The organism is Paenibacillus sp. FSL M7-1414 (genome assembly GCF_038003195.1).
In the GTDB taxonomy this organism is placed as follows: domain Bacteria; phylum Bacillota; class Bacilli; order Paenibacillales; family Paenibacillaceae; genus Paenibacillus; species Paenibacillus amylolyticus.
Genome location: NZ_JBBOOS010000001.1, coordinates 3,921,661 through 4,844,406 on the forward strand (window position 1 = coordinate 3,921,661; position 922,746 = coordinate 4,844,406).

Annotated in this window: 819 protein-coding genes, 4 tRNA genes, 1 other RNA gene, 5 pseudogenes, 4 riboswitches and 3 other annotated features (2 of these 836 cut by a window edge); of the genes and pseudogenes, 149 read left to right on the forward strand and 680 right to left on the reverse strand. The window is 45.4% G+C overall.

Features of this window, described 5'->3' with window-relative positions; genetic code table 11:
- From MHH92_RS16980 to MHH92_RS16990, 3 genes are all read right to left on the reverse strand, one after another.
- On the reverse strand, positions 1-381 hold the 5' end (the start) of the coding sequence (locus MHH92_RS16980; protein ID WP_036673796.1) for an amino acid permease. Its footprint begins 1,056 nt before the window's first position; only the first 381 of its 1,437 coding nucleotides appear in the window; its start codon is at positions 379-381; the stop codon falls past the left edge of the window.
- Between the two features lie 511 nt (positions 382-892).
- Positions 893-2,263: an amidohydrolase family protein gene (locus MHH92_RS16985; protein WP_445744672.1), complete on the reverse strand. Its 1,371-nt coding sequence runs from the start codon at positions 2,261-2,263 to the stop codon at positions 893-895.
- A 120-nt stretch (positions 2,264-2,383) separates the two neighbouring features.
- Positions 2,384-2,935, reverse strand: a complete 552-nt coding sequence (locus MHH92_RS16990; protein WP_340905107.1) for a CGNR zinc finger domain-containing protein — start codon at positions 2,933-2,935, stop codon at positions 2,384-2,386.
- Between the two features lie 143 nt (positions 2,936-3,078).
- Between MHH92_RS16990 and MHH92_RS16995 the strand changes: the two genes are divergently transcribed.
- From MHH92_RS16995 to MHH92_RS17020, 6 genes are all read left to right on the forward strand, one after another.
- The gene (locus tag MHH92_RS16995; RefSeq protein WP_340905109.1) at positions 3,079-3,579 is read left to right on the forward strand and encodes a DinB family protein; all 501 of its coding nucleotides are present in this window, start codon (positions 3,079-3,081) and stop codon (positions 3,577-3,579) included.
- Positions 3,580-3,663: 84 nt separating this feature from the next.
- A riboswitch (FMN riboswitch) is annotated at positions 3,664-3,817 on the forward strand.
- Positions 3,818-3,961: 144 nt separating this feature from the next.
- The gene (locus MHH92_RS17000) at positions 3,962-4,942 is read left to right on the forward strand and encodes a DMT family transporter (RefSeq protein WP_340905111.1); all 981 of its coding nucleotides are present in this window, start codon (positions 3,962-3,964) and stop codon (positions 4,940-4,942) included.
- 321 nt (positions 4,943-5,263) lie between these two features.
- Positions 5,264-6,760 carry an amidase gene (locus tag MHH92_RS17005; protein ID WP_340905113.1) on the forward strand — a complete coding sequence of 499 codons (1,497 nt, stop codon included), beginning with the start codon at positions 5,264-5,266 and terminating at the stop codon, positions 6,758-6,760.
- Between the two features lie 135 nt (positions 6,761-6,895).
- Positions 6,896-7,504 (forward strand): DUF1989 domain-containing protein, encoded by a 609-nt coding sequence (locus tag MHH92_RS17010; RefSeq protein WP_076317642.1) that lies wholly within the window; start codon positions 6,896-6,898, stop codon positions 7,502-7,504.
- Between the two features lie 139 nt (positions 7,505-7,643).
- The gene (locus MHH92_RS17015) at positions 7,644-8,270 is read left to right on the forward strand and encodes a LysE family translocator (protein ID WP_017688112.1); all 627 of its coding nucleotides are present in this window, start codon (positions 7,644-7,646) and stop codon (positions 8,268-8,270) included.
- An 82-nt stretch (positions 8,271-8,352) separates the two neighbouring features.
- A complete protein-coding gene (locus tag MHH92_RS17020) occupies positions 8,353-9,114 on the forward strand; it encodes a YqcI/YcgG family protein (RefSeq protein WP_340905123.1) in 762 nt (253 codons plus the stop codon).
- A gap of 56 nt (positions 9,115-9,170) precedes the next feature.
- On the opposite strand, the gene MHH92_RS17025 is transcribed toward MHH92_RS17020, so the two are convergent.
- The 4 genes from MHH92_RS17025 to MHH92_RS17040 all read right to left on the reverse strand — a co-directional run bounded on the left by MHH92_RS17025 (position 9,171) and on the right by MHH92_RS17040 (position 13,504).
- On the reverse strand, positions 9,171-10,517 hold the full coding sequence (locus MHH92_RS17025; RefSeq protein WP_340905125.1) for an amino acid permease: 1,347 nt from the start codon (positions 10,515-10,517) through the stop codon (positions 9,171-9,173).
- 660 nt (positions 10,518-11,177) lie between these two features.
- A complete protein-coding gene (locus tag MHH92_RS17030; RefSeq protein ID WP_340905127.1) occupies positions 11,178-12,032 on the reverse strand; it encodes an aldo/keto reductase in 855 nt (284 codons plus the stop codon).
- A 134-nt stretch (positions 12,033-12,166) separates the two neighbouring features.
- On the reverse strand, positions 12,167-12,940 hold the full coding sequence (locus MHH92_RS17035) for an SDR family NAD(P)-dependent oxidoreductase (protein WP_127550538.1): 774 nt from the start codon (positions 12,938-12,940) through the stop codon (positions 12,167-12,169).
- A gap of 75 nt (positions 12,941-13,015) precedes the next feature.
- On the reverse strand, positions 13,016-13,504 hold the full coding sequence (locus MHH92_RS17040) for a GNAT family N-acetyltransferase (protein WP_076250273.1): 489 nt from the start codon (positions 13,502-13,504) through the stop codon (positions 13,016-13,018).
- A gap of 178 nt (positions 13,505-13,682) precedes the next feature.
- Here MHH92_RS17040 and xerS point away from each other — a divergent pair, with 178 nt between their 5' ends.
- Positions 13,683-14,789 carry a tyrosine recombinase XerS gene (xerS, locus tag MHH92_RS17045; RefSeq protein WP_340905130.1) on the forward strand — a complete coding sequence of 369 codons (1,107 nt, stop codon included), beginning with the start codon at positions 13,683-13,685 and terminating at the stop codon, positions 14,787-14,789.
- 247 nt (positions 14,790-15,036) lie between these two features.
- On the opposite strand, the gene mobB is transcribed toward xerS, so the two are convergent.
- Positions 15,037-15,561, reverse strand: coding sequence for a molybdopterin-guanine dinucleotide biosynthesis protein B (mobB, locus tag MHH92_RS17050; RefSeq protein ID WP_340905132.1), 525 nt, complete (start codon positions 15,559-15,561; stop codon positions 15,037-15,039).
- A 15-nt stretch (positions 15,562-15,576) separates the two neighbouring features.
- Positions 15,577-16,866 carry a molybdopterin molybdotransferase MoeA gene (locus tag MHH92_RS17055; protein WP_340907697.1) on the reverse strand — a complete coding sequence of 430 codons (1,290 nt, stop codon included), beginning with the start codon at positions 16,864-16,866 and terminating at the stop codon, positions 15,577-15,579.
- A gap of 194 nt (positions 16,867-17,060) precedes the next feature.
- On the opposite strand from MHH92_RS17055, the gene MHH92_RS17060 reads away from it, so the two are divergent.
- Positions 17,061-17,357 (forward strand): restriction endonuclease, encoded by a 297-nt coding sequence (locus MHH92_RS17060; RefSeq protein ID WP_076328545.1) that lies wholly within the window; start codon positions 17,061-17,063, stop codon positions 17,355-17,357.
- A 114-nt stretch (positions 17,358-17,471) separates the two neighbouring features.
- Here MHH92_RS17060 and MHH92_RS17065 read toward each other — a convergent pair whose 3' ends face one another.
- The 5 genes from MHH92_RS17065 to lpdD form a co-directional block, all read right to left on the reverse strand.
- Complete coding sequence (locus MHH92_RS17065) at positions 17,472-18,212, reverse strand: DUF4247 domain-containing protein (protein ID WP_017688102.1); 741 nt, start codon at positions 18,210-18,212, stop codon at positions 17,472-17,474.
- A gap of 12 nt (positions 18,213-18,224) precedes the next feature.
- Positions 18,225-18,731 (reverse strand): DUF4178 domain-containing protein, encoded by a 507-nt coding sequence (locus MHH92_RS17070; RefSeq protein WP_076210134.1) that lies wholly within the window; start codon positions 18,729-18,731, stop codon positions 18,225-18,227.
- 23 nt (positions 18,732-18,754) lie between these two features.
- The gene (locus MHH92_RS17075) at positions 18,755-19,156 is read right to left on the reverse strand and encodes a DUF350 domain-containing protein (RefSeq protein WP_036613690.1); all 402 of its coding nucleotides are present in this window, start codon (positions 19,154-19,156) and stop codon (positions 18,755-18,757) included.
- 95 nt (positions 19,157-19,251) lie between these two features.
- The gene (locus MHH92_RS17080) at positions 19,252-19,923 is read right to left on the reverse strand and encodes a PspA/IM30 family protein (protein ID WP_100527408.1); all 672 of its coding nucleotides are present in this window, start codon (positions 19,921-19,923) and stop codon (positions 19,252-19,254) included.
- 112 nt (positions 19,924-20,035) lie between these two features.
- Complete coding sequence (gene lpdD, locus MHH92_RS17085; protein ID WP_051447323.1) at positions 20,036-20,377, reverse strand: prenylated flavin chaperone LpdD; 342 nt, start codon at positions 20,375-20,377, stop codon at positions 20,036-20,038.
- Between the two features lie 153 nt (positions 20,378-20,530).
- On the opposite strand from lpdD, the gene MHH92_RS17090 reads away from it, so the two are divergent.
- Positions 20,531-21,322 carry a polysaccharide deacetylase family protein gene (locus MHH92_RS17090; protein WP_340905142.1) on the forward strand — a complete coding sequence of 264 codons (792 nt, stop codon included), beginning with the start codon at positions 20,531-20,533 and terminating at the stop codon, positions 21,320-21,322.
- Between the two features lie 107 nt (positions 21,323-21,429).
- On the opposite strand, the gene MHH92_RS17095 is transcribed toward MHH92_RS17090, so the two are convergent.
- From MHH92_RS17095 to MHH92_RS17105, 3 genes are all read right to left on the reverse strand, one after another.
- Complete coding sequence (locus tag MHH92_RS17095) at positions 21,430-22,104, reverse strand: 3D domain-containing protein (RefSeq protein ID WP_036613684.1); 675 nt, start codon at positions 22,102-22,104, stop codon at positions 21,430-21,432.
- A 2-nt stretch (positions 22,105-22,106) separates the two neighbouring features.
- Positions 22,107-22,301: riboswitch (cyclic di-AMP (ydaO/yuaA leader) on the reverse strand.
- 218 nt (positions 22,302-22,519) lie between these two features.
- Positions 22,520-23,242, reverse strand: a complete 723-nt coding sequence (locus MHH92_RS17100) for an amino acid ABC transporter ATP-binding protein (RefSeq protein WP_036613682.1) — start codon at positions 23,240-23,242, stop codon at positions 22,520-22,522.
- Complete coding sequence (locus MHH92_RS17105; RefSeq protein ID WP_081746001.1) at positions 23,229-24,692, reverse strand: ABC transporter substrate-binding protein/permease; 1,464 nt, start codon at positions 24,690-24,692, stop codon at positions 23,229-23,231. The genes MHH92_RS17100 and MHH92_RS17105 overlap by 14 nt, the downstream gene beginning before the upstream one ends.
- A gap of 183 nt (positions 24,693-24,875) precedes the next feature.
- Between MHH92_RS17105 and MHH92_RS17110 the strand changes: the two genes are divergently transcribed.
- Both MHH92_RS17110 and MHH92_RS17115 read left to right on the forward strand, forming a co-directional pair.
- Positions 24,876-26,051, forward strand: a complete 1,176-nt coding sequence (locus MHH92_RS17110) for a M20 family metallopeptidase (RefSeq protein ID WP_340905147.1) — start codon at positions 24,876-24,878, stop codon at positions 26,049-26,051.
- Positions 26,052-26,287: 236 nt separating this feature from the next.
- Complete coding sequence (locus MHH92_RS17115) at positions 26,288-28,054, forward strand: alpha-glycosidase (protein WP_340905148.1); 1,767 nt, start codon at positions 26,288-26,290, stop codon at positions 28,052-28,054.
- Between the two features lie 142 nt (positions 28,055-28,196).
- Here MHH92_RS17115 and glgA read toward each other — a convergent pair whose 3' ends face one another.
- Positions 28,197-29,639, reverse strand: coding sequence for a glycogen synthase GlgA (gene glgA, locus MHH92_RS17120; protein WP_340905149.1), 1,443 nt, complete (start codon positions 29,637-29,639; stop codon positions 28,197-28,199).
- A complete protein-coding gene (glgB, locus tag MHH92_RS17125; RefSeq protein WP_340905151.1) occupies positions 29,636-31,642 on the reverse strand; it encodes a 1,4-alpha-glucan branching protein GlgB in 2,007 nt (668 codons plus the stop codon). The genes glgA and glgB overlap by 4 nt, the downstream gene beginning before the upstream one ends.
- 193 nt (positions 31,643-31,835) lie before the next feature.
- Between glgB and MHH92_RS17130 the strand changes: the two genes are divergently transcribed.
- Positions 31,836-33,062: a glucose-1-phosphate adenylyltransferase gene (locus MHH92_RS17130; RefSeq protein ID WP_340905152.1), complete on the forward strand. Its 1,227-nt coding sequence runs from the start codon at positions 31,836-31,838 to the stop codon at positions 33,060-33,062.
- A 123-nt stretch (positions 33,063-33,185) separates the two neighbouring features.
- Here MHH92_RS17130 and MHH92_RS17135 read toward each other — a convergent pair whose 3' ends face one another.
- The 5 genes from MHH92_RS17135 to MHH92_RS17155 all read right to left on the reverse strand — a co-directional run bounded on the left by MHH92_RS17135 (position 33,186) and on the right by MHH92_RS17155 (position 38,723).
- A complete protein-coding gene (locus tag MHH92_RS17135) occupies positions 33,186-34,694 on the reverse strand; it encodes a sensor histidine kinase (protein ID WP_036673821.1) in 1,509 nt (502 codons plus the stop codon).
- Positions 34,691-35,389 (reverse strand): response regulator transcription factor, encoded by a 699-nt coding sequence (locus tag MHH92_RS17140; protein ID WP_017688086.1) that lies wholly within the window; start codon positions 35,387-35,389, stop codon positions 34,691-34,693. The genes MHH92_RS17135 and MHH92_RS17140 overlap by 4 nt, the downstream gene beginning before the upstream one ends.
- Positions 35,382-36,701: a hypothetical protein gene (locus tag MHH92_RS17145; RefSeq protein ID WP_340905161.1), complete on the reverse strand. Its 1,320-nt coding sequence runs from the start codon at positions 36,699-36,701 to the stop codon at positions 35,382-35,384. Before MHH92_RS17145 ends, MHH92_RS17140 begins: the two co-directional genes overlap by 8 nt.
- Positions 36,702-36,723: 22 nt before the next feature.
- On the reverse strand, positions 36,724-37,449 hold the full coding sequence (locus MHH92_RS17150) for a phosphonate ABC transporter ATP-binding protein (protein WP_036613671.1): 726 nt from the start codon (positions 37,447-37,449) through the stop codon (positions 36,724-36,726).
- A gap of 83 nt (positions 37,450-37,532) precedes the next feature.
- Positions 37,533-38,723: an MFS transporter gene (locus MHH92_RS17155; RefSeq protein WP_340905164.1), complete on the reverse strand. Its 1,191-nt coding sequence runs from the start codon at positions 38,721-38,723 to the stop codon at positions 37,533-37,535.
- A 380-nt stretch (positions 38,724-39,103) separates the two neighbouring features.
- Here MHH92_RS17155 and MHH92_RS17160 point away from each other — a divergent pair, with 380 nt between their 5' ends.
- Both MHH92_RS17160 and MHH92_RS17165 read left to right on the forward strand, forming a co-directional pair.
- Positions 39,104-40,024 (forward strand): ArsR/SmtB family transcription factor, encoded by a 921-nt coding sequence (locus MHH92_RS17160; protein WP_253509095.1) that lies wholly within the window; start codon positions 39,104-39,106, stop codon positions 40,022-40,024.
- A gap of 49 nt (positions 40,025-40,073) precedes the next feature.
- Positions 40,074-40,838: an HAD family hydrolase gene (locus MHH92_RS17165; protein ID WP_036613669.1), complete on the forward strand. Its 765-nt coding sequence runs from the start codon at positions 40,074-40,076 to the stop codon at positions 40,836-40,838.
- A 35-nt stretch (positions 40,839-40,873) separates the two neighbouring features.
- Here the strand turns inward: MHH92_RS17165 and MHH92_RS17170 are convergent, their stop codons facing one another.
- The 9 genes from MHH92_RS17170 to pdhA form a co-directional block, all read right to left on the reverse strand.
- Complete coding sequence (locus MHH92_RS17170; protein ID WP_253509097.1) at positions 40,874-43,213, reverse strand: type IA DNA topoisomerase; 2,340 nt, start codon at positions 43,211-43,213, stop codon at positions 40,874-40,876.
- A 125-nt stretch (positions 43,214-43,338) separates the two neighbouring features.
- Positions 43,339-43,830 carry a ferric iron uptake transcriptional regulator gene (gene fur, locus MHH92_RS17175; protein ID WP_340905168.1) on the reverse strand — a complete coding sequence of 164 codons (492 nt, stop codon included), beginning with the start codon at positions 43,828-43,830 and terminating at the stop codon, positions 43,339-43,341.
- Between the two features lie 231 nt (positions 43,831-44,061).
- Positions 44,062-45,549: a glutamate synthase subunit beta gene (locus MHH92_RS17180; RefSeq protein WP_036673826.1), complete on the reverse strand. Its 1,488-nt coding sequence runs from the start codon at positions 45,547-45,549 to the stop codon at positions 44,062-44,064.
- Positions 45,550-46,165: 616 nt separating this feature from the next.
- The gene (locus MHH92_RS17185; RefSeq protein ID WP_076250241.1) at positions 46,166-46,654 is read right to left on the reverse strand and encodes a dihydrofolate reductase; all 489 of its coding nucleotides are present in this window, start codon (positions 46,652-46,654) and stop codon (positions 46,166-46,168) included.
- Between the two features lie 50 nt (positions 46,655-46,704).
- The gene (thyA, locus tag MHH92_RS17190) at positions 46,705-47,499 is read right to left on the reverse strand and encodes a thymidylate synthase (protein WP_036613661.1); all 795 of its coding nucleotides are present in this window, start codon (positions 47,497-47,499) and stop codon (positions 46,705-46,707) included.
- A gap of 276 nt (positions 47,500-47,775) precedes the next feature.
- Entirely contained in the window at positions 47,776-49,191 is a 1,416-nt protein-coding gene (gene lpdA / locus MHH92_RS17195; RefSeq protein ID WP_036613658.1) for a dihydrolipoyl dehydrogenase, read from the reverse strand.
- 3 nt (positions 49,192-49,194) lie between these two features.
- On the reverse strand, positions 49,195-50,514 hold the full coding sequence (locus MHH92_RS17200; RefSeq protein WP_047843378.1) for a dihydrolipoamide acetyltransferase family protein: 1,320 nt from the start codon (positions 50,512-50,514) through the stop codon (positions 49,195-49,197).
- A 176-nt stretch (positions 50,515-50,690) separates the two neighbouring features.
- On the reverse strand, positions 50,691-51,668 hold the full coding sequence (locus MHH92_RS17205; protein ID WP_036613653.1) for an alpha-ketoacid dehydrogenase subunit beta: 978 nt from the start codon (positions 51,666-51,668) through the stop codon (positions 50,691-50,693).
- Between the two features lie 101 nt (positions 51,669-51,769).
- Positions 51,770-52,837 (reverse strand): pyruvate dehydrogenase (acetyl-transferring) E1 component subunit alpha, encoded by a 1,068-nt coding sequence (gene pdhA, locus MHH92_RS17210; protein ID WP_017688072.1) that lies wholly within the window; start codon positions 52,835-52,837, stop codon positions 51,770-51,772.
- 256 nt (positions 52,838-53,093) lie between these two features.
- Here pdhA and MHH92_RS17215 point away from each other — a divergent pair, with 256 nt between their 5' ends.
- Positions 53,094-53,828, forward strand: coding sequence for an alpha/beta hydrolase (locus MHH92_RS17215; protein ID WP_091029375.1), 735 nt, complete (start codon positions 53,094-53,096; stop codon positions 53,826-53,828).
- Between the two features lie 165 nt (positions 53,829-53,993).
- Here the strand turns inward: MHH92_RS17215 and MHH92_RS17220 are convergent, their stop codons facing one another.
- Both MHH92_RS17220 and MHH92_RS17225 read right to left on the reverse strand, forming a co-directional pair.
- Positions 53,994-54,464 carry a low molecular weight protein-tyrosine-phosphatase gene (locus tag MHH92_RS17220; protein WP_091029372.1) on the reverse strand — a complete coding sequence of 157 codons (471 nt, stop codon included), beginning with the start codon at positions 54,462-54,464 and terminating at the stop codon, positions 53,994-53,996.
- 1 nt (position 54,465) lies between these two features.
- Entirely contained in the window at positions 54,466-55,167 is a 702-nt protein-coding gene (locus MHH92_RS17225) for a trimeric intracellular cation channel family protein (RefSeq protein WP_091029371.1), read from the reverse strand.
- Positions 55,168-55,349: 182 nt separating this feature from the next.
- On the opposite strand from MHH92_RS17225, the gene MHH92_RS17230 reads away from it, so the two are divergent.
- Together MHH92_RS17230 and MHH92_RS17235 are read left to right on the forward strand one after the other, a co-directional pair.
- Positions 55,350-55,991: a thiamine diphosphokinase gene (locus MHH92_RS17230; protein ID WP_091029368.1), complete on the forward strand. Its 642-nt coding sequence runs from the start codon at positions 55,350-55,352 to the stop codon at positions 55,989-55,991.
- A gap of 296 nt (positions 55,992-56,287) precedes the next feature.
- Positions 56,288-56,788 carry a C40 family peptidase gene (locus MHH92_RS17235; RefSeq protein WP_253509110.1) on the forward strand — a complete coding sequence of 167 codons (501 nt, stop codon included), beginning with the start codon at positions 56,288-56,290 and terminating at the stop codon, positions 56,786-56,788.
- Between the two features lie 110 nt (positions 56,789-56,898).
- Here MHH92_RS17235 and MHH92_RS17240 read toward each other — a convergent pair whose 3' ends face one another.
- The 27 genes from MHH92_RS17240 to metH all read right to left on the reverse strand — a co-directional run bounded on the left by MHH92_RS17240 (position 56,899) and on the right by metH (position 84,218).
- On the reverse strand, positions 56,899-57,603 hold the full coding sequence (locus MHH92_RS17240) for a response regulator transcription factor (protein WP_340905181.1): 705 nt from the start codon (positions 57,601-57,603) through the stop codon (positions 56,899-56,901).
- Positions 57,604-57,722: 119 nt separating this feature from the next.
- Positions 57,723-58,772: a ThiF family adenylyltransferase gene (locus tag MHH92_RS17245; RefSeq protein ID WP_340905183.1), complete on the reverse strand. Its 1,050-nt coding sequence runs from the start codon at positions 58,770-58,772 to the stop codon at positions 57,723-57,725.
- Positions 58,769-59,536 (reverse strand): thiazole synthase, encoded by a 768-nt coding sequence (locus MHH92_RS17250; protein WP_340907698.1) that lies wholly within the window; start codon positions 59,534-59,536, stop codon positions 58,769-58,771. Before MHH92_RS17250 ends, MHH92_RS17245 begins: the two co-directional genes overlap by 4 nt.
- Positions 59,537-59,538: 2 nt before the next feature.
- Positions 59,539-59,742, reverse strand: a complete 204-nt coding sequence (thiS, locus tag MHH92_RS17255) for a sulfur carrier protein ThiS (RefSeq protein WP_036613636.1) — start codon at positions 59,740-59,742, stop codon at positions 59,539-59,541.
- Positions 59,739-60,905 (reverse strand): glycine oxidase ThiO, encoded by a 1,167-nt coding sequence (gene thiO, locus MHH92_RS17260; RefSeq protein WP_340905187.1) that lies wholly within the window; start codon positions 60,903-60,905, stop codon positions 59,739-59,741. Before thiO ends, thiS begins: the two co-directional genes overlap by 4 nt.
- 17 nt (positions 60,906-60,922) lie before the next feature.
- Positions 60,923-61,585: a thiamine phosphate synthase gene (locus MHH92_RS17265; RefSeq protein WP_340905189.1), complete on the reverse strand. Its 663-nt coding sequence runs from the start codon at positions 61,583-61,585 to the stop codon at positions 60,923-60,925.
- Positions 61,586-61,811: 226 nt separating this feature from the next.
- A riboswitch (TPP riboswitch) is annotated at positions 61,812-61,921 on the reverse strand.
- 75 nt (positions 61,922-61,996) lie between these two features.
- Positions 61,997-63,547, reverse strand: a complete 1,551-nt coding sequence (locus MHH92_RS17270; protein WP_340905192.1) for an ABC-F family ATP-binding cassette domain-containing protein — start codon at positions 63,545-63,547, stop codon at positions 61,997-61,999.
- A 138-nt stretch (positions 63,548-63,685) separates the two neighbouring features.
- Complete coding sequence (locus MHH92_RS17275; protein ID WP_340905194.1) at positions 63,686-64,669, reverse strand: hypothetical protein; 984 nt, start codon at positions 64,667-64,669, stop codon at positions 63,686-63,688.
- On the reverse strand, positions 64,656-65,207 hold the full coding sequence (locus MHH92_RS17280; RefSeq protein ID WP_340905196.1) for a hypothetical protein: 552 nt from the start codon (positions 65,205-65,207) through the stop codon (positions 64,656-64,658). Before MHH92_RS17280 ends, MHH92_RS17275 begins: the two co-directional genes overlap by 14 nt.
- Positions 65,204-65,602, reverse strand: coding sequence for a hypothetical protein (locus MHH92_RS17285; protein WP_340905198.1), 399 nt, complete (start codon positions 65,600-65,602; stop codon positions 65,204-65,206). Before MHH92_RS17285 ends, MHH92_RS17280 begins: the two co-directional genes overlap by 4 nt.
- Positions 65,603-65,618: 16 nt before the next feature.
- The gene (locus tag MHH92_RS17290) at positions 65,619-66,104 is read right to left on the reverse strand and encodes a hypothetical protein (RefSeq protein ID WP_036673846.1); all 486 of its coding nucleotides are present in this window, start codon (positions 66,102-66,104) and stop codon (positions 65,619-65,621) included.
- A gap of 62 nt (positions 66,105-66,166) precedes the next feature.
- Positions 66,167-68,233: a hypothetical protein gene (locus tag MHH92_RS17295; RefSeq protein WP_340905200.1), complete on the reverse strand. Its 2,067-nt coding sequence runs from the start codon at positions 68,231-68,233 to the stop codon at positions 66,167-66,169.
- Positions 68,223-70,049 carry an ATPase, T2SS/T4P/T4SS family gene (locus MHH92_RS17300; protein ID WP_340905202.1) on the reverse strand — a complete coding sequence of 609 codons (1,827 nt, stop codon included), beginning with the start codon at positions 70,047-70,049 and terminating at the stop codon, positions 68,223-68,225. The genes MHH92_RS17295 and MHH92_RS17300 overlap by 11 nt, the downstream gene beginning before the upstream one ends.
- A gap of 7 nt (positions 70,050-70,056) precedes the next feature.
- Entirely contained in the window at positions 70,057-70,887 is an 831-nt protein-coding gene (locus MHH92_RS17305) for a hypothetical protein (protein WP_340905204.1), read from the reverse strand.
- On the reverse strand, positions 70,884-71,597 hold the full coding sequence (locus MHH92_RS17310; protein ID WP_340905206.1) for a hypothetical protein: 714 nt from the start codon (positions 71,595-71,597) through the stop codon (positions 70,884-70,886). Before MHH92_RS17310 ends, MHH92_RS17305 begins: the two co-directional genes overlap by 4 nt.
- A gap of 75 nt (positions 71,598-71,672) precedes the next feature.
- A complete protein-coding gene (locus MHH92_RS17315) occupies positions 71,673-72,692 on the reverse strand; it encodes an SAF domain-containing protein (protein ID WP_340905208.1) in 1,020 nt (339 codons plus the stop codon).
- A 24-nt stretch (positions 72,693-72,716) separates the two neighbouring features.
- A complete protein-coding gene (locus MHH92_RS17320; protein ID WP_340905209.1) occupies positions 72,717-74,195 on the reverse strand; it encodes a serine/threonine protein kinase in 1,479 nt (492 codons plus the stop codon).
- 227 nt (positions 74,196-74,422) lie between these two features.
- Positions 74,423-75,472, reverse strand: coding sequence for an SAM-dependent methyltransferase (locus MHH92_RS17325; protein ID WP_340905211.1), 1,050 nt, complete (start codon positions 75,470-75,472; stop codon positions 74,423-74,425).
- Between the two features lie 6 nt (positions 75,473-75,478).
- Positions 75,479-76,252, reverse strand: coding sequence for an ABC transporter ATP-binding protein (locus MHH92_RS17330; protein ID WP_340907699.1), 774 nt, complete (start codon positions 76,250-76,252; stop codon positions 75,479-75,481).
- A 2-nt stretch (positions 76,253-76,254) separates the two neighbouring features.
- On the reverse strand, positions 76,255-76,572 hold the full coding sequence (locus MHH92_RS17335) for a thioredoxin family protein (protein WP_076210096.1): 318 nt from the start codon (positions 76,570-76,572) through the stop codon (positions 76,255-76,257).
- On the reverse strand, positions 76,572-76,910 hold the full coding sequence (locus MHH92_RS17340; RefSeq protein WP_017688046.1) for a cyclic-phosphate processing receiver domain-containing protein: 339 nt from the start codon (positions 76,908-76,910) through the stop codon (positions 76,572-76,574). Before MHH92_RS17340 ends, MHH92_RS17335 begins: the two co-directional genes overlap by 1 nt.
- Positions 76,911-76,929: 19 nt before the next feature.
- The gene (locus MHH92_RS17345) at positions 76,930-77,778 is read right to left on the reverse strand and encodes a deoxyribonuclease IV (protein WP_100527376.1); all 849 of its coding nucleotides are present in this window, start codon (positions 77,776-77,778) and stop codon (positions 76,930-76,932) included.
- Entirely contained in the window at positions 77,768-78,589 is an 822-nt protein-coding gene (locus tag MHH92_RS17350) for an Fpg/Nei family DNA glycosylase (protein ID WP_091029323.1), read from the reverse strand. Before MHH92_RS17350 ends, MHH92_RS17345 begins: the two co-directional genes overlap by 11 nt.
- 6 nt (positions 78,590-78,595) lie before the next feature.
- Positions 78,596-79,405, reverse strand: a complete 810-nt coding sequence (locus MHH92_RS17355) for a TIGR01457 family HAD-type hydrolase (protein ID WP_340905217.1) — start codon at positions 79,403-79,405, stop codon at positions 78,596-78,598.
- 81 nt (positions 79,406-79,486) lie between these two features.
- The gene (locus MHH92_RS17360; protein ID WP_157116158.1) at positions 79,487-79,633 is read right to left on the reverse strand and encodes a hypothetical protein; all 147 of its coding nucleotides are present in this window, start codon (positions 79,631-79,633) and stop codon (positions 79,487-79,489) included.
- 128 nt (positions 79,634-79,761) lie between these two features.
- Positions 79,762-80,700 (reverse strand): ribonuclease Z, encoded by a 939-nt coding sequence (gene rnz, locus MHH92_RS17365; RefSeq protein WP_017688042.1) that lies wholly within the window; start codon positions 80,698-80,700, stop codon positions 79,762-79,764.
- Between the two features lie 77 nt (positions 80,701-80,777).
- Complete coding sequence (gene metH / locus MHH92_RS17370; RefSeq protein ID WP_047843397.1) at positions 80,778-84,218, reverse strand: methionine synthase; 3,441 nt, start codon at positions 84,216-84,218, stop codon at positions 80,778-80,780.
- A gap of 179 nt (positions 84,219-84,397) precedes the next feature.
- Here metH and MHH92_RS17375 point away from each other — a divergent pair, with 179 nt between their 5' ends.
- Positions 84,398-84,943: a cupin domain-containing protein gene (locus MHH92_RS17375; protein ID WP_047843398.1), complete on the forward strand. Its 546-nt coding sequence runs from the start codon at positions 84,398-84,400 to the stop codon at positions 84,941-84,943.
- A 96-nt stretch (positions 84,944-85,039) separates the two neighbouring features.
- Here MHH92_RS17375 and MHH92_RS17380 read toward each other — a convergent pair whose 3' ends face one another.
- The 8 genes from MHH92_RS17380 to MHH92_RS17415 form a co-directional block, all read right to left on the reverse strand.
- On the reverse strand, positions 85,040-85,714 hold the full coding sequence (locus tag MHH92_RS17380; protein WP_100527371.1) for a GntR family transcriptional regulator: 675 nt from the start codon (positions 85,712-85,714) through the stop codon (positions 85,040-85,042).
- A gap of 102 nt (positions 85,715-85,816) precedes the next feature.
- A complete protein-coding gene (locus MHH92_RS17385; protein ID WP_340905226.1) occupies positions 85,817-87,451 on the reverse strand; it encodes an ABC transporter substrate-binding protein in 1,635 nt (544 codons plus the stop codon).
- Between the two features lie 101 nt (positions 87,452-87,552).
- A complete protein-coding gene (locus MHH92_RS17390) occupies positions 87,553-88,425 on the reverse strand; it encodes a carbohydrate ABC transporter permease (RefSeq protein ID WP_036613592.1) in 873 nt (290 codons plus the stop codon).
- A 12-nt stretch (positions 88,426-88,437) separates the two neighbouring features.
- The gene (locus tag MHH92_RS17395) at positions 88,438-89,367 is read right to left on the reverse strand and encodes an ABC transporter permease (protein WP_339177159.1); all 930 of its coding nucleotides are present in this window, start codon (positions 89,365-89,367) and stop codon (positions 88,438-88,440) included.
- A gap of 588 nt (positions 89,368-89,955) precedes the next feature.
- Positions 89,956-90,747, reverse strand: a complete 792-nt coding sequence (locus MHH92_RS17400; protein ID WP_047843400.1) for an HAD family hydrolase — start codon at positions 90,745-90,747, stop codon at positions 89,956-89,958.
- A 28-nt stretch (positions 90,748-90,775) separates the two neighbouring features.
- Positions 90,776-91,285, reverse strand: a complete 510-nt coding sequence (locus tag MHH92_RS17405; protein ID WP_017688037.1) for a hypothetical protein — start codon at positions 91,283-91,285, stop codon at positions 90,776-90,778.
- 125 nt (positions 91,286-91,410) lie between these two features.
- Complete coding sequence (locus MHH92_RS17410; protein WP_017688036.1) at positions 91,411-91,620, reverse strand: DUF896 domain-containing protein; 210 nt, start codon at positions 91,618-91,620, stop codon at positions 91,411-91,413.
- A gap of 95 nt (positions 91,621-91,715) precedes the next feature.
- Positions 91,716-92,093: a LysM peptidoglycan-binding domain-containing protein gene (locus MHH92_RS17415; protein ID WP_036673870.1), complete on the reverse strand. Its 378-nt coding sequence runs from the start codon at positions 92,091-92,093 to the stop codon at positions 91,716-91,718.
- A 297-nt stretch (positions 92,094-92,390) separates the two neighbouring features.
- Between MHH92_RS17415 and lexA the strand changes: the two genes are divergently transcribed.
- Positions 92,391-93,017, forward strand: a complete 627-nt coding sequence (gene lexA, locus MHH92_RS17420) for a transcriptional repressor LexA (protein ID WP_017688034.1) — start codon at positions 92,391-92,393, stop codon at positions 93,015-93,017.
- Positions 93,018-93,121: 104 nt separating this feature from the next.
- Here the strand turns inward: lexA and MHH92_RS17425 are convergent, their stop codons facing one another.
- The 7 genes and pseudogenes from MHH92_RS17425 to MHH92_RS17445 all read right to left on the reverse strand — a co-directional run bounded on the left by MHH92_RS17425 (position 93,122) and on the right by MHH92_RS17445 (position 97,798).
- Positions 93,122-94,423, reverse strand: coding sequence for an aldehyde dehydrogenase (locus MHH92_RS17425; RefSeq protein WP_340905235.1), 1,302 nt, complete (start codon positions 94,421-94,423; stop codon positions 93,122-93,124).
- Between the two features lie 682 nt (positions 94,424-95,105).
- Positions 95,106-95,252 (reverse strand): annotated as a pseudogene (locus MHH92_RS30610) (IS200/IS605 family transposase); the annotation flags it as partial.
- Complete coding sequence (locus tag MHH92_RS30615; RefSeq protein ID WP_445744710.1) at positions 95,227-95,355, reverse strand: transposase; 129 nt, start codon at positions 95,353-95,355, stop codon at positions 95,227-95,229. The gene MHH92_RS30615 and the pseudogene MHH92_RS30610, both read right to left, overlap by 26 nt.
- Before the next feature lie 420 nt (positions 95,356-95,775).
- Positions 95,776-96,084 carry an IS3 family transposase gene (locus MHH92_RS30620; RefSeq protein WP_436263332.1) on the reverse strand — a complete coding sequence of 103 codons (309 nt, stop codon included), beginning with the start codon at positions 96,082-96,084 and terminating at the stop codon, positions 95,776-95,778.
- A 226-nt stretch (positions 96,085-96,310) separates the two neighbouring features.
- Positions 96,311-96,535, reverse strand: a complete 225-nt coding sequence (locus MHH92_RS30625; RefSeq protein WP_436263333.1) for a transposase — start codon at positions 96,533-96,535, stop codon at positions 96,311-96,313.
- Between the two features lie 108 nt (positions 96,536-96,643).
- Entirely contained in the window at positions 96,644-97,018 is a 375-nt protein-coding gene (locus MHH92_RS17440; RefSeq protein WP_253509148.1) for a DUF5412 family protein, read from the reverse strand.
- A gap of 72 nt (positions 97,019-97,090) precedes the next feature.
- Positions 97,091-97,798, reverse strand: a complete 708-nt coding sequence (locus MHH92_RS17445) for a polymorphic toxin type 44 domain-containing protein (RefSeq protein ID WP_253509149.1) — start codon at positions 97,796-97,798, stop codon at positions 97,091-97,093.
- Positions 97,799-98,759: 961 nt separating this feature from the next.
- Here MHH92_RS17445 and MHH92_RS17450 point away from each other — a divergent pair.
- Positions 98,760-99,065, forward strand: coding sequence for a DDE-type integrase/transposase/recombinase (locus MHH92_RS17450; RefSeq protein WP_253509151.1), 306 nt, complete (start codon positions 98,760-98,762; stop codon positions 99,063-99,065).
- 2,632 nt (positions 99,066-101,697) lie between these two features.
- Here MHH92_RS17450 and MHH92_RS17455 read toward each other — a convergent pair.
- The 10 genes from MHH92_RS17455 to MHH92_RS17500 form a co-directional block, all read right to left on the reverse strand.
- Entirely contained in the window at positions 101,698-101,898 is a 201-nt protein-coding gene (locus MHH92_RS17455) for a hypothetical protein (protein ID WP_253509153.1), read from the reverse strand.
- 705 nt (positions 101,899-102,603) lie between these two features.
- The gene (locus tag MHH92_RS17460) at positions 102,604-103,338 is read right to left on the reverse strand and encodes a metallophosphoesterase family protein (protein WP_253509158.1); all 735 of its coding nucleotides are present in this window, start codon (positions 103,336-103,338) and stop codon (positions 102,604-102,606) included.
- On the reverse strand, positions 103,335-104,543 hold the full coding sequence (locus MHH92_RS17465) for a macrolide family glycosyltransferase (protein WP_253509160.1): 1,209 nt from the start codon (positions 104,541-104,543) through the stop codon (positions 103,335-103,337). Before MHH92_RS17465 ends, MHH92_RS17460 begins: the two co-directional genes overlap by 4 nt.
- Positions 104,544-104,557: 14 nt before the next feature.
- Positions 104,558-105,721 carry a 1-deoxy-D-xylulose-5-phosphate reductoisomerase gene (locus MHH92_RS17470; RefSeq protein ID WP_253509162.1) on the reverse strand — a complete coding sequence of 388 codons (1,164 nt, stop codon included), beginning with the start codon at positions 105,719-105,721 and terminating at the stop codon, positions 104,558-104,560.
- Positions 105,722-105,736: 15 nt separating this feature from the next.
- Positions 105,737-107,566, reverse strand: a complete 1,830-nt coding sequence (locus MHH92_RS17475; RefSeq protein ID WP_340905242.1) for an aminotransferase class I/II-fold pyridoxal phosphate-dependent enzyme — start codon at positions 107,564-107,566, stop codon at positions 105,737-105,739.
- On the reverse strand, positions 107,559-108,332 hold the full coding sequence (locus MHH92_RS17480) for an AAC(3) family N-acetyltransferase (protein ID WP_253509166.1): 774 nt from the start codon (positions 108,330-108,332) through the stop codon (positions 107,559-107,561). Before MHH92_RS17480 ends, MHH92_RS17475 begins: the two co-directional genes overlap by 8 nt.
- A 34-nt stretch (positions 108,333-108,366) precedes the next feature.
- Entirely contained in the window at positions 108,367-109,620 is a 1,254-nt protein-coding gene (locus MHH92_RS17485; protein WP_253509168.1) for an FAD/NAD(P)-binding protein, read from the reverse strand.
- 46 nt (positions 109,621-109,666) lie between these two features.
- On the reverse strand, positions 109,667-110,887 hold the full coding sequence (locus MHH92_RS17490) for an MFS transporter (protein WP_253509170.1): 1,221 nt from the start codon (positions 110,885-110,887) through the stop codon (positions 109,667-109,669).
- A gap of 50 nt (positions 110,888-110,937) precedes the next feature.
- A complete protein-coding gene (locus MHH92_RS17495; protein WP_253509172.1) occupies positions 110,938-112,218 on the reverse strand; it encodes a glycosyltransferase in 1,281 nt (426 codons plus the stop codon).
- Between the two features lie 671 nt (positions 112,219-112,889).
- Complete coding sequence (locus MHH92_RS17500; protein ID WP_253509176.1) at positions 112,890-113,174, reverse strand: hypothetical protein; 285 nt, start codon at positions 113,172-113,174, stop codon at positions 112,890-112,892.
- 185 nt (positions 113,175-113,359) lie between these two features.
- Here MHH92_RS17500 and MHH92_RS17505 point away from each other — a divergent pair.
- Positions 113,360-113,779: pseudogene (locus MHH92_RS17505) on the forward strand (DUF1697 domain-containing protein); the annotation flags it as partial.
- A gap of 189 nt (positions 113,780-113,968) precedes the next feature.
- Here the strand turns inward: MHH92_RS17505 and MHH92_RS17510 are convergent.
- From MHH92_RS17510 to MHH92_RS17520, 3 genes and pseudogenes are all read right to left on the reverse strand, one after another.
- Positions 113,969-114,118: a hypothetical protein gene (locus MHH92_RS17510; RefSeq protein ID WP_340905247.1), complete on the reverse strand. Its 150-nt coding sequence runs from the start codon at positions 114,116-114,118 to the stop codon at positions 113,969-113,971.
- A gap of 1,688 nt (positions 114,119-115,806) precedes the next feature.
- Positions 115,807-116,061: pseudogene (locus MHH92_RS17515) on the reverse strand (peptidase G2 autoproteolytic cleavage domain-containing protein); the annotation flags it as partial.
- Positions 116,062-116,841: 780 nt separating this feature from the next.
- A complete protein-coding gene (locus MHH92_RS17520) occupies positions 116,842-117,861 on the reverse strand; it encodes a phosphotransferase enzyme family protein (RefSeq protein WP_047843405.1) in 1,020 nt (339 codons plus the stop codon).
- A 1,343-nt stretch (positions 117,862-119,204) separates the two neighbouring features.
- On the opposite strand from MHH92_RS17520, the gene MHH92_RS17525 reads away from it, so the two are divergent.
- Positions 119,205-120,389, forward strand: a complete 1,185-nt coding sequence (locus MHH92_RS17525; protein ID WP_340905249.1) for a tyrosine-type recombinase/integrase — start codon at positions 119,205-119,207, stop codon at positions 120,387-120,389.
- A gap of 69 nt (positions 120,390-120,458) precedes the next feature.
- Here the strand turns inward: MHH92_RS17525 and glnA are convergent, their stop codons facing one another.
- The 19 genes from glnA to MHH92_RS17620 all read right to left on the reverse strand — a co-directional run bounded on the left by glnA (position 120,459) and on the right by MHH92_RS17620 (position 145,317).
- Positions 120,459-121,787, reverse strand: a complete 1,329-nt coding sequence (gene glnA, locus MHH92_RS17530) for a type I glutamate--ammonia ligase (protein WP_036613569.1) — start codon at positions 121,785-121,787, stop codon at positions 120,459-120,461.
- A gap of 129 nt (positions 121,788-121,916) precedes the next feature.
- Entirely contained in the window at positions 121,917-122,330 is a 414-nt protein-coding gene (locus tag MHH92_RS17535; protein WP_017687924.1) for a MerR family transcriptional regulator, read from the reverse strand.
- A gap of 82 nt (positions 122,331-122,412) precedes the next feature.
- Positions 122,413-123,666: a methionine gamma-lyase family protein gene (locus MHH92_RS17540; RefSeq protein ID WP_340905253.1), complete on the reverse strand. Its 1,254-nt coding sequence runs from the start codon at positions 123,664-123,666 to the stop codon at positions 122,413-122,415.
- Between the two features lie 83 nt (positions 123,667-123,749).
- Positions 123,750-125,036 (reverse strand): GTPase HflX, encoded by a 1,287-nt coding sequence (gene hflX / locus MHH92_RS17545; RefSeq protein WP_340905254.1) that lies wholly within the window; start codon positions 125,034-125,036, stop codon positions 123,750-123,752.
- A 124-nt stretch (positions 125,037-125,160) separates the two neighbouring features.
- Positions 125,161-126,132 carry an AAA family ATPase gene (locus MHH92_RS17550; RefSeq protein ID WP_076250164.1) on the reverse strand — a complete coding sequence of 324 codons (972 nt, stop codon included), beginning with the start codon at positions 126,130-126,132 and terminating at the stop codon, positions 125,161-125,163.
- A 113-nt stretch (positions 126,133-126,245) separates the two neighbouring features.
- Positions 126,246-126,809: a DUF402 domain-containing protein gene (locus tag MHH92_RS17555; RefSeq protein ID WP_307411337.1), complete on the reverse strand. Its 564-nt coding sequence runs from the start codon at positions 126,807-126,809 to the stop codon at positions 126,246-126,248.
- A 290-nt stretch (positions 126,810-127,099) separates the two neighbouring features.
- Positions 127,100-129,778: a PBP1A family penicillin-binding protein gene (locus tag MHH92_RS17560; RefSeq protein ID WP_340905258.1), complete on the reverse strand. Its 2,679-nt coding sequence runs from the start codon at positions 129,776-129,778 to the stop codon at positions 127,100-127,102.
- Between the two features lie 170 nt (positions 129,779-129,948).
- The gene (hfq, locus tag MHH92_RS17565; RefSeq protein WP_017687918.1) at positions 129,949-130,191 is read right to left on the reverse strand and encodes an RNA chaperone Hfq; all 243 of its coding nucleotides are present in this window, start codon (positions 130,189-130,191) and stop codon (positions 129,949-129,951) included.
- A gap of 373 nt (positions 130,192-130,564) precedes the next feature.
- Positions 130,565-131,521, reverse strand: a complete 957-nt coding sequence (gene miaA / locus MHH92_RS17570) for a tRNA (adenosine(37)-N6)-dimethylallyltransferase MiaA (RefSeq protein WP_036613558.1) — start codon at positions 131,519-131,521, stop codon at positions 130,565-130,567.
- On the reverse strand, positions 131,502-132,287 hold the full coding sequence (locus MHH92_RS17575) for a class I SAM-dependent methyltransferase (protein ID WP_340905269.1): 786 nt from the start codon (positions 132,285-132,287) through the stop codon (positions 131,502-131,504). Before MHH92_RS17575 ends, miaA begins: the two co-directional genes overlap by 20 nt.
- Before the next feature lie 17 nt (positions 132,288-132,304).
- Entirely contained in the window at positions 132,305-134,539 is a 2,235-nt protein-coding gene (gene mutL / locus MHH92_RS17580; RefSeq protein WP_340905270.1) for a DNA mismatch repair endonuclease MutL, read from the reverse strand.
- A gap of 21 nt (positions 134,540-134,560) precedes the next feature.
- Positions 134,561-137,362 (reverse strand): DNA mismatch repair protein MutS, encoded by a 2,802-nt coding sequence (gene mutS, locus MHH92_RS17585; RefSeq protein ID WP_340905273.1) that lies wholly within the window; start codon positions 137,360-137,362, stop codon positions 134,561-134,563.
- 207 nt (positions 137,363-137,569) lie between these two features.
- Complete coding sequence (locus tag MHH92_RS17590) at positions 137,570-138,820, reverse strand: putative amidoligase domain-containing protein (RefSeq protein ID WP_340905274.1); 1,251 nt, start codon at positions 138,818-138,820, stop codon at positions 137,570-137,572.
- A gap of 201 nt (positions 138,821-139,021) precedes the next feature.
- Positions 139,022-139,582: an outer spore coat protein CotE gene (locus MHH92_RS17595; RefSeq protein ID WP_017687912.1), complete on the reverse strand. Its 561-nt coding sequence runs from the start codon at positions 139,580-139,582 to the stop codon at positions 139,022-139,024.
- 75 nt (positions 139,583-139,657) lie between these two features.
- Entirely contained in the window at positions 139,658-140,635 is a 978-nt protein-coding gene (locus MHH92_RS17600) for an aromatic acid exporter family protein (protein ID WP_036613548.1), read from the reverse strand.
- Positions 140,636-140,983: 348 nt separating this feature from the next.
- Positions 140,984-141,775, reverse strand: a complete 792-nt coding sequence (locus MHH92_RS17605; protein ID WP_370739078.1) for an ABC transporter permease — start codon at positions 141,773-141,775, stop codon at positions 140,984-140,986.
- Positions 141,776-141,813: 38 nt separating this feature from the next.
- Positions 141,814-142,608, reverse strand: a complete 795-nt coding sequence (locus tag MHH92_RS17610; protein ID WP_047843426.1) for an ABC transporter ATP-binding protein — start codon at positions 142,606-142,608, stop codon at positions 141,814-141,816.
- A 29-nt stretch (positions 142,609-142,637) separates the two neighbouring features.
- Entirely contained in the window at positions 142,638-143,642 is a 1,005-nt protein-coding gene (locus MHH92_RS17615) for an ABC transporter substrate-binding protein (protein WP_339186874.1), read from the reverse strand.
- Between the two features lie 160 nt (positions 143,643-143,802).
- A complete protein-coding gene (locus MHH92_RS17620) occupies positions 143,803-145,317 on the reverse strand; it encodes a carboxypeptidase M32 (protein ID WP_340905277.1) in 1,515 nt (504 codons plus the stop codon).
- A gap of 349 nt (positions 145,318-145,666) precedes the next feature.
- Between MHH92_RS17620 and MHH92_RS17625 the strand changes: the two genes are divergently transcribed.
- The 4 genes from MHH92_RS17625 to MHH92_RS17640 all read left to right on the forward strand — a co-directional run bounded on the left by MHH92_RS17625 (position 145,667) and on the right by MHH92_RS17640 (position 147,862).
- A complete protein-coding gene (locus tag MHH92_RS17625) occupies positions 145,667-146,242 on the forward strand; it encodes a beta-class carbonic anhydrase (protein ID WP_340905279.1) in 576 nt (191 codons plus the stop codon).
- Positions 146,243-146,415: 173 nt separating this feature from the next.
- Positions 146,416-146,982, forward strand: coding sequence for a PadR family transcriptional regulator (locus tag MHH92_RS17630; protein WP_036613540.1), 567 nt, complete (start codon positions 146,416-146,418; stop codon positions 146,980-146,982).
- Positions 146,983-147,080: 98 nt separating this feature from the next.
- Entirely contained in the window at positions 147,081-147,578 is a 498-nt protein-coding gene (locus MHH92_RS17635; protein WP_036613538.1) for a hypothetical protein, read from the forward strand.
- A 5-nt stretch (positions 147,579-147,583) separates the two neighbouring features.
- Positions 147,584-147,862 (forward strand): YxcD family protein, encoded by a 279-nt coding sequence (locus MHH92_RS17640; RefSeq protein WP_017687903.1) that lies wholly within the window; start codon positions 147,584-147,586, stop codon positions 147,860-147,862.
- Between the two features lie 156 nt (positions 147,863-148,018).
- On the opposite strand, the gene tyrS is transcribed toward MHH92_RS17640, so the two are convergent.
- From tyrS to MHH92_RS17680, 8 genes are all read right to left on the reverse strand, one after another.
- Entirely contained in the window at positions 148,019-149,281 is a 1,263-nt protein-coding gene (tyrS, locus tag MHH92_RS17645) for a tyrosine--tRNA ligase (protein WP_340907700.1), read from the reverse strand.
- Between the two features lie 119 nt (positions 149,282-149,400).
- Positions 149,401-149,628 (reverse strand) — a binding site (T-box leader).
- A 98-nt stretch (positions 149,629-149,726) separates the two neighbouring features.
- Positions 149,727-150,176, reverse strand: coding sequence for a DMP19 family protein (locus tag MHH92_RS17650; protein WP_340905283.1), 450 nt, complete (start codon positions 150,174-150,176; stop codon positions 149,727-149,729).
- Positions 150,177-150,196: 20 nt separating this feature from the next.
- Entirely contained in the window at positions 150,197-150,640 is a 444-nt protein-coding gene (locus MHH92_RS17655; protein ID WP_340905286.1) for an Imm63 family immunity protein, read from the reverse strand.
- Between the two features lie 90 nt (positions 150,641-150,730).
- Positions 150,731-152,200 (reverse strand): protein adenylyltransferase SelO, encoded by a 1,470-nt coding sequence (locus MHH92_RS17660; RefSeq protein ID WP_340905288.1) that lies wholly within the window; start codon positions 152,198-152,200, stop codon positions 150,731-150,733.
- A gap of 315 nt (positions 152,201-152,515) precedes the next feature.
- A complete protein-coding gene (locus MHH92_RS17665) occupies positions 152,516-153,832 on the reverse strand; it encodes a nucleobase:cation symporter-2 family protein (RefSeq protein WP_340905289.1) in 1,317 nt (438 codons plus the stop codon).
- A 323-nt stretch (positions 153,833-154,155) separates the two neighbouring features.
- Positions 154,156-154,935 (reverse strand): NRDE family protein, encoded by a 780-nt coding sequence (locus MHH92_RS17670; RefSeq protein WP_340905291.1) that lies wholly within the window; start codon positions 154,933-154,935, stop codon positions 154,156-154,158.
- Between the two features lie 46 nt (positions 154,936-154,981).
- Positions 154,982-155,281, reverse strand: a complete 300-nt coding sequence (locus MHH92_RS17675; RefSeq protein ID WP_076250139.1) for a Dabb family protein — start codon at positions 155,279-155,281, stop codon at positions 154,982-154,984.
- Between the two features lie 54 nt (positions 155,282-155,335).
- Entirely contained in the window at positions 155,336-155,917 is a 582-nt protein-coding gene (locus tag MHH92_RS17680) for a TetR/AcrR family transcriptional regulator (protein ID WP_340905292.1), read from the reverse strand.
- Positions 155,918-156,140: 223 nt separating this feature from the next.
- Between MHH92_RS17680 and MHH92_RS17685 the strand changes: the two genes are divergently transcribed.
- From MHH92_RS17685 to MHH92_RS17695, 3 genes are all read left to right on the forward strand, one after another.
- A complete protein-coding gene (locus MHH92_RS17685) occupies positions 156,141-157,256 on the forward strand; it encodes an NADH:flavin oxidoreductase (protein ID WP_340905294.1) in 1,116 nt (371 codons plus the stop codon).
- 224 nt (positions 157,257-157,480) lie between these two features.
- Positions 157,481-158,332: an AraC family ligand binding domain-containing protein gene (locus tag MHH92_RS17690; protein WP_253501054.1), complete on the forward strand. Its 852-nt coding sequence runs from the start codon at positions 157,481-157,483 to the stop codon at positions 158,330-158,332.
- A complete protein-coding gene (locus MHH92_RS17695; RefSeq protein ID WP_253501057.1) occupies positions 158,329-159,267 on the forward strand; it encodes a DMT family transporter in 939 nt (312 codons plus the stop codon). The genes MHH92_RS17690 and MHH92_RS17695 overlap by 4 nt, the downstream gene beginning before the upstream one ends.
- A gap of 70 nt (positions 159,268-159,337) precedes the next feature.
- Here the strand turns inward: MHH92_RS17695 and MHH92_RS17700 are convergent, their stop codons facing one another.
- The gene (locus MHH92_RS17700) at positions 159,338-160,039 is read right to left on the reverse strand and encodes a pseudouridine synthase (protein ID WP_340905295.1); all 702 of its coding nucleotides are present in this window, start codon (positions 160,037-160,039) and stop codon (positions 159,338-159,340) included.
- Between the two features lie 204 nt (positions 160,040-160,243).
- On the opposite strand from MHH92_RS17700, the gene MHH92_RS17705 reads away from it, so the two are divergent.
- The 5 genes from MHH92_RS17705 (at position 160,244) to MHH92_RS17725 (ending at position 165,890) form a co-directional block, all read left to right on the forward strand.
- Complete coding sequence (locus tag MHH92_RS17705) at positions 160,244-160,876, forward strand: DUF1963 domain-containing protein (protein ID WP_253501062.1); 633 nt, start codon at positions 160,244-160,246, stop codon at positions 160,874-160,876.
- 343 nt (positions 160,877-161,219) lie between these two features.
- Positions 161,220-162,428, forward strand: a complete 1,209-nt coding sequence (locus tag MHH92_RS17710; protein WP_253501065.1) for an MFS transporter — start codon at positions 161,220-161,222, stop codon at positions 162,426-162,428.
- Between the two features lie 89 nt (positions 162,429-162,517).
- A complete protein-coding gene (locus tag MHH92_RS17715) occupies positions 162,518-163,756 on the forward strand; it encodes an aspartate aminotransferase family protein (protein WP_253501068.1) in 1,239 nt (412 codons plus the stop codon).
- A gap of 275 nt (positions 163,757-164,031) precedes the next feature.
- Positions 164,032-165,081 (forward strand): zinc-dependent alcohol dehydrogenase, encoded by a 1,050-nt coding sequence (locus MHH92_RS17720; protein WP_047843442.1) that lies wholly within the window; start codon positions 164,032-164,034, stop codon positions 165,079-165,081.
- Positions 165,082-165,152: 71 nt separating this feature from the next.
- Positions 165,153-165,890 (forward strand): HAD family hydrolase, encoded by a 738-nt coding sequence (locus MHH92_RS17725; protein WP_340905297.1) that lies wholly within the window; start codon positions 165,153-165,155, stop codon positions 165,888-165,890.
- A 147-nt stretch (positions 165,891-166,037) separates the two neighbouring features.
- Here MHH92_RS17725 and MHH92_RS17730 read toward each other — a convergent pair whose 3' ends face one another.
- The 8 genes from MHH92_RS17730 to MHH92_RS17765 all read right to left on the reverse strand — a co-directional run bounded on the left by MHH92_RS17730 (position 166,038) and on the right by MHH92_RS17765 (position 193,546).
- A complete protein-coding gene (locus tag MHH92_RS17730; protein ID WP_036613510.1) occupies positions 166,038-166,220 on the reverse strand; it encodes a YjfB family protein in 183 nt (60 codons plus the stop codon).
- Positions 166,221-166,781: 561 nt separating this feature from the next.
- A complete protein-coding gene (locus MHH92_RS17735; protein WP_340905301.1) occupies positions 166,782-176,603 on the reverse strand; it encodes an amino acid adenylation domain-containing protein in 9,822 nt (3,273 codons plus the stop codon).
- Positions 176,604-176,638: 35 nt separating this feature from the next.
- On the reverse strand, positions 176,639-188,569 hold the full coding sequence (locus tag MHH92_RS17740) for an amino acid adenylation domain-containing protein (RefSeq protein WP_340905303.1): 11,931 nt from the start codon (positions 188,567-188,569) through the stop codon (positions 176,639-176,641).
- A 272-nt stretch (positions 188,570-188,841) separates the two neighbouring features.
- A complete protein-coding gene (fabD, locus tag MHH92_RS17745) occupies positions 188,842-190,047 on the reverse strand; it encodes an ACP S-malonyltransferase (protein WP_340905305.1) in 1,206 nt (401 codons plus the stop codon).
- Positions 190,048-190,369: 322 nt separating this feature from the next.
- Positions 190,370-190,591, reverse strand: coding sequence for a hypothetical protein (locus MHH92_RS17750; RefSeq protein WP_036672792.1), 222 nt, complete (start codon positions 190,589-190,591; stop codon positions 190,370-190,372).
- Between the two features lie 18 nt (positions 190,592-190,609).
- On the reverse strand, positions 190,610-191,875 hold the full coding sequence (locus MHH92_RS17755) for a YncE family protein (RefSeq protein WP_340905307.1): 1,266 nt from the start codon (positions 191,873-191,875) through the stop codon (positions 190,610-190,612).
- Between the two features lie 172 nt (positions 191,876-192,047).
- The gene (locus tag MHH92_RS17760) at positions 192,048-192,908 is read right to left on the reverse strand and encodes a Cof-type HAD-IIB family hydrolase (protein ID WP_340905309.1); all 861 of its coding nucleotides are present in this window, start codon (positions 192,906-192,908) and stop codon (positions 192,048-192,050) included.
- A 116-nt stretch (positions 192,909-193,024) separates the two neighbouring features.
- Entirely contained in the window at positions 193,025-193,546 is a 522-nt protein-coding gene (locus MHH92_RS17765) for a GNAT family N-acetyltransferase (protein WP_083669705.1), read from the reverse strand.
- Between the two features lie 221 nt (positions 193,547-193,767).
- Here MHH92_RS17765 and MHH92_RS17770 point away from each other — a divergent pair, with 221 nt between their 5' ends.
- Positions 193,768-194,925, forward strand: coding sequence for a S8 family peptidase (locus MHH92_RS17770; protein WP_340905311.1), 1,158 nt, complete (start codon positions 193,768-193,770; stop codon positions 194,923-194,925).
- 122 nt (positions 194,926-195,047) lie between these two features.
- On the opposite strand, the gene MHH92_RS17775 is transcribed toward MHH92_RS17770, so the two are convergent.
- From MHH92_RS17775 to MHH92_RS17825, 11 genes are all read right to left on the reverse strand, one after another.
- Positions 195,048-195,446: a RidA family protein gene (locus MHH92_RS17775; RefSeq protein ID WP_036672797.1), complete on the reverse strand. Its 399-nt coding sequence runs from the start codon at positions 195,444-195,446 to the stop codon at positions 195,048-195,050.
- 314 nt (positions 195,447-195,760) lie between these two features.
- On the reverse strand, positions 195,761-197,203 hold the full coding sequence (locus MHH92_RS17780) for a 6-phospho-beta-glucosidase (protein ID WP_340905313.1): 1,443 nt from the start codon (positions 197,201-197,203) through the stop codon (positions 195,761-195,763).
- 34 nt (positions 197,204-197,237) lie between these two features.
- Positions 197,238-199,151 carry a beta-glucoside-specific PTS transporter subunit IIABC gene (locus MHH92_RS17785; protein WP_036672802.1) on the reverse strand — a complete coding sequence of 638 codons (1,914 nt, stop codon included), beginning with the start codon at positions 199,149-199,151 and terminating at the stop codon, positions 197,238-197,240.
- Positions 199,152-199,595: 444 nt separating this feature from the next.
- Positions 199,596-201,533 carry a beta-glucoside-specific PTS transporter subunit IIABC gene (locus MHH92_RS17790; protein WP_340905316.1) on the reverse strand — a complete coding sequence of 646 codons (1,938 nt, stop codon included), beginning with the start codon at positions 201,531-201,533 and terminating at the stop codon, positions 199,596-199,598.
- A 167-nt stretch (positions 201,534-201,700) separates the two neighbouring features.
- Complete coding sequence (gene licT, locus MHH92_RS17795) at positions 201,701-202,540, reverse strand: BglG family transcription antiterminator LicT (RefSeq protein WP_036613486.1); 840 nt, start codon at positions 202,538-202,540, stop codon at positions 201,701-201,703.
- Between the two features lie 224 nt (positions 202,541-202,764).
- Positions 202,765-203,070: a hypothetical protein gene (locus MHH92_RS17800; RefSeq protein ID WP_340017728.1), complete on the reverse strand. Its 306-nt coding sequence runs from the start codon at positions 203,068-203,070 to the stop codon at positions 202,765-202,767.
- 57 nt (positions 203,071-203,127) lie between these two features.
- Positions 203,128-203,688, reverse strand: a complete 561-nt coding sequence (locus MHH92_RS17805) for an AAA family ATPase (protein WP_340905318.1) — start codon at positions 203,686-203,688, stop codon at positions 203,128-203,130.
- A 165-nt stretch (positions 203,689-203,853) separates the two neighbouring features.
- Positions 203,854-204,942 (reverse strand): acyltransferase, encoded by a 1,089-nt coding sequence (locus MHH92_RS17810; RefSeq protein WP_340905319.1) that lies wholly within the window; start codon positions 204,940-204,942, stop codon positions 203,854-203,856.
- Between the two features lie 140 nt (positions 204,943-205,082).
- Positions 205,083-205,622 carry a GNAT family N-acetyltransferase gene (locus tag MHH92_RS17815; RefSeq protein ID WP_340905320.1) on the reverse strand — a complete coding sequence of 180 codons (540 nt, stop codon included), beginning with the start codon at positions 205,620-205,622 and terminating at the stop codon, positions 205,083-205,085.
- Positions 205,597-206,070 carry a putative immunity protein gene (locus tag MHH92_RS17820; RefSeq protein ID WP_340905322.1) on the reverse strand — a complete coding sequence of 158 codons (474 nt, stop codon included), beginning with the start codon at positions 206,068-206,070 and terminating at the stop codon, positions 205,597-205,599. Before MHH92_RS17820 ends, MHH92_RS17815 begins: the two co-directional genes overlap by 26 nt.
- Positions 206,071-206,185: 115 nt before the next feature.
- Positions 206,186-208,906: a family 78 glycoside hydrolase catalytic domain gene (locus MHH92_RS17825; protein ID WP_340905323.1), complete on the reverse strand. Its 2,721-nt coding sequence runs from the start codon at positions 208,904-208,906 to the stop codon at positions 206,186-206,188.
- Positions 208,907-209,040: 134 nt separating this feature from the next.
- Between MHH92_RS17825 and MHH92_RS17830 the strand changes: the two genes are divergently transcribed.
- Complete coding sequence (locus MHH92_RS17830; RefSeq protein WP_340905326.1) at positions 209,041-209,910, forward strand: AraC family transcriptional regulator; 870 nt, start codon at positions 209,041-209,043, stop codon at positions 209,908-209,910.
- A gap of 24 nt (positions 209,911-209,934) precedes the next feature.
- Here MHH92_RS17830 and MHH92_RS17835 read toward each other — a convergent pair whose 3' ends face one another.
- The 4 genes from MHH92_RS17835 to licT (MHH92_RS17850) all read right to left on the reverse strand — a co-directional run bounded on the left by MHH92_RS17835 (position 209,935) and on the right by licT (MHH92_RS17850) (position 215,089).
- Complete coding sequence (locus MHH92_RS17835) at positions 209,935-210,501, reverse strand: 5' nucleotidase, NT5C type (protein WP_036613472.1); 567 nt, start codon at positions 210,499-210,501, stop codon at positions 209,935-209,937.
- A 168-nt stretch (positions 210,502-210,669) separates the two neighbouring features.
- Positions 210,670-212,133: a glycoside hydrolase family 1 protein gene (locus MHH92_RS17840; RefSeq protein ID WP_340905330.1), complete on the reverse strand. Its 1,464-nt coding sequence runs from the start codon at positions 212,131-212,133 to the stop codon at positions 210,670-210,672.
- 49 nt (positions 212,134-212,182) lie between these two features.
- Positions 212,183-214,102, reverse strand: coding sequence for a beta-glucoside-specific PTS transporter subunit IIABC (locus MHH92_RS17845; protein WP_340905332.1), 1,920 nt, complete (start codon positions 214,100-214,102; stop codon positions 212,183-212,185).
- A gap of 132 nt (positions 214,103-214,234) precedes the next feature.
- The gene (licT, locus tag MHH92_RS17850) at positions 214,235-215,089 is read right to left on the reverse strand and encodes a BglG family transcription antiterminator LicT (protein ID WP_036613466.1); all 855 of its coding nucleotides are present in this window, start codon (positions 215,087-215,089) and stop codon (positions 214,235-214,237) included.
- Between the two features lie 274 nt (positions 215,090-215,363).
- Here licT (MHH92_RS17850) and MHH92_RS17855 point away from each other — a divergent pair, with 274 nt between their 5' ends.
- The gene (locus MHH92_RS17855; protein ID WP_340905335.1) at positions 215,364-216,386 is read left to right on the forward strand and encodes a hypothetical protein; all 1,023 of its coding nucleotides are present in this window, start codon (positions 215,364-215,366) and stop codon (positions 216,384-216,386) included.
- Positions 216,387-216,556: 170 nt separating this feature from the next.
- Here the strand turns inward: MHH92_RS17855 and MHH92_RS17860 are convergent, their stop codons facing one another.
- The 4 genes from MHH92_RS17860 to zwf all read right to left on the reverse strand — a co-directional run bounded on the left by MHH92_RS17860 (position 216,557) and on the right by zwf (position 221,611).
- Positions 216,557-217,660: a metallophosphoesterase gene (locus tag MHH92_RS17860; RefSeq protein WP_253501128.1), complete on the reverse strand. Its 1,104-nt coding sequence runs from the start codon at positions 217,658-217,660 to the stop codon at positions 216,557-216,559.
- Positions 217,661-217,906: 246 nt separating this feature from the next.
- Positions 217,907-219,325 (reverse strand): NADP-dependent phosphogluconate dehydrogenase, encoded by a 1,419-nt coding sequence (gene gndA, locus MHH92_RS17865; RefSeq protein ID WP_036613463.1) that lies wholly within the window; start codon positions 219,323-219,325, stop codon positions 217,907-217,909.
- Between the two features lie 60 nt (positions 219,326-219,385).
- A complete protein-coding gene (gene fsa / locus MHH92_RS17870) occupies positions 219,386-220,051 on the reverse strand; it encodes a fructose-6-phosphate aldolase (RefSeq protein WP_036613461.1) in 666 nt (221 codons plus the stop codon).
- A 36-nt stretch (positions 220,052-220,087) separates the two neighbouring features.
- Entirely contained in the window at positions 220,088-221,611 is a 1,524-nt protein-coding gene (zwf, locus tag MHH92_RS17875; RefSeq protein ID WP_036613459.1) for a glucose-6-phosphate dehydrogenase, read from the reverse strand.
- 112 nt (positions 221,612-221,723) lie between these two features.
- Between zwf and MHH92_RS17880 the strand changes: the two genes are divergently transcribed.
- The gene (locus MHH92_RS17880) at positions 221,724-222,608 is read left to right on the forward strand and encodes a LysR family transcriptional regulator (RefSeq protein WP_036672843.1); all 885 of its coding nucleotides are present in this window, start codon (positions 221,724-221,726) and stop codon (positions 222,606-222,608) included.
- Between the two features lie 97 nt (positions 222,609-222,705).
- Here MHH92_RS17880 and MHH92_RS17885 read toward each other — a convergent pair whose 3' ends face one another.
- From MHH92_RS17885 to MHH92_RS17915, 7 genes are all read right to left on the reverse strand, one after another.
- On the reverse strand, positions 222,706-224,721 hold the full coding sequence (locus MHH92_RS17885) for a chemotaxis protein CheA (RefSeq protein ID WP_340905339.1): 2,016 nt from the start codon (positions 224,719-224,721) through the stop codon (positions 222,706-222,708).
- 14 nt (positions 224,722-224,735) lie between these two features.
- On the reverse strand, positions 224,736-225,161 hold the full coding sequence (locus MHH92_RS17890; RefSeq protein ID WP_100527318.1) for a chemotaxis protein CheW: 426 nt from the start codon (positions 225,159-225,161) through the stop codon (positions 224,736-224,738).
- A gap of 24 nt (positions 225,162-225,185) precedes the next feature.
- Positions 225,186-226,775: a methyl-accepting chemotaxis protein gene (locus MHH92_RS17895; protein WP_340386602.1), complete on the reverse strand. Its 1,590-nt coding sequence runs from the start codon at positions 226,773-226,775 to the stop codon at positions 225,186-225,188.
- 548 nt (positions 226,776-227,323) lie between these two features.
- Positions 227,324-228,004 carry a hypothetical protein gene (locus tag MHH92_RS17900; protein ID WP_127549464.1) on the reverse strand — a complete coding sequence of 227 codons (681 nt, stop codon included), beginning with the start codon at positions 228,002-228,004 and terminating at the stop codon, positions 227,324-227,326.
- 220 nt (positions 228,005-228,224) lie between these two features.
- Positions 228,225-228,806 (reverse strand): cupin domain-containing protein, encoded by a 582-nt coding sequence (locus MHH92_RS17905; protein WP_340905345.1) that lies wholly within the window; start codon positions 228,804-228,806, stop codon positions 228,225-228,227.
- A gap of 138 nt (positions 228,807-228,944) precedes the next feature.
- Positions 228,945-229,901, reverse strand: a complete 957-nt coding sequence (locus tag MHH92_RS17910; RefSeq protein ID WP_047843469.1) for an aldo/keto reductase — start codon at positions 229,899-229,901, stop codon at positions 228,945-228,947.
- A 135-nt stretch (positions 229,902-230,036) separates the two neighbouring features.
- Positions 230,037-230,843 (reverse strand): helix-turn-helix transcriptional regulator, encoded by an 807-nt coding sequence (locus MHH92_RS17915; protein ID WP_340905350.1) that lies wholly within the window; start codon positions 230,841-230,843, stop codon positions 230,037-230,039.
- A gap of 152 nt (positions 230,844-230,995) precedes the next feature.
- Between MHH92_RS17915 and MHH92_RS17920 the strand changes: the two genes are divergently transcribed.
- Positions 230,996-232,534, forward strand: a complete 1,539-nt coding sequence (locus MHH92_RS17920) for a hypothetical protein (RefSeq protein ID WP_340905352.1) — start codon at positions 230,996-230,998, stop codon at positions 232,532-232,534.
- A 119-nt stretch (positions 232,535-232,653) separates the two neighbouring features.
- Here the strand turns inward: MHH92_RS17920 and MHH92_RS17925 are convergent, their stop codons facing one another.
- Entirely contained in the window at positions 232,654-234,216 is a 1,563-nt protein-coding gene (locus MHH92_RS17925; protein ID WP_340905353.1) for an FAD-dependent monooxygenase, read from the reverse strand.
- 126 nt (positions 234,217-234,342) lie between these two features.
- Here MHH92_RS17925 and MHH92_RS17930 point away from each other — a divergent pair, with 126 nt between their 5' ends.
- Positions 234,343-234,981, forward strand: a complete 639-nt coding sequence (locus MHH92_RS17930) for a TetR/AcrR family transcriptional regulator (protein WP_340905356.1) — start codon at positions 234,343-234,345, stop codon at positions 234,979-234,981.
- A gap of 184 nt (positions 234,982-235,165) precedes the next feature.
- On the opposite strand, the gene MHH92_RS17935 is transcribed toward MHH92_RS17930, so the two are convergent.
- The 6 genes and pseudogenes from MHH92_RS17935 to MHH92_RS17960 form a co-directional block, all read right to left on the reverse strand.
- Entirely contained in the window at positions 235,166-236,518 is a 1,353-nt protein-coding gene (locus MHH92_RS17935) for a glucoamylase family protein (RefSeq protein ID WP_340905357.1), read from the reverse strand.
- Between the two features lie 290 nt (positions 236,519-236,808).
- Positions 236,809-237,300 (reverse strand): hypothetical protein, encoded by a 492-nt coding sequence (locus MHH92_RS17940; RefSeq protein ID WP_340905358.1) that lies wholly within the window; start codon positions 237,298-237,300, stop codon positions 236,809-236,811.
- Between the two features lie 92 nt (positions 237,301-237,392).
- Positions 237,393-237,767: a hypothetical protein gene (locus MHH92_RS17945; RefSeq protein ID WP_340905360.1), complete on the reverse strand. Its 375-nt coding sequence runs from the start codon at positions 237,765-237,767 to the stop codon at positions 237,393-237,395.
- An 18-nt stretch (positions 237,768-237,785) separates the two neighbouring features.
- Positions 237,786-238,529: a hypothetical protein gene (locus MHH92_RS17950; RefSeq protein WP_340905362.1), complete on the reverse strand. Its 744-nt coding sequence runs from the start codon at positions 238,527-238,529 to the stop codon at positions 237,786-237,788.
- On the reverse strand, positions 238,529-239,836 hold the full coding sequence (locus tag MHH92_RS17955; RefSeq protein WP_340905364.1) for an SPFH domain-containing protein: 1,308 nt from the start codon (positions 239,834-239,836) through the stop codon (positions 238,529-238,531). Before MHH92_RS17955 ends, MHH92_RS17950 begins: the two co-directional genes overlap by 1 nt.
- Before the next feature lie 275 nt (positions 239,837-240,111).
- Positions 240,112-241,179 (reverse strand): annotated as a pseudogene (locus MHH92_RS17960) (ankyrin repeat domain-containing protein).
- A gap of 182 nt (positions 241,180-241,361) precedes the next feature.
- On the opposite strand from MHH92_RS17960, the gene MHH92_RS17965 reads away from it, so the two are divergent.
- Positions 241,362-244,853, forward strand: coding sequence for an SIR2 family NAD-dependent protein deacylase (locus tag MHH92_RS17965; protein WP_340905366.1), 3,492 nt, complete (start codon positions 241,362-241,364; stop codon positions 244,851-244,853).
- Positions 244,854-244,927: 74 nt separating this feature from the next.
- On the opposite strand, the gene MHH92_RS17970 is transcribed toward MHH92_RS17965, so the two are convergent.
- On the reverse strand, positions 244,928-245,197 hold the full coding sequence (locus tag MHH92_RS17970; protein WP_340905368.1) for a DUF6809 family protein: 270 nt from the start codon (positions 245,195-245,197) through the stop codon (positions 244,928-244,930).
- Between the two features lie 129 nt (positions 245,198-245,326).
- Here MHH92_RS17970 and MHH92_RS17975 point away from each other — a divergent pair, with 129 nt between their 5' ends.
- Both MHH92_RS17975 and MHH92_RS17980 read left to right on the forward strand, forming a co-directional pair.
- Positions 245,327-245,542: a helix-turn-helix domain-containing protein gene (locus tag MHH92_RS17975; protein WP_340905370.1), complete on the forward strand. Its 216-nt coding sequence runs from the start codon at positions 245,327-245,329 to the stop codon at positions 245,540-245,542.
- 53 nt (positions 245,543-245,595) lie between these two features.
- On the forward strand, positions 245,596-246,576 hold the full coding sequence (locus tag MHH92_RS17980) for a serine hydrolase domain-containing protein (protein ID WP_340905372.1): 981 nt from the start codon (positions 245,596-245,598) through the stop codon (positions 246,574-246,576).
- 83 nt (positions 246,577-246,659) lie between these two features.
- On the opposite strand, the gene MHH92_RS17985 is transcribed toward MHH92_RS17980, so the two are convergent.
- Positions 246,660-247,682, reverse strand: a complete 1,023-nt coding sequence (locus MHH92_RS17985) for a serine hydrolase domain-containing protein (RefSeq protein WP_340905374.1) — start codon at positions 247,680-247,682, stop codon at positions 246,660-246,662.
- Positions 247,683-247,825: 143 nt separating this feature from the next.
- Entirely contained in the window at positions 247,826-248,419 is a 594-nt protein-coding gene (locus tag MHH92_RS17990) for a TetR/AcrR family transcriptional regulator (RefSeq protein WP_340907701.1), read from the reverse strand.
- Positions 248,420-248,603: 184 nt separating this feature from the next.
- Between MHH92_RS17990 and MHH92_RS17995 the strand changes: the two genes are divergently transcribed.
- Positions 248,604-249,542 carry an alpha/beta fold hydrolase gene (locus MHH92_RS17995; RefSeq protein ID WP_340905376.1) on the forward strand — a complete coding sequence of 313 codons (939 nt, stop codon included), beginning with the start codon at positions 248,604-248,606 and terminating at the stop codon, positions 249,540-249,542.
- A gap of 140 nt (positions 249,543-249,682) precedes the next feature.
- Here MHH92_RS17995 and MHH92_RS18000 read toward each other — a convergent pair whose 3' ends face one another.
- On the reverse strand, positions 249,683-250,411 hold the full coding sequence (locus MHH92_RS18000; protein WP_340905378.1) for a DUF1361 domain-containing protein: 729 nt from the start codon (positions 250,409-250,411) through the stop codon (positions 249,683-249,685).
- A 29-nt stretch (positions 250,412-250,440) separates the two neighbouring features.
- Entirely contained in the window at positions 250,441-250,977 is a 537-nt protein-coding gene (locus MHH92_RS18005) for a hypothetical protein (RefSeq protein WP_076250069.1), read from the reverse strand.
- A 364-nt stretch (positions 250,978-251,341) separates the two neighbouring features.
- On the opposite strand from MHH92_RS18005, the gene MHH92_RS18010 reads away from it, so the two are divergent.
- Complete coding sequence (locus tag MHH92_RS18010) at positions 251,342-251,983, forward strand: spore coat protein (protein WP_445744711.1); 642 nt, start codon at positions 251,342-251,344, stop codon at positions 251,981-251,983.
- 238 nt (positions 251,984-252,221) lie between these two features.
- A complete protein-coding gene (locus MHH92_RS18015) occupies positions 252,222-253,175 on the forward strand; it encodes a hypothetical protein (RefSeq protein ID WP_340905382.1) in 954 nt (317 codons plus the stop codon).
- Between the two features lie 99 nt (positions 253,176-253,274).
- Here MHH92_RS18015 and MHH92_RS18020 read toward each other — a convergent pair whose 3' ends face one another.
- Together MHH92_RS18020 and MHH92_RS18025 are read right to left on the reverse strand one after the other, a co-directional pair.
- Complete coding sequence (locus MHH92_RS18020; RefSeq protein ID WP_253501187.1) at positions 253,275-254,210, reverse strand: sigma-70 family RNA polymerase sigma factor; 936 nt, start codon at positions 254,208-254,210, stop codon at positions 253,275-253,277.
- Positions 254,211-254,243: 33 nt separating this feature from the next.
- A complete protein-coding gene (locus tag MHH92_RS18025; protein ID WP_017687833.1) occupies positions 254,244-254,690 on the reverse strand; it encodes a carboxymuconolactone decarboxylase family protein in 447 nt (148 codons plus the stop codon).
- 409 nt (positions 254,691-255,099) lie between these two features.
- Between MHH92_RS18025 and MHH92_RS18030 the strand changes: the two genes are divergently transcribed.
- Complete coding sequence (locus MHH92_RS18030) at positions 255,100-256,146, forward strand: aromatic ring-hydroxylating oxygenase subunit alpha (RefSeq protein WP_253501190.1); 1,047 nt, start codon at positions 255,100-255,102, stop codon at positions 256,144-256,146.
- 693 nt (positions 256,147-256,839) lie between these two features.
- Here MHH92_RS18030 and MHH92_RS18035 read toward each other — a convergent pair.
- Positions 256,840-257,685 carry a cupin domain-containing protein gene (locus MHH92_RS18035; protein WP_340905383.1) on the reverse strand — a complete coding sequence of 282 codons (846 nt, stop codon included), beginning with the start codon at positions 257,683-257,685 and terminating at the stop codon, positions 256,840-256,842.
- Positions 257,686-257,836: 151 nt separating this feature from the next.
- On the reverse strand, positions 257,837-258,886 hold the full coding sequence (locus tag MHH92_RS18040; RefSeq protein ID WP_340905385.1) for a leucine-rich repeat domain-containing protein: 1,050 nt from the start codon (positions 258,884-258,886) through the stop codon (positions 257,837-257,839).
- Between the two features lie 108 nt (positions 258,887-258,994).
- Here MHH92_RS18040 and MHH92_RS18045 point away from each other — a divergent pair, with 108 nt between their 5' ends.
- On the forward strand, positions 258,995-259,318 hold the full coding sequence (locus tag MHH92_RS18045) for a hypothetical protein (protein ID WP_253501211.1): 324 nt from the start codon (positions 258,995-258,997) through the stop codon (positions 259,316-259,318).
- Between the two features lie 91 nt (positions 259,319-259,409).
- Here the strand turns inward: MHH92_RS18045 and MHH92_RS18050 are convergent, their stop codons facing one another.
- Genes MHH92_RS18050 through MHH92_RS18080 form a run of 7 tightly spaced genes read right to left on the reverse strand, consistent with a single transcriptional unit; the run spans position 259,410 to position 264,375 of the window.
- Positions 259,410-260,015: an SMI1/KNR4 family protein gene (locus MHH92_RS18050; RefSeq protein WP_340905388.1), complete on the reverse strand. Its 606-nt coding sequence runs from the start codon at positions 260,013-260,015 to the stop codon at positions 259,410-259,412.
- A 21-nt stretch (positions 260,016-260,036) separates the two neighbouring features.
- On the reverse strand, positions 260,037-260,459 hold the full coding sequence (locus MHH92_RS18055) for a hypothetical protein (RefSeq protein WP_253501215.1): 423 nt from the start codon (positions 260,457-260,459) through the stop codon (positions 260,037-260,039).
- A gap of 32 nt (positions 260,460-260,491) precedes the next feature.
- On the reverse strand, positions 260,492-261,793 hold the full coding sequence (locus MHH92_RS18060; RefSeq protein ID WP_253501217.1) for a hypothetical protein: 1,302 nt from the start codon (positions 261,791-261,793) through the stop codon (positions 260,492-260,494).
- A gap of 21 nt (positions 261,794-261,814) precedes the next feature.
- Complete coding sequence (locus MHH92_RS18065; protein WP_253501219.1) at positions 261,815-262,549, reverse strand: SMI1/KNR4 family protein; 735 nt, start codon at positions 262,547-262,549, stop codon at positions 261,815-261,817.
- 45 nt (positions 262,550-262,594) lie between these two features.
- Positions 262,595-263,155: a hypothetical protein gene (locus MHH92_RS18070; RefSeq protein ID WP_340905392.1), complete on the reverse strand. Its 561-nt coding sequence runs from the start codon at positions 263,153-263,155 to the stop codon at positions 262,595-262,597.
- A complete protein-coding gene (locus MHH92_RS18075) occupies positions 263,152-263,802 on the reverse strand; it encodes a hypothetical protein (RefSeq protein WP_036672890.1) in 651 nt (216 codons plus the stop codon). Before MHH92_RS18075 ends, MHH92_RS18070 begins: the two co-directional genes overlap by 4 nt.
- Before the next feature lie 39 nt (positions 263,803-263,841).
- Positions 263,842-264,375, reverse strand: coding sequence for a hypothetical protein (locus MHH92_RS18080; protein WP_340905397.1), 534 nt, complete (start codon positions 264,373-264,375; stop codon positions 263,842-263,844).
- A 355-nt stretch (positions 264,376-264,730) separates the two neighbouring features.
- Here MHH92_RS18080 and MHH92_RS18085 point away from each other — a divergent pair, with 355 nt between their 5' ends.
- From MHH92_RS18085 to MHH92_RS18095, 3 genes are all read left to right on the forward strand, one after another.
- On the forward strand, positions 264,731-265,726 hold the full coding sequence (locus tag MHH92_RS18085) for a multicopper oxidase domain-containing protein (protein ID WP_253501228.1): 996 nt from the start codon (positions 264,731-264,733) through the stop codon (positions 265,724-265,726).
- A 56-nt stretch (positions 265,727-265,782) separates the two neighbouring features.
- Complete coding sequence (locus tag MHH92_RS18090) at positions 265,783-266,469, forward strand: Crp/Fnr family transcriptional regulator (protein WP_253501231.1); 687 nt, start codon at positions 265,783-265,785, stop codon at positions 266,467-266,469.
- A gap of 190 nt (positions 266,470-266,659) precedes the next feature.
- Positions 266,660-267,085, forward strand: coding sequence for a YlbF family regulator (locus MHH92_RS18095; protein ID WP_253501234.1), 426 nt, complete (start codon positions 266,660-266,662; stop codon positions 267,083-267,085).
- 176 nt (positions 267,086-267,261) lie between these two features.
- On the opposite strand, the gene MHH92_RS18100 is transcribed toward MHH92_RS18095, so the two are convergent.
- Together MHH92_RS18100 and MHH92_RS18105 are read right to left on the reverse strand one after the other, a co-directional pair.
- Positions 267,262-267,984 carry a ZIP family metal transporter gene (locus MHH92_RS18100; protein ID WP_253501237.1) on the reverse strand — a complete coding sequence of 241 codons (723 nt, stop codon included), beginning with the start codon at positions 267,982-267,984 and terminating at the stop codon, positions 267,262-267,264.
- Between the two features lie 138 nt (positions 267,985-268,122).
- Positions 268,123-268,851: a YwiC-like family protein gene (locus MHH92_RS18105; RefSeq protein ID WP_315371779.1), complete on the reverse strand. Its 729-nt coding sequence runs from the start codon at positions 268,849-268,851 to the stop codon at positions 268,123-268,125.
- Between the two features lie 71 nt (positions 268,852-268,922).
- Between MHH92_RS18105 and MHH92_RS18110 the strand changes: the two genes are divergently transcribed.
- Positions 268,923-269,624: a Crp/Fnr family transcriptional regulator gene (locus tag MHH92_RS18110; RefSeq protein WP_253501240.1), complete on the forward strand. Its 702-nt coding sequence runs from the start codon at positions 268,923-268,925 to the stop codon at positions 269,622-269,624.
- A 125-nt stretch (positions 269,625-269,749) separates the two neighbouring features.
- On the opposite strand, the gene MHH92_RS18115 is transcribed toward MHH92_RS18110, so the two are convergent.
- Genes MHH92_RS18115 through moaA form a run of 6 tightly spaced genes read right to left on the reverse strand, consistent with a single transcriptional unit; the run spans position 269,750 to position 278,931 of the window.
- The gene (locus MHH92_RS18115) at positions 269,750-271,261 is read right to left on the reverse strand and encodes a nitrate/nitrite transporter (RefSeq protein ID WP_253501243.1); all 1,512 of its coding nucleotides are present in this window, start codon (positions 271,259-271,261) and stop codon (positions 269,750-269,752) included.
- A complete protein-coding gene (narI, locus tag MHH92_RS18120; protein WP_169481142.1) occupies positions 271,262-271,987 on the reverse strand; it encodes a respiratory nitrate reductase subunit gamma in 726 nt (241 codons plus the stop codon).
- Positions 271,984-272,676, reverse strand: coding sequence for a nitrate reductase molybdenum cofactor assembly chaperone (gene narJ / locus MHH92_RS18125; protein ID WP_282320966.1), 693 nt, complete (start codon positions 272,674-272,676; stop codon positions 271,984-271,986). The genes narI and narJ overlap by 4 nt, the downstream gene beginning before the upstream one ends.
- Complete coding sequence (gene narH, locus MHH92_RS18130; protein WP_253501249.1) at positions 272,661-274,130, reverse strand: nitrate reductase subunit beta; 1,470 nt, start codon at positions 274,128-274,130, stop codon at positions 272,661-272,663. The genes narJ and narH overlap by 16 nt, the downstream gene beginning before the upstream one ends.
- Positions 274,120-277,872 (reverse strand): nitrate reductase subunit alpha, encoded by a 3,753-nt coding sequence (locus MHH92_RS18135; protein WP_301291276.1) that lies wholly within the window; start codon positions 277,870-277,872, stop codon positions 274,120-274,122. The genes narH and MHH92_RS18135 overlap by 11 nt, the downstream gene beginning before the upstream one ends.
- Before the next feature lie 57 nt (positions 277,873-277,929).
- Positions 277,930-278,931, reverse strand: a complete 1,002-nt coding sequence (gene moaA / locus MHH92_RS18140) for a GTP 3',8-cyclase MoaA (protein ID WP_253501252.1) — start codon at positions 278,929-278,931, stop codon at positions 277,930-277,932.
- A gap of 320 nt (positions 278,932-279,251) precedes the next feature.
- Between moaA and MHH92_RS18145 the strand changes: the two genes are divergently transcribed.
- The 5 genes from MHH92_RS18145 to MHH92_RS18165 are packed head-to-tail and all read left to right on the forward strand — an operon-like array spanning position 279,252 to position 282,046.
- Complete coding sequence (locus tag MHH92_RS18145; RefSeq protein ID WP_036613358.1) at positions 279,252-279,485, forward strand: DUF2249 domain-containing protein; 234 nt, start codon at positions 279,252-279,254, stop codon at positions 279,483-279,485.
- A gap of 17 nt (positions 279,486-279,502) precedes the next feature.
- Positions 279,503-279,877, forward strand: coding sequence for a hypothetical protein (locus MHH92_RS18150; RefSeq protein ID WP_047843499.1), 375 nt, complete (start codon positions 279,503-279,505; stop codon positions 279,875-279,877).
- Complete coding sequence (locus MHH92_RS18155; RefSeq protein ID WP_340905413.1) at positions 279,864-280,469, forward strand: DUF2249 domain-containing protein; 606 nt, start codon at positions 279,864-279,866, stop codon at positions 280,467-280,469. The genes MHH92_RS18150 and MHH92_RS18155 overlap by 14 nt, the downstream gene beginning before the upstream one ends.
- Before the next feature lie 13 nt (positions 280,470-280,482).
- Positions 280,483-281,715, forward strand: a complete 1,233-nt coding sequence (locus MHH92_RS18160; protein ID WP_340905415.1) for a hypothetical protein — start codon at positions 280,483-280,485, stop codon at positions 281,713-281,715.
- A gap of 31 nt (positions 281,716-281,746) precedes the next feature.
- Complete coding sequence (locus tag MHH92_RS18165) at positions 281,747-282,046, forward strand: metal-sulfur cluster assembly factor (protein WP_036613395.1); 300 nt, start codon at positions 281,747-281,749, stop codon at positions 282,044-282,046.
- Positions 282,047-282,273: 227 nt separating this feature from the next.
- On the opposite strand, the gene MHH92_RS18170 is transcribed toward MHH92_RS18165, so the two are convergent.
- The 9 genes from MHH92_RS18170 to MHH92_RS18210 all read right to left on the reverse strand — a co-directional run bounded on the left by MHH92_RS18170 (position 282,274) and on the right by MHH92_RS18210 (position 295,151).
- On the reverse strand, positions 282,274-282,615 hold the full coding sequence (locus MHH92_RS18170) for a cupin domain-containing protein (protein WP_253501266.1): 342 nt from the start codon (positions 282,613-282,615) through the stop codon (positions 282,274-282,276).
- Between the two features lie 143 nt (positions 282,616-282,758).
- Positions 282,759-284,717 (reverse strand): ABC transporter permease, encoded by a 1,959-nt coding sequence (locus tag MHH92_RS18175; RefSeq protein ID WP_340905422.1) that lies wholly within the window; start codon positions 284,715-284,717, stop codon positions 282,759-282,761.
- A complete protein-coding gene (locus MHH92_RS18180) occupies positions 284,692-285,462 on the reverse strand; it encodes an ABC transporter ATP-binding protein (RefSeq protein ID WP_017687815.1) in 771 nt (256 codons plus the stop codon). The genes MHH92_RS18175 and MHH92_RS18180 overlap by 26 nt, the downstream gene beginning before the upstream one ends.
- A gap of 188 nt (positions 285,463-285,650) precedes the next feature.
- Positions 285,651-286,649 carry a sensor histidine kinase gene (locus MHH92_RS18185; RefSeq protein WP_340905426.1) on the reverse strand — a complete coding sequence of 333 codons (999 nt, stop codon included), beginning with the start codon at positions 286,647-286,649 and terminating at the stop codon, positions 285,651-285,653.
- Positions 286,646-287,359, reverse strand: a complete 714-nt coding sequence (locus MHH92_RS18190; RefSeq protein WP_340905428.1) for a response regulator transcription factor — start codon at positions 287,357-287,359, stop codon at positions 286,646-286,648. The genes MHH92_RS18185 and MHH92_RS18190 overlap by 4 nt, the downstream gene beginning before the upstream one ends.
- 83 nt (positions 287,360-287,442) lie before the next feature.
- Positions 287,443-288,417, reverse strand: a complete 975-nt coding sequence (locus MHH92_RS18195) for a sugar kinase (RefSeq protein WP_315371914.1) — start codon at positions 288,415-288,417, stop codon at positions 287,443-287,445.
- A gap of 71 nt (positions 288,418-288,488) precedes the next feature.
- Positions 288,489-289,532: an SPFH domain-containing protein gene (locus tag MHH92_RS18200; RefSeq protein ID WP_100527281.1), complete on the reverse strand. Its 1,044-nt coding sequence runs from the start codon at positions 289,530-289,532 to the stop codon at positions 288,489-288,491.
- Between the two features lie 268 nt (positions 289,533-289,800).
- Complete coding sequence (locus MHH92_RS18205; RefSeq protein ID WP_340905432.1) at positions 289,801-294,177, reverse strand: glycosyl hydrolase 53 family protein; 4,377 nt, start codon at positions 294,175-294,177, stop codon at positions 289,801-289,803.
- Positions 294,178-294,434: 257 nt separating this feature from the next.
- A complete protein-coding gene (locus MHH92_RS18210) occupies positions 294,435-295,151 on the reverse strand; it encodes a YceI family protein (protein ID WP_100527279.1) in 717 nt (238 codons plus the stop codon).
- A gap of 192 nt (positions 295,152-295,343) precedes the next feature.
- Between MHH92_RS18210 and MHH92_RS18215 the strand changes: the two genes are divergently transcribed.
- On the forward strand, positions 295,344-296,030 hold the full coding sequence (locus MHH92_RS18215; protein WP_036672909.1) for a response regulator transcription factor: 687 nt from the start codon (positions 295,344-295,346) through the stop codon (positions 296,028-296,030).
- The gene (locus tag MHH92_RS18220; RefSeq protein WP_339186791.1) at positions 296,015-297,481 is read left to right on the forward strand and encodes a HAMP domain-containing sensor histidine kinase; all 1,467 of its coding nucleotides are present in this window, start codon (positions 296,015-296,017) and stop codon (positions 297,479-297,481) included. Before MHH92_RS18215 ends, MHH92_RS18220 begins: the two co-directional genes overlap by 16 nt.
- A gap of 95 nt (positions 297,482-297,576) precedes the next feature.
- Here MHH92_RS18220 and MHH92_RS18225 read toward each other — a convergent pair whose 3' ends face one another.
- A complete protein-coding gene (locus MHH92_RS18225; protein WP_340905438.1) occupies positions 297,577-298,389 on the reverse strand; it encodes an AAA family ATPase in 813 nt (270 codons plus the stop codon).
- Positions 298,390-298,735: 346 nt separating this feature from the next.
- On the opposite strand from MHH92_RS18225, the gene MHH92_RS18230 reads away from it, so the two are divergent.
- Positions 298,736-298,888 (forward strand): DUF1540 domain-containing protein, encoded by a 153-nt coding sequence (locus tag MHH92_RS18230; RefSeq protein ID WP_076209985.1) that lies wholly within the window; start codon positions 298,736-298,738, stop codon positions 298,886-298,888.
- 201 nt (positions 298,889-299,089) lie between these two features.
- Entirely contained in the window at positions 299,090-300,547 is a 1,458-nt protein-coding gene (locus MHH92_RS18235; RefSeq protein WP_101313642.1) for a 4-hydroxyphenylacetate 3-hydroxylase family protein, read from the forward strand.
- Positions 300,548-300,568: 21 nt separating this feature from the next.
- On the opposite strand, the gene MHH92_RS18240 is transcribed toward MHH92_RS18235, so the two are convergent.
- The 3 genes from MHH92_RS18240 to MHH92_RS18250 are packed head-to-tail and all read right to left on the reverse strand — an operon-like array spanning position 300,569 to position 302,452.
- Positions 300,569-301,135 (reverse strand): nitroreductase family protein, encoded by a 567-nt coding sequence (locus MHH92_RS18240; protein ID WP_074095588.1) that lies wholly within the window; start codon positions 301,133-301,135, stop codon positions 300,569-300,571.
- A 52-nt stretch (positions 301,136-301,187) separates the two neighbouring features.
- Positions 301,188-301,994, reverse strand: coding sequence for a hypothetical protein (locus tag MHH92_RS18245; RefSeq protein WP_340905443.1), 807 nt, complete (start codon positions 301,992-301,994; stop codon positions 301,188-301,190).
- Positions 301,995-301,999: 5 nt separating this feature from the next.
- Positions 302,000-302,452, reverse strand: a complete 453-nt coding sequence (locus MHH92_RS18250) for a flavodoxin (protein WP_047843511.1) — start codon at positions 302,450-302,452, stop codon at positions 302,000-302,002.
- Positions 302,453-302,678: 226 nt separating this feature from the next.
- Here MHH92_RS18250 and MHH92_RS18255 point away from each other — a divergent pair, with 226 nt between their 5' ends.
- The 3 genes from MHH92_RS18255 to MHH92_RS18265 all read left to right on the forward strand — a co-directional run bounded on the left by MHH92_RS18255 (position 302,679) and on the right by MHH92_RS18265 (position 304,813).
- Positions 302,679-303,542 carry a class I SAM-dependent methyltransferase gene (locus MHH92_RS18255; protein ID WP_017687801.1) on the forward strand — a complete coding sequence of 288 codons (864 nt, stop codon included), beginning with the start codon at positions 302,679-302,681 and terminating at the stop codon, positions 303,540-303,542.
- A gap of 2 nt (positions 303,543-303,544) precedes the next feature.
- A complete protein-coding gene (locus tag MHH92_RS18260; protein ID WP_339186785.1) occupies positions 303,545-304,276 on the forward strand; it encodes an RluA family pseudouridine synthase in 732 nt (243 codons plus the stop codon).
- Positions 304,277-304,468: 192 nt separating this feature from the next.
- Positions 304,469-304,813 carry an MGMT family protein gene (locus MHH92_RS18265; protein WP_036613313.1) on the forward strand — a complete coding sequence of 115 codons (345 nt, stop codon included), beginning with the start codon at positions 304,469-304,471 and terminating at the stop codon, positions 304,811-304,813.
- 105 nt (positions 304,814-304,918) lie between these two features.
- Here the strand turns inward: MHH92_RS18265 and MHH92_RS18270 are convergent, their stop codons facing one another.
- The 23 genes and pseudogenes from MHH92_RS18270 to MHH92_RS18385 form a co-directional block, all read right to left on the reverse strand.
- The gene (locus tag MHH92_RS18270; RefSeq protein ID WP_340905449.1) at positions 304,919-306,430 is read right to left on the reverse strand and encodes a DHA2 family efflux MFS transporter permease subunit; all 1,512 of its coding nucleotides are present in this window, start codon (positions 306,428-306,430) and stop codon (positions 304,919-304,921) included.
- Positions 306,427-306,873, reverse strand: coding sequence for a MarR family winged helix-turn-helix transcriptional regulator (locus tag MHH92_RS18275; protein WP_036613308.1), 447 nt, complete (start codon positions 306,871-306,873; stop codon positions 306,427-306,429). The genes MHH92_RS18270 and MHH92_RS18275 overlap by 4 nt, the downstream gene beginning before the upstream one ends.
- A gap of 275 nt (positions 306,874-307,148) precedes the next feature.
- Positions 307,149-307,589, reverse strand: a complete 441-nt coding sequence (locus MHH92_RS18280) for a MarR family winged helix-turn-helix transcriptional regulator (RefSeq protein WP_036613306.1) — start codon at positions 307,587-307,589, stop codon at positions 307,149-307,151.
- 228 nt (positions 307,590-307,817) lie between these two features.
- On the reverse strand, positions 307,818-310,280 hold the full coding sequence (gene gyrA, locus MHH92_RS18285; RefSeq protein WP_253501294.1) for a DNA gyrase subunit A: 2,463 nt from the start codon (positions 310,278-310,280) through the stop codon (positions 307,818-307,820).
- 12 nt (positions 310,281-310,292) lie between these two features.
- Positions 310,293-312,272 carry a DNA topoisomerase IV subunit B gene (gene parE, locus MHH92_RS18290; protein ID WP_253501296.1) on the reverse strand — a complete coding sequence of 660 codons (1,980 nt, stop codon included), beginning with the start codon at positions 312,270-312,272 and terminating at the stop codon, positions 310,293-310,295.
- Between the two features lie 76 nt (positions 312,273-312,348).
- A complete protein-coding gene (locus tag MHH92_RS18295; protein WP_036613298.1) occupies positions 312,349-313,338 on the reverse strand; it encodes an ABC transporter permease in 990 nt (329 codons plus the stop codon).
- Entirely contained in the window at positions 313,331-314,296 is a 966-nt protein-coding gene (locus MHH92_RS18300) for an ABC transporter ATP-binding protein (protein WP_253501298.1), read from the reverse strand. Before MHH92_RS18300 ends, MHH92_RS18295 begins: the two co-directional genes overlap by 8 nt.
- Complete coding sequence (locus tag MHH92_RS18305; protein ID WP_340905454.1) at positions 314,297-315,169, reverse strand: GDSL-type esterase/lipase family protein; 873 nt, start codon at positions 315,167-315,169, stop codon at positions 314,297-314,299.
- 300 nt (positions 315,170-315,469) lie between these two features.
- Entirely contained in the window at positions 315,470-316,276 is an 807-nt protein-coding gene (locus MHH92_RS18310) for a CAP domain-containing protein (RefSeq protein WP_253501301.1), read from the reverse strand.
- A gap of 259 nt (positions 316,277-316,535) precedes the next feature.
- Entirely contained in the window at positions 316,536-316,994 is a 459-nt protein-coding gene (locus MHH92_RS18315; RefSeq protein WP_253501303.1) for a GNAT family N-acetyltransferase, read from the reverse strand.
- On the reverse strand, positions 316,984-318,171 hold the full coding sequence (gene purT, locus MHH92_RS18320) for a formate-dependent phosphoribosylglycinamide formyltransferase (RefSeq protein ID WP_047843517.1): 1,188 nt from the start codon (positions 318,169-318,171) through the stop codon (positions 316,984-316,986). Before purT ends, MHH92_RS18315 begins: the two co-directional genes overlap by 11 nt.
- A 252-nt stretch (positions 318,172-318,423) precedes the next feature.
- Positions 318,424-319,446, reverse strand: a complete 1,023-nt coding sequence (locus MHH92_RS18325; protein ID WP_253501305.1) for an NAD(P)/FAD-dependent oxidoreductase — start codon at positions 319,444-319,446, stop codon at positions 318,424-318,426.
- A 62-nt stretch (positions 319,447-319,508) separates the two neighbouring features.
- Complete coding sequence (locus tag MHH92_RS18330) at positions 319,509-320,498, reverse strand: ABC transporter substrate-binding protein (RefSeq protein ID WP_340905458.1); 990 nt, start codon at positions 320,496-320,498, stop codon at positions 319,509-319,511.
- A 131-nt stretch (positions 320,499-320,629) separates the two neighbouring features.
- Positions 320,630-322,270: an AraC family transcriptional regulator gene (locus MHH92_RS18335; protein ID WP_340905462.1), complete on the reverse strand. Its 1,641-nt coding sequence runs from the start codon at positions 322,268-322,270 to the stop codon at positions 320,630-320,632.
- Between the two features lie 210 nt (positions 322,271-322,480).
- Positions 322,481-324,331 (reverse strand): ABC transporter ATP-binding protein, encoded by a 1,851-nt coding sequence (locus MHH92_RS18340; RefSeq protein ID WP_340905464.1) that lies wholly within the window; start codon positions 324,329-324,331, stop codon positions 322,481-322,483.
- On the reverse strand, positions 324,328-326,100 hold the full coding sequence (locus MHH92_RS18345) for an ABC transporter ATP-binding protein (protein ID WP_340905466.1): 1,773 nt from the start codon (positions 326,098-326,100) through the stop codon (positions 324,328-324,330). The genes MHH92_RS18340 and MHH92_RS18345 overlap by 4 nt, the downstream gene beginning before the upstream one ends.
- Positions 326,101-326,424: 324 nt before the next feature.
- Positions 326,425-330,083, reverse strand: a pseudogene (locus tag MHH92_RS30630) (dynamin family protein).
- Positions 330,084-330,418: 335 nt separating this feature from the next.
- Positions 330,419-330,691 (reverse strand): hypothetical protein, encoded by a 273-nt coding sequence (locus MHH92_RS18360; protein WP_017687779.1) that lies wholly within the window; start codon positions 330,689-330,691, stop codon positions 330,419-330,421.
- A gap of 23 nt (positions 330,692-330,714) precedes the next feature.
- Complete coding sequence (gene nth / locus MHH92_RS18365; protein ID WP_036607558.1) at positions 330,715-331,410, reverse strand: endonuclease III; 696 nt, start codon at positions 331,408-331,410, stop codon at positions 330,715-330,717.
- A 163-nt stretch (positions 331,411-331,573) separates the two neighbouring features.
- Positions 331,574-334,312, reverse strand: a complete 2,739-nt coding sequence (locus tag MHH92_RS18370) for an S-layer homology domain-containing protein (protein WP_340905472.1) — start codon at positions 334,310-334,312, stop codon at positions 331,574-331,576.
- Between the two features lie 72 nt (positions 334,313-334,384).
- Entirely contained in the window at positions 334,385-335,065 is a 681-nt protein-coding gene (locus tag MHH92_RS18375; RefSeq protein WP_340905474.1) for a GerMN domain-containing protein, read from the reverse strand.
- Between the two features lie 35 nt (positions 335,066-335,100).
- On the reverse strand, positions 335,101-336,510 hold the full coding sequence (locus MHH92_RS18380; RefSeq protein WP_340905475.1) for an N-acetylmuramoyl-L-alanine amidase family protein: 1,410 nt from the start codon (positions 336,508-336,510) through the stop codon (positions 335,101-335,103).
- 258 nt (positions 336,511-336,768) lie between these two features.
- A complete protein-coding gene (locus MHH92_RS18385; protein WP_340905477.1) occupies positions 336,769-338,175 on the reverse strand; it encodes an N-acetylmuramoyl-L-alanine amidase family protein in 1,407 nt (468 codons plus the stop codon).
- Between the two features lie 275 nt (positions 338,176-338,450).
- Here MHH92_RS18385 and MHH92_RS18390 point away from each other — a divergent pair, with 275 nt between their 5' ends.
- The 3 genes from MHH92_RS18390 to MHH92_RS18400 are packed head-to-tail and all read left to right on the forward strand — an operon-like array spanning position 338,451 to position 341,731.
- Positions 338,451-339,125: a response regulator transcription factor gene (locus tag MHH92_RS18390; RefSeq protein WP_036607568.1), complete on the forward strand. Its 675-nt coding sequence runs from the start codon at positions 338,451-338,453 to the stop codon at positions 339,123-339,125.
- Complete coding sequence (locus tag MHH92_RS18395) at positions 339,110-340,207, forward strand: HAMP domain-containing sensor histidine kinase (RefSeq protein ID WP_340017794.1); 1,098 nt, start codon at positions 339,110-339,112, stop codon at positions 340,205-340,207. Before MHH92_RS18390 ends, MHH92_RS18395 begins: the two co-directional genes overlap by 16 nt.
- A gap of 51 nt (positions 340,208-340,258) precedes the next feature.
- Positions 340,259-341,731 (forward strand): serine hydrolase domain-containing protein, encoded by a 1,473-nt coding sequence (locus MHH92_RS18400; protein WP_340905480.1) that lies wholly within the window; start codon positions 340,259-340,261, stop codon positions 341,729-341,731.
- A gap of 197 nt (positions 341,732-341,928) precedes the next feature.
- On the opposite strand, the gene leuD is transcribed toward MHH92_RS18400, so the two are convergent.
- The 5 genes from leuD to MHH92_RS18425 form a co-directional block, all read right to left on the reverse strand.
- Positions 341,929-342,531, reverse strand: coding sequence for a 3-isopropylmalate dehydratase small subunit (gene leuD / locus MHH92_RS18405; protein ID WP_036607574.1), 603 nt, complete (start codon positions 342,529-342,531; stop codon positions 341,929-341,931).
- A gap of 31 nt (positions 342,532-342,562) precedes the next feature.
- Complete coding sequence (gene leuC, locus MHH92_RS18410) at positions 342,563-343,984, reverse strand: 3-isopropylmalate dehydratase large subunit (protein WP_036607575.1); 1,422 nt, start codon at positions 343,982-343,984, stop codon at positions 342,563-342,565.
- Between the two features lie 372 nt (positions 343,985-344,356).
- Complete coding sequence (locus MHH92_RS18415; protein ID WP_127549575.1) at positions 344,357-345,814, reverse strand: glycoside hydrolase family 1 protein; 1,458 nt, start codon at positions 345,812-345,814, stop codon at positions 344,357-344,359.
- A gap of 45 nt (positions 345,815-345,859) precedes the next feature.
- Positions 345,860-346,699 (reverse strand): BglG family transcription antiterminator LicT, encoded by an 840-nt coding sequence (gene licT / locus MHH92_RS18420; protein WP_074095604.1) that lies wholly within the window; start codon positions 346,697-346,699, stop codon positions 345,860-345,862.
- A 36-nt stretch (positions 346,700-346,735) separates the two neighbouring features.
- A complete protein-coding gene (locus tag MHH92_RS18425; protein ID WP_100527258.1) occupies positions 346,736-348,634 on the reverse strand; it encodes a beta-glucoside-specific PTS transporter subunit IIABC in 1,899 nt (632 codons plus the stop codon).
- A 361-nt stretch (positions 348,635-348,995) separates the two neighbouring features.
- Between MHH92_RS18425 and MHH92_RS18430 the strand changes: the two genes are divergently transcribed.
- On the forward strand, positions 348,996-349,916 hold the full coding sequence (locus MHH92_RS18430; protein ID WP_315371254.1) for a LysR family transcriptional regulator: 921 nt from the start codon (positions 348,996-348,998) through the stop codon (positions 349,914-349,916).
- 234 nt (positions 349,917-350,150) lie between these two features.
- Here the strand turns inward: MHH92_RS18430 and MHH92_RS18435 are convergent, their stop codons facing one another.
- The 4 genes from MHH92_RS18435 to MHH92_RS18450 all read right to left on the reverse strand — a co-directional run bounded on the left by MHH92_RS18435 (position 350,151) and on the right by MHH92_RS18450 (position 354,141).
- On the reverse strand, positions 350,151-350,336 hold the full coding sequence (locus tag MHH92_RS18435) for a hypothetical protein (protein ID WP_017687767.1): 186 nt from the start codon (positions 350,334-350,336) through the stop codon (positions 350,151-350,153).
- A gap of 91 nt (positions 350,337-350,427) precedes the next feature.
- A complete protein-coding gene (locus MHH92_RS18440; protein WP_315371255.1) occupies positions 350,428-351,249 on the reverse strand; it encodes a carbon-nitrogen family hydrolase in 822 nt (273 codons plus the stop codon).
- A 73-nt stretch (positions 351,250-351,322) separates the two neighbouring features.
- Positions 351,323-352,945, reverse strand: a complete 1,623-nt coding sequence (locus MHH92_RS18445; protein ID WP_340905489.1) for an AraC family transcriptional regulator — start codon at positions 352,943-352,945, stop codon at positions 351,323-351,325.
- A 200-nt stretch (positions 352,946-353,145) separates the two neighbouring features.
- The gene (locus MHH92_RS18450) at positions 353,146-354,141 is read right to left on the reverse strand and encodes an ABC transporter substrate-binding protein (protein ID WP_340905492.1); all 996 of its coding nucleotides are present in this window, start codon (positions 354,139-354,141) and stop codon (positions 353,146-353,148) included.
- A gap of 260 nt (positions 354,142-354,401) precedes the next feature.
- Between MHH92_RS18450 and MHH92_RS18455 the strand changes: the two genes are divergently transcribed.
- The 7 genes from MHH92_RS18455 (at position 354,402) to MHH92_RS18485 (ending at position 362,009) form a co-directional block, all read left to right on the forward strand.
- Complete coding sequence (locus MHH92_RS18455; protein ID WP_340905494.1) at positions 354,402-355,610, forward strand: pyridoxal phosphate-dependent aminotransferase; 1,209 nt, start codon at positions 354,402-354,404, stop codon at positions 355,608-355,610.
- Between the two features lie 361 nt (positions 355,611-355,971).
- A complete protein-coding gene (proB, locus tag MHH92_RS18460) occupies positions 355,972-357,075 on the forward strand; it encodes a glutamate 5-kinase (RefSeq protein WP_340905496.1) in 1,104 nt (367 codons plus the stop codon).
- A 238-nt stretch (positions 357,076-357,313) separates the two neighbouring features.
- On the forward strand, positions 357,314-358,561 hold the full coding sequence (locus MHH92_RS18465) for a glutamate-5-semialdehyde dehydrogenase (RefSeq protein ID WP_340905497.1): 1,248 nt from the start codon (positions 357,314-357,316) through the stop codon (positions 358,559-358,561).
- A 36-nt stretch (positions 358,562-358,597) separates the two neighbouring features.
- A complete protein-coding gene (gene proC / locus MHH92_RS18470; protein ID WP_340905500.1) occupies positions 358,598-359,458 on the forward strand; it encodes a pyrroline-5-carboxylate reductase in 861 nt (286 codons plus the stop codon).
- Positions 359,455-360,678, forward strand: a complete 1,224-nt coding sequence (locus MHH92_RS18475) for a 2,3-diketo-5-methylthiopentyl-1-phosphate enolase (RefSeq protein ID WP_340905501.1) — start codon at positions 359,455-359,457, stop codon at positions 360,676-360,678. The genes proC and MHH92_RS18475 overlap by 4 nt, the downstream gene beginning before the upstream one ends.
- On the forward strand, positions 360,675-361,352 hold the full coding sequence (locus MHH92_RS18480; RefSeq protein WP_340030723.1) for a 2-hydroxy-3-keto-5-methylthiopentenyl-1-phosphate phosphatase: 678 nt from the start codon (positions 360,675-360,677) through the stop codon (positions 361,350-361,352). The genes MHH92_RS18475 and MHH92_RS18480 overlap by 4 nt, the downstream gene beginning before the upstream one ends.
- A gap of 3 nt (positions 361,353-361,355) precedes the next feature.
- The gene (locus tag MHH92_RS18485) at positions 361,356-362,009 is read left to right on the forward strand and encodes a methylthioribulose 1-phosphate dehydratase (RefSeq protein WP_076317453.1); all 654 of its coding nucleotides are present in this window, start codon (positions 361,356-361,358) and stop codon (positions 362,007-362,009) included.
- A 152-nt stretch (positions 362,010-362,161) separates the two neighbouring features.
- Here MHH92_RS18485 and MHH92_RS18490 read toward each other — a convergent pair whose 3' ends face one another.
- From MHH92_RS18490 to MHH92_RS18610, 25 genes are all read right to left on the reverse strand, one after another.
- Positions 362,162-363,463 carry a multi-tm2 domain protein gene (locus MHH92_RS18490; protein WP_445744673.1) on the reverse strand — a complete coding sequence of 434 codons (1,302 nt, stop codon included), beginning with the start codon at positions 363,461-363,463 and terminating at the stop codon, positions 362,162-362,164.
- 24 nt (positions 363,464-363,487) lie between these two features.
- Positions 363,488-363,943 carry a hypothetical protein gene (locus tag MHH92_RS18495; RefSeq protein WP_340905508.1) on the reverse strand — a complete coding sequence of 152 codons (456 nt, stop codon included), beginning with the start codon at positions 363,941-363,943 and terminating at the stop codon, positions 363,488-363,490.
- Entirely contained in the window at positions 363,936-364,436 is a 501-nt protein-coding gene (locus tag MHH92_RS18500) for an RNA polymerase sigma factor (RefSeq protein ID WP_256721174.1), read from the reverse strand. Before MHH92_RS18500 ends, MHH92_RS18495 begins: the two co-directional genes overlap by 8 nt.
- 247 nt (positions 364,437-364,683) lie before the next feature.
- Positions 364,684-365,388, reverse strand: a complete 705-nt coding sequence (locus MHH92_RS18505) for a DnaD domain-containing protein (RefSeq protein ID WP_127549601.1) — start codon at positions 365,386-365,388, stop codon at positions 364,684-364,686.
- Positions 365,389-365,408: 20 nt separating this feature from the next.
- Positions 365,409-366,704 (reverse strand): asparagine--tRNA ligase, encoded by a 1,296-nt coding sequence (asnS, locus tag MHH92_RS18510; RefSeq protein WP_017687752.1) that lies wholly within the window; start codon positions 366,702-366,704, stop codon positions 365,409-365,411.
- A gap of 101 nt (positions 366,705-366,805) precedes the next feature.
- Entirely contained in the window at positions 366,806-368,011 is a 1,206-nt protein-coding gene (locus tag MHH92_RS18515) for an acetate/propionate family kinase (RefSeq protein WP_036671987.1), read from the reverse strand.
- Entirely contained in the window at positions 368,008-368,880 is an 873-nt protein-coding gene (locus tag MHH92_RS18520; RefSeq protein ID WP_017687750.1) for a 3-hydroxyacyl-CoA dehydrogenase family protein, read from the reverse strand. Before MHH92_RS18520 ends, MHH92_RS18515 begins: the two co-directional genes overlap by 4 nt.
- A gap of 133 nt (positions 368,881-369,013) precedes the next feature.
- Positions 369,014-370,516: an AAA family ATPase gene (locus tag MHH92_RS18525; protein WP_047843540.1), complete on the reverse strand. Its 1,503-nt coding sequence runs from the start codon at positions 370,514-370,516 to the stop codon at positions 369,014-369,016.
- Positions 370,509-371,036, reverse strand: a complete 528-nt coding sequence (locus MHH92_RS18530) for a hypothetical protein (protein WP_036671991.1) — start codon at positions 371,034-371,036, stop codon at positions 370,509-370,511. The genes MHH92_RS18525 and MHH92_RS18530 overlap by 8 nt, the downstream gene beginning before the upstream one ends.
- A gap of 300 nt (positions 371,037-371,336) precedes the next feature.
- Positions 371,337-371,867: a DUF5590 domain-containing protein gene (locus MHH92_RS18535; protein ID WP_340905513.1), complete on the reverse strand. Its 531-nt coding sequence runs from the start codon at positions 371,865-371,867 to the stop codon at positions 371,337-371,339.
- 37 nt (positions 371,868-371,904) lie between these two features.
- Positions 371,905-373,212, reverse strand: a complete 1,308-nt coding sequence (locus tag MHH92_RS18540; protein WP_047843542.1) for an amidohydrolase — start codon at positions 373,210-373,212, stop codon at positions 371,905-371,907.
- The gene (locus tag MHH92_RS18545) at positions 373,199-373,852 is read right to left on the reverse strand and encodes a redox-sensing transcriptional repressor Rex (protein WP_076250016.1); all 654 of its coding nucleotides are present in this window, start codon (positions 373,850-373,852) and stop codon (positions 373,199-373,201) included. Before MHH92_RS18545 ends, MHH92_RS18540 begins: the two co-directional genes overlap by 14 nt.
- Before the next feature lie 219 nt (positions 373,853-374,071).
- Positions 374,072-376,933, reverse strand: a complete 2,862-nt coding sequence (gene dinG / locus MHH92_RS18550; RefSeq protein WP_340905517.1) for an ATP-dependent DNA helicase DinG — start codon at positions 376,931-376,933, stop codon at positions 374,072-374,074.
- A gap of 142 nt (positions 376,934-377,075) precedes the next feature.
- A complete protein-coding gene (locus tag MHH92_RS18555; protein WP_036607621.1) occupies positions 377,076-377,723 on the reverse strand; it encodes a tetratricopeptide repeat protein in 648 nt (215 codons plus the stop codon).
- 93 nt (positions 377,724-377,816) lie between these two features.
- Entirely contained in the window at positions 377,817-378,200 is a 384-nt protein-coding gene (panD, locus tag MHH92_RS18560; RefSeq protein WP_017687742.1) for an aspartate 1-decarboxylase, read from the reverse strand.
- The gene (gene panC, locus MHH92_RS18565) at positions 378,193-379,089 is read right to left on the reverse strand and encodes a pantoate--beta-alanine ligase (protein ID WP_338706434.1); all 897 of its coding nucleotides are present in this window, start codon (positions 379,087-379,089) and stop codon (positions 378,193-378,195) included. The genes panD and panC overlap by 8 nt, the downstream gene beginning before the upstream one ends.
- A complete protein-coding gene (gene panB / locus MHH92_RS18570) occupies positions 379,086-379,964 on the reverse strand; it encodes a 3-methyl-2-oxobutanoate hydroxymethyltransferase (protein ID WP_338706435.1) in 879 nt (292 codons plus the stop codon). Before panB ends, panC begins: the two co-directional genes overlap by 4 nt.
- Positions 379,965-380,308: 344 nt before the next feature.
- Positions 380,309-381,286: a biotin--[acetyl-CoA-carboxylase] ligase gene (locus MHH92_RS18575; RefSeq protein WP_036672005.1), complete on the reverse strand. Its 978-nt coding sequence runs from the start codon at positions 381,284-381,286 to the stop codon at positions 380,309-380,311.
- Positions 381,273-382,571: a CCA tRNA nucleotidyltransferase gene (locus tag MHH92_RS18580; RefSeq protein WP_338706436.1), complete on the reverse strand. Its 1,299-nt coding sequence runs from the start codon at positions 382,569-382,571 to the stop codon at positions 381,273-381,275. The genes MHH92_RS18575 and MHH92_RS18580 overlap by 14 nt, the downstream gene beginning before the upstream one ends.
- Before the next feature lie 62 nt (positions 382,572-382,633).
- A complete protein-coding gene (bshA, locus tag MHH92_RS18585; RefSeq protein WP_036672009.1) occupies positions 382,634-383,794 on the reverse strand; it encodes an N-acetyl-alpha-D-glucosaminyl L-malate synthase BshA in 1,161 nt (386 codons plus the stop codon).
- A gap of 99 nt (positions 383,795-383,893) precedes the next feature.
- Entirely contained in the window at positions 383,894-384,592 is a 699-nt protein-coding gene (bshB1, locus tag MHH92_RS18590) for a bacillithiol biosynthesis deacetylase BshB1 (protein ID WP_338706437.1), read from the reverse strand.
- Positions 384,589-385,029 carry a methylglyoxal synthase gene (gene mgsA, locus MHH92_RS18595; RefSeq protein WP_017687735.1) on the reverse strand — a complete coding sequence of 147 codons (441 nt, stop codon included), beginning with the start codon at positions 385,027-385,029 and terminating at the stop codon, positions 384,589-384,591. Before mgsA ends, bshB1 begins: the two co-directional genes overlap by 4 nt.
- An 11-nt stretch (positions 385,030-385,040) precedes the next feature.
- A complete protein-coding gene (gene dapB, locus MHH92_RS18600) occupies positions 385,041-385,844 on the reverse strand; it encodes a 4-hydroxy-tetrahydrodipicolinate reductase (protein WP_036607633.1) in 804 nt (267 codons plus the stop codon).
- 80 nt (positions 385,845-385,924) lie between these two features.
- The gene (locus MHH92_RS18605) at positions 385,925-386,449 is read right to left on the reverse strand and encodes a tetratricopeptide repeat protein (protein WP_017687733.1); all 525 of its coding nucleotides are present in this window, start codon (positions 386,447-386,449) and stop codon (positions 385,925-385,927) included.
- 50 nt (positions 386,450-386,499) lie between these two features.
- On the reverse strand, positions 386,500-386,829 hold the full coding sequence (locus MHH92_RS18610; protein WP_017687732.1) for a nucleotide pyrophosphohydrolase: 330 nt from the start codon (positions 386,827-386,829) through the stop codon (positions 386,500-386,502).
- 171 nt (positions 386,830-387,000) lie between these two features.
- On the opposite strand from MHH92_RS18610, the gene MHH92_RS18615 reads away from it, so the two are divergent.
- A complete protein-coding gene (locus MHH92_RS18615) occupies positions 387,001-387,870 on the forward strand; it encodes a YitT family protein (protein ID WP_338706438.1) in 870 nt (289 codons plus the stop codon).
- A gap of 125 nt (positions 387,871-387,995) precedes the next feature.
- Here MHH92_RS18615 and MHH92_RS18620 read toward each other — a convergent pair whose 3' ends face one another.
- From MHH92_RS18620 to MHH92_RS18890, 55 genes are all read right to left on the reverse strand, one after another.
- Positions 387,996-388,865 carry a sporulation protein YpjB gene (locus MHH92_RS18620; protein ID WP_338706439.1) on the reverse strand — a complete coding sequence of 290 codons (870 nt, stop codon included), beginning with the start codon at positions 388,863-388,865 and terminating at the stop codon, positions 387,996-387,998.
- 66 nt (positions 388,866-388,931) lie between these two features.
- A complete protein-coding gene (locus MHH92_RS18625) occupies positions 388,932-389,558 on the reverse strand; it encodes a DUF1405 domain-containing protein (protein ID WP_338708974.1) in 627 nt (208 codons plus the stop codon).
- Between the two features lie 111 nt (positions 389,559-389,669).
- On the reverse strand, positions 389,670-390,554 hold the full coding sequence (locus MHH92_RS18630; RefSeq protein ID WP_036607643.1) for a menaquinol-cytochrome c reductase cytochrome b/c subunit: 885 nt from the start codon (positions 390,552-390,554) through the stop codon (positions 389,670-389,672).
- Positions 390,555-390,575: 21 nt separating this feature from the next.
- Positions 390,576-391,247 (reverse strand): menaquinol-cytochrome c reductase cytochrome b subunit, encoded by a 672-nt coding sequence (gene qcrB, locus MHH92_RS18635; RefSeq protein ID WP_017687726.1) that lies wholly within the window; start codon positions 391,245-391,247, stop codon positions 390,576-390,578.
- 15 nt (positions 391,248-391,262) lie between these two features.
- Positions 391,263-391,802, reverse strand: coding sequence for a QcrA and Rieske domain-containing protein (locus tag MHH92_RS18640; RefSeq protein ID WP_036607648.1), 540 nt, complete (start codon positions 391,800-391,802; stop codon positions 391,263-391,265).
- 192 nt (positions 391,803-391,994) lie between these two features.
- The gene (locus MHH92_RS18645; protein WP_282320922.1) at positions 391,995-392,417 is read right to left on the reverse strand and encodes a DUF2487 family protein; all 423 of its coding nucleotides are present in this window, start codon (positions 392,415-392,417) and stop codon (positions 391,995-391,997) included.
- A 153-nt stretch (positions 392,418-392,570) separates the two neighbouring features.
- Positions 392,571-392,750: an IDEAL domain-containing protein gene (locus MHH92_RS18650; RefSeq protein ID WP_017687723.1), complete on the reverse strand. Its 180-nt coding sequence runs from the start codon at positions 392,748-392,750 to the stop codon at positions 392,571-392,573.
- 23 nt (positions 392,751-392,773) lie between these two features.
- Positions 392,774-393,280: a gamma carbonic anhydrase family protein gene (locus tag MHH92_RS18655; RefSeq protein ID WP_036607653.1), complete on the reverse strand. Its 507-nt coding sequence runs from the start codon at positions 393,278-393,280 to the stop codon at positions 392,774-392,776.
- A gap of 44 nt (positions 393,281-393,324) precedes the next feature.
- The gene (locus MHH92_RS18660) at positions 393,325-394,443 is read right to left on the reverse strand and encodes a hypothetical protein (RefSeq protein WP_036607656.1); all 1,119 of its coding nucleotides are present in this window, start codon (positions 394,441-394,443) and stop codon (positions 393,325-393,327) included.
- Between the two features lie 234 nt (positions 394,444-394,677).
- Complete coding sequence (locus tag MHH92_RS18665; RefSeq protein WP_076328398.1) at positions 394,678-395,277, reverse strand: histidine phosphatase family protein; 600 nt, start codon at positions 395,275-395,277, stop codon at positions 394,678-394,680.
- A 43-nt stretch (positions 395,278-395,320) separates the two neighbouring features.
- On the reverse strand, positions 395,321-395,956 hold the full coding sequence (locus MHH92_RS18670; protein ID WP_036607660.1) for an anti-sigma factor family protein: 636 nt from the start codon (positions 395,954-395,956) through the stop codon (positions 395,321-395,323).
- On the reverse strand, positions 395,953-396,546 hold the full coding sequence (locus MHH92_RS18675) for an RNA polymerase sigma factor (RefSeq protein WP_036607662.1): 594 nt from the start codon (positions 396,544-396,546) through the stop codon (positions 395,953-395,955). The genes MHH92_RS18670 and MHH92_RS18675 overlap by 4 nt, the downstream gene beginning before the upstream one ends.
- A gap of 727 nt (positions 396,547-397,273) precedes the next feature.
- Positions 397,274-398,368, reverse strand: coding sequence for a prephenate dehydrogenase (locus tag MHH92_RS18680; protein WP_076250006.1), 1,095 nt, complete (start codon positions 398,366-398,368; stop codon positions 397,274-397,276).
- Positions 398,369-398,394: 26 nt separating this feature from the next.
- Positions 398,395-399,495, reverse strand: a complete 1,101-nt coding sequence (gene hisC / locus MHH92_RS18685) for a histidinol-phosphate transaminase (protein WP_237174708.1) — start codon at positions 399,493-399,495, stop codon at positions 398,395-398,397.
- A gap of 85 nt (positions 399,496-399,580) precedes the next feature.
- Complete coding sequence (gene trpA, locus MHH92_RS18690; RefSeq protein WP_076250004.1) at positions 399,581-400,387, reverse strand: tryptophan synthase subunit alpha; 807 nt, start codon at positions 400,385-400,387, stop codon at positions 399,581-399,583.
- A complete protein-coding gene (trpB, locus tag MHH92_RS18695) occupies positions 400,384-401,583 on the reverse strand; it encodes a tryptophan synthase subunit beta (RefSeq protein WP_047843556.1) in 1,200 nt (399 codons plus the stop codon). Before trpB ends, trpA begins: the two co-directional genes overlap by 4 nt.
- The gene (locus MHH92_RS18700; RefSeq protein WP_076250596.1) at positions 401,580-402,281 is read right to left on the reverse strand and encodes a phosphoribosylanthranilate isomerase; all 702 of its coding nucleotides are present in this window, start codon (positions 402,279-402,281) and stop codon (positions 401,580-401,582) included. Before MHH92_RS18700 ends, trpB begins: the two co-directional genes overlap by 4 nt.
- Positions 402,282-402,316: 35 nt before the next feature.
- A complete protein-coding gene (trpC, locus tag MHH92_RS18705; RefSeq protein WP_076250003.1) occupies positions 402,317-403,105 on the reverse strand; it encodes an indole-3-glycerol phosphate synthase TrpC in 789 nt (262 codons plus the stop codon).
- A complete protein-coding gene (gene trpD, locus MHH92_RS18710) occupies positions 403,095-404,135 on the reverse strand; it encodes an anthranilate phosphoribosyltransferase (protein WP_091034830.1) in 1,041 nt (346 codons plus the stop codon). Before trpD ends, trpC begins: the two co-directional genes overlap by 11 nt.
- Positions 404,136-404,203: 68 nt before the next feature.
- Complete coding sequence (trpE, locus tag MHH92_RS18715) at positions 404,204-405,772, reverse strand: anthranilate synthase component I (RefSeq protein WP_036607674.1); 1,569 nt, start codon at positions 405,770-405,772, stop codon at positions 404,204-404,206.
- Between the two features lie 503 nt (positions 405,773-406,275).
- Positions 406,276-406,653, reverse strand: a complete 378-nt coding sequence (gene aroH, locus MHH92_RS18720) for a chorismate mutase (protein ID WP_047843558.1) — start codon at positions 406,651-406,653, stop codon at positions 406,276-406,278.
- Between the two features lie 5 nt (positions 406,654-406,658).
- Positions 406,659-407,753, reverse strand: a complete 1,095-nt coding sequence (gene aroB, locus MHH92_RS18725) for a 3-dehydroquinate synthase (protein ID WP_074095641.1) — start codon at positions 407,751-407,753, stop codon at positions 406,659-406,661.
- A gap of 1 nt (position 407,754) precedes the next feature.
- Positions 407,755-408,924, reverse strand: coding sequence for a chorismate synthase (aroC, locus tag MHH92_RS18730; RefSeq protein WP_017687707.1), 1,170 nt, complete (start codon positions 408,922-408,924; stop codon positions 407,755-407,757).
- 178 nt (positions 408,925-409,102) lie between these two features.
- A complete protein-coding gene (locus MHH92_RS18735) occupies positions 409,103-409,897 on the reverse strand; it encodes a CheR family methyltransferase (RefSeq protein ID WP_047843560.1) in 795 nt (264 codons plus the stop codon).
- A gap of 25 nt (positions 409,898-409,922) precedes the next feature.
- Complete coding sequence (gene ndk / locus MHH92_RS18740) at positions 409,923-410,366, reverse strand: nucleoside-diphosphate kinase (RefSeq protein WP_017687704.1); 444 nt, start codon at positions 410,364-410,366, stop codon at positions 409,923-409,925.
- Between the two features lie 154 nt (positions 410,367-410,520).
- Positions 410,521-411,495: a polyprenyl synthetase family protein gene (locus MHH92_RS18745; protein WP_017687703.1), complete on the reverse strand. Its 975-nt coding sequence runs from the start codon at positions 411,493-411,495 to the stop codon at positions 410,521-410,523.
- 343 nt (positions 411,496-411,838) lie between these two features.
- Positions 411,839-412,459 (reverse strand): UbiX family flavin prenyltransferase, encoded by a 621-nt coding sequence (locus tag MHH92_RS18750; RefSeq protein ID WP_017687702.1) that lies wholly within the window; start codon positions 412,457-412,459, stop codon positions 411,839-411,841.
- Complete coding sequence (locus MHH92_RS18755) at positions 412,460-413,326, reverse strand: UbiA-like polyprenyltransferase (protein WP_076250002.1); 867 nt, start codon at positions 413,324-413,326, stop codon at positions 412,460-412,462.
- Positions 413,319-414,047 carry a demethylmenaquinone methyltransferase gene (locus MHH92_RS18760; RefSeq protein WP_036607690.1) on the reverse strand — a complete coding sequence of 243 codons (729 nt, stop codon included), beginning with the start codon at positions 414,045-414,047 and terminating at the stop codon, positions 413,319-413,321. Before MHH92_RS18760 ends, MHH92_RS18755 begins: the two co-directional genes overlap by 8 nt.
- Positions 414,048-414,063: 16 nt before the next feature.
- Positions 414,064-414,927: a heptaprenyl diphosphate synthase component 1 gene (locus MHH92_RS18765; RefSeq protein ID WP_340905565.1), complete on the reverse strand. Its 864-nt coding sequence runs from the start codon at positions 414,925-414,927 to the stop codon at positions 414,064-414,066.
- Positions 414,928-415,028: 101 nt separating this feature from the next.
- Positions 415,029-415,580, reverse strand: coding sequence for a hypothetical protein (locus tag MHH92_RS18770; protein ID WP_017687698.1), 552 nt, complete (start codon positions 415,578-415,580; stop codon positions 415,029-415,031).
- A gap of 121 nt (positions 415,581-415,701) precedes the next feature.
- Positions 415,702-415,923: a trp RNA-binding attenuation protein MtrB gene (mtrB, locus tag MHH92_RS18775; RefSeq protein ID WP_017687697.1), complete on the reverse strand. Its 222-nt coding sequence runs from the start codon at positions 415,921-415,923 to the stop codon at positions 415,702-415,704.
- A gap of 169 nt (positions 415,924-416,092) precedes the next feature.
- Positions 416,093-416,365: an HU family DNA-binding protein gene (locus tag MHH92_RS18780; protein ID WP_024630670.1), complete on the reverse strand. Its 273-nt coding sequence runs from the start codon at positions 416,363-416,365 to the stop codon at positions 416,093-416,095.
- 217 nt (positions 416,366-416,582) lie between these two features.
- Positions 416,583-417,569, reverse strand: coding sequence for an ABC transporter permease (locus MHH92_RS18785; protein WP_017687695.1), 987 nt, complete (start codon positions 417,567-417,569; stop codon positions 416,583-416,585).
- Positions 417,566-419,083 (reverse strand): sugar ABC transporter ATP-binding protein, encoded by a 1,518-nt coding sequence (locus MHH92_RS18790; protein ID WP_340905573.1) that lies wholly within the window; start codon positions 419,081-419,083, stop codon positions 417,566-417,568. Before MHH92_RS18790 ends, MHH92_RS18785 begins: the two co-directional genes overlap by 4 nt.
- Before the next feature lie 112 nt (positions 419,084-419,195).
- Entirely contained in the window at positions 419,196-420,293 is a 1,098-nt protein-coding gene (locus MHH92_RS18795; RefSeq protein ID WP_340905575.1) for a sugar ABC transporter substrate-binding protein, read from the reverse strand.
- A gap of 217 nt (positions 420,294-420,510) precedes the next feature.
- A complete protein-coding gene (gene spoIVA / locus MHH92_RS18800; RefSeq protein WP_036607700.1) occupies positions 420,511-421,989 on the reverse strand; it encodes a stage IV sporulation protein A in 1,479 nt (492 codons plus the stop codon).
- 454 nt (positions 421,990-422,443) lie between these two features.
- Positions 422,444-423,223 carry a hypothetical protein gene (locus tag MHH92_RS18805; protein ID WP_340905578.1) on the reverse strand — a complete coding sequence of 260 codons (780 nt, stop codon included), beginning with the start codon at positions 423,221-423,223 and terminating at the stop codon, positions 422,444-422,446.
- Between the two features lie 46 nt (positions 423,224-423,269).
- A complete protein-coding gene (locus MHH92_RS18810; RefSeq protein ID WP_074095650.1) occupies positions 423,270-423,620 on the reverse strand; it encodes a 2Fe-2S iron-sulfur cluster-binding protein in 351 nt (116 codons plus the stop codon).
- A 17-nt stretch (positions 423,621-423,637) separates the two neighbouring features.
- Positions 423,638-424,255, reverse strand: coding sequence for a hypothetical protein (locus MHH92_RS18815; RefSeq protein ID WP_340905581.1), 618 nt, complete (start codon positions 424,253-424,255; stop codon positions 423,638-423,640).
- A gap of 83 nt (positions 424,256-424,338) precedes the next feature.
- Positions 424,339-424,518 (reverse strand): DUF2768 family protein, encoded by a 180-nt coding sequence (locus MHH92_RS18820; protein ID WP_017687688.1) that lies wholly within the window; start codon positions 424,516-424,518, stop codon positions 424,339-424,341.
- 173 nt (positions 424,519-424,691) lie between these two features.
- Complete coding sequence (locus MHH92_RS18825) at positions 424,692-424,967, reverse strand: stage VI sporulation protein F (protein WP_017687687.1); 276 nt, start codon at positions 424,965-424,967, stop codon at positions 424,692-424,694.
- A 103-nt stretch (positions 424,968-425,070) separates the two neighbouring features.
- Positions 425,071-426,111 (reverse strand): NAD(P)H-dependent glycerol-3-phosphate dehydrogenase, encoded by a 1,041-nt coding sequence (locus MHH92_RS18830; RefSeq protein WP_036607707.1) that lies wholly within the window; start codon positions 426,109-426,111, stop codon positions 425,071-425,073.
- Entirely contained in the window at positions 426,104-426,727 is a 624-nt protein-coding gene (gene plsY, locus MHH92_RS18835) for a glycerol-3-phosphate 1-O-acyltransferase PlsY (protein ID WP_253501402.1), read from the reverse strand. The genes MHH92_RS18830 and plsY overlap by 8 nt, the downstream gene beginning before the upstream one ends.
- Before the next feature lie 11 nt (positions 426,728-426,738).
- Positions 426,739-428,061, reverse strand: a complete 1,323-nt coding sequence (gene der, locus MHH92_RS18840; protein WP_047843568.1) for a ribosome biogenesis GTPase Der — start codon at positions 428,059-428,061, stop codon at positions 426,739-426,741.
- Between the two features lie 185 nt (positions 428,062-428,246).
- Positions 428,247-429,461 (reverse strand): 30S ribosomal protein S1, encoded by a 1,215-nt coding sequence (rpsA, locus tag MHH92_RS18845; RefSeq protein WP_036607712.1) that lies wholly within the window; start codon positions 429,459-429,461, stop codon positions 428,247-428,249.
- A gap of 142 nt (positions 429,462-429,603) precedes the next feature.
- Positions 429,604-430,191 (reverse strand): lysophospholipid acyltransferase family protein, encoded by a 588-nt coding sequence (locus tag MHH92_RS18850; protein ID WP_340905589.1) that lies wholly within the window; start codon positions 430,189-430,191, stop codon positions 429,604-429,606.
- The gene (gene cmk, locus MHH92_RS18855) at positions 430,188-430,892 is read right to left on the reverse strand and encodes a (d)CMP kinase (RefSeq protein ID WP_036607714.1); all 705 of its coding nucleotides are present in this window, start codon (positions 430,890-430,892) and stop codon (positions 430,188-430,190) included. The genes MHH92_RS18850 and cmk overlap by 4 nt, the downstream gene beginning before the upstream one ends.
- Positions 430,893-430,995: 103 nt before the next feature.
- Entirely contained in the window at positions 430,996-431,220 is a 225-nt protein-coding gene (locus tag MHH92_RS18860) for a hypothetical protein (protein WP_036607715.1), read from the reverse strand.
- Between the two features lie 63 nt (positions 431,221-431,283).
- Positions 431,284-431,937, reverse strand: coding sequence for a flagellar brake protein (locus tag MHH92_RS18865; RefSeq protein ID WP_340905592.1), 654 nt, complete (start codon positions 431,935-431,937; stop codon positions 431,284-431,286).
- 148 nt (positions 431,938-432,085) lie between these two features.
- The gene (gene ypeB / locus MHH92_RS18870) at positions 432,086-433,432 is read right to left on the reverse strand and encodes a germination protein YpeB (RefSeq protein ID WP_036607717.1); all 1,347 of its coding nucleotides are present in this window, start codon (positions 433,430-433,432) and stop codon (positions 432,086-432,088) included.
- 121 nt (positions 433,433-433,553) lie between these two features.
- Positions 433,554-433,724: a hypothetical protein gene (locus MHH92_RS18875; protein WP_164783335.1), complete on the reverse strand. Its 171-nt coding sequence runs from the start codon at positions 433,722-433,724 to the stop codon at positions 433,554-433,556.
- Positions 433,725-433,838: 114 nt separating this feature from the next.
- On the reverse strand, positions 433,839-434,534 hold the full coding sequence (prsW, locus tag MHH92_RS18880) for a glutamic-type intramembrane protease PrsW (RefSeq protein ID WP_017687676.1): 696 nt from the start codon (positions 434,532-434,534) through the stop codon (positions 433,839-433,841).
- Between the two features lie 43 nt (positions 434,535-434,577).
- Positions 434,578-435,192 carry a genetic competence negative regulator gene (locus MHH92_RS18885; protein ID WP_017687675.1) on the reverse strand — a complete coding sequence of 205 codons (615 nt, stop codon included), beginning with the start codon at positions 435,190-435,192 and terminating at the stop codon, positions 434,578-434,580.
- A 187-nt stretch (positions 435,193-435,379) separates the two neighbouring features.
- Entirely contained in the window at positions 435,380-435,733 is a 354-nt protein-coding gene (locus MHH92_RS18890) for a hypothetical protein (RefSeq protein ID WP_340905598.1), read from the reverse strand.
- A gap of 94 nt (positions 435,734-435,827) precedes the next feature.
- On the opposite strand from MHH92_RS18890, the gene MHH92_RS18895 reads away from it, so the two are divergent.
- Positions 435,828-436,724, forward strand: a complete 897-nt coding sequence (locus MHH92_RS18895) for a polysaccharide deacetylase family protein (RefSeq protein ID WP_340905601.1) — start codon at positions 435,828-435,830, stop codon at positions 436,722-436,724.
- A 45-nt stretch (positions 436,725-436,769) separates the two neighbouring features.
- On the opposite strand, the gene MHH92_RS18900 is transcribed toward MHH92_RS18895, so the two are convergent.
- From MHH92_RS18900 to MHH92_RS18910, 3 genes are read right to left on the reverse strand one after another with little or no spacing between them, the layout of a single operon-like run.
- Entirely contained in the window at positions 436,770-437,567 is a 798-nt protein-coding gene (locus MHH92_RS18900) for a metallophosphoesterase (RefSeq protein WP_340907705.1), read from the reverse strand.
- A gap of 29 nt (positions 437,568-437,596) precedes the next feature.
- Complete coding sequence (locus MHH92_RS18905; RefSeq protein ID WP_017687671.1) at positions 437,597-438,049, reverse strand: hypothetical protein; 453 nt, start codon at positions 438,047-438,049, stop codon at positions 437,597-437,599.
- A complete protein-coding gene (locus MHH92_RS18910) occupies positions 438,046-438,639 on the reverse strand; it encodes a CPBP family intramembrane glutamic endopeptidase (RefSeq protein ID WP_036607728.1) in 594 nt (197 codons plus the stop codon). Before MHH92_RS18910 ends, MHH92_RS18905 begins: the two co-directional genes overlap by 4 nt.
- A 335-nt stretch (positions 438,640-438,974) precedes the next feature.
- Positions 438,975-439,205, forward strand: a binding site (T-box leader).
- A 199-nt stretch (positions 439,206-439,404) separates the two neighbouring features.
- On the opposite strand from MHH92_RS18910, the gene serA reads away from it, so the two are divergent.
- Positions 439,405-441,000 (forward strand): phosphoglycerate dehydrogenase, encoded by a 1,596-nt coding sequence (serA, locus tag MHH92_RS18915; RefSeq protein WP_047843574.1) that lies wholly within the window; start codon positions 439,405-439,407, stop codon positions 440,998-441,000.
- A gap of 194 nt (positions 441,001-441,194) precedes the next feature.
- Here serA and MHH92_RS18920 read toward each other — a convergent pair whose 3' ends face one another.
- The 45 genes from MHH92_RS18920 to MHH92_RS19140 form a co-directional block, all read right to left on the reverse strand.
- Positions 441,195-445,700, reverse strand: a complete 4,506-nt coding sequence (locus tag MHH92_RS18920; RefSeq protein ID WP_340905606.1) for a BclA C-terminal domain-containing protein — start codon at positions 445,698-445,700, stop codon at positions 441,195-441,197.
- 194 nt (positions 445,701-445,894) lie between these two features.
- Complete coding sequence (locus MHH92_RS18925; RefSeq protein WP_017687665.1) at positions 445,895-447,292, reverse strand: HAMP domain-containing histidine kinase; 1,398 nt, start codon at positions 447,290-447,292, stop codon at positions 445,895-445,897.
- Positions 447,293-447,347: 55 nt separating this feature from the next.
- The gene (locus MHH92_RS18930) at positions 447,348-448,064 is read right to left on the reverse strand and encodes a response regulator transcription factor (protein ID WP_036607918.1); all 717 of its coding nucleotides are present in this window, start codon (positions 448,062-448,064) and stop codon (positions 447,348-447,350) included.
- 139 nt (positions 448,065-448,203) lie between these two features.
- Positions 448,204-449,466, reverse strand: coding sequence for a cytochrome c biogenesis protein CcsA (ccsA, locus tag MHH92_RS18935; RefSeq protein WP_339186697.1), 1,263 nt, complete (start codon positions 449,464-449,466; stop codon positions 448,204-448,206).
- A complete protein-coding gene (gene resB / locus MHH92_RS18940; protein WP_339186695.1) occupies positions 449,463-451,136 on the reverse strand; it encodes a cytochrome c biogenesis protein ResB in 1,674 nt (557 codons plus the stop codon). The genes ccsA and resB overlap by 4 nt, the downstream gene beginning before the upstream one ends.
- A 14-nt stretch (positions 451,137-451,150) precedes the next feature.
- A complete protein-coding gene (locus MHH92_RS18945; protein WP_340905610.1) occupies positions 451,151-451,678 on the reverse strand; it encodes a redoxin family protein in 528 nt (175 codons plus the stop codon).
- Positions 451,679-451,812: 134 nt separating this feature from the next.
- Positions 451,813-452,562, reverse strand: coding sequence for a pseudouridine synthase (locus tag MHH92_RS18950; protein WP_036607741.1), 750 nt, complete (start codon positions 452,560-452,562; stop codon positions 451,813-451,815).
- A gap of 196 nt (positions 452,563-452,758) precedes the next feature.
- Positions 452,759-453,577 carry a S1 family peptidase gene (locus tag MHH92_RS18955; RefSeq protein WP_339186693.1) on the reverse strand — a complete coding sequence of 273 codons (819 nt, stop codon included), beginning with the start codon at positions 453,575-453,577 and terminating at the stop codon, positions 452,759-452,761.
- Between the two features lie 63 nt (positions 453,578-453,640).
- The gene (locus MHH92_RS18960) at positions 453,641-454,174 is read right to left on the reverse strand and encodes a spore maturation protein (protein WP_017687658.1); all 534 of its coding nucleotides are present in this window, start codon (positions 454,172-454,174) and stop codon (positions 453,641-453,643) included.
- A gap of 6 nt (positions 454,175-454,180) precedes the next feature.
- A complete protein-coding gene (locus MHH92_RS18965) occupies positions 454,181-454,807 on the reverse strand; it encodes a nucleoside recognition domain-containing protein (RefSeq protein ID WP_036607746.1) in 627 nt (208 codons plus the stop codon).
- Positions 454,808-454,838: 31 nt separating this feature from the next.
- Positions 454,839-456,026 carry a D-alanyl-D-alanine carboxypeptidase family protein gene (locus tag MHH92_RS18970; protein ID WP_340905616.1) on the reverse strand — a complete coding sequence of 396 codons (1,188 nt, stop codon included), beginning with the start codon at positions 456,024-456,026 and terminating at the stop codon, positions 454,839-454,841.
- A 162-nt stretch (positions 456,027-456,188) separates the two neighbouring features.
- Positions 456,189-456,992 carry a sigma-70 family RNA polymerase sigma factor gene (locus MHH92_RS18975; protein ID WP_340905618.1) on the reverse strand — a complete coding sequence of 268 codons (804 nt, stop codon included), beginning with the start codon at positions 456,990-456,992 and terminating at the stop codon, positions 456,189-456,191.
- A gap of 66 nt (positions 456,993-457,058) precedes the next feature.
- Positions 457,059-457,691, reverse strand: coding sequence for a lytic transglycosylase domain-containing protein (locus tag MHH92_RS18980; protein ID WP_340905620.1), 633 nt, complete (start codon positions 457,689-457,691; stop codon positions 457,059-457,061).
- 63 nt (positions 457,692-457,754) lie between these two features.
- Positions 457,755-457,970 (reverse strand): hypothetical protein, encoded by a 216-nt coding sequence (locus MHH92_RS18985; protein ID WP_340905622.1) that lies wholly within the window; start codon positions 457,968-457,970, stop codon positions 457,755-457,757.
- Complete coding sequence (locus MHH92_RS18990) at positions 457,967-458,341, reverse strand: hypothetical protein (RefSeq protein ID WP_340905624.1); 375 nt, start codon at positions 458,339-458,341, stop codon at positions 457,967-457,969. Before MHH92_RS18990 ends, MHH92_RS18985 begins: the two co-directional genes overlap by 4 nt.
- A gap of 78 nt (positions 458,342-458,419) precedes the next feature.
- Complete coding sequence (locus MHH92_RS18995; RefSeq protein ID WP_340905625.1) at positions 458,420-458,794, reverse strand: hypothetical protein; 375 nt, start codon at positions 458,792-458,794, stop codon at positions 458,420-458,422.
- A gap of 148 nt (positions 458,795-458,942) precedes the next feature.
- Positions 458,943-459,509 carry a sigma-70 family RNA polymerase sigma factor gene (locus MHH92_RS19000; RefSeq protein ID WP_051447053.1) on the reverse strand — a complete coding sequence of 189 codons (567 nt, stop codon included), beginning with the start codon at positions 459,507-459,509 and terminating at the stop codon, positions 458,943-458,945.
- A gap of 597 nt (positions 459,510-460,106) precedes the next feature.
- Complete coding sequence (locus tag MHH92_RS19005; protein WP_253501448.1) at positions 460,107-460,523, reverse strand: Na-translocating system protein MpsC family protein; 417 nt, start codon at positions 460,521-460,523, stop codon at positions 460,107-460,109.
- Positions 460,524-460,757: 234 nt separating this feature from the next.
- Positions 460,758-460,955 (reverse strand): hypothetical protein, encoded by a 198-nt coding sequence (locus MHH92_RS19010; protein WP_076251186.1) that lies wholly within the window; start codon positions 460,953-460,955, stop codon positions 460,758-460,760.
- Complete coding sequence (locus tag MHH92_RS19015; protein WP_101313626.1) at positions 460,924-461,247, reverse strand: hypothetical protein; 324 nt, start codon at positions 461,245-461,247, stop codon at positions 460,924-460,926. The genes MHH92_RS19010 and MHH92_RS19015 overlap by 32 nt, the downstream gene beginning before the upstream one ends.
- A 156-nt stretch (positions 461,248-461,403) precedes the next feature.
- The gene (locus MHH92_RS19020; RefSeq protein WP_340905633.1) at positions 461,404-462,318 is read right to left on the reverse strand and encodes a hypothetical protein; all 915 of its coding nucleotides are present in this window, start codon (positions 462,316-462,318) and stop codon (positions 461,404-461,406) included.
- A gap of 15 nt (positions 462,319-462,333) precedes the next feature.
- Positions 462,334-462,729 carry a hypothetical protein gene (locus MHH92_RS19025; protein WP_036672279.1) on the reverse strand — a complete coding sequence of 132 codons (396 nt, stop codon included), beginning with the start codon at positions 462,727-462,729 and terminating at the stop codon, positions 462,334-462,336.
- Positions 462,726-463,286 carry a hypothetical protein gene (locus tag MHH92_RS19030; RefSeq protein ID WP_253501454.1) on the reverse strand — a complete coding sequence of 187 codons (561 nt, stop codon included), beginning with the start codon at positions 463,284-463,286 and terminating at the stop codon, positions 462,726-462,728. The genes MHH92_RS19025 and MHH92_RS19030 overlap by 4 nt, the downstream gene beginning before the upstream one ends.
- A gap of 13 nt (positions 463,287-463,299) precedes the next feature.
- The gene (locus tag MHH92_RS19035) at positions 463,300-464,091 is read right to left on the reverse strand and encodes a hypothetical protein (protein ID WP_340905637.1); all 792 of its coding nucleotides are present in this window, start codon (positions 464,089-464,091) and stop codon (positions 463,300-463,302) included.
- 16 nt (positions 464,092-464,107) lie between these two features.
- A complete protein-coding gene (locus tag MHH92_RS19040; RefSeq protein WP_340905639.1) occupies positions 464,108-465,061 on the reverse strand; it encodes a hypothetical protein in 954 nt (317 codons plus the stop codon).
- A gap of 3 nt (positions 465,062-465,064) precedes the next feature.
- Positions 465,065-466,129, reverse strand: a complete 1,065-nt coding sequence (locus MHH92_RS19045; RefSeq protein WP_340905641.1) for a hypothetical protein — start codon at positions 466,127-466,129, stop codon at positions 465,065-465,067.
- Between the two features lie 15 nt (positions 466,130-466,144).
- The gene (locus MHH92_RS19050) at positions 466,145-466,477 is read right to left on the reverse strand and encodes a hypothetical protein (protein WP_253501468.1); all 333 of its coding nucleotides are present in this window, start codon (positions 466,475-466,477) and stop codon (positions 466,145-466,147) included.
- 22 nt (positions 466,478-466,499) lie between these two features.
- Positions 466,500-468,266, reverse strand: coding sequence for a hypothetical protein (locus MHH92_RS19055; RefSeq protein ID WP_340905643.1), 1,767 nt, complete (start codon positions 468,264-468,266; stop codon positions 466,500-466,502).
- 59 nt (positions 468,267-468,325) lie between these two features.
- Positions 468,326-469,459 (reverse strand): hypothetical protein, encoded by a 1,134-nt coding sequence (locus MHH92_RS19060; protein ID WP_340905645.1) that lies wholly within the window; start codon positions 469,457-469,459, stop codon positions 468,326-468,328.
- Positions 469,460-469,475: 16 nt separating this feature from the next.
- Positions 469,476-474,164 carry a hypothetical protein gene (locus MHH92_RS19065; protein ID WP_340905648.1) on the reverse strand — a complete coding sequence of 1,563 codons (4,689 nt, stop codon included), beginning with the start codon at positions 474,162-474,164 and terminating at the stop codon, positions 469,476-469,478.
- A 45-nt stretch (positions 474,165-474,209) separates the two neighbouring features.
- A complete protein-coding gene (locus MHH92_RS19070; protein WP_340905650.1) occupies positions 474,210-480,008 on the reverse strand; it encodes a hypothetical protein in 5,799 nt (1,932 codons plus the stop codon).
- 101 nt (positions 480,009-480,109) lie between these two features.
- Entirely contained in the window at positions 480,110-481,246 is a 1,137-nt protein-coding gene (locus MHH92_RS19075; protein ID WP_036607790.1) for a hypothetical protein, read from the reverse strand.
- A gap of 13 nt (positions 481,247-481,259) precedes the next feature.
- Positions 481,260-483,179, reverse strand: coding sequence for a hypothetical protein (locus tag MHH92_RS19080; RefSeq protein ID WP_340905652.1), 1,920 nt, complete (start codon positions 483,177-483,179; stop codon positions 481,260-481,262).
- An 11-nt stretch (positions 483,180-483,190) separates the two neighbouring features.
- Complete coding sequence (locus MHH92_RS19085; protein ID WP_076328283.1) at positions 483,191-483,601, reverse strand: hypothetical protein; 411 nt, start codon at positions 483,599-483,601, stop codon at positions 483,191-483,193.
- Between the two features lie 18 nt (positions 483,602-483,619).
- Positions 483,620-484,036, reverse strand: coding sequence for a hypothetical protein (locus MHH92_RS19090; protein WP_036607798.1), 417 nt, complete (start codon positions 484,034-484,036; stop codon positions 483,620-483,622).
- Positions 484,036-487,176, reverse strand: coding sequence for a M23 family metallopeptidase (locus MHH92_RS19095; protein WP_340905656.1), 3,141 nt, complete (start codon positions 487,174-487,176; stop codon positions 484,036-484,038). The genes MHH92_RS19090 and MHH92_RS19095 overlap by 1 nt, the downstream gene beginning before the upstream one ends.
- Before the next feature lie 15 nt (positions 487,177-487,191).
- Positions 487,192-488,529 (reverse strand): hypothetical protein, encoded by a 1,338-nt coding sequence (locus MHH92_RS19100; protein ID WP_340905657.1) that lies wholly within the window; start codon positions 488,527-488,529, stop codon positions 487,192-487,194.
- 115 nt (positions 488,530-488,644) lie between these two features.
- Positions 488,645-489,295 carry an S-layer homology domain-containing protein gene (locus MHH92_RS19105; RefSeq protein WP_105599481.1) on the reverse strand — a complete coding sequence of 217 codons (651 nt, stop codon included), beginning with the start codon at positions 489,293-489,295 and terminating at the stop codon, positions 488,645-488,647.
- 14 nt (positions 489,296-489,309) lie between these two features.
- A complete protein-coding gene (locus MHH92_RS19110; RefSeq protein WP_340905663.1) occupies positions 489,310-493,140 on the reverse strand; it encodes a hypothetical protein in 3,831 nt (1,276 codons plus the stop codon).
- A gap of 67 nt (positions 493,141-493,207) precedes the next feature.
- Positions 493,208-493,540, reverse strand: a complete 333-nt coding sequence (locus tag MHH92_RS19115) for a hypothetical protein (RefSeq protein WP_223199730.1) — start codon at positions 493,538-493,540, stop codon at positions 493,208-493,210.
- Positions 493,541-493,560: 20 nt separating this feature from the next.
- Positions 493,561-494,040: a hypothetical protein gene (locus MHH92_RS19120; protein ID WP_076251155.1), complete on the reverse strand. Its 480-nt coding sequence runs from the start codon at positions 494,038-494,040 to the stop codon at positions 493,561-493,563.
- 128 nt (positions 494,041-494,168) lie between these two features.
- A complete protein-coding gene (locus tag MHH92_RS19125) occupies positions 494,169-494,990 on the reverse strand; it encodes a hypothetical protein (protein ID WP_340905667.1) in 822 nt (273 codons plus the stop codon).
- A 254-nt stretch (positions 494,991-495,244) separates the two neighbouring features.
- Positions 495,245-495,886, reverse strand: coding sequence for a hypothetical protein (locus MHH92_RS19130; RefSeq protein ID WP_340905669.1), 642 nt, complete (start codon positions 495,884-495,886; stop codon positions 495,245-495,247).
- Positions 495,870-496,961 (reverse strand): glycosyltransferase, encoded by a 1,092-nt coding sequence (locus MHH92_RS19135; protein WP_340905671.1) that lies wholly within the window; start codon positions 496,959-496,961, stop codon positions 495,870-495,872. Before MHH92_RS19135 ends, MHH92_RS19130 begins: the two co-directional genes overlap by 17 nt.
- Positions 496,939-497,598, reverse strand: a complete 660-nt coding sequence (locus tag MHH92_RS19140) for a glycosyltransferase family 2 protein (RefSeq protein ID WP_340905674.1) — start codon at positions 497,596-497,598, stop codon at positions 496,939-496,941. The genes MHH92_RS19135 and MHH92_RS19140 overlap by 23 nt, the downstream gene beginning before the upstream one ends.
- Before the next feature lie 190 nt (positions 497,599-497,788).
- Between MHH92_RS19140 and MHH92_RS19145 the strand changes: the two genes are divergently transcribed.
- The 4 genes from MHH92_RS19145 (at position 497,789) to MHH92_RS19160 (ending at position 499,756) form a co-directional block, all read left to right on the forward strand.
- On the forward strand, positions 497,789-498,529 hold the full coding sequence (locus MHH92_RS19145; RefSeq protein ID WP_340905676.1) for a GT-D fold domain-containing protein: 741 nt from the start codon (positions 497,789-497,791) through the stop codon (positions 498,527-498,529).
- A gap of 184 nt (positions 498,530-498,713) precedes the next feature.
- Positions 498,714-498,983 (forward strand): hypothetical protein, encoded by a 270-nt coding sequence (locus MHH92_RS19150; RefSeq protein ID WP_036607821.1) that lies wholly within the window; start codon positions 498,714-498,716, stop codon positions 498,981-498,983.
- 175 nt (positions 498,984-499,158) lie between these two features.
- Positions 499,159-499,386: a hypothetical protein gene (locus MHH92_RS19155; RefSeq protein ID WP_036607823.1), complete on the forward strand. Its 228-nt coding sequence runs from the start codon at positions 499,159-499,161 to the stop codon at positions 499,384-499,386.
- Between the two features lie 181 nt (positions 499,387-499,567).
- Positions 499,568-499,756, forward strand: coding sequence for a hypothetical protein (locus MHH92_RS19160; RefSeq protein ID WP_036607825.1), 189 nt, complete (start codon positions 499,568-499,570; stop codon positions 499,754-499,756).
- Positions 499,757-499,780: 24 nt separating this feature from the next.
- Here the strand turns inward: MHH92_RS19160 and MHH92_RS19165 are convergent, their stop codons facing one another.
- From MHH92_RS19165 to MHH92_RS19245, 17 genes are all read right to left on the reverse strand, one after another.
- Positions 499,781-500,548: a peptidoglycan recognition protein family protein gene (locus MHH92_RS19165; protein ID WP_340905677.1), complete on the reverse strand. Its 768-nt coding sequence runs from the start codon at positions 500,546-500,548 to the stop codon at positions 499,781-499,783.
- The gene (locus MHH92_RS19170; protein WP_036607828.1) at positions 500,545-500,970 is read right to left on the reverse strand and encodes a phage holin family protein; all 426 of its coding nucleotides are present in this window, start codon (positions 500,968-500,970) and stop codon (positions 500,545-500,547) included. Before MHH92_RS19170 ends, MHH92_RS19165 begins: the two co-directional genes overlap by 4 nt.
- A 161-nt stretch (positions 500,971-501,131) precedes the next feature.
- Positions 501,132-501,614, reverse strand: coding sequence for a GerW family sporulation protein (ytfJ, locus tag MHH92_RS19175; RefSeq protein WP_036607830.1), 483 nt, complete (start codon positions 501,612-501,614; stop codon positions 501,132-501,134).
- 147 nt (positions 501,615-501,761) lie between these two features.
- On the reverse strand, positions 501,762-502,493 hold the full coding sequence (locus tag MHH92_RS19180; protein WP_340905680.1) for a DUF2953 domain-containing protein: 732 nt from the start codon (positions 502,491-502,493) through the stop codon (positions 501,762-501,764).
- 190 nt (positions 502,494-502,683) lie between these two features.
- Positions 502,684-503,340, reverse strand: coding sequence for an SMC-Scp complex subunit ScpB (gene scpB / locus MHH92_RS19185; protein ID WP_036672307.1), 657 nt, complete (start codon positions 503,338-503,340; stop codon positions 502,684-502,686).
- Positions 503,309-504,109 carry a segregation and condensation protein A gene (locus MHH92_RS19190; RefSeq protein ID WP_076328266.1) on the reverse strand — a complete coding sequence of 267 codons (801 nt, stop codon included), beginning with the start codon at positions 504,107-504,109 and terminating at the stop codon, positions 503,309-503,311. Before MHH92_RS19190 ends, scpB begins: the two co-directional genes overlap by 32 nt.
- Positions 504,110-504,213: 104 nt before the next feature.
- Complete coding sequence (gene ribH / locus MHH92_RS19195) at positions 504,214-504,681, reverse strand: 6,7-dimethyl-8-ribityllumazine synthase (RefSeq protein WP_017687651.1); 468 nt, start codon at positions 504,679-504,681, stop codon at positions 504,214-504,216.
- Between the two features lie 102 nt (positions 504,682-504,783).
- Entirely contained in the window at positions 504,784-506,016 is a 1,233-nt protein-coding gene (locus MHH92_RS19200; protein WP_047843581.1) for a bifunctional 3,4-dihydroxy-2-butanone-4-phosphate synthase/GTP cyclohydrolase II, read from the reverse strand.
- A 32-nt stretch (positions 506,017-506,048) separates the two neighbouring features.
- Positions 506,049-506,717, reverse strand: a complete 669-nt coding sequence (ribE, locus tag MHH92_RS19205) for a riboflavin synthase (protein ID WP_036607839.1) — start codon at positions 506,715-506,717, stop codon at positions 506,049-506,051.
- Between the two features lie 61 nt (positions 506,718-506,778).
- Positions 506,779-507,882 (reverse strand): bifunctional diaminohydroxyphosphoribosylaminopyrimidine deaminase/5-amino-6-(5-phosphoribosylamino)uracil reductase RibD, encoded by a 1,104-nt coding sequence (gene ribD, locus MHH92_RS19210; RefSeq protein ID WP_036607842.1) that lies wholly within the window; start codon positions 507,880-507,882, stop codon positions 506,779-506,781.
- Positions 507,883-508,205: 323 nt separating this feature from the next.
- A riboswitch (FMN riboswitch) is annotated at positions 508,206-508,374 on the reverse strand.
- Positions 508,375-508,542: 168 nt separating this feature from the next.
- Complete coding sequence (locus MHH92_RS19215; RefSeq protein WP_340907706.1) at positions 508,543-509,850, reverse strand: hypothetical protein; 1,308 nt, start codon at positions 509,848-509,850, stop codon at positions 508,543-508,545.
- A 113-nt stretch (positions 509,851-509,963) separates the two neighbouring features.
- A complete protein-coding gene (locus MHH92_RS19220) occupies positions 509,964-510,395 on the reverse strand; it encodes a peptidylprolyl isomerase (protein ID WP_017687646.1) in 432 nt (143 codons plus the stop codon).
- Positions 510,396-510,602: 207 nt separating this feature from the next.
- Positions 510,603-511,934, reverse strand: a complete 1,332-nt coding sequence (lysA, locus tag MHH92_RS19225; protein WP_017687645.1) for a diaminopimelate decarboxylase — start codon at positions 511,932-511,934, stop codon at positions 510,603-510,605.
- A gap of 103 nt (positions 511,935-512,037) precedes the next feature.
- Positions 512,038-513,705: a spore germination protein gene (locus MHH92_RS19230; RefSeq protein ID WP_340905686.1), complete on the reverse strand. Its 1,668-nt coding sequence runs from the start codon at positions 513,703-513,705 to the stop codon at positions 512,038-512,040.
- Between the two features lie 24 nt (positions 513,706-513,729).
- Positions 513,730-514,158: a stage V sporulation protein AB gene (locus MHH92_RS19235; protein WP_026080996.1), complete on the reverse strand. Its 429-nt coding sequence runs from the start codon at positions 514,156-514,158 to the stop codon at positions 513,730-513,732.
- Positions 514,139-514,795, reverse strand: a complete 657-nt coding sequence (locus tag MHH92_RS19240; protein ID WP_339304832.1) for a stage V sporulation protein AA — start codon at positions 514,793-514,795, stop codon at positions 514,139-514,141. Before MHH92_RS19240 ends, MHH92_RS19235 begins: the two co-directional genes overlap by 20 nt.
- An 882-nt stretch (positions 514,796-515,677) precedes the next feature.
- Positions 515,678-516,586, reverse strand: coding sequence for an AraC family transcriptional regulator (locus tag MHH92_RS19245; protein WP_076327942.1), 909 nt, complete (start codon positions 516,584-516,586; stop codon positions 515,678-515,680).
- A 108-nt stretch (positions 516,587-516,694) separates the two neighbouring features.
- Between MHH92_RS19245 and MHH92_RS19250 the strand changes: the two genes are divergently transcribed.
- Positions 516,695-517,624 carry a DMT family transporter gene (locus MHH92_RS19250; protein WP_076327943.1) on the forward strand — a complete coding sequence of 310 codons (930 nt, stop codon included), beginning with the start codon at positions 516,695-516,697 and terminating at the stop codon, positions 517,622-517,624.
- A gap of 87 nt (positions 517,625-517,711) precedes the next feature.
- On the opposite strand, the gene sigF is transcribed toward MHH92_RS19250, so the two are convergent.
- The 11 genes from sigF to MHH92_RS19305 all read right to left on the reverse strand — a co-directional run bounded on the left by sigF (position 517,712) and on the right by MHH92_RS19305 (position 526,360).
- Positions 517,712-518,467 carry an RNA polymerase sporulation sigma factor SigF gene (gene sigF, locus MHH92_RS19255; RefSeq protein ID WP_036607856.1) on the reverse strand — a complete coding sequence of 252 codons (756 nt, stop codon included), beginning with the start codon at positions 518,465-518,467 and terminating at the stop codon, positions 517,712-517,714.
- 14 nt (positions 518,468-518,481) lie between these two features.
- Positions 518,482-518,937, reverse strand: a complete 456-nt coding sequence (spoIIAB, locus tag MHH92_RS19260; protein WP_036672324.1) for an anti-sigma F factor — start codon at positions 518,935-518,937, stop codon at positions 518,482-518,484.
- Positions 518,934-519,287, reverse strand: coding sequence for an anti-sigma F factor antagonist (gene spoIIAA, locus MHH92_RS19265; protein WP_017687636.1), 354 nt, complete (start codon positions 519,285-519,287; stop codon positions 518,934-518,936). Before spoIIAA ends, spoIIAB begins: the two co-directional genes overlap by 4 nt.
- A gap of 144 nt (positions 519,288-519,431) precedes the next feature.
- Entirely contained in the window at positions 519,432-520,607 is a 1,176-nt protein-coding gene (locus tag MHH92_RS19270) for a D-alanyl-D-alanine carboxypeptidase family protein (RefSeq protein ID WP_091028867.1), read from the reverse strand.
- 249 nt (positions 520,608-520,856) lie between these two features.
- On the reverse strand, positions 520,857-521,681 hold the full coding sequence (locus MHH92_RS19275) for a purine-nucleoside phosphorylase (RefSeq protein WP_036607861.1): 825 nt from the start codon (positions 521,679-521,681) through the stop codon (positions 520,857-520,859).
- Between the two features lie 129 nt (positions 521,682-521,810).
- Positions 521,811-522,701 (reverse strand): tyrosine recombinase, encoded by an 891-nt coding sequence (locus tag MHH92_RS19280; protein WP_076327945.1) that lies wholly within the window; start codon positions 522,699-522,701, stop codon positions 521,811-521,813.
- Between the two features lie 75 nt (positions 522,702-522,776).
- Positions 522,777-523,019, reverse strand: a complete 243-nt coding sequence (locus tag MHH92_RS19285) for a DUF4227 family protein (RefSeq protein WP_017687632.1) — start codon at positions 523,017-523,019, stop codon at positions 522,777-522,779.
- 158 nt (positions 523,020-523,177) lie between these two features.
- Positions 523,178-523,645: a ferric iron uptake transcriptional regulator gene (fur, locus tag MHH92_RS19290; RefSeq protein WP_036607866.1), complete on the reverse strand. Its 468-nt coding sequence runs from the start codon at positions 523,643-523,645 to the stop codon at positions 523,178-523,180.
- A gap of 107 nt (positions 523,646-523,752) precedes the next feature.
- Positions 523,753-524,382: a stage II sporulation protein M gene (gene spoIIM / locus MHH92_RS19295; RefSeq protein WP_017687629.1), complete on the reverse strand. Its 630-nt coding sequence runs from the start codon at positions 524,380-524,382 to the stop codon at positions 523,753-523,755.
- Between the two features lie 161 nt (positions 524,383-524,543).
- Positions 524,544-525,764 (reverse strand): endonuclease Q family protein, encoded by a 1,221-nt coding sequence (locus MHH92_RS19300; protein WP_076327947.1) that lies wholly within the window; start codon positions 525,762-525,764, stop codon positions 524,544-524,546.
- A gap of 2 nt (positions 525,765-525,766) precedes the next feature.
- The gene (locus MHH92_RS19305) at positions 525,767-526,360 is read right to left on the reverse strand and encodes an NUDIX domain-containing protein (RefSeq protein WP_051447058.1); all 594 of its coding nucleotides are present in this window, start codon (positions 526,358-526,360) and stop codon (positions 525,767-525,769) included.
- A gap of 122 nt (positions 526,361-526,482) precedes the next feature.
- Between MHH92_RS19305 and MHH92_RS19310 the strand changes: the two genes are divergently transcribed.
- Positions 526,483-526,617 carry a Z-ring formation inhibitor MciZ gene (locus tag MHH92_RS19310; protein ID WP_100527202.1) on the forward strand — a complete coding sequence of 45 codons (135 nt, stop codon included), beginning with the start codon at positions 526,483-526,485 and terminating at the stop codon, positions 526,615-526,617.
- 141 nt (positions 526,618-526,758) lie between these two features.
- Here the strand turns inward: MHH92_RS19310 and MHH92_RS19315 are convergent, their stop codons facing one another.
- Positions 526,759-527,892 (reverse strand): M20/M25/M40 family metallo-hydrolase, encoded by a 1,134-nt coding sequence (locus MHH92_RS19315; protein ID WP_047843589.1) that lies wholly within the window; start codon positions 527,890-527,892, stop codon positions 526,759-526,761.
- A gap of 83 nt (positions 527,893-527,975) precedes the next feature.
- Between MHH92_RS19315 and prli42 the strand changes: the two genes are divergently transcribed.
- The gene (gene prli42 / locus MHH92_RS19320; RefSeq protein WP_017687624.1) at positions 527,976-528,077 is read left to right on the forward strand and encodes a stressosome-associated protein Prli42; all 102 of its coding nucleotides are present in this window, start codon (positions 527,976-527,978) and stop codon (positions 528,075-528,077) included.
- A 26-nt stretch (positions 528,078-528,103) separates the two neighbouring features.
- Here the strand turns inward: prli42 and lipB are convergent, their stop codons facing one another.
- From lipB to lpdA (MHH92_RS19345), 5 genes are all read right to left on the reverse strand, one after another.
- Positions 528,104-528,811 (reverse strand): lipoyl(octanoyl) transferase LipB, encoded by a 708-nt coding sequence (gene lipB, locus MHH92_RS19325; protein ID WP_036607873.1) that lies wholly within the window; start codon positions 528,809-528,811, stop codon positions 528,104-528,106.
- 111 nt (positions 528,812-528,922) lie between these two features.
- The gene (locus MHH92_RS19330; protein ID WP_076327948.1) at positions 528,923-530,368 is read right to left on the reverse strand and encodes a dihydrolipoamide acetyltransferase family protein; all 1,446 of its coding nucleotides are present in this window, start codon (positions 530,366-530,368) and stop codon (positions 528,923-528,925) included.
- A gap of 47 nt (positions 530,369-530,415) precedes the next feature.
- A complete protein-coding gene (locus MHH92_RS19335) occupies positions 530,416-531,402 on the reverse strand; it encodes an alpha-ketoacid dehydrogenase subunit beta (protein WP_017687621.1) in 987 nt (328 codons plus the stop codon).
- A gap of 2 nt (positions 531,403-531,404) precedes the next feature.
- Positions 531,405-532,433: a thiamine pyrophosphate-dependent dehydrogenase E1 component subunit alpha gene (locus tag MHH92_RS19340; RefSeq protein ID WP_017687620.1), complete on the reverse strand. Its 1,029-nt coding sequence runs from the start codon at positions 532,431-532,433 to the stop codon at positions 531,405-531,407.
- A 139-nt stretch (positions 532,434-532,572) separates the two neighbouring features.
- Positions 532,573-533,997 carry a dihydrolipoyl dehydrogenase gene (gene lpdA / locus MHH92_RS19345; protein WP_076327949.1) on the reverse strand — a complete coding sequence of 475 codons (1,425 nt, stop codon included), beginning with the start codon at positions 533,995-533,997 and terminating at the stop codon, positions 532,573-532,575.
- A gap of 224 nt (positions 533,998-534,221) precedes the next feature.
- On the opposite strand from lpdA (MHH92_RS19345), the gene MHH92_RS19350 reads away from it, so the two are divergent.
- Positions 534,222-534,539: a DUF2627 domain-containing protein gene (locus tag MHH92_RS19350; RefSeq protein ID WP_017687618.1), complete on the forward strand. Its 318-nt coding sequence runs from the start codon at positions 534,222-534,224 to the stop codon at positions 534,537-534,539.
- 63 nt (positions 534,540-534,602) lie between these two features.
- Positions 534,603-534,950, forward strand: a complete 348-nt coding sequence (locus tag MHH92_RS19355; RefSeq protein WP_036607883.1) for a potassium channel family protein — start codon at positions 534,603-534,605, stop codon at positions 534,948-534,950.
- 8 nt (positions 534,951-534,958) lie between these two features.
- Here MHH92_RS19355 and MHH92_RS19360 read toward each other — a convergent pair whose 3' ends face one another.
- Positions 534,959-535,171: a hypothetical protein gene (locus MHH92_RS19360; protein ID WP_076327950.1), complete on the reverse strand. Its 213-nt coding sequence runs from the start codon at positions 535,169-535,171 to the stop codon at positions 534,959-534,961.
- A gap of 176 nt (positions 535,172-535,347) precedes the next feature.
- Here MHH92_RS19360 and MHH92_RS19365 point away from each other — a divergent pair, with 176 nt between their 5' ends.
- Complete coding sequence (locus MHH92_RS19365) at positions 535,348-535,947, forward strand: thymidine kinase (RefSeq protein ID WP_017687615.1); 600 nt, start codon at positions 535,348-535,350, stop codon at positions 535,945-535,947.
- Between the two features lie 120 nt (positions 535,948-536,067).
- On the opposite strand, the gene MHH92_RS19370 is transcribed toward MHH92_RS19365, so the two are convergent.
- The 5 genes from MHH92_RS19370 to MHH92_RS19390 form a co-directional block, all read right to left on the reverse strand.
- Positions 536,068-536,544: a hypothetical protein gene (locus MHH92_RS19370; RefSeq protein ID WP_017687614.1), complete on the reverse strand. Its 477-nt coding sequence runs from the start codon at positions 536,542-536,544 to the stop codon at positions 536,068-536,070.
- Between the two features lie 534 nt (positions 536,545-537,078).
- Positions 537,079-537,729, reverse strand: coding sequence for a hypothetical protein (locus MHH92_RS19375; RefSeq protein ID WP_017687613.1), 651 nt, complete (start codon positions 537,727-537,729; stop codon positions 537,079-537,081).
- A 210-nt stretch (positions 537,730-537,939) separates the two neighbouring features.
- Complete coding sequence (locus MHH92_RS19380) at positions 537,940-538,977, reverse strand: NAD(P)/FAD-dependent oxidoreductase (protein WP_047843595.1); 1,038 nt, start codon at positions 538,975-538,977, stop codon at positions 537,940-537,942.
- Positions 538,978-539,136: 159 nt separating this feature from the next.
- On the reverse strand, positions 539,137-541,110 hold the full coding sequence (locus MHH92_RS19385; RefSeq protein ID WP_076327951.1) for an AraC family transcriptional regulator: 1,974 nt from the start codon (positions 541,108-541,110) through the stop codon (positions 539,137-539,139).
- A 188-nt stretch (positions 541,111-541,298) separates the two neighbouring features.
- Positions 541,299-543,260, reverse strand: a complete 1,962-nt coding sequence (locus MHH92_RS19390) for an AraC family transcriptional regulator (RefSeq protein ID WP_340905711.1) — start codon at positions 543,258-543,260, stop codon at positions 541,299-541,301.
- 208 nt (positions 543,261-543,468) lie between these two features.
- On the opposite strand from MHH92_RS19390, the gene MHH92_RS19395 reads away from it, so the two are divergent.
- On the forward strand, positions 543,469-544,281 hold the full coding sequence (locus tag MHH92_RS19395; RefSeq protein WP_340905712.1) for a hypothetical protein: 813 nt from the start codon (positions 543,469-543,471) through the stop codon (positions 544,279-544,281).
- A 256-nt stretch (positions 544,282-544,537) separates the two neighbouring features.
- Here MHH92_RS19395 and MHH92_RS19400 read toward each other — a convergent pair whose 3' ends face one another.
- The 26 genes from MHH92_RS19400 to spoIIIAA all read right to left on the reverse strand — a co-directional run bounded on the left by MHH92_RS19400 (position 544,538) and on the right by spoIIIAA (position 568,052).
- Positions 544,538-545,494 carry a GGDEF domain-containing protein gene (locus tag MHH92_RS19400; RefSeq protein WP_340905714.1) on the reverse strand — a complete coding sequence of 319 codons (957 nt, stop codon included), beginning with the start codon at positions 545,492-545,494 and terminating at the stop codon, positions 544,538-544,540.
- 415 nt (positions 545,495-545,909) lie between these two features.
- Positions 545,910-546,719: a sporulation transcription factor Spo0A gene (gene spo0A, locus MHH92_RS19405; protein WP_036614349.1), complete on the reverse strand. Its 810-nt coding sequence runs from the start codon at positions 546,717-546,719 to the stop codon at positions 545,910-545,912.
- A gap of 195 nt (positions 546,720-546,914) precedes the next feature.
- Positions 546,915-548,243: a SpoIVB peptidase gene (gene spoIVB / locus MHH92_RS19410; protein WP_036614352.1), complete on the reverse strand. Its 1,329-nt coding sequence runs from the start codon at positions 548,241-548,243 to the stop codon at positions 546,915-546,917.
- 120 nt (positions 548,244-548,363) lie between these two features.
- Positions 548,364-550,082, reverse strand: a complete 1,719-nt coding sequence (gene recN, locus MHH92_RS19415; protein WP_076327955.1) for a DNA repair protein RecN — start codon at positions 550,080-550,082, stop codon at positions 548,364-548,366.
- 278 nt (positions 550,083-550,360) lie between these two features.
- Positions 550,361-550,810 carry a transcriptional regulator AhrC/ArgR gene (gene ahrC / locus MHH92_RS19420; RefSeq protein ID WP_017687604.1) on the reverse strand — a complete coding sequence of 150 codons (450 nt, stop codon included), beginning with the start codon at positions 550,808-550,810 and terminating at the stop codon, positions 550,361-550,363.
- Between the two features lie 84 nt (positions 550,811-550,894).
- Entirely contained in the window at positions 550,895-551,380 is a 486-nt protein-coding gene (locus MHH92_RS19425) for a hypothetical protein (protein WP_076327956.1), read from the reverse strand.
- Positions 551,381-551,464: 84 nt separating this feature from the next.
- Entirely contained in the window at positions 551,465-552,310 is an 846-nt protein-coding gene (locus MHH92_RS19430; RefSeq protein ID WP_036614359.1) for a TlyA family RNA methyltransferase, read from the reverse strand.
- Between the two features lie 22 nt (positions 552,311-552,332).
- A complete protein-coding gene (gene dxs / locus MHH92_RS19435; protein WP_036614362.1) occupies positions 552,333-554,240 on the reverse strand; it encodes a 1-deoxy-D-xylulose-5-phosphate synthase in 1,908 nt (635 codons plus the stop codon).
- Between the two features lie 283 nt (positions 554,241-554,523).
- The gene (locus MHH92_RS19440; protein WP_445744674.1) at positions 554,524-555,429 is read right to left on the reverse strand and encodes a polyprenyl synthetase family protein; all 906 of its coding nucleotides are present in this window, start codon (positions 555,427-555,429) and stop codon (positions 554,524-554,526) included.
- The gene (xseB, locus tag MHH92_RS19445; RefSeq protein ID WP_017687599.1) at positions 555,422-555,679 is read right to left on the reverse strand and encodes an exodeoxyribonuclease VII small subunit; all 258 of its coding nucleotides are present in this window, start codon (positions 555,677-555,679) and stop codon (positions 555,422-555,424) included. Before xseB ends, MHH92_RS19440 begins: the two co-directional genes overlap by 8 nt.
- Complete coding sequence (gene xseA, locus MHH92_RS19450) at positions 555,669-557,033, reverse strand: exodeoxyribonuclease VII large subunit (protein WP_017687598.1); 1,365 nt, start codon at positions 557,031-557,033, stop codon at positions 555,669-555,671. The genes xseB and xseA overlap by 11 nt, the downstream gene beginning before the upstream one ends.
- Positions 557,034-557,043: 10 nt before the next feature.
- Positions 557,044-557,901: a bifunctional methylenetetrahydrofolate dehydrogenase/methenyltetrahydrofolate cyclohydrolase FolD gene (folD, locus tag MHH92_RS19455; RefSeq protein ID WP_076215789.1), complete on the reverse strand. Its 858-nt coding sequence runs from the start codon at positions 557,899-557,901 to the stop codon at positions 557,044-557,046.
- A 117-nt stretch (positions 557,902-558,018) separates the two neighbouring features.
- Entirely contained in the window at positions 558,019-558,471 is a 453-nt protein-coding gene (gene nusB, locus MHH92_RS19460; RefSeq protein ID WP_036675000.1) for a transcription antitermination factor NusB, read from the reverse strand.
- Between the two features lie 222 nt (positions 558,472-558,693).
- Positions 558,694-558,927, reverse strand: a complete 234-nt coding sequence (locus MHH92_RS19465; RefSeq protein WP_017687595.1) for a DUF2273 domain-containing protein — start codon at positions 558,925-558,927, stop codon at positions 558,694-558,696.
- 14 nt (positions 558,928-558,941) lie between these two features.
- Positions 558,942-559,481: an alkaline shock response membrane anchor protein AmaP gene (gene amaP / locus MHH92_RS19470; RefSeq protein ID WP_340905724.1), complete on the reverse strand. Its 540-nt coding sequence runs from the start codon at positions 559,479-559,481 to the stop codon at positions 558,942-558,944.
- A gap of 146 nt (positions 559,482-559,627) precedes the next feature.
- Positions 559,628-560,038 (reverse strand): Asp23/Gls24 family envelope stress response protein, encoded by a 411-nt coding sequence (locus MHH92_RS19475; RefSeq protein WP_017687593.1) that lies wholly within the window; start codon positions 560,036-560,038, stop codon positions 559,628-559,630.
- Between the two features lie 217 nt (positions 560,039-560,255).
- On the reverse strand, positions 560,256-561,599 hold the full coding sequence (gene accC, locus MHH92_RS19480; RefSeq protein WP_036614375.1) for an acetyl-CoA carboxylase biotin carboxylase subunit: 1,344 nt from the start codon (positions 561,597-561,599) through the stop codon (positions 560,256-560,258).
- A 55-nt stretch (positions 561,600-561,654) separates the two neighbouring features.
- A complete protein-coding gene (accB, locus tag MHH92_RS19485; RefSeq protein ID WP_036614903.1) occupies positions 561,655-562,119 on the reverse strand; it encodes an acetyl-CoA carboxylase biotin carboxyl carrier protein in 465 nt (154 codons plus the stop codon).
- Between the two features lie 139 nt (positions 562,120-562,258).
- Positions 562,259-563,089, reverse strand: a complete 831-nt coding sequence (locus tag MHH92_RS19490) for a SpoIIIAH-like family protein (protein ID WP_340028922.1) — start codon at positions 563,087-563,089, stop codon at positions 562,259-562,261.
- A 66-nt stretch (positions 563,090-563,155) separates the two neighbouring features.
- Positions 563,156-563,794: a stage III sporulation protein AG gene (gene spoIIIAG / locus MHH92_RS19495; protein ID WP_036614381.1), complete on the reverse strand. Its 639-nt coding sequence runs from the start codon at positions 563,792-563,794 to the stop codon at positions 563,156-563,158.
- Positions 563,795-563,809: 15 nt separating this feature from the next.
- Positions 563,810-564,640, reverse strand: coding sequence for a stage III sporulation protein AF (spoIIIAF, locus tag MHH92_RS19500; RefSeq protein WP_340905729.1), 831 nt, complete (start codon positions 564,638-564,640; stop codon positions 563,810-563,812).
- A 31-nt stretch (positions 564,641-564,671) separates the two neighbouring features.
- On the reverse strand, positions 564,672-565,814 hold the full coding sequence (gene spoIIIAE, locus MHH92_RS19505; protein WP_397376270.1) for a stage III sporulation protein AE: 1,143 nt from the start codon (positions 565,812-565,814) through the stop codon (positions 564,672-564,674).
- A 68-nt stretch (positions 565,815-565,882) separates the two neighbouring features.
- Positions 565,883-566,272 (reverse strand): stage III sporulation protein AD, encoded by a 390-nt coding sequence (gene spoIIIAD / locus MHH92_RS19510; RefSeq protein WP_017687586.1) that lies wholly within the window; start codon positions 566,270-566,272, stop codon positions 565,883-565,885.
- Between the two features lie 31 nt (positions 566,273-566,303).
- Positions 566,304-566,507 carry a stage III sporulation protein AC gene (spoIIIAC, locus tag MHH92_RS19515; protein ID WP_017687585.1) on the reverse strand — a complete coding sequence of 68 codons (204 nt, stop codon included), beginning with the start codon at positions 566,505-566,507 and terminating at the stop codon, positions 566,304-566,306.
- A 29-nt stretch (positions 566,508-566,536) separates the two neighbouring features.
- Positions 566,537-567,055, reverse strand: coding sequence for a stage III sporulation protein SpoIIIAB (gene spoIIIAB / locus MHH92_RS19520; protein WP_340905738.1), 519 nt, complete (start codon positions 567,053-567,055; stop codon positions 566,537-566,539).
- On the reverse strand, positions 567,048-568,052 hold the full coding sequence (gene spoIIIAA, locus MHH92_RS19525) for a stage III sporulation protein AA (RefSeq protein ID WP_340905739.1): 1,005 nt from the start codon (positions 568,050-568,052) through the stop codon (positions 567,048-567,050). Before spoIIIAA ends, spoIIIAB begins: the two co-directional genes overlap by 8 nt.
- 263 nt (positions 568,053-568,315) lie before the next feature.
- On the opposite strand from spoIIIAA, the gene MHH92_RS19530 reads away from it, so the two are divergent.
- Positions 568,316-569,065 carry a 2-phosphosulfolactate phosphatase gene (locus MHH92_RS19530; protein ID WP_051447358.1) on the forward strand — a complete coding sequence of 250 codons (750 nt, stop codon included), beginning with the start codon at positions 568,316-568,318 and terminating at the stop codon, positions 569,063-569,065.
- A gap of 86 nt (positions 569,066-569,151) precedes the next feature.
- Here MHH92_RS19530 and MHH92_RS19535 read toward each other — a convergent pair whose 3' ends face one another.
- The 5 genes from MHH92_RS19535 to MHH92_RS19555 form a co-directional block, all read right to left on the reverse strand.
- Positions 569,152-570,405: an aspartate kinase gene (locus tag MHH92_RS19535; protein ID WP_047843625.1), complete on the reverse strand. Its 1,254-nt coding sequence runs from the start codon at positions 570,403-570,405 to the stop codon at positions 569,152-569,154.
- Positions 570,406-570,596: 191 nt separating this feature from the next.
- Positions 570,597-571,154: an elongation factor P gene (efp, locus tag MHH92_RS19540; RefSeq protein WP_017687580.1), complete on the reverse strand. Its 558-nt coding sequence runs from the start codon at positions 571,152-571,154 to the stop codon at positions 570,597-570,599.
- 312 nt (positions 571,155-571,466) lie between these two features.
- A complete protein-coding gene (locus MHH92_RS19545; protein ID WP_253501613.1) occupies positions 571,467-572,540 on the reverse strand; it encodes a M24 family metallopeptidase in 1,074 nt (357 codons plus the stop codon).
- A 39-nt stretch (positions 572,541-572,579) separates the two neighbouring features.
- Positions 572,580-573,023, reverse strand: a complete 444-nt coding sequence (gene aroQ, locus MHH92_RS19550; protein ID WP_036614400.1) for a type II 3-dehydroquinate dehydratase — start codon at positions 573,021-573,023, stop codon at positions 572,580-572,582.
- A gap of 76 nt (positions 573,024-573,099) precedes the next feature.
- A complete protein-coding gene (locus MHH92_RS19555) occupies positions 573,100-573,678 on the reverse strand; it encodes a YqhR family membrane protein (protein WP_074095698.1) in 579 nt (192 codons plus the stop codon).
- 213 nt (positions 573,679-573,891) lie between these two features.
- Between MHH92_RS19555 and MHH92_RS19560 the strand changes: the two genes are divergently transcribed.
- Entirely contained in the window at positions 573,892-574,884 is a 993-nt protein-coding gene (locus tag MHH92_RS19560; RefSeq protein ID WP_062835280.1) for a DUF1385 domain-containing protein, read from the forward strand.
- A 5-nt stretch (positions 574,885-574,889) separates the two neighbouring features.
- On the forward strand, positions 574,890-575,222 hold the full coding sequence (locus MHH92_RS19565) for a hypothetical protein (RefSeq protein WP_036614407.1): 333 nt from the start codon (positions 574,890-574,892) through the stop codon (positions 575,220-575,222).
- 61 nt (positions 575,223-575,283) lie between these two features.
- On the opposite strand, the gene MHH92_RS19570 is transcribed toward MHH92_RS19565, so the two are convergent.
- The 3 genes from MHH92_RS19570 to mntR all read right to left on the reverse strand — a co-directional run bounded on the left by MHH92_RS19570 (position 575,284) and on the right by mntR (position 578,627).
- Positions 575,284-576,285 carry a patatin-like phospholipase family protein gene (locus tag MHH92_RS19570; RefSeq protein ID WP_127551279.1) on the reverse strand — a complete coding sequence of 334 codons (1,002 nt, stop codon included), beginning with the start codon at positions 576,283-576,285 and terminating at the stop codon, positions 575,284-575,286.
- Between the two features lie 91 nt (positions 576,286-576,376).
- A complete protein-coding gene (locus tag MHH92_RS19575; protein WP_340905751.1) occupies positions 576,377-577,987 on the reverse strand; it encodes a family 10 glycosylhydrolase in 1,611 nt (536 codons plus the stop codon).
- 211 nt (positions 577,988-578,198) lie between these two features.
- On the reverse strand, positions 578,199-578,627 hold the full coding sequence (gene mntR / locus MHH92_RS19580; protein ID WP_036614415.1) for a transcriptional regulator MntR: 429 nt from the start codon (positions 578,625-578,627) through the stop codon (positions 578,199-578,201).
- A 192-nt stretch (positions 578,628-578,819) separates the two neighbouring features.
- Here mntR and splB point away from each other — a divergent pair, with 192 nt between their 5' ends.
- Positions 578,820-579,890 carry a spore photoproduct lyase gene (gene splB / locus MHH92_RS19585; protein ID WP_340905753.1) on the forward strand — a complete coding sequence of 357 codons (1,071 nt, stop codon included), beginning with the start codon at positions 578,820-578,822 and terminating at the stop codon, positions 579,888-579,890.
- Between the two features lie 142 nt (positions 579,891-580,032).
- Here the strand turns inward: splB and MHH92_RS19590 are convergent, their stop codons facing one another.
- The 17 genes from MHH92_RS19590 to adhE all read right to left on the reverse strand — a co-directional run bounded on the left by MHH92_RS19590 (position 580,033) and on the right by adhE (position 605,063).
- Positions 580,033-580,746, reverse strand: a complete 714-nt coding sequence (locus MHH92_RS19590) for a cytochrome c biogenesis CcdA family protein (RefSeq protein ID WP_036614418.1) — start codon at positions 580,744-580,746, stop codon at positions 580,033-580,035.
- Positions 580,747-580,795: 49 nt separating this feature from the next.
- Entirely contained in the window at positions 580,796-581,599 is an 804-nt protein-coding gene (locus MHH92_RS19595) for a metal ABC transporter permease (protein WP_047843633.1), read from the reverse strand.
- Positions 581,600-581,651: 52 nt separating this feature from the next.
- Positions 581,652-582,410, reverse strand: coding sequence for a metal ABC transporter ATP-binding protein (locus tag MHH92_RS19600; RefSeq protein ID WP_036614907.1), 759 nt, complete (start codon positions 582,408-582,410; stop codon positions 581,652-581,654).
- Between the two features lie 99 nt (positions 582,411-582,509).
- Entirely contained in the window at positions 582,510-583,568 is a 1,059-nt protein-coding gene (locus tag MHH92_RS19605) for a metal ABC transporter solute-binding protein, Zn/Mn family (protein WP_445744675.1), read from the reverse strand.
- A gap of 243 nt (positions 583,569-583,811) precedes the next feature.
- The gene (metG, locus tag MHH92_RS19610) at positions 583,812-585,836 is read right to left on the reverse strand and encodes a methionine--tRNA ligase (RefSeq protein ID WP_036614420.1); all 2,025 of its coding nucleotides are present in this window, start codon (positions 585,834-585,836) and stop codon (positions 583,812-583,814) included.
- A 502-nt stretch (positions 585,837-586,338) separates the two neighbouring features.
- Positions 586,339-586,590: a membrane protein insertion efficiency factor YidD gene (gene yidD, locus MHH92_RS19615; RefSeq protein WP_017687565.1), complete on the reverse strand. Its 252-nt coding sequence runs from the start codon at positions 586,588-586,590 to the stop codon at positions 586,339-586,341.
- A gap of 2 nt (positions 586,591-586,592) precedes the next feature.
- Positions 586,593-587,057, reverse strand: a complete 465-nt coding sequence (locus tag MHH92_RS19620) for a Fur family transcriptional regulator (RefSeq protein ID WP_017687564.1) — start codon at positions 587,055-587,057, stop codon at positions 586,593-586,595.
- Positions 587,058-587,395: 338 nt separating this feature from the next.
- Complete coding sequence (locus MHH92_RS19625) at positions 587,396-589,648, reverse strand: stalk domain-containing protein (RefSeq protein WP_340905760.1); 2,253 nt, start codon at positions 589,646-589,648, stop codon at positions 587,396-587,398.
- A 275-nt stretch (positions 589,649-589,923) separates the two neighbouring features.
- The gene (nagZ, locus tag MHH92_RS19630) at positions 589,924-591,561 is read right to left on the reverse strand and encodes a beta-N-acetylhexosaminidase (RefSeq protein ID WP_340905762.1); all 1,638 of its coding nucleotides are present in this window, start codon (positions 591,559-591,561) and stop codon (positions 589,924-589,926) included.
- Between the two features lie 28 nt (positions 591,562-591,589).
- Complete coding sequence (locus MHH92_RS19635) at positions 591,590-593,221, reverse strand: response regulator transcription factor (protein ID WP_340905764.1); 1,632 nt, start codon at positions 593,219-593,221, stop codon at positions 591,590-591,592.
- A complete protein-coding gene (locus MHH92_RS19640; protein ID WP_036674969.1) occupies positions 593,218-595,053 on the reverse strand; it encodes a cache domain-containing sensor histidine kinase in 1,836 nt (611 codons plus the stop codon). Before MHH92_RS19640 ends, MHH92_RS19635 begins: the two co-directional genes overlap by 4 nt.
- Before the next feature lie 32 nt (positions 595,054-595,085).
- Complete coding sequence (locus MHH92_RS19645; protein ID WP_100527173.1) at positions 595,086-595,916, reverse strand: carbohydrate ABC transporter permease; 831 nt, start codon at positions 595,914-595,916, stop codon at positions 595,086-595,088.
- The gene (locus MHH92_RS19650; protein WP_036674966.1) at positions 595,916-596,800 is read right to left on the reverse strand and encodes a carbohydrate ABC transporter permease; all 885 of its coding nucleotides are present in this window, start codon (positions 596,798-596,800) and stop codon (positions 595,916-595,918) included. Before MHH92_RS19650 ends, MHH92_RS19645 begins: the two co-directional genes overlap by 1 nt.
- 51 nt (positions 596,801-596,851) lie before the next feature.
- Positions 596,852-598,219, reverse strand: coding sequence for an ABC transporter substrate-binding protein (locus MHH92_RS19655; protein WP_036674965.1), 1,368 nt, complete (start codon positions 598,217-598,219; stop codon positions 596,852-596,854).
- Positions 598,220-598,410: 191 nt separating this feature from the next.
- Positions 598,411-599,163, reverse strand: coding sequence for a pyruvate formate-lyase-activating protein (pflA, locus tag MHH92_RS19660; protein WP_076215706.1), 753 nt, complete (start codon positions 599,161-599,163; stop codon positions 598,411-598,413).
- Positions 599,164-599,252: 89 nt separating this feature from the next.
- The gene (pflB, locus tag MHH92_RS19665; RefSeq protein ID WP_036614438.1) at positions 599,253-601,511 is read right to left on the reverse strand and encodes a formate C-acetyltransferase; all 2,259 of its coding nucleotides are present in this window, start codon (positions 601,509-601,511) and stop codon (positions 599,253-599,255) included.
- A 939-nt stretch (positions 601,512-602,450) separates the two neighbouring features.
- Complete coding sequence (adhE, locus tag MHH92_RS19670) at positions 602,451-605,063, reverse strand: bifunctional acetaldehyde-CoA/alcohol dehydrogenase (protein WP_074095716.1); 2,613 nt, start codon at positions 605,061-605,063, stop codon at positions 602,451-602,453.
- Between the two features lie 430 nt (positions 605,064-605,493).
- Here adhE and MHH92_RS19675 point away from each other — a divergent pair, with 430 nt between their 5' ends.
- A complete protein-coding gene (locus MHH92_RS19675; protein WP_036614443.1) occupies positions 605,494-606,210 on the forward strand; it encodes a Crp/Fnr family transcriptional regulator in 717 nt (238 codons plus the stop codon).
- 88 nt (positions 606,211-606,298) lie between these two features.
- Here the strand turns inward: MHH92_RS19675 and MHH92_RS19680 are convergent, their stop codons facing one another.
- From MHH92_RS19680 to MHH92_RS19705, 6 genes are all read right to left on the reverse strand, one after another.
- Positions 606,299-607,012 carry a hypothetical protein gene (locus tag MHH92_RS19680; RefSeq protein ID WP_017687552.1) on the reverse strand — a complete coding sequence of 238 codons (714 nt, stop codon included), beginning with the start codon at positions 607,010-607,012 and terminating at the stop codon, positions 606,299-606,301.
- Positions 607,013-607,209: 197 nt separating this feature from the next.
- Positions 607,210-607,941 (reverse strand): hypothetical protein, encoded by a 732-nt coding sequence (locus MHH92_RS19685; protein ID WP_340905770.1) that lies wholly within the window; start codon positions 607,939-607,941, stop codon positions 607,210-607,212.
- A 194-nt stretch (positions 607,942-608,135) separates the two neighbouring features.
- Complete coding sequence (locus MHH92_RS19690) at positions 608,136-608,432, reverse strand: winged helix-turn-helix transcriptional regulator (RefSeq protein WP_074096966.1); 297 nt, start codon at positions 608,430-608,432, stop codon at positions 608,136-608,138.
- 331 nt (positions 608,433-608,763) lie between these two features.
- Positions 608,764-609,492, reverse strand: coding sequence for a ThuA domain-containing protein (locus MHH92_RS19695; RefSeq protein WP_017687549.1), 729 nt, complete (start codon positions 609,490-609,492; stop codon positions 608,764-608,766).
- A 24-nt stretch (positions 609,493-609,516) separates the two neighbouring features.
- Positions 609,517-610,485 carry a sugar phosphate isomerase/epimerase family protein gene (locus MHH92_RS19700; protein ID WP_036674961.1) on the reverse strand — a complete coding sequence of 323 codons (969 nt, stop codon included), beginning with the start codon at positions 610,483-610,485 and terminating at the stop codon, positions 609,517-609,519.
- A gap of 201 nt (positions 610,486-610,686) precedes the next feature.
- Positions 610,687-611,799: a Gfo/Idh/MocA family protein gene (locus MHH92_RS19705; protein ID WP_340905772.1), complete on the reverse strand. Its 1,113-nt coding sequence runs from the start codon at positions 611,797-611,799 to the stop codon at positions 610,687-610,689.
- Positions 611,800-611,989: 190 nt separating this feature from the next.
- Here MHH92_RS19705 and MHH92_RS19710 point away from each other — a divergent pair, with 190 nt between their 5' ends.
- Complete coding sequence (locus MHH92_RS19710; protein WP_017687546.1) at positions 611,990-612,808, forward strand: AraC family transcriptional regulator; 819 nt, start codon at positions 611,990-611,992, stop codon at positions 612,806-612,808.
- Between the two features lie 25 nt (positions 612,809-612,833).
- Here the strand turns inward: MHH92_RS19710 and MHH92_RS19715 are convergent, their stop codons facing one another.
- Both MHH92_RS19715 and MHH92_RS19720 read right to left on the reverse strand, forming a co-directional pair.
- Positions 612,834-613,148: a hypothetical protein gene (locus MHH92_RS19715; protein WP_340905775.1), complete on the reverse strand. Its 315-nt coding sequence runs from the start codon at positions 613,146-613,148 to the stop codon at positions 612,834-612,836.
- A gap of 32 nt (positions 613,149-613,180) precedes the next feature.
- The gene (locus tag MHH92_RS19720; RefSeq protein ID WP_340905777.1) at positions 613,181-614,119 is read right to left on the reverse strand and encodes a Gfo/Idh/MocA family protein; all 939 of its coding nucleotides are present in this window, start codon (positions 614,117-614,119) and stop codon (positions 613,181-613,183) included.
- A 199-nt stretch (positions 614,120-614,318) separates the two neighbouring features.
- Between MHH92_RS19720 and MHH92_RS19725 the strand changes: the two genes are divergently transcribed.
- Both MHH92_RS19725 and msrA read left to right on the forward strand, forming a co-directional pair.
- Entirely contained in the window at positions 614,319-614,930 is a 612-nt protein-coding gene (locus MHH92_RS19725; protein WP_036614914.1) for a TVP38/TMEM64 family protein, read from the forward strand.
- Between the two features lie 180 nt (positions 614,931-615,110).
- Positions 615,111-616,073, forward strand: a complete 963-nt coding sequence (gene msrA / locus MHH92_RS19730) for a peptide-methionine (S)-S-oxide reductase MsrA (RefSeq protein WP_340905780.1) — start codon at positions 615,111-615,113, stop codon at positions 616,071-616,073.
- 103 nt (positions 616,074-616,176) lie between these two features.
- Here the strand turns inward: msrA and MHH92_RS19735 are convergent, their stop codons facing one another.
- The 3 genes from MHH92_RS19735 to MHH92_RS19745 form a co-directional block, all read right to left on the reverse strand.
- Positions 616,177-617,412 (reverse strand): MFS transporter, encoded by a 1,236-nt coding sequence (locus tag MHH92_RS19735; RefSeq protein ID WP_340905782.1) that lies wholly within the window; start codon positions 617,410-617,412, stop codon positions 616,177-616,179.
- A gap of 81 nt (positions 617,413-617,493) precedes the next feature.
- Positions 617,494-618,102, reverse strand: coding sequence for a TetR/AcrR family transcriptional regulator (locus tag MHH92_RS19740; protein ID WP_315372130.1), 609 nt, complete (start codon positions 618,100-618,102; stop codon positions 617,494-617,496).
- Between the two features lie 137 nt (positions 618,103-618,239).
- Positions 618,240-619,040 (reverse strand): lipid II flippase Amj family protein, encoded by an 801-nt coding sequence (locus MHH92_RS19745; protein WP_036614460.1) that lies wholly within the window; start codon positions 619,038-619,040, stop codon positions 618,240-618,242.
- Between the two features lie 391 nt (positions 619,041-619,431).
- On the opposite strand from MHH92_RS19745, the gene MHH92_RS19750 reads away from it, so the two are divergent.
- Positions 619,432-619,902, forward strand: a complete 471-nt coding sequence (locus tag MHH92_RS19750) for a DUF2188 domain-containing protein (protein ID WP_076216968.1) — start codon at positions 619,432-619,434, stop codon at positions 619,900-619,902.
- A 123-nt stretch (positions 619,903-620,025) separates the two neighbouring features.
- Here the strand turns inward: MHH92_RS19750 and MHH92_RS19755 are convergent, their stop codons facing one another.
- Positions 620,026-620,760: a YitT family protein gene (locus tag MHH92_RS19755; RefSeq protein WP_036614465.1), complete on the reverse strand. Its 735-nt coding sequence runs from the start codon at positions 620,758-620,760 to the stop codon at positions 620,026-620,028.
- A gap of 949 nt (positions 620,761-621,709) precedes the next feature.
- On the opposite strand from MHH92_RS19755, the gene MHH92_RS19760 reads away from it, so the two are divergent.
- The 4 genes from MHH92_RS19760 (at position 621,710) to cysK (ending at position 624,934) form a co-directional block, all read left to right on the forward strand.
- Positions 621,710-622,747 carry a nucleotide-binding protein gene (locus tag MHH92_RS19760; RefSeq protein ID WP_340905790.1) on the forward strand — a complete coding sequence of 346 codons (1,038 nt, stop codon included), beginning with the start codon at positions 621,710-621,712 and terminating at the stop codon, positions 622,745-622,747.
- Positions 622,744-622,977 carry a hypothetical protein gene (locus MHH92_RS19765; protein WP_017687536.1) on the forward strand — a complete coding sequence of 78 codons (234 nt, stop codon included), beginning with the start codon at positions 622,744-622,746 and terminating at the stop codon, positions 622,975-622,977. The genes MHH92_RS19760 and MHH92_RS19765 overlap by 4 nt, the downstream gene beginning before the upstream one ends.
- Positions 622,978-623,431: 454 nt before the next feature.
- A complete protein-coding gene (locus tag MHH92_RS19770) occupies positions 623,432-623,815 on the forward strand; it encodes a hypothetical protein (RefSeq protein ID WP_036674948.1) in 384 nt (127 codons plus the stop codon).
- A gap of 162 nt (positions 623,816-623,977) precedes the next feature.
- The gene (gene cysK / locus MHH92_RS19775) at positions 623,978-624,934 is read left to right on the forward strand and encodes a cysteine synthase A (protein ID WP_192134052.1); all 957 of its coding nucleotides are present in this window, start codon (positions 623,978-623,980) and stop codon (positions 624,932-624,934) included.
- Positions 624,935-625,426: 492 nt separating this feature from the next.
- Here cysK and MHH92_RS19780 read toward each other — a convergent pair whose 3' ends face one another.
- Entirely contained in the window at positions 625,427-627,391 is a 1,965-nt protein-coding gene (locus MHH92_RS19780) for an ATP-dependent DNA helicase (RefSeq protein WP_235200822.1), read from the reverse strand.
- A gap of 205 nt (positions 627,392-627,596) precedes the next feature.
- Here MHH92_RS19780 and MHH92_RS19785 point away from each other — a divergent pair, with 205 nt between their 5' ends.
- Together MHH92_RS19785 and MHH92_RS19790 are read left to right on the forward strand one after the other, a co-directional pair.
- Complete coding sequence (locus MHH92_RS19785) at positions 627,597-629,189, forward strand: catalase (protein WP_445744676.1); 1,593 nt, start codon at positions 627,597-627,599, stop codon at positions 629,187-629,189.
- 553 nt (positions 629,190-629,742) lie between these two features.
- Complete coding sequence (locus tag MHH92_RS19790) at positions 629,743-631,119, forward strand: right-handed parallel beta-helix repeat-containing protein (protein WP_340905797.1); 1,377 nt, start codon at positions 629,743-629,745, stop codon at positions 631,117-631,119.
- A gap of 137 nt (positions 631,120-631,256) precedes the next feature.
- On the opposite strand, the gene MHH92_RS19795 is transcribed toward MHH92_RS19790, so the two are convergent.
- The gene (locus MHH92_RS19795) at positions 631,257-631,538 is read right to left on the reverse strand and encodes a DUF6809 family protein (protein WP_340905799.1); all 282 of its coding nucleotides are present in this window, start codon (positions 631,536-631,538) and stop codon (positions 631,257-631,259) included.
- Between the two features lie 280 nt (positions 631,539-631,818).
- Between MHH92_RS19795 and MHH92_RS19800 the strand changes: the two genes are divergently transcribed.
- The 3 genes from MHH92_RS19800 (at position 631,819) to MHH92_RS19810 (ending at position 634,888) form a co-directional block, all read left to right on the forward strand.
- Entirely contained in the window at positions 631,819-632,721 is a 903-nt protein-coding gene (locus MHH92_RS19800; protein WP_036674941.1) for a hypothetical protein, read from the forward strand.
- 562 nt (positions 632,722-633,283) lie between these two features.
- On the forward strand, positions 633,284-633,805 hold the full coding sequence (locus tag MHH92_RS19805; RefSeq protein WP_340905801.1) for a GNAT family N-acetyltransferase: 522 nt from the start codon (positions 633,284-633,286) through the stop codon (positions 633,803-633,805).
- A gap of 519 nt (positions 633,806-634,324) precedes the next feature.
- Positions 634,325-634,888: a DUF4879 domain-containing protein gene (locus MHH92_RS19810; protein ID WP_036614488.1), complete on the forward strand. Its 564-nt coding sequence runs from the start codon at positions 634,325-634,327 to the stop codon at positions 634,886-634,888.
- A 203-nt stretch (positions 634,889-635,091) separates the two neighbouring features.
- Here MHH92_RS19810 and yaaA read toward each other — a convergent pair whose 3' ends face one another.
- The 5 genes from yaaA to MHH92_RS30635 form a co-directional block, all read right to left on the reverse strand.
- On the reverse strand, positions 635,092-635,844 hold the full coding sequence (gene yaaA, locus MHH92_RS19815) for a peroxide stress protein YaaA (protein WP_340905805.1): 753 nt from the start codon (positions 635,842-635,844) through the stop codon (positions 635,092-635,094).
- A gap of 214 nt (positions 635,845-636,058) precedes the next feature.
- Positions 636,059-636,937, reverse strand: a complete 879-nt coding sequence (locus MHH92_RS19820; protein ID WP_083669817.1) for a prohibitin family protein — start codon at positions 636,935-636,937, stop codon at positions 636,059-636,061.
- Positions 636,915-637,073, reverse strand: a complete 159-nt coding sequence (locus tag MHH92_RS19825) for a hypothetical protein (RefSeq protein ID WP_338587828.1) — start codon at positions 637,071-637,073, stop codon at positions 636,915-636,917. Before MHH92_RS19825 ends, MHH92_RS19820 begins: the two co-directional genes overlap by 23 nt.
- A gap of 564 nt (positions 637,074-637,637) precedes the next feature.
- Positions 637,638-638,069: a hypothetical protein gene (locus MHH92_RS19830; protein ID WP_340905810.1), complete on the reverse strand. Its 432-nt coding sequence runs from the start codon at positions 638,067-638,069 to the stop codon at positions 637,638-637,640.
- Between the two features lie 306 nt (positions 638,070-638,375).
- On the reverse strand, positions 638,376-638,555 hold the full coding sequence (locus MHH92_RS30635) for a hypothetical protein (RefSeq protein ID WP_445744677.1): 180 nt from the start codon (positions 638,553-638,555) through the stop codon (positions 638,376-638,378).
- A 335-nt stretch (positions 638,556-638,890) separates the two neighbouring features.
- Here MHH92_RS30635 and MHH92_RS19840 point away from each other — a divergent pair, with 335 nt between their 5' ends.
- The gene (locus MHH92_RS19840) at positions 638,891-639,031 is read left to right on the forward strand and encodes a hypothetical protein (protein WP_340905814.1); all 141 of its coding nucleotides are present in this window, start codon (positions 638,891-638,893) and stop codon (positions 639,029-639,031) included.
- The gene (locus MHH92_RS19845) at positions 639,016-639,660 is read left to right on the forward strand and encodes a hypothetical protein (protein ID WP_340905816.1); all 645 of its coding nucleotides are present in this window, start codon (positions 639,016-639,018) and stop codon (positions 639,658-639,660) included. The genes MHH92_RS19840 and MHH92_RS19845 overlap by 16 nt, the downstream gene beginning before the upstream one ends.
- A 158-nt stretch (positions 639,661-639,818) precedes the next feature.
- Here the strand turns inward: MHH92_RS19845 and MHH92_RS19850 are convergent, their stop codons facing one another.
- The 6 genes from MHH92_RS19850 to MHH92_RS19875 form a co-directional block, all read right to left on the reverse strand.
- Positions 639,819-640,706: a cell wall hydrolase gene (locus tag MHH92_RS19850; RefSeq protein WP_340905818.1), complete on the reverse strand. Its 888-nt coding sequence runs from the start codon at positions 640,704-640,706 to the stop codon at positions 639,819-639,821.
- A gap of 279 nt (positions 640,707-640,985) precedes the next feature.
- Positions 640,986-642,203 (reverse strand): MFS transporter, encoded by a 1,218-nt coding sequence (locus MHH92_RS19855; protein WP_339186573.1) that lies wholly within the window; start codon positions 642,201-642,203, stop codon positions 640,986-640,988.
- 113 nt (positions 642,204-642,316) lie between these two features.
- Positions 642,317-643,132, reverse strand: coding sequence for a carbohydrate ABC transporter permease (locus MHH92_RS19860; protein WP_036674932.1), 816 nt, complete (start codon positions 643,130-643,132; stop codon positions 642,317-642,319).
- A 49-nt stretch (positions 643,133-643,181) separates the two neighbouring features.
- Positions 643,182-644,054 (reverse strand): carbohydrate ABC transporter permease, encoded by an 873-nt coding sequence (locus tag MHH92_RS19865; protein ID WP_017687487.1) that lies wholly within the window; start codon positions 644,052-644,054, stop codon positions 643,182-643,184.
- 3 nt (positions 644,055-644,057) lie between these two features.
- Positions 644,058-645,332: an ABC transporter substrate-binding protein gene (locus MHH92_RS19870; protein ID WP_101313602.1), complete on the reverse strand. Its 1,275-nt coding sequence runs from the start codon at positions 645,330-645,332 to the stop codon at positions 644,058-644,060.
- Positions 645,333-645,585: 253 nt separating this feature from the next.
- Complete coding sequence (locus tag MHH92_RS19875) at positions 645,586-646,770, reverse strand: LLM class flavin-dependent oxidoreductase (protein ID WP_100527640.1); 1,185 nt, start codon at positions 646,768-646,770, stop codon at positions 645,586-645,588.
- Between the two features lie 732 nt (positions 646,771-647,502).
- Between MHH92_RS19875 and MHH92_RS19880 the strand changes: the two genes are divergently transcribed.
- A complete protein-coding gene (locus MHH92_RS19880; RefSeq protein ID WP_036674928.1) occupies positions 647,503-648,375 on the forward strand; it encodes a helix-turn-helix transcriptional regulator in 873 nt (290 codons plus the stop codon).
- A 260-nt stretch (positions 648,376-648,635) separates the two neighbouring features.
- Here the strand turns inward: MHH92_RS19880 and MHH92_RS19885 are convergent, their stop codons facing one another.
- From MHH92_RS19885 to MHH92_RS19910, 6 genes are all read right to left on the reverse strand, one after another.
- Positions 648,636-649,556 (reverse strand): hypothetical protein, encoded by a 921-nt coding sequence (locus MHH92_RS19885; protein WP_076328015.1) that lies wholly within the window; start codon positions 649,554-649,556, stop codon positions 648,636-648,638.
- An 8-nt stretch (positions 649,557-649,564) separates the two neighbouring features.
- Complete coding sequence (locus tag MHH92_RS19890; protein ID WP_036674926.1) at positions 649,565-650,932, reverse strand: nucleotide sugar dehydrogenase; 1,368 nt, start codon at positions 650,930-650,932, stop codon at positions 649,565-649,567.
- 154 nt (positions 650,933-651,086) lie between these two features.
- Positions 651,087-651,890: a response regulator transcription factor gene (locus MHH92_RS19895; protein ID WP_340905823.1), complete on the reverse strand. Its 804-nt coding sequence runs from the start codon at positions 651,888-651,890 to the stop codon at positions 651,087-651,089.
- A gap of 276 nt (positions 651,891-652,166) precedes the next feature.
- On the reverse strand, positions 652,167-653,567 hold the full coding sequence (locus tag MHH92_RS19900; RefSeq protein WP_179088526.1) for a glycosyltransferase family 2 protein: 1,401 nt from the start codon (positions 653,565-653,567) through the stop codon (positions 652,167-652,169).
- 22 nt (positions 653,568-653,589) lie between these two features.
- Complete coding sequence (locus MHH92_RS19905) at positions 653,590-654,798, reverse strand: HEAT repeat domain-containing protein (protein ID WP_340905825.1); 1,209 nt, start codon at positions 654,796-654,798, stop codon at positions 653,590-653,592.
- Positions 654,799-654,824: 26 nt separating this feature from the next.
- Positions 654,825-657,053: a hypothetical protein gene (locus tag MHH92_RS19910; protein ID WP_340905827.1), complete on the reverse strand. Its 2,229-nt coding sequence runs from the start codon at positions 657,051-657,053 to the stop codon at positions 654,825-654,827.
- Positions 657,054-657,909: 856 nt separating this feature from the next.
- Between MHH92_RS19910 and MHH92_RS19915 the strand changes: the two genes are divergently transcribed.
- Positions 657,910-659,154: a DNA polymerase IV gene (locus tag MHH92_RS19915; RefSeq protein ID WP_340905829.1), complete on the forward strand. Its 1,245-nt coding sequence runs from the start codon at positions 657,910-657,912 to the stop codon at positions 659,152-659,154.
- Entirely contained in the window at positions 659,151-659,492 is a 342-nt protein-coding gene (locus tag MHH92_RS19920; protein ID WP_074095753.1) for a YolD-like family protein, read from the forward strand. Before MHH92_RS19915 ends, MHH92_RS19920 begins: the two co-directional genes overlap by 4 nt.
- Positions 659,493-659,708: 216 nt before the next feature.
- On the opposite strand, the gene glsA is transcribed toward MHH92_RS19920, so the two are convergent.
- The 9 genes from glsA to MHH92_RS19965 form a co-directional block, all read right to left on the reverse strand.
- Entirely contained in the window at positions 659,709-660,650 is a 942-nt protein-coding gene (gene glsA / locus MHH92_RS19925; protein WP_036614565.1) for a glutaminase A, read from the reverse strand.
- Positions 660,651-660,792: 142 nt separating this feature from the next.
- Positions 660,793-661,275 carry a GNAT family N-acetyltransferase gene (locus tag MHH92_RS19930; RefSeq protein WP_340905834.1) on the reverse strand — a complete coding sequence of 161 codons (483 nt, stop codon included), beginning with the start codon at positions 661,273-661,275 and terminating at the stop codon, positions 660,793-660,795.
- A 263-nt stretch (positions 661,276-661,538) separates the two neighbouring features.
- Entirely contained in the window at positions 661,539-662,774 is a 1,236-nt protein-coding gene (locus MHH92_RS19935; RefSeq protein WP_036614939.1) for an L-lactate MFS transporter, read from the reverse strand.
- A gap of 180 nt (positions 662,775-662,954) precedes the next feature.
- Positions 662,955-663,755, reverse strand: a complete 801-nt coding sequence (locus MHH92_RS19940; RefSeq protein ID WP_047843671.1) for a LytR/AlgR family response regulator transcription factor — start codon at positions 663,753-663,755, stop codon at positions 662,955-662,957.
- 10 nt (positions 663,756-663,765) lie between these two features.
- The gene (locus MHH92_RS19945) at positions 663,766-665,418 is read right to left on the reverse strand and encodes a LytS/YhcK type 5TM receptor domain-containing protein (protein ID WP_445744712.1); all 1,653 of its coding nucleotides are present in this window, start codon (positions 665,416-665,418) and stop codon (positions 663,766-663,768) included.
- A gap of 550 nt (positions 665,419-665,968) precedes the next feature.
- On the reverse strand, positions 665,969-667,522 hold the full coding sequence (locus MHH92_RS19950; protein ID WP_340905836.1) for an alpha-L-rhamnosidase-related protein: 1,554 nt from the start codon (positions 667,520-667,522) through the stop codon (positions 665,969-665,971).
- A gap of 13 nt (positions 667,523-667,535) precedes the next feature.
- A complete protein-coding gene (locus MHH92_RS19955) occupies positions 667,536-668,372 on the reverse strand; it encodes a carbohydrate ABC transporter permease (protein ID WP_340905837.1) in 837 nt (278 codons plus the stop codon).
- Entirely contained in the window at positions 668,369-669,247 is an 879-nt protein-coding gene (locus MHH92_RS19960; protein ID WP_340905839.1) for a carbohydrate ABC transporter permease, read from the reverse strand. The genes MHH92_RS19955 and MHH92_RS19960 overlap by 4 nt, the downstream gene beginning before the upstream one ends.
- An 84-nt stretch (positions 669,248-669,331) precedes the next feature.
- Entirely contained in the window at positions 669,332-670,663 is a 1,332-nt protein-coding gene (locus tag MHH92_RS19965; RefSeq protein WP_340905840.1) for an ABC transporter substrate-binding protein, read from the reverse strand.
- A 131-nt stretch (positions 670,664-670,794) separates the two neighbouring features.
- Here MHH92_RS19965 and MHH92_RS19970 point away from each other — a divergent pair, with 131 nt between their 5' ends.
- Together MHH92_RS19970 and MHH92_RS19975 are read left to right on the forward strand one after the other, a co-directional pair.
- Positions 670,795-672,603: a sensor histidine kinase gene (locus tag MHH92_RS19970; protein ID WP_340905842.1), complete on the forward strand. Its 1,809-nt coding sequence runs from the start codon at positions 670,795-670,797 to the stop codon at positions 672,601-672,603.
- Positions 672,604-672,610: 7 nt separating this feature from the next.
- Positions 672,611-674,191 carry a response regulator transcription factor gene (locus MHH92_RS19975; RefSeq protein ID WP_340905844.1) on the forward strand — a complete coding sequence of 527 codons (1,581 nt, stop codon included), beginning with the start codon at positions 672,611-672,613 and terminating at the stop codon, positions 674,189-674,191.
- Between the two features lie 33 nt (positions 674,192-674,224).
- Here the strand turns inward: MHH92_RS19975 and MHH92_RS19980 are convergent, their stop codons facing one another.
- The 5 genes from MHH92_RS19980 to MHH92_RS20000 form a co-directional block, all read right to left on the reverse strand.
- The gene (locus tag MHH92_RS19980; RefSeq protein WP_340905846.1) at positions 674,225-678,694 is read right to left on the reverse strand and encodes a glycoside hydrolase family 3 C-terminal domain-containing protein; all 4,470 of its coding nucleotides are present in this window, start codon (positions 678,692-678,694) and stop codon (positions 674,225-674,227) included.
- Positions 678,695-679,309: 615 nt separating this feature from the next.
- A complete protein-coding gene (locus MHH92_RS19985; protein WP_340905850.1) occupies positions 679,310-679,597 on the reverse strand; it encodes a stage VI sporulation protein F in 288 nt (95 codons plus the stop codon).
- Between the two features lie 115 nt (positions 679,598-679,712).
- The gene (gene recG, locus MHH92_RS19990; RefSeq protein ID WP_340905851.1) at positions 679,713-681,758 is read right to left on the reverse strand and encodes an ATP-dependent DNA helicase RecG; all 2,046 of its coding nucleotides are present in this window, start codon (positions 681,756-681,758) and stop codon (positions 679,713-679,715) included.
- Positions 681,759-681,768: 10 nt separating this feature from the next.
- Positions 681,769-682,632, reverse strand: a complete 864-nt coding sequence (locus tag MHH92_RS19995) for a DegV family protein (RefSeq protein ID WP_036674905.1) — start codon at positions 682,630-682,632, stop codon at positions 681,769-681,771.
- Between the two features lie 28 nt (positions 682,633-682,660).
- The gene (locus tag MHH92_RS20000; protein ID WP_340905855.1) at positions 682,661-684,472 is read right to left on the reverse strand and encodes a DAK2 domain-containing protein; all 1,812 of its coding nucleotides are present in this window, start codon (positions 684,470-684,472) and stop codon (positions 682,661-682,663) included.
- A 637-nt stretch (positions 684,473-685,109) separates the two neighbouring features.
- Here MHH92_RS20000 and rpmB point away from each other — a divergent pair.
- Positions 685,110-685,298: a 50S ribosomal protein L28 gene (gene rpmB, locus MHH92_RS20005; RefSeq protein WP_017687459.1), complete on the forward strand. Its 189-nt coding sequence runs from the start codon at positions 685,110-685,112 to the stop codon at positions 685,296-685,298.
- A 194-nt stretch (positions 685,299-685,492) separates the two neighbouring features.
- Here the strand turns inward: rpmB and spoVM are convergent, their stop codons facing one another.
- From spoVM to MHH92_RS20100, 19 genes are all read right to left on the reverse strand, one after another.
- Positions 685,493-685,573, reverse strand: coding sequence for a stage V sporulation protein SpoVM (gene spoVM, locus MHH92_RS20010; RefSeq protein WP_019424875.1), 81 nt, complete (start codon positions 685,571-685,573; stop codon positions 685,493-685,495).
- A 167-nt stretch (positions 685,574-685,740) separates the two neighbouring features.
- Positions 685,741-685,992, reverse strand: coding sequence for a hypothetical protein (locus MHH92_RS20015; protein ID WP_036614600.1), 252 nt, complete (start codon positions 685,990-685,992; stop codon positions 685,741-685,743).
- 3 nt (positions 685,993-685,995) lie between these two features.
- Positions 685,996-686,655, reverse strand: coding sequence for a ribulose-phosphate 3-epimerase (gene rpe / locus MHH92_RS20020; RefSeq protein WP_017687456.1), 660 nt, complete (start codon positions 686,653-686,655; stop codon positions 685,996-685,998).
- 1 nt (position 686,656) lies between these two features.
- The gene (gene rsgA, locus MHH92_RS20025) at positions 686,657-687,565 is read right to left on the reverse strand and encodes a ribosome small subunit-dependent GTPase A (protein ID WP_340905858.1); all 909 of its coding nucleotides are present in this window, start codon (positions 687,563-687,565) and stop codon (positions 686,657-686,659) included.
- Positions 687,566-687,626: 61 nt separating this feature from the next.
- Positions 687,627-689,837, reverse strand: coding sequence for a Stk1 family PASTA domain-containing Ser/Thr kinase (gene pknB, locus MHH92_RS20030; RefSeq protein WP_340905860.1), 2,211 nt, complete (start codon positions 689,835-689,837; stop codon positions 687,627-687,629).
- The gene (locus MHH92_RS20035) at positions 689,834-690,610 is read right to left on the reverse strand and encodes a Stp1/IreP family PP2C-type Ser/Thr phosphatase (protein ID WP_036614606.1); all 777 of its coding nucleotides are present in this window, start codon (positions 690,608-690,610) and stop codon (positions 689,834-689,836) included. The genes pknB and MHH92_RS20035 overlap by 4 nt, the downstream gene beginning before the upstream one ends.
- Before the next feature lie 7 nt (positions 690,611-690,617).
- Complete coding sequence (gene rlmN / locus MHH92_RS20040) at positions 690,618-691,658, reverse strand: 23S rRNA (adenine(2503)-C(2))-methyltransferase RlmN (protein ID WP_036614609.1); 1,041 nt, start codon at positions 691,656-691,658, stop codon at positions 690,618-690,620.
- Positions 691,659-691,910: 252 nt separating this feature from the next.
- A complete protein-coding gene (rsmB, locus tag MHH92_RS20045) occupies positions 691,911-693,389 on the reverse strand; it encodes a 16S rRNA (cytosine(967)-C(5))-methyltransferase RsmB (protein ID WP_340905862.1) in 1,479 nt (492 codons plus the stop codon).
- Positions 693,386-694,339: a methionyl-tRNA formyltransferase gene (gene fmt / locus MHH92_RS20050; RefSeq protein WP_076211380.1), complete on the reverse strand. Its 954-nt coding sequence runs from the start codon at positions 694,337-694,339 to the stop codon at positions 693,386-693,388. The genes rsmB and fmt overlap by 4 nt, the downstream gene beginning before the upstream one ends.
- 12 nt (positions 694,340-694,351) lie before the next feature.
- Positions 694,352-694,840, reverse strand: coding sequence for a peptide deformylase (gene def / locus MHH92_RS20055; RefSeq protein WP_017687449.1), 489 nt, complete (start codon positions 694,838-694,840; stop codon positions 694,352-694,354).
- A gap of 115 nt (positions 694,841-694,955) precedes the next feature.
- Positions 694,956-697,505, reverse strand: coding sequence for a primosomal protein N' (priA, locus tag MHH92_RS20060; protein WP_105599619.1), 2,550 nt, complete (start codon positions 697,503-697,505; stop codon positions 694,956-694,958).
- A gap of 3 nt (positions 697,506-697,508) precedes the next feature.
- The gene (gene coaBC, locus MHH92_RS20065) at positions 697,509-698,744 is read right to left on the reverse strand and encodes a bifunctional phosphopantothenoylcysteine decarboxylase/phosphopantothenate--cysteine ligase CoaBC (protein WP_340905865.1); all 1,236 of its coding nucleotides are present in this window, start codon (positions 698,742-698,744) and stop codon (positions 697,509-697,511) included.
- A 138-nt stretch (positions 698,745-698,882) separates the two neighbouring features.
- Positions 698,883-699,095, reverse strand: a complete 213-nt coding sequence (rpoZ, locus tag MHH92_RS20070) for a DNA-directed RNA polymerase subunit omega (RefSeq protein ID WP_036614619.1) — start codon at positions 699,093-699,095, stop codon at positions 698,883-698,885.
- Between the two features lie 157 nt (positions 699,096-699,252).
- Positions 699,253-699,825: a guanylate kinase gene (gene gmk, locus MHH92_RS20075; protein ID WP_017687445.1), complete on the reverse strand. Its 573-nt coding sequence runs from the start codon at positions 699,823-699,825 to the stop codon at positions 699,253-699,255.
- A 13-nt stretch (positions 699,826-699,838) separates the two neighbouring features.
- A complete protein-coding gene (gene remA / locus MHH92_RS20080) occupies positions 699,839-700,099 on the reverse strand; it encodes an extracellular matrix/biofilm regulator RemA (protein WP_006209218.1) in 261 nt (86 codons plus the stop codon).
- A 51-nt stretch (positions 700,100-700,150) separates the two neighbouring features.
- A complete protein-coding gene (locus MHH92_RS20085) occupies positions 700,151-701,050 on the reverse strand; it encodes a YicC/YloC family endoribonuclease (protein WP_076211386.1) in 900 nt (299 codons plus the stop codon).
- Between the two features lie 19 nt (positions 701,051-701,069).
- Positions 701,070-702,959 carry a bifunctional homocysteine S-methyltransferase/methylenetetrahydrofolate reductase gene (locus MHH92_RS20090; RefSeq protein WP_340905869.1) on the reverse strand — a complete coding sequence of 630 codons (1,890 nt, stop codon included), beginning with the start codon at positions 702,957-702,959 and terminating at the stop codon, positions 701,070-701,072.
- A gap of 214 nt (positions 702,960-703,173) precedes the next feature.
- The gene (gene dapF, locus MHH92_RS20095) at positions 703,174-704,007 is read right to left on the reverse strand and encodes a diaminopimelate epimerase (protein ID WP_076251213.1); all 834 of its coding nucleotides are present in this window, start codon (positions 704,005-704,007) and stop codon (positions 703,174-703,176) included.
- Between the two features lie 182 nt (positions 704,008-704,189).
- Complete coding sequence (locus tag MHH92_RS20100; RefSeq protein WP_340905874.1) at positions 704,190-707,048, reverse strand: calcium-translocating P-type ATPase, SERCA-type; 2,859 nt, start codon at positions 707,046-707,048, stop codon at positions 704,190-704,192.
- A 356-nt stretch (positions 707,049-707,404) separates the two neighbouring features.
- Here MHH92_RS20100 and MHH92_RS20105 point away from each other — a divergent pair, with 356 nt between their 5' ends.
- Positions 707,405-709,177, forward strand: a complete 1,773-nt coding sequence (locus MHH92_RS20105) for an Rqc2 family fibronectin-binding protein (RefSeq protein WP_340905876.1) — start codon at positions 707,405-707,407, stop codon at positions 709,175-709,177.
- Positions 709,178-709,594: 417 nt separating this feature from the next.
- Positions 709,595-710,041 carry a GNAT family N-acetyltransferase gene (locus MHH92_RS20110; RefSeq protein ID WP_340905877.1) on the forward strand — a complete coding sequence of 149 codons (447 nt, stop codon included), beginning with the start codon at positions 709,595-709,597 and terminating at the stop codon, positions 710,039-710,041.
- 143 nt (positions 710,042-710,184) lie between these two features.
- Here MHH92_RS20110 and MHH92_RS20115 read toward each other — a convergent pair whose 3' ends face one another.
- From MHH92_RS20115 to MHH92_RS20150, 8 genes are all read right to left on the reverse strand, one after another.
- Positions 710,185-711,054 carry a PHP domain-containing protein gene (locus MHH92_RS20115; protein ID WP_338706544.1) on the reverse strand — a complete coding sequence of 290 codons (870 nt, stop codon included), beginning with the start codon at positions 711,052-711,054 and terminating at the stop codon, positions 710,185-710,187.
- 67 nt (positions 711,055-711,121) lie between these two features.
- Complete coding sequence (locus tag MHH92_RS20120) at positions 711,122-712,045, reverse strand: selenium metabolism-associated LysR family transcriptional regulator (protein ID WP_036614641.1); 924 nt, start codon at positions 712,043-712,045, stop codon at positions 711,122-711,124.
- 131 nt (positions 712,046-712,176) lie between these two features.
- Complete coding sequence (locus tag MHH92_RS20125; protein ID WP_017687436.1) at positions 712,177-712,614, reverse strand: hypothetical protein; 438 nt, start codon at positions 712,612-712,614, stop codon at positions 712,177-712,179.
- Positions 712,615-712,779: 165 nt separating this feature from the next.
- Positions 712,780-713,043, reverse strand: a complete 264-nt coding sequence (locus MHH92_RS20130) for a YlbG family protein (RefSeq protein ID WP_026080981.1) — start codon at positions 713,041-713,043, stop codon at positions 712,780-712,782.
- 30 nt (positions 713,044-713,073) lie between these two features.
- Positions 713,074-713,511, reverse strand: coding sequence for a YlbF family regulator (locus MHH92_RS20135; protein ID WP_036614642.1), 438 nt, complete (start codon positions 713,509-713,511; stop codon positions 713,074-713,076).
- A gap of 152 nt (positions 713,512-713,663) precedes the next feature.
- The gene (locus MHH92_RS20140; protein ID WP_340905885.1) at positions 713,664-715,382 is read right to left on the reverse strand and encodes a helicase-associated domain-containing protein; all 1,719 of its coding nucleotides are present in this window, start codon (positions 715,380-715,382) and stop codon (positions 713,664-713,666) included.
- A gap of 36 nt (positions 715,383-715,418) precedes the next feature.
- The gene (locus MHH92_RS20145) at positions 715,419-717,113 is read right to left on the reverse strand and encodes a DNA repair helicase XPB (protein ID WP_340905890.1); all 1,695 of its coding nucleotides are present in this window, start codon (positions 717,111-717,113) and stop codon (positions 715,419-715,421) included.
- 193 nt (positions 717,114-717,306) lie between these two features.
- Positions 717,307-718,476: a M20 family metallopeptidase gene (locus MHH92_RS20150; protein ID WP_253501795.1), complete on the reverse strand. Its 1,170-nt coding sequence runs from the start codon at positions 718,474-718,476 to the stop codon at positions 717,307-717,309.
- A gap of 210 nt (positions 718,477-718,686) precedes the next feature.
- On the opposite strand from MHH92_RS20150, the gene MHH92_RS20155 reads away from it, so the two are divergent.
- Both MHH92_RS20155 and ftsW read left to right on the forward strand, forming a co-directional pair.
- Positions 718,687-719,034 carry a YugN family protein gene (locus tag MHH92_RS20155; RefSeq protein WP_074095774.1) on the forward strand — a complete coding sequence of 116 codons (348 nt, stop codon included), beginning with the start codon at positions 718,687-718,689 and terminating at the stop codon, positions 719,032-719,034.
- A 13-nt stretch (positions 719,035-719,047) separates the two neighbouring features.
- Positions 719,048-720,337 (forward strand): putative lipid II flippase FtsW, encoded by a 1,290-nt coding sequence (ftsW, locus tag MHH92_RS20160; protein ID WP_036614653.1) that lies wholly within the window; start codon positions 719,048-719,050, stop codon positions 720,335-720,337.
- Between the two features lie 128 nt (positions 720,338-720,465).
- On the opposite strand, the gene MHH92_RS20165 is transcribed toward ftsW, so the two are convergent.
- Positions 720,466-720,828 (reverse strand): Asp23/Gls24 family envelope stress response protein, encoded by a 363-nt coding sequence (locus MHH92_RS20165; RefSeq protein WP_017687428.1) that lies wholly within the window; start codon positions 720,826-720,828, stop codon positions 720,466-720,468.
- Positions 720,829-721,011: 183 nt separating this feature from the next.
- Between MHH92_RS20165 and cax the strand changes: the two genes are divergently transcribed.
- A complete protein-coding gene (gene cax, locus MHH92_RS20170; protein ID WP_036674882.1) occupies positions 721,012-722,082 on the forward strand; it encodes a calcium/proton exchanger in 1,071 nt (356 codons plus the stop codon).
- 183 nt (positions 722,083-722,265) lie between these two features.
- Here the strand turns inward: cax and MHH92_RS20175 are convergent, their stop codons facing one another.
- The 5 genes from MHH92_RS20175 to MHH92_RS20195 form a co-directional block, all read right to left on the reverse strand.
- Positions 722,266-722,559, reverse strand: a complete 294-nt coding sequence (locus MHH92_RS20175; protein WP_036614657.1) for a YlaN family protein — start codon at positions 722,557-722,559, stop codon at positions 722,266-722,268.
- Between the two features lie 225 nt (positions 722,560-722,784).
- Positions 722,785-723,030 carry an HPr family phosphocarrier protein gene (locus tag MHH92_RS20180; protein ID WP_036614658.1) on the reverse strand — a complete coding sequence of 82 codons (246 nt, stop codon included), beginning with the start codon at positions 723,028-723,030 and terminating at the stop codon, positions 722,785-722,787.
- 96 nt (positions 723,031-723,126) lie between these two features.
- Positions 723,127-724,242, reverse strand: coding sequence for an aminopeptidase (locus MHH92_RS20185; protein ID WP_076328038.1), 1,116 nt, complete (start codon positions 724,240-724,242; stop codon positions 723,127-723,129).
- Between the two features lie 111 nt (positions 724,243-724,353).
- Complete coding sequence (locus tag MHH92_RS20190; RefSeq protein WP_100527107.1) at positions 724,354-725,211, reverse strand: hypothetical protein; 858 nt, start codon at positions 725,209-725,211, stop codon at positions 724,354-724,356.
- A 136-nt stretch (positions 725,212-725,347) separates the two neighbouring features.
- The gene (locus MHH92_RS20195) at positions 725,348-727,339 is read right to left on the reverse strand and encodes a sensor domain-containing diguanylate cyclase (protein ID WP_340905901.1); all 1,992 of its coding nucleotides are present in this window, start codon (positions 727,337-727,339) and stop codon (positions 725,348-725,350) included.
- 465 nt (positions 727,340-727,804) lie between these two features.
- On the opposite strand from MHH92_RS20195, the gene rpsD reads away from it, so the two are divergent.
- The 3 genes from rpsD (at position 727,805) to MHH92_RS20210 (ending at position 734,023) form a co-directional block, all read left to right on the forward strand.
- Positions 727,805-728,404 carry a 30S ribosomal protein S4 gene (rpsD, locus tag MHH92_RS20200; RefSeq protein ID WP_307416792.1) on the forward strand — a complete coding sequence of 200 codons (600 nt, stop codon included), beginning with the start codon at positions 727,805-727,807 and terminating at the stop codon, positions 728,402-728,404.
- 188 nt (positions 728,405-728,592) lie between these two features.
- Entirely contained in the window at positions 728,593-730,698 is a 2,106-nt protein-coding gene (locus tag MHH92_RS20205) for a methyl-accepting chemotaxis protein (RefSeq protein WP_340905907.1), read from the forward strand.
- Positions 730,699-730,927: 229 nt separating this feature from the next.
- Positions 730,928-734,023 carry a transglycosylase domain-containing protein gene (locus tag MHH92_RS20210; protein ID WP_340905910.1) on the forward strand — a complete coding sequence of 1,032 codons (3,096 nt, stop codon included), beginning with the start codon at positions 730,928-730,930 and terminating at the stop codon, positions 734,021-734,023.
- Between the two features lie 243 nt (positions 734,024-734,266).
- Here MHH92_RS20210 and acsA read toward each other — a convergent pair whose 3' ends face one another.
- Positions 734,267-735,991 carry an acetate--CoA ligase gene (gene acsA / locus MHH92_RS20215; protein WP_340905914.1) on the reverse strand — a complete coding sequence of 575 codons (1,725 nt, stop codon included), beginning with the start codon at positions 735,989-735,991 and terminating at the stop codon, positions 734,267-734,269.
- A 298-nt stretch (positions 735,992-736,289) separates the two neighbouring features.
- Here acsA and MHH92_RS20220 point away from each other — a divergent pair, with 298 nt between their 5' ends.
- Entirely contained in the window at positions 736,290-736,922 is a 633-nt protein-coding gene (locus tag MHH92_RS20220; protein WP_340905915.1) for a GNAT family N-acetyltransferase, read from the forward strand.
- Between the two features lie 137 nt (positions 736,923-737,059).
- On the opposite strand, the gene MHH92_RS20225 is transcribed toward MHH92_RS20220, so the two are convergent.
- From MHH92_RS20225 to MHH92_RS20240, 4 genes are all read right to left on the reverse strand, one after another.
- Positions 737,060-737,755 (reverse strand): 5'-methylthioadenosine/adenosylhomocysteine nucleosidase, encoded by a 696-nt coding sequence (locus tag MHH92_RS20225; RefSeq protein ID WP_340905917.1) that lies wholly within the window; start codon positions 737,753-737,755, stop codon positions 737,060-737,062.
- A gap of 122 nt (positions 737,756-737,877) precedes the next feature.
- Entirely contained in the window at positions 737,878-738,891 is a 1,014-nt protein-coding gene (gene ccpA, locus MHH92_RS20230) for a catabolite control protein A (RefSeq protein ID WP_036614690.1), read from the reverse strand.
- A 92-nt stretch (positions 738,892-738,983) separates the two neighbouring features.
- Positions 738,984-739,331: a bacillithiol system redox-active protein YtxJ gene (ytxJ, locus tag MHH92_RS20235; RefSeq protein WP_253501829.1), complete on the reverse strand. Its 348-nt coding sequence runs from the start codon at positions 739,329-739,331 to the stop codon at positions 738,984-738,986.
- A gap of 122 nt (positions 739,332-739,453) precedes the next feature.
- Positions 739,454-739,867, reverse strand: a complete 414-nt coding sequence (locus MHH92_RS20240; RefSeq protein ID WP_253501832.1) for a hypothetical protein — start codon at positions 739,865-739,867, stop codon at positions 739,454-739,456.
- Positions 739,868-740,143: 276 nt separating this feature from the next.
- Between MHH92_RS20240 and MHH92_RS20245 the strand changes: the two genes are divergently transcribed.
- Positions 740,144-740,668 carry a type 1 glutamine amidotransferase domain-containing protein gene (locus MHH92_RS20245; protein ID WP_036674874.1) on the forward strand — a complete coding sequence of 175 codons (525 nt, stop codon included), beginning with the start codon at positions 740,144-740,146 and terminating at the stop codon, positions 740,666-740,668.
- A 120-nt stretch (positions 740,669-740,788) separates the two neighbouring features.
- On the opposite strand, the gene ptsP is transcribed toward MHH92_RS20245, so the two are convergent.
- The 4 genes from ptsP to aroA all read right to left on the reverse strand — a co-directional run bounded on the left by ptsP (position 740,789) and on the right by aroA (position 746,412).
- Positions 740,789-742,549 carry a phosphoenolpyruvate--protein phosphotransferase gene (gene ptsP, locus MHH92_RS20250; RefSeq protein WP_036674873.1) on the reverse strand — a complete coding sequence of 587 codons (1,761 nt, stop codon included), beginning with the start codon at positions 742,547-742,549 and terminating at the stop codon, positions 740,789-740,791.
- Positions 742,546-744,426 (reverse strand): glucose PTS transporter subunit IIA, encoded by a 1,881-nt coding sequence (locus MHH92_RS20255; protein ID WP_036674872.1) that lies wholly within the window; start codon positions 744,424-744,426, stop codon positions 742,546-742,548. Before MHH92_RS20255 ends, ptsP begins: the two co-directional genes overlap by 4 nt.
- Before the next feature lie 196 nt (positions 744,427-744,622).
- Complete coding sequence (locus MHH92_RS20260; RefSeq protein WP_017687409.1) at positions 744,623-745,057, reverse strand: CoA-binding protein; 435 nt, start codon at positions 745,055-745,057, stop codon at positions 744,623-744,625.
- 59 nt (positions 745,058-745,116) lie between these two features.
- A complete protein-coding gene (gene aroA, locus MHH92_RS20265) occupies positions 745,117-746,412 on the reverse strand; it encodes a 3-phosphoshikimate 1-carboxyvinyltransferase (RefSeq protein WP_340905925.1) in 1,296 nt (431 codons plus the stop codon).
- A 106-nt stretch (positions 746,413-746,518) separates the two neighbouring features.
- On the opposite strand from aroA, the gene MHH92_RS20270 reads away from it, so the two are divergent.
- The gene (locus MHH92_RS20270; protein WP_017687407.1) at positions 746,519-746,824 is read left to right on the forward strand and encodes a rhodanese-like domain-containing protein; all 306 of its coding nucleotides are present in this window, start codon (positions 746,519-746,521) and stop codon (positions 746,822-746,824) included.
- Between the two features lie 136 nt (positions 746,825-746,960).
- Here the strand turns inward: MHH92_RS20270 and MHH92_RS20275 are convergent, their stop codons facing one another.
- The 4 genes from MHH92_RS20275 to MHH92_RS20290 all read right to left on the reverse strand — a co-directional run bounded on the left by MHH92_RS20275 (position 746,961) and on the right by MHH92_RS20290 (position 751,790).
- Positions 746,961-747,470, reverse strand: coding sequence for a shikimate kinase (locus tag MHH92_RS20275; RefSeq protein ID WP_036614703.1), 510 nt, complete (start codon positions 747,468-747,470; stop codon positions 746,961-746,963).
- 592 nt (positions 747,471-748,062) lie between these two features.
- Entirely contained in the window at positions 748,063-749,472 is a 1,410-nt protein-coding gene (gene gndA, locus MHH92_RS20280; protein ID WP_340905926.1) for an NADP-dependent phosphogluconate dehydrogenase, read from the reverse strand.
- A 172-nt stretch (positions 749,473-749,644) separates the two neighbouring features.
- Positions 749,645-750,244 carry a hypothetical protein gene (locus tag MHH92_RS20285; RefSeq protein ID WP_036614719.1) on the reverse strand — a complete coding sequence of 200 codons (600 nt, stop codon included), beginning with the start codon at positions 750,242-750,244 and terminating at the stop codon, positions 749,645-749,647.
- Between the two features lie 253 nt (positions 750,245-750,497).
- Positions 750,498-751,790 carry an MFS transporter gene (locus tag MHH92_RS20290; RefSeq protein ID WP_100527097.1) on the reverse strand — a complete coding sequence of 431 codons (1,293 nt, stop codon included), beginning with the start codon at positions 751,788-751,790 and terminating at the stop codon, positions 750,498-750,500.
- Between the two features lie 176 nt (positions 751,791-751,966).
- Here MHH92_RS20290 and MHH92_RS20295 point away from each other — a divergent pair, with 176 nt between their 5' ends.
- The gene (locus MHH92_RS20295; protein WP_026080977.1) at positions 751,967-753,442 is read left to right on the forward strand and encodes an aminotransferase class I/II-fold pyridoxal phosphate-dependent enzyme; all 1,476 of its coding nucleotides are present in this window, start codon (positions 751,967-751,969) and stop codon (positions 753,440-753,442) included.
- 207 nt (positions 753,443-753,649) lie between these two features.
- On the opposite strand, the gene MHH92_RS20300 is transcribed toward MHH92_RS20295, so the two are convergent.
- The 8 genes from MHH92_RS20300 to MHH92_RS20335 all read right to left on the reverse strand — a co-directional run bounded on the left by MHH92_RS20300 (position 753,650) and on the right by MHH92_RS20335 (position 760,956).
- Positions 753,650-753,967 (reverse strand): DUF1292 domain-containing protein, encoded by a 318-nt coding sequence (locus MHH92_RS20300; protein ID WP_036614722.1) that lies wholly within the window; start codon positions 753,965-753,967, stop codon positions 753,650-753,652.
- Positions 753,968-754,064: 97 nt separating this feature from the next.
- Entirely contained in the window at positions 754,065-754,619 is a 555-nt protein-coding gene (locus MHH92_RS20305; protein ID WP_036614723.1) for a copper amine oxidase, read from the reverse strand.
- A 799-nt stretch (positions 754,620-755,418) separates the two neighbouring features.
- On the reverse strand, positions 755,419-755,838 hold the full coding sequence (locus tag MHH92_RS20310; RefSeq protein ID WP_017687397.1) for an organic hydroperoxide resistance protein: 420 nt from the start codon (positions 755,836-755,838) through the stop codon (positions 755,419-755,421).
- 414 nt (positions 755,839-756,252) lie between these two features.
- A complete protein-coding gene (locus MHH92_RS20315) occupies positions 756,253-756,939 on the reverse strand; it encodes a hypothetical protein (protein WP_340905932.1) in 687 nt (228 codons plus the stop codon).
- Between the two features lie 2 nt (positions 756,940-756,941).
- Positions 756,942-757,940 carry a hypothetical protein gene (locus MHH92_RS20320; protein WP_340905934.1) on the reverse strand — a complete coding sequence of 333 codons (999 nt, stop codon included), beginning with the start codon at positions 757,938-757,940 and terminating at the stop codon, positions 756,942-756,944.
- 1 nt (position 757,941) lies between these two features.
- Entirely contained in the window at positions 757,942-758,199 is a 258-nt protein-coding gene (locus MHH92_RS20325; RefSeq protein ID WP_340905936.1) for a hypothetical protein, read from the reverse strand.
- A gap of 284 nt (positions 758,200-758,483) precedes the next feature.
- Positions 758,484-760,694 (reverse strand): M1 family metallopeptidase, encoded by a 2,211-nt coding sequence (locus MHH92_RS20330; RefSeq protein WP_340905938.1) that lies wholly within the window; start codon positions 760,692-760,694, stop codon positions 758,484-758,486.
- Positions 760,695-760,883: 189 nt separating this feature from the next.
- Positions 760,884-760,956 (reverse strand) — tRNA-Val (locus tag MHH92_RS20335).
- A 144-nt stretch (positions 760,957-761,100) separates the two neighbouring features.
- Between MHH92_RS20335 and MHH92_RS20340 the strand changes: the two genes are divergently transcribed.
- The 3 genes from MHH92_RS20340 (at position 761,101) to MHH92_RS20350 (ending at position 762,390) form a co-directional block, all read left to right on the forward strand.
- Positions 761,101-761,358, forward strand: coding sequence for a hypothetical protein (locus tag MHH92_RS20340; protein WP_340905940.1), 258 nt, complete (start codon positions 761,101-761,103; stop codon positions 761,356-761,358).
- A gap of 238 nt (positions 761,359-761,596) precedes the next feature.
- Complete coding sequence (locus MHH92_RS20345) at positions 761,597-762,040, forward strand: GNAT family N-acetyltransferase (RefSeq protein ID WP_036614958.1); 444 nt, start codon at positions 761,597-761,599, stop codon at positions 762,038-762,040.
- A gap of 113 nt (positions 762,041-762,153) precedes the next feature.
- Positions 762,154-762,390, forward strand: coding sequence for a DUF3892 domain-containing protein (locus MHH92_RS20350; protein ID WP_076211448.1), 237 nt, complete (start codon positions 762,154-762,156; stop codon positions 762,388-762,390).
- Between the two features lie 75 nt (positions 762,391-762,465).
- Here MHH92_RS20350 and MHH92_RS20355 read toward each other — a convergent pair whose 3' ends face one another.
- From MHH92_RS20355 to MHH92_RS20370, 4 genes are all read right to left on the reverse strand, one after another.
- Complete coding sequence (locus MHH92_RS20355; RefSeq protein WP_340905941.1) at positions 762,466-762,747, reverse strand: hypothetical protein; 282 nt, start codon at positions 762,745-762,747, stop codon at positions 762,466-762,468.
- The gene (locus tag MHH92_RS20360) at positions 762,731-762,952 is read right to left on the reverse strand and encodes a hypothetical protein (protein WP_017687387.1); all 222 of its coding nucleotides are present in this window, start codon (positions 762,950-762,952) and stop codon (positions 762,731-762,733) included. Before MHH92_RS20360 ends, MHH92_RS20355 begins: the two co-directional genes overlap by 17 nt.
- A 146-nt stretch (positions 762,953-763,098) precedes the next feature.
- Positions 763,099-763,419, reverse strand: coding sequence for a DUF3889 domain-containing protein (locus MHH92_RS20365; RefSeq protein ID WP_036614744.1), 321 nt, complete (start codon positions 763,417-763,419; stop codon positions 763,099-763,101).
- 56 nt (positions 763,420-763,475) lie between these two features.
- The gene (locus MHH92_RS20370; protein WP_340905944.1) at positions 763,476-763,784 is read right to left on the reverse strand and encodes a hypothetical protein; all 309 of its coding nucleotides are present in this window, start codon (positions 763,782-763,784) and stop codon (positions 763,476-763,478) included.
- 261 nt (positions 763,785-764,045) lie between these two features.
- On the opposite strand from MHH92_RS20370, the gene MHH92_RS20375 reads away from it, so the two are divergent.
- The gene (locus MHH92_RS20375; protein WP_340905946.1) at positions 764,046-764,948 is read left to right on the forward strand and encodes a manganese catalase family protein; all 903 of its coding nucleotides are present in this window, start codon (positions 764,046-764,048) and stop codon (positions 764,946-764,948) included.
- A 225-nt stretch (positions 764,949-765,173) separates the two neighbouring features.
- Here the strand turns inward: MHH92_RS20375 and MHH92_RS20380 are convergent, their stop codons facing one another.
- The 4 genes from MHH92_RS20380 to MHH92_RS20395 form a co-directional block, all read right to left on the reverse strand.
- Positions 765,174-765,467: a DUF6809 family protein gene (locus MHH92_RS20380; protein ID WP_074095811.1), complete on the reverse strand. Its 294-nt coding sequence runs from the start codon at positions 765,465-765,467 to the stop codon at positions 765,174-765,176.
- Positions 765,468-765,607: 140 nt separating this feature from the next.
- Positions 765,608-765,787 carry a ribbon-helix-helix domain-containing protein gene (locus MHH92_RS20385; protein ID WP_017687382.1) on the reverse strand — a complete coding sequence of 60 codons (180 nt, stop codon included), beginning with the start codon at positions 765,785-765,787 and terminating at the stop codon, positions 765,608-765,610.
- A 187-nt stretch (positions 765,788-765,974) separates the two neighbouring features.
- Entirely contained in the window at positions 765,975-767,060 is a 1,086-nt protein-coding gene (locus MHH92_RS20390; RefSeq protein WP_340905949.1) for a DUF3626 domain-containing protein, read from the reverse strand.
- 179 nt (positions 767,061-767,239) lie between these two features.
- Positions 767,240-767,821, reverse strand: coding sequence for a DUF3221 domain-containing protein (locus tag MHH92_RS20395; RefSeq protein ID WP_340905950.1), 582 nt, complete (start codon positions 767,819-767,821; stop codon positions 767,240-767,242).
- Between the two features lie 195 nt (positions 767,822-768,016).
- Here MHH92_RS20395 and MHH92_RS20400 point away from each other — a divergent pair, with 195 nt between their 5' ends.
- On the forward strand, positions 768,017-768,931 hold the full coding sequence (locus MHH92_RS20400; protein ID WP_340905953.1) for a carboxypeptidase-like regulatory domain-containing protein: 915 nt from the start codon (positions 768,017-768,019) through the stop codon (positions 768,929-768,931).
- A gap of 205 nt (positions 768,932-769,136) precedes the next feature.
- On the opposite strand, the gene MHH92_RS20405 is transcribed toward MHH92_RS20400, so the two are convergent.
- From MHH92_RS20405 to MHH92_RS20425, 5 genes are all read right to left on the reverse strand, one after another.
- On the reverse strand, positions 769,137-769,466 hold the full coding sequence (locus MHH92_RS20405; protein WP_340905954.1) for a hypothetical protein: 330 nt from the start codon (positions 769,464-769,466) through the stop codon (positions 769,137-769,139).
- A 236-nt stretch (positions 769,467-769,702) separates the two neighbouring features.
- Positions 769,703-771,418 carry an ABC transporter ATP-binding protein gene (locus MHH92_RS20410; protein WP_340905955.1) on the reverse strand — a complete coding sequence of 572 codons (1,716 nt, stop codon included), beginning with the start codon at positions 771,416-771,418 and terminating at the stop codon, positions 769,703-769,705.
- A 44-nt stretch (positions 771,419-771,462) separates the two neighbouring features.
- A complete protein-coding gene (locus MHH92_RS20415; RefSeq protein ID WP_237174416.1) occupies positions 771,463-772,494 on the reverse strand; it encodes a FecCD family ABC transporter permease in 1,032 nt (343 codons plus the stop codon).
- Between the two features lie 2 nt (positions 772,495-772,496).
- The gene (locus tag MHH92_RS20420) at positions 772,497-773,552 is read right to left on the reverse strand and encodes a FecCD family ABC transporter permease (protein ID WP_036614761.1); all 1,056 of its coding nucleotides are present in this window, start codon (positions 773,550-773,552) and stop codon (positions 772,497-772,499) included.
- A 272-nt stretch (positions 773,553-773,824) separates the two neighbouring features.
- On the reverse strand, positions 773,825-774,562 hold the full coding sequence (locus tag MHH92_RS20425; protein ID WP_340905957.1) for a glycerophosphodiester phosphodiesterase: 738 nt from the start codon (positions 774,560-774,562) through the stop codon (positions 773,825-773,827).
- Positions 774,563-774,793: 231 nt separating this feature from the next.
- On the opposite strand from MHH92_RS20425, the gene MHH92_RS20430 reads away from it, so the two are divergent.
- Positions 774,794-775,060, forward strand: a complete 267-nt coding sequence (locus MHH92_RS20430; protein WP_036614763.1) for a hypothetical protein — start codon at positions 774,794-774,796, stop codon at positions 775,058-775,060.
- A gap of 217 nt (positions 775,061-775,277) precedes the next feature.
- Here the strand turns inward: MHH92_RS20430 and MHH92_RS20435 are convergent, their stop codons facing one another.
- The 5 genes from MHH92_RS20435 to MHH92_RS20455 form a co-directional block, all read right to left on the reverse strand.
- The gene (locus tag MHH92_RS20435) at positions 775,278-775,406 is read right to left on the reverse strand and encodes a hypothetical protein (RefSeq protein WP_255319930.1); all 129 of its coding nucleotides are present in this window, start codon (positions 775,404-775,406) and stop codon (positions 775,278-775,280) included.
- Between the two features lie 120 nt (positions 775,407-775,526).
- Positions 775,527-776,111 (reverse strand): LOG family protein, encoded by a 585-nt coding sequence (locus tag MHH92_RS20440; RefSeq protein ID WP_076250810.1) that lies wholly within the window; start codon positions 776,109-776,111, stop codon positions 775,527-775,529.
- 238 nt (positions 776,112-776,349) lie between these two features.
- Complete coding sequence (locus MHH92_RS20445) at positions 776,350-776,769, reverse strand: hypothetical protein (protein ID WP_017687369.1); 420 nt, start codon at positions 776,767-776,769, stop codon at positions 776,350-776,352.
- Positions 776,770-776,788: 19 nt separating this feature from the next.
- Complete coding sequence (gene ung / locus MHH92_RS20450) at positions 776,789-777,457, reverse strand: uracil-DNA glycosylase (protein WP_340905961.1); 669 nt, start codon at positions 777,455-777,457, stop codon at positions 776,789-776,791.
- Between the two features lie 241 nt (positions 777,458-777,698).
- The gene (locus tag MHH92_RS20455) at positions 777,699-778,919 is read right to left on the reverse strand and encodes a MalY/PatB family protein (protein WP_340905962.1); all 1,221 of its coding nucleotides are present in this window, start codon (positions 778,917-778,919) and stop codon (positions 777,699-777,701) included.
- A 250-nt stretch (positions 778,920-779,169) separates the two neighbouring features.
- Here MHH92_RS20455 and MHH92_RS20460 point away from each other — a divergent pair, with 250 nt between their 5' ends.
- Positions 779,170-779,877, forward strand: a complete 708-nt coding sequence (locus tag MHH92_RS20460; protein ID WP_017687366.1) for a helix-turn-helix domain-containing protein — start codon at positions 779,170-779,172, stop codon at positions 779,875-779,877.
- Between the two features lie 150 nt (positions 779,878-780,027).
- Here the strand turns inward: MHH92_RS20460 and MHH92_RS20465 are convergent, their stop codons facing one another.
- The gene (locus MHH92_RS20465) at positions 780,028-782,949 is read right to left on the reverse strand and encodes an insulinase family protein (RefSeq protein ID WP_340905963.1); all 2,922 of its coding nucleotides are present in this window, start codon (positions 782,947-782,949) and stop codon (positions 780,028-780,030) included.
- Positions 782,950-784,255: 1,306 nt separating this feature from the next.
- Here MHH92_RS20465 and MHH92_RS20470 point away from each other — a divergent pair.
- Together MHH92_RS20470 and MHH92_RS20475 are read left to right on the forward strand one after the other, a co-directional pair.
- Positions 784,256-784,960, forward strand: a complete 705-nt coding sequence (locus tag MHH92_RS20470) for a DUF4760 domain-containing protein (protein WP_340398883.1) — start codon at positions 784,256-784,258, stop codon at positions 784,958-784,960.
- A gap of 23 nt (positions 784,961-784,983) precedes the next feature.
- The gene (locus tag MHH92_RS20475) at positions 784,984-785,208 is read left to right on the forward strand and encodes a hypothetical protein (RefSeq protein WP_340398884.1); all 225 of its coding nucleotides are present in this window, start codon (positions 784,984-784,986) and stop codon (positions 785,206-785,208) included.
- Positions 785,209-785,503: 295 nt separating this feature from the next.
- Here MHH92_RS20475 and MHH92_RS20480 read toward each other — a convergent pair whose 3' ends face one another.
- The 4 genes from MHH92_RS20480 to MHH92_RS20495 form a co-directional block, all read right to left on the reverse strand.
- The gene (locus MHH92_RS20480) at positions 785,504-786,796 is read right to left on the reverse strand and encodes a hypothetical protein (RefSeq protein WP_340905965.1); all 1,293 of its coding nucleotides are present in this window, start codon (positions 786,794-786,796) and stop codon (positions 785,504-785,506) included.
- A 27-nt stretch (positions 786,797-786,823) separates the two neighbouring features.
- Positions 786,824-787,060, reverse strand: coding sequence for a hypothetical protein (locus MHH92_RS20485; protein WP_340905968.1), 237 nt, complete (start codon positions 787,058-787,060; stop codon positions 786,824-786,826).
- 375 nt (positions 787,061-787,435) lie between these two features.
- Positions 787,436-787,521, reverse strand: a tRNA-Leu gene (locus MHH92_RS20490).
- Positions 787,522-787,947: 426 nt separating this feature from the next.
- The gene (locus MHH92_RS20495) at positions 787,948-788,397 is read right to left on the reverse strand and encodes a hypothetical protein (protein ID WP_340905970.1); all 450 of its coding nucleotides are present in this window, start codon (positions 788,395-788,397) and stop codon (positions 787,948-787,950) included.
- Between the two features lie 207 nt (positions 788,398-788,604).
- Between MHH92_RS20495 and MHH92_RS20500 the strand changes: the two genes are divergently transcribed.
- Positions 788,605-788,829, forward strand: a complete 225-nt coding sequence (locus MHH92_RS20500; RefSeq protein ID WP_017687353.1) for a hypothetical protein — start codon at positions 788,605-788,607, stop codon at positions 788,827-788,829.
- A 194-nt stretch (positions 788,830-789,023) separates the two neighbouring features.
- Here MHH92_RS20500 and MHH92_RS20505 read toward each other — a convergent pair whose 3' ends face one another.
- Complete coding sequence (locus MHH92_RS20505) at positions 789,024-789,506, reverse strand: NucA/NucB deoxyribonuclease domain-containing protein (protein WP_047843725.1); 483 nt, start codon at positions 789,504-789,506, stop codon at positions 789,024-789,026.
- 109 nt (positions 789,507-789,615) lie between these two features.
- Complete coding sequence (locus MHH92_RS20510) at positions 789,616-790,764, reverse strand: sensor histidine kinase (RefSeq protein WP_053061623.1); 1,149 nt, start codon at positions 790,762-790,764, stop codon at positions 789,616-789,618.
- Positions 790,765-791,077: 313 nt separating this feature from the next.
- Between MHH92_RS20510 and MHH92_RS20515 the strand changes: the two genes are divergently transcribed.
- Positions 791,078-791,266: a DUF6199 family natural product biosynthesis protein gene (locus tag MHH92_RS20515; protein ID WP_051447369.1), complete on the forward strand. Its 189-nt coding sequence runs from the start codon at positions 791,078-791,080 to the stop codon at positions 791,264-791,266.
- A gap of 140 nt (positions 791,267-791,406) precedes the next feature.
- The gene (locus tag MHH92_RS20520; protein WP_340905975.1) at positions 791,407-792,630 is read left to right on the forward strand and encodes an MFS transporter; all 1,224 of its coding nucleotides are present in this window, start codon (positions 791,407-791,409) and stop codon (positions 792,628-792,630) included.
- Between the two features lie 41 nt (positions 792,631-792,671).
- Here the strand turns inward: MHH92_RS20520 and MHH92_RS20525 are convergent, their stop codons facing one another.
- The 21 genes from MHH92_RS20525 to pyrR form a co-directional block, all read right to left on the reverse strand.
- Positions 792,672-793,001, reverse strand: a complete 330-nt coding sequence (locus MHH92_RS20525; protein WP_036614785.1) for a DUF1904 family protein — start codon at positions 792,999-793,001, stop codon at positions 792,672-792,674.
- A 159-nt stretch (positions 793,002-793,160) separates the two neighbouring features.
- Positions 793,161-793,283 (reverse strand): sporulation protein YjcZ, encoded by a 123-nt coding sequence (locus MHH92_RS20530; RefSeq protein WP_083679583.1) that lies wholly within the window; start codon positions 793,281-793,283, stop codon positions 793,161-793,163.
- Positions 793,284-793,400: 117 nt separating this feature from the next.
- Positions 793,401-794,075 (reverse strand): hypothetical protein, encoded by a 675-nt coding sequence (locus tag MHH92_RS20535; protein ID WP_340905980.1) that lies wholly within the window; start codon positions 794,073-794,075, stop codon positions 793,401-793,403.
- A gap of 175 nt (positions 794,076-794,250) precedes the next feature.
- Entirely contained in the window at positions 794,251-794,418 is a 168-nt protein-coding gene (locus MHH92_RS20540; RefSeq protein WP_307534362.1) for a hypothetical protein, read from the reverse strand.
- A 138-nt stretch (positions 794,419-794,556) separates the two neighbouring features.
- Positions 794,557-796,113 carry a tetratricopeptide repeat protein gene (locus MHH92_RS20545; RefSeq protein ID WP_340905981.1) on the reverse strand — a complete coding sequence of 519 codons (1,557 nt, stop codon included), beginning with the start codon at positions 796,111-796,113 and terminating at the stop codon, positions 794,557-794,559.
- 236 nt (positions 796,114-796,349) lie between these two features.
- Positions 796,350-796,772 carry a hypothetical protein gene (locus tag MHH92_RS20550; RefSeq protein ID WP_036614795.1) on the reverse strand — a complete coding sequence of 141 codons (423 nt, stop codon included), beginning with the start codon at positions 796,770-796,772 and terminating at the stop codon, positions 796,350-796,352.
- Between the two features lie 182 nt (positions 796,773-796,954).
- Positions 796,955-797,028: transfer RNA gene (locus tag MHH92_RS20555), tRNA-Ile, on the reverse strand.
- 56 nt (positions 797,029-797,084) lie between these two features.
- A tRNA-Met gene (locus tag MHH92_RS20560) sits at positions 797,085-797,158 on the reverse strand.
- Positions 797,159-797,229: 71 nt separating this feature from the next.
- Positions 797,230-797,421 carry a hypothetical protein gene (locus tag MHH92_RS20565; RefSeq protein WP_047843730.1) on the reverse strand — a complete coding sequence of 64 codons (192 nt, stop codon included), beginning with the start codon at positions 797,419-797,421 and terminating at the stop codon, positions 797,230-797,232.
- A 106-nt stretch (positions 797,422-797,527) separates the two neighbouring features.
- Positions 797,528-798,979, reverse strand: a complete 1,452-nt coding sequence (locus tag MHH92_RS20570) for an ABC transporter substrate-binding protein (RefSeq protein WP_047843731.1) — start codon at positions 798,977-798,979, stop codon at positions 797,528-797,530.
- A gap of 20 nt (positions 798,980-798,999) precedes the next feature.
- On the reverse strand, positions 799,000-799,863 hold the full coding sequence (locus MHH92_RS20575) for an ABC transporter ATP-binding protein (protein ID WP_340905983.1): 864 nt from the start codon (positions 799,861-799,863) through the stop codon (positions 799,000-799,002).
- Between the two features lie 2 nt (positions 799,864-799,865).
- Positions 799,866-802,787 carry an ABC transporter permease gene (locus MHH92_RS20580; RefSeq protein ID WP_100527074.1) on the reverse strand — a complete coding sequence of 974 codons (2,922 nt, stop codon included), beginning with the start codon at positions 802,785-802,787 and terminating at the stop codon, positions 799,866-799,868.
- Positions 802,787-803,896, reverse strand: a complete 1,110-nt coding sequence (locus MHH92_RS20585; RefSeq protein WP_036614803.1) for an efflux RND transporter periplasmic adaptor subunit — start codon at positions 803,894-803,896, stop codon at positions 802,787-802,789. Before MHH92_RS20585 ends, MHH92_RS20580 begins: the two co-directional genes overlap by 1 nt.
- On the reverse strand, positions 803,859-804,806 hold the full coding sequence (locus MHH92_RS20590) for an ABC transporter ATP-binding protein (RefSeq protein ID WP_076250788.1): 948 nt from the start codon (positions 804,804-804,806) through the stop codon (positions 803,859-803,861). The genes MHH92_RS20585 and MHH92_RS20590 overlap by 38 nt, the downstream gene beginning before the upstream one ends.
- A 272-nt stretch (positions 804,807-805,078) precedes the next feature.
- Positions 805,079-805,720 carry an orotate phosphoribosyltransferase gene (gene pyrE / locus MHH92_RS20595; RefSeq protein WP_036614805.1) on the reverse strand — a complete coding sequence of 214 codons (642 nt, stop codon included), beginning with the start codon at positions 805,718-805,720 and terminating at the stop codon, positions 805,079-805,081.
- Positions 805,717-806,457, reverse strand: coding sequence for an orotidine-5'-phosphate decarboxylase (pyrF, locus tag MHH92_RS20600; RefSeq protein WP_036614806.1), 741 nt, complete (start codon positions 806,455-806,457; stop codon positions 805,717-805,719). Before pyrF ends, pyrE begins: the two co-directional genes overlap by 4 nt.
- 103 nt (positions 806,458-806,560) lie before the next feature.
- Positions 806,561-809,779, reverse strand: a complete 3,219-nt coding sequence (gene carB / locus MHH92_RS20605; protein WP_047843734.1) for a carbamoyl-phosphate synthase large subunit — start codon at positions 809,777-809,779, stop codon at positions 806,561-806,563.
- Position 809,780: 1 nt separating this feature from the next.
- On the reverse strand, positions 809,781-810,923 hold the full coding sequence (gene carA, locus MHH92_RS20610) for a glutamine-hydrolyzing carbamoyl-phosphate synthase small subunit (RefSeq protein ID WP_047843735.1): 1,143 nt from the start codon (positions 810,921-810,923) through the stop codon (positions 809,781-809,783).
- Between the two features lie 446 nt (positions 810,924-811,369).
- Positions 811,370-812,674, reverse strand: coding sequence for a dihydroorotase (locus MHH92_RS20615; protein ID WP_076250783.1), 1,305 nt, complete (start codon positions 812,672-812,674; stop codon positions 811,370-811,372).
- Positions 812,675-812,800: 126 nt separating this feature from the next.
- On the reverse strand, positions 812,801-813,712 hold the full coding sequence (locus MHH92_RS20620; protein WP_036674848.1) for an aspartate carbamoyltransferase catalytic subunit: 912 nt from the start codon (positions 813,710-813,712) through the stop codon (positions 812,801-812,803).
- Positions 813,712-814,275: a bifunctional pyr operon transcriptional regulator/uracil phosphoribosyltransferase PyrR gene (gene pyrR / locus MHH92_RS20625; RefSeq protein WP_017687330.1), complete on the reverse strand. Its 564-nt coding sequence runs from the start codon at positions 814,273-814,275 to the stop codon at positions 813,712-813,714. Before pyrR ends, MHH92_RS20620 begins: the two co-directional genes overlap by 1 nt.
- A gap of 709 nt (positions 814,276-814,984) precedes the next feature.
- Here pyrR and MHH92_RS20630 point away from each other — a divergent pair.
- Entirely contained in the window at positions 814,985-817,660 is a 2,676-nt protein-coding gene (locus MHH92_RS20630) for a YhgE/Pip domain-containing protein (protein ID WP_340905990.1), read from the forward strand.
- Between the two features lie 97 nt (positions 817,661-817,757).
- On the opposite strand, the gene MHH92_RS20635 is transcribed toward MHH92_RS20630, so the two are convergent.
- The 8 genes from MHH92_RS20635 to lspA all read right to left on the reverse strand — a co-directional run bounded on the left by MHH92_RS20635 (position 817,758) and on the right by lspA (position 824,276).
- Entirely contained in the window at positions 817,758-819,062 is a 1,305-nt protein-coding gene (locus MHH92_RS20635) for a DUF6080 domain-containing protein (RefSeq protein WP_340905991.1), read from the reverse strand.
- A gap of 31 nt (positions 819,063-819,093) precedes the next feature.
- The gene (locus tag MHH92_RS20640; RefSeq protein ID WP_235431595.1) at positions 819,094-819,414 is read right to left on the reverse strand and encodes an EamA family transporter; all 321 of its coding nucleotides are present in this window, start codon (positions 819,412-819,414) and stop codon (positions 819,094-819,096) included.
- Complete coding sequence (locus tag MHH92_RS20645; protein WP_197997836.1) at positions 819,401-819,691, reverse strand: EamA family transporter; 291 nt, start codon at positions 819,689-819,691, stop codon at positions 819,401-819,403. The genes MHH92_RS20640 and MHH92_RS20645 overlap by 14 nt, the downstream gene beginning before the upstream one ends.
- Before the next feature lie 26 nt (positions 819,692-819,717).
- A complete protein-coding gene (locus MHH92_RS20650) occupies positions 819,718-820,350 on the reverse strand; it encodes an HAD-IB family hydrolase (RefSeq protein WP_036614827.1) in 633 nt (210 codons plus the stop codon).
- A gap of 18 nt (positions 820,351-820,368) precedes the next feature.
- A complete protein-coding gene (locus tag MHH92_RS20655; RefSeq protein WP_253509231.1) occupies positions 820,369-821,259 on the reverse strand; it encodes a decaprenyl-phosphate phosphoribosyltransferase in 891 nt (296 codons plus the stop codon).
- A 203-nt stretch (positions 821,260-821,462) separates the two neighbouring features.
- Positions 821,463-822,716: an LL-diaminopimelate aminotransferase gene (locus tag MHH92_RS20660; RefSeq protein WP_036674844.1), complete on the reverse strand. Its 1,254-nt coding sequence runs from the start codon at positions 822,714-822,716 to the stop codon at positions 821,463-821,465.
- 110 nt (positions 822,717-822,826) lie between these two features.
- Positions 822,827-823,789 carry an RluA family pseudouridine synthase gene (locus MHH92_RS20665; RefSeq protein WP_370739101.1) on the reverse strand — a complete coding sequence of 321 codons (963 nt, stop codon included), beginning with the start codon at positions 823,787-823,789 and terminating at the stop codon, positions 822,827-822,829.
- On the reverse strand, positions 823,782-824,276 hold the full coding sequence (gene lspA / locus MHH92_RS20670; protein WP_017687321.1) for a signal peptidase II: 495 nt from the start codon (positions 824,274-824,276) through the stop codon (positions 823,782-823,784). The genes MHH92_RS20665 and lspA overlap by 8 nt, the downstream gene beginning before the upstream one ends.
- A 221-nt stretch (positions 824,277-824,497) precedes the next feature.
- Here lspA and MHH92_RS20675 point away from each other — a divergent pair, with 221 nt between their 5' ends.
- Positions 824,498-825,235 (forward strand): TraR/DksA C4-type zinc finger protein, encoded by a 738-nt coding sequence (locus MHH92_RS20675; RefSeq protein ID WP_253501922.1) that lies wholly within the window; start codon positions 824,498-824,500, stop codon positions 825,233-825,235.
- Between the two features lie 38 nt (positions 825,236-825,273).
- On the opposite strand, the gene MHH92_RS20680 is transcribed toward MHH92_RS20675, so the two are convergent.
- The 37 genes from MHH92_RS20680 to MHH92_RS20860 form a co-directional block, all read right to left on the reverse strand.
- Positions 825,274-825,633 carry a DUF5665 domain-containing protein gene (locus MHH92_RS20680; protein ID WP_017687319.1) on the reverse strand — a complete coding sequence of 120 codons (360 nt, stop codon included), beginning with the start codon at positions 825,631-825,633 and terminating at the stop codon, positions 825,274-825,276.
- Positions 825,634-825,798: 165 nt separating this feature from the next.
- On the reverse strand, positions 825,799-828,897 hold the full coding sequence (gene ileS, locus MHH92_RS20685; protein ID WP_340906006.1) for an isoleucine--tRNA ligase: 3,099 nt from the start codon (positions 828,895-828,897) through the stop codon (positions 825,799-825,801).
- 683 nt (positions 828,898-829,580) lie between these two features.
- Positions 829,581-829,873: a binding site (T-box leader), on the reverse strand.
- Positions 829,874-829,930: 57 nt separating this feature from the next.
- Positions 829,931-830,440: a DivIVA domain-containing protein gene (locus MHH92_RS20690; RefSeq protein ID WP_017687316.1), complete on the reverse strand. Its 510-nt coding sequence runs from the start codon at positions 830,438-830,440 to the stop codon at positions 829,931-829,933.
- A gap of 240 nt (positions 830,441-830,680) precedes the next feature.
- Positions 830,681-831,463 carry a YlmH family RNA-binding protein gene (locus MHH92_RS20695; RefSeq protein WP_340906008.1) on the reverse strand — a complete coding sequence of 261 codons (783 nt, stop codon included), beginning with the start codon at positions 831,461-831,463 and terminating at the stop codon, positions 830,681-830,683.
- A 238-nt stretch (positions 831,464-831,701) separates the two neighbouring features.
- Positions 831,702-831,971 (reverse strand): YggT family protein, encoded by a 270-nt coding sequence (locus MHH92_RS20700; RefSeq protein ID WP_036674839.1) that lies wholly within the window; start codon positions 831,969-831,971, stop codon positions 831,702-831,704.
- 7 nt (positions 831,972-831,978) lie between these two features.
- Complete coding sequence (locus MHH92_RS20705) at positions 831,979-832,446, reverse strand: cell division protein SepF (protein ID WP_036614853.1); 468 nt, start codon at positions 832,444-832,446, stop codon at positions 831,979-831,981.
- Entirely contained in the window at positions 832,437-833,138 is a 702-nt protein-coding gene (locus MHH92_RS20710; protein ID WP_340906012.1) for a YggS family pyridoxal phosphate-dependent enzyme, read from the reverse strand. Before MHH92_RS20710 ends, MHH92_RS20705 begins: the two co-directional genes overlap by 10 nt.
- Before the next feature lie 6 nt (positions 833,139-833,144).
- Positions 833,145-834,044, reverse strand: a complete 900-nt coding sequence (gene pgeF / locus MHH92_RS20715) for a peptidoglycan editing factor PgeF (RefSeq protein ID WP_076250764.1) — start codon at positions 834,042-834,044, stop codon at positions 833,145-833,147.
- A gap of 51 nt (positions 834,045-834,095) precedes the next feature.
- Positions 834,096-834,488: a YlmC/YmxH family sporulation protein gene (locus MHH92_RS20720; protein ID WP_017687310.1), complete on the reverse strand. Its 393-nt coding sequence runs from the start codon at positions 834,486-834,488 to the stop codon at positions 834,096-834,098.
- Between the two features lie 174 nt (positions 834,489-834,662).
- Entirely contained in the window at positions 834,663-835,445 is a 783-nt protein-coding gene (gene sigG / locus MHH92_RS20725) for an RNA polymerase sporulation sigma factor SigG (RefSeq protein WP_017687309.1), read from the reverse strand.
- A 111-nt stretch (positions 835,446-835,556) separates the two neighbouring features.
- Positions 835,557-836,279, reverse strand: coding sequence for an RNA polymerase sporulation sigma factor SigE (sigE, locus tag MHH92_RS20730; protein WP_017687308.1), 723 nt, complete (start codon positions 836,277-836,279; stop codon positions 835,557-835,559).
- An 11-nt stretch (positions 836,280-836,290) separates the two neighbouring features.
- Positions 836,291-837,271 (reverse strand): sigma-E processing peptidase SpoIIGA, encoded by a 981-nt coding sequence (spoIIGA, locus tag MHH92_RS20735; protein WP_091014080.1) that lies wholly within the window; start codon positions 837,269-837,271, stop codon positions 836,291-836,293.
- 261 nt (positions 837,272-837,532) lie between these two features.
- Complete coding sequence (gene ftsZ / locus MHH92_RS20740; RefSeq protein WP_017687306.1) at positions 837,533-838,648, reverse strand: cell division protein FtsZ; 1,116 nt, start codon at positions 838,646-838,648, stop codon at positions 837,533-837,535.
- Positions 838,649-838,798: 150 nt separating this feature from the next.
- Positions 838,799-840,085 (reverse strand): cell division protein FtsA, encoded by a 1,287-nt coding sequence (gene ftsA, locus MHH92_RS20745; RefSeq protein ID WP_253501941.1) that lies wholly within the window; start codon positions 840,083-840,085, stop codon positions 838,799-838,801.
- A gap of 293 nt (positions 840,086-840,378) precedes the next feature.
- Positions 840,379-841,146, reverse strand: coding sequence for a cell division protein FtsQ/DivIB (locus MHH92_RS20750; protein ID WP_036614865.1), 768 nt, complete (start codon positions 841,144-841,146; stop codon positions 840,379-840,381).
- Between the two features lie 58 nt (positions 841,147-841,204).
- The gene (gene murA, locus MHH92_RS20755) at positions 841,205-842,488 is read right to left on the reverse strand and encodes a UDP-N-acetylglucosamine 1-carboxyvinyltransferase (protein ID WP_036614867.1); all 1,284 of its coding nucleotides are present in this window, start codon (positions 842,486-842,488) and stop codon (positions 841,205-841,207) included.
- A 17-nt stretch (positions 842,489-842,505) separates the two neighbouring features.
- Positions 842,506-843,411, reverse strand: coding sequence for a UDP-N-acetylmuramate dehydrogenase (gene murB / locus MHH92_RS20760; protein WP_076250757.1), 906 nt, complete (start codon positions 843,409-843,411; stop codon positions 842,506-842,508).
- A gap of 149 nt (positions 843,412-843,560) precedes the next feature.
- Entirely contained in the window at positions 843,561-844,670 is a 1,110-nt protein-coding gene (gene murG / locus MHH92_RS20765) for an undecaprenyldiphospho-muramoylpentapeptide beta-N-acetylglucosaminyltransferase (protein WP_340028839.1), read from the reverse strand.
- A gap of 7 nt (positions 844,671-844,677) precedes the next feature.
- Positions 844,678-845,775, reverse strand: a complete 1,098-nt coding sequence (spoVE, locus tag MHH92_RS20770; protein ID WP_100527061.1) for a stage V sporulation protein E — start codon at positions 845,773-845,775, stop codon at positions 844,678-844,680.
- Between the two features lie 48 nt (positions 845,776-845,823).
- Positions 845,824-847,245, reverse strand: a complete 1,422-nt coding sequence (gene murD, locus MHH92_RS20775) for a UDP-N-acetylmuramoyl-L-alanine--D-glutamate ligase (RefSeq protein ID WP_340906023.1) — start codon at positions 847,243-847,245, stop codon at positions 845,824-845,826.
- 3 nt (positions 847,246-847,248) lie between these two features.
- Positions 847,249-848,217 carry a phospho-N-acetylmuramoyl-pentapeptide-transferase gene (mraY, locus tag MHH92_RS20780; RefSeq protein WP_340906024.1) on the reverse strand — a complete coding sequence of 323 codons (969 nt, stop codon included), beginning with the start codon at positions 848,215-848,217 and terminating at the stop codon, positions 847,249-847,251.
- Between the two features lie 12 nt (positions 848,218-848,229).
- Positions 848,230-849,642 (reverse strand): UDP-N-acetylmuramoyl-tripeptide--D-alanyl-D-alanine ligase, encoded by a 1,413-nt coding sequence (locus MHH92_RS20785; protein WP_340907722.1) that lies wholly within the window; start codon positions 849,640-849,642, stop codon positions 848,230-848,232.
- Positions 849,642-851,129 (reverse strand): UDP-N-acetylmuramoyl-L-alanyl-D-glutamate--2,6-diaminopimelate ligase, encoded by a 1,488-nt coding sequence (locus MHH92_RS20790; RefSeq protein WP_076250748.1) that lies wholly within the window; start codon positions 851,127-851,129, stop codon positions 849,642-849,644. Before MHH92_RS20790 ends, MHH92_RS20785 begins: the two co-directional genes overlap by 1 nt.
- A gap of 139 nt (positions 851,130-851,268) precedes the next feature.
- Positions 851,269-853,221: a stage V sporulation protein D gene (locus tag MHH92_RS20795; RefSeq protein WP_282320756.1), complete on the reverse strand. Its 1,953-nt coding sequence runs from the start codon at positions 853,219-853,221 to the stop codon at positions 851,269-851,271.
- A gap of 94 nt (positions 853,222-853,315) precedes the next feature.
- The gene (locus tag MHH92_RS20800) at positions 853,316-855,649 is read right to left on the reverse strand and encodes a penicillin-binding transpeptidase domain-containing protein (RefSeq protein WP_340906030.1); all 2,334 of its coding nucleotides are present in this window, start codon (positions 855,647-855,649) and stop codon (positions 853,316-853,318) included.
- A 12-nt stretch (positions 855,650-855,661) separates the two neighbouring features.
- Complete coding sequence (locus MHH92_RS20805; protein WP_036614881.1) at positions 855,662-856,090, reverse strand: hypothetical protein; 429 nt, start codon at positions 856,088-856,090, stop codon at positions 855,662-855,664.
- A gap of 27 nt (positions 856,091-856,117) precedes the next feature.
- On the reverse strand, positions 856,118-857,068 hold the full coding sequence (gene rsmH / locus MHH92_RS20810) for a 16S rRNA (cytosine(1402)-N(4))-methyltransferase RsmH (protein ID WP_340906034.1): 951 nt from the start codon (positions 857,066-857,068) through the stop codon (positions 856,118-856,120).
- Between the two features lie 18 nt (positions 857,069-857,086).
- Complete coding sequence (gene mraZ / locus MHH92_RS20815; RefSeq protein WP_017687291.1) at positions 857,087-857,524, reverse strand: division/cell wall cluster transcriptional repressor MraZ; 438 nt, start codon at positions 857,522-857,524, stop codon at positions 857,087-857,089.
- A 273-nt stretch (positions 857,525-857,797) separates the two neighbouring features.
- Positions 857,798-859,063: an adenosylhomocysteinase gene (locus MHH92_RS20820; protein WP_047843755.1), complete on the reverse strand. Its 1,266-nt coding sequence runs from the start codon at positions 859,061-859,063 to the stop codon at positions 857,798-857,800.
- Positions 859,064-859,107: 44 nt separating this feature from the next.
- Positions 859,108-860,739: a bacillithiol biosynthesis cysteine-adding enzyme BshC gene (gene bshC, locus MHH92_RS20825; protein WP_340906039.1), complete on the reverse strand. Its 1,632-nt coding sequence runs from the start codon at positions 860,737-860,739 to the stop codon at positions 859,108-859,110.
- 157 nt (positions 860,740-860,896) lie between these two features.
- Positions 860,897-862,666 carry an ABC transporter ATP-binding protein gene (locus MHH92_RS20830; RefSeq protein ID WP_340906041.1) on the reverse strand — a complete coding sequence of 590 codons (1,770 nt, stop codon included), beginning with the start codon at positions 862,664-862,666 and terminating at the stop codon, positions 860,897-860,899.
- Positions 862,667-862,683: 17 nt separating this feature from the next.
- Positions 862,684-863,565: an ABC transporter permease gene (locus MHH92_RS20835; protein WP_370511422.1), complete on the reverse strand. Its 882-nt coding sequence runs from the start codon at positions 863,563-863,565 to the stop codon at positions 862,684-862,686.
- Positions 863,566-863,612: 47 nt separating this feature from the next.
- A complete protein-coding gene (locus tag MHH92_RS20840) occupies positions 863,613-864,545 on the reverse strand; it encodes an ABC transporter permease (RefSeq protein WP_036614893.1) in 933 nt (310 codons plus the stop codon).
- A 189-nt stretch (positions 864,546-864,734) separates the two neighbouring features.
- Positions 864,735-866,432 (reverse strand): peptide ABC transporter substrate-binding protein, encoded by a 1,698-nt coding sequence (locus tag MHH92_RS20845; RefSeq protein ID WP_076328093.1) that lies wholly within the window; start codon positions 866,430-866,432, stop codon positions 864,735-864,737.
- A gap of 153 nt (positions 866,433-866,585) precedes the next feature.
- On the reverse strand, positions 866,586-866,960 hold the full coding sequence (locus MHH92_RS20850) for a DUF3397 domain-containing protein (protein WP_047843759.1): 375 nt from the start codon (positions 866,958-866,960) through the stop codon (positions 866,586-866,588).
- Complete coding sequence (locus MHH92_RS20855) at positions 866,960-867,919, reverse strand: ketopantoate reductase family protein (RefSeq protein WP_253501961.1); 960 nt, start codon at positions 867,917-867,919, stop codon at positions 866,960-866,962. The genes MHH92_RS20850 and MHH92_RS20855 overlap by 1 nt, the downstream gene beginning before the upstream one ends.
- 150 nt (positions 867,920-868,069) lie before the next feature.
- Positions 868,070-868,720 carry an RsfA family transcriptional regulator gene (locus MHH92_RS20860; RefSeq protein WP_076211575.1) on the reverse strand — a complete coding sequence of 217 codons (651 nt, stop codon included), beginning with the start codon at positions 868,718-868,720 and terminating at the stop codon, positions 868,070-868,072.
- 314 nt (positions 868,721-869,034) lie between these two features.
- Here MHH92_RS20860 and MHH92_RS20865 point away from each other — a divergent pair, with 314 nt between their 5' ends.
- Positions 869,035-869,271: a DUF2626 domain-containing protein gene (locus MHH92_RS20865; protein WP_017687281.1), complete on the forward strand. Its 237-nt coding sequence runs from the start codon at positions 869,035-869,037 to the stop codon at positions 869,269-869,271.
- Between the two features lie 184 nt (positions 869,272-869,455).
- Complete coding sequence (locus tag MHH92_RS20870; RefSeq protein ID WP_253501964.1) at positions 869,456-870,535, forward strand: hypothetical protein; 1,080 nt, start codon at positions 869,456-869,458, stop codon at positions 870,533-870,535.
- A gap of 23 nt (positions 870,536-870,558) precedes the next feature.
- Here the strand turns inward: MHH92_RS20870 and MHH92_RS20875 are convergent, their stop codons facing one another.
- Positions 870,559-871,830 (reverse strand): ABC transporter substrate-binding protein, encoded by a 1,272-nt coding sequence (locus tag MHH92_RS20875; RefSeq protein WP_253501967.1) that lies wholly within the window; start codon positions 871,828-871,830, stop codon positions 870,559-870,561.
- Positions 871,831-872,052: 222 nt separating this feature from the next.
- Entirely contained in the window at positions 872,053-873,387 is a 1,335-nt protein-coding gene (locus MHH92_RS20880; RefSeq protein WP_024628438.1) for a PhoH family protein, read from the reverse strand.
- Positions 873,388-873,539: 152 nt separating this feature from the next.
- Between MHH92_RS20880 and MHH92_RS20885 the strand changes: the two genes are divergently transcribed.
- Complete coding sequence (locus MHH92_RS20885; protein WP_253501970.1) at positions 873,540-874,235, forward strand: YhcN/YlaJ family sporulation lipoprotein; 696 nt, start codon at positions 873,540-873,542, stop codon at positions 874,233-874,235.
- A 7-nt stretch (positions 874,236-874,242) separates the two neighbouring features.
- Here the strand turns inward: MHH92_RS20885 and MHH92_RS20890 are convergent, their stop codons facing one another.
- From MHH92_RS20890 to MHH92_RS20915, 6 genes are all read right to left on the reverse strand, one after another.
- Complete coding sequence (locus tag MHH92_RS20890) at positions 874,243-874,695, reverse strand: pyridoxamine 5'-phosphate oxidase family protein (protein ID WP_340906048.1); 453 nt, start codon at positions 874,693-874,695, stop codon at positions 874,243-874,245.
- A gap of 98 nt (positions 874,696-874,793) precedes the next feature.
- Complete coding sequence (locus MHH92_RS20895; protein ID WP_340906050.1) at positions 874,794-875,855, reverse strand: LCP family protein; 1,062 nt, start codon at positions 875,853-875,855, stop codon at positions 874,794-874,796.
- A gap of 90 nt (positions 875,856-875,945) precedes the next feature.
- Complete coding sequence (locus MHH92_RS20900) at positions 875,946-876,242, reverse strand: YlaH-like family protein (RefSeq protein ID WP_047843765.1); 297 nt, start codon at positions 876,240-876,242, stop codon at positions 875,946-875,948.
- A gap of 299 nt (positions 876,243-876,541) precedes the next feature.
- Positions 876,542-878,386, reverse strand: coding sequence for a translational GTPase TypA (gene typA / locus MHH92_RS20905; protein WP_036614992.1), 1,845 nt, complete (start codon positions 878,384-878,386; stop codon positions 876,542-876,544).
- 177 nt (positions 878,387-878,563) lie between these two features.
- On the reverse strand, positions 878,564-879,058 hold the full coding sequence (locus tag MHH92_RS20910) for a hypothetical protein (RefSeq protein ID WP_253501973.1): 495 nt from the start codon (positions 879,056-879,058) through the stop codon (positions 878,564-878,566).
- A gap of 291 nt (positions 879,059-879,349) precedes the next feature.
- Entirely contained in the window at positions 879,350-880,009 is a 660-nt protein-coding gene (locus MHH92_RS20915) for a TerC family protein (protein ID WP_047843767.1), read from the reverse strand.
- Positions 880,010-880,096: 87 nt separating this feature from the next.
- Between MHH92_RS20915 and MHH92_RS20920 the strand changes: the two genes are divergently transcribed.
- Positions 880,097-880,807, forward strand: a complete 711-nt coding sequence (locus tag MHH92_RS20920) for a TerC family protein (RefSeq protein ID WP_036674816.1) — start codon at positions 880,097-880,099, stop codon at positions 880,805-880,807.
- Between the two features lie 123 nt (positions 880,808-880,930).
- Here MHH92_RS20920 and thiI read toward each other — a convergent pair whose 3' ends face one another.
- From thiI to MHH92_RS20950, 6 genes are all read right to left on the reverse strand, one after another.
- Positions 880,931-882,172, reverse strand: coding sequence for a tRNA uracil 4-sulfurtransferase ThiI (gene thiI / locus MHH92_RS20925; protein ID WP_253509235.1), 1,242 nt, complete (start codon positions 882,170-882,172; stop codon positions 880,931-880,933).
- A gap of 5 nt (positions 882,173-882,177) precedes the next feature.
- Entirely contained in the window at positions 882,178-883,326 is a 1,149-nt protein-coding gene (locus tag MHH92_RS20930) for a cysteine desulfurase family protein (protein ID WP_340906056.1), read from the reverse strand.
- Between the two features lie 173 nt (positions 883,327-883,499).
- Entirely contained in the window at positions 883,500-884,252 is a 753-nt protein-coding gene (locus tag MHH92_RS20935) for a lytic transglycosylase domain-containing protein (protein WP_036674814.1), read from the reverse strand.
- Between the two features lie 191 nt (positions 884,253-884,443).
- Positions 884,444-884,857, reverse strand: a complete 414-nt coding sequence (locus MHH92_RS20940; RefSeq protein ID WP_036615008.1) for a hypothetical protein — start codon at positions 884,855-884,857, stop codon at positions 884,444-884,446.
- 35 nt (positions 884,858-884,892) lie between these two features.
- Positions 884,893-885,111 carry a DUF1540 domain-containing protein gene (locus tag MHH92_RS20945; protein ID WP_074095869.1) on the reverse strand — a complete coding sequence of 73 codons (219 nt, stop codon included), beginning with the start codon at positions 885,109-885,111 and terminating at the stop codon, positions 884,893-884,895.
- Between the two features lie 165 nt (positions 885,112-885,276).
- Positions 885,277-885,783: a YpuI family protein gene (locus MHH92_RS20950; protein WP_017687263.1), complete on the reverse strand. Its 507-nt coding sequence runs from the start codon at positions 885,781-885,783 to the stop codon at positions 885,277-885,279.
- A gap of 283 nt (positions 885,784-886,066) precedes the next feature.
- On the opposite strand from MHH92_RS20950, the gene MHH92_RS20955 reads away from it, so the two are divergent.
- A complete protein-coding gene (locus tag MHH92_RS20955) occupies positions 886,067-887,941 on the forward strand; it encodes a S8 family peptidase (protein WP_036615013.1) in 1,875 nt (624 codons plus the stop codon).
- Positions 887,942-888,043: 102 nt separating this feature from the next.
- Here the strand turns inward: MHH92_RS20955 and MHH92_RS20960 are convergent, their stop codons facing one another.
- A complete protein-coding gene (locus MHH92_RS20960; RefSeq protein ID WP_036615016.1) occupies positions 888,044-888,301 on the reverse strand; it encodes a hypothetical protein in 258 nt (85 codons plus the stop codon).
- Positions 888,302-888,387: 86 nt separating this feature from the next.
- A complete protein-coding gene (gene pdxR / locus MHH92_RS20965; protein ID WP_340906064.1) occupies positions 888,388-889,908 on the reverse strand; it encodes a MocR-like pyridoxine biosynthesis transcription factor PdxR in 1,521 nt (506 codons plus the stop codon).
- 107 nt (positions 889,909-890,015) lie between these two features.
- Here pdxR and MHH92_RS20970 point away from each other — a divergent pair, with 107 nt between their 5' ends.
- Positions 890,016-891,245 carry an aminotransferase-like domain-containing protein gene (locus tag MHH92_RS20970; RefSeq protein WP_339186437.1) on the forward strand — a complete coding sequence of 410 codons (1,230 nt, stop codon included), beginning with the start codon at positions 890,016-890,018 and terminating at the stop codon, positions 891,243-891,245.
- Between the two features lie 256 nt (positions 891,246-891,501).
- On the opposite strand, the gene rnpB is transcribed toward MHH92_RS20970, so the two are convergent.
- The 24 genes from rnpB to MHH92_RS21090 all read right to left on the reverse strand — a co-directional run bounded on the left by rnpB (position 891,502) and on the right by MHH92_RS21090 (position 914,330).
- Positions 891,502-891,911, reverse strand: an RNA gene (gene rnpB / locus MHH92_RS20975) — RNase P RNA component class A.
- 82 nt (positions 891,912-891,993) lie between these two features.
- Positions 891,994-893,109, reverse strand: a complete 1,116-nt coding sequence (locus MHH92_RS20980; protein WP_253501986.1) for a Nif3-like dinuclear metal center hexameric protein — start codon at positions 893,107-893,109, stop codon at positions 891,994-891,996.
- Positions 893,085-893,843, reverse strand: a complete 759-nt coding sequence (locus MHH92_RS20985) for a tRNA (adenine(22)-N(1))-methyltransferase (protein WP_253501989.1) — start codon at positions 893,841-893,843, stop codon at positions 893,085-893,087. The genes MHH92_RS20980 and MHH92_RS20985 overlap by 25 nt, the downstream gene beginning before the upstream one ends.
- Positions 893,844-894,027: 184 nt before the next feature.
- Positions 894,028-895,167 carry an RNA polymerase sigma factor RpoD gene (gene rpoD / locus MHH92_RS20990; RefSeq protein ID WP_017687256.1) on the reverse strand — a complete coding sequence of 380 codons (1,140 nt, stop codon included), beginning with the start codon at positions 895,165-895,167 and terminating at the stop codon, positions 894,028-894,030.
- A gap of 43 nt (positions 895,168-895,210) precedes the next feature.
- A complete protein-coding gene (dnaG, locus tag MHH92_RS20995; protein WP_221821991.1) occupies positions 895,211-897,031 on the reverse strand; it encodes a DNA primase in 1,821 nt (606 codons plus the stop codon).
- Positions 897,032-897,078: 47 nt separating this feature from the next.
- Positions 897,079-897,546, reverse strand: coding sequence for a YaiI/YqxD family protein (locus MHH92_RS21000; RefSeq protein WP_017687254.1), 468 nt, complete (start codon positions 897,544-897,546; stop codon positions 897,079-897,081).
- Between the two features lie 229 nt (positions 897,547-897,775).
- Complete coding sequence (gene glyS / locus MHH92_RS21005) at positions 897,776-899,851, reverse strand: glycine--tRNA ligase subunit beta (protein ID WP_340906069.1); 2,076 nt, start codon at positions 899,849-899,851, stop codon at positions 897,776-897,778.
- Positions 899,844-900,731 (reverse strand): glycine--tRNA ligase subunit alpha, encoded by an 888-nt coding sequence (glyQ, locus tag MHH92_RS21010; RefSeq protein ID WP_017687252.1) that lies wholly within the window; start codon positions 900,729-900,731, stop codon positions 899,844-899,846. Before glyQ ends, glyS begins: the two co-directional genes overlap by 8 nt.
- A 410-nt stretch (positions 900,732-901,141) precedes the next feature.
- Positions 901,142-901,894, reverse strand: coding sequence for a DNA repair protein RecO (recO, locus tag MHH92_RS21015; RefSeq protein WP_047843778.1), 753 nt, complete (start codon positions 901,892-901,894; stop codon positions 901,142-901,144).
- Positions 901,895-901,927: 33 nt separating this feature from the next.
- A complete protein-coding gene (locus tag MHH92_RS21020; protein ID WP_074095877.1) occupies positions 901,928-902,068 on the reverse strand; it encodes a YqzL family protein in 141 nt (46 codons plus the stop codon).
- A gap of 104 nt (positions 902,069-902,172) precedes the next feature.
- Positions 902,173-903,072, reverse strand: coding sequence for a GTPase Era (gene era / locus MHH92_RS21025; RefSeq protein ID WP_047843779.1), 900 nt, complete (start codon positions 903,070-903,072; stop codon positions 902,173-902,175).
- Between the two features lie 37 nt (positions 903,073-903,109).
- A complete protein-coding gene (locus MHH92_RS21030; RefSeq protein ID WP_036615035.1) occupies positions 903,110-903,523 on the reverse strand; it encodes a cytidine deaminase in 414 nt (137 codons plus the stop codon).
- Positions 903,524-903,826: 303 nt separating this feature from the next.
- On the reverse strand, positions 903,827-904,198 hold the full coding sequence (locus MHH92_RS21035) for a diacylglycerol kinase family protein (RefSeq protein WP_017687246.1): 372 nt from the start codon (positions 904,196-904,198) through the stop codon (positions 903,827-903,829).
- Positions 904,198-904,695, reverse strand: a complete 498-nt coding sequence (ybeY, locus tag MHH92_RS21040; RefSeq protein WP_340906072.1) for an rRNA maturation RNase YbeY — start codon at positions 904,693-904,695, stop codon at positions 904,198-904,200. Before ybeY ends, MHH92_RS21035 begins: the two co-directional genes overlap by 1 nt.
- A gap of 114 nt (positions 904,696-904,809) precedes the next feature.
- Positions 904,810-907,059 carry an HD family phosphohydrolase gene (locus MHH92_RS21045; RefSeq protein WP_036674803.1) on the reverse strand — a complete coding sequence of 750 codons (2,250 nt, stop codon included), beginning with the start codon at positions 907,057-907,059 and terminating at the stop codon, positions 904,810-904,812.
- A 16-nt stretch (positions 907,060-907,075) separates the two neighbouring features.
- Positions 907,076-908,047, reverse strand: a complete 972-nt coding sequence (locus MHH92_RS21050; RefSeq protein WP_017687243.1) for a PhoH family protein — start codon at positions 908,045-908,047, stop codon at positions 907,076-907,078.
- A gap of 6 nt (positions 908,048-908,053) precedes the next feature.
- Entirely contained in the window at positions 908,054-909,247 is a 1,194-nt protein-coding gene (yqfD, locus tag MHH92_RS21055; RefSeq protein WP_253501995.1) for a sporulation protein YqfD, read from the reverse strand.
- The gene (gene yqfC, locus MHH92_RS21060; protein ID WP_017687241.1) at positions 909,244-909,537 is read right to left on the reverse strand and encodes a sporulation protein YqfC; all 294 of its coding nucleotides are present in this window, start codon (positions 909,535-909,537) and stop codon (positions 909,244-909,246) included. The genes yqfD and yqfC overlap by 4 nt, the downstream gene beginning before the upstream one ends.
- 179 nt (positions 909,538-909,716) lie before the next feature.
- On the reverse strand, positions 909,717-910,316 hold the full coding sequence (locus tag MHH92_RS21065) for a hypothetical protein (RefSeq protein WP_340906079.1): 600 nt from the start codon (positions 910,314-910,316) through the stop codon (positions 909,717-909,719).
- Positions 910,317-910,329: 13 nt separating this feature from the next.
- A complete protein-coding gene (floA, locus tag MHH92_RS21070) occupies positions 910,330-911,340 on the reverse strand; it encodes a flotillin-like protein FloA (protein ID WP_036615045.1) in 1,011 nt (336 codons plus the stop codon).
- A 160-nt stretch (positions 911,341-911,500) separates the two neighbouring features.
- On the reverse strand, positions 911,501-912,823 hold the full coding sequence (locus tag MHH92_RS21075; RefSeq protein WP_253509237.1) for an NfeD family protein: 1,323 nt from the start codon (positions 912,821-912,823) through the stop codon (positions 911,501-911,503).
- A gap of 282 nt (positions 912,824-913,105) precedes the next feature.
- Positions 913,106-913,549 carry a GatB/YqeY domain-containing protein gene (locus tag MHH92_RS21080; RefSeq protein WP_017687237.1) on the reverse strand — a complete coding sequence of 148 codons (444 nt, stop codon included), beginning with the start codon at positions 913,547-913,549 and terminating at the stop codon, positions 913,106-913,108.
- A gap of 15 nt (positions 913,550-913,564) precedes the next feature.
- On the reverse strand, positions 913,565-913,738 hold the full coding sequence (rpsU, locus tag MHH92_RS21085) for a 30S ribosomal protein S21 (RefSeq protein ID WP_005547957.1): 174 nt from the start codon (positions 913,736-913,738) through the stop codon (positions 913,565-913,567).
- 232 nt (positions 913,739-913,970) lie between these two features.
- Entirely contained in the window at positions 913,971-914,330 is a 360-nt protein-coding gene (locus tag MHH92_RS21090) for a histidine triad nucleotide-binding protein (protein WP_024628477.1), read from the reverse strand.
- A gap of 220 nt (positions 914,331-914,550) precedes the next feature.
- On the opposite strand from MHH92_RS21090, the gene MHH92_RS21095 reads away from it, so the two are divergent.
- Together MHH92_RS21095 and MHH92_RS21100 are read left to right on the forward strand one after the other, a co-directional pair.
- A complete protein-coding gene (locus tag MHH92_RS21095; RefSeq protein ID WP_445744678.1) occupies positions 914,551-915,501 on the forward strand; it encodes a PLP-dependent cysteine synthase family protein in 951 nt (316 codons plus the stop codon).
- A 1-nt stretch (position 915,502) separates the two neighbouring features.
- Positions 915,503-916,636 carry a bifunctional cystathionine gamma-lyase/homocysteine desulfhydrase gene (locus MHH92_RS21100; protein WP_340906086.1) on the forward strand — a complete coding sequence of 378 codons (1,134 nt, stop codon included), beginning with the start codon at positions 915,503-915,505 and terminating at the stop codon, positions 916,634-916,636.
- Between the two features lie 772 nt (positions 916,637-917,408).
- Here the strand turns inward: MHH92_RS21100 and MHH92_RS21105 are convergent.
- From MHH92_RS21105 to MHH92_RS21115, 3 genes are all read right to left on the reverse strand, one after another.
- Positions 917,409-917,753, reverse strand: coding sequence for a hypothetical protein (locus MHH92_RS21105; RefSeq protein WP_036674796.1), 345 nt, complete (start codon positions 917,751-917,753; stop codon positions 917,409-917,411).
- A 589-nt stretch (positions 917,754-918,342) separates the two neighbouring features.
- Positions 918,343-921,762, reverse strand: coding sequence for an SbcC/MukB-like Walker B domain-containing protein (locus tag MHH92_RS21110; protein ID WP_340906088.1), 3,420 nt, complete (start codon positions 921,760-921,762; stop codon positions 918,343-918,345).
- Positions 921,759-922,746, reverse strand: partial view of an exonuclease SbcCD subunit D gene (locus MHH92_RS21115; protein ID WP_340906090.1) — the 3' portion only. 197 nt of this gene lie beyond the right edge of the window; 988 of the gene's 1,185 nt are visible here — the last part of the coding sequence; its start codon lies beyond the right edge, outside the window; it ends in the stop codon at positions 921,759-921,761. Before MHH92_RS21115 ends, MHH92_RS21110 begins: the two co-directional genes overlap by 4 nt.

Sequence of the window (922,746 nt, forward strand, 5' to 3'; positions counted from 1 at the left end):
GGCTACCGCCGCACTTGCGAATCCATACTCCAATATCAGATCCCATCCCAGAATCCAGGCAATCACTTCGCCAAAAGCCGTATAGCTATAGGTGTACGCACTGCCCGAGGCCGGTATGCTTGAGGCAAATTCCGAGTAACATAATGCCGCGAATGCACATATGATACCCGCCAGTAAAAATGACAGTACAAGTCCCGGGCCCGCATACGTTGCGGCAGCTACACCAGTCAACACAAAAATCCCGGTACCAATAATGGCACCCACCCCAAGTGTGGTTAAGTCCAACGGACCCAGCGCCCTTTTCAATGCACTGCTGTTATCGCCCACGGAGGCAATTGGTTTTTTACGAAATAATGAAGATCGTTGTTTGTTCTCATGCATAATTATGTTCCTCTCGTCATGAATCTTGAATGTGCTATGGATGTAGCAGCGATTGGATGACTTCCCATCTGTTCTATGAAAAAGTCATTTGTTCTATCTTATCGATCACCTATAAAAACCTATCGAATTCTACACGTTATCGCGTTGCTTGGTTAAATTTATTTTTGTAGATCACTTATTTTGTTCTTTTTCCGCGAAATTTATCATGATCTGTTGCACGTGATTGAATATGAAAATGGATTTAAGACAAAACTGCGTATAATTTATATTATGCGCAGTTTTTATGAGCATAATTTTCTGCAAAAAACATCTTTTCTACCTTGTTATCTGAAGTTAAGAAAAAGAGAGCTCTTTTCGTCTTTTTCCGCTGTCCCTTCCTCCCTTATCCTGTCTAATTCGACGATATGAAGGCATATCAAAGAGCCACATAGCGTTATGCGGCCCTTTATTTCTTACTATAGGTAGAGGTGTATATAAAACTAGGAACTGACTTCATTTATGAAAAAGTAAATTATGAGAACGCAATTCTCTCTGCATCTGACATCCGGTATTGGGTTAACAAATAATCCTTGCTCTGCATCGCCGCATGACGAATCGCATCCAGATCAACATTCAACAGCTTACCCTCTCGCTTCACGAGTCTACCTGCCACAAAGACCGTATCCACATTGGATGGATTGGCAAATTGCACGACAGCGCCGATTGGATCATGAACGGGGAACATATTCAGGTCGGTGGTACGAATCATGATCAGATCCGCTTCTTTCCCTGGGGTCAACGTACCCACCTTCTGTTCCAAACCCAATGCTTGGGCACCAGCTGAAGTTGCAAATCTCAGCACTTGACTGGACTGCAAGTTCAACTCACCAGGCATCTCACCCTGCTGCAAAAGTTGTTCATTGGCTCTGGATCGTTCAGCTTGAAGTGCAAACTTCATCTGCGAGAACATATCTCCGCCTGTGGACGTGACCACATCTACACCAAGTGTAGGGGTTCCTCCATGTTCAAGAAAATAGCCGGTGGCCGGATATCCATGACCCATCATCATTTCAACCTCAGGTGTGACCGACAAGGAAGCGCCGCTATCTGCCAGCATTTTGTATTCATCCATGCCCATAGTGTTACCATGAACGATATTCACCCGTGGACTTAAGAGTCCCGCTTCGTACAAGTGACTGATCGAGCGATCCACAGATCCCCAACTGCCAAATCCGGCATGCATGGAACAGATCGCATCCAGTTCTTGTGCTAGTTCGATCTCTTTCACGGTTGTATCCCAATGACTGAACTCCGGACCACGAATGGCAAGCCCATAAGTAAGTAATTGATCCCGTGATGAAAAATAACGTTCTTTGACTCTTCTCACATCATTATTCAAATACGTGAGTTGACTATCCCGATTCCAGTAGTCCGTCTCACCAGGTACTCCGTGAGCAAATACCGCCCGAATGCCAGCATCCTGAAGTCCACGAATCAGTTCATCCGTATGGTCAGGGGAATATGGCATGCTCCAATCCATTACTGTCGTCACTCCTGCGTTAAGCGCTTCCAAGGAACCGAGCAGGTTGGCAATATAACTATCTTGTGGGCGGAGCTTGCTTCCCATCGCACCATAATAGAGATTTTGCAAATAGACTGGCAAGGACCAGTTGGTTCCCGCTGTTTTGACAAGTGATTCCCACATATGCCGATGTGTGTCCACCAGCCCAGGCATAATAATCATCGATGAAGCATCAATGATCTCCGCATCCGGAATATCCAGGTCGGGCTGAATAGCCATGATCAGTGAATCCTGAATCAAAACATCCGCCCTCTTATACTGTCCAATTTTAGCATCCATCGACAACACACAGCCATTTTTCAACAGATAACTTGTCCGCACAAGAAACATCTCCCATCTATTTTGGTTTGAAAGACGATCACATCCTGCTTACGAATCTGTACTGCTTCTGACTATTTTTTCGCTAGTATATATACATTATATAGTTATTGTTAGTATTTATCAATTTTGGGATTTGCGTTTCGCCCGAAATCTTCTGACCTTCATCAGATTGCCACACATCTTATCATCACAGTACTTCTGTGTTCTGCTTCGGGTATCATCATAGAACATCCAGCGACAATCCGAATTATCACAGATCCGAATCCTCCCCCCTTCTCCCTCCACCAAAGTCATGGCAAAGTCAGCAGCTACTTCAGCCATAACCTGATTCCAATGAGCTTCTACTGCTACCAGTTGGAGTTTCAGTTCCTGATCAATTGTATTCAATTTTCTTCTCACATGCCCTGCTTCCATAAAGCCATTCAACCATTGTTTTTCTATATCCGTTAATGATGCTCCAGAAGACACGCGGGCTCCAAGAGCCAACAATTCATTCCTGAAATTTCTCATCGACAACTCATCTTCTGGAGATGCAGGGACAGGAGCGTTAAGTTGCCATCGTTCCAGAAAATCTAACTGCCAGCTCGCCTTCCCGAGCCTGTCCTCCGATCGATCTCCCCCACGCCAGTCATGATAATCGCTGTTTACAAAATCGGTCCATAATCTGTCCATATATACCTCCGTTCAGTGTAACCATCTAATTAAATAAAGAAGGTTACAACTCATCTTTGATGTGTTATATTGAGTGTAACCTTATTAATCAGTTTTAGCTAGTTACATCACAAATCACAATTATACGCAAGGAGGAAAAGGCAATGACAAAAACAACAGCACTAGATGTATTACTTATTCAAAAGGATGATACTTGGGATCAATGTAATTGGATTGTACCTTTGTCGAAATCCTTGGAGGGCCTTACAGCAGAACAAGCAGCCTGGATTCCACCCTCAGGGGGATTAAGCATCTGGCAGTTGGTTAACCATATGTATTATTACAACCATCGCTTATTATGTCGCATGCAAGGTAAGGAGCCTACCCTTCCTACTGTAGACTCCAATGAATACACATTTGGGAATCCGGGAGATGCAACGGATGCCGCTGGTTGGAATACACTGATGCAGGGTACAACTCGATTAGCCCAGCAGTTGCGAGATCAATTAGCTGCACTACAAGAGTCTGATCTTGAAGCCGCATATATGGACTCCGAAGAGAAATGGGCACACGAACTGGCTCGCTGGGTACTCCATGATGCGTATCACGCAGGTCAGATCGTGCTCCTTCGCAGACAGCAAGGAAGCTGGAAAATCATTTTCTAAAAAAAATGCTTGAACTGCTAGCGCTTACAGGAATAAGATGAACTTATTAATGTTACAGCTTGTTCAACACACTATATAATTGAATAGGATCTTCGGGGTAGGGTGCAATTCCCAACCGGCGGTGATGTTCTTCGGAACCAGCCCGCGACTCGCTAATTGTTCTTAACGAAGGACATTCAGCGACTGACTTGGTGTGAATCCAAGGCCGACGGTACAGTCCGGATGAGAGAAGATCAACACATTGACATGCCGTTCACGGGAAGGCCTCTTTCCTGACGCATGTCCTTGGATGAGCCCCCGTTTATTTGGTATATACCAAAACGGGGGCTTTTGTCGATTTTGCCAACTGAAGATTCCGTGTTCTGACGAAGGAGTCCTGAATATGGAAAAGACATCAGCAACATCACCTGTTTACCGCAAGGAACGAAGTAATACCGGATTCTGGCTTGTAGTTCTCGGCGCTGCCTTATGGGGTGTCGACCCACTCTTCCGCATTATTTTGCTAAATACGATGACATCCACGCAGATTGTACTGGTGGAACATATCATCGTCAGTCTTATTGCCATTCCCGTACTGTGGAAATTTCGGGCTGATCTGAAAAACCTGCGTGCTCGCCACTGGATTGCCGTGATTTTTATCTCATGGGGAGGATCAGCACTCGCAACGGTATTGTTCACCATGGCACTAACACATAACGATCCGAATACGGTACTTTTATTGCAAAAAATGCAACCACTCTTCGCTATCGTGCTGGCTAAACTGTTACTAAAAGAAACGTTACCACGTCGCTTCGGTGGATTGTTCTTCATTGCATTAGCAGGAACGTACCTGCTTACATTTGGATTCACATTGCCATTAGGTAACTGGGACAACTGGATTCATGCCGGAAGCTTGTTATCCCTTGGGGCTGCTGCCTTATGGGGAGGTTCAACCGTTATGGGACGATTGATGCTGGGTCAGGCGCGTTACGAAACCGTCACCTCCCTGCGTTTTGTCGTTGCTCTCCCGCTCCTGATCTTTATGACGTGGAACGAAGGTGCGGCATGGACGTTTCCGTCCGGAACGGGTGAACAGACTGCTGTCATCCTCAACATTCTCGGTCAGGCATTGTTACCTGGTTTGCTCAGTCTTCTGTTGTATTACAAAGGTCTGTCGTCAACCAAAGCATCTGTTGCAACTCTCGCGGAACTCAGCTTCCCGATGGCGGGTGTGTTGGTGAACTGGATTGCTTTCCGTACACTGATTACATGGGAGCAACTACTTGGTTTTATTCTGATCTGGGTGGCCCTCTTCGCCATTTCCAGACAGCAGGAAAGATCATCAACTGCGGCCGATGCTGCACCAAAGCTGCGTACAGAGTAAGTGGATATATCTGAGGTTCACATATAAACAAATAGTCAAATATAAAATAAAACCATTGCACATCAAATTAGATGAGCAGTGGTTTTTTATTTCCATGACTCGATATTACTCGTTCATTTTCTCAATTAGCAATATGAGCTATTAACCCTTTGCTTTATCTCTATTTCGCAAATGCAAATCCCCCTCTTTTCCCTCCAACCTCATAACGAGTATGCATATCATCACACTACGATTCTTCTATGTTTTGTCTTTTGTCTAATCCGGTGGTACGATGACATATGGAATAAACAGATGAATTATATTCAGAGAGGAACGATCATAATGTCTTCATTCTCATATACCTCCTACGACGCCGTAGGTTTGGCTGAACTGATCCGATCCCGGGAAGTATCCCGGGTTGAAATGCTTGAAGCGGCGTTTGCACGCCTTGAAGAAGTGAATCCGCAACTTAATGCGGTTATTCGTACATATGAATCTCGCGCACGTGAGGAAGCTGGTTTGGTTCTCCCTGGAGAACAACCTTTTGCCGGTGTTCCCCTGCTCTTGAAAGATATCTCGCAATCCTTGGAAGGTGAATTTCTGACTTCAGGCTCACGTTTGTTCAGCGAGCATCGGGCATTACGCAATTCCAATTTTGTCACTCGACTCCGTGATGCAGGCTTTATCTTCATAGGACATACCAATACGCCTGAATTTGGTTTAAAAAATATTACCGAGCCCCGTCTTCATGGTCCAACTCGCAATCCATGGAATATCAACCACTCCCCAGGTGGTTCAAGTGGTGGTGCCGCTGCCGCTGTAGCTTCGGGTATTGTTCCCCTTGCCGGAGCCAGTGACGGAGGAGGTTCGATTCGTATCCCGGCTTCCTTTAGCGGATTGTTTGGATTGAAGCCAACCCGCGGGCGCACACCTGTAGGACCGGGAGTTGGTCGTCAATGGCAAGGCGCATCGATTGATTTTGCCCTCTCTCGCTCGGTTCGGGACAGTGCTGCATTGCTTGATACGTTACAAGTCATTCAGCCCGAAGCTGCGTTCCATGCTCCACTCTTTCCAGGCAGTTACTTGGCTGATATGAGCTATCCACATCAACGCAAACTGAAAATTGCATACACAACGGATTCACCCGTGGGAACACCTGTCAGCGCAGAAGCCAAAGAGTCTGTATACAAGCTCGTTCGCTGGTTGGAAGATCAAGGTCATCATGTTGAAGAAAAACTGAGTCCAGTCAATGGAGTCAGGCTGATGGAGAACTATTACATGATGAACAGTGGTGAGATGGCCGCGATGATCTCTTCCATGGAACGCTCCATGGGCCGGGCTCTGACCTCCGATGATATGGAGATTGAATCCTGGGTTCTGGCTGAAGCAGGCAAAAAGGTGTCCGCTGCGGAATTTGTACATAGCTTAGCTGAATGGGATGTAGCTGCAGCTCAGATGTCCACTTTGTTCGAGCGTTATGACTTCTACGTCACACCTGTTAATGCTTTTCCTGCGCCTAAGATTGGTGAATTAACGCCTCATGACGAACAGATCCGTAATCTGATGCGAATTAGTGAATTGGACAAGACCCAGCAGCAGCAACTCATCTATGAAATGTTTGAGCCAAGTCTTACGTATACACCGTTCACCCAGCTTGCGAATCTGACTGGCCAGCCTGCGATAAGTGTACCTCTGCATATGACACCTGAAGGTTTGCCAATGGGCGTTCAAGTGATGGCAACCAAGGGACGCGAAGATTGGTTATTACATCTGGCTGGACAGCTTGAACAATCAGAGCTCTGGATCGGAATGAGAGGTAATCCACTGTTCCCAGCATAAAGGCATATAATGTGGTTTGTGTTTAAATTCACCATTGGATGTTCCTGCCTGAGTAGAGTACGGCGCCATAACAGTGCATGAAAGCTTCATCTGCTCCGCATACTGAAAGCAAAAAGTAGCGGAGGAATGTGACGGATGAATACGAATCAGCGCCATAAACAGTCTTATCGTATCCCAGCCAAAACGGGATATGCCCTGAAAGTAAGTAAGGGTTCTTTACTACGCATAACTGATCTGGAGGGACAGCAAGTCATTGATTTTGTGGCATACGATGCTATGGATGCTAACCATCGCTTGGACCCCGGCGTGACAATGGACGTATTGCGTACTTATCGCATTAAACCAGGACAATTTGTGTATTCCAATCAATATCAACCTTTACTCAAGATTGTCCGTGACACCGTTGGGGTACATGATTTCTTTAACTCCGCTTGTCGACCAGAGATGTATGAGGTGTTATACGACAAAAAGGATCATGCCAGTTGTTATCACAACTTGAACACGGCACTAGAACCCTTCGGAATCTTACCGCCGGATCAACACTATCCATTCAACCTGTTTATGAAGTCCGTTGTAGACAGTGAAGGCAAGATTGATGTTGTAGCTCCCGACTCTCGTGCAGGTGATTATATCGAGATGGAGGCATTAATGGATCTCACAATTGGGCTCTCCGCCTGTCCTTGTGAAGAAAGCTCATGCAACGGATATAACTGCACCCCTATTCAATTGGATGTGGAACTTTAACAGAATGAAAAGGCCTTGACACAGTATGAGATAAAAGTAGTTTGTTCTAATTCGCTCCTTGCGGGAATACGATGACTTGTACCCATTTTCTGTGACAACTGGTACAATTCATCGAACCCGTTAAGGAGTGAACGTGTTTATGTCTGTACTGTTCAGTTATATTATCTTGGGAATATCATTGTCCGCTCCAATCGGTCCGATTAACGCCGCCCAACTCGACCGTGGAGCCCGCCACGGATTCATGCATGCCTGGATTCTAGGACTCGGAGCTATGTTTGCAGATTTGGTGTATATGCTGCTGATTTATTTTGGAGTTGCCCATTTTCTGGACACGCCGTTCATGCGCTCTTTTCTCTGGTCATTTGGCAGTTTTATTCTGATTTACACGGGAGTGGAAACGCTCTCGAAGCTAAAGCAAGGCATTCAGGGTACATCTACTGCGGAAGCAACTGTTCGAAAATCATTTATATCCGGATTTTTGATGGCCCTGTCCAATCCACTGAATATTTTATTTTGGCTTGGGATCTATGGCTCTATTCTCGCGACAACTGTGAAACATACGGATACCGCTCATTTGCTGCTCTACAGTTCAGGCATATTCATTGGTATTCTGGTGTGGGATGTCATTATGGCTGGCATGGCCAGTCGATTCCACAAACATAGCAGTGAGAATGTATTGCGCTGGATCTCTATCATTTCGGGAATCTGCCTGATCGGATTTGGTTTGTATTTTGGGTACGAAGCTGTACGTTCCATATTTTTCTGACAACAAAATCAGGCTGGACAGTCACCCAACTTCCCCCACATTAATACTGTAACGGTATCATGTGGAATGGAGTTGGGAATCAATGGCGGAGCTGTATAGTGCCGACGAAATAAATACCTTGTTTGAGCGTCTTCCATCTTGGCAGCAGGACGCTTATTCGCAATTTGGTAAAATGATCGCCGACGAAGATAATACGTATCCATGTGTACCTGGACGAATGGGATTTCTGTCAGGACATTTGAGGTACGGATTTACGTGTGACCCCCGATCTGAACATGCTGCCGAAGATATGGCCGATCTGCTTAGACAATATGGTCCTGTCTCCAGAGACACCGGTCATTACGCTTCGATGGTCGTGATCTGTGAGACACCAAGTGATCTGAAAGATCATACAACGGTAGAGCACTATCAGACGTTATTCTGGCAAATGCTTAATCGGGTAAGTTCACACGATACCGAGCCGTGGCCGGAACATATTTCAACCGATCCTCATGATTCATCATGGGAGTTTTGCTTTGGTGGAGAGCCTTACTTTTGTTTCTGTGCAACTCCTGCACATGAACTCCGAGCCAGCCGGCATTTTCCTTATCTCATGTTTGCTTTTCAACCACGGTGGGTATTCGAATCCATTAATGACAACACCCCTCTTGGCCGCAAAATGAAAACCTTAATTCGCAAACGTCTCGCTGCGTATGATGCTGTACCTGCTCACCCTTCGCTGATGTGGTATGGTCAGCAGGATAATCTGGAATGGAAACAATATTTCCTGCCTGATGATGAGCAGACACCTTCCAAATGTCCATTCATGCGGATGAAGCAAGCCCTAGGCAAGTTGACGAAATAATCTTAAAGCACTCATTAATCCGTTGTGCGACCTCCACGAAAGTTGCTGAAAGGTACTTATGGTTTGGATGGTGCTGACTGCGGTGTTTTCGAGCCACGTACCTTATGAACAACATACGTGATGATCCCAAGGAACACCAAAAGTCCCACACTTGCCAGCAGACCCGTTCTGCTGGCTTTTTCCATCGCTGTCCCAGCCACAGCAGCCACAATTAATACTATGGCAATCCACACTTTGATGCGATTCCACTTCACGGGCTTCATTTTTTTAATGTACGTGATGCAGATGAGCAGCCATGTATACATTAATACCAGACTACCTGCTGTCGTCACATATTCAAACAAACTCTTGGGCATCCATAATGCCATCAACGTAGACAGGACTAATCCAGCCGCTGTACAACACAATGCCTGAAGTGGCATGTCCTTTTTTCCCCGGGTCTTCGTGAACAACTTTGGTGCATCTCCATCTTCCGCGAGTTTCACCAACATGGACGTAATGGCATATAACGAAGCCACCATTGTCGAGAATCCGGCTATAATCAGAATTCCGTTGAGAATGTGGACCACAACAGTGAATCCAATGGTTGACATGGCTTTGACAAGCGGACTTTCATCTGGAGTTAACTGAACTGAAGGCACAAGCAACAGGATCAACGCAATTGCAATCACATAGAGTGTACTCACCGTCAATAGCATTACTCGACCTGATTTCACTGCATCTTTTGGTTCTTTCAGGTTAGCTGCCATCAAACCCATAACCTCGATCCCGGCAAAAGCAAAGAATGCATAGATGAAACCGGTCCATACGCCTTTACCTCCATGCGGGAACCATTCATTCTTCAATTGCTCGGGTGTGACTTTTACAGGTAACCAACCCAGACAAGCCGCTCCTGCTATAGCTATAAATGCAACCGTTGCAGCAAGTTTGATTACAGCAAGAATATTCTCCGTTTTGGTTAATCCCTTCGCTCCCAGTGCAGCAATGAACAGACCTATAGCGGCATAGATCGCAACAAATGCCCATAGCGGAAACTTGGGAAACCAGAATTGAGAGAACAGCCCAAGTGCCGTTAATGAGCTGCCCATGATGAGCATTTCAGAGAACCAGTACATCCATCCACTACCAAAACCAGCCCAAGGTCCGAATGCTTCGCCCGCATACGTTCGAAAAGCGCCTTCCTTTGGATCATCTGCCGTCATCTGTGCCAGCGCACCAAATACAAAGTAAGTACCTGCTGCCGCCAGCACCAACAATATAAGTACGGATATGCCAGCCCAATGAATCGCCAGACTGGTCCCTAGAAAAAATCCCGTTCCCAGTGTGCAACCCGCGCCAAACAAGGATAGGCTGACCCAACTTAGTTTTTCGTCGTCGTTTTTACGGTGTTGCTGACTTTTCATGAAGCTCCTCCTTCTGCCTTATCCCCTTACGATTTACAGGTCATGGAGGTTTTATGTCTGTATTACCAAAAGAATTATTATTAGTTTACATAATAATTAATATGTTAAAATTATTCTGATAATGAATTTAAGCTGTATGCTTTTAGAGATTATTCATAAAGATATATTTTCAATTTGATTTAAACCCGCAAAAAAGTGGTTGACTTCAATCGCTTAAAATGGTTTTCCTTTAAACTTGGTGGTGCGTCAATGTGGCTATATGAGAGATGGTAACTAAGGTGAGAAAATGATCTTTCTATTGTGAATTTTTCATATATTGAAATATTATAACTCAGTCGTTATTTCTTTTAAATTGAACGTAGATTGCCTATTTTTCGTATTTTCTCAATAGCTTTATCGTTTTTTATAAATTTAATTGTTTTAAATAAAGGCTATTTCCTGGGATTTTTCCTCTTTCATCCTTCTTAACCCGATTCGGGCTAAGCTGACGTATAGACATTATCCCCTAAAATTTTTCGCAGCCCCTGATCCGAAAGTTGTTGTGAATTTTTCATATGTTGAAAATATTTTATGTTGGTCATAAAAAAGCCGCCATATGGCGGCTTCGCTAATATTTCTGATTTAAGTCCGGCCAGTCCAATCTGCTCCGGCGATTTCTTTCTATCGTGCTCTAATTTCAACATACAATTCCTGTGGGAGTTGCCCTTTAGCCACGAGATCAGCATTTTGCTGCCAGCGATTGGGCTTGGCTGTTCCTACAATAGCTGTGTCTACACCTTCGGTACTTAGCGTAAAACGCAGTGCTGTTTCCACCGCTGCCTGGGCATCTTCTCCCAGAAAACCATAGTTCAGTTCACTTAAGCGCTTCCAGTATATAAATGGATATGCCTCTTCCGAAAGTGTTTCATACGTCCAAGCCGCATTGGCAATTGGTCTTTTCGCGATGACACCCATGTTTCTCTTCCTTGCCTCAGGCAACGTGAGATCAATTGCTTCCTGATCTGCGATATTTAATGAAGTCTCCAGGCTGTCAAATACTCCGGTCTGAATCGCATATAGCGCATCTGTTGTATCCCCACTGTATCCGATAAATCTGGTTTTCCCTTCTTCCTTGGCACGCTGTAGTACTTCGATCACTGCTCCTTGTCGGAGTACTTCTTCGGAGCAGCTATGCAAATGGATAACATCCACATAGTCCGTTTTCAGCCGTTTCAGACTACGGTCAATCGTTTGCTCCAGTACTTTGGCATCCCAATCCGGGCCTTCGATCCCGGCAGCATGTCCACATTTGGTGAACAAATAGTAGTCATCACGCCGATGTGACAACACCTCACCGATTAATTCTTCGCTGTCACCGTAACATTCAGCCGTGTCTATCACGTTTAATCCAGCATCCAGGGCACTATTCAGCAATGTCGCTACATCCGTTTTAGATACATCTTTGCCTATTTCCGCTCCGCCAAATCCAAGTGTACTTACGTTCATACCAGTATTACCGTACTTGCGCGTTTCCATGGTTATCTTCCTCCAAGTTCAGTGAATTGGGTACAGATAAATAGAAATACAGATTAACTTCAACTTCCCTTATGTTATTACCCATGAGTTGGTTATGCCACCCACTTTTCTAAACTACAACCAACGTCATTTATTTAGAAGCCATAAATGGACATTCCACCGTCAACCAATAACGTCTGACCCGTTATGTATCCCGCTGCATCTGATGCCAGAAATACAACCGGCCCTACCACTTCTTCCAGTTCTCCCACTCGCTGTAGCGGTGTGCGGCTTACAATTTCCTGCAAATACTGGGGATCATCCAGCAGTTTTTCAGTCAGAGGTGTTCGGAAATACCATGGCCCTACTGAATTGACACGGATTCCATACTTGCCCCATTCCAGTGCGAGCACTTTGGTCATATGAATTAACGCAGCTTTGGTCGCGCCATATACAACCCCTGTCCGCAAAGCCGTATGGCCGCCTACCGAAGAGATGTTAATGATCTTCCCGGTCCCACGTTCTTTCATATGCTGACCCGCCAATTGCGAAGCGAAGAAAGCCGATTTTAAGTTTGTCTGCATGATGGTCTCCCACTGCTCGTCCGTTACTTCAAGTGCTGGTGTCCGTATGTTCATACCTGCGTTATTCACCAGAATGTCCAGACTCCCCATCTCCGAGATCGCCTCTTGAAACGTCTCTTCCATTTGTTCTTTTGATGTCACATCCGCAGTCAGAGCTAGCGCTTTACGCCCTGTCTGTTCATAGATGTAGGCGGCTGTCTCCTCAATTTCTTTCATCGTTCGGGATACAAGTACAACGTCACTTCCTGACTGGGCAAGTCCAATCGCAATTGCTTTTCCGATCCCTCTCCCTGCACCTGTCACCAGTGCTGTCTGTCCATCGAGATGGAATGTGGGTACGTTCATGTCACTCACTCCTTCATCAGATTCTTTATCAGCATTCATGCAAATGCTTATATGTAAGTGAAGCCCCGATTGGAATCAGGTTACAAAATACTGGCTTGGATTGCCCAGTTCCGGATGGAACTTTTCTCGAAAGCGGCCTCCGGTATAATCCCCTATAATTTTTCGCCAGAACGCCTGCGCAATAACATTGTTACGAACCTGGGTCACTTTCCATCTTCCTGGAAAACGTTTGAACAGCTCGTAGGCTGCCCGAGTGCCCACCCCACTACGCCGATATTTTTGCATCACAAAAAACTCAGTCAAATAGTAGTCGTTATCCTTACTACCAGGCTCCAATTTCTCCACCAGAGCAAACCCTGCAGGTGCCCCATCACTTGTAATCAAAAAAGGAAACTTGCGGTCCTCTTCTGCCCAGAATGCCTCCAGACCGGGATATTCCGGAAAAATGCCGTTACTGTCCACATCAATATTCAGGTATTTGGTAAAATCATATAGATAAAATTGCATTAAATGCCGAATCACCTGACTGCGTTCCCGGGGAACCAGTTCTATTTTCATATTCATCCGGTTCACCTCCTCTGCTCTACGTATACTAATTACTTTAAAGGTTTACGCGCCGAAGGGCAAGGAAGCATACCCTACTTACTGCCTGCTTTGGTGAACAAGCTGTGAGCATGTAAATTATGGTACACTAGAGCATAGAATACTATTAAATTGAATATTAATCTTATATGTTTTTCACATGGAGGTGTCGAACTTGACCAACGTGCAAAAAGAGATTGATCGACGCAAGCTGGATGACAAACTACCTTCCATGCCTTGGTTCGTTCAGCAATTCATGGACTACAAGCTGCCTGACCTGTCCCCCTCTACTCTGCTCGAATATCTGAGAGATTACGAAACTTTCTTCGGATGGTTGCGAGCAGAAGGGCTCTCCGAGGCAAGCTCTAATAAAGAAGTTACCTTGACTGAACTGGAAGTCCTTCGCATGGATTCGGTTACCGCCTATCGGTTATTTCTCACAACCAAACGAGAAGGAACCAATTCCAGAATTACCGTCTCCCGCAAGCTCTCTTCCCTTCGCTCCCTTTTTCATTACCTGAGCCAAATTGCGGAAGATGAAGACTTTTATCCTTTGCTGAAGCGGAACATTATGGCCAAAATCGAGATCAAGCGTACCCATAAACCCAAGGACACCGCTGCCAAACTCAAAGGTAAAATCCTAGAGGAAGAGGAATTGCTGGAATTTATCGGCTATATTCTTGAAGGTTACGCTGTTGATATGGAGAAGAACAAGCAGGCCCTATACTCCCATGAAATCAACAAAGAACGGGACGCCTGTATTGCCAGCCTGATTCTGAATTCCGGCTTACGGGTGTCGGAGGTCGTGAACCTGAACGTCGATGACCTTGATCTGAACAACAAACTCCTGTATGTTTATCGCAAAGGTAACAATGATGAGACGTACAAAACACCCGTTTATTTCAGGGAACAGGCCAAGGACGAACTCGCAACTTATATGAACCTGCGGCAATCACGTTACCGCACGCCCAAGCGGGAGAAAGGTCTGTTCATTGCTTTGCGTAACGGAGATTCAGAAGGCAGTCGAATGACCAAAAGAGCGATCCAGGCTATGATCATGAAATACGCCAAACGTTTTGGCAAACCTTATCTAACCGTGCACAAATTACGCCATTCATTCGCAACCGACTATTATTTGCAAAATGATATTTACAAAACGAAGGAGCAGCTTGGACACGCTTCTACGGAAACAACCGAGATCTATGCTCACCTTACCGACAAAACGATGTCCGAAGCCATTGAACGTCGTACCGACGAAGGGATGTAACATCCCGAACATAATAAAAGCAGCAAACCGCATCAAGGATTTCGATCCGAGAAAGGTCTGCTGCTTTTTTGTTTTTTTTGCATCATTCAAGGAGAAGAGCATAAGTAGAAATAATTATAGTTTACATAATAAATATTACGTTGTATTAAAAAGAATCAATCACGCTCTCTGTACATTCAATCATATCCAGCGATCATAATATCCTACTTTTTTAACGTTTCTACGATTAGACTTCACCATTCTGCCTTCACTTGCTTTCAACCATCGCTAACAACGCTTTGGCTATATCCTCCGTTTCATGAACCGAGTACCATGTTATCTCTCTGCTTACGGCGCTCCGCTCTATAAACTGCTCTGAAGGTAGCCATGAGATTATACCCACTACCCCTTCAAGCTGATCAACCAAGGTCAGATCTTTCTCTTCTCGAACCATCACAAATTTGGGATAAGAAACATTCTTGAATCCTTCAACAACAATCCAATCATAATCCGATAGATAGCTCAGCATATCCTCCAGCTTGGTTGCCTGTCGCTCCATAATCGCAGTACGTTTCTCTGACATGATAACCACCGCCGAAGCCCCAGACTCTCCAAATCGATAAGAATCCGTTCCTTCTTGATCCATCTCAAAATGGTCATGACCATCATGCTTAATTGCTGCTACTTTAAGTCCCATAGAAGAAAAGTGCCCAATCAGCGCGGCTGTCAGGGTTGTCTTGCCTGTGTTTTTGTATCCAACAATCTGTATGATACGTGGCTTTGTATCACTCATTGTAGTCATCCACCACTACCTCACATGACCTGAGGGCAGTTTGAGAATACGTACCTGCTCACCCGCAGGAATGCCTTTTTTCTCAGGTGGAACAACAATCAGGCAATCACTGTCCTTAATGGTGATCATCACGCTGGATTCATCTACACGGGCGGCAGCCGGTATCGCGTACACCATGCCGTTGCGGATCTCTGTGCGTCCACGGACGAACCGTGTGAAATTATTAACTTTGGTGTACTCTTCTTCCAAGATCGCAGTCCATTCTTCCATATAAGGATGAGCATCCGCCTGCATGGAACGAATGGTTGGACGAACAAACAGACCAAAACCTACAAAACAAGCCCCCGGGTTACCCGAAAGTGCAAAAAGCAATTTATCTTTATATATAGCAGCTGTGGTCACACTGCCTGGTCGCATCGTCACTTTGTTAAACAACATCTCCACATGTTCTTCAAGCACAAGTTCACCCATAATATCATAATCCCCGACGGATACTCCGCCTGTGGTCACCACGATATCATTATCTTGAATGGCTTCTTCCAGTTTGGCCCTTGCCGTATTCACATCGTCTGCAATAGAACCGTACATCACAGGCTCTCCACCTGCCTCAACAACCAGAGAGCGCAGCATGTAACTGTTGCTGTTCCGAATCCGACCTGGTTGTAATGGCTCATCTACATCAAGCAATTCCGTGCCGGTTGCAAATATCGCCACCCTTGGACGTTGAAATACGGAAACTTCTGCTATGCCAAAAGTAGCTAACACGGACTGCTCTCCTGCCCTGATGATCGTTCCTGCTTCGAGCAGTTGCTGTCCCTCTTGGACTTCCAGTCCGATTGGGGTGATATTAGCACCCGACAATATGTGCCGTTTCAATGCAATCCACTGTTCTCCATTCTCTACCTTGCTCTCGGTCATCTCCATCATAACTACCGCATCCGCACCTTCCGGAACCTGTGCACCCGTCATGATGCGAGCCGTCGTACCTGAAACAATGGTGTGATCCGAGGTGTAGCCGCAAGGAATTTCATCAATGACTCGAAACCAAACTTGATGATCACTCGATGCATTTATGGTATCTGTACTTATAATCGCGAATCCATCCATACCCGATCTCCGGAAAAATGGATACGGATGGGGTGCCTGAATCGTCTCTGCAAGTGTGCGGCCATGAGCAGATTCAAGATGAACTTTCTCTATGGAGCCTACAGTAACTCTCGCAGCTATTTTGGCTTGGGCATCCGGTACCTGTACAGCTGTACGATTGAATTTGGCAGTTGTCATATCATGTGAATGTGAGTTCATTTTCAAAAGTATTCTTACCTCCTAAAGACTATCATCCTTTAAGAAAGTGTAGCCCGAATATTGTAAGATAACAAGTACATCACTTATTGAATCCTGTGACAAAATCTTATTTCTTACAGGTGTAACATTCCTTGATCTATATTCAACATGAAAGGCATCTTGTCTGCCCATAATATAAGTGACAAAGGGAGGCGATGATCATAAGTAATCGATGTGAATTATGCGGAAGAGAACCTGTGAACACGACCGTTCATCATCTGACACCCAAAGAAATGGGCGGAACATTTCTACCAACGGCCAACCTGTGCATCCCCTGTCACAAACAGATTCATTCGCTATACACCAATCGCGACATTGTAACCCTTGGTCTCACTGATCTGCAATCCTTGAGACAGGATGAACGAATGATTCCATTTATCCGCTGGATTCGCAAACAACCTGCTACAACGATTCCCCGCGTACACAAGTCCAATCATGTTCGCAAGTCGTAAAGAAAAAAGAACAGCTCCAAGGTAAATGCGCGGATAGAGATAAATCCGTCATACCTTTTCCTGTTCTTTTTGGATTGAACTATATGTTGGGCAGCCAAGCTTATAATTAAATCATTATCTTCGCCTCTTAATTCGGCCGCCGCCCACTCTGGTTTTTGGTTTTTTGTAGGATTTCTTAGGTGAATCAAACAGCCCACCACTGCTCTTGTTGCGATCAATGGTTCCCTTGCTCTGATCCTTGTTGCGGTTGAATAATCCTCCGCCAGATCCCACGCTTGAATCTTTATCGCTTCCGCGCCTTGTAATCGTACCTTTCCGATCAACAGTAATAGGTGGAGCAAGCTTCTTGTCATTACTTGTTGGTGCACGATAAGATCCTGCACTCGGTTTATACGTATCTTTATTGGTGTATCCCCGATAGTTGCCATAACCTCGCCCGCCAAAAGAATCGAACAAATTACCAATTAATGTAGCGGTGAGGTAACCTTGTAAAAAAGATGAATCGTAGTTCTGCCGAACATATTCCTTGGAGTCCACCTCAACCAAGGTATCCTCCGGCTTGTTCGGGTCTTGTTGCAGGTGATAATACTCGTCCTGATACACGAGGAACATACGCTCTGTGTTCTCTGCCGAGATCTGATCCGGTTGCCGCTGGTCAGACAATTCCTGAGCCACTTCCGGAACGGTACGGTCCGAAGCCCGGTACACATAGGACGTTGAGTTACCACTGCCGTTAACCGATTCAAGCGGATAGGTGTCCTGAACAGAAGGTGCTGCTCCGCACGCGGACAACAGAGACATCACAAGGCTGAGGACCAGCATTAATTTTAATCCATGTGCCAAGCGTTTTTTCATTGGGAACCTCTCCTAGCTCGAACGAATCACTTTGATATCCGCAGGAAGAATGGACTCACCCTCATACAGTGTAAATCTTCTGTCTTGCCACTCCACCCGAAGAAGCATATTATCATCCGACTGATACTGCCATACCAATTGTTCTCCAGCCTGGCCATATGGAGTTCTACCTGCCGTTGATACCATGCCTCCATACTCTTCCTCCAGATGAAATGCGCGTCCATCCAGGTCCAGCAATGTAGGCACCTCATCAGGCGCATCAAGCCTGCCATCAATTGGTGTATATAGGGCGTAACGTGTGAGTTCCCGTTCTTCGATATGCAAATATCGAAATGCGGTACCATCCTGCAGCGTGAGCACAACTGCATTTCGAGCACGATTTTGTACCCGACCAACGACTTCATAAGTGACCAGAGAAACCTCACAGATATCACCAGGTGCAAGCTGAAGCATCGTTTTCTCTGCCTGCGGTGGTTCAGGTTTCGTTAGTATTCCTTTAATTCGTTTCCATACACTCATGAGAATTACTCCTGTTCCTTATCTTATAAACAAGCTGCAATAATCAGTGCGCCCACGATATGTAAAGCGCCAGAGAACAAACCGTATCCTGTCTTCCCTTGCTGAATTCCCGTATCCAGATCCAGATTGGCCCATTTGCGAATCATAAAGTGTACAACACTCTCCAGAATCAACAAAATGATAAAGGATACAACGGAGACCAGCAGTGCTTCTCCCAGGTGACCGGCCGTAGAAATGGACGTAGCGAGTACATATCCTTGTGCAAATAATTTCATAACCATACGTGTAGTAACGGCCATATTGCCAGCCTTAACTTCAGCAAAATCCTTATATTTCGTGAACAGTGAATCAACATACATCAGCACAAACAGCAAAACCGAACCAGATCCGGTCCAGACCAGCATCGCCAAAATGTTCAAATCCATTTACACAGCCCCCACATATCAACATGAACCGCATTTAAAAGCGAAGGAGAAATACTCTTCTCCTCCGCTGGTTAACCCTGCTGACAACCAAGGTATTAGTTCTTATTATCGTACTGTTTCATCAATGCTGCGAGTTCGTCTTCAACAGCCTGATCTTTACCCAACTTCTCGAACTCATCATCCAAAGATTTTCCTTTGGAAGACATTTCGTTACTTGCTTCGGCCTGTGCTTCCATCTGCATCATTTTCTCTTCCATACGCTTCATACCAGCACTTGCAGTATCAGAGCCAAACCCATTCAACGCTTTGTTGATTTCCGTTTGGGCTTTTGCTGCATTGTAACGGGCTACCAGTGTTTCGCGTTTGTTCTTCATTTGAGTCAGTTGCTTACGCATCTCGTCGAGCTTGCCACGCAGGTTATCTGCAGAAGCCTTGTTTTGGTCATAGCTGGTTTTGTACTCAGCCATCTTCTCTTCAGCAGCCTTTTTCTCTTCCAGAGCACGTCGAGCCAAATCCATATTCTGAGCACGTGCCGCCGTATGCGCCTGCTCTTCACGTTTCTTCACAAGAGCTTCCTGCTCTTCGAACAACTGCTTGAATTTCTTCTCAATGGCGATCTGTTGAGCTACTGCTTTCTCCGCATCTTCCAGATCCTCTTGCATGTCACGGATATATTGATCCGTCATCTTGATTGGATCTTCCGCCTTGTCAATAATGGCGTTGATGTTAGACATAGTTAGATCACGCAAACGTTTGAAAATGGACATTATGTTATTCCTCCTAGTCGATATTACATCGTATATAAACATACATACGTAACAATCTAACAACTCGTTTCAATTTTAGCAAATAAAATCAAAACATTCGATGGCTCTTATGTCAGGAAGATCGTTTATCTTTGTTCAGATGATCCTCCATCAACCTCTCTGCAGTCTGCACGATTTCGTCGATCTGCATCCGCGTGATGGAATCAAAATGAATACCCATGATCACCGTAACGGTTACTTTCAGCTGCAGGGCAGCCTTTCGGGCAAGCCGCTCACACAGCTCTTGTTCTTTATGCCCAGGAATATGTACCGTCGTCCCGCTTACGCGCTCATGATCCACATAGAACGTGGCTACTGCGCCAATATGTGCCTTTCCTCCGGTAACGAGAAAAACCTTATCTTCTCCTGCTTCAATCACCTGTAAACGTATGGATTTCAAATCATATGTACTCATACCCATCCCCCTATCCTTTTCTATATGTTATATATGGAGGAATTATGGCTGTCATGAGCTAAATCGGCAATGAAACTTCTCACACTGCGCATATTTTATGGAGCCCCCGGGCATACCAAGGAGAACGTCATTTTGAAAAAGGAGGCCGATATTATGCGCGTACGCCTCATTATGCTGATGGTTATCGTTATTTTTCTCGGAGGATATCATGCTCCAGTTTCAGCGCGGGATGTTTCAAGCCCGCCAAGTGAATCCGTATCAGGTTCGGATTCTGCGGAAGAAGAACAACTGACATTGGGACAGTTACGTCAAAAATATGCCGATACGTTCAAAACCAATGGTCCTTCAACCAAGAAGGTTGCACTGACTTTTGATGATGTACCTGATCCACGGTTTACTCCACAAGTACTGGATGTATTAAAGAAGTACAATGTCAGAGCTACATTCTTCATCGTGGGTAGTCGTGCTGAGAAACATCCGGATCTGGTGAAACGCATCGTTAAGGAAGGGCATATGGTTGGTAATCACAGCTACAATCATCCTGAATTCAGTAAGCTGTCGATGAATGCCTTTCGCAAACAAATTTTACATACCGGGGATATTATTCGACGTTTGGCAGGATATACGCCCAAGATGATTCGGCCGCCCTATGGAGACATTAATGAAGAACAGCTGAGATGGGCTGCCAAACAACACTATAGCATTGTGAACTGGAACGTAGACTCCCTGGACTGGAAAGGCCTTTCAAAGGAACAGGTGAAAGATAACATCCTCTCTGCCGTAAAACCCGGTTCCATCGTTCTGCAACATGCTGGAGGCGGTGTAGGATCAAATCTGAACGGCACAATTGAGGCTTTGCCTGAAATCATTGAGGAACTACGTAATTGGGGATATGAACTGGTCACCTTGGACGAAATGCTGGGATTGCCAAAGGCCAAAGATTAAGATGACCGTGATAGAAATAAATGAGAATATTAAAAGGGTGCTGTTCATTCGCGAATTAGCGACTGGCAGACACCCTGTTTGAATTCATTTTAAATGTTATTTTCTCTCTACTTCAGAATGTACAGCTCGATATCCTGAAAACCAAATGAGCTTACAGACTGTTTGCTACCCGGGATAAAGATATCAATCCGGTGACCTTTGATTGCACCGCCCACATCACGTGCTGTGGCTACAAAAGCCTGTTTTGGCAATCCTGGATGGCTGTGACCAGTTACCAGTACTTTAGTTCCAAGTGGAATCACACTTGGATCAACTGCAATCGTACCCAGTTCAAGGTCATTCCCGAAATAATCGACTGCACCCCAGCCTCCATTTTCAGACGGATCTGCAGAGTATGCCGTTGCTTTTACGTTCACAGCTTTGCTGTAATCGAATGTTTTACCCCAGGCTTGAACCACTTTGTTATCTGCGTTAACGTCCAAGCTCGCTGTAGTAACAGTCTTCGCTTGGGTCTTGCTCTCCGTTGCCGCAGCGGCTGCAACATTGTTTGCCTTACCGGGAATCGTAATTTTCAAACCACCATAAATGTTGTAAGCCGAAATGTCGTTGTTTGCTTTAATTAACGTGTTGAGTGCTACTCCATATTGTTTTGATAAGGTGTAGAAGGTATCCCCTTCTTTGGCCACATGAACTGAATCGGCGTGTGCCGGAACGGCTTGAATGAGCATTGCTGTTGTCATTAATGCTACTGCTGTTTTGGCTATACGTTTCTTGTTAATCATGGTCTTCCTCCCTCATTGTGCCTGCGAAGTTAGTTGTCGGATTCGGATGAGGAGCCCACCCTATAGGTTCTTCGTTACATTTGAAACGTTATGTACCCAATTCACCCCAAGCAGTGTGCTGTAGATCTTCCCCCTGCACAATCTGCATCGTTACATCCCCCGCACTCCCTGTCCGGAAGTTTCGGCAGAGTTCAATATATCACAATTTTGTAACCTGAACTTGTAGTAATTCTTACCAAATGGTTTTTAGCTTGTAAGCATTTGTAAGAATACTGGTTAATTCAGAAAGTTTGGTTGACCCGATTCCTTTACATTTGGTAACAGAATAGTTACTTTTCCGAATCCATACGTCATTATTATCCATAAAAAATAGCGTTACCGACTCGAAGTCAGTAACGCTATTTGATCACATCGTTTAGAGTACTTTGGCAAGAAAATCACGTGTACGTGAATTTTTGGGTGCTCCAAACACCTCATCAGGTGTTCCCTCTTCCACAATAACCCCGCCATCCATGAACAGGATTCGGTCTCCCACTTCACGTGCAAAACCCATCTCATGGGTTACGATGACCATCGTCATCCCGCCTTCTGCAAGACGTTTCATGACATCCAACACTTCACCGACCATCTCGGGGTCCAGTGCCGAAGTTGGCTCGTCAAACAGCATCACATGCGGCTGCATGGCCAATGCTCTAGCAATGGCGATCCGCTGCTTCTGTCCACCAGACAGCTGATTCGGGAATGTATCTTTTTTATCGTACAAGCCTACGGTGTTAAGCAGATCAGCGGCAATTTTCTCCGCTTCCTGAGTGGATTGTTTCTTTACTTTAATCGGAGCAATCGTAATGTTTTGCTCTACCGTTTTGTGTGGGAACAGGTTGAAGTGCTGGAACACCATGCCCATTTTCTCACGAGTTGCGTTAATGTTATGCTTGGGGTCCGTGATTGACACGCCTTCAAAATCAATCTCTCCTGAGGTAGGCTGTTCCAGCAGATTCAGACAACGCAAGAACGTACTTTTACCTGAACCGGAAGGACCGATAACCACGACAACCTCACCTTTGCCAATCGTCACGTTAATGCCCTTAAGCACATCGTTATTACCATAAGATTTGTGTAATTGTCTAACGTCTATCACTTGCACTCAACTTCCTTTCCAGTCGTCCCAGCAGCTTGGACAAAATGAACGTCATTACAAAGTAGATGGCTGCTGCAATCAAAAATGGACTCAAGCCTTGGTACGTAATGTTCTTGACTACACTTGCCTGATACATAATATCCACCATACCGATAACGGAGATAATGGAGGATTCTTTGATGATAGTTATGAATTCATTACCGATCGCTGGTAATACAGCTTTGAAGGCTTGTGGCAATATGATATAACGCATCGCGGCGCCTCTTCCCATACCTAATGAACGCGCTGCCTCCAACTGACCACGATCCACACCTTGGATACCTGCACGGAAAATCTCCGCCAGATAGGCACCACTATTGATTGAAAGTGTAATGATACCTGCCTGAAGTGCAGTGAAGTTAATGCCAAAGCTCAGAGAAAAACCATAGTAAATAATCATCAATTGTACCAGCATCGGTGTGCCACGGATCACTTCAACGTATGCCGTACCGATCCAGCGCAAGATTGCAGCGTCATGCAAACGGAACAAACAGATGATCAATCCAATAATTACCCCGAAGATAACCCCAAGTGCAGACAACAGAAGTGTGTATCCTACACCTGTAGCATAGAAACTTTTGTACTCCCAGAATACTTGGAAAATATTTTGTGATTTGTTCGCTTTATCCGCCATCAAGAGGCTGGCGTCCGTCACCATCTGATTGATTTTATCTTCGCTTTTCAGTCGCTCCAGTGTTCCATTTACTGCAGCTAGCAGCTCGGTATTACCTTTACGAATCCCGATTGCCGCTTCTGCTTGCTCTTCGTCCGGAACAGCAGCAGCAAGTCCAATGATATCGTCCAGATAACCTGCAGCAACGGTATCTTCAACGATTGCCGCATCAATGCGTTTTGTTTGCAGTTGAAGCACGATATCCGAGATTTTATCCAGCGCAGTAAGCTTCGCTCCTGGAATACTCTGTCCGATCGTTTCCTGAATGGAGCCTTTCTGAACGCCAATCTTCGCATTTTCAAGTTCTGCCATAGTTGGATATTTGTCTTTATCCACATTTCGAACCATAATCACTTGTTTTGATTTATAATAGGTGTCGGAAAAATCGATACTTTTCTTCCGCTCATCCGTCGGCGTCATACCTGAAATCACCAGATCAACACGCCCGCTCTGCAATGAAGGCAGAAGACCGTCGAAGCCCATATCCTCAATCACAAGCTCAGCGCCAAGATCTTTGGCAATCTCTTTGGCGATCTCAATATCGAAGCCGACAATTTCATCTTTGCCATTAATCACTTTATGGAATTCATATGGTGCAAAATCGGCACTTGTACCGAGCACCAGCTTTTTACTGCTTGAATTATCTGTAGTTCCACTTGCAAGTGCCACAGGAACGGCAGTCGTCAGCAGAATAACAAAGGTCAACAGCATCATGGTGTAACGACTTATTAATTTCAACCTTTTTCTCTCCCCTTACAATACTTTGTATGCTTCTCATGTTGATGACTGAGTCATTATAAAGTACAATGCATGATTATGCAATGCATTTTGACAATACAAATCTTGACTTGTTTCTGAAAAAATAAAGCAAACATGATATAATCAATGAATTATTTTCATTTTTGCATAAGGAGTTTACTAATGACAGCTAACAAATCACAAATTCTGACGGTTATTGATCAATATGCTTCCCGTTTTAAAGCCATTTCATCATATATCGGTGCCAACCCCGAACTGGGAAATGAAGAGTATCTCGCTTCTGCCCGTTTGAAAGAAGAACTGCTCTTCCACGGTTTCACTGTAGAGGCTCCAATCCTGGGACTGGAGACAGCTTTTATCGGAACCTATTCAGCCGCCAAATCCGGCCCTACCATTGCTTTATTGTGCGAATATGACGCCTTGCCGGAGATCGGTCATGCTTGTGGTCACCATCTGATCTGTATGATGAGTCTTGGGGCCGCTGTTGGGATAAAATCTATTCTGGATGAAGTAGGTGGAACCATTAAAGTGTTTGGTACCCCCGCTGAAGAGACACGTGGTGCCAAAGTTCCGATGGCTGAAGCAGGTTTGTTCGATGACTGTGACGTCGCTCTCATGGCGCATCCATATTATGCCTACGAAAAGTCAGGCAGCTCGCTGGCTATTGATGCTGTGCAATTTGAGTTCCATGGCCGATCTTCACATGCTGCTGCAAGTCCGCACGAAGGCATTAATGCTCTTGATGCCGTCATTCAAACGTTTAACGGAATCAATGCATTCCGGCAACAAGTGAAAAGCACCGTCCGGATTCATGGTGTGATCAACAACGGAGGTCAGGCAGCAAATATCATTCCTGACTATGCTTCTGCGCAATTTTATGTACGGGCAGCAACTCGCAAAGAACTGAATATCCTCACTGAACGTGTGATTCAGATCGCTGAAGGTTCTGCTCTCCAGACAGGTTGCAAGCTGGTGACATCCAACTATGAAACGTCGTATGATGAGATGGTTACCAATGAAGCATTCTCAGCTGCGTTTAGTCAAAATCTGATGGAACTTGGTATCCCGCAAGAAGAGATTGTGAGTGGTAATGATCACGGCTCTATGGACATCGGTAACGTTTCCCTGAAATGTCCTGCAATCCATCCCTACATCCGTGTTGTGGATGAGGTTCATACACTGCACTCCATAGCCTTCCGTAACCTTGCACTACAGGAGCGTGCGCTGGATGGCATGATTCTGGGAGCCAAGGCACTTGCAACAACAGCCTATGACGTACTGAGCCAGCCAGAGCTGCTTCAAACCATCCGCACGGAGTTCGAGCAAACTATTCGCTAAAATTCACTTTCAACATGATATAGGGGTGCCCTGAACAATCTTGAATTCCAAGCTGTTCAGGGCACCCTTTTTTCTAAATTAGCTGTAAGTATATTCAGCACAAAGCTGGAAATGCTGTGAAAGAAACCTTTGAAAACGATGAAAATAATACATTTTATTACAGTAAATGTGATTCATTTGCTGGCTAACTTGGTTAATTATAACTATAACTTATCCTATATTCAGGAGGTGCTGTCATGCTGCTCGAAGCCATGTATCATGTTCCTCGTGACAAATGGGCTTATGCTTATAATTCGTCTACCATACATCTGCGCGTACGAACCAAACGTAATGATGTGCAATACGTGACTGCACTGACCGGAGATAAGTACGATTGGAATGGAACGTACAAGGAAATTCAATTGGAGAAGGCTGCTTCTGATAACATGTTTGATTATTGGGAAGCTGCCGTCAAGCCACAATTCAAACGTCTCACCTATATATTTCGGATAACTGCTGGTTCAGAAGATGTGTTTCTAGCGGATAATGGAATTCATTATGAGACCCCCTATCCAACTGGAGGATATTATGAGTTCTCGTATATACATGAAATTGATGTGTTTAAAGTGCCCGAGTGGGCCAAAGAAGCCGTCTTTTATCAGATCATGACGGAACGGTTTGCTAATGGAGATCCCAAGCTGAATCCAAAAGAAACCCATGACTGGGGTGGCAAACCTGAGTTGGACAATTATTTTGGTGGAGATCTGCAAGGTGTGCTGGATCATCTGTATGACTTAACTGAACTTGGCGTGAACGCCATTTACTTTACCCCGTTATTCCAGGCCAATTCCTACCACAAATACGACACGATTGATTATAAAAAAGTCGACCCTCATTTCGGTGATAATGCCCTGCTCAAACAATTGACAGAAGAATGTCATCGCCTGGGCATACGTGTCATGCTTGACGCGGTGTTTAACCATTGCAGCGAAGACTTCCCTCCTTTTCAAGACGTTCTCCAGAATGGAAAAAACTCTAAGTATGCCGATTGGTTCCACATCAATGAATATCCGCTTCAGATCAAGGATGGTATACCAACCTATGATACATTTGGGTTCTATGGCAACATGCCCAAGTTCAATACAGCCAACCCTGAGGTTAAGGCATATCTACTTGATGTAGCTGAGTACTGGATCAAGGAAATTAAGCTGGATGGGTGGCGTCTGGATGTAGCAAATGAGGTGGACAACCATTTCTGGCGTGATTTTCGCAAAGTTGTTAAGGCAGCGAATCCTGACGCCTACATTGTTGGTGAAGTATGGAGCGATTCCTTAACCTGGCTCATGGGAGATCAATTCGATTCCGTCATGAATTATCCATTTGCCGACAAAGTGCTTCAGTTCTTCTGTGGTTCAATGGACGGTTATAACTTTGCCAACGAGATGGGTTCACTGATTATGCGCTATCCGCAACAAACCAACGAAGTGATCTTTAATATGCTGTGCAGCCACGATACCCCACGACTGCTCACCCGGTTAGGAGAAGACAAACGACGATTAAAATTATCGGTTGTATTTCTTTTCACCTATATCGGTACACCTTGTATCTTCTACGGCGACGAAGTTGGGATTAGTGGTGATGCTGACCCGGATTGTCGAAAATGCATGGAATGGGACCCGGCCAAGCAAGACAGAGAATTGTATGATTTCTATCGTCTGATGATTGATTTACGCAAAAGTAATGAAGCCCTGCGCAAAGGACGCTTCCGATTCCTCAAGGCTGATCACAATGATCCCTGTATCGTGTACGAGCGTGTGGATGACAACCTTCACTTTACCGTATGGATGAACAATACACCTCAAGATCGAACGCTTTCTCATCCTATGGAAACAAAAGACTGGAAGGATGCATTAACTGAAGAACCTGTCTTCCCAACCGATGGAATGATGAATATAAAGCTTGACCCCTATGGGTATCGCATTTTGTACAGACAGCTTGATCCGGCAACTATCCAACACAACTGAGGTTTAAATTCTAAACAGTCATATAAAAGGAAAGAAAAACACTTCCACCGTCTCAGATGATACTTCATTCTGAACTTTGGAAGTGTTTTTTTGGATGAGAAAAAGCCACAGCATCATGTGCTGTGACTCATTCAAGACTACATCAATTTACAGGGTCAAGTGTGATCCGACGATAAATATCCATATATTCTTCAGCTGAGACATTCCAGCTGTATTCTCCGCCCATTGCATTTTTCACAATTTTCTTCCAGTGTTCTGGCTGTTTGTAGATCTCCTCAGCACGCCGAATGGTACTCATCATGTCATGAGCGTTAAAGCTTGTGAATGAGAAACCATTACCTTCTCCAGTAAACTCGTTATATGCCTGCACAGTATCGTTCAGACCGCCTGTTTCCCTTACGAGAGGCACACTACCGTACCGCAGAGCCAGTAACTGACTAATACCACACGGTTCGAATCTGGACGGCATCAGGAAGATATCACTGCCTGCATAAAACCGACGGGATAATCCGTCGTTGAACTTGATCTGTGCAGACATTTTAAGTGGATAACGATTCGCGGCTTCACGGAACCAGTGTTCATAGGACTGCTCCCCTGTTCCAAGTACAGCGAATTGAATATCATCATAATACAACAATTCATCCAGGATACGGCAGACCAAGTCAAGTCCTTTGGAATCCACAAGCCTTGTGACCATGACCATAAGAGGTGCATCAGGACGAACAGGAAGTCCAAGTTCCTTTTGCAGCTCAATTTTGTTTTCCGTTTTCTTGGACAGACTTGTTCTGTATTTCACCGGGATCTTGGTGTCTGTAGCCGGGTTGTAGCTCTTGGTATCAATGCCATTTACAATCCCGCTGAATCGATCTCCAAGTGAACTAAGCAGTCCGTCCAGACCGTATCCGTAATAAGATGTTTTCACTTCCTGTGCGTAAGTTGGACTAACGGTTGTTACATGGTCAGCGTAGACAATTCCAGCCTTCAGGAAGTTGACATTACCGTAATATTCGGCTCCATCCACGGTGAAATATCGATCGTCCAGCTCAAGGATATCACTGAATAACTCATGCGGGAATACCCCTTGATACAACAAGTTATGTATGGTGAATACCGTACGAATATCACTGTAGAATGGATCGTGTCTGTAGTGTGCTTCAAGCACCAAAGGAATCATTCCTGCATGCCAGTCATGACTGTGCAACACGTCAGGCTTGAACTCAATCTGTGGCAACACTTCTAGAACTGCACGGTTGAAGAAGGCGAAACGCTCGCCATCATCCATATAACCGTACACTCCATCACGCCCAAAATAATACTCATTATCCACAAAATAGACTGGAATTCCATCATGAACCAGCATTTCTATTCCACAATAGGGCCTGCGCCAGCCAAGAGGCACATCCGTTGTAATTACGGGCTGTAATGCGTCTTTATACTCATCGGGAATCCCCTTGTACTTAGGCATAATCACCCGCACATCTGCCCCGCTCTTCTTCAATGCAAACGGGAGAGCACCGATTACGTCAGCAAGGCCTCCTGTTTTGATAAATGGATGTACTTCAGCAGCAGCAAATAGAATATTCATGCCTTTGTCCTCCTCTTCGGTTTGAGCGTGTTGCTTTCCTTTTTATTCTTCGTTTTTGAACTGACGGAAGTTATACTCGCAGGTGATTCATCCGTTTTCCGACGTGTGTTCTTTTTTAGAATCACGATGCTAAGCGGAGGTAATACCAATTCGAGACTATGCGGATGCCCATGAAAAGGAATCTTTTCGGTAGGCAGTTGCATATCATTAGTAATGCCTGAACCGCCGTACACGGAATGGTCACTGTTCAGAACTTCGGTATACATACCGGGACGCATGACACCAATCCGGTAACGCTCCCGCTTGACCGGCTGAAAGTTAATAAGCACAAGGAGTGTATCCGCAGGTTTTTTTCCTTTGCGTACGTATGAAATGACACTCTGGTCCTGATCATCCGGAGTGATCCATTCATAACCGTCTAGGGAATGATCAAGCTCCCACAAAGCTTTTTCACTCAAGTACAGGTTAGACAGCTCACGCTCAAACTTATGCAAATTGCGGTGACTGTCATAATCCAGCAAGAACCAATCCAGTTGATCCTCATCTTTCCATTCGATGAACTGGCCAAAGTCTCCACCCATAAACAACAGCTTTTTCCCTGGGAAAGTCATAAAATAGCCCAGAAAAGCACGCATGCCGGCAAATTTCTGCTCATAGGTTCCTGGCATCTTGTCGAGGAGCGACTTTTTGCCATGAACAACCTCGTCATGTGACAGAGGTAGCACATAATTTTCAGCAAAGGAGTATACGACCGGGAAAGTCAGCAAATGATGTTTGGAAGGACGCTCATGAAAATCAGATTCCATGTAATCAAGCGTATCGTTCATCCAGCCCATGTTCCATTTGTAGTTAAAACCCAGACCACCTTCATCTACAGGTAAAGTCACCATTGGCCATGCACTGGATTCTTCAGCCATCATCAATGCATAAGGGAAATACTTGAACACCGTCTCATTCAGCTGCTGCAAAAAGGCTACAGCTTCCTTGTTCTCCAGACCACCTTCATCATTGGTACGATATTGTCCTGGCTGCTTCTCAAAATCAAGCCGTAGCATACTCGTAACCGCATCAACACGGAGTCCGTCAAAATGATACATCTCCATCCAATATAATGCATTGGAGATCAGAAATGAACGAATCTCAGGTTTCGAGTAGTCAAAGCTAAGTGTGCCCCAGCCCGGCTTCTCTGCTAACATCGGATCTGCATACTCATACAAAGGCGTACCATCAAACATACGCAACCCATGAGCGTCTTTGGCAAAATGTGCAGGTACCCAATCCAGCAATACGCCAATCCCGGCCTGATGTAGTGTATCCACTAGATACATCAGATCTTTTGGATGCCCATAACGACTGGTTGGCGCATAAAACCCTGTGTTTTGGTAGCCCCACGAAAGGTCATATGGATGCTCACTGAGGGGCATCATTTCAACATGTGTATATTTCATTTCTAATAAGTAAGGAACAAGCAAATCAGCCATCTCGCGATAACTATAGAGGCTTCCGTCTTCTTTGCGCTTCCAGGTTCCCATGTGCATTTCGTAAATATGTAGAGGTTTGTTATACATGGCACGTTGTTTGCGTCTCCAGGCTCCATCATTCCATTTGTACCCTTCGATTGAACTGGTGACAGAGGCTGTCTGAGGTCGAACCTCTGCTTGAAACGCATATGGGTCCGCTTTGAGCAATTCTGTTCCATCTTCCGTTAATATACGGAACTTGTATAAAGTTCCTTCGCTAATTTCCGGAAAAAAACGACTCCAAAATCCTGATTCGGGTATCTTATATAAAGGTTCCTTTTCGCCTTTCCATTCATTGCGGTCCATAGCCAGTCCTACTTCTACGGCGTTTGGTGCCCACACGGTAAAGCGATACCCCTGAAGGCCATCGCAAGTCTCAGGTTGCGCGCCCAACATTCGATAACTGTGATGAAGGTTACCTTCATGAAATAAATAAATATGCTCCGGCAATATGTCCGGGTGTGCTAACGGTTGAATGGCCAAGAGATCACCTTCTTCTCAAGAAAATAGATATAACAGTAACCATTACCCCATTCTAGCCAAGTTGAAAAGAAAAATGCGGTGAATTAGAAAATGTTGTTCATTTTCAGAATTTTTACAGTAACAATCGTTTCATCTGCTCTACTTTGCGTTAATGATGTACTACAATGCACAATATTTTGGGAGGGAAACGATTATGTTTAATAAAGATTGCATCGCTATGCTGTTGGCGGGAGGAGAAGGGAAGCGATTAGCCCCTTTAACCTCAAGTCTCGCAAAACCCGCTGTACCGTTTGGCGGGCACTACCGGATCATCGATTTTCCTCTCAGTAACTGCGTAAACTCAGGGATCGATACTGTAGGAGTATTGACGCAGTACCAAGCGGAATCTTTACACGATCACATCGGTGGAGGAGAACCATGGGGACATGGTAACTCAAGTGAGGCAGGAATCTCCTTGCTTCCATCTTATCATACAGGAAATGACGAATACTTGGGAACGGCGGATGCTATTTATAAAAATATCGACTATATTGACCAACAAAACCCCGAAAATGTTCTAATTTTGTCGGGTGACCATATTTATCATATGAATTATCGCGATATGTTGGAGGCTCATCAAGCCAATAATGCCGCAGCAACGATTTCAGTTATGGAAGTTCCATGGGATGAAGCACATCGCTTTGGGATCATGGCTGCCGATGCGGATTTGCGTGTAACCGAGTTTGCCGAGAAACCGGCTGAACCAAAAAGTAATCTGGCTTCAATGGGCATTTACATGTTCAAATGGGATTATCTGAAACGCCATCTCTTGCAAGATGCCGCTAACCCTGAATCCAGCCATGACTTCGGTAAAGATGTTATTCCTCAAATGTTGAACGAAAATAATCCCCTCTTTGTCTATAACTTTAATGGTTATTGGAAAGATGTAGGTACGGTTAAGAGCCTTTGGGATGCACATATGGATCTGTTACACAACGAGGAAGACTGGAGTCTGCAAAAAGAAAACTGGCCGATGTTTACTCGCGACTGGCGCTCCAAACCAAGTGCTTACAAAGCAAGACATACAAAGATCGAACATGTTACTTCCATGATTCACGACTCTTGTGCAATCGAAGGTCGTTCAGAACGTTCCGTTATCTTCTGCGGTGCAGAAGTGGGTAAAGGTTCTGAGGTTAAAGACAGTGTTGTTATGCCTAACGCACGCATAGGCCGTGGGGTTCACATCGAACGTGCCATCATCGGTGAAGGTGCAATAATCAAGGACGGTGCAATCGTTAAAGGTACGGCGGATGAAATTGTGGTCGTTGGACCTAACGAGATCGTCTCTGCCAAACCGGCTGTCCGTACGCAACCTGTTCGTATGTTGAAAGAAGTATATGAGAAAAGTGGGCGCCTGCGCGCTGGTGAACTTTCTTCATAATGAAGTAAACATAATATGAAAAAGGCGAGCCTCAGATGGCTCGCCTTTTTTGGTGTTGATATGGATATTATAAAGCGTACATGCTCGATCATCAGATAGAAAAATCTCTTATCTTTTGAAACCTTAAGACTTTTCTAGATCTGATTTTGTATCGCTAGCATCACTAGCTGTTCGCTCATCTGTGACTTCAGCATCACCAGACGCGGTTACAGATTCTTCTGGACCCATCTCCTCAGCCACAGCCGGTAACGTAACCGTAACGGTTGTACCAGATCCAAGTTCACTCTGCATCGTGATCGTTCCCTCATGCAGTTCTACCAGTTCTTGCGTAATCGCAAGACCCAGTCCCGTTCCCCCATTTTGATGATTCACCTGGAAGAAGCGGTCCCGTACTTTGATTAGGTGTTCTTCACTAATTCCGATACCGGTGTCCTGAACAGCTGCAATGATCTGACCATTCTCCTCTTTGACCGACAAGAAGATCCAGGAATTCTCATGTGAAAATTTGATCGCATTATCCACAACATTCAGGAAGACTTGTTTCAGTCTGTTACCGTCTCCATGGACATTATAAGCACGAGTCTCGTCCGTTTCCAACTTGAGATGGACCTGTTTTTGTTCCGCTTTGGCCCAGACATTCAACATCGTTTCCTGTACAATTTCACGAATGTTGACGGTTCCTTTGACCAGCTTCATCTGATTCTGCTGCAATTTGGAGAAATCCAGCATCTCTTCAACAAGTCCAATCAGTCGTTCGGTTTCCTTGGAGATAATACCCATACCGATACGGGTTTCTTCCGGATCATAACCGCCTGAATCGAGTGTCTCACTCCAGCCCTTAATACTGGTCAGAGGTGTTCTTAATTCATGTGAGATCGAAGAGATAAAATCATCTTTGATCTGATTACTGCGCACGATTTCATGTGCCATGAAGTTAAGTGTTGATGCCAATTCGCCCAGTTCGTGCTTATAATTCCCCTTAACCCTGACATCCAGCCGTCCTCTAGCCATTTGGGCAGATACTGCGGTGATGTTGTTAATTGGACGTACAATGGAATTTGCCATACCAATACTGATGATCAACACTATAGCAAGCACTCCAACACCGACGGCAGCGGCGAGTAGTCCCATATTCAACAGCTTTGAATTCACATCTTCAAGTGATGTCAGATATCGAATAACATAAGTATTTTCGCCGCCCAGATCAAACTTGTGTGAAACGGCCATGACAGATTCTCCAGTACCTGGTTGTCTTCCAATCCAGCGTCCCATATCCCCATTCAGAGCCTGCATAATATCACTGGTTTGCAGCACAGCACGGTCAGATTCAAAAGCAGTCGAACTCGCCAATACGCGCCCGTTCAGATCCAAAATTTCCAATTCAGTATTGGACAATGCCAAGTTCACAAGGAGTCTAGACAGATTATTGCCATCCTCCGTAGTATTCTCACGAGCGATCGGCTCGAAAAAGTCCTTTGAATTAGAAATGTGGGTACTAATCGTATTGTAGATACTCTCATAATAATACCTTTGAACTGCCAACATAAATACGAATTCGACCAACAGCAGAGCGAGAAAAACTACAAAGAAATAATGTAGTACGATCTGCCGAGTAATGCCTTTTTTAATCATTGCTCCCGGCCCTTCCATTTGTACCCGTGACCCCATACTGTCTGCAGGTATTCGGGCTCGGAAGGATTGTTCTCAATTTTCTGACGCAGACGACGAATGTTGACATCCACAATTTTGGGATCACCCATGTACTCTTTGCCCCATACGTGATCTAACAACACATCGCGGCTGAGCGGTGTATTTTCTTTTTCCAGGAAAAACTGAATCAAGGAAAACTCCGTTGGAGTCAACTCAATGGCTTCATTCTGTTTTTTGAATTGCTTCGAGATCAGGTCCAGTGAGAATGGCCCGGACTGGAACGTAACCTTTGCCGCAGTTTCCCGATGCACGTTCACTCGACGCAATAAAGACTGAATACGTGCAATCAACTCGGTTGGGCTGAAAGGCTTGCTGACGTGATCATCTGCACCAACGGAGAGTGCGTACACTTTATCCTGTTCCTGAACTTTCGCGGTCAAAAAGATGATGCCCAGACGTTCATTGGTTTCACGGATCCGTCGACACACCTCGAATCCATCAATACCTGGTACCATGACATCCAGCAGAGCCAGATCAATATCCGGTACTGTCTGCAGTATGCGAAGCGCTTCATGACCGTCACCCGCTTCAAGCACTTCGAATCCGTTTCTCTTTAAATTAATCACTATAAAACTGCGGATGGATTCTTCATCCTCAAGAATAAGTACTTTACTCATTAAGTTCTCCCTTTCTATTCAGCTGAGAAGTATTGCTCAGTGCATCTTTACCCGCCTCTGATTGTGCTACTCGTGAAGCAATAACTCGATCTTTGGTACGCGTAATTTCCTTCCAGCTTTTACCCTTCTCCTGTTCCCACTTGGAAAGGGTGAAATATTTGATCTCAGCTACGGTTTCGTCCGTATCAATCATTTTAAATCGAATATATTTTTCCTTTTCCGATTTGGTGTCAATAGTGATCTTACCGTACCACTCTGGCTTGAGGTTAAGATGGAATAAATCAGCATCATCCCGGAATTGGAATGAGACAAATTTCTTGCTATCTTTGCCATCCCACTGATAATAGGTGTAAAACCACAACCGAGAGTCAAATACGTAATGCTCCCAACCTTTTGGAGTCTCTTTAAGTCCAAACTCAATAATACCATCATTATCGACATCACCGCTTAAAATTTTGTCATCTCTATACGTTTGATCCGGTGATTTGAAAGCATTGACTAACTTGTTATCTTTAACATACATAATTTGCGAGAAGGAACTCCGATCATCCAGCTCGGCATCCAGTACAATGCCCATCTGTCCTTTGGCGATCTCTCCGCCCAGAGCATTATAAACTTCTTTAACGGTATAATCGGTCTGCACCCGATCAACTTCCTTGAAGCTGCCATCTTCATACTGGTATAACGCAATCGATGCAAAACCGCTGTTGTTCAGCGAAATGATAACAAAATCACTTTTACCATCTCCGCTCAAATCCAGCGTGTTCCCCTGCGCATCATCAATGATATATTGATTATACGGAACTCCACCCAAGACCTGCTCCAGTGCCCCGCCCTTGTAGGAATATGCAGTCAAGGCTTTCTGCTCCTGCAAACTTACACCAAGAATAATATCCGGATTTCCGTCATTCGTAATATCCAATACTTTAAAGGATTGCAACTCATTTCCCGGCACATCAAATGTAAGTTTTTTAACCCATGTGCCTCCCTGCTCTTCCAAAATCATGCCATGGATTCGCACATTCTCATTTGGTGTCTCATAAAAAACAATCGCTTCCCGAGTTCCATCCCCATTCAGGTCTTCCACCCGAATCATGCTGGTATTATTCATATCCTTGGGACGAATCAATGTACTCTCTGGCGGCAGTTTAACCTGAACCACGTTGTACAGTTTCTCCTTATCGGTGGACATCATTGGTTTTCTCATCAAACCCTTGGGGTCACTTATGACTGTGCATCCGCTTAGAACAGAACCAAGCATAATCGCCATAGTTCCTGCTGCTACAAAGCGTCCCCACCGTGAATTAAACAATCTCATCACTCTTTTCAATAGTTTAAATCTGGTTTTTTTCTTGCTGTGTCAGTCTTCGTCCACGAATATCAAAAGCAATCTTACCTTCTGCCAATCCCCAGATCCGTGTGGCATGTTTCTCAGCAAGCTCAATAGGCAGTACTGCAATGACTGTTGCACGTTCTTCTTCACATAATTTGCGCAGCGTTTCCAGCACCGAATCTGCTGTGTGAGGGTCAAGACCAATCACTGGTTCATCGGCCAAAACGACTTTGGCACCATGAGCAAGTGCTCTTGCAATAGCAACACGCTGCTTCTCGCCACCACTGAGCTTCTCTGCTATTTGATGTGCTTTATCAAGTAATCCCAATCCTTCGAGATAATCCATAGCACCCATATAATCATCGGAACGTACCATACCGGTTACCATTCTCCATACGGGAGTCTGACCCGATCGTCCGATTAATACATTTTTAAGGGCAGTACGTCTAGGAAATAATTCTGGATTTTGTTCCAAGTATGCCCATTCCCGTTTGATTTTCCGTTTTCCAGACCAGCCTTCTTTCAAAATCTCGGCGCCATCCACCGTAAACCGGCCTGAATCCCATTTTTCCATCATGGCCAAACATTTAAGCAACATGCTTTTACCGCTACCGCTTGAGCCAACTACAGCTATCATTTCACCCTGTTGCATATCAAATCGAATATCCCGTAGAACGGGAACGCGGTCCACGCCAACGGATTTACTCAAGTTCTCTACTCTGATCATCGCGATGTCTCCTCTTGTCCATGTTTTTCCCTACCACTAGTGTACTCGGAAATGGACATCAATTTCCATGCGAACACCAGCTTCTATTTTAACACAGATTCGAACTCAGGTTTACGACGAAATAATATACCTGCCAAGCCGAAAAGAAGGTAAAGGATTCCGAGCAAGGTGAACATGCTTCCGGGTGAAATCCAGTTGATCATCTGACCACCCAGATTCGGTCCAATAATACTTCCAATCGTGAAATGAAAGGATGCCACAACGTTGGCTGCAGGCAGTAACACCTTAGGCAAAATGTCTGCGGCGTAGGCCAGGCCCAGTGAGAAAAAGGAGCCGACCAGGCCGCCTGCGATTGTTAACAATACAAGCGTCCACCAGAAATGCGTACCTGCGACTGGAACCAGCATGAAGATGATTCCCCCGCTGATGCCCGCAAACATCAATATCTTCTTCCGCCCATATCGGTCACTCAACATTCCGAGAGGTAATTGAAGGAACAAACCTCCAATCCCGATAAAAGGAAGCAACGACGAAATCTGATTGGTATCGAATCCAATACGTAGCCCATACACGGGGAAGTTACTATTCATACCCGCTTCCATATATCCGTATAAGAGTGCTGGTAAAAGTGCATACCAGGCCCATGCCAGACTACGACGGAAGCGACGTTCAGGCAGTTGGCCATGCTCTGCTTTTTCCGGTTTTGTATCCGGAAGCTTCATTAATACCAGTATAAGCACTGCTGCTATACAGATGAATAAGACCCAGAAAGGGACAGCATCACCGAAGCCAAGCAGCTTAATTCCCAGCGGACCAATACTGAATCCCAGCCCGTAGGACATGCCATATAGTGATATGTAGCGTCCACGCTTTTCAGGAGCGGTAACAAGTAGCACCCAGAGCTGAGCCGCATAATGAAGTGCGCTATCTCCTATTCCAACGATCAGACGCAATATGAACCATATTTTAATATCTGGTAAATACGGAAATAGTATTAAAGGGACCATGACTAATATCAGGCCACCTACAATCAACTTTTTGAAACCGAATGCACCCAGTAGTCTCTCCGCAACGAGAGTCATGGCAAAAGAGCCAATGTACAACGCGGCGGCGTTTAATCCGTTTAAACCTGGTGAAACCCCTTTTTGCTCCAAAAAAATCGAAAGCACAGGCAGCAAAAGCCCCTGACTTATTCCCGCCACCACAATAACCGTAATCAAAATGAGATAGTTGGCTGTCGAGTGTGATAGTTTGGGACGAGTAATCGATGACACGAATTCATTCCTCCTGCGAGCACACAAAGAAAAATCGCCATCGCTGACGACTTTTGTATGGTATACATATGGTTTTAAACTGCTATTCAAAGATCAGGGCTTTGCCCCGGACTTGAACATTATAGTGGACAACGCCCTGCAAAACAAGCCATAATAGAGGTTGTTCAAAAAGTTCACTTTTGATTACGAATCATGCCTAGTGGCATCATCAGCTTCGAAGATGAAATTCAGCCGAAATGTCCGTTGCTCACGTAGTTTTGCTACGCTCCGCTACTCCATTTCCATCTTCTTGGTACTGAAAACCAGACTTTTTGAACACGCACTAATCGTACTTAAGTCGCTGCGTACATTTAGATGTGACGGGAGGATTCTGCAACAATATGGCTTATCATGTGAAAATTGATGTTTCACCGATATATGAAATGCTTAATAGTTTTCTGGTTTATGTCACGAAAAAATGGATTCAGCATCTGGATATTGGTCCTGAATGGATTCTGGAAGTGGAAGGCAAACTAAGTTCCAATGTACGAGCTGCGCTCGCACCTGCTGCCACTTGGCCTTTTGATGATTTTGATGTTTTGTTTGCATGGGCAGCCTATCAAAATGATACATCGGAGAATCGTGATTTCCTGGACATGCTTGCCGGAATGACAGCGGAAGACCTGTTTGCACGTGTGTCTCCTCTTCTGCCCGCTCTTACAATAGAAGAATCAACGCGCATTCGGAACAGTTATGTCCCATTATTGCGACTATGGGATGAACACTACTGTCAGAGTATGAGCGAAGATCAGCGTGTGTGGCTTGAAGAAGATGCCGAAGAAAAAAGCATTTTGCTTGATAAAATGGGACCTGAACTTCTTATTGAATATGCTACAGCCGGTGTTCTTGTTGAACCGATGCCTGGACTGAACGAAGTCATCCTCTTCCCAACGGTGCACAATCGTCCTATTAATATGTACTGCTTCTATGAGGGTATGATGATCATGCAGTATCCCGTAGATGCACCTGAAGAGAACGAAGACCAGCCACCAACATGCCTTTTACGTTTCACCCATGCCCTGGCTGATCCCGAAAGACTTCGCCTGCTTCGTTACGTATCGGATGAACCCAAGTCTCTCGCTGAGATGTGTGAAGAACTGGGTAAAGACGAAGACACGGTCAAAGACCAGGTGATGGCGCTACGCATCGCAGGTCTGCTACGGACCCATCTGCTCGGAAGTAACCGTAAAGAGAAATACAGTATTCGGCCGGATGGCGTATCTGAATTAAATATGTTCCTGGAATCCTATATTCGCATTTAATTTAGTTGAATCATTGTGGATTTACTGGCTACAAGGAGTGAGTTAGATCATGAAAATAATGAAACAACATATTTTGTTTGACCTTGATGATACACTCGTATATTGCAACAAATACTTCAACCTGATTTTGGGAGAATTCTTTGAGAATATGCAAGAGTGGTTTGATGGACATTCTCTGACAACACAAGAGATTCGGGAAAAACAGCTGGAGATCGATGTAACCGGAGTGAACAAGCTTGGTTTTGCGAGTCATCATTTCCCGCAATCCCTGATTGATACCTATCGTTATTTCTCCGGCAAGTTCGCCAGATTAACCTCTCCCAGAGAAGAATCTTATCTGAGCAAGTTGGGTATGAGTGTGTACGATCAGGAGGTTGAACCCTACCCTCATATGGTTGAAACGCTTGAGAACCTCAAGGGTGCTGGACACTCCCTCTACTTATATACCGGCGGCGAAACCGTGATCCAACAGCGGAAGATTGATCAGATGAAACTCTCGGCTTATTTTGATGATCGGATCTATATCCGACAACACAAAAACGTCGAGGCACTGGAAGGCATTCTGTCTAACGGTCCGTTTGATCGTCGTGCAACTTGGATGATTGGCAACTCACTACGGACAGATATTATGCCTGCGGTAAAAGCCGGGATTCACAGCATATATATCAAACAACCGAATGAATGGCAATACAACATCGTAGAACTTCAGCCTAATCCGGAAACATCGATGTATACCATCACTGCACTGGAAGAGGTACCTAAAGTCATACACGAAAATATACAACAGCAGCAACAGAAAAGGACCCTTGGATAAGGGTCCTTTTGCTGTATGTTAACTGTTAACTAAGATCAAGCATCCTGTTTCTCACCAGATAATTTGCCTGTTACTACGTCCTGCAAAATAATACGTGCTTTCACCGTACTCCCGTCTTTTCGTTTGAAAGACAGCACTTGTGTACTGCCCTTCTCAATCAGCGATTTTAACATCGTACTGGTGATTTTTTTGCCCGCATACTCTTTCCAGACCACAAACGAACAGCCTTCCTTGAAACGTGAGCATCCATAACCCTTCTTGCCCTCTATAATCTGACCCGAGCAGCCGGGAGAAGGGCAAGGTGCCAGTAACTCTCTCACTCCAGATGAGCTCGCACTTGAGGACGGCGCCTTGGTGGTCGTGCTTTTCCCACTGCCAACTCTCGATGAAGATGCCGTAGCCTGACGAGACGTTTTTACAGTTGAACCGCCACTAGCCATCTTGGCAGATGTCCTTGTATTCCCGGCCTGCGTTCTGGCTCCCTTGCCTTTTCCCCTACCTCCACGCGAATCTTCCCCAAAAGCATCTGCTGGTGCCGGGGCTTGTACACGCACTTTTTCAATGATGGACAAGGTGAATTTCTTAACGTTCTCCATGAACTTGTCCTGACCCGCCTCACCTTTGGAAATCTGATATAACCTTCTTTCCCATTGCCCGGTCATCTCAGGTGAAGTTAGCAGATCTACACCCGCGCGACGAATCAACTCAATAGCTGTTCTGCCTTTGAGCGTTAACTGCATTTTCTTCCCTTGCAGCGTAATGTAACCTACGTTTTTGAGGCGCTCAATTGTAGCCGCACGTGTAGCCGGAGTACCCAGACCACTATCTTTCATCGCATCTCGCAGCTCTTCATTCTCGATCTGCTTGCCTGCACTCTCCATCGCTTTCAGCAATGTTCCCTCGGTATAACTTTTGGGAGGTTGAGTCGCCTTCTCCTTGAACTCACTCTTCGTACATTGAACAGGCAATTCAGGTTGTACAGCAAAAGCCTTGTCCGTCCACTCTTCAGCTTCCTCTTCCTCATTGCCGTTTTTCTTGGTCTTTTTCTTGCCTGCACCGCCCTGTTCCTGATCTCCAGAACCGAGAACCACTTTCCATCCGAGGGACAACAGCTCTTTGACAGATGTCTTAAACTGATGTTTCTCCACTTCGGTGAGCACGGTATGTTGCTTATACTCCGCCGGAGGATAAAAGTGAGACAAGAATCGTCTGACAATCAAATCATAGATGTTCTGCTCATCCTTGGATAAGGTACCTGGTCGCTTCAAAGTAGGTAGGATCGCATGGTGATCCTCAACCCTGCTCGGATTACATACCCCTTTATTATTCTTATGAACAAGCTCTGGCTTGGCCCCTTGTGCAAGCTCACTATAGGTACCATTTTTAAGCAGGTTTAGTGTTTTGTGCATACCTTCAATATTCTGTTCTGTAACATAGTTGGAGTTTGTCCGCGGATACGAAATCACCTTGTGTTTTTCATACAAGGCCTGTGCGATATCCAGTGTTTTTTTGGCACCATATCCGAACTTGGCATTGGCTTCACGCTGTAAAAGGGTCAGGTCATACAAACGATACGGATACTCCTTCGTCTGCTTTGCTTCGTACTTGGTAATCTGCCCTGTCTTGCCCTTCACACTGGCTGCAATGGCCTCTGCTGCCTCCGCATCGGTCAACTTATCTCCCTGACGCAGTCCCCGGTACTCGACACCTTCCTGCCGAAACCAGGCGGCTACTTCATAAAAGGTCTGTGACTGGAACGCTTCAATCTCTATTTCCCGATCGTAGATTAGCGCGAGTACCGGCGTCTGAACACGGCCTACAGACAACAATGCATTATGGCGGGTTGTAAACGCCCGCGAGGCATTCATCCCAATCAGCCAATCAGCTTCACTTCTGGCGCGAGCAGCATGGGTCAGATTTTCAAATTCAGAGGCATCCTTCAGACCATCAAAACCACGTCTAATGCTCTCTGCCGTCAGATCCGATATCCATAAACGCTTTACAGGCTGACGCAGCTTCAATTGCTGTTGTATGAGGGCGAAGATGTACTGACCTTCTCTCCCTGCATCGCAAGCATTAACGATCGCTGAAGCCCGTTTTGCCAGTTCTCCAATCATTTTAAGCTGATCTTTAGTCCTCGGATTGGGTACAATCTTGAACTGATCGGGTATGATCGGCAGGTCCGCTATATTCCAGCGTTTGTACTTTGTATCATAGGCATCCGGTTCAGCCAGTCCAAGCAAATGCCCTATCGCCCAAGTGATGATGTAATGTTCACCCTCCAGATACGTGCGATTGTTCTTGGCCTTTGGTTCTATGACGGCGGCAATGGTTCGACCCATGTCGGGTTTTTCCGCTATAACCAGTGTCTTCATCCGTCCATCTCTCCTCCTTCACCGTCCGCATGACGGCAAAAAGGGGCATTCCGCCGACGGAAGCCCCTTGCTTCTGAAACTCATTATATCAGATTTTGGATTCGGGAGCACCTTCCCGAAATGAATTATCCTGCTGCTTGTTCCTTTAATACATGTTTTTGTCTGCACTCTTTGCATACACCCTGGAAATCCAGACGATGATCCGTAACAGCAAAGCCATACTGACGCTCGATTTGTTGTTCCAAACGAAGCAGACCATCTTCCATAATCTCTTCCACTTTACCACATTCTGTACAGATCAAATGATGGTGGTGATGGGAACCGTCTGTACTTCGCAGATCAAAACGCGCAGCGCCGTCACCAAAGTTAATCTTTTCAACGACCTGAAGGTCACTCAGCAGTTCGAGAGTGCGGTATACGGTAGCCAATCCAATCTCAGGGAACTGCTCCTTAACCAGCAGGAATACTTCCTCTGCGCTAAAATGATCCTTCTCATGTTCAAGCAATACACGTACAGTAACTTCCCGTTGTTGTGTTAACTTATATCCTTTTTCAACCAATTGATTTTTAATGTGAAAGATCTGTTCTGAAATGGACTTGTCCCGGTTAGTTGCCATAGCAGGTCGCACCTCCGATTTATATTCATTGAAATTTACTTTTATCGTAGGGATTCATGGTTTCAGTTAATCCTTATTTATAATCATTATAATATAATAATAAATCTTTATCACTTAAAAAGCAATGATATTGCTCACACTTACATGAAATATGTAGTCAAATTGGTTAAAATAACAGCAAACAACCCTCGCTGATCGCGAAGGTTGTCATTGATATCTTGTTCTATACTTTTACACCAGAACCGAAGCACCCATCAAGTATTTGTCCACTTCACGAGCAGCCTCACGGCCTTCATTAATTGCCCATACAACCAAGCTTTGACCACGACGCATGTCACCTGCTGCAAATACTTTATCCACATTGGTGTTGTATTTGCCGTAACGTGCCTTAACGTTTGTGCGACGATCTGTTGCAAGTCCCAGTTGCTCGACCAACGTTTGTTCCGGTCCGTCAAAACCAATGGCAATCATGGCCATCTGAGCCGGGAATACACGCTCTGTACCTGGAATCGGCTGATAAATCTTGCGACCAGTCTCATCCACAATACGCTCGATCTGTACTGTATGCAATTCTTTGAGGTTCCCCTCATCGTCTCCAACAAATTTCGTTGTCATGATGGAGAACTCACGCGGATCTTGACCAAACAACGCTTTGGCTTCCTCTTGCGCATAATCAAGTGTGTATACGTTCGGGAATTGCGGCCAAGGGTTGTTAATGCGGTCACGCTCCATAGGCGCTTGTGTATGCGTACCGAATTGAGTGATCGTACGACAACCATGGCGCAGCGATGTAGCCACACAGTCAGATCCTGTATCACCGCCACCAATGACGATAATATCTTTATCTTTAGCGGACAGATATTGACCATCTTCCAGATTGGAGTCCAGATAACTCTTAATGCTGCCATTCAGGAAATCCATTGCGTAATGAACGCCTTTCAAGTCGCTGCCTTCAATATTGAATTCACGCGGCTTCGTTGCACCACCGCACAATACAACAGCGTCATATTCATCCACCAGTTGTTGTGCTGCAATATCTTTACCAATCTCGGTGTTCGTAATGAATTGAATGCCTTCTGCTTCGAGCAGATCAACACGACGTTGAACTACGTTTTTATCCAATTTCATCGTTGGGATACCGTACATCAGCAATCCGCCGACACGGTCCGAACGCTCATATACGGTTACCGAGTGTCCTGCTTTATTCAACTGAGCCGCAGTAGCTAATCCCGCTGGACCTGAGCCTACCACAGCTACACGTTTACCCGTGCGTTTTTCAGGAGGTTGGGGAACCACCCATCCTTCTTCGAAACCTTTTTCAATAATTGCTTCTTCAATCGTTTTGATGGTTACAGGCTGACCAATTAAGCCAACTGTACATGATCCTTCGCAAGGAGCTGGACAGACGCGACCTGTAAACTCTGGGAAATTATTCGTTTTGTGAAGGCGCTCAAGTGCTTCTCTCCACAGTCCGCGATATACAAGATTATTCCATTCTGGAATCAGGTTATGCACGGGGCAACCTGATGTGCCGCCAATCATATCTATACCTGTATGGCAATACGGGGTACCACAATCCATGCATCGTGCACCTTGTGTTCTGAGCTCTTCTTCAGCCATGTGTTTATGAAACTCTTCCCAATCCTTAATCCGCTCCGCTGGCTCACGATCTGTTGGCAGTTGACGTTTGTATTCCATAAATCCAGTAGGTGTAGACATCTTACGTTTTCCCCCATCCGTTCTTGTCTTAATCCCTTCATGTGCATGGTTCTATATGAAATGGATTACTCATTACTTGAGTTTTTGTATATTGTATCACAAAATCTTCTCGAAGATATTTCAATTATAGTAGCATTTACTGTGCTGAATATTAAATGGATTATCCGCATAATTATTTGTATTTTATACATCATATCTTTCAAGTCTACCCATGGTCAATACCCTTATTTTGGTGTTAAATGTGGTTTTGAACTGCGAAATCTGGTGTGTGTTACAGAAATAAAAGGTCGAAACGTTAAGTGAATGTTAGATAATTTGTCATCAAATCCAACATATTTTGCTATAAATCGTTCTCAATTCCGAATATCAGACCTGTTTTAGGGCTTCACGACGTTAAACCCCCAAAACTTTTACACTTTTTTACTGTTTAATGCTTGGCCGTATGTATATTATACATAAATTCCAATTACTTATGTTATATTAATGTTATATGTATTCCAGTTTAAACAAGTGACTCATTTTTTTTATAAAGAAAAGACGCTGTTCACGAATATTTCGCAATCAGCGCCTCTCATCATACAAATACGACCGAAGTCAGGAATTTCTTATGCCCTATTTACCGTTTACGTTCGTAAAATTCAAATGTATACGCATGAACATTTTTTTCATCCTGTTCGCCTTCAATCTGTTCAATCAGTTCCCATTCGGACCAATCCACTTCAGGGAAAAACGTATCTCCCTCAAAATTCTCATGAATTTTGGTCACCACAAGACGATCTGCAAGTGGCAGGAACTCACGATACACTTGGGAACCCCCAATTACGCACAGTTCCTCACCTTTGGTTACACTCAGACCCTCCTCAATCGTATGTACGACTTCAGCCTGTTCCACCTTGTAGTTCAGATCTCTTGTCACTACGATATTACGACGCTGAGGAAGCGGCTTACCGCCAAAAGATTCCCACGTATTACGTCCCATGATAATGGTTTTGTTCAGCGTACGTTGTTTGAAAAAGGCCATATCCTTGGGTAAACGCCATGGAATCGAATTATTTAATCCGATCACCCCGTTCTCCCCCATTGCCCATACCAATTCAATACTCAAGGGTAATACACTCCTTCAATCCAAGTCTCTTGTCGAGATTGAACACATAATTAGACTGCAATTGGAGCTTTAATGCCCGGATGATGCTGATAGTTCTCAAACTCAAAATCTTCAAACTTATAATCAAAAATAGAATCCGGCTTACGCTTGATTACCAGCTTAGGTAAAGCATAAGGTTCACGCTCCAGCTGAGTTTTAACCTGATCAACATGGTTAGAGTAGATGTGAACATCCCCTCCAGACCAGATGAAATCACCTACCTCCAGATCACATTGCTGGGCGATCATATGAGTCAAGAGCGCATAACTCGCGATGTTAAACGGCAATCCGAGGAACGTATCCACGGAACGCATCGTAAGCATACATGATAATTTACCCTCTGCAACGTAAAACTGAAACGCAAAATGACAAGGTGGAAGCTTCATATTATTGATCTCAGCCACATTCCATGCGCTGACAAGGTGACGACGTGAATCCGGATTATTTTTGATCGAATCAATGACTGCAGCGATCTGATCAATTTTTTCTCCGTTTGGTGCTTCCCATGTGCGCCACTGCGAGCCGTATACCGGACCGAGATCCCCATTTTCGTCCGCCCAGTCGTCCCAGATCTTCACACCGTTTTCTTTCAAATAAGATATATTGGTATCGCCACTCAAAAACCACAACAGTTCATGAATAACCGATTTGAGATGAATTCGTTTGGTTGTTACCAGCGGAAATCCTTCGGAGAGATCATAACGGAGTTGTCTGCCAAATACAGATTGTGTTCCTGTTCCGGTACGGTCTCCTTTATGCACGCCGTTGTTCAGAATATCCTGCAATAAATCGAGATAGTTTTTCATGTTGTTATCCCCTCGCACTTCTTATTTGTTACCTATTCAGACTAAGACTGGCATACACCACATCACGTCCGATCATTTTAATATTGTATCATTTGAGCCTCTAGATAAAAAGGGCTTCCTCAAACATTATGCTATGTGTGACATTATAGTATAACATGTAAACCTTCACATGATCTCTCCCATTTTAAAACAAAAAAAGAGACGAATAACGCGTTAACGTCATTCGTCTCTTCTGATATACGTATAATGCCGGACGGATCCGAAGCTTAGATGATCTTAACGTGAGATGATGTGGATCGGGTGACCCATAACCAATTCCGCAGCTTCCATCACGATTTCGCCCAAAGTTGGGTGAGCGTGAATTGTGAGAGCCAGATCTTCCAAAGTTGCGCCCATCTCAATTGCCAAACCAAGCTCAGCAATCAAGTTGGAAGCTTCCAGACCTACGATTTGGCAACCCAATACAAGGCCGCTTTCTTCGTCAGCTACGATTTTCACGAAGCCTTCAGCATGGTTCAAAGATACAGCACGGCCGTTACCCGCATAAGGGAACTTGCCAGCTTTTACTTTGTAACCTTTTTCTTTAGCTTCTTTTTCAGTGTAACCTACGCTGGAACACTCTGGATCTGTGAACACAACAGCTGGCATACATTTGTAGTCAACTACAGATGGTTGTCCTGCGATTGCTTCAGCAGCCACTTTACCTTCATAAGAAGCTTTGTGTGCCAGAGCCAAGCCAGATACGATATCACCGATTGCGAAGATGTGAGGAATGCTAGTGCGACCTTGGTGGTCAACTTTGACAAATCCACGCTCGTCAACGTCAACACCAATCATATCGAGACCAAGTTCTCCATCTGTGTTTGGACGACGTCCAACAGTTACCAGCAGGTAATCCGCAGTTACTTCTTTGGACTCACCATTTACAGAGTACTTAACAGTTACATCTTTATCCGTTTGCTCAGCACTTTCAGCTTTTGCACCCGTTACGATTTCGATGCCTGTTTTCTTCATGTTTTTAGCCACGAGGCTAGTCATGTCTTTATCGAAACCTGGCAGTACTGTATCCAAACCTTCGATGATTGTTACTTTCGCACCGAATTTGGAGTACATTTGACCAAGCTCAGCACCGATATATCCGCCACCGATAACGATCATGCTTTTTGGTACTTCAGGCAAGTTCAGAGCTTCTGTCGAAGACAGAATGCGTCCGCCGAACGGGAAAGGTTTCAGTTCGATTGGACGGGAACCTGTTGCAATAATTGCATTTTTGAATTTGTAACGTGGAGACTCGTGGTCATTGAATACACGAGCTTCGTTTTCGTTGATGAACATGCACTCACCGTTGAAAACTTCAACTTTGTTGCCTTTGAGCAAACCAGCTACGCCGCCAGTCATTTTCTTAACAACGCCGTTTTTGAACTCTTGAGTTTTGCTGAAGTCCACTTTTACGTTCTCAGCAGAGATACCAAAAGCTTCACCGTGAAGTGCAGACTCATATTGGTGTGCAGCAGAGATCAGGGCTTTGGATGGAATACATCCACGGTTCAAACAAACACCGCCCAGTTCGGATTTGTCTACGATCAATACGCTTTGGCCCAGTTGAGCAGCGCGGATGGCAGCTACATAGCCGCCAGGACCCGCACCAATTACTAATGTGTCGATATTGAGAGAAGCGTCGCCTACTACCATATCTTACACCTCCATAACAAGCAGCTCAGGGTTAGCGAGCAGCTGTTTAATGTAATTCATAAAGTTTTGTGCTGTTGCGCCATCGATGATACGGTGGTCAAAGCTCAGGGAAAGAGCCATTACAGGTGCTGCAACTACTTCGCCGTTTTTGATCACTGCTTTTTCGCTGATGCGTCCTGTTCCGAGAATAGCAACTTCAGGGAAGTTGATGATTGGAGTGAAGAACATACCGCCAGCAGAACCGATGTTACTGATGGAGATTGTGCTTCCTCTCATTTCATTCGCGCTCAATTTGCCCTCACGACCACGAGCAGCCAGATCACGGATAGAATCAGCAATCATCCAGATGGATTTACGATCAGCATCTTTGATAACAGGAACGATCAAGCCGTTGTCTGTATCTGTAGCGATACCGATGTTGTAGTATTTTTTGTAAACAATTTCGTTAGCTTCTTCATCAATCATAGCGTTCAGAGCCGGGAATTGGCGGGAAGCCGCAACCAGTGCTTTAACGATGAATGGCAGATAAGTAACTTTTGTTCCTTTTTTCTCTGCAATTGGTTTCATGCGAGTACGGAAAGCAACCAATTCAGTTACGTCCACTTCGTCCATGATTGTAACGTGAGGTGCTGTGTAAGCCGATTTAACCATCGCATTAGAGATCGCTTTACGGATACCTTTGAATGGTACGCGCTCTTCCTCAACGTGTTGATCAGCTGCAGCTGCTGGTGCTGCGGATTTTTTCTCTTCTTGAGCCGGAGCTTCGGAAGATGCCGCTGCGGAAGAACCGCCACCGTTTTTGAAGGATTCAACATCTTCTTTGGTTACTTTACCGTTGTTGCCAGTGCCGTTAACCTGAGCGATGTCTACACCTTGTTCGCGAGCAAATTTACGTACGCTTGGTGTTGCCAGAACGTCTTTGGCAGGTACTGCCGGAACGCTGTTGTTGCCGCCTTCTTTAGCTGCATCCGAGCTGGAAGCTGCTGCAGAAGAACCGCTTGTGTCAGCTCCGCCTTGAGCTGCATCTTTCTCTTGCTCGCCTTGATCGCCAGCAGGAGCGTCGTCTTGCTCAGGAAGTTCGCCTTCTGCATCGATGATCGCTACAACTTCACCAACGTGGCAGACTTGACCGTCTTTAGCGAATACTTCTGTAACTGTTCCGTTAACCGGACAAGGTACCTCTACAACCGCTTTGTCGTTCTGTACTTCCATGATGATGTCGTCGTCAGTTACTTTGTCACCGACTTTGATGTGCATCTTGATGATTTCGCCTTCGTGCAGGCCTTCGCCCAATTCAGGGAATTTATATTCAAATTTAGCCAACTGAAAAACCTCCTTGATTATGTGCTCAATCCTGAAAACAACCCTTAACTCCAAGAAACAACTGTTACTGCTAATGCAAATAACTGTTACTCAAGGGGCTAATGGCTGTTTACAGTGCAGCTTGCGCTGCGGTGTGAATCACCATACTGCGCCTTGCGGCATGTCAGATGATTAAATTAGAAATTTACGACTTTGTTAACCGCAGCAATGATACGCGCCGGGTTAGGCAGCCATGTATCTTCGATTTGTGCAAATGGATATACAGTATCCGGGCCAGCTACACGCAGAACCGGAGCTTCCAAGTGCAGGATTGCTTTTTCATTGATTTGGGCAATGACTTCAGCTGCAACACCTGCGCTCTTTTGAGCTTCCTGTACAACAATTGCACGGTTTGTTTTCTTAACGGAAGCAACGATAGTATCGATGTCGATCGGGCTAACCGTACGAAGGTCGATAACTTCAACTTTGATTCCTTGTTTTTCAAGTTCATCTGCTGCTTTCACAGAAGTGTGAACCATCATCCCGTAAGTAATGATCGTTACATCGGAACCTTCACGAACAACGTTCGCTTTGCCCAATTCAACAACGTAATCTTCTTCAGGCACTTCTGCACGGAAAGCATGGTACAAGTTCAAGTGCTCCATGAAGAATACAGGATCGTTATCGCGAATAGAAGCGATCATCAGACCTTTTGCATCGTAAGGGTTAGAAGGAATTACGACTTTGATACCTGGTGTTTGCGTGAGCAGACCTTCCAGGGAATCTGTATGCAATTCTGCCGCTTTTACACCGCCACCGAATGGTGTACGGAATACGATTGGAGAATTGTATTTCCCACCGGAGCGGAAACGCATACGAGCAGCTTGCACTACCATTTGGTCAAGGGCTTCGAAGATAAAACCAACGAATTGGATCTCAGCAACCGGACGGAAGCCTTGTACACCCAGACCTACAGCCAGACCACCAATAGCGGACTCAGCCAGTGGTGTATCGAATACACGCTCTTCGCCAAACTCTTTTTGCAGACCTTCCGTTACACGGAAAACGCCGCCTACATTACCTACGTCTTCACCGAAAAGCAGAACGTTAGGATCACGTTTCAACTCCACGCGAAGCGCATCACGGATTGCTTCTTTCATGTTCATTTGTGCCATTTGCTTCATTTCCTCCTTAAACATTGACAGTTCACATTTGAATTCGTACATGTATACCGGGACATTAAAGTCGCGGATGTTTATGCTTTATCGGAAAAAACTTATTGGAAATCAGCTTTTTGCTCTTCCAAGTGCTTAGGCGTTTGTTCGAACATGCTGTCGATCAAGCCTGAAATCGTCATTTTCTCGGTTTTTTCCGCTTTTTTGATCTCTTCGTTTACTTTAGCTTTTGCTTCTTCTTTCACACGTGCTGTATCTTCTTCAGTCCAAAGACCTTTTTTCTCCAGATATTTAGCGAAACGTGCGATAGGATCTTTAGCAGACCACTCTGCCTCTTCTTCTTTTGTACGATACTTGGAAGCATCGTCCGAAAGGGAGTGAGGACGGAAACGGTAAGTTACTGCTTCAATCAATGTTGCGCCTTCTCCGTTACGTCCACGCTCAGCAGCTTCCTGAACAGCTTTGATAACAGCGAAGATGTCCATACCGTCAACTTTAACACCTTTGATACCTGCTGCTACCGCTTTGTGAGCGATGGAAAGAGCTGCAGTTTGTTTAGCAAAAGGAGTAGTGATGGCATAACCATTGTTTTGTACAAAGAAGATAACAGGCAGTTTGTATACACCAGCGTAGTTCAGACCTTCATAGAAGTCACCTTCAGAAGAACCGCCATCACCTGTGTACGTGATAACAACTTGTTTTTGTTTCTTCAATTTGTAACCCATAGCGATACCCATTGCATGCAGAATTTGTGCACCAATGATGATTTGTGGCATCAAGACATTAACGCCATCTGGAATTTGTCCACCATGTTGGTGTCCACGGGAGTACAAGAATGCTTGATAAAGAGGAAGTCCATGCCATACGAGTTGCGGAATGTCACGATAGCCAGGACATACAAAGTCTTCTTTTTCAATTGCAAATTCACTACCAACCATTGTCGCTTCTTGACCAGATACTGGAGCATAGAAACCAAGACGACCTTGACGGCCCAGGTTTACTGCACGGTCATCCCAAGTACGGGTAAATACCATGCGGTACATAATTTCTTTTAATTGATCATCGGAAAGTGTAGGCATCATGTCTTTGTTAACAATTTCGCCGTCAGGAGACAGCACGGACAGAGCTTCTACATCCTCTGTATACACTTCATAAGGAACCTTGCTCATTTTTTTCTTCACCTCAACAAAAAATTTGAATATCAAGTTCCGCTGTTATAATATTATTATACACCTGTTTCACTCCATACGTCAAAGAAATCCGTAATTTTTTTATGTTTCCTGCCGGATTGTATGTATAACAGGGGATTAATATTGGTATAACAGCATAATACATGATTGCGTGTTTGACCTAACCCCGCACAAGGGTAATCTTACCGTATTGCGCGGTCGAATGCAAAAAATTAACCGAGAAAGGTGACGTTTTATGACGGATTCCCGCTATTTGAAACGCACGATTGTGAAGGAAGAGATTGAAAGTCGCTATCTCGGAGAGAAGCGAACGCTCCGTATTTACCTCCCTCCGGGCTATAACGAATTACTTAGCTACCCTGTCGTATATTGTCAGGATGGCGAAGAATTTTTTAATTTCGGACGAATTGCTACAACAGCTAACCAAATTATTCTGGACGAAGGAGCCGAACCTTTCATTATTGTAGGGGTTCAGGTCGATGTGTCTGTGAGAACGCAGGAATATGCTCCATTCGGAGATCGGTTCAAGGCATATACCGCTTGCTTCGCTGAAGAGATTATTCCCTATATAGAAGAGAAATATCCTGTGCGCCGTTCTCCGCAGGAACGCATTCTTGCCGGAGACTCGCTTGGTGGCAGTGTTTCGCTTCATCTTGCTCTGTTATATCCGGATCTGTTCACACGTGTCATCAGCATGTCTGGTGCCTTCTACTCTGCTTCACAAGAAATCTATGCCGCAGCTGAAGATCTGTCTTGGCTCTCGATCTGGATGATCGTTGGTTTACAGGAAACTGCCTTTAAGGCAGATACCGGTACGTATGATTTTGTTCAATTAAACCGGGATACTCGAGAATTGCTGGAAAAACGTGGTGCCCTCGTCTCCTATCAAGAGAAAGACGGAAAACACCAATGGGGCTTTTGGCAGAAGGAATTGCCCGAAGCATTACTTTATTTTCTCCAGGAGAGATAAAAGGACCACATTAACAGGCGGCTGAAATGCCGCTATTGTTTTTCATTTTAATGATACCGCTTACAATTGTAATCTGAAAAAGAAGCAGGATATCCTGCTTGCTTTAAGTGCTCTAATCCTGCTTCTTTGCCCGATTACAAATTAAGCATGAATTTCGTTTACTTTTTAAGCTAAGGAATGTTCCGCTTCAATCTTTCTCAACAGAACATCGCAGCCTGCGTTAACCAGCTCGTACACCTCTTCAAAATTGCCTGTGTAATACGGGTCAGGTACTTCTCTGAGTTTTTCCTCGGGAAGCATGTCCATGAACTTGATGATGTCCGCCTCAGCTCCGCCTGGAACGTTGCGCACATTATCTGCATTGGAATTGTCCATACACACAATGTAATCAAATTGAGTAAAGTCTTCGCTGGCGAACTGTCTTGCTGCCATGTTGGCATAAGAAATCTGGTACGAATCCAGCAATTTTCGAGTCCCTTCATGCGGAGGTTTACCAACATGCCAGTCCCCTGTACCCGCTGAGTCCACACGAATCTGGTGTTCAAGCCCCTTCTCCAGGACTTTGTGACGCAAAACGGCTTCAGCCATTGGTGATCTACATATATTGCCCAGACATACAAACAAAACATTAATCATATTAATCCCCCTTGCTTAACGTACCTTGCAGTACCGACGATGTTGGCTGTGTCACAATGCTCTCCGGCTGAGGAGTGACGTTCCCGGTCTCAGATGGCACCAACGAACGACGTGGCAGTTTCCATTTATAATGTACAGAACACATCCGGAAGAACACAACGGCCGCGAAACAAAATAATAATCCGGCATTCGTTGTTAACCAACCCATACCTATAACAAAACCGGCTGTCATTGCCCATACAGCATAAATTTCGTCACGCAATACAAGCGGTTTACGTCCCGCAAGCACATCACGAATAACGCCTCCACCAATACCGGTCATTACTGCTGCAACGATAACTGCGCTAATAGGATGTCCCATGTTCGCCGCGTACAGCGCCCCTTGAATTGCAAATGCTGCGAGTCCGATTGCATCAAACAACGCCTCTGTTCGCTTCCAGTGACTTATCCACTTGAGAGGCAATATAAACGCAATCGCTACAGATACTAAGGCTAACATAATAAGTGATCCCTGACTCCACAGTGTCGTTACAGGTATACCTATAAGTACATTCCGGATAATCCCGCCTCCGAATGCCGTGACAAGTCCAAGCACTAGTACACCCAGAATGTCATACTCCTCTTCCATTGCTACGAAGGCACCGGACATTGCAAATGCGATAGTGCCTATAATGCTGAATACTTCAAAAATGTGTAAGTCCAACCTGTTCAAACCTCACTTTTCAAGTCATCTCCATGTCGCTCTACCCATTGTATCCGCGAGCACTGAAATTGTGCAACCACATTTTGTGGATTATACTGGTTTGGTGAATATATTTGTACAGGTTCCAACATTATATTTGAACAATGAACTATTTTTCTCTGAATTAGGAAGGATGAAATAAAATGACGGTGAAACGGATAGTTATTTTTACAGGCGGAAACTTATCTGTAGAATTACTTCAGGAAATACGAGAAGATGATATGATCATCGCGGCCGATCGCGGTGCATTATTTTTAATTGAACACGGCATTCAGCCTCACATTGCAGTTGGAGACTTCGACTCCATTACTGAAGAGGAACGTATCATTGTAAGCAACAATAGCATTCGGTTCATTACATGTGACCCTGTTCATAAGGATCTTACTGATACAGAAATGGCTTTTGAGACAGCGCTAGATTACGAACCTTCTCACATCTTAATGTTAGGTGCTACAGGTACACGTATGGATCACACTCTCGCTAATGTACATATCATGGTTCGCGCGATGCAACATCATATCTCCTGTGCCATTCAGGACAAACACAACTACATGACACTGACCACATCCAAAGCTGTGGTTGAACACCGAGACTATAAATATGTTTCTCTGCTGCCCTTGACTCATGAAGTTGCAGGAATAACTCTAGATGGTTTTATGTATCCGCTAGATCAAGCCACCATTCGCATGGGACAATCCTTGGGTGTAAGCAACAAGCTCTTAGGCTCCTCCGGTACAGTCACTATTGATAGTGGCTTATTACTGATAATTCAGAGCAAAGATTGAATCTATTCGTATGCTTCATAGTTATTTATTACGTTTTTGTAACCAGTGATTGAATGAAGAAAATAGGTTCACACATAACAAAGACCCTTGATATTCAAGGGTCTTTGTTGTTTCATCTTTATTCTTCGTCCGTCAATGATTAATTTTTTGACATTTTTAATCATATTTTAATAAACATACCCAAACCATTGTGGCGCAAGGGATTACACTTCCCTATCCAATTTCTAGGCTGTTACAAAGCTGTTATACTCGCTCTAGCAACTTAACGAAAACGAATTTTGGAGGTACTAACTAACATGAAAACAAACATCTTTGTCCAAAAGGCCGTAACCGTCGGGTTGTGCGCTACACTAGGTTTTGGAGCTGTATTAATGACTAACGCACCTGTTGCACAGGCAGCAACTGCTTCTGTATCCACAGGTCAACAAATTGTTAACTATGGCAAAAAATTCACTGGAACTCCATATAAATTTGGTGCTTCAACTTCAACAACCAAGGTTTTTGATTGCTCTTCTTTTATGAAATATATTTTCAAAAAGTATGGTGTAGATTTGCCGCGCACTTCCGTGAAACAATCCAAAGAAGGTAAAGCTGTGTCTAAAGCTAATCTGCGTGTCGGAGATCTGGTATTCTTCTCCAGTGGTAGCCGTTCTACCGGTTCCAATGTCACTCACGTAGGCGTTTATGCGGGAAATGGTAAAATTCTGCACACGTACGGATCTCCAGGCGTAACCCTCTCTGATCTGGACTCTGGTACTTGGAAGAGAACTTATGTTAAAGCTCGTCGTGTACTTTAGATTCACATCATAGCTAATGAGTAAGGACCGGGGTTTATAATCCGGTCTTTTATTTTTACCCTCTTTTTGCCACACTTTAAACTGGTGATTCATGGAACTAACTTCGTAATCTAATTTTTATCATGCAGCATATAACCGATCCCACGCACAGTATGAATCAGTTTCACACTTCTTCCCTTATCCACCTTAACCCTCAGATGTTTGATATACACATCCACAACGTTGGTATCCATCGCATACTCATATCCCCATACTTCCCGCAAAATATCACTCCGGGTACATGCTTCATTCACATGCAGGGCCAGGAATTCCAGCAATTCGTACTCTTTTGGTGTTAATGTTAGGTATTCCCCCGCACGATTTACCCGTCTTGAACGCAAATTCACTTTAAGATCATGAACTACAATTACTTCTTCGCCCTCTGGTGTTGCATTCGCAAAAACACGCAACAAGTTTCGTATTCTGGCAAGCATTACGGTCATGTGGATAGGTTCCTCCATCACGTCATTAGCTCCATAATCCAGCCATTCCACGATGAACTGAGGAGATGCATTTGAAGTAATAACCAGTAGAGGTATAACCTGACCTTTATCTAACCATCGTTTTAATTCTAATTTCTGATCCTGGCCACAATGTTTCGTCCCCTCTTCCCGGTCTACCAGGATGATCAGGTTAATATGCAACAACGAAGGCTCGACGGATTGGTTTAGTTCGGACCACTCCATTCGTTGCACCTCATACCCTTCGCTACATAAAACATCCTGAATAAGGCTGACCTGCTCTCCTGCTCCAATCAGCAAAATGGCTGTTTTCACTCTTTTTCACCCGGCCTGTCTCTTTCCCCACTGCTCGCAGCAATGGTTGGTACAGATAGCATGCCGTAAAATGAAAAAGTCCATTCCCTCAAGGGAACAGACTTTGCATCTTTCATGCTTTAACCAAAGTAGCGATGGACGAGCGTACGTGCTTCAGCTGTGTCTTTTGTTCCGTGTACGAGGACACGTCCATCTTGGAAAATGACCATTCTATGGACTCCTGTTGTAAAAGAAACCAGAAACGGATTGGATTCCACTTTTCCTTCTTGAAGTCTATCCAGACGTTCCGCTGTATGTTGAAGATCCAGATTCATGCGCCGTGCAGGTCGGATTTGAACCGTATCCCTGCCACACAACACATCGGTTTTCTCCAGATTGGACGCAGAAAGATATGGATACGTTGCCGAATCTCCGCAGGAAGGACAGTCTTTCTTTTTCGCACCATCCACATTGATGGATATGTATTCGTTCCTCCACACGTCAAATGACAATAACTTACGTCTCAATGCATTTGCATTGCCACTAAGTAACTTCATCGCTTCTGCGGTCTGATTCGCCGTTACCATCTGTACGGCTTGAGGTATGATGCCAGACGTATCACAAGTATCTCCACCCAGAGGGACTTCACCCAGCAAACAATTTAAACATGGCGTATCTCCGGGCATAAACGTATAGGTAATACCATAACTACCTACGCATCCACCATAAATCCAGGGAATACCGTGCTTCTGTGCCATATCATTAATAAGTAGTCGGGTATCAAAGTTATCCGTTGCATCCATGATCAAGTCTGTATGCTGAACGAGTTCTTCCAACTCATCTACTCTGACGTCCAACACTTTCCCTTCCACATGAACCGTGGAATTAATGGCAGATAAACGTTTTTCCGCCGCCATTGCCTTCGGTATCCGCTCCATCGCGTCCTGTTCTACATATAATTGCTGCCGCTGCAGGTTACTCCACTCCACATAATCACGATCCACAATCGTTAAGTGTCCGACTCCTGAACGAACTAACGTTTCTGCAATTCCTGTTCCGAGTGCGCCAGCACCTACAATTAAAACTCTGCTGCCCTTTAATCTGGCCTGGCCTTCCTTGCCAAGTGGCGCGTACCGTTCCTGTCTGGAATAACGATCGGCCTGCTCGGAAGATGTTATTTGATCTGTCATGTATGAACCATTCCTTCCACCGGACTACTGGCTGCTGCATAACGCTTTACGGGAATCATGCATGCCTCATATGCCAATCTACCCGCTTCTACCCCCAATCGCATCGCTTTAGCCATGCTCACTGGATCCCCTGATCCGGATACGGCTGTATTTAACAATACGCCATCGGCACCAAGTTCCATCGCATAAGCAGCATCTTTTGGGGAGCGTAATCCTGCATCTACAATTACAGGAACAACGGCCTGCTCAATGATGATCTCAAGGTTATAGGGATTGATGATGCCTCTGCCAGCTCCGATGGGAGAAGCGCCAGGCATTACAGCATGTACGCCAAGCAATTGCAGCCTTTTGGCTAGAATGACATCATCCGAAATATAAGGCAATACCGTGAATCCCTTTTCAAGCAAAATTTCGCAAGCCTTGTACGTTTCAATCGGATCTGGGAGTAACGTAATTCCATCTCCGATGACTTCGACTTTTATCATATCACAAAGTCCTGAAGCCCGCGCAAGCTCAGCAATCCGCACCGCCTCTTCCGCATTGGAAGCCCCCGCCGTATTCGGAAGAAGTGTGTATTTGTCCAAATCCAACGTATCCAGGAAATGCTTCTGATTACGTTCCTCCAGATTCAGACGACGAACAGCAAAGGTTAAAACTTCCGTTTCAGATGCTTCCACAGCCTGACTTTGCACTTCCAGATCGGAAAACTTGCCTGTTCCGAGCAACAATCTGGACTCAAACGTATATTTACCAATGTTTAACATCATCAACCGCCTCCTACAAAATGTACAATCTCAATTCGATCGCCTTCTCTTAATGCCGTCGTTTCATGGTACTCGCGGGTTAAAATATGTTTATTCAGCTCTACAACTACAGTCTTGACTTGCAGATCAAAAGATTGAAGCAGTTTATCCACACGATTCAATCTGTCTTCAATCTCCATCCGTTGACCATTAACGATGATATTCACTGCACCACTCCCTTTCTGTTCAATCGCTCAGGGCTCAGCGCCTCAATTCCGAGCTCTTCTGAGCTTTTGCCCTTGAGCAATTCAGCGATTAGTCTGCCTGTTATCGCACTGAGCAAAATACCGTTACGGTAATGTCCAAAGGCGGCCAACAGCCCGGGAACACTTTCGCAAGCACCTATATAAGGCAGACCATCCGGAGTTGCCGGCCTTACGCCTGCCCACGCCCGCAAAAATTGTGCTTCTTTCATCCCAGGCACCCAGTGGGTAGCCGCTGTTAATAGCTTCTGAACACCCTGTACAGAAACGTTTAAATCCGTTCTGCCTGGCAGACTGGTTGCCCCAAGCCAAACTTCGCCATTGGCTTTGGGAACAATATAGATATCCTCTGCATACACCGTTCTGTCAGGTCTGTACCCTGCATGTTCATCTGAGAACTGAACGGCGGCTATTTCACCTTTTACCGACCACACAGGCAAGCTCAGATTCACATGTCTCATCAACTCTTCACTCTGTAATCCAGCCGCTATAATGACATGTTTGCATTTCATCTCACCGATCGATGTGGTGATTCCCTGCACGCCGTGTTCGTTTGCTTGCACACGTATATCCTGTATGTCCTCCATAACCCGTGCTCCCAATGCTTGAGCGGATTCAGCATATGCCTTCGTTAGATGGACTGGAAGAATCTCACTCTCGTAAGGTCTGTAATAGGCTCCATACGTATCTCTGTTAAGCCATGATGCCTCCTGTTGCACAACGGAACGATCCCACCACACCTCATCAGCAGATAACGCAGACTTCCGATTGCCCTTATAACTACTTAATTCACTGTATGAACGAAAAGGAGTTAGGAATCCCTGGCGTTGCAGGCCAGTCTCTACCTCACTGAGTGTAGCCATTAGCACCTGTTGCTCGATAAGTAACTGTCTACTCTGCCTGGCGAGCTTAGCCATCAAAGGATGAGCAAAATCCTCACTATCTGCCGCCAGCATTCCAGCCGCCGCGCAAGAAGTGCCTCCCGCAATCGCCGAACGCTCCAGCAACAGCACATCCTGTCCACGGGAAGCCAGCTCATACGCAATGGCACAACCAACAACGCCTCCACCTACAATAATCGTTTCTGCATGAATCTTATCCGGTCTATCAGTAATGATCTTTTTCATCCTCTCATCTCCTTGATTCAGCGGCTCAAACTTTCTGTAGCAACGATAGCCTGCCTTAATAATGCAGCAGCCCGATCCGGGGAATCGCTCGCCCATACATTCGAGATCACAGCGACTCCCTGTGCGCCTGCAGAGCGAATAGCGTGAATGTTTCCCGGTTCGATGCCCCCAATTGCCATGACAGGAATGGAGACACCAGAGCACACTTCAGCCAGAGCATAAAATCCTCTTGGTTCAAGATCAGGCTTACTGTTGGTTGAGTAGACATGCCCGAAGAAAAGGTAATCGGCTCCCCGTTCTTCAGCGATTTTTGCCTCATCGATTGAATGAACAGATACGCCCAAACGAAGTCGCTGCACATTGCTTATTACAGCAGGGTTATAGTTACGTATCGCATCTTGCCCCCAATGTACACCGCCATAGATGTCATTCTGTGGTGGCAGTTCTGAACCATTGATAACGATGCGACAAGATGGAACGCCAACGCTACGCAGACTTTCAGCCCAACCGATCTTGTCTTGCCACGAGAGTTGTTTCTCTCGTATATGGATGTAGTCCACCCATGGCCAAACGTCCTTTGCAGCTTTTACAAAAGATGCTTGATTCCCTACACCCGTAGATACAACATGCAATTCAAATGATTCGTGAACATGTTCATGAGAACTTACCGTACTGTTCATCCCCTTCCATGTGTGAATGCTATGAAAACACAAAAAAGCCACTCCCGTAGGGGAGTGGCTGCGTATTAATTATAGGACCAGATGACTGACTGATACATACAGTTCATTTCGTGCAATAAAGCTATAGACCTTATAGCCATAACGTTATACACGCAACTGCATGTTTCAATTTACTAAGCAAGACGGTTGAATTCTTTCGAATTGCCGTTTGCTCACGTCATTCACTGAAACGCGCTCGCCACTTCCCTACGCTGGTATGATCCAGATCAGGTGCAAAGGGTCCGGAATCGCATTCTTCCATCTCAGCCACATCGTGCGGCCCCCCTAGTGTTCATATGAAGTTGTAGCCTATGTTACCATAGAAGGATTTTTTTGTCACCGTTCATTTCTATTAAGCGTTGCTTGAATTGTCTAGTTTTTCTCAGACCATTCTTCAACATTCCATGTTTTGGTAATCCAACCCTCGTAGAAATCAGGTTCATGAGATACCAGCAACACCGTTCCCTTGAATTCTTGCAAGGCACGCTGTAACTCAGCTTTAGCTGTGACATCCAAATGGTTCGTCGGCTCATCGAATAGAATCCAGTTGCTTTCACGCATCAAGAGTTTGCATAGACGAACCTTGGCTTGCTCTCCACCACTCAGCATGTTAAGCGGACGGGTAATGTGCTCATTTTTCAACCCGCAGCGAGCGAGATGACCCCGGACTTCATTTTGGGTCAAATGTGAAAACTCATTCCACACATCCTCAATCGGCGTGATATTCCCAGCACGAACTTCCTGCTCAAAATAGGCCGTTTCGAGATAATCTCCCAAGAAAGTCTTTCCACTGAGTGGAGATATTTTTCCCAGGATGGTTTTCAGCAGTGTTGATTTACCCACACCATTACAACCTACGATGGCAATTTTCTCACCACGTTCAATTGTCATTGTCATCTTAGGCAGCAAAGGATACGTATATCCAATTTCAAAATCAATGCCCTCAAAGACCGTTTTGCTACTCGCACGGGCATCCTTGAATTTGAATGTTGGTTTGGCCGCTTCATCTGGACGATCAATACGTTCAATTCTGTCCAGCTGTTTCTCCCGGCTCTTCGCTCGACCTGAAGTTGAAGCACGTGCCTTGTTACGCTGAATGAAATCTTCCTGCTTCTTGATGTACTCTTGCTGCTTCTCGTACGCATCAATATGCTGGGCTTTATTCATATCAGCCATCTCGAGGAACTTGTCATAGTTCGCTGCATATCTCGTTAATTTGGCAAATTCCAAATGATAAATGACATTTACGACTTCATTCATGAATTCCGTGTCATGGGAGATTAAAAGAAACGCATGAGGGTAGTCCTTCAGGTAACGTGACAACCATTCAATGTGCTCTACATCCAGATAGTTGGTCGGCTCATCCAGCAAAAGGGCTGTAGGTTTCTCAAGCAGAAGCTTGGCAAGAAGCACCTTGGTACGTTGCCCACCACTTAGAGCTGCGACATCCCGATCAAGACCAATTGCGGACAAACCAAGACCATTGGCCATCTCTTCCACTTTTACGTCAATCAGATAAAAATCGCCCTGTTCCAGTTGTTCCTGAATATCGCCCATCTCTTCCAGCAACTGCTCCAGCTTATCTGGATCTGCATCTGCCATCTGGTCCGTTATATTCATCATTTCTTTTTCTAATTCAAGCAACGGAAGGAATGCATCTTTAAGAACGTCACGAATGGTTTTGCCTGGGGTAAGCTTCGTGTGCTGATCCAGATATCCATAACGGACCTTAGGTGTCCATTCCACTTTTCCACTATCTTTAAGCAATTTACCGGTAAGGATGTTCATTAATGTGGATTTACCCACACCATTGGCACCAACAAGTCCTACACGCTCTCCGGCAAGTAAACGAAACGATACATTTTTAAATAACGTGCGATCTCCAAAATTGTGACTTACGTTCTCTACTGACAATAAACTCATAAGATGAGGTTGCTCCTATCTATTAGACATTACTTTTATTATTGTTCCGAAACCCTATTCTAGCACAGGTCCCGTCTTTTCTGAAAGTAATGTAAACAGTTCAGGAACCTCTTACATAATTTTGTCATACAGGCTACCCTAACGATTAGAGCATTTATATTCGAAATAGCCTTGTGCAGCTGCTTGTCTTGCGTCTGTGAACACCTCTTCAGCACGGTAACCATTGCCACAAGTGGAGGGATAATAGTACTTGATACCCGTTAAAGGATCTACCCCACCTACGATGGCCGTTTTCTTCACAAGTCTGCCTCCACCGATTGCGTAGTTGTTGATCTTCTGGTCACCCACACCTATACCTTGGATAAAGGCCATAATCCCTGTATCATTAATGGAGTTGTACCAATCTTCCTGCGCAATCAGGGGCATCGTAAACGTATAGGAAATACCGTTCTTTCTGGCAAACTCATTATGGCGGTTAATCACATCAGCCAGATCATCCTGTACAGCAGTCACAATCCGGCTTTGTCTAACTTGCTCAAATACGCTGGTATTCTGAAGTAAAGGAATCTGTGTGCTTGAGGCCAGTTCTTTTTGGAATCCCTCAATCCATTTCCCTGCGCTTGCGTCAAAGGCATATACGTAGTCGTCCAGTGTAAAGTTAATACTGTTACCATTAGAATCTGAATATGTATAAGGTTTCTTGGGACTCCACACTTGCCTTAAAGAATCTTCACGGTTTCCTGTCAACTCTGTTTCTGTGGACAACATATAATAGCCATCATAATCCAGAATAACCACGGCAGGAATGTAATTAAACATGTTTCGAATAGCTGCAGGATCATTCTGAATCCCCATATTCAAAGCCATCGTCTGCGTAAATGTCAACAAGGCAAGCTCTTTGTCCGCTTTAACAAACTTGGTTGAATCATAACCTGCTTCATCATTTTGCTTCTCATTCTGATGCATCACTGCACCTGCATCCATGACTGCGGTTTGAAGTGCAGCTCTGTATCGTTGGCCAAGATATTGAGCCTCTTCGGCATCTTGGGTATGGAGTGAGATGATCCAGAAGAGCGGGAAAAAGATCAGCACGAATACAATGGAAAGCTCAGTAATCTTCATTGAGGACCATACCTCCGTATGTTACAAATACTGCTGAACCCTGAGCCGTACCACTCAACCATTCACGAATGAGCATGGAAGGTGTACGATTTGTATTTTGGAGAGTAACGGTGAAAAAATCCCCTGTCGTCAACGTATATCTTCGGCCAGCATCATCAATCGGTATCACACCTGAGGATGGGAATAGTCTTTCTCGAATCTGAGCTGCATAATATCCATCCTGCACTACCTCATAGGTCCCGTTAAAACTGTTATTGTCCATCGGATCCATATAATGAGGTACATATTTCTTATGTAAATGTTCCATGGATACCTCATACACATTGCCTGTCTGAGCCAGTTGCTCCTCAAACTCAGCCAACATTCGAGGTGAAATATACCCTTTTGTTCGAACAGCATCAACAAAACGTGTTACATTCTGAACAGCCGTCATACGTGCTATATCATCCTGCCGATCGGCTGTTTCAGCAGCTGGGTACACATAGAGCAGAAGGACTGCGAGCAATACGGCAAGCAGCTTGGATGCGGCATTAATCAATTCACACTCGCCTCCTTCCAAAAAAAAATCTTGAGCAGTTCTCCAGTTTCATTTCTTATAAACTCTGGTCTGTAGGTGGCATCGAGCTGGACAGGAATCGTCTCTGTTTTGCTGACAAGTGGATCGATCACATACGAAGTTCCATCTACCTCCACAGTAATGCCTGTGCCTGTCATCTGTCTAACGGTATGCAACACTTCCGCACCACTATACTGATACGGATTGGTGGTATGCAGTGTTGTTGTCAGCCGACCTTCCATGCCTGCTGTTGTCTGTACTCTGTCGTTCAAGGCCGCTGATAAAATCTTAACATTCTGTTGCCCGTACAGGCAGGCTGTCACAAACAGGACAACCGCCGTACAAAACAACATGAGATGCTGTGTATTCCTTGACATGTTAAACCAACTCCTGTCAGGATTGCTGGAAGATCAGCCCTCTTACCACGTTCGAACGGTCTTTTACGATAATGGCTTTGAATTTACCACTTGGATTGACATATTGATTTTCTTTTTCACTCATGGTCTGGTTAATAATCCCCACTTTATCGTCGGGTGCAATAACCGAGCCGTAGTCCGCATTATTGAGATCCTGTGAAATGTTTAATTGATTGCCGTACCATTGACCCGCTTTATTTTTACCTGTAATAACTTGAATACCGAACTGATCCTTGTCCGCATATTTACGCAGCGCATTCGTTACCTGTGATCCACTGATGGTTGTTCCGTCATATACCGTAAATGCAGCCTGGGACAACTCGGTTTGGATATCAGCAAAATTGTTCTGGGCCGTCTTGGTTGCCTCCTGAGCCGAAATAAACAACAGAACTACAATTGTGATCAAAGCGATTGTTAAGAATATCCCTGCTGCCACCTTTAAAGCGCTTGATGCATTGTTCATGATAAATCCTCCCAAGTTATAAGTTATTAAACTATTTCAGACTGTCACACAGATGAATTGTGCTACAGTTTCTGAATTTGCTCATAATAAATGCTCATCTGTAAGAAGCTCATACCGACTAATGGAATAACCAGATACAAAAAGATAAGGGCGTACATAGGTGTAAATCCAATGGTTCTCCCCCATGATGCTTTGACATCTATCATTTTGCTGTACTCCTGTTTGCGTTGTTCAAAATAAAATGCCATCATGCTCTCAAGATCATCGAAGGCTTCACATATTGAGATTTTGCCAAGGGCAAGCTGTAATTTATCAACCAGTCGCTGGAACTCGGGCAAGCCCGCCTCCTCCTTTAATTGTTCAAGTGCAAGCTCTGGTCCATGTTCAAAATGCAACAAACATTTTTGCAGCGGGCGCTTGAAAATGACGGCAAATCGATTAAGCCACTCCAATATCTCCTCGACTGACATCCGGTCCATCTCACGCAAAATGGAAATCACTGTCTGGAATTGATATATTTCATGTCGCATATCCAACCTTCGCATTTTCCGCTGAAATAACATGAGCCATACGGGCATGTAGTACCCTGCTGCACCCATGAGAATGGCTATAATCATTTCCCACCAGCGTACATATTGCTTGTTATACACCTCAAGTTTCTGCATAATGCGCGTGATGGTCTCATTCTGGGTATCATGGTCTAACTGAACTGGAGATAACTGCTGTAACGCTTTGGAGACTTCTTCGTATGTAGCTCCTCGGTTCATTTCTACACTTTCCAACACGGATTGATCCAACGCTGTTTTTTCCTCAGCTTTCCTGAGATCCGCTTCAGCCATTGCACCAAACATTCGATCATCGCGGATTGGATCATACAAGATGTGGTTACGTTCAACCTGGTGCAACAGCAAGATGCACACCATTGTAAGGACCAAACAACCTGCGAATAACATCACTCGACGAATGGCAAGCCATTCGTATTTCAACTCTGAACTGCTCTCCCTCATGAGCCGTATCGTTTGACTGTACTGTGCACTGCCAGGTTTCGCTGCAAACAACATCGCCAATTTCCGTATGAAGGTCTGCCTGTACAGAAACTGATCCAACCATGAATGCTTATGCCCTGACCGGTAACGGGTCTCATCGTATTGCTGGAGCCTTTGCAGAAGCAAATAAACAAGGATAATGATGACATAGATCGATATTTTGGTAACAAAACCGATTTTGCTGCGATAAAATTCATCCATCGTTGGGAAACTGACTCTGGCCCAGCGTTCGATTGGAGCGGTGAACAATACCGGAGCTAGCGCGATGATATTAAGTCCTTTGAGCAGGTAATCCAATTTATCACGCCGCAAAATCTCCAGATGGATCTCCTGAGTCAGGTTACCCAGTCCGTTAAGATAAATAGAGCCTTGTGCTCTGTCCTTATCCCCAAACTCCATAACCATGTAAGAAACGCCGGCGAATCCTTTGAGAAAACGGTTGGGAGCCACTTCATAATAACGCTCAAGTGCTTCATTTGGATCTGGAGAAGTTAGAGCTTCGTAGATCAGTCTTACCTGTTCTGCTGCTTCTCCTGTACCTGCTTCAGCGGCTTCATAGAGCGCTTCCTCAACCATGCCATGCTGATGATACCGATGCCTTACATCTGCAAAGACATCCAACATCTGCACCAGCAACCTTTTTTCCATACGACTGAGGCACATATCCAATACCAAGCTGTTTAGCACCACAGCACAGAGTACGGAAAGTATTACAAAAGCGATACCCGGCTGCAGAAGAAATAGAATGACACTTATGCCTCCATAACCTCCAAGAATAATCAGAACCACTGTCATCGTCAGCCTGCGAAGTGAGGGCTGATCCCCAACATGGCGGAATGAAATACGTTTCTGCACCTGTAGAATATAAGCTGATAGCAGTGGCACTTTCATTCCAAGACGGTAGGACTGCAACAAGATTGATCCCAGTCCCTTGAATCCCTTCCCGGTAGGAGCAAAAATCACGCCGGATTGACTTGTTGAACCACCTCCTCTGTGACGTAACATGCTTAAAACCAGAAGTGTGATCAGCAAACCTCCTGCACAAATACTTAATACGAGGAGCAAAATCCATTTAATTGTCATGCTGATCACCCCAGTGTTGCTTCATAAACAGTTCAAACTTCTCGGCATCCTTTAATGTCATCTGTTCTCGCATATCCACCATGCTTCCAGAGGAGATTGGAGCTGTTGAAACATACGCTCCATCTCTGTACTCCACAACATTACGAAATGTAAAACCTGCCCTCTCTTCCACACTGTCACCTTGACTCGCACGAGGAAGACACTCCGTAATTCGTTCGATATATCTTCGTCCCTCAGCATCTTTCTTCATATGAACATCGAAATTGATGACACTCACAACCTGCTCCTCAGCAATATGCTCATGCTGGAACATACCTGTCTTGAGCAAGGAATTACGGAGGGAGAAGACCAGATCACGAAACGTTTTGGCATGGTGGGTAAACAGGGTGAACAGACTGGCAACCTGAGACATTTGAATCATCCATGCGGCCACCTCATCACTCGCCACCTCACCGAGAATATTGACGGTACCATCCGTTTTTTTCTGCAAATCAAGCCCTTGTTGACCTGAAATGTGTTCAGTCTCTCGGAAACTCAAAATATTACGCCGACTATAGATCCGTCTTAATTGAAGTTCAAACGCCATCTCCTGCACCCGAAGGGTGTACGATGCATAGATGTGTTTGACCATAGCCATAAGCAACGTTGTTTTACCAGAACCCTGCGCCCCGGTTACAGCTGTGATCCGGCTTCCTTTCATCAGGTATTGAAGCAATGTAATTGGCAGATTTGCGTTGTTACCCGTAATCAATTGTTCAAGTGAAGCATTCGGAATATCGAACTTCCGCACGAAGAACGCCCATGATTCTGCAAAAGGTGGTCTAACAACAACGACACGGGAGCCGTCTTTCATCTCGTTCACCTTGTATCCACTTGCTTCCGACAACTGTCCGGGATAATTGTATTTGTATATATTCTGGCATACCCTTTTCAGTTCACGAATACTGCCGAAGGACAGAAAGGATAGATGAATGGACTTACCTTTATAGAAAATCCAGACACTTTCCATGCCGCTAAGCGGTTCTTCATATGCATCATCCTCCAGTCCTTGATCCAGCAAATCATTCCATGATGCCGGTTTTTGAAGCCCCATATTATGAACAGCATCAAGCATACCGCTGACACCACCACTAACGCCGTCAATACGTTGGTCTCTTATCTCATCAACAACCGAGAACCCTTTATAATGCTGATAGATACGTTGAACGATAATATCCGTCTTTTCTCTGAATCCAAGCTCTCGATATTCGCACTCGAACACATACTGAATATCCTCCTCAGAGATATAATAACTTCCTCCATCGTCCGTACCTTCCTCCATCCTCAGTCTGCCAAGATCGTATGTATCAATCATTCGGGAGAGTGCATCCACACCGAATTGCTGTCGGTACAGATAAAACACAATTTCGAATCGGTCCTGGATCGTCAACAAATCTGGTTCTGCAAACAAAATAACTTCATCTACATTTGATTTGTTCAGCCCTATGCTTCGGGTCAGGAGATCCCCTATCAGATTTTTGACATACGTTTTGTCGCTGATACTGCCTGAGACACAGCCCTTCAGTGCTTTTCTCATCTCGGCACGCTGATTAATTCTTCGACGATATTCCTCTTCATGCAGACCCGCATCCGCGAGCTGACTATGACTAAGCTCATGAAGTGAGTTCTTCACCTGTTCAATCAACATGTCAATCGTGAATGATTCCTGTTCAGGCACACGAGCATTCTTTTCACGAAGAAATGTTCTATACTTGAACCAGATATAAGTCAGGCACAGAATTAAAATCAAACTTATCCATATGGTATTCCAGAGCATTGGAGGTTCAGGCTCCCCTTTCCAGCCTCTTCAGAACTGTGCGCATACCTGCACCGTCCATAATCAGGCGAGCGAGTTCGCTCATGCTTGCAGCAAAACTCCCTTTACGAATATCCTTATCCTCAGTCAAACTTTCCAACTGCAAGTATCTAGCGACATCTCGCCGATTCATTGCATCCAGGTATCCGGTTGTGTACGGTATGGCAGATATCGTGCCTTTATATCTGAACTGGCGCCGAATATTGGAAAGCGTTGCACGGGAATGCGAATCGTATTTGTTAATTACAACATGTATATTCTTATTGTTCATTCGTTCTGGCAGGATATCTTCAAAGAACAACTCTAGATTTCGCATATTTTGATCGAGATTAATTACAACATAGTCCGCCTGTTGCAGCTTGAGCTGTGAATCAACACCAGCATGATCCGCATCTAGAAGAACCAGATCATAATACTCGTTAGCTACATTTAGCAGCTTTTTCACTGTCTCACCATGTTCCTGCGGGGAACGTTCCATCTCATCAATTCTTCCGGTTAGGAAATCAAGTCTTTCCTTCAGAAGTGGCTTGGTATAATCCCTGAGATTGTGCTTATTCAGACTGCCACTCGAATGCAGCCGTTCAATCGCATCCCAGCCACCCTCTTCGAAGGAGAACATAAAATCCGCTGAATCCGTATCTTTGGATGGTAGAGCAGCTTCTGTGCCAGTTCCGGCAAGGCCTGCATTAACAAGTAACACTCTTGTCCTATAGTGAAGTGCCATCGCATAAGCACTAATTAATGTGCTCGAAGTGCAACCTGTTCCTGCAAAAGGGCTCCAAAAGGTAATGGTGCTCATGCTCTCATCCTCTCTGCTTCTTTCATCGCACGGCGACTGCGAACACTTTCCCAACCTGTTAACTGCTCGACCACGCGACACAATGATTTTTTGTAATTTCGTGACAAAGGTCCAAGATGAATTCGGCGATGATGCTCATTCTCAAGCTTAACCGCAGCTGTTAACTCATCCCACGGAAGCACTAAGGATTCTCCTGTCCACACAAACGGACTACCCTCCAGATACGCCCACAGATAACGAGCTTCAAGCTTGCAGTCAACCCCGTTAATTAAGAGCCGCTGAAATGACAGCTCACCAGGTAATGACTGTTCTTCAAGCAACCGCTTCAACCATCCCTTGCCACGTTCCAGATTGTAACGCTCATAATCACTCACCCAGACTCTTACATCAGCGGTTAGCCAGAGATTACGTGATGCAAAATGTGAGGTCTCCATGTCATATAACACATAGTCATAACTGTCCAATCGCTCTCCATTTACTTCAAGATGATTCTCTACAGCTGCTGAAGTGACAAAATGACAAGCGATATCAAATCCTTCAAATTCCGTAATTCGCAAAGACTGCTGACTGTCACCTACACCGTACCCATACTTCTGCTGTAAGGTTCCATCTACGAGTAGGACCTTGTTGCCTGTTGAAGCCAATATCTTGCAAAGATATAACATCAGATCATTCTTCTCACATAAACCCGCAAAGATCCATGTATGCATAGATGTTACAACTCCTTTCTTTTTCTCAAACTCCCTGTTATCTGAATTATTCTAAATTAAACCTCGGATTTCACTTTATTCTCCACCCGTTAACAAGCTCTGTTGTTCTGTTTGTGAAGCATCAGCAGGATCATTTACGCTTCCAGCATTAGCTCCTGCTCCGTTTCCTGAACCATCATTCCACATCACCCCATCCGACGTTGCCGGATTATTTGATGATGGACGGCTGCTATAGGTAACTGAGGATTGTGCCACATCCTGTTCAACCCCTTTTGATGGTGCTGTCATGGAAGCGGCCAGTGAACTTTCAAGCGAACTTCGCACCTGTCTGGATAATTCCTGTTCGGCTCGTCGAACAATATTCGGATCACTCTCCAGCAGTTTTAACACTTCTGAATTGGCAGGATACGTCGCGATTGCAGGTGTCTGAAACTGTGGTTCTACATAGGTTAAGGCATAGATTGAAGCTTTATGTAAATAGGCATCTACAATTGCACTTGAGAGTGACAGAATCTCTTCCTCCGTCATCGTAATCCATAAGGTAGCTGCATTGAGTCGTTCCACTTTTTTCTTCGATAAGAGAACATAGTCTTGTCCGGTAGGGAATTGGATACGAACATCAATAATATCTCCCTTAACAAGTGAGGACGGCAGTAATACAACTTGCAGCTCTCGATTTCTTAAATCGGGCGGTGCCGGTACATCCTCATACACCATCTCAGTGGTAATGGCTGTTCCTTTTTTTAACTCTATTTTGGCCACTTGGCCTTCCATCTGCTTGGTACTGGACCAGAGGTTTCGCGGTGCTTGTGCATCCGGAACAGCAATGAGCTTCAGATCCTCCGGTAATATCGGTTCACCTGCTTCAATATCCCGAATCGTAACCCATCCTTGTGCTCCCGAATCCCATTGTTGCTTTAATTCAGCTTCCTTTTCCTCATATGCCGATAAATAACGGGCTTCTACAGCTGACCTGACATCCCCCATCGTTTTGACATTGTAAATAACATATCCTCCGAACACCAACCCTACAGCTCCTGCTCCAATAAGTCCGGCATAGATCAGTTGACGGCTTTGTTTTCTTAATTTAGACAAAAGAGGCTCTCCTTTCGTAATCTTCTAATCATGTACTTTCCTTCGTGAAAAAAACGAACGTTTCTTGGGCTGCTGTGCCATCATATGCGTTAAAATATGAGAAAACACTTTATCCATCTGTGCGTCCTTGTCAAAAGGATCAGTATGTAACGGCAGACCATATACACTCGATGTATCCAGAGCTTTACGAATGCGCTGAACAGCCTCACCTGCTGCCAAAGGCAGACAATATATCCATTTCTCTCGTGGATACCGATGATGTGATCGAACAAAAGCGCCAATCTCCGCCTGTCTCCATTCGGCACCTGAGCCTATAACAATAGGCAGATCTGCACGCAGGAATTCTTCCAGCCGGTTCTGGTCCTGACCACTACCGAGATCCATCACGATGAACTGATAACTCCCCCCAAGCAAAGACAAAATATCCGCTCGCCCGGATTGTTTCCAATAATGCACACCATCCACTGCAAACTGTCTGCCTGCTGGCACCGGTTTACCCGCTTGAGCGATTTGTTGAATCCTTGCAAAGGATTGAGAGCGAGGTGACATTTCAATCACAGCTACTTTGAAGTTTTGCCTTTCGAGATAATGACTGATAGCTATAGCTGTGTGGGTAACCCCTACACCAGATGAAGCACCAGTTAGGGCAATAACTCTTGTTCCCCCATTCAAGGTCATCGTTGTATCTCCACCGGGCATTGTTCCGCCGGGTATTCGGAGCAGTTCCTTCCTTACCTCATCGGCAGATTGGAATCGCTCTTCGGCATTATACCTTAACAGTCTTCTCGCCACAGGGATGTATGTCCGCGGAACATCACTCCGGATAGAGCTTTCCACACCCTGAATCCATTCCGTATACGCACCACTTGTCATAAGATACAGGAGCAATGCTCCGAGTCCATATAGATCTGAACGTGCATCGGTCTGACCCGAGCCATATTGTTCTGGAGCGGCAAAACCAGCGGTTCCCAACTTAACGGTATCTTCAGCACTTTGCGGTTTGTAACTTCTGGCGATGCCAAAATCAATTAATCTCACTTCATATTCCGGCGTAATCATGATGTTTGATGGTTTCAGATCCCTATAGATCACAGGTGGATTCAGATTATGTAAATAACTCAACACATCCAGCAATTGAAGTACAAGCTCCGTCAACTGCTCCATCGGGATCTTCCCACGACACTGCTTGAAATACTCACTGAGCGTTAACCCGTCGATGTATTCCATCACCAAGTATGTGTACCCGTCTTCATCCGGGACAAAAAAATCAACAATTTGCGGCAATCTTGGATGGCGAAGTGATGTCAGAAGAGCGGCTTCCGTCTCCATACTGCCTTCATATGGCATTATCGTTACACTTTCTTTAATTGCCCATATCTTGCCCGGCAACTTCAGATCCTCCGCCTCGTATACATGGCTCATTCCGCCTGTTCCCAGAATGGATACGATACGATATCTCCCTCCCAGCAGGCTCCCGCGTTCCAGCCTGGCCGGATGTCTCATACCAATTCCTCCTTCATTACACAACAAAAAAGGGAAAGCTTCACCGAAGTAGAACAGACCGGATATCCGGTTTTGTTCACTTCGGGATGCTTTCCCTCAGGTTTGTTATGGTTAATATTGGTATCATTATAGTACAGGCAGGAATAGATTGTAAAGCACAAAATATAATGAGCTTAATCGAATCAATTTCATAATACCTTTAACTGCTTTAATCAAGGCTAGATCTCTTAATATTTGACCATATAAAGTGTAATCTCTTCCCGGTTATGGAACAACTGCTTGGAACGTTGAATCTGCATCCGCGAACGCTCAAATGTATCAATAACATCTTTAATGAGTGCGAGCGGTTTTTTATGCAATAACTTCACGGTAACAATCGCTGTTCCCCCAGGCTGAAGGCTATATAGAAGATCCGACACAAGTCGGCTCATCAGCTTCGGACTCCAACTCATATCACATACGAGCAGGTCGAATTCTCCTTCACGGAAGCGCACATCCCCTGCATTCTTTTTCAAGAAAGTCAGTTTGGGTGATGCCAGCAGCGTTGCATCCATCTTCGCCGGATCTACCGCCGTTACTTCAAGCCCGCGTTCAAGCAGGAACGAAGTCCATCCACCTGGTGCAGCGCCGATATCAAGTGCTTTATGAAATGAAGTAAAGTCAATGCCAAACGTTTGCTCGGCTTCAAGCAATTTGAACTTAGCACGCGAGATCTGCCCATCTTCTTTTTGAAAACGTACGGCTCCCCCGCTCCAGTCTGACAAGTTCTGTTCAGGTCTGGATATGCCAGCATATAGCATATCATTCGTTGCAAATACAGAAATGACATATTCAGCATCACGTACAACCCATTCACAGCCTAGCTCATCCAGCTTTTCAGTTAGCAGTTGCTTCAATGAGGCTGCATTTTCTTGCCAAAAGGCCCCTTCTGTCTTCCGTACCTGTAGCACGACAGAGGCACCTTTCAATTCCTTATGATTCAACACAAATGCAATCAATTTCTCAATAGACTGCTCCGAATCTTCTGTATTCTCCTGAAACTGAACAGGTTGAATATGACGTAAAAACGTTGGATACTCTGCCCACAGCTTATCTGCAACTTCTTCCTCCGCTACAGGCAGACCCGCAAGCAGTATTTCTCCTGGTACGAGTACCGTGCTCTTCACCGCACCAAACGTACGGCGCAACTCTTCCTGAGCATAAGGGGCAAAGCCATGATTGGCTGTGCAGATAAAACGGGAGAAGTTGCCTTCTTCCCAAGACGATTGTGTACTCAAATTGTGTTACCCTCCAGAACGTACGCGTATCCACGGACGACCATTATCCCACTGGATATCGACCGGAACATCGTACGTATGCTTAATTGTATCTTGTGTCAAAACTTCATGTTTGGGGCCGGCTGCCGCAATACGTCCATCGCGGATCAAGGCCACATGTGTAAATAAAGGTACGATTTCTTCAACATGATGTGTTACATACACAACTGTAATGTTACGCTGGCGCAGACGATCAATCTCAGCCAGCATTTTCTCACGTTCATATAAATCAAGTCCGGCACAAGGCTCGTCCATAATCAGCAATTTTGGCTCAGCCATTAATGAACGAGCAAGCATGACTTTTTTGCGCTCCCCTTGGGATAACGTTCCAAGCGGGTTGTTGGCCAAGTTGGTAAAACCCATGTCATCCAGCAAACTCATTGCTTTTGCTTTTACTTCATCCGGAATTGTCTGATAAAAACGCAAAAAAGCATAAGCTCCTGTAGCGACGACCTCCCATACCGGATCTCTTGGCGTGAGTTTCTCAATTAACGTTTGGCTGATATAACCGATTTCCTTACGTACTTCCCTGACGTCACATTGTCCATACAAATTACCGAGTACTTCAATACGTCCCTGGCTTGGAAACATATATCCGTTCATCATTTCCAACAACGTTGTTTTGCCAGAACCATTCCGACCCAGAATAACCCAATGTTCGCCTTGTTCAATGCGCAAATGTACATTATCCAAAATCTGATTATCTTCTCGTCTAAGTGAGACATGTTCCATCGAGATTATACTCATTTCAGCACCGCCTTCCGGATCTCCGAGAGCAAATGCTCCACAGAACTCATCCGATAAACCATTTTTGGAACATCTAACTGGCCATCAAAAAGCATCACTGCTGGAACGCTTGAAATTTGAAATTGTTGTACAAGTTCAGGAATGTCATGAATGTTCATTTCGAATAAAATACCTTCTGGCAGCATGTGCTCAACAACCTCCAACATACGCCGTGCTGCCGCACATGTCCCACATAAAGGGGTATATATAAATACAGCCTGTGGCATGCCTTCCCATACACTGCGCATTAACATTTTGGATGTAATTGGCTTCATTAACTTTCTTCTCCCGCGGCAACACGCAGCATGACCTCACCCGTCATTGGTCCATTATGAATGGTTACCGAATCCGGTTTATTGCTATATAACATCTCGTACATCTGGCGTTTCCCAAACATACTGGACGTATGCAAATAGATCTCGCGCGGAAATAAACCTTCTCGTACAATGGATGCCGCGACCTCACCGCCATTGGGCGAATCTGGGCCAAGCTCATAATCCAGAGACAAAATGTCCACGTCACCTTCTCTTAGCAGCATCAGGCACTCTTCTGCATTCGTTGCCAGAACAAATCCTTTCGGACAGGCCCGATAGTCATCCAAAAAAACATGCATACAATCGCTCCTCTCCCCATTATAACCAGGAACGCATGAGCGCTATATCATCACGGTGCGTTCCATCTTCACCCGTTTCTGTCTCGAGCACAACAACCGCATTTCGGAACTCAGGCGCCTTTAACAATGCTTTCATTGATTCATTGCCGATATATCCCTGTCCGATCCTCGCATGTCTATCCTTACACAAACCAGACGCATATTTGGAATCATTAAAATGGACAGCAGCAACATTATCCCAGTATCCGAGCATCCTGCCCTTTTCGAGCATCGCCGCTTCGTTGCCTGACGACCACAAACCTGAAGCAAAAGCATGGCATGTGTCAAAACAAAATGCAATATGCTCCGGATATCGGCTCAATTTGCGAATCTGTATCATTTCTTCCATTGTCGTGCCCATCGGGCCATGATCACCTGCCTGATTTTCAATCAGCACCTTTGAATGTCCATTCCAATTCTCCAAGGCGGTATCCAGACAATGAATGAGGTTCTGATAACCCTCCAGCGGATCGTTTGTTTTGATATGTCCAAAATGGACCACCGTCCCAACAGAACCGCAAGCATTCGAAATTTCAAGATCATTGCGAATAGAAGCTATTGTAGCATGAAACCCCGCCTCTCCACGGGTCATGCCCAACGCCGGATTCGTGGGATAGGGTGAATGTGCAATCGAAGCAAGTCCCTGCTGTTCACACCAATCCCTGCACTGCTCAGCATCCTTGAGATCCAGACTTTTCAGACCAAGACTACGCGGGTTCTTCGGAAAATACTGAAACGCCGTTGCCCCCATCACATGTGCTCTCTTGGCTGCCTGAAGAAATCCGCCTCTGGTGCTGACATGTGCCCCGATTCCGGTTTTAGGCTTCATGCTGGCATTTCGGACAGAAGAATGCCTTCTTGCCCGTAATTTCCACTCGTTCAATCGTTCCCCCGCAGCGCGGACAAGTCTCGCCTTCCCGATCGTATACGCGACATTGCTCGTCAAAACTTCCTGTCTTCGTATCCCCTTGCATCAGCGGCATTTCCATATAACCGCCCTCAGAAGCTGCTTCACGCAACACGGACTGCATTGAATGGAACAAACGCTCCGTCAACTCTGGTGAAGTCGCGATGTTCTGCGTTTTGGAGCTTGGTCTCAGACCGGCAGCAAAAGCAATCTCATCCGAATAACAATTGCCAATCCCCGCAATAATATGTTGGTTTACCAACGTTGTCTTAAGCGTACCCCGGCGACCTTTCAACAGAGAAGCAAAACGTTCCACATTCATCCGTCGATCTAAAGGTTCAGGTCCAAGATCAGACATCGCCTCTTCGGTTTCTTTCGAAGTAAGCAGATGTAAATAACCCAAGCGCAGTCCGATAAAGAATAAAATGTGATCGCCAAACTGAATTTCCACTTGTGTGGAACGATCAGGACGTTCTTCTTCCGTGCCCCAGAAAATCATACCGCCCAACATGAGGTGCAGCACCAGGCGTTTGCCATTAGCCAAGTGGAAAATCAGATGCTTCGCTCGGCGCTCAACAAATATGATGCGATTACCTGTAAGTTCATTGATAAACAGATCAGGCTCCGTATTTATCGTTTTATCGCGATTAATTACAACACCTGTAATCAGTAGATCAAGTATTTTCTCGGACAGCAAGGTCCGGTAATTTTCCATTTCCGGTAGTTCCGGCATCGTACATTACCCCTTTTTGGAAGCTTGGTCTGCCTCTTGCGACAGCCACTCCATCAATTTATGCAAATCTTCAAACACATGATCAGGTCGAGCCTTCGCTGCTTGAATGTGTCCATCCATATTATCCCGTGTTGTCACACCGGTAAGTACCAACAGCGTCTCACACCCTGCTGCCACTCCAGCTGCAATATCGGTTCGCATATTATCTCCGATCACTGCCACTTCATGAGACGCCAGGTTTAGCCGGCTAATGGCTGACTTCATTATAACACTCGATGGCTTGCCAATAACGGTAGGATGAACTCCGGTTGCTGCTTCAATTGCTGCTCCAATAGTTCCCGCCCCAGGTGTCAGTCCATCATCGGAAGGAAGCTGCAGATCCGGGTTGGTCATGATGAATTTTGATCCCGCATTAATCCACCTTAGCGCCTTGGTCAGTTTATGATAGGAAAATTCACGATCAATCCCCTGTATCACGTAATCTGGTACATCTTCCGTCAGCTGTAGTCCTGCTTCTTCTATGGCTTCCAGCAGTCCTGCTTCTCCAATACATGCCACTTTTGCACCCGGGGACTCTTTAGCAACATATTCAGCAGCCGCCACAGCAGAAGTACATACTTGAGACGCGTCGGCAGGTATGCCCATCCCGTTCAGATGATCTGCCACACCTTGTGGTGTACGGGAAGAATTATTTGTTACGAATAAATACGGCTTTCCTAGCTCTTGCAGTGTTCGAATAAGCTGATCGGCTCCTTCGATACGATGTCTGCCATGATAGAGCGTACCATCCAAGTCAATCAGATAGGCCTTAATCACACACAGCACTTCCTTTCTTCATTCCATTAACGTTTCATGTCCTTAATCATTTACCTCGAACTTGACCGCGAACCTATGTATTCAGGCAAAAAATAATGGCTTGCTGGCATATGCACGCAACAAGTCGAACCGGATCGAACACCGACGGTTTAACTCGCGCGTCTTCTGTACAAGCTTGTCATTTCCTGCGCTTTCCCGGAAAATAATTTGAATCATTTCCCTCTTCATATTGCCCATCCTACACGCTTTCTGACCAGATTGCAAAAGGGACCGCGGGAGTTCCTCTCCCTCAGTCCCGTGCAATTACCCGGATCTTTATATGACGTGTTTAGCCGTGCACTGGTTCGCAATCAGGGTTAAGATTCTTGCTTGCGATGCACAACAGGAATAAGCTGGTGTTCGTTTGCAAGTCTGGTATTCGGGAATACGGACTGCGCCTCTTCCAAAAGTGGCTGAAGTTGATCCTCATCCTTATAGCGTGAACTGAAGTGAGTCATGATTAGTTGCCCTACATTGGCTGCTCTAGCCGCTTCTGCCGCTTGCTTAGAAGTACTATGATAGTACTCATGCGCTGTATCGGCCAGATCATGCATGAATGTAGCTTCATGTACAAGTACATCTGCATTGATGGAAAGTGGCTGTACGTTGTCACATGGACGTGTATCACCCAATATGGTGATCACCATACCACGCTTGGGCGCTCCCAATACATCTTCTGGACGAAGCGAATCACCGTTATCCAGCGTAATGGTTTCTCCACGTTTCAGTCGGCCGAACAATGGGCCTGGCTTCAAACCATATTCCGCCAGTTTGGCTGGGTCCAGGCTTCCTGGACGATCTTTTTCGGTAATCCGGTATCCATAACTGTCAATCCGATGCTCAAGCAAAGCAGCTTCCACGATAAAACTGTCATCCTCGAACAGGACACCGCCCGTATGTTCCACGATATTCAGATCATAGTTAACCCGGGATTGGCTCAACTCCATTGTTGTACTGATCATTCGTTCCGTACCTGGCGGACCATATACGGTTAATGGTGTGGTGCCACCTTGATAGGCTCTGCTCGAAAGCAGTCCTGGAAGTCCAAATACATGATCACCATGCAGATGTGTAATGAATATTTTCTCCAATTTGCTCAGTTTAAGCGGAGAACTTAAAATCTGGTGCTGCGTCCCTTCCCCGCAGTCAAACAACCACAAAGCTCTGCGCTCATCCAACATGCGTAGCCCAATGGAAGTTACATTCCGTTGAAGCGTAGGTACACCAGCATTAGTTCCCAGGAAATATAGTTCCATTCTGGATCGCACCTCTTTCTGTTGCCAGCAAAAAACCTCCGACAATGCGGAGGGCTTTGCCTGACACTCTACTGAATTTATGCCTTCTCTACATTAAAATACTTAGCTTGCGGGTGGCTGAATACCATCGCTGATACGGAAGCTTCAGGTTCCATCATGAAACCTTCCGTCAATTCCACACCGATATCCTCAGGCTGTAGTAACTTGAACAGCGGCCCCTGGTCTTCCAGATCCGGACAAGCCGGATATCCAAAAGATACTCTGATCCCTTGATAACGTGCACCGTGACGTTGCTTCATGGTCATCTGGGCAGAATCCGGGAATCCCCATATATCTCTCATCATATGATGCACACGTTCAGCTAATCCCTCTGCTACTTCAAGCGCTACGGATTGCAGAGCATGCGAGCGAAGGTAATCCCCTTGATCTTTCCACGCCGTGGATAGTTCACGCACACCGTGTCCGGCAGTAACTACCATGAAACCAACGTAATCCATCTGACCGGATTCAACAGGTTTCAGGAAGTCGGACAAGCACAGGAACGGCTCGACTTTTTGACGTGGGAACGTAAATGTATGCAAAATATTACTGGTGTCCTTTGGATCATAGATGATGACGCTGTTACCGCTGGACTGAGCCGGGAAGAAACGATACATGGCATGCGCCTGAATAATCCCGTCACGAACAGCCTCTTGCATGATATCATCCACGACTGCTTTCAGGTCGGTAGCCTTCTTATCACCTGAAGCAAGCAGTTGTTCTACTGAACCGCGCAACCCCAGATGATGTCCAAGCAACATCTGCATGTTCACATATGGCAGGATATGTGATAATGGGTAGTTACGCATCGTATGCCGCTCCAGATCAGGCGGGACAAGAACCGGATGATCTACAGCAATATCCGAACGCTCCACTCGCGTAAGCTCTGGAAGAGCCTGAACAGCTACAGCACTTGAAGCATCAGCTTCTTTTTCTGCTTCCATCTCCAGTTGCATCACTTCACGTGAAACGGGATTCATCAATTTGTTCGCCAGATCCAGACCGTCCATCGCATCTTTCGCATATACAACCATTCCGTTATATTCAGGACGAATACGATTTTTGGTGAATTTACGTGTTAGCGCCGCTCCGCCAACCATAATAGGCACATCAATACCTGCTGTTCGCAAATCCTGAGCGGTAAGAATCATCTGCTGTGCTGATTTTACCAATAGACCCGAGAGGCCGATTGCATCGACTTTTTCTTCCCGGTATGCCTCAATGATACGTTCTGGTGGTACTTTTATACCCAAATTAATGATTCGGTAACCGTTATTGGAAAGGATGATCTCAACCAGGTTCTTACCGATGTCATGCACATCGCCCTTGACCGTGGCCAGAATGATCTTACCTTTAACCGAAGTTTCGTTCTTCTCCATGAATTGCTCCAAATATGCTACAGAAGCCTTCATAACCTCTGCACTCTGCAACACCTCAGCTACAATCAACTCATTGTTGTTAAAGAGACGACCTACTTCCTCCATCCCCCGCATTAGTGGACCGTTAATCACTTGAAGTGCTGTGTATTTGGCAAGTGCCTGCTCCAGGTCCGGCAGCAATCCTTCTTTGCTTCCTTCCACAACATATGAAGCGAGACGCTCTTCTAATGAAAGGTTTGAGATTTTTTCCTTCTTCTCAACCTTCTTGTTACGGAACGCCGCTACGAACGCCGCCAGAGTTTCATCATTCGTGTTATATAAAAGCTCTTCGGAGAGTCTGCGTTCTTCTTCAGGAATGGAGGCATAACGCTCCAGTTTCTCTGTGTTCACGATCGCATAGTCAAGACCTGCTTTGGTACATTCATATAAGAATACTGAGTTCAGCACCTCACGGCCCGCTTCAGGCAGTCCGAATGAAATGTTACTGATCCCGAGGATCGTATGACATTCTGGCATCGCTTCCTTAATCACTCTTATACCTTCAATGGTTTCTTTGGCTGAACCGATGTACTGTTCATCTCCCGTACCTACCGGGAACACCAACGTATCGAAAATGAGGTCTTCTGGTTTGAGACCATATTTGTTCACCAGCAGATCGTAAGAGCGCTTGGCTACGTCAAGCTTGTCTTCCCGACTAATCGCCTGACCCCGTTCGTCAATCGTTCCGACAACTACTGCACCACCATATTTATGAAGCAACGGTGTAATCAGCTCAAATTTCTCTTCGCCATCCTCAAGGTTAATGGAGTTAATTATCGCTTTACCTTGTGAGTACTGAAGGGCCAGATCAATTACTGAAGCATCTGTTGTATCGATCATCAGAGGAACCTTCACTTTTTTTACAACCAATTCAAGGAACTTCACCATGTCTTCAGACTCTTCGCGGTCTGGGTCTTGTACACACACATCGACAATGTGCGCTCCATTTTTCACTTGAGCACGTGCAATTTCCGAGGCTTCTTCATATTTGCCTTCTACAATGAGGCGTTTGAATTTCCGTGATCCCAGCACATTTGTACGCTCTCCGACCATATATGGGCGATTGTCCTGTTCGATGTAGATCGGTTCTATACCAGACAATGCCGGTGGATGTGTTCCGTTCATTTCTCTTGGGGGGTACTGGGCAAGTGTATCGCGCATCGCCCGAATATGTGCAGGGGTTGTCCCGCAACATCCACCAGCAATATTCAACCAGCCCTGTTCGGCAAAAGCACCAATCTTCTGAGCAAGCGAGTCTGGTGACTCATGGTAATTACCATTCTCATCCGGAAGACCCGCGTTCGGGTAACAACTAACGGCAACAGATGCCATTCCGGAAAGTGAGCGAATGTGATCACGCATAAACTCCGGACCCGTAGCACAGTTTAGTCCTACCGAAATTGGGTTAAGGTGTTCTAAGGATATATAAAAGGATTCGATGTTCTGACCTGCAAGGGTCGTTCCCATCGGTTCAATCGTTCCTGATATCATCAGGGGCAGTGTAACACCACTCTGTTCGAAGGCCTGCTGAATTCCAATGCTGCCTGCTTTTACATTGAGGGTGTCCTGTGAGGTTTCGAGTAGTAGCGCATCAACGCCTCCCTCTATTAAAGCAAGCGCTTGCTCCAAATAACTGTCGATAAGTTCCTGGAACGTTACGCCCCCAGTTACAGACAGTGTTTTGGTTGTTGGTCCCATCGCACCTACCACATAACGTGGAGATTCAGGTGTAGAGAAACGATCAACCGCAGCTTTCGCAATTCTGGCTGCTTCCAGGTTGATCTCGCGTGCCCGATCCTGAATATCGTACTCAGCAAGCACAACGGATGTGGCACCAAATGTATTGGTTTCAATTAAATCGGCGCCCGCCTCCAGATATTCTTCATGAATGCGCTGGATCAGTTCTGGACGAGTAAGCACTAACATTTCATTACATCCATCCAGATCTTCGCCGCCAAAATCTTCGCCAGTCAGATCAACTTGTTGAATCATGGTCCCCATTGCACCGTCGAGGATTAATATTCGTTGTTTTAATGCATCGTGTAGACTAATCTTATCCAATATCTTCACCCCCGCAAAACGTTAGATCTTAGTTTAACAGAAACTAACTTAATGTGAAAGATCGGGTTTGGTCCCGAAAGATGGCGGGTTTGCACGAATATGAACGGAATTTGAGAATCGACAAAAACAAAGCAATCCGATATAATTCAATTAAACCAAGTGGAAAAGAGGGAAAGAACATGGCTGAAATTGTTATCCGAAATACGAACGAACGCATCACTGGTGACGAAAATGTTCGAAATTTCTTAAACAAATACGAAGTATTATATGAGAAGTGGGACGCTTCCAAACTGAACACTGATCTGCAAAATAACTTTGGATTAACTGATGAACAGAAAACCGAGGTTTTGGAAACTTACGATTATGAAATCAGAGATTTGGCTGCACGTCGCGGATACCAGATCTGGGATGTCATCACGCTGTCCGAACAAACACCAGATATCGAAGAAAAGCTCGCCAAGTTCGAAGAAATTCACACCCACGCTGAAGATGAGATTCGTGCAATTGTTGCTGGTAAAGGAATCTTTGTTATCAAAGCTACAGATGATGTGGGCTACTTTAATGTAGAACTGTCTCCTGGAGACGTCATCTCTGTTCCTGAGAATACACCGCACTTCTTCACTTTAATGGAGAACAAACAAATTATTGCTGTACGTCTGTTCATCGAAAAAGATGGCTGGATTGCAGATCCATACCCTGATCCTACTTTTATCAAACAAGCCTAACACTCTCGTGTTACAACTTGCTTAACCAAAACCCCTGTTCAATTGAACAGGGGTTTTCGCATATGCATATGGAGAGTAGTATACAACATCGGTGCATTATACAAAATAATGCGGGTATTTCGCTCTTATCGATTCCTGTTCAATAACAACTAGTCTAAGATGAGCTTCCATCACCTGAACAGCTTGCTCGGTCTGACGCTCTGTGATAAGACGATAAATCTCTTTGTGCTGGGAGATAATGACCTCCAGGTTGGAGTCCTCCGCTAGACGTAATAAACGCAACCGATTAAACGGAATATTCAGTTGTTGCAACATTCTCCATGTTCTTAGTTTACCCGTGCCCTGGAACAAAATCTGATGAAACTCTTCATCCAGTTCAAATAGACGATAGAAATTGTTTTTCCCTATACAGACTTCCTGCATTGCAATGTTGGTTTCAAGTCGAAATCTGAACTCTTCAGGAAAAGAAACACAAGCCAAAGTCACGATTTCCTTCTCCATCTTCTCCCGCATAAACCTGCCTTCTTCCACATGCTCCAGATTAATATGAGAGACGATCGTTCCACTCTGGGGAATAATGTCCAGCAGTTCTTCTTCAGCAAGCTTCATGAATGCTTCTCGCACGGGTGTTCTGCTCACCTGCAGTTCATCTGCAATCTCTTTCTCTGAAATCTTGGTACCCGGCTTAAGTTCCAGATGAAGAATTCGTTCTTTTAACAGGTTATATGAATATGCCCGGGTCGAGCCTCTAATTTTTTGATTAAGTGACATGCCTAGACCTCTTTCTATCAGCCGTATTCATTCATCTTAGCACAAATTACCGTTCCACTTATATATCGGTGTGAAACGGTAATCTGGCCAACATCAACTATATTATTGCTTGTTTTCTTTGTAGGCTTTGTACGTGTCATTTGCCAGCTTCAGATAATTAGATAATCCTTGGCTATCCAGCTCTTTGGCAAACGCATCGAATTCAGACAAGTCCCGCTCACCCAAGATAAATTTAAGTGTATTTTGATCCGAATAATCTTTCAGTGGTGTACTCAGAAGTGTCACCCGTTCACGGTCCTCTGAAGAGTAAGGAATTGGTGGTTCTGCCGGGATCACTTCCTTGGTATCCTTCATGTCTTGTTGGAATTTCAACTCTTCTTCACTAAACATCGATTGCAGCAGATCTGTCGTACCACCGTAGGCAAATACTCCACCAGAGAAACCAAAGTCAATACGCAGATCCTTCGTGCCTTTAGGATTCAAGCCATTGTAGTTCACATCTTCTACCAATTTACGTTTTCCGCCCTCTTTGGTAAATGTTTCGCCTTCAACGCCCCATTTGGCAAACTCTTGACCCTCATCACTGTAGTATAACCAATCCACAAACTGCATAATGGCTTTGAAGTTTTCGCTTTTTTGAATTTTCCCGGATATCATGACACCGTTTTCAAGTCTTGAGCCAGACATTAACTGCCCTTTTGGCCCACCAGGAACTGTAATCTTCGCAACAGAGTATTTGCCTTCTCCCAGCGTTTTGTTCATATCATTTCGGTGCAGCACCACCGTTTGGGAATTACCGTTAATCATGAATGATTTGCCGGATACAAATTTCTGTACAGCCTGATCATCATCCTGTGTGAAACTTTCTTTGTCCAGCAATCCTTCGGATACTAACTTGTTAAAGTACGTTAGCATCTCTTTGTATTCTGGTGTTGTAGCCGTATATACAAATTCATCCTGATCTTCCTTATACGTCAATCCGTTACCAAAACCCCATCCAGCCTTGGTACCAAAGCCGGTAGCCGCAATACCTAATGTGCTATTAAATTGGAATCGGTCCGAGAACGGAACGGAATCCGGGTACAGCTCTTTGAGTTTCTTTGCAGCGTCATACAGTTCATCCCATGTGGTTGGGATAGCAATGTTATTTTCTTCAAAAACATCTGTTCTTACGATTAATGTATAATCTGGCCATACTTCTTCATGCAGACCCGGGAGTACATAATACTTGCCATCTTCCTGTCGAAGTCCTTCGATTTCTTCTTCCAATCCCCATTTTTCCACTTTATCCTTGAAGTTGGGCATCAAATCAATATAATCACTAACGGGCAGAATCGCACCGGAAGATACAAATGCAGACTCTTCACCAGGGTACGTTTTAGGAATAACCAGTGGTGCATCACCAGAACTGATTAGAAGAGATCTCTTCTGAGAATAGTCACTCATAGGAACAATCGTTGGCTCAAGTGTAACACCAGTCATTTCAGTCATCTTTTCGAAAAGCAACCAGTCTTTTTTGTACGGATAGGTAGGTTGATCACTATACAGTATCGATAGATTAAACGGCTCAGTCGCCTTGAATGTATCCCCTACATTGTACGTCTCCATCGCTGCCTTGGTTTGAACTTCTGTGACGTCACCTCCAGTTCCGGTACCGCTACTACATGCTGCCAGAACAACGGTCATCATTGATGCCAACACCATTTTACCAACAAACTTACGTGGCTTTTGATTCATTTAGGTTATCCCCCTGAATTTGGTTTAGGTTGACCTTGCCTTAAAACTTTTTAATCAATCTCTAAAAAGTTAATCATGTGAATCACTCTAGCTGCTACGTATTACTGTTTAACAGACCCTAACATGATACCGGTTACAAAGTATCTTTGGACAAATGGATAGATGGTGAGTATCGGCAAGATGGTTAGTACCATCGTTACTGACTTAATATTGGCAGCAATCTGTGTCAGGTTATCAGCTGAGGTTGCACCGGCAGATGCCCCGCTTGTCGCTCCTGCAATCATATTGCGCAAATAAATGGTGACCGGGAACAGTTCTTTTTTGTCCAGATACAGAAAGGCTGGGAACCAGGAATTCCAATGACCTACTGCGTAGAACAGCACCATGGTTGCCATAACTGCTTTACTAAGCGGCAATATAATGCGTAACAAGATCCCATATGTGTTCAAACCGTCAATGGAGGCAGCTTCCTCCAGTTCTTCAGGCATATTTTCAAAAAATGACTTCATGATCAGCATGTTGTATATGCTAATTGCGCCAGGAACAACAAGTGCCCACATGGTGTTGTTGAACCCAAGGGAATTAATCAACACATAGTTTGGAATCAATCCACCACTGAAGAACATGGTAAATACGGCGAACATCGTCAGAAACTTGCGACCCATCAACCTCTTTTTGGACAGGGCATAGGCGAAAATAGTCGTCATGAACATGGAGATTAACGTACCTACCACGGTGTAGATAATTGTATTTTTATAATTCGTCCAGAACATGCTGTCACGTGAGATGGTCTTGTATGTCTCCACATTGAATCCTCTTGGGAACAGACTAACCTTGCCTGAATTAATATAGGACTCACTACTGAAGGATTGAGCCACGACATTTAAGAATGGATAAAGCGTTATAAATACCACGAACAGCAGAAAGATGACATTGAATACTTTAAATACCTTGTAAGATCTGGATTCCTGCATGGTGCTCCTCCTTTACCATAAGCTTCTTTGTGTCAGTCTGCGTGAAATGGCATTTACGGAGAACACCAGAATCAGACCGATCAGCGATTCGAACAAGCCAATTGCGGTAGCATAACTGAAGTTACTGGATTCCAGTCCAACCCGATACAGGTAAGTGGAGATCACATCAGATGTCTCGTAGATAAGCGGATTGTACAAGAGTAAGATTTTTTCAAATCCAACAGCCAGGAAATTACCCATGTTCAAAATCAATAACGTCACAATCGTTGGCAAGATCCCTGGTAACGTTACATGAATCGTTTGCTTCCACCGATTGGCACCATCGATACGCGCAGCTTCATACAAAGAATCATCAATGGTTGTCAGTGCAGCCAGATAAAGAATTGCCCCCCAACCCATACCCTGCCATACCTCGGAAGTGATATAGATTGTTCTGAACCACTCAGCCCGCTGCATAAAAGGAATATTGTCTCCGGTGAAGAAAGCCACCAGTCCATTAATGGAACCATTCACTGCTGTCAGCTGCAGGATCATACCCGCAACGATAACGATAGACAGAAAATGAGGCAGATATGACGCGGTCTGTACAAACTTTTTGAATCGTTTACTCTTCACTTCGTTAAGCATCAAGGCAAAAATGATTGGAACCGGGAATGTAAAGAGCAATGCAAGTCCGCCCAACATCAGCGTATTACCGAATACTCTCCAGAAGGTAGGGTCCTCAATGAACATTTTGAAGTATCTTAATCCAACCCACGTTTCTCCAAATATACTTCCCCCGGGAACAAAACGTCTGAATGCAATCACATTACCAATCATCGGTCCATATTTGAAAATAAGGAGATAAATGATGGGAAGGATTAATAGTGAATACAGCTGCCAGTCTTTGCGAAACAAGGTTGCTGCCGTTCGTAATCTGCTCTCTTTACGTAAAGATGTCATGGTTAACGTTGTTTTAGCGGTTTCCGACTCCATGTGTTTTCACTCCGATCCAGGACTTGATAAGTAAGAGTAATTCATGTACAATCTCCATCGTTTCTCCTCTTGTAGAAGACAACAACTCCTTTAACTTCACCCCCACTACCAAATAGATAATTGCTAAATGTAAGCGATATCAATTTGATGTATTATGTAGAATCACACAATCCAATGTGCTTCACATCATTCATTAGCACTTACTAAGTGGTGTGATTTCCAAATCGGAAGAAGATACTCTAAAATATTAAGCGCTTACAATCAGTCGAAAATAATAAGCAATAACTCCCTGCCTCCATTTAATGAAGTAAGTCAAAAAGATATTGCTTTATGACAATCTAAATACTAGTCATACTAGTATGTTAGTTATATTCTAATCCAGCTTCCCTCTAATTTCAATAACTTTTAGCAAAAAAATGGAGATCTCTTTTAACAAGGTAATTTACTCAACAAGCTCAAATAAAAAAACATTGGTAACTTCAAGAACGATATCATCGTTCATTGAAGCTTCCAATGTTTCAGGGTGCTGAGGAAAGATGTTATAACTGATTCCGCTTAGAAATTAGCAATAAGCTGATTTAATTCCGATAAATGTGTTATTTCATGGTCTGGCGCATACGTTTCATTGTTGGTCTTATGCTCACGGTTAATCCATACGGATTGGATGCCAGATGATAAAGCACCACGAATATCAGTCGTTAACTTGTCTCCAACCATCATGCTCTCTTCGGGTTTAACACCCAGTTTACTCAAAGCATGTTCAAATATCGACGGATCTGGTTTTCCTTTTCCGAAGTTACCCGAGATAATAATCTCATCAAAGAAAGGAGTTAATTCAGGTACACCATCCAACTTCTCTTGTTGCAAAGCAGGACAACCGTTTGTTAACAGCAACAGTTTGTACTTTCCTTGTAACTGACGCAAGGTATCCATCGTTTCTTCGTATACATGAGGTCTGGATCTCCGTTCTACTCCAAACTGCGCGGCAAGTTGTTCAGCAAGATCTTCCCGATCTATACCCAACTTCAACAAGCCACGACGCCAGGATTCTTTACGGTAAACTGGAGCAAGTTGTTCCAACTGACGGAACTCAGGTTGATCCCCACCAGTAAAGTTAGCCCAAAGGCCTTCAAACGGATTGATTCCAATCATTTTGGTAAAAGGAAAGGTTTCATATGATTCATACAGTCCACGTGCCTCATTACGAACAGCTTCTTCAAGTTCTTCTGGTTTAACCCCAGACTCTTTCGCTGCGATTAGACAAGTCTCATGAAAAGCTTCTCGAACACTACGCTCATCCCATAATAAAGTATCATCTAGGTCGAACAAAATCGCTTTTAACGCCATTCCGATCATCTACCCCTTTATGCAATAATTACTTTTCGACGGTTTCCACGGTGATCTGGTGTGCTTTAGCAAACTTCAGCAAACGTTCTGCAATCGCATCTGTATCGTAACGGTTCAATAACTTGGTGAACACCCATCTTTTCCCGCGACTGTTATGTTCGATAACAACTGTACCTGGTTCAATTCGGAATTTGACGATATCGTCAACCCCAATTGAACGTTCACGATTACCCTTCGTCGTTATAATCCGATTACTGCTAATCTTGATGTATGGACGACGAAGCATGAAGATGACTGCCAAAAATACGTAAAGCAGCATGGTCACCCAGTCCCAAGTTGTCATTGGAGCTTGCACAAGGAACGTGCTCATAAACAGATACAAAAAGGCGAGACCAATCAAAAATATAGGGAACAAAAGACTGCGTCCCTTAAAGACTTCTTCACCTGGTGTACCTGTGATTGGTTGACCACTTTTTTTGCGTTGCTGATTTAACTGCTTGGAATTTTTCTTAACCGTTCTCTCGAACGAACGCGACATGAGAATCCCCCTTATGTGTCTTTGTATCGGCTTACATAACTGTAAACCAACATTTCCCCCTATAAATTGCACACTCAAAATAACAGGAAGAAACCTAAATATCATAATGATATCATTAGGTTTCGTTAGTGTTTGAGTTTGCCTTGGTGGCCTTTGTCATTCTCATCATCAACAATCTCAATGGTATCCAGTTGTTGTCTGAAATTACTGCGAATATTGCTCAAATAAATCTCTCTTAACTCGGCACGTTCAGCAAGTTCTTCCTCCGACAATCCAGTGGACTTTTGCTTACGAGCCAATTCGTTAATGCGTGCTACCAGACTATCTATATCCAAGCTTGTCCCCTCCAAAAATACAAAGTCATATTAACTTTGCCATTATAAAGGCTGCTTGTCAAGTTGACACGCGCTAACACTCATTGATGTGCATTTTATTCTGCAAATTGAGGTAGAGCTAGTACTTGACCCACTTGGATGGAAGTTGTATGAAGTTGATTCACTTTCTTAATTGCTTCTATATAAATACGTGTATCCATATTCGTCGGTTTATGTTCCAAAGAAATACTCCATAATGTTTCCCCTTGTGAAACAGCTATCTTTCCTCCAGGCAGAACATCATTCTCATTGCCAGCAAAAACAGTTAAAACGGTGCTGCATCCAATAAATATAATCATAGAGGTAATGGCTACCTTTAACATCCATGAAGAAATCTTGAAACGCGCTAAAACCTTCTTGTAGTTCCCTATGTTAGACTTCACCAGTTCCGAATTGATTGGTTCATAAATGCTTTGATAAGTAGAATATCTCATTAAATACCCGCCTCCAAACGTTTGTTCCTATCTGTTGAAATCAATATAACACGAACACTTGTTTTGTTCAATAGATTTTTAGAACAATTGTTCGCTTCTTTTTTAGAAGGAACAATATCTTATTTCAAGTACTTTTGCAAAACATTTGCAGTATTATGCTCTGACTTTTGGACAATTTCTGTTCTATAAGTTAAAAAACACTGATTTAATGCTATTTTATTTAGAACTTATGTTTGTACGAACGGAGGTTCTATGTTATAATTTTCCCAAACGTTACTAAAATGGGGTTGATACGGTATGTCGAAGATATCCAGCAGGCAGCAGGCTATTCTGGAGTTTATACGAAATGAAGTCCGGTTGAAGGGGTATCCTCCTTCCGTACGGGAAATTGGTGAAGCGGTTGGACTGGCTTCCAGCTCAACAGTACATGGACATTTGGATCGTTTGGAGAAAAAAGGTTTGATCCGACGCGACCCTACCAAGCCAAGAGCCATTGAGCTTTTGAGCCAGGAAGAATCTGAGCATTCTCATCAATTTGCTCATAGCGTTGCACGTATTCCTGTTGTTGGTAAGGTTACAGCCGGGGTTCCAATCACTGCAACCGAGAACATTGAAGACTACTTCCCTCTTCCTACACATTATGTAGGCGAACAGAAAGTGTTTATGCTTTCGGTAGTGGGAGATAGTATGGTGGAAGCTGGAATCGTTAATGGAGATTATGTTATTGTCCGCCAACAGCAAACTGCTGATAACGGTGATATCGTCGTTGCAATGACTGAAGACGATGAAGCTACAGTGAAAACGTTCTATAAAGAGAAAGATCATATTCGCCTTCAACCGGAGAATGCGACCTTCGAACCTTTACGTTTGAAACACGTTAGTATTCTGGGTAAAGTCATTGGCCTTTTCCGAGATATTCATTAATATTTAACTTGAGTAACAAAACTAGATGTAATGAAATACGAAAGAGGTTGCCCTGATGAACAGGACAACCTCTTTTTTCATGTTTATGTTATTTTAGCGGCTAATTATTTACTTCGTTTCAAAATACTCTTGTGATGCGAGAACACATCAAAGCTCTGTTGTCCGTGATATGAGCCCATACCGCTCTCTCCTACACCACCAAACGGGAGATAGTGTGAAGTCATATGAGAAAGTGTGTCATTAATACATCCACCACCGAAGGATACCTGATTCAGAACCTGATCCTGCAGTTGCTCATCCTGTGTGAAGAGATATAGTGCCAATGGTTTTGGCCGGCGAACAATCTCATCCAGCATAGGATTCAGGTCACTGTACGTAAATACAGGAAGAATCGGACCGAAGATCTCTTCTTGCATGACAGCTGATTCCCAGTTCACATCACCAATTACCGTCGGCTCAATAAGCAACTGCTCACGTACAGAACGCCCACCAATTAGTGTTTTGCCATCTGTGAGGAATTTCGACAACCGATCAAAATTACGCGCGTTGACAATATGCGGGAAATCAGAGTTCTGTAACACATCATCCCCAAATTTATCTTTGATCTCTGCGCTAATCAGATTGATCAGTTCATCATGAACTTGTTCATGCACAAGCAAGTAATCCGGAGCGACGCATGTTTGCCCTGCATTCAGGAATTTACCACGAACAATACGTTGGGCCACCAGCTTCAGATCTGCATCACTATGGACAATAGCAGGACTCTTACCACCCAACTCAAGAGTTACAGGAGTCAAGTGCTCCGCAGCTGCCTTCATAACAATGCGACCAACACCTGTGCTGCCTGTGAAGAAAATATAATCAAACTTCTCTTTCAACAATGCTGTGCTAGCCTCAACTTCGCCTTCCATAACCGCAATATACTCCTGAGGGAAGATCTCCTGAATCAGATCATACGTCAGACGAGATACGGCTGGTGTTAATTCAGAAGGCTTGATAACTGCACAGTTACCGGCTGCAATTGCTCCAATCAGTGGACCAAAGGCCAGTTGGAAAGGATAGTTCCAAGGTGCAATAATAAGAGCCACTCCGTATGGTTCAGGGTAAATGGTACTCACCCCATCCGGCATAGCCGAATTGGTTGGGACTTGTTTTGGTGCAGCCCATTCCTGCAGGTGTTCTAATGCAAAATCCAGTTCACCCAGAACAATGCGAATCTCGGAACCGTAAGCTTCCGCCTCTGATTTGTTCAAATCTGCCCGAAGTGCATCTTGAATCCGTTGCTGATACTTTTCAATTCCTTTTCTAAGATGTTGAAGCGCATTAATCCGATACTCGATATTTTTCGTTTGTCCTGTATAAAAAAATGTACGTTGTTCTGTCACAAGTTGTTTTGCCTGATCCATATTAACATCTCCAATTAATTATTTAAAATTAAATTGCTCAAAATTTAATTAAAGTATACCTCTTCTATATGAAACTTTCAACATACAAATGAAACATCCATTTGTATTTATTTGAACGATGGTTGGAATTTTGAAAGAGTGAAAGCTAGTATTCCTTTCTATTTCGTGGCTATCAGAATTTCTAAGGAAGTTTGATTTAAATCTTTACTTTCGACAGTTTAATGTACTGTAGAAAGAATTCTATTTTCAGTTTCTTTTTCTAGGTTACTAGATAAATGATGAAAATGATTTTGCGCTATTACTAACATAAAGTGTTAAAGTTCATCAAATAGAGTTCTAATTACAATATATAAAAAAACTCCCCTTTCATTAATAAAAAAGAGTTTTACATGTTTACATTTATCTAAATCGACGAAAGAATGTGTTTTGTTATAAAGGTAAGCCTTGGTTACAGATAAACATAGAATTGTTTTGTGGGCTGATAAAGGATAATTTGGGGGCATTTGTGGGAACTTTGGTTTTTCATTAAGTATGTAGTGACTTGCCCACAAAAATCAAGAACACCCGTTTGATGTGTGATTTTCCTTAGGATATAACCCTTTTTTTCTAAACTGCACCTAAAGACGCTAGCCTGTTCAGGCTCAGTGTTATTTGTCACTTTCATTTACCAGTTAAACTGATTTTACTTCTTTTTGCTCTTGCTACTGCTACTGCTAAATGGATCTTCGTATTCTTTTACACTCAATTTATCTAACGCTTGATCATTTGCTTCTTGTTCACGAATATACTTTCATACAGTTGCTTCATTTAGGCCTACTGTATTTACATAGACGTCTAAAAATTTCAATTAAATTGTTTCTCACTTGATTATAGAGTTCTTTCCGTCTATACTTCGGGGTAAATACAATGTGGTATTCGTACATCCTGGTCATAACCTTTTCAAGAAGACTGTACAAAAAAGACAAGATTAAGCTGCATCCGTTTCCCCGTATTCTACTGGGAACGGTCGTTTAGTTTTTTTTCTAAAATCGGTTTTGGTTGCAAAACAGTATTCGCTCACTTGTTGTTCAACCTCTGCTTTATCTGCAGCCATATTCAAGTATATTTTCTCGTGAGAGAAAAAGGACTCGATACAAGCATTGTCTGGGCAATTTCCACGCCTGGAGTGACTGCCTAATATACCGAACTGTTTCAGTTTACGGTTAAAAGGCTTTGAGGTATATTGAAATCTTGATCCGAGTGCAAGATTACGCCACTCAGATTTACATGTTGACGGAGTCTATCCAGAGTTTCATGAACCAAAGCAAGGTCGTTTCGTTCAGAAAGATGCCACGTTACAATTTCATTATTGTTTAAATTCTGAATAACAGAGAGATACACAATCCGTTCTCCAGCGCGAATATAGGGGATGTCTGTAACCAGCTTAGTTCGTGGTTAACCCGCTTGAATTGGCGCTCTAGCCGATTTGGATTCACTACAGAAGCTTGCTTCCCAAAGCATCGACGCTTTTTTCGAATGACTGAACAGATCTCTAAGAGTTTCATTAATCCATACACCTTTTTGTAATTAACCATCAGACCTTCTCTCCCGAAAGCCACCGCCATTCGAAGGCAGCCAAAGTAGGGATGAACGCGATGAATGGCAAGCAGATGCGATTCCAATTCATGTTCTTTTTATCTACGTTCACTTATCGCCTGTCTACTTATTCTCCACTTATAATAGCCCGAACGGGAAACCGCAGCTAACTTCAAGAGCCAAGTCAGGTCATGGCGCGCTCGCAGGTCCTCTATGATTTGGAATCTGGCAGCTTTACTCGTCACTCCTTGTGTAGATTTGGATACTGCTTTTTAAGTATTCAATCTCCGCCCGCAAATAGGCCATCTCTTCTTACATACTGGAAAACGTTGTTATAGGGCGTCCCTGTTTGGATGTAGCAGGTTCTAGATTCATTCCCTGTTTCGATTTCGCTACCCCTTGTACCAGAGATTTATTTTGAATATCCAAACGTTTCGCCACTTCACGTATACTCATATTTTCCTTGTTGACTAGCCGGACCGCCTCCAATTTAAATTCCAAGGAGTACCGACCGAAAGTTTGTCCTATTTTAGCCATGAAAAATCCCCTTCGTTTGGCAAGATTAAGTCCATCTTAACAGATGTCTTTTTTCTTGTGTACTAAAAGGGGATAATACCAAAGAATAGGCTTTTTACATTTACTTATTTACTCTTTCTTCCTGTAATCATACACATCGTCAGGAAGATTTAGTTGTACACCATTAATGGTTACAATATCGTTACTTTCCCAGATGATAGACGCCTTTTCAACTTTATTTTGGAAATATATAATTTTATTTGGTTTTGAGCCATCATTGTATTGAAGTTCACATAAAATAGCTAACGAAGTTGTTGCTCCTGCATCAGAATTCATCGCCTTAATCGTAAATTTACCATTGGGTGAAACTGATTCTGATATAACTTCCCCTTTTGGAAGTCGTTCTAAGTCATAGTACCAATTCCACAAGGATACAAAAGCAATAGCTACTGCTAACACAAAAAAAATACTTATCCCAAGAACTTTTCTCTTTTTATTTTTCACTGAATCCTTATTCCTCCAATCTCTACTTAAAATAAAATATACCTCAAAAAAATGAGGTATATTCCCATTATATCATTTATTATCGGTATTAAACATACTAATTCCCCATTCAATCATAGCTTGATCTTGGGGGTCGTCAAAATATGTTTTAAACCAAGAAGGGTGTGCTGTTCCTGAATATATCTGATAAGCGCCTGCTACGGATTTTAAAATGCTCGCCGGGAAAAGGTATCGACCTACATAGCCGTAGTGAATATTCCCAATATCCTCACCGGTGATAATCCTACTATTAAACTTATAGCGTTTACTTACTCCATATTTAAGTTTGTAATCCCATGGGCCGCCACTCTTTACCTGAGAAGCAAAGTAAAGACCAGCTCCAGCCAAATCATTTGGATACATATACAACATTCGTAAGCCATTACCTCTCATTTGCTCCTTGAAAATATTCGTGATTTCTTGAATACTTCCCTCGTCAGGATCTGCTTGAGGAGTTATTATGCTACTACTTTCATACATTTGTATATAATTCAAAGTAGCTGTTGCTTCATCTAATATTTTGTTTATATCAAGACCTTCAACATTACCCTTATTTAATGCTTGTTCTACTTGATTATGTTTATTTTGAACATCTTTTAACAACTTATCTGTAAAACGTTCAGAAACTGTGATATTTTGTTCTTTCGACTGTAATTTTTGAGAAGCAGATACAGAATAAGGCGTGAGTAGAAATGATGTTGCGACTGTTCCAATAATTAAACTGGTAATTTTCTTTTGCATTACAAAATTCCTCCTTATTAATCATTTCATGTGTATTATAAATCAATTCATTTGTCGAAGTAAGGGGAATTTTGTATGTTCAACTCATAAATTTCATTTTAAGCTCGTTTATTGGAACATCACTTATATTAAATCTTTCATAAATATAGCTTCTCCTTTCTTCATTAACCAGCCAAATCAATAAATGTTCCTTTAAATCTACTTAATAATACTCTTGGATATGCATGATTCATGCCGAATCGCTGGATGTGTAGTAATCATCCACTTTAAACTCCAACGTAATTCCCACACTCATCTCATAAAAGAACATAAATATGTGTACATATGCTGTATGTCCTAATTTGCAGTTCCTCACTAGGTCCTTCCAATTATATTTTGTTAGATCGCTTAATACGACATTTACTCCAAAGGAACATTGTAAGCGCCCCATAATTGACTTCGTTAATGGTGTACGAAGCTGTTCACTACATCTACATAAATCCAAAGACATGAACAGAGCACAGAAAGCAACACTCTCTTGAATGGAAAATCCACGATCTGACGCGTGATTCACTATCTTTGTTAGCTTGCTAAGGTAAGTACAGGCGGATATTATCGCTGGTTTACGGCGGAAGAACAACGCCAGCTTCGAGAGGCTGCCGATGAACGAGACTTTTTACTTCTGAAAACGCACTTTGATGCACTTTAGAGGGAAGGCTAGCGCGCTGGTTATCAAAATGTGATTAGAACGGCTTCATAGAATCGTTATGAATCATAAGAAAATTCACCGTGTGATGCGGAAATTTCAGACCCGTTGCTGCGATTCTTCAAGCGAATCCCTATCCTAAAATGGCTAAAGCCACGCATGAGCACCACACCTGCCCGAACCTCCTGAAGCGTTGGTTTGACCGGGGAGAGCCTGGAAATGGTATTGCTAACCGCCATTACTTATATGCATTATTGAAATGGCCAGCGGGCTTATTTGTCCTATGTAGAGGATGATGCAACAAAAGAAATCTTAGTTCACTACCTGTCCTCTTATTTGGAATTGTCTCTTATTCAACGAACACTGAAGCGACTGTTTAATCGTTTAGACGGGGAAGTACATCCGGAGGCTATCTTTCACTCTGATCAGGGATTCCATTACACACATCCTGAAATTCGTTCCATGATCGCTAAAGCTGGGTTTAAACAATCGATGTCACGAAAAGGAAACTGTTGGAATACTGCTTCAATGGAGACGTTTCTTCCCTACAAGAGCAGCGAGTTCGTGTCAACAAATACATAACTTATTACAATACCTAACGGTTCCAATAGACATTAAAAAGATGACTCCGGATGAATATAGAAGTCATCTCATTGCTGCTTAATGAATAAAGACCCTTTTCAAAAGGATCCACAAACGGGTTCACAGTTCAGTAATTCAATATAGGCTCGTTTTTTTATGTACGTATTCTTCTCCTTGCCCTGATACACAAACTTATACCTTAAAATAAAAAAGCCACTAAATGGGTATTATCCCTGGAAAGTTCTTGTCCTTGACTGTACTTAAGCCCCTCTCTCAGGAATGTCGTTAAATGAAATATGCCAAACGCAACTAATCTACGACTAAATTGCACACGAAGGTGACCAATCAAAATGATCAGCAACCTTCTTTTTTTGTTAAACTCTATACCTAATTAGTTCAATATCCAGAGCCTCCTAATCTCCTCGGGGTTCACTTGTGCCTTGCAGGATTTTAATAATAGGAATCTAACTCAGCCTTGGTTGCTTGTAATATAGTTACCCTCCCCATCCCTCAAGTGGTTCCCTGTAATAATACGCACCATCTTTTTGGGGAAGCTGTTCTAATTAATTCTATTCACTGTACCTCTACCTTGGATAAAAATTCTCATCCTCTCTATAATTAAAAATGGCTCTCTACAATTAGGTGGCTGAAATGTTCTCTTGGTGGAGCTTGGGGAAATGCCAACTCAGAACAATGCCGTCTTTAATTAAATCGGTATTCCGGTGCAAATACCATATTATAATGTCAGAAATCAGATAATGATTGAGCAAAAAGGAAATATGCCTGAACTCCAATTAATTCGAATGGCGATTCACAATTGGTACTTATAGCTTAAATGACATCTGCTAATTTTGCAGTGATCTCCTCGTCTCTTTTTCATCGAGATTCTGGTAAAGGATCTCCCATAATTCCCGGCTGTCTGCTCGATTAACTCTTACTGTTCATTTAAGAATAATTTGTACCATCATTCGCACATTCTTCGACCCATATTTACAAATATTAGTTCATGCTTGAAGTACATATCCCACAAAGGTTAGCAAAAGTACTTAGTCTCAACGCATAAAAGTGTGCATTGGCGAATGTAGGATGCTCCGGATACCTTAAAATTTCCAAGGCTACAGATGGCCAAATGTAATCCCGAGATGTAATGACCCGCTTGTAAAGTTCTCCACGCTCCGCATCCCCCCCCTATACGGTCCATTATTAGTTTTGATTCTGTCTTTGAAATCAGTTCAGTAATGGCAAGAGGTAAGGTTAGTGCATCCACCTCACCAAATAAGAGAAGACATCTCTCTGGGGATACCTCCCCTCGTGTCAGAACAATGGCTTTAAGCCAGTGATCACCACTTCGGTCGCTCTGTAATATCTTTATGACTTGAACTTGCTCTTGATGATGAGGGTTTGGCCAGTAATTTACGTACTCAGCGAGTGACATAGATACAATATAAGAATTTTGATGGTTCAATAGACGCTTAGCCAACTGCTCTCTCTATAAGTAATGCTCGAGTTAATATGAACCAGTAAAAAATCAAGATAGCCACTTGCATAGGCACTAGTACGTTTAAGCGAGATTGTCCGCTCCATCGATTCTACCCAAGTCTCAGTTTTCCACACAACCTGATCCTCGGTAAACACAGAAATTGTGGTGGAAGGAATGAGTATGAACACTCAGCTGTATTGCAAGCAGGCCAAATCCGTCTCTTAGCGTTTAGTGAGTAGACTAAATTTATAGATAGAAGTTTCGAAGAATTGACCAGTCTGGCTAGAGTCGATGGCAATCAACTGGAGCAAACCTTAGCCGGAAGCCTCATGAACAGATATCACTGATGACTTTGGTGCTCTGCAACCGTGTAAGTATTGGAATGACTTTCTTTCTCAATTGCAACCCGTACATGACGAGTTGAGGGTTTCGGAAGGTATGGGATAGGCTGAGACCTTATACAAGGAACTAGAGTGGGGAGGATATATTCAATGTGTTAATGAGCAATGGATGTTTTCTCACCCACTTATTATGAAGCGGCCATGCATGTAGAGAATCAACAAAGATTTGGACAGATACGTTTACTTGTTATCCTCCATCACCTGCTTAGTAGCGAATCTGTCGCTATCATCCTTAACACTATTCGCAGTTTAGAGCGAATAGTATTAAGCATATCCAGTGAATATCCGTAGTGAGTCAGAGAGATGCAATACAATCTTTAACTAACCCTTGCCCTACTATATGAGACAAAGCCTTAGTTTTATTAGCTTCTAGAATCAAGGATTTGCCACTTACTGAAATACAAGAGATCAAAAGCTATCATTTTTCGGAGCATAGGATCGAATGACATTATGAAATTCCATAGCTGAAGGACTATACACAATATGATATGCTTGAAGCAGGAGCTGACATAAATTTGTACAAGAGCAGCTTGGGCATGGCAGTGTCCAAATCACATCAGATGTGTATTCTCATATTTTCCAAGAAGTTAGAGAAGCGTAACATTGATAAATATGAAGAGTTCACTTCCCGTATTTTTGGATCAGAAAATCAAAAACCGGGGGACGTTTGGGGGACGCACCCTCAATAAAAGTGCAATCTCCTCAAAACGTCCCCCCGTTAAAACCTCAAAAATCCCGTAGTTACAAGGTTTTATTCAATTAATACAACGGGATATATTGATCGCGTTCCCATTGGTGGACTTGTGTAGGCCACTTCATATCCCAGCTGCTCCAATTCACCCAGACCGTCCTCGACCTGATATGCTCCTCCTTCAGTCCAACCGTGATCGATAGCCCATTCAATCCACTCGCGTACACGTGTAGGATGGTCCAGGGGGTGTAAGCTTCCCATTTTGATATATTATAAGGCACGTTAAAGAAAATAACTGATCAAATTTGCACGAAAAATGCCTTTCGTTACGCTATTCAGGACAATCTAATTGGTCTATTATTTATTTGATCGTGCCTAATTCTTATGACGACTGGATCAAATACATAGGCAGGACATTCACACCATATGTAGGAATTAACCCATGCGAAACTGGACGCCGCCTTAGAACGGTGTGTTGAACAGCAAGACTTATACAATGAAGCTTACGAACTTTTCAAAAATCATGATCTGCGCCCTCGCCAGCCAGAAATGGACAAACGTATATAGCTATCTCCCGAGCTTCAGTAACTGTACAGCCACTAAGAGATGGTCGATGCTCAGGCCGAAGGCACCAAAATGAAGCACGTAGTCGGTTGTGAATCCTGCATGTAAAGCCTGGTCCAGCATGTGAACAACCGCATCCGAATTCCAGGGAAAATATTCCATTATACGCTTGGATGGTCGGCGCAATACGCAGTTTTATTGGAAGAAAGGCATCAAGCGAAGTGGTCTCTGGAGCAAATTACGGAACACTTCCGTGCGGAAGGCCTGCCTATGATCTCCTTTAAGACCATTTATTGCTGGATCTACGCAAGACGTATAATCCAAGAGTCGTTTCAGGTTCCCTAGAAGCCCGCAGAAACACGCCACAAATTTGCCACCAGAGTTCTGATCGCCCGAAAGAGATTAATTCATTTTATCATACGGATAACGAGCAAATCTTAGAGCGTATTCAAAAGCTTCAAAATCAGGCATTCTTTGCTGTCTCGCTACCTGAATTGCTTTCTCTAAATCATAAGAGACTCTTCTCAACTGACAGGCTACGTTTCCTTGTTTAAGATCTAATATGGCGTAACTGGCACGATTATCTCCGTCATATGGCGCCCCTACACTTCCGCAATTCACATATACAGTCCCCCCTGAGTACCGAATATAAGAGTGATGAAGGTGGCCGTACAATAAGATTTTAGTTGATTCCTGCTGCTTCAATTGTTCCAGTTCATCCATCGGTGCCCATGCAGGAGCTGTATGAATTAGAGAATGCGGAGATGCGTGGTAACATTCTATGGATATATTTTCCAGCTCAAATTTATAAGCCATCTGTAGATTACCCAACCAGTTCTGTTCCTCCAGACTTAAACGTTCACAGTCATACTCATATGCCCTTTGGGTAATATCTTTATGCTTAATAGTCCAATTTTGATGAGGGTAACGAGTAAATAAATCGTCAAAATTCCCTCTAATGGTTGCCATTGGCTGCATCTTCCTTAACAATCCTAAGGATTCTGCTGGAAGCGGCCCCCGCATAGTGATGTCTCCAAGACATATTATTGCATCTGGAGTCTGTTTTTTGAGATCATTGATCACCGCTTCAAGAGCATATGAGTTGCTGTGGATATCCGATATTACTGCCAGTCTCATGAGGAACCTCCAGCCTTCACAAAGTCTTCTCTAAATGACTGGATGATAATTTCTGCCGCTCGAACATATCCTCCGGCATTGCGGAGAGATTGCCCCACTTTATGAGTGTTTAGAGCATAGGACTTCTTTTGCAGGACTTTCTTTACTGCTGCTTGCAATTCTCCAGAAGTCAAGTCCTTATTATTCAGTCTAACTCCAACGCCCAACTCGATAGCACGATCTGCAATCATAGGTTGATCTATAGCATTCGGAATCATTACTAGAGGGACATTAAAATAAATAGCTTCATTAGTGCTATTCATTCCGGCATGAGTCACAAATATAGAAGCACGCCTCAGAATTTCTAATTGTGGAACGTAATTACGAACAAGAAAATTATCCGGGACTGGACCGATTTCAGAAAGGTCAGTTTTCTTTCCCACAGACATTACAATAACTGCATCAAGTTCCTTTAAAGCATCAAAACAAATTTGATAAAAATCATTTTGACCGTTAAATATGGTTCCCATTGATATATAAATTAGTGTTTTGACACCATCTGAAACAGCATACTCGTCAGCCCATACTTCATTTCGATCATAAATTGAAGGACCAACAAATTGAAAACGATTATCAAATAAATGGGAATCATACTGAAAAAGTTTAGAAGTGAAAACAATATTTAATTGACTATTATATAAATATAGATCTGTAAAATGATCGAGGGGATAACCAAATTTTTCTGAAAACTGGGTTAAAGTGTTTTTGAATTTATCCGGAATCTGATCCTCCGATCGTGGACTAAACCAGTTCTTGGATTTTTCGTTATATGCAAATGTAGTCCATGTCACTATGGAAGGGAGATTTAGCATATATGCTATAACAGAACCATGCATTCCTTGAGCATCGTAAATAACATAATCATAAAATTCGTTTTGGGTGTCCTGAAGCACTCTATCTATAGCCTGTTCCATCCAAGTAAGACGATATTGGAATTTTTGGTATATATTGAAGGTTCGATTATTTGTTTCTCTTTGTTTGGAATCAAACGTGATACCATAGTTTCGATAACGTGCACCGGTAGCTTCAATTTTTTGCCGATATTCATCTATGCAATAATAGGTCACTTCTTCACCACGACGGATGAGCTCTGACGTCAGTCCCAGAGTAGGATTAACATGTCCCTCTGCAGGGTAACCGATAAACAATACGCGAGCACTATTCATATATCACAAACTCCTTATTTGTTTACAAGTTTAGTAGCAACCAGTCGAGCCTCTTGTCGTGCCCAACGATCAGCCTCCATTATTTCTTCCAAATTGGGTACAGAAATATTTACATGTTGATCCATGGTTGCAGAAATAACCCTTTCAATGTCCAAAAAGTTAATTTTTTCCTCTCTGAACATCGCGTTAGCGATCTCATTCGCGGAGTTTAATACAGCATTTATACTTCCACCAGCGCTTCCTGCCTCGTAAGCTAATTTTAGGCATGGAAAACGATCCAAATCTGGCTGATAAAAATGAAGTTTTCCAATCTGCGTAAGATCTAACTGGGCGGATCCATTTGAAAGTCTATGTGGATATCCCATAGCATATTGTATTGGTCCGTACATGTCGGGCATCCCTAATTGTGCTTTTACAGATCCATCCACAAATTGAACCATAGAGTGGACAATGCTTTCTGGATGTATAAGCACATCAATTTTGTTAAATGGGATATCGAAGAACCAGTGTGCTTCTAACACCTCAAATCCTTTATTCATCAGGGTTGCACTATCAACCGTAATTTTAGCTCCCATGGACCAATTAGGGTGCTTCAGCGCATCTGATAATTTGGCTGACTCCATCTCTTCTCGGCTACTTGTTCTGAAGGGCCCCCCCGAAGCAGTGACAATAAGTTTCTCCACTTTATCAATCTGTTCGCCCTGCAAGCATTGAAATATTGCCGAGTGTTCGCTATCAATTGGGTATAAGTTGCACTGTTTCTCCTTAGCAAGCGAGGTAACGATGTGTCCGGCAGCAACCAGCGTTTCTTTGTTGGCAAGTCCTATATCCTTACCTGAACTAATTGCTTCCAGTGTTGGAATAAGTCCTGCAGCTCCTACGATTGCATTCATTACGAAATCGGCTTCCACGTCAGAAACCAACTCTTTTAGCCCTTCAGTACCATAGAAAATCTGAACATTCGAAGGAATATTTAAACTCAACTGAATTGAATCTTCCTTAGTACCTACACAGACTTTTTGGGGTTTGAATTTATGTATCTGCTCGGTTAGCATAAGAACATTGGTATGTGCAGATAGCCCAACCACTTCAAAATGATCCGGATTCTCCTCGACAACTTTCAGTGTAGATGTGCCGATTGAGCCTGTAGAGCCTAATATAATTATTTTACGTCTCATGTTTCATCGTTCCCCTTATATATTATATTGTAGATTCAAAGATAGGACTTTTTGAAGCGCTTTTAATAAGAGTAAGTTTTCGCTTCTTGTACGAGAACTAATACGAAAAAAATAGGTAGAATCCTTCATTTTTTTTCCAGAGCATTCTTTAATATAAAAATTGAACTTAGTTAATAATTCATATGCAAGTAAATCTGCAGTCATTTGTTGATCTCTTATTTTGCATAGAATGAAGTTCGAATCTGTTTTAAAGACTTTAAGGTTTGGTATAGCTCGAAGTTGTTCATATAGCTCATCGGTTTCTTTACGCACCTGTACACAGCTACAATCATATTCTTTACGGTAGGAGGATAAATTCAAGATGAATTCCTCTCCGAAGCCATTAATATTCCAGATTGGTAGCTCACGTTGAATATCCTGAATTAAAAGTTTGTCCGATGAAGCTGCATACCCCAGACGTAATCCGCCAATTCCGAACGTTTTACTCATGCTCCGCAGAACGATAACACGAGGATACTCATTTAAATAATGCAAAAAACTATCTGTATCTCTTTGATTGGAGAAGTCCAGAAAGGACTCATCCACAATAAGTATCGTACCCAAGTCTTCTGTTGCACGATACAATCTGTGAATATCTGATTTCGAAATGAGTCGTCCCGTAGGATTGTTTGGGGTAACCATAACTACAGCTTCGGGTTGCTCTTTGTGTATAAAACCAATAAACGAATCCATGTCAAGATTAAACTCACAAGCTTCGTCCAAATGAAAAGTAACGGTCTGATCCGATCGAAAACAATCTGTATATTCATTAAAAGAAGGTTCTATTAGTGCAACCCTGCCTTTTATCAATCTTGGTAATACTTTTATAAGCTCAGATACACCGTTTGCTATTACAAGATTTTCACGATGGATTTCCAAAAAGTGTGATAAATGGTGCACTATATAACCTGATCCAGAAGGATAGTTTAATAACAAGTTATCAAATCTAGCTATCATTTTGTTTTTTAATTCAGATGGAGGGAAATGGAAATTATATATCAGTGCAAAATCCGTTATGGGATATCTCCAGTACCCTCCATGTTGATTTTTCAGCCTCTTATGTCGATCATCTGAAAATTGGAATTCTGATATACTCAAATCATAAATACAGTCAATCTCAGCCCATAACGAAGGATCAACTTCAATTACCTTAAACTTGATCCCCTGTGCTAATGCCTCTTTGAAGGTTTTCTCATAGTAATCACCCGTATGTCCTGCTTGCACTTGACGATCAAGTTCCTGTGAAATAAATGAACATAATTGTTCAGAGAGATGATAAATATTCGCTGTTTTGTATGGAGTACCAGACAGGGATAATGACATCTCATCTTTTGTGCTATACATGTCTGTCACCCAGCCCGAATCTCCAATTACAACGAAAGTTCCTTCCATAAGCCAGGATAATTCAGATACCACCATTAAATTACTATTATTAGAGTTAGAATTCATAAATTCTAATATTTTTTTATCAAAATATACATCTCCCTCAAGCAGAGTAACATTCTCATTGAGTTCTTCTTTTGCCAACCACAGTGAGTATATATTATTGGTATTTTCCCATTCTGAGTTTTCTATAAAGGTAATGTTTATTAGTTGTCTATACGGGTAAAGTGTTTTACGAATTTCATCACCTTTATATCCAATAACAATCACCAATTCGTTGTAACCAGAAGCGATTAATTGTTCTACTGCATTTTCCAAGATGGAATTATGATTCACACGCAACAAAGGCTTGGGCTGCCTTTTTGTAGAGATTCCAAGTCGACTTCCGCGCCCTGCACACAACATTATTGCTTTTTTATGCATTAGTAGGATTCTCCTTTTCAACAAAATAGTAGGGATCGTTGATTATTAGATGTTTTGCTAATTCAACAATCTCATTGTTATTTGCCGCTTCTACAGCAATATTATTCAAACAGGTTGTTCGTAAAACACCTTTTCTAAATAACGCAGCCCGAATTTTATCGAATCTTAATGTTGTCTTTTCTGTCTTCTTTCTTACATAAAGCTGAAAAGGGTAAATAATTGATCCATCACCTAAATCAGCTGGGTAATTCCAGATAGCAAACTCTCGATAGGGGACCATCATTCGTTCTTCAACCGCATGAATCACCGTACAGGAATTCCATGAAGCACCTAATATGATAGTAACAACATCGGAGCTTCCCAACCGCTCCACTGCTGTACCGGGACCATAGCCCGAGTCACTTCGGGTATTTAGAAACTCATCTTCTTTAGGGCCTTTAACCGAAAAGGAAAACATTGGATTTGGTGTTCTGCGAAACCCCAGATGTATTCGTGCCAGATCTGCAAATATACCTGTTTCTGAGCAGTCACTGAAAGTATATCGTTGTCGTGAAGGAAACGAAAATGTGAAACTGGGGAGCAAGATGGTTTTCCCCTCATCTATCAATTGATCAAGAAATTTCAGTAACCCGCCTAAATAGATTTCATCCCTTTCATACCCCAGCTGTGATAAAGCAGAATGAATAACCACAACATCCTCTCCCTTTCGAATTAAAGGAGATAATGAATCTGAAAGTTGCTGGCTAATATGAAGGCTACTATTCATACTGTTCTCATCCCCGTTCCATGTACTAATACTCTCATATAAACTGCAGCAAAGAAGGAATTATTCGTGGGGTAACTTCGTGTTGATAAAACCATACCCCATCAATTCTCCCTTGATACGAAGACTCTCCTCCGTTTAGGGCATTGGTACGTAAACCTGATCCTAGTCCATACATGTAAAAATGCTTTAAATGTTCACCATCCATTTTCAAAGGGTTACATGAGTCGTTGGTCACAACTACGCGTCCTTGACGTGCAAATACAATTTTCTCCCCATTGTCATCCACCATTTCCACCATATTCTCGTGATATCCGGTACACATCAAAACAATATCAGCCTTAACAATGAGATTCGAATACTCTACTTCACTAAGAGAGTTCAACGAACACATCTCAATATTCGTATAGACCCCCTTTAGAACATCTCTTCCCAGTATGAAAGAATCGTAACGGAGCCCTGAATAACGATTGACCCTCCCACTTAATGGACATACATCGGAGACAGGATCATATAGGTAACCATCCAAATCCGCTTCTTTTGTTGAATTGTAAAATAACCGGACAGGTTGACGATAAATTAAACGTAAGTCAATGGAAGATGACTGTAATTCAAATTGTTTCAATCGGGCAATACATGAAAACGCACTGTGCGAAGATCCTAAAATAATTACTTTTAATTTACGATCAATCCTGCGTAGTAACGTTTGAATTTGGTCATCGTAGACACCTTTAATAAAATCACTTGATAACCATCCCATTTGATATTGTTGGAGATCCAGTTTCTCTTGAACTCCTCCGATATTAAAGAGTACTTGCTCTGCAATCACTTGTTTGTTACCATCCTTACCTTCAGTATTTATTAAGTACCTCCCATCTTCACGTACAACAATTTGGGTTACACGAGCATGAAGGAAATCACTTTTTTCCCCACTCTCAACCTTCTCTTTTAGGTAAACACCAATATCAGATAAAAAGCGGCCAATCACTTTCAATGGCGGCGCTGTGTCACAGTGGTGTTGTAATTCGTGATAACTTGACTTTTCTTTAAGATATATAAGCAGTGGGCTGGATTCATTTTTAAAAATCTCCAAAAACACCTTACCTAAAGAATTTGCTGTGACACGGTATTTATTAATCTCCCCACCACCGATGTGCTGTGAGGGGTCAATCAGACAGATACCTTCTTTTAATAAATTGTCTAGCATCTGATGTTCTTCCAAATAAACCAAAGGAGATATCCCAGCGGGGCCACATCCACACACGACAAGTTTAAATTCTTGAATAGCCAATCCATTTACACCACCTTTTCACTCCTAATTGTTTTTTTAATTTTACTTACATCAATGCAGTCCGATCTATCTTTTTACTCGTGAAGTTCATCTCCAATCCAATACATATTACAAGACCTATTAGTGCTAATAAGCCTAGGGAAAGAAAACCCGCATAAGTCCCCCACCTCATTACAGTAAAACCGAGTATAAATTGACCTAATACACGCGACGAATTCATTGAACTGAAGTATAGAGCAGATGAAAGTCCAGTCTGTCCCGGAAGTTTGGTCTGTATAAAAATCATCAGACTGGAGAACAACACTACAGTGTATACAGTCCCGAACAACTGTATAAAAATTATCCAAGTAGGATTCTTTAAAAAGAAGAGCATCACAAAATAAATAACTTCGCAAACAATGCCGATGAGAAGTGTCTTGTAACTGCCCAACTTGTCATTAATCAGGCCCACAATCGGAAACACAAAAATCTCTATGATGGGTGGTAGCCCGAAAATAATAGCCAATACCCAGGGGGAAGCAAAATCATTCACCGATAAGGATAGTAGTGAACTTACAGACATATTTCCAGACAGCAAGCATACCGCCATCAAAACACTAAACGAAATAATGAAGAACTGTTTTTTAAACTCGATCCGAGCCTTGCGCTTGTGACTGTTACATCTCTTCCTACTCTCCTTCTTCAGATAGAATCTGGATCCTATAAACAAAAATGCGTGAAGGACTCCATAAACTAGAAAGAAGTACTTATATGTCACAACGTTGGCCAGCAAAATACCAAAAAACGGACCTACGATATAACCAAACGATACACCCGAACGAACGGTGGACGTTAGTATCCCCCTTTTGTCCTCATGTCCTTCTCTGATGATTTGATCCTCGATCATGGCAAAAAGGAGCGAACTCTTGGCAAACTGAGTAAGCCAGGTAATAGCAATCACTGACCATGCGTAAGGAAAAAGAGTATACATTATTCCCTGTAGTACCATAAGTAAAAGAGCTAATTCCAAAAGAACTTTACGGTTTCCCACTCGATCTGTCCAGTACCCCGCAATGACATTCAAAATTGGTGTGGCCAAACCGCTTAAAGCAAGTGTGAAAAAGACATATGAGCGTGGTAACTGAGCAACCTCCTCAATCCATAGTGGAAAAATGGGAATAGACATAGCACTAAACATCGAGACAATCGTTAAGATAGTAAAAACACTTCTATACTGGGAGTTTTTCCAGATAAGTTTGTACCCAGCTAGCAACTGTTCCATCTTCATGAATTGAATTAACCACCCTCGATTTATATTTACCTTTCAATATTTGTTCATTATGAACTAATTTGTATCAACTTCCTATTTTCCGACACCACTAGTTCCCGTAGATCCATGTCCCTAAGAATTTCCTGAAGTTCTTGAAGTTCAAAAGTAGTAATAAAATAGCAGATATCCGCAATTCTCGTTGCTTCTTTAACCATATTTTTCAACACCTGTGGATGTAATGTCTCAACCGTTTCTCCTAGTATAGAGACATTGAAATAGCGATCAGAAAAATCTGTCTTGGTTCCTAAAGCGTTTTCAAAATGTATTTTGGAATGTTTTACACCATTACTAATGATCCTTTCCAAACTATAATCAAACACTGTGTGAATATTCTGAGCAGCTTCCACAAATAAAAGGCCACCAAACGTAACTAATGATGAAGAAAATGATAATTTTTTTGTAATGGTTGGCAAGATTGAATCGTAGTAAGGCTGCTTCACCTTAGATAATTGAAATATCTTATCAAGTTCTTTCTGATAATCCTTTGCTTTTATACTATATTTTAATTCCAAATCGATAGACTTGTACTTGGCATAGAATTGATCCCAATTCGGTTTAGTATCTCTCTCATATGTTACTTCGTGAGGATAATGAACGCCTCTTACACCCGGATGAATCCGAAATTTCACATCCCTTTTATGTAATCTGTAAGCAAAATCCAAGTCTTCATTACCCCACTGTGTGAAATTCTCATCAAATCCTCCAATCGCCAGACTTGTTGAAACAGGAGCTGTTGTAATCGCGGTCCAATAATAAATCCAAGGAGCTGAAATACGATCAAATTCAAATTTAAAATCTTCATACATACCGATGCGAATGTCGGGATATTCTTCAATAAATTGTTCAGTCAAGATAACACACGGTTCTTCAAGTTCTATGCAGTTTTTAGCTATAGAATCAGATATTGGATACGGTTCCATTCCATGTGCATACCCAATGATAGCGATCTCTTTTTCCTGTTCATAAGCGTTTATAATTGATGAAATGCAATTGGAAGATAGGATCATTCCTGAGTCCACAAAAGCGGCAACCTCAAATTCAGCCAGTGCAAGCCCCCTGTTTCTAGCCCGTGCTACTCTAAATCCCCAATCTGGTTGATAAAAATATTGAATAGTTAGATTTTTTTCGTATTTCCTCACAATATTTATTGCTTCATTGCCGTTTGAACCATCGTCACACACAATCACTTCAAAGCTTCCTTTCTCAGCGTCTTGACTGACGAGTGAGCGTAACGTCAATTCAAGACAAGTCGCTCGATTATAAGTAGGGACAATTACAGATACTCTCATTTTGGCACACTCCATATAATTTAGTGATTTTTTTCTTTCTTTTACCTTTATTTAACACAAAAATTATACCATTTTAACAAACAAATGTATATAATATGATATATGTTACATTTTATAATGTCGAATTCGGGTCATACCGAGGTCAATTCCATATCATAAAAATAATTCTACCCATTACAACGTCAATCCTTTCAGTTCAATTCCCTACACCTATACAGTTAGATCATAGTGCAACACTCCTACAATCCAAGTTTTCGTCGGGTGCAGGGTTAACTCCAGACGATCAATGATTTTGCGTATGAGTTCATACGCGTGCTCCGAGTCCTTTTTCGTTATGCAGATGACTACAAAATCATCAGCGTACCGGGTTAGTTCACCGATTCCACTCCCATATTTCTCCCCCCCCATCCAATGTCGGAATCATATCGGAGTATCCTCCTTCCAGTTTCAGCGTCAGCCAGGAAATACATCGGCTGTCATTCTCAGGTAGTTGTCGGTTTAAGTGAATGAATCATGGCATCAAGCCGCTTGCTTGACATAATGATCAGTTGTGACGCGTGAGTACGACTTGCGTACGCAACATTGCTTAAAACGTTCGTTTATGGTGATGAAATAGGAATCTTCTGGACTGTATGGTATCTGAAAGAACGTGCAGCATCTCGACTCGGAATCTACGTCTTACGGCCATCCATTCGTTCTTGCGATACGTGCAGTACGAGGAACCGCCGGGCTTTTTCATCTTCAAAAAACGATGTTGGAGCATCTGTCGCCAGCCACTCGGGATGCCCAACGGCCTTGGTTTCCGATCTTTCTTCGGGATGTAATGCCGTCTTACGAGCTATGGATGGTAGGTTCCTTCTTTCAGCTCGCTCGCAAGACTTGAGAAAGTTCAATCCTCCTAGTTCCTCGATGTCTGCCAGCGTCACCGCCTTTACGCCTGCCGCTCTCTTGTTCACTTTCACTCGTCTCCAAGCTTCGCACGCACATCCCAGCGGTAGACTTTGTCATACAAGTCATGAAATTTACACTTGTTGTTCCCCTTGGCCGCATGACCTAGCTTTTCCTGGAGTTGTTGAACTTTTTCCTTGGGTGTCGTTATCATTAATAAAGATACTATTTTATAGGAAACGGAGACATGATCATGATCTATGTTGCTTTGCTTCGGGGCATTAACGTCGGCGGGAACAATAAAATCAATATGAAGCATCTGAAGGAACCGTTTGAACAAGCAGTCATGCTGGATGTGGTGACCTACATCAACTCGGGCAACATTATATTTTTTGATCATCAGGAACGCGTCCACGCCAATGCGAAGATATCTCATGTGCTTGAACAGGTCATAGCTACCGATTTTGGCTTACATATCAAGGCTATGGTACGTAATATGGATGAGATGCAGACCGTACTCCAGGCATTGCCTGAGGAATGGGCCAATTATGAAAAGGCCAAGAGTGATGTCATGTTCCTCTCGGATAAGGTAAACGGCGTCTCGGTTCTGGACAAGCTGCCTATCAGACCAGAAATCGGCACATTGCTATACGTTCCCGGAGCCATTTTATATTAGGTAAGCAAAGAAAATGTCACCAAAAGCGGCATGAACAAGCTTGCGGCTCCTCCATCTACAAAAGGAACAACGTATGTATCTCCCAAAACGCTAAAGCTAATCACAGATCGATTGATCCTGGAACAAAATAAACCCGGATTTGAATGAATAGCTTTCTTTCAAATGCCCGGTGGCTGAGCTGAAATATCAGCCTCCACTCCGGATGGTCAACGTCTGCTCGTAACCGAAGCCGACAATGGCAGCATTTCGGTGCTGGATATTGCCGATCTGAACAAAATCAGCGTATTGCGGACGATCAGCTTCCATTAGATGCAGATTTGAGGACAAACATTGCATTTATTGTTTCATTTTTGATTCACGATATGTTCTACCACTCACTCCTACCTTTCCGCAATTTATATAATCAAAACTCGCCTTCATTATTCAAATAGCTTCGTTGAAAACCTCACGTTGTACTTAAGACAGTCTCTCCAAGGCTAAACTGAATAATCTATCCATCTCTTTCTGGATTGTCAACATTAGTTTAGACAACTTGCGCTTCAGCAATTCGTGTACGCACACAGAAGGAAAGGATGGATGAGCAAGAAGATGTACACGTCCGCCGAGCCTTCCAATTAAAAAGTACGGAACAAAGGGGCTCGTTCCATCTAAATTACGCTGGAATGACAATTTCAAATCATCTATAATCTCAAGCGAATTCGAAGGTCATGAACTTTATCCTTAAAGGCCCAAAGAACGTACTGTGGTGCATTATCTCAGTATTTTCATGCTATGAACATGAATTGTCCAAAATTCTTTTAAAAATAAGGTTGCGTTTAGTAGTTGGTTCCTTGATCGGAATGAAGGCGTCTTGACTCCGCTTGAATCTACGATTTCTCTGTAAGTGGAGCAATGAGTTTTGTCCCCAGATCTCTGGTCATTCTTTCGGACAGGTGTTAAGCCAAAACCTCTTTTGTCGAGCTACCTTTAATGGTGAACAGACATGCTCTCTTGCTTTTACCATAATTGAAGTTTTAACATGCGTTGTAGCAAATTAGGTACCGTCCGCTGTTCATGGGTTGCCTTCATATTTGTTTGTATGGTTTGGCTTTTCGATGAGAACATACGATATCCTAATTGTTCTCACTAAAAACTGCACAATACAGAGATCATCTTGTTCAAGCCATATGAGTCATTTTTAGAAATGTTCTTTACATAGGGTACAATTTACAATCTGTGAGTTTTTTTGTTTTTCAAGATATGGTTTACGGCTGTAGGTTACCCATAACTCGTAACGATAAAACTCCATAAAAAAAAGCCGCTATTGCGGCTCAGATTTGTTTATTTAGGAAGTTTCTTACTTCATCTGGTTTTCTCTTCCTCCATTAACCGTCCATATCTATAAATGTACCTTTTAATCTTCCTAACTGAAGCTGTCGAATAACCGCTTCCTCAGATACATTCATAATTTGTGACAATTCGCTGGATGTATAGTAGTCATCTACTTTAAACTCCGGTGGAATTTCTACGCTCATGTCAGAAAAGAACATGTACATGTGTTCACATGCTGTCTAAGCAGTACCATAGATTAAATAATGATAGCCAACAAAACATTGCCCATTTATTAAATTACAATAATTTTGGTTATGGTTATATATTCTTTTCCATTCTGGCATTCGGTACAAGTTCTCGTCTTTAGCTTGGGCACAAGCTTGTATAGATAAAAGAAAAAACTCTAAAATAGCGACATCTACGGAGATATGTTCTTGTCACTTCATAAACCCTTTTTTTAAAAGAAGGGGAATGAGTATCCTATGTCGCATTCATATTTTCAAGCATAGGTATAGGCAAATGCTCTGAAATGGGGTACAATTCTTATAGTTACTTTTTCAGTAAGAAACCTCTGTACTAATCCAAACATAACTTTTTGAGTTAGATATAACTCCTGTACTTAAACGAGCCTTGATACTGAAGGCTCGTTTTTTGATGTATCTTGTAAAATATCTTTTCCGTTACTAATTCGAAGATTTTCCTTTTTACATCTTTCAACAACAACATTTTACTGCTCTGTTCGATACTTTGATTAACTTGCGCTTACACCGCTGTAAGGCGGTTTTACATACACAAAAAAAGAAATAACGTTCTATACAGTACCCGTTCTCTCGAGATGTGCCATCATCTCTTATCAGAAGTTTTCCCATCATTCCTACAGCTACCCATTCTGGACGCTCCAACCGAGAAACGTAAGTCTGTAAAGGATCATACTGAGGATTGATTAATGCTGTTTTCAACGTGTGTGATGGGACTGTAACCTCCCCGTTTCCATCTTTTCATGGACGCTCTCCTCATTTCATTTAGTGTATCTGAGGCGGCTTAGAGTGTCCAATTGGATTAGGAGGCTTTAAAAACATAAAAGGGGTTCTTAATAAATACATTATGCTAATTCTGCAGAATATGAAGTTTAAAGCTTCACATAATCAATGGTTTGATGCAGCTCTGCCTTCTCCATCTTCCAAAAACATTAAAATCTCTGAGGAACTCATCGAACTTATCCCTCAAATCGATGACCAAGGAGCACTTCGAAGCTCACCCTCCAGCTTCGTTGTTAACTTTACCGCATACGTACTCTCCGTATAGGACGGATGCTTTCCATATAAAAGCTCGATCTTCCATAATGCCTCAACCGTTTTTGGCATCTCGCTGAACTGAACATTCGGCGCAAACCATCAAGCCCCTAGAAAAGAAAAAAGACGACCCACCAATTCGAGTCGCCTTCATTCCAACTCAATGCCAGTTTAAAAAATCACGAAACGACCCAAACAGCTCCGTCAAAATACACCCCGAAAATGAAGGGGAACTAGAGAAGCTGAAGAACAATTGGATCGGACAAACTTCATGAATAAGCATAAATCTTCATAATAAACAGAAAAGAGCGCTAAGTACACAAGTAGATCTTATATAAACTCGAAGTCATAGCTCACGTTTTTAAAACTTGATGATACGAACAAACACTCTAAACAGCGACCTATTGTAAATCATCACCATAAGATATCATTATTTTAGCCCGGTATCGGTTAGTATTAATCCACATTTACAGGCTCGATCACTTCGAATAAAAATGGATTACCATTTAAATATTCTCTTATGTATGCTTGGGCATACTTTTGTTCAGCGATTAAACTGGTTGTTTCTCTTGGATCAGAGGAGTGATGGCAGGAGTTCTCGATTATGAACATGACAAAAAAACATTCCAGATCCCGAATATAGTCCGTTTCCAACTTCCTAATACTCTCATAACCTTGGATAAGCATCCATCGATGCTTTGGCCAAAGCTCCAATATGGTGCCTGCCATATCGTAGAGATAATATCCGTACCCACATCTTCCAAAATCAATCGGATAGGGTTGATTATCCTCAAATACCATATTACCGGTATGTAAATCAGCATGAATGAGCCCATAGTTATGTTCACTTGGATGCATCGTGGTAAGTTGGGATACAACCTTCTCAGCTGCATCTTGATAGAGCTTCCATCCCTCTTCGGATAAAAAACGCTCATAGTAACGTTCCAACTTAGCCATTTCACGTTTAAAACTTTCTACTCCCCAAGTAGGTCTTACAAAATCAGAAGGTGGATTGAAATCCTTTGCTGCTTCATGGAGCCTGCTCATCAATACACCCATATTATATGCTTGACTATCTGTAAATTCACCTGCTGCTTTTTCACCCTCTATCCATCGCATCATCGTTATATAAGGGCGCCTATATCCTGTCTCTGTTTCGATGTCCAATACATAAATACCATCACAATTTGCCATCCCTTCTGGTACTTTTAGATCTTTCGATTTGTTCAGTGCTTGTAACAGTAGGAGTTCCGAACGAATTTCCTCTCTGCTTAATCGGTCCGAATGAATGCGAAGTAAATAATTGTTATCTGTACTGGTTTCAATTTTATACGTGATCGTATCGGATAGTTGAATAAACTGGATGTTATCCCATTCTAAGTTATACTTTCGAATTGCAGATAAAGCGACTTTCCTTGCTCTGATTAATAACGCCCGCCGTTCTTCATCAGTATCAAATCTAAAAAAATCATTCATTTGTTATCCCCCCTGCAGTTTTTATGAAGTAAATCAACTACTTCTCTTATATGTTATTATAACGATAGTAAAAGCTTGAAAATATGTAATAAACAATTTAAACTATACTATACACAAAAAAGTCACATTAGGATTTCTTCCAATGCGACTTTTGTTAAGCTATTATTTTGTATAAACGATCTTTTTAATAGTATCGCTTGAAAGGAAAAATCGATCTGAAAGTTTCTCGATAGTGTCACCATCGAGAAACTTTCGCCGGATTTCATCATTTCTAAGATTATAATTTTTCTGCTGCCTGAATTTTCACCCCGATTTTTAACTCAAACCTTTTGATTTAGGGACGTAAACCAATCCACCGTTCATATACTTTTGTATTTCATTTAGTAATTCTTCCGGAAAGATGATGTCGGCATTTACATATCTCATGATAGCCGCTCCTTAAAATAGTTGAATTTTAAGGTAGCAAAGTCTACACTATAACAATTATCACTATCCAGATTTAAGCGGTTACTTATATTATTAGCTCTATACAAACAACCGCCGTTGTTCATAAAATAGACTTTGCATAGAACATATCTCGAACATTGTCATAGTGTCTCTCCTTCATAAATAACATTCAAACTATCTTCATCGGAAATAGAATGCTATCTCAATAGTAACATATTACTCCAAGTGGGCGAAGTGTCCACAATATACAATTAAGTCGTTTGAGCTAAACTGTCACATCTCATCTATTCCTTACGGACCATCAATATTAGACATTCCGCATGTATCGAGTACGTGAATACTTTAAGCTCCTTCCTGCAAACTCAGCGTTGCCGATGCGATATCCAGTTCAATTCTCTGCTTTATCACTAGCGATGATATGGTTCACCTCAGTTAATCTTAAACTAAACTGCCCGCCAGCTTAATGAATTAGAGCAGTGACAAGTAGTTAAATACTTATCTAATCGGTAATCAAATCATTCCTTTTCGGCAATCGGTACAAGTTCTGGTCTCGAACCAAGGACAAGAACTTTAAAGCTAAAGTATGATCAAATCCTGTGAAATAGGGTAGAATTGTTTTAGTTACTTTTCCGCAAGAAACCTCTGCACTAATTTAAACATAGTTATTGGAGCCAAATATGACTCCTGCACAAACGAGCCTTAGTTACCGAAGGCTCGTTTTTTGATGATTTTTTTAAAATATCTTTTCCGACTTTAATTCGAAGCTCTTTCTCCTTTTTCATCTTTAACCCAGAATATTTCACTACTCTGCTCAAAATTGATTAACTTACGCTTATATTGCTGTGAGGCGGTTTTACATACAGAAAAAACTAACGTTCTAGTAGGGAGGAATGAAATTGGCAAGTTTTAAGAAATTAAAAAGTGGCTGGAGGTATCGGTTAAAATACACCGATCCATTCACTCAACAACAAAAGGAGAAATCAGAGGCTGGTTTTCGAACTAAACCAGAAGCTGAATTGGCTGCTGCAGAATATCTAAAACAGCTAAAGCAAGGGTTCGAACAGACAGACATTCCTCTGGTCGATTACATTCGGAATTGGATAGATAACTACAAAAAAGGTGTTGTCAGAAAGAACACAATCAAACTACATGATAACAATCTTAACACCCATATCAAACCTTATTTTAAGCGTCTGATGCTCCAGGATTTAAAACCAGATATGTATCAAGTCTTTTTGGACTCTCTATTTAAAAAGGGACTCAGTAAACGAACGGTCGAGATCATTAACTCCACAGTATACTCAGCCATAGAGCATGCATTGATTCAAGGGAAAATATTACGCAATCCATGTAAAGGTTCAATTATTAAAGGAGCGCACAAAAAGAAGACGATCCAATTCATTGATTCAGAGGACATTCCCAAATTTCTTCATACTGCTCGAGGAGATGGGTACATTTATTGGATTTTCTTTAAAGTGCTGATTGAAACGGGGTTACGAAAAGGTGAGGCTGCCGCTCTAAAGTGGTCGGATATCAATTTCAAAGAAAAGACGATCCGCGTAGATGAAACACTCGATTTCCAAGCTGAAGACGAGGACGAACTTTTCGGAGATACAAAAACCGAAAATTCCACCCGCACAATTAGTGTAAGTAACGGAATTATTAATGATTTAAGGTATCATGCTTCATGGCAGAATCAGAATAAGATCAATTTAGGGGAGTCAATGTACAGACACGATTTAAACCTAGTCTTGTGCAAAAACGACGGTAGTCCGATGCCTAAATCTAGTCTCTTTAATGCTTCGAAGAGGATTTTGAGAAAGGCTGGTTTGAGTGAGGAATTAACAATTCACTCCTTGAGACATACCTATGCCGTGGTCATGCTTGAAGCTGGGGCTGACATAAAATTTGTACAAGAGCAACTTGGGCATGGCAGTGTGCAAATTACATCCGATGTGTATGCTCATATTTCTAAAAAGCTAGAAAAGAGAAACATTGATAAATATGAAGAGTACACTTCCCGTATTTTTGGATCAGAGAATCAAAAACCGGGGGACGTTTGGGGGACGCAACCTCAATAGAAGTGCAATCTCCTCAAAACATCCCCCGGCTAGATACTTCAAAACCCCGTAGTTACAAGGTTTTTTCAATTAGTACAACGTAATATATTGATCGCGTTCCCATTGGTGGACTTGTGTTCTATACATATCCCACTCAATTTCTTTCAGCTCATAGAAGTGAGCCAAGGCGTGGTCGCCGAGAGCATCGCAGATTACTTCGCTGCGGATCAATTCATTCAATGCTTCTTTCAGGTCAGCTGGCAAGCTTGGAATGCCTTCTTCCACACGCTCTTCTTCTGACATGATGTAGATGTTACGGTCAATTGGAGTTGGTAAGGAAAGCTCACGTTTGATTCCGTCCAGACCTGCTTTTAACAGAACAGACAAAGCCAGGTAAGGGTTAGCAGCCGGATCCGGGTTACGAACCTCAACACGTGTACTCAGACCACGGGAAGCTGGAATACGAATCATTGGGCTACGGTTACTAGCAGACCATGCTACATAACAAGGTGCTTCATAACCTGGTACAAGACGTTTGTATGAGTTCACAGTTGGGTTAGTAATTGCTGCAAACGCACGTGCGTGCTTCAGAGTTCCAGCCATGAAGTGACGAGCAGTTTTGCTCAGACCCAACTCGTCCGACTCATCAACAAATGCGTTCTCATTGCCTTTGAACAAGGATTGGTTACAGTGCATACCGGATCCGTTCATACCAAACAGTGGTTTCGGCATGAATGTAGCATGTAAACCATGCTGACGTGCAATCGTTTTAACAACGAGTTTGAACGTTTGGATCTGGTCAGCAGCTTTCAGAGCATCAGCATATTTGAAGTCGATCTCATGCTGACCTGGAGCTACCTCATGGTGGGAAGCTTCGATCTCAAAGCCCATTTCTTCAAGTGTGATAACGATGTCACGACGACAGTTTTCACCAAGATCCGTAGGCGCAAGGTCGAAATAACCACCTTGGTCATTCAGCTCGTTAGTTGGGTTTCCTTTTTCGTCTGTTTTGAACAAGAAGAACTCGGGTTCAGGACCAACGTTGAAGGAAGTGAATCCCATATCTTGGGCTTCCTTCAGGTTTCGTTTCAAGATGCCACGTGGATCTCCTGGGAATGGATTACCATCCGGAAGATATACGTCGCAAATCAGGCGTGCAACACGGTTCTCTGCAACCCATGGGAAAATAAGCCAAGAATCTAGATCTGGATAGAGGTACATGTCGGACTCTTCAATACGTACATAACCTTCAATGGAAGATCCATCGAACATCATTTTGTTATCCAGAGCCTTAGTCAACTGACTCACAGGAATCTCAACGTTTTTGATAGCTCCAAGCAAATCAGTAAATTGCAATCGAATGAATCGTACGTTTTCTTCTTTCGAAATGCGGAGAATGTCTTCTTTTGTATAACTCACTATAACCTCTCCCTTTCTTATCTGCGTATTTGGCTTGCCTGTTATATTTGTACATTAGAAAGTTCCACGGGTCAAGGAGTCTCACACCAAAAGTGCATGTTTTCCCCTCACTCGCCAAGTTATGCGAATTTAGTTTTTATTAAAGAATCGGGAAAGCTCTCCCTGAATGAGAGATACTTGTCCTGGTCTCTTACCTGATACAAGCTGCTGCTTCAGCAAGCGGTGCAACTGCGTATCGGACAGCTCTCTGCGTTTAACTTCAGTATCTGGCGTGATAACTGTAGCTTCCTCGGATTCTTTTGAAACAGGATTCATCACTTGTTTGATGCCCGCGATGTTAACTCCTTTTTCAATCAAAGCCTTGATCTCTAGCAATCTCTCTACGTCATTAAAAGAGAATAACCGTTGATTACCTGACGTTCTCGCAGGAACGATCAAGCTGTGCTGCTCATAGTAACGAATCTGACGTGCAGACAGATCCGTAAGTTTCATTACAATACCAATTGGGAATAAGGCCATATTTCTGCGGATTTCATCACCCATGTTCATCAACCTTCCAGTCATCTATTCTTCACCCTATTGTACATTTAGTTATTACCAAGTGTCAATGACGTGTTAGATAAACTCACAATAATTTACGATCTTTCATAGTCTGTAACGCCATCAAAACGCCATATTTGACATGAGAGTACGTTAATCCGCCTTGCATATACCCGATATACGGCTCCCGAATAGGCGCGTCGGCTGATAATTCCAGACTTCCACCCTGAATGAACGTACCTGCCGCCATAATGACAGGGTGCTCATAACCAGGCATATCCCACGGTTCAGGAACCACATGGCTATCCACAGCTGCTGCACGCTGAATCCCCTGCACGAAGGCGATCAGATGCATGGCAGAGCTAAACTTAACAGCCTGGATCAGATCTGTGCGAGCTTCATTCCAGGCGGGTTTGGTTACAAATCCGGATTCAGCAAACATCGCAGCAGCAAACGTACTTCCTTTGATAGCTTGTCCTACAATTGTCGGTGCCATGTAAAGTCCTTGGTAGATGCCACGTGTTGTCCCCAGCATTGCTCCAACCTCTCCCCCAATTCCAGGGGCTGTCAGACGATAAGCTGCCAGCTGTACGTATTGTTCCTTCCCACATATGTATCCACCGGTTTCCGCAATGCCTCCACCAGGATTCTTGATCAGTGATCCGGCCATCAGATCAACTCCGACTTCTGTCGGTTCACGTTCCTCCGTGAATTCACCGTAACAATTATCTACGAATACGATGACATCCTCCTTAAGCGCTTTAACACGCGTAACCATGTCAGCAATCTCAGCAACACAGAAGGATGAGCGCCAGTCATAACCACGTGAACGTTGAATCCCAATAACTTTTGTAGCCGGTGTAATGCTTTTTTCAACTGCTGCCCAATCCACTCCACCTTCATCAGTTAAGGCCGTCTCACGGTAACCGATGCCAAAATCGCGTAATGAACCTGTACCATCACCGGGTTTGCCAATAACTTTATGCAATGTGTCGTAAGGCTTACCCGTGATGTACAATAATTCGTCACCTGGACGCAAAACTCCAAAGAGAGCTGTACTAATCGTATGAGTACCTGAAGCAAAATGAGGACGTACCAACGCGGCTTCCGCGCCAAAAACATCAGCATATACTTCATCAAGTACTTCACGCCCACGATCGTTATAGGCATAACCTGTTGAACCTGCAAAGTGAAAATCACTTACTTTTCGCTGTTGGAAAGCATTAATCACCTTCCATTGATTGTGATCTGTGATCCGATCAATCTGTTGAAGTTGTCCTTCAATCTGACGCTCCACTTGACGTTGAAGTTCAGATATTTCTGAATCAAAGCTTACCATCTTACTTCATTCCCCTTCATAGCACGAATCTGACGTCGAATATCCATTATCGTGTAACTTATCACATCAATATGTCATGAATATTACAATTCAATGAATTCTTCAAGCATATAGCCAAATTTCTCATATTCACCTTTTTGCAATTCAACTTCATAAATTACATCATTCTCTTCAAAGCTGGTATCCACTACATCACCAATTTTATAGAGTACCGACGTAAGATCACCACGTTCTGCCGGAATACGGAAGCGCTTCGTATCACCTGTCAGCTCTGTCTGAATGAATTCACGGATTTTAAGCAGATCCTCCGCGTCTAATGCGCTTACTTTAATATGGCCTTTATCCAATGGAAGCATCTCAAGTTGCTCTGGTGTGCACGCATCTTTTTTGTTATACAGGACTAACTGCGGCTTGTCCCCTGAACCAAGTTCTTGCAAAATTGTATTAACCGTCCGCATCTGATCTTCACGCATAGCTGATGAGGCGTCCACAACATGCAGGATCAGGTCTGCTTCATTCACTTCCTCCAGTGTTGCACGGAATGCTGCAATCAGATCATGCGGTAGATTTTGAATAAATCCAACCGTGTCGGTAAGGACGATTTCTTTTCCACTCGGAAGTTCCATCGTACGTGATGTGGGATCCAATGTAGCGAATAGCTGATCTTGAATATACACATCTGCAGCCGTCAACTGCTTGAGCAAAGTTGATTTGCCAGCATTGGTATAACCAACAAGGGCCACCTGAACAATACCTGTCTTTTTACGGCGTTCACGATGCAACTTACGATGACGTGTCAATTCTTCCAGATGACGTTTCAGATCATCGATACGACCACGAATGTGACGGCGGTCTGTCTCCAGTTTGCTTTCACCTGGGCCTCTTGTTCCGATTCCGCCCCCGAGTCTGGACAGGTTCTTGCCATGACCAGACAACCGGGGCAGCAAATAGCTATGTTGAGCCAATTCCACTTGAATGATACCTTCTCTAGTATTGGCCCGTTGTGCAAAGATGTCCAAAATCAATTGGGTACGGTCAATAATTTTGAGATCGAGGGTTTCTTCCAGATTACGAACCTGTGCACCTGACAATTCCTGATCAAAAATAGCCGTAGTTGCTCCGAGCTCCTCCGCGATTGCACGGAGTTCTTCCACCTTACCTTTACCAATGAACCATTTGGTATCACGTTTTTCCCTGTTCTGAGAAAGTACACTTAGCACTTCCACTCCAGCTGTCTCGGCAAGTTTCACCAGTTCCTCTAAAGAGTACTCAGGGTTGATACCTGTACGTTTTACATCATCCGTAACAAGACTCACCAAGACGGCGCGATCTTTTTTGACCATATCTGTATCATGTGTACCATTTGTCATGTATATGTTCACTCCCTCTAATTACTAAATTAATCCGTTAGTATACATTGCCACGAATATCCCATGGCATGCCTTAAGCCGAACCGGTTGGCCCGGCCGGCTGGTGTAAAAACTATATTATCGCTTACTTTCGCTCAAAGTTCAAATCCTCTGTACGGATTGTCATCAATTCCAGTTTTCCTGGACTGCCTTCCGAGTATTGTTCCAACAAACGAACCGCCTGATGCCTGATCGAACGCTCAATGGCATTACGAACGTATCTGGCGTTACTGAACGCATGCAGCGAATCATTTTTCTCCTGAAGCAAATGTTGCTTTAGCTTGAGTATGGTCTGAGGCATTAGAATATAATCACGCTCTTTGGCCATAATCTCAGAGATTTGAATCAACTGATCAATGCTATAGTCTGGAAACTCCACTTGAATGGGAAAGCGGGAAGGTAATCCGGGATTGGTCTGGAGAAAAAAATCAATTTCTTCCGAATACCCAGCAAGAATCAGTATAAACTGATTTTTGTTATCTTCCATGGACTTAACAAGCGTATCAATAGCTTCCTTGCCAAAATCCTTCTCTCCCCCGCGGGCCAAACTGTAGGCTTCATCAATGAACAATATCCCACCGAGTGCCTTCTTAACCAGATCTCTTGTTTTCTGCGCCGTGTGACCTATATATTCTCCAACCAGATCCGCACGCTCTACTTCAATAAGATGACCTTTACTTAACACACCCATCTTCTGAAAGAGTTTGGCAACGATCCTCGCCACGGTGGTCTTACCGGTTCCCGGATTACCTTTGAAGATCATATGATACACGTGCGCACCACTAATTAAGCCTGCTTCGGTACGCATCTGGGCAATCTGTAGAAAAGCATAGATCTCAAACACCAAGTCTTTGATATTTTCAAGTCCAACCAGTTGCTCCAATTCACCCTGTATCTCCTGGAAGTGCGCATGTTTGGTTATACTCTTGGCTGCCTGTACTGCCGTTGCTTCATCTTTGACCAACATCTGAGGTTCCTGGTTACGCAACACAATATTAATTTGTCTGGATGGTCTGCCTCCTGGTTGCTCTCCTGCAGCCATGACCCGTCCGTTCATTCGCCATCACCTCTATTTTATCGGGCTGAACTCTCCTGATTATTAATGTATTCTATCAGGTGCTCCAATATTAGAAGGATCATGAAGAAGAATTCTAGGGCGAAGTACATGTCTCAAATCTGAATGTTTTTTCGAAACTCTCCGTTCTCAAACAAACTCTGCCTATGCTTCAGTGATAACTGAAAGAACGGAAATACATGTGCATCAATGGCATGCAACAATTCCTTTGCCGTCTTGTTAGCCAGGTCATAATCACCTGTAGTAATATGCTTCCGTGACAATGCATCTTCAAGCTCATCTTCATCCAGCAAAAATACTTCTCCATCTTTCAGCACAACGACATCCAGATACAGGTCATCAAACCAAGGAACACCCTGATCGGTTATCCCCTGACTACGACATGTATCAATGTACCACTCTACAATCCGTTCCTGATCGTCAAACATCGCTGTAACTACAAAGTGCTCTCCCTTCGGATAGTATTGCAGCCAGGAATAACCTTTATCTGCGATACAGAAGGTACTGCCTCCATAAGTTTTCCACAGAGGTTCTTTCAAATCCTGTATGGTGTACAACGTAATATAACCTGTAAAAATTTTGGATTGAACGAACCGGCATGTGAATTGTCGGTTCGTAATCCGGCGCCAGTTCGCGCGGTCCCCGAATTTCCGTTTCATACGAACCCCTCTTTGCCGACTACAGGTCCGTGACCTGCTCTTATGTTATTGGTGAACAATGTAATAACGTCCGCCTGATGGATTCCAGCGCTCTGGGCCCGCCCTTGCACAACGTATTACGAATAGTTACAGCTTACCATATTTAAGGTTTACACTCAAAATCAAGCTTTGTCCCACCTATCCATCAAATCAGCTTCCATTACAGTTGGTTCCGTATACTAAAAAAACTGCTTCACCGGTTTTCCGGGAAGCAGTTTTTTCAATGTAGCTATATTTAGTGATTCATTGGCTTAGCCGCCGGTTCCAGCTTGAGAATCTGCGGGTGCATCTGTCCCTCCAGTATCCCCACTTGTTCCGCTGTCGGGAGTTACAACCTCACCTGGCGTTGTTACGGCTCCATCATCAGAACCTTCACCGGTACCGCCCGGATCTGTTGTCCCCTGACCAGGCGGGGTCGTATTTCCTTCCCCAGGTTGACCGTTTCCTTGGCCAGCTCCGCCGTTGTTACCGTTGTTACCATTGTTTCCGTTATTACCATTACCATTTCCGTTGTTGCCATTGCCATTTTCATTCCCATTACCATTATTACCGTTCGAGTTGCCATTATCCGGTGAACCATTGTCCGGATTCTCTGTACCTGGCTGCTCAGGATCTATCTCTGTTCCAGGGTCTATACCAGGATCAGGTTCCTCCGGCGGCACTTCCTGCGCTTCAATCATCAAGGAAATGGTGTTGGAAGGATCCGTCTCAAGTCCTGATGCCAAGTCGTAAGCTGTCACATAGTACTCATAGGTTAGACCAGGCAACGCACTTAAATCTTGTGCATTGGTCGCTCCTATTGCATCAATGAGATGAGTGAACTGGGCTTCCGATGTTTCTTTCCGATAAATCCGATATTGCGTACTCGCGTCACCCGTTCCAGTCCAACTCAGTGAGACGGTTTGTGCATTTGGATCGTATGATCCACTCAGCCCACTAACGGACAGAGCCGGCTTTTCTGGTTCTTCTACTGGCGGAGGTGCCTGCCCTCCAGCTGGTGCTTTGAATTGCTTCACTGGAACGCCTTTTAAAGCATCTCCCATGACTTTGGCAAAGAAAGCTGCTGACAGCTTACTGCTGTTCTTAAGCATATGATTGGCATCCGGATTGTCATAGCCCATCCAGACTGCGGCAGTCCATTCCGGTGTGTATCCAACAAACCATACATCACGGTTGGCACTGTTGCCAGAGATACCACTTTGAACTGTTCCTGTTTTACCCGCTACCGGACGATCCAGACGTGCTGAACGTCCCGTACCGTCATTAACGACGTTCTGCAGCATCTGTGTAAGCTGATACGCATTTTGCTCACTCATGACACGCGTTGTGTCCGAGTTATCGTGTTTGTAGGTGGTTTTGCCTGCGCTATCCTTGATTTCTTTAATCGCATAGGCTTGTCGGTATTCTCCGAGGTTGGCAAATGCACTATAGGCTTGCGCCATCTCCAGTGTATTTGTACCTTTACTTAGACCACCAAGGGCAATCGCCAGGTTTTTGTCTTCATCCGTCAGCTGTATGCCTACACTTTTGGCAAAATTAATGCCTGTGTTAACACCTATTTTATCAAGTAGCCAAACGGCAGGAATATTTTCCGACTTCGTAATAGCTTCCGTCATACTGATCGTTGAAGAATATCCATGCAAGTTACCAGGACAGTAGTTACCAAAACATTGCTTCGCATTACTCAGCGACGAGTTGGCACTGTAATTTCCTGATTCAAGCGCCGGTGCATAAGACACAATCGGTTTAAAAGCTGAACCTGGTTGTCTTCGACTCTGCGTTACACGGCTGTAGCCTTTGGTCTGATAATCCCGTCCACCCAGGAGGGCAACGAGACTGCCATTCTCGTGATTCATAATAACCATGGAGCCTTGAACCTGTTGATCATCTTTGCTTGCCTCGAACAGACTGTCATCTGTGAAGGCCGTTTCCATGGCTGTTTGAGCCTGAGCATCCATGGTCGTATAGATTTTGTATCCGCCGATATTCAAATCATCTTCCGTTTTACCTGTTACTCGTTCAGCTTCACGGAGCACATAATCTATAAAACCTTGATACTTCCTGTCTTTCTCTGGTCGCTTGTAGTTATAGTTAATCTCTTTTGCTTCATCCATCTCCGCCTTGGTAATGTAGCCTTGTTCATACATCAGCTGCAATACCACACCTCGACGTGCTTTTGAGTCGTTTGGATTGCTCACCGGATTATAGGCAGAAGGCCCTTTCGGCATAGCCGCCAATGTAGCAATTTGCCACAACTTCAACCTCTTGAGATCAGTAACTCCAAAATAAAATTCAGATGCCGCTTTAATCCCGTAACGCTGATGTCCGAAGAAAATCCGGTTCAGATACATCGTCAGGATTTCGTCTTTTGTGTACTTGCGCTCTAATGCCATGGCAATCGATACTTCCGTTGCTTTACGGAAGAACGTTTTGTCACGGGACAAGAACATGTTCTTGGCAAGCTGTTGGGTTAATGTACTACCACCTTCCACCATGGAACGAGCCATGACATCCTTAACCGCTGCACGCCCAATGGACCAGATATCCACGCCCTGATGATCGTAGAATCGCTTATCCTCCGTTGCAACAAAGGCTTGCTTCACAAGCTCAGGAATATCATCTTCTTTGACAGGTTCCAGCTTCTGAATGGATAGTTCCCCCATTAATTGGCCATTGCGATCATATACTTTTGAAGTTTCATTAATTGTGGTTTTGTCCTTATTGGCTTTGAGCAGATTTTCACCACTCACCATAATAAATAAATATCCGCCAAGTGCACAGAATATGGCGATTGCCATTGTGAAAAACAGTGTCCATCCAACGCGTTTACCCGTAATTTTTTTCTTTTTAGAGGTCTTTGGCTTCGCTTTTTTGGGTGACTTGTTATTGTTGTTGCGATTGTTAGACCTCGACAACGGATCGTTTGGCATGTTACCTCCTGACTCCCTTTCGGTTGCATAATTTCTAATCGTCTGTAGGCTCAGGCATATATTAAACATATTTTGCCCGGAATGAAAAGAACAACCCTTTATTCAGGTTGCTCTGTTTCAATACCTATACTTGTAGACGAAATGGTTGGTGAAAAGGTTTCGTAATTTTTTTAAGCTTCGCCGCTGTTATCTTGCTGCATCAGCGATACGCTGCGTTGCGGCGTGAACGTGGAGATGGCATGCTTGTAGACCATTTGCTGGCGTCCGTCGCTGTCAATGACGATCGTAAAATTGTCAAATGCCTTGATCGTCCCGCGGATTTGGAAGCCGTTGGTCAAATAGACCGTAGCAGGAATATTTTCTTTCCGCAGTTGGTTCAAGAACGTATCTTGGATGTTGATGGACTTGTTCATTAGCCGTACCCCCATTGGTTCATTTGAATTCGTGTTCAAGTAATATTCAATATCGCTGAGTAGCTTTCGTGCTATTATATCATGAACAGTTTCATATAATCCACAAAAACCCCTTGTCTGCTATTTTACCCCCATTCTTAGCGAGGTGAACAAATAGAAGACTTATCCATTATACACCGCTTGTCTGTTTTGCAAAAGAGGGACAAAATCTTCATTTTAAGGCACATTTATTCGTTGTTTAGCGAATGTTTAATCTCTACCATCTGTTCTAGTGATAAATAAAAACCTCTATCCTTTTTATGACCAGAAGGTAGAGGTTTACATATCTTGATCTAATCGATGCCTGTCAGAAGAATACTAACAATCGCTCAAATCAATCAAATTTTTGTGTAATCAATTCACTTATCTGCTTGTATTTCCCTTCAAAATCCTGGGTATCCGTCATGTCCACCCATTCAATATCCTTCATATGGCGGAACCAGGAAAGCTGCCGTTTGGCAAACCGACGTGTATCCCTCTTCAACCACTCAACCGCAGCTTCCCAACTCACTTCCCCTTGCAGGAACGCTGCAATCTCCTTATATCCCAACCCTTGCATGGAAATATGACCTCTGGCCACTCCGCGTTCCAACAAGGATTTCACCTCATCTACCAGACCTTGTTCGATCATCAGATCAATCCGCTCTTCTACCCGGGCGTACAACTTCTGCCGATCCATTGTCAAACCAACAATAAGAAGGTCATAAGGCGATTCTTTCTTCTGTACTGCCAGCTGATCAGACCACTTCTCGCCTGTGAGGTGATGGATCTCAAGCGCACGTACAATTCGCCGCTGGTCATTCGGATGCAAACGATCCGCACTAACGGGGTCAACTTCCCTCAATCGATCATGAAGGGCCTGTGCTCCATTTAGCTCAGCATAGCTGAATTGTTCCTCTCTGAATGCTTCATCTGAACCGCTATCCGAGAATTGGAAGCCGTAACATACTGATTCCACATATAGACCGGTGCCACCTACGATAAAAGGCATTTTACCGCGTTCGTGAATTTCACTAATCAATCGTGTACAACTCTCCTGAAACTCGGCCACAGAATACGGATACTCCGGTTCATGGATATCAATGAGATGATGAGGTACACCCTTCATTTCTTCAGAGGTAATCTTGGCAGTTCCGATATCCATTTCACGATATACCTGCATCGAATCGCCTGAGATAATCTCACAATTGAAAGCTTGGGCAAGCTCGATGCTCATTCTTGTTTTGCCTACTGCTGTTGGTCCAACCAACACAAGCAGTTTAGGTTTTGGTTTAACTTCCACTTTCAACATTAATCACTCCGTACAGGGTTTTTGCATTCGCCCGATCAAGTATTTCAAATCCGAGCCTGTCAAACTCCGCGCTGCCGCGCTTTTCTTTCATGACTACCCGTTTACGGGCAACCCGTTTTGCTTCCATAATGCTCTGTTCATCCAGCGCGTGAGCATTTGCATAATCTCGCAAGGGCTGTATAGCACTTGAATCCATCATCGGTTCACGGAACATGGGGTCAAAATATACGGTGTCGCAGCTTCGATCCGGCAACGATCGAAGCAAATCGAGATGATTCGCATGATGCAGCTCAATACGCCGGAAAGCTTCATTTACCGCTGGCTTGATCGTCTCATACTGAGACATCCCCTCCACTAATAGTGTATATAGCGGAAGAGAGCTCTCACATGCAATCACCCGTCCACTTTTGCCCACTGCAACCGAGAACACCAGTGCATCCGTGCCCAGTCCGGCTGTACAATCGATGATGGTATCCCCTTCATTCACCGCCCCCGCCTCCAGCAGTGGATCAGGTTCTCCTCGCAATATACGTTTGGCACGAACAAATCCCATGCTGGGGTGGAACTCCAGCAACGGTGAATCCTTCCGAAATAGACGCACTTTACCCTGGAGTACAACGAGAACCTCCTCCGCCTCATAGTGTTCAATCATCATGGGCAGAGACATTTTATTACGGCGCACGTAAGTACCCCCTGTTGTTTCAGCAAGGTTTCGGGCCCGCTCCACAAGTAAAGCCGCTTCCTTTTCACCGGTTGTAATATACATAGATTCCTCCTAAATAGCTACATAACACGTTTGAACAATTTTTCCAGATCATATGTTGAAAATGAAACCACAATCGGCCGCCCATGTGGACAAGTGTAGGGCTGACGACATGAACCCAGACGCTGAATCAACACTTCTGCCTCCTGATCAGTCAGTTTCTGATTGGCTTTAATGGACGCCTTGCAGGAGCACATAATCGATGCCGCTTCCCGCATTTTAGCAACATCTATACTGCGTTCACTGAGAACCCATTCGGACATTTCTTCAATAATATCTTTCTCGTCCCCTTTGGGGAACCAGAACGGGTGGGAGCGCACACGGAACGTCTGTCCACCGAAATGCTCCAAATATACCCCAGCCTGTTCGAACCAGGCCAGCCTTGTTTTCAGCTTTTCCGTCTCCGAAGGTGTAAATTCCAGCGTAATCGGCAGCAGTAACTCTTGTGAGGCCTGGGCAGGGTTACCAAATTTCTCGTAATAGTACTCATAATTTACGCGTTCATGAGCAGCATGCTGATCAATCAAATATAAACCTTGGTCATTTTGCGCGATCAAATACGTACCATGATGCTGTCCGATCAGACTCAGCTCCGGAAATACAGGCATGGAAGCATCCGATTTAATGGCAGCAGCAAGTTTAGTGGCATCAGGCAGACCTGAAGTTTTCCACGTCCGTTCACCTCTGGCAATCGAAGACGGATTATACGATGAACGTGCTTCCCTAACCGGTGAATATACGGAATCGGAGCGATACGTAGCTGGTTTGCCTTCAGCCAGCGGTTTCTCTGTTGCTCCACGATCCCCACCATCTTGAGAAGAGAGGTCAGATTTGGGAACAGTTTCGGTAGAACTTGTACTTGAACTTAAACTTGTACTTACATCCTTAGTGCCTTCTTGCACGTTAACGGATGTCTGCCCCCCGTCATAACTAGCAATCTTCTGCAAAATATCCCCGTTCCAACTTTCTAACTGCTCCGGGGGCTGTGTAACCTCAGGTGGAGCTTCGGGCAACGGCACTGAGTGACCCTGTTCAGATACCAACTGTGCTGTAGACACATCCGCCGGAGCATCCAAATCCAGATCATCATCTTCTGCAGTTAACTTCAGAGGTGCAGCAGTAGGTTTCCCAAGTGGCCCTTGTTGCCCATATCCTTCTGCATCAGATGCATCTTTCAGCGGACCACGTGGAAAGAGGAATTGTTCCTGGATAAAGGAACTATCGTCCCCACGTCGAATCTGCTGTTTTTTGACCTGTGGAATCAGTACCTCCTGCCGGAGTATACCCCGCAACGTCGTCTCTATGAATTCATACAGTTCTGGTTCCTTGCTAAAGCGAACCTCCAACTTGGCCGGATGCACATTCACATCCACAAGAGAGGGGTGCATCTCCAACTGCACCACGACAAGTGGGAAGCGATTGATGGGCAGCAAGGTATGGTAGGCTTTGAGAATCGCCTGATTGAGACCGTAATTGCGAACAAATCTCCCATTAACAATCGTTGACATACCATTACGATTCGCTCGTGTCCATTCTGGCAGGCTGATCAGCCCGCTCACCCGGTAATCCAGACTTTCACCCTGGATGGGAAGCATCGCTTTCGCTGCACTTGTCCCATAGATCGCTGCAACCACTTGCAGCAGATCGCCGTTGCCCAACGTCTGAAGCAACACATTCTCATTATGGCGCAGTCGGAACGAAATGTTTGGATGAGACATCGCCATGCGGTATAGGACATCTGAAATATGTCCCAGTTCCGTCTGGATCGTTTTCATATATTTAAGTCTGGCTGGTGTATTGTAAAATAGTTCTCTCACTGCAAAATCTGTACCTTGAGGTGAGGTTGCGTCTTCATGAGTGCGAAGGTTCCCGCCTTCAATTACGATGCGGCGCCCCCGCCCATCATTGTCACTTGCCGACAATACCTCTACCTTGGACACGGCGGCAATACTCGCCAAGGCTTCGCCACGGAATCCAAGACTTGTGATCTGAAACAGATCTCGGCCATGGGCTATTTTGCTGGTCGCATGACGATAAAAGGCGGTTTCCATGTCCTCTGGCTCAATACCTGTACCATTGTCTTTGACACGAATACTGAGGAGTCCGCCCTCTTCCACCGTCACTTCAATTTTGGTGGCGCCTGCATCCACCGAGTTTTCGAGCAACTCTTTGACAACTGAAGCAGGCCGTTCGACCACTTCACCCGCCGCGATCTGGTTGGCAATATGTTCATCAAGCACATGTATCTTCGCCACAGGTTTTCCCCTCCCTTATACTCAGGATAATTGCTGTGCCTTCAATTTGAGATCATTCAATATCTGCATCGCCTGAAGTGGCGTCATATTCATGACATCGATATCTTTCATCGTACGGATGAATTCTCGCGCTGGTTTATCCACCGCAACTACATCCGGTTTCGTTGCCACATTCGGCTCATCATCTCCAAAGATGGACAGTTGAACCACATCCGAATGGTTTGCGCTGGACTGTCCTTTGCTGTTTGATTTCCTGGCATGTTGCTTCCCAACCGAATCTTCAATAGAAGGTGTGTACTCTGCATTCTCCACAATCTCGTGTTCCCGGATCAATGGTGCTGAATCCGTGTGCTGGAATTCTCCACCTTTTAATTTCAAGCCTTCTTCCTGCTTCTCGTTTCCGATATATTCACTGCCCACAGCTACTTGCGCGGCCGCATGTTCGAACCCATGCAATAGTCCATTCGCCCGCTCAATAATGCTATCAGGCAGACCTGCAAGGCGTGCACAATAGATACCATAACTGCTGCTGGCTGCCCCGGCAATCAATTTCCGCAGGAAATTAACTTTGTCACCGCTCTCCTGTACCGCCATCGAGTAGTTGGCCAGCTTGTCCAGACTCTCCTCCAGATGAGCTAGCTCATGGAAATGAGTTGATACAAGAGCTTTACAGCCGATAATATCATGTACATATTCAATAACAGACTGAGCAATCGCCATACCTTCGCTGGTTGACGTTCCCCGTCCCAATTCATCGATAATAATCAGACTGCGTGGTGTAGCTTTGTCCGTCATGACCTGAATGTCGGCCATCTCCACCATGAATGTACTTTGTCCGCCAATGAGATCATCCGCGGCACCGATCCGTGTGAAAATGCGATCCATGATCGGCACTTCCGCCAGACCCGCAGGTACAAAACAACCCACTTGCGCCAAAATGGAGATTAAAGCAACCTGTCGCATATACGTACTCTTACCAGCCATATTCGGACCGGTAATCAGCAGAATACGTGCCTCTTCCTTGGTCATTGCTGTGTGATTGGCAATAAATGCGCCATCTCGCATGACCGCCTCAACGACCGGATGGCGTCCTTCTTCCACAACCAGATCATAACCGTCGGTCAACGTAGGACGTACAAAGTTTCGCTCAGCACTGATCACCGCAAAAGATTGATACACATCAATTTCCGCTACCTGTTCAGCCAGCTTCTGCAGTCTTGCAATCTCTTTGTTCAGCCGCTCGCGCAGCTCTGCGAACAGCCCATACTCAATATCAACCATTTTGTCCTGAGCTTCGAGAATCAGCGACTCTTTTTCCTTCAACTCCGGCGTAATGTAACGTTCTGCATTGGCAAGTGTCTGTTTACGTTCATAACGTCCTTCTGGCAACGCGGACAGATTGGACTTGGTGATCTCGATATAATAACCAAATACTTTGTTATATCCAATCTTCAGCGATCGAATGCCTGTCGTCTCACGCTCTCGCGCTTCCAGCTCCGCAATCCACTGTTTCCCGTTAACTGAAGCCTCACGCAATTCATCCAGACGTTCATGGTACCCTTCACGAATCAGACCTCCGTCCCTTACCGATACCGGCGGCTCGTCCACAATGGCTTGCCCGATGGCTTCACGCAGATCATTGCAATCATCCATCGTTTCGGCAATATGCTGCAATGTTGCGGAAGATGATCCTGCGCAATGTTGACGAAGTCCTGGAATTTTCTCCAGCGATGACTTGAGCGCATTCAGGTCACGACCATTGGCATTGCCAAACGCAATCCGACCTACCAAACGCTCCAGATCGTAGATGTCTTTGAGTTCTGCCCGCAGGTCTTCACGCAATATAAACTGGTTGTATAGCGTATCCACTGCTTCAAGACGCTCATTAATCTTCCCTTTTTGCAACAATGGCTTATCAACCCAGCGGCGCAGCATTCTTGCACCCATGGACGTCTCGGTACGATCAAGCAACCAGAGTAATGAACCTTTTTTGGAGCGTTCACGCACGGTTTCCACCAATTCCAGGTTCCGGCGGGTAAACGGATCCAAGATCATATAATGATCGGGCTCATACGTTGAGATTTGAGTTAACTGCCCCAGAGAACGTTTCTGTGTCTCACTCAGATAGGAGAAAAGACGTGCAATGCACGCTTGACGTTCAGGCTCTAATCTTGCCCAGACAGCCTCGCCAAACTGCTGACGGACCAGATCTTCCTTATTCTTTGTCCACGACGTGTAGACCACAGGACGACCGATTGGAGACGCCTCGGCTTCTACTGTTTCAAGCAGCGCTGCATCCCCCACCAGCTCCGATGGTTCGTAGATGCCGATTTCATCCTTGAGCCATTCCTTGGAATAGGGTACGGATGTCACATACAACTCACCCGTTGACAGATCACAGGCCGCGAGGGCCAGCGTATTTTGATTACCTGTAAGACAGACCATGTAGTTGTTGGACTTGTCACCCAGCGTCTTTCCTTCCATCACCGTTCCGGGTGTAACCACACGTACAATTTCGCGTCGTACCATGCCTTTGGTTACACTTGCATCTTCCATCTGCTCACAAATTGCAACTTTATATCCTTTTTCAATCAGACGCTGTATGTAATTGTCAGCCGAATGATAAGGTACACCGCACATCGGAATTTTGTCATCCGTGCCTCCGTTGCGTGCGGTCAGCGTGATCTCAAGTTCACGGGAAGCATTAATCGCATCCTCGAAGAACAATTCATAGAAGTCACCCAGTCTAAAAAATAGAAAAGCATCTTGTGCTTCGGCCTTCACTTGCAAATATTGTTGAATCATTGGCGTATACTGAGCCATGATGAATATCCTCCATCCCGTTCCTATAATGTCAGGAAGAAACGCGTCCTGGAAGGACAATAAGACGGTCAGGCACTGTGTTTGCGCCTCCGCCTTATGTGTTGGCTAATCGCCACTTCCTTCAAAGGTTGCTGCTCCATATCTTCCGTAGTAGCTTATTACTCATAAAAGACTTGTTTATTATTATATCAAAAAAACGTCCGTACTTCATGAACCTGCCCGAATATTCCAGAGTTTGCGAATATCGCGGCTCTCATCCCAAGTTCTTCCCAGTTTTAATTGAAGGATTAACGGAGACGCATACCGTTCATAACGTGCATATCCATCCAACCTCTTCAGATCATCTACGAGTGCTGGGATGTGATCCTTAATCACTTCGCGCTTTCCCTCATAAAAAGCGGCATGAACCTCAGCTTTCGCCAACGGACGCTGCCGTAATTGAGTATACCCGCTCGCGATCAGACCTGCCAAGGCCACAACACCTTTCGCAACAAGGGGCGACACAAGAAAGCTGGGTAACGTACGATACTCAAACCCACCATAGGATTTCAGACGAAAATCACCAAGTGCTCCATAACGGGGTCGTCTTCCCGATCCACGGGGGTCTTGCAGAAATGCCAGTGGCAATGCCAGATAATTGTCCAGTGCACGAAGCAGTTCCCCGGTAAGATTCACCCCGCTAAAATGAATATGACCACCCAAAGGTAACCCCCGTTGTGGCATCCCTCCTGCCTGCCAGATGAGCGAGTGATCACTAATGCTGCGGGAAGCAGCTGCGAATGCCCTCATCAGATGAGCCAGCAGTTCTCGTGGTTCGGAGCTGGGAGCAGGCCGCAATTCGGCAACCGGATATATGCGCCGTCCACCAATCGTCACGGAATCACAGCCTGCCATTCCTGTACGTTCAAGAAATCTGGAGGCGGGTACGATTTTGGATTCCGGCATCTGCACCAGAAGAAACTCCGGGTCCATGCCGAGTATTGGAATGGGTCTGTGACTCAGTTCCTCATCCAGCAGTTCCTGATGCTGCTTCCAGCTTTCCCTATAGGTAGCAGCAAGGTTGGTCACCCCTTTCCAGGGACACGGGTCGATCGAAATCACTGCACAGCCGCCATTCCCTGAGGATTCCATTCGAACAGCTCCATGATCCAGCCCTAGCGTATACAACGTTTTGATCGCAAGTCGTTCTATGCGCTTGAACAAGGTTGAACTCGCTTCACGCTCCAACAGAGTTTCCTGTGCCCCTCCCATGCCACTAGTATCCTTGCGTTTGATCCGGATCGCCTGCAGACAGCTTATCTCTACGTCATAGCGTACACGCAAGCCTGGTTCACGTTTGCGCCGATCGTGCAGTGACAATACTTCAATGCCTGCCTGTTTCAACCGTTCTGCACGTTCTCCAGAAGTCATCCTTTCATATCGGCGCAGCGCTTCCTCCGCTTGTTCCATCACATTCATTACGTCCCCCCTCCCGGATCATGCAACTAAAATAAAAATAACCCCGCAATGCGGAGCCTTCCCGTGAAAGGTATTCCAGGCACATTGCGAGGCTCGTTACCACCCATTTTTTAATATTTAAGAAGAAAGAGGGCTTACGCCCTCTTCACCGCGCCTTCTGGCGCATATGATACCTTAGGTTATCAAATACAGGCGTCAAACTCACAGCTCATCGTCGAGCAGATCGGGATCGAGATCGTCATAATCTCCATCGGCACTGCCAAAGTCATAGTCCTTGTCTTCGTAGTCACCGCAACCATCTGTGCAGACCTTCACACAAACTTTGGTTTCGGCAACGAGTTCCACAGCGAATTCCCGTTCTACCCGGATAATTACACTGCTTCCACCTGCTGATACTGTGGCTTCCACACAGCTAGGTTCCTGCGTTGCATCCGCAGATACCTCCACTGTGGAAGTCCGGTGTTTCGGGTCCAGATAGGACAAAGGCACATGTTCTACATACGAGACCGTTTCTTTGGCTACATCCGTCTGAGAGTTCTTGTCGTAGGAATACCAAATGTTGATATCGTAAGTACCAATAACTTCAATTCCGTCACCCGCTGATACGGCTTCATATTGGTGGTTGATAATCCAAGCCCCCAAAATACTTGTCGGACCATTTGGCGGAGTCACGGTATGTGTTACGGTAGAGAACTTACGACCTTTGCCGCAGATCGCCTTCGTGATAATCTCTCTACATTGATGTTTATGACTCAATGACATCTTTAAACCTCCTCCATACAATCATTCACTACAAGTGTATGCAGGGCATTCGTCTAGGGTGACAACTATTTTCTATTATTCGTTTGTAGATTGGGACCGGTCCGAGATTGGGGACGGTGCTTTGTCCTTCTTCGCGACTTTCAGATACAGCGCGAGTTCGCGGCACAGCTGGAGAATTGCAGAACGAATCTCGAATTCTTCCCTTGTATCCGGCAGCTCCATACGTTTGAATTCTTCTTGCACATCTGCAAGAAGTTTTTCAGTTCGTCCCGTGTAGGATTCAGTGAGTACGTCCTGACTAAGCTGATCGAACAGCTCCGATACCATCTCCGCATGTGGCATCTTCTGATAGATCTGGGACACGAGATGCATCATGTGCTGGATGGAGTCCAACTGCGTTTTGCGCATATAGAAGTAGACGCTCCATTCCTCATTCGGATGAATCACCTGATTCTCCAGAGAACGTTTGGCAGCATCAATACCGCCAAGTATCGCTTTATCTGCTTCAATCAGCTCTCTCCCTGCCCATGCTTCATTGGGATTACGCAGCGTGGCCGCAAATTCCTTGAAAATCTTCGAGAAGAGTTCATCGATTCGTTTGCGAATGCGCAGCATCTGTGGATCTGCTGCCGGCATATAGGCCAGGTTAACCGCCATTGCGGAACCAAGACCAATTAACAACAAAGCAATTTGTACGAGGACGACATGCACGTCCATCTCCCCGCCGCCGAACACCCGAAACACCACAACAGAACCTGTAACAATGCCTTCTTTAAATCCTACCCGGACAATAGCCGGGAATGCGATCAATATGTATACCGCCAGCACCCAATAATGGAAGCCTAGAAAGTGAAAAAGTACACTTGCAAATAAAAGTCCAACTACGGAAGCAAAGAACCGCGCCGATATGGTGCGAATACTTCGTTTTCTCGTTACATCCACACCAAGAATGGCAAGCAATCCCGCTGATGTTGGTCCCGGCAAGCGACACCAGTCTGCAATCAATACAGCCATTAATGCGGCGATTGCAGTTTTAATTACCCTAAAACCCATTTAACATTCCATCTCCTCTAAGCTGCAAAAAAATTCTTAGCCAGCTCGTCGCCTCATTCATTTATCATGACTAGTATGTCTCATCCAAAAGTAAACTAGACGACATCAACCGACATGCGCATGCATGCCGGTCACAGCAACACGCCCCGAATGAGGGACGCTGGCAAGTTAGATCGTTGCGACAGAACCTCAAGGCCCTCTTCTCCAATCATCGCATTCATTCCGGATCTGCGCGGAATAATCATACTAAATATGGTACTTGATTTTACGGTATCGGGCAACGTGACACCCCTTGTGAAATTGTATACATATCATACCCGGTCACATTACGAGTAAAACACTTCAGAATCACCTGCGGCCAGCCAGCATTTTGCGTTCTGCATAGACAACAAGTTGGTACATGGCTGTTGCAACTGCGGCAATAATTAACAGACTTGATAATACAAGTGTGAAGTTGAATACTTGGAATCCGTAGATAATGAGATAACCGAGCCCTTGTTTGGCGACTAGAAACTCACCCACAATTACACCCACCCAAGCCATGCCAACGTTCACTTTCAAAGTGGATACAATCGCCGGAAAAGAAGCAGGTAATACAACTTTTGTAAAAATCTCGGAACGTTCTCCACCAAACGTACGAATGACTTTAATATAATTGGGATCGACTTCATTGAAGCTGTTATACACCACTAGTGTTGTGATAATGACCGTGATGGACAATGTGGTCATAACAATCGCTGTAAAACCCGCGCCGAACATCACAATAAAGATCGGGCCAAGTGCTACCTTTGGCATACTGTTAAACACAACCATATAGGGGTCCAGCACCTTGGACAAAAAAGGAGACCACCAAATTAAAACCGCAAGCAAGGTTCCCACCAGTGTTCCCAATAAAAAACCAACTGCCGTTTCCCCTACTGTTACCCCAACATGTGCCCACAACTCGCCACTAGCGATGTCCTTGCCAATCTGGGCAAAAACCTTACTCGGATAACTGAATAACAGTACATCAATCCAACGGAGTCTGCCTGCCACTTCCCATAGCAAAAACATACATACTAACATAGATAACTGTACGGCAAGCACTTGATGTCGCCATCTGGCCACCTGCTGAATATGATTCCGATGCAGCTGCCCCATCCATTCGTCACGCTTTTCCTGCTTCGGATTCATTGGATTCACGCGTCTTCCTCACCTCCCCCGGACTGATCCAGTTCACTCCACAATGCCTGAAACAACGCATTAAATCCTTCTTGCTCCCTGGCATGAAACGGCTGAGATTTACGAATTCCATCGGGAATGATAAATTCACGACGGATGCGGCCCGGATTGCGATCCAGTACAATGACGCGGTCACTGACCGCAATGGCTTCAGACAAATCATGGGTGACGAGAACAGATGTTTTGCCAAACTGTTTTAACGTGTCCGAGACCAGATCCTCCAATTGCAGCTTGGTTTGATAATCAAGTGCTGAGAATGGTTCATCCAACAATAAAATCCCCGGATCGGTTGCCAGCGTGCGCACCAGGGCTACTCGCTGTCTCATGCCTCCTGAAAGCTCTGAAGGGTACTGATTCTCCGTTCCGGCCAATCCCATACTTACCAGCAGTTCCCGTACACGCTCACGGCTCCGTTCATCCAGTCTGCCTGTCAGTTCAAGACCGATTAATGCATTATCCAGAATGGTCCGCCACGGAAACAGATAGTCCTGTTGAAGCATATAACCAATCTGTGCTGAGGGGCCGCCAACGAGTTTGCCTTTAACCTTAACCTCTCCTCGGGTGGGTGTGAGCAGCCCGGCGATGATCGACAACAATGTCGTTTTACCGCATCCACTCGGTCCAACCAGACTGACGAACTCTCCTTTTTGGATCTCCAGACTCAAGTCCTCAAGCACCAAGGAAGCTTCCCGCTCGCTGACGTATACTTGAGAGATCCCCTCCAGTCGGATCACACTTTCGGATTCAGGCATTCTGCTCACTTCCTTTCCTGAATACCCCATTACTTTGATTTCGTAGCTTCTTCCGCATGGGCATTATCCACAATGGCATTCAAATCCACACGTTCTTTCAACTCTCCGGCGGCACTCATGACATCAAGCAGATTGTTCCACTCTTCCTCATCAATGATCGGATCCGTTGCATAGCTGCCCTGTTCCTTATAACGGTTCACACTACTTACCAAAATGGCTGGATCGATGTCTTTGAAAAAAGGAGAAATGACTTCAGCAATCTCTTCAGCCGTATGGGAATCCACCCATGCCTGCGCTTTGTGTAGACCATTCGTAAACTTCTGTACGATATCCTTATTGTCGTTAAGATAACTCTGTTTCGTCATGAAGACGGTGTAAGGCAGAAGACCACCTTCTGTGCCAAACGATGCAACAACCTTACCCCGACCTTCTTGTTCAAAGATGGATGCCTGGGGTTCAAACAGTTGAACATAATCTCCCGTGCCTGAAGCGAAAGCAGACGCAATGTTGGCAAAGTCCACATTTTGAATCAGCTCCAGATCACTTTGCGGATCAATGCCATGTTTGTTCAGTGCGAACTCCCCTGCCATTTGCGGCATGCCGCCTTTGCGTTGACCGAGAAATGTGGAATCCCTCAGTTGCTCCCAATCGAAGCTACCTTCTGTGTTACGAGCGAACAGAAATGTACCATCCGTCTGGGTGAGCTGGGCAAAGTTAATAACCGCATCTTCCGCTCCCTGCTGATAGACATATATGGACGTCTCCGCCCCTACCAGTGCGATATCCACCGAACCTGCGAGTAATGCCGCCATCGTTTTGTCACCACCAGCAGTCGTTTGAATATCCACCTCAAGTCCCTGCTCTTCAAAAAAACCTTGAGCCACAGCCACATACTCCGGTGCGTAAAATACCGAACGAGTCACTTCGCCAATCGTAATCTTGGCTTCATTCTCTTCCTTATTACAGCTGGTGAGCGCCACAATGATAATCAGCAGAATAACGATGCCCCGGACGAACCATGGCGTGTATTTCATGTTGTTTCCCTCCTTCACTGGTTTCAGCAGTTTCTCTCTATTATGGATATGCCGATGCCCAACAAAAGGTTAAGAACTTAAATGCAAAAAAGAGCCGGGCAATGTTGCCCGACTCTTCAGCTCTTCGAAATGTTATTCAGTATGTTATTTACGGGGATACCTACAGCTTGTAAATCTCGGCATATTTGGCTTCCAGATAATCAGCCAGATAATCCGGGTTCAATTCTTCACCCGTTATGGCAACAATTAATTCGGAAGGTGTGCGACTTCTACCATACCGGTAGATCTTGTCTGTAAGCCATTCCTTAATTGGAATCAGATTACCTTCGGCAATGAGGGTATCAAACTCCGGCATTTCCTTGCGCAATGTATGTAGAATTTGAGCTGCATACATATTACCCAGAGAATACGAAGCAAAGTAACCAAAGTCACCACCAGACCAGTGAACATCCTGAAGAACACCGTCTCCATCATTCGTTGGCATAATACCTAGGTATTCCTTGTATTTTGCATTCCAGGTCTCTGGCAGGTCTTTCACTTCCAGACCATCGTTGAATAACATTTTCTCGATCTCATATCGGATAATAATATGCAGGTTATAGGTCAGTTCATCCGCTTCAATCCGAATGAGTGAACTCTCTACCCGGTTGATTGCACGATAAAAATCTTCCAGTTCAACCTCGCTCAGTTGCGGGAAATGCTGTTGCAAATCTTTGTAATAGCGTGTCCAGAATGGCAGGCTGCGACCAATCATGTTTTCCCAAAGACGGGACTGGGACTCATGAATCCCCATGGACGTTCCTTCGGCAAGAAGGGTACCCGCCAGACTGTCATCAATATTTTGCTCGTACAGGGCATGTCCACCCTCATGCAGTGAACTGAAGACTGCGCTTGCTACATCATCTTGCAGATAATGTGTTGTGATCCGCACATCACCCGGGTTAAGACCCGTTGCAAAAGGATGAACACTCTCGTCCAATCGTCCAGCTTCAAAGTCATAGCCCATTTGTTCCAGGATGAACAGACTGAATTTTTCCTGCTGTTTGGTGTCAAACAACTGATTCAGGAACTCTGTATTTGGCTTGTTTTCTGAAGCATTAATCTTCTCTTGCAAAGGCACCAAACGTGCTTTGAGGCGGGCGAACACAGCGTCCACTTTCTCAACCGTCAGATCCGGTTCATACATATCAAGCAGCGTATCATAACGTGTATCCTTCACACCCCAATAATCAATAAACTCCTGTTTGAGCTTAACGATATCTGTGAGATAAGGTGAGAATCCTGCAAAATCACTGTTATGCTTGGCATCTTCCCATGCCGTTTCCGACTTGGCTGTTAGCACGGTATAAGCTTGTACTTTCTCAGGTGGTACGGATTGACTGCGATCATATTCTTTCTTGCAATCTTCAACCAGACGACGATCTATATCTTCGAGCTGTTCCGATACTGCTGGAGTCGTTAATGCATCCAGGTAAGTCTTCATGTCAGCCGAGGTTTGCAGCTTGAATGCTTCGGTGGACAACATACCCAGCGTCTCCGAACGAGTCGGAACGCCTTTTTTCGGCGCACCTGTGCGCAGATCCCAGTGAAGCAAACCAATGGCTTCATGATAGCTCTTAATTTTACGAGCCAGATTACGGAAGGATTCCAAATGTTCCTGTGTTTGTTTATCCATTGTTATCGTTCACCTCTTCAAAAAAAATGTTATACCCTATTGATGATACTTTTTGCATTGCGTATAATCAACTTTTAACAGATGAAAATTGCATTGTTCTCCTAAAGATACGTGTTCAAAAAGTCTGGTTTTCATTACCGAGAAGATAGAAATGGCGTTCAACTTCGATGCTGATGATGCCCTCAGGCATGATTTGTAATCAAAAGTGGACTTTTTGAACAACCTCTAAAGGGTTGGAGTAATGCCATCTGCTGACCGTGAAATACTATAAAAGCAAAGGCGTGTAGGACAAGCTGCATCATATGCAAGTGGCCGTGCTCGTCGTATTGGATAACAGGAGGCAATGGACATGAACAACATTCAAGAGATTTTGACTTACAACAAATCATTTGTCGAGACTAAAGAATACGAAAAGTATACGGCTGGCAAGTTTCCAACCAAAAAGATGGTTATCATCACTTGTATGGATACACGTCTGGTGGAATTGCTGCCCAAGGCCATGAACCTGAAAAACGGTGATGTGAAAATCATCAAAAACGCAGGCGCAATTATCTCTCAGCCTTTCGGAAGCGTAATGCGTAGTGTACTTGTCGCCATCTATGAACTGGGTGCAGATGAAGTCCTGGTAGTGGGGCATACCGAATGTGGTATGGCTTCCCTTCACGCTGAGACCATGATTGGACATATGGTTGAGCGTGGCGTATCGGAAGAAGTCATGACTACTCTGGAGAACTCTGGCATCCGTTTGCAAAAATGGTTGCGCGGGTTTGACAGCGTCGAAGAAGGGGTAAAACATACTGTGGAAGTGATCAAGAAGCATCCTTTACTTCCTCCCAATGTACCCGTCCACGGCATGGTTATCGATTCTGCCACAGGTGAGCTTAATCTTGTCGCTGAGGGGTATGGACAACAGGCATCTCTCTAAATGGTTTGGAGTGCGGACCTTATGGTTCGCACTTTTTTTGTCTAAATTAAGGCAGTTGTTCTGTCAGGTTGTCAAACCATACAGTTTCAGTGTACACTTTTTATGAAAGCGGTCAAAGAAAGTAAAAACGATTGTTCTCTCTGACCTAGCCCTAATATTAAGGAGACATGTGCATGAACATACTTTCCTACGGATTACTCGGGCTGCTTACCCGCGAGGAGTCATCGGGCTATGATCTGATGCTGAAAATCCAGCCTCATTGGCAGGCGAAACACAGCCAGATCTATCCACTCCTGTCCAAGATGGAAAACGATGAGTTATTGGCCTCCCGCTGGGTACAACAGTCTGACAAACCGGACAAGAAAATGTACGCAGTTACGGAAAAAGGCATTGAAAAGCTCTTGGAATGGATGATTACTCCTGTTACCGCACCGGTTACACGCGATGAATTTAATTTGCGTATTTTGTGTGTTGGCATAGCGGAAGACGGAAGCATGAGACGCATTCTTAACGAGCGTAAAAGCTGGTTTATGGAACGCATACGTTATTTCGAGGATCTGAAGTCACGTATACCTCAGGATAATCTTCGTGTAGGCAACCGAGATTTTGGAAGCTACATCCTGGTACAAAAAGGGTTAATGCACGCACAAACAGGCCTGGAATGGTGTCATTGGGTTACCCAATTACTTGATGGCCAAGCTGCAATTCAAGACCCAAGTCCAAGCGTTTCAGAAATTTAATAAAATTTGAAACGTTCCTGCAAGTTGACCGTATTACATGAGTAAGGCCCATTTTTGGGCGATTCAAACAAATTAATCGGGGGGTTACGATCTTTACAATGAAGAAAAAATTCGGAGTTAAACATCTAATGATGGTATTTATGGCCTTTACATTATTGTTCGCAACAGTGGGAGTAACGAATCCGGATTCTGCAGATGCAAGACGTGGTGGCGGATTTAAATCCGGTACGAAAAGTTATAGCAATACACCTAAGAAATCCGACAGCAATGTAAGCAAATCGAATACGAATAACAATTCCAGCAATGGAGCAGCTACAACGAACCGTGGCGGATTCTTCGGCGGTGGCGGCGGATTCATGAAAGGCATGATGCTTGGTGGTCTTGCTGGTATGATGTTTGGCGGATTGTTCGGTGGCATGGGCGCTCTGGGTAACATCCTTGGATTGCTCGTGAACGTTGCAGCAATTATGTTGATTGTTATGCTGGCTATGGCACTCTTCAGAGCCATCTCCAATCGTCGCAAACCTGCCGCGGATGGTCGTTATGACCGTCGCAATGATCGTGATGATGACCGTAACAGAAACGGACGGTACTAATCTCTATGGTTCTGAGCATGGATGAAATTGTGAATGCAATCTGTATTCATATGGCAGAACGTAAGGGTGTACGTCCAACCGATGTGAACGTAGAACTGAGCTGGGAAGAAGATACAGGTTATTCCGCTGAAGTTTGGATTCAAGGCCGCAGTCAATATCTGGTGGAGTCCAATATGATTGAAGCGATTCTTCGTTACCTGCACAGTGAATACAACATCAGGGCGTACCGTGAGAATGTACGACTTGATCTGGATGAAGAAATCACAGCGATCGTTAATCAATAAGATAGGTCACTCACTGGCCTGATATACGAAAGACCGCCTCCCCTCTGTCGCCTGACAGAGATGGAAGGCGGTCTTTTTGTTTCTGTATTTGTAGCTTTATTTGTGTGTCTATTGTAGTCTCTATACGTTTCTGTGTTACGTTCTAATACTCAGACACTACGCTTGGAGTTTAACCAGGCTGTAGTTCTTCTTACCTTTACGGATAATGATGAATTTACCGCCGATGGCATGCTCTGCCGACACTGTGAATTCAAGCTCTGTGATTTTCTCACCGTTCATGGAGATCGCGCCTTTAGTGACATCCTCACGCGCCTGGCGTTTGGATGGCTCCAACCCCAGATCTACGAGCCAGTCGACGATATTTTTCGCTTCGCCGTCCGTTTCGAATGTTGGCATTTCTTTGAAACCCTGCTCGATTTCATCTGCTGTCAGGGAACGGATATCACCACTGAACAGCGCCGCTGTAATACGCTTAGCCTGTTCGAGCATTTCTTCGCCGTGAACGAATTTTGTCATTTCTTCCGCGAGTGCTTTCTGTGCTTCACGTCTGTGCGGCTCTGTCTCTACCTTTTCAGCCAAAGCTTCGATTTGTTCTTTGCTGAGGAAAGTAAAGTATTTCAAGTATTTAATGACATCACGGTCATCTGTATTCGCCCAGAACTGGTAGAACTCAAATGGTGTTGTTTTGTTCGGGTCAAGCCAGATTGCGCCGCCAGCTGTTTTACCGAATTTCGTACCGTCGGATTTGAGCATGAGCGGAATGGTCAGACCATACGCCTTCGCTTCAGATCCTTCTTTTTTACGAATCAGATCAAGACCACTCGTGATATTCCCCCATTGATCCGAACCGCCGATTTGAAGCTGTACATCTTCGTTTTGGAACAGGTGCAGGTAGTCGAGTGATTGAAGGATCTGGTATGAAAACTCGGTAAACGAGATTCCGCCTTCCAGTCTGCTCGCAACTACATCCTTAGCCAGCATTGTGTTGAGGTTAAAGTTTTTGCCGTAGTCACGCAAGAATTCAATCACATTGATTTTGTGTGTCCAATCGTAGTTGTTCACCATGCGAACCTGATTATCACCGTCTGTTACGAACAACTTCTTCATCTGCGCTGTCAGTGCATCCACATTCTCCTGCACTTGCTCCATCGTTTGCAAAGAACGTTCTGCCTGCCGGCCACTTGGATCACCAATCGTACCTGTAGCTCCACCTATCAGAATGACTGGACGATGTCCTGCCAGTTGAAAACGTTTCAGCATCATGAATGGAATTAGATGTCCGATATGCATGCTGTCCCCCGTAGGGTCAACGCCGCAGTACAACGAGATCGATTTGGTTTCAGTCAACTCACGCAGTCCCTCTGCATCTGTCTGCTGGTTAATGGCGTCACGCCACTGTAGTTCATCAATAATATTCATCATGTGTATAACCCCTTTTCTATCCTCAAGATTCAGTCATGATCAACGTTAAATTACGAAATTACACGCTGGAACGGCTTTTTTGGACACAAAAAAATCGCCTCCTTGTCTTCATTAGACACAGGGACGATTATTATAACCGTGGTACCACCCAAATTGCATGGACAACACGTGACCTTAACACGTTATCCATACCACTTTTAGCAATATATCGTTTGCCCATCCGCTTGGCATTACCCAAGTACTCCAGAGTGTAATTCGCAGCCCTTGTATGTATCAGGTTCCATCAACCCCTGACTTTCTGTAACAGGGACAAAGCCGCTACTGCGCTCTATCAACGTGATTCATGTATTCAATTTATAGCAAGTATAGCCGAACGTTTCAGTCATTGCAAGACCAAGTATTAATCTTCGAACAGAACAACGGATGCATAGTTGAAACCAGATTATATGATCATCATGTTCAATTTTCCGTGATAATAACCATAGGCTTTCTCCGCGATCTGATCCTCATTGTTCCAAAACTGCTGATCCAGCGCATCTAACTGCTGCTCTTGTTCCTTTGACAGGAATTTAGGAATATCCCACAGTTCGGTAAGCCTTTCATCCTCTTTCAAGTGCTCAATACAGCCGTATGCTGACGTTATAATCTCCACGACTTGAGTCGCATCAATAATATGTAATGCCCGCAACGCGTAACGGTATACCTCTTCCCCCCAGTTACAGAAAAACTGTATAAAACCGCCATTAAAGACATCCGCCTCTAACAGCCATAGAGCAGCAATGTTCTGCTCGTTCGAAGTCAACGATGCCCAGTCCTGTTGAGATTCATTCTTTTTTTCGACAAATAACACAGCATAGTCATACCATACGTCATTAATATCTTGCTCGCTCATGTAACACACCTCACTTTTCTTTATGCCATGCCCTCTAACTCCTGACGTTTGCCCGTCTGATGCCAATGTAAATAAGGATTACCGATCTGCTGGAAGGCTTCCAGGACACCCCTGTTCAGGTCCTTCATCACTTCATTTGTATAGTTCAAATGCGTCTCTTTATTATCCACGCCATGTCTTTCCAACAACCCTACATGCGTCGCGGTGAAAATAATATCTTCCAGCAACCAATAGATGACTTCATCCGGCTGTTTCACCCGTTTCTCCAATGAGACGAGACCACGTTCGTATATTCGAACGATATACGTATCTTTTCTACTCTCTACATAAGGCACCCCATCCCATTTAAAGTTCTCAAACAAGCGGTTAACATAGTTCTGCATCTGTTCCCTAGGGAAAGATGTACGCTCTAAAAGCTGTATAAGGATGTCTGCCAATTGTTGTTTGCTTAACATGTTGGACATGAATGCACCTGCCTCTGTAAAGTAACGTCGATGACAGAATGAAAAATGAAAAAGCTGCCCAAGGCAGCCTCTTCATTCCATACTGTTCATTCAGGTTCCACAAAAAGTCTGATACGAAGTATTGCACTGTGCTGGCAGTTCGGCATATTCAGCCTGCTCAGGTGAGTGCGCGAACGGGTCTGAAAGAACTGCCAAAAGCTTCAGCATCACGCTAAGATCTCCGTGGTTCTCCGCTTGCTCAAGGGCTTCCTCGACCCGATGATTTCGGGGAATGACGGCTGGATTGCTTGTTCTCATCAACTGTCGAGAGACTTCCTTCTCCTCTTGCTGTCTGTCCAATCTTGCTTGCCACCGCTCATGCCATTCAGCAAATTCTGTCGTGCCAAACAAAGCTGTCCCTTCCAATGTATCAAAGGTCAAAGCCAGGAACGTATTGGTGTAATCTGCACTATGCTTCTCCATAAGTTCAAGAAGCTCCTTGATCAGCGCTTCATCTTCGGCCTCTTCATCCAACAAGCCCAGTTTGGCACGCATTCCCTTGAGCCAATGATGATGGTACAATTCAGAAAATTGTGCAATAGCATCCTGAGCGAGCTGCACGGCCTGTTCTTCATCTTCATGCAACAACGGCAGAAGCGTCTCGGCAAAGCGAGCCAAATTCCACCCGGCAATATACGGTTGATTGCCATAAGCATAGCGACCTTGCCTGTCAATGGAGCTGAATACGGTTGAAGGATTGTAAGCATCCATAAAGGCGCACGGACCATAATCGATGGTCTCACCACTGATTGCCATGTTATCTGTGTTCATCACGCCATGAATGAAACCAACACGCTGCCACTGGGCAATGAGAGCCGCCTGCCGCTTAATCACTTCCTGAAGGAGCAGAAGATAGCGATTCTCAGCTTGAGCAACATCAGGAAAATGTCGATGCAACGTATAATCAGCCAATGCCCGAAGATCTTCAATAGACCCCCATCTTGCTGCGTACTGAAAGGTTGCTACCCGGATATGACTGGAAGCCACCCGGGTTAAAATGGCACCCGGCCGCTCTGTTTCGCGGATAATGTTTTCTCCAGTTGATACCACAGCCAGACTACGTGTTGTTGGGATCCCCAGTGCATACATCGCTTCACTAATAATATACTCTCGCAACATGGGCCCAACAGCAGCACGTCCATCTCCTCCACGAGAGTACGGTGTTCTTCCTGAACCTTTCAGCTGGATATCCACTCGCTCGCCCTGTGGCGTAATCTGTTCACCCAGCAGCAAAGCACGTCCATCTCCAAGCATGTTAAAATTGCCAAATTGATGCCCTGCATAGGCCTGAGCCAAAGGCTCGGCTCCTTCAGGGATCGAATTACCTGCAAAAATTTGCGCTCCTTCATCACTGTCAAGAGACTCCACATCCAGTCCCAAGCTGGATGCAAGCAATCTATTGAAAATGATCAGCTTTGGTGATTCAACAGGCACTGCGCCCTGACTTGTAAAAAAGGGTTGCGGTAACTGCGCATAACTATTCTCCAAGTTCCACCCTTTGTTCAACGTTTCTTGTTGCATGGTGATCACAACTCCTTTTCTGCACCAGGGATATCCCTTGGTTATATTGTAGCCTTGTGAACCAATGCTCATTTATGTAGTCGCATGGAAATTCAATTCAAGAGGTTGTTGACTTAAACGAACATATTAAATGTTCTTGATGAAACTTTAGCATATTTGCATGCCTTTTGCATTCCTCATGAATCGTAAGCACCAAAAAATCCAAGAGGTTTCTTTGACAAGTGGGGTCATTCCCTTTCACTCCACTTCCCAGAAAACCGTCTTGGATCTATTCCACTTACTTACTACTAGATGACACGTCTGTTATTACAAGGATTACGTGTGTGCTTCTTGAGCCTGTACAGGCTGTATTGGCAAGTTCTCTTTTTTCAAAGCAAGGTTAAAGAAGACATTAAGCAGGATGGCTGACAGGCTTCCCGTAATAATACCATCGCTAACAATAATCCGAATACTTTGAGGAAGCTGGGCAAACAGATCGGGTACAGCAGTAACACCGAGCCCAAGTGAAACGGAGCAAGCCACGATCAATAGATTGGATTGTTTGCCAAAGTCGACGTTTGTCAGCATTTTGATCCCGGATGAGACAACCATTCCAAACAGGACAACAGTCGCTCCTCCGAGGACAGCACTTGGAATAATGGTTGCAAAAGCAGCTACCTTCGGAATGAGTCCCAGAAAGACTAGAATACCTCCAGCTGCAACAACAACATTGGTCGTTTTTACTTTGGAGAGCTGAACCAAACCAACATTCTGTGCAAATGTATTGTATGGAAAAGCATTAAAGATGCCGCCCAGAACAAACGCGAGACCTTCTGCGCGATATCCCCGTGCCAGATCATTTTCGTTGATCGGTTGATCACAAATTTTGCTCAAAGCCATAAATACACCTGTTGATTCGATGATAACCACCGTACCTACAATAATCATTGTAATAATGGGGCCGATTTCAAAGGTAGGCCATCCAAAGTAAAAGGGTTGAGGTAAATGGAACCAGGAGGCTTCCTGTACAGAGGCAAAATTCACTTTTCCCATGATGGCTGCGATGAGGGTCCCCACGATAATACCAAGGAGAACAGCCAGGGATTTTACAAAACCGCGAGCATATCGATTCAGGATTAGAATGAACAGTAATACACCAAAGGAAAGCGCCAAATTGTCCAAACTTCCGAAATTCTCGCTGTTAGCTCCACCCGCCATGTTTTTAATGCCGGTTGGGATTAGCGCAAGACCGATGATGGTTACCACTGTACCGATCACAACTGGCGGAAACAATTTGACGATTTTGCTAAAAAATACGGCAAAGATAACGATAAATAACCCGGCTGCGATGATCGACCCATATATGGCAGGAATTCCGTATTGCGATCCAATCGCAATCATCGGTGTCACCGCTACAAAAGAACTTCCGAGAACCGCTGGTAAACCAATACCCAAGTACTTCCCTTTCCGAGCCTGAAGCCATGTTGCAATCCCACACGTTAACAGGTCAATGGATACCAGATATGCCAACTGCTCTGCAGTCAAATTTAGTGCTCTGCCCACAAGCAAAGGCACCAGAATTGCTCCCGCATACATCGCGAGTACGTGCTGAATTCCCAGTGAAAAAACTCTCATCTTTTTGGTTTCTTTCATCCCACGTTGCCCCCCTGAAATTAGAATCAACAGAACCGCTGCAAAATCATGTTATGTTGATTCACATTATATAAACTATTCAGGGAAGTTCCATGATTCATAACATAGAATTGTGATAAGAGATAAAGAGCCCAACTAAAATTGGGCGTGTTATACAAAAGGTGCTCTCAAACGGTTTATGTCGCGTTATATTAGTTGACACAGAAAAACGAAAATACTCTTCACACTCAGAAGAAGAGAAACATGAACTTTGGATTTAACTTCAGTGATTCATGTAAATTCATGTTAATGCATAATGTTAGAACATCATTTCTTTCATATTCTCAGCTTGTCGAGTTAAGAGGCTTGATGTTAAAACGTTGCTCCATTACCTCTCCGTTCTGGTGAACCCTCTCCGTAAACAACACTTCTTCTCTATTCATCAGAACAACGGATGAAGCTCTGGTTCCATAGTCGAATTTCTCACTTCTAACGAAGATCGGAGAAAGTAAACGTTCCCACTCCAATGGAACACCTGTATGAGGTAGATGCTCATCCACTGAAGGGTCTGCCATTTGCAGCAAACCTAATATTTGCTCTGTCAGGGTAGCTTCGTCCTCCCCTTCGATGATTTTCTCCAGCCCTTCTTTCCCACGTTTCACCTTGGGCCAATCTGTATTAATCAAGTGATTACTAATCCCGTATATTCCCGGTTTCAACTTCATCACAACATTACCCACATTAGAATAATAATAGAGGTCTTCAGGATCACCCACTAACAAATTGTAGCCAGGATAATCATTTTGACTTTGCTCCGCGTGTTGCATATACTGCTCAGGTGTGGACGTTCCCTTTAAAAAATCAGCAACCAGATCTCCTCTTGAGCCCTTGGCATGTATATCTTCATTTGGATCACGATAATTCGTAACAGCAGCCAGACGCCCACCTTTGGTTACGCCCATCCAGGTTCCCATTTTCGACAAATCCCGGCCAGCCAATATATGAGGATGGTCTTCCCAATAGTGTGCTTGAGCCGTAGGTCTGTGATAGAATTCATCCCTATTGGATCCCAATATAAGCGGATACTTTGGATGCATGTTATAAGCAAATAAAATTAAACACATGGGAATCTTCAACTCCTATATTCGTTAAACCTCTGATTTCGCGCCTTTATATAGCATAGTCAACTACAATTACATCTTCCACCCAACCATCGAGGGAAGCTACAAATGCCTGATGAGCAGGATGTGGACCATAGGCGCGCAATGCCTCTTGATCTTCAAACGTCACTCTCAATCCAATCGTGTAACCTTGGATACGATCCGTTTCTTCCGTTGCATTGATCCCTGCGGTCAGCCCGACAATCCCCGGGATTTGTTCCTGTAACGTGAGCAATTGATCCACCCATTCCTGCTGTTTAGCTAGTGTGGTTTTATCGTTAAATTTAAAAACAACCAAATGTTCAAACATCTTGTTATTCCTCCCATATCCATCCGAATATTAATGCAATTTCGTTAAATAAAGTTAATTCAACAATTCCAATCCACCCATCATATAAGGGACCACTCTGTTGGCTAATTCAGCCGGAGATTCCTGCCCGCCTTCAATATTCCATCGATACGTCATTCCATAGATCGACCAACTTAGTGTGGTTGCCGTAATTTTCAGCGTTTTGGGATCTACATCACCCGCTACTTTGCTCAATAATTCAAGAAGGAATTGCTCCAGTTGAGTCTTGATGTTCTCTTCAATAATTGGTGCAACTGTCTCATATTTTTTGATGCAACTATTACTTGAGACGTGATAATCACATAATGAAAATATAAGCTGCTGTATGGTTTCGGCTGATAACCGGGCATCCGGGTCCACTCTTTTCGTCACATATTCCATAAAAGCATCCGCTAAAAAGGCTTCAAGCAGTGCATATTTATCCTGAAAATGGGCGTAGAATGTAGCCCTGTTAATTGTGGCTTGTTCCGTAATGTTTTGAATCGTAATGCTGTTGAAATTTTTAATATTCAATTGGTTTAAAAACGCATCAAGAATTAATTGACGCGTGCGGATTACACGCGGATCATTCGAGTTTGGAGACAATACACCAGACATGTCCCAATCCTCCTTTGTACACAAAATATTTGGTTAGACTCCTTCATTATAGATAAGTGTTATTTGTTCAACAAGTGAAAGTAAGTGCAAAGACACCATACAATAATCCGTGTCTTTCGCTTAAGCAACAAAATGCTCCGATTGTTGGTTGAGCATGCCTATACACCTTGATAAGATTGCACTCGTACCCGCTTGAAGGTGCATAATAATGGAGGTGCTTAGTTTGAGTAATCAACAACATAACGTTATTTCTACGGAGCTTCTGTTCCAACCATACACTGTTCAAAAGTTAACCCTATCCTCGCGCATCGTCATGTCCCCCATGGCTCGTGCCTTCTCCCCGGATGGTGTGCCAGGTCCCGATGTAGCTGCATATTATCGCCGACGTGCCGAGCATGGTGTTGGACTCATTATTACAGAGGGTGCAACTATTGAGCATCCGTCTGCATCAAGTGAGCCTAGGCTCCCTCATATGTATGGAGAAGCAGCTCTTCACGGCTGGGCTGAAGTAGTCAAACAAGTCCATGAAGCTGGCGGCAAGATTTTCCCGCAAATTCTGCACTTGGGTATTACCCGCCCTTCTGGATCTCAACCTCACCCAGAAGCTGAATCTCTTAGTCCATCGGGAGTTGATATGGAAGGTACTCAAGTAGGTGCGCCCATGACGGAGGCAGAGATCGCAACTGTGATTCAAGCTTATGCAGATGCAGCAGCCAATGCACAAAGCATTGGTTTTGACGGAATTGAGCTTCACGGTGCACACGGTTTTCTGATCGATCAATTTTTCTGGAAAACAACGAATAGGAGAACAGACCGCTATGGCGGTAACCTACAGAAACGAACTCAATTCGCGGTTGAAGTTGTAATGGCAGTTCGTGCTGCGGTAGGTCCTGATTTCCCTATTGCAATGCGGATTTCCCAATGGAAGATGAATGATTATCAAGCCAGACTGTTCGACACCCCCGAACAACTGGAACAATTCCTTCATTTGCTGGTTGACGCAGGTGTAGATATCTTCCACTGCTCGACACGACGCTTCTGGGAGCCCGAGTTTGAAGGATCTGAGCTTGGATTTGCAGGTTGGGTGCGAAAGCTAAGTGGTCAAACCACCATTACCGTCGGTTCTGTGGGTATGCCAGATGAGCCTGAAGCAGGAGCAGATAAAACAACACATCCAGGTATGAGCGAGCTTATGAAGCGATATGAGCAAGAGGAATTTGATCTGGTAGCTGTGGGACGTGCACTCCTTGGCGATCCTGCATGGGCTGCCAAAATACGTGAAGGACGCGTATCCGAGATTCAAGCTTTTACACCTGAAGTACTCGCTACGTTACACTAAGAACAATTACTTATTGTTCCAGACATTTTTTTCTCCCCTATATAGGTTTGAACTCATGAATCAACTATACTTAGCAAAGGGCTCGCTTTCCCTCCGGGATTGCGGGTATTTTGTTTTTAGAGATATCTGTCCGACCAAACACTTCGAGCAATAGCAATATCATTCAAGAAAATTCCTTCTTTGCAACCTATAATGATCTTAACTTACCAGAAAGAAGGTGCATCATGACTCGGGAATTCCGGACTGTCGTATTTGATACCGATCTACAGCTAGAAGCTTATCAATTTGAAGGCATTATGCAGAAGTTTCCCAATCATTTTCATGACTATTATGTCATTGGATTCATTGAGGAAGGCAAACGACACCTCGTCTGCAACAACGAAGAATACATTCTGAATAGTGGTGACATGATTGTTTTTAATCCACATGATCCTCATGCCTGCGAACAGGTCGATGGCAGAACCCTCGATTATCGCTGTATCAATGTCCAGCCTGAGGTTATGCTAGATTATGCGAGAGAGATTACCGGACAAGCTTACTTGCCACGGTTTACATCCCCCGTTCTCTACCAAAGTGAACTTGTGGGTTCCCTGCACGAGCTGCATCAGATGATTCTGGAAGAGCAATCGGATTTCTGCAAAGAAGAATTGTTACTCTTACTACTGGATCAATTGCTGCGAGATTATTCGGATGCTGAACCACCTGTTTCCACACAGGATGTTACCTTGGAGATCAGACGCATATGTGATTACATAGAAGCTCATTACATGGAGAGCATCTCGCTGAACGAGTTAGCCGATTTGACGGAGATGAGCAAGTACCACCTGCTGCGTTTATTCACCCGCCAGAAAGGAATATCACCTTACCGTTATCTGGAGACGATTCGCATTAATCAAGCCAAACGTCTGCTGGAACAAGGTCTGCTTCCGATTGAAGTAGCCGCACAGACAGGATTCAGTGACCAGAGCCATTTCACGAATTTTTTCAAAAAACTGATCGGCCTGACACCCAAGCAATATAGACGTATCTTCAATCATGATTCGGAGTTGAAACGAACCTCCACTAACATCGTATGACAAGTCATCTTGATCATCAAAACACTAGAGCCTCTACCGGACATTTGCTCGCTTTGTTTACTATACTGATCTGGGGAACTACGTTTGTCTCGACCAAAGTTCTGCTGATTGACTTTACTCCAGTGGAGATTCTATTTTTCCGTTTCCTGATCGGATATTTGGTACTGTTATTGATTTATCCACGTTCACTGCGGATCGTCTCATTCAGAGAAGAATGGTTATTTATAGGAGCAGGACTATGTGGAGTAACCTTATATTTTCTTATTGAAAATATTGCTCTGGTGTACACAACAGCTTCCAACGTGGGTGTTATTGTCTCCATCGCCCCGTTCTTCACTGCCGTGCTCGCACACTTCTTCTTAGATGGTGAGAAGTTAACTCGCCGCTTCATTATCGGATTCGGGATTGCCTTGAGCGGCATCCTACTCATCGCACTGAACGGCAGTTTCATCCTGCAACTGAATCCGATAGGTGACCTGCTTGCTTTCATAGCACCTGCGGTATGGGCGATCTACTCTGTGTTAATGCGGAAAATTGGCGAGCTTCGTTATCACACCATTGGTACAACTCGCAAAGTGTTCTTCTATGGCCTGATCTTCATGCTGCCAGCTCTATTCCTGTTCGAATTCCATTGGGAACTCGGGCGCTTCACGAACATGACCAATCTCTCCAATTTCCTCTACCTCGGTCTGAGTGCCTCCGCGTTGTGTTTCGTGACCTGGAACCGGGCCGTAAATCTTCTCGGAGCTATCCAAACGAGCGTATATATCTATCTGGTGCCTGTCATTACTGTTGTGTCATCTGCACTGATTCTTCAAGAGCAGATAACCTGGGTGATTGTACTCGGAGCTTTCTTAACCTTATTTGGATCTTACATTTCAGAACAAAAAGGACACAAGCTTAACAACAAAAACACTAATCCGCATAGGGGTTAGTGTTTGCTTCATTTTTTACTGATATAACTGGACATCGTGGTTGACCACCGTTGGCATGAGCAGAAGTCATTCATTTTATCTCATTTAATTGAGACAGCAGAATCTCCAGTTCCTCTTGCTCCAGATGACGCCATTGCCCCCGCTCCAGTTGATCCAGCGTAATATTCATAATTCGCACGCGCTCCAGCTTGAGGACTCGGAACCCCAAGGCTTTGCACATTCTACGGATCTGCAGGTTGAGACCCTGTGTCAGAATAATACGAAATACATTGTCACTTTGCCTATACACTTCGCTGGGCTTGGTCACCACGTCCAGAATTTCAACGCCTTCAGACATGGACTTTACGAATTCGTCAGTTATGGGTTTGTCTACAGTCACTACATATTCTTTATCATGATTATGCTCCGAACGCATCATCTTGTTCACAATGCCTCCGTCATTCGTAAGCAAAATTAACCCCTCAGATGCCTTATCCAGCCTGCCTATCGCAAATATGCGAGAAGGATAATTCATAAATTGAATGATGTTCCCCTCCACATGTTCTGCTGCTGTGCAGACAATACCGATGGGTTTGTTCAGAGCAATGTAGACAGGTTCGCTGTCATTACGAGGAATCTGCTTGCCATCAATGAGTACCACATCGTGAGGTTCAACTTCCGCCCCTTTTTCACATACCCTGCCATTGATCGTTATGCGTCCAGCTGCAATTAAACGGTTCGTTTCCCTGCGGGAGCAGAATCCCGTTTCACTTATGTATTTGTTAATTAACATGTGTCACCGCTTCTCATCTATAGTATTGCCACTGGTGCTTAGAGTGCTGGTACGTTCATTCGCTTCGTGCAATCAGTTAGTACCTTGTACTGATTTTCATTCCACATCATCTCATTTATACTGAAACGAAGCAATGATTGGTTATATAAAAACACATACAACGTTACATAGGAATGCCAAAATACACTCTGGAAGGAGTTTCTCATGTACAAAGTTACTCGATTTACAGTTGACCCCGATGATCCAAACCAAGACTCTGGCATGTGGATTGGTGGAGAAACTGCATACATTTCCGACTGGCCTCTCAACCCTGAGGGGCAACCTTTATTGCATCTGTTCTCCATCAATTGCAATACACTTTCACAGCAGATCCATATCCCTTCTTTACCACAAGATAAATATATCTCGGTCTTCTCGACCTACTCCGCCTCCGAATACTTTCTGGATCAGGTAACCTATACGGGAGATGAACTGGAATGGAACGAGAATATTGTTGCCGGATGCACTTATGTCTCGGTATCTTCGCATCCACTCACTTCCGTATGTCCCGTTCCACCCATTCCGTTAAGCGGCGTACGTTTGATTGAAACGGAGTTAGACGAACGGGAGTTCCCTGCATTTTCATTTTTCTCTCCCACTGTACCAAACGGTGTGAAAGGAATTGACCATTTGCTAGAGGAACATCAACTGGTGTGTCAAATATATTCCGGAGATTTTCCTGAGCCTTATCGGGATATATTGGGTCTTCCCGATGCAAATGGTTATTTATTTTTGCGAAAGGGTCCCGCGTCTGCTCACGCACCATTCGATGGAATTTTCTTTGTACAGACTGCTTAAGAGCGATACGTAGAAGTCAGGTATCATCATATAAAACGGTTAATCAGAACGTTTCCCGTCTACCTAGACAGGGAACGTTTTTTTATATATGCACGTTTTACTATTCTCGATCAATACAGATGCCAAACCCTGTTAAAAGGTCATATGGATTGAATCATATCTACCCTTTCGACACGAAATCGTTTTAGAAAAAACTTAGCACGAGAAATATTTCTTTTCATCAAAATTTAACATTATTTTACAACAAAAAGCATGTACATTTGGACAATTATGGTATAAGTTATATATGAAATAAACATTAATTACATAATATAAAATTTTCACCCAACTAGGAGGCGGGCTTTTGAAAAGAATATTCGCTCTAAGCTGCGGTTTTTATCTGTTAATCGGCATAACCAGCGTTGTGCTCGGTGCACTTCTCCCTGTTTTATTGTCACATTATGAGCGCGGTTACAGTGATGGCGGATTTTTGTTATTTCTGCAGTTTCTTGGATTTCTTGTCGGTGTCATCGCAGCTCCTGCCCTGACAGCCCGTATCGGAAGAAAAGCGATGCTGACCCTAGCTCTGATCTGTATTGTAGCTGCTTATATATTACTCGGTTTTTTGCCATCCTGGTCTGTAGTTCTTCTTCTCACGATTATCGTAGGTTTCGGTTCAGGTATCATCGAACCCTCTGTAGGTGCATTCACAATCGAATTCACTGAGAATCAAAAGGCGGTCGCCATGTCCAAGCTGGATGTCTTCTTTGCTCTTGGAGCACTTCTCATCCCGGCTGTCGCTGCTTTATTCATCTGGATAGATCTGTGGCATCTTACTTTTTATACGGTGGCCGTGTTGTCACTGGTTCTCATGCTGCTGTGGATTACTATGCCCCGGCCAGCCGCACTGTATCTGGAACAGGCTGGTGAGAATACAGTGGCACATGCAGCAGGTAAAGCCCGATATTCGAGAAAACATCTGGGTCTGCTGACAATCTTCGTCATCTTCTTTTTCATCTACATGGGATTGGAACTGGGATTGATGAACTTCCTGCCCTCCATTCTCGTAGAACGATTGCACCTTCAGGAATCTGTCGCATCGCTGAGTGTCTCCATCCTGTGGATTGCGATGATCATCGGTCGTCTTTTCTCCGGGAAAATAGCGGAAGCCGTCAACTATATGCCATTCCTGATCTGGAGCACGGTTGGCACGCTTTTGTTTACGGTCGCTATGGTATTTGTAACTGGACAGTGGGCAACGTATGTGCTGATCTTCGGAACCGGTCTGTTCATGTCAGGGCTGTTCTGTATCGCACTAGTCTACGCAAATGTTCTGATTCCCGGTATGACCGAGCGGACAACCAGTATCCTGATCGCATCGGGTGGTATTGGAGGTGCCATCTTGCAGTATGTGACTGGATGGAGTATGAGTACAGGGCCTGTCGTGAATACGATCTGGATTTTGGCCGGATTCTGTCTGATCCTGCTGCTCACATTGATGATCTCTCATCTATGGACTGTAAAAAATAATGCAGTACGTGCTGCTCTCGCACAACATAGCAAGGAAATGTAAACATCGTTTCTTAAGGGAGGTGATGCCCGCATCATCCGGATTGTTGAGCTTCGTTCGAGCTAGTACACCATTATATTGGAGGAAATCGTATGCAAACTTTAACCAACAACCGCTTCATAGCCGGAAAAGGGATTAAGTTGATTGACGATTCAGGTGTTGAATACCTGGATGGCGTGTCGGGCACGTTCAATCTGTCACTGGGCTATAATCACCCACATGTTGTCAGCAAAATTCAGGAACAAGTCGGCAATCTGACGCATATGTCTTCCTCCTTCACTGAACCGTACGTAAATGAAGTACTTGATCACTTAATCGAATATGCTCCAAACGACATTAATGCCGGATGGATGCGGGATATCACTGGTTCAACTGCCAACGAATGTGCAACCAAAATTGCACAGAAGTATACCGAATCGACAGACATCATCAGCCTGTATCTGTCCCATCATGGGCAGACCCAATTTGCCACCGGGATTTCGGGAAATGCCTTCCGGCGGAAACGATTCCCCAATTCGGCTGTTGCTAACGCTGTCCATGTACCTGCCCCATACTGTTATCGCTGCCCATTCAAATCCTCAAATGGAGACTGCGACTATCAATGCGTTGAAGCTATATCTGATGCGATAGAATATGCAAGTTCCGGCTCAGTCGCCTGCATGATTATCGAACCTATTCTCGGGAATGGCGGCAATATCATCCCTCCCGCTGGATATTTCAAACGTCTGCGTAAACTGTGTGATGAGTACAATATTATTCTTATTGCCGACGAAGTACAGACAGGCATCGGTCGTACCGGAACCATGTTTGCCAGCGAACTGTTTGATATCCAGCCTGACATGATCACCCTTGCAAAAGGACTTGGCGGGATCGGCGTACCTGTTGCTGCGGTATTAATGCAATCCCGGTTGAATGTGCTCGAAAAGCACGAACACTCCTTCACCTCAGGAAGTAATCTGATCTCCGTAACTGCTGCCAAATCCACCTTGGAAGTGGTATCCGAACCCGGATTTCTGGATGCGGTGAAACGTAAAGGTGAAATTTTGGGTGAGTTGCTGCAAGAATTGGCTATGAAATACCCAAGTATCGGTGAAGCTCGTGGTGTCGGGTTAATGTGGGGGTTGGAGATTGTAGGTGACGGTAATGAACCGGATACGCTCAAAACCAATGCCATTGTTGACCGTGCTTTTACAGATGAGCATCTAATCTTGAGAAGTTCAAGATATGGATTTGGCAACGTTGTTAAGGTCCGGCCTTCCCTGACCACAACCGAAGACGAACTGGTTGAGATTGTGGAGCGGCTGGATTCAGTGCTCGCCAGCGTTAATTAAAACATTTCAATGCAACTGTTCGAAGTGGTCGTTTCGGTTACGAATCGTTCTTATGATCGCTGTTATCAACGGATTTTCTTGATTTCCCTTTCCCAAGGGAAAAATCCGTGGATAGCGTATGCTCCCGAAGTAGCTTTCTTTCAGAAAGCTTTGAGGCGAACGCTTCGCTTCTCCAGAATCGATTTCGTCCCCTTCACTACTTTCGTATCTTGTCAAAAACTGTTTAAGATGAATCGCTATATTTATATTTTATATAATTATAAGGAGGTTATATCATGCTTGCATTGGTATACAAATCGGCTTGGGATGTGGCTCTTGAGGAAAGGCCTGTCCCTGAAATTACAAGAGATTATCAGGTGTTGGTTCGTATTCGGGCGACAGGCGTATGCGGTACCGATCTCGGTATTGTCAGCGGCAAATATCATGCGGTTCCTTCTGTCATTCTCGGTCATGAGTCTGCCGGGGAAGTCATTGCTGTTGGCTCTGCGGTAACGACATTACAACCGGGCGACCGTGTTGTGATCGATCCTACCTACTATTGCGGACAATGTGACATGTGCAGAACAGGCAGACAAAATCATTGCACACACAAGTCTGTTACCGAGACAGGTGTGAGTGCTGACGGGACATTTACAGATTATTATGTGACCGAGGATCGTTTTTTGTACAAATTGAAGGACCATGTGAGCTATGAGGAAGCGACTTTGACGGAACCGCTCAGCTGTATGCTGACGGGGATTAATCAGATTCATCTACTGCCGAATTTCAGAACAATCATCCTCGGTGCAGGCCCGATTGGCATTCTGTACAGCTATGCGCTCGCTTCCAAAGGGGTTACCGGCTGTCTGGTTGACATCTCCGAAGAACGCTTGGCCATTGCTGGTTCTATTGCACCTGATCGTTGGGAAGTTCATTCATCCTTCGAAAATGCCATAGAATCACTGTCACCCGCAACCCATCAGGTCGATATGATTGTGGATACAACGGGCGTTGTGGGCACACAAGTGCTATCCCAGCTCGCCAGCGGCGGTTACCTGATGCTGGTTGGTCTGAGAGATGGAAACACATCCTTCAATCCCAAGGAAGTTGTGGACCGCAGTCTGAAAATCATTGGTTCCATCGATTCTCTGGGGACATTTGCTACCGCACATTATATGATTGAACAAGGGATTATTCCGGCAAAAAAAATCATCACCCACTCCTTCCCGTTGGAGGATTACGAAGAGGCTTTCCGCACACTTGGTTGCGATATTCAGGGACGCACACTTCAAGCCTCTTCACATGCCATTAAAGTTGTGCTGCAATCCAGCGGTTCCAGTTTCTAAAGTGGAAGGTTAACCATGAAAGGACTACATTAGAGATATATTTATACACAATCCTGGAGGAGGAATACAACATGGCAGCAAACCAAGAATCTAACGGACTGGGAGCGCCCAATGATGACATCATTCAAGCGGTCATTTTTGACATGGATGGTGTACTGATTGACAGCGAACCGATTTATTTTGAGATTGAGCGCAGCTCTTTTACCCATTTTGGAGCAAGGGTGACTGATGAAGAACATCATAACTATGTAGGAGTTACGCTGGAATCCATGTGGCAGCAGGTATTGGACAAACATCAGCTGACCGCTACGCTGGAAGAAATATTTGCTTATCATCAACATAATGTGATGCAAACGATGCTCGCCCATTCGAATCTGACGGCAATGCCTTCCGTGGAACGCTGGTTAAGCTGGCTGCATGAGCAACATATACCCATAGCCGTTGCTTCTTCCTCTCCACGTGCACTGATTGATTTGATCATGGACAAGACCGGTCTTGGACAATACTTTGAGGTGAGAATGACAGGTGAGGAAGTTACAAACGGCAAGCCGGCACCAGATATTTTCCTGACCACAGCTGAGATGATTGGTGCATCCCCGTCGAATTGTCTGGTCATTGAGGACTCGCGCAATGGTGTTCAGGCCGCCAAAAGTGCAGGCATGCGCTGCATCGGATATCGTAATCCGGGATCAGGCAATCAGGACTTGTCCAAAGCCGATCTTCAGATTTCCAGTTACGATGAGTTATGGACATTAAAGGATACACTGCCCTTTGAAGGCAGATTGCCAAGCTTGTCAAAGTTTCGCTGAGAAGATCGTAATAAAAAAGATCGTAATTTCGGAATGAGGATTTAGAAAAAAAAACAACCCAAACGGCTTCAATTCATTCGAATTGGAGCTGTTTGGGTTTTGCTTGCTGCAATGGGTATTACATGAGGACACATACTGTAATTTCAACTAAACCGAAAGATCGAGACTTCTACCCAGATTGGGATGAGGAGCAGGCATTGACTTCAACATTTCCGCCATCTGCTGGCCTTGCTGCTGTGCCATGTCTTTTGTAATCGACATCACTTGCAAGCTTGCCGACTGCACTACTGAAGCTTGGCTCATCGCCATTGATAATGCTGCAATATCCATGTTCTGCACTCCTTTCACTTTCTGATTACATAGATGTACTTATTATATATCGGTCAGTAGAGAGGAATTGTTAAAAGGTCGATCAAAATGTATACGGAGGATTCTTTCGTTTCCACGATCTGTTGAATGAACATCCGCAATTTCAATAGTTGATCTGCCACGTTGGTGACATCACAATGTTGATCCGACCACCTAAGATGCTTTATTTCTCCATCTACAGTAATTTTCCAGCTATCATCATTAACGGAGCATAAAAAGGGGATGCCATAAGTCATGAGCATGACTGAGGACACCCCTTATTAAGGTTATTTTATTCTAATGAACCTGGCACACGCTATTCGCTCTGATTTGCACAGGTCTGTGGTGTAACGAATCACAGAGACGTTATTTCGTCGATTGGGTCGAATTTTCGGTTCTGACACCCTGATATGATGAAATAACGTTACTGAGGTTCGTTTAAGTTTGCCATTCACATCGAATCTACCTCTTAAGACGCGTCAGATTCGTTAGCGCTTTGAGTGAGGAGGAAACTCACTTTTAGAGCGGACCATTACTTGTGCATTAATAACTGTTCGACGTAATCAATGCGAGTTCGTTTATTTTAACTTCCGGGTTACTTACCACCTGTTGAATCATGGAAATAAAGTGTTTTTGAATCTGTTCAATGGTAGAAGGGTCATACACATTGGCATTGTACATCAATATGATCTTCATATTTTCATGAGGCTTGACGATCAAAGTAAAATCAAAACTATTGTGTTCTGTACCCCCAACATTCATAATCTCAAGCGGTGTTTCACCTTTCTGACCCAGACTCTCCATGCGGTTCTCTACCGGGAAGTTCTGATATACAACAACATGGTTAATCAGAGATTGTTTTTGCTTGGTCAGATTTTGAATATCATATAACGAATACGTATCATATGCATGTGACTCCACAGCTTTTGCCTGATTCCTTTTCATTAGAGATATAAATGACTCATCGGCCTGAGTCTGGATCCGAACAGGAATTGCATTAATGAATAATCCAATCATGCTTTCGATCCCAGGAATGACAGGCGGTCTGCCCGATACCACACTTCCGAATACAACATCATTGCTTTCATTGTATTGCTGCAACAATACACCCCAGGCCGTCTGCACTAACGTATGGAGAGTAACATGCTGCTGTTCTGCAATCTGTTTCATTTGCTCGACCAGTACATCATCCAAATAACAGTTTAGCGTTCTGGAATCCTGTCTTTCATGTTTCGGTTTGATTTTTTCTCCAGGCAATTTCGTTTGTCCTTCATAACCCTTCAGGTAATGAGTCCAATACGTTATTGCACCTTGATGATCTTGCTGTTCCAGCCATTCAATGAATTGACTATAAGGTGTTAATAGAGTCACTTGAGGCTTTCTATTTTCCCGAATCGCAAAATAATTCTCAAATATCTCTTTGCTTACCAGAGACATACACCAGCCGTCCATCAAAATATGGTGAAAACTCCATATGACGCGGTATTCCTCATGGTTTGTTCGTAAAACAGACATACGTATTAGCGAATCTCGTTGTAAGTCAAATCCTCTTGCCTTGTCCTGCTCGATATACTCGTCAACATACGTTTTACGTTGCAGCTCACTTGTGCCAGCTACATCTTCATAGTTAAATTCAAATTTCTTCTCTTGATACACGATTTGAAGAGGGATATCCACGAAATCACTGTAAAAATTAGTTCTTAATATCGCATGCCTTTGCATTAATTGATCCAAACTTTGCGCAAAAGAGGTAACATCCAAATCTCCACGCATATCAAACATGATTTGTACAAAGTAAGCGCCCGAAAATGGATTCCGTTCACTTTCGTACAACATTTCCTTCTGTAATGGTGTAAGTGGGTACACATTTTCGATTCGACCGATGTGCCCAGTGTGTTCCACGATTTGATCCAATTGATCAATGGTTAATGACTTGCATGAAATATCACTTGGCGTCAGCTCGGTTTGTTCCTTCGTTACACAATGTTCAACGACTCTATTAAGACCTTCTTTATAGAGACAAGCCAATCGCTCCATCGTTTCCCGGCGATATTGTTTTGAACTATAGTTAATGGACAGCGACAACCGACCCTCTGTAACGATGCCATTGATATTCAGCACAAATGGTCTCTTGTTGTTTTCACTTACAGATGGCCCGCTGGAATAAGGCGAGAATTTAATGCCATCTTGGCCCGAATCCTGATTCACCTGTCCCATATAGTTGAAACTAATTTCGGGATTTTTCTCTAACTTGAATCCTTCATCTCCATGTGACAAATACCTCGAAATCCCGTAACCAATGCCCTTGGTTGGGATCTGGCGCAGTCCTTCCTTGACGGTCTTAATCTTCCTTGATAAGTCAGCCCCGGACTCCATCATAATCATAACGGGGTACATACTCGTAAACCATCCCACTGTACGCGTAATGTCCAGCTCTGACAGGATGTCTTCTCTACCATGCCCTTCCAGATTTACGAGGATTTCTCCCATGCCTGCCCAATCATGAACAGCCATTCCTAATGCCGTTAGCAATATATCATTAATTTCCGTATGGTACGCATGATGTGTTTGCTTTAATAATTGCTCGGTTTCCGCTGCTGTCCAATGAATAGTGATCGTTTCACTATCTTTGCCAATCGTCTCATCACAATCCATATCTTTTGGCAGCGGGCTTAGCTGGGCCTGCTCCACACGACTCCAGTATGGATTCTCTTGCTTCATCGCCGGGCTGTCTGCAAACGTAGACAATTGTTCTGCCCATTGTTTAAACGAGGTCGTTTTTTGAGGAAGCCGGATTTCTTCACCTCTTAAGAACTGGTCTTGCCCTGTCTGAATATCTTCATATAAAATACGCCATGAAACCCCGTCTACCAACAAATGATGAATGGCAATAAGCAGGTGATCCCCTTGAGCACATTGGAACAACCCAAGTTTGATCAAAGGTCCGTGAGACAGATCCATACCACTCTGAATTTCTTTTGCTTTATTTTCAATGAACGATGCAGGATCTGCTTCTGTTTTGAGGTCAACGATTTCAAGGCTGTATAATCCTTCTTCGTCTGCCCCTCGATTCCACGCTTCATATCCGCCTTCAGGAGCTTGTCGATAAAGGATGCGGAGAGCATCATGCTGTTTAACGATCTTATCCATGATGCTGTGAATGAAGCGGACATCAAACCCTTTTTCACGAAAGAACATCATTTCCTGATTGTAATGATGTGCGTCCACCATATTTTGATCAAAGAACCAGCGCTGAACAGGTGTCAGCATCACTTGTCCCGTAACTTCCCCTTGGTCAGAAATAGTGCTCACGAATGTAACGTGTTCACTCAACTCCGCTACTGTCGGATAGGTGAAGAAATGCTTCATTTCCACTTTATACCCTGCTTGAAGCAGTCGTGAGGAAACTTGAATACATTTAATCGAATCACCCCCGAGTTCAAAGAAATGATCTGATGTGCTAATCTTCTGCACACCAAGCACAGCTTCCCAGGCAGAGACGATCGCTTGTTCTACAGCGTTCTGCGGCGCCATATACTCGGTCCCTTTTTGCATATGTTCTTGTGGAGATGACAATGCCTTACGGTCAACCTTCCCATTGGAAGTTAACGGTATATGCTCTAATTGAACAAAATAAGACGGGATCATATAATCCGGAATTTCATGAGATAATGCCATTCTGATTTTCTTCGCTGTCAGTGAGCTGTCGCCTTTCCAATACGCACACAACTGCTTCGAACCATCCTTATGCTCACGGGCAATAACGACTGCTTCCTGAATGGATTCTATTTGCAAAAGCGCAGTTTCCACTTCGCCAAGCTCAATTCGGTAACCGCGAATTTTCACTTGATGATCGATTCGTCCCAGATATTCAATATTTCCATCCGGCAGCCATCTTGCGGCATCTCCTGTGCGATACATTTTCCCTTTTGTAATCCAGGGATGATCAACAAATTTCTCTGCGGTTAAATCAGGCCGGTTCAGATAACCTCTGGCAAGGCCCTCACCTGCTACAACTAATTCTCCCTGAACACCGATCGGTTGAATGCGCTGGTGTTTATCCAAAATATAGGTCTGCAACGTTGGGATTGGTTTTCCAATATTGCTCTTTCCAGCATGTATTTCAATGTCGGTTATTTCCTTATACGTTACATGAACCGTTGTTTCGGTTATCCCATACATATTAATTAACTGGATAAATGGATATTTCAGCTTCCATTCCTTCAATAACACGGGATTGAGGGCCTCTCCTCCAAAAATCACTTTTCTTAATTTCAGATCTGCTGCATGACCTGCCAGTTCTTCCTGAAGAAGATGATAGAAATACGTTGGCGTTTGATTCAATATCGTCACTTGCTCTTCTTTTAGCAATTGTAGAAATTGTTCCGGACTTTTTGCCGTCATTTGAGGTACGATAACCAGTTTTCCGCCATAGAGCAATGCCCCGTACATTTCCCACACCGAAAAATCAAAACAAAAGGAATGGAATAATGTCCATGTATCTGATGAATTAAAATCAAACAAATTTTTACTATTGAACAACAATCGCACCACATTTTTATGTTCAATACATGTCCCTTTTGGTTTACCTGTCGTTCCTGAGGTATAAATTACATATGCCAGGCCTGTTGGTGCAGCAGTCATTCCCAAGTTGGCATGATCTTCATGATAGGACTCAGGTAGATCCATGCAAACGACCTCTCCTGCAAAAGAGATGCGTTCTTGCAAATGACTTTGCATTAATAATACATGTACACCCGAATCCTCAAGCATGTAGTTTATACGATCCTCCGGATATTCAGGATCAATCGGCACGTATGCGCCACCCGCTTTCAAAATCGCAAGGATTCCTACAACCATGTCTAGCGAACGATCAGCGATGATCCCGATTAACTGATCATTTTGAATGCCTTTAGCCTTCAACGTTCTTGCCAATTGGTTGGCTTTCTTGTTCAGCGCTTGATAGGTCAAATGTTGATCCTCGAAAACAACCGCAACGTGTTCAGGAGTTCTTGCCGCTTGTTCCTCAAACAGTCCATGAATCGTCTTGTCCATTGGGTATTCAGCCATAGAATCATTAAACTGTTCCAAAATTTGTGTTTTCTCCTGTGTTGTAGTCAAGTCAATGTCATGGATCGGAATATTAGGATTGTTGACCACTTGCTCCAACATCTGAATCAAGTGACCTTGAATGCGTTCTACGCTTGCCCGATCATAGACGTTAGCATTGTAATAGAACATGCATTTCATCGATTGGCCTGGTTTAATAATCAGGTTAAAGTCATAGTTCGTTTGTTCATCTGCTTCTACATTCGTAATCCGAAGAGCTGTCTCCTCCTGATCCCCAAACTGTTCCATAATGCCCTGTACAGGATAATTTTCGAATATCAGGATATGATCAATCAAATTTTGCTTTTGCGATGTTTCCGCCTGAATCTCGTATAACGGATACGTGTCATGTGGATGGGAAGCCACAGCTTGTTCCTGATTCCGCTTCATAACCGCTGCAAATGTCTCGTTACCTTGAGTCTGAACGCGTACAGGAATGGTATTGATGAATAAACCAATGATTCGCTCAACTCCAACAATCGCCGCAGGTCTGCCCGACACCACGCTTCCGAATACAACATCCTCACTGCCGTTATATATCTGTAGCAACATTCCCCAAGCTGTCTGCATGAACGTATTCAGCGTCACCTGATTCTGACTGGCCACTTGTGCGATTTGTCCGGTTAATTCCTGACTAAGTGTACAAATCATATGCTCTGAATGATATTCATCACTCTTTGTAATTGAATGTTCTTTTGGTAAAGTGGTCTGCTCATCATAACCTTGCAGATAGTCACTCCAGTATTTCAGGGACTCTTCATGATCTTGGTTGTCCAGCCATTCAATATAGTGTTTGTATGGAATCGTACTCTTTGCCTCCAGTTTTCGTTGTTCCTGAATAGCAAAGTATCCATCAAACAACTCCTGGATTACAAGAGACAGGCACCAGCCATCCATTAAAATATGATGATAATTCCAAATGAAACGATAGGTTTGGTTATCCGTTTGCAAGATCGAGATACGCATTAACACATCCTGAGACAGGTCGAAACCTTTTACTTTATCTACTCTTGTATATTCTGCCACGTATGCTTCACGATCTTTTTCATTCATCTCACGCAAATCTTCGTATATTAGCCCATTCCGTTTATGACGGTATACCACTTGCAGGGGCTCATTCTTCCATTTGCTATGAAAATTTGTTCTGAGAATCGAATTACGCTGCATCAACTGATTCAGACTCTCCGTAAAAGCTTCCACGTCTAACGGACCATGAAGATCCAGCGTGGTTTGAAGGAAATACGCTTCAGACTTTGAATGAAGCAAATGATGAAAGAACATTCCATTTTGCATCGGTGACAAAGCATATATATCTTCGATTTCACCAATGTGTTCCGATTCTTGAACAAATCCTTCTAATTCTTCAATCGTAATTCCTTTTAACGTTAGATCACTTGGTGTACATTCCGGCTTCTCTTTTGTCACACAGTGCATCACGATTTCTTGCAGATGATCTCTAAAATATATTACCACTCGCTCTATCGTTTCTTTTTGATATTTGGTGCGACTATACCGAAGTGACAACGTCAATTTGCCTTCCACAATTAAGGCATTCATATCGATAAGAACATTTCTTCTGTGATTGTCGCTTGCTGTTACTCCGCCTGGATAGGGAGAGATCTGCATCCCACTATTCTGAAGATCCTGATCAAATTGTCCCAAATAGTTAAAGCTAATTTCAGGATTCAAGGTAAAGGGCGTTTCTTGCTGATGTGAACTTAAATATCGTAAAATACCATAACCAATCCCTTTTTTAGGGATTTGACGAATCATTTCTTTGTTTGTTTTGATGAGAAGAGACATATTTGAACTTGCTTCCATATCAAGTACAACCGGATACTGGCTCGTAAACCATCCGATCGTTCGTGTAATATCGAGATCCGGTAAAATTTGTTCTCTTCCATGTCCCTCCAGATTGACCAGCACTTTATCCATACCCGTCCATTGGTGAATAGACATGCCTAATGCATGGAGCAGCAAATCGCTAATCTCCGTTTTATAAGCACGATTCGCTTGTTTTAATAATTGCTCCGTTTCTGCCGCTGACCATTCCATCGTGATTTCTTCGCTGTCTTTTTCCAGTGCATGATCCGCTTCGAAATCTGTAGGTAACGGCTTATAGGTTGCTTTTTCAATTTCATTCCAATATGCAATCTCTTGCGTTATCGCATCACTGTTCGCATACAACTGGAGCTGTTCTGCCCATAATTGGAATGAAGCCGTTTTTTGCGGTAGTTGAATCGATTCTCCCTCACTTAATTGTTCATATCCTCTCGATAGGTCTTCAATCAAAATTCGCCATGAAACCCCGTCGATGACGAGGTGATGAATAACGATGAGTAAATGATCTCCGTCTGCACATTGAAATACGCCCAGCTTCATCAAGGGTCCACGTTCCAAAGTGAACGTGCTTTGCATTTCATTTGCCTTCTTCTCAATTTCTTGAGACGGATCTGCTAATGACTTGAAGTCCATCACTTCAAGTGTATATAAGGATTCCCTTGCCAACCCTTCATTCCACGCCTCATAACCCTGTTCTGTAAGACGATATACTGTACGAAGTGCATCATGATGCTCACTCAATTTATCTAATACACGGCGAAGTGTGACTTCATGAAAACCTTCTTTCCGATACAACATCACGGACTGATTATAATGATGGGCGTCCACCTTGTATTGCTCAAAAAACCAATGCTGGATTGGAGTCAGCATTACTTTTCCAGTGATGATTCCCTGTTCTGACAGGGTACTTATGGGTTGAACATGGGGAATCAAGCTTGCTATGGTTGGATTTTTAAACAGATGATCCATCTGCACCTGGTAACCTGCTTGATATAATCTTGAAGAGACTTGAATGGATTTAATCGAATCTCCTCCAAGCTCGAAGAAATTATCCAAAACCCCAATGTTCTCTACCCCAAGTACCTCTTCCCAGATCGATACAAGTTGTTGTTCCACCATCGTTCGGGGTGCTTCGTACTCCATGCCCTTCAACATATGTTCTTTGGGGGCAGGCAAAGCTTTGCGATCGATTTTCCCGTTAGACGTGAGCGGCATCTGATCCAGCTGTACAAAATAGGACGGAATCATGTAGTTTGGCAGTTGCTGGGACAGCGTCTCCCGCATTTCCCCGATCGTGATTGCATCCTCTCCTACCAGGTACGCACATAATTGTTTGGTTCCTGTTTCATCTTCTCTAGCTATGACGATGGCCTCTTTTATCTGGGTACTATTTAGAAGAGCCTTCTCCACTTCACCAAGTTCAATCCGGTGTCCACGAATTTTCTCTTGATGATCCACCCTTCCTATATACTCTATGTTCCCATCGGGCAGCCATCTTGCGAAGTCACCTGTCTTGTACATTTTTGCTTCCGAAACAAATGGATCATCCACAAATTTCTCCGCAGTCAGATCTGGACGGTTCAAGTAACCTCTGGATAGCCCTGCTCCGGCTACACATAATTCTCCCTGAACTCCAATAGGCTGCAATTCATTCTGTTCTCCTAAAATGTAGACTCTATTGTTCGCAATAGGCTTCCCGATTGAGATATTTTGATCTGCCGACTTGATCGACAGAACTGTGGATACAACACTATTTTCGGTTGGACCGTATTCATTACACACTTCGATGCGTGGATTGATGCGCTGCAATTTGTGTATTAAGGCAGGAACAATCTTCTCTCCCGCAGCCACCACATTTTTCATGGATACCCAATCTTCCACGCTTACTTGTTCCAATAGGGTCATCAAGAAACTGGGTGGACTTTGGATGTGCGTGATTTGCTGTTTTTTGACCATCGTATTGATGGCCACAGCATCTTTACACTGTTGCTGGTTTAACAAGTACACTGTCGAGCCAGATATCATCGGACCAAAGAAATGAGTAATAAATGAATCAAAAACGAAAGGATTCAGCATTAATACCCGATCATCTCCGGTAAAATGATAAAAATCCGATTTCCATTGCAGGGAATTCACAATGCTGGCATGTTCAATCATTACGCCTTTGGGATGACCTGTTGTTCCAGACGTGTAGATCATATATGCCAAATCACTGGAGATCGCTCCATCGTCCAAATTTAAATGATCCTCATAGTGATTTATTTCAGAATCCAGAATGACACTTGTCCCTGCAAAATGTTCAGGCTTCTGTATATGACTTTGATGCAGCAACCAAGCCACTTTTGAATCCTCAAGGATATAGTGAATACGATCTGCCGGATATTCCGGATCGATTGGGACATATGCCCCGCCAGCTTTTAGAATACCGAATAAACCTATGATCATCTCAAGTGAGCGCTCTGCCATAATGCCAACGAACTGACCCGCCTGCACCCCCTTAGCTTGAAGCAATCGGGCCAATTGGTTGGATTTTTGATTTAACTCTCTGTACGTTAACTGTCTATTCTCAAATACAACTGCCGGATGGTCCGGTGTTCGCTCCACCTGTTCTTCAAATAATTGATGCATCGTCTTGTTCTGTGGATACTCAACCCTTGTATCGTTAAAGTCATATAACAGCTTGTTTCGATGAAACTCCGATAACATATCGACATGACTTAACTCCAGATCAGGTTGGTTCAGCACAATGGAAAACAATTGGTCAAGATGCTCTACAATTTGAACCATATAATCGCGATCATAACGATCATCATCATAAACTAATCTTAACTGAATGGAGTCGTTCTCCAGATCAAAGTGGAACATTGTCGCCGCTTTTACGTGATTTTCATCAAGGGCAGGATGAATTTCATTCAACGAAACCAAGGTATGAATTAGAGGTACATGGTTCGAATCATACTGAACATTTAAACGTTCAACCATTTTTCTGAAAGGAATTCGTTGATGCTGAATGGCTTCGGTTAAACTGGCCTTCACTTGATTAAATACGGACTTGAATGACATCGCATGATTGATATTATTTTTTAAGACAAGAACCTTATTCGAGAGCGATAGATCATTGTTCTTTTCTTCCATCGTTGGTATGCCAATAATCATCTTGGTTTCATTCGTGTATCTATATAACAGACACTGAACTCCCGTTAATAAGATCGTATATATCGCCATAGGAGCATTTCGCGACATGGACTTGATTTTATGTGAAACATCGGCTGACATAGACTTATATATATCATTCTGGTGCTGCGTATCGTCTGGGTGTTTGGAGGTTGTCTTGCAATAAGGCAAATGAACAAGATGATCATCATCTTCAAATCGGCTTGCCCAATACGATTCCTGTTTCTTGAAAATAGACATACGGCACCCCGATCACATTTATATTTTTAGTTATTTTAGAAATCTACTTCAATTAGATCAGCCAGCGTATCCCCATCTATTAATTCTTCAACCAATAGAATCTTGTTGATTTCAATATGAGGGTCTTTGGCAATGGTTGTTAATATGACCAACAGATTTTGTGACATCGCTTCAATCGTTGTTTTCTCAAATAAAATCGTACTGTATTCAAAGGCCACTTCTAACTTGTGTTGCAATTCGGTAACATACAACGTTAAATCGAATTTGGATACTCTCGTGTTTGGTGCATAAGGCTTACAGGTTGCTCCATCCATCTGAATCTCTGAAGCATCTGTATTCTGCAATACAAACATGGTGTCAAACAACGGATTCCGCCGAGCATCTTTGGTTACATTCACTTTCTCAATCAATTCTTCAAACGGATAATCCTGATTCTCATATGCGTCCAACATATTTTCTTTCACTTCCAGCAGATACTCTGTAAAAGTTTTATCCGCGGCAGGATAATTTCGAATAGCCAGTGTATTCACAAACATCCCCATAACCGGCTCCAGCTCGGCATGTGTCCTTCCTGCAATCGGCGTGCCCACGATGATATCTTCTTGTCCGCTGTATTTGGACAACAGAATGGTATAGGCGGCTAATAGAATCATGTATAGCGTTGTTCCTGTCCCTGCTTCCATGTTTCTCAAGCCTGGAAGGATGTCTTCCTGCAAAACAATGTCCAATACATCTCCCGCATAGCTTAGCGTTTCAGGTCTTTCATAGTCTGTTGGCAGATCCAATAGCGGGATACTTTCACCAAACACAGTAAGCCAATACTTCTCCTGCTTTTTCATCCACTCACTATGAAGTTGCATTTGCTGCCATTCAGCATAGTCCTTATACTGAATTCGAAGAGGAGATAGCTCCTCTCCCTTATAGAACTGGCTAAGTTCAGTCATCAGAAGATGCACGGATAGTCCGTCTGCAATGATATGATGGAGATCTACCAGCAATACATGACGCTCCTGCTGAAGTTCAATAAGTCCCACCCTCATAAGAGGTGCTTGCCCGAGATCAAATGTGCGAACAAACTGTTCAATTCGATCTTCGATCTCTACTTCCGTTGACTCGATCAATTCAATTCCAAAGTTAACTTTAGGATACACGATCTGTTTCGGTTCTCCGTGTATGACTTTGAATCCAGTCCGAAGCGATTCATGACGATGAATCAATTGTTGGAATGCTTCTTCCAATCTGGTCCGATCAAGCGATCCTTCCAACATAAACATACCTGACATGTTGTACATGAGTTCCTTGCCGGCTTTGATGCTCATAATGTACATTCTCATTTGCGCCGAAGAAATAGGATAATATTCTTTTTCCTCCACTTGAGGAATGGACACTGATACTTCCTGTTCCATTTGTTCAATAGATTGAGCCATCTGTTCAATGGTCTGCCATTCAAAGACGTTTCTCACCGATATGCGGATATTCAGCTTTTGATTGATTTTGGCGGCCAGCTTGGTCGCACGTAAAGAGTTGCCTCCTACATCAAAAAAACTGTCTTTTACACTGATTTTTTTCACGGCAAGCACATCCTGCCAAATAGGCAGCAACTGTTTTTCCACCCCAGTTTGGGGTTCTATATATTCACTTCCCGTTTGTATGTTTTCTTCTGGACTCGGAAGCGATTTGCGATCGATTTTCCCGTTCGCTGTGAGAGGCATGTGATCCAATTGTATAAAGTAGGCTGGAACCATGTAATTCGGCAACACCTTAGAGAGGCTTTGTTTTAACTCTCCCACCGTCAGCGTGGAATCCGCTGTAAAGTATGCACATAACGATTTGTCCCCGTGATCATCCTCATGTGCAATGACGATAACTTCTTTCACACACTCTAGATCTAACAGCGCCGCTTCGACTTCTCCTACTTCGATCCGATATCCGCGAATTTTAATTTGGTGATCCATTCTTCCCAGATACTCGATATGGCCATCGGGAAGCCATCTCACCAAATCTCCCGTTTTGTACATTGTCGCTCCCTGGACATACGGATCACGTACAAATTTTTCTGCTGTCAGCTCAGGTAAATTCAAGTATCCTCTACCAACCCCATCACCAGAGATACATAATTCCCCTACGACGCCTACAGGCTGAACTTTGCCATGTTTGTTCAATACATACAGGCGATTATTTCCTAATGTTCGACCAATCGGTAGGTGAGCTCGTTGATTCGCTGTATCCAGGTGTTCTGGAAGTACACGGTATGTCGCAACATCCACACAACATTCTGTTGGACCGTACACATTAATTATGGCTGGCGGCGTTATATGATTGAGAGCAAATAATGATGTGATTTCATTTACACTTTGCTGAGAAAGAGCTTCACCGCCAATGAGCATATATTTTAGCGATATGCCTTGAACGTTTTTTGCCTTCGAAAGCAATTTCAGGTGCGCAGGTGTTCCGTCCGTCAAATCAATTTGGTGGTGCTGATAATAATTCATTAAATCTTGTCCATCCAGTACCGTGTCCTTGTCTACAATAAACAAGGCATGTCCTGACAGCAGTGCGCCAAAAATCTGCTTCACAGATGCGTCGAAATAGTAAGGCGCAAGTAAAGCGACATGCAAACCGCTAAGCTGATCATCTATAACTTGACTGTACAACGCTTGAACCAAGTGATGAACCTGACGATGTTCGATCATCACACCTTTTGGCATGCCTGTTGTGCCTGAAGTATAGATCATATAAGCCAACTGTTCGGAATTCCCCGCTGGTTCCGGATTCGACAGATTAGCTGCATAGGTTTCTTCATCGTCCAAATCAATGATTTTTCCATTAAACGATACCAACTGTTTCAAATGCTTTTGCGTGACTAACAACGTTGCACCCGAATCATGCAGGATATAGCGGATACGCTCTTCAGGAGAATCCGGATCAATCGGTACATACGCCCCGCCTGCTTTTAGAATGCCAAAGATGCCAACGATCATATCAATCGAACGATCTGTCAGAATACCTACAAATTGATCCTGCTGCACTCCCTCAGCTCTAAGCGTATATGCCAACTGATTCGCCCGTTCATTCAATTGACGATACGTCCATTGCTCATCTCCAAAAGCGACGGCTAATTGATCGGGTGTCCGTTCCACCTGTGCTTCAAATAACTCCTGAATGGTCTGATTCCGGGAATATTCTATGTTGGTATCATTAAAATCATATAAAAGAACGTGTTGCTCATGTTCAGACAGCATTTGAATATCGGACAAGGCAATATCAGGTTCGATCACAATGTCTCTGAGGATGTTGAACAGATGTGTTTTCATTCTGTCCATGGTATCCCGTTCAAACAGCTCCGTCTTGTAATTAAAGTGCATTTCCAGACACTCGTTATCATCCTCAACGATGAACATCAGATCATACAACGATACACCGACATTTAATTCTCTAACTTTAAAGCTGCAATCCTGTTCTTGCCGTTGATTCAACGCGGTATTTAAGAAGATATACATCGTGTTAAAAAGTGCTGTCCCAGTGGTATCCCGATGCGTGTTTAATTTCTCTACAAGGTTGTCAAAAAGATAGTCCTGGTTATCCAATGCATCCAGGGATTGTTTTTTAATTTCCTCGAGATAGGATCGAAACGACTTATTCCCCACCGGCTGTGTTCGAATCGCTACCGTCTGGATAAAGACACCTATCATATTCTCGACATCCGGATGGTTTCTTCCTGATGTTGGTGTACCTACAATCATATCTTCTTGATCCGTATATTGATGAAGCAGCACATTATACGCTGCCAATAACACCATAAACATCGTAGTTCCCGTTTGTTTCGCAAGCTTCTCCAGCGACTGCTTCAAGTGTGCGTCCAACACAAATGACAATCTAGAACCTGCCGAAGTCAAATGAGGTGTCCGAACAAAATCAGTAGGCAGATTAAGGTTCGGGAGTTCTCCTTTGAATTGATCCAGCCAATATTTTTCTTGCTGCTTATAAGACTCCCCCACCTGAAATTCTTTCTGCCAAGCTGTAAAGTCTTTGTATTCAACCTCAATGTCCGACATGCTTCTTCCGTCATACACATCAATCAATTCATTCGCAAGAATGCCAACGGAATATCCGTCCGATATAATATGATGCATCTCGATGAGAATCTCTGCATGATCATCGTTTACACGAATGAATTCGGCACGTATTAATGGCGCTTTGGAGCAATCAAATGGTTTGGCAAACGCCTTAACATGTTGTTCGAATGAAGCAGAACTTTCCTGAGATCGTTTCACTTCAAAATCAATCGTTGGAGCAATACGCTGGTAAAGCTCTCCATCCATCAGATGGAAACTGGTGCGAAAAGCTTCGTGACGGTGCACGATTTGTTCCAATGACGAAATCAATTTAGCTTCATCGATATTTCCTGTAACCGTAATATGGCCGCACATGTTCTGAAACACACTATTCGGCTCAAATTGATCCAGAAAGTAGATTCGCTGTTGTGCAGCTGACGTCTCATAGAACTCCTTGACGTCCAATGCCTTAATCGGAATGAATGTTTCCTCGTTTTCGCCTGTAATCAGACTGGCCAGCTGCTTCAGACGTTGGTTTTGGAAGAATTGAACGATTGAAATTTTGTGTTGAAACTGTTCATGTACCTTGGATAGCATTACTGTCGCCTTGAGCGAGTTACCTCCGAGATCAAAAAAGTGATCATGTCTCCCCACTTGATCGAGGGATAATACGTCCTCCCAGATCAAAGCCAGCTTTTTCTCCACGTCATTGACTGGAGACTCGAATATGGCTGCATGATTAACGTGAGGAAGACGCTCCGTAACAAACCGATTATATATTTCCTGTAATTGGTCCTGTTGCTCGGATGAGAACAACGTCAAAGACGAAATTTCAGCCTCTGGATGACTCACCATTTTTTGCAGCAAACCCTTAAATCCTTCAGACCACAATTTCATCATCTCAGGTCCAATAAGCTCGGTATTGTAATCAAAATCCAGGTACAATTCATGGCTAACATCCGTAATATTAAGAAATAAATTGTAAGAAATATGTTTGATCGGATACGACATGAATCCAGTCTTGATATTTTCAAATTGGAGATGATGAATCGTTCTGTCCATATTGAATAAAATCCGGGTATCCGGTGCAGGCATATGAGCAAGCTGTTCGGATACGAGGGTTAATGGAACATGCTGATGTTTCATGACTAGAGCCAGCGTTTCCTTGAGCTGAAGAACATGGTCTACAACGGATTGCTTCGTTAACAAGGCATGGTGAACAGGTACAATGTTGACACAGTTGCCAATCAGCGCATTTTTTCGCATATGAGACTGACCCGCTGTAGGCACGCCGATGACAAGGTGAGACTGCCCTGTTAGTTGATGCAAATATAAATGAAACGCTGCAAACATCGTTACAAACAAACTGCTCTTATTATTTATACTTAACGTTCGCAAAGACTCTGTTAATTGATGATCCAACTTGATGGAATATCTTTCACCGTCATATCCCTTGGGCACATCATCGGACGGTGCCGTTGGAAATGTAATGTTGGGATAGGATAAGGAAAATTGTTCTTTCCAGAACTGGACTCCTTCGGTAAATGAGCCTTTTTCATGTTCAAGTCGTTGCCAGCTTAAATACGCACGGAATGGAGTGGCTTCAGGTAATTGAACCGAAACTCCTCGGACCAGAGCAGAATAGGTATGTTCCAACTCTTGAATGAATACAGCAATAGACCAGCCATCTACAACAATATGATGAAATGTCAGCACCATAAGGTATTGATCAGTTGCCTTTTTAAGCAAGGTGATTCTAAATAGAGGTTCCCCAGACTGTAAATCGAAGGCTTCATTTGCATCGGCAGATAACCAATTGGAAATTTCCCGTTCTTGATCCTCACCCGCATATGCTGAGAAATCCAACCATGTACATTGAAATTCCATTACGGATCTGATTTGTTGTGTTTCACGATCGGCATGAATGACTGTTCTCAGGGCTTCATGACGCTGTGCGATTTGATTCACGGCCTGATCCAGTGTGGAAGGTTTTATTCCACCTGTCATTTTTAAAATAACACTCTGATTTAATGCAGCATTCGCATCTTCCCCATGTAATGAAGTTAACAATAATTGTTTTTGCTCTAAAGAGAGCGGATATTCCGAAACAGGCGATTCACCAGGGATAAACCCCCACTCGCGTAGTTCATGGATCGTCTCTTTCACGATTCTGATTATCGTATCCATGTCACCCATGGAATGCACAGTCGATATAAAACAGTTACGACCTTCCCAAATATATAAACCTTTATAAATTAAATGGTAGAAGAATAATTCCATATCTCCAAATGATATAAATCGAAATAAAGATCCATAGTTCACCATTTGCATCGGTACATTCGCTGTTTTGAAAAACGCATTTAATTCTTTTACAAGATAATCTGTTTTTTCATTTAATTCCTTATATAAAGTTCCTGCTTCGGATTGAAGATACTGTAATACCGTTAACATCACTCTCATCGTAAGAGGGTGTGTACAGAAGGTTCCACCGACAAACGTTTTCTTATCTGCATCGGAAGGGTAAGAATCATCACCAAAGTTCCAAGTTCCACCATCTACCGGATTCATAAATTCAGCTTTACCCGCGACTATGCCAATAGGCAACCCGCCACCGACCACTTTTCCATACGTAACCAAATCTGCTTGAACCCCAAACCAATCCTGTGCTCCACCCAGACCAATTCTAAATCCAGTGATGACTTCATCGAAAATAAGTGCAGTCCCAGTTTGCTTTGTTATTTCTCTAAGTTCCCGTAAGAATTGTGTTGGCTGCATATCAGGTCTTCGACTTTGCACCGGCTCTACAAGCACAGCAGCCAATTCATCACCCAGGTTCTGAATCATATCCAGTGATTGCGGATGGTTATAATTAAGAATAATCAAATCATCCATAGCGCTATTTACAATACCAGGAGCCATAGGCAACGCAGACGATAAAACATCCCCAGGATTCGCTACACCCAATACGCCGTCATGTGTACCGTGGTAAGATCCTGAAAATAATACAACTTTGGAACGCCCTGTTGCTGCCCTCGCTAAACGAAGTGCAACCATAACAGCTTCTGTTCCTGAATTATAAAATGCGACACGCTCTACACCCGTTAGCTCGGAAATTTTAGCTGCGACATCTCCTGCCAAGTCTGACATAGGGCCCAATGGAGGCAATTGTTCCTGGAGGCTGTCTGCTATTACATTTTGAATAAAAGCTGGATTATGACCAAATAGATTTACACCAAATCCCATCGTCAGATCCAAATACTCGTTCCCATCCAGATCCCATAACTTAGATCCCTCTGCACGCGTTGAAATGATGGGATACACCATTTCCTTCCAATACGAGCGAAATCCGGATACATTGCGATTATTCGCATGAACCAAACGCGTTTGGCCTGTTTTTAATTTGGAGCCTTTGGTTCTTACGGTATACTTTGTTACAAACTGTTCAACATACTGGTTCTGAAGCGGTGATAATCCGCTCTCTTCATGAATCTTCAACGATTGATACGGTATAAAAGGTTTAGCTTCCTTTGATTCCGAATCCGGTTGGATCTTTTTGGGTTGATTGGTTTTATTGATTTCATTCATTACCGGTGAAACTTGAACTTTTGGGGTTTCATGATGTTTCATTTCCAAAAGCGGGGATTGAACAGCATTCATTTGCTCGCCTAACAGCACATTCAAACTTTTTAATTGGGATTCCATGAGCTGAATGGCAGACATCACAATTTGCTCCGACACATTCCCTGATGATTTTGCCGTATTTATATTGTTCACAGATGCCAGATTTTGTTGTTCAGTATGCTCCTGAACTGTTTGATTGTTTATGTTTTTAGATACATCATGATGCTTGATATTCTCTGACACATATTTAACTAAGGAATTAATATTTGTAAGGGTTTCAAAAAACATTTCCATTGGGATATTCAAACGGAACAGCTCTGAGATCTCCTTCTGAATTTGCACAAGAATGATGGAATCCAATCCCATCTGGAGAAAATGAGCTTGATGATCCAACTCTTCCAACTTCAAACCAGATGCACGACTGATACTTGTTTTAATCTTTAATTCAATATCGTTTGTATTCATCTCCATTTGAACCTCATTCCTCTCTGATCTATGTCCCGCTGGTATCGTATGTTTGACTTCAATCCAACACCGCTTCTGCTCAAATGGATATAGAGGTAATGGAATTTTCCGAATGACTTCATGATTATAAAACCTTTCCCAATCAATCACTGCCCCCAGTGTAAATAACTGACCGAGTTCATTTAAAGCTTCTGCCTTTCCCTGAGCATAGAGATGATCGCTAACAAGCGTTTTGTCTTTTTTGGCATAACCAAAATAAACATTTGGCAGTTTACCTTCTCCGCTTGCGATTCGTTTCAATTTTTCATGTAATTCTTGTGTACTCGTGACTATGATGGAAAGCCGATAATCCAGATTAGCCCTTCCCGTACTGGCTGTATAACAGATTTGTTGAATGGAAACATCCGTGTGATCGGTTAGATATTCATGATACGTTCTGACCAATTCATCCAGCGCCCGTTCCGTGGCAGCAGACAGAACAAATAGATTAGGCTCTTGGGACATTCTTTTATCTACGGTTGGGGAAGGAACATATTCTTCGAGAACCACATGTGCATTGGTACCACTGAAACCAAAAGAACTAACCCCGCATCGTAATGGACCCTCTTTTTCACCAAAAGCCATTAATTCCTGATTCACATAAAAAGGTGAAGCTTCAAACTTAAGCAGGGGATTAGGCTTGTCAAAGTGAACCAATGGCGGAATCTTTCTATGTTGAAACATAAGAATAGATTTAATTAATCCAGCGATCCCCGCCGCTTCAAAACCATGTCCAATGTTAGCTTTGGCAGATCCGATTGCACAAAATTGTTTCCGATCCGTATATTTCTCAAAAGCTTTACGCAATGCATTGAACTCAACCGGATCACCTAATTTTGTCCCTGTTCCATGTGCTTCAATAAAGTTAAGCGTATCAGGAGAAATGCCGGCTTCTTTCCATGCCTGTTCGATCACATTGGTCTGAGACTCCGGGTTAGGTGCTGTGATTCCTACCGTCTTGCCATCCTGATTAATCGCACTTCCCTTAATCACACCATGGATATGATCCCCGTCCTTAATCGCTTGCTGCATTGGCTTCAACATGACCGACCCAACACCTTCGCCAAATCCCGTGCCGTTGGCATCTTCGCTAAACGTTCTCGTCAATGCATCTGGAGATTCCATATCCAGTCCGATACTTATCGGTAATAATGCCGTTCGAATGCCTCCTGCGATTGCCATTTCACAGTCTCCAGCGAGCAATCCTTTACATGCCATGTGAACAGCAACAAGTGAGGAGGAACAAGCGGTATCAATCGTTAAGGCCGGGCCTTTTAAATTCATGAAATATGCAATTCTGCTCGCCAGTACAGATGGTAAATTTCCAATGATATAATTTTTGAGTTCTGCGGGGTAACTCGCCGTCACGAGCCGTTCGTAATCATACCCAACTTTGGAATACCCCACGTACACGCCCACATTTCTTCCATTGATTCCTTCCCCTGCATACCCAGCATCTTCAATCGTATGCCATGCCGTTTGCAAGAACATCCTTTGATTCGGGTCCATAAATTGTGCAGTTTTTGGGGTTATGCCAAAGAAAGAATAGTCGAATTGATCAATCTGATCCAAGTAACCACCCTTGATCCATTGAACTTCGCTCATTGCACTTCGCATGGATTGTATATAATCCGCTGCGTCTTTTATCCGACTTTCCGGGTAGTCCCGAATGTTATGCGTTCCATTTTCCAAAACACGCCAAAAATCGCTTGCATTTGATGCACCAGGGAGATTCAAAGACATACCGATAATAGCAATATCTTTGGATGGCGTATGATCCTCTTGAGTTTTGTTGACTTGAATGGTCTCGCTGTAGCCTCTAGCCAGATATGCTGCCAATTCAGTTATCGAGGGATAGGTAAAGAGGTCCGTAACAGCAAGCTCTTCTCCGTATTTTTGTTCTATACGTTCAGCGATTTGGGCCAGCTGTAATGAAGTTGCACCCATATCAAAATAGCTATCCTCAAGTTCAACCTTTTTCCCAACCAGCACTTCAGAAAATAGTGAAGTTAATTCACGTTCTATGACTCGAACCGAAACAGCAGCCTTTCCCTTTGCCTTGTCATTGTCATTCTTGATCCAGTCATGGATGAATGCAGATTCTGTTGAGAATTTGCCTGCTTCATACTGCTTGGCTAACTGATACCGCTGGATTTTCCCACTTGTTGTTTTGGGTAATTTCTTGATGGGCAGTACCTCTTTGACACTCCATCCCCCATGTTTATATAGATGTCTTTTGATTTCTTTAACAAGCGGCAGGAAGTGTTCGATCTTTTTTTTGTACACGACAAACACAATTATTTCTTCACTTTGACTATTCGAATCATACACACCACAAGCAGCAACTCTTCCGAGTTCAATATCATCTAATTGTATGGCGACACGTTCAATGTCATGGGGATATACATTTTTACCATTGATAAAGATAATGTCTTTTTCCCGCCCTGTTACAACCAGTTTTCCATTCATGATAAAACCCAGATCTCCTGTATTCACCCATCCGTCGTGCGTTAATAACTTCTCCGTTGCTAGTGAATTATTATAATAACCTTGGGTGACGTTATCCCCCTTGATTTGAATTTTTCCAATAACCAAATCGGGAACACTGTTCATTTCCTCATCGCAAATTCTAACATGGCAATAATCAATTGCTTCGCCAACGGCAACAAATGATGCTACATGTTCAGCATGTTTCTCGACTTCGATGACACGCTCCCCCAAGTTCAGATGATCCCGGTGAACGTACACCGCAGTAAATTCTTCTTCTACCTTGGGAAAGGAGACGGCAACAGAGGCCTCTGCTAATCCATATACGGTAAACATGGCTGTTTTCTTTAAGTGATATGCTGACAATACATTTAGGAATTCATCACACACTTCGGGTAATATAGGTTCCGCCCCATTATAAATGACTCTGACAGATGACAGATCCCATCCCTCCGCTTTGTCTTCGCGAAAGAAATTCAGGAAGTATTTATAACCAAAGTTAGGAGAAGACAGTATGGTTGCTTTGTGTTCATTTACTTTTTTCATCCATAGAATCGGTTTGCGAATAAATAATTCCGTTGGGAGCAAGTACTGATGAATTCCTGCCACGAGGGGTACGAGATGAAATCCAATCAAACCCATATCATGGGTAAGGGGCATCCAGGAGAGAAAACTATCGTTTGAACTAATTTGTGTGCCATTAATAGCAGCACAAGTATTATAAATCAGGTTTCGATGGGTGAGCATCACGCCTTTGGGATCACCGGTTGATCCAGAAGAAAATTGAATAAATGCCAAGTCATCAGACTGAGGTTCAACTATATTATTAATAGATTCATAATGATATATGGTGTCTTGGATCAGATCCGTTCTGACTTCTAATTGATGATGGAAATCAAGCATGTCATGTTCCAAAACAAATCTCTTCATTTTATCCAGCACCTTCTCAGATGCAATCATGAAAGGGTTATTTAGCAAATTCCAAATACGGCATACTTTCAAGTTTTGTTCTTCATCTTCACCAATACTTACAGGGATAGGGATCATTCCACCGAGTATACAAGCCCAGAATGCGACTAAAAACCGTTTGTTTTCTTGAATCTGAAAAATAATCTCTTGTTTAGGTTTAATTCCGATGGCTTGTAGATAACCTAAATACCCTTGTGCCTCAGTAAATAATTGATGATAAGATATAAAAGTTTCACGTTTGTCCGCATCGATAAAACGAATACCGCGGTCCGTTATTTTACCTCTGTCGCGGATAATATCCACTAGTGTTTGAAACTGATTAGTATACATATCTCTCCTCCAAATGAATCATCTCTAACATGCTTATCTAATTATTTACACATATTTCAAGCAAAATTTTACCATAGAAATATATGTAAAATCAATCAGTTTATTGTTACTATATGGTAAAAAATAGAGATTGATTTGTGAGTTATTGACATATTTATTACCAAATATCTGAAACTTCAACAAGTTCAGATGCATTAAAAGACAAAAAGACTACCTTACAAAAAGGCAGTCTGTCGCTGTAATATAGATCTTGCAAAAGAACAGATCGGGTACTAGATTGCATCAATCAACGCGGTTCCATCCAATGGAATTTTTTTTGCAATAATAATGGAATGACATACCTGTAGAGCATCATTTATCTCTTCTTCACTAAGTTCACATTCATTGTTGTTTACTTGTTCCTTTGCCCGTTGTAATTGGTGAAATAATGGCTCAACCGTTTTGGCATATGATATCGAATCTGGGTTATAATTCCGTGAAATGAGTGCCGTTACTATTAGTTCTGATAACAACTTTTTAAGAATCGTTAACCGTTTATTTTTCCTTTCTTGTGTATTTGTAAGCATTAGTAAATCGGAAGGTTGACTTAGCGAGTAAGGTACAATACGCTTCGTTATTTTACTCATAAGACTAACTAACACATGTTTAGAGCCCAACTCTACAACTTCAGTGACTCCCTGTTTAATCAAATAGTTCATCGACTCTAACCATCTTACAGGCATCGTCATCTGCATGGTTAAATAATCCACGACAGATCGATCAGACTCATAGGGTGCTGCTGTAACGTTGGAAATAACCGGGTATTTTTCATGGGCATATTGATATTGATCCAATTCAACTTTGAATTGTTCTGCTGCGGTTTGCATCATGGGAGAATGATAGGGACCACTTACATTGATATACGAATGTTTCGTTCTCAGGGCTTCTGTCCTTTTAATAATTTCTTGTATAGAGTGCCGATGTCCCGAAATGACAAACTGCTGGTCAGCGTTCACACAAGCCACACAAGCAGGGCGCTCGATCGTGGAAACTTGTTTGCATATGTTTTGAAGTGTATCTAAATGAATACCTGAAATGGCGGCCATGGTACCTTTCTGATCCGGGTCTGCATTGTGCATAATGATACCTCGTTGTCTTACCAGTTTAATGGCATCATGAAATGATAGAACACCTGCGCAGACCAGAGCCGAATATTCTCCCAAACTATGCCCAGCCAAATAAGCGGGTTCCATCCCTATTTCTTGCATATACACCTGATATGCTATGACACTAACAGTCAAAAGTGCAGGCTGAGCATTCATCGTCATTGTCAAATCAGCCATGCTACCTTCAAAACATAACTTTCTCAAATCGAAAGAAATGGCATCACTAGCTTCTTCAAATAACTTCTTAGCCACATCAAAGTTATTCCAAAAGTCTCTCCCCATCCCAACCATCTGAGAACCTTGTCCAGGAAACAACAGAGCTACATTACTCATCCAGCATCCTCCATGTATCTACTTTATATTTCATGCACTTCGACAACCATAAACCAATAAATTCCTTGTTTGCAAATTTATAATAAACTTTCATTAGAAGTTATGCAATAACAAAGTCAAAAGGAGGGGCATCTATTTCTATGAACGGAAAAAAATTCGTCATTCTTTTTTGGCTCCCTGTTGCCTCTATATTGGAACATTTAGTGCTGTTCTTTACTGGATCTTGTCTGTAGTCTGAGTACTATGCAAATAGACACCTCCATTGAGGAGATGCCTGTTTTGTTCTAATCTGATCATTCAAGACTCGCGATTCCCCTTATCCTCAGAGAAAAGGATTCCTCTTTATTTCAGATCCGATTTTTTCGCTCGCTTCGTTCTCTGTATCACTCAACATCTGATCTGAAGATCGCACAGTTGAATAATCGTCCTGTAATACAATTACATACATCCCCTTACCTGGAATCCTAACTTGGCATACAGAATTTTCTTTGTTCATGGTGATCAGCTGCTCCATTAAGTCTGATGCCGTTATAACTTCTTTCATCCGAATCCCCTCACCTTTCTACGGATTTACACCTACTGCGAACGGACGTGCCCCCACCGGAATGGTAGCAATCACCGTATTTGTTTCGCCATCGATCACAGAAATGGTATTGTCATCTTGATTGCTTATATAAACTCGATTGGTTAACGGATGGGCGCCCGCTCCGTTTGGATTAATTCCGACAGGAACAGTTGCAATCACCGTATTGGTTAGTCCACTAATTACTGAAACATTATCCGTGTCTCGATTGGGTACGTAAATGGCGTTTGTGGAGGTATTAACCGCTACTTCAGCTGGCGTAACGCCGACTGGAATGGTATCAATGACGGTATTCGTCAATCCATCAATAACGGAAACCGTATTACTGGTAAAATTCGATACATAAATACGGTTGGTCGCTGGATTGACACCTATACGGAATGGATTGACCTGAACGGGTATCGTAGCAATCACTGTATTGGTTGCTCCATCGATCACAGACACAGCATCAGAATTAAAATTAACTGCATAGATCCGATTCGTTAAGGAATTGACGCCTATACCCGTTAAAAAATTGAGTCCCGGAATAGTGATAGTATCAATCACCGTGTTGGTTAATCCATCAATAACAGTTACATCTTCAGTTGTATCCAATGAATTAAAATTTGCTGTATAAATAGCATTGGTCGCTATATCGACCCCTACGTCACCTGCCTCACTCCCAACCGGAACAGAAGCAATTACCGCGTTGGTTACACCATTAATGACGGAAATGGTATTACTGCTTCTGTTTGCGACATAAATACGACTCGTTAATGGATTGACATCAATCCCTGCAGGATTCGTCCCCACAGGAATGGTAGCAATGACCATATTCGTATCGCCATTAATGACGGAAACATCGTTACTATTAAAATTGGCTACATATATGCGGTTGACTGACGTATTATCCCCCTCTATTTCAAGTTCGGAAGAAACTAATCGATGTGCAGCAACAAGCTGGCCGGTTTCATTTTTGCCCCACACGGAAATCTCCGTCTGCTCTATAGCTACACCTTCAACTGTAAAGACAAATTCAAATGCATCAAGATTGGCAAAATAAGTTCTTGTCACTACCTGATCCGGATCAATTGAAATCTGCTCGCTGACATATAAAGTCCTCGTAGAGGTCAGATTATACCCTTGTATCAAAACAACGGATCCATCCAGAGAATTCCTGTTATCAATTTTAACGGTAACTTGTTGTGTTGGCCGTACATCACTGACGGCATTATTCTCGATAGGTCCGGTTGATAGAATGGCCATTTCGATTCTCTCCTTCACTTAGATGTTATGGTTTGATTAGAATCCTTTTGTAAAAATATAAATTGATCTGTTTAAACCAAAAAAAGACCCTGCAATAATATATGCAGGGTCTAAAATAAGGTTTGGGACAAAGGGTGTACGTATTAACTGTTTTCCAGATTGCCTCATTTCTTTATCCCTCAATCAATCCATACTTCACAAAACTATGATACAATCCATCTTCCTCTACTGTTCCAGTAATATCATCTGCAATGGCTTTCAGACCTGGCTTTGCATTACCCATGGCAATTCCGGTGTTACAAAATTCCAACATCTCGGCATCATTCATGCCGTCACCGATGGCAAATGTATCTTCTTGTGACATGCCGAGATGCTTCAGCAAATCGGCGATTGCAATGGCTTTGTGAATGCCAGGGATCATCAGTTCACCACTTCCTTCACCAAAGATCGGCACAGTGCACTGAATGACTTCGAATTTCCCTTCAAACTCTTGCTTGATCCGCTCAAACGGGATGGCTGAGCTCTCCAAGAAACATACTTTGTTCACATCATCCTTGTACAGGTCGGCGTCACCATACGTTAATCCGGCAATAAACGGGTGCGGCTTTAGCTCCTTCTTCTCTCTGGCTACAGGGTCATTCTCCACATCACCATAGATACGGCGTTCCAGGTGAGGTTGAAGATTGCTACTCGCATACAATGCCGAATTGGATTCAAGGTAAAAGTCAATGCCGTTTTCATTGAAAAAATCGACCATATGTCGAACATCTTCCGCTGTTACCCTTTTGTGATATAACACGTCCTTGCCAAACTCCACATAACCCCCACCTGCACCAATCAGACCATCGAATCCGACATCCCAGATGGAATCATAAATTTCTGCTTTGGATCGGCCTGTACATAAATAGAGCAGATGTCCGTTCTCTCTGGCCTGTTTACAAGCCTTCTGTGCTGACAACGGAATACTTCCGTCATCGTCGACCAATGTGCCATCAATATCAATAAAAACAATTTTTCGCTTCATTTCTTGCATCTTCTTATGCCCCCATCATGTATCTCGTATATGTCTATGTTGTTGTATACAAGAGTTATAGTATCATCAATCAATTTTTCCAAAATGTGGTCAGAATTTCGGTTCTGTTACAATGGTTACTTACATGCCAACTTGTCCATATGTACGGTTTGCCAATCATCATCCTGCTCAGCAATAACCGTAAACCCTTGGCGTTTCCAGAAATCTACGGCTCCTGCCAAGAAGCGATGTGTATGCAAATACAGCGTCGTATAGTGCATATCCTTTACCACGTTCTCCAGTTCGTTCATCAACATCGAGCCAATGCCAAACCTACGATACGCGGGATCTACATAACACTTTACTATTTCGGCAGCCGATCGAGCTGCATATCGACCTTCCACAGCTTCGATACGTCCATCATATGGTAATACCCCAATAGAACCGACGATGCCCGCATCCTCCATCATTGCAACAAGAAAGATCGAACCATCGGAGTCCAGATAATGTTCTCTAAACTGCTCGAAGTCTACAGGCAATTTCGTATGATCCATCATCGGAAACACTTCTCTGCGTACACGCATGGCAAAATCAATGGCATCATGAATTTGGTGTGCCTGAACTGGTGTGACTGTCGGTATACTCTGAAGTTGTGTCAATAAAACCACATTCCTTATCCTCTGTATTTAGGAGTTACCTCTCGGCCCTGCCTTAAATCTTGTTCATGCCAAAGCGGCTCTCTTCATATCATCTTACCGAATTTATCCCTTCCTATCAATCTATCTACACTACTATCCAAATTGCAAGAGTGCCCGCGCAGTCTGATAGAGTTCGCATACGATAAGGCGTGTCACAAATCATATTGGAGGGATAAACGCTCATGTGGTTATGGTTAGGTGTTTTTGCTTTCATTTTGCTAGTAATCGGGTTCGTGTATCGTTATCTGGACCAACTTGCCGAGAGCAAGTTTCATCCTCACGCTCCCAAGCAGCTCTTCGTCAAATTTAAGGAAGGTATAACCGAGGATGAGATGCATACCCTTCACAAAAAAGGGAGATGTAAGGTCGCTGAGACCTATGAAGATTTAGGATGGTACCGTGTGGAATCCCGCAAAAAAATGCACCGAATGCTGAAACATTACAAAGATCATGAGCTTATTGAACATGCAGAGCCGAATTACCTCGTTGAGGCTTCCTTCACTCCTAATGACCCTTTCTTTCCTTATCAGTATAACCTGTCCAAAATCAATGCACCCGCTGCATGGGATATTACTCAGAGTAACAGCTCTGTCAAAATCGCCATTATCGATACCGGTGTACAGCTGAATCATCCAGAATTGGCCTCCAAGCTCCTCCCCGGTTATGATTATGTTGATTATGATAACATTCCTGAGGACGGGAACGGCCACGGCACCCATGTAGCCGGGATCGCTGCCTCCGTTACCAACAATGGTGTGGGCATCGCAGGCGCTGCTCCACTCGCATCCATCGTTCCGCTCCGGGTACTGGATAACAAGGGGCAAGGAACGATAGGTAATGTCGGTAATGGGCTTGTCTTTGCTGCCAACAACGGTGTACAGGTTGTTAACCTGAGCCTTGGTGGGCCGATGGGAAATGCTTTCCTTCAAGCTGCCGTACAGTATGCTTGGGATCGAGGAGCTGTGATTATTGCCGCAGCCGGTAACGACAACACTTCTTTCCCAATCGTACCCGCCTCGTATCCCAACGTGATTGCTGTCGCTTCAACCAATCCCTCCGATCTCAAATCCAATTTCTCCAACTATGGTTCCTGGGTGGATATGGCCGCACCGGGTGATACCATACTATCCACATACCTAGGAGGTTCCTATGCCTACCTTAGCGGTACGTCCATGGCTGCCCCTCATGTGGCTGGAGTGGCTGCACTTCTCGCTGCACAAGGGAAAACAAATGCTCAGATTCGGGACGCGCTGTGTTTCGCTTCTGATCCAGTATCAGGCTCCGGGATCTACTGGACATATGGTCGACTGAATGCTTATCAGAGCTTGCAGGTGCCATAATACACCACCTACTATCGCTCATGATTGCACACAGGGCATATCCTTTCCATTTTTCACAAATAAAAAACGAAGGGACATCTGTAAGTAAGATGCTCCTTCGTTTGGTTAAAAAGTATTCGATGTTACACTTTTGCTGCCCAAAGCTCTATTTCAATTTTAATCTCTGGGAGACCTAACGCCGTAATATATCCAATCGTCATTGCAGGATAATCCGTACTAAATAATTGTCCCCACTCGGCATATAAGAAATCCCAATCGATTTCCTCGGTTGCCCATACGTTCACTTTGATAATATGTGCAGCATCTAAGCGCTCAGATTCGAGCACTGTTTTAATATTATTAAATGTATTAGTGACTTGCTCATTCAGACTCTCTGGAAAGAGTCCATTATGATCTGCTCCAATTTGACCCGAAGTCACAAATAACTCTGCATTCCTCGGGATTCTTGTAATATGCGTGTACTGACCTACAGGAGCTGGCATATTTTCTGGATTTGTTCTAGTAATTTTGTCAATATTCATCTGGATTACCTCATCATTCTTAAGATTTTTCTGCGTTATTCCCTAGTTTTCCTCCGATTTTGGGCAGACTTCACCCTTGGAATAGATTCTAGAAAAAGACAGCAGTGGAGTATCCATATCCCGAAGATATAAACGCAAGTGATTTTTTCTTCATGAGTGGATGCTCCTCCCTTCTTAAGTGACAAGATTCTCTTAATTTTTCTATTATATCTGAAAGCCACATCATGGGTCAAATTCATCACCTCATAAACAAAGAGCAATCCCGTAATAACGAGACTGCTCTTTGTTTATTCTATAGCGTTGGACACCTTGTATCAGAAATATTGTGCGCCATTACTCGCAATGACATCTTGGTACCAGTGAAAACTCTTCTTTTTCACTCTGCGAAGTGTACCCGTACCATCATTATTTCGGTCTACATAGATATAGCCATAACGTTTCTTCATCTCTCCGGTACCCGCACTGACCAGGTCAATCGGTCCCCAGCTTGTGTAACCTATGAGCTCTACACCGTCTTGAATCGCTTCAGCCATCTCGGCAAAATGACTATTCAAATATTCGATGCGATAGTCATCTTCTACGGAGTCATTGTCTAACAACACATCGGTTGCTCCAAGTCCATTTTCTACGATAAACAAAGGTTTGCCATAGCGGTCATGCAGTTGATTAAGCGTAATTCGAAGCCCCTTAGGATCAATGGTCCACCCCCACTCGGAAGCTTGCAGATAAGGGTTCTTCACCGAACCAAATACATTGCCTTCTGTCGAATCTTTCAAAATCTCAGGGTCTGTACTGGTGCACCGGCTTGCATAATAGCTAAAACCGATATAATCGACCGTGTTCTGCATCAAGATATCTGCGTCTTCCGGTTGCATGTCAATCCGAATGTCATTTTCCCTGAAAAATCTTTTTGTATAACCTGGATATGCTCCCTTCGACTGCACGTCGATGAAGAAGAATGACTCGCGATCTTTCTCCATGGCTTTCCATACATCATCCGGATTAGAGCTGTATGGATACACCATTCCAGCGGCTAACATACATCCAATCTGTGCATCCGGAATGATCTCATGACAAGCCTTAACAGCAAGTGCACTCGCTACCAATTCATGATGTGCTGCCTGATACAGAATCTGATCTTTGTTTTCACCATCCTGAAGGACAATGCCCGCTCCAATATACGGAAGATGCAGCAACATGTTGATCTCGTTAAACGTCATCCAGTATTTCACTTTATTCTTGTATCGATTGAATAGCGTCGTCGCATATTTCTCAAAGAAACCAATCATCTTACGATTCTTCCAACCGCCGTAAGTTTCGACCAGATGTACAGGTACATCGAAATGGCAGATCGTCACGACAGGTTCAATGTTGTATTTTAATAACTCATCAAAGACATCATCATAAAATTGCAAGCCTGCTTCGTTTGGCTCCGCTTCATCGCCATTAGGGAAAATCCGTGCCCAGGCAATGGAAAGCCTGAGGCACTTAAATCCCATTTCTGCAAATAACGCAATATCTTCCTTATATCGATGATAGAAGTCAATGGCTTCATGTGAAGGATAGAATTCCCCTGTTTTTGGTTCATACGAATCCAGGTTACCCAGAGCAATATTCCATCGATTGGCACCAATCGGAATCAGATCTACCGTTGTTAAACCTTTGCCACCTTCCAGATAAGCACCTTCCAATTGATTCGCTGCGGTTGCTCCTCCCCAGAGAAAATTCTCCGGGAAGGCTGTAAACTTTTCATTCATCGAGGAGTTCCTCCTTAACCATCCTTAGTTAGAATTAGCTTAATACCGTGATCAATTTATCTTTCTCATGAACGGATGCATCTTTTGTTCCTACAACGTCCAGATAATTTGAAGTATTAGTGACAATGATCGGTGTAACCGTCTCATATCCTGCATCCTTAATCGCTTGCAGATCAAACTCAACAATCAGGTCACCTGCGTTAACACGGTCTCCATCTTTCACATGGGTTGTAAAATGTTGACCTTTCAGCTTGACCGTATCCTGTCCAATATGGATCAGCATCTCTACACCATCATCGCTTACAAGACCAATGGCGTGTTTGGTACGATATACGGTTTGAACAACACCTGTGATTGGAGATACCACTCTACCACTGGTTGGACGAATTGCAATCCCTTTACCCATGTGCTCTCCTGCAAACGTTACGTCATTAATTTCGTTCAGTGCAACAACTTCACCAGCCATTGGGCTGACGATTTCGTATCTGCTGTTCGGATTTGGATCAAGTACAGGTGCAGGTGCAGCTACTTTTTCTACCGGATCTTTGAATCCAACCACATACGTCAATACGAAACCAAGAACGAATGCAATCAATGAAGCAACTATAGCCATGTAGAACGCGAAGTCTAATCCTGTTTCTTTATTAATAAAAGTTGGATAACCGAATACGCCAAGTCCGCCAATCATGTATATCTTCGAACCTGCATAACCGAGAATACCGCCTCCGATCCCCCCAGCAATACAACTCATAATAAACGGTTTTTTCAATGGAAGCGTAACACCATAGATCGCAGGCTCTGTTACTCCAAATATACCGGAGATAAATGCTGGTACACTGAGTGTTTTTATTTTCGTATTTTTTGTTTTGAGTAATACGGCAAGTACAGCACCGATTTGAGCAAAAGAAGCAGCAAATGACATTGCGATAACCGGATCAGCGCCTGACGTACTAAGATTTAATAATGCAACCGGAACCAGTCCCCAGTGAAGTCCGAATAATACAAACACTTGCCATAGTCCACCGATAATCAATCCTGTAACAATAGGACTTAATTCATAAATATTAGTAGCTCCCGCGCCAATCAATTGTCCTGCCCATGTGGAGATTGGACCAATGACCAAAAAAGTCGCTGGAACAATTACAAGCAAGGTGAAAAAGGGAACAAGGAATGTGCTTACCACTTTCGGAATAACGTTCTTGAAGAATCTTTCTAATTTTACAGCTACAAATGTCGCTATAATGATTGGGATAACCGATGAAGCGTAGTCCATCAAGATAACCGGCATACCCAGGAACGTAATGTGGATAGGTGATTCAAACAATGTACCTGTAAACAAGGTGTACAGTGGATCTCCTGCCTTAAGACCGCCCAATGTCGGATAAACAAGAGATGCACCTATCGCCATACCCAGAAACGGTGAACCGCCAAACTTCTTGATTGCAGTGTAACCTAGGAAGATCGGGAAGAAGTAGAACAGACAGTCCCCCGTTGCTTTCAATAATTGATACGTTCCGGAATCCTGAGTTATCCAGCCAAAGGCTACAAACATCTCGTTAAAACCTTTGATCATACCTGTGGCAGCCAGCAAACCGAGTAGTGGTGTGAACACACCGGAGATCATGTCGATAAATCGGCTGAACAACCCTACTTTTTTGCCTGAGTTGTCCGTTTCCTCTTCCACTTGTCCTTCACTTGGGAAATTCCCTACTTTAACGACTGCTTTATATACATCCGGCACTTCGTTGCCGATAACAACTTGATATTGTCCACCACTTTGCATGACGGTAATAACACCTGGCAGATTTTTAAGTTCTTCTGTTTTGGCTACGCTTTCATTTTTCAGTTTAAACCGCAGTCTTGTTACGCAATGGAATACACTATTTACGTTCTCGCGACCACCTACACGTGCCAGAATGTCCTTAGCCAATTGATCGTAGTTGCTCATTGTAATTCTCCCTCTCTAAGTAGACTCCCCATGACTTTTGAAACAAATAAAACCTGAACCACTGAACATACACAACATACCGGATCGTCCGGAAATCAGTCGTGTTATTCAGCAATTCAGGTTTTGCCCTTAACGGTTGCAACCCTGTAAGGCTGTACACATTGGTATTTAGTTATTTAGATAACGAAAGTAAGTTACATTCCATACCCTCTGAACTGAGGATGGTCGGCATTGCCTGATTGAACAGTTACAACCCGATTAATGTATGCGCTTACTTCTTGAACTCATCATAGTACATCTGAACTACGTTTGCAACACTTATTTTTATTAATTTCACAAATACATTTTAGTGGCTGAAAATGAAAAAAAGAGACCACTTCAAAACATCAAAGTGGCCTCTATAAAGCTAATGTTCAGATTAATAAAATACGCACTAAAGCAGAATTAACCAATAACCGTAACCAATTTATCCTTTTCTTGCACTTCACGATTTGTTGTTGCAACCACGTCCAAATAATCAGCCGTATTCGTTACAATAATCGGTGTTACGGTCTCATAACCCGCCTCAATAATGGCCTGCAGATCAAATTCAACGATCAGATCGCCAACACTCACACGATCCCCATCTTTCACATGTGCAGTGAAATGTTGACCTTTGAGCTGTACTGTATCCTGACCGATATGGATCAGAATCTCTACACCTTGATCATCTACAAGTCCAATTGCATGTTTGGTACGGTAAATCGTCTGTACCACACCATTAATCGGGGATACAACTCTCCCACTGGTTGGGCGAATAGCAATCCCTTTACCCATATGTTCACCAGCAAATGTAGCATCATTAATTTCTTGCAAAGGAACCACCTCACCCGTCATCGGGCTGGCAATTTCGTAGCGATTGTTTGGATTAGGCTCAAGTGCAGCCTTCTCTTCTTTTACTGGCTCTGGAGCCTGTTTGGCAGCCTCTGGATTAGCAGGATCTTTGAATCCTACAAAATAAACGAGAACAAAACCTAGTACAAAAGCAATGATAGTGGCAATCATGGCCATCCAGAATTCATAGTTGATCCCTTCTGTGGGACTAATTAGCGCTGGAACACCAAAGATTCCTGAAGCAAATACAAACATTTTGGAACCTGCAAATCCAATAATACCACCAGCGGTTGCAGAAGCAATACAACTCATAATAAATGGTTTCTTCAATGGCAAAGTAAGGCCATAAATAGCAGGCTCAGTTACACCAAAAATCCCGGACACAAAGGCAGGAACACCTAGTGATTTGAGTTTGGTATTTTTCGTTTTAAGCATAACGCCAAGAACGGCACCAATCTGAGCAAAGGAAGCAGCAAACATCATGGCCAGAATCGGATCTGCTTTCAGTGTGGACAGATTGAGCAACATAATTGGTACGATACCCCAGTGTAACCCGAAGATCACCAATACTTGCCACAATCCACCAACAACAATACCGGTTACCAACGGACTCAAGTCATAGATGCCCGATACCCCGGCACCAATCAGCTGACTTGCCCATGTCGCAATTGGACCAATCAAGAGGAATGTTACAGGGACAACAATCAGAATTGTAAAGAATGGCGTGAGGAACGTTCTCACAACAGATGGAATGATCTTTTTGAAGAACGCTTCTACCTTTGCTCCAAAATAAGCAGCAATAATAATCGGAATGACGGATGAGGAATAACTCATCAAGATAACGGGAATACCCAGGAACGTGATATGAATCGGTGATTCAAACAATGTGCCTGCAAACAGCGTATAGAGCGGTTCCCCACCACTAAGGCCGGATAAGGTCGGATATACTAGTGATGCTCCGATGGCCATCCCGAGGAATGGAGATCCACCGAATTTTTTCATAGCTGTGTAACCCAGGAAGATTGGGAAGAAGTAGAACAGACAGTCTCCTGCAGCATTCAACAATTGATATGTTCCTGAAGCCGGGTCCAGCCATTCGAGAGAAGCAAACATGGACAGGAAACCTTTGATCATCCCTGTTGCAGCTAGTAATCCGAGAATTGGTGTAAATACACCTGAGATCAAGTCGATAAACTGACCCAGAAGACTCTCTTTTTTACCGGAAGATTCTGAATCATCATTTGAGACTGGTTCATCCGCATTCATATTACCCACCTGTAACAAGGCTTTATAGACATCAGACACTTCGTTACCCACAACGACCTGGTATTGCCCCCCACTTTGCATTACTGTTATGACTCCAGGCAGATTTTTGAGTTCGTCTGTTTTGGCATTATTGTCATTTTTTAATTTGAAACGAAGTCTGGTCGCGCAGTGCACCACGCTGTTAATGTTCTGTTTTCCACCAACGCCAGACAGAATGTCCTTGGCTAATTGCTCGTGTTTCATGAAGTCTTTTCTTCCTTTCTGGCTAGACACGGATTCGGAGCATATTGGAGAGAATAAAAAAACCTGAACATCTGAATGTATGGAACATCCGGTTAACGGTATGTTCTGTCATTCAAGCGTTCAGGTTTTGCCCTAGTGGTTGCAACCCTGCAAGCTGATCTATGGGATTATTCAGAAGTTGCATTCACAACTCTCTCAATATGAATCGTTAAGTACATTAATTCTTCGTCAGTTAGTTGATACGTGTAGTTGCTTTCAATGAATTTCTTGATTTTCTCCGAGCACTTGTGCGCTGCTGGATACTTTTTCTGAATCATCAGGAACAGTTCATCATCGTTGTTGCTCTTGTAATGTTTTCCCTTCACCAAACGTTGGGCGAAAAACTTCAAATGCGTCACAAAGCGATAAAATGTCAGTGAGTTCTCATCAAAATCAATCTTGAAATGATACTTGATGATTGTCAAGATTTCCTGCATGACCTGCGTCATACTCTTGATGTTGGGCATTTCCTCGTTCAAAGCTGCATTGACAAAGTGAAGCGCCATAAAACCGGCTTCGTCCTCGGGCAAGATCACACCAAACTGATCACAGATCATATTGAGCGCTTCCATTCCGACTTCATATTCCTCTTTGTATAACTGCTTTGTCTCCCAGATTAAACCGTTGCGTATGGGCAGATTCTTGCGATACCGCTCAATGGCAAAGTGAATATGGTCTGTGAGATGTAAGTAAATGCTCTCATTTAATTTCTTGCCAAGTTTTAATTTGGCGTAAGCGATGATTTCCTCGGATACTTTCATGTATTCCAGAGGAATGCTTGAGATTAATGCCTTGAAGTTTTCCTGAATATCTTCATTCTGTAAAGTAAATATCTTGTCGATATGCTGCTCGGAAACCATATCACCCGCCCGCTTCTGATAAGCAATCCCACGGCCAATGATAATAACTTCCTGTTCGTCATTCATTGCAACTACAGCATTATTGTTCAGCACCTTCTCGATTTTCACTTTATCACTCCAATATACAGAAAAAGACAAACCAATCCCTTTTCTCAAGGTATACGGCTTTGCCTGATTCAACAGTTACAACCCGATATGTTGTACGCGCTTCCCTCATAATATTACATATTTCTACACAGTGCAACAAAAAGTTAATATCGAATTAGCATGACTCCTGATCTAGGTAAATATACTCACAGGAGTGAGCAAATCAAGAATTATTTTACAGAAATTCACGGTTTATTGTTTTTGCTTTCTTTCTCCAGCTCTGCTTCGATTCTTCGATTAATCATGTTCATTTCTTCTGAACTCAAACGATCGACATCTTTAAATTGCTTATCCATCTCGTACTCTTTCGCCTCACCTTTGTTCATTAACCCCAGATGATTTTTGATATCCCGGACATCTTCACGCATATGCATCGTCTGACGGTAATGATCTATCACAAGTGCGAAAACAATGCCCCCAGCCAAAATCGGACCGAATGGGATCAGATAACATAGAACAAGTCCTATGAGCAAAAATATAACAAAGTACATGATGTAGTGCCCCTCTCATATAAAGTATCTACTTTGCTAAGTTAGACGTTTCTCAGATTACAAATTAAATCGTTTCTGAATTAACTTTGCCACTTCATCCGGGCTCTTGTGTGTGTTCTCAATCCGTATGTAGTGTTCATGTGTGATTTCTCCCGGTTCCGAATTCAATCGATAATGCTTCATCGTATCTAGCAAATCTCGCTCAGACCACGCAATGTCACGCTTGGTTGGTTTATGTAACAGACGATGCGGACTTTTATTGCGCTCTAGTCTTTCTGATGCATCAGCCTCCAGTTCCACATAACAGACCTGTCCTCCATTAGATGTAAACAACTCACTGATCTTACGGATGTATTCACCATCTGACTCCGCGTCCAAAGCCCACACAAATGTAAAAATCAGACCCGGCAAATCACTCTTTGCCACTTCTTCAAAAATCTCCTGCCGGAACAGACTCACCAGTCTTTTGCCTTGTGGTGTACCATAGCTGAAATAAGGAGACACCAATTCAATGGTCATATGGTTATGAAACAATTTAAGCTTTGTTATCTTCTCCAGTTCTTGCCCAACCGTCATTTTGCCCACAGCCTGCGGACCAAAAATAATCACCAATTTCATTTGATCACTCCTGACAAGGTGGTGTTCATTCCATTAATTCAATTTTATGGACATTAAACTCTATAATACCTTCTTTAGGGCAAATAAAAAAGAGGTTTCAAGTGATTCCCTCAACGGGTGAGGGCTTGAAAACTCTTATCTTAAATGAAATATGTTTATTTTAACTTAACGTCCAATCAGTACCCATCCCCACTTCATCCGGCGCAAACCCATCGCACAGATCCATGAGATCAGGAGCGCCACAATATAAGATAGTATGATGCCCACGCTGAAGTGCCGAGCCAGTTCATCTGTGAATTCACGTCTCCAGAAGAGCAGTACGAGTGGATGCATTAAAAACACACCGAACGCAACTGTACCCAAGGAGTCCAGAACACGCGTAGCTTTCCGAAACTCGGTATGTTTTCCTGTGCCGATTCGTTCACTAAAGATCAGTAGGAGCAGGCAGGCTGACAAGGTAAACAGATTACGGAACAGGAACAGCACGGTATAAGTAATAACCGGGTATGCAGCAAAAGCGGTTTTGATAAAAGCATTACCATATATAAAAATGGCACCTCCACCTAACAACGCAGCTATGAGCACATAACGGTGAGTATACAGTTTGTTCAATGCCCACTCAAAGTTCAACCCAACCCATGCGCCAAATCCAATCACGATCAGATAACTGGGTAACAAACTTCCTGTCCGTTCGAAGTGAAACTGCAAATGTAGTGCATAGAAGATCGCTTGGCCCGCAATAAAGAATAATGGCAAATACCGATTAAACAAACGGTGGCGTGTAAGGGACAGAAGCCATGGAAAAACGATATAGAATTGAAGAATAATCAGAAAAAAGTACAAGTGTGTATGAGCGGTTCCCATCACTAATTGTTTGGCAAATTGAACACCATGGGTCAAAGGTTCTTTGCCCGCAAGCAACTGTTTAATGGCAAAATAGATAAGGGACCACACCACATAGGGTACAAATACATTAAATAAACGCTTCTTATAAAAAGCGAGCATCCAACCCTTCTCATTCACCTTGGAGCTGTAGTTGTAGAACAAGACCAGGGAGGACAGGAACAGAAACGCTGGAACGGCAAATTGCAAAAACGTGTTCCAGAAATAATACACATCATGATCTAATGTATGCTTGGGGTAATGCGCAACTGCTGTTGAAGTTGCATGAATAGCTACCACTGCCATGATGGCAAAAGCACGATAGAGATCCAGATACTCAATTCGCCGGGGCCGATTAACCGGTTGATTCATAAAGATAACCTCACTTGTGCCTGATATGGGATGATAGTTTCCGGCCGCAATCCAGATTCTATGCTTCATTTTAATCAGCACACGAGGGTAATACAATCATAATCCATATTATTTTCGTTTTATTTCATCATTATTCTGCATTATTCGACATTCTCTATCCAGAATCGTTCAACAACGTTGCCATTGGACTCCACATAGTCTTCATCCCGAATGCCACCATTTCGAAGGATAACCCTTCTGGAAGGCTCATTAACCGCATCACATACGACCAATACTTTGGAAATTCCAAGCTCTCTCGTTTTCTCCAGAGAAAGCCTGAGAATTTCGGAACCATAGCCATTGTGCCGCTCGCCCGGACGAATACCATAACCAATATGTCCTCCACTATTGAACAATTTATCGTTAAGCTCATGCCTTATATTCACAGCACCCACGATTTGTTGACTCTCCGTGACCAGCCAGTATGTACTGTCTTTGACCCAGTGTTCCGGGATGTCGATCCCTTGTTCATTGCCCTGCAAAAATTCCAACATCTCATCGAAGGCATAAGGATCTTTGGAAATGACCCAAGGTACCATCAATTCTCCACTTCTGACCCAGTCTTCATAAAATGCCAAATATGCTTCCTTATATGCTCGTGATGGTTTAATTAATCTAACTTGTTCTTTCCCCATGGTCATTACATCCTCCCAACAGATATTGATACTGCCACGTTCTCTCTTCCAGGACACGACGTTCTTGCTCTTCCATCAAACAGTCATAAAAGACAGCTTTCACTGCATACGTTGCGGCATGCACCGCATGGTCTTTCACATGGGCCGTTGCAGCTGCGTGTCCCGCCGCACGAGATGCAGCAGAGGCAGCGACATGATCGGCTTCCCGTGCAGCAGCATGAGCTGCAAAAGCCGCCTTTCGAGCATCAACCATGGCAATCTCTCCACGGATCCAACCTCTTCCTGCATTAATGGCATCACGGGCGCGTAGATCCTCCGTCTTCTTCTCAGATATATACAAGACACGTGCCGCACACTCCGCAGCCCAACAGGCCAATGTATGGTGATCCTGTTGCTTAGCCAAATCCTCTATTTCGCGGCGCAAAGGCGCATCTTTAAATGCAGGTTTTGCCATGATCATGCTCCTTTCATTGTTCAAATACTACAAATTCACTCTCAGACAAGTTCCAAAAAGGACCTGCGTGTGTGCAGATCCTCTTCAGGTGTACCTCTTACCGCTTATTCTATCATTATACGGGCTCTGTCAATGTAGCCTCCTGAACATCCCGATCCTTTTTCGCATCCGTGTCTTTGTACGTAAATTGGTAGCTTCCAGATCCAAGTGTGACTTCAACATCGTCTCCAATGTTTTGAATATCCTGAACTCCACTTATCTGATCCAACGGTTTCCCTTGTTCCAGAACGATCTGTGCACCTGTTCCAGGAAGACGTACCGTACCTCTCGTGTTGGCGGGAATATGTACCCGTATCTCCATTTCACCATCCGCCAACCGGTGCCAGCTTGAAGCAACTTGACCATACATCGTCTCCAGACTCGCTTCCACCCAATCCAGTCCAGGTCCGGGTTGCGGCTCGATATGCACCATTCGGAATCCTGGCTGATGTTCATCGGACCGAATGCCAGCAACATAACGATACAACCATTCTCCAATCGCACCGTACGCATAGTGGTTAAATGAGTTCATATCAGCACTCCAGAGACTGCCATCCTCTTTGATCCCATCCCAATGTTCCCAGACAGTCGTTGCGCCTTGAGTCACCTGATATAACCAGGACGGATAATCCTCTTGAAAAAGTAATGTATATGCCAGGTCATGAAGACCCGCATCACTCAATACCGGATTCAGATAAGGTGTACCCACAAAGCCTGTAGTAAGATGATTGCCCGCCTCTTTCACGAGTTTTGCCAATTGATCGACAGCACGAGTTCGGGCAGTGGCGTCCAGCAGGTCAAATTGAAGCGCAAGAACATGTGCTGTTTGCGTAGGAATAGCAATTTTGCCGGCTGGAGTCACGAATTCATTTCTAAACGCATGAACAATGTTTGTATGCAACTCCTTGAAATATTCAGCATCGTCTGTCTTTCCAAGTACCTCAGCTGCTTTTTGAGTTAACGAGACCGAATAGGCATAGAATGCTGTTGCCACATAATCCGTGTCCGTTGCGCCAACATAACTATCAGGCTTGGAGTCCAGTCCCAGCCAATCGCCAAAGTGGAATCCCGTGTTCCACAGATACGGATTGTCACCCTGCACATGAATATACTCGATCCACTGCTTCATACTCTCATATTGTTCGGCCAATAATCTGGCATCCCCATACATCTCATAGATGGTCCAAGGACAGATAACTGCTGCATCACCCCAAGCGGCGGAAGAATGACTGGTGTCTCCCCACCCTTCTGAGGTGGAACTTCTCAGATCCGGAACGAAGAATGGAATACCGCCATCTTCTCCCTGATCCGCTTCCAGATCCCGCAGCCATTTCGTAAAGAAGGGAGCCGTATTCATCAGGTAGGAGGACGTGCGGACAAACATCTGTGCATCCCCGGTCCATCCGAGCCGTTCATCCCTCTGTGGACAGTCTGTCGGCACATCCAGGAAATTCCCCTTTTGCCCCCACAATATATTGTGATGCAGTTGGTTTACCAGCGGACTGGAGCATGAGAACTGACCTGTTGGCTCCATATTTGAGTGCAGCACTATTCCGGTGAATTCATCCAGACGAATGTGTTCCGGAAAGCCAACCAGCTTCACATAGCGGAACCCTTGGAACGTAAAATGTGGTTCAAATGATTCCACGCCATCCCCCTTGCACGTGTAGCGAATACACTGCTTGGCGGCGCGAAGATTATCGGTGTAAAAGTTGCCTTCATGATCCAATATCTCAGCATGGTGCAGCTCAACCGTCTGACCCGTCTCACCTTGAATGCTGAATCTCACCCATCCCACCATATTCTGCCCCATATCTATTACACGATCTCCCTGTGGGGTTGTTAACAAAGCGATTGGCTGTAGCTGTTCTACTTGGGTGACGGGTACATTCTCCTGCGCAACGATGATATCTTTGGGATGCTCCAGTACGTTCACGGGTGACCAATTCGTCTGAGATGAATCCGACCAATCGGACTCCATTCGTGCATCATACATCTCCCCCATATAGATGTCCGACATACGAATGGCACTTGGAGCAGCCGTCCACTCCCCATTGGAGAGAATACATTCCTCCGATCCATCTGCGTATTTCATATGCAATTCCAGCAGCAATGCGGAAGTTGAACCAAATATCTCCCGTTCTTTGTTCCAGCCAAGATACCCTCGGTACCAGCCATCACCCAGATAAGCGCCTAATATGTTCTGCCCATCCTGAAGTAGATGAGTTACATCATAGGTTTGATATTGTAATCGCTTACGATAAGAGGTCCAACCAGGTGTAAAATAATCTTCTCCTACTCTTGTGTTGTTCATATGCAACTCGTATAATCCAAGTGCTGTAACATATATGCGGGCAGAAGTAACAGGTTGTTTCACATTAAACTGCTTGCGCATACGCGGGCATGACGTATCTCCATCATCTGATGGTTGAGCTGTGATCCATTCTGCTTGCCACTTGTTATGACTATCCATAAGCCCCATCTCGAAATAAGCCGATTCGGACCAGCCCGAATCATTTCCTGCATCATCCCATGCCTGAATCCGGTAATAGTATCGCGTCTGTGGAGAAGGCTGAAAATGGTTTAATTCCACATGTATGGATTGATCCGTACTTATCTCGCCAGAATCCCATGCAATTCCATCAAAATCTTCCGTCAATGACAGCTGAATCTGGTAAGCGGATTGCATGCAGCTCCGACGATCGGATTGCAGCTGCCAGCTTAAACGCGGTGATTTGACATCAAGGCCTATCGGATTAATTCTATACTCACAGCGAAGGTGACTAACGTTGAACATTAGCAGATCGTCCTTTCCATCTTGGCTTCCCATTCGGGGTTACGATATAATTATATCGATCCTGTTGCCCTAAATACCCGGTAATCAGGACTATTTCATCCGGTGATTCAGCCATCTGTGCGAGGAGGTTGCTTGTGAATTCATCTGTACAACTCATGAAAAGTGAATACTTTCTGCATAATCATTTGCAACTTTTTGTCAATCGTTGCTCTGAAGATTTTGTGCTTCCTTTTCACGCACATGATTTTATTGAATATAGCTACGTTGCCGAAGGAAAGGGCTTTCATCATATCGGTGAAGATGTCATTCCGGTGACAAAGGGGATGCTGTTTGTCATTCCTGTCGGCGTTCCTCATGTCTTTCGTCCTGTCAGCACCAACGTAACCGAGCATCCGTTAATTATATATAATTGCTTATTTAATGCTGAATTGATCCACACGCTGACAGCAATCATTCAGGAAAAAGAAATCATTCAACATCTGATGGATCTGGAACAAAATCAGGTTCCTTATATATCCGTTGTGGATCACAACGACCGGATTGAAGAACTAATGGTGAAGCTGTACCGTGAATCCTCCGTTCCGGGAATCGGTTCGTCTACCATGTTATACACCTTGGTAAGCCAGTTGGTATTGATGACCTACAGACAACTTTATCAAAAGGAACATGATGAAGAGAATCATTCCACCGGTTTTGATTACATTCTTCATTATCTCAAACAACACGTAAGCACTCGTATTCGGATGTCTGATCTGGTCCGTGTATCAGGCTGGAGCGAGAAGCAAATTGGACGAATGTTTCTGCGACATACCGGTCAGACCTTTAGCAGCTATCTGCAACACCTGCGTATACAAAAAAGCTGCGAACTTCTAAAGGGTTCACAGCACAAAGTCAGTCTGATTGCCGAGCTGGTCGGATATCGGGATATGGATTCATTCTATGCTGCATTCAGAAAAATAACAGGCGAAACACCTCTCGCCTATCGCAAAAAATCCAGAGCATAGCACTCTGGACAATAAGATTTACTTTCAGACACCAACAACTTGTAACACTTCATCTATGTATGCCTTGGCCTCTTTCCATGAAGACATCAACGGAAAGTTGTATCGCTCACGCTCCTGTATATTCCACGGATGTGGGATACAGATGACCTTTTTGCCGTCCTCATGCGCGGGGATCAGGTTATGTGCTCCATCATCAATGAGCAGATCGAAACCGAGCAAGTTTTTTCTTTTGCATGTAATAAACTGTTCTGCGGTTATAAAAGGCATATGCTGCTGAAGCCAGTTCCACTTCTCAACGACTGTTCTTGGTTCTGCTGCCGTCACAACAATCACATCATAAGCATCGTTCAGCTTTCGCATCTCATCTACAACATATTCGTCGTATAACTCCAATTCCTCGAACAGACCCGGCCGACCATAAAATACATCATGCGTGCTCTCTGGATGACGCAAATGGGATGTATCCCAATGAATCATATCCTCGTAGCGCAACGGATGGGTCGGGAAGTTGAGGTTGTTGTGATATATAGCCCGCTTGACCAGATGACATATCGTGTCATCCATATCTACAGCAATAATAGGCTTCTTCATGGTTATCCCTCCCCCAATACGATCACAGTATACCATCCAGAATGTTATGTAGTCATCTTTTTTACCTTGAAATGCCAATAGCGTTGATGAGAATTCTACCTGATTATATTAAAAAGGCGCCCCGGCGCCGTAATACCAGCTACGCCCGGGGTGCCTTTATAGATTAATCTATTCCAAGTTCTCGCCATTCGAGGCAATGACTTTTTGGTACCAGCCAAAGCTCTTTTTCTTATACCGATTTAATGTGCCTTGTCCCTTGTCATCCTGATCCACGTAGATCACGCCATAACGCTTGGACATTTCCGAAGTGGATGCACTGATGATATCAATCGCTCCCCAGTTGGTATATCCCATCAGGTCCACACCATCCATAACGGCTTCTTTCATTTGTGTGATATGTTTTCTCAGATAATCAATCCGGTAATCATCGTTGATGGAACCGTCTGCTTCAACGGTATCTTTGGCACCAAGGCCATTCTCCACCACAAACAGTGGCAATTGATAACGGTCATACAGCTCTTTCAATGCCACGCGCAGGCCGATCGGATCAAGCTGCCAGCCCCACTCTGTACGCTCCAGATTCGGGTTCTTAATTGTACTGTACAGGTTGCCTCCAGTTACTCCATATTCCTCTGGGTTCACTGCGGACACCAAGGATGTGTAATAACTGAACGAGATGAAATCAACCGTGTGCTCACGCAGGATCTGCTCGTCCCCAGGTTCCATGGCAATGGTAATCCCGTTCTCTGCCCAATACCGAGCCATAAACGTTGGATAACTACCACGAACTTGTACATCCGTATGCAACAGGTTCAGCTGGTTATCGATCTGTGCTTGTAGCACATCCTCTGGCTTCGACGTCGCCGGGTAGTGAATCATACGCGCAAGCATACATCCGATCTGGATGTTCGGGTTAATCTGACGTGCCTTTTCTGTCACCAGGCTGCTGGCTACAAATTGATGATGAAGTGCCTGATAAGAAGCCTGCATCGTGTTCTCAACCCGGTCTTCAATAATACCGCCACCTGTGAACGGTTCAATAATGGTTGTATTAATCTCATTAAACGTCAACCAGTATTTTACCTTGTCCTTGTATCGATTCATCACGGTTTCCGCATATCTCACAAAGTGTCCAATCACTTCGCGGCCAGCCCAGCCGTTATATTTCAGGACAAGTGCCATAGGCATCTCATAATGCGAGAGTGTTACCAGTGGTTCGATATCGTATTTCCGGAGTTCATCGAACACTTCGTCATAGAAGCGCAATCCCTCTTCATTTGGCTCGGCATCATAACCATTTGGGAAAATACGCGGCCAGTTGATGGACAGACGGAATGTCTTGAAGCCCAGCTCGGCGAACAATGCAATATCCTCTTTGAACCGGTGATAAAAATCAATCCCGTAACGCTTCGGATAACCTTCTGCACTGTGATGTGCCATTGCTTTCTCAACCGTTGCACTGGTAACATGCATCAGTTCTCTAAGGTTGGTGTAGTCCTTTTTCTCAAAATAAGGAACCATGTCGGCTGTCGACCATCCTTTACCACCAGCGTCGAATCCACCTTCAGCCTGGTTAGCGGCAATAGCGCCGCCCCATAGAAAACCTTCCGGAAACCCTTGTCGATTAATCATTCGAATCTCTCCTTCTTTTGTTGATATTGTTAGTCCTAAGACGGACAGTTTAAATCTCAGCTTTCAAGACGTCTTCACCCATCGTGATTTCGCCCAATTTCACAGGTAGAACCTGCTTGTAATCAGCCGTATTGGTAACAACCATAGCGGTTGTGATGTCGTATTCTTTTGCAATCTCGGCCAGTTCAAACGTGAGTAATTTGTCTCCAGCCTGTACACGTGCTCCTGTAGCAACATGTGCATCAAAATACTGTCCACGCAGCTTCACCGTGTTAATTCCAACATGAATCAGCAATTCCATTCCGTTATCACTGCGGACAACGATCGCATGTTTTGTTTTGAACACATTCATGATGGTACCTGTCACTGGAGAGACCAATTCACCCACCGTTGGAACAAATGCCACACCTTTACCCATCAATTCATCACCAAATGTTGGATCATTGACTTCTTTGAGCGGGATGGATTTACCTGTCATCGGTGCAACAGCTACTGCATCACTCGTTGGTGTTGGATCGCCCATGTCGTCCACATTTACGGTTGTAGCATCGTTGGAAACAACTTTCGCTGGTGCTGTAGAAGCACCCGGTGAGAATTGAGCCAAAGCCTCTGCGTCTCCTTCTTCTTCCTTGATACCAAATATCGTAGACATGATTGCACCCACGATAAAGGCCAAAATCATACCCCCAAAGGAATACCAGAAGGTTTGTCCGATCAGGGAAGGAAGTCCTGGCAGACCACCGTTACCCGCAAGTACATACGCTTTCGCGCCAAAAGCAAGGGCGAATCCGCCACCCACTGCACTACCAATCATCGCTGCGGCAAATGGTTTTTTATACTTCATGTTAACCCCGTACATAGCTGGCTCCGTTACACCCATGAGTGCGGTGAAACTCGTTGACAATGCCACGGTTTTGAGTTTTTTATCTTTTGCCCGGAAGAATACGCCGAGTGTTGCACCAGCCTGACCCATATTGGAGATAAAGGTTAATGGTAAGAATTTATCGAAGCCCAGTGTAGCGATATTACTCAGGATGATCGGCACAAGTGCATAGTGCATTCCTGTCATAATAATGAGCGCCATCGCGCCGCCAAGAACAATACCTGCAATCAATCCGCCTTCATTCAGCAGCCAGTTGATGCCGCCAGACAATCCACTACCTACAAATGTACCCAATGGGCCGATCGCAATCAGCGTTACCGGAACCATAACAAGTAAGGTAATCAGCGGCACAAGTAGCAGCTTGAGTGCAGCAGGGATAACACGGTCAATCCATTTCTCGACATAGGACATCAACCATACTGCAAGAAGAATTGGGATAACCGACGAGGCATAACTTACTGCCGTAACCGGGATTCCCAAAAATCCAACTGATTCACCGCTAGATAACAATGCTGTCATGTCTGGATACATGAGTGCCGTACCTAGTGCAATCGCGACAAACGGGTTACTGCCGAATTTACGAGCAGCGCTGACTGCAATCAGTAAAGGCAGGTAGTGGAATACGCCGTCACCAATGGCTGAAAGAATACGATACGTATCCGTTCCGGCAGACATCCAACCTACGGATACAAATAGTGCAAGTAATCCTTTGAGCATACCTGCCGCGGTAATCGCTGGGAGCATCGGCGCAAAGACACCTGCAATTGTTTCAAAAATTTTCAGCACGACATTTTGTTTTTTATCCGACTTTGGCTCTTTGTTTTCTGTAGTTTGCTGGATTGCCGGATTTTCCTTTACCATGGCATCGAATACTTTTGCCACATCATTACCGATAATGACTTGGAATTGATCGCCGGAAATATTCGTTCCCATGACCTTATCCAGTTTCTTGAGTGAGCCGTTATCAACTTTCTCGTTGTTTTTCAGATCAAAGCGCAAACGTGTGACGCAGTGATAAACTGAGTTAATATTGTTTGTTCCCCCAACGGCTTTAATGATTTCCTGCGCCGTTTCCTGATGTTTCATGATGTTTTCCTCCTCATTTTTCCAATAAAAAATACCCGAACGAATCTAGCGCATATGGATGGCGCCATCTCATTCGGGTATTGCCTGATTGAACAGTAACAAGCCCATAGGATATCCAGTTGTAATTTGATTCTATTGCGTGGACTTTTCGTCCCGCTTGGTTTTCATCAAACGTTCCAGATGGAGCGTTAGATATAACTGCTCAGAGTGAGTCATGTCATACTGATAGTTCTTATGGATAAAAGTCTCGATCTTGCCAATACATTTGAATGTCTCCGGATAGTTTTTCCGAACCACTTCATATAAATACTCCTCAGCATCATCATGTGAAGAATGGGTAATGACACGCTGACAGAAATATTTCAAATGGGTGATGAAGCGGAAATAATTGACGCTATCTTCATCCAATTCGACGTTGAAGTGATATTTGATGATATTCATGATCTCCTGCAACAGCTGCATCAGATGGGTGACATCGTTCATGGAATCATTCACTTCCGCATTGATGAAATGTAAGGCAATATTACAGATTTCATCTTTGGGAAACTCAATATCCAGTCTTTCCTTCAGCAAGGTCAGTGCTTCTCTGGCCACATCGTACTCCGCCTTATAGAAGTGCTGAACTTCCCAAGAAAGTGGATTACGAGTAATCATTCCTTTTTCCAAGCGTTGAACAGCAAAGTGAATGTGATCAGACAGCGAGACATAGATCCCGTCACTGATGGTTTTGTTCAATTGCGTTCGTGCCAGTGTCACAATATCATCTGTTGCCTGCAGAATCTCAATCGGCACTTCAGCTACGATGGATTTGAATTTCTCATAAATTGATGCATCCTGAAGACGAAATACCTTCTCAATCCGCTCTTCATCAATCTCATCGCCTGCTTTGAACTTAAATCCGATACCCCGGCCGAGGATCAGTAGTTCCTGATTTTTGTCATCCACGGTACTGACAATATTGTTATTAAATATCTGTTTAATAATCATTATGGACCCACCTGGTTTTTTTTGAGGAATAAAAAAGGGCAAAACCAAAACAGAAATAATAAAATCATTTCCATAGTGGTTTTGCCCGCATTACCGGTAACAAGCCTCGGATATAATTTATCATAACCTGAAAACGGTGTCAACCCAGAAATACTACTATTGCTATTCCACTTTTTTTAGGTCATATGAAACATTTACCTTTTATGTTATTTTGAATTGAGATATAACCTTTGATATCTAATAATATGACCCAAACTAATCAGGAGGATTCACTTTGAAAAAAATCACTTCATTTACCGCCGTCATTGCTGCCATCTCGCTATTGTTATCAGCGCCGCCCACCTTGGCTGCAAAATTCAATAACCTCTCGTTGATAGAGAATTACATATCCGCTGACCAGCTGGATCGGAAGACACAAAAACTTTTGAATGATGAAATAGTTAAACTCGTGGGGAAACAGAACATTCAATTCATCAAAATAGACACATCATTTGATCCGTGGGTCATTAACGGAACTATAGATGGAACTGGATTCGCAGATTTCACACAAAGATACGATCCTGATACAAATCATGTCGCGTCCACCCTTATCATGTATGATACCGCTGATCTCAATAAAGTCATGGATAATGCGCTGCGCCTGAAGCTTGATGCCTTCTTAAAAACATTTGAGGATGAAGATATCTTCATTAAAAGTGGTTTTTGGCGTTTCAAAGCCAATGATCAGGACCATGGACATTTACTCCAAAACTACTGGGTCATCTTTGGACCAAGTCAACAACTTTACATCGATGTGGACAAAGATAATCAAATGTCGGCAATTCTGCAATATAAAATCGATGATTCCTATGCCTGGATGACAAACATAGCACGAAATTCACTCAAAACACTTGGAATACCCTCAGTAAAAGCTTTTGATTACACCTTATTTACCGTAGAAGGAAAAGATATGTTATGGCAGTATAGGGATGACGACAATCTAAATTACGTACATATCGGCAGCAAGACCGGAAAGGTATGGAAAGTCACCAACGAATTAGGTATCAACTGGAAAAATGATGCTGATTTCAAAAAGTCTTTTGCCAAGCCCAAGCTCAGCAAAAACAAAGCACTATCTATCGCTGTACCTACAGTCAGATCTATATTTGGTATTGAGCTAAAAGGTTATTCCGTTCGTATCCAAGAGAACGAGTACACCTTCACGAAAAAAGGAGCCACGACGCTTATCGGTAAAATCAATACAAAAGGCGCATTTTATTCGTTTGAAGCCATTCCTTCAAAAGGGGTAAGAAACTAACTTACATAATAAAAAACAGGCGGCTTGAAGCGCCGATTTAAAATTGCATAAGAAATACTCCGCTTTATGACGACAGTAGATTTAATCTTGTCATCATAAAAGCGGAGCCGGTATCATCAATCTACGCTTGACGTGCTTATTAGGCAGCCCTTCTTTCGAAGGGCCTTTCATCATTGCTGGAACGTCACATTAATCTGTACAATCTCCGAACGACTACTAGTACGAATTGGAGGTCCCCAGAATCCAAATCCTGATGTTACGATGGAGTGCATAGAGCCCTTTTGCAGATAACCCCAATCGTTCTCATAAATGGCCTGTGTGATGAACTGAGCCGGTGCGATCTGACCACGATGGGTGTGACCAGATACGACCAGATCTACATTATTCTGCTCCGCAATATCCAGATCATACGGCTGGTGATCCATCATAAGTACCGGTTGGGTCAAATCAGTGCCTTGCATTAAAGTAGCTACTTCTGCCCGATCCTTCTCTGTTCGGTCTTTCCGACCAATGAGGGTGATCTTGTCATTCAGCACGATCTTGTCATCGTACAAAACTTGCATGTTGCTCTTCTCCAGCGCAGCAATCAGATCTTCAATCGGACCATCGAACTTATCGTGATTCCCGAGTGAAGCATAGACGCCGTATGGAGCCTGAATGTCACTGATAATATCGGCAATTCCGCTATTGAGGTACATATCCAGATTGTCATCAATAATATCTCCAGGATACAGCACCAGATCCGGCTTCAGTGCATTAATTTCCTCCACCATGCGTTTGGCATGTGCAGGGCCAGATAGAAGTCCAAAGTGCATATCGGCAGCCATGACAATGTTGAGCTTGTCTACACCTTCTACTTTTTTATCAATCTGGATATTATATGTTCTGACTACAGGGCTGTAAGCGTTGAAAATTCCGTAACCCAATGTGGACACTAACAGCACCAGCGTAACAACTCCCGCCCATTTCTGTGTGTGATGTCTTGGAATACGGGTTAATCTCAGCAACCACATCGTGAGGTGGACGACGGGCAGGATCAACAATAACAACGAGAAGATTGCCAGCCAGTAAGAACCGATGATACCGAGGAACGAAATGCTTCCAAATACCCGTGCCAAAATGAAGGAAACGGCAAGGAACACAATCGCTATAATATAAAACCATCGAAATCTGGCGGACACAACTGGTTTCATCCAACTCCAACCGCTCCAACCTATGTAGAACACTAATAAACCGTATACGACCAAAAACAATATACCTGCTAATACAAACATGCCCGGTCTAACCTCCACGTCAATAAGTTGTATTCTGAATTTTCATCACGGACACAGGTCCGTCTGAACAAGTATAACGTAGTTGAAGGGTCAGTTCATCTGTTTGCCAAACCCAGATTCGTACATTTTATTACAATTTGATGATATTCAAATTCGAACCATTAACGAGAAAAAGCATTCCCGCTGCCGCCCTGAATAGCTAAATTCAAGGGCAACTGCAGGAATGCTATATTTTCGGAATTAAAATTACTCGTTTGTGTCCATCCACTGGAAGTGGAATGAACCTTCTTTGTCCACACGTTTGAATGTGTGAGCACCGAAGTAGTCACGTTGTGCTTGCAGCAAGTTGGCTGGCAAACGTTCTGTACGGTAGCTGTCGTAGTAAGACAGTGCGCTGGAGAATCCAGGTACTGGAATACCTTGTTTTACAGCAGCCGCTATAACTTCACGCCATGCACCTTGATAAGATTCAACGATGTTTTGGAAGTAAGGATCCAAGAGCAGGTTTTTGAGTTCTGCATCTTTGTCATATGCTTCTTTAATGTTTTGCAAGAACTGCGAACGGATGATGCAACCACCACGGAAGATCATGGCAATGTTACCGTATTTCAGATCCCAGCCGTATTCATCGGAAGCTGCACGCATTTGTGCAAATCCTTGTGCATAGGATACGATTTTACTTGCAAACAATGCTTTACGCACGTTCTCGATGAACGCTTTTTTGTCGCCAGAGAATGCTTCAGTTGCTGGTCCATTCAGGATTTTGCTAGCTGCTACACGCTCGTCCTTCATCGCAGAGAGGAAACGGGAGAATACGGATTCCGTAATCATGGACAATGGAACGCCGAGATCCAGCGCACTTTGGCTTGTCCATTTACCTGTTCCTTTTTGTCCAGCCGCGTCCAGAATAACGTCAACCATTGGTTTGCCTGTTTCTGGATCGTATTTGGAGAAGATATCTGCCGTGATTTCGATCAGGTAGCTGTCCAGCTCCCCTTGATTCCACTCGGTGAAGATCTCATGCAACTCTTCAACGGAAACGTTCAATACGGATTTGAGCAAGTGATAAGCTTCACCAATCAACTGCATATCTCCGTACTCGATACCGTTATGCACCATTTTCACATAGTGTCCGGCACCGTCTGGTCCGATATATGTGCTGCAAGCGTCATCGCCAACTTTGGCAGAGATCGCTGTCAGGATCGGTTCTACCAACTGATAAGCACTTTCCTGACCGCCTGGCATGATTGCCGGGCCTTTCAGTGCGCCTTCTTCACCACCGGATACACCTGCTCCGATGAAGCGGAAACCTTTTTCTTCCAGTTCTTTACTGCGACGTTGTGTGTCAGGGAAGTAAGCATTACCTCCATCGATAATAATGTCGCCTTGATCCAGATGAGGAAGCAGTTGCTCGATCGTTGCATCTGTTGCTTTACCTGCTTGGACCATGATCAGAATTTTACGCGGAGACTCCAGGGATTCCACGAATTCTTCAATAGTGAACGCACCTGTCAGGTTTTTACCTTCTGCTTCTTTCAGAAGATCGTTCGTTTTCTCCGGGGAACGGTTAAATACCGCTACCGAGAAACCTTTGCTTTCAATATTCAAAGCCAAGTTTTTACCCATTACTGCCAATCCAATAACACCAATCTGTTGTTTACTCATTATGTCCTCCCAATACTCCATTATTTATATAGTAAGTTGAAACGAATGAATGGTTATAGATTATTGTACTGTTTTTTTCCAGTCAGCTGCAAATTTGTCCATACCTTGATCTGTCAGTGGGTGTTTGGAGATTTGTTCAATGACGGAGAATGGAACAGTAGCGATATGTGCTCCCGCCATTGCTACACGTGTAACGTGATCCGGATGTCTTACAGAAGCTGCAATAATCTGTGCATCCAGGTTATGTGTACGGAACAATTCAGCAATTTTGGTAACCAATTGTACGCCATCCTCGGAGATATCATCAAGACGTCCCAGGAATGGGGATACATATGTTGCACCAGCACGAGCAGCTAGAAGTGCCTGGTTCACAGTGAAGATCAACGTTACGTTGGTTTTCACACCTTTTTTGGTCAAGTAACGGCAAGCTTCAAGTCCTGCTAGTGTCATCGGCAATTTGATCGTGATGTTTTTGTCGCTGTTGTTAATTTTGATCAACTCGTCTGCTTGCGCGATCATTTCTTCAGCAGTAAGGGCATCTGGTGTCACTTCCGCAGAAACGGACTCCACTTCAGGTACCAAACGCAAGATTTCTTCAATACGATCTTCGAATTTCACGCCCTCTTTGGCTACCAAAGATGGGTTTGTTGTTACGCCAGATAATACGCCGATTTTGTATGCTTTTTGGATATCTTCCACGTTAGCTGTATCGATAAAAAATTTCATGATTAAATTACCTCCAGATATATTTTTTATTTTGGTTTAGAGATTCGCATTAACCGCCAAGGGTATGCTATTTGTAACTACAGACTCCTGATCCGCCGGCTCATCAAACCACCAGTGGTGACCTTCTTCTTCAAGCATAACATCTGATTCAACCGGTCCATAGCTACCCGCAGGATACAGGTGAAGTGGCAACAGATTTTCCTGGAATGCATCCAGAATTGGCTGCACCCATGCCCATGACAATTCTACTTCATCCCAGTGGGCAAAGAATGTTGGATCACCCAGCAAAGCATCACGAATCAGATTCTCGTAAGCTTCCGCAAGGTCACCTTTGTCCGGAGAAAGATCAATATGAACCGGTTTGAATTCACCTTTATTCTCAGGATCACTTGCATTCAGTTGCAATGTCATGCTCTGATCCGGACTCATCTCAATGACGAGCAGGTTTGGCTTGGAACCCTTGTTTTTCAGCACATTTGTCTGTCCTGAAGGTTCTTTGAATTCAATCACGATACGTGTTGATTTCTCCTTCATTCTTTTACCCGTGCGAATGTAAAACGGAACACCACGCCAGAAGAAATCATCAATTTGCAATTTGGCAGCAATGAATGTGTCATTCATCGTATTCTCGGCTACACCCGGTTCAGCAGTATACGCATTTACCGGTTTACCTTGAATGTTGCCTTCTGCATACTGTCCACGGATGATGTTTGCGCCCACAGTTTGTTTTTGTAACGGCTGGATCGATTCCATAATGTGTTTTTTCTTCAATCCAACTTTTTCGGAAGTACTGTTGTATGGAAGCTGAATCGCCATCATCATGAGCAATTGCAACATATGATTCTGGAACATGTCTCGCACTGCACCAACATGATCATAATAGGATGCACGTTCTTCGACACCTACAGTCTCATTCGCCGTAATTTGCACATTGGAGATGTAACGGTTGTTCCATAAAGCCTTCATGATTGGGTTACTCTGATGCAACGTCTCCAAACGCTGTACCATCGGTTTGCCCAAATAGTGGTCAATCCGATAAATCTCTTCCTCCGTGAACGATTCGCTTAATTTGCGATTAAGGTCTCTGGCGGACTGCAGGTCGTGACCAAATGGCTTCTCGATGACGAGACGTTTCCAGCCCTCTGTGGAACCCAGTCCACTTTCTTGAATGTTCTCGGCAATCGGTTCGAAGAATTCCGGACCAACCGAGAGATAAAACAAGCGATTGGACGGAATGCCAAGTTCAGCTTCTCTTTGTTCAACTAATCCCAACAGCTTTATATAATCTTCCTTATGGCTTATATTCAATACACTGTAGCGGAAAGCTTTCACAAATGACTTCACAACTTCAGGATCAGCCTGGCGTCTGGAAAATTCATTAAGTGATTTTTCCACTTGTGCCTGAAAGAATTCATCAGACCAATCTCTACGCCCCAGACCAATCAATGAGAAGGTTTCAGGAAGCTTCTGCTCAAGATATAAGTTATATAAGGCAGGATATATTTTTCTTTTGGCTAAATCGCCAGTTGCACCAAATAAAACAATGGTAGTTGGTTCCATCTTACCGTTCTCCTTCCAAGTAACTCTGGTTTCTTTGTTGTAGTTACACTATAATACGTTTTATAGCCATACAAGTAATTAATATATTTCACAGGAGCTATAGACCACATCTATGACTACAAATTACGAACTATATAAAGTCTTTTATTGGGCCGCCAAAACGGGAAGTTTGACACAGGCTGCGAAAGCACTGTATATCACTCAACCCAGCGTCAGTCATGCCATTAAGCAATTGGAAGAGAGCTTTGGTCTTACCTTGTTTTATCGAAATTCCAAGGGTGTAGCGTTGACACAGGAAGGTGCCAGTCTATACTCCTATATTGAACAATCCCAGATTCTGATCTCCCTTGCGGAAGAAAAAATGGCCGCACTGAAGAATCTCGACAATGGTGAACTCCGGATTGGTGGCAGTGACTCCCTATTCAAGCATTACATGCTGGCGTATTTAGAGGAATTCCACACCTTGTACCCTAACATCAAGCTACATCTGAGTCATGGAACTACGCCGGAAGTCATCACCTTTCTGAAAGAAGGCAAGATCGATCTTGGTGTTGTTCGGATGCCCATTGTTGATCCACAGCTAGAAGTCAGGGAAAGTATTCAGTTGAAGGACTGTTTTGTAGCTGGGGAACGTTATGCTCAGTTGAAGGGTAAAGTCATGACACTTGAGATGCTTCTTGAGCATCAACTGATCCTCTTCTCCCGGAACAGCCGGGTTCGGATGGCTATAACCGAGTTGTTTAACAGCTATAATTACACGTTGAAACCTGAGATTGAGGTTGGTAGCGTTGATCTGTTGATTGAGTTTGCGCGTCGAGGACTGGGTATTTCCTATGTCACACGTGAATTTATATCCAAAGAGCTGGAGGAAGGTTCTCTCTTCGAAATTCAGCTTGATGTCCCGCTCCCCCCTTCCCATGTGGGGATTATGACCAAGCGCAATATGCCGATCTCTCTGGCTGCCAACCGGTTTATGGATCTCATTTTCAAATCCTGAGTGGTTATAATGCCAAAAGGTACAACAAAGAGCCCCACCGTCCAGTTATGGAGGATGAGGCTCTTTGGCCTGCATAATGTATGTGTTTATCTAACGATTAAAGACTCACCAGATAGGACGCGTCCAATATAAGGGCAACCTTACCATTACCGAGGATCGTTGCGCCAGATAGATGGTTCATCGCTCCCAGATACGTACCGAGTGTCTTAATAACGACTTCCTGATTTCCTATAATCTCATCTACTGCGTAAGCTGCAATTTTATCAACGGAACGCACGATCACCAGTGGAATGGTCTTGGATTTGCGGTCTGTTCGTGGATAGTTGAGCCTGTCGCACAGTCGGTGAAAAGGTACAATTCGTCCATGATTCAGGATCGCTTGTTGCCCCTGGATCATCTGAATATCTTCAGGTGAAATTCGAACAATCTCAGCAACATTATACATCGGCAAGATCAGCACACGACCCGATACTTTGACTAACAGACCTTTAATAATCGCCAGTGTGAGCGGTAGACGAATCGTAAACGTGGTACCCACACCTACCTCCGTATCAATATCAATTATACCGTTGAGTCGCCCGATCTGACTACGCACGATGTCCATTCCAACACCGCGTCCTGATACTTCACTGACAGAAGAAGCCGTCGAGAAGCCAGGTTCAAATATGAGGTGGACAGCTTCCTGTGTTGTTAGGCGTGCAGCCTGTTCCTCACTAATGATGCCCTTGCCCAAGGCGGAAGCTTTAATCTTCTCACCATCGATACCTTTGCCATCATCCGAATAACGAATGACAACATGATTTTCTTCATGAAACGAAGTTAATGTAATACGTCCTTTGGACGGCTTACCGTTCTCCGCCCGAATCTCTGCACTTTCAATGCCATGATCTGCACTGTTGCGGATGAGATGGATCAGCGGGTCACTCAGTTCTTCAATAATCATCCGGTCAAGCTCAGTCTCTCCACCTTGAATAACCAGTTCCAGATCCTTACCCAGCTTCTGTGATAGGTCACGAACCAATCTCGGGAAGCGACTGAATAGTTGATCAATGGGTAACATCCGTGTCTTCATTACACCTTCTTGGAGTTCCTTGATTACCCTGCCCATATGATCGGATACACCACTAATACTCCGGATGAGTGTTGAAGACTCCTTACGCGCACCCGATCCACTCAGATCTGCAAGGGATGTCTGATCAATTAACAGTTCACCGACCAAATTCATCAAATGGTCCAGACGTTCAACACTCACACGAACTGTAGGTTGAGCAGCTTTCACTTTCTCATCCGGCCCAGTTGTATCCACGGTAGGCAAGCTTTGTTTCGTTTGCTCTGTTTCAGAGATTAATTCAAGTGGTGCAGACGTCGCTGCAACCTCATTGGATTCCAGCAGATATGGATCAATCTCCAGCATATGAATATCCGAGTCTGAAGACAGCTCTGCCTTAAGCTGCTGTTGGTCATTCGACGTTGCTACGATGATGATGAACTGACCATAATGATCATCTTCATTTTGCGCGCCCGGTTGACTCTCCATGAGCGCAGTAGCGACAACCGTACCACAGATGTCCTCGATACGTTGTCGTAAAATATGATATCTGGCCGCTTTCATCATGCACTTCTGCTCCAGCACAACATGAATGGACAATAACTGCTTGCCTGACACAATAGCTACCTGTGCCATAATCGACTCTGCTGGTTGCAATTGAGGTGTTTTAAGTTGCCCGACTACTGTCGGGGTCTGAATTAAATCCTTTATTTCTCTTACTACTGCTCGAAAATCTGCATAGGCTTCCCCACGGATGTACTGATCACGAAGCACCTTCATGGCGTCCAAAGAGCGGAACAACGTATCAATTAGCTCCGAAGTCATCTCCGGTTTTTTCTCCCGGACCCATTCAAGAGCATACTCCACTTCATGCGTAAGGTCGCTTAATTCACGGAAATCCATAGTGGATGCCGATCCCTTGATGGTATGGGCTGCCCGAAACAGCGTCTGAACCAGTTCTACAGAAGGCGAAAGCTCCAATGCCAATAAAGACTGATCCATACGTTCCAGTTGATCATTCAGTTCTTCGATAAAGATGTCACGGTAGGCAGACAAATCCATCATTCGTATATACCTCCCTAACCGCCCAATATTTCGTCCAGTTTCAAAATGCCCACAAGCTTGTCTTCCTGTTGACCCACACCATGGAATAAACCTTCACGGTTACGACCATATCCGCCGGTTGGCGGATGTATGTCCGAATATGTGGTTACCTTGTTCACGCGATCCACGATCAAGCCAATATATTCATCCTGATGTCGAACTACGATAATACGCGTCGCTCTGGTGTCCGCTTCATCCGGCATACCCAGCAAATTACGAAGGCTCATTACACATACAACCTTGCCACGCAGATTAACTACCCCTTTGATCTCTGGGCGGCTGAATGGGATATCTGTAATGCTGAGCATTTTAATAATTTCGTGAATTTCTTCGATTCGAATGGCGCAAGTCTCTGCACCTACAGACAGTTCAATATATTGTTCCTTCTGAAGTGAAGACATCGATTCACCCTCAATTCAATTTTATTAATTTGTTTTGAAGGCAGCTGCCGAATTCGCCAGTTCTTCCGCAAGATGCGCCAAAGACTGGCATGTTGCCGCTGTCTCTTCAGACGCTGCAGCGGATTCCTCACTGGAAGCCGAGATGGATTCAACAGAGCTCATCACCTCTGCGGCTTGGGCTGCTTCTTCTTCACATGCAGCAGCAATTTCGTTTACTTTCTGTGAAGAGTTATTGACCATATCAATGATCTGATCAAACGCCTGTCCCGTCATGGAAGACTGCTCAACACTGGCTGCTACAGCCTGTACACTTTGTCTCGTATTTTCCTGCATTGCTTTGATGATGGCTGTAATTTCTTTGGTCGCCTCGCCACTTCGTTCGGCAAGCTTCCGGACTTCATCTGCTACTACGGCGAATCCTCGTCCTTGTTCTCCGGCACGTGCCGCTTCAATTGCAGCATTCAGCGCTAGCAGATTGGTCTGCTCAGCAATATCATCAATCACTTCAATGATGTCACCGATTTTACGAGAATCATCTTCAAGTTTAGTCATTTTTGTATTAACAGCTTGCATACCTTCCAATGAAGTCTGTACAACAAGTCCACCTTCACGAGCAGTCTTCACCGTATCGTTGGACAGTTCAGCCGCTTCTTCCGCACTTGCAGCGACGGAGTTAATGGCAAGTGAAAGCTCCTTGAACAATTCGGAGATATTTCCCGCCTCACTGGATTGGCTTGTGCTGGTGCTCGCAATTTCCTGTGTGCTGGCTGAGATCTGTTCCGAAGAAGCAGCAACACTTTGGGAGTTCATCACGATATTGTTAATTAACTCTTTCAGATTATCGACCATCCGATTCAGTGCCGCGGCTAGTTGACCCACTTCATCTTTGCTGGATATGTCTGACTTAAGGGTGAGATTTCCGTTGGCAACTTCCGTAGCTAGACCCAGCATGGCCATGAGCGGCTTCGAAATGGAGCGAGAGATGATATATCCAATGAGAATACTGAAGAGTACGGACAGAACCACAAGAATTATCGTTACTTTAAATGCTTGTGAATAGGCAGCCTGAGATTGTATATTCGCCTGTTCAGCCATACTTTCATTAAGTTCGATCAAATTGGTAAGGAGTTCTACAATCCTGTCTCCTTGTGGTTTAAGCTCAATTTTAAGGTAGGTATTAAAGGCACTTTGATCATCTGCGACAGCCAGATTAGTTGCTCGTTCAAACATTGTTAAATATCCTGGATATTCCGCATCAAAATTACGGAGTAACTCTATTTCTTCAGGGGTTGTTGCAAGCGGACGATAGATGGTCAGGCGATCATTCACACTCTGACGGATCGAAGCGATGTTCTCCGTGATCCGAGTTTTTTCGGTTTCAACGGTTTCGAAGCTCAGATCACGCACGTTCACACGCATTCTTTGATAATCAATCTGAGCAGAGGATAATTCTTTCACAGAGATTAGATTGTTGTTATACATCTCTTGCATTCGTTCATTCGTACTTCTCAATGTTACTACAGAGTAGACGCCAAGCGCCGCAAGGATTATCGACACAACTAAAAACGCTGAGATAATCTTTGTTGCTGTTTTCAAATTTCCAAACCACTTCATGTAATCTCCTCCTAGGCATCGTAGTGTCCAGTTATGTATATAACGCTTGGTAAACCCTTCTCTTGGTCGCGCTCCAGACAACTTACGATCTATTTCGACATAAATATATTAAAACTGAATAGGAGATTTTTATTTCTATAAATTTGCACTATTATGAATTTTTATTTCAGATATAAAGAATCTTCTTTTTAATATAAATTATACTTCTTACCTATTAGATTACTTATTTCATTTACATATATACGTATAACCAACATTCTGCATTGAATTACACATACATCTCCATACAAAATTTCATGTGACATGATCTTCTTTTATTTATACAAGAAGTTATATAGTTCTTACGTCTAACAAATATCATTTTCCACACAAAAAATTATGTATTTTTGCTGTACACACTCAACATTTCAAGACCTAAGTCTAATAAATGATTACTTATACTGAGTCCATTTTCCCATAAAAAAAACCAAACCCGAATCAACAAAGTTTGGTTCTGAAGCGAAAAAATACACTTTAAATTAACATAAAACCCGTTTAAAACTAATTATTTATGTGTTATATAGTTGCTCCAGTTCCATTAGGCGGTCCTTAATCCTGTGCGGAATAATTCCAAACAGATTATCCCACGTCATGAACATCTCCGGTTTTAGTAGATATTCTTCGAACTCCATGGTAGGTACAAACGCTTTGGTCTGCAGATAACGCTCTACCTGATCATCGATCTGTTCATTTGTTTCAAAATAATCTTGAAACAACTCATTCACAAGTAGCCCATCACATCCAGCTTCGGCACCTGCTGCACTATACAGGTTTGGCAATAACTCAAATACAACCGGAAGTGGTGAGAAAGCATGTTTGCCAGGCTGTGAGTACAGACATACATGATGTCCAACCACATTGACCCGTTCCTTCAATAATCCACGTAGCACCTTCCCATGAAAGCTGGCTTCACAGTCTACTACCTCTCCGTCATGACCCACATAAACCCATACATGCTCCATTTCATACAGATGTCCAATCTCATAATCCCACCAGATTGCATATTCAATTACATATTGTACTACCTCGGTCGGAAACTTAATGTCCCTTCTGAACGATGGCGAAGGCCCAGATTGATGCAACACAGAAATGCCAACAAAATCAGGATAAAAGGGTTCGGCTCTGTCAAACATCAAAATAGGTGCATAACTCATTGCAGTTTCAAGCGTTTTCATTTCTGACATGTTCATTCATGAGTCCTCCGTTTTGGTTGGATGTTCATACTATACTAACAGAGAACGTAACCCACTGACTCAGGCATTTTGAATTTTTTCTAATAGAATACCAACCCCCTCTGTGGACTTTATACGATTAATACATCGACACATCAAAAAGCCTGCAACTGATATTCTCCAGTTACAGGCTGTGTACTTTGATAATAAATAAGGAATCTTGAATTAAGATTTCAGCTTAGGAGGGTGACACAGACGTCTTGGAAGGTGAAGTCGATTGATCAGAAACCTGTGTATCACACCCTATTGGGGGGCCTAGAATCGCATCATTTTTAATAGACGCAACAGCTCTCGCATATGCCTCTTCATCCAAACAGTACGCGCGGTGAGCCACCTCCGGCGGTGTAGCTGCCAAGAAATCCGCTCCAAACACAATATCAGGCGTTGGTTGATCAAAGATTGTTAATAAATATACATCATCTGTCTCAGCCACAAACCAGTGAAACCAGCCTTTCGGAAATACCACAACCTGACCTGGTTTCAGACGATATGTCAATCGTTCACGCGTAAACGGATTGAAGACTGACGCTGTAACTTCACCGGTGATGACCACAACCATCTCCGTGACATTGGTGTGCCAGTGCGGCTGCACAATGATTCCTTTGCTTAAGTACACGTTGAAGAAACCATTTGCAATGGTCGGCAGCTGTTCTCCAAACAACTGGGTTACATAGTTGCGTGAATCCCTCTGATAATTGACAACCGCATTGGAATCGGCTGCCAGCGGAACATTCGGGGCTTGTAAAATCGGATTTATCATACGATCATTTCTCCTCCTTGGGCATACATCTCATTGTTGTACTCTATGCCGGAGAATAGAAAGATAATACCGTTGACACATGTTATATATTGTTTTTAATCCTGAACATTAGGTTTCTTAGAATCATGTATAAACGAACTAGACTTGACCAGGGAATCTGCCTCCGGCTGCAATGCCTTGGGGTGATATGTGATCTATCTGGTTCATCTCATCATCCGTAAGCGAAACCTGTAACGCTCCTAAGTTCTCGTGAACTCTTTCCAGGTTGCGAGTCCCCGGGATCGGAACGATATGTTCTCCCTTTCCAAGTAACCAGGCCAGAGCAAGTTGAGAGACCGTGCATCCTTTTTGCTTAGCCATCTCTTGGATCAATCCAACAACCTCCAGATTTTTCTGAAAGTTCTCACCTTGGAAACGCGGATAGTGACGACGATAATCATCTTCCGGGAGATCGTCTATAGAACGGATCTGACCAGTCAGGAAACCACGTCCCAATGGGCTGTATGGAACCAAGCCTATGTTCAATTCATGCAGGACAGGCATAATCTCATCCTCAAGCTCTCGACTCCATAATGAATATTCGGTCTGCAACGCTGTAATCGGATGAACAGCATGTGCACGCCGAATGATCTCTACTGGCGCTTCGGACAGACCAATATATCGAATCTTCCCCTGTTGAACCAGATCGGCAAGTGTGCCTACCGTCTCTTCAATGGGTGTATTCGGATCAGGACGATGTTGATAATAGAGATCGATATAATCCATTCCCAGGTTGTAGAGACTCGCATCTACTGACTTTTTGATGTAGGCTGGATCTCCCTTGGGACCCTGCGTGTGTGTTATACCAAATTTGGTGGCAACGATTGCCTTGGATCTTCGACCTTGAAGCGCGCGTCCAAGCAGCTTTTCATTCCCTCCAAATCGCTGTTTTTCATACGCTCCGTACAGGTCCGCCGTATCAAACATGGTAACTCCTGCATCCAGCGCACCCTGAATGGTATGTACCGATTCGTCATTATCCGGCATCATCATCACACCCAGGCCAAGCGCAGATATTCGTAATTTATCATTTCCCAGTGTTCTTGTTATGAGCATGAGGCTCCCTCTTTTCATCTTGAAATAGAAACGTTAACTAGATACGTATGAACTTGAGTTCATTCTATTTCACTTCCGAGACCCCAACCACACTCTGTTTATGCTAGTAAAGAAATTACCAGTTTGATTAACTTTCTATATGGCAACAGGAACGTAAATACAACAATGAATGCCTGATTGGCTGTTCAGATTATTCATGGAAAAGATATCGTATGCATGCACAACGCCATCTGCCCGATCCGTCGTTTCAAGCAGGACACGATTGACTTGTTTTAACTCAACTTGGTGCAGGTTCCAGATCGTTCGGAAGTCTACACTTTCGTCAATCAATTGTTTCACGATTCTGCTAAATTCGGGGTCACTCGGATACTTGTCATAATACGTACGGAATACGGCTACCGAGTGCCGCGCGAATTCATCCCAGTTGTGCATACGCTCCCTGAGCGCTGTATCCAGAAATAAAATCCGCATCATTAAACGCTCATTCACATTCATCGACGAGAAGTTGAAAAGGTTCGTATCTGCAGCTTCATTCCAGGCAAGTACCTCAGAACGTTCATTGGTAATAAAGGAAGGATGAGTCAACTGGCCAATAATACTATGCCACCCTGGCTCCAGTTGCGAATACGAAGCAAGGAATTCATGTTCCGTATTAGGGTCCCATAAGTCAAATAGATGACTCTTCTCTTCCAGGGTTAAACGGAGCGCATCCGCTATACTCTGCATCACTTCTCGTGAAGCCGCCAACTCCCTACCCTGTTCGAGCCACGTGTAATACGTTGCACTGACACCAGCCAATACCGCTACTTCTTCCCGCCGTAGACCGGGTGTTCTTCGCTGTCCATAAGATCCTGACAATCCAACTTGTTCCGGTTGAATGCGGCTTCTCCGCGATTTCAAAAACTCACCCAGTTTTTTGTTACGGCTCATACTTGTATCCATAGACATCGTTCCTTTTTATAAAATTATTCAAGCCTATCCCAAAATGGTAGTCTCTGAATGACTTTGATATAATTCATCTATTATTAGTTCTACAGAATACTTGGTTTACAAGTAGCTTAGCATCGATTGGTGCAGAACGAAAGGAGCATAACATGATCCCCAATGTTGGAGATGTGTACTGCGTGTATGTCGAAAAATTACAACAATATACAGCCTGCCAGGTAACTGGACTGAAAGAAACGGAGGGTAAAACTTCCGACACGCTTGCCTCCGTCCTTCAGTTGGATTGGACTGGTGATCAACTGCCTAATGAAATGCAGCTTCATCAGATGAAACCGCTGATCTGTAACTTCTATTTCTGGCATGATCGACTTGCCCATAGTTTCGTGAGTGCTAGAGTTCCTTCACAGTATGTGCTTGCAGGTAACATCCTTCCTCTCTACACCGAGGAAACAAATACGTATGGCGGAGGCTGGCCAATCGGAGAAAGTCTCTATCTCCAGCGTGAATGGGAAGGTATCGATGCGATCCGAAGAGCGCAGTTCAAACAAGCTGCGGATGATGACAAAGAAGTGATGGTTGGCGATCGTGTAATGCGGCGCAGTACGAGTACACTCCGCGATTTCAGCCCTACATCTTCTGAAGATGTAGCCGAACTCTCAATGCTACCTTGTCTGACACATATTGAAATGGAGGGATATACGGAATCGATCTTTCCATTTATAGAGGACAACCCGTTCATTAATGAACTTCATATCATACATCATGGTCAAACGATGCTGGATATCAGCAACAGTCATCTGACCAAACTTATTGTGGATGTCAGCGGGTTGAAGGAGTTAATTTTAAACACAAAGATGAAAAGTCTGAATTTCACAGGTGAGCTGTCTCCTGATCTGCGTATCGCGGCTTATGAAGACGGTAAATGCATCACTCTCAATGTTCCATCGGGCCTGCCACAGGTTACGGGTATCTCACGACTTGAAGGTCTGCATATCAGAGATATTACGGAGCTCAATCTGGAGCCACTTGTGCAGTATTATCCTGAGCTTTCAGAGTTGCGACTGTGGGGTAAACCCGGCAATGTATCCCATATAGAGTCGATTCAGCATTTGGCAAATTTGCAAACCTTCACTACATATGACCTGTTCGGCTTCAATGGTGAAGAATTCCCTGATCCAGAGCAACTTCCAAAATTGGCTACGCTGTGGCTAACCAGCCTTCCTGCCGATGCAGCCAAATCGATCAAAACAAGATATAAAAAATTCGCTGCTGCCGGACTTGATATAGAGATCACCAAAGCACGCAAACCGGAATGGCTTGCGGAGAACCTGAACAATCCATTTCGGGATTGGGATGGGCGGGACCACATCAAGGCGGCACACGCCAAAAAAGCAGCTCAATTGTACAAACAGTGCTTGAAGGAAATCCGTCAATTAAGTCAAGATTTTAACAATCAGGAAGCTATGCACAAACAACTCGTCTCCATGGTTGAGAACTACACACAGACCTTCAACAAGATGGATGCCAAGACCGGCTTTATTGAAACTGTTGAGCGGGAAGAGATTTATGTTGTTCTAACGGAGATGCTGGATCAATTACAGCAGCATTTGGAACTGCGTCAAGATGATTTGATTAAGGTTAATCAGGACGAATTATATGAGGTATTTGATCGTTTGAGGAATTTCTAGGTTACGGAAAAAGGGTCCTGTTATGAAAATGGCAGGCCCTCTTTTGCATGAATAGAATTTCTTACACTCTATTTTCAATAAGACGACGTGATTCGGGCAGAGCCTTGGGTCGCTCGATCCTATGATAAGCCACACAAATTCAAGTAATTCAGGATCGATGCGGTATCATCAATGGAGGTGCGCAGGGCGATGTAACCGTCAGGACGAATCAATACAAGTTCTTTACTTGCGACATCGTAAACTCGATAGGCATTCCCTGCAGTGTCTATTATGCCTTCCGCCCCCTCCACCTTCGATGGAAGGATATAATGCAAATGGAGTGCATCGTTGGTGAAGTTCTTCAGAGAAGGATCAATGTAGTTTGCAAAAGCCAAAAGCGTCCAGTGTGGGCCGCGCAAGAGGTCAAAGACACTTCCCGCAAACCCGGCGCCTTGTAGTCCCGTAGCATTAGGAGCACGATCCCCAGGAAGTAAACGGGTAGCATTTGTTCGAGCAGACGGATGGGTAAGCGAACTTGAACGATAGGAAATGAGAAGCCCGCTCGTCAGATCGTCGGATATGGTGCTCAAGGATTGGGACAACCCTCCGCCTTCAGTCGCCGTTCTTATAACGCCTCCCATCTTCTTCGTGCTGTCTTTGAGTACGGCCTGAGCCACTGGGCGGCGCTCCTCATCGTAGGTGTCGAGTAAGGCGGTGTCTGCTCCGTGTATGACAGCCGCCAGCTTCCAGCCGAGGTTGTATGCGTCCTGTATTCCCGTATTCATGCCTTGACCACCGGCCGGCGAATGAACATGAGCAGCATCACCGGCAAGAAAGACCCGGTTGTTTCGGTAACATTCAACCATACGAACGTTGACCCGGTAGATGGACAACCAAGAAGCATCCGTAAGCCGAACACGTCCGGACCCGGCTCGACGGTCAAACATGGCTTGATACACCTCTAGCGACGGTTGCTCTGGTTCATCAATGTCTGCCGGAACTGTAGCCTGCAGTTGCCAAATATCGGATTTTGGTAGCGGCGTCACCCCAATCATCCCCTCCGAAGAAGTCCAGATATGGATATGGTCACGATCTAACCCTTCCAATCGTAGATCGCCAAGATACCATCGCTCATGATCATGTGTTTCCCCAACCAACGGTAAGTGTATAAATTTGCGGATATTGCTTTTGCCCCCGTCAGCGCCGACTACATAACGAGCACGAATTTGCTCTTCTCCTTGTGCTGTATTCACCGTTATCGATACACCATCCACATCCTGAACAAGCCCTACAGCTTCCATGCCCAACTCAACTTGACCGCCAAGCACTGCATATCGGTCGCGCAACGCTTTTTCCACATCAAATTGAGCAATCCAGACCGGATCACGATAGGGTGTCTCAAGTTCGACGCTGGCTGCAACGGTAATAGTCGGTTTGTCCACACTTCTGCCATCTGCAGTATAATAACGAACAGGCAAGTCCACAACACCTGTATCAACAATGTAGTGAACGGCTTCCAAATCATCGATGACTTCAAGCGAGCGAGGCTGGATTCCTTTGGCGCGAGATGCAACGTTATACACGGTGCTTCGTTCAATAATACGATGGTTGACGTTTCGACGGGCAAGGTCGCAGGCAAGTGTAAGCCCTGTGGGTCCGGCCCCGACAATGAGGACATCAACAACAGACGGTATGGTATTCATGAATAAAAACCTCCTTGATCATTGATTTGATGCGCTACATTTGTTACACTACACCGTACAGTGTAGTTTGTAAAGCAGGACTCTAATCAATTTGTAAAATACACATATAAGGGGGAAAACGTAAGAATGGATCATACGGAAAACAAGAAAATCCGCAAAGGCTCTTCAGACAAACGAGCTAATATTATTGCGGCGGCACGAGAGCTATTTCTTTCAGACGGGTTTGATCGTTCCAGCGTCGATGCGGTCGCAACTAAAGCGGGAGTTTCCAAACGGACAGTTTATGATTATTATGGCGACAAACAGAACCTACTGCTTGCCGTTGTTGAAGAATCCAGTTCGGCGGTTCTCGTCATGATTGAGCAAGGGATTTCAGACCACCTCTGGAAATTCGAAGATCTTGAGCAGGCGCTCATCTTATTTTGTGAGCAAATCGTAGCTTCTGCAAACGGTTCGGCAGATTACAAGGCTTTGATCCGTCTGGTTATGGTGGAAGCTGCCAACCTGCCAGACTCGTTTTTTGAAAGGCTGGATAACGCAACTGAAGAGGGGATTATCAGGAGGTTTACAGCGTTTGGACAAAACGGACTGCTCCATGTGATTGATCCTAAAATGGCTGCAAAGCACTTCGCTGCATTAACGTTTTTATTGGTATTTAATCAACCGGGAAAAATCGGGACATTAGATGAGGAACAAACTAAAAATATCATCACTGAAGGCGTACGCGTCTTTCTTTGCGCTTATGCCCCACAACGTAAGTCTTAAAATCGCCATTGTAAATGCCTTGTCTTTTTCCGGATAAATTCCATAATCTAATCGATCTGCGACTTCATTATCAATGGTAAACGCAAAAACGGAACGAAGCATGCTGATACCCTGCTTCGTTCCGCCCATCTTTTAATCTTCGTCCCATTTCGTTAGTGATCTTGCTCTAATCTAAAGCAGCCCTTCATTGAATGGAAAACACTTCTTTTTTCAATAATTCTTCTGGCGTCTGCCCTATCACATCACTGTGAAAATAATCGCGGATAACGCCATCTTGAAGATAGTTGGCGATCGACACCATAATCATCCCTTGATCCAGTGCCAGATAAGCTTTTGCAAGTTCTCCCGTTTCAACATTGAGTGAGTCATAGAACCCATATTTGCCAAACATTTTGAAGTTCTTTAAAGCTTTAATGTTCTTTCGAACAGCTTCAGGGGCATAATCCAGAGCAAGGAATGTTGCGTGTGCTGTTACCGTTGCTCCATCTTTGTAACCTGAGGTACCCAATGGCGTTGCTGCAAACTCACTGTAACCTGTCGGAGTTGCAGAAGGTGAAAAGCCCCATGCGTCATACCCTTTTTCTTTGGCGTATTCGATCTGCAATTCGACATGACGCTGATTGTTCAATCCCAAAGCTTGAGTACCCAACTCTTTTTCCTTTATGACCATACCGGGCATAAGAGCTTCAAACATGCTGCCTCCCCAGCTTGGTACGAACTTTTTATCCTTGTATACATAACTTCCTTCAAACACATCCACTCCATCGTACTTAACGGATTTGCCTTGAGGAATCTGAGCTTGCCAATCCCATTCTTGAGGTAATGTGCGATACATCTTCCACCAATGATCTTGGGGAACGTCACCTTTCCCAATGGCAATATAGCTGCCTACACGTGGTTCCGTATAAAACATCCCATAATGGTGGTCCGTCAGCGCGCCTTTAGCCACATCATAACCGCCGCGGAATTGGCCGACTTCAGGATCATATAGCGGAGTATAATTCATATCTGTAACCAACTTGCTTGTTTCCCCATGAAGTTCTTCATAGGCTTGCCCAACAACAATTAAACCAGCGGATAACCAGCCATTATCGACTTGGGAAATAAATTGTCCCCAATCTTTCTTCACTGATCCGTCATCTGTGTTATACCAGTTATAAAATAGACCGTTCCATTTTTCTAACTTTTCGAGGGAATTTATAGTTGTTTGCAGGCGATGTACAGCTTCTTTCTTAGAAATAATGCCCAATTGTTGCGCTGAAACGGTACTCATCATATACATTGCGATGTTTGTGGGCGAGGTACGTTTAGCTTCTTCTATCCCGTTTTCAGTGTGCCGTACTTCATCGTAAGTCAAGCCGGTGTTCTGATCCGTATAGTCCTCAAAAAACGTATAGGTCTTATATGCAACCGCTTTCAATTCTGCTCGAAATCCAATTAAATTGCTTGAGTCACCTGCTGAAGCCATAGGAGTTAAAGCTAGATTAGCTAACAGACAAAAAGTTAAAATAAAGCTGAATTGTTTTACTTTTTTCATGATTTTCTCCCTTCAAATGGATTCGAAACGTTTCGTGTATATGTTATCATAATTTTCCCATTTGCGTAAACAAGAAAATAGAACGCTTACAAACACTGAACATAATGTGGATTAATTATAAATGTGAATTCGAAACGTTTCATTAAAGAAACTTCATTAAGGCAACTCACGTGGAATTATATGACGATTTGATCGTTTGAGGGTCTTTTAGAGATTCTAAATTGAGGAGATTAAAAGCCCGACTCCATAGGAATCAGGCTTAACCCTTCACGTATCCATTCTGAACCGTTCTAAGTTGCTACAACTGTTGTTCCGCAATACTCGCAGTCCGTTGATTGCTTAGGAAGTACTTTTGCCTTCGCCCCACATCCAGGGCAACTCACTGAAACAGGCCTTTGTGGCTCTTCAACTTTTTCATCGGCTTTCTCTTCAGTGTTTTCCTTATCTGAAAAATTGATCTCTGTATAGTTAATTGTATTATGACTACTGTAACTCACGGTGTTGCTATTGTAACTTGAATAAGTATGCGGATTCGCATTTTCGCGATCAAGATGACCTCCATAGTCTCCCCCATAAAACTTTCGTTCAGGGACACGCTTTTTCTTAACACGTTTTTTCCTAAGCAATTTAATACCAAAAAACAAAAATAAAAATTCAATAATAATAATTTCAACTACAAGAACTATATTCAATTGATCTAAGAAATTCTCTTCCATAAGTAATCGTATGGGTATAGCAATGGCATAAAACATAAAAAAGAGTCCAAATAACTTCCTTAACAACACGATTCCTCCCAGAAACAACACTCTATACCTAGCGGTATACACTACAGGTATCTGTAAAAGCTGTTAAAGTGTATTTATGTTAGCTACAACTACGAAATCCTCATTGTCGTTCCGCAATACTCACAATCCGCAGACAAGGCAGGATATACCTTTACCTTGGCTCCACACCCTGAACAATTCACGGCTACAGATTCTTGAAGTTCATCTTTCTCTTCATATTTCTCATTATGCTGATCTTCGTAATATTGATTATCATTAGAATTGTGACGGTATTGATCAGTGTTAGAACGAGATTTAGGTCGACCACACATTTTAATTCCCGTAACAAGTACGATAACCCCTGGTATAAAAAACACAATTGTACTAAAAATGGCCATCTCCGTTCCTTCAGACAGCATGATTAAAGAGAACAGGATCGTCAGACACGAAATGATAATTAATATAATTCCAAAAAATCTTTTCACGGCATTTCCTCCAGCAATTTATGATTTGCTTGTCATGATCTGTTGATTGCGCTCTTTCAAACGGAACTTTAACTGGGATAGTTGCGAAGCAAAACGTTCACTATTTACCAATTCCCCTGCTTCGTACTGATTTGCAAGCTCACTGTTCATCAATTCAATGTCCAGCAAGATCTGGCGGTCATTTTTCTCAAGGGAATCCGGAGTGATTGGGTCACTATACTTTACAAGTTCAATTAATGATTGAACGGTTTTGCGCTCTTCTTCCACAGTTAGGACGGAATGTTGCACCATGGTATGAAGCAATTGCTGTAAGGCTTTTTCGATTAATTGTAAGTTTGCGATTTTTGTATGTTCATCTGTTTCATGACGGCGCGCACTCTGAATATAGATCATAATGATTCCGCACAAAATAATTGCGATCGCAATCGTTACCGTGTGTAACAATACGAACCAGCGAAGCGCATGATCTGCTGAACCTGTTAACAACGTGTAGATCATCACACAAATCAGATAAATACCTAATACTACACCTAAAGCTGTGTAACCTGGAACAAACCGTTTATACCGATCCATATTTTGCATGATGAACCGCGCGTAGATCCAAATAGCCGTAATCGCTACATAAGAAGCAACGAGATTCATCCAAAAAGAAAACGACAGAAGCGCATGATTAAACAGCGTAAAAGAAACGATCGACGATACTAACATGCATATTAAATAGACGACATCCAAAATCAAGAGATTGCTCCGTTTTACCATCACTATGCCTGTCCTCCTTCTTGCAGATTGTTTCCGCAATCGAGACAGAACTTCTGGCCGGGTTTTACTTCATGTTGGCACCGACTACATTTCAAGCTTAAACTTGTGCCACAGTTGCCACAGAATTTTGTATGACCGGAATTCATATGGTTACAATTTGGGCATGGGCTAGGCATCGGTTGATGACATTGGATACATTCCAATGCGTTCTCCGCATTATCCGCCCCACATGAAGGACACGCGTGGTATTTGTCACCACAGTTAGGACAGAATTTGGTTCCCTTTGGCAAGGCATGTCCACAATTATTGCAATCTGTTGTTGCTACCGATTTTTCGGCTAATGAATTGCCACATTTGCTGCAAAATGCGCTGTTCTCTTGGTTCGGATGATGACACTGCTTACATATACTTACTGCAGGCGTTTCCTTCGTAGACATCACTTTAGACATCTGGGACATCTCGCTACTGAAAGAACCCCCCAGACCAACCCCCATGCCCATACCAAGCCCTGCGCCCATGATGTCTGACTGCATGCTTCCTTCATTTTTCGCTGCACCTTCAAGCGTATCAAACGAACGTTCTTGCTGATATGTGTACCCAATGATATCCATCTCAGCTTTGCGTGCCAACGCTTCTCTTAATCGAATGACTGAAGGGTCTTCTTCGGGCAGATTGACATTGTGAATATACAGGTTGATTAACTCAATACCAAATTCTTCAAAAGTAGAAGCTACCGTATCTGCAAAATGTCGTGATATCTCGGCGATATATGCATTAATCTCCAAAACACTTACTTTTCTATGTATTAGATATGATGACAACATGGAGTTAATATTCATGATAATCAACCCACGGAAGTAATTAATCATATTAGCTTGGTTAAACTCAGGCAGTGTTCCCACAAGCTTGACCAAAAATTTTCGTGAATCCGAAATTTTAATTCCCATTTGTCCAAATGTTCTTACGGGAACAATAATATTATACTTGGGATCCTGGATCTGAATCGGATTCGCCGTTCCCCACTTAACATCCAATGCGCTTACTTGATTGACATACCATACTTCTGCTGCAAAAGGTGACTTCCCTCCGAACGGAAGGTTAACGAGACGGTTCAAGATTGGGATATTTGCAGTACTCAACGTATGCCTTCCGGGTCCAAACATATCAAGTGCTCTTCCATCCTTGAAAAGAATTGCTTGTTGAGATTGATTAACAATTAACTGAGTCCATGTTCCCAGTTCAGTCTCGGGATGTTTCCAAGCAAACACATCAGGTGAGCCATCATACTTAATTACGTCAATAATCGCCATGTTCAATTCCTCAATTCAGTATTAGATTACTATAATTTACTATAAAGTTTTTTTGCTAAAACACTGATTCTACACTATTTCCTATATTTAATTGTCTTTAATCTACTTATTCCATGTCTAGGCATTGATATTTTACCATTTCTAACCTTATTACGCACTAGCATAGTTCATGTTTCATATGATAATTTTCCTATATTCATATTTCTTCATAGTAAAAAGACCTCTTCCATATGATCATAGGAAAGAGGTTCATGGAAATCTCGTGTATACTCCATCTAATTCAGGATATCCTCTATAGCTGTAGCTGGATTTAACATGAACTCTTCAAATGTAGATATCGTTCCATGTTCTTGATGTTCAATATCAGCATATCCAATCATTTTTTTGCTCGGATTCCAGACAATCAGGATATGTGAGTATTGATCAATATTCGAGGAAATACGCAGCAGCTTCTGCCTGCCCATTTTCATCTCCACGGTATCAATCAGATGAAAGAATTCTATATATCGGATGCCTGATTCATTATCTGGCAAGTCCATTCTTCGGGTACCGCCAGTTAGAAATTCAATAAGCTGCTGTGGAAGTTTATAAGACTTCAATGCATGCAATTTGTTGCTCATATCATGAAACTCTTGAGGTTCATGCCCCTTTAGATATTCAGCCATTTCTTCATTCTTCTAACTCGCTGCAATCGTGTACGCCCGCTCCCCATCCTTCTCCTGAATGGTCACATCTGCTCCCTGCTCCACCAGATATCGAACCATCTTCATGTTATTAAGTCGTGCAGCTACCGTGAGAGGTGTCGCCTTGTACGGATATACCATGTCAGGTTCATTGTAATTGACGTCTACTCCCTGCTCCAGCAAGTACTGGACTGTCTTCATATCGTGATCAGCAACCGCTTTACGTAATGTTTTGCCTCCATATTTTCGAATATCCAACCCGAGTTCATTCAGCACGGTTATATTCTTTTTGTTACCGTAGTAGGCTTCATCATATGCACTGGATTTGACCCGATTAAGTCCATTTAACTTGGCACCTTGCTGGTACAGGTATCGCACCATCTCTGCTCCACAGTATCTAACCGCCTTCAGGATTGCGGAATTATTTTTCACATTTAGATTAACTCCATGCTCGACCAACAACTTAACCACTTCCGGTTGATTGCAGATTAAAGCAAGGTCGAGTGGCGTTAATGCTATGTATTTACTGAGAATAATCTCTTCTTCGAGATCCATGCCCTGGTTAATAAATTCTTCTACTGCACCTGCGTCTCCCTCATATATTGCCCTGGCATGATCAGGAAGCGTTTCGAACGTTCCTTGATTTCCGATTTTGAACAAAGGTGTACCCTCCTACTACTAATCAATTTTATATTTAGTTGAATTTATGAATGGGATATAATATAAAATAGGTTTATTATTATAACCTATCACTAATTTAAGAGAATTGTCGAATCCTCATATTAGAATTATAAATTTTCATTTAAATATCTTAAAAAATACATATTCTTAGGAGAATCACTATGACCAAGGATGTTGAAGAATTCTTTCAAGAAAAACTTGATATGTATCCTCATTTCAAAAAAATAAGAGATAGATTGTGGTCAGATGATGGAAAAAGCAGAGTTACAGTAATGGTTGGTGCTGGGTTTAGCTTAAATGCTAAAAAGATTGAAGATTCTTTTAATGGCATGGCCCTCTGGCATGATATTAAAGATGAACTAACTAAAAGTTTGAGCCACAAAGGAGACCTTAGCGATGTAGATGTATTAGAGATAGGTCAGTTATATGTTAAAGAGTACGGTAGAACCAGTCTAGATGAAGCTCTCAAAAATGCTATACCAGATAACAATTACGAGCCTGATAGCCTTCATTTTGATTTATTAAAACTACCTTGGAGCGATATTTATACAACTAATTACGATACTCTTTTAGAACGTGCTAAAAGCCATGTTCATGAGAGAAATTATCAAACTATCTATGATATAAGTGACATTCCAAATTCAGTTCAACCTCGTATCATTAAGCTTCATGGTAGTTTCCCTGCAAATAGACCTTTTATTTTTACGAAAACGGATTATGATAATTATCCTGTAAAATTTAGTCCATTTGTGAATATGGTTCAGCAGTCAATTATGGAAACAACTTTTGTATTAATAGGTTTTTCAGGAGATGATCCTAACTTTAGTAATTGGACATCATGGGTGTCGGAGAATTTAGGCGAGCACATGCCTAAAGTATACATGCTTGGTTATGATCAAGAGCGTCGTGGAGTTGAATTGGAGAAGAAGGGGATAACATTAATCGACTTTACAAGATTATACTCAAACAGTTCAAATCCTTTTAATGATATGTATACAGATATATTCCGTTTCCTAATGAACGAATCAAAAAAGAAAAAAAATGAATGGCCACATCGTATATTAGATGGAAGTCTTAATAATTTTATTTACAATCGTAAAAATTATCCTGGCTGGGTAGTATTACCGGATAGCATACGAAGATCAAATGCCCTCAAATTGCATAATCTCAGCAATCATTTTTTCAGTAACTTTAATGAAGATAATATTAGCCAAGAAAAAATAAATTCAATAAATGAATTTCTCTGGTATTTTAACATATTTTCAATACCTCTTGATTTTAATAAACATCGAATTCTCGAAAGTATCATAAGAAATTTTGTCTCATCTAACGGTTCAGATATTAACTTAAATGAAATAAAACTTGTTCTCCTTAGAGAAGCTAGATTGGATTTTGATCAAGGTATGTTCAATCAGTATTCTGATTCCTTAAAAGACAGTAATCTGAATTCGGAGCAACGACACCTTCTTCAGTACGAAACCATTCTCAATTTGTTAGCACTAAATAAGGTCAATGAAGTACTAATTGAATTAAACAATTGGCAGGTCACGGATAATGATTATGAATGGAATATCAAAAAAGCTGTAGTTTATTCTAATATAAAGCAGTTGCAAGTTGCAGAAAATTTACTGGAACTCAGTTTATTAAAAATAAAAAAATTATTAACAATTGATAATGAAAATTATAGATTACTATCTCTTGAAAGTGTAGTGCTCCATAATTTAGAACGCATTACTAATAAACGTGGTTACTACTCTAAAAGATTGCGTGAAATTAATTCTCATAGCTGCAATTCAAACAGTGAACTTGAAAGAACGTGGCTATCTGTTAAAGAATATAATTATGATTTAGGTAACAAAGAGACCTTTGGATTTGATCCCAGAACTAGAAAGTCTAGTTCAAAATTTGGTGATTTTATGAGTCAAGAAATTTTAGACTCTTATGCGGCTTTAATTTTACAGGAAGAATTTGGACTCTACTATATACGTAAAAGATTTGAAATTGCTCATAAAAACATTAGCATTATTCTTCCCAACTTCTCACTGACAAAGGGATTATATTATGCAAACAATAAAGATATTGGAGATATTTTCACTAGACAATTTGTTTATTACCTTAAATCTCCTCAATTAACAATAATCGAGTCTATACTAATTAATTCCCTTCTAGAATCTTCTCCACTAGTTCCAGTTGAACATGCAATAGAGATTTTATCACGTGTATATTTTGCATTCTCTTCAGATAAACAAATACTTTTTGATGAGATGATTTTCGAGCTAATTGAAAACAAAAAAAGTTATAGTATATCTGATGTTGAACTTTACTCGAACTTAATTCAAAGATTAACTTTCTCGAAAACATACCATTTAAAGAAAACTTTCTTTGAAAAATTACTAGTGGCTCTTGATAATAATTTCGTTGAAAATAGCCCAAATAATTTCTTCGATCCGTTTCTTATACTTTTATCAATGAATGACTTAACACCAATTAAATTAGAAATAAAAGAGGAAATTAAATCTAATCTACTCGAAAATGCTAATGAAGAGAGCGCACTAATAAGGTTAGTTTTTCTTTATCAAACGCAAAACCTGACAACAGATCAAGAGCATCAACTAGTATTAATTATTAACTCATTGCCCTCTAAACGTTCTTTCGGTTTTAGTAATTTTGTATTTCAAAGTACTTTTGAATTTATCTTTGACTCCATTAATTCAAAACAAAGAGAACCACTTCAGATTATCCAAGATTTTATCATTAATAAAGAGATCCCCAAGTTTAGAAATAATGGGGTTATAAGTAATAGTTCAACATTTGATAATTATTTTAAAGAATTCTCATCAATTATAAATAAAACTATAGAAAAAAATAAAGAAATCCCACTGGAAATACTCGCGGAATGGCTAAGTAAATTCTTTTGTTGGTGGGACTCTCAAAAAGCAATTTTATTAGGTACAGAGAATGAAAGAAATTGGTTAATTCGTTCACCAGATTACTTAATATTATTAGTTCAATATCTCAGTTATACTATTCTGAAAACAATTCCTTCGGATTATTTAGATAGTAAGCTTAAAGAAAAATTAAGCTCCCTTATTAATGAGATATATCACTGTAAAATTTATTGTTTTGTCTACCTTCTTCCACAAGCAAAGAGGCTGAATTTAGATTTGGATTTTACAACAAGTTATGCTGATTTGATTTGGAAATTTCCCGATGATTCAATCAAACATGCTCTACGTGCATTACCTAGCTATTTAGAGTTAATTATAGAAGGCCATATTGATGAAGAACCTACTACTCTCTTAAATCAATTATTTGAAATATTAAAATACGGATCACATACAATCAAACTAGCAGCTTGTGATGCTATCCTTCAAATTATAAAATCAAAACCATTGATTTTTTCTAAAGAAGATTGCGTGTTTTTGATTGAATTCTCCAACAATAACATCGATTTTATTATCGAGAACGATGATTTAATCTTGTCTCAAGATGAGTTCGAACTACATGCAAGTATTTCATCTTTAGTCACTCAATTGATTATTATGAAAAGTGAAGAGGTAGGTACCGAACTGGATCATTGGAAAGAAATCATTATAAATCATCGTTTACCGGAGATACGAATAAACTCTGATTACTTTATTAAAACAAGTTGATCCCATTTAAAGCCTACTCTATACGAGTAGGCTTTTTTTATAAGTATTGATTTCTACCACCTATCCAATCTAACCTACTCTCGTTGAAAAACTTCGTTCGTAATCAGTGTCCCTATTTTAAATCCTGTCACAAATGCCTCACAAGAATTAGTGGAATTAATATTATCTATCATATCTAATAGTTCCTCCAACTGTTTAAAGTCATCCTCCGAAAGCTTTTTCTGAAATTTTTCGATATTAGCTGTAATCTCCTTATTAATAGATCGATACTCCGAATCTTTAGGAACAATATTCTCCTCTGGTCTCAGATTACCATAATAGATTTCTTCTAATATACTTTTCATTTCAATCCCTCCCTAACAATTTTTTTACAGTAAAAACTCATTAATTAGCTTGGTTTAAGCTTATGCGAAAACCGCATAAATATCAATATGCAGTTTCCGCATAGAGTAAGCTGATTTAGGGTGATACTTATGTATAAACGAATTCGTGATCTAAGAGAAGATAAAGATTTGACTCAACAGCAATTGGCTAAAATGTTGAACATTACTCAAACGACTTATTCTAGATATGAAACTGGCGTTTTAGATGTTCCAAGTGTAGTTCTAATCAAGCTATCTGAATTTCATAATGTTAGTATCGATTATATATTGGGACAAACGAAAAATCCCAAGCGTTTAAACGATTAGGCTTTATACCCTTAATATTAATCATTACAAATCAACCGTATAGAAAGGACACTATGAATCCTTCATCACTGTCATCCAAGTTACAACAGATCGTTCCGCAGCTGGATCTGCGAAGCTGCCTCGTCAGCATACGCGGTGAGATCATATACGAACACTACCGCAACCAAGAGGCTGCGACTGATATTGCAAAAATCAATTCATGTACCAAGAGTGTGCTATCCGCCCTCATCTGTATAGCGATGGATAAAGGTTTGTTGCCAGAAGCATCAACCCCAATCTCCACCTTTTTTCCACAGTTGACATCCGATCCTGATCCGCGTAAACCTTCGATCACACTGGAACAACTGCTTACCATGACAGCCGGATTCAACTGGGACGAGTTCGGTGGGCAGAATTCATTCCCTCGCATGACCCGCACCGATCATTGGGTGAATTTTTCGTTGGAACAACGCCTAAGCCATGAACCGGGTACATATATGGAGTACAACTCCGGAGTATCACAGATCCTATCGGCCATCCTGATGCAAAATGCAGGTATGAACGTAGCAGAGTTCGCAGAACACTATCTTTTTGACCCGCTGGGAATTAAGGATTATGAATGGGAAAGTGATCCTCAAGGTGTACATACCGGCGGATTCGGTCTTAAAATGTTACCCGTAGATCTGTTGAAATTTGGTCAGCTGTTTCTACAACAAGGTATGTGGGAGGGGCGGTCTCTCATTTCAAGTGATCTCGTATCTCGTTCGACGCAGCCTTTTATTACAGTCACTCCACCGAATCACGGCAGTTATGCTTGGCATTGGTGGGTGGATGTCTATCCGAACGAAAGGTCTGACTCCGAAGGTATTGCTGCTGAAGACGACCAACCCAATCTCCATTATTATTACGCACGAGGATTTGGTGGTCAGTATGTATATATTGTCCCTGAGCTAGAGCTCGTTACCGTGTTAACCAATGACAAACGAAAGAAAGAGAAACCTCCGCTGGATGTTTTCCCTCGATTAATCGCCCCTGAGCTATGGAAAATGTTATAAACGCAGGCAGTCCTTCTATCCTGTTCGACCAATGAACCCCCAACCTTGTGGCCATACCTGACCATTGGTTGAGGGTTTATTCGTCATGCCAAAGCTTCTTCGATAGCAATTGTTATTGGATATGGACCAGACTCTTGATTAGAGACCACAACCAGTTGTAGACCATAGTCCGGATACACGGAAGACATGAACGACACCCCTGGATCGAATCCCATGACATGAAGTTTGAAAATGTCTTCCTCCTTGCGGTCAATCCAGATACCCTGCCCATAATACTCTTCATCCTCTTGATGAGCACGTGGAGTTAATAACTGCTTTGTCGTCTCTTCATTCAACAATTGGTGACCCAGCAAAGCCTCCCAAAATCGAATCATATCCGGTGCCGTAACATAGGCCCCACCATCTGATCCACCTTTGACAGGAATGGAGAACATATTGGTGTTCCAAGAGCCATCTTCATGATCGATATACCCTAAAGCTGTGTTACGCGGGAGCTGATCTGTTACGAAATAACCGGAGTCCTTCATGCCACACCTTTTGAAAATGTGCTCTTCCACATAATCTGTAAACGACAGTCCTGAATGTTGTTCCACGATAAGCCCCAGCACAATGAAACCCGCATTGTTGTAGTGAAAACGTTCACCCGGAGCAAACTTCATCGGCAGATGCTGAAACATGGGCAGAAAGTCTCTTAATCGCCGCATCGCGTAGACGGGTCTGTCTTTCCACAATTCTGAAAAGTCTTCCATCACTTCTTCATCGAAATAATCCGGAATGCCTGACGTGTGTGTTAACAACTGCTGGATGGTGATCCCTTCGTCCCACAGTGGAAACTCCAAATCCAACACATCCGTAAGCTTGGAATCCGCAGACAACTTGCCTGCTTCAATCAGTTGGCATACACTCACTGCCGTGAAGATCTTACATCCTGATGCAATTCCAAAGCGTGTGTCCACCTGATTGGCAAGCTCTTCACTGCGATTCGCATAACCACGTTTCATATTCAAAAGGGTTTTCCCGGCTTGCTGGAGTAATACAACACCCGAAAAATTCACGCGTTCCATGACTTCTTCTACTTTTGTTGTCAGCTCTACTGGATTCAACATTTTGTTGTTCACCTACTTGTCTATGTATTCATTACATTCTCATTCTTAATTCTTCGTCATATCCTGCATACCTGCCAAATTTTCATAAAAAGAAGGATTACTCCCTTATGAAAGGAAATAACCCTTCTTTAGACAACGTAAGATTAGGTTTGACAAAGCATGCTCAAATGCTGTTCAATCACTTGTTCCACTCGTTTTACCGTAAGTCTATCTGGCTGCATTAACATATGTATTGCGAGCCCATCCACCAGAGCATATAACTTCTCTATCTCCATCTCGGCATCCAGTTCAGGATGTGTCATCTCCTGCTTCTGCAACTCCTGTATCACCCACTGAACAGACCGATACATCCCCTGATGCATCTGATCACTTAACTTTTTTAATTCGGGGTACTCCAATAATTTGGCTGTAAACGAAAACCAGACCTCCATTTCCATCATTCTGTCTTCGTCCAACGGGAGAAATTGCAAGAGCAGATTCTTCATATCCAGCAGTACAGATCCACTCATCTGTAATGCCTCCACCCTTTTCTGTACCCGTTCTGCAAAAAGATTCATGCAAAAGGTGAACAATTCGGCCTGTGTGGCAAAATAATGACGCATGGAACCTACAGATAGTCCCGCTTCCTTTGCTATATTCCGAACGGTAGCATGCTCAAGTCCATGCTCTTGAATGACCCGGATTGCTGCATCAGCAACGATTTTCCTTTGAGCTTCATGATCTACGATTTTTGGCATGACAACATTATACAACAAACTTCTCTTTTTGTAATACACTGTGCTATAATCTTTTTAATACATTGTACTAAAATATAAAAACAGCTGTAGGAGAGGAATTCATAAGATCATGCATACAACTACCCCAGCCTCAACACGCAAGAATTTCAGAGTTTTCACCTTCATAGTAAGGTTATTCTGCACAATGCTACTACTGATAGGTGCCGCATTCCTCTATGAGTGGTTTGCTTCCTCGCAGGCCAAAAAGGACTTTCCACCTCCAGGTACGTTAGTTCAAGTCGGCGGTTACCAACTACACATTCATAAACAAGGCAATGGTTCACCGACCATACTTATGGAGGCTGGAAGTGGTGAAACCAGTTTGTCGTGGAGAGACATTCCTGTGGAACTAGCCCAACATGCAACGGTGGTCACGTATGATCGCGCGGGATATGCCTGGAGTGAATCTGCACCTACAGAACGTACAGGTGCAAATATCGTCAAAGATTTACATGCTGCTCTGGAGAAGGAGAACATACGCGGCCCTTACGTTATGGTAGGTCATTCTCTTGGGGGTATGTATGCTAGACTCTTTGCACAGACCTATTCAAATGAGGTTCAGAGCCTTGTCCTCATTGATGCGCGACCTGAGGATGATGAACGGAACACAAAGGCTTTGTTGGAACAGGCTCAGTTTCAGGGAAACCCGCCTGCCTCTTTGTTATCTTTACTGAAGGTATCTGGCGCTTTCAGATTATTTCCAGACTTTATGCTTGATGGTCTGGTTGCCAAGCAAGATCGGGATACTTTTGTTAATGTGATTGCTACCCCTTCCTATTTTCACTCCAAAGAAGAAGAAGCCCTCCACGCCCATTCAACAGAAGATGCCATTCGTGGCCAAAGTCTTGGATCAATCCCTGTACGTATCATTGCACGCGGACGTCTTCAAGACTATGCTAGTGCAGGGATTCCGGTTGACATTGGGCAGAAGCTCGAATCCATATGGCAATCGGGGCAACGGAACATGTTGAATATATCGAAGGATAGTCAGCTCATTGTGGCCACCCGCAGTGGGCATATGATTATTCACGATGAACCTGAACTGGTTGTGAAAACAATCCTTGAGCTAATCTCTGATAAGTAGAGATATTTTTCTTCAGAACATCCTGCGATCGATCCAATGTTAAAGGGCTGTTCCGATAGCCATGTGTATGACTAGGACAGCCCTTTAAGTAATATACATTAAGATTAGTTCTAATGAGTTCGGCCTTAAGAAAACAAATGTTAGCGTAACGCTTGCAGGTCCGACTCAGGACTTCCTGCACTCTTCTTCATTTCACGGGGAGCCCTCGTGTTGATCAGATAATACAATGTGGCATAGATTGTAGTGATAAACGTGCCAAAAAACAGGCAAAACGCCAGAGAAGGACGGCTTACACTTTCGTGCATCAGTTCAATCAGCGTCTCGCGATTCGTCAGTGCATCCCAGCTATTCAGTCGATATACACGTCCAAGCAATACCCCGTAACTTCCCAAAGCACTGCCAACCAGTACAAAGATCCAGGATGCCCATCGTCCAATTCGGTGATAGATCACTTCCTGAAGCTGATACATCGACAGGAATCCAAGCAGAAGTCCAGTCCAGACAAACATTAATACAACACTTAAGTCGTACCAATACGTGTAGTCCACCCCGTTTCCACCATAATACCGGGAACTTCTCGCTGTCAGATGAACCAGATCCGTAACAATGTAAGAAGAGTTCGGGAAAAATAACAACCACAGCAGACCACTTGCAACTGCAAGCCATGCGGCACCTTTCCATTTCACATCACTTAGAAGATAGGCTGCATAAGAGAACACAAAAGGAATCCAGCCCAAGAACAGATTCCAGATCAGGAAGCGGAAATAACGCTGATCCAGCCAATCTGCGGCTACATAGTACAAGCCAAGCGTTACTATTGTGACCACACTAAGGAAAATAAATATGCGAATATAATTCAGTTTTCTCAATGATTCTGACCTCACTTGGTAAAATTCAATTAGTTTCGAAAATAGCGGATGATTTCTTCCTTATTCTTTTCAACTCGCAAATTCAATCCTCGCTTATCCTTTAATCCATACTGCTGTAATTCATGCCCCGGATCAAGCACCAGCGGTTTAGTCGCCACATCAACCAGCAAATCCATCGTCAGTTGATAGGTTTCCCGTAACTTGTCCATCGGCAGAGAGGATTCATACCGTTTGATCAGCTCAATCAGACGTTCAGCATACACGAGACGAACCATACTGTCCGCACTCTTCAATTGTCTTGAAGCAAATGCTGTAATAGCCTTAATTATACTTGGTTCTGTTCGATGTTTGGCAATCAACGCAAGTTCATCCACCGCATCCCAATTCATGATAGACAGCTCGGAACTTAATTGTTGGATTCGCTCCCCTATCCATTGTTCCTCTAACTCTTGGGGTACGTCCCATCGCTTATAGTCGGCATACACGCCTTCTCGATGCATCTGTATAGCGCTCCCATAATGTTTGACGAACAAATCCTTTGCTACACCCCAATCGGTCTCTTCCATCCTTAACCACCACCATACCTGTTCCTATTTGTGCGTATACTCTTAACACTTTACATAAGTTTACTACTTTCCAAGCATACTATAGAAGTTGAACTATACATTTGCACGAGAACGTAGAGGACAGAAAGAACCTGAAGAAGTGAAGCGTTCGCTAAAAGCGCTTTCTACAAGAAAGCTACTTCGGAAGCATAAGCTTATCACCGGATTTTCACCTTTGTAAAATTGAATTAAAAATCTGGGGAAAACAGCGATCGGAAGGTTGTTCTGTCATCGGAGTGGCAAGTGTAAATATTCTTTCGTTCAACTTATATAGAATCATACCATTTACCAAAGGAGAATCAAATTTACAATGAATCCAAATTCCATGAACCCTCAGAATGTAGTACAACCCAGATTGAATGCTAATCCAAATGTCACCCCTAACATGAATCATGGTGGCCATGAGATGTTTGATGTACATGAGATTCTGTCCTCCACCATTAACGTGCTGGATCAATACATGATCTTTCGTACTTTTGTGCAGAGCCAGGAACTGATTGGCATTCTGGACCGGCAGTACAACTTCATATTATCCCAGTACAATCTGACAGCAGAGTGTTTTGCATCCGGACAGAAGCCTCATCAAGAGACAGCTACCTATATGATCCCCAACATGGTACCACCGGTATATGGCCTTAAGCCATCAGCACCGAAAAAACCAAACCAGAGCTTAGCTGATGTAAAGGATGCCGGGATTAGCGCTCATATGCTGGGACTGATCAAGTCACATGCGAGTCTGCTCGGCATGTCCTGTAGCGAGATCACAAATGGAACGGTTCGCCGGGTCATCGCTTCGCAGATCCAACATTTTATCGAGATGGCCTATGAAATTTTCATGTTCCAGAATAAAAACGCGTATTATCAAGTACCTCAGCTCACTCTAAGTGATACACAACAGATGCTTCAGGCATACATTCCAGCAACCGGAGCACCTCAGATGCCTATTAACAATAAACCACTCCATTAATTAGAGAATAAAGTCCGAATACCTAGAACAGTCTCTTTAACCCTTTCGGGTTTTAGGGGCTGTTCTTTCATTATTTGTAATCATTTTCCTACTGAAGACTCTTGATTCGCTTACCAGAAACTGGTTTAATCAAAGACAGAACTCATATTCAACATACGGATCATACATATAAAATACGGTAAAATGCAGTTATAAGAAAATTCAAACGGCTTTTTCTTCATTATGGGGAGGTATACAAATGAGATGGAAGCAACCTGCTAAACTTGGTTTACTAGCTATGGCTCTCGGCTGTACTGCCATTGGCGCAACACTCACACCTTCAACAACACTAGCTGCACCTGTCCCCGCTTCCAAAGCGGTGTATCATCAGTTCCAAACCTATCGAACAGAAGCAGTGAAGTCCACAGAAAGTCTGGTTAAAGCGCGTAAATACCTGATGAATCATATCGATAAAGTCGGCCCTTGGCAGGCCACACTAATGACGCTGCAACTGGAGAACATGCAAAACGTGAAATTGGCTAATATGGACTACCAAATGTATACGGAACAATTTCAACAGGCCATATCTCAAGCCCATGAACAACTTGGTTACGAACAGAAGCTTACATATAGTCGTCTGCTCAAAGAAATTAAAGATCCGACAGTGAGGAAGCTTCTGCAGGAAGCATCAGATCTCGGGTTCAAACTGGAAACCAGTGAAGGCTTGTATTACCCCATCATCAATTATGAGATATATCAAAAGTTCAAACTTTTTGTTAAGGCTGATATTGCTGCATACATTAATATTATGGCTACCGAGTCCAACCAAATGACGACTTCAGATGGGGGCATTATCATCTCTTGGAACGAATTAATCCAGCGTGCATTGGAGAAAGAAGCCTTTTTGAACAACTTCCCGAATTCCAATCGCACATCAGCAGTGAAGCAAGGGTTATTTGTGGATTATCTCTTTTATGGAAGTGACAACACGCCTGCTTATGATTGGTACACGGACGAAGAAATCCGCACCATGGACCCTGAGGTGAAAAAGGCTTACGAGAAAGCTTTGGCTAAGCGGGAGCCCAATACGGAGAGTGTTCTTCTGGACACTATGGAAAAGATTTTACTGGTTCTCAATCAGAACAATGATGAGCTTACACCTGAAGTCAGAGCAATCATTGAACCTGTTCAACAACAATTTGCCCGTAAATAATCGGATGCTGAATCGCAAAATGTGAATGCCAAAAAAGCGGCAATCCTCGTGACAGAGGTTGTCGCTTTTAAGTTTACATATCAAGTCGTTACGTTTGGATCAATGAGTTGAAGTGTCTATTGATGTAAGTTTGTTCGGATTTACGACGAGATACACTCCCTCAATCCGCTCTCCAGAAGCGTCCAACTCCAAACAGAGTACCTCGGACAACTGCCCTTCTTTCATCAACGCGAGTTGAAGTTCGCCATTGATCCACATCGGTACCCATTCTCTCTCACGTAATCGCGTAAGGACTCGCCGTGAGGTCAGGAGTGCAAGCACACCTTTGTGCACATTCATTGTTCTCATAACGGTATGCACAACGCCACCGCCATCTGCTGTAAATACAGGCTGATCTGCCAGTAACTCCAGCATGGCAGAGACGTCATAACGAAGGAAAGCCGTTGTAAAACGGCTCAGCAATTCACCTTTGGCTATCATATCCGCATCACTCTGCTCGATCGGCGGAAGTCTTTCAGGCAGATTTCGTCTGGCGCGGCTAAAGATTTGACGACAGTTACTCTCCGTTTTGCCCAGCCAATCCGCTATTTCGGAATAATCATATCGGAACGCTTCACGAAGGACAAAAACAGCCCGTTCCATGGGCGATAGACGCTCCAACATGACCAGATAGGCGTAGGAGATCAGCTCTTTTTTCTCCATCGTTTCCTCTGGCATGTTCGCCTCTTCACTGTCACCGATCGGCTCTGGCAGCCACTCACCAACATAACTTTCCCGCTGATTACGGGCGGAATTTAGCAGATTCAAACTTCGGTTCACAATCAATCTGGCGATGTAGGACTTGGGATTACGAATATCCTGAGTAGACGTGCTCTGAATCCCCGCAAAGCAATCCTGCACAATATCTTCAGCTTCTACCACACTGCCCAACATGCGGTAAGCTATTGAAAATGCATATTTTTTATAACGAATATACAACTCACCAACATCCAGAGAAGACACATCTGGCTCATTGGCGTGGAGATTGGAATTCATAAGAATGGCCCCCTCTGGCATGATGCGTGTATTTTAGTTAAAGCAACCCGGATACATCCCAGTTGTGATCGCAATCCGGTTCCAGTTATTAATCGTGTTAATGGCCAAGATCAGATCCACCAGTTCGGATTCACTGAAATGTTCACGAACCTTATCGTACAACGCAAGGGGTACACCGTGTTCCGAGATTCGGGTCACCGCTTCAGCCAGCTCCAGCATAACACGTTCTTGATCCGTGAAGAAAGCCACTTCACGCCACACACTTAGCAAAAGAATATGATCCGCGTAATCTCCCAGTTTCATCAGATCTTTGGCATGCATATCGAGACAAAAGGCGCAGCCATTAATCTGGGACACTCGGATTTTTAACAGCTCATACAATACTTTATTTTCAAATTGCCCGGATATATATTGCTCCATTGCCATCATCGCTTTAAAAGCACCTGGACTCGCTACTCTGTAATTCGTTCTTAAATTCATTTCTCATTCGCCTCCGTCATTTGGTTTACACACTGTAGACAAATGACGGCTGGGATCTGTGACATTCTTTGCGAAAATCTTTTTATGCCCACAAGAATGGTTGCTCAACAAACGAATATTCACACTGAGATTCTGATGACAGGACAACCTCCATGGAGTTAATAATCAGTAATGGAAAAAGATACTGGAAAGGTTGTTCTCTTTTCTACAATTAACATCTAATGTAAGAAAAATCCGCGTTTTCCCGTATTCATGTACGGTTTTTGCTGTACCGTTTGTAATTTCAACCAAAAGTAGGTTGGATATATTGATATTTTGACCAAAAGAGTAGTAACATACGGCTAATCAAGTTAACTTTTCTGACACAAAAAAGCGAATCGCTTATCCATATCAGCAAGGAGTGTTTCCTATGATAACTTCCAACGCAAACCATACAATGACGTCCGAATTGCCTAGAGGCTGTACGTTTACCGCCGAAGACTGGCATGTATTATCCCAATATTGGTACCCTATAGCCCAAGCAACCGAAGTAACAGACAAACCCTTGGCTGCTCAATTACTCGATATGAAGCTTGTTCTCTACCGCAGCAATGATCAGATTGTGGTAGCCAAGGATCTTTGTTTTCACCGCGGGGCCCCACTTAGTAAAGGCTGGGTAGAAAATGGCGAGATTGTCTGCCCTTATCATGGTTTCCGTTATAATTGTGAAGGAAAATGTACCGCAGTACCTGCGCACCCAAGCTCCAAGATCTCGCCTAAGCTCAAACTTATCGTGTACCCGGCAGTCGAACGTTATGGCTTGATCTGGACCACTTTGGCAGGAACGGAAGAACAGATCCCTTCCTTCCCTGGATGGGATGATCCGGATTATATCAATATTTTGCCACCCAACTTTGACATTGCTGGATCCTCTGGACGACAAATGGAGGGTTTCCTGGATGTATCCCATTTTGCCTATGTGCATACCGAGACGTTTGGTGATCGAAACAACACCGAAGTCCCCCAATACAAAGTGAAACGCGAAGGTAATGAGTTACTGGCGGAGTATTGGAGTACTGTAAGTAACTATGGCAAAGGGCAAGATCTTGTTGCACCTGAAGGTTTCCAATGGCTGCGCGAGTTTCGAGTGTTCCCACCTTTTGCGGCTTCTCTTACGGTACATTTCCCAGGAGACGACAAGCTAAATATTCTGAATTGTGCTTCGCCAATCTCTGCCCGTTATACACGTTTATTCTGTCCAATCACACGCAACTTTGACAAAGACGCTCCGATTGAAGACACAATCAAGTTCAACTTGCAGGTATTTGAAGAAGACCGCGAGATGGTCGAGTCACAGAAACCGGAGGATCTACCCCTTGATCTGTATGCCGAGGCCCATATTCCTGCGGACCGTACTTCGATAGCTTATCGTCAATTATTAACGGAGATTGGTTTGGGACGAAATTACACATCGTAAATTAAATCATATATAAGTTCAACTAATGAATATATTTACACTGGCACTCCGATGGCAGAATAACCTTACGATCGCTGTTATCCCCAGATTTTTTATTCCATTTTTTCATAGGGAAAATCCGGTGATAGCGTATGCTTTCGATGTAGCTTTCTTTTAGAAAGCTTTTAGGCGAACGCTCCGCTTCTTCAAGTTATTTCTGCCCTCTCCGCTATCGTGTAAATGTTTAGTTGAACTTATGTAGGTGTTCTTCAATCTCAGGCAAGCTATCGATGATGGATGTCGCGCCTAAAAAGTCTTGAAGTACTATCCTGCGGTCTCTGGGGAATGGGTTGAAAATTTTCTTAGGAACTCAGGCCATCTTATTTGGCCTCTAGGTCCTCATTTAAAATTGTAAGGAACCTCAGACTCGTTATTTCCAAAATCCCCCGATAAAACACTTCATACGGCTTTTTATTCTGATATAACGTGTCTCAGATTCTTTAGATTTTTGGGCACGCCTTAAATCCTTGATTAAGACGCCTACGATTCGTTAGCACTCCATGCTCCGGACACGTTCAGGTATGCATCGGCTTTCAGCAGGTTTGAAGACACCTTTAATCAACAAAAGAAGCGTTCCTTTGCGGACGCTTCTTTTGCTATACCTAATTTAACTGAAATACTTATGTGTATTAGATAAACCTCGCCTCATGACCGTCATCTGTCCTCTTGATTATTCGTATTCATAGGAAGCTCTCTATAATACGGACAGCCCGGCTCATGAATAATACGTGGATCAACCCAAGTGCCCCAGTACGGAAGACGGTTCACGTAAGGTTGCATGTTTGGTTGGTTGTTTGGCTGTGTATTGGGCTGCATGTTTGGTTGTACATTGGGTTGTGTGTTTGGTTGTGTGTTTGGTTGTGTGTTTGGTTGCATGTTTGGCTGTACATTGGGTTGTACATTAGGCATTACGTAAGGCTGATGATTCACATTTGGAGCACTGTTAGAGGCAGGAGCAATTGAAGGCTGGCAATCTGCCGGCGGGCCAATAATCACTGTTTTTTGAATGGGAGCAAGTGCTTCTTGAACTTTTTTCTCATCCAGACAGTACGTATAAGCCAAAAGTTTTGCAGGTGTAAGACGTAAGGTGTCTGAGCCAAATATCGCTTCAGGAACCGGAGCATCAAAGATTGCGAGTAAGTGCGTGTGATCTGCAGTGGCCACTTCATAGTGCCACCAGCCTTGAGGAACGTTAGCCACCTGCCCCGGAGTAATCGGGAAATGAAGAAGCTCGTTGGTAAATGGATTAATGAGGGAAACAACTGCCGCACCGCTGATGCAGTATACCAACTCCGTTGCATTCTGATGCGTATGTGGTTCAACCACATTGCCCGTGTTGAGGAAAATATCCAGTAAAGAAACATTGCCCAGTGTGTTTAACTGCTTGATGGAAAGAGCGTTAATATAGTTGTTCTCATCCTTCTTGAATAACGGGTTATTGCTCAAATCGTAAGTAAATTCGGTGGTTGGTAAAGTGTAATCCATGTATGAGGTTGCCAAAATAAAACGCCTGCCCTTCGCTCTCGGTTTAGGTCATAACCTATATGCCAGCTTATGCCCAGCGCCCAGATACGTGAGCCCATTTCCGCCAAGTTTTCATCGCATAACAAATATCCCTGACTCGGACATCCCGAGCAGGGCTCATTGGCTATTAAAGTTCTGCTTCGTCGGAGATGTCATCCCAACTAATCCCTAATGGAGTACTGTTCAAATTTACACTCTGAAGCCAACTCATTCGCTTAACCATGTCTGGCATTCCCTCGATCAAACCATTAGTTACACTCAAATAACGTAGTTTCTTTAGTTTCTCCAGTTCAGGCGGAAGCTCACGTATGCCCGAGTAGCCTATATCCAGAGTTACGAGTTCGCTCAATTCACCAATCTCGGATGGAATATGTTTCAGACCAAGATCCGACTTCTCCTTTGGCTTCCATCCGGTCGGAACATGATAAGAACTGCCGCAATAAATTCTAAGCTCTCGAAGTTGTTTCAATTTTCCAATGTCTTGGTGAATACCTTCCAGATCCGCCGTCATGATCTCCAATTCTTCCAATGATGTCAGTTCGAAAAGGGCTGGAGGAAGCGTATAAACATCCTGCTCAAAAATTGTCAAACGTTTCAAGTGCTTTAATTCCCGAATACGTTCCGGAATCTCTTTCAAGTAATGTGAACTAATATTCAGCACATCCGTCTGATGTCTAATAGCATCGTCCAGTAAGCAATGAATGTCTTGATGTCGATCTAATCTAAAAAATAACCCAGTGATTCGCTCCATTAGCTCAATTGCTTCTTCTTGTGTAATATGCATGCCATACATATTCTCATGAGCAACAGTGTAGAAGTAGTCACTTCCATCCTCGTTCAAAAAACAAAGATCATCTGGCATTGATGGATAACACCAGTCATGAAAGCGGTTGGCTTCCTCCTTGAGGATCTGCCCTGATTCCGGCGTGCAACGATATATGTAATAAATCCCCTCTGAATACATGGCGCCACTTTTCATCATCATTTCTTCCATCGTACTGTTTTCAATCAGATACGGATCCAATCTCCGTAACACTGTAGTAACTCTTTCAGGTGTAGCTTCCTCAGCATATTTTCTGTCTACAAGCATAAAACGATCTGCCTTCTCGATCAATTCGTCAATCAACAGTTCATAGGCAGTTCCTCTTGGATCAGTGTGAAAATCTACGGCTACCATATGTTCCCCCTCATTACTCATTATTCATTAATCTTCAATCTGCTGTATCATCTGAAACCACTGTGGCATAGGCTGATATCATCAATCCAGTCATTGGAGGCTTATTACATGGCATACGGCCCTGGTTCAGTTTCATCCCCGCAATCTGCGGGTTATCCTTACCCTTATTATCCGTCACCCCCACCGTATCCTTACCCTTATCCCTATCCCTATCCATACCCGCCCATCGTTCCTGTTCCACTACCATATCCGATCGGTGGTCCTTGGTGGCATGGTGGATATCCCGGCGGTGGTTACCCCGGTGGACACCCTGGTCATTTCCCAGGAGGTGGCTATCCAGGCGGACCTCATGGAGGCGGGCCGGGTGGTCCAGGTGGACACGGAGGACCTCCAGGTGGAGGATTTCATGGACATCGTTTCTTCCAGTGGTAATCATTAGACTCATTCAAAGTACTTGTTCAGATAAAGGAGCTGCTTCGGCAGCTTCTTTATTATTGAAGGAATTGTCTAATCTTGCAGGATTTTAATAGGTGATCTCATCCATCATCTTCAGATTACGGTTCGACATGCTGAGGAGATCCGTGAAGGTAGGTGTAAGGTAATAAACAAAGTCCGGATCGTGCACGTACATAATAATCTGCCCATACGTGCCTTCCGCCGTTGGATCAAAATCGAGCATCAGATACAGTGAACCACCTGCAATTGTTGCAAAAGGAATCCATGGTTTATGGAAAAGGTATGGTTTGATCTCCGGGTCCAGCTGGCTGATCTCTTCGGCAGAATAATACTCTTCAAGCTTCTCATCCACTTCACAGAAGTATTGTTTGGTCTCTCGAATCTCTTCCAATGACATCAGATAAAAGGGTGTACAACGCCCACCCTCGGCATCACCGGGGTAAAGCACATGCAACCCGTAACCACTGCCGTCTTTTCCTTGGTAAAAGGTACGAAAATCGCCAGACAGCCGGACGCCATACTCCTTTTCAAATAGATCCAGACTTTCCTCGGATGCACCTTCCCGATGTTGATATTCTTCAAACAATTGTCGAATCTCTTGATCCTGTATTTTCTCATCTAACAAGTGATTCAGCTCGTCCATTAGCACGTTTAACGATACATTCGGCTCCAATCTCACCACACCTCCCCTATCTCAGTTCTTCTCTTCTTGTAGATATTGATGATATCCCCAAAACGCTTCTTCCTCTCCGCCGCCTTCAATCAGAATCATGACTGCGTAAGACAACAAATTAAGCCATTGTTCCATCAACGCCACCTGTGCGTCCGAAATGAGGTTGTTGCTGCGAAGCATACCCTCAGGTTCAACAGCCCAAGCACGGGCCATATGAGTAATTCCCCATAGACATGCCATGACTTCCCGATCCAGTGAAGGCCGTGCAAGTTCGGACGCCAGAACACGCAGTATCTCCATCAACTCATGAAAATTCTCCTTAATCAAATGTCCACGGAAAGGCCGCAGACTGCCAATAAAACCGTTCTCCATCTTGGGATGACTCAGATCATCATAAGAAAAGGAGTGACATTTTAATAACGTTACAGCCTCTTCACGTTCCATCCCTTCACCCCTAACTAGGTCAAAATGCTACCTCACCAGCGCAGAAGTTCTTCTCCACGCCACAACACATACCGCTCCAACTCACGAAGAGTGCCTGTACCGATCCCGTACTCGTCCATTTCTTTGGAACGAAGATCGAGCACATGCAGCATGCCACCATATGTGCCAACTGCAAGTTTGGATCGCTCTGGTGATACGGCGAAAGAATAGATCGTACTACCCACGAAATGGCGCCATACTTCCTCTCCCTTGTTATTCACACAATACAGATAACCATATGCATCTCCAAGCACCATGCCTGCCTCTATTTCCACTGCTGCATACACACGTGCATTCTCATCCATCACTGGCCAATCTTCCTTCGTTTCGTTGCCTGCAATTGATTCCAGCGGGACCTGTATGGTGACCCCGTTATAGAAATGACATGCGTTAAACCAGACGTTCTGGTTATCACCGGTGAATGTTGCATAATGAGGGTAGCTCGATTCTGGATAGAGAGAGTATGTCTTGCTCAGCCGACGGTCCATCACCATATGATTGCTTCCTTGGCTGCCATAGGCAATCCATCTACCATCCCTTGATACAGCTGCATGTCCCATATCTATCTGTGTATCCTCTAGCTCATACTCTTCGATCTCTGCCAGATCGGGATGAAGCAAGGTCACCTGGGCTTGTGTGACGAGATATATCCCGTATCTTGAATGTATGAGTAGTGCTTTGCCTTCATCGATAGGTATAAGTCCTTCAAGTGTCCGTTCGGGATGCTCACAGTCCGCAAGTGATTCAATCCGAGTTAATGCCGAGTGTATCCGGGCTTGAATATCTTCCCATTGATATGTCGCTATCTCCTGTCCTTCCAACTTGCGATCTGGCTGACGAATGATACGAATCCCATCCGGTCCTGCAAGCGCAAAGTCAATTCCATCCGCTGAGCAACCTGCAAAAGTATATGGAGAGATCAACTGCCATCCGTGCTGATCCATCGTATATATCTGACTATTCTCCGTGAAAATCCCCGTATTACATACAATCGTTTCCTCGTTCAGATAACCTACAACTTTGACCGCTTGCATGGAAGCCTGAAACGCCTCGTTCAATGGCCACGTCGCTGCGGGTAGCTCATGTCGAAGCACCTCCACATCACCATGGAGATTGGCCTGTCTCACCATATGGAATACTTCAGTACTCATTCCGCTTCTGGAGTCTACCTCCAACTCGGATTCATCCGGTTGCTCTCCCTGCATACTTCTCCGGACAAATGCATTGACATCCCTTGCATAACGCTTGCCTTCATTGCGCCATTGTTCCGCAATGTCTTCCTTTAACCAACTCATAGGTGTCCCTCCACTCTGCCCCTATTCATATGCCGTACAATGATGTGCCTGCAAGAACATACTGATTTCGTTATCCGTCGCCTCCTCCGCACCATTCTTTTCTTCATAGAACAGGGCAACTTCTCTCCCAGCTGCATAGTTAAATCGTAAATATCCTCCCATCGACACCATGAACATCTTGCACATGTACTCATTCTCCAACACAGCATCCCACTTAAATTCTGTTTTGCATGTATCGGCGAGTTCCTTCATGGTGCTTCCCTGTTCCGTCCCTGAAAAATGGTAAAACGTATGTTTCCGCAGCTCATTCCACGGCTCAAAATAAAGTGGCGTTATTGGTTTATCCTGATGGTAATACCCACAATAGATCCGGTCCAGCGTTTCGCCAAATTCAGTCTCCGAGCATGTCCATAAGGTGATATTTTCATCATGACGCGGTAGCCACAACAGCCCCTCAACTTCCGGATGAACAGCAAGGAAATCTCCATCTACAGAACTGCCTATGGAGATGCACTGCTCAAGTTGCTGCTGACTTATAGGCGAATCATCCGTATGTATCCAAAAATCATATTCAACAAAAGGCTTCAACACTTCCGGGTCTGGCCTCTGCACATTCATCCATCCCGTGTATGTACCTTCCCCATATTGTTCAATCCAAGTACGGTATGATAAAGGTAGCGAGATGGCGTGCTGTTGTTCAAAGTGATCCAGTTCCTCCGCTGGAACCGGCTTAAGTACACGGGATACAATATACATTTGTCGACATCTCCCATCTCAGTTTGGTTCATTCGTTTTCAGGATCTAAGCCAGTTCTTCCTGTACAATTTCAGTCCATACTCCTTTACGATTCAGAATGCGAATGGCAAAAGTATCATATCCATCACGCTTGACCTGATCAAAATGCATGCGCTCTCCCGTAATCAGTTCATATGCACCATTTTCATCTACATCTTCGCCAAACTCTTCATCCCAAGGCACATTGTAGTAAGCCGTCAACTCTACTTCAAAGATGTCCTCTCCTTCAACATCCAGGTAAGGACGAAGGGGTCTGTCATGTAGTGCGTCTTCCGAATAGGTCTCACATAACATGGCATCATATCCGTGCTTGGCGGTATCAATGAGCAGATAGCGCTCACCCGTGACCGTATGCTCCGCATATACAAGAAGAGGTGTCGAATCATGCCAGGCAATCAGATCATCTTCCGTCAAGTCACCATAATAAAAAATATGGAATTTATCATGACCGTCACTCATTTGAAGTTTGCCTTTCCACTCCACTTCATCGGACTTTATGTTCTCTTCCTTCCTAATTAATCCTTCCAGATAAGCAGGTCCGTGTTGTACACCATACTCATTCATCATCTCGCCTCCGATTTGTTCATTCGAATAGTAACTACTTTGTGTTCCTCATCCACCGTCAGTTTCACATCAATGTTAAGCTTGTCGCGAAATAACGCCGTAATATTGATATACGGATCGCGGGCAGCTTCGCTACTACCGCCACTATTACGGCTCATTCCCTGATGAATGATGGATTCTACCAGCTGTTTATCTCCCTTGCCGGTGTTATTGTATGTGTAGATCACCTGCCCATCCTGATCATACAGATTCAAAACCGTTGTGAAATCATTGGCGTTCTCATACTGTCTCTCGGTCTGTACATAGTTGTGATCTGTACGTTGATAGTTTACCGTACCAGCCAGATACGGATTGTCCCCGCCTGGCTTCACATCATACTCCTTATAAGCCAGATTAAACAGGTATTGGATATGATTCATATCAATCCGGTAATAAAACTGACGGTTATCTTCCTCTTTGTCCATCGCTGCAAAACTGTTAATCAGCGGCCAGGCCCCATAGGACTTCCCATTAACATCAACGGCCAGAGCATAGTCAGATAATACTGTCTCTTTTTGAAATACACCAAATGTCTGTAAAATAAAATAAGCCGGAATCATCAACATACCCAGAATGACTGCAAAAATAGTAAGTTTAACTCGTAGTTTCATGTCTTCTCTCCTTGCGGCTTTAACTCTTCAATTTCAGTCTCATCCAGTCTTGTGCTGAAGCTTCGACAGTGTACGCACAACTACATCCCTGTTCTTCGCATCCTTGATATAAGCCGGAATACTATGTGAAGCCGTTCGTATAGGCATATTTCCGTATTTTACACGCAGGTCTGCGGAGACATAAGCGATGAGATAATTCAGATGCTCCCGATTCACAGCCCATATTATTTTTCCTCTGAAATTATCCAGGAAGTATAATTCCAGCCCGAACACAGGATCTTTCCCTGCACAAATCTCGGAAAAACACCTTTGGTATGTCGGCTTGGCGTGTAATTCAACCTGATTAACAGAACTACAATGCGGACATTCCACATGCGTCGATCGGTGAGACGTCTTCTTCTCGTCTGTGATTTCCACGTTAAACCAACGTTCACATACAGCACAATTCCCCTTGGCTTTATATTGATATACTGGTTCTTCAAAAGCTTGAGCGTAACATTCGTAACACTTCCATCCCAGTTGACCATTCCGTTGATCAATCGAAGCGTGCCCACCGCATTTGGGACATTTCACATCAATCCGCTCTCCCCGTCGAAGAACCGAATAGAAACTATACACTTATACGCACCTTCATCTTCGAAACGTTTCATCCTGTATCCACCTTTCTTCTGAACTACGATACACACCGCGTCAAAATACTCAACATTTACCAATCCATCTCTCTAAAATTATATGAAACTCCGTTCCTCAGCACAACAATTGAAGACAGATTGTTGGAAATGCCTCTATTACGACATACCCAAGTGTGTGCCTCATCACACCCGTCTCCACCTCAATAACGTAATCTATAACTAAATAACTACTGAAATGAAAGAAAACTTGCTTTTTAGATTGTGAAAAACATCACTTGAGTAAAGGTTGTGCAACTATGTTCTCCTTACTGAATGTATATAAATGGTCACTCGTATTCGCTATATTCACAGCAACTCTCTCTCACTGTAGTTCAACCGATACAGTTAAACCTGTTCACCACGATGAAGTCTCCTCCTCCTCCTCTGCGATCAGTCAACCCCCGGTGGACCCGATCATTCGCAGAGAAGGTACTACGGTATATATTGAAATGACGGCCCAGGTTACAGATGTCGAAATCTCCAAAGGAGTGATATACAACGCTTGGACATTTAATGGTACCGTCCCCGGACCCGTCCTACGAGTGACAGAGGGAGATACCTTGGTGTTCACGTTGAAAAATAAAGATTCCAGCCTTCCTCACTCCATGGATTTTCACGCTGTACATGCTGCTCCCAGCAGCAAATTTATTGATGTGATGCCAGGCGAGGAAGGCACGTTCACTTATCCCACCTCCTCACCCGGTGTATTCATGTATCACTGTGGAACCAAACCGGTCCTTGCCCATATCGCCAACGGGATGTACGGCATGATTATTGTGGAACCCAAAGCAGGATACCCTTCCGATCACTTGGTTGATCGTGAGTATACCCTTGTCCAGAGTGAATGGTATAAAGAGCATGATTATGAAGCTTTTTTGAACGGGGAACCGGATTATGTCGTATTTAACGGCAATGATTATGGATTAATAAAACATCCCCTGTTAGCCAAAGTAGGAGATACGGTGCGAATCTATGTCAGTAATGCCGGACCCAATGAAGTCTCATCCTTCCACGTTGTGGGTACCATTATGGACCGTGTGTATACGGATGGAAATCCACGCAACATCCAGTATGGAATACAGACGGTTATGCTTCCCGCAAGTGGTGGAGCTGTCGTAGAGTTCACCGTGACCGAAGAAGGCGATTATGCGATTGTAACCCATCAGTTCAACCATGTAGCCAAAGGCGCTGCCGCTGTTTTGCGTGTGACCAAGGATGGTGCTGATCATGGTGGACCCGCGATGTCTCACTGAGACATGACAATAGATAATGGCTATACCTATCCTGAACCATTCGAGGTGATTAAACGATGATCTGTACACACGAAGCGAAGGATGCCTGTTTCTCCAAAGTATCTCTGTTCCAGCATCTTGATCCATCCGAAGCTGCCTTGTTGATCTCCCTTCTGCATACCCGCAAATATAACAAAAGCGAAGTTGTCGTCCAGGAGGGAGAACGCTCAGATACGCTTTATGTGGTTCATCAGGGATGTGTGAAGTTATCCAAATACAATGAAAATGGCAAGGAACATATTATTCGGTTTCTGTTTCCCGGTGATTTCTTCGGACAAGATTCCCTGTTACACCAAAAACCACATGTCGCGAACGCCGAAGTTCTGGAGCCTTCGGCCATCTGCTCTATCAGCAAGCATGACTTTGACCAATTACTTGAACATGATCCAAAGCTTGCTTATCATTTCCTGCTTGCCATTACCAAGCTGCTCCGTGAAACAGATGAATGGAACAGCTCGCTAAGTGCGATGACAACGGAACAGAAGATTGCCAAGTTGCTTTTGTATTTCCATACCCGAAATCATGCAAAACATGAGATCCGCTTGCCTGTTTTCAAAAAAGATATGGCTCTGTTACTCGGGATCACACCCGAAACACTTAGTCGTAAACTTGCCATGATGCAAACTCAGGGACTGCTTCAGGTTACAGGAAACTGCATCCTTATTCTGCAATTGGAGCAGCTTAGGGAAATGGTTCCGTTCTGAACTAAATATTATTTACACTAATACTACGATGACAGTATAACCTTCCCATCGCTGCTAACGTGTGAATGATTAGTTCAACTCATATAGCTTTGGGACAAGTATTATATTTCACATTGGATGTGAGTATCGTCACAGTGCAGCCTAGCGTTACAGTATACAGTTAAGAAAAGATCTTCAGGAGGTTTATGCGATGAATACGGTTGTTAAATTGGACAAACAGATCATTATGCACAAAATGCAGGAGCTCTGTTCACTGCTGCTACAGGATGAAGGCTACAAAGAGATGCGGGACATGATTGATCAGTTTGCTGCAGATGAGCAAGCTACGACTCAGTATGAGAAATTTATGGAGAAACATCAGGCACTGGAGGAGAAAGAACGGCAAAATATCGAATTGCTTGCATCTGAAATCCAGGTGTATGAAGAGGAAGAACGCGCACTCTATGATCATCGCCTCATTCGTCGGTTTATCTATGCTCAACGGGAGTTCAGTCAGCTACATCAGCAGATCAGTCACTTTTTCACGAAATCGGTGGAGTTGAACCGCCTGCCCGAATCCAATGAACTAGGTAAGGAAGCTTGCGGATGCGGAGGCAGCTGTTCCAGCAACCATTAATATCTTCCTTTTGGTTAAATAATCAAAAAGAGTATCCGATCAGAAATCACGCTGTTCGGATACTCTTTTTATATAAATTCAACTAATATTTACACAAAAACGGAGAAGACAAAATAAGCTGAAGAAGCGAAGTGTGCACCTTAAAGCTTTGCTGCATCGGAAGCTTATTCTTTTATCTACAGATCCAGCAACAGCGATGCGAGCAATCCCATGGATGCAATCAAACCCACAATTGGCCCACCCTCTTCAAAGGCTTCCGGCATCATCGTCGAGCAGATCATGGCAATGATTCCACCACCTGCAAATGCACCAATTGCTGCACTCATCTCCTCAGGTAGCTGCTCGAGAAACAGATACCCACCCAGAGCTGCAAGCGCGGAGATCAATAGTACACTCAGCCACATTAATATGATTTTGCCACGACTGTACTTGCCCTGTAGTCCAACCGTACTGGACAGACCTTCAGGAATGTTGCTGACAAAGATCGATACCACCAGCACCACACTGACACCGTTGCCAGCCAGTAAGCTGGCTCCAAGCATGATGGATTCCGGGATAGCGTCCATTACCGTGCCTGCAAAGATACCCAGGCCGCTTTGGTTCGAGTCTCCCGACTTTGCCGAGCGTTTACGCCCTGCCCCTCCCTTTGCAGAAACGAGCAAGTCAAAAAGCGTATATACGACAGCACCCGCCGTAAATCCAATGGCTGTAGGGATAATACCTCCATCATTCAGCGCATCTCCGAGTAGTTCAAAGGTAGCTGCCCCGATTAATGTACCTGTCCCAAAAGCCATAATCCAGCCAATGACTCGTTTGGGAATCTTCAGAAACAATGCTGCGAGTGCGCCTATGACAACCGCTGAGGCAGAGATGCCGCCCCACATGAATGCAGTCCACATCTGGGCCGACCCCTCTCAAGTTCAATTATGTTCTATCATTCCATTAACCTTGGCAGAGCAATCAAAAACAATCCTGTGACGTTGTGATCTATATCACCTGTTGTGTTCAAAAATCACGCTATGATGAAATGATGCGGATTACAACAGAATAGACCAGAGCAGGAACTGCACGGCTCCAATAATTTCGATCATACCAACCTTCATAGGGCGCAGTGTTCTGCCTGCATATATGAAGGTGCGTACGGCGGAATAGACATATGCCAAAGACATCCAAGGATATCCGATCACGATCGGTATGAGAATTAGAAGGATATGTACTAGTCGAGTTAGCATCAGCCAACTCTTATTCGTTCGCTCTCGAAAGACCGATTTCACAAAGAACGTACTTCCTGTAAAATGTAAGAAAGAAAACAAAACTACGATTGCCATTCTAAAGTCCCAGTGCCCGCCTCCAATGAGATAAGCAGCTGCTCCCCCTAGAGAGAACATCAGCATGGCACACAGATCATTGGTAAGCGAGCGTTCTGCTTTGTGTATTACATGCCAGATGTTTACGAGCAACAATCCGCCCAGAACCGGGCCAAAGAATAGTAGTGAGGTCTGACCCAGAACAGGTGGGATTAGACAGATTAGCGCCACTGTACCGTAGATTGCAGACCACTTGTATAAGCGATGTCGATTGGCATTTCTTTTCAAAGACTGCAGTAACGGATACGCGGTTAGATATAGTCCAAGCCAGGCTACAAATAAGGGCACATGCAGCCACTGCGGCCCACTTGCAATCATACCTACCAGAAAAGGTACACTAACCATGGCCCAGCCGCCATGTTCATGAGGGATAACGATTGAATGCGTATTGGTTTTCACTTCACAGTTAACCTCCTAGGATTGAATGATGTCGAAGTTCAGAAATATGAACACAGAGAGGAAAGATTCTCATGAGCAGGGTAAACAAAGATTCAGCAGCGGAGTTTCTACAACAGTTCCCCATCTTCCAGGACCTTAGCCCCGAAGAATTGAAGCAGGTCGAAGATATCGCCATTTCCAGAAGTATTCACAAGAAAACGGTCATTTTTAGCGAAGGTAGCGAAAAAGAAGCTGTTTTTTTCATTCGTACCGGAATTGTAAAAGCTTATAAAACGGATGAGAATGGACATGAACAGATTGTCTCTTTCCTCAAAACAGGAGATATGTTCCCACACACCGGCTTTTTTAACGCGCACCCCTACCCGGCTACCGCTGAAGCGATTACGCCTACCGAACTACTGGCCATACCTGTCAGATTGTTCGAACGATTAATGCTGAGTACCCCATCGATTGCAATCAAAATTATGCGCGTACTCGGAGACAAAATACGTGAACTACAGGACAAATTGCAGGTGCTCTCTGGTCAGGATGTACGCAACCGTGTGCTCTCCTTCCTTCTCATGCTCGCAGAGCAGCACGGGCAGACACATGGCGAACAAATTATCATCAACCTGCCCATGACACACCAGGAGTTTGCCAATTCCATCGGAACTACAAGGGAAACAGCGAATCGGCTTCTGAACCAGCTTACAAAAGAGCATTTGCTCGAAGTGGATCGTAGCCGGATCATCATTCTTGATTTACAAGCATTGAAGCAACAAAGGGATGCGTGACCACTCAGCTCCACTGTGGTTTTCACCCACACCCCCTACACCAATCTATGTGTGCAAAAAGAGACCTTAACGCCTGCAATCGATGTTAAGGTCTCTTGCTGTATGCACAATTACCGATACATGTATCAGGCGATTGTGAGCTCTGGCCTGCCCATGTCACTGAACATGCCCGCATAATATTTAACTTCGCCAGCTTCATTACGGATCGCCGTTATACTCAGCCATTCCTGATAGATCTCTCCGTTTTTCTTCCGATTCCATATCTCGCCCTGCCAATATCCTTTTTCACGTAATTCCAACCATAATTGGTCATAGAATCGTTTATCTTGCTTGCCAGATTTCAGCAGACTTGGCCTCTGTCCAACCGCCTCTTCAGCGCTATAACCAGTGACCGCAGTGAAGGCCGGGTTCACGGAAGTAATGACACTATTCGTATCCGTGATCAGAATCGCTTCAATTGTATTCTCCAGAATGCTGGCAGATAACTGAAGCTTCTCTTGGTAGAACATCCAGATCACAAGTATCAGGCTGACCAGCGCGATCTGTGACAAAGCCATGAAACCAATGGCATAATGTCCCGTCATGCTGTACAACAAAGTCAACATCAACGGAGGGAAGAATCCGCCCAGACCACCCATAGCCGAGATCATCCCATTTGCCACACCTGGTTGTTTAACGAAATACATTGGCACTAATTTGAAAATAGTTCCGTTACCTGTCCCTGCGCATAAGGCCACAGTCAGGCATCCAATGGTGTAGATATAGAATGACGGCGCGAAAGATAATACAATCGCTGCAATCGTTAATCCGCCGAAGACAAACATTAATATTTTGAACGGATTAAATCGATCTCCAAGCCAGCCTCCAATAGGTCGCATGATGGTAGCAACGAGAATGAATCCCGCTGTACGAATACCTGCATCGACTTTGTCCATCTGGAAGTGACTGACTAAGAAATTTGGCAAATATACCGTAAATGCCACGAACGAACCAAATGTCAGAAAATAGAATAAACAGAGCAACCATAGTTTATTGTTGCGTGATATGGCCTTCAGTTGCTGCATAAGCGGAACATTAACACGAGTTTCCTTTTTGTCTCCCAAAGCAAAATTCAGCGCTGCCATTCCTAGTAGCAGAATACTGTAGAGCAGAACCGTCGTAGACCACCCCATACGATCAGCAATCAGCGGGGCTCCGAATGCAGACAGTGCTGTCCCCAGGTTACCAATTCCGTAGATCCCGTTAACAAACCCATGTCGCTCTTTCGGATAATATTTGGGCAGTGAAGTTACACCGACGGAGAAGACAGCTCCCCCAATACCGAGGAACAGTCCACCTATCACCAGATCACTGAACGATGTCGCACGGCTAATCCACCATACAGGAGCCAGCAACAGGACAAAGCTAATCATAAAAATATTACGTGCTCCATATCGATTCGTCCAATAACCAATCGGAATACGGGCAATCGATCCGATCAATACAGGAATCGCTGTTGCCCATGCAAGCTGGGAAGATGTAAGCGCAATATCCTCTTTAATAAATGGCATCAGAGATGACAGGATAACCCATACCATGAAACCAAGAACCAGACTTGCGGTTTGCAAGGGCAGTTGAACCTTTCCTTTATGTTGCATTTACATCGCCCTTTCCTTTTTTTGTTCCTGATTCGGATACACAGCTCCATCTCTCCTGCGATATAACACATAACTGCGTTTCAGATAACCCAGTGGCATACTTAGCATGTGAACCAGACGAGTAAATGGAAACACGCAGTACAGTACAAAAGTGAGCAGAATGTGTACTTTGAAGTTCAGAGGTACCGTCTGCATCAGAACCGGATCAGGCTGGAATACGATCAGACCGCGCAACCATGGATTAATCGTTGTTCGATAGTCGAAACCTGTGTGATTCACCGCATTGGCCGAGGTCGCCAGTATTCCGGTGACAATGACAATGATCAACATGGCAAGGGCCAGCCAATCCCCGATGCTGCTCGTCGCCCGGACCCGGCGAGCAACATAACGGCGAACCAGCAGAATGACTGCACCTGCAAATGCAATGATCCCCGCAGGCAGTCCTCCTGCGATAGCCATCAAGTGATATCCTTCATCACTCAGTCCGATCCAGCGATAGAACTCCACCGGAACAAGTAAACCGGCAATATGTCCACAGATTACGGCGAATATTCCGATATGAAAGAGTAAACTTCCCCATTTTAGCATTCGTTTCTCCAGCATCTCACTCGACTTGGACGTCCAACTGAAGGGATTCGTCACATATCTCCAGATCGTTGCCGTAATACAGAAAACAATGACCATATAGGGAAGAGCGCCCCATAACAAAAGTTCCAGTGTACTCACCGATTCCCCCTCCTCATCTGAGCCGCAATCTGCATGAGATCTTCAGGTTGTTGGTTAGCTGCTTCTTCCTGTTTGGGTACATCAGGAGCTGGGGGCTCAGGAATGACCTGTAACATCAGACTGAGCAATGGTCCATATGGGCTGTTCTGTCCCGTAATGCTTTCGGTCATCGTGACCAGAGCCTTATGGCAGCTGGAGAGCACACCCAAGGCATCTTCCTCGGGCGCCTCAGCTACAAATTCAAGCACCATAGGCAGATAATCCGGCAACTCACTCACTTCCATATAAAATCCCGCAGCTTCATATCTGCGTTTCAATTCAATCAGAGCCGGGCCCCGATCCCGTTCATCTCCATGAAGAGCATACGTGAGATAGAGGTTACACTTTTTATCAAAATCGAATGTTCGAACATACGAATCCTGCCACTCAATCGAGTTTACTGCCTGTGCTTTATCTACAAATGTCAGCAAGATCTGGTTCACCGTCTCATCGGAAATGGACTGTATAGCTTCCTTCAATCCCTGCAACCCTTCTCTCCACGCTGTATCGGGATATTGCAACAGATAGGAGATCAGTTTACAGACCATTCTTCTCGTATTCGTATCGTAAACCAGAGCCTGACCTGTTCCTTCATTGGGTTCGATCGTCATCGTTGTCGTTGTCTCCTCTCCCATCAGAATACTCCGCAAGAACCTGGACCCCCTGCAAAATCAAGTCCGCAGCTGCCCTGTTCGCTGAAGAGATCTTCCACTTCCTCACGGTGAGCTGGCGGGATGACAAAACGGTCATTGTATTTCGCAATCGCGAGCAGTCGGTACATGTCCTCCACTTCCTGAGCATCCATGCCTACTCTTTCCAGTAATTCCGATTCACTGGTCTTGCCCGTCTGCTGGTTACGCATGTGAATGCGCATAACTGCCATTTTCCGCAGTACTTCACGGATTTGATCTGTATCTCCTGCCGTAAGCAGATTGGCCAGATATTCCACGGGAATACGCATGTTATCAATCGCCGGGAAAATATCATTGGCCTCCAGCGAACTTCCCTGTCCCTCTACCCGATTGGTAATCGGGCTAAGCGGTGGAATATACCATACCATTGGCATGGTGCGGTATTCTGGGTGAAGCGGGAGCGCAATTTTCCAGTCGATAACCATTTTATAAATAGGGGACTGCTGCGCTGCAATAATCCAATCCTCTGGAATTCCGGCCTCGCGCGCTTCGCGAATCACCTCAGGGTCATTCGGATCAAGGAAAATATCCATCTGGGATTCATAGAGATCCTGATCATTTTCAACGGAAGCAGCGGCTTCAACACGGTCTGCATCATACAGCATCAGGCCGATATAACGGATACGTCCCACACAGGTTTCGGCACAGATCGTTGGCAGGCCCGCTTCAATCCGCGGGAAACAAAGGGTACATTTCTCGGCTTTGTTCGTCTGCCAGTTGAAATAGACCTTTTTGTATGGGCAGCTCGATACACAGAATCTCCATGCGCGGCAGGCATTTTGGTCAACCAGTACAATTCCGTCTTCTTCCCGTTTGTACATCGCTCCGGAAGGGCAAGAGGACACACAGGCCGGATTAAGGCAGTGTTCACAGATTCGTGGCAGGTACATCATAAATACCTGTTCAAAATCCATTTTGATCGAGTCCTCGACACCCTTCATATTGGGATCTTCCATCCCGGTTACATGGGCACCTGCCAGATCATCTTCCCAGTTCGGCCCCCACTCCAGATTAATATATTCACCAGTGATCTGGGATTTTGGTCGTGCTACAGGCTGATGTTTTTTCTCCGGACTGTTCGTCAGTTTCTCATACTCGTATGTCCATGGCTCGTAATAATCGTCAATGGTAGGCTGATCCGGGTTATGGAAAATGTTAAGCAAGCGTCTTGCCCGTGTGCCGGACTTCAATTCCAGTTTGCCATTCTTCATCTCCCAGCCACCGCGATAACGCTCCTGGTCCTCCCATTGTTTTGGATAACCGACCCCTGGCTTGGTCTCCACATTGTTCCAGTACATATATTCTGCACCTGGACGATTAGTCCAGGTGTTTTTGCATGTTACACTACATGTATGGCACCCTATGCATTTGTCCAGATTCATGACCATACTGACTTGTGCTTTAATCTTCAAGCCAATCCACCTCCTGCAGTTTTCTTATGATGACATTGAGGTCACGCTGGTTGCCTGTCGGGCCATAGTAGTTGAAGCCATAACTTAACTGGGCATAACCACCGATCATATGCGTTGGCTTCACATGAATACGTGTCGGACTGTTATGTGTCCCCCCACGTGTCTGTGATATTTTGGTACCCGGAACGTTAATGTGACGGTCCTGGGCGTGATACATGAAAGCCATGCCGCGAGGAATACGGTGTGTTACTACGGCTCTGGCAACGACTACCCCGTTACGGTTGAAACATTCGATCCAGTCGTTGTCGACCAGTCCCGCTTCTTCTGCATCTTCGTAGTTCATCCAGATTGTCGGGCCACCTCGGAACAACGTCAGCATCGGCAACGCATCATAGTACATACTGTGGATTGACCACTTGTTATGCGGTGTCAGGTAATTTAGGACAATTTCTTTGCCACCTTCGATCGGACGTTTGCTGTTCGGATGGAACGGCGTATGCTTCAGCACAGGTTTAAATGTCGCTAATGTCTCTCCGAACTCACGGAGCATCGCATGATCAATATAGAACTGCTGTCTGCCGGTCAATGTACGCCATGGAATCAGGCGCTCCACATTGGTGGTGAATGGCGAATATCGGCGTCCGCCTTTTTCCGATCCGCTGAATGCAGGTGAAGTAATGACCGTTTTCGGTTTGGAAGTGATCTCGTCAAATGTAAAACATTCCTCAGATCGTTCCTCAGCCAAATCTTTCAGATGCAATGCCGTTTTCTGTTCAAGCGCTTCCCACGCACGTACAGCCATCTTGCCGTTCGTTGTACTGGACAAGGTCAGAATGGCCTCCGCAACATTGCGGTCGGTGCTCAGATCCGGACACCCTTGTCCAACGCCATCTTTACGATGCACGCCCAGAATACCCTTGAGTTTTTCATACTCTTCACTGGCAGACCAGGATATGCCTTTGGTACCGATTGGTTTATCCTTCACCACAGGTCCTAGACTGATCATTTTGTTATATACGGCAGCATAATCACGTTCCACGACCTGAATATGCGGCATCGTTTTCCCCGGGATCGCTTCACATTCTCCCGCGCTCCAGTCTTTGATCTCTCCGTACGGTTGAGCAAGCTCATCCGGTGAATCATGCAAGAGTGGTGTAGCGATGATCTCCTTCTGCGGCCCATCGAATTGCTGCGCAGCCATCTCGGAGAATACACGTGCGATTTCCTTGAAGGTATCCCAGTCAGAACGGGATTCCCACTGCGTGGCTACCGCCGGGTTGAATGGATGAACGAACGGATGCATATCCGTACTGCTCAGATCGCTTTTCTCATACCAGGTCGCTGCTGGCAGCACAATATCGGAATACATCGCTGTACCTGCCATACGGAAATCCATGTTGATCATCAGGTCAAGCTTGCCTTCCGGTGCTTCATCCACCCACTCCACATGCTCTGGGCGCAGTCCATGATCGTCATCGTTCAGCAATCCGTTCGTTGCACCGAGCAGATGTTTCAGGAAATACTCATGCCCTTTGCCAGAACTTGAGATCAGATTCGCTCTCCAGACAAATAGTACACGCGGGAAGTTCGCCGGATCATCCGGTTGCTCGATCGAGAACTTCAGATTTTTGTTCTGTAGCTCGGAAGCAACATAAGCGCCAATCTCTTCCTTCGTCGTTGCTCCGGCCTGTAGCGCATCCTGATGCAGATCAATCGAGTTACGATTGAATTGTGGATAGGATGGAAGCCAGCCCATACGCGCAGCCATCACATTATAATCAGCCACATGCTGGAACCGCGGTTCACCTTCAAGCGCCGAAGTCAACTCTCCCACTTGGGTCTCCTCGTATCTCCATTGATCTGTTGCAAAGTAGAAGAAGGATGTTCCGTTCTGCAGACGTGCAGGTCCGGTCCAGTCACGAGCAAAGGCAATCGTCTGCCATCCTTCAGCCGGACGCAATTTTTCTTGACCAACATAATGGGCCCAGCCTCCACCATTCACACCCTGACAACCTGTCATCAGAATTAAGTTAATAATGGCGCGATAGATAACGTCGGAGTTGTACCAGTGATTAATACCGGCTCCCATGATGATCATGGAACGACCTTTGGTATCGATCGCATTCTGTGCGAACTCACGTGCAATCTGTACGACAGTCTCTTGGTCCACACCAGTGATTTTCTCTTGCCACTCTGGAGTGAATGGTTTTACCTGTGGTGCATGCAAGATTTCATCTCCATGGTTAACACGTACACTCAACTGTTCCACACCATTGACTACTTCTGCTGAATCCGCAGAACGCGTCATTTCACGTTCAATTCCGTATTTGGCAAGCACCAGATCGTATACGGCTGTTACTGTAATCCACCTTTCTCCTAACCATATCTGACGTACAGGAATCTGTCGCTCCATGACATGTTTTCCCTCATCATCAAAGTACGGCAGTTGAATCGTTACAAGTTCATGATGGACGCCGAGCATGGATAGTCTTGGATCAATCGGCTCACCGTTCTCCACCTGTTCCATTTTGAGATTCCATGTGCCTTCTTCACCCCAACGGAAGCCCAAACTTCCTTTCGGCATCGCATAGGTTCCACTGTTTTCATCGTAAACGAGCGTTTTCCAAGCCATGTTATTACCTGTGATGCCCAGATCTTCCCCAACTAGAAATCTGCCTGCTGTGTGTACGCCGTCCTTTTCTTCCACAATCAGCAGATTTGGAAAGTCCGTATACTGTTTGGCATATTGCATGAAATAGTCCGTAGGTTTTTCAATATAAAACTCTTTTAGAATGACATGGCCCATAGCCATCGCCAAAGCGCCGTCCGTTCCTTGTTTTACCGACATCCACGTATCTGCGAATTTCACATACTCCGCATAATCCGGGCTGACCGACACCACTTTTGTTCCCCGATAACGTGCCTCAGCCAGGAAGTGGGCATCCGGTGTCCGCGTCATTGGCAGATTGGAGCCCCATACCAGAATGTATCCAGAATTGTACCAGTCGCTGCTCTCCGGCACATCCGTTTGATCGCCCCAGATCTGAGGTGAAGCCGGTGGAAGATCGGCATACCAGTCGTAAAAACTAAGCAATGGTGATCCCATCAGAGATAAGAAGCGTGATCCTGCTGCATAACTGACCATCGACATTGCAGGAATAGGAGAGAAACCAATAATCCGGTCTGGCCCGTATTCTTTGATCGTATGAATCAGCGAAGCGGCGATAATCTGTGTCACTTCACCCCATGACGCGCGAATTAATCCCCCTTTACCACGGACCGATTTGTATCTTTTCACTTTGGCCGGATCATCCGCAATGCTGGACCATGCTTGAACCGGGTCACCATGCGTCTGAAGCGCATCACGCCACATGTCCAGTAATGCACCACGTACGTAAGGATGTTTGACACGTAGCGGGCTGTACAGATACCATGAAAAACTCGCTCCGCGTGGACATCCACGGGGTTCAAATTCCGGCATATCCGGTCCGGTTGAAGGATAGTCGGTAGCCTGCGTTTCCCAAGTGACAATGCCGTCTTTCACATAGATCTGCCAGCTGCATGATCCTGTACAATTGACTCCGTGTGTGGAACGCACCACTTTGTCATGCTGCCAGCGGCGGCGGTAGACATCTTCCCAATCCCGGTTGACCGGGGACATTTCACTCCAGCCCTCCGCACTTTTTTCACGTTTGGCAAAATATTTGAGTTTGCCCATCCAGGGCATGCTTTTGTTACTCATTGTTGTCCTCCCACATATATGACCTGTTGACGCAAATTGAATCCTGAACTACTGTTGCTAACCTCCGATTTGCGACATATGTCGCAACGTTGGCTTGCCGTCGATCTGTTGCCCGTTTAAGGCTTTTAACATGTCATGTGTTTCGGGTTTGGCTCCGAGCGCCTTGTAAAATAAATCCTGCACCGCCTTGTCATCACCTACGAGTGGACGAACATTGAATTCATCCGACCAGTAGAGACAAGGTTTGATATTACCGTCTGCCGTCAGTCTCAGCCGATTGCAATTCCCGCAGAAATGGCTACTCACCGGGTGAATCAGACCAAAGGTTCCAGCAGCCCCCACTATGCGATAACTGTCCGCAGGTCCATTCCCGTATATCTCTCCACATCTTTCGTAATCCCATCGCGCTCCACATGTTTCCAGTACATGTTCGAGGGGCATATATCCTGATCTCCATCCTTCTCCACTTTCACCAATAGGCATGTACTCAATAAACCGAATATGAATTGGTTCATCCCGAGTCATCAGCAGAAAATCTTCCACCTCATCGTCGTTCACGCCTTTCATCAGCACCACGTTCAGCTTGATCGGATGAAATCCGGCCTTTTGGCTGGCCTTAATGCCTTCCAGCACACGTTGCACCTTGCCGCCTCGAGTAATGCTTGCAAATCGTTCTGGCTTCAAAGAATCCAGGCTTATGTTCACCCTAGTTAGTCCCGCAGCCTTCAGCATATCCGCATAAGCTGCCAAATAGATGCCATTGGTTGTCAATGCGATGTCCTCAATTCCCGGAATAGCGGATAACATCGCAATCAGTTGATCCAGCCCCTTACGAACAAGAGGCTCTCCTCCGGTCAAACGCAATTTCCGAATGCCCAGTGGAGCAAGCGCATTAACGATGGACGTGATTTCTTCATAGGACAGGATGCGTTCTGTCGGTTCAAACTGCATTCCTTCCTCCGGCATGCAATACACACAGCGGAGATTACAACGATCCGTAACCGAAATTCTCAAATAATCATGCACTCTTCCAAACGGGTCCATTAATTTTGATTCCATACACGTACCTCCCTTCTCTAGGGTGCTGTCTTAACATCGGCTGAAGGAGGGAACTTTCTTCCTCTCATCGCTTGTCATCTTGACGCTAAATATAAGGATGTCTCGCTCGGCGAACTGTGCAAAATATCACAAGAAGTGAAACATAGCGCACAGTTGCACATTTATATATGCTCTGTAATCCTTTACCAAACAGGATTCTGGTCTAAATAAGGCAAAATTATGGCAAAAGAAAAAGTGTGAGCAGGCTCACACAGCCACCTCCTCACGTTTTCTATAATCAAATTGCAACACCACACTATCCCTATTTGGAGGAATGACACTTGAACACATACGCAGCAACCATTAATGCTACGGAGTATCCACCGCATTTGAAACATAAAGTTATTTTTGAAACGTTTGATCAGTTGCAACCACAGGAATCCATGCTGCTCATTAACGATCACGATCCTAAGCCACTTCGATTCCAATTCCAGTCCACACATCCTGATGGCTTCAACTGGGAGTATATTGAGCAGGGTCCTACAACCTTCCAAGTCAAAATCAGTAAATTATAGATTGGAGCTGAACGGCTATGGCGCACGTTGAAATCATTGACGATACTACACTTCGCATCACGCTGCGGCTGGAAGACGCCACAACCATGGTTCAATTGGCACAGCGTGAGCAAGCTGAATATGCGCAAGAGATTATCACCATTTACGAAAAAATGCCTGTGTTCGAATACATTCATTTCTGTTTTTACGCCTATGACAGTGCAAGACTATTTGAGCGTGTACTCGGCACGGACCCCAAAGCCTATCTGTCCTTCTCCCTCGATGCGCCGGAGTCATTCTTCTATGCGCTGTACGGTGGAATGACCGCCCTGTATGAATCATCTCTGCAGTTGGTACAGCAGGCGGATGTAGCTAGTGCAGGATCGGATGTGAACGCACATGTCTCCATCTGATGTCCATATTGTTGAATTGGATGTGCGTCCTCATCTGAGTAAAAAGTTGGAGCCGTTTCAACTGATCATGGACACGGTCAAAGGCCTTCAACATGAAGATGTCTTAGTACTCCATGCTCCATTCAAACCAACGCCTCTGCTCGGTATTCTCAAGCTGAAAGGATACTCCAGCACATCGGAACGAAAAGGTTCAGATCACTGGGTTACCACGTTTGTGCACAAAAAAAATAAAACCGATGCCAAAGCATTATCTGCAATAGTTTTATCTGGATCGGAAGTCGATTCTGAGCCCGGTTCAGACGAAGAATCAGCTTCATGCAAAGGCCATCCGGAGGAGCAAGCTGTTGCGATTGAAAACTTTGAATCTCTACAGGCGCCCAACGTTATACTGGACAATCGCGGATTGGAACCGCCACAACCCATGATACGAACACTTGCCGCACTGGAGCGTTGCAAACCTGGGGAAGTCGTACTGATTCATAATGACCGTGTGCCAGTCTTCTTGATTGAAGAGTTAAATAATCTCGGTTGCCCCTTCACGGTTGAGGATCAAGCTGATGGTACGGCGAAAGTGAGAATTGAAAAAGGGTAAGGAGGCAAAGGCCATGTCCAGGTTGCCGTTTCTTTTTATCATCACGGGCATCTTTGGATTTGTAATGTATCACGCATTCTCCCTGCTCTCGCTGACAGGCTGGCTTGGTGAGGAACTCAGAGGACCCGAAGGCTGGTTTCATGCCCATTTATTTGTGCTCGGGTGGGCAACCATGCTGGCTATGGGTGCCGTTTATCAGTTGATACATGTTATTTTGCAATCCAATATCTACAGTCTGTTTCTTGGTTATTGTCATTATTTCTTGTTCAGTATCGGAATCGTGGGCATGTTATACGGCTTCATCCGTGCAGATGTCATCTGGATTGCGGGTTCTGCTACACTCGCTCTCTCTGGCATTCTGTTGTTCGGATGGAATATGGCCGTTACCCTCATCCGTGCCTCACAGTGGAATCCGGTAACAATCAGTGCAGCTTGTTCCTGTCTTTATCTGGTTCTAACCGGGCTTTCCGGTATGCTGATGGGTCTGAATTTTGCCTTTGGTGATTGGAATGGTCTGCATGAACGATTATTCGGTGCACATATCTGGATGGGAACACTTGGCTGGTTTGGCATGTTAATTACCGGCTTCAGTTACAAAATGCTTCCGATGTTCTACCTGTCCCACGATTATTCCATTCGACTGCAAAAAGTGGTCTTGGTTCTGTGGAATGCAGCTGTAGTTACAGGTGTTGTTGCATTTCTGACAGGTATTAAGGGAGGATTGCTCTGGCTTGCGCTCTTACTTCTAACAGCAGCCCTTCTCTTCTATGTGTATCACTTGGAGCAAATTCAGGAGAAACGGCACAAAAGTAACCCAGGTCCGGGCATCCGCTGGTCTGTGTATGTAAGCCGTGCGTTTGCTGTATATGCTGTTGCACTACTGATCTATTCCTCGCAAGGGACTGAACTGCTGCTCCATCCAAGGGTTGTTCTGCTGTCTGGATGGGTATATCTCGGGGGCTGGGTGTCCCTCACCATACTCGGATATGCCTCCAAAATCGTGCCTTTTCTATGGTGGACCCACAAATATGGCAAGCAGGCAGGCAGACCCGGAACACCGCTGATGGCAGGTATGCTGAGTGAACGGTATGTCAATTGGGTTATGCTCGCCATGGTCGCAGGAAGCCTTTTGCTTGTCAGTGGAATTTTGATTAATCTGGCTGAGGTCATGATGGTTGGAGGAACGATACTGTCTCTTGTCTCCATCATTTATATAACAAATATTGCTTTGGTATTCAGACGTTAACATAAATAAGGTGGACTGGAGAGTGAACATGATGGAACAAACCACGCATTTGCTAGAATGTCTCAAGGAAGTGTATGACCCTGAATTAGGTGTCAATATCGTTGACTTGGGTCTGGTGTATGAAGTAAGGGAAGAGCCTGAACGGGTTCATGTACGAATGACGCTGACTACACCAGGTTGCCCGCTGCACGATACAATTGTCGGAGCGGTGAAATGGGTTTTGCAGGAAAATACGAATAAGACTGATATTGATGTACAAGTGGTGTGGGAGCCACAATGGTCTCCACAGCTGATGTCGAATGAAGCCAAAGAAATGCTGGGATACTTCTAGGTAGAATGACCAGTGACCGGATGAATGAACAAATTGCTGCTGGAATACAAAGAAGCGTACTTAAATCTGATGTTCTCAGACCCAAGTATGCTTTTTGCTTTGCGTTGGGAACATACACTTGATCAAGGTATTCTTGAATAAAAATAAATAAGGAAACTCCAGAATAGAGTTCCCCTTATATTAGTGCCGAGCAGTGAATCATTTTATCGATTCCTTGATATTAGATGTTAGATGTCTTTCGCGTACGATGCTGCTGGCACTTTGTTTAACACCACGAACAAACGAACTTCCTGATCTCCTGTATTATGGAATGCGAACTCTGCTTCACCGCCGCAATGGATCACATCCTCTTGTTTCACCGCTTGTTCTTTTCCATCCAGAATAAGTGTACCTGTGCCTTCAACCACCAGCAAAATAACGTCTGTGCCCGGATGTTTATGAACGGGAAGTTGCTGACCTGGCAGAAAATGAAGGACAAAGGTCACTCCACCACCCTGTTGGAATAAAACCCGTTTCGTGAAACGGTCCTCACTGAATGTTTTGACTTCTTGCAATGACGTGATACTCATGATAATCGTCCTCCTCGATAAGATAATCTGTGAATACATTCATCTTATCGCAAGAAAGCCCGCGTTTCCTTGATCTGAATCAAGAAATGCGGGCAATGAACAAATCATGGGTCGGTCCTCATGACCGTTTGTTTCTAAGATGGTTACACCATCATTTTGCGCAAAGAAGCGATATATCTCGAACGTATAATGATGAAATAAAACGTCTGTGCAAGTACAAAGGCACCAAATACAGTCAACACGGGCATCGTATAATTGGTAATACCGAATTCAGTCAGGAAAGGCTTAACTACGACCAAAGTTTCAATGATAGCTACCCCGATCGGTAAAAAGAACAGAATGGCAATCTGAACGGTGGATGATCGTTTCATTTCCTGGAAACTGAGACCCATTTTCGAAAGAGAATGCACCATCCTTCCATCCGCTTCAAGATCGGTATGCAGTCTGAAATACAAAAAGCTTGCGGAAGAGATCGAGAAGATTAATCCGATAAATATGCCCAGGAAGGTAAATAGTGCTGTACCCTGTCTGAATCTTTCAAAATCACCGTACCGCGTAGTCAGATATCCAGACTGGTTATCCGTTGAAGCGTTGCTGCTTCGGATGGAATCCGCGGAGGATAGAAGTTGATCGCTAACCATGGCTTCTGAGGAGTGCCGGTCAGGTACAGCATGACCCCATGCAGGGATCTGATACAGGTATTTACCAGATATCATATTATCTTTGATCTGTTGAGCAATCTCTTCATACTTCTCATCTGGGAGGACAACTACACCTGTAGCATAGAGTAGGGTTCCAAACTGTGGATCGATATCTGTATCCGTAACCCGAGCTTCCAGTGGGCTATCGTTCAGATTCAACGTCAACTTGTCTCCCTTCGCATAATTACGAAATCTGTTGCGCTTTATCTGATCCTGACCCTTCTCATTGCGGGTATCTACAAATACGGCGGACCCGTTATCCAATTGGAACATCTTTCTCCCTTGTGTCAGATTGTATTGGTTGTATTGACTAAGCGGCATAACCGAGACAGCACTCTGATCTGCATCAGACCAGAAATATTCAATATAGACTTGCTGATAATCCAAGCCTGCGGCTTCAAGTTTCGAATCAATAGCACTCATATCCAATTGCTCTGTTGGTCTGAATACGTTGTATTGAATTGCAAAATCGTTGTTTGTAAACTGCTCCCGGTTCTCCTGATCCAGTGATAAAATTACAACTGCACTCATTGAAGCAATCGCAATCACCACGGTCACCATAAAGAGCATGCGGGCATTATCCTTCATTTTATAACTCATCTCTGAGATCCACAACAGACGTGTACCATGCCATACCGTTTTACGATTACGCTTCAATAAACGGATGATGAGCAAGGAAAGTTGTGAATAGAAAAAATACGTCCCGGCTATCCCTGTTACTGCTGCAATCATGATGGTTCCGCCATTTAACCCGCTGCGGAGTACCACAAAACCTACTGTAAGTAATGCAAAACCCAGAAGTGAGAAGAACCATGAAGCTTTCGGCTCTTTTTTAGGTTTGTTGGTTCCCGTTAGAAGTTCTAACGTCCGTTTATTTCCGATAAAAACCAATGTGAAAAGTGAAATGCAGAAAAATAATAACAGAAAGGCCCCGATCGTAATCAGAATCGCTTTCACGGGAAAATAAAAGGGCAGATCATCCATCCCGATAAAACGAGTGGTTAACATCAGGAACAGCTTGGACAACAACATACCTCCGCCGATACCGGCAATAATGGACAGGCATCCGATCAACATGTTCTCCAGAATGACCAATCTCCGAATCTGTGCGGGTTCTGCACCAAGTATGTTCAGAATGCCAAACTCTTTATTCCGTGATTTGAGAAAAGCACTGATGGAGTACATAACAAAGAAAAATGCAAACACATACACGATAATCGAAGCGATCTGCATCCCCGTAGCGGTTGTGTCACCCATTGGCAACTCTGTCACATATGGATGATAGATAAATACCGCATAAGCAAAGAATATCATGACCATAAACACACTACTTAGAAAAAAAGCAATATACGCTCGCCCATTCCGGCGAATATTGTTAAACGCGAACTGAGGAAAGCTCATGTGAATTCCCTCCCCAGAAGGATAAAGTATCAATGATCCGCTGGAAAAACGTCTGTCGATTATCTCCGCGGTGTACCTCGGCTGCCAGTTTTCCGTCCTTGATGAACACGATACGGTTGCAATAACTTGCAGCAAGCGGGTCATGCGTGACCAACATAATGGTTGTTTTCTCCTGCTGGTTAATCTGTTCAAGTGACTCCATGACCGCTTGGGATGACGTAGAATCCAGGGCACCGGTGGGTTCATCCGCCAAAACAATCGAAGGCATATTGATCATGGATCTCGCAATGGCTGTCCGTTGTCGCTGTCCGCCCGAAATTTCGTAGACTCGTTTATCCAGAATATGATCAATCCCGAGCTTCGCTGTAATGCGATGTAGTCTGCTCTCCATCTCCTTCAGTTTGACCTTGTCCAGTGTCAATGGAAGTACAATATTCTCAGCAACAGTCAGCGTGTCCAACAGATTGAAATCCTGAAAGACAAATCCGAGTTCCCGACGTCGGAACATGGCAAGTTCTTTCTTTTTCATATCAAACGGGTTCATGCCATTAATCAGCACCTTGCCTGAGCTGGGTTCATCAATGGTGGAGACCATGTTTAACAATGTGGTTTTGCCACTGCCCGACGGGCCCATAATACCCACAAACTCACCTTGCTTGATTGTCAGATGAATATCACTAAGGGCTTGAGTCTGCACTTTGCCCTGATATACTTTGTTCAGTCCCGATACCTGTAACATTTCCATGCGTAATTCCCTCCTGATCCATCATTCTTTATACGTTAATTCTATTCTTATCCTAACTGACCTCCCGTAACGGTGCTATCGAATTACCTTAAACTTCCCTTACAACGCGTTTAAGGTTCTGTTCCCCTGCCTCCTCCATCACAATTCTGTGCATTAAAAAAGCACCTCGCCCATGGGCAAAGCGCTCTTCACTTCGGATATTTCGAATGAATCCAGCTGAATCTAACCAACGTTCCCTCATTTGGCTCCGAAAACAACTCGACACGGTTATCCAGGCGGGCACTGATCTCACGGACCAGATATAATCCCATTCCCGTAGATTCGTGGTATTGTCTGCCCCGTTCGCCTGTAAAATAGGGATTAAACACGCGATGAATATCTTCGGACGAGATGCCAATCCCCTCATCCTGAATGTCCAGGATTGTACGCTCTTCCTGCTTATAGCCTGTAATGATCACTTTTTTGCCTGATTTACTATCAGAATAGTTCACGGCATTGGTCAGGATCTGGGTGAACATGAACCGCAGCCACTTGGAGTCACTGTAGATCTGAAGGTCGCCCTCCATACGGATATCCGGCGTAATGCCTCTGCGAATAAACAAACGTCGGTTCTCTGCAATGCTACTCCGAAGCACTTCTTGCAAAGACAACAGCTCCACACGAAAATCCCCTTCGAACTGTTCAAGCCTTGATGAATGCAAGACCATTTCAAGTCCTTTGCGCATTTTATCCAGCTCATCCTGAATACTGCCAGCCGTCTCATCGTCCACATCTTCCAAGGTCAGTTGGATAATGGACAACGGGGTCTTCATCTGATGAACCCAGCGATTCATGAATACCACCTGCTGTTCCTTGCTAGTACGTAACTGCCCCATCTCGTTCTGCCGATTACGCTCCAGTTCATGTAACAATTGCTGGATGGCTTCCGCTACGACCGAATTTCCAAGCGTTTGGAAAGGTTCGTTTACCAGTTTTCGTGGTTGTTCAAGCAGACGATAATACGCTCGTAGCTGGAAGTAACGTATGATCAGATAGACCAACAGCACAACAGTACTGATCAGCATGCCATAGAGAACAATCTTCATCGGACGGCCCTCACGAGAGAGCCAGTACACACACGGAACCAGCAGCATTTGTAACACATAAAATCCAACTAACATCTGGTGGTCTTTCAGGAACAGTCTCATTTCCCTTTCCCCTGTGAGGACGAATCTAGATCCAACACACGATAACCCGCTCCGCGAACCGTCTCCAAAATCTCTTCTGCACCCAGCTCCTTCAACTTCCGCCGAACACGTGTAATATAGACATTCAACGTATTATCATCAATAAAATGCTGATCTTCCCACATTTGTTCTAACAATTTTTCTCGGCTGACAACTCGCCCTGCCTTCGCCATCAGCGCTTCCACCAGTATCGCTTCCTTCTGTGTTAGCTCGGTAGAACGCTCATCATATTCCAATACAAATCGCTCAGGATAAAGGATCATGGGACCGTTCTTCACCTTCACTTCCTGTTGAACAGAAGCGTAAGAACCATAGGCTCTGCGTAGCTGACTACGTACTTTGGCAAGAACGACTTCATATTGAAAAGGTTTTGTAATATAATCATCCGCTCCATGTTCCAATGCCATAATCTGATCCATACCACTATCACGAGCCGATATGAATAAAATGGGACATATGGAATGTGTGCGTATCTGCCTGCACCAGTAGAATCCATCATATTGAGGCAAATTCACATCCATCAGCACAAGGTCCGGCTTCACTTCCACAAATTCATCCAGTACATGACGAAAATCATCTGTGACCTGTACCTGGAATCCATTTCGGGTCAGATAAGCCGCCAGTAATCCTGCTAACTTGGCATCATCTTCAACCAACAATATCGACTGCATCGTTAACCCTCTTTCCGTTTCCTGACGTCAGTGTATCACATCTAGTTACCCATTCTAGTCGGAAACGGCTTGAAAATAAAGCTTTAGACCACGAGACGCCCTCTCTTCTCTGCCAACCCAATGATGGCTTCCACCCCTGAGTTAAACTCAAGAAAGTCCTGCTCGACCCCATCGCTGAAAATAACACCATCCTCTGGCATCTGGGATACAATGTGCAGTGGTTGTTTTGAATGGATCTGCCCAAACACGAGATTGGCCGCAGTCGTTCGGCTCGGAAAAGGTTCACGTACTGAAAAATATAAGTACGGCGCATCCCAGTTAAAATGATTCAGCTCCTGCCTGCTTCCATGAATGGATGCCGATGCTGTAGCAACCTCTGCTTCGGAATTCATGTTCTGCCATGCAGCCGACCCTACAATTCCGGTGGCGCCGGCCAGCACACTTTTAAACCAGCCTGTCGATCCCATGCCTGTGGATACAATAATACCACTAGAGGATTGTTGTTCTGTGGATGAACCCAAACGCACTTCATAACGAGCCGATACATGTGTCTTCCGACCAATGAACAGATCATTCACACCATATAGATACTGTCCATCATTGAGTTCCACTTTGGCGAGAGTGACTTCTTTCAAGGTTCGTTGCTTTCGAATGACATCAGGAACAATGAAGCTCAGATCCTCCACGGTAAAAGGTAATAACACGCCATCCCAACGCATCGGGTCCGGATTCACACCGATGAGCGGCTGCTCGGTTACGTATTTGAGGGTGTTGGCTACAAGCCCATCCTGTCCAACCACGACCACGATATCCTGATCTCCAAAGATAAAATTGGGCACATGTTCCCGATCAATCGTCTGAACCCGTCCCAATTGACCCAGTTGCTGCTGGGCCTGCTGCACAGATAGCCGATAACGACGGTCTTCCTCCATATAATCACTGAAGTCTGCGCCCAGACGTTCAATATAGAACTGAGCTTGCTGCACCGTGTTATATCGAACCACCAGCTCTTCCAGTCGGGTCCGGCGTTTCACCAGAATCAGCTTGTGTTCACTCATCCGATCACCTGCCGTGGCCTGCTGACGTACTGATTTCCCTGCCTGCTCTGCTTGCTCTCTTCTTCCTAATCTCATCTCGCTCGACCTCCCTGATCTCTGCCTGGCGCAGGAGACATTAATCCCTGTAACAGATCCGGCGAGATATTTAGTTGCCCAATCTTGCCTGCATTTTCAGCCAGTTCCTGGAACGCGAGTGCGATCAGCTTATCGGAATTCATACCCATATTCGCCATTGCTTGCAGTACATTGGGCTGTACATTTTGCAATGAATTCATCACGGCAGCAATCTCATACGCTTTGGCATCTGCCTCGGCATTGTGATTAGCAATAGTTAACTCAATCAGTTGCTGCTTACGTTCCTCCATCGCTGTATTAAACTGAAGCTGCTCCTGCTCCATCTCGTTTTGTTTCTGTTTCACCGAGCGTTCTGTCTGCAATTGGGTCTCACGAATTTGCTGTTTCTTCGTCTCTACGGCAATTTCGGTGTTCAGTTCGTTCTCTTTCACTCGTCTTTCCTGTTCAATCGATGCATTCCGACGTACATAGAGCGCTTCATCTGCCTGACGCAAAATCTCTTCCCGCGCCTGTGCTTCCAATGCACGCATCGTCTCTTTATTAGGCAGAATAGCCAGAATCGATAGACTCATCAACTCAACGCCCAATTTCTCCAACTCTTCACTTTGCACAACCTCGCGTTTCATGCTGCTTGCCAGCCGTTCACTGGATTGAATAGCTTCTTTCAGCGGCATTTGCTCCAGATGTTTCTTGGTTAGTACTTTCGCTGTGGTGATCACCCGTTGATCCAGCTTGCCGGGGTCGTCGGAGATATACCGATTTTTGCGCAAATTGTACGTGTAATTCAGGCTCTGGGTTATTTTCAAATAATCCACAATGCGATAACTTAATTGCCCCTGCACAGTAACCGTCTGATAATCCGCCGTAATCTCTTCGAACATGAACGGTACATCCACCGAGGATACGGGTAGAACCACTACCGATGTGGTCGGCTCATAATAATAGAAAGACAATCCTACACCTTGACGCTGTACCTCACCATTTTTCACCTTCATGACATATTCACTGGGTTGAAATTTCGCAAATCGGAATCCAAACATGGCTCATTCCCCATTTCTTTAATATTGTCGTTTTGATATTATCGAAATGATAACAAATGAATTCGATATTGTCAATACGACATTAACAAAATGTTTATATGCCTATTAGAGAGGTGGATAAAGTCTGAACCTCATTTTTTCCGCAAAAAATAAAGAGACCGGATCATATGATCCGATCTCTTTACCTGCTTTGTTTTTTTCTATTCATGCGTGTTGATGATGCAAACAGGCACCTTTCGTAATCAAAAGCGAACTTTTTGAACTATCTCTAATACAGTTGTTCCATCAGCCTGGCAACTGCAACAGCCCCTTGTGCACGGTTTGCTGTTTCTTTCGGAGCAAACGTGCCATCATGCATGCCATTTAGCAGTCCAAGTTGTTGCATCGAGGATACAGCCTCTTTGGCGTATGCTGCGATCTCGGCGTTGTCTACAAACACCATATTTCCTTGTACAGAATTGGTCGCACCCTCACGCTGCACAACCTTCAGTGCTCTGTTCAGCATAACGGCCATTTCTTCTCGTGAAATGCGTTCATTCGCTCCAAAGCTTCCATCTGCTCGGCCTTGAATTATTTCCATTTCCATTCCAAGTCGTACTGAATCGGCATACCACTGCCCTTCCTTCACATCCGTTGGGACTGAAATAGATGGATCCGGCTTACGTGTATCACCAATACCTTTAATAATCATTTGCAAAAATTGTGCTCTGGTCAGTTCACCTTGCGGGGTAAAACGAGTTGCACTCATCCCCGAAATAATCCCTTTACCGTAGAGGTTCTGTACCTCTTGGATTGCCCAATTGTGATTTTGCAAATCATGTAATGGCACTTCAACTTCTGCAATGACATAACTGCCGGATTCCAGCGGTTTGAACGCCATCGTTTTGGTCTTATCATCGTACTTGGAATACGTAACAGGTTTCATTTCTCCACTTGGAGATATGGAATGTACAACCATAACTACATCATTTTTCTTAGGTTGCTCCACATTGGATAGAGCAACTTCAACCGCTCTGTTTGTCCATTGCAATGGCTTATTGTTCATTAACAAATTCACATCAACAATTGCGTGATCACCAATCGCTGCTTTTTGAGATGTGGACAGTGTATCTGTCGATCCTATTGCTACTACGATGTCGAACGTTCCCGCAGTCTCCGCAATGGTTAGTGGGAGTGATCTCAGAGGAACACGAACGGTAGTCTGTCCTACAACTACATCCAGGGATTTCACTTCCTCGGAACGAATCCATGCCGACAGTTGACTTGTAGCCAATTGGAATGTGACTGTCTTGGCTGTGTCAGGCACATCTGCAAGCAGTTTCAACGTACGATTTCCTGCATCCATGGATTGCAGTGCCTGGGTTAATTGAGATACATCTGGACGAATCGAATACTTGTCATCCCCGGTTGCTGTTCCTTTTACCGTTATTAGACCCTTAACTGGCGGATTACCAGGTTCAACCGGTGGTGTTACAGCCGGATTCCCCGTTGAAGGAGCTGTTCCCGGGTTGGAAGGTTGTGATGGTACACTTGGTTCTGATGGCTGGCCAGGGCCAGGTGTTACATCTTGACGTACAAGCTTACTCACAGCATCTTGTAACGCACGATCCGCATTGCTTACATCTTGCGTTGAAGATTCAACATCCAGAATGAATGCCTTCGCTTCAGAAAGTGCCTTACTGAATACATTCCAGCTTGATGTCGTGTATTCGGTTTGTTTTAATTTCTCAGCGGTATCTACAGTAGTTTGCAGTGCAGATTTGTCTGCCGGGAACGTACCATATGCTTCAAAATCCATAAACCCTACCCATTCTGGACCTTCTGTAATCGTTACAAGAATATAACGCGCTTCTGTATTATTCGAGAACACGTGTCTTGGCGCTGTTGAAACGACAACGTCGCTCGAGGTATCAACTACTTTCACAAAATTTTTGTTATCATTAGACACTTCGATCTTATATTTGATTCCGCCACTCCACATCGACATTTCGATCTTGCGAAGATTAGCAACTTGCCCTAAATCCACTTGCCACCAGCTACCCTTACTCTGGTCTGTTCCCCATGAAGTGTTCGGATTGTTGTCAATTGCACCTTCAGGAGAGTTGGCTTGATTACCTCCTGTCCCTGCACTGCTTGAAGCCGTTGCCGTTTTGCCCGTTGTTAAAGCCTCCAGAGAGACCAGACTAGTAAAGGCTTGTTTCAACGTACTCAGTGCTGAATTCACCTCAGACTGGACAACAGCATTGTTATCTCGGACCTGGATCGCTGCCTGCAAAGATTGTTGCAATACAGTCCAACTCCGGCGTGTATAGGAAGATTCATTTTGCTGCTGCATTTGTTGAATGTACTGGTGCAGTTGTGTTTTGTCCACATTGGATAGAGCTTGAATGGCATCATGCAAACGTTTAACCGCTGTATTCGCATCCGTCTGTGTTGCTCTTGGATCATTCAAGACCTGCTCAGCGCCTTCCAGCGCTTTGGTCAATACCGCCCAAGTGGCCGCAGACCAGTCAGTCTGCTGATACGTACGCGCTTCCGCTATTTTAGCTCTGAGCTCGTCAAGCTGCGGGGCGATAACCTGCATCTGCTGCATCACACGTTCCAATGCTGTTGTCGCTGCATCTGTATCTGCTTGAGTTACCCCGCCCGTCGTGTATGCCTGTTGGTATACATCATTCGCTGCCGAGATCGCCGGAGCCAGAGTCACCCAGCTTTCCGGAGTAAAATCAGTCTGTACCAATGATTTGGCTCGTGTAAGTGCCGCATCCAGTTGCTGGCGGTCTGCGGGCAGAAGACTCAATCCACGTTTGTACACATCAAGGGACCATAACGCTCTGCCTTCATACGAATGCCCGCCGTTGGCCGGAAATTCATCGTAATCAAACATGGCTTGGTTCTCCCATGCATTTCCTTCAGATGCAATCCAGCCTACACCGGCCGGAATCCAAGCTGGCTCCCAGTAGAAGAAACCTGCGCCATGATTATCCGGCACGTTCGCAATCATGTCCATAATGCCGGCGATGGCATCATATTGACCTTGAACGGTTGCGGGGAAGTCTGCTCCCCCTACATGAAGCGCTTCGTCCGATCCGATGATATTTCCATGAGCGTCCCCGTTTTTGTAGGAAAACGGATAGGACGTTTCAGCGATAATAACATCTTTACCAAACTCGACTGACACTTCATTCATCGTTTTCTGTACATCCGCAAACGTCCCATGCCAGAACGGGTAATACGACAGTCCGATAATGTCATAGTCCAATTCGCCTTTACTTAACTCTCCAAAGTACCATTTAAACGTATCCGCCTTGCCGCCTTCAGCCAGATGGATCATAATCTTCACCTTATCCGCGTTATTGGTGATCTCTCCTTCTACTGCACGTACAGCATCAATTCCGCTTTTTAGCAGTGCAACATTTTGCTTAAAATCCACGTCACTGCTCAAGCCGTTCAGAAGACCACTGTTGATTTCGTTACCGATCTGCACCATATCAGGCATAGCGTCTTCGGCTTTCATCTCACTTACAACTTCATACGTATAATCATATACAGCTTGTTTCAATTGATCGAAAGTATAACTTTCCCAAGCTTTAGGACGAAGTTGCTGTCCCGGATGAGCCCACTCGTCAGAATAATGGAAATCAAGCAGCACTTTCATTCCTTTTGCTTTCACCCGTGCGGCTAGCTCAATTACATCTTTCTTATCGTTAAAGCCCCCGGATTTCTGCGGGTCATTCCATAGACGAAGGCGTACGTAATTGACACCACGATCCTTGAGAATATCGAGCAAATCACGCTGTGTACCGTTGCTGTCCAAATATTTTCCGCCTTTAGCCTCAATGGCCGTTAACGTGGAAATATCGACACCTCTAACATAGTCTTCACGATATCCCTCAACGATCACCTTAGCTTTAAGCTGAGGTTCTGGAGGCGCACCATATACCGCACCTGTCACGGTAAAGCTGCCCGCATGTGCGTACTCTGAAGGGTCAATACTGTCCCATTCCACTGGAACCATTCCTGATTTTCCATTCTGGTACCATGCTTTTACCTGATTAGGCAGAATTGGCGCACTTCTTGTCACCGTTCTCACTTCGATCTCATCATATCCTTTAATATTGGCTGGTTCAGTTCCTTCTGATTCTCCCCACACTTTGAACTCCAATATTTCCGGCCAGACTCCTTCACCCTTGTAAAAGGAGATGTTCAGTCTGATGTATCGCACATCATTCTGCTCAAACGTCAGATCAGCGATCTGTTTAGGATCGGCATTTTCACTTTGATCAACAACTTTGGTCCATGCCTGCTGGTCAGCAGAGGTTTCTACCATATATTTCACAACCGTGTTTTCTCTCCACGTTATTTCCGCTCCGGACAGATTGTAGTCTTCACCCAGATCAATCATGACCCACTGTGGTTGTTCCGTTGTCACTCCCGCAGTAGCAGTCCAATGCGTGTCACTTTTACCATCAACCAAGTGCTCCTTTTTACTCTCCCACTCCAAATATTCTGTGCTTACCTTAACCGCCTTGTTAAGTGCCACGTTCACTTTTGCATCTTCTGCAGCCGCTGGACGAACCATCAGTCCCAGATCACAGAATAGCATCAGTAACACCAGACACCCGCTTATGTACCTTTTATTCACTCTTGATCTCCCCCTTTTTGTGTTTGATTGTGCATGGATCAATGAATGTTATGAATCCCCCTCATTGTAAGCGCTTAATAGTGATAGGCGACACGGCATAATCCAAAGGAAACAGCAGTTATTTTAACAATATGATCCTGTGACAGTTACATTTGAGCTATATTAATCACACTATCTTGCAACAGAAAGCAAAAAAATCTGTCCGTCCACCGAAGGCAGAACAGAACAGATTTTCAGGTATATGATCATTGTTACATTTATTTAGTAAGTTTCAATTCAAGTTGTACCTGGATATCATTTTCAGTCGAGAGCACAACGGAGTGTGGATTTTCCATTCCGAAATCTTCGAACGTTACCATCGATGTTGCCGACAACAATACTGCATTATTCTCATAAGCAGCTTTTGCGTCAAAGGTTACTTCTTTTTCAATACCTTTAACCGTAATGGTACCATTCATTTTGATATCAACCGTTTGACCGACAGGCCATTCCGCAGGTACCCCTTCAAATGAAGTCGCTGTAAATGTAGCTTGTGGATATGTAGCGACATCGAAGAAATCGGCTTGCTTCACGTGACCATCACGCTGTCCATTCCCGGAATCAATTCCGTCCATCTCGATCTGTCCTTCTGCCTTCATCTGAGCAGCATCATCTACATTAATTGTCCAATTGCCTGTTACCTTCTCGTCCACAAAGTTAACTGTCTCCTGTGATGTGGTTACGGAGAAGTATACTTTGGAACCTTCGCTGATGCTCCAGTCTCCGTTCAGTTGCTCTGCTCCAGCAGTTTCATTGGCTACAACCGTTCCTGTGCTATCTACAGCTGTGGTGGAAGTCGCTGTGCTCGCAGGAAGCACCTGCTCAATCTCCACGTTGTTCCCCAAGTAACTGTTTGTGATATAGTAACCACCGCCACCGATTACGGCAACCGCCGCTACACCTGTAATAAGCCATGCTTTTGCTTTCTTGTTCATCTCTATGTTTCCTCCAGTACATGATTGTTTAGGTTGCTTCTTGGAGTGAATCATATCAATTGAATGTGTCAGGAAGAAGTCAAGATAAGATAAGTCCCATATTTTTTTGAAATCCGTAATACAGGATTGGCTTTACGCTCTGGCTCATGTAAAATCAGTACAAGTTTACAAAGCGAAAGGAGAACGCTTTTTTTGAAATCCATACTTATCGTCGAGGATGAGCAAGCTATTGCACGAGTATTGGCTGCTTATCTGAGAAAAGCAGAATTTGAAGTTCATCATGCAGCAGATGGACCGACTGCACTTACCCTTTTTGATACCGTAACGCCTTCCCTTGTATTACTTGATGTGATGCTACCAGGAATGGACGGATGGGATCTGCTGCGAATTATTCGTGAAAAAAGTGCTTGTCCCGTGATCATGCTAACTGCACTGGATGACATTTCAGACCGTCTCAACGGACTAAATGCCGGTGCTGACGATTATATGAGCAAACCTTTTGTACCGGAAGAAGTGGTTGCCAGAGTTAATGCGGTGTTGCGCCGTAATCCACATTGGACCTCAGGTGGCAAAGAGAAGCGTTCCTTTGGAAATCTCGTCATTGATCTTGCTGCCAAACAGGTGCTGCTGAACGGTGCAGAGGTTGCACTCACACCTCGTGACCTGTCGTTACTGTTCTTCCTGTCCGATTATCCGAATCGTACATTTACCAGGGATCACCTTATTGAACAGGTATGGGGGATGGACTATGATGGCAGTGACCGTGCTGTGGATCTATCGATTAAACGACTACGTCAAGCCCTCTCCCACTGGTCGCCAGAGACGGGAGAAATTCGGACGTTGCGAGGAATGGGGTATCAATTTTGGATCGCCAACTGAAACAGAAGAAACCCAAACGCACGATATCCATTCTGTCACACTGGACACTGCGATATTTTCTCATTTTATGCATTGGTTTCACGATTATTGTGGCAGGGGCACTCTACTGGATTCGGACAACTTCCATTGAGAAAAGCCTCAAAACCGCAGAACTGCTTGGGCTGGAGATTGCCGATCGAGTGACCAGTGAAAATAATATGCTTCGGGTTCCACCCGATCTGGACAGACTGGTAACCAAGCGAGAGAAACTATTCAACACAGATAATTATTTTTGTGTCATGATCTTGGACAACAACAATCAATTGATCTTTTCCCAGCCTAAAATGGAGCAAAAAGATGTGCATTATCGACTGTCAGACGATTATCTTGAACCTCGAAACAACAAATATGCAGGTGTAACGGTCAACATATCCGAGGGCGATCAAACCTTGGGTAAAGTGTGGGTCATGCAGTCCAAACAATCCATTACATTTGGTCCAGAGACGATATGGCTCGTGGCTCTAATCCTCGGAGGACTAATCCTCTGTGGATGGTTTACAATCTATCTCCTGTCCAAAAAGTTATCCAGACCGATTCGTCAGGTCGCCTATGCCGCTGAACAGATTCGAGGTGGCAATTATGATGTGAGTCTTGACTTGAATACACGAGAACGTGAGATCAATGAACTTGTAAATTCATTTCGCGATATGGCCACTCGTCTCCAACAACTTGAAGAATGGCGTACACTTTCACTGGCAGGAGTAAGTCATGAACTCAAGACACCGGTAACTTCCATCAAGGGGCTCGTTATGGCAGTACGTGACGATGTCGTGAGTCCACAGGAAGGTAAAGAATTTTTGGATATCGCTTTGAAGGAATCTGAACGCATGGAGCGAATGGTCGCAGATTTGCTTGACTATAACGCCATGGCTGCAGGAAGTGTTACCGTTCGCAAGGAACGGACGGATCTGAAACTGTTGGTCGGTGAGATCATCTATCAGTGGAAGATTGCGTATGAGGACAAAATGCCAGAGGTTCAGCTGCACGCCCCTCCAATTAACTTTTTTACCATGGGGGATGCTCTCCGCATTCAGCAGATCATTGTCAATTTGCTTAATAACGGACTTCATGCCACAGCTCCTGAACAGAAAACTGTCTTCGACATTTATCTAAGTACAGAAGAACAGATGCTGTACGTTGATGTTAAAGACTACGGCACAGGCATCGCAGCCGAAGAACAACCCAAAATTTTCGAACGGTTCTATCGTGGAGAACTCAAAAAACGTCGTAACCGCGGCCTGGGTCTAGGATTAACATATAGCCGCCTACTCGCTCAGGAACAGGGCGGTGAACTGACACTTGTCTCCAGCAGCCCGGAAGGCAGCATGTTCAGATTAAGCCTGCCACGCTGGACTGCAACACAAGAAGCCATGAATACAGAAAAAGCATACGGAGCAGCCGTTAAAGTATAACGCACCTCACTAACATGACAACTAGCCCAGAACTCCATTCAGGAGACTGGGCTAGTTCAACATGTTCCTTGTTGCTTTATCCAGAATCGAAGCAATCAACACTCTAATACACGTGGTCTGTATTCATCGTAAGCATCCGAGATCAGTTGCTTATGAAGTACACTACTGACAATGATTGCTTTCCGCTTTGCTTTCAGAACGATCTGCTCTATATCCGCATAACTGCACCCGTTCAAGCGTTCACATATGTAATCTTCCAGCCGAGTCTCCTGTTCAAATGATCCCACCAATTTGCTGATATACAATTTGCGACTCGAATCATCAGGCATACCGTAGGTCATCTTCGTATCAAACCGCCGCCAGATGGCATGATCCAGTTGTGTTTCCAGATTCGTTGCAGCCACCAGAATGCTTTCCCCATCGAATTCGTCCAGACATTGCAACAACGTATTGACGACACGAGCCATCTCTTTCACTTCATCATTGCTCTCACGTGTCCGGCCTATGGCATCAAATTCATCGAGAAATAACACACAGGGATTCATTCGTGCATATTCGAATAACTTACGTACGTTACTCCCCTTCTCCCCAAGATGGCTATGAATGATCGCATCTAATCTCACAAGAACCAATGGCAGATCAAGGCGCTCCGCCAGATGTGATGCCGTTAATGTTTTTCCCGTACCGGGAGGCCCGAACATGACCATTTTGTTGGGGATTGATACATCATGCTCTCTGAACTTCTCTTTCATGCCCAGAATGGTGATAAATTCATTAATGATGCGTTCATTTTCAGCGGAAAATACAATATGCTGGGCTTTGCGTCTACACTCTTTCGGCGTGTAAAAAGCAGCCATATCGATCCCTTTCGCGCGGGGAATCCGGTTCATATGGTTTATTTTGCTCATGTATACACATGCTCCTTCATTTATAGTTTCGTGTAAATGTTTAGTTCAATTTATATAGAACCAATTAGACTTTTAATCGTAATTATTACTATTAAATAATAACATACTACTGCCTTTTTGCAAATATAACCACAGCACGTCCACTATTTTGCCACAGATGGGGGCATTTGGTTGCAAGCTTCAATAAAATTTGCTATTCTAAGTGTGCATCGTTGTGTATAACGCAAAAAAGCCCTCCGAATTTCGTGAGAGCAACAAAAATTTTCCAGATTGACAAGCGGCAACTTGTTATATCCGGATTCTTTATACCAACGACTGTAATCCAATTAAAGTGAGGTTAACAATCATGGCAAAAGACGTATTGTGTGAAGTTAATTCCTGTCGTCACTGGGCTCAAGAGAACAAATGTAACGCTTCTTCGATCTACATTGTGAGTCACAGTAACAAAGAAGCAAGTCAGTCTGCTGAAACAGACTGTAAGACTTTTGAAGTAAAATAAGTAATTTCATGTGATTCACTTAAAGGAGCCCTTACCGGTTCCTTTTTTCTTTGTCTATTGTAACAAGAATGATAATTATTATCAAGCCTATTCTGTAAAAATCCTTCTAACCTCTTAAATGCACATTGGACAGATGACCTACGTACACTACGTAAGAAGTCAGTATGCCCATGAACGATTAGAACCAAGAGGTGAATAACAATGCCTGTTAAAAGTGGCACACAGTATCGCGAACGAATTGATGCACAGTCCGTCCCTTGCTGGTACAAAGGTAACCTTATTACTGGAAAACGCTCTGAACATGTAGCATTTGCTGGTTTGATGGAGACTCAGATGTACATGTATGATCTGCAATCTGATCCTAAATTTGCAGAAACGATGACGTATGCCTCCCCGGCAGACGGCAAACCTGTGGGCATATCCTTCCTGCCTCCAACCAGTGCCGACGACCTCCGTAAACGACGGGAAGGGATGAATATCTGGGCAAATGTGCATCACGGCTTTCTTGGTCGCTCACCCGATTACATGAATACAGCCATAATGTCCTTTTACACAGGTGCCGATCTCCTGAACGAACTATCTCCCCAATATGCAGAAAATCTCAAAAATTATTATGCGTACTGCCGTGATCATGATATCACACTATCCCATGCCTTCATTCAGCCATATGCCAGCAAAATCTCAGGGCAATTGGATGCTACTGAAGATGCTATTGCCGCAAAGGTCGTGGATCGCACCGAGGAAGGTCTCATTATTAGCGGAGCATTCATGATGGCTACACAAGCTGCCACTTCGGATGAGATTTTTGTCTATCCGTCACCTTCTCCCGCCCCATTTGATGACGAAAATCCATTTGCATTCTCTTTTGCTGTCCCCAATGATCTTCCGGGTATCAGTCTGGTATGCAGGGATACCTACGCGGCCGAATCTCACGCTAACTATCCGCTGAGCTCCAGGTATGAAGAAATGGACAATATCGTCATCTTTGACCGGGTGCTCGTTCCGCATGAACGGATATTTTTTGCAGGAAGTGAGGAAATGTCCTCGCGTCTCTTCAGTGGTAGCAACTTTCATATTCACGCTGGTCATCAGGTATTGTGTCGTTATATTGCCAAGACGGAATTTGTTCTCGGTACAATCCAGCTTCTCACGGATACGCTGGATCTGAATACGGAAGCACATGTTATAGAGAAAACTGCACGTGTGTTCGCAGGTCTTGAATCGTTAAAAGCATTGGCCTTGGCCGCGGAGGCAGGTGCAATACCAGACGGAAGAGGATTTGTATTACCTGCACCCAAACCATTGATGGCAGCCAATCTCCTCTTTCCGAAACTTTATCCTGAGATGATTGAAATTCTGCAACTCTTGGGTTCGAGCGGGGTAATTATGATCCCTCAGGAAGAAGAGTTTCAATCCGATATCGCTCCTTCACTGAATATATATCTGAAAGGGAACGATATGGCTTCTCACGAACGCAACGCTCTGTTCCGCCTGATCTGGGAGCTTGGATCTGGTTCATTCGGGGGCAGACAGACCCAATTCGAACGCTTCTTTTTTGGCAATGTCCTTACCGTATCCAATCGGTTGTTCTCCGTCTACAACAAAGATCAGACGAATCGTCAGCTCGTTCGTGATTTTCTATTCAACACCAGCAAATAAGAGAACTAATGAATCATTTTTTTAGACCAGATGGTCATATACCGTCATCAGTTCAGAGGCTGGTCTGCTTGCATCCATATCCCGCAATGCAGGCTGGTCTCCGTAACCGATATGGAATACCCCCAGCACCTTCTCTTCACTTGTCAAACCCATCAAATTCATAAACACAGGATGTTGTTGATAATCATTGATCTTCCAGACCGCATTCAATCCCTGTTCCGCAGCCAGAATACTAAAGCGTTTGCTCCAGGCTTTGGCCGGCAGAAGATCATCCTCACGGGCATTTCTAGGCGCCACGACAACCAGATGGGTAGGAATTGCTTCCGTGTATTGATATGTAGCCCAATCGCCGTAGCGATCAGCCAGGTGGGGTGGATAGCTCTGTCTGACCGCTTCCAGATAAAGCTGTCGTCCTTCGCCTGCAAACAACATAAACCTCCAAGGTTCTGAACTCATTACATATAATGAAGGATCTGCTTCATCAAGCAACTTTCGTATAACCGACTGGGGTACTGGCAACGGACTGAATTCGCAAGTTCCTGCACGTCTCTTGCTGCTGCTTATATCTTGACTTAGACCGGTAGACATGGCAACTTCCCCTCCTCTATCTGCATGATATATCGTTATCCTTCAACTGTCTTCACATCAACCATGTTTTCTTCGGTTCAATGGCTTCCGTTCTCCAGCGATCTACCTCTTCGTGTATGCGCGCTTTATCACGCGTCGTAAACTGTTCTGACTCCACCACTTCTGACTGCGGTATGCTGTCACGTATCAAGCGAATGTAGTCCATGGAACGGATCAGAGACTGGCGTCCAGGGATGTACCTTATTTTGCGTCCTTCCAACAAGCAGTATATCTCGATCATACCCGGTAATTTTCCGAAGGCTTCCCAGCAGAATGCACTGACCATATGCTGAAATGCCTCAACTACGTTTGGATCATGGACAACCATATATTTCTGAATCAGCAACGAATCCCAGCCTTCTGGTTGCCAGGCCGCCTGAAATATCATCGATAAATGCATGGATAATGAAGGTAACTCCGTTCTCCACTGTTCAAAAAGAATGGCTGGATGCTTCAGATCATCGTTCATTGCAATGGCGAGTGACAATTCATCCGTAATCTTGTTCTTCACATCCCAGTAATGGAGAACAGATTCGAAACCATCCGTCTTTCTGGGCCACCACTTCTCAAGTAAATACTGTACGGGTACCTCTTTGCGAACATCGGGGTCGAGACTGTAAAAGGCATTGACCGCATGGCTCACCGCATATTGTACACGGTGCCTCCATTGCAGTGGAAGACGCTGCTCAGACACTGGTTCAGGGCGGATGAATCGGTGTGGGCTGCGCAGCATTTCTTCCAATCTGTAATCTTCAAGCAGACGTCCAGGAAGGTCATTCCTTCCGACTGGCATCGCTGCCTGAACATTATGTCTTAACATGATCTTTAGGACACCTGTAATCCGGCAGCAGCGAAGCGTTTGCCAAAGTCACGGCATGTTTCTTTCTCCTGCTCAAGCGGACTGTATTCAATTTTCAACATCTCTGGAGATACCTCCGCCCCACGCTCTTGCAACTTGGCAGCCGCAAGATCAACTGCACCGCAGAACTGCTCATACGAGGTGTCACCACTACCAAACACCGCAGCCCTCGTACCACTCAGGTCAAGCTCATCCAGCTCCTCATAGAAATCAAGGAATTCATCTGGCAACTCCCCATCTCCCCAAGTGTACACACCGATCATGAATCCGTCATAGTCCAATACATCAGATGCATTACAATCCGTTACGGATTTCAGGTCTGCCTCGTGGCCTCCCTGTGTAATTCCTTCCACAATCAGTTCTGCAATTTCTTCTGTATTTCCTGTCATGCTCGCATAAGCTACTAACAATTTAGCCATCTATTTTTCCCTCACTTTATTTGATCATGTTATATTCTCTCTATGAAGAAAGAATGAATTTTGGATTAACAAAATCATATGTGATAATGATTATCATTGTCAAATTAAATTTTTGGTTATCTTTGTTTTTCAGTATATGGTGCACTCCCGTCCCCCAACTGGCGTCCAAGCCCTTTTTTGTTGTACAATAGTATCCAAATGACTTTTGAAGGATGGATAAATCATTATGTACGTAGCTAAGAATTGGAAGGACTATGAAGTAATCGATACAGGAGGCGGCGAGAAACTGGAGCGTTGGGGAGATGTGATTTTACGCAGACCCGATCCACAGATTATCTGGCCCCTTGAGCAAGAAACCAATGAATGGCGTCAGGTGCATGGTCACTATCATCGCAGCTCTTCCGGTGGCGGTAACTGGGATATGAAAAAGCCCATTCCCGAGCGTTGGACGATCGGATACGAAAACCTGAAATTCCACATTAAACCTACCAGCTTTAAGCACACTGGTCTGTTCCCTGAACAAGCCGCCAACTGGAGCTGGATGATGGATAAAATCTCCAATGCAGGACGCCCTATTTCTGTCTTGAACCTGTTTGCCTATACAGGCGGAGCAACGGTAGCTGCTGCTTATGCAGGCGCATCTGTTGTACATGTGGATGCAGCTAAAGGCATGGTTCAATGGGCCAAGGAAAATGTTCAATTATCCGGACTGGCTGATCGCCCTGTTCGTTTTATTACAGATGATGTATTCAAATTTGTACAACGGGAACAACGTCGCGGAAATCGTTACGACGCCATTATTATGGACCCTCCTTCATATGGCCGCGGCCCTAATGGAGAGACATGGAAACTGGAAGAGAACCTATATCCTTTCTTGAAGTCATGTATGACGATCTTGTCGGATAATCCATTATTCATGCTGGTTAACTCCTACACTACGGGCATTTCCTCTACTGTTCTGCGCAACATGTTGACCATGACGATGTCTGCTCAGTACGGTGGTGACATTACTGCAGGTGAAATTGGTCTGCCAATTACACGTAGTGGTCTTGATCTGCCTTGTGGTATTCTGGGCCGTTGGGAGTCTTAATCATGTCAGAACATCGGCATGATCACGATGCAATTCCGATTCTGTTCGAAGACAACCATCTGTTAGGTATTACGAAGCCGGTCAATGTACCTACCCAGGAAGATTCATCAGGTGATCCGGATTTGCTTACATTGCTGAAGCAGGATCTGAAAGAACGATACAACAAACCTGGCAATGTTTATCTCGGGTTAGTACACCGACTTGATCGTCCTGTTGGAGGGGCAATGATTTTTGCCAAGACTTCTAAAGCAGCTTCGAGATTGTCCGAGACTGTGCGGGGACGTCATTTCCGTAAAATATATGCAGCTGTTGTACACGGCAAGTTGCCTGCACAGCAGGGAACGTTAAAACACACGCTCCTGAAAGATGCACGTACAAATACCGTTACTGTTGTACCTAAAGGTACGGTTGGCGGTAAGGATGCCGTTCTGGATTACCGTGTTATCGGCGAGACAGATCGGTACAGCCTCGTCCATATCGAACTGCATACCGGCAGATCTCATCAGATTCGGGTGCAAATGAAAGAAATCGGCTGCCCTCTGTACGGGGATCAGAAGTACGGCGCAAGCGTGAATAAACCCGGGCAACAGATTGCTCTATGGTCGGCGATTGCTGCTTTTCCTCATCCAGTTACTAAGGAAGAAGTTATTCTGCAATCTTTGCCTGCAAGAGAATTCCCCTGGGCAGAATGGCCCGCTGCCGTGTACCAAAAAGCTTTTGGACAACCTCAATAAGTACATGTTCAAAAGACTGGTTTTCAGTACCGATACGATGGGATCAGAAGCGGTATTATCGAACAACCTCTATAAGTGCACAGGATCAGGTTACATCTGTCCATACAACGTGTCGTTCAGATTCTGTATCTGAACGACACGTTTTCTTATATTTTCAGCTGTATACCTAAAATACAGAGAGGAGACATCATGATGACCCCGTTTACCAAACAAGTCGTTGCGATCATCGCGGCGATTCCCGAAGGTAAAGTGATGACTTACGGTCAGATTGCAGCCCATGCCGGGAGTCCAAGAGCCGCGAGACAAGTCGTACGTATTCTGCACTCGATGAGCCGCAAGGAACGTCTGCCCTGGCACCGTGTCGTCAATGCAAAAGGAGAAATCTCCATACCGGACGAACACTCGCGCATGATGCAGGAAACAGAACTGATTAGCGAAGGTGTGGAGTTTCAACTGAACGGAACCATTAATCTCAAACAGTTCGGTCATGAGCCCGATCCTGTATTTCTTATCGATCCAACGATCCAGCCCGAATAATAAAAGTACTCTACTCCTATCGCGCACACCAAAAAAAAGAGAACTCAGGCAGTTAGGGTTACCCCTTCGACTGCTAGAGTTCTCTTTTTGGTTTTCTGATATTCGTTATGCAGTAGCCGTCGCTTTTTCCTGTTCTACAGTTACAGGTTCAACAGCTGGTTTTGTTTTCCGAATAAAGAACGCCATGATCAAAGCAACCACGGTCATTCCGGTAGCCACGATGAATGCATAGTTAACGCCGTAAATCGTTGCATCTGCTGTAGCTGCTAACATCGCTGTCTTATTATTAGGGTCAAATTTGCCAGCAGCCACTGCATCCGCCAGATGTGTTTTGAGCTTACTACTCATGATGGTAACCAGAATGGCTGTACCGATCGCCCCGGCAACTGTACGCAATGTATTGGACATCGCTGTACCATGTGCGTTCAGACGTTGAGGCAGTTGATTCAGACCTGCTGTCTGGATTGGCATCATCAGCATCGACATACCGAACATACGAGCCGTGTAGATAAACATCATGTAGCCGTAGGTCGTATCGATTGCCAGACGACTTAGTCCAAAAGTTGTAATTGCCGTAATGGCAAGACCTGCAACCGAAAGCCAGCGTGCGCCCACTTTATCAAATATGCGACCTGTAATTGGGGACATAATCCCCATCAATATCGCACCAGGCATCATCAGAAGTCCTGATTCAATCGGTGAGAATCCACGAATGTTTTGCAGGAAAATAGGAAGCAGAATCATACCTGCAAACATCGCCATGGTCACGAGCATATTGATAATCGTTGTTAATGTATACATGTTGTACTTGAAAATACGGAACTCAAGGAGCGGATGATCTGTTGTCAGTTGACGAATAACGAACAGAATCAGGGATATCGCACCTACGACGAGACATCCAATGACAATTGCACTGCCCCATCCATCGGTACCCGCATCACTGAATCCGTAGAGCAAACTACCAAAACCAAGTGTAGATAAAATTACGCCTGGATAATCCAGTTTAGGTCTGGACTGACGTGTTACGTTTTTGACAAAAGCAATACCAATTGCCGTTGCAATAATAGAGAATGGCAAGATGATGTAGAACAACAATCTCCAGGAATAATGCTCAACCACATAACCTGAAAGTGTAGGACCAATCGCAGGAGCCAGAATCATCGCAATCCCCATGGTTCCCATGGCCTGACCGCGTTTCTCGATTGGGAAGATGGTCAGGAATACAACGGTCATCAGAGGCATCAGGATACCTGCACCTGCCGCTTGAATGACACGACCTACCATCAGAATGGTGAAGGTTGGACTAAGACCACAGACTAATGTACCTATGGTAAAGAGAGTCATGGCTGTAATAAAAATTTGACGTGTTGAAAATTTGGCAATCAGATATGCCGTAATCGGAATCAGTACACCGTTCACAAGCATGTAACCCGTAGTTAACCATTGGGCTTTGTTTGGCCCGATGCCGAGGTCATCCATGATTTTAGGAAGCGCTACGTTCATCAGGGTTTGGTTCAGGAATGCCACAAAGGCACCAATTAACAATGCCGCTACAATAGGGCCTTTCTTGATGTTGTCCATCGCTGAGGATGGAGCTGCAGCAGTAGTCGTACTCATATGTTGTTCATCTCTCTTCCTTCTAACTTTTCAATCATTTGACTATGAATTCTAAGTAGGTGCTCAAGGTCTTCCTTCGATATGTCCAGAATGGGTGATACTCTTTCCATCCACAAATGGTGCGTTTCCTGTTGGGCCTGTTCCCCTTTATCCGTAATCTGAAGCTTAACGGATCGGCGGTCAGCATCCGAACGTGTCCGAACGATATACTCACCTTTGACGAGCCGCTCTACAACAGCGCTCATGGAACTGCTACCCATATGGCATAACTCAGCCACTTCATTGATGCCAATGGAAGGACGCTCCCTCAGAATGGATAACACCATAAACTGGATCGAAGTCAGCTCGATCTCCTTGTTTTCATTCCAAAATGCTCGAAAAAGCATTTGATTCACTTGGCGGAACGAATTAATAATATAGAATACTTCATACGTATCAGTCATTGTTTCACCCTTTTACTTTTGGAATATAATATTTCGTACACGAAATATCAGGGGAACAATTATTTATTATAACAAAAATATTTACATAGTCAACTCTTTACATATGAATTCGCGAAAATAATATTAGGACATACTAACTGTGTTACATCCATGCCTTTACCCAACTAACCTGGACACAGTGTGTAGCATATGTAATTTGTAAATAAAATAACCATAGGGCTCCTGCGTGAAACGAGCAGGCACTCCTATGGTTATTCAGAGGAATCAGCATGGTATCATACCGAAGTAGATAAGGCAGGCTCTTTGGTCTTGGGTGTTGTCATTTTGCCTAACAGATATACCAGCAATTGTTGATTGTGCATCGAAATGTTACTGAGAACAGAGTTCATGAACTCATTCCGGATGGTGATTCCCCGCTCTGTCTCCATTCTTCCTTTCTCTGACAGAGATACCCACACAATGCGTCGATCCTGATTATCCCGATTCCTGCGAATCAGATCATTCTTCTCCATTCGATCGAGCAGCATGGTTACAGCAGCTGGCGTAGTTGACAGATAAGGAATCAGATCCGAAGGTTTCATCTTCTGATGATCTTCGAGTACCTCCAGAACAGCCAGCTGAGCCTCCGTTAATGAGGGTGCCAGCTCTTGATCCATATGCAATTTATAATCTTTGGTCAACCTGGACCAGCACTTGGCAAAATCGGAATTATACATCTTCCATCGCTCCTCTCTGCAACCGGTTATCACTTCACCTGCTTAAGTTTTCGCGCTCCAAAGCCGCATTCCTGCTGCCTTTTTTCAATTTCCTAGCGATCGACCGTAATCGACGAAGGTTGTTAAACTTCGCATGAATGCCCTCTTCTAATCCGCCTTCGAACAACAAAAAAAGACTCCTCGCATGACAGGATTAGCTGTTCTGCGAAAAGTCTCGTTTGTTTGTTTTTATGAAGATGCTGCTGGTTGATTCTCATTGAAGTCCCTTAGAAGTTCAACGATCTCGTCCTGTTTGTCCACATGAACGATCAGCTTGCCAATATGTTTGCGCTCTGTAATCGGAACACCTTCCGAAGAGATCGGGAACACTTGGCCTTCTTTGGTCATTACAGTGATCTTACGTTGCTCTTTGCAATAAAACGCTCCAGCAATACGGCTACCATTCGGTTTCACACGTTTGCCTTCTTTGAACTCGAATGTGGCAAGCCCCTTGCCTCCACGGCTCTGTATAGCGTAATCCAGAAGTAATGATCGTTTACCATATCCCAGATCGGACAACACGGCAACTTCACCTTCATCTCCTTCTACCCATAGAGCGGATACAACTTCATCTGTATCTCTTAACTGAATACCACGAACACCACCGGATACACGTCCCATTGGATTGACCTCATCCTCTCGGAAACGAATCGCCATGGCTTCTTTTGTAATCAACATAATATCTTGACCACCTGTACTCAGATGTACAGATAACACTTCATCGTCCTTGCCCACTTTACATGCCGCAACTGCACCGGAACGCTTGGTAACGTAATCCTTCAGCTCCGTTCGTTTCACCTGTCCTCTTCGCGTAACGAAGACCAGACTGTGATTTGGCTCTTCAAAGGATTTCACAGCAAGCACACTTGCAATACGGTCATCTTTCGCAAGGGGAATGACATTCACAATGGCTGTGCCTGGATCTTTCCACTTGAATTCAGGTACCTGGTGAACAGGTAACAGGAAGTACTGACCTTTCCTCGTAAAGACAAGCAAGTTCTCAAGCGTATTTACTTCCAGAACCTGAGCGATATAATCGCCGTCTTTCACACCACTTCCGCTCCGTTCACCACCAGAACGTGTAAAGGACTGCATGCCTGTACGTTTCACATATCCCTCTTTGGATAACGTAACAAATACATCTTCCGCATTCACAAGTACTTCGAGATTAACCTTAAGTTCTTCCACTTCACCCTGGATCGCAGAACGACGGTCTATGCCGTATTTCTCACGAATCTCCATCAATTCCTTGCGGATGACTCCGATGAGCTTGCGGTCACTATCCAGAATGGATTGTAATTGTGCAATCTTTTTCATCAGTTCACCGAGTTCCTTCTCCAGAGAATTGATCTCCAGATTTGTCAAACGGTACAATTGCAACGTAAGGATGGAATCTGCTTGGCGTTCCGTGAATCCAAACATCCACATCAGGTTATTTTGAGCATCCTGACGGTTCTTCGACGCTTTGATGGCCGCAATGACCTCATCAAGGATGTTAAGTGCTTTTACCAAGCCCTCGAGCACATGCGCACGGTCTTGCGCCTTCTCCAGCTCAAACCGGGTACGGAAGGTTACAACCTCCCGCTGATGGGCAATGTAAGCCTCGAGGATCGATTTCAATCCTAATTGATGAGGTGCTTTATTCACAATCGCAACCATATTGAAATTATAGGTGACCTGCAGGTCGGTTTTCTTCAGCAAATAAGCCAAAATACCTTGTGCGTCCGCTTCTTTTTTCAACTCAACCACGATTCGCAGACCTTCACGTCCGCTCTCATCACGCACTTCGGCAATACCTTCAACCTTCTTCTCAAGTCGGATGTTCTCCATCGCTGTAACCAGACGAGATTTCACGACCTGATAAGGAATTTCGGTAATGACGATCTGCTGTTTGCCACCGCGCATGTTTTCAATCTCGGTTTTGGACCGGATATAGATCCGTCCTTTACCTGTGCGATAGGCATCCAGAATGCCGTCACCGCCCATAATCAATCCGCCTGTTGGAAAGTCAGGACCCTTCATAAACATCATGATTTCGTCCAGCTCAATCGACGGTTTCTCCATCACAGCGATTGAAGCATCAATGACTTCACGCAAATTGTGTGGAGGAATCTCCGTTGCAAATCCGGAGGAAATACCGCTGACACCATTAACCAGCAAGTTCGGATAACGGGATGGCAATACAACCGGTTCTTTGGCCGTATTATCAAAATTATCCTTAAACAGAACCGTCCGTTTCTCGATATCGCGAAGCATCTCCATCGCGATGGGCGACAAACGGGCCTCCGTATACCGCATCGCCGCTGCCGGGTCATCATCCTGTGATCCCCAGTTACCATGACCATCCACGAGCATATGGCCCATTTTCCATGGCTGAGCCATCCGTACCATGCCCTCATAGATGGATGAGTCACCATGTGGATGATAATTACCCATTACGTCCCCAACGGTTTTGGCAGACTTGCGGTAAGTCTTGTCAGGCGTATTGCCTGAATCGTACATGGCGTATAGAATACGCCGTTGTACTGGCTTCAACCCATCCCGGACATCCGGAATGGCTCGATCCTGAATAATATATTTGGAGTAGCGACCGAAACGGTCCCCAACGACCTCTTCGAGAAAGGCCGGCATAAATTGTTCTGATGGACTCATTCCAAGCACCTTCTATTCTTCGTACTCTGTAAAGTCGACGTTCTCTACAATCCAGCGTTTCCGCGGATCAACCTTATCACCCATGAGCGTAGATACACGACGTTCTGCTTTTGCTGCATCAACAATCTGTACCTTCAGCATCGCACGAGTTTCCGGATTCATTGTTGTTTCCCACAGTTGATCCGGATTCATCTCACCAAGACCTTTATAACGTTGAAGCTCAACATTATTACCGAATTCCTTCATATAATTCGCCAGTTCTTCATCCGTCCATGCATATCGAACACTCGCAAGCTTACCAGACTTACGAGTAAGTTTGTACAATGGCGGCTGAGCAATATATACTTTGCCTGCATCAATTAAAGGCTTCATATAACGATAAAAGAAGGTCAACAGCAACACCTGAATATGTGCGCCGTCCGTATCCGCATCGGTCATAATGATAATTTTGGAATAATTGCTGTCTTCAACTGCAAATTCGGTTCCTATGCCCGCACCGATCGCCGCTGTAATGGCGCGGTATTCTTCATTTTTGAGAATGTCGGCCAGCTTTGATTTTTCCGGATTGAGCGGTTTTCCCTTGAGCGGCAGAATAGCCTGAATCTTCGAGTCACGTCCCTGTTTGGCAGAACCACCTGCGGAATCACCTTCAACAATAAACAACTCATTTCGGGTAAAATCCTTTGATTGCGCCGGCGTTAGTTTGCCGTTCAGGTTGGAACTCTCACTGCGTTTCTTGCCTGTACGCATATCATCACGTGCTTTACGGGCTGCTTCTCTAGCTCTGGAGGCTTGAACCGCTTTGCGAATTAACGTTTGCGCTACCTGCGGGTTTTCTTCCAGGAACCGTTGAATATTCTCGGACACGACCGAATCCACAGCACTTCGAGCGGAAGCGCTGCCGAGCTGATCCTTCGTCTGACCTACGAACTCAACATCTGACATTTTGACACTGATGACGGCCATCATACCTTCACGCAGGTCATTACCTTCGAGGTTTTTGTCTTTTTCCTTAATCATGCTGGTACGCCGTGCGTAATCATTCATTACACGGGTATACGCAGCCCTGAATCCGGTCTCATGAGTACCGCCGCCCCGAGTAGGGATCGAGTTCACGAATGAAGCCAGTGTTTCCGTATAACCCGCGTTATACTGGATTGCCACTTCGACTTCAATGTCATCCTTCTCCGCATAGAAGTGAATAACATCATGCAGCACATCTTTATTTTCGTTAAGAAAAGCAACAAACTGGCTTGCTCCGCCTTCATACATGTATTCATCCTGATTGCCCGAACGTTCGTCCTTGAGCACAATTCTCAGACCCGAATTCAGAAAAGCAATCTCCTGAAGACGTTCTGCCAATGTATCATAATTAAATTGAATACCGCTCTGGAACACCCGAATATCCGGTTTAAATGTAACTTTTGTACCTGTCCGATTGGTATTGCCCAACACTTCGAGACCGGAGACCGGTTCACCGACATGTTCAATCCCTTTTTTGTCCTTCCAATACTCGAATCGCTGACGATGAATCTTGCCATCACGGAAAATCTCGACTTCAAGCCACTCGGACAATGCGTTTGTAACTGACGCACCTACACCGTGCAAACCGCCTGATTTTTTGTATCCTGATCCACCGAACTTTCCGCCTGCGTGCAAAATCGTAAACACGACCTGGGGAGTAGGAATCCCTGTTTTATGTATACCTGTCGGAATTCCCCTTCCGTTATCCTGAACCGTAATAGAACCGTCCTTATGCAGCGTGATATCGATTTTGGAGCAGAATTTGGCGAGATGTTCGTCGACAGCGTTGTCGACAATTTCCCATACCAAATGATGTAAACCTGAAGTGCTGGTGCTGCCGATGTACATCCCCGGCCGTTTCCGTACCGCTACCAACCCTTCAAGTACTTGAATGTCGTCCGCGTCGTAGCCTGAAGACCCCTGTCCTCCGCCTGTCGAACCTGCCGACATATCGATTTGCTCGACCATTCATGCTCCCCCTTCTTAACTTGCAACTAAAAAAATGCCTAAAATGCAAACAGATGTTTTCTTATCCTTGTCCATTTTAATTCAAGATATCCCGTTTCGTAAAGACAAGGAATGACACAATGAGTGAAGCAATGCCCCAAACACTAAGCACAATAAGGGAAAAACCTAAATTCATACCCTCGATTGGAGGTAACCCGCCAGACAAATAATTCGGAAGTTCGAGGTTAACCATGAACAAATACTTCGCGGTCTGCCAGGACGCTGCCATACTGGTCAAGATTGTTCCTGCAATCAAAGCGGCCATCATGATAACAATACTTGCAGCAGTACTGCGCACAAGCACAGATACCATAAATGCAAGCATAGCCACAATTACACTCACAAACCAGATCAGTCCTGCCTGCATGAGCATATACAGCCACTGGTCTACAGCATGCACTGCCGACATATCGACATCTGTTCCCACAACTTTGAATCCTGTGAAGATTGGCATGTTGAAGCCTTTATAACCAAAAACCGCACCCGATATGACATAACATATAATGTAGGCTGATACCACTATGATCGAAACAAACATAATCAGCGTAATTAATTTACTCAGAAGCACTTTCCAGCGTCTAACCGGACGCGTTAAAAGCATTTTAATCGTACCTGTCGTACGTTCACCAGAAACAAGATCTGAAGCAATAGCCATGATTAACAGTGGAATAAACAATCCAACCGCGTTGTTCATGAACTCCCGCGTAAAGGTGACACCGCCCGGTTCTTTGGGATTGATATCATTCTCAAGATAATACTGCATCTGCTGGATATATACTGTTCTATATTTTTTGTACTCTTCAGGTACCCGATCGCTACCGAGCGAATTTTGATTGTCTGTGATGGCCTGTTGCAGTTCAAGACGCCAATCGCCGCCAAACTTGTCGCGATTATTCTCCGCAGATTTCATCTGGGCATACGTAAACATCGGTACGAGGACCGCAAGTACAATAAATATAATATAAAGCCGTTTTTTCTTCACCATCTTAATCGTTTCATTGCGGATCAGCGGCATGATATTACTCAATGGATTCACCTTCTGTCATTTTTAAGAATAGTTGTTCAAGCGTAGGCTGAATCCGCTGTACCCCTTCAACCTGTACACCAGCTTGAACCATCTGTTGCACCAGATCAGGAATTCGATCTTCGTGCATCTCGGCAACCACAGCGTTGGGACCAAGGCCCGCAACAATGGTATCATCCATCACATCCGCAGGTCGACCTACCAGAGCAATGCCTGCATCCTGCAACATTTTTTTGCCTTGCTCCAGTGGTGAAACATGCCATATAGCCAACTTCGAATGATCTTCAATCAGTTCGCTTACACCTCCAACAGCAAGCACACGCCCAGCACTGATAATGGCTACTCTGTCACAGAGAAGCTGGATCTCACTTAACAAGTGACTGCTGACAAATACAGCCATACCTTCGCTGGCAAGTTGCTTAATAAAGACACGAAGTTCCTTAATCCCTTTTGGATCAAGACCATTTGTCGGTTCATCCAGAATAAGCAGACGCGGTCGCCCAAGCAGCGCTTGTGCAATACCGAGCCGTTGACGCATACCCAATGAGTACGTTCTGACTTTATCGTGAATCCGCTGATCCAGACGCACAATATCTACAACTTCCTGAATTCGTTCATTGTCCACACCTGGTTGCATGCGAGCGAAATGCTCCAGGTTCTCCCACCCTGTCAGATATGTATATACCTCCGGATTTTCAACAATCGAGCCTACATACTTCAAAGCACGCTCAGGGTCCCGATTCACATCATAACCACAGACTTTAATTTTTCCTTCTGTTGGTTTGATCAGATCGACCAGCATCCGTATCGTAGTTGTTTTGCCAGCACCGTTGGGACCGAGAAATCCGAAGATTTCACCAGGTTTTACGTCAAATGTAACGTCCTTAATGATCCATTTGCGTCCGATCCGCTTTTTCAGATTCTGTACGGATAGGACGGAATCATACTGCTGCTCTGCCATTTAATTTCCGCTCCCTTCTGCCGGTGTATCTGCCTGGAATTCCTGTGCAATCCGAACTGCAATTTGCTCATAACCTTGTCCGTTGGGATGGAAATGATCTGACGAGAGATACTCCCCCAGATGATTTTCAAACAAATCGAATGTAGGGACCAGTGTCATCTTGTCCTCATTGTTCAAAATAGCCAGTGCAGCATCGTTCCATGCAGCCACCACTGCATTACCCGGCTTCTCCAGTTCCTTCACATCGCCAAATGGATTGTACAGCCCTATGTACGCAATCTGTGCATCGGGATTAATTTCTTTGACTTTCTTCAATATCTCTTGAAGGCGCTTCGACGTTTCCGGCAAAGCCGCTGCCAGCTGCTCTGCTGTTGGCGGATCTTCCCCCTGTAGAACTTGTCCTCCCTGGAACAAATCATTTGCGCCGATCGAGAGCAAAATAAAATTGGATTGTTGCAGGACATAACGCACGCCTTGCTCATCGAGTTTTTCCAATAAAGCATCTGTTCTCAAACCGTTTACACCCAGATTATTAAGAACCTGAACGTCATATCCTTTATCTTTAAGCAGGTTCCCTGCACGTCTCACAAAACCGAGTCCTTCATCATCCCCCGTGCCTCTTGCCAGGGAATCGCCGATGACGGCCATCCGAATCTTGCCATCTTCCACGACAGCCGGTTTCCCCTCAATCTCCTTAGATGGAGCAGTTGCCTCCTGGCCTGTCGTTAATGCGGAATCTCCCTCGGGAAAAATCACGTCTTTTATGGCGTATCCAAATCCAAATAACAACAGCAAAGTTGCCAAGATGGATACTGTACTAACAGTTCTCCAGATCCAGGGTGCTGAATCCAGGCTTTTTTTCTTTTTCATCATCACATCTCCACTCATGTACACCAGTTCGGGTGCTTTATAATTTTATAATTTATAATGACTTTACATTAAGGCGTGTCTGAAAATCCGCTTACTTCGGAGTTTTCAGACACGCCCTGATGATGCTATTCCTAAATAACATAAATGTTCTGTCGTTAATTTGCAAACTTTGGCGCTGCATTCGCAGAATTCATTTTTTATATGTCATTTTACGGAAAAAAGGTTATGCCATACACAGATATGAACTGTGTACTGGCATAACCTTTTGGAAAAGAAAATCATACTTTCTTCATTATAAATCGATTACTTACCGATAAACTCTTGTGCCCAGTATCCGTTGTAGAAACCTACACCGATATGCGTAAAGTTTTTGCTCAGAATATTGGCACGGTGACCTTCACTATTCATCCAAGCTGTAACCACTTCCTGTGGTGTTTTTTGTCCTTGGGCAATGTTCTCACCTGCATAGCTGTAAGTTACTCCGAATTGTTTCATCATATCAAACGGAGAACCATACGTAGGTGACTGATGATCAAAATAGTTATTGTTACTCATATCTTTTACTTTAGCAACAGCTACTTTGTCCAGAAGTGCATCTGAAGTCAGTGCGTTCAGACCTGCTTTAGCACGCTCAGCGTTCACAAGTTTTACAACTTGAGTAGCAAAGTCGGATTGTGTGCTTTCGCCACCATTATTACTTGTATTGTTACCTGTGTTACCCGTGTTTGAAGGATCTTTAGCCGGTGTAGTTTCCGGTTTTTCTTCTTGAACTGGTTGTGTTGGTTTAGTCGGTTGCTCCGGCTTAGTTGTAGGCTCAGCAGGTTTTGTTGTTGGTTGAGTTGGTTTTGTGGTCGGCTCAGCAGGTTTCGTCGTTTGATCAGGCTGCGTAGCAGGTTTCTCTACGATTTGCCCCTCGGATACGGTGTATCCATTTTGTTTGAGCCATTTCTCAATATAAGCTTTCAAGCTGTCTGTACTTGTAATTTTGTACGTTGTGATAGTCTTATATGTTGAATCTGCAGCAGACGCGGAAGCAGGAAGCATTACCCCTACGGCCAGTACGGCTGTCAGACTACTCGTTACGACAGTTTTCATCCATTTCTTTTTCAATTTCATTCATCTCCTTAAGATTAGTTATTACAACTTTGTAATTAATACTCTAGCAGTATATCAATTCAACAGGGGATTGTGAACCTATAAAATATGGAAAAGTAACTTTTTTGTCATTTTTTAACCATAAAAAAAAGACATTCGGACTAAAAATGCTAGTCGAATGTCGCTTCACCATCTATTTATCATTCACCACACCAGAATGTGCAGATCAGGATATCATGAGAATTTCCATGCAATAGAAGAAACTTTATTTGTACTATAGAAGAACTTTACTGAACCGATAACCTCTCTTCTGAAAACCAATGTGCTCATAAAAAGAGTACGTTGTTGAAGTCACTTCACGGTTTGCACCCGTGACAAACAGTTGTTTACCACCTTGCTGTCTGCCCCAATCTTCGGCACGAGCCATCAGACGACGGCCAATCCCACCACCACGATGATCTTGACCTACAATCAGGGAAGTAATTTGTGCGGCAGGTTCTGGATAGGCATGACTTTGCACACATTGCAAGCCAATCACACCAATAATTTGTTCATCCACTTCGGCAACAAGCATGCATGCGTTTGGATTGGTTTCCAAACATTCAATACGTTCTTTCATGACATTGGTTGTTGTCGGATAGCTGACCTCTCGCATCAGTCCCGTTACCGCTTCAGCATCTCGTAGCTCACACTCTCGGATCATCAGTACAGGGGCCTCAACATTATTGGACATGATTTACCTCCACTTTCAGCATATTAGCGGCTTGCACCGCTGTTTTACGAGCTTCTTCCACATCTTGACCAGCACTTAAAGCTACAGCCATTCGGCGTCCTACTTTGGTCTCAGGTTTGCCAAATACACGAATCTGAGTACGAGGAAGAGCCAGTGCTTCTTCAATCCCGCCTACAGTAAAGTCAGATGTTTCATCATTAGCCTTCAGCGTTGCTGAAGCTCCCGGTGTCAACAGATGTACACCTGTGACCGGAAAACCAAGAATTGCACGTACATGCAGCGCAAACTCGGAACTGTCTTGCGTCACCATTGTAACCATACCTGTGTCATGTGGACGAGGAGATACCTCGCTGAACACAACACCATCCGATGTGAGGAACAATTCCACTCCAAACAGTCCATACCCGCCAAGTTCATCCGTGACGGATTTGGCAATATGACAAGCTTGCTGCCATTGCTCAGGAGTCATTGCATGAGGCTGCCAGGATTCGACATAATCCCCATCCTTCTGAATATGACCAATCGGAGGACAAAATACGGTGCCTGATACAGACCTAACGGTAAGTAATGTAATCTCACTGTCAAATTGCACAAAGCTCTCCACAATAACACGAACGGATTTGCCACGAGCCCCCGAAAGAGCAATGTTCCAGCAATCCTCCACGTCGCCCGGTGTTCGGCATACACTCTGCCCTTTGCCGGAAGAACTCATTAATGGTTTAATGACACAAGGTGTGCCAAGCTCACGTACGGCTTCCTGAAGTTGTTCCAGGTTGTCCGCAAAAAGGTAATCAGCTGTCGGAAGTTTCAATTGTTCGGCTGCAAGCCGACGGATGCCTTCGCGATCCATCGTTAGACGTGCAGCTCGGGCAGTAGGTACTACACAAAATCCCTCTTCCTCAAGCTCCAGTAAAGCTTCTGTTGCAATAGCTTCAATCTCAGGTACGATGTAATGAGGTTTTTCTTTACGGATCAATTGTTTCAAAGCTTCGGCATCCAGCATGTCGATGCAGTAAGACCGGTGCGCGACCTGCATTGCAGGTGCGTTCTCATAACGATCAACAGCGATCGTCTCTACTCCCAGTCGTTGGGCCTCAATAACGACCTCTTTTCCCAATTCTCCACTGCCTAGTAGCAGCATTTTTTTGGCTTGAGCCGTAAAAGGAGCACCCCACATGTTCTTTCCAATCCTCCCAAAGAGAAATCTTCTATATCTGTCTCTCTATTTTCGGGGTTTTGGTTAAAGATTGCAAGAGTGCTCCCTATTTTTCTTGTGAATTTTACAAGATTTTTTGTGTTTTTTCGATCAAATTTTACAATTACTGCTCACAGATTCGATACTCCTTCCATTCCTCCCAAAATTAAGGAAATGTCAAAAGAGCAGACTTTAATATTCCAGTGAACATGAATAAGCAAACAAACCCCAAGTTTATAACCTTGGGATTTGCTTGTTTTTTTCTCTGAAAATTTCATTATGGGAAGAAACATAGGCCATTTTGGGTGCGTCTGGCGTCATATATTGTTTCGCACTATTTACAGCTAGAATCGCATCGTTGAAGGCTCCGGCAATAAGTCTGACTTTGCTATCGTGAGTTGCACAATCCCCTGCAGCAAAAACACCCGGCAGACTCGTTTGTGCATGGTGACTCATTAGAACCATTCCATCGTCCATTTCTAAGCCACAACTGGCAAGATCACTTAAATTGCTTTTATATCCATGACTAACTACGACTTCATCCACATCTAACAATACATTTTCCTGACTCTCCATATGCGTAATTACAACCTGATGGATACGTTCACCATGATTATGAAGCCGTGTGATGCTATATGGTGTTCTGACATCCGTTACATTGTTCATCTCGCTAACATTGCGTTCCATTGCACGAAACTCATTTTTTCGGTGGACGACCACTACGCTCCGTGCAAGTTGAGCAAGTTCAATTGCCCAATCTACTGCACTGTTGCCTCCTCCTGAAATGAGCACACGCTTCCCGGAAAAATGTTCTGGATTTTGCACGGTGTAATGAAGATTTTCATACTCACATTCCATTGGCTCTTGAAGCTCCAATTTTTGAATTTCTGCGATACCGCGGCCCACTGCAACAATGATTGTACGCGTATAGTGTATGTCGCCTTCAGCAGTATACAGAGCCAAAATCTCGTTGTCCAGTCGAGCGAACCGATCTACTTTGCAATTCAATTCAACCGTTGGATTAAAGGTATTCGCCTGCTGAACCAGATACTCAATCAACTTTGAACACTTCATTGGTGGCAGGCCACCCACATCCCAAATAGTTTTTTCAGAATAGGTATGCAGAAAACCACCAAGTTGGTCTTTGCCGTCAATGATCTTAACTCTCATATCACGCATCCCGGCATAAAAGGCCGCATATAATCCCGCCGGTCCGCCTCCGACGATGGTTACATCATAGATATCTTCTTCATTCATTTTAAACACACCTTGTTAATTTAGTTATGAATTCGAGATACATGTAACTTTACCCGTTTGCTTTATTTGTTTTTTGCTTCAAAAGCAGCAACAATATCATCAATGACATATTCATCGGCAAGTGGAGACATTCCCAGATTGAACCATTCCTTGCCACCCACCATATAGACGTGGTCCTGTTTGACTGCTTTCAGATTTTTCCATAACGATGAAGATAACATATCTTCAAATTTCTTTTTAATTTCCGGATTAGTCTCATCATCCAGCTGAACGATCAGATGATCTGCGTCGTATTCAGGCAGTACTTCCAAGGATACGGACATGGCAGTTTGATCTTTCGGGAAATTAGGAAGTGGATTCATTCCCAATCGTTTATGGACAAAGTTTCCTCGGTCAAGGTTCTCCCCATGAAGTACGATTTCTTTTTCCATCACTCTAATGTAGAGAACAGTCTCCTCACCAATCAGCTTATCCAATTTGGCAGCAGCTACCTTCTCCTTATCCACCAAATCCTGAATCACCTTTTCTGCCTGTTCTTCTTTGTCCAGAATTTTGGCCATATCCCGCAGTTCATCGCGCCAATCATCACGCTGTGGCAAAAGTACGATAGGTGCTATCAGAGTAAGCTGATCATAGTCCTTTTTGGACCACCAGTCAGGGGCGATAATCAAATCCGGACCTGCCTCCATCAGGGCTTCAAAGTTAGGCGTTCTTCCTATTCCCATTTTCATCGTGTTTGCGAATGGCTCTTGCAAGTAAGAAGGAAAATCCTCATGGTAGTTCTGTACAGCAATGGGTACGATGCCAAGTGAATATAAAAATTCTGGATATACAACGGACAAACCAACTATTTTTTGTGGGTTCACCGGAATTTCAACTTCTCCCATTTCCGTGTTCACTTTTTTTACCTGACTTGTTTCTGTTGTTGAAGAATTGGCCGTACCCGCTTCTTGTCCCTCGCTTGAGGATGCTTCATTGCCTGCTGCACCGCAAGCCGAAATAATGAGCACCAACATCATGGTGCATAGTACCGTTAACCATCTGAATCTCATTCTTTATGTACCCCCTATATGGCATTTAGTTATGACAACGTCTAATTAATAATAATTATCATTATCATTTGATATAGGAGTAAGTATATTAAAATATGTTCAGGTATGATATTGACTATTCAGACTTTTTGCTATGGACGATCTTGCCATAACTTTAATATTTCATCCAACATAAGTTCATGGGTAAACGCAGTGTAGTCCAGCAGGACGCTCGACAAAAGCATATCCATTCTGCCATTCTGTACCGCTAACAACGCAAGCCATTCTTCAGACTTACGCAAAGCAGACCATGTCTGCCTGGATGTCTCATCATCACCCACAATCAATAATATTCTTTCCACGTTGAGAACAGACAACTCCCTAATGGTTACTGTGCCCCGTTCCCAATAAGTCTCAACTCCTTCGGGACCCTCCATTTGCATATCAACGTAAAAAACGGAAGCAATGCTCCTTGGGCCTAACATCTGCAACGCTTCACCATAAACTTTGAGTACAACTAATCTGTCTTTTCGTATGAAATCCTCAAGCTGATCCTTTATGGTCGTTGCCTTCTCTTCATATCTTTGAAGCCATACCTCTGCAATATCAGACCTGTCCAAAAAGCTTGCAACATATCTCAAATGTTCTCTCCAATCGCCTTTTTCCCACGGGAGGTCACACACAGGAGCAATGGAATGAAGCTGTCTTTGCAAATCCTCAGACTCCGTCCCAACAGTAATAATATAATCAGGTTTAACTAATCGAAGCTGTTCCAGCCAGGTTGTCTCACTCTCTGCGAGTGGCATAACTTTGTCCGTTTCATATTTACGTCGGTAATAGTATGTCCACGGATGACTTGCCGGCGCGGCACAGGGGATGATCTGCAATGCAAGCAGTATACCAATGCTCACAGAATGAATTGCAGCAATTTTTTGTTTGCTATTACGTATAAACGCTGCTGGTGGAATGCCAGAGATTTGCTTGAACTTACGCCGGAAATACGTCTCATCCTGATAACCCACGTACGATGCCACATCCTTGAGTCGATAACTGTGATCATTTCTCATTAAGATCTGGGCTTGTTTAATTCGATATAGCGTTAAATAGTCAACAGGACTATAACCATACCTTTTCTTGAATAAACGCATGAAATGTCGAGGGCTCATTCGTGCCACATTTGCTAGTTCCTCAATGGTTAATCTCTTCGAATAATTCTGCTCCATGTAACCTTTGACATGTTCAATTGGTGAAGCCAGGTCCGTCTTTTCGGTAAAGGCCACATCGTAAAACATGGTATACAACAGTTCCTGAAAACGAATCTGACCATAGTACCTTTGCAAACCATCCTTCTTCAACGTGTGGTGGTAAATCATCTGACAGATCACGCCAACAGCAACGGGTGAAGATGAGCTGACCTCGCCATTTACTTCATTACGTAAAAGTTGCTTCATCATATCCAGGGCTGTTCCACCCTCCTGCTCCAGTGCGTACATGACATCAAAACTCATGTGATACACGCCTCTTTCATCCAACGAATGCACATTTGCCTCAACCAGTTGCCCCGGGAAGCCTACATACAGTCCGCCCGCCTTCAATTCGATGAAACTGCCATCTATCTTTAACCACCCTTGCCCACTGGCTACAAATAATAACATGTATGTTTCAATGAAGTGTTTCCTCAGAAGCCACTCCGTCGCAGGATCACTCGTATAATTCACGTGAAGGAGTCTAAAATTCATATGATCCAGGTGATCCAAATGTTTTGAATTTATTTCGTTGTTGTCCATCTGCATTGATCTCCCTCCAGCCATGAACGATTGTATTGATTTCATTCTTCAAAAATATAACATACCACACTAACGAATAAAAAAAACACTCCGGCTATCCTCTAACCTGTCTTCAATGAATAAGATGCACTTATTATTGAAGGATCAGGCTAAAAAACACCAGAGTGTTATAAGTTCATATGTGTTCAGACGCTTAACAGGCGTCCGAAGGTTTCATCACAAAAATCTGTATTGAGCTTCTATTAATCCATTATAGACGCCTTGTTTTTGGATCAGCTGCTCATGGTTACCCTCTTCTTTAATTTCACCATGATCCAGGACGATAATGTTATCTGCATTCCGGATGGTTGAGAGACGGTGAGCGACCATAAAGGACGTTCTTCCCTGCAACAGCACCTTCAACGCTTCCTGGATTTTAAGCTCTGTCTCCGTATCAATACTGGCTGTAGCTTCATCCAGAATCAGTATGCGTGGATCAGCAAGCAGCGCACGGGCAAAGGATAACAGTTGTCGCTGTCCCATGGATAATACGTTCCCGCGTTCCTCTACTTCAGTATCATATCCGCCAGGCAGCTTCATGATGAACTCATGTGCATTGACTGCTTTGGCTGCATCCTCCACCTCTTCATTCGTTGCATCCAGTCGTCCAAATCGAATATTGTCACGAATCGTACCCGAGAAGATGAAGGTATCCTGTAATACAATGCTGATCTGGCTGCGTAAACTCTCTACTGTTACATCCCGCACATCCTGTCCGTCAATGGTGAGACGTCCGCCGGATATATCATAGAAACGACTGATCAGATTGATGATCGTACTTTTACCCGAGCCCGTATGACCAACAAGTGCAATCGATTGTCCCGCAGCCGCTGAGAAGCTGATTCCTTTCAGCGCCTGTCTGCCCTTCTCGTATTCGAACACCACATTTTCGAATGCGATATCTCCTTTAATAGAAGGAAGTGGCTTGGCACCTGGTTTATCAGCAATACTTGGTTTTTCATCCATGAATTCGAAGATACGCTCCGATGACGCCATTGCAACCAGCAACTGATTGTACATCTGTCCCAGACGGTTGATTGGGTCCCAGAAGTTGCCGACATAGTTGGCAAAGGCAACAAGTAATCCCACGGTTAACTGGTCATGTTGAATCAGGTAAGCACCAAACCAGAAGAGGATTAATGTACCGAATCCGCCGGTAATCTCAATCAGCGGTCCAAAGCCCTGGTTCATCGCTGATGCTCTATCCCATGACTTTTTGCTAGACAGATTCATGTTGTCAAAATATTTTATGTTCTCTTTTTCCTGTGTGTAAGCCTGAGTCACTCGAATCCCCTGAATGGATTCATTCAAGTGGGAGTTAATCCGAGAGTTCTTCATGCGCACATCCTGCCAAGCCCGACGGATCAGCACCCGCAGTTTGGTCGAGATGATAAACATGATTGGCACCGTAATGATCACGGCAAGACCCAGTTTCCAGTTAATCAACAGCAAGATCACAATGATCCCGAGCAACTGTACGCAGTCGATCATGACGTTAACTGCACCGTTCGTGAATAGATCCTGAAGGGAGTTAATATCATTCGTAACACGTACCAGTACGGAACCTGCCGGTCTTTTGTCAAAGAAGTTAAAGGACAGCTTCTGGATATGCTTGAACAGATCCGAGCGAAGGTCATAAATAACACGCTGTCCGATAATGTTTGTCAATTTGATCCGGTACGTATTGGCAGCCCACTGGATGAGATACAACACAAATATGGAGCCTGCAATAAGATAAAGCATAGTCATGCTTGGCAACCCCGTTGCCGGTGCGATGGCACGGTCAATCGCCAGACTGATCAGAAAAGGTACGGACAATTTTGTAATGGTACCCAAGATCATCATTAGAATAACGAGTGGTAACAGTTGTTTCGCATAAGGTTTCATGTATGCAAATAAACGTCCAAATTCTTTCCAGTTAAACGGTTTTTCAATAATTTCATCATCCTGATACACAAATCGTTCATTCAGTTTCTTCTCAGAGGCCACTTTTGCCTCGCGCCTGTCTGCTATCGTTTCGGCACTCATGAATTCACCTGCTCCCCAGCCTCCCGCTTACCGCGGGCAATATAATCTGCATATTGAATTTTATAAACATCCTGATATGGTCCAGGCACTTCAATGAGTTCGGTATGTTTACCACGTTGTACCACGCGACCTTCATCGAGCACCAGAATCTCATCTGCATGTCGTAGTGAAGATATCCGGTGTGCAATAATAAATGTCGTTCTGCCGCGCATAACTTCCTGGAAACCGGACTGAATCTCGTGTTCTGTCTCCATGTCCACGGCGCTGGTTGCATCATCAAGTACCAGAATTTTTGGATTTTTCAGCAAAGCCCTTGCAATCGCAATCCGCTGTTTCTGTCCACCCGATAAACCCATACCGCGCTCACCAACCACCGTGTCATATCCGTCCGGGAACTCCATAATGAAGTCATGAGCCTTGGCCAGCTTGGCTGCACGGATGATCTCATCCATGGTGACGTTCTTAAGCCCGTAGGAAATATTATTACGAATGCTGGATGAGAACAGGAATGTTTCCTGGAAAACAGAAGCGATCTGACTCCGCAAACTGCGGATGCCTATGTCTTTAATGTTTTTGCCATCCAGCTTGATCGTTCCCGAGTTGACGTTATATGCACGCATCAGAAGCTGAATGATGGTCGATTTACCTGACCCTGTACCCCCGAGGAAACCGATTACAGAACCGGGTGCAGCGTCAAAATTAATATCGGTTACCGCTGGCATTTTGTTGCCGTAGGCAAAGGTAACGGATTCAAATGTCACATGACCGTTCACCTGGTCTGCTTCCACAATGACCGGATCTTGCGTTTCTTCCACATCCACTGGCGTATTCAGCAGTTCGAGCACCCGTTCACCTGAAGCTTTGGATTGCGTATAGTTGTTGATATGGAACCCAAGGTTCCACATTGGACCGATTATGTACCAGATCAAACTGAAAAAGGCAACGAGTTCACCAAGTGTCAGCGTCTTCTGTATAACCATTCTTCCACCGATCACCAGCAACAGCACGATACTCACCGAAGCAAGAATCTCCATGATCGGAAAATAGCGACTCCACAATGTTGCGGCATGAATCTGATTTGTCTTGTAACGCTCATTACGTATGGAGAATTTCTCCACTTCATAAGGCTCACGTGCAAAGGATTTTACCGTACGTACGCCAGTGATATTCTCCTGTACCGCTGTTGTCAGTGAACTGAGCGCCAGCCGCATCTCCTGAAACGCAGGGTGAATTTTGGATTCGAATCTCAGCGCAACGAAGGCAAGTAATGGGATGCATACGAGTGTGAACAGCGTAAGCTGCCAACTCATGGTCATCATCATGATTGCGCCGAATACGACCATGAAAACCATGTTAAGAATCTGGGCGAAACCAAATCCGATAAAGTTACGGATGGCTTCCAAATCTCCCGTGAGGCGGGACATCAGATCACCTGTCTTGGCCGTATCATAATAACGGAAGGATAAAAATTGAAGCTTTTCGTAACATGCATTACGAAGTCTGTACGCCAGGAAGTTACCCAAGCGTCCTCCAAAAAAGCCATGTAAAAACTGCATTCCCGCTTTCAAAATAACTACACCTAACACAGTCAAGGCAATTATGGGAACGTCTTCAAAAGTTCGCGGAACAATGATGTCATCAATCAGTATCCTCAGCATGTACGGATACACTAACCCAAGTGCGGTCGCTAAGGCGAGGAACAAGATTGATACAAATAAATACGTTCGCTTTTCCCAAAAAAAGGTTTGCAGTTGCCTAAGAACATCCATGTTTCTCCTCCTCTTATGTCGTTCAAAAATACTATGAACATTTATGAAGTTTATCACCGTACCCCATTCGCGGCAAAGCGAATAACAGACCATATTCTGCCTGCTTTCAGCTTATTGACGCATTAACGAAGGTAAATACCCACCTTTCAATCAAATGTTTGAATATTCTCTTTATTTCAGGTTGTTCGTACCAAAAAAAGGCTCCCTATATGCCTTTTCGGCAGGGGCCTTTTTGGGTTGATTTTCGCAACATTTTCAATGTGTTGCTGTATCATTCATTTTGTTTTACAAAGACTTCCAGAGAATACGTGTTATGCCGTGATTTTAACTGCGTTCAATCTGTTCCAGTTGGTTAGACAAGCTGGTCCATTGCTCCGCCGGAATTCCGCTCTCCAGTGTATCTTGAATTCCACTCACCGCCTCGTCCAGACGTTCTTCCAACTGACGGGATTGGTGTTGCAAGGATTGACAAATCTGGTTGTCGTAAAACTGAATCAGCTTGTCTTGTGCAGCAGGAAGAACTTCAATGATCATCTGTTTGAGGACAGGATCAAGTGCCTCTTGTAATCGCTGACGTCCATCTCCTTCGAAGAACTGTTTCGGATTGCGGAAATAATTCAAATAGCTTTTCCATCCAGACGGTTCTTCCAGACGAACTTCTTCAAGCACAGGTGTACTCCAGCGTTCGTTCAGTGGCAGTGACACATCCACGCCTCCAGATAACTCTCTCACCTCGTCTATACAATCCGTAACTTGCTTCATCAGCCAGGTCTGACCTGCCTGTTCAAGTCTGAGGGTGGTAGCAAGCAGTTCCTGCTCCAGTTCAATGGCAATCATACGTAACAGTTCACGTCCACAGGCTGCAAAAGCCATCTTCAGATTGCCCCGATCCTCCCGAAGTACGGATGGATGGAATGCTTCTGCCATGAATAGACCAAGGCGATAGGCAAGTCGCTGCCGCACATGGAAGAGCAATTCTGCTGTTTCCTGTGACAATTCTTCCTTCATGGATCTTGCTACAAGTTGCTGTATGCGCTGGCGTGACTGTCCCTGGATCATCTCCAGTTCATCCCGCCGTTGCTGCAATACTTCCTCCCCCTGAGCCGCATCTTCCGCACGCTTCTTCAACCGCTGAATGACACGTGCCATCTCTTCGGAAGCTCCACCTACAGCAAGATCGGCTAATTCTCTGCCTGCAAATTGGTTGAACTCTTCCTCAAAACGGATAAAACCGGATTGCTCAAGCAACTTCGAATCACCTGCCATCTTGCCTTCCATCGCCAGTATGCTAGATACCGGGAAGAGTCGTGGTGCCCGAATTCCATTACTGCGCAGTTGGGTACTCACATGATCGAGAACCTGCTCCAGTTCTTCCTCAGAGGAAGACAAGTCACTGGCATTCACAACAAAGAACATCTGATCCATGGCAGAACTATCTTTAACACGTCCCAACTGATTCAGGAACTGTCGATCTCCTTGTGAGAAAGCATGGTTGTAATACGTTACAAAAATGAGTGCATCCGCATTCTTCATATAATTGAAGGTTACACCCGTATGACGAGCATTCACGGAGTCCGCTCCTGGTGTGTCTACCAGTACAATGCCTTGTTCAGTCACATCGCAACTGTAATAGAGATCGATACTGTCTACAAAACAGGACTTCTTCTCGTTTGCGACAAAGTTACGATAACCGTCCAGATCCACCAGCACATCCTGACCTAACTGGTCCGCTGTTTCTTCCCAGCCGGCTGCTGCCGCCTGTAAAAAGCTGTAATGCGGGCGCCCAGCGGGGTGTACATCCTGTGGTGAGAGGGAACGTACTCGCTTCTGCCACTCCGCTCCAGGCTCACCCAGTCCGAGCAATCGGAAGGAATAGCCGAGATCTTCCTGGAAGGCGTCCCGGGTCTTCATGCGGACCCGGGCTGTTCCATGCTCCGCGCCCCCGGCAGGAGCCATGATTCGGTTAATCGCCGCTGTTGTTGGATGCGGCGAGACGGGTAGTACAGCTTCGCCTAGCAACGCGTTGGCGAAGGAGGATTTGCCGGCGCTGAATGCTCCGAACAGCGCCAAAGTGAACGTGCCGCCCGCAAGCGAAGCCGCGCGTGCACGCAGATCCCGTACCGCCGACCCCATGGCGGGGTACGGCTCCACCAGCGCAGCAGCGGCTTCGAGTCGTGCCGCTGCTGCGTCCAGGCGTCGGCGGCGTTCAGCGCCAGCCGCCGCCGATGGCCCAGGCACCGCCGCTGCGGCTGCGCGCTGCTGCGGCGGTGCCTCTGGCGTCTGTGGCTGCGCAGCCACAGACGTTGACGTGCCCGCATGCGAACCGGGAGCTTCGCCCGGTTCTGGCACCGCGGGCACGTGCGGCCCTTCACCTCCGGCAATAGCCCGGAGGGAAGGGGGCCCGCATGGGGCAGCAGGCTGCGCAGCTCTGCTGCCTCTGCGGCGGCGCTGCGCTGGAGCGCCGTGTAGCGCGCCGCCGCCGCGGATTGCGCCAGCAGCGCTGCGCGGCTGGCGTCCAGCGCCTGAAGCGCGGCTTCGCCTCGCGCTGCCAGCGCCTCCAGCATGCGGTCGGCCAGCATCATGGCCGACTTGCGATAGCGGGCCTCAATCTCGCCCCGCACATCTTTACTGAACTGAATCACATACTCTGGAGATACCTCTGCACTGGCACTGCGTTTCATCTCCAATAGTGCTTCATCTACAGCAGGCAGTTCTGTATTAAGCGACTGCTCCCACTCCGCTCCCCATAGCTGATGGGATTCACCCAGCTGTCTAAGCATTGTACGAATATGTACCTCAACTTGTCCGGAAGCCTGATCCTGTAACAGTCTTACCAGCTCAGAAGCACGACGTTGTTTCTCCTGCTCGGTTTTGCCACCTGAGAACAATAAACCCACCCGGAAGCCCGGTTTGCGGCTCTCCAAATAGGCAGCAGCCGACGCACGAATATCCGCAGGAGTAAGATTTGCATTTGCCAGAAGAGGTTCCAGCTCTGCCCGGAATTTCTCACGCACTCGCGAAGGCCCGTTACGAATGTCTGCTGCTTGTTGATCAAGAAGCTCCAGCTCTCGTTCCAAGCGTTCAATTCCTTCCTTGCCACCAATCTCATCCAGCAGGGAATTCTGTTCGTCTTCACGTTTCTCCGCTTCTCTCGTCAGATGTTGCTCCGTTACATGACTGGCCGAACTTGCCAAACTGTGCGTAATTAAAGCTTCCTTCTCTTGCATCATGTGTCCAATGAGTTCCGGAAGCACATCCCACTGGTTGTAGCGATGCTGCTTGTCGCGTAGGGAAGTAAATAACAGTCCGTCATATCTGACTTCCCAGGCCGCAAATATAGCTTCGACACCTTCGGTATATTGGTCAAAAGAGAGCTCACGCTCCCGATGCTTGTCGATCTGGTTCACGATCAAAAACAACGGTTTGCCCCAATCCGACAGACTCTTGGCAAATGAAAGGTTTGTCTCGGACTGGACATGGTTATAGTCCATGACATAGAACACCACATCCGCCAGATGGAGCGCTGAATGGGTTGCGAGACTATGTCCACGATCTGTTGAATCCACACCTGGTGTATCCAGCAGGACAGCATCATCTTTCAGCAGAGGAATATCATCCCATACCTCAATTGAGCTATATGCTCCACCATTTTTGCAATACGCCTCCAATTCCTCTGGAGAAACTTCAAGTGTTCCTGCTCCATTGTCAGCGCTTACGTTTGGAGTAGTATAAATAAGCGCTCTTGGCTTACCATTACGTATGGATACCACATTTGCACTTGTTGGCACGGGACTTGAAGGCAGCACCCGCTTACCGCATAAACTGTTGATGAGACTCGATTTGCCTGCAGAGAAATGACCACAGAACGCAATCGTCAGATGTTTCATTTCCGCCTTGCTGATTAAATCCGTTATAGCCTGTACAGCTGTATGGTCCCCTGTCTGCTCCATCGCTTCACGCAGCGGAAGCAGAGGTTTGGCCATTTCTTTTGGGTAATCTGTTCTGGACATGACTGGCCTTCCCCCTGGCTCCTCTAATTTGACATCCGTTTCGACGTCTATCTCTTTTACAACATTTATTTTAACATTATCAAGTTTGAATTTGAACGGTTGGAATTGAATATACATAAATGGACGTATAAGTTCTATAATCTAAAAAAAATAAAACCGAACAAGTCGGTTTTATCTGTAATACGTTTTATACTCGGTATTTAGCAAATGCTCACGCCAAGGGTCTGTTGCATGAATGCGATGTGATCACCTTAACCACAACGATCCTCATGACATTAATACAACAGAAACAATAGTGTAATCACTTCTTATGAAACTGCGTTCTCCATGGAAGGCAGCAAGATTTCAAATACTTGTCCATGTTGCAGAATTGTAATGTCTCTGCCTTTGTCTCTCATAACAACAACTTCTGGTTTAACGGACATACGCTCCAGATAATGTTCAGGCACGTCGCCAGAGTGGCTTACTGTGATGCCTTCTACTTCTTTTTCTTCATTTTCAGCCATTTCCTGTTCAACGATTTGTTCAAAGATATCGGAGAAGGCCTCAAAATTGTCAGTGTACACGGAAATGCATTTCATGATTATTCATCCTTTTCTGCTCATTAATTTATTTTTCGTTTTCGGGTGGTGACACGTTCCTTATCTTTCCTGATTTGGGACGTTTTCATACGTTTTTTCCCTTCCCTGCATATGTCCAGCAATGGACAGATATGACACGCAGGGTTCTGTGCCTTGCAATGGTAGCGTCCAAAAAATATAAACCGGTGGTGAGTTAAAGTCCACTCGTCCCGGGGTACGCGCTTCATTAGTTTCTTTTCGACTTCAAGTACGGAGTCATCCCAACCTGCAAGCGCCAGCCGCTTGGATACACGTTCAACATGAGTATCTACCGCAATTGCCGGTACTCCAAACGCATTGGAAACAACTACATTCGCGGTTTTCCGCCCGACACCTGGTAGCGTCACAAGCTGATCATGTTCCTGCGGTACATCACCGCCATACTGCTCTATTAAAATTCGGCACATGTTCTGAATATGCTTGGCCTTGTTCCGGTACAAACCGATTCGCCGAATATCCTGTTCCAACTCTTCGAGAGGAACTGCCAGATAATCTGCTGGGCTTCTGTACTTCTGGAACAGATCTGCGGTTACCTTGTTCACCGTTTCATCGGTGCACTGGGCAGACAAAAGGACAGCTACCGTCAATTCAAATGCATTGCTGTGATTTAATTCGCAATGTGCATCAGGAAACATTGCTTCCATAGTTTCGAGTATATGTCTAACCGTCGCTGCATTCATGAAGAGCTACCTCCCACAAAATGACTCCACTCTGCGGAGCCTTACTTCGAAGCTTCATCCGAGTACTTTGCGGGGACCTCAAAAAGCTTGCAAAAAAAACGTCTTGATGCGGGAAAGATCCCGTATCAAGACGGTCATTCTTTTGATCCTCGAAAAGAAACGATTACTGTTTTTGAATCTCCAGAATAACATTGTTCAGGAGATACAATACAATATTATCATTATCTCTGAGAGATTGCACGCTTAAAGTATTGTCACCCTGGTGAACAAATACACTTGATCCGAGTGCAAAACGATAGTTTGTATCTGCTGTCGTTTCCCGTTTAACCAAAATCTGGTTACCCACGCCATCATAAGACCAGAATTGTTTGCTCATAACAGTTAGTACTCTGAAGCGTGTGGAATTATCCGTATCTTTTGTCATTTCCACACGATCTCCGACCGTAAGACTTGTCAATGAAGTTAATGTGGAGCCAGATTTTACGACTTTAACAGAACCGCTAACAGGCACGGTTTCAGTCTGGCCGTTAAACTGTTTGAGCGTTACAGATGAAGCATCCACCGCTGTAACTTCAGCCAGCGTACGCTTCACGACTTGAACCGCTTTTGGCGTAGCTCCTTCAAACGTTACATTGATCAGGTTGCCTGCTGTCAGTTGTGAAGGCGTGATCGTCTGACCACTCTCTCCTGTCAGTACCGCTTGATCCACGTAGAACTGACTTGTCAACAGATCGGATTTTACTCGAATACGACTATTTGCTTCCAAGGCAACCACTTCGAATTGAGCCACAGTGTTCAGTGCAACCTTCTGCACTACATCCTGATTTGCTCCAAGCGTTACGGTCACTTTGTCACCAATCTTCAAATCTCCCAGACTTGCGCCCGATTTGTTATAGATCTCAACCGTAGGTGCTGTAGTATAAGGCACTGTAATCATCTGATTACCAGACAACACACTGATTTTTCTGCCCGTTGTGTCAATGTTGCTGATCGTACCTTCATACTTGTAAATCACTTTAACGGACAACGCACGTGTTCCCACATAGGTCAGATCCAATTTGCGACCATCATTTAAAATCGACTCCAGACCAGCGAGTGTAGGTTTGGTCGTATTGTAATCCAGTTTGGTTTTCTCATCCAATGTAAATACAAACGGTTTTTTGTTGTTGTCCAACACGGTAAGTACCTTTGTTTTGCTGTTGTAAGATACAACCGTTACTCCGTTCATAGGTTCCATTTGACGTCCAATCACCTGAATACGCGTTACCTGGTCGTCAGAGTTCAATGTCAACTCCACCTGATCCCCGTTCGTTGCATCCGTGATGAGATCATTCAGCGTTGCATCCTGAATGCCATTGATAATAACTTCCGGCTTTTCAGTCAGCAGTTTCGCCTCAAGGGAACCCCCTTCACGTTTGAACGTTAACGTGGACTGGTTACCACCGATCTCAACCAATGTTCCGCGCACAGATTGCTCCACACCTTGAGACAATGTAATAGTTTGCAAGACACTGTCCTTTACGGTGTATTTCACGGCACTACCGGCTTTGAGATCAGCCACTGACATGATACGGTTTTGATATGTGATAAGCAGATTGTCATTGTATGCAAACTGCTCTGTTGCACCCGCTGCATTGACAAGTTTGATCGTTTTGCCAGAAGAGGATACTTCAGCAATTACACCATTGTCACTCTTGTTAACAATGCCGGATTTCACACGAATAGCAACTGTTTTTTTGTCAACCGAGAACGTCTCACGCAGTACTTCGATGATGCTATCTGCCGTAATATCGGACAGTTTGATTGCATTACCATTCTGATCGATGAATGCAGTTGCCTCATCATAACTGTACGTTTCGTAATTCTCGCCCACAAAGATACCAATTTTATTACCAGACAATGAACGTGCAAATGTACCTTCAACACTTTCCACCTGCGGTGTAGCATCAACAACTTCTACATAGGAAGCCCCACCTGCCGAACCTACAACCATAACTTTTGTATACAGCTTCACATCTGTGGCGGAAGCACGAGTTTCACTGTCTTTCGTAAAGTAAGGCGTACTGCTGTTCACTGCGAAGTTAACGGCTTTGCCGTCCACAACCAGCGTGATCTGCCCATCTTTCAATCCTGTCACATAACCCGTGGATGTGTTCAGGTACGTTGTATCCGTTAACGATTCACCACGACTGAAGAAGGTAGCCAGTTGAGCACGGGTTACGGAACCAGTTGGATTGAATTTGTTGCCTTCCACACCTTTGGCCAGATCCAGGCTAACAGCCAGATTGACATAACCTTTACCACTTTCGGAAATACTTGCATTATCAGCAAATCCGGTAGATTGATTGTTTTGTGCCTTCGCTTCAGCATCCTTGTCCAATGAACGGATTAACAATTTCGTAATCCATTCCCGTGAAGCCGGTTTTTGACCCCAGGAGGTCTTGGATACATCCACCGTTGATTCTTCCGTTTTGTCAATCAGTCCCAGTTGAAGTGCCAGCGCGACATATGGCTTGAAATAATTTCCCACTTCCATGTTTGTCGGTAATGCCGCAGCCGTGTCGGTATTCAACTGGCCCTCTTGATTCATAAAACGGATTGCCATCGTTACAGCTTCTTGCTGTGTTACCGCGTCTCCTGGACGGAACAGGCCGTTGTTACCGAGAAGAATGCCTTGATATGCCAGTTTGTACACATGTTTTTCAGCCCAGTATCCGGCCTTGATGTCACTGAACAAACCAGTTGGTGCAGCCGTATTTGTTATTGCAGCAGTCTGACCCTGCCCCGTTTCTGTTGATTCTGCTGCCATGGCAGCTCCGCCGGCGCTAAGGGCCATCATGCCTGCAAGCACGGCTGATACTACTTTTTTAGAGTGTGATGTATGGTTATATTTAAAAGTCACCTATGATTCCCCTCTCTCATGTAAAACGACCCATATTCCGTGGATTCACGGTACAACAGCATGCTGTACAGCCTATTCGGATCTTGTCATTGGATGTTCAAGATCCACATGGCCCATCAGACTCTCCGTCTGCTGACCATCCACCAGTAAATCAAGTGATTTTACTTCATCAAACTGGAAGAACGTTTGTTTTAGAGCATCCAGCGCATAAGATTCTCCACCTGCTCCAAGACGTGCCGTATCTGGCATATGAATATCCAGCGTAAGAGCTCCATCCTTGAACTGAACAGACTTCAATTCAATTTCTTTAGACCACAGCGGAACAAGTTTAGCGTCTTTGCTCTGTTGCAATGATTCAAAGGCAGCTTTATATTTGGCATCATCCGATGCGTATGAAATCTCTGCCGAAGCTTTGTGCAACTCCAGTTCTTCTTCATCCGTATAGAATACAGTGATCGTTTTCTTTTCATTACTTTCGGAAGTTGCCGGCTTCTCCGTAGACGTTTCGCTTGGCGGAGTAGTTGTAGTCGCTTCCTCTGAGCTGCCTTCCTCCGTGGATTCTGTAGGCGTTGTATTCTCTTCAGGCTCAGCAGTTACCGGTTCGGTACTTGTTTCACCTTCAACCTCGGTTACATTGTTTTCAGTTCCTGCGCCTTGCGTCTGATTCGGAGCAGCTGTTGGCTTGCTTCCACATCCAGCAGCAACTGCCATAACCGTTACCAGCAAAGCTGCAATCCATATTTTCTTGTTCATTCTAACTCCGCCTCCTCAACATAAGGGCTTGTCCCTTATTTAATTCCCAGATACTCCTTGATTCCTGCAACAATCCCTTTGGCAACACTGTTCTGGAAACTCTCAGTGAACAGGGCTGCTTCGTCGCTCTTATTGCTAAGGAATCCACCTTCCAGCAGAACTGCTGGCATTGTCGTTTCACGGGTCACATGGAGACTTGCCGTTTTCACTCCACGATCTTTCAGTCCGGAAGACTGTAAAAGATACTTGTGCATCACTGTAGCAAGTGCTTTGCTGTTGGAGCGTGTATAGAATGTCTCTACACCGTTCGCAGCAGCAGGGCCACTGTTAGCATGAATGGAGATGAAAATATCCGCTTTTATGTTTTGTGCAATCTTCACACGTTCTTTCAATGCCAAAAATGTATCATCGCTGCGCGTTAACACAACGTCAATTTTGGATTCTTTTTTCAACAAGGCTTCCACTTTCAGAGCCATTGCCAGATTGAAGTCTTTTTCACGTTTACCAGTTACACCGATTGCCCCAGGATCATGATCTCCGTGACCTGCATCGATAACGACAACTTTTTTGCCATTATTACCAACTGGAGGAGCAGGTGTACCACTTTGATTGTCGAGGTTAATCATGACCAGTCCGGAATCATTTTGCACACTGTACCCTTTTGAACTGGACAGATCGATTACAAAACGAATTGTAGATGGGCTGTTGCTGTATAACGAGTAACGAATCTTCGACACATCCGGATAGCCGCTAACGACGAGTTGTCCATTCTGGTTGCTGTCTAAAGCCTGTCCTTCACTGAACGAATCAGCAAATGCGGTATTCGGCAAGTCTATAACGATTCGATCTGGTCCTGTCATCGTGAAGACGTTCGGCTTCGTACTTCCGCTTGTTGCAATCATGAAGCGGTTGTCGCTGAAGCTGATGCCGTTCACCAGTACAAGACCTTCTTGATCCGATCCTCCGCCTTCATTGCCAGAGTTCGGAGGTGTGGTTGTCCCGTTTCCGGAACCTGAATTCTGGGTAACTAATGTTACCGTCTTCGTGGTATTGTTCCAACCCACCTTAAGACCCATTTCCTCACCAATAAATCGGAGAGGTACGAGCGTAGTACCATTTTTCACGAGTGGCGGGGCATCCAAGTTTACGTTACTGCCGTTCACCGTTGCCGTCTTCTGTCCAACAATCATCTGCATGGCAGTGTTGTCTTTGCTAATAGTCACTGTTTGCGTTTGCTGCTTCCACTCCACGCTATATCCAAGATTTTCGGACACAACCCGGATCGGAACCATCACCTTGCTGTTGATAATTTCCGCTTTTGTATCCGATGGCTGTACGATTTCTTTTCCGTCTAGGATAATTTTCGTGTCTGTTGCTGCGTGACTATAGCCCGGGAATACGAGCCCAAAGACAAATAACAGTACCAAAAAACCGAACTTCTTCATCCTTCACCCCTACCATTCTCATATTTTTTTGCCGCATGTTGTCATTTTCCAACTCCGACTGACCGCTTGGGCATTACCAGACACCTATTAGACGCCCCTCGCTCTCAAAAGTTGCGAATATATTCCAACATAACAGAAAAAAAACGTTGTCAGATCAAGCTTTTTTTACATTTTAATGTCTTCTTTTTTCCTTATTTATCAAATATACATCTCTAAACAACGTAATACCCTAACCTTCATATTTGCGCAAAATTCAATTTACAGTCCCAAAAATTCAACAATTCCGTCCACAATCGCCTGTGCACATTTGTCTTGGTATTCTTCCGTGAGCATGACTGCTTCATCTGTAGGGTTACTTAAAAAACCAAGTTCAAGTAACACAGCAGGCATGGTTGTTTCACGCGTCACATGCAGACTAGCCGTTTTAACCCCACGGTCCTTGAGTCCTGTTACCGGCAACACATATTTGTGAAGAGTATCAGCCAATGTTTTGCTTTCTTTACGGCTGTAGAGCGTTTCAATGCCGTTTGGTACCGGTGTAGTGAATTTGTTTCCATGAATGGATACAAAAACATCTGCCTGATTCAATTCAGCAATATCCACACGCTGTTTGAGCGAAAGTTCTGTATCATCCTGGCGTGTAATGACCGTTTGAATATTTGAGTATTTTTGAAGGGTTGCCTGTACCTTCAGTCCTACAGCCAGATTGAAATCCTTCTCATAAGCTCCTGACAAACTCACTGCACCCGATTGACGACCACCATGTCCCGGATCAATGACCACAATCGTTTTGCCATCATTGGTAGGTACTGCCGGTTGGCTTGTCGGTTCTCCACTCGTGGCTGTCAGGTCAACGAGCAAGACATTGTTATCTCCAACAGACCATTTGGCTGTAGCCGTCTGATTCAGATCCAGAACGACACGCACGGTAGAAGGCGATTTACTGAACATGGCATATCGGACTTTGGAAACTATGGATGAATCCGTAACGAGAATCTGTCCACTCCCATCCGGGTTAGAGGCTTGTCCCTGAATGAATTCCTCAGAAAATGTCGCTGAAGGCAGATCAACAATAATTCGGTCTGGCCCACCAATACTGGATACTTTGGGGCTAATATTACCGTTTGTTGCTACAATCAAGCGATCTCCGCTGAAGCTGATGCCTTGAAGCTCTGTCAAACCATCCGGGACAGGTGCCTCGACGGGGTCACTGTCACCTTCCGTTTCAACTACGGGAGGAATACTAAATAGGCTTACTGTCTTGGTTCCATTGTCCCAGCCAACACGCAGACCCATGCCTTCCCCAACAAAGCGTAACGGAACAAGCGTAGTTCCCTGTTTGATCAGTGGGGGCGAATCCAAGTTCACCACGTTTCCATTCACTGTAGCTGCATCTTTGCCAGCCGTCATTTGAATCATGCTGTTTCCTTTTTGAACCTGGACTGACTGAGTTTCCTTCTCCCACTTCACCTTATAACCCAGGTTCTCGGATACAATTCGAATTGGAACCATGACCGTTTTCCCGATATTCTCTGCAGGTGCACCCGTCTGCTGGTTAATGGTTACACCGTCGAGTACAATCGAGGGAGTGGTGTCTGCATGGGCCATGACTGGGAATAAACATAGGAACAGAAGAAAAACGACTGCTGCCGACCATTTTTTCATAACTCATCCACCATTCTTTTTGTCTTTTGAACATCCGACCTGATTCTCTGCAGCGTAACATCAATGACAATATGTAACCTTCCATAATCTACTAATCAGTTTATCAGATATTGTCTGATCATCCGGTTACAACGTTGTCATATTTAGTCGGAAACTGAGTGGCAAAAAGGTTACTTTCTCCATTCGTCCGTACCCGAAATCATATGGAAATTACATTCCTCATCCATTTTTGCTATGCTGAGTTCAAATACTTGAATACAGGAGACTGAGCCTTGATGCCTAAAATACTGATCGTGGACGATGAAGCAGATCTTCGAAAGCTACTGACTGATTATTTTGAAATTAACGGTTATTCCGTCATGACGGCCAAGGACAGCCGGGAAGCGCTGCGGAAAGTGGAAAAACAACCCGATCTCGTTTTGTTAGATATCAACATGCCTGAACAGAACGGCCTTCAATTATGTGAAAAAATTCGCGACTTTGTCTCTTGCCCGATCTTATTCTTAACGGCTCGAATCGAAGATGCTGATAAAATAGCAGGATTTCGTGCCGGAGGCGATGACTATATCCTGAAACCTTTCAGCATTCGCGAGTTGGGCGCCAGGGTCGAAGCACATATACGCAGGGAACAACGAATCCAAACTAAATCTTCGGTAAGGTTTAACAATGAATTGGTCATTGATTATACGGCCAGGGAGCTTTACTACCTGGATAAGCGAATTTCACTGCCCAAAAAAGAGTTTGATATTGTCGAATTGCTGTCCACGCATCCTGATATGGTGTTTGGAAAGGAACGCATATACGAAAAGATTTGGGGCATGGACGAGCAAGGTGACAGTAACGTCATCGCAGAGCATATCCGGCGAATTCGCTACAAATTAAAGGAATACGGCTGTGATAATCAAATCGAGACCGTTTGGGGAGTAGGGTACAAATGGCCAAGTTCATGACTAGACTCCTGTTTTTAAAGCGATTGTCCTTGCTACAATCTTTTATGCTGTTGTGTGTGGTCACACTCATTGCCGTGCTTGCCGTTATAACTTTGGAGTTTGCTTGGGCGGAGAACCTGCGGCTGCGTTTCGGAGAAACGGATTGGGTGATGCCCTCCCTCGTCACGGCGGTTCTGCTCACCGTAGCGACTGGTATTGTCACCATGGCCGTTCTATTTTACAGATGGAAGCTAAAACGTCCGCTGGAGCTATTAAAACGAGCATCCAAGAACATTTCGGCCAACGATCTAGACTTCAGCATTTCCTATGACAGCCAGGATGAGATGGGCGAGCTGATCGCGCTATTTGAAAACATGCGCTCACAATTGGAAAAAAACCTTAAGACACTTTGGCGTTCGGTTGAAGAGCGCAAGCAGATCAATGCTATTTTTGCCCATGATCTGAGAACACCCCTGTCCGTGTTAAAAGGAAACGCCGAGCTTCTCTCCACCTATCTTCCTGAGAAGAAGTTGTCGGAAGAAAAGGTGCTGGACTTGATCCATACTATGAACCTTCACATCTTGCGTCTGGAGAGTTATGCAGAGGCCATGAACTCCATTCAGAGGCTGGAGGATGTGCCGTTGAACTTCCAATCGATGGATACGATCTCATTGACGGCTTTGCTGGATGGCAGCGCTGAACAAATCGCGAAACAGTTCGGTATACGTTTCGTCTCATCCGTGGAATATGATAATGCCTCAGTACATGTAGATCCCTATCTGGTCATGCAGATTTTCGAGAATATAGTGGCTAATGGGGCGAGATACGCAGCCAGTCAAGTGAACGTTCACTATGACGTTCAGGGAGGCATTATGAAGATTACCGTCTCAGAGGACGGTTCTGGTTTCTCTGAGGAAGCCCTGAGTAAGGCTATGCTCCCTTTTTACCGAGGCGAAGTATGGGATGCGAGCGAACATCGCGGGCTGGGCCTTTACGTTTGCAAGGTGTTTTGCGAAAAACATGAAGGTAGTCTTCGGATTGCAAACGGTCCTAACGGAGGTGGAAGCGTCACGGCAAGTATTGGGACCCGAGTTGATAAATAGTTGAAAATGATCTGATAACATCTCCTTATCTTGAATTCAAGGAGTGTTATCATGCTAAAACTGAAAAAAAGAATGTATATCACATTTAGCTGTTTGTTGTTATGTACCGCGTGGGCGTCCCCCTTATCCGCCAATGAAGCCAGAGACAGGACAGAAGTGCTGCAGGAGATCGACGAATATATGAATCGGAGCATGAAGACCAATTACATTAAGGCTGCTTCACTGGCGATTGCCAATAACGATGAGGTCTTTTACGCAAAAGGCTACGGGACATTGGCGGACGGCCAGAAGGTTACGGGCAACACCCCTTTTCCCATTGCTTCACTAAGCAAGTCCTTTACTGCTTTAGCCGTTCTGCAGCTGGTGGACAAGGGTCAGATCGACTTGGATGCGACTTACGCTTCCTATTTTCCAGAGCTTTCTCCACAGGACCCCCACGTTCTTGATATCACGGTCCGTCATTTACTGAATCAGACGAGTGGTCTCAATGACAAGACTAATCCCGATATGACAAAGACTCCGCAATTCCAATCACTGGCTGAAGCGAACCAATTATTAAACACGGTTCAACTTGCCCATATCCCCGGAACAGCCTACAGCTATCATAATCCCAATTACGTGCTGCTGGCGAACCTGGTGGAAAGTGTTAGCGGAGAGCGCTTTTCGGATTATCTGAAAAAACATATTTTTGAACCGTTAGGAATGAATCATACCTTCAGTGTCAATACAACGCAGCAATTCTATGAGAATAATACTATCCCGCTAGGACATTACCTGAGCTTGGGACGCGCTATAAGTCAATCCGAACCGCTTTGGTTCATTGAGGGCCCCGCCGGCATCGTTTCAACCGCAGAGGACATGTCCCTATGGATGCTTTCCCAATATAATGGCCGCCTCGTTTCCCCTGTGCTGATGAAACAATATCATGCCTCAGGAGCGATCGGTCCGTACGGCATGGGCTGGCTTGCAAACCAAGATGCGTCTAACGGCCAAACGATCTCCCACAGCGGCATTTTCTGGACCTACAAGTCCGAAGAACAGGTTTATTTGAACGAGCAAATGGGCATTGCCGTAATGTTTAATTCTGGTATAAACGCTTATGTGAATTACTCGGCATTTATTGATGGAATAGCGGATATTATGAGGGGACAGGAACCCCAAACCTCTTTTGTAAACGGTCGGAATATGGAAATGATCATGATTGCGCTGATCGTCGCTACGCTTGCATGGGGCATCTACGGCTATTCTCGCATACTTCGGAACTACCACCGCCTAACGATCAGCAAATTGATTATGATCACGGTTGGTAGACTGATCCCGGTTCTAATTCTCTTATCTCTGTCCCCCTTGGTTACGTTTATCGGCGGAGGACGTGTGCTGCCTTGGTTTGGCATCTGGACTACCCTATCAACTCCAATCATATGGCTTATGGTATGGTCACTTGTGAATTTCGTGCATTTGGCTTGTTATATCTATGTCTATTTTCAAAATACAAAAAACGACCCTTTGGAGTTACCTCAATAATCGATTTTTAGGTTCTCTATTTAGTCAGCTGTTATTGTATCTGTTGAAGTATTCCACCAAGAAAAATCAGGAGTTCTATGTATAGCTGACTTATTAAGCTAATTTACTTCTGAAACTACAAAAAGCTTCTGTCTCACCGATGGGAACAAGGTCCCTTGGGCGAGGCAGAAGCTTTCTGTTATGCAATACTTTAACGATTAACCGAACAGTTTTGCCGCGTGGCGTTGTTCGTAAGCAGCGATCTCATCATCATGTTGAAGAGTCAGACCGATATCATCCAATCCTTGCAACAGGAATTGACGACGGTGCTCATCCAGATCAAAATCGATATGCAGTCCGTATGCATCAGTAATCGTTTTGTTTTCCAGATTTACATTCATCTCATAGCCTTCATGTGTCGCTGTACGTTGGAACAAGTCTTCAACTTGCTCTTCTGACAACTTGATTGGCAAGATTCCGTTCTTAAAGCAGTTATTATAGAAGATGTCTGCATAAGATGGAGCGATGACACAACGGAATCCATAGTCCAAAATCGCCCATGGCGCATGCTCACGGGAAGATCCACAGCCAAAGTTGGCACGTGAGATCAGGATGGATGCCCCTTCATAACGAGGTTTGTTCATTTCGAAGGAAGCATTATTGTTGCCCTCTTCATCAAAACGCCATTCATAGAACAAAAATTGTCCAAATCCGGTACGTTCAATCCGTTTCAGGAACTGTTTCGGAATGATTGCGTCTGTATCTACATTGACCCGGTCTACCGGTGCAACGATGCCTTGTAATGTTTTGAATTCTTCCATATTAAACGTTCTCCCTTCTGTCTGTTATAGATTAGATCGCTGCTTCTGTTTTGAAATTCCAATCCCGTACGTCCACAAAGTGACCCTTAACCGCTGCTGCTGCCGCCATTGCCGGAGAAACCAGATGCGTACGTCCTCCGCGTCCTTGGCGTCCTTCAAAGTTACGGTTGGAAGTCGAAGCACAACGTTGTCCTGGCTTCAATACATCCGGGTTCATCGCCAGACACATACTGCATCCCGCATCCCGCCATTCAAATCCGGCTTCCGTAAAGATTTTATCCAAACCTTCTTGTTCTGCCTGGATTTTAACTCGTCCTGAACCTGGTACAACAATTGCTGTAACCTGACTGGATACCGTGTGACCTTTAGCCACTTGTGCTGCTGCACGCAGATCTTCGATCCGACCATTGGTGCATGAACCGATAAATACATAATCAATTGGAATCTCGGCGATTGGTGTTCCCGGTTCAAGTCCCATATATTCAAGCGCTTTTTCAGCCGCTTTGCGTTCGTTTTCTGTAGGCAATTCAGCCGGAACTGGAACTTTAGAAGAAATGTCGGTTCCCATGCCAGGGCTTGTTCCCCAAGTTACTTGCGGAATCAATGTCTCCACATCGATTTCAACCACATGGTCGAATTCGGCACCTTCATCGGTTACAAGCTGTTTCCAACCCTCTACAGCTTCATCGAATTTGGCATCCGCTGGTACGTATTCACGTCCACGCAGATATTCAAATGTTGTTTCATCCGGAGCGATCAATCCTGCTCTTGCTCCACCTTCGATGGACATGTTGCAGACCGTCATACGCTCTTCCATGCTCAACTCACGGATGGATTCGCCTGTGTACTCAATAACATAACCTGTTGCAAAGTCTGTACCGTATTTGGCGATGACTGCGAGGATCATGTCTTTTGCGGTTACACCCGGGTTACGTTTGCCGACAAAACGAACTTCCATCGTTTTGGCTTTTGCTTGTTGCAAACATTGAGTTGCCATAACGTGCTCAACTTCACTTGTTCCGATTCCGAATGCCAGTGCGCCAAACGCACCGTGTGTGGACGTATGACTGTCACCACATACAATCGTTTTACCCGGGTGAGTCAGACCCAGTTCAGGTCCCATAACGTGTACAACGCCTTGATCAATCGTGTCCAGATCATACAATTTCACGCCGAAATCACGGCAGTTTTGCGAAAGTGTATCAATTTGTTGTTTGGAGATAGGATCTGTAATGTTGAAACGGTCTTTCGTTGGAACGTTGTGGTCCATTGTTGCAAATGTCAGTTCAGGGCGACGAACTTTACGTCCGCTGAGACGAAGACCTTCAAATGCCTGTGGAGAAGTTACTTCGTGCACCAGATGCAGATCAATATACAGAATGCTTGGTTTGCCTTCTTCTTGATGAATTACGTGATTTTCCCAAATTTTCTCAAACATCGTTTTTTTACTCATCATTTTCACCTCATTATAAGTTCGTTCCTTGGAAGAGCCTCTGTTTTCTTTAAAAAGTGAAGCTCTTGAATGACATAAATATATCACCCTGTCCTTCATTGTTCCAAGATATAATATCTATAGATGTAATAGGTTTAACCTATAATGAGAGAAAGACAAATAAACCACTGCTCATCGCAGAGGTTTCAATTGATAACAATTATCATTATCAGATAAGTCTTATACTACGTTCCCGCCTCTGCGCTGTCAATGCTTTTTATCTAGAACATAAAAAAACAGCCCTGAATCCAGAGCTGCTTTCCTAGTTTCTGCTATGAAATGAAAGTTATCATATCAACGCCTTCTATAGAGAGTACTTGTTCGACTACTGTATTACAAACCGTTTTTTGCAATCACATCTTTGTACCAATAGAAACTCTTCTTGCGTTTTCTCTCCAGTGTTCCATTGCCGTCATTATCCTGATCTACATAAATAAAGCCATATCGTTTCTCCATCTCTGAAGAAGAATAACTAATCAGATCAATTACTCCCCAACTGGTATAGCCGAGCAGTTCAACACCGTCCAGAATCGCTTCATGCATTTGTTCCATGTGAGAGCGGAAGTAATCAATACGATAATCATCCTGAATGCTACCATCCGCTTCAATCGTGTCTACCGCCCCAATTCCATTTTCAACGATAAACAAAGGCACCTCGTAACGACTATACAGTTCATTCAGTGAGATGCGCAGACCTACCGGGTCAATCTGCCAGCCCCAATCATTCGTTTGCAGATACGGGTTCTTCACCCCTCCAGTTGTATTGCCACTCACCTGCTCCAATCGGTCGCCATCCACACTTGATACCAGGGACATATAATAACTGAATGAGATAAAGTCCACAGTGTGTACTTTCAGAATCTCTTCATCCCCCTCAAGCATATCCAGGTTAATCCCTTTTTCGGCAAAAAACCTCTTCGTAAAGTACGGATATGCTCCACGCACCTGTACGTCCGTAAACATAAGATTGAATTGATTATCCCGGGAAGCAACAAGTACGTCTTCGGGATTACATGTATGAGCGTACGTTGTCAGTTTGGTAAGCATACATCCAATCTGGGAACCGGGAATGATCTCATGACAGTATTTCACTGCGAGCGCACTCGCTACAAATTGATGGTGTAACCCCTGATATACAGCCTGCTCCACATTTTCGAAACGCTCCGGCACAATACCACCACTCGTAAACGGATGACGAACAATGCTGTCAATTTCATTAAATGTAATCCAATACTTCACTTTGTCCTTATAACGGGTGAACACGGTTTTACAAAAGTGAACAAAATACTCGACAACTTTCCGATCCGTCCATCCACCATGGTGATTCACCAGATACAACGGCATCTCATAATGCGACAACGTAATTAATGGTTCAATCCCTTGTTTCAGCATGCCATCAATTACGCGGTCATAGAACTGCAAACCGGCTTCATTCGGCTCTGTTTCGTTGCCATTCGGGAAAATTCGGGTCCAAGCAATAGATAAGCGCAACGTTTTGAGACCCATCTCCCCAAACAGGGCCAGATCCTCCTCATAGCGGTGGTAAAAATCAATGCCTCTGCGTTTCGGATATTCTCTGTCCGAGGTAGACTCCATCGCAGTTTTGATCTGTTCTTCATTGATCGCATTATGCTTTTTATACTCACTCTTGGCTACACCTTTTCGATAGATAGCAATGTCGGCTGTAGACAGACCTTTGCCATCCACATTCCACGCTCCTTCTGCCTGATTGGCAGCAATCGCTCCTCCCCATAGAAAATCTTCTGGAAACGTTCTTGTTGTATTGGTCATTGTGTATTCCTCCTTGGATTATCTCTGTAACTCTTTGATTCTTGCTCAATTGCGACTCATGACCCGATTGATATGAATAATCAAATACATCATCTCTTCATTGGAGATCGTATGTTCAAACCGAGCTTCAATATAATCCTTGATTAGCAATACGCAGGCTTCCTCCTGCGGATATTTATTCGCGATCTGCTCAAAGAGCTCATGATCCTGCGTGTTTAACGTTTTATGTTCAAAAAGCCGTTGAATGAAAAACTGCAAATGGGTCAAAAAGCGTGAATAGTTGATGCTGTGTGTATCCAGCTCCACGTGATAGTGAATTTTGATAATATTGAGTACATCCTTGACGGTATTGGTCATCATCATGACCTGATTCATATTGTCATCATTCTGCTGCGCATTAACGAGATGAAAGGCAATATTCGCCGCTTCCTCTTCAGGCAGGGAGAGTCCAAGCTGTTTTTGAATGAGAGACAGACCATGCAACCCGATGCTGAACTCCTGCGGATAGAACTTTTTCACTTCCCACAACATTCGGTTCTGGATCGTCATATTGTCCTTGAATCGCTTCATGGCCATATACAGATGATCCGTTAATGCGACATAGAGATGATCACTCAGATGGCGGGACAATGTATGTTTGGCATGGGAGATGATTTCGTCAGCCAGAATCAGATATTCTTTTGGCGTTTCCTTCATCAGGGCGGTGAGATCCGAAGAGATCGTTTCATTTTCAAGGACATAGATCTTCTCGATCTCATCCTCGCCCACGACATCTCCCGGTTTGCTCCTGTAGCCGATGCCCTTTCCCATCACAATAATTTCCTTGTCATCCTCAACACGTCTGGCAAGAACAATGCTCGAATTCAGTATTTTTATGACTTCCATATCAGGCTGCCTGCCTTTCATTCATATTTCAGCGAGTTATAACACTGTAATTAATGGTTTCCCCGGTCCTGTTGTCGCCGCAGTTTCATTGCCCAGTATCTCCAGATAATCTGATGAATTGGTCACAATTACAGGGGTCGTCGTGTCATAACCTGCGGCTTGTATAGCTTCAAGATCAAATTCAATCAGGAGCTGACCATGAGAGATCTGTTCTCCTTCATTCACTTTTACATCAAAATGCTGGCCTTTCAGTTTCACCGTATCCAATCCGACATGAATCAGAATTTCTACACCTTCTACCGATCTCAGACCGATGGAATGTTTGGTACGGAACACCGTCTCAACGGTACCATCAAACGGGGCAAACACCTTGCCAACACTTGGCTGAATGGCCATACCTTGTCCCATGGCTTCTTGCGAGAAGGCCTCGTCCTTCACCTCTCTTAATGGCAGAACTTTACCTTCCAATGGAGCAAAAACGATCTTTTTCGATTTGATCCCTTTGGATGGCTGGATTTCAGATTCGCCTCTCGCTTTGTTTGTAGGACTGCCTGCTATCGACACTGCTGTTGGAACAACATCCTGAAATCCAATGACATATACAGCGACAAACGCGACAATGGCAGAGATCAGCATGGTAATGATCGCATAGATAATATTCATATGATCTTCACTGATAAACATAGGCATAGATGCAATCCCCGGACCCACGGCAGCATATGCCTTGAGATTCACAATACCTGCGAACAACCCAGCGACTCCGGCGCCGATCATGCAGGCAAACAGCGTTTTCTTGAGCCTTAAATGTACACCGTAGAGAGCAGGTTCCGTGATACCGAATACACCTGAAATTCCTGCAGACAAAGCGACTTGTTTCAGCTTGATGTCTTTGGTTTTGAATGACACCGCCAGTGCGCCTGCTCCCTGCGCCATATTGGATGCCAGCATCGCGACCAGCACCAGTGTTTCATATCCAGGTGAAGCCAAGGCTGCGAAAATAATGGGATAAAATACTTTATGCATACCGAACATGACAATCAGAGGCATCAGTATAGCCATAATGACAACGGTCAACCATCCAATCTTATCCTGAATCCAATAGATCAGGTTGGACATTCCCGTTCCGAGATACATCCCCAGAGGTCCAAGTACAATCAGGGCAACTGGAGCAACAATGAGAATAACAATCAAAGGTTTAAGGAAAATTTTGACCGGTCCTGGTGAGATCTTGTCCGCGAACTTTTCAATGTAAGACATGAACCAGACCGTTAAAATAATCGGTACCACGGATGTCGCATATTGAACGGATGCAACAGGTATGCCAATAAAGGACACCGGATCTTCACCGCCAAGTAGACCAATCATATTCGGGTGTAACATGATTCCACCAAACAGAACGGCAACAAAGGGGTTCGTTTTAAATCTATTTGCACTGGAATAGGCCAGTAGAATCGGAAGAAAGTAAAAGGCAGCATCAGACATGACACTCAAAACGGTATATGTCTGGCTCTCTTTAGACATCAGGCCGGTCACGGTCGCCAGTAGCAAAAGTGCCTTAAGCATGCCCGAGGCAGCAATGGCTGGGATAATAGGTTGGAAAATGCCTGCAATGACACTGGCAAAAGTATTAAACAGTCCTTTGGGGCTATAATCCGCTTTTTGTTTCTCCTGAATTTCGTTTGATTGCCGAGTATCCATCATCTTGGCAAGTTCATTGTAGACGTACGCGACGTCATTACCGATAATAACCTGATATTGTCCGCCGCTATTCACTGCGCCAATAACACCATCAAGGCTCTTAATTTCTTGGGTCTTCGCCATATCCGGATTCTTCAGGGTAAGTCTGAGCCTGGTAGAGCAATGAATTAACGTGTTGATATTATCATTGCCACCGACCAGCTCCATAATCGATTGGGCTAATTGTTTGTAATTCATGGTGCACCTCCGTTTCTTGATGGGAACAAAAAAAGACCTAAAAAGGGTAGGAAAAGAGAAACTCTTCCCACCCAATCTAGGTCTTGCCTGCCGAACAGTAACACGCCATCGTTGGATGAATGTTATTCAATTATATGAACGAAAAAGAATATGAACATTTGAAATGGTTCTGTGCTAACACTTGAAACTGGTACACATGAAAACGTTGATTTTGTTTTACCCGGGTAAGTGGTTCTTATTAAGCGTTTTCAAAATTAGTATAGCAACTCTTCTGATGGAGTGCAAGCGGTTAAGCGAAATTAATGATTTCTTCATCTGTAATGATATAATGGTGGCATAACGAAAGGAATGACCGATGACGATGGAATTCAGACAACTTCAATATACGCTACAAATTGCGGCCGAACGCAATTTCTCCCGGGCAGCAGAGAAGCTACATATTGCCCAGCCTTCATTAAGCCAGCAATTATCCAAATTGGAAAAAGAATTGGGTGTGCTGCTGTTTCAGCGTAATACAAGTACCGTGGAGTTAACCCATGCGGGTGTTACGTTTGTCGAGCAAGCCCAGAAGATCGTAGATGCTGTGGAGCTATTGCGTCAGGAAATGTCCGATATCTCCCAGCTTCGCAAAGGTAAAGTCGTTGTAGGCAGCATGCCGATCACGGGCTCACACTTGCTCCCACATGTGCTTCCTGCGTTCCAACAAGCTTATCCCGAGATTGAGGTTACCTTATTGGAAGACTCCGGGCTTACGCTTGAGAAATTGACAGCAAGCGGCAAAGCAGATCTTAGTCTGTTATCTCTTCCTTTACAAGAGCCAAGTCTCGCCTACGTTGCCATTGGAGAGGAAAAGATTGATCTGGCAGTTCCCCCGAATCACCCTTTGGCATGCAGGGCAGATCCGGAACATCCGCTTCCTGTGCGAATTGAAGAGCTTCGGGATGAACCCTTTGTTGTGTTGAAAAAAGGTCAGGGCTTTCGCAAACTTACATTCGATCTCTGTGAGCAGGCTGGTTTTGATCCCCAAGTTGTGTTTGAGAGCACCAATATTGAAACCGTTCAGTCGCTGGTCGCCACTGGTATGGGCATTACACTGGTTCCACGCTTTATCGCCCGTGCGCCGCGCAGTGAGTTCGTGCCTGTGTATGTGCCACTTGCTGAGCCTACTCCTAGCAGAACACTTGTTGTGGCTTATCGTCAAGGAAGAGTGTTGTCGAAGGCAGCCGAAGCATTCATCCATACGTTTCAACAAACCGTGACCGAACTGTCAAAGGGAGACTAAAAAATTTCTCCTATGGGTATGGGTACATTTCATACTGAAACAAAACAAAGGCTTGACCCTTATGGGCCAAGCCTTTGTCATATACTCGTTTCCCGCATCCGCAGGATAGAGTTCTTACATTGCAATCACAGTAACTGGTTACAGTACAATGTTGCTTGTTAAGTTGTTTAGCTACAATGCTAATTTATAATGTTAACGTAGAAACGTACATAAGAAAACTTCATGTCTGGCGGTTTATTTACGCAAATTACGATCGCTTGTCAGCCTGTTTTGCTGATTCATTACACGGCCTTCGTCCTGAACAGTTGAATCAGGGGGTGATAGTCCTCCTGCTCCATTCTCTAAGAATGCCCTTAAGTGATCTTCCCTTGTGTTATCCTGTTCCAGTCTCCTGAGCGTATCTTTCACATGGTTGTCCATTGATTGATCATCCTCCTTGGTGACGGGATAGTTATCATTACCCGCGTCCTGGAAGAATAAACACTTTTTCTGAAGAATTTTATTTCAGTTTTTATTTTTTGCCAAAATAAACGCCAGGTCGACGGTCTTCAAATACGGGAATCCGTCCGCGAACCTCATCTACCAGAGATGGACGAATAATTCCGGTCACGATCTCTTCCCCTTCGCCACCTTCAGCCACAATCTCACCCCAAGGATCAATGATGAGGGAATGTCCGAAAAATTCGGTCTCTCCCCCTTTACCTACACGGTTACATGCGATCACATACATCTGGTTCTCAATCGCTCGTGCCGTAAGTAACGTACGCCAGTGGTGCAAACGAGGGTTCGGCCATTCGGCCGGTACAATTAATGCCTTGGCCCCGTTGAGAGCAAGGGTGCGGGCAAGTTCCGGAAATCGGATGTCATAACAGATCGAAGCACCCGCTGTAAGACCGTTCTGCAATTCAAAAATTTCAGGTTCCGCACCTGGCTGTAAATATTTCTCCTCGTCCATCAGACGGAACAAATGTAATTTATCGTATCGTGTTACCTGTTTTCCTTCACGATCATAAGCGTACATTGTATTGTATATTTGACCATCCCGTTTTTCGGCAATCGAACCGCCAACGATGGAAATTTGATGTTTTTGAGCAAAAGCAGACAGCCATTCCCGAGATTTCTGGCCTTCCGGGTCAGCGAGTTCATGAATTTGAGTCAAAGCGTATCCGGTATTCCACATCTCAGGTAACACAGCCAGCCCCAGATCCGGATATTGTTCTACCGCACGCTTAAGCAACATCTGCATATGTTTATGATTGGCCTCAGGGTCTCCGAGCTGAATATCGCCCTGAATCAGGGCTACACGCATTTCTCCCTGTTGTTTTTCTGTCATGACAAGCACTCCTCTGAACCGTAATACCTGCTATCATAGCTTGATCCTCCTGAGGACTGCAAGCCTGTTTTTGTTATGAACTTGCACACAACAACTCAGGGAGCAGGGTCAACAATCGATCACTCGTGAGCGCATCACCCACATTCCATGTTGACTCCTCCACAGGATATACCCGTCCATTCTGCACAGCCGGAAGGGCCTGCCAACTGGGACTTTTCATCAGCATCTCTGTAGCCTGTCTTGCCACAACTTCCTCAGGCAGCATAACAAACACATGATCTCCCGCGTACTGACGTACCGCTTCAGCCGAGATTTCCTTATAGGCTCTGCCTGCCACAAGTGCTTCCTTCACTTTGGTAACTGGCCTGAATCCCATTGGATGATATAACATAGGCGCCAGACCGATATTGCCCATAACAAATAATCGTGCACCCCGATGGTATGTAAATACGGATGCCGTTTCCCCCTCTTCAATCACAGTATGGATCTTCGCCCACATCTGCTCGGTACGCTCCGCATAGGAGGTTAGCCATTGTTCAACCTGCGGTTGTCTGCCAAACCAGCTGCCCAATCTGCGCATTCGTTCTTCCAACGTGGCATGTGAATTGTAAGCAAGCGTCGGTGCAATCCGGTAAAGTTGTTCATACTGTTGTTCATTACTGCTATCAAAAATAATCAAATCCGGCTTCATGATAACAGCGGCTTCCACATTAACCGGAGCGACCGCGTCATATGTCCGATCTTCCAGCAACTGAATGCCCAACATCAGCATATCCCCAGCGGAATCTCCGTAATACATAATTCGCTCCGGGTTTACTGGAATATTCACATCATGACCCAACCAATCTTGTACTAATGTCTGCTGCTGAATCGATCTCTCATATTGACGAGGAGATAATCCGGTCATTTGGCGAAAACGCCTGCTGAAATAATACTCATCCTTAAACCCCACACGACTCGCTATATCCCGAAGTGGTTCATCTGATTTGCGAAGCCAGTCCTTGGCATGTTTGATGCGTACATGATTCACATAATCGAGTGGCTTGTGACCCGTGAGTTGTCTGAAAAGGGTCGTATATTGTACAGGTCTGATCTCCGCAAGTCGTGCCAGTTTCTGTACAGTGATTTCTTCAGCATAATGGTCGTCCACATACTGAATCGTGCTGTGTAGTCTTGCTTCCATACTCTGTTCCGTCTTTGGAGAAGTGTACCGGGTAATGATCATCTCCATCCATTTTTGGAACTGTGCATTCAGATGGCTGTATTCAGCATCTGTTTTATAATTCCGAATGACATACATCTGCTCCAGCAACCCACTTAACGGAGCATAGGGATAACCATTCAATTGGTTTCTGTGCTCAAATACAGGGCGGGTAAAGAGCTCGGGATCACCCGTCAACACATGAATAACATCAAAAGCCATTATGATATATTTCAATTCCGAGTTATTACGATGTTCAATCTGGTACCCCTCTCCCGGAGAAAGCGGATAAACACATCCCGTAGTAAACGGAAACTGTTCATGCCCTATATATAAACGCCCATCCCCTTCTTCGCAGATCAGGAAGGCATGTTTCTCGCAAGCAACTTCCAGCATCACCTGTTCAGGTGGTTCAATTCGACGTACCAGATGATCCAGCCGAAACATGAATGCTGAAAAGAACAACGCTCCCCCATCGGCATCCAAAGCCTGCATGTCGGTTCACCTCGTTTTTCTAAAATGAGAATAATTATCAATCATTCTGTATGGTCTGATTATAAGCGAGCGATGGTCAATAATCTAGATATGACTTTATCAGCAAAAAAGAGCGTTCAACGAAATGTTGAAGGCCCCTTTTACTTTTTTATAACTGCATTACTCAAAGGTGTTACTGCTGCCTCACTAGCTCGTCATCATTATTGAATCATCTGTTTTGGCAGCTCTTGTAACAGCCACTCCCTGGAAAGGGCATCACTTGAAGCTTTTACGATATTAAAACGATATACTTTTCCTTCTTTCACCGCAGGCAGGTTCTTCCAGATTGAACTATCCAGCAATTCCTTGGTGGATTGTTTCGCATCGTCGGTCACAGGATCCAGAATAAATATCCGATCACCGGCAAATTCAGATAATTTTTCAGTCGAAATCTCTACAAAACCCATGTCTTCATCCAATACTTTCTGAATTTCCGCGGTTGGCTTCAGCCCGTCTTTACCATATAACAACTGTGGCAATCCTGCACCCGCCATAACAAACAGACGATTCCCGGGATACATGGTGAATACCGAAGCGGTCTCCCCTTCTTTCAATCCGTTCTTATGAAGTTGCTTCCACATCTCTTCTGTTGCTTTTTGATGAGCCGTAACCCATTCCTCCGCTTCTTGCTTCTTATTCAACAAATCGCCAAGGATACGCATGCGATCTTCTATTAAACCAAACGAATCAAATGTAACTGTGGGTGCAACCTTTGCAATCTGATCATATTGAGCCTCGTCACTGTTGGAGAAAATAATCAGATCGGGATTCAGGTCTAACGCCTTTTCCACACTGATCGGAAATCCTACATCTTCTGCCTGAGCAACCTGATCATCAAATACGGTTCCCTCTTGACGAAGTATGCCGACAGGAACAACACCAAGCGCGAGCAGATCCCCTGTAACTTCTCCATGATAGATAACTCGCTTCGGATTTACAGGAATCTCAACTTCATGGCCTGTCCAGTCTTTGAATATTCGGGTCTCGCCCTCATTCGTTTCTTCCACTGCAGTCGTGGTCTCTGTCGTTTCTGTGGCTGCTTTGGAATCATCTGCGCCAGCAGCAGGTGTTGCAGCCTGATTTCCACAAGCCAGCAGCAGGATGGATAACCATGTGATCGTTAATAATACTCCCGTATTTCGTATGCCCTTTTTCATTTCTATTTCTCCCCCTATATCATGTGCGTTGTGCCAGAAATTAATGATATTGATTATCATTATCGGATATTATCATAAAACATGGCTTCTCTCAGCTCAATGGACAAAACTAAATGAGTACTTTCAATTTTGTACAATACTCCGCTCTTTGCTCCTATGTACTGTATATTCAAGTGCATTTCCCTCTATACAGCTCGGGATTTGCGTGATAAATTAATGAGAACTATTTGCCATTATTAATAACCGGAGTGATGAATATAATGACCCAATCAGACCATACATCTGCTCGTTCAGCTTTTAAGATACCGACTTCTGATGTGATGACACAGCTGCCAACGCAATTTTTTGCTACCCTTGTTCAAAATGTAAATCGTGAAATCGCAAGTGGACATGACGTGATTAATCTGGGTCAGGGGAACCCGGATACACCTACACCTCCTCATATTGTGAAAACACTGCAAGAGTCGGCTGAGAATCCCCTCTACCACAAATACTCCCCTTTTAGAGGGTACTCTTTCCTGAAGGAAGCCGTCGCCAAACGTTATAAGGAAGATTACAACGTTGATCTGAACCCCGAGACTGAAGTAGCCATTCTGTTCGGAGGCAAAACCGGATTGGTTCAGTTACCTCAGGTCCTGCTAAACCCCGGCGACACCGTTCTCGTTCCAGATCCGGGCTACCCGGATTACTGGTCTGGTGTTGCACTCGCCAAAGCAAACATGTCATTTATGCCTTTAATGGAGTCCAATGCATTCCTGCCTGATTACGAAGCCGTTACAGCCGAAGATCGGGAAAAGGCCAAGCTGATGTTCCTGAACTATCCCAACAACCCAACGTCAGCAACGGCGCCCCTTTCCTTCTACGAAGATACGGTTGAATTCGCCATTCAAAATCAAATTGTAGTAGCCAGCGACTTTGCTTACGGTGCGATTGGATTCGACGGACATCGTCCCGTAAGTTTCCTGCAAGCCCCTGGTGCCAAAGAAGTGGGCATTGAGTTCTATACGTTATCCAAAACGTACAATATGGCTGGATGGCGTGTTGGATTCGCGCTTGGCAATGCGGAGATTGTCTCTAAAATCAATCTGCTTCAAGATCATATCTATGTCAGTCTTTTCGGTGGAATTCAAGCTGCGGCAACGGAAGCACTTACTGGCTCACAGGAATGTGTTGCCTTACTGGTTTCACGCTACGAATCGCGTCGCAATGCATTTTATGACGCTCTTTCCTCGATTGGCTGGCAAGCTTCGAAACCCGCAGGTTCATTCTTCAGCTGGTTACCTGTACCTGCCGGTTATACCTCTGCTTCATTTGCAGACTTGTTACTGCGAGAAGCCAAGGTGGCCATAGCCCCAGGTATTGGTTTTGGTTCGCATGGCGAAGGCTATGTGCGCGCGGGACTGTTAAGTGATGAAAACCGATTACGTGAAGCTGTCGAGCGGATTGGCAAGCTGAATTTATTCAAGTAATTTACAGGACCATAACCCCTTTGCATATGCCAAGTTTCCATGGTATGTTATAAGAAATATTGAACGAAACGTGATGACGGGACCAGTAAGAGAATATCAGTCGCGCCCAGAGAGTAAATTCCACCCTGCTGAAAGAATTTACCGCGGCTCTTCTCTGAAACCTACCCCTGAGCGGCCTGTTACGTGCAGGACAGTGCCTTCTGTTACAGGGCATGAAGCCGGATGATCTAATCATCAATAAAGGTGGTACCGCGGAAGTAACGAACTTTCGTCCTTTTTAACTAAAGGGCGGGAGTTTTTTTTGTACCCGCTAAAGCCTGCTCCAGAAGCACTTATTAATCATGTTTAAGGAAGTGAAACCATGACTTCACGTATTGTAGTTAAGATTGGAAGCAGCTCGCTTACAACGGAAGAAGGCGGTCTGGATCGCAGTTCGATCACTTTTTTTGCCGGAGAAATTGCAGCATTGGTTGATCAGGGCCATGAAGTACTTCTGGTCACCTCAGGAGCGGTAGCGGCCGGATTCCGGGAGATCGGTTACCCTCAGCGCCCCAAACTGCTACATGAGAAACAAGCCGCAGCGGCCGTTGGGCAGGCATTACTGATGCAGGCATATCAACAGGCTTTTGCAGCGCACCGCGTTACTACGGCGCAAATTTTGTTAACTCGTACAGACTTTCACAGTCGTAAACGCATGGGTAATGCAGGTATGACCGTAGAAGAGTTGCTTAAACAGCGAGTGATTCCGATTTTTAATGAGAATGATACGGTGTCGGTAGACGAATTGAAGTTTGGTGATAACGATCTGTTGTCCGCATTGGTTGCAAACCTGGTGAAGGCTCAGCATCTGATCATTCTTACCGATACCAACGGCCTGTACACCGCAGATCCGCGTAAAGATCCTTCTGCCATGCGTTACGACCGTATTCCCGAAATAACGGCTGAGATCTACGCTTTTGCCGGCGGCTCAGGATCAACGGTTGGTACAGGCGGAATGCGATCCAAAGTAGATGCAGCAAAGGTTGCTACACGTGGAGGCGTACCTGTATTCGTGGGAAGTGTAAAAGAACACGGAGATATGCAGAAAGCGGTTGATGGCACCGGTAAAGGAACTTACTTTGAGACACGACTCGCTTCGTTATCCCGTAAAAAGCAGTGGCTCGGCTTCATGTCTACTCCACTGGGAACTGTCGTTGTGGATGATGGTGCTGAAGAAGCACTTGTCCATGGGGGCCACAGCCTTTTACCTGTAGGAGTCAAGCGGGTACTGGGAACATTCCATGCCGGAGACGTTGTAGAGGTCATCGGAATGGATGAAACCTTGCTTGGTCGCGGTATTGTCAATTATGATGATGACCAGCTTCGACTCATTGCCGGACTTCCCAGTGGCGAAGTGATGAAACAACTCGCTAGCATCCACAGACTTGAAGTTATTCATAGAGACGAATGGATTACGTTAAAATAAACATGAAGCTATATTAAGTTAAACTAATCATTTACACGTAACGGAGAGGACAGAAAAAACCTGAAAAAGCGGAGCGTTCGCCTTTATCGCCGGATTTTCCTTTTAGAAAAGGGAATCAAAAAAATCTGGGGATAACAGCGATTGGAAGGTTATTCTGTCATCGTAGTGTATGTGTAAATAATCTTTAGTCCAACATGAGGTTAAAATTTTAACTTTATATATATGAGGAGGAATTACGATGAGTGAAGTCAGAGAAAAAGCCAGCAAAGCCCAAGCCGCGGTTCCACAGCTGAACCGATTGAATACAGAACAGAAAAATACGGCCCTGCGTGTCATGGCAGATGCTTTGATTAAGGAGACGGATTCCATCATTACGGCAAACGCCGAAGATCTGGAACGCGGCAGAGAACAAGGTACGCCGGAATCCATGCTGGATCGGCTCGCACTTAATAAGGAGCGCATTGCTGGCATTGCTGAAGGGTTACGTCAGATTGCAGATCTGCCTGATCCAGTCGGCGAAGTGTTAGAGACATTTACCCGTCCAAACGGATTACATGTTGAAAAATTAAGAGTGCCGATTGGCCTGATTGGCATCATCTACGAAGCTCGTCCTAATGTAACTGTAGACGCAGCCGGATTATGTCTCAAAACAGGTAATGCAGTGCTTCTGCGCGGCGGTTCCTCTGCCCTGTCCTCCAATCGTAAAATTGTGGAGGTGCTGCATCAGGCACTCACAACGACAGACATGCCTGCTGATGCTTTGCAACTGGTTGAAGATGCAGATCGTGCTTCCGTAGATGAGATGCTCAAGTTGAACGGACTGCTGGACGTTATCATTCCACGCGGCGGTGCTTCCCTCATTCGTAATGTGGTTGCCAATGCAACGGTACCTGTCATCGAAACTGGGGCGGGCATCTGCCATACCTATGTGGATGAATCAGCCGATCCAGTTATGGCAGCCGAAATTGCCATCAATGCCAAGGCACAACGTCCATCCGTATGTAACTCCATGGAAACGTTGCTACTGCATGCCGCATACGCTGAAGAGCATCTGCCTGCTCTTGCCGAGCAATTCCGTGAGGCCAATGTGGTCTTGAAAGGTTGCGACACGGTGCGCCGTCTTGTTCCTTCTGCCCTTGAGGCAACCGAGGAAGACTATGCGACCGAGTACAACGACTATATTTTAAATATCCGGGTGGTCGAGAACCTGGACGAAGCGATGCAGCACATCGCACATTACGGAACCAAACATTCCGAGTGTATCGTAACCCGGGATACCGCCCATGCAGAGCGCTTCATGCATGATGTGGATGCAGCAGCCGTCTATCACAATGCGTCCACACGTTTCACCGACGGATTTGAATTTGGCTATGGAGCCGAAATCGGAATCAGCACTCAGAAACTGCATGCTCGTGGACCGATGGGACTACCAGCACTGACATCAACCAAATATCGGATTACAGGCAATGGACAGATTCGTCAATAATATCCCAGCACCAGTTATATAGGAGGAACGATAAATATGAGTCAAGAGCAACAGACGTTACTACAACAGAAGATTACTTTCCACGGAGCAGGCGCGATGGCTGAAGCCATCGTGCGCGGACTGATCTCCCGCCTAGTCGTTCGTCCTCAGGATATTACGATGCTGAACCGCAGCAACCAGAAACGTCAGGAGGAGCTCAGTACCCGTTATGCTGTACATACCGGAACTGCCTCGCAATCCTTGGATCACCTTGCCTCCACTCCGGTCATTGTACTCTGTATGAAACCCAAAGATGCTGCCGTAGCGCTGCGCGAGCTTGGTCCGCTGTTATCACCTGATCAACTGATCGTATCTGTCATTGCCGGATTATCAATCCGCACGATGCAGTCCTTGCTTGGTCGTAAACAACCGATCGCGAGAACCATGCCGAACACATCCAGTACCATTGGACTCGGTGCAACCGGGCTTGCCTTCTCTGCGGAGATTACGGATGAACAGCGTAGTACGGTGATGACCATGTTTGAAGCGGTTGGTATCGTAACCATCGTACCTGAAGATAAACTCGAAGTGCTCACTGGGATTTCCGGAAGCGGCCCTGCTTATGTATACTATTTAATGGAGGCCATGATTGCGGCAGGTATTCGTGGTGGCTTATCCAGCCAGCAATCTCGTGATCTCACTGTTCAGACGGTGCTTGGCGCATCACGAATGGTACAACAAACCGGTTTGGAACCGATGAAACTTCGTAGTGATGTGACTTCCCCGGGAGGGGCAACCCAGGCAGCACTGAAGACACTGGACGAAGGAGATTTCTTTGAAAATGTTATTGCAGCCGTCAACCGCTGTGCAGAGCGCTCACGGGAGATGGGAGCTGCTTTGGAAGGGGATTTAAAATGAATAACATGTGCACAGCCACATATCGTCTGCATGATGATCATGCAGACTTTCGCAAGAAGGCTCAGTCTATCGCGATTGGCATGACCGTGGGTAGCTGGACGGAGTTGCCGCAAGCCCAGCGTGAAGCGATGCAGAAACATCTGGGTGAAGTAATCAGCGTAGAAGTAAATGAAGCTGAAGGAATGGCTGCGGGTGAGCGTTACGCCGATATTACCATCGGGTATCCTGATGTTAACTTCAGCCGTGATATCCCTGCCCTGCTCGTGACGGTCTTTGGCAAAATCTCAATGGATGGCCGGATCAAATTAACAAAGCTTGGTTTCTCGGATGGCTTCCTGAATGCATTCCCGGGACCCAAGTTTGGACTGAATGGTGTTCGTGATCTGCTTGGTGTACATGATCGTCCACTGTTAATGAGTATCTTTAAGTCAGTTATCGGACTGGATGCGGATGAACTGCGTGAACAATTTATTCGTCAGGCCCTTGGGGGCGTTGATCTGATCAAGGACGATGAGATTCTGTTCGAAAATAAATTGACACCTATCGAAAAAAGAGTCGAGGTCTGCATGAAAGCTGCCGAACAGGCACGCCAGGAGACCGGCAAGAAACTTCTATATGCAACCAATCTTACAGGACCTACATCTCGTCTGAAGCAACAAGCTGAACGTGCTATTGGTGCAGGAGCCAATGCCCTGCTATTCAACGTATTGTCTTACGGATATGATGTGCTGCATGAACTCAGCAGTGATCCTGACATCAATGTGCCAATTATGGCTCACCCTGCTCTTGCAGGTGCACTGTATCCTTCACCACATTACGGCATGTCCGCTTCGGTTGTACTAGGCCAGTTGATGCGTCTTGCGGGTGCCGATCTGGTGCTCTTCCCTTCTCCTTATGGTTCGGTTACGATGCCGAAGGAAGAAAATATGGCGATCACGGAGCAATTACTGACAGCCGATCTGCCAGTACGAACCAGTATGCCAGTGCCTTCAGCCGGTATCCATCCAGGCCTTGTACCGCTCATTTTGCGCGATTTTGGTACAGATGTCATCGTTAATGCTGGTGGCGGTATTCATGGACATCCTATGGGCACTGAAGCAGGCGGACGTGCATTCCTGCAAGCCATTGAGGCAGCTCAACGTTCCATTCCACTCGCGCAGTATGCAACCGAGCATCCGGAGCTGAAAAGTGCATTGGATCTGTGGGGTGGCGAACGATGAGAAGTGATAAAAAAACAGTCATTTTCTGTGACTTTGACGGTACGATTACGCTCTCGGACAATATTGTCGCAATCATGAAACATTTCAAGCCTGAGGGCATTGAAGCGATTATGAAAGATACAATTGAGCAAAAAATCTCGCTGCGTGAAGGTGTTGGAGCCATGTTTGCTCTGTTGCCTGCATCGCAGAAAGATGAAATTGTGGAATTTGTGCTTGGACAAGCGGGGATCCGTGAAGGATTCAGCGAGTTTCTTGACTACGTTCGCAGCGAAGGTATCGAATTCAATGTGACAAGCGGTGGTATGGACTTTTTCATTGAACCGTTACTCGCACCATTTCATATCCCGCAAGATCATGTCTATTGCAACGGTGCTGACTTCTCGGGTGAAACCATTCGGATTGAATGGCAGCATCCCTGCCAGCCTCCTTGTAAGAGCGGCTGCGGTATGTGCAAAACGACGGTGATCCGTACGTTCCCGGAGGACCAATATAATCGTATCCTCATTGGAGACAGTCTGACAGATTTTGAGGGTGCCAAAATTGCCGATCTCGTCTACTCTCGCTCCATTTTGACGGATAAGTGTATTGAACTTGGTGTGGACCATGTGCCATTCGTTACCTTTTACGATATCATCGAAGATATGAAACAGAAGCAAACACAAGGAGTGCTGTAAACGATGGGCTTTGAAAAGATTACATTGGAACACAAACGTCAGGTCCTTGAAGAACTGGCTGATATTAAAGCGTTGTTTGCCGGTCGTAACTGGTTCCCCGGAACAAGTGGCAATCTGTCGATGCGTGTAGGAGACTTTGACCCGGAGCAATTTTATTTTGCGGTTACCGCCTCAGGCAAAGACAAATCTCTTCGCACTCCGGAAGACTTTCTTTTTGTGGACAAACACGGCAAAGCAATTGAAACAACAACGTTGAAACCAAGTGCCGAAACGTTGATTCACTGTGAAATCTATCGTTTGACCGGTTGTGGTGCTGTATTCCACGTGCATACTGTGTTTAACAACCTGATCAGTGAATTCTTTGGAGCAGATGGACACGTACCGATTCAAGGAATTGAATTGATCAAGGCTTTCAACATTTGGGAAGAAAATGCGGAGATTCGTGTACCCGTCCTGCCTAACTTTGCAGATATTCCATCTATCGCTGAATTGGTGCCAGGTGTACTTGATGCCAACGTACCAGGGATCTTGCTACGTAACCACGGTATATATGCGTGGGGCAAGGATGCTTTTGAGGCGAAACGTCATCTGGAAGCGTTCGAGTTCTTGTTCGAAGTGATGTACCGTCAACTTCTGCTGAAGGGTGCTACGAAATAGCAATCATTTATTCGAAATCAAAGTTGCACAACATAAAAACACGCCAGAGGCTGATATACATAGCCCTTGGCGTGTTTTTATGTTGTAGGATAACAGCGATTAGAAGGTTGCTCTGTCATCGTAGTGTCAGTGTAAATAATCTTTAGGTCACTCTACAGTCGATCATCCCGATCCTTGAATAGAAAGAGACTGTCTGCTCCCTCATCATTTCCTTGAGCAGCACTATGGATACCCGTCCCCCTCTGCTTGCCAAACAGCAGTTTCAAGCCGCCAAAAATGAGCAGCAAGGATACGATGACGGTGTTTAAATAGGAACGAATCTCGTATGTCATAAATGCATTAGGGAACAGTTCATTCAGCTGTGGAATGACAAGCCGGATCGTCAGGTAATATAGACCCAACGCCGCAATCCCGAATCCAATCAGACGCTGATGACGGGCCCAGTCCTTGAAGATTGGTTGATCAACCAATGGCTCGCGTCCATAGCGACTGGAGCACTGTAACCCGTCAAAGAAGCTGTAGAACCAGATCAGTGGAATCATGAACAGAAACACCGATAAGTGAAGCAGGTCTAGAACATAGATGCTACCCAGGAACAGGAACATCAATTGCATGCCTCTTTTTTGCAATCCCAGATATAGATGACCCGCACCTGGAAAAGCGGATAGCAGCGTTGCAAGCACTTTGCTACGTCGTCCGGCTACTCTGCCCATCTCCAATTCTTCGAATAATGTCCGATCCTGTAATACCTCACCAGCCTGCTTACGGTGGACATGCTGCACCGCGTCAAACATGCAGTATACCCATATTACAGGCAGAATGAGTAGGAACATTAAAAACACCGATTCATTGGTGATCGAAGCCACAAAAACCATCATGGCAAATGAACCAAAGAACGCCATCAGGAAGGATAACCCACGATGCAACAATCCCAGATGAAGATGTCCCAATCCCGGAACAAATGAGAGCAAAATGGTGAAGAATCGTTCACCCTCACTGCCTTTTTGATACATAGGTTGACCATAAGGACCCGCAGGATGGCCATATTCACCACCTGGATGTTGATGTAGCTCATCTTCATTCATCTGCTCCATAGGCCCTTGCTGACCCATGTATGCTCCCTGGTAGGCTACTCCTTGGTGTGGAGGAGCTCCATAAGGCGCACCGTATCCCCTATAATGTGCTTCTTGGGCAGAAGGTGTACGGAGCAGAACAATAACCATATCCAGCATACTGACTCCCCAGAAGAACATGGCACATAGTGCACCAAAAATCATCAAGTCCTGTTGACCAAACGCCCATGCCAGCATGAATGAGCCAACAGCTGTTCCGAAGAAAAGCAATGGATAGATCACGGCTCTTGCGGCTCGACCCCAATACATAAAACCAAGACCGGGTATCAGGTTTAATAGAAATGCGAGTAATTTGTTACGATCTGAGTGCACAGTCGTCATCCTTTCTTTTCAGGCAATGCGAAACTATTTATGGTTAGGCTTGAAGTTATCCAGCCATGAAGTGGCTGCCTCCGTCCATTTCTCGGTAAAAGACCCTCTGTTTTCGCCATCCTGGAACTTGTGATATGGTGCTACCTTGTCAAAAAGTCCAGACGAGAGGAAGATCAATGTCAAACAGGCCGCTACCGCGTAATGGAACACTTTATGATCAAGCCAGCGCCGGTTTCGTCCAGCACGGGATTTGCGTTGTACCTTGGGTGATTGAATGCCCTCAATCCGATGCATGACTGAATCCGCAAACCCTGTTGGGTCATGTAACGGAGGCAGTTCTCCGTGGATACCAAGCGCTTCCAGATAGATGTCCATCGCATCCGGATCTTCCATCAGAAGCTGTTCCATTTGGTTTGCTTGAGTTTCACTCATATGGCCTTCAATATAATCGGTCCATTGCGCAGTGGTATATTTCTCCTGTTTACTCACGCCATTCATCCTCCTTCCAATGTTTTCGAATCCACTGCCGGGCACGATACAAGCGGGATTCCACAGTCTTCACAGCCACCTGTGCATCACTGGCAATCTGCTCATAATTTTTTTCGCTTAGATAATACGCAGTGATAATGTCACGATGCTGAGCAGGCAACTGATTAATTCGTTCGCGAAGTTTATCCTGGCGCTCTTCACGAACGAGACGGGTAAGAACGTCTTCATCCCGTCCGGGCATATTGATTATTTTTTCTTCTCCACCCGGATCCTCAGCAGTTCGTCTGCCCAGCTTGCGTTTGGCATCAATCGCTTTATGAAAGGCAATTCGGGTTAACCACGTTTTGAAACCTTCAGAACGGTAGTCGGGGAGAGACTTATACATCTGTATGAACGCCTCCTGAGCTGCATCCTGTGCTTCCTGATCGTTCCTGAGTACGGAATAGGCCACATGGTATACATGCTGGCTATATTTATCAATCAGAGTACGCATCTGGGAAGTATCTCCTTGACGGATTTGTTCGATTACGCGCGCTTCATCAATAACTCTCCCCTCCTCTCCAATACAATAGACGACAGCTTGTGCGTTAACCCCTGCGTGATCTATCAAATTTTTGTAAAACAAAATGAAATCATTGCCTGAAAGGTTGATGTTGCTGATCACTCATCCAATCTTTAATCCAAAAAAAACAGGCACAGAATGACTTCTGGCCTGTTTCTTGTCCCTGCCTACGCTGGAATTAACGTCCACCATTACGAAACCGCTGCGTGTACGCCTTCGCGTCTTGAACGGTCTTGACACGATTGCGACTCCACTCAAGCAGGATTCGATCGATATACCGGAAATGTACTTTGCCTGCAAAAACCGCTTCCTTCAGAGCCATTAGAATCAATTCCTCTTGATAACGGTCCTGATCCAACCAGCCGGATATCGTCTCACACTCCATTGGAGAGAGCGGACGTCCAAATTCTTTTTCAAAGATGGAGAACATGTTCCGTTCTTCCTCTTCTTTTTGAACACTGTTCGAATCTTGACGTGCTGTATTGATACTCTGCTGCTCCGCACGGAATGCGGCTACTTCTTCAGCAGTGCACGCTGCAAGCTTGGCATATAATCCATGTAAATCATATCGCTCGTACTGGATGTCCCGTTCTTCGTCACGGTGCTCGTCAATAGCAATATACCCATCCCTCATCAGACGTTGCAACATTCTGGCAATGCCTTCTGGTGCAAGTCCCATGCGCGCCGCAAGCTCTTCAAGCGTGGGAAACTCATTGAACTCTGCCTGACGGAATCCTAGCAGTTGAATCAGAAGAAGTACTTCTGCATCTGATAGGCCAAGCTGGTGATAAAAACGTAACAAGGCATACGGCAGATGGGCTGTACCCGAAGTCATGCCATAAGCTGCTCCATCCAACCAAGCTTTGGAAGTGGTGTCTTCCATAGACGCTCCTCGGTTAAGCATTAAGGGTACAGACGATAGAGCATACGTGGGAATGCGATTGTTTCACGTACATGATCCAATCCACAGATCCATGCTACCGTCCGCTCCAATCCCAGACCGAAACCGGAGTGAGGAACCGATCCGTATTTACGCAAATCCAGATACCATTGGTAAGCTTCATCCGAGAGATTGTGCTCCTCAAAACGTTGTTGCATCAATTCCGGATCATCGATACGCTGCGAACCGCCAATAATCTCTCCGTAGCCTTCTGGTGCAATCATATCAGCACAGAGAACAACTTCTGGACGATTCGGATCTGGTTTCATATAGAATGCCTTGATTCCAGCAGGGTAATGCGTAATAAAGACCGGTGTATTGTACTTCTCAGCAATTGCTGTTTCGTGCGGTGCACCAAAGTCTTCTCCCCAAGGAATATCAAAGCCTTGTCCATGCAGGAATTCAATCGCTTCATCATACGTAATACGCGGGAATGGAGCTACGATGCCTTCAAGTTTGGATACGTCACGACCGATAGATTCCAGTTCTGCACGGCAGTTTTTCACCACGGACTGAACGACATGAGCGATAAATTTCTCTTGCACGCGCAGACTTTCCTCGTGATCTACAAACGCCATTTCCGGCTCAATCATCCAGAACTCAATCAAGTGACGACGTGTTTTGGACTTCTCTGCGCGGAATGTTGGACCAAATGAATATACTTTGCCCAGAGCCATGGCTGCGGCTTCCATATACAATTGACCACTTTGTGTCAGATAAGCATCTTCATCAAAGTATTTGATGTGGAACAGGTTCGTTGTACCTTCCGCAGACGATGGTGTCAAAATCGGAGGATCAACTTGTGTGAATCCGTTACCATCAAAGAACTGCTGAACAGCGCGAATAATCTCTGCACGAATCACCATAACAGCACGTTGCTTCGTAGAACGAAGCCACAGATGACGATGGTCCATCAAGAAATCAACACCATGCTCTTTAGGCGTAATTGGATAGTTTTCAGTCAGGTGAATGATCTCAACCCCTGTAACAGTCATCTCGTAACCGGACGCACTGCGAGGTTCTTCACGAATAATACCTGTAACATACAAAGAGCTTTCTTGTGTCAGGCTCTTGGCATTGTTCCAGATCTCTTCACTAACTTCACTTTTCACAACAACCCCTTGGATATATCCGGTTCCATCACGTAGCTGCAAAAACTGAATTTTACCGCTGGAACGTTTGTTGTTAATCCAGGCACCGATTGTTACGGTTTCGCCCACATGCTCGTTCACATTACGAATTACACAATTCGTATTCATGCCCATATCTCCCCTTGGTTCCTGAATTTGAAAATGCAGCGGGCAGGCATATGCCTGTCCTCTGCACTTCCTTGTCATTCTATATTTACTTTACAGTTAGATTACTGAGAATTCAATACGATTCGGTGTGTATCACGTGCAATTACCAATTCTTCGTTTGTTGGCACAACGAGAACTTCCACTTTGGAATTCGCTGTTGTGATCCGACGTGGTTCGCCGGAACGAATGGCATTCAACGCTTCATCCAGTTCAACACCCAGATAAGTGAGTTGCTCACATACTTTTTGGCGAAGTACAACGGAGTTCTCACCTACACCAGCCGTAAAGACGATCACGTCTACACCGTTCATTGCAGCTGCATATGAGCCGATGTATTTACGCAGACGATATTCGTACATTTCAAAAGCAAGCGTGGAGTTGGCATCACCATTCTCCATACCTTCCGTAATCTCACGCATGTCACTGCTGATTCCGGAGATCGCAAGCAATCCACTGTGTTTGTTTAACATGGAGTTCACTTCGCTTACGCTCAGTTCTTCCTTGTTCATTACATAAGGTACGATGGCTGGGTCAAGGTCACCAGAACGCGTTCCCATCATCAGTCCTTCAAGCGGAGTCATACCCATCGAAGTATCAACGGATACGCCACCTTTAACTGCTGTTACACTACCGCCGTTACCGACGTGACAAGTGATAATTTTCAGATCTTCCACTGGACGATCCAGATATTCAGCAGCTGCCTTGCTTACGAAATCATGGGATGTACCATGTGCGCCGTAGCGACGTACTTTATATTTTTTGTAAAGTACACGCGGAATAGCATACAGATATGCTTTTTCCGGCATCGTTTGATGGAACGCCGTATCAAAGACCATTACCTGTGGCACACCAGGCATATTTAATTCAGCCGCACGAATACCCATCATTGCTGCAGGGTTATGAAGTGGAGCCAAGTCGAACAAACGACGAATTTCAGCTTTGGCAGCATCATCTACCAATGCAGATTCTTTAAATGCTTCACCACCGTGAACAACACGGTGTCCAACAGCTTGAATTTCACTTACAGAATCCAGTACACCATTTTCTTTGTGAGTCAAAATATCAATGACTTTACGGATCGCTGTTGTATGCTCCAGAATCTCACTAACTTCTGTAACATCCTCACGGCCTGTTGGTTTGTGTGTCAGGATGGAGGAATCCATTCCGATCCGTTCTACCAAACCTTTAGCCAGTACAGATTCGTCAGTCATATTATACAGTTGATATTTGAGCGAGGAACTCCCCGCATTAATTACGAGTACTTTCACAGTCGGTCACCATCCTTGTCGTACTTGAAGAATCCTTCGCCTGTTTTGGCACCCAGGTGTCCTGCACGCACCATTTTCTTCAGGACTGTAGAAGGACGATATTTCAATTCTCCGAATTCACGGAACATTCTTTCGAGTGCAGCTTCAACAGAATCCAATCCGAAACGGTCAGCCATTTCGAGTGGTCCATGTTGGAAGTTGTATCCGATACGCATTGCATCATCGATATCTTCAGCAGATGCAACACCTTCTTGCAATACATGCAACGCTTCGTTAATCAGCAGGCAAATCAGACGGGAAGTTACGAATCCAGGGGATTCATAAATCATGACTCCTTTTTTGTCCGCTACTTCTTCAACAAAACGTCTGGTCTCTTCGAATGTTGTATCCGAAGTTTTCAGTCCACGAATAATCTCTACAAGATCAACCCGGGATACCGGGTGAATAAAGTGCATACCAATAACACGCTCTGGGTATTTGGTCGAGCTTGCAAGCTCGGTCAAACTCAGCGTGGATGTATTACTTGCCAGAATGACATTGCTTGGACAAACTTGGTCCAGTTGGCTGAATACTGCTTTTTTCGCATCCAGATCTTCTGAAATTGTCTCAATGACCATGTCGCAAGTTCCAAGTTCAGCTAAATGAGCTACCTTGGTAATACGGGAAAGAATTAATTTCTTCTCCGCTTTTGTAATCGCCCATTTCTCCAGTTGTTTATCCAGATTGGTTTCGATCATGTCATATGCATGATCCAGCTTTTGTGTTGTATGCTCCACGAGAAGCACATCAAGTCCTTTGGCTGCGAGCATCTGGGAAATACCTTGTCCCATCGTACCGCCGCCGACAACTCCTATTTTTTTGAAAAACATGGTTCTGCTCCATCCTTTCGGTTCTCTATTTCTCTATTGTACCCTGTTCGCCGAAAATTACAAATTTCGACCCAACATATAATAATATCTTAGCACGAGTGAAATGTAAAAAAAAATAACCAGCATAAATAAATTATGCTGGTAGAAGGGCACTGTCACGAAATTGACAACGAAATTGCTCGCCAGACAAAACTTCCTCACGAATCAAAATGTCGAGTGAATTGTCGAAAATTGTCCGTTGTTCTTCAAGTAACCGCTTTGTCTGTTCCATCAGTTCTTGCAGAATTAATTTATTCTCTCGCATCAGTTCCTCGGTTGTGACCATATCCATGTTCACAATCCCAAGTGAAGTCAACCCCGAAGCCATCATCGTCTGTACAACATTGGTGGCCTGATCAAAGTCATTGCGTGAACCTGTGGAACGACCACCGTAGTACATTTCCTCCGCAGCTGCTCCTCCGAGTGCAATCATGATCTGCTCTTCCAGAAAGCGCTTCGTATAGAGGAACTGTTCCTGTTGCGGGTTATGACGTACATATCCCAGCGCCTGACCACGCGGACTAAGTGCCACCTGGCTAACACTGCCTGGACGAACGAGTTCAGCCATAATGGCATGTCCCAACTCATGAATGGCGACCCTTTTCTTCTCTTCCACGCTCGACTCACGGTCTGTCTTCTCACCCATCATGACTTTATCAATAGCCAGGGATAAATGCCGCTGTTCGATGTTTAACAGCCCGTCTCTCATGGCGTATATTGCTGCTTCGTTCATCACACTTTCGAGCTGTGCACCGGAGAAACCATATGATTCTTCCGCTGTTTTCTCCAGATTAACTTCCTTCAACAGAGGTTTGTTCACCGCATGCAGTTCCAGAATATGCTTTCTGCCCTTTTTGTCAGGCAAGTCCACTTGAATGTGGCGGTCAAAACGTCCCGGTCGCGTCAGGGCGCTATCCAGCATCTCTTTGCGGTTTGTTGCAGCGATAACCAGAATTCTTGGCGTATCGGAAGAATAGATTCCATCCATTTCCGTCAGGAGCTGATTCAGGGTCTGATCATATTCACGCTGTTGACCACCCTCACGTTTCCCCCCGATGACATCGATTTCATCGATAAAGATAATAGCGTTTTCCTTATTTTCCTTGGTGGCACGAGTTCTCGCGTCCTTGAACAAATCCCGAATTCTGCTGGCACCCACACCAACATACATTTCCACGAACTCACTACCCGATGCTGCTACAAAAATAGAATCGGTGTAATGGGCAGCAGCCTTGGCCATCAACGTTTTCCCTGTCCCTGGAGGGCCCGTCAGCAAGATCCCTTTTAACGGGCGAATCCCGAACTTCCGGATTTCTTCATGTTTGATGAGAAAGTCAAGCGCTTCACGCAATTCCTGCTTAGCACTGTCCTGTCCACCAATTTCTTCAAAAGTAAGCTTGGAAGGTCCTTTTTTCTTCCGTTTACGTTCCTGTGCAGCGCCTACTGTAATCCCGCCACGCATTTGCATCATGAACAGCAAAGCTCCGACAAGCACTGCTGCAATCAGGATCGGAACAATATTAACACCAGTAAAAGCAAGGAAAATAATCAATACGGGAAAAAATCCGATGGCAACTTCTTTTGTCCACTTAGGCATTAGGCCACACTCCTATCTGACCGGGCACACGCGGCAGAATAATAAACTTGCTGGCATCTCCGTCTCTGAGACTGACATATACATTGTTGTCATCCATCGCTGTATTTACCTTAATTCCATTCGTCGCCATCTTTGACAACGTTGGTGTAATCTCGGTGTATTGCTTGTTCTCCATCGCCTGAGCTACGGTGAACATCGCATCACCCCACCAACTTTCCAGTGCTTCACTGGAATGATCCACAACATCCAACTTTAGTGAGCGTGTTCCAATCAGGGTCTGTCCTTCTTTGTGAATATATTGTACCAGTCTGCCCAAATCAACATCAGGTTGCAGATCAAGTTTCAATTGTACGTCATTGCGGTTAATAGTTAATTGAACGTCATTGACTCCATCGTACTGGGTTACCATTTTTTCAATCGGATTCTGCACAGCCACCTGACGATATACAAACCAACCTCCAAACAACACAACGGCTGAAATGACGGCAGTTATAGCAATAGGCAATACTTTTAGCTTCAAGTGAATTACCCCTCCCAGATTTTGGCCCAACCTACTGGCTTATTGGTATATACGAATATGTGCACATTGACTCCTGCGAGAATTTCGACAGGATTATTTGTTTTGAATATAACTTTGAGTACATATCTGAGTATATCACATCGTATATACAATTTCGAAGGCGAAAATATGAATAAATTATTAATTTTAACTATTTAAATCAAAAATGTTTACAGACAACACAAAGAACCGGTTCAGTCGGATATCCGTCTGCCGGTTCTTTCATTTCTTTAATTCTCTAGTTATGTCGCTCTATTTGTTCTAGCTGTTCGGGAGTGTATAGACCAGGTCCACCTGTTCTCCGTTGCTAAAACGATAAAAGCGATAGTGGTTATGCGTACCGTCTTTATAATACACTTGCCACACATATATTCCATTCACAACTCCGGGCATGATTCGTTTAATCTCACCGGCAGGAACTTCAGAACTGAAGCGATTGCGTATCTGCGCTTCGGACATGCCATTCTGCAGCAGCTCACTGTGTACAGCGTTTGCACCCTTAACCGGTTGATTGTTTGCGTCGAACTTAACCCAGACCATAACATCCTGGTTATTCTTGTTTTTGCCGATCAGGGTCCAGTAGATGTTGTCAGAGCCTTCTTTGTCTCCCCAGATGTACTTACGCAATTCATCATAGGATGTAATGCCCAGTTGCTCCTGTGCTGCTTGTATGGCGAGCGCTTCTTCCTTGCGTTGGTCCTGCGTGACATGAACGTAATAACGCTGAAGTCCAAACAGAATCAGAACCAGTGCAAGCAGCGAAATCCATATCCACTTCTTTTTTTTCTTCAAAAGCCGAACTTCCTTTCCCTATGATGCTGTCCTGCAATTAACGAGCAAGCAGACCATCAAATGCCAATTGAGACTCACGCAAAATGCGTTCTTCATCCAGCGTCAGACATTCGCCATGTTTCACTACTTGTTTTCCATCCACCCATACGTGTTCAACATCTTTGGCAGAAGCCGAGTAGATCGTATGTGAGATCAGGTCTGTATGTGGATAGAAATGTGCCTGTTCAATGTTAAGGGCGATAAAATCAGCCTTCATGCCAACCTGAAGTGCTCCGGTATTATTCAAGAAGATGGATTTGGCACCGTATGACGTTCCGAGTAATAACGCTTCGCCTGCTGGCACTGCCGTCGGGTCACCAGATACACCTTTGTGGATCAATGCAGCCAGTCTCATTTCCTCGAACATATCCAGGTTGTTGTTGCTTGCCGGTCCGTCTGTTCCGAGTGACACGGTAACTCCTGCTTTCAGCAACGCAGGTACCCGCGCAACACCGGAAGCGAGTTTCAGGTTACTTCCCGGGTTATGGGATACAGCCACATCATGACGGGCCAGAATCTCAATCTCTTCATCATTCAGATGCACCGCATGTGCAACCAGGGATGGACGAGAGAAAAAGCCCAGTTTCTCCAGATGTGCCACAGGACGCAGTCCATAATCAGCCACGTTCTGCTCGACTTCACGAAGCGTTTCCGACATATGTGTATGAAGGGGAAGGTTTAGGTCGTTCGCGACCTGCACAAGCTTCTCTATGTAGTCAGGAGGGCATGTATATGGTGCATGTGGCGAGATTACGGTTGTAATGCGACCATCTGCCTGTCCATTCCACTCACGCGCAAACGCAGCCGACTCCTCCAGCTTCCGCAATTGTTCTTCCTCCGAGCACAACCCGATTACACCACGTGCCAGTGCTGCTCTAACGCCGGATTGCTCCACAACTTTGGCAACTTGATCCATGTGATCGTACATGTCCAGGAAAGCTGTAGTTCCGCCTTTCAACATTTCAAGCACCGATAGCGAAGTTCCCCAATATACGTCTTCTGAAGTCATTTTCGCTTCCATCGGCCACATTTTTTCCTGCAACCATACTTGCAATGCAAGATCGTCTCCGTGCCCTCTGAGCAACGACATCGCTGCATGACCATGCGTATTGATCAGACCCGGCAGGAAGAACAGTCCTTTTCCATCCACTTTGGTACAATTTTTGTCTTCATCCGGCAATGTCTCACCAATATGCACAATCTTGTCATTCTCAACAACCATGTATCCGTGGACCACGTTCCATGTTGTGCCGCCTTCATTAACAGCAAATTTGCCATTGTGAATTACCCATCTATTTGTTGTCATCTTCCTCGTCGTCCTTTCCAGTATCCAAGTAATAGGCCAAACTAAGCAGATCTGTTGTAAAGTCAGCATGGTGAATGCGGATATGCGGCGGTGTTTTTAGAATGGTTGGTGCAAAATTAAGGATCGCTTCAATTCCTGATTCAATAAGCTGATCGGCTACATTTTGGGCTTCCGTATCCGGAACCGTGATAATTCCGATGCGAATGTTTTCCATTTTAACCGCTTCCGTCAATTCATCCATTGGTTTTACCGTCAAACTGTTGATTTGACTACCTATCTTCGGTCCATATGCATCAAATACAGCAACAATCTTCATGTTGTCTTTCAGATATGCGTTGTAGTTGGACAAGGCTTGACCGAGGTTACCCGCTCCTACCAGAGCTACATTAATTTGCTGATCGATTTTGAGAATGTGACGAATTTTCTCGATCAGATAGGATACATCATACCCGATCCCTTTACGACCAAAATCACCGAAGTAAGCCAGGTCTTTACGAATTTGGGCCGGATTCAGATCCAGCCTCTGTCCAAGCTCTTGAGAAGAAACAGTAGCCACCTCACGCTGATGCAACTCGTTCAAATAACGCAAGTATACAGGCAGACGTCGTACCACCGCTTCCGAAATTTTATCCGATTTCATTCTTGCTCCCCCTTACCAAGGCCACGATAAAATAATAGATGAAAAGATGAGCATTCTGTATAAAACTCAAAGATAAACGTGACATTTTATACAGAATGCTCCTTGTAATTTGGGTTATAAGTTCTTACGTGCAACTGCTTTAATCGGATACGGAAATATCTAATAAAGTTTAACGCCAAACGATAGTGTCATGCAATGATATAACGAACAAAACAACCATTATTTTTGTTCATTAGCAGGTTTTTCCAACCACTCGGTGATTCGTGGAACCATTTGCTCCGTGAGCATATGCTCCATTTTGGGACCAGGTAATGAATACAAAAAGAATTTACCATAATACGCTTCAATCACCCGTGTATCATAAACAATGACAATTCCTCTGTCCTTTGCTGTACGCACCAATCGGCCAAATCCCTGTTTGAAACGGATGACCGCTTGTGGCACGGACAGTTTCATGAACGGATTTTTCTTCTGTTCCTGAAGCAACTCACTCTTGGCTTCCACCAACGGATGATTCGGTGGCTGGAAAGGCAGTCGAACAATAGCGAGACAGGTTAGGGCCTCTCCCGGGATATCTACACCCTCCCAGAAGCTGCTTGTGCCCAGAAGTACCGTTGCTTTGGCATCTTGAAACCTGCGAGTCAATTTGGAACGACTTCCACTGTCAACGCCTTGCCCAAGCAACGAGATGTCGTTGCCAGACAGTGCCTCCTTCAGCGGATCATAGACCTGTCGCAGCATCTTGTATGAAGTAAACAGAACCATCATGCGTCCACGCGTAGCAATTGCCGTCTCTGCAAGTGATTGCACCAGCATATTAACAAAGTGCGCATCACCCACACTTCCCTTCACACTCGGGAAATCACGCGGAATCACCAGAAGTGCCTGATCGCGATAGTTGAAAGGTGATGGCAACATCGACGTTAACAGCCGATTGTTCTCGGCCGCTTCCTGCAAGCCAAGCTGTTCAATCATGAACTGGAATGACTTATCTACCGAAAGCGTAGCCGATGTAAGCACAACACTTTTCTTTTTATCAAAAAATAAATCCTTAAGTTGTGCACTCACATCTACAGGTACGGCATACAGCTGGAGAGATTTGCTGCGGAATTGGCCGCTGGCTTCCATCCAGTACACCGTTTTGGCATCATCCATACGCATGAAGAAACGTAGATTCTCCTTCAATGTGGTCAGATCTTTCAGCAGTCCTGTAATGTCCGTGATCAGACTATCCGATTGATAATCATCCTGATCCTCTTTCACTTCAAGCAGCAATTTGTCCCCTTTGCGAACCAAATCACCCAGAGTCACATAGATCTGGTTCTCCAGATCCTGCAACTCCTGCCATTTTGCAGGTTTCTGAGATGCTTTCAGACGCAGTGAAAATTGCCCCGTCTCTCCCGGTGAAGCATCACTTCGTTCAGGCAACAGACCAAACAAGGCATCGCTCATACGATCCCACAGCTCCTTAACTTCAAGAGCGAGCGGGAACATCTGATCCACCATGGAGCCCCATTGCACCGAATTTTCATGCCCGGATAACTGCGAACGAAGCATAGGCAACTGTCCATTACGACTGTCTTTAAATAGGCGGGTCAGTGTATGAACCAAGGTGAAATATTTCATATGCATTCCAAGATGTTTACCAGCGACATCCTCCAGATGATGTGCCTCATCGATCACAAGACTCTCATAGGCTGGCAGCAGCTGATGCGCGGCTTTCACATCCGTAAATAATTTGGAGTGATTGGTGATTACGATATCAGACAACCCTGCTTCATGTTTGGCACGATGGTAGAAGCATTTACGGAACCATGGACAGGATCTTCCCAGACATGATTCGGATTCGCTCTGTACGGTCTCCCAGAAGTCCCCTCCGCGTCCGCTAAGGTTAAGTTCCTCATCATCTCCGGTTTCGGTCTGCGTAAGCCAGACGATCATCTGAGCAGCTGTGAAATAATCCTCTTTCGGTGTGGCGAATTCACGTTTATTGATTTTGTGTTCAAATTTGCGCAGGCACAGGTAATGTCCACGTCCTTTGAATACAGCAGCCTTAAACGGGAACGGAACCACTTGAGTCAGCATCGGAATGTCCCGCTCTCTCAATTGCTCCTGCAGATTGATCGTATGCGTGCTAACCATAACTTTCTGTTCTTGCTTCACACTTTCGTAAATAGCAGGCAACAGATACCCTAGAGATTTACCGGTACCCGTTCCAGCTTCGATCAAGAGATGTTTCTCTTCATCCAGGGCTTGCCTTACACTGCTGAACATCTGAGTCTGCGCTTCACGCTCTTCGTAATGATCCAGTGTATCCTTCAGATTCTCCCGAACCTGGTCCATAAACTGTTCGAAGCTTACACCATCGAGGGGGTTAGCCTCCCGCTCATCGCGTGGTGCACCAATATCGGTCCAATCACTTACATTAAGAGCAAGCTGACGATAATAGGTATGTCCGTCCAGGTCCTGAATCGGCTCTGCTTCCTTCTCACTGCGCATTCCGTCCAAAAACCAACCCAAGTCACTGTCTTCTGGTGCAAACAGGTCACTGAGGCGCTGAATCGTTATGAGCGGTAATTCCTTTAACTCATCCAGACACTTGAGTAGCACATAGGCTGTCGCCAGTGCATCACTGTCTGCCTGGTGAGGGCGATCATGTTGAAATCCGAATTCGGAAGACACATAACCGAGTTGATATGAACCCAGTGATGGGAATGTGATCTTCAGAAAATCAATTGTGTCCAGAATGCGGCCAGTGAACGGCAAATAACCGCAACGGTCAAGAGCATTCTGCAAAAAGTGAAAATCAAAAGCGACGTTGTGTCCAACAAGCACCACATCATTAAGCAGCGGAACCATCTCCATCATCATCTCTTCGAGTGAAGGAGCGTCCGCCACATCTTCATTGGTAATACCCGTTAACCCCGAAATAAACGGGGGAATCGGTACACCAGGGTTCACATAAGAACTATATATTTGAGTTATGCTGTAGTCATGATCTATGATGGCAAGTCCGGCCTGTATAATCTCACCGTCGGACTGCGTGCCGGTTGTTTCGAAATCCAATACGGCAAATTTCATTGCAATGTACGGTCCCTTCCATTCCAGTCTATGTTACAGCATAGCAAAAAAAAAGGGATTTGAAAATTAACTAACAAAAAAGCGGTGTCCCCGCCGCTATGCCAAAGGAGGGAACACCGTTTTTTTGTCGCCGAATTCCCGCTTAATGAAGGGTCGTCAGCTGATTAGCATATTGCAATTTTCCCCTGTTCAACCTGCAAGCTTCCATGTTGTACAGTGGTTCGGTCAATGTCGGGTCATACTGAAGGGCCTGTGCAAAGAGTGAACATGCAGCTTCGGGATTCGCAAGCTTGGCTTGAATACAGCCCAGGGCGTTACATACAAGCCCTTTCAAGCGAGGTGAACCCTTAAGGTACATGATCTGCTGCAAATGTGTCCCGGCTTCCGCCATTTGTTCCAGATTCAGATACGCGAGCGCCAGGTAAAAACGAGTCAATGCACTCTCCGGATGGTCGGTCACAACCCGGGAGAACTGCATGATCGCCTGCGGATACATCTGTAATTTGAAATAACCCTGACCTCGACTGAAACATTCCAGATGGAGTTCAGGCAGAGCGGTAACAGCTTCCTGTTCCGGTTCAAGGGAAGCAGGCTTATCCATCTCCCGCTCTCTCACCTGGCTCATCTTTTCTTCAAACATCAGCCATTCATCCAGCATTCCGTCACTCATCCGCTTAAGCAAGTTCCACTTTTGCAGCAATTCTTGTTTGTTCAGGCCTTCAGCGGAAGGATAGCTCTTGATAATTTCATCTAACATGTCGTTCATTTCTGCGAAAACATGCTGGAACATCGATGCATCCCCACCCTTGAAAAAATGGATTAGTGCAGTGACCTGTACTCATTTTTTGCTTCAAGGGCCGATTTCATTCTCCTTACCAGTCGATTACATAATTGTTGCGTGGACTTCCTGTTTCATCGTTTGTACAGGTTTATTCTGCCCATCTACAAATACAACGGTTGGTTTGTGAGTATTTGCCTCTTCTTGCGACATCATGGCGTAAGAAATGATAATGACGTTATCTCCAGGCTGTACCAGACGTGCAGCTGCGCCGTTAAGACATATGACCCCGCTTCCGCGTGGTCCTGGAATCACATATGTTTCCAGACGTGCACCATTGTTGTTGTTCACAATTTGCACTTTCTCGTTTTCCATCAAGTCGGATGTTTCCATCAAGTCTTCATCTATGGTAATACTACCCACATAGTTCAAGTTGGCTTCCGTTACCGTAGCCCGGTGAATTTTGGATTTCATCAGTGTTCTAAACATGGGACAGTACCTCCGATTTTTGCAACCTTATATTGTCAATCAATCTTGTTTTTCCGAATTTCACCGCAAGTGCGATGAGCAGATCGTCACGGCCTTGAACTTCTTCCTGATCTGTGAGCGGCTCCAGACTTGGAAAAGCCTGAATCTCGGCGTAGTCGATAACGGCAAGCGGTGAGGTTGCAATGTGCTCACGCAGAATACGACGGATATCTGCGGCTGTAGTAGCTACACCTGTATCTGCGGCTTCCTGAGCTGCACGCAGTGCCTTCGACAGAACCAAGGCCTGTGTACGCTGTTCTGCGCTAAGATAGACATTACGTGAACTGAGAGCAAGACCATCCTCTTCGCGAACAATTGGACAGGGTACAATTTCTACAGGCATATTCAAATCATTCACCATCTGTTGAATGACCGCAACCTGCTGAGCGTCTTTCATTCCAAAAAATGCACGCTGTGGCTGTACGATGTTGAAGAGCTTGGAGACTACAGTTGTTACTCCGTCAAAATGTCCTGGACGTGAAGCGCCACATAAGCGCTCCGTCAGTTTTGAGACAGATATCGTCGTTTGCGTTGCCTGTGGATACATCTCTTCAACAGAGGGAATAAATACGATATCCACTCCTTGTGAGCGTGCTGTTTCCACATCTCTGGCTTCATCCCGCGGATAACTGTCAAAATCTTCATTAGGGCCAAATTGAATTGGATTAACAAATATGCTTAATACCACGATATCGCTTTGTTGTCTGGCTGCCTGCATCAAGCTTGCATGACCTTGATGAAGATAACCCATTGTTGGTACAAGACCTACAACAGACGCACTGGACCGAATCGCTTGACGCTTCAAACTTAGTTCCTGTCTTAACTCTGCGATTGTCCGTAATACTTTCATGAGTTACTCCCCACCTTTTCCTTGCGTTGTCCGCCGTACAGTTGATCCAGAACACCATCCGCCGCATTGAATACATGCTCTTCGGCCGGGAACGAACGATCTTTCACTTCTTTCACGTAAGCTTCGATGCTGGTTTTGATTAATGTACCCACATCTCCATAGGTTTTGACAAATCGTTTGGGCGTATACGGAGAGGCGTATTGAACCACATCGTGGAATACCAGTACCTGACCATCACAGCCTCGTCCTGCTCCAATTCCGATGGTAGGGATGGACAGTTCCTCCGAGATCGCCCGTGCAACTTCTTCCGTAACCAGTTCAAGCACAATACCAAACGCACCTGCAGCTTCCAAGGCTTTGGCTTCGTCCATCAGACGTTTCGCATCCGCTGCATCCTTGCCCTGAATGCGGTAACCACCAATCTGATTAACCGATTGAGGTGTCAGTCCGATATGTCCAAGAACAGGCACGCCTGCTTGCACAACTGCTCTGACGGTGTCCGCTATCTCGACTCCGCCTTCCATTTTAACCGCATGGGCATGCCCCTCTTGCATCAGTCGACGGACACCCTTAAGCGTCTCATCCACGCTGCCATGATACGTCATAAAAGGCATATCAGCCACAATAAATGTCTTCTCAGCACCGCGCACTACGGAACGTGTGTGGTATACCATGTCGTCGATGGTCACCGGAAGCGTCGAATTATAACCCAGTACTACATTGCCGAGTGAATCACCAACCAGGATCAGATCAATACCTGCTTCCTCTGCTAGGAGCGCTGTTGGATAATCGTAAGCCGTGATCATGGTAAGCGGCACGCCATCCTGCTTATATTTTTTCATTTTCACAATATTCAACGCTTGTTTGTTCGCCATTTTTTTTCATGGCTCCTTTCTTCTTTTCAAATAAACGCAACAAAAAAACCTTTTAGTTTTCCACTAAAAAGTCCCGAAAAGTCAAAAAAGAGTCACTTGCGATCGTCCCTTCTGTCTCGGTCCTCTTCGGCTCAGAGCAGAATCCAACAACTCACTTAAACGTATTTCATTCTTACACTGCGGTCTGCTTATATAAAACACATCAAAGCAGAACAAAGGTTACTGTTACGAGAGTGCAATTCGGTCTACATTAGCCGATATCGCCTCACGAACACAGTATACCAAAGTTCTGCTCAAACTTCACGTCTTATGTTCATTTTACCAGTGAAAATTCGACAAATTGTTTATGATTTCCAGGAAATCTCACCAGAGATGATTAGTGTATGTTCTCCATCGTGCTTCTCCACGATAAGTGCACCAGAAGGGTCAAGACCAATTGCCTTCCCTTCAATGACACCATGAGGATTCGTCACTGTAATCTCTCGATTCATCGATACGGACAGGGCCTCCCATAGAGCTGAGATCACGCCAAATCCTTCTTTTTGATACAAAAAATACAACTGTTCAAGCTCCGTCAAAATGGCAGCCGTTAGTTTGGTGCGATCAACGGATTGACCCGTCTCCATCTTGAGCGAAGTAGCGATTGTGGTCAGATCTTCCGGATAATCCTCGGGATCAAAGTTCACGTCAACGCCTATACCTGCGATACAGTATCTGACTTCATGATCTTCTACCGTAGATTCAAGCAATATGCCACATACCTTGCGTCCGTCAATCAACACATCATTTGGCCATTTGATGCCCGCATCAGCTCCTGAACAAGCTCGAACGGCACGACATACAGCCACTCCTGTTAATAAAGTTAGCTGCGGCGTATGCTGAAGTGGTAGATCAGGGCGTAACAGGACACTCATCCAGATCCCTTTACCCGGAGGAGAGAACCACTGTCGACCGAAACGTCCTCTTCCTCCTGTTTGTTCTTCCGCAATGACCACAGCGCCTTCTGCCTGCCCTTGCTCAGCTAGCTTGAGAACATCCCCTTGCGTAGACAGGGTCGAAGCCAACAAAACAGCCTTACGGCCAAATACGGTTGTATCCAGGGCCAATTGGAGCCCAGTAGCGTCAATGCTATCCGGCTTCGTTACCAGACGGTATCCTTTGCGGGATACCGCTTCAAACTCATAACCCATGTCTCGTAACTTGTTCACATGTTTCCACACAGCGGTCCGACTGATGGACAGATTACGGCTGATCTCTTCACCCGATACGAATCGTCCTTCTGCATTTAATAACATATGTAACAGATCTTCATGTTTGGTCATCTTGAACCACCCGCTTCACTTCTGCACTTAGTGCTTCATGCTGATTCGCTATCGTTCCAATCGCCGTTTCTCGTAACAAATGTTTCATTAGTTGCCCCAGCCAAGGCCCGCCTTTGCGCTGCACCATTTGTAACACTTGTTCCCCTGTAATATCCAACTCTTTCAAGTCATGCACAGGAATCGATTGACTCCATTCGGCTGCAAGCTCTTGTACTAATACAACCTGCATTTCTGCCGGTTCGGACTGATTCCGCCATTCTGCTGGCAGTGCAGACTGTATTCGAAGCCAATCATCCGCCGCCTGAACGCCACAAGCCAGAACAGTAACGATCCAATCGGAACGGAGACTGACCGTATCCTTCGGCTCCTGCACGGAAGTATGAATCAACTGTTCCACCTGGAGGACCCCTGTTATACGAGAACGATGTTCATTGGAAAATGTCCACTGACGTAATAATACATCTGCTTCATCCTTGCTATAACCGCCAGCAATCAGGATGAGTGACCAACGAAGCAACACATGCTGACCTGACAATTGTTCCAAATTGGATAACAACATCTTGTTAAATCGGGTCGAGCTTACCGGCGCTTTGATATGCGCAAGGGAATCACTTCTGTATAACAGCTCCAACCCTCTTGAAGGATGCGGTCCAGACATCATTTTTACCATCTCGGTACGTACCCGTTCCATTGCTATATGTTGAAGCAGGTCTTTCTGCCTTACAAGACCCTTCCACGTGTTGTGGGCAATTTTGAAATCAAATACGGAAGCAAACCGGACACAGCGGAGCATCCGCAGTGCATCTTCACCAAATCGTTCCATCGCAGAACCCACACATCTGACTCGCTCTTCCTTGATATCTGCCTGTCCACCGAACGGGTCAACGATTGTCCCAGTGACGTCCATGGCAAGAGCGTTCATCGTGAAGTCACGCCGCTGTAAGTCTTCCTTGATATCCTGAACAAATTGAACCGCAGCAGGTCTGCGATTATCCTGATATTCGGATTCTGTTCGAAATGTGGTCACTTCAAAGTAATAACCGCCTGAACGAACGGTAACCGTACCGTGTTGTAAACCTGTAGGAATACAATCGTCAAACAGTTCCATGACTTGCTCAGGAGAAGCAGATGTCGTGATATCCATATCATCCACAACACGTTCCAGCAATTCGTCACGAACGCAACCACCTACCCAATATGCCTTGTAGCCATGTTTGTTTAATGTTGTGAGTACATTCTCACTTTGCATTGCCATTTCACGATCTACCTGTGTCCATTGAACCACCACATATCACCTCTTCTCTTGCCTGTTGTGGTATGCACAGTATGATTTCGTCAAAGAAATGATTAACCGCAAACCGGCTTCAGATTCGGAACTTCCCTTCCCAACACCCGGTAATATATCTGTTCATATTCATGCCGAATAGCATCATTGCAAAAGTCGTGATGCGCGCGCTGAAGACATGCTTCCCTGAACTCAGCAGCCAAACGATCGTCCGTCAATAAACGGATGGTGTTCTCGGCCATGGATTGTGTATCCCCGATCGCGGATAAATAACCCGTCTTACCATGTAAGACCAGTTCCGGAATTCCTCCGGCCTGTGAACCGATCGTGGGTACGCCACAAGCCATTGCTTCGAGCGCCACAAGTCCGAAACTTTCCTTCTCCGATGGAAGCATCAACACGTCCGCCATGGAGATGACCTGAGCAATGTCATCCTGTTTGCCAAGGAAATGAACTTTATCATTCAAGCCGAGATCATTAATCTTCCATTGCATCTTCGGCAAATCAGGTCCTTCACCAACAAATAACAGTTTGGCAGGAACCTGCTCCTGTACCTGACGGAAGACCTCTACCACATCCTGAGTTCTTTTCACCGGTCGGAAATTGGAGATGTGCATTAATATTTTTTCGTCAGGCGTAGCAAAGTCTCTTCGCAGACTGGCAGCATCCCGCGGATAATATATTCGTTTGTCAATAAAATTATAGGTTAGATCGATTGGACGCTGAATATCCAGCAATTCGACCGTTTCTCGAATCAAATCTTGTGATACGGCAGTAACTGCGTCACTTTCATTAATGGCTAGACGGATCAGATCCTTCAGAGATTCATCCTGAGCCAGAACCGTAATATCCGTTCCATGTAACGTGGTAACCACTTTAAGGCCGTCCCCTACCATTTGTTTCGCCAGAAAGGCACATACTGCGTGTGGCACGGCATAATGAACATGCAGCAGATCCAGCTGCTGTGACTTAGCCACCTGAGCCATCTTTGTTGCCAGTGACAGGTCATACGGAGGGTAACGGAAAACATAATAATCATTTACTTCAACTTCGTGATAAAAAATATTTTTCTGGAACGTACCCAGTCTGAACGGGATACTGTTGGCAATAAAATGAACCTGATGCCCCTGTTCGGCAAGTAATTTGCCCAGTTCCGTTGCGACAACGCCAGACCCGCCGAGGGACGGATAACAGGTGATGCCGATTTTTAGCTTTTTATCCATCCTGTGGACGCTCCTTTGATCTCCCGCTTCATGCAGGTTGATATAATGCAATGGAATAATGAAACCCTTCGTTTCATTAAACGTAAAATGTGAAATCGCTTATTGGGCACCCGGGCCAAATTGATGAACCACGTAAGGTGTAATTGTAGCAAAACCTTCTGCAAACGGGATGAGACTGCGTTGTCCGAGCAAGGAATCGCGGGCTCTTACACGATCAATATACCCTTGATTCAATGGCGTTGAGACCGCTCCGTCTCCCAGTTCGAATTGGGAACGATAAGAGAGCAATGATGCTTCTTTTTGCTCATAGTGTTCCGTAATATCAACAATCAAATCCGTAGGCCCGATGTCATTAATAAAGTAAAAATAAAGTTCCTTCACCTGCACGGCAGGCATGTCCGGCAAGTAGTTGCGAAGCTTGGCGTTAAATACAGCCTCCTGCACAAGCTTACTGCAATTGACATGATCCGGATGACGATCTTCCCAATACGGAGCAAACACCATCCGAGGGGCATGACGCCGTATCTCAGCCGTCACCGCCTGTACATGTTCAGGCGTAAGATATAAGCCACGATCAGGAAGCCCCAGATTCGTTCGACACGAAAGACCGAGGACGCGGGAGGCTTGCTCCGCTTCCTCGGTTCTGCGCTCTACTGTTCCGTTGGAAGACATCTCAGCACGAGTCAGATCACACACGCCTACTTTCAAGCCGGCAGCGGTATGTTTGGCAATCGTTCCACCCATACCAATCTCCGCATCGTCTGCATGTGCTCCAAAGATGAGAATATCCAGACTCATTCGGAATCACCCGAATTCAATCCAGCCTCCGGCTTGTATTTATGTACCAGCTCTCTCCAGGCAAAATCGCCACGATCCAGAGCCTTGACCAGAATCTCAGCGGTTGCGATATTGGTGGCAAGTGGAATACCCTGCACATCACAAAGACGTAGCAACGCATTAATATCCGGCTCGTGAGGTTGTGCCATCAGTGGATCGCGCAGGAAAATAATCAGATCCATCTCATTTTGCGCAACCAAAGCTCCAATCTGTTGATCTCCGCCCAATGGGCCTGATTCGAATCGATGAATCTTCAGCGACGTTCCTTCCATAATACGAAGGCCTGTTGTTCCTGTAGAATATAATTGATGGTCCGTAAAAACAGGCTCATATGCCGTCACGAAGTTAACCATCTCTTCTTTTTTACGATCATGGGCGATAAATGCTATTTTCAACATGACAATCTCCTTTAGTCGATAAAGTGGTCAAATCCGTAGATCATTCCTGTATACTCCATAACCTTTTGCACACCAATCTTAACACCAGGCATATAACCTGCGCGCTCGTAGGAGTCATGCCGAATTTTAAGTGACTGTCCATAATCTCCGAAAACAACTTCCTGCTGCGCGAATACACCAGGCAATCGTACACTGTGAATTCGGAAGCCATTGTAATACCCGCCGCGTGATCCTTCAATCGTTTCTTCTTCATTCGGATTACCTTGACGAAGTTCTTCCCGATTGGCAGCAATCAGTTCTGCTGTTTTGATCGCAGTTCCTGAAGGAGCATCCAGCTTCTGATCTCCGTGATATTCGATGATCTCCACATTTGGCATATGTTTGGCAGCCTGTGCTGCGAATCGCATCATCAAAATGGCACCAATCGAGAAGTTAGGGGCAATAAGCCCTCCAATTCCTTTGTCCTGGCACTGCTTGTCCAACTGTTCGATCTGCTCCGGCGTGAAGCCAGTAACACCCATGACAGGTCTGACTCCATGACGGATCGCGATCTCAGTATGTGCAAACGCAAATTGTGGTACTGTAAAATCAACCATAACCTGAGGTTTTGTTTCGGCAAAAGCCATTTCGATATCATCAGTCACCAGCACCCCACACTCTGGCAAACCAACAAGGGTTCCTGCATCCGTGCCTGCTCCGGAGCGGTTGACAGCCGCTGCAAGCTCCAATTCCGGGTCCTGAAGTACCAATTTCACAACTTCACGGCCCATACGGCCAGCCGCTCCGATCACGGCAACTCTGATTACTTCACTCATATTGACTGCATCTCCTCACTATGTTGGATCATATCGTAGAATCCATTTCAACTCGAAAGAAATCTTTGCAAAATGAATTCTTATTGGATGGATTTCATACGTTGCTTGATTTCCTGTAACATCTGATGCAGTTGCCCATTCTGCGGATCCAGCAAAATTGCCTCACGCAGCGCCTGAATTGCATAGTCAAATTCATTCAAATCACTGTAAGCCAGCGCAAGCATAACATGAGCTTCCACTGAGAGCGGATCAAGTTTGACCGCTTCTTGCAGAAGCGTAGACGCTTCCACATAGCGCTCTTGTGTTGCAATACCGGCCTGCTCCAACAGCAACTTCGCTCTGGAGGTCAATTGTTTTGCTTCCAACGTCTGCAGATGCAAAATATACTCTTCTGTTCCTGGCGACAATTCAACCGACTTGCGCGCATATTCAAGCGCTGGAACCAGATGTTTGCTGCGGGCGTGTGTAATGGAACAGCGATAATATAACTCCGCATGTTTTGGATGAGCGTGAATGGCTGACTCGAACCAACGAATCGCCTGCTCAAAATCATTTTGCAATATACAGCGGTAAGCCTGCTGCATATATTCTTCCGGTTTCATCATTAAGCTGACCCTCCCCGATCGGGTGATGGTACAGCATATGTAATCTACGCCTAATCGGTGTTTTTGGGAGTCCACCGATTGGCATCGCGGGTGTTAAATTTATGCATGACTTTATCGTGCGCCTCAGCCAGATCAATTCCCAGTGAGTTCGCAAAACAAATCGTGATAAATAAAATATCTCCAAGCTCAAGTTCAATGGAATTGGCTGCTTCGGAAGATTTCTTCGGCTTCTCGCCGAATTCATGATTCACTTCCCTGGCGAGCTCCCCAACCTCTTCAGACATCCGGGCCAACATGGCCAGAGGACTGAAATACCCCTCCTTGAACTGGGAGATATACTGATCAACCTCACGCTGCATTTCTGCGATGCTTTTCTCCATGAGAACGGATTCTCCTTTGAAATGATGTCGTATTTGTTCCTAATAATATCAGTTATTTAGATTCACTTCCACCATCATCAGCGACAAATCATTTTTAAAGAATCAATAAACAGGTATACTAGATGGGAATGATTGCTTCTTCATTCTAATTTATCTACAGCGAGGGATCTTATGAGCACTGCCAAAACCTGGATACAAGTTAAACTGGTTCTTCCCATCGTACTGGGTACAGCCTTATATGCCTTTGGGCTCCTCTATTTCATTATCCCCAACCAGCTTATGGAAGGTGGCCTCACCGGGGTTACGGTGCTGATTAATTACGCTTTTGGCATCTCACCTTCACTTACAACCTTGATTCTGAATGTTCCCCTCTTTCTGATTGGGCTCAAAATTTTGGGCGGCAGACAGATGATCTATACGGGTATCGGAATCGGGGCACTGACCGTTTTTCTATGGTTGTTTGAGAAGTTGATTCATATGGGCTGGATTGAACCATTACATACCGAGAATGACCTCCTGCTCGCAGCCCTATATGCAGGTGTCACCCTCGGAGCCGGCCTTGGCATTGTATTCCGTTGGGGCGGAACGACGGGCGGTTCAGACATCATTGCCCGTATTCTCAACCGCAAGTATGGATGGAGCATGGGCCGAGTATTACTGGGCATCGACTTCGTCATTATCGGGCTCTCTCTCATCTACATCCCCAAAGAAAAAATTCTGTATACGCTTGTAGCTGTATTCATCGCCTCTAAAGTCATCGACTTTATTCAGGAAGGTGCATATTCTGCCCGGGCATTTATGATCATTAGTGACCATGCACCCGAGATTGCGGACCAGATCACACGGGATATGGATCGGGGCGTGACCCTCATTCCAGCCATTGGCGCGTACTCTAAACAGGCCAAACACATGGCCTACTGCGTGATCTCCAGGCAAGAGTTCAGGAGATTGCAGACCATTGTACGTTCCATTGACCCGAGAGCTTTTGTCATCATCAGCGATGTTCACGATGTACATGGCGAAGGTTTCAAAGAAAGCTGATATAACACAGAAACTACAAGAAAACCTCTTTTTACATGAAGAGCCGTTAGCGTGGCTGTTCATGTGGAAAGAGGTCTTTTTTTATATACCACTTATAGACCAGGATCCATCAAGTTCATATCCCATTAGCGCCGAAAAGGAAAAATCCCTTGTTGCTGCGCACGATACTTACGGTATCCGGCGTAACTTAACGTTGCCACAATGACCGAACTAATGAGCAGCCCGGCTGCCCTGCGATCAGGACCCTGTACAAACGGTACAAAGGCACTCTCGTCCTTCTCGCGACCAAACAACTTGTTCACCAGTTCCTCCCCATGGCCAACCATGCTCTTTAATTGAGCCAGATCAGGTTGCTTGGCAGCGGTAAGCCCTTTGGTATGAGATAACCAGGCGTCCATCTGAGCAATTTCATACGGTTCACGGCGAATCAGTGCGGCAGGACGAATCGTCTCATAATGCTCCTCCAGAACGGTATAGCGGTTTGCCAGTACGGCCGCAGTTTGCCCTTGATTTGTAGCAGCGGATAAAGCGTCCAGATCGTTTTTCACGATTTTATAATACTGAAGCCATAAAGGCTTGGTTGGATTCGCGAGACTATCTGCTGCAAGTCTGAGTTTGGCTGAGGACTGCTGAAGAGAAGCATCGTCATTTTTCACCTTCACAACGGCTTGTTTCACTTCAACTATGGTTTCGGACAAGGCGTGTATGCCCTCGACTGTTGTTTGTCCCTCAAAGGAGATATGCTCCAGACTTTTACTGATACGCAGAATGCTTCCTCGCACTTCTTCAATATTATTCTCGAGCGCCTGACGATACAATATAGCTGCTTCCTCATTCAGTTGTGCAATTGAATTGCTTGTGGACACTTGCTGATCTGAATTCGAATTCAATGCTTCACTTTGCGCGGATACACGATATGCTAAGTTCGTCCACAGCATTAGAGCCATGAACGATACCACCAGTAAGCCAGTTTTGATCCCAAACGTTCTCTTCATGGACATCCCTCCCACCACCAATGTATGGCGGGGGACAGTTCATTAGAACAAGCTCAAGATCGGATATCAGGTTCGTTTCGCCTGTCTTAAGGCCAGCCACGCGCACAGAATGCTTACCAGTGTCAGTCCGAATGTGAAATTACGCACACCATCTACATGATCATAGAGGGATGCGGGTAACCAAGGGTAAATATCATATGTATAATCCATCGTATCGTTCAACAGCGTCCAAAGACCTGCAACGACAAGGGAAGCCCAGCGGAAGCCGAAAAAGCGTACAAAAATTAGAGCTTCTATGGCCATCGCACTATGCGAAGCAATCAACATCCAGTCTTGCCAGTGCTGTGTACCACCTTGCATCCAGCCAGCGAAAATAATGGACACCGCCCACACGCCATATTTCACAGATGTGACCACGGCAAGCGCCTGAATCAAATGTCCGATCCGTTTGATAATGATGGACCGCGGTGGGTACAACACCCATAACAACGCTAAAGTAAAAAACAAACTCGCTGTTGGGCTATCCGGCACAAATACGATCTGCCACACCGGCTGCTCAGCCAGCGTCAATTTCATTTGCTCTCCGTACCAGATGTATCCGTATACCGTTCCTACCGCATTACACCAAAATAATAGCCACAGGAAATAACGATTGGTTAGAAATTCTCTACTCCAGAAATACGATAAAGCCACATTCCCTGCCCCTTCCTTCATCAATATTGTGCACGATACAGTGCTGTCCAAAAAAACACTTCAAAAAAACCTGACCGCATAAACGATCAGGTTTCATTGGTTATTTCGATTTTACTGTTCTGCTTTCTGTTTCGCAAGCCATTCGGTCAGATGAGTAATCTCTTCATCCGTAACACCTTGAGCAATAGCATTATTATACTGAGGCTGCATTGCATTGTAGCCTTCTTTGATAATGGTCAGAATCTCTTCCTGGCTGTGCTTGTCACCTATGCCTCGAAGCGAAGGTCCAGTTGCGCCCTTCATATCAGCCGCATGGCAGCCAATACATCCAGCCTTCTTGTACGTTTCCATTGCAGGATCATCCTGTTCCACGATCGCAACTTCTTCTTGCTGTCCAGGTGCATTGGAAACGGGTGGGAGCCCCTGTTCACGCCTCTCAAGCGCTTCTTCTTCACGTTGAATATGTTCAGGCTTCTGTCCACTTGCTTCCAACTCATGCTCGTAGTGCGTCCACGCTACATTTGTCAGGTAGAATACAGAAATGACCGACAAAATCATCAGTGATGAAGCAATTGGGCGTTTATAGAAACGCCGCTCCTTGCCTGTATCCAGGAATGGTGCCAGTAGCAAAGCTCCAAAAGCAACTCCGCTGACCCCCAGTACCCCGAGCAGAACGTAATCGCCCGATGCGTATGGATACTTCAAGTACTGATACAGAAAAAGGAAGTACCAGTCCGGCATAGGAATTACGGATGCGCTCGGATTGGCCGGATAGCCTAAAGGTGCAGGTTCTGAGATCGTGAGAACCAGAATCCCCACCAATACAACGACACCAACCATCCATTCTTTCAGCAGGAAGTTGGGGATAAAGGCTTCTGATTTGCCGGGATACGCCGTGTAATCAGGAGGGGTAATGAAACCCGCCCCTTTACGGACCCGTGAATCACCGACAAAGATAACCTTTTCCTCATCATCCTTCTTATGTCCGTGAGCCATTGCGATTCCTCCCTTCTCAGTTTATAGTGGTCCCGAAATGCCCTGTCTGCGGATCATGATAAAGTGTCCGACCAGAAGCACCAGAAGCACAGCGGGGAGGAAGAATACGTGCAAGGCAAAGAATCGGGTTAGTGTCTGTGCACCAACAATCGTACCGCCTTGCAGGAATTCTTTAATAATCGGTCCCAGCCAAGGAACCGTATTGGCAATCTCCAGTGTTACTTTTGTTGCAAAATAGGCTTTGTTATCCCATGGCAACAAGTACCCTGTCAGCCCCAGGCCCAACATGACGAAAAAGATCAGCATGCCAACAACCCAGTTCATTTCACGCGGTGCCTTGTAAGAGCCTGTAAAGAACACACGCATCGTATGTAAGAACATCATTACGATAACCAGACTGGCTCCCCAGTGGTGCATGCCGCGAACAATTTGGCCGAAGGCTACTTTGGTCTGCAGGTACTCCACACTAGCGTAGGCATTGATAATATCAGGTACATAATACATGGTCAGGAACATGCCTGACAGAATCTGAATAACAGTAATAAAGAACGTCAATCCACCAAAGCAGTACACGAATGCGGAAAAGTGATGAGCCGGATTTACATGCTCTGGAACTTCATGATCCGCAACGTCCCGCCAGATTGGCGTGATGTCAAGACGCTCGTCAATCCAGTCATAGACATTTTTAAACATCTGCGTTCACGCCTCCTAATTCACTCGGGTGTTCGGAACAATGTCGCCCAGATATACCCAACCCTGCTCTTCCTTGACTACGTACTCATCCAGCGGTTTGGGGGCTACGGCAAGATTCTTCCCTTCCTTGTCATAGTGCGCGCCATGGCAGGGGCAATGATACTCGTCAGGGTATTGCTTGTCACTATTCCAGCCTACTGTACATCCCAGATGTTTACATATAGGTGAGAGTGCATAAATTTTACCCTGCTCGTCTTTGCGAATCCACGCCACTAACGATGCATTACTCAGATACCAACCATCCTGTTGTTTAAGTTCAAAGGTGAATTCTTGAGGCTCATTCGTAATTTTGCTGATTTCAGCTACTTTGACAGAGGTGCCTTCTCCCTTATGTTGCAAAATCGGGTCCACCGCAAAACGGACCATAGGAAGGATTGCACCGGCGGCCATGTAGGCTGTAGCTCCACCAAGCGTGTACGTCAAAAACTGCCTGCGTGACATCTCCATGCGGCTTGGCAATTTCAATGAAGCTTCGTGGTCATGCTCACTGCTCATACTGTCTCCAACCCCCTTTTTCAGCCAACTCTCTCAAACGTTTTCATTTTCATAAATTCCACGACTTACTAGAACATACATAATCATATAGTAGCCCTAGAACACCGTCAAGAATTTGTCACACATTTTTAAGGTTCAATTGTAAGCGTTATTAAAAAATTGTTGTAAAATTGTCACATTTGTCGCTAAAAACTATTTTTTCCACAACTCTCGTATCTTTTCCCCTATAAATCTCGCAATCCCTTCTTCTCCGACCTCATGAGTTAAGACGGACCGACTCAAAACCAGATCAGCAGCTGGAATTTCCATGCCATCCAAATGACCATCCGATGACATAATAACCACATATTTGAATCCTGAGGATTTAAGCTGTTCGGACAAGGAATTTAATGTCATTGACAATTCCGAATTAGCATAATGAAAGGCTGGATAAGTCATGATTCTCCCTTTGAAAGGAATTTCGACCAGATCCAGAAAATCTCTCAGCCGCTCCAACGCCTCGGTAGCTTCAACTGGCGACTGCTCACCGCTAAGAGCTGTGTATGGAATAAGGCATGTATCCAGATAGAGTTGCAGTTCAGCCCAGCTGTCTTGAGTCATCTCACTGAATTTCAATTCCCTATATCCCCTCTCTATCCATTTTATTCCCATATTATATATGACTATATCTTATAAATCCAGACATTCATTTCGGAATTACACATATCAAAAAAAGGAAACACGCATCTGCGCATTCCCTTTTATCTCAGAAAGGAACTATTTTGCTAATCAGTTTATGGTCCTCAGTTCATCCGTCAGACTCCGGAAAGCTACTTCGTCTCCGGTAGCTAACGCTTTATCGATTTCCAAATAGAGCTTCTCGCTGCGCTGTTTGCGAAGCGCTTCGTCCCAAACCATCTCAGCTGCCAGCCCCAACATGACTTCATACGTAACTTTCATTTTATCCAATAGGATGCACCTCCAAAACGGATTTAAGAGCTCCTATATTCTTTTCCTTTGGTAACATAACCCAGTGAAGTTCTGGACATCCGCTCCAGATCGGCATCAGTCAGCTCACGTATCACTTTGGCAGGTGTCCCCAAAGCAAGAGTATAGGGCGGAATTTTACTATTCTCAGTAACAACAGAACCGGCTCCAATCAGCGTATATTCGCCAATATCGGCTCCATTCAGCAGAATGGCTCCCATGCCGATTAATGATCCTGTTCCAATACAACAACCATGAATGATCGCTGTATGTCCTACTGAGACATCATCTCCCACAATCAAAGGTTGATCAGTATTGACATGACCGACAACGTTATCTTGAATATTACAGCGCTTTCCAATGATAATAGGAGCCAAATCAGCCCGCAGGACTGCATTGAACCAGACGGAAGACTCTTCTCCCATTCTCAAATCACCGATCAGTTTTGCACCTTCAGCCATATATACCGAAGGATGTAACTGAGGTTGTAGACCTTTGTATGGAATTATCATTATTATCACTCCTTAATTTGGGAGTGATTTTAGCAACTTGTCCTTCACTTGTCAAACATAATAGGCGTAATGTCTCCTGAGATGGAGCGACAGGATGCAGCAAGACGTGTGCCCCAGGCTGTCATTTGTATAGTCCTGCCTTCCTCATGTTCCCCAATACGGACCATGCCAAGATGCAACATCATTTTAACAATTCTGTTATCATAAATGGCCTCGGCCGTATCATAGTAAAACGGCTGAATGAACGGACCGATCTGACGAAACAGCGACTCGGCGGTTGACCATTCTTGGGCACATTCGCCTGTCCAATACACAATAGAGGACAGATTGGGAATAGCACCTTTATACAATCTTAACCAAAACCTAAATAGCTGTATCATTTCGGCTGTTTTCTCAGCTCCCAGCTTGTCTTCTCCAGCTGGTGATAACTTCAGCGTGCCTTGCTCCTCACGAACCAGCCGATGGTGAAATGCATAGTCGTAGAGAAGTGCGAAACGATCCGGGTAATCCTTGAAGGAACGGCCATATCCGAATCTCCATCCACCTTTGCCCACCAATTCCTCACTAATGTGTAGATGCTCCATAATCTGCTGTTGAGAGCGACGGTACATCATGCCTTCAGCGTTAAGGGCAATTTCGTGTTGCTGGACAAACTGCAGGAACAACTTGAGATCATCCGCTAAGAGATGATACTCATCCCGATACATGGGTGGCTCCGTTGTTTTGGTTATCCCTGCTCGCAGATGTGTGGATAACACATCCCTGAATCTTAATTTCAGATCCTGGGGTACCTGATACAAATACCTGGTCTGCTGCGTTGTCCCATTGAACAACCATCCACTCTTATTGAAGCGAACGATGAGATCACGTGGACTCGCGCCAGCCTCACTCTCCTTTTTGTCCATCGATTGACGGGCTATGGCAATGAGTTCTTCCATACCATAATACTGGCGAGGATCAAACAACAAGTTGTTCAAAAAGCGCTGATCTGCTTGATTCAGTTGACGTACCTGCTGCTCAAAAAAGGGTCTGCTGCCCAATGTAGTGAGAATACTCTGGATGAGTTCATGTTTGGAATTGGGCTTGCATTCACATTGGTAATAGTCTGCTATTCGATTAAGCTGGCCAATATCGGCAAAAGTAAGCATATCCGCTAGATTCATGGGTCCATCGCCTCGCCCGTTAACTACTTCGACTACTGATTCAGAGCCTGAAATAGTTTGGTTTTGTAAACATCGTTGACGGAATTCCCATAATCTAAACCTCTTTTTGGAAATCTTTTATGTTTTAAACCATACTATGCCCCGAGTTGGTCAATCAGAAGAAAAATGAGAGGTTTGAAATCATATACAGTCTTTATTTCCCCATAAAACGCAAAAAAAACAACCCAAGTTGGATTACTCAGGTTGTTTCGCTGTGTCCAAAGACAGATGTCGTGTGCAATTATATAACAGTGGACTCCAGTCATCACGTTCCTTTTCCAGGATCGTCAGTGACAGGTTTCCAATCCGTTCTGTATACCGATCTTTAAACAAAGCTGTTAAAAGGTTGGCTAAGAAAGCTCCGTGAGTGACAATGAGTACGTTTTGGTCAGAATAGGCCGACCATAGATCTTCCAGAAACGCCAGTGCACGAATCTGGATATCCGCTATCTGCTCCTGTCCCAAGTCTAATGTCTCCCAGGCTTGGCCCCAACGGGCAACCCGTTCTTCTGAAGTCAGACCTTCAATCTGACCAAAAGCCCTTTCTTTCAACCGTGCGTCTGGCTTGAGCAAAGGTACATTCAACAGCTTGGAGATAATCTCCCCTGTTTCCTGTGCCCGCGATAATCCACTTGTGATGATATAGTCCCATTGGTATTCTTCCGTCAGCAGACGTCTTCCCAGGCGCTCTGCCTGTTCACGACCTTCTCCATTCAGAGGAATATCCGTCTGACCCTGTATACGGCCCGCCGCATTCCAGTCTGTAAGACCGTGACGAATAAGCCCGATTCGCACTTACATCCCTCATTTCTCCACACGGCGAACGAAAGGTTATTACCTATGCACTCGCACCTTGTTTGCGTTTATTCGTTGTTCGATGCATACGTCCAAGAGAAAATAACGCCATTCCTATTGCAAGTAAAGAGAGGGCCATCCAATACTGCGGATAAGCAGGTCCCATGCTCACAACAAAAGGTTCTATGATACTTCCTCTGTCCGCTCCAGTCATGTTGTACTGATACATTCCAGAGGACGATGGTCCGCTTCCGGCAACCCCTGTCTCCAGGATACCCGTAGTAACAACTTTGGTTTGCTCAGCTTCTGATACATCTGGCTTAAACATTGCCATATACAGAAAGCTGCATAAAAAAATAGCCAGGAACGCGGCAATCCACAAAGACATATGCTTGCGGATCACAGCAGAGAAACGATTAACCTTTACCTCTTCCGGCAGTAACCATGGAGACTCCGCGTAGATCCGGTCCATAACGTTACGGTTCACTCTCTCTGCTTGTTGTTCTGTCACTGGAACCGGAATGCTGTGCAGCAAGATCTGAGCTTCTTCCCAGACCTCAAACTGCTCGGAGCACTCTTCACAACCAGCGAGATGAGCATGAAATGCAATCCGCTGAGGATGAGTTTCCGGCAAGTCCCAGACCAGTGCAAACAGTTCCTGGGCTTCATTGCAATTCATCGGTTCTTCATCCCTTCATATGGCTCGTACACCGGTTCGAAGAAATAAGGTTCCAATTGAGTTTTTACGCTTGATCTTGCTCTGAATAATAGCGATTTCACAGAACTGACGCTCTGCCCAAGAATATTCGCAATCTCTTGGTAGTCTAGTTGATCATACTCACGGAGTATAATCGCAGAACGCTGCTTCTCCGGCAAATTGTTAATCGCATCCCTAACCAGCATCACCCGCTCGCTGCGTAGTACAGCATACTCCGGTGTATTCTCCGAAGGAGCAACGGGAACAATCCCGCTCTCTTCAAGTGGGACATTTCCGCTACGCTGTTTGCGAAGCTCACTCAGTACCGTATTTCTCGCAATGGTATATAACCATGTTGAGAATGAGGCATCCACCTCACGGAAAGAGTGCAGACTGCGGAACGCCTTATAGAAAGTCTCAGAACAGAGATCTTCCGCAAGCAGCTCCATATTGGAACTTTTCAACATATGATATACGAAAGCCAGTATTTTACGCTGATAACGACTCATCAGCTCGGAATATAACTCCAGGTTACCTTCCTTGATCTCTCGAATCAACTGGGAATCCGTCATTTGAGTGCGACCCCTCCTCGCCCATCCATGTGCTTCTCCCCGTTCGACTCTATCCATGTATTACCGAACAGGCACAAAAAAGTTGCGGTTCTCACCGCATATAAAAAGCGTTCAGCGCCATAACTGGCCTTCCCGCCAAATTCCCCTATGTAATGGCAATTTCCCCAACGTTTCTACATTAACAGTATTTATTGTACAACGGTCTGCATCATCCTGGCAAATCCATTGGCATCCACAAAACCCGACCTGTCATTCATATGCGGTCATTTTCACGTTCATGACTTCATTTTGAGCCTTTTTGGTAACCCTTGCTTATATAGACGGACGACATACCGAAAAGGTTACAAAAATGTGATATTTATTGGATCTAAGGTATCCTAACAGATTAAGGAGGGAGATGTAAATAGAGGATGTAAGTCCAAGTGTAATTATTAACATATCAATGCCTTTCCCAAAACTTTTTAAGACAAAAAAAAAGACCGCTTACATAAGCGGCCATTGCTCACGTGGAGCAATACAGTTATTGGATAGGAGTGGAGAGAAACCATACTGTACCCTTATTATATGTATACGTTTTCATTTTGTCAACACTTTCAGTAAAATTGTTTGAATTAATTATATCTTTCGGTAAATCAGGATAATACATCCTTTTTTTCTGTGACTGAAAATCAAATAACCACTCCAATATAACCTCACAAAAAAGAGGGCTTTCGCCCTCTTTCTCGTCTTATATCCACACTTGATAGCCTAAGGAATCCAATAACGTCTTGGCTCGTTCCATATCTTCTTCCTGACGGAAAGACAGACGCATAATGCCCGGCACATCCACCCGGTTTTCGATAATCTCCAAGTTGCTCAAGTTGATATCATTCGCCCCAAGCTCAGTTGCAATCTTACCGATCATACCCGGTGCATCCTGAACATCAGTATATAGATCAAATAACGGCGAAATCATGCCTTTGCGTCGTTCTGGTAATATACTGCGGAACTCGCGGGCCTGACGGAATGCCTCCTCTATACCTTCACCGTTCTTATGTTCCAGCATATCCGTAAAGGCCGTCATCTGGCTATTCCAGTCCTTAAGCAAGCCCAGCAGTACATCACGGTTGCTAAGCAAGATATCTCTCCACACAATCGCATCACTGGACGCAATCCGGGTAATATCCCGAAAACCGCCTGCAGCCAGCATTTTATACAGTGGATTCGACTCATTATATTCACGTACCTGATTCACCAGCGCAACAGCAATAACATGTGGCAGATGACTAATCGCCCCCACGATGTCATCGTGCAGCAGAGGCTCCACACGCACGATCTGTGCCCGCGTATACGCAAGCAGCTCAGACAACCTGCTGTAGGCTTCCTCAGGTACATGTTCTGAAGGGGTTAAGACATAGTATGCATTCTCAAATAACACGGCTGAGGCCGCATCTACGCCTGCACGCTCCGACCCCGCCATAGGGTGACCACCAATGAAATAAGCGTCAGTCAACCGCACATGCTCGGCACAAGCGGCAATGGAAGCTTTAGTGCTTCCTACGTCCGTGATGATACATCCTTTTTTCAATGGCAGCTTGGAGAGCTTTTCGAAATAGGATTCTAGCAAACCTACGGGAACGCACAAAAAAATAAAGTCGGCATCCTCTACCGCTTCTTCCAGAGAGAGCGTAGCATCATCCACTACACCGCTCGCTATGTACTTGTCCTTCAGTTCATCCAAGTGGGCGTAGCCCATCACGGTTACACCTGGCTTGCCTTTGAAGCAGAGCGACAGTGAACCGCCGATGAGTCCTACACCAATCATTGCAATTTTTAGTTTCATGGGTCCTCACTCTTTCATCGCCAGTATTAAGGGCGTGCTACCGCCTTCTCAGCCAGCGTGTTCTCCAGTGCCGTGACAAATGCACGGTTCTGTTCTGATGTTCCGACGGACACACGAATGTAAGTTGGGTATACGTGGAATCCTGAGCGAACGATAATGCCTTGTTTGAGCAAGGATTGGAACGCATTTGCCGAAGGCATATTCAGGTCAACCATAATGAAATTACCCTGTGAAGGGAAATACGACAATCCGAGCCGTGTAAATTCATTTTGCAGGTAATCCCGATCCGTTGCATTCCGCTTCGAGCACTCTTGAACAAAATCCTGATCCAGTAGTGCAGCTTTTGCCGCAACCTGTCCAAAACGGGAAGTGTTAAACGGTTCACGTACACGGTTAATCAAATCAATAATTTCGGGACGTGCAATACCATATCCGATCCGAAGCGAAGCCAAACCGTAAATTTTGGAGAATGTCCGCAGGATGACCAAGTTCGGATACCGTTCGATCAATGGTATACTTTGCGGGTATGCTTCATCGGTTACGAATTCATAATAAGCTTCGTCCAATATGACCATCACATGAGCAGGCACACGGTCCATAAAGGCTGTAAGTTCCTGCTCGGAGATAATCGTACCTGTCGGATTATTTGGATTACACACCCATACTGCTTTGGTTTTGTCGTTAATTTGCGCGAGCATCGCGCTCAGATCATGCGTGCCATCTTTCAGAGGCACTTCGATGGACACGGCACCCTCAATATCTGCATTGCTTTTATATACAGAAAATGTTTGATCTGCCATGATGGTCTCGTCACCCGGCAAGAAGAAAGCTCTCGTGATCAAAGCAATAATCTCATCGGAACCACAACCAAATATTAAGTTGTTCCGTTCAACGCCAAGATGCTTGGCAAGAACTCCCGTCAGCTCAACCGAGCTACCGTCTGGGTATATGCTTATATTCGTCATTTCTCTCGTAATGGCTTCCAGGGCGGCAGGAGAACTGCCGTACGGGTTTTCGTTGGAGGCCAGCTTGATGACTTGTTCAAGCCCCAGTTCACGTTTCACTTCTTCAATCGGTTTGCCCGGTTGGTACACAGGCAGATTGACAATCTGGGATTTCGGTTTCAACCCGACCGCCTCCTGTTATTGAAATAATGTTAGACACGAATCAGCGTGCACCTCATGTGTCCAAAAGATGTCCTTCAGGACATCTCTATCCCTTTAATTGTGCCACAAAGTTGCGAATTTGCAACAGTCCCGCTGCACGCGTATCCGGATTTTCAAGCAGAGGAATCGCATCTTCCACCTGACGAACAATGGCACTACCTACAACAACGCCATCGCAGATGCGGGAGAAATGTGCCACCTGCTCATGACTGGAGATACCAAAGCCTACCGCTACAGGAAGGTCTGTCAGACTTTTCACCGTCTCAATAAAGCTCTCTACGCCATCAAAGAAAGAAGCTCTCTCTCCGGTTACCCCAAGGGATGATACACAATAGATAAAGCCCCTCGCGCCCGTTACAATCCGCTCAATCCGGGCATTAGATGTAGGTGCAACAAGCGGCACCAGATGCACACCAGCACGATTTGCGCGTTCTCGCATCTCTTCCGCTTCCTCAATCGGCAGGTCCGGAATGATCATGCCACTAATATCGTGTTTGACCAATTCATCAAAGAATACATCCAGGCCTGTCTGCAATACCGGATTATAATAGGTGAACAGAACAAACGGCAGTTTCACACCTGCCTTACGAGCTTTTGCAGCGGTTTCCATCACAGTACGAATGGTAATCTGGCTTTTCAGCGCACGTTCGGAAGCGCGCTGAATGACTGGGCCATCTGCAAGCGGATCGGAATAGGGAACACCCAGTTCCAAAATATCCGCTCCAGCCTGTTCAAGCTCCTTGATGATATCAATCGTTGTATCCACATCCGGGTCTCCCACGGTTAAAAATGGAATAAGTGCCGTGCGATTCTGTTCCTTCAATTGCTGGAAGGTCTGGTCCATCAGATTCATCCCAAGTCACCTCCCGTGTATTTCATGATCGATTCAACATCCTTGTCTCCACGTCCCGACAGACAAATGACTACAATATCATTTGCTGTAAGTTCAGGCGCCAGTTTGACAACTTGGGCAACCGCATGTGCAGACTCCAGAGCAGGAATGATTCCCTCCGTCCGACATAGGAGTTGCAGGGCATCCAGTGCTTCCTGATCCGTGATCGGTACATATTTTGCCCGTTCAATATCCTTGAGATAGGAATGCTCCGGACCAACACCCGGATAATCAAGTCCGGCCGAGATGGAATGCGCTGGCTGAACCTGTCCATACTCATCCTGCAACAGGTAACTCATAGATCCCTGGAATACACCATGCGTACCTTTGGTCATCGTTGCAGCGTGATACTCGGTTTCGACCCCTTTGCCTGCGGCTTCAACACCAACAAGCTTCACATCCTGATCACCGATAAATGGATAGAACATACCGATCGCATTACTTCCTCCACCAACAGCGGCTACAATTACATCCGGCAAACGCCCTTCGATCTCCTGAATCTGACGACGGGTCTCATCACCAATCACACGTTGGAAATTCCGCACCATCATCGGATATGGATGAGGACCAACCACTGATCCGAGCACATAGAACGTATCCTCTACATTGCTGACCCAGTAGCGAAGTGCTTCATTACCAGCATCCTTCAGTGTCCGTGTTCCGGACGTCACCGGAATTACTTCTGCTCCGAGCAGCTTCATCCGAAATACGTTTAACTGCTGACGCTCTGTATCTTCTTCGCCCATAAATACTTTGCATTCCAGTCCAAGCAATGCGGCTACGGTTGCGGTCGCAACGCCATGTTGACCTGCACCCGTTTCGGCAATAACTTTCTTTTTGCCCATCCGTTTGGCAAGCAAACCTTGTCCAATGGCGTTATTAATTTTGTGCGCGCCTGTATGATTGAGATCTTCACGTTTCAGATAAATTTTCGGTCCGCCCAATCGGCGTGACAATTGCTCTGCATGATACAATGGCGTTTCACGTCCAGAATACTCGCTTAGCAGATAGTTCAGTTCCTTGTTAAATTCCTCATCTTCAGAGAAGTGGCTGTATGCCTCCTCCAACTCAATAAGTGCGTTCATTAGTGTCTCAGGTACAAAGCGGCCTCCGAAGTGACCGAAACGCCCGTGTTGATCCGGCAATTGATGTGTCATGCCTGCTTCACCCTTTCTACGAATGCTGTAATTTTGGCAATATCCTTCACACCTTCAGTCTCCACGCCGCTGGATACATCGACGCCGAAAGGTGCATATGTCTGTATTAGTTGTTGTACATTGTCCGGCTGCAACCCTCCTGCAACGAACAGAGCAATTCCGCGACTTTTCGCCCATTCAGCATAGGCAGGGATTCGCTCCCAGGCAAACGTTTTCCCGGAGCCCCCTCCATATAGAGGATCATGGGTATCAAGCAATATCGCATCCACGTATTTATCATAAGTATCAAGAGCCCTTATGGCTGCATCATCAGCTTCCGGTCCCGTTTCATCTTTGGGAAAAGAAAAAACTTTGAACACTGCGGCATTCCACCGCTGCTTCACCTGCTGGCAAAATTCCACAGTCTCCTGTCCATGCAGTTGAATAACATCCAGCTGAGCAATGTCCATAATGTGTTCCAGTTCTTCGAGCGTAGGATTCACAAATACACCCGCAAGCTTCGGCCGATCATAGGTAGACCATTCGAACAACACCGTTCTTAATGCAGCAGCCTGCTCGGGTTCGATTCGGCGGCGTGATTTGGCAAAAACAACACCAATGTAATCCACAGGCAAGTTTATCATCGATTTTAGCACTTCAACGTCCTGAAGTCCACATATTTTTACGGCCGCTGGCAGCGGGTTTCTCAGTTCTGACATACTGTCGCCTGTGCCATCGTGTATGGAAGTATTCATCATTTGGGTCCCATCAGATCATATACAGCCGCCTCGACATCATCCTTGCGCATGAGATGCTCACCTACGAGAATACCATGAACACCGGCCTGGATCAGAGGTACTGTTGATTCTGGTCCGTCAATACCACTTTCGCTAATCAAGGTAACGCCACTTGGAATCAATTCCATCAAATCCAGTGTCGTGTTCAGGCTGGTTTCGAATGTTTTCAAATTACGATTGTTGATGCCCACAAGTGTTGCCTGCGGAATCTCCAATACCTGCTCCAGTTCTGTTCGATCATGGACTTCAATCAAGGCATCCAGCCCCAAACTTTTGGCAAATTCCAGATATTGACGAATCTGTTCAGGTGTCAGAATACTGGCAATCAACAGTATCGCATCCGCACCCAGTAATCTTGCCTCGGCAATCTGTCGTTCATCTATAATAAAATCCTTGCGCAATAGCGGAATGTTCACTGCTTGATGGATAGCCTGCAAGTACTCGTTGCTGCCTTGAAAATACGACACATCTGTTAATACGGAGATGCAGTCTGCACCCGCTCGCTCATAAGCAGCAGCAATCTCAACCGGATGAAAATCCGGACGAATTAACCCTTTGGATGGCGAAGCCTTCTTCACTTCAGCAATAAGGCCGAGTTTGCGATTGCGTCCGCTCGATAGTGCTTGTTCAAACCCCCGAGTTGCGGGTAGTTGTTCGATTTTTTGGATAGCTTCATCCATGCGAAATGTCTGTGCAAGAACTTCAACTTCTTTATGTTTGGTTGCAACGATTCGATCAAGATACATGACTATACGCCTCCGTTGTATGAATTAACTGTTCAAGCTTCCCGGCAGCTTTGCCCGAATCTACCGCTTCTGCGGCAAGTGTCACCCCTTCAGCAATGCTATCTGCAAGACCGGATACATAGATGCACGCTCCGGCGTTCAACAGAACGACATCGCGGTAGGCACTCTGCTCACCCTGGAAGATCCTCTTAATAATTTCGGCATTCTGTGCCGCATCTCCTCCAAGTACCGCTTCAAGCGGGTGCAGAGACAAACCCATATCACGTGGATCAATATCATAGGTGTGCACTTCACCATTGCGAAGTTCAGACACCTGAGTTGGTGCCGAGATACTGATTTCATCCAGACCATCATGGCTGGCCACAACCAACGCTCTTTTGAGACCAAGACGATTCAGTACTTCAGCAATCATCGGCGTCCGGGAACGATCATACAGGCCAAGCAATTGGCGATCTGCTCCCGCAGGATTCGTTAACGGTCCGAGCATATTGAAAATGGTACGAACCCCCAGCTCTTTTCTTGGTCCTGCCGCATGTCGCATGGAAGGGTGATATACTTGGGCAAAACAGAAGCAGATTCCGATATCATCCAGACATTGTCTGGCCTGCTCACCGTTCAGATGGATATTTACACCCAGTGCCTCTAATACATCTGCACTACCCGCTTTGCCTGAAGCTGAACGGTTGCCATGTTTGGCGACCCGAACCGAGACGGCCGAAGCAATGATGGCGGATGCTGTGGAAATGTTGAATTTGTGAATACCCGATCCACCTGTTCCACAAGTGTCCAGCAAGCCGCTGCCATCCGTTAGAATTCGTCCGCCCTGACCACGCATGGCTTCAGCAAAACCGGTGATCTCATCTACCGTTTCACCCTTCATCCGTAGCGCCATCAGCAAACCTCCGATTTGAGCCGGCGTTGCCTCACCTCTCATGATCGAGTACATCAAATCTCTTGCTTCGGCTTGCTCCAGATGGCTGCCCTCTAGAATCTTCGCCAGGCCATTTTTCATGCCTTCCTCACGAGTAATCTCAGCAATAGGGGTTACAGGGTTCTCATTCATTATTGGGTTTATGTTCATCTCCGGTCTCTCCTCTCTCAGTTCTTAGCGGCCGCTGGTGTGACAAAGTAGTCTGCATTCGCCAGTCTCAACGTGCTGTCCTTTTCTTTGGCAGGAAACATTGCTTCTGCTGTTCGAATCGCCTTGAGCAATGCTTTAGCTTTGTTAACCGTTTCCTCATATTCATTCTCAGGCACAGAATCCCATACGATTCCCGCTCCGGCCTGTACATACGCTTTTCCTTTTTTAAAAATAATCGTACGAATCGTAATACAGGAGTCCATGTTACCCGAGAAACCAAGGTATCCGATTGCTCCTGCATAAGCTCCACGTGCCTCTTTCTCCAGTTCCGCGATAATCTCCATTGCACGCAGTTTCGGTGCTCCGGATACAGTACCCGCTGGCAAGCAAGAGAGGAATGCATCGAAGAAATCCTTATCTTCTCTAAGCTCGCCCGTAACGTTGGATACCATGTGCATAACGTGAGAATACCGTTCAATCTCCATGAACATGTCACACTTCACACTGCCGAAACTGGATACCCGGCCCAGATCGTTACGCCCCAGATCAACCAGCATCAGATGCTCCGCGCGTTCCTTCTCATCCTGGAGCAGATCAGCAGCGAGTGCACGATCTTCCGCTTCTGTTGCCCCTCTTGGACGTGTACCTGCAATCGGTCGTGTCTCCACACGATTCCCGTCCACCTTGACCAGCGCTTCTGGCGAAGTACCCACGATAATCTCATCATCCATTTTGAGGTAGTACATATAAGGTGATGGATTCAGGGTCCGAAGCACACGATACACGTGAAGCGGAGAAACTTCCGTATCAATGTGGAAACGCTGGGATAATACCACTTGAAAAATATCACCTGCGCGAATGTAATCTTTGGCTTGCTCCACATTACCGATAAACTGCTCTTTCGTGAGGTTGGAGCGAATATCCCCCAGTTCCACGTCTCCCGGAATGGAACGCGGATTCAGGTTCTCTCCTGGTCCTTGCTGCTGCAAACGTTCTGCCGCCTGCTCCAGCTTCTCCGAAGTCACTGCATACGCTTGGCGTATCTCATCATCCGTTGCACCGTCCTTGACGTGTACATTACCAACGAGCAACATCTGCTGCTTCACATGGTCAAAGACGATAATCTGGTCACAGAACATAAAGCGAATGTCATCCATATTCAGGTCATCCAGCGCGTGGGCTGGAAGCTTCTCATAATAGGACAGCAGGTCATATCCGAAGAAACCAATTGCCCCACCTGTGAATGGTGGCAGTTCATCATCTTTTGGACTGCGGTACTTACGCAGCAGTGCTTTCAGTTCTTCGATCGGTTTGCCTGGCAATTCACGGGTTTTCCCTGCTTCTTCTACAACAATCCGGCCTTTCTTGGCCGAAATCATCAGGAACGGATCTGTACCGATGAACGAGTATCTCGCCCATTGGATACCGCCCTCTACACTTTCCAACAGGAATGCCCGGTCGTTGTCAGCATAACGGCGGAATATTCGAATCGGAGTCTCCATATCTGCCAGAATCCGTTTGACTACCGGAATCAGATTATACTCATTCGACATTTTCAGTACTTGATTAACGTTTGGCGTTATCATCAGATCACGTCCTTTCAGATTTAGGTAGAAGAAAAGGTTATATGTACAAAAAAACCTCTACCATCAGGTAGAGGTTTGGTTATAAGCTGTATTTAACAGGGTGATGCTTCATAAATAACAAGTCCCTATACTTCGCTGTCGGATTATTCACAGGTCGCTGAATTGATGCATCTCACATCATCCAAATCGGGAAAATAAATTAGTTATAACACTTCAACTACTCATTCCAATATTACGTAAAATATAGGAGAGTGCATTGATTGTGTTTGTACCAAAATATATCAAAACAAAAGATGTCCTATGACACGTTTGTTTTCCCTATTCCTGTTACCTATTCCGTAGCACGACGTACCGTGAATCAGTTGACCGGTTTCTGTTGCCCCGGTTACCACCCACTGGACTCTGCTATATACTCCACTAGCTCAGCTGCTCTCAGCTCAATCTCAACTCTACTCAACTGGTTCTCACTATACATCATTATGATCGGTTTGACAACCCACTACTTAAGAGCCGGAAGGTGCTGCCAAATCGGGACGTAATGCCTGTGCACCGTTCAGATACACATGGTTGATTTCATTCTGAGCTTTGTTTGTATTCACATGCACCATGAAACGAATGCACTGCGCCAAGGCACCTTTAACAGGAACCTCCAGTGCACACATTAGTGGTACGAGTTCCCAACCATCCAGTTGACGAATAGCTTTTGCCGGGAAAGCAGCATCCAGATCCCCAGTTAACGTAATCCACACACTGCAGATATCTTCCGGTTGGATCTCATTGCGATCCACGATCTCCTGCAACAATACAGCCGTTTCCTTCAAAATCTGTTCTTCGTTGTTCTGCGTGACTGTTGTAGCCCCGCGAATTCCCCGTGTGACCATTGCTGTTATTCTCCCTTCCTGAGCATTTCAATGACGTCCCGAACTTCCGACACAGGTACGTCCTTCACAATTCTTGCAGCTCCAATCCGATCAGGAATGATAAACACCATATGACCTTCACGGAACTTTTTGTCATGCATCATCGCTTCCATTAATGCATCCGTGTCGAGATGCGCAGGCATCGTTGTTGGAAGGCGAAGTGAACGCAACATGCGGACCGTATCTTCATAGAGCCCTGCTGGCGCACCAAGCTTCTCACCAAGCAATGCTGATCCAGCCATACCGATCGAGATCGCTTCTCCGTGCAGGAATTCTCCATAACCGGCAATCGCTTCAATGGCATGACCAATCGTATGTCCCAGGTTCAACAACGCACGTTCTCCATTTTCACGTTCGTCTCTGGATACAATCTCTGCCTTAATGCCACATCCACGTTCCAAGCCGTATCCAAGTGCTTCCGGATTAAGCGCAAGCAGTTCTTCCGCATGTTCCTCACACCAATGTGCAAAAGCCTCATCACGGATCAGCCCGTGCTTCAGCATCTCTGACAACCCTGCCGATACATCTCGTGGCGGCAAGGATTGAAGTGTGTCCACATCATAGAGCACTAGCTCGGGCTGGTGGAATGCACCAATCATATTTTTGGCCAGCGGATGATTGACAGCCACCTTGCCGCCTACACTGCTGTCATGCGCCAAAATCGTTGTAGGTACTTGAACAAACTTGATTCCACGCATATATGTAGCGGCAACAAAACCAGCCAGATCACCTACGACACCACCACCTAAGGCCAGAATCGCAGAACTCCGATCCAGTTTGCCTTCGATCGCAACGGTCATCATATCCTGGTACACCGAAAGGGATTTCGACGTTTCACCAGAGGGTACAACCGCCGATACGACTGTATAACCAGCCGTACGCAGCGTTTGCTCCAAACCTGACAAGTATTTGGGAGCCACATTTTCATCTGTAATGATGAGCAACGGACTTTTTTTGGTCAACCCATATTGCTCAAAATATTGAGGGGCTTGTGCCAATAGACCGCTGCCAATCAGAATCGGATATGAGCGTTCCTCCAACTGTACCGTCAGCTGACGCATATTAGTAATTCTCCAGTTGAGCATTATAACTAGCAACATTAGCACGGATCTCTTCCATGGAATCCCCGCCGAATTTCTCCAGGAATGCTTTGGCAATTTCCCACGCTACAACATGCTCCATAACCACACTCGCTGCTGGTACAGCACAAGCGTCCGAGCGCTCAACCTGAGCCGTAAATGCTTCTTTTGTATCAATATCGACACTTTGCAGTGGCTTATACAACGTTGGGATCGGCTTCATCACACCACGTACAACGACTGGCATACCGTTTGTCATACCACCTTCGAATCCACCCAGACGGTTGGTTGCCCGGTGGTAGCCGCGCTCATCCGTATGCATGATTTCATCATGCACCTGTGATCCTCGAATGACTCCGGCTTCGAATCCGATACCAATCTCTACACCTTTGAATGCATTAATGGACATTACGCCTTGAGCGATTCGTGCATCCAGTTTGCGATCGTATTGAACATAACTACCCAGACCAATAGGTACACCTTCAACGATACATTCCACTATTCCTCCGATGGAATCGCCTTCTTGTTTAATCTGGTCGATGTAGGCTTCCATCTTCTTCTCTGTCTCAGCATCCGTAACACGTACAGAGGAAGCTTCTGTCACTGCGATCAGTTCATCAATCGGAAGGTCCTGATATGGAGCTTCGATCTCTCCAATGCGAAGTACACGTCCAGCTACCTTGATTCCGAATTCAGCCAGGAATTGACGAGCAATGGCACCACATGCCACACGTACCGTTGTCTCACGTGCACTGGAGCGCTCCAGTACGTTACGCAAGTCTTTAAGATTATACTTGAGTCCACCGTTCAGATCAGCGTGTCCGGGACGTGGACGATGAACGCGACGTTTCTCTTCGTCACTGCCTTCAATCGGCTCAATATTCATAATATTCTGCCAATGTTTCCAGTCGTTATTTTGAACAACCAGCGCTACCGGAGCACCTGTTGTATATCCGTGACGGATACCACCAACGAAATTCGCCTGATCCTTCTCAATCTGCATCCGGCGTCCACGGCCATATCCCTTTTGGCGGCGGTGAAGCTGGAAATTCAGTTCTTCAAAATCAATCGTCAAATTACTTGGCAATCCTTCAATAATAGCGGTCAATTGGGGTCCGTGCGTCTCCCCTGCGGTTAAATAGCGTAAACTCATAATACGTTCCCCCTTTAAACTGTTAAACTTCACATTGCTAAAATCCCATAATTTCTTTGCTTATTATAGTATAGCTGACCGGCTTTGACAAGAAAGTCGGCTCTTTCTTGTACTTGGTATACAAATAACCGCCTGAACACATGTACATGTGCTTCAGACGGCTGAACAACCATTATCATTATTTTTTCCGATAGAAGAATGTCTCTGCTGTCTCCAGACCATATTGTCCCGGGGAGAAGATCTGCTCCGTACTGCCCACAAACAAAATACCGCCTGGACGCAAACTTGCTGCAAATTTGTGATACAACAGGTTTTTGGCTTCCTCGGTAAAATAGATCATGACATTTCGGCACACAATCAGATCGTACCCATCGTCAAAACGGTCCACCAGCAAATTTTGTTTCATGAACTTGATCGAATTTTTGAGTTGCTCATCAATACGGTATACCAAGCCATCCTGCTTGAAGTAACGGTTCGCCGTTTCCTTTGGCACATCCTTAAGCGAGCGTTCCATATAACGCCCTTCCTTGGCTTTGGCCAATGCACCTTCATCCAGATCACTTGCCGTAATGGAGCTGTCCTTCAAAATGCCCATCGTGTCCAAAATCATGGCAAGTGTATAAGGTTCTTCACCTGTTGAACAGGCCGCACTCCAAACTTTAGCACGACGCTTGGACCCCAGCAGCTCAGGCAGGATCTCGTCCCGCAGCACTTCCCAACGATTGGGATTACGCCAGAATTCCGACACGTTAATCGTCATACGATCAAGGAATTCGTAAAACAATGATTTATCTTTCTGCATAGCTTCAAAAAAGTTAGAAAATGTATGAAACCCGTTTTTGTTGCGAAGTGTGGTCAGCCTTCTTTTCATCTGGCCTTCCTTGTATTGAGCAAGATCAATGCCTGTGCTCTCTTTGATTTTACGAATGAATCCGGTGTAATCCGGGTCTAGTAGTTGTTCTTGCTCCAGCATCGTGTATCACCCTTTTGGCTAATAATTACAACCAGGCTGCGATGCTCTTGTCGTATACCACCAGTTCATCTGAAGCAAAGAAATTTGCTGCTTCACGGGAAGCACTTTCCGGTGAATCTGCCCCATGAATCAGATTATGTGGTGTGTGGCTGGCGAAGTCTCCGCGAATGGTACCCGGAGCTGCTTCCTTCACATTGGTTTTTCCGATGACGATGCGCGCAAGCGCCACAATATCGTCGCCTTCCCACACCATGGCAAATACAGGCCCAGATGTGATAAAACGAACCAGATCATCGAAAAATGGTTTACCCTCATGTTCAGCATAATGGCGTTTTGCCTGATCCTCAGACATCTGCACCAATTTGCCTGCCACCAACTTAAATCCTTTGTCTTCCAGACGGCTAATAATTCGACCGATCAATCCACGCTGCACACCATCCGGCTTCACCATCAAAAATGTACGATCCATCAGCTCACTCCTCACTCACGGTTCAAAGTTAATCACTATGTAAACGCAATCCCTCTGATTGTAACATACATGTCCAAATCCTCCCAATGAGGAATCTCACAGTTCTGTTCAACTTTGGGTATGAGTAATCTGAGAGTCGAAGGTCATACATTGTTTAATGCGTACGTTTAACCACAAAATGAGCGATATCACGCAGGTTTTTGGTCGTCTTGATGTTAGGTAGCTGATCGAGAGCATCGAGCGCTTTCTTCATATATCGGTCAGCAAGGGCTTCTGCTTTAGCAATTCCTTGACTTTGTCGAATCATTCCAATTGCATCCGATGCACTTGCCCGTCCTTCTTCATGCTGGACACGGGAAATCTCCTTAAGCAAAGGTTCCCGCAGATCGGATTCTTCCAGGGCATAAAGTACAGGAAGAGTAATATTTCCTTGCTTCATGTCACTGCCAGGTGGCTTCCCAAGTTGTTTCTCGGTACCTACCAGATCAAGTACATCATCTTGAATCTGGAAGGCCATCCCCACATTGTATCCGTACGTATACAGCAGGGAAGATACATGCTCAGGCGCACGTGTAGCCAATGCCCCTAACTGACAGCTAACTGCAATCAGAAGTGCTGTTTTGCGGCGAATCCGCAGCAGATAGTTACGAACACTTTGTCCCGTATTGAAAAAGTCGCGAATTTGCTCCATCTCACCAATGGACATTTGTACCATAGCTTTGGCAAGAATACGATGAATCGCTGGATCGGATAATCCGGCAGTCATTTCAAGTGCCTTACCGTAGATATAGTCTCCAGTGTACATGGCAATCCGGTTATCCCATTTTGACTTCACCGTGGGTTTGCCTCGGCGTGTCTCCGCATTATCAATGACATCATCATGAACGAGGGATGCCGAATGGATGAGTTCCAGCGGAACCGCAACCAGCTTCAGACGTTCAATGTCGTATGTACCAAATTTCCCACCAAGTAACACAAAAACGGGCCGCAACCGTTTTCCTCCTGCTTTGAGCAAATGAAGTGACGTTTCACTCAGCAGCTTCTGTTCTCCTCGAACACTGCGATACAACTCTTTCTCAATGTAATCCATGTCCTTTTTTAACAACCCGAAAATATCCAATAGTTTCATTCGTTCACCCGTATCAGCGTATTGTCAGTCCATAAATTCATGCTTACCTTCCCCTCCAGCAAGTCGGGCCTGCAGGCATTACGAGAAACCCGGCTTACCGTTCTTGCTTGTGTTGTTCTATAAGGTAATCTAACGTGTTTTTCTTCTCCGAATGTCATAGCCAACACCCGAAAATTAAACTCTGCGACTTGTTCTGAAACAAAATACAGAAGTTGCCGGAGCATGGGTCAAGACTGTGGTTCATGAAGACTCACCATCAGTGCTCACCAATACCCCGGGATTCGGGGGACAAATAAACCGAGCAACACTTTGGCAAAAAACAGCCTTGTATCGAACTCAGTCGTTATCCCCGTTCATCCGGTTCTCCCCATCTTGTAAACAGTTGATGTGGGATGCGCAAGCTATCCAGCACTTTACCCACCAAAAACAGAATCAACTCATCCATAGTCTGAGGTTTGTAATAAAAAGCAGGCATAGCCGGTATCATTCGTACACCAAGACGAGAAAGCTTCAGCATGTTCTCCAGATGGATTGCATGAAGAGGCGTCTCACGTGGTACGAGGATCAATGTTCTTCCCTCTTTCATCATAACATCGGCTGCGCGAGACATCAGATTATCCGACGATCCCTGCGCGATGGACGAAAGAGTTCCCATCGAACATGGCATGATAATCATGCCGTCGGCCAGATAAGAACCACTTGCAATGGAGGCCCCTATATCACTCACAGGATGATAGATCAGAGAACCGGCACGGTTGCCGAATTTTTCTTCCAGCACCGCGTCCCGATTCGTCACATCCCAGTCCAATTCTTCTTTCAGTACACGCCACCCTGCATTGGATATGACCAGATGAACGTTATATTCCAAATCAAGCAGCGTTTCAATTAATCGAATGCCATATATGCTGCCACTCGCTCCGGTAATTCCGACAACCAGTCGTTTATTGTCCGGCTGCTGCACCATTTATTTCACCGCCAGATCAATCAGAGTGAACGTAAATACAATTAAACTAAGCAAACTGTTCATGGTAAAAAATGCCGTTTGAACACGGCTCATATCATTAGGCGATACAATATAGTGTTGATAGAACAGAATTCCATACGTCACCAACATGCCTGCGCCATACCACCAGCTCAGATCTGTCATCAACAATAACGCAAGAAAACCAATTGCAGTAATCACATGGAAGAACTTAGCGATCTGCAAGGATTTAACCAGGCCAAAACGGGAAGGTATGGAGTGAAGACCCTCTCCCTGATCAAATTCCAGATCCTGACATGCATAGATAATATCAAAGCCCGCTGTCCAGAACACAATCGTAACGTACAGCACAATCGCTGTCCAATCCATCGTTCCTGTTACAGCTACCCAGCCACCAAGTGGTGCCAAACCAATCGTCATTCCGAGAACAATGTGGCATAACCATGTGAATCGTTTGGTGTACGAATACAGTACCAACATAAACACAGCAATAGGCAACAGCTGCATCGATAATACATTAAGATTGGATGAGGCCCAGAATAACAATATAAATGAGATAATGACAAATATAACAACTTCCCCATTTTTCAACAGTCCTGCCGGGATGGCTCTCATCGCGGTACGCGGGTTTTTGCCATCAATCGCTTGGTCAATAATTCGATTCAAACCAAAAGCCGCACTACGTGCACCGATCATCGCAAGCAATACCCACATGATCTGCATCCAGCTTGGGAAGGTATCATTCACTACCATGGAGCCGAGGATCGCCCCCATAAATGCAAAAGGTAAAGCAAAAAGCGTGTGTTCAATCTTGATCATTTCTAAAAAGATGCGAATTTTCCTAAACATGCTGATTCTCCTTGGTTCCAATATGCAGTGCCGCGATACCTCCGGTCAGAGGGTAGGCCTGCACTTGTTGTAATCCAGTTTCTGCAAAAATGTCTGCCAGTTCCTGCCTTCCCGGGAAAATGGCCAGTGAGTCCGGCAACCATTTGTACTGCTCAAAACTTTTAGCAAACACTTTGGCAAGATTCGGTAAAACCTTCTCAAAATAAAAATAATAAATGCCTTTGAACGGCTGCCATGTTGGCTTGGACAATTCCAGGCACACAACCATACCACCCGGTTTGACCACACGTTTCATTTCAGACAACACTTGTCTGAGATCAGGTACATTACGCAACCCGAACCCGATCGTCACATAATCAAACGAATTGTCTTCAAAAGGAAGTGACATGGCATTTCCCTGTGTCAGGGTAATCTGTTTTTGACGTTGCACCGCATTGATCTTTGTCTGGCCGACCTCCAGCATGTTGCTACTGAAATCAAGTCCGTGCATGTGCCCCGTTTCACTTGCCTCTGCCATAGCAAGCGTCCAGTCACATGTGCCGCAGCACAAATCAAGACCGGTATCGCCTTTGGACATATTCATCTTTTTCATGGTGAATTTACGCCAAGCCTTATGCCTGCGGAAACTTAAAATATCATTCATGACATCATATTTTCCGGCTATACTCTGAAAAACCGAATGGACATATTCTTCTTTCGGTTTGGTCTCTCCGCTCCCCATTCGTCTGTCTCCCCCCTCAATCTTCCCTTACTGCCGCATGTGAAGGCTGCAAATATGCCAAGTAAGGCTCTAGAATTGCATGTATCTCCTGCAAGCCCATCCGCCCTTCCTCGTCTTGCAACAACAGTTGAATGCGGTGTGTACACTCGCGAAGCTTGTCCAGCAAAACCTCGCCAACCCTATGCTTCAGCACCATAGTGTTCCATGCACGTGCATCCGGTTCAGACTGACGCAACACATTGCGCTCATCGTCATTACCATGCTCGTATATGTGCCAGTATGCATAGCTGTGAAGATATTGTTTTGCGTCATTCATCCGTTTCAGTTCTTCCACGATCGTTTCGCAGGAGCTGAATTCGGTCAACAGGCTGTTCCATAAAGACTCTTCGTTATGTTGAATCATGCCTGTAAATGAAAGAAACAGCTGCATTCTCAGCTGTACCGTTTCACGCAAGTATTCGTCAGCCGAAACGAGAAGCTTCTTCATCCGTTCATACAGCGTCATCTTGCGTGCGTTCACTCCAGATACAGCACCACTGAGTTTGCCAATCATTTCAATTCTGCCCGCTTGGGCAAGCAATTGATAAAAACGGCTACTTAAATAATCCCCGGCGAGTACATTCAACTGACGTGAACGCATCTCCTGCTCTCTCCGCTCACCGGAAATGGTATCGATTCGATCATGCGTATCCATGGCCAACTGAACGAGCGAAGTTGCAAGAGCATATAACTCTTGATGCACCTTTTCGTCTGTGCGGCCCACAAATACCTGCAACAGACGTGCCCGGCTATCCGGAAATGATGGGATTTCCGTATGTTGTCGAATCATGTCGTAATCCGTATATTTCTTTGCTAGTTGGGGTACGCGATATGAATTCATTCTCAGCCTCCGAGCCTTAACATTGTTAAACCATTTCTGCACTACAATCTTATATATTATAGCATATGTTGAACGGGCACGCACTGAATCCTGCTATTCTATTACCCCTGACTTGTCATTTCGAATTGCTTCTTCCAGAGTTCGGTCTCCATCAAATGAAACCAGTCCTTCAATTCATCTGAAAAGGCCGCACTTTTCCAGTTCCGTAATGTTTCAATTGCATACAGAGGCCACTCTCCACGCCGAATATCAGCAGCAAGTAACAGATGTCGTTTATGCATCCATTCATCTTCTGCCATCACACGCAGCAGCACCTGATCCACGTTATCCAGACTCCGAAAGCCCAGATCCGCTACAGCTGCCATGTTCTCATAGATTTCAGTGTAACTTGTACCCGTTCCTTTAACTTTGAGGTCCAGTCTCAAAATGGACTGCTTCCATTCCACTCTTGCAATGGGAGTTGATAGTTGCATGGAGCTTAGCACATCAACCAGATTGTCATTCGTTAGCTGAACTGGATGATGTGATGCAGAGGCGGGCTGTACGTTGTCCCCGCCCCATGTACGCATATGTAAGGTTTGTATCGCAACAAGCAGAAAGACCGCCGCAACCGTTGCCAGCATTGAAGCAGTAACAATCATCCGCGGTTTCATATACGCCTCCCTGCCTTTACCTGTTAGTGTAGTCTGTCCGGTAAAGGCTCATACCTCATTGTACAATGAAAAAAAGCAGGCTATGCCTGCAATCTTCATTTGAATGTATTCAATCTGTCCATTACTCCGATTCAATCTGTCCATGCTTGGTAATCAGCGTGGCTTTGCCCCGGATTTTAATAGCTGAAGTATGGGTGGTAAATTGGGCAAACATCACTTCACCCTTGTCCAATTTCTCGGTGTGGTGAAAACGTGTATCCTGACCTCGGGTTAATCCGATCACCTGGACACCATTTTCCTCTGCCTTAATTACAATATAATCATTGCCGGTTGGATGATCCATCACGCATGTCCCCTTCTTTAGTTCGATAGCGTTAATGATGATTAAGATTGTTTCATTTGTCAACCTGCGCCTTATACGAATGAACCGCAAGAATCATCGTTAAAGGGCAAAAGAAAAGGCCGTGAACAAGTCACGGTCTTTTTGTCGACATATGGAATATGTAGAAATCTTATTTAATTCCGTCTTTGAGCGCTTTACCTGGTTTGAATGCAGGAATTTTGCTCGCAGGAATTTCGATTTCTTCACCTGTTTGCGGGTTGCGTCCTTTACGTGCAGAGCGCTCGCGAACTTCGAAGTTCCCAAAACCAACCAATTGTACTTTATCTCCGCTTTGAAGAGCCTCAGAGATTGCTTCGAATACGGCATCAACCGCTTTCGTTACATCTTTCTTGGACAATTCAGTCGCTTCAGATACGTGTGTAATCAAGTCTGATTTGTTCATTTGTTTTTCACCTCCTGTATCAATGTCCTGAATGTTATACTGTGTTTCCGTTTTATAGCGAAATATACGTTCATACGCAAAAAATCTACGTACATCTTGAGCGCTGAACACAAATCTCCGCCTGCGGTCAACAGTCATTTTCGGCAGAATGTCGTCTGAAACCACGGGCATTTCAGACGCCGAACAAATTTCATACTAATACAGACAGCCCACAATTTCAAGTCCGGTTGCGGTTTAAGACGTAAAATGTAACCGCCAGGGCAAGCACGAGAACCCCACCTTTTACAATATCATGTGTGAAATACTGTACGTTCATCATTGTTAAACCGTTCACAAGTACACCAATCAGAACCGAACCAATGAAGGTTCCGATGACATTTGGTTTACCCGCACCAAACACAGAGAAACCGACAAATACTGCAGCTACGGATTCCATTAACAACGGTGATCCCGCATCAATTTGCCCAGATCCTACTTTGGAGGCATAGATAATACCACCGATTGCTGCAAACACTCCAGCGGCTACATAGGCGAGTGTACGAACCTTTTTCACCTTGATTCCAGACAACCGTGCAGCTTCCTCATTACCACCTGTAATGTACATCTGTCGCCCATATTTCGTATACGTCAAAAAGATATGCACACCTATTACCGCAATAAGTAACATGATAACCGATATCGGCATACCAAGCCATTTACCCTGCCCTATTAGCAGGAATGTCGGGTCCATCTCTCCCGCAGCTTTGCTCCCATCAGGGAACTGCATGTGATTGTAAATGGTATATCCCTGTGCATACGTTTTGTGAATACCTCCGATAATGTACATCGTGGCAAGGGTGGCGAGCAAATCCGGAATACGCAATTTTACAATGAGCAAAGCGTTAAGTAAACCAATAACAGCGCCAATGATTAGTGGCACAATAATTACAATTGCCAGTGGTTGTTGATACCAAATCATTAACGAAGCAGTAACGACGGTAGTTAATGAGACAGTCGCCCCAACCGAGAGATCGAATCCATCAACAATGAGAGATAACGTAACACCGATCGCTACAAAAGTAACGATAGAGATCGAGCCCAAAATATCGGTCAAGTTACTGTACGTAAAGAAATAAGGCAATTTAATGCCGAAAAATGCGATAACACCTATGATGACTATAATCGCCCCGTAACGGAACGCAAAATCCAGTGATTTATCCTTCATGATTGCACCTCTTGTCCACCGCTTGCATAGTATAGCAGCTGTTCTTGGTTAGTCTCGCCTCGTTTGAACTCTTTTACGATAACACCTTCGCACATGACAGCGATTCGGTCACCAATTCCCATGCCTTCATCCAGTTCACAGGTGAAATAGATTACACCCTTGCCCGCCAAAGCCAGTTCATTGATGATGCGGAAAATGTCACTTTTTGCCCCAATATCTACGCCTTTGGTTGGCTCATCAAATATAAATACATCCGCATCCGCATTAAGCCATTTACCAATGGCTACCTTTTGCTGGTTACCACCGCTTAGATATTTCACTTCCTGTTTCACGGACGATGTTTTAATTCCAAGCTGTTTCACCAATGACTCTGCGTTTAGACGTTCCCGCTTACGGCTTACGAAACCTAATGTACTAAGACGACTTAGCAAAGGTAGACTTAAATTCCGTTCCACGTTCTCCTGAATCAGGATTCCTTGTTTACGCCGCTCCTCCGGTACAGAAACAATCCCCAGAGCCGCCGCATCCGCAGGCTGAGATAGGCGGAGATTACGGTTGTTAAGCCGGATCTCGCCTCCCTCCAGCCGATCTGCACCAATCAGCAAACGAGAGCTTTCCGTTTTACCCGCGCCTACCAGACCCACCACAGCGAGGACTTCACCTCGTCGTACAGAGAGGTTAACACCTTTTACCTTCACTCCACGACGAAGCCCAAGTGCCTCCAAAAGCAGTTCACCCACAGGCGCTTCCGTCTTCGGAAACTCTTCTTCGAATGGTTTGCCCAGCATCTGTGTAACCAAATCGTTGATCGTCAGTCCTTTTGCTTCACCGGTAAATACATGTTGTCCATCTCTCATGACCGTAACGCGATCACAGTGACCCGTCACTTCAGCAAGACGATGGGTAATGAAAATACAGGCAACGCCCCGATCCTTCAGGAGATGAACAATCCGGAAAAATGCATCCGTTTCTTCCTGGCTCAGCGGTGCAGTCGGTTCATCAAAAATGATGACTTTGGCATCCTGGATCAAAATTCGTGCCAGCAGTATCATCTGTTTTTCTGCAAGTGTCAGATCGGCCACTTTTTGGTGAACGGATATGTCCGCCCCTAATTGCTTCAACGCCTCAACCGCACGCTGTTGCAGTTTTCGTGGACTTTTCCACCAACCTCCAGCAGATGAAGCCAACTGATCCAACATAATGTTCTCCGCAGCCGTCAGCTGTGGCACCAGTGCCGCATCCACTTCCTGATAGACACAGTGAATCCCACTTGCCTTCGCGTCTCCCGGAGAACTTAAATGAAGCGCTTGTCCACTCAACTGAATCGTACCCTGATCCATTGGATAGGCACCGGACAGAATTTTCATTAACGTGCTTTTACCGGCACCATTGGCACCCAGCAGCGCATGAATCTCCCCACCTTTTACAGAGAAATCCACATCCTTCAGTGCAGGAATACCTGAAAACTGCTTGTGGATATGTTCCATTTGAAGCAGAATCGGTGCAGTGCTCATGATGTTAACCTCCAATCGTTCCCATACGGGAGTATCCCATTTCTCATCCATACTCGCACATCTTCATTATGGTAGAAAAAGCGCGCCTTGCGGCGCGCTTCCCATACGCTGCTTATTTAGCAGTAATTCCGTATTCACTCATCCAGTCCTTGATTCCTTGTGTGCTGCCACCCCAACCTTCAACGAACTCTGACAGCTCAGAAGTGGAGATTTGTTTATCTGGCAGAGCTTCACGTTGAACATAGACAGGGTTAAGAACAACTGCATCTTCTGTCTCGTCCCCGTTCAGTTTTTGATAAGCATAACGTACCTGGACGCGACCAATATCCGTTGGATCAACAGCGGCTGAAGCTACCCAAGGATTTTTCGGGTCCTGAATCATTTGCAGGTCCTCATCACTCATATCAATACCATACACTTTGATCTCATCACGTCCAGCTTGTTGAATCGCACGCGCTGCACCTTTGGCGAACTCGTCCCATGCAGTCCATACAGCTGTAATCTCACCTTTTGGATACTGCTTGAGAATAGCTTCCATTTTGGCTTGAGTATCCAGCGCCGGGTTCTGTGCAGAACCGAATGTAGCTATTTCCTTGATGTCCGGATTTGCTTTCATGAATTCACCGTATGCAATCTGACGGCGTTCCATCGGTGCGAAACCAGCTACCCATACTTTGACAATATTGCCTTGTCCATTGATATCTTTTTTCATTTGCTCCAGCGTCAGTTCAGCCATCTTCTGGTCATCCTGCGACAGGACTGTAGCTCCTGGAACACTGATAGCTGCGTCAAACACGACCACTGGAATATTCTGTTCTATTGCCTTCTTCACGCCTGGCTCTAATAGGGAATCCCCATGATCCGTGAGAATGGCATCAAATTTCTGGTTAATAGCACTATCAAGCAAGGATACCATCTTTGCCTTGTCATTATCGGCAACAAACGTTGTCAGTTCTCCACCGAATTTTTCGATTTCTTCTTTTACACCTTGTACATATTGCTGCGAGAAAGTACCTGTATTAAACTCCATAATAAGTGCAATCCGTTTGCCGCTTAGAGGGCCTGTAACTGCTTCCGTTTTTGGTGTATCATCTGATGCACCCGAAGCCGGAGTGGCTGCCGGTTCTTTTTTGATTCCGCAAGCGGACAGCGCCAATGTAAATACTAATAACACACTCAACCACAGCCATTTTGTCTCTCTTCTTTTCATCTCTGTATCCCCCTGTCCAATCTCTGTGATCTCGATCACAATAGTTGAATATTAATATAACGGCTAATCCCTAGTATGTAAATGGGTTTTAGCAATTTAAAGCTAAAACTCGCTAAGTTTTTTCGAAAGTACTATTCTTCCTATCCATTTCATCCAAAATAAAGAAATCACGTAAAAAAGACCGCGAGGGGATGCCCCCTTACGGTCTTTTGATGTCTTACAGAATGATAGCGATCAAGCCGCCCGAACCTTCGTTAATGATTCTTCCCAGCGTCTCTTGCAATTTGTATCTTGCATTATCCGGCATCATGGCAATCTTGCCCTGGATCCCTTCTCGCACGATGGAATGCAGCGAACGACCAAACATGTCTGAATCCCATACCTTGATCGGGTCGTTCTCGAAGTCCTGCATCAGGTATCTCACCAGTTCCTCACTTTGTTTCTCCGTACCGATGATTGGAGCGAACTCCGATTCCACATCAACCCGGATCATGTGAATGGACGGTGCCGTTGCTTTCAGACGTACGCCAAATTTGGTGCCCTGACGAATGAGCTCAGGTTCATCCAGAGCCATCTCGGCAAGAGATGGAGCAGCAATGCCGTATCCGGTCGTTTTGACCATCTCCAGCGCTTCTGCGAAGCGGTCATATTCTCTCTTCGCATGCGAGAATTCCTGCATCAATTGCAGCAGATGATCCTTACCGCGAATCTCGATGCCAACCACTTCCACGAGAATCTGATCATACAGCTCATCCGGTGCGTACAGGTCAATTTCGGCTACACCCTGCCCCATATTCATGCCACTCAGGCCTGCGCGATCAATGAATTCATATTCCATGAACTGAGCGACAACCCGATCCACATCACGAAGTCTGCGAATATCCTTAACGGTATCCCGTACGGAATTTTCGTAGTTGCTACGCAGCCAGTGAGTCTCATTGAGCACCATAACCCAACTCGGCAAGTTTACATTCACTTCATGCACTGGGAACTCATAGAGCACTTCACGAAGTACACCCGTCACATCATCTTCCGTCATGGTTGCTGCACTGAGCGTCATCACCGGAATGTCGTATTTGGCAGCAAGCTCACTACGCAATTGCAGGGCTTCTTCACTGCGAGGACGAGTAGAGTTGATGACCAGGACAAACGGTTTACCCACTTCTTTTAATTCCGCAATGACCCGTTCTTCGGATTCCACATAGGAACTGCGGGCAATTTCGGCGATTGTGCCGTCTGTTGTTACCACAACACCCAGTGTGGAATGCTCCTGAATGACTTTGCGAGTACCAATCTCGGCGGCTTCCTGGAACGGAATTGGTTCCTCGAACCAAGGCGTGGAGATCATGCGTGGACCATTCTCATCCTCGTATCCCTTGGCTCCTTCCACCGCGTAACCTACACAATCCACAAGGCGCACATTGACATCAAGTCCTTCTGCCACCTTAATCTGGACTGCGTTATTTGGTACAAATTTTGGTTCGGTAGTCATGATGGTTTTACCTGCTGCACTCTGTGGAAGTTCATCCACCGCTCGACCACGGTCAGCCTCGTTAGTGATGTTTGGCAACACAATGGTTTCCATGAATCGTTTAATAAATGTTGATTTTCCCGTCCGGACTGCGCCGACAACCCCGAGATAAATATCCCCTCCGGTCCGCTCAGCTATGTCCTTAAAAATGTCCACTTTCTCCAATGAAATCCCCTCCCTAAATTACTCCGAAGGAAAAATGCTAAAGAGCATCCGCTTCGTTTTTTCAATCAGAAGACTGAAATCCCTGCAACGGTAGAGCCGCCTTTGTGAGTGCCCGGAAGTCGTCCGCCGCCGAACGTTGCATTCTGATGAAACCGGCGAGAGCGGCGTTAACTCGTACATGCAATTGGACTAGTATCATCTTATGTATCCGTATGCGGCAATATGACGCGTATTTTTGTTTTTTTATCTTAAGGTGATGACATTAGGAGAATCCCCCGATCTCGGACTGCGCGTCTTTATTTCAATCTACTTTATGTGATCCGCGAAGCTTTTATGACGGTTATTGCTCATACTGACAAAAGAAAAAAGAGATATCCCTTATTTGGAATATCTCTTATTGAACCATTAGAGCCATGGTGGTCGTACAGCTAAATCATTTGAATTGCAACCATGCTTATTTTATGGGCTGGGCAACAGGCGCATTATTTTTCCAAGCGTAGAAAACGGATTTTACAGGTACAAAGTAGGAGTGTTCCACCAGCAAATCCCGAACATCTTCAATCTCTGTTGGAGACACGTCAGACTTTTCCACTGCCTGCATAATATCAAAAGCATAATCAACATAGACCTTGCCTTCGTCATCCATCATAAAAGGTAACGCCTGACCTGAATATACACTATTCAGCGTAATGGAAGGAGTACCTGTCTGAGCAGCCTGCTCCATATCCACAGCATATAATCCCGGATACAGTTCTTCCCCGCTTGGCAGCTTATTGTTATGTACGGACTTATATTGATTAACCATTCGTTGCACATCGTTTACCTTCTGTACGGTCAGAAGATCCATCACTTTAATGGTCGGATTCACTTCTTCGTCCTGAATAAGGAAGTAAGCGCTCCCACCACTTTCAAAAGCAGTCCCCGGTATTTCATCCAGATACCCCAGTTGTTTCAACTTGGGCAGATCCACTCTGAACTTTTCATATTTTGGCGTTTCCATATCTGCATTGATGATTGGCAAAATCCCCTCATCTTGCTGGAATGCCTCGACCGCACTCTGGATACGGCTCACGCTTTCCCGATAGGCTATCTTAGGGTCCGAATTGCTTTGGGATGGATACATACAACCACTTGCTGTAAAAGCAAACAACAGGAATAACAGCAGACCGCCCGTCTGATGTCTCAGACGCTGCCGTCTGCTTCCTTCCACACATTTTGGCTTGTTCCTAATCATTCGTGTCCTCCTTGAATAACTCATTAGAGAATCAATGTTATAACGCTCAGAACCAGTCGTCTTCCTGTTGTTGACGTTCCAGTTGTTTCCGAATGGCTGCCTTCAGCGGGTCCTCTGGAACATGAACCGATAGAGATCCACACACCTTGGCCTGACAGGACAGTCGTGTACCTGCTTCCAACAGTGAACCCAGCTTGCGCTTTTCTGCATCTGTTGGTGGATACAGTTCCGCCCGATGTTCTTCATCCACATTCACTTTGCACATCAGGCAAGCCGCTTTACCATCACATCGGGTCGTAATCTTGACTCCAGCACGTCGTGCTGCATGCAGAAGTGTTGCCCCTGGTTTGAGCGCTATCGATTTGTTCATAGGTAAAAAAGTAACTTTATAGTCCATCATTTTCCTCCCTCAACCTACTGGGGCCATGTAAAGCCAACAAGCTCTTCCACTTCGGCTCTGAAGCGGCTTGTCCATACATTCTGTTGACTTAAAAGCATCATTATAGGTTGATGTGCATCTGGCTGCTCGCGCATCTGTGTCGCAATGGGGACATAACGATCTTCACGACCTCGCAGCAGATTAAACAACAACTCATGCGCAAGCGGCATCAGTCGCAGGCTATATAAACCCACTTGTGCTACTGGTGCATGCGGAGCAAGTACATGTTCAATCTCAATACGGTACCAACTTTTGCGAGCCCATATTTCGAAACCACCAACCAGTTCCAGCGCACATTCACCCACCTGATAGTGGCTCAGCAGAGAAGCATACGGTCCTGTCTTATCCACTGTAGGCTCGTCAAGCATTTCCCCCGGAGCGCTACGATGAAGTTCTTTAGCAGCAGCAACATCCGCATAGATATCAATATCTCTCGGAGCCTGTTGCAACTCCACCCCTTGAAGCAGCAACCCACAACTCCCTCCAAGTAACCATGTCTGCGGCTGTGTGTTCCAGGCTTTGGCCGTTTCCAGCAAAGCCGCGTGTAATTCCGGATAACGCTCTGTCCGCCCCTCCGTATCATGCGGCCTCATAGGCTCACACTCCCCTCATCCGTGTTCATTGTGTCAGTTCTTATGATGTGCTTATGCGGATGTTATCTTTCAGGCATGGGAAATCAGGTCAGAGAAGCGATTCCACCGAAAAAGCCAATCAGCATAATCAAAAATGCAATCAGAGAAAGAATCCCCCGTACAATACCTTTTGTTTTGGCACGAGCAAACGTAATCAAGAATACAGATAGTCCCATAATGAGGATGGCCACCAATGACAGCCACATCTTGTCCATTGCGCTCATAATCCAGCAGTCTCCCCTTCAGTCCGTTATTCATCACTGACACTGTGACAATTGCAACCATTATAACACGAAATTCAGCTCAACTTTCCAAAAAAAAGACAAAAAAACAAGCCGGCAGAAGCCGACTCGCCTTTTTGTCTTACTGGATCACCTGCACAAGCAGGTGTGATCTATTATTTTTTCATCATCATTTTCATTAACGATTCCATACTGCTCGGATTCAATCCGCTTTTCTTGACCGCACTCACAATATCCTTAACCGTATCCTCAGATACCGGAACTTTCGCCATGGCGGATACTTGTTTGATCAATTGGCGCAACTGAGCTTCATTCTGAATCGTCGTTGGTTTCACCGTGCTTGCCAATTTCTTAACTGCACCTTCCGTTATCGTTTTACCCGTTTTCTTGTTGATTGCATTCAGTGCATCTTTGGAAATGTTGTTACCCATTCGTCTCCCCTCCTCCGGCAATACTCATGTGTATAGTATGAGTCTGCTACAGAAAAGGTGAATAAGCTTCTTATTTCACAAGGTACGTTTAAGCTGATTACAATCAGGAATGCCACTGCTCCCAGGTTTCAAGCTTCATGACTTCCATTTCAGTCTTCGGGTCACGTCCCATCAAGGCTTCAACAGCATCACGCGGCTGTCTCTCCTGGAATAAAACGTGATATAACTGATCCGCAATTGGCATTTGTACACCGTATTTTTGGGAGATGAAATAGGCAGCTTGCGTAGTTCGAATGCCTTCTACCACCATGCCCATGGACTTCAGAACATCATCCAGCTTCTGTCCCTGGCCCAACATGGAACCTGCTCTCCAGTTCCGACTGTGCTGACTTGTAGCCGTTACAACCAGATCCCCGATTCCAGCAAGTCCCGAAAACGTTAGCGGATTTGCTCCCATCTCAACACCAATACGTGTGATCTCTGCCAAACCGCGTGTTAGCAAAGCAGCTTTGGCATTATCACCAAATTGAAGACCATCAGACATGCCTGCACCAAGAGCAATGATATTTTTGAATGCGCCCGCCAGCTCAACACCGATCATATCCCGATTCGTGTAAACCCGGAAATAAGCATTCATAAACAAAGCTTGGGCAGACTCGGCAGATGCCTTATCCAGTGAAGCTACAACCACCGTCGTTGGACAACGCTTCACCACTTCTTCCGCATGGCTTGGACCAGAAAGAACAACCACACGTCCTTCTTCACATTCAAGCTCTTCTGAAATGACTGTGGACATCCGTTTGAGGCTTTCTGTCTCAAAACCTTTGGTTGCATGAATGACTAACATCTCAGGCTTGTAATAAGCCTTAAGCTGATTCGTAACTGCACGCATGGCTGATGAAGGCGCAACAATTAACACAGCTATAGCGCCTTCCACCGCAGCTTCCATATCAGTTGTTGCTTGAATCCGTGGTGAAAGCTCCGCATCCGGAAGATAGCGAGTATTAGTGTGCTTGTTATTGATTTCGTTAGCCTGGTCTTCACCACGTGTCCACATCATCACATCCAACTGATTGGCGGCGAGTACACTGGCGAGAGCTGTTCCCCAGCTCCCAGCGACCAGAACAGCAACTTTTTTAGACAACTCGTTTACCCCCTCCAGGGTTTTTCGATCCCAATTTATTTTCCTGTCCTTTGGCGAGCTTCGCAATATTGGTACGATGTCTCCAGAACGCAAACAGACAAATAATCAGACTCCCCCAGAAGATATTCATTGAATATCCGGGTAATACCATGATAAAGATGGGTGTAAATGCTACAAAAATCAGAGACCCCAATGAAACATAGCGTGTCAATACAATAGACAGAATGGCGATCACCCCAGCACATAACGCAGGCAGGAAAGCAAGACTCACCAGAACACCAATGGCTGTGGCAATGCCTTTTCCTCCACGAAAATGGAAGTAAAGCGGCCAGTTATGTCCTGCAATGGCTGCTATACCACTGAGTGCAGGAATCCAGGCAGAACCGTCGCTCAGCCAGATTCCAATCCATACAGCTGCAACACCCTTAAGTACATCAAGTAACAGAACAGCAATTGCCGGTCCTTTACCCAAAATACGCAATGTATTGGTAGCTCCCGCGTTTCCGCTTCCGTGCTGACGAATATCGATCCCCCGTATCGCTTTGGCAAGGAGGACACTAAAGCTGATCGAACCGAGCAGATAACTCAGTACAATCGCTGCGATTTGTAAAATCACACACTTCTCCCCTAACTTTCGTCGGACTTCTTCCGAGTAAATATGCGAATTGGTGTTCCTTCGAAATCAAACGCTGCACGGATTTTATTCTCCAGATAGCGCTCATATGAGAAGTGCATCAACTCAGGGTCGTTCACAAAAATAACCATGGTCGGCGGTTTAACTGCAACCTGAGTCACATAGTTAATTCTCATTCTCCGTCCTTTATCTGTTGGCGGAGGATTAATTGCAACCGCATCAGACACCACATCGTTAAGCAAATGTGTCTGCACACGTAACGTGTGTTGCTCTGCTACACGTTGCACAACCGGCAACAGTTTTTGTAAGCGTTGTTTTGTGAGGGCTGACAAGAATACGACCGGAGCATAAGTCATAAACAGGAAGTGATCCCGAATTTTTCTCTCAAACTCTTTCATCGTTTTGTCATGCTTCTCTACCACGTCCCATTTGTTCACAACAAACAATGACGCTTTACCAGCTTCGAATGCATATCCTGCAATATGCTTGTCCTGTTCAATAATGCCTTCTTCACCATTAATGACAATCAGAACAACATCTGCACGCTCAATCGCACGCATCGCACGCATTACACTGTATTTCTCAGTTGTTTCATATACTTTACCACGCTTACGCATACCTGCTGTATCAATCAGCACGTAACGTTGGCCGTCTTTTTCAAAAGGTGTATCAATTGCATCCCGGGTCGTTCCAGCCACGTCACTTACAATGACACGCTCTTCACCCAGAATAGCGTTCACCAGTGAAGATTTACCCACATTAGGACGTCCGATCAGAGCTACACGAATGACATCTTCATCGTAAGTCTCTTCCTCAAGTTCTGGCAACTTCTCCACTATTGCATCAAGCAAATCACCTACACCTGTACCGTGACTTCCGGATACGCCAATAGGATCACCGAAACCAAATCCATAAAACTCATAAATGAGCTCACTTCGTCCGATATTATCCACTTTGTTAACGGCTACAACAATAGGCTTGCCTGAGCGGTAGAGCATCTCTGCTACCTCTTCATCCGATTGCGTAATACCTGCTTTTGCATCACACATGAATACAATAACATCCGCTTCTTCAATAGCGAGCTCTGCTTGCATCCGAATCGATTTTAAGATTACATCTTCACCATCAATTTCGATACCACCTGTATCAATGATACTAAATGGTTTACCGTTCCATTCACCGATTCCATATATACGGTCACGGGTAATGCCCGGCTTGTCTTCCACAATGGCCAGTCTGTCGCCGATGATCCGATTGAAAATGGTGGATTTACCCACGTTCGGTCGTCCGACAATTGCCACAACGGGTCTTGCCATACATTCCACTCCTCCTGTCCATACTTACGATACTCATCATAGCAAAAAAGATATATCTTGGCTAACGTTTCATGCCAAATTACTCGCAATAAAAACAATCGGCGAACCCGCCTTGGGCTCGCCGATCTTGCTTTTGTTATTCAGCAAAATATGCAGTATATAACTTAGAACCATGCATTGTTAACTTATTTGAATTTGCTGAGTTTGTCTCCAAACAGTTCGCCAAGCGTAGTGCTCATACCTTGATTGTTCAAGGAAACGTTTGGATTATTGATTTCTTCACGCGGAGCGTTGTTTCTTGAAGGTCTTTCTGATTTTTGTGGTTGAGCTGGAGCTTCTTCTGTTTCTTTGATGCTCAAGCTTACACGTTGCTCAGAAGGGTTCATGTCCAAGATTTTAACTTGAACTTCTTGTCCTTCTTTCAGCACTTCATGAGGAGTGCCGATGTGTTTGTGGGAGATTTGCGAGATATGCACAAGTCCCTCAACACCAGGAGCGATTTCAACAAATGCACCGAAGTCTACCAGACGTTTTACAACACCTGTTACGATATCGCTGGAATTGAATTTTTCGCTTGCTGTTTCCCAAGGACCTGGTTGAACAGCTTTCATGCTCAGGCTGATTTTGCCTTTTTCAGGGTCAACTTTCAGCACTTTCACACTAACTTTATCACCTTCAGACAGTACGTCGGATGGTTTTTCAACGTGTGTCCAAGCCAGCTCGGATACGTGAACCAAACCGTCAACTCCGCCCACATCAACAAATGCACCGAATTGAGTCAAACGTTGTACTGTACCTTCGATCACTTGACCTTCTTGCAAACCAGCCATTACTGTAGCTTTGTTTGCTTCGAATTCTTGCTCCAGTACGTCTTTTTGGGAAAGGATCACTTTGTTGTTCTCACGGTCGATCTCTTTCACTTTAACACGCAGTGTGCGTCCTTTGTAGTCGCTGAAGTCTTCAACGAAATGGCGTTCAACCATGGATGCCGGGATAAATCCACGTACGCCCACGTCTGCTACCAGACCGCCTTTAACAACATCACCTACAACAACTTCGAATACGTCTTGGTCTTCAAAATGCTTTTGCAATTGATCCCATGCGTTTTCGCTGTCGATTGCACGTTTGGACAGAACGAGTTTTTCTTTCTCGTCGTCGATGCTAAGAACTTTAGCTTCAACTTCTTGTCCAACTTCTACTGCGTCAGACGCGCTGTCAACATGTAATGAAGACAGTTCACGAATTGGAATGACACCGTCATATTTATATCCAATGCTCACATAGGCTTGGTTATCTTCCAATTTGACGATGGTTCCTTTTACGGTATCTCCTTTTTTCAAGGAAACGAATTGATCCAACTCATCTTGGGTTGCTTCTTGATTTTTCATTTCTTCCGACATGTCAAATACCCTCCTCAATTCAAAAACCCCATTATATTCAAACCTGCCTGTAGCAGAGTTCAAAACACTTTCATCACTGAGTGCTCAAACTTTAGTCTCCCTCAAAAATATGGAAACATGCACTCAGCTACTGACGAAGCCATTACTTGCTTGGCACGCCCGTTTGCACCATTTCGTTAATCTTGGACATAATCTTTTCAGTCGCCTTCTCCAGAGCTTCTCCAGATGGGTCTTCCTTGAACTCGTCCAAACTTACTGGTGCTCCATATACAACTTTCATCTTACGAAAAACTTTGTAGTTACCGATAATAGCAGTAGGAATAACTGTAGCGCCACTGCGGAGAGCAAAACTCGCTGCCCCTTTTTTGCCGATACCTCCATCATTGTGACGGCTTCCCGAGGGGAAGATTCCAAGCACTTGGCCATCACGCAAAATATTGAGTGAGGTTTTGATGGATTCCTTGCTGACACCTCCACGTTTAACGGGGAAAGCGCCCACGGCTTTAATAATTCGGCCGAGTACCGGAATGTCAAACAATTCGCTTTTGGCCATGAAACGTACCTGACGGCGAAGTTTGATACCAACGGTTGGAGGATCGAAGTTACTAATATGATTGGAACATAAAAGTACGCCGCCTTCTTTCGGAATATTCTCCCGTCCAACGGCCTCCAAGCGGAAAAGAATGGTATAAATGATCCGCAGTAATGTGCTGCAAAATGTGTAAATCATAGACCGATCTCTCCTCTGACCATTGTGCAATAAGATACGATTTTGTCAACCACTTCATGAATGTTCATCTCCGTTGTATCAAGGACGATAGCATCCTCAGCACAACGCAATGGGGAAATTTCCCGATTCTCATCCAATCTGTCACGGGTGGCAATGTCTCGCTCCAGCTGTTGCAACGTCAGTCCTTCAGAGGGGTCCAGTTCTTTGAAGCGGCGAAGCGCACGCTCTTCCACACTGGCAGTCATGAAGATTTTCACTTCCGCATCGGGCAATACTGTCGTTCCGATATCGCGTCCATCCATGACGACGCCCTTGCGCAAAGCCATTTGCCGCTGAGTATCCACTAATTGCGTACGCAGCCCCTCGATTTGCGCATATCGGGACACGATTCCCGTCACTTCACGGGAGCGGATTTCCGAGGTTACTTCTTCCCCATTACAGAACACTTTCTGTCCGTCGGGATCCGGTTGTAAATCAATGACCAGCTTTTGGGCTTCCTGAAGTACCTGTGTCACATCTTCCGGTGTAATACCTTTCCGAAGCATATGCAAGGTTACCGCACGGTACATTGCGCCTGTGTCGACGTATACATACGCGAGCGCCTCTGCAACCAATCGGGCCACCGTGCTTTTCCCGGCACCGGCAGGTCCGTCAATTGCAACGTTCATTTTCCCGTTCTCTGATGTGTTCTGGCTTGCCAACGGGGCATTCCTCCTCAAACGATAAACCTCAATAAAAAAACAGGCATTGCCTGCATCGTGAAAATTATACCACACTCTACACATGGATGCAAAAACAGACAAATCAACGACGGTTGTAATCATTCATCGTTTGCACTTCAATTGGCGTTCCTTCCAGGCGGTCAATGGTGGTCAAATTCTTTTTGAAGCCTGGTACCAACAGCAGCAATTGATATACCACAAGCAGGATTAGAAGGGCTGCAATCAGAATCGTAACCTTTCGTTCCATTCGCCTGGAGAAAACATAATAAAGTCGTTCATATCTGCGGGTTGCATGACGACGATTCAAGGCAATACCTCCGTTTTTTTCATTACGGTACCCGCAGTTCCCTCTCTTTATGCCACAACATTCCTATTTCGTGCGATAGTCAAGTTGCCGCTCAAAACAAAACTTGATAATTTTCTGGCGCTCCGAATCTGAAATCTGCACAAATTTCAGCATGCATAGCTGTCTGCCGGTTTCCAGGGTTTTGACCCGCACAACTTCAGCTTCAAAATTCACATGTTCAATGGTTGAATTCCGGTAGGGAACCAGCAACCAGCATTTCAATTTTTGACCTTCAGCTATTGAAAAACCTGTTTCGCCGTAGATGGACAATCCACCACCACCAATATCTTCAGTCAATCCGACAGCACGGGTCAAATCTTCACTCTGGATGGCCAATTCGAGGTTTGCATGAACACGAAGAAAGCTGCGCCGTTGTATTTTGGATATATCGCTCGGAAGCGGTTTGCGGATACGGACAAGACGGACCACATCTTCCTCAAATCCCGTGACATAGGTATTAAAATAATGCCGGACCCCATCCTCCGTAATATATGAAATGGACAATTCCTCTCCGAAAAAGAGCCTTTTCAGACGGCTGCTTCCTTGTTGCATCGGGACCTCAATCAGAAAACTGCTGTCATCCATATCTGCAATGCGTGATTTGTACTCTTTGTGTTCCTCTTTTTCATCTGCAGAAGCAATCTGGATGTATAAAATTTCATTTATTTTCGGAAACAAGCTGTTCACCGCCACTTTATGTATTTATCTTCGTATGTACAAGGACTATTATACCATGACCTTTCTCACATTGAACAAGAAAAAAACAGACCACATCGTGGTCTGCCGCAGTTATTCGCTCAACTTCAAATTCAAATTATCCATCTTTTTATGAGGTTGCATTGACCGGTTTGATCTCTTCAACCGCTTCTTCTATTCCTGTATTCGCATTAATGTATATCCGGTAACGAGAACCGTTAATTTTCCCTCCGAATTCATAACACAATACTTCTTTGCTGTAATCATTCTCAATCAGGGATTTGCGAACATAATTTTCTTCGAACTCCGAATTAAGCTTTTTCCGCGCCTGTTGCTCCGTAAGAGTTGCTTTCGGAATTTTGCGCATGTCATTATGTTCGTAAACAAAGTCACTCGCCTGGAAGCCGGTTACTTCGCCTGTATCCAAACCTACACGAACTGACATTTTCTCGGGATAAATCAAGGTGTCCCCTTGCTTACGCACATAAGTAAGGTTACCCAGATTACCATATTCATCGTAGTTTACAGCCTTCATATCCTTATAGCCTTTGTTCATTAGAAATTGATCTGCTTTAGCCATGGCATTCTGACGAGACACTTTTTTGGTTCCGATTGGACGCGTATCACTGTAAGAGATCAGCATTCCGCCATTACGGGTGAAATCCATCATCAGTTTGCCATTGTTGGCATGATCAATCGTGGCAGTGTAGGACTCCCAGTCTGTTCCTTTGCCGTTCTCCTGCACTTGGATTTTGCTACGATCCGCATCAGAGAATTTTGCAGCCTTGCTCTGAATCTGTTCTTTGGTCACCGGCAAGCCGTCCAGTTTCTTGACTGATCGTTTTGCATAGATGTTGGATACGGAAGGACCCCAATCAAGCTCCGGGTATTCCTGTACCTTTTTGTTTACAGTACGAAAACCATCAACGATCGTGTTGTCCATGGTTTGCTCTTGTGTTGCCATGGCAGTCTCTGCATCCATCCAGCGCAATCGGTCCGTCAGGACTTTCTGCTGCACATCCTGCAGATTCTTGGTAATCTCGGATGAATTCTGATACAGCTTTTTCAGGTTGCCCATTTCCTTCTCACTTAGCGGTTCGTTCGTCAAGTCACGCATCGACGCCCGATAGGCAAAGTTGGAAATACGCGAGAGAAACTCCTCTGTCTCGTTAAATGGCAGCATGGTGAGTGGCAGTTGGTTGATCTCATTCTGCGCTTCACTGGTGAGTCGCCATACATTCATCAAACCTTTGCGATGCATCCCCTGTGATGTAGAGTGAACCGCCAAGGTGTTGCCAATCTCCGAATGCAATTTGTCCATATGAAAAGATAAATCGTGAAATGCACGCTGATATTGATTCTCTGCCTTGATCAGAATTGCATTCTTCTCCTGATTCTCCTGATAGCCCCACACGAGCGCACCGACCAGCAGAACCGCAAATATCGGAAACATAACTGAACTTAATCGTTTATACATCGGTAGAGTCTCCTTTCTTCTAAACCACTACCTCTATTGTGGATCGAAGAAAGATCTCTTATGCATGCGATTTCCAGTCCTTACACAAGCAGGCTGCTAAAGTAGCGTTTGGGTCCTCCTTTTAATTCAGCTGAATCCCAGTTGCCATGCCCTCTTCTTCAATTTCGAACTGGTCTCTGTTATCACATAGGCACTGCTTGAATCCCGTCTCAATCCGGCCCCGATCTTTCTTGCCTCGTAATGTAAATCGTTCACCGCATTGTTTGCATCTGATTTTAATTTTAATTCTCATCACAACGATCTCCGTTTCTGTCGGTCATTCCCCGGGAGTTTATCTGTAAAAATAAAAACACACCGGAGTCATAAGCGCAATATGCGCTTTATGTCCACCAGTGTGTCCGTATTTTTATAATTTAACCTCTTCCTCCCGCTTCACAAAACGAAAAGGAGAACGGTTATTAGCTCGTGTGATTTTACCCATTGCCCCATACCACAGGCCCGCCATTAGCGGCGCTATAAACCACAACCAATGATTCACCATGGTGTTCATGATGACATCGTACAATGCATGCCAGAAAAAAGGTAACACCAGAGAAAGAACCAGATACCACCGCTTTTTCTTACCACCGATAAACTTGGCTTTACCCATATAATAACCCATGATTACCGCAAACATAGCGTGCCCTGAAACAGGGAGCAGTGCCCGAAGGAACATGGCTGAGACGGATGCATTCCCCGCAAAGGCATACAACACATTCTCAACAGTGGCAAATCCAAGTGAAACAGCGACTGCATATAAGATCCCGTCATACGGCTCATCAAATTCGGTGTGATTATAGATGATATGATAAAGTACGAACCATTTAACGAATTCCTCCACACCACCTGAGATCATAATGGCCTCAAGATAAGGATTATCCCCGAGCCACATCATCATGCCACGCTGAATAATCATCACAGGCAGTACCATCAGAATACCCATGAGGAAAACCCGCAATACCATATGAAGTGGCTCATAATCATAACGGTCTTTCAGGTAAAAGTATGTTAACAAGGCGAGACCCGGAGCAACTGCTGCCGCTAAGACCGAAAACAAAAGCACCGAAATTCCCTCCTCTGACTAAAGACGCGATTACAACTAGAGATTAATCCTGGCGTTTGAAGTGGGTGCAGATAACATCAATCGCTTGTGCAGGAATAACAACCTTACCATACTCTTCCATGACTGCTGGAGTAACTGAGGAGCCTTCGCCAAATTCAGCAAGCAAGGCAATCAATGCCGCATGTTTGGTGGAATCTACCTCATCTGGCTCCAAATGCAAGAACCACTTGTCTTTATAGGAATAAAGTCTCCCAGCATCCGTAACATGCTGACGCAACATATGTGCAGCTTCAATGAGCACTTCAAAGTCCTTGAATGCATAAACAATGGAATCGCTTTGCTCGAGTGTAACTTCCATTTCATATACTTCTTCAGGAAGATCATCTTCATGACCTAAACCATATTGTTGCGGATCATATTTTCCACGTGTGACAATGACAACCATCCCTTGAGCGGGAAGTGCGAATACTTCGACAGCGAGTGGACCTGTGGCATCAAATCCAAGTTCGGAATAGGCCTGATCCATCATTTCAGTGAACAGTTCATGAACCTTAGGTATTTCCTGCCACATATCTTCTTTTTGTATTCCGCGCTCGCTCAGATCGTCAAAGGTCAGGAAAATCCGTATCTTATCGTGACTTAGTCGTTCTATTTTCATACAGGATCTCCCCTTTATAAGCAAGTCTTATAACAGATTATGAAGCACAAAACAATATGTGCTGAAAATAAATCTATGTAGTTATGTTATCATTTTATACCTCTAAATGCACGAAGTAAAATCGACAAAAAAAGAATCATTCCACAGCAAATCAAGACTGTGGATGATTCTAATTGGAGGTTTTGGTTTATAAACCCGGTACTGTTGTGTTTGTTTGGCTTAAAATTTGCTCAACTTCATGCTTCACATCGGGATTGGTGCGAATAAAATCTTTGAGCATGCTCATATTCGCTTCTTTTTCCTGCGGTGTGATTGCTCTTGCGGTCTTTGCTGCCGGATTTTTGTGGGATTCACCATGTTGATTTTGCTTGCTTGTGAACCCGTCCATACCCGGGAAAGTCATTTCCATCATCTTATGTTTTGCCTGATCCATCATATTTCTTGATGAACCCGATGACATCATGGGCAATTTGCCTCTGGACAGCCATGAACTGGCTGCAACACCAATGACAATGCCCCAAAAAAAGGATGAAGCCTTCATTACACCAACCTCCTTCAAGTGTTAAAATCATATTTAGTGTTTGCGGTAGTGAGCGATCTCATTCCGTATAATTACAGGAAAGCGAGTTGAAATCATGTTTAGACATACCGCCGCATTGATCATTGCTGCAAGTTTGCTGTTGTCAGCTTGTGGGACAGCGGAAGAAAAAACATCTGATAATTCCACACCAGCGGGCGAATCAACTACCACGGTTCAAGAAGAGCAAGGTAACTCTAACCCAACTGAAACAGGAGAACCCGGAACTGGTGTGCCCGAGTCTTCAACGGAAGATTCAACTGTGACAGAAGAAGAACCTGAATCTTCGGAGAAGGTTTCTACAGAAGAGAAAGTGGAAAAGACGTATCATATGAATGAAAATTATTATATTAAACCAAACGATGAAGCGAGCCCAAGCAAAGTGGTCTTGTTAACTTTTGATGATGGACCCAAAGAAGAAAAAATGATTACTTCACTGATCGACACTTTAGATAAACATAACGCTAAAGCGATATTTTTCGTCAATGGATATCGGGTGAAAAGCCATCCGGAATTGCTCAAACTCATACATGATCGGGGTCAGATTGTAGGCAATCATGCCTGGGATCATGAGGATCTCAAAAAAATGTCCAACGCTGAGGCGGCAAAACAGGTTACAGATGTCCAAAAAATAGTGAAGGATACCATTGGTGATGAACCGCAATTCTTCCGTCCACCTTTTGGTTCGGGAAATGATGCACTGAAGGCTGCTGTGAAGAAAAATGGCATGTTATATATGACTTGGTCTAATGGTTCGCTCGATTGGGATAAAAGCACCAAAGACAAACCGGAAAAAGTCATTCAAAATGTACTGGACCAGTTAAATCCCGGAAGCAATATCTTGATGCACGAGTTGCCATGGACGGTTGAAGCATTGGATGAGTTGCTGACCAAGCTCGAAAAGAAAGGTTATTCCTTTGTTGATCCGCGTGCAATAGAATTGGAAGCTCGTTAAATTGTAATTTTGCGCATAAAAATAAAACAGCCTTGATCCATTGGATCAAGGCTGTTTCTCTGTGAGTGCTTTTTCCGCGGGCACTCTTAACGTGATGATATGCATCTCCGCAGGACAACCTAGTCGGAGAGGAAGATGATTTGTACCGTATCCTCTGCTAACAAGCATTTTGCCTTCTCGGTGAACGTCCTCCGGACTTCGCTTCAGGGAGTACCACCCGTTCGATACAGGACGATACGCTTTGCTCAGGAACACAGGTCCGAAAAATGGTAAAACCAATTGTCCGCCATGTGTATGACCGCTTAAAATAAGATCTACATTTTCTTCCAAGCGAAGGGCCTGCAAAGGATCATGAACGATAGCAATTTTGCATAAACGGTTACCAATCTGCTGCAGTAATACATCGCCCTGTTTGGAACGATAGTCTATGCCGATCAGACTCAATCTTTCGTTGCCCCTTTGCAGATATTCCACATTATCCTGCAGGAGCTTAACGTCCGATTCCCGAAGGATTCGCGCAAGTTGAGCGGTACCAGCCCTCTTGTCATGGTTGCCATACACCGTAAATGAAGGAGCAATGTTCGATAAAATTTTCATGTTATGTCTAACTAAAGACCATGAGACTCCTTTTTCCGCAACATCCCCACCGATGAGAACCCAGTCCACCTTGTTTTTAACGTTTGCCAGATCCTTATGCTTCAGCTTGCGCTTGTGCGTGTCGGATACATACAAAATCATGGCCCCGTCAAAGGATGTTGGCAGATGAGGCACTTCAACCTCTTCTTCAATCATTTGATGAATATGGGCTTCACGCCACATATGAAAAAGTAGTAAAACTCCCATCAAAATGATTAAACCTGTGAGTAGAAGCATTACCACGGCAAGGGAAGGAACGTATTCAGAGCGGGTGCCCCTTCAACCCCCCACCAAACCAGACTAATCGTTAACATGACAAAAATAAAAATGAGTGAATTAACAAACCTCTTGCTCAATTTTAACCGACGTGAAGGATGTAATTCTGTCCGTGTAGGAAGCGAACCCGCTTCGGGGATCGATTCTTCCGTTGAATTTGGCGTTTTTTTGGAGCGTGATGGTGCCCTTTGAGGAAGTACTGGACTTTCCAGTTTTTCTGTATAAGGCTTGCGCTGTGATCTAGGTAAAGAAACGGAAGTAATTGGTGTGATTCCGCCAACCTCAGCAGCTGCTGCCGTTTCAGCAACGATGCTTACTTGAGAAGCCACCTGACGCTCGGATTTCTCTTTTTTATCCGATTGACGATGGCGCTGACTGCCATATGTCTTCATTCTACTTAATGGCTGATTCATGATCCCCTCCGAAAACGTATCGCTAATCCGGACACCAAATCAATAATAAAGTGACATAATATAGGCGCCCATAATGTGCCGGACTGCAAGTAAATCCAACCCAATCCATAACTTGAGACAAACACCCAGCCTGTTGGAATCCAGTGGCGTAAATAACGAATATGGATAACTGCAAATAAAATACTTGTCCAGTAAGGACCGATGGCATGTTGGATGGCTCCACGGAATAATAATTCCTCACACACAGCAACAATGGCTGCTATACATACAATGTGCCAGATCGGACGCCCACGGAACAACATCTCGTTAATTCCACCGTCATCCATGCTTTCCTGAGGTATAACATACGACAGTACCAAGTCCATAACAAGCATTATTCCTGCAAGACCCAGACCCCACCATATAAATTGGTAATTGTCAGGCCATGCGAGTACATCTAACAAGTTTCGTTTCTGCAATAAGATCCACACAACTCCGATAATCAGTGTCAGACCTTGTGTAAAGTATAGATTGATTAAAAGCAAACGCTCGGTAAGCTGCTGTGGCTCAGCCTTCTGAATCTTGAACTTGGGAAACTTGAATTTTTTCATCGGATGCGTCTGTCCTCTTGAGTTAAATTTGATGGATAACAATTACGTTGTCCAATCGGATAGTATACTAAATGATAGCCAAAAAACCAATTAGGTTCAAGACCTGCCCCAAGTCCTGGTTATATGTACGTGCCATTACTTCATTAAAGCAGTAAAATTCAGTTCACCAAACAGCTTACTTTCCATCTTCTTGTGCTAGGTATATTAACTATTGTATTACTTATGGTGACTCTGTTTATGTGTGAATCTAAAGACATCTGCAAAACATTTTAAAACATTTAAGCCTATTGACATGCTCATGTCAGCCATGATACATTATGAAAAAATTAGTCACGTTAAACACGATGATGGAAAAAAGACGTTGCTTCGTCTTACAGAGAGCCGATGGTAGGTGTGAATCGGTGGCAGGCAAATGGTCTTGAGCGCTCCTGAGTTATTGCATTGAAATTGGAGTAGGTGCAATCGGTTTAGACCCGTTATCCTCTTCGGTCTTCATTGACCGCTAAGACTGTCGTTGCGAAACGGCGGTGAATTAGGGTGGTACCACGACAACTCTCGTCCCTTATTGCGCAAGCAGTATGTGGATTGAGAGTTTTTTGATTTATTTTAAAGGATATCTGTGGGATCACTCTATTTGCTTCACCTTCCCCCTCTGTTGCGACACCGCGTTGTTGGGCGGAAGAATCAACCTGGTTTTAAGGAATACCTCTTCGCTGAGGTCAGACCTTGACGATATAGATACACATACCTAAGGAGGAAGAAACCATGTACAAAGTGTTAGTGTCGGACCCAATCAGTGATCTGGGGATCCAGCAACTGGTGGATGCAAATGATGTTGTTGTTGAGAAGAAAACCGGTCTTAGTGAAGATGAACTTGTTGCCATTATTGGTGATTATGATGCCCTCTTGGTTCGCAGCCAGACTCGTGTTACAGATCGTATTATGACGGCTGGTACCAACCTTAAGGTGATCGGACGTGCAGGTGTTGGTGTAGATAACATTGATCTGGAAGCTGCTACACAGCGCGGTATCATCGTTATTAATGCACCTGATGGCAATACCATCACAACCTGTGAGCACACGTTTGCCATGATGATGGCATTGGCACGACACATTCCTCAGGCATATGCCAAGACTATTCAGGGTACGTGGGATCGTAAAACCTTCCTGGGTGTGGAATTAAGAAATAAAACGCTCGGTGTACTGGGTATGGGACGGATCGGTAGTGAAGTTGCCAAGCGCGCCAAAGCATTTGGAATGGACATTCTTGCTTACGACCCGTTCCTCACGGAGGAGCGTGCCGAGAAGCTGCAAGTGAAGCTGGCTAGTGTAGATGATATCATTCGCAATGCGGACTTCATGACCGTTCACACGCCATTAACACCGGAAACACGGCATATGATTTCACGTCCACAATTCGAAGTGATGAAAAAAGGCATGCGTATCATCAACTGTGCTCGTGGTGGTGTAGTTGACGAGATGGCACTTGTCGAAGCCATTGATCAAGGTATTGTTGCTGGTGCAGCATTTGACGTATTCGAAAGCGAGCCGCCAGCCGCTGATCACCCGTTCCTGAATCACCCAAGCATTATCGTTACGCCTCACCTTGGTGCGTCCACAGTAGAAGCGCAAGAGAACGTGGCTATCGATGTGTCGGAACAGGTGCTTCACATTTTGCGTAACGAACCGTTCAAGAACGCAGTTAACATGCCGGCTGTTGCACCAACCGTGATGAACAAATTGCAACCGTATTTCAAACTGGGTGAAACGTTGGGTAGTTTTGCAGCACAGATTACACAAAATGCAGTGCAGGAGATTCGGATCGACTATGCTGGTGAACTTTCTGAAGTAGATACTTCTCCTCTCACACGTTACATTGTGAAAGGGATTCTCGCCAGACATTTGGGTGGGGAAGCCAACATCGTTAACTCCATGCATCTGGCCAAAATCCGTGATCTGAATGTGGTTGTAAGCCAAACCTCAACAACTAAAGGATTTACTAACCTGATTACCGTAACATTGGTTACAACTCAGGATGCTGAGGAACGTCGTGTAGCAGGTACATTGCTTGCAGGTTATGGAGAACGTATTGTTCGTCTGGACAAATTCCCGGTAGATATCGCACCGGAAAGTCATCAAATTTTGATCTCCCACAACGATAAACCAGGTATTATCGGACGTGTAGGAACTCTGCTTGGACAAAACGATGTCAACATCGCATCCATGCAGGTTGGACGTAAAATTATTGGTGGTGCTGCGATCATGATTCTGACCGTAGATAAAGCTGTTCCAAAAGATGTGCTTGTGCAGCTTGCTGCGTTGCCTGAAATCAATACTGCTGTTGAAATTGTTCTGGAATAATCAAATATATTACTATATGTAAAAGGAAAGACGGGACCCTAGTGGTTCCCGTCTTTTTTCATGTACTCGCTGAAATATCGGTGATGAAGTTTGCAAACAAAATATTTTTGGAATTGGAAAAGGGGTGCCCATCACCCCCATATGAACTCCGCTTCTTTTAGTCAATGGAAATAGTCTAATACGAAATCCAACTATTAACTTAACTGAATAATGTTTAGTGTAGACCCCGGAGGAGACAGAACGGCTGCGCCAACAAGCCCGAATAATTGTAACTGTATTGTTGAACCAGCGGTAACGGTAACCATAAAGTCAGACTGCAGCTGACTGAGAGAAAGCACTGGAGATACTACACTCGCTGGAATTGCTGCGCCGTTAAGTAAAACCCGAGATTGGATAGCAAGTGCAGCTGTCAGATTTATTTTGTATGAGATATAGTAACGACCTGCGTTGGTCAGTGTGAAGGTGTCATTTGTCCCATTGACGGTTATACCTGTGCCAATATTTTGGTTATTCGGTAATGGAACGAGTGTACCACCCAATATTACAACAATCGTACCATTAGTGTTCTCAGCAAAAGCCGAATTAGATGTTACAGATGTTCCGGTTGCACCTGTTGCTCCGGTAACTCCTGTACTTCCGGTTACGCCGACTCCCGTTGCTCCCGTTATACCTGTGGCTCCTGTTCCTCCAGTTACTCCAGTACTTCCTGTTATGCCCACTCCCGTGGCTCCAGTTACACCTGTCGCTCCTGTTCCCCCGGTCGAACCAGTAACTCCAGTACTTCCCGTTACACCGACTCCGGTGGCTCCTGTTACACCTGTGACTCCGGTTTCACCAGTCGCACCAGTTGCTCCGGTACTTCCCGTTACCCCGACTCCCGTGGCTCCTGTTACACCTGTGGTTCCCGTTCCTCCAGTCGCACCAGTTGCTCCGGTGCTTCCCGTTACGCCGACTCCCGTGGATCCGGTTTCACCAGTGATACCAGTTACTCCAGTACTTCCCGTTACACCGACTCCCGTGGCTCCCGTTATACCTGTGGTTCCTGTTCCTCCAGTCGCACCAGTTGCTCCGGTGCTTCCCGTTACGCCGACTCCCGTGGCTCCCGTTCCTCCAGTCGCACCAGTAACTCCAGTACTTCCCGTTACACCGACTCCCGTGGCTCCTGTTACACCTGTGACTCCGGTACTTCCCGTTATGCCGACTCCCGTGGCTCCGGTTATACCTGTCGCTCCGGTTCCTCCAGTCGCACCAGTTGCTCCGGTGCTTCCCGTTACGCCGACTCCCGTCGCTCCGGTTATACCTGTCGCTCCGGTTTCACCAGTGATACCAGTTGCTCCGGTGCTTCCTGTTACCCCGACTCCCGTTGCACCGGTTATACCTGTGACTCCGGTCTCCCCCGTGACACCAGTTGCTCCGGTACTTCCCGCTATTCCGACTCCCGTTGCTCCTGTTACGCTTACTCCCGTTGCGCCAGTCAATCCCGTTACGCCTGTTGCTCCTGTTTCCCCTGTAGCACCAGTACTACCTGTTACACTTACTCCTGTGGCTCCTGTTATCCCCGTCGCCCCAGTCAACCCTGCAACACCAGTTGCCCCGGTTCCTCCAGTTACTCCTGTTGATCCCGTTACGCTTACTCCCGTTGCGCCAGTCAATCCCGTTACGCCTGTTGCTCCTGTTTCCCCTGTAGCACCAGTACTACCTGTTACACTTACTCCTGTGGCTCCTGTTATCCCCGTCGCCCCAGTCAACCCTGCAACACCAGTTGCCCCGGTTCCTCCAGTTACTCCTGTTGATCCCGTTACGCTTACTCCCGTTGCGCCAGTCAATCCCGTTACGCCTGTTGCTCCTGTTTCCCCTGTAGCACCAGTACTACCTGTTACACTTACTCCTGTGGCTCCTGTTATCCCCGTCGCCCCAGTCAACCCTGCAACACCAGTCGCTCCTGTTTCACCAGTTGCCCCGGTTCCTCCGGTTACTCCTGTTGATCCCGTTACGCTTAGTCCCGTGACTCCTGTAATTCCAGTCGCCCCAGTCAACCCTGTAACACCAGTCGCTCCTGTTTCACCAGTTGTCCCGGTTCCTCCAGTTACTCCTGTTGATCCCGTTACGCTTAGTCCCGTGGCTCCTGTAATTCCAGTCGTCCCGGTTAACCCTGTAACACCAGCCGCTCCTGTTTCACCAGTACTTCCTGTCACTCCAACTCCAGTTGCACCGGTCACACCTGTCGCTCCTGCTCCAGCGATCAACGTGTAATCTGGTGAAGTCCCCGGCGTTCCGGTTGGTGATGCCACATTTGCAATATACGTACTGCCGTTAAACGTTACGACTTGACCCGCTGGATACGTCGGGGCTACGGCTGGATCGAATGGCACGATACCACTTAAACCTACACCTGTCGCTCCTGTTACGCCCGATTCTCCTGTCACTCCGGTACTTCCTGTTACTCCAACACCAGTTGCACCCGTCACACCTGTTGCTCCAGCGCCAGCAAGCAACGTGTAATCTGGCGATGTGCCCGGCGTTCCGGTTGGCGATGCCACATTTGCAATATACGTACTACCATTAAACGTTACAACCTGGCCGGCTGGATACGTCGGGGCTACGGCTGGATCGAATGGCACGATACCACTTAAACCTACACCTGTCGCTCCTGTTACGCCCGATGCTCCTGTCACTCCGGTACTTCCTGTTACTCCAACTCCAGTTGCACCCGTCACACCTGTTGCTCCAGCGCCAGCAAGCAACGTGTAATCTGGCGATGTGCCCGGCGTTCCGGTTGGCGATGCCACATTTGCAATATACGTATTGCCGTTGAACGTTACAACCTGACCGGCTGGATACGTCGGGGCTACCGCTGGATCGAATGGCACGATACCACTTAAACCTACGCCTGTCGCTCCCGTTACTCCTGATGCCCCTGTGACTCCGGTACTTCCTGTTACTCCAACTCCAGTTGCACCGGTCACACCAGTCGCTCCTGTTACGCCCGATGCTCCTGTAGCTCCGGTACTTCCCGTTCCACCAATGCCGGTTGCTCCTGTAACTCCCGTTGCTCCTGCGCCCGCAAGCAATGTGTAATCCGGTGAAGTCCCCGGCGTTCCGGTTGGTGACACCACATTTGCAATATACGTACTGCCGTTGAACGTTACAACCTGGCCGGCTGGATATGTTGGGGCTACCGCTGGATCAAATGGTACAATGCCACTTAAACCTACACCTGTCGCTCCTGTTACCCCTGATGCTCCTGTGACTCCGGTACTTCCCATTACTCCAACACCAGTTGCACCCGTCACACCCGTTGCTCCTGCGCCAGCAAGCAATGTGTAATCCGGTGAAGTCCCAGGCGTTCCGGTTGGTGACGCCACATTCGCAATATACGTACTGCCGTTAAACGTTACAACTTGACCCGCTGGATATGTCGGGGCTACGGCTGGATCAAATGGCACTAGGCCTGTCAATCCCGCCCCGGTTGCTCCCGTTACACCTGATGCACCTGTGGCTCCTGTAGGTCCTGCACCTGCAAGCAATGTATAGTCTGGAGAACTTCCTGGCGTACCCGTTGGCGAAGCGACATTTGTAATGTAAGTACTGCCACCAAACGTGACGATCTGTCCAGCTGGATATGTTGGGGCTAATGCGGGATCGAATGGCACGATGCCACTTAAACCTGCACCTGTGGCTCCAGTTGCACCAGTCGCCCCCGCAGCAGCGATTAATGTGTAATCCGATGAAGATCCTGGTGTTCCTAGAGGACCAGCTACACTCGTAATGTAAGTACTACCGTTATACGTAATTACTTGACCTGCTGGATAACCCGGGGCGAGCGCTGGATTAAATGCCACAGCTCCTGTCAAACCAGCTCCGGTTGCTCCGGTTGCTCCCGTTTCTCCATTGGTTCCACCCGACAGTAAAAGAGTGTAGTCTGGAGAACTTCCAGGTGTACCCAAGGGACCGTTTACATTGGCAACATAAAGACTACCCTCGTAGCTTACTACTTGACCTTGAGCATAAGTTGGTCCCAGTGCAGGATCAAATGCAGTAATATTGTTCAAACCCACACCAGGTGCTCCTGCCGGACCCTGTGCTCCCTGTGGACCAACTGGGCCAACCGGTCCTACTGGTCCAATTCCTCCCGGTGTGCCAGTAGCCCCTTTCACTCCAGGGACTCCTGGGACACCTGGTACCCCCGGGACTCCTGGCACTCCCTGTGGGCCGGCTGGTCCGGTAATTCCTCCAGTTCCAAGAGTTGTCGTCGCCCTGCTTAACGATATGGAGATCGATCGAATTAATCCCACAAGTTTATCTTTTTCTGCAGGTGGTACTTCCAGAAGCAGCGTCACACTTAACAAGTCATCCAGTAAGTTTTGCAAGTTACCTGCGAGATTAATAAGAGGAACAGGGACAACCTCTGAACCTGCAATCGTTAATTCCAATACGGCTTGTAATTCTGCCTTTACTCCGGCACGAAATCCGGATTGATTTACAAAAGTAAGTAACTGGCGTAATCCATTCTGTAATGACAGTATATTGGCTGAAGTCGGCTGACTGATTGCAGCAGGAATAGCCACAGCCAAAGAACGCAGTATGGATTCAAACTGCTCCAGTTCGCTTGTGGTTATTGGAATAAACGGAGAGCCTGCTCTAAAAGATCTGCCTTCCAGGAAAGCTTTAATATTGACCCTTTTTCGATCATCGGACATGCTTAACTCAATCCTCCTCTATCTTGCTTGCTTTTCAAGCTTATGTCACATAGGAAGGAAAATTATCTTGGACACTCTTTTTAGTCAAAAAAAGACCATTCTTGTTCCACGTTGAACAAGATTAAACGGTAGTCTTCAACAAAAAAACACCCTCCATAAGAGGGTGTTTCCGCACTTTTTGTATGAAATTCAGGCTATTTCGATGAATCCAAGGGAAATTGCAAAATAAACTCTGTCCCTTCGCCAAGCACACTATTGACGGTAATCATGCCTTGATGCGCATCAACAATATTTTTCACAATCGCTAAACCAAGCCCCGTACCTACACTTTCTCCCCGAACACGAGCCTTATCTGCTTTGTAGAATCGTTCGAAAATAAATGGCAAGTCGGATGAAGGGATACCTACACCCTGATCCTTCACAGAAACTCTAACAAATGGAGCACGAAGATAGGTGACCCGCTCGGCTGAGATCATTACATTTTTGCCAGTAGGTGTATGTCTGAACGCATTATCCAGCAAATTCGTAAATACTTGCTCAAGTCGATCCTCATCTGCCTGTTGAAGTTCAATGGTTGGTTGTTCGAACTTAAATTGCAGTTGAATTCCCTGTTCTTTTGAACGCACAGAGAACTTCCGATATACACGTTCAAGTAGTTCTCCGAGGTCAACTTCCTTCATCACCATGTCCGTGTGTCCAGCTTCCATCCGCGCAAGATCAAGCAAGTCTTTAACCAGTCTGCCCATCCGCAGGGACTCATCATGAATGACCTGGATCAGTTCTTCGCTCTCTTCCGGTGAGGTTGCCATCCCGTCCAAAAGAGCTTCACTGTAGCCTTGCATCATGGATAGCGGAGTTCGTATCTCATGAGATACATTAGCCACGAAATCACGCCGCATTTTCTCCAGTCGCACTTCTTCTGTTACATCTCTTAAAACAGCCACAGCCCCTCTGACAACACTGTCAGCATACAACGGTGCCATCTGAACAGACCAGACACCTTGCTGTACGTGAACATTGGAGTTCTGGTCCCCACCTTGCTCCATCACCATTCTGAACAAAGGAAGAAGGGGCTCAGGTACATCACGCGAAGTCTTGTCAGACTGCTCGGATTCTTGCCCTTCGTCCATTTTCGCCCAATCGAGATCATACCATGTCTGCATGATCTTCTCTCCAGGCGGATTCGTCAGAATAACTTTGCCTTCACCATCAAATGTAACCACCGCATCGGTCATGCTGCGAAGCACACTCGCCAAATGTTCCTTCTCATGGTTAAGGTTTCGAATATTATCTTCCAGTTGGGCAGCCATATGATTAAATGTGTTCGCAAGTTCACCAATCTCATCACTCGTTACCAGGGAGAGACGTGTTCCGTAGTTCCCTTTGCGAATCGCATTGGCTGCCTGAATCAATTGCTGCATGGGCTGCGTTATTTTGGTGAATAGAAACAATGCAAAAAACGTGGTTAAACTGAATCCGATAATACAGATATAGGTGAACAACCGCTTAATATCTCTGGATTCGGATTCTGCAAAGTTCGTATCAATGTAGGGCAGCAAAAAAAGACCCAGCGCTATAAGTACACAACCCACAAGGCAGATAATAGTGATCCATAACTTCCCGACCAGTGATCTCCAGAAACTAAAACTACTTCGGTACTTCCAGTTTATAACCCACACCCCACACCGTCGTAATCATGGCCGCCGATTCAGGCGATACCTTGTTAAGTTTCTCGCGAAGACGCTTCACGTGCGTATCCACGGTACGAAGATCGCCAAAGAATTCGTAATTCCATACATCTTTGAGCAATTCTTCTCTGGAGAAAACTTTGTCGGGAGATGTTGCCAGATAGTGCAGCAATTCATATTCTTTTGGTGTAAGACTAATCTCTTCGCCACCAGCGGTTACCCGGTGGGCATCATGCTCAATAACCAGATGCGGGAACACGATGTTGTTACTCGAATTGCTCTCCTTGGAAAGATAAGCTGTCGCGGAAGCTCGACGCAAAATCGCTTTGACGCGATAAATCACTTCACGCGGGCTGAATGGTTTTACAACATAATCATCAGCGCCAACTTCGAAGCCTTGAACCCGGTTAATCTCTTCACCTTTTGCAGTGAGCATCAAAACCGGCGTTGATTTCACCTGACGAAGACGGGTACACACTTCAACTCCATCCATACCCGGCAACATCACATCAAGTAAAATCAGCCCGTAGTCCCCTGCTGTTGCTTTACGCAGCGCAGTTTCCCCATCCTCAGCTTCATCGATTTCATAACCTTCTTTTTCAAGATACATTTTCAAAAGCCTGCGGATTCTCTCTTCGTCATCCACGACCAGTATTCGATTCTCATGTTCAGCCATGCCTCTCCAGCCCCTTTGCAATAACTCCTCATCACTTCTATTATGTTCGATCTGGCGAACAATATTTGAATACCCTTCAATAAAAAGGTACATTTGTGTTTCCCGCTTCTAAACTCAACCTTTGCAATACGAGTCTGTCCTAGTCAGCTCCAGCATAAGAATGTAATCCGGCAATGATCAGATTCACTCCAACCAGCGTAAACATAACCACCAGGAAGCCAAGAACTGCAAGCCATGCAGACTTCTGACCTTGCCAACCTCTGGATAAACGCAAATGCAGATACACACTATAATATAGCCATGTAATCAATGCCCACACCTCTTTGGGGTCCCAACCCCAAAAGCGACTCCAGGCAATCTGAGCCCAGATCATGGCAAAAATTAATGCTCCCAGCGTAAATATCGGAAAACCAATGGCAATTGCGCGATAACTTATCTCATCCAGATCATCAGCATCGATTCCATCCATCATTGGCTGTAACGCTTGTCCAAGTGGTCTGCGCACAAGAAGTCGTACAATTCCATACAGGATCAGACCTACAATAAGTGACCAAACCACCGTATTCAGCTTGCGCCCGGCATTTACCCCGTTCATCCAGGAAGGCGTCTCAAGTAAAGGTTTTTTCATGCCAAGAAACGGTGTCATGCTCTCCACTTCGCTATTATATGGTGCAAAAATCGGAGGCATGCGATAAATCACTTTCTCTATTGTACTATTTTCCTGTACCTCTGTGTCAATGCTGACCGTTTTCTGTACAAAAACCGCCTCGTAACCAGCTGTACGAAAGGCAAATACCGTTCCGATGAATCCGATGACTACAACGATCGTAACTAGGGTGAATTCAACCCATCCTCGTTGACGTCTTGAAGATTTGTCTTTACCACTGAAATCAACAGTACGGAGCAAATACATGAACCCTGCGGCAAAACCCACGGCGAAGAATGCTTCACCAAGCGCGGCCAACGTCACGTGAATTTTCAGCCAGATGGACTGAAGTGCCGGGATTAATGGTTGTACCTCCTGAGGAAATACCGCGGCGTACGCCATAATAATAATGGTAAGTGGTAAGGCAAACAAACCCAGTAATGACTTGCGGTATATGGCATATACAACAATAAATGCAACCATAATCATCATGGACAGAAAAGACATGAACTCATACATGTTACTAACCGGGATATGACCTGCCCCAGCCCATCGGGTTACAAAAAATACGATGTGTGCCGCCAAGGCGACAGTCGAAGCGATAAAAGCTCTTTTACCCCAGCGATTCATATGGTCCAGAGGATCACGATTACTCCATTTTTTGCCCATGACCGCGACAGCATATAACAAGAATGCAGCACAATAGAGAAAGAAAGATACGATAAATGCGTCGCTGCTGAAATCCAATAAACTCATGCCTGATTCCCCCCGTTATCCAACGACTTCTCTTCCACTTCCAGATTCATCTGTTTCAAAACGGCCGCAACTTCACGCCTGAAGCCAAACCAGTTTTTGTTGGTATGTCCACCCAAGGTGAGCTGTTTATCATCAAAACGAATCCAGATGCGGCGATGATGCCAATAAAAACCCATGACCAGACCCAACATAACAATACCGGCTCCTACCCATACAAAAGGCATTGCCTTATCCACTCTTATATTGAGATAACTTACGGACTGAATAATATCGACCTTGTCCATGCTGTCTACTTCCAGCTGTAAAGGAATCTCAGCTCCAATCAGCTGTTGGTTAATTGCATCCTGTTGAAACCGTTGTTTATCAATCTGCTTCGCAAAGTACAGATATTGTATCCCCTCTTCGGGCAGATCCGGTCCCTTGATGAGAAAGAGAAAAGCAGGTGCATTAGGTGAAGGTGATTTTGATTTGGGCTGACCATTCTCATCCAATCCAAAGTCCATAAACTTTTCTTTTACCGTGAGCTTATAAGGACCAGCTTCAAATGTTCTTTGGGTGTCTACCATATCGATCTTAATGGCCCCGTATACTTCACCCGTCTTTGTATTGACCAGATCAGGCGTTACGGAACGAATGGTGGGTGTTAGATCATAATCAAACTGATATGCTTTCAGACCGTTATAATTCAATGGATGATTCACGCGTACATCATGTCTGGCTACCTCAGCTAACTGAGGTTTCTTCGAGAGATCCGAACAATCTGCTGTACATTCATACAAAACAACTTTTGTTTCAAACAGTTTTGGAACGGTCTTGTTCAGGTTACGGAATTGCTCGGGTACTTCGTCCTCACTGTAGAATTCAACATTAAACTGTTCATTTTGCAGATACATCGATGTATTCGGGATCTTTTTGATCTCACCTTCAGGAAAAGCGACGTGCTCGTCCAAATTCAGACCTGGAAGACCTCGTGCGAGCACCGCCAGCAAAAATATAATGAGTCCAATATGGATGACATATGGGCCCCATCGACTGAATCGCTGTTTCTCGGCGAGTAATGCATCCCCCTGGGTGTGCACGCGGTATCCTTTCTTTTTCAACGGCGTAACCGCTTTCTTAATCCAGTCTTCTGGTGCCTCTTCGATGGTACCTTGGTACACGAGACGCTGTCTTGTCAAAAATTGCGTATGCTTACGTATTCTCTGTTTATTCAGTGCTTTGTAGAGCGGTAGGACGCGATCCAGACTGCATATCACCAATGATGCCCCAATCAGCACCAGCAGTAGAATAAACCACCAGGATTCGTATGTATGGGATAAACCCAACAGATAATAGATATGACCCAACTGACCGTATGTTTCTTTGTAGTACACGGAGGGATCGATATTCAGAAATGTACTTTCTTGCGGATAGATCGTGCCAAGCATAGAACCTACAAGCGTAAAAACAATCATATAGACGGCAATTTTAACGGAAGAAAAAAAGTTCCATATGCGGTCAATGATGTTGGGATTACTGCGCTGTGAGCGGCGCGCCATGCCATCATAACGCATTTCCAACACTTCATCCGATTTAGCTTCAGACTCCAGCAGCGGTTTCCCACATGCTTCACATAGTACAGTGCCTACCGGATTCTGGTGTCCGCACTCACATTTGGTATTTTGGAACACGAATAGACCTCCTGTCAGGGCTGCTTCGCCAGTTGCGAAATTTGAGCGTCAAGTGTGTCCAAATCAAGTTGCCCGATATGAATGGTAGAGATTTTGCCCGTGTCGGATACAAAAAATGTCGTTGGCATCGGAGAGATCCCGAAATCACGAACCGAGTTTTTCTCACGGTCAAGCATGATTGGAAACGTAACCCCAACCTGCCGAACAAAATTATCCACGGTCATCTGGTCTTCTCCAACATTAATCCCGACAAATTGTACTCCCTGGTCCTTCCATTTGTCAGCTTGCGCCTGAAGTGCAGGCATTTCTTTAACACAAGGTTCACACCATGTGCCCCAGAAATTGATCACCATCGCTTTTCCTTTGTACTCATCAGACGTATGAACTTGACCATCCAGGCCCAGCAGTTCAAAAGAAGGAGACTTGTCCCCTTCCTTTGGCTTGCCATTCGAGCCGGATACCGATGTGGTAATCGCATATCCGCCCAACACCAGGATCAATAACAAAATGACGATTTGCATCGTTCTTCTTGATTTCCCCATGTGCTGCTCCCCTTTTAAGTGACTGTAGCATTCGCATCTTATTGGTATAAGACAACTGTGAACATCCTATGAACAATTATAGCGAATTTCGTCACAAAACTGCGGCGGTTTTATGAAAATTATGTGTCCTCACATTACCTTTTTTTCATTTTTTTGGCTGGCTCTGATTGTGCGAGGGTAATCAGGTTGTTGACTTCCTCTTTGGTCAGATGACGTGTCAGACCACGTTTCAGGTTTTGTAGCAAAATACCACCAAACGAAATCCGTTTCAGGCGGGTTACTGGATGGTTGATTGCCTCGAACATACGTCTAACCTGACGGTTACGTCCTTCATAGATCGTAATGGAAATGACCGACTCATTAGCCGCTGTATCCACATCTTTGTACTCTACCTCTGCAGGAGCAGTCATGCCGTCATCCAGCATAATGCCTGTCTTTAATTTCTCCAGAGCTGTACCATGTGGCACACCTTTAACCGTTGCATGATACGTTTTGGGTACGTGATGCTTAGGATGCGTTAGCAAATGTGCAAACTCACCATCATTGGTAAGGATCAATAAGCCCTCTGTGTCATAATCCAGACGACCTACAGGATATACGCGTTCCTTGACACCTTTCAGGTAGTCGGATACAATTTTCCGACCTTCCGGGTCAGATGCACTTGTGATTACGCCTTTTGGCTTGTTTAACATCAAGTACACTTTTTTCTCACTGCGGATCGGTTTTCCATTAACCGTAATCATATCCTCTTCGGGGTTCGCTTTTGTACCCAGTTCGGTTACGACCTCCCCGTTAACTTCTACTTTGCCGGACAGGATTAGCTCCTCGCTCTTGCGGCGGGATGCAATGCCTGCCTGTGCGATAATTTTTTGTAATCTTTCCATGTTTGTCATGTCACCTCACACTAATGATACCCATCACGCAAGGAAATCACAAGGATAATCCAAGGATTTTGTAAACTGGCGACACGAATATGCATTTTAGGCTACCTTCCCCTTTGAGATTGACGCAAAAAAAAGCCTACCTTTACACGACCTGTTGAACACAGATGGCGTAAAGATAAGCTTTTTCTCAAATCATTTAATTGGAAACTTTGCCGGCAACTGCAACCTGTTTTTTGGCAGGGTTAGTGCTCTCTTTAATGAAAGTCTGCAATGTCTTGGAAGTAATATAATAGGTACGTCCACCGTACACAAATGTCATCATACCAATTACCCGGTTGTTCTGATCCAGAACAGGGCCACCTGAATTACCTTGGGCCATGGATTTCACAATACTGCCGATTCCCTTTTTACCTGGAACGTCCGAAGCTTGGGAACTAAACACTCTGCTTTTGGCTATCGTATTGAAGGTTGAAGGAAAATCTTCATCCAGGATGACAAGATCACCAGCAGGATTTTTGGGGAATCCAATCGTATAGACAACCTGGTTATCCCTTGCATTTGCAAATGCGACCGGTTGGGCATCTATTTCCTTGTCCAGCTTCAGCAGTGCCATATCTGTCACCGGGTCTGTCTTAATAATTTTTGCCTTTACAGGCTTACCCAAGGAACCCGGACTCGCAACAGTCAGTGTACCTTCATCACCATCAGACAATTCAGCAAAACTCTGAACGACATGATAATTCGTGAGCACTTCATCCTTTGAGATCAATATTGAGGTACCAACATCATAATATACCATATCGGGTTCATCCTGCTTGACCAAACGTACATTCACGACTGGAAAAGAATCCGCTGTGACTGCCATTTGTGCACGCAGCTGTTTGTCGAAGTAACCTGTAAAATGTATCGTCTGAACGGCTTGAGCTGCCGCCAGCCCCGTTGACCCTGCGAGCATTGCAATAGCAAGCACGCCTGACATTCCGACACGGAGCATTCGTTTCCAACTCTTCTGCATGTCTCACTCTCCTCCGCTATTATTCTAGCATATCTAATATATCGGAAGGAAAGGAGATATCTTTTAACCAAAAACGAGCAAACAAATGGCGAGGGCAGCAATAAAACCAACGACATCGGAAAACAACCCTACTTTGAGTGCATATCGACCGTTACGTATGCCTACAGCCCCAAAATAAACAGTCAGCACATATAACGTGGTGTCTGTACTCCCCTGAATCGTAGATGCCATACGTCCAATCATGGAGTCAGGGCCATGGGTTTTGATCAGATCGGTTGTAAACGCCAGAGAGCCTGTCCCCGTTAAAGGACGCAGTATTCCGAGTGGTAACACTTCGCCCGGAACACCCATCCAGGACACCAGCGGAGCAAACAGACTAATCACAAAATCCAGTGCACCCGAGGCACGAAATACGCTGATTGCGACCATCATGCCCACGAGATGTGGAATAATACTGATTGCAGTGGAGAAACCATCCTTGGCCCCATCAACAAAGGATTCGTAAACCGGGACCTTTTTGGTAAACGCATATAATGGAACAAACGCGATAATAACCGGGATGGCCCAGACGGAAATCCAGTTGATGAAGGTTAACAAAGGTGCTCATCCTTTCATGCCGGGATTGCCACTTTTCTGTATGCGCGGCGGTTTGTGTAAAGCCCTGTTTCGATACCAGCGATCGGCGATTATAGCAGCAAGTGTAGCGATAATGGTAGCCATCAATGTTGTTCCCACAATCTCTGTTGCATTGGCGGAATGATAGTTTAAGCGGATGGCGATCAGCGTTGTCGGAATAATGGTAATGCTAGCCGTATTCAGAGCCAGTAAGGTGCACATCGCAGGAGAAGCGGTTTGTTTGTCCGGATTAAGCTCCTGCAGCTGTTGCATGGCTTTGATTCCCATCGGTGTAGCCGCATTTCCTAGTCCCAGCAAATTGGCACTCATATTGGAGAGAATATAACCCATCGCCGGATGATTTTTGGGCACATCGGGGAACAGGAAACCCACAACCGGACCGAGCAGCTTGGCAATACGAGCCAGGAGGCCCGCGTCTTCAGCCATTTTCATCATGCCCATCCAGAACACAAGCACACTAATCAGTCCAAAACAGACCGTGACTCCCGTTGCCGCCCCATCAAAAGCGGCTTGCGTGACCACTTCGATATTACCGTTGACGGCTGCAAAAACAAATCCGATTAAAATCATGAGCAGCCAGATTAGATTAATCATGGATTATATCCTCCCTTCAATGGCGATTTAGCTAAGGAGACAACAGGTGGCTTAACACGGCACGCCATGCAGCTGCCCAGGAAGAGACATCACCGATTCCACCCAGCGTTGCATCTTCTGTCTTGGGTTCAGGAGGAATATAACTGCCTTTGCGATACACGGGAATTGAGCCCACAAGTTTGCCGTCAAGCTGCATATCAATGCGACCTGCCAATCCAAACGAAGGATCTGTCGATTGTTCCTTGCCATCCGTTTCCGATTGGGCGCGACTTTCGTGCAGAATCAACTTTTTGGTCAATGAACTTTTCTCACTCTCAGCCAGTGGGTACCAGAATCCCCGGCCCGTAACGACATCTGTATTTTGCACAGGTTGTTCTTGCTTGGCGACCTCTACTAACGGGAAGTACTCAAAACCGAAATCTAGCATCCGAGCATGATCGTTCCAATCGTTACCGTCGTTCAGCGTTACTGCGGCGAGCTGCTGTCCGTTACGTGTAGCGGAACTGACCAAACATCTGAAAGCTTTTTTTGTGTAGCCGGTTTTCACTCCATCCGCACCTTCATACATCCGCAGCATTTTATTTTTATTGTGCCAAGAGTATTCCCAGCTTTCATTGGGGTTCGGTGCGGATTTGACCTCCGTGGCTACGATGCGTTTGAACACCGGATTGTGCAATGCATATGCCGTTAATCGGGCCAAGTCGTTAGCTGTTGAATAGTGACCTTCTGCATCCAGTCCATGAGGGTTCATAAAATGAGAATGCGTCAGACCGATTTGCTCCGCCTTTTTGTTCATTAACAGGACAAAGCCTTCTTCCGATCCACCGACATGTTCTGCGATCGCAGAGGCTGCGTCATTGCCTGAACGGAGCATGAGCCCGTATAACATGTTTTCAAGCGTCATCTCTTCACCTAACTTGAGATAGAGAGAAGATCCTTCTTTGGCAAAAGCCGTGGGAGACACTTTCACTTTATCATCCAGCTTGCTGTGTTCAATCGCTACGATCGCTGTCATGATTTTGGTCAAGCTGGCAATTCGCAGTTCTTTATCCCCATCTTTGCTGTATAAGATCCGGCCTGATGTGACATCAATGAGAGCAGCGCTTTGCGCATGAGTAGACGGACCTTGAATCGTTGCCTGGGCTTGAGTAGCCCCAAATGAAGACAGCAAGAAGACAGGGATAAGCATGCATGCAATGACTTTCGTTATTTTTCGCATCAATTCATTCCTCCGGGTCACTTGGAATCTTGTACTATCTTATGTCCGGACAACTTGGAGTATGTCCCATAGGGCAAAAACAGCAAAAATCCCTCACGCTTGGATGCGGGAGGGACGTTATGTATGAGACGTTATATAAGATATCAAGGGCTTAGACGACAATCAAGCCTGATCCTTTTTATCCAGCATTTTAGCTACTTTTCGCATAATTCTAGAGACTCTCATTTGGCTGATGTCTTCCATATCTGCGGTCTGGGTTTGATTAAACCCTTCAACACGATGCTTCAGTACAGTCACTTCTTTCTCACTAAGCTTGCGCTTGACCGAATCAATAACCGCATCAACGTATAACTTGTCCAGAATATCTTCTTCAATATTCTCCCCGCTATAGATGGTATCCATCAACGTCACGGATTGAGTTTGTTGATCATCAGCACCTACAGGCTCATCCAGGTATTTCACACCTTTACCCACTTGAAGTGCTTTATTGATCTTCTCTTCTTCCTCATCAAGCAACAATGCGATTTCATGTGCTGGTGGGAGGTAGCCCATATCGTGCTCAAGTCGATTGATTCGGTTAATTAATTCCGTAGCTGTGCGAGTTGGACGAATAATGCTTGCACTATCTCTCAGAAAACATCTGATTTCTCTGACAATGGCAGTAACACTAAACGAACTGAATTTTACGCCACGCCCCGTATCAAATGCCCTAATCGCTTTGATGAATCCCAGACGGCCCAGTTGGAGGATATCATCCTTCTCTACACAATGATTCTTAATAATCATTTCTGGTTTTCCAATATACTTATGAACGGAATGCCATATCAGGTTCTCATTGACCAGTATACAATCCCCGAGGAAATGCTCATCGAGCTTACAACGTTCAATATTTTCTACGTCATCCATTGTGTAATGCTTCTTATTTACCTGCAAATTCGTGCTAATATGTTCTGGAAATTTTCCCATTTGGATCTCCCTATGTAAAATTGATAAACGGTCTTATAGTATTCAAATTATATTGTTAAATGATGTTTATTGACCTTTTTTGATTATTCCAAGCATCTTGTTATGATGTTCCTTCACTTGATTGTAGTACCAGGGGCGAGCCTTTCCCTTATTTACATTGCCCTCCCCCTGATTGTACGCAATGGTTGCTGTACGAAGATTTCCGTCGTACTTATGCATAAGATATTCCAAGTATAGAATGCTTGTCCTGATATTCGTTTCAGGCTGATGTAGCTCCTGTTTACTCACTCCATACGATTTCGCTGTGCTCGGAAGAATCTGAAGTAAACCAATCGCTCCATGGGATGATACACTTTCCTCTAACATCCTGCTCTCTTGCCACATCATAGCCAGAATCCAGACGGAATCGATATCCGAATCCTTCGAATATTGAACTACCCACCTCACATACTTCAGCAGCTTTGCCCGGCTCACTGTTTTCTCATGGTGGAGTTCTATATACTGTTCAAGCATATCCGTCATTTGTATGTGCGCAGGAGCAACCGATTTAACTTGTTTTTGTTGTTTTTCTTGCTTCTCTTGTTTTTCTTGCTTCATTGGTTTTACTGGCTTTACCTGCTCTGCTTCCGTTGCTTGGTATTGTGAAGCTAATACCACCATCGCAACAACAATACCTATTACTCTTTCTAAAGTGAGCAACAGATTCGCCCACCTCCTTACTGAAAGCCTCTATATTATAGAAGGAATAATCTCATACATAAGTTAGGATTGGTCTTGTTCACTTGGCTGATATACAATGATTGCGGCATATTCCAACGTGTTACTGGATGGATCAACGGTGGAGGTAAACTCCAGTCCGGTAACGAACGTGTGCGGCTTGGATAACATCCATGCGTTGATTAATTCTTCCACACCTGCAGCGCTAGCGGACACAAACGTTTTTACAGCTAAATCCGAAGCGTAGTTTAACACTTTCATTGCTCTTCACCCGATGACTCTTGTTCCTCTTCCTTTTTCTCTTCAATGAGTTGATTAAACTCCTCTTCGGTCAGTTCATGAATCTCCAATTCGTAAGCACTTGTCAGAATGTACCCCATACCATCCGTTAAATGAACGTTATAAAATGTTTGTAGTTCTTCATGAAAGGTACCCTCTTCGTAGTTGAATCCAATAACGGCTTTTTCGTAACCAGCTACACGACCAGCAAACCATACGTTGGCTTTTGTTTTTGCGCCGGTTGGCGTCTGGATTTCATGCATATTGGTCGGCGCGTGGATATACTTTCCAATCATACTGGCTACGATTTCTTCCGTTAATTTATCATCTTTTGCTTTGATCATATGTGTCATTGAATTATTCCTCCATTAGTTAAAGTCTCGCGAATATTCTTGCCCTTACATTCTCTATACGTGTTATCGGAGCGGCAGTTAAATTGGAGCCGCAGATGAAGGATTGGTTCCGCTGCTTAGGACCATATAGTTCGTCCGCATATGGTGTACAGCCACGTCCAGATCAGCCACTCGTTTGGAGACAAAATCTTCGATGACAGGCTCCAATGGCCTGAAACCTACAGCCAAGATCGGTTTTTTATGTATATACGCATGATGCATGATCACAATATCAGTAGAGGTCAAATAATCCATATCCAGATTAACCAAGACAGCATCAGCCTGTACCACTACTTTCTCAATGATCAAGGTATACTCCCTGTTGCTTAAATCAGAAGCTGTCGAAGAATCATGACTTGCCCAAGCGATATCCGAATACCCCTCTAGACGTTCCACAGAAAATCCTAAAACCACCACACTAAGCATCCTTGTTCCGCCTTTCTTTCTGTACTAATCTCTCTATACGACATAAAAAAGCACCCAGTTAAGGGTGCTCTCTCTGTTCTATGTAGGTTACTGAATCTATCTTCATCAAACTTAGGCTATTAATTGCCACTTATGACTACAATGCTTCGTATTTCTCACGAATCGCTTTCCATAACTGGGATATCCGTGCCTTGGATACACCTAGCATTCCTGCAATCTCTACAAATTCATACCCCGAAGTCCGAAGCTTAAAGATTTGTTTCTCACGTTCGTTCAGCCTCATATTTTCCATAATATCTGTTACAAACTCAAAATTCTCATAAGCAAACCCAGCATGACCAAGCGCTAATGCGATATCTGAGCTTTCCGATTCATCGCCACCACCCTGATCCGTACACATGATCTGTACAGCGTTAACCACACTGAGATTTTTCTCAGACATACACTTGCGGTACATGTCCTTGATTTTATTTTCGATAAGATGATCAACAAACGTCGACATTTTGGCCTTTTCTGCATCATACTTGTCCAGGGAATTAACTAATTTGATCATAATCTCCTGGGTCACATCCTCTTTCTCCATCCCGGCAAACGTTTTACCTCTAAGTTTGTGACGACACTTCTCCTGAGCTTTATTCAGGAACATGTCTATATCCCCAATCTCAAATAAATCATCAAAACCCATAGCAGTTGTAGCAGACATTTTTCATTTCCCCCATTAACTATTTAATTATCAGTAATCGTATTCTTTCTTCACAATCTATTCGCTATCCAGCATGATCTTACTCTACATTCCCGCTTTTGCTCCCGAAATCTCATATACCATATGTAGTCTTGTTACACACAATTGAAGCTAATAAGCCTAATTACATACAAACGATCAAGAAATCTCCCTTTGATCCGCCTCCCCATTCCCATCCTATTACATTCAGAATAACAAATGCGAACTAATGTTCGCAACATTTATTTATTTCGTTCGCTTATATGCCTTTTACTGACTATATACGAAGTACACGGTGAAAGGTAAAGTAGCATTTTTTACAAACAAAAAGACCAACACAGAGCGCACCACTGGAAAATACCAAAATGGTGGAATGTGTCGGTCTTGGTCTGACATCTATTTCGTCCCAATTACCGAAGATATGGCCTTCAAGTTCTTTAACAAGGTTATAGGCTTCGTCAAGATTATTAATCTATTCGATCGCCATAAGGGTAGTATAAGGAAATATGTAGGATATTGTCAACAACAAAAATTAGTCCCTAAGAACCTGTCCAGTATTCAAACGTTAGTTTATAGGTCTTAAGGCATGTTAATCTCATCATTTTTCAGCAGCACTTCAACATCCTTGTTCATCTTGAAGACTGTAATCTGCTCTGCAAAATCATGACCAAAAAATGTTGTTTCGATGTCTTCGATCTTCAGACCCATGTTGATATAGGAGAAAACGGGGTTGAAATCTTCTCTCATCATATATGCTAGCTTCATCTTGTATTCGGCGAAAATTTGACTTGAGTGAGATTGCATATGTTCCAGCATGAGTGCTTCAGGCTTGGTGAATTTTGCTGTAAACTTTAAGATGATAAAATGATTCATGATAGAGACTCTGGTATCTACCGGCCCGCGTTCAGTAAAATCTTTTCTTATTCTGGATGCCAACTTTGCGAGCTCTCTTTCCAAGTCTTTTATCTCAATGTCCCATCCCTCCTTGCCAATCATCCTGACCCCTTCTACTGCCCCTGAACATATGAATTCAACCTAGTTTAATCAAAACTGCTTGTACAAGACAAGTTTCAATGGATGCATTAAATCAAGTCACTCTCAACTTTTCATGAAAAAGGAATAGACCCCAGAACTAGGCTTGGGGTATATCACTTTATTAACTATATTTTATAATTATTCAAATAAACTAGCACTTGGTGCTGAAAAGCTAACATTAGTTAGCTTATACGCTTAATTTATCATTTCATTGGTGAGCTCTATTTTGAGCAGGCTAAACGCAACCAGGTTTAAAACGACATTGGCACCGTAGTCTCTTTCGATCAAATCGAACGCTTCTTCCGTTGCTCCAACCAGATCCTCCTTATCCGAGGTCATCTCCGTAGTGACAATTTCCTCATCATTCAGTGCAAAGGTCAGCCTGTACAGCATCTGTATTCCCCTCCTTAGAGGTCAATTCAATATTTCGCACATCAGTAAGATCAATGATATGAACCACATCGTCTGTATCTTCCAACGTAATCGATTTCCCCTCGTTCTTGTGTTTGGTGAAAAGTCGGCGATATTCTTGCTTAACCTCATCCGAAGTTAACGGGATTTCGCGTACGACCTTATCCGAATCTTTCTCTTTCTGTTGTAATCTAGGATTATCTTCCATCCAGTTCACCGTTTTTTTCTTCCCACTTCCCTTGAAATAGAAATGAGCAGTAAGTTCAATATTCATCGTACACTACCTCCCGGAATAATTACGTTCTCATACTACTTTCTCTATACGTCTTGATCAGCTGATTGTTAATGCTAATCTTCAATGCAGATGTGGGAAACACAAATTATTTTGTTGTTAAAAGAAAAAAAGGACAGCATATGCTATCCTTCCGTATTAGTATTTCTTAACCGCTATACGATTACCGTATGAGTCATATATATATTGGAAGTTAGTTTGAACAGGTGTTGTTCCCAACTTGGTGATGGACTTGGCCACCAATCTTCCCTTATCATCATACTGATAAACGACATCAACCAAAGTAGGAAGCTGCACGAAGTCCAGGCCGTCATATCGATATATCTCACCAATCGAAATGACCAAGAAGGAATCATTCTGTGCATAACCTTCTGAAGAAGCTGGCATGGTCAGTACAGGTTCTCTAACCAGCTGCTCGGTGTAGTTGTCTGTAACGACTTGCCGAATAATTCTTCCCTGCATGTCAAAAGCAAAATATGTAACCACATCCGTATAATCTACCAAGTCACTGATCGATTCCCACGGATCAATGACATTCAGGCGTTTTCGTTCACCCCAAGTCATGCTCACATGCATTTCTCCATCGCTGATCATATCGGCACTATGTGTATCAGGATGTTTGTAATGATTGGCCTCAAGCTCGATGTTGGACAACTTTTCACGTTCGTTCAGAGTCATGATAACGTTATGACTTCCATCTGTTAACATATCAGCACTGTGTGTATCCGGATGGCTATAGATCACCGTTTTGGTACCATTAAGATTAATCGTTCCATTCTCAGAATGGTTCGAAACTCGATCACCACCCACCTTTACATATTTCCCACCGCTGTATGTATAGGTCGTTGATTCATTTTGATTGCTCGAGTCTTGGCGTACCAGATATAATCTTCCTGCTTCACCTACGGTTGGAAGTTCTGTTTTCAGTCTGACCGAGACCACGTTTCCTACTGACACTGCGTCCAGTCTGCCATCAAGAGAGGCATAAGAATCCCTGGCTTGTTTAACTTCACGTTCTACTTTGGCAGCTTTGCTGAATGAAACAATATCCATGTGGTGGTCCTCCTCCTACCTTGTAGTCAAACCAACGACCTCAATATCGAAGTTGGCCACATCTGTACCCAGATTTTTTAACGACAAGTGAAGTGTTGAAGTCCCATCTACGTCCTCATATGGCAAATCGATCATATCGTAAATCCCTTCCATAAAATTCCCCGTCGAGTATTGGGCATTGTTGAAATAGAGAACCTCTGGATGTGGACCTGCACTGTTCAAAACATGAACTTCCACATTTGTCTCTCTGGACGGAATGACCCTAATCGTTTTGATCATGAATCGAGGATGTTCCATGGGAATATCAATCATTGCCTTCGCCCCACCGCCAACATACTCTACTCTTTGGGCAAACGATACCGGCAATAGCACTTTTCTCATCTCCTCCATCAGTTTCCATGTCCTGTTCAAGAACCTTCCCTCCTTCTAGGAATATGTGTATCCGGATACCGTCGTGGACGAAGATGACTATCAGATGTGTTGCCACTTCCGCTGTAGGACCAATCCCCCCACGTTTTCCCCACTAACCCAGCCTGCTGGACAGGAATCTTGACCTTAATACACCAATCAAGCCCCGCATAATTTTGTTTCACTTTGAGGCCTCTTATGGTATCACGAATTAAACCTACTCCACTGGACTGGGTCAAAAATTTATGCTTGAGTATCATATTTTTTTCATCAGGAACTCCCACTCTGGTTCGTGGCCCATAAATATATTTATCCGTAACGTATCCAATCAATTGATCATTATGGTTGTCCAGCATCCTCCATGTACCCCAACGGTAGATGTCAATTAATTCAGCCGTAGTGGATAACGTTCCTAATGAATAGACTATTTCCTTACCTTCAATGGTTAACGGAACAGCATCAAGATCGTATCCAATGCCATGCAGAACTGCCGCCTTACTCTGGGTATAGAGAGAACCGCTCTCGGCGGTCCCTACAACTTTCCCTTGATGTATAGCCATGTCCATCACCACCTTAATTCATCAGGACAGCAACCGTAGCGCCTGATAAGAAGCTCTGTCCACCAATCGACAGCGAGTATACCTTATATGTTCTAGTGCCCACTTTGATCTCATCTCCATGTGAGACTCCGGCAGAAGGTACCGCATAGATATCAATAAGTTCGCCTCTAGGGCCTTCCACACCATTACACATAATAACTGGAGCAAGATGATAAAGAGACCCCCACCCTGGATTAACAGGAAGCATGGCAGAGTAAGCATCATAAATGTTATTCACCATCTGTTTATCTTTATCACGCAACGTCCGGATACCATTATCCCCGTTGTAGCTGAGGCCAACACTCAAACTCGAGGAATCTGTCTCTGTGGCATACCTGTTCAGAATTCCGAAGTAACCCAGATTGGATATACCGGTAACCGAGTTCACATCCCCCTGCAAATAAATAATAATTCGGTTTGGTTGAACTGAAACTTGGTAATCGATTAATAGATTCGTATCAACCGCACTCGTATGACATAATAAGTCCTTTTTCACTTCGGCTCTGCCCAAAGGAATACTACCATCTGTTGCCATCACATCTTCAGCCACACTCACGGTCAATGTGTTTCCCGTTGTTCCCTTCGTGTTTCCAACCTCAAGTCTGAAGAACAGTTTATCTGAACCTGTTGTTCCCACTGATTTGAGCACGATCACACTCGCTGTCTCGTAAAATACAGACCAAGGAGAACCTGCAATCGTTTTAAAACCTTGAACAATATTTGCAAATAATTCATTCATCTTAACTTTGCCTGTGAAATTAGCCATCCCTCATAAACACCTCCTATATTTGGAAAAGTAACGCTCTTTGCCCGCCACCAAGCAGTCTCGCACCATGGAAGAACTTCGGCCTTGAATACACAGGAGCTAAGTTCGAATTGTAGTAATAACGTCCATAGTCTGTATTCGGATAGTCCTGATCTACGACATGAAACACGTAATACTTGCCATCATTGCCAAGATCGAGGATCGATCCGTCCGGGTGCTGCGCACTGTTTTTAAATACAATGGAACGCATACCCTTGAATTCACCCCTAGCTCCTTCAGATGGATGATAGACCATGAAAGGCGTAACATAGTATCTTGAACCTACACCTGGAGAAGGGATGGACTCTGTCCCAAAATTGTACAGTGCGTACTCCGTTCCATTCCGTGAAGTCATAACGACACCTCTCGGTGTATCATATTGATCTGATATGTTGTTATCCGAAGCGGATAAAGGCATATGTGGAAAAACGCCATAAAATTTATTGGCAATCGCCGGGTCCTCTTGCTCTAATGGCTGGCATTTACCTAGGAATATTCGTACCGGGTAAGCTCTTTCCGGATAGTTCAGACTCTCTCCATGGATAAACAGGATATCCTCATTCGTAATTACAGACCACTTATAGTTCACATTATACTGTACGTTATGACACAAAAATGGCGTTTCCGTCATGAATTTATCTGTGTCCACTGGCGAATTTACGAATAGATCTGGTGATGCCACATTGCTTCCCAGATTCTTCAGTCCCCAGCGAATGTTGACTCCTCTGGCGTGCGCCCATACACACATGGTAAAACGCATGGATGTATTTTTTTTATTGGTAAGCAGCGCATTGCCCCAGTTGGCATAAGTCGTTTCGGCCGTATGTATGGTATCCCAGTAAGGATCGATTGCATCTTTCAATGCGTTAACAAGCGTTGAAGTAAATAAGCTTAACGTACTGGTAAACTCGTGTCTGCGAATCATGGTCATGTCCTACACCTCCTTCTCGATCTCGAATAGCAGCACCCGTTGTCCGCCACCGAGAAGTAACGCTGAATCGAAGAAGTAGGGTTGACCCTGAACATATTTTCCTGCCGTGGTAAACCACCCTTGATGGTTTGCAGGATGCGCTTGGGAATAAGCATGGAATACATAGTACCGTTCATCACCAAGATCTAGGATGGAACCATCGGGATATTTACTAGCATCCTTTAATACCGCTGTTCGTACCCCATGAAACTCTCCTCTAACCCCTTCATTAGCATGCCACACGTAGAAAGGTGAAATAAAGAATCTACCTCCTACTCCTGGTGAAGCGATTTGACTATTCGTAGCCAAGTTATAAAGAGCATTCTCAGTTCCATTTCTGGATTTCCTTACGTAGCCGCCGCCTGCTCTATATTTCAGCTCATCAGCAGCGTCATCAAGCCCCATAGGGAAGTGACTAAATACTCCAACAAAATCATTAGCGATTAGTGGGTCCTCATCTTCAAACGGTCTAAGCCTCCCTAAGTAAAGACGTATAGGATAAGCAACCGTTATATTATTCTGGGGTTCGCCGTATAAAAAGATATATTGTTCGGTAACAAAAAGCGTCCATTTAAAGTAAACATTAGTAAGTGAATTAGTTGTATCGCTAGTCCCAACATACGAATCCCCCGTATGTAATGGAATTTCACTAAGATGGCCTAGTTCACTGTATAAGTCTGGAATGACTGCAGCGCCATTATTACGAAATCCTGTACGTAAAAGATAGTTTTTATGATACAAACGGTCACTATATGTATTGACCATGGAAAGATTACCACATATCGTAAAAAACATACTGGGATCTTTAATATTCTTCGCTGTGATTGTACCCATATTACTCGAAGTCATGGTGCTCCTGTTCCAAGCTCTGGGTGTAGCATAACTATTATTGGTACTAAGCGTCCACTCCCAGTGAATATCTCCATAGAGATCTTGTGTCACCGTATCATATAATGTTTGAATGAAATTTGTACAATACGAGTAAAACTCATAACGACGCAGGGCACCTAACAAAATATTTTCAGCCAACTAGTTCACACCTCCTTATGCACCAAATCTAATTTTCATTTCGTGAAAGATGTTCTCTTTAAGTACGGTTAACAGAATTGATTTCACCATGTCGCTTCTCTCTGTTATGAGATTCTTTTGATAAAACTGCTCTTTATCCTCAGCTCCATCCTCTGATTCCACACCACTAGTAGCAGCCTCATGAATTTCAGGTAGCCCTTTAAGTGAAGGCAGAAACTTATGAGCCACATTATCAAACAGGATATTGCTTTCAAAAGCAAAGATTAGAATTTCAATTTCCTCTGTACTGAATGGCTCCGAGTGATTGCCCACTAATTTATCCATAATGGTATGTAGTGCAAATTTCACATCCTGCACGGTCCTCGTCACGTCAAATCACAACCTTTCTAATTTTTACTTGTTTGATGTTACCGCTAGCATCGTATTCAAATCCCTTCTGAACTCCTTGGCCATCATAGATCAAGGTCTCAGTCTTAACGGTACCGTCTGCATTGTAAGTAAACGATGTTTTCTTCAATAGCTGTGGAGTCAAATCTACTGAGAATACTTCTTCTGACTCAATGTCACCATTAGAGAAGTAGTTATATACGACATCCAGCTCAAGTGTACTTCCTTCAAGAAAGACAAGTCTCCTCCGGATGTCCGTGTCATCGAAGGTAGCACCTCCTTGAAGCACATAATAATCTGCACCATTGTTGATTTCGCGCAGTACTTTACCCGTAATGTCACGCTGATACTCAATAGACTTGATCTGTCCGTTACTCTCAGTAACCTCCTGTCGTTCCAAATTTCCATCCGGGCTATAGAAGTGCTCAATGGTGCGGTTGATCCCTCCATCAATCTTCTCCGTATGCACTTTTCCATCTGGATAATAGGTATATTCGGTTACCGAAGTGGTGTTAATAATTGACCCACGACCAATGACAGTTACTCGGGCTTCCTTGGGCACATCAAAAGTAAACCGTATAAGCGTATCATTATATTCAATGTAATCGTCTCCTGCATCCATGCGTATTCCATCCAGAAATACCTCTGCAGAATTTGAACCAATCACATATCTGGGCACTTGAAAATCTCTAGTCGTCGACAACCTGCTGTTAGGAGCAGAAGTGAAGTGGAATACGGATTGATGCTCCATAGTGCCTCGACTCTCAGCGAGTTCAAGACGACTCTGCATGTTGTCGAGTCTGTCCTTGAGAGCATCATAGACGACTCCATTTTTGTCTTCTCTTGAAACCACAACTTCTTTAGCAGTTGCTTCTAATTGGGCTTCCATCGCTTTGATCGCCGTATGATGTGTAGCAATTGTTGTGGTTTGCTCACCAACGGTTTTTTCCAGATCATCTACACGAATTCCCAATGCAGACATGTCATTTTCAACAGATCCCTTTGTTAAGAAATACCTGAAATCCAAAGCCGTGAGTGAAGTTGTTGGAGAAACTCCAACATCGAGTCCACCAATGATCATGGCATCCTTGGGCTCTTCTTGATCTGAACTGTAAGAGTACTGCCCATTTTCATGAAGAAAAATATAATATGTCGTATTTGCCACAATGTCTGGAATGCTGAATGTCTGGGTAAATTGATCTACAATAACCTTGTTGATACTGGCTCGTCCTGCATTAATCGTAACTTGGACACTGTTATTTGCATCTAGGTACGTGGGGTTGGTAACACTGAGATCCTGAATGGGTTGCTTCGCTACAACTTCAATCGCTTTCTCCAACGTGTCAAATCGATGATCTATGGATGCCTCTGCTCCACGTGCTTCTTTTATCTCCGTCTCCGCAAGACTCAATCTCTTCTCATGGTCATCCTGACTCTTGGAAATGGTATTGACATCTGCTCTTGCCGTCAGAATATCCTGCTGAACATCATCCAATCGTGAGCTGTTTGAAGTAACCTTAGTCTCGACATCGCCTAGTCTCTGCTCATGATCTTTTACTGCATCTCGGCTATCGTGTGCAGATTCTTCTACGAGTGTGATTCGGTCGCCTAGACTGAGTGCAGACCCTCTGGCTTCTTCCAACTCTGCAAGATAGGAATCAATCTCATCATGCGTACGAACCCCAATATCACTCAATTCCTTATGACTCTTGGCGGATGATCGATGAGACTGGTTAATTCTTACTGACATTTGACCACCTCCATTCATGCCTTACATGATCTATACGTAATTACTCCAATACTATTAAGTCATATGTATGTCGAATACATCTGTAGCGAAAATTTGACTTGGGAGGCATACCTGTCTTGAGATTCTTCCCTTTCCATTTTCAGCCAGAATCGATAGGACGCTCCTGGCAAAATGGTAAACGCGGTGATCGAGTAGCTGAAAGATCCAGGAATGCCTTCAACATCAGGCGCAATCTGCACTTTATCCGTCCCGCTTGTGAGCGCAAAGATTACATTTTTAAAGTCTCCTGATATCATGGGGTTCTTGGCAAACATTCGAACTTCTTGTGTAGCAGAACCACCTGCCGTTAAATAACCTAGAAACCTATCCGTGTTGGGATAAAGAAGCACATCGAAATCTTCTCCTGTTTCAGGATTCGACTCTTTGTAATATAAATCTGGGGTAACCTCAAAATACATTAGGTCTCCCCTGTATAACTTTATAGAATCCATGGCCTGAAACCGATTTCCATCCGGAAGCCTAATCCCAAAATTGCCCTCAAACGGATATGAATATGGATCCATGTTAAAATGTACAACCGTTTCTTCAGATCGGCATACCCTAGACTCAAGCACAACACCATTCTGATCGATTAGATCAACCACAGTTCCTTTGGTTAGATTGTCTACGGTAATAGATGTTCCTTTGTTGATTCGAATATACTGAATATGCATGGGGTGATCCCCTTCACCCTTCAGATACAGACCAATTTTAGGGGCTCCCACCAGTTCTACAGAACCAATGATGTTCCAAATCACCCCATCATCCGACCAATACGCCGTATAATAGTTATAATCTCGAATCAAACGTATCCACGGGTAAGTCTTCAACAAAGGCTTTGGCAAGGACATATCCAAAAACTCTTCAATCTCCATGTAGTTATGTTCATCTACAAACACGATAACTCCACCGTAACATCCCTCTGTATCGGGATTGTAACTGTTCTTCACATCCATGACGAATTGCTTCATATCTGTCAAAGGTTTATAGAACATATACAGCGGATCTTGACCATGTTTGAGCACCAGGCTGCCACTACCCGCTTCATAGCGAGTAGCATCGTTAGGGAGTACTTCCCATTTGGAATCCAGGTTGGAGCTTACGAACGCATCCTCATAAATCCTGCCTGACTCTTTCAACCTCACAACACCCATACAGAACCTCCTTTCTTTACGTGAATAACCAGATGCGTTTACCGATCACACACATCTTGGGCCTTGCTTTCCAAACTTCCAGCAAACATTTAATAAGCGCTTCGACACACTTATCTCCACCACCACCTTCGCAGTAAGGAATGACATAGACGTCATCACATATCCAGTTGGTCAGCTCCATCCAGTCCAGATTAGCATATTCGTAACTACGCGTACCCACTTCCTGAAGTGAGGTGAACACCCATTTGAACTCATGTTTGCCTTTGGGCACTGGATGTGAAAATGTATAGTATCCACCCTCTTGGGTGAATGTTTTGATAAGCTCATCGTCAATGAAGAAATCCAGTTGACAATCAAATGGCTCAGGTACCCACACCCATCGTTCGTAGGCTTTGAAGTCATGCACCCGGAAGGTGGTCAGATATCGTTTTCCTGTCCAGTTGCTGATTTTCCCCTTCTGATCTGTTGTAATCTCTACCTTATACTTGCTATATGGCTTGGGAGCCAGATCATTCAGTTCGAAGCCATGATACCCATCCCCGTAATACTTTTCATCCCATAACACTTTTCCGTCTTCGCGGGTAATTTTCACGCGCATATTACTGTTATCGCAGCCGCCCATCCAGATGGGTTTGTTATTCCAAACTTCGAAGTGGGTCACTTCTGCCCAGGATGGATCTAATTTGCTAATATCGTCAAGTTGCATCGATCCGCCCCAGATCATCGCTCCATCTCCCGGGCAGCCCTGCTCAAATCGAATGCGGATCTCGTAATTTTTCTTCTGATCTGATGTATTCTCTACCTCAATAGAAATGATCTGGTCATCTTCATTTGTGACTGGTCGAGTATCAATTACTTGGCCTTCTTCAAGAGTTTCGATGACAATTTTAGTTCCCGAACAAGCTCTACTTGTATTTTTATATAAACGAATTACATCGAGCCAGGCATGACTTCCACCATCTGGCGCAGTCGTAACTGGTCCGGGCGGATTCCATGAGTCTTCACTTGGATGCGGAGACTCTCCTTCTCCATACAGTAATCCCTGAGCGTCTCCGCAGAAAGCATCCCATGTCTCTATAAAGCTCCCCCCGCTAAGAGTGAATCCACCAGCATCCAATCCAGACGCCGTTGTTTCACCCTTTTTTTTGTGAAGGGTATACTCAATTCGATAGGTATGACCAGGTGTTAAAGTTTTAAAACTGTCTGTAAATTTTCTAGGCTCTCCATTTAATAAATTATAAGTGGCACTTCCCGCTTTCATATCTAGTGTTAAATCCCATATTACTGCTTGTACTTTCGTTTCATAATCATAATCGGGATACCCAATCAAACTATTTTTATTTTTACTGTAAGGGTCTTCAGTATGTATCTGCAAATTGCCAATAGTCGCATGATAGCGGACATTTTGCTTGTTTTGATCATCATCTGGATAGATATCCGTGACACCAATACTTACTGTATATCTACCTGGTCGGGGTACATTAATTACATCAGATTGATAGGATGCTGCCGATCTTTCCCAAAATTCATTGGTGAAATTGTCATAATCAACAGTGGTACTATTGTATCCTCTGTTATTATTCTCTTCATGGATTAGCTTTTTTTGTTTTGACTGACCTTCAGGATAGAAATATACTCTAAGTTTAGCTCTTGGGTTCTTGTCTACAAGGTAACTAATAAATTTGTAGTTAAGTCTAAATTTTCCTTCACAATGAAAAGAAATTTCTATTTTTTTCGTGTATTTACTATCAAAATCAGAATCCTTGTCTCCTGGCTCTGTACCTTTAACGTTTATAGAATAATAAGGTGTTCCTAAAAATTTAGGGGGTCTTACTCCTGAACTTGGAATGATAGTTGGAATAATTTTTCTTAAACCCTGAACTTTGTTATTTTTCACCGGATAAACGGTAATTTGCTCACTGTATAAGATATTTCCAGTAGGTGGAGCTTTAAAATACCGTGTGACTGTCTTACCTTCATCCAGCACTTTAATACCCTGCATACCATTATCACTATAAATTAATCCATCGTTCTTCCATCCCCACTGGCTAGACTGTGCTGAGTTTCCGTCATATGGGACTTGCCCATATTCAATTTTATGTGTTTTGGTACCTGCTAGAAAACATCTCTGTCCAAAAGGATCTGTGACTTTATCTCCTATTTGATCATTTCCTGGCTCATTTCCACTGCTATTTCCAGAATCTCCCGAACTTCCTGAACCTCCGACACCAGGAGTATACGCCTTCCCATCCTGATATATCCAGCGAAATATATGATTACCAGCAGGAAGGGGATACATGCAATCTGTACCTTTATCACCGTTAGATCGACTTCCTGTCCATACGCTGATGCCATCTATTTGTAGTTCCAACTTCTCCCCCGTATCAAAGTCGCCACCATACTGCCAGCATATATATCCAGAGTTATTCATTGAAGCTGTAAATTCACAAATAAAATTTTGGTTATGTCCCTGCGCCCACATTACACCATCTCCAACCGGGATTGGATCAGGGGGATTATCAGGGTTATATTGCGGAGGTTTGATATCTTTCCATTTCCAATCACCAATAAATTTCAAAGACGGCTTATAAACATCCTTCTCATTAAATAACTCTCCAAATATTTCTTTATCTCTTGAAGTCCCTTTATCTGGGTCATAATTGGAATCCATTGCAGGATAGATTCGCATGTGCTCTTTAATTTTTAATTTGGCACCAGGATTGAGCTCTGCCCTGTATGTAATCGTGTCTCCATTTGTTTGTGTAGATGCTCCAGCATCGGTTACATCCCATCCTCGTGTCACATCAACATATGAACCTAGCGGTGACGTTGTACGGTATGTATTACCAGTGTTATTACCATAGGTAAACAAATGATTCTTCTGATACTTGAATGGCTCCTCTGTCAATCGATCTTGAATATTAAACTCTATGATGTTGTGTCCAGCCTCTAATGGAATACGCACTAGTTCCCTAGCACTTTGCATGGAGGTATAGTGTACTAACATTCCGTTAACTTTTACTTCAAAAGCTTCAGTCGGTCTTAGCGAATGCGCGTAACTGAATACAAACCACCCCTCATGATCTAATATCACCTCTGTCTGTGCTATCATTTTCCCTTCCGTTGGTTCGTCCAAACGTAAAATATCTTCTTTACGGATCCATCTCGGATTTCCCGACATTAACCATTGATATTTCCCAATACCTTGTCCAAGATGAGACGGTTCCCAATGATCAATCTCTCGCGGAGGACAAGTTACTTCGAGCGAACCTCTCAAGTCCACGGTCGTATCCGGCCCTGCAACAATTTCATATTCGATTTTAGCCTGGTTAGTCTCCGTTTCTGAATATTCCCCATTCAGTCTCCACTCCACACCATGCACTGATGTAGCATAACTGCCATGATCTCCATCCCCGCGCTGAGTGCGTTCAAGCATTTTATCATCAAAAAATAACTGATAATCATGATCGGGATACGGCTCTTCATCCACCCCCATCTTGTAAGCAAATGAAACCGTTCCATCACATTCGTTATCCAGATCCATCGTCATGGTTTTCTTACGTAAATCATCCGTAATGAACTGTCCTTTAAAATGTGCCTGTGCCACACTTTGCGGTGATCTTACAACCCAGTTTCCATACTCATATACGTCCTCACCATCCAGATCGTAATCTTTCGGTGCAGGAGGCTTACGTGTATCCACAATCTCAACGACTTCAACATCCTTGATATAGATACCATTGTTCTGCCATACTTCGGGTCTCATTTTGCGGATTAACCAGTCGAACTTGTACATCTGTCCTGGCTGCAACGTAAATGCAGCTTCCTGCCATCCGCTATTCTCGCTCCATTCGCCCCCAACTTGCTGCCCATTAATATAGAACAGCATGCCATTACCGCGCTTGGCACTAGCCAGGTACTTGAACCTGATCTGTCCATAACGCTTCACACGCCAGTTAAATGTAATTTTGGATGAGTTGCCAATCTCCAGAAGTCCTAGGTCCAGTTTCAAGATCATCTCTGAACCAGATTGTTCATTTCGCCCTACGGAGTGGACAGCTACCCATTCCTGATCCTCCGTTGATGATACATATCTGAAGAAATCAGGGAATTTATTGGAGAAAGGGACGTCCTTTTTCATCGAAAAGAGCGGGATCTCATATACGGTTGCATCAAAATGATTAAAGTAATTCCCACTAAAATGATGGTAGTAGGGTGCCGGACAGATCGGCAATGACACACCATGATGACTACCTCCAGGCTTCTGGGCGTTTTCAAGAATCTTGTGAATACAGTCTTTCACCATTTGCAGTACTCGCTGATATTGTGTTTTATCTGGAGGCTGCTGTTGTTCTACCCACCATTCAAGCCTGCGATACATATTCCATAAAGCTTCACGGCATCGTACACTCGCATACCACGACTTATCTTTCAGATATTGCTCAATGATTTGATCAATACTGTTTTCCAGTGCATCCAATTGAACCGTCTGCCATCGTCCTATCTGACCGTAACCTGGATCACCCAGAATAGGATTATTTTCTTCGCCATGCCGGTCCGTTTCACTCCTCGGTGCATTGGGACTCTGCGGTAAATACGCAGGGTTATTGGGGTTGCCGTAACTTTCGTCCGCAATCTTCGCTCTCATATTGGCGAACAATACACCTTTCTGTGATTTGGAGAACAAACCAAATGTATGACCCATACCAATCACCTCCCAATCTCTCTATACGACAAAAAGAGCACCGAGTTAATCGGTGCCCGTCAGATCATATTGCAATTTCGAATCTGTGTAGATCTGAAGTTTATTTTTCATGACCGACACGGACAATGTATACCATTTATCCTTCTCCCACTTAAAGGGTTGCATCGGAGAACCCACTGCAGTTGGATTGCCAGCGACGATTTTATATAGCTGCATCGGCGTTCTCATATCCAGACTGTTATCGCTGTCTCCTCCATGAACCATAAACATCCAATAATTATTTTCATCGAAGTATTTGAAAATAATTCCTGCGCCATTCCCATCCGTACTTGCATCCACCTTGAAATCAATGGAGAACTTATACGTCTCAGCCAGGAAATTATTGCGGTACCATCCACTGATGTCCTTCGTATCTGCCTTGGAATAAAACTTTCCAAGCAATGGATCCCGATCCCAATCGCCTTGACCGAATTTAGTCCAATCGTCTGATTGGGATAATTCCAGTGCATCCATATCCTTGGAATACGGATAGTACACATTAAATGGATCATTCGGATCATAGTCCTCCGGCACACCCAAACCACCTTCCCAATCTTCAGGATCCATCCCTCGATCGAGCAGATCTTCCGAGTAATCGAATATAAGCCCCTGTGCCATGGTGTCCATCATCGGAATGTAAGCATCAGCGGTTTCACGTTCAGCCACCGGATGATCAGTCAGTGTGAAGCTCTCACGCGGTTCCATCTTGGCTTCGTGATACATTTCCATAAGATGAGCTGTTCTCTCGGGAAGGAACGCGTGCAACTGTTCCAGATACTCTGCTCTTTTCTCAGGTCTTTCAGCGAAAATAAAACCTGTGATGACTTGAGAACAGCGTTCTTCAAATGAAGCCATGAGAGAATCAGGATCTTCAATTTCAGACAATCTGGCGTTCGCTATACCAGTCGGCAACTCTCTTGCAATGCTAGATTCACGTTCCTCTGTTATCCCTTCAAAATCATCTTCACTAAGATAACCCTGGTCTATTAACTTACTGCCAAAGCTCTCGCCGTCATTAACAATGTAACTTGTGTATGGAAGACTATTTCCGTAACTTAACTCCTCACTGGAGAAAGCAAACCTCTGGAGTGTGGTACCATATATCCCATCAAAATGCTCACCGGCTCGCTCACCCCCAACGCCACTTTCCATTTCATGTGAATGACCATATCGATCTATTTTCTCCGCTGCGAATTGCTCCCAATCCAGAGTCGTGCTTCTTAACAAGTTCATTCCAGAATCCAATTGATGGTTATACGCGTCATAAGAACTTCTGGAGCTCATGAACGAGTTATCTTCAATATGAACGTCTCTCGTTTTAAGGTAAGCATATTCGCTTTGGATCAGGTCTAGCTGTTTATATTGGAAGCCAACCAGTTCCATGTCCAAAATGGATTCATTAAATTCCTTGTTTCCGTAGAACATGTCCTGATCCAACGATCCATTTCGCAGTTTCACTACATCATTGATCGTCTCATGGGTATGCGCCCATCTTTCAGCTTTTACCGCCAAAAGGTTGTCATGAAGGAATGCTGACCTATCCTCTTTATTTAACTCAAGCGTTTGGATCAAATCAGCTTCATTACCGTTTTTAAACGCATGAATTTGCTCATCAATAGTGGAATCTTTGGCATTTTTCAGACCGTACATGTTCTCTTCCAAATATGCATATTGCGGTTTGTCGGCGAGCAGATTCTCTTCCATATTGCCGTACTGGGGTTTGTCCGCTGAGAGTACAATCTCTGTTGTTCCATACTTCAAGTTTGTTCCACCAACAATCTCAACTGGAACATCACCGTACTTCAGATTCGTTCCGCCAACAATCTCTACAGGTATATCTCCATAAGTGAGCCCCGTCCCACCCACAGATTCCACTGGAACATCTGCATATTTCAGATTTGTACCGCCTAGTGGTAACGTGAGGTCAAGGTAACCATTTTGCGGTTTATCCGCTATAAGTTGTTCTTCAAGATTAGCAATCTTTTCAATCGTGCTATCAGTTGTCTCATGAAGGTAAGCGTCATGAGTATGCTTGTATGCAAGAATCACATCATGATCCAGTGCTGAATCCTTTTTACTCTTTATCGAATCATAGATCAGTTCGACCAAGTCAGTATCTCTGATACCTTTACCACCGTACCAACCCTCACCATGCAATTCACTCAAGCGTAACTTGACAACTTCACTCTCAATTTCATGAACTGATGCCTCTTTCACGATTCTTGTAAAATGGTTATCTTCAAGCATGAGGGATAATCTGTTCATGTTATCCGAAATGATTTCAACGTTTAATTGTCCTTTGCGCATGATTGAATGAGCCGTCAGCATATCGTCAAGATTCGCAGATTTCATTACAGTAGTGGCTAGAGATATCTCATCTTGCACCGATCCATATCGATCTACCCTAATCGCTTCAGGAGTAATATTTACCAACGTGGATTCCCAAGCTTGCCGCATACCTTCGTTAAACTCGATATCCATCGCACCTTCTCTTGCCCACGATGAACCAAGCGTATATCCAATCTCAGCTACTCCATCTCGATATTTCGAGCTGCTTATGGAATAATCCTCGCTGAGCAGCGCAGATCTCCATTTCAAAGTCGCCAGTGAGTAATCTATATCAATAGCTGCCTGACGTGGTTCAATCATGCCAATAGAGTAGCTCTCATTCAAATACAACTGTCTGATCTTGGCTGTGCCTATGGAGTACTCACCACTGATTAAACCTTCTCTTATTGGATTAGTAGCCATAAGTTGTTGATCATACGAGTATCCCTCACGAGTCTTTGACGTTCCAATAGCATATTCGCTGTTCAAAAGCATCTGGCGCAAGTTCGTGCCACCCATGGTGTATTCATCATCAATTATTCCATATCGATACCGGGAAACCCCGCCCATATTAAATTCGGTATGAATCACACTCTCACGGTTCATGTTGGAACTCACGATATGATGGTCGAGAGCCATTCCGTCCCGTTTATATTTTGCGCCTATCCCGTACTCATCAAAGGTTTGTCCTCTGCGTTCAACTTGACTTCCTTCATACGCTGGGTCATCCGGGAATAATCCCCCTCCAGGATTCAGGTAACCTAATGAATCTTCAAACTCAATAATAGCCGGTCTTGCATTAAAATCTGCGCCGTAAATGACTTCCGTAATTTCGCCATGCTGATCTTCCTTTACTTTCACTCCCTCGAAAACGTCTGTCTCTAGAGTAGAATTACGTCTGTTCAGTTCAGCCGATCGAGATTCATCCTCAAGTACTGTTATGCTCAAATCTTTGGATGCTTCTGAGAGTTCCGTCCCTATATCACCAAGCTGAGATTCCTTCGCACCTTCGAAATTAAAGGAAATGATGCCTGATCTGCTTCCTTCTTTATCAGCTGTTAAGATCCCACAATCGATTAACGCATCTACCCGCTCTCTAACCCCAGCCAAAAACGGTTCATCAAAATAAACCGAAGCGTCTGCATTATTCACAGCTTCCATCATCATTTCCAGGATGACTGCCGGGCTGTTCTCCAAGATCTCCCCAACAATAAATTCCTCGTCCAGATATCCAGGGTATGCTTTATTCCCCAACCATCCTCCACCAACCAATTTGTCTAAAAGCTCGTCTCGAATCATGGTTGGTCGGCTATTATCTCGAATGGATTGCAGGATTGTTTCCAGGTGTAGCTTTTTAGACTCTCTATGTGATACAAGTGGTTTGTCAGTCAGATGTACATACTTCTGTTCATCGTTCTTTCCATACGAATTTAGCTTTTCGAGCATGGTAGAACGTAATAATTCTTTGTCAGCCAAATGGTCCTCAGACTCAGGTAACCACAAATCATGAGCCAACGCTCTTTCTGCCGTTGTTGAACCAGCCGTATAGCTTTCAAAGGATGCTTTTCTTTCTGCGCCTTCCTCGCTGTTCGGAATGAACAAATTCCTTTTTTCTGTTTTTGCAGTATGGAACTTGTCCTCAATATAGCTATCGAACTTGCTTTCCCTTTCACCAAGTGATTGCTTGTTGAGTATTTCAAGAGCCTCTGCAGTCACTCGTTTGCCTAACCTACTCTCCTTCTCTACATACCCAGGAACCTTACTGATCCTTCTGCTCTCCTGCAAATCTCTGAAAACAAAACCGTGCTCCTTACTTTCACGATAAGCCTGTTCTGCATGACGGTCCACCTCACTATGAACCACATAAATTCGTCGTGCCTTAGGACGCTTATGCTCAATATACATTTTCTCCACATAAACTCTTTGCCCCGTAGTCAAATCACCTATGACGTTCATATCTTCTACTTGATCTCGAACAGCCCAAGGAAACTGTCGTTCCACATCCGTAATAGTCCCTATATCTCTGGATGCCAAAATGATACCGGATGCTGTAGTTGCTGGATGTTTGTCTATAATTCTGTGAGCTTGGAGCGGATGCCAAAGGGTATCACTCGGACGAAAGACTAACGCATTTCGATGTTGGTCACGGCTGCTTTGACTGAGATCATCATGAAAGTAAAGTTGCTTGTTGACTTCTCGCGTACTTCTCATTTCGGTATGCAGAACAGTGGGGTACTGACGATCCTTCAGTTTGGCAAGAACATTCTCATGAGTTGTCATTTCATTCTCAATTACCCGCGTAGCCTGATTCAGTCGTGAAAGAAACATGTTCTCTTCGATGTCTCTGATTGCTTGAACAATTGTGCCTGTAGTCGTTCCACCAAAAGTTGTTTCTCGCACAGCTGTTCCCAGTGTATGCATGAGTGTCAATTGTGAAATGTTATCCACTCTTTGGGCTAACGGCAACGTCCGATCAAGGTGCATATACTTTATTTCCTGAAATCTACGAATATAAGCAGTCGACATATCAGAGAGAATGGATAATTGCTGATGATCATCTACCCTTTTCCCAATCAGGGTAGCTTGATCAGCAAATGTTTCTTTATGATCATCACGTAAACCTAACAGGTCCTGATATAGAATTTCCACATCTTGTTTGCTTACTTTCCGGGACTGGAGACTTCTCTCAAGTTCTGTACTTCTGAAGTGGTCTTGAATGGCTTCTAACAAAAATTCATTTTGTGTGGATCGTCCAATGATCTTCTGCACATTCTCGAAAACTTCTGCCACATCCATGTCTGGTTTATCGTTTCGAACAGAGTGTATCAATTGTTTAATCACCAGTTCAGAGCTGTTATCTTGCTCTGCACTATCTGCATAGTCCGCAATCATCCCAAATTCACTAACCCTGAAACTGATTTTTCCAGGCTCCAGCTTATCCAGATTCTTAACAAAGTTACGAGTTAAACCCAAATTACGGACAATCTTTAGCTCTTTATCGTTATCTACGCGCCAGCCCTCTGACATATCTTCATGAATGAATGAATCCTTTAATCCTCCGGGCCTGTGGCCTTCATCGTGATGATCCATCTCCAAAGCTTCAATTAACGCGGACCGCTGCATTTCAAACGAAAATTCCATGACATCGCCTTGCTTGGTAGCTGAGCTCGATCCTTCCATGGAACTGTGTAAAAGTCCTTCTGTATCCTGTTCAGCATCACTTAGAACAATAAATCGTTCTTCTCCTTCCAGATCCTTGCGAATCGCTTCCACAAGTTGATGATTAAATCCATGAGAGATCGATCTTGCCATGTAAAAATCAAGCATCAGGACACTTGGATACCGGCTGTAAGGCATGTATATAAATCGATAATCCTCAGGCCTGCTTCCTGTAGTTCCGACTGTAAACAGGTAACCGTACTGAGTTGTCGTGTAATCTATAACGGTGAAATCAAACTTATTGACTACTTGACTCACGTCACTGCCCCCTTCCAACTAAAAAAAGGGAACCCCTGAGTGGAGTCTCAGAAAGTTCCCTCTCACTGAATCTATACGACTCAGCTTTGATTCAGTTTAACTTACGCCGTATAACGGACTTCCTTCAGAATAGCCACACCCATACGTTGGTTGGCAGACAGATTCATGAAATTCTGCGCTGTATCGGTATCGAAGTAACGATACACTTCTTGGTCCCAAGACTTGCCTTCCACATCAATAATTAACTCATCCAGGTGAAGGATATTATGCTTCGTAACCGCGATGCAGTTGTCGAATTGACCGCGGTAGCCCTCGTAAGGGTGGACCACGTAAATTGGAGACAAGTGATATTTGGATGTCCATTTGGACGCCTGGAAGCCTTGAGGCTCCAGTTCCAACCCCGTATCCCCCAATTCCGGATCTTGATAAGCTTTCCCCTTCGGTGGAGCTTGAGTAATAAAGGAAGGATAGTGCTGCTGGAATTCAATACCTGATTTGGTTTTCAACATCTGAAGTGTGTTGTTACCTGCAGAAGTATATTGACCGTAGTAATACGTTCCTGTTGTTGCAATCTGAGAGATATCTGGTTCTTCGATTACTGCTCCAGCTGTCAGCATTACGTTTCCGTCTACGTCATTCAGGTTGTATTTGAACGGTTTCAATGCACCTGCGTACAGGAAGGATTTTTTGTAATCAAGGAAGTTTACTGCTGGGTCAGCGACGAGAACCATCGCCAAGCGATTGTTCATGACATTTACATACATGTATACAGGTTTTTCTTTATTCCGATCCGTTGGTGTATAGTTTTCCAGTGCCCATTGGTAGAGTACCGGATGTCCTGTTAGCTTGAATGTAGGGCGAGTGGTAACTGGTAGTGTAGTTGGTTCGCTGCCTTCCAATCCTTCAAGCAGCTGAACAGTCAACGTACTATGCTCCTCATAGGCTGGAACTGGTGCAACTACGCGTGGTACCAGAGCATGATTAATGAAACTTACATAGAAATGTTTAGTAATCGGTGTTGCTTGTGTTCCAATGGTCATGATCCCGCGAAGAATAAGTTCCTGAATACGGTCACTACTGTCCTTTTCTTCGTAAAATACTTCCCACAGATTTTGTTCCTGAGATTCGCCTGCAGTGGATTCAAATGGGAAACTCTTAAACCCTGTAACTTCCTCTTTCAGTTTTGTCAACACGTCCTGTGAAGTAGTGATTGTTTCTACATATTTAAAATTTGCCATTATGTAATCCTCCTTATTTTATCTCTTTCAAAAATGCAATCGTAATTACATCTGGTGATGGGGAATGCTTGAATAGATTCAACGGACTCTTGATACTGAAAAACTTGTAAACCTCTGTCCACGTACCCAATGCAGGTTTGGAAGGATCTTTCAGAATTTCTGTGTCTACGATTAATTCATCGCGATTGACCAAATTATGGTCGTATATCGCAACTACACCGTCCATATAACCCCGATATCCTTCTGCCTGATGCACAAGGTAGATTGGACTTGCATGATACTTTCCTGTCCAGAGGGACTTCTGGAACCCATCCGTATCTACAATCAATTTCGAGAGGCCCGGGGGAAGTTTACCCACTGAAGGATAGTTCGGAAGATGCGAAATAAATGCCGGGTAATACCGCTGGAACAAGACATTACTGCGTGTCTTCAACATGGACATGGAGTCCATACCATTTGAAGTGTACTCACCGTATTTGGCATAGATATCCGGATTAAGATCCGTGAGAATATCATTTTTCGTATAACCTGTCATATCTGTTCGCAGATCACCCATACCTACAGTGACACCAAAGTTGCCTCCATGGTCGTAATCATTGAACGGAACGATCTTGCCTATGTATCCAAAACTGCGGTAATAGCTATTAATATTCGGTGAAGGATCACCTTCCAGAACAAGAACAACTCGATCGTTGTTTACCGATAAAGTGTAAGCTACCAGGTAATCCGGTCTGCGTTTTTTGTTAGGCAACCATGACGTGGTAGAATGTCGTCCGTGGAAAAAGCGAGCTGCCGGACTTACGATCTCTGTCTTGCCGTCATAATCCAGCTTCCACTTCGTGGACGGTGGGATGAATGTTTTGACAATCGTATCTGTGTTCCACATCTCGTAAATGGCTTGTGCCTTGGCTTGATCTATAACTGTAGGTGTTAACCCCGGTTTAACCGTAGCTGGGTCACAAGCTCCTCTGTATGTGGTCGTTGAATCTCCACTTGTGTTTATACCTTCAAACTCTTCACCATAATAAATATTAATATAGTTCCAATCATTCGTTGGTTGTTCCAACATTACAGAGTACTCTCGCACAGGAATTCCAGTTGGTACAGTTGGCGTACCTTTAACCACTACTCTAGAAGGCACATCATGAACGGGATCCGCAGTATAATATCGCTCCGTGAACGTGTATTTTGATTTACCAGGTTCCACAATACTAGACTTCAAAGAAGTCCAACTACCGTAATAGTCAAAATACCTAACGTATTCCCACTGATATGCCGTCTTAAGACTGTAGTTCCAGTCATCAGGAAGCTCCGTAACTAACTCAAATTCATTCCAGTCGTCCAAGTAAACTACGTCACTTGTACTAAGCGTTTGCTTCTGCTTTACAATGTAGGCAGTAACACCATCAGGTTTAGTGAGATCTGTTACCAATGTAGCTAGCTGATTAGGAACGTCTACAAAAATATTAGCTCCTGTCTTATCCGTATAAGAAAACTGAACAACTTGTATCTTTCTGCCGGTCTTGTAATTACCGTAATCCTTTTCTCTAACTGTGGGACGACTATCACCTTCGACAATTTGATCCCAATATACCGACCTCACCTCATGAAGAAAACCATCATCTTCAACAGCTGGTGTTCCATCTTTAAACTTAAGTTTACTGTAGTCAGGAATTTTAACGACGTCATACAAGTTACCATCTGTATGAAGGTACTTCCCTTGAATATTAGGCCGAGTTTTAGGAGTATATGTTACCCAATAATCTTGCTCTGCCTCGTATACCTTCTCCCAGCGATTGGCGTCAATCCCGCCCTCTACTCTGGGAATATCAGCACCTACGATTTCATCAGCCAGCGTGTTGATTAGTTTTTGTGCTTCCGACTCTCCGTCAATATAAGCGGCAAAGTTCGTCTGCGGTTTTTGCAGTGCCATCGTCACCCTCCTTATCTCAAAAATTTGATGTTGTACCAGACCGACTTGGCTTCAGCCACCGCGTTGTAGAAGTCAAACTTAATGGTCGTCCCCGCCGGAATCGGGTAGACAATTCCGAAACTGTTCCCCATGGAAACCGACTCGGGAAGTTCCTTCGTATAGATGGTTTGACATACTCGCTCCGTCCCGATCATCAGCTCCCAGTAATCGCCGACACAGTAGTGGCTCGCCGCAAACGCAATGCTCAGAAACTCTGTGTCATACGCCAAGGTGAATGTATCAGACTTGGTGGTCTTCGCCGCCGGAATGTCCAACATCTGTCCCCGAATAAACGGGATCGTCTTTTTACTGAAGTGTGGGTACGGCAGCTCGCGCACTTTGTCGATGACGCCACCCGCGATGTAAGATACATTAAATGCCATGGAACCACCTCCTACATGTTATATACGACTTACGCTCGTTCCAGTTAAGCGTCCTTCGTCATCATAATTTAGACCAATATTGTAAGTGAACATCGACTCTCCACTCGGATCATATGTACGGGCCGTCACCTGCGTTAACCTGAAATACTTGTAATAATCATAATCCGGGTGGGAATAGCCCACCCCGGAAGGAAAGTCTTCCTCATCCTCTGAGCCAAACTTCATCCAGATCGAAACCTTCCATGCCGATTCATACAAGAGGTCTGCTCCAGTCACCCGGTCCGGGTCCTGCATGTGCTCCCGATATAATGTAACGGAAGGTTCACCTTCAAGGGGAGAAACATTCGAATTGGAGATACTGCTATATTTGCGAAGCTCCCGGTGGATTAGATCCAGCACGGGAAATACAATATTTTCATTCACAATGCCGGCCATTACACCATCACTCCCTTTCTTGCCCACATCATATCAATGACCTGTAACATGCCACGGTCAACCGAATAACTGGTTTTAATACTTTTAATCGTATATACAGCTCGTGTGGTGGTCGTTTTATCCGTCACAATAACGTTGTCGAGCAGATCAAGCGCAGGATTCGCAGGAATGGACACCTGTAGCGTACGGCACATCCGTTTCATATCAAAAAAAGCTCGTTCTGCCACCTGTCTCTTGGCTTCAACCGTCTTCGCCCAAGGAACGGCCAGCACCATGGTTCGGATTTCTCCTTTGAGTTCGAGCAGAATCTCCTTGTCCACGAAACTGCTCTGACTATCATTCGAGTCGATAACAACAATGTGGCTTCTTCCTCTGGACCAATCCGTGGATTTGGTAATGGAGATCAGATTGTCATTCTCGGAAAACTCTGCCACGACCGGTTTGTCATAATTCAGGCGCTCCAGTCGGTACGTACCATAACGGTCACAATAGCTTCGATAGGGAATCTCCGAGATCACCTCCTGAACAGCTTCCGTAACTTTGGCAGACCATTGCTCAAACGTCCTGCCATACTCCTCAATAAATGGATTAAGCCATCCGTTCGGTGTCAGCACAGTGCTTGCGTCCTTGACTTCAAACTCACCTTCCTGACCCGGTACGGGGACAATGACCCTGCCCGTCTTTTGATTCACTTCAATCAGATAGGTCTCGTCAATCACGTAGTCAGGATAAGAGCGATCCTCACTAGTTGCCCGCCAACCCACCATACCCGCATGTTTAACCAGATCTAGTACAACCGTTGATTTGACCCAAGCCGGCTTTTCAAATTCTACAGGCTGAGCTGGTGTTGGTGTAACTGCCGGGGTGGAGGTTGCTGTAATGGTCCAGCTTGCCGGATCTGCGAGCATCTCCTGATAATAGGTCCATACCTTGTCCACCCAATTCTCCCGATCTTGACTCCAGGTCATGGGAGCAATGTCTCCACCATTGTGGAAATAAAGTACATCGGCTTTTGAAGTCACTTTTTTACCTCTGGAAGCTAGTGCTTTGGACATCCGTTCTGCTCCGCGCTTCATTTGCTCCTGAATTCCCTTGTAAAGGGGATTGCACTCGCTTTTACTAGGACAGCCATATCCAAGAATAAAGCTTTTATTTTCTTCTGTGCCCTTCCCTTGTGTTCCCAAAACAGTCTCGTGCCTGCATATTGCAAGCAAAAACTTATGATCAGGTACACCATACGCCGCAGCTTGGGCCTGGGCAGCCTGAATAATGGATGATGTCCGGTCCGTGCCAACTGCTGCAGGCGGCACCGGATCTGGCACATTGTCAATCTCTTCTACCTCTGGATAGGCTTTTTTCTCGGAAATGACTTTCTCGATAATGCGCTTGTACATATCTCGGGCCGTAATCTCCAGCGTGGAGCCTTCGCCATTGATGTCCACCTTGTCAATCAGTCCCGTAAATACCCGCATCATGTGCTGACCATATCCCATATATATGCGTATCGGTGTATTTTCACTCAGAACCCCGATATGGAATCCGTTTGCAAAATAAGACCATGGAGACGGTACACCACCAAGCTCGGGAAAATGAGCAGGATTATAATCCGGAGAGAAGAATCCTCTTGGATTGGAGATGGTCAGCCGTGCTTCCCGGGCTTCAGAATCAAACTGATCATCGATTTCGGCACTAATGATATTGGGAAGAACCTGCGTGTCCATATAGACAAAAGACCCGACCTGAATAACATCCGTCTCTGTCCTTCTATTATTAATAAAATCTCCGTAGCTGTTCGTTTGATAATATCCTTTAGATGGATCGAGCCCTTCTTCACTCTTTTGATTCTTCAACGGAGCAGGCAACAACTCTTGTATGCGAATATAATCGATGGCGAACTTTTTATACTTCTCCTTCGAAGCAGGGACAGATCCGGTTGGAACAGTCGAGTTTTGTTTGCCCCCATACGTCACCTTAATCTTGATACTCTTGGCTTTTGCAGGGATCACGATATTATTCAATTCCGTCAGTTTGGTCAGGTCATATGCCCCGTTGAACTTATTCACATAGGCATACGTTTTACCATCAATCACCACCGCGAAAGAATCCCCTTCCGCTTCACTAAAATTAGTCCCCATTCCAATACTAAGCAGCCCTTGCGTGGGCATACTCAGTTTTGTCACGTTAATCTCAAATTCAGCTACGGCGGCTTTGCCTTCAAAGGTGTATAGCAATTTTCCTCCTGAATCAAACATAGTCCAGCCCGATTCAATCTTGGCATAATCCGAAAATTTCAATCCGGTTGTATAAACGTTTTTCTCATGCCAGTTTCGCTTGTCGAACTTCTCATTCAGTTTGATCTCTCCGGGATATCCTTCGACCTGAACCGGCTTTACATCAGTAAATGTTGTTTTCGCATTTCCGTGTAACTTGCGCTGGCCCTTGAAATACAATTCAGGATTAACTGGCTTGCCTCCCTCTCCGGTTCTCGTTGTTGGATTGACTCCTTCCCAAATTTCAAAATGTAGATGTTTTCCCTTGCCCGCCGCACGTTCAGCCGGGGACACCTTATGCCCACCGGTATAGACGCCACCTGTATTGCCTAGCGTTCCAATGACAGCCCCTTGAGCTACTTCATCATCCACCGAACAGAGAATTTCTTTCAGGTGAAAATACTTGGTGATTACACCATTAGCATGTCTAATATTTACGGCATTACCAGCACCTTCTGTTTTATTCAAGGATGTTCGGACTACTTTTCCGGCCCACGCAGCCAAAATTGGCGTCCCGATCTTTTCTGACAAATCGATGCCTCGGTGAATTTTTGACGCGCTATCACGAGGACTACCAAATTTATCTGTCACAGGAGTAGTAATAAACGTTTTACCTTTGATCGGGAAACAAATCTCCTGAGCATCCGCTTGAGTCGAACCGCTATATATACCATTACTCGACTCATCCACCCAAACGGATTCTGTACTGATGATGGGTATCTGCTCGTTAACGATATGCCTGAACTCTTCCGTCCGTCCCGGGATAAAGGCCAACCGATCTACTTCGACACGGATATTGGGAAGCGCTCCTTCCCCCAGCTTCAGACGTTGGGACAGCACATTCATAACCTCATCCGAAATTGGAATCATATTGTAATCTCCCCCTTACTTGAATCGCTCGATGGTCCATTTCATGAATCGGTCCAGGAAAGCTGCGGCTTCAGCCCGGGTCATAGCGGAATTTCCAAGGAACCATATCTCTTCCTCGTCCGTACCACCTACAGGTCTTCCCATATCCGTGACTTCCGCTGCACCATCCACCTTTTTCTTGATAGGAATGCCATTAATTAGTGGATCATTGTTCGCAAATGTTTCGTCTTCCATTTCCGAGACGGCTATTTTCCAGAAAGCGTCTTTGGACTGCTCTACCCGCTCATTTTTGTCCCGATAATATATGGCCGAATCTTTGCCAACGTCTGCGAACCTCTCGCTCACATCTTTGAGATAATAGAACGTCACTTCGTCGCCTTCTGAGAAAGGTTGATTGAAAACAACCGTGTGGTTGTCAATTTCCGAATAAGCCGGTGTTTCTTGGTCTTTATCTTTTTTTTCGTCTTTAAATTTCACTGTAATTTTAAGTTTCTTTTTACCTGCCGGATAATTGCCATTAAGCCTAAACACCCGTTGACCCTGAAATGCCGTAATAGGCTGATTAATCTCCGTCGTTGGTGCTTCCATGTCCGTAAATCTGGCATAGAACACTTTGCGCAACTTGTTAATCAGATGAAATGCTTCTCCCCGCTGTATAATGGCATTAGGAAAAAAACAATTGTTGTATGCTGGTTTGAGTGTTGTCGCTTTGATATCTTCACTCTTGAATTTGTTATTCTTCGTCCAATAATTGAACTTGCAAGTGACACCGTTCAGATTAAAAGGAAGAAACACCGATCCCCCCGGGCTGACACAATATACATCCGTTCGGTAACCAATAGCCTTTGTTGCAATTTTGGTTACTGCCTCTGCATCTCCCATGGTGTCTGCCCATACTTCGGAAGGAATACTGAGTCTGCGAAGCGGTTGGCCTGCTGCATACAAATATTCCTGATGATTACGACTAAATGGATCGTAGAAATAGGTCGTCGCTGCGCTAAGTACAGCTCTGGGCAGATCTCCAGTCCAGGACACGGGTGGCCTTTTCCAAGCACTGTCCAGCAACGGTTCACCGTAACTACAGAAGGACACCACCTGTCCTGCATTTACACCGGTGTACAACTCCACATCGGTTAATCCCTTACTATTAGTTTCAGCCGTTTGGTAGATCGTTTGAACACCATCAATAAACACATACAGTGGATTGTCATCTGTTGGTTTAATCAGCACAGGCAGACTAAATGAGGTTTGCCCCGCTTTCCCTTTGATTTCTTCATATACAAAAGGCTTGCCTTCCTCAAACTTGTTGTAGTTGATCCCGGCAACAAAAACTTCACCATCTTCCAAAACCATATTCGTGGCTTCCATAACATCGTTATAGAACCAGTCCCCTTCGTTTACATCAACCCATTTTCGTATGATAAACACCTCCTATCTTTAGAATAGACAGAAAAGAGAGTAGGTCACCCTACTCTCGAATTGTTCGTTCCAGCAGACGCTTGGTTCGCATCAGGAAAGTAACAAACTCTGCTCTGGTTATAAAGTTTTCCGGTCTGAAATATAGAATTGGGGTGCCATCCAATTGTGTTACAACCGTCAGTCCCAAATCAGCCAAGCGTTCAATGGAATCTCTTGCCCAGTGGTCCTTCCCTTCTGTTGTCTGTAAATCCTGAAACTGTATTGCACTCTTACGGTCATATCCATCTTTTTTGATAAGGGTCATGGTCAATTCGACCTTGTACCCCTTCTGATCCTTATCCATCGTATCCTGATGGTAGAAAATAGGGTCAACTTTGATGGACTCTACAACACCAACATAGATATTGCCCTTCTCATCATAAAATTTGTGTGTCCAGCCTACGTACATGGCATAGTCGTGATAGGATTGCTTATCTTTAAACAGGATGTTAATGATGGCCTTGTACGAAGACACGCCCATCTGATGAAAATGCGAGGGAGCATTAATCATTTTAATTTCCCTCACTTGCGGATTGGGCGAAGGTGATGAGTACGGATCAATAATTCTTCCGTTTACTGGCTCGAACTTCATGCCTGTATCTACATACAGCTTTCTTTTATACCGGTCATTAACTAAGCCAAACGGATTTTGCTGAGTCATATCAGATTTCCTCCTTATCTACTATATTTAGGGATATGATTAGTTCCCATTCTTGCACCTACATTGCTGGCCATTCGGTTTGCAATACCCGGGCTGTTCTGCCGCAGTGTTTTATCCAACGTAGATGTCAGCCTCTCCACATCTTTTGTGCTGCCTGTCATATTATCAATGTTCACATGAACCGTAACATCACCCGAACCAACCATCACACTTTTATGTGTATTGTTTGTCGTCATGTAATCAAAGTAATCCATGACCTTAAGACCTGCTGGAATGTTGAATGAAGATATCGGTTTATCCATTTTTTTGCTAATTTCATACAAATTTTTGGACTGTTCTACACCCAATGACTGGATTTGTTTAAAAATCTGCATATATTCATCCGTGCCCGGTTTAAACAATCCACTATTCAGCAAATTATTCCAATCTTGCTTGATCGAACTTATTTGTGAGTTCATTTCAGATGCACGGGATTTGTTCAATGCAATTAATTCAGGTGCATCTTCCTTACCCCCATTAGCCGCCAGGAGATCATACATTCGTTTATCATAATCTAACTGCGTCAACTCAAACTGATCATTCATCTTGCGTCTAAGCTCATCAATTTGACTGTTTTTAACACCACTTAGTTCAAGTTCTGACTGTGCCTTCTGCTGTTTCTTCTCATTGATCTCCAGGCCTAGTTCATCTTTCTCTTTACCTTCAGCCATCTTGTCATACGTCTTCTGTAAACTTGCAATGGCCTTATCGAAGAACTTGATATTCTCTTGCAAATATTTCTCCATTAGCGCACGCATCTGACCAGAATCTTCGCGAACACCACTAATCAACAGACGGGATCGTGTGACTTGGTAATTGGTTTCGTTGTCACTTGTTGATTTGTTAAGCTGCCGATTAATCTTGGCAATCATTTCATCAATACCGTTGCTTTGCGGCTGAGGTCTATAACCGTTAGCAATAGTTCCTATTCCGCCCGCAGCAGGAATATACTGCATTTGAGGTTGAATGTATTGTATCTGTGGTTGTTGTTGTTTGTTGTCCCCAGGGGGTTTTCCAGACTCTTTATCCATTTGAATCTGGGCTTCTTTTTTCTCCTGCTTGTAGTTGTATTCCTTGCCCAGTTTCTTCTCAACTGCATCTCCGCCATCTTCACTCCAAACCGCCTTAAATCCCTTCCAGTAATCCCCGAACTTGTTATTGGTAGCATTGTTTCCGAATATTGAACTCATTGTGCCGGATACAGCGGCATCCATCCCCAGGTTTAACCCTTTCCACACTTTCCCTACAAAAGATGACTGCTCCATATCCTTGAAATCTTTGGCCAACTCTTCCTTATTGGTAGCGCGAATACTCTGCTTCTCCGCTTCTGACTTACCCATATTGTTCAATGGATCGACAAGACCAGAGACGACATCCATAGCGGTCATCGCTAACCCAAGTGCTGGTACAGCTTTTAAAGGCCTCAATAATCTCCCGCCGGATTTGACTAATTTCGAAAATTTTCCGGGTGTTTTAATCCCACGGGCAGCTTGCTCCGCATTGATGTCACGCTGAGTAATCGAATTACCTTGTCTATCTCGAAGAATATTTCCATCTTTATTACGCATTGGGGCATTGCTGTCAAAAAATGCTTTGCGATTGCCTGTGTCTTTCATATCCTTAAACCTGGAAAGAAGGCCCCTTTTGGGTGTATTTTTATTCCCTTTCTTCGAGTCGCCCCCCGGATTGAATTCATCCATTATCGCGTCTTTCATGACATCTTTGATCAGGTCTTCATGACGAGCTACAAAGGTTTTGTTTTTGGATTCTTTCTTGTCATCCTTAACAGGAGATTCCACGCCTCCTGCTCCTGGAACAACTAGAAATCCTCCTGGACCACTCATCATACTCGCGAGCTGAACCTGTTCGAGTTCCTTCAGTTTGGATATGTATGCTGTAGCATCGATCATGCCCTTTCTAAAAGAGGCGTTTAACTCATTGACTTCGTTTCTCAATGTGGAGAGAACGTCATTCAATAGAGCTGACTGCTTACGTAGCTTCTGGATCTCCGATTCGTACCGTTGAATATCGGTTGAACCGTATTGAAACTCAGCGTTTAGAAAATATAACTTATTTCGTAGTTCAACCGCATCGAGGTCCATGTCATCCATCGCCATCATCAACACTCTAGCTCGGTGTTCAAGTTGCATCATTGCTCTACTCGTGTCATCTAGTTCTTGGCCTAGAAACTCAAGACTTCGCTTCGTCTTCGCGATCTGAATATCGAGAGAATGCATTTCTTCTCGCAACAAAAGAAGTTCTCGACTATACGTTTTGACTCGCTTCTCAGCTTCGTCACGTTCTTCCGCATGAATGGAAGACGCCATTGTATTCCCATCTTGTATAGCCTGATTGTACATTTCATGTTGTTGATCTCGGGTAGTCCGAGCCTGAATTACATCATCTTGCTTGGCTACGGCCCTACTTTGAATTTCTGTTCTTCGATGATCCAGAGTCTGTAGACGACTCTGCTGTCTGCCCATTTCCTGCGCTACACCAGCACGTTGCACATCCGTGACTCGAAGTGGCTCTGGAACATCGCTCCCCGTATTTTCGACTTTCCCTGGATCCGCATTCGTAGCACTGTATCGCTTCTGATCGCCTTCATTCATCACTTCACCGAACTTATCCCACGCAACCTGAACTCCGACTTCATCCATAATTCGGTTAAGCAATTCCATATGATCAACAATGCCACCCGTACGATCTCCAATTAACCGCATGACTGCGATAAGATAATCGCCCAGCTCGGCAAATTCCTCTTTCAACCCTTGCATCGCCTCATGTGTTGCAATCTGAAAAGCGATTTCGATCTCTCGTTGTCGGAATTGAAGGTTGTCTCTACTACCTGTGCGCTGATGGATCGACGCGTTTGCATCCGTAGCCTTCACTTGTTCAGCAAGAAGATCGAATCTAACTCGATTCGATGCAAAGCCCTGCTGAGGATTATCTCCTTTTGACTGAACCAACAATCCAGCCTTACTAATCCAGTTGGCTAATGCATCCTCTTGTGCAAACGTTCCATCAGGGTTACCATCCATTGGAAGGGTCTGACGCATCATATCCATCAAGTCCTGAATGCCAACATCCAACATCGTTGAAGCTCTAATCATCATGTCTGTGACTTGGGACAGATCAAAGCTACTGCTACCCCATGCCGGAGTAACAGCTTCCAGACCTGTTGCCGTCTGTTCTACATCCATATTGCCCACTGAATGCAGCTTGGCTACTTCTTCAGCAAACGCAACAGCTTCAGATGAATGATCATAATTACGAGAACCAATGCGATAGGCAAGACCTACATCTTCCTGATCCATACCATGTTGCAGTGCAATTCGTTGCAGATTTTTGACCGTTCCGGTTTGTCTGAATTGCCCACTGTCATTTGTTGTCCCAGACGATCTAAGCTCCATATTTTGGTCGGCCCGGCTCATCTGTTGATCCATCTGCTGCGACGAGTCAAGGGATTTCTTGAGTAATGTTGATGAATACCCCTTGGTTTCACCTGCTGAAATATATTTCATCGTATTCATCACGGAGTCTAACAACCCCTGTGAGTCAGCTGCAGACACATCCTTCATTTCACTGAACGCTCCACGATAAAAGTGCTCCAAATCGGTAGTCAGTATTTCAATCATTTGCGACTGCATATCACTTCTGATTGTCTCCACTCGTCTAATCAGTGTGCTAACGCCTGAAGGGGAACTCTCTTTCAGTACTGCGTTTTGTCCAGTTAATTGATCCTTATCCGTTAATATTTCTTGTGTTAAGGAATGTTTATCTCCTTGTCCTTCTGTTTCAGTCAAAAGAATCACCGCCTTTATGCATAAATCCCGTTCTACCTTCATTTAGGCAAAACGGGATATCTCTCTCTTATCCTCCGAGCGCTTGTGCAAGCATACCGATATCATCTTCTGATATCTCCGTGTAATCCTCGTCATTGAAGGTTCTTTTACGTCTGACGGTCCCATCTTCTTCAACTTCCTCGCCCCCACCGCCACCGAACATGCGAAGAGGTGCTGTCATAAGTTCAACCTCAAATTGAATATATTTCTCGGCTGACTTGCACAGCTCCGCAACCTGAGGGAGTGTGTACTCCCAAATCTCCCACTTGTTCAGCCCACAGTGTTTATGGAGGGTGAAGAAGATTTCTCCCCAGTGAACGGGTTCCTGTGTTTCCGTATCACGGATTTCGGTTCCCTCCAAAGACTCCCCCTCGGTGCGTTCTACTTTTTTAAACCATTGAGTCCAATGAGCATATCAATGACTTTGCGAGCTGTGTTCAGATCAAGGTACTCATCCAGATACTCTCGATTGATGGTATACTCACCATGCTCATCTTTGGTCACGATATGTGGATAGTTTTTGAATGCCATTGCCAATACATCAAATAAATCCTGCTGCCGCTTTTCATCCAGTTCATCATTCTCAGTCGGAATGAAGTTAAGAATAATGGCATCGATATTCACTGTCTTTAGCAACTTCATCAGACGGCGGGCATCCTTCAGGTTACATGGCGGAATACGATATTTCCGTCGATCCCGCAGCGTAATAATCTCATCATCTTCAAAGAATGCACGCTCAGCAGCTTCCACTTCCTCCGGAGTCACCCGTTTGTTTTCCGGATCATCTTTGATTCGTTTCGCCGCTTCCTCATTCAGCTTTTCCGCAAGCTCACGCTCGGCTTTTTCTTGTTCTGTTTCCATGACTTTAAAGACCTCCCCAGGACATTCTCCCCCATATAATAAAAAACCTGGCAAGGCAAGGCTCTGTGAAGGGGAGGACACAGATGCCGTTTGATACCTTGCCAGGAGCAATCAACCTTATTTAGATATTAGATCTTGCTTGGTGCGCTGAAGCGTTTGATACTGCCGATTTTTCCGTCAGCACGTTCAGGATCAAGAATCTGCAAGGAGATTGCAGATGCAGAAGCGGCAGCGCGCTGGGCATTGATGCTGAATGTACCTTTTGCACGGCACATGTACAACTCGGTTTCAACCCCTGCATACGTACCATCTTTTTGCTGGAACGTCCCGTGATGAACGACAGAGATTGGGAATGGTACTTCGTCAACCAACAGGTCAACCATGTCTACAGTTTCTTCACGTTTGTAGTTCAGCACAATCTCTTTTTCGATATGGACAGCATTCAGGATAACTACACCATTCGCTTCGTCGTAGAAGAATGCATTCGGTTCCACGGCCGTTCCTTTCGAAGTGAGTTGTTTCAGCAATGTGTTGGAATCTTTGAGTCGAACCGTGATGCCACCGTTGCTTCCATAGATTTTACTTGCATATTTTGGCTTGGCTTCAGCAAAGCCAGAATTGGATACGCCTGCAGCCACTGTAGACTGCTCATTCAGCACCCATACATAAGACTTCACTTGCTCTTGTACCGTTGAACCCATCATCAGCTGGATCGCATCCAGATCGAATTTGGCATCTGTTGCCGATACTTCGATCGATTTCGACTTCACCAGTACATCAATGGCGAACAGACCGTCACCACCAAAGATGTCCTCAAGCTCCACGTTAAGGTCAATTTTCAGATCTTGCAGGGTACCCAGGGTAACTACCTCAATTTCGCCCATCGGATCTTTTGGAAGGCGTTTAGCCATAAACGTACCTACACCTTTGATAATCATTTTTTTAGCCATTGAACAGTCCACTCCTTAGGATAGTATGTATTTTTAGCTACGGAGACTTGCTTAAGCCGGGATCAGGTTAAAGGACTTGATGATCGGGAGATCCTTCTTTAATCCGTCTGGCTGTTCGCCGTCTCTGCTTTTTATAGTGTAGAACGCTATCTTCAATCCCTAACGATAATGTAAACGAAATATACTGAAGCACGATTAGCCCCCCGTCATCTTTGGAAAAGGAAAAGGCCTATATACGATCAAAGAAAAGACCCCTACATTAGAGGGGCCGTTCTGTTTGGCAAAGCATCTATAATTTGCGCTACCTGTTCCGCACGTTCTTTGATCTCAAATTCATCGGCAGTAACCAGATGAACATGCGAGCAGTATTTGCCATGCTCATAGATTCTCTCAGGTGTAATGAAGACAACGTCAGCAACAGCTTCCATCTTGTGTTTGTGCTTCTCGTACTGATCCGGATCGGTCAACGAATCAAATACGACTAGATCAGGATAGGCTGTCTCGACAGAACTTGCCAGCCGGCTATCGTTCACCCAATAGATTACGCGATCACCTTGAAACAGCGTACGGACATTATGGCCCACACGGGCTACGACAAAGTTTGGAAGCTCCGGATGGGGATACTCTAAGGCATCTACCTGATAGAACTCATCACTGGAGTTGATATATATTACATTGTAGCCTACTTCCGCGAGTGCTTTTAACAGCCGTTGTGGTCGACGCCCGAATCGTTCACTATGGAAATCGATCGCAGGCAGATATACAATCGTTGTATCCATGTTTGGAGTGTATGTCGTAACATTGAACTCCGTCGCGTCAATCTCTATTTCTTCAAGCTCAATTGTCGGTGGTGAAGTCGATTGGCTACCAAACATTCGTTTAAATATCTTTTTCATTTCTCATACCTCCTATGACCTGATTAATCATCTTCACGGCATCCATTGCCCTGCCATCCCAACTATTAGACTTAGCCACCCTTACTCTTGCCGCAATTTTGGAAGCACTATTCTCACGAATCGCTTTCTCCAACATCACCCCGCAATTATGCTGATTCATAAAGTAAGTTACATCGCTGTACTTATGAACAATTTCCTCCATACGCGTCGTCAACACAGGTTTGCCCGCAGACAAATATTCATAATACTTGATCGGATCGCAGCCCCGGATCATCTCTGTCAGCTTGAATGGCACGATACAGACATCGAATTGAGCAATGTAGGCGGGAAGCACTTTATAATCTTTGTGCGGAAGACAAGTCACACTGGGATGCACAATATTTTTTTGATAGAGGGCATTGTTTCCAATCAAAACAACACGATAACCTTTATCTGCAATAGCGGTAATCAGCGAATAATCCACCCACGATGCCATTGCACCGTGGAAACCCACAATCTTTTGCCCATCATGAACATCGGGGAAGTCCGCCGGTTTGGGCAGAATTGTCCGCGCTTTCTCAAAATGTTGGTAATCTGCCCCGTTAGGGCACATAAAGATTGGTTTGCCGTCATGTTTATGTGCCTCGTACATCACCTTCGCAGTCGTCGCAATAAGATCTGCACGGTCAAAACATTTCGGGATGTAGGATTTCCACACAGCAAACTCATCAGCCGAATTATCAAGGTAATCAAATACGGTAAAATCAAACTTCCGTCCATCCGAATAATTGTACTGACCTGGATTCGAGAACCAGAGTACCTTCTTTCCTTTGACCAGGTGATCGTAGTTCACGCCTTTTTGCACAAGGAACAGATCCTCATTTAACTTTTCAATCGGGCGGGTCTGCTTTCTGTAGGTTTCTTCATTGATAAAGATAGCCCGTATACCTGGAATATTAGAGAAGGCGGTCATCAATTGCTGAGGACGTTGGAACAAGAGGTTCCAGTCAAGTGCGGGCGGGTAGACAATGGTCATTTCTATACTTTCAAAAACCGGATTTTCTCGTTGTTTTCTACGAAGCAGCCAATTGAGCAATCAACTCCACCCCTTCCGCATAGGCATGAACGGGACGCAACCGAGTATCTACAAACAGTTCAAACCCCAATCTTCTAGCTTGCTCACAAAATGGTGCATCTTCACCTGTTGGATGGGAACCATATCGAACCCCTGCTTCGATCACTTCACGCTTAATCAAATATACGGCACCTGTCAGTTCTACCTGGAACAAACCCGCTTTGAATTCAGGTATATGTTTTCCGCCGCTCATGGAATTATGAGCCTTCAATTTTGGGTGATTCCGTATAAGCATTGCGCATATATCTTTGTCATTATCCATTAACTGCCGTAGGCTACCCTCAGGAATGATGATATCCGTATCAATTGAGAACAGATAATCACAGTCCGATTTCAGAAACTCATCCAGAAGCATATTCCTCAACAACGCCAGGTTGTGATAGGAATATTGTCCACGTATATGACCATATGTTCTCCCCAGATTATGAGTCAGATAAGGAATCTGATGACAATCAAGGATATGCTCCGTCTGATCTTCACTATCATTCAGGATGTACATATAATGCTTCTGCACTGCTTGTTGCTCAAGTGATTGCAAGTGCCGTTCCATAATCCAAGCCCGGTTTCGTACAGGACTACCTATAAATACGTTTTTCACAGTCCATCCCCTCTCCCTTTTTACATAGTCTAGACTGTTCCTCAATAACCTTCGCACGTGGAACAAAAAAGGAGTGATTCCTCAAAAGAAGAGAGAGAACGCAGCATTTTTCCTATTCTAGTACAGAAGGAGTTGATGAATATGTATACCAAAGAAACCATTATTCACACATGGAAAGAAGGTGACCTGCATGCTGGGGAGTGTAGAATTAATCCACAACTGGTTCCAAATGGCCTCTGATGGAGAAGCCCATGCTTCTGTTCGATTTGGGGATGCTTCCAACACCATTCTGGCCCACGATACCGTTCTGACTATGGATTTCATCAAGTCTCATTACGGCTGGTTGAACGACCCTACCTATTGCGGGATAACCTTACCCAATGCAAGTGCGAGAGAAATTATCGTACACTGCCTGCGAAAAGCGGATTACGTCGGACATCTGATCCAGACAGATCACTGGTATTTCAAGCCGTTATTCGATATGTGCCTTGAATATTACAAAGTTGAGCCCAGAGAGACCTTCTATGCTTTTGAGAATAATTACATCGCCCGATTCAAGTTATTCTACGAAACATTCAAGACCATGCCTATTCTGATCTGCGGAGCCAAGGCCGAGCAATATCGAGAAGTTCTGGAGCGGAGATACGGGTGGACAAGCATCGTGGGAACGGTGGACTGCCCCTCGTGGTCTCATGTGAGCACAGCATCCAAACAAATGGAAAATATCTACCAACAGACACCGTGGAAGCTTGCTTTGGTGTGTGCAGGTGCACCCGGCAAGGTACTGGTTATTAAGGCCAAAGAACTGCAAACCGTAGGTGTTGACTTTGGTTCCGGAGCAGATGTTACCATTCAAGCCGACTGCGAAAATCTGAACGCATGGGATTACAACGGATTTCCTGATTATTGGGAAGGCAGACCCAAGAAATGATCCTCTCCGGGTCTTTTTTGCTGGATAAAACTGTGATTCCAAATCCGATTTTATTGACTTAGTAGCTGTTGATAATTTAAACTATCTGCCTTATTATTGTTAAGATAACTCCTAATCTAACCTGGTTTAAACTTGCATGAAGAGGAGCTCTGCTAAGATATTCAAACCGTTGGAGGGAAATGTAATGGCGTACTCGCAGTCAAAGACCGAAATAGTAGCAACTCATTTACGAACAAGATTTATGGAAGGTAACGTAGAGGGACATGAGATCGTTGTTGCCTTGATCAGTATGGTCAAAGCTGAGAAGATTAATTTAGATGAGGTTGCCCCTATTCTCTCTACAGTCTTTTTTGAACAACCGCAAGGTATTCTATTGGCACTCGAAAAAGCAAGCACTCTGATTGATGATGAATTAATTGATTCCATTCTCCACGAAGTAAACGAAAAAGCTTAATCTTACATACAAAGGGAGAGCTTATCATCAGATTTTAATTTACAACAACCAGTTATTCTCTCCACACTTTTAGATTGAATAGATTCATCACTGAGAAATTGGAATTTCTCGTTATTTTCTGTCCTCCTCTGCTTATTCTAGTAGTATTACGAAGGAGGGGACACCAATCGAGACAGTGAATAAAGCCATTTTATTTTTAGCAGTTATTGAAACCATGCTTGAAGCGCTCCACCATACAGAAGTAGATCAGACAGAACTTGTGGATTCGCTTGTCATGTTAGGTTTTGATCCCATTGAGATGTTGTACGAGACAAATACCATTAGATCTTTCCAAAAGATATGCAGGGCTTTCGCAGAACTCCATCTTACAGATGAGGCCCTGGACACGTTCTCAAAAGAGTAGTTACATAACCAGAACCCCACATCACATTCGACGTGGGGTTCTGGTTTTTTTTTGAATTTGAACCCGTTTTGAACCGGATCATCTTAACCTTCCCCATCCTGCCTCGTATAGGTCATCTAGGGACCATGGACATCTCTATCGCCCCTGTTGACTCTTATTTAATAAACGAAAGGATGGTTGTATGAGCTCACCCACACCAACACATGTGATCGAAACAAATCAACTCGCTGTTATTGGAGTCGTCGATGAATCCTCGATTCAGACCCAATATGAACTTGAGTATCCTGATCATATCGTGATTATACAACATTTTTATTTTTTGAAAGATCCAGCACACTTTAACTCCTGGTTAACCAGCAGACAAGCATAACCCCTATCTGAGATGTACTTTGGGTCAGGACTTTTTACGTCTGCGCTCATCAATTAAAACCTTCAGTAACAGCAACTCTCCATAGGTTAACTTCTTCTTGCGTACCTTCTCTACCCATGCCCAATCTTCAATCACCTTGTCGTTGTAGGCATCTCCAATGTACTGATCAAGTTCATTCCAGGCCCATTGTGCATAATCCAGAACCGTATTCATATCATCATCCTCCGTGACTGCTACTTCTTGTAGTGGGTTTAATTTTATATGTACTGCTTGCTTAAATCTTTCATATTCCCCTGGTTGTTTAATCCATGGCAGCGGGCATTCCTTCCATCCTACGACTTCTTTATGTGTGAAGAAGACGGGTGGGAAGCCCCGTTCCCTGATTAGGTATACCGCGAGGTCTACAACGTTATTAAATGTATCTTCATGAATACTGCCATCCTTTTCAATGCACATCTCAATGCCCACTGTACTATTGTTAGGATATGTCCCAAGTTTGGCTATAGCTTCCTTCGTGTATGTTGCACTCCCGCAGTGGTAGGCCAGTTCATCATCCGGTAGACTGTTATATATCGAAGTTCGATCTACCGAGAAGTGCGCGCTTGCATAACGACCTTTCACTGCTTTATTGGAATCCTGCTGTGCCAAACTTGCAAAGTATTTGCTAATGTTCTTCGCGGGCGATCCGGGAGAAGCCGTATAATGCATCACAATTCCACGTTTCGCTTTTAACTTAAGTCCGGCCCGACTGTATTTATTAACAGGTATGTAATCCTTGGTGATCTGTATCATGACATCTTCTCCTTATCTTCAACTTGATCTTCATTCCCTCGAAGCTTAAAGAGTGCTGAAGTGATAAACTTCGGTACAGGCAGGCCCAGTTTCCCCATGTTCTCCAAAATACTGATTCCTTCGGTACCAATGATGAACATTAACATTGCATCTCGCATAAAATCATTGGAATTGCCTGCAACCATATCCAGTTGATGTGCAATAATGACAAAAACAAATGTCAATGACTTACGAGCAAGCCCCCACCATCCAACCCTGCTGGATAACTCCTTCCTATACCATGCAGACAGTACCCCTGTGATGTAATCCAGCCCCACAAAGATGGTCACGGCAATAAACAGGTGATCAATTCCTCCTACCAAATACACGACTGCCGATAGCAGCCAGCCAAACAAAACCATAAACACGGTATCTCTGTGCATTAACGTTCCCCCTTTAATAACCTATTTCATGTCTAGGTTAGGCGGATCATAGACATAAGTCTCATGCAATACGGAAACCTCCGAAAAAACACTCACCATCCGCTATACAAACAGCAAAAATCCCTCACGCTTGGATGCGGGAGGGATCATGACGAAATGATTCAGCTATAGGTTGATGGATCTGGTGTAACTGGTACACCTGTTGTATTCGTTGGTGTTGTATTCCGTTGGAACATGCCTTGAATACGGTCCAGAACATAAGGGGTGGAGTCAATGAGTTTCTCAAACAGATGTGTGGAGTTATCGAGTGGTACAATGTGTACCCCCTGTTTACCTACCACCAGGAACGCAATAGGACGTATGGATACACCGCCGCCACTACCGCCACCAAACGGAGAAGCCACTTTAGCTGAACTCGCATGTTCAGCAGAGGTACCCGTAGCACCACTTTTGCCACTACTTTCTCCATTAACGTGAAAATCACTACCACCGGCAGCAAATCCGAATCCCACCTTACTGATTGGCAGAATCACGGTACCATCTGGTGTTTCGACTGCATCGCCAACAATTGTATTGACATCCACCATGGCCTTGATATTTTCCATTGCGGTTTCCATTAAGCCTTGAATTGGATGATCTGACATTTATATTCCCTCCAGTTTCAATGTAAGCTAGGTTTGATCTAACCATATCATCCCCAAACTTGAAGGGACTTATGTAATAAGCATTTTAAATACACTCACCAAATCCCAACCTTACCTTCCCAAAAACAGACCGACTATGATGGGTTTTTATACTGTTGTCCCACTAAGCTTATTCTTTTGTTTCTCCTTATGCCTGCGGCGCTGTTCCTGAAGAAGCTTAAACCACATCCGCCATCCCCCTTCGACTTGAAGCACACGGGTGAGTAGTGTAACTCCAGCGATCAGGACGGCTGTAATCCGAATTTTCACTCTGAAATCAAGCTCCGTTCTAAATTCCATTTCATCGGACCATACCGGCACAACCTGAAGCACAGGTGTTTCATCAAAGCGGATCTGATAGGTGAGAAAACCAATAATAATGGACTTGATACTCCACAGCCAGCCCGTCAGCACCGCTGTATATGCTGCATCACCAACGCCGATGTGGGTAGCCCAGGACAGTTGGGTCATATGTACGCGTGTAAGTGTTTGCTTCAGCCACAGCTTAAGCGCGTCCGTTGCCCTAAGCATAATTTTCACATCTTTAGCCCACTTTTTGACTTTGCGTTTGTTGACCCGCTCGCTCCCCTGGGCCTCGCCTCTCGAATGATTCATGGATTGTTCGGTCTTGACCAAGAAACCTTCCTTCATATTGCGAAAAACGATACTCGGGATCTCATAGTTAATCCGCACAATTCCATAGAGAAGACGAACATTAATATTGGCGTAATCATCACTTTTATGTTTACTGAATGTAAAATGTACATGAACATTTGAGATGAGGGCTGCGGCAATCAGCAATGCGAACAACAAACCGATTCCTCCAAGCCAAATCCACACAGGCCTTACCTCCAAGCCCTCAATTCTTTTCTCGTCTAGTATGGCACTTTGAATAGGAAAAAATTCACGTCTGACCTAAAAATCCCATTTGATATTTGTTTGGAAACTGTTTTATTCACCATTTATCTAAAATCAATGCGCAAAAAAACCGACTCCACTGATGGGTGTCGGTTAGTATGAGCTTGCAAAATTAGAGTGAAGAATCCGTATTATCGTCTTCGTTGTCGATATGACTTAGGTCATCCGCCGGATCAGCACTTTCCGGTTCCAGTTGTTGCAAATCCAGTTTGTTGAATAACAGTTGTGTCTCTTCTTCAAGGTTTTCCGAATCTTCGAACAAACCTGGCTCAGGAAGGTCCTTAATTGAAGCCAATCCGAAATAATCCAGGAACGACTTGGTCGTTCCGTACAGAATTGGTCGTCCGATCGCCTCGGCTCGTCCCACTTCAATAATTAGATCCTTATTCACAAGCGTATGGATGGCACGCTCCGATTTTACCCCGCGGATTTCCTCAATCTCTACCCGTGTAATGGGCTGCCGGTACGCTACAATAGCCAGCGTCTCCAGAGCCGCTTGGGATAAGGACGTACGCGCGGGAGAGTATGCCAGTTTCTCGAAATATACAGCGTGGTCAGGCAAGGTGCCCAACTGTACTACACCAGCGATCTTGAGAATCTGTACACCTCGTCCCTGCTGTGAAAATTCATGAATCATCTCCTCAATCGCGTCCGTTACAAGCTCCACTCGCTGGTCGACGATCTCGGCGATTTGTTTGATACTCAGACCTTCTTCTCCGGACAAAAACAGCAGGCCTTCAATAATCGATTTCAATTTCGGAAAATCCATGATTCTTTGTTTCCCCTCTCCACTCCATAACGATATCCTCAAACATCCGTTCCTGATAACAGACAATCTGCTTCATCTTCATCAGTTCCAGCACCGCCAGAAAAGTGACAACAATCTCATGGCGATAGATATGCTCATCCATCAACTTGGAGAATAACAGTCTGCCTCCCGGCCCCATACTTTCCAAAGCGCCGATGACATCCCGTATCCGGTCCTTAACCGAAATCTCATCCCGTTTGATCCGGGTTACAGTTGTACGCTTCTCAGCCTTGCGTAGCGCCTTCTGAAATGCTGCAATCAGGTCAGAGGTGTGTAAACCCTCAACCGGGTTCGATTGGGCTTCTACGGGCATATAGGGGCGCAGATCCTCGGGCTCTTTGGAAAATATAAGGCTGCGTTCCCACTCCCGTTCATGAAGATGACGCGCAATTCCCTTGTACTTGCGATATTCTATCAGACGTGCAATCAGCTCTGCACGTGGATCATAATCTTCTTCTTCCATAAAATCATAATCCTCGAAGTCCTCAATGACCGGTGGTTTGGGCAATAAAAGTTTGCTCTTGATCGACAGCAGTGTTGCTGCCATAACCAGAAATTCACTCGTAATATCCAGTTCCAGTTCCTGCATCGAATGCAGATACGCCATGTATTGATCGGTAATATCGCTGATGGGAATATCCTGGATATGAATTTCAGCCTTATCAATCAGATGAAGCAGCAGATCCAAAGGCCCTTCAAAAGTCTCCAGTTTGTATGTAACTACCGTCACTAGACGAATCCTCCCGCCAGAAAAATACAAAACCCTGCTAAGCCGTCCGAATCCGGTTTCCCGTGTTCGTCTGCGCAAAGCAGGGCACTACTATTAAATAAGCACTATTTTAGCTGTTTCGTCAAGTTTGCCATCTCAATTGCCGCCGTAGCTGCATCCCAACCTTTGTTACCTGCCTTGGTTCCGGCACGTTCAATCGCTTGTTCAATATTTTCTGTTGTAACCAGTCCAAAGATCGTAGGCACGCCAGTTTTCAGGTTAATTGCTGCTACCCCTTTAGCCATCTCGTTGCACACATAATCGTAATGCGTAGTGGATCCACGAATGACAGTTCCCAAGGTAATTACCGCATCATACTTGCCGCTCTCTGCCATTTTCTGCGCAATCAAAGGGATTTCGAACGCACCTGGAACCCAGGCTACATCCACTTCATCATCCTGAACGCCGTGACGTTTGAATGCATCGAGCGCTGCGCTAAGCAATTTACTGGTAATGAATTCGTTGAAACGTCCAACGACAACTCCATATCGTGATCCTTCTGAAACTAAATGTCCTTCAAAAAATTGTGGCATTCAAGTCATCTCCCTAACGGTATAATGTAATGTAAGTAACGGAAATTCCTAATTAATCTCTTCCATAAATTACATGGTGAACATTGTTCATCTAAAATATATTTACTTTTCGTTTTGCTCGATATCATCAAACTTGAGCATATGCCCCAGCTTGGCTTGCTTCGTATGAAGATAAACCGTATTGTCCTCGTTCTCCTCCATCTGGATCGCGACACGCTCTACGACTTCAAGTCCATATCCTTCAAGACCTTTAATTTTACGAGGGTTGTTAGTTAGCAGTCTGATCTGACGAACCCCAAGGTCTTTCAGAATTTGAGCGCCAATTCCGTAATCACGCAAGTCAGCAGCAAAGCCCAAACTCAGGTTTGCATCAACAGTATCCATACCTTCCTCTTGCAGCTTATAGGCTTTGAGTTTGTTGATCAGGCCAATACCCCGACCCTCTTGTCTCATATAAAGCAGTACACCATTGCCTTCCTCGTGAATCTGTTTGAGTGCCGCATCAAACTGCGGACCACAGTCACAACGATGCGAATGGAATACATCACCTGTCAAACATTCAGAGTGCACACGTACAAGTACGGGTTTGGAACCATCAATCTCTCCTTTGACCAGAGCCACATGTTCCTTATTGTCCACAGCGTTTGTATAAGCCACCGCTTGAAACTCACCAAAGTCCGTTGGCATACGCACAGCTACTTCACGTTGAACCAGCTGCTCTTTTTCGTTACGGTAACGAATCATGTCCTGAATACTGATCAGCTTCAGATCATGTTTGCGGGCAATCTCCTGCAGATCCGGAAGTCTGGCCATCGTGCCATCTTCCTTAATCACTTCACAGATAACGCCGGCAGGGTAGGACCCACACATGATAGCGAGATCTACAGCCGCTTCCGTATGTCCGGCACGCCGAAGTACACCGCCGTCTTTTGCAATCAGCGGGAACATGTGACCAGGCTTACGGAAGTCCCCGGCTTTCGCCTCAGGATCGATCAGACCTTTCACAGTAATAGAGCGTTCATGTGCCGAGATACCTGTTGTCGTATCTTTGTGGTCCACAGAGACGGTGAAGGCTGTTCCATGGAAATCCGTATTTTGTTGAACCATCGGTTTCAGGTTAAGTTCGTCCGCACGTTGTTGTGTAATCGGAACACAGACCAGACCTCTACCTTCAGTAATCATGAAATTAATGACTTCAGGTGTCGCCTTTTCGGCCAAAGCGATAAAATCGCCTTCATTCTCCCGATCTTCATCATCCACAACAATGACGGGTTTACCACGCATGAGATCATATATGGCTTCTTCTATTGTGTCCAGAATGGATTGTTCTGACATTGGTCCACCTCCAGTTAATTTCTGTTCTCTATTTATGCAAATCCGTGATTGGAGAGAAAATCTTCACTGATACTGCGCGGCTTGCCAGCACCTGTCTCCCGATGTCCTCTCCCATACTGGAGCAGATGATCCACATATTTGCCCAAAATATCGCATTCGATATTAATGGTATCCCCTGTCTTTTTCACATTTAGTACAGTTTCACCAATGGTATGCGGGATAATGGAAACCGTGAATGCGGTATCCGATGTATGGACAACGGTCAAGCTAATGCCATCCAGTGTAACCGATCCTTTGGGGATCAGATATTTGAATAACTGGTGATCATCAGGCTTGATCTCAAACACAATTGCATTCTGATCACGTGTTATACTGCCAATCACTCCAGTACCATCAACATGGCCCTGAACGATATGTCCGCCAAAACGACCGCCTGATTGCATGGCCCGCTCCAGATTAACTTTACTGCCAGATTGCAGCTGACTGAGATTGGTATGGCGATAGGTTTCAGGCATTACATCGGCGGTAAAACCTCCACCTTCGAGCGTTGTCGCAGTTAAGCACACGCCGTTCACTGCTACACTATCACCAATCTTCAGATCGTCCATGATGGCGGAAGCTCCGATATTCAGGACCATCGCTTCGCCTTTCCGACCAATACGCCGGATCTGACCGACTTCTTCCACCAAACCGGTAAACATGCTGCCGCCTCCCTTTTTCAAGTTATAAAGAACCTAACTTTCTACTTTCAAATCCATTTATTTATTCAGGCCACACCGGAATACCGCCAATGCTGATATTATCTCCAACTTGTTCGATCTCCAACTGATTCAATTGAATCGCCTGATTCATACGTTCCACACCCTCGAAGCGAAAGCTTCCAGGAGTATCATAACCGCCTACAATCTTCGGAGCGATAAACATGAGCAGTCGATCGACCAACCTTGCCTCCAGCATGGCTCCATTCAAGGTGCCTCCACCTTCAAGCAAAATTGAACCAATGTCACGCTCACCCAACTTGCTAAGTCCGTTTAACAGATCCACACGTGGTCCAGGACCACAGCGTATAATCTCGACGCCGTAGGCTTCCAAACGTTCAGCAGCTTCAGGACTGGCTTCGTCTGTTGTCAGCACCCATGTTGGAGCAAGACCATCCTTAACCATTTTGGCACCTACGGGGAGACGTAACTTGGAATCCACTACAATGCGCACTGGACTAATGCCTTCGACTTGCAAACGGGTTGTAAGTTCCGGATTATCGGCGATTACCGTGTCGACGCCAACCATAATTCCCTGGTGACGATGACGAAGGGCATGCACAATCTCACGAGCAGGCTCGTTGGAGATCCACTTGCTGTCTCCGCTGCGAGTAGCAATTTTCCCATCCAAAGTTGTAGCTGTCTTCAACGTCACAAAAGGTAGACCCGTTGTAATAAACTTAATGAATTTTTCATTCATGCGTCTTCCACGCTCACGCAGTACGCCAACTTCAACTTCAATGCCTTGTTGACGAAGCATGCTTATGCCCCTGCCGGATACTTGCGGATTTGGATCTTCACAACATACCACAACACGTTTCACCTTTTCATGAATCAGGCGTTCACTACAAGGTGGCGTCTTGCCATAATGACTACAAGGCTCAAGTGTAACGTATACCGTACTTCCTTCTGCATCACTGCCTGCCATGTTAAGTGCATGCACCTCTGCATGACCGGTTCCACGTTTCAGATGGCTTCCCAGGCCTACAATACGACCCTCTTTCACAACTACACATCCAACGACCGGATTAATCCCAGTCTGTCCCTGTGCTCGTTCCGCCATATCCAATGCAAGTGCCATATAAAATTCATCATTGATCATTTCCAAATCCGTTCACCCCGCGGTTTAAAGTCTTGTTTATTAAAAAATCCCCGTCGAACAATCAGTTCGATGGGGATGATGAGAGACAAATGTCACCAGCAGGAGTGAAATGGATACAGCACGCCAACACTTTGCCCAAAACTTCATTTCGGGCAAGTGAAAATAGACACATACCTTAATGAACATCAATTACAGGTAAAGAGCATTTATAGTGCGGCATATGTATGGAACTGTCCGGCGTAACCGGATCTTCCCTGCACAGTGCAAGACATCACAAATCGTGACTGTGCAGCAATACTCCTGCTGAATGCAAACCTGTTAGGTCTGCACCTCTCCTTCTCCCATCCAGACTATACTGTCGGTTCTGGAATTACACCAGATCAGCCATCTGCCACAGGCAGACAGGTCACGGACTTTGCATCAAGTGCTGGACACATAGGTCCTTACACTTCCTGCATCACCGCCGGTAGGGAATTGCACCCTGCCCTGAAGGATTGCTTTCGTTATTACTTGGATGTTAGCACTTTAATGCCAAAAAATCAATTGTTTTTTGTTCCTTTTTGTCACATACTAACTTTTAATAAGCTAAAAAACAACAAAAAACCGCTTCCTCTCAAGGAGGCACGGTTTTTGCTTGGAGGCACATTTCACATCCATCGTATCATTCTACATATCAGGAAAACACCAGCTCGCCATATGCTTTAATTCTTTGGCGTTATGAAATGGAGTTCGGTCAGGTTCTTGCAGGGGCGAAGTCGGAAGCGGGAACTCTCTTGCCACCCTTCTGACCCAACTTGTGGAATCGATCGCAATAGCCGAGCATTTCCAGCGTCCATTCGCTCTCGGTCGAAACGTCCCATGCAAATCTGCTTTTCCCGGCATCTCTGGAAAGACACCATCCAGATATTCGACGATGACGCGCTTGTCTCTGACTTCATGACAGTATACAGTCACCCATACGCCTTCCCGGACCCGAACAGCATACACATCTCCAGACTGTACCTCCCCGGTACCTGCATCTGGAGATGCCTTTGGCACTTTTCCGCGAACACTTCTCTTCTTCTCCAATGCCCCTAAGATCGTGTCCTTTACAGCTGGACTCTCATCAGGCTTATCCGCAAGTGATATGTTATTCAGATCAAAATCATGAAATATCTTGTTCAGGTTGTTCTCATTAATTCCGACAGATGAGTCCCACCACGCCAGAGGGGCCTGCACTTCAACCCGCACATTGGGGCGTGAGTCACGCTGCATGTAAGAGGTGAATTCCGTGATCATTCCAGGATGTTCCGGCGTATCCAATATGCCAATCAGAGCTAACGTCTCAAGCAAATCACGGTAGGCATATTCCTTCTGTGTAGGCAAAAGACGTTCCTTCTTGAGCGCTACTGCTGCCTTGCTGTAACGTGTTTTGGGAGGTAATTCGCGCAGCACCGTTAACACCGCACGGAATGTCCAGCGGTCGTAATCATTGGGTATTGGAATCTCCTGCGCGGCAGCCAGCTCTCGAAGTGCCAACACATATCCAAAAGGATCACCGTCCAACGGAGTTCCATTGGTCATCCGCCAATACCATTGTAGCGTTGTGTCGGTTGCTTGATCTACACTTAATCCGCAGATCTTGCAAGTGTTCGAAGATGGATATGGCGTATGTTCATGACTGGGCATACTGCTCGCAACAAGCTTGCCCGTAAGCAACGAGCGCCAGATCATGGGTGCTGACCACAAAGAGGATACAAAAGCCTGCGCTGCATCATTGATCGTCCATTGATTCGCAACTTTTTTCAGCTCAGTAATGGTTTCATCATGTTGCGGACGTACAAATCGATTCGGTTCATGCCCGGCTGCCTCAAGCGCTTCTCGATCCTTTACCGATAGACTATCCGGAACGACATGTCGCGATGCCTGCAGTTCTTCATCCCACAACGTGCGCTCACTATAAATTTGTTTTAACAAGCTTAGCTGAGTAACCATATCCAAGGTTTTATTCATCCTTTCTAATTATCGATTTCAAGTATGTAAAAAAATAAAAAAAGTGCTTCTATAAAAGAAGCACTTCATGTTTGGATCCAGTTAAGGTGAAGGTATTAAGCTTCTACAACTTCAACAGTTTCCATTTTGTCTTTACCTTCTAAAGCATCCACGAACTCCATACCTTTAGTTACTTTACCAAATACCGTATGTTGTCCATCCAAATGTGGCTGCGGTTGGTAGCAGATGTAGAACTGGCTTCCACCTGTGTTACGGCCAGCATGTGCCATAGCAAGTGTTCCGCGCTCATGTTTGTTAGGGTTAATTTCACAGTTGATTGTGTAACCTGGGCCACCTGCACCGCTACCGTTAGGGCATCCGCCTTGAGCTACAAAGCCCGGGATAACGCGGTGGAATGTAAGACCATTGTAGAAACCGGAGTTAGCCAGTTTCTCAAAGTTTGCTACTGTGTTTGGAGCTTCTTGATCGAACAGATCGATCAGAACTTCTCCGCCGTTTGCCAATTTAATTTTCGCTTGTTTCGCCATATGTAAATGACTCCTTTCGTATTGACCATCGTTAATGGTGCCAGAACGCATGACCCTGGGCCAAGCATTACAGCACTTTTCTTAGTGTACACCGAAAATGTCTGGATCGCAAAAAAAACGGCAACTTTTTTCATGATTTAGCTCAAATACGTAAAAAGCAGACGAAAAAGGAAGTTCCCTTTTCATCTGCTTCAACTGTAAAACGAATTAGCGAGTGACTGGCTGTTTTCCAATGCGCGCTGGTACCAGGTCATTCTGGATGATATCTTGATACGTCTCACGGCGTACCACGACATCTCCTTGACCGTCTTTGACAAATACAACGGCCGGACGACGAATCCGGTTGTAGTTGCTCGCCATGGAGTAGTTATACGCACCTGTGCAAGCTACAGCGAGCAGATCGCCGCTTTCTACTTTTGGCAGATCCAGATCCCAGATCAACATATCGCCACTCTCGCAGCATTTACCCGCAACAGATACCGTTTCCTGAGCAGCCTCATTCGCACGATTCGCAAGCACGGCTTCGTACTTGGATTCATACAAAGCAGGACGTGGGTTATCGGTCATACCACCATCAACGGCAACGTATTTACGCACGCCTGGAATGTCTTTGCTTGTTCCAACGGTATACAGCGTTGTTCCCGCTTCACCTACGATGCTGCGGCCTGGCTCAACCCAGATCTCAGGTACGGCATAGCCGATTTGAGCAAAATGATTTTTAACGGCATCTGTAATAGCCTTCACATATTGCGCAACTTCAAGTGGCGTATCTCCGTCGATATAACGGATTCCGAATCCACCACCAAGGTTAACCACTTTGAAAGCAACATTAAGACGCTCATATACACTTGCTGCAAATTCAGCAACACGTTGAACAGCCATCTGGAAGCCTTCAACTTCGAAGATCTGGGAACCGATGTGGGAATGCACACCGAGCAATACCAAGTTAGACTGCTTGGAAGCCAAGTCAATTGCTTCAAATGCTGTACCATTACCGATATCAAATCCAAATTTGGAATCCGTTTGACCTGTGGAAATATATTCATGCGTATGTGCCTCAACACCAGGCGTCACACGAAGCAAAATGTTTACTTTACGATTTTTGTCCGCTGCTACAGCCTGCAACAGATGCAATTCATTGAAGTTATCAACAACAAAGCATCCAATCTCTGCATCAAGAGCCATTTCGATCTCTTCCAGCGTTTTGTTGTTACCGTGGAAGTGAATGCGCTCAGCCGGGAATCCTGCTTGCAGTGCAGTAAACAGTTCACCATCCGATACAACATCTAGTGAAAGTCCTTCTTCAGCTGCAAGGGCACACATCGCCATTACACAAAATGCTTTACTTGCGTAAGCAACCTGGAAGCCCAATCCGGAAGCACGGAATGCTTCCATGTACTCTCTGCAACGCTCGCGAACCAATTGCTCGTCCACAACGTACAGGGGAGTTCCAAATTGTTCTTTCAGATCTGTTGCATCGACTCCGCCAATCTCCAGATGTCCTTGCGCATTTATTTTACTTGTACCATGTAAATACATAATCTGCATTCCTCACTTTTTATATACTGGAACAGTTGCTATTCCAATGATTTTACACCAGTATACCAAATTAGGCAGCGAGATGAATGGATTTTTCGGCAGATCATTTGTGTTTTTTACTTTTTCGCAGTTCGCCGTCCGGATCATCGGACATTTTGGTGTTGTCACGTGTTTTGTTGAATGATGGACGTTTTTTATTTTCCAGCAGCGGAAGCCGGAATAAAAAGTTGCCCAGGGCCTTTGCATTAAACGGTATAAAAGGCCAGAGATACGAAGAATTGTACGACCTGTGAACGGTGAGTGCCAATATGAGCAATGTACAGCCTACTACCAATCCCGGAACCTTGAATATCGCAACAGCAATTAACAGAACCAACCTGACTAGCCTGTTGGCAAGTCCAAGCTCGTAACTCGGCGTGGCAAACATTCCGATAGCTGCGATAGCCATATAGAGTACAACCTCATTGACAAAATATCCTGTTTTGACGGCGATATCCCCGACTAGAATTGCCGCGATTAAGCCCATGGCCGATGCCAGAGGTGTAGGCGTATGAACCGCTGCCATACGTAATAAATCGACGCCCAGTTCGATCAGTAGAAACTGTAGAATCAGCGGTAACTTTACATTTTCCTGCGGACCAATGAAGTCAAGTCCCATCGGTTTAATCGAAGGGTCAATAACCATGAGAAGCCATAGTGGTAGCAAAAATAACGATATGAGAATCCCGGCAAAACGCACCCATCGTAAATACGTCCCCATCAATGCCGTCTGTCTGTTCTCCTCCGCATGTTCACACAGATCGAAGAAGGTCGTAGGCAGAATCATCACACTCGGGGAAGTGTCTACAAAAATAACAACTCTCCCTTCCAGTAAATGGGAAGCTGTAACATCTGGTCGTTCCGAATAACGAACGAGTGGGAACGGATTCCAACCCTTGTTGATAATCGCTTCTTCCAGCTGCTTGTCGGCTGCGGGAATACCATCGATATCCACTCGCTGTATTTTTTCACGAACGGAATCTACCTGCACTTTATCCACAATATCGTCAATGTACACCACGCAGACGTCGGTTTGTGTTCTCCGCCCCACCTGCATGATCTCAAACTTCAGGCCAGGGTCGCGTATTCTGCGCCGCACCAGGGTCACATTGGTCAGGAGTGTTTCGGTAAAGCCGTCTCTGGAACCTCGGACGACCCTTTCCAATGAAGGTTCTTCGGGTGAACGTACCGGATAACTCCGGGTATCCATAATTAAGACCGAGCGGTCCCCTTCAACGAACATTGCACTCATCCCGGTAAGAACCTTGTTGATGACCGCACTCATCTTCTCGACTTTTTCCACCTGAATATGGGGAATGTAACATTCAAAATAGGATTTGAGTGCATGTCCGGAGACGTCATCCGGCGTGAGATAGGTCAGTCTTTTCAACACTTCAAGCAAAATCTCATCCTTGGCGAAGCCCGTGATCATCAGCAATCCAACGTGCTTGCCACCCAGGACCATTTCCCTCATATTCACGTCGAACGATTCTCCAAGCCCCAATACCTGTTGCAGCGTATATTTGTTCTCACTCATGCGTGGGGAGATGTCATCGTTTTCCTGCCAATATTGTACGGATTCCTCAATGCTGTCGGACATCTCATTTTGTTTTTTCTTATTGTACGCTTTCTCCTCTTCTTCCTTCTGAATCTCATAAGCAGACTTGTGTAACATCTCTTCCGTTATACCTTCACTATTTTCCTGGCCTGTGTGCTCCGTTCGTTCATCCATCTTCCATCCTCCTATGGCCACGAGTTACCGCTGATATATAAAAAAATCAAACAGGGAACCTGTCATTTTGCCCAAAATCATGGCGAGCAGTAATCCAAACAAATAAGGTTTCATGCCCAATCGTTTGGCTAATACGGGCAGTACATTGAGTACCTCAGTGAGCGCCGCGGCCAGCAGACCGATGAACACGCCACAGAACAAACCAACAATCGGGCTGAGCAACAGCACCCCATGCATTTTCCAGTGCCAGAAGTCCGCCACCGTCCCGAGCAGTGAACCACCTATTAGCGCCCCTTCGTACCAGTGAGTCTTGTCATACGATTGCGTAAGTTGAGCCAACCTGGGAATCATATCGAGCACCAGAATGAGCGCAATTACGCCGCTCCCTACGGCAATTCCCCCTGCAATACCCAATACAATGCTGATTGCTCCATTAAGAACGCTCATCCGCATTCATCTCCCTGCGTTCCTGCTCGTGCATCCGTTCGCTCTCTTCAATCACCACATACTTATCTACATTTTGCTGGTATAGGAACATCTCCACTTCCAGCGGGGTAGGTTCCTCATTCCACTTTTTCTTGAACAAATGATTAAAAAATACTGCCATTCCAAATCCAATGCCAATGGAATACGCCACTTGGAACAGATAGGGATGTTCGTCCCGATGCCCAGTAAGCATCTCCACAATTCGAATCTGTACTTCCTGCATGTTCACATCGGCATGAAAATTCATGATGGTTAAGGCTGAACCAAAGAACAGCAGCAGCCAAACCAGAATGAACAGGGACCTGGAAGGTTGACCATTTCCCGCAATGACTTCAACCAACGTATGACCTGATCCCATCAGTTCCACAGTTACCTCCGGCAAGATGTGCCGAATTCGGGGAATAATCTGCAATATATCAATGAGGATCAGATTGCCATCCTCCGGTCCAGGGCGCAGCAGTTCAAGCTCCAGTAGCCTGCCCTCCTGGTCTTCAGAAGAGGTCAGTACATGTGCAATGTCTCCAAGCTTGACTGCTCTGCCCCTCTGGATGCGAATACGGCTGCGCAGACGAATATAGACCATTGGAGTGGGTGTCTGGGACATCCATAGCACTCCTTTACTGCGTAATTTAGGTTAGTATTTGAAGAATGTGCAAATTTATTACAAACGGGTTGGAAAAAAGGTGGAAGGCTGAGTTGGCGCTGCGGGATGGATCGGTCATTGGTCGCTGTTGCTCGGGGGGAGGATACACGCAGACACTACGACGGCAGACCAACCTTCTGATCGCTGTTGTCTCCAAATTCTTTTTATTGATTTCTAAGTGTTAGAAATTTGGAGACAAAGGCGAACGCTTCGCTTCTTCAGGTCTAATCTGCCGCCTGCGTTGCTTATGTATCCTTAGGTGAGCCCTCACGCTTCGCTCCTTTTGACCGATTCCATCCCTCCGCTGCCCATCGTCCTCCCGTTTCCAAACGTTTGAAATAAATATGCTGGGGAGGTGGCAGGAAGGGAATTAAAAGAAGAGCTTTTTGGGGGGTATTTGGCTCAAAATTCTATGACTCCTGAAGTTATCTTCTGAATACAACATAGACTACAACTTTGTAGAAATTTGGAGACAAAGGCGCACGCTTCGCTTCTTCAGGTCTAATCTGCCGCCTGCGTTGCTTGTGTATCCTTAGATGAGCCCTCACGCTTCGCTTCTTTTGACCGATTCCATCCCTCCGCTCCCCCTCGTCCTCCGTTTCCAAACGTTTGAAATAAACATGCTGGGGGGAGTAGGCAGGAAGGGAATTGAAAGATGAGCTTTGAGGGGGTATTTTGTGCAAAATTCTATGACTTGTGAAGGTAGCTTCTGGATATTAATTTTAGAAATTTGGGGATTTGAGGCGAAACTGAGTGTGAAGCATTATTTTACATATCAAAAAAGTCGCCGTATGGGCGACTCTTTGGGATTGGTTGATAGACTTACCGATCATAAACATTATCTCAAGAATTATTTTCTTTGTCTCTTTTGTTCAATTCCCTTCTAAATCGTAAAGGGGTTGAATTCATTGTTTTGCGGAATTGGTTAATGTAATAACTCGTGCTGTTAAAACCAACCTCATAGGCAATTTGGGTGATGCTACGCTTGGAGGATTGCAATAGTTCAATGCTTCTTTGGATGCGGTACTCTATCACATATTGCATGGGTGTGGTTTTCAGGATTTGCTTGAAATAACGGCATGTCTCCGATCGACTTAACTGTCCCGCCTTTGCAATATCTTCCAACTTAATTGGATCGGCATAGTTGAGATTAATCCATTGCAACATGTCTTTCATTCGATTGTTTCTGCTCACCTCTGATGGATCATGTTCTAGAGAATATCCGTTCATAATCAGCAGTTTCCACATATTAAGCACCGCAGAAGCAACATTCACTTCGTAAAAAGGAACTTGGTGCACTAACTCTTTTCTAATCCGTGAAATAACATCCAGGATCTGTTCTCCCCAAGCGTTAGCTCTTTCGATATACAAAAAAGGCAAATTAGTTGCTGTTACATATGGATGTACGTACTTTATATACAAATCCGCAGGCATGATAACGTGTGGGGACAAATTCAGACATAAATAAATGCAGTTCTCGCTCACCCCGTGATCTTCGGCCATATGCATTATTCCACTGTTGATAAAAACCCCGTCACCTTTGGACAAAATCATCTTTTGATCGTTGATATGGAACAACGCCTTACCCTGAAGAACGGCAACAAACTGCAATTCATCATGCCAGTGGAGAGGAATATGTCCGTGAACATTTTGAACAATGGTTGTCTCATAACAGGCTATAGATAATGTATCGGTACGGTGTTGCGTCATTTCTTTCAAATGTTGATCAATGATAAATTCGATCTTCTGCATGGCCCTCATCTCAATATAGTTATATTTTTAAGTGTAATATTGATATAAATGTATCGTATTTCTCTTTAATATAACACTATTCTTATATTTAAGGTGAGGCGAACAAGAATGACAACTTCTGCAAAATCCAAAATTTCAGGCATCGTGCTCGTTCTGACGGGAGCCATCTGCTGGGGCATTGGGGGGACGGTATCTCAAAAATTGTTTCAGCTGGATGGAATTGAGGTCAATTGGTATGTCACTGTACGATTGTTGATTGCTGGGTTACTATTACTGGTTATTCAATCGTTTACAAATGGAAGATTTCAGATTTTTGATGTATGGAGAAATAAAAAAACCGCTGGGCAGATGATCATTTTTGGATTGGTGGGCATGCTTGCCGTTCAGTATACGTACATGGCATCCATTAAACACGGCAATTCAGCGGTGGCTACACTCCTACAGTACCTGTCCCCTGTCATGATCATGATTTACATCGCACTCCGTAAGCAGTCTGTCCTCACACGCAATGACCTTGCATGCGCCGTTCTGGCTCTCAGTGGGTGTTTTCTCCTGCTCACGAATGGCTCGCTTACGCAGTTATCTGTCTCCTCGCTTGCAGTGATATGGGGGCTGTTATCTGGGGTTTCAGCTGCATTTTATACGCTGTATGCCGTGCGACTGATTAAAAAGTTCGATTCACTTGTTGTGGTCGGCTGGGCTATGATCATCGGTGGTTTGGGAATGAGTTTTATTCACCCGCCCTGGAAAATGAATTTTGCTAACATCACGCTTGAAACCTACGGTTATTTGATATTTACGATCCTTTTTGGAACCATGATTGCTTTTTGGTTTTACATTGCGAGTCTCAAAAGTCTTACACCCCAGGAAACTAGCCTGCTCGGGAGTGCAGAGCCCCTTGCTGCTGTTGGAACAACCGTCATATGGCTCCATGAACCTTTTGGATTCTATCAATGGATTGGTATGGCATGTATTCTTGGCATGATGCTGGTCATGCAGTCCAATCGTTTGAGATCTCCCCGTATTAACAACAAATAACCTCCCTCGCCATAATGCGCGATAGAAGGTTGTTAGTTGTCGTATAATGGTGTATATGCACCAATATTGTTGTTGCAACCCACGAAATCACTGCGCGATCTGGTCGCGGATGGATTGCAGTATTTTTTTCTCCAGACGTGATACCTGTACCTGAGATATACCCAACCTGCTAGCTACCTCGGACTGGGTCTGATCCCGGTAATACCTAAGATAAACGATTAACCGCTCCCGCTCGCTGAGACCACCGATGGCTTCGTTCAGGGCCAGCTTGTCAAACCAACGTTCCTGAGACTCGTCGGCAATCTGATCCATTAATGTAATGGGATCGCCGTCATTTTCAAATACGGTCTCATGGATGGAGGTCGGTGGTTTGTTCGCTTCCTGGGCAAATACAACTTCCTCCGGGGTTACCCCCAGCTCTGCGGCAACTTCCTTAATCGTTGGCAAACGATCCAGATGTTTGGACAGTTCGTCCCTTTTTTTGCGGACTTTATTCGCCATCTCTTTCAGTGAACGACTGACCTTCAGGGTACCGTCATCCCGCAGGAATCGCTGGATTTCTCCAATGATCATCGGTACCGCGTAGGTTGAAAACTTCACGTCATAACTGAGATCGAATTTGTCCACTGACTTGAGCAGACCGATACAACCAATCTGGAACAGATCTTCCGGATCATATCCCCTGTTCATAAAACGCTGTACGACGGACCAGACGAGTCTGATGTTGCAGTTCACCAGCGTATCCCGTGAGACATGGTCACCCGACTGACTGAGCGCAATCAGCCGTTTGACCTCGGCATCGTCCAAATAGGTCTGTGAAGATGGTTTCACTTCAGCATCCATAAGAACACCAACCCCTAATTATACAATGCTTTCTTGGATTCAATCCTTTTTTTCATCTTGATGGAGGTGCCTCTGCCGGGCTCACTGCTGACTTCGAATTCATCCATAAAGTTTTCCATAATGGTGAAGCCCATGCCCGACCGCTCAAGTTCGGGTTTGGACGTATATAGCGGCTGCTTGGCCAGTTCAAGATCTTCGATTCCTTCACCGCGGTCTTCCACGATGATTGTAATCATGTCTTCCCGAATCTCGGCCTGGATGGACACCACACCTTCGGAGTTGTTGTTGTATCCGTGGATGATGCTGTTGGTCACGGCTTCGGAAATGACCGTCTTCAGGTCACTGAGCTCGTCCATCGTTGGATCAAGCTGGGAGATAAACGCAGCAACGGTTACCCGTGCAAACGACTCATTCTCTGACTTGGCCGCGAATTGCAGATTCATGAAATTTGTCCCTGTTCCTTCATTCATGAGACGACCTCCAGACCTGAGAGAGCAGTTCCCTCATTTTCGTATATCGGCATAATTTTAAACAGCCCCGACATTTCCAGCAAACGGTACACTGGCGAATTGACGTCACAGACCACCATCTTGCCACCTTTATTCTTAATGAGCTTGTATCTTCCCAAAATGACACCCAGACCTGAACTATCCATAAATTGCAGATCTTTCAGGCTGAGTACGAGATGCTCGCTTTGTCTCCGCTGGATGGCTTCATCCATCTGCATCCGTACCATGTCAGCTGTATGGTGATCCAGCTCCCCGGATAATCGTACAATCAGAATCCCGCGATGGTGTTCCATTTCCACATGCAAGTTCACGTTTGCTCACTCTCCTCCCTGTCTTAGAACAAGGATTTCTACGCTTCCGAAGGCTTTTCCTGCCCCCCGACAAAACTAGAAGAAAACCCCTATTTAACTACAAAATATGTTCGAAGGATGTGTGCAACTCGCGGAAATCGCCGTTTAGTCAAACAGATTGGACGTTGTCCGCTTGAACAGCTTCCACCAGCCAGCCTTATTCACATCCTGCGGAGCCTGAATGTCGAACTCCTTAATGACGTCGTTGCCCTGGTAAACAACCAGTTTACCTATACTTTGCCCGGCTTTGATCGGAGCTTTCAATTCTTTGGCAACCAGCAATTCATGCCGGATGTCGTTGGATTTGGCTCCTTTGCGCATCAGCACACTATAATTTTGCGTGGCATTCAGAGGCAATTCGGCAACTTCACCTTTTTCGATCTTCAGACTACCCAGCAGATCCCCTGCCTTATAGAGAGCCTTCATCGTATATTGACTGAACGCATAGTCAAACATCGAAGATACTTCGCTGTTCCGTGTTTTAGTATTTGGTTCACCAAGTACCACGGAAACGACACGCAGTCCATCTTTGGACGCTGTTGCGGACAAGCAGAATTTCGCTTCGGATGTGTAACCTGTTTTCAAACCGTCTGCCCCTTGATAAAAACGAACCAGCTTGTTTGTGTTCACCAGCCAGAATGGCTTTTCCGTATCTTTGCGAAGGTAATCCTGATATGCACCGGTGTACTTCGTAATCCCGGAATGTTTCAGCAGTTCACGGCTCATGACGGCAATGTCATGGGCGGAAGAATAATGATTATCGACCGGGAGGCCGTTACAGTTGGCAAAATGAGTATCCTTCATGCCAAGCTCCTTCGCACGCTCATTCATCAGCTGTACAAAGGCTTCTTCCGAGCCAGCGATCTTCTCAGCCATCGCTACCGAGGCATCATTGCCCGAAGCCATCGCGATCCCTTTTAACATATCATCAACTGTCATTTCTTCCCCAGGCTCCAGAAAGATCTGCGAACCGCCCATGGAAGCTGCGTATTCGCTTGTTCTTACTTTGTCCGTCAGCTTCAGCTTGCCCGAGTCGATCGCTTCGATCGTAAGCAGCATGGTCATAATCTTTGTAATGCTCGCCGGAGGCAGTTGATCATGACTGTTTTTCTCATAAATGACCGTTCCCGTATCTGCATCCATTAAGATCGCAGAGCGCGCCGACGGCGCCAGGTCAGTTCCTCCCGCTGCCTTCGGTGTTTCTTCAGCTAATGCCGTTGATGCCAAAAGGGACAGCAGGATACAAAGGGTCATGAACGATGCCATTATTCTTTTCTTCACAAGGTTACCTCCTCAAATGACTTGCTTACTGCATGTTCCATGCATGTACTGCTAATCATTGTCGGCCCGTTTCCAGTAAATTATTCCATGTAAAGCATGATTTCCCGAACTTTTATTGAAAATGTGGTCATAGCCAAAAAAACGCACTGTACTCAAGGAATGAGTAACCGTACGTTCAACACAACAAAAAAAGGTTACCCCCCTATGATTTCTCATCTAAAGAGGTAACCTTATCTACTCAAATCTTGCTTACATTTGTGGAATAACTGCCACTACCAGCGCCAGGAACGACTCACGCACACGTTCCGTCGTCTCCATAACCTCATCATGTGACAGCGGCTGGTCCAGAATTCCAGCAGCCATGTTGCTGATACAGGAAATACCGAGTACTTCCAGGCCCGCGTGGCGTGCCACAATCACTTCAGATACAGTGGACATGCCCACTGCGTCTGCGCCCAATGTACGCAGCATTCTGATCTCTGCCGGTGTCTCATAGTTCGGACCGAGCATACCTGCGTATACCCCTTCACGTACGTTAAAACCTTGTGATGCAGCCGTATCCTTCGCCAGCGCACGCAAACGGCGGCTATATGCTTCGGACAGATCGGGGAAACGCACGCCCAGTGCAGCGTCATTTGGTCCGATCAGTGGATTTTTGCCTGTGAGATTCAAGTGATCCGAGATCAGCATCAAGTCTCCAGCTTCATACGACGTATTCACGCCGCCTGCAGCATTGGTTACAAGCAGGCTGCTTACACCCAGTTCTTTCATAACCCGTACCGGGAAAGCTGTCAATTCCGGACCATATCCTTCGTACATGTGGAAACGGCCTTTCATCATCACGACTGGACGACCTTTAATGGTTCCGACCAATAGTTCACCTTCATGTCCTTCTACTGTGGACACTGGAAAATGCGGAATATCCTGATAAGCAATACTTACGCCATCTTCAATCAGTTCTGCCAGTACGCCAAGACCTGAACCCAAAATCAAACCGACTTCCGGCTTGATGGAGCTTTTGCTTTGAATATAAGATGCTGCTTCCGAAATCATTTGTTGGTTTAATGCTGTCATGCGATGTATGTTCCTCCTTGAGTTGAAACGATCCGTCTTATGTATAACGGCGTTTGGATGTATTCAATTTATTTTATCCTAAATCGGCCCAATGTTCCGCATTTATTTGTGAAGGCCATGCGTCAAAATCTATCTTGCCCTCGGATGATGGGTTTCATAGATTTCTTTCATGGTTTTGCGACCATGATTGCCATATTGTTGTCCAGGCTGCTCCACATGACCCAGCATGTCTTGAACCGCACGTGTATCCGCCCCATTGGCAATCAGGTGTGCTGCAAAGGAGTGACGCAGCGTATGCGGCGTAATTTCTTCCGAGATTCCTGCGTCCACCGCCGCTTTTTTGAGCAGCTTCCAGAAGCCCTGCCGGGTTAAACGTCTGCCAGATACATTCACGAATAGTGCCTGCTCGTCCGAATCAGTTTTGAACAACTTGTTGCGGAATTCCTCCACATATACACTTGCCCAATGTGCAGCTGGTGCACCAATGGGAAGAATGCGTTCCTTGCCCGCCCCACCACATCGTATAAAGCGCATCCCTGGCTGTACATCCCGAATGTCAAGGGCAATCAGTTCCGAGACCCTAATGCCTGTAGCATATAACAGTTCAAGCATCGCTCGATCTCTCACACCCTGCGGTGAACGAGTATCAGGCGCTGTCAGCAGTTGTTCGATCTCTTGGATACTTAACACCTGTGGTGGCGTCTTGTCCGCCTTGGGAGCTTCCACATCAAACGTAGGGTCCTGTATAATATCACCCCGTCGCATCAAAAAATGAAAGTAGGAGCGCAGAGATACGATGCTGCGGGCAATGGTTGCATTGGCACGTCCTGCCTGTTTGAGCTGACCTGCAAACAGGACGACATGTGTACGTCTGACCTGGTCGGCTTCGCGTATGCCATATTCCTTATCTGCAAATTCAATGAACTTGTCCACGTCTCGGAGATACGATTCAAGCGTGCTGCTCGACATCCCTTTATCATCTTCCAAGTATAAGGCGTAGGCGTGTATCGTCTGTTTCATGTACAACGCTCCTCAACTGACAGATCTGCCGCTCTGGCAGACTGCTCCCGTATTTGCATCCCTGGCTGTTTGAAGCTACTCCCCGTACCAATAGAACAAACGGAGACGCTCTGCCATCGTAGGACGTCCTTCTCCATTACCCGGCCAATCCGTTTCCTGAAATACTTTGATTGCATTGCCAGTCGGCATCTGATACTGATCCACAGGTGAGATCCAGCCATTAAACAGATCCAGAACATGATAGAACAGATAAACTAATGCAGCAAAAAATATAATAAATCGAATAAAACGGAGCCCTCTCCGCACTGATATAATCATGGGCGCGTCCCCTCCTGATTCGAATCCGGTATTGTCCTTGAATCAGGGTATGTCCATAAACACAGGTTTATGCCATTCGGGGGAAACTCCAGATCATGTCCGGTGCCAAAAAAGCTCTCCCGTCAAAACCGCCGGTGAGAGCTTGAAGATATGCTATGTTATTCTTCATCTTTGGGTTTCTGTTCATTTTTAGCTTTGCAACGATAACAAATTCCATGAAAGTCCAGTCGGTGATCTACTACCGAAAAGTTGAATTCCCGCTCCAAACGCTCTTCAAGCGGTCCAAGCCAGTCTTCACGTATTTCATCCATACTTCCGCATTGAACACAGATTAAGTGATGATGGTGATGCTTGGATGTATCTCCGCGCAGATCATAACGCGCTACACCGTCGCCGAAGTTGATTTTCTCTACAACATGCAGCTCACTCAGCAGTTCGAGGGTACGGTACACGGTTGCCAGACCGATTTCGGGAGCCTTTTCTTTAACGAGCATGAATACATCTTCTGCGCTCAGATGATCTTCTTCATTCTCAAGAAGTACTCTTAAGGTGGCTTCCCGCTGGGGCGTTAATTTATATCCTTGGGACTGTAGTTGCTGCTTAATTTTATCAATCCGTGCTTCCATTTTCTCCCTCCCCCTAGGAAATCACTGCACACTGCAACTTAACCCACTCTTTTCATTATAGGGGGAGTGCGTAATTAAAGTCAACATTTTACACTATACGGTGCACGTTAGGCCGGTAGTAACATTGGCGTGACCCAACGCATCATTGCAGGTGTAACCCATGTTTCAAAAGACGCCACCCCGAGCAGCAATGCAGCCATAACCAAAGTTAACACTATATATGAAGCAAAAGGCCTTTGTCGACCAGGTGTTCGCTGCATCAAAACACGATTACGAATGATGTATAACGAGAACGTCATCGCCGCTACACTGCAGATCAGGAGGATCGGAATGACAAATAGATTATGCGGTGCCACGGACACCAGTGCAAACAGCAGCCCTTTCCAGGAATACTGTCCAACAAGGTACCCCACTGTGAATCCAATGAGCACACCTTTCAGAAAATCCAGAACCAGTATACCGGGTAGTCCAACGACGGATAAACCCAGAATAAAGATCAGACCCACCCATTTCAGATGGAGCATGGCAATGTCCCAATATGCCCCGGTCTCAGTCACTTGTGCACTGTGCTGCACGGTCATGAAGAAATTACCGAGATAACCCTCCAAATCCTGACGTTGCTCGAGAGACAATGCGTTCACCATGAGCGCGCCAAAAATGACGCCGACCAGAAACAAGACGGCCACGAATACATATAACGAAGTCTGACCTTTAAATGTAAAGTAGGAAGAGCGCATACAGGTACGAGTCCCCTTTCCGGTATCATGCTGCAAGGATTTTCATTTACATCCTCATAGTCATTCTTATGAACCGGAATGCACCTGTATGACTTCTTGTCCAGATTGGACCTCTGTAAAGCGAAAGCTATATGAGTTGAACTAAAGATTATTTACACCGGTCACTCCGAGGCTTTTTCCTGAACAGCAACCTTTCCGTACGTACCGCCACCTCCGGAGGACAGCTCCAGTTGTCCTTTCCGTGCAGCCACAATCAAGCCTGCCAGCACAGGTCCAACAACCGCAGCAAGCTCTTCCTCACGCGTGCGATGAAGTACGTTCATTTCTGTACCAAAATGGTCCAGTAGCTGGCGCAGTTTGGCTTTGCCAAGTCCCGGAATGAACTCCAGTGGCACCTGATAATGATAGGCTGGTCTGTTTGCAGGAACATGAGGACTCTCTCGATCAGAGATCGCCAGGATGCGATCCAGCACCCCCTGCACCAGCTTCAGACTACCACAGTGCGGACAACGCTCTGCCGACATCGCTTGCTCGTCCATAATGCTGCCACATGCTGCACAGTAAGTACGGTGATATTTGCCTAGCCTTGGATTCAGTCCATAATTGGCAGCTATGCTCCTGCCGGCTTCTCCTTGAAGTGCCATACGGAATTCATCAAAAGAAGGGGCAGCAACTTGCAGTTCGTTATACTCCCGTCCAATCTTACCGAGTGAATGAGCATCCGAATTGGTCAGAAAAGGGACATGATCCAACTCCCGAATATAACTGGCCATGGATGAGTCCGAGCTTAACCCCAGCTCTACCGCATCCACGAGGCTAGTATCCAGCACTTCGCCCATACGGGGGGCTGTACTGCCATAGATGCCTTTATGCGGTGTAAACACATGTGCAGGCACAATAAGTCCCCCACGTGCCTTAATCTCGGCCTGCATCTCTAGAGCGGGCACGTACACCCGCTGAGAACTGAGATTCACATTTTTCATATAACGTTTCATCCAGTCCGTGAAGGACTTCATCGTTTTCAAATCACGGAAGTACGCCAGCATATGGAACTCACGCATTCCAGGCTCGCGCAACTCAATCTCTGTACCCAGCAGAATGGTGGTGTCCTGGTAGGCAATACCGCCGCCCTCAATCTCGGACATGGTGCCACTCTCCAGCAATTGCTCAATATCCATCTGTACAACCGGAGAATGACAATCAATAACACCAAGCAAATGAATTCCTTTGCGATCCGATGCTTCCCGGGCAATATTCTCAAATGTCAGATCACGACTACCACTGATTTTAACAGCCTCACCCCGAGAGGTTCGTCCAATGTGGATATGCAGGTCTGTATAACAGGGCTCCCACGTCGTGGACGTTTCCAGTTCGTCTTGCATGCCTAGAACCGTCCTGTCGTTCTGTAAAGGTCCCACGCGTACACGGCCATCATCGTTTTGGCATCGCTAATCCGGTTCTCGTCCATAAGCGCATAAGCTTCCTCCAGAGTTATTTCGGCAACTTCAAGGAATTCATCTTCGTCCAGCGCCATGTCCCCTGCTTCCAACTCTTCAGCGATGTAAAGATGAATGATCTCATCTGCGAACCCCGGTGACGTGTAAAACGAACGCAAATGACGCAGCGACTTGGCTACATATCCCGTCTCTTCTCGCAATTCACGTGCTGCGGCAACCTCTGGCTCTTCTCCCGGGTCCAGTTTTCCCGCAGGAATCTCCACTTCGGTACGTCCCATTGCCTGACGATACTGATCCACAACAAGCATGCGATCCCCATTCAGAGCGAGTACAGCTACCGCTCCAGGGTGCCGGATTATCTCACGTGTAGCCGTCTGGCCATTCGGTAGTTTAACGGTATCGACTTGAAGCGAAATCACTTTGCCCTCAAAGATTGGCTTAGTGGATACGGTCACTTCATCTAGTTTTGGATTGGCAGGTTGCGCCGCGTGGATGGATTGGGCAGATTGATTTGGTTTCATTGGTTCTTCAACTCCATATCGTAGGATTATATATTTGGTTAATGTATATATCTCTGATTTTGGGCATATGGTGAGCGTATAGGATTCTCACAGCAAATATAAACGAATCAGGGGGACTTTCAATGAACAGTTATATGACGCCTCAATCCTTACACGTGGTAGGACAAGCACGGCAAGTACAGCTCATACTCAAACAATGGTTACGCGAGTGGGGCCCTGATGCCAAGTTAATCGATCTCCTCGCTGGACGCAAATGAATGGGTAATCGATCCATTGTTTCATTTTTGACCCTAAATTAACTCCCTTGAAATATAACATGAATTCACAAAAAGTCCGAATCCGTACAAACCGGGTTCGGACTTTTGTCTAACAACATGTGAGGTAACATGTGCTCTATATTATTTCTTGTCAGCTGCCGTTTCCTGAATAATAGCTACGACTACCTGGGATAACTTCACAATGTCTTCGGCACGAATACGTTCTTTGGTTGTATGAATATCCTCATACCCTACCGCCAAGTTCACTGTTGGAAGGTCGAATCCGTTAAAGATATTGGCATCACTGCCACCACCGGAAGCAAACGTACTTGTCTCCAGCCCAATACTGCGGATGGCACGCTGTGCAAGTTGTACAACTTCGTGTTCATCATGGAAGCCAAATGCAGGGTAAAGGATCTCACTTCTGAATTCAGCTGTTGCACCGTATTTGCGACATGTCGTTTCCAACGCGTCACGCATCTGTGCAACCTGCAATTCAACTTTCTCCTGCACAATACTGCGAGCTTCCGCTTCAAGCTGTACAAAGTCACATACCACGTTGAGTGCTGATCCACCTTGGAATTTACCGATGTTCGCTGTCGTCTCATCATCAATTCTGCCCAGTGTCATCGCAGCAATAGCTTTTGCGGCAACCTGAATGGCGCTGATCCCGTCTTCCGGGTTCACGCCCGCATGTGCGGACTTACCATAGATGCTCATTTGAATTTCAGCTCTGGCTGGTGCAGCAACACAGATCGTGCCTACAGCTCCATTAGAATCCAGCGCATAACCGAACTCGGCATCGATATCCTTCGGATTCATTGCACGTGCGCCCACCAGGCCAGACTCTTCGCCGACCGTAATGACAAATTGAATTTTACCATGTGGAATCTTGTTTTCCTGGATCACACGAATCGCTTCAAACAATGCCGCAATCCCTGCTTTGTCATCTGCTCCCAGGATCGTTGTTCCATCACTGCGGATCCAGCCATCTTCACCCAGTTCAGGCTTGATTCCCTGTCCCGGCGTCACGGTGTCCATATGACATGTGAAAAAGATCGGTGCAACCCCTTCAGTTCCTTCAGCTTCCCAAGTAATGACGAGGTTTCCGGCGCCATGTCCGGTTTGCTCCATGGTATCATCCTCATAGACATGAAGCCCAAGATCTGTAAACTGTTCTTTTAACACCTTCGAGATGTTCTGTTCATTTTTCGTTTCACTATCAATCTGCACCAGTTCCATGAACTGATCGATAACACGTTGTTGTTTAATCATAGGACTTTCCTCCCTCTCGTAGATACGGTACAATACAATTACTATGGCTTGTTTACTTTATGGTGAAAGGAGTTCTCTCATCCATGCAAAAAAAGAAATGGTTCAAAATCATCATCTATCTCATGCTGATCGCCATGATCGGGTCCACCCTTTTCATAGCTCTCGAACCGTTGCTGTTTGGATAGCAACCTAAAGCCTTTCGACGACCTGTTTACAGACGTTGAAGGGCTTCTTTTTCCGTGACCCAATTAATTTGATATGGAAAAATACGATTAAAGTACGGAACAATCTCCTGCGCTACTTGCTCCACCGCATAGGACTTGCCCGTTATATCCTCCAGTGAGGTAACGCCATACTGTTCAATCCCACAAGGAACAATCCCCTGAAACCCTGCATGTTGAATGCCTGAGCTGATGTTAAAAGCAAACCCGTGACTGGTCACAAAACCGCGGCGGTGTTTGCAACGATTAAACTTGATGCCGATTGCAGCAATCTTCATATCACCAATCCACACACCCGTGTAACCCTCTTTGCGTCCAGCTTCAATGCCCTGGTCTGCGAGATAATCCATAAGCACCTGCTCAAGTTTCCGTAGATAGCCGTGCAGATCCAGGTCTTCATCCCGACCAAGAATCAATAACGGGTAACCTACCAACTGGCCCGGGCCATGATAAGTAATATCACCGCCACGGTCAATTTGAAACAAAGAAATCCCTTGCTCACGCAACTCTTCCGGACTGAGAAGCAGATGCTCCGGATGATTTTGTGAGCCGATCGTATACGTTGGTGGATGCTGTAAAAGCAGCATCTGCTCCGCTCCCTCGCCCTCGTCCAATCGCTGCACAATCGCTTTCTGGCGGTTCCAAGCCTCTTCATAATCAAGCATTGGTATGTATGCAACATCCAGCGGCTTGCTCATGATTCCCCACACCCTTCTGCTTCAGGTTCAGTGTACAATTGAGCACCTGTCCGTAGACAGCAGGAAAAGTGCACGGCCTCCGGCACATACACTTTCCCGACAACTATTTACTTAATACACCTTGGTCTCCATGGTATATCCTTCAAGGTTTTCTTTGACACGTTGCAAGAAACGTCCGCTGATTACACCATCCAGGATTCGGTGATCCAACGACAGACACAGGTTAGCCATCGAACGAACAGCGATCATATCATTAATAACCACTGGTTTCTTGACAATCGACTCGAATGTAAGAATCGCTGCCTGTGGATAGTTAATGATTGGCTGGGACAGGATCGAACCAAATGAACCGGTGTTGTTCACCGTGAACGTACCACCTTGCATATGGTCCAGCTTCAACGTACCTTCACGTGTTTTGCGAGCCAGTTCATCCACTTCACGGGCCAGACCTGCTATATTTCGCTGATCGGCATGTTTGATTACGGGTGTAAGTACGGAATCTTCGGTTCCTACCGCCATGGACAGGTTAATGTCCCGTTTGACGATAATTTTGTCCACTGCCCATACCGAGTTCATGATTGGGTAGTCTTTAATCGCGTTAACGACTCCCTTCATCATGAAGGACAGATATGTCAGATTGATGCCTTCCTTACGCTTGAACTCATCCTTGAGTTTATTGCGCAGCATCACAAGATTGGTTACGTCCACTTCGATCATTGTCCATGCATGCGGGATTTCCGATACGCTTTGACGCATATTCCGGGCAATGGCATTACGCACAGGGGTAACATCGATGAAATACTCCGATCTTCCCTGGCCGCCACCTTCCACTTCGATCTGTGGAATTTTCGGACTTTCGGTTAGATGAATGCCTGAATGTCTCACAGGAACACCTGCATCAGACGCTGAGATCGCTTCTCCAGCGGTTAAACCCATTTCTCCATTTCCACGATTCACTCCGCTGAATGGAGAAGCAGACGGCACACCAGAAGGTGTTTGCTGTGCTACAGGAGATGATGCTGGTGCAGACGATCCAGCCGCGTTACCTCCCTGTGCAACAAATGTCAGCACATCTTTGCGGGTAATACGACCACCGGCACCGGTGCCTTGGATGCTTTGCAAGTTCAAGCCATGCTCTGCTGCCAAGGATTGCACTGCCGGGGAATACCGATTACGCATCGGCTGGTTCGGATCATGTCCTGCTGTATTTGACGCGGCAAGAGGAGTGGGGCTCGCATGTTGCTGCACTTGCTCCTGTTGCTGCGATACTTGTGTTACTTGCTCAGCCGCTTCTTCGTCAGAAGCTGCGACCTGCATGCGGCAGATTGCTTCACCAACAGCAATCGTTGTGCCCTCTTCCACCAAAAGGTCACCCATAATTCCATCCACAGTGGATGGAATCTCGGCATTAACTTTATCAGTGATTACTTCACAGATCGGCTCGTACTGTTCCACACGGTCGCCCGGTTTTTTCAACCATTTGCCTATGGTAGCCGAGACCAGCGATTCCGCCAATTGCGGCATAATGACCTCGATCCATTTCATACGTTCAGCCATTTGATTATCACTCCAAACTTTACTTTTAAACGATCCAAAAAACGAAATTAAAACTCGGCAAGTGTACGCATTGCTGCTTTGGCTTTGTCTTTGCTCAGCATGTAGAATTTCTCCAATGTTGGGCTAATTGGCATGGCCGGCACATCAGGTCCGCAGAGACGCTGAATCGGTGCATCCAGTTCAAATAGACATTCCTCACTAATAATCGCGGCAACTTCGGCACCTACACCACCCGTTTTGTTATCTTCGTGTACAATCAGCACTTTGCCTGTCAGACGAGCGGAAGCTATAATCGCTTCACGATCCAACGGCTGCAATGTGCGCAGATCCAGAACGTGTGCTGTAATGCCTTCTTCACGCTCCAGCTCCTCAGCAGCCTGCATGACAAAATGCAGCGGCTGACTGTAACCGATCACCGTAATATCCGCACCCTCACGAAGTACGTTGGCTTTACCAATCGGAACGATGTAATCATCTTCAGGCACATCTTCCTTAATAAGTTTGTAGCATTTTTTATTTTCAAAAAAGAGTACCGGGTCCGGGTCGCGAATAGCGGCCTTGAGCAGTCCCTTAGCATCGTATGCCGAGTAGGGAGCTATAATTTTCAGACCAGGCGTACCAAAGAAAATCGATTCCGGACATTGGGAGTGATACAACCCACCGAAGATCCCGCCACCAATCGGCGCACGGATAACAATCGGACAGCTCCAGTCATTGTTGGAACGATAGCGAATTTTTGCCGCTTCACTAATGATCTGGTTGGTTGCTGGCAACATGAAGTCCGAATATTGCATTTCGGCAATCGGCTTCATGCCATACATCGCTGCACCAATCGCAACACCTGCAATAGCAGATTCAGACAATGGTGTGTCCATCACTCGCATTTCGCCAAACTGATCTTGCAGCCCTTTAGTTGTGGTAAACACACCACCTTTGAGACCTACGTCTTCACCAAGGATAAACACATTTTCATCCCGTTCCATCTCTTCTTTCATCGCGAGACGGATTGCATCAATATATTCCATCACTGCCATACTTACCGTCCCCCTTCTTCGCTGTCCGCATAAACGTGCGTCAGAGTGTCCTCAGGTTTAGGATATGGCGCGTTGTCTGCATATTCAGTTGCTTCTTTCATTTCCAGCGCAAGCTGGGAAGCCAGATCCGCATCCCGGGCTTCGTCCCAGATGCCGCAATCGATCAAGTAGTTCTTCATACGAGGAACGCCATCTTTCTTCCAGTTCTCCTCAACTTCCTCTTTGGTCCGGTAAGCCAGATCATTATCGGAGGTGGAGTGAGGTGACAACCGATACATCATCGCTTCAATCAGTGTCGGGCCTTCTCCGGCTATGGCACGGCGACGCGCTTCCTTCACTGCAGCATATACTTCTAATGCATCGTTACCATCTACACGAAGTCCGGGGAACCCGTATCCTTGTGCTCGATCGGATATTTTGCCGCTCAACTGTTTGTGAATCGGTACCGAAATTGCATATTGATTGTTCTCACACATAATAATGACAGGCAATTTATGCACACCTGCAAAGTTGGCTCCCTCATGGAAGTCACCCTGATTGCTTGATCCTTCGCCAAACGTAACAAAAGAAACAAATTCTTGCTTCTTCATTTTGGCAGCCAGTGCAAATCCAACAGCGTGCGGAACCTGTGTTGTAACCGGGCTGGAACCCGTCACAATCCGCAGCTTTTTGTGACCGAAGTGACCCGGCATTTGCCGACCGCCACTATTCGGATCTTCTGCCTTCGCAAAAGCAGACAACATCAACTCACGCGGAGTCATGCCTACCGCCAGTACAAAACCGTAATCGCGGTAATAAGGTAAATAATAATCGTGATCCCGATCCAGACCAAAAGCAGCGCCTACTTGCGCAGCTTCCTGTCCTACACCGGATACGTGAAAGTTAATTTTGCCAGCCCGTTGCAAGAGCAAGCAACGCTCGTCAAACTTGCGCGCGAGCAGCATGTATTTGTACATATCCAATACTTCACCATCGCTAAGTCCCAGCTGTTGATGCCGGTGGACCGCGTCTGCAGTACCTTGTGAACTCATATGAGGTACCTCCTTTTAATCAGAGCCTGTGCCACTCTTACTACCCGATCTTATAACCTGGTACTAAGACTTGGCTTAACCTTATTATAATCCCTTTTACCCAAAAAAGGAAAGGACCTTTCTCATAAGCTTGTTTGGCTTACATTCCAATGGCCTTTCCATCGACCGCCAACATGGCTTCACCCATAATTTCCGACAGAGAAGGGTGCGGATGAATGGTTTGTCCGACTTCCCAAGGTGTGGCATCCAGCATCTGAGCCAGAGAAGCCTCAGCGATTAATTCCGTCACATGGGTGCCAATCATATGTACCCCCAATATATCATTCGTCTTGGCATCTGCGATCACCTTCACGAATCCATCCCGACTTCCGTGAATAAGCGATTTGCCAATGGCCGAAAATGGGAACTTGCCTGTTTTAATGTCATAGCCACGTTCTTTGGCTTCACGCTCGGTGAATCCGATGCTTGCTGCTTCCGGACGTGTGTACACACAGCGCGGGATACGGTGGGATTCTACGGCATGTACCGTTTTGCCCGCCAGATGATCGACAGCGAGAATGCCTTCATGACTTGCGGCATGTGCAAGCTGCAAACCGCCGATGCAGTCCCCAATGGCGTAGATGTGACCTTCACCGGTCTGTAACTGTTTGTTCACAGCGATGAACCCACGCTCCAGTTTGATATCTGTATTTTCAAGTCCGATATTTTCGACATTAGCTTGACGTCCAACCGACACGAGCATTTTCTCCGCTCTTAGCGTTTCCTGCTTATCTTCACCAAGCTGCACATCAATCTGAATGCCCTCTTGATCCGTGTTATATGTTTCGGTTAGAACGGTGGCACCTGTCAGGAAACGGACACCTCGTTTGCCGAGCAATCGCTGCATTTCTCTGGCAACATCCTCATCCTCGGCAGGCAACACGTGAGCAGCTGCTTCTACTACTGTGATGTCTACGCCAAAGTCATTCAGCATGGATGCCCACTCCAGTCCAATCACACCCCCACCGACAATGACGAGTGATGCAGGAAGTTCATCCATACGCAGTGCTTCGTCGCTGCTCATTATGAATTTTCCGTCCGGTTCCAGGCCCGGCAGCACACGAGGACGCGAACCAGTGGCAATGATGAGATTGGTTGGAACTACCGTATCCATCTCGCCATCTTCAAACTCCACAGCGACTGCTCCGCTCTGTGGTGAGAAGATGGATGGTCCGATGACGCGACCTTTCGCGTGTACAACCTGGATTTTATTTTTTTTCATCAAATACTGAACGCCCTGATGGAGCTGTTCGACAATTGCATCCTTGCGCGCCTGTACTTTGGGAAATACAAGGGTAGCTCCAGCTGTCTCGATACCATACGTCTCACTCTCCTGAATCTCAGCGTATACTTCCGCACTTTTCAGCAAAGCCTTACTCGGAATACAGCCACGATGCAGACAGGTACCGCCAAGCTTGTCCTTCTCAATGATAACAACCTGTTTTCCCAGCTGTGCAGCCCGGATCGCGGCTACATATCCACCGGTTCCTCCTCCAAGAATTGCAACATCACATGTAATTGGCATCTCTCATGCTCTCCTCTATGAATCAAATTTCAATATAATTTATGATAGCTTAAATCATGGTTTAGCTTATACCCTCTATATGCCATTGTACTCTCCTTGAGCGGTCAACTCAAAGTTTGAACCAATCACACATGGACAGCCTATGCATTCCAAGCTATGATGGAATCAGGTATGATCTGTAAGCGTAACCTTTATTTAAACTCGACTTTGGCAGAAAGGGTATAATGCTCATGAATACAAGATTGGTCTTTGCGCGATTTTTGGCAATTGTTGTTCTGGTCATCCCCGGGTTAATGGCAATGAAGGGTTTTCTGATGATGAAAGATGCCCTGTTCCTATATTATGCCGAGCACGGGAACGAACTGATTTCACCAGGATTCCAGTGGCTTTCCTTTGGCGGTGGACTTGTCCTTTTTGCCGCAGGTATGAGTTTTCTGGGAGGCTGGATCCTGTTCCGTGACCGCAAGCGTAATTATGTAGGTCCCCGTTTCCGGTCCAAAAGTGTACCTGAAAAAGCAGAGACGCCCGGAAGGACTCCATGAGTCCGGGCTTTTTGTGTGTTTATACAACACACCGCCTACTTTACATAGACAGGATGGATCATCATGGTATCATTTCTAATCACGTTACAACGATTGCTCAAAGGCATTTTCCATGCGTTCAAAGACCCTAAGTTTCTGGCTCTGTTCGCGTTAACGGCAGCAACGTTGCTGTCAGGCACTTTATTTTACACTCGTGTTGAAGGTCTGCACTGGATCGATGCGTTATACTTTTGTGCGGTTACCCTGACTACGGTGGGACATCCTGAATTTGTGCCAACCACCGGATTCAGCAAAGCCTTTACCGTAATCTACATGTTTGCAGGCATTGGTCTCACCTTTGCCATGATTGCCAGAATTACAGCAGGTATTCTGTTCCCTCGCAAATTAAAGACAGAAGAGGACCCGGAGTAATCTCCGGGTCATTCGTATAAGGCATCCCGCAGTTTGGTAGACATACGTGATTCTTTGGAAGAAGACTTCAAGATCGTTCTACGCAAGGTAAGGTTACTTGCCTGCAGTCTCTCCGCTTCTGCGAACAGTTCTGCAAATAACGCCTGCGCCGCTTCATTTAGAGATCCCTGTTCTTTTAGGCTTTCATATCGCTCTTGAAGTGATGTTAATGCTTCACTCATACTAAACACCTCTTTTCACAACTCCTGTTAACTAGCTGCCGTAACCAATACCTTAACAATCCATATAGTAACACAAAGCTGCGCAGATTAGTTCTGGCTCTTTCCAAAGATTTTGTGGTACTCTGTAAAGGTCGCTTTTTTTGTTGAATCCCGTATGTGAGAGGAGTAGCAGCACCGTGCAAACAGGACGTATTACCGTAATTACTGGACCCATGTTCAGTGAAAAATCCGGTGAACTCATTCGCCGTTGTCAGAAATTAATACAATTTGGCCGTAAAAAGGTTGTGGCCTACAAACCAGCCGAGGATAATCGGTTTGCCCAGGACGAGATCGTAAGCCGAATTGGTTATCGACTCCCTGCCCATTCCATTCCCCGGCAATTAACCCCGGAATCCGTAGAAATGATCTTGAACCAAACCATAGATGCTGATGTTGTTGCATTTGATGAAGTACAATTTTTCAGCAGTGCCATTATGGAACTTGTCTCGGAGTTAGCGTATTGTGGCAAACATGTCATTGTGGACGGACTTAATATGGATTACCGTGGTAAGGAATTCGGATATGTCGGTGGTTTGCTTGCCATGGCAGATGACATTGAGAAACTCTCGGCTTTCTGTGCGGTATGTGGCAGCCCGGATGCAGCCTTTACGCAACGTATCGTCAATGGGGAACCTGTTACCTTGGGTCCGGTTGTCATGATTGGCGATTCAGAAGCTTACGAGCCACGCTGTCGTTGCTGCTTCATTCCTCCTCACAAAGTTGAATGCTCATCATAATTCCTAAAAGATCGATCTAGATATCTTCCAAAAAGGCCCCTTGGGGCTTTTTTTGTTATAGAGCAAACATTCGCACAAAAAAGCACCGCTTCGCAGCGATGCTTCCAGAGTCACTTCCCGCTAGTCCCGGGAAACAAAATATTTGTTGGTCATGTAGTAAGCGTCACCACGCGACGTTTCCACCATTCCTTTTTTGGCATCCAAAAATACAATCTCTTTACACTTTGTACAGTACCATTTTGTGCGCTTGTATGGGGATTCCGTCACATAAGCCGTGCCACATTTACAATCAATCTTCATTAATAACTCGGTTGATTTATAAGCACTGGACAAGCGTTCCAGGTTATCCTGCTGCTGTGTAGGCATAATGGTCTGCTGATAATCCGATAAATGATTTTGAACCTTGAAGTCTGCTACCAATCCTGCATTCAATCCAAAAAACTCCTTGCCGATTTCGGTCACGAAGCGCTTCTCATTTCTGTAGCAATCCAGCCACTCAATAATCTGCTTATTAGACAGTGGAACCGTACCCTTGATACCGCTGTTTAAGGTGTAGGTCATGATGTATAAAGTATCGTCTTGTCTACCTGAGTACATTAGAATCCTCCTTCGAATACATTTGCTAATGTACTACAAAAACGCGCATAAATCAAAAAAATCTTATTTCCTGAGCGCATCTCTTCTTATTAAATGGGAAACATTCCACGTTCATCCGCCAAAGACTTACAAGAACTGCATACACCTGAAAAATTTCCCTGTGGCGCGGCATAATGCACGACCGATTTAACCTTTTTCTTGCATATGGAACAGTAGTGCCTCCTTTCCTTTTTTGGGATATAGTCCGATAGCTTAACCACGTTTTTGTTCGGTCGGAATCGTTGTAAGAAACCCGGCCATTTCATCTCGCTTCACTCTTTCTTGTTCGTCTACTTCGTAGTCATTTTTGTGCTCTGGGCTAAAAATCATCTCGTCTTTTTTTATGTATACGATTCCAAGTTGTGCGTGCCTATCTCATAATCTATTCGACGTTTTGAGCGTTTTTCCTGTTTTTAATCTCTACACATATAAAAAAAACCGACAGAACCTGCTCTCCTTTTTTTCGGAAGAACAGTATTTTAGTCGGTTCCAGCCTTATTTATAAAAAGTTCCCAGAACGTCCAGCTCTGATGAACGCTCAATTCGAAATGGATAGATATAACCCTGATTCATTCGGGTAAATTTGCGGCTCCACAGATCCAGTCCCGATGTGAACTGATAGGCCTGATATATAAACTTGGAGCAGTAATTGCGCTCAATACTGCGCAGATTGGTCTGCAAACGGTAGAATTTTACCTGCTTGTAATGGTCATGTACCCACCCGGCTGCTTTCATTCCTGCCTCATTCAATCTGGAACGGAATACAATGAAACGATCTCCTTCATAAAATCGCGTCAGATACCACTCTAATGAATCAGCAAATACAGGCCCATAAGGGTGCACATGATACACCTTGCCGTCGAGACCAATAATACCCATATGCCCGGCGTAATACGTCGATTCCGAGCTTGGCGTGTACACAATATCCCCTGGCTCTAGCTTCATCTCGCCCAACGCGTTAATTGGCAAGTCCTGATGAAGCCGTTTGGCTGCTGATCGTTCACGCCGCCCTTCAACCAACAATCGATGAAGCGCACCAGCAAGTGCGAGATACATTTCAGACCATTTGATCTTTTTTTTATCAGATCGTTTGAACCACCGCTGGATGAAGGTGAAACCTCGTTGTGGCTGTGATCCCTTTTTCATACGCTGCACTCCACTCTGATCAAATTATTGTATCTTGATGTTATTCTAAAGTTTCTCAGGCTTATTATAGACATTTGGTGGTTCATGTTCAATTCGTTAGCCGTTGTGTCTGGTGAAATTATGCCTTCTTATTAACCATTTTATGCAAAAAAAGATGACTTCGGGATTAAATTAACCCGAAGTCATCTTAACGTATGCAAATGCAGACCTTTATTCTTCTACAACACCAAGGGCTTTATTTTTCTCCTTAAAGCGACTGTTATGGGAAGAAACATAAGCCACTTTCTCCGCTTCAGGGTCCATGTAAAGCTTCGCACTGTTTACCGCTAGGGCTGCATCAGTGAAAGTACCTGCAATCAGGTACAGTTTGCTACCATAATCTACAAAATCGCCTGCGCCAAACACGCCGGGAATATTGGTTTGCAATCTCTCTGTTGTAGTGACATGCCATTCGCCAAGATCAAGTCCCCAATCCCGGATTGGACCAAAGTCACTCTTCATGCCATGGTTTACAATGACAGCATCGACTTCAAGCAGTTCAGTTTCACCTGTATCCACGTGTGAGATGGTCACCTGTTCAATCACATCACCACTCATACTATGCAGTGTCTCTACCGCATATGGTGTACGGACATCTACAGAGGATTCTCTCATACGCAGTACATTACGCTCCAACCCGCCAAAGCGGTCACGACGATGCACAACCGTAACTTGCTCTGCCAGTGCTTCTAGTTCATTCGCCCAGTCCACAGCAGAGTCGCCTCCACCCGAGATCAACACGCGTTTACCACGGAATGGCTCCAGTTCCTGCACGGTATAGTGGAGATTGCTAACCTCGTAACGGTCTGCACCTTCAAGCTCCAGCTTGGCCATTTTATATATACCATATCCGATTGCCATAATGACGGTACGTGTCCAGTGTTGTTCACCTGTTGCAGAAGTTAACAGAATCGTGCCATCAGGTTGACGCTCGAATCCTTCGATCTGTTGTTCAAATACGAGGGTTGGCTCAAAAGTTCTTGCCTGTTCTTCCAATTGTTTAATCAGATCTTCACACAGAATTGGCGTCACACCCCCGACATCCCAGATCATTTTCTCCGGATAAAAGAGCATGCGACCTCCCAATCTGTCACGTGCCTCAATCAACTTGGTCTTCATATCTCGCATGCCGCTATAAAAGGCAGAGTACATGCCCGCAGGGCCACCGCCGATAATGGTTACATCATAAAGTTCCAACTGCTGATTCATATTAAAAATACCTCCGTTAATTCGATCCAGAACATCGAGTATTTGATATCGATTCTCATTATCACTTAAATCCTAGTGTAATGGTAATCTTATCAAATTACAATGGCTAAAAAACAAACATTTCTTGTACAAAAATTTCACGAACAAATCCGCTCTTTACTATTGGGCTCTTGGAGCCGCCAACAGCTTTTCAACGACAAAATCAATTTGTTTATTGATTGAATAGATATCCGAATAGTAGAAGAAATCAAAATCAATTTCAATTAGGCGACCTTCTTTAACAGCCGGGATGCTGCTCCATATTGGATCATCCGTAAGGTTATCTGCCCCTTCATACACCGAACGAAACACGTAGTCCCCGATATATTCAGGCAGTACTTCCATGGATAGATTAGAGCCTCCCGCTTCCGAAACTACATCAATTTTCTTTTGTACCACTTCAGGTGCTTTCATCCCCAAGTATTCATATAGTGCCTGAGATCCTCGGCCATATTGCTTGCTCTCTACAACGACCATACCTTTCAAACCGCCCTCCACAATGGAAACCGTTTTGTCCAATATGCCTGCATCTGCTAGTGTTTGCTTACTCTCTTCGACTTTGCTATTAAGATTATTGATTAATGTCTCAGCTTCCTGTTCTTTGCCAAAAATACTCGCTATACTCTGGAGTCTTTCTTCTGTTGTCATTTTCTCGTATGGAATATATACCGTAGGTGCGATATCCTTTAACAACGTATACGTCTCTTCAGAAGGAACAATGATTAGATCCGGATCAAGGTCAATGACAGCTTCAGGATTCGGTTCGAACCAGGTACCTAGTGAATTTACACCTTCAAGTTCACTCTTGTAGGCAGCCCCGTTGAATACTTCAGATGTAGCAATTGGCTTAATTCCAAGCGCAACGACGTCTCCCTGGAGATATAGTACAACAACCCGTTTAGGATTTGCTGGAACAACTACGTCACCCTTAACCGTCGAGACCGTGCGTGTTTCATTGTCTTTGTTCGTCTGGCTTCCTGTGTCGGATGATACTGCCGTACTACTGTTATTGGAACTGGCACCCGTTCCTTCGCCAGCTGCTGGTGTTGTTGCTGTACCTGAAGAGCAGGCTGCGAGGAGCATCGTTATGCTCAATAATGCAACCATAATCATACTGGAACTTGTTTTTCTTCTTTTCATTGGTGTAGACCCTCCGTCTATATATTGATAATGATTCTCATAATCAATATATCCTGACTTCCATCTTCGGCCAATGGACGATTCAGAGATTACCAATGGACGATCCTCTGTTCTCGCTTCTTCTCTCATCTTTCGTTGATACTGAATCGGAGAGATCCCCACATGTTTTTTGAAGATACGACTAAAATAATACACATCGGAATAACCCACTTCTGCTGCAATTTCACTCAGCGTTGCATCAGATCGTACAAGCAGATTCCGAGCCTTGGCGATTCGGGTCTGAATTAAATAATCAATCGGACTGTGACCCGTCTGTCGTTTGAATTGCATGGATAAATGTCGGGAGCTGTAGTTGAACTGTTCAGCCAGGAAATCAAGCGTGACCTGTTCCCTATAATGGTTCTGTATATAATGAAGTGTTTGTTTCACCGGGTCAGCAAGCTCTGTTTTGATCTCCTGCTCTGCCAATTGAACCATCATTTCATGAATGAACTGGTAAAATAAACTTTTGGTATGAAGCAGATCCAGACTGCCAGATTGAATCCATGCACCCTCAAGCTCATCAAGGTAACGTAACAACCCCAGCGGACTACTCGGTGCAAATCCATATTGCAAGGAAAACGGTGTAACTTCCGGCTGTGCCAATAACCACTTTTTACGATAACTAGGAAAGGCAAGGAAAGCTCTGTAATAGAGCAGAATATATTCAAAATCTTCGTTGGTTTGGATATCCAGTGAAGATCCTTTCGCCCCATGAAGCATGTAAAACCGCTCTGCCTTGTATGTTTGTCCATCCAACTGAAGTACAGCCGATCCTCGAATCGTATATATAAAACCATTTGCCGGAAGTGTGTAGGAACTCAGTTGTGCCCCTGCCTCCATAACGATTCGGCGTATATCCAGAACCTTAACAGCGGCATGATTCCAGCATTTCATCTGTTCGTCTAATTGCATCGAATACTCTCCAATCCCAACCTCACCCGGAACAAAGGTCTTACAAGGTCATCATTCTGCCAATCATCCGATAACATATGCGTAGCAGAGGTTCACTAATGTACCTTTATTATAAATGATAATAATTTTCATTATCAACTGAAATTTAGAGTGGAATTGGATTTCATCTCATCCATCACTTGTTAGACTTAATTTGGTTCAGAGATCTTCGTAAACCATGCGGCCAATTCCTCTGTTTGATCCAATGTTGCAATCGGGTCAAAGTACCATGAACGATCCGGGCTCCAGATAAACACACGATCATTTTTAACCGCATCCAATGAACTCCAGACCGGTTTCGATTTCAACTCTTCCAGGGTCAGATTATCTGCTGTTAGAATGATGTAGTCTCCGGCAAATTCAGGAATCGCTTCCGATGAAACTTCAACCAGTTGATCCTTCATTAAGATCTCTTTTTTATCTGCAGGAGGATTCAAACCAAGCGCGCTGTAGACTGCCTGACCTCCCCGACCAAAATTATCACCAAAGGCCAACGGTGCTTTATCATAGAACTGCATGACCGACACCTCGGCCTGCGGATCAATTGCCTCACCAACACGTTTCTTAGCATCTGCAATTCTTGCGTCATAATCGGCTAACCATGCCTCAGATTCTTTTTCTTTATTTAGCACTTCACCGAAATAGGCAATTTCTTCGTGGGTGTTTTTCAATTCACCATAAGGTACAACCAAGGTAGGTGCAATCTTGCTAAAGGAATCAAATAAATCAGGATTACCTGTCACAATGAGATCCGGTTCAAGTTCCAACACCTTTTCTAGAGAGATGGTTTCATATTCACCAATATTCTGCACGCCCTCAAGTGAGCTGATAAAATAAGGATTTTTCAGGTTCATCTCGGGTGTACCCACAGGTTTGATCCCCAAGGCGATCAGACTTCCCAGATACAAGTCAACCACAATCCGTTTAGGTTCAGCAGGAATTGTAATATCTCCCTTCACCGTTGAGATTATACGTGGTTCAGATGTTTTGGTGTGATTATCCGCTGTTACTGTGTTCGTGGAACTTGATGTACTTTTGCTTCCAGAAGCATCCCCGCTCGAATTACTGGCAACACCTGTTGAGCAGGCACTTAGCAGTAACGTAAGACTTAGTAAAATGCTAAGCAACATTCCCGTTCTTGTCTGTCTGTTCATATTTATTGACCCTCCGTGTTTATATTGATAATGATTATCACCATCAGTATAAACATACCTTCCACTTCCACCTCTGAAAATGTCATTTCGCGCCACACCTGATGTCAGATCAGGCCAATATAGGGGTGCTGACGTCTTTTCTTTAAATTGCAAAGGAGAAAGACCTGTATGTTTCTTGAACATACGCCCCAAATAATATCCATCCGGATAACCGATGCCTACAGCGATCTCATCCAACGTGGCGTCCGTTAGCAGCAACATCTCCTTGGCTTTGAACAAACGAAACTGAATCAGATAATCGATAGGACTGGTTCCAGTCGACTGCTTGAACTTGCGTGACAAACTTCTTGGACTGGTGCCGATCATTTCTGCCAAAACATGAAGTGTAAGTGGCTGGGTGTACGAAGACTCTACAATTTCAATGACTTTGCTGACCTGATCCAACATACTTGGATAGCGATTGGATATACGAGGAATCTGTGATGAGATCTGCTCCACAAATGCATAGAACAAATTCTTGGCCTGAAAGTGCTGAATAGGGTTCTTTTGATCCCACAAAAAGTGCATCTTTTTCAAGTGCTCATATAGAATGGTTGGCATATCGGGGGTAAAGCCATAGTTCATTTGGAACGGATTGATACGCTCCATTAACCTTCCCAGATCATTTCTCCCTCCACTAGGCAGGTTTGCTTTGTACATCAAGTAATATAGGCGCAATCCGGATTCGCCTGCTCGAATCACCAACTTACTCCCTTTTCCCCCATGGAGAACATAAAAGCGGCTCACTTCATATGTTTGATTGTCAATCGTCACTCCAGCATCACCCTGAATGGTGAGTACAAAGGTACTTGTCGGAAATTTGTATTTCATCTCTTCATATGCCTCTAATTCCATGAAACGGATATCTGTTATACTCACCGCAGCATAGTTCCAGAGGATATAATAATCATTCCACATTTTGCTAACCCATCTCCGTCTACATAGATTGTGTCTGAACTTCCACTCACTTATTGATAACCATTATCAATTATTATGATGAAGTACGCAATACAACCGACGCAAAATGAATCCCATTTCGAGGAAACAAGAGCTATTCAAATCTTTCTCTTAACATCCGATATATGTAAATATAACCATGATAAAGCGGAGAAGGAGAACAGAGGATATGAATTCAATCTCATCTGCAACCAAAAGCAGTTTCACTCCCGGGAATCAAGTCTCCAATCGGGATAAAGAAATTCAGGGACTCATGCAGCAGAAGATCCGGCTCAATGAAGAAATGCAAGGTGTAAAAACCAATGACGAGTTGGATACCAAAACCAAAGCTCAGCGAATCAAATCCTTAACAAGCTCCATTTCCCAGATCGACAGCCAGATTGCCCAAATTAAAGCTGAAGAATTGCAAGAAAAGAACAAATTAAGACAGCCCGAAAAGGCTCAACAGCAACAACCCAAACCAACCGACGAGGCACAAGCCCCTTCACTCGATCATCTGATCAAGCATAGTCAGACTTATGATCAATTGGGTAAGCTGGTCGGTTTGCGTGATCGCATGCAGGGCTCCATTCAGACCACGGAAGGAGAAACCCGCTTTGACCGACTTGTTCTCGAGATCAATCCTCCCGCAAATGATCTCGATCTAGGCAAATCAATGATGTTGGAAAATTCAGAACGCACCGTCTTTCAGGCAAAGCGAGAGACCGTCCAGGACATCAACTCCCAGTTAAACAAGGTCAATCAGAAGATTGGGGAGCTGGTGGAAGAGATCCATCAGCCCGCACCTAAAAAGGGAATACAACCACCTATCTCTACAACAACTGGAGAAGAAGATCAGGAAGTAAATGAAGGAAAGAAAACGGGAAGTAAGGAGCACCCATTAGATGGCGGAGCCACAGATCAGGAATCAGGAAATGGTCCGCAAACTACGGCTTCTACATCTCCTGCTGCTTCATATCCATCTGTCGATATTCGAATCTGAGTACGCATTGATCAAACATAATTTTATGTATACATAATGAGCTTAAAGATTAAAGTGGCTCGTTTGCTACACAACCTTTGACTCGCATCCAATGATAGAACCGCTATTACACTCCTGATAAGTAGCGGTTTTTCTGTATTTTAACGTTTTGGGTATAGAGGCGAAGCCTCAGCTTCCGAAGAAGCTTTCTTACAGAAAGCTTTTAGACCCAGATCTTTAGGTTCTCTCTGTCCTCTACGTTCTCGTAATTTTATTTCTAGCACGGAGTACCCGCGGTATCATTTGCACAGATGATACTTCCAGCAATCGCTTTACAACCTTTTTTGATGCGTGTGGCCTCATCAATTATCTGATCTATGTTTTCATATTTTCGCTTGTTATTGGTTACAACGGCGATGGATACCGACACCAGAGGAATGGGCCGATTTAGCCCGGAACGTCCTTCCCCCAGAACATATTGATGATGCCAATCATGTTCGTTGTAAAATGTCTTTTTCATTTCCTCAAAACCTGAGATGACTTCCTCACTAATATGTTTGTAATCATGATGATTCAGGATCGTAATAAAATCATCACCACCGATATGTCCAAGAAAGGCTTCAGGGAGAACAAATAGCTTGCGAAGCAAGTTAGCTGTCGCCTGAATAAGCTGATCCCCCATTTTGAAGCCGTAGCTATCATTGTAGGATTTGAATTGATCGAGATCAACGTACAGTACGCTAAATTGGTCCATCTGAAGAGCCTGAGACAGCCTTTCATCTATGATATGATTACCAGGAAGACCAGTCAGCGGGTTCATAAAAATCGCCATTTCAGCCCGTACATCAGCAACAGCAAGTAGCAAACGTCGAATACTCACAGCTCCAAAGAAACTTTCTCCTGACGTGACCAACACAAGATCATATATATCCCCTTCATCTCGATCCATGGCTAGAACACTGACATCTCTAATCTGTTCCGAATAATCCACGACCAGTGCCTGCGTATTCATCACCAGTTCTACAGGACGTCCCATATACAGATTATAGCCATACTGGGTGCCAATCTGCTGAAAGAATCGGGGCCGCATCATTAATGACACATCCTTCTCCCCCATAACAGCTATACCTTCCAGACTAGGATTGGACTTGAAAAGATGATAGACGATATCACATTTTGTATCAGATTGTACTACAGGAATTGGTTCAGCAATCTCGCCTATTTGCGTAAACATACTATTCTACTCCTCTGTTCGTAGCATCTATCCGAACTTTTCAAAAATATATGTAAGTCTTTGTCAATGGTCACATCGTACCACTTTCTACTTGAAAAAGCGTTAACTGAAGGTTAAAAGTTTATGATATATTTCCTTTTCTAAACTTTGCTATAGTGAGCTTATTTTAATACTTGATCTCAAAATTTTGAAGCAATCATGCAACACTAAATTTCATCATCATGTTCTGTGTTATTTCGTTATGCAAAAATACCGTCATTTACTGGATATCTTTAATCCAATAAATGACGGTATTCGTTGGCATATATTACAGAAGTTTATCGGCATGAAATGAACGAATTTAGATATAGGCCGTCTTGGTTAGAATCAAATTTGAATCCAAACTATACTTGCCAGCTCACTACTCCTGACCCTTTCAGCTTACCTTATGCTCAATTCTCAGCTTGTCAGCAACCATCGCGATGAACTCGCTATTTGTTGGTTTTGACTTGCTGATGTTAATCGTGTAGCCAAACAAGTGGCTGATGCTGTCGATGTTACCGCGAGTCCATGCCACTTCAATGGCATGACGGATGGCACGTTCGACGCGGGACGGCGTGGTTTTGAATTTTTCGGCAATCGCCGGATACAGTGTTTTGGTGATGGCTCCCAAAATTTCGATATTATTATACACCATCGTAATCGCTTCGCGCAAATACTGATATCCTTTAATATGCGCAGGAACGCCGATTTCATGTATGATGGACGTAATATTTGCATCCAGATTTTTGTGTTTGCCCATTGGCACAACATTGGATGATTTCATGAACATGGATGATCCGCTGCTTGTGGACATCGCCGTCTGTGTTCCCACCAGTTGACGCACACGATTCGCAAGCACTTCCATGTCAAACGGCTTAAGAATATAATAAGAAGCTCCGAGTTGCACGGCACGCTGTGTGATATTCTCTTGTCCGAATGCCGTAAGCATAATGACTTTAGGCTGTGGAGACAGGTTCAGGTCGCGCAAGCGCTCAAGCACACCCAGTCCGTCCAGGTGAGGCATGATAATATCCAGAATCAATACATCCGGCACATCCCGAGTTTGCTCCAGCAATTGCAGTACTTCTTCTCCATTGTATGCAATACCGGTTACTTCCATATCTTCCTGCTCAGATATATATTCGGCAAGCAAATTCGTAAATTCACGATTATCATCGGCCAGCAATACCTCAATTTTTTGCAAAACGGTATCCTCCTTTAAATTAAACATCGTTTCGTACATTTCCTTACACGTTTAATTTTCGACACAGCCAGTTAAATTCCTCCTGTCGAAAATTATTTTTCTTTATTTTTTTTTCTTGATCCTATATAATAAATAATTTATTTCATTATCCGATATATTATGTTTGCTTTCGACAAAAAAGAACCTCAGGGCTGTTTAGCCAGCCTTGAGGTTCTTATCGTTTTCCTTTTTCATCATAACGCCAGCATCTTGTAACATCCATTCAATGAAGCAACCATAACCCGATTTTGGATCATTCACGAATACATGAGTAACTGCACCGATCAACTTACCATTCTGTACAATGGGGCTGCCACTCATCCCTTGAACGATACCTCCGGTCTTATCCAGCAGTTTCGGGTCCGTAATTCGAAGTACCAGACCTTTTGTTGCTGGTTCAGTTTGATCTGCCACATGAACAATGTCAATGGAGAAGCGTTCAACTTGTTGACCGTCAACCACGGTAAGTATTTCGGCCGGTCCTTCCTTTACTTCATGAGAAAAAGCGACGGGAATGCCTTTCGAATACAAACTGTGCTCAGGATTTCCAGACATTTTACCAAAGATACCAAAAGCCGTATTACGTTCAATATTGCCCAAAATTTTGCTTTCCTTGAGGAAATGAGCACGTTTTTCACCCGGATCACCGGTCTCGCTCTTCGAAATTGACGTTACATTGGACTGAACGATCTGACCACTACCCACAACAATAGATGTCTGTGTGTTCATATCTGTAATGACATGGCCCAGTGCGCCATATACGCCCTGATCGGGTGCATAGAAGGTAAGTGTGCCAACACCGGCTGCAGAATCACGAATGTACAATCCAAGCCTCCACGCTTGATCCTCGGAGTCATACGCCGGAGTTAATCGTGTCTTCACCGTTTCCTTGCCCCGTTTTAACACAACATCAATACCTTTTTTACTTTTCCCTGCAAGTTCAACGGCTTCAGAGACACCTGCTACGCCATCCAGACGTTTTCCATCCATATGCGTAATCAGATCTCCGAGCTTAATGCCCGCTGTTTCTCCGGGCGATACACGCTCATCCTGACCAGAACGGACCAGATGATGTCCAACCACCAGAATGCCTGCCGATTTAACCTTGACGCCAATCGTTTGTCCCCCGGGTACAACACGCAAATCCGGTATCACATTCACATGGACTGTTTTGACCGGAATTTTACCCCACAACTTCAACGTTAATTTGGCATGTCCCGTCTGTTGAGGGTGAAGATGCAAAGGTTGTTGCCTGGTAACATGCATCGCTGCCTGATCATCCAAACCAACGATATCAGGACGATCTACAACGGCGCTTGAAGCAGCAGGTACAGCGAGCCGGACATCCGCTTGCCTGCCAGCAAACACCTGCAATTCATCCGGCAGTGAAGCATAACTTTGCACAGGCTGAATGGCCTGGCTAATCACACAAAGAAAGAAGGCAAATAAAAGACCTAGCAATTTCTTCCTGAGGGGGGAATTCAATGGCTGTCACACTCCCTTTGCTTCTTTCGCTTGACGAAAGGTGGTCGCCAATTGCGTACCTTTAAGATAACCTCGCCCCCAGGCTTTTATTACTGTCAATCATTACGCCAGCCGTCCGTTTCACCCTTTTTTGGCTTCCGCCAAATTCAGCATTTCCTGTGCGTGATGCAGTGTTTTTTCTGTAATTTCCACGCCGCCCAACATACGTGCCAATTCCTTCACTCTGCCTTCGTCTGACAGCGATTCCACCTGCGTCATCGTCCGTCCATCGTAGACATGTTTCTCAATGAGATACTGATGATCTGCCATACAAGCCACTTGTGGTAAGTGCGTTATTGAGAAAACCTGACAAGTCGAAGACAAGCGGAACAGTTTTTCCGCAATGGATTGAGCTGCTCTACCGCTAACTCCGGTATCAACTTCATCAAAAATCAACACAGGTATCCGGTCATGTCGCGCAAAGATACTCTTCATCGCCAGCATCATTCTCGATAACTCACCACCTGAAGCAATCTTGCCAAGTGGTCGTAATGGCTCGCCCGGGTTCGGTGAGATCAGGAATTCCGCATTGTCCGCACCCTGACGATTCAGACGAATACGACGTCCATTCCATTCAATGCCCTTCGGATCTTCGAAAGGAGTAATCTGAACACGCAGTGTAGTCCGCTCCATTTGCAGATCCTTGAGCTCGCTTTCCACCTGTGCAGCAAGTTCCTCGGCGCATTGTTTGCGAACCTTGCTGAGTTCTTCAGCAGACTCCATCACAAGGTTAAGCATTTTATCACGTTCAGCTCGCAATTTCTCCAGCCGTTCGTCCTTGTTCTCCAGTTGGTCGGTTTCATGGCTAATCTGATCATAATAACTCAGAATAAGTTCAACACTGTCCCCGTATTTCCGTCTGAGGCCAGAAATCAGATTCAGCCTTTGCTCCACTTCTTCCAGCCTTGCCGGATTAAATTCAATCTTCTCCCGGTAATCCCTTAACTGAAATGTCGCATCTTCCAATTGATAAAATGCGGATTGCAGCTGTTCTACGATTGGTTGCAGTCCTTTGCTATCATATCCAGAAATGTCTTCAATTCTTGAAAGAGCAATGCTCACAGCTTCAAGTCCGCGTTGACCACTGAGCAGATCATATGCACCAGCAACACTGTCCATCATTTTCTCACTATGGGATAGTTTGACCCGTTCTTCCCCGAGTAATTCATCCTCGCCTTGTGTAAGGCTTGCTGCTGCGATCTCCTCAAGCTGAAAGCGATACATGTCCAAGAGTTGATATGCCCGCTGACTGGACTCCTGAAGCGCACGCAGTTCTTTTTCCGCCGTGATAAACTTGCTGTAGCGCTCCTGGTACTTCGCTTTAATTGGTCCGATGACTTCCGAGCCATAGGTGTCGAGAAGCCCCAGATGGCTCTCAGCGCGCAGTAAACTCTGATGTTCATGTTGTCCATGAATATTGATCAGCTTCTCGCCTACTTCCCGCAGCATGGTCAGATTGACCAATTGCCCATTAATGCGGGACGTACTCTTCCCCTGAGTATTCAACTCACGTCGTATAACCAAATGCTCTTCAGGCTCACAATGGATACCCAATTTCTCTAATGTCTGCCATACCGGATGACTCTGCTCCATCTCGAACAAGGCTTCCATCTCTGCCTTCTCACATCCGTACCGGATCAGATCAGCTGAACTGCGTCCACCGGCAATTAAGCCAAGTGCATCTATAATAATCGACTTACCTGCACCCGTTTCCCCTGAAAGTACATGGAATCCCGGGTGGAATACAACATCCACTTCTTCCACCACAGCCAGATTACGAATCGATAACGTAACTAACATCTGCAAAAACACCTCCGGATGACTAACTCAGATATTATGTTTTTGAACCATTGATTCAAGAGGTTGTTCAAAAAGTCCGCTTTTGATTACGAAGGATGCCTGGTGGCATCATCAGCATCGAATATGGAATTCAGCCGAAATAAGTGGGATGCTTACGAAGTATGTTTCCTTCGGAAACATTGCAGTTGCTCACGTAGTTTTCCCTACGCTCCGCTACTCCATTTCTAGCTTCATCCCATCTTCTCGGTACTGAAAACCGATCTTTTTGAACACGCACTTTAAGCAATGTAACCCATGATCCGCTCAATAACGGTCACACTGTTACCTTCAGTCCGGCAGATAATCAGAATCGTGTCATCTCCACAGATCGTGCCCATGACTTCATTCCACTCAATATTATCAAGCAAAGCTGCAATGGAGTTGGCTGTTCCGGGCAAACATTTCATCACAACCAGATTGTTTGTGTGATCAATGTGCAAGAAGTTGTCAACGAGTGCACGCTTCAACTTTTGAATCGGATTATATCGTTGATCTGTCGGTAAAGAGTACTTGTATCTTCCATCATCCATCGGAATCTTGATTAACAGAAGTTCCTTGATATCCCGGGATACCGTCGCCTGAGTCACCTGAAAACCTGATTTGCGTAGTGCTTCAACCAGATCATCCTGGGTCTCAATTTCATTTTGACTAATGATTTCACGAATCTTGATGTGCCTTTGTCCTTTCATATATGCCTCCAGTTAGATGTATTGCAATAAAGCAGCATTTGTAATTCGCCGCAGACTTTGCCCTGCAATGTTCATTCTTTTATATTAGTCCAGATCATCCCCATCATACACATCTTCCTGATAGTCCATGAGCCTGATTAACTTAATATCGGAATTCTCCACGTCAACATACAGCAATCCTTCACAGCCAGGATATAACAACAGATAATTGAGGAAGCGATCCCTTAGCGCAGGGCCGGTCATTTCAATTGGCTGTCTGCGACGAGACGTTTTCACGAGGTATCTGAGATCCTCACGTTCCGCAACATAATCAATGAATAATCTGCTGTAATAAACGGATTCATTGGCCTCAAAAGCCAGAGGGACTTTCATTTTGCCACCGATGACTTCGTAACCCTGTGCTTCAAGCAAATCCAAGGCCGGGGAATCCTGAATCTTCACGTTCAGTTGCATTCCAGACAAGCTTACCGGCATCGGTCGGTTTACCCAATTACGCAAGCCAAAGAACAGCCACAAGATCAAACAGACAGCAAGTACACCTATAAAGATTGTGTCATATTGACCATCCATTATCGCTCACCTCGAAGACATATTCGAGGTTCAGTAACGATTTCCCTTTACATTAATCACCTTTCCAGCGAAAAGAAACCCATCTTATGATGAGTTTCCCGTAAATGTATGAGCTGCTTCCTTTGCAACTTGCTCCGCAAGTGCGTCAAGTGAAGCTGGATCGATCTCTGGTTGTGTTGCCTCTGGTGCTTCCAGACGCCAATGTGCGAGAAATTCTATATTACCTTCTCCACCCGTTATCGGTGAAAAAGTTAAACTCTGCAGATGTAAACCAAGTTGACTGGAAAAATGAAGCATTGTCTGCAATACATCCTTGTGTACCTTCGTATCACGTACCACACCGGACTTGCCTACTTTTTCACGCCCTGCCTCAAATTGAGGTTTAATCAATGCAACGATATCTGCAGGTTGTTTCAAAAGAGCCAGAAGTGGCGGCAATATGATTCGCAGTGAAATGAACGACACATCAATACTCGCAAAGTTCGGCACGGGTCCCGTCAGATCTTCAGGAGTCACATAGCGGAAATTAGTTCGTTCCATAACAGTAACCCGCTCATCATTACGCAAAGACCAATCGAGCTGATTATAGCCCACATCAATAGCGTAGACGTGAGATGCGCCATGCTGAAGTGCACAATCCGTAAATCCACCGGTGGATGAACCAATGTCGAGCATGACAAGTCCATTCATATCAAGGTCGAAATGACGGATCGCTTTTTCGAGCTTCAATCCGCCTCTGCCGACGTAGGGATGTACCGAGCCTTTAACTTTCAGCTCGGCTTCCCTTGGAATTTTCATGCCCGCCTTTTCGATCGGCTCATTATTGGCATATACCAGTCCAGCCATGATTGCAGCTTTTGCCTTCTCACGACTTTCATAATAGCCCTGCTCAACCAGCAGAACATCAATTCGTTCTTTCGGGAGTGACATGTCTGTCTCCTATCATGTAAATTTACGAAGGAAAACGTGTTTTGGGTATGCCGTAAGATGATTGAACAGCCATCTTGCGCAGTTCAGCACATACATTTTCAACGGTAAGACCCACTTCCTCACGTTGTTCCTTAATACTGCCATGCTCGATGAAGCGATCCGGAATCCCCATCAATTGTACATGAACATCATGCAGTCCCTGCTCTGCATAAAACTCCAGAACTGCACTACCCATGCTACCTGCTTGAGATGTTTCTTCAAGTACAATCAATTTGGTGCCTCGAACAGCTAAATCACGCAACATTTGCTCGTCAAGAGGTTTCAGGAAGCGAGCGTTGATTACGCCTGCTGTGATCCCTTCCCGCTTCACCATCTCTGCTGCTTCTTCTGCAAGCTGCACCATCGAACCTGAAGCGATGACAGCATATCCCTCGGATGGACGCAGTTGCTCCCATGATCCGATTGGAATCGGAACAAGTACATCATCCAAAGGTACACCGACCACATTGTTTCGTGGATAACGGTAAGCAATTGGACCTTCATTATAATCAAGCGCCGTTTTCATCATATGACGCAATTCATTTTCGTCTTTTGGCATCATCAGAACGATATTTGGAATATGGCGCATAAATGCCACATCGTATACCCCTTGATGTGTTTCCCCATCCGGACCAACAAACCCGGCACGGTCAATGGCAAACATCACGTTGGCGTTATGACGGCAAATATCATGTACAATCTGATCATAAGCACGTTGCATAAACGTAGAATACACGGCAAAGACCGGCTTCAAACCTTCCATAGCCAGTGCAGCACACATGGTCGCCGCGTGCTGTTCTGCAATACCTACGTCAATCATCCGATCGGGAAATTCCTTACTGAACGGAATAAGACCTGATCCTGTAGGCATTGCTGGCGTTACAGCTACGACCCGCTTATCCTGCTTCGCAAGATCAATTAACGTTTGACCAAACACTTCCGTGTACATCGGTTTTCCGACTGCCTTCAGCACTTGACCGGATTCAATTTTGTACGGAGAAATCCCGTGCCACTTGTGCGAATCGGCTTCTGCTGGCTGATAACCTTTGCCTTTGGTCGTGAGCACGTGAACGAGCACAGGGCCATCAACGTTATCTGCCTGTTTGAAGGTTTCGATCAATTTGGGAATATCATGCCCATCAATCGGTCCCAAATACGTGAAGCCCAGTTCTTCGAAAAGAACACCTGGTACCATCATATATTTGACACTATCTTTGATCCAGCTTGCCGATTTGGCCAAACGGTCCCCAATAGCAGGAATTTTTTTAAGCATGCCCTCGACATCATCTTTTGCTTTCAGATAATGACGATCCGAACGAATCTTGCTCAAATATTTATGCATGGCCCCAACGTTTGGAGCAATGGACATTTCATTATCATTCAGAATAACCATCAGTTTTCTCTGCTCATGACCGATATGATTGAGGGCTTCAAAAGCCATACCACCTGTAAGCGCTCCATCACCAATCATCGCGATAACTTGGTTGTCCTCACCCTTAAGATCACGTGCAAGGGCCATCCCCATCGCAGCGGACAATGAAGTACTGCTGTGTCCAGCTTCCCATACATCATGTTCACTTTCGTTGCGCTTAACAAAACCGCACAGGCCGTTATGTTGACGCAATGTATCAAAGCGATCCATACGCCCTGTCAGGACTTTATGCACATAAGCCTGATGCCCTACATCAAAAATCATTTTGTCTGCTGGACTGTTATAACAGTAATGCAGGGCTACCGTGAGCTCAACCACGCCTAAGTTGGGTGCGAGATGCCCACCTGTAACGGACAGTTTCTCAATCAGAAACTGCCGGATCTCTGCCGACAAAAGGGCAAGATCATCCTGAGACATCGACTTTAGATCACTGGGTTGTTTAATTTGTGGAAGCAGCACGAGAATCTCCCCGCTTTCCTAGATTGTTTAGTTATTGTTGTAAATCGATATATACATTATGAATCAAATGACATTAAATCATTATAACATAAAAGAACAAGAATCATAATTTACTGCACTATACTCCCGATAACGAGCATTCTCGCCAGCAAGTTATTTAAAATTCTTCTCCATATGTATTCACGCATCCACTCGGGACAGACTTTTTCCATCCACTCGGAAAAAGAACATTACATTCATTACACGGTTACATAGATTTTGAAACAGACCGCTCCGTCAGAATCTAATGGTCACGACTCATCAGATAATCTGCAATTTCCAACAATCTGGATGCATCAGGTAATTCGGCTCTTTCAAGTGCGTCTTTGGCAGATTGGGTAAGGGATTTCACTTCATCTACAGAAGCCTCCATGCCAATAAAATAAGGATATGTTACCTTCTGCTGATTCACATCGCTCTGTGTTTTCTTGCCCATCTTCTGCTCGTCACCCGTCAGGTCGAGAATATCATCCTGAATCTGAAATGCCAGCCCCAGATCACGGCCAAACACACGTAAGGCTTCCAATTGTCCCTCCGTTGCTCCACCAATTCGTGCTCCAGCAATGAGTGAGAAAACAATCAGATCACCCGTTTTGTGCAAATGGATATATTGGAGCTGTGAAAGATCGGTCATGCCTTGCTCGCCTTCCATATCCGCGACTTGGCCGCCGACCATGCCTCTTGCTCCAGCAAGTTCCGACATGTCCTCTACGATGGACAGTAACGCATCTGCCGCCACACCGTTACGGCGTCCAGCTTGAACAATGCTATAAAAAGCATGAGTTAGCAACGCATCGCCCGCCAATATGGCTGTTGCTTCACCATATACCTTATGATTCGTTAATTTTCCCCTGCGGTAATCATCATTATCCATAGCAGGCAGGTCGTCGTGGATCAGTGAATACGTATGAACCATCTCCACGGCGCAGGCTACCGGCATTGCAGCTGTACGCTGTGCACCGAAGGCTTCCGCCGCAGCAACGACCAGAAGAGGACGAAGGCGTTTGCCTCCGGCCATAAGTGAGTACTGCATCGCATCCGTCAACGATTGGGGTACATCCCAGTGATCGGGAAGCGTATGTTTCAACGCTTCTGTCACCTCAGCTGTGACCTCTTCGAGGTATGCTTGAAACGAAGGACGATTACTCATGGACTTCACCGCTCTCATCGTCAGCAGTTCCGAAAGGCTTCTTGCGAAGCTCTCCATCTTCTTCTACGATCATCTCGATCTTGCGTTCCACTTGTTCCAGCTTCAGACCGCAAAGTTGCGAAAGTTTCATCCCGCGTTGAAACAGATCGATGGCCTGTTCCAACGGAACATCACCATGTTCCAGCTGACCTACGATGTCTTCCAATGCCGCCATTGCCTCTTCAAAATTCAATTCCGGTTCATTCGCCATGGGTATTGTCGTCCTCCTTCATTCCCCAAACCTGACAGTCCAGCTGTCCGTCTGTTAATTTAATCTTAATTGAATCTCCAGGCTGTACATCCTTCGTCGACTTGATCAATCGCTGTTCTTGCTCGTCATAGACAAGGCTGTATCCCCGTGACATGACTTTAAGCGGGCTAAGCGCATCCAGATGCCGCACAGATGATTTCCACTGTTGCTGCTTCGATCTGGCTATAGACCTGATCGCAAGTTCAAGTTGTCTGCGTGCTGCCGCATTCTCACGGCGTGCTGCATTGACCTGCTCACGAGGATTGAACCGTTGCAGTGCTGCCCGCAGACGCTCCTGCTTCTCTCCTGTCCATTTCATACGTGTATCGACTGTTCTCAAAAGCCGTTGGTGCATCATATCCAGTCGTTCCGTATGCTGCATCAAGGTACGTCTTGGATGCACCAGTACTGGCGAACGCTGTAATCTTGCGAGCCGTTCACGATTATGTACAGCACGCTGACGTAAGCTGTGCTGTAACTGGCGCTGACGTTGTCCGATCTGATCAAGCAACTCAGCTCGATTAGGCACAGCTAATTCAGCAGCTGCTGTAGGTGTAGCCGCACGCAAATCGGCTGCAAAATCAGCAATAGTGAAGTCCGTTTCGTGCCCAACCGCAGAAATGACAGGAATATCCGAAGCGACTATTGCTCTTGCCACAATCTCCTCATTAAAGGCCCACAACTCCTCCAGTGAACCGCCTCCGCGTCCAACGATAAGTACATCGGCTTCTCCCATCCGGTTCAGGTTGCCAATCGCTTTGACAATGGAAGGTGCTGCACCCTTGCCTTGAACCAGAACAGGATATAAAACAACTTTGGCAGAAGGATACCTGCGCTGGAGTGTGATCATGATGTCTCGCACCGCCGCTCCCGTCGGTGAAGTTACAACCCCGATGGTCTGTGGATAACGAGGGATCTGTCTTTTTCGAGAAGGTGAAAATAACCCTTCATCCTCAAGCTTTTTCTTCAGCTGTTCGTAAGCCAGATACAGACTTCCAATTCCATCCGGTTGCATATGGGTAGCATAAAATTGATACTGCCCATCCCGTTCATACACCGAGACATTACCACGGGCAATAACCCTTGCACCCTCCTTCGGTACAAAGGGTAATCGCTGGTTATGGGATGCAAACATAATTGACTTGATCCGGCTGTCCTTGTCCTTCAATGTAAAATACATATGGCCGCTGGAGTGATGTGTGAAATTCGAAATCTCCCCGCGCAGCCAGACGTCCGACAGGACCTGATCCGATTCCAGTTTCATCCGGATGTATCGGTTCAGGTCTTTGATGGAGTAGATCTTTTGATCTGCCACAGACAAAACCCTAGGCCAATCCGTGAGCGCGCTTGGCAGCGATCAATGTATTTTGCATCAGCATTGTGATTGTCATCGGACCAACACCACCTGGAACGGGTGTAATTGGACCAGAAACTTGTTTCACGCTCTCGAAATCAACGTCTCCTGCAAGTTTGCCATTCTCCAAACGGTTCATGCCGACATCGATAACAACAGCACCCGGTTTGACAAAATCAGCATCCACAAAGTTTGCACGACCGATGGCTACAACCAAAATATCCGCCTGACGTGTAATTTCTTTCATGTTGGCTGTGCGGGAATGACACATGGTTACCGTCGCATTCTCACGTTGCAGCAACAGGGATACCGGTTTGCCAACGATGTTGCTTCTTCCGATGACTACCGCATGTTTACCAGACATTTCCAGTCCGGTGCGCTTGATCAGTTCAATTACACCCGCTGGGGTACATGGAAGCAGACTATCGTCTCCAATAACAAGATTACCAACATTGACTGGATGGAATCCATCTACGTCTTTATCCACGGCAATCGCATCAATAACCGCTTTCTCTTCGATGTGTTTAGGTAGTGGAAGTTGAACCAAAATTCCGTTAATGGATTGTTGATTGTTCAGCTTGTCCACCAGCGCAAGCAGATCTTCTTGGGACGTATCTGCATCCAAGCGATGCACTTCGGAGTAGAAACCGAGGTCGTGACAAGCTTTTTCTTTATTACGCACATAGACTTGGGATGCCGGATCTTCCCCGACGAGCACAACAGCCAGACCAGGTACTACCCCCTGTTCGCTAAGCTGTTTTACTTCTGTTGTCATGCTTGCGCGGATCTCTTGGGATACTTCTTTACCGTTAATAATAGATGCTGTCATTGTACTCTCTCTCCCTTATGTGAATATAAATTTAGAGGTTGTTCAAAAAGCCCGCTTTTGATTACGAAGGATACTGAAAACCGGTCTTTTTGAACACACACTATAATTAATCTTAACTTAAGATAATTTTGCTTTAATCGCGTCAACTTCCTGAATCATGCGTCCAAGTACACCATTGACGAATTTCCCGGATTCTTCTGTACCAAAATATTTGGACAGTTCAATTGCTTCATTGACCGATACCTTTGCCGGGATGTCATCACGGAATACCATTTCATACGTGGACAGTCGTAGAATCTGGCGATCTACACGTGACAGACGGCTGATCTGCCAACCTTTCAAATAATCCACAAGCAAACCGTCAATGGCTTCCTTATTGTTCCAGGCTCCTTGTACAATCTCAGTAACATAAGTACGCATTACATCTTCATCGCGAATAACTACTTCGGTTTCATTATCTTCAGCAGCTTCATTGATTAACATGTTTACAGCTTCTGCTGCACCTACCTCATTCATTTCCATCTGATACAGACTTTGTACTGCAATTTCCCTTGCCAAACGTCTTTTCATGTCCTGCCTCCTGCAGCGCTCCGTCTGGAGCGTCATCATGCTTATTTTATAATCCATGCAACCATCTCATCAAATCCTGTATTGGATTGATCGATGGCTTCCACGGTATTGTTATTGTTATCCCTTTTCACAAAAAAACCTGCAATACGTTTCCTCCAAAAAACGGGCAACCTAAACTACAGCTCTATTTTCGGAAGAAACATATTGCAGGGTTCAGGCAGGTCACTTAAACGGACGCCAGCGATCGCCCAGCCATTGTCCCCACTCCCTCCAGGGAATGGACGAACCCAGCTTCGAATCGCTTCGTCTGCCTAACGTATAACCGATGAACACCAAGAGTGCAAAGAACAACATATCCCAAAAACCGATCCATACATAAAGAAATCCAAAAAAGATGCCGCCGATAATTCCGGTAATTCGGCCTCTGTGACTATCCCAAATCTCTTTCCACAGCATCAGTGAAACTCACCTCATTCCACTCGACTCTTGTAGTTAGGCGACTGGGTTACATTAGCGATATACACCGTGACAAAAGAAACCGGGATGCCCGTAATCTCTTGCACATGATCATGTATCGCCTTTTGCAGATCAGAAGTCAGCGCAGGAATAGGTGTCTCACCATCCACTACTGCACGGATCATAATCTCCAGTCCTGACTCAACCACACGTATGCGTGCCTTGACATCACGTACTCCCCGGAAACGGGAAGTTGCCTTCAAACAGAGATTCTCAATCGTCTCCATCGAAATCTGTACTTCACCAAACTCAGTACGTTGATCTACAGACGGCAACGATGCACGCTCACGCCGAACCGAGATGTAGAAAAATCGCAAACTCAGGATAAACAAAATCGCTGCTGCAATAACCGACGCAACAATAACGTTCTGTTCCTGCTGGTAATTCAATTCGTAAGGCAGCACACCGCTAATCAGAAGAATGACGGCTGCCGATATTGCTCCAACGCTTATGCTGTATATAAACAACAGAAGCCGATCCAGTATTTTAGCCACGAACTGCACAGCCTCCCTTGCTCACTAACATTACTTAACCTGTTCACTAGCAAAAAATCAGATCCTCATTTAGCTTTCGCTATAATGAAGACCTGTCCAAGACGGGATAACCCCCGGCAGATGATGCCGGGGGAATCTGTCTTCTTTTATTTTACGCGCTGACTGTTCAGGTCGATCTCTTCCACTTTCTCGGTGCTCTTGAACTGAACGTCATGAATGTGCACATTCACTTCATTCACATTCAATCCTGTCATGTTCTCGATGGAACGTTTCACGTTCTGTTGAATCTCCGTAGCTACTTGTGGCAGACGGTATCCGTACTCGATAATTACGGAAACATCAACTGCAGCTTCACGTTGGCCCACTTCAACTTTAACGCCTTTGGAAAGGTTTTTGCGACCAAGCAATTCAGCAAATCCGCCAGCGAATCCGCCACTCATGCCTGCAACACCTTTCACTTCAAGGGTCGCCAATCCAGCAATCACTTCAATAACTTCAGGTGCGATCTGGATTTCACCGATATCCGTTCGTTCAAATTCAGTCGGTAGTGTACTCATAACTGTTCAACACACCTTTCGCGAGATAAGTTTGCGGCCATCCGTCAGGGCGCTGGACTCAGGTTAATCAACCTTCAGAACCCTTCCGGTCCGGCTTTACCGGAACTCCTGCAAACATCCGCGAGGTGCGGGCTTATCCTTTGCAGGAGACATGCGCTCTTATTATTCATACTATATCATTTGGGCTACATTATGACAAACAAGCCCAATATACCTTTTAAATCTCGTTTTCCTCAAGAAATTTGATATCAAAGTCACCACGAATGAACGTTGGGTGCTCCAGCAATTTCTGATGGAAAGGAATAGTTGTTGATATGCCTTCAATCGCAAATTCCCCAAGCGCACGTTTCATCTTGGCAATCGCCTCTTCACGATTCGCTCCCCACACGATCAATTTTGCGATCATGGAGTCATAGAAAGGTGAAATGGTATAACCCGGATAAGCAGCACTATCTACACGAACGCCAGGTCCTCCCGGTGCAAGGTAGAATCCGATTTTGCCTGGTGATGGCATAAAGTTACGGTCCGGATCTTCTGCATTGATACGACATTCAATGGACCAGCCATTGATAACCACGTCTTCCTGACGGAATGAGAGTGGGTTGCCTTCAGCTACCGAGATCATCTCACGGATCAGATCCACGCCAGTAACCATCTCAGTTACCGGGTGCTCTACCTGAATACGCGTATTCATCTCCATGAAATAGAACTCGCCATTCGGGCTGAGCAGGAACTCCAATGTACCCGCTCCCGAGTAATCCACAGCAAGGGCAGCCCGTACCGCAGCTTCACCCATCAGTGTGCGCACATCTTCGGAGAGAATCGGACACGGAGCTTCTTCTACCAATTTCTGGCGACGACGCTGAACCGAGCAATCACGCTCTCCCAAATGTGCTGCATTTCCGTGTTTATCAGCAATGATCTGAATTTCCACGTGTTTCATACCTGTCAGGAATTTCTCCAGATATACACCTGCATTGCCAAATGCCTTTTGTGCTTCCTGCTGAGCAGCGGTAATCTGCTTAATCAGCGTTTCTTCATCTTCGGCAATACGAATTCCCTTACCTCCGCCACCAGCAGTAGCTTTGATAATGATAGGATATCCGATATCTCTAGCAATCATGATGGCTTCATCCATATTTTCAACAAGGCCGTCTGATCCAGGAATAACAGGTACTCCTGCATCTTTCATCGTCTGTTTGGCAACAGCCTTGTCACCCATTTTGGTGATCGCTTCAGGAGAAGGTCCAATAAACGTAATATTGCAAGACTCACAAATTTCCGCAAAATCAGCATTCTCCGCCAAAAAACCGTATCCAGGGTGGATTGCATCACATTCCGTCAGCGTAGCTACACTCATCAGGTTTGTGAAGTTGAGGTAACTGTCCTTAGACAGTGTCGGTCCGATACAATAAGCCTCATCTGCAAGACGAACATGCAGAGAATCCTTGTCCGCTTCCGAGTAGACGGCTACCGTTGAGATACCGATTTCACGGCAGGCACGAATAATACGTACCGCAATCTCTCCACGGTTCGCAATCAGTATTTTTTGAAATTTCATTTCGTTTTGTCCTCCTTCGAAGCTCATGCGGTTAGCTGTTAACCAGCTATAACGGTTATTCCGGTTTCACCAGGAAAAGGGGCTGCCCATACTCGACCAGCTGTCCGTTCTCAACCAGCACTTCAACGATTTCTCCCTTGATGTCCGCATCAAGCTCGTTCATCAGCTTCATAGCTTCGATGATACATACCGTTGTTTTCTCAACAACTTTATCACCAGCGCTCACAAAAGGACCCGCTTCCGGCGAGGAAGCTCTGTAAAAAGTACCTACCATCGGAGATACAATTTTATGTAAATGACTTGTAGTATCGACCTGCGGTGCAGCTTCACTTACCACTGCTGCCGGCTGTACTTGCGGAGCAGCAATCATTTGCGGTTGCACAGCAGCTGCTTGAACATACTCCGTTTTGCCCGGTTTGCGGATTGATAACCGTGATCCTTCATTTTCAATTTCCAACTCTTGAACGGAACTTTCATCTACCAGTTTAATCAGTTCTTTGATTTCACTCAATTTAAACATTTCCATTATTCACTCCTTCGGCATCATGCCAGTCTCACTAGGACGGTCATATGGCTTTATGTATTATATCATAATCATTAAAAATGGAAAGAGCCCGAGAGTACAACCAGCTCCCGGGACTGCATTTCCATGATTTGGATTACTGTTCTGTGACGTATTGCACGCTGATTTTGTTCTGTGAAACCGCCAATTCTTTCATGACCAGATCCACAATGGATACCGCCTGTTTTACATCCAGTTTGTCACTGAGGACCACAACTTTATACTTGTCGGCATCTTCTTGAACGATCGCATTAGCGTACTGTTGAGAGAGCGTCTCCTCAATGCCAGTGATTTTAGCTTCTTTTTCTTCCAGTGTACGGAGTTGCTCCGTTGCTTTGGCATTCTCCTCTGGCGTTTTGCTCAGATCACCTGCCACGGTCATCAGTTCCTCATACTTACGATTGTTGCTTTCCTCACGTTGCCACTGGTAGTTCTGGAACTGGCTGCTCGCAGATGCTGTCGTATTCTGCTCTTCCATTTCCTTGAGGACTTCCTCATCTGTCTTGGTTGCAGTGCCGCCTGCCTGACCGTCTGTCTCCGGTGTAGTTGTTGCGCCTTTGTCGGTCTCTTTGTTGGTTTCTTTGCCTGCCTCACCCTTACTCTCGCCTGGTTCGACAGCAGGTGTTTTCTCTGTATTTCCAGCTTCTTTACCTTCCGTAGCCGCCGGTTCTTCCACAGCGCCAGCCGCACTTGGATCACTTTCAACTTCGCCGCTATTCACCACTTCATTCACAACCAAACCTTCTGTAGGATCAAGAATGCCTGCCGTCTCCTTTGCTTCCCCCTGCTTGATTCCATCCACTTGCTGACTGTCAGCCACCGGCGCGTTAACTGGACCGGAATCCTCAGTGAACAGATAATACGCGGACAAAATGACCATCAGACTCAGCATGGAAACGAGCCATACCGTTTGACGTTTGTTATTCATTAGAACTTCCTCCTCAAATTGGCTTCAATCTTATGAGAATTGAATCTTGTGATTCAACACATCAGATTAGTCTTGTTTGCGCGGTACAACCGAGATCCGGTAGGCTGCCACATTCAGTCCTTTTTCCACAGCATCGGTTATCAGGTCCTTCACAACCTTGTTCTCTGCACCCCTCGCAACCACAAGCACCCCACGTATCTGCGGTTTGAGCTTTTTGGTCACTATAGGTGTCTGATCCCCTGCTATTTCGTAAGTAATAATCTCGCCATCACGGGTATATTGCGTCATATGCCGTTTGCCTCCGCTAGCATCGGTTTCTTCGGTAAGTTGCTGAGAATCCTTCACGTTCCGCTGAACGACCAATTCTTCTGTGGAATCCACGGTAACCATCACATCAACCGTTCCCACACCAACAATGTTTTCCAACACACCTTTGATTTTGTCTTCAAATGCAATTTCGATCGCCTGAAAAGGATTCTGTTCTGACGGATCACTCTGTATGGATGCCATGGATGTTGCCGGGTCCGGTGGTTCCCGACCGATATTTTCGGAATCAATTTTTTTGACATTGACGAAGGAATTGAACAGCATGATTCCCACCCCGATCAAACCCAGGATAATCAGCCAGCGGAAGGTTTGACTTCGCCTTGCCCCACCCTCTCCGCCACCCATCCAGGTTTCCATCTTTTTGAACCATTGTTTCATCGGACACCCTCCTTCTCAGAGCACTTCAGCACTTTTTGGTTCTGTCACTTGAACGTTTTTTGCATCAACATCCCACTTTTCAGTCAACAATGTAATAATCTGCACCGCATGTTCGGACCTTGTGGATGTCACACCTTGCTGCTTCGTCTCATCTGCTTGATCACGTATAACAGGCTCGGAAGACGCTTCATTTCCATCACGTTGCCCTCTACTCACATCAATCTGTACATCAGGCACTTCAATCTGACCGATCTGGATGGGCTGCTGTATTTGATGTGATTTATCCTTCTCGACTTCTGTGTCTGTTCCAAATATGGGTTGTGTATTAGCAGCGACTTCTTGCTGCCCTGCCTTCACTTCTCCTTCTGCACCCTCTCCGGCCATCTCGACCAACACACGCTGGATCACAGGCAGTTCGACTGATGAGGCAGCTTCCATCTCGGTTTCATATTTACTCATGGTCAGCTGTACCTCTACGGACCGCACCTTGGCTCCTGTTGTTTCTTCAATCTGACCTTTCATGACATTAGCCAGTTCTTTGGCTGTCCATTGTAAGGATTGTTCCTGTTCATTGGATTGCAGCCGTTTGCCCTGAGCTAATATCTGTTCGAGTGTCGCATTCCCATTCGATGGAGCATCCATTGCAGACATTGCCCGTTTCAGTTCGCCAACCGGATCACTTTTAAGCAGCTTGGTTATGGGTGATAAAAGGGTCAGCAGGATGAGAAGGCTCAGCACAAGCTTGACATAACGTTCCATGGATCGATTGGGCAACAACATATCCACAAAAGTCGCCAGCAGAACGATCATAATCAATTCCTGGAGCCAGTTGCTCAGCCACCCCATCCTTTCCACCCCCTTTCTTGCCAACATACATTCAGCGCATCATGACAGTCAGATTGCCCGCGGTCAGCAGGATGGTAATGGCCAGGAAAAACATCAGTCCGACGGCTGCGAGCGCCGCAAATACGTAGATCATGCTCTTGCCGATGGCCTGGAGGCATCCTACAATCGGGGTGTCTCCTAGTGGTTGCATGATGGCACCAGTTACGTTGTATATCAAGGCAAGAGCCAGGATCTTGAGTGCCGGAAAGGCACATAGAAACAAAATGATGATCACTCCGGTGAGTCCAATTGCATTTTTGACAAGTAAAGAAGCTGTAATTACCGTATCCGTCGCATCCGCAAATGTTCTGCCCACGACAGGGACAAAGTTGCCTGCGATGTATTTGGCGGCCTTCAGGCTAACTCCATCCGCTACGGAGCCCGATGCTCCCTGCACCGAGATTACACCCAAAAACATCGTCAGCAGGATACCCAGCAGTGCCACACTAATATTGCGCAGGAGGTCTGCCAGCTGTGTCAGCTTGTACTTGTCAGACAATGAACTGACGAGATGCAGAACAGCTGAGAAGAAGAGTAACGGGAATACCAGCAAGTGAATCAACGTACTCACCAGATGAATCATGAAAATGATGAGTGGATGTGTCACCGAGACGGTGATGACATTACCCATGGACGCAAGCAGTGTGAATAACAAGGGAACCATGGCCATCATGAAGTTGATCATGCCGGTTATGGCATCCTTGGCGTATCCAATCGCCACACTGAAGCTGTTGATCGCAATAATGATGATGACCATATAACAGATGGAATAGGCGATTTTGCTAATATTATTTTTCTCAAATGCGGTCTGAAGAGTCTCCAGAATCATGCTGAGTACACTTAACATCACAATCGTGACCAGAAGTTTGCCATTATATAAAATTTCATGCAGCATGAAGGTTCCGATCGCTACAAACACCGATTTCAGGCTGAACCCTTCATTGCCGGGGATTAACATATCCATGAAGGAAGGGGTCTTCCCATCCGGGAAGAAACCACCGTATTGTTGCATCAGTTGATCCCAGTATTTCTCCACCTGATCCTTGGGAAGCTGATCGGCCTGCTGCTCCATCCACTCACCAGAAGGCGAGGTTGCAGTAACCTGTCCCAGGATACCAAAGAGAAAACAGAGCATCAGCACAACCGTAAGGCGCCACTGCGGCTTATGATGCATTGATTTCATATGAAGTCCGCACGCCCTTTCTACACCGGCATCAGCTTCATGACGGTTTCGATAATAATGCTGATGATCGGTATAGCAAGTACAAGGATCAGTACCTTACCAGCCAATTCGATTTTGGACGCAATGCTCTCCTGACCTGCATCCCTGACAATCTGTGCGCCAAATTCAGCGATGTACGCTATGCCAATAATTTTCAGCACCGTTTTCAGATAAATACTTTCCATGCCTGAATTCTCGGCAAGCCGCTTCAATACTTCGATGACTGCTCCGATTTTACCAATCAACAACATGAAGATGACAATGCCGGTTGCGGCAGCAATCAGAAAGGCAAACATCGGTTTCTGTTCCTTAATGACCAGAATAAGCACTGTTGCGATGAGCGCCAAACCTACAACTTGGATAATTTCCACAGGTCACCACCATCCGGCTTCATGACCGATTTCATTGAAAAAGAAATATCGATTTGATCTCTTGTAGCAGGCTGTCCAGCATACGGACCACCATGAACAATACAACGACAAATCCGATTACGGTCACCCAGTGAGCCATATCTTCCTTTCCCATTTGTTTCAGTACCGTGTGAATCATGGCGATGATGATTCCGATACCCGCAATTTGAAAGATTGCGTTCACTTCTAGATTCATGACCTTGGCACCTCACTATCCCGGCTATTTCAGAAGATCAGAATGACGATTAACGCTCCGACAAGCATCCCGAGGCTTCGGCTCATTCGTTCATATTTCATTTGATCGGCCTGGGCGCGGGATTCCTCATGCATTAGTTGTTGAATGGCTAACGATATATGTTTGGTCTGATCCTGACGGTCACTTGTGCCAAGGCTGAAGCTTAATTGCAGCATCACTTCCTTCTCGTCAGCCTTCATGGCCGATCTTCCCCACGCCAGATCCACGCCTGACTGCAGACTTTCCCGGGCAGTGAGTCCATGAGGAGGTTCCATTTGTGTAGCTGCATGAAGAAACAGCCTTTTTACAGGTTCTTTGGTCTGTGCTCCCATCTTGCCCATGGCATCGGGAAGTGGAGTGAGCCCATAGTTAATCTCCGTCATTAGTCGCTGGAGGGCTGCAATGAGTTCTCGCAACTGTCTCGGTCTTAATGCATACTGTCTGGCCTTGTAAAATCCGGCGAGGGTGCTGGCTAACAAAATAATTACCGCACCAAACATGTTAACCAAAGGCTTCACCTCCTGCCCCGGTCTGCTGCAACGCACGCATTTTGCCATCAGCCAGCCGAAAGGTCATGCCCCGGCTCGTCCGTTGCAGCTGGACATAACGTTGAAACATCTGCTCCGTAATTAAGGTTCTGAGGGCGGGTCTGGCCGACAGCTCCGATAGGTCACGGCCATGCGCAGTCGCAATCACTGAGACTCCTGCATGCAGGGCTTCCATCACCGCCTCGGCATCCTCCGGACGACCGATCTCGTCCACAATCAGGACATCGGGCGACATGGAGCGAAGCATCATCATCATGCCCTCAGCCTTCGGACAACCGTCCATCACATCTGTTCGGGGACCTACGTCGAAGCCAGGTACTCCTTTGTAGCTACCAGCGATTTCGGACCTTTCATCCACAATGCCCACTTTCAGACGAGGACGTATTCCCTGAACCAGTTCAGTTCCCCCTGTAAGCTTTGTACCACTGCTAATTTGTCTCGCCAGGTCTCGCAGCAACGTCGTTTTCCCTTGTTGTGGTGGTGATAGGATCAACGTGTGCAGGACCTGTCCGCTCTTCATATCGAGAAGATAAGGAAGAATACGATCAGCCACTCCATGTACTTCACGGGCTACCCGAACGTTAAACCCGTTGATGTCACGCAGGTATTCGACACGCCCACCGCTTAGTACCGTTCGTCCAGCAAGCCCGATTCGATGTCCCCCAGGTATCGTGATGAACCCTTTGCGCAGTTCCTCTTCCAATGTATAAAGTGAATGGTTACTGATCAGGTCCAGCAACCTGTGCGTCACTTCTTTCTGAGGAACATACGCTTCTTCAGGATTCCCGGTCGGACAACCTTGAGGTGTCAGGAAGTGGTATGTGTTGCCTGCATTAATCTCCAGGGGTCTGCCTTCTCGAATACGTACTTCCTCCACTTGTTCCAATAGAGCGGGTGGCATTCTTCCAAGAATGGTTCGGATCGGTTCCGGAAAAAGTTCCCTCCAGTTCACCTTCATGAGTAGGCTCCTCCAACCTTGAGATCATTTGGTTCACACTTCTGGCGCTTGTTCATATCTCAAGTTTATGCCTGTACATTTAATTTATGACGCTGAAATCTATCAATTCTTTAGAATACGGTTGAGAGTTGAAACCATAGATCCACCTCATGTTCTAGGCACCCGTCTAGATGTGCATGCATATAGTAATTGCAGATAGGTAAGTTCCATTCCGGTTCAAAACAGAACTACCGATCCCCAGATACAGAAAGGAGTTGTGGGGAGTGCGAGTTGATGTCGTTGGCAATGTCAATGAAGTACGTACCATTGATATTGCAGGGCGAAGTGCAGTTGTCATTGATGTATTGTGTACGACCAGTACGATTGTTACGGCTCTGGCGTATGACGCTTCAGCTGTGATTGCCGTAGAGACCGTTCCACAAGCCAAACAAATGGAAGTGAAAGATTGCATTCGAGGCGGGGAGCGTTTTGACAAAAAAATCACCGGATTCGAAGTGGGGAATTCCCCCTATGAATATATGACTGCAGGCATTGCAGATAAAACAATCATTCTAACCACAACCGATGGAACCCGAGCTTTGATCAAGGCTTCCAAGGGGAAACATGTATTCGCTGGTTCATTTCTCAATGTGCAGGCTGTTGCAGCAGCTCTATGTGAACTTCAACGAGATGTATTGCTGTTATGTGCGGGGAACCAGGATGAATTTGCTCTGGAGGACGGCTTGTGTGCTGGATGTATCATCGATGAACTGCACCGTCAATCCTGTTCTCCCCTCCAACTTAACGATCTCGGCATAGTGCTTCATCAGGCGGTATCCCAATGTAAGGAGAGCATCCCGGAGTTGGTGCAGGGGTCTGTTAGCGGGCGGAGGCTTGAAAAGTTAGGCAGAGTTCATGATATTTCGTATTGTTCTCAATTAAACCTGCTGGATTGTGTTCCCGAGATGGGGGAGGGGAACCGCATGCAGCCTTATAGAGGCATACGCGGGGGAAAGATGTTCAAGTTGATGTGAGAATTGCCATGAGAAAAACAAAAAAAGGTGTACTGCTGCCCGTTGGCAACAGTACACCTTTGCTAATTTACATACATAGAAGATAATTATCTGCGATCTTGAGGTCCACCGATAACGGCTTGCTCGGCAGTGTCGAGATCATATGCTGTATGCAATGCCTTAATGACGTCATGCAGCTTATCTCCGTCAATAACACAAGATACTTTGATCTCGGAAGTGCTCACCATTTTGATACTCACGCCTTCAGCGGAAATGACTTTGAACATCTTCGCAGCTACACCTGGGTGACTGACCATGCCTGCGCCAACAATGGAGATTTTAACGAGGTTCTCCTCAGATGTGACTTCACGGTAAGGCAAGCGGCTGTGAAGGCCTTCAATGACACGTAATGCGTTCTCACGATCAGACAGCGCCACAGAGAACGAGAAGTCCGCTTTGCCATCCATCACACCGCTCTGAACGATAATGTCCACATCCAGCTGATTGGATGCAAGCGCACCAAATACTTCGGCCAGAACTCCTGGTACATCCGGCACACCCAGAATACTGATGCGAGCCACGTTTTTGTCATAGGCAATACCACTAACCACTACGCCTTGTTCCATTGCTGCTTCCTCCTTCACAACCGTTCCTTCATTATGGTTAAAGCTGGATCTTACGATTAAAGGTACACCGGAATGCTTCGCGTACTCTACTGCACGCGGATGCAACACCGCTGCTCCCAAATTAGCAAGTTCCAGCATTTCGTCATACGATATTTCCTTCAGCTTGCGCGCAACCTTAACGATCCGCGGGTCCGTAGAATATATTCCGTCTACATCCGTATAAATCTCACACGCATCAGCCTTAATCGCTGCCGCCAGCGCTACAGCTGTGGTATCCGAACCACCACGACCCAGCGTTGTGATCTCGCCGTCTTCCGTCATGCCCTGGAAGCCTGCAACAATAACAATGTTGCCCTCGGCAAGTGCTGCATTCACTCGGTCAGGTTGAATATCATGAATACGTGCTTTTCCGTGAACCGGCTCTGTGCGGAATCCCGCTTGCCAGCCCGTAAACGATACTGCCTTACGTCCAAGCGCTTGAATAGCCATCGATAACAAAGAGATCGAAATCTGTTCTCCTGTCGTTAAGAGCATATCCATCTCACGAGCAGGCAGATCACTATTCAGTTGTTTTGCCTGATCAATCAAATCATCTGTTGTATCCCCCATGGCCGAAACCACAACTACACACCGATGTCCTTCATCAGCTTTTTCTACAACACGTCCGGCTACACGCTTCATGCGTTCTGTATCTCCGACCGAGCTGCCCCCAAATTTCATGACGTACAATGACAACGCAAATCCACTCCCTACCTTGTGCAGTATGCATAATTAATGTCCATCGTCATTATTCTCTACGAGAAATGACTTTAACCCAGTATATTACGAAAGCGCCTGATAGGCTAATCTTTTTTCGAAAAAACCCTCTGCCAAAGGAATGGCAAAGGGTTGTTAATAACCTTTTTTTAGCTTACAAGCTGTGAAAGTTACGCACGGGAAGAGTATTTACCTTCACGTGTGTCAATCAGGAGAACGTCACCTTCGTTAATGAACAAAGGAACCTGTACGTTCAAGCCTGTTTCCACTTTTGCATTTTTGGTAGCGCCTTGTGCAGTGTTACCTTTAACACTTGGCTCAGTCTCGATGACTTTCAACTCAACGCTTGTTGGCAAGTCAATTCCGAGGATTTCACCTTGGTAGCTAACAATCTTAACGACCATGTTTTCTTTCAGGAAGTTCAATTCCCATTCCAGTTGATCACTAGTCAATGTGAACTGATCATAGGTTTCGTTATCCATGAACGTGTGCTCTGTACCGCTTGCATACAGGTAGGATACGCCACGGTTTTCGATGATGGCACGACCAATCGTTTCGCCTGCACGGAATGTTTTTTCAACGGTGTTACCGTTACGCAGGTTTTTCAATTTGGAACGTACAAAGGCAGCGCCTTTACCTGGTTTAACGTGTTGGAAATCAAGCACGGTATAGATATCGTTATCTACTTGCACGGTCAAGCCTGTTTTAAAATCGTTTACTGAAATCACAAAAAATCCCTCCTGATATGGTTAAAAAGTAGGTGATATAAGACGATGGGTTAATGTAATGGTGGGTTTATTCTGAATTGATGACCATGTGCGATGTGACCGTTACGGGTTCGGATCGTTCCTCCGATCGCTGTTGCCTCCTCATTTTCCCGACTAGATTTTAATAAGGTTTAAAATGAGGAGACAAAGGCGAGCGCTTCGCTTCTTCAGAATCGATTCCGCTCCCTTCACTACTTTCGCAATGGTCCATAACAATCAGCAATAACCTGTACCTTTATATTAAAAATCGTCTTATATCCCTGTGGCTGTAATTTAGCCGATTACGGTGAACTTCTTGTCCGACTTCGTGAGAATATGAATACCCGTCTCGGTAATCACTACGTCATCCTCGATACGCACGCCGCCAAGCCCGTCAATATATATACCCGGTTCAACAGTAACAACCATACCCGGTTTCAATACATCGTCGCTAAGCTTGGACAAGCGAGGAGCTTCGTGAACTTCCATACCCAGACCGTGGCCTGTGCTGTGTCCGAATTGATCTCCATATCCGTGACCTGCAATGATATCACGAGCCAATGCATCTGCTTCCCGTCCGGTCATGCCCGGTTTCAGGTTCTCCAGCGTATGTAACTGAGCTTCCAGTACAATGTCATAAATTTTGCGCAGTTCAGGTACAGGTGTACCTGTTGCAATGGTACGTGTCAGATCTGAACAGTATCCGTCCAAAAGTGCACCAAAGTCAAATGTAATTAACTCATTTTGTCCGATGACCTTGTTGCTCGCTACACCGTGAGGCATAGCAGAACGTTCACCCGATGCTACAATGGTGTCAAACGAAGAGGACGTTGCTCCATGCTTGCGCATGAAAAACTCCATCTCTAGATCCACTTCACGCTCCGTCATACCTGGTTTTGCAAACTGCAAAACGTGGCTGAACGTGGCATCCGCCAGATCTGCTGCTCTCTGCATGACCGCAATCTCATCTTCATCCTTGAACATACGAAGTTGTTCCACGATCCCGGATACAGCTTTCAGTTCAATAGACTGCAGTGCTTCTGCATAAGCGGAATGCGTGCCAAATGTGACACTATCCTGCTCGAAGCCCACTTCTTTGATGTTTGCGGATGTCAGCAATTCGCGCACCGTATCCATCGGCTTAGCTCCATGCTCCACAACGTTGAATCCTTTGGCTTGTTGAGGCGCTTGTGACATATAACGGAAATCAGTCAGCAGATATGCATCCTGTTCCGTGATCAGCACATATCCCGCCGAGCCTGTAAAGCCCGTCATATAACGACGGTTAATCGGGTTTGTAATCAGCATTGCAGTGAGTTCATGCTCACGCATGGCTTCACGCAACTTATTTACTCGTTTGTTTTCCATCGGTAACCCTTCTTTCTCTCACATTCCCGGGTTCCCGGCTCAGGTTTGTTTGTCCAGATGACGCACAAGAGCCAGCAATCCCAGTTCATAGCTTACTTCGCCAAATCCGGCAATCTGCCCGATTGTTTCCGCTGCAATCACTGAATGATGTCTGAACGCTTCGCGTGCATGAATGTTGGATAGATGTACTTCCACTGTAGGGACTTTTACAGCATTGATTGCATCACGTATAGCATAGCTATAATGGGTAAATGCTCCGGCATTCAGTATTATTCCGTCTGCCTCACCCATCGCTGCATGAATGCGGTCAATGATGTCCCCTTCATGGTTCGATTGATAAAAAGCGATGGAGACGCCAATTTCATCAGCCTGTCTGCGAATTTTGTCCTCAATATCCTTCAGACTAAGCGTTCCATAGATGCCCGGTTCGCGTACACCAAGCATGTTCAGGTTCGGACCATTGATCACAATAATTCGTTTCATCGCTGCTCCACCCTCTCTGCAAATAACCATCTGCTATTTTAACACAGCCATTGCCGGATTGAGAAGCTTTTTTGCGCTATGCCCCCGCTTGCTCCGGCTCGCGTTTGCGTTCGTCCGTGTACTCCATGGCTACCGTGTAACCAATGAACAGCCCCCACAGCAAAAAGAAACAGAGTTCCGTGATGATTGAATCCCACGTTAAACCGTTCAAAGGTTTCATCATCCCCAGTTTTGGTCCTACCAGTATAAAGAGAATCAGCCACCAGACGATTCCATATACCATGCCGGGTAACGGCCCTTTCAGTTTTCTAATCGTGAACGTGTAGAGTAAGGATGCCAAGATGGAAAAGACGATAAAAAACAGCCAGCCTGTCAAATGTCCTGCTGCGGTATATATATATTCATGTTTGAAAAAAGGCTCGGCCAGAAATCCGACAGGTACAATTGTAAAATGCAACAGATAGAATAGCCAATGCAGCCCACCCCAGATAAAACCGGCAAAAAAGCCAAGCTCTAACGCAAAGGAAAATGGCTTCGTGTAGTAGTGTGCTTGACCTTGCCTCTGGGTAGGGCGCCTGCCCTTGTCTTTTTGCTGCCGCTCATTGGGACGTTGACCTTCATCTTGTGATGTATCTTCATGCTTACGTTCTGTCATCGATATTCTCCTTCATTCAGTTGATAATCCCGCATTATGCCTCGAATTTCCGCTCCGATTCTACGAGGTAGTATGTTCAAAACAGGACAATCTTAACAACATCCTTCAAGGTTTGACTCACAAACTAGAAATTGGTCTCAAAATTCGATACAATAGGGTTATTAAACTGCCTTTGATCGCGAAGGCCTAGAACAGAATAGGAAGGTGAATAATTTGCCTCAACAATCCAAGCCTGTCAGCTATGGGGGGCAAGCTGTCATTGAAGGCGTAATGTTCGGTGGGAAACATGTCAACGTTACAGCTGTTCGTAGAAAAGACGGCGAAATTACGTATCTGGAAGTTCCCAAGCAAGACAAGTCCTGGGTCACGAAATTGCGGCGGATTCCTTTATTACGCGGAATTGTCAGCATTATAGATTCAAGTGTCAAAGGTAGCAGACATCTCAATTATTCTGCTGACGCCTATGCTGATGATGAACTGGAACCGGAAGAGAAAGCCAAGCAAAAAGAGAAAGAAGGTTCGGGCTGGAGCCTAAGCATGATCATTGGTGTGACCGCCGTCGCCATCCTTTCATTCCTTTTTGGTAAAGTTGTGCTCACATTGCTTCCTGTTGTTATCGAGAATTTTCTATTCAAAAATGCATTCGACAATCAGTTTTTGCATAATTTACTGGAAGGCGGCATTAAGCTGATCCTGTTACTCGCTTATCTGTGGTTAATCTCACAGACGCCGATGATTAAACGTCTCTTCCAGTATCATGGAGCGGAACACAAAGTAATCAGCGCACATGAAGCTGGTGAAGAACTGACACCGGAGAACGTGCAAAAGTACAGCCGACTGCACTATCGCTGCGGAAGCAGTTTCATTATGTTGACTGTTATTATTGGAGTGTTTCTATACTCTCTCTTCACGTACGATAATCTCTGGGAACGGATGGGTCAGCGTCTGTTGTTATTGCCAGTTGTGCTAGGCATTTCTTTTGAACTGTTAAAGCTCACGAATTCAGTACGTGATATTCCTGTACTGCGTTATCTCGGATACCCGGGATTGTGGCTGCAATTGCTGACAACAAAAGAACCGACCAACGAACAGGTAGAAGTATCCATTGCTTCGTTTAACCGTATGCGTGAGTTGGATGCCAAGCTTGCCAATGTCTCTGCTACGTCAGAAGTACCTGTTGCAACACTTGATCCTGTGAAAGGGTGAATGATATGAACAAGCAGGCAATCTTATTTTGGACGTTCATCGCACTAGCTGCTGTTGGAGTCTTGACTTGGCTGGGGAACGCTAGTCCATCCAGGATCATTATTCCTCTGGTCGTGTTCGGAGCCGTATTCCTGCTGTACAAATATCCGCCTCGTCGCTGGGCAAGCAAAACCAAATCACCAAAGATTAAGCCATCGGCACGAACCATGGCGAAAGTCAATGCACAGTCCAGTGCCAGAAAGAGCAGCGGCTCTTCAAAGAAACGCAAGGATTATCCTTTCCAAGTGATTCAGGGACAAAAAGGGAAAAGCGATGAAGATATTCCGAAATTTCACTAAAAGCTACTGAACATACAAAAAAGCAGTTCTCCCAACATGCGGAGAATTGCTTTTTTCACGTTTATACAGGAATCAGAGGTGGAGCTTCTGCCTGTTTCTTACGCAATTCTTTTCTTTGTTTGTCCAGCTGTTCATCATACATTTTCATATTCCATCCGTTGAAAAACTCGTTCCCTGCGGTTGCGCCTGATCGATATAAGGCTGTGCTATCCTGTAACGATAAATGAAATTGCGTCGGTTTAATGCCAAGCGTTGGTATCTTCACTGTACGAAACCGGTTAATCTGTTCGATGTAGCGTTCATCATGTGCTGTGAGCATCGTCTCTACAAGGGCCTGAAGCATGCTTAGCGGTCCTTTAATCCGGGCAGGTTCCACTTCCGTCTTCCCCACCATTTTGAATCCGACAACCGGAATGACGTCTCCTCCTCGTTCCGAACGATCACCATCGAAGAGCCACAACGGAAAATTGCTAAGCAATCCACCATCCACGACATACACAAACTGATCTTGAAAAGGAAGTCCTTTGGAGAATACTGGTGATTTGCGTATGACTACCGGATCGAAAAAATACGGGATACTGCAACTCATACGTACCGCCTTTGCAACATCCAGCTTCCCAGGGTCAATGCCGAACCGCCGAATATCGTCTGGCAACACCAGAATGGTCCCATTGGATATATCGGATGCGGTAATAAGCAACTTACCTTGTGGCAAGTCAGCGAATGTGCGAATCCCTTTCTGCTCCAGCATCTTGCGAATCCATGATTCCAGTGCCTCCCCCGAATACAGTCCTTTCTTCAAGAACAGCCTTGCTGCCGGTCCGATCCATCGGGTATTAAATATGGGGGAACGACGAAGCAATGAAACAAAGGGGGTATTCTCAATAATGACTTTCATCTCCTCGGCCCTGTAACCAGCCGCTAGCAGAGCAGCTACAATGGAACCGGATGATGTGCCTGCCACTCGATTAAACTGAATGCCGCAGTCTTGAGCACCCTGCACAGCACCTGCAAGCGAGATCCCTTTGACGCCTCCACCTTCAAACACCGCGTTAATTAACATAACAAAAAACCCCCGTTCTCCAGGCAGCCACGTTTCTACTGCCACTCTATGAGAACAAGGGTTTGTCTTATCACTGTATTGTTAAAATGTTTTATAGACCATAGTAGGCTTTTAATTTGGCAATCAAGCCGAGAGGGTTCTTCGTCAGGTACTGTGAACTGAAGAATATATCCCCTTTAACCGAAGAATACTTCTTGTTGTAATTCAGCTGATCGATGATCTCCTGTGAAGTCTGCCAGCCAATTTCCGGCGTACCTAACTTATAAGGCGAGTGGCCGATATACAATTTTACATTTGTGTTAGCCACTTCATTCGCCCACCAGTCCACGACTTTGTCGTATCGGGCTACGTTCAATGTCATACTCCAATATACCTGAGGGGCAACATAGTCAATCCACTCCTGATTAATCCATGTCCGCACATCTGCATTCATGCTGTCATACGCGGTTACTCCTGCTTTGGTATCAGAGCCTGTCAGATCAACGGATTTATTACGCCATACACCAAATGGACTAATTCCATATTCAACGTTAGCTTTCACGCTATGAATGCTCTGCCCGAGCTGCTTAACGAACTGATTGATATTGTCCCGACGCCATTCAGCACGGTCTTTAGTATTTAATGTGTTGTAAGTTTTGAAAGCTGCATCATCATTAAAAGTCACATTGGACGGATAGAAATAATCATCCAGATGTACACCATCAATATCATACTGATTGACCACTTCCATGATCGTATCGATAATATGCTGTCTGGCTTCCGGGATACCCGGGTTAATGTACATTTTGCCGGATGCATTCACAATCCAGTCGGGATGAAGCTTCGAGATATGGTTTGCAGCCAAGTTTGATGTACTTGCTGAGTTCGTTGCTCTAAACGGATTAAACCAGGCGTGGAACTCCAGGCCCCGTTTGTGTGCTTCCTCAACCATAAACGCGAGGGGATCATAACCTGGATCTTTACCTTGTGTTCCTGTCAATACGCTGTTCCAAGGTACCAGACCTGAAGGATAGATGGCATCCCCATTGGCTCTCACTTGGACAAATACGGCATTAATGCCCATACCTTGCAACGTATCTAGCTGTTTCGTATACTCCTGTTTTTGCTTCTCTACATTTCCCTTGGCACCAGATGTAGGCCAGTCTCCATTCACAGTGGAAATCCAGGCTCCCCGCATCTCTTCAGAAGCTGGTACAGTGCCCGTGCCTCCAGGCTCCGCTGGGGTTACCGGAGTTGGTTCAGGAGTTGGGACTGATTCGTCTCCTGTGTACAGATCAATGGTCTGGGCAGCCTGATTCCAGTTCACTCGAATGCCCAGGTTCTCACTGACGAATCGAATGGGTACCATGACCCTACCCTGTTTCAATTCGACCGATGCATCCAGACCAACTACAGCGTTATCCACCGTCGCCTGCTGGCGTCCGCTCGTCATAGAGATGACCGAATCGGATTTCTTAATGGTCACGGTACGAGTAGCTTGAGACCATAAAACAGACGCACCCAGTCCTTCGCTAATAACACGCACAGGCACCATCGTTACATTTACTTTGGGCAAGATGTAGGGTGATACATCCGATTCCAAACGGTTGCCGTCTAGAAAAATAGCGATTTCCTTCTGCCCGGCCGCTTGTGCCGTCATACCTGCTGTCTGTAATCCAAGTACAAAAATGAGCAGCAGCATCAATCCTTTACGAACGTTCATTAGTGCAGTCCTCCAAAATCATTATAAATTTGCGGTAAATTCTACTAGTTTAATAGACGCTCCTACCGTTCGTTTAGTTGCGAAAATCACCAAATTATGGTGTGATTGCACACAAAAAAATGCTTCCTGCCATTGAAACGGCAAGAAGCATCCTTTGAATCACGGGATACGATTCGTTGTAGATCACCATGTGTATTCCACTGCAAAAAACTTAAGACTCCGTATTACTCATGACGTCCTGAAGGTTTTTGAGGTCACGCAACCGGCTCTCATCCTGACGGAAGTATTCAACCAAGGACTCGATGCATGTAATGGAGTCCCAGCTCAGATGATGTTCAATGCCTTCAACATCATTGTAGATATTTTGTTCCTGAACACCAATCGTTGTCAAAAATTGTTCAAGCAGATGATGGCGCTCCATCAAACGTTTGCCCATCTTTTTGCCTTTTGGCGTAAGCACCAGTCCGCGGTACTTTTCATAGATCAGGTACTCGTCTTTGTCCAGCTTTTGGATCATCTTCGTCACCGATGAAGGATGTACTTCCAGTCCTTCAGCTATATCAGACACACGAGCATAGCCCTTTTCATCAATTAATTTGTATATACGCTCCAAATAATCTTCCATACTGGGCGTTGGCATCTGCTTCCCTCTTTTCTCTCTGACCGGCCCCTATTCGTGCCTGGTCCCTATCTTATAATGATACATGTTATCAATACGCATTGGCAAGTCCTGCACAGTTCGGAGCGCGCTGTTACACAAGTAATTGGCAGGCGTGACTTCTCCCCAAACGAGGCAAACTAAGCAAAGTTCCGCATCGAAAGGAGTGATTTCGTGAGTACAAGTGTAGCCTCACCGCCAGTTCGTAAAGCAAAAGGTACTAAACCCTTTATTCCCGATTTGGTGTATTTTGAACCCGGTGCGTTGGAATATGACAAAGGCAAACGGATTATGGAATGGGTGACATCCAAAAACATACCTTATCAGATGACCACATCCCATAACCGAATCACAAACCTGCCCGGTGAAACCGAACAAGAAAAATATCGGATGGCAAAGCGTACTCTGGTCGTTGGTGTGCGCAAAACACTCAAGTTTGACCAGTCGAAACCTTCAGCGGAATATGCCATTCCCATCTCTACAGGCTGTATGGGGCACTGCCATTATTGTTATCTTCAAACTACACTTGGTGCGAAACCTTATGTCCGTGTCTATGTCAATACCGAGGAGATCATTCAGGCAGCCAAAGGATACATTGAAGAACGCGAGCCTGAAATCACACGATTTGAAGCTGCCTGTACGTCTGATCCCGTAGGACTCGAGCATATCACGGAAAATTTAAGTGACCTGATTCGTTTTATGGCGGAAGAAGAATATGGACGCTTGCGATTTGTAACCAAATATCATCACGTTGATCCGTTGCTGAACATCAAGCATAACGGCCACACCCGTATCCGATTTAGCGTCAATTCGGATTATGTCATCAAAAACTTTGAACCGGCTACCTCTAGATTTGAGGAACGTATTGAAGCTGCTGGTAAAATTGCACACGCCGGTTATCCCCTGGGATTCATTATCGCTCCGATCATGTGGTATGAAGGCTGGGAAGAAGGATACTCGGAGCTGTTGCAGAAGCTCGCAGATACACTTCCAGAGGAAGCAACCAAGGATCTTACCTTTGAGATGATCCAGCACCGTTTTACCAAAACAGCCAAAGCAACCATTGAAAAGCGTTATCCTAAAACCAAGCTGGAGATGGATATCGAGAAACGTAAAATGAAATGGGGCCGCTGGGGTCAGTACAAGTATGTGTATAAGGACGACCAGCAAGATGCGCTGCGCGAATTCATTACGGAACGGATCTTTGAACATTTTCCACTAGCCAATATTGATTACTTCACCTAAACAAAAAACGGGACTGCCCATAACGATATGCTGGTATAAGCATTCCTAACGATTAAAAAGCAGGTTACATGACCCAGAGTGTCTCTGGTAACATGTAGCCTGCTATGCCATACATAATAATACTTAAATTCAGGTCATCCGTTTAAATAATCATCCAGTCTGGTGTAATCTGCTGCAACCAGATGGTAATCTTCGTCATCTGATCTGTAAAAAGCAATACTCCAAGGAACAACATTAATGCTCCGCCGACTTTCATCATGACATTGGAATACCGTAAGATCCAGCGTGTCGAACCAATGAAAAAGGCCAAAATGAAGAACGGGATTGCAAACCCTGCCGTATAACCTGTTATCAGCGCCAGCCAGGTTGTGGGCTCACTTGCAGCCATAGCAATGATCGCTGTTAGAATAGGGCCAATACACGGCGACCAGCCTGCTGAGAAACCGATGCCAAATATAAAAGAGCCCAGATAGCCTGCTGGTTTCCATTTCATATCCAGCTTGCGTTCCTTCATCAGAAACTGTGGCTTGAACACCCCAAGCAAAAATAACCCCATAAGCATAATCAAAATCGCAGACAATTGCCGAATCAGTTCTCGGTTGTCATTGAAAAATTGGCCAAACAGTCCAGCACCAAGGCCAAGCGAATAAAATACAGCCGAGAAGCCTAAAATAAACGCCAGCGTATGCGTCATGGTCTTAAAGCGGACTTCGCGCTGATTGCGGTCATCCTTCAATTGTTGCACCGTCATACCTGTAATGTAGGAGAGGTATGATGGATACAACGGAAGACAACATGGTGATATAAATGAGACCAAACCTGCTACAAAAGCCATCCATACATTAACATCAGGCATGAAGCGGATGTCTCCCTTCCCCGGGCTCACGTGCTTGCTCGTTCAGTCGTCAGGCTCGGAACCCTTTTTTTCCAATCATCGTCAGAATCAGCATCATGATCAGCAATAATACAATCGTTGCTCCAGGTGCGAGGTTCCAGATGCCTGCTACAACCAGTCCAAGGACTACGGCAATTTCGCCGATAATCACGGACAAGATAATGGCGGATTTGAAACTCCGGGCCATCAACAGGCTGACCGCTACCGGAATGGTCAATAGCGCTGACACCAGAAGCGCACCAACAATCTTGATCGCCGTGCTAATGACAAGTGCTGTCATCACAGTGATTAACATGTTCAGAATTCTTACAGGCAACCCGGTAACCGCTGCCGCATCTTCCTCAAAGCTGAGCAGGAAAAATTCCTTATGTAACAATGCCACTACAATCACCACGATCAGCGTAACCACACCTACAAGCTTCAAATCCGTAGCGTCTAATGTATATATACTGCCGAACAAATAACTCATGACATCTGCATTATATCCTTTGCCCAGCGTGAAGAACAAGGAAGCAAGAGCCACGCCACCGGACATGATAATGGCAATCGATAACTCGGCGTAACTTTTGTACGCTTTGCGCAATTTCTCTATCGCAAATGAAGCAAGTACGGCAAATATCAAGCCCACCGCAATGGGATACACTTCAATCAGGAATCCAAGTGCAACACCGGCAATGGTCACATGAGACAAGGTGTCTCCGATCATGGATAACCGCCGCAAGACCAGGAACAGTCCGATTAACGGAGCGGTAATGCCAATTAACAATCCACCCGCCAGGGCACGCTGAAAAAAATCACTCATTAATATTTCCAAAACAAACACGACTCCTTCGGCCTTACTCTAATCTAATGGGCCATAAATACGGCTAGCGTACCTGTGCAGTGGTATGTTGCAGATTGGTCTCAGCACAATCCTGTACCTCATGCGAATGACGGACATGAAAATTAATTTTGCCATTCGTTACCACAGCTTCAGAACCCAGATAACTCTCCATCCGATCCATATCATGAGACACCATTAGAAAAGTCATTCGGTGATGTTCATGCATATGCGTAATCAGTTCAAAGAAACTGGCCTGTGATTCAGCATCAATACCTACGGTAGGTTCATCCAGAATCAACAGATCCGGGTGATTGATAAGCGCTCGTGCCAAAAATACACGCTGCTGCTGTCCGCCGGACAATTGACCAATACGTTTGTTCGCCAGATCCTCGATCCGCATGACCTGCATCGCATCCGTGCACTGTTGCTGACATTTGCGAGACATACGACGGAACATGTTTTTGTTATTATACAAGCCTGACATGACCACTTCACGAACGGTCGCAGGAAACAACGGGTTAAATGCATTCTTTTGAGGCACATACCCGATTCGGTCCCAGTCCTTGAACCTGCGGATCGACTGTCCGAATAGTTTGATATCTCCCTGCGCAGGAGGAAGAAGTCCTACCAGCATGCGCAGCAATGTCGTTTTACCCGCCCCATTGGAACCGATAATCCCGACAAAGTCCCGCTCCTGGGCCATAAAATCGAGATTCTCAATCACTCGCTGGTCCCCGTAGGAAAATGATAGTTTCTCGATCTCTATAATTGGATCATGACATAGTGGCATGATTTGCTGCATGGCAAAGCCGCCCTTCATTATATATAAGAATCCCATAGCGTCCTAAGAGCCTTCACCGTGAACGGTAAAGACTCTTCGATCTGAATTCTTCATTCTATCTTATTTTAATGCGATCAGCAGATTTTGCAAATTTTTCTCCATGAGGGTGAAATAATCATCCCCGTTTGTTGCCTGCTCCTTGGTCAATCCCTCAACCGGATTAAGGACCATGGTCTCCACTCCTGCTTCACTTGCCAGTGTTTTCGCCAATTTGTCAGATACTAGCTCTTCGAAGAAAATGTATTTAATGCCTTCATCTTTAACGAGTTTCGCAAGCTTCACAATATCCTGTCCTGTCGGTTCAGCATCCGGGGAAAGTCCCATAATGGCATGCTGGGTTAATCCATAATCACGTGCAAGGTAGCCAAACGCTTGGTGCGAGACAACAATTTCGTTGTTTGGTACGTTAGCCAATTCATCTGTAAAACGCTGATCCAGCGTCTCAAGCTTCGTACGAAGCGCTTCATAACGTTGTTCGTAACCTGCTTTGTGATCAGGATCTGCCTCGACCAGACTATTTTTGATGTTTTCAGCCATGATCATCGCTGATTTCGGACTAACCCACGTATGTGGATCAATATGATGATCAGCGACATCTTCACTGGTAGCCTCATCCGTATGTTCATCTGCATGCTCGTCTTTGTGCTCTTCGCCGTGACCGTGCCCATCATCACCCTCAGCAGTTAACAGCTTAACACCTTCGCTGACGGCAACAGACTTCACCTCTGTATCGCTATTCAACGACTTCAGGAAATTTGGCACCCATCCTTCCAGTCCAGCTCCATTATAGAGAAACAGCTGTGCCTTGGACGTATTAACGATATCCTGACTCTTCGGAGTCCAGTCATGTGGCTCTACTCCCGTTGGCAGCAGGTTAATAACATTGGCATCCTCACCACCAATTGCAGTCGTAAAAGCATATACAGGATAAAATGTCGTCACAACGTTTACCTTGCCTTCCACAATCTTCGCATTATTGGAACTATCCTGCCCACACGCTGACAATACCAGCAAAGTGAGAATAAGCAAACCCGTCCACAGTAACTTCATGTTGCCTCTTTTGCTCGTCTTCCCTATCCGGTTATCCTGAGCTTGATGTTGCACTTTATAAAATGTCATTATGATTCACTCCGCATCTCTTAATCGTAAACATTACTGAAAGAATTATAGGTAACCTGAACCTACTTGTCAAGCTATCCCGTCCTATTCATTCTTTCCTGAAGTACGGAGTTCATAACAGTATATGCTTGTTCTCTTCCCTTAAGATGCGATTTATATCAACAAAAAAAGGGGCCCGAATTACATCGGGCCACCTTGTGTCATTTTTATGACAGAATTTGAATCAATTTCATAACTCAATTCTTATTTCACTTGTGCGCCATTAGGCATGTTGTCTGGTACTGTAGCAAGTGTAAGCTGGTCGCCATGCGATGCTGCAAGGATCATTCCCTGAGACAGTTCACCACGAAGTTTCACCGGTTTGAGGTTGGTCACACAGATGACTTTGCGTCCAACCATCTCTTCTGGCGAATAGAACTTCGCAATTCCAGATACAACCTGGCGCTGCTCATAACCCAGATCGAGCTGCAATTTCAGCAACTTATCCGCTTTTTTGACCGGTTCACAGGCAATGACTTGCGCGACACGCAGTTCAACTTTGGCAAAATCGTCAATACCGATCTCTTCCGTACCTTCAGGTGCGGTTACCGGTTCAACAGGTGCTGAAGCTCCAGCATCTGCTTGACTTGCTTCAGGCTGTGCTGCTTTTTGGCCACCAGTCATTGCTTCGGAGATATAAGCAATCTCCTGTTCGGAATCCAAACGTGGGAAGATTGGATCACCTTTTTGCAATGCGTTTCCAGTTGGAACCAGACCCCATTGCTTGGCTGTATCCCAAGCCGTAAGTTCACCTTCCTGAATGCCGAGCTGTGCCCAGATTTTATGAGGAGCACGTGTCAGGAACGGTTGCAACAAGATGGAAGCAATTCGCAAGCTTTCGATCAGGTGAGCCATAACGGATGCCAATTCATCACGTTTTGCTTCATCACGAGCCAGCGCCCATGGCTGCGTCTCATCAATATATTTGTTGGTGCGGCTGACAAACTGGCTGATCGCTGTCAGTGCTACGGAAAACTGCAGGTTTTCCATCGCCTGTTCCACTTTTTCCACCGTAGCATGGCCTGCTTCTTCCAGCGAAGCATCAAATTCCGTTACATTCGATGCAAACGCAGGGGCTTTGCCTTCAAAATATTTGTCTACCATGGCAACGGTACGGTTCAACAGGTTACCCAGATCGTTCGCGAGGTCGGAGTTAACACGCTCTACGAAGCTCTCCGGTGTAAACGTACCATCGGAACCAAACGGTACTTCACGCAGCAGGTAATAACGCAGTGCATCGAGACCGTAACGGTCAATCAGAGTCACTGGATCAACGACATTACCTTTGGATTTGGACATTTTGCCGTCCTTCATCAACAACCAGCCATGTGCAAACACTTTCTTCGGCAAAGGCAAGTCCAGCGCCATCAACATAATTGGCCAGTAGATCGTATGGAAACGAACAATTTCTTTCCCTACCAGATGAACATCCGCAGGCCAGAACTTGTTATACAGGGATGCATCGGATGAACCGTAGCCCAGTGCTGTAATATAGTTGGACAACGCATCAATCCACACATAAACCACGTGTTTTGGATCGCCTTTAACTTTGACGCCCCATTCAAATGTAGTCCGCGATACGGCCAAATCTTCAAGACCTGGCTTGATGAAGTTGTTGATCATCTCGTTCTTACGGGATTCCGGCTGAATAAAGCCCGGGTTCTCTTCATAATATTTCAACAAACGATCTGCATATTTGCTCATACGGAAGAAGTAAGATTCTTCTTTGACCAATTCAACTGGGTGTCCGCTATCCGGGCTCTTGGCCGAGATAATCTCACCATTCTCATTCTTCTCTACATCCACCAGTTGAGTCTCTGTGTAATACGTCTCATCCGGAATGCTGTACCAGCCTTCGTACTCACCTTTGTAGATATCTCCCTGTTTCAGCAAACGGTCAAAGATATCCTGAACAATGGTTTTGTGACGTTCTTCGGTTGTACGGATAAAGTCGTCATTGGAAATGTCCAACTTGTTCCACAGTTCCTTGATCCCCACAACGATATCGTCGATAAAAGCTTGCGGTGTCTGTCCTTTCTCTTGTGCCTTGCGCTCAATCTTCTGGCCATGTTCATCGGTTCCTGTCAGATAATGAGCATCATAACCGCGTAGACGCTTGTAACGAACCATCGCATCTCCCGCCACAGTTGTATACGCATGCCCAATATGCAATTTGTCACTCGGATAATAAATCGGGGTTGTCAGATAAAATGTTTTTTGGTCAGCCATGAATGACTTCTCCTCCTTCAAATGTTCCTGCTTCATGTGATCCCTTCGTCCAAATCAACTAAAAAAGAACACAAAAAACTCCCGCCCCTATGGGACGAGAGTTGCTCTCACGTGTTACCACCCAAATTCCCCATGTTTTTCACAAAACACAGGCTCTGTCGGTCCTTCGACCGCCCATTAACGCTGGATCACGCCTCAGCCTTACGACAGCAGCTCTGAAATCACTGTCTGCACGCTCGAAAGAGGTTCCTCCGGGACCATATTCCATCCTCCTCCCAGACCGGTTCTCAGCTCATCCGGCTCTCTGCACTGGGGGTGTGTCTGTACTTATCCCTTCACTGGAAATCATATAGAAGTTGTTCAAAAAGTTAAAACCAGACTTTTTGAACTTGCACATATAGGAAAAATATACTGAAATGCGGACCCCTTTGTCAAGTGGACAGCATACTCAAGTTCAATCCTAGCCTGCTTCCAGGCCACCCGAATACTTCAAGTTACACCGTTACTCTGATACCATCATGGATTTCTCCGCCTTTGGTGGCACCAGATCTACACCGCCTGGATGAAACGGGTGACATTTGGCAATACGTTTCGCTGTTAACAACGAACCTTTGAGCGCACCGTGCACTTCAATCGCCTCCATGGCGTAAGCCGAACAGCTCGGATAGAACCGACATGTTGGCGGTGTTAATGGAGAGATATAGTTGCGGTACACCCGAATGGGTGCCTGAGCAATTCTGCGCGATAACTTCATGGTCAGTGCTTCCCATGAGCGTGCGTATGTCCCGATGCCGCTTTGGCCGGAGCATGTTCTGCACAGTCCTTACAATATCCAAATACCTCGAACTTGTGGTCTACAACCTGAAATTGCTCAGGCGCATCCGCAAGCTGCATCGGGCAAAAAATAATAGGATATGTCTTCTGACACTTCAGACAGATCATATGATGGTGATGATGATCTTCACTACAGTGCGCTTTGAATTTAACGCCATCTTCGAAGATGACCTGTTCCAGTACACCCAGTTCCTGCATCACCCGCAAATTACGATATACTGTGTCAAAACTCAGTCCGCTGTAAGTCTTACCCATATATTCATAGACGTCCTTGGGTGTAAGATACCCCGGAGACTCGGCAAATAACCGGGCCAGTGTTTTCCGCTGATCGGTAATGCGAAGCCCCTGTGAGGACATGGTCGAAATAATCTGTTCTGTCGACAGCATGATCTAAAGCACCTCCTGTCATACGAGCATTTTGCATCATTCATAGAGCGACAGTTTATTCGGCAAAAGCGAAAACTTTTGCTTTCTTGTATACCTCTAATAATGCATCAAATTACGATTAGAGTCAACGAAGACACCGGGTTAGGTCATTCCAACCTCACATAAAAAGGACTCCATGCACATGCATTGCCATCAGTCTAGCTTGAGCTAATGACATTACATTTTGATGGAGTCCCTTCCTGACGGTTCAGATGATCAATCGTTCGGGCGACTTTTGGGGTGAACGGGTATATATGATATAAGCTTTCACTCCAAACCGTCCGTGCATGTTCATGGTATTACTTTTCAGCCGGAAGCGGCGTGAACAGCAGGTTAACAGGCAAGTTACTTCCTGGTGCCGCCGAGAAGAGAATAGTTACACTCTCGCCGTACGAACCTGTGCGATACATTACGCTTTGCTCATTAGGTGCAGTTACAGATTTACCTGTGGAAATCTGAACGACCTGTCCATTCACGAGTGCCACACCTGAATATCTGCCTCCACGAGGGTTGAATGAAATCAACGTGCGCGGAGCAACATTATTCAATGTAATTTTGTACAATACACCGAAGTTACCTGCGTTGGACGCTTCAGTGAAAGCCATAGGGTCCGTTCCCACAAGGTTTGGATCACTTGCATTGTCTCCAAGTGGAAGACGTGCAGGTTTCGACCCTACTTCTTGGTCATACGTAATGATCCGTGTTGCATTTGGATAGGTACCACGGTTGTGAACTCCATCACGATCCAGAACCGGTAGGCTCGATAACACTTCCATCGGGTCCTTGTTTTCTTCAATCATGATAATGTTGTAATCCAATTCATAGTCACTGAATACATCCGAATACAAGGAAATGACTTGTCCCTGTTTCATCGGAAGAACGCTCAGATCATTAAGAATCAGCTTGCTTTCTCCTGGCTGGATGTACACTTTCTTTTGTCCGGTACCATTCTGCATGGACTGGAACCAACGGTCAATGGACAGCTTTCCAGCTACCGTTGCAAAAGGAGACGGTCCTGCAAAACCCATGTTTTGCTGGTCAATGGACGCCGTGTATGCATTGTTATTTGTCGCTACAACATACATTTTCACGTTTTTGCCCGTGTTGTTCACATGGTGAATCATGAAGCGTGTCTGTCCAAAGGAAGATTCCTTGTACACAATGCCTTCCGTATTCACGGTTTCCGGGCTGTTACTGCGGATCAGCAGACTCGGTTCATCGTAATAAGTGAAAGGTACTTTCTCCAATGCCGGTACTCCACCACCGTCAAAAGTGAACTTCTCACCGACTGGTGTGAACAATTGATTAAAGTCAGTCACACTATAAAGTGTTTCTCCCGTAATATTGATCATCTTGGTATAGCTATCGCTAGCACCATGTTTATCGGTAACTGTAATCGTTACGGTCTTCGGTCCTGGAACAAAGAATGCAAGTGCATTGTTATCCCATTCGGTTTTTACAATTGCATTCTCATCATCTGTGCTTTGATCAATATAAGTGATTTTCTCACCCATTTTGTATTCTTCTTTATCTGTCGTAAACATTGCGACAGGTGGCAGATTTGGTCTTTCAACCTTAATCGTAACCGAATACGGATCACTCCATTGACCACTTGAATCCTGGACCGCATAGGTTACTGTGTATACACCTGGTTGGTCGAATGAATCCTGACGGCCTGTCCAACGCTCATCTACAATGCTGAGTCCCTTGGGAGAGCTGGATCTGGTTGTGTAGGTTACCTGATCTCCGGCAAAAACCTCTTTTTGTACCGTGAAGCTTGCCACCGGTTTGGTACTCAGATTCAATACAACCGTTTTGGCAGATTGATTTACTCTATACGTAATATCCAGAGCCTGTGTAATTGATGTCAACGGCACCATGAACGTATTTTTTTGTTGATAAGCCGCGCCCTTCATCGTTCTGGACACACCATTAACGGTATAGATCTTGCTGTTTGTTTTGAAACGCAACTCATCTTCACCACTAATAATGATCGTTTCTTTAGTTGTGTTATCATATTTAACATCATAGCCAACCCGATCAACGAGAGCACGGATCGCTACATAGGATACACCATTTTTAACAGCCATCGGCTGTCCAGCAAGATACGTTTTGCCATCTTGCATCATTTTATTACTGTTCATATAAAGAGTGAGGTCTCCACCCCTGCCTCCAGCAACAGATGAACCACCTGTAGATGGTTGCTCCACTTCTACTGGTGCAGGTGCTGGTGTTTCCTCAGCTGTACCTTCTTCGTCCGTAGGTTCAATTACCGGCTCAACAGGAGTCGCGTCTGTTCCTGTAGGAACATCTGTCTCAGGGTTCACTTCTTCTGTTGTTTCATTATTTGATGTTGGAGTGTTTGTTCCGGATTTCACTTCGGATTCCGCGATGGTTTGTTCTTTCTTCAAAACCTCCACGGATTTAACTTTGGCTGTATTCACTGATGTAGTATCGCTCTGATCTGCTGATTGTGCATTGGCAGGAATCACTGCAAACGCCTGAAACACAGCAAAAGCGGTAAGTATGGACAATTTCTTCTTCAAATTCATTCTTTGTCTTTGGCTCCTTCTGCTCCCATTTTATAAATATCCCCCTCAAAAAGTCATATTATTAGACGCTTGGAACCGGGAAAAGTTGCTAAAAAGTTAAGAGGAGAATTGTAAACTTTTAATAGAAGGAAAATACTATGAAAATAGTTATCTATTAATTATCTTTTTGGCATTCGTATCCCAAAATTAACCAATAGAAAATTTCAATAAAAAAATCTCTCTCCGATGTGGTCATTCAGCACCATATCGCAGAGAGATGTAAGGATTGAATAGGCCTAGCGCAAACGGACAGGCAGACTTCCTGTTGGCTGCAGTCCACCGGTTAACACATGGGACAATACCCGAACAACTGCAGGTGTATTCTCATACGTACAAACATAACTACCCGGCCTCGAAATCTCCAGCAGATCATATGGATTGCGCAGAGCAATCACAATCAGCGAATGATTCTTACTAAGCTTTTCAACCAAATACTGTTGCCCTTTCGGAAGATGACCTGCCGATGTGTACGTACATACGATAACTTGTTCACTCTCCGACACTTCCGCCAATATCCGATCTGCTTCATCATAAGTGGGCTGAGTTGTAATGATGTGCTCGCGAACTCTGCCTCTCAGTTGCGATAGCGCCATACCCAGCGATTCTGTATGAGACCATGGTTCATCCACCTCTGTACGTTGCACAACCTCAGGCCAGATGACATATACGTCCTTCTCTGGGTCCAATGGCAGCAGCCCATCATTATGAACGATGGTAATACTGCTTGAAGCAATCATGAACAACGTTGATTCGTTGGGCTCACTGGGTTTAGTGGATTCAGTGCAATCAAAAGGTTCAACATCGGTTGCTTCGACCGTTTCACTCGCTTTCGGCGAAACCAGATGATCATTCTGCTGGCCACAGCGCTTTTTTTTCCATGTCATAATGCGTTCAACCGCCTGATGAATAACCTCTTCCGAAATGCGCCCCGTTCGAACTGCTTCGTATATGCCTTCCAGCGCAGCAACCTGATCTTGCAAGGTATGACTCACCAGAATCAGATCTGCTCCTGCTTCCACAGCACGAACGGCAGCTTCAGCTACCCCATATGGCTTGGATATCGCATGCATTTCAAGACAGTCTGTAATAATAATGCCTTCAAAACCCATTTCCTCACGTAGCAGACCCGTTAACACCTTATGTGACAACGTTGCCGGAATGGGCTCGGGCTCAATCGAAGGGAACATCACATGAGCTGTCATAATAGCATCAACTCCGGCCTCAATCGCCTTGCGGAACGGCAATAACTCCATCTGTTCCAGCCTGTTTCGATCATGAGGTACCGTAACCATACCAAGATGAGAATCTACGGCGGTATCTCCGTGCCCCGGAAAATGTTTGGCAGTAGCAGCTATGCCCTGTGATTGATATCCGGTGATGGCTGCTATGCCATGAGCGGCCACACTTTCAGCATGTTCACCATACGAACGCACACCGATAACCGGGTTAAGCGGGTTGTTATTCACGTCGACCACTGGCGCAAGGTTCATATCAATACCGATGCTTTTTAACTCACAACCCAGAATTCGAGCACACTCCAGTGTATATTCCGGATTGCCTGTCGCACCAAGCGCCATATTACCCGGCACTTGGGTCATTCCCTCTTGGTCAATCCGTGCAACCATGCCACCTTCCTGGTCCACCGAAATCATGAGTGGTAGAGCCCCTGCTTCAGCAGCCATCTCTTGCAGTTCGGCGGATAGCCGTGTCAATTGATCTACACTTTCGACATTACGCCGGAAATAAATTACACCCCCGACGTGATAGTCACGGATTAAACGAGTAATCTGTTCATCTGCGTGCTGACTGTGAAATCCACACATCAACAATTGGCCTACCTTTTGCCCCAATGTCAGATCATTCAAGGGTTTCATTCGACCTCTCCTCCCGTTTCCCTTGGTACTACAAACCCAATTGTTTACTCTGCCTGTACTCGGAGGGTTTCATGTGGAAGTGTTTATGAAACACCTTGGAGAAGTAACGGCGCTCTTTGAAACCTGTGGCTTCCCCAATCGCTGTTATGCTCCATTCAGTTGTACTCAACAATAAAGCGGCACTTTCCATCCGTTTCTGCGTCACATATTCCACAAAAGTAACACCCATTTGGGTTTTAAATAGCTGGCAAAAGTATCCCGGGCTGATTCCAAGCCAATCTGAGACTTCATCTATTCCCAAGTCCTGTTGCAGCCGTGCGTCCATATACTCACATGCAGAGAGGATCAGTTCCGATACAGAAGGACGTGGTTGCGTTTGTTTGCCCTGAGAGGCATGGGTAACAACCTCTGCAAGTTCAAGGAGTTCCCTCATGGAGACGGCCCCTTGCAGTGCATTCCAAAAATTCACTTCGTGCTCTTCAGCGAGGGCCTGTACTTCGCGCAGTTCCCGAAGCATGTGTACAAGCATAAACCGAAGATTGGTTTCATCTATCTTGCTGAAGGATTGTCCTGAATTCCCCATTTGCTGTTTAAGCCGCTCCAATACATCACGTAACCCCTGCTTGTTCCCTTGACGAATCCACCGAGTAACAAGCTCCAGATCTTCTCTTGTAATCCATGAGTTAGCCCCTTTGGAGGCCGTATGATCATACGATAAGGTGGTTTCGGGACAACTCGCCTTCAGCACCTTGTCTTCACTCTCCGAATGGAACATCAGTATTTTTTGACAATGCCGGTATCGCTCCAGAATTTGACTTTCCAGGTTCACGGGCACATCATCCTGAACAACCCTGACCTTCACTCTTGAATCCAAGGACAATATCGCATTTAATTCGAGACACAGTTGATGGGCCAGTTCCTCTGAGCGACGTTTCCATTCACCTGATGCCTCCAGCAAGATGCACCACTCCCCTTTGCGGGTCGAAAGAATCTGACAGTCCCCCTCAATACTCTCTGCTACTTCCCTAAGTCTGGAACTTAAGGTCTCATGCCATCGTTGATGCTGAAGCTCGGACCAGCCGATAGAATGGCGAAAATAACCGACCGCATCCACCAGCAGCAACGTATACGGTGTAGCAGTTGTTATGAATTCAGGAACAGAGGCAGGATAGGCAACCTTCAACGGTGCTTCTCCTCGCAACAGGTCAATCAACTGTTTGTGTCTGATCCAGCTTTCCATCTCTTGGCTGCGATAACGTTGCGATTCGTTTTCCTGACGTCTCTTCTGGATCTGCCCGGCAAGTTCACGCAGTTTATGTTCAAGATTCAGATAATCAATTGGCTTACATATGTATTCATGTACGTTATACTTGATAGCGGTTCGAGCATATTCAAACTGCTGATAGCCGGTCAGCAAAATAATCTCACACGTTTCACCCTGCTCTCGCAGCAAACGAATAAGTTCCAATCCATCCATAGACGGCATCCGAATATCACACAAGAGAATGTCTGGATGACTTTCTGTTACTTTTCCCAGCGCTTCTACACCACTTCTCGCTGTACCTGTGATTTCAATCCCCATCTCTTCCCAGGGTAAAATGTAGTTCAGATTCTCCAGAATCGGCAGCTCATCGTCGACCAGCATTGCAGTCAGATTCATCCGGCTTCCTCCTGCTCATATAATGGAATGATGCATCGAATAACTGTGCCATACCCCGGTGCTGAACATATAAATATGCCATACCCGGCCCCGTATTGAATACGAATTCGATCTGCCACACTTCTTAATCCCAATCCCCTGCGTTCCGTTATGGACGATAATGATTCAGCCCCTTCCGCGAGCATATCTTCCGGTGGATCTTCTGCCATATACTCAAATCGTGCGAGCATTTCCTGGGGAATACCGATCCCATTATCCTCAACACATAACACCAGATGACCCCGTTCCGCATATGCGCTTATCCGCAGTACACCTGGGTAGGTGATCCCCTCAAACCCGTGTTGAATGCTATTTTCCACCAGAGGCTGAAGGGTAAGCTTAAGCAGAATTGAGCTGTATAGATGGGGTGGAATGTCAATCTCATAGGTGAACAAATCACTGAATCTGTACTGTTGAATCTCCAGATAACTCTGCAAATGCCTTATTTCCTCACCCAGCGGAATCTCCTCCTGATCCTGAATGCTGATACGAAGCATATTGCCAAGTCTGGTCACCATCTCGCTTACTTTGCGGCCCTCCCCTCGTAGCGCTAATCCATTAATGGATTCCAATGTGTTAAACAGAAAATGAGGTTTGATCTGGGCCTGTAGTACACGCAGTTCCGCTTGGGCCTTCTGCTCTTGCTCTGCCCGAACACGACGGAATAATCCTCCGATCCGATCCAATAGTTCATTGAACCCTTGCGCAAGCAGCTGCATTTCATCGAATCCTTTTCCTTCCACCCTCGCATTAAAGTCACCATCATCCACACGACGCATAAACCTTACAAGTACAGCAATATTACCCGTAATGCGATTCATGAAAAAAAGATTAAAGATCATCGCTGCGAGCAAGCATGACAGAATAATGATGACAGACCAACCGGCAAAGGCATTGGTTTCCGCAGATAAGGCTTCCCATGAAGTCACACTGACGAGGCTCCAGTTATAGTTCTTCAGATGATATTGCGAAATGATGCTCTCTTTGCCGTCAAAGACCGTTCTGACACTGCTAAAACCGGGACCGTAACGGCTGGATTCAGCACCAAGGTTTTGCATGTTCTCACCGTTATATATACCTGCAGGATCATAGACGATCAGCCCTTCTTCATTAATTAACAGGAATGATGTATCCTGTGCCGAATCGCTGATTTGCAGGTGACGGAAGATCCGGTCGATCTCTCCTTTTTTGATCTGAACAACAAGCACGCCGATATTTTGAAAATAACTGAGTTCTTTGACCAGTCTGATCTGGGTGAAGACAGGCTCTACCCCAGTTAATTCGGGATATTCGAGAGGTGCGAGCCATTTAGGCACGCCATTAAGTTGCTGAATTTCGTTGAATAAGGGATGCACTTTGAATTGCTGAAAAGGAAGGGCTTGAAAATTTTCTTTGGTGAAAATGGAGACAATCTGGTTGTTCTCGGACGAACGCAAATCATATAAAAAGGCATAACTAATGAACGGATAATTATATAGAAGGGAACGGAAATTGCGCTGGCTGGCATTCAGAGATAACTGATTACCGGTTCCCAGATCCTGCTTGGTCGGATCTTTGGCGTTCAACGCCATTTGAAAAACCGATGTCGCTATCCCGTTGTCGGTCACATTGTTAATCTGCTGAAATACATTCTCGATATTGTAGCTGATGGCCTGAAGCGCATACTCGGCCTGTTGATTGTATTTTTTCTCAATCGTATGTGATGTGACCAGAAACATGCCAATGCCTAGCGCACACATCGGTACAATAATCAGCAGCAGAAATGCCAAGGCCAGCTTCATTCGCAAGTTCATATCCCGTTCTCCCTATTAACTGGTTCATGGTATTAACCTTTGACACCACCTGCAGTTACTCCTTCTATAATTTTCTCCTGGAGTATAGCGTAGATCACAAGTACAGGTACAACGCTGTATACAATACCTGCCGACATCTGGGCATAGTTCATCTGATATTGATCCCGAAACTGGACCATGCCCACTGGCAGCGTACGCAATTTATCGGTGGATAAGAAATAGTTGGCGAGTAAAAATTCGTTCCAGTTGCCGAGGAAATTAACGATAAAAACGGTAACAATAGCCGGAACCGTAAGAGGTATCACTATTTTAGCAAAGATACCCGGTGCCCTCAAGCCGTCCATGACAGCCGCTTCCTCAATCTCCCCAGGCAGAGAACGCATAAAAGCCGCCAGGATAATAATTGTAAACGGGATCGCATTGGCCACATAGGGCACGATCAACGCCAGATGCGTATCCAATATGCCCATTTTGCGTACAAGCAGATAAATCGGCAGCATGAGTGCATTGTTGGGAATAAGCATACCCGCCAGAATCAGACTGTACAGAAACAGGCTCCATTTCCGGTGTCTCATCCGGGTTACGGCAAAAGCAAACATGGCACCGAGCACAATCGTACACGCCGACGATAAAATCGAAATGTACAGGCTGTTCCAGAAATACGTACCAATCTTGGCATTCACCCAAGCCTCCACATAATTGTTAAACTCCCATGTTGTAGGCAAACCGAATGGATTCAGGGCGATTTCATTGTTATCCTGCTTGAAGGAAGAGAAAATTACAAATAAAAAGGGAAACAAAATCGCGATCAAATACAACATTAACAACACATGAGGTATACTGCTTTTTATGCTTTTCGCCATCAATATTCCACCTTCTCGCCCCGCCTCGCCACCAGCAGTTGATACACCGCAGTGAGCACAAGCGTCAGAGCAAAGATCAGCACTGCAATGGTATTGCCATAGCCATATTTGAAGTTGGTAATCGCATATTTGATCATGTATGTCGCCAGAACCTCGGTGGACCCAGCGGGCCCACCTTTGGTCATGACAATCACGATGTCGGCTGCTTTCATGGCACCTGCGATGGACAACATAATCACCACTGAAATGATCGGCCGGATCAGCGGCAACGTAATTCGCATTGCACGTTGTACCGCCGTTGCACCATCGATTGCGGCCGCTTCATCCAGATCACGGGGAATCGCCAGTATGGCCGCCAGCACCATGACAATGTAAAATCCCGTCCACTGCCAGGCATTGGTCACCAAGATGGACAACATGGCAAATCGGTTATCCGATAACCAGTAGATTGGATCGATTCCCAGCACATGAAGCATTTTGTTTAATAGCCCGATATTCGGTTCATAGATGAATCCCCATAAAATACCGATAACGGCTGTCGACATGATGGATGGTAAAAAAACAGCGGTTTTATACAGACCTTTCAGCCTTTTCACATTGGCAATCAGAAGCGAAAACAGGACGATCAGGGGTACCTGAATCAGTACCGAAAATCCGATGAAAAAGCCGTTATTCCTTGTGGAAATCCAAAACCGTTCATCGGTCAGTGCCTTCACATAATTGGATAAACCCACAAAACGTGGCTCAGCCGATACCCCATTCCAACTCGTCAGACTGTAATACAGGGAGCTACCAATAGGGTATAGAAAGAACATTACAAACAGAATTAGGGCTGGCATTACAAACAACGTATAGATTAACGGGCTGCGGAGTGAAGTATTCATGGTCAGCCTCCTTCAGTCACTTCAACGATCGCAGTTTCGACTTGAATTCGTTTATTCCACTGAGGCGTTTGCTTCCTCTTGCACCTTTTGCAGCTCTTCTGCCATTTTCTCTGGCGTCGTCTGCCCACCAATCAACTTCTGAATCTGCAGATTGCTGATCTCTGTCGTCACATCGGCCTGAACAAGTGCATCAAATGCCGGGAACGACGTCTTGGACGCATTAAGCACAGCCACAATTTCTTTCATCAGATCATCGGTAATGCTATCGGTCAGCACTTTCTCGTCCAGCTTCATGGCAGGCAACACACCGTCTTCCACAAGGCCGCGGATCTGCATATCTTCATTGTAGAAATTTTTGATAAAAGCTTTCACTGCGTCCAGCTTCTGCGGGTCATCCGCCACTGCTGCCGAGAATCCGTATCCATTGTTCACATCTCGCATCAAAGACGTCTGATCTCCTGCTCCGTTCTCTACCGGAGGCATATTGAAGAATCCAACCTTGCCAATGAGCGATTCACCGCTCTGACCTTCCTTAAATACAGATGATTTCCATGTTCCGTCATACATTAATACCACTTCTCCACTTGTAAATTGCGTGGTATATTCGGCATACTCAAAGCCCAGTTCACCTTTTTTGAAATAACCCTTATCCACCCATTCCTTATGTTTGGCAAAACCTTGCACAACACCCGGATCGGTCCACTTCGCTTCACCTGTTGCAAACTTTGCGGTAATCTCCGGCCCGGCATACCGGGACCACAGATGGTTGGTTAACATAAGCGGCACCCAGCCCGCCTTAGATGCGGAAGCAAGCGGCACTTTGCCATCAGCCTTGATCTCAGCCAGTATATTGTCCAGTTCAGCCATGGTAGTTGGGGCTTTCCATCCTTTTTGTTCAAAGTACTCTTTATTATAGAAAAAACCTTCGCCCGAACCGCCAATTGGCAGTCCATATACTTTGCCTTCATACGTAAACGGTTCAAGGGATGTAAACTGGTCCTGAATGCCCAGCTCTTGCAGGATTGGGGTCAGATCAAGCAGCATACCTTCCTTGGCATAAACTTTGGAATCCGGGCTACCGAACAGTTCAAATATATCCGGCGGGTTACCTGCCGCCATCTCTCCGCGAAGCTTTTCCTTACGATTCACATCGGATTCGACACCATCCAGCGTAAAGGTTAGATTAGGTATCTCACCTTCAACTTTGTCCACAACATCCTGCAGAATGGCCAGTCTTTTCTGTTTGTCGGCTCCCACCTGTGTGTGGCGGAGAAGCATTTCAACCGGTTCCTTACTTGTTTCCTCCACAGGTGTATTGCCTGCGCCTTGCTGTGGCTCGTTACTTGAGCTTGCACATCCCGCCAAAGTCCATGAAGTGATAAGCAATAATGAAAGCAGTAATGTCATTCTTTTTTTCATCTGGTTGACCCTCCTCAAGATATTGAGCATTTGGCTTTACACTCTGATTATAAAAAGCCGGAGCTTACATCGTAAGGATGACAATTCATCAATGGAGGGATAAAATCCTTCACTGGACAAAAAACAGCCCCTGCGAAACATGTTCGCAAGGACTGCTTGGTTGATTGTTTTTACAATATATAAAGGTTAGATCACTTACCGGAACAAGCCACGCCAGCTGTTTCCTGGCGACCTTGTTCGATCAGGCGATACGCCCGCTCCACTTCTTCTTCACTTGGTGAAGGAACTCCATCCAGTGGATATACTTTACCGAGCGCCTCCCATTTGTAGATCCCCATCTGATGGTATGGAAGAATTTCGAACTTCTCGACGCCATTTAATGTTCCAATAAACCGTCCGAGGTTAAGCAGATCCTCTTCCTCGTTATGAATACCAGGCACATACACGTGGCGTATCCACATTTTCCGACCTTGCTCCGATAACCACTTGGCTGTTTTCAACGTTCTCTCGTTGGATTTGCCTGTCAACTTGATATGTTTCTCATCATCAATATGTTTGAGGTCCAGCAGAACCAGGTCTGTGTGATCCAACAGATCGTGAATCCGTTCCGGTTCGTTAAAACCGTTGCTATCCAGTGTCGTATGCAATCCCCAGCGCCGCTTCACTTCCTTGAAGATCTCGGCTACAAAGTGGGCCTGTAACGTTGGTTCTCCGCCAGATATCGTGAGCCCGCCTCCAGAGCTGCGGTAGTAGGATAGATACGGCTCAATTTCAGCCAGTACCTCCTCAAGCGTCATTTCTTTTCCACCATCCAGCGCCCAAGTATCAGGGTTGTGGCAATATTGACATTTGAGTAGACATCCTTGCATAAAAAGCACAAAGCGGATGCCTGGGCCGTCAACCGTCCCGAAAGTTTCGAGTGAATGAATATGTCCGTTAACCATGCTGCCTCTTCCTTTCTGTATCCGCATCCGCTGTGCGTTTAATATGATTTGGAATACCTTGCTCTAGCGGTCTTCTACTAGCAAATTACTTACATCGAGCCATGGAACGTACGGTTGATGACATCCAACTGTTGTTCACGAGTCAATTTAATGAAGTTAACGGCATATCCGGATACCCGTATAGTCAGTTGTGGATAGTTTTCCGGGTGATCCATCGCATCAATCAATTGCTGACGATCAAATACGTTAACGTTCAGGTGATGAGCGTTTTGACCGAAGTAACCATCCATCATCGCAGTCAGATTGGATTTACGTGTAGTCTCCTCTTTACCCAATGCTTTTGGCACGATGGAGAAGGTATTGGAAATCCCGTCAAGACTGTGTTCATAAGGCAATTTGGCTACCGAGCCAAGGGATGCCAGTGCACCTTTTTTGTCACGACCATGCATTGGGTTTGCACCTGGAGCAAATGGTTCACCTGCTTTACGACCATCCGGTGTAGTCCCTGTTTTCTTACCATATACCACGTTGGAAGTGATCGTCAGAACGGATTGTGTTGGAACTGCGTTACGGTAAGCTTTGTGCTTGCGAATCATGCCCATAAAGTTCTCGACCAGTTCAACAGCAATGCTGTCTACGCTGTCTTCATTGTTACCGTAACAAGGAAAGTCTCCTTCGATTTCGAAATCAACAGCGATGCCTTGTTCGTTACGAATTGGTTTTACTTTGGCATATTTGATCGCACTCAGTGAATCTGCTGTAACCGACAGACCAGCGATACCACAAGCCATCGTACGTACAATGTCACGGTCATGCAATGCCATTTCGATACGCTCATAGCTGTATTTATCGTGCATGTAGTGAATGACGTTGAGGGTGTTCATATACAGCTTAGCCAGCCACTCCATCATTGGTTTGAAGCGTTTCATAACCTCATTGTAATCCAGCACTTCGCTAGTGATGGCAGGATACTCAGGTCCAACTTGTGCTCCGGATTTCTCGTCACGACCACCGTTGATCGCATACAGGAGAGCTTTTGCCAGGTTGGCACGAGCGCCGAAGAATTGCATTTGTTTCCCGATCTTCATTGCCGACACACAGCAAGCAATACCGTAATCGTCACCGTAGATTGGACGCATCAGATCATCATTTTCATACTGGATTGAGCTGGTTTCGATGGATACTTTACTGCAATAATCTTTGAAAGCTTCTGGAAGTTTCGTTGACCAGAGAACAGTCAGGTTCGGTTCTGGTGCAGGACCCAAGTTGTGCAGTGTATGCAGGAAACGGAAGCTGTTTTTGGTTACACGTGTTTCACCATTCACTGACATACCACCGATGGACTCAGTCACCCATGTTGGATCTCCACTGAACAGTTCGTTGTAATCCGGTGTACGCAGGAATTTGACAATCCGCAGTTTCATGACAAAATGGTCAACCAATTCCTGAGCCTGTTCTTCGGACAAAATGCCTTCTTGCAGGTCACGTTCAATGTAGATATCCAGGAAAGAAGATACACGTCCGAGTGACATCGCAGCACCGTTCTGTTCTTTGATCGCAGCGAGATAACCGAAGTACAACCATTGGAATGCTTCTTTAGCTGTAGTCGCTGGCAAGGAAATATCGAACCCGTGCATATCGCCCAATTGCTTCAATTCTTGCAATGCGCGAATCTGTTCAGACAATTCTTCCCGCAGACGAATGACATCTTCATCAATAACATCAACTTCGAGTGCATTCAGTTCGCCTTTTTTGTTACGAATCAGGAAGTCTACCCCGTACAAAGCTACACGACGATAGTCACCGATGATTCGGCCACGGCCGTAAGCATCTGGCAGACCTGTAATAATCCCTGCTTTACGCGCTGCACGCATGTCGGAAGTATAAGCATCGAATACACCCTGGTTGTGTGTTTTGCGAATGTTTGTAAATATATCAATGACGCCCTGTGGCATTTCAAAGCCATATGCCTCACATGCGTCAATCATCATGCGAATTCCGCCTGTTGGTTGAATGGAACGTTTGAACGGAGCATCGGTCTGAACGCCGACAATCTGCTCTTTGGATTGATCCAGATAACCGGGTTGGTGAGAAATAATAGTACCTGGTGTGTTCACGTCAACGTCAAGGACACCGCCGTTATCCCGTTCTTTTTTGGTCAGATCAGATACGATCTCCCACAATTCTTTGGTATTCTGGGTTGCACCTGCGAGAAATGCTTCGTCACCGTAATACGGAGACAAGTTGTGTGCCAGAAAATCATTCACATCTACGGATTTGGTCCATGTTCCTTTGGTAAAGTTTCTCCAGCCTGTTTGTTGTTTGACATCTTTTTCAATCACCGACATCGTAATCCCTCCACTAATTTGGATTTCTGGACACATAACATCTTGCTTCATTCGTAGCATTGTGTGCCCAGAGCCGCGATTAATGTGAATTGTTTCACATAAACCGGAACATGTTCTCTCTACTTGGGAACCGGAACCGCGGGATGAATGTTTTTCTTACATTTTCAGTATACGACTTGGGGCTTTCATCATCTGTGATTTTTGTCACAAAGCCAGTGAACTAACTCACTCCACCTGCGCTGTGTCCCATTGACCCCTGTAAATTCACACTTAGCCACTGCGCGGGCAGAACAACTTCCGATCGCTGTTATCCCCGGATTTTTTCAATTTTATATTTCAAAGGGGAAAATCCGGGGATAAAGGCGAACGCTCCGCTTCTTCAGTTTTTTCTGCCCACTCCGTTATTGTGTGAACATCTGGCTCAAACAGCCACATCACGGATTCCGTGTAACCTCTCTAGAACCCTTTTGCTCCTCTATGCTCGGAGCAAACCAAATCTTAGAATAAATCCTGAAAAACAGATGCTCGCTCTTCTGTTTTTCTGCCCACTCCGTTATTGTGTGAACATCTGGCTCAAACAGCCACATCACGGATTACGTGTAACCTCTCTGGAACCCGTTGCTCCTCTATGCTCGGAGCAAATCAAATCTTAGAATAAACCCTGAAAAACATACGCTTCGCTCTTCTGTTTTTCTGCCCTCTTCAGCATGGTGTGAACATCTGGCTCAAACGGTCACATCACGGATTCCGTGTAACCTCTCTAGAACCCTTTGCTCCTCTATGCTCGGAGCAAATCAAATCTTAGAAAAATCCTGAAAAACAGATGCTCGCTCTTCTGTTTTTCTGCCCTCTCGTTATTGTGTGAAAGACGGCAATCGGGGCTCCCCTCTCGGGGAACCCTGATCTTCTTGCCGTAAAGCACGCTTTGTTCTAAATTTATTATTCAAACTTTCCGTAGAAAGCGTTGCGGTATACATCAGCCAGTTCAGTTACCAACGGCAACTTCGGATTGGCGGTTGTACATTGGTCTTCGAAGGCACGGTCAGCCAGATAATCGACATGTGCTTCAAAGTCTTTGGCATCGAATCCGATCTCTTGGAACGATTCTTCAATACCCAATGTTTTGTTCAGTTTGCGAATCGCATTGATAAGACTGGTTACGCCTTCTTCTGTTGTGCGAGCAGGCAATCCCAAGATACGGGCAATTTCGGCATATCGCTCATCCGCTACAAAGTGTGAATATTTCGGGAACGATGCAAATTTGGTCGGTTTTTTTGCGTTGTAACGAATAACGTGCGGCATCAGGATTGCATTGGTGCGTCCGTGTGCGGTGTGATACTGACCGCCCCATTTGTGCGCCAAGCTGTGGTTAATGCCCAGGAATGCGTTGGCAAACGCCATACCTGCAATTGTGGAAGCATTATGCATTTTCTCACGTGCCAGTTTATCGCCTTGCAGTGCAGATTGCTCCAGGTATTGGAATACCAGTTGGATTGCTTTGATCGCAAGTCCATCCGTGTAATCATTTGCCATAACAGATACATAAGCTTCAATCGCATGCGTCAGTACGTCCATACCTGTATCGGCAACCGCTGTTCTAGGCAGGGAGTATACGAACTCCGGATCGACAATCGCTACGTCTGGTGTCAGCTCATAGTCGGCCAATGGATATTTGGTGTTACCTTGATTTTTATCTGTGATAACCGCGAACGATGTCACTTCAGATCCCGTACCGGATGTGGTTGGAATTGCTACAAATTTCGCTTTTACACCGAGACGTGGATATTTGTAGATCCGTTTGCGGATATCCATGAATTTCTGTTTCAAATCGTTGAAGTCTGTGTCCGGATATTCATAGAACAACCACATGGCTTTCGCAGCATCCATCGGTGATCCACCGCCGAGTGCGATAATGCAGTCTGGTTGGAAGCGGCGCATCATTTCGGTTCCGCGGTCTACCGTTGTTGTGGATGGATCTGGCTCAACATCGGAGAACACTTCGATCGCTACTGGCATTTGGCGTTGACGCAGATAGTGTTCTACCTTTTCAACATATCCAAGCTTCACCATCATGGCATCCGTAATAATGGCCACACGTGTGATGTCAGGCATTTTGGCAAGATACTGCGTTGCCCCTTTTTCGAAGTAGACTTTGTTCGGCACTTTGAACCATTGCATATTCACGGTACGGCGAGCCACCCTTTTCACATTGATTAAGTTCACAGCGGTTACGTTGGAAGAAGTCGAGTTACGTCCGTATGATCCGCATCCCAGTGTCAATGACGGCATGTTTGTGTTGTAGATATCCCCAATGGCACCGTGTGTGGATGGTGAGTTCACAATAATCCGTCCAGTTTGCAGACGATCTGCGAATTTGCCAATCACTTCTTCATTTGTTGAATGGATAACCGAGGAGTGACCCATGCCGCCAAAAGCAACCACTTCTGCTGCACGTTCAATGCCCTCTGCTGCCGTTTTAACTTTGTAACAAGCCAGTACCGGGCTTAATTTCTCAGCCGACAATGGGAATTTTGTACCTACCCCTTCAATCTCGGCCACGAGAATTTTGGTGCCTGCTGGAACTTCAATACCGCACAATTTCGCAATGCTTACCGCAGATTGACCAACAATCGCCGGGTTCACCGCACATTTCTCGGCATTAATCGCACCTGCTGTCAATTTTGCTGCTTCATCTTTGTTAACAAAGTAACAGCCATTTGCGATCATTTTTTTCTTCACTTGATCAAAGATTGGTTCTTCAATAATGACCGCTTGCTCGGAAGCACAGATCATGCCGTTGTCGAAAGACTTGGACAGAATCAAATCCGTTACTGCCTGATTAATATCCGCGCTTTTCTCGATAAAGCAAGGTACGTTACCCGGTCCTACGCCCAGTGCAGGTTTACCACAGCTGTACGCTGCACGTACCATGCCTGATCCGCCTGTTGCCAGAATGAGAGCCACATCATTGTGATTCATCAGTTCGTTTGTACGATCCATGGAAGGATCATCAATCCACTGGATACAATCTGCTGGTGCACCATGTTTCACAGCCGCTTCCAGCAGGATTTTGGCAGCTTCCCGGCTACAATTCTGTGCAGATGGGTGGAAGCCAAAGATGATTGGGTTACGCGTCTTGATGGAAATCAATGCTTTAAACATCGTCGTTGATGTTGGGTTGGTAACTGGTGTAATACCCATGATGATGCCGACCGGCTCCGCAATTTTCTGGAAGCTTTCATACTCGTTATCTTCAATCACACCTACGGTTTTATCGTACTTGATGCTGTGGTACACATATTCTGTTGCAAATATATTTTTGGTGATTTTATCCTCATACACTCCGCGGCCTGTTTCTTCTACGGCCATCTTGGCGAGCATCATGTGTTTATCCAGACCCGCAAGTGCCATCGCTTGCACAATCCGGTCAATCTGCTTCTGGTCCATCTTCATGAATGCGGCGTGTGCTTTATTCGCTTTGTCGATTAACGTTTGAATATACTGACCTGCTGTCGGTTCTTTTGCTGGGGCGACTTCGTTCTTTACAGCCATCTCCCTCATCCTCCTAAAGGTTCGTATTAGTTTGTCTCTCTCGTTTACATTCACATCGTAACATGACAATAAACTTAATTATGTGATTTTTTTCACAAAGTATAACAAATTTAATTTAAGTTTTGTAGTGTCCTTCATACGACCATTTTCACTTCCTATTTAAAATATAGAGCTGTAAAATTCATCCTCTCCATTAAAAGTGAATTTTATCACAATGTTTGAAATTTCGTCATTTTTGCCCCCTTTCCTTCCCCCTCAAACGGTAAGATTAGGTATATACTGAACTTAAAAATTGAACCACCGCAATTTGTACCGTCCTTCCTCCCGGCCGAGATGACCCTGATCAGGACGGCAACGGTTTGCGGCGAACCTCGGAGGCTACTGCTTACTACAGAAGGTCGTCCGATGGACATAAAGGGGAGATAGACTTATGAGAGAACTAACAACTGTACTGGAAAAGCGCGGTAATACTAACTGTTTCTCGGAAGCAAATTTCAACCATCTGCTGGTTACCATGAAAGATAGAACCTATCCGGAAGGTACACATCTGTACTGGGAAGGCGACATCTCTGACAAACTTTATTATATGAAACGGGGCCGTGCCCAGATCACCAAATCCACGGATGAAGGCAAGGAACTGATCATGTACATGTATCAATCCGGTGATATGATTGGGCAGGCTGATCCCTTCTTTGGCTCTAAACACAGCTTCTCAGCGGAAGTATTGGAGGACAGTGAGATCGGTGTACTGGAACATAAAGACCTGGAAATGTTAATCTGCCAGCATTGTGACTTCGCGATCGATTTTATGAAATGGATGGGCATCCACCACCGGTTGACACAGACCAAATTCCGGGATCTCATGTTATACGGCAAACCGGGTGCACTCTGCTCCACCCTCATTCGGTTGTCGAATTCGTATGGTGAGCCTCATGGAGAGCATGTCATTATTCACAAAAAAATTACTCACACGGACCTGTCCAATATGATTGGAGCCACTCGTGAAAGTGTAAACCGCATGTTAAGCGACCTGCGTAAGAAAGATGGGATTGAATATGACAATGGCATGATTGTCATCAAAGATCTGAAGATGCTGCAAGGAATCTGTCACTGTGAGCTTTGCCCGAACGAGATCTGTCGTATTTAATATTTGATTATGCTAATCGGAAATTGCTTATATATTTCAATGAAAAAAAGCCCAGTTCTCTAAAAAGAGATTGGGCTTCTTGGTATACTTAGGATGCATTGGTTAATTCAAGCTTAACCGCATCACGTGGATTCAATTTCATGTCCAGACCATTTTCCATTAATTCTTTGTCATTCACCATAATGACCCACCGCTCATTCATACGAGGCGTGACATTCTCGACCGAAACGACAAATTTGTTATTCTCCGACATTCTTACAATGCCGCTGGACTTCAACACATCACGAACTGTGCACTCTTGAACGTAGACGCCGGCATATTGACGATTAAGGGTTGGCATAATGTTTCCACCGCTAACCTTGAGTAACGTTGTCTGATATGCAACGCCATCCCCCCCACTGTCAGCGGCTTTCACGTAAATGATCACTTCATCTTTGGCATGAAGCTCCATGTCCCAATCTTCCTGTTCAATATCCTTGCCGTTTAATTTGACAGCCCAGCTCAGCGAAGAATCCAGAGAAACTTCACCCACGGATTGAATCCGCTTGCCATCTGCCGTAAAATCAACCAGTCCGCTATTGAGTAATGCTTTTTTGAGTGTCAAACCCTCACTAAAATCTCGCTTAATGGACTTTGTTGCATCAGGCAAAAACGTACTGCCATCTACAGCCACTGTGATTGTATTCGCTGTTTCTGTCTCTTTGACAATTGGCTGCTCAGAAGGCTGTGTCTCACTACAACCAGCCAAGATCGCCAGTAGGAGCAAACATACACCTATGTAACCGGGGATTTTCTTCATCATGTAGGTAACACCACCCTGCGTAAAATCATTCACCCTGTTGTCCATAACCTCTATTATGGCACAACCTTCGGCAAAAAAAAGTGTCAAAGCCGTTACTTTTATAGGGTACCGCCTCCAAATAAGGCTTGTACAAGAAAGAGAGCCTGCACACAGGCTCTCCAATCTATATCATTTTTATGTTCTCATTGGTTAGGTTATCATTGGACACTAGCCTGCATGTATGTCCGTCCTCCATCGCCATCTTTCAGATATGGATTAAGCCCGAAGAACTGCTCCTCAGATACGTATACACCTGTCAGCAATCGCCCTTCAAGCAATCCACCGTCAACCTGCACGCAACATGAAGGTGCGTCTACATACTCCTGATACAACGGAATCTGCCCATATTGTTGATGGACCTTGAATACCTTCCCTTGCTCATGCAAAGGGCGTTCCGAGAAATAGGTAGGCACAATGTAACGGGCAATGACATCCAGCTCCTGCACGCTATAAAAGGGTTCATCACCAAGCCATGGTGCAAACATTCGAATCTTCTCATATTGAGACCAGACAACCGCCTGAATCAGCATTTCTGCCTGAACCAACCGACCTTCTCCCACATCTAAAGCCAATTGCTTAGCTTGCATAGTTTCTTCCATCTGAGACATCGTTGAATCAGGTTGTCCCAGCTCACATCCGATACACTTCCAGCCCCTGGACGTTTGAATCCATTTTTGCAGCACCGCCGGAGCTAATCTCGGACCATCGCTGTTCACAGAATGCGTATTCACTTCGGCAAGATCATCCTTAACCGAACGGGAATAGGCTGTGCGCTTAAACAACTCTGCAGCTTTTTTGTAAATTAGATGGACCTGAATGGATGCGCTCTCAAGTTCTGCAATATCTTTTTTGCCGTAGCGTACTTCACGGGATAAGCTTTCTTCTCTCATGACAAGTGGGCCTCCTTCGCTCCGGCCGTCTGTGGCCATTTTCTATAGATTATACTACAACTCATGACAACATGTGCATAGCCCAAGAGAAAAACGCCGATCAACATAGTACTTAAGACAAAAACCCCTGATTTCCACAGAAATCAGGAGTATATGTCATTCATACAACAAAAGTGGGTGATATTGCTTATACGTTAGTCAACCCACTGCTCAGCCCAGTCTTGAATTTGATTCATGACAGGCTGGAGCGCTCTACCTTTATCCGTCAGTTCATATTCAATACGAACTGGCGTCTCGGGATAGACGTGACGAACCAGAATACCTTCACTCTCCAGATCTTTCATCCGTTCGGATAACATCTTATCACTCATGGATGGAATCAGATTGGAAATATCCTTGAATCGCTTCGAACCACTCATCAATGTTTGAATAATTAAACCATTCCAGCGCTTGCCCAAAAAAGAAAACGCCGTCTCAAAACGCGGACACATCCGCAAGTCTTGACCTTCCACATTAATCACCTCTTTAGAGATCACTCAAATCAACTTACATTTTGTTAGTATATTTCATAATAACATATTTAAGCTTCAAAGAAAACGCCTGCAATTAAAAAGTTTAAATTTTAGAAGCATATCATCCAAAATGGATCATACATCCCAGTATACATTACACGCTACGTCGCCACCATGGGAAATATCGTATAACTTCCCCATAGTACTATCTTACCCAAAAAGAACCCAGCTGCCACAGTCATCAATGACTCGGAGAAGGGTTCTTTTTGAATAAAACTTATAATTTCCATTACACGATTGAGTTAGTGAATTAGACCAGCACGCCACCAAATGGTCTTACAGGTTCGCTCTTGCCAAATTCCGGCTTAAAGCTGCGGGCAGGATATGCCCATTTCACTGCGTTGCTGATCACTCTTAATATTTCCGGTTTGTAATAGGTCGGATACGTCTCATGACCTGGTCGGAAATAAAAGATTTTACCTTCACCACGCCGGAACGTACATCCGCTCCGGAATACTTCCCCACCCTGGAAGTTGCTCACAAACACCAGTTCATCCGGTACTGGAATATCGAAGAATTCACCGTACATCTCTTCTTTTTCCAATACAATCTTGCCTTCGATGCCATCCGCAATCGGATGAGATGGGTTAACACACCATACAATTTCCTGCTCGTCAGCTACACGCCATTTCAGATCGCAGCTTGTTCCCATCAGCGCTTTGAATGGTTTGGAGAAATGACCTGAGTGAAGCACAATCATCCCCATTCCGTTCAGCACTCGCTGCGCAACCTTCTGTGAGATCTCATCGCTTACGCGATCATGTGCCATATGTCCCCACCATATGAGCACATCTGTGGAATTCAGCACTTCATCACTTAATCCGTGTTCAGGCTGATCCAGTGTAGCTGTACGAATAGCAAAGCCTTCGCCGCCAAGTCCGTCAGCCAGTGCTCGATGCAGACCATCCGGGTAGACTTCCCTTACTTCATCGTGAATTTTCTCATGGACAAATTCATTCCAAATGGTGACGTTGATCATATTCAATTTCCCCCTAGTGTAGCTCTAAACCCACCACATATCGCCCAGCGGTTCTTCGATCAATACTTGCTGGAGATTTTGCACGGCTTTAGAGAATCCTTCTTCAACCGACATCAGACCGTCTTCGTGCTCAATACTTACTACATAATCATATCCGACCAGACGCAAGGCACTCATAATATCTGCCCAAGTCTTGTTATCATGTCCATAACCAACCGAGCGGAACTGCCAAGCCCTATCCAGCATATTGGTATAGTCCTGCATATCCGTTACACCGTGTTTGTTCACGTTGACCGGATCAATCGTTGTATCTTTTGCATGGAAGTGATGGATAGCTCCTTCACGTCCCAAGATGTGAATTGCCTGAACCGGATCAATACCTTGCCACCACATGTGACTTGGGTCCAGATTGGCTCCGATCACTTCACCTGCTGCTTCACGCAGTCTCAGCAAGGTTGCTGGTGTATGAACGGAGAATCCACCGTGCAGCTCCAATCCAACTTTTACGTTACGATCTGCTGCAAATTTACCCCACTCTGTCCAGTAAGGGATCACTTTGTTCTCCCACTGCCACTTCAGGATCTCCTGGAAGTCATTTGGCCATGGTGCAACAGGCCAGTTCGGATATTTGGCATCCTCATGGTCTCCCGGACAACCGGAGAATGTATTCACTACAGGTACTTCCAGCTTTTCAGCCAGTTCTACGGTTTTAACAAAATCATCGTGAAATCCTTTGGCAATATCCTTTTGCGGATGTAGCGGGTTACCGTGACAGCTGAGTGCACTGATCGTCAAACCACGTGATTCCACTGCATTTTTGAAGTTTTTCAATGCTGTAGGATTGCTTAACAACTCATCTGGCTTACAATGTGCATTGCCTGGATGTCCGCCTGTTCCGATCTCTACTGCTTTTAATCCCTTGGATGCTACATAATCAAGAGCATCCTCCAATTTACGTCCTCCGAATAGTACCAAAAATACGCCGAGTTTCAAGTGCGATTCCTCCCTGGATTAGATATCGTATGATTGCTGAATTCATGAATATTGAACTGTATACAATTACCGTTCAGATCACATGCCTGTTTGATTAGTGTGGAAAATCGAGAGTGTTTCTATCCTGAAATTGAACGTAAGAATACTGGTTATTCTGCTTCACTCGTAAGAGCATCAAGCTTCGAACACTTTTTACTCAGACTAGTGGGATTCCACGGTTTCAATCTCAGTTTGAACTGTGCGAGTTACTGCAAAAGAATCATAGCTGCTCTCCAGATGTATATGCTTGCCTTCAAGTGAAGAACGCTGGAATGAATGCATGGCTTCCAGTACGTGATAAGCAAGCTTGCCACTGGCTTTGTGTTCCCGTCCGGCACGAATGGATTCAACCATTTCGGTTACGCCGATGCCTCGTTCATTTTGTCCACTTTCGAAGACTGGTTTGACCGTCTCCCAAGTGTCTTGACCGTATCTGCGAACCTTCACTTCCCCGTTAAAATAATTGGGGTCCGGTACACTAAGCGTACCTTCTGTACCATAGATTTCAATACGTGGCAGATCCGAAGCTCCGCGAATATCAAAACTGGTGATCAGGGTTGCAATGGCACCTTCTGCAAAATCAATGGTTCCTGCCAAGTGGGTAGGCGTCTCTACTTGTAGTGCTGTGCCTTCCTTCGGCCCAGAGCCTATCTTGCGATCTGCAATCTGAATGCCTGCCGAGGCGCTGATTCTGCGTATCGGTCCAAGCAGCGTAATCAGAGCGGTCAGGTAGTAAGGTCCCATATCAAACATCGGTCCGCCACCTGCGACATAAAAGAACTCCGGATTAGGATGCCAAGCTTCTGGTCCTCCACCCATGAAGAATGAAGTCGCTGCAACCGGCTTGCCAATCAGCCCATCCTCAATGGCTTTACGAGCTGTCTGTATGCCTGAACCAAGGAAGGTATCCGGTGCAGAACCAACATACAATCCCTTTTCCTCAGCCAGCTCAACAACCTTGCGACCATCCTCAAGAGAAATTGCCAGCGGCTTCTCGGCATACACATGTTTGCCTGCTTCGAGTGCAGCCAGATCGGTCATGGCGTGACTTCCAGGAACCGTAAGATTCAACACAAGTTCAATTTCGTTATTTTGCAGCAACTCATCTACATTGTAAACGTTTGCGATATTAAATTCATCTGCCCGTTCCTGAGCGCGTTCACGAATCAAATCCGCAACAGCCACGACTTCAATGACCGGGTTGTTTTTGAGATTTTCCAAGTAGATGGCGCTGATGTTACCACACCCGATGATGCCTGCTTTCATTTTCTCCACTGTGACGTTCATCTCCTTACGCATGGTGAAAATCTGCGTTTGAATGGTTGAGATACATATGTTTTGTTGGATGTTTCCTGTTCCTTAAATCTAATACTATGGTATTCCGTTTCAGCTTCAATTAAAATGAATAATATGATTGAAACATGAACTATCTGGTCATAATTTTCAAATTGCAAGGAGTATGCCCATGCCGACAGATCAATCCTGCCAAGTTCTTACAGCAGGCTTTTCATTTCATCGTAAACCCTACGCTATGGTGCAGCCTGAAGGGGTGAAGAACTACCTTTTAAGACTGCAAACAGACGGACGTTGCCGTGCACGCATAGACGGGGACATGTCCCTGGTGGATGCGGGCGATCTGCTTCTTTTTGATCCTGATGAACCCTATGAGCTGAGAATAGACAATGAAACCAATCCGATGGGAGAACGACTGGTGGAGAGTGGTGACTATCACATCTTCTTTAATGGTTCCTGGGTGGATGAGTGGTGGAAACGGCACAAACGGCCGACCCGGATCAAAGTCGAACTGACGGAAAGTCTTTTGGTCCTTTTTCGACAGCTCGTACTGGAACAGCGCCGCATCTCCAATCCTTATCCGGAAATTTCAAGTTATTATATGCGAATTTTATGTCTCGAAGTGGATCGTCTGCTCGCGGAGCATCCAACGATAACCAACACCAATTATGTGGCTTATGAGATCAAAAACTACATTGAAGAAAACGCTTCCTCTTTATTCAAGCTCGATGATGTGGCAACACATATTGGCATCAGTGTTTCACGGGGTGTTCATCTCTTCAAAGAAGCGTTTGGCAAAAGCATCATGCAATACACGCTTGACGTACGGCTGAATATGGCCAGGGAACGGATTATTTTCAGTCCAATGACCCTGGAGCAAGTGTCTGAGTCTTCCGGCTTTAACAACTATACCTATTTTCATCGGGTATTCCGTTCCCGGTTCGGCATGTCGCCGAAGGAATTTCGCGTCATTCACCGGGAACAGATGTAATCATACCAGTATACGTAAGTTGAACTTATTTGCGCGCGGCTATGGCCTCGGATACAACCATCGCCAGATCTTCATTGCCAAACATGGACAACACGCCAAGTACCGTATCATCCGGAATCTCACCGGCTTCCTCCTTGGATACAATCAGCTTCTGCACCTGTTGCAAACGCTCGTTGCTCTGCTGATTCGGGTAGGCTTGCCGGTACATCTCTTCCGGGTCCAAACCATTATTGACACACCACTGGGCAAATACGAGGATCATCATCTCTTCTTCCTGTTTATAGGTTTCTACAACAGCTTCCTCGATCTGTTTATTACGTTCCTTTTCATATTCTTCCATGACTTGTATTCCTCCGTATGTGTATTCTGCAATTATTTGCGAATCAATTGTTCCGCCAGTTCATGACTGTCCATGACATGACTTGCACTGATCAGGCAATCATCAGGTGAGTCCAGACAAGCCAGGAAATTATCAACTGCTCCGCTAAAACCTCTGCGTGTTAACACGGTGTCCCAGCTCCCGAATGTTTCTTTGGTTTCCAGACTCCCCTGTTCCATGCAGCTGATAATGTCCATGTTCACCACTTCAACAGATCGTCCACCACCATGCAATTCGATCTTCTCCAGATCTGCCCCAGCTTCACGCACCATATCGAATCGACCGTAGGCTGTTCTGCCCAGCTTGGCCGTTCCGGTTGCATGCAGCAGTCTGTCCAGATCATTCTTCCGAATCCATTGATGAAGCAACTCCACATTATGATCCGAGTACCACAACATCAGATCCAGTATATGGATGAGATCATCATAGATGGTTTCTGCCGCAGGACGATCCTGAATGCCTGTACGATGTTTGGTCACTGTCAAGGATTCAAAACCTTTTCCACCCTGCATCCATTCTTTCGCTTTTTGGTACATCGGTGCGAATCTGCGGTTGAAGCCTACTGCCAGTAGCAGCCCTTGTGCCTCGGCAAAAGCAGTCATCTCTTCCGACTCCCGAATCGTATAGGATAAAGGTTTGTCTACGTACACGGCTAATCCCTGTTCCAGACATTGCATGACAATGTCAAAGTGCGCTTCCGTTGCTGTATGTACAAACACCGCATCCAAGTCCCAGGACAACAGTTCCTTCAGATCCGTTGTTCCCCGTTCTAATCGATACGCCTCCTGAACGGCTTTGACCGGCTCCGGAGATCGATTCATAATGCCTACAATCTCCACGTTCGGATGAGCTGTCAACAGCGGCAAATATACTTTACGTGCAATATCGCCGAGGCCGATAATTGCAACTCGTTTACGTTGGGTTGTTTCCATGATGATCATTCCACCTTCAGTTCGGTTCTATATTTCCACGTCCTATAGTGTAACCCTTCGGACAGCAACTTGCCAGTGATTGCAGCAGACTTCGCACGAATTGTTCAGACAATGGGCGAACGTGGTAAACTTAGGAGGAACAGCAGTACAGATCGGGACACGACCAGACCTGCCTGATCTGAAAGGAGCGTTTGGGATTTTGCGAAAATGGTTATGGCTTCTGTTATATGTTTTACTTGCAGGAGTCACGTTTATTTACAGATATGAACTGCTGGCCTGGACCGATCTCCATCAGTCCATTCCGCTGTTACTCGCCATGGCAACATTGTTTGCTCTTGTGCCTGTAATTCCTTATAAGTTTGTTATTATCGCCTTTGGTTACAGTTACGGTACCACCACAGCAGCCTGGATATGCTGGCTTGGCACAACACTTGCTGCCATGCTCGTTTATGGCGGAGCAAGAACCATCTTCAGACATCAGGCGAGATCGTACCTCGAACGTATTCGGGGTCTGAACCGTTTTACCACTTGGATGGAAGCACATCCGTTCATGGGTGTCATGTCGATGCGACTGTTGCCGATCGTGCCCCAGATGGCCGTTAATATCTACGCAGGTATAACGTACACGCCATTCTGGGTCTTCATGCTTGCCACGGCCATTGGGAAAATGCCAGCGATTTTTGTATTTGCCTATGCAGGTGCACAGGCTGAAACCTCAATCTGGCTGAGCCTGGCCATCCTTGCCGGATATCTGGTGTTCATGGCCATTGTATTGCTCTTATTTCGCTTTCGGTCACGCAACAAAGCCTGAATTCAGAATTCGCAAACCGTTCAGATTCAGCTTGTTTTCATTCCGGCTTGGTTGGCTTGCCAATTCAGGATATAATAGAAGAGCAAGCTAATGCTTGTGTAACAAGTTTTAATAAAACGGTAGATTGCTGGAGCTCGAACACGAGCGCTAAATCTTCATCAGAAATGGAGTGACTATAGCATGGAACAACATTCAAGTGAGTTAGCAACTTTTGCAGGCGGATGCTTCTGGTGTATGGTATCCCCCTTTGAAGAACTGCCCGGTATTCATAAGATCGTATCGGGTTATACAGGAGGACATACTGAGAATCCAACATATGAAGAGGTCTGCTCGGAGACAACAGGACATGTAGAAGCTGTGCAAATTACGTTTGACCCTGCCATCTTCCCTTATAAGAAACTGGTTGAACTGTTCTGGCAGCAGATTGATCCTACGGATACAGGCGGGCAATTCCATGACCGTGGATCTTCCTATCAGACGGCCATCTTCTATCACAGCGAAGAACAGCGCCAGATTGCGGAAGCTTCCAAAGCGGAGCTGGGACAAAGCGGACGTTTTGATAAACCAATCTTCACTCCGATTTTGCCAGCCAAACCGTTCTATGAAGCCGAAGAACATCACCAAAATTATCACCGGAAGAACCCTGCCCATTACAAACGCTACAGCAAAGGTTCTGGACGTGTAGATTTCATCGAACGCAACTGGACCGGTAACGTGGATAAAGATGGGCTGAAAGAGCGTTTGACGCCGATTCAATATGAAGTTACGCAGAACAGCGCGACCGAGCCTGCATTCCATAACGAATTCTGGGATCACCACGGTGATGGTATCTATGTGGACATCGTATCTGGCGAGCCATTGTTCAGTTCTACCGACAAATACGACTCCGGCTGCGGCTGGCCGAGCTTCACACGTCCATTGCGTGACCACAACGTGAAGGAAAAAACTGATCTCAGCCACTTCATGATTCGTACCGAAGTGAGAAGTCGTGAGGGCGATTCCCATCTGGGTCACCTGTTCAACGATGGTCCTGCCGAAGCAGGTGGAATGCGTTATTGCATCAACTCTGCGGCACTTCGTTTTGTATCCAAAGAAGACTTGCAAAAAGAAGGATACGGTGAGTACGCCGTCCTTTTCCAATAAGTTATAATGCAAATACAAAAAGAGCAGTGGGATGATCCCGCTGCTTTTTTGTTGTACATTCTTTTTTTCATAGACGAACTATTGTTGCATGAGAATGCATTGATTAGGTTTGGCTCGAAGAGATTTCCGAATTTAATTGGCTGGCAGAAGCCGTCTGATCATTACGAAATTGAATTCGCATCGCTGGAACAATACCCAGGATCATCACGGTAACCGAAATTGCGTAGACGATAAAAATGGATGTGCTGTTCATCAGTACACCTGCCATGGAAGATCCAAGAAGCATACTTCCTATGAATAAAGGGGTGATGGTGCCATTCACTCTCCCGATCAAGTGCTCATCTATCCGAGTGACCAAGTACGTGGAGATGATGACGTTGATAAATGCCATACTGATTGAGCTCAAGAAGCTGATCAAAAGGGTCAGCCAGAACCAACTGGATAACACTTCCCCCATCGTGGCTACAGCCAGACACAGCACACCTACAAGCAGAGTTAAGGTCTGGTTCAGCTTGGCACTTACAGCAGCCGCAATACCTCCTCCAATCAATAAACCTATTCCGGACGCTCCAGAGAGAAACTGTAACGACGTTGCTTCAAGTCCCAGACGTTCGGTGATCAGAAATATTCCAAGTGGACTGATGAGACCTGCAGAAAGCCCTATACAGATGAATACCAGACTAAGCATTTTTAACGAGCGAGATCGAGCAACATATTGCCAGCCCTCTTTGATATCCGCTAATAATGAGGTATTTGTTTCCCGTTGAGTGGCGTCTTTAGGAAGCAATGTGAGTAGAAGCGCAGAGATCAGGAATAGAATGAGTAATGCGTACATGGATGCCTGAATTCCCATTGCAGTGTATATAAACGTTCCAACGATTGGTCCGAGAATTAAAAACAACGATTGACCACTCTGTGTAATAGCAATTGCAGACTGCAAATGTTCTCCCTTTACATTTCGCCTCACAATCTTTAGAGAGGATGGTTGAGAAAACTGGCTAACGATAGAGGATACAAACGTGGCTACGTATAGAATCTGCCAATACCCGGAAGATAAGACGCCAATAATCATGACAATAGACAACGCACTCAGAATATCCCCCAGTATCATCGTACGTTTGGGATTCCAGCGATCAGCAAGTGCACCGCCTATGATGGAGAAAACAAAAATCGGGGCATATTCAAGTACGGTAATCAGCGAGACAGCTATTGGACTTCCTTGAGTTCGATCCATCACATAATAGAGGATCGCCATATTTCGGATCCATATCGCCAGATTTTGCAGCAGATCAGACCCTGTCACGATTAAAAAAGCTTTGTTTCTGAACAATGTGTTCATTCGCCATCTCCTCTTTTAAACCGACTGTCCGGTTTATTAATATTTAAAAAGAAAAACTGACGTTACATCAGCTTTTCATGGTTAACGTTGTTGAATGCCTGCCAGTAGACCGGCCATGCCTTTGTGGTAAATACGACGAATATCCGTCAGGTCCTTCTCATAATAGAGTGTAGTCAATCCGCTAAACAGACCGTAGATAATGTGCATTACATCCTGTGGGTCATCCGGTTTTAACTCCCCATCTTTCATTCCTTTAGTAATAATGGACTCATATGTCGCATACGGAATACGGATCAGGGAAAGCATCTCATCAAGCATCTCCTGACTGACGACCTGACCCGAGACAAACTCGTTAATGGCGTGATTCAGCGGGTTAGCCAAATCATCCACGTAATGGTCAGCAAGTCCGTACAATTTGTCTATGGCAGTCTTATACCCGGATTCTTTGTCCAGCCAAGCATCCATCCAATCTTCATTGTTAAGCTTGATTAGATACATGAATAACTCTTCTTTGCTTTTGAAATGATAATAGATGCTGCCTTTACTCCGATTGTTAATCGTACATATGTCTTCCATGGAAGTTGCACTATATCCCTTTTGGGCAAAAAGTTCCTTGGTATTACGTGCAATGTCTTTCTTTATCTGTGTAACATCTTTTCTTCGTTTAACTTCGATTGGAAAAACCTCCATAAATTAAACCGACTATTCGGTCTAATAGTATCACAGCACAAATACTCCGTCAATTCATTTTGCACAGGCACCCTCTCATTTGCTGTTTCAAAAGGATGTACAAGAGAGTGCCTGGCTACAATTCAGGAAAGAAGAAGTCACATCATACTTACAATCCAACCGATCCAATACGCAAATGGAATTAATAACAACTGTGCCAACAGAGTACCGAATAAACGGGATACGAGCATGCAACCATAAATCTGATTCATGCGATCCAAACGGATCTCGCCACGTAATGATTTGTCACTGAGCAGGGAAATCCGCGGATCAATCAGGATGGTTAACAAAATAGTCGCTATTCCGTTAATTAACCCGGTTGATTGGGATGCAGCTACAGCCTGCCCTGGGTAAAGGTACGCTGCGTATAAGCTGGACAGGACACCTGTGGTATAGATTGCGGTTACCGCTACATTAAGCAGCATTAACCGTCTTGGCATCCCATGTTGTACCAATCGTTTGGCCATCTTCCAGGATGGCGGGGTGATGTAATACGTTGCATTTCTAATCTTGCTTCGCTTCAGCATACCGCGAACCATCGCAGGGATGGAACCGGCTGCTTCAAAATGTACAACCATTCTTGATGAGAGCTTCACCATGGTTGGAAAACACAATATGGCTAATGCCGTTCCAATTGTTGCCGCACCCATTAACCAGTGCAGCTGCGCCGCAAAGTGTGGATTGGTTCCACGTGTTGCAGTATCCACTAGATTACCTACCATCGGACCCTGGGCCATATTCGAGGTTCGAGAAACCAACAACAAGATACCTGCCAATGAAATGGCCAACGCGATTCTGCGGGTGCGTAATCCACCGAGGCGGAGCGCGTATGACAAGCTGTCTGCGGCATGAATCAGCATAGTGAACAGCATAGGGATTGCCAGACTAAGACTAAACATATGTATGTACTCCTTTATATTCCTGTTATTGAACTTATTTCTTTCATGGACAGCATTATACTCCTCTGGCTTGCAAAAGTATAGGAACGAGATCCTTTTATATAAGTTGAACTAAAGAATGTTGACACTGGGACACTCCGATGACAGAACAACCTTCCGATCGCTGTTATCCCCAGATTTTTTGATTCCTTTTAGAAAGGGGTAAATCCGGGGATAAAGGCGAACACTTCGTTTCTTCAGGTTTTTTCTGTCCTCTCCGTTTCGTGTGAATGTTTATTTCAATTTATATAGATCATCGGTACATGCACTTACGACCTCGGATGTTCATCGTTTATCCCTCTCCTCACAGGGTAATATACAAATAATCCATTATTGTACAGGAGGGGTTCATATGCCTTGGAACAAACAGGATTATCCGGTATCCATGAAGAACCTGGAACCACGTGTTAGACATAAAGCAATTGAGATTGCCAATGCTCTGCTCGATGACGGGTATGAGGAAGGACGCTCGATTGCCATAGCGACAGCTAAGGCGGAAGAATGGGATGAAAATCATCCCGCACCGGAAAGTTCGAAATCGGACTCCACATCTTCTTCCGATAATTCCAACCCTAAAAAGTCGTCTTCCACAGATCGTCGTCATTCCGAGCCCGTCTCTTCGTCCAAAAGTCATGACAACATCCATGTCGTGCCTACTGACTCCGGCTGGGCGATCAAAGAAGAAGGAAAGTCTACCTATCTGTCCACATTTGATACTAAGGCAGAAGCTGTAGATAAGGCCAAAGAACTGAGTAGCAAACAAAATATTCGAGCGATTATCCATAATCAGGATGGTCAGATTGCTTCTTCGATCAAGTCTTGAATGAATCGGAAAACAACAAAATCCCTTTTGCTGCTGAAGAGCAGTCAAAAGGGATTTTGTATGAACTTTAACTATCAAGACCTGAATGTGCATACAAGGTTATGGTTGTTCTGAAACGTATGGTTAATTGGATACACCTCTAGCCACCGTAGTCCGTTGTGAAATAGCAGCAGCGTTAACTGCCTTGGCTGCAGCCGATGGCATCGGCAATTTCACAGCCGAAGTTGTAACCACGGTTCCGCGAGCCGGAACACTAACGACGTACGTGATGACTTTGCTGGCAATCCATACGGCCAGAATCGTATATAAAGTTTCTTTTACCGGAAGAAAGAAAAGCGACAATCCCAATACAAAAGCATCGCTGACAAAGAAAACTGTTCCCAGCTTCCATCCCTTCCAGCGGCTAACCAGCACGGCGAGAATATCGTCTCCACCTGTCGCTCCACCGAATCGAAGCACGATCCCAGCGCCTACCCCTGTCAATATACCGGATAGAACTGCCGGAATCCACAGATTTCCGTTAAACGACAATACCAGTGTGGAGTATCGTTCAAAGCCGTCATAGAATAGGGAAAATGCACCGACGCCAAGCAATGCCTGAATCATGAATTTCCAGCCTTTAAGGAACCAAGCCAGGATCATGACCGGAATGTCCAGTAACAACATACCGATAGCAGGTGATAAGCCTGTTGCGTATTTTCCGAGCAGGGCCAGACCAACAAATCCGCCCTCCGATAAATGATTCTGAAAGTTAATGTGATAATAAGCAAAAGCTAAAATAAATGTACCGAGTAGCATAATGGCGAATTTGATCGCCTCTGTTTTAACGTGTTGTAAGGTTAACGATGTTCTCTTCATTCAGGTTCCCTCGCAGTTTGTAGGTTGGTTTTTTATACCGACCGTACCCTGCAAAAGGTAAGCCTGGAAGAAATCATCGTGTACGTCCTTCGAATATTCATTCCAATCCCCTCTTTCGCAGAGTCAGCCGTTTTTTTGAACCGGTTGGTGTACTCTACAAGGGGCGCTATGTGTATGAGAGATCGTAACGTTTCCAGATCGTCCTTGGGGAGATTGTCCTTCGGGAACTCATGGTATCCTGATCCTTTCTGTTCTGTTGTGGTTAGCTGTGCTCAGTTAAACTGAAAAATAACTACAATGCATAAGCTTGAACATTTAATTGTACACTTACACTTGGATTACAGTACCCTCTTTTGATCGCGGTTATCCCCGGATTTTTGGAATTCCATTTTCCCTCTGGGGAAAATCCGGTGATCGCTTATGCTTCCTAAGTTGCTTTCATTCAAAAAGCTTTCAGGCGAACGCTTCGCTTCTACAGATGGGTTCTGCACTCTTCGTTCCTGTGTAAATTGTAAATCCAACTTACAGCAGTTGCAAGTTCATTCAGTTTAAACACCAAAGCTAACTTGCTTGTTCTTCTATTATATAACACCAACGTGACCGGGTCTAAACAGTAGACCCCTCAAAAACAGGCATAAAGCAGCCTTTGGACTGCTCCAGCAGTCATACGGCAACACCAGGATAAGCAATGCTTGCTAATGGTGCAACCTGCTCCTTTATTCTATGACCAAAGCTTCCAAAAATAACTGTCAGTCACCCAACTGTGACAAATTGGGGCCTTTTTTTATTTTCTTGCGCTTTTTAAAGGAATCATTTTCCTTTCACACATACACTATAGCAAACGTAATCGGCTTATTCTTTGTCCAGTTCAGACGTTTCCAGACTTACTCTGCTGTTTATGGTATAATATAACAATTGAATCCCACTACCGTTTAAGCGAGGCGGATTGATGAAAACGTTAAAGCCAAGAGTCTTTATTGGCTGCTCGCTGGAAGCGAAGCCGATTGCAGCCGCAGTACACGAAAACTTACGTTTTTCAGCCGAAGTTACCCCTTGGTATTCCGGGGTTTTTAATCCAAGTAGCTATACCATGGACGATCTGGAAGTAGAGGTCCGTACGACTGACTTTGCCATTTTTATTTTTCATCCGGATGATATATCCAAAATTCGCGGGAAGTACTACGCGTCAGTCCGGGATAATACAATGCTGGAAATGGGTCTGTTTATGGGTCGTCTGGGACGAAAACGTATTTTTTTCATTCTTCCTGAGGATATTACAGACATCAAGGACACAACCAAGGTCGAAGGATTGCGTATGCCCACAGATCTGCTGGGATTAAATCCACTCGTATATGAAATCCGTTCCGACGGAAAGTGGGCACCAGCCGTGTCCGTGGCATGTTCCAAAATCGCAGACAGTATTGAGGAACAAGGACGCTGGAGTGATCCAGAATTGGAGAACATCATTGAGAAGCATAAACGCACTGAGGGAGAAGCGAGGTTACAACTGCTTAAGTTGTTGCGGTTCTTTAGGGAATTGCTGCGTACCCGCAAAGCAGATGCCAAGATGCTGGAGCGAATGAGCGATGCCCTGCGTACTGCCTTTGTCTCTCATCCTCCATTCGCTGTACGTGGCACAGCCATATACCGTACAGATGACAGTGGTTATATTGAGCAATTATGTGGTAATGTTGGAGAACCGGGGAGAAAGTATAACTTGTCCGCTAACGACGACAAACAGCCGGATGATCCCAAGCGCATCCTGGTTATTGATTCTTACCGGGAGAATAAAATCAAGATCAACCTGTATGATGATTACCTTGAGAAAGAGTATCTGCTATGCTATCCTGTAGCCAAGAGGTATGTAATCACCGTTCACATTATTGGACATATTGAAGCGGATGAGGCGGTATTTCAGCAGATTGACCTACAGAATCGTCAACTGTTCAACGCCATCAACGATTTGTTAGGAGGCGAACCGGAATGAAACCGGAAACGAAAAAAATAAGCAAGCGCTGGGGCAGCGAAAAAAAGGTACGCCTCAGTTCTGCGCCCGAATCATCACGACCGGTTCCGGAACCCAAGGAAGAAGATCGTTTCCACAAGCCGGCCGTACCGCTAACTACCATTGGGCCCTCCCTGAAGGGCAAGGAAAGACCTTATAAGGTCATCCTTGAAAAAGAGGCGTTCTACGAAAAACCTCAATATCTTGCTTAATTTCTGAACACATCATCAAACCTGCCGCTGAATCGGCAGTATTCCATAGGCCCCGCCGCCCAAGGCAGGGGCTTTTTTGTTGCTCATTTTCGCTAAAATAAAACTGCTTCTACTCGTTGACCTGGTGCCATCGTGTTGCGGCAAGGCATCCTTGAATCATGATCGCAATTCATTGCTTGTAATTACTTCTGTAGCAGACTGCATTGCATAAGGTTTATTTGGTTTATGGCCTTAGGTTTCCTGCAAAACCCATAAATTATACCTTATTTTGGAGCAGGCTTGTCCCTAAATCCCTAGCCTCACTCACTATCTGTACCTTTAGGAAAATGCGATAATGTGTGCTTCCAATATTTCTCGGTTGTATTGTGTATCTCCATTACATATATTGATTATAATATAGGAACACATGTTCTGTAAATATAAAATTCCAATTAAAGGTTAAGGAAGTGAACATATGACATCCTCAACTTCCGCCCCATCCCCTGCGGATGAAGACCATCGTCTGATCAAAGGTCTGGTTGTGCGCACGCTATTGCTGGATGTACTTGAACGAGATATTCACACACTGGATACGTTGCTGCTGAAGATGCCCGAAGTCTACATTCTGTCGCTGACCCGCATTCAAAACAATGTGCTCAAGGAGATGTTGGCCCTTCGTAAACAGATGAGAACCCGCGGTGTCAAAGTACTGGAAGAGAAACGGGAAGCCGAGGGTATCGAAACTCTGTATATGTGCAGAGGGTATTGGCAACGGTTCTATATGCTGTGGACATTCGCACGCAATGAAGTCAAAAAAGAACTCAGTCGGCATCTGCAGATGGACTTGGCGCAGACTTGATACAACTCTGACAATATAGAACCCATTCCCAGCAAAACAAGTTGACCACGGAAGGTTACGTTCATTAAGATGGAATAGAGATATCCAACCATTCCAATAAGGCATGATATAGTTTCAACCGGATATACTCTCAACGTCTTATCAATCAAGGAGCTGTACTTCATGGATTTGAATACACATTCGATTAAACAAACACCCGCACATACAGGCATTGCCGCAGATGTAACAGAACTGATCGGCCAGACACCTGCCGTTAAACTAAACCGACTCACAGGAAGCGACTCCGCTGACGTATATGTGAAGCTGGAATACTTCAACCCAAGTGGCAGCGTCAAAGACCGTGCCGCCTACAACCTGATCGTTCAGGCTGAACTTGCGGGACACTTGCTCCCTGGTGCTACCATTATTGAACCGACGAGCGGCAATACCGGGATTGGTCTTGCGATGAATGCCGCCGCCAAAGGATATAAAGCCATTCTGATTATGCCGGACAATATGTCCAAGGAACGCATCAACATTCTGAAAGCCTACGGCGCAGATGTGGTGCTCACTCCCGCTGCGGAGCGGATGCCTGGTGCAATTCGCAAAGCGAAAGAACTTCAAGCAGACATTCCAGGAAGTTTCATTCCGCAGCAATTCGAAAATCAGGCGAACCCGGACATTCACCGGATCACGACGGCTCCCGAGATTATGCAGCAGATGGAAGGCAGGCTGGATGCTTTCATCGCGACGGCGGGAACCGGCGGAACCATTACTGGCACTGGGGAAGAACTGCGCAAGCAGTTACCCGATATCCGCATCTATGCGGTGGAGCCCAAAGGTTCTCCGGTGTTGTCCGGTGGCGAGCCCGGACCACACAAGCTCGTCGGTACAAGTCCGGGGTTCATTCCGGACATCCTGAATACCGACGTGTGGGATGCCATCATCCAGGTGTCCGATGAGGACGCACTGGATACGATGCGGCAGCTTGCTGCCCGGGAAGGGCTTTTGCTCGGCCCTTCCTCCGGGGCTTCGGTGTGGGCCTCCCTTCGCATTGCGAAGGAACTGGGGCCGGGGCACCGCGTGCTCTGCATTGCGCCGGATACCGGGGAACGGTATCTGAGCATGGGTATTTTTTAACACAGCAAAAATCTGTACACATCACAAAGGGGCTTCCATCTCCCATAAGTCATGAGCATGACAGAGGCCCTCCCTTATTAGCGCTCATTGGTCATTGGTTCAAATGAACCTGACACACGCTATTCGCTCCTATTTGCGCAGGTCTGACGTGTAACGAATCACAGCGACGTTTATTCCTCCAAATTCGGTCGATTTACAGGCTTAAAAGCTATTTTCGGCGGGATAACGTTACTGAGATTCGTTAGAATTTACATCTCTTCATTATCACTCTAATATGGTGCGGTAGGTTCGGTAGAATGTTGGAGCGATTGGTAGCGAGGAGCGAGGGAAAATCCCATGAAAAAAGGGAAGCGAAGTACATTGAAGGAACCATCAAAATAAAAAAATAAGCTCATGCTCACATACGGATGGTGAATCCGCAGAGAACAAGAACTTATTTTGGTAAGAAACCTTATCATCAAAAATAAAGCAAGAATATTTAACGTAAGCTGGTTAGTGTGTCAGGGTTGTCCATTCCACACCTTCAGGAAGCAGGGCCGCAATGCGGTCTTTGGCTTCCTTTTTGGTATACAGCGATTCATCGAGAATGACCGCGGAACCGGAATCCGTGCTTGTCCGAATCAGACGTCCGAGACCTTGCTTCACACGCAAGAGCATATACGGAAGATCGATCTCTTCGTATGGTGCTGCTGACGCACTACGTTTTGCATTGAAGACAGGGTCCTGTGGTGGATACGGAAGCGACCAGATCATGACATTGGATAATGACGGACCCGGAACGTCCAGTCCTTCCCACAGATTAACGGAGCACAGCACACTCTCCTCATCCTGCTGGAACGCCGCGATCAGATCACTGATCTCCCGGTCGCCCTCATACATAAAGCGCAAACCTTCTGCTTCAGGTACATGAACGATGTCCTGCTTGAATGCGCGTAGTTCTTCCATCGTACGGAACAGAACCAACGCACGTCCTCCACTCTCCTGAAGTAACGACACCGCATCACGCATGCGATTTTCGTTCTCCGGGTGACCCGGTATAGCTTCATCGGTAATTTTCATCTTCATTTTGTCCGCATAATCATACGGGGAAGCCACCGAGAATGATACAAAATCATCAATGCCCAGGCTGTCCGCCACATAACGGAATGAACTGTCCACAGATAACGTCGCAGAGGAGAACACGATTGGAATACCTGTGTTGAACACACGCTCGTTCAGCATTTCCTTCACGGTGCGCGGCATGATCGATAAGGTCGTCTCATCCTCGCTCTCTTCCGCCCAACAGATGTAACCATCTTCCTTGCGGAACAAGGCAAGCGCAGACTGAATCATATCGAGATGTTCTTCCACGACACGCATCTGGTAACCATCCAGCGAGAACAATCCGCTCTCAAATACCAATTCTTCGCCGATTGCATCCAGCACACTCGTCAGACGTTCAATCTCACGTAGCAGTGGCGGCTCTACCCGAACTTCTTTCCGTTCCGAACCAGGGATCGCGACCGTATACGTATCCAGCAACGCAAACAGTCGCTCACTGCTCTCAATCGCTTCATCCACACACTCCGCGAGGGATTCACGAATCTCTCCTTCTAACAGGCGAGTGACGAGTTCCTCAAAGATGCGGTGTTTCAGCTTGTAGCTCAGTGCGTTCAGGGCTGCTTCTTCCAGCAAATGTCCTTCATCAAATACAACTGAGCTGTGATCAGGCAGGAGTGGCAATTGTCCCTCGCGTTTGCGCGCATCATAGGTCCACACATGCTCCATGTAATAATCATGGGAACAGATGATGATGTCTTTGGAACGACGGTAATGGTCACGCGACAGCGTCAGGCCGCAGCGTTGTCTTTTAGGACAAACAAAACAATCTTGGAACGGGTCCCAGTTAATTTTGTTCCACTGACGATCATTCAGATGTGGATACTGTTTGCGGTCACCATACGGATGGAAGGCCTGAAGTGTACCCGGTGTGTTCACAAAATCCGGAAGGCTCTCATGCACTTCTTCAATAACAGGGGCATCCTCATCCGCAAATCGCATCGCACTTAGTTTGTTCAGACAGACGTATTGATCCGGTGATTTGCCCAGACGTGCGTCCACTTCCAAGTCCAGATGTGCAGCCAGCTTCGCAATATCTCCACCGGGCTTCACAAGCTGTTCAATCAAGGACTCATCGGCACAGGCGATCACTGCCGGTTTGCCCGTATAACGTGCATAACAGACCGCGTAGAGCAGATAGACTAACGTCTTGCCTGTTCCGACACCGGCCTCCGCCATAATGGTCTTTTTATCTCCATAGGCCCGTTCGAGCTGGTACGCCATAAAAATCTGTTCATCCCGTACCTCGAAGCCGAACTCTGGCAAAATATCGTAAAAAACATCGGCAACCCATTCCCCGAGACGGGATACAAAAGGTTCAGCCGGATCATATGCAAAAGGATAACGTTGTGTAGACAATCCTAGGTCAGCCTCCATTCTTAGACGCGGTCCTCTTTCATTTTCCGTTCAAAAAAGGCCGCAGGGCAAAAGTTAATTATCTCACGCGATGAAGCGGGTGACAAGCTTTTTTTACGAGATTATTTGCGAGGTTTAATGTATAGAACCAATTTTCAGGGAAAATATATACAGGAATCCACTTTAAGGAAAGGCGGTGCTCCACTCCATGAATCATCAGTCTTCACAATCAGAGCATTCCTCAGACAAAGACCCTGAGACATTAACGGATCGACAAGGTCATCCCATTACGGACAACCAGAATGTACGAACCGTTGGCAGCCGGGGACCGACTACGCTGGAGAACTATCATTTTCTCGAAAAAATTACTCACTTCGACCGTGAACGTATTCCGGAACGTGTGGTCCATGCCCGTGGTGCTGGTGCTCATGGCGTATTTGAAGCGTATGGAACGGCCGGGGATGAACCGGTATCGAAGTACACACGTGCACGTCTATTTCAGGAAAAAGGCAAACTAACGCCCGTGTTCGTTCGCTTCTCTACCGTTATACATGGTGGACATTCACCGGAGACCCTGCGGGACCCGCGCGGATTTGCTGTAAAATTCTATACCGAAGATGGCAACTGGGATCTGGTGGGTAACAATCTGAAAATCTTTTTCATTCGTGACCCGCTCAAATTCCCGGATATGGTACACGCCTTCAAGCCAGACCCGTTGACCAATGCACAGGATATGGAGCGGTTTTTCGACTTTGTATCGCTAAGTCCTGAAGCTACCCATATGGTGACATTCCTCTTCTCTCCATGGGGCATTCCAGCGAATTATCGGCAGATGCAAGGGTCGGGTGTTAATACATACAAATGGATCAATCAGGAAGGCACGGGCGTACTCATCAAATACCACTGGGAACCGCTCAATCAAGGGATACGCAACCTGCTGCAAAAAGACGCGAGCGAGATTCAAGGACAGAACTTCAATCATGCGACATTGGACCTGTATCACGCTATTGAAAAAGGGGAGTATCCCGAATGGGAGCTGTGCGTTCAAGTGATGGAGGACGGCGAGCATCCGGAGTTGGATTTTGACCCGCTGGACCCGACCAAGTTGTGGCCGCAGGAGCAGTTTCCTTTTCTACCTGTTGGCAAAATGACGCTGAATCGTAATCCCGAGGATTATTTCAATGAAGTGGAGCAAGCAGCGTTTGGCACAGGTGTCCTGGTGGACGGGCTGGATTTCTCAGATGACAAACTGTTGCAAGGGCGCACCTTCTCCTATTCGGATACCCAGCGTCACCGGGTGGGTGCGAACTATCTGCAATTGCCTGTAAATGCACCGAAGAACCGGGTTGCAACGAATCAGAGCGGCGGGCAGATGCAGTATCAGGTGGATCGTGCACCGGGTCAGAATCCACATGTGAACTACGAACCTTCTTCGCTTGGTGGCTTAAAGGAAGCACCCCCTCGTGGCAAGGAGCATGAACCACTGGTGGAGGGCCGACTTGTCCGCGAGAAGATTGAGCGCACCAATGACTTTGGACAAGCGGGTGATACGTACCGGGCGTTCGAAGATTGGGAGAGGGATGAGCTAATCAGCAACATGGTCGGCGCGTTGGCACAATGCAAACCGGATATCCGGGAGCGCATGATCTCTTACTTCACCCAAGCAGATGCGGATTACGGTCGGCGCGTCTCTGAAGGGTTGGCCTCTGTGCCAACCGATGATAGTGCGACGGTCCAACCGAAACATGAACCAAGCGTGGAGCAAGCTGAGAAACGCAGTCGTGAGACGGACGGATATTAAAATAGCTGGACAGCGTTTAGACTGATAAGTCTGACACCGTTAGTACATTCGAGTATGTTGAGTAAGCAGATTACGTTCTGAATTAAACATAGCCCTGATCGTCAAGTTGCCAGTTGCAGCTGCTATCAGGGCTTTTTCATGACTAGTTTGAGTATAATCTTCACTTCAGGATGTAGGCTTCTATTTATTTTAGGTTGAATGAAGTTCATAGGAGTGGATCATAAGTAAAACTGGTACTCTGAGGATGGAAAAGCGTACTTCTCTACGTTCATTTCAGATGATTCTTCGTTAAATGAGAGCTATCACCCAATGGAAAGATTACATAATTCACGTGATATTACAGGCATTGGAAGCTTGCAGGCCTGACCTGCCTGCATGTACCTCCATCTGATCAGATGATTATTGATGATAACGCTTACAACATTTACCATAAAGCTGTGTCCTAGAGATTACATCTAACCAGCCGGCATGATCTATCTCATAGGTAACGGTCTGGTACACGGCTACCACATGCTCTTCATTCTATTCCCAATTAACCAAGGAGGTCTACGTAATGAAATTATTCCCATCCACATCTACTCATGTATCTGCACGATCTGCACGTTCTCTGAAAGAACGCTCCCTCAAATCCAAAATGGCCCATATCTGTCTGAGCGCCGCGTTCCCTCTATTATTGATTGGTGGTGGATCGGTTGGTGCTGAAGAGCTGATCGAGAGCAGCTTGCAAAATCCCTCTGAATCGGTGGCGACTTCGAATATCGCACTTGCTGCGGGTGATCTGTATGTGTCTCCTAACGGTTCAGCCAGCAATCCGGGTACGATCAACAGTCCAACGTCACTCGCTAACGCATTGACCCAGATCGCCCCAGGCAAGACCATCTATCTACGCGGCGGCAACTACACCTTCTCCCAGACCATTACCATTGAACGTGGCAACAGCGGCACATCGAGCCAACGTAAAAACCTGGTGGCGTATGGATCGGAAAAACCGGTCTTTGATTTCTCAGCCCAGGCCTTCGCTTCCACCAATCGTGGACTGCAAATGTTCGGAGACTACTGGTTCGTCAAAGGGCTTGAGGTGAAGGGTGCGGGCGATAACGGCATCTTCATCGGAGGCAGTTACAACCGTCTGGAGCAGATCGAAGCCCATCACAACCGGGATACGGGTATTCAGATGGGACGTTATGCTTCCACAGCCGCCAAGAGTGAATGGCCTGCATATAATGAAGTGATTCGTTCCTACTCCCACAATAACTATGACCCGGATGACGGCGAGGATGCAGACGGTTTTGCGGCCAAACTGACCGTAGGCCCGGGCAATGTCTTCGACGGTTGTATTGCGGCCTATAACGTGGACGATGGCTGGGATCTGTATAGCAAAACGGACACAGGCGCCATCGGCGCGGTTACGATCCGCAACAGCATCGCCTACGCCAATGGCGCAACCGCAGACGGCACTTCTACCTCCAACAGCGATGGTAACGGCTTCAAGCTGGGCGGCGAGAAGATTGCAGTGAATCATATCGTTGAGAACAGCATTGCGTTTAATAACAAAAAGCATGGCTTCACCTACAACAGCAATCCCGGTTCGATCCAGATGAAAAACAACACCTCCTGGAACAATGGGCAAAGCAACTTTGCCTTTGATGTAGGCACCCACATCTTCACCAACAACCTGTCCTTCCAAGGCGGCGCCAGCGACAAAACAAGCGGAACCGACGTCAGCAGCACCAACGTCTGGTGGAAGAACAAAAAAAGCGAGAACGCCAAAGGCCTGCTCGCCAGCGCAGCCGACTTTGTCTCCCTCGTGCCTTCGGTAACACGTAGCGCGGACGGAACGCCTGTCCTGGGCAATTTCCTCAAGCTTGCGGGTGGCAGTGATCTGATTGGCTCGGGTACGCCAGTGGGTAAGAATATAGGTGCGCGGTAAGTGGTAGATAATAAGATAAAAGAATAATTTAATAGCAAAGTCCCCTCTCCCATTCCAGCCTGATCGGTGGTAATGGAGGAGGGGATTTTTGAATTGCTGTGCATTGTCTGCCGCTGGCTTATGAAGTAGGTAAATACTCACGGTTTAGCTAAAACCTCAATGATGAGTCTGCCGCCTGTGCGAAAACCTTGCTCAAACGCTGCTTCCACATACATAGATGTGGATTGTCCGATTAAGTCGATCAGTTGCTCCAAAGCATCGTATTCTGTATCTGTGAGATTTGTTTTGTAGTTTTGCATCATGTCCGATATTTGACGATTGATCTCTTGATACTCAGCCTGCTCAGGATGAATCGACTCGTCCAACCGCAGATTCCCGTGAAACAAATCTTCGATCAGGTTTGACATGTTATCCTTCATGGTAAGGTCACCTCAGGAAAATTGTACATCAAGGGATGAGGTGAAATGCGGATTTAGCGGGAAAACCGCTAGTGTTTTTTGTGTTAAGAGGAAAATACATACCTTTATCTCATCTAACCTGCATCAAACAATATTATAAGGCCAAATCTGTCTAGGGTAATTGCTCACCAAGCTTATTGTAGAATCATGTATAATATTGTAAAGTAGAATTGTGTAATAGTAATTTCAACCTAAGAGCTATACTATTATCCTAGTGCATGAGCACTAGAACGGGGGTTATATGAAAAAACATATTTCCGAACTTCTTAACCATGCTAGAACTGGACATTCTCATTTTGAATTCGTGGATATCAATGTATTAGATGATCAAAAATTGTTTATCGACCCTTGTTTAATAGAAATTCAACAAGGACCTTGGTACAGCAACGCAACCAAATTGTTGGATGATTTTTTCAATAAATTTTATGAAGCGTATCGTAACAATGATACACCTAAAAAACTAGAGTTACTATCCTGCGCAAGAGAAATTAATTTTACAAAATTAGGTTATGGTAAGGGAGATAATGGTCACGGAAATACAGCAGAAGGTCTGCTAGTAACTTTTAAAAATCTGGAAAATTTGACTGTGAGTGTACCCTCTATTGCAAAAGCGATGGATTTACCTGTTACTATACCAGGTTTTAATGAAGATGGTCTTTCAGATATGATAACTAATATTCTGCATCTCCAAATGAATACATTTACTCTAGAACAACTAGCTATTAGAAATGTTCAGCCAAATTCAGAAGACACCTTTGATACGTGGAATTTCGTCTCATCATCATGGGAAAAAGTAACAGCCCCTTGCTATCGTTATGAAAATAACAAGATTCTATTAACTCCAAAAAATATCGTTAGAAAAAAGTATCACTTTGGTGCGAATCAATTTTTAATGCGTGTAATTCTAGAAAGGGCTAAAAAAGAAACCGCATATATTAACCCAAAAGGGAAAATTCGTTATCGGACCACCAAGAAAGAACTCAGATTTGCAATACCAAAAGAAGATCGTAACTGGAAATATAAATATATTAATGAAGAGTCAGAACGGGACCAGTCTTTTTTAACTGATTACCATGATGCCATCCCTTACTTGTACAGTAATAAAGCAATGACTGATGCAGAATTAGACAAATTTATTTACTAGTCAGAACTAAAGAACTAAGATGTAATGTCTAGTCTAAAACTGAAACAAAGGCTATTACCTAATGATTGATGGATTAAGAAACAACAGCCCCCACTGCTGAATACAGCTGTCGAGGGCTATTGTTTCTTATAGTGATAGCGAAGGTTCAAGCATTTCCATTAGTTAAGACCAATGCTTGACAAAGATCAACACAAAATAATTCTTGAATGCTTGTCAAGAGATTACATTATTAAATATTCTTTGTTAGTTGTATTTTAACTTTTCATCACATTATTATCTCTTATAAGCTAGTCAGTAGGCTTCTTATAGCACCAGTCCGGGTCATATGATAAAGATTTCAGTTTTTGTATGTCCTCCCGGCTGTTACCCAATCATTGTCCGCTAAGCTTCCTTTACTTAAAAGTGAATTAACCAGTTTCACAAAAACTTAATTTCATTAAATTCAATATTTTTAAGATATTCAAAAAAAAAAGGATTTAGAACAAAATGAAATTTGGTGCAGATTATAGTTTACATAAGCAGATTCGTAGTATTTAGCATTCAAGTTGATTGGAGGAAGATCATGAATATAGTAATTGAGAAGTTAAAAGTCACAGATATTGAAGACTTGTATGAATTCGAAATTGAAAACAGAATTTTTTTCGAGGAAATGGTACCGTCTCGAGGAGATGATTATTACATACCTGAGGTTTTTAAAGTAAGGAATGAATCTCTACTTGATGAACAAGTCAAAGGACTCTCCTTTTTTTATTTAATAAAAGACGAAAATAACTCGATTCTTGGAAGAATAAATTTAGTTGATATTGATGATTCCGATAAAATAGGATTTCTTGGCTATAGAGTGGGACAAATCCACACTGGAAAAGGTGTTGCTAAAAAAGCATTAAAATTATTACTCAATACAATAGTTGATTTAGATATAAAAGAAGTTAAGGCAAAAACAACCACCAACAATATAGCATCTCAAAAAGTTTTAGAGCAAAACAGATTCGAGCATATTGAAACTAGTGATAAAGAATTTGAAATGAATGGGCAAATGTTAAAATTCATTACTTATAAATGGACAAATAAATCATTATTCTAATCACCAATCGGACGCGACTGTTTAAGCTGAAGATCATAAGCCAAATTCCTCGTTTAAGATACTGAGGGGTTAGGCTTTTTTTGTCTTTTAAGATCTATTTTTGATAAGTAATAGAATTAATTTATAAACTTGACTCGTGCGGATGATTAGGTGTACTATATGTTTGTATAAATGGAATATATTACAATTTAAATATTTATTTTGGAATCTTATATTTTCAAGATGGGTATCAGGTCTTACCATAAATAAGATATCAATGCGTATAAATGAGTTTTACATTTTGTCTGCAACACATAATCATTGGCAGGCATTCATTTTACATATACATTCCTACTTCATAGAGTTTTCTAGCCTGTAGAGTTCTACCTCCTTAATTTCTTTTTCAGTAAAGAAAAAAGGGAAGAACCATTTTCATAAGAGAGGAGGGCAAGAGGCTTTAAGCTGCAAGCAGGTCTATTTGTCGTAACCGCATGTTTTTGTAAAAGAATACCCATATCAAGAAAGGTGGAATTTATTGCTATGAGAAAATTGATTAGTTTAGCTCTTATTCTTGTTCTAATGCTTTCATTTAATGTAGCTGCCTATGCAGACGGTGATGTGACTCAAGCCAAACCTATGACAAAGGAAGAAATTATTAATTCCAAAGAATTCCGTGAAGCTGTGAAAGCGGCTAAGGCTGAATTTGAATCGCAGAAGGCAGATAATGCGGGTGGTCCAGTTCTGTTTGCGCCTGCTCCGAAAGTATCTCACATTAATGTATATGGTGTCGTATCTCCGAATGGCGGCCAAGAAATTTACGGCTTCAATAACAACCCGCTCTCCACGACCAATGATCATGGTGGGGCTTGGATTCAGTGTATTACTTTCCAGATCGGTTATGACAGCAGTCACTACGGCACACTCGCCGGCAATACAATGACTAACAACTGGTCTGAAGCTATTGATCTGGACGGTGACCGTGTCGTAGATGCTTGGGCCTATTCTTGGGTTTATGAAGCGCCTACTACAGGCGGACAATTTGTAGGAACGGTCTATTCCATTAATATTCCAACACAGTGGACCGCTTGGATTAATGTTCGTTAACAGGAAGGATGTAATATGAATATTGGAGGAATTGGCTATCCTGGTTCTATCCTGAGGAATACGGGAAATAAGCCCAAAAGCTCATCAGCTTTGGACATGGATTTAATTCTTGATCAGGCGCAGGGATATACATCCCCTGCGTCTTTTCTCATTGTGACCTTAAAGGGCCGACTTTGTATAGGAACCCACCGTTGCACAGCAGGCTACTTGCCCTCTGCTTGTATGAATACATAAGTACTCTCGTCGGATCTTTCTTCTGAAAAAGCGAAATTCAACCGATCAAAGTTTCTTACATCTTCCACATCTGTAATCTTACGCTCTGCCAGGTACCGTACCATCTCACCTCTGGCCATCTTGGCCCAGGTTGCCTTTTCAACAAGCTTCCCATTGACCATTTGTCCGAATACACATGTAATGAACCGGGTTTCCTCACTCAGAAAAGGCAAAATATTTTTGCTATACTCTTTGGAAGCCAGATTTAGGATGTAGTTGCTTTCTGATTGAAGCTGATCTGCGAGTTTGCTACCCCAGAATTGATAGAGCGATTTGAAGCCTGGACCTTGCAACTTGCCCTGCATCTCCAACCGATAAGGGGTAACCCCCTCCAAAGGCCGTAACATGCCATAAAAACCGGATAATATGCGTAAATGCTGCTGAAGATACGCCAGTTCCTCATTTTGAAAAACACCTGGAGCCATATACTGATACTGAATGCCCTCATAGGCATAGATTGCTGGTGTCAGATTTGCTTTTATATTCATATTCTGAATCCGCTCCACGTTCTGTTCGGCGATTGCATCGTTACACTTCCACATCGCTTTGAGTTCGTCATAGGATAACTTTTGAAGCAGACTCAATAGCTGTTCTGACTCGTTTATAAACTGCGGTATCTGTGCGATAGCCATAAGATCGGTATCAATCTTCATCTTTTTAGCTGGTGATATGATAATTCTCATCGTGCTGATCCATCCTTAATCTACCGTTGTTTTTGTCGTTATCCATTGTACAGGATTGGACAGACGAATCCAATGCTATGGTTTAACTAAATCCCTCATAGTACCTCTGAAAAGACTCAAAATGAACAAGTCAGCCCACGATTGGACCGGCTTGTTCATTAGAATTCAACACATTCAATTGGTGAGAAAGCAAGGGATGCATTTCAAACCGCTATTAGGGAGATACGCTCCCCCCGCCGCTATTTTGCTCAGTTTTTGTAGTCGGCAATTGAATCATTGGCGTATTTGACCCACTTACATATGGAAGGGCTCCATCCCATTTCTTGATGGTTTCATATTCAACGAGTTGACTCGATAATGATTGTTGAAGCTCTTTATTTGCTTTAGCCTGACCTTCTGCTTCGATCAATAGTTTGTCTGCATTACCTTGCGCTTCCACGCGCTTACGATCTGCTTCTTTCTTGGCGATCTCAAGTTCAGTCGTTTTACGTTCAAGTTCTTGAGAAGCTTCGACACGCTTATCGATTGCTTCCTGAGTCTTGGCGTCAGGTTGAGGAACACCTACGGTAACGTTGGATACAATAAAGCCTAACTCTTTAACGTCATCAGAAAAACGTTGTTGCACGTCTACTCCTGCTTCGGATGACTTTTCACCATACACATCAATGACTGTAAATTTAGAAATACCCTTACGAGCTGCGTCACGGAAACGTGTTTTGAGATATGTATCCTCAATTTCTTGAATGCTAATTGGCCCAAATGTATTAAAGATAGAAGATACTTTACTTGGTTCTACTTGGTAGTTGTAAGCAAAATCGATTGTGATGTTTTTCCCGTCAGAAGTAGCAATCTGAATATCTCTGTATTCCACCGTTTGAATTCGGATCGGATATTTCGTCACTTTATCAAACGCTCCAACGAGTTTCCACCCTTGACTCAGTGTGCTATCTTTTACGCCTCCATTTGGTGAATAAACGACACCAACATATCCATTAGGAATTCGTGTTAAAAAGAAGGTCACCATTAGCACTCCCACTATAATAACTAATGCAACCGCAATTGCCCCTACCCTAAACGTCTTTGAATTTTTCATCACCATTCTCCTCTTGTTTGAATTTATTGTATTTCTTCAAAATTCTACTACCTATTTTATTGAATAGCGGGAACATTAATGCCCATAGAATAAATGCTAGGATAAAAATTAAAATGATTCCCCCAATAAATGGCATATTTGTCCTCCCCTCTATGGATGTAACCGAGTACAAATTTATAAATGGTAACTAATTATATCCTCCTTTATATATACTTTGTAAATTCGTATTAGGTTTCAAGGATATTCCGCGCTTGAACTACTATTAGGTAAAGTAGAGAAGAGAAAGGTGGATGAATGGGCGTCCAGTAACCAGTTATTCCTATCAAGAAAGTGATCATCAATTCATCGGCGTATTATTGATTGATTAGGCCATAGTTGCACCCATTGCTTTTCTCTGTAGGTGTATACAACTTCCTGTGGATTGTCCTTTAATTTGACGACTACAGGATACTGTGACATTTTACTGCGACGAGCAGCGATGCTAATGATATCATCTTCATCCATACTCTTTTCAACGATTAAATACGTTTCTTAAACCATCTTCAAGCTCCTTCATATCCTTTTTATATGAGCCGTACCATGTGAAAGAAGCTATGACAACTAATATAAGTACAATCAGTGATCCTTTTAGAAACTTCAATTCTATCGGCCAAAAAGAAAAAACCTTAAGGACATTGCCCCAAGGTTTAAGCGTAGGAAATTATACATGTTCATTATAAGAAATAGACTCAAATAATTGACCAAATACAGGTATTAGTTTAGTTACATACCAATTTACGTCAGTTATTTTGTTATAACTTTCTACATCAAGGACTTTTCGATTGATATCAGGACTCATAAGTATGGTACCATTCTCTTCAATTAAAAATGTTCCCCCTACATCAGTATCTTTCCAAGTCATTGCCACTCCAATTAATTCTCTTTGATTATCCTTTATGACTAAAATCTTTAGTAACTCCTCTAGAGGAATTGATTCACACTGCCAATTAAAGTTATCATCGTCTCCAATTGGTAGATAAGTTACTTTTCCTTGATCGTTATAAGACCAACCGAAATCTTCGAGTTTGCGAAGAATAGTCATTCTTGAGATTTGCTTTGATAAACTTATTTCAATGGATATTGAAACAGTCATGCAAAATCCCCCTTATCTTTAATCTAAAAATTCCTTGAATCCAATCCCTTTTTTAGTTAGCCAATCTTTGATCTGCTGAGGTATTTTCGTGTTTGAATACAAGTAATTTATAAACTGCGGCATCTGCGCGATAGCCATAAGATCGGTGTCGATCTTCATCTTTTTAGCTGGTGATATGATAATTCTCATCGTGCTAATCCATCCTTAATCTCCGTTTTTTTTGTCGTTATCCATTGTTCAGGATTGGACAGGCGAATCCAATGGTGAAGCATAATATCTTCTTTTGTCTTAGTAAGTATGATTGCTTTATTCATTCGGATCAGGCATCAGCTGAATCCATTCATCTGTATAGTTGTAGATATATTCCTGGGGATTGTCCTTGAATTTGACGACAACAGGATACATCGGCATTTTGCTGCGACGAGCGGTGATGCTTATAATCGTATTCCCATCTATTCCTTTCTCGGCGGTTAAATATGTTCTCAATTCATCCTCCAGCTTCTTCATGTCACTCTTATAAGAGCCATACCATGAAAAAGAAGCAATGACCACTACTACCATTATAACTAATGAGGTCTTTAGCAACTTCATTTTACTCACCCTAACTTTAATTTATATTCTAATGATCCGAAATTCACCAAACTGATTGAACCCGCTTATTTGGAATAGGCCCTTGCTACTAGATCAGATCAAAACTTGTCAATATGTTATTACCTGAAGTTGGGTCGATATTCTCATGAGTCACCATGATCTGTTTTGTTATGATTATAAATAAAATGCATTTAAATTAATAGGGTCTAAGAGAAAGGGTGTCGCTTCTTATGTTTATTGTTCAACTACTGCTCGCTCTCGCACTTTTGGGCGGTTCAGACAGCTCCACTGATGCCACATCTACACAACTGGAATTCATCCGTTACAGCCTCACCCTGCTTATTCTGAACTTGTCTTGGAATCCGGTTTAAAGCCTTTCCGTTCTGAACTAACATACAAAGGACTTAAACCAGACTATAATCAATTTGAGCAGGCCGCTAAAATTCTTCAGGACAAGCTTTTGGAAAGCGCACTACCACCACTTCTATCCAAATCCGGAGATACAGGTACATTTGATTACGGCGGACAATTAAAATTGTTAAAAACTGTCCCTCTGAAGCAAAGTATTGAATTAGGGCCTTTAACTATTCATATGATGGATGCTCAATTATTAGAGGTTAGTGATATTCCAGATGATACCCGTAAAAACATTTCTATTCTGAATCAAGAAGATATCGGTCCTGATATAACTTATATCAAAATCATCTACAGTGTGGAAAATACAACGGATCAAAATATCGGATTTTACGGTTTGAATTCCATCCATCCAAACACAGGTAAACCTATCTCAGCAGATCGTAATTTTATGAGAAAACCCTATGTTTATCATCAATATGACGGCGTAGTCATAGATAACATGGGCTATGGTTTAGTATATACAGATGACCCCGGCCAGCTGGAATCCATTGAATTGGTTTTCAATAGAATCTATGACTATGACACTGGAGAAACCATTGTAGAGCCTACTTCATTAAATATCCCTTTCACGTTCCAGAAGTAATATTAAACTTATATTTGCTTCAATTTTAAGATACCATTTTTCCACGATATAATAATTATTAAACCCCGGCCATGTACCTGCAGATGAGCAGCATACAGCCGGGGTTCCTTGTTGTATTAAGAAAATACATTTGTTCTATCTATAAACTCAAACTATCTTTATCTCGTAAAATCATGCTGCCCAATGGTCAGCAGTGTCGGCCTGCTCTTACTCCACACCGAAGTGGCAATCTTCGGATTGTAATAATACAGTGCTCCGTTCGTCGGATCAGCCCCATTCAATGCCTTGCGAGCAGCTCTGTAAGAGGTCTGGGTTGGCTTGGTATTAAACTGCCCATCATCTATAGCCGTGAATTGCCCTTTCTGAAAAATAACCTTCGAAATAGACGACGGGAATTCACTCGAATGTACCCGATTCAACACAACCGCTCCTACAGCGACTTGCCCTTCAAAAGACTCCCCGCGCGCTTCACCGTGGATCAGCTTCGCCAACTGGCGCAGCGTCTCGCCCTCGGCTTTGGCCTTTTTGTTCAGCCTATTCAGCGTCGCTGGACCTGCAACGCCGTCTGCACTCAGTCCCTGCGCCTGCTGGAACTTGCGGACAGCACCTTTGGTGATGGTACCGTAATATCCAGTCATTCCAGCATCGAAGTAGCCCAGATCGCTTAATTGCTCCTGCAATTGCAGCACATGCTCGCTACGAACGCCCTGTTCCAGCTTCTGTGCTCCCGCAGAAGGAGCTGCCACGGTCAAGCCCAGAGTCAATGCGCAGGCACCGAGAAGCATACTGACCCGCCCTGCTCTTTTGCCAGCCGTGTTCCCCTTCCCATGAGTGACTTTCCGACTGACAGTGATAGGCTCCATGTTGTCAGCAATCGTTAACAGATCTAACCCCTCATTCGTGCTATCAACTGTAGTGCGTTCATTACTGTTCATATGGCTAACCACCTTCATCTCTTTCATCTCACTCACGCTATCTAATTCAATTATCATATTCTTTTCATTCATTTCATTCGGTTGATCCATTCCAATATTGTTCTTCATCATTCCATTAACCTCCACTTTTCTGAATCCAGATCCCACATCTTTCTCCTGAATCCTCACGGTTGGACATCCCGAGTGTCATTATAGGATATAGAAAAAATGAAGTCTATCGGACTGATGACGCAGTGAAAAAACCGATGCTGAACATAACAAAAAGAGGCATGAGCCCATGGTCACACCATGGTCATGCCCCTTCTTGTATCAACCATATACCGCTTGTCCAACCCGTTATTTCCGTAGGCAGGCAGACCCGTACAAAAGTTGCGTTGTATTTATTGACAATTACTCAGCAAGTTCCTGACCCTTCGTTTCCCGGCCCCAGAACAGTACAGCCGCTGCGCCAATGAGGATTGTCACGAAGAAAATCGTGAAAATCAGGCTGATTGCCACTTCACGCTGAACAAGCATGCCGACCATTAATGGAGCAATCACCCCACCGATTCGGCCAACCGATGTGGCAAGTCCAACACCTGTCGAACGAACGGAAGTCGGATACAATTCCGGGCTGTAGGCGTACAGACCACCCCAAGCTCCCAGATTGAAGAAGGAAAGACAGATTCCTGCGGTCAGGATCGTGGCTTCCGTTGTAGCCAATCCAAACGCAATCGCACTGAATGCAGTCAAGGTAAGGTACACAACCAGTACGAACTTGCGCCCGTAACGTTCAATGAAGTACGCCGCGGTGAAGTAACCTGGCAACTGTGCGATCGTCATGATCAGCACGTATTGGAAGCTTTTAACCAACGTGAATCCTTTTGCCATTACAACCGAAGGCAGCCACAGGAACATACCATAATAAGAGAAAATGACGGTAAACCACAAAATCCAGAGCATCAACGTTGTACGGCGATGTGGTGCTGACCAGACGGTAGCCACTTTTTCGCGGAACGTGATTTTATGAAGCTTGGTATGATTCTTGTACCGTGGCGGGTCCTGAATGGCACGACGCAGATACAGTGCATAGAACGCCGGAAGCGCACCAATGGCAAAGGCAATTCTCCATCCGTACTCCGGGATAACAAAGTTGGCAATGAGTGCTGATACAATCCAGCCCCCTGCCCAGAAACTTTCCAATAATACAACGGCACGTCCCCGTTCCGCTGTTGGCATCGACTCCGATACCAGTGTAGATGCCACGGGCAGCTCTCCGCCAAGTCCAATACCTGCAACCAGACGCAGTGCACACAATACGGCAAATCCAGTCGCCAGTGCAGACAGACCGCTTGCAATCGTAAAGATTAACAAGGTCCACATCAGAATGGCCTTCCGTCCAAAACGGTCCGCAAGTGCACCTGCAAGCAAAGCACCGAGCGCCATACCGATCGAGTTAATACTCGTAAGCACGCCAACTTGTCCCGGACTGAGACTCCATTCCTTGGCGAGTGCAGCCACGATAAAGGAGATCATACCAACTTCCATCGCATCAAACAGCCAACTCATGCCGGCACTGAACAGCAGCTTGCGCTGCTTGGGATTCCGCAATACTTCCAGTTTGCTCATCACTTATAGCTCCCTTGATCTCTATGTAGTCATTCTGACACTAAATCATTATTATGCAGAATGCTCCAGAAATCAATGCAAAATAAGCTTTTCCCTCCGATTCCTGCGATACCTCACCCCTTGAGTGAACCCGCTGTCAGACCTGCTACAAAGTAACGCTGGAGTAGAAGGAACAACGCGATCATCGGAATGGCCGTTACCAGCACACCTGTAAGCATCATCGGATAGTTCGTCACGTATTCCCCGCGGAACTGCATAAGCGCGAGAGGTAAAGTGAGCTTGGACTTACTGCTGAGCATCAGCATCGGAATAAGCAAGTCATTCCATACCATGACGAGCAGGAACGTAGCCGTTGCCGCCAGCGAAGGTGCAGCCAGTGGCAGTGCAATTCGCGTATAAAGTCTCCATTCGCTTGCTCCATCCATACTGCCCGCTTCCAGAATCTCCGAATTGAGCATGCGCATGAAACCTGTCAGCATAAATACAGAGACAGGCATCAGCATCGCGGCAGAGACCACAATCAATCCCGTGAGACTGTCCGACCAGCCGAGGGTACGCGTAAGGGAATAGATCGGCAGCATACTCACCTGGGAAGGAACGATCAACCCTGCTACGAACAGAGCAAACACGATTTTTCCTACACTGCCGCCCCAGCGGACAATGGCGTAAGCAATCATGCTACTCAGCAACAACTCAATTGCAACCGTACCAAGCGTCACGACCAGACTGTTTCCGAAATATTGCCACATCGGCTGATTGCGGAACATGCCGGTGATGTTATCCCATGTAAACGGGTCCGGCCAGCTGAATGGACTGGTGAAGAAGTTGCTGCTTGTTTTGAACGAAGATACAAATACAAAGTACAGCGGCACCAGAATCAGCAGCGCGTACACTAATAGGATCAGGCGATTGAACCATTTTAAAAACATGTGAACTCCCTTCTGCCTCGGTTGCAGGATGAATGATCCAGCATTAACCTCAATAGCTTACCCGGTCAGCTCGTAGCGCCTTGAACTGCAACAGCGTCAAGAGCGCGAGCAACACCAGGAAGATCATGGAACCGGCAGAAGCCAGACCAAATGAATAGCTGCCAAAGGCGGTATGATAGATATATGTTGTCAAAATTTCAGTTGCATAGTTCGGGCCTCCGTCCGTCATTGTGAAAATGAGGTCAAATGCCTTGAACGACTGAATGGTCGTATAAGCCACAACAATCGTTGCCGAAGGTGCCAGCAGCGGCCAGGTCACGGTACGGAATACCTGCCATTTACTACCGCCATCCATACGAGCCGCTTCATACAGTTCTGCCGGAATCCCTTGCAGACCTGCGATAAATACAATCATCATCTGACCAGCATGGGCCCAGACTTGCACCGCAGCGATGGAATAGATGGCGATCTTGGGATCACCAATCCAGTTGCGAGCGATGCTGCTCATCCCGGCCTCATTCAGTCCATAGTTGATCAATCCAATGGATGGATCATACATAAATGCCCAGATCAGCCCAACCGATACGGAGGACAGAATCGCAGGCAGGAAATACAGTGCCCGAAGCACAATTCGTGTCTTGGTATTGCGTACCAAGAGCAGGGCCAGGACAAGTGAAATAAAGGTTTGTGCAATAACAACCGTTAACATGAACTCCACGTTGTTGCCAAAAGCTTTGCGGAATACGATGCTGCTGAGACTGTCCTTGTAATTATCCAGCCCTACAAATGCATACGACGGGGATACCCCGTCCCAATCCGTAAAGGAGTAGAACAGCCCCGTCAATGTAGGAAATACGAACAATCCAACGTACAGCAGCAACCCGGGGATCAGAAACAGGGATAGCTGAAGACGGTTTTTCATCGTTTATTTCCCGATATGCTGATCAATGATCGCTTGTGCCTGCTGTGCTGCTTCTTCTGGAGAAGTGCCGCTCAGTACAGCCTGAATGGAGTTGGTTACTGCTTTTTGATTATCTCCGTTCAGGATGGTGAACCGTGGCTGGAACACGGTCTTTTTGGTTGCCCATTCTCCGGCTACCTGAAGCTCAGGCGTATCGTACTTCACATCATTCACCGTTACATTTTGTCCCGTTTGGTTGGCATAGTCACTCGCTACATCGGGTTTGCTAAGGAATTCGAGGAACTTCTTCGCTTCTTCCGGATGTTTTGACTTGCTGTTCACCGCGAGCATGAACGTAGTAGTATGCACTCCTTCATACTTCGCTTGATCTGCACTTACTGTAATCGGTGCAAGCAGTTTTTGCTCCAGATTAGGATTCTGCTGCTTGTTCTGTGCCAATTGATATGATCCACTTGCCAGCATCGCTGCTTTCTCTTGGATAAACAGTGCGCCCGCCGCAGGGTCTTTCGTACCCAGTGCATCCTGTTGGAAGTAACCTTTATCGTTCAGTTCCTTGATTTGAGTCAATGTTTTCACCCAAAACTCATCCGTCAGTTTGGCTTCGCCAGCTTCTACTTTGGTAAAAATGTCGTCACTCGGTGCATTGTTCATCACCATCGTATTCATGAATTGCCCTGGGCCAATGTCCGCTCCGGCAAAGGCAATCGGAATGATACCATTGTCTTTCAGCTTCTGGCAAAGTGCCAGGAAGCCTTCCCAATCGGTTGGTGGCGTCAAGCCGTATTGTTCAAACAGTTTTACGTTATAGATTGGATCGTTATATACGAGTTGATACGGAATCGCATATTGCTTGCCATCGTGCTGTCCTGATTCAATCAGCTTTGAATTGTAGGCCGACAGAAACGATGATCCGGTCAGATCCGTGAACAAGCCGGCTTTGGTGAAAGCTTCGAACTGTGCACCTGGGAAGGAGGCAAATACATCTCCTACCGAACCGTCACTGATTTTGGATTGTACGGTGGATTGGTATTGATCGGAGGGCAGTGTCTGCATCTCCACGTTGATGTTCGGGTTTTCTTTTTCAAATGCGTCAATAGTCTTGTTGAGTGCTTCGGAATCTTCTCCACGCCAGTGCATGAAGCTGATCGTAACTTTACCTGAACCCGAGGAGCCGTTCTCTCCAGATGACGCGTTATCCCCGCCGCCGCAAGCTGAAAGCAGGATGGACATCACCAGCATACTGACAAGCGGCAGGATCAATTTTTTATTTTTTTTCATGAAAGACGACCTCCTGAGGATGATTAATGTAAGTTGCACGAAAGTTTTTACACGGGGCACTCCGAGTGCAGTACCATCTTCCGATCGCTGTTATCCCCGGATTTTTTGAATCATTTTTCTCAATGGTTAAAATCCTTGGATAAAGGCAAGATGATGCTTACGAAGTAGCTTTCTTTCAGAAAGCTTTTAGCTTCGCTTCTTCAGATCGGTTCTGTCCTCTCCGTTTTCGTATAAAAAGATTAGTTAAACTTACTTAGTTAGTAGTAACTTGATGCTGTTTCTGTCTTGTTTTCCATTTCTCGCGAATGATCGGCATCACAGTCCGGCCGAAAATTTCGGCCTCTTCCAGATGCGGGTAACCGGACAGAATGAAAGTCGTAACGCCGAGATCTCCATATTCCATCAAACGCTCTGCGACCTGTTCGGCTGTACCTACAATGAGGATCGCACCGCCGGAACGCACAACGGACAAGCCTGTCCACAGGTTAGGACCTACAACAAACTGTTGCTTCTCGGACAGCTCCCGTAGCTCGTTCTGTCTGCGTTGGTTGGTTGCATCCGTCTCTGCAAAAGCGGCTTTGGCTTTCTCAATCGCTTCTGGTGGTACTTTGCTAATAATCTCCCAAGCTGCTGCCCATGCTTCTTCCTCGGTATCCCGAATGAGTACCTGAGCACGCATGCCGTAACGGAGCTGACGATCTTGTCCGGTCTCCTCTTTCACCTGCTGTCGGATGACCTCAATCTCTTCAATCTGCTCCTGAATCCAGTCATGAGGCTCACCCCACATGAGGAACGTATCCGCATGTTCTACGGCGACCTTCTTCGCTATCGGAGAACTTCCTCCCAGATAAAATGGTGGATGTGGATTTTGCACCGTCTCCGGCATGCCTACCGGTCCTTTGAAATTATAATACTGGCCGTTGAATTCAGGATTGGGATCACTGGGTGCATCTGCGCCAGATTTTGAACCACTTCCTGCAAACTCCGTCAGATTCAGTCCCGTCGATTGGGTCCATGAACGCTTCATGACTTCCATATACTCGCTCGCCCGCACATACCGTTCATCATGCGCATGTGCCAATGGATCGCCGAGTTCCTCCAGATCGCGAACAGAACTGCCTGTCACCACATTGATCATGGCGCGACCACCAGAGAGCTGATCCAGTGCGGCTCCCATTCGTGCAGCGAGTACAGGTGTAACCAATCCCGGGCGAATGGCGACAAGGGGACGCAATGTCTTCGTGTGACTCATCACAGCCGAGCCAACCACCCACGCGTCCAGACAGGCTCCCCCTGTCGGAATCAGTACAAATTCGAATCCTGCCTTCTCCGCCGTCTGTGCCACATCGACCAGATACTCCAGACTCGGTTCCCGCTCCGGGGCAACCCCTACATACTTACCATCCCCTGCTGTAGGTAAAAACCATCCAAACTTCATTTCTTCCTGTTCGCTCACATAAGTCAATCCCTTCTATGAATAAATAAAGTCTCATGTTAAAAAAAAGATCACTGTTCTGCAACTTGGCCGTTCCGGTTACGAATCGTTCTTACGATCACTGTTATCTCCAGATTTTTTGATCCCCTTTTCTAAGGGGAAATCCGGAGATAAAGGTGAACACTACGTTTCTTCAGAATCGATTTCGTCCCCTCCACTACGTTTGCACTGGTTGAAATTGATTTTTAAAGTGTGCCTAATTTCTAATTCATTTTCAAAGTAAACATCCAAATGCCGATTAATTAACTTGGTTTAATAGGTATGGACATCATAACAATTGATTTGTCTGTGAGCAATGTCATTTCGCGGTAATTTCATTTTGTCATTTTGTGGTCTTTTCTCAGATTTAGGTCTTCCTGATCTTGAATATATATAAAACCCACCTGTATAATAGGTTTAAATACGTGTTCAAAAAGTCTGGTTTTCAGTACCGAGAAGATCGAATGAAGCTAGAAATGGAGTAGCGGAGCGTAGGAAAACTACGTGAGCAACCACAATGTTTCCAAAGGAAACCTACTTCGTAAGCCTCCCGCTTATTTCGGCTGAATTTCAGCTTCGATGTTGATAATGCCACTAGGCATGATTCGTAATCAAAAGTGGACTTTTTGAACTACATCTGTAAGCGAAACTTTTGGAATGTACAAACGATACTTATACAATAAAGAGGTGTTCCTGATGACCGAGAGCATGAAGGAGGACCACCATGAGTTTTTGGATATTATTTTCTTCACTCCATCTGAATTCGAGAAAGCTGGTGGCGCCTGGCCGATCCGCATCGGCCGTAATATAGCCAAGACCAACTATCATATTGGCCCGCGCACTACACCTTATTATTATTTGCTATTTGTGCTGGAGGGGGAAGGTACATTCATACAGAACGGACAGCGTCACGCCCTTCGTGCCAGGGATGCGTTCTGTCTGTTTCCACATGTTACCCATGAGTACTGGACGGACCCCGAGGATACGTTGCAGAAAATATTTATTGCCTTTGATGGTGCACATGCAGCCGAACTGCTTTCCCGAATTGGACTTACACCCGACTCACCATACCGTTCAGGTGTACTTACCCCGGAGACTGCAAGTGCCATGCGCTCATTCATGGAGGATGTTCGCAAACCGCAGGACGGAGCGAGTGATCTGGGACGACTCACCCGGTTTCTAACTCTATTCGACCGGATTGCCCGCTCCCCCGCAACCAAAGGATTGCAACCGGATTCAGCTACACCTTGGCTCCAGAAAGGCAAGGAATACATGGACATTCATTTTGCAGGCGGCATCTCCGTGGAAGGTGTGTCCGCTCATGCGGGTGTGGATCGAACCCATTTTGCCAAACAGTTCCGCAAAGCCTATGGTCTGTCCCCTGTGCAATATATCCAGCAATTGAAAATGACCCAAGCCAAACGTCTACTCGTGCAGACGCCGCTAAGCTTAACTGAAGTGGCTCATTCGGTAGGTTACCCGGACTTGTTCTCCTTCTCTAAAGCGTTCAAAAAGCAAGTTGGTCTGCCGCCCAATCGCTATCGCACAGCGGAGAGCACGAAAGAATGAGGGAGCGACTTTCCCTCCTCAGCCTATACTCCATGCCTCATGCACCACGCCTTGTGTGCTGTGTGTAAGATGTTGCCTCTACCAAAGTACAACGGACTCCTGAGTTTCATATCCTGCACATCATAGTGCTGCCAAACCCATTACGAAATCCACCACCAAAAAGGCAAGCCCCATCTACCCGGGACTTGCCTTCTTTCTATACTATAGTCTTGACTACACGTACTACCTGAAACTAGAAACTTTTTTACGTTGACCTAACGCTATTCCTTCTTTTCATCCTTGCGCGCAAGCGGAATACCGTTCTCCTTGGCATACCATGCTTCATAATGATGCACAGCCACACCTGCAAAAGAAGAATGAGAGGTACCGAGATCAAACACCTTTGCCATCTCTTCATTCATATTGCTAACCGGTTTACGGAAAAAGGTCAGGTGATCCCCCTCGTGTGTATCCGCGAGTTCCGCTCCGATCCAGACTTTCTTGCCGAGATCATCCGCTTCGTCCAGTTCTTCCTTGGACAGATCATACATCTGCTGCCCACTATCCCGGTAAGCCATAATGGCCACCGCATCAAAGTGGGAGATCACCCAGCGACTGAATGTACCTCCTTCAGCCGACTGACGGGCATCAAGCCAGAACGGAATGGCAGCGCTCATGTACAGTCCGGCATCCTCGCCGGCTTTTGTCCAGGCCTTCATGTTGTTCTGCCACTCTGCAATGACGCTGCTCTCCTCGTTCTCCCAGCGCTTCAGCTGATACGGCTCCACATCCAGTTGAATACCTTGGAAGCGTTCATTCTTCGCCGAAGCCGCATTGTATGCTCGTACTCGCTCGATAAAAGCAAGCCCTTCATCACGCTTCTCCTCATAGGCCCAGTCTGCATGACCGTTAAGTCCATGCACTTCAATCTCAGCCTGTCGGGCAGCCGCAATGAATTTGCGGTATGTTGCGTCAGGCAACTCATCCTGGATTTGCAGGAAGATGGTATCGACGCCCTGTTCTTTGGAGAAAGCAATAATCTCAGGTGTCTGCTCTGCAATAATGGACGCGTCCCACAGCCAGGTCGCTTTGTGTTCCTCTGCCGAGAACCATTTGAACATCCAGGACAGAAGCAGCAGGCACAACACCACAGCCAGAATGGCCCATTTCGCCATACCCACCAGTTTGCCCCGTTGCCTCATATATTTCCTCAGACGAGCAACGCTTCACTTGGCTCAAGCACAGGATGCTGTACCGAGTGACCAATCTTGTAGATATGCGGATGTGTGTATGAACGGAACGCATTACGTGTATCCAGAATCGGTACACCCATCTCGGCAATATCAAAGTAAGGCAAATCGCTGTGGTTGGTGATCAGCACGATGCAATCGTACTTCTTGAACTGCTCCAGATTGAACGCTTCGCTGTGTACGGTCTCGCCATGCTTATCCTGGAAGGAATCCGCATGTGGATCGTAGTAGCTAACGTTAGCTCCACTTTCCTTGAACAGTTCATATACTTCCAGTCCTGGTGATTCACGCAGGTCGGCAATATTCGGCTTGTACGACATGCCAAGGAGCAGAATATTGGATTTACGTACAGATTTAGCGTATTCGTTCAGAATCGTTGACGTTTTGTTCAATACATAATACGGCATGTTGTCATTGGTGGATTGCGCCAGCTCAATGAATTTGCTATAGAAACGGAAGCCTTTGGCCTTCCATGACAGGTACATCGGATCAAGTGGAATGCAGTGTCCACCGATGCCTGGGCCTGGATAGAATGGCATGAAACCAAATGGTTTCGTCGCCGCCGCGTCAATAACTTCCCAGATATCGATGCCCATGCGGTCACACATCATCGCCATTTCATTTACAAAGGCAATGTTCACACTGCGGAATGTGTTCTCCAGCAGTTTGGACATCTCAGCCACTTTTGGTGAAGATACCGGTACTACGGTTTCTACATATTTTCCATATAGCGCTGTTCCGAGCTTCAAGCAAGCTTCAGTTGTGCCACCGATTACTTTCGGCGTATTAAATGTTGTGAAACGTCCGTTCGACGGGTCCACACGCTCAGGCGAGAAGCAGAGGAAATAGTCTTTACCTGCTTCTTGTCCGATCTTGTCCAGCTGCTGCTGGATCAGTTCTTCGGTTGTACCTGGATAAGTGGTGCTCTCCAGCGTAATCAGCATGCCTGGTTTCATGTGCAGTTTGATCTGATCTACAACGGTCTCGATGTAAGACGTATCCGGGTCCTGATTCTCACTAAGCGGTGTCGGTACGCAGATACTGAGTGCGTCAATCACGCGCAGCATACTGTAATCTGTCGTTGGCTGGAAACGACCGCTTTGCATTACTTTTTTCAACTCATCGGACGAAATATCGTGAATATAGGAATCTCCTTGATAGATACTTTCTACTTTGGACGCATCCAAATCAATTCCGATTACCGTGAAACCTTGATTGACCATTTCCACGGCAAGTGGAAGTCCTACGTAACCGAGCCCGACGACGCCGAGTACAGCTTCTTTATTTTCAATCGCATTCAGTAATGTGTGGAATTGTTGATTCTCCATGATATTCCCTCCGGGCAGTGTATTTGGTGGTGCTTAAAATCCATATAAATAGATGAGTGTCTGTGCTCTAAATGTTGCTCTAATCTATCTGATTCATAGTGTAAAAAAAGCTCTTACTTTGCACTTCACACAATCAGCTTATTCAAGCCGTCTTCTAATGCAGGCAGCGTCTGATTCGGGCATCCAGCTCTACAGGTGAGAACGGTTTGGTCATGTAATCATCGACTCCGCTGCGGAAACATTGACTAATCGTCTGCTCGACACGTTGTTCGGTCAACACGACAATTTTGGGTGGCTGCTCCATCTCCAGATTCTGAATATGATGGATGAACGGCAGACCATCGATGCCATACAAATTCAGTTCGGTGAGCACCAGATCTGGTGTGACTTTCTCGATCAACTCCAGTGCAGCCAGTCCATCAACGGCTTCATAGGTTTCGTATCCCTGCATCTTCAACCGCAATTGCAGGAATTCGCGTACCGTCGGATCGTTGTCCACAATCAAAATTCGTTCCGGCTCGTCCGCCGTATTGTCCAGCGTGTAGATATGAATCTCCGACGAATCTATGAGCTTCGAGGATTCAGCCATATGTTGAATGGTTGCCTTCGAAGGGCGCTCCCCTTCCGGAAAACTGGCCAGTGTAATCTGTGGATCGGCACCGGGCACAGTCTCTTGCAACTCATGTTTGATCCGAAGTCCTTCATAATGAACTTCATCCAGTGACAACCCTGGCAGCAGGACGGCAATCGCCTGGGTAGCCCCATCCTTCCACACCTGGAAGGCAGACTCACTCGTTTGCTCCAGATGTGTCCTGACCTGCTGCTCAGGTTGAGAGTTTCCTGCACAATGGATGAACATTAAGCCGCATGTTTCGGCACCCGTTTCCTTCAATCCCTGTTCTACACTTCGGTACACATTAACGGCAGCCTCACGCTGCAATGTCGCCGTATTTGGCATGTTCTTTTCCACCCTTCTCCTCGATTATCTATATAAGTCCAAAAAATATTATTTACACTGACACTCCGATGACAGAACAGCCTTTCGATCACTGTTATTCCCAGATTTGTTGATTCCTTTATACAAGGGGAAATCCGGGAATAAGCGTATGCTTTCGATGCAGCTTTCTTTCGGAAAGCTTTTAGGCGCACGCTTCGCTTCTTCAGGCTTTTTCTGCCCTCTCCGTTATCGTGTAAATGTCTAGTTGGACATATAATTGCTTTGATTATTCTTTAATCAAGCGGCTTCGCTTGTTTTCTTCTCATCCTCGGACCAGCTTTGACGTGTCATGGTACCCCATGAGTTGTTGTTTTGCATGAACTGCACATGTCCCTGCAACCTCCACAATACGCCGAGCTGGTGGTAACCCACGAATTTCAGCGCGGAGTAGACCAGCATTTTGACCAGATCGGAGAGTTTGTTGTAACGCTTGAAAGCAATCTCCTCCAGGACAAGTGCGCCTACACTCAGCAGATAACCACTCACAAAGTTCAGCAGTCCGAACAGAACCAGAATCGGCCATTGCGTCATATCCAGAAGGACATATCCAGCGAGAGCCAGAAGTCCGGTAATCCGGAAATACGGGTTGAGCGCTTCAAAAAGGACGTTATATGGCATGGTCACCATACCCATAACCTTATATTTCGGATTGAACAACATGCCACGATTCTCGATCATGTTCTTCAGATTCCCGCGGCCCCAGCGCTTACGCTGACTGGACAAGATCCGGTAGGAATCCGGTGCCTGCGTCCAACATACGGCCTCAGGGCAGAAGGCAATGCGATATTTCAATTTGTTTTCCAGCATGTAACGGTGAAGTTTGATGATGATGTTCATGTCTTCCCCAGGATAACCATCCCGGTATCCACCTACGGCGATAACAGCGTCCTTACGGAACATACCGAAGGCACCGGAGACAATGATCAGACCGTTCATGTGACTCCAGCCAATCCGTCCGCCCAGGAAGGCTTTGAGATATTCAATCGACTGGAACATGGGCCAGATCTTGCGTGGCAGCGATACATCTTGCACTGCCCCGTTTTCAATTTTGCAGCCATTGGCGATCCTTACATCTCCACCGATGGCTACCGTCTCTTCCGGATTCTCCATATACATGCGTGCCATGCGGATCAGGGCATCCTTCTCCAGCAAAGAATCGGCATCGATGGATGAGATTAGCGGATAATGAGACAGGTTGATCCCGGCATTGAGGGAATCGGCCTTACCGCCGTTTTCTTTGTCAATGACATACAGATCCGGGAACTCTGGATTATGGTAGATCCCACGAATTTTCTGACAGGCGATCTTGCCCCGAATCTTCGTATTGGGTACTGGCTTCAGACGATATTCTTTCAACAGGATATTCAGTGTCGCATCACTGGAGCCATCATTCACAACAATGACTTCATACGTTGGATAATTCAGCGTCATCAGGCAGTTCACATTTTCAATAATCGTCAGTTCCTCGTTGTATGCCGGTACCAGCAGAGAAACGGAAGGTACCAGTTCCGAGCCTGACAATGTATTGTATTTGGAATAATGCGACCGCCGGAAGATCGTCCAGATGTTACGGAACGATAAGGCCAGAATGGAGAAGTAGAGCGTATTTACAAAAACAACATAGTAGATTGCGACCATGCCGTAGATTAATAGTAGATCCCTAAGCAGTGTAATCCCCTCCTACCGTAGCGACACCTGTGCGCTTCTTGCTGGTTCTGTTCTCTCGTACAGGGCCAAAATAGCGATCGTACAGCAGTCTTTTTTTGTTATGTGCAATCATCTGCTCTACAGCTCTGTCATCGGTTCTCGTGTGCTGCATGGTACTCTCAATCTGCTGCATCGCAATCTCGCGCTCAGCAACTGTACCTTGCACCGCAGCCTGACACAGCGCTTCGAATCCCGGTTCACCGAGCTTGCTCAGACTCTCCGCACTGTTATATCGAACTCTCCAGTCTTCATCCCGAAGCGCTTTGCGCAGCAATGGAATGCTGCCAGATGCATGCTTGTAACCAAGCGCTTGTACCACTTCGGCGCGAACTTCCGGATCGGGGTCCTGGATCAGCTTCAGGATTGTCTCATCCCGGAGTGCCGGACTTGCGCTAAGATACAGCTTCACCGCCTCGGCACGTACATCCTGATGTTCTGCGCCTACCAGTCTGTCGAGTGCAGGCATCACTTCAGGTACAGCCTGTCCCCACATGGCAACCAGTCCGACTTTGACAAAATCAGGATTCCGGTCTTCCAGCAATTCAATTAGAATTCTGCTCGTATCCAGACTCGTTTCGAGCAGAATATCTGCTGCCAGATGGTGAATGGACTTACCTTTGGTTAACAGCAAAGCGAGCATGTCTTTCAGTTCACCTTGCCGAGTCGTACATCTGGAGATGGATCGACCAATCATAATGGCCATCGGGCCCGGTTTCTCATCCTTCAGTAATTCCATCAAACCCGGAACGGCTTCGGGACAACGCATGCCGCCCAAGCGATACGCTGCATCGATCTGGCGACCGTAACGCAGACGGCCCAGTTCCTTCAGATCATGCTCTACGAATCCTGCTTCGCGGCAGAGTGCGATTAATTTGTCGCGATACTCACCCTTGAACTGGTCGATCCATTCAATCAGCCTGTCCTGAATGACTCTGCGTTCCAGCGGAGCCAGCTTGCCTGGTGGCAATTTGAGTGGACTATTCTCGGTCAAGGCTGTTTGCAGATAGGTGAAATAGTCACGCTGCTTCAATTCATAAAACGCCGTCTTGCGTCGTTTGCCATTGTGGGACATTTTCATGGCAAACAATACGATGACGCCTACAACAACAAGTGCGATACAGATGTACAAAAACAGATAGGCCAAAGCCAAACTTGGAAACATGTGAAAAGGTCCTCCTTTATACTCATTTATTCGATCTGAAAACTAGGAATTTTTTCATAACTCTTCTTCATTTTTTCGTAGCTTAGCTTCAGGCGTTCACTATACTGCACCTGCTCCCAAGGCTGCCAGCTATATACCGGCAATGTATTCAGATCCAGGGTCGTCTGTTCACCCCCGGGCCAAGATACGTTCTTCGTGGCGCGGTCCGTTAACCACGGAATGAGGGCAACACCTTCCACAGTAACTGTAGAGAACTCACGTCCATTCTTGAGCGGTCCATAGTCGATCGCTTGCAGCGAACTCGGATCACCGAACCCAAGCAGCATCCAGGGAATTCGCATCTCCACTTGATTGCCGTTATACTGCCATGCCGTTAATGAATCCGTATCTGACTGACCGGGAGCTGTCGTTCCCCGTTTCAATGTTCCGACCTTTTCATTCATGAACGGTTGAGCAGATCGGGTATCCGGCGGTGTCATCCTCAGGCTAACTGCCAGATTCCATGGGTGGAACGGATTATCTGCGGAATCTGACTGCTGATCTGGCAGCATATCGTATCCTTCTTTGCCGTACAGACGCTGATTAAAGTCATAATCCTTGGCGATCTCCACCTGAGATTCTTCATCCTGCCCCAGTGTAATCACCGTCTCAAGACCATCACTGAGCGTCCGGCCCGGGAGTAACTTGTCAGGCTGACTGCCTCCAGCAAGTGTATCGGTCCCAATTCGCAGCACTGTCTTAGCCGGGTCAAACGGTTGATCCAAGGTCAGCCCAATATACAGATAGGCTTCATCATGGGTCATCTTCATTTCCTGAATGCCGTCCACTTGGCCCTGCCAGGTCGTGACCTCTTCATCCTTCAGATCATCCCAGTCATCCAGTGATCCGTCGATGGTCAACTGTTCCTGTTTACCCGGGTCCATGGCAAGCAGACCAAACATCTTCTCGTTTGTCAGCACGTTCAACCAATATGCACGGCGATCAGCCGGGATTTCCAGTGGCATCGTGTTCCATGTTTTTTTGAACCATTCATCCTGCCACATGAACACAATTGCTCCCGAGTATCCTTCATCATAGATATCCTGCGTCAGTGACGCGTCGATATCTCCCTGCTCTACTTCGTTATGTCCACCCTGATTCCGTCCTCCCATACCCAGATGGGAAATACCAAGAGAAGAGGGTACGCCATACTCTGTAATCATTACAGGCATATGGGAAAACTCGGCTTTCAGCTTGCGCAGATAACTTTTGTACGTGTTGTACTCACCGTTCTCATCCTTGATGGTTTGGAGTGTTTTATCGATATGGAACAGATCCGGGTAATACGGGTACACATGGTAGGCTGCAAAATAACCTCCCTGCCATGCCTCCGGCTGAATATGTCGGGCATCCACACTCACGAGATCCTCTTCATACAGCGGCTCACCAGGATGATCCAGCACATCGGTCGTTACCCAGTTGGTGAAGGTCATCGGATGTTCCCACCCATACTTCTTCTCCAGGACCGCCGTATGATCCAGCAGCTCTGCGAGCCAGTTCTCGAACGGTGACGCTTCTGGACTCGCCGAGAAATGAACTCCCTTGTACTGCGGCACGTCCGCATGTTTTGCGTTTGTGTTGTCTACCATTGCCGGGTCCCATTCCGTCCCCACATGCCAGGCCATCAGGTATTTTCCTGCATTCGTTTTGTATTTGCCGCTGGACTCTCCCTGCTTGGCAGGAATGTCCGCATCGCCATAGACAGCAGATACGGCCTTTTCAATCTCCTGCTTGAACGTCTGCTCAATATGGGCTGCATAGGCATCCTGTTTCTCAATCAGCTCTTCTTCAGGTGACCATATGCCCTGTATAAAATATAACGGTTGCTCCCGGCCGCGGTTATATTCGACCAATGCGGAGTAGAAAATCGGTTCGTGAACCGTGTATACCCGGATTACATTGGCTCCCAGATCCTCGATCTGCTGGAACCACCGCAAGTAATCCTCTTTGGTCAGCGGGAATTCTCCCGGGTAATGTCCCGGTGAAGTTGCGCCCAGGTTGACACCTTTGACGAACATCTCCCTCCACGTTCCATCCGGCCCGTATTCCATGAACCGGTCTCCATCGGTCTTGAATTTCATCTCCGTGCCGTTCTCCGCTGTGTACGTAACGAGCTTGGGTTGCATATAGTGCCATCCGGCAAATATCCCACCGGTCACCACCACTGCTCCCGTCAACACCGTTAATAACCAGCGTCTTCGTCTTTGTCTGCTCATGTCTTTAGATTGCTCACCTCTCTATTATGCATCCTGCTTCAACACCGAATGGTCCAATATGAAGCATAGGAATCATTCCGCTTCGGATGTCCGCTTGGTAGAGATGTCAGCGGTGTAGTTCTCACTATAGCGCTAAGACTCTGTATTTGTAACTAGGCTGATGGAAGCAAACATGAAATGGAACATTCTGCCCATGATTCGTAAAAAGGTCCATCAACTACCACTCGAAAGCCTCTGGGATACCTCTGATTCCCAAACACTAATAATTGCTCGAATTGCATGGATTAGATGCCTGCTGATCTTGCACTTCTGGAACCTTTATTGTTATGTGCAACGCGGGTACAGGCATCGTTTTACGTTTGAACACATACCCAATTAAACGCGAGTCATATGTTAAAGTTGCGGACCTTTTTACAGTATTAACCATAAAGATTACAAAATTGATACTATAGTCCGATAACGCATCAGCGATATTCCGCGTCACATCAAGGTTTTCTGAAAAATGCAGAAAACCAAAAAAGGACGTCAGTCCCCCTCTATAGGACTGTACCCATTTATAAACCTTTTACAAAAACCTAAATGAACGCCCGGTCATCACCCAGAGGTCACAGATCTCTCACATTAAATGTAAAAAAGCACATCTTATTTCCTAATTTCTGCCTCTAATATAGCTAATCCATAATTGTGTCCAATTTGCAAAATAATTCCGGTTGCTGCATTTCGAATTGTCGGATATGCTTATAAAACAAGAACACTTGTTCCGTACTGTAAATAAACTGTTAATTATCGATGTTCAAATGAAAATAATTGCTTCTTAACATAAGAGCTTAGCATCATGAATAAGGAGAGAAGTCTTATGCCTCGCCAAGACAGACGTGTCATCATGTTGGCAGACTGCCAGTCATTCTATGCCAGTGTGGAGAAGTCTGCACATCCGGAATACAAGGACCGCCCCCTCGTAGTCGCGGGAGATCCGGCGCGCCGTTCGGGTATTATTCTTGCGGCCTGTCCACTCGCCAAGTCCTATGGAATTACGACAGCAGAACGACTGGGCGAAGCGCTCGCCAAATGTCCAGATGTTGTTGTTGTTCGCCCCCGGATGGCCGAATACATTCGGGTATCCCTTCATATTACGCGTATCCTTCAGTCTTACACCGATCTGGTGGAACCCTATAGTATTGATGAACAGTTTCTCGATGTCACCGGAAGCCTGGATCTGTTCGGCAGTCCCGAGACGATTGCACGCAGCATTCAATCGAGGGTGATGGATGAGACGGGTGTGTATATTCGAATCGGTATCAGTGATACCAAGGTCGTTAGCAAGATGGCCTGTGATCTATATGCCAAAAAAGTCCCTGGCGGCATCTGCACGTTGCCTCGCAAAGATCTGCCGTCCACCATCTGGCAGAAGCCTGTACGAGACATGTTCATGGTAGGTTCCCGCATGGCGCAGCATCTCTATAAAATGGGGGTCCATACGATTGGTGATCTGGCCCAGACCCCTCTGTCCCGACTGAGAGAACGTTGGGGTGTGAATGGCGAGGTACTGTGGCGTATCGCCCGTGGTATTGACGATTCCCCGGTCAAACCCGGGACATATGCTCATCAGCAGCAGGGGATCGGACATCAGATGACGCTGCCCCGGGACTATGACTCCTGGGAAGATATCAAAGTGGTACTGCTTGAACTGGCGGAACTCGTCAGTCGACGTTCCCGGGACAAATCACTCATGGGCCATGTGGTCTCGGTTGGATGTCGCGGACAGGATTATGATCGACCAACCGGTTTCTCCCGCCAGATGAAGGTGAATGAACCCACCAACATTACGGATGAAGTATACGATGCGGCAGCAGCTCTGTTCCTGCGCCATTGGGACGGATTACCCATCCGCCGCATCAGCGTGTCATTGACCGGACTTGTACCCGATTCCGAAGTGCAGCTGTCCTGGTTTGATGAACGCGAACGCAAAAGAGAACTGGAACGTGCCACGGATGATATCAAGCGCAGGTACGGAGATACCGCCATCATGCGGGCATCCTCCCTCTGCTCGTCCGCGCAAGCCCATGAACGTTCTCATAAAATTGGAGGTCATTATAAATGAGTAAAAAATTGCAGCAAAACGGTATCTTCGAGTCCTCACGTATGATGCTCCCCGAACACCGGGAAGCTTACATTCTTCATCAGGAACAACTTGCTCCTCGTACCCGCCCATCCCTGGATGCCCAGGCCGCGGAAGAAATGTCCCGTTTGCTCAGCAACTCGATGATGCTTGGAGATAGGGTCACTATTACGTTGTTTCACGAACATGACGATATCCGTTACACGGGGCAGGTGCTTCGGCTGGACCGTCCTGCCCGGACCCTCAGACTACTGATGGAAGATGGGTCCCGGGATATTCAGATGAACCTCATTACAGATGTGGCCCTAGCCGATGACTGAAGGGAGATTTACCCACCCCGATGTTGTGGATATTCCATGATAGATGCAGCATAGCCGTTGCCATGCAGGACTGTCTTCCTACACTTCCAGGTGAATACCAAAAGCAGCCGACGAGACATATCCAGACCATTCACTTCGTTCTAAAGAAGCAAAATATCAGATATGTGATTCATCGGCTACATATAAGGGTAAAACTTCTTTTTTCTGAAAAACTTCTTAGAAAAAGCTCCAATCGAATTCCTTTGACAGACGCTCCAGCAGATGCACACCGGCAATACTGTTGCCTTTGCGATTCAGAGCCGGGCCAACAAGACCTATGCCGAATTGTCCCGGTACAAGGGTCAGAATTCCACCGGATACTCCACTTTTGGCGGGCAATCCGACCTCGATGGCAAATTCGCCTGATGCATTATACATACCACAGGTGGTCATGAAGGTTTTGGCAATCTGAACATAGCGACGAGGGATGAGTTCTTCTCCCGTAATTGGATCTGTTCCATTATAGGCCAAAACGAGTGACATTCGAGACAGATCTGCACACGTCACTTCAATGGAGCAATGACGGAAATACACGGCAAGCACGTCTTCAACGTCATCCTTAATGACCCCGTTGTGCTTCAAAAAGTAGCCAAGTGAACGATTCATATGACCGCTCTCCGATTCGGACTGGAATACCTCTTCGTTATAGCCCAGCTGATCATTATTCGCCAGTTTGCGGAAAAACTCCAGAATGCGGCGTGATTTTTCTTCCTTACAATCTCCTCCAACAAGCGAAGACACCGTAATCGCACCTGCATTAATCAAGGGATTAAACGGAATACCGGGTTCGACTAGTTCAAGCTTGATCATCGAATCGTAATCGTCGCCTGTCGGTTCTTTTCCTACATTAAAGAAAACTGCTTCTTCCCCATGATCCATCAGGGCCAGAATAAGGGTAAATACTTTGGAGATACTTTGCATCGTAAATGGGACACCGCAATCCCCTGCTGACACATAGTTTCCTTCGGCGTCCATGATATGTATACCAAGCTCATCCTGAGAGGCTTTGACAAGCTCCGGGATATAAGAAGCCACCTTACCTTGCCCGGTGTGCAAACGACTGGTCTCCAGCCACTCCGGCAGTAATGCATTCAGACGTTCCATGGTTGAATTGCTCATATGTCATCTCCTCCACATCTCTATATAAGCAAGCATCTTGCATGAAATGTACATGGGTGAACCCATGCACCATGGTGATAATGAGCTCATCTGCATCATGCAAGATGCCCTATATTATCTGATTACCCTCAGAACAGTTCCTTTACCGCTTCATTTGAAGATTTAACTCCAAGATCTCACCAGGAAGACCATCGTAATCACCCGTCCAGGTGGATACAAAGTTCTGTCTGGTCAAGATCCGGCGAGAAGCAGCGTTACCCGGATCGATAACTGCATAGAGTGATCCAATCCCTGCGGCTTGTGCCTGAATAATCAACCGTGACGCAATGGATGTGCCATGACCTTTGCCCCAATGTTCAGGTAGGATCATGTAACCTATCTCAGCCTTGGTCGGGTCCTCCTGATCCGGAATCAATTTGGCATACGCCACACCGGCACCATCTTCACTATATACTCGGTAATGTCCACAAGTGGAACGCTCATTAAACTCCAGCATGGACTCAAATTGCGTTCTCGCCTCTTGCTCCGGTATTGCACGTTCTGTAATCTGTTTCATTACTTCCATATTGGAAACCAACGCATAATAATCATCAAAATCAGGTTGTGTGTATTTAATGAACTTCATGATATGCCTCCTCTGGGTACATAACTTATCTTGGTCTTGTTAAATTCACCTAGAGTATAACAGATGCGAATGATGGAATGCACACAAGGCACCACGCTTACAGGCAGCCAGATGATCCAATAGGCCAACAGGCTGGCCGGCAATCTGGCCACTGTAGATACCAAAAAGCGGCCTCTACTGGAGACCGCTTTGTTTACTTTGTTTTTTAATTTGCTTTTTAAGATGAAGAAATATCCTCAGTTCCGTACTTCCAGTGCATGTTATTAGCTTGCCCGGGATGAAGGGTTAAGGTTCATCTGTTTTTCACGTTGACGAGCACGACGACCTTCACCTGGAGGGGTGATGATCAGTGCGAGCAACAGCGAGACAGCGCAGAGTACAGCAATCACGATGAAGGTTAGATGGAATCCGCCCAGCAGGGCGCTGATGAATGATCCTGCCAAGGCACCAAATCCAAATCCCTGATAGATCACACCATAGTTTTTGCTTTGATTTTTCAGTCCGAAGTAATCGGCCACAATCGCCGGGAATACCGTAATGTTACCGCCAAAGCAGAATGCAACGGCCGCCACACAGGCGAAGAAGATCCCGAAGGTCAGTGGAACCAGACTAAGTGTCATGACAGCTACGGCTGTAACCAGCAGCGCACCAGCGATGACTTTCATTCGTCCTACTTTATCCGACAGCGCACCAAGAATAATACGTCCTGCCGTGTTAAAGATTGCAACCATGGCCACTGCGTTCGCAGCGGTAGCTACATCAAGACCTGCAAGCTGTACACCGATATCTTTAACAATACCGATCAGGTACAGACCGCTCATACACGCCGTGAAGAAAATAACAAACAGCATATACGCTTCTTTTGTACGCAGCATCTCTTTCACCGTGTAATCATGACGTGCTACGACTTGTTTGGATCCTTCCTTGCTTGTAGGAGCCTGTTCACGAACAACCGCTTCACGGATCAGGAATGATCCCGCAACCACCAGAACCAGAACGATAATACCCCAGTACATAAATGCCTGAGCAGGACCAACGGCACCAATCAATGCTGTGTTCACATATTTGAACAATAAACTACCGGTACCAAAGGCGCCGACCGAGATCCCCGAGATCAGACCTTTACGCTCCGGGAACCATTTGATCAGATTAGACAGCGACGTAATGTAAGCCGTACCGTCTGCAAAACCAACAACAAATCCAGCCAAAATGTACAGCAGTGTTAACGAGGTGACTTGGGAACTCAGAATAAGACCCAGCCCAAGCACAACCCCGGCTACACGGATCAGGCGCTGAAGACCCCAACGTTCCTGCAACCGGCCTGCAAACAATGTGGCAAATGCCAAAGCAAAACTGGTAATTGAAAAAGTTATCGCGACCGAGCTGACGTCCCATCCGAAACGATCAGACAACGGTTGATTAAATAAACTCCAAGTATAGATGGTTCCAAGACCCATTTGTACAATGATGGTCCCCAAAACAATAAGCCAGCGATTCATTTTTGTAGGTGCAGATGTTGATTCAGGTGTTGATGAAACGGATGAAATGGTTGCTTTCATCGTGATCTCCCCTTTGCCGATGTCATATACATGAATGCGTTCACAAGCTAATCATACATGAAAGGGGATTCATCACACCGTTTTGAGCATGAGTTGCATCAGATGCGGAATGAAATGCTGCTAGATGCGCATGAGTTGCCTGAATTCTTTGACCTTCCCACGACTCACGGGCACTTCAGCTTCCAAATCGCGCAGACGGAGCAGATACGTATTGTTGAACCAAGGTACAATTTCACGGATTTGCGACAGATTTACGACGTACGAACGGTGGCAGCGAAAGAACGTATCCTGTGGCAGACGGCTGTGAAAATCCGATATGCTCACTGGCATGGTGAACTCCCCATTTTTGGTATATACCTTCGTCACTTTCTCTTGTGCTTCCGCATAGTAGATATCTGCCGTATCCGTAACAATAATATTGTCATTCCGCAGCAAATTAATTCTTCTATCTGTATGGGAATTCGTATCTCGTTCTCGTACCAGTTCACCATGCGCAGCAGATCCGTCCGCCGTAGGGGCTGGTCCATCCTCAACATGTTGCTCCACCGGCGCATGATCACGTTTGAATGCGAGCTCCAGCTTATGGAGCATTGCAGCAATTCGTTTCTCGTCATACGGCTTCAGAATATAATCAAATGCCTCCAACTCAAAGGCTTCCGCTGCATGTTCCTTATACGCCGTCGTAAATACAATGTAGGGTTTCGTTGCAAACTTCCCAATATGATGGGCCAGCATCATACCGTCCAGCGAGGGAATATTGATATCAAGGAAAATGACATCTACTTCTTGTTCCTGCAAAAATTTCAGTACATCCAGCCCGTCTTCAAGGCGGTCCACAACTTCAATCTGACTATGTTCCTGGATTAAATAATTCAATTCCTCACTTGCCAGAATCTCGTCTTCCACAATAAGAGCTCTCATTGATCCATCATCACCTTGTTACGACATCTCCTTTGGGCACATCAAATAAAATATCGGTTCCTTGTTCCAGCCTTGTAATGGTTACACCTTGTCCGTAGATAAGCTTGACCCGGCGATGCACATTATATAGCCCGATCTGGTTACCAGGCATACGGTCGTGGTAGACCCGTTCAATAATATCTGCACTGATGCCTGCACCTGTATCACTGACACTGATTCGCACAAACTCCGGATAATCCTGTACCCGAATTCGAACAGTTCCAGGTCCTTTGACCTTGAGAATGCCATGAATAATTGCATTTTCGACGAGCGGCTGGATAACAAGACTCGGAATATGCACCGCGACCTCATCAATGTCATAGATCACGTTAAGTCGGCTGCCAAAGCGAGCTTTCTCAATCTCTACATAATTACGGACCTGCTCCAGTTCCTTATGAATATCAATTAACTCATCCGACAGCTCCAGATTGTAACGCATGTACCCGGATAGATTCACAATCAGCTCCCGAGCACGATCCGGTTTGGTTCGGATGGACGATGCAATCGCATTTAGCGCATTAAACAGAAAATGAGGGTGAATGGTTGTCTGTAATGCACGCAGCTCTGCTTTGTTGGCAGCAGCCTTGATCTCTTCTACCCGCGATACCTCCATCTGGGTCGAGATGATCTGCGACAGACCTACAGCCATCGTTTGTAATGGATACGTAATTTTGTACGCTTTGCGATAATAGATTTTGAGCGCACCTGTAATGTCTCCTCGTTCTTTGAGCGGAATGATTAACAGTGAGTGGATATCGGGTGTTTTTTCATCAATCACATCATTACTGATCGTAATCTCCCCGCTGGATATTGTCTTCTTGGTCATCTCACTTATAATTTCATTACCGATATGATATCGTTCTTCACCAAATCCTACATACGCCAGTACATTCCGGGTATCCGTAATTGCAACCGCATCGGCCTGAATATCCTCCTGAATAATCCGGCAGATTTTGCGCAGAGAATCCTCATCAATTGAACGGAAATACGGTAAGGTCTTGTTTGCAATCTCCAGCGCCAGCTTCGCCTGACGAGCTGCAATCATTTCCTTTTCCCCTTCAACACTTTGCACCAAGAGCACAATCAGCCCAATGTTGACTTCACCCAGAATCATAGGCAGCGCAATCTTCGAAACAATATCGGCACCCAGTGGATCAGGATAGGAAAATAACAGGATTAATAACATCGTCAGCGCTTCACAGATCATTCCAGCACCAATACCGATGATCCATCGCTTGGGCTTGGGCGTGTACTTATGTATATATCCAGAGACCAGACCTGCCAGGATACTCGTGATCAGACACGGTATAGCTGTGACGCCATCCATATCGATCAAATACCGATGCACCCCGGAGACAATACCCGTAACAATACCCACAGGCGCTCCGAACAAAATACCACCCGATAACACGGCGATGATCCGTACATTCACCAGTGAACCTTCAACATTAATGCCCGTATATGTCCCGAAGATGGCAAAAGCACAGAATAACAAGGTAACCGCAATAGACTCCTGCCACCTTAATTTCCCCTTTTGCAGAATCTGTCTAAACCTTGGCACCCTCGACAGAAAGAATAAAAATATAATCAACAGCGCCGCCCGTTCAAATAAACCCAGCAGCATCGTAAACATTTCCAATCTTACTTCCTCCACATCTGTTTGAAAAATAAAATGCATACCGACACAGCCACGCCTTTTTGAAAGAACATCTAGGACATTAATCCATAAAGCTCGTATGCAACAGTTTACCGCTCCCCCCGGAGGAAAGCAAAGTCCATCCTGTGAAAAAACATCAACAAGACAGCACCATGCATGCATATGATAGTTCATCCCTTAACTTCTATGAAAATATCCGACTCCAGAAAAACCTATGTTATAATTAGTTGTCATGTTATTCCAATTATTCCCGATCGCTCATCGGCGATTGTCCTGCGAATAATCTTAAGCATCTCAACTCTGACACTCATCGTTCAAGTCTACAACCTTAAAGGAAACCCATATAACTTTATTTTAATATTCGTATTTATCGCTTCATTAATAGCCACTCGTTCTTTTAACGTTACGAACAAAAACAGATAAAAATAAAAACAATAGGCCATGGCAGGCTCTATACGATCTGAAACTAATCCAAAAAGGCCAACCAGACGTACCTGGTTGACCTCAAGTCCAAAATTCATGAAAAATTTCGCCTGATAAAATAACTTGGTGTGCAGCTCCAAGCATGGCAATAACTGTTGACCAAATTGCTGCCATAAGGAGAATACGTTTTGTCGTCCGGGTCGTAGAGCTCCCAGAAAGTGTCCGCTCCATCCTTCAGCATACCGCCCCAATACCTTCGGATCTGCTCCAGTGCCTTCTCCTCTTCCCCGCACATAATCAATGCATCAACATAATGATGAACCATGTACGGTGTGGTCATGCCAATAGCTTCTTCGTTACTCATTAACCGATAAAGTAATTGCCGGGCCGCTGGAGCATCCATGATCTCAGCCAGAACCATCCACACTTGCGATGCCCAGGATATCTGTCTTTTCTCACCACTGATGAAAACGCCCTGTTCACCATCCCACAGATGTGCGAGGGCTGCTTGCTCAGCGTCTTTGATGTATGTGTTAATCCATTCCTCATACTCCGGCAGCCCTAGTTCTTTGGCAATCGATCTGCCCCTTTTCATACTATAGATGAGCACTGCCTGAGCACCCGCCTGTTTATTTAATTCTTCATGCCAGTCCAGAAAACAATACCATGTATCGTCATCCCTTACGATGCCCCGCTCATCAAGTCGTTTAAGCCCATTCTCAATCTGTTCTCTAGCCACCGGCCAAAGTTCTTCCAACGTTTCCCTGTCCTTGGTAGCTTCAAAATAGTCCCATAATGTCGCAATAAAGAACAACGCATAGTCATATAGGTAAATGTCGTCCACGTACGGTTCCGGTTGTTCGTACAAACAGGCTCCTACCTGGCCTCCTTCTAATCTCGTTCCGGCAAAGAGATAGAGACAGCGCTTGACGAGATCATTACAGCCGAATGTTTCATAATTGACGAGGGCCTGAAGGCGAAGATCTCCGATCCATAAACGTCGATCGCGCTTCGGTCCATCTTCGAATACCATCTGCATGCAATCCCGGAGTGTCTTCACGCACACGCGATCTATTTCCAGCAGCTCCGTGTCGATACCTTCAGGCAATTGAGGTACTGCCCCTATGTCTGCTGAGGTCACCGTCAAGCAATATATATCGTTAATTCGAATATCGTAACGGATCGACGTTTCTACCACCTCGATTTTCAGATACCGAAAGGCATAGCGACGGTCCAGTGTTAGCGTGCCAGGTAACACATCCACATTCACGATCTCGTCCTGAAGCCATGAACGGCTAAGCCAACCCGAATATTCTGCAAAATTCTCACCGACCTCACAGGGCATTTCTCCAAATGTGAGCTTCAACCTGAGAGGTGCATCTGCATTACTGCGCTCGTTAAGAAGCGACAAGGTCAGATAACCGACGAGATGCTCCCCGAAATCCAGCGTAACACGGTCTCCCTTGCACAGCACTTGATCCGATAAGTGTTCTGCTAAGCCTATTGGTTCGATACGCCATCCCTGAAAAGCCGACGTATCCGGAACTGCGCTCACGATATGTTCCGGATAGACCTTTTGCTGGTGAAGCTCCGGCATCAGACCCTGCGCTTTTTCCAGCCAGGCGTTGTTTATCACTTTTTCATTCATTGCAGTGTCCTCCTTAACCTTTGACCGCCCCAACGGTCATACCACCGATAAAATATTTTTGCAGGAACAAGAACGCCAGCAGCAACGGTAGTGCGCACAGAAAGCACGCTGCAAACAGGACATTCCACTGCGTGGGATTTTGCTGATCGCCCAAAAATCCGAGCATGGCCAGTGGTAACGGTGAATCTCCTGCGCTGGAAATAAAGATCATATTGAAGAAATAATCGTTCCAGATCCAGACACCTTGCGTAATAATGACCGAAACCGTTACCGGAATGAGTAAGGGGAACACGACGGTCCAGAACCGTTGGAATAATCCCGCCCCGTCGATGTGCGCCGCTTCTTCTACCTCCTCAGGCACACCGCTTCGAATGAAGCCCGTGTACAGGAAAGTTGAAAACGGCAGACTGCACGTAATGAACATGAAAATAGGCGTATATTGATTCGTTGGGATATGAAGCGCATTAATCATTTGCACGATCGGTATCAATACCATTTGCGCAGGTACCACAAGTCCGGACAAAAAAAACAAATACATGAACTTACTTAGCTTTGTCTTCAAACGGGCCATCGGGTAGGACGCCATTGCCGCAAACAGGACAACGAACACGACCGATACGCCGGTTAACACCACGCTGTTCCATAGCGCTTCCGGAAAGTGCATGCGGTCGAAGGCAGCCTTGTAACTTGCAAAGGACATCTCCCGGAACAGGACCAGCGGATTTGTGTTGTTGCTTGGATCTCGGAGTGATGTCGAAAAGGCAATAATTAACGGAATCAGGTTTAACGCCATCACCAACAGCACAACGACCTGAACGGACCCTTTCCCCAAAACTTTACGAAGCATCATGCCGACACCTCCCGTTTGTTCATTTTCAGGACAAAAACAGCGGTAATGACGATAATCACGGCAAAGGAAATAACGCCAAGAGCCGAAGCTTTACCAAAGAGTTGTTCGGTAAATGCCATCTTGTATATGGTATAAATCAGCGTGTTGGTAGCCGTGCCGGGACCGCCATTCGTCATGATAAACGGGAAGTCGAACGCTTTGAGTCCATTGATCAAACTTAACGTCACGTTGATTGTAATCGCTGTTGCCAGTAATGGAATCTTCACATGTCGTAGCAATCTCCATGAGCCGCAGCCATCAATCCGTCCGGCTTCCAAAAGGTTGCTTGGAACAGTCTGTAGTCCTGCAAGGAAGATAATCATTGTCGTTCCGATCGTCTTCCAGATTTCCACGAAGATAATAGAATACAGTGCGGTCGAGTAATCACCCAGGAAATTCAGTTCATTTGCGATACCCAGTCTATCGAGAAAGGAAGAAATCAGCCCGTAATCCGGCATATAGACGTAACTCCACAAAAAGCCGACGACAATCGCACTGAACAAAGTGGGAATATACGCCAGGGAACGGTAAATCCCGGTTCCTCTTATTTTCATGTTTAACAGCAATGCCATTGCCAAACCGATGATATTACCAACTATGACGGTGACAAACGTATAGATCAGTGTATTTTTTAAAGAGATACCTAGGATGTCGCTCCGGAACAATTCCTTATAGTTGTCGAAACCGATATAGTTATAGGCTTGGGCGTACCCGTTGTAATCCGTTATACTGTACTGGAACAACCGCAGGATCGGGAAGATCCAGAAGGTCAGGTAGAAGATCAATGCCGGCAAAGCAAACCAGTACATGGACTTTTTCATTACAGTAGAGCTCATCCTGCTCCATCCTTTCCAAGGGGCCTGCGGCAAGGGAAGAAGGACAATCATTCTCCCCTTTACAGCAGACAGCATCGTTTGGTTCTAGTTTTTCCATAGCTCTCTAAACTTGGTTTCCATGGCGTTTGCCACATCTTCTGGTGTTGTTTTCTGTCCAGCAATAATTTCGGCAAACTTTGCCTGCATAACGTCCGATACTCCGGCTGGCCACATCTGGTTGCTAAAGTAGATGGAATTTCCAGTTTGTTTATAGTTGTCATTCACTTCCTTAAACAATTCATTTTCAAGTTCTACGTCCTTATAGACGCTGATGGAACTGTTGGCTTCCACAAATGCTTTGAACAGATCGGATTCACCATCAAACAGGTAGTTCAGTACTTCCTTGGCTGCATCCAGGTTTGCCGATTTGGCGTTCAAAGCGTATCCGGCAGATGTTGCAGCAGATACAAACACCGGCTGTTCCGGCTCGTTACCTGGTAATGAAGCGAATCCGCGAGTAAATTCGGCAGCGCCTTTGGACGTCATGGAGGCATAATCCCATGTTCCCGTAAAGGTCATTGCTGCTTTCCCGTCGATAAACAACTGCGCAGATTGGGCACTACCAATGCCAAGTGAGTTTTTGACGACGTAGTTGTTATCATAGAGCTCTTTGTATTTGGATATGGTTTGAATCCACTTTGGATCAGTCAGCGATTTTTCACCGTTCTGCAATTTGACATCAAAATCCAGCTCATTCGGATACACGACATTCGCTGCAATCGGATACATTCCGAATTGGATCATCCAAGGGTCCTTGTCTCCCATCGCAATTGGCGTTACGCCCGCTGCCTGCAACTTTTGACACAAATCCAGAAACGAAGGCCAATCCTTCGGAAACTCGGAATATCCCGCTTGTTGTAACAACTCCTTATTGTAGTAAACGCCCAAGAAGTCCAACCCTTCGGCCACGCCGTAAGGTTTACCCTCATAGGACATATCTTCCTTCGCTCCTTGGCTGATGTTGTCCCAGAACTTCAGATCTGACAGATCCGCAGCGAAGCCTGCCTTTGCAAAATCAATGACACCGCCAGCCGCATTTTTCGGGAAAATCCAGAAAATGTCCGGTCCCTGTCCAGCCGCAAGCTTGGTTCGAACAGATGTATTGTATTGATCATCAGGCAACTTTTGTACTTCCAAGTTAATGTTCGGGAACTTCTCTTTGACTAGGCGCGGCAAGGTCTCCAGCTCGAAATCCTCTCCCTCGGATGCCTTGTTTCCCGAAAGCATCATCGTCAACGTAATTGGCTTTCCTGACTCATCTGTACTCCCGTTATTGGTATCCGTACCGCCCCCCTCCTCGCTACTGGAGCTGCATGCGCTCAGAAACATCAAGAGCAGTACCAAAGTTAGGGACCACAGTCGTTTTCTTTTTTTCATCTTGTCATTCCCCCAATTCATGTTTATTCTTGCTTTGTGCACATTCTCATCATACGGTGGGCAAAAGTGCATTTGCTTTGGCTCGTATGGTGCACTATTTTTAGAATTGACAAATGGCGGGAGGAGCACGTATGATTCTGTTCAACATCAAAACTAAACTTTTTCTGGTCCTCGTCCTCGTATCAATCGTGCCAATTATCGTTGTGTCTGTCAGTTCCTATCGCAGTTACACGAAGCTGGTGAATGAGCAGACCTCTCTCGTGACGTCGACAACTATAGGCAATTCGGTCAAGAGCATGGAGGAAATTTTGCAGAACATCGACCGGATCTCTGTCACACTCCTTCAGCAGTCTTCCAATGCAACCGCTTACAGCACTGTGAGTGATGAACTAATCAAGTTGAACGGTACCAACGATCAATATGAAATCTTCATGATCCGCAGCAAATTGAAATTGATCTTTGAAAACATTCTGCTTGGTTACAATTACATCAATGGTTTGTACCTTTTCACACCTGATGGCAAATGGATAAGCTATGGCAGTAGCGGCACAGACCTACGCCTCGATTATGTCGCACTTCGCGATGAATGGTATCTGGATACGATCCAGCGCAAAGGCGATTTGTATATTGGTGAAGTTGGCGTCAAACCTTACATCATTAACGCCAAGGAATCCATTGGCTTCTCCAGAGCCCTCTACGATCCCAACAACAACGAGTTCCTAGGCGTGTTTATGCTGGATTGCAGTATGAACATTTTTGACGGTCTAAAACGTAATCCGGCACCAAGCTTGTCCAATCTATATCTGGCGAACGACGCTGGCGAGATCCTGTACTCCAGCGACGGAAGTAGAGTTGGCACTCCTCTCTCCGATACTCTGGCTGCGGCAACGCATCAAGTCGGAAACAGTTCACAGTACAAATCAATCCAAGATAACATGATGACGGTAATCCAGAAAGTTCCCGGCCGCAATTGGAACGTGATTGCCAACATCTCTATGGATCGGTTGTATGAGGAGTACAACATCTCACAAAAGTTGCTGTTATACGTGGCCGTAAGCTGTGCAGTCATTTTCCTTCTACTTTCCTTTTTCTTGTCCAACCTGATCACCAAACCCATCATCGAATTGACCAAGCTGATGCGCAAAACCAAATCTCATCGTTTTGTGACCATCAAGCCTCAAGTAACGAGGCAAGTCGATGAAATAGGCATCCTTTACCACGAGTTCAACAAAATGATGAAAGATATCGATACACATATCCGAGAGAGTTACCAGAATAAAATCCTCATGCTGGACTCCCAGATGAAGGCATTGGAAGCACAAATCAACTCCCATTTCCTCTACAATACGCTGGAGTCGATTAATAGCATTGCCGAGATCGAAGAAGTTGAGAGTATTGTGGTGATGACCAAGTCACTCGGGGACATGTTCCGCTACAGTATCAAAACGGACAGCGAGCTGGTCGCGGTCAGCGAAGAACTTCAACATGTAGAAAACTACATGGCCATCCAGCAGATTCGGTATGGTGACAAGTTCGCGTTCAACCTGAATGTAGACCCGGAAATTCGGAGTCGTCGCATGCTGAAACTTCTGTTGCAACCACTCGTGGAAAATGCTATCTATCACGGGTTGGAGAACAAACGTGGGAAGGGTTCCGTTACCATTACCGGGTTGTTTCAGGGGGACAGCATCGTGTTCGAGATCTGGGATGACGGCGTGGGCATGTCCTCAACACAAGCGGAAGAACTTCGACAATTGCTCCAGCAGCCACCTGAATTCATCGCCGTTGGTCAAAGGCATAAACAAAGCATCGGCATCAAAAACGTGCATTCACGAATTGCTTTGTATTACGGAGAGGGTTACGGCCTTTCGTTTCATACCGATTTGAATACAGGAACTCGAATTACACTCGAAATTCCGGCCAATTGGGAAAAGAGGTGACCAAGAGATGTACACGTATATCGTTGTGGACGATGAACCCTTGATCCGCAAAGGTTTGTTGAAAAAAATCGGGACTTTTGAGCACTCGCTTGAACTCTTAGGCGAAGCAGATAACGGGGCAGATGCCTTGGCTTTGATTGAATCGTTCAAGCCGGACATTATCTTTACGGACATGCGCATGCCTGAGGTCGACGGCAAGCTGTTGATCAGGACAGTATGCCAGCAATATCCGCGTATCAAGTTAATTGTCATTAGCGGACATACCGATTTTGATTATATGCAGGAGGCCATCTCTGCGAAAGTTGTAAATTACCTGCTGAAGCCTTTTAGCCGGGATGAGATCCACGGTACGCTTCACCAAGCCATCCAAGCCATCGAACAGGAGCGCTCTCTTCAGCGGGAAGTCGTTCTAAGAGAAGTAGAAACGGAGCAGATGAAAAGGGATGCAGACATGCAAGCCTTCCTGAATTATGTGCTGGCTCCCCATTCATCCATCAAAACACCTGTGTTCCGCTCTGCGGAATTTGCCGCCATCATGGCATCTGACCAGTTCATTTTATTGACGATTTATGGTCCTCAACCGCTTACAGCACAGCAACTACCTACCTTTTCGAATGGCCTGTACATTCCTCATCCACAAACGGATCAAGTACTGTTTTTCCTGATGCATGATCTGGATTGCTCAGGCCAGCTTGATTTGCAGAAAATGGCGGAACAAACTGCGAGTATCATTTTGACCAAATCCGAAACTACGGATTGTTGTGTGGGGATCAGCTTGCCTCATACAGGCATTGGTGGGGTCCGAGAAGCTCATCATCAAACGATCCTTGCGTTGGACGAACGAGCCATTACCGATTTTGGCAAATGTTACGTATTTTCACGGGAGCAATTTCCTTTACATCAACTGAAGTGGGCTCGAACATATGAACTGTTATTTTTTATAGAGAGCGGGAATGTACCGAAGGTGGAAGAGCTCATCACCGATTTCTTTGCTTTCTACATACGCCAGCCTGACGCTTTGCTTGCCCACCTGAAAGAGCAGTGCAGAGACATTATCACGGAAACCAAACGGCTGCTGAGTAACTATATCCAGAACGGAGGTAACAGTAGCGCCTCTTCCAGCTTGGAGGCTGTCCTGAACGTCTCGTTCGATATGGAGTGCATTAGGCATTACATGGTAAAGGTGCTGACGGGAACAGCTCTTCTGCTTAAGGAAGACAACCCCTACGCATCAGATCAAGTGATCGACAACGTCAGGACATATATCGATAATCACTATACCAAGGATTTAACGCTGGAATGGGTATCGTCCCTGTTCTACCTGAACCCGAGTTACCTCAGTCATTTATTTAAAGAAAAGACATCCGAGAACTTCACTGATTACGTAAACCAACTACGGATCAGGCAAGCCAAGCAGCTCTTAACGAGCACAGACGATAAAATCTATCGGGTTGCCAAACAGCTGGGTTACGACAATCCAAAATATTTTTTTCGGGTGTTTAAAAAATTGACCGGTTGGACTCCAGAGGAATACCGAAAGCAACACAAATCCTTCACCGCAAACAACAAGGAACCAGGCCATGTATGATGGCCCAGTTCCTTGTTTTCGTTGTTGTGGCTCTTATCGATCCAGCCGTTCTACTATCCGGTCATGAACACGGACAATGACAGTTGCAAGTTGTGCCCGTGTAAGGGTGCTCTGTGGTTGTAACAGTTTATCCGGCGTACCTTGGAATATACCAAGCTGAATGGCCGTTGCCATGACTGCCCGGTTATTTGGTGTCAGCTGGACCTGATCCTTAAAATCTTCCAGCCATGATTCAACCTCTGCTTCCGGCAGTTTCGTATCCACTCCAGACAAGTTCAACGCACGAACGAGCACCATTGCCATGTCCTCACGTGACATTGGGGCATTTGGCAGGTACTGCCCTTCTTCCATCAGGCCATATTCCTTGGAGGCTCGCAAAATCGGATCAAACCATTTCTCGTTTGCTGCCGCTCCCATCGGTTCAATTCCTATCGCATTCAATGCAGCCATCAACGTTTGGGCTGATGTTGTCGTTCCTTGGGGTTGCATGCTGCGTTCCGATACGCCATTGATCAACAGCAAGCTGTTGGCTTTAGCTATATCTTTGGCATACCAGGCTGAAGGCTTAACATCAACAAATTCGCGGAGCGAGTGAATTGCAACGTACGTTCCCCCTTGGTTTAGCAGTACTTTCCATACCTTGTTTCCGTTTGTGTCTTTGGTCAACACGCCAGGCACCGGCGTAAGTTGGCCTCCTGCTCCAACATATGCGATTGCTGTGGAGTTTGCAGCTACGACATCGTTAACAGGCAGCGCTGCAATGACATACGTGTTCTGCTTATCTTTGATGGATACGTTCCATGGATCACCGATGACCCGGATGCCAGATGAGCGGATACTTGCTGCCTTAGCTTGATCAGCAACATCCCCCGTTTGCACGGTCACGACAGTAGAAACATTGCCCTCCGAATCCGTTTCGCCTTCAGTCTCGGACCCGGATGCTGGTGGCTTAACAGGAGTTTCAACACTACCTGATCCAGGTGTGCTTGGCGAATCAGGATTCGTTCCTGGATTTGTGCCTGGATTTGTGCCTGGACTTCCTGGATTTGTTCCCGGCTCTTTCAACGTAAATGACAAACTGTCAATCCGAAGATCCGGTTCATGAAACACCAGATACAGATCATGTACGCCGCTCACGGCAGCAGAAATATCCGCCTCTACGTCAACGTAACCTAATTCCTTGACCGTTACGTTAGCATTACTAATCTTGTAGGAGACAGGTTCTGTCATCGGTACGTTCCACACAGCAAGCGGTGCGGTATCGAGCGCATCCGCATGCAACGAGATCGTGCCACCTTGCACATTAGATGCGACAGTTGCCTTCACCTTCTGTGCACCTGACAGGTCAGCCTTAGGCAACGCGATCCACGATCCATTTTGTTTGGACCGAACTGCGTAATAACCTCCAACAATCGCTTTGGCTTTTAATTGGGCTGCCGTGCGTTCCTTGGATACTTCGTGGTAAATGACTTCGTTCGAAGCAAACGCATGATCAAATACATTTATGGGTTGAGTAAGGGGTAAGGTTGCAATCGACTTCCCACCAATGCTTAATGCCTTCGATACTTGCACGTCTGCATCCGCTGCCGAGGTCCCAATCATGAATTTATAACTGCCCTGTTCAACGATCCATTCACTCCGATTCACATCCCATAATGCCAGCGTTTGTGGATCAACTTGCAACAGGACTTCTTTTGTTTCACCCGGAGTGAGATGAATCTTCTCAAATGAAACCAGCTTCTTTTTAGGCGCATGTGCACCGTATGCAGAGTTGCTGTTACGGGTGTACAGCTGCACAACCTCGGAAGTGGCTACGTCTCCTGTATTGGTTACGCGGACCGACACCGTGAATGGTTCATCTCCCCTTACAGAAGACGGTACGGTCAGGGAATCGTACGTAAAATCAGCATATGATAACCCGTAACCAAACGGATAGGTCACCGTGGCATCTGTATACATATAAGTCAACTCAGATTCAATGGGGTCTGCATTCGTCATATCAACCGTAAATCGGGGGTCGATGTCGTCAAGGCCAGTAATGTTACCTTCTGGTATAACATATGGACTAATGGAAGGGAATGCATCCATGCCTGCATACCATGTGGACGTCAGGCGGCCTGTCGGCGCGTAATCTCCGTACAACACCTGGGCCAGAGCATACGAATCGTATTGACCGCCATATGGCTGGTAAACGATCGCCGAGACGTTAGGGTTGTTCTGAATTCGCTCCATGTTTACAGGGAAGCTCGATTTAACCACGACAACGGTTTTCTTACCCTGGGTTGCAAAGGCAGCAGATACTTTGTCGACCAGTTCGTAATCTGCCTCGCCCATATCGAGGGTAGACCGGTCGTTACCTTCTCCTGCGCTATGACGTGGAATTGCGCCGACAAAGACGATGGCATAATCGTCTTCTGTGGCTCTTGCTACTGCCTCTTCGCCCACGTTCTTCACCACGGCCTTCTCAAACTTCACCTCGTCCGGGCGATTCGCAGCGTTATCCTTGCTTCCCAGTGGAGATGATGTTGTCACGAGCTTACCAGCATCATCTACCTTGATAAAGCGTCCGTTAGCATAATACCAATTTGTAAAGTCACCAGAGAATCCTGTACGGTACCCATTGGTAACAATAGACATTGAGCCATCCTCGTTCGTTTCCATTCGTAATGTTGGGGGTATGGCACTCGTATCACCCATCATCTCTGGAAGGCTCCAATCGTTGTTCGTCAGATTAAGACTGGTACGATCCGTATTGCCAACTGCTGCATGATTTGTGGCAGGGGAAGTCACCCAACGCTGGTTATACAGCGACAATAAACTTGAACCTGCCTGACCCCAATCGTACACTCGGAACAAGTGGGAGAAACTGGAATCATCTTGGGCATCCGAAGTTGTGATGAGCTGCGCTCCCTCCGTGCCTGCATTTGGACTATACACGTCCGCTGTGACCGTTTGTTGATTCGCCTTAGAGGTTAGTGCAATGACTTCATTTCCTGGGGCATAGTTTACATTATTGCTGCCATTCATTTTAATGATTGAGAGCAGTGGAGATTCACCAGAGTTTTCCAGCGCAGGTGTCGCGCCAACTGAATACGTCGTCTTGAAGCGTGCGTCGGCATACACCCCAGAAACAGCAGCGTCATTTCCTTTTTCCAGCGGAAGTGTGCCGTCATTTTTCAACAAAACAACGCTCTCCCGTGCCGCTTGAAGTGCTATTTCCTGATGGTTCACTTGGTTATAATCGGAAGGCGGAGACGTCCTGACATCCCTTGCTTCCTGAGCAAAAGGATAGTTTTTCGGTATGCCCTGCTCATCAGTTTCATTAAAAATCCCCAAACGTACCAGCTGGTTTACATGTGGTCTGGCTGCTTCTATAAGTTCTTCCTCGGTGATTCCATATTCCCCTTGCTCTACAAGCGCCACCAGATCGGTCACATCCGCAGGTGTCGTCCCTGACGGCCGACCCGCATTCGCCTGAGCAAGCGCCATGAGAACGGTTGCATGACCGCGGTCCACGGCATAGCGGTCGTCATATCCATTTCCGAGTTGGTTCGCGTTGGATACAATTGCATCTCCATTGAAATCGGGCGAGCTGTATACGCCATATTTGGCGTCCAAATTGGCTAATAATTGTAGCGGGGAAAGGATGTTTGGAATGCCGTTAGTCCGGCCATAAGATGTCATTGTGCCCGCCAGCGCACCTGATTCAAATCCAGGGAGCGCGGCTCTGGTTTGGTACTCAAACAATGAACGCGCGCTTGCACTGTTATTCGCTGTCTGCCTGAACCACTGCGCGTTATATACGGAGTAATGCTTTGTCCCCACCGCTGCCCTCATCCAGAATCCATCTTCGCTGGTGGACTGATCAATTCCGCTAAGACCCGAAGCCATCTTGTCTATCAAGACTCCGGCCATATTGGGATCTTCAGAGAACCCTTCATCGAAGCGACCGCTAAGTGGATTGATACGCATATCACTGACCACACTGAACGCCACGCTGAGGGAAGGATCATTGCCCCCATGAATGTTGGATTCGCCCTGCTTGACCTTTAATTTGCTGATTTTCTCATTCCCCATCACTTCACCGATATCGGACAAAAGCTCTTTGTTCCAGCTCTGTCCCATGCCGATCAGAGCAGGGAAATCGGTCGAGACACCCTGAACATTATCTGCAGCAGATAACGTACCGGGAATGACCTTGCCCGCATGTTTCCCCTGCTTCAATGTGTAATGGTTTCGCGAACCCGTCACATAAACGGCTGGGCCTTCGAGGCCAGTGTATTCGAAATAGGTGTCTACGTATGCATCCAGATGCGCTGGCACGCCATCAAATAATGGCATCCCGTCAAAGACACCTCCCTGCTGAGTTTCGAACTTTAAAGTACTTGTCGTAGATGCTGATAGTGGTGTGGCTCCCCAGGACCCCCATGTCAGACTGACCACGGTGATGACCGCAATCACTTTGCCGCTAATCTTCTGCTTGAAACCTCTAGTCAAAGTCAATGTTACCCCTCCTTTATTTGTAATCGCTTACAATTTGGTACTCACTCATTATAGTTGGAGGAATAGTACATTTTGTTTATGGGTTGAGGTACAGTATTTTTAGATATTACGGTTATGTATCGTTAAAGGATAAATTTGGATTCATATTAAATATAAGCCTCATACTCCACCCATCACTGTACTAAGATGCTCGATTTAACCAACATAACTACTCATTGAAAACTTTGTTTTCGTGGTAATACAAGTCAGATCATGGGTCATTTCGATAACTACAACGAATGTTCAACCAAGTAATGCCACAAGGCTTGTCTCTAGTTATAACAATCAAAAGGGCGTTCCATAAGTCATCTTCCTGACTTATGGAACGCCCCACCCACTAAAATTACTTCATAAACATTCGATGTAATTTGGTTTTGTAAAATAAATCAATTTACACAACAACGGAGAGGACAGAAATAACCTAAAGAAGCGAAGCGTGCGCCTTTATCCCCGGATTTTACCCTTGGAAAGGGTCAATCAGAAAATCCGGGGATAACAGCGCTCGGAAGGTTATTCTGTCATCGTAGTGCACTCGTGTAAACGAATGTTTTTTTCCACCCACATTACATCGAATCCCTACCTAAACATCCCCCACAGCTTAATCAAATGAAACGTATTGTTCGGATCAATCTTCTGCGCGAGTACAAACACAACAAACTGCTCCTCCTGCGCCGGAGAGAAATTCTCATTCATAATGACAGCGGAAGACTTGACCAACCTTCTGACCTTGGCCTTATCTTGCAGATCAGACTTGGTCACGCCATCAATCAACTTTTTGATACGCTCTTTGACAGCGGGATTTTTCATCTTTAATTTGATCCGCTCCACCAGCTGCGGACTAATTCCATATTGTTGATAACCCAAAACACATAGCACCTCCCAAAAGAATGAACTCACTTCTTATTCATATGTCGGGAGGGCTTGTACACTTGTCTTTTTTTACAAAGGTAATACGAAAAACTCGCTATTATGGCAAGCTTTAGTCAATCAGATCACCCTTGAATACTTGCTGTTGCTGTAGGAAATCACGCAGAGGTGCATAGTCCATGGAGGTCCAGAAAGTCGCATCCTCAATTACGTGGGTCACGTCATCTCTGGCCTGTTCCAGCACAGCAAAATCGGCAACCATATCGGCAAGACGGAACTCGGGTAGTCCGCTCTGTTTGGTACCAAAGAAATCACCCGGACCCCGGAGATCCAGGTCACGCCGGGATACCTCGAATCCATCCTCGGTTTCCGTCATGACCTTCATGCGTTCCTGTCCAACCTCCGTCTTGGGATCAGCAATGAGTACACAATAGGAAGCATGCGCACCACGACCGACCCGACCACGAAGCTGATGCAGCTGGGAGAGACCGAAGCGGTCCGCGTCCATAATGACCATCAACGTGGCATTTGGCACATCGACCCCAACCTCGACAACGGTGGTGGAGACAAGCAACTGAATATCATTGCTATAGAAGTCCCGCATCATCTCTTCTTTCTCCGCAGCCGTCATCCGTCCATGCAACAGACCTACACGATATTTCGGAAAGTTCTGCTGCATCTGCACATGCAGATCAATCGCGTTCTGGACATCCAGCTTCTCCGACTCTTCAATAAGTGGACAGATCAGATAGGCCTGACGGCCCTGATCCACTTCTCTGGAGATAAACCCGAGCACCCGCTCCATCATATCGTGTTTAACCCAATACGTAGAGATGGGAATCCGTCCTTTCGGACGCTCCGAGATCGTGGATACTTCAATATCCCCAAAAGCAGTAATCGCAAGTGTCCGTGGAATTGGCGTTGCCGTCATCGTTAAAACATCCGGGTTATATCCTTTGCGTCGTAAAACGCTGCGCTGATTCACCCCGAAGCGATGCTGCTCGTCCGTCACCACAAGACCCAGATCACGGAAGAAAACATCTTCCTGAATCAGGGCGTGTGTACCCACCACGATATCAATCATGCCCATTTGCAATGAGGCGATCAGATCTTTGCGTTTGCGTCCATTTACACTGCCCGTTAACAGCCCTACGGTTACCCCAAACGGTTCAAACAGCTTTTGCAGTGAGCGCATATGCTGCTCCGCCAGAATCTCTGTAGGCACCATCAGAGCCCCTTGGAACCCAGATCGAACAGTCGTGTATAGCGCAATTGCCGCAATAACCGTTTTACCCGATCCGACATCACCCTGCAATAACCGATTCATTGCATAGGGCGAACGCATATCATGCAAAATTTCAAGCTCCACCTTTTTCTGAGCATCTGTCAGTTCAAAAGGTAAACTGCGTACAAACTCACGAATCGTCGTATTATCCGTGGTATGCACTACACCATCCATGCGAATTCGGTTGAGTGCGCGATACGCCTGCATTTTCAACTGGAACAGAAACAGCTCTTCATACACCATCCGCTGTCTGGCCTGTTGACCTTCTCGGTTGTCCTGTGGACGATGAATTCCAGCAATCGCTTGTTTACGAGGCATCAAGCTGTATTTCTTCATCAATGACTGAGGCAGAATCTCAGGAATCATATCTCCGAATTGAATTAATCCCTGATTGATCGTCTTCCGCATCCATTGTTGTGTCAGTTTGCCGGTTACCGAATATACAGGTTGCAATGTACCTGAACGCCCATCGCCTTTATCAGGGAACTCCGAGTCAGTCACGGTCATCTGCATGCGTTTTTGTTCCCATTTTCCCGTAATCACAATCTCCCGATTGGGGGTAAGTTGTTCTTTGAGGAAATGGCGATTGAACCAGGTGGCTGTAATCATCCACTCTTCCGTCATGATCTTACAGGTAAGACGGGACTTTTTACCGTATCGTTGTAATACAGGAATACCCATTACCTGTCCCTGGACCGTAATCTTGTCCCCATCCTTCACTTCACTAAGTGAACGCAGACGATAATCCTCGTAACGGAACGGATAATATTCAAGCAGGTCTTTAACAGTAGAGATGCCAAAGGCGTGAAGCTCTCCCTCTTTGAGAGCACTCACGCCGTTAATTTGCTTAACTGATATTTCTTCCAATTTCATGTCTAATCCCTCATTCCGGAACAGGCCACATAAAGATCGCAATGACACCAGGTCCAACATGACTGCCTATTACGGCTCCAATATTGGTATAGATCACTTCATTCAGTGTAAAATGACCCCGTAGCTGCTCTGCACAAGCGATCGCTGATCCCGGGTCAGCGGTATGACCTACCGCCAGGTTCACCCGTTTGCCTGCAAGATCCTTCTGAAACAGCTCAATAATGCGTGCCATTGCTTTTTTATGACCTCTGACTTTCTCAACTGCGTAGATAACGCCTTCTTCATCAATAGACAGGATCGGCTTAATGTTAAGCAACGTTCCCAAGATGGCTGAAGCTTTGCCAATCCGACCGCCCTTTTGCAGATACTCCAAAGTATCTACAAGAAAGAACAACTTGCGAGATTGTTGCATCCCTTCAATAGCCGCAGCGATTTCGACTGCTGACTTGCCCTGTTCGGCAAGTTCAGCAGCCTGTACCACCATTAGACCGTATCCATAAGATGCTGACTTCGAATCCAGCACGGTGATGTCACCCTCAGTCTCAAGCAAAGACTTGCCAAGCATGGCCGATTGATAGGTACCACTCATGCCGGATGACAGGTGGATCGATACAATCGGGCGTTCCGGGTTCTCATCAAGAAGTGATTGGTACACATCCATGAAATCGGTTGGAGATGGCTGTGAAGTTGTAGGCAACACAGATACCTTCTTCAACTTTTCGTAGAACTGTTCCGAAGTCAGATCAACGCCATCTGCATAGGTCTCTTCACCGAACAGAACACGTAGCGGAACAATATGAATCCCGTATTTGCGAATGAGTTCTTCGGGAATATCTGCCGTACTGTCTGTTACTATCGTAACCTTGTGGCTCATGACTCTCCTCCTCTTCGCTAGAGTGCTATTAGGACTCTACGGAGAACAAATAATAATACACAGGCTGTCCTCCAAGATGTACCTCTACCTCAGCATCAGGATACTGTACTTCAAGCCATGCAGCGAGGGCAGCAGTAACCTCAGGGTCAGCTTCTTCCCCTTCAAGGATCGTCACCACTTCATCTCCACTCTCCATCATCTGTTTGAGCAGACCTTCACATGCTTGAAGCATGGTTTCATCCGTCGCTACAATTTTGGAGTTATGAATACCGATATAGTGCCCCGCCTTAATATCTAATTCATCATATTGCGTATCACGAACCGCATGAGTCACTTGACCGGACTGTACCCGGCTGATGGCCTCCAACATTTGGTCACGGTTTGTTTCCGCAGACTCATCTTCTTGGAAAGCAAAAGCAGCAGCCATTCCCTGTGGAATGGTCTTGCTTGGAATAACCGTAATCCGGCGCTCATCTTCAAGCAATTCACGAGCCTGCTCGGCAGCCAGTACAATATTCGAGTTATTCGGGAGTATAAATACCTGCTCCGCAGCAATGGAACGAACGGCTTTTACAAAATCCTCAGTACTCGGATTCATCGTCTGTCCACCGGACAGAACAACATCAACACCAAGACTTTGGAAAATCTCTGCAATACCGTCACCGGAGGATACCGCAATAAAACCATACGGTGCCATCTCATCTGCAGGAAGTACAGCCTCTTCCATACTGCGCGCTGCCTCAGGTGGAATCTCTGCAAACAATTCAGGTGATGGAGCAATGTCCATGCCTGCTGTCAGGAGATCCCGATGCTGTTCACGCATATTGAGAATATGAATCTGTGTAATCTCACCATAATGCAGCGCCAAGTTTAATACATCGCCTGGTGTCTTGGAATGGACATGAACTTTGATGACTTCATCATCGGCAATGATGATGATCGAATCCCCATTAACTGACAACGCTTTCCGGAATGCTTCGTCATCAAATGCCACTCCTGCGTTCTCTCCAAGCTCACGATTAATGAAGAATTCCATATCATACAGGAATTCAATATCTTCCGTTTCCAGTCTCGCCTGAGCAGACAATGGCATCTCTGGTGCAATCACCTGCTGCTGTGCAGGCTTCTTGATATTCACTTCTGTCGGTGCAGCCGATTTCAAAGCAGATGCTGCCACGGATGGGGTTACTTCTTTGTTCAGCGAAGTACGACTCCCTCCGTCACTTTGCAGCAATACTTCCATAAAGCCCTCGTAGATATATACAAGCCCCTGACCACCTGAATCCACAACACCAACCTGTTTCAGTACAGGCAGTAATTCCGGAGTCATTGCCAGTGCTTCTTTTGCTTTTAACAAAACTTCATTCATTAATTCAGTAATATCATTCGTCCGTCTTGCATAGTAGTTGGCATGTTTCGCCGCTTCCTTGGCTACGGTAAGAATGGTCCCTTCAACGGGCTTTACGACTGCTTTGTAAGCTGCGTCAACACCGTTCTGCAGGGCTGCTGCAAATTGGAGCGTATTCAGTTCCTCATAGGGAGCAGCTGAACGACTAAAACCACGGAACAATTGCGACAGAATAACTCCTGAATTCCCCCGTGCGCCCATAAGCAGGCCTTTCGATAGAATACCGGCAGCTTCGCCGATGGAGGCAGAACTTTTTCTTTTAATCTCTGCGACTCCTGCACTCATTGTCAAATTCATGTTCGTTCCCGTGTCACCATCCGGCACAGGGAAAACATTCAGGGAATTGACGTGCTCTGCATGCTGTCCAAGTTGTTCCGCTCCGGCAAGTACCATTGCGGTGAAATCTGTTCCATTTAAAGAACGTATACTCAAGTGAGAATTCCCCTTCCTAGCTTGATACACGAACACCTTGCACCAAGATGTGTCTGGTCTGTTCATGCGCTAACGCGGACTGCGTTATTCTTCGTCCATACCTTGTCCGGCACAGGCATACAATACAACATGTCAGCCGGATTAACGGTCTGGGCGGCCGGGCTACCAATATCCTGCACTCTCTGCACCCCTAACTTCGGGGCATACGGATATGCACCGGTATCAAGAGCCGGCATGAATGCCGCATGGAGACTGGTGCCAATGATGGAATGCCGCAGCTCACAGCGTTGCCAAAAAGCAGACCACCGACCTCTAAGTACGGTTTATTCTCCGACTTCCTCGCGGCAACAGCCTGTTCACCACTGTATTATGGACTACTCAACATTGTACTATATTAGACAGGAGAAATAAATAAAGTTTTTGGATCAGTTGACGAAGCTTTTTTAATTATGATATTATATTCAAGTATTGTTTTATGCAGGTTAAGTAATGGAAATGATCCGGTTCATGCCGGCTTAAACAACGCCATTAGCTACTGAAACCTGATCTTTATGATCAGGAAGAACAATTTAGTCCTTATGGAATGACTTTTCGTTTCTGAAGGCAACTGGTTATTTTAGGATAGGAGGTGTAATCTATGTCTCGCAAATGTTATGTGACAGGTAAGAAACCGGGCACCGGTAACCACGTATCCCACGCTAACAACCGTAACCGTCGTACTTGGGGCGTAAACGTTCAGAAGGTCCGCATTCTCGTTGACGGCAAACCAAAACGTGTATACGTAAGCACCCGTGCACTGAAAGCCGGTAAAGTGACTCGCGTATAATCACGCAAAGCTACTATAAATCGGGTAAGCAAAAAGCACCTTGTTCCTTGCAGGTGCTTTTTTGGTATTCAAAAAAGGGATTCTTGAATACGCTCATTAACATGTGAATGGCCGCCGCATGGCGCTTCGCAGGTACGAATTCCAGATAAGCCTGAGCCAAAGCGGCGGTATTCCCTGTTACCTTATCAATCGGATCAGTTCTTTTGAAACGTATTAAGAATCGCCTTTACAAACCCTCCCAAAAACTTCGGCAGTTTGAATGTGTAAAATTTCATAATTCACCCTCCCCATCATGCTCATGCGTCCGCCGTATCCTATGCTTCAGGCCTTCTTTACCTCAAACACGACAAAAAAGGCTACATGAGAAACCTGCTCATGTAACCATATTTATGCGGAACCTTCGATCCCTATTCCACAATGACAAGCCCGAAGATCAGGTCATTTATGTTTGGGCAGGAATATATTGATAGGCAGCGATCATGAAAACACTCAGTAAATAATACAGTATGCCGAATATGACAAAAGTAACCCGATGTCCCGTACGATCAAATTTGCGGAAATACATAATAACAACGCCTACCCCGATTAATGACGTGATGGCATTAAACGGGGATTGAATAACCGCAAACAAAGCAAGCACAAGTCCCGTCACGAGACTCGCAGCCATCGTCCACAGTGTCTCCTTGAGGTTCATAGATCAGCCTCCGTAGCTACGGCGTATTTCAGTAATCGCGGCAGCACGATCCTCACGGCCAAATACGGCACTCCCGGCAACGAGCACATCTGCTCCAGCTTCCACCACAAGCGGGGCTGTATCGGCAGCAATTCCGCCATCTACTTCGATATGTACATCATGGCGTCCCTTTTCGTTTAACCAGGTACGAATCTGCTTGATTTTGTTCATGGTACCCGAGATAAATGCCTGTCCGCCAAAGCCAGGATTGACCGTCATGACAAGAACCATGTCCACATCATCCAGAACTTCGAGAATGGCAGATGCTGGCGTTCCTGGATTAAGGGCAACTCCTGCCTTCACTCCTTGCTCCTTAATTAGATGAATAACGCGGTGCAAATGCACACAAGCCTCAGCATGAACGGTAATTACCGCTGCACCCGCTTTGGCAAATTCCTCAACATAACGCTCCGGATTCTCAATCATCAAATGCACATCGAGCGGCAAGCTTGTATGTGGAGCGATTGCCTTCACAATCGCAGGTCCAAGCGTAATATTAGGGACGAAATGACCGTCCATAACGTCAACATGAATCCAGTCTCCTCCTGCAGCTTGAGCTTCTGCAACTTCCGCACCAAGGCGGGCAAAATCAGCTGATAATATCGATGGGGCAATTTTAATCATGTTAATACCTCCGCTTCTTATCTTTCATTTCGTTCAGGAACAGCACATAGTGCTGATATCGGCTTTCGGAGATCAGACCTTCCTCCTTGGCTGCAAGCACACGACAGCCTGGTTCATGTGTATGGGTACAACCTCGGAATTTGCACTGATCTGCAAACTGGGCGAATTCCCGGAAACAAGTGGAGAGTTCCTCCACACCGATCTCCAGAAAGTCCAGTTGGCTGAATCCTGGCGTATCCGCAACAAATCCACCATTATCCAACGGAATAAGCTCCACGTGCCTGGTGGTGTGTTTCCCTCGTCCTAGACGCATGCTGATCGCATTTGTCTCCAGCGTCAGGCCCGGCATCAATGCATTTAACATCGAAGACTTGCCTACGCCGGATTGTCCGGAGAATACGCTGATCTTACCAGCCAGACGGTCTCTGAGCAATTCACTGCCTTCACCAGTACGTGAACTTGTGGAGATCACCTCATAACCAACCTGTTCATACAATGCTTTCACTTCAGCAACAGTGTCTTTGGATGGATCAGCCAAATCCAGTTTGGTCAACACAATGAGTGCATCCAGCCCCGCCTGTTCGATGTGAACAAGGAACTTGTCCAACAGGTTCAGGTTCATATCAGGTTCCTTCACAGAGAACACAAGAACAGCCAAACTTACATTGGCTACAGGAGGACGGATAAGTTCCGTCTCACGCTTCCGAATTTCATCAACCGTTCCTTCTCCGTTCTCAGTCAACATGTAGCTGACGCGATCACCTACAAGCGGTGATGTTCCCCGCTTTCTGAAGATACCTCTGGCTCGACATTGAACGGCGGAACCTTCAACCGAAGGAACCCCGTTGTCTTCCACTGGCATGACATAATAGTAACCGCTTAGCGCTTTAACGATGATACCTTCTGGCATAGCTCCGACGCCCTCCTTTAGATGGTGGTACATTTACTCCAGACGCCAGCATAAGCCGCCCTTATGGACGGCTTGATGCGTTAATGACTTCCTTTTTCTTCTCTTTTTCCTTGCCGTGCCCCTTACCATTATTCATGGCAGAAGTGTCCTCATCTACGCTCTCACCCTCACCGTCTGCCGGTGTGGACTCAGGTTCACCTTCCTGATTGGAATCAACACTTCCCTCATCTACGCTACCTTCACCTGGATCAGGCTCATTTTCTGGCGGCGTCTCAGTGCTTTGTTCCGGGTCAATGGAAGGTACATTTACTGTTCCGTTTTTGGCTTCACTGTAGGAGACAAGATACGTATCCAGGAACTGTCCATCACGATATACGGACACAGCCCCATTTTCATTTGGAGCGAGCACAAGTGGAATGGTCAAGGTCTGGGTTGAGTTCACGGTGCGTGTTCCCCATTCCTGATTCTTGCCGCGTGCGTCTTCATATGTGATACGGATTTTACTGTTTTTGCCCTCTTCTTTGGGTGAGACATTAATATTAAAAGGATATTCCAGCGCTTCTGGCGGATACCCTGTACTGATAAAGATTGTAATCTTATCGCCAGGACTAACCTCTGCGCCAGCTTCCACAGGCCATTGCTGCGTCACTTTGCCCTGGTCCACCGTATAACTTGATTCTTCCTGCACCTGAGCAAGCACAAGTCCAACTGATTTAAGTTTTTCTTCGGCTTCACTGCGGGTATGATTTTTCAGATCAGGCATTTTGACCGTCTCAGTACCTTTACTTACGATTAACTCAATCTGAACTAAAGCAGGATCAAATTCCTCATTCACACCCGGTGTCTGGGAAATAACAGTACCTGAGGCCACATCATTGGAGAATTCATCTTTCCGCTGAATCTGATCTTCCTTAATGCCAAGCGCAGTCAATTGTTTGACAGCCTCATCATAAGGGTCTTGCTTGACATCAATCATCTTCACCAGTTCTTTTTCTGCACCAACACTGATCTGCACCTCGGAGCCTTCTTTAACAACATCGCCTTCTTTTCTGCTCTGGTCATAGACAATACCGGGTTCGACACCTTCCTGGTACAGACGGATGACCTCATCACTGACGACGAGTCCTTTCTCCTCAAGCATTTCCCGAGCTTTTTCTTCTGTCTGGGTGATTACGTTAGGCACGGTTACTTCAGGTACAACCAGCATACCCTTGACATACCATACAACGCCCACCATGGCGATTAGAATAAGAACGGTTAATGAGATGAGTAGTGCTGGCTTCTTCCAGCTCTTGGATTTTGCTTTACCCTTGCCAGTTTCTTCGTCAGACTCCATCACAGGCACCGCACCCGTCGATGTAACTCCACGCGGTTCAGGCTTGATCGCTGGCATTACGCGAGTCTGGTCTATATCATCCTCATCCGGAAAATCAATCTTCGTTTCATTTCGTCTCTCCGGCATCAGGCAAGTTTCCAGATCGGTCTGCATTTCTTTGGCCGACTGATAACGTTCCTGCGGATTCTTACGCATGGATTTTAAGATGACATTTTCCACACTTTGCGGAATCAATGGATTGAATTTGCGTGGTTCATCGAACTCTTCCTGCAAATGCTTCAATGCCACACTGATTGGACTTTCACCCAGAAACGGAAGTTGCCCGGTAAGCATTTGGTAAAGTACGATCCCAAGAGAATATAAGTCCGATTTTTCACCAGTAACGATGCCTTTGGCATGTTCTGGTGAGAAGTAATGTACAGAACCAACTACGGAACCGGTCTGCGTAATCGTTGTAGATGTAACCGCACGGGCAATCCCGAAATCCGTAACTTTCACACGGCCATTCCGGCCAATTAATATATTGTGGGGTTTGATATCCCGATGAATGATTTGATTATGATGTGCATGATCAAGAGCATCTGCAATCTGGGAAGCGATTCGCACCGATTCGTCCACCTGCAGAGGGGCGCGTTCTTTAATAATTTCATTCAGGTTTTTGCCTTCCACATACTCCATGACAATATAATGAACGTCATCTTCCTGCCCCACGTCATAAATGCTGACTACATTCGGATGAGACAGCGATGCTGCCGACTGTGCTTCCCTGCGGAAACGGCGAATAAACTCTTCGTCATGCACAAACTGTTGTCTAAGAACTTTGATCGCTACATTCCGGTTCAACAGAAGATCCTGGGCTTTGTACACAAGAGCCATGCCGCCACCACCGACACGCTCAATCACTTCATAGCGTCCGCCTAGCTGGTGCCCAATCATGACTCACACCCCGTTTCCGTATCCACGGAACCTTCCCTCTGCAACTCGAACAAAGCAACCGTGATGTTGTCGTCTCCCCCAGCAAGTAAAGCCAACTGAAGCAGTCGGTCTGCACGATCTTCCAATGCCAGTTCCAGATTGCCGGCAACCTGAATAATCTGCTCATTGCTGACCAGGTTACTGAGACCATCACTGCACAGGAGAAGAACTTCGCCTTCCTCCAGCTTGACGGTATCCAGATCTACCTTCACCTCGGCATCTGTTCCAAGCGCACGAGTTAGTACGTTGCGACGTGGATGATGGGACACATCCTCTTTGCTAATCTGACCATTTTTGAACAATTCATTCACCAGTGTATGGTCCTCGGTTAGCTGGATCACAGCTTTGTTCGCAATTTTGTAGGCTCTGCTATCACCGATGTGTCCAATAACACCTTCCGTATCGTTCAATAAAGCCGCAACTACCGTTGTTCCCATGTTGTGATACTTGTCATCTGTTGATGCCGTGCGGAAGATAACTTCGTTGGCATGCAAAATAGCATCGCTGAGAGCCGCAGACAGAGACGCATGTGACAGACCTGGTTCCAGTGTTCCCAGATCTTTCACCAACGTCTCTACTGCCAAGCGGCTTGCCGTATCCCCTGCAAGATGTCCACCCATGCCATCGGCAACAATACCCAGAATATATCCTGTATCGAGATTACGAATCCAGGCTGAATCTTCATTCACCGAACGCACTCGTCCGATATGGCTCACATGAACTGTTTTGATCAAAACGTTCTCACCTCAACTCCATATGCTTTGCACGAAGCTGACCGCAAGCGGCAGCAATATCATGTCCCTGTTCACGACGAATGGTTACATTAACACCCTGTTCCGAGAGAATCTTCTGAAAATTGAAAATGTCGCTTCTCGATGTTCTTACGTATTTGCGTTCAGGTACATGGTTAACCGGAATCAGATTCACGTGGCACAACATGTTCTTAAGCACACTTGCCAGTTCTGCTGCATGCTCTGGCTGGTCGTTTACCCCACCAATAAGTGCATACTCGAACGTAATTCTCCGACCTGTTTTGGCCAGATAATAACGAAGGGACTCCATCACGTCTTCAAAAGGAAAACGACGGTTAACCGGCATCAATTTCGAACGCAGTGCATCATTTGGTGCATGGATCGAAATGGCGAGGTTAATCTGTGTATCTTCATCTGCAAACTTGTAGATGTTAGGAACGATTCCGCTCGTGGATACCGTGATGTGACGCTGACCGATGTTCAGCCCTTTTTCATGAATCATAATGCGCAGGAAAGTCATCGTAGCTTCATAGTTTTCAAAAGGTTCACCCGAACCCATGATTACGATGCTGCTGACACGCTCGCCCCGTTCATCCAGAATTTTCTGAGCCTGCACAACCTGGGCAACAATCTCCCCAGCCGTAAGGTTACGCTTGAGACCACCCAATGTGGATGCACAGAACGTACAACCAATACGACAACCAACCTGTGTGGTTACACAGATGCTGTTCCCGTAGTTATGCTTCATAATTACTGTCTCAATGGCATGATCATCATGAAGACCAAAGAGGAATTTAACCGTTCCATCCTTGGATTCAAACTTGGTAATTTCCTTAAGCGTTACGAATTCAAATTGCTCTGTCAGTTTTTCACGCAATGGCTTGGACAGATTGGTCATTTCACTGAAATCATTCACGCGTTTTACATAAATCCAGTCAAAGATTTGGCCACCGCGAAACGCCGGCTCACCATTCTCAACAGCCCATTGCTGCAGTTGTTCCAGAGAATAATCATATATAAAAGGTTTCATTTTGTTGTCAACACCTATTCCTTCTTTTCTTTTCGTTGGCTTCCTTCTTTTCGTTCCATTCGTCCTATTCTATCACAAAGACCACGTTACATCCATGTATACCCTTGATATCTGTACTTCATGCATTATAACATCTCAATGCCGCCATCGCACCCTGTCACCACATTCTCTGACAATTATATCGAAGTCCCATCACAAAGAAATCCGCCGAAGTTCCCCTCGGCGGTCATACTTCCGTGCTCTATTAAACTGTTATTCCGCTGTTTTTGTCAACCGTGCAATGAAAAATCCGTCGCTGTGAGCGTATTGTGGCAAAATCTGAATACCACCGTTTACAACCTTCAAGTTCGCTGTCTCCGATTCAGACCAGACGGATGTTTCTGCTGGACTATATTCCGGATGTCGATTCAAGAAGTCTGCAACCATACCCTCATTCTCAGCAGGCTCAATCGTACACGTGCTATACACCAGAATACCACCTGATTTTAACAACGGCGCAACCTGATCAAGCAATTCACGTTGCAAGCCTGCGATATCTTCGATATCTTTTACGGTTTTGGTCCATTTCACATCAGGCTTGCGGCGAATAACACCCAGACCTGAACATGGTGCATCCAGCAAAATGCGGTCAAACGACGCATCCGGGTACCGTTCATTCAAGTCTAGCGCATCTCCAGTTACAGCATCGATACAGCTCAGACCGAGACGCTCCGCCTGATCCAGAATCAGCTGGCGCTTGTGAGCATGTACATCATTCGCGACAATACGACCGCGATCCTGCATTTTCTCAGCCATGTGAGCTGTTTTACCACCTGGAGCTGCGCAGCAATCCAATACAAGTTGGTCTACTTCTGGCGCAACTGCTTCAGCGACAAGCATGGAGCTTTCGTCCTGTACAGAGAACAACCCGTCCCGATACCAGGACGTTAGAGCCATGTTTCCGCCACTACGTACAAGAATTCCATCGGAACTCAGCTGAGAGGCTTCAACGACTGCACCTGTACTGGTCATCTCATGCATCAGTTTCTCCCGTGTGGTCATTGTTGTGTTGACCCGGACACTCACCGCTGGCGGCTCATTATTCGCTCGACAGATCGCTTCCGCTGTCTCTTCGCCGTACTGGGCAATCCAGCGTTCAACCATCCATAACGGGTGGGAATGCTCCAGTGAAATACGTTCTGCAACGGGTAGATGTTCTGGAATACGAAGTTCATCCCGATTGCGGATCATATTGCGGAGCACTCCATTCACCATACCCGAGATTCCCTGATGGCCCAGTTTCTTCGCCAGATTAACCGCTTCGCTCACCACGGCATGCTCCGGAATACGATCCAGGTATATCATCTGATATACGCTGATTCGCAGCAGGCTACGAACCCATGGTTGCAGTTTGGATACTCCTTTGGCGACGTAACGTTCCAGAAAATAATCAAGTGTATTCATTCTGGCGATTGTTCCATACACCAATTCGGTAGCTAGTCCAGCATCTGCGGGGCTTAAATCCGCCTCTTTCAGACGGCGGTTCAACTCCAGATTACTGTATGCTCCATCTTGCTCAACAGCACTCAGAACCTTGACTGCCAATGTTCGAGCAGATGTTTTGGGTTGCTGGGAGCGCGATGCACCACCCGATTTACCCGAATTCGGACGACGGTTTCCTTCACGTCCGGATGAATTTCCATTAGCTTGCTGGCCTTTTCCTGACGAACGACCTGGTATATTACCGCTCATCGCAGCACCGTTCCAGGTTTCAGTGTACCACCGCGAGCAAAGTCAGCGGCCTGCATCACCTTTTTACCTGCTGGCTGCACTTCAGTCAACCAGAGAGATCCATTGCCTGTGCGGACTTCAATCCCTGCCTTATTCAATTGCAGCACCGTTCCCGGCTCTGCTTGTCCAGCATCTGAAGAAGTTTCTAGGTCCACCTGATTGGGATTAGCTGCAGCCCAAACTTTGAAGACCTGATCATCCCACATCGTAAATGCACCGGAGAACGGCACAAGACCACGAATCTGATTGAACAGTTCACGTGAAGTACGACTCCAGTCCATTTTCTCGTCATCCCGAGTCAGATTGCGAGCATACGAAGCCTCAGCATCATCCTGAGGGACCGCCGTTGTCTCGCCTGCAATCAATCGTGGCATTTCTGCCTGAAGCAGTTTTGAACCAGCCTCACTTAATTTATCAAACATCGATCCTGATGTATCTTCATCCGTAATTGGCAGTTCCACACGCGAGATCATATCTCCGGTGTCCAAGCCTTCAGCCATATACATCAATGTGACTCCTGTCACGGATTCCCCGTTAATAATGGAACGTTGAATCGGTGCTCCTCCCCGATATTTCGGTAAAAGAGAGCCATGCACGTTCACACAACCACGAACAGGCATATCCAGCACGGCTTTGGGCAGAATCTGTCCAAAGGCCGCGGTTACGATCAGATCCGGCTTCCATTCAGCCAAGCGGGCTACCGCTTCCGGATCACGCAATTTAACAGGTTGAAACACCGGCAGACCGTGGCGTTCTGCCGCGGCCTTAACCGGTGTTGGCGTAAGTACTTTTTTGCGTCCCTGTGGTTTATCAGGCTGAGTCACCACACCCACCACATTGTACCCCTCTGCCATCAGCATATCGAGAGAAGGAACTGCAAATTCAGGTGTTCCCATAAAAACAATATTCAAATCGATCACTCCTTAATTACGACGCGGTCCCGTTTGATCGGCTGCAATTTCGTACACTTTCTCGGCGACATCCGTAAAGAGTACGCCATCCAGATGATCAATCTCATGCTGGAATGCACGGGACAGCAAGCCACTACCCGTAATAATCAGCTCTTTACCTTCACGATCCAGACCTTTAACTGTAACGGTCTCGAAACGGCGAACATCACCATTAATTCCAGGGATACTCAGACAACCTTCAGGTCCAAATTGTTCTCCCTCACTTGCAATGATCTCCGGGTTAATCATCTTGATCAGCCCTTGCTCATCACCTGCGTCAATAACAATCAGACGTTTCAAAATACCAACCTGCGGCGCAGCAAGACCCACACCTTCCGCATCGTACATGGTATCAGCCATATCATCCAGCAATTTTTGTACATTTGGTGTAATTTTGGTTACTTCTTTGGCTCTCTTGTGGAGCACCTCATCTGGTTCTTGCACGATAATGCGAATCGACATGTTGTAAGCACCTTCCTAATCCTCATCATAATTTCAGGACGATATCTGTATTTTGGGGTATTCATTTTAATCTATGTTTATACCGCTTGTTTACATCCGCATTGCTGCAAAATGCTTACATTAACATTTGCGGGTCTACATCCAGACTAATAAGCAATTTTTGCGCCTGAACATCATCGTCCATGCGCCGGGCTGTAGCCAGAGCGAGTCCTATGGCGTCTACATCCCCCCGCCATTTTATCATACATTGGAATCTGTATCTATTCTTGATCCGAGGAATCGGAGACGCTACTGGCCCCAGTACATCAAAGGCATCATTGCTGAATCGATCCAGACTGCCGAGCCATCCGGCTGCATTAGCCTTCTCTTTCAGTATCCGCGTGTAGTTCTCGGCAAGACGAATCAATACCGGAAGCTGCTCATGCGAAAAGGTCACCAGAATCAGGCGACAGTAGGGCGGATATTGCAAATTGCGACGGTGCAGCAATTCCTCACGTACAAACGACACGTAGTCATGCTGACTCGCATGGCCAATGGAGTAGTGTTCCGGCGTATAGGACTGAACAAACACCTCACCAGGCAATTGATGCCGACCCGCTCGGCCAGCTACCTGTGTTAATAACTGAAACGTTTTTTCCGCAGCACGGAAATCAGGTAAATTCAACGCTGAATCCGCTGTTATCACGCCAACCAGGGTTACATCCGGGAAATCAAGTCCCTTCGCAACCATCTGGGTGCCCAGCAATACATCCGCCTTTTTCTCACGGAACTGTTTCAGCAGCTTTTCGTGCGCCCCTTTTTCCGTTGTTGTATCCACATCCATCCGAATGACCCGAATACCCGGAAAGAGCTTGGCAAGCTCTTCCTCGACTCGCTGTGTACCTGTACCAAAGTATCGAATATGCTCGCTTCCACAATCCGGACACACTTCCGGAGCCGCTTCCGCATACCCGCAGTAATGACAACGGAGATTATTTGAGCGCTGATGGTACGTCAATGAAATATCACATTCGGGACAACCTGCCACATATCCACAACTTCGGCACATAACAAAGGTCGAATATCCACGACGATTCAGCAGAAGTACCGTCTGTTCACCACGTTCCAAGCGCTCCTCCAACCCTTTGTGCAAAGCCCTGCTGAACATGGATCGGTTGCCATCCTTCAACTCTTCACGCATATCAACGATCCGCACTTCAGGCAGCTTGTTCCCCAGTGCCCGTGTTGGCATCTCCAGTAAGAGTGGTGCAAAATCATCATTACTCTGCGATCGTGCCGCGTAATAACTTTCCAGCGAAGGTGTCGCTGAACCCAGAACAACCACGGCCTGATGCTGCTGTGCTCTTTTTACCGCCACATCACGGGCATGATATTTCGGAGTTTCCTCCTGTTTGTAGGAAGTCTCGTGTTCTTCATCCATAATGATCAACCCAAGCCGACTGAATGGAGCAAATACGGCTGAACGCGCCCCAATCGCAACCTTCACCTGACCCTCACGAATCTTGCGCCATTCATCATAACGTTCACCGCCAGACAGACGACTGTGCATAACAGCAACTTGGTCCCCAAATCGCCCTTTAAAACGTTCTACCATCTGTGGTGTGAGTGCAATCTCGGGCACCAGTACGATAGCCTGCCGATCCTGTTCGATGCATTGTTGAATGGTTTGAAGATAGACTTCCGTCTTGCCACTTCCCGTAACACCATGTAACAAAAATACCCCATGACGTTGTTCCTGCAATCGGCCATTGATATTGTCGTAGACAAGTTTCTGCTCATCGGTCAGAACCAGCGGTTCAGTCGCTTTGAACGTCCTGCCCTGATACGGGTCACGGAAGACCTCAACGTCCTCGGTGACGATCAGTCCCTTTTCCTCAAGCCCTTTAATCGTCGCGGCCGATACCTGTAGTGTAGATAACACTTCTTTCATCGGCATGGGCAGCAGTTCTTTCATTTCCAGCAAAAAAGCCAGAATCTCCTTTTGCCGCTGTGCTTTCGCCGGGAATGAAGCAAGTGCTTCCTGAGCAGCAGCAATATCTACAGCCAGATCAACGGACTTCATCGTTTTTTTATTTAACTTGTCCTTGATGGCCTGACTTTCCAGCAGTACACCACCAAGCAATAATTTCTTAATTAGTGCAGCATGATTGGGATATTTTCGACTCAGTTGTTGCAGCGGTACCTGACCCCGACTTTTGACAAAACGGATGATATCCTGCTGTACTTTCTCAGTCGTAGACTCTTCTCCCCAAACAAATAACACCTCATCATCCGGTTGTGCACCCGCCATCTGTCCATCAAGTGCATCTCCCAGCGAGATGTATCGCTCTGCTTTCCCTTTCAATGCCGTCGGCACCATGACCTGCAATGACAAAATCCGGTTACTGGCATAACGTCCACTCATCCATTCGGCCAACTCAACCAAATCCTTTGACAACGGGGGAACAATGTCCAGTAACTCCTGAATCTGCTTAAGCTTGAATGTTTCCTCTCCGGTACGCGGCACAAGATCAATCACGAATCCCTGCACCGTCCGATGACCAAAAGGCACACCCACCCGGCTGCCAATCTCGATCCATTCTCTCATCGATTCAGGTACCAGGTAATCAAACGGCCGATCTGTTTCCTTCACGGGAACATCGACTATGACCTTGGCAATCTCCATATCCTAATTCCTCCCGGCAATGCGCTCCGCCGCAATCTGGAGCAACCGATGAGCCACATCGTCCTTGGCTATCACTGGAAGCTCCTCCACCAAACCTTCCCGGTCATAGATATGTACCGCGTTGGTGTCTGTTCCAAATCCTGCACCCGTGCGGGTTACATCATTGGCTACGATCAGATCACAGTTTTTCCGTTCCAATTTCTCACGTGCATACATCTCAACTGACTGAGTCTCCGCAGCAAAACCAATCAAAAATTGATGGGTCTTCTGTTTGCCCAGCGTTTCAAGAATATCTATATTTTTAACAAGTTCGAGCGACAGCGTGTCGCCTTTCTTCTTGATCTTCTCGGTATAAACTTCCTTTGGACGATAATCGGCAACTGCCGCCGCCTTAACCACGATATCAGCATCGTCCCACTCGCGTGTTACCGCTTCATACATATCCTGTGCAGACTGTACAGGGATCAACTCAACGTTCTCCGGTGGCTTGGCTTGGGTACTGCCCATAACCAATTTCACATCTGCCCCCAGATCACGCGCAGCTGCGGCTATGGCAAATCCCATTTTGCCAGATGAATCGTTCGTAATGTATCGTACTGGATCAATGCGCTCAATCGTACCTCCAGCCGTAACGACAACCTTCTTGCCTTGTAACAATGAAGCTTGTCCCTGCCGACTAATGTCTGCAGATTCTTTCTGTTCAAAGAAACGTTCTACCACATCCACAATGCTCTCCGGTTCTTCCAGACGTCCCTTGCCCACATATCCACACGCAAGCAGACCTTCACCCGGTTCGATCATCATGGCGCCCCGTTCAACAAGCAGGTTCATATTATGCTTTACAGCTGGATGATCATACATATGTACATTCATCGCTGGAGCAATCATGACAGGGGCTGTCGTCGCAAGAAGAGTTGTTGAGAGCATATCATCTGCCATGCCATGCGCCATCTTGGCAATCACATTGGCTGTTGCCGGAGCAACCAGAACAAGATCAGCCAGATCGGCCAGATGAATATGAGATACGACTGCCGGTTCACGCTCATCAAATGTATCCGTATATACGGTGTTTCGGGTCAACGTTTGCAGCGTCAATTCGGTAATAAACTGTGTAGCGGAAGCTGTCATGATCACATGAACATCCGCTCCCTTTTGCACCAGTCTGCTGCATAATGTTGCCGCTTTGTAAGCGGCTATGCCGCCAGTCACACCAAGCACGATTTTTTTACCGTTCAACATGTTTATTTCCCCCGATATTTATACGACGTCTAAGTAAGATTCCGTTAAAATATGCTTATTCGTAAAAAAATAACAACCTCGCGGTTGTCAATTAATCCGGCTTGCGCCGTATGCAGTTGAAGAGCAGCCGCAGGCGGCTTACTCTTCTTCTTCGTCCTGTCCTTTGATGACAACGAGCAGGTCTCCATAGATTTCTTCCAGTGCAACGCCAACTTGTTTATGGGATCTCGCACCTCTTAAATCCGTTTTTTCACCTTCACGTAGCTGTCTAGCCCGGCGGGAAGCAGCAACAACAAGGGAATACTTGCTGTCGACTTTGTTCATCATTTCATCAATAGAAGGATACAGCATATTAACAAACACCTCTTCGCATTAGTATAATCACAAGTTGCCGCCTGACAGAACTGATGTGGCATGTCTTCACACCCGGGCATTCCGAGAAGGAGTGCTTCAGTATATGATATGACAACTGCCCCACTTATATCGCATTCTGCAGCGGCAAAAGGGATTATTTATTGATCTTACAATGTTCGGCGATTATGATGCTTTCTATTCTCTTGCACGCCAAATCAATTTCATCATTAACAACAGCGTAATCATACTGCTCCAGCAGACTGATCTCATCAACCGCCACAGACATCCGGTGATCAATGGTCGCTTGGCTTTCGGTACCACGGCCCTGAATGCGATCTTTCAGCTCGTCCAATGAAGGAGGAAGCAGGAAAACAAAGATCCCTTCCGGGAATTTCTCTTTCACTTTTAACGCGCCTTGAACCTCAATCTCCAGAATAATGTCGCGGCCTTCGTTAATCGTTTTCTCTACAAAATCACGCGGTGTTCCGTAATAATTACCAACATACTCCGCATGTTCCAACAATTGATCTTCAGCAATCATGTTCTGGAACTCTTCATGACTTCTGAAGAAATAGTTCACACCATGTTCTTCACCAAGACGAGGCTGACGGGTTGTCGCCGATACAGAATAGATCAATTCCGGCACCCGTTTGCGCAAAGCGCTGCATACAGTACCCTTCCCGACCCCAGATGGGCCGGACAACACTACCAGTAATCCCTTAGACATATTACACTCCATTTTATTCGTCGTTATCATCATCTTTCGAAGAAAGACGATGGGCGACCGTCTCAGGCTGAACTGCAGACAAAATGACATGATCGCTATCCGTAATAATTACGGCACGAGTACGTCTTCCGTACGTTGCATCAATCAACATGTGACGATCTCTTGCCTCTTGTATAATTCTCTTGATCGGCGCCGATTCCGGACTCACGATGGATATAATCCGGTTCGCCGATACGATGTTACCGAATCCAATGTTAATGAGTTTGATTGCCATAATCAGGTTCTTCCCCCTATACATGCGACTCTTTTGCCGAAATGTGGCCGTTCATTCGATATTCGCCGCTTGCTCACGAATCTTCTCCAGCTCCGCCTTCATCTCGACAACACGATTCACCAGAGCCAAATGGTTGGCTTTTGATCCAATCGTATTGACTTCCCGATTCATCTCTTGAATTAGAAAGTCCAACTTACGACCTACGGGCTCATCACTCTTCAGCAGTTCCCTGCTCTGTCCAAAGTGACTCTGTAGACGCGTAAGCTCCTCTTCTATGTTAGAACGATCGGCAAACATTGCAATTTCCATACCCAATTTATGCTCATCAAAAGGGAAAGAGCCTTCTTCCTGCATTTCCGTAAGCCTTTGTCTTAGCTTGTTGCGATAATCACTTACCACAGTCGGTGCAAGATCAAGCATTTCGGTATGCAGTGACTCCAGACGGGTAATCCGCCGTTCCAGATCACTGGCCAGATGAAGACCCTCGCGAGCGCGCATCTGTTCAAGGCTGGACAGAGCCTCTTTCAATCCTTCCTGCAGAACTCGCTCCCATTCGTCCTTCTGCTCTTCGGGAATGGAACTTGTCCCATCCGAATGAACCATGACGTCCGGCAGACCAAGCATATCCACAATACTTGGTTTGCCCTGCATTCCATATTGGGTCTCCAGTTGCTCTGCAGCCTGCAGATAGGCCCTGACCGTCTGTTCATTCAGAACAGCGGGAAGAGCCTGGTCTTCCTCTTTTTCTTTCATTACATAAACATCAATCCGCCCACGTTTCAAACGACTCTGTACGATCTTCCTCAAACCGTCTTCATAATACGTCCACTCTCTTGGCAGACGCATCATCACTTCGCAATAACGATGATTAACAGATTTGATCTCTAATTGTACCTTATAGCCGCCAAAATGAAAGGCGGATTGACCGTATCCGGTCATACTGAATGACATCGGCATCACATCCGTTTTACTATTGTAATTGATTATTAGGGTTGAAACAAGTAGGACATTGATGCTCCGACTTCTCCCATACGTATTGAGTCAGTTCGGCCGTCATGCCGTAGAACATAAACGGTGTCATGAGATAGATGCCTTTGAAATGCGCTGTTGCTACGTCCAGCAGTTCTTTGGCAATTTTCACTCCCATCGCACGGCCTTCTTCACCTTCCAGACCCGCCATACGGGAACGCACTTCATCCGAGAGCTGAATTCCGGGAACCTCGTTGTGCAGATACTCTGCATTCCGTCCACTCGCCAGCGGCATTACACCTACAAAAATGGGCACATCCAGATGTTTGGTCGCTTCGTGCATCGCTACAATCAACTCAGGATCATAGATCGGTTGTGTCATGATGTAATCAGCGCCAGAGGCAATTTTCTTCTCCAGACGTTGTACAGCTTTCTCCAAATATTTCACATTAGGATTAAATGCCGCTCCAATTACAAAACCAGCTCTTTGCTTCAGCGGTTTACCTGAGAAAGCCACTCCATCGTTCAACTGTTTGATCATGCGTATGATTTCAAAAGAAGTCAGATCGTATACCGAGCTTGAACCCGGCAGATCACCAAATCTTGCAGGATCTCCTGTAACAGCCAATACATGATTAATGCCCAGAGCATCAAAACCCATCATGTGGGACTGTGTTCCAATTAGGTTCCGGTCACGGCAGGCAATGTGCACAAGTGGACGAAGGCCAGTGCGATCCTGAACGAGGTGACCCAGCGCCATGTTGCTCATCCGTGTAACCGCGAGTGAGTTATCGGCCAGTGTCAGGGCATCGGCTCCTGCTGCTTTTAATGTCTCGGCACCTTTCATGAACTTGGCAATGTCCAAGTCTCGTGGCGGGTCAAGTTCAACAATGACCGTGTGACGCTGCTTGACCAGATCAACGATCGTAGGCTGTCCGCCACGTCCGGAACGCTCATCCACATTTTCATGCAACACGATACGTGGTTTGGATTCTGACGGATCAGGCTCCAGAATAGGCGAAGGCACATAGTCAGCAAGCGCCTCTTTCATAGCGGTGATATGATCAGGTGTCGTACCACAGCAACCACCGATAATACGAGCACCCAGTTCAGCAAATTGCACTGCCGTCTGACCAAAGTACTCCGGAGTCGCACCATAACGGAACTGACCATCCACATAATCTGCGGCACCCGCGTTCGGGTAGACGGACATTGGAATACCAATTCGTCCGGAGACGGTTTCCATGGCACGCATAATCCCGTTTGGACCTGAACGACAGTTAAAACCAATGACATCCGCGCCCTGCTCCCGCATAATCCGGAAAGCTTCAGGCATCGTATATCCGTCCAGTGTGTGTCCTACATCCTCTACCGCGAACTGTCCAATTACGGGCAGATCACTTAGCTTGCGCGCTTGCAAAAGGGCAATATCCATTTCCTCGATATCATAGAAGGTCTCAAGCAAAATGCCATCCACGCCTTCATCAAGCAGTGCAGAGATCTGTTGTTGATAAAAGCGTTTCAGTTCACTCGTTGACACGTTTGTCCGCTTGCCACCTCGAATGGAACCAACTGCACCAAGCACATAACCGGCATCTCCAGCTACCTCTTTGGCAATGCGTACACCGGCACGGTTCACGTCCTCCACCTTGGACTCCAGACCGAACTTGGACAACTTGTCGTAATTGGCAGAATACGTATTTGTTTCAAATATTTCTGTACCTGCATCCCGATAACGGCGATGTACATCCGCCACTACTTCAGGTGAAATCAAGTTCAATTCTTCATATGAAATCCCCACCGGGAACCCCATTTGATACAGAAATGTTCCCATGGCCCCATCTCCAACGAGAACCCGTTCCTGCATAACTTTGCGCAAATCCGCCTTCATCCCATTTCCCCCCGCCTAGCTGTGATCATTTACATACTAATGTAACACAAAAAACGCTAAAAAACGAAGAAAAACACAGGTTTTTAATGAGTATCCAGCTCATATGGACTTTCTTGCCATACAGCCCCCAATATGTCTCTGTACAGGAGACACGACCTATCCTTTTTAACAAAAAAAGAGGCCCGCAGGCCCCTTTGGTTAAACCTTTCACTTTTTATGAAGTGATTCCTTTAAAAACAACTTCAGCAGGTCCAGTCATGTACACATGATTGTCAGCTTCATTCCACTCAATGTGGAGATCCCCACCTTTGAGGCTGATGACTGCTGTACGATCTGTATGTCCATTCAGGACAGAGGATACCAGTGTCGCACAAGCTCCGGTTCCACAAGCTAGTGTTGGACCCGCTCCGCGTTCCCATACACGCATGTCCACATATCCACGGTCACGAACTGTGGCGAATTCCACATTGATTTTTTTTGGAAACATCGGATGCACTTCAAGAAGTGGTCCCCAAGTCGTGAGGTCAAAATTCACAGCGTCATCTACATAGATAACCGCATGCGGGTTACCCATGGATACGGCGGTGAATTTGAACGCATGTCCATTCGCTTCAATGTAGTGATCAACCACTGGGTTGGCATCCACCGTTGTAGGCACTTGAAGACCGTTCAGGATCGGCTCGCCCATATCGACACGAACAGTTTCCACTTTACCATCACGAATGTTGAGACTCACAGGTTGTACCCCTGCACCAATCGTTTCAATGGTGATCTGCTCCTGGCTCACGTGACCATGATCGTATACGTATTTGGATACACAGCGAATGGCATTACCGCACTGTTCTGCTTCCGAACCGTCCGAATTCATGATACGCATCTGAAAGTCCGCCTTCTCCGAAGGCAGTATATAAACCAGGCCGTCCGCACCGATGCCAAAGAAACGGTTGCACCATTTCACAGCCAACTCTGCCGCATCTGCCGGAAGCTCCTTTTCACCAAATACAACGATAAAATCGTTACCAAGTCCATGCATTTTCGTAAATTCCATAATCTTGCCCACTCCTTTTGGCAGTCTGCTGCCAAAGCTATATTCTTGCTCTTCTACAGGATTACCATAGAAATTCATATTCAGCATTTACACAAAAAAGCTATCCTGCAAAATGCCAAAGCTTCCGCTTTGAATCATTTTGAGGATAGCATACCGAAATAGGTAAGGAAAAGGTATTGATTTTATGCCGAAAACTTTGTACTTTTCGGTACGAAGCGGCCAGTACCACCCATACGGCGGCGGTTACGACGACCACCCCAGACGCTGCCTGCGCCCATAAGGAACGTTGGAATGCCTGCAGCAACGATACAGAGCGCCCATTCACGCAATCCCAGAGGTACGGTTTTGAAGATCGGCTGCAATGGTTCAACGTACATGACAACCAGCATCAGTACAACCGATGAAATCACCGCAAGAACCAGATATTTGTTCTGTAAAGGATTCCGGTGGAAGATGGACCGCGAACTACGGCAATCAAAGACATGAATAAGCTGCGCCAAAACGAGTGTAGCAAAAGCCACAGACTGTGCCTTGATCAGTTGACCCGGATTATCCGGCGCAGCCTGAAGGGTAAGCCAGAACGCTCCGAGTGTGCATAACCCAATCAACACACCCCGGCTGACGATTTTCCACCCCAGTCTGCGAGCAAAAATGTTTTCCTTGGCGCCACGGGGTTTGTGTTCCATCAAATCTTTCTCAGGCTGATCTACCCCCAGCGCCATTGCAGGCAAGCCATCTGTTACGAGGTTAACCCACAGAATCTGAATAGGTACGAGTGGCAGCGGCAAGCCCATCATCATCGCAAAGAACATTGTCAATATTTCGCCCACGTTTGATGCCAGCAAATAACGGATAAACTTGCGAATGTTCTCATAAATATTACGGCCTTCTTCAATCGCAGCCACAATGGTTGAGAAGTTATCGTCACTCAGAATGAGCGCAGAAGCTTCCTTCGTCACATCTGTGCCTGTAATGCCCATCGCGATCCCGATGTCAGCCGCTTTAATCGCCGGAGCATCATTGACTCCATCACCCGTCATCGCGACGACATGCCCTTTGCGCTGTAACGATTTTACGATGCGAAGCTTATGTTCAGGACTTACCCTTGAGAACACGTAGATGCCCTCTACCTGTTTATCCAGTTGCTCGTCTGTCATGCCTGCCAGTTGCTGACCACTTAACGAAGCCCCTCCACGTGGAAGAATCCCGAGTTGATGAGCAATGGCTTCTGCCGTTGTTCCATGATCACCTGTAATCATGACAGTTCGTATCCCCGCCTTGCGGCATGTGGCAATCGCATCACGCACTTCACGACGCGGTGGATCAATCATACCTGCAAGTCCTACGAAGACAAGCTGACTCTCGGCGGCGTGTTCGTCAGCCACTTTTTCTTCCGGCCGCACTTCACGGTAGGCCATTCCGAGGACACGCAGTGCTGCTCCAGCCATGCTCTCGTTGGCTGCCATCACTTTCTGCCGCAACGTTCCAGTGAAAGGTACGACCTTGCCTTCCCACAAAATATAACTACAGTGTCCGATCAACACATCCGGTGCACCTTTGGTATAGATCATTCGGCCCCCCTGATGATGAACCAGGACCGACATGCGTTTTCGCTCCGAATCAAACGGGAATTCCTGCTGGCGGGCATACAACTCTTTGAGTCCGGCAGGAGTAAGCCCCATTTTGGAGGCCAGTGTGACGAGTGCCCCTTCCGTCGGATCGCCTTTCAGCTCCCAGAATACATTATCTCGTTGAACGGTTTCTTCTTGGAGGTCACCTTTTTTCGTGTTTTTCTTGCTTTCCTTTTTGGTATCCTTGCCCTTTTTCTTGCTCCCCACCTCGCTTGCAGCACTTTCCACAATACTCGCATTGTTGCAAAGCGCGCTGATCTGAAGCATTCTGCGCAGGGACTGGTCGCTCTTCAGTTCCACCGTACGACCGTTCTCCAGCATCTGCCCTTCAGGTGCATAACCATCCCCGGTAACCTTGATGTTACGTCCCTCCAACCACACATCCGTTACCGTCATCTTGTTCTGGGTGAGCGTGCCAGTCTTATCCGAACAGATTACGGATGCACAGCCCAGAGTTTCGACAGAAGGCAGTTTGCGTACAATGGCTTTACGTTTGATCATACGCTGCACGCCTAGTGCGAGTGCAATGGTTACAATAGCCGGCAGCCCCTCCGGTATGGCAGCCACCGCGAGGCTGACCCCCGCCAGAAACATGCCAACGGCTGGTTGTCCGTGCAATATACCTGCGACGACAACCATAATGGTTAATCCCAATGCGACAAAAATCAGAATTTTGCCCAATTGCTCCAGCCTGTGCTGTAACGGTGTTTCTTGCTCCTCCGTATTTTGGATCAGATCGGCGATTTTGCCCATCTCCGTCTCCATCCCCGTACGGATAACCACACCTTTGGCTGTACCACGAGTGACCATGGTACCCATAAAACCAATATTCTTCTGATCACCCAGCGGAACGTCCTCGTCCGCAATCGGAAGGCAGTGTTTGCTTACAGGAACCGATTCCCCGGTAAGTGCCGACTCCTCGACATCCAGACTGTTCGTTTGCAGCCAGCGCACATCCGCGGGTATACGGTCCCCACTCTCCACCATGACAATATCTCCGGGGACAAGTTGTTTGGCGGCAAGGTGTACTTCCTGGCCTGAACGAAGCACTTTGGCAAGAGGTGCAGACAACTGTTTCAATGCACGAAGAGATCGTTCAGCCCGGAATTCCTGTACAAACCCCAGAATCGCATTCAGTACGATAATAGCCACAATCGTTACCGCATCCAGATACTCACCCAGCAATCCGGATACCAACGTTGCTCCCATCAACACCAGCACCATAAAATCCTTGAACTGATTCAAGAGCAATGTAATTGGAGAAATGCGTTTCCCCTCGCTCAGCTCATTCGAACCGACCACTTTCCTCTTCTCTGCTACAGCTTCATCCGTCAATCCTTCCTGCGGGCTGACGCCAAGAGTGTTACGAAGCTCTTCATCACTAAGTTGATGCCACTTGGTATGTTCCATGCTTCAAGTTTCCCTCCCAGTCTGTATTTCATCTGCAAAATAAGCTCACATGACTCACCGGCGCGCTGGTCGACAGGCTGTACACTATGCCGGACAAACTACCTGCTCTATATGTATTCGGACAGGTCTGTGATTAGCACCCGGAAGGTGAATCCTTTCCCTGATGGACAGAATAGGCTAAAATAAAAGTCTGCGATGTTCTGCGCAGTACCAATTCCAGCGTTCAACAGGCAAGCAACGAAGAATCTGTAGCCAGTCCTTGTTTTTTTACATACCTGGTTGCACGTTTCAGTTATATAGATGAAGCATTTGGCATGATAAATGCAGATGCTCGATAGAGAGAGGAAGTGGAAAAAATGGCATTGGACGGCATTGTAACACGGGCCATTGTTCATGAACTGCAAGGCTGCATTGGTGGACGTATCAGCAAAATCCATCAGCCGAATGGCCATGACGTAGTTCTGACCCTGCGTGCTCAGCGCGGAAATAGTAAATTGCTTGTTTCGGCAAGCCCAACCTATCCCCGTGTGCATTATACGGAAAAGACATTCCTTAACCCTACGGAAGCACCCATGTTCTGCATGCTGCTCCGCAAGCACTGTGAAGGTGCAATCATCGAGGAGATCCGTCAGATTGGCATGGAACGTATCATCCACATCAATGTGCGCCAGCGTGACGAACTGGGGGATGTATCCGTTAAACGGATCATTATTGAATTGATGGGGCGTCACAGTAACATTATTTTGCTTGATCCCGTTACAGGAACGATTCTGGATGGCATTCATCATGTGACTCCTTCCATCAGTAGCTACCGGGTAATCATGCCTGGATTCGCGTATACTGCCCCACCCGAGCAACATAAAAGTAATCCGCTCGAAGTGAGTCGTACAGCATTCGAGGACAGCTATCATGCAGCTGAAGAAGATGCATCACGCTGGCTTGTGAACTCCTTTAGCGGTCTTAGCCCGTTAATTGCGGGAGAGATTGCTGCTCGTGGGATTGCTGCTGAAGGCACCGTGAGCACTCCAGATGTGGTTGAGGGTGAAAGCCGAGTTGAGTCTGGTGCACTCTGGAACGCTTTTGAAGCCGTGATGGGACCTGTCAGAGATCATATCTACACGCCTGTAACCGGAACAAACGCCAAAGGAAAAATGATTTTCTCGGCCGTTCATCTTCAGAGCATTCAGGATTTGGAGAAAACCTATGACACGATGAGCAAGTGCATGGAAGATTATTACGGAGACAAGGCTGAACGGGACACGGTTAAACAGAGAGTAAGTGATCTGCTCCGTTTTCTGCAGAATGAGCGAAGCAAAAATATCAAAAAGCTGGACAACCTGAACAAGGACCTGCTGGAAGCTGACGATGCAGACAAGTTCAGACTATGGGGTGAGTTGCTGTTTGCCTCCCTGCATCAGGTCCACAAAGGGGACAAGAGCGTGGAACTTGTGAACTTTTACGATGAAGACCAGGCCAGCATCACCATTCAGCTTGATCCACTGCTCACACCGTCTGACAACGCACAACGTTATTTCAAGCGGTATAACAAATACAAGAACAGTCTGGCTGTCATTCATGAACAGCTTGGTAAAACCAAAGACGAGATTGACTATCTCGATAACCTGTTGCAGCAGCTGTCCATTGCATCCATGAACGATATTGAGGAAATACGGGACGAGCTTGTGCAGCAAGGATACCTTCGTGACCGCAATAAAAAGGGTAAAAAGAAGAAGAAAAGTGACCGTCCAACCGTACACCAGTTCACCTCCTCGGAGGGAATTGATATTCTTGTGGGCAAAAACAACCTGCAGAATGAGTACGTGACCAACCGTCTCGCTTCTTCCAACGACACCTGGTTGCATACCAAAGATATTCCAGGTTCACATGTCGTTATTCGCAGTACGGACTTTGGTGAAGCTACATTGGAAGAAGCAGCACAGCTTGCTGCCTATTTCAGCCAGGCCAAGGAGTCCAGCAGTGTGCCTGTGGATTACACGTTTATCCGTCATGTGCGCAAACCAAGTGGTGCGAAGCCAGGTTTTGTGATCTATGATCATCAGAAGACGTTGTTTGTCACGCCAAATGATGAATTGATCAAGAGTCTGCCATCCACCATTAAAAATGGATAAGGCTATATAAGCTGAACTAAAGATTATTTACACTGACACTACGATGACAGAACAACCTTCCAATCGCTGTTATCCCCGCATTTTTCTGATCCCCTTTTTCAAGGGTAAATCCGGGGATAAAGGCGAAGCTTATGCTTCCGAAGTAGCTTTCTTGCAGAAAGCTTTTAGCTCCGCTTTTTCAGGTTTTTTCTGTCCTCTCCGTTATCGTATAAATGATTAGTTCAACTTATATAGATGTAAAAGTAACAAAGACAGAATCCCCTGACCATTAACGGTTCAGGGGATTTTTGTTATTGCATTATATGTTTGAGTGATCGGTGAAGCTCAGCTTATTTATCATTTTATTGAATGTTAATTCATTTATATGTATAATAATTCAATTCTAAGAAATATAAATTACTGTTAAGGAAGTGTACCATGACCATACATATCAGAGAAACTCAACCTGATGATCTGAAACCCTTGATGGCATTAATGCATGACTATGTGGTGGGATTCTACAACAACCCTTGGCCTGGTGATCAATCCATCCAGCTTTTGATCAACAACCTGCTTAATCAGCAGATCGGTGCTCAATTCGTGGCAGAAGAGGACGGGAAGCTTATCGGATTTTCCACCCTGTTCTTTACCTACAGCACGCTGAAAGCAGAACGTGTCGCCATCATGAATGACCTATTTGTTACGGAAACATTCAGAGAGGGCGAAGCAGAAGTCAAATTATTTGCACACTGTCAGCAATATACGCGGGACCATGGATGTGCATATATGTCTTGGATCACAGCAGTGACCAATGAGCGGGCACAGCAATTATTCGAACGTCTCGGGGCTACACGTGGCGCTTGGGTAAACTATTCAATAACATAGACTCTTTTGAGAACAAAAAAAGGGACATGCAAACATGAAGGTTCAGCCCTATCATGCTTGCATGTCTCTTACTCCTTCGATCTTAAAATGTATCCAGTAATACAGAATTTATTATAGTCAGATAGAGCGTTGCAACGTCTCGCTTACTCTCCCCTTTGCTGTGAAGCAGCTGCCTTCAGCCTTTCCAACACATCAACCGTTACGGTCTTGCTACCAAGATCCCCGTGGAAAACAACACCTTGCCGTTTACCATGATAATCAGATCCACCTGTTTCAATGAGGTCGTATTCCTTGGCCAGCTTACCATACCTGCGTTCCTCTTCTGGGCCATGGTCCGAATGAAACACCTCAATGCCATCCGGAAGGGCGTCTTCAATGATGCGACGTACCAATTCATCATCATTATAGAGACCCGGATGGGCAATCACAGCGGCTCCACCTGCGGCTCTGATCCACTCACACGCATCCTCTGGTGCAACGCGGGGTACAGATACAAAGCCTGGCTTGCCTTCAGCAAGATATTGATCAAATGCATCCCGCATGTCAACAGCGTAGCCTTTTTTCACCAGCACATCGGCCATATGAGGTCTGCCAATACTCTCATCCGGCTCTAACGGTCGTCCCAGCTCATCCAGTACCTCCTGCCAGCTTATATCAAGCCCGAGTTCTTGCAGCTTGGCGATAATCAGATGATTCCGCTCATCTCGCGCTTCTCGTAATCCGGCCAACCGTTGCAGGAATATCTCATCCTCCGTATTAACGTAATAGCCCAGTACATGAATATCTTTGCCGCCAGCCCGGGTGCTGATCTCCACTCCGGCAACAACATCAATATCGTACTCTTTTCCCGCTTGCTGTGCTTCCGCTACACCAGCTACTGTATCATGGTCCGTCAGGGCAACCGCAGATAGCCCTTTTTGTTTGGCAAGCTTCACATTATCAGCAGGTGGCTGCATTCCATCGGAAGCCTGACTATGCGTATGAAGATCACAGCGTCCTTGGCGCTGATCCATGATCAACAGCTCCTTTGTTTAAAATTGATTATGATTCAATCTTATCTACCATTGATGTTGCCAACGATTATGCCTTCCCCGTCTTATGTACCGACTTAGGCTGCTCCTGCTGACGCAGATAATTCAGGAAAGCGACTGCTGACAGGGGCAACAAGGACGATTTTAGATGGATGGCATAGAACTGCCTTTTGAATTCGAGTCCGCGGATATCCACAATATGAACAAGTCCCAGAGCCAGTTCATGCTGCACCGAAGAAGGAGATAACATCGTAATACCTACCCCTGCCTCCACGGCCGATTTTACCGCTCCTGTACTGCCAAGTTCCATCACTACATTCATATCCTGTGGATCAATCTTTTTCTTTTGCAGTTGGTCTTCCATCACCTGACGAGTACCCGAGCCCTTCTCACGCAGCACAAAAGGATAATTCATTACATCCTCAATATTCACTTTGCTACGCTTAGCCAAATCATGTCCGGCAGGTACAATCAGTTTCAGCTCGTCCTGCATGACAGGCTCCACAATCATGTCCGGGTGGTGCACTGGCGCTTCAATCAGACCAAAATTAAGCTGGTGCTTCAATATATCATCCATAATTTGCGTTGTATTCATCACTTTCATGACAATTGAAATATCCGGATATTGAAGTGCAAATGGTCCGAGCATGCGTGGAAGCACATATTCCCCGATCGTTAAGCTGGCTCCCAGCTGGAGTCTGCCCTGTAACATCTGAGTAAACGCCGACATCGCTTCGTCCGTCTGTCTGACCAACTCTACACTCCGTTTTGCATGAGGTAATAAAGTTCGGCCAGCCTCGGATAATTCTATTTTTTTGGTGGAACGATGCAATAACTTGGTGCCAAAATAGTCCTCCAATGATTGAATCTGCATCGTTACTGCCGGTTGAGTCATATGTAATGCTTGTGCAGCCGCCGAGAAACTCCCCTTCTCTGCTACCGTATAAAAAATATGCAATTGGTGAAAATTCATATCTTCGCCCCTCTTCGATTACACTCTCTACATTGTAGCCGATTTCCCGCTTGGCAACAAAAAAAGCATGCAGCTTGTCTGCATGCAATAATCCTTGAATCTATGATTTCAACATATTGAATCTACTCAACCTACTTATGCTTGCGGCTATTTTTGACCAGCGTCATTCTTCTTGAATGTCTTAACCATGAATAATATGACTTCAGGTCCCTTAATTCAATGGTCTCCGACATACGTCCCAGAAACGTAACTACAATCATTTTGTGCAGCGGGTTGCCCGCAATATCATATTCTCCTTCAAGTTCGGAAAATTCGGCGACCACCACCAGATCCTCATCAATCAGGTAGACGTCCTGTTCATTACGGTAGTATGGTGTTATACGGTCCTGCTTCAGACACTCCCATAACCACGCCGCAATATGGTCATCATCACTACGTGCAGGCTCAATACGGTCTGCATACCGCATCTTGGCATGATGGGTAATGACGATGTCGGCCACTTTCTTGTCTCCAAGAGCCACGAAAAACGGCTCGTAGGTGCTCCAACGTTGCATCACCTTATCACGCATGGGAATCACTCTCCACCAGATAGGACTTTCTATCTATTTATTACCAAATATATTACAACATTAGTCCCGCAACCTCAAGGCGTAAGTTTAACTTTTTTTCACAATAGCCAATTTGTGTATAATTCAAGAAAAGAGCGACCCCAAAGGGTCCCTCCAGTTTCTCGTCTATATTCCGTAAAAGCTCGTTTTGTCCATCGTTTTGCTCGCATACTCGGTTTTGATCTCATTACGATACGAGCGTTCGATCTTGCGCACATAGGAAAGTCGCTTCACATTTTTCATCGTATCATCTGCCCGTTCTGCATTAACATACATGACTACATAATGCATACGGCGGGAGATATAATGCACGGTGCCATATTTTTCGAGATTACGGGCAGCCTTCAAATCACTGACCCAAATAATGAATCCTGTCCTTTCCGCAAACATCATCGTTCCCCGCCCTTCTATAATGATTACTTAACTGCAACCACACTTGCCGCCACTACCGCAGCCGCCCTTCGGATTCGGGTCATTGCTCGGTACTTTAATGGTCGTTGACACTGCAAATGCAATGGTCTCTGACATCTGGAATAACATATCATCCAGGGACTTCTCTGCCTGTTTGAAGCGGATTACCGCCTCGAAATTTTCCAACTCCTGTTCCAGAGCCTTCACCTGGTCTTTTGCTGCATGATAATCCGGGTGAAAATGACCGAAACGCTGTGTTTCTTCAAACAATTCCTTCTTGGCATTCAGCTTCCGAATCCCCATCTGAATCTCAGGGGTAGTCTCGACTTGCTGCTTCCAATATAAATAATCCGATACTTCGGCAGATTGGTTAATCATGTCGCCCAGTTCATATGCGCCCGTTAACACTTGGGCCATATCGACCGTGTTCATTTCCGCTACGCTCATGAAATATTCATCCTATCTATATATAAAGTTCTACTTAACGTAGACTACCTCATCATAGCATATCCATGAATAGTTAAGAAGAGTTTTTCCTGCAATTAGAAATAGGGGGAACTCGAAAATTCGCCTTTCAACCTGATATTCACGTGAAATAGTCAGGTTATGACATCATCTGGCAGGATAAGACGCATTGTATCCCACTCTGACGGGGAGAATGTACGCCATTCCGTCTCTGATGTATTTTCACTTGAATCCAACATGCACCAACCGCTTAAAGTCCATTGTTCATGACCCTCTACCTGATGTGGAATGAGGTATTGCGTTTGATTTTCCTGTTGTATCCCCAGCTTGGTCTGCCACTCAATGGCTTTGGCAGCAATCTGTCGGGCGGTTGAACTATGATATCGACGCCACTCCTTGTACCAGGTCTCCGGTATCTCCTCAAATCCCAACAGAGAGAACTTCTTCTCAATGACAGAATGATCACGCTCCAACCCATGCAGAGAAGCAGGGACATCAACCAGACCTAGATTATCGGGAGTGTAGAAAGAAGAATATACACCGCTCAACACATCTTTTTCTAATAACTTCGGATCATCTGCGGAGCCTGTACTTGCCTCCATTACCTTCATACTCCGATTTACAGTCAACGGTGCAGCATCCGTCTCCTTGCCCCAATCTGCTAACGCAATACGTACATTCTCTGGTATGCCTGTCAGCGCATATTGATCCAGACACTCTATCACTTCATGTAATTCATACCCTCTGGCTAAGGCCGAAATGAATCGCTCTCTTGTCATACGGTAGATGGACATTCGATCACGCGTCACCCGTTCTGCGCATTGCTCCAGCATCCAGATCACATCAGGCCCTGCTTCGGGCGGCACCAACATTTCGAAATCAGGCTGCATGTAAAATCCACACGGCTCCGCCTCACTTACCATCTCTTGTTCTCGATATAACAGGCTATGCGGTTCGATCAGCCAACGGAATGCCAGCGCTCCCGACTGATCTTCTCCTACTTCACCATAACCCCAGCCAGCCAGTGCGTATAGCCAGCCCCTGATCCGTGGTTTCAATTCCAAATTCTCTATATGGCACCATATGTTTTTTTCTGGAGCCAACACTGCCAATTGATAACGGAAATGCTGCAACGCGGGTTCAGCTTCTCCGTATCTTTCCATACACGCTTGATATATTTCCCGATGCATCTGTCTCCACGAGAGCTGCAACCATTTTTGTAATCGATGATCTACAATCTGAATTTGGCCATCTGACTTCTGAACGAGATTCAGACTGAGCAGTAGATCGAGAAGGATAGCTACGTGGGTCGGATACAAATCCGAATGATCATATCGGATGCCCAGACCTTCAAAGTCTGTCGAAGATAACACCGTGATCACACTTAATTTTTGAACACTTTTCTTATGTATAGTGCCCTTCCCTGTCAAAGGAAGTCCTTCTCTTTCAATCCACGCGATCAGATGAAGAAGTTCCGCAGCAGTATCCGGCTTTCCTTCCTGTAATACATGAGCATGCTGTGCCATCTGTTTAACGGTTATACCCACTCTTTGTGCGTAAGCAATCGTCAATGTCTCCATCAGCGAAGCAGGAATATAGAATAATCGCTCTCCCCAACTCTTATATACAGATTCAATCCATCTTTGCTGCCTAAGGCTGGCGAATGAAGAATTGGCTTCTGCGACACTTAGTCCTTCGATGGCCCACTGTTCTCGTGGCAGGAGGGAGGAAAAAGGCTGACCGGCATGTTTGTGAAAAATTGCACCAAGCACTTTTTGTTCCACCAAAGCAAGCTTTGACCATGAATCAAGGTTCAGTACCACAGGCTCATCTATTGCTTCAAATGAAGACATATCCCAATCCCTCCTCTTTTCGCGAGTATAAATGGACTATTCGTTCTCATGAACGATGGCATATTCATATCCCTGCTCGACCAAAAACATCTGACGGTTTAATGCAAACTCCTGTTCCTTACTATCCTCTGATACCAACGCATAGAAATATGCTTTGTTTTCTCCAGCTTTTGGTCTCAGAATTCTTCCCAAACGCTGTGCCTCTTCCTGCCTTGACCCGAAACTTCCGGATATCTCAAGCGCAACAGCAGCATCAGGCAAATCCACAGCAAAATTGGCAACCTTGGATACCACAATTGTTTTAATCTCTCCACGTCGAAAAGCGGCAAACCACTTGATTCGCTCTTGCTGTGACATGTTACCCGAGATCAAAGGTGCTTCAATTTCCCGGGCAATCAACTCAAGTTGATCCAGATATTGTCCAATCACTAGCGCAGGCATATCCCGATGACGTTCCAGCAAACGCTTAACTACATGTACCTTCGCCGGATTCTCGGCAGCCAATCGAAATTGATGTTTAACCTCGGCTTGCAGATAATTTGATCTTAGTTCCGGGGAAAACGGGATACGTATCTCTTGACATTGTACATCAGCAATCCACCCTTGCTGCTCCAGTTGTTTCCACGGCATATCATAGAGCTTTGGACCAATCAACGAAAACACATCCTGTTCACAGCCATCCTCTCGAACCAAGGTGGCCGTCAATCCCAGCCTTCGCGTAGCTTGAATATCCGCAGTTGCACGAAACACTGGTGCTGGCAGCAAATGTACTTCATCATATATGATCAGCCCCCATTGCCGCTCACTGAGCAGTTTGATGTGGGTAAAATCAGCATCCTTTGATTTCCGGTGTGTAAGAATCTGATATGTAGCTACAGTCACAGGTTTCACCTGTTTTTTCTGACCGGAATACTCACCGATCTGGTCGCTGGTAATCGTGGTTTTGTCTTGAATTTCCTGAATCCACTGTCGCACAGACGTTGTATTGGACGTCAAAATAAGGCATTCACATTGAAGCCGCTCCAGCACGGCCATGCCAATGACCGTTTTTCCTGCCCCGCAAGGAAGTACGAGTAAACCGCTTCCTCCCATGCCCTCACTGCCTTCGAATGCATCCACAGCCTCTCTCTGGTAAGAACGCAACGCAAACCGCTCAGAGTGGTCCCCCGGATCATTAGACCGCCAATCAAATGAAAGCTTGGTTCCCTCCCGATATCCTACGTAATCAAGTACGGGGTAACCCAACCGTGTTAATTCCCTTTTCAATAACCCTCGCTGTTCTCCTGGGAGCAAAAGTTCATGAGCGTCCTTACGTTCCATACGAAAGGCAGCTATCGATTTCAATCCACTTAATTCATCCAGTAACCGCTCATCCTCACTGTAAAGACGCATTCTGGTGTGATCTGCTTCGGAATGCAGCTTTAATTTGCCATACTGATCCATGATTCTCCGAACATCCTGTATGAGTGCAGCAGGCACGTTCCAGCGGGATACCAGCTCCAGACTTGCGATAACCTGATCTGCATTCCATCCCAATGCAGCCGCATTCCAGAGCGATAACGGAGTGATTCGGTAAGTATGGAACGCTGCCGGTGTCTTAACCAGTTCTGAATACATCCCAAGCTGCTCTCTTGCTCTTTCGAATCCGGGGTGGCCAACTTCCAGCAAAACTGTAAAATCTCGCTGAACGATACAAGCATCTGTCCTTACCGTATGTTCTGTTTCTTCCATTTGGAGCCTTCCTCCTATCACAAAAAAAGTCCAGTTCCGGCAACTTCCGAAAATGAACCTCTATAAAGTGCACGTTCAAAAAGTCTAGTTTTCAGTACCGAAAAGTGGACTTTTTGAACAACATCTATAAAATCCACAAAAAAACATCCTGCCCATACCTCGGTATGAACAGGATGCCCAACTGCATCTAAAGTCATTCGGCTGTATAACCTTTAGCCATGGCGATAAATAATCTCACGGCCGTCTGCATCGCGTCTTCATCAAAATCAAACATCGGATGATGATGCGGATAGATCGCATTTTTATCCGGGTTACCTGCTCCAACAAACATAAAGCACCCTGGAACCTTCTGCAGATAATACGCAAAATCTTCCGCTGGCATCAGCATCGGGGAAGCTTGCACTCGTTCTGCCCCAAATAATTCTGTAGCTTCTCTGAAGAAACGTGCTGTCTCCTGTTCATCGTTCACCACAGGCGGATATCCCATAATATATTTCACTTGCGTCTCTGCTCCATATGCTGCCCCTGTCTGGGCTACCATGGTAAGCACGCGCTCTTTCATCCCGTTTCGGGTCTCTTCATCAAATGTTCTTACCGTACCGCTCATTTTGCATTGCTCTGCAATTACATTCTGAGCCGAGCCCGCCTGCATTGTACCAATGGTCAGCACCGCGGGTTGCAATGGATCCACCGAACGACTGACAACGGTCTGAAGCTGCATCACAAGCGCAGATCCCGCGATAAGACTATCTATCGTGGATTGTGGCATCCCGCCATGTCCACCTTTGCCTTTGATCTCAATGTAAAAATCGTCCGCCGCCGCCATCATCGGTCCTGCTTTACTGGCAACAACACCTACAGGCAGCGGGGTCCACAGATGAATGCCATATATGACATCCACGCCTTCAAGCGCACCATCCGCAATGACCTGGACTGCACCACCCGGAAGCAGTTCTTCTGCTGGCTGGAACAAAAAGCGAATCTCTCCTTGGATCTCCTTCTTGTGACGACTGAAATACAATGCAGTACCGAGCAAGATGGAGATATGACCATCGTGGCCGCATGCATGCATCGCTCCTGCTTGTTGTGATGCATACTCGATATTCTTTTCATCCTGAATTGGAAGTGCGTCCATATCAGCTCGCAGCATGACGACAGGACCCGGCTTGTCCCCACGAATGGTACCGATGACCCCGTGACCACCAACATGACGCCTCACTTCCACGCCAAAGCTCTCCAACATATCCGCTACAAAAGAGGATGTCTTCTCCTCATGAAAGGAAACCTCGGGATTGCGATGAAGATGACGCCGCCATTCCACCATGTGGATCTGCAGATCTTCCCACCATATATTATTAGTCATGTCTCTCCACCCTTTCAATCTTGAACGGGACTTGGATCAAGCCCGAACCTTCCTCTTCAAACCTATTGCTGTATATTGTAGCAGAATTGGAAGAAAACCGATACGAAACGCCTTCGGAAAGCTTGCACGGGAAGGGGAAACATACTATCATGAACTAGAGAAATACTCGAGAAATTATACTCGGAAGCTTATGAGGAGGATCAAACGCTTATGATTTTTGAGAATACAGGCTTGGATGGCTTGAAGAGCGACTTGGCATACCTGGATGAGAGCGCCGAGAAAGTCGGATTTGTCCGGTGGCAATGGGAATATTACCGTGCTACATATGACTACAAAATTGAAGATGAACAAACCAACTCAGAATACTTTGTACGCATTAATACCCGCGCTGTGGAAGGCAAATTGGAAAAACCGGATACCGTTCTTGCTGTGGAAGCAGTATACCTCGGCAAAGCCACTTTCCCTCACGGCCTGGATTATGACTCTTCCGTTCCGCAACCAGTCGTGAAGCTGGCAGCCGAAAAATTACAGCAGCTTAAAGAACTGCTGGAAGCATAGGCTGGGCCAAACGATGAAACAACAAACGGCCCAAACGAAAACGAAGAGAGGCACGCCGGATTTTCAACTGCTAATCCTCACTTTATTGTTGGTGGGCTTTGGACTGGTGATGGTATTCAGCTCCAGTTCCAGCATTGCAATCGCAAGCGATAAATTTAACAATGATGCCCTTTACTTCACGAAAAAACAACTTATGTGGGCGATTATCGGTCTATTTGGCATGTTTTTTGCCATGAATATCCGCTTCAACAAGTACAAAAAGCTCTATGCACCCTTTTTCCTGCTCACTACGGTCATGCTGGTGATTGTTTTGATCTCAGGTGCAGTATTGAACGGTGCACGAAGCTGGATTCACATTTTTGGTTTCAGTCTTCAGCCTGCAGAGTTCGCGAAAATTGCTATCATTCTCTATCTCTCTGCTCTTATTACCAAAAAAGGTGAGAAATTCAGGGTTTTCAAGACAGGGTACGTTCCCGTCCTGTTTATCGTTGGATTCATCGCAGGACTGATTATGCTGCAACCAGACTTCGGTACCACCTTCATTCTGGTGTCCACCTGTGGTCTCTTGATCTATGCCGGTGGAGCCAGTATGAAACATATCCTGGGTTCGATTCTCCTGGTTGTACTCGGTGGGGCACTGGCGTTCGGAGCGAATTCCCTGTTTTCTTCCATGTCTCCTTCCGACACAACGACTGCTACAACAGCAGTCACTGCGGAGCAGAACTACAAGATCGGACGTATTCAGGCTTTCCTTGATCCAATGTCCGATATTAATGGCGGAAGTCTTAACCTCTACCGTTCTCTTGTTGCCATTGGTGATGGCGGCATGACAGGTTCTGGGATTGGACAAGGTACGATGAAGCTGCATTATTTGCCAAACGCGTATAATGACTTTATTTTCTCCGTAATCGGGGAAGAACTCGGATTCATCGGAAGTGCATTATTCCTGCTAGTTTACCTGTACTTCATCTGGCGCGGAATCATTGTCTCTCTTCGCTGTCCCGATCCATTCGGAACATTGGTCGGCATAGGTATCATGGGACTGATCGCGATTCAGGCATTTATCAACATTGGTGGTGTAACTCAGACCATTCCGGTGACGGGGGTCACGCTTCCATTTATCAGTTATGGGGGTACCTCACTCTTTGTGATGATGGTTGCCATGGGCATTCTGCTCAGTATCTCACGTACTAACAATCTGGACGTGATCAAGGAAGAGAAAACGAAGTCCGTGACTGTACAGACACAGACTCGTACCTCTCCTGCTCTTCGTTCACGGGAGTCCATCCGTCGAATTCGATAAAAAAGCAACACAAAAAAGGCTGTGCACCCAATGGATGCGCAGCCTTTTTCTGTGTACTGAATAAACTCTGTCTATCAAGATGAAGAACAGGTCAATATCGCTCTGTCCTCCATTGCGGATTGCGATTTCTACAGATCGTCGCCTTTGAAAGATACGCCTTCTACCTTTACATTGACTTCAACCACGCGTAATCCGGTCATGGTCTCTACCGCTTCTCTTACATTCTGCTGAAGCATACGGGAAACTTCATGAATCGGGGTTTCGTACAGGACGATGATGCGCAGGTCAATGGCTGCTTCCAGCTGGCCGACCTCAACGCTCACGCCTTTCTGTACGTTTTTACCGCTGAGTCGCTTCGCCCAGCCCTCTGACAATCCTCCAGACATTGCGGCAATTCCGGGTGTTTCCATTGCAGCCATTCCGGCAATTTTTGCAACCACGTCATCGGCAATCCGGATGTTTCCGCTCTCCAGTTGAAGTTGTTCTGCCATGCCACATCCTCCTTCACTTCGTTACTCGTATTTTAAATCCTTTCCACCCCAAAAAGCAAATTAAACTCAAAAAGATGCGTTTACAACCTACCACCATTTGGTTATATTGAAATATGAAAATAATCTCATAAGCGATTTACAGTGTAATTCAAAACAAAATAATTTATAACCGAGGTGTTTGTTGTGAGAAACCGGATTTCATCCATTTTGCTGATTGCGTTCTTTGCACTCAGTGCCATCGCCCACTACTTAAAATGGGATTCGATTCTACAGTTCGTGATATCAGCCATTTCGGTTATTTTTGTGGCCGGTTTTTTAGGCAAAGCCACCGAAAATGTGGCCCACTACGCCGGACAGCGGCTGGGAGGATTCTTGAATGCCACCTTCGGCAATGCTGCCGAATTGATCATCGCCATTTTCCTCGTCAAAGAGGGACTCTTCGACATGGTCAAAGCTAGTCTGACAGGTTCTATCATCGGAAATCTGCTATTAGTGCTCGGGTTAAGTATTTTTGCGGGAGGACTCAAGTTCAAAATTCAGAATTATAATGTTTCACTTGCAGGTCTGAATGGTTCCCTGATGATTGTTGCCATCATTGCCCTGTTTATTCCGGCAGTCTTTCTCAATACACATTCCATTACACAGAAAGACACCAATACACTTAGTCTCATCGTGGCCGGATTGCTCATCCTCGCGTATATTGCGTGGTTGCTATTCTCCATGGTGACACATAAGAACTACCTCGCAGACGTCACTGAGGATCGCGATGAAGAGTTACCTCATGAGCATGCTCCGGCATGGTCCAAGAAAAAATCAATTCTCTATCTGGTGCTCGCAACAGTCATGGTTGCCTTCGTCAGTGAATGGCTGGTGGGCACGCTTGAAGTCTTCACTTCGGAATTCGGACTTAGCGAACTGTTTGTCGGTGCATTCCTTGTGGCCATCATCGGTAATGCGGCCGAACACAGTGCAGCCATCATGCTTGCCATGAAAAATAAAATTGGAGCCGCCGTTGAAATTGCGGTTGGCAGCAGCTTGCAGATCGCACTCTTCGTTGCTCCTGTACTGATTTTTGTCAGCTACTTCACAGGCAGAACCATGGATATCGTATTTACAACGATTGAACTGGTCGCCATCGGCGTATCCGTATTTATTGCAAAGTCCATTACCCAAGATGGTTCAACGAATTGGTACGAAGGTTTACTCCTGCTCGTGGTATATATCATACTCGGTGTATCCTTCTTCCTGGTGTAACTAGGCCCTCACGTAGCGATTAAAATATACAAGCCACAAGAGGCAGCCCGAATTTACATTCGGTGCTGTCTCTTTGTTTGTATACGCCTTCCGGCTGGCTTGCATCCCCACCCCGTTCAGACGCACAAAAAAAGCATGCATAAACGCCTGCATGCCTTCTATTCTGACCCGCGCATTTGCAGGCTATTGCTCATTCTTCTTGTTCAAGGCTTCATATAAAATTGCCAAATTCCGCTCAAGCGCGCTAACCAGCTGCTTACCTGCACCTTCTGGAAGGAGCCCTGCACGAACAGCAAAATCAACTTCTTTGGAGAACCCATACATCTGTGTATCCAATACTTCCTCATAGAGAGGGCAGTAGCGGGTAGCCAGATTCTCCATCTGTACTTCAATAAGCTTCTGTATTTTATCTGCATCTTCTTGAAGAAGACTGATCGCTTTCAAACTCAGCTGGTCCTGCAGATCAGATGAAGTCATGCATTTTTCCCCCCTATGTCCCAAAAATCGCGTAAAGACGTTCTACCTCTAATATTAGACGAAATGAAGAGCTAATACAAGAACCTGACCAAAATAAGCCCGCAAAGTTAAGCCTTTTGTTGAAGCTTAATCATCCTGTTCCAGTCACCTCCAAATGTGCATTCGGCGCATTCCATGCCAAAAAACACCCCTGCCAAAAAAGGCAAAGGTGCTTCTTGAGAGCTATTACTCAGATGCGATGCTTACATTCAGTCCATGCTTGGCAAATACTTCTGACATGGCTGCTTTCGCTTCAACTGCATCTGGACCATGAACATGCAGTTCATAGCTGTGCGTGCTGATCAGCGTTGTAAACAATCCGAGAATACTTTTCACATCGATATACTTGTTCTCCGAATGAAGCACGATTGAAGAAGTAAACTTGCCTGCTGTTTGAGCAATTTCTACTACAGCCGCGTTATTACTCGACATAGGAATCCCTCCGTCTTTTTACTATTGGTATCATCTATTAATTACCACTACATGATACCGTGAATCCGCTTTCCTAGCAACAGCAAAATCCTGTTCCTACTTCAAACGGTCCGGATTCAGGCATTCCAGCTCAGGAATAACAAAGATACCGTCTTTACGAATCAGCACATCGTCAAAATAAATCTCCCCGCCGCCATAATCTGGACGCTGGATCAATACGAGATCCCAGTGGATGGACGAGCGGTTGCCATTGTCGGTTTCTTCATACGCCTGACCTGGCGTAAAGTGTAAGCTGCCTGCGATTTTCTCATCGAACAGGATATCTTTCATCGGATGCAGAATATGCGGGTTAAATCCAATCGCGAATTCACCAATATGACGAGCACCCTCATCCGAATTCAGGATTTCATTCAAACGCTCTGTATCGTTACTTGTCGCTTCAACAATTTTGCCATCCTTGAACGTGAACTTGATATTTTCAAAAGTCACTCCATTGTACAGGGTTGGCGAGTTATAACTAATCGTTCCGTTCACGGAATTGCGCACAGGGGCACTGTACACTTCGCCATCCGGGATATTTTTTTGGCCAGAACATTTCTCTGCACCGATATCTTTAATGGAGAAGCTCAGCTCTGTTCCTGGTCCGGTGATACGAACTTTATCCGTCCGCTTCATCAGGTTAGCAAGCGAGTCCTGCGCTTTGTCCATTTTGGCGTAATCCAGGTTACATACGTCGAAGTAGAAATCTTCGAACGCTTCTGTACTTGTATTGGCGAGTTGCGCCATACTTGCGTTAGGGTAACGCAGTACAACCCATTTCGTATGTTTGACACGTTGTTCACTATGTACCGGGTGGGAGTACAATGAATTGTACATTTTCATTTTTTCTTCCGGCACATCGGACAGATCATTCACATTTTCTCCCGCACGAATACCGATATAACAATCCATCTGTTTCATACGGTTCAGATCAATCTCTGCCCATGTTTTCATCATTTCTTCTGTGGCATTTTTCAGCATCGCACGCTGTACGGTTTTATCGGTCAACTGTACAAAGACGTTACCACCTTTTTTTCCTACCTCTTCAATAATGGCGTTAATCAGATCACGTTCCGATCCAATCATCTCAACCAATACATTTTCACCAGGCTGTACATCTACTGAATAGCCCACCAGGTTTGCTGCAAGCTTTTGAATTCTTGGGTCTTTCATCTTGGTAAAATCCTCCTGTCATCTGCCATACTTGAATTGAACAACGGTAAATTACGATACTATTGTAGCACGCGAACAGTCATCCCGTCAGCAGGCAGTCCCTCACTTCGTTTATTGATATGACTTGAAGTTCACATCGGTGACAAGGGCTTCTTTGTTACTTTTACGGTTGTTGTCCGTGTAACTCATCTGACTTTCAGAGGATAAGCGAAGAGGCAGACTGCTCTTCCGATCTACCGTGAGATGATATACCGTCTGCACGCTCGCTTGTTTCATCATCTGTTGCATCGTTGTTTCGCCCTGTTTCCAAACTTTCTCCAGATCCTTCTCAAGCTTCTCCTTACGCGCCCCTTTCACCGTAGCTGCCTTATGCATATATTCTGCCCGAATGGCGTTCATCTCGTCGTTTAGCTGGGTTACAGCCCATGATTTGGCGTCTTCCGGTGCAAGTTCAATCCGTAATGTTCTGGTTCGACGACCAGCGCCATACTCCGATTGAATGGTTTTGTGCATCCCATCGATCTTCTCCAATTGGGCAATTGGGTTAAAACGAGAAAGAGACCCACGCAGCGGCTCATGCTGCGCTGACAATGCCATCCATTGCCCTTGTTTCCGCTCGAAAGAGGCGCTAAACCCACTGGGCTGTCCATTATTTTTTACGGCAGTTGTTTGAATGCCTGTCCCCACAGCAGTTACTTCTCCAGGTAATCGGGTCTGAAGGGTCAGACGATCATGATTCTCCAGCTTGCCTTCAAACTTGAACTGATTCTCGAACAGCCCACTATTCTCCCGTCGAAGTCCTGCCTCTCCTTCAAAACTCAACGTCTCTTTTCCCGCTATCCCCGATAAAGCCAAGGAAAAAACCTCCTCAGGCGTTTGATCTCGCTGCATTAATCCACAACCCGGAACACCAATAATCACGATGCTCACAAATAACCATAATGTACGTACCGAATGGCGATTAAACATGTCTATCTTCACCCTTCCGTGAACTTTCTCCATAGATTGCCCCGCCCGTATATGCTTATACTTCCTTCTATACACATCTTGATTCTCCGATGCACAAAAAAAAAGAGACCGACTCCGCAATTGGAATTGTTCTCTCTTAACGTGTTACATCCTGTTCCTCTACAACGATTCTGTTCCGACCACCATTCTTGGCGCTGTACAAAGCCATATCAGCCCGATAAAACAAGGACTCTACACTGACCTTTTCATCCATCCAATTCCACTCTGCGATGCCACTGGATACCGTAACGGGCGGTCGGGTCTCTTCTGCGACTCTCTTTCGAATCACTTCCGCATAATCTAACGCCTGCCTTACACTCACCTGTGGCATATAGATCGCCAGTTCTTCTCCACCCCATCTGGCGCAGACATCCTCCGAGCGAACAGAGCTGGTGACGATCTCACTCACTTGCTTCAATACTTGATCCCCCGTCTGGTGTCCGAACGTATCATTCACCTGTTTGAACTGATCAATATCCACCACAATGAGGGATCCACAGAATTCATGAGCCTGTCGCTCGTGAATCACACTGTCCAGATAATGCCTCACGTACAGACCTGTCAACATATCCAGATTAGCCAAGCGCCGAACCTCGGCATGCAGCGTGGCATTTGACAGGGCAAGCCCGATATGAATGGATAACATCTGCAAGAGCCTATAGTTATCATATGAAAAGTAGTGCTCTCTACTGTGTCCCAGCAAAATGGCACCCTTCACTTCACCATTGACTCTGATCGGTGATGCAATCAGTGACATGGATCCCGTATCTTCCATGAAAAAGGAGGACACTTTATCGTATTGCGCATAATTGACTATAATAAGTGGTTCCTCTGTTCGGTACACCAAGCCTGCGATACCGTAGTCTACAGAAAAGGATTGGTGAAAAACATCTTTCACGTTAGATGACATGACTTCGAAGTCATTGGTACTGTCATTGAGTTGAAGAATGCAACACGTTTCAGCCTGGAATATTTCCTTTAACTCTTGCTCGGATAGTTGATAGATCTCGGAAAGATGCAGGCTTTTGTTCAACCGCTGTGTAAGATCATTAATTAAACGAAGTTCCTGAATTAACATATTGGATTGTTCATGCAGCTTGGCGTTCTCAAAGGCCGTTCCTGCAGTGTCTACCATCATCGTAATCAATTGCAAGTCCGATTCTTCCATAATCTCTTCATTCATTTCGATATGGAACACACCGTATATGCCTTGTTTGCCTTTCAGCGGAATCCCTATATCTACAATGCGGTTCTCTGCATCATCTGAGCGAGCAACGATCAGCTTACCTTCCATAAATGAACGCACACAAATATCTTCTCCTCGCTCGTGGACAAGCAACGGTTTAATCCGTGGATCAGAGTTGTTCTGATCCTGAGACATATACAATTTGATATAAGTGGCCGGGTACAAGTAGTCCATACTGTCAAATACCTCATCCAATATGGCCTCGACATCCATTTTGTCATGCATTCGCTGAACAATCTGAAAGAGAATGGACCTCCGGTGTTCCTCACGAGCTGTTTGTTCATGAGCATGTAACAGGTCCGTCATAAATATGTATTCGAATCTTCGGTAAAAGCAGGTGTGATAATGCAATGCCTCAGATTGAACCACAGCTTCAGACGTTTCATATCCATTGAATTCATAGATCACAGCGGTGAATACGGCAAACATATCCTTGTTAGTTCTGGAGAATAAGGGATGTGTTATTATAAGATATTGTCCGTGTTCGCTTGTCCCTTTAAGGGACAGGACCTGTCTCTTATCCAAACATTCCAATACCAGCCTGCGCGCATTTACGCCCGGATCAGCTTCATGATCGCTATCGTATCCTATGCAATCACCTTCCGTGTTCCACACGCTGTAAAAGGTTGATGGTCTGGCCAGCCTTGAACCCACTCTGGAGTTCCAGTCACTGTATGCCTGCTCTAGCAAGCTGCCCAAATATGAAAAATCAAAAGGTGTGATATCCATTTTTTGCATCCACAACACATGCTCTTCATGAGAATGAGGAGCGGCAAAAGATGCGGAATCGCCCGAACTTCGTGAATTCAAGCTGGCAGGTAAACTTCTTAGATGTTCTAACATGTCAGGCGCTCCTTTGCACCGTTTTTGCATCCACCAGGATGCATTAATCTGCAGACGTTATCGCAAACCTGCAAATTTGTTGCGATAACCTTGTTACATAAAGATGATTTAAAGTTAAGATACAATCTATTTTACTCTGTTTAAAGCTTTTTTGCATCCATATTTCAGAAAATTGTCCCATTATTTTAGGCCCAATGACCTATCGACAAATTTAGACGTTTTTTTGCTTTTATTCTACGCTTGACTTTGTTTCTCTTAAACTGTAATATAAATTGTTGATGAAGACTACTAATGGGTCTTTAAATTTGGGCATTACCGGTTGTGTCACCCTCATTCTTTTTGTTGCTTTCAGGACAGCGGCTGAACTTTCCTGATCGTTCTATGCGAGGCCAAGCCCGCATCAACAAATTGGAGCGCAAACAGAGCCCTAATATGAACTTTAACTAAAAAGGAGCTACTTTAAACATGGCACGTTACACTGGTCCTAAATTTAAATTGAGCCGTCGCCTCGGCATTTCCCTTAGCGGAACAGGCAAAGAATTGAAACGCCCTTTCCCTCCAGGTCAGCACGGAGCTAACCAACGCAGAAAAATGAGCAACTACGGTATGCAATTGCAAGAAAAACAAAAATTGCGCCACATGTACGGTTTGGGCGAGAAGCAATTCCGCACACTGTTCTCTAAAGCTCAAAAAATGCAAGGTATTGCCGGTGAGAACTTCATGTTCTTGCTTGAGTGCCGCCTTGACAACCTCGTTTACCGCCTTGGGTTTGCTAACTCCCGCGCTGGAGCGCGTCAGTTGGTATCACACGGTCACGTAACTGTAAACGGCAAAAAAGTCGATATCGCTTCTTACCAAGTAAGCACTGGCGATGTAATCGGCTTGCGTGAGAAGAGCCGCGCTCTTTCTTCCATTAAAGAAGCTTTGGAAGGCCGTTCGCATCTTCCAGCATACGTTGAATACAACGAAGCAGCTGTAGAAGGTAAATTCATCCGCTTGCCTGAGCGTGCTGAATTGTCCCAAGACATCGATGAAAAACAAATCGTCGAGTTCTACAACCGTTAATCGTTGCAATCACATTAAAGTTTCACTCCAAACAGCTGTCGAGATTTTCTCGGCAGCTGTTTTTTTATGCTTTTTTTTAATTATCTTCATTATAGGAACGTAAATAACGATATAAAATATAGACTCCCTTCAGGAGAAGCACACATCCATATATACATCACAAGAATGACATCGAGGGGGATTAAAACATGCATTTTTTTCGCAATCGCAAGCTCGCTGTTAAGCTTGGACTTTTACTCGGGATCGTATTACTCTGTTGTATTGGAGCCCTGATTGCATTTAATACCAAATCCATTTACGACAAAAGCCTCCAGTACGGCGAAACCGTTGCTGGACAGGCAGCAAACCGGGCTACGAATGAGTTTATGACTGACATTAATCAGGTGAAAAACACGTTGGACACCATGAGTACCACGTTATTGGATGCCGCTCAGAACGGATCACTCAACCGTGAAGAAGTCGTCAGACTCCTTGAACAATATCTGAAGAAGGACGAGAAAGTTTTTGGCTTTTATACGGGCTGGGAACCAAATGCCTTTGATGGAAACGATGCGGATCACGTCAACAAAAAAGAATATGATGATGCTACGGGTCGATTCGTTCCATACGTTATACGTGATGGCAACTCCCTGCATTTTGAGCCTATGCCTACTTATGAGGGAAGCGGTGAAACCAGTACTTACTATCAGCAGCCAAAGAAAACCAAATCCATCTATTGGTCCGAGCCTGTTACCTACACGGTTGGCGGAAAAGAAACACTGCTCGTTTCGATTGTCCTCCCTCTATTAGATGAAAACAAAAATTTTCTAGGCATTGTTGGGGCCGACTTTACCATTGATCGTTTTCAGCAAAATATAGCATCACTTAATCCGGATCAGGGTTATGCCATGCTTATTACTAGTGAAGGACAGATTGCTGCACACGGCTCCAAACCGGAACTGGCTAATGAAGGTGTCGTAATTCCATCTGAAATGAAGACAGTCATTCAGCGTATACAGTCTGGCGAGTCTCAGTTTTACGCTACAGACCCTGAAGTAGGGGAAGAACTGTTTATTGCCGAGCCTGCCAAGTTACAAGGAACAGATTCAAACTGGTACCTTGTATCGGCGCTGCCAAAGAGCCATATCCTTCAACCCTTCTATGACAGCTTGAACTGGTCCATACTGATTGCCGCACTGGCAGTACTTCTGCTTGCAAGTGTGGTTACCTACACCATCGTCTCCATTGTAAGGCAGTTGAATCAAGTTAATATCGTCGCTGGACAGCTGGCTGGCGGGGATTTGACACAAAAGTTACCTGTACGATCCAAAGATGAATTTGGCGTTATGGCGGGTCATATGAATCAGATGATGGATACACTGCGACATACCATATCGGTTATATCCGAACATGCTTTATCTGTCGGCTCCACCTCTCAACAGTTGACCGCAGGTGCCGAAGAAACAGGTAAAGCAGCCGAACTGATTGCATTAACAGGAGTCGAACTTGCAGATAAAGCAGGTAAACAGGTGCAGGAGCTGCAAGAGTCCTCCCGTTCCATGAATGAAATATCTGCAGGGATCGGAAGAATTGCAAAGGCCGCCTCCGATGTATCCGATTCATCGCGAACTGTGGCTGAGCGAACAACTGTTGGGACCGATAAGATTCAGTCCGCCATGCGTATGGTCGATAGTGCCACCTCTTCTGTGCAGACGTCCATGACCGCACTGGAGAATTTCCGCCAACGTTCGGAAGAGATTGGCCATATTACAGGCATGATCACGGAAGTTAGCCGTCAAACCAATCTTCTTGCCCTTAACGCTTCCATTGAAGCATCACGAGCAGGTGAGCACGGGCGCGGCTTTGGTGTTGTTGCTTCCGAGATCCGTAATCTGGCTGAACAATCCAGAATATCAGCAGCGCAGATTGCAGCGTTGATTCATAACGTTCAGCAAGAAGTCCTTTCTCTCGTTGAAAATATGGAACAGGGGAATGCCGAGGTAAGCCATATAGCGGAAGTCATTCATGAAAGTGGTGAACTATTCCTCTCCATTTCATCACAGATTACAGATGTTAATGAGCAGATTGAGCATGTCTCAGCCATTGCGCAGCAGATGTCAGCTGGATCACAACAGGTTGATGCCACGTTAGTGCAACTTAAAACCATTGGTCATGAGACAGCAGATCACGCAACTCGTGTCGCCTCTGCCTCTGAAGAACAACTCGCATCCATGGAAGAGATTACGGCGGCATCTGCCTCACTGGCTAATCTTACCCAGGAACTATTAGAGCTGATTCAACGCTTCAAAACCTAATGTAGAAGACCTCCAATACGACACATCATTCAGGTCACCCTATGCACCTCAGCATGGAGGTGGCCTGCTTATTTTGGCTTACAACTCATGAAATGTGCTTCAATATCGCATGATATATAGCATAATGCATGGCAGAATGGCAAATTTCGACCATTACTTGTATTTCTCAGGCATGCAAACCCGCCTTTTTATGCTATAATAAGTGCTGTTAAAAGGAGGAAGACACTGAATGGTTGATGTTAATAAGAAAAAGCCCGATGAACAGCCTGTACGCAAACGCAGCTTTGCCCGCAGACTGGGAAGTTTCGTCAAATGGATGGTTGTCCTTGGATTTATGGGGGCACTATTTGTAGGCGGTGCTTTGATGGGATACGTCAGTTCCATTGTGAAAGACGAGCCTGTCCGTTCAAGGGCCCTGATTGAACAAAAAGTCAGCGAAAACTCCATCACAGGCTTTGCTTACTTTGCCGACGGCAGTCCGATCGGTCAATTACGTACGGAAGAAGACAGGCGTCCGGTCACTACGGACCAGATCCCACAGAAGGTTATTGATGCTGTCATTTCGATTGAAGACAATCATTTTTACGAACATAAAGGTGTAGACATGAGCGGAACCCTACGTGCCGTGAAACAGAAAGTGCTGAAAGAATCAGTACAAACCGGCGGTAGTACACTGACTCAGCAATTGGCGCGTCGTGTGTTTTTGAATCTGGATCGCACGGAAGATCGGAAAGTGAAAGAAATTTTGCTCTCACTCCGACTCGAACGTTTCCTGACCAAAGACGAGATCATGACTGCCTATCTGAACAAAGTTCCTTTTGGTAATGGTTCCAGCGGATACAACGTTTACGGAATCAAAGCCGCCGCCAAAGGATTGTTCAATATCAACGATCTAGAAAAAATCAACATCGCTCAAGCTGCTTATCTTGCTGGATTGCCACAACTCCCCTCCTCTTACTCCGCTTTTAACGGTAAAGGTGATTTTGTAGAGGAGAATTTTGACCGCGCAATCAACCGTCAGCATCTGGTACTGCGCCGTATGCTTGAACTGGGCAAAATCAATCAGACCGAGTATGACAAAGCTCTTGCTTTTGATATCAAAAGCGCACTCGCTCCGAAGACCATCAAGGCTTACAACACTTATCCATATCTTATGATGGAAACGGAACGACAAGCTGCACAGATTTTGATGAAACAGTTGAATTCCGACACAGCTGAATCTGCAGACAAAGCTACGGATGCAGCCACACCTCAGAAGGAAAGCAGTGCATTATTAGAGGAAGCTCAGACGCAACTGCGGACAGGTGGATATCGTATATACACGACCATCAACAAAAGTATCTACAAAACGATGCGTACCATTGCGGAAGATGACAGCAATTTCTCAGCAGATGATCCTGTCAAAGGAAAAGAACAAACTGCTGCTATGCTGATTAATCACAAAACCGGTGCAATTCTGGGGATGATTGAGGGTCGGGATTTCCAGGATGAACAGATGAACTACGCAACGCAGATGATACGCCAGCCAGGTTCAACGATGAAACCTATAGCCGCTTATCTTCCTGCGCTAGATGAAGGTCTTGTTCAGCCAGCTTCAATTATTGATGACTCACCGATCATTCTCAAAAATGGTCCGAGCGGATACCACATTGCCAAGAATGCCAACAACCGGTATCAGGGACTCGTCACTGCCCGCAGAGCACTGAATTATTCTCTCAATATACCGGCTCTGAAGTTGTTTAATGAAGAAGTAGGGATCGAGAAGGCTTGGACCTTCGCCAAGAAACTGGGGATTACCACCATTCAGAAGGAAGACTATCAGGCTCAGACTGGTGTTCTCGGAGGTCTCCAGTACGGTGTAACCGTTGAAGAATTAACTAGTGCCTATGGTGCTATTGCCAATAAGGGTGTATATAACGATTCTTACATGATTAGCAAAATTGTAGATTCCAAAGGAAACATCGTTTATAAACACGATACCGAACCTGTCCAAGCCTTCTCGGAGCAGACAGCATACCTGATGACCGATATGCTGCGGACCGTTATTACAGAAGGAACGGCAGATAAAGTACGTGAAAATTACAAATATTCCAAGAGTGTGCCAATCGTAGGTAAAACAGGTTCCACTCAAAACTACGCAGATGTCTGGTTTGAAGGTTATACCCCAGATGTCACACTTGGCGTGTGGGTTGGATACAAACAGCCCGTGAATACGCTGGAAAGTAAATCACAGAGAAAACGTGCGCAGCAACTGTGGTCGAAAATCCTGAACGAAGTGATCGATACGCAAAAAGATCTGTTCGTAACGGATTCATTCAAAAAACCATCTGGCATCGAAACGCGCACGGTGTCGGCATACAGTGGCAAGTTGCCAACATCCATGACTGACAAATTTGTTACGGATATTTTCAACAGCAAGTTTGTTCCGAAGGATAGCGATGACGGTGTAGCCAAAGCCAAGTACATTACTTATAATGGTGTAAACTATATTCCGCGTGACGGAACACCTTCGGACATGTTGAAGGAAAAAACAGTAATCAAGCGTAAAAAACCAATCTCGGATCTCATCAAAGAATTGCAAAATGCATTCTCACGTATGAGTCGACATGAGTCACTTGCTTATTATCTTCCTGAAGATGCTGGTGCAGACATGCCAACACAGATTGATCCAAGGACAGATAACGGCAAAGCTCCTGATGCACCAGGAAACGTACGCATCTCAACCTCAGGTGACAGAGCTGTCATTACATTTAATGCCACACCTGAAAATGATGTCGTGGGTTATCGTTTGTACCGTTCTGTAAACGGTGGAGGATTCCAGAACCAGGGCCAGGTTGTCCTGGCCGGTGAATCCAGATCATTCTCTGCATATGCAGCGCAAGGCGGTAACTTCGCCTTCTATGTAACGGCAGTGGATGTTGCCGGCAGAGAATCTGCTCCTAGCGCAACAGTAAATAGTGCTGGTGTAGCTCCTCCTGTGGAAGAAGAGATTGATGAACCGATTGAAGTTCCAGGTACAGTCGTTACGCCGGGAGAAACGCAGACCGATAATACAACAACGACAGCCCCAGGCACACCTGGTCAAGTCAGCGTATCTGCCCTGACGCAAGGACTGCGTATTCAATGGGCGGCCAGTCCAAACGCAGATAGTTATACTGTATATTACAGTGAAACAGGCTCGGCTCCTTACACCAAAATTGGAACAACAGCGGGAAATACCATGGATTATGGAGTACCCGCATCGACCAGTGGATGGTTCAAGGTATCTGCCAGCAACAGTGCGGGTGAATCCGAACCTTCTGCAGCCATACATTTTCAACCCTGATTCAGGCATAGCGTTCCAAAACAAGCCGCATCCTCAGACTGTATCTGAGTGTGCGGCTTTTTATTTGTATTTACAGTAGTCAAAAAGCCTGCTTCATGCCATTGGCATAAAGCAGGCTTTTACAATCCATTTTTTTAAATGGGTAGAGTCACTGTATTCGGAACCACAGAAGATTAACTTCTTCCCCACTACTCAATGTATCACCATCGATACCAACACATTGATGATCCTTGCATTGTCGCGTTAGTCTTCAATGGTGGATAGATCTCCTGTTGGCAGATCAAGCTCCCAGGCTTTCAGAACACGGCGCATGATCTTGCCGGAACGTGTCTTGGGCAGTTTATCCTTAAACTCAATCTCACGCGGAGCAGCATGGGCAGACAGGCCCTCTTTGACAAAACGATAGATCTCTTCTTTTAGCTCCGGTGTCGCCTCATATCCTTCACGAAGCGCCACAAAGGCCTTGATGATCTCCCCACGTGTCACATCCGGCTTACCGATTACACCCGCCTCAGCTACCGCAGGATGCTCCACGAGCTTGCTCTCCACCTCAAAGGGGCCGATACGCTCGCCTGACGAATTAATCACATCATCAATACGTCCCTGGAACCAGAAATATCCTTCTTCATCCATATAAGCGGAGTCACCGGATACATACCAGCCCGTAAGCCTGAAATACTCCTCGTATTTCGCAGGGTTATTCCAGATCTTCGCCATCATGGATGGCCAAGGTGCCCGTATGGCCAGATTACCCATACTGTACGGCGGCAATTCCTGCCCGCGATCATCAATAATCGCTGCTTCGATTCCAGGCAACGGACGTCCCATGGAGCCAGGTTTAATCGGCATTCCGGGATAGTTACAGATCAGCTGTGCACCTGTTTCCGTCATCCACCATGTATCATGAATCCGCTGACCATAGGCTTTCCATCCCCAACGAACAACCTCCGGATTGAGCGGTTCACCAACAGACATGACATGACGCAGACTGCTCAGATCATGCTGGGCAATGGTTTCTTCTCCCGCTCCCATCAGCATACGAAAGGCCGTTGGTGCACTGTACCAGATCGTGACTTTGTTCTTCTGGATGGTGCTGTACCAATCTTGAGGACTGAAACGACCACCCCGTATCACATTGGTCACTCCGTTGAGCCATGGAGCAAAGATACCGTAAGAGGTGCCTGTCACCCAACCAGGGTCAGCAGTGCACCAGTATACATCATCCTCGCGTAAATCCAAGACAACCTTACCTGTATAATAGTGCTGAATCATGGCATTTTGAACATGGTACACCCCTTTGGGTTTACCCGTAGAGCCTGAGGTATAGTGAATAAGCAAACCATCCTCACGATTCAGCCACTCTACTTCCATCTCATCCGAAGCGGCTGACATCTCTGCATCAAAATCGATGAGTCCTTCTTCAGTCTGCGCGCCCCCACCCACAATAAATATATGTTTGAGTTCGGGCAATTCGGTACGTTTGATGCGCTTCAGTAATTCCGGAGTGGTAACCAGTGCTACTGCTCCGCTATCCTCCAGCCGATCCTTCACAGCCGTTTCCATAAAAGCTTCAAACAACGGGCCCGCGATGGCTCCAGCTTTCAATATGCCCAGAAGACTAAAATACAGCTCAGGACTTCGAGGCATAAAAATAAACACCCGTTCCCCTTTGGCTATGCCATATTTGCGGAGAACGTTCCCGAATCGACTCGACTGTTCACTCAGATCAGCAAAAGTATAGGACTCTTCACGTGAAGCATCGCTATACAATAAAGCGGTTTTCCCGCCCCTTCCTTCCAGTACATGGCGATCAATCGCTTCATGCGCCATGTTAACTTTTCCGCTGGCGTGCCACGTAAAGTGCCTTTCCACCGATTCCCAATCGAACCGGCTTCTCGCCTCCGTGTAATCGCCCAGATTAGATTCAGACACAACCGTTTGCAGCATCTCACCATGTGCTTGACTCATGCTTGCCAGCCTCCTTCAACTCGACATTTCGATTCCCGTTAGGGGTCACTTCTCATTGCCTTTGTGTTGACTGAACTTCCAGTTAGCGCTTACATTAGTAGAGAGAACTTCTCATCATGTACTTGCTCGGCCAAACAGATGTTAACTATACTGTATTGAATTGTGAACATTTTTTGTCTACGCAATTATAGCAAATATTTTCAATTGTCGTCTATGGCTTTTCAATTTTTTGGATTTTTGCTATAGCGTTCTTTTTGAAGAACAACCTCTATAAGTAGGAAAGAGAGGAGCATGAACCATGGAACATATCAAAGAACATCATATGCGTTCCATCTTCAAGTCCGGCCACCGAATTACAATTGAAGGTCCCGTGCAAGCCGAGGAGATAACCCGTCTTGCCTTCCATCCAGATCTGGATGCCTTTCGGCGCCCAACGGAGCAACAGGAAGCTCTGGCCGAGATCGCAGCATTGCCTGAAGGGCGAATTATCATTGCACACGAAAATGAAACCATTATTGGCTATGTAACCTTTCACTATGCGGATGATTGTGAACGCTGGTCCGAGGGTAATATGACTGATCTGATTGAGCTTGGGGCAATCGAGGTTGCGGACAACTATCGCTCGCTTGGCATTGGACGTGAGATGTTGCTTACCGCTATGGAAGATAAATACATGGAGAACTACATTATATTCACCACAGAATATTATTGGCATTGGGATCTGAAGGGCAGCGGACTAAACGTATGGGATTATCGCAAAATGATGGAGAGGCTGATGGAAACGATCGACATGACCTGGTATGCAACAGACGACCCCGAAATCTGTTCACATCCTGCGAACTGTTTGATGGTACGTATCGGAAGTCAGGTGCCCATCACATCGGAAGAACAGTTTGATCGTGTACGCTTCCGCCATCGGTTCATGTACTAATTCAATGATCTGTTCGAAAAACGATATACATAACAAAAACCGCCTCTCGCAGCGTTGCTCCATACTTCATGGAACAGCTAATCGAAGAGCGGTTTTTCATTGATTTTGGGTTGGCATTGCAATCGTAATTTATGTCATTACATATTTTCTAACATATGCTCCACAATACGATGTGAACGCTGCGAAGATTCCACGGTAAATTCAGCAAAGTTAACATGCGCCGAACCATCCGCTTTATCTGACATCCCACGCAGGACAACAAACGGTACTCGATTCATGTAACAGACCTGAGCAACTGCAGCCCCTTCCATCTCCGCACATGCACCGTCCATCTCAGTATATAACATGTGAACTGTATCTTTATTCGCGATAAATTGGTCTCCAGATAACACTTTACCGACCAGGTAATTGGCTCCCTGAGCTTTACACGCTTCTTCAGCCAGTGTAATAAGCGAAGCCTCGGCAGGGAATGCAGATGTCTCCTGGTAAGGAATAACCCCGCGCGCAAACCCCAGTGGCGTTACATCCATGTCGTGCTGAACACATACAGACGATATAACCATATCTCCAATGTTCAACTCCGGGTTAACTGCACCCGCAACACCTGTGAAGATAATCCGATTAACCTGAAAACGATCAATCAAGATCTGCGTTGTAACCGCTGCATTTACTTTACCTACGCCGGATTTGCACACGACAATATGCTTGCCCAGCCACTCGCCCGCAACGTATGTAATGCCGGTTTGTTTGACCGTCTCAAGCTGCTTCATACCTGCCAGCAAAAGCTCGACTTCCTCATCCATCGCTCCGATAATACCAATCGTTTCACGCATCTTCTGATACCCCCTGTTTTCATTTTTAAACTAATTCAGCACAAAAGCTCCGTCTCCGGAGCTTTCGCATATCCACTATGTAGAGAGAATAATGACTTCTCCCTTACTGTATATATTCCCGATTAAACTACATCTGCATGACTTACAGACAGACGAAGAATCGTTTCATGCGGCAAAATAACCCGTGGGTTCTCCACATTTTCTTTCTTCATCAACTTGGTCAGCAAACGCATCGCTACTGCGCCAAGGTCGTACATTGGCTGAGCCACTGTTGTCAACTGAGGACGCACCATGGAAGCCATACGGATGTTATCCACACTAATAATGGAGAAGTCATCCGGTACTTTCAGACCGTCATCCTGAATGCTGTGAATGGCACCAATGGCCATTTCATCTGTAGCAGCAAAGATAGCTGATGGTTTTTTCTTGAGTCCAAGGAAATATTTCATTGCTTCCACACCGGATTCATATCGATAGTTACCGATTCGAACAAGATCCTCCTGGTATTCAATCCCCGCTGCTTCCAGTGCTTTTTTGTATCCTTGGAAACGGGCATATCCATTCGCCGGATCTTGCAGTGTACCACTGATCATCGCAATTTCCTTGTGTCCATGACGAATCAGAGTGTTTACCGCATCAAACGCAGCCGCCTCATGGTCAATATCCACCGAAGGGAATGTGCCCTTCTCATCACTCGTTGCACAAAGTACGATCGGCACAGCCGCAGACTGGAACGCCTGAATGTGTTCGTCCGTTACTGTTCCGCCCATGAAGAGCAGTCCGTCTACTTGTTTTTCGAGCAACGTGTTAATAACACGAATTTCTTTTTCTTTCTTCTTGTCTGCATTACACAAAATAATATTGTAGTGATACATATTCGCAATATCTTCAATTCCGCGGGCAATCTCCGCGAAGGTTGAGTTCGAAATATCTGGAATAACAACCCCGACCGTGGTTGTCTTCTTGCTTGCCAGACCTCTGGCTACCGCATTCGGACGATATCCCAACCGTTCGATGGCTTCATATACTTTTTTCCGCGTTTGCGGTTTGACATTAGGGTTATTATTAACTACCCGTGATACCGTTGCCATAGACACTCCAGCTTCACGTGCCACATCATAAATGGTTACCGTCACAGTACTTCTCTCCATTACCAGTAAATTTTCATACCATTTTCATTAAGATTTATATTACGACAAATTTTTGCATTAATCAATTAAAATAGGCTTTAGGACTCACTCAAAACATTCGTAAGTGTGGTTCTAGTAATATCTGAATGGGAAGTATGCCATACAGGAACTCCCTTTTTGATCAGGATCGCCTGTGGAGATTCGTGCTTAACACCCAGCTTGTCTGCTGCTTCATTGGATACCGGGCGATCTTCCACAACATAGATGATGCCATATTTCACTTGTTCATTGGCATTGTTAAGCAAATAATCGTTCATCTCCTGATAAGCGTTTGAGCTGATCGGACAGCGCGTGCTATGCTTAAACAAGAGCAAGGGTTGATCCTTGGTAGCCTCCACTGCGGAGTTTAGCTGTTCAATACTTGTCATTTTAGTCATGTCAGCCATTAGATATACATCCCCCTTTACCAGGAATACCACTATGTTGAGCGTTTTCACTCTTCGATATCTTAACAAAAAGTGCGCGAAAAAGCCAATTTTCATGAAAACAAGCATTTTACACGTCAAAATTAGACAGCATTTGAGAAGTACTCCTGCCACACAAATCCGGATAATTGACTTAATCTGCGCTCCGTGGTCTCAATCCACATTGCATCACCAGACTTCGTTGCGTAACCCATAATGTCCAACAGCAGATTGATACGCTCCTCCACTGCTTGCTGCATTCGATATTCCATCTCCCGATCGGTCGCATCCGGCCAGGCCAGCAGTTGCTCATGAAACAGGTCTGCCAGTTCATTACGTTCACCAAAAGATACGTCTTGCTTCACGGGTTGTTCACCCAATGTGCTTATGCACTCTGTTAAGTCCGGCTTGACCGGCGGAAGCACTTCGTATGATACACAGTCTGTACACGCAAATACGGGTACGTTTCGAATCTCCACTTTTTTGGCGTATACCACTGTTCTTAATTCCAACTCCATTACATGTCCACATCTGCACGACTTGCGCACCACCATCACCTCATTCGTTCTGTACTCTATATAAGTACCATTCGACCTATTTCGGCTCAAATCCTGCTATAAACGAAAGGTTGCACAAATTACCACTCCCTCCAGATGAAGGTTGTCGAATGCAGGCAGTTACTGACTTGTAATCGCTTCCTCCAAACTGAATATGCACTTCCATGAAGTCCCTTGGAGAATCTGTTACAATTAAAGACGCAACAGGCCTAATCACCACAAAAAGGAGAGATGGACATGAGATTAACTGGTAAAAAAGTCATCGCTCTGGTCGATGAAGAATTCGAGGATTTGGAATTGTGGTACCCTGTACATCGGGTTCGTGAAGAAGGTGCAGAAGTGCATCTTGCAGGAGAGAAAAAAGGAAAAACCTATATTGGCAAATATGGTGTGCCTGCTGAAGCCGAATACAGTTTCGATGAACTCGACAGTTCAGATTACGATGGCATTCTCGTGCCAGGCGGCTGGGCGCCAGACAAGCTGCGTCGTTATCCCAAAGTACTGGAGCTTGTGAAGGAAATGAATGCAGACCGGAAACCGATTGGACAGATCTGTCATGCGGGTTGGGTACTGATTTCTGCCAAAATTCTGGACGGGGTTACAGTAACCTCTACACCAGGCATTCGGGATGACATGGAAAATGCAGGTGCTATCTGGAAAGATGAAGCTGTTGTTGTTGATGGACATATCATCTCAGCACGTCGTCCGCCTGACCTTCCTCCTTATGGCAAGGCATTCTGTGATGCACTCGCTGACAAGTAAAAATAACCCCACTGTGCTCTCATGCACAGTGGGGTTATTTTATATAACAAGGTTCCCAACAAATAATTATCACAAATGTAAATATATTAACTTAAAGGTATTTATATCCAGTTATCCTAATTACGATGCGTTCGAACCACTTTGTTCATCCGGACTTCCCGTGGAGTCATTAAAGACTTGCAGTCGCTCCTCAATATCTCCGCTGGTCCGTAAGGCGAAGCACTTTCGCGCTTCTTCTTTGGCGGTCGATGCTGTTGTGTTCAGCACTCTGTGCTTCACACGTAACAAGGATTGTGGAGACATACTCAAGTGGCGAATGCCAAGCTCCAACCAAAGCGGAATGGCACGTTCGTCCCCTGCCATCTCTCCGCACACACTGACATCAATTCCAGCCGTATGAGCCGCATCTGCTGTCGCACGAAGCATCCGCAGAACAGCTGGATGATAGGGGTGATACATATGAGCAATCTGCTCATTCATTCGATCTACTGCAAGTACATATTGAACCAGGTCGTTCGTACCAATACTGAAGAAATCAGCTTCCTCTGCGAGCAGATCAGCAATCATCACCGCTGCAGGAACTTCGATCATAATTCCCACCTGAATGTGAGGGTCGTATGATAATCCCCGCTCGTCCAGATCGGACATCGCCTCACGAAGAATCTCATTGGCCTGCTGAAGCTCTTCCACCGAAGAGATCATCGGATACATGATTTTGACATTTCCGGCCGCGCTGGCACGCAGAATGGCTGTAAGCTGTGTTTTGAACAGATCCTTGCGGTCGAGACTAATCCGAATTGCACGGTAACCCAGAAACGGATTGTCTTCCTCCGGCAATTCAAAGTAATCGAGTTGCTTGTCACCACCGATATCCAGTGTACGAATAACAACCGATTGTCCTGCTGTTTTCTCTGCCACAAGACGGTACACCTCATACTGTTCTTGCTCACCCGGGAACGTAGCACGGTCCATATACAAGAATTCTGTTCGGAACAAGCCCACACCTTTGGCTCCTTGTTTCAAAGCAAGGTCCAATTCCTTCACCGAACTGATATTGGAAGCCAAGTGCAAAACGGCCCCATCTTTGGTTACGGCATCCACGGTAGCAAGGACTTGAAGTTGTTCCTTTTTCTTCAGTTGTTTGCTGCGAAGCATGGTATACCGTTCAATTGTCTTGCGATCCGGGTCCGTAAATACCAAGCCATTGTCACCATCCACCACAAGCATATCCCCTGTCTCTACCGGCATGCCAAGACTCGCTTCCAGACCGGAAACGAGAGGAATGCCAAGGGCACGAGCCATAATCGCAGAATGTGATGTTTTCCCGCCAATCAAGGTCACAATGCCTAGTACATGGGTGGGATTCAGATGCGCCAGTTGAGATGGCGACAGTTCTTTGGCAACGAGTACATACGGCTGGGTATCCGAAGGAAGTGTAATCTCCGGTGCACCGAGCAAATGCTTGAGCAGACGGTTCCCCACATCCTTGATGTCAATGGCCCGCTCCTTCATATACTCGTCTTCCAGCAAGTCAAACATCGTGACAAAATGGTCTATGGCTTCTTTGACCGCCACTTCTGCTGCCTTGTATTGACGCTCAATAATGCCGCGAATTTCGTTCATGAATACCGGATCTTCCAGGATTGCCAGATGTGCATCAAAGATACTGGACTCCTCTGGACCAACAACTTCCTTGAACTCATTTTTGATATATTCGATCTCATCCTTTGATGTCCGTATGCCCTCATACAGCCGTTCGAACTCTTGGGCGAGATCCACAGAATCCATCTTCTGATCCGGCAGATCCCATTCCCAACTGGGCAGGACAAATGCTTTGCCGATGGCTATGCCTGCAGCTCCGTTGATGCCTTGTATCTTCATTCTACCCCTCCAACGTTCCTGTCATAGAGCACCACGGACATAACGGATGCCTGACCTTTCTTAACTTGCTTAAATGGAGCAAAACTCCATGATTTTACACGATCTGGATTCGTAATTACCATTGGTGTTGTTAGTGACGCCGCTTGCTCGCGGAGTACTGCCAGATCAAACTTGATCAACAACTGCCCTGGCTCCACCGTATCGCCCTCCTGAACAAAAGCTTCAAAATGGCCTTTCAACTGAGAGGTATCGATGCCGATATGCAGTAACACTTCAAGCCCCTCACGGGTAGATATACCCAAGGCATGCATGGTCGGGTACAAGTGCATAATCGTTCCGTACACGGGTGAGACCAGCTCTCCCTTTTCCGGAACAAAGGCTACACCATCACCGACAAGTTTGGCTGCAAAGATCTGATCCGGCACCTCTTCAATCGGGAGCATTTTGCCCTGAACGGGGGCACAGAACAGAACCTGTTGCAGATCTCTTTCCAGCAGCTTCGCGATTTCTTCCCGAATCAATTCCGAGTAGGTCCCGAATACCACCTGCACGTTACCGCCACCCAGCTTGATCAGTCCAGCAGACCCCATACTCTTCATGGCACCCGTGTCGATCAGGCGGTCATCATGCACAGTCAGGCGAAGACGTGTAATACATGCTTCAACCTGTACAATGTTACTCTTCCCACCCAATGCCTCGAGGATTAAAGGTGCCTGATAAGGAATGTTACCTACCCAATCTTCCAGCATGGAGCCCTCTTCACGTCCTGGTGTTGGAATCTTGAACGTACGAATCGCCCATCGGAACAGAAAGTAGTAAACCAGCCCATATAGTATGCCAATCGGAATGAGCTTCCAAGCATTCTCCGATAGATGGAAATTGAGTATGTAATCAATAATACCTGCGGAGTAAGAAAATCCATGCCGGATATCAAGCCAGTAACTAATCCACATGGCAACGCCGGACATCACTGCATGCACGATGAACAGATAAGGTGCTGCGAACAAAAAAGCAAACTCAATCTGTTCCGATACCCCGGTTAGAAAACAAACGAGTGCCGATGTCAGAAAAGTTTTTTTGATTTTTGGTTTCAGATCTTCCCTGGCTTCCTGAATAATAGCAAAGGCTATTGCCGGAATGGCAAACATCATGATGGGAAACAGACCCGCCATAAAGAATCCTGCTGTTGGATCACCTGCAAAAAATCGGGGCAAATCCCCTTGCACAATGTTACCATCAGGCGTTTCAAACGTCCCTAACTGGAACCAAAACACATTGTTAAGCAGGTGATGAAGCCCAAAAGCAACCAGAACCCTGTATAACACTCCGTAGATGAACAGTCCAAAACCCCCGAGACTGTATTCCCAGGTAGCAATGCCGTTCAATCCATGCTGTAGGATCGGAGCGAGCCATAACATAAAACAGGAGAACAATGCCGAACAGAGTCCGACAATGAGCAAAACAAACCTTGAACCTCCAAAAAATTGTAAAATTTCAGGCAGTTTAATGCTTTTAAACCGATTATGCATCCCACCGGCAAGCGCGCCGAGTATGATTCCGATTAAGGAAGCGGGCTGAACGGTGCCATCCCCGAAGTTCCGAGTTACCTGATCATATATCACGATACCAGCCAGAGCAGCAAGTCCCGCTTGTCCGGCCTGGTTGGAGAGTCCCAGTGCTACACCGACAGCGAACAGATACGGTAAGAAATAAAAAATACCGTGTCCGGCCACGGTAGACACTTCACCGACAATATCCAATCCCCAGGCGTCCCAAGGCAGACTGCCAACACTGAGCAAAATTGCGGCGGCGGGCAGGACCATTGTAGGCAGCATTACCGCTCGTCCGAGCTGCTGCAAGGATCCGAGCCAATTCATGGCGACCTCTCCTTTCTATCCTAGATGGTAAGCTTTACGCAACGTTTTGTCAAAGCAAAACAGTAACCAATTGGTAATTAATACGGCAAAAATAGAACAGAAAAAATCCCGTCAACTTCAAGTTAACGGGATTCATCCTATAATCATTCAATTGGTTCAGATCAGGAGATCATTCGATCACAGGTGAACGAGCCTCTCAGCCGCGTCCAGCGCCGCGCAGAACGATGGAATCCTCTACCTTGATACAACGATTCGTTACCGCTGTCATGCCGTTCTCTGCAGCAATCTGGACCGCTTCATCACTATGGATGCCAAGCTGCAACCACAGCACATTTGCTTTGATGGCAGCGGCGTCACGAGCGACATCCGCGCAAAACTCTTCGCGACGAAACACATTGACAATGTCTACCGGCTCTGGGATATCCGCGAGTGTAGCATATACCGTCTCTCCCAGGATTTCACCTTGCACCTGTGGATTAACCGGGATGATGCGATAACCTCTGCTCTGCATGGCTTCTGCCACCATATAGGAAGTGCGATCTGATTTGTCTGATAAGCCGACGACTGCGATGTTGCCTGCCTTGCGCAAAAGTTGTCCAATTTCTTCACGAGTAGGGTTGTTAAATTCCATGTTCAAGCACCATCCTTTTCTGATTAAAGTGCGTGTTCAAAAAACAGGTTTTCAGTTATTTACTCTTTTACCCATTGAACCGAGGCGCCAAGCGCCTGCAAATGATCGAAATATTGCGGATAAGACTTGGCTACATGGTGTGCATCCCGAATACGAAGTGGTTCCTTAGAACGCAGGCCAACGACTGTAAGCGCCATAATTACGCGATGATCGTAATGAGCGTTAATCTCAACGCCGCCTTCAACGCCTTCTGGACGTCCATGTACGATAATCTCAGCTTGACGCTCTTCAACGTTCGCTCCTGCCTTCCGCAGTTCGTTCAAGTAATCGGTGATTCGATCACATTCCTTGTAACGCAGGTTCTCTACATTATAGAACCGTGACGTGCCTTCCGCAAACACAGCTGCGGCTACCATAGCCAAAACGGCGTCCGTGGCGGCATCCCCGTCGAATTCGATCGCTTTCAGTCTGCCATTACCTTGAACGTGTACAACATCGTTCTCATGTGTCAATGGCACTTCCATCATGCGCAGCACGTCAACGATGGCACGTTCACCCTGTTTGCTCTGCTCCATCAGGCGCAGAATTTTCACATCAGACTGTGTAACCGCTGCTGCGGCAAGAACCGCTGCTGAACCCGGGTAGTCCCCTTGAACCGTGTAGGTCGTCGGCTGGTAAGCCTGTCCACCTGGTACACGGAAGGACATGTAATCATCGCTTGCATGGATAATGATGCCTGCCTGCTCCAGCACTTCCAGCGTCTGTCCGATAACGACCTTGGACTTCAGGTCATTCAGTACTTCGATGGTGCTGTCTTCTGCAAGCAACGGAGTTACAAACAACAACGCACTCAGATATTGGGAGCTGACGGAGCCGGATACACGAATGTGTCCACCCTTGGCATTGCCACCCTTGATTGTAATCGGCAGGCGTCCTTGTTCGTGCTGTACATCTACACCTAATTGACCAAGCGCATCGATCAGGTCATCATGGGGGCGTTTGCCCAAAGAATCCGGGTACGTATTCACAAAAGTTACTTCAGGGCAGAGCGCTGTAACGCCCATCAGGAAACGAAGTACAGCACCCGCATTCCCTACATTCAATTCACGCACATCACGGGGATGACTGCCAAAACCCTGGATCACAATCTTGCTGTCGTCTTCTTCAAGCACTGCCCCCAGATCGCGAATACATCTGCGCATGGCGTCACTGTCTTCACTGTGTGCCGGGAAATGGATGGTACTTGTGCCTTCTGCCAGTGCAGCAGCCAGCAAATAGCGAGTCGTGTAGTTTTTGGAGGACAGAGCCCCGATTTCCCCGTTCAGAGTGGGGGTTGGTTTAACAATAACGTCCATGGATGAAATTCTCCTTCATTGATTATATTGTGGCCAAATTGACATTCCGTGCATCGCTTGGGTATCATTATAGGCGTTAAGTCCATACAGAAAAGAGGACCTGAATATGACACAAATAGCTGAAATTGAAACGTCTGAGCTGCGCCGCCGTTTACAGGCGGGAGAGAAGCTGCAGATGATAGACGTCCGCGAGGACGATGAAGTCGCGCAAGGCATGATCGAAGGAGCCAAGCATATTCCGCTTGGACAGATTCCGGACCGACTGTCTGAGATTGAGAAATCAGGCGAGATCGTGATCATCTGTCGTAGCGGTTACCGCAGTGAGCGTGCATGTGAATATCTGCAGCAACTGGGATATGAAGGCTGTACAAACATGGTCGGCGGTATGCTTCAGTGGCAACAGGAAGACTAGAGAAACCCGGAGAGAAGCAAAGTCATTTGTAACCTCGTGACTTCTGCTCTGCTCCACTCCCAGAAACGGGCCTATATGGCCCGTTTTGTTATATCTGCCACCACCTATCAACCATCAAACTTCGATGATAACAAGCTTAGACGCGGTAATGCGCTAAAATTAAACGAGTCACTTCGGCAGCGGATAACTCGGTTGTATCCACCGTATAATGTGCGAACCGATATGCGTCTTTCCGTTCTTCCATAATTGCCTGAATGCGTTCCTCTGCATTACCTGCGAGGAGTGGGCGATTGTCACAGCCACTAACACGCTCTACAATCACTGCCGGATCAGCAGTCAAGGCAACAACCCAACCATTCTTCAACATCACGTCACAATTATCCGAACGCAGCACCACGCCACCTCCGGTCGCTATGACCTGTGACTTCTTCTCCAGCACCGAGCATAACATGCGGCTCTCGGCATCACGGAAATACGTCTCTCCCTTGCCAGTGAACAATTCTGGAATCGTACAGCCTTCCTCTTTTTCCACCGCGGCGTCTACATCAATCAATCGATAACCAAGCTCACGTGCAAGCATGTCAGCGACGGTTGATTTGCCGGTTCCCATCATACCAATGAGAATAATATTGTTAGACTTGCTCAAGGTGTACACTCCTTTAATTCAAGCAATTCGTGAGCACTTTTGTCCTATCATAACACAGCCCTGCGGACTGGGAAAGACCATCTCCTCACTGACTTCCTTTCGACCATCCGCAAGTACTTCCAAGACAGATTAAGTAACTCCCGGCATCTAAGCCTACGTCAGATCACCCTCAAGCAGTTTTGAGCCTCCAAACATCTCAATCAGTAATCATCCAGCAACCTAACGAACTCCTATGAGCTTTTTTACGTAAAATAGGCTCAGTTAAACTTCTTACGAATCTCAGTAAGCTTATTTAAAAAAATCACCGTCAAAACACCGAAATCTCGCTGCAAATTATCTAAATAGGGCCTTCTGAGTTCGTTAAAAAATAGAAGCGGCTCATTTTTCCAAAATAGAGTGTCTCATGTTCATTAGGTCTAGAACCAACTACATATCTTCTCTATCAACACTATTACTGTATAACAAAGTTAAAAAAAGGCCCAGCGTTGACCGGTAATCACCGGAACGCCAAACCTCTTTTGAGCCCCTTAGCAGGCCAAAGCTCCTGATTAAGGGCTCTTTGGCCAAATCTAATAGACTTGTATATGTGGTACTACTCCATCCAGTTGTGGTGGAAGCTGCCTTCTTTGTCCACACGTTTGAACGTGTGAGCACCGAAGTAGTCACGTTGGGCTTGCAGCAAGTTTGCTGGCAAACGCTCTGTACGGTAGCTGTCGTAGTAAGAAAGAGCACTGGAGAAGCCAGGTACCGGAACACCTTGTTTTACAGCAGCCGCTACAACTTCACGCCATGCGCCTTGATAAGACTCAACGATGTTTTGGAAGTAAGGATCCAAGAGCAGGTTTTTCAGTGCTGCGTCTTTATCATAAGCTTCTTTGATGTTTTGCAGGAACTGTGAACGGATGATGCAGCCACCACGGAAGATCATGGCAATGTTGCCGTATTTCAGATCCCAGCCATACTCGTCGGAAGCTGCACGCATTTGTGCAAATCCTTGTGCGTAGGATACGATTTTACTTGCAAACAATGCTTTACGAACGCTCTCGATGAACGCTTTTTTGTCGCCGGAGAACGCTTCAGTCGCTGGTCCATTCAGGATTTTGCTAGCTGCTACACGCTCGTCCTTCATCGCAGACAAGAAACGGGAGAATACGGATTCTGTAATCATGGACAATGGTACGCCGAGATCCAGCGCGCTTTGGCTTGTCCATTTACCTGTTCCTTTTTGTCCAGCAGCATCCAGAATGACGTCAACCATTGGTTTGCCGGTTTCCGGATCGTATTTGGAGAAGATATCTGCCGTGATTTCGATCAGGTAGCTATCCAGCTCTCCTTGATTCCATTCCGTAAAGATCGCATGCAGCTCTTCAACGGAAACGTTCAATACGGATTTGAGCAAGTGGTACGCTTCACCAATCAACTGCATATCTCCGTACTCGATACCGTTATGCACCATTTTCACATAGTGTCCGGCACCGTCTGGTCCAATATATGTACAACATGGATCGTCACCGACTTTGGCCGAGATCGCCGTTAGGATCGGTTCAACCAGTTTATAAGCACTTTCCTGTCCACCTGGCATGATGGAAGGGCCTTTCAGTGCGCCTTCTTCACCACCGGATACACCTGCACCGATGAAACGAATGCCTTTGTCTTCCAACTCTTTGCTGCGACGTTGCGTGTCAGGGAAGTATGCGTTCCCTCCATCAATGATGATGTCGCCCTCATCCAGGTGAGGAAGCAGTTGTTCAATGGTAGCGTCGGTCGCTTTACCAGCTTGTACCATGATCAAAATTTTGCGCGGGGATTCCAGGGATGCTACGAACTCTTCAATGGAGAATGAGCCTGTCAGGTTTTTACCTTCAGCTTCTTTCAGAAGATCATTGGTTTTCTCCGGGGAACGGTTATATACCGATACTGAGAAACCTTTGCTTTCAATGTTAAGGGCCAAATTTTTGCCCATGACAGCCAGGCCAATTACGCCAATTTGTTGTTTTGTCATCTGGTCCTCCATCCTTTGCTCCAATTAATTTTATTGAAATAAATTCTCAACAATACTCCCATTTTAACGGTTTTATGTATAGAAGTGAACCCCGTGGCACAGCTACGCAACGAGAAAACACCCCAATCTGCTGAGGTGTTCATCGTATTTTCATAAATACGGCCGTATCTTGTCATCCTTCCAACATTAACAGATGTCCAGACAACTGTTTTAAGACTTGACGGCAAGCATTTGCTTTTTCGATATTATCCATCTGCATGGCCGTGTAGAGGCGCTCCAGTTCATCGTCTACTTCCATGCGCAACAACATGAGCCTTTCCTCGCCTTCACGCGAGAGGAACATTTCTTCCATCTCTTCCGCCGTCGGCGCAGGTTCCTTTTGAAAAATGACACGCTGTTTGAACCCAGACACTTCCACAAGCCGAATGACTTCACCGAATAAAATGTTCTCCACAGTCATCTGCTGATCCTTAAATCGCTTCACAACTGCATGCCCGCGTGTATCGCCAATCAGCTTCTCCAGCCACTCTGCAAGCTTTGCATCCTTAATGATATAATCTCCAGTCATCTTGTAGTTCCCCGTGCGTGTCTGTTGAAAGCGGAGCTTTACCAGCTTGCGGCCGGTCCGGACTGACAGGATAAAAAAGGATTCGTCCTCGCTCCAATATAGTGAATATCCCTCACGAATAAGGTCTCTGATCAAATTTTGGATATGCCGACGGTTGAACCGCAGCTCCAGATTGCAATATTCAACTTCATAACTCTTATTCACGGCACTCCCTCCATCTGTACCGGATCAACTCCGGCCCTCGTCTTCAATCGCTTCTACTCAATCGGCTTACCCTATTTTATACTTCATTTTATGTAAGGGTACTTGGTTATTTGACTATTTTTCACCGAAAGGACCGCCGGATTGCAGCTTTCCGCACACGCACAGGGGCAAGCCCCCGATTATCGTGATATATTGGACGCGAAAAAGGGAGCCCCACAACCAAGACGGTTGGTGGAACTCCCTTTTCTTTTGCTTATTTGGCCGGAGCGGTGCGAAACGGATTGCGGGATAACACAAAGTGCACAACGGCAAGTCCTGCCATGACGATGGCACTGCCGATGAATGGAGCCGGATGGCTCACGTGGTCCCACAGCAGTCCAGAAACAATAGGTCCTACAACCATGCCTGATCCCTGCAATGTAAGGAAGAATCCCCAGATCGCACCCCGCTCTCCTTTGGGAATCAGTGTGGCTACAAAAGCATTCCAGGCGGGTAAAATCATGGCATAACTGATGCCCACCAGCATGACAACACCAAACACCACCGGAATGGATGTTATGGAGGAAAATGCGAACAGACTCGCCGCCGCCATCAAAAAACCAATGTTCAGGAACGGCTTGGTGCCAAACCTGTCTACCATTTTACCTACAGGCAGTAAGGCAATAACAGTTATTCCACCACCCGCAATCAGCAACAAACTGTAAAGGTTCGGCGAGATGTGCAGATCTGTGCGTGTATATAGCGTGATTACTGGACTGAGCAGCCCGATGACAAACGACTGCATAAACAGTGCAGGATACACCAGTGGATTAACATTAAGCGTGCTGCGTACCCGTTGCAGTGTGTCCTTCACACTCTTTTGCAGCCGGATGAACGGCGTGAGCAGATTCGGTTTGGCTGGATATTTCACATCACTATTCTTCGCTACTTGCTCGGCATGCTCTCCTTCAACAATGACACGTCCAGGAAGAATCATGGCCACCAGAATAACGAGAATGGCACAACCCATCAGCACGAGGAATATGGTTCGATAATCATGATGCGTGCGCTCCAGTAGCCAGTTCATGCCTATAGGTCCAAGCCCTGTTCCGCCGAGAGCAGCCATCTCCAGCGCCCCCATTGCTGTACCATTCTTGTTCTGTGGGCCTGACATCGCCGTCACGCCTGTCATGGCGCAAGGCCAGAGTGGTGACGTACCAATGCCAAGAACCAGACAGGCCATGGCCAGTCCAACGGCACTTTTGAGAAAAAGGATCATAATAACAGCGATTAAGGTACAGATTAATGCTGTAACCATCGTTGCACGGAACCCGATCCGTTCTGCTGCCCAGCCGGAAGGCGCCCGGAACAGATTATCTCCCAAATATTGAAGAGCAAATGCCACACCAATGACGCCTGCAGACAGACCCAGTATATTGTCCATATACACCGGCAGAACTGCTACCAACAGGGCCCCTTTGATAATTTCAACTAGAAAAAGTGTCAGCCACATCGCGATAAAAAATGGTGATCGCAAAATTTTGGCTGGTTTTGTATCGGTTTGCATTCTTTTTCCCCTTTCGGCGTTCATTTACCTATTCCCTATCCTTAGTGTAACCGTGGGGAATGTGTCCAAATCTCGGCAATTCAAAAAATTGTCGATTATACTGTTGCATTCGGTTCTTAATTTGCTATACTCATCTTTGTTTACCAATTTTATTAGGAAGGGTTGTGACAGCACTGATGAATCACCACCGTACGCCGCTGTTTACCGCTTTAAAAAATCATGCGGCACTCAATCCGGTACAGTTTCATATTCCGGGCCATAAAAAAGGATTGGGAGCGGATACCGAATTCCGTGAATTTATTGGCGATAATGCCTTCTCCATAGATTTGATTAACATCGCACCGTTGGATGATCTCCATCAGCCAACCGGTGTCATTCAGGAAGCACAGATTTTGGCAGCAGATGCCTTCGGAGCCGATTATACCTATTTTAGTGTACAAGGCACAAGCAGTGCCATTATGACCATGATTCTGTCTGTATGCTCACCGGGTGACAAAATTATTGTGCCCCGTAATGTGCATAAATCGGTTCTGTCCGCCATTATTTTCTCAGGCGCCAAACCCGTATTTGTTTCTCCTTCACAAGATGCCAATCTGGGCATTGACCATGGAGTCACTACACAGTCTATCCGTCGCGCACTTGAGCGTCATCCAGATGCCAAGGCATTGCTTGTAATTAACCCGACCTATTACGGCGTGGTTACCGATCTAAAAGAGATTGTTGAGTTGGCACACAGCTACCAAGTCCCTGTACTTGTTGATGAAGCACATGGTGTACTCATTCATTTCCATGAGGATCTGCCGTTGTCTGCGATGGCAGCAGGTGCCGATATGGCTGCAACCAGTGTTCACAAGCTTGGTGGCTCCATGACACAGAGTTCCGTACTCAACCTGAACACAAAGAATGGGTTCGTAAATCCGCAGCGTGTACAGACGATTCTGAGTCTGCTCACCTCAACATCAACTTCATACATTTTGCTTGCTTCACTCGATACATCAAGACGCAACCTGGCACTCCACGGTCGTGAGATTGCACAGAAGGCGATTGAACTAGCTGAATTTGCCAGACGTTCGATTAACGATATGGATGGCCTGTATTGCTTCGGTAGAGAGCTGCTGGGTACAGAAGCGACCTTCAACTATGATCCAACCAAAGTAACGATCCATGTTCGCCATCTGGGTATTACAGGGTATGAGACAGAGAACTGGCTACGTGAACATTACAACATCGAGGTTGAACTTAGTGATATGTACAATATTCTGTGTCTCATTACGCCAGGAGATACGGATAATAGTGTGGATATCTTGCTGAACGCTTTGCAGGATCTCTCCCGTACCTATTATCAAGTGAACCCGGCCCATGAACTGGTCGTAAAAGTTCCGGATATTCCACAGTTGATGCTGACTCCACGTGATGCATTCTACGGTGATACCGAAGTGATTCCGTTTAAGGAATCCGCAGGACGTATTATCTCGGAATTCATCTATGTCTATCCACCTGGCATTCCGATCCTGTTACCGGGTGAGGTTATCACCCAGGAAAATATCGACTACATCATCGATCATGTCGAAGTTGGATTACCCGTCAAAGGACCCGAAGATCGCAGCGTAACCAACGTTAAAGTGATCGTGGAAGCCGATGCCATTTTCTAAAACAACCTCCTTGCGCTGTGCAGGGGATAAACTTAAAGGACCAAGCCCTTGCTTGGTCCGTTTTTATTTTATGGGACAAGCGAGTTTGCATTTTCCCGTCTATTTCGTCGTTCAAACCGGTGGTGTAAATGCTCGTATACCTCTTAAATAACAAACAAAAGGCCCCTTGAGATCAAGGAGCCTTCATGTTATGTTCCAAAAGAATGACTATTCTTGTGATGCAACGAGTTCGTTGTAAGCCGCTTCAACGCGGTTCCACTCTTCTTCGTCTTCAATATTGTAGAGCACCATTTCCTCGTCTTCTTCTTCCATACGCAGGATGATGCCGTCAGCTTCAGGATTGTTACGTTCCAGCAGGAGCGCATAAACATGCTTCTCCACGTCAAACGTCTCCACCAAAACCATCTCCACGTCTTGGCCGTTCTCGTCTGTTAATGTGAGAAGGACTTCTTCATGCTCGTGGTCGTGGTCGTGGTCTTGCCCGCATCCGCAGCCATCGCCGTGTTCATGTGTGTGATCGCTCATTGAAATACCTCGCTTTATAAATAGAAATTGTGTAACCTTGCATATCGTAACATGTTCAATGACACAGGTCAATTTAACTCACAGGGTTATTTTCGCTTCAATCGTTCAGCGCTGTAATGATTTTCTCCGCTACCAGGACGTAGCTGCTGTTTGCATTTTCTTTAATATGAAAGCCGACCTGATACTTGCCGGCACGACTGAAATCATACGTAAAATCATATGTGCGGAACCAGAAGTTATCCTTCTGGGTCGTAAGCTCCTGTGACTGGATATCCTTCACCTGACCGCTTGGATTGGTAATCGTTACTTTCACCGCAGCTACATCTGCTGTCAGACTGTCCACTTGTGAAAATACATTGAATTTCAGCTTACCTACGTTAACGTTGCCAAATACAGTGTCTCCCTTGAAGAGAAAAATATGTACATTCGGTTTGATCACCGTTACTCTCTTGTTACTGCTGTCCCATTTGACGACGCCTCCGGCTTCCCTGACAGGTACATAGGTCGTTCCATCAATGAGATAACCTCCATCAGCTGCTTCCTTGCCGTTAATGAGAACACGAATCTTCTCGTTCACCGAATCTGCAAACAATAAAGACCCGCCGAGCAAGGAGAATACCGTGACACAAAGCAATATTCGTTTCCATTTCATCCCGTCAATATTCCCTCCCCTGCTGCTAGCTGTTGTACATTTATACTGCAGATTCATCCACAAAGTTGCGCTGTTTTTCATCATTTTTCATTTTTTATCCAGAATTTTTTCCACCCCTTGGAATGCACAAAAAGAGGCGATCCTCATTAAAGGATGCCCCTGTTCTATTATTGTTATATATACGGGATTATACGAAGAGTTATGAAGAAGTATGGCGGGTCAATATACAAGGAACGCCCTTGCCTAAAGCCCCTTCAATTCTCATACGTGCAGCGTAATCCATGCCTCGTGTACATGGTGTCTTACATCTCTCGCATACATCCGATGTGACCAACTTCATGGATACACGTATTTTATCACTCTTTAATGCGGGAGCTTTCTTACCCTTTGCCTTTGCCATCCCGGATTCCCCATTTCCCCAAGTGCTTACTGATGTAATGCATCATATGGGGATTCGCCCGGTTGTGTGTCTATTTAGAAAACGTATTTAAATAATAAAAATATGACAAGGAGGATACCCCCGAGAATGAGCCAGTTGCTGATTTCATACCAAATGCTCTTGCCTCCGGACAGGTATTTCTGTTCATTCTCCTGATGTCGCTGACGGTGGGTATCGGTCTCAGAGCCATGGGGTGGTTTGCTAAAATCCATCATAAGTACATTCCCCTTTCAGCAGTTTTGTGTAAACTCACTACCATTATAACCCATAATTGAGTATGAAATTGATTTTTCTGCATAAAACACCAAAAAACCTCCGATTACTCGGAGGCTTCTTATCAACAACAAATAGTATCAGTGATTACGCCAGTTCCACGTTAACATTCACGTTTCCTTTGATTCCTTTGGAATATGGGCAGTAGTCATGGGCAAGTTTCACAAACTTCTGTGCTGTCTCCTCATCCAGACCAAGAATTTTAACTTCCAAATCTACTTGAAGCTTCACGCCGTTATCCTCAGAGTCCGTCACCAACATTACCGTTGCAGCTACGGTACTTCTTTCAATTTCAACTTTGTGTTTCTTCAATTGAAACTCCAGTGCAGAGTTAAAACAAGCACTATACCCTGCTGCAAACAACTGCTCCGGATTGGTAGCTGTCGTCACTTGTCCTCCGAGTTCAGGTGGTGCAGCAACATCCAACATAAACACGTTATCGGGGGATTGTACGATGCCTTGACGTCCGCCTGTATTGATGACTGTTGTTTCATATAATGTTTTCATTTGTGAAAACTCCTTTAGTTAATTAGATTTATTTTGACTGAATTTTGATCTCTCTTATATCGCCTACAATTACATTGTACACAATTAAATTGTGTATGTAAATAGTTGATATAAAAAAATATAGTTTAAAACACGTTTGGAGAATAATTCATCTCTAACCCCGGACAGCCCAAACATAGAGTCAGAGCACTTCCTGAGTTGTTCGCTTGTATCCAATAAACTTGGCCTGACTTCATTCTCTAAATAAAAATGGTACCCAAACACTGCACTTCATTTTCAAAGTGTCTGTGTTTAGGTACCAAATTACTGCACGTATGTCTTTTTATTGATCCATCCAGATAATCTATCTATTCTCGTCGTCATTCCAATACAAATCATGCACCTTGTTCATCTTCAGACATCTTCCCAGTTTGATTAATTACTCCAGATATCCACTTTCATCTGTGCACATTTGAAATACTTAGCCTCGGCCTTACTTGTAGTCAGTTTTAACAGACATTGCAGTTCTCCATGTTGGAACAACCCACCGCTAAGGTCAGCAACAACACCGCCATATTGATCATCCGCACCAAGCCATACGGACGGTCTCTCGAACCCAGCTGAGAACTGTAACCCTGTACAGAGCAGCACAGTGAGATTCTTACGGTTCTGTGCTTCATCTCCTGCTACGCCATGTGTGGTGAAGAACACCATATTTTGATTAAAATCCGTGTACGTTCCATCTGCTTTATAGGCACGGACCATACCATATTTCTGATTTACATTTTGATAAAAGGTGATTCCGGCCTTGCTATCCTTTGATTTAATGCCAACCTGAACTGAGATTCCAATGTTCCCGTTTAATTGTAGCGCTTCCAAAGTGATTGCAATTGCGGTTACTTTCGAGCTGTCAATCAGATGTTTCATTTTCAACTCTGCCGTGGCTCCTGCTGTTGTCGGTGTTGTAACGGTTATGGTTCCTCTGTCGGGCAAAGGCTCAAACGTAGGGTTGCCCACCACCTCCACCCAATCCGGTAACGTTCCGTAAAGAAAATCGGCCACAAGCTGTTTGTGGACCTTTCCAAAGGGCACGATCTGACCCGCTGCATCACGTATAATCATCTCTACACCCCCACCGAATAGGCTACACCGATATTATGATCGGTATTGTAATACACGTACACTACGCCGTCCATAACGGACACCATCAAGGATTGCATGTTGGTCGTTTCCCAAGTCAATGCCGGAAAATATATATCTGTAGGTTTGTCCAGCAGTTGACGAAAGTCTGCGCTGATCTTTGCAATGGCAGGCCGAGCTACAGTCGTAACCCCACCGGAAGCATAAGCCGATAACATACCCAGCCACCACATGCTCCCTTTGTACATAAATACACCAGCATTGGGTCTCGAAATGTTTTCTCCTGCACTTAAAGTGGCATCATTCCCACCCATTAATGGTCTTGGATCAGCTAACCAGCTACGTCCGTCATGCGAATGCCAGATACATTTACGACCAAAGTCCCCACCGCCCATCACTGAGAAACCGATCCATTTGCCACCATTTCTGAAACACGAGAAATATCCGGTATGACCATCACCTGGGAACCCGGGAGGTTTGTCCAAAATCAAACCCACTCTTGTCCAGTTAATCATGTCTACAGAGGTCGCAAGTGCCGTCGATTGATTGATCCCCAGTCCGTTTTGTTGATAATACATAAAGAACAATTGTTCTTCATCGTTCCAGATCACAAATGGAGTTTCCGTCGAATTCCCAACCACAGTATCGAGATACACCTGTCCGTGTTTGGTCCATGGTCCTGTCGGGCTGTTCGAGTAGGCTAGTCCAATTCCTCCGATGTGATTATGGTTGGTAGAATACGTAGCATAATAATCTGCTTTTGCATCAGGGATAAGCCCCTTTACCTTGATCGCCCGAAACCAATAGATCGATTGCAGACCCGCCATTGCAGCAGTATACATAGGATTGTCCATTTTTTTATCAAATTGAGGCGTGTACATCCGTCTGGTTTCTGCATCGCAATAATCATAAGGTGAAGTGAAACTGTTGGCTGTGACAGTAGCAGTCTGTTCTGCCTGGATATTTTTTTCGACCATTGACATGTTACACAACCTCCTTAACGTTCAGGGTGACAATGTCCAATGGAGAGAAGTATACTAAATCCGTCGCGCCCTTTAGTAGATTTGAGAGATCAACAACATTACCCATATTCGCAGCCGGCCCCTGAATAACACGAATGATAGAGCGAATGCCTGTATTATATGAATACGCTTTCATTTTGTTAATTCCTTTGCTTTCCTTACCGTTGTGATCAGTGACTGTCTCTTTCCATGGCATGCCCGGATAATGTTGATCCTTCATATTAATCCCTCCTATTGTTTTCTCACGATAAGTATATTCATGAAGTTACCTTTCTGTTAAAGCATCATGCCCATTTTAAGGCCTAATATTCCAAGACTGGTTTGCAAAACAACATAAAATTTTATCCCCTTTTAGACTTTTTGAAGGTTATATCTTTTCTATGGAGGGGAGTGAGTTGTGCAACCATCGGTTTGCTTTTGTTAAAATGACTAAACAGGCTAACCAATAACAATTGGCTAACCTGTTTAGAGGAAGAAACTGCAAAACCAATTACTTATTACTTATTACTCCGCAAAAAGTGAAGATATGGGATTCACAACTTTTTTATTGGATTTCTCCTTGCCTTGGTTATCCAATACATAGTACTGGTAAAAGTCGTTAGTGAATCCGATAGACTCCTGTATTTTCAGCTTAAAAGCTTCAAATGCCTCATCACTCAGATGATCCTCATTCCAGAAATAATGAAGCATCAATCGATTCTGGTTATAGGGATGTTTGATAACATATGCACCCGCGGCGAGAGGTTGATTCATGGTATTCTTCCAAGGAAACCCCGTCTGTTTCGTTCGATCAATAATGTTAAGTTTTAAAGCCTGCACCAATCCGTTTGACTTGGCATTGCCAATGACAATAAGGTTGCTGTTGCCGATCTTTTTTTTCATCTTTTGCTTCAATTCCTTGCGATCCCTTATAATGTCGTATTTCATACCAGTCATATCAAGGAATCCGGTCAACTGATTAACCATATCTTCCTGCTGTTTAGTTGCAAGCTTACTCACCTGATCGCTGAGCACAATGGTTAATTCCTCGCCTTGAAGGGCTTTGTCCATCAATCGATTCATCACTTCATAAGGCAGATTGGGGATTATACCCATGACAGTCTGATATTGCACTTGTAAGACATCATGCACATAGGCGGCGGTCTCTTCCGGTGATAATTGGTATTCCGGCTTTAAGACAAAATCAGGCTGATATAGGGCCATCTGCATTTCTGAACGTATTTCTTTACCAAGCACATCTTCAATGGTTCGAAGCAGCCCCTCTACCGTTGCATTTTGGTACACGTAGCGTTTGAAATATGTCTTCATCAACTCGTCAAATTTCTCTTCACCGACGGAACGGTAAAGCTGATAGATCGCTTGTCGCCCCTTCTGATAATATACCAAACTTGCCAAATCCCCAGCTTCATCGTTTGTTGACGCAATCGCCATATCTACGGGCGCAGTATCAAACTGTATGGATCTGAACCCATTTAGCTTGTCTCCCTGTTTCTCGGCAAAATACACCATGGAGAAATCAGCAAAGCCTTCATCCAGGAAGGATTCTGTCTCCGAATTATTACCAATCAATGCATGGAACCACTGATGCGCTATTTCATGAACAAATGTTGTGTCTTCTTCTGGAACAGCACCATTTTGAATCTGTCCCATCTGGATGAGCCTCGCATACTCCACGGCAACGCCTTGTACATACGTCTCGACAATTCGGAACTCTGGATAGGGATACTTGCCATATTTCTCACTATAGAAATCGATGACCTTGAATGCCTGATTAATGTAGCGGTCAACTATCTTTTTCTTGGATGGATCATCGTTGTAATAATAGTATTCCACCGTCAGACCGTTACGAGTAACACTCTCCACTTGAAGGTTTGGGCTAGCAAAGAATACAAACTCCCTTGTGTTCTCGGCCACAGCAGAAACAACTTTACGACCATGTTCTGTACTGATTTGAGTGGTGATCGTACCCGGCATGGCTACTTGATACTCATCAGAAACATTTAATTGAACTTCAAAGTCCGATGAGGTGTAATAATCGCTCTCAAATGTTTGACTATACGGTGCCTTGTTCCACTGATGCTTTACCTCGTCGTATACAGACATCACCGGGAACCAGTGTGCACCATTGATCATGTCCTTGTAGTAGGAAACTCGCTGTGAGCCATAGGGTATATTCAACTGAAACTCCAGTTGGAATGATACCGATTCACCTGGTTGTACGGGCTTCTTCAACTGCACGGTCAACGCTTGGTTTTCCTTATGGAAGTCCAGCGATTGGCTATCTGCGCTTACAGCCTGAATATCGATGCCACCCAGAAAGTCCTCCGCTGTCTTCTCCGGGTGATCTTCACTAATCTTCTCATTATGCTGTTGGTACATGCTCGCCTGTGTAGACTTGGAGAGGTTTGCATCAGCATATGTATGAAGAACCAGCTGCTGGAGTGCATCCTTGCTTGTGTTGCGGTACGTTACCTTCTCGCTCCCCTGGATCGTCATGTCCTTCTCATTTAATCGAGCCTGAATCTGGTATTGAATCGGCGTCTGCTCTATCGAGTCTTTCTGTGTGTTATATATCTTCGTAGATACAGGTGCTGGGCCTGCTTCCGCGGCAACAACCCCCATGTTGGCAAGTGGGCTTGTTGCCAGTATTAAAGCCAGTGTACCCGCGATCCCTACTCTGGCTAACTTTGATGTAAATGGACTTGAATAATTCATAAGTTCTCTCCTTCTTCTGTACTATATTGACCTCAGAACCAAGTATAGAAGACGAACCTTACGCTGAATTTATGTTTTATTTAAGTTTTGTTTAAAAAAGAAGAGAGAAAATGAAACTATCGCAAATCGCATTCATGTTTGTATGTAAAAAAAAGAAAAGAAGCCTTACAATGTAAGGCTTCTCATGTATGATCTGTAGTGGGCTCGAACCACTGACCCCTACCCTGTCAAGATAGTGCTCTCCCAGCTGAGCTAACAGATCATGATATATAATTGTTTCCCAATCAAGTAACAGTATCATATCAAGTAACCGTGTTCATTGTCAATGATTTATTTGGTTATAATTCACCCGAAATGGTGCACAATAAAGGAAAGATTACCATTTCTACAACGAGGTGAATTCCCTATGAGAAACATAACAAAACGGTCAAAATCTAATAAACATGCATTTACCAAATGCTTCTTTCTCTTTGCTGGGCTTATGATTCTCAGTACAACCGTTACTGGTTGCGGCTTGGAGAAGGATGAACATACGGTACAATTCCAACAATTACAACAGCCCAATGAAAATAGTGAGTCTCTGCCCGTCTGGCTGGACGTATACTCCAAATCTGTAATTCAAGATGTGTATTCTCCGCGAGGAAGCAGTGAAGTCTTGCCGTGAAGGTTAACAGGTGAATTACTCGTCTTCATCCCACTTGCGTGAGTATGCTTTCTTCGTAACGTAATACAACAGAGTAATCATTCCCGCCGACATTAGCAATGTAATTACCATGATGCCTGTCATGCCCATCACTACCCCCTCCTCTCCCAATATGTTCCAGACTTCACTATACAGGAAAAACATTTTTTTGTATAATTCAGTCTGATATGTCGCGCAAGAGCAGAAAGAAGGAATGGAATTGGCAGCTGAGATTAGTTATGTATCGACAGAAGAACAACTGGAGCAAGCCCTGGGAATTCGCCATCACGTTTTTGTTATTGAGCAACAGGTGCCTGCCGAGATTGAGATTGATCAATATGATGTCATCAGTCCGGATGTGCATCATGTATTGTTAAGTACGGATGGCCAAGCTGTAGCCACAGGACGTCTGATCTATTACAGCAAGGATACGGCCAAAATGCAGCGAATCGCAGTGCTTGAATCTCATCGTTCATTTGGTTATGGACGTGTGCTTCTGCTCGCGATGGAGGAGCTGGCACGTGAACTCGGCTTATCCTATTCTGTACTGGATGCGCAGTGTCAGGCACAGAAATTCTATGAAAAACTGGGTTATGAAGTGATTTCGGAAGAACCTTTTTATGATGCAGATATTCTGCATGTTCGTATGAGAAAGAGCCTGTAAAACCTCCGCGTTGGCAGGTCTTTATTAGCATATGGTGCATACTTCCGATGAATTGGGATAGGCTAATCAGGTAAGCAGATTCCTATCTCGTCATATAAGGAGAGTGTGACATCATGGATCAAACGACACGCGAGAGTTTCACAGCCGTACAGAAAAATGGTGACGGTGACCTGACAGCCTTTCAGACTTCAGCAGGACGCGTACTGGATTATCAGCAGGCACTTGCAGAAGTACAGGCTGGCGCTATTGCCGGTGTGAATGTATTTAAAGGCAAGGATGGCGAAATGTACATTCGCGGCGATGCCGACGGTGACCCAACCAACAACCTGGACCAACTTCCCCATTTCTAAAATAGATGCACATGTCGTACATGTGACACAATAAGCGCCGATCCGGATATCCGGGTTGGCGTTTTCTTATTAGAATTAATAGTCCGTAAAATATTTTACGGAATCACCGGAAGGTTGGCTTTTGCGAATCGGCTGTTGTACCTGTTCCCATGCCTGTAAAATCTGTATTCCTTCGAGATTAGACCGGTTCTCCCAGGCGATGTGCCCGGTGCGTTCAAGCTCCAGCAAAGACTCATGAATGTAAGCTCTGCTTCGTCCTGTCTTGTTCTCCAGTTCATCCATACGCGGCACCCTGCGCCGTTGTCCTGCATAGTTCACCATAATACGCAAAATCTTGCGTTCAAAGTCGTTCAGCATACTTTACCTCCCCATTCAGATCGGTAACAGGACGCCATGCCAGAATACCTTGCTCCAGAAATGTTCGGGGTGAGCCTTCTTTTCCCGCTGATGCTCTAATCATCCCGCCACGTACACTGTTAATTCGAATCTGTCGCTGCGTAATCTGCCCTGCACGATCCATGTAGACAAGCTCCACCATCTGGCCAATATATTTCCCTAGCATAATCATCCCTCCGATAAGAACGTTTGTTTGTATTTCATATTATATGCGAACATAAGTTCTTTATTCAATAGTAAAAAAAGGATTTTGTAAAATAAAAAAAACCAGACTTTCACCTTAATGATTAAGGCAGTCTGGTTCATAACGGATCAGTGCCGATCCGATTCGGAAAATTGTACTTTCTTTAATTGCTGTGTAGATGGATTAAAATCAACATTTACATAGACTGCGAATTGTTTGCCGTCTTTCGCACGAACCCATAGCTTGAACTGTTCCCGTGATTGATCTGCTGTTAGAGAGGTGCGACCGATATGCTTATAGTCCAAAATATCCACATTATACTTGGTCTGTGTTTCTTTGACCGCAATAATTCCCCACTTCGCATAATCAGGGATGGCGGCGCCTGTGCCTGATGTAATTCCGGCTAAACTCAGGACTACCGACATGACGGTAACGATGAGCATTCTCATTTCACTCACTCCTTGGGACAATATGTTTCTGTTATATTGCCCGTCCGGGTTTCATTTTACACGAATAAACGAAAGATCCAGGCCAGTGGCCGTAGGGAAAAAGGAACCACATGAACAAGCCGATCAAACGAATCAGGAGGCTCCGTCCGGAAACTCATTCCCCAGTCACCCGAGAAAAAGTGTTGTTGTGTCTTCGGCTCCTCAGGACGTTCCAACCCGTATTTCTTTTCAAGCCTTTGCCTAGTTTGTTCATCCACCTGAACCTCGTTCGTAACGTCATATGCTGTGGCAGGCTCGCTGCTTATGTACATCTGAATCATTAGAAACATTACAATCCCAACTATTTGTACCCAACGCTTGTTCATCTCTTACTCCTTTATGGATTCATGACTCTCTTCTCTTGTACGTGAAGACTCGTTTGAATGTTTGATTATACATAAATTTGACCGTATTGGAAATAACAAATGGGAGAAGAGTTGGGGCATGCGTTATGCGATGCTTAAGTCCCATTTGGTTGATTTTTTGTTTAAAAAACCCAATAGACGTGTAATAGGCCATGACAGAGTGACTCCACGATCTGAAACTCTACACGATCTGCAATACCAATATGAGGAGGTTACACCCGAATGTTCAAACGCTTGGATGAAATCCTGATTGAGATTCCCAATGTCGAGAAGCCAGATCCGAATGCTGCGGCAGCTATACAAGAATTACTCGGCGGCAAATTCGGAGAAATGTCAACGTTGAACAACTACCTCTATCAATCATTTAATTTTCGATCCAAAGAAAAGCTGAAGCCCTTCTATGACCTCGTCATGAGCATTACGGCCGAAGAATTGGGTCATGTTGAACTCGTGTCTCATGGCATTAACAAATGCCTCCGAGGTTCAACCGAGTACAAAGAACCCGACGATACACCGCTAGGTTCCGTGAAAGATGCTCGTCTGTCGTATCACTACCTGGCAGGTGCACAAGGCGCAATGCCTTTTGACTCTATGGGTAATCCATGGACGGGAGCAAACGTCTTCAACAGTGGTAACCTGGTCGAGGATCTGCTGCATAACTTCTTCCTAGAATGTGGCGCTCGTACCCATAAAATGAAAGTATATGAGATGACGGATCACCCGGCAGCGCGGGAAGTGGTTGGTTTCCTGCTGGTACGTGGCGGCGTGCATGTTGTCGCATATGCAAAAGCACTTGAGATTGCAACTGGCGTAAATGTGACCAAGCTGGTTCCTATTCCTTCACTGAACAACAAAGCCTTCAACGAGGCTCGCAAATATGAAGAAAAAGGGGTACACACCAAGCTGTACACCTATAGTGATAAAGATTTCAATACGATCGGCCAGATCTGGAAAGGAACTCACCCCGAAGATGGACAACCTCTTGAAGTCATCCAAGGGATACCTGAAGGATTCCCGATTCCAGAAGCCCCTGGGGTCGAGGAAGAATTTGCACCGGGCATCTCACAAGAAGACTTTAAGGAGATTGCACGTCGTCTGAAAATGGCGGGGAATATTGCGGATTAAGGAACAATTTTGTTTAACAGGTTCTTTCCCTATATATAGATTTTTTAACTCTATGTTTAAGTGAAGCCCTCGAACCCTGCTGCTGAATGCAGAGAGGATTTGGGGGCTTTGTTATAATCAACTTATGATACAATTTTATGATGAAAAATGAGTATGTTATATGCACGTCATTTCCTGAGAATTTAGCTTTAAAAGTAAATCTGATCTCTGCTCACATCGTTAAACTTAGTTAAACTCCAACACCGATTCCTCACGCTGGCTCATGACTTCAATTAACATGTTGGCACCCAGACGAAAACCTTGTGCAAACGCTGCTTCCGTATGCATGCCCTCACATCTGCCACACAAGTCAAATAACTGTTCAAGCTCACGGAATTCTTCCTCGCTCAATCGATTCTTCCACTGCTCTGTCAGAGCTGCAATCTGCCGTCCTAACGCTTGGTATTCAGGATGTGTCGGCATCATCATCTCATCCGGTCGAAGTCGTCCATTATATAATGCTTCTAATATCGAATTCATGTGCATCCTCCTGTATATCAATTCGCACCTCACTTGAATGAACGTTCTGCACATGGTAGGATATTTATGCAGTCGCTCATTCAAGTGATTGCGTGATAGGAAGCAGCGTGTTCTTCGCGGGACTAGCGCTGCTTCCTTTTTTACTTTTGGAGTTCGTCGTAAATCTTCTCAATCCCTTTGCGAACGATGTCTGATCGATTCGTATTCAGCTTCTCAGCCGAAATATCGAGCTTGTTCATAATTTCCTCGTCAACACGTATCTCAATCGTTCTGCTTTTGGGTTTGTCAGATTTAGGCCGCCCCATCTTTTTGGCGGACATTGCTTCACCTCTTTTTTTGTCCTGACATTAATATATTATCGTCCGGACAAAAAGTCAATTCAATTGTAAAACATACGTTCGTTTTTATGACAGTAGATTCATAGATAAAATGTATAGTCTGTAATCCGTTTGAATGATAAAAAACAACCTTGAACGGCTAGGCGCTCAAGGTCGTTAGAGTACTATTTCACTCTTCCATTGGCTTTCCATATCTCACTAAGACATGCCAGAGTAATTTTAACTCTTGTAGAACTTCTTTGTAGGTTCCTCTATCACTCCAATGGCTTGGGTTTCGTTTCAAGTCCATAGCTGCAGAACCAATGATATTTGCATCAATCAAATCACTTTTTGCAATTCTCTTGGCTAGCGAAGGCATCGAAGGACCTCGAAAATCCATAGGAATGTCATCAACCAATAGTGTAAAGCCCATGTGCCAGTGGAGATCAATGGAATACTTTAAACATATCTGCTCTAAGATTCTTCCTGTATGGGTGCCTTTAAATGATGGGTCGGCAACAAGCAACTCTACATCTTTTTCAAGGGAAATATCACCATGAACCTGAGCTTCGATATAATGGTCCAGATCTCGGTTTGGCTCTTGGTTTGATGGATTTTGGAATGGTTTCTCAAGATTGACAAGCATATGGTCGATTAACTTTTGAACCGATAAATTTCTTTCACCAATGGCAAAACCACTATAGAATACATCCCTCATGAGAGCAGCCAAGATAAGGTCAAACTCCTCATACGTTCCCTTTTCCTCGGGGTCTTGGTGAGAATCCAAATATGTATACGTGCAACGTTGAGAGACCTCAGTGGATAAAAGGAAGTAACATGATCCAAAACGCGGAGCAGGTCCATCGGGATGTACCATGACATTGAGTGCCCCATACTTGGGTCGTTCGCTATTGGTTGAGCCATTTATTTGGTACGCTCCGCCAAACATTTTATTTTCCCAAACGTCACGTTCACCACCTGAAAATGCGGATACACTTTCATTCGATAAGAAAGTCTCAAACTGATTTTTATAAACTCCCTGCTCAAGTAGCGCTTCAGCAACGCTTTTAATGGTCGGATCTAATCGATCTGGGTGAAAGTGTAGCGCGATACTTGCATGAGATTTTAGTTTGGTGATAGCATCTTCAAATGTCTTCAGCTCGATGTTGGACATACGAAGGATTTCCCTAATGGTTTGCTCCGCCTCATTTTTGCGGCTTCTTGCATAATTGGTTACATGCTCTTGAGCTAATTGCTGAGACCTTGATAGTTCCATGGGCAGAGGAGTCCTTTCCCTTTTTATAGAATCATAATACATGATGGACAGTGAGGGAACTTACAGGCGTTTCAAAAATCATGATAGCTTGCAATGAATCTAATCCACATCATCTCTTTCAATTTGAATCATATTCATGTGCAAAGCGGTTCCTCCACCATCATAAAGCTATGAACCCCTTATTCTCCGCCTTGTGTCTTAACTTTCTCCTCATCATTCACGGTCACATGAACTACTTGCCCTTCATTCGCTGTCATCGCATCTCGAATAAGAAGGGTCCATGTCCCTGAATCTGCATCAAACCGCTTGTCCTCAATGACTGGAACACGGATGTTCTCTGCACCAGGTGAAAGAAGTCCGCTACGAATCGCATCCGCATCCGTCATATGCGCACCATCCGGTGCCACTGGACAAGATACCGCTATCTTTTCTGCTCTGGCCTGCCCAGGATAGGGTTCATTTTCCGGGCCTCCATCCGTCCAGACTTCAACATAGGAACCGATCTGTGGATCAGGCGCATTGGAGAACCATTTTGCTGGATAATACCGACTGTTTCCTCCATTGGAACTGTAATCTTCAAATACGGGATCAACAACAAGAATGGAATCGTCTTTACGTTCAACCACATAACCAGAGAAGCCCTTTTCTGTCGGTAAATTTGCAATAGTTTGTGCTGACTTGCATTCGTTTGATCCGGCACATCCCGTAAGACCTAGTATCCAGATCGAGAGCATTGTACAAACGATACGAAGATTAGACACCTCTTAGTTCCCCCTCTAACAGCGTTCACTTTCTACTTCTTATTGCTGACGTCCCAGATCAGCTTATTGTTGCATAACAATGGAGCCAACTTTGAGTGTTAGATTTACAAATACACCCAAAAGTCCTCTTGTTTTCTCTTGATACAAAACGTATCATTTATATTGGTAATATAATTAATGAGGGGGAAACCATGTATGATCCAAAGTCCAAAAGGGGTAATTCAATCATTCATGCTATGTATTTTTACTATCTTACTTTACATTACATATGCTGAAACATCTCATGCTGCTGGTCCAGTGGCGTCACCTTCCAATTACGAGGACGATATCAACCTACCGGCTGTTGTTTATGGAAAAATTACGGATAGAGTAGGAAATGTGGTCCCCCACGCCAATGTTGAATATGAACTCAATCATCTAGGAGAAATAACGAAATATAGTACAGTAGCAGATGAGAACGGAAATTACCATATTGAGGCTGTTGTACGAGATTCTACAGATATGTATTTGTACGTCAGTGCAGATGGTTTCATCACCTACATTTCATATAATAAATACGATACCTTCACGCTAAGACCTGGTGATGAGGTGAAACATGACATCCAGTTATATGAGCCTTCCACAATCATAGGCACGGTAAAAGACCAGACTGGCCAGCCCATCGCTGGCGCTAAAATTCAAGTTACAAGTATCCCATACCTGATCGAGACAGATGAAAATGGCAGATATACCGTAACGGGAATTGATTACGATTATAGTGCAAACATTGCAATGTGGGTTGATAGTGACAACTATGTTCCCTACGTGGAAGATCGTATATACATCCGAGCAGGTGAAACGATCCAAATCGACGTAGTGTTAGAAGAGGCCGCACATGTAAGGGGACAGGTGGTTGATGAAAACGGGGTACCCATGCCTGGGGTTAGAATAAGTGGTAATCCTACAAGAACAACGACTGATGCTCAAGGATACTTCATTCTCAGACGTACTATGGCAGGTTCAGTCGCACTAGCCGCAGACTTTACAGGGTATCCAAGACACATAGTATTAGTAGATTTGGTCCCAGGAGACCATAACACAGTTAATTTTGTTCTTAAAAAGAATCCATGAACCTTGGGTTCTTTTACAATAACCTTAGCATAACCTCTGAGTAGTCTTGCATGGTCATCTATCGTATTGTAAAACTGAATTTCCAGTATGTACTCATAAACTAACCCAAAGACTCATGATGAATTCTCTATACGAATTCGGTCATGAGCCTTTCCTTATGTCCAAGCATGCAGATGTGACCATCGTAAACAGGTTATTAAACCATTCACTTCTTTATATCCCTTTTGTACACGTACCTTCCCCATACCACCAAAGCCGCACACAACAAGATCACACAATAAGCCCATACAAAAAACATGGCAAGCCCCAACCCGATGTTGGCATCCAGGCGCTTATCAAAGATCTCTGTGTATAGTGAAAAACCGAGTGGCACGGCGCCAACAATGAAAAGTCCAATGGACCATCCACCCCAGCGTTGGAAACCGGACCCCGCACGAGTACTGGAAAGTTTGCGAATTCCTTGAGTCAGTAGCCACCAAATCAGAATAAATAATAGACAGGTTATAAGAATTTTCAGCATATCGTTCAACTGCATATCGTGTACCTCCTATATCTTGCAAGATGATGAACATATCTTACACGTTAAGTGTTCTCTTTACTATATTACCCGTTTCCATATCCATGATCACAGACAGTCTATGCTGCAGCACTCCCGACCAACCCATACGCTAATCATGAAAAAGAAAATAACGCCACCGTGCTGACTCCTTCCAAGTCATGAACGATGGCGTTACTTCTCGTATTTACATTGTTACATCCACATCGAACGGGTTACGCACCAAACTGCGCATAGTGCAGACGGCTATATACTCCACCTGCCGCAAGCAGTTCTTCATGGCGTCCCTGCTCCGTAATGCCTTGTTCAGCAACGACAATAATGCGGTCTGCATTTTTGATCGTAGCCAATCGGTGGGCAATGACCAATGTGGTCCGTCCTTCGGACAACTCAGCCAGCGATTGCTGGATTGCTGCTTCCGTTTCTGTATCCAACGCGGATGTGGCTTCGTCCAAGATCAGAATTGGCGGGTTTTTCAGGAACATACGGGCAATCGATAAGCGCTGTTTCTGTCCCCCGGACAGTTTCACGCCGCGTTCACCAATTAACGTATCCAGCCCTTCCGGCATGGACTGAATCAAAGGTTCCATCTGTGCACGCCTTGCGGCCATCCAGATTTCTTCTTCGGATGCATTTAGCTTGCCGTAGGCAATATTCTCCCGAATGGATCCATCGAAGAGGAACACGTCCTGTTGTACAATTCCGATATGACTACGCAAGGAGTCCAGTGTCATATCCTGTATCTCCTGCCCATCGATCGTGATGCGACCTTCCAGCACATCATAGAACCGTGGCAGCAGACTGCATAGCGTTGTTTTACCTGCCCCCGATGGACCGACAAGCGCTACGGTTTCACCTGCACGTACGTTTAGATCAATACCTTTGAGCACAGGCTCCTGATCCGAATAACCAAAGGTCACTTGCTCATAACGGATATCTCCACGCAAATGGGATACTGTAACGGCTCCTGGACGATCTTCCACATCCGGTTCCATATCAAGCAGCTCCGTATAACGTTTGAAGCCTGCAATCCCTTTTGGATACGTCTCAATAACCGAGTTGATCTTCTGAATTGGTGTCAGGAACACATTGGACAACATAATAAATGCAATGAACTGACCGTAGGTCATACTGCCTTGAATAACAAACCATGTTCCACATACCAGGACAAAGAGAGATACCAGCTTCATCAGCATATAACTGACAGAGGAGTTCCAGGCCATGATTTTGTATGCGATTAGCTTGGTCTGACGGAAACGACCGTTGTTCACAGCGAATTGTGCTTTTTCATGCTCTTCATTAGCAAAAGCCTGAACAACACGGATACCCGTAATATTGTTCTCTACACGAGCGTTGAAGTCCGCAATATCTCCAAACATTCGGCTGAATGCCTTGGACATTTTGCTACCAAAGTAGAGCGACAGATAAATAATCAGCGGAACGATGATAAAGGTTAACACTGCCAGATTCCCGTTAATGCTCATCATGATGCTGAATGCACCAATTAGCGTCATGACCGCGATAAATACATCCTCTGGACCATGATGGGCAATCTCACCGATATCCATCAGGTCGTTAGTCATGCGGGACACGAGGTGTCCTGTTTTTGTATTATCGAAGAAACGGAACGATAACTTCTGCACATGATTGAACAGACTTTTACGCATATCCGTCTCAATGTTAATACCCAGCTTGTGTCCCCAATAGGTAACCACGAAGTTCAAAAATGAATTCAATAAGTAGATGCCGAGCAATGCCAGACACGCCCATAGAATCCAGTCCCAGCGGCCGCCTGGCAGCAGATCATCGACTACCCGGTTGACTGCCAGTGGAAAAGCCAGCTCCAGCAGGGCGACTAAAATCGCACAACTGAAGTCAAGAATAAAGAGCTTTTTGTAAGGCCTATAATAGGCAAAGAAACGGCGAAGCATGGACTGAAGTCCTCCTTATGCAACCACACAATGGTGATTACGTTCTATTTCGTCTTGCTTAAGAGGTACAGGAAGTATGGCGCACCAATAATGGCAACCAGGATCCCCGCAGGAATCTCCGAAGGCTGCAGGATGACACGACCCAGCGTATCTGCAACCAGCACAAGCAATGAACCAATCAGCGCAGATGCGGGTAACAGGAATTGATGTTTTGGACCCACCAGACGACGTGCCAAATGCGGTCCGATCAGACCTACAAAACCGATCCCCCCACTCACAGATACACATGAGCCGGCAAGTCCTACAGCAGCCGCAAGCAAAATCAGTCGCTCACGCTCAACCGGAGTCCCGAGTCCGCTTGCCGTCTGGTCCCCCAGATTCAGTACGTTCAATACACGTGCCTTATACAGAACAAGCGGGACAAGAATAATAAGAAACGGTAGCAATGCCGTTACAAATTTCCAGTTCGAACCCCAGATGCTGCCTGCCATCCAGGTAGCTACAAATTGATACTTTTCCGGACTAAGCCGTAACGTAAGCACGATCATGGCAGAACTGATTCCCGCCGCTACCCCGATCCCCGTAAGCAACATACGCGTAGGCAGGATGCCCTCTCCTTTTTTGTAAGAGAGAATGTAGATCAGAAATGCAGCAAAACCAGAACCGATCAGGGCCAGAATTGGCAAAAGAAATACCGGCGCTGCTGTCGTTGTCGGGAAAAAGGAAACAAATAACATAACGACCAGACCAGCACCTGCATTAATCCCGAGGATCCCCGGATCTGCCAACGCATTCCGAGATACTCCCTGCAAAATACAACCAGATAATGCAAGTCCGGCCCCGACCAGCACCGAAATCACAATCCGTGGCAGACGGAATTCAAACAGGATCAATTCCTGTTTCGCCGTGCCTCCACCAAACAGGGTTCGCAACACCTCAAGCGGCGAAAGCTTGGTAAAACCTGTGTTCATGCTCACCACAAAAGCCGTAATAATTAATAGGGCAAGCACAATGAGGACAATCGTACTCTTGGTTCTCTTCTTGCGCTCTGCTCCAACTATTGTTGAGGATTCCATCGTTACAGAGTCCTCCTTTCTTTACGCGCCAGATACAGGAAGAATGGTACCCCGATGAGGGCAACCAATGCGCCAATTGGCGTCTCGTACGGCGGGTTAATCATACGTGCAGCCAGATCCGCAAATACAAGCAACAGACTGCCCATCACAGCGGAACATGGAATAATCCAGCGATAATCGACCCCAACCAGCTTCCGCGTGAGATGGGGAATAATGAGTCCAACAAAACCGACCGCACCCACCACGGACACAGCTGTACCCGCGAGAATCAGTACAACAATCAGGCCTATGAGCTTGATCAGCCCAGTACGTTGCCCCAAGCCCACCGCAATATCTTCTCCTAGACTAAGCAGAGTAATGGAACGGGAGATGAGAAGACCTGCGATCAGTGCCGCGAGTACCCAGGGGAACATGACCTCAAGTTGAGACCACTTCGTTCCGGCTACACCACCAGCTGTCCAGAAAGCCAAATCTTGTCCAATTCTGAAATATAATGCAATCCCTTCACTGAGTGCCGACAACATCGCAGATACAGCCGCACCTGCAAGCACAAGGCGTAGTGGCGTAAGACCTGATTTGGAAGCTGCACCAAAACCATACACCAACAGGACACCAAGCCCTGCTCCAAGGAAGGAATACATGATGATATACATAAATGGCAAGCCAGGGAAGAAGGCAAAACAAACTGCAAGTGCAAATCCAGCTCCTGCATTTAACCCAAGCAGACCTGAATCGGCCAGCGGGTTACGAGTCATGCCCTGCATGATCGCACCAGCTACAGCGAAACATGCACCTACCATTGCTCCTCCAAGGATACGTGGTAATCGAATCTCCCATATGATCTGATGTGGAGTCAACTCAGGATTGAAATCAAAGATAGCCTTCCAGACTACACTAAGCTTAATATCAGCAGCGCCAAATGAAATGGACAACGCCATACCCAGAGCGAGTAGCAAAACTCCCCCTGTAAGAATAAGTGTGGCTGCCCACGGACGAGTGTGTATCTTCGCTGTGGGTGAATCCGGATTATGTTTTTCTGGTGAAGCTTGTGAACTCATACGCGCCCACCCTCGTTATGAGTGGAGCTGCTCAAACCTATGTACATAACAATCACCTCTCTATAAATACCGAACTTTAATGATATTGATTCTCATTCCCATAGACCATTGTAAGTGAATCCACCGGCTCTGGCAATGGACAAATAGGACATGTTTATTGCATATATGAATATTTGCACACAATTTCACACGCAAAAAGGCTGCGCAAGAGCCAAAAAGCTCGAACACAGCCTTATCATTGCATATGTAGAACATGTAAAATACAGACTCGTTTAACGGGCATGTACCGTAAGTAAGGATGCCAGGACATCCGGAACATCGGTAATGATCCCTTGCACACCCATATCAATCATGGCCTGCATCTCGGCAGGATCATTCACCGTAAATGGATAGGTAACAACGCCATGTGCCAGTGCAGCAGCAACATCTTCTTGTGTGACTGCCAGCTTGTAGGGATGAAGGCCGGTAGCTTCGAGTTTGGCGGCATAATCATAGGGACGATATAACTTTTCCATATATAGAAGTGCTGTACGAATCTCCGGGGCAAGACGTTTACATCTCACGAGCGAAGCATGATTGAAGCTCGACAGCACAACCTGTTGCTCCAGATTCCAATCCCGGATCGCCTGTATGACCTTCTCTTCCATCCCCTTATAACTCTCAATACCATTTTTCAATTCCAGATTAAGCAGGGTTCCTTTCCCCTGCACCAGCTTGAATAATTCCTCCAGAGAAGGAATACGTTCCCCGGTAAAATCAGCATGGAACCAGGACCCCGCATCCCGTGTGCGCAATTGATCGTAAGTCGTATCCTTAACCCAGCCTTCTGCGCCGCCAGTTCGGCTTAACGTCTCATCATGAATCAGTACCAGTCTGCCATCACTCGTCATCTGCACATCGGTTTCAATGCCTGTTGCTCCAAGCTCCAGACTCCGTTCAAAAGCGCTCATCGTATTCTCCGGGCATACGGCAGATGCACCACGGTGGGCAATAATCTCCATGTTCCTCATTCCAGCGCCTCCTGTGTTCAAGCTTCACTCTATGATCCTTACTATAAACACCGTTTATTAGACCTGTATTAACAGAGCGTATAATGGGTTACCTGCTTCGCTAATACTAGCGACCGGGCCCAACATCTAACGGGCTGGGGATTCACTCATTTTTGCGAACTCAATCTGAAAATCGACATAACATAGTATGAACGATGGAAGCACTGAACTCCGTTATAAGGAGGTTGACTATTGAATCCCTCAAAGAAAAAATCGATACCTACGCGTCCTCACACATCCCAGTTACAGTCGGCTTCCAGGCTTTCCAGATCATCTGTCCATATCAAAAACAAATCCGGCAAGACGGCTAATCAGCGTTCTCTTAACTCCAGTTCACCCAACACACTGGATCAGCTGGCTATTGTTGCAGCAATACTCTCCTTAATTGCAGCCGCCATCGGGCTATATATCGCCTGGAAATCGTTAAGTAATCCGGATCAAACTGCTGTTGTGGTGTAAGCTGCTTGTTGCGCAGCTAATGGCTCAGGAGGCTCTCTCCTGCTTCTGACCTTATTCAGGGGCAGGTTTTTGCTTTTTCAATTACTTAACGCATGCTGGAAACGTCAAAAAACCGTTCCCCTGAAACGCCGGCATATACCGGCGTCTCTTTGGAAAGGTCATTTTTTATTCGGGCGCTGCCTCTGCAGCGTGATCCCCGTCCCGGGATTTGACCGAATTACAGAATGAATGTGCGAGAGATAATAACCAACAGAATGAACAATACCAGAATTGCACCTGTTGATGTCCATGCTCCACCACCGAAGCCTCCGCAATATCCGTAACCTGTACCTTTGAGTTCGCTCATCAGTGACACTCCCCTCTTCATCGAAGTACACTATAGACTATGTCCGATAGTGCAACTTGCTTGGGCAGATCGAAAATTCTCCCGAGGAACGATTGGGTACAGGCCCATCTTCTTACACACTCATTTCCCGTTGAGTTGTGACCACTTCTGAGTCAGCTCTGCAGGAATATAGGATGACATTTGTTTGATCAGTTCAGCCGGATCAGCTTCCAGACTCCACAGGCTGAGATGGGAGGTGTTGGAGAATCCTTCCTGTACGCTATGTTCTACCATCTTCATCAGCGGTCCATAATATCCGTTGACATTCAATAAGCCGACAGGCTTACGATGAATACCGATCTGTGCCCAGCACAGTACCTCAAATAGTTCTTCAAATGTACCCATACCTCCGGGAAGTGCAATGAATCCATCGGATAATTCAGCCATCGTTGCCTTCCGTTCATGCATGGTTCCCACTTCAATCAGTTGTGTGAGCCCTCCATGAACAACCTCGCCCCGGAACAATCCGGTAGGCATAACCCCGATTACCTCTCCCCCTTGCTCAAGAGCAGCATCGGCTACTGCACCCATCAAGCCCATGCAAGAACCACCATAGACCAGTGCATAACCACTATCAGCAATCTGTTTGCCCAGTTGAATAGCCTTCTCTGTATAATCGGGGTGATTTCCCGGATTGGAGCCTGCAAAAACAGCTATACGTTTCATTGGGTTTCACTCCTTCTCATGATCTATTTTAATAATATATAACATGAATGTTATGGGTATGTACAACGTACAACAGGTTAACAGAACCAATGGACAAAAAAAACCCGACCGTTTGCAGCCGGTCGGGCTCCCATATCAATACACATCAATTTAGAAGGGGTTGTTATTACCTAATATACAGACCAAATATTAAATCCGTATGATTTTTGCATGAAATGATTATTAAATCTTCGTATAACTAACGTATGCCACGGCGTGAACGTACAACAAACATATGCTTGTCTTTACGAAGAACCCGACCATCTGCAAGTTCAACCTGATCCTCGTCATGACGCAGAATCGTCGTGGATAATGCTACAATTTTGGCCCGGCGCCAGATCATCACCTGTGACTTGAAATAGATCGCATTTTCGAACTGAATCGCCTTTTTCATCACATAACCAACCTTGTGCACTTCAGAACGTGCTTTCTTTAAGGGAAGACTCTCTTCGGGAAGAGGTCTGATCATTGCGATATTGTCAAACGATACCTTAATCCGTTTCGGTCCGATCCGTACACATTCCGCTTCTTCATCCCACTCGACCAGTGTTCCCTTTAATGGCTCCCGTATGCCTGTTGCACGATATACCGCTACTTTTCGTCCTATCCAATGTCGCAATGTTCTCACCTCCATCTGTCTAGTTTTCAGGTATCTTCCAATCGATCGGTTCAATACCTTTAGAGGTCAAGAAGTCATTGGCTTTGGAAAAAGGACGACTGCCGAGGAATCCGCGATGCGCAGCCAGCGGACTGGGATGTGTAGACTCCAGTACCAGGTGCTTGTCCCTGTTAATAAAAGCACCTTTCTTCTGGGCATGACTGCCCCATAGCATATATACCATCGGCTCTGAACGTTCATTCAACGCACGAATGACAGCATCCGTAAACGTCTGCCAGCCCAGTGCCTGATGGGAGTTCGGTTGACCTTCACGAACCGTCAGAACAGCATTTAATAGCAGGACTCCCTGCTGTGCCCAATGAACCAGAGATCCATGATTCGGAATGGGCAGGTCCAGATCGGCATGAAGTTCCTTGTATATATTTTTCAGAGAAGGCGGTACACGTACCCCCGGTCTAACCGAAAAACTTAATCCCTGAGCCTGACCCGCTCCGTGATAAGGGTCCTGACCAATAATAACAGCCTTAACCTGATGATATGGCGTCAACTTCAGTGCAGAGAACAGGTCTTCTTTGGGCGGAAAGACCGTCTGCGTTTTGTACTCAGCGGCGAGAGTGTAACGAATCTTGTTAAAATAGTCGGCTTCCGTCTCTTCCTGAAGCACCTTGTCCCAATCGTTTCCAAACATATGTATAGGCTCCTTTCCCCTGATGAGTGCAGTTTCGTTCAGCCCAACTACTGGGCTCTTCCTTCTGAGAGCCGCATGTCATGCAACTCATAGACTATCCACCATTTTAACATAACCGGAGACAGCAGACCAGAATTGCACATCAGGGTATACGTTCACCTCAAAATAAATCGTATTCTCTCTACATTCAGTATACTCATCCAAAAAAGTCACCTCGCTATTGCGTGGTGACTTGATGACTTTATACCTGAACGGGCACCTCTTCGACTTCTTTCACAAGCACACTGCTGATTCTTCGTAACCCTTCCTGAAGGACAGAACGGGGACAAGCCAGATTCAACCGAATGCAACCCTCACCATTGGCTACAAACATATGACCATCTTCCAGCAACACACCCGCTTGCTCCGCGAAGAATAAAGGTAGACTTACATTCTTGGGAGCATATGCCGAGATATCAATCCAAGCCAGATATGTTGCTTCCGGAATGTGAAAAACAGCCCGTGGCAGATGCTGCTTCACATACTGTTCTACGCAGGAGAAATTGGCGTCTAGATACCCTTTTAATTGTTTTAGCCATTCATCACCCGTTTCGTATGCCGCTTGAGTGGCAGCAATGCTCAGTGGGTTTTTGAAACCATAATGGCGTGACTGCCAGATGTCTCGAAGTGCTTTGTTCGGAATGATGACATTAGAGAACATCAGACCAGCCATGTTGAATGTTTTGCTCGGGGACATACATGTAATGATTCGATCCGTATCCGGGAACAGCTTTGCAAGTGGCGTATGTCTCTTACCCGTCCGCAGCAGATCACAGTGAATCTCATCCGAAATGACCCATACGTTGTTCCGCAGGCAGATCTCACCCACACGTTGTAACTCTTCCGTTGTCCAGACACGTCCAGATGGATTATGCGGGTTGCAGAAAATACATACCCTTACCTTCTCATCCTTCGCCTTGGCTTCAAAATCCTCATAATCAATCGAGTAACGTCCCTGCTCATTGATCATATCCGAACACACCAGTTCAAGATTGTTATGCTCCGCAGCTGACTTGAAGAAACCATAAGACGGGGTCACGATCAGTACTTTCTCATCCGACTGACAGATATATTCCACCAGTTCATACAAAGCGGGAATGATCCCGTTTGAGGTCTCCAAATGCTCCTTCGGGAAGGACCAGTCATAGTATCTTTTCATCCAGTTCGAGACAGCTTCGTAATACGCCGGATCAAACACCTGGGAGTAACCCATGATTCTACGGTCCAGACGCTCCTTAACTGCATCCAGAATCTCGGGAGGTGTGGCGAACTCCATATCTGCAATCCACATGCGAATAAATTCTTCATCTTTGAATGGAAAAGTCATGTCCTCTGTGGCATTAAAAATATATTGACGGAAACCATCCGTATTCATGGCATTTGTTCCTGTGCGGTCTATAATCTCATCAAAGTTATATTTCATAGCTTCTGCTCCTCTATCTGCTTTACTTTTTCGTTGTCGTTTCATGTCGTATTACATCCATTATTTCATGACGCAGGAGTTGCATCAAATGCAATACAATCTATTCTGACGAAACAAATGAAGTTTATTGTTTCTCCAGAATAGGTATTCCGGTGAAAAAGTGATATATTTCTCATATAACATCATTTTTATGAATGACTTTCATCATTTTCACGTACTCTCAAGAAACATTGCATAAGGAGAACCAGTTATGAACAATATCAATCAGGAAGTTGGCAAGAAAATACGAAACTTTCGGAAGTGGCGGGGACTGACCATTCAACAGCTTGCGGATCAGATCTTCAAGAGCAAGGGCACCCTGTCCAAATATGAGAGCGGAGATATTACACTTGATCTGGTCACGTTACATCATATTGCTAATGCGCTCAACATTCAGGTGGAGCAACTCTTGTACCAAGAGCCAAGACATGCTTCTCCCCTGATGAATGCGGTCCCGTCCAGCTTTTTCAAGAACTCCACACGTTTCTATTCCTACTTCTATGACGGGCGTAACAACAGTCTCATTCGTTGTGTCATTGACATGATGGCTCAGTCGGATGCCAACCGTTATCGCACCGTGATGTATATGAATGTGAAGGATTTTGAGAACTACCAGGAGTGCGAGAATATGTATTGGGGCCACACCGAGCATTATGATACACTCACCACGCTGATTTTGAAAAATCAGGCCACGCCGCTGGAGAACCTATATATTAATATTTTGGCGTCTTTTCAGGAATCGGAGAAAAAATGGGGACTCATGGCTGGTGTCTCGTTCAGACCTTTCATGCCTATCGCGCTCAAAATGTTATTCTCCAGAACCCCGCTGCCCGAGAATCAGGAGTTATATAATGAATTAAAAATCTCAAAGGAAGATCTGCGGACCCTGAAAATATACAACATGCTCGCTGTCACTTGAATAACGCAGTGCGTCACACATTCTCATATCATATGGATGGAGACAGTCCCTCCCCATTAGAAAAGGCACTTCTATAAGCTGTTGAAACCAGCTCATAAAAGTGCCTTTCGCTTTGCTGCCTATTCGATCGGAGATAAGTGAGACTAGCGCTTAGTTTTTAATTAAATCAAGCGTTTCGTCAAACATTTGTTTCTGTTCCTCAATCTTGTTCTCATTACCGATCACGCAGCGCTGTTGCTGTTCAAGTATGGCCGATAAAAGCTCAGCAAAACCGATAATGTCGCTTTCCTTCGTGCTTAACACTTCGTCACGTTCCTGTTGCAGATCCGCTTCAGTCACATTCGACAGATAACACTCCAGAGAGAAAGCTCCTTCGCCATAAGGCGTTCTCGGCGTATCGAGATCCTGAATCGCACCAATGATATAACGCGTCATTTCCCGCTCGTCTGCCCGGAAATCTTTCAAATATTGCGGTATTTCTTCATATACTTTGTACGTTTTATCGAGGTTCGGATCACGATACGATGCAACGTAGCTGTCTCCGTTTCGTCTGAAGCCTGACATACAGCCATAGGCTCCGCCTTTGGCGCGGATATTGGTCCACAAGTAATCCAGAGACAGAATTCCCTGCAAGACCCGTAGTGAACCGGTGTATTGATATCCTTTGTCAATATAATTGCCCGTTTGCACCACGTACTGCACCTCCGAAGGAGAACGGAATCCTTCCTTATGAATAGCCGGTGTGAATGTAAATTCTTCCTTGGCAACTTCATGTGTGAACAGCTTCGCTTTCAGGTCGGATACCTGTTGTTCCAGTCCTTCATATCCCTGCTCATCGGCAGTGTAACTAACAAGCAAATTCTCCGGTCTGAAAATATACCCCGTCAACTCTTGCAGACTGGAAGATAACTCTTCTTTTCTCGCCTCAAAGTTCGCCTGAAGATCCTCAAGCCACTGGTAAAAGGCAATGCCACTTACAGCTTCTCTGAAATCCGCGACCGCTGAATGTTTGGACGAAGACCGACCAATTCCCGCAGAGTGTCCGCTATTGATCAGATTACGTTGCAGGTTACCTTTCATCTGAGAGATGATCTCATATAACCGCTTCGAATTATCGAATTGGGACGTGAACACGATTTCTTTGATCATATCAAAGGCAAATCCAAGCTTGTCATACAACACTTTTGCGTTGAACTCATAGGTAGCCTTGAATTCATTGTGCTGATGCGCGTTAGCATAAGATCCTATCCCGCTATGAATACCACCCGAATGGATATGGATTTCATTGGACAGTTCATTGAACGAGTAGTTTTGAGTATCCACGTAACCCAGTACATTTTTCAGCAACCCTGCATACGGCAGGAGATGACGTGGCACTTCTTTGATATCAAACAACAGTCTCAGATAACCAATTCCGTTGGTGTAGAGGTTATGATGCAGAATGGTTGTGCCATCGACCTGGTTCGCCGTTTGATGCAACGTAGAGGCCTTTGGTTCAATATCTTCAATCGATAACGTCGGAATGACCTGCTGTTGCTCTTTGGTTGAAGGTGTATTCTGATACTCAGCGAGTGCCTCCGTTTTCTGAATCAACGTGTGAACTTCTTCCTCGCTAAGACCGGCTTGAATGGTTTTCAGACGTCCTTTCAACGCTTCTTCTTTGCGTGAGTTCAGCCCCTTATCCGGGGTAAGCGCCACAAAGGAAGTATGTGTGTTTTGCAAAATATATTTCTCAATCAGTTGCTCGAAGTAACCTTCGTTCATTTTTGTCCGCAGTTCAGCAAATACGTCATTGGCTTCTAAATGAGTGAAAGGTGCTTCTTCATCGTACAACCAGCTTTGCAGGGAGGAGAATCCGTAGATCAAGCCCTTCGGCATTCTGCCATAGTCCGCTTCCCTGTGATTGAACTCATATGAGTTAATGCCTGCAAGCAGCGCTTTTGGATCAAAGCCTTCTTTTACCACACGCTCAAGCACTTCTTTGACCGTTCCCAGGAAATCCTCTTTGCTCTCCAGGTTGCTCTTCTTCAGTCCCACAGTGAATACAGGCTGATACAGGCTATCATCATACGAACCGTAGACGTCCTTCGCAATTCCTTTATCCAGCAAAGCCTGTTTCAATACCGCTCCCGGAGCGTTCAGCAGTGCGTATAACAAAATTTGGAACGAAATGTTCAGTTCCTTGTCCAGACTTGTGCCGATCACCGCATTGTAGGTCAAGAAGCTGTTATCCACTTCCGATTCCGTACTTCCGGCAGAGTAAGTCTTAACTGTATCTACCCGTTCTGCAAAGGCAGGTTGAAGTTGAATGGCCGAATCAATCTCGATTCGATCATATGCACTCAGGTAGTTCTCATCCAGCCATTGCAGCTTCTCTTCCATATCCATATCCCCGTAGAGATAGATATAACTGTTGGAAGGATGGTAGTATCTCGTGTGGAAATCCAGCAACCCCTGATACGTTAGATCCAGAATAGCTTCCGGGAATCCGCCAGACTCGGAGGAGTATGTGGTATCCGGGAAAAGGGAGTTCAGCACTTCTCTGCGCACCATTCGTTCCGGTGAAGAAAAGGCACCTTTCATCTCGTTATATACAACTCCGTTGTAGGTTAACTCATCATCTGCAGAGGCCAGGTTGTAGTTCCAACCTTCCTGCAGAAATATCTTTTCATTCTCATAAATATTTGTATTCAATACCGCATCCAGGTAAATATCCATCAGGTTATGGAAGTCATGATCATTACGACTCGCGATCGGATAGATCGTCTTATCGGGATACGTCATGGCGTTAAGGAATGTATTCAATGAACCTTTCAGCAACTCAACAAAAGAATCCTTGGCCGGAAATTTCTTGGACCCACAGAGCACGGAGTGTTCGAGGATATGGGCTACCCCTGTATTGTCTTCCGGAGGTGTGCGGAAACCTATACTGAATACTTTGTTGTCGTCCTGATTGGACAAAAGTACAATTTTGGCCCCGGATTTCTGGTGCTCCAACAGATACGCATCCGATTTCAATTCTTCGATTCTGCGCTCCTGTAACACCTTGTATGGCTTAAGCTGTTTCAACATAAACTTGAGTCCTCCGTCCATAAGATTGTTTTATTGGTTTTGTGACTCTACATAAGTTCAAATATGGTTATTTACACGGGCACTCCGATGACAGAACAACATCTGTCCTCTCCGTTATCGTGTAAATGTGTAGTTGAACCTATATCGTTCAGCAAGTGAAGGTAATATATGCCTACGGATAGTATACACCATTGTTCCGTCTCTTCATAAAAAGACCGTCGAATCCACTTTCTGATATGTATTAGGCAGCGTTTGTGTTTATGAACTGCATGGTGAAGTAGTTGATCATGACATTCCAAGTAATCCCATTACAATGGAAATTATAAAAATAAACAAGAATACGCCCCAAAACAATTACAATTTTACTCTTTATAACAAATATTAAAAAAAACTAAGTTTAACGGAGGAGCTTCTAAGGAGTAAGTTCTATATGGTGGTTAACAGTCAAAACTTTAATTTGCAAGATTTACTCAAATTCACCGTTTTTAGACGGTACCCACTTTTTGAAAAAAACCGGAGATGCTTTCCCTTAGAAAGGGTTAGTTTGTAGCCTTATATGACATCAGCTATCATGTGAACGTGGTAGCCAAAAAAAGTACTTGAGTGTCCTTTGACGTCATGAACACGCAAATAGATTAGGCAGAGATATTAAGCTAGAGGGACCTGATTTTCTGCAAGGAAGTTTGAGTAAGGAACACACCAATCTGATAATATCGAAATCACAGATCTTGACGTCAAGTAATAACATGTAGTGATTGAAAGAAGGAACATTATGATTGTTACAAGACAAAATAAAAAATAAATATTGGAAGCAATATTTATGAGCGTGGATATTTTGTACATACGTTAAGAAGTGTGATAGAAGAATGTTTAGGAAACATATAGGTAATAGATTAATGAAGTAAGCAATGAATTACTAAAATGAAGGAAGAAAGTTTTTGACTGATCAATGCACTTAAGAGTAAAGACTTTCAGAAGAATTTCATTGGTAACTACTTTATGGCATAGGATAAATGTCAAAGTGTATCTGCTTCACAACTTAAATTATTTTCTTGATAGCAACCTTCATAGACCAGTTGAAGATGGAATTAAGTGTTAGCCAGAACACTTAACTTATAGGACTGAGATTTAGATTCATAGATGGTGTGCATGCAGATATATCACGTTACATATTTATAATAAATAATATCGTGTAACAAAAATTTAAATTAGAATTAGAGGGGAATGGGAATCTGCATAGAATTTAAATATAGTGTGAGATGTGTCGCACAAAAGTCATATACTATAGAAAGGATGATAACGGAAGATGTGGTTTGAAGCTCCTTGGATAAAAGGACTATCATTTTTAATCGAGTTAATTTATTACATAGCTAGTATAGGTTTATTTGCATCGGTAATCATTGGTTTAAGACAGCTACAAATTGTAAAAGATGATAACAAGATCAGAAATCAAAGAGCATCTATTGAAAAAAGCCTTGAATATCTTGAGTGGTTTGCGAAAGATTTTATACCATATCATTCTGATTTCAGAAAAAACCTTAAAGAAAAAATATCTGAACGCTTAGAGGATGATGATGAAGAAATAGAAGTCAAAATGAGTATTATCGAGCAATACAAAATTATTCATGCAGTGAAGGATATTGATCAGAATGACAACTTCGATGTTTCACTCCCTTCATTGGAAATGATAAATCGAATTTATGCTAAAGCACAATCTGGGAACGTATTAAACCAGTTAGAGTATTTTGCAGCAGCAATGACATCTGGTCTAGCTGATGAGGAGTTAGCATACAATCCATTAGCTTCTCTTTACTGCGAACTAATCGAAGAGATGTATCATAATATTATCTTTCTGCGTGGAGAGAGTAACAGAATGTATTCCAACATCATAAAGTTATATAAAATATGGAAACCAAGATTAAAAAAAGAAGACATTCGACATCATCAGGATAGACTAAGTAAAGAATCTGAAATGCTGCCTGATGTTAAAATTAAATCAATTGGGTTATAATATTTATTGAGAGGTGAAATTATATGATTGATTTTGATGCGAAATTTCTTGAGATGTGGACTAAAGAAGACGAGGACTTGCTTGGACTTAAAAATAATATTAATACCTTGGGTTTGAAAAAAACATCTAAAAATATAGATAAAACTAACCTAAGTAAATCATCAATTCCGTTAACTCAAGCTATCCTTGCTCTTGAAAAAAAACGAAATGATGATAAAGAGCTGAATGACTTGCTTTGCGCATTTTAAATAGTTGCTCAAAAAAGTAACGCATAAGTATGCGTTACTTTTTTCTTTGAGGAAAGTGTCATGATTGACGCCACGGTTGTGCGAGTTCACCAGCATGGATCGGGCGTTCCCGGGGTGAATTAAGCACGTATTCAGCGCGTTAGGGCTTCGGTAAGGGAAACGTACCCTGACGGGGGTGCAACGCTATATGTACGGGAATTTGACGGTGAGAACACAAAATAACCGCTAACCCTGCGTGAGGGCTGCGGTTATTTAAAATGTGAAGGAATAATACGCAATCTCGATGTTCCATGATTTATTTTAAAAGAGCAGGTACGTTATCTAAGGTAAGATAATCTTGCCAGTTGTATTTATTAAAATGACCGCAAGTACTAAGAAGTTCATCAATCACTTGCTCTTTTTCCTCTGGATGATTCTGAATATAAAAATATACTGCTAAGAGGTCTAGTCCAGTCAATAGACAATGATTTCGACTCGTGCTAAAGTTCATCATTTGATCAGGGAAGGCTTTCTCATTTCTCTCTTCTAAAGTAATATCTCTATAAGCATTTACCACTAGAAAACCTTTTGGCGTCCGCTCTTTAGATATGATATATTCACTAACCCATTTCTCAAGTTGTGCAGCGTGTTTTTCTGCAGCACTTTTGGTAACTCCTTTTACTTCTACAACAGCAGCATGATCCTTATATTCTAAAATCAGATCATCTCTCCCTGGAACTCCTTCACTAACATTAAATCCAAGTTCCTTAAAAACTCTATTGACCATATTCTCCAAGTAAGTGCCGGTACCAGTAAAAAGAACTTTTAACGCTTCTAAAGATTTTAATTCGGAGTCCAATGTCTCTAGCCTGGATTGTAATACTTTTAATTCGTCTTTCTTTTTTGTGATTTCTTGCTTAATGTCACTTTCGCCCGGTACTTCTATTAAGCGACTCCACTCAGGGAGCATCATCTTAGGAGTTTGATTTAAATCTAAGTTCAGATTACTCACTATGTTAATAAGATCATCAAGAAATTCTTTATTTTCAAACGGAATTACTGGCAAGTTTGGAATAAATACAATATTACCTTTACCTAACTTGACAGAGGCACTGACGAACGAGTTTGTATCTTTTATTTTTAGTAGCGGCCTACCGAAATCATGTTTGTAGTATGATTCATATCTCCATTCCCCTTCGTACTTAGTATATAAAGGTTTTAAAAACGAGTTTCCTACAGGTTCAATGCTAGATCCTTTACCAATATCTGTTTTGGGGTAAACAGGTAACAATTCCTTTCTTAGATCGAATGCCGCCGCTGGTGCTTTTCTTTGTAGTCTAACTGGGGGTGGGGTACAAACAAAAATAGTCCTACCTAAACTTAAGAACTCGTTAATTTCCGCCCTTCTCCTATATACGTCACGTACCAAATGATTAATGTCATCAACGTATGTCCAATCTGTAGAGTATTGACTAAGTTTTCGTTCACTACGGTATTCGTTCACTACGTCAAGTAGGTTGATAAGTAATACGTCAAATTCAAGCAATGAAACTTGAGATTTAAAGATTACGCTTTTAGAATAATTTCCTGCAATACTTGCTATCTTCATAAATATCATCCTCTATGTCTCATTGTTTTATCCCGCATATTTAAACGTACAGACTCCGCGTATATAACGCTCCACGTTCACCGCAACGCTCATCTCCGTTATGTCCTCGATCACACCGCTGCCGACTAGTTCCACCTCGATAAACACGACGATGGGCGTCCGGTCCATTTGCGCGGTGTAAAGTTTGATATCGGAAGTTAGCGGACGCATTAGGCGTAGTCCTTTCGTTGTGAGTTTCGTATATACTTCGACAAATTGGCGCAAATTTCCTGCTGCTTCTCGGCGTCAAAATCGAAGGAGTGGACGTATGATGTGGGCAGTAATACGCCGTCTAATCGAGAACCTGTACGTTCAGCACGTGTTATCCAGACTTGTTCGCGCACTCCGTCCTCGAACCGTTTGTATTCAAGAAACTCCGTTAATACCTCCGACCACTCTCGTCTACTGTAGCCGTAACTCTTCTTAATTTCGCGTAATCGCGCCAATGCAAAAAGCACCCCTTCCGAATGTAAACGGTGGGATGCTCCGATGTGTTTGCGCGAATCCTGTGTACCTGCGAATTACTCCGAGACAAGTACGCAGGACCCATCGCATTTTTACGCTCATTTAACGCTGTGTTAGCGTTCAAAAACGCTGTTATGCCGAGGACCGGGATCGAACCGGTACGGTAGTCACCTACCGCAGGATTTTAAGTCCTGTGCGTCTGCCAATTCCGCCACCCCGGCAGGATTATGTATTTCTTGGCGACAAGAAATATCTTACCATGAACTAATTAACTTTGCAACACTTTTTTATAAAATAATCTAACTATATAAGTTTAACTAATGATTTACACGATAACGGAGAGGACAGAAAAAACTGAAAAAGCGAAGCGTTCGCCTTTATCACCGGATTTTCCCTTGAGAAGAGGGAATCGAAAAAATCTGGGGATAACAGCGATTAGAAGGTTATTCTGTCATCGGAGTGTCAGTGTAAATAATCTTTAGTTCAACTTATATAAATGAAACAGGCACTGCAAGCGTCAGCTCACAGTGCCTAGAAAGTCCGAGTTGCGGTCCCGGACTTCCGGTAAACCAATCTATATTAAGGGAGGTGTGAGATAAGAATACCTCCCCAACATTAAAGAAACCTAAAATCAGCCTTAAATTAAACTAAAAAAGTAAAATAGGTCGAACACGAGCCGCTTCTTCCTCATTGCACTCCACGATAACCAAGATATGGTCCTTTAACAGCCAATCTTCGTAATACCGCGCATCCTCCTCCGAGATTCCCGCTTCAGTCAGTGTAAGCACCAAATCATCGGTCTCACTTCCAATCTCATTACCAGCGAGTCTACGCACTGCATTTCCGATCGACATCGTCTGATCCATTCGTTTCCCCAGACCAGCCAATATGCCTTTCAGAGCGCCAAAGGCACCATCTGTTCCGGCACCCTTCAAAGGTTTGGGCAGCCCCGTCTTTTCGCTCACCAGCTCCAGATTAAGCTGCTCCTTCGCCACCGCTCCCAAATATTTATCCTTGATGCCTTCCTCTTTGACCTTATTCAGCATAATTATAGCCTCGTTCTCGGTACGGGCCAGCCCAATAATCAATTGTGTCATTCCGTTCCCCTCCTTTTACCCTAATATAACCCCGTAATCCCCATTCAAAAACGGATCATCCACAGCTAAGACAAATCACCTAGAAGAATGTTGATTTATCTTCTGGAAATCTATACCTAGTTCTGATAGACTAGATAAAGAAGACAAATTAACCATTGAAAACATTGACATATGGATTTAACATCTCATAATCAGGAGCAATGACTTATGAAAAAAGAGGTAGAAATTGCCATCCGGCGCAAGCAACAGATCATGGTTCGTAATACAAGCGGTCAGACGGTAACCGGATTTCCCGAGCGTACCGCTGATACATCCATTCTTTCCTTACGTACGGTCCACGGCAGTCTGTGGATACCGTTTGATGAGGTGGAACATGTTACGCGTCTGTTAAGCATCCGGTCTCATCATTTAAGCGGAATGCAACTCGTTTAGTCGGCTCTGTAATCCTAGAAACTCCAGTTCCCGTATAGATACGTTAACTAGATCTATTTATGCCAGCACTTTACACCAAAAAACCAGACGCATGCACGTCTGGTTTTTCTCTTCTACTTATCCTGTACCACGCTGCCACTGACCTCACAACAAAGGCCTTACAATCCTTATTTCTGCCCAACCATATCCTGTTGTTACTTCACTACAAACTTCACTCGTGTTCCATCCGGATATGTACTTAACTGATTCCCTACCCATGAACCTGCACCACGATTATCCTTCGGGGTAATGTACTGGATATCTGCACCTGTTCCTCCCTCAGCACACATCGCCATGGGCCACTCGTCACGATCCTTACCTTTTTTGACCGGAACACCCTTAAGTGATAGATCCCGATTGCCTTCCGCTCCATTACGATTAATGGTGCATACATCCGAATGCCCTGCCTTGATAGCAGCTTTAATATGTTTGGCTGTTTCGGGATAACGCTCTGAAGGGAACGTAATGGTATGGTCTACACTCTTATTAGTCCCACCGAATGGATTAGGTATCTCCTCGGGCCATTCTCCCCCAGCCCAGGCGTAGAGGGCTACCAGCAGCATTGCTACCAGCGTCAGTACCTGCTTTTTGAAACCTTGTTTGCCTTTACGCTTTCTTCTTGTGCGTCTCTTACTCATGCTGTGTCTCCCCCATTCAACACTTGCATTATAACAGAACGCCCGTTCGTAAAACAATCCAATACAATAAAAAAACAGCCGAGACCGCCCGGCTGTCCTGCTTGATTGATTATCCTACATTGGGAATGGCCTGTTGGCGCAGCAAGGGCAGTGTCACCTCAAACTGTGTGCCTTTCCCTTCTGTACTCTCCACCGAAATCTGACCATTCATCAGTTCCAGCAGTTCTTTGCAGATGGTCAGACCAAGACCGCTTCCGCCAAATCGGCGCGCATGGGAGATGTCGGTCTGGGTAAATGCATCAAACAATTGTTCGATCTGATGCTGAGGAATGCCAATTCCCGTATCACGCACAGAGAATACCAATACAACGGTATCCATCAGTTGTTGCCTCACATCCACCTGTAACTGCACTTCACCTTGTTCCGTGAACTTAATTGCATTACTCAGCAAATTATCCAGTACCTGCCGAAGTCTTAGCGGATCACCGATAAGCACATCAGGAACATTCAGATCAGCATGACAGAGCAGACGAATTTGTTTATTCCGTGCCGCAGGCTCATGTGTCTTCACAATCTGTTGGATCAGCTTCAACGGCTGAAATTCAATGTTTTCAACATCCATTTTGCCTCTGCCCAGTTTCGCCATATCCAGGCTGTTGTTAATGATGTTCAGCAGCGCCTCACCTGATTGACGTGCTAGCTCCAGATATTCTTTCTGCTCATCCGTAGTTTCACCCATACTGGCAAGTTCGATCATGCCCATAATGCCGTTAAGCGGGGTACGAAGCTCGTGATTCAGCTTGCCGATGAATTCCAATTGCCCTCTGCTGTTCATCTCAGCCATGGAAGTTGCAAACTTCAACTGCTGTTCGGCATACTTCCGTTCTGAAATATCGTATTGAATACCTACAAAATATAAACACTCTCCGGATTCATTAAAGATCGGATCAATATTCAGTTCGTTCCAGAACTTCTGACCACTTTTTGTATAATTTAAAATATCAATCTTAATGGATTGTTGTTTCTTTATTGCATCACGAATCTGCATTACCGTTTCGGGATCTGTATCCTGCCCTTGCAAAAATCGGCAATTGTGTCCGACAGACTCTTCATACGTGTATCCTGTCAGTTGGGTAAAGTGTTCGTTTACATACATGAGCGGAAGCTCAGGCAAGGTAGCATCGACCACCGTCACGGAGGATTTCACTTTCGAGATGATAAATTCCCATTGTAATGAGAGTTGATTATGTTGGCTCATGCCTTCCTCCTTCATCTCACACACATTAATGTTTATATATTCTGCAATCGTACATTATAAGGAGAGAAAACTAACCAGTCGGAATGTGTTGATATTAAATCAATATATTTTAATTGTAACATAGTTATTCAAGTCATGTGGTTTATGGGTAATAGTTGATAACTAACATTCCACAATAACCTAACTACTCACCAGGAGGAACATACATGAAATTTCTGTTAATTATCATCATTATTATTTTGATTGTAGTCTTTTTTACCAGACGCAAACGTTAAAATAAGATCCGTTATGTAAGTGAGAAAGGAAGATGGGTATGAGAACCCTCTTTTTTATATTCATGGTACTTTGTATCATCAATCTCTGTTTCCCAAAATTCGGCTGGTATCTGCGCTATGGCTGGATTTCCCGGGGTGAAGCCGAACCCAGCAGGCCTTATATGACTATGGTCAGAACGACCAGCCTGCTGATGTTGCTTATCGCCTTCACACTCGCTATGGCATGAACTATAGGCATTAGAAGATGACTGCCCTGTTGGGCAGTTTTTTTGTGGTGAAATGACGGGAAAATGATAACTTTGTTTGTGGTGCAATGATGACAATGCCCGTAATATAGATATATCGTTTCGGAAAGGACATCATTGGCATGAACATCGCATTTTATCCGTACTGGGCCGCCAAAACGCTGCTCTCGCTTATTAATGTCATATATATCATGGTCATTACTACGTATATATACGGTCTCACTGGGTCGGTACTCTCTGCTGCAATGTTTCCACTTATTAAGATCATTGCACGCAAGATAGCAGGTTTCACTTTGCCATTACTTGTGAACAGTTTCCCATTTTCCAGACTATTGATCAGCATTTCCATAGCCAAAACATTAATCATGACCTGTATAGCCATTTCGTTGAATCACTTGACTTCACAACTGCCGCTTCTATTGCTCGGAGTGATTGTACTATCCTTCTTGGACGGATGGGAAACTCCGTTACTGAAGACTTTAACGCCACGATTGGTTCAAGGTGAAGACCTTATAAAAGCAAATAGCCTACTATCTTTCTCCAATCAGACTGTAACCATTGTCGGTTACGCCATGACGGGATTCGCCGTGATGAACTGGGGGGCGTCACAGACCTTCTGGGCAGCTACAAGCCTGTCCTGGGCCGTTCTGATCTTCATGATTGCCATGGGCTCGCTCACACGGAATGTAGAACAACCTCAGAAATCTGCTGTATCGCGGAATGTATTGAGGGAAGGTTGGAATATACTTTGGAAGAATCCATCCTTACGGCTGATTACGCTTATGGACATTGCCCAGGGTCTTGCGGGTTCCATCTGGATCGGAGCTGTTACGCTGGCCTTTGCAAAAGAAGCTCTGGGACGAGGAGAAGGTTGGTGGGGGCTCATGAACTCGAGTTACGCTGCTGGAACCATGCTTGGAGGTATTCTGGCTCTTGCGCTGGCCAAACGTATTCAGAAGCATCTAATCGCTAGCATGACCATGGGTTCTCTTCTCTTCAGCCTGCTGACCGTCGTTTATGCTCTAAACAACCTGCCATGGCTCGCTCTGGTGTTATGCATACTGATGGGTCCAGTTCATCAGATTCGTGATGTCGCTCAGCATACAGCGCTTCAGAACAGTGTACCTGTCGAATCCCTAACCAAGGTATACGCCACCCATGGCGTCCTGATATCCACGGTTATGAGTGTATCCATAGTTATCTTTGGTCTAGTCGCCGATCAACTGGGCGTTCGGTGGGTATACCTTATCGGTGGAGCCTTGTTTATTGTATCTGCGATATGCTCATTATCGTTGAGCAGAGTTCACAGAAACCAGCCCATTGCTAAACATACGAAAAATATGTAAAGCAAAAGAGACGAGCAACATTCTGCTCGTCCCTCACAATCTCAATCCAATCGATAATCTGTCAGCGGCTTGCCTTTTTTATAATACAAAGTAGGTGACAATATATTGAAGAAAATGTGCACATCCGGCATATATGCTTCTTCCAAAATAGCTTGCACCGACGATGCAATCCGATTATGAATCTCCTGGTCACGTTGAAACATCAGAATCTCTATAGAAGCCGGAGAAGGTGTTAGCGCTTGTACATCATGACGCTCTGCCTTCATTCTCTCCCTTGGAATATGAGTAATTAGGGCCATCTGCTCTGTAATTTGGGGTACAACTTCCTCTAGTTGAGGACCTGTGAATCCTTTAAAGCGAATAAACGGCATTGCTATCCCTTCAATCTCTGTTAATAGTCTCTTATGTGATTTTAAGCACATTGTTTTCAGTTGTCAAATGTCATGGATGACATATGTTGCTTCTTATAAACAGGAAAAGCCCCGCTGAAGTCACAGCGGAGCCACTGTTAGCACGTTTCTATACGTGACTTACAGCCAGAAAGATTTTGTGATGATCACGAGCAGGATGAACAGCACGAGAATTGCACTTGTGGAAGTCCATCCGCCGCCGAATCCACCAACATTGCCACAACCGTATCCAACTTGACTCATTTGATTGGCCTCCTTTGAATTTCAAGGTATGCCATAACATATGCGTATTCCGTACAAGTGACCGGGCGAATCGGCAAGTTCATTAGCCCATTCATCTGGCATTTATGCCTGGTAACTTTAACTAGATGGGTCGATGGAAATTTTCAGTTTTTTTTCTTGTGACTCCTGAGGTGAAGGGTCTGTATTTTCTCTGTCCAGAAGGATTGTACGAGTACGTGTATCACTTTCGGATGCCAGAACAACCTCTCCATCAGGTGTTATGCAATAGGCGATTGGAATGGAGATCTCGCTATCACGGTACGAACCATCCGCATGGCTAGTCCCCATGACAATACATTGATGCTTCAAGGCGATCTGCCGAGCCTCTTCGACCCACTCACTGTACTGCTCTTCACTGAACATGCCCACACCAATGGAATGCATCACAATGTCCACATTTCCTATATTCTCATTGCAAAATCCTTGCAGGACCAGCTCATCACACAACAAAGTGCTTATTACCCAACCCTGTTCCTCAACCCTCTCAGCAGGTGTATATTTAGCTTTTTCCAATACAATCTCTCCAGCCTTACTGATGATGATCGATCGGTCCTTTGGACGTTCGTCCAACCTGCGATGACCTGATACAATCATGGTTCCATATTCAGCCGCCAGGCGGCAAGCGTCTTCGACATTCTGGTTCAGATAACCTTCAGGAAAGAATACTACATCTGCATCAGCGTGTTGCTTGAGTTCGGCTTCAAGCTGCAACAAATCCTGTTCGAGCCTCGGTTGTCCAATGATAATTTTCATCTGGCATCCCCCATTCATAAATAAAAGCCGGTTCATACCTGAATAAGGTACGAAACCGGCTTAAAGGTTGTACGGACAGGTAATATTCCCGCTCCACGTACTTCGCTTCAAGAGTAATTGATTCTCATGTTATTGCTCGACGAACCAATTACCTTTACAGTTGAATGATATGTAGTTAGGCATTTCTACGTTCAATACTATCATATATAGCCTGCCCATCATAGCTTCGATCTGTAGCGATATCTTTCACCAATAGGACACTGTTTGCATTTCCAGATAAAATACTCAGTGCCCCCAACACCCAAGCAAGTGGATATAATGCAACGGATAACATTTTCTTCATAGCTCTGTCTCCTTTATGTACTATAGAAATGATTGGTTGAATATCCCATTAATACGATTACACCCCAAATAAGTTTCAATTTTATATACAACCATAACCAAAATTTTACATACAGGAGACAAACTAAAATTGTCTCGTTCAGATCAACTCGAAACTCTGGAGCAACGCTGCTGCCTCTTCATGATCAGGTTCCAGAGCCAGTACTTTATGGGTATATGACAGGGTTTCTTCTTCCAGTTCAAGTTCATAACAGCACACAGCCAAATCGTACAAGACGGCTGGATTATGGTTACTCGGATCTGCAACCAATGATATCTCCAGAAACCGTTTTGCATCCTCATACATATACATCTCATATAATAGCTGCCCTGCCAAAAATGCGAGACCTCCTTGCTGCTCCATCACGTAGTAGGACGACCACATCGTATGAATACCAGACTGAATATCAAGCATTTCCTCATCACTTGCATCAGGAAGAAGACTGGAAATATGGGTAGCACTGTGAATCAAGAACTCCGCATCATATCCACCCAGACGCCAAAATGGTAAAATATGCTTCAACTCCATACTCTCTATTCGAGAGTCTACCCATTGTTTCATGCTGAAAAAATCATCCGGTCCAAAACGTTCAACAAATCGATGGTAGGCCAGACGTGTGTTCACATAACTGATGGGTTCGTCCACCATCAACATGCACCCAACATTCAGATCTTTATAATGATGCGTTGTGAATCGTGTATGGGCACCCTGTTGTTCCAAGACATATTGAATGGCATGGTAGTTAGCTGTTAAAGAAAAACTTCCGTGAAGAACAAATTCAGGAGGCTCTGCGAACTTCCAGTTACCCAGGCGATGATCCCCTTTATCAGCGGTAATCAACACATAACCTGACTGTGACAGCTTATTCAACCGTTCGAGACAGGACAACCCAATTGCAGGGAACAGAATGTGCGAATCCTCCAGTTCCTCTTTGTACAATGTGATAAGTTCTTGATACGGATAGTTATCCGCACTGTATTCCGGCGCTCGGCGATACTCATAACTCAGCGTCATGTTCTTCAGCATCTCAGCAGGCTCAAGATCAAGACGACGATCCGGAGACTGAACAAGCAGATCGCACTCATAGATCTCGCCATCCCCAATGTAGATTAATTCCTGCGGAATGCTGTCAAAAAAGTAATTAGCAATCAACAGCAACGGTTGTTCCAGATCACCGGGCCGAATAACCGTTCCAGCAACGACCAGATTCAATTCCGTATCCGCTACAGCGTCAAAACGTGCAAAATCCACTATACCTTGTTGAATAAAGGATTGCATGGATGGATGCTCCTGCCAACCCAGCACATTCTCCGCTACGAGATCCGTCATCACATATCTGAAAGGCGGTAACTGTATTCCAGAAAATTCCTTTAACTCAAGCAGTTTCAGGAGAATTTGGTGTGCCAAGCGCCCTACACCCGCTCCAAGTTCAAGAATGGTTACGGTCTCGTTGATCTTTCCTTTGTTCGAAAGGTCCTGAAGAAAACCAAAGATCATCTCTGCATACGCCGTGGCAATCATCGGATTACTGGTAATATATTGAGGGACTTGGTTCTCTGTCCAAGCTTGTAGCCCCTTCTGCTCATAATAAGCTCTCTGCCAATCCCATACCGGAGCTTCACTGTAACGAAAACGTTGACTTTCATTTGACGTCATTAAACGGAAACCTGCTTTCTATCACTAATTTCATACGTTTCTCAGATATTCACGTATTATTTGATGTCCAATACCATTCAATCTCTGTAATGCATTATATCATAGAACCCTACCTACTCGATGAAGTTCAGTTTTCCCCTTCAACAGGAAAAAAACCTGCTTTTGAGGGCAGGTCCTTGAGGCCTTTCAATTAAGAAGACTACTGATCTAGTTTACTTAGGCAAGGACGCTCAACATTAGTCGGAATATACAGCTCCATCAAAGTTCTCAGGGCCTACACGGATCGTACCGAGCAAGTTGGAACTGATAAATGCAGTGTACGTCAATTGAGGTGTGATAGGCGGGTTGAAGTCATCTGCAGAGAACGTAATAATCTGAGGTGCAAGGACACTCAAGCTAAACGTAGACGTTGCGGAATAGATCACAGGGTCCGTAGCCAAAGTCCCCCTAACAATTGTAATGGTTACACCAACGAGTGCCAAAGGAAGTTGCACAGACACCGTTCCTTTGAATTGTACCCGTGGGTTTGCCCCTGCTCCTGCTGTTTGCAGACCAATCTGGCCGAATAATTGTGGTGTATTAATAACCAGGATTGGTATTGCAATAGAGTTAGCCAAACTCGCATTCTGAGATGTTCTTGCATCAAGAAATTGACTCATGAAATCTACCTCCTATGGGTTGGGATAAGGTAGTATATGCGAGATTTGAGATATGGCATGGACATACATCGTGATTCGAAAAAAAGGGCATACTAGAAAGACACCATTAACAAGATACCTTTTACTTCAGAGCTTACATGCAGACAGAAAAAAACCCTTGCTAGGCAAGGGTTTTAAGAGTATGGGCCCTACAGGACTCGAACCTGTGACCAATCGGTTATGAGCCGACCGCTCTAACCAACTGAGCTAAGGGCCCTAGACATAATGTATAACGTGCAGATGATGGCTGTGAATCATCCAAGTGAAACTAAATTGCGGGGGCAGGATTTGAACCTGCGGCCTTCGGGTTATGAGCCCGACGAGCTACCGGGCTGCTCCACCCCGCGTCAGTAAGAAATATTAAAACAGCGACTTAATTAATATACACCATTCTATCCCAATAAGTCAAGGGGTAATGTCAGGGAATAAAACGTACACCGTAACGTCCTTTACGTGATCGATAAACTTCCACTTCCGCTGGTTCATTATGACCGTAAATCCACCCATCCTGCTCCATACGTTTGGCCAGACATCCTGCCTGAAATTTGGTTGCATACAACTTGCTGAAATATACCCAGTGCATACCGCTCGTCCTTTCCGGAGTCGTCATTTATTCCTGCTTTTTGTAGAATACCCCATTTTCATAAAAATAGCCGCCAAAGATTAAAATCTTCAGCGGCTATATCCTTATCATTATATGACTATTTCATCAAATCTCACTGAAACGTAGCTTTAGGATCCTTTTTCAATTTCTCCAGCATCTCGTTTCCTTTAGCTGCCCACTCACCAAGCGCTTCTTTTGGTGTCTTTTTGTTCTCTAGTACTTGGTTGAAATATTCCATACCTTTTTCATTGACTTGCCATAAGCCTGGGGATTTTTGATACATTTTATCCAGATTGGTATTTGTTGGCGGAATCGGCTTCAGCGCATAGAATGCTTGAATGTTATAATCCAGGCCGTCTTTGGGCTTAATGAAGCTCTTACGTGATACCATCTCATAGCTGCTACGTGCTTTGATCTTAGCCCAGTCCTCACTGTTCATGTACTTGATCAGTTCCCACGCATCATCCGGGTTCTGAGCCGCACTATTAATCGCCATGAGGTTGCTCAGGTAGATGCTACCTCCAATTTCAGGAGCTTCCGGGTGAACTGGAGGTGTTACCACATCCCAATCCACTTTCGTAAAGTCTTTCATTTTATCCGCATTTTTATTGGCATCAATTAATTGATTAATATAGCTGTAATCACCAATAACCATGGCTGACTTGCCACTCAGGAATAGGTCACCCTGTACTGGATCATAACGTCCATTCGGATTCTGATCCTGCGGTTCGTCGCCTTTAGGAATAACTTTGTCAATCGCAAGTTTGCTGATGGTGCTCCACACTTTCTCCCATTGAGGAGAATCTACGGTCATCTTCTCTGCTTTGTCATCAAACGTCTTCAGCTGCAACGAACTGTAGTACTGCTGCATGGAGTAGTACGGCGAACCACCCTGATATGTCGTGAAGGAGAAACCAAATACATGATCTTTACCTTCACCTTTCGTTAGACGGGTACCCAGATTGAAAATATCGTCCCATGTCATGTTGTCCGTTGGCGGTTCCACGCCTGCTTTTTCAAACATACCCTTGTTATAGAACAGAGCCGATGAGGAGAACGTTGGTGTCAATGCATAAATGCTCTGATCCCCAAGGTCCTTAATTCCCTCCAGTACACTAGGCACAATATCACTGGTATCAAACTTATCTTCCTGCATCAGTGGGTCCAGCTGTTTCACCAGATTCTCCTGAATTAATGATTTCACTGTGGCGGTATCGGCCACGATAACGTCAACCGGGTTATCCCCAGTCATAATCTTCTTCAGACTTTCCATTGTATCTGGAACTTCTGGCTGTTCTTCCGTGTTGCCATACCCATACATACTGCTCTGATCAACAGCAGCTACAATTTCGATGGTTACATTGGGATGTGTCAATTCAAAAGCATCGGTAAATTGCTGACGGAAGTAACTGTCATCCTGTCCTCCCCACAACGTAGCCACACGTAATACACGCTGCTCCGTATCCTTGGCCTCACTTGCCGTACAGCCGGCAATCAGCGGCAGTGCTAGCGTCGCAGTAGCGATGACAGCCAGCACACGTTTTCCCCACATACTATTCTTCATTTCCCAGTTCCCCCTCTTAATTATCTTGGCGGTGTAATGACAATACGTTCACCGTCAAATTCCAATGTCGCCCGGTTATCAATGGATAAGGCCTCCAGATACTCTCTTGGCACCTGAAGTCGTCCTGCACGGTCTATAATGACAAATGCTTCATGGATGTCTGGCATACCCGCCTCGGACAAGTTGTGCTCATCATCAAGATTCGGGTTGCGCTTCACAAACTCGGTACTGGTCAAGCCGTCCCGAATCGCAACGATCCGGTCCACCTTGCCAGCAAGCGTCAAGTCATGGGTAACGATGACAATCGTAACGCCGAGTTCCTTGTTCATTCTTCGAAAAATGCCCATGATTGTATCACATGTCTCGGAATCGACCGAACCGGTAGGTTCATCTGCAAGCAGAATTTTGGGACGATTGGATAATGAGATCGCAATCGCTACCCGTTGTTGCTCTCCTCCTGACAATTGATGCAATTTGTTATGCATCCGATCCTTAAGGCCCACCCATTCGAGCAACTGTTTCGCGTAAGCACGATCACGCTTGCCTCCCAGAATCATGGGAGTCTCCACATTTTCCAGTGCAGTGAGATAAGGCAGCAAGTTACGACCGTTATTTTGCCAGATAAAACCTACCGTATGACGTTTGTATTCGACCAATTGGGCATCTGTCATCTTCAGCAGATCCCAGTCTCCCACAACAGCCGTACCAGCCGTAGGACGATCAAGCCCGCCCAGAATATTCAGCAGCGTGGATTTACCGCTACCGCTGTTACCGATGATCGCCATCATTTCACCTTGATTGACAGTCAGGTTGAGGCCCTGAAGGGCAACGACTTCCACATCGCTGGATTTAAAAATTTTGACAAGTCCTTCGCATTGGATCACGTTTACCTCTCCTCTCCCATTTTGACTGCCTGGTGAACCCGCAATCTGCGAATCTGCCAGAGCAACATCGTTGCACCAATGACCAGCATCACTACGGTGACCCCATACAGTTGCAACATATCCTGCTGTTCAAACACAATCCGGAACGGAGGTACCTGAGCAGAGACATTATCCGTCGTTTGCAGGAATGGCAGGAATAAACGACTGGATACCTGACCAATCCCAATACCTAGCAGGATCGACAGCCCCGCTGTGAACACCTGTTCCAGCAACAGCATTCCGCTCAGTTGTGCACGGGATAAGCCCATGGCCCGCAATACCCCAAACTGTACAACACGTCCAGACAGGTTGAAGAACCAGTAAAGCACGTATCCGATCAATGAGATAATAACTGATACCAGGAACCCAAGGCTCAGAATTCCGAATACACCACCTCTTGATGGATGTTTCCCCTGAGATACCAATTCGGTACGTACGTCACGCACAGACGATAACTCAATGCCTTCTGCTGCAAGTTTCTCCATTAAAGGAGCCACTTTGGCATCCGGTTCCATTTTCAGCCAAACCTCATAAGGAATCAGAGGCACCTGATCATAGATGTAATCCAGATTCGCCACGAAGAATGGCATCTGATCTGGATACTGGGCTGGCCAGTAAGGAATGATCCCGAAGACTACGAATTCAATCGCCTGTCCCTGTACACCCATAGAGACGAGGTCTCCAGTTTTGAGTTTGAACTTGTCAGCAAATTTGGAGGAGATCAATACAGCCCCTTCATATTTACCAAGCAAGTCAAGGTACTTGTAGGGATGTGCCGGGAACAGATCGTTACGGAACCATGCTACTTGAGCAAAGTCCACATTATCAATTCCGACCAGCATCCCCTGTCCGCCCGATTTACCAGAGACGATAATATTACCTTTAGTCTGCAGTACTCTTGCTGCATGTTCAACCCCGTCTAATCTGCGGAACACTTCGAATGGAGGTTCGGAGTAGATGACTTTGGATGGCTGCGAAGAACCGCCACCACCACCTGGAGCACCTCCACCGCCATTGCCTCCGCCGGAACCACCACCAGCAGAACCTCCTCCTCCATTGCCACCACCTTGTTGACCTCCACCCGTACCGCCATTCTGTCCGGAACCACCGGGTTTAACCTCAGGTGTTCCTTCCCACACAGTCTGCATAATCACATCAGAACCATAACGGTACAAGGTACGCTCAGTGGAATTTAGATCAATCGTCCGAGCCGCAGCCGAGTTGTACACCCCAAGTCCCAGTGTCAGTACAAGGAGGATCATCAGCGGATAATAGGAAGAAGATGAACGCGATAACTGTGTTAATGTCAGATACAACGGGACCGGGAGAAACTTGCGACCGATCAACTGAATAAGCTTTAATATCCACGGGAACAAGCGCAGGAAGAATAGTCCAAGCGCAAAGATCGCGAGTGCGGGTACAAAGAATAGAAACGGTTGTACCTGCAACTGATCGGTTGTCATTCCGGTCTGGAAGGTCAACATCTGACGTTCATAGAACAGGTAGTATCCATATCCAGCCAGACCCAGCAACACAACGTCCAGGAACCAGCGCTGCCATACTGGAGCACGGTCTGTTCGTGCTTGCCGCCGTTTAGCAGATACAATGGTTGCCCGTGCATAGGTTATCGCAGGGATAAGTGATGCGATGATCGCAACAAGGACCGCTGCTACGCCCAGGAGAATAGCTTCTTTTGATACACCGATCGGAATAGACTTCCGATCTACGAACGAGAGAAAGCCACTTGCTGAACCGATACTCTTGGCCATAAACCAACCAAGCAACGGCCCAATAATCAACGCAATAACGCCCAGGAATATACCTTCAAGCAGGTAAAGAGAGAAGATCTGCCGAGCTGAAGCTCCACGGCTACGCAATACCGCAATATCACTCTCTTGCTTCTGTAATGACTGTCTGGCGTTCATCGCAATAAAATAAAAGACCATCGCAATCATTGGTGCTGCCAAGGTAAACAGCATCGTCTGCAATTGCAGACTCTGACTGCGGAACTGCTTAAGCAGATCACCAAAGGTGATGTCCACTTTTGTATCTTTCAGCCGCTGGTACAGATCGATATCCAGCCTTTCCAGCATGGAAGTCAGACCTGATAACTGGCTGGTTTGAATTTCTTTCAGATCAAAGGCATAATACCAACGTGAATTTTGAAGTGGAATCCCTTTTTCCTTCAGTAAAACATCATTAAAAACCGATTCATCCACATAAAGTCCATTCATCATGCCGTCAAATCCTTGTACCCAGTAAGGGCTGTTCGGATCATCTGCCTTGAAGGAACCCGTAATCTTCACACGTAACGTGATATCAAGACCGCTATACACCGGATATTCCAGAATGTCACCGATATGCAGGTCGTTACGGTACATACCCTCTTCCAACATGACTGCCTCGATCGTGTCATCTTTGACCTGGTTTCCAGGTTTCACCCCGGCAGAGTAATTCACCTGTGCATCCAGCCCACTCATCGTACCCAGACTCATACTGCGCGCCCTGCTGGCATCCACTTTGGTTGGATCTTCCGGGCTCACCTCTGTGCTGCGAATGGATCTGGAATTCACATACGTATGAAAAGGAAACCCAATATCGCGAGGGACATCCTCACGAATATAACGATCTACTTCGTCCAGACCCCGAGTGTCTGTCTTCACGCCACCAGGTGCCTGATAACTCATCAGCAACGAACCGGCTGGCAACCCTTCACTGTTATCCTGCAGCGTTTGCGCGACGACCCGTTTCAACGCACCATCGGCATACATTGGAATACTGACGGTGAACGCTACCGCCACAATCAATCCAATCAGTGTGCTGAAGGTCATCCAGCGCGTGTTCCACATTTTGCGGAACAGCAGCCGAAGCAATGGCAGCCCCATTAGCGTCCCACTACTTTCTGACCTACGGTCAGACCTTTCAGAATCTCGACATCTGTCGATGTCTGCTGTCCAACTTCAACGTCCACTTCACGCTTGCTGCCATCACTCTCCACCACTTGTACATACGTTCTTGAACCGATGGAGCGTAAAGCGGATACAGGAATCACAATTGCGTTCTCGGTACGCTGCGTTACAATCGAGACCGATAGTGGTGTGCCACGTTCGACGCCTTTTGGCATTTTTGCAAGTGTAACGATAACATACTTATCCAGCGTTTCCTTGGTTGGAGGCGTACCGCCTTCACCCGTCCCTTCGCCACTGCCGCTTCCCGATGCTTCCGCAATAGGCATAACTTTAATTTTGCCAGCGACTTTACCAGCTCCATTAATATCTACTTCTGCCTTCATACCAGCGGAGAACTTCTCCAGATCTTCCTTGGCAAAGGTAGCTGCCACAACCAGATTGGATGTATCCGCAATCGTAGCAATCGGATCATACGCTTTCACGGTTGCACCCTTCTCTACCTGCACTGCAATAACGGTGCCGCCAAACGGAGCTGTCAACGTGGCTTTGCCCAGTTGTTCCTCCAGATCAGCGAGTTCCTGGCGTAGTTCTTCAAACGCAATCGTTGATTCTTCGAACTCTACCGGGTCCATCTCATCCTTCTTGCGGAGTGTTTCCTTCATTTGAACTTCGGATTTGCGAATAGCCAGTTTCTTGCCACGGATCTCCTTTTCTACACTCTCCACATCAAGGACAGCAAGAAGTTGACCCTTTTTCACTTTATCCCCTGGTTTAACATTTAACTCTTTGACATGCATGCCATCAAGCGTGAAGTATACCTTCTCTTCCCGCTGACTCATCATCTTGCCGCTGCCACTTACTTTTTTCTCCAACGTTTCCGTCCGGACTTCATATTCCGGTTTCTTGGAGATCGTTGGTGGTGTAATAGGCGGAAGCACTTCTTCCTCTGTTTCTGACGGCAGCAATGAGCAGCCGGACATCGTTGCAACCATTATCGCACCGAGTACAATAATCGCTGCGCGTTTCCCCCTCTTCGGAGCGGCCCCTTTACTTGATAAATCTGCCGTCCGCCATTTCATAAACATGGTCCGCAACCTCCAAAATTGTAGGATCGTGTGTAGTCATACATATTGTTACTTGTTCTACTTCAATAATATTGCGGAATACGGCCATGACCTGAGCGCCCATCTTGGAATCCAGTTCCGCTGTAGGCTCATCCGCAAGCAACAATCTGGGTCTATGGGCAATCGCCTTGGCTATAGCCACCCGCTGTTGCTCTCCCCCAGACATCTCGAAAGGTCGATGCTTCACCCGTTTGGATAATCCAACCAGATCCAGACAGTGACCAACCCTGTCCTTCCACTCCGCTCGCGGAACGTCCGCCATGCGCAGCGACAGTTCTACATTTTCCCAAGCAGATAATAAGGGCATAAGGGCATACGCCTGGAAAATAAAACCGATCTCTTTGCGCCGCAAAGCGGTCCGCCGCCGGTCTCCCCAATCCTGAAGAGGCTGACCAGAGAACAGAATGTCTCCACTTGAAGGCTGATCCAGTCCACCGAGCATATTCAGCAGTGTTGTTTTGCCTGAGCCCGATCGCCCCTTCAGCATGACCAGTTGTTGCGGATTCACTTCCATATCAATGCCTTTGAGCACATGGATAATGCGACTGCCTGTCTGGAAACTGCGATGCACGTTACGCACCTCCAGTACAGGTCCATCATATGGAGGCAGCATATCCTTCTTTGGTTTGATCTTCTTCTGGGGTTCATCAACGGTAGTGACAGCAGCTGCAGCCACTTCATCTGAAGCGATTTCACTTTCAGGTAACGGAGGTTTACTTGTCGGGTAATCGTGTTCATTGTTGTATGTATTTTCCCCCGACTCCGTCGATGCCTCCAACGGTGTTTCCCCCTGTTGATGTTCATCGCCTGACTGGCTCTTGGCAGGTCTTTTTCTGAGAAATAAATTCTTCATGCCAGCAATCACGCTCATCCTTTCTTGAAATCCCGTTCATTTCTTCAAAAAACCTAAAATTAGAAATCTGTTCCATCCTACACTGAATTATAAACGACCGATCACAACTAAAAGTTACAAGCTTTTTACAACGGTAGAGAGAAAAAGTTAATATTTTGATGAACAAACAAAAAAAGCACCCCAAAGTGCGGGATGCCTCTTGCATATTCGATGGTTTTGCCGCTATGACGGCAATCATTACAATTTTGATACCGTTCATTCCTGAACATTTTTTTGAGGTATCAATGATATTATTTACCAAATGAAGAAGGATCTTCACGCCAGGATTTAAGCAACTCAAAGTCACTCTCCTGAATCGTTCCCTGAGCCAAAGCCACATCCATCAGCGCCGTGTAATTGGACAACGTCTGAAGTGGAATTCCAGCATCTTCAAATGCTTTAACACCTTTATCCAGCTGGTAGCTGAAAATGGCAAGTACGGCGAGAGGTGTTGCGCCTGCTACACGTACGGCTTCGGCTGCTTTGATCGAGCTTCCACCTGTAGAGATCAGATCTTCGATGACAACCACTTTCTGTCCTTCGGTAATCAGACCTTCGATCAGGTTCTCCTTGCCGTGTCCTTTCGCTTTATCACGAATGTAGGCCATCGGCAGATCCAGCTTCTGAGCCACCCAGGCAGCATGCGGAATACCTGCGGTTGCTGTACCTGCGATGACTTCTGCATCCGGGTACTGGTTCCGAATGATTGTTGCAAATGCTTCAGCGATATCGTTGCGAATCTCCGGATAGGACATCGTTAAGCGGTTATCACAGTATATTGGTGATTTGATGCCGGATGTCCATGTAAATGGCTGCTGCGGACGTAACGCCACGGCTTTAATTTTCAAAAGTTGGGAAGCAATATGATTCGGAATCTCATTCAGTTCGATCATGCGTTCAACATCTCCTTCAAAATGGTTTCTACCGCTTCTCGCGGATTGGGAGCGCCTGTAATGGGTCTGCCTACAACAATGTAATGACTGCCTCTGGCGATGGCTTCACCTGGGGTCAAGACGCGTGTCTGATCTCCCAGACCACTACCCGCTGGACGAATTCCTGGAGTAACGGTGTGAAAAGCACTGCCACACGCTGCCCGAATTGCGGGCACTTCCAGTGGAGAAGCAACAACTCCATCCAGTCCGGCCTCTTGGGCTAGTCCTGCATAACGGACCACAGCAGCTTCCACACTTCCCGGGATGCCAATCTCGTTATTCATCGTTTCCAGACTTGTACTCGTGAGTTGAGTGACTGCAATGATCTCGGGCTTGCTAAGGGAAGGATCGGCAGCGATTGCTGCCTCAGCACCTTCACGTGCAGCACGCATCATGAGGGCTCCACCTGCTGCATGCACATTAAACATGTCTACACCCAGACGTGTGATACTCTCAGCTCCGCCACGAACGGTGTTGGGAATGTCATGCATTTTCACATCCAGAAAAACGGAGTAGCCTTTGGATTTCAGCTCCCGAATAAAGTCAGGTCCTGCTGCGTAGAACAGCTGCATACCCACCTTGAGATAACAGGGAATGCCCTCAAGAGCTTGTACCAATTCTTGAGCTTCTTCCGCTCCAGGATAATCCAGTGCCACCATCAGACGGCCAGCCATTTCATTGAAACTCGCTTGATTCATCACCAGCGCTCCCCTCCACTTGCTCATTTTTTCCGTTTTTGCCCGATATAAAGGACATCCCGCCAGCCCGCAGGCTGACTGATGTCCTTTATCAGAGAGTTATTTATTTTACAAAGACAGGCATTGCTTCCGAAGAGAAGTTGATCGTTTGCAGCATGATCAGCAGCGCACGAATCGTATCCAATGAAGTCATACATACAATGCCGTTTTCTACCGCTTCACGACGGATACGGAATCCATCACGCTGCGGTGTTTTGCCTTTGGTGAGTGTGTTGAAGACAAAGTTTGCTTCGCCGCTACGGATCATATCCAGAATGTTCGGCGAACCTTCACTTAATTTGTTCACAGTCGTTACCGGAATGTTCGCTGCTTCAAGCGCAGCTGCTGTTCCGCCGGTAGCCATGATTTTGTAACCCAGTCTGTAGAAACCTTCGAGCAAAGGAACCGCTTCGTCCTTGTCTTTGTCTGCTACAGTTACTACGATCGCTCCGGTTGCCGGAATTTTCATTCCTGCACCGATGAGACCTTTGAACAACGCTTTAGCGTAATTCGGGTCACGGCCCATAACCTCACCTGTAGACTTCATCTCAGGTCCGAGGGTTGGCTCTACACGACGCAGCTTCGCGAAGGAGAAGACCGGAACTTTAACAGATACATGATCCGATTCAGGCCACAGCCCGTCAACATAACCAAGATCTTTTAATTTCACACCCAGAATGGCTTGTGTTGCCAAGTTCGCCATCGGAATGTTGGTTACTTTACTCAGGAATGGTACGGTACGGGATGAACGTGGGTTCACCTCGATAATGTACACTTGGCCATCATGGATAACAAACTGGATGTTGACCAAACCTACCGTTTTCAGTTCTTTCGCAATTTTGATTGTAATCTCTACAATTTTCTCTTTCAAATCCTGGGACAGATGTTGAGGAGGATATACCGCGATGGAGTCACCAGAGTGAACCCCTGCACGCTCGATATGTTCCATGATTCCCGGAATCAATACCGTTTCACCATCACAGATGGCGTCAACCTCAACTTCTTTACCCATCATGTAACGGTCGATCAGGACCGGATGCTCCGGATTGATTTTAACCGCCTGTTCCATGTATGTCAGCAATTCAGCATCGGAGTATACAATCTCCATCGCACGACCGCCGAGTACATAGGAAGGACGAACCAGTACCGGGTAGCCCAGACTTTGAGCTGTTTCTACCGCATCATCAACGGAAATGACTGTTTTACCTTTTGGCTGTGCAATCTCCAGACGGGAGAGCAGACGTTCGAACTTCTTACGGTCCTCCGCCTCATCGATGCTTTCCAGATCCGTTCCGAGAATCGTTACACCTGCATTACGCAATGGTGCTGCCAGGTTGATGGCCGTTTGACCACCGAACTGTACGATAACCCCTACTGGTTTCTCCTGTTCAATCACGTTCATGACATCTTCGAAGAAGAGCGGTTCAAAGTACAGGCGATCCGATGTATTAAAGTCCGTAGACACCGTCTCCGGGTTATTGTTGATAATGACTGCTTCATAGCCTGCTTTTTGCAATGCCCATACTGCGTGTACAGTTGAGTAGTCGAACTCGATCCCTTGACCGATCCGGATTGGTCCTGAACCCAGCACCACAACTTTTTTCTTGTCTGAAGGAATTACTTCATTTTCTGTCTCGTAAGTTGAGTAGTAATATGGCGTTGTTGCTTCAAACTCAGCCGCACATGTATCTACCATTTTGTACACTGGGCGCAGGTTCTCTGCTTCCCGACGAGTTCTAACTTCCGCTTCAGTTGTTAATGTGCCTCCTGGTTGACCTTGCGCACGCAGTTCAGCAATGGCACGGTCTGTGAATCCAAGGCGTTTCGCTTGATACAGAATGTCGGAAGACAATTCGGATTCTTCGCGAATGCGATCTTCGAATGCGATCAGACCTTCGATTTTGTCCAGGAACCACCAGTCAATCTTGGTCAGATCCTGTAGCTGTTGCAACGTATAACCTCTGCGGAACGCTTCGGCAATCAGGAAGATACGCTCATCATCTGCTTTGATCAGACGCTCGTTCAGGGTAGCTTCGTCCAGCGTTTCGGCATCCTTCAGGTAGAGGCGATGTACGCCAATTTCCAAGGAACGAACTGCTTTGTGAATCGACTCTTCGAATGTCCGGCCAATAGCCATTACTTCGCCTGTTGCTTTCATCTGAGTTCCCAGTTTACGGTTCGCCGAGATGAACTTGTCGAACGGCCAGCGTGGGATTTTGCTCACGATATAATCCAGTGTAGGCTCAAAGCAAGCATACGTTTGGCCTGTTACCGGGTTCACGATTTCATCCAACGTGTAACCCATCGCAATTTTGGCAGCCATTTTTGCAATCGGATAACCCGTTGCTTTGGAAGCCAGAGCTGATGAACGGCTTACCCGTGGATTTACTTCGATAACATAGTATTGGAAGCTGTGTGGGTCCAGTGCAAACTGTACGTTACATCCACCCTCGATGTTCAGGGCACGGATGATTTTCAGGGAAGCTGAACGCAGCATTTGATATTCACGGTCCGACAGAGTTTGGCTTGGTGCTACGACGATACTGTCGCCTGTGTGAACACCTACCGGGTCAAAGTTTTCCATGTTGCAGACAACGATACAGTTATCGTTTTTGTCCCGCATCACTTCATACTCGACTTCTTTCATGCCTGCAATGCTCTTCTCGACCAAACATTGCCCAATCGGGCTGTAACGAATTCCCGCTGCCACCGTCTCGCGCAGCTCTTCTTCGTTCGCACAGATTCCGCCGCCTGTTCCGCCCAGTGTATAGGCTGGACGCACGATGATTGGATAACCAATCTCATTCGCAAATTCAAGTGACTCTTCAAGTGTCGTTACGATGACACTCTCTGGTACAGGTTGTTCCAATTCACGCATCAGGTCACGGAACAGATCACGATCTTCCGCTTTCTCGATGGATGTCAGCTGTGTTCCGAGCAATTTCACATTTTCACGTTCCAGCACGCCTGCACGTGCCAGTTCTACCGCCATGTTCAGACCTGTCTGACCACCCAGTGTTGGCAACAAGCCATCTGGACGCTCTTGACGAATGATTTGGGTCACAAAATCCAGTGTGATAGGCTCGATGTATACTTTGTCAGCCATGTTTGTATCCGTCATAATGGTCGCCGGGTTGCTGTTGATAAGTACAACTTCCACGCCTTCTTCTTTCAGAGCCTGGCAAGCTTGTGTACCGGCATAGTCGAACTCGGCCGCTTGACCGATGACGATTGGACCGGAACCAATCACCAGGATTTTTTTGAGATCTTTGTTAATCGGCATGTTATTGTGCTCCTTTCACTGCGGCTGCCAATACGGCTTGACGCGGCTTTTGCGGGTTAGTGATCTTGTGCTCGCGAATCATCTCGATGAAGCGGTCGAACAGATAGCTGTTGTCGTACGGACCCGGGGCTGCTTCAGGGTGATATTGAACCGAGAATGCCGGGAATGATTTATGTTTCAGACCTTCAATGGTCTTATCGTTATTGTTGATATGTGTAACTTCCAGGTCTGTACTCTTCACAGACTCTTCGTTTACGGTAAATCCATGGTTCTGGGATGTGATGAAGCAACGTCCGCTCTCCAGTTCTTTCACCGGGTGGTTTCCTCCGCGATGTCCAAACTTAAGTTTTTCGGTGTCTGCTCCTGCTGCAAGTGCGAACAACTGGTGACCCAGGCAGATGCCGAAGATCGGGTATTCGCCAAGCAGTTCACTGATCATGTTAACCGCATGAGGTACGTCTTTCGGGTCCCCAGGGCCGTTGGACAGTTGAATTCCGTCCGGGTTCAGGCGACGAATCTCGTCTGCTGTTACATCGTGTGGAACAACAACAACGTCACAGTTACGTTTGCTGAGTTCGCGCAAGATTCCTGTTTTAGCACCATAATCCACGAGCACAATACGCTCAGCCGTTCCCGGGCTGTTGTAGACATGCTCTGTAGAAGTCATTGGCACTTGGTTACGCAGCTCGGCAATGGTAGTATCTCCCATCATCTCCAGCAGTTCTTCCACAGGCTTCGATCCTGTTGTGAGAATTCCCTTCATTGTGCCGTGGTGACGAATCCGGCGAGTCAACATGCGTGTATCAATTTCGCTGATTCCTACGATGCCGTATTCTTTGAGCAGATTGTCTACACTGTATTCCGCACGCCAGTTACTCGGCGTTGGCTCATGACGACGGACAACGAAACCGTGTACGTATGGACGAATCGACTCAAAGTCATCACGCGTAATGCCGTAGTTTCCGATCAGCGGATACGTCATGGTTACGATTTGACCGCAATAGGAAGGATCCGAAAGCACCTCTTGATAGCCTGTAATTCCCGTATTAAAAACGACCTCACCTGTAGTTTCACCTTCAGCACCAAATGCTTTCCCGGTGAACAGTGTGCCGTCTTCCAACAATAATCTTGCCTGTGCCTGCATCCCATTTCACTCCTCTGTGTTTATCAACGTTGAATGCATTGGGGTTGAACATGGGGACGTTTCGATTGTGCGGCTCCGCGTACAGAAAACCCTTTGATCGCTGTTATCCCCGGATTACTTTTTATCATTTTTCAAATGATGTAATCCGGTGATAAAGGCGAACGCTTTGCTTCTTCGGGTCTTTTCTGTCCGCTCCGCAGTTACGTTGGTGTCCAAGTTCAAAATCATGACATTCAACTTTGCTTGTTTCGTATGTTAGACTCTCGGCATGATTTGCCTCGAGTTAGTTGAAAAGATGTTACTTTTGTACAAATTGTAGATTAAGTTTTAGAGTTAGAGCTAGATTTAAAAAGATTTGTTGTTTTAAAAAAGTTAAGAGTTACTGTTGCGGATTTAAAGAGTTAAAGATATAGCGTTCTAATTTATCAATTTACTAAATTACCGTTTTACTGTTGTACCGTGTTATTCCACACGCTTTTGCCATCCACCCATGTTTGTGTGGCCCAGCCTTTCAGCTTCCAACCTGTGAATGGTGTGTTTCTTCCTTTGGTTGCAAACGTTGCAGGATCAACCGCTTTTTCCTCGTTCAGGTCAATCATCGTTATATCCGCTGGTGCTCCCTCTTCCAGTTTGCCTGTATCCAGTCGGAATACACGTGCCGGATCAGCTGTCATGCGTTTCACCAGGAATTCCAAGCTCCACAGTCCTGTTTCCACAAACTTGGTGTACAGCAGCGGGAAGGCTGTTTCGAATCCTACGATTCCGAAAGGTGCCAGCTCCATGCCTTTGGCTTTCTCTTCTTCACTGTGTGGCGCGTGATCAGTTACGATCATGTCCAGCGTGCCGTCCAGCAAACCTTCGATACAAGCCTGCACATCGCGTGGTGAGCGCAGCGGCGGGTTCATTTTCCAGTTGGCGTCCATGCCCGGGATATCTTCATCCGACAACACCAAATGATGCGGACATACCTCAGCAGTTACTTTAATGCCGATGGACTTCGCTAGACGAATCAAGCGAACCGATTGCTCTGTACTTACGTGACAGACATGGTAGTGAACTCCTGTTGCTTCTGCGAGCAAGATATCACGGCCAACGTGGATGGCTTCGGATTCATTCGGAATCCCTTTGATGCCGTGACGTTTCGAAAACTCACCTTCTGTCACATATCCACCAACAACCAGTGAGTCATCTTCACAGTGTGCGATCACGGGCATATCCATGCTTGCCGCGAGGCTCATGGCATCTTTCATCATTTGAGCGTTTTGTACGCCTACACCGTCATCTGTGAATCCAATAGCGCCTGCTTCTTTTAATGCGGCAAAATCGGTAAGTTCACGACCCAGTTCATTTTTTGTAATGGCTGCATAAGGCAACACTTTAACCAGATCAGCTTCTTTGGCCTTATCCAATACCAGCTTCACAACTTCCGCTGTATCTGTAACTGGTCTCGTGTTCGGCATGCAAGCGATTGTTGTAAAACCACCTTGTGCTGCTGAACGGGCACCTGTCTCGATCGTCTCTTTGTGTTCGAATCCAGGTTCACGCAGATGCACGTGCATATCGATCAATCCCGGAATGACCAGTTTGCCTGATGCATCTGTCACACTTTGCGCTGACTTTTCGGCATCCAGAACGGCTTGGTCTTCCAGACCAGCGATCTTTTTAATTTTGCCTTCATCTATAATGATGGTTTTCCGTTCAAGTTCCCCTTGTTGGTTCAAGACGTTTGCGTTTTTTATAATCTGTAGCATAATTGCCCTCCGCTTCGGTTCTGTCCGGCTTACCAGGCAAGCCGGATGATTTTCTTTATCGTGTACTCTCTTATTGCTCTATAAGAACTACCGTACCGTCAGCCTATGACCTACAGCCAGACCCTGTTACAGTTTCATCGCACGTTCCATAACCGCCATGCGGATTGGAACGCCGTTTGCCATCTGCGGGAAGATCCGCGATGCTTCACTTTCCACAACCGCGTCATCTACCTCGACGTTGCGATTCACTGGAGCAGGGTGCATGATAATGGTGCTTGGTTTTAGGCGTGATGCCCGTTCTTCCGTCAATCCGTAGTGTTCGCGATAATCCTCAGCTGAAGTAATTAAGCCATGTTGATGACGTTCCAGTTGAACACGAAGCATCATGACTACATCTGCATCCAGCGCTTCTTCAAGACCGACATAAGGAGCATGCTCTGCGAGTTCCGGTGCCTGCATCGTTTGCGGTGCACAGAAGCGTACATCTGCACCAAACTTTTGCAGTGCCCACAGGTTGGAACGAGCTACACGGCTATGCAGGATGTCACCAATGATGGAAACACGCAAGCCTTTCAGTTCGCCAAATGCTTTCCTCATCGTGTAGAGATCCAGCAACGCCTGTGTGGGATGCTCATTGTTGCCGTCTCCGGCGTTCACGAGTGGTACATTCACTTTCTGAGCCAGTTGTTGCAGAACGCCTGCCGGTTTCAACCGGATCACGCCTGCATCAATGCCCATCGACTCAAGTGTTCGTACCGTATCGTAGATGGACTCTCCTTTTTCCACACTGGATGCGGCTGCCGTAAAGTTCAGCACTTGTGCGCCCAGACGTTTCTCTGCCATTTCGAAGGAGAAGCGGGTACGTGTGCTGTTCTCGAAGAACATGTTCGCAACGAAGCGTGATTCCAGTACAGGAACCAGTTTCTCTTTCTGCGCTTCCCAGTGAGCCGCTCGGTTCAGAATGGACTCGATTTCTCCTCGACTAAGTTCCTTCAGTCCAAGCAAGCTTCGGTCTCTCAATGCTGTCTGTGTAATCATTATGCTTGCTCCCCCCGGTTCTGAGTGATCTTGACTTCGTCCTGTCCGTCCGTTTCCATGAGTGCAACTTCAATCTCCTCTGATTTGGAAGTCGGCACATTCTTGCCGATAAAATCAGGTCGAATCGGAAGTTCCCGGTGTCCGCGGTCTGCGAGTACAGCCAGCTGAATGTTCTGCGGTCTTCCACAGTCCATCAGGGCATCCATCGCTGCGCGAATCGTCCGTCCGGTATAGAGCACATCATCGAACAAAATCACTTTTTTGTTATGGATCGAAAGTGATTCAGGTGTCATAATCAACATTTCCTTGCGATTCGCTTTATTTTCGTCCAAGCGGTCATCGCGGTAAGGAGTCACATCCAGTTCTCCCCAGGGGACTTTGGCGCCCTCGATTTCTTCAATCTTGGCGGCAATCCGTTCTGCAAGGTAAACCCCGCGTGTACGGATACCGACCAACACACAATCGTCGATTCCTTTGTTTTTCTCCAATATCTCATGGGCAATCCGTGTTAATGCGCGGCGGATCGCCGTCTCATCCATAATGACATGTGTCTCTGTGCTCATGCGTTCAGCCTCCTCAGGATTTCCCTTCAGCATCATGGCCCCGTGACGAGGAGAAAAAAAAAGACTCCTTGCCGTGTTTATTGGCAAGGAGTCTCCGAACTTCAGACCGCTCTGAAGAAAGTTTACTCTCGGGGATGCATCGCTTCATTTGCCGCAGCAAAAAAACGATGTATCGTTCACGTTACCTTGCCAGTCTCACGGGACTGATTTAAAGGTGCTATTCATGTCGTTCATATTGCAGGACCTCACAGGGTTCTGTAATCAATATGTCCGTTTGTCTTCATGAATTATGACAGAAAGACAACCCCCTGTCAACACCTCACCATCGCAGGTGAAAACCCTCTGCTACGTTCTTCTTAGAATCAGCAGTTAGGCTGAAAAACATCCATGCACAATACATCTCATTGGTTATTCATAATTATACAACATTTCTGCATATTTATCCATAGGCAAATGAGAAATTTGATATAACCAAAATAAACCTCTTACTGTACTCAAAAGAGATAAAACACTTCTTTTTAGAACAGACAGTGAGTTTCATTTTACGCAATATATGAAGGCTCTGAATTAGTACCAAGTGAAATGGGTACAGTTTATAAACATGAACCCATTATTAGATACTGCAATAATACCGATATACATAAGATTCACAAATTTACGACATAGAAATAAGTTACGCCCTACATTTATGTACATTTAGGAGGAAGTCATGCGTCACATTTGGCACGTTTACAAAACAGACTGGTTGCATATTCTGAAGGTTCCCACAGGTATATTTCTAATTGTGGCTATTATTCTACTGCCCGGGGTGTATGACTGGGTCAACGTGAAGTCCGTCTGGGACCCATACAGTAATACCCAGGGGATCAAAATTGCGGTGACAACTGAGGACAAGGGTGCGACTGTTGAAGGAACCCATGTTAATATCGGAGACGAACTGGTATCCAGCCTTAAACACAACGAAAAGCTGGGCTGGACTTTTGTGGACCAGGCTGAGGCTAATCGGGGTGTGCAAACTGGAGAGTATTATGCAAGCCTGCTCATTCCGGGGGACTTTTCATCCAAAATTACAGGCATCGTTGATGGGAAGCTGGAGCGACCGGAAGTAATCTATACCGTCAATGAGAAGGTGAATGCCATTGCTCCTAAAATCACAGGCTCTGGTGTATCTGCCATAACAACGCAAATCAATGAAAATTTCACTGAAGCCGTCAGTGAGGCCGTTCTAACCAAGCTGAATGAAGCCGGGGTTGAGATTAATTCCCAGCTTCCAACATTACGCAAAATGGAGAATGGCATTTTTACACTGGAGAAAAATCTTCCGGCTATTCAAGCCGCAGGTCAAAAGGTTCTGGAAGTAGAAAAAGCCATGCCCGAGATTGTAAAAGATGCTCAAAAGATCGTTGAAATCGAGAAAAAACTGCCTGAAATCAATGAAGCAGCACAGTATGTGCTCAAGGTGCAGGAGTATTGGCCACAAATTAATGATGCGGCTTCCGAAGTGCTGGCTATTCAAGGGCGGATACCGGATATAAAAAAAGCGGTAGATCGCATTCGAGAAGTGGATGAAAACTTTGGACAGGTATCAGATGTTATCCAAACGGCGCTGGATAAAACGAACAAAGCTCTGTCTATCGTAACGGCCGCAGAACAAGATTTGGACAAAGTATCACAAATCGCTGGCAACGGGATTGAGCTTGCAGAGGGATTAAATCAGTTCGTGGATTCCAGTGAAGAAGCGTTTCAGACAATTGGCCCGACGATCCGCCAAAATCTGCTGCTGGTGCAGCAGATTACTAACGCTGCAGGAGACGTATTTGCACAATTGCAAAATTCGGATCATAATAACCTTCCTACAGTAGAAGATCTCGACCGGATTGCTTCACGTTTAGGGGTTGCGGTAAAACTCGTGGACAGTATGGCAGAACTACTGGGCAACATCAATAACTTGCTTCCAAGCCAACCACTTGCCGATAAAATCACACAACTGAACTCCATTTCAGATAAACTTCAGTTGCAGATCCGCTTGGCTGGTATCATCAGTGATGCCATGCGTCGTAATACAACTCCACCAACAGACGTCATCGCTCAGTTAAATACTCTCTCAAAGGACATCAGCAGCGGGATTGGCAATATCTTAAACACCTATGAAAGTGAAATATCGCCTGCACTTGCAGCTGGTGCGGATAAGCTCAGGTCTACCCTCTCCACTTCAGCAGAAACTCTGCAAGGTGCAAAAGATCGTATTCCGGATATTGCGGACATTCTTGCATCAGCCAAAGAAGGAATTACGTTTGGGCAGGCCGAGTTGACAAAAATCCAGAGCGAACTGCCTCAAATACAATCTAAGATCCATGAGATATCAGAGACACTCGCGAACAAAAGTGAAGGTTTTATCCAAGCTTTAAACACAGTGTCTTCATTAATTCGAAACGATCTGCCCAAGCTGGGAAACAAACTGAACGAAGCAGCTGATTTTGTTCGTAATGATCTGCCTAATGCCGAGAAACAGATAGGCAAGGCATCCGATTTTGTCCAGAACCAACTTCCGGAGGTCGAAAAAGGAGTACATCGTGTTGCCACGCTGGTACGTGATGATCTGCCAGCATTGGAAAGTGCCATCAGTAAGGCTGCTGACAAACTTCGGGAAGTCGAAGGTAATAACCAGTTTGCCGAGCTCGCCAAACTTTTGCGTGGCGATATCGAAGAAGAAAGTGCTTTCCTTTCGAGTCCCGTGCAAATCAAAGAACAACAGCTTTACCCGATTCCGAATTATGGATCGGCCATGTCACCATTTTATGGTGTGCTGTCCTTGTGGGTTGGCTCAACACTGCTGATTTCTCTGCTTCGTGCCGAAGCTGAGAATCCAGGGGGCAAGTTCCGGGGATATGAATTGTATCTTGGACGTCTCGCTACTTTTCTGACCATTGGGTTACTTCAGGCGATATGTGTCACCCTGGGAGATATTTTAATCCTGGGTACCTATGTCGCAGATAAACTGTGGTTTGTCCTGTTTGCCATGCTGGTGAGTACCGTATTTGTCACCATAACGTACACCCTGCTATCTGTATTTGGGAATATCGGAAAAGGGATCGCCATTATCTTCATGGTGTTCCAGTTCTCCAGCTCCGGCGGTACGTTCCCAATCAGTATGACATCACCCTTTTTCCAAGCATTGAATCCGTTCATGCCCTTCACGTATGCGATCAGTCTGCTGCGTGAGTCGGTCGGCGGCATATTGTGGTCTACTGCCATCAAGGATATTCTGTGGTTATGTATGTTCATCGCGCTGAGTCTCATTGTTGCTCTCGCTTTGAAACGTCCACTCAGCAGTCTCACCAAACGTTCAGCCGAGAATGCCAAAAAGACCAAAATTATTGCTTAACTCATTTGCTCAACACTAAATAAGATAAGGCCATTGGACTTTCCATCCAATGGCCTTTTCTCGTTTCATTATATGAATCGATACATTTACTATTTGATTAATTCACTGAGCGTTCCTGTTCCAACTGATCATAGGATTGTTTAATTGTTGTTAATGTTTCTACATGGCGATAGATGTTGTTACTTGCCGTAACGATAACACATAACATGATCAAGCCTATAACCACTTTTTTCCCCAATCCCGGACGAAGGCTGATGACGAAACCTCCACTCAATAGGAAAAACGCAAACAAATAATGCCCCGCATACAGGTACATATCATATTGAAATACAGCCAGGCCAAAGCCCACGACGACATGAAGCAAAAAGGCAAACAGAATATATGGCACAAGGGTCCATACTTCACGTTCACGAATGCCCTTAATGAAGCCCATGAATGCCAGTAGTAAAATAAAGATACCTGTCATCTGCACATAGATTGGATTGGAACGAGATAGATCCGTAACAAAGGCTGCCATGCCCGGGTCCAGTAAATGCATCTTCGGTGTCAGCATCGGATTTATCGTTAGCATGTTCAATGCTTTCCAATGAACAGCGAACTGGAATGGCGTTGCATAGCTGGTTCCACCATTTTGAATGCCCAACAGCCAGTTACTAACCCAGCTGCGACCTCCAAAGGCAACATACTGAATGCCAGTTAATACGACGATGATCAGAACCGCCAATGCCATGATACCGATGTATTTTTTCAAATTCGCCTTATTGCGCCATGCATGCATATTGAAGAATGTGGCAGCAGCAAATGGTACGATATTGGTCGAGGTTAGTCCAAAGTTAATCGATGCAAGCAATGCATTGGGTACATAACGTACGTCCTGACGCTCACGAGTATACTGCATGTAAATCACCGACAACAGAATAACGAACTGTACATAAGGATACGAATCCGGGATCAATGCAGTAAACATTAAGTAGGAACTGAAACCAAACAATAAGGCAAACAGTAGCGGTACGATGGTCGGTTTATCTTCTTTTTGACTCAGGAACAGATACGCCAGCACCACCGAACCCGCATTCACCAGCGATTGCAGGATTAGAAAGAACCAGTTGCCTCCCAGCAGTTTCGCTACAGCCGCAAGGGTGACAGCGAGAAAGGAAATCAGCGGATGGATCACGGAAGAACTGTTGTCCCCATAATACATTGAAGGATCAAAGTTGAATAAATTAATTGGAAACAGCGTCGTATTAAATGGGGTATACGCCCCAAGCATCTCTGCATTATTTTCAATGTACAGAACATATGAGCCGTTAATTAAACCATAGAACAAAGCAAATCCCGCGAACAGGTAGAAGGCTGTCCAGTTGGCTCTGCGATTATAAAATAAGTAATCTAAAAAGTTCATGCTTTCATTTCACATCCTGATTAATTAAGTTCTAAAATACCAATAAACATAGGCCACCCATAATACATGCCACACCTATCCAGCGTAAAGGGCCCACGGTCTCTTTAAATATCAACCGCGCTATGATGAGAGTCCAGACATATGTTAGTGCGTTCGCAGGCAACACTACAGTTAATGGAAGAAACTTCAGCAATACAATATTCAGCAACGCACCCGTTCCGTAGAATCCAAGTCCCATGAGTACATGCAGACGATTGCGACTGGAAGCATAAGCTTTCAGTCCGGCCCCGCCCAGTGCACCACACAACGTCATGACAATTAATACGGCAACCATCCAGCTATCGATCAACACTGGTTAATGTCACCCCGATTCCAAGCAACACAACTGCTGCCAGCTTCTGCACCGTAATTTCTTCTCCAAGCAAAAAATATCCATAGATTAAGGCAAATACGTAACTAGCACACATCAGAGGATAAGCAACAGAGAGTTTTTCCAGAGCAAAAGCTTTAATCATCAAAATCGCTCCAAGTCCATAACACAGAAAACCAACACCCAGGTAAATCCACTCGGTTAGTCCCCATTTCCAGAACAATTGACCCGTTGCTGTCAGAAAAGCGGAAACGAGCATCAACCATTTACCAGTATGACGCGATTTTATTTCCCCCACGTTAATGCCTCCATGTCCGGAACACGCTTGTTAATAAAGTATCGTTGACTTACAAGTTGCATGACTGGAAGGTCGGATAAGGAGTCCGAGTAGGAACATGACTGGTCATAATCAATGACCATATTCTTCTCACTCAGATAAGCCTGAATTCGGCGTACCTTCTCTTCCCCTTTGCAATTGCTGCCATCAACTCTGCATGTGTAACCATTCTCATGACGGACAAGTTCAGTTCCAATTACATGATCCACCCAGGGAAAATTATTAAAGTATTTCATATAGGCATGCGGAGATGCAGTTACTAGCAAGACATGATACCCTGCTTCTTTGCGATGTTGCATCTCTACACTGGCCTCGGCAAAAATGGACGTACGCAAGCGAGTATCAAAGAAATGTTCGAGATCTTTTTCAGACATACGCTCAATTTCTTGAAAGTAGGATCGTTTGACTTGTTCAACCGTCATGAAGCCTGCCTTGAATAACACGGTATGTAATGCAATGACAGGTAATCTCCATACCTGCCACGGGTAACGGCGAACACCGTAATGCACAAATTGAAACATGGAATCACTGCGTATGATCGTTTTATCAATATCAAAAATTGCGACTTTCGTGCTTTTCACCCTGATCCCCCTCAGCCTTTATTCAAAGATTGCAAAGATTGTAACAACACTTATCACATACAACATAACCGTAATTAATATAGGCTTGTCCTCAAACAGCACACGATCGGGCGAACCTCCCTGGTTCTTCATGTGGATCAGATACAGGTAACGGAACATGCCGTAAATGACCAATGGAATCGTCCACATGAGATGAATGGTTCGATCTGAAGTGAATGTGAACAGGGAATAACTGATAATCGTAGCTGTCGTCACAATTGTATTGAATTGATCCAGTAACGTAATGGAGTAGTTATCCAAAACCTTACGATGTGATCCCGTATTTCCCTCAAGCAACGTGAGTTCATTTCTGCGTTTTCCAATGGCCAAAAACAACGACAACAGCATGGTACAGATCAAAAACCACGGTGTGAATGGCACATGGATCAGCACACCACCTGCAATGGCACGAAGTACAAAGCCGGCTGCAATGGTCATCATATCCAGGATAACGAGATGTTTCAGCACAAATGAATACGATACATTCAACAGGAAATAGACGATACATAACACCCCGAATAGAGGGTTCATCATGAAGGCCGTTCCTACGGAAAGGATTAATAGAATAATGCCAAACAACAAAGCATGACTCGGATTCACCTGCCCAGAAGCCATAGGACGATACCTTTTCACCGGATGCTGTCGATCCCTGTCTCGGTCTACAAAGTCATTTAAAATATACACACAGCCTGCAACGAGGCTAAATAGAATAAAACCAAGCAACGTCGCAAGAATGGTTTCAGTCCGAATCTCCTCAAAAGAAAATAGTAACGCAGCAAATAACAGCAGATTTTTAGTCCACTGTTTGGGTCTTAACAATCTGATTAATCCTGACACTGTACTGCCTGTTCCTGTAGCCGGTGAGGACACCGTACTTGTTCGTGATGATAACAATTGTAATAACTCCCTTCAACAACAACTTCTGTATATAACAAATAACGTAAAGATCTAATCATATGTTGCTTGTATAATTTTGTAAAGGGAGTAAATGAAAAAATTCTAATATGGGCATAAAAAAAGAGACCGTTTCCGGTCTCTTCGTTAGTACATGATTTAACTATTGGGTGATGCGATTAAAATTCAAATTGTACGTCGCTCAGACGACGTTTGATCTCAGCAATAACACGTTTCTCTTCCTCTTCACCCTTCGCTTCAAAGGTTACGGAGAAACGAACAAAGTTACCGGCATCATCCCAAGGTACGGATGAGATCAGTTTCTCACGGATCAGGAATTGGGAGAAATCTTCGCCGGATTCAAAGCGACGTCCGCCAACCACACCTTTTGGTGCTTCTACATACAGGAAGAATGAACCTTTAGGTTTTTCAGCCTGGAAGCCCAGTTCGTTCAATGCGGCAACGAGCATGTCGTGACGGCGAGAATATTTCTCTGCAATTTTTTCCGTAATTTCAGGGTGATTCAATCCATAAGCAGCAGCCTTTTGAATCGCGATGAACTGACCGGAGTCATTGTTGTCCTTCACATCACTGAATGCTTTGACTACAAGCGGGTTACCCGCTACAAATCCGATTCTCCAACCTGTCATGTTGTAGGACTTGGACAGAGAGTGCAGCTCTACGCCGACATCCTTCGCACCAGGTACCGATAGGAAGCTGAACGGTTTTTTGCCATCATACGTCAATGCTGCATATGGAGCATCATGTACAACCACAACATTGTATTTCTTAGCCCACTCCACAACTTCAGTGAAGAACTCCACCGTCGCGCTTGCGCCTGTTGGGTTGTTCGGATAGTTCAGGTAGAGCAACTTCGCACGTTTTGCGATATCTTCCGGGATAGCCGTCAGATCAGGCAAGAAGTTATTCTCTTTCGTCAATTGGATGTTGAACACTTCTCCACCCAGATACTTCGTATGTGTACCCATAACCGGGTATCCTGGAACGGTCATGATCGTCACATCACCCGGATTGATGAAGCATGAAGGCATCATCGCCAAAGCTGGTTTGGAACCAATGGAGTGTACGATCTCAGTATCTGCATCGATACCTTCTACGTTGAATACGTTTTTCAGGTAGGAAGCAGCAGCAGCTTTGAATTCAGGAATACCATTGTCAGCATAACCACGATTCTCAGGTCTGGAAGCTTCTTCTGCAAGTGCAGCTACAATGCCTGCATCAGCCATTTCGTCCGGTTCACCTACACCAAGGTCAATCAGTTCCACATCGGGAAAATCTTTTTTGGCCGAAGCTTTGGCACGTTTGATTTTCTCGAATTTATAAATGTTCGTGTCTTTACCATAGTTGGAGCCACCGATACGGTCGGCAAAATTAGTCTGAATGTAAGTTTCTTGGTATTTATCGATACTCATAACGTTGTTCATCTCCTCATTTGACGCAAATTTCTACACTTTAATATGAAGCATTTGCGTGATCAAAGCCATGGACAAAGTATCCGAACATTTGTACTTTCTTGGAGCTGTTAACGACTGCGTAGCGAGGCGAGCACGTCTTCCATATCTTGCGGAATCGGAGCTGAAAATTCAAGGTATTCTCCCGTTGTTGGATGCACAAATCCAAGAATGGCCGCATGAAGAGCCTGTCCTTGCATTTTGATGCCTTTATTCCGTCCATAAGTTGGATCTCCTACAAGCGGGTGACCAATAAATTTCATGTGAACCCGAATCTGGTGAGTACGTCCTGTCTCCAGTTTCAATTCCAGCAAGGTGTAATCATTAATCCGCTCTGTAACGGTAAAATGCGTAACGGCATGTTTACTGTTACGTTCTGTGACCGTATACATTTTACGGTCATTGGTATCCCGTCCAATCGGTGCATCAATGGTACCTTGATCATGATTAAGATGACCATGAACAAGCGCAATATACCGTCTATTCACCGTATGTTCCTTCAACTGAGCAGCCAGTGATGCATGAGCACGATCGTTCTTGGCAGCCATGATCAGGCCGGATGTATCCTTATCGATACGATGCACAATACCAGGACGCAACTCCCCATTAATACCCGAGAGGTCTTTGCAGTGATGCATAAGTGCATTAACGAGGGTACCCGACGTGTGTCCTGGTGCCGGGTGCACCACAAGACCACGCTGTTTGTTGATCACGATCAGGTCGCTGTCCTCATATACCACTTCCAGCGGAATATCTTCGGCAACGATCTCCACAGCAGCTGGTTCTGGAATCTGTAACTCAACCAGATCCCCTTCGGATAACTTGGCATTGGCTTTGACTACAGCACCATTTACCGTAACCATTCCGTCTCCGATCCACAATTGAACCTGGGAGCGAGATACGTTATCCACGGCTTCCGTAATATATTTGTCAATTCGTTCTTTTTTATGTTCAGCGGCAACGGTCCATTCCATACGTTCATTGCCATTCATTAGTTCTTCGTCGTTAATCTGTTCCTTATTCGGATTACTCATGATGTTCATTCCCTTCAATCTTCGCGGCTGCTTTTTCGCGCCGTCCTTCAAGCAATGTCTCCACTATGATCAACCCTACACCGATGCAGATTGCCGAATCGGCGATGTTAAAAATGGGAAACGTATAACTTCCAAAATTAAGTTGTACAAAATCTACAACTTCTCCGGTCAATGCCCGATCAAGGAAGTTGCCAATTGCTCCACCAAGCACCAAACTAAGCGCCACAGGCAGCAATTTGTGCGGGGTATCTTTTACCTTTTGCAAATACCAAATCAAGGCAACGACCACAATCAACGTAACCACGATAAAGAACCAACGCTGGTCTTGCAGAATGCCAAATGCTGCACCTGAATTACGATGTGATGTGATGACAAAGAAATTGCCGATGACCGGAATTTCTTCTCTGAGTTCCATCCGGGTTGCAATCAGATACTTGGTTCCCTGATCCAATAAAAATACGATAAAAGCGAGGATATAATACACCACGTTTGTTTGTCACTCCGTTCTTGTCTTTTCCAAACGATACCAGGCTTACGCCAGACTTGTTTATTGTAGCACAGCTGTTTGGAAATCGTCCACGACGCGCTACATCGCAATGCTTATGGCAAAAACGATAACATTTCCCTTCTGTAATCTTGCCCTCAATGGCACATCCTACAATAGAGTCAAAATCCGGATTCCAGCATGAATGCAGAAAGGGGAAAATCATGTCACATTTTACTAACAAACAACTGCAATTTCTACGTTCACAACTGATGTCCGATAAGCGCGATATTGAACATAGACTTTCGGAAAACGAGCATTATGGCCTTGGAGATTCCCTTAAACTACAGACAGGTGAATTATCACCAATTGATAATCATCCTGGAGACATAGCCACGGAGGTGTATGAACGCGAGAAAGATATCTCCCTGCTGGAACATGATGAATTCCAATTGGAACGAATCGATTCTGCACTGCACTCCATCGAAGAAGGACATTACGGTACATGTGCGGTCTGCCAGCAACCCATTCCTTATGAACGCATGGAAGCTGTCCCCTACACCAAATACTGCAAAAAACATCAACCAGAAACCGTTGTCTCTGAGAACCGCCCTGTAGAGGAAGAATTCCTTGCCCCGGCATTTGGTCGAACCAGTCTGGACGAGCGAGATGATCAAAATGGCTTCGATGGTGAAGACACTTGGCAGATTGTTGAAAGTTGGGGCACATCGAACTCACCAGCCATGGCTGAAGGACGCGATATCGACAGCTATGATGTTATGGCGATTGAAGCTACCGATGAAGTGGAAGGCTGCGTTGAAGCGTACGAAAGTTTTGTTGCCACGGACATCTATGGTCATGACGTCTCCATCGTGCGCAATAGGCAATATCGTCAGTACCTGGAGAACCGTGAGGGCGAGGGTCTGTTAGAACCGGATATGGAGACGGATGACACGTATTAATTGCATTTTGATATCATTTGCTTTTTTCGCTTAATCGCTTAGTATGTGTTCATATCAAGCTGGCGCTGTACAATGCGCACAATATCAGCGATGTAATCTCCAACAATGGGAAGATTGAGCGCCCCAAGTAGCTGCAAAACGTAAATGATCGTTGCTGCGAAAAAGGTAAACCCAATCGCAATCCCCACACCTCGTGCGGCTCCTGACAACAGGTTAAGTCCAATCAATTTCCATGGCCTGTTCAGCAATTCTGTGTATTGCGCAATTCGTGAACGTTCCAGTTCATTCGCCAGACGGTTTGTCAGGGTATGTAACTCTTCAATTTTGTCATGGGAATTCAGATTATCTGATGTTGATTGTTGTGAAGTGGATGCGGTTTGCTTGTCATGTTCGCTCATGTTTTGGTCAGTTCCTTTGATCAATATAGATTGACTGCACTATAGAATCATTGCCTTATTGCCTAAAAAACAAACGAGCCCAGATACAGGGAATATGTCCCTGCCACTGCGGCTCGTTTGTTTATACTCTATATTCTGTCCTAATTGAATGGGACATGCTCCGAATTACGCTTCGATGTAAATACCGATCGATTTGCCTCCGGCTTCAACACGTTCCATGGACTCATTTGAGCCAAATGTCACTTCGGTTACGAGAACATTTTCACGCAACACATCATCAAACGCCTGAATAGCTTCCTGAAGGGATGCATCCACATCCAGTGTCAAACGTACTCTTTTCTCAATTGGGAGGTCCAGTCGTTTCCGGGTATCCTGCACAGCACGAACCACTTCACGAACCCAGCCTTCCTGTTCCAATGCTGGCGTGATTTCGGTATTGAGCGCAACCGTCAGACCGTAACCTGATGCTGAAGCAAAGCCTGATTTGGCCTGTTTATCAACCAATAATTCTTCGCTCGTCACTTGCAGCTCTTCACCTTCCGGTGAAACGATGTTCAGTACACCTTCCGAAACCACTTTACGCGTCTCATCGGCTGACATTCCTTTGAAGAAGTTTTGCAGGAACCCTACGTTTTTACCGTATTTCTTACCTGCGACCTTCAGGTTCAGCTTCAATGTAAAGTCAACGAATTCCGCATCATTATGCTCAGTACGGATTCCTTTTACATTGATCTCTTCTTTGATGATCTCTTCATAACTTGTCAGGTCAAAGCCTTTATCCAGGGAAACGATCAATTCGGACAGTGGCTGACGTGTCTTAATGCCTGTTTCGTTACGAACGTTACGGGCAAGTTCAACCACGCGGCGAGCCGTCTCCATATCCTGTTCCAGTCCTGCATCAATCAGCGCTTCATTAGCTACCGGATAGTCTTCCATGTGCACACTCTCACCTGTTGCAAGGTTCAGATAGATGTCTTCTGCCAGCATCGGTGTGAACGGAGCAACCAACTTCGCAGTAGTCACCAGTACCTCAGTCAATGTGCGGTAAGCGTCCAATTTATCGTCTGTCAGGCCACTTCCCCAGAAACGGTCGCGGGAACGACGGATGTACCAGTTACTCAACTCATCAACAAATGCTTCAATCGCTTTGGAAGAGTTCAGATAGTCGTTAACCAGCAGCGCTTTTTCTACAACCAGGATCAGGCTGTTCAGTCTCGACAGAATCCAGCGATCCAGCTTGTGTGCGGACAGTTGGAACGGGTGCTCCTGTGGATCAAATCCATCAATGGTAGCATAAAGCGTCAGAAATGCATGGGTGTTAACCAGCGTATCCACCATTTTGGATTTGGCTTCCCCTACGATACCTTTGGAGAAACGTTTGCTGTTCCACGGTGCACTGTCAGACAACAAAGCCCAGCGGAATGCATCTGTACCGTATTCTTCAATTACTTCCCAAGGATCGATAACGTTACCTTTGGATTTGGACATCTTCTGTCCGTTCTCGTCAAGAACGTGTCCTGTAGCCATAACCGCTTTGTAAGGCGCTTTGCCTGTCAAAAGGGTGGAAACCGCCAGCAAGCTGTAGAACCAGCCACGTGTCTGGTCAATTCCCTCACAGATCATATCCGCAGGATACTGCTGTTCGAATACTTCTTTATTTTCAAATGGATAGTGCTGCTGGGCAAACGGCATGGAGCCGCTGTCGAACCAGACATCGATCACTTCCGGTGTACGTTTCATCTCATATTTGCCACAAGAGCTCATGACTTTAACGTCATCCACATATGGTTTATGCAATTCAAGATTCTCAGGCACATCACCTACCGCACGGGCACGCAATTCTGCAATGCTGTGTGGAGCAAATTGTTCGCCAGTCTCCTCACACACCCAGATGTTGAGCGGAGTTCCCCAATAACGATCACGGCTGATGTTCCAATCCACCAGATCCTCCAGGAATTTCCCGAAGCGACCTTCACGAACGTGACCTGGGTACCAATCCACTTCACTATTGTTGGCAATCAATTGGTCCTTGATGGCTGTCGTTTGGATAAACCAGCTGTCCATTGCATAGTACAGAAGCGGTGTATCACAACGCCAGCAGAATGGATAGCTGTGCTCATATTTTTCTTTGCTGAACAAACGTCCATGCTCAGACAGATATCTTACGATATCAATATCACAATCCTTCACGAAACGTCCGGCAAAGTCAGTAACCTCAGCAACAAATTTACCTTCCAAGTCCACCATGTTCACAAAGCTGATCCCATTCTCACGGCATACACGGTAGTCATCTTCACCATGGGCAGGAGCCATGTGTACGATACCCGTACCACTTGCATCCGTTACAAAGCTTGCACCCAGAATGATGTTGGCTTTCTCAGCCTGTACGTAGTTGAACGGAGGATCATACGTTTTGCCAACCAGATCGGCACCTTTCAGTGCACCGATGATCTCATACTCACCCTTGGCATCTTTCATCACTTTTTCAACCAGATTCGTTGCCATGATGTACACTTCATCACCTTGACGAACACGGGAGTAGTCCATATCCGGATTCACGGCAAGTGCAACGTGTGAAGGCAGTGTCCAAGGTGTTGTCGTCCAAGCCAGTACAAATTCTCCGCTGTCATTCAGTTTGAATTTCGCTGTAGCACTCAGATCTTTGACGTCTTTGTACCCTTGTGCAACTTCATGGGAACTCAGTGTTGTCTGACAAGATGGGCAATACGGGCTCACACGATGACCACGATACAGCAGTCCTTTCTCGTGGATCGTCGCCAGGATATTCCATACACTCTCGATGTAGTTGTTATCAAGGGTGATATACGGGTTATTCATATCCGTCCAATATCCGATACCTTCTGTCAGATCACGCCATTGTTGCTCGTATTCGAATACGCTCGCTTTACATTCGTTAATGAATTTCTCCACGCCGTAATCTTCGATTTCCCACTTGTGGGAGATACCAAGCTTTTTCTGTACACCCAGTTCTACAGGCAGACCATGTGTATCCCAACCTGCTTTACGAACAACACGGTAACCCTTCATCGTGTTATACCGTCCAACAAAATCCTTGATTACCCGTCCCAGTACGTGACCGATATGCGGTTTACCGTTTGCTGTAGGCGGCCCTTCATAAAATACGAAGTTTGGCTTGCCCTCCCGGTTTTCGATGGATCTTTTAAATGTATTCTCCGTTTTCCATTTATCTAACACGCGTAATTCTCTGGCACGTGCCTTCTCTTTGACGTCAACTCGTTGCATGATGATTATCTTCCCTTTCTTTGGTTGGATTGTGGACCGTCCACAAAAGCGTTTCAATCCCCCTAAATCCCCCTGCCAAGGGGGACCCCATAGGCGCTCCGCCCTCTGGACACCCGGGATGGGTTGTCGGTGGGGGATCGGTGGCGCTTATGGGCGAGGGGTGGATGTGCGTAGTGGCAGCCATTTTGCGACTGTTCCCTGCATGAACGCCGCATGGCCTTACCGCGAGGCGGGTGTTGCCGGGTGCTTCGCTTTCCCGGCGGGCGGCTCTCTCCTTGAGGTCCCTTCGGGCCTCATGGACGTTCGCCTTAGCGAACCCTGATTGCCGAGCGCTTCGCTCGCCCCGGCAGGCGGCTCTCTCCTTGAGATCCCTTCGGGCCTCATGAACGTTCGCCTTAGCGAACCCTGATTGCCGGGTGCTTTGCTCCCCCGGCGGGCGGCTCTCTCCCTGAGGTCCCTGCGGGCCTCATGAACGTTCGCCTTAGCGAACCCGTGTGCCGGGCGCTTTGCTTTCCCGGCGAGCGGCTCTCTCCCTGAGGTCCCGGCGTGCCTCATGGGCGTTCGCCTTAGCGAAACCCGTGTTGCCGGGTGCTTCGCTCCCCCGGCAGGTGGCTCTCTCCCTGAGGTCCTTTCGGGCCTCAGGGACGTTCGCCTTTTTTGGACACAAAAAAGCCCCGTCCCTGGAAAGGGACGAGGCTATACTCGCGTTACCACCCTAATTCTGTTCATCACAAACCACATCCAGGCAAGCCTGGGTATGCTCTGTCATCAACAGCGCTTATGCCCCGCTATACTACCGCAGGGTGCCGTTATAACGTACGGCTTACGGTTCGGCTTACACACGGCAATCAAGATCACCGCTTCAGCGTCACTTCTCCGGGGAGATATTCGGCTATAACTCATCCATTGGTTTGCACCAACCACCAACTCTCTGAGGGATGAGATCATAACGTACTGAACCCGTCATGGAATCACTATTCATTATGAATATAGTTATAGCCTCTTTGCAGACAAAAGTCAACCAGGCGACAGACTAATAAATTTCTTTCATCTCCCGCTCACGGTCACGCACTTCCTGCTCCCGGCTCTCCAGCACTTCCCAACCATCCTGAGTCAACAGTTCAAGCTGCGCTTCAACAAGCGTGCGGAAACGGGCACGATAAATCGAGGCCTGCTTTTTCAGTTCTTCCACTTCCAAAGCAATTTTGCGAGATTTGCCCAACGATTCGTTCACGATCCGGTCTGCATTTTTCTCTGCTTCCTTCACGATCAACTGCGCTTCTTTCTTCGCATTACCCTTCACATCATCAGCAGCTTCCTGCGCAATGATAATCGTTTTGCTAAGCGTCTCTTCAATTGTAGAAAAATGATCCAGTTTCTCCTGAACGGACAGCAACTGATTGCTCAGCTCTTTGTTCTCGCGAATGACGCCTTCGTAATCTTTGATGACTTGATCCAGGAATTCATTGACTTCATCCTCGTCATACCCGCGCAAACGTCGGGAAAATTCCTTGTTGTGTATGTCCAGCGGCGTTAATGGCATGCTGTCCACCTCCTGTTAAAGTTCCTTCCCGTCCAGAGAAGGTTTGCAGCATATGGGTACCACCCAAGGGGCCGTATCGTTGATGCCTAACCTTGGCAACGTATACGGAATGCAGGATCAGAATTGCATCCTCCAACGTTCATGTAAAGCTTTGACTTAATGTTTATCGGATACACCGCGTATTTTCTACACCTTTATGATAAACATTTCGACAAGAAAGCGGATTTTCCTGCAACAGACTCAGGCAAATTTGCCGATTTTCACTCGGCAACGCCCTTTTTTGGTCATCCCATCCTGTTCCATAACCTTGAAGCGGCCAAATCCCTGAATGGATACAACATCACCCGCTTTTAGCGATTTGGAGGGATCTTCCTCAACTTTCCAGTTCACACGGCAGCGACCAGCTTTGATCGGCGCCAGCACTTTACTGCGACTAAGCCGATACACATCTGCGCAGATTCCATCCAAACGAAGAGAAGCGACCGTGATGTCCATCGTCTCCAGTTTACTCTCTGACCATCGCATCTGATTCAAAGGAAGTAACTCTGTGAACACATGTAACCGATGCACCTGATTCAGTTGAAGCGATAAAAAAGCGCCGGTTTCCGCCGCCACCACTGTATGGCAACCGTCCTCCAGCACTTGGATATCCCCGATCTTTCCACGTTTCATCCCAAGCCCGAGCAGGGAACCCATATAGTCCCCATGCTCCAGCTCCGAGATTTTCTGATCATCAGACGTAATACTGAGCACCTGCATACCCATATCCTCATCATCCAGATACATATAATCAGGTGCAACCAGCGCACGCTTGCGTTCAGCAGCCTCGTAACCACCATCCAGACGAATCTGAACGTCGTTACGGCGATTGGCAAGAGTCTCTAAGATAAAAACCTGTCTTGGATCAAGAAAGTCAGTTAGCTTCATGTCATGATACTTACCTGCCCGCTCAACCCAATCCGAAGCTTTATCTACAAAATCCCGCTCATCATGGCTAAAATGTTCGTAAATTTCACCGCTCATCTATGTCACCCTACCCTAATAGTCCGTGTTCAAAAAGACCGGTTTTCAGTACCGAGAAGATGGGATAAAGCTAGAAATGGAGTAGCGGAGCGTAGAAAAAACTACGTGAGCAACTACAATGTTTCCGAAGGAAACATACTTCGTAAGCCTCCCGCTTATTTCGGCTGAATTCCATATTCGATGCTGACGATGCCACTAGGCATCCTTCGTAATCAAAAGCGGACTTTTTGAACAACCTCTAATATGCAAAATACCGAAGTATGGAGATCAGCCCATTAAGCGCAAGTTGCAGAACGATCAGCGCCACAATCGGGGAAATATCCAGCACACCGAACAAAGGCGGTATAAATCGGCGAAACGGTCTTAGATATGGTTCCACTAATTTGCCCAGCCATTCACCGATGAAGCTTTCCCGCGCATTGGGAAGCCAAGACATCAATATGTAGACAATGACCATGTAAAAGTAAATCTGGTATAACGTGTACAACACGCTTTCAATCTGATACAAAAGTGGCTCACCTCATTCTGTTATAATCTTGCTCGCTGTCAGCCAGTATTTCCGTAATTGATCCCTGAATTTCAACCGTATCTGGCGTACAGAGAAAAATGTTTCCGCCGATTTTGGAAATACCGCCACCCAATGCATATACCGTGCCACTCAAAAAATCAATAACGCGCAGCGCTTGGTCCTGGCGAATTCGTTGCAAGTTCACCACAACGGTACGATGCGAACGCAGATGGTCGGCAATTTCCTGAGCCTCGTCATAAGAACGCGGTTCATACAGGACAACTTTAACATTTTTCTGGGAATGAATGCTCACCACATTATTCCCCCTTTGGTTTCTACGTTTATCGAGACTGGAGGTTTCAGCTTCCTGATGCTCAGCCTCATTTTCCTCCTGCGCAGCCATTCGTTCACGTTCCACAATCTCTTCCTCTTCCTGAAGTCCGAGGAAATTCATAAATTTATTCATTACGCCCATCGTGAACCCTCCTCTTTTCCTACGAGAATCGATCCTAGCCGTACCCAGGTTGCACCTTCTTCAATGGCCACTTCAAAATCATTGGACATCCCCATCGACAGCTCAGTCAATGGCTCTACTGTAAGAGCTTGTCCATTCAATTGATCTCTCAGCTCACGCAATCCACGAAATACGGGACGCGTCAGCTCCGGATCTTCCTCATGAGGTGCCATGGTCATCAGGCCAACGACCTTGAGATTGTTGAACGAACGAATATCACGCAAAAAAGAACTTGCCTGTTCAGGCTGTAAGCCATACTTGCTCTCTTCACCCGAAATATTCACCTGCAAAAACGTTTCCACTTGGATACCAAGTGAAGCTGCTTTTTTATCCAACTCCTTCGCCAATGACAAACGATCCAGTGAATGTATGTAACGAAACTTGCCAATCACGTCTTTCACCTTGTTTGTCTGCAAATGACCGATAAAGTGCCAGGTCCCCTGCTGACCAAAAGCTTCCCATTTGGCCTGTGCATCCTGCCACCGGTTTTCTCCAATATGCTCAAGACCATGATCCAGCACCGATCCCGTTGTTTCAAGTGAGACATATTTCGTGACCGCAATCACATTCACATCATCACGATGACGGTTACTGCGCCGACATGCGTCCTCGATCTTCTGATTTACCTGTTGAATACGCTCCTCCAATGACACAGAGGGTCACCTCTCTTCCAGCCCAATCCAGCTCGCCATCCGCCCTGTAACACCATTTTCCTTCCGATAGGAGAAAAATAGTTCGGGATGACAACTTGTACACCATGTTGTACATTCGATATGATCCGGCATTATTCCTGCTTTCATCATAATGTGTCGATTACATTCTTTCAAGTTTAACATCGTTTTACCGTTATTCACGGCTCGATATGCTTGTTTAGAAGCAGAATCCTTGTATTTATCATTAACCGGGGAATCATCAAACCAAACCCGTACATGCTGCATGACCGCCTCATCCACTTCATAACAGCAATCCCCAATCGACGGACCGATTGCAGCTCGAATGTCCTGCCTACGGCTGCCATACTCCCGTTCCATCGTCTCCACCATGGATACAGCGATACCCGCGACTGTACCTTTCCAGCCGGCATGAGCAAGACCTACCGCCTGCTGCACAGGGTCATAGAAATAAAGCGGAACACAGTCTGCGTAGAAAGAAGTCAGCAGCACACCAGGCACATTCGTGACCAATCCATCCGTATCCTGCAACGCAGATTGACGATCAAGTAATCCTCTGCTCCGATCTTCAGCGGTAATTACAGCTACATGTTTGCCATGCACCTGCTCTCCACAGGTCCATGCTTCTGCTGCAAAACCAAGCTTCTCGGTTACAAGCCTACGGTTGTTAAGTACAACTTCAGGGTCATCCCCCACATGATAAGCACAATTGAGCGTAGCATACGGAACTTTTCCAACTCCACCATGCCTCGTCGTAAACCCGACTGACAGCTGTTCAAATTGCTGTGTCCAGGGCTCAACATATAATAATAACGGATCAGGACCGAAATCTGAATTTGGGTTCTTGGTCCGTTCAAGTAATTCTTTATCCAATACAAAGGGTTCCATTATCTCACCTCACCACTTCCAGTGTACCAAATGAGCCACATTCTGTCTCATTTATATCGTTCGACGCTGATTACGTTCCGACCGTTCAATGCGTTCCACACGCTCTGTGCGGTTATGCTGCTGTTCATCATACAGGCGCGCTTCGCGATCACGCTCGTCATACGTATTTTCCTTCACCTCATCCATCTTCACCAGTATTACATCTGAACCAATCTTCACAATGTTTCTCCAGGGAATCACCAGATCCGTTCCCCCGCCAAAAAGACCCATAAAACGGCTGTACCCTGGCACAACAATCGCTTCAATTCGTCCCTGCTTCAGATCCAGCTCCAAATCACTGATCTGACCGAGGCGTTTACCATCCGTAATGTTAATGACATCCTTTGTCTGAAAGTCCGAGATTTTCATGCCTCGTGCCGCTACTTCGCTCGTATTTACTTTCATTCATTCCCGCCCCCTGTTATTCCTCTTCTGCCCGTTCTTCACGCTTCTATACAATATATGTTTCAGGGGCGAAAAATGTCCTGTTTTTCATCAAATGTGGAAACGGTCCAAAACAAAAAGACGACCAACGGTATACACTGCCCCGATTGATCGTCCTTCTGCCTTTGCATCGTGTTATGACTTTACATGTTTTTGCATCTGCTGTATCGCTGATTTCTCCAGACGTGATACCTGAGCCTGGGAAATGCCAATTTCATCAGCCACTTCCATCTGGGTTTTCCCTTCGAAAAACCGCATCGACAGAATCATTTTTTCCCGCTGACCAAGACGATGCATCGCTTCACGAAGTGCAATTTCCTCGATCCATGACACATCCTTGTTTCTGTCATCGCTGATCTGATCCATAACATAGATCGGATCTCCACCATCATGATAAATCGGTTCGAAGAGCGAGACCGGGTCCTGAATGGCGTCCAATGCAAAAACAACATCTTCCTTCGGCACATTCAGTACTTCCGCAATTTCGAATATCGTCGGTTCCCGGGAATTTTTATTCGTCAGGCTGTCACGGACCTGAAGTGCTTTGTAAGCAATGTCCCTCAAGGAGCGAGATACCCGAATTGGGTTATTATCACGCAGGTATCGACGGATTTCACCGATAATCATCGGCACCGCGTAGGTTGAAAATTTGACATTCTGGGATAAATCAAAATTATCAATGGCTTTCATCAGGCCGATGCAACCAACCTGGAACAGATCATCGACAAACTCCCCCCGATTGTTAAAACGCTGAATGACACTGAGTACCAGACGCAGGTTGCCATTCACTAATTTCTCTCTTGCTGAGCGATCATGGTGTTGCTGAAGGGAATGAAACAATTCCCGCATTTCAGTGTTGGTGAGGACAGGCAATTTTGCGGTGTCCACGCCACAAATCTCGACTTTGTTTCGGGTCATCGTGATTTACCTCCCAAGGAGAAACATTAATGTACATTATCTCCGGGGCAGGCTTTTTTATTCGTACTTGGCACCCTTGCCAGTAATACCCATTATGACCAATGATGTATTTCAGACCATTTTATTGAACTCCTTGCGAAGTCTTTTAATGATTCTTTTTTCGAGTCGAGAGATGTAGGATTGGGAGATTCCGAGGAGATCGGCTACATCTTTTTGTGTCTTTTCTTCCCCATCCGTTAGGCCAAAACGAAGCTCCATAATCATTCGCTCGCGCTCCGTTAATTTCTCCAATGCCTTGTGCAAAAGTTTCCGGTCTACCTGCTCTTCAATATTCCGATAGATTGTATCGTTTTCTGTACCCAATACATCGGATAATAATAGTTCATTTCCATCCCAATCAATGTTGAGCGGTTCATCAAAAGAAACTTCAGTTCGGATCTTACTATTACGTCTCAGGTACATCAAAATTTCATTTTCGATACAACGTGAAGCATAGGTTGCCAGTTTGATTTTCTTTTCCGGGTCAAATGTATTAACTGCCTTAATCAATCCGATCGCTCCAATGGAGACCAAATCCTCAATATTGATTCCTGTATTTTCAAACTTTCGTGCAATGTACACCACCAGACGCAGGTTGCGCTCAATAAGCATCGCGCGAATGGCCGAGTCTCCCGAGGATAATTTTTGCAGTAAAAATTCTTCCTCTTCCCTTGTCAAAGGCGGCGGAAGTGCCTCACTTCCCCCAATATAATAGATCTCTTCGCTTTTGAGTCCCAATAAAAATAACAGACGGTAATATTGCAGCTGCGCCACCAGTTTCCATTTCACAAGCATGTACGTTCCTCCTATACCACATTCAGCGGCTTTTCTGTTGCTCCCGCAGAGAGAGCCGTAGACTGCGCAGAAGCAGCGTCTTGCACAAGTTCAGGATGAATCACGGCCTGGTATTTCCCATCCGACGACAAAACACCTCCATCCAGCCCAATAAGTACCCTTGTCGTCTCATAACATGTTTCCTCCATCGTCACCTTCACCCGGTCCGGCTTCATTGCCAGCATAAACGCAGTCCCTTTGTTAATGCCCCGATAAGGCACCAGCCGCAGTCGATCCTGCCACTGAAAACTTTCCTGATCAAGCTCCAAAATAAGGTTGTCCGGCGCCTCGTCCTTGAGTCTACCCTTCCATGAAGCGGGTAACATGTCTTGCCATAACGAAACCTCCATCACCATGACCGGCATGCGCGATAAGGGATCTGTAAGTTGATTGCCCGTATCCAGAAGGCCTGTACAAGAAATGACTACCTCATCGATGCAGACCTCAACTTTACCCAAATAGGTCGTCATGCGATCCGTTTTCCGTTTTGAGCTCTGCACAGCTTTAAATAAAAACAGGACAGCAAAAAATACGATAAACGTGAACCAGAAAGCAATTTTCAGATCAAATGACATACCGCCAGAAGCCGTGAACCAAATGCCGTTAAACAACTCACCGGAGCTCTGAAGCATGTAATGCACACCCAGAATACCTCCGGCAGCGACAAAATTAATCACATAGAAGGTACCGAGCGTCCTCGCAAAAGCCTGCAGACCTTTAAAACCAAAAGCAATCGTAAGCATGACCAGCGAGAACCCGAACTTGATCAGAAAGGTGAACATAAAATCAAACTCCGGTACAAACATCATGACCACGTATAATGCACCCACAATGGCTGACAGCAACCATCGCCACCAAACCAGCTTTGTCTTGCGCATCCAGGCGGTCATTCCGATGAGTGCACCGTCAATACACAGGTTTGTCAAAAAAATTAGATCCACATAAACAACCAAAGTCTTCACCTGCCTGCGCGCAACATATCGAAATACCGGTACCCGATATCCTGATATTCATGAGCATATTCACAAGTATACGGAGCCCCCTGTTCAAAGTCTGTCTAATCATGGGGGTGTGGTTCCAACTTTTTTTGTCGGAATTGCTCAGGCCCTTTGTTCAGAATTTGTTCATTGCTGTATGCTATGATATCTAAATAAACAGAAAAAACCCGGTCGCTCCATAAGGAGTACCGGGTTTCCAATAAATTGATTTGCGTATTAATCGTTGTTATTATTGCGTGAACGATTGCGTAAAAATGTCGGAATGTCCAGCTGATCATTGCTCGGCTGATTTCCGAAAGGACGCAGGTTCGGCGAACGTGTATCCGTCGTCTCCGCTGTTGCTGGAGCTGGCTTACGTCCTGGTGGTGGTGGAGCAGGTTTATCTTCAAAACCGGTTGCAATAACCGTAACCTTAATCTCCTCTTTCAGGTCTTCGTCAATGATGGCACCAAAGATCATATTCACTTCCGGGTCGGAAGCAGAAGTTACGATCTCTGCCGCTTCGTTCACTTCATACAGGGACAGATTAACGCCACCCGTAATATTCATGATTACACCGCGAGCACCTTCAATAGAAGTTTCCAACAAAGGACTCATAATGGCTTTCCGTGCTGCTTCTGCGGCACGATTCTCACCAGTTGATTCACCAATCCCCATAAGGGCTGAACCACGTTCGTGCATAATCGTTTTGACGTCAGCAAAGTCAAGGTTGATCAGACCCGGTACAGCGATCAAATCAGAGATACCTTGCACAGCTTGACGAAGTACGTTATCCGCTTGACGGAATGCTTCAAGCATAGGAGTCTTTTTGTCCACGATTTCGAGCAAACGATCATTAGGAATCACGATCAGTGTGTCGACTTTTTCCTTGAGAGCTTCAATACCTTGCTCTGCATGGCTGGAACGCTTGCGTCCTTCAAAAGTAAATGGACGAGTTACGACACCAACGGTAAGTGCACCACACTCTTTAGCGATTTCGGCAATAACCGGAGCCGCACCTGTACCTGTACCACCGCCCATACCGGCTGTAACAAATACCATGTCTGCACCTTTCAACGTGTTCATGATCAGATCGCGGGACTCTTCCGCTGCTTTTTTACCTACATCCGGGTTGGCGCCAGCACCAAGACCACGAGTCAATTTATCACCGATTTGCAATTTATGCTCGGATTTCGCCAGGTGTAACGCCTGAGCATCCGTATTCACCGTAATAAATTCAACACCTTGTACACCATTTTCAATCATACGGTTGACTGCATTGCTTCCGCCGCCGCCTACACCGATGACTTTAATTTGAGCCAAGCTCTCCATCTCGAAATCAAATTCCAACATATTATTCCATCTCCCCCTCAATGTGCATGGATGGCCCGTCCAATTTTTGATTTGAACCGAATCAATTTCATATATCGACGAACGAAAGCGTTTATTTTAGTACCGGCGCATTCAGACGGCTTCAAGAATGTATGAAATGGATCCAACCTGTTATATAAATTCGCTGAACATATTCTTCAGCCGCTCGAACAGACCGGGTTTTTGCTCCGATTCCTGTGCCGCATTTGGCTTCGGACGGTTGGTCGGTTTCTTGTTGTTATTATTGTTGTTGTTGTTATTTCCACCGCCGTTATTGATCGAGGGACGAATGCGCAAACTGCGAATTACACTGTGCAATATGCCGACTCCGCTTGTAAACCCGGGGTCACGCACACCAATATAATCCGGAACTGCAACTCGTACCGAAGCAGCAAGCTCATGCTGAGCGACCTGCAGAACCCCCGGCATAGAGACCGTACCTCCCGTTAGTATATAACCTCCAGGAAGCTCGTTGTAACCAAGACGCTTCACTTCTTGGGATATCATCTGGAATATTTCTTGAACCCTAGGTTCAATAATTGCTGCCAGATCCTCCTGTGAAAACTCCTTGTCTACATTACTGCCAATTCGGGTGACTTTGAACATCACATCCGCAGCAGCATCATCCAACCAGGCGCAGCCATATTTCAGTTTCACCTTCTCCGCCTGATCCGTTAACGTGCGTAAGCCATAGGCGATATCATTTGTTACAAATTCCCCACCTATAGGCAACGTTGATGTTGCAACAAGACTGTCTTCTTCAAAAATGGCGATGGTTGTTGCACCTGCTCCAATATCAACAAGCACTGAACCCATCGTTTTTTCATCTTTGGACAAAGCCAGTTGACCCGCTCCAAGCGACATGAGAACCAGATCGCTTACTTTCAGACCCGCTTTTTCCACGCAGCGCAAAAGATTATGTATCGCGGTTTTTGCACCCGTAATGATCGTTGCTTCAACTTCCAGACGAACACCAATCATACCACGGGGGTCCTGTATGCCCTCCAAGCCATCTACAACATATTGCTTGGCGACAACATCAATAATTTCCCGTTCCGGCGGAACTGCAATGACTTCGGCTGCTTTCAACACCCGTTCCATGTCTTCTTCTCCGATTTCACGATCCTCGTTAGACACAGCCACGACGCCGTGACTGCTCATCAGTCCGATATGATTTCCCGAGATTCCAACATACACTTCGGATATTTGAATACCTACCATACGTTCTGCATGATCCACTGCGTTGCGAATCGACTGCACCGTCTGATCGATATCTACGATTACACCTTTGCGAATTCCCTCCGAGTCGGCAGATCCAACTCCTATAATATTAAAGGTTCCATTATTCATTTCCCCAATAATAGCGCGAATTTTGGATGTACCGATGTCCAAACTAACAATGATGTCATTGTTGCTCAAGTCTGTGGCACCTCCTGACTCCAATAGTAAATTACGTTCGAATTTAAACACTCTTAAAACATATTCAACACACTTCAGGCTTTCCCTCTTTTTTCTACAATGTTTTTGGGTGTCAAAATCTGGTTGCCAGACATAAAACATTGAAGAAAAAAGAAGGAGGCAACTCATGTGCCATAAGTTCAAGTGTATCATTTTTTCTTCATCTCAGAAAGAACAAGTTTCATTGCTCTGACGGGGTCAAACCCCGACCTGCCTAGGCTTTCATATTCAGTCCAGCCTCATCATGGCAAAGATCAGGGGCTTGCTCCTGGTTCAGCATCATCTTCCGGGTCATCCGGGATGAAAGGGACATAGGTATCTGCCTCAAGCATGGTGATTTTCCCAGGCCGTTCGGTCTCAATCACCTGATTCAGATACTCCACTTTATCCGATAAAAGAGAGACGGTTGTAATCACTTCAAACTGCGATTTGGTATACATCCGAATCTGATCCGGAAATGAAGGCGTTGGATTCGGAATAATTTCCGAAATATCCGTCGTCAATTCATTCGGAATTTTAGCCAGTGTCTGGCTCAGCTTGGCTTTAAGTGGATCATCAGCCTTCCATTGGGTCAATATGGGCTTCTCCACAGCAACACCAATTGTTGCCGGAACCGTCAAGCTTGTCCCACTGGCTAATATCGCTTTTAGCGTACCGTCAGAACCAAGCTCATAAGCAACCGTGGCATATTCCTGAACCTTGATATGGATAATCCCCGGAAACTTTTTGTCCACGGTAACGGTGGAAATCGCCTTGATGGTCTTGAGACGCTCAATAACCTCGGCAGTACTTGTCCCAAAAAATTGTTCGCCTTCTTTCAGTCCGCTTTTCTCCAGCAGTTCTGAAGTTGCTGTATATACATTACCCGTAATTTCAATTGCCGAAATCCGACTCATGGAAGAACGAAAGAATAATACAGCCAGCAATACAATAAATAATAATAAGAGAATAATTACAATTTTGCGGCTTGTGTTTCCTTTTGGCCGATTCTTCTTCAGAACCGGAATTTGACTTTTAGGCATAAGTAGCGCTCCACAAAGCCTCAGGTCCCCTCCCTTCAAGAAGGGGACGCCAAGGACGTTAATTGGCAAAATCCAACTGTTTCGAAACGGGCGACTGTCGCTCAACCGATGCTCCAAGACTTTGGAATAACTTCTCGATCTGATCGTAGCCCCGGTCAATATGATGCACTTGCTCCACAACCGTTTTGCCTTGAGCAGCCAGACCAGCAATGACCAGGGCTGCACCTGCACGAAGATCGGTTGCTTCTACTGTAGCCCCGTACAGACGGGGAACACCACGGATAAATGCTGCGTTCAGATCGACTGAAATATCAGCCCCCATTACATTCAGTTCATCCACATGTTTGAACCGGCCCTCGAATACCGTTTCCTTCATCACACTGAATCCGTCTGCCAAACTGAGCAGCACCATGATTTGCGATTGCAAATCTGTCGGAAACGAAGGATACGGAGAAGTCACAATACGGTCTACTGATTTGGGACGGCTCATACAGCTCACCGTCATTATATCATTGCAGACTGTGATTTGAACACCAGTGCGCTTCAATACATGTATAAGTGAAGTAAGATGAGCAGGATTGCAGTGTGTAAGCGTAACATTGCCTCGTGTTGCTGCTGCTGCAATCATTACGGTTCCGGCCACGATTCGATCCGGTATAATCTCATACGAACAAGGTTTCAGTTTCTCAACGCCATTGATCGTAATTGTATCCGTTCCTGCACCAATAATGCTTGCACCCATAGCATTCAAAAAGTGTTGCAGGTCCTGGATTTCAGGTTCTCTTGCGGCGTTGCAGATGGTTGTCGTCCCCTTAGCCATAACGGCTGCCATCATGATATTCTCCGTCGCTCCCACACTTGGGAAATCCAAATGAATATCTGTACCCACCAGATTGTGCCCATGACAGATAATCTGTTGGTCCTGCTCTTCAATCAAAGCTCCGAGCGCTTCCAGACCCCGGAGGTGAAGATCAATTTTGCGTTCTCCAATGGCACAGCCGCCTGGCTGATACACTGACACTTGCCCAAACTTAGCCAGCAATGGTCCCATCAAAAAAATGGAAGAGCGCATCTGCTTCATTAGATCTTCTGGCACATCATATGACCGGATAGACGAGGTATTAATCGTCACTGTTCCCTGTTCATGCCGACACGTGCATCCAAGCCGTTCCAGGATATACAGCATCACTTCAATGTCCAGCAAGTGTGGAACGTTATGCAGTGTAACTTCTCCATCTGCCAACAAACTTGCGGCCATAATCGGTAAAGCGGCATTTTTTGCTCCATGGATGCGTATGGATCCTGAGAGGGGTTTCCCGCCTTCAATCACCAATTTGTCCAATGTATCACCTCCGGGGTTTACCGCTCACCCACTACGAAGACTTCCGGTACCAGGTTAATACCGTTTTGAGATGATATAGTGCTCTGTATCTGCTGCATTAGGGTGATAACGTCCTCTGCTGTTGCTTGGCCTGTATTAACAATGAAATTGGCATGCATGGTGGATACCTGTGCGCCTCCCTGGGTCATTCCTTTCAGCCCTGCTGCTTCAATCAGGCGGGCTGCATGATCACCCGGGGGATTCCGGAATACACTACCTGCACATGCCATCTGCAGTGGCTGTGTGCGGCGCCGGCGATCTTTGTAAGCCGCCATCGTTTCCGAAATGACGTTGCGCTCTCCATGCTGGAGTTCAAATGTAGCTTCCAGCACGATGCCTCTCCGATCATGCAGAACAGAGTGGCGGTAGGCAAAATCCATGTCCTCCTTGCTGTAACGTACCAATTCCCCTGTCTCCAGAACAATCTCAGCGAATTTGAATATCCGTGACACATCCGATCCATGCGCGCCTGCATTCATGTATACGGCTCCACCGACAGTGCCGGGGATACCGCTGCCGAATTCCAGACCGGTCCATTCCTTTTTGGCAGCAACCACACTGAGTTTAACAAAAGAATGCGCCGCTCCGGCGGTTACACCGCCTTCGTGAAATTCGGCATAATCAAAGCCCTCGCCTGGTTTCACCACAACACCACGTATTCCTTTGTCTGACACCAGCATGTTTGAGCCCCGTCCAAGTTGCATCCACGGAATCTGATACGTGTGAAGCAATTGAACGAGATTCATCATCTGCTCTTTATTCTCGGGAATGACCAGTGCATCCGCAGGACCGCCGATCTTCCATGTGGTGTATTTGGCTAGCGATTCGTTTTCAAGAACTCTGCCAACATTATTCTGGGATAGTAACGATATCCACTGATGCATGTTTGCTTCCTCCTTTGCTTCAAAACCGATGAGCACGGTATGTTCTGTTGTTACAGACCGTGTTCTGGCGCCATGGAACGATGGTCACGATTTATACGGTATCTTATGTCAGCCCCGTCTTGTGTGTGACAATCGCCCACAATCACACTTTATCGGCGTGCAGCAAGACGCTGAATTTCATGAACAAGCACTTCAGCTGCATCGGGTTTCCCCAGTTTCCGGGAGGCTTCAGCCATTCGTTTGCGTCCCGATTCATCATTCATAATCTTGGCGATGGCTTCATACAGGACTTTGCCTGTAAGATCCTTCTCCAGCATCGTGAGTGATGCGCCTCCACCTTCTAGCGTGCGTGCATTGGCTTCCTGATGATTATTAGTCACGTTAGGTGACGGAATCAGAATCGAAGGAATACCCAGTGATGTAATCTCCGCAAGGAATGATGCACCTGCGCGGTTTACAATCAAGGATGTGCAGGCAAGCACCTCAGGCATATTATGCACGTAAGGCAAGACATGCAGGTGGTTTGGCATCGTACCCAATGAGCTGCGAATGGCTTCACGCGTTTCATCAAAATAGGTATCCCCTGTCACGTAAACTACGTGTACATCGTCCAGTTGTTCCAGCATTGGAGCCATGTCCACCATGGCCAGATTGATTGCTTTTGCCCCGCGACTGCCACCAACCACAAGAACAACACGGCTGTTCATCGGTACACCTAATGTGGCAAAACCACGATCACGGCTAGCCTGGGCTACCGTAGTCGCTCGCGGATTACCGGTGTAGATCACCTTTTTTGCGCCGGAAAACGATTTTTCAGAACCTTCAAAGCTAACGGCAACCGTGTCCACATAACGCATCAAAAATTTGTTCGTCAGACCAGGGATGGCGTTCTGTTCATGAATTATACTCGGAATTCCCAGTTTTGTTGCTGCGTATACCACAGGTCCACATACATATCCACCTGTACCAATCACAACATCCGGTTTGAATTCCTTCAGCATTTTTTTGGACTTGCGTACACCTTGAATGAAACGCATGACCGTTTTCAGGTTGTCGATGGACAATTTCCGCCGAAAGCCCGTAATATCAATGGATTTAAAAGGAATATTTTCTTGGGGAACCAGCTTGCTTTCCAGCCCTCTGGTTCCTCCGATGTATAGAAATGTCGAGTCCGGGTTCTCCGCCTCGCATTGTCTTGCTATGGCAACGGCCGGATAGATATGTCCACCCGTACCGCCACCGCTTAGAACGACTCGCATCGCATAGTCACCTCGCATAACGGGATAAATTCACTAAAATGCCCAGTGCTGTGAGCATGAGGGTCAATGATGATCCACCGTAACTGATCAGAGGCAATGTAATGCCCGTAACAGGCATCATGCCAATGACAACACCAATGTTAATAATGACCTGTACGGCGACCATACCTACGATACCAACACCAAGCAGACTGCCGAAGGCATCCGGAACGGTCATGGCTACACGCATCCCTCTCCACACCAGCACCAGAAACAACAATAATACAATCATTCCACCTATAAAGCCGAGTTCTTCGGCCAAAATACTAAAAATAAAGTCCGTTTGAGGTTCAGGTACATAACTGTACTTCTGCCGACTCATACCCAGTCCCAATCCCGCCAGTCCACCAGGACCAATCGCGTATAAGGATTGAATGATCTGATATCCGGCACCCAGCGGATCGGACCACGGGTCCAAAAACGCTGTGATACGCTGCAGCCGATAGGGTGCTGCTGCAATCAAAGCTGCAAACCCTGCTACGCCGCCAAGAGCAAGCAAGCTCAGATGTTTCATTCGCGCTCCGGCTGTGAAAATAATAAGCATCGATGCGCCCATCATCACAGTGCCAGTCCCCAAATCAGGTTGCAGCATAATAATCCCAAAAGCCAAACCAATCAATCCCAGCGGTGGCAGAAGCCCCGTTGTGAAGGTTTTGATTTTGCCCGGTTCCTTGCTCAGCCAGTGAGCGAGAAACAGAATCATGCCCAACTTCATGAATTCTGAGGGCTGAATACCGAACGAACCAATGCCCAGCCAACTTCGTGCACCACCGCGAACCACACCAATTCCAGGAATGAGCACCCCAATGAGCATAATAAAACAGGCAATCAATATAGGCTTGGCATATTTCCTCCACACCCGGTAGTCTACATTAGCAGTTACGAACATGGCCACAAGCCCAAGCACCGCAAACAGGGCCTGTCTTTTTACAAAATAAAATGAATCGCCATAGTCATGAAAGGCAAGCACCGAGCCCGCACTATATACCATAATAATGCCGATGGCAAGCAATGCCAAAATACAAATCAGCAACCAAATATCTGGTGCCGGTCGCGTCTGTTTCATCAGGAGGCCACCCCTTGCATGGAAGTAGGGGCTTTTCCACCCCCCTACTTACAAGTTATGCGCCGCCTCTTTAAAAATGCGTCCCCGCTCTTCATAGGAAGCAAACATGTCCCAACTTGCACATGCCGGGGATAACAAAACGACATCACCGGCACTGGCAAGCTTCGATGCTTCCTGCACAGCAACGGTTAACGTCCGGGCAGCGTCCTCCTCATTATCGACGACCTTAATTTGCTTTAATCCGGCAAGTTCCGCGACCTTGGCAATTTTTGTCCGTGTCTCACCAATTGCAACGACAGCTTTTACCCGTTCCTGGAACAAGGGTAATAACTCCATCATGTCTGACCCGCGATCCAACCCTCCAGCAATTAATACGACCGGTTCCTTGAACGAATTCAGTGCCATAACCGTTGCTTTCGAATTGGTCGCTTTGGAGTTGTTGTAGTATGCAGAGCCGTTATGCTCCAGGACATATTCAAGTCGGTGTTCAACTCCCTTGAAGTCTGCAAGCGGAGTAGCCAGCACCGCAGGATCAGCTCCTGCCGCTACGGCAATAGCCACAGCAGCCAGTGCATTTTCCACATTAAATCGCCCAGGAAGGCCAATATCCTCAACGTCGATAATGACAAGGTGATTTCCGTTTTCATCCGCGTAGATTACCTGACGCTTCACATCATCCTCTTCTCCATCCACATAAGGAGGATCTGCATACACACCTGTATCCAATTTCTCTGTCACGGAGAAGGGGATCAATCTGCCTTTGATGTAAGGAACCAGACCACGACATACCGCATCATCCCAATTTAGAATGGCTACGTCGTCAGGCTGCTGATTGGCGAACAGTTTGGCTTTGGAAGCCACATAATCATCCATGTTCCCGTGATAATCCAGATGTGTCTCTGCAACGTTAAGTAAGCTGGCAATCCGGGGACGAAAATCAACCGTTCCTTTGAGCTGGAAACTGCTAAGCTCAACAACCATCCAGTTATCTGGAGAAGCTTGCTCTGCCGCTTCACATAGAGGTGTTCCGATATTACCGGCAACGATCGGGTTGAGGCCGGCATGCTCCAACATTTTACCCACCCAAGTGGTGGTTGTTGTTTTGCCGTTGGAGCCCGTAATCCCGATCATGGGTGCAGCACATAGATGATAAGCAACCTCTACTTCGGTCACCACTTCAATGCCCAATGCCAAAGCTTGCTGCACAGGAGCAGCATGGTATGGGATACCCGGGTTTTTGACAACCAGCTTCACACCACTGTGAATCAGATCATCCGGATGTCCTCCGCATACAACAGAAATTCCCAAAGCCTCCAATTCGGAAGCTTCGGGACATTGATCTCTCTCTTTTTTATCATTTACTGTAACCTTCGCTCCGGCGCGATCCAGCACTTTGGCGACCTGTACGCCGCTTTTGGCCAATCCGAGCACGACTACTTGTTGTCCGCGATATGATTCAGGATGGTTCATGATCTACAACCCCTTGTTGAGATAAAGTCCAAGAGCGGCCAAAATTGCGCCTACCGCCCAAAAGGTAATAACAACTCGCCATTCTGACCAACCACTTAATTCAAAGTGATGGTGAATGGGGCTCATTTTGAATACACGCTTGCCACGAGTCTTGAAAGATACCACTTGAATGATGACAGACAGGATCTCGATAACAAAAATACCGCCAATGATGACAAATAGAAGCTCTGTTTTGGTTACAATGGCTACCGCACCAATCGCACCGCCAATCCCCAGAGAACCGGTGTCTCCCATAAACACTTTGGCCGGATGTGCATTGTATACCAGAAAACCGAGTACAGCTCCGATCATCGCTGCTGCACACACTGCTGCCGGCATCGACGTGGCTTGCATCGCCACAATGGCAAACGCGCCAAAGGCAATCGCACTTACCCCTGACAGCAAACCATCCAGACCGTCGGTAAAGTTAACCGCATTGGTAATGGCAAGCATCATGAATACGACAAACGGATAATAGAACCATCCGGTCCAGTCAAACGAGAATGACGTTCCCGGAATAGAGATGGCTGTGCTGTGTCCATTCTGGATCAGCAAGAAACACATCACTGCACTGAAGAACAATTGGCCCAGCATTTTTTGTCTGGCCGTCAGTCCCAGCGAACGTTTGAACACAATTTTGATGTAATCATCCAGGAAGCCAATCAGCCCGAATCCCAGCGTAGCCACAAGCAAGACATAAAAGTCTGTATTCTTGACTGCCGAAAATTTCAAAAAGGCCAATGTGAACGCAACTAAAATGACGACTCCACCCATTGTAGGTGTTCCGCTTTTTTTCAAATGGCTCTGAGGCCCATCTTCCCTAACTTGCTGTCCGAATTTCAGTCGACGTAACAGCGGAATCAGGAGCGGTGCGGCAATCACCGCCAGAATAAATGAAACGCCGATTGTTAACAGTAATACCTGAAAATCCATGGGTTCACCCCTCTAGTCTACTCGATTCTGTAATGGTGCTATTTGTAGTGCTTCGACCACGTCCTCCAGCTTCATGCCTCTTGAAGCTTTGAACAAAACAACGTCTCTGGGATGTAGTTTATCCAGTAGATAACGGGTCATTTCTTCTTTATCTATAAAAGCATGCACAGCCTCTGTAGGCATATGCTTGCTTGCTCCTTCAGCAATCTTGGCTGATAGCGGACCATACACCAGCACCATGTCCATTTTGGCCGATGTGATATACTCTCCGATTCCGTAATGCAGATCCTGCTCTTGGGGACCGAGTTCAAGCATATCACCAAGCACAGCCACTTTCATGCGGTATCCTTTCAGACCTTCTAGTACATCGATTGCGGCCTTCATGGAGGTTGGACTTGCATTGTACGCATCATTCAGTAGGGTTAGACCACTAACGCCTTGCGTAACCTCAATACGCATGCCTGTCAGTTTCAAACGAGACAATCCCGCGGCAATCTGCTCCGTCGTCACTTTGAAATGACGGGCTACTGCCAAAGCAGCCAGACAGTTAACGACATTATGCGTCCCCAGCAGAGGTAGCGTAAATGCATGTTCTCCAGACTGTTTGGTGGTGAAAACTACCCCGTTCTGCGCATTCATAAGTCCGGTAGGATAGTCATCATTATCGGTTTGCAGACCAAATGTAAACCGCTGCAATCCATCGGGTTGTTTCGTTGCGGGTTCTTCAAGGACTTGTGCAATTAAAGGCTCGTCTCCGTTGTAGATCAGTAACCCGCCAGGCTTCAACCCCGCGGCAATCTCGGCTTTGGCTCTGGCAATCTCCAGTCTGGACCCCAGCTGAAGCAGATGTGATTCACCAATATTGGTAATGACCGCTACATCAGGCTGCGCAATAACCGACAAATCGTTAATTTCCCCGCGACCACTCATACCCATCTCCAAAATGATAATCTCGGTATCCGGGTCCATGCTTAGTACAGTCAGTGGTAAACCAATGTGATTATTGAAGTTGCCTTGCGTCTTATGCACTTTGAACGTCGTCGAGAGAATGGCATCCACGATGTCCTTTGTTGTTGTCTTGCCGTTGCTGCCTGTAATGCCGACTACAGCCGCTTTATTCTCCGTGAGATAAGCAGATGCGAGTGCTTGCAGTGCGACAAGTGTGTCGTCAACAACAATGACAGCTCCTTGTGGCGGAATACCATGATCCTTTTGCCAGATCGCGCCTGCAGCCCCCTTCTCTAGACAGGCTTGCACAAATTCGTGTCCGTCAAACCTTTCACCCACTAGCGGGATAAACAAACTGCCTTCCAGAGGTTTACGCGAATCGGTAAACACCCCTTCGACCATTACATTGCCATGAGCGGCAACGTCACTTAATGTTCCTCCACACATCTCGGCCAATTGTGCCAATGTTCTTTTTATCAATTGGATTTGCCCCTTATCGCTTCTTTGGCTATGATTCGGTCATCAAAATCGGTTTTGGTTGTGCCGATAATCTGATAGGTCTCGTGACCCTTGCCCGCAATCAATACTACATCGGCTGGGCTTGCCATTTCAATAGCTTCATGAATGGCCTGGCGTCGATCCACAATCATCGTATAACGTTCAGCAGGAACGGATTCTTCAATCAGGCCCTGTTCAATGTCTTTGAGAATGAGATCCGGATCTTCTGTCCGTGGATTATCGGAAGTAACCAGTACAAAATCGCTATAATTCGCAGCAATTTTCCCCATGAGAGGGCGTTTTGTACGGTCCCTGTCACCACCACAGCCAAACACGCAGATTACACGCCCTTCGGCAAATTCTTTCACCGTACGCAACACATTCTCCAGTCCATCCGGTGTATGGGCATAATCGACAATAACAGCAAATGGCTGTCCTTCGTCCACTCCTTCAACACGTCCATCCACGCCCGGAACCGTCTCCAGACTGCGCTTGATCTCTTCCAGCGGAATTCCTTCAACCAGCGCTGCAGAGATTGCTGCCATTGCATTGTATACATTGAATTTGCCTACCATGCGCAAGCGAATATCTGTGCTGCCTGCAAATGTATCCACGTGGAAAGAAGTTCCCTGAGACGTGATTGAGATTTGGGATGCGCGTACATCCGCCTTTTCACCCATGCCATATGTAATCACTTCAGCCGCAGTCACAGAGATGAAATAATCCGCTGCCGGGTCATCTGCATTGATAACAGCGAATTTACGCTGTGAGACATCTTCCGTATAACCGTTACCCAGACGTGCAAAGAATAATCCTTTGGCCCCGCGATATTCCTCCATGGAATGGTGGTAGTCCAAATGATCTTGCGTCAGGTTAGTGAATACCGCAGTACGGAAATTTGTTCCCTTTACTCGCCCTTGTTCCAATGCGTGAGAAGAAACTTCCATAACACAGCAGTCCGTACCCTTCTGAACCATATCATGCAGACTACGCTGCAGATCAAGCGCCTCTGGTGTTGTTCCTGACATCGGGTAGGTGCGACCGTCATACCGCATTTGAATAGTACCGATCAATCCCGTCTTGCGTCCGTAATCACTCATGATTTTTTCAATCAAATAGGTGGTCGTTGTTTTTCCGTTCGTTCCCGTTACACCAATCATATTCATTTTCTGGCTTGGCGAGTCAAAAAAGAAATCTGCCAGAACAGCCATCGCAAATCGGCTATCCTTCACCAGCAATTGTGGTACAGGCAGATCCAGCTGCCGTTCAACCACCAATGCAACTGCACCGGCATTTACAGCTTTTTCTGCATAATCATGACCATCTACCGTATGTCCCGGAAGACAGATAAACAGATCACCCGGTTTTACCTGCCGGGAATCTGTCTGAAGGTTTTGGCATTCTGTATTTGATTCGCCCACGAGGCGGGCGGTAGTCAGCATCGATGCAAATTGTTTTAAAAGCACATGAATAACCTCACTTTTCCAATTATACTTCTGTTTTAACATATGTCTGTATTTATTAATATCGTCAATACAACCCTATAATGAAACGCACCTGGATGAATTTTGTTGCGCTAGAAGCCTCAAACTACCCCTAAGCCTGTTATTCATCCTTTGTGTGATCATGTGCATCGTTCAGTACATTCCCCATATAAATGCGGATGGTTGATCCCTGTTCTACCCTCGCCCCAGGTTTAGGTGCCTGATTAATCACGTATTTACCACTGCCAGACTTCGCCAGCATAAAATTCATGTTCAGGTCTTCGTACAGATCTTCAACAGTAGCTCCTGTCAGGTCTGGGACTGTCACGATTTTGGTTTCACCATACTTGTATTCTTTGGCGACCTGATCCTTCCGAACAGGTACATTCATATAATGCAAAGCATCTTCAAGGATGTTCTGCACAATCGGGGCGGCAACTACACCTCCGAACTGTATTCCTTTGGGATTATCCACTGCGGTATAGACTACAATCTGTGGATCATCTGCCGGTGCAAATCCGATAAAGGATACGATATGCTCGGTCGAGGAATAACGTCCGTTGATAACCTTCTGGGCTGTACCTGTTTTGCCACCGACCCGGTATCCATCAATGAATGCCGGACGCCCGGTACCTTTGGCAACAACACTCTCGAGTGCTTCACGTACTTGTTTGGATGTATTCTCCGAGATCACCTGACGAACCAATTCCGGCTTGGCTTCTTCCATGACTTCTCCTGTGACCGGATGGACCCACGCTTTCGTAACATAAGGCTTGTAAAGTTTACCCCCATTGATGGCCGCTGACACAGCAGCTACTTGCTGAATGGGTGTTACCGATACACCTTGACCAAAAGCCGTCGTTGCAAGCTCGACAGGCCCCACTCTGGACAGTTTGAACAGAATTCCACTGGCTTCTCCGCTGAGGTCGATCCCTGTCTTGGTACCGAAACCAAAGTCTTTAATATAGGAGAAGAGCGATTCTTTGCCCAGCCTCTGCCCCAAAGCCACAAAGCCCGGGTTACATGAGTTCTCCACAACTTGTAGGAAGGTCTGACTTCCGTGGCCGCCCTTTTTCCAGCAACGCAGACGGGCTCCACCCACCTCAACATATCCGGGATCAAAAAATTGATCCTGTTGCAGATTGACCTTTTTCTCTTCAAGCGCTGCTGCCAAGGTAATAATCTTAAATGTGGAGCCCGGCTCGTAGGTCATCCAGATCGGTAAATTGCGATTGTATATCTCCGCGGGATATTGCTGATAATCGGCAGGTTCGTATCCCGGTCTGCTGGACATCCCCAAAATTTCACCCGTTTTCGGATTCATCGCTATGGCCAATGCTGAGTTCGCCTGGAACTTCACCATGGCCTGATCCAGTTCTCTCTCCATGATGGACTGAATGGATTTATCAATGGTCAGCTTGAGGTTAAGGCCGTCCTTCGGTTCCACATACTTCTCGGATGAGCCCGGCATTAGCCTTCCGGCCGCATCGGACAAGTAGGACACACTGCCATTCAAACCATTCAGCTTATCATCATATTTCTTCTCGACACCCGTTAAGCCCTGATTATCAATGCCCGTAAAACCAAGAATATGGGCAGCCAAATCATCATAAGGATAAAAACGTTTATTGTCCTCAGCAACAACGATACCCGGAAGCTTCAAATCACGGATGCGCTGAGCTTTCTCCATCGTAATTTTGCGGCCGCCGGGTTGTAGTCGTACAATGAGTTCTCGTTTCTTGATGGTTGCGAGCACTTTTTCTTCCGTCATCCCAAGCAATGGGGCCAGCGCTTTAGCCGTCGTTTCAGCTTCTTTCACCTGAGCCGGAATGGCCATAATGGTTGGTGTTGTCACATTATAGGCCAGAGAGGTTCCATTTCGATCCAGGATCTCCCCTCGCTTGGCTGAGTAAGGAATATTACGCCGCCAGGATTCTTCTGCTTTTGCTGACAATTCAGGGCCTTCCCCGAGCTGTACATAAGCAAGCCTGATCATCAAGGCCGAAAATAACAAAACTAAAATCATTAAACTCCATAACAACCTGCGCCGCAGATTTACGCTTGATCCCTTCACGAAAAGATCCCCCCACTCGTCCCAAAATCATGACATTCGTTCCATTCATGAATATTCAGGACAACCGGGGGTTAGAACAAGCTGTCAGAGCTCTCTAAGGAAGCGAAGCTCCGTTTGTGGCTGGATCGCCAGAGGATTCGGATTCATTGGCAGGAGCCTTGTTGTTATCTGTTTCGTCTGTTCCGTCGGTTTTAGCTTCTCCGGTCGAAGCCTCTTGTTCCTTCACTTCAGCTTCTGACGACGGATCAGAAGAGATTGGAGCCTCATCGGCTATACCTGTCACTGCAGCTTTGGCAGTTTGCAAGTTCAACTGTACAGTTCTCTGCTCACCTGCGACCTGCTCGGTTTGCTTCACGACATAGCCCTCACCCTTGACTGTAACCCCCACTTTCATGAGAGAAAGTACTTCTAGGGCATCCCGGAGAGATTCACCTGTTAGATCGGGAATCTTCATCTTGCTGCTTTCTTCCGTTAGCAGATAGATTCGTTGGCCTGGATTCATAGAGGCGCCAGCAACCGGATACTGCCGAATTACATTATCACCTTGACCAAGAGTCACATAAGCAATACCTGCGCTTAGAAGCTGGCTTCTGGCTTGTTTGGCTGTCTTGCCACTTAAGTCAGGCGCCTTGGCTTGCACGACAGAGACTTCTTTTGACTTTTTGTCAGGAGTTTTGGCTGTATCTTTGGGTATTCCCATGTATTGAAGAGTCTGGCTGACAATCTTTTTGAACACCGGGGCAGCTGCGGTTCCTCCCCCAATGTTGGTTCCATCCGGTTGGTCAATGACAACAAGTATAGCAATCTTCGGATTATTCACGGGCGCGAATCCAATAAACGATACAACGTCTTTTGACTTGCTGTATGCTCCGTTAACAACCTTTCTTGCTGTACCTGTCTTACCAGCTACACGGTAACCTTCAATATAGGCGTTACGACCGGTACCAATCGTCTGATCTGCAACCACTTGTTCCAGATAACCGCTCACCAGTTTGGAAGATTCCTTAGAAATCACCTGACGGACAACTTTAGGTTTGATGACTTCCGTTGTTCCATCATTCGGGTTCTTGATCTCCTTCACCAGATGTGGCTCCAGCAATTTGCCGCCGTTGGCAATCGCAGAGATGGCTGCGACCTGTTGAATTGGTGTTACCTGTACAAGACCGTGACCGTAAGCAGCAGTAGCAATCTCGGATTTGTAAACCAGTGGCTTGATCGGGGACGCTGCCTCATTTGGCAGATCAATACCCGTCTTTTTGCCGAAGCCAAATTCGTCTATGTAATGACGCAGACGTTCGCCGCCAAGCATGTTGTAACCCAAGTTAACAAAAGCAATGTTACTTGACCGTTTAACACCTTCGAGATACGAGATCCAACCATAGGAATGACCATTATCACTAATTGGGAAACCACCGATATACATGCGTTTGGATTCAAAACTTGCATTGGGATCGAAGAGTTTTTCTTCTACAGCCCCTGCTAGCGTAACTATTTTGAATGTACTACCTGGCTCATAGATTGATTGCGTAGCATGGTTGATAAAATTCTTTTGATCAGGTGTACTCCCATACGTATTCGGGTTAAAGGTTGGCCAGTTCGCCATCCCTAGAATCTCCATCGTGTTTGGGTCTGCGGCAATGACCGTCATGCTCAGTGGATTATACTTGGCAACGGCTTCTTTCATTGCATCCTCAATGTAGAACTGGATCGTATCATCGATGGTCAGCGTAAGGTTCTTACCGTTCTGAGGTGGCAGATAGTTATCCTGTGAATCCGGAAGTTTAATGCCTTTGGCATCCTTCTGATAATTCAGATATCCGTCTGTACCTGTCAGTGCTTCATCATATGAGACTTCAAGTCCATTGACAGCTTTCCCATCACGGCTCATGTATCCCAAGAGGTGAGAAGCAAGGGTTTCTTCAGGGTAAAAACGCTTCGACTCCTGAGCCATCACAATTGCATTACGCGCCTTATATTCATCTTGCAGTTCTTCACGCAACTCGTTGACTTGTGCCGCAAGTTCAGGACTTATTTTATAACCTTCACTGCGTACTTCACGTTGCTGAAAAAACTTACCCTTTGCATTTTTGGCTGTGACCAAAGCACGCATCTCACTCTCATTTTTCCCTAAAAGGGTAGAGAGTTTCTCCGTGACAACATCCTGAATTCCAAGTTCATTAATTAATAACGGATTAACAGAAACCGTATACGCAGGGGCATCGGTAGCCAAAATATTACCATTTCGATCCGTAATCGTTCCACGTGCAGCCTTAATCGTCTGTTCCCGCTCTACCAAACCGGCTGCCCGTTTCTGCCATTCACCGCCATTCACAACCTGAATAAAAAAGATTCGGGTTACGAGTACAAGAAAAAAGAGGGTAATACATCCCCCTATAAGCAACGTGCGCATCTTTATTCTTTTTATCATCGGAACACCTCTTTACTTACTGCTTGCTGTATTCGAGGACGACTCAGTGCCAGTTGATTTCGTACTTGTTGAGCGAGGTACATAAATGACATCCTTACCGGAAGCTTCAACGTAACCAAGTTGTTTTGCATTTTCGATGACCTGGTTGTTCAATGTTTCTTTTTCCACTTGCAGGTCTGCAATCGTCTTTTCATACACCTTGATATCCGAAATAGTAGACTGCGCCTGCTTGTTCAGATCATAGATATGAGCATAACGAGACATCAAGGCTCCTCCAACAAGGATAACTGCAACCAGGGTAATCAGATACAAAATCTTCTCGCGTGCCGGAAGACCCGTACGACGGGTCACCACTTTGGTGGTTTCTTTGTATCGTTGCTGGGTCACACGTTCCTGGGACGCTTTTTCTTTTACAGCGAGATTACCACGTGTATATGCCATACTCCGATTCTCTCCTCCACTCTTGATCTACAATTTCTCGGCTACGCGCAGCTTGGCTGAACGAGCACGTGAATTTTTGGTCAATTCCGTTTCCGTTGGAATCAACGGTTTTCTGTTAACTAAACGCAGGGTCCCCTTGCCGCCGCATACACACAACGGAAAATCGGGTGGACATGTACATTTTTCCAGATAACTGCTGAAAATCTGTTTACATATCCGATCCTCAAGGGAGTGGAAGGTAATAACAGATACACGTCCTCCTGGTGCCAGACAACGAACAGCCTGATGCAAGCCTTCTTCAAAGGCACCCAACTCATCGTTGACGGCAATGCGTAATGCCTGGAAGCTGCGTTTGGCAGGATGTCCACCAGTACGTCGAGCTGCCGCCGGGATGCCTTCCTTGATCAGTTCCACGAGTTCACCTGTCGTCTCAATGGTAGACTGCGCTCGTTTTCCGACGATAACACGGGCAATTCTTCTCGAAAACTTCTCTTCACCATAGCGATACAAAATTCGAGCAATCTCTTCTTCTGGCCACTCATTCACAATCTCTTTGGCCGTCAGCATTGCATCCTGGTCCATTCGCATATCGAGCGGAGCATCGTGATTGTAACTGAATCCACGTTCTCCTTCATCAAATTGCGGGGATGACACACCCAAGTCGTACAAAATACCGTCGACCTGTGGTGCACCATCCTTCATTGGTACATCCAGTTCCTTGAGTACCTGTTCCAGATCTCGAAAATTGGTTTTCACCAATGTTACACGTTCTCCATAAGCTGCGAGCTTCTCGCGAGCATTATCCAAAGCCCAATCATCCTGATCAAGTGCGATCAGACGTCCCCCTGGACCGAGCTTGGAAGCAATCACGGAGCTATGTCCGCCACCGCCTAAAGTGCAGTCCACGTATATACCGTCCTGCTTGATGTTTAATCCCTCTGTTGCCTCTTCTTTGAGTACGGTTATGTGGTGAAACAACCTGCACCCCTCCTGACTTTATAAATCAAAATTAAAATCGACCAGCTTTTCGGCAATGTCGTTGAATGCTTCTTCGGATTGATTGAAATAACTCTCCCATATGCCTTTGCTCCAAATCTCCACCCGGTTCGACACGCCAAGAACAACACAATCCTTGTCCAGCTTGGCATACTCTCTTAAATTGCCCGGCAGATTTACCCTGCCCTGTTTGTCCAGTTCACATTCGGTTGCACCCGAGAAAAAAAACCGGGTAAACGCACGTGCATCAGATTTCATCAATGGCAGTGCTTTGAGCTTCTGTTCCATGACCCCCCACTCCTCCATGGGGTACACGAAAAGACACTGGTCCAAACCCCGTGTGACAACGAAAGACGGTCCCAGAGATTCGCGGAATTTAGCCGGAATGATAACCCGACCCTTATCATCAATGCTATGTTGGAACTCCCCCATAAACATTGGCCCACTCACTCCTCACCCGTTTCTCCCACTTTGCCCCACTTTCCACCACCTAAGCATAATAGATTCGCACAAAAAAATCAAAACCCTTCTTGCATGACTTGATTTTTTAATTTTTCAGCATAAAAAAACGTCCTTGATCCTGTCACTCAGGATCAAAGACGCTTCCCTTAAACGGGCAATCGTATGTCTACCCGCACATGAGCCATATCATCAATAAACCATTCTATACCTATTGAATCATTTCATCAGCTTGTAATTATTGGATAGTGCTTAAAATTTCCAGCTATCCAGGTATTTCTCTTGCTCAGCTGACAAGGAGTCGATGCCAATATTCAGGCTTTCAAGTTTATAGCTAGCAACCTGTTGGTCGATATCATAAGGTACATTAACAACGTTTTTACCCAAGTTTTCATAATTCTCACTTACATAACGCAGACCAAGTGCCTGTAGGGCAAACGTCGTATCCATGATTTCGGCGGGGTGACCATCTGCTGCACCCAGGTTTACAAGACGACCTTCTGCAAGAAGGTACATTTTACGACCGTCTTTGAAACGATATTCCTCAATATTGCGACGAACTGTGCGAATCGATTCGGAACGTTTAGCCAGTTCAGGTTTATTCACTTCAACATCAAAGTGACCTGCATTACTCAGGATCGCTCCGTCCTTCATCACATCGTAATGCTCACCTGTGATAACATCCTTATTGCCTGTAACTGCGATAAAGAAATCGCCCAATTTGGCGGCTTCCACCATCGTCATGACCCGGAAACCGTCCATGTGTGCTTCTACCGCTTTGATTGGATCGATCTCGGTTACGATCACATTTGCACCAAGACCTTTGGCGCGCATCGCTACACCTTTACCACACCAGCCATAACCTGCTACCACTACGTTTTTACCAGCGATAACCAAGTTAGTTGTACGAATAATCCCGTCGAATGCAGATTGTCCAGTACCGTAGCGATTGTCAAACAGATACTTGCAGTATGCGTCATTAACCGCAACCATCGGAAACTTCAATTGGCCTTCTTTCGCCAATGCTTTCAAACGGATAATACCCGTTGTCGTTTCTTCTGCTCCTCCGCGAATGGTTGCTGCGAGGTCAGGGCGCTCGGATGCAATAATGGTTGCAAAATCTCCACCATCATCAATAATGAGATCAGGCTTCACCTCAAGCGCACGAAGTTGCAGTGATTTGAATTCCGCAGGCTCCGGATTGTACTTCGCATACACCGTAACCCCGTCTTCCACCAATGCTGCGCAAACATCATCTTGTGTAGACAAGGGATTGCTATGCGTAATTGTTACTTCTGCACCACCCGCTTGGATCACTTTTGCCAAGTAAGCTGTTTTCGCTTCCAGATGAAGACAGATGGCAACCTTCAAACCTTTGAAGGGCAGATCCTGTTCGAACTGGCGACGAATGCGGTTTAGTACCGGCATATGCGCTTCTACCCAATCAATTTTCAGGTGACCCTCTGAAGCGAGTCCCATATCTTTAACAATACTGTTTTGCAATGCAGGTGTAGTCATTTCATATCCTCCTCGTTTATGTGTTTCTTCTATTATAAAGGGCTCTATAGTGCAATAACCTTGTGCTCTCCAAGGAATTCACTTGAGGCCTTAATCAGTTCATCGATCCACTCGGTGCCATAACGATTCAGGTAAAAGAGTGCATTATGTACTCGTTCCTGTGGTTTGCCCGTTGGGAATAAGGAGTTCTGAATGCCGTTCCAGTGCCTTAGACTCACATTGTGTTTATCTTCGATAGCTTTGTGAGTCTGCTGTTTCAGATACTGCATTTGCTCGTTGATTTTACTCAAATTGGTGTCGCCAATTCGTTCCAGCCCCGGATGAATCTCCGCGATCTCATCTAGCAACGGTCCATACAGATCAAGAAACGCCTCCTGAACCTTGTCAAACTGTTCATCTACCTGGAACGTCTCCTGCTGTGCAAGCCACTGCTCCTTCTTTTCTTCCATATGATATTGAACATCCTGAAAAGAAAGTCCATATTGTTTCATATGTTTGTGATGAATATCTTCCATAATGGTGAAAGACAACCGCGGCAACAAAATGGGCATTTGCAGGCCGAACTGACGGAATGCTTCCCGAGTCAAACCCCAATATGCAATTTCACCTTGCCCCAAAATAACAGCGGCTACAGGCAACACGGAATCTTGCATTAATGGTCGTGTCAATACGTTGTTACTGAAGCGCTCCGGATGTTCTCCCAGTTCCTGAAGCAGACGTTCCTCTGTGAAAGAAACCAAACCTTTGCGATCACTATATAAACCGTCCTTCAACAACAAGAGTAGACGCGTACCTTCATGAATGTAGAACAGATTGGCTCCATCCTCCGCTACTTCGGCAGGCATAGCATAACCAGCTTGTTGTACCAGCGAAGCACCTTGTGTGTATGCGCTGCGCAGCACTTCATTTTTTCGTATCAACCGCTCAAACACGGGCTGTTCCAACCTGCGTAAATCTGGATCCGATGCATCCATTAGAACAAGTCCACTACTGGCAAACAAGGCAGATATCATGCGGGCAAATGCATCACTCAGATTTGAACTGGATTGATGGATCTCTGAGATGCATTTCATCAGTCCTGGTTTATGTATCGTATCAGGTAAAAGATGTTCCACCTGTTCGAGTACATTCACCCACTGCTGCGAATCCACATGAACATTACTCACAGAATCCCTTCCTGCGAATCGTCCTTGTAACTTAACCTTCTTCATGTCTCCCTGATGATCAGGTAGATATGTGTGGTTAACCTCATCCCAGTCATGGTCTTCACCGGCAATCCAAAATACTGGGACTACCGGGCGTTGAAGTCTTTCTTCCGCTTCACGCGCAGCTGCCACTACGCTAGCGGCTTTGTATATGACGAACAGTGGTCCGGTGAGCAGACCGCTCTGCTGTCCTCCTGTAACCACTAGTGCATCTTGTTCTGCAAGACGTGTGATGGACGTATGAACCTCTCCATGGTCGTTCACCCGCTTATTATATATACGTAAATACTCTGCCAGATCACGACGATCAATACGTGTGTTTTCCGATTGGTCCAGCCACTCGGCACGCGCCTGAAGTCCTGATTCCCAGCGAATGTCATACTCGTAAAGGCCACGCGCAGCATCTCTTGAACAGATATAATCTTCTGCAAGTCTTGATCCGCTGCGGAGTGCCTCGGTAATACCGTTCATGAGGTCTGCCTCCTATTCTGCTTCAAAGAGCCTTTCTTGATTGTACCGAATTCAAGGCCGCTTCGTCAAAAGAAAGTGATTAAAATACGAAAAAAACCGCCGAACGAGTCGGCGGCATTTAATACATCAATAATAGCATATCGCATTAATATTCCTATTATACGTAAGGTTCTGCAACCCAGTGACCTTTGGAAACCTCAATCAATTGAGCATTTTCCAAGTTGTACGGGTCATTTGCAGGACCACCTGATCCATTTTGAATCGGGCTCATATGCTCTTCCGGCAGCAAGATGCGACGTTTGTTCGCTTCCACTTCCGGATCAGGTACAGGGATTGCTGAGAGCAATGTTTTGGTATAAGGGTGGATAGGGTTCGCATACAGTTCTTCACTTTCTGCGAGCTCAACCACTTTACCCATGTACATTACAGCGACACGGTCACTGATATGTTTAACCATCGACAAGTCATGCGCGATAAACAGGTAAGTCAAGCCGAGACGTTGCTGAAGTTCTTCAAGCAATTTAACGACCTGTGCTTGAATGGATACATCCAGTGCAGACAATGGCTCATCACAGATGATGAATTTAGGGTCTACAGCAAGTGCACGCGCAATCCCGATCCGTTGTCTTTGACCACCGGAGAATTCATGTGGATAACGAAGAGCATGACTTGGATTCAAACCTACCAGATCAAGCAATTCCTCCACTCGTCTCTTGCGCTCTTTAGTGCTGGAAGCCAGACCATGAATATCGAGGGACTCCCCGATAATATCCATAACATTGAAACGCGGGTTAAGAGATGCATATGGATCTTGGAAGATCATCTGCATATCTTTACGCATTTCTTTCATTTTGCGCGGGGACAACTTGTAGATATCCGTTCCGTTGAAGTTAACATTTCCGCCAGTTGGCTCATAAAGACGCAGAATGGTACGACCTGTTGTGGATTTACCACAGCCAGACTCGCCTACAACGCCAAGCGTTTCACCTTCAAAGATATCAAAGCTTACGTCATTGACCGCTTTGAGAATGTTACCTTTACCCAAATTAAAGTACTGTTTCAAGTTTTTCACTTGTACCAGAGGCTTATTGCTGCCTTTGATAATACCAGCCGGAGCTGGTTTTTCCTTTTTGGGCTCGTCCAGACGAGGCAAAGCATTCAGCAATTTAATGGTGTATGGATGTTGAGGGTTACTAAAGATTTCTGCAGTTGTTCCTGTTTCAACAACTTCGCCTTCCTTCATAACAACGACACGGTCACACATACCCGCTACGACACCAAGGTCATGCGTAATCAGCATGATCGATGTTCCCAGCTTTTGCTGCATGTCTTTCATGACATCCAGAATTTGAGCCTGAATTGTAACGTCAAGTGCAGTTGTCGGTTCATCCGCAATCAGAAGGGATGGACGACATGCAAGCGCGATCGCAATCATGGCACGCTGACGCATACCACCAGAGAATTGGTGAGGATAATGATTCATGCGAATAGCCGCATTTTTAATACCTACAAGTTCAAGCATCTCCAAAGCCGCTTTATTCGCCGCTTGTTTGGACATGTTCTGATGCTTGCGCAATACTTCAGTAATTTGTTTACCAATTTTAATGGTAGGATTCAATGAAGTCATTGGATCTTGGAAGATCATACCGATATCTTTACCACGAATCGCTTCCATTTGTTTGTCTGTCTTATTCAGCAGGTCTTGCCCGTGAAAAGTAATTTCTCCGCTTTTGACCTTCGAAGGCGGGGAGGGAATCAATTTCATGATGGTTTGGGCGGTAACACTCTTACCACTACCCGATTCACCTACGATCCCCAGCGTCTCTCCTTTGCCAAGTTCAAAACTCACATGTTTAACGGCATCAAATTCACCAGAACGTGTTGAGAACGACACACTCAGGTCTTTGACAGTTAAAATCGGCTCCATAATCCCACCTCCTGTTTCTATTTACGTAATTTCGGATCGAGTGCGTCACGCAGACCGTCTCCGAGCAAGTTAAATGCAAGCATTGTAAGAACCATCAGACCTGCTGGGAACCACATCCGCCACGGGAATAGCGTCCAGCCTGTAAGTGCATCATTGATCATAGAACCAAGTGAAGATCTTGGTGCTGATACACCCAATCCAAGGAAGCTCAGGAACGCTTCAGCAAAGATTGCATTTGGAATGGACAACGTCAATGTTACAAGAATCGGTCCTATTGCATTGGGCAACAAATGACGGAACAATTGACGCCCTGTGCTTGCTCCCATGGACCTTGCTGCAAGAATAAAGTCTCTGTTTTTGAGTTGCATAATTTCACCACGCACAATCCATGACATGCTGATCCAGCCTGTGATGGTGAGGGCAATGATAATCGTTGTCAGACTTGGTTCCAGTACAACCAGCAACAAAATTACAACAAGCATGTACGGCAAGGAGTAGAGGATTTCGGAAAACTTGTTCATAATTCCATCTACACGTCCACCATAGAAACCCATGATCGCTCCATAAATAACCCCGATAACAAGGTCAATCAAGGCTGCGGCCAAACCTACAGTAAGGGATACACGTGCTCCTACCCAAGTTCTTACCCACACGTCGCGACCAAGCTCGTCCGTACCGAACCAGTGCTCCGCACTCGGTGCTGCATTGGCATTCAACAAATCATTGGAATAATAATTATAACTTGTAAACAAAGAAGTTGGACCAATCAAAGAGAAAATCACGACAAGAACTAACACGCTCAGACTGATCATTGCAGCCTTATTGGTTGCAAGTCTGTACATGGCATCTTTAAAAAGGGATACACTTTCTTGCGGTTTAACCGCTGCCTGACTAGTCAGGTTCGTGTTCGCCGTTTCATTCTTTTTATTATTCGTGCCAGACAACGTTATGCCCCCTTCCGGCTTTCCAGCTTAATTCTAGGATCAATCAGCACGTAAGCGATATCCGTAAAGAAACGAGCCAACATCAGGAGGATACCATAGAAAATCGTGATCCCCATGATCATAGTGTAATCACGGTTTGTGATACTCTCTACGAATACTTTACCAATTCCCCCGATGTTAAAGATCTGTTCAATTACAACGGAACCTGTGATGATATTCGCTGTCATTGGACCAACATAAGTTACTACTGGTAGAATACCGTTTCTTACAACGTGTTTAAACATAATTGCAGGCCATTTCAGACCTTTGGCTTTAGCTGTTTTGATATAATCTGCATGTAAGACTTCAAGCATGCTCGAACGCGTCAAACGAGCGATAAAAGCAATCGGAGATGCAGATAGCGCTGCAACCGGAAGAACATAATCCAATGGACCATCAAAGCCCATAACGTTAAACCAGCCTAATTTAGTAGCAAAGAGATACTGCAATAGTGACGCAAGCAAGAAGCTCGGAACAGCTATCCCAATGACAGCCAGGATCATCGTGATATCATCAATGAGTTTACGATGGTAAACTGCAGCAATAAGGCCCAGCAGAACACCAACGATAATGGAGATAACAATTGCAAACACTCCAAGCTTCAGCGAAGCGGTGAATGTTTCGCCGATCATTCCGGCTACATCTCGATTGAGATATTTCATTGAGACTCCGAAATCTCCCTTAATGATTCCACCCATATACTTCAGGTATTGTTCATACATCGGTTTGTCCAATCCATACTTCTGTTCCAGCAAGACCCGAATTTCAGGCGATACTTTTTTCTCAGATGTAAAAGGGTCACCCGGAATAGCCTTCATCAGGAAGAAGGTTGCAGATGCGAGTATGAAAAGCGATAGCAGCATAAATAATAGTTTTTTCAACACATACTTAACCAACCCTTGCACACCTCCACAAACAATATTTTGTATACAAATCGATTGTAGAATTAGACAGAAATAAAGTCCAATCCATTTATCGGAAATTTCAAGAATTATAAGGAAAATCGGTGCACATACAAAAAATCGGGATATATATGGAATTCCACATATATATCCCGAAGTATTCATATTAGACTTCAGAACAACTTATTTCTCTTCCAGATATGCACGAGTGTAGTCAATAGCTCCACTGAAATCAAGTTGTACACCTTTCAGGTAAGGCTTAGTCAAAGATACGTTAGTGTAATAATAGATTGGCATAACGCCCATTTCATCTTGAATCAGGATTTTCTCAGCGTCAGCAAATGCAGCCATACGTGCAGCTGGATCAGCAGATTTTACAGTTTCTTTAACATCTTTGTCATACTGTTCGTTGCTGAATTTGGAATCATTGTTTGTGTTTCCAGTAGTCCACATTTCCAAGAAGTTGTATGGATCGTTGTAGTCAGCAGACCAACCTGCACGAGCTACTTGGAAGTTTTGGTTTTGACGGTTCTCAAGGAATACGCCCCACTCTTGGTTTTCTGTTTTTACATCAACACCAAGATTTTGTTTCCACATGTCAGCAACCGCCAAAGCGATTTTCGCGTGACCATCACTAGTGTTGTAGATCAACGTAACAGCTGGCAATGTTGTGTAACCTTCTTCTTTCATACCTTCAGCAAGCAATGCTTTAGCTTCTTCAACATTTTCTGTGAAGTAGTCGTCTTTGTGCTCATCACGGAATTCGCCGTTTTCACCACGGATACCTGGAGGTACAAAGCCGAATGCTGGAATTTGTCCACCTTGTGTAACTTTGTCAACAATCAGTTGACGCTGAATTGCCATTGCAAATGCTTTACGGATTTTTACGTTATTAAATGGTGCTTCGTTTACGTTGAACTGATAGTAGTACGTACTTGCAATACCAGTAGCTTTGAACTCGTCCGGCAATTCCGCTTTTACAGAAGGAATTTGGTCGGATGGAATTTCACCGTTAGGTGCACCAGTGTAGTCCAATTGTCCTGATTTGTAAGCTTGCAGTTCGGAAGCACTGCTGTTTGTCAGAGACATATCGATTTGAGCCAATTTAATATCGGCAGCTGCATGGTAACCATCGTTTTTCTTCACAACAATTTTTTGACCTTTAGAGTATTGATCCATTACAAATGGTCCGTTAACGATCATGTTTTTGTAGTCTGTGAAGAATTTGTCATTGGTGTCAGCAGATGCATGTACTGGGTAGTACGTGTAGAATGCTGTCAGACCCAAGAAGTAAGGTGTTGGGTTTTCCAAAGTTACTTCCAATGTGTGCTCATCAGTAGCTTTAACGCCTACTTGTGAGAAATCTGTGACTTTAGTACCTTTGTATGTTTCATCTTTGCTGAGGTTGTAACCTTCAGCACCTTTGATGTAGTACAATTGGTATGCATATGGAGAAGCTGTTTCCGGTTTCAAAGCACGTTCCCAAGAACGAACAAAGTCTTCGGCAGTGATTGCATCACCGTTGCTCCATTTAGCTTCCGGGTTCAGGTTGAAAACATATTTCAAACCATCTTCGGAAATTTTCCAGTCTTTAGCTACGCCTGCTTGTTCTTTACCATCAGCATCAATGCGTACAAGACCTTCGTACAAGAATTTCAGAACTGTGTTGGTTTGGCTGTCTTTTGCTTGAGCCGGGTCCAACGTAGGAGGTTCAGCTGACAGGTTGATTTTCAGAATTTGATCTTTTGCAAGACCATTTCCTTCGTTTGCAGAACCAGTATCGGTGTTACCTGTGCCTTCGTTTTTCGATCCGCACGCTGCAAGTACGGTACCGAACGCCAAAATCAGCGTCAAAAGGACTAATAGACTTTTCCTTTTCATCTAACACGTTCCCCCTAAATTGATATGGTTTATATGTTTATAGATTATACAACCACCGGTCAAAAAAATCTACATTACTTTTTCAGAAAGTAATGTTTTTTTCAGTTTTCGACAAAATCGACACATTTTTTGCCTCTTTTGCGTTATGTAACCTCACATCTGTTTCATGAAGTATCTAAATAATCCAAATAAAGTAAACAAAACATACCCGAAACTCATAATGATGAAGGCCATGCGCCATACGGCCCGGAACATTCTCCCCCCATCGACCTTCCCCTTTAGTCGATTTTGCGCACCTCCGATAAATCCAAGTGCTAGTAGTATGAGTAATAGTGTCAGATAAAAACCAAAATTCGAATCAAATGTTAAGTTGAATAACGCCGATACTGAAAAAACAAGAAAAAAAGTGGTTACATCCATTGCCATCCGCATGGCGTTCCGTTTGTCTTTTTTCCATACGTACATGCCCCAATAGACAAGAAAGAACGGAAAAAAGGGCAATATGCTCAACACAATAAAAAGTCCCATTAATTCACTCCTTCCGGTTGCATTCCTTCAATCAGATGAAGCAGTATTTCATGTGTAGGTGCAACAAGGTCCAACTTCTGTGCCATCTTTACAATATGACCGTTAATTGACCTTACTTCTGTACCACGTCCAGCGAGAACATCTGCAAGCATGGAGGAAGTATTCGTGGCAGTAGAACGGCAGACCGATATCAGTTGATCCCACATATCCTGATCCAAACATATTCCACTTGCAGAGTAGATTAACAATACTTCATCATATAACTGCCGCATTAGCCTCTTTCGTTCTTCCTTGACGATCAATTCTCCATTAGGGATTCGCCATAGTGCCGTGAGCGGGTTAATGACTGAATTAATCAATAGTTTCCTGTATATCAGCTTATCGATTTCATTCGACACTGTACAGTCAAATCCTGCCTGCTGCAACGATCCCGACAGAGTAAATGTTCTCTTCTCCTCTATAGAGGTAGAAGCTCCTATATGTATGTTGTATCTCCCCAGACTGGTTTCACCTGTACCTGCACGAGTCACCTGACTTTGTGTTCGCTTCGCACCTTCTGTTGTAACCGCACTACAGAGAAGCGACTTTGGCAAAGCTGCTTGAAGTTTTGTAAGATGGCCCATCCCATTCTGAAAACAAGCGACATTCAGCACATGATCTTGTAATGGACTAATCTCATCAATGAAATCATCCATGCTTGTCTGCTTAACCATGAGCAGTAACCATTCTCCTGGTGTGTTCTTCCATGTGTCAGTCAGCTTACTTATTGGTTTCGCCTGTATTTGATCCGGTAGAATATGTATCTCTTCGTCTTGTTCCACAATGGTTACTCCATTATGGCTGAGGAGGTCTGCCTGAGCTGTTGTTCTGGTCCAAAATCTGACCTGGTTACCTGACGCCAGCAGTTTCCCGCCATACAAAAGACCAAGTGCCCCCGCTCCTACGATGTCAATGATCATATGATGCACTCCTCTCCGCTTCAGTAGTTTCTCTTCTATTATCTATAATAGAACAAAAACACCAAACTAAAAACCCGTCATACCTGCCGTTGTGTAACGGAGGTGTGGCGGGTTCATACCTGACTTTCACAAATCAAACGTCTGAATTTGTTATTCAATTCGTTCCAGATTCCCGTTGGCATCCATCTTGAAACGTGTCTTAAGTTCCTCTTCTTCTTCGGACAAAAATGCGAGTCTGCGAGCCCGATCCATAATCTGAATCAAAGCTTTGTAGTCGTCATTCACCACACGGTAATCCGTCTGTACTTCATTCACTTCCTTGGAGAGACGGTCATTCTCAAGACGTAGTTCAAGCAATTCATCTTCTTTCTCCCGAAGCTCCTTCTCCAGCATCTTGAGTTGACGATTACTCTCCTGCACCGTTCCCTTCCATTGTCGCAGGAAGCGGATTACTGCATCCATCGATAATGAATCGTCTGAGATCCCATCTGATTTGTACAGATGTTCTTCAGTGTCCAGTGTAGACAGTGCTGCAACCTGCGGTCCGAGCATAGCTGGTTGCTTTCTGAGATAACTTCGTTTTTGTCGTTGTGCCTTGGCGTTACTGATGGCAGAATCATACTTTTTACGTACACAACTGTTCCAGCGAAAACCGCATGCGGCAGATGTTCTGCCTATTTTTTCGCCCACCTCTTCAAAAGCGGCCAATTGTGTACTGCCTTCCCGAATATGACGCAAAGTAACCTCAGCCAATATCAAATCGTCCTCTGTACTCCAAGCATCCTGTCTCACTGCAGTCATGCTATAATACCCTCCTAACAACATCCTAAAATAACCGTCCGCATTACCGGAAGCCCGGTATGTGAATTAGGTATAAAAGCTGCTTCATTCATTCTTATGCCTCTCATAGAGTTCATAGAATTGATTTCATACTAAAATGTATTTCCACATTCAGGCTTGCTCATACGTGACATACGTAAAACATATCCCTCTATACTTACTTTGAGCAAAAAAAGAATTCGCTTTCATATCCAAATTTGTTTACACGTTTTTCCTTTCCCGGTATAATGTTGTGTAGACAATCTATGAACGTACTTAGGAGAGGAGGATTTACCGTGGCACGCATGTTTCGGGTACTCGGGTTCTTCACGCTTGCAATTGGCCTGATGGCTTTTGCGGGAGATCTGGTCGAAATGGCTTTGCTTTTTTTCCTGCAGACTGCGTTTTTTGTCATTTTGGGATACTTGAAATTTACCGAGCGAACGTACATATTGCTCTTCTGGGGTTATATGATCGTAACATTCACGGGGTTCAGCTACTGGACCGTATTCGAAATGGGTTTGCCGCTCTAATCCACCTGCAGCATCAAAGTGATCCGATATCTGTCGGGTTGCTTTTTTGTTGTGTTCAGATTAAATGAATGTTCATGGTGTTATGTAACCACTAAGGATATTTCACGTATTTGTTTCATATATTGTCTGGAAGACAACAAGCCTGTACGATTGTCATTTAAGAAGTGGAAAGGAGAATGGATCGGTGAAACGTCAACACGGCATTTCCGCCTTTATATTATGCATCATTTTATTCCTCCAGCTACCTTTAGCCTATGCCTATGGAGAGTCTTCAGCTGAGGATACACGTGAGATATTACAAAAAAGTCTATCCATCGTTGAAATCGATCATGAAATCGAACGCATCACCGAAAGGCAGAAGCAGCTGGGTCAACAACACGAGACATTATCCGTCCAGCTGCAGGAACAGGAAGAGCAGATACATATTCAGCAAGATCGGGCCGGAGCTGTAGTGAGGTCCTACTACACAGGAGAACGCGACAGCCTCCTCATGACGGTCCTGGGAGCCAGATCATTCAAAGACCTGTTTGTACTGTATGATTATTACCAGATTATTATCGGACGGGATCAGGCTGTGCTGGACAAGTATCAGGACCGTTATCGCAATCTGCAACAGACTTCTACTCAGATTCGTCAGACTACAACAGAATTAACCGAAATGAAGACTAATCTTCAAAACCAGCGGGAACGTGTAGTCGCCTTGCAAAAAGAAGTGGATGCCCAAATAGCCACCAGCGGAGATGCGGCAGCGATTCAGAAACTGATGGATGAATTAACCCTTTATTGGGAGAATATAGGCATCTATGAGGTGAAACGATATTTCAAAGCATTGGCATCTGCCATGCAGAACCTGCCTGATTTTATCCAAAAACAAAACGGAGGAATATCCACGACTGGAACAACGTATACGATTCGAATTGGACAGGATGAGCTTAATGCATTTCTACGTTCCCAAAATCCAATCTTTGAAGACTTTGCCTTTCAGTTTAACCAGGATAAGATTATAGCTTCCGGTCAGCGGGATCAGTTGCAATTAAGCATTGAAGGACATTATACGGTAGAAAATGAACCTCAAAACTCCATTCGTTTTCATGTGGACAAACTTGTATTCAACCAGCTTGAATTACCAGACACCACACGCCGAATGCTGGAAAAAGAATTTGACCTTGGGTTCTATCCACAGAAAATCCTCTCGTTTGTGAAAGCAACCGATGTTTCAACAAGTGAAGGCATACTGGAAGTAAAACTAGCTATATCCTTTTAAAGAGGTTGAACACGAACTTAAAGTTAATTCGTCGTTCTAATACTGTCTACGTATTGATTCGCTGTAATTTCACCCTTTAAGAATTGTTGTACTTTTTTATGAAAACGAGTTATTAGAGCATGACTTTCGGTCGTTGCAGCAGGGACATCTTGGGTGGTCGGGAACCAGGATTGTCCCTTTGTCATTTCATAACGTCCAATGAGTTTCTCAGACTCCATATCCAGTTCCTGTTGCTTTGCGGGCAACCGGTTAACCTGCTGGTACCATTTCAGCTGTGTCGTAGCGGACGTCATTCCTTCAATCCATCTACTGGCCTCCTCAGCCTCAACCGAACCCGCAGTAATGACAAGACTTCTGGAGTTTACGGTTTCCAAGGTTTCGAAAGAAATCCGCTCCAAAGAATCTTTATCCACTGTACTCGCTTGATCCGCATTCAATAATTGAGATAACAATGATACAACCATCGGGGTGTCGTTTTGGTCAGCAGTTGGTGAGAAATCTGGATTGGTAGACTCAAGCCTAATAAGGGGCTGAATCTGATTCATCAACTGAATCCCCTGCTGAAGATCCCCCATTTGCGAATCTATTTGTGTTCGTTTAACTTGATCGGGTGCCATTCTCGGTTCCAAATGATTCAGCCACGCATTTGTCCCGTACATATCATTGATGTTCATTGTAATTAAAGGGATGCCTTCTGCAATGGCTTGTTGAGTAAGTTTGACCCACTGATCTTTATTGCGAGGTAATGACTCCAGACCAGCTCTCTTCAGAAATGAAGATTGTGCAGCCAGAATGTACGGATCAAAATCAAAAGGCATTCCCCACTGATAACCATTCCACTCTGTCATTCCCCGTAACCCAACTACCGTATCTCCTAGCGACTTCGATAATGTGGTTCCGTTTAACGGATACAGGTACCCTTTTTGGGCATAGTATTGCACTTCCTCACTATCAAGCAGAACAACATCCCCGTTCTCTCCTAGTGAAAATTCAAGATCCAAAACATGCTTATATGTATCCGGCTTCTCATTCCGAAGATTAATCTCTACCAGCTGGGAGGCAGCAACTTCTTTGGATATCTTTTGAAAGGCTTGAAACTCTTCATCCGACATGGCCACTACAATCTCCAGCGGAGCTTGAGCATCTTCATTACGGGACGAAGACCCAGGAAAAGCATCCTTTTCCTGATCGCGTTCCTGATTGAGCTGCGAACCTCTAAAGTCAAAACTCGGTGACAAGATCGTTAACGAAAGCAGCAATACCGCGAATAAAACAACCTGATGTCTACGCTTCATTAACTTCCCTCCCTGTTCACCTAGTTTTTTCCTGCAGCAATTATTGTAACAAATAAGTAGTACTCTTGTCCTACCCTGCCGAAAAACACTTTTTCGGATTTTTGCATAATAAGAGCATATCGAGTTCTGTGTAATAACGCTTACTTATTTTTTCAGCAAAAAAGCCGGCTCCAGGAGCCGGCTTCAATAACAACATTTTCCGGGAAATAAATCCCCTAAATTTTACAATAAATCAGCTGCAAGCTGTGCCAGCTTGGACCGTTCTCCTTTTTCGAGCATGATGTGTCCGCTGATTCCCTCTTGTTTGAACCGTTCCACGATATACGTCAGACCATTACTGGCAGAATCAAGATACGGATGGTCTATCTGTTCGGGGTCTCCCATCAAAATAATCTTACTGCCTTCACCGACCCTTGATACAATGGTCTTCACTTCGTGGCGCGACAGGTTCTGGGCTTCATCAATAATGATAAACTGTCCAGGTATCGATCTTCCACGAATATACGTTAAGGCCTCCACCTGAATACTGCCAAGCCCCATTAGGATTTTATCGATATCTCCGGCTTTTTTGGTGTCAAACAAAAACTCCAGATTATCATATATCGGCTGCATCCATGGACGAAGCTTTTCTTCCTTCTCACCGGGCAAGTAACCGATATCTTTCCCCATCGGAACGACAGGACGAGCGATCAACAGTTTTTTGTATTTATGATCATCCTCTACCTTAAGCAGACCTGCTGCAAGTGCCAGCAAGGTTTTCCCTGTTCCGGCTTTACCGGTGATAGTAACCAGCGGGATGTCATCATTCAAAAGCAGTTCCAGTGCCATGCGTTGTTGTGCGTTACGTGCGCTAATACCCCAGACATTATCATTACTGAGGAAAAGCGGCTCCAGCTTTGTTCCCTCTGTGTTCACTTTAAGCAAAGCCGATTTATTGGTTCCCATCTCATCCTTGAGAATAACAAATTCATTCGGATACAACGAATAAGACAACTGTAACGGTTTGATTGGTAAAAAACGATATGTGTAAAACTCATCAATCACTGACGGATGAACTTTTAGGGCCGTATAACCTGGATATAACTCACTGAGTCCTGCCGTCCGATCTGATAAGTAATCCTGTGTGAACAGACCAAGTACATCCGCTTTGATACGCACAAGTACATCTTTACTGACAAGCACGACCTGACGTTCGACTACTTCCTTTTCATTCTCCTCAATCTGATAATTCAGTGCGACAGCCAAAATGCGATTATCGTTGGACACTTCACCAAACATTTCCTGAACTTTCACGAAACTCCGATGATTCAGCTCTACTTTCAGGTTACCTCCATTAGCCAAAGGTACCCCACTGTGCAAGTGACCCAGCTCTCGTAATCCATCTAACAGTCTGGATACATTACGGGCATTACGCCCAATTTCATCGGCATTTCTTTTTTTGGAGTCGATCTCCTCCAGTACAACCGCGGGAATGATTACCTCATGTTCCTCAAAGGCAAATATGGCATTGGGGTCATGCAGAAGCACGTTGGTATCCAATACAAAAATCTTTTTCATTCAATCCCCTCCAAAGCGGCGTCGTTAAAGGCATGAATAGTGTGATCTTTCAGCAGCGGCATGGACAATCATGATCCCATACATAAATGTATTCGACTAGGGCAAAATAATTGTCAACCATTCTGAAAAACTCCAAGAAAGGATGAACATTTATGAAAATATGGGTTTGCACGCTGCTTCTGATCTTTATACTTACAGGTTGCAACAGTTCCACACGCAGCGCTTCGCCGAATCAAGGTACACATGCGAAAGGTTACGGAGGAAATGTAACAACTCAGCAAGATCAAGGGAAAGGATCTCACATGCTCAATGCACAGGAAGATCGGATGAATCCTTCACGTTTGGACCGTCTCAATGAGAATACAGGTGAAGTCCATGATACCAACATTGCAGATGATGCAAAGAGTGGCCGGATGCCCAATGAAAAACGAATCAATCACCTTAAAGCCCTTGCCAAGCAAGTGGAAGGTGTTGAAGATGCGAACTGCGTCATACTCGGTAATACAGCCGTAGTTGGCATCGATGTTGATGGTGAACTGGAACGTGCTCGGGTGGGTACCATTAAGTACGCTGTTGCCGAAGCACTTCGCAAAGACCCCGAAGGTATAGATTCCATCGTTACTGCTGATGCAGATGTCACAGAACGAATTAAAGAGATTGGTGAACATATTCGTCAAGGGCACCCAATCTCCGGTTTTGCTTCAGAACTCGCTGACATGGTGGGACGAATTATCCCTCAACTCCCGAAAGACGTCAAAGTTCGTCAAAATCCCGATGAACACGTGAATCAAAAACAACAAATGCAGCAGCTGCATTCATCGGACAAAAGACAACAAAAAGCCCAGTGATCTCTCACTAGGCTTTTTTCATGGCAGCAAAAACCTGCTCATCTAATTTCTCAGCAGCACGCTGATCATATATTTTGACATATTGAGGCACAGAGGACAATTGAGCGCCGTAAAACAGAGCATTCCTCACCGCTTCAATTGTAATGTCGAAACAGCACATATTAAATGGAACGTCCTGCAGCGGATCTTGTCGTACCGCAGCACGTCCGTTCACTGCATACACCATCTCTTCTCCAAAGACAGTAACCGTAATAAGCGGATTAGTAATCATGTTATTCACTAAACGTGAACGATGATCAATTGCTACACGAAAAGTAGAAGCATTCTCCGCATAAATCCAGGAGATGGCTGTTGAAGTCGGACCTCCGGATTCTACATCCACTGTGCTCAGAAGCACAAAGGTCTCATTCTTGAATTGCTGTAAAAGAGATTCAGTTAATTGTGTGACGGCTTCGGACATTCAACCAGCCCCCTAACCTTCTTTATGCAATTCTTGTACTTGGTTTATGTTATTATAGCATACCGATTAACGTGCTTCCAATCCCAAAAGAATGAAGGTTATTCGCCTGAAGGTGAAGCCGTTACTTTACCTGAAAGTGTATCTTGTAAAGCCTGCTTGGCATTGGCGAGTTCCGTCTCATTAATATACACATATGGACTTCTCCACTCACCGGTAACCGGAGTATAATGCACATCCGAAGTGGAAATGTTCCAATACGTCGAGATAAAGTTTTTCATTTGTTCCGATTCCACATCTGTCGTCATATTCTTGTCAACTGCACCAATTACTTTGCTGATCTTTGTAATGCCCCCAAGAGATTTCATCTGATCCAGCATGGAGTTCAGCACTTGGTTTTGACGTTTGTTACGATCAAAGTCATTGGATTCATCAGTCTTTAGATTACAATTGGATTTGCGGTAACGAACAAAATCTAGTGCTGCTTTACCATCGAGATGTTGTGCGCCTGCGACCAGATTGATATCTGTACCATCGGCTGTATCTCTATAACACATATTTTTATCCACAGTCACATCCACGCCACCCACGGCATTGACAGCATCACGGAATGCCTGGAAATTCAGGACGGTTGTATAATTAATATCTACATCCAAATACTTGCCCATCATTTCTTTCATCTGATCCTCTGCATTTTTGCCAGTGGTTTTTTCCTGTGCTTTGAATCTTGGATAATAGGAATTCAGCTTGTTCGACTTGTACCCATCCAATTGAATACGTGTGTCTCGTGGTAAAGATACAATGGTTGCCGTCTTGGTCTCCGGATTCAACGAAGCCACCATAACAACATCCGAGAGATATGTGCCAGTTTCAGGACGGTTATCTGTGCCTAATAACAGCATCGTGATCGGTTTGGTTGTGGCTGACATCCCGGGAGGTACCGGTTTATCGATGCCTGTATCCACGACTTGATTGTATACCCAGTACGCATATCCACCGCCTACCACAATGGCAATAACCAATAGACTTAAAAGGATTCTGCCAAAAGCATTCATTCTCTTTTTCTTCTTAGGCTGCTCGCCCTTGCCATTCTTCGATCCAGAAGCACCGGATTGCGTCGGTGCCTGTCTCCGTGGAGGCAGTCCGTTCGAATTTGAGTTCATATCTTCAACACCTTTATCACATCTGTTTTTGTCTAAATAAAAGACAACCGCTTTCCCTAAGGAAAACGGATGGTCTGTACAAGACAGGATTTATGAGTTTCGAGCGGCAGCTTCCGCTTTTTTCTTTTGACGACCTTCAATAAAATAACGCACTCTCACTAACAACATCAAACCAACCGCGACCAACAAACATTGAATGATGGGCAGCTTGTCGATCTGAAAAATAAGAAGCATGAATGTGCCCATCGCCATCAAAATATAGAGAACGATTTCCTTACCAAGTGGCAATTTCTGACGTACCCGAAACACCTTGTTATATACGTAAGTAATCAATACAAAGATGACGATGTAGGCTACGATCGGGTTTGACGCGAACCATGCTTGCATGCACAGCCAGCTCCTTTCGTGTTCATGCTAGGATAAGTTAACTGATTGATGGAATTCCCTTTAGCAACTTAGAGAGCCAGTACGTGCATCGTGACCGTTTCGGTCTCAGCTCGTTCTTCTGATCGCTGTTATCCCCAGATTTTTTTGATCCAGTTACTCAATGGTAAAATCCGGGGATAAAGGCGAGCGCTTCGCTTCTTCAGAATCGATTCTGATCCCTACACTACTTTAGCTGTACAACCCTCTCGTTACTTGCCGGGCCCATCAAATGCTAACTTATATAGTTTATTTTGTTGTTATTAGGCTTTAGAAGCCATTTTGCGTTGTTTTTCTGCACGTTCACGCTCGGATTTGTTCAGGATCTTTTTACGAAGACGAATAGATTTTGGTGTAATCTCACAATATTCATCTTCATTCAGATATTCAAGCGCCTGTTCCAACGAGAAGATAATTGGAGTTTTAATTTTAACCGTATCATCTTTACCGGAAGAACGAACGTTAGTCAGTTGTTTTTCTTTGCAGATGTTAACAACGATATCATTGTCACGTGTATGTTCACCAACAATCATACCTTCGTAGATTTCAGTACCCGGCTCCAAGAAGAGCGTACCGCGATCTTCAACGCCCATCATGCCATAGAACGTAGATGTACCCGTTTCAGTTGAGATCAACACGCCTTGGTGACGTCCACCCACTTGACCGGATACTACTGGAGCGTAGCTGTCAAATGCATGGTTCATTACACCGTAACCACGAGTCAATGTCAGGAAGTTGGTGCTATATCCGATCAAACCACGTGCTGGAATCAGGAACTCCAGACGAACTTGACCACTACCTGTGTTAACCATGTTAACCATCTCTGCTTTACGTGCGCCCAGGCTCTCCATTACGGAACCCATGCTCTCTTCAGGGATATCAATCAACAAGCGCTCAACAGGTTCCATTTTCTTACCGTCAACTTCTCTTACGATAACTTCTGGTTTGGATACTTGAAGCTCATATCCTTCACGACGCATATTTTCAATCAGGATACCCAAGTGAAGCTCACCACGTCCGGAAACGATAAATGCATCAGGGCTATCCGTTTCGTCAACACGAAGGGAAACATCTGTTTCCAACTCTTTTAACAAACGCTCACGAAGTTTACGGGAAGTTACCCATTTACCTTCACGACCTGCGAATGGACTGTTGTTCACGAGGAACGTCATTTGCAGTGTTGGCTCATCAATTTTCAGAACTGGCAGAGCTTCCGGGTTGTTAGGGTCGGCAATGGTTTCACCAATGTTGATGTCCTTGATCCCTGCAATGGCAACGATGTCGCCTGCTCCTGCTTCTTCCGTCTCAATACGTTTGAGACCTTGGAAACCAAACAGTTTCTCGATACGTGCAGTTTTACTCTTACCATCACGCATAATAACCGTTACCGATTGTCCTTGACGGATCACACCGCGGTTAACACGACCAATGGCAATACGGCCAAGGTATTCATTGTAGTCCATCAAAGTAACGAGGAATTGAAGTGGTTCTTCAACATTTTCGGTAGGGTGTGGGATATGACTAACGATGGTATTGTAGATCGCCATCATGTTGTCATCTTGTTTGGCAGGATCATTATCCATGCTGGATGTTCCGTTCAATGCGGAAGCATATACAACAGGGAATTCGAGTTGTTGATCGTTGGCACCCAGTTCAATGAACAGGTCCAATACTTCATCAATAACCTCAGTCGGACGAGCCGCTGGACGGTCAATTTTGTTTACAACAACGATTGGTGTCAGGTTATGCTCGAGTGCTTTACGAAGTACAAACTTCGTTTGTGGCATACAGCCTTCATAAGCATCAACAACGAGCAATACACCGTCAACCATTTTCATGATACGTTCAACTTCACCACCGAAGTCGGCGTGTCCTGGTGTATCCACAATATTAATCAGGTAATCTTTATAAGTTATAGCCGTGTTTTTGGCCAAAATCGTAATACCGCGTTCACGCTCCAAATCGTTGGAGTCCATTACGCGCTCCTGTACCGTTTCGTGATCTCGGTAAGTACCGGATTGCTGGAGCAACTTGTCAACGAGTGTTGTTTTTCCGTGGTCGACGTGGGCAATAATCGCAATATTGCGAATGTGTTCTCTTGAATGCATGTTTTGTATCCATATCCTTTCCAATTTCAAATCATATCTACTTAAACTTCCCGCAATTTCGCAGGTTACTCACAAAATAAGCGTCGGTGATATCCCGACGCATGTCTATATCCCTTATATTATAGTTTATTATAGGTAAAAATCAAGATATTTCGCACGAAAAGACCACTGGGAATGTTACCAGCCTCTCCCTTGACGTCCTCGTCCAAGTAATAACCAGACTCCACCCAAGATCAAAAGGACAGCAAGTACATAGATTATTCCCGTTTGCAGCAAGGTAAATCCGAATAATATGATGGACACCGCACCAAGGATCAAAGCTGCAGGTAACACATATTCCGGTCTTCGTCGTTCAGCCATTCCATGTTCGAGTAACCCTATGGCGATCCCTAGCAAGAATGCTGGCCACAGCCTGCTCATAAGTCCAGCGCCCCATGTATTCGTTATACTGAATAAAACACCATACACCGTTAGTATGCCGGCAGGAACGAGTGACCACGATGGTGAAATACGCGCATAATATAACGCATGAAGGGCGATGCCTGGCAGCAGGATCAGCAAAGGCCAGAAATTACGACCAATAAATCCAAACACGCCAAACTTGCCAAGCAGAATAATAATTCCCGCAGCTGCAATAAATAGTCCAATCGCTTTTTCATTTCTCATCCTCAATCACCTCTTATACTATGGCTATGTACTTTATTTCTTCATAAACGATACGCATTCCATGCTGACTGTTGATATTCAAACCTGTAATCATGCTTCTAGTGTATCCGATGTTTCGGCAAAAAACTATACTTTATGTCGCACTTTGCGTGCGCCCTTTACCTGTATTACCCTAAAATGTGCAACTTATGACCAGCCCAATGGTTGTTGTATTGACAAGCGTATTCTCTCACCACAAAACCGCCTAAACCGGACGGTTCAGACGGTCATATGTTCAAGCTTTTATCCAAAATTAAACTATGCGTTCTTCCGCACAAATTTATGTGCGCCTCCAATCGCAACCACAAGACAAGCCATGGCTACGGGTAGCAGCGTATGCACCTCTGATGCCATACCTCCCAGCCATTCTCCTAACTTGGGGTCTTTCATCACCATCTCACCTGCTGTGAAGGCCAGGATGCCTGATCCGACGAATACAAGAATCGGAAATCGCTTCAACAAACCAACAATTAAGCCGCTCCCCCATACGACGATGGGGATACTGATTGCAATACCAATGACGATCAGAGCCAAATCTCCATCTGCCAAAGCCGCTATGGCCAAAACATTATCCAAGCTCATTACAAAATCGGCAATCAGAATGGTTTGAATGGCTTTCCAGGTCGTAGAAGCTTCTCGAATATGTACTTCATCCTCATTTTGAAGCAGCAGCTTTACTGCAATCCAGAGTAGCAACAGCCCACCTGCCGCTTGGATAAAGGGAATCCCCAGCAATAATACCGCTACAAAGGTTAACACACAACGCAGCAGCACCGCGCCAAAAGCTCCCCACCATACCGCTTTTTTGCGTTGTATTGGTGGCAGATCCTTGCTGGCAAGCGCAATAACAACCGCATTATCTCCACTTAATACCAGATTGATCATTAAAATTTCAGTTAAAAGCCATAGTGTATCCATGTCCTCATCCCCCCACATTAACTTGTATGTCGGAGTTGTCCATGCTATTCTTAATGATTGAACCGTATATAAGGAGTGACATATATCATGGAGCTATTTAGTCCCACATTCTGGCTGGCTTTGCTGAACGTTGTCTTTATTGATCTAATTCTGGCTGGGGATAATGCCATCGTCATTGGTCTCGCAGCTCGAAATTTGCACCCTTCCGTGCAGAAAAAGGCGATTCTATATGGAACTGGCGGCGCACTTTTGATTCGAATTTTAGCAACAGTTGTTGTTTTATGGTTGCTTAAAGTTCCGTGGCTCTTGCTTGTGGGAGGCATACTTCTGATCTGGATTGCCTATAAATTATTGGCGGATCAGGGAGATGAACACAATAATGTCCAGGCGGGAACTTCCTTGTGGACCGCTATTCGTACCATCGTGATCGCGGATGCAGCCATGGGATTAGATAACGTGATTGCAGTTGCTGGAGCAGCGCAGCAGCATCTCGTGCTTGTCATCCTTGGACTCCTGATTAGTGTACCTATTATCGTCTGGGGCAGTACCCTGTTTATCAAGCTAATTAATCACTTTCCTTGGATCATCTATGTCGGAGCCATTGTTCTCGGGTATACGGCTTCCAATATGATCACCGAGGAACAGCGACTCTTGCCTTACTTTACGGAACATCCGGCATTGCGCATTCTCTTCATCGTTGTGGTTATTGCAGGTGTAGTGTTTGCAGGTTATCGCAAACGCTCCAGCAGTTCCAGCCACAAGGGATCTGGCGGGGAACAGCAACGTTCCTATTCTTAGGCTAATTTAAAATAACAATTTCATCTGAATACAGCAAAGGACTGAACGATATTTCATCGGACAGTCCTTTTTTTGCAGTTAACATAGCCCTTATTATGTCAGCCATGCTAATTTTTATTGAGTTTAGAACCAGTCATCCTTCATGCCATTGTCGCCTGTCGGATTCGTTACCACAGAAGTTTCACCGGCGTGCAGTGTGATCGTTTCAGTTTGTTCCACCGCCTGATCCACCCATTCTGACAGATGGCTCATTGTTGATTCGATTTTATCCACAATTCGAAGATTTGGATTGGTTGAAGGTGACTTTGGCACAAAGAGAGTACAGCAATCCTCATATGGCAAAATAGAAATGTCATACGTTCCGATCTGTTTGGACAGGGTAATGATCTCCTGTTTATCCATCATAACCAGTGGTCGCAACAGTGGCAGATCCGTCGCACGACCAATGACATTCATACTCGGAAGAGTCTGACTCGCTACTTGGCCCAAGCTATCCCCGGTGATCAGTGCTAATGCCCGCTCACGCTCGGCAAGTTTGGATGCAATTCGCAGCATTGAACGTCGCATCAGCGTAATAATCAGATTATCCTGACCCAGTTGAGTAAATGCCGTTTGAATCTCTGTAAAAGGAACCAGATGCAGCTTGATTGTTCCTGCATGATCAGCAAGGGCACGTGCCAAATCAATGACTTTCTCTTTGGCGCGCTCGCTTGTGAACGGGTAACTGTAAAAATGTACACATTCCACTTCAAGTCCACGGCGCATGGAAGACCAGGCTGCCACCGGGCTGTCTATTCCACCTGATAGCAGTACCATTGCTTTGCCATTCGTGCCCAGTGGAAAGCCGCCTACTGCCGGAATGGTTTCGTTGAAAATATAGGTACCCTGATCCCGAATTTCCACTCGCAGTTCAATATCAGGTTGATGAACATCAACACTTAATTGCTGGAACTTCCGAAGGATCGGGGAACCGACCAAATGGTTCATTTCATGGGAAGAGTTCGGGAACTCCTTCCATACCCGCCTTACATTTACCTTGAATGTGGTGCCTTCCTTGAATTCGTCTTCCCTTTCGTCCATAAACGCAACTGCTGTTTTCACAATCTCATCAAGCTCGGATGGAGTAACTTTAACCGGACTAATCGACATCACACCAAATACCCGCTTCAGCACCTTAATCAGTTCAGTATGTGATTCACCGCCAAGATCCACATAGACACGGCCATATTCTTTGCGAAGGCTCGCTCCTGGATAAGGTTTAAGCAAAGCTTTCACCTGTGTAATGATCGTTTTCTCAAATCGGGCACGATTTTTCCCTTTTAACATAAACTCTCCGAAACGGAGAAGCAGCATATCATATTTCATATCCATTACATCCGCCTTTCGAGGGGCCGCAACTGCGCCACCATCTGATGTAAAGCCTGTTCAAGCAAGGCTACATCTTCTTCTGTATGTTCATCTCCAAGACTAATACGCAATCCGCCAATAGCACAAGCTGCATCTCTGCCCATCGCAAGTAGAGCCCGACTCGGTTCAGCCGAACGCGAAGAACAGGCAGATTGGGTCGATATGGTTACGCCAAGTTGCTCCAAGGTGTGCAGCGCCACTTCTGCCTTCATCCCGGGATAGGAGAAGTGTACAATATGAGGTGCACCCTCTGGGCGACTGTTCAATTCAAATTCAGGAATGGCACGTATCGTTTCCATCAATCGATCACGGAGCACCGTTGTACGCCGGGCAAAATCAACCTGATCTTCTGCTGCCATTCGCATGGCCTTTGCCATGCCTACCAGCAAGGCCACGTTTTCTGTGCCTGCTCTTAGGCCTTGCTCCTGTGATCCTCCTGACAATAGTGGCGTAAGCTCCACTCCACTTCGCACATACAGGAGACCTGCTCCCTTCGGTCCACGTATCTTGTGAGCAGACAGACTGTATAGATCTGCACCCCAAACGGCAGGTGTCGCCTTCATTTTTCCAAAGCCTTGAACACCATCCACATGGAAAAGCACCCGTGGTGCTTTCTTTTTGAGCTGTTTGCCAATCTCTGCAATCGGTTGGATGGCTCCTGTTTCATTGTTTACATGCATCAGACTTACAAGCACCGTGTCGGGCCTGATCGCGTCTACAACCTGCTGAGCGTTGACCACTCCATCGGAATTCACGGGAACTAATGTCACTTCCCATCCCCACTGCTGCAATTGCATAAAACTTTCGTACACCGAGGCATGCTCGGTAGCCGTAGTGATGATGTGTCTGCCTCGTGACTGATAACGTAATGCCGCACCTTTTATCGCAAGATTGTTACTCTCGGTGGCACCGGAAGTAAATACAATCTCTTCAGGCTTAACGCCGATTGCAGCAGCGCATCCAGATCGAGCACGACGCAGCAACTGATCGGCACGCTCTCCATACCCATGGATGGAGGACGGATTACCGAATTGTGTCTCCATAATTTCGGCCATCGTACGAATCACATCAGGATGGGGAGGTGTGGTTGCAGCATAATCAAAATATTTCAAATGAGGTTAGACCTCCCTTTATCTCTTCGTTCATGTACCTACAGTGAGCATTGTAACACGATACCCATACAACACAAAAAGACCAATCGGGAACAGGCGTTTCAAGCGCTTCTGCTCCCACATTTGATCTCATCCTGCCTACCATGTGTTTTCACAACTGTCTATCTGTGAGTTTAGATCACATATTTCGACTGTGCCTTCTCCACCTTGGAGATATAATTCTGTGTTTCTGAAGGCAAACGGTTAAGTACACTCATCAGTTCGCTATCACTCGACACGCCCAGACGTGAAACACGCCCTGGCCCTGCATTATATGCAGCAAGTGCCATCTTCACTTCTCCACCGAAACGCTGGAGCTGAAGGGAAAGATACTTCGTACCCGCATCAATGTTCTGGGCAGGGTCAAATGAATTACTCACACCCAGCCCTGCAGCCGTGCCATCCATTAATTGCATAAGCCCCTTGGCACCGGCGGAGGACACCACATTTGGGTTGAAATTGGACTCTGTGTCAATGACGGCCTTGATCAATGATTCAGGAACACCGTATTTGGCACTTGCCTCGGCAATCAAAGATTCATAATCCGTAGGTACAGATGCACCGGAATCCACGATTCCTGTATTGGATGAAGATAATAAAGACTCAACGATGTTATTGGAGACAGAGGACGATCCTGCCGTATTTATATCTGGATTGTACGTGCTTCCGAGTTGCAGCCACAACAGACCATCACTGGATCTTTTGGAGACCGTAGCGGTGGAATCTGTATTGCTTGTCGAATTGGCACCCGTACCTAACAGCCCGTCCATCACATTGGCGAAATCCACTGTTGAACCAGCATCCGATTGTGATCCACTGGTTTGGTTATTCACATTGGACAATTGCAGTTCCAACAACTGCCGCGATCCGCTTGGATCAATCTGCATGAGTTATACCCACTCCCGTATAATTTAAGCGTATTATGACCTTATTCTACATCGTTTTACAGCAAGGTTCCATTGTTTTCAAAAAAATATATGAATCTCTCCACTTAACCTGCGCATATACGAAAAAAACCTTCTGTAGTTCACCACATTTGGGTGAGAACAGAAGGCTTTTGAATGAATCATTTTACACGTTAGCGAGCGAATGGAATCATGAAGAAATAACTCAGCGTAGCTACAACACCCAGTCCAATGGACCAGGCTCCCGCTGTCTTACGACCATTCACATAGGCATAGTAACCCAGTACGGCTGCGGCCGGTCCAAGTACGATTGACCACATGAACAAAGACGCGATCCCGAAGGCAAGTCCCATGTAACCCGCAACCTTGCCTGTTGATTCCATGACCCGGTCTGCCTCATGCTTCTCAGGTACAGGCTCTGCCCGTTCGGTACCTCCAGTTCTTACGACAGTCGGAGGAGCGACCTCTGCCCCGTATTCTTCCCGATGTGCTTTTCTGGGATAATCGACGCGCATACGCTGTTTTTCACCGTCAACATTGATTTTAGGGCGATCCTGAAAATTAAACTTATTATCGTCATTTTTCATTGGGAAGCACCTCCGTTATGAATAGGGATGACTGCTCACTTGGGTTTGAACGTGTGACAGCATGTTGCAGAGGATGTGCGTGCATGATCATGGTGATCGGAGTCAAATGTCTCACCGGCAAATTCCTCGTGCAGACGACGGGTGGCATGTTGGTCGATGTCAATCATGATGGCATCAGCGTGGCAGAAGTTGTTCTCTCCCCAAAAGTTGCAGTTGGAGACGCTGCATTTGACAATTGGTTTGTCTTGGCTCATTTTTTATCACCTCGACTACTATTGTCTCCCCGCCACAAACCTGATATTCCCCGTCAAAATGCCAGATGATGACATGATCACACCTCGTCTGATTCTCACTAAAAACACAAAAAAACCGCCACAAGGGCGGTTTCGTCCAATTTCATATTCAGGTTTAAACGTTAATTAGGCATGATTCCGTTGATTTTGCATACGGCGCTGAGTCAGGTAATCACTTTCATAATATGCCAGATCATCGCGCAATTCTTCGTACGTTTTGGAAACCTCAAGAATGACATCCCGTACTGCACGGATTGGCTTGTCACGGAAACGAATGGCATCTTGTCCTGTGTAAGCGTATCTTCCGTCTTCGGAATAACATTCATTTTTGGGATAGAAAAAGCTGTTTACGCATTGGTGATACGTATTATAAAGAGCCTTTTCGGCAAAATCGACATCAAAGTTGGCACGACGCAGCACAACGCCAAGTTTTTCGTAAGAAACTTCAGAAAAAACGAGCAAATGACGGAGATCTGAAAGAAATCCTTTGTAGAAGGCTGTTGATTCTTCCGTCTGATTCTGATCCAGTTCAGGCAAAGCATTCTCATTCAAAAAATTTTCAATCCGATCGATAGCCGGTTTTAACTTTTCCCTAGTTGACTCACATGTTTTCTGTACATTGGCTGCTGACATAAAGGTAGCTCCCCCTTAAATAAGTCCTTACATATAGGTCGGCCAACGGTGGTTTTCCCCTGACCTTTGAATTCTCAGCTATAATCCTACCATAAAAAGATGACGAGCGGTATCCCTTAATCATGCTTTCCGCTTCTGCCGTTAATCATGCCTATTATACGCAGTTAGACTCGAACCCGCCTGCATAAAAATATCCGCTTTTTCTAACGATAGATATAACCAGTGACAACGACGAAGCACTGTTAATGATTGTCCAAAATGAACGAAGGAGGTTCCATCCACCATGTCCAGACCGAAATGGATTAACTGGGCCCTTGCGGCTGGTGCAGGAGCACTCGCTCTGACGCTCCTGCTTCCAACATCCAATCGTCCCGAACCTAAGCCAGGTGCCCTGTCTGACTCTGCTCATGAGGAGCACACGAGTAAGCATCGTCTGAAAGTGCAGGATGTCAAAGCAACCGATCTTCTGACCCGTATGGATGCCAAGCAACATCTCAGTATCATGCTGGAGAAAACCGCCACAATGAATGCTGCGCAGGTTAGCCGATATGTGAATGATCTCCAAAGTTCACATGAACATATCAGATCCATTCATCTGATGAATACCAATGGCTCTTTTAACAAGCCCTTTGATCACGCCTCCACACAAGGAAGCAAGTTGGAACAACAGAAGCTTCAACATTCGCTCAACCTTGCCAAAAAAGCGGTAAACAAACGTCAAAGTTTTGAATCCTCTTCTTTTCCTTTGGGAAAAGAAAAATACTTTGTTATGGGGCAACCCTCCAAAGATGGCAAAAGAGCTGTAATTGCCTTGTTCAGTCAGAACGTATTAAATGCTGTTGAACAACATCAGCGCAAAAATCTGCGCATGATCCCTTATCCGCGTGAGGGTAAATTCAAAATTGAGTCTGTTCACCCGGATACGCTTAACGAAATCACAGTAAAAACTGGACATGATAATGCAAATGCCAGTCATTTTTATGAAAATGAAATCGTCATCCGTTTTCGCCAAGATCCCGGTGAACGGGATATGCGTATTATTAAATCCGATCTGAGAGCGCAATCTGCGCGCAAGCTGGGATACACGTATGTTTTTCGGTCAGAACACATGAGTTACAAACAATTGCATAGTTATTTCGATAGCAAATGGAATCCACTCTATATGGAGCCCCACTATATGTATTTAACCAATGATACTGTAACTGAACAAACAGATGTAACGATACCCAATGACATTTTGTTCTCCGATTATCAGTGGAACCTGCCTGCGATTGAGACAAACAGAGGTTGGAATATTACCAAGGGAAACAAAGATGTCATCGTAGCAGTAGTTGATACCGGGGTTGATATGAATCATCCTGACCTGAAGGGCAAGCTCCTTGAGGGTTATAATGTGGTCGAGCCGGGAAGCCAACCGATGGATGATGTGGGACATGGAACACACGTCGCAGGCATTATCGGCGCTATTGTCAACAATAACGAAGGCGTGGCAGGCATGAGCTGGTATAACAAGGTACTACCGGTTAAAGTACTCGACAACTCAGGTTCTGGTACCACATATGCCGTTGCCGAAGGCATCATCTGGGCAGCCGATCATGGAGCCAAAGTTATCAACATGAGTCTGGGCAATTATGCTGATGCGCAATTTCTTCATGATGCCATTAAATACGCTTTTGACCGGGATATCGTCCTGATTGCAGCCACGGGGAATGATAATACAGAGCGTCCAGGATACCCTGCTGCTTATCCGGAAGTATTTGCCGTATCTGCTACGGACCCGGATATGAGCAAAGCTTCCTATTCCAACTACGGGGACTATGTTGATGTGATGGCTCCAGGGTCCAGTATCGCCAGTACCTATCCAAATAATCAGTATGCGGCCTTGTCTGGAACGTCCATGGCTAGCCCTCATGTAGCCGCACTTGCAGGTTTGATTCGTTCGTTGAACCCGGACTTGACCAACACGGAAGTGATGGATTTGATGCGCCAAAGTGTTATTGACCTCGGTGATCCAGGTCACGATAAGTATTTTGGCTATGGGCAAATCGATGTCTATAAGGCACTGCAAGCCGCATCAGGCAACAGCGCTCCTTTGCAGTTCTGGCCGCAACATGTCAGACAACAAATGGATAATACGATGAAAAAGTATACGCAGTAAGCGTAAAGAGGATAATCTGTAAAAAATACAAAAGCAGCTGCGCCCCGGGGCGTACGCTGCTCTTTTTGGTTTATATCCATTTCCCCGGGGCACCCGCTGCGATTAGCGTTTACGAGAAGTTGTGCGGGCTTTGCTTGATTTTTTTACGGATTTTTTCTTCGGATTATGGCTGGATACATAGCAAGGGTCTTCTTCTTTGACAACAACAGGATACATGTGGTGATGAATCGGAACACAGTGATGTTTTTTGATCACTTCAATCGGGTGGATTACAGGCACGATTTGTGGGATGTAATAATCCTCAACAACCTGGATCGGGTCACAGACAATCGGGCAAAGCGGTGGACAGTAATGGTTCATTTCAAAACCAACTCCCTTTCTGGTGATACTATAACCTATTGCAACAGATCGAAAGTGGATTGGATGTATGTCCATAGTCCGAAAAATTATATGAGCGGTAGCCTGTCCGCCACTGTCCCACCCTGCCCAGGTGTTACTCTGTCAATGACTTGGCACAGTACACGAAGTCCCTCACACAAAAGCTCAACGTTTGTTACCGTGAAGCAGATACGCAGACTTGGTGTATCCATCTCCCCTACATAACAGGCTGAACCAGGGAGGAAAGAGACCCCTGCAGCAAGTGACTGATGATGCAACTCACGCATATCCAAGTTACTCGGGAGTTGGAGCCACAGATTGAGTCCTCCCTCTGGCAAGCGCCATTGCATGCCCATAGTAGCATGCTCTTCCAGCACTTCAGATGCTGCGCACAAGCGAGAATACAATTCATCCCTCAATCGGGATACATAGGCACCGTACTGATTCTGAATGAAAGATTGCAGTGCCTTTTGTGTAAGCAGCGGACTCCCCAGATCCGCCGTAGATTTCGCGGCCACAAGCCGGGTCAATACACTTCCGTCTGCGATGGCGCAGGCTATACGGCAACCGGGAGACAACACCTTGCTGAAGCTTTTAATATATACGACATGACCTGTCCCATCCATCGATTTAATGGAAGCCGGGGGAGGGTCCCGAAAATAAAGATCTGCAAACGGATCATCCTCCAGAATGAGGCAGTGGTAGCTTTGCGCGAGATTAAGAAGTTGTGCTCGTCTTCTTGCACTCATCGTGATACCTGTTGGATTGTGATAGGTCGGGATCGTATAGATCAGCTTGGGCGGATAGGTATCACATAATCGGGTCAACAGATCAATACGCATGCCTTCGTCATCCATTGGGACCGTAATGATCTTCGCGCCTCTACTCGTAAATACATCAATGGCTCCGGTATAGCTTGGTGCCTCCATGTATACAACATCCCCAGGTCCGACAAAAGTTCGTGCCACAAGATCGATTCCCTGCTGAGCACCACTTGTAATTAACATGCGTTCAGGTGTAGCCTGTAGTCCACGCTCGGCAAAGTGTTCGGCCAAGATCTGTCTAAGCTCCCGATCCCCCTGAAAAGATCCGTAAGCTGCCATACGCTCTGTATGATCAGAGGAGAGTCGGTAGGCGCTGTCGATAATCTCGCGTGTAGGCAACAGTTCAGGCTGAATCGCTGACATATGAAGTTCATACCGCACTTGAGGTGACGTATCAAAATGTCTCCAGAGCTGGGCTCGCGGTAAATAATCCACCAGTGCCATCTGCCAATTCCATGACGTACCGGATTCACTGTTGGCATTGTTCCGCTGCGTTCGGTCCACATCCTCCATCTGATCCACGTTCAATGTACCTCTCACATAACAACCTTTCCCCTGGGAGCAGGTGATCAATTGAATCGCTTCAAGTTCAGCATACGCTTTGGATACAGTGACCAGGCTGACACCCAAATCCGCGGTCATTTTACGCACAGAAGGAAGTCGGGTTCCGGGTTCGATGAGTCCTGATCTGATGCGATCGGCAATCGTTAGCGCAATCTGCACGTACAATTTGGTACTGCTTCCCCGCTTTAATTCAATATGCATATGTGCTCCCCCAACTGTTATGATCTTCATTTTACTGTTATAGTGTAGTCCGTCTATTATAGTTTATAATATCAGTATAACAGTGAATAACAGGAGATGAGAATAACATGAGTATCCCTTGGTCCAAAATGGCACAAAACACCCCGTCCTCTGTCGTTCGCGACATGCTCCAGGCCGCTCAGGCACCTGGAATGATCTCTCTAGCCGGTGGATTACCCGCCCAGACTTCATTCCCGCTGGAAGCCATCCGCGCTGCATATGAAAAAGTATTTATGAGCGGAGCAGCCGCTCTTCAATATGCGGAGACTGAGGGTTACCGTCCTCTTCGCGCCAAAATCGCCGAACGTCTTGAATCCAAGGGCATTCCCGCTTCACCCGATCACATGCTTCTCACTACGGGTTCACAGCAATCCATTGACTTGGTTTGCCGCATCCTTCTCGACCCGGGTGACCGCGTATTGGTTGAATCACCAACCTACCTCGCTGCTCTGCAAGTCATTCATTCCTATCAAGCTGAATCTCACGGCGTAGCCTGTGATGATCACGGTATGTTGCCTGAATCTCTGGAGGAACAACTCCAGTTGCATCGTCCAAAACTTGTCTACATTAACCCCACGTTCTCCAATCCTACGGGAAAAGTATGGTCACGAGAAAGAAGACAGCGAGCTGTGGATCTGTGCCGCAAGTATGGTGTACTTATTCTGGAAGATGATCCCTATGGTGAAATTCGGTTTAATCCGGAGCAATTGGATGTCCCTGCTCTCGCAGAACTGGATGCAGTATCCTATGACGGCCCTTCCAACGTTATCTACACCAGTACATTCTCCAAAACGGTAGCACCTGGCCTTCGTACGGGCTGGATACTGGCTGCTCCCGATATTGTCAAAATGGCAGCACGAGCCAAACAAGGTGCCGACTTGCACTCCAGCAGCATTGACCAAAGAGCGCTTCATGCACTGCTTGAATCTTTCGATCTGGATGCGCATATCCGCCATATTTCAGAGGATTATGAAAAACGCATGAAAACACTGACTACTCTTATGGCAGCCAAAGCATGGGAAGGTATCTCGTGGAATTCACCACAAGGTGGTATGTTCTTGTGGCTGCAACTGCCTGAAGGCATGTTGGCAAGCAATCTGTTCACTTACGGTATCCAGGAGAAAGTGTGCATCGTGCCAGGTGATTCTTTCTATGCAGGTACACCGGAGTTAAACCGCATGCGGATCAACTTTACTCATACGGACCCTGAGCTCCTTCCGGAAGCCGTGGAAAGAATGGATCGCGCCATCCAACGTTGGCATGCTTCCTTAACATCCGACAGTGTTGTTACACTGTAATGAACTGTCATAAACGTTTCGCGATTCTTTAGCGTATGAAGGTTAATAACTTGATATGAGAAACAAAAATAAGGCGGCAGGCCCGAGAATCTCGGAACTGCCGCCTTATTTTTATAGAACCTGTTATCAACAGGAGTTATGTTTTTTTAGATGTTTGTGGGTCCTTCTGATCAGTCAGGCCATCGGATAATTCATACGAGCTGTCCTCGACTGATAGGTGGACTACATTGTGTTGCAATAGTGTTGTTGTTGCAGTTAGGAAAGCTTACCGTAAGCCGGGTTCTGTGCTCTTCGTGGTTCATACGGGAACTACCCTCCCACCAGAAGCGACAATCATCTATCTAGGCCATACATTGCTGCACAGCTCAAGCGACCAACCTAGACACACCTCGGGCTAAGGTTGCCTCCTCCGAAAAGGCGGCTGTGTCCCATTAGGTCTTGCTCCAGATGGGGTTTACCAGGAACGAAGTCACCAGCGTTCCTCGGGGTCTCTTACACCTCGGTTCCATCCTTGCCTGTGCCGGAAAATCCGGCCATCGGCGGTCCATTTCTGTGGCACTATCCTTCAACTCGCGCTGACTGGACGTTATCCAGCATCCTGCCCTGTGGAGCCCGGACTTTCCTCTCGTGGCAACAAAGGCCACCAGCGATTGTCTGTCAAGCTTTCCGAACAACATTACATAGTATACAGGCATTTAGGTTCCCAGACAAGCTTAATATTACTGGGAGCTGCACATCAACGGTCTTTTTAGATAAACTGGAATACTTCCGTATTTACCTCAGAAGCCGTAACTTGCGTATCATATCGTTTTTCTTCCAAACGGGAACGAAGCCAATCCGCTGTTTTTGGTTTCATAATCTTCTCGGAATTATGTCCCGGGTCGATGATACACATACCTGCCATTAACGCATCATGAGCCGTGTGATAATCGATATCTCCGGTCACAATAACATCCGCACCTTTGAAGCGGGCAGTGAGCGCGTAACGGCTGCCAGAGCCGCCAAGAACCGCTGCTTTTTTGATCTGCTTGTTCAGATCTCCTACTACCCGCACATGAGGCACATTGAATTGGGTCTTCACGACCTCCACTAGCTCACCTAATGTCTTAGGTTCCCTAAGGGGTCCCAAGCGTCCCAGACCGAGCGTACGGCCCTTTAAATCCATTGCATAGAGGTCATAGGCCACTTCCTCATACGGATGAGCCTTAAGCATCGCCTGAACGACCTTACTTCTCAGACTTTGGGGTACGATGGTCTCAATACGCATTTCTTCCACACGTTCCATCTGCCCTTGGGTACCGATAAACGGTTGAGTCCCTTCACCAGGTACAAACGTTCCTGTACCTTCCGTGTTAAAGCTGCACTTGTTGTATTGACCGATACTCCCCGCTCCGGCTTCCAGAATGACCTGAAGAACCTGTTCATGATGGGTACGAGGCACAAACACAGCCAGCTTGTACAGATGATCTGTGTGTACATCTTCCAGCGATTCTTTACTCTCGATGCCAAGTGCCTCGGCCATCCAGTCATTCATCCCACCCTCAGCCACATCCAGGTTTGTATGACTGATATAGACAGCAATATCATGCTTAATCAGCTTTTCATACAATTTACCCATAGGTGTATCTGTACTCAGTGACTTAACCGGACGGAAAATGATGGCGTGATGAGCGATAATCAGGTTGGCTCCAATGCGAATCGCTTCGTCCACCACTTCATCCGTCACATCCAAAGCTACTAACACGTGACTGATTTCTTTTTGCAAACTGCCAAGCTGGAGACCAATGCGGTCATCCGGTACAGCCAGATGTTTGGGAGCGAGTTGCTCCATCAGTTGAATTACAGTTTGACCTTTGGCAAACATGCCAAAACCTCCTTCAAGTTTGCGATAAGACGCTCTACCTCAGCCGCCTTGTCCCGGGAAGAATCCTGATCGGATTTGGAGATGGAGTTAACAACCCCTTGCAGCTTGATGATCTCACTTTCCCATTTGGCAAAAAATACATCCGATGGACGATCCACCAAATAAGGTCCCATCCGCAGCAGCAAATCTTCCGTTAATTCTGCCCCGCCTTGAAGCGGACGTGCACGATACACCTCTACATTGGCAATAGGGCTTACAGATTGTGGCATCGCCGTTATAATCTCATAAATCTTGCCATCTTCTTCGAGCAACTGTTCTGCTACAACCACCCAGTGATGCTCCAGTAACCAGCGTCTGAGGATATCCTCACCCACATTTGGTTGCAAAATAAGTAACTGGACTCCTTCCAGTTTGGATATACCTCTGTCCAAAATAGAAGCAATCAAGGCACCGCCCATACCTGCAATGGTGATGACATCCACTTCACCCGCAGAGATCACATCAAGACCGTCTCCACGACGCACCGTGATTTTTTCTTTCAGGCCAGCATCGCTGACTTGTTTGCATGCAGCATCATAAGGGCCAGGATTGACTTCCCCGGCTACTGCACTTGCAGCTTTCCCACTGCGGATTGCGGCTACTGGTAGCAACGCGTGGTCTGAACCGATATCAGCCATGCGGCTGCCATCGGGAATTTGATCATGTATTCGCTGTAATCGATTCGAAAGTTTCATGAAGCACCTACACCATTCATTTAATTTATTGATTTGCATTGAACAAGGAAAAGCGATAAAATAAAATCCAATAAAACATTTCAAGGATGAATTTCCAAAACCAAGAAATCAAGACGTTTAAATTAAAAATAAAGGAGACCCCGCCGCCGCTAAAGCGTCTTGCGGAAAGTCTCCCATAGTTCGATTATTCGAGGAAATCCTTGAGTCGTTTACTACGACTCGGGTGACGCAACTTACGAAGAGCCTTGGCTTCGATCTGACGAATACGCTCACGCGTAACACCAAATACCTTGCCGACTTCCTCCAGCGTTCTCGTCCGTCCATCGTCCAGACCAAAACGTAGACGAAGCACGTTCTCTTCACGTTCAGTCAATGTATCCAATACATCTTCGAGCTGTTCTTTCAGCAACTCATACGCAGCAGCATCCGCCGGAGCAAGTGCTTCCTGATCTTCAATGAAGTCACCCAGATGGGAATCATCTTCCTCACCAATTGGTGTTTCCAGAGAAACCGGTTCCTGTGCAATCTTCGTAATTTCACGAACTTTCTCTACACTCAGATCCATCTCAGCAGCGATTTCTTCTGGTGTCGGTTCACGCCCAAGTTCCTGCAACAGCTGACGGGATACCCGGATCAGCTTATTAATCGTCTCCACCATGTGCACAGGGATACGGATTGTACGCGCCTGGTCAGCAATAGCACGAGTGATCGCTTGGCGGATCCACCATGTAGCATACGTACTGAACTTGTATCCTTTTTTGTGGTCGAACTTCTCAACCGCTTTGATCAGACCCATATTACCTTCCTGAATCAAATCAAGGAACAACATTCCACGTCCAACGTAACGCTTGGCGATACTGACAACGAGCCGTAAGTTAGCTTCAGCCAGACGACGCTTGGCTTCTTCATCCCCGTTCTCAATCCGTTTAGCCAGTTGTACTTCATCATCTGCCGACAACAGTGGCACACGACCAATTTCCTTGAGGTACATACGGACAGGGTCATTGATTTTGATACCTGGCGGCAAGCTCAGATCATCATCAAAGTGGAATTCGTCCTCTCCCTCTCTGGTGTTGTTCTCGGAATCTTCACTAGGACGAAGTGTAACCTCTTCATTGTTTTCATTCACTACATCGATACCCAGATCGCTCAGTTGCTCATAGAACTCATCCATTTGCTCTGCATCCTGCTCAAAAGGAGAGAGTTTCTCTATAATTTCCTTGTAATTCAGCGAAGCTCTTTTCTTACCTGATTCAATCAATTGATCTTTAACCTGATCCAGTGTCAATTCTGTTTCTAGTTCAGTATGCTGATCATTCGCCATAATTCGACTCCCTCCTCCCTAGAAACATCTAATCATCAGACGTTCACTGTCTCTCTAGGGCAATCATTTCAATTGCAATCTGTGCCGCGCGTACAGAATCACCTGCCCGCTCTGCAGCAATCATCTCTTCTTTTTTCAAATCGTACTCTTTCTTACGCGGATGCTTCAGCACTTCCCTGATGCAATCATCGAGCATTTGAATACTCCATTCACCTGGACCATCCATCATCGAGATTGAACTGACCGTTTTTTCCAGGCGATCGTCATGCAGTGAAGACATAAAACGGCTTGTATCCGACGGTTTGCCTTGTGCATAGTAGGCATATAGATAAGCAGCAATAGCTGCATGATCCTCCAAGTTAAATGCTTCACCAAGATGTTCATTCACGTACTGGGCAGCCTCATCATCCTGCAACATCCAGGCAATCAGTTTGCGTTCGGCAGCGTGATAAGCCGGCAACAGATTAGGTGTAGGCACCTGCCTATTTTGTTGCCTACCATTATTCCACCTTTTCGGGTTATTATCCCCGTACTGGAGGTTATTTTTCATTGCCTCCCGTTCTTCATTACACTCCTGCTTCAATGTTTCGAAGGATACGTCCACTTCTGCAGCCAGTTCACGGAGATACACTTCCCTCTCTGTTGGAGAAGGTAAGGGGGCAATCAATTTTACTGCTTCTTTCGAATAGGCGATTTGTCCGCCACCCTCTAGCAGTATATGGCTTTTTTTTAAGTTTATAAGTTTAAATTTTGTAGTGGTCACGGCACCGTCCACAATCTGGTTTCGGAACCGTTCACCACCATGCTTCCGGATAAAATCATCCGGGTCAAGTCCCTCGGGAATGAGAGCCACTTTGACCTGCAATCCAGCTTCCTCAAGAATAGGGAAGTTTTTGAGTGCAGCAGCCTGTCCTGCTCTGTCGCCGTCATAACATATGATGACTTCGTCGCACATCCCTTTGAGCATCAGTGCCTGATTCTCGGTTAACGCAGTACCCATTGCCGCTACACCATTCTGGATATCCTGATCCCATGCGGAGATGACATCACCATATCCTTCAAACAAAATGGCTTGTCTTTGTTTGCGAATTGCATTTTTGGCATGATGCAGATTATAGAGAACACGGCTTTTGTTAAATAACCGGGTTTCCGGTGAATTTAGATACTTCGGTTGCCCATCTCCCAATATGCGTCCTGCAAATGCAATCGGCTTACCGCTCCTGCCATTAATCGGGAACATAATCCGGTCTCGGAATCGATCCACATATCCCTGACCTTCATTTCGCGGTGACAGAAGTCCACCCTTTTCCATCTCTTCGAGCGGATAGTTACGTTTCTCAAGAAATTGTACCAGTGTGTCCCAACGATTTGGTGCAAAACCAATCTGGAACTGGTCGATTAACTTGTCGCCAAAACCTCTTGAGCGTAAATACTCCATGGCTGACTTGCCGTGCTCTGTATTTTTCAACAAAAAATGATACAGCTTCGCGGTAAGCTCATAAGCCTCCAACAGACGTTCCGTCTCCGGATTCACATGAGCAGATTCACGCCCTTGCCAGTCCCCCATAGAGATGTGACTTTCTTCCGCCATCGTTTTGACAGCCTCGGGAAAGGATAACCCTTCGATTTCCATCCTGAATTTGATGGCATTTCCACCCGTGCCGCAACCGTAGCAGTAGAAAATTTGTTTCTCAGGTGTAACGGTGAACGAAGGCGTCTTCTCGGAATGAAAAGGACAGAGGCCTTTCATATACTTCCCCTGTTTGGTCAGATGCACAAATCGGCTCACCGTATCGACAATATCATTCTGCTGTAACACCGATTCAATAATACTTTCGGGTATACCGCCTTGTCCGGTACTCATCTCTGGCCACCTTCATCTCTTCAACACGTAAATATAATTCGATAAACTTACACATTCTCCTGCAAATCTTTTAAAAGTTTTGTCAGTTTATGTTGAAACATTTCTCGATCCTGCTCTGTGAAAGGCTTTGGGCCTTTCCCGTAATGGCCTCTTTTTCGTGCTTTGGCCGCAGTATGACGAGAATCCAACATGAAATCAATGTCACGATCGTTGAACTCACGACCACGAAAGGACAAAACATAACAACGTTTGCCAAGCGCAAGTGCCGCAAGTCCATAGTCCTGAGTGATAACCACATCATATGGCTTAATATGATTAGCAATATACAGGTCTGCGCTCTGATCACTGCGATCCACTTGCACGGTTCGTACCCCTTCTCCTCCTTGAAGCAAATGATCAAATGAAGAGACTAACAATACGGGGATGTTGAAAAGGCGAGCGGTTTGCGCAATCTCGGTTTTGACCGGGCAAGCATCACCATCCACAACAATGTGGCGTATATTTAACTCACTCAAACCCAGACCACCCGGTTTCATAAAATAGCTGCATATTGTTATATACGACCCCGGCCAGGCAAAATCCTTCTGCCGGAACGAGGGAAATCAAAGGCTAAAATACGGAGCGGTTGTCAAAAATACATTTCACAACCCGTTCCGTATATTTATACCCTCATATATCCTTCTTTAATACTGAATTTTAGCTTTGCACCAAGTCTGTGGAAAAGGACTCATGAAATACGCCCAATTACCAAACCAACTTGGAAAAATCAGCAAATCCTTTCAAGTCACGATCAATAGCCGCGAGCAAGGCAAGTCGATTCGCCCGAACAGCTTCATCCTCGGCCATAACCATGACCGAATCGAAGAATGAGGTAATACCATCCTTCCAGGCAGATGCAATAGCCAGTGCTTCAGCAGCATGATGCTGAGTCAACGCCTGACGATATTCTGCATTCGTTTTGCTCCATGCCTCATGTAACTGACGTTCTCCATCTTCTGTGAACAGTTCTGGATGTACGGAAGCATTGGATGCTTTGGCCGCCAGATTACCCACACGGTTGAACGATTCAACCGTTGTTTTGAATGCGTCTCCTGTCATAACAGCCGCCATCAACGCTTCACCTTTTGGAACCACAGCGCTAATATCATCGAATCCGGAAGAAATTACGGCATCTACTACGTCGTAGCGAACTGTTTCGGACAACAATTTTTTCACACGAAGACCAAAGAAGTCTTGCAGATCTTTACGAACCTCTTCGTCTGCACGTTTCAACAGGTTCATCTGGGCATGTACTTGAAGTGCTACTCCGAACACGTCTGACAATGTCAGCGGAAGCTTGTGATCCAGCAAAATCTGTACAATACCTGCAGCCTGACGGCGCAGCGCATACGGATCTTGAGAACCCGTTGGAATAATGTTGATGGAGAAACAACCCACGATTGTATCCATTTTGTCCGCAGCACTCACAATGGCACCAACAAGAGAAGCAGGGGACTGATCTCCAGCGAAACGTGGCTGATAGTGTTCAAATACCGCTTTGGCCACTTCTTCTTTTTCGCCAGCTTTACGAGCGTAATCCTCACCCATCACACCTTGCAGTTCCGGGAATTCTCCCACCATCAGTGTCACCAGATCGAATTTGCAGATATCTGCTGAGCGGCTAACGGATTCAGCAACATCACCGGATACTTGCAGTTTGGTAGCAAGTCCATCGGCAATCTTGCGAATACGACGCACTTTATCTCCAACCGTTCCCAATTCTTCCTGGAAGACGATACTTTCCAGCTTCGACAATGCATCCTTAATCTGTAGCTTCTGATCTTCCTCATAGAAGAACTTGGCATCAGACAGACGTGCACGCAGAACTTTTTCATTCCCTCTGGCAATAACGTCCAGTGAATCACTTCCGCCGTTACGAACCGTCACGAAGAATGGCAACAATTGTCCTTCATTGTCCAGTACAGGGAAATAACGCTGATGCTCACGCATGGAAGTAATCAATACTTCTTGTGGAATGTTCAAGAATGAAGAGTCAAATGTCCCGAACAATACGGTAGGTGTTTCCACCAGGAACAGAACTTCCTCCAGCAAGTCTTCCTTAATCGCAATATCCCATTTTTTCTCCGCAGCCAGTGCCTGAATTTGGGATACAATCATCTGTTCACGTTCCTGGATATCAGCAATGACATGTTCGGAACGCAACACTTCCACGTATGAAGACGGAGTGGAGATCACAGCCTCCTTACCGAGGAAACGATGTCCGCGAGTTACATTACCCGACTTAACACCTGTCACTTCCAGATCGATAACCTCACTGCCGAGCATAGCCACAATCCAGCGGATTGGACGTACAAATTTGAAATCATAGGAAGCCCAACGCATGAATTTTGGGAACGTCATGGCATGTAATACAGAAAGTAATCCTTCGCCAACTACAGAAGCCGTCTCCACACCTTTGCTGCTCTTCGTTGCATAGATATATTCGACACCGTTCAGTTCCTTGAACGTGAACTGATCGGGTTCAACACCTTGACTGCGGGCGAATCCGAGTGCAGCCTTGCTCCAATTGCCACTGTCGTCCAGGGCAATTTTGCGTGAAGGACCTTTCACTTCTTCCTCGATATCTTCCTGCTTTTCAGCCACATTCTGAATCAAAACAGCCAGACGGCGCGGTGTAGCATATGCATTCACTTCACCATAAGCAATGCGGGATGCGTCAAGCCATTTCACGACACGCTCTTGCAGCTGTGCGATTGCTGCGCGCATAAAGCGTGCAGGTACTTCTTCCAACCCGATTTCGAACAATAGATCCTTAGACATGCTCGGCTCCCCCTTTCTTGATCAGCGGGAAGCCTAGCTTCTCACGCTCTTCCATATATGTTGCAGCGACTTGGCGAGCCAGATTACGAACACGTGTGATGTAACCCGTACGTTCCGTTACACTGATGGCTCCACGTGCATCCAACAGGTTGAACGTGTGGGAACATTTCAGCACATAGTCATATGCCGGGAATACCAGATGCTGCGCCATGGCCTTGTTTGCTTCTTCTTCATGCATGTTGAAGAGTGTAAACAGCATTTTGACATCAGATACTTCAAACGTATATTTAGAGTGTTCGAATTCTGGCTGACGGAATACATCACCATAAGTGATACCTTCCACCCATTCCAGATCAAACACATTCTCTTTATCTTGTATGTAAGAAGCCAAACGCTCCATACCATACGTAATTTCAACAGCTACCGGATTTGTCTCGATCCCACCGACCTGTTGGAAATACGTAAATTGCGTAATTTCCATTCCGTCCAACCATACTTCCCAACCAAGACCTGCACAACCAAGGGAAGGATTCTCCCAGTTATCTTCAACAAACCGAATATCATGTTTGAGCGGATCAATGCCAAGACGTTTCAGACTTTCCAGGTAAATTTCCTGAATATTGTCCGGAGAAGGCTTGATGATTACCTGGAACTGATGATGCTGGTACAGCCGGTTAGGGTTCTCACCATAACGTCCGTCCGAAGGACGACGGGAAGGCTCCACATAGGCCACTTTCCAAGGTTCGGGTCCAAGCGAGCGTAAAAAGGTCATCGGGTTCATCGTACCTGCCCCTTTTTCCGTATCGTATGGCTGGACAATAATACAGTTATGCTCGGCCCAGAATTGTTGCAGCGTTAGAATCATCTGCTGAAAATTCATAATCATGCTCCTTTTCAATGGTTTGTTAGCAAGCTTAGGACGGTGAAGACAACAATAAATAGCCCCCGTCCTACGCCTGTTGTACAGACGTAGGGACGAGAGCTATTCCCGCGGTTCCACCCTACTTGGCTTAGATCAAACAAGATGATCCTGTTCGTTCCAGCCCACTTTTCCGTGTCCATTCATGCTCCCGAGTGCCGTTTCAAAAACCGATTCAGCCAGGCTCCCACCATCCCCGGCTCGCTCATTCATGATTCCCAAGTGTTATACAACGACTTGTCTCCATAAATGCAATAAATCCAGTCTTTTACTTTCTCGTTCAATGCATGTCTCATAAAGAGAAATTATATTTCATAATATATAAAATCTAGTATGAAGTCAAGATATAGTTTCACTTCCACCAAAACGCCTCAAATCCCGTACTTCTCCATCTGATCGAGGAAAGAACGGGATTTAAGATTCAGACCAAGCTGATGATCCATAAAAGCACGCATCAACTTTTTGATCTCATCACGGGTAGATTCACTCACTGATATATTCCCTAAGCGCTGCAGATCCAACTGTGCGAATAAACGCAACAACTTCAAAGCTTTTGGACTAACTGACATCGCTGGAGGATCAAAATGTTTGCATGCTCGACACAAGACGCCACCAAGTCTGGGACTTATAAACAACTGCTCATCTGGTCGCTCCTGGTTGCAGGAGATGCACTCATCGAACTGTGGACCATATCCGGATGCCTGTAATATTTTCATTTCGTACAGACTTGTAATAACAACCGGATCTTTCTCTTCCTTCAACGCCTGCAAACACGCCTTTAACTGTTTGAACCAAAATGTACCTGTCTCTTCATCCTGAAGCACCCGATCCAATAGTTCACACGCATAAGAGGCATAAGAGGCCTTGACCAGATCTTCACGCAACTCATGATAAGATTCAACAATTTCTCCAGCGTTCAGTGTGCCTAGACCTGTATTGCGAAAATATACATATTGACCATACGTAAACGGCTGCACCAGTGCAGCATGTCGGCTCTTGGGCTTTTTGGCACCGCGGACGAGTACCCCTACTTTCCCGCCGCTTTCGGTGCAAAGTGTAATGATTTTGTTCCCTTCGCCGTAGTCCATGCTGCGGATGACAATCCCTTCCACCCTGTATAGCATGCCTCGTCACCTAACCATTCCCGAATCAGCCAGTTATCCTTCGGCTTCTTCATCTTCAATCACTTCCCTTGCATTATCCGACTCCTGTCCTAACGAGTTACACGCCTCGGTATATAACAAATAGGACTCCACATCCCCCGTCATCGCAAAAACCTTCCACGAAAAATCTCGCATCGGAATTTCATCCTCTCTTCGGAAATGACGTCTGCATCTACCAAATAGGATGGAGTCTTGCAAGGTAAACTATGTGTTGCAATTACTGGATACAATTCCGACGATTAGTCACGGCCAAAGCCAAGGTCACGCAGAACCCGATCCTGATTTCTCCAGTCTTTTTTCACTTTAACCCACAGGTCCATGAAAATTTTGGAGCCAAGCAAATTCTGAATATCGTGTCGAGCTCGTTTACCCACTTCTTTCAGAAGGGCACCTTGCTTGCCGATAATGATCCCTTTTTGGGAATCCCGTTCCACAAAAATGACGGCTGAGATATAAACGACACCATTATCTTGCACTTTCATATCTTCGATCGTTACAGCAATGGAGTGAGGCACTTCTTCACGAGTCATTTGCAGAATTTTCTCACGAATCAACTCGGCACATACAAACTGCTCCGGATGGTCAGTCACCTGGTCATCAGGATAGTACTGTGGACCTTCTGGCAAATACTTGCCGAGCTGTTCCAGCAACGTGCTGACATTGCTGCCAAGCATGGCAGAGACAGGAACGATTTCAGCGAAATCGTGAAGCTTGCGATACGTCTCAATGAGGGGCAGCAGTGCTTCCGGCTCAATTTTGTCAATTTTATTCATGACGAGAATGACAGGTGTACGGATATTTTTCAACTGTTCCGCAATATAACGGTCACCGCCACCCAAGCCTTCCGAAGCGTCAATCAGGAACAGTGCTGCTTCTACTTCTCCGAGCGTATTCAGAGCAGTCTGGTTCATGTAATCGCCAAGTTTGGATTGACGTTTGTGAATACCCGGTGTGTCCAGGAATACGATTTGCTGATGTTCGGATGTATACACACCATGAATTTTATTACGTGTGGTTTGTGGCTTGTCCGACATAATCGCAATTTTCTGTCCGATCACTTGGTTCATCAGTGTCGATTTACCTACGTTTGGACGTCCAATAATGGCTACAAAACCGGATTTAAATGCTTGTTTTTTCATATGTTCCTCCTCAGGCGCCTAGGCCTGGAATATTGGTTTATTTTTTGGCAGAATTCAGATCAGAAGGCCCAAAAGCCCAAGGTAACAGTTCAGCAACGGTGGTCTCTTGCAGATCACCTTTCAAGTTCCCCAAGATGACTTTCATATCAGGTTCACACAGTTCGTACATGACCTGACGACATACGCCACATGGAGCAATCGGACCATCCGTGTCTCCCACAATGGCAATCGCTGTGAAGCTGCGAGGCTTCTGCCCACCTGCAATGGCACTAAACATCGCTGTACGTTCAGCACAGTTACCTGGGGTATACGCAGCATTCTCAATATTACACCCATGATGCACATGACCTTCACTGTCAAGCAAAGCCGCGCCTACACCAAAATGGGAGTAAGGCGTATACGCCTTCGTACGTGCCTTAATTGCTTCTTGCATTAACAAACCGTTATCCATTAATAATCTCTCCCTTAGGGTGCAATATAAAGTTAGTACCTACGAATTAAGTTCAACCAAAGCCAAATTTACACTAGTCACTCCGTGTCCAGAATAACCCTTCGATCGCTGTTACCCCCAGATTTTTTGATTCACTTTTTCAATGTGAAAATCCGGGGATAAAGGCGAACGCTTCGCTTCTACAGGTTTATTTCTGTCCTCTTCGTTATCGTGTAATGTCAACAAGTTCAACTTAAAAAACGGTCTAACTTCACAAATTTGTGTAGTATTAAAATCACAAAACGAATCAAAGTTAATACAAAATCAGTACAAACCTAGCCAGCTCATCACTGGCTTAATGAAAACGATACAACCGATGATGACGGCGAATACCGCAGCCAGCAGAACTGCCCCAGCCGCGGTATCCTTTGCCGCTTTTGCCAGCGGATGGATATGGGGGTGTGCCAAGTCAACCGCTGCCTCTACAGCCGTGTTCATCAATTCAGTCACCAGGACCAAAAAGACAGCGGTCAGCACAAACATCCAATCCGTTCTTGAGATTCTGAAAAAAAAGCCGGCTACACACATCAAAATAGCCACTCCCGTGTGAACTCTCACATTACGCTGAGTCCGCAACCCATATGCGATTCCTTCCGCAGCATTGCGGAATACCAGACCCCAGGAGCGTCTTTTCATTATCGTGTCAACCCGGCCTGGGCCAATACCGCTTCTTGTTTGCCCATCATTTCAGCCTCACTGGCTTCATCCTGATGGTCGTATCCGAGCAGGTGCAAGAAACCATGGACAAACAGAAAACCAAGTTCACGTTCAAATGAGTGTCCATACTCTTCACTTTGCAGGATGGTCCGTGGTACGGAAATGATGATGTCTCCAAGAACATCCGGCATTTCTTCCATTTCTTCATATTCGTCAAGCTCATAGATAATATCGAGCTCTTCATCTACCGTTTCGTTCATCGCAAAAGACAGTACATCCGTAGGACGATCAATACCGCGATAATCACGGTTCAACTCATGGATCTGCTCATCGTTCACAAAAGTCAGAGCCACTTCCCCGTCTGCAACACCTTCCGCTTCTCCCGCGAGATTAAGCAACTGTTCCAGCATTGCAATCATCGGGTCTGTAATTTCTTTATCCTGTTGTTCATTATTCCATGCCAGGTTAAGACTCATTCTTTCATAACTCCTGTCTGCTCATATTAGAGGTTGTTCAAAAAAGCATTTCTAGCTTCATCCCATCTTCTCGGTACTGAAAACCAACCTTTTTGAACACGAACTATTATTGAATTAGCCTGCTTCGGGTGAAGTCGGCTTTGGTTTCTTAATTTCCTCCGGATATTCGATCCTGGAGTGGAAGATACCCATCACCGTTTCCTTCAATGTTCTGGCGACGATATCCAGTTCACGCATCGTAAGGTCACAATCATTGAACTGATGATCGTCCAATCGTCCTTTAATAATCTTCTCAATCATGGACTCCACTTGCTCCACTGTCGGTTTGCGCAAAGATCTCACAGCAGCCTCTACACTATCAGCAATGCCAACAATAGCCGATTCCTTGGACTGAGCCTTCGGCCCAGGGTAACGGAAATCTTCTTCCGTGAAATCAGGCTCAACGCCTGCTTCTTCCGCCTGGCGCAGTGCTTTGTGATAGAAATAGTGGAGAAATGTCGTGCCGTGATGCTGTTCCGCAATATCCCGAATAGGTCTGGGCAGCTTGTAATCCTTCTGCATTTCCACCCCATCGCGCGCATGGGCAACGATAATGGATTTGCTCAGTTTCGGATCAATTGAATCATGCGGATTTTCCATATTGTTCTGATTCTCAATAAAATAGATGGGCCGCTTTGTCTTGCCAATATCATGATAATACGAACCCACTCGGCATAGCAATCCGTTAGCTCCTATGGCTTCTGCTGCTGCTTCAGACAGATTCCCTACCATAACGCTGTGATGATAGGTACCCGGTGTCTCCGTCAGCAACTTGCGAAGAAGCGGATGGTTCGGATTAGATAGTTCTACCAATTTGAGCGCTGATAAAATGCCAAATGAAGTTTCGAAAAATGGCATCAGCCCAATGACCAGTATGGCAGTCAGCACGCCACCAGCAAATGCAAACCCAACGCCATACAGTGTCGTGGTTCGATTCCAATCACCCGAGTCAATCAAAGCCAAGGTGAAGACGGCTATGGACCCGAACAGACAGACCATAATGGCCCCTTTCAGGATCGTTGATCGCTGGCTAGCCTTATGAGTTGCGAAGATCGCAACAAATGAAACCAATACAGCGAAGAAACCTAATTCGAAGTCAAAAAGCTGACCCTGATGGGTATTCAAAATGATGCTGGACAACATACCGATCAATATCGAACATACAAAGGCAAGCGAGGTATCCAGTAACAAGGCAATTAACATCGCTCCTACCGCAACAGGTGCAAGGAAGCCAACATAAGACCTCTCATTGGTCTGGATAATCGCCGTCACATGCATAACCACAATCGTAATAATAAAAATGAGAACAAGCATCAACAACTGCGCATTATTATATTTGAAATGCGTTCCGCTGCCTTGCTGAATATACATCAGAATGGCTGCTGACAACAGGCAGGAAAACATAAGAAGTCCAAGCTGTGGCCAGTAGTTCACTTCATTTTTCAGCAAATCATTCTCATCCAGCAAAGTATACATCTCCGGGGTGATCATCTCACCCTTGGCAACTAATGTGTCCCCTTGCTTGATAAAGACGGTTTGCGTGTTCTCACGCGCCTGAACTTTCGCTTCCTTGGTTCCCTCTTCATCGTAGAAGCGGTTCGCGGTCACCACGAGGCGAGCAAGCTCTTGCACGACCTCACGTTGCGTTCGCTTACCAAGAGAGCTGACACTCACCATCTCAGCTACTTTGGCACGGGCAGTGGTTGCATCGCTGATCTGATCCGTCATTAACCGGGCAACAATATCCCTAGCAACCGGTTTCATCTCCTGGATATCATCCGATGTCAGACGTGAGATTTTGATGTAAGTTTCTTCGGGAATACGGTAGCTTTGCTCCTGTACCACATTTCTGATTTCTTCCAAAAGAGTCTCGGAGTATGTACCGGCTTTCCGATTATTATTGATATAGTTGGTCACAAAGTCCTTCTGGCGCTGCGGAATTTCATCCCGATATATATCAATCTTGTCCTGACTTGAGATCTGATCATCCTGATTTAATCGATCTACACGATCAAGCAGGGTAGTCATCAAATTTTCGTTTCGCAACTGGACAATCTGAAATATCGGCTGTACCCGTTCAGCAGCTTCTTCCTGTGCTTTGAGTGTGGCCTTGTTATTCGGAATCTGCATGGGCGCAGCAATGTCCACTTCACTCCGTGTCCCTTCCTGAATATCATAGCGCTCAGGGAGCAGTTTGGAAGCCAGACTGACGTAGAAAAGAATCACCAGAAACAAAAACAGAAGATAGCGTGCCCACACGCTATACTTCCATCCTGTAGCCTTATTCTGAAAAGATTTGCCTTTTGACGGTTCCTTCGAGGTCACTTTAGACAATCCCTTTCTATGCTTGATTTTCTGCGGCGTGGTTGTAAGCCACGATAATTTTCTGGACAAGGGAATGCCGTACAACATCTTGCTCGGCAAAATAGACAAATCCAATCTCGTTAACTTCATTCAAGATCGTATTCGCTTCCACAAGCCCGGATTTCTTACCACGCGGTAAATCAATCTGTGTCACGTCTCCGGTGATGACCATTTTGGAGCCAAAACCAAGACGGGTTAGAAACATCTTCATCTGTTCCGGCGTTGTGTTCTGTGCTTCATCCAGAATGATGAAGGAGTCATCCAGCGTACGCCCCCGCATGTAGGCGAGTGGCGCGATTTCGATTAACCCTCGCTCCAATGCCTTAGCGGTCTGTTCCTGTCCCATAACGTCATATAGGGCATCGTACAACGGTCTCAGATAAGGGTCTACCTTCTCCTGAAGATCACCTGGCAAAAATCCAAGACTCTCTCCCGCTTCAACAGCAGGCCGTGTGAGTACAATCCGTTTGACGCTGCCTTCTTTAATTGCGGCAACAGCCAGTACAACAGCAAGGTAGGTTTTACCCGTACCGGCAGGACCAATGCCAAATACAATATCACGTTTTTTAATTGTAGTTACATAGTGCTTCTGTCCAATGGTTTTAACACGGATTGGTTTACCTCGGTATGTCGTTGTAATCTCGCCCTTGAACAGATCCAATAGCTGGTCTGCCCGCATATCCTTGGCAAGTTCAATCGCATACTTCACATCTCTCTCGGTTAACACATATCCATTGCGTATCAATTGCAGTAACACATCAAATAATTGTTCAAGCGATTCCACCTGCTGTGCGTTGCCAAAAATCACAATCTCCGCTTCACGGGATGCAATCTGGGCGGGAATCTCGGATTCAATCAGTTTAAGAAAAGTATCTTGGGGTCCAAAAAGAGATTGGCCCTCTCCCGCACTCTGGAGGGAGATTTGTATGCTGCGTGTTTGCTCTGACAAATATCCTCATTCTCCTTGACTATGGACTAGCGGAAGTTCTTCCGCAATGCTTTCTTCTACTTCAAATAAGACTTTCATATAAACTTTACCATTCTCTTTCTTCTCATGCAAAATTTTTTCACTTATAATTTTTGTTCCTTTGCCGTTTTTGGCGATAATATCGTTCCTTGCTCCTTCCAATCCTTTTGTTCTGGCCCATTCTATCGTCTGTTGTTGCTCATGCTCTTGGGTCTCCAGATCTTTCTCTGTCAGCCAACCCATGGGAAGTGTAAAAGATCGCCACGTCAATGGTTTATGATTACTCTCGGTATCAAATGAACTGAAAGGTGTACTTCCGTACCCCCACAGTTGGATCGCCCAATTCCCCAGCACCATGTAAAAACGTTCTTTGCTCTCACCTGTCATTGTATTATGTTTTTGCACCAGCGGAACCTCTACCTGATACTCACGCCATACCAGACCACGAACTTCGCCTTTGGCAACGATGGTTTTGGTGTTCTCCTCATCCCCGAGAATCCCCGAGATCAATACCTGACCCTTTTTGACACGCATGTCCTTCTGAACAACAGGGCGTCCCTGCTCCGCATAGATTTGAGTGACCACAGCATCTGACTTACTGATCAGATGTCTGGGGTTCAGTAATGGTTCGCGCTTTGGTTGGGCAGATTCTACGACCTGAATGGTAATGGTTGTCCCCTCTTTGCTGACGCCAATCCAGGTTACATCCGGCAGAGCGAGCGCAAGCTGCCTGGAGAGCTTGTCTTGGCTTTGCAAGCGGAACCCCCATTGGAAAGGATATATTCCCTCTTTCTTCGCTGCTGCAAGCACCTCGTCGGTGGGAATGGTGACGTTACCCTTAACCTCCACACTCCATACCATGGACGACAACGCAAACAAAGCTGCCACAAAAAACAGCATACCCCCAAGAAAGAACTTCCTCCGCAATAATCGGGCCGCAAAAAAGGGGAAACCGCTGCGATGGGTTACTTTCACCCTGCAGCCTGTCCGTTTCAACACAGGACGCAACCTGAAAAAATGCGGCAGCAGAATATTCATCTCTGCCACGCGTCCATCGTGAGCACGCAGGTCCCAAACTTCCAGTCCCTGCTCTGCCACCGTGTTGATTAATGTTTCAATGTCTCCCCCAGTGACCGTTATTCGGACTGCTCCCCGCAGTTTGTACAGACTGGGCTGCTTCATCCGTTCCCCTCCACTCCATTCATATGAATATCCAGAATCGTTCCTTCGACAGCTACTTCATCCGGCAAAATATTACGTATCACCAAGGCAGTTCCTTTGATCTCTAACTGGCCTTGGGAAAGAGCCAACACGATACGATCCGGCGTGAAATGGATGACACCGCGATGGTTCTCTATATACAGTTGCTTACTGCCGATCAGGGTTAACCGTGGCATATCATAAAGCACATCCTGCGGCAGATCCAACACTTCACTGGTCCATCTGCGCAGCTTGCGGCTGATCCGGGTCATTCGAAGGTCTTCCCCCTTCCTCTACAGTTCAACTTATGCGCAGATTCATGAATTTATGAAAATTCCGGGGCGTGTTAGGGACGAATGTTGAGAAAAAAGGATCGAACATAGAAAAAGCCGTCTCCGGCGGCTTTATGCTCACCAGAGACGGCTTTATTTCCGTCCAGCAATTTAATTAATTACAGTTTCCCTCTTGTGCCAAAGGGCTGTTTGGAACGAGGGGAACCCAGTACTTCCGCCCACAAAACACCTGTACGAATATCAGCAGGGCGAAGCGGAGACGCTCCCGATCCATCGGTGCTGGTCTCATCCCAACTGGAATCAGACACAACTGGTCGATTCGCAGAAGAGATGCGATTCAAGCGTTCTTCGATCAAACGTTGCTGTTCTTCCATGCCTCTCATCTGTTCCTCAAGTGAATTTGCCATCGCACTCATCGTGCCCTCACTTCTGTAGTCAGTTGCGGGGCGAGAAGATGCAGCAGGTTCCGAATACGGCTCATCATACTGATTCTCATATTGCACGTCATCATACCGATCGTCATACTGTTCATCATAGCGGGGGGCTGTAGGTCCGGAAGACTGCTGCGGAGATGAATTGTCTCTTGAACGTTCATCCCGGCCTGAATCACCACTGCCTCCAAATGTAGGCATCCCGTTGGCAGGACGCTTTTTGTTCGGATCAGCCGATTTGGCAGCTTTCCCCAAGAAGGAGAAGAGCGCAAAACCGATGACGGCCACAATATACAGATTATCAAAAATCCATTCAAATAGGCCCATATGCACTCACCGCCTATCTTCCGTTTTTGGAATCACCCTGATCGTTGGAATTCGAACCTTCACCAGGTTTTCCCAATGTGTTACGCATTTGAGTATCCGCTTCAATGTTCTTCAGGTTCATATAATCCATCACACCGATTTTACCGTTACGAAGTGCCTCAGCCATTGCCAAAGGTACTTGGGATTCGGATTCAACAACGCGTGCTCTCATTTCCACTACGCGTGCTTTCATCTCTTGCTCTTGGGCTACGGCCATTGCGCGACGCTCTTCGGCTTTTGCCTGAGCGATACGTTTGTCAGCTTCTGCTTGCTCTGTTTGCAAGAAGGCACCAATGTTCTTACCTACATCAACGTCCGCAATATCAATGGACAGGATTTCAAATGCAGTACCTGCATCCAGACCTTTGGACAATACGGTACGGGAGATCAGATCCGGATTTTCCAGGACGTCTTTGTGAGAATTGGAGGAACCGTTCGTACTTACGATACCTTCACCAACACGGGCGATGATCGTTTCTTCACCAGCACCACCGACGAGACGGTCAATATTGGCACGAACCGTAACCCGCGCTCTAACTTTAACTTCAATACCATCTTTGGCAACCGCAGAGACAATCGGTGTTTCGATAACACGTGGGTTAACGCTCATCTGTACGGCTTGTAATACGTCACGACCTGCGAGGTCAATCGCAGCAGCACGTTCAAATTCGAGTGGAATGTTGGCACGTTGTGCAGCAATCAGAGCGTTTACAACACGGTCAACGTTACCACCGGCCAAGAAGTGACTTTCCAGTTGGTTCATTGAGAGTTTAAGACCGGCTTTAGTTGCTTTAATCATTGGATTAACGATACGGCTAGGCGTTACACGTCTCAGTCTCATCGCTACCAGTGTAATAATACTTACACGTACGCCGGATGCAATCGCTGAAACCCAGAGCATAACCGGGAAAAAGCTGAAGAATACGCTCAATACGATAATACCTACTACCGCAATGAGCAAAATCGTAATCATAGATGTGTCCATTGTTTAATTTCCTCCATTTGCAATTTGAATTTGATAAAAATGTTTGAGAAGACACTCATGAGTCCGCTGCTAAATGAAAGAATACACCACCTCGCTGGCAGCTTCAGCATGTGGTTATGTACATTGCCGAAGCGTTAATCCGCTTCGACAACAGAGCGAGTTACACCGGCAAAGCTTGCTGAACCACAATCCGGGTACCTTCCGCTTTAATCACAATAATCGGAGTATCGATGGGAATAAAATCTCCGTCGGTCACAACGTCAATTCGTTCCCCTTCAAACATCGCTGTTCCAGAAGGACGAAGCGGTGTCAGACTGATTCCTTGCAGACCAACCAGCTCTTTACGTTCTGTGGCTGATGAATAACCCCGATCCGCAGACATGCTGTCACTCAGTATGAAGCGATTCCATATCCCTCGATCCTTAAAGATAATTGAGATGATCGCAATGACTACCAGTGCTGCTCCAAAAGCGATACCTAGAGATACAAATGCATCACTCGTATCATAAGCAGCCCTTACAACACCGGCCACAAGCGCAATTGATCCCAAAATCCCCAGAATACCAAAGCTCGGAATAAACATCTCCAGAATCATCATGATGAGTCCAACGGTAAATAGCACCCATGTCTCTGCTCCGGCAAATCCCGCAATGTAATTACCCGAGAAATACAACACGAAACACACGATACCTACAATACCAGGAACTCCAAAACCAGGAACAATCAATTCAATGATCACACCCGCGATTCCGAGGAACAATAACACAGTCATCACAACCGGATTGGTAAGAAAAGAGGAGATATTCTCCGCTGTTGTTCGTTCTACCTTAAATACGTCATCCTGACTGTAACCGAGCCAAGCTGCCGCTTCTTCCGGTGTGTTGCTGATGTGGTCGGCATAACCGACTTTCAGCGCTTCTTCAGCCGAGAGAGCAATAATTTCACCTTTTTGCTTGGTTTTATTGATCTCTGGCATTTCAACAACGATGTTAACATCCGTCATTCCAGCTGCAATCTTGCCATCACGACCACTGATTTCAGCCGCTCCCTGCATTTTGCTTTTCCAGAATGCAACAAGCTTTGGATCATCAACATGTTTACCCGTACTGTCGACCATTGCTGCCGCACCAATCATACTGCCTGGTGACATTACGATCTTATCTGCATTCAGAGCCAGAAAACTCCCTGCTGAAGCAGCATCTCCACGAACAAATGCAACAGTCTCAATCGGACTGTCCTTAATTAGGGAACCCAATGCTTCTGCAGTGTCGACACGGCCTCCCGGCGTATTGATATCAAGAACGATCAGGCCAGCATTCATCTCTTCTGCTTGCTTGAACCCGCGTTCCATGAACTTGCCAAGTCCCTGCTCGATTGGTTTATCAACCGGAATAATATATACGGCACCACTCTTCTCAGCTGCATGCGCTGACGGTGATCCAATCCAGACAGGAAGCAACAGCGTCAGCAGCATTAAGAGCATCAATGGCCCCGTAAGCTTCTTCCGGCGCTTTCCCTTCACAATAGTCCCCCCTTTTCCATTAATGTTATACTGTCCAGCTTATGGTATTTATTACGTGCAATGCAACATTTCGTTTCAAAATCTTAAAATTATATTTGAAAACTCAATCAATTGCAAGAATAAAAATCCATAATAATATATATTAACCATTAAAAAGAAATTTCGTCATCCCAAGGACATCATGCCTTCTGATAAATGGAAAAAACACCTCCTGACAAGTCAGAAGGTGTTTATTGATTTGCTTTATTGCAGAAATTGTTGAACTGCTTGATTTACCAGTTTGCCGTCCGCTTTGCCTTTAACTTTCGGCATAAGGGCCGCCATGACTTTCCCCATCTCGGCTTTCGAAGAAGCACCGGTTTCCTGGATGGTCTGCTGTACAATAACTTTAATTTCTTCTTCGGTAAGCTGTGTGGGAAGGTACTGGATGAGTACTTCAATTTCCGCTTTTGCATTTGCCGCGAGATCTTCACGGCCCGCTTTGTCAAATTCTTGGAGGGCATCTTTGCGCTGTTTGATTTCACGACTCAGGATATCAAGCACTTCGTTGTCATCCAAATCTCTTTTCAAATCTATTTCAAGATTCTTGATCGTCGAACGAATCAACCGAATGTTGGAGAGTCTGAACTTGTCCTTACTCTTCATCGCTTGCTTCATATCTTCGTTCAATCGTTCGCTAAGATTCATGTAATTAAAATCCTCCTAAAACTTTCTCTTACGAGCAGCCTCGGACTTTTTCTTGCGCTTTACGCTTGGCTTCTCATAATGCTTACGTTTCTTCACCTCAGCCAATACGCCATCTTTAGCGATGGAGCGTTTAAAACGACGAAGTGCAGCATCAATAGTCTCGTTTTTGCGAACTTTAGTTTCAGACACCAGTTTTCCCTCCCTCCGACCAGACCGTCCAAGAGCAATAACACGGTTCATCATCTTACATTATAGGCGAAAGATAATAAAGGTGTCAACCTCAATGTAATGATCACTTATTTGAATCCATTTTATAACTCAAAGGTATTATGAAATAGATTCATTATATAAGCATTTGGTCACACATTCATGGATTTAATGCATATGACTAAATCCTCAATAGTAGTACCCATCAGCTCGTTTATTTGTGAGAATCGGACAGACTTGTTAACACGCCAAGTCTGGTACCACCCAACAAGTGGTAATGCAGATGATGAACGGTTTGTTCTCCATCCTTACCACAATTGTTGATTAATCGATATCCTGTTTCCTCCACGCCAAGACGCTTCGCAGCTTCTTGAGCAGCCAGATGAATCTCGCCGATCAATGGCAGATCTTCTGCAGTAACTTCATTCATGGAAGCAATATGTTTCTTCGGAATGACAAGAACATGTGTCGGTGCAGCGGGCTGGATGTCATGAAAAACGATAACATGGTCATTCTCCAGTACTTTATTGGAGGGAATGCTGCCCTCTACAATTTTGCAAAATAAGCAATCCATAGTTCATACCCTCCTTTGTATTCCAGTGTATGTATTCCCCTCTATCATACTAAAAGTAAAAACCCACGTCCAATCTTTAGACACACAACCAGGTATTCTAGGTCAACTCTCCATCTATCATCGAGCCGAACACTATACAACATTGGATGTATACCAAGCTCTTTTATCGAAATATGGTTTTATCACGCACTTTTCCCAATTAAACAAATATGTATGGTTAATGACACACAAAAGGAGATTGGTTAATTTGACCGTTTATCAACATGTACAGGAACTTATAGGTAATACACCTCTGCTTGAATTAACTCGTTATCCATTACCGGAAGGAATCCGCCTGTTCGCCAAACTGGAATTCATGAATCCCGGAGGAAGTGTGAAAGACAGGATCGGCAAGTTTTTATTGGAGAAGGCCTTGGCACGAGGAGATGTTAAGCCAGGTGGAACGGTGATCGAAGCTACCGCAGGCAATACAGGAATTGGTCTTGCAATGGCGGCTGTTGGCCTGAATTTAAAGGTCATTTTCACGGTACCTCAGAAGTTCAGTGTTGAGAAGCAGCAGTTGATGAAAGCCCTTGGTGCTACGGTCGTCAACACACCCACATCCGAAGGAATCACTGGTGCCATACGCAAGGCGGAATCGCTGGCGAAAGAAATACCGGGTTCGTATATTCCAGGTCAGTTCTCCAATGCAGATAACCCACTCGCACATTATGAACATCTGGGTCCTGAGATTTGGCGTGATCTGAACGGGCAGGTGGATGTATATGTCGCCGGAGCCGGGTCTGGCGGAACTTTCATGGGAGTATCTCGCTATTTGAAGGAGCAAAAACCGTTAATTAAAACATGTATCGTAGAACCCGAAGGTTCGATTCTCGGAGGAGGTCCATCGGGACCACATCGTATAGAAGGAATAGGGGTCGAAACGTTATCTTCTTTTATGGATGTGAGTTACTTTGATGCCATTCATACGATCTCAGATGAAGATGCCTTTGAGCGGGTCAAGGATCTGGCCTTGTTGGAAGGCTTACTGGTAGGAAGTTCCTCAGGTGCAGCTATGCAAGCCGCATTAAACGAAGCTGTTCACGCAGCTCCCGGAAGTAACATCGTCGTTATTTTCCCGGATAGCAGCGAACGGTATTTAAGCCAAAATATCTATAATGGAGGACAATGAAATGAGACCAAAAACCAAGCTGATTCATGCAGGTATTGTTGGTGATCCACACACTGGAGCAGTGAGTGTACCCATCTATCAAGTAAGCACGTATGAGCAAGAATCGGTTGGCGTACACAAAGGATACGAGTATTCACGTACAGGCAACCCTACCCGTCATGCGTTGGAAGAAGTCATTAAAGAGCTGGAGGATGGCGTTCGAGGTTTTGCTTTTAGTTCGGGCATGGCTGCAATTCACGCTGTACTGTCTCTGTTGAAAACAGGAGATCACGTCATTCTGACGGATGACGTATACGGCGGGACCTATCGCATTTTCACCAAGGTGCTGAATCGTCTGGGTATCGAGTCTACTTTTGTAGATACCACCTCACTACAAGCACTGGAGCAGGCTTTGCAATCCAATACAAAGGCCATCTATGTAGAAACACCTACCAATCCGTTACTCAAAGTCACCGATATTGCTGCTGTAGGGAAATGGACGAAACAACATGAATTGTTGTTCATCGTGGATAACACGTTTAGTACGCCTTATTGGCAAACCCCGCTGGCTCTGGGGGCAGATATTGTACTGCATTCTGCAACGAAATATATCGGCGGTCATAGTGATGTCGTGGCAGGACTTGCGGTTGTCAACAGCGAGCAACTTGGTGAAGATCTGCATTTTATTCAAAATGCAATTGGCGCAGTTCTGGGACCTATGGATTCCTGGCTGTTAATGCGAGGTCTTAAAACATTAGGATTGCGGATGGAAGCGCAAGAGCACAATACAGAGCAGCTTGTGACATTTCTGAATCAGCATCCAACAGTGAGTAAAGTTTATTACCCCGGACTGCCCGACCATCCGCAGCACAAGCTTGCTTCCATGCAAGCGAGAGGATATGGCGGTATGGTTTCCTTTGATGTAGGCAGTGCTGAAAAAGTAGATGACGTGTTAAGCAAAGTCCGTTATTTCACATTGGCTGAAAGTCTAGGCGCGGTGGAAAGTTTAATCTCTGTACCTGCCCGAATGACGCATGCCTCCATTCCTTATGAACGTCGGCAAGAATTGGGGATCACGGATGGTTTGATTCGTATCTCCGTTGGGATCGAGGATGTTGAAGATTTACTTGAGGATTTGAAATCTGCACTAAGTTAAGGGCATTTTGAAGTCCATGCTGGCTGAAACTAGCGAATGGGTAGTTGACCATTTTCTAAGGAACACAGGACGTCTCATTTGGCGTTCAGGCGCTCATTTGAAATTATAAGGAACATCAGGCACGTTATTTCCCGAAATAACTCAAAAAAATGCTGAAAGCGGCTGTTTATTCGGTTATAACGTGTATCAGATTCCTTAAAATTCTGCGGGCGCTTCAAAGGCTTGAATAAGATGCCTCAGATTCGTCAGCGCTCACATCATGCTCCGCTCCTCCAACCGCGGGCAAGAGAACAGCATCGATTCCACACGAAGCGAAGCTTTTTATGGAATAGAGAATTAAAGCTATGCGGTGTCTTGATCGTTAGCTTGCACATAGGCACGTTCTCGCAAATTCAGAGGATGCGGTACGCCTCTGCTGCGGACACGTTCAGGTCAGGTTCTGCTTTCAGCAAGTTTGAATATACGTTATGTGCCATCCGTTCATCATCGACCTTACACTAATTAGGTTCAAAAAAAGGTCATACCTTACAGAAGTTCGCTTCTGCACAGGCATGACCTTTTTAGATATTCGGTATGTTGCCAGTTGTATTGCAAAGACTGTTGCGATACATCAGGCTGAGACTCTGTATGTGATAAGACCTCTCTAATTCATGCTGTACGGTACCATGAATGAAACATCCATCCTCAGCTAGTTATTTTCGAGGATTTTCATAGGATGCCCATAGGGTACATAAGAATGTGTCACTTGCAGTTATGACTGTTTTTTCTAATTTCAATAATACGGTAAAAGGGTTAACGCTGTAAGCGCAAATAACGGGAGCACCAGTCGGTTAAAACGTCTACGGCCATAACCATAATACGGATAAGGCGTAGGGTAGCCGTAACCTGGATAAAATCCGCGAGTATGACCTATCGGATAGTTTGCTCCAGGCATTGCATTTGGAGCCCAGTTCGCATGATTCACCATGGCTTCTGGTCCAACGGGAACAGCCAGGTAGATCATTTCGTCATCCACATTTTCCATAATGCCATCGTAGTGCATACCGTCATTCATCTGTACACATACATAACGGTGCATGTGTTCCTTACATATTTTCTTTGCTTCCACTTTTTCCACTTGCCAACGCCTCCCTGATTCTGCTCTTGATCACCTTTTCATGGTATTCAGAACTGGGCGAATTGACACTACTGACGAAAAAACACAAAAAAAGAAGCACCCCGTGAGCGGCTTCCTTGGAAGTCTGCTGCGCGGACATCTATTCAGGAAACGTCCTGATCAGATGTCCGCCGGGGTACTTAAATAAAGTTTGTCGGCTTAACTGTAGTATAACAGCTAGATGAACCTGTATCTGTGATGTAACTCACTCCGCTAAGTTATCAAAGCAAGAAAAGAAATATTTTTACAAAAATAATATTCCGTAATAGTGCGTGTTTAAAAAGGGCGGTTTTCAGTACCATAAAGACGGAATAAAGCTAGAAATGGAGTAGCGGAGCATAGATAGAGCTACGTGAGCAACCGCAATGTTTCCGAAGGAAACAACCTTCGTAAGCCCCTACTTATTTCGGCTGAATTCCATATTAGATGTTGATGATGCCGCTAGGCACCATTCGTAATCAAAAGCGGACTTTTTGAACAACCTCTAATATTCATTTTGCTTGGACTATTAGAGGCGCTTCTATGATCTATATTGCTTACACGTTTCCCTCTACAGGGTCTCCAAGACCACCCGTGAGCCGTTTCCGGCCTCACCTGCCGGAATCACCACAAGTTTGCGCGGCAAGCGTGCACGCAGTTCAGGCACGTGACTAATTACACCAACAGCCAATCGGTCGTCATGCAATTTTTCCAAAGACGTAATGACGGTATCCAACAGCTCAGGGTCAAGTGTACCAAACCCTTCATCCAGGAAGAAGAATTGGAGTGGGTACTGACCTCGCAGCTGAATCTGGGCCGACAGTGCCAAGGCCAGTGACAACGAAGTCAAAAAGGTCTCGCCACCTGACAACGTTGATACCGGTCGTTTGACTCCCCCGTTGGCATCATCACAGATTACAAAACCACCGCCGGAATCCACCTCCAGTGAATAACGCTGTTTGGTCAGGAAGCGCAGACGCTGAGATGCCGCATGACTAACCTGCATCAGTTGTTCTTCGGCAATATACTCGACAAAAGCATTGCCTCTGAACGCGGATTGCAGCTTGCTGAGCAGTTCGCCTTGACGGCTTACCTCCACCCGCTTGTTCTCCAGTTCGGTCCAGCGAACATGTCGCTGCTCCACATCCTCCAAATCACGTTCTGCACGTGCTTTGGCACGAAGGGCAGCCTCATCCTCAATTCGGACCTGCTGCAAACGTTCGGTGCAGGCTAACCACTGTTCCTCCGATACGACAGCACCACCCAGCTTTTGTTCCAGTTCACGCAACTGGGATGCCAGTTCACGCTCACGTTCACGGTGCTGCTGGATCTCTCCTGCCAGTCGTTCTGCTTCATGTGAAGGAATTGCCGCGGATACAACAGCATCATCCGAGTCAAACGGGGATTTTTCCAGTAATTGCTTCCACCGTTCCTGTGCCTGTTGCAGATGTTCTGTAGCCGAGGCGGCTGCCTGCTGAGCCATGACGTCTTTCTTGGCTGATTCCTGCTTCAGCGTGTCCGCTTCTTTGAAGCGTTGTGCCGAGTCCGAAGCTGTTTTCCGCAGTCCATCCAGACGAGCCTGAGCCGCAGTAATCAGATCTTCTACCCGCTGCTCCCCAACCCACTGGCGCAAGCGTTCTTCCTTCTCGGCCAGCTGTTTGCTATTGCCCTGCCACTCCGTTTGCCACTGAATCAGTTGTTTGTCCAATTCCACCAGCTTCTGCTGGAGAGATTGAATGATTTGGTCTTTTTCCTCAAGGAACGTCACGCTTTTGTTCAGACGTTCCTTGATGTCTTCGGCGCGCGCATCGCGCTCCTGCATCGCCTGATAAAGGGCCTTGGCCTCCTCCTGAGCGATGCCCGGTAGTTCCGCGGCCCAGCGGCTCTGCAAAGTAGCCGCTGCGGCCTCGCTCTCGGCCAGCTTACGCTCCGCCTGAGTGAGCCCGGCACGGCCGGCCTCTTGCGCAGCTGCCGCTTCCATGCGGCGCTGCTGCGCGCCCACAGCCGCCTGCTGCAACGCGGCGGCTTCGGCCTGGAGCTGCGCTGCTGCGGTAGCCAGCGCCTGCGCGGCTTCGCGCAGCGCAGCGGCACGCGATGCCCAGCCTGCCGGGGAGCGCCCGTGTTCGGGCGACCCGGCGGGCTCGGGCTCCGCTGCCGCAGGCGCGGCCTCGGCTGCGGCAGGAGCTTCGCCGGCCGCAGCGCCAAGCTGCGTCAGCAGGCTGCGACGTTCGTGCAGCTGCTGGCGCAGCCCAAAGCGCAGCTCCTGCAGCTCCGCGTGCAGGCTGCGCAGCAGTTCCAGGTCCGCGTCGCCTGCGTGCGGACCTTCTCCCGGCGGCGCAGCCGGGAGCGGGTGATGCGGCGAGCCGCACACCGGGCATGGCTCGCCGTCGTGCAGTTCGGCGCGCAAAGCGGAGGACAGCCGGTGCAGCTCCTGCTCGCGCATCGTGCCACGCAGCTGTTCCTCCGCAAGAGCCAGCAGGCTCTGTTCGCGGCTAATGTCCTGCTCACAGGCAAGCAAGGCCTCAAGACCTTCTGACGCCTGTTCTACCAGATGCTGACGCTGATCACTCAGGCGTGTTTCTTCCTCAGCCGCCGCCTTCAGCTTGTCGGCTCCCTGTTCTGCCGACTGCTTATAAGCTTGCATGTCAGCCTTGTTTTGCTGCAACTGCTCCGCAGCAGTATCCACACGATGTTTCAGTTCTAGCGCAGCTTGAAGTTGCCTGCGTTCCTCTGACTTCACTTCATTTGGCTTGAGGCTCTCCTGTAGTTCCTCTCGCCGTTTGCGTCCGCGCTGTTGCAGTTCCTTTTCTTTCTCAAGCTGCTGTCCCAGCGTAGTTTGTTCGCTCTGCCCCTGTTCCAGCAACTGCGCGAGGCGCGAGCAATCGGCTTGAAGTCCGTCCCGTTCACGTTGCAGCTCTTTTGCTTGTTCGAGTTGCTCCAGGCGCAGCAGAAGTTTCGGTTCTTCCTCAGTCATTTGCTTGCGTGCCGTCTCAGCCTTCTCCGCTTCCTGAACAGCCAGACGCTCATGTTCCAGTGCTTGCTGATGAGCTGTCTCGGCAGTATCCTGCCGCTGCTTCTCTGTAGTCATGGCATCTCGAACCGTCTGCAATGCAGGCAGTATTGCATCTGCCGCAACGGATTGTTTCAGCCGTTGTTCGCCTACCTCTATCTGTGGTTCCAGTGCTTTCAGCTTCTGCTGTTCATCCGTCCGAGCCTGCCGTTCGTTACTTAACTCACGAATTTTGCCCAGTTGTTCAGCTTCCTTCGCAGCTTCATCCAGCGCTTTGCGGGACAATTCAGACTGCTGAACAGCGGTTTGAAGTAGACGTTTCGTTTCTTCCAGCGTCTCCTTGCTGGCATTGCCCAGTCCCTGTTGCTCCGCAGCAAGAGATTGGTGAACCATATCATTATCCTTAACCCGCCGACTTAATTTGATGGCCAGCTGATCCCCATACTTCTCCAGATGGAATAATCGTTGCAGCATCTGGCGACGTTCACTGCCTTTGAGTGACAAAAACTCGGCAAACTTCCCTTGCGGAAGCACCACTGCCCGTGTAAAATCATCCATCTTCAAACCGATCACATCTTCAACACAGCGATTCACATCTGCCAATTTGTCGGCAAGTACCTGTTCTTCGCCATTAACCGTCTCTATGAATTTGCTGATCGTATTACTCACCGAAACTTCATTATTTCGTTTGAAACGTCGCTCTACCCGGAACCTTCGAGTGCCTTCCGCCGACATCAGTTCAAATGTAAAAGCAACCGACAACGAATCCTCTGCATGATTCATAATGCCTTGCGTCCCGTTCACCGCGCGTTCCACTTTTCCGTACATGGCGAGTGTGATGGCATCGAGCAAAGAAGATTTACCACTACCCGTTGGACCGAAAATACCGAATAGTCCCGTCTCCGTCAGCACGGTAAAATCAATCTCCTGCATCTCCCGATAACTTTGCAGTCCGGCAACTTTTAATAGAATCGGCTTCATCTTTCCTCAACCTCCTCACGCACACCCGGCTCATCTTCATCGACAAGTTCCAGGAAAAGCTGTACCAGGCTGTCTTCCGGTTGTGCACCACCGGTCTGACGCTGATAAAATTTACGGAACAGTTCGTGGACCGGCAGCTCGGATCGTTGCTCCAAAAGTCCTGCTGCAGCCATCTCGGGATACACCGGGCGAATATGGATGATACCTTCATGTGATTTTCGCAGCTGCTGAATCTCCTTCAGGGACATCGCCTCGTCCAGCCACACTTCCATGTCGATAAAAGCCTGCGGATCACGTCCCTCATCCAGCCAGCGATATACTTCTGCCAGACCACCACGGGCCTGCCAACGTACAAGCGGACGCCCGGACGTTAACAAAACTTCCTCTACCTGTGCTGCTCCACCCGGTGCCATATCAACCATCGTGACAGACTTGCTTTGCCCTGCTTCGGAGAAGCTGTAGGCCAGGGGAGAACCGCTATATCGAATCACACCGTCTCCTTTGACAGCCTGTGCGCGATGAAGATGTCCGAGCGCCGTGTATTGCGCACCAGTCGATAAAGACGAAGGGTCTACCGTGTAGGCCCCACCGATCTGAATCGGACGTTCCGAATCACTCTCAAGTCCGCCGAGCACATAGATATGGCTCATGGCCAAGTTCACGGTATCCGGGCGAAAAGAAGCTGCCAGACGCTGCATTAACATGCCCACACGGTGACTGTATGCCTGACGAAGCACATTTTCGTCACCATCCGTTGTCAGCAATTCATTCAATCTGGCTTCAGAAGGATAAGGTAATGCCGCAATCTGTGCAATTTCTCCGGTTCGCTTTGCATGAATGGTTACCGCTTCTGAAGTAGGCATCCCTACGAGTGTAATGCCCTGTCTGTTCACAAGTGGCGTTACAGAAGCTACACGTTCTGGCTGATCATGATTTCCTGCAATCACCACAAGAGGTCTTCCATGCTCCGTCAGACGCGCTGCC

What these genes read in the sequence shown, in the direction of transcription:
- MHH92_RS18375 (WP_340905474.1), bottom strand. Translation starts at nt 335,065, where the DNA reads ATGAACAAGAAAATATGGATTGCAGCTTTGCTGGTAACGGTTATGGCA.
- MHH92_RS17345 (WP_100527376.1), bottom strand. Translation starts at nt 77,778, where the DNA reads ATGAAGCCTAAAACCGGAATCGGGGCACATGTCAGCACCAGAGGCGGA.
- MHH92_RS19120 (WP_076251155.1), bottom strand. Translation starts at nt 494,040, where the DNA reads ATGGAAACAGAACAAGAAAAAGCCGAGCGTGAGCTTGCGGAAAAGCTG.
- murB (WP_076250757.1), bottom strand. Translation starts at nt 843,411, where the DNA reads ATGCATCAGTGGATATCGTTACTATCCCAGAATAATGTTGGCAGAGTT.
- MHH92_RS17965 (WP_340905366.1), top strand. Translation starts at nt 241,362, where the DNA reads ATGACCAAGGATGTTGAAGAATTCTTTCAAGAAAAACTTGATATGTAT.
- MHH92_RS19170 (WP_036607828.1), bottom strand. Translation starts at nt 500,970, where the DNA reads ATGCACAGAGATACCGTGTTTATGGTTTTGTTTGGCTGGCTGCTATCG.
- recN (WP_076327955.1), bottom strand. Translation starts at nt 550,082, where the DNA reads ATGTTAGTTACGTTATCGATTCGTAATCTGGCTGTGGTGGAAGAAGTG.
- MHH92_RS18630 (WP_036607643.1), bottom strand. Translation starts at nt 390,554, where the DNA reads ATGGCTCACGGACATAAGAAGGATGATGAGGAAAAGGTTATCTTTGTC.
- MHH92_RS17660 (WP_340905288.1), bottom strand. Translation starts at nt 152,200, where the DNA reads ATGCAACAAGAAACGTTGAACAAAGGGTGGAACTTGGAGAATAGTTAT.
- MHH92_RS18970 (WP_340905616.1), bottom strand. Translation starts at nt 456,026, where the DNA reads ATGCGAAAAATAACGAAAGTCATTGCATGCATGCTTATCCCTGTCTTC.
- MHH92_RS17170 (WP_253509097.1), bottom strand. Translation starts at nt 43,213, where the DNA reads ATGAAGACACTGGTTATAGCGGAAAAACCCGACATGGGTCGAACCATT.
- MHH92_RS17470 (WP_253509162.1), bottom strand. Translation starts at nt 105,721, where the DNA reads ATGAGACGTAAAATAATTATATTAGGCTCTACAGGCTCAATCGGCACA.
- MHH92_RS17670 (WP_340905291.1), bottom strand. Translation starts at nt 154,935, where the DNA reads ATGTGTTTAATTTTATTTGCTTATAACATGCATCCAAAGTATCCGCTT.
- MHH92_RS17935 (WP_340905357.1), bottom strand. Translation starts at nt 236,518, where the DNA reads ATGAAAAAAGTAAAACAATTCAGCTTTATTTTAACTTTTTGTCTGTTA.
- MHH92_RS19010 (WP_076251186.1), bottom strand. Translation starts at nt 460,955, where the DNA reads ATGCTGTACAGGCTGACCTTTGCACTGAATGATGAGGAAATTGTCACT.
- MHH92_RS19745 (WP_036614460.1), bottom strand. Translation starts at nt 619,040, where the DNA reads ATGTTTAGTCTTAGTCTGGCAATCCCTATGCTGTTCACTATGCTGATT.
- MHH92_RS18755 (WP_076250002.1), bottom strand. Translation starts at nt 413,326, where the DNA reads ATGTTTAGGAAAATTCGCATCTTTTTAGAAATGATCAAGATTGAACAC.
- spoIIIAE (WP_397376270.1), bottom strand. Translation starts at nt 565,814, where the DNA reads ATGCTCTGTTTTCTCTTTGGTATCCTGGGACAGGTTACTGCAACCTCG.
- MHH92_RS20515 (WP_051447369.1), top strand. Translation starts at nt 791,078, where the DNA reads ATGAGAACCCTCTTTTTTATATTCATGGTACTTTGTATCATCAATCTC.
- MHH92_RS20405 (WP_340905954.1), bottom strand. Translation starts at nt 769,466, where the DNA reads ATGCAGTTGAACGATATGCTGAAAATTCTTATAACCTGTCTATTATTT.
- MHH92_RS18760 (WP_036607690.1), bottom strand. Translation starts at nt 414,047, where the DNA reads ATGGGGAGCGGAGAGACCAAACCGAAAGAAGAATATGTCCATTCGGTT.
- MHH92_RS17665 (WP_340905289.1), bottom strand. Translation starts at nt 153,832, where the DNA reads ATGAAAGAAACCAAAAAGATGAGAGTTTTTTCACTGGGAATTCAGCAC.
- MHH92_RS19440 (WP_445744674.1), bottom strand. Translation starts at nt 555,429, where the DNA reads ATGAGTAATCGTCCTTCGTTTCAAGCATACCTCGAAGAGGTCACAGCT.
- MHH92_RS18280 (WP_036613306.1), bottom strand. Translation starts at nt 307,589, where the DNA reads ATGTATAATTCCGATTTTGCCAAGTGCTGGTCCAGGTTGACCAAAGAT.
- MHH92_RS20220 (WP_340905915.1), top strand. Translation starts at nt 736,290, where the DNA reads ATGGAACATATCAAAGAACATCATATGCGTTCCATCTTCAAGTCCGGC.
- MHH92_RS20100 (WP_340905874.1), bottom strand. Translation starts at nt 707,048, where the DNA reads ATGGAACATACCAAGTGGCATCAACTTAGTGATGAAGAGCTTCGTAAC.
- MHH92_RS20505 (WP_047843725.1), bottom strand. Translation starts at nt 789,506, where the DNA reads ATGAGTAAGAGACGCACAAGAAGAAAGCGTAAAGGCAAACAAGGTTTC.
- MHH92_RS20695 (WP_340906008.1), bottom strand. Translation starts at nt 831,463, where the DNA reads ATGAGCGGTGAAATTTACGAACATTTTAGCCATGATGAGCGGGATTTT.
- dinG (WP_340905517.1), bottom strand. Translation starts at nt 376,933, where the DNA reads ATGAAATTTGCCGTATTGGATTTCGAAACAACCGGCACGCAGTCCGAC.
- MHH92_RS18765 (WP_340905565.1), bottom strand. Translation starts at nt 414,927, where the DNA reads ATGAATTCATATCGCGTACCCCAACTAGCAAAGAAATATACGGATTAC.
- MHH92_RS18670 (WP_036607660.1), bottom strand. Translation starts at nt 395,956, where the DNA reads ATGAATTGCAATGAAGCCCAGGAACTGTTTGCACTGGTCTGGGACTTG.
- MHH92_RS19620 (WP_017687564.1), bottom strand. Translation starts at nt 587,057, where the DNA reads ATGCTGTCGACAGAACAGATTATTTCGACCATGTCCTCACAGGGGCTT.
- MHH92_RS17540 (WP_340905253.1), bottom strand. Translation starts at nt 123,666, where the DNA reads ATGGTAAGCTTTGATTCAGAAATATCTGAACTTCAACGTCAAGTGGAG.
- MHH92_RS18770 (WP_017687698.1), bottom strand. Translation starts at nt 415,580, where the DNA reads ATGAAACCGCGGATGATTGTTACTGCTTCAATGCTGGCAACGGTTGCG.
- MHH92_RS20435 (WP_255319930.1), bottom strand. Translation starts at nt 775,406, where the DNA reads ATGAGCGAACTCAAAGGTACAGGTTACGGATATTGCGGAGGCTTCGGT.
- MHH92_RS19125 (WP_340905667.1), bottom strand. Translation starts at nt 494,990, where the DNA reads ATGGCTAAAAAAATGATTATCAAAGGTGTAGGTACGTTTATGGCTAAA.
- MHH92_RS19570 (WP_127551279.1), bottom strand. Translation starts at nt 576,285, where the DNA reads ATGTTAATTAACGCGGTGTTTGAAGGTGGAGGCGTCAAAGGGATCTCG.
- MHH92_RS19765 (WP_017687536.1), top strand. Translation starts at nt 622,744, where the DNA reads ATGAAACCGGAAACGAAAAAAATAAGCAAGCGCTGGGGCAGCGAAAAA.
- MHH92_RS18170 (WP_253501266.1), bottom strand. Translation starts at nt 282,615, where the DNA reads ATGAGTATCACGTCATTGCAAGAAGTCAAAACATTCAGTGAGGACCGT.
- MHH92_RS20875 (WP_253501967.1), bottom strand. Translation starts at nt 871,830, where the DNA reads ATGAAGCGTAGACATCAGGTTGTTTTATTCGCGGTATTGCTGCTTTCG.
- licT (WP_036613466.1), bottom strand. Translation starts at nt 215,089, where the DNA reads ATGATTATTAAACAGATATTTAATAACAATATTGTCAGTACCGTGGAT.
- MHH92_RS18185 (WP_340905426.1), bottom strand. Translation starts at nt 286,649, where the DNA reads ATGAGACTGTTCCTGAAAGACCACCAGATGTTAGTTGGATTTTATGTG.
- MHH92_RS17630 (WP_036613540.1), top strand. Translation starts at nt 146,416, where the DNA reads ATGAACATACTTTCCTACGGATTACTCGGGCTGCTTACCCGCGAGGAG.
- serA (WP_047843574.1), top strand. Translation starts at nt 439,405, where the DNA reads ATGTACAAAGTGTTAGTGTCGGACCCAATCAGTGATCTGGGGATCCAG.
- MHH92_RS19785 (WP_445744676.1), top strand. Translation starts at nt 627,597, where the DNA reads ATGAATCATCAGTCTTCACAATCAGAGCATTCCTCAGACAAAGACCCT.
- MHH92_RS19145 (WP_340905676.1), top strand. Translation starts at nt 497,789, where the DNA reads ATGCTGGGGAGTGTAGAATTAATCCACAACTGGTTCCAAATGGCCTCT.
- MHH92_RS17605 (WP_370739078.1), bottom strand. Translation starts at nt 141,775, where the DNA reads ATGGGGCAGCTGCATCGGAATCATATTCAGCAGGTGGCCAGATGGCGA.
- MHH92_RS20945 (WP_074095869.1), bottom strand. Translation starts at nt 885,111, where the DNA reads ATGAGCCAAGACAAACCAATTGTCAAATGCAGCGTCTCCAACTGCAAC.
- miaA (WP_036613558.1), bottom strand. Translation starts at nt 131,521, where the DNA reads ATGTTGAAAGTGGAAGTTAAACCAAAACCTAAACTGCTTGTGTTGGTT.
- MHH92_RS17075 (WP_036613690.1), bottom strand. Translation starts at nt 19,156, where the DNA reads ATGGATTTGAACATTTTGGCGATGCTGGTCTGGACCGGATCTGGTTCG.
- MHH92_RS19685 (WP_340905770.1), bottom strand. Translation starts at nt 607,941, where the DNA reads ATGAGAGAAGAAAGCTTATCCCGTGAAGTACGCTACGGCAAAAAAGAT.
- typA (WP_036614992.1), bottom strand. Translation starts at nt 878,386, where the DNA reads ATGCATTCAAGAGAACACATTCGCAATATTGCGATTATTGCCCACGTC.
- MHH92_RS19130 (WP_340905669.1), bottom strand. Translation starts at nt 495,886, where the DNA reads ATGAAAAAGATATTTAAACGAATGTTTGGTAGCCAATCGACTTCACCA.
- MHH92_RS19945 (WP_445744712.1), bottom strand. Translation starts at nt 665,418, where the DNA reads ATGCTGCTGGGTTTATTTGAACGGGCGGCGCTGTTGATTATATTTTTA.
- pyrE (WP_036614805.1), bottom strand. Translation starts at nt 805,720, where the DNA reads ATGATCGAACTGAATGAGATTCCGAATCATATTGCTTCCCAACTTTTG.
- MHH92_RS19890 (WP_036674926.1), bottom strand. Translation starts at nt 650,932, where the DNA reads ATGGAGAATCAACAATTCCACACATTACTGAATGCGATTGAAAATAAA.
- MHH92_RS20900 (WP_047843765.1), bottom strand. Translation starts at nt 876,242, where the DNA reads ATGCAAGCATGGTTCGCGTCAAACCCGATCGTAGCCTACATCGTCATC.
- MHH92_RS19105 (WP_105599481.1), bottom strand. Translation starts at nt 489,295, where the DNA reads ATGACTCAGCAAAATCCGTTTGGCTTAGTTAATGACCGGTATAAAAGA.
- MHH92_RS17295 (WP_340905200.1), bottom strand. Translation starts at nt 68,233, where the DNA reads ATGACAATTAAATGGATTTTGCTCCTCGTATTAAGTATTTGTGCAGGA.
- MHH92_RS18555 (WP_036607621.1), bottom strand. Translation starts at nt 377,723, where the DNA reads ATGTTCCAGCATGTTTTCGCAGAAATGAACGACATGTTAGATGAAATT.
- MHH92_RS20340 (WP_340905940.1), top strand. Translation starts at nt 761,101, where the DNA reads ATGAGAAACATAACAAAACGGTCAAAATCTAATAAACATGCATTTACC.
- spoIIM (WP_017687629.1), bottom strand. Translation starts at nt 524,382, where the DNA reads ATGCGCTCTTCCTACTTTACATTTAAAGGTCAGACTTCGTTATATGTA.
- MHH92_RS18965 (WP_036607746.1), bottom strand. Translation starts at nt 454,807, where the DNA reads ATGATTAATCTAATCTGGCTGCTCATGATTTTAATCGGATTTGTTTTT.
- MHH92_RS18005 (WP_076250069.1), bottom strand. Translation starts at nt 250,977, where the DNA reads ATGGAAGAGACCGATTGGGGTGTAGCAAAGGATTTGTTCGTCAAACAT.
- MHH92_RS17735 (WP_340905301.1), bottom strand. Translation starts at nt 176,603, where the DNA reads ATGTCTATTTTCAAGAAACAGGAATCGTATTGGGCAAGCCGATTTGAA.
- MHH92_RS17375 (WP_047843398.1), top strand. Translation starts at nt 84,398, where the DNA reads ATGGCTGAAATTGTTATCCGAAATACGAACGAACGCATCACTGGTGAC.
- MHH92_RS20935 (WP_036674814.1), bottom strand. Translation starts at nt 884,252, where the DNA reads ATGCAGATTGATCCAAGCGGATCGCGGCAGTTGTTGGAACTGCAATTG.
- MHH92_RS20305 (WP_036614723.1), bottom strand. Translation starts at nt 754,619, where the DNA reads ATGAAATGGAAACGAATATTGCTTTGTGTCACGGTATTCTCCTTGCTC.
- MHH92_RS17920 (WP_340905352.1), top strand. Translation starts at nt 230,996, where the DNA reads ATGATCCCCAATGTTGGAGATGTGTACTGCGTGTATGTCGAAAAATTA.
- MHH92_RS20225 (WP_340905917.1), bottom strand. Translation starts at nt 737,755, where the DNA reads ATGCGTGAAACGATTGGTATTATCGGAGCGATGGATGAGGAAGTCGAG.
- sigE (WP_017687308.1), bottom strand. Translation starts at nt 836,279, where the DNA reads ATGCTTGTGAAATGGAAACTGGTGGCGCAGCTGCAATATTACCGTCTG.
- gndA (WP_036613463.1), bottom strand. Translation starts at nt 219,325, where the DNA reads ATGAGTAAACAACAGATTGGTGTTATTGGATTGGCAGTAATGGGTAAA.
- MHH92_RS20570 (WP_047843731.1), bottom strand. Translation starts at nt 798,979, where the DNA reads ATGAAGAATAGTATGTGGGGAAAACGTGTGCTGGCTGTCATCGCTACT.
- MHH92_RS19165 (WP_340905677.1), bottom strand. Translation starts at nt 500,548, where the DNA reads ATGATACAGATCACCAAGGATTACATACCTGTTAATAAATACAGTCGG.
- MHH92_RS20720 (WP_017687310.1), bottom strand. Translation starts at nt 834,488, where the DNA reads ATGAAAGTAAATACGAGCGAAGTAGCGGCACGAGGCATGAAAATCTCG.
- MHH92_RS18490 (WP_445744673.1), bottom strand. Translation starts at nt 363,463, where the DNA reads ATGACGACTGTGCACTCAGATCGTAACAAATTACTCGCATTTCTATTA.
- MHH92_RS19040 (WP_340905639.1), bottom strand. Translation starts at nt 465,061, where the DNA reads ATGACCATGATTCGCAGACACGAGTTTACCAGTACGTTAAGCTTATTT.
- hfq (WP_017687918.1), bottom strand. Translation starts at nt 130,191, where the DNA reads ATGAACAAGTCCATCAACATCCAAGATACGTTCTTGAACCAACTGCGG.
- pdhA (WP_017688072.1), bottom strand. Translation starts at nt 52,837, where the DNA reads ATGAGCAAGGTTCCTTATGAAGTGTATACAGAGGATGTAGAAGCTCTG.
- MHH92_RS21095 (WP_445744678.1), top strand. Translation starts at nt 914,551, where the DNA reads ATGACACACAAAAGGAGATTGGTTAATTTGACCGTTTATCAACATGTA.
- MHH92_RS30625 (WP_436263333.1), bottom strand. Translation starts at nt 96,535, where the DNA reads ATGGCTAAAATAGGACAAACTTTCGGTCGGTACTCCTTGGAATTTAAA.
- MHH92_RS18315 (WP_253501303.1), bottom strand. Translation starts at nt 316,994, where the DNA reads ATGTCCAATAATGTTGAGGCCCCTGTACTGATGATCCGAGAGTGTGAG.
- MHH92_RS19755 (WP_036614465.1), bottom strand. Translation starts at nt 620,760, where the DNA reads ATGAAGAGAACATCGTTAACCTTACAACACGTTAAAACAGAGGCGATC.
- rpsD (WP_307416792.1), top strand. Translation starts at nt 727,805, where the DNA reads ATGGCACGTTACACTGGTCCTAAATTTAAATTGAGCCGTCGCCTCGGC.
- MHH92_RS19830 (WP_340905810.1), bottom strand. Translation starts at nt 638,069, where the DNA reads ATGACTGTTTCAATATCCATTGAAATAAGTTTATCAAAGCAAATCTCA.
- MHH92_RS18330 (WP_340905458.1), bottom strand. Translation starts at nt 320,498, where the DNA reads ATGAGATTCAGATGGTTAACGGTACTATGCACCATGATGTTGGTGCTC.
- MHH92_RS17775 (WP_036672797.1), bottom strand. Translation starts at nt 195,446, where the DNA reads ATGAATATTGACAAAATTACTAGAACAAATCCAGAAAATATGCCAGCT.
- MHH92_RS17590 (WP_340905274.1), bottom strand. Translation starts at nt 138,820, where the DNA reads ATGAATGTGATGGAACAAGCGGAGGAAGCGCTGCGCCGATATGAAAGG.
- MHH92_RS20375 (WP_340905946.1), top strand. Translation starts at nt 764,046, where the DNA reads ATGTTCAAACGCTTGGATGAAATCCTGATTGAGATTCCCAATGTCGAG.
- MHH92_RS21065 (WP_340906079.1), bottom strand. Translation starts at nt 910,316, where the DNA reads ATGGGCCTATTTGAATGGATTTTTGATAATCTGTATATTGTGGCCGTC.
- MHH92_RS20425 (WP_340905957.1), bottom strand. Translation starts at nt 774,562, where the DNA reads ATGAGGAACATGGAGATTATTGCCCACCGTGGTGCATCTGCCGTATGC.
- aroC (WP_017687707.1), bottom strand. Translation starts at nt 408,924, where the DNA reads ATGAGTTTACGCTATTTAACCGCAGGGGAGACGCACGGACCCCAATTG.
- MHH92_RS20885 (WP_253501970.1), top strand. Translation starts at nt 873,540, where the DNA reads ATGAAAATATGGGTTTGCACGCTGCTTCTGATCTTTATACTTACAGGT.
- MHH92_RS19090 (WP_036607798.1), bottom strand. Translation starts at nt 484,036, where the DNA reads ATGGCCGGCATTGTGAATGAAAATATTGTATTTCCCGTGCTGGATCTA.
- MHH92_RS20320 (WP_340905934.1), bottom strand. Translation starts at nt 757,940, where the DNA reads ATGTCAATGGTCGAAAAAAATATCCAGGCAGAACAGACTGCTACTGTC.
- MHH92_RS20690 (WP_017687316.1), bottom strand. Translation starts at nt 830,440, where the DNA reads ATGCCATTAACGCCGCTGGACATACACAACAAGGAATTTTCCCGACGT.
- MHH92_RS17115 (WP_340905148.1), top strand. Translation starts at nt 26,288, where the DNA reads ATGCTGCTCGAAGCCATGTATCATGTTCCTCGTGACAAATGGGCTTAT.
- MHH92_RS19575 (WP_340905751.1), bottom strand. Translation starts at nt 577,987, where the DNA reads ATGAACGTTCGTAAAGGATTGATGCTGCTGCTCATTTTTGTACTTGGA.
- MHH92_RS18380 (WP_340905475.1), bottom strand. Translation starts at nt 336,510, where the DNA reads ATGAAGAAGTTCGGTTTTTTGGTACTGTTATTTGTCTTTGGGCTCGTA.
- MHH92_RS18680 (WP_076250006.1), bottom strand. Translation starts at nt 398,368, where the DNA reads ATGAAACTAAAAATTGCAATGATTGGTGTAGGACTCATCGGCGGTTCA.
- MHH92_RS19475 (WP_017687593.1), bottom strand. Translation starts at nt 560,038, where the DNA reads ATGAGTACACTACCGACTGAATTTGAACGAACGGATATCGGTGAAATC.
- MHH92_RS17825 (WP_340905323.1), bottom strand. Translation starts at nt 208,906, where the DNA reads ATGTTCAACGTTAGTCACCTTCGCTGTGAGTATAGAATTAATCCGATA.
- MHH92_RS17350 (WP_091029323.1), bottom strand. Translation starts at nt 78,589, where the DNA reads ATGCCGGAACTACCGGAAATGGAAAATTACCGGACCTTGCTGTCCGAG.
- MHH92_RS17705 (WP_253501062.1), top strand. Translation starts at nt 160,244, where the DNA reads ATGTACAAAGTTACTCGATTTACAGTTGACCCCGATGATCCAAACCAA.
- MHH92_RS18500 (WP_256721174.1), bottom strand. Translation starts at nt 364,436, where the DNA reads ATGCGTACTCTGATTGATAAATATAGCCAGCATGTATACCATGTGGCC.
- trpA (WP_076250004.1), bottom strand. Translation starts at nt 400,387, where the DNA reads ATGAATCTGATGGACCAGACCTTCCAGCAATTGAAGGAACAGAATCGC.
- MHH92_RS18790 (WP_340905573.1), bottom strand. Translation starts at nt 419,083, where the DNA reads ATGAGCACTGCACCGATTCTGCTTCAAATGGAACATATCCACAAGCAG.
- MHH92_RS17575 (WP_340905269.1), bottom strand. Translation starts at nt 132,287, where the DNA reads ATGTATATTACAACCGGTGAAAAGGAAGCGGCTTTACTTGTGGAGCGG.
- MHH92_RS17010 (WP_076317642.1), top strand. Translation starts at nt 6,896, where the DNA reads ATGAATACGAATCAGCGCCATAAACAGTCTTATCGTATCCCAGCCAAA.
- MHH92_RS18435 (WP_017687767.1), bottom strand. Translation starts at nt 350,336, where the DNA reads ATGGACAACCATGTGAAAGATACGCTCAGGAGACTGGAACAGGATAAC.
- MHH92_RS17015 (WP_017688112.1), top strand. Translation starts at nt 7,644, where the DNA reads ATGTCTGTACTGTTCAGTTATATTATCTTGGGAATATCATTGTCCGCT.
- MHH92_RS19215 (WP_340907706.1), bottom strand. Translation starts at nt 509,850, where the DNA reads ATGGTTACTCAGCTAAGCTTGTTAAAACAAATTTATAGTGAGCGCACG.
- MHH92_RS17880 (WP_036672843.1), top strand. Translation starts at nt 221,724, where the DNA reads ATGACTACAAATTACGAACTATATAAAGTCTTTTATTGGGCCGCCAAA.
- MHH92_RS18015 (WP_340905382.1), top strand. Translation starts at nt 252,222, where the DNA reads ATGAGATGGAAGCAACCTGCTAAACTTGGTTTACTAGCTATGGCTCTC.
- MHH92_RS17230 (WP_091029368.1), top strand. Translation starts at nt 55,350, where the DNA reads ATGACGGTGAAACGGATAGTTATTTTTACAGGCGGAAACTTATCTGTA.
- MHH92_RS19860 (WP_036674932.1), bottom strand. Translation starts at nt 643,132, where the DNA reads ATGTTTTTAAAATGGTTCAATCGCCTGATCCTATTAGTGTACGCGCTG.
- MHH92_RS19250 (WP_076327943.1), top strand. Translation starts at nt 516,695, where the DNA reads ATGACAACTTCTGCAAAATCCAAAATTTCAGGCATCGTGCTCGTTCTG.
- MHH92_RS20355 (WP_340905941.1), bottom strand. Translation starts at nt 762,747, where the DNA reads ATGCTGAACGACTTTGAACGCAAGATTTTGCGTATTATGGTGAACTAT.
- MHH92_RS20495 (WP_340905970.1), bottom strand. Translation starts at nt 788,397, where the DNA reads ATGACACAATTGATTATTGGGCTGGCCCGTACCGAGAACGAGGCTATA.
- MHH92_RS19150 (WP_036607821.1), top strand. Translation starts at nt 498,714, where the DNA reads ATGGCGTACTCGCAGTCAAAGACCGAAATAGTAGCAACTCATTTACGA.
- MHH92_RS20330 (WP_340905938.1), bottom strand. Translation starts at nt 760,694, where the DNA reads ATGAATTATTCAAGTCCATTTACATCAAAGTTAGCCAGAGTAGGGATC.
- MHH92_RS18885 (WP_017687675.1), bottom strand. Translation starts at nt 435,192, where the DNA reads ATGAAAATAGAACGACTAAGTCACGATAAGATACGGATTTTCCTGACC.
- pyrR (WP_017687330.1), bottom strand. Translation starts at nt 814,275, where the DNA reads ATGAGCACAGAGACACATGTCATTATGGATGAGACGGCGATCCGCCGC.
- MHH92_RS18425 (WP_100527258.1), bottom strand. Translation starts at nt 348,634, where the DNA reads ATGAATTACAAACAATTAGCCCAATCGATTATGGAGCTGGTCGGTGGC.
- MHH92_RS17770 (WP_340905311.1), top strand. Translation starts at nt 193,768, where the DNA reads ATGTGGTTATGGTTAGGTGTTTTTGCTTTCATTTTGCTAGTAATCGGG.
- MHH92_RS17220 (WP_091029372.1), bottom strand. Translation starts at nt 54,464, where the DNA reads ATGATTAATGTTTTGTTTGTATGTCTGGGCAATATATGTAGATCACCA.
- MHH92_RS17520 (WP_047843405.1), bottom strand. Translation starts at nt 117,861, where the DNA reads ATGAATGATTTTTTTAGATTTGATACTGATGAAGAACGGCGGGCGTTA.
- MHH92_RS18210 (WP_100527279.1), bottom strand. Translation starts at nt 295,151, where the DNA reads ATGAACAAGAAAGCAAAAGCATGGCTTATTACAGGTGTAGCGGCGGTT.
- leuD (WP_036607574.1), bottom strand. Translation starts at nt 342,531, where the DNA reads ATGGAAGAATTCAAAACATTACAAGGCATCGTTGCACCGGTAGACCGG.
- MHH92_RS17205 (WP_036613653.1), bottom strand. Translation starts at nt 51,668, where the DNA reads ATGGCACAAATGAACATGAAAGAAGCAATCCGTGATGCGCTTCGCGTG.
- MHH92_RS17270 (WP_340905192.1), bottom strand. Translation starts at nt 63,547, where the DNA reads ATGAGTTTATTGTCAGTAGAGAACGTAAGTCACAATTTTGGAGATCGC.
- MHH92_RS20255 (WP_036674872.1), bottom strand. Translation starts at nt 744,426, where the DNA reads ATGAATTGGCTCGGATCCTTGCAGCAGCTCGGACGAGCGGTAATGCTG.
- MHH92_RS17680 (WP_340905292.1), bottom strand. Translation starts at nt 155,917, where the DNA reads ATGTCTGGTGTATTGTCTCCAAACTCGAATGATCCGCGTGTAATCCGC.
- MHH92_RS19935 (WP_036614939.1), bottom strand. Translation starts at nt 662,774, where the DNA reads ATGAATCGCTGGCTTATTGTTTTGGGGACCATCATTGTACAAATGGGT.
- MHH92_RS17760 (WP_340905309.1), bottom strand. Translation starts at nt 192,908, where the DNA reads ATGCAAGAAATGAAGCGAAAAATTGTTTTTATTGATATTGATGGCACA.
- MHH92_RS18235 (WP_101313642.1), top strand. Translation starts at nt 299,090, where the DNA reads ATGCCTGTTAAAAGTGGCACACAGTATCGCGAACGAATTGATGCACAG.
- ytfJ (WP_036607830.1), bottom strand. Translation starts at nt 501,614, where the DNA reads ATGTCAGATCATCCAATTCAAGGCTTAATGGAAACCGCAATGGAAAAT.
- MHH92_RS17925 (WP_340905353.1), bottom strand. Translation starts at nt 234,216, where the DNA reads ATGAATACCATACCGTCTGTTGTTGATGTCCTCATTGTCGGGGCCGGA.
- MHH92_RS20150 (WP_253501795.1), bottom strand. Translation starts at nt 718,476, where the DNA reads ATGACTAATAATATATGGTGGGAAGATCTGCAGATCCACATGGTGGAA.
- pflA (WP_076215706.1), bottom strand. Translation starts at nt 599,163, where the DNA reads ATGGTTAACGGACATATTCATTCACTCGAAACTTTCGGGACGGTTGAC.
- carA (WP_047843735.1), bottom strand. Translation starts at nt 810,923, where the DNA reads ATGCAGGCACAGGCAAGATTATTGTTGGAAGACGGCACACTGTTCACC.
- MHH92_RS19465 (WP_017687595.1), bottom strand. Translation starts at nt 558,927, where the DNA reads ATGCTGTGGAAAGAGATTTGGGATAGTCACAGAGGCCGAATTACCGGA.
- MHH92_RS19340 (WP_017687620.1), bottom strand. Translation starts at nt 532,433, where the DNA reads ATGAGTTCACAAGGTACTGCAGACGCGGTCCACCGGCATCAACAGCTG.
- MHH92_RS19300 (WP_076327947.1), bottom strand. Translation starts at nt 525,764, where the DNA reads ATGCAAGACGAACTGGAAACGTCCACGACGTGGGAGCCCTGTTATACA.
- MHH92_RS20620 (WP_036674848.1), bottom strand. Translation starts at nt 813,712, where the DNA reads ATGATTACACAGACAGCATTGAGAGACCGAAGCTTGCTTGGACTGAAG.
- MHH92_RS18750 (WP_017687702.1), bottom strand. Translation starts at nt 412,459, where the DNA reads ATGGTGCAGCAGCCGGACAATAAACGACTGGTTGTCGGAATTACCGGA.
- MHH92_RS18780 (WP_024630670.1), bottom strand. Translation starts at nt 416,365, where the DNA reads ATGAACAAATCAGACTTGATTACACACGTATCTGAAGCGACTGAATTG.
- MHH92_RS18165 (WP_036613395.1), top strand. Translation starts at nt 281,747, where the DNA reads ATGGAACAAACCACGCATTTGCTAGAATGTCTCAAGGAAGTGTATGAC.
- MHH92_RS20205 (WP_340905907.1), top strand. Translation starts at nt 728,593, where the DNA reads ATGCATTTTTTTCGCAATCGCAAGCTCGCTGTTAAGCTTGGACTTTTA.
- MHH92_RS19895 (WP_340905823.1), bottom strand. Translation starts at nt 651,890, where the DNA reads ATGCCAAATACGGCGACATTGCAGCGTGAGGCTGCCGTTAATGTGTAC.
- MHH92_RS17995 (WP_340905376.1), top strand. Translation starts at nt 248,604, where the DNA reads ATGCTACTACTGATAGGTGCCGCATTCCTCTATGAGTGGTTTGCTTCC.
- ftsW (WP_036614653.1), top strand. Translation starts at nt 719,048, where the DNA reads ATGAAACAACAAACGGCCCAAACGAAAACGAAGAGAGGCACGCCGGAT.
- floA (WP_036615045.1), bottom strand. Translation starts at nt 911,340, where the DNA reads ATGGACACATCTATGATTACGATTTTGCTCATTGCGGTAGTAGGTATT.
- MHH92_RS18110 (WP_253501240.1), top strand. Translation starts at nt 268,923, where the DNA reads ATGAGCAGGGTAAACAAAGATTCAGCAGCGGAGTTTCTACAACAGTTC.
- MHH92_RS19425 (WP_076327956.1), bottom strand. Translation starts at nt 551,380, where the DNA reads ATGGATGGTCAATATGACACAATCTTTATAGGTGTACTTGCTGTCTGT.
- MHH92_RS17070 (WP_076210134.1), bottom strand. Translation starts at nt 18,731, where the DNA reads ATGAGTGTATGGAAACGAATTAAAGGAATACTAACGAAACCTGAACCA.
- MHH92_RS18615 (WP_338706438.1), top strand. Translation starts at nt 387,001, where the DNA reads ATGAGCACTGCCAAAACCTGGATACAAGTTAAACTGGTTCTTCCCATC.
- MHH92_RS18620 (WP_338706439.1), bottom strand. Translation starts at nt 388,865, where the DNA reads ATGAAGAGAACGTTTGGGATCAAAACTGGCTTACTGGTGGTATCGTTC.
- MHH92_RS20955 (WP_036615013.1), top strand. Translation starts at nt 886,067, where the DNA reads ATGTCCAGACCGAAATGGATTAACTGGGCCCTTGCGGCTGGTGCAGGA.
- MHH92_RS19635 (WP_340905764.1), bottom strand. Translation starts at nt 593,221, where the DNA reads ATGAATCTGACTGCAATGCTGGTCGACGATGAGCTGCCGATTCTGGAG.
- MHH92_RS18100 (WP_253501237.1), bottom strand. Translation starts at nt 267,984, where the DNA reads ATGTGGACTGCATTCATGTGGGGCGGCATCTCTGCCTCAGCGGTTGTC.
- MHH92_RS17460 (WP_253509158.1), bottom strand. Translation starts at nt 103,338, where the DNA reads ATGAGACTGGCAGTAATATCGGATATCCACAGCAACTCATATGCTCTT.
- spoIIIAC (WP_017687585.1), bottom strand. Translation starts at nt 566,507, where the DNA reads ATGAATCTAGAAGTGAACGCAATCTTTCAAATTGCGGGTATCGGAATC.
- MHH92_RS19825 (WP_338587828.1), bottom strand. Translation starts at nt 637,073, where the DNA reads ATGCCATTTATTGGGGGAATCATTTTAATTTTTATCCTAGCATTTATT.
- MHH92_RS17980 (WP_340905372.1), top strand. Translation starts at nt 245,596, where the DNA reads ATGAATCCTTCATCACTGTCATCCAAGTTACAACAGATCGTTCCGCAG.
- recO (WP_047843778.1), bottom strand. Translation starts at nt 901,894, where the DNA reads ATGCTATACAGGGTGGAAGGGATTGTCATCCGCAGCATGGACTACGGC.
- MHH92_RS20315 (WP_340905932.1), bottom strand. Translation starts at nt 756,939, where the DNA reads ATGATTATACGTGATGCAGCGGGTCAGATCGTGCCCTTTGGAAAGGTC.
- MHH92_RS18400 (WP_340905480.1), top strand. Translation starts at nt 340,259, where the DNA reads ATGCTAAAACTGAAAAAAAGAATGTATATCACATTTAGCTGTTTGTTG.
- MHH92_RS17035 (WP_127550538.1), bottom strand. Translation starts at nt 12,940, where the DNA reads ATGAACGTACCCACATTCCATCTCGATGGACAGACAGCACTGGTGACA.
- MHH92_RS20245 (WP_036674874.1), top strand. Translation starts at nt 740,144, where the DNA reads ATGAGATTAACTGGTAAAAAAGTCATCGCTCTGGTCGATGAAGAATTC.
- MHH92_RS18135 (WP_301291276.1), bottom strand. Translation starts at nt 277,872, where the DNA reads ATGAGTAACAAAAGCATGCCCTGGATGGGCAAACTCAAATATTTTGCC.
- MHH92_RS19035 (WP_340905637.1), bottom strand. Translation starts at nt 464,091, where the DNA reads ATGGCTAATTTCACAGGCAAAGTTAAGATGAATGAATTATTTGCAAAT.
- MHH92_RS20660 (WP_036674844.1), bottom strand. Translation starts at nt 822,716, where the DNA reads ATGAGTATCGATAAATACCAAGAAACTTACATTCAGACTAATTTTGCC.
- MHH92_RS19285 (WP_017687632.1), bottom strand. Translation starts at nt 523,019, where the DNA reads ATGATTATATCAGTGCGGAGAGGGCTCCGTTTTATTCGATTTATTATA.
- MHH92_RS18325 (WP_253501305.1), bottom strand. Translation starts at nt 319,446, where the DNA reads ATGAATGAAGAAGATATCTATGATGTAACCATCGTCGGAGGCGGACCG.
- MHH92_RS20545 (WP_340905981.1), bottom strand. Translation starts at nt 796,113, where the DNA reads ATGACGTCAAATGAAAGTCAACGTTTTCGTTACAGTGAAGCTCCGGTA.
- MHH92_RS19735 (WP_340905782.1), bottom strand. Translation starts at nt 617,412, where the DNA reads ATGAACACATTGTTCAGAAACAAAGCTTTTTTAATCGTGACAGGGTCT.
- MHH92_RS18010 (WP_445744711.1), top strand. Translation starts at nt 251,342, where the DNA reads ATGAACCCTCAGAATGTAGTACAACCCAGATTGAATGCTAATCCAAAT.
- MHH92_RS18230 (WP_076209985.1), top strand. Translation starts at nt 298,736, where the DNA reads ATGGCAAAAGACGTATTGTGTGAAGTTAATTCCTGTCGTCACTGGGCT.
- MHH92_RS20180 (WP_036614658.1), bottom strand. Translation starts at nt 723,030, where the DNA reads ATGTCGAGTAATAACGCGGCTGTAGTAGAAATTGCTCAAACAGCAGGC.
- MHH92_RS17895 (WP_340386602.1), bottom strand. Translation starts at nt 226,775, where the DNA reads ATGAAGTGGTTTGGAAATTTGAAAACAGCAACAAAGATTATCTCAGCG.
- MHH92_RS17535 (WP_017687924.1), bottom strand. Translation starts at nt 122,330, where the DNA reads ATGGGTGATGAAATCCGCAGAAATATGGCCTTATTCCCAATTGGTATT.
- MHH92_RS18250 (WP_047843511.1), bottom strand. Translation starts at nt 302,452, where the DNA reads ATGGCTAAATTGTTAGTAGCTTATGCGAGCATGACAGGAAATACAGAA.
- accB (WP_036614903.1), bottom strand. Translation starts at nt 562,119, where the DNA reads ATGTTTAAATTGAGTGAAATCAAAGAACTGATTAAACTGGTAGATGAA.
- MHH92_RS19800 (WP_036674941.1), top strand. Translation starts at nt 631,819, where the DNA reads ATGAAAAAACATATTTCCGAACTTCTTAACCATGCTAGAACTGGACAT.
- MHH92_RS17165 (WP_036613669.1), top strand. Translation starts at nt 40,074, where the DNA reads ATGAAAATAATGAAACAACATATTTTGTTTGACCTTGATGATACACTC.
- rsmB (WP_340905862.1), bottom strand. Translation starts at nt 693,389, where the DNA reads ATGAGCGGTAATATACCAGGTCGTTCGTCAGGAAAAGGCCAGCAAGCT.
- MHH92_RS17040 (WP_076250273.1), bottom strand. Translation starts at nt 13,504, where the DNA reads ATGAATATGAAAATAGAACTGGTTCCCCGGGAACGCAGTCAGGTGATT.
- MHH92_RS20190 (WP_100527107.1), bottom strand. Translation starts at nt 725,211, where the DNA reads ATGTTTAATCGCCATTCGGTACGTACATTATGGTTATTTGTGAGCATC.
- MHH92_RS17715 (WP_253501068.1), top strand. Translation starts at nt 162,518, where the DNA reads ATGCAAACTTTAACCAACAACCGCTTCATAGCCGGAAAAGGGATTAAG.
- der (WP_047843568.1), bottom strand. Translation starts at nt 428,061, where the DNA reads ATGGCAAGACCCGTTGTGGCAATTGTCGGACGACCGAACGTGGGTAAA.
- aroA (WP_340905925.1), bottom strand. Translation starts at nt 746,412, where the DNA reads ATGGACGTTATTGTTAAACCAACCCCCACTCTGAACGGGGAAATCGGG.
- pflB (WP_036614438.1), bottom strand. Translation starts at nt 601,511, where the DNA reads ATGTCGGTGATTGAAAAAGATGTCAAACAACAAACAGGCTGGAGAAAC.
- ptsP (WP_036674873.1), bottom strand. Translation starts at nt 742,549, where the DNA reads ATGAAGATACAAGGCATCAACGGAGCTGCAGGCATAGCCATCGGCAAA.
- MHH92_RS18545 (WP_076250016.1), bottom strand. Translation starts at nt 373,852, where the DNA reads ATGAAATCGGATAAAATTTCGGAAGCGGTGGTACGACGTCTGCCTGTA.
- moaA (WP_253501252.1), bottom strand. Translation starts at nt 278,931, where the DNA reads ATGGAATCAAAATTAATGGACCCGTTTGGAAGAGTGCATGATTATTTG.
- MHH92_RS18440 (WP_315371255.1), bottom strand. Translation starts at nt 351,249, where the DNA reads ATGACAGAAAAACAACAGGGAGAAATGCGTGTAGCCCTGATTCAGGGC.
- MHH92_RS17475 (WP_340905242.1), bottom strand. Translation starts at nt 107,566, where the DNA reads ATGCATAAAAAAGCAATAATGTTGTGTGCAGGGCGCGGAAGTCGACTT.
- MHH92_RS18360 (WP_017687779.1), bottom strand. Translation starts at nt 330,691, where the DNA reads ATGAAATGCATTTCCGTGTACACTGACAATTTTGAGGCCTTCTCCGAT.
- MHH92_RS17610 (WP_047843426.1), bottom strand. Translation starts at nt 142,608, where the DNA reads ATGCCTGAATCCGAAAGTGTGATCCGACTGGAGGGGATCTCTCAAGTA.
- ileS (WP_340906006.1), bottom strand. Translation starts at nt 828,897, where the DNA reads ATGCAACGAGTTGACGTCAAAGAGAAGGCACGTGCCAGAGAATTACGC.
- MHH92_RS17090 (WP_340905142.1), top strand. Translation starts at nt 20,531, where the DNA reads ATGCGCGTACGCCTCATTATGCTGATGGTTATCGTTATTTTTCTCGGA.
- pgeF (WP_076250764.1), bottom strand. Translation starts at nt 834,044, where the DNA reads ATGGAACCCTTTGTATTGGATAAAGAATTACTTGAACGGACCAAGAAC.
- remA (WP_006209218.1), bottom strand. Translation starts at nt 700,099, where the DNA reads ATGGCAATCAAACTCATTAACATTGGATTCGGTAACATCGTATCGGCG.
- MHH92_RS17740 (WP_340905303.1), bottom strand. Translation starts at nt 188,569, where the DNA reads ATGTATACTAATCAGTTTCAAACACTAGTGGATATTATCCGCGACAGA.
- MHH92_RS20920 (WP_036674816.1), top strand. Translation starts at nt 880,097, where the DNA reads ATGGAGCTATTTAGTCCCACATTCTGGCTGGCTTTGCTGAACGTTGTC.
- MHH92_RS20465 (WP_340905963.1), bottom strand. Translation starts at nt 782,949, where the DNA reads ATGTTGAAACAGCTTAAGCCATACAAGGTGTTACAGGAGCGCAGAATC.
- MHH92_RS17030 (WP_340905127.1), bottom strand. Translation starts at nt 12,032, where the DNA reads ATGGAAACGCGCAAGTACGGTAATACTGGTATGAACGTAAGTACACTT.
- trpE (WP_036607674.1), bottom strand. Translation starts at nt 405,772, where the DNA reads ATGATAACGCCAAACGTTAATCAAGTACTGAAAATGTCGAATGAGTAT.
- MHH92_RS18655 (WP_036607653.1), bottom strand. Translation starts at nt 393,280, where the DNA reads ATGATAATTCCATACAAAGGTCTACAACCTCAGTTACATCCTTCGGTA.
- MHH92_RS17690 (WP_253501054.1), top strand. Translation starts at nt 157,481, where the DNA reads ATGACTCGGGAATTCCGGACTGTCGTATTTGATACCGATCTACAGCTA.
- MHH92_RS20295 (WP_026080977.1), top strand. Translation starts at nt 751,967, where the DNA reads ATGAATCACCACCGTACGCCGCTGTTTACCGCTTTAAAAAATCATGCG.
- dapB (WP_036607633.1), bottom strand. Translation starts at nt 385,844, where the DNA reads ATGAGTGAAGTAATCAGAGTTGCCGTGATCGGAGCGGCTGGCCGTATG.
- MHH92_RS19655 (WP_036674965.1), bottom strand. Translation starts at nt 598,219, where the DNA reads ATGAAAAAAAGAATGACATTACTGCTTTCATTATTGCTTATCACTTCA.
- ung (WP_340905961.1), bottom strand. Translation starts at nt 777,457, where the DNA reads ATGTTTGGAAACGATTGGGACAAGGTGCTTCAGGAAGAGACGGAAGCC.
- MHH92_RS19360 (WP_076327950.1), bottom strand. Translation starts at nt 535,171, where the DNA reads ATGAGTGAAGCATTAACATCACTTCAAGAGCGATATGAAAGCCTAAAA.
- MHH92_RS19015 (WP_101313626.1), bottom strand. Translation starts at nt 461,247, where the DNA reads ATGAATATTGAACTTACTGCTCATTTCTATTTCAAGGGAAGTGGGAAG.
- MHH92_RS18540 (WP_047843542.1), bottom strand. Translation starts at nt 373,212, where the DNA reads ATGACAACAAATAGATGGGTAATTCACAATGGCAAATTTGCTGTTAAT.
- panB (WP_338706435.1), bottom strand. Translation starts at nt 379,964, where the DNA reads ATGGCGAACAAACAAGCGTTGAATATTGTGAAAATGAAAAAATATAAG.
- MHH92_RS18850 (WP_340905589.1), bottom strand. Translation starts at nt 430,191, where the DNA reads ATGATTTACACATTTTGCAGCACATTACTGCGGATCATTTATACCATT.
- MHH92_RS19605 (WP_445744675.1), bottom strand. Translation starts at nt 583,568, where the DNA reads ATGACATTTTATAAAGTGCAACATCAAGCTCAGGATAACCGGATAGGG.
- bshA (WP_036672009.1), bottom strand. Translation starts at nt 383,794, where the DNA reads ATGGATAAAAAGCTAAAAATCGGCATCACCTGTTATCCGTCCCTCGGC.
- MHH92_RS18225 (WP_340905438.1), bottom strand. Translation starts at nt 298,389, where the DNA reads ATGAGCAAAATAAACCATATGAACCGGATTCCCCGCGCGAAAGGGATC.
- MHH92_RS20985 (WP_253501989.1), bottom strand. Translation starts at nt 893,843, where the DNA reads ATGAAACTTTCGAATCGATTACAGCGAATACATGATCAAATTCCCGAT.
- folD (WP_076215789.1), bottom strand. Translation starts at nt 557,901, where the DNA reads ATGACAGCATCTATTATTAACGGTAAAGAAGTATCCCAAGAGATCCGC.
- MHH92_RS18090 (WP_253501231.1), top strand. Translation starts at nt 265,783, where the DNA reads ATGATCTGTACACACGAAGCGAAGGATGCCTGTTTCTCCAAAGTATCT.
- MHH92_RS20260 (WP_017687409.1), bottom strand. Translation starts at nt 745,057, where the DNA reads ATGGAATTTAACAACCCTACTCGTGAAGAAATTGGACAACTTTTGCGC.
- pyrF (WP_036614806.1), bottom strand. Translation starts at nt 806,457, where the DNA reads ATGAATCAAGCGAGTTTCAATGAAATGGCTGGCCGTCTGATGGTGGCA.
- qcrB (WP_017687726.1), bottom strand. Translation starts at nt 391,247, where the DNA reads ATGTTTAAAAATGTCTATGACTGGATTGACGAGCGTCTTGACATCACG.
- MHH92_RS20590 (WP_076250788.1), bottom strand. Translation starts at nt 804,806, where the DNA reads ATGAGCGTGATTGCTGGCATGAAGAATTTATTTCTCAGAAAAAGACCT.
- MHH92_RS17955 (WP_340905364.1), bottom strand. Translation starts at nt 239,836, where the DNA reads ATGGCGATTATTGACGTAATTAAGTATGATGGCTCACCTGATGTGTTT.
- parE (WP_253501296.1), bottom strand. Translation starts at nt 312,272, where the DNA reads ATGGTCGAGCAAATCGATATGTCGGCAGGTTCGACAGGCGGAGGACAG.
- MHH92_RS19065 (WP_340905648.1), bottom strand. Translation starts at nt 474,164, where the DNA reads ATGGGTCATACATTTGGTTTGTTCTCCAAATCACAGAAAGGTGTATTG.
- ypeB (WP_036607717.1), bottom strand. Translation starts at nt 433,432, where the DNA reads ATGTATAAACGATTAAGTTCAGTTATGTTTCCGATATTTGCGGTTCTG.
- spoIIAB (WP_036672324.1), bottom strand. Translation starts at nt 518,937, where the DNA reads ATGAATGAAGGAACAGGGACAAATTTCATGAATCTGCAATTCGCGGCC.
- MHH92_RS17820 (WP_340905322.1), bottom strand. Translation starts at nt 206,070, where the DNA reads ATGGCAAAACCTGCATTTAAAGATGCGCCTTTGCGCCGCGAAATAGAG.
- MHH92_RS18805 (WP_340905578.1), bottom strand. Translation starts at nt 423,223, where the DNA reads ATGATTAGGAACAAGCCAAAATGTGTGGAAGGAAGCAGACGGCAGCGT.
- lpdA (WP_076327949.1), bottom strand. Translation starts at nt 533,997, where the DNA reads ATGCCAATTACATGTGATGTTGCAATTCTTGGAGGAGGAACCGGTGGA.
- MHH92_RS17615 (WP_339186874.1), bottom strand. Translation starts at nt 143,642, where the DNA reads ATGAAATACACGCCATGGTTCGTCCGGGGCATCGTTATTCTGCTGATT.
- MHH92_RS18985 (WP_340905622.1), bottom strand. Translation starts at nt 457,970, where the DNA reads ATGAAAGTGTTAAACTACGCTTCGGATTTAGCTGTAAAAACGTTTGTG.
- MHH92_RS18505 (WP_127549601.1), bottom strand. Translation starts at nt 365,388, where the DNA reads ATGGAAGACACCACTTCCAAAGCTTGGTTGGATGGAGCAGCTTATGGC.
- MHH92_RS18335 (WP_340905462.1), bottom strand. Translation starts at nt 322,270, where the DNA reads ATGCAGATGGACAACAACGAAATAAATTCAAAACATTTGGATCACCTG.
- MHH92_RS19060 (WP_340905645.1), bottom strand. Translation starts at nt 469,459, where the DNA reads ATGGGTGTTGTGAGGTTGAAAGAGTCAGGCAGGATTTATGAGGATGCG.
- rnz (WP_017688042.1), bottom strand. Translation starts at nt 80,700, where the DNA reads ATGGAACTATATTTCCTGGGAACTAATGCTGGTGTACCTACGCTTCAA.
- MHH92_RS20350 (WP_076211448.1), top strand. Translation starts at nt 762,154, where the DNA reads ATGGATCAAACGACACGCGAGAGTTTCACAGCCGTACAGAAAAATGGT.
- aroH (WP_047843558.1), bottom strand. Translation starts at nt 406,653, where the DNA reads ATGGTCACACGGGGAATTCGCGGGGCTACAACAGTCACGCAGAACAAC.
- MHH92_RS17110 (WP_340905147.1), top strand. Translation starts at nt 24,876, where the DNA reads ATGACAGCTAACAAATCACAAATTCTGACGGTTATTGATCAATATGCT.
- MHH92_RS20950 (WP_017687263.1), bottom strand. Translation starts at nt 885,783, where the DNA reads ATGTCAGCAGCCAATGTACAGAAAACATGTGAGTCAACTAGGGAAAAG.
- MHH92_RS18450 (WP_340905492.1), bottom strand. Translation starts at nt 354,141, where the DNA reads ATGAAAAAGGGCATACGAAATACGGGAGTATTATTAACGATCACATGG.
- MHH92_RS19855 (WP_339186573.1), bottom strand. Translation starts at nt 642,203, where the DNA reads ATGAGCAAACTGGAAGTATTGCGGAATCCCAAGCAGCGCAAGCTGCTG.
- MHH92_RS18465 (WP_340905497.1), top strand. Translation starts at nt 357,314, where the DNA reads ATGAGTGAAGTCAGAGAAAAAGCCAGCAAAGCCCAAGCCGCGGTTCCA.
- rpsA (WP_036607712.1), bottom strand. Translation starts at nt 429,461, where the DNA reads ATGTCGGAAGAAATGAAAAATCAAGAAGCAACCCAAGATGAGTTGGAT.
- MHH92_RS18660 (WP_036607656.1), bottom strand. Translation starts at nt 394,443, where the DNA reads ATGAATCTAGCGGATATGCTTACTTTTGCCGATATTGGCCAGCTTAAT.
- proB (WP_340905496.1), top strand. Translation starts at nt 355,972, where the DNA reads ATGACTTCACGTATTGTAGTTAAGATTGGAAGCAGCTCGCTTACAACG.
- MHH92_RS20085 (WP_076211386.1), bottom strand. Translation starts at nt 701,050, where the DNA reads ATGTCATTCAGTATGACCGGATACGGTCAATCCGCCTTTCATTTTGGC.
- MHH92_RS19375 (WP_017687613.1), bottom strand. Translation starts at nt 537,729, where the DNA reads ATGAAAAAGGGATCACAGCCACAACGAGGTTTCACCTTCATCCAGCGG.
- MHH92_RS17885 (WP_340905339.1), bottom strand. Translation starts at nt 224,721, where the DNA reads ATGATGGATTTGTCTGCCTACCGTGACATCTTTATCGAAGAACTGAAT.
- MHH92_RS19370 (WP_017687614.1), bottom strand. Translation starts at nt 536,544, where the DNA reads ATGTACTCAGGTAGACAAGACGATACTTTATACATCATGACCTACACC.
- spoVE (WP_100527061.1), bottom strand. Translation starts at nt 845,775, where the DNA reads ATGAAACAGACGCGACCGGCACCAGATATTTGGTTGCTGATTTGTATT.
- yidD (WP_017687565.1), bottom strand. Translation starts at nt 586,590, where the DNA reads ATGAAGTTATCGCGCAGAATTGCTCAGGCACCCATTCGGGTGTACCGC.
- MHH92_RS17780 (WP_340905313.1), bottom strand. Translation starts at nt 197,203, where the DNA reads ATGAATGAAAAGTTTACAGCCTTCCCGGAGAATTTTCTCTGGGGAGGA.
- MHH92_RS18825 (WP_017687687.1), bottom strand. Translation starts at nt 424,967, where the DNA reads ATGGGTAACAACATTTCCAAAGATGCACTGAATGCAATCAACAAGAAA.
- spoVM (WP_019424875.1), bottom strand. Translation starts at nt 685,573, where the DNA reads ATGAAATTTTACACATTCAAACTGCCGAAGTTTTTGGGAGGGTTTGTA.
- MHH92_RS18020 (WP_253501187.1), bottom strand. Translation starts at nt 254,210, where the DNA reads ATGAATTCCAATCTCCACGCCAATGAGCCAGATGTGTCTTCTCTGGAT.
- MHH92_RS20915 (WP_047843767.1), bottom strand. Translation starts at nt 880,009, where the DNA reads ATGGATACACTATGGCTTTTAACTGAAATTTTAATGATCAATCTGGTA.
- licT (WP_074095604.1), bottom strand. Translation starts at nt 346,699, where the DNA reads ATGGAAGTCATAAAAATACTGAATTCGAGCATTGTTCTTGCCAGACGT.
- MHH92_RS20645 (WP_197997836.1), bottom strand. Translation starts at nt 819,691, where the DNA reads ATGCTCGTTTCCGCTTTTCTGACAGCAACGGGTCAATTGTTCTGGAAA.
- MHH92_RS20115 (WP_338706544.1), bottom strand. Translation starts at nt 711,054, where the DNA reads ATGGATCAGCGCCAAGGACGCTGTGATCTTCATACGCATAGTCAGGCT.
- MHH92_RS20750 (WP_036614865.1), bottom strand. Translation starts at nt 841,146, where the DNA reads ATGCCTAAAAGTCAAATTCCGGTTCTGAAGAAGAATCGGCCAAAAGGA.
- rpoD (WP_017687256.1), bottom strand. Translation starts at nt 895,167, where the DNA reads ATGGCGAATGATCAGCATACTGAACTAGAAACAGAATTGACACTGGAT.
- MHH92_RS19230 (WP_340905686.1), bottom strand. Translation starts at nt 513,705, where the DNA reads ATGGATGAACGAACGGAGCACACAGGCCAGGAAAATAGTGAAGGTATA.
- MHH92_RS18190 (WP_340905428.1), bottom strand. Translation starts at nt 287,359, where the DNA reads ATGCAGTCGATATTGTTGGTTGAAGATGATGCCAAGTTAGCAGGATTA.
- lpdA (WP_036613658.1), bottom strand. Translation starts at nt 49,191, where the DNA reads ATGGTAGTAGGCGACGCTTCTCTCAATATCGACACATTAGTAATTGGT.
- MHH92_RS21080 (WP_017687237.1), bottom strand. Translation starts at nt 913,549, where the DNA reads ATGAATCTTAGCGAACGATTGAACGAAGATATGAAGCAAGCGATGAAG.
- MHH92_RS19565 (WP_036614407.1), top strand. Translation starts at nt 574,890, where the DNA reads ATGAACAAGCAGGCAATCTTATTTTGGACGTTCATCGCACTAGCTGCT.
- nagZ (WP_340905762.1), bottom strand. Translation starts at nt 591,561, where the DNA reads ATGAAACCCTTGAATGATCTGACATTGGGGCAAAAGGTAGGCCAATTG.
- glyQ (WP_017687252.1), bottom strand. Translation starts at nt 900,731, where the DNA reads ATGAATTTTCAGCAGATGATTCTAACGCTGCAACAATTCTGGGCCGAG.
- MHH92_RS19315 (WP_047843589.1), bottom strand. Translation starts at nt 527,892, where the DNA reads ATGATTAAACAACAACGTGTTATCGATCAGTTCATGGAACTGGTGCAG.
- fur (WP_340905168.1), bottom strand. Translation starts at nt 43,830, where the DNA reads ATGGCAACTAACCGGGACAAGTCCATTTCAGAACAGATCTTTCACATT.
- MHH92_RS17655 (WP_340905286.1), bottom strand. Translation starts at nt 150,640, where the DNA reads ATGTCCAACATGTTAAGCAAACAACAATTGGCAGACATCCTTATACAG.
- zwf (WP_036613459.1), bottom strand. Translation starts at nt 221,611, where the DNA reads ATGGAACCAACTACCATTGTTTTATTTGGTGCAACTGGCGATTTAGCC.
- MHH92_RS17275 (WP_340905194.1), bottom strand. Translation starts at nt 64,669, where the DNA reads ATGAAGATTACTGAGCTTTCCATTGTATTCGTGCTGATCTTTTTCCCG.
- MHH92_RS20385 (WP_017687382.1), bottom strand. Translation starts at nt 765,787, where the DNA reads ATGTCCGCCAAAAAGATGGGGCGGCCTAAATCTGACAAACCCAAAAGC.
- MHH92_RS18910 (WP_036607728.1), bottom strand. Translation starts at nt 438,639, where the DNA reads ATGAAAAAATTCAAGTTTCCCAAGTTCAAGATTCAGAAGGCTGAGCCA.
- hflX (WP_340905254.1), bottom strand. Translation starts at nt 125,036, where the DNA reads ATGACAAATGGTACACATGATACAGATATGGTCAAAAAAGATCGCGCC.
- MHH92_RS19385 (WP_076327951.1), bottom strand. Translation starts at nt 541,110, where the DNA reads ATGCAATTAGACGAACAGATGAAATGCTGGAATCATGCCGCTGTTAAG.
- MHH92_RS20270 (WP_017687407.1), top strand. Translation starts at nt 746,519, where the DNA reads ATGACACAAATAGCTGAAATTGAAACGTCTGAGCTGCGCCGCCGTTTA.
- MHH92_RS17480 (WP_253509166.1), bottom strand. Translation starts at nt 108,332, where the DNA reads ATGAATAGTAGCCTTCATATTAGCCAGCAACTTTCAGATTCATTATCT.
- MHH92_RS19075 (WP_036607790.1), bottom strand. Translation starts at nt 481,246, where the DNA reads ATGGCAAATTTTAAATATGTAGAAACAATCACTACTTCACAGGACGTG.
- MHH92_RS20145 (WP_340905890.1), bottom strand. Translation starts at nt 717,113, where the DNA reads ATGGAAGAAACAGAACATACGGTAAGGACAGATGCTTGTATCGTTCAG.
- mraZ (WP_017687291.1), bottom strand. Translation starts at nt 857,524, where the DNA reads ATGTTTATGGGGGAGTTCCAACATAGCATTGATGATAAGGGTCGGGTT.
- MHH92_RS17235 (WP_253509110.1), top strand. Translation starts at nt 56,288, where the DNA reads ATGAAAACAAACATCTTTGTCCAAAAGGCCGTAACCGTCGGGTTGTGC.
- MHH92_RS18900 (WP_340907705.1), bottom strand. Translation starts at nt 437,567, where the DNA reads ATGGGAGTTTTACTACTTTTTCATATGTGGCGTGAAGCCCATATTCAT.
- MHH92_RS18920 (WP_340905606.1), bottom strand. Translation starts at nt 445,700, where the DNA reads ATGTCCGATGATCGAAAAAGGGTCAATATTAAAGCTTTCCTGGAAGGC.
- aroQ (WP_036614400.1), bottom strand. Translation starts at nt 573,023, where the DNA reads ATGAAACGAATTATTGTGATCAATGGTCCGAACCTGAACATGCTTGGT.
- MHH92_RS20240 (WP_253501832.1), bottom strand. Translation starts at nt 739,867, where the DNA reads ATGGAGTTGGAATTAAGAACAGTGGTATACGCCAAAAAAGTGGAGATT.
- MHH92_RS19305 (WP_051447058.1), bottom strand. Translation starts at nt 526,360, where the DNA reads ATGAAACCAAATCAATCTGCCCAATCCATCCACGCGGCGCAACCTGCC.
- lexA (WP_017688034.1), top strand. Translation starts at nt 92,391, where the DNA reads ATGTCGAAGATATCCAGCAGGCAGCAGGCTATTCTGGAGTTTATACGA.
- MHH92_RS18160 (WP_340905415.1), top strand. Translation starts at nt 280,483, where the DNA reads ATGTCCAGGTTGCCGTTTCTTTTTATCATCACGGGCATCTTTGGATTT.
- spoIIIAF (WP_340905729.1), bottom strand. Translation starts at nt 564,640, where the DNA reads ATGGGGTGGCTGAGCAACTGGCTCCAGGAATTGATTATGATCGTTCTG.
- MHH92_RS20325 (WP_340905936.1), bottom strand. Translation starts at nt 758,199, where the DNA reads ATGAAGGATCAACATTATCCGGGCATGCCATGGAAAGAGACAGTCACT.
- def (WP_017687449.1), bottom strand. Translation starts at nt 694,840, where the DNA reads ATGTCGATTCGCATTATCGTGCAAGAACCAGATGAGGTGCTCCACAAG.
- yaaA (WP_340905805.1), bottom strand. Translation starts at nt 635,844, where the DNA reads ATGAGAATTATCATATCACCAGCTAAAAAGATGAAGATTGATACCGAT.
- glgA (WP_340905149.1), bottom strand. Translation starts at nt 29,639, where the DNA reads ATGAATATTCTATTTGCTGCTGCTGAAGTACATCCATTTATCAAAACA.
- MHH92_RS17600 (WP_036613548.1), bottom strand. Translation starts at nt 140,635, where the DNA reads ATGGGTTTTAGGGTAATTAAAACTGCAATCGCCGCATTAATGGCTGTA.
- yqfD (WP_253501995.1), bottom strand. Translation starts at nt 909,247, where the DNA reads ATGAAGCAGCCCAGTCTGTACAAACTGCGGGGAGCAGTCCGAATAACG.
- MHH92_RS18415 (WP_127549575.1), bottom strand. Translation starts at nt 345,814, where the DNA reads ATGACCAATACAACAAGAACGTTTCCAGAAGATTTTCTATGGGGAGGA.
- MHH92_RS18345 (WP_340905466.1), bottom strand. Translation starts at nt 326,100, where the DNA reads ATGGATGTTCTTAGGCAACTGCAAACCTTTTTTTGGGAAAAGCGAACG.
- MHH92_RS17990 (WP_340907701.1), bottom strand. Translation starts at nt 248,419, where the DNA reads ATGCCAAAAATCGTAGATCATGAAGCTCAAAGGAAAATCGTTGCTGAT.
- sigG (WP_017687309.1), bottom strand. Translation starts at nt 835,445, where the DNA reads ATGACCCGAAACAAAGTCGAGATTTGTGGCGTGGACACCGCAAAATTG.
- MHH92_RS19430 (WP_036614359.1), bottom strand. Translation starts at nt 552,310, where the DNA reads ATGTCACTCCCGAAAGAACGAATTGATGTTCTGCTGGTTGAGCAGGGC.
- panC (WP_338706434.1), bottom strand. Translation starts at nt 379,089, where the DNA reads ATGAAAGTATTACGGACAATCGCAGAGTTAAGACAGGAACTAAGTTTG.
- MHH92_RS20565 (WP_047843730.1), bottom strand. Translation starts at nt 797,421, where the DNA reads ATGACGACTCCGGAAAGGACGAGCGGTATGCACTGGGTATATTTCAGC.
- MHH92_RS19350 (WP_017687618.1), top strand. Translation starts at nt 534,222, where the DNA reads ATGCTCATGAATACAAGATTGGTCTTTGCGCGATTTTTGGCAATTGTT.
- MHH92_RS20880 (WP_024628438.1), bottom strand. Translation starts at nt 873,387, where the DNA reads ATGAAAAAGATTTTTGTATTGGATACCAACGTGCTTCTGCATGACCCC.
- MHH92_RS20365 (WP_036614744.1), bottom strand. Translation starts at nt 763,419, where the DNA reads ATGAGAATGCTCATCGTTACCGTCATGTCGGTAGTCCTGAGTTTAGCC.
- gmk (WP_017687445.1), bottom strand. Translation starts at nt 699,825, where the DNA reads ATGTCTAAGGGATTACTGGTAGTGTTGTCCGGCCCATCTGGGGTCGGG.
- MHH92_RS20520 (WP_340905975.1), top strand. Translation starts at nt 791,407, where the DNA reads ATGAACATCGCATTTTATCCGTACTGGGCCGCCAAAACGCTGCTCTCG.
- MHH92_RS19710 (WP_017687546.1), top strand. Translation starts at nt 611,990, where the DNA reads ATGCCGACAGATCAATCCTGCCAAGTTCTTACAGCAGGCTTTTCATTT.
- MHH92_RS19915 (WP_340905829.1), top strand. Translation starts at nt 657,910, where the DNA reads ATGCCTCGCCAAGACAGACGTGTCATCATGTTGGCAGACTGCCAGTCA.
- MHH92_RS20195 (WP_340905901.1), bottom strand. Translation starts at nt 727,339, where the DNA reads ATGTTAGAACATCTAAGAAGTTTACCTGCCAGCTTGAATTCACGAAGT.
- MHH92_RS18480 (WP_340030723.1), top strand. Translation starts at nt 360,675, where the DNA reads ATGAGAAGTGATAAAAAAACAGTCATTTTCTGTGACTTTGACGGTACG.
- MHH92_RS18340 (WP_340905464.1), bottom strand. Translation starts at nt 324,331, where the DNA reads ATGAGTGCCGAAACGATAGCAGACAGGCGCGAGGCAAAAGTGGCCTCT.
- MHH92_RS17750 (WP_036672792.1), bottom strand. Translation starts at nt 190,591, where the DNA reads ATGAAAGAAGTTATAACGGCATCAGACTTAATGGAGCAGCTGATCACC.
- MHH92_RS17800 (WP_340017728.1), bottom strand. Translation starts at nt 203,070, where the DNA reads ATGTACTTTGTTATATTTTTGCTCATAGGACTTGTTCTATGTTATCTG.
- MHH92_RS19885 (WP_076328015.1), bottom strand. Translation starts at nt 649,556, where the DNA reads ATGAGGCAACGGGGCAAACTGGTGGGTATGGCGAAATGGGCCATTCTG.
- MHH92_RS20370 (WP_340905944.1), bottom strand. Translation starts at nt 763,784, where the DNA reads ATGAACAAGCGTTGGGTACAAATAGTTGGGATTGTAATGTTTCTAATG.
- MHH92_RS18735 (WP_047843560.1), bottom strand. Translation starts at nt 409,897, where the DNA reads ATGCTGGAGCAAGAACAACTACTAGACCCGGATTACACCGGATTCATT.
- mtrB (WP_017687697.1), bottom strand. Translation starts at nt 415,923, where the DNA reads ATGGATCATCCAACCGGCAATGATTATATTGTAATTAAGGCAGAGGAA.
- spoIIIAA (WP_340905739.1), bottom strand. Translation starts at nt 568,052, where the DNA reads ATGAAGGTGAACTGGAGGGAACTTTTTCCGGAACCGATCCGAACCATT.
- MHH92_RS20300 (WP_036614722.1), bottom strand. Translation starts at nt 753,967, where the DNA reads ATGAGCGATCACACACATGAACACGGCGATGGCTGCGGATGCGGGCAA.
- MHH92_RS17335 (WP_076210096.1), bottom strand. Translation starts at nt 76,572, where the DNA reads ATGAAGCCAATTACATCCAAAATGTTAATGCGCAGTGTATGGGAAGGC.
- mraY (WP_340906024.1), bottom strand. Translation starts at nt 848,217, where the DNA reads ATGGATTTTCAGGTATTACTGTTAACAATCGGCGTTTCATTTATTCTG.
- MHH92_RS18200 (WP_100527281.1), bottom strand. Translation starts at nt 289,532, where the DNA reads ATGTTTGGATTCCGATTTGCGAAATTTCAACCCAGTGAATATGTCATG.
- MHH92_RS18890 (WP_340905598.1), bottom strand. Translation starts at nt 435,733, where the DNA reads ATGAAGGCTTCATCCTTTTTTTGGGGCATTGTCATTGGTGTTGCAGCC.
- MHH92_RS20980 (WP_253501986.1), bottom strand. Translation starts at nt 893,109, where the DNA reads ATGTTTGCCAAAGGTCAAACTGTAATTCAACTGATGGAGCAACTCGCT.
- MHH92_RS17245 (WP_340905183.1), bottom strand. Translation starts at nt 58,772, where the DNA reads ATGACAGATCAAATAACATCTTCCGAGCAGGCCGATCGTTATTCCAGA.
- MHH92_RS20820 (WP_047843755.1), bottom strand. Translation starts at nt 859,063, where the DNA reads ATGACTACACCTGCATTGCAAAACAGTATTGTTAAAGATATGGGACTC.
- MHH92_RS20480 (WP_340905965.1), bottom strand. Translation starts at nt 786,796, where the DNA reads ATGAAGATAGCAAGTATTGCAGGAAATTATTCTAAAAGCGTAATCTTT.
- MHH92_RS20460 (WP_017687366.1), top strand. Translation starts at nt 779,170, where the DNA reads ATGAACAATATCAATCAGGAAGTTGGCAAGAAAATACGAAACTTTCGG.
- MHH92_RS21035 (WP_017687246.1), bottom strand. Translation starts at nt 904,198, where the DNA reads ATGAAAAGACGCTCCTGGGGTCTGGTATTCCGCAATGCTGCGGAAGGA.
- MHH92_RS18155 (WP_340905413.1), top strand. Translation starts at nt 279,864, where the DNA reads ATGTCTCCATCTGATGTCCATATTGTTGAATTGGATGTGCGTCCTCAT.
- MHH92_RS19005 (WP_253501448.1), bottom strand. Translation starts at nt 460,523, where the DNA reads ATGATTGGCAAGGAGGGATGGGACATTGAGATAAAAGACTTGGAAAGA.
- MHH92_RS19280 (WP_076327945.1), bottom strand. Translation starts at nt 522,701, where the DNA reads ATGAAACAGACGATACACGCCTACGCCTTATACTTGGAAGATGATAAA.
- MHH92_RS18070 (WP_340905392.1), bottom strand. Translation starts at nt 263,155, where the DNA reads ATGATGAATGAGTATGGTGTACAACACGGACCTGCTTATCTGGAAGGA.
- MHH92_RS17290 (WP_036673846.1), bottom strand. Translation starts at nt 66,104, where the DNA reads ATGAACAATGCATCAAGCGCTTTAAAGGTGGCAGCAGGGATATTCTTA.
- MHH92_RS18065 (WP_253501219.1), bottom strand. Translation starts at nt 262,549, where the DNA reads ATGTATATTGTATCCCGTGTACTTAAGCCGGTTCCAGCGGAGGAACTG.
- MHH92_RS21110 (WP_340906088.1), bottom strand. Translation starts at nt 921,762, where the DNA reads ATGAAGCCGATTCTATTAAAAGTTGCCGGACTGCAAAGTTATCGGGAG.
- MHH92_RS17640 (WP_017687903.1), top strand. Translation starts at nt 147,584, where the DNA reads ATGGTTCTGAGCATGGATGAAATTGTGAATGCAATCTGTATTCATATG.
- lysA (WP_017687645.1), bottom strand. Translation starts at nt 511,934, where the DNA reads ATGTATTTACATGGTACAAGTAAAATAAATGCGCAAGGACATCTGGAG.
- MHH92_RS21100 (WP_340906086.1), top strand. Translation starts at nt 915,503, where the DNA reads ATGAGACCAAAAACCAAGCTGATTCATGCAGGTATTGTTGGTGATCCA.
- MHH92_RS20120 (WP_036614641.1), bottom strand. Translation starts at nt 712,045, where the DNA reads ATGAATTTTCACCAATTGCATATTTTTTATACGGTAGCAGAGAAGGGG.
- MHH92_RS20130 (WP_026080981.1), bottom strand. Translation starts at nt 713,043, where the DNA reads ATGTTTGCGGAAAGGACAGGATTCATTATTTGGGTCAGTGATTTGAAG.
- MHH92_RS17455 (WP_253509153.1), bottom strand. Translation starts at nt 101,898, where the DNA reads ATGGGAAGCTTACACCCCCTGGACCATCCTACACGTGTACGCGAGTGG.
- mutS (WP_340905273.1), bottom strand. Translation starts at nt 137,362, where the DNA reads ATGGCTCAGTATACGCCAATGATTCAACAATATTTGCAAGTGAAGGCC.
- ahrC (WP_017687604.1), bottom strand. Translation starts at nt 550,810, where the DNA reads ATGAAAGGACAAAGGCACATCAAGATTCGTGAAATCATTAGTCAAAAT.
- MHH92_RS20890 (WP_340906048.1), bottom strand. Translation starts at nt 874,695, where the DNA reads ATGTCCGAAGCCGTCACACAATTAACTGAATCTCTTTTACAGCAATTC.
- MHH92_RS17405 (WP_017688037.1), bottom strand. Translation starts at nt 91,285, where the DNA reads ATGTCGCGTTCGTTCGAGAGAACGGTTAAGAAAAATTCCAAGCAGTTA.
- MHH92_RS20805 (WP_036614881.1), bottom strand. Translation starts at nt 856,090, where the DNA reads ATGGCATATACACGTGGTAATCTCGCTGTAAAAGAAAAAGCGTCCCAG.
- MHH92_RS20525 (WP_036614785.1), bottom strand. Translation starts at nt 793,001, where the DNA reads ATGCCGTTTATTCGCTTTAAAGGATTCACAGGTCCTCAACTAGAGGAA.
- trpB (WP_047843556.1), bottom strand. Translation starts at nt 401,583, where the DNA reads ATGACACATCAATTGCCGGATCAACACGGGCGTTTCGGTCACTTCGGA.
- MHH92_RS20310 (WP_017687397.1), bottom strand. Translation starts at nt 755,838, where the DNA reads ATGAAAACATTATATGAAACAACAGTCATCAATACAGGCGGACGTCAA.
- MHH92_RS17395 (WP_339177159.1), bottom strand. Translation starts at nt 89,367, where the DNA reads ATGACATCTTTACGTAAAGAGAGCAGATTACGAACGGCAGCAACCTTG.
- MHH92_RS17720 (WP_047843442.1), top strand. Translation starts at nt 164,032, where the DNA reads ATGCTTGCATTGGTATACAAATCGGCTTGGGATGTGGCTCTTGAGGAA.
- lipB (WP_036607873.1), bottom strand. Translation starts at nt 528,811, where the DNA reads ATGAGCAAGCCGCTGGATGTTGCATACATACCAATGCTTGATTATGAA.
- yqfC (WP_017687241.1), bottom strand. Translation starts at nt 909,537, where the DNA reads ATGACCCGGATCAGCCGCAAGCTGCGCAGATGGACCAGTGAAGTGTTG.
- MHH92_RS19310 (WP_100527202.1), top strand. Translation starts at nt 526,483, where the DNA reads ATGAACAGTTATATGACGCCTCAATCCTTACACGTGGTAGGACAAGCA.
- MHH92_RS18030 (WP_253501190.1), top strand. Translation starts at nt 255,100, where the DNA reads ATGATAACTTCCAACGCAAACCATACAATGACGTCCGAATTGCCTAGA.
- MHH92_RS20410 (WP_340905955.1), bottom strand. Translation starts at nt 771,418, where the DNA reads ATGCTTCGCCGTTTCTTTGCCTATTATAGGCCTTACAAAAAGCTCTTT.
- MHH92_RS17160 (WP_253509095.1), top strand. Translation starts at nt 39,104, where the DNA reads ATGGCTTATCATGTGAAAATTGATGTTTCACCGATATATGAAATGCTT.
- coaBC (WP_340905865.1), bottom strand. Translation starts at nt 698,744, where the DNA reads ATGTTGAACGGTAAAAAAATCGTGCTTGGTGTGACTGGCGGCATAGCC.
- mntR (WP_036614415.1), bottom strand. Translation starts at nt 578,627, where the DNA reads ATGCCAACGCCCAGTATGGAAGATTATTTGGAGCGTATATACAAATTA.
- MHH92_RS19650 (WP_036674966.1), bottom strand. Translation starts at nt 596,800, where the DNA reads ATGAATACTTCACTCCGCAGCCCGTTAATCTATACGTTGTTTGTAATG.
- MHH92_RS20475 (WP_340398884.1), top strand. Translation starts at nt 784,984, where the DNA reads ATGATTGATTTTGATGCGAAATTTCTTGAGATGTGGACTAAAGAAGAC.
- MHH92_RS19590 (WP_036614418.1), bottom strand. Translation starts at nt 580,746, where the DNA reads ATGCCTGATGTTAATGTATGGATGGCTTTTGTAGCAGGTTTGGTCTCA.
- MHH92_RS19695 (WP_017687549.1), bottom strand. Translation starts at nt 609,492, where the DNA reads ATGATCAACGTCACCATTTGGAATGAATTTGTCCATGAGAAAATTCAC.
- MHH92_RS18485 (WP_076317453.1), top strand. Translation starts at nt 361,356, where the DNA reads ATGGGCTTTGAAAAGATTACATTGGAACACAAACGTCAGGTCCTTGAA.
- mgsA (WP_017687735.1), bottom strand. Translation starts at nt 385,029, where the DNA reads ATGTTGAAAATAGCATTTATCGCCCATGATCGTAAAAAAGAAGAGATG.
- MHH92_RS19760 (WP_340905790.1), top strand. Translation starts at nt 621,710, where the DNA reads ATGAAAACGTTAAAGCCAAGAGTCTTTATTGGCTGCTCGCTGGAAGCG.
- MHH92_RS18085 (WP_253501228.1), top strand. Translation starts at nt 264,731, where the DNA reads ATGTTCTCCTTACTGAATGTATATAAATGGTCACTCGTATTCGCTATA.
- MHH92_RS17900 (WP_127549464.1), bottom strand. Translation starts at nt 228,004, where the DNA reads ATGAACATGTCAGAAATGAAAACGCTTGAAACTGCAATGAGTTATGCA.
- MHH92_RS18240 (WP_074095588.1), bottom strand. Translation starts at nt 301,135, where the DNA reads ATGTCTACCGGTCTAAGTCAAGATATAAGCAGCAGCAAGAGACGTGCA.
- MHH92_RS19870 (WP_101313602.1), bottom strand. Translation starts at nt 645,332, where the DNA reads ATGAAAAAAAATAAAAAATTGATCCTGCCGCTTGTCAGTATGCTGGTG.
- MHH92_RS18700 (WP_076250596.1), bottom strand. Translation starts at nt 402,281, where the DNA reads ATGTCAGAACTGAGAAACCCGCTGCCAGCGGCCGTAAAAATATGTGGA.
- MHH92_RS19970 (WP_340905842.1), top strand. Translation starts at nt 670,795, where the DNA reads ATGATTCTGTTCAACATCAAAACTAAACTTTTTCTGGTCCTCGTCCTC.
- MHH92_RS18785 (WP_017687695.1), bottom strand. Translation starts at nt 417,569, where the DNA reads ATGAAGGATAAATCACTGGATTTTGCGTTCCGTTACGGGGCGATTATA.
- dnaG (WP_221821991.1), bottom strand. Translation starts at nt 897,031, where the DNA reads ATGAGTACCGGACAAGGCGGTATACCCGAAAGTATTATTGAATCGGTG.
- MHH92_RS21075 (WP_253509237.1), bottom strand. Translation starts at nt 912,823, where the DNA reads ATGCTCTTAATGCTGCTGACGCTGTTGCTTCCTGTCTGGATTGGATCA.
- MHH92_RS20090 (WP_340905869.1), bottom strand. Translation starts at nt 702,959, where the DNA reads ATGAAGGCGGATTTGCGCAAAGTTATGCAGGAACGGGTTCTCGTTGGA.
- MHH92_RS20455 (WP_340905962.1), bottom strand. Translation starts at nt 778,919, where the DNA reads ATGAAATATAACTTTGATGAGATTATAGACCGCACAGGAACAAATGCC.
- MHH92_RS20500 (WP_017687353.1), top strand. Translation starts at nt 788,605, where the DNA reads ATGAAAAAAGAGGTAGAAATTGCCATCCGGCGCAAGCAACAGATCATG.
- MHH92_RS17805 (WP_340905318.1), bottom strand. Translation starts at nt 203,688, where the DNA reads ATGAAATTGGTGATTATTTTTGGTCCGCAGGCTGTGGGCAAAATGACG.
- MHH92_RS17310 (WP_340905206.1), bottom strand. Translation starts at nt 71,597, where the DNA reads ATGCATACATGGATCTTTGCGGGTTTATGTGAGAAGAATGATCTGATG.
- MHH92_RS17300 (WP_340905202.1), bottom strand. Translation starts at nt 70,049, where the DNA reads ATGCTCTGGAATACCATATGGATAAGTTTGATTTTAATTCTGTGCCTG.
- MHH92_RS18195 (WP_315371914.1), bottom strand. Translation starts at nt 288,417, where the DNA reads ATGAGTGAACACAAGCTGATTCTGGTGAAACGCCGGACCCGACTGGAA.
- MHH92_RS19920 (WP_074095753.1), top strand. Translation starts at nt 659,151, where the DNA reads ATGAGTAAAAAATTGCAGCAAAACGGTATCTTCGAGTCCTCACGTATG.
- MHH92_RS18180 (WP_017687815.1), bottom strand. Translation starts at nt 285,462, where the DNA reads ATGGAAATGTTACAGGTATCGGGACTGAACAAAGTATATCAGGGCAAA.
- MHH92_RS17595 (WP_017687912.1), bottom strand. Translation starts at nt 139,582, where the DNA reads ATGTCATTGAGTCATAAACATCAATGTAGAGAGATTATCACGAAGGCG.
- rpoZ (WP_036614619.1), bottom strand. Translation starts at nt 699,095, where the DNA reads ATGCTGTATCCTTCTATTGATGAAATGATGAACAAAGTCGACAGCAAG.
- MHH92_RS18075 (WP_036672890.1), bottom strand. Translation starts at nt 263,802, where the DNA reads ATGAAACTACGAGTTAAACTTACTATTTTTGCAGTCATTCTGGGTATG.
- MHH92_RS17130 (WP_340905152.1), top strand. Translation starts at nt 31,836, where the DNA reads ATGTTTAATAAAGATTGCATCGCTATGCTGTTGGCGGGAGGAGAAGGG.
- MHH92_RS17560 (WP_340905258.1), bottom strand. Translation starts at nt 129,778, where the DNA reads ATGCCAAACGATCCGTTGTCGAGGTCTAACAATCGCAACAACAATAAC.
- MHH92_RS17985 (WP_340905374.1), bottom strand. Translation starts at nt 247,682, where the DNA reads ATGTTGAATCCAGTAGAGCTGACAACAAAAGTAGAAGAAGTCATGGAA.
- MHH92_RS17415 (WP_036673870.1), bottom strand. Translation starts at nt 92,093, where the DNA reads ATGAGATATTCTACTTATCAAAGCATTTATGAACCAATCAATTCGGAA.
- MHH92_RS18675 (WP_036607662.1), bottom strand. Translation starts at nt 396,546, where the DNA reads ATGACGGATTCCCAGTTGATTCGAGAGATCAAGGAAGGTAACCTGGAG.
- ytxJ (WP_253501829.1), bottom strand. Translation starts at nt 739,331, where the DNA reads ATGGCTGACATGACTAAAATGACAAGTATTGAACAGCTAAACTCCGCA.
- MHH92_RS18895 (WP_340905601.1), top strand. Translation starts at nt 435,828, where the DNA reads ATGTTTAGACATACCGCCGCATTGATCATTGCTGCAAGTTTGCTGTTG.
- MHH92_RS20665 (WP_370739101.1), bottom strand. Translation starts at nt 823,789, where the DNA reads ATGAGTAATCCGAATAAGGAACAGATTAACGACGAAGAACTAATGAAT.
- MHH92_RS20615 (WP_076250783.1), bottom strand. Translation starts at nt 812,674, where the DNA reads ATGCTACAGATTATAAAAAACGCAAACGTCTTGAACCAACAAGGGGAA.
- MHH92_RS17400 (WP_047843400.1), bottom strand. Translation starts at nt 90,747, where the DNA reads ATGGCGTTAAAAGCGATTTTGTTCGACCTAGATGATACTTTATTATGG.
- MHH92_RS19740 (WP_315372130.1), bottom strand. Translation starts at nt 618,102, where the DNA reads ATGGAGGTTTTTCCAATCGAAGTTAAACGAAGAAAAGATGTTACACAG.
- bshC (WP_340906039.1), bottom strand. Translation starts at nt 860,739, where the DNA reads ATGAACGGTATTACCGAGGCACTCCGCAGCGGATCAAGACTTGCAGAA.
- MHH92_RS18265 (WP_036613313.1), top strand. Translation starts at nt 304,469, where the DNA reads ATGACCCCGTTTACCAAACAAGTCGTTGCGATCATCGCGGCGATTCCC.
- MHH92_RS19810 (WP_036614488.1), top strand. Translation starts at nt 634,325, where the DNA reads ATGAGAAAATTGATTAGTTTAGCTCTTATTCTTGTTCTAATGCTTTCA.
- MHH92_RS17975 (WP_340905370.1), top strand. Translation starts at nt 245,327, where the DNA reads ATGTATAAACGAATTCGTGATCTAAGAGAAGATAAAGATTTGACTCAA.
- MHH92_RS19965 (WP_340905840.1), bottom strand. Translation starts at nt 670,663, where the DNA reads ATGAAAAAAAGAAAACGACTGTGGTCCCTAACTTTGGTACTGCTCTTG.
- panD (WP_017687742.1), bottom strand. Translation starts at nt 378,200, where the DNA reads ATGTTTAGAACACTGATGAAATCCAAAATTCACCGGGCTACGGTAACG.
- glyS (WP_340906069.1), bottom strand. Translation starts at nt 899,851, where the DNA reads ATGTCTAAGGATCTATTGTTCGAAATCGGGTTGGAAGAAGTACCTGCA.
- MHH92_RS19805 (WP_340905801.1), top strand. Translation starts at nt 633,284, where the DNA reads ATGAATATAGTAATTGAGAAGTTAAAAGTCACAGATATTGAAGACTTG.
- MHH92_RS17380 (WP_100527371.1), bottom strand. Translation starts at nt 85,714, where the DNA reads ATGTCACTTAATCAAAAAATTAGAGGCTCGACCCGGGCATATTCATAT.
- cysK (WP_192134052.1), top strand. Translation starts at nt 623,978, where the DNA reads ATGGATTTGAATACACATTCGATTAAACAAACACCCGCACATACAGGC.
- trpC (WP_076250003.1), bottom strand. Translation starts at nt 403,105, where the DNA reads ATGTATCTTGATCGAATCGTTGCAACCAAACATAAAGAAGTTGAAGTT.
- MHH92_RS20155 (WP_074095774.1), top strand. Translation starts at nt 718,687, where the DNA reads ATGATTTTTGAGAATACAGGCTTGGATGGCTTGAAGAGCGACTTGGCA.
- ribE (WP_036607839.1), bottom strand. Translation starts at nt 506,717, where the DNA reads ATGTTTACCGGTTTGGTGGAAGAAGTCGGTCAGATCCGGCGTATTGGT.
- MHH92_RS19720 (WP_340905777.1), bottom strand. Translation starts at nt 614,119, where the DNA reads ATGGAAACAACCCAACGTAAACGAGTTGCAATTATCGGCCTCGGCGAT.
- MHH92_RS17140 (WP_017688086.1), bottom strand. Translation starts at nt 35,389, where the DNA reads ATGAGTAAAGTACTTATTCTTGAGGATGAAGAATCCATCCGCAGTTTT.
- MHH92_RS17215 (WP_091029375.1), top strand. Translation starts at nt 53,094, where the DNA reads ATGACGGATTCCCGCTATTTGAAACGCACGATTGTGAAGGAAGAGATT.
- MHH92_RS19905 (WP_340905825.1), bottom strand. Translation starts at nt 654,798, where the DNA reads ATGTTTCCAAGTTTGGCTTTGGCCTATCTGTTTTTGTACATCTGTATC.
- rlmN (WP_036614609.1), bottom strand. Translation starts at nt 691,658, where the DNA reads ATGAAACCTTTTATATATGATTATTCTCTGGAACAACTGCAGCAATGG.
- MHH92_RS17725 (WP_340905297.1), top strand. Translation starts at nt 165,153, where the DNA reads ATGGCAGCAAACCAAGAATCTAACGGACTGGGAGCGCCCAATGATGAC.
- MHH92_RS20290 (WP_100527097.1), bottom strand. Translation starts at nt 751,790, where the DNA reads ATGCAAACCGATACAAAACCAGCCAAAATTTTGCGATCACCATTTTTT.
- MHH92_RS21020 (WP_074095877.1), bottom strand. Translation starts at nt 902,068, where the DNA reads ATGCGAGATTTTTCGTGGAAGGTTTTTGCGATGACGGGGGATGTGGAG.
- MHH92_RS19095 (WP_340905656.1), bottom strand. Translation starts at nt 487,176, where the DNA reads ATGATTCCAATTTCGGATGAGGTTATGAATGTGCTGTCCCAACGTCTG.
- priA (WP_105599619.1), bottom strand. Translation starts at nt 697,505, where the DNA reads ATGGAGATTGCCAAGGTCATAGTCGATGTTCCCGTGAAGGAAACAGAT.
- MHH92_RS19955 (WP_340905837.1), bottom strand. Translation starts at nt 668,372, where the DNA reads ATGATGCTTCGTAAAGTTTTGGGGAAAGGGTCCGTTCAGGTCGTTGTG.
- MHH92_RS20400 (WP_340905953.1), top strand. Translation starts at nt 768,017, where the DNA reads ATGATCCAAAGTCCAAAAGGGGTAATTCAATCATTCATGCTATGTATT.
- ybeY (WP_340906072.1), bottom strand. Translation starts at nt 904,695, where the DNA reads ATGAGTCTTAACCTGGCATGGAATAATGAACAACAGGATAAAGAAATT.
- MHH92_RS20895 (WP_340906050.1), bottom strand. Translation starts at nt 875,855, where the DNA reads ATGAACTCAAATTCGAACGGACTGCCTCCACGGAGACAGGCACCGACG.
- MHH92_RS19030 (WP_253501454.1), bottom strand. Translation starts at nt 463,286, where the DNA reads ATGGCTATACATCAAGGGAAAGTTGTAGGGACCGCCGAGAGCGGTTCT.
- MHH92_RS19020 (WP_340905633.1), bottom strand. Translation starts at nt 462,318, where the DNA reads ATGGATATTGTTTCATTCAGCAAAGCTGCCAAAGTAGAACGTGAAGTT.
- MHH92_RS19275 (WP_036607861.1), bottom strand. Translation starts at nt 521,681, where the DNA reads ATGACAGCATTAAACCAACAAATGATTTCGGAAGCAGCATCTTATATT.
- asnS (WP_017687752.1), bottom strand. Translation starts at nt 366,704, where the DNA reads ATGAATACGAATTGTGTAATTCGTAATGTGAACGAGCATGTGGGCGAA.
- MHH92_RS17095 (WP_036613684.1), bottom strand. Translation starts at nt 22,104, where the DNA reads ATGATTAACAAGAAACGTATAGCCAAAACAGCAGTAGCATTAATGACA.
- MHH92_RS17840 (WP_340905330.1), bottom strand. Translation starts at nt 212,133, where the DNA reads ATGATTAATCGACAAGGGTTTCCGGAAGGTTTTCTATGGGGCGGCGCT.
- MHH92_RS17550 (WP_076250164.1), bottom strand. Translation starts at nt 126,132, where the DNA reads ATGAACGGACGGGTCATGGCTGCAGGAGAGCAACCAGGAGGCAGACCA.
- MHH92_RS17390 (WP_036613592.1), bottom strand. Translation starts at nt 88,425, where the DNA reads ATGCAGGAATCCAGATCTTACAAGGTATTTAAAGTATTCAATGTCATC.
- dapF (WP_076251213.1), bottom strand. Translation starts at nt 704,007, where the DNA reads ATGGAATTTACGAAAATGCATGGACTTGGTAACGATTTTATCGTTGTA.
- MHH92_RS18455 (WP_340905494.1), top strand. Translation starts at nt 354,402, where the DNA reads ATGACCCAATCAGACCATACATCTGCTCGTTCAGCTTTTAAGATACCG.
- MHH92_RS20535 (WP_340905980.1), bottom strand. Translation starts at nt 794,075, where the DNA reads ATGAAAATTATCATTGGACAACCGAGGCTCGAACAGGATTTGTTGCAG.
- MHH92_RS18795 (WP_340905575.1), bottom strand. Translation starts at nt 420,293, where the DNA reads ATGAAAAGAAGAGAGACAAAATGGCTGTGGTTGAGTGTGTTATTAGTA.
- MHH92_RS20830 (WP_340906041.1), bottom strand. Translation starts at nt 862,666, where the DNA reads ATGGAGCCGATTTTAACTGTCAAAGACCTGAGTGTGTCGTTCTCAACA.
- MHH92_RS17320 (WP_340905209.1), bottom strand. Translation starts at nt 74,195, where the DNA reads ATGAGACATCCGGCCAGGCTGGAACGCGGGAGCCTGCTGGGAGGGAGA.
- adhE (WP_074095716.1), bottom strand. Translation starts at nt 605,063, where the DNA reads ATGGCTGTAAAGAACGAAGTCGCCCCAGCAAAAGAACCGACAGCAGGT.
- thyA (WP_036613661.1), bottom strand. Translation starts at nt 47,499, where the DNA reads ATGAAAAACTATCTCGATTTATTGCAGGATATTCTGAACAACGGCGTG.
- aroB (WP_074095641.1), bottom strand. Translation starts at nt 407,753, where the DNA reads ATGCGTCAGCTGACGGTACAGTTGGAGGAACGCTCATATCCGATTCTG.
- MHH92_RS17815 (WP_340905320.1), bottom strand. Translation starts at nt 205,622, where the DNA reads ATGACCATGGGGAAAGAACAAGTTAGATTAATTAAACCATCACGAGCA.
- MHH92_RS20140 (WP_340905885.1), bottom strand. Translation starts at nt 715,382, where the DNA reads ATGTCTTCATTTGAAGCAATAGATGAGCCTGTGGTACTGAACCTTGAT.
- MHH92_RS20440 (WP_076250810.1), bottom strand. Translation starts at nt 776,111, where the DNA reads ATGAAACGTATAGCTGTTTTTGCAGGCTCCAATCCGGGAAATCACCCC.
- MHH92_RS20185 (WP_076328038.1), bottom strand. Translation starts at nt 724,242, where the DNA reads ATGAAAGACCCAAGAATTCAAAAGCTTGCAGCAAACCTGGTGGGCTAT.
- MHH92_RS20860 (WP_076211575.1), bottom strand. Translation starts at nt 868,720, where the DNA reads ATGACTGCAGTGAGACAGGATGCTTGGAGTACAGAGGACGATTTGATA.
- MHH92_RS18905 (WP_017687671.1), bottom strand. Translation starts at nt 438,049, where the DNA reads ATGAATCAGCCATTAAGTAGAATGAAGACATATGGCAGTCAGCGCCAT.
- MHH92_RS18950 (WP_036607741.1), bottom strand. Translation starts at nt 452,562, where the DNA reads ATGGAAAGATTACAAAAAATTATCGCACAGGCAGGCATTGCATCCCGC.
- MHH92_RS19840 (WP_340905814.1), top strand. Translation starts at nt 638,891, where the DNA reads ATGTTTATTGTTCAACTACTGCTCGCTCTCGCACTTTTGGGCGGTTCA.
- MHH92_RS17060 (WP_076328545.1), top strand. Translation starts at nt 17,061, where the DNA reads ATGATCATAAGTAATCGATGTGAATTATGCGGAAGAGAACCTGTGAAC.
- MHH92_RS17970 (WP_340905368.1), bottom strand. Translation starts at nt 245,197, where the DNA reads ATGAAAAGTATATTAGAAGAAATCTATTATGGTAATCTGAGACCAGAG.
- MHH92_RS17080 (WP_100527408.1), bottom strand. Translation starts at nt 19,923, where the DNA reads ATGTCCATTTTCAAACGTTTGCGTGATCTAACTATGTCTAACATCAAC.
- MHH92_RS19865 (WP_017687487.1), bottom strand. Translation starts at nt 644,054, where the DNA reads ATGAAAAACCGTCTTCAGCTATCCCTGTTTCTGATCCCCGGGTTGCTG.
- ndk (WP_017687704.1), bottom strand. Translation starts at nt 410,366, where the DNA reads ATGGATCGTACATTTTTGATGGTGAAGCCGGATGGTGTGCAGCGTGGA.
- MHH92_RS17340 (WP_017688046.1), bottom strand. Translation starts at nt 76,910, where the DNA reads ATGCATGTTTTTTTGGATGACTATCGGGCCTGTCCGAAAGGATTTGTT.
- fsa (WP_036613461.1), bottom strand. Translation starts at nt 220,051, where the DNA reads ATGAAATTTTTTATCGATACAGCTAACGTGGAAGATATCCAAAAAGCA.
- gndA (WP_340905926.1), bottom strand. Translation starts at nt 749,472, where the DNA reads ATGACAAAACAACAAATTGGCGTAATTGGCCTGGCTGTCATGGGCAAA.
- MHH92_RS17790 (WP_340905316.1), bottom strand. Translation starts at nt 201,533, where the DNA reads ATGAAACACGAGCAATTAGCCAAGGACATTCTGTCTGGCGTTGGTGGA.
- MHH92_RS20210 (WP_340905910.1), top strand. Translation starts at nt 730,928, where the DNA reads ATGGTTGATGTTAATAAGAAAAAGCCCGATGAACAGCCTGTACGCAAA.
- MHH92_RS19100 (WP_340905657.1), bottom strand. Translation starts at nt 488,529, where the DNA reads ATGGTTTTGGAAGATGGTGAAGTTTTTGTTGCCGGGATCAACTACAAC.
- MHH92_RS30615 (WP_445744710.1), bottom strand. Translation starts at nt 95,355, where the DNA reads ATGACCAGGATGTACGAATACCACATTGTATTTACCCCGAAGTATAGA.
- MHH92_RS20580 (WP_100527074.1), bottom strand. Translation starts at nt 802,787, where the DNA reads ATGGGGCTGCCATTGCTTCGGCTGCTGTTCCGCAAAATGTGGAACACG.
- carB (WP_047843734.1), bottom strand. Translation starts at nt 809,779, where the DNA reads ATGCCGATTAACAAAGATCTCAAAAAAATCCTGGTGATTGGTTCCGGT.
- nusB (WP_036675000.1), bottom strand. Translation starts at nt 558,471, where the DNA reads ATGAAAAGACGTTTGGCAAGGGAAATTGCAGTACAAAGTCTGTATCAG.
- MHH92_RS19770 (WP_036674948.1), top strand. Translation starts at nt 623,432, where the DNA reads ATGACATCCTCAACTTCCGCCCCATCCCCTGCGGATGAAGACCATCGT.
- metG (WP_036614420.1), bottom strand. Translation starts at nt 585,836, where the DNA reads ATGGCTGACCAAAAAACATTTTATCTGACAACCCCGATTTATTATCCG.
- rsgA (WP_340905858.1), bottom strand. Translation starts at nt 687,565, where the DNA reads ATGCCAGAAGGTATCATCGTTAAAGCGCTAAGCGGTTACTATTATGTC.
- MHH92_RS17135 (WP_036673821.1), bottom strand. Translation starts at nt 34,694, where the DNA reads ATGATTAAAAAAGGCATTACTCGGCAGATCGTACTACATTATTTCTTT.
- MHH92_RS17915 (WP_340905350.1), bottom strand. Translation starts at nt 230,843, where the DNA reads ATGGATACAAGTATGAGCCGTAACAAAAAACTGGGTGAGTTTTTGAAA.
- MHH92_RS18275 (WP_036613308.1), bottom strand. Translation starts at nt 306,873, where the DNA reads ATGACTGATACGTATGAAGTATTCTATATTATTAATTCGTTCCGCCAA.
- MHH92_RS18575 (WP_036672005.1), bottom strand. Translation starts at nt 381,286, where the DNA reads ATGACCAAACATGAAGATCTGTTACATATGTTATTAAATGCAGAAGGA.
- MHH92_RS19645 (WP_100527173.1), bottom strand. Translation starts at nt 595,916, where the DNA reads ATGGCGAAAAGCATAAAAAGCAGTATACCTCATGTGTTGTTAATGTTG.
- MHH92_RS17650 (WP_340905283.1), bottom strand. Translation starts at nt 150,176, where the DNA reads ATGAGCGAGCAAGATATTAATGACGTATGGTATGACTATGCTGTGTTA.
- MHH92_RS19875 (WP_100527640.1), bottom strand. Translation starts at nt 646,770, where the DNA reads ATGAAGTTTGGATGGTTTTTACCTACAGCAGGGGATGGTAAGTATGTA.
- MHH92_RS20175 (WP_036614657.1), bottom strand. Translation starts at nt 722,559, where the DNA reads ATGACTTCATCTGATCTGCAGGACCAGCTGAGTTTGAAAGCGATCAGT.
- MHH92_RS20015 (WP_036614600.1), bottom strand. Translation starts at nt 685,992, where the DNA reads ATGAACCTCAAGGAGACACTGTGGACGATGGCTGCGAGTCTCGTGACG.
- MHH92_RS18095 (WP_253501234.1), top strand. Translation starts at nt 266,660, where the DNA reads ATGAATACGGTTGTTAAATTGGACAAACAGATCATTATGCACAAAATG.
- MHH92_RS19625 (WP_340905760.1), bottom strand. Translation starts at nt 589,648, where the DNA reads ATGAATTTGAAGAAGAAATTGTCCATACTTACCGCTTTTGCTGTGTTT.
- gyrA (WP_253501294.1), bottom strand. Translation starts at nt 310,280, where the DNA reads ATGAGTCCATCAGAACAATTTATGCCGGCCTTTCTCGAAGAGGTCGTT.
- MHH92_RS18810 (WP_074095650.1), bottom strand. Translation starts at nt 423,620, where the DNA reads ATGGACTATAAAGTTACTTTTTTACCTATGAACAAATCGATAGCGCTC.
- MHH92_RS17890 (WP_100527318.1), bottom strand. Translation starts at nt 225,161, where the DNA reads ATGTCTTCACTTCAGAAGGAACAATATATTGAACTGTCTGTAGGTGCA.
- MHH92_RS17005 (WP_340905113.1), top strand. Translation starts at nt 5,264, where the DNA reads ATGTCTTCATTCTCATATACCTCCTACGACGCCGTAGGTTTGGCTGAA.
- purT (WP_047843517.1), bottom strand. Translation starts at nt 318,171, where the DNA reads ATGTGGGGTGCTCCTTTTACGGCTCAAGCCAAAAAAATGCTGCTACTA.
- msrA (WP_340905780.1), top strand. Translation starts at nt 615,111, where the DNA reads ATGGAACAACATTCAAGTGAGTTAGCAACTTTTGCAGGCGGATGCTTC.
- MHH92_RS19390 (WP_340905711.1), bottom strand. Translation starts at nt 543,260, where the DNA reads ATGTGGAATGATTATTATATCCTCTGGAACTATGCTGCGGTGAGTATA.
- leuC (WP_036607575.1), bottom strand. Translation starts at nt 343,984, where the DNA reads ATGAGTAAAAAAACGATGTTTGAGAAAATTTGGGAAAATCACGTAATT.
- MHH92_RS19820 (WP_083669817.1), bottom strand. Translation starts at nt 636,937, where the DNA reads ATGAAAAATTCAAAGACGTTTAGGGTAGGGGCAATTGCGGTTGCATTA.
- MHH92_RS20680 (WP_017687319.1), bottom strand. Translation starts at nt 825,633, where the DNA reads ATGAGCGAACATGACAAGCAAACCGCATCCACTTCACAACAATCAACA.
- MHH92_RS19400 (WP_340905714.1), bottom strand. Translation starts at nt 545,494, where the DNA reads ATGTTTACGCAAATAGGCGAGATTGCTGAACCAATTCCTGTAGTACAA.
- MHH92_RS18945 (WP_340905610.1), bottom strand. Translation starts at nt 451,678, where the DNA reads ATGGGGAAATCAAGAAGAACGATGCAAATCGTCATTTTGTTATTGATC.
- MHH92_RS17020 (WP_340905123.1), top strand. Translation starts at nt 8,353, where the DNA reads ATGGCGGAGCTGTATAGTGCCGACGAAATAAATACCTTGTTTGAGCGT.
- MHH92_RS19330 (WP_076327948.1), bottom strand. Translation starts at nt 530,368, where the DNA reads ATGGCTGAACGTATGAAATGGATCGAGGTCATTATGCCGCAATTGGCG.
- pdxR (WP_340906064.1), bottom strand. Translation starts at nt 889,908, where the DNA reads ATGCATATTGAATTAAAGCGGGGAAGCAGTACCAAATTGTACGTGCAG.
- rpe (WP_017687456.1), bottom strand. Translation starts at nt 686,655, where the DNA reads ATGATTAAAATTGCCCCATCGATATTATCAGCTGATTTTGCCCGCCTT.
- xerS (WP_340905130.1), top strand. Translation starts at nt 13,683, where the DNA reads ATGGAGGTGTCGAACTTGACCAACGTGCAAAAAGAGATTGATCGACGC.
- MHH92_RS20800 (WP_340906030.1), bottom strand. Translation starts at nt 855,649, where the DNA reads ATGATAAAAAGAATAAAGATGCGCACGTTGCTTATAGGGGGATGTATT.
- MHH92_RS18255 (WP_017687801.1), top strand. Translation starts at nt 302,679, where the DNA reads ATGTACGTAGCTAAGAATTGGAAGGACTATGAAGTAATCGATACAGGA.
- MHH92_RS19995 (WP_036674905.1), bottom strand. Translation starts at nt 682,632, where the DNA reads ATGAGCCACAAGGTTACGATAGTAACAGACAGTACGGCAGATATTCCC.
- MHH92_RS20855 (WP_253501961.1), bottom strand. Translation starts at nt 867,919, where the DNA reads ATGATCATTGACATCGTAGGAGCGGGGGCACTTGGTCTTTTGTATGGC.
- MHH92_RS19930 (WP_340905834.1), bottom strand. Translation starts at nt 661,275, where the DNA reads ATGAAGTTCATTAAATACACACAACCTGATTTTGATGATTATTATGCG.
- MHH92_RS19245 (WP_076327942.1), bottom strand. Translation starts at nt 516,586, where the DNA reads ATGCAGAAGATCGAATTTATCATTGATCAACATTTGAAAGAAATGACG.
- MHH92_RS18975 (WP_340905618.1), bottom strand. Translation starts at nt 456,992, where the DNA reads ATGGGAAAATTTCCAGAACATATTAGCACGAATTTGCAGGTAAATAAG.
- MHH92_RS17465 (WP_253509160.1), bottom strand. Translation starts at nt 104,543, where the DNA reads ATGAATAGTGCTCGCGTATTGTTTATCGGTTACCCTGCAGAGGGACAT.
- MHH92_RS20420 (WP_036614761.1), bottom strand. Translation starts at nt 773,552, where the DNA reads ATGAGTTCACAAGCTTCACCAGAAAAACATAATCCGGATTCACCCACA.
- MHH92_RS19975 (WP_340905844.1), top strand. Translation starts at nt 672,611, where the DNA reads ATGTACACGTATATCGTTGTGGACGATGAACCCTTGATCCGCAAAGGT.
- glsA (WP_036614565.1), bottom strand. Translation starts at nt 660,650, where the DNA reads ATGAGCAATTCAACCATGGAACGTCTGAATGCATTACTGCCGGAGTGG.
- MHH92_RS18520 (WP_017687750.1), bottom strand. Translation starts at nt 368,880, where the DNA reads ATGTTTTTCAAAAAAATAGGAGTTGTCGGCGGCGGTACGATGGGACAA.
- MHH92_RS19675 (WP_036614443.1), top strand. Translation starts at nt 605,494, where the DNA reads ATGAGAGAACTAACAACTGTACTGGAAAAGCGCGGTAATACTAACTGT.
- MHH92_RS17860 (WP_253501128.1), bottom strand. Translation starts at nt 217,660, where the DNA reads ATGTTTGTATTAGCAGGTATATTGTTTTTGGTCGTATACGGTTTATTA.
- MHH92_RS17625 (WP_340905279.1), top strand. Translation starts at nt 145,667, where the DNA reads ATGAACAACATTCAAGAGATTTTGACTTACAACAAATCATTTGTCGAG.
- MHH92_RS19790 (WP_340905797.1), top strand. Translation starts at nt 629,743, where the DNA reads ATGAAATTATTCCCATCCACATCTACTCATGTATCTGCACGATCTGCA.
- MHH92_RS19220 (WP_017687646.1), bottom strand. Translation starts at nt 510,395, where the DNA reads ATGGCGAAACAAGCGAAAATTAAATTGGCAAACGGCGGAGAAGTTCTG.
- MHH92_RS19900 (WP_179088526.1), bottom strand. Translation starts at nt 653,567, where the DNA reads ATGGTCGCAATCTACTATGTTGTTTTTGTAAATACGCTCTACTTCTCC.
- MHH92_RS18475 (WP_340905501.1), top strand. Translation starts at nt 359,455, where the DNA reads ATGAATAACATGTGCACAGCCACATATCGTCTGCATGATGATCATGCA.
- MHH92_RS20675 (WP_253501922.1), top strand. Translation starts at nt 824,498, where the DNA reads ATGTCACATTTTACTAACAAACAACTGCAATTTCTACGTTCACAACTG.
- MHH92_RS21030 (WP_036615035.1), bottom strand. Translation starts at nt 903,523, where the DNA reads ATGGATAACGGTTTGTTAATGCAAGAAGCAATTAAGGCACGTACGAAG.
- MHH92_RS18260 (WP_339186785.1), top strand. Translation starts at nt 303,545, where the DNA reads ATGTCAGAACATCGGCATGATCACGATGCAATTCCGATTCTGTTCGAA.
- ribH (WP_017687651.1), bottom strand. Translation starts at nt 504,681, where the DNA reads ATGCCACAATTTTTTGAAGGACATTTAGTTTCAGAAGGATCACGATAT.
- MHH92_RS20105 (WP_340905876.1), top strand. Translation starts at nt 707,405, where the DNA reads ATGGCATTGGACGGCATTGTAACACGGGCCATTGTTCATGAACTGCAA.
- MHH92_RS17495 (WP_253509172.1), bottom strand. Translation starts at nt 112,218, where the DNA reads ATGAGAGTATCTGTAATTGTCCCTACTTATAATCGAGCGACTTGTCTT.
- MHH92_RS17285 (WP_340905198.1), bottom strand. Translation starts at nt 65,602, where the DNA reads ATGTCAAGGAATACACAGCATCTCATGTTGTTTTGTACGGCGGTTGTC.
- MHH92_RS17675 (WP_076250139.1), bottom strand. Translation starts at nt 155,281, where the DNA reads ATGTTTGAACATTTGGTTGTTTTTAAATTTAACGATAAAACCACACTA.
- MHH92_RS19000 (WP_051447053.1), bottom strand. Translation starts at nt 459,509, where the DNA reads ATGTCTGCTACAACTGCTATGGGTTTTGATGATTTATTTGAGATTGGG.
- MHH92_RS20550 (WP_036614795.1), bottom strand. Translation starts at nt 796,772, where the DNA reads ATGAGTCAATTTCTTGATGCAAGAACATCTCAGAATGCGAGTTTGGCT.
- ftsZ (WP_017687306.1), bottom strand. Translation starts at nt 838,648, where the DNA reads ATGTTGGAATTTGATTTCGAGATGGAGAGCTTGGCTCAAATTAAAGTC.
- MHH92_RS20530 (WP_083679583.1), bottom strand. Translation starts at nt 793,283, where the DNA reads ATGAGTCAAGTTGGATACGGTTGTGGCAATGTTGGTGGATTCGGCGGC.
- MHH92_RS18930 (WP_036607918.1), bottom strand. Translation starts at nt 448,064, where the DNA reads ATGGCTGAACATGAGAATCGAATACTGGTCGTGGATGACGAAGAGAGA.
- lpdD (WP_051447323.1), bottom strand. Translation starts at nt 20,377, where the DNA reads ATGAGTACATATGATTTGAAATCCATACGTTTACAGGTGATTGAAGCA.
- MHH92_RS17385 (WP_340905226.1), bottom strand. Translation starts at nt 87,451, where the DNA reads ATGAATCAAAAGCCACGTAAGTTTGTTGGTAAAATGGTGTTGGCATCA.
- MHH92_RS18055 (WP_253501215.1), bottom strand. Translation starts at nt 260,459, where the DNA reads ATGGAACGTGAAGAGGCTGTAACGTTATTAAAATGTCACTCCTTTTCT.
- MHH92_RS17930 (WP_340905356.1), top strand. Translation starts at nt 234,343, where the DNA reads ATGGATCATACGGAAAACAAGAAAATCCGCAAAGGCTCTTCAGACAAA.
- MHH92_RS20850 (WP_047843759.1), bottom strand. Translation starts at nt 866,960, where the DNA reads ATGGGACTTTTTATTGTGTTGAGCATATTGCCCTTTTTTCCGTTCTTT.
- fabD (WP_340905305.1), bottom strand. Translation starts at nt 190,047, where the DNA reads ATGAGTAATGTAGCTCTGTTGTTTCCTGGACAAGGTTCTCAGATGGTT.
- MHH92_RS18820 (WP_017687688.1), bottom strand. Translation starts at nt 424,518, where the DNA reads ATGAGCGCAATGGACAAGATGTGGCTGTCATTGGTGGCCATCCTCATT.
- ccsA (WP_339186697.1), bottom strand. Translation starts at nt 449,466, where the DNA reads ATGAGTTTATTGGATTTCAGCAGCGACGCATTTATCGTATCTTTCTTT.
- MHH92_RS17755 (WP_340905307.1), bottom strand. Translation starts at nt 191,875, where the DNA reads ATGGCCATTCTATCAACCGGACCTATCGAGAATAATGCCGTCAGTGAT.
- MHH92_RS17845 (WP_340905332.1), bottom strand. Translation starts at nt 214,102, where the DNA reads ATGAAACATCAGGAAACGGCGCAGGAAATCATTAAAGCCGTTGGGGGA.
- MHH92_RS17635 (WP_036613538.1), top strand. Translation starts at nt 147,081, where the DNA reads ATGAAGAAAAAATTCGGAGTTAAACATCTAATGATGGTATTTATGGCC.
- MHH92_RS19380 (WP_047843595.1), bottom strand. Translation starts at nt 538,977, where the DNA reads ATGAATCAGCAGTTGGAACTTTATGATGTAACCATTATCGGCGGTGGC.
- rpmB (WP_017687459.1), top strand. Translation starts at nt 685,110, where the DNA reads ATGTCTCGCAAATGTTATGTGACAGGTAAGAAACCGGGCACCGGTAAC.
- MHH92_RS19080 (WP_340905652.1), bottom strand. Translation starts at nt 483,179, where the DNA reads ATGGCACTGCAAAAACCGCAGACGAACTTTGCCGCTTATATTGACGGA.
- accC (WP_036614375.1), bottom strand. Translation starts at nt 561,599, where the DNA reads ATGAAATTTCAAAAAATACTGATTGCGAACCGTGGAGAGATTGCGGTA.
- MHH92_RS17905 (WP_340905345.1), bottom strand. Translation starts at nt 228,806, where the DNA reads ATGATAAATCCGATTTTACAAGCCCCGAATGTTCCGCTGGCAGCCGAT.
- MHH92_RS18745 (WP_017687703.1), bottom strand. Translation starts at nt 411,495, where the DNA reads ATGAAACTATTGGATATTTTCGGGTTGTTAAAAAAGGACATGGATTAC.
- MHH92_RS17835 (WP_036613472.1), bottom strand. Translation starts at nt 210,501, where the DNA reads ATGAAGAAGCCTATTATTGCTGTAGATATGGATGACACGATATGTCAT.
- tyrS (WP_340907700.1), bottom strand. Translation starts at nt 149,281, where the DNA reads ATGAATATTATTGATGAACTACAGTGGCGTGACGCCATTAACCAGCAG.
- MHH92_RS20635 (WP_340905991.1), bottom strand. Translation starts at nt 819,062, where the DNA reads ATGAACTTTTTAGATTACTTATTTTATAATCGCAGAGCCAACTGGACA.
- prli42 (WP_017687624.1), top strand. Translation starts at nt 527,976, where the DNA reads ATGCAAAAAAAGAAATGGTTCAAAATCATCATCTATCTCATGCTGATC.
- murD (WP_340906023.1), bottom strand. Translation starts at nt 847,245, where the DNA reads ATGAACCATCCTGAATCATATCGCGGACAACAAGTAGTCGTGCTCGGA.
- MHH92_RS19160 (WP_036607825.1), top strand. Translation starts at nt 499,568, where the DNA reads ATGAGCTCACCCACACCAACACATGTGATCGAAACAAATCAACTCGCT.
- acsA (WP_340905914.1), bottom strand. Translation starts at nt 735,991, where the DNA reads ATGAGTCAAGCACATGGTGAGATGCTGCAAACGGTTGTGTCTGAATCT.
- MHH92_RS18300 (WP_253501298.1), bottom strand. Translation starts at nt 314,296, where the DNA reads ATGGCAGAGCAGCAGTATGATTCCGTCCTATCCGTACAGAATCTGAAA.
- MHH92_RS18640 (WP_036607648.1), bottom strand. Translation starts at nt 391,802, where the DNA reads ATGAGCAGTGAGCATGACCACGAAGCTTCATTGAAATTGCCAAGCCGC.
- MHH92_RS19545 (WP_253501613.1), bottom strand. Translation starts at nt 572,540, where the DNA reads ATGGAAAACAAACGAGTAAATAAGTTGCGTGAAGCCATGCGTGAGCAT.
- MHH92_RS17700 (WP_340905295.1), bottom strand. Translation starts at nt 160,039, where the DNA reads ATGTTAATTAACAAATACATAAGTGAAACGGGATTCTGCTCCCGCAGG.
- MHH92_RS20960 (WP_036615016.1), bottom strand. Translation starts at nt 888,301, where the DNA reads ATGAACCATTACTGTCCACCGCTTTGCCCGATTGTCTGTGACCCGATC.
- xseB (WP_017687599.1), bottom strand. Translation starts at nt 555,679, where the DNA reads ATGGCGAATGAACCGGAATTGAATTTTGAAGAGGCAATGGCGGCATTG.
- MHH92_RS18445 (WP_340905489.1), bottom strand. Translation starts at nt 352,945, where the DNA reads ATGCAGGCTTTGGATGCCGATGGGGGAGCGTTGTTCTTTTCAGCATTC.
- MHH92_RS18610 (WP_017687732.1), bottom strand. Translation starts at nt 386,829, where the DNA reads ATGGAGAAAAGCATCGCAGAAATGCAGCGTGAGGTTGATCAGTATATC.
- MHH92_RS18305 (WP_340905454.1), bottom strand. Translation starts at nt 315,169, where the DNA reads ATGATGAAAAAGAAAAAAAGCCTGGATTCAGCACCCTGGATCTGGAGA.
- MHH92_RS17785 (WP_036672802.1), bottom strand. Translation starts at nt 199,151, where the DNA reads ATGAGCAACTACGATCAATTGGCTAAGGACATTCTGGCACGTGTAGGT.
- MHH92_RS20125 (WP_017687436.1), bottom strand. Translation starts at nt 712,614, where the DNA reads ATGCGTGATAAGGTGATGCAACGTTGGAGCACCTACGAGCCGTTTTTC.
- MHH92_RS18390 (WP_036607568.1), top strand. Translation starts at nt 338,451, where the DNA reads ATGCCTAAAATACTGATCGTGGACGATGAAGCAGATCTTCGAAAGCTA.
- MHH92_RS19950 (WP_340905836.1), bottom strand. Translation starts at nt 667,522, where the DNA reads ATGAATGAAAAAGTGATAAACAACGCCTGGCTGGAAAAAGCGCAGGGT.
- MHH92_RS17730 (WP_036613510.1), bottom strand. Translation starts at nt 166,220, where the DNA reads ATGGATATTGCAGCATTATCAATGGCGATGAGCCAAGCTTCAGTAGTG.
- murG (WP_340028839.1), bottom strand. Translation starts at nt 844,670, where the DNA reads ATGCGAGTCGTTCTAAGCGGTGGCGGTACGGGTGGACATATCTATCCG.
- MHH92_RS19640 (WP_036674969.1), bottom strand. Translation starts at nt 595,053, where the DNA reads ATGAACTTGCGAATGAAGCTGGCCTTGGCATTTCTGCTGCTGATTATT.
- MHH92_RS20540 (WP_307534362.1), bottom strand. Translation starts at nt 794,418, where the DNA reads ATGAAGAAAATGTTATCCGTTGCATTATATCCACTTGCTTGGGTGTTG.
- MHH92_RS18270 (WP_340905449.1), bottom strand. Translation starts at nt 306,430, where the DNA reads ATGAGTACGACTACTGCTGCAGCTCCATCCTCAGCGATGGACAACATC.
- thiI (WP_253509235.1), bottom strand. Translation starts at nt 882,172, where the DNA reads ATGAAATATGATATGCTGCTTCTCCGTTTCGGAGAGTTTATGTTAAAA.
- MHH92_RS17305 (WP_340905204.1), bottom strand. Translation starts at nt 70,887, where the DNA reads ATGAGCACCATTACCTTTTGGAGCCCTTTTGCAGGAACAGGTTGCACT.
- MHH92_RS17445 (WP_253509149.1), bottom strand. Translation starts at nt 97,798, where the DNA reads ATGCAAAAGAAAATTACCAGTTTAATTATTGGAACAGTCGCAACATCA.
- thiO (WP_340905187.1), bottom strand. Translation starts at nt 60,905, where the DNA reads ATGAAAAAGATCATTACTGATAGACCGGATAAGATTCATGCAGAAACG.
- MHH92_RS20110 (WP_340905877.1), top strand. Translation starts at nt 709,595, where the DNA reads ATGACCATACATATCAGAGAAACTCAACCTGATGATCTGAAACCCTTG.
- MHH92_RS20510 (WP_053061623.1), bottom strand. Translation starts at nt 790,764, where the DNA reads ATGAGCCAACATAATCAACTCTCATTACAATGGGAATTTATCATCTCG.
- MHH92_RS18175 (WP_340905422.1), bottom strand. Translation starts at nt 284,717, where the DNA reads ATGAGCTTTCCTCAGTTCGCGTTTAACAATATTCGCCGGAATGGGCGA.
- nth (WP_036607558.1), bottom strand. Translation starts at nt 331,410, where the DNA reads ATGAATGCAGCGACGGTTAGACATATACTCGAAACTATGGAAGCAATG.
- MHH92_RS18040 (WP_340905385.1), bottom strand. Translation starts at nt 258,886, where the DNA reads ATGGTAGCCGTAGATTTTCACACTGATCCAAGAGGAACTGCCTATGAA.
- recG (WP_340905851.1), bottom strand. Translation starts at nt 681,758, where the DNA reads ATGAAATTGGAAGAAATATCAGTTAAGCAAATTAACGGCGTGAGTGCT.
- MHH92_RS18875 (WP_164783335.1), bottom strand. Translation starts at nt 433,724, where the DNA reads ATGAGAATTAAAATTAAAATCAGATGCAAACAATGCGGTGAACGATTT.
- MHH92_RS18045 (WP_253501211.1), top strand. Translation starts at nt 258,995, where the DNA reads ATGGCATACGGCCCTGGTTCAGTTTCATCCCCGCAATCTGCGGGTTAT.
- MHH92_RS19555 (WP_074095698.1), bottom strand. Translation starts at nt 573,678, where the DNA reads ATGACAGAACGTAAGCATGAAGATACATCACAAGATGAAGGTCAACGT.
- MHH92_RS18150 (WP_047843499.1), top strand. Translation starts at nt 279,503, where the DNA reads ATGGCGCACGTTGAAATCATTGACGATACTACACTTCGCATCACGCTG.
- MHH92_RS17490 (WP_253509170.1), bottom strand. Translation starts at nt 110,887, where the DNA reads ATGAAGATGGAACAGTTGCTAGCTGGGTACAAACTTATCTGGAAAAAC.
- MHH92_RS19960 (WP_340905839.1), bottom strand. Translation starts at nt 669,247, where the DNA reads ATGAGCTCTACTGTAATGAAAAAGTCCATGTACTGGTTTGCTTTGCCG.
- MHH92_RS19355 (WP_036607883.1), top strand. Translation starts at nt 534,603, where the DNA reads ATGGTATCATTTCTAATCACGTTACAACGATTGCTCAAAGGCATTTTC.
- MHH92_RS17055 (WP_340907697.1), bottom strand. Translation starts at nt 16,866, where the DNA reads ATGAACTCACATTCACATGATATGACAACTGCCAAATTCAATCGTACA.
- MHH92_RS18060 (WP_253501217.1), bottom strand. Translation starts at nt 261,793, where the DNA reads ATGAGTTGGTTAAAGGAAGACATTGCGGAACAATGGCGCAATGAAGGC.
- MHH92_RS17265 (WP_340905189.1), bottom strand. Translation starts at nt 61,585, where the DNA reads ATGAACAGTACGGTAAGTTCTCATGAACATGTTCACGAATCATTTGAA.
- sigF (WP_036607856.1), bottom strand. Translation starts at nt 518,467, where the DNA reads ATGGATGCTGAAGTGAAACCATCTTCACAGACCTATTTGGACGATGCC.
- MHH92_RS20135 (WP_036614642.1), bottom strand. Translation starts at nt 713,511, where the DNA reads ATGAGCGTAGCGGAAATGAACACGGTCGATATGGCCCAAGTGTTAACG.
- bshB1 (WP_338706437.1), bottom strand. Translation starts at nt 384,592, where the DNA reads ATGAGTCTGGATATTCTCATCTTTGGAGCACATGCAGACGATGCGGAG.
- spoIIIAG (WP_036614381.1), bottom strand. Translation starts at nt 563,794, where the DNA reads ATGAAACAATGGTTCAAAAAGATGGAAACCTGGATGGGTGGCGGAGAG.
- fur (WP_036607866.1), bottom strand. Translation starts at nt 523,645, where the DNA reads ATGGAAGCACGGATTGATAAAATTAAGCAGCAACTACAGTCCCAAGGA.
- MHH92_RS20845 (WP_076328093.1), bottom strand. Translation starts at nt 866,432, where the DNA reads ATGAAAAGGAAAAGTCTATTAGTCCTTTTGACGCTGATTTTGGCGTTC.
- MHH92_RS20585 (WP_036614803.1), bottom strand. Translation starts at nt 803,896, where the DNA reads ATGTTTATGAAATGGCGGACGGCAGATTTATCAAGTAAAGGGGCCGCT.
- MHH92_RS17910 (WP_047843469.1), bottom strand. Translation starts at nt 229,901, where the DNA reads ATGCTCATAACAAGAACACTGGGAAATGATAAATTACGAATATCTGCG.
- MHH92_RS18955 (WP_339186693.1), bottom strand. Translation starts at nt 453,577, where the DNA reads ATGCAGAAGAGTTGGAAACGAATGCTCCGTGTCGGAATGTCAGGCGTG.
- MHH92_RS18815 (WP_340905581.1), bottom strand. Translation starts at nt 424,255, where the DNA reads ATGAGGCCGCATGATACGGAGGGGCGGACAGAGCGTTATCCGGAATTA.
- MHH92_RS19795 (WP_340905799.1), bottom strand. Translation starts at nt 631,538, where the DNA reads ATGAAGGATAACATGTCAAACCTGATCGAAGATTTGTTTCACGGGAAT.
- MHH92_RS17425 (WP_340905235.1), bottom strand. Translation starts at nt 94,423, where the DNA reads ATGGATCAGGCAAAACAACTTGTGACAGAACAACGTACATTTTTTTAT.
- MHH92_RS17150 (WP_036613671.1), bottom strand. Translation starts at nt 37,449, where the DNA reads ATGATCAGAGTAGAGAACTTGAGTAAATCCGTTGGCGTGGACCGCGTT.
- MHH92_RS18605 (WP_017687733.1), bottom strand. Translation starts at nt 386,449, where the DNA reads ATGATGAAACCGGAAGAATATATGCAGCAGGCTTACCGCTGTATATTG.
- MHH92_RS17510 (WP_340905247.1), bottom strand. Translation starts at nt 114,118, where the DNA reads ATGCAATGTTTGTCCTCAAATCTGCATCTAATGGAAGCTGATCGTCCG.
- MHH92_RS19055 (WP_340905643.1), bottom strand. Translation starts at nt 468,266, where the DNA reads ATGTCAGTAAGAATTAACCAGTCTCATCGATCATCCGCCAAGAGTCAT.
- MHH92_RS19240 (WP_339304832.1), bottom strand. Translation starts at nt 514,795, where the DNA reads ATGTCCCAGACACCCACTCCAATGGTCTATATTCGTCTGCGCAGCCGT.
- scpB (WP_036672307.1), bottom strand. Translation starts at nt 503,340, where the DNA reads ATGGATTTTCCGAAATTGAAATCGATTATTGAAGGCCTGCTGTTTTTG.
- MHH92_RS20470 (WP_340398883.1), top strand. Translation starts at nt 784,256, where the DNA reads ATGTGGTTTGAAGCTCCTTGGATAAAAGGACTATCATTTTTAATCGAG.
- MHH92_RS16990 (WP_340905107.1), bottom strand. Translation starts at nt 2,935, where the DNA reads ATGGACAGATTATGGACCGATTTTGTAAACAGCGATTATCATGACTGG.
- MHH92_RS17000 (WP_340905111.1), top strand. Translation starts at nt 3,962, where the DNA reads ATGGAAAAGACATCAGCAACATCACCTGTTTACCGCAAGGAACGAAGT.
- MHH92_RS17180 (WP_036673826.1), bottom strand. Translation starts at nt 45,549, where the DNA reads ATGTCTACACCTACTGGATTTATGGAATACAAACGTCAACTGCCAACA.
- MHH92_RS21090 (WP_024628477.1), bottom strand. Translation starts at nt 914,330, where the DNA reads ATGGATTGCTTATTTTGCAAAATTGTAGAGGGCAGCATTCCCTCCAAT.
- MHH92_RS20415 (WP_237174416.1), bottom strand. Translation starts at nt 772,494, where the DNA reads ATGGAATCCTCAACAATAGTTGGAGCAGAGCGCAAGAAGAGAACCAAG.
- MHH92_RS18385 (WP_340905477.1), bottom strand. Translation starts at nt 338,175, where the DNA reads ATGAAAAAATGGTCGGCAGCAGTCGTTTTTCTTCTGTTCCTATGTTTA.
- MHH92_RS19910 (WP_340905827.1), bottom strand. Translation starts at nt 657,053, where the DNA reads ATGAGCAGACAAAGACGAAGACGCTGGTTATTAACGGTGTTGACGGGA.
- MHH92_RS19680 (WP_017687552.1), bottom strand. Translation starts at nt 607,012, where the DNA reads ATGATGAAGAAAATCCCCGGTTACATAGGTGTATGTTTGCTCCTACTG.
- MHH92_RS17555 (WP_307411337.1), bottom strand. Translation starts at nt 126,809, where the DNA reads ATGAAACGGAAATTCGGGGACCGCGCGAACTGGCGCCGGATTACGAAC.
- mobB (WP_340905132.1), bottom strand. Translation starts at nt 15,561, where the DNA reads ATGAGTGATACAAAGCCACGTATCATACAGATTGTTGGATACAAAAAC.
- MHH92_RS17695 (WP_253501057.1), top strand. Translation starts at nt 158,329, where the DNA reads ATGACAAGTCATCTTGATCATCAAAACACTAGAGCCTCTACCGGACAT.
- MHH92_RS17360 (WP_157116158.1), bottom strand. Translation starts at nt 79,633, where the DNA reads ATGAAGAGGGAAATGATTCAAATTATTTTCCGGGAAAGCGCAGGAAAT.
- MHH92_RS19200 (WP_047843581.1), bottom strand. Translation starts at nt 506,016, where the DNA reads ATGTCAGAACAATCCATTCTGGACACAATAGAAGAAGCCATATATGAT.
- MHH92_RS19085 (WP_076328283.1), bottom strand. Translation starts at nt 483,601, where the DNA reads ATGGCATTTAATGTATCTTACATCGCGGGTGGCGTCATCGACAAAGTG.
- MHH92_RS19880 (WP_036674928.1), top strand. Translation starts at nt 647,503, where the DNA reads ATGACCGAGAGCATGAAGGAGGACCACCATGAGTTTTTGGATATTATT.
- MHH92_RS18990 (WP_340905624.1), bottom strand. Translation starts at nt 458,341, where the DNA reads ATGACACATATGATCAAAGCAAAAGATGATAAATTAACGGAAGAAATC.
- MHH92_RS20380 (WP_074095811.1), bottom strand. Translation starts at nt 765,467, where the DNA reads ATGAATTCGATATTAGAAGCATTATATAATGGACGACTTCGACCGGAT.
- MHH92_RS18245 (WP_340905443.1), bottom strand. Translation starts at nt 301,994, where the DNA reads ATGTTAAGACATAATGTTCAGGCAGCGATGCCAGTCGGAAGGAATGAC.
- MHH92_RS17620 (WP_340905277.1), bottom strand. Translation starts at nt 145,317, where the DNA reads ATGGATAAACAAACACAGGAACATTTGGAATCCTTCCGTAATCTGGCT.
- MHH92_RS19600 (WP_036614907.1), bottom strand. Translation starts at nt 582,410, where the DNA reads ATGCAGCAAATCATGCCACTATGTCATGATCCAATTATAGAGATCGAG.
- MHH92_RS19715 (WP_340905775.1), bottom strand. Translation starts at nt 613,148, where the DNA reads ATGGAAGAATATGAAAAGGAACGTAATAAACAGATCGAGGAAGCTGTT.
- MHH92_RS17810 (WP_340905319.1), bottom strand. Translation starts at nt 204,942, where the DNA reads ATGAATCAACCGGTTAATCGGCCCCGGCGAATTGAGTATCTGGATCTC.
- MHH92_RS18025 (WP_017687833.1), bottom strand. Translation starts at nt 254,690, where the DNA reads ATGAATTTAAGAACGAATTACAGAGTAGCGAGTCCAGGTGCTTTTAAA.
- MHH92_RS17065 (WP_017688102.1), bottom strand. Translation starts at nt 18,212, where the DNA reads ATGAAAAAACGCTTGGCACATGGATTAAAATTAATGCTGGTCCTCAGC.
- MHH92_RS20705 (WP_036614853.1), bottom strand. Translation starts at nt 832,446, where the DNA reads ATGGGCGTAATGAATAAATTTATGAATTTCCTCGGACTTCAGGAAGAG.
- MHH92_RS18430 (WP_315371254.1), top strand. Translation starts at nt 348,996, where the DNA reads ATGGAATTCAGACAACTTCAATATACGCTACAAATTGCGGCCGAACGC.
- MHH92_RS19235 (WP_026080996.1), bottom strand. Translation starts at nt 514,158, where the DNA reads ATGCGGATGAGCGTTCTTAATGGAGCAATCAGCATTGTATTGGGTATT.
- MHH92_RS19395 (WP_340905712.1), top strand. Translation starts at nt 543,469, where the DNA reads ATGAATTCAATCTCATCTGCAACCAAAAGCAGTTTCACTCCCGGGAAT.
- MHH92_RS19940 (WP_047843671.1), bottom strand. Translation starts at nt 663,755, where the DNA reads ATGAGAGCTCTTATTGTGGAAGACGAGATTCTGGCAAGTGAGGAATTG.
- MHH92_RS18115 (WP_253501243.1), bottom strand. Translation starts at nt 271,261, where the DNA reads ATGCAACATAAAGGAAAGGTTCAACTGCCCTTGCAAACCGCAAGTCTG.
- MHH92_RS20630 (WP_340905990.1), top strand. Translation starts at nt 814,985, where the DNA reads ATGCGTCACATTTGGCACGTTTACAAAACAGACTGGTTGCATATTCTG.
- MHH92_RS20940 (WP_036615008.1), bottom strand. Translation starts at nt 884,857, where the DNA reads ATGAAAAATGACGATAATAAGTTTAATTTTCAGGATCGCCCTAAAATC.
- MHH92_RS19750 (WP_076216968.1), top strand. Translation starts at nt 619,432, where the DNA reads ATGCCTTGGAACAAACAGGATTATCCGGTATCCATGAAGAACCTGGAA.
- MHH92_RS18525 (WP_047843540.1), bottom strand. Translation starts at nt 370,516, where the DNA reads ATGCCTAAGTGGACAAAAGAAGTTGCCATCGGATTTTTTCCCGTATTG.
- MHH92_RS17025 (WP_340905125.1), bottom strand. Translation starts at nt 10,517, where the DNA reads ATGAAAAGTCAGCAACACCGTAAAAACGACGACGAAAAACTAAGTTGG.
- pknB (WP_340905860.1), bottom strand. Translation starts at nt 689,837, where the DNA reads ATGATTGGGCACCAGCTAGGCGGACGCTATGAAGTGATTGAGCGTGTC.
- era (WP_047843779.1), bottom strand. Translation starts at nt 903,072, where the DNA reads ATGAAAAAACAAGCATTTAAATCCGGTTTTGTAGCCATTATTGGACGT.
- MHH92_RS19850 (WP_340905818.1), bottom strand. Translation starts at nt 640,706, where the DNA reads ATGATGAAGAACAATATTGGAATGGATCAACCGAATGAAATGAATGAA.
- MHH92_RS19490 (WP_340028922.1), bottom strand. Translation starts at nt 563,089, where the DNA reads ATGAATAACAAACGTCAAACGGTATGGCTCGTTTCCATGCTGAGTCTG.
- MHH92_RS19690 (WP_074096966.1), bottom strand. Translation starts at nt 608,432, where the DNA reads ATGTGTCCGCGTTTTGAGACGGCGTTTTCTTTTTTGGGCAAGCGCTGG.
- MHH92_RS20165 (WP_017687428.1), bottom strand. Translation starts at nt 720,828, where the DNA reads ATGGCAGAACAACTTCAACTGGAGAGCGGAAACATCCGGATTGCCGAT.
- MHH92_RS18395 (WP_340017794.1), top strand. Translation starts at nt 339,110, where the DNA reads ATGGCCAAGTTCATGACTAGACTCCTGTTTTTAAAGCGATTGTCCTTG.
- MHH92_RS20360 (WP_017687387.1), bottom strand. Translation starts at nt 762,952, where the DNA reads ATGCTAGGGAAATATATTGGCCAGATGGTGGAGCTTGTCTACATGGAT.
- MHH92_RS20390 (WP_340905949.1), bottom strand. Translation starts at nt 767,060, where the DNA reads ATGGAACTATCAAGGTCTCAGCAATTAGCTCAAGAGCATGTAACCAAT.
- proC (WP_340905500.1), top strand. Translation starts at nt 358,598, where the DNA reads ATGAGTCAAGAGCAACAGACGTTACTACAACAGAAGATTACTTTCCAC.
- MHH92_RS16995 (WP_340905109.1), top strand. Translation starts at nt 3,079, where the DNA reads ATGACAAAAACAACAGCACTAGATGTATTACTTATTCAAAAGGATGAT.
- MHH92_RS17250 (WP_340907698.1), bottom strand. Translation starts at nt 59,536, where the DNA reads ATGTTAAACATTGGTAAATATACGTTTGAGTCCAGATTGTTGCTCGGA.
- MHH92_RS19335 (WP_017687621.1), bottom strand. Translation starts at nt 531,402, where the DNA reads ATGGCAGTGATGGAATATATTGATGCAATCCGTCTCGCGATGAAAGAA.
- MHH92_RS20970 (WP_339186437.1), top strand. Translation starts at nt 890,016, where the DNA reads ATGAGTATCCCTTGGTCCAAAATGGCACAAAACACCCCGTCCTCTGTC.